Annotated in this window: 757 protein-coding genes, 9 tRNA genes, 3 pseudogenes and 2 riboswitches (2 of these 771 running past the window's edge); of the genes and pseudogenes, 325 read left to right on the plus strand and 444 right to left on the minus strand. The window is 40.9% G+C overall.

All coding sequences use genetic code 11. From position 1 onward, the window contains the following. From murC to mraZ, 10 genes are all read right to left on the minus strand, one after another. Nucleotides 1–809: the 5' portion of a UDP-N-acetylmuramate--L-alanine ligase gene (gene murC / locus GWK08_RS03425; protein ID WP_163605498.1), read on the minus strand. The gene continues 544 nt to the left of window position 1, outside the view; only the first 809 of its 1,353 coding nucleotides appear in the window; it begins with the start codon at nucleotides 807–809; its stop codon lies off the left edge, out of view. Next, nucleotides 806–1,894, minus strand: coding sequence for an undecaprenyldiphospho-muramoylpentapeptide beta-N-acetylglucosaminyltransferase (gene murG, locus GWK08_RS03430; RefSeq protein WP_163605499.1), 1,089 nt, complete (start codon nucleotides 1,892–1,894; stop codon nucleotides 806–808). Before murG ends, murC begins: the two co-directional genes overlap by 4 nt. Beyond that, the gene (locus tag GWK08_RS03435; RefSeq protein WP_163605500.1) at nucleotides 1,881–3,131 is read right to left on the minus strand and encodes an FtsW/RodA/SpoVE family cell cycle protein; all 1,251 of its coding nucleotides are present in this window, start codon (nucleotides 3,129–3,131) and stop codon (nucleotides 1,881–1,883) included. The genes murG and GWK08_RS03435 overlap by 14 nt, the downstream gene beginning before the upstream one ends. A gap of 19 nt (nucleotides 3,132–3,150) precedes the next feature. After that, nucleotides 3,151–4,506: a UDP-N-acetylmuramoyl-L-alanine--D-glutamate ligase gene (murD, locus tag GWK08_RS03440; protein WP_317168136.1), complete on the minus strand. Its 1,356-nt coding sequence runs from the start codon at nucleotides 4,504–4,506 to the stop codon at nucleotides 3,151–3,153. A gap of 147 nt (nucleotides 4,507–4,653) precedes the next feature. Further along, nucleotides 4,654–5,889: a phospho-N-acetylmuramoyl-pentapeptide-transferase gene (gene mraY / locus GWK08_RS03445; RefSeq protein WP_163605501.1), complete on the minus strand. Its 1,236-nt coding sequence runs from the start codon at nucleotides 5,887–5,889 to the stop codon at nucleotides 4,654–4,656. Nucleotides 5,890–5,933: 44 nt separating this feature from the next. Further along, nucleotides 5,934–7,397, minus strand: a complete 1,464-nt coding sequence (locus tag GWK08_RS03450) for a UDP-N-acetylmuramoyl-L-alanyl-D-glutamate--2,6-diaminopimelate ligase (RefSeq protein ID WP_163605502.1) — start codon at nucleotides 7,395–7,397, stop codon at nucleotides 5,934–5,936. Continuing rightward, nucleotides 7,394–9,400: a penicillin-binding protein gene (locus GWK08_RS03455; protein WP_163605503.1), complete on the minus strand. Its 2,007-nt coding sequence runs from the start codon at nucleotides 9,398–9,400 to the stop codon at nucleotides 7,394–7,396. The genes GWK08_RS03450 and GWK08_RS03455 overlap by 4 nt, the downstream gene beginning before the upstream one ends. A 4-nt stretch (nucleotides 9,401–9,404) precedes the next feature. Then, nucleotides 9,405–9,719, minus strand: coding sequence for an FtsL-like putative cell division protein (locus GWK08_RS03460; protein ID WP_163605504.1), 315 nt, complete (start codon nucleotides 9,717–9,719; stop codon nucleotides 9,405–9,407). Beyond that, a complete protein-coding gene (gene rsmH / locus GWK08_RS03465) occupies nucleotides 9,716–10,615 on the minus strand; it encodes a 16S rRNA (cytosine(1402)-N(4))-methyltransferase RsmH (protein WP_163606292.1) in 900 nt (299 codons plus the stop codon). Before rsmH ends, GWK08_RS03460 begins: the two co-directional genes overlap by 4 nt. Then, complete coding sequence (gene mraZ / locus GWK08_RS03470) at nucleotides 10,596–11,063, minus strand: division/cell wall cluster transcriptional repressor MraZ (protein WP_163605505.1); 468 nt, start codon at nucleotides 11,061–11,063, stop codon at nucleotides 10,596–10,598. Before mraZ ends, rsmH begins: the two co-directional genes overlap by 20 nt. Before the next feature lie 274 nt (nucleotides 11,064–11,337). Between mraZ and GWK08_RS03475 the strand changes: the two genes are divergently transcribed. Together GWK08_RS03475 and yihA are read left to right on the plus strand one after the other, a co-directional pair. Then, nucleotides 11,338–12,102, plus strand: a complete 765-nt coding sequence (locus tag GWK08_RS03475) for an alpha/beta fold hydrolase (protein ID WP_163605506.1) — start codon at nucleotides 11,338–11,340, stop codon at nucleotides 12,100–12,102. A 10-nt stretch (nucleotides 12,103–12,112) separates the two neighbouring features. Next, nucleotides 12,113–12,718, plus strand: coding sequence for a ribosome biogenesis GTP-binding protein YihA/YsxC (gene yihA / locus GWK08_RS03480; RefSeq protein ID WP_163605507.1), 606 nt, complete (start codon nucleotides 12,113–12,115; stop codon nucleotides 12,716–12,718). Here yihA and GWK08_RS03485 read toward each other — a convergent pair. The 3 genes from GWK08_RS03485 to gldB form a co-directional block, all read right to left on the minus strand. After that, nucleotides 12,712–13,083: a GTPase gene (locus GWK08_RS03485; protein WP_163605508.1), complete on the minus strand. Its 372-nt coding sequence runs from the start codon at nucleotides 13,081–13,083 to the stop codon at nucleotides 12,712–12,714. The two genes, yihA and GWK08_RS03485, sit on opposite strands and share 7 nt — an antisense overlap. Nucleotides 13,084–13,145: 62 nt before the next feature. Beyond that, the gene (gldC, locus tag GWK08_RS03490) at nucleotides 13,146–13,484 is read right to left on the minus strand and encodes a gliding motility protein GldC (RefSeq protein WP_163605509.1); all 339 of its coding nucleotides are present in this window, start codon (nucleotides 13,482–13,484) and stop codon (nucleotides 13,146–13,148) included. Next, nucleotides 13,484–14,443, minus strand: a complete 960-nt coding sequence (gldB, locus tag GWK08_RS03495) for a gliding motility lipoprotein GldB (protein WP_163605510.1) — start codon at nucleotides 14,441–14,443, stop codon at nucleotides 13,484–13,486. Before gldB ends, gldC begins: the two co-directional genes overlap by 1 nt. A 97-nt stretch (nucleotides 14,444–14,540) precedes the next feature. Here gldB and nadE point away from each other — a divergent pair, with 97 nt between their 5' ends. Together nadE and GWK08_RS03505 are read left to right on the plus strand one after the other, a co-directional pair. Beyond that, nucleotides 14,541–15,332: an NAD(+) synthase gene (gene nadE / locus GWK08_RS03500; RefSeq protein ID WP_163605511.1), complete on the plus strand. Its 792-nt coding sequence runs from the start codon at nucleotides 14,541–14,543 to the stop codon at nucleotides 15,330–15,332. Between the two features lie 167 nt (nucleotides 15,333–15,499). Next, nucleotides 15,500–16,132 (plus strand): LuxR C-terminal-related transcriptional regulator, encoded by a 633-nt coding sequence (locus GWK08_RS03505; protein ID WP_163605512.1) that lies wholly within the window; start codon nucleotides 15,500–15,502, stop codon nucleotides 16,130–16,132. A gap of 2 nt (nucleotides 16,133–16,134) precedes the next feature. Here GWK08_RS03505 and dnaG read toward each other — a convergent pair whose 3' ends face one another. The 14 genes from dnaG to rsgA all read right to left on the minus strand — a co-directional run bounded on the left by dnaG (nucleotide 16,135) and on the right by rsgA (nucleotide 33,366). Next, on the minus strand, nucleotides 16,135–18,093 hold the full coding sequence (gene dnaG / locus GWK08_RS03510; RefSeq protein WP_163605513.1) for a DNA primase: 1,959 nt from the start codon (nucleotides 18,091–18,093) through the stop codon (nucleotides 16,135–16,137). Nucleotides 18,094–18,238: 145 nt separating this feature from the next. After that, nucleotides 18,239–19,297: a hypothetical protein gene (locus GWK08_RS03515; protein ID WP_163605514.1), complete on the minus strand. Its 1,059-nt coding sequence runs from the start codon at nucleotides 19,295–19,297 to the stop codon at nucleotides 18,239–18,241. Between the two features lie 59 nt (nucleotides 19,298–19,356). After that, on the minus strand, nucleotides 19,357–20,142 hold the full coding sequence (locus GWK08_RS03520) for a hypothetical protein (protein ID WP_163605515.1): 786 nt from the start codon (nucleotides 20,140–20,142) through the stop codon (nucleotides 19,357–19,359). Further along, nucleotides 20,129–20,692 (minus strand): RNA polymerase sigma factor, encoded by a 564-nt coding sequence (locus GWK08_RS03525; RefSeq protein ID WP_163605516.1) that lies wholly within the window; start codon nucleotides 20,690–20,692, stop codon nucleotides 20,129–20,131. The genes GWK08_RS03520 and GWK08_RS03525 overlap by 14 nt, the downstream gene beginning before the upstream one ends. Before the next feature lie 140 nt (nucleotides 20,693–20,832). Further along, a complete protein-coding gene (locus GWK08_RS03530; protein WP_163605517.1) occupies nucleotides 20,833–21,810 on the minus strand; it encodes a polyprenyl synthetase family protein in 978 nt (325 codons plus the stop codon). A gap of 69 nt (nucleotides 21,811–21,879) precedes the next feature. Further along, on the minus strand, nucleotides 21,880–22,920 hold the full coding sequence (gene rlmN / locus GWK08_RS03535) for a 23S rRNA (adenine(2503)-C(2))-methyltransferase RlmN (RefSeq protein WP_163605518.1): 1,041 nt from the start codon (nucleotides 22,918–22,920) through the stop codon (nucleotides 21,880–21,882). An 86-nt stretch (nucleotides 22,921–23,006) separates the two neighbouring features. Next, a complete protein-coding gene (queA, locus tag GWK08_RS03540; protein WP_163605519.1) occupies nucleotides 23,007–24,056 on the minus strand; it encodes a tRNA preQ1(34) S-adenosylmethionine ribosyltransferase-isomerase QueA in 1,050 nt (349 codons plus the stop codon). Between the two features lie 99 nt (nucleotides 24,057–24,155). Beyond that, on the minus strand, nucleotides 24,156–25,385 hold the full coding sequence (aroA, locus tag GWK08_RS03545) for a 3-phosphoshikimate 1-carboxyvinyltransferase (protein ID WP_163605520.1): 1,230 nt from the start codon (nucleotides 25,383–25,385) through the stop codon (nucleotides 24,156–24,158). A gap of 90 nt (nucleotides 25,386–25,475) precedes the next feature. Then, the gene (locus tag GWK08_RS03550) at nucleotides 25,476–25,802 is read right to left on the minus strand and encodes a nucleotide pyrophosphohydrolase (RefSeq protein WP_163605521.1); all 327 of its coding nucleotides are present in this window, start codon (nucleotides 25,800–25,802) and stop codon (nucleotides 25,476–25,478) included. Nucleotides 25,803–25,806: 4 nt separating this feature from the next. After that, nucleotides 25,807–27,810: a DUF3857 domain-containing protein gene (locus GWK08_RS03555; protein WP_163605522.1), complete on the minus strand. Its 2,004-nt coding sequence runs from the start codon at nucleotides 27,808–27,810 to the stop codon at nucleotides 25,807–25,809. Nucleotides 27,811–27,894: 84 nt separating this feature from the next. Beyond that, on the minus strand, nucleotides 27,895–29,904 hold the full coding sequence (locus GWK08_RS03560; protein ID WP_163605523.1) for a transglutaminase domain-containing protein: 2,010 nt from the start codon (nucleotides 29,902–29,904) through the stop codon (nucleotides 27,895–27,897). A gap of 28 nt (nucleotides 29,905–29,932) precedes the next feature. Beyond that, nucleotides 29,933–31,852, minus strand: coding sequence for a DUF3857 domain-containing protein (locus GWK08_RS03565; RefSeq protein ID WP_163605524.1), 1,920 nt, complete (start codon nucleotides 31,850–31,852; stop codon nucleotides 29,933–29,935). A gap of 89 nt (nucleotides 31,853–31,941) precedes the next feature. Next, entirely contained in the window at nucleotides 31,942–32,394 is a 453-nt protein-coding gene (gene dtd, locus GWK08_RS03570) for a D-aminoacyl-tRNA deacylase (RefSeq protein WP_163605525.1), read from the minus strand. A 21-nt stretch (nucleotides 32,395–32,415) separates the two neighbouring features. Then, nucleotides 32,416–33,366, minus strand: coding sequence for a ribosome small subunit-dependent GTPase A (rsgA, locus tag GWK08_RS03575; protein ID WP_163605526.1), 951 nt, complete (start codon nucleotides 33,364–33,366; stop codon nucleotides 32,416–32,418). A gap of 85 nt (nucleotides 33,367–33,451) precedes the next feature. Here rsgA and GWK08_RS03580 point away from each other — a divergent pair, with 85 nt between their 5' ends. Continuing rightward, complete coding sequence (locus GWK08_RS03580) at nucleotides 33,452–33,904, plus strand: hypothetical protein (RefSeq protein WP_163605527.1); 453 nt, start codon at nucleotides 33,452–33,454, stop codon at nucleotides 33,902–33,904. A 49-nt stretch (nucleotides 33,905–33,953) separates the two neighbouring features. Here the strand turns inward: GWK08_RS03580 and GWK08_RS03585 are convergent, their stop codons facing one another. The 5 genes from GWK08_RS03585 to GWK08_RS03605 are packed head-to-tail and all read right to left on the minus strand — an operon-like array spanning nucleotide 33,954 to nucleotide 38,276. Beyond that, nucleotides 33,954–35,036 (minus strand): bifunctional 3-deoxy-7-phosphoheptulonate synthase/chorismate mutase type II, encoded by a 1,083-nt coding sequence (locus tag GWK08_RS03585; protein WP_163605528.1) that lies wholly within the window; start codon nucleotides 35,034–35,036, stop codon nucleotides 33,954–33,956. 13 nt (nucleotides 35,037–35,049) lie between these two features. Further along, nucleotides 35,050–35,913 carry a prephenate dehydrogenase gene (locus tag GWK08_RS03590; protein WP_163605529.1) on the minus strand — a complete coding sequence of 288 codons (864 nt, stop codon included), beginning with the start codon at nucleotides 35,911–35,913 and terminating at the stop codon, nucleotides 35,050–35,052. A gap of 5 nt (nucleotides 35,914–35,918) precedes the next feature. Further along, complete coding sequence (locus GWK08_RS03595; RefSeq protein WP_163605530.1) at nucleotides 35,919–36,305, minus strand: nuclear transport factor 2 family protein; 387 nt, start codon at nucleotides 36,303–36,305, stop codon at nucleotides 35,919–35,921. Continuing rightward, nucleotides 36,298–37,452, minus strand: a complete 1,155-nt coding sequence (locus GWK08_RS03600; protein ID WP_163605531.1) for a pyridoxal phosphate-dependent aminotransferase — start codon at nucleotides 37,450–37,452, stop codon at nucleotides 36,298–36,300. The genes GWK08_RS03595 and GWK08_RS03600 overlap by 8 nt, the downstream gene beginning before the upstream one ends. Further along, nucleotides 37,449–38,276 carry a prephenate dehydratase gene (locus GWK08_RS03605; protein WP_163605532.1) on the minus strand — a complete coding sequence of 276 codons (828 nt, stop codon included), beginning with the start codon at nucleotides 38,274–38,276 and terminating at the stop codon, nucleotides 37,449–37,451. Before GWK08_RS03605 ends, GWK08_RS03600 begins: the two co-directional genes overlap by 4 nt. A gap of 443 nt (nucleotides 38,277–38,719) precedes the next feature. Here GWK08_RS03605 and GWK08_RS03610 point away from each other — a divergent pair, with 443 nt between their 5' ends. Together GWK08_RS03610 and gldA are read left to right on the plus strand one after the other, a co-directional pair. After that, nucleotides 38,720–39,586 carry a helix-turn-helix domain-containing protein gene (locus GWK08_RS03610; protein WP_163605533.1) on the plus strand — a complete coding sequence of 289 codons (867 nt, stop codon included), beginning with the start codon at nucleotides 38,720–38,722 and terminating at the stop codon, nucleotides 39,584–39,586. A gap of 185 nt (nucleotides 39,587–39,771) precedes the next feature. Then, on the plus strand, nucleotides 39,772–40,674 hold the full coding sequence (gene gldA / locus GWK08_RS03615; RefSeq protein ID WP_163605534.1) for a gliding motility-associated ABC transporter ATP-binding subunit GldA: 903 nt from the start codon (nucleotides 39,772–39,774) through the stop codon (nucleotides 40,672–40,674). On the opposite strand, the gene GWK08_RS03620 is transcribed toward gldA, so the two are convergent. The 15 genes and pseudogenes from GWK08_RS03620 to metK all read right to left on the minus strand — a co-directional run bounded on the left by GWK08_RS03620 (nucleotide 40,646) and on the right by metK (nucleotide 60,588). Next, a complete protein-coding gene (locus GWK08_RS03620) occupies nucleotides 40,646–41,761 on the minus strand; it encodes a serine hydrolase domain-containing protein (RefSeq protein WP_204335991.1) in 1,116 nt (371 codons plus the stop codon). The two genes, gldA and GWK08_RS03620, sit on opposite strands and share 29 nt — an antisense overlap. Continuing rightward, nucleotides 41,761–42,507, minus strand: coding sequence for a head GIN domain-containing protein (locus GWK08_RS03625; RefSeq protein ID WP_317168137.1), 747 nt, complete (start codon nucleotides 42,505–42,507; stop codon nucleotides 41,761–41,763). Before GWK08_RS03625 ends, GWK08_RS03620 begins: the two co-directional genes overlap by 1 nt. 10 nt (nucleotides 42,508–42,517) lie before the next feature. Continuing rightward, complete coding sequence (locus GWK08_RS03630; RefSeq protein ID WP_163606293.1) at nucleotides 42,518–43,615, minus strand: acyloxyacyl hydrolase; 1,098 nt, start codon at nucleotides 43,613–43,615, stop codon at nucleotides 42,518–42,520. A gap of 24 nt (nucleotides 43,616–43,639) precedes the next feature. After that, nucleotides 43,640–44,596: a methylenetetrahydrofolate reductase [NAD(P)H] gene (gene metF / locus GWK08_RS03635; protein WP_163605537.1), complete on the minus strand. Its 957-nt coding sequence runs from the start codon at nucleotides 44,594–44,596 to the stop codon at nucleotides 43,640–43,642. 96 nt (nucleotides 44,597–44,692) lie between these two features. Beyond that, nucleotides 44,693–45,046 (minus strand): four helix bundle protein, encoded by a 354-nt coding sequence (locus GWK08_RS03640; protein ID WP_163605538.1) that lies wholly within the window; start codon nucleotides 45,044–45,046, stop codon nucleotides 44,693–44,695. Between the two features lie 88 nt (nucleotides 45,047–45,134). Continuing rightward, nucleotides 45,135–47,822, minus strand: coding sequence for a methionine synthase (gene metH, locus GWK08_RS03645; protein WP_163605539.1), 2,688 nt, complete (start codon nucleotides 47,820–47,822; stop codon nucleotides 45,135–45,137). Between the two features lie 204 nt (nucleotides 47,823–48,026). After that, entirely contained in the window at nucleotides 48,027–49,037 is a 1,011-nt protein-coding gene (locus tag GWK08_RS03650; protein ID WP_163605540.1) for a homocysteine S-methyltransferase family protein, read from the minus strand. 160 nt (nucleotides 49,038–49,197) lie between these two features. Further along, a riboswitch (SAM riboswitch) is annotated at nucleotides 49,198–49,302 on the minus strand. Nucleotides 49,303–49,352: 50 nt separating this feature from the next. Beyond that, nucleotides 49,353–50,408, minus strand: coding sequence for an NAD(P)/FAD-dependent oxidoreductase (locus GWK08_RS03655; protein ID WP_163605541.1), 1,056 nt, complete (start codon nucleotides 50,406–50,408; stop codon nucleotides 49,353–49,355). A 44-nt stretch (nucleotides 50,409–50,452) separates the two neighbouring features. Continuing rightward, nucleotides 50,453–51,028, minus strand: coding sequence for a precorrin-2 dehydrogenase/sirohydrochlorin ferrochelatase family protein (locus GWK08_RS03660; protein WP_163605542.1), 576 nt, complete (start codon nucleotides 51,026–51,028; stop codon nucleotides 50,453–50,455). Between the two features lie 18 nt (nucleotides 51,029–51,046). Further along, nucleotides 51,047–51,817 (minus strand): uroporphyrinogen-III C-methyltransferase, encoded by a 771-nt coding sequence (gene cobA, locus GWK08_RS03665; protein WP_163605543.1) that lies wholly within the window; start codon nucleotides 51,815–51,817, stop codon nucleotides 51,047–51,049. Next, nucleotides 51,804–53,903, minus strand: coding sequence for a HEPN domain-containing protein (locus tag GWK08_RS03670; RefSeq protein ID WP_163605544.1), 2,100 nt, complete (start codon nucleotides 53,901–53,903; stop codon nucleotides 51,804–51,806). Before GWK08_RS03670 ends, cobA begins: the two co-directional genes overlap by 14 nt. Before the next feature lie 86 nt (nucleotides 53,904–53,989). After that, entirely contained in the window at nucleotides 53,990–55,159 is a 1,170-nt protein-coding gene (locus tag GWK08_RS03675) for a trans-sulfuration enzyme family protein (protein WP_163605545.1), read from the minus strand. Beyond that, complete coding sequence (locus GWK08_RS03680) at nucleotides 55,156–55,581, minus strand: OsmC family protein (RefSeq protein ID WP_163605546.1); 426 nt, start codon at nucleotides 55,579–55,581, stop codon at nucleotides 55,156–55,158. Before GWK08_RS03680 ends, GWK08_RS03675 begins: the two co-directional genes overlap by 4 nt. 102 nt (nucleotides 55,582–55,683) lie before the next feature. Continuing rightward, nucleotides 55,684–59,093: pseudogene (thrA, locus tag GWK08_RS03685) on the minus strand (bifunctional aspartate kinase/homoserine dehydrogenase I). Between the two features lie 61 nt (nucleotides 59,094–59,154). Beyond that, a riboswitch (SAM riboswitch) is annotated at nucleotides 59,155–59,257 on the minus strand. Nucleotides 59,258–59,331: 74 nt separating this feature from the next. Continuing rightward, nucleotides 59,332–60,588 (minus strand): methionine adenosyltransferase, encoded by a 1,257-nt coding sequence (gene metK / locus GWK08_RS03695; RefSeq protein WP_163605549.1) that lies wholly within the window; start codon nucleotides 60,586–60,588, stop codon nucleotides 59,332–59,334. Between the two features lie 308 nt (nucleotides 60,589–60,896). On the opposite strand from metK, the gene GWK08_RS03700 reads away from it, so the two are divergent. The 4 genes from GWK08_RS03700 to GWK08_RS03715 all read left to right on the plus strand — a co-directional run bounded on the left by GWK08_RS03700 (nucleotide 60,897) and on the right by GWK08_RS03715 (nucleotide 68,384). Continuing rightward, nucleotides 60,897–64,184: an amidohydrolase family protein gene (locus tag GWK08_RS03700; RefSeq protein ID WP_163605550.1), complete on the plus strand. Its 3,288-nt coding sequence runs from the start codon at nucleotides 60,897–60,899 to the stop codon at nucleotides 64,182–64,184. Nucleotides 64,185–64,196: 12 nt separating this feature from the next. After that, complete coding sequence (locus tag GWK08_RS03705; RefSeq protein WP_204335992.1) at nucleotides 64,197–65,612, plus strand: amidohydrolase family protein; 1,416 nt, start codon at nucleotides 64,197–64,199, stop codon at nucleotides 65,610–65,612. Between the two features lie 85 nt (nucleotides 65,613–65,697). Beyond that, nucleotides 65,698–67,311: an NAD-dependent malic enzyme gene (locus GWK08_RS03710; RefSeq protein ID WP_163605551.1), complete on the plus strand. Its 1,614-nt coding sequence runs from the start codon at nucleotides 65,698–65,700 to the stop codon at nucleotides 67,309–67,311. Between the two features lie 29 nt (nucleotides 67,312–67,340). Next, a complete protein-coding gene (locus GWK08_RS03715; RefSeq protein WP_163605552.1) occupies nucleotides 67,341–68,384 on the plus strand; it encodes a zinc-dependent alcohol dehydrogenase family protein in 1,044 nt (347 codons plus the stop codon). Between the two features lie 25 nt (nucleotides 68,385–68,409). Here the strand turns inward: GWK08_RS03715 and GWK08_RS03720 are convergent, their stop codons facing one another. From GWK08_RS03720 to GWK08_RS03745, 6 genes are all read right to left on the minus strand, one after another. Continuing rightward, nucleotides 68,410–71,106: a TonB-dependent receptor gene (locus tag GWK08_RS03720; RefSeq protein WP_163605553.1), complete on the minus strand. Its 2,697-nt coding sequence runs from the start codon at nucleotides 71,104–71,106 to the stop codon at nucleotides 68,410–68,412. A 27-nt stretch (nucleotides 71,107–71,133) separates the two neighbouring features. After that, a complete protein-coding gene (locus tag GWK08_RS03725) occupies nucleotides 71,134–72,042 on the minus strand; it encodes a GLPGLI family protein (protein ID WP_163605554.1) in 909 nt (302 codons plus the stop codon). 136 nt (nucleotides 72,043–72,178) lie between these two features. Then, entirely contained in the window at nucleotides 72,179–74,875 is a 2,697-nt protein-coding gene (locus tag GWK08_RS03730; protein WP_163605555.1) for a carboxypeptidase regulatory-like domain-containing protein, read from the minus strand. A gap of 30 nt (nucleotides 74,876–74,905) precedes the next feature. Beyond that, complete coding sequence (locus tag GWK08_RS03735) at nucleotides 74,906–76,075, minus strand: aspartyl protease family protein (protein WP_163605556.1); 1,170 nt, start codon at nucleotides 76,073–76,075, stop codon at nucleotides 74,906–74,908. Nucleotides 76,076–76,078: 3 nt separating this feature from the next. Next, nucleotides 76,079–76,903, minus strand: coding sequence for a GLPGLI family protein (locus GWK08_RS03740; RefSeq protein ID WP_239524850.1), 825 nt, complete (start codon nucleotides 76,901–76,903; stop codon nucleotides 76,079–76,081). Between the two features lie 22 nt (nucleotides 76,904–76,925). After that, nucleotides 76,926–77,312: a hypothetical protein gene (locus GWK08_RS03745; protein ID WP_163605558.1), complete on the minus strand. Its 387-nt coding sequence runs from the start codon at nucleotides 77,310–77,312 to the stop codon at nucleotides 76,926–76,928. Between the two features lie 127 nt (nucleotides 77,313–77,439). On the opposite strand from GWK08_RS03745, the gene GWK08_RS19360 reads away from it, so the two are divergent. The 3 genes from GWK08_RS19360 (at nucleotide 77,440) to GWK08_RS03760 (ending at nucleotide 80,424) form a co-directional block, all read left to right on the plus strand. Then, a complete protein-coding gene (locus GWK08_RS19360) occupies nucleotides 77,440–78,978 on the plus strand; it encodes a sensor histidine kinase (RefSeq protein WP_163605559.1) in 1,539 nt (512 codons plus the stop codon). Then, nucleotides 78,962–79,642: a response regulator transcription factor gene (locus tag GWK08_RS03755; protein WP_163605560.1), complete on the plus strand. Its 681-nt coding sequence runs from the start codon at nucleotides 78,962–78,964 to the stop codon at nucleotides 79,640–79,642. The genes GWK08_RS19360 and GWK08_RS03755 overlap by 17 nt, the downstream gene beginning before the upstream one ends. A gap of 167 nt (nucleotides 79,643–79,809) precedes the next feature. Continuing rightward, nucleotides 79,810–80,424 carry a deoxynucleoside kinase gene (locus GWK08_RS03760; RefSeq protein ID WP_163605561.1) on the plus strand — a complete coding sequence of 205 codons (615 nt, stop codon included), beginning with the start codon at nucleotides 79,810–79,812 and terminating at the stop codon, nucleotides 80,422–80,424. 128 nt (nucleotides 80,425–80,552) lie between these two features. On the opposite strand, the gene GWK08_RS03765 is transcribed toward GWK08_RS03760, so the two are convergent. After that, the gene (locus GWK08_RS03765; RefSeq protein ID WP_163605562.1) at nucleotides 80,553–81,062 is read right to left on the minus strand and encodes a nuclear transport factor 2 family protein; all 510 of its coding nucleotides are present in this window, start codon (nucleotides 81,060–81,062) and stop codon (nucleotides 80,553–80,555) included. Between the two features lie 40 nt (nucleotides 81,063–81,102). Further along, nucleotides 81,103–81,597, minus strand: a complete 495-nt coding sequence (locus tag GWK08_RS03770; RefSeq protein WP_163605563.1) for a hypothetical protein — start codon at nucleotides 81,595–81,597, stop codon at nucleotides 81,103–81,105. 427 nt (nucleotides 81,598–82,024) lie between these two features. On the opposite strand from GWK08_RS03770, the gene GWK08_RS03775 reads away from it, so the two are divergent. After that, nucleotides 82,025–83,236 carry a porin gene (locus GWK08_RS03775; RefSeq protein ID WP_163605564.1) on the plus strand — a complete coding sequence of 404 codons (1,212 nt, stop codon included), beginning with the start codon at nucleotides 82,025–82,027 and terminating at the stop codon, nucleotides 83,234–83,236. 81 nt (nucleotides 83,237–83,317) lie between these two features. Further along, nucleotides 83,318–85,723 carry an inorganic phosphate transporter gene (locus tag GWK08_RS03780; RefSeq protein ID WP_163605565.1) on the plus strand — a complete coding sequence of 802 codons (2,406 nt, stop codon included), beginning with the start codon at nucleotides 83,318–83,320 and terminating at the stop codon, nucleotides 85,721–85,723. A gap of 404 nt (nucleotides 85,724–86,127) precedes the next feature. Here the strand turns inward: GWK08_RS03780 and GWK08_RS03785 are convergent, their stop codons facing one another. From GWK08_RS03785 to GWK08_RS03800, 4 genes are all read right to left on the minus strand, one after another. After that, complete coding sequence (locus GWK08_RS03785; RefSeq protein ID WP_163605566.1) at nucleotides 86,128–88,530, minus strand: sodium-translocating pyrophosphatase; 2,403 nt, start codon at nucleotides 88,528–88,530, stop codon at nucleotides 86,128–86,130. 108 nt (nucleotides 88,531–88,638) lie between these two features. Further along, the gene (locus tag GWK08_RS03790) at nucleotides 88,639–89,169 is read right to left on the minus strand and encodes an inorganic diphosphatase (RefSeq protein ID WP_163605567.1); all 531 of its coding nucleotides are present in this window, start codon (nucleotides 89,167–89,169) and stop codon (nucleotides 88,639–88,641) included. An 83-nt stretch (nucleotides 89,170–89,252) separates the two neighbouring features. Next, nucleotides 89,253–91,748 carry a DUF5686 family protein gene (locus GWK08_RS03795; protein ID WP_163605568.1) on the minus strand — a complete coding sequence of 832 codons (2,496 nt, stop codon included), beginning with the start codon at nucleotides 91,746–91,748 and terminating at the stop codon, nucleotides 89,253–89,255. A 64-nt stretch (nucleotides 91,749–91,812) separates the two neighbouring features. Further along, entirely contained in the window at nucleotides 91,813–92,790 is a 978-nt protein-coding gene (locus GWK08_RS03800; protein WP_163605569.1) for a pyruvate dehydrogenase complex E1 component subunit beta, read from the minus strand. A 184-nt stretch (nucleotides 92,791–92,974) separates the two neighbouring features. Here GWK08_RS03800 and GWK08_RS03805 point away from each other — a divergent pair, with 184 nt between their 5' ends. From GWK08_RS03805 to GWK08_RS03845, 9 genes are all read left to right on the plus strand, one after another. Further along, nucleotides 92,975–93,721, plus strand: a complete 747-nt coding sequence (locus GWK08_RS03805) for an electron transfer flavoprotein subunit beta/FixA family protein (protein WP_163605570.1) — start codon at nucleotides 92,975–92,977, stop codon at nucleotides 93,719–93,721. Nucleotides 93,722–93,760: 39 nt separating this feature from the next. Next, entirely contained in the window at nucleotides 93,761–94,726 is a 966-nt protein-coding gene (locus GWK08_RS03810; protein WP_163605571.1) for an electron transfer flavoprotein subunit alpha/FixB family protein, read from the plus strand. An 86-nt stretch (nucleotides 94,727–94,812) separates the two neighbouring features. Next, nucleotides 94,813–95,454: a bifunctional nuclease family protein gene (locus GWK08_RS03815; RefSeq protein WP_163605572.1), complete on the plus strand. Its 642-nt coding sequence runs from the start codon at nucleotides 94,813–94,815 to the stop codon at nucleotides 95,452–95,454. Nucleotides 95,455–95,461: 7 nt separating this feature from the next. Further along, entirely contained in the window at nucleotides 95,462–97,177 is a 1,716-nt protein-coding gene (locus GWK08_RS03820) for a NupC/NupG family nucleoside CNT transporter (protein WP_163605573.1), read from the plus strand. Nucleotides 97,178–97,268: 91 nt separating this feature from the next. Then, the gene (locus GWK08_RS03825; protein ID WP_163605574.1) at nucleotides 97,269–98,093 is read left to right on the plus strand and encodes a thymidylate synthase; all 825 of its coding nucleotides are present in this window, start codon (nucleotides 97,269–97,271) and stop codon (nucleotides 98,091–98,093) included. A 98-nt stretch (nucleotides 98,094–98,191) separates the two neighbouring features. Continuing rightward, nucleotides 98,192–99,355: an ergothioneine biosynthesis protein EgtB gene (gene egtB, locus GWK08_RS03830; protein ID WP_163605575.1), complete on the plus strand. Its 1,164-nt coding sequence runs from the start codon at nucleotides 98,192–98,194 to the stop codon at nucleotides 99,353–99,355. Between the two features lie 13 nt (nucleotides 99,356–99,368). Continuing rightward, the gene (egtD, locus tag GWK08_RS03835; RefSeq protein WP_163605576.1) at nucleotides 99,369–100,337 is read left to right on the plus strand and encodes an L-histidine N(alpha)-methyltransferase; all 969 of its coding nucleotides are present in this window, start codon (nucleotides 99,369–99,371) and stop codon (nucleotides 100,335–100,337) included. Nucleotides 100,338–100,353: 16 nt separating this feature from the next. Continuing rightward, on the plus strand, nucleotides 100,354–100,635 hold the full coding sequence (locus GWK08_RS03840; protein ID WP_163605577.1) for a DUF427 domain-containing protein: 282 nt from the start codon (nucleotides 100,354–100,356) through the stop codon (nucleotides 100,633–100,635). A gap of 2 nt (nucleotides 100,636–100,637) precedes the next feature. Continuing rightward, nucleotides 100,638–101,420 carry a hypothetical protein gene (locus GWK08_RS03845; RefSeq protein WP_163605578.1) on the plus strand — a complete coding sequence of 261 codons (783 nt, stop codon included), beginning with the start codon at nucleotides 100,638–100,640 and terminating at the stop codon, nucleotides 101,418–101,420. Here the strand turns inward: GWK08_RS03845 and GWK08_RS03850 are convergent, their stop codons facing one another. Beyond that, nucleotides 101,421–101,717 carry an isoamylase early set domain-containing protein gene (locus GWK08_RS03850; protein ID WP_163605579.1) on the minus strand — a complete coding sequence of 99 codons (297 nt, stop codon included), beginning with the start codon at nucleotides 101,715–101,717 and terminating at the stop codon, nucleotides 101,421–101,423. A gap of 165 nt (nucleotides 101,718–101,882) precedes the next feature. Further along, on the minus strand, nucleotides 101,883–102,962 hold the full coding sequence (locus tag GWK08_RS03855; RefSeq protein ID WP_163605580.1) for an aminotransferase class V-fold PLP-dependent enzyme: 1,080 nt from the start codon (nucleotides 102,960–102,962) through the stop codon (nucleotides 101,883–101,885). Between the two features lie 138 nt (nucleotides 102,963–103,100). Here GWK08_RS03855 and GWK08_RS03860 point away from each other — a divergent pair, with 138 nt between their 5' ends. The 3 genes from GWK08_RS03860 to GWK08_RS03870 are packed head-to-tail and all read left to right on the plus strand — an operon-like array spanning nucleotide 103,101 to nucleotide 104,842. Beyond that, nucleotides 103,101–103,493: a 2TM domain-containing protein gene (locus GWK08_RS03860; protein WP_163605581.1), complete on the plus strand. Its 393-nt coding sequence runs from the start codon at nucleotides 103,101–103,103 to the stop codon at nucleotides 103,491–103,493. Beyond that, nucleotides 103,490–103,978, plus strand: a complete 489-nt coding sequence (locus GWK08_RS03865; protein WP_163605582.1) for a dihydrofolate reductase — start codon at nucleotides 103,490–103,492, stop codon at nucleotides 103,976–103,978. The genes GWK08_RS03860 and GWK08_RS03865 overlap by 4 nt, the downstream gene beginning before the upstream one ends. A gap of 9 nt (nucleotides 103,979–103,987) precedes the next feature. Next, nucleotides 103,988–104,842, plus strand: coding sequence for a fructosamine kinase family protein (locus GWK08_RS03870; RefSeq protein WP_239524851.1), 855 nt, complete (start codon nucleotides 103,988–103,990; stop codon nucleotides 104,840–104,842). Here GWK08_RS03870 and murI read toward each other — a convergent pair. Beyond that, on the minus strand, nucleotides 104,839–105,627 hold the full coding sequence (murI, locus tag GWK08_RS03875; RefSeq protein ID WP_163606296.1) for a glutamate racemase: 789 nt from the start codon (nucleotides 105,625–105,627) through the stop codon (nucleotides 104,839–104,841). The genes GWK08_RS03870 and murI overlap by 4 nt on opposite strands. A 272-nt stretch (nucleotides 105,628–105,899) precedes the next feature. On the opposite strand from murI, the gene GWK08_RS03880 reads away from it, so the two are divergent. From GWK08_RS03880 to GWK08_RS03900, 5 genes are all read left to right on the plus strand, one after another. Continuing rightward, nucleotides 105,900–107,111: a lanthionine synthetase C family protein gene (locus GWK08_RS03880; protein WP_163605583.1), complete on the plus strand. Its 1,212-nt coding sequence runs from the start codon at nucleotides 105,900–105,902 to the stop codon at nucleotides 107,109–107,111. Nucleotides 107,112–107,145: 34 nt separating this feature from the next. Next, nucleotides 107,146–109,401: a lantibiotic dehydratase family protein gene (locus GWK08_RS03885; protein WP_163605584.1), complete on the plus strand. Its 2,256-nt coding sequence runs from the start codon at nucleotides 107,146–107,148 to the stop codon at nucleotides 109,399–109,401. Further along, nucleotides 109,391–110,308, plus strand: coding sequence for a thiopeptide-type bacteriocin biosynthesis protein (locus tag GWK08_RS03890; RefSeq protein WP_163605585.1), 918 nt, complete (start codon nucleotides 109,391–109,393; stop codon nucleotides 110,306–110,308). The genes GWK08_RS03885 and GWK08_RS03890 overlap by 11 nt, the downstream gene beginning before the upstream one ends. After that, a complete protein-coding gene (locus tag GWK08_RS03895; protein ID WP_163605586.1) occupies nucleotides 110,301–110,633 on the plus strand; it encodes a LytR/AlgR family response regulator transcription factor in 333 nt (110 codons plus the stop codon). The genes GWK08_RS03890 and GWK08_RS03895 overlap by 8 nt, the downstream gene beginning before the upstream one ends. Before the next feature lie 294 nt (nucleotides 110,634–110,927). Further along, nucleotides 110,928–111,176 (plus strand): hypothetical protein, encoded by a 249-nt coding sequence (locus GWK08_RS03900; protein ID WP_163605587.1) that lies wholly within the window; start codon nucleotides 110,928–110,930, stop codon nucleotides 111,174–111,176. An 82-nt stretch (nucleotides 111,177–111,258) separates the two neighbouring features. On the opposite strand, the gene GWK08_RS03905 is transcribed toward GWK08_RS03900, so the two are convergent. The 9 genes from GWK08_RS03905 to GWK08_RS03945 all read right to left on the minus strand — a co-directional run bounded on the left by GWK08_RS03905 (nucleotide 111,259) and on the right by GWK08_RS03945 (nucleotide 122,100). Then, complete coding sequence (locus tag GWK08_RS03905; protein ID WP_163605588.1) at nucleotides 111,259–112,596, minus strand: HlyD family secretion protein; 1,338 nt, start codon at nucleotides 112,594–112,596, stop codon at nucleotides 111,259–111,261. Nucleotide 112,597: 1 nt separating this feature from the next. Next, nucleotides 112,598–114,802 carry a peptidase domain-containing ABC transporter gene (locus GWK08_RS03910; protein WP_163605589.1) on the minus strand — a complete coding sequence of 735 codons (2,205 nt, stop codon included), beginning with the start codon at nucleotides 114,800–114,802 and terminating at the stop codon, nucleotides 112,598–112,600. 159 nt (nucleotides 114,803–114,961) lie between these two features. Continuing rightward, a complete protein-coding gene (locus tag GWK08_RS03915; protein WP_163605590.1) occupies nucleotides 114,962–115,471 on the minus strand; it encodes an OmpH family outer membrane protein in 510 nt (169 codons plus the stop codon). Between the two features lie 45 nt (nucleotides 115,472–115,516). Further along, complete coding sequence (locus tag GWK08_RS03920; protein WP_163605591.1) at nucleotides 115,517–116,356, minus strand: OmpH family outer membrane protein; 840 nt, start codon at nucleotides 116,354–116,356, stop codon at nucleotides 115,517–115,519. A 39-nt stretch (nucleotides 116,357–116,395) separates the two neighbouring features. Continuing rightward, nucleotides 116,396–119,005 (minus strand): outer membrane protein assembly factor BamA, encoded by a 2,610-nt coding sequence (gene bamA, locus GWK08_RS03925; RefSeq protein WP_163605592.1) that lies wholly within the window; start codon nucleotides 119,003–119,005, stop codon nucleotides 116,396–116,398. A gap of 7 nt (nucleotides 119,006–119,012) precedes the next feature. After that, entirely contained in the window at nucleotides 119,013–119,753 is a 741-nt protein-coding gene (locus GWK08_RS03930; protein ID WP_163605593.1) for an isoprenyl transferase, read from the minus strand. A gap of 15 nt (nucleotides 119,754–119,768) precedes the next feature. Then, entirely contained in the window at nucleotides 119,769–120,455 is a 687-nt protein-coding gene (gene porG / locus GWK08_RS03935; RefSeq protein WP_163605594.1) for a type IX secretion system protein PorG, read from the minus strand. A 99-nt stretch (nucleotides 120,456–120,554) separates the two neighbouring features. Further along, nucleotides 120,555–121,439 carry an NAD kinase gene (locus GWK08_RS03940; protein ID WP_163605595.1) on the minus strand — a complete coding sequence of 295 codons (885 nt, stop codon included), beginning with the start codon at nucleotides 121,437–121,439 and terminating at the stop codon, nucleotides 120,555–120,557. A gap of 34 nt (nucleotides 121,440–121,473) precedes the next feature. Continuing rightward, entirely contained in the window at nucleotides 121,474–122,100 is a 627-nt protein-coding gene (locus tag GWK08_RS03945; RefSeq protein ID WP_239524852.1) for a CBS domain-containing protein, read from the minus strand. 126 nt (nucleotides 122,101–122,226) lie between these two features. On the opposite strand from GWK08_RS03945, the gene GWK08_RS03950 reads away from it, so the two are divergent. From GWK08_RS03950 to clpX, 7 genes are all read left to right on the plus strand, one after another. Next, nucleotides 122,227–122,940: a pyridoxine 5'-phosphate synthase gene (locus tag GWK08_RS03950; protein ID WP_163605596.1), complete on the plus strand. Its 714-nt coding sequence runs from the start codon at nucleotides 122,227–122,229 to the stop codon at nucleotides 122,938–122,940. Continuing rightward, a complete protein-coding gene (locus GWK08_RS03955; RefSeq protein WP_163605597.1) occupies nucleotides 122,940–123,710 on the plus strand; it encodes an alpha/beta fold hydrolase in 771 nt (256 codons plus the stop codon). The genes GWK08_RS03950 and GWK08_RS03955 overlap by 1 nt, the downstream gene beginning before the upstream one ends. A gap of 98 nt (nucleotides 123,711–123,808) precedes the next feature. Next, nucleotides 123,809–125,056 carry an OmpP1/FadL family transporter gene (locus GWK08_RS03960; protein ID WP_163605598.1) on the plus strand — a complete coding sequence of 416 codons (1,248 nt, stop codon included), beginning with the start codon at nucleotides 123,809–123,811 and terminating at the stop codon, nucleotides 125,054–125,056. A 347-nt stretch (nucleotides 125,057–125,403) separates the two neighbouring features. After that, nucleotides 125,404–125,754: a phage holin family protein gene (locus GWK08_RS03965; protein ID WP_163605599.1), complete on the plus strand. Its 351-nt coding sequence runs from the start codon at nucleotides 125,404–125,406 to the stop codon at nucleotides 125,752–125,754. 104 nt (nucleotides 125,755–125,858) lie between these two features. Continuing rightward, nucleotides 125,859–127,181: a trigger factor gene (gene tig, locus GWK08_RS03970; RefSeq protein WP_163605600.1), complete on the plus strand. Its 1,323-nt coding sequence runs from the start codon at nucleotides 125,859–125,861 to the stop codon at nucleotides 127,179–127,181. A gap of 82 nt (nucleotides 127,182–127,263) precedes the next feature. Next, the gene (gene clpP, locus GWK08_RS03975; protein WP_163605601.1) at nucleotides 127,264–127,923 is read left to right on the plus strand and encodes an ATP-dependent Clp endopeptidase proteolytic subunit ClpP; all 660 of its coding nucleotides are present in this window, start codon (nucleotides 127,264–127,266) and stop codon (nucleotides 127,921–127,923) included. Nucleotides 127,924–127,964: 41 nt separating this feature from the next. Beyond that, complete coding sequence (clpX, locus tag GWK08_RS03980) at nucleotides 127,965–129,194, plus strand: ATP-dependent Clp protease ATP-binding subunit ClpX (protein ID WP_163605602.1); 1,230 nt, start codon at nucleotides 127,965–127,967, stop codon at nucleotides 129,192–129,194. A 32-nt stretch (nucleotides 129,195–129,226) separates the two neighbouring features. On the opposite strand, the gene GWK08_RS03985 is transcribed toward clpX, so the two are convergent. After that, the gene (locus GWK08_RS03985; RefSeq protein WP_163605603.1) at nucleotides 129,227–130,753 is read right to left on the minus strand and encodes a GH3 auxin-responsive promoter family protein; all 1,527 of its coding nucleotides are present in this window, start codon (nucleotides 130,751–130,753) and stop codon (nucleotides 129,227–129,229) included. 42 nt (nucleotides 130,754–130,795) lie between these two features. Between GWK08_RS03985 and GWK08_RS03990 the strand changes: the two genes are divergently transcribed. Next, nucleotides 130,796–131,590 carry a DUF2797 domain-containing protein gene (locus GWK08_RS03990; RefSeq protein ID WP_163605604.1) on the plus strand — a complete coding sequence of 265 codons (795 nt, stop codon included), beginning with the start codon at nucleotides 130,796–130,798 and terminating at the stop codon, nucleotides 131,588–131,590. A 737-nt stretch (nucleotides 131,591–132,327) separates the two neighbouring features. Here the strand turns inward: GWK08_RS03990 and GWK08_RS03995 are convergent. From GWK08_RS03995 to sppA, 4 genes are all read right to left on the minus strand, one after another. Further along, nucleotides 132,328–132,954 carry a LysE family transporter gene (locus GWK08_RS03995; protein WP_163605605.1) on the minus strand — a complete coding sequence of 209 codons (627 nt, stop codon included), beginning with the start codon at nucleotides 132,952–132,954 and terminating at the stop codon, nucleotides 132,328–132,330. Between the two features lie 41 nt (nucleotides 132,955–132,995). Beyond that, a complete protein-coding gene (locus GWK08_RS04000; protein ID WP_163605606.1) occupies nucleotides 132,996–135,605 on the minus strand; it encodes an AsmA-like C-terminal region-containing protein in 2,610 nt (869 codons plus the stop codon). A gap of 95 nt (nucleotides 135,606–135,700) precedes the next feature. Continuing rightward, complete coding sequence (locus GWK08_RS04005; RefSeq protein WP_163605607.1) at nucleotides 135,701–136,408, minus strand: queuosine precursor transporter; 708 nt, start codon at nucleotides 136,406–136,408, stop codon at nucleotides 135,701–135,703. Nucleotides 136,409–136,413: 5 nt separating this feature from the next. Then, a complete protein-coding gene (gene sppA, locus GWK08_RS04010; protein WP_163605608.1) occupies nucleotides 136,414–138,177 on the minus strand; it encodes a signal peptide peptidase SppA in 1,764 nt (587 codons plus the stop codon). Between the two features lie 146 nt (nucleotides 138,178–138,323). On the opposite strand from sppA, the gene folK reads away from it, so the two are divergent. Then, entirely contained in the window at nucleotides 138,324–139,457 is a 1,134-nt protein-coding gene (gene folK, locus GWK08_RS04015; protein ID WP_163605609.1) for a 2-amino-4-hydroxy-6-hydroxymethyldihydropteridine diphosphokinase, read from the plus strand. A 141-nt stretch (nucleotides 139,458–139,598) separates the two neighbouring features. Here folK and GWK08_RS04020 read toward each other — a convergent pair whose 3' ends face one another. After that, entirely contained in the window at nucleotides 139,599–140,129 is a 531-nt protein-coding gene (locus tag GWK08_RS04020; protein ID WP_163605610.1) for an RNA methyltransferase, read from the minus strand. A gap of 183 nt (nucleotides 140,130–140,312) precedes the next feature. On the opposite strand from GWK08_RS04020, the gene mutS reads away from it, so the two are divergent. The 3 genes from mutS (at nucleotide 140,313) to GWK08_RS04035 (ending at nucleotide 143,216) form a co-directional block, all read left to right on the plus strand. Beyond that, entirely contained in the window at nucleotides 140,313–142,886 is a 2,574-nt protein-coding gene (mutS, locus tag GWK08_RS04025; protein WP_239524853.1) for a DNA mismatch repair protein MutS, read from the plus strand. A 124-nt stretch (nucleotides 142,887–143,010) separates the two neighbouring features. Next, nucleotides 143,011–143,083: transfer RNA gene (locus GWK08_RS04030), tRNA-Gly, on the plus strand. Between the two features lie 48 nt (nucleotides 143,084–143,131). Continuing rightward, nucleotides 143,132–143,216, plus strand: a tRNA-Leu gene (locus GWK08_RS04035). Between the two features lie 696 nt (nucleotides 143,217–143,912). Here the strand turns inward: GWK08_RS04035 and GWK08_RS04040 are convergent. From GWK08_RS04040 to GWK08_RS04065, 6 genes are all read right to left on the minus strand, one after another. Next, nucleotides 143,913–144,431, minus strand: coding sequence for a GNAT family N-acetyltransferase (locus GWK08_RS04040; RefSeq protein WP_163605612.1), 519 nt, complete (start codon nucleotides 144,429–144,431; stop codon nucleotides 143,913–143,915). Between the two features lie 6 nt (nucleotides 144,432–144,437). After that, nucleotides 144,438–145,376: an NAD(P)/FAD-dependent oxidoreductase gene (locus tag GWK08_RS04045; protein WP_163605613.1), complete on the minus strand. Its 939-nt coding sequence runs from the start codon at nucleotides 145,374–145,376 to the stop codon at nucleotides 144,438–144,440. Between the two features lie 99 nt (nucleotides 145,377–145,475). Next, a complete protein-coding gene (locus tag GWK08_RS04050; protein WP_163605614.1) occupies nucleotides 145,476–146,057 on the minus strand; it encodes a TetR/AcrR family transcriptional regulator in 582 nt (193 codons plus the stop codon). Nucleotides 146,058–146,364: 307 nt separating this feature from the next. After that, nucleotides 146,365–146,964, minus strand: a complete 600-nt coding sequence (locus tag GWK08_RS04055) for a hypothetical protein (RefSeq protein ID WP_163605615.1) — start codon at nucleotides 146,962–146,964, stop codon at nucleotides 146,365–146,367. Between the two features lie 118 nt (nucleotides 146,965–147,082). Next, entirely contained in the window at nucleotides 147,083–147,562 is a 480-nt protein-coding gene (locus GWK08_RS04060; RefSeq protein WP_163605616.1) for a heme-binding domain-containing protein, read from the minus strand. Then, complete coding sequence (locus GWK08_RS04065) at nucleotides 147,514–147,984, minus strand: heme-binding domain-containing protein (protein WP_163605617.1); 471 nt, start codon at nucleotides 147,982–147,984, stop codon at nucleotides 147,514–147,516. The genes GWK08_RS04060 and GWK08_RS04065 overlap by 49 nt, the downstream gene beginning before the upstream one ends. A gap of 413 nt (nucleotides 147,985–148,397) precedes the next feature. On the opposite strand from GWK08_RS04065, the gene GWK08_RS04070 reads away from it, so the two are divergent. The 9 genes from GWK08_RS04070 (at nucleotide 148,398) to GWK08_RS04110 (ending at nucleotide 154,465) form a co-directional block, all read left to right on the plus strand. Continuing rightward, complete coding sequence (locus tag GWK08_RS04070; protein ID WP_163605618.1) at nucleotides 148,398–148,754, plus strand: hypothetical protein; 357 nt, start codon at nucleotides 148,398–148,400, stop codon at nucleotides 148,752–148,754. A 265-nt stretch (nucleotides 148,755–149,019) separates the two neighbouring features. Next, nucleotides 149,020–149,868, plus strand: coding sequence for a helix-turn-helix domain-containing protein (locus GWK08_RS04075; RefSeq protein WP_163605619.1), 849 nt, complete (start codon nucleotides 149,020–149,022; stop codon nucleotides 149,866–149,868). Nucleotides 149,869–149,959: 91 nt separating this feature from the next. Next, the gene (locus GWK08_RS04080; RefSeq protein WP_163605620.1) at nucleotides 149,960–150,724 is read left to right on the plus strand and encodes a helix-turn-helix domain-containing protein; all 765 of its coding nucleotides are present in this window, start codon (nucleotides 149,960–149,962) and stop codon (nucleotides 150,722–150,724) included. Between the two features lie 52 nt (nucleotides 150,725–150,776). Beyond that, nucleotides 150,777–151,124 (plus strand): hypothetical protein, encoded by a 348-nt coding sequence (locus GWK08_RS04085; RefSeq protein WP_163605621.1) that lies wholly within the window; start codon nucleotides 150,777–150,779, stop codon nucleotides 151,122–151,124. Nucleotides 151,125–151,135: 11 nt separating this feature from the next. After that, complete coding sequence (locus GWK08_RS04090; RefSeq protein ID WP_163605622.1) at nucleotides 151,136–152,236, plus strand: cytochrome P460 family protein; 1,101 nt, start codon at nucleotides 151,136–151,138, stop codon at nucleotides 152,234–152,236. Between the two features lie 51 nt (nucleotides 152,237–152,287). After that, entirely contained in the window at nucleotides 152,288–152,914 is a 627-nt protein-coding gene (locus tag GWK08_RS04095; protein WP_163605623.1) for a cytochrome P460 family protein, read from the plus strand. A 142-nt stretch (nucleotides 152,915–153,056) separates the two neighbouring features. Next, entirely contained in the window at nucleotides 153,057–153,365 is a 309-nt protein-coding gene (locus tag GWK08_RS04100) for a DUF6787 family protein (RefSeq protein WP_163605624.1), read from the plus strand. 95 nt (nucleotides 153,366–153,460) lie between these two features. Next, a complete protein-coding gene (locus GWK08_RS04105; RefSeq protein WP_163605625.1) occupies nucleotides 153,461–153,775 on the plus strand; it encodes a hypothetical protein in 315 nt (104 codons plus the stop codon). A gap of 270 nt (nucleotides 153,776–154,045) precedes the next feature. Next, nucleotides 154,046–154,465, plus strand: coding sequence for a CBS domain-containing protein (locus GWK08_RS04110; protein ID WP_163605626.1), 420 nt, complete (start codon nucleotides 154,046–154,048; stop codon nucleotides 154,463–154,465). 47 nt (nucleotides 154,466–154,512) lie between these two features. On the opposite strand, the gene GWK08_RS04115 is transcribed toward GWK08_RS04110, so the two are convergent. The 4 genes from GWK08_RS04115 to GWK08_RS04130 are packed head-to-tail and all read right to left on the minus strand — an operon-like array spanning nucleotide 154,513 to nucleotide 159,609. Then, entirely contained in the window at nucleotides 154,513–156,711 is a 2,199-nt protein-coding gene (locus tag GWK08_RS04115) for a PepSY domain-containing protein (protein ID WP_163605627.1), read from the minus strand. 7 nt (nucleotides 156,712–156,718) lie between these two features. Then, complete coding sequence (locus GWK08_RS04120; RefSeq protein WP_163605628.1) at nucleotides 156,719–157,207, minus strand: DUF2271 domain-containing protein; 489 nt, start codon at nucleotides 157,205–157,207, stop codon at nucleotides 156,719–156,721. Nucleotide 157,208: 1 nt separating this feature from the next. Continuing rightward, entirely contained in the window at nucleotides 157,209–158,702 is a 1,494-nt protein-coding gene (locus GWK08_RS04125) for an ankyrin repeat domain-containing protein (RefSeq protein ID WP_163605629.1), read from the minus strand. A gap of 1 nt (nucleotide 158,703) precedes the next feature. Next, nucleotides 158,704–159,609 (minus strand): DUF6607 family protein, encoded by a 906-nt coding sequence (locus GWK08_RS04130; RefSeq protein WP_163605630.1) that lies wholly within the window; start codon nucleotides 159,607–159,609, stop codon nucleotides 158,704–158,706. 108 nt (nucleotides 159,610–159,717) lie between these two features. On the opposite strand from GWK08_RS04130, the gene GWK08_RS04135 reads away from it, so the two are divergent. From GWK08_RS04135 to GWK08_RS04145, 3 genes are all read left to right on the plus strand, one after another. Then, entirely contained in the window at nucleotides 159,718–161,829 is a 2,112-nt protein-coding gene (locus GWK08_RS04135) for a TonB-dependent receptor plug domain-containing protein (protein WP_163605631.1), read from the plus strand. A gap of 10 nt (nucleotides 161,830–161,839) precedes the next feature. After that, the gene (locus tag GWK08_RS04140; RefSeq protein WP_163605632.1) at nucleotides 161,840–162,466 is read left to right on the plus strand and encodes an HmuY family protein; all 627 of its coding nucleotides are present in this window, start codon (nucleotides 161,840–161,842) and stop codon (nucleotides 162,464–162,466) included. Nucleotides 162,467–162,644: 178 nt separating this feature from the next. Continuing rightward, a complete protein-coding gene (locus tag GWK08_RS04145; protein ID WP_163605633.1) occupies nucleotides 162,645–163,838 on the plus strand; it encodes an alpha/beta hydrolase-fold protein in 1,194 nt (397 codons plus the stop codon). 7 nt (nucleotides 163,839–163,845) lie between these two features. On the opposite strand, the gene GWK08_RS04150 is transcribed toward GWK08_RS04145, so the two are convergent. Continuing rightward, nucleotides 163,846–164,814, minus strand: coding sequence for a hypothetical protein (locus tag GWK08_RS04150; protein ID WP_163605634.1), 969 nt, complete (start codon nucleotides 164,812–164,814; stop codon nucleotides 163,846–163,848). Between the two features lie 119 nt (nucleotides 164,815–164,933). Between GWK08_RS04150 and GWK08_RS04155 the strand changes: the two genes are divergently transcribed. Beyond that, a complete protein-coding gene (locus GWK08_RS04155) occupies nucleotides 164,934–165,629 on the plus strand; it encodes an LA_2272 family surface repeat-containing protein (RefSeq protein ID WP_163605635.1) in 696 nt (231 codons plus the stop codon). A gap of 8 nt (nucleotides 165,630–165,637) precedes the next feature. Here GWK08_RS04155 and GWK08_RS04160 read toward each other — a convergent pair whose 3' ends face one another. The 5 genes from GWK08_RS04160 to GWK08_RS04180 are packed head-to-tail and all read right to left on the minus strand — an operon-like array spanning nucleotide 165,638 to nucleotide 169,559. Continuing rightward, a complete protein-coding gene (locus GWK08_RS04160; protein WP_163605636.1) occupies nucleotides 165,638–166,627 on the minus strand; it encodes a carboxypeptidase-like regulatory domain-containing protein in 990 nt (329 codons plus the stop codon). A gap of 13 nt (nucleotides 166,628–166,640) precedes the next feature. Then, nucleotides 166,641–168,008: an ankyrin repeat domain-containing protein gene (locus tag GWK08_RS04165; RefSeq protein ID WP_163605637.1), complete on the minus strand. Its 1,368-nt coding sequence runs from the start codon at nucleotides 168,006–168,008 to the stop codon at nucleotides 166,641–166,643. Nucleotides 168,009–168,066: 58 nt separating this feature from the next. Beyond that, nucleotides 168,067–168,732, minus strand: coding sequence for a Spy/CpxP family protein refolding chaperone (locus GWK08_RS04170; protein ID WP_163605638.1), 666 nt, complete (start codon nucleotides 168,730–168,732; stop codon nucleotides 168,067–168,069). 19 nt (nucleotides 168,733–168,751) lie between these two features. Then, nucleotides 168,752–169,087 (minus strand): hypothetical protein, encoded by a 336-nt coding sequence (locus tag GWK08_RS04175; RefSeq protein ID WP_163605639.1) that lies wholly within the window; start codon nucleotides 169,085–169,087, stop codon nucleotides 168,752–168,754. Beyond that, entirely contained in the window at nucleotides 169,074–169,559 is a 486-nt protein-coding gene (locus tag GWK08_RS04180; RefSeq protein WP_163605640.1) for an RNA polymerase sigma factor, read from the minus strand. Before GWK08_RS04180 ends, GWK08_RS04175 begins: the two co-directional genes overlap by 14 nt. A 486-nt stretch (nucleotides 169,560–170,045) precedes the next feature. On the opposite strand from GWK08_RS04180, the gene GWK08_RS04185 reads away from it, so the two are divergent. After that, nucleotides 170,046–172,550 (plus strand): hypothetical protein, encoded by a 2,505-nt coding sequence (locus GWK08_RS04185; RefSeq protein ID WP_163605641.1) that lies wholly within the window; start codon nucleotides 170,046–170,048, stop codon nucleotides 172,548–172,550. A 69-nt stretch (nucleotides 172,551–172,619) separates the two neighbouring features. On the opposite strand, the gene GWK08_RS04190 is transcribed toward GWK08_RS04185, so the two are convergent. From GWK08_RS04190 to GWK08_RS04215, 6 genes are read right to left on the minus strand one after another with little or no spacing between them, the layout of a single operon-like run. Further along, a complete protein-coding gene (locus GWK08_RS04190) occupies nucleotides 172,620–173,387 on the minus strand; it encodes an anti-sigma factor (RefSeq protein WP_204335994.1) in 768 nt (255 codons plus the stop codon). A gap of 45 nt (nucleotides 173,388–173,432) precedes the next feature. Continuing rightward, entirely contained in the window at nucleotides 173,433–173,963 is a 531-nt protein-coding gene (locus GWK08_RS04195; protein ID WP_163605643.1) for an RNA polymerase sigma factor, read from the minus strand. A 56-nt stretch (nucleotides 173,964–174,019) separates the two neighbouring features. Further along, a complete protein-coding gene (gene fabD / locus GWK08_RS04200; RefSeq protein ID WP_163605644.1) occupies nucleotides 174,020–174,904 on the minus strand; it encodes an ACP S-malonyltransferase in 885 nt (294 codons plus the stop codon). A 44-nt stretch (nucleotides 174,905–174,948) separates the two neighbouring features. Continuing rightward, the gene (locus tag GWK08_RS04205) at nucleotides 174,949–175,461 is read right to left on the minus strand and encodes a gamma carbonic anhydrase family protein (RefSeq protein WP_163605645.1); all 513 of its coding nucleotides are present in this window, start codon (nucleotides 175,459–175,461) and stop codon (nucleotides 174,949–174,951) included. A 13-nt stretch (nucleotides 175,462–175,474) separates the two neighbouring features. Then, entirely contained in the window at nucleotides 175,475–176,209 is a 735-nt protein-coding gene (locus GWK08_RS04210; RefSeq protein WP_163605646.1) for a LytR/AlgR family response regulator transcription factor, read from the minus strand. Next, nucleotides 176,210–178,489, minus strand: a complete 2,280-nt coding sequence (locus GWK08_RS04215) for a tetratricopeptide repeat-containing sensor histidine kinase (RefSeq protein WP_163605647.1) — start codon at nucleotides 178,487–178,489, stop codon at nucleotides 176,210–176,212. A gap of 214 nt (nucleotides 178,490–178,703) precedes the next feature. Here GWK08_RS04215 and GWK08_RS04220 point away from each other — a divergent pair, with 214 nt between their 5' ends. Beyond that, nucleotides 178,704–179,420, plus strand: a complete 717-nt coding sequence (locus tag GWK08_RS04220; protein ID WP_163605648.1) for an SIMPL domain-containing protein — start codon at nucleotides 178,704–178,706, stop codon at nucleotides 179,418–179,420. Between the two features lie 6 nt (nucleotides 179,421–179,426). Further along, nucleotides 179,427–180,590 (plus strand): VWA domain-containing protein, encoded by a 1,164-nt coding sequence (locus GWK08_RS04225; RefSeq protein WP_163605649.1) that lies wholly within the window; start codon nucleotides 179,427–179,429, stop codon nucleotides 180,588–180,590. Between the two features lie 28 nt (nucleotides 180,591–180,618). Here GWK08_RS04225 and GWK08_RS04230 read toward each other — a convergent pair whose 3' ends face one another. From GWK08_RS04230 to GWK08_RS04240, 3 genes are all read right to left on the minus strand, one after another. Beyond that, on the minus strand, nucleotides 180,619–181,614 hold the full coding sequence (locus GWK08_RS04230; RefSeq protein ID WP_163605650.1) for a PorP/SprF family type IX secretion system membrane protein: 996 nt from the start codon (nucleotides 181,612–181,614) through the stop codon (nucleotides 180,619–180,621). 2 nt (nucleotides 181,615–181,616) lie between these two features. After that, the gene (locus GWK08_RS04235; RefSeq protein WP_163605651.1) at nucleotides 181,617–185,798 is read right to left on the minus strand and encodes a T9SS type B sorting domain-containing protein; all 4,182 of its coding nucleotides are present in this window, start codon (nucleotides 185,796–185,798) and stop codon (nucleotides 181,617–181,619) included. Between the two features lie 189 nt (nucleotides 185,799–185,987). Beyond that, nucleotides 185,988–188,294, minus strand: coding sequence for a T9SS type B sorting domain-containing protein (locus GWK08_RS04240; protein WP_163605652.1), 2,307 nt, complete (start codon nucleotides 188,292–188,294; stop codon nucleotides 185,988–185,990). 141 nt (nucleotides 188,295–188,435) lie between these two features. On the opposite strand from GWK08_RS04240, the gene GWK08_RS04245 reads away from it, so the two are divergent. Next, on the plus strand, nucleotides 188,436–189,350 hold the full coding sequence (locus GWK08_RS04245) for a NifU family protein (RefSeq protein ID WP_163605653.1): 915 nt from the start codon (nucleotides 188,436–188,438) through the stop codon (nucleotides 189,348–189,350). Between the two features lie 21 nt (nucleotides 189,351–189,371). Here GWK08_RS04245 and GWK08_RS04250 read toward each other — a convergent pair whose 3' ends face one another. Further along, on the minus strand, nucleotides 189,372–190,172 hold the full coding sequence (locus tag GWK08_RS04250; RefSeq protein ID WP_163605654.1) for a hypothetical protein: 801 nt from the start codon (nucleotides 190,170–190,172) through the stop codon (nucleotides 189,372–189,374). Between the two features lie 177 nt (nucleotides 190,173–190,349). Between GWK08_RS04250 and GWK08_RS04255 the strand changes: the two genes are divergently transcribed. From GWK08_RS04255 to GWK08_RS04270, 4 genes are all read left to right on the plus strand, one after another. Next, nucleotides 190,350–190,550: a dodecin family protein gene (locus tag GWK08_RS04255; RefSeq protein ID WP_163605655.1), complete on the plus strand. Its 201-nt coding sequence runs from the start codon at nucleotides 190,350–190,352 to the stop codon at nucleotides 190,548–190,550. A 154-nt stretch (nucleotides 190,551–190,704) separates the two neighbouring features. Beyond that, nucleotides 190,705–192,759: a thioredoxin domain-containing protein gene (locus GWK08_RS04260; RefSeq protein WP_163605656.1), complete on the plus strand. Its 2,055-nt coding sequence runs from the start codon at nucleotides 190,705–190,707 to the stop codon at nucleotides 192,757–192,759. Nucleotides 192,760–192,770: 11 nt separating this feature from the next. Then, nucleotides 192,771–193,136 carry a DUF1304 domain-containing protein gene (locus GWK08_RS04265; protein WP_163605657.1) on the plus strand — a complete coding sequence of 122 codons (366 nt, stop codon included), beginning with the start codon at nucleotides 192,771–192,773 and terminating at the stop codon, nucleotides 193,134–193,136. 133 nt (nucleotides 193,137–193,269) lie between these two features. Continuing rightward, complete coding sequence (locus tag GWK08_RS04270) at nucleotides 193,270–194,082, plus strand: mechanosensitive ion channel family protein (RefSeq protein ID WP_163605658.1); 813 nt, start codon at nucleotides 193,270–193,272, stop codon at nucleotides 194,080–194,082. Here the strand turns inward: GWK08_RS04270 and tsaB are convergent. From tsaB to cyoE, 17 genes are all read right to left on the minus strand, one after another. Continuing rightward, entirely contained in the window at nucleotides 194,079–194,753 is a 675-nt protein-coding gene (gene tsaB / locus GWK08_RS04275; RefSeq protein ID WP_163605659.1) for a tRNA (adenosine(37)-N6)-threonylcarbamoyltransferase complex dimerization subunit type 1 TsaB, read from the minus strand. The genes GWK08_RS04270 and tsaB overlap by 4 nt on opposite strands. Before the next feature lie 18 nt (nucleotides 194,754–194,771). Beyond that, nucleotides 194,772–196,094 carry a TolC family protein gene (locus GWK08_RS04280; protein ID WP_163605660.1) on the minus strand — a complete coding sequence of 441 codons (1,323 nt, stop codon included), beginning with the start codon at nucleotides 196,092–196,094 and terminating at the stop codon, nucleotides 194,772–194,774. A gap of 37 nt (nucleotides 196,095–196,131) precedes the next feature. Beyond that, on the minus strand, nucleotides 196,132–197,253 hold the full coding sequence (locus GWK08_RS04285) for an efflux RND transporter periplasmic adaptor subunit (RefSeq protein ID WP_163605661.1): 1,122 nt from the start codon (nucleotides 197,251–197,253) through the stop codon (nucleotides 196,132–196,134). Nucleotides 197,254–197,297: 44 nt separating this feature from the next. Further along, entirely contained in the window at nucleotides 197,298–198,566 is a 1,269-nt protein-coding gene (locus GWK08_RS04290) for an ABC transporter permease (RefSeq protein ID WP_163605662.1), read from the minus strand. Between the two features lie 11 nt (nucleotides 198,567–198,577). Further along, complete coding sequence (locus tag GWK08_RS04295; protein ID WP_163605663.1) at nucleotides 198,578–199,810, minus strand: ABC transporter permease; 1,233 nt, start codon at nucleotides 199,808–199,810, stop codon at nucleotides 198,578–198,580. Beyond that, a complete protein-coding gene (locus GWK08_RS04300; protein ID WP_163605664.1) occupies nucleotides 199,803–200,504 on the minus strand; it encodes an ABC transporter ATP-binding protein in 702 nt (233 codons plus the stop codon). The genes GWK08_RS04295 and GWK08_RS04300 overlap by 8 nt, the downstream gene beginning before the upstream one ends. A 229-nt stretch (nucleotides 200,505–200,733) precedes the next feature. Then, nucleotides 200,734–201,819 (minus strand): efflux RND transporter periplasmic adaptor subunit, encoded by a 1,086-nt coding sequence (locus tag GWK08_RS04305; RefSeq protein WP_163605665.1) that lies wholly within the window; start codon nucleotides 201,817–201,819, stop codon nucleotides 200,734–200,736. A 32-nt stretch (nucleotides 201,820–201,851) separates the two neighbouring features. Next, nucleotides 201,852–203,111, minus strand: coding sequence for an ABC transporter permease (locus tag GWK08_RS04310; RefSeq protein ID WP_163605666.1), 1,260 nt, complete (start codon nucleotides 203,109–203,111; stop codon nucleotides 201,852–201,854). 17 nt (nucleotides 203,112–203,128) lie between these two features. Further along, nucleotides 203,129–204,373 carry an ABC transporter permease gene (locus GWK08_RS04315; protein ID WP_163605667.1) on the minus strand — a complete coding sequence of 415 codons (1,245 nt, stop codon included), beginning with the start codon at nucleotides 204,371–204,373 and terminating at the stop codon, nucleotides 203,129–203,131. A gap of 133 nt (nucleotides 204,374–204,506) precedes the next feature. Continuing rightward, nucleotides 204,507–204,731, minus strand: coding sequence for a hypothetical protein (locus GWK08_RS04320; protein ID WP_163605668.1), 225 nt, complete (start codon nucleotides 204,729–204,731; stop codon nucleotides 204,507–204,509). A 29-nt stretch (nucleotides 204,732–204,760) separates the two neighbouring features. Then, nucleotides 204,761–205,291, minus strand: a complete 531-nt coding sequence (locus tag GWK08_RS04325; RefSeq protein ID WP_163605669.1) for a DUF420 domain-containing protein — start codon at nucleotides 205,289–205,291, stop codon at nucleotides 204,761–204,763. Between the two features lie 4 nt (nucleotides 205,292–205,295). After that, complete coding sequence (locus tag GWK08_RS04330) at nucleotides 205,296–205,979, minus strand: SCO family protein (protein ID WP_163605670.1); 684 nt, start codon at nucleotides 205,977–205,979, stop codon at nucleotides 205,296–205,298. Then, nucleotides 205,979–206,614, minus strand: a complete 636-nt coding sequence (locus tag GWK08_RS04335; RefSeq protein ID WP_163605671.1) for a hypothetical protein — start codon at nucleotides 206,612–206,614, stop codon at nucleotides 205,979–205,981. Before GWK08_RS04335 ends, GWK08_RS04330 begins: the two co-directional genes overlap by 1 nt. Nucleotides 206,615–206,704: 90 nt before the next feature. Beyond that, a complete protein-coding gene (locus tag GWK08_RS04340; RefSeq protein WP_163605672.1) occupies nucleotides 206,705–207,088 on the minus strand; it encodes a cytochrome C oxidase subunit IV family protein in 384 nt (127 codons plus the stop codon). A 21-nt stretch (nucleotides 207,089–207,109) separates the two neighbouring features. Continuing rightward, nucleotides 207,110–208,090 carry a cytochrome c oxidase subunit 3 gene (locus GWK08_RS04345; RefSeq protein WP_163605673.1) on the minus strand — a complete coding sequence of 327 codons (981 nt, stop codon included), beginning with the start codon at nucleotides 208,088–208,090 and terminating at the stop codon, nucleotides 207,110–207,112. A gap of 46 nt (nucleotides 208,091–208,136) precedes the next feature. Next, a complete protein-coding gene (locus GWK08_RS04350; RefSeq protein ID WP_163605674.1) occupies nucleotides 208,137–208,718 on the minus strand; it encodes a cytochrome c oxidase subunit 3 in 582 nt (193 codons plus the stop codon). A gap of 6 nt (nucleotides 208,719–208,724) precedes the next feature. Continuing rightward, entirely contained in the window at nucleotides 208,725–209,627 is a 903-nt protein-coding gene (gene cyoE, locus GWK08_RS04355; RefSeq protein ID WP_163605675.1) for a heme o synthase, read from the minus strand. A gap of 166 nt (nucleotides 209,628–209,793) precedes the next feature. On the opposite strand from cyoE, the gene GWK08_RS04360 reads away from it, so the two are divergent. Then, nucleotides 209,794–210,696: an MBL fold metallo-hydrolase gene (locus GWK08_RS04360; protein WP_163605676.1), complete on the plus strand. Its 903-nt coding sequence runs from the start codon at nucleotides 209,794–209,796 to the stop codon at nucleotides 210,694–210,696. A 48-nt stretch (nucleotides 210,697–210,744) separates the two neighbouring features. Here GWK08_RS04360 and GWK08_RS04365 read toward each other — a convergent pair whose 3' ends face one another. The 11 genes from GWK08_RS04365 to GWK08_RS04415 form a co-directional block, all read right to left on the minus strand. Continuing rightward, on the minus strand, nucleotides 210,745–212,838 hold the full coding sequence (locus GWK08_RS04365; RefSeq protein WP_163605677.1) for a gliding motility protein RemB: 2,094 nt from the start codon (nucleotides 212,836–212,838) through the stop codon (nucleotides 210,745–210,747). A gap of 113 nt (nucleotides 212,839–212,951) precedes the next feature. After that, nucleotides 212,952–213,629, minus strand: coding sequence for an energy transducer TonB (locus GWK08_RS19365; RefSeq protein WP_163605678.1), 678 nt, complete (start codon nucleotides 213,627–213,629; stop codon nucleotides 212,952–212,954). Nucleotides 213,630–213,858: 229 nt separating this feature from the next. Then, on the minus strand, nucleotides 213,859–214,563 hold the full coding sequence (locus tag GWK08_RS04375; RefSeq protein WP_163605679.1) for an energy transducer TonB: 705 nt from the start codon (nucleotides 214,561–214,563) through the stop codon (nucleotides 213,859–213,861). 52 nt (nucleotides 214,564–214,615) lie between these two features. Beyond that, the gene (locus GWK08_RS04380; RefSeq protein WP_163605680.1) at nucleotides 214,616–214,954 is read right to left on the minus strand and encodes a VanZ family protein; all 339 of its coding nucleotides are present in this window, start codon (nucleotides 214,952–214,954) and stop codon (nucleotides 214,616–214,618) included. A gap of 49 nt (nucleotides 214,955–215,003) precedes the next feature. After that, on the minus strand, nucleotides 215,004–215,384 hold the full coding sequence (gene gcvH, locus GWK08_RS04385) for a glycine cleavage system protein GcvH (protein WP_163605681.1): 381 nt from the start codon (nucleotides 215,382–215,384) through the stop codon (nucleotides 215,004–215,006). 71 nt (nucleotides 215,385–215,455) lie between these two features. Beyond that, entirely contained in the window at nucleotides 215,456–222,577 is a 7,122-nt protein-coding gene (gene sov, locus GWK08_RS04390) for a T9SS outer membrane translocon Sov/SprA (protein ID WP_163605682.1), read from the minus strand. Nucleotides 222,578–222,582: 5 nt separating this feature from the next. Beyond that, nucleotides 222,583–223,164, minus strand: a complete 582-nt coding sequence (gene ruvA, locus GWK08_RS04395; protein ID WP_163605683.1) for a Holliday junction branch migration protein RuvA — start codon at nucleotides 223,162–223,164, stop codon at nucleotides 222,583–222,585. A gap of 82 nt (nucleotides 223,165–223,246) precedes the next feature. Continuing rightward, nucleotides 223,247–225,535: an NADP-dependent malic enzyme gene (locus GWK08_RS04400; RefSeq protein ID WP_163605684.1), complete on the minus strand. Its 2,289-nt coding sequence runs from the start codon at nucleotides 225,533–225,535 to the stop codon at nucleotides 223,247–223,249. Between the two features lie 58 nt (nucleotides 225,536–225,593). Next, entirely contained in the window at nucleotides 225,594–227,453 is a 1,860-nt protein-coding gene (locus GWK08_RS04405) for a trehalase family glycosidase (protein ID WP_163605685.1), read from the minus strand. Beyond that, entirely contained in the window at nucleotides 227,437–228,663 is a 1,227-nt protein-coding gene (locus GWK08_RS04410; RefSeq protein WP_163605686.1) for an MFS transporter, read from the minus strand. Before GWK08_RS04410 ends, GWK08_RS04405 begins: the two co-directional genes overlap by 17 nt. A gap of 19 nt (nucleotides 228,664–228,682) precedes the next feature. Next, complete coding sequence (locus tag GWK08_RS04415) at nucleotides 228,683–230,401, minus strand: sodium:solute symporter (RefSeq protein WP_163605687.1); 1,719 nt, start codon at nucleotides 230,399–230,401, stop codon at nucleotides 228,683–228,685. Between the two features lie 228 nt (nucleotides 230,402–230,629). Here GWK08_RS04415 and GWK08_RS04420 point away from each other — a divergent pair, with 228 nt between their 5' ends. Further along, complete coding sequence (locus GWK08_RS04420) at nucleotides 230,630–231,673, plus strand: LacI family DNA-binding transcriptional regulator (protein WP_163605688.1); 1,044 nt, start codon at nucleotides 230,630–230,632, stop codon at nucleotides 231,671–231,673. On the opposite strand, the gene queG is transcribed toward GWK08_RS04420, so the two are convergent. From queG to GWK08_RS04475, 11 genes and pseudogenes are all read right to left on the minus strand, one after another. Next, nucleotides 231,660–232,562 (minus strand): tRNA epoxyqueuosine(34) reductase QueG, encoded by a 903-nt coding sequence (queG, locus tag GWK08_RS04425; protein ID WP_204335995.1) that lies wholly within the window; start codon nucleotides 232,560–232,562, stop codon nucleotides 231,660–231,662. The two genes, GWK08_RS04420 and queG, sit on opposite strands and share 14 nt — an antisense overlap. Before the next feature lie 29 nt (nucleotides 232,563–232,591). Then, nucleotides 232,592–233,929 (minus strand): cytochrome P450, encoded by a 1,338-nt coding sequence (locus tag GWK08_RS04430; RefSeq protein WP_239524856.1) that lies wholly within the window; start codon nucleotides 233,927–233,929, stop codon nucleotides 232,592–232,594. Between the two features lie 45 nt (nucleotides 233,930–233,974). Further along, nucleotides 233,975–234,997: a Holliday junction branch migration DNA helicase RuvB gene (ruvB, locus tag GWK08_RS04435; protein WP_163605690.1), complete on the minus strand. Its 1,023-nt coding sequence runs from the start codon at nucleotides 234,995–234,997 to the stop codon at nucleotides 233,975–233,977. Nucleotides 234,998–235,113: 116 nt separating this feature from the next. Continuing rightward, nucleotides 235,114–236,943, minus strand: coding sequence for a cytochrome c oxidase subunit I (locus GWK08_RS04440; protein WP_163605691.1), 1,830 nt, complete (start codon nucleotides 236,941–236,943; stop codon nucleotides 235,114–235,116). A 49-nt stretch (nucleotides 236,944–236,992) separates the two neighbouring features. Next, nucleotides 236,993–238,066 (minus strand): cytochrome c oxidase subunit II, encoded by a 1,074-nt coding sequence (locus GWK08_RS04445; protein WP_163605692.1) that lies wholly within the window; start codon nucleotides 238,064–238,066, stop codon nucleotides 236,993–236,995. Nucleotides 238,067–238,099: 33 nt separating this feature from the next. Then, nucleotides 238,100–239,476: a quinol:cytochrome C oxidoreductase gene (locus GWK08_RS04450; protein WP_163605693.1), complete on the minus strand. Its 1,377-nt coding sequence runs from the start codon at nucleotides 239,474–239,476 to the stop codon at nucleotides 238,100–238,102. A 20-nt stretch (nucleotides 239,477–239,496) separates the two neighbouring features. Continuing rightward, complete coding sequence (locus tag GWK08_RS04455; protein WP_163605694.1) at nucleotides 239,497–240,054, minus strand: c-type cytochrome; 558 nt, start codon at nucleotides 240,052–240,054, stop codon at nucleotides 239,497–239,499. A gap of 8 nt (nucleotides 240,055–240,062) precedes the next feature. After that, a complete protein-coding gene (locus tag GWK08_RS04460) occupies nucleotides 240,063–240,587 on the minus strand; it encodes a DUF3341 domain-containing protein (protein WP_163605695.1) in 525 nt (174 codons plus the stop codon). Nucleotides 240,588–240,632: 45 nt separating this feature from the next. After that, nucleotides 240,633–242,030 (minus strand): annotated as a pseudogene (nrfD, locus tag GWK08_RS04465) (NrfD/PsrC family molybdoenzyme membrane anchor subunit); the annotation flags it as partial. A 37-nt stretch (nucleotides 242,031–242,067) separates the two neighbouring features. Continuing rightward, nucleotides 242,068–245,178, minus strand: a complete 3,111-nt coding sequence (locus GWK08_RS04470) for a TAT-variant-translocated molybdopterin oxidoreductase (RefSeq protein WP_163605697.1) — start codon at nucleotides 245,176–245,178, stop codon at nucleotides 242,068–242,070. A 32-nt stretch (nucleotides 245,179–245,210) separates the two neighbouring features. Further along, nucleotides 245,211–246,536 carry a c-type cytochrome gene (locus tag GWK08_RS04475; protein ID WP_163605698.1) on the minus strand — a complete coding sequence of 442 codons (1,326 nt, stop codon included), beginning with the start codon at nucleotides 246,534–246,536 and terminating at the stop codon, nucleotides 245,211–245,213. A 220-nt stretch (nucleotides 246,537–246,756) separates the two neighbouring features. Here GWK08_RS04475 and GWK08_RS04480 point away from each other — a divergent pair, with 220 nt between their 5' ends. Then, the gene (locus GWK08_RS04480) at nucleotides 246,757–247,173 is read left to right on the plus strand and encodes an SPOR domain-containing protein (protein ID WP_163605699.1); all 417 of its coding nucleotides are present in this window, start codon (nucleotides 246,757–246,759) and stop codon (nucleotides 247,171–247,173) included. A gap of 79 nt (nucleotides 247,174–247,252) precedes the next feature. Here the strand turns inward: GWK08_RS04480 and infB are convergent, their stop codons facing one another. From infB to GWK08_RS04500, 4 genes are all read right to left on the minus strand, one after another. Continuing rightward, on the minus strand, nucleotides 247,253–250,072 hold the full coding sequence (gene infB / locus GWK08_RS04485; protein ID WP_163605700.1) for a translation initiation factor IF-2: 2,820 nt from the start codon (nucleotides 250,070–250,072) through the stop codon (nucleotides 247,253–247,255). A 33-nt stretch (nucleotides 250,073–250,105) separates the two neighbouring features. Beyond that, entirely contained in the window at nucleotides 250,106–251,338 is a 1,233-nt protein-coding gene (gene nusA, locus GWK08_RS04490) for a transcription termination factor NusA (protein WP_163605701.1), read from the minus strand. A gap of 13 nt (nucleotides 251,339–251,351) precedes the next feature. Beyond that, the gene (gene rimP / locus GWK08_RS04495) at nucleotides 251,352–251,819 is read right to left on the minus strand and encodes a ribosome assembly cofactor RimP (protein WP_163606299.1); all 468 of its coding nucleotides are present in this window, start codon (nucleotides 251,817–251,819) and stop codon (nucleotides 251,352–251,354) included. Between the two features lie 883 nt (nucleotides 251,820–252,702). Further along, nucleotides 252,703–252,774 (minus strand) — tRNA-Gln (locus tag GWK08_RS04500). 300 nt (nucleotides 252,775–253,074) lie between these two features. Between GWK08_RS04500 and GWK08_RS04505 the strand changes: the two genes are divergently transcribed. The 3 genes from GWK08_RS04505 to GWK08_RS04515 all read left to right on the plus strand — a co-directional run bounded on the left by GWK08_RS04505 (nucleotide 253,075) and on the right by GWK08_RS04515 (nucleotide 260,297). Further along, nucleotides 253,075–256,314, plus strand: coding sequence for a glycosyltransferase family 117 protein (locus GWK08_RS04505; RefSeq protein ID WP_163605702.1), 3,240 nt, complete (start codon nucleotides 253,075–253,077; stop codon nucleotides 256,312–256,314). A gap of 101 nt (nucleotides 256,315–256,415) precedes the next feature. After that, nucleotides 256,416–259,664, plus strand: coding sequence for a DUF2723 domain-containing protein (locus tag GWK08_RS04510; RefSeq protein ID WP_163605703.1), 3,249 nt, complete (start codon nucleotides 256,416–256,418; stop codon nucleotides 259,662–259,664). A gap of 12 nt (nucleotides 259,665–259,676) precedes the next feature. Further along, nucleotides 259,677–260,297, plus strand: a complete 621-nt coding sequence (locus GWK08_RS04515; protein ID WP_163605704.1) for a polysaccharide deacetylase family protein — start codon at nucleotides 259,677–259,679, stop codon at nucleotides 260,295–260,297. Nucleotides 260,298–260,610: 313 nt separating this feature from the next. Here the strand turns inward: GWK08_RS04515 and GWK08_RS04520 are convergent, their stop codons facing one another. The 6 genes from GWK08_RS04520 to GWK08_RS04545 all read right to left on the minus strand — a co-directional run bounded on the left by GWK08_RS04520 (nucleotide 260,611) and on the right by GWK08_RS04545 (nucleotide 265,483). Then, on the minus strand, nucleotides 260,611–260,907 hold the full coding sequence (locus tag GWK08_RS04520) for a thioredoxin family protein (protein WP_163605705.1): 297 nt from the start codon (nucleotides 260,905–260,907) through the stop codon (nucleotides 260,611–260,613). Between the two features lie 85 nt (nucleotides 260,908–260,992). Beyond that, nucleotides 260,993–261,763, minus strand: a complete 771-nt coding sequence (locus tag GWK08_RS04525) for a hypothetical protein (protein ID WP_163605706.1) — start codon at nucleotides 261,761–261,763, stop codon at nucleotides 260,993–260,995. 253 nt (nucleotides 261,764–262,016) lie between these two features. Then, complete coding sequence (locus GWK08_RS04530) at nucleotides 262,017–262,760, minus strand: hypothetical protein (protein WP_163605707.1); 744 nt, start codon at nucleotides 262,758–262,760, stop codon at nucleotides 262,017–262,019. Nucleotides 262,761–262,973: 213 nt separating this feature from the next. Beyond that, nucleotides 262,974–263,705 carry a PA14 domain-containing protein gene (locus tag GWK08_RS19370; protein ID WP_163605708.1) on the minus strand — a complete coding sequence of 244 codons (732 nt, stop codon included), beginning with the start codon at nucleotides 263,703–263,705 and terminating at the stop codon, nucleotides 262,974–262,976. A gap of 114 nt (nucleotides 263,706–263,819) precedes the next feature. Next, nucleotides 263,820–264,608 carry a PA14 domain-containing protein gene (locus GWK08_RS04540; RefSeq protein WP_163605709.1) on the minus strand — a complete coding sequence of 263 codons (789 nt, stop codon included), beginning with the start codon at nucleotides 264,606–264,608 and terminating at the stop codon, nucleotides 263,820–263,822. A gap of 128 nt (nucleotides 264,609–264,736) precedes the next feature. Continuing rightward, the gene (locus GWK08_RS04545; protein ID WP_163605710.1) at nucleotides 264,737–265,483 is read right to left on the minus strand and encodes a hypothetical protein; all 747 of its coding nucleotides are present in this window, start codon (nucleotides 265,481–265,483) and stop codon (nucleotides 264,737–264,739) included. A 626-nt stretch (nucleotides 265,484–266,109) separates the two neighbouring features. On the opposite strand from GWK08_RS04545, the gene GWK08_RS04550 reads away from it, so the two are divergent. Continuing rightward, nucleotides 266,110–267,183: a 3-oxoacyl-[acyl-carrier-protein] synthase III C-terminal domain-containing protein gene (locus GWK08_RS04550; RefSeq protein WP_163605711.1), complete on the plus strand. Its 1,074-nt coding sequence runs from the start codon at nucleotides 266,110–266,112 to the stop codon at nucleotides 267,181–267,183. Between the two features lie 100 nt (nucleotides 267,184–267,283). On the opposite strand, the gene GWK08_RS04555 is transcribed toward GWK08_RS04550, so the two are convergent. The 5 genes from GWK08_RS04555 to GWK08_RS04575 form a co-directional block, all read right to left on the minus strand. Continuing rightward, nucleotides 267,284–268,756 carry a hypothetical protein gene (locus GWK08_RS04555; RefSeq protein ID WP_163605712.1) on the minus strand — a complete coding sequence of 491 codons (1,473 nt, stop codon included), beginning with the start codon at nucleotides 268,754–268,756 and terminating at the stop codon, nucleotides 267,284–267,286. A gap of 114 nt (nucleotides 268,757–268,870) precedes the next feature. Further along, nucleotides 268,871–270,097, minus strand: a complete 1,227-nt coding sequence (locus tag GWK08_RS04560; protein ID WP_163605713.1) for a metallophosphoesterase — start codon at nucleotides 270,095–270,097, stop codon at nucleotides 268,871–268,873. A gap of 132 nt (nucleotides 270,098–270,229) precedes the next feature. After that, nucleotides 270,230–270,988 carry a hypothetical protein gene (locus tag GWK08_RS04565; protein ID WP_163605714.1) on the minus strand — a complete coding sequence of 253 codons (759 nt, stop codon included), beginning with the start codon at nucleotides 270,986–270,988 and terminating at the stop codon, nucleotides 270,230–270,232. 103 nt (nucleotides 270,989–271,091) lie between these two features. Further along, nucleotides 271,092–271,814, minus strand: a complete 723-nt coding sequence (locus GWK08_RS04570) for a copper homeostasis protein CutC (RefSeq protein ID WP_163605715.1) — start codon at nucleotides 271,812–271,814, stop codon at nucleotides 271,092–271,094. 5 nt (nucleotides 271,815–271,819) lie between these two features. Continuing rightward, nucleotides 271,820–274,120 (minus strand): beta-N-acetylhexosaminidase, encoded by a 2,301-nt coding sequence (locus GWK08_RS04575; RefSeq protein WP_163605716.1) that lies wholly within the window; start codon nucleotides 274,118–274,120, stop codon nucleotides 271,820–271,822. Between the two features lie 198 nt (nucleotides 274,121–274,318). On the opposite strand from GWK08_RS04575, the gene GWK08_RS04580 reads away from it, so the two are divergent. From GWK08_RS04580 to GWK08_RS04610, 7 genes are all read left to right on the plus strand, one after another. Continuing rightward, complete coding sequence (locus tag GWK08_RS04580) at nucleotides 274,319–277,237, plus strand: GH92 family glycosyl hydrolase (RefSeq protein WP_163605717.1); 2,919 nt, start codon at nucleotides 274,319–274,321, stop codon at nucleotides 277,235–277,237. Nucleotides 277,238–277,327: 90 nt separating this feature from the next. After that, complete coding sequence (locus GWK08_RS04585; RefSeq protein WP_163605718.1) at nucleotides 277,328–278,359, plus strand: isoaspartyl peptidase/L-asparaginase family protein; 1,032 nt, start codon at nucleotides 277,328–277,330, stop codon at nucleotides 278,357–278,359. Nucleotides 278,360–278,404: 45 nt separating this feature from the next. After that, on the plus strand, nucleotides 278,405–279,178 hold the full coding sequence (locus tag GWK08_RS04590) for an NAD(P)-binding domain-containing protein (protein WP_163605719.1): 774 nt from the start codon (nucleotides 278,405–278,407) through the stop codon (nucleotides 279,176–279,178). A gap of 317 nt (nucleotides 279,179–279,495) precedes the next feature. Further along, nucleotides 279,496–281,787: a S9 family peptidase gene (locus tag GWK08_RS04595; protein WP_163605720.1), complete on the plus strand. Its 2,292-nt coding sequence runs from the start codon at nucleotides 279,496–279,498 to the stop codon at nucleotides 281,785–281,787. 239 nt (nucleotides 281,788–282,026) lie between these two features. After that, nucleotides 282,027–284,855 carry a DNA polymerase I gene (gene polA / locus GWK08_RS04600; RefSeq protein ID WP_163605721.1) on the plus strand — a complete coding sequence of 943 codons (2,829 nt, stop codon included), beginning with the start codon at nucleotides 282,027–282,029 and terminating at the stop codon, nucleotides 284,853–284,855. A 170-nt stretch (nucleotides 284,856–285,025) separates the two neighbouring features. After that, the gene (locus GWK08_RS04605) at nucleotides 285,026–285,379 is read left to right on the plus strand and encodes an endonuclease domain-containing protein (protein ID WP_317168142.1); all 354 of its coding nucleotides are present in this window, start codon (nucleotides 285,026–285,028) and stop codon (nucleotides 285,377–285,379) included. 62 nt (nucleotides 285,380–285,441) lie between these two features. Beyond that, nucleotides 285,442–287,145 carry a helix-turn-helix domain-containing protein gene (locus GWK08_RS04610; protein ID WP_163605722.1) on the plus strand — a complete coding sequence of 568 codons (1,704 nt, stop codon included), beginning with the start codon at nucleotides 285,442–285,444 and terminating at the stop codon, nucleotides 287,143–287,145. A gap of 37 nt (nucleotides 287,146–287,182) precedes the next feature. On the opposite strand, the gene GWK08_RS04615 is transcribed toward GWK08_RS04610, so the two are convergent. From GWK08_RS04615 to GWK08_RS04625, 3 genes are all read right to left on the minus strand, one after another. After that, nucleotides 287,183–289,846 carry a DUF5916 domain-containing protein gene (locus GWK08_RS04615; RefSeq protein WP_163605723.1) on the minus strand — a complete coding sequence of 888 codons (2,664 nt, stop codon included), beginning with the start codon at nucleotides 289,844–289,846 and terminating at the stop codon, nucleotides 287,183–287,185. Between the two features lie 142 nt (nucleotides 289,847–289,988). Next, nucleotides 289,989–290,501 carry a lipocalin family protein gene (locus GWK08_RS04620; RefSeq protein ID WP_163605724.1) on the minus strand — a complete coding sequence of 171 codons (513 nt, stop codon included), beginning with the start codon at nucleotides 290,499–290,501 and terminating at the stop codon, nucleotides 289,989–289,991. A 113-nt stretch (nucleotides 290,502–290,614) separates the two neighbouring features. Then, entirely contained in the window at nucleotides 290,615–293,275 is a 2,661-nt protein-coding gene (locus GWK08_RS04625) for a DUF5916 domain-containing protein (RefSeq protein ID WP_163605725.1), read from the minus strand. A 263-nt stretch (nucleotides 293,276–293,538) separates the two neighbouring features. On the opposite strand from GWK08_RS04625, the gene rplM reads away from it, so the two are divergent. From rplM to asnS, 9 genes are all read left to right on the plus strand, one after another. Continuing rightward, complete coding sequence (gene rplM / locus GWK08_RS04630; RefSeq protein WP_163606301.1) at nucleotides 293,539–293,994, plus strand: 50S ribosomal protein L13; 456 nt, start codon at nucleotides 293,539–293,541, stop codon at nucleotides 293,992–293,994. Next, nucleotides 293,995–294,381 (plus strand): 30S ribosomal protein S9, encoded by a 387-nt coding sequence (gene rpsI / locus GWK08_RS04635; RefSeq protein ID WP_163605726.1) that lies wholly within the window; start codon nucleotides 293,995–293,997, stop codon nucleotides 294,379–294,381. A gap of 163 nt (nucleotides 294,382–294,544) precedes the next feature. After that, nucleotides 294,545–295,393, plus strand: coding sequence for a 30S ribosomal protein S2 (rpsB, locus tag GWK08_RS04640; RefSeq protein WP_163605727.1), 849 nt, complete (start codon nucleotides 294,545–294,547; stop codon nucleotides 295,391–295,393). Between the two features lie 100 nt (nucleotides 295,394–295,493). Then, a complete protein-coding gene (gene tsf / locus GWK08_RS04645) occupies nucleotides 295,494–296,318 on the plus strand; it encodes a translation elongation factor Ts (RefSeq protein WP_163605728.1) in 825 nt (274 codons plus the stop codon). 224 nt (nucleotides 296,319–296,542) lie between these two features. Then, the gene (pyrH, locus tag GWK08_RS04650) at nucleotides 296,543–297,250 is read left to right on the plus strand and encodes a UMP kinase (RefSeq protein ID WP_163605729.1); all 708 of its coding nucleotides are present in this window, start codon (nucleotides 296,543–296,545) and stop codon (nucleotides 297,248–297,250) included. Between the two features lie 61 nt (nucleotides 297,251–297,311). Continuing rightward, the gene (gene frr, locus GWK08_RS04655) at nucleotides 297,312–297,866 is read left to right on the plus strand and encodes a ribosome recycling factor (RefSeq protein ID WP_163605730.1); all 555 of its coding nucleotides are present in this window, start codon (nucleotides 297,312–297,314) and stop codon (nucleotides 297,864–297,866) included. Between the two features lie 94 nt (nucleotides 297,867–297,960). Continuing rightward, on the plus strand, nucleotides 297,961–300,480 hold the full coding sequence (locus GWK08_RS04660) for a DUF5686 family protein (protein WP_163605731.1): 2,520 nt from the start codon (nucleotides 297,961–297,963) through the stop codon (nucleotides 300,478–300,480). 45 nt (nucleotides 300,481–300,525) lie between these two features. Beyond that, the gene (locus tag GWK08_RS04665) at nucleotides 300,526–302,940 is read left to right on the plus strand and encodes an efflux RND transporter permease subunit (RefSeq protein WP_163605732.1); all 2,415 of its coding nucleotides are present in this window, start codon (nucleotides 300,526–300,528) and stop codon (nucleotides 302,938–302,940) included. Nucleotides 302,941–303,326: 386 nt separating this feature from the next. Beyond that, entirely contained in the window at nucleotides 303,327–304,760 is a 1,434-nt protein-coding gene (gene asnS / locus GWK08_RS04670) for an asparagine--tRNA ligase (protein ID WP_163605733.1), read from the plus strand. Nucleotides 304,761–304,806: 46 nt separating this feature from the next. On the opposite strand, the gene GWK08_RS04675 is transcribed toward asnS, so the two are convergent. The 7 genes from GWK08_RS04675 to GWK08_RS04705 form a co-directional block, all read right to left on the minus strand. Continuing rightward, nucleotides 304,807–306,522, minus strand: coding sequence for a helix-turn-helix domain-containing protein (locus tag GWK08_RS04675; protein ID WP_163605734.1), 1,716 nt, complete (start codon nucleotides 306,520–306,522; stop codon nucleotides 304,807–304,809). Nucleotides 306,523–306,578: 56 nt separating this feature from the next. After that, complete coding sequence (locus GWK08_RS04680; RefSeq protein WP_163605735.1) at nucleotides 306,579–308,207, minus strand: helix-turn-helix domain-containing protein; 1,629 nt, start codon at nucleotides 308,205–308,207, stop codon at nucleotides 306,579–306,581. A gap of 56 nt (nucleotides 308,208–308,263) precedes the next feature. After that, on the minus strand, nucleotides 308,264–309,982 hold the full coding sequence (locus tag GWK08_RS04685; RefSeq protein ID WP_163605736.1) for a helix-turn-helix domain-containing protein: 1,719 nt from the start codon (nucleotides 309,980–309,982) through the stop codon (nucleotides 308,264–308,266). 42 nt (nucleotides 309,983–310,024) lie between these two features. Further along, the gene (locus GWK08_RS04690; protein ID WP_163605737.1) at nucleotides 310,025–311,737 is read right to left on the minus strand and encodes a helix-turn-helix domain-containing protein; all 1,713 of its coding nucleotides are present in this window, start codon (nucleotides 311,735–311,737) and stop codon (nucleotides 310,025–310,027) included. Between the two features lie 2 nt (nucleotides 311,738–311,739). Beyond that, nucleotides 311,740–313,443, minus strand: a complete 1,704-nt coding sequence (locus GWK08_RS04695) for a helix-turn-helix transcriptional regulator (protein WP_163605738.1) — start codon at nucleotides 313,441–313,443, stop codon at nucleotides 311,740–311,742. A 65-nt stretch (nucleotides 313,444–313,508) separates the two neighbouring features. Continuing rightward, complete coding sequence (locus tag GWK08_RS04700) at nucleotides 313,509–315,239, minus strand: helix-turn-helix domain-containing protein (protein WP_163605739.1); 1,731 nt, start codon at nucleotides 315,237–315,239, stop codon at nucleotides 313,509–313,511. After that, on the minus strand, nucleotides 315,240–316,949 hold the full coding sequence (locus GWK08_RS04705; RefSeq protein WP_163605740.1) for a helix-turn-helix domain-containing protein: 1,710 nt from the start codon (nucleotides 316,947–316,949) through the stop codon (nucleotides 315,240–315,242). Between the two features lie 315 nt (nucleotides 316,950–317,264). On the opposite strand from GWK08_RS04705, the gene GWK08_RS04710 reads away from it, so the two are divergent. The 3 genes from GWK08_RS04710 to GWK08_RS04720 all read left to right on the plus strand — a co-directional run bounded on the left by GWK08_RS04710 (nucleotide 317,265) and on the right by GWK08_RS04720 (nucleotide 319,902). Beyond that, on the plus strand, nucleotides 317,265–317,594 hold the full coding sequence (locus GWK08_RS04710) for a hypothetical protein (protein WP_163605741.1): 330 nt from the start codon (nucleotides 317,265–317,267) through the stop codon (nucleotides 317,592–317,594). A gap of 245 nt (nucleotides 317,595–317,839) precedes the next feature. Beyond that, entirely contained in the window at nucleotides 317,840–319,297 is a 1,458-nt protein-coding gene (gene rpoN / locus GWK08_RS04715) for an RNA polymerase factor sigma-54 (RefSeq protein ID WP_163605742.1), read from the plus strand. Then, nucleotides 319,297–319,902 carry a hypothetical protein gene (locus GWK08_RS04720; protein WP_163605743.1) on the plus strand — a complete coding sequence of 202 codons (606 nt, stop codon included), beginning with the start codon at nucleotides 319,297–319,299 and terminating at the stop codon, nucleotides 319,900–319,902. The genes rpoN and GWK08_RS04720 overlap by 1 nt, the downstream gene beginning before the upstream one ends. Here GWK08_RS04720 and GWK08_RS04725 read toward each other — a convergent pair. The 9 genes from GWK08_RS04725 to GWK08_RS04765 form a co-directional block, all read right to left on the minus strand. Beyond that, nucleotides 319,897–320,589: a porin family protein gene (locus GWK08_RS04725; RefSeq protein ID WP_163605744.1), complete on the minus strand. Its 693-nt coding sequence runs from the start codon at nucleotides 320,587–320,589 to the stop codon at nucleotides 319,897–319,899. The two genes, GWK08_RS04720 and GWK08_RS04725, sit on opposite strands and share 6 nt — an antisense overlap. Before the next feature lie 109 nt (nucleotides 320,590–320,698). After that, nucleotides 320,699–321,181 carry an ExbD/TolR family protein gene (locus GWK08_RS04730; protein WP_163605745.1) on the minus strand — a complete coding sequence of 161 codons (483 nt, stop codon included), beginning with the start codon at nucleotides 321,179–321,181 and terminating at the stop codon, nucleotides 320,699–320,701. A gap of 18 nt (nucleotides 321,182–321,199) precedes the next feature. Beyond that, complete coding sequence (locus tag GWK08_RS04735; protein WP_163605746.1) at nucleotides 321,200–321,811, minus strand: ExbD/TolR family protein; 612 nt, start codon at nucleotides 321,809–321,811, stop codon at nucleotides 321,200–321,202. A gap of 6 nt (nucleotides 321,812–321,817) precedes the next feature. Then, a complete protein-coding gene (locus GWK08_RS04740) occupies nucleotides 321,818–322,207 on the minus strand; it encodes a hypothetical protein (protein WP_163605747.1) in 390 nt (129 codons plus the stop codon). Nucleotides 322,208–322,226: 19 nt separating this feature from the next. Further along, nucleotides 322,227–323,024, minus strand: a complete 798-nt coding sequence (locus tag GWK08_RS04745; protein ID WP_163605748.1) for a MotA/TolQ/ExbB proton channel family protein — start codon at nucleotides 323,022–323,024, stop codon at nucleotides 322,227–322,229. Between the two features lie 90 nt (nucleotides 323,025–323,114). Then, nucleotides 323,115–323,202 (minus strand) — tRNA-Ser (locus tag GWK08_RS04750). A 72-nt stretch (nucleotides 323,203–323,274) separates the two neighbouring features. Beyond that, the gene (locus tag GWK08_RS04755; protein ID WP_163605749.1) at nucleotides 323,275–324,303 is read right to left on the minus strand and encodes an asparaginase; all 1,029 of its coding nucleotides are present in this window, start codon (nucleotides 324,301–324,303) and stop codon (nucleotides 323,275–323,277) included. After that, on the minus strand, nucleotides 324,293–325,426 hold the full coding sequence (locus GWK08_RS04760) for a 1-acyl-sn-glycerol-3-phosphate acyltransferase (RefSeq protein ID WP_163605750.1): 1,134 nt from the start codon (nucleotides 325,424–325,426) through the stop codon (nucleotides 324,293–324,295). Before GWK08_RS04760 ends, GWK08_RS04755 begins: the two co-directional genes overlap by 11 nt. A gap of 62 nt (nucleotides 325,427–325,488) precedes the next feature. Then, nucleotides 325,489–326,256 (minus strand): TatD family hydrolase, encoded by a 768-nt coding sequence (locus GWK08_RS04765; RefSeq protein ID WP_163605751.1) that lies wholly within the window; start codon nucleotides 326,254–326,256, stop codon nucleotides 325,489–325,491. Nucleotides 326,257–326,304: 48 nt separating this feature from the next. Here GWK08_RS04765 and GWK08_RS04770 point away from each other — a divergent pair, with 48 nt between their 5' ends. From GWK08_RS04770 to GWK08_RS04780, 3 genes are all read left to right on the plus strand, one after another. Further along, on the plus strand, nucleotides 326,305–326,742 hold the full coding sequence (locus tag GWK08_RS04770) for a retropepsin-like aspartic protease family protein (protein ID WP_163605752.1): 438 nt from the start codon (nucleotides 326,305–326,307) through the stop codon (nucleotides 326,740–326,742). Nucleotides 326,743–327,083: 341 nt separating this feature from the next. Next, nucleotides 327,084–329,093 (plus strand): tetratricopeptide repeat-containing sensor histidine kinase, encoded by a 2,010-nt coding sequence (locus GWK08_RS04775; protein ID WP_163605753.1) that lies wholly within the window; start codon nucleotides 327,084–327,086, stop codon nucleotides 329,091–329,093. Further along, entirely contained in the window at nucleotides 329,090–329,722 is a 633-nt protein-coding gene (locus GWK08_RS04780) for a response regulator (RefSeq protein WP_163605754.1), read from the plus strand. Before GWK08_RS04775 ends, GWK08_RS04780 begins: the two co-directional genes overlap by 4 nt. A 344-nt stretch (nucleotides 329,723–330,066) precedes the next feature. Here the strand turns inward: GWK08_RS04780 and odhB are convergent, their stop codons facing one another. The 6 genes from odhB to GWK08_RS04810 form a co-directional block, all read right to left on the minus strand. Beyond that, nucleotides 330,067–331,284 carry a 2-oxoglutarate dehydrogenase complex dihydrolipoyllysine-residue succinyltransferase gene (odhB, locus tag GWK08_RS04785; RefSeq protein ID WP_163605755.1) on the minus strand — a complete coding sequence of 406 codons (1,218 nt, stop codon included), beginning with the start codon at nucleotides 331,282–331,284 and terminating at the stop codon, nucleotides 330,067–330,069. A 16-nt stretch (nucleotides 331,285–331,300) separates the two neighbouring features. Continuing rightward, the gene (locus GWK08_RS04790; protein ID WP_163605756.1) at nucleotides 331,301–334,093 is read right to left on the minus strand and encodes a 2-oxoglutarate dehydrogenase E1 component; all 2,793 of its coding nucleotides are present in this window, start codon (nucleotides 334,091–334,093) and stop codon (nucleotides 331,301–331,303) included. A 157-nt stretch (nucleotides 334,094–334,250) separates the two neighbouring features. Further along, the gene (locus GWK08_RS04795) at nucleotides 334,251–334,604 is read right to left on the minus strand and encodes a hypothetical protein (protein WP_163605757.1); all 354 of its coding nucleotides are present in this window, start codon (nucleotides 334,602–334,604) and stop codon (nucleotides 334,251–334,253) included. Nucleotides 334,605–334,642: 38 nt separating this feature from the next. Beyond that, on the minus strand, nucleotides 334,643–335,923 hold the full coding sequence (locus tag GWK08_RS04800; RefSeq protein WP_163605758.1) for a metal-dependent hydrolase family protein: 1,281 nt from the start codon (nucleotides 335,921–335,923) through the stop codon (nucleotides 334,643–334,645). A 49-nt stretch (nucleotides 335,924–335,972) separates the two neighbouring features. Further along, the gene (gene galE / locus GWK08_RS04805) at nucleotides 335,973–336,989 is read right to left on the minus strand and encodes a UDP-glucose 4-epimerase GalE (RefSeq protein ID WP_163605759.1); all 1,017 of its coding nucleotides are present in this window, start codon (nucleotides 336,987–336,989) and stop codon (nucleotides 335,973–335,975) included. Nucleotides 336,990–337,118: 129 nt separating this feature from the next. Next, entirely contained in the window at nucleotides 337,119–338,252 is a 1,134-nt protein-coding gene (locus tag GWK08_RS04810; RefSeq protein ID WP_163605760.1) for a DegT/DnrJ/EryC1/StrS family aminotransferase, read from the minus strand. A 99-nt stretch (nucleotides 338,253–338,351) separates the two neighbouring features. Between GWK08_RS04810 and GWK08_RS04815 the strand changes: the two genes are divergently transcribed. The 8 genes from GWK08_RS04815 to GWK08_RS04850 all read left to right on the plus strand — a co-directional run bounded on the left by GWK08_RS04815 (nucleotide 338,352) and on the right by GWK08_RS04850 (nucleotide 353,300). Then, nucleotides 338,352–339,614, plus strand: coding sequence for a 3-deoxy-D-manno-octulosonic acid transferase (locus tag GWK08_RS04815; protein WP_163605761.1), 1,263 nt, complete (start codon nucleotides 338,352–338,354; stop codon nucleotides 339,612–339,614). Nucleotides 339,615–339,624: 10 nt separating this feature from the next. Further along, nucleotides 339,625–339,930: a hypothetical protein gene (locus GWK08_RS04820; RefSeq protein WP_163605762.1), complete on the plus strand. Its 306-nt coding sequence runs from the start codon at nucleotides 339,625–339,627 to the stop codon at nucleotides 339,928–339,930. 214 nt (nucleotides 339,931–340,144) lie between these two features. Beyond that, on the plus strand, nucleotides 340,145–341,008 hold the full coding sequence (locus tag GWK08_RS04825) for a helix-turn-helix domain-containing protein (protein WP_163605763.1): 864 nt from the start codon (nucleotides 340,145–340,147) through the stop codon (nucleotides 341,006–341,008). 367 nt (nucleotides 341,009–341,375) lie between these two features. Beyond that, nucleotides 341,376–344,711, plus strand: a complete 3,336-nt coding sequence (locus tag GWK08_RS04830) for an RHS repeat domain-containing protein (RefSeq protein WP_163605764.1) — start codon at nucleotides 341,376–341,378, stop codon at nucleotides 344,709–344,711. Between the two features lie 6 nt (nucleotides 344,712–344,717). After that, nucleotides 344,718–350,081: a DUF6443 domain-containing protein gene (locus tag GWK08_RS04835; RefSeq protein ID WP_163605765.1), complete on the plus strand. Its 5,364-nt coding sequence runs from the start codon at nucleotides 344,718–344,720 to the stop codon at nucleotides 350,079–350,081. A gap of 710 nt (nucleotides 350,082–350,791) precedes the next feature. Beyond that, entirely contained in the window at nucleotides 350,792–352,216 is a 1,425-nt protein-coding gene (locus tag GWK08_RS04840; RefSeq protein WP_163605766.1) for an amidohydrolase family protein, read from the plus strand. Between the two features lie 45 nt (nucleotides 352,217–352,261). Beyond that, nucleotides 352,262–352,762 (plus strand): RNA polymerase sigma factor, encoded by a 501-nt coding sequence (locus GWK08_RS04845; RefSeq protein WP_163605767.1) that lies wholly within the window; start codon nucleotides 352,262–352,264, stop codon nucleotides 352,760–352,762. Further along, nucleotides 352,749–353,300 carry a hypothetical protein gene (locus GWK08_RS04850; RefSeq protein ID WP_163605768.1) on the plus strand — a complete coding sequence of 184 codons (552 nt, stop codon included), beginning with the start codon at nucleotides 352,749–352,751 and terminating at the stop codon, nucleotides 353,298–353,300. The genes GWK08_RS04845 and GWK08_RS04850 overlap by 14 nt, the downstream gene beginning before the upstream one ends. 418 nt (nucleotides 353,301–353,718) lie before the next feature. On the opposite strand, the gene GWK08_RS04855 is transcribed toward GWK08_RS04850, so the two are convergent. Beyond that, nucleotides 353,719–353,800, minus strand: a tRNA-Leu gene (locus GWK08_RS04855). A 106-nt stretch (nucleotides 353,801–353,906) separates the two neighbouring features. On the opposite strand from GWK08_RS04855, the gene GWK08_RS04860 reads away from it, so the two are divergent. The 4 genes from GWK08_RS04860 (at nucleotide 353,907) to GWK08_RS04875 (ending at nucleotide 359,191) form a co-directional block, all read left to right on the plus strand. Further along, complete coding sequence (locus GWK08_RS04860; protein WP_163605769.1) at nucleotides 353,907–355,295, plus strand: dipeptidase; 1,389 nt, start codon at nucleotides 353,907–353,909, stop codon at nucleotides 355,293–355,295. A 135-nt stretch (nucleotides 355,296–355,430) separates the two neighbouring features. After that, nucleotides 355,431–355,802: a BlaI/MecI/CopY family transcriptional regulator gene (locus tag GWK08_RS04865; RefSeq protein ID WP_163605770.1), complete on the plus strand. Its 372-nt coding sequence runs from the start codon at nucleotides 355,431–355,433 to the stop codon at nucleotides 355,800–355,802. Between the two features lie 29 nt (nucleotides 355,803–355,831). After that, the gene (locus GWK08_RS19195; RefSeq protein ID WP_204335997.1) at nucleotides 355,832–357,916 is read left to right on the plus strand and encodes a M56 family metallopeptidase; all 2,085 of its coding nucleotides are present in this window, start codon (nucleotides 355,832–355,834) and stop codon (nucleotides 357,914–357,916) included. Between the two features lie 174 nt (nucleotides 357,917–358,090). After that, nucleotides 358,091–359,191, plus strand: coding sequence for a DUF4407 domain-containing protein (locus tag GWK08_RS04875; protein ID WP_163605771.1), 1,101 nt, complete (start codon nucleotides 358,091–358,093; stop codon nucleotides 359,189–359,191). An 89-nt stretch (nucleotides 359,192–359,280) separates the two neighbouring features. Here GWK08_RS04875 and GWK08_RS04880 read toward each other — a convergent pair whose 3' ends face one another. The 4 genes from GWK08_RS04880 to GWK08_RS04895 form a co-directional block, all read right to left on the minus strand. Further along, on the minus strand, nucleotides 359,281–359,502 hold the full coding sequence (locus GWK08_RS04880; protein ID WP_163605772.1) for a hypothetical protein: 222 nt from the start codon (nucleotides 359,500–359,502) through the stop codon (nucleotides 359,281–359,283). 97 nt (nucleotides 359,503–359,599) lie between these two features. Beyond that, nucleotides 359,600–360,400: a glycosyltransferase gene (locus tag GWK08_RS04885; protein ID WP_163605773.1), complete on the minus strand. Its 801-nt coding sequence runs from the start codon at nucleotides 360,398–360,400 to the stop codon at nucleotides 359,600–359,602. Nucleotides 360,401–360,606: 206 nt separating this feature from the next. Further along, nucleotides 360,607–361,761 (minus strand): response regulator, encoded by a 1,155-nt coding sequence (locus tag GWK08_RS04890; RefSeq protein WP_163605774.1) that lies wholly within the window; start codon nucleotides 361,759–361,761, stop codon nucleotides 360,607–360,609. Nucleotides 361,762–361,842: 81 nt separating this feature from the next. Next, the gene (locus GWK08_RS04895; RefSeq protein ID WP_163605775.1) at nucleotides 361,843–362,574 is read right to left on the minus strand and encodes a glycosyltransferase; all 732 of its coding nucleotides are present in this window, start codon (nucleotides 362,572–362,574) and stop codon (nucleotides 361,843–361,845) included. Nucleotides 362,575–363,466: 892 nt separating this feature from the next. Here GWK08_RS04895 and GWK08_RS04900 point away from each other — a divergent pair. Together GWK08_RS04900 and GWK08_RS04905 are read left to right on the plus strand one after the other, a co-directional pair. Continuing rightward, nucleotides 363,467–363,985 carry a WG repeat-containing protein gene (locus GWK08_RS04900; RefSeq protein WP_163605776.1) on the plus strand — a complete coding sequence of 173 codons (519 nt, stop codon included), beginning with the start codon at nucleotides 363,467–363,469 and terminating at the stop codon, nucleotides 363,983–363,985. A gap of 105 nt (nucleotides 363,986–364,090) precedes the next feature. Next, nucleotides 364,091–365,644, plus strand: coding sequence for a M20/M25/M40 family metallo-hydrolase (locus GWK08_RS04905; protein WP_163605777.1), 1,554 nt, complete (start codon nucleotides 364,091–364,093; stop codon nucleotides 365,642–365,644). 20 nt (nucleotides 365,645–365,664) lie between these two features. Here GWK08_RS04905 and GWK08_RS04910 read toward each other — a convergent pair whose 3' ends face one another. Genes GWK08_RS04910 through GWK08_RS04940 form a run of 7 tightly spaced genes read right to left on the minus strand, consistent with a single transcriptional unit; the run spans nucleotide 365,665 to nucleotide 371,454 of the window. Continuing rightward, nucleotides 365,665–366,378, minus strand: a complete 714-nt coding sequence (locus GWK08_RS04910; protein ID WP_163605778.1) for a LytR/AlgR family response regulator transcription factor — start codon at nucleotides 366,376–366,378, stop codon at nucleotides 365,665–365,667. Between the two features lie 12 nt (nucleotides 366,379–366,390). Next, a complete protein-coding gene (locus GWK08_RS04915; protein ID WP_163605779.1) occupies nucleotides 366,391–366,714 on the minus strand; it encodes an Hpt domain-containing protein in 324 nt (107 codons plus the stop codon). An 11-nt stretch (nucleotides 366,715–366,725) separates the two neighbouring features. Continuing rightward, nucleotides 366,726–367,784 (minus strand): sensor histidine kinase, encoded by a 1,059-nt coding sequence (locus tag GWK08_RS04920; protein ID WP_163605780.1) that lies wholly within the window; start codon nucleotides 367,782–367,784, stop codon nucleotides 366,726–366,728. Then, a complete protein-coding gene (locus GWK08_RS04925; protein ID WP_163605781.1) occupies nucleotides 367,784–368,917 on the minus strand; it encodes an FIST signal transduction protein in 1,134 nt (377 codons plus the stop codon). The genes GWK08_RS04920 and GWK08_RS04925 overlap by 1 nt, the downstream gene beginning before the upstream one ends. Then, nucleotides 368,914–370,515 carry a PAS domain S-box protein gene (locus tag GWK08_RS04930; RefSeq protein WP_163605782.1) on the minus strand — a complete coding sequence of 534 codons (1,602 nt, stop codon included), beginning with the start codon at nucleotides 370,513–370,515 and terminating at the stop codon, nucleotides 368,914–368,916. Before GWK08_RS04930 ends, GWK08_RS04925 begins: the two co-directional genes overlap by 4 nt. Then, the gene (locus tag GWK08_RS04935; RefSeq protein ID WP_163605783.1) at nucleotides 370,508–371,050 is read right to left on the minus strand and encodes a heme NO-binding domain-containing protein; all 543 of its coding nucleotides are present in this window, start codon (nucleotides 371,048–371,050) and stop codon (nucleotides 370,508–370,510) included. The genes GWK08_RS04930 and GWK08_RS04935 overlap by 8 nt, the downstream gene beginning before the upstream one ends. Next, complete coding sequence (locus GWK08_RS04940) at nucleotides 371,047–371,454, minus strand: response regulator (protein ID WP_163605784.1); 408 nt, start codon at nucleotides 371,452–371,454, stop codon at nucleotides 371,047–371,049. Before GWK08_RS04940 ends, GWK08_RS04935 begins: the two co-directional genes overlap by 4 nt. 270 nt (nucleotides 371,455–371,724) lie before the next feature. Between GWK08_RS04940 and GWK08_RS04945 the strand changes: the two genes are divergently transcribed. Beyond that, on the plus strand, nucleotides 371,725–372,354 hold the full coding sequence (locus GWK08_RS04945) for a hypothetical protein (RefSeq protein WP_163605785.1): 630 nt from the start codon (nucleotides 371,725–371,727) through the stop codon (nucleotides 372,352–372,354). A gap of 5 nt (nucleotides 372,355–372,359) precedes the next feature. On the opposite strand, the gene GWK08_RS04950 is transcribed toward GWK08_RS04945, so the two are convergent. The 6 genes from GWK08_RS04950 to ruvC all read right to left on the minus strand — a co-directional run bounded on the left by GWK08_RS04950 (nucleotide 372,360) and on the right by ruvC (nucleotide 377,920). Further along, nucleotides 372,360–374,126 carry a MutS-related protein gene (locus GWK08_RS04950; RefSeq protein WP_163605786.1) on the minus strand — a complete coding sequence of 589 codons (1,767 nt, stop codon included), beginning with the start codon at nucleotides 374,124–374,126 and terminating at the stop codon, nucleotides 372,360–372,362. Nucleotides 374,127–374,164: 38 nt separating this feature from the next. After that, nucleotides 374,165–374,533, minus strand: a complete 369-nt coding sequence (locus GWK08_RS04955) for an MmcQ/YjbR family DNA-binding protein (RefSeq protein ID WP_163605787.1) — start codon at nucleotides 374,531–374,533, stop codon at nucleotides 374,165–374,167. Beyond that, complete coding sequence (locus GWK08_RS04960) at nucleotides 374,530–375,153, minus strand: DUF4230 domain-containing protein (protein WP_163605788.1); 624 nt, start codon at nucleotides 375,151–375,153, stop codon at nucleotides 374,530–374,532. The genes GWK08_RS04955 and GWK08_RS04960 overlap by 4 nt, the downstream gene beginning before the upstream one ends. A gap of 9 nt (nucleotides 375,154–375,162) precedes the next feature. Next, on the minus strand, nucleotides 375,163–375,924 hold the full coding sequence (locus tag GWK08_RS04965; RefSeq protein WP_163605789.1) for a cyclase family protein: 762 nt from the start codon (nucleotides 375,922–375,924) through the stop codon (nucleotides 375,163–375,165). 12 nt (nucleotides 375,925–375,936) lie between these two features. After that, a complete protein-coding gene (hemW, locus tag GWK08_RS04970) occupies nucleotides 375,937–377,085 on the minus strand; it encodes a radical SAM family heme chaperone HemW (protein ID WP_163605790.1) in 1,149 nt (382 codons plus the stop codon). A 277-nt stretch (nucleotides 377,086–377,362) separates the two neighbouring features. After that, nucleotides 377,363–377,920, minus strand: a complete 558-nt coding sequence (ruvC, locus tag GWK08_RS04975) for a crossover junction endodeoxyribonuclease RuvC (RefSeq protein ID WP_163605791.1) — start codon at nucleotides 377,918–377,920, stop codon at nucleotides 377,363–377,365. 79 nt (nucleotides 377,921–377,999) lie between these two features. Between ruvC and GWK08_RS04980 the strand changes: the two genes are divergently transcribed. Together GWK08_RS04980 and GWK08_RS04985 are read left to right on the plus strand one after the other, a co-directional pair. After that, nucleotides 378,000–378,992, plus strand: coding sequence for a lysylphosphatidylglycerol synthase transmembrane domain-containing protein (locus tag GWK08_RS04980; protein WP_163605792.1), 993 nt, complete (start codon nucleotides 378,000–378,002; stop codon nucleotides 378,990–378,992). A gap of 79 nt (nucleotides 378,993–379,071) precedes the next feature. After that, entirely contained in the window at nucleotides 379,072–380,118 is a 1,047-nt protein-coding gene (locus GWK08_RS04985) for a glycosyltransferase family 2 protein (RefSeq protein ID WP_239524857.1), read from the plus strand. 2 nt (nucleotides 380,119–380,120) lie between these two features. On the opposite strand, the gene GWK08_RS04990 is transcribed toward GWK08_RS04985, so the two are convergent. From GWK08_RS04990 to GWK08_RS05015, 6 genes are all read right to left on the minus strand, one after another. Further along, nucleotides 380,121–380,579, minus strand: coding sequence for an RES family NAD+ phosphorylase (locus GWK08_RS04990; protein WP_163605794.1), 459 nt, complete (start codon nucleotides 380,577–380,579; stop codon nucleotides 380,121–380,123). After that, on the minus strand, nucleotides 380,579–380,992 hold the full coding sequence (gene parS, locus GWK08_RS04995; RefSeq protein ID WP_163605795.1) for a type II RES/Xre toxin-antitoxin system antitoxin: 414 nt from the start codon (nucleotides 380,990–380,992) through the stop codon (nucleotides 380,579–380,581). Before parS ends, GWK08_RS04990 begins: the two co-directional genes overlap by 1 nt. Nucleotides 380,993–381,094: 102 nt before the next feature. Further along, the gene (locus GWK08_RS05000) at nucleotides 381,095–381,604 is read right to left on the minus strand and encodes a hypothetical protein (protein ID WP_163605796.1); all 510 of its coding nucleotides are present in this window, start codon (nucleotides 381,602–381,604) and stop codon (nucleotides 381,095–381,097) included. Between the two features lie 43 nt (nucleotides 381,605–381,647). Then, entirely contained in the window at nucleotides 381,648–382,790 is a 1,143-nt protein-coding gene (locus tag GWK08_RS05005) for a tetratricopeptide repeat protein (protein WP_163605797.1), read from the minus strand. 37 nt (nucleotides 382,791–382,827) lie between these two features. Continuing rightward, nucleotides 382,828–384,240 (minus strand): M56 family metallopeptidase, encoded by a 1,413-nt coding sequence (locus GWK08_RS05010; protein WP_163605798.1) that lies wholly within the window; start codon nucleotides 384,238–384,240, stop codon nucleotides 382,828–382,830. Beyond that, entirely contained in the window at nucleotides 384,237–384,611 is a 375-nt protein-coding gene (locus tag GWK08_RS05015) for a BlaI/MecI/CopY family transcriptional regulator (protein WP_163605799.1), read from the minus strand. Before GWK08_RS05015 ends, GWK08_RS05010 begins: the two co-directional genes overlap by 4 nt. 120 nt (nucleotides 384,612–384,731) lie before the next feature. On the opposite strand from GWK08_RS05015, the gene GWK08_RS05020 reads away from it, so the two are divergent. After that, nucleotides 384,732–385,241 carry a DUF456 domain-containing protein gene (locus GWK08_RS05020; protein WP_163605800.1) on the plus strand — a complete coding sequence of 170 codons (510 nt, stop codon included), beginning with the start codon at nucleotides 384,732–384,734 and terminating at the stop codon, nucleotides 385,239–385,241. Here the strand turns inward: GWK08_RS05020 and GWK08_RS05025 are convergent, their stop codons facing one another. Beyond that, the gene (locus GWK08_RS05025) at nucleotides 385,242–386,576 is read right to left on the minus strand and encodes a S28 family serine protease (RefSeq protein WP_163605801.1); all 1,335 of its coding nucleotides are present in this window, start codon (nucleotides 386,574–386,576) and stop codon (nucleotides 385,242–385,244) included. A gap of 195 nt (nucleotides 386,577–386,771) precedes the next feature. Between GWK08_RS05025 and GWK08_RS05030 the strand changes: the two genes are divergently transcribed. From GWK08_RS05030 to GWK08_RS05090, 13 genes are all read left to right on the plus strand, one after another. Continuing rightward, nucleotides 386,772–387,752, plus strand: coding sequence for an ornithine cyclodeaminase family protein (locus GWK08_RS05030; protein ID WP_163605802.1), 981 nt, complete (start codon nucleotides 386,772–386,774; stop codon nucleotides 387,750–387,752). A 4-nt stretch (nucleotides 387,753–387,756) separates the two neighbouring features. Further along, nucleotides 387,757–388,821, plus strand: a complete 1,065-nt coding sequence (locus GWK08_RS05035) for a proline racemase family protein (protein ID WP_163605803.1) — start codon at nucleotides 387,757–387,759, stop codon at nucleotides 388,819–388,821. A 38-nt stretch (nucleotides 388,822–388,859) separates the two neighbouring features. Continuing rightward, a complete protein-coding gene (locus tag GWK08_RS05040; RefSeq protein WP_163605804.1) occupies nucleotides 388,860–390,887 on the plus strand; it encodes an MGH1-like glycoside hydrolase domain-containing protein in 2,028 nt (675 codons plus the stop codon). Nucleotides 390,888–390,947: 60 nt separating this feature from the next. After that, nucleotides 390,948–393,977, plus strand: a complete 3,030-nt coding sequence (locus tag GWK08_RS05045) for an aminotransferase class III-fold pyridoxal phosphate-dependent enzyme (RefSeq protein WP_163605805.1) — start codon at nucleotides 390,948–390,950, stop codon at nucleotides 393,975–393,977. 89 nt (nucleotides 393,978–394,066) lie between these two features. Beyond that, nucleotides 394,067–397,279: a glycoside hydrolase family 2 TIM barrel-domain containing protein gene (locus tag GWK08_RS05050; protein WP_163605806.1), complete on the plus strand. Its 3,213-nt coding sequence runs from the start codon at nucleotides 394,067–394,069 to the stop codon at nucleotides 397,277–397,279. 18 nt (nucleotides 397,280–397,297) lie between these two features. Beyond that, nucleotides 397,298–397,765 (plus strand): GNAT family N-acetyltransferase, encoded by a 468-nt coding sequence (locus GWK08_RS05055; RefSeq protein WP_163605807.1) that lies wholly within the window; start codon nucleotides 397,298–397,300, stop codon nucleotides 397,763–397,765. Further along, nucleotides 397,758–398,915 carry a galactokinase gene (galK, locus tag GWK08_RS05060; protein WP_163605808.1) on the plus strand — a complete coding sequence of 386 codons (1,158 nt, stop codon included), beginning with the start codon at nucleotides 397,758–397,760 and terminating at the stop codon, nucleotides 398,913–398,915. Before GWK08_RS05055 ends, galK begins: the two co-directional genes overlap by 8 nt. A gap of 12 nt (nucleotides 398,916–398,927) precedes the next feature. Next, complete coding sequence (locus GWK08_RS05065; RefSeq protein ID WP_163605809.1) at nucleotides 398,928–399,359, plus strand: YybH family protein; 432 nt, start codon at nucleotides 398,928–398,930, stop codon at nucleotides 399,357–399,359. Nucleotides 399,360–399,368: 9 nt separating this feature from the next. After that, a complete protein-coding gene (locus GWK08_RS05070; protein WP_163605810.1) occupies nucleotides 399,369–400,391 on the plus strand; it encodes a UDP-glucose--hexose-1-phosphate uridylyltransferase in 1,023 nt (340 codons plus the stop codon). Nucleotides 400,392–400,486: 95 nt separating this feature from the next. Continuing rightward, nucleotides 400,487–401,731, plus strand: coding sequence for an alpha/beta hydrolase-fold protein (locus tag GWK08_RS05075; protein ID WP_163605811.1), 1,245 nt, complete (start codon nucleotides 400,487–400,489; stop codon nucleotides 401,729–401,731). Between the two features lie 12 nt (nucleotides 401,732–401,743). Continuing rightward, the gene (locus GWK08_RS05080; RefSeq protein ID WP_163605812.1) at nucleotides 401,744–402,637 is read left to right on the plus strand and encodes a TolB-like translocation protein; all 894 of its coding nucleotides are present in this window, start codon (nucleotides 401,744–401,746) and stop codon (nucleotides 402,635–402,637) included. 68 nt (nucleotides 402,638–402,705) lie between these two features. Further along, on the plus strand, nucleotides 402,706–403,206 hold the full coding sequence (locus GWK08_RS05085; RefSeq protein ID WP_239524858.1) for a GTP cyclohydrolase II: 501 nt from the start codon (nucleotides 402,706–402,708) through the stop codon (nucleotides 403,204–403,206). Nucleotides 403,207–403,282: 76 nt separating this feature from the next. Next, nucleotides 403,283–403,654, plus strand: coding sequence for a hypothetical protein (locus GWK08_RS05090; protein WP_163605814.1), 372 nt, complete (start codon nucleotides 403,283–403,285; stop codon nucleotides 403,652–403,654). A 514-nt stretch (nucleotides 403,655–404,168) separates the two neighbouring features. Here GWK08_RS05090 and GWK08_RS05095 read toward each other — a convergent pair. Together GWK08_RS05095 and GWK08_RS05100 are read right to left on the minus strand one after the other, a co-directional pair. Beyond that, complete coding sequence (locus tag GWK08_RS05095; RefSeq protein ID WP_163605815.1) at nucleotides 404,169–405,392, minus strand: M24 family metallopeptidase; 1,224 nt, start codon at nucleotides 405,390–405,392, stop codon at nucleotides 404,169–404,171. Nucleotides 405,393–405,407: 15 nt separating this feature from the next. Continuing rightward, a complete protein-coding gene (locus GWK08_RS05100; protein WP_163605816.1) occupies nucleotides 405,408–406,703 on the minus strand; it encodes an aminopeptidase P family protein in 1,296 nt (431 codons plus the stop codon). Between the two features lie 158 nt (nucleotides 406,704–406,861). Here GWK08_RS05100 and GWK08_RS05105 point away from each other — a divergent pair, with 158 nt between their 5' ends. Then, a complete protein-coding gene (locus GWK08_RS05105) occupies nucleotides 406,862–409,150 on the plus strand; it encodes a zinc-dependent metalloprotease (RefSeq protein ID WP_163605817.1) in 2,289 nt (762 codons plus the stop codon). A 1-nt stretch (nucleotide 409,151) separates the two neighbouring features. On the opposite strand, the gene GWK08_RS05110 is transcribed toward GWK08_RS05105, so the two are convergent. The 5 genes from GWK08_RS05110 to GWK08_RS05130 are packed head-to-tail and all read right to left on the minus strand — an operon-like array spanning nucleotide 409,152 to nucleotide 415,652. Further along, complete coding sequence (locus GWK08_RS05110) at nucleotides 409,152–410,396, minus strand: NAD(P)/FAD-dependent oxidoreductase (RefSeq protein WP_163605818.1); 1,245 nt, start codon at nucleotides 410,394–410,396, stop codon at nucleotides 409,152–409,154. 26 nt (nucleotides 410,397–410,422) lie between these two features. After that, nucleotides 410,423–411,424: a 4-hydroxyproline epimerase gene (locus tag GWK08_RS05115; protein ID WP_163605819.1), complete on the minus strand. Its 1,002-nt coding sequence runs from the start codon at nucleotides 411,422–411,424 to the stop codon at nucleotides 410,423–410,425. Next, entirely contained in the window at nucleotides 411,417–413,165 is a 1,749-nt protein-coding gene (locus GWK08_RS05120) for a DUF885 domain-containing protein (RefSeq protein WP_163605820.1), read from the minus strand. The genes GWK08_RS05115 and GWK08_RS05120 overlap by 8 nt, the downstream gene beginning before the upstream one ends. Before the next feature lie 12 nt (nucleotides 413,166–413,177). Continuing rightward, nucleotides 413,178–414,701 (minus strand): aldehyde dehydrogenase (NADP(+)), encoded by a 1,524-nt coding sequence (locus tag GWK08_RS05125; RefSeq protein WP_163605821.1) that lies wholly within the window; start codon nucleotides 414,699–414,701, stop codon nucleotides 413,178–413,180. A gap of 18 nt (nucleotides 414,702–414,719) precedes the next feature. After that, on the minus strand, nucleotides 414,720–415,652 hold the full coding sequence (locus GWK08_RS05130) for a dihydrodipicolinate synthase family protein (RefSeq protein ID WP_163605822.1): 933 nt from the start codon (nucleotides 415,650–415,652) through the stop codon (nucleotides 414,720–414,722). Nucleotides 415,653–415,798: 146 nt separating this feature from the next. Here GWK08_RS05130 and GWK08_RS05135 point away from each other — a divergent pair, with 146 nt between their 5' ends. Next, nucleotides 415,799–416,668, plus strand: a complete 870-nt coding sequence (locus GWK08_RS05135; protein WP_163605823.1) for a helix-turn-helix domain-containing protein — start codon at nucleotides 415,799–415,801, stop codon at nucleotides 416,666–416,668. A 65-nt stretch (nucleotides 416,669–416,733) separates the two neighbouring features. Here GWK08_RS05135 and GWK08_RS05140 read toward each other — a convergent pair. The 4 genes and pseudogenes from GWK08_RS05140 to GWK08_RS05155 all read right to left on the minus strand — a co-directional run. Continuing rightward, nucleotides 416,734–417,042 (minus strand): annotated as a pseudogene (locus GWK08_RS05140) (TlpA family protein disulfide reductase); the annotation flags it as partial. 12 nt (nucleotides 417,043–417,054) lie between these two features. After that, entirely contained in the window at nucleotides 417,055–417,546 is a 492-nt protein-coding gene (locus tag GWK08_RS05145; protein ID WP_163605825.1) for a hypothetical protein, read from the minus strand. Nucleotides 417,547–417,570: 24 nt separating this feature from the next. After that, entirely contained in the window at nucleotides 417,571–417,978 is a 408-nt protein-coding gene (locus GWK08_RS05150) for a hypothetical protein (protein WP_163605826.1), read from the minus strand. Between the two features lie 117 nt (nucleotides 417,979–418,095). After that, nucleotides 418,096–420,432, minus strand: coding sequence for a TonB-dependent receptor domain-containing protein (locus GWK08_RS05155; protein ID WP_163605827.1), 2,337 nt, complete (start codon nucleotides 420,430–420,432; stop codon nucleotides 418,096–418,098). 155 nt (nucleotides 420,433–420,587) lie between these two features. Here GWK08_RS05155 and GWK08_RS05160 point away from each other — a divergent pair, with 155 nt between their 5' ends. The 12 genes from GWK08_RS05160 (at nucleotide 420,588) to GWK08_RS05215 (ending at nucleotide 432,629) form a co-directional block, all read left to right on the plus strand. Continuing rightward, nucleotides 420,588–421,883 (plus strand): sensor histidine kinase, encoded by a 1,296-nt coding sequence (locus GWK08_RS05160; protein WP_163605828.1) that lies wholly within the window; start codon nucleotides 420,588–420,590, stop codon nucleotides 421,881–421,883. Further along, nucleotides 421,880–422,581, plus strand: coding sequence for a response regulator transcription factor (locus tag GWK08_RS05165; protein WP_163605829.1), 702 nt, complete (start codon nucleotides 421,880–421,882; stop codon nucleotides 422,579–422,581). Before GWK08_RS05160 ends, GWK08_RS05165 begins: the two co-directional genes overlap by 4 nt. A gap of 117 nt (nucleotides 422,582–422,698) precedes the next feature. Continuing rightward, nucleotides 422,699–424,441: a sodium:solute symporter gene (locus tag GWK08_RS05170; RefSeq protein ID WP_163605830.1), complete on the plus strand. Its 1,743-nt coding sequence runs from the start codon at nucleotides 422,699–422,701 to the stop codon at nucleotides 424,439–424,441. Nucleotides 424,442–424,575: 134 nt separating this feature from the next. Beyond that, nucleotides 424,576–425,220, plus strand: a complete 645-nt coding sequence (locus tag GWK08_RS05175; RefSeq protein WP_163605831.1) for a dioxygenase family protein — start codon at nucleotides 424,576–424,578, stop codon at nucleotides 425,218–425,220. Between the two features lie 8 nt (nucleotides 425,221–425,228). Next, nucleotides 425,229–427,532: a glycoside hydrolase family 113 gene (locus tag GWK08_RS05180; protein ID WP_163605832.1), complete on the plus strand. Its 2,304-nt coding sequence runs from the start codon at nucleotides 425,229–425,231 to the stop codon at nucleotides 427,530–427,532. A gap of 213 nt (nucleotides 427,533–427,745) precedes the next feature. Beyond that, nucleotides 427,746–427,889 (plus strand): hypothetical protein, encoded by a 144-nt coding sequence (locus tag GWK08_RS05185; RefSeq protein ID WP_163605833.1) that lies wholly within the window; start codon nucleotides 427,746–427,748, stop codon nucleotides 427,887–427,889. Nucleotides 427,890–427,992: 103 nt separating this feature from the next. Beyond that, entirely contained in the window at nucleotides 427,993–429,114 is a 1,122-nt protein-coding gene (locus tag GWK08_RS05190; protein ID WP_163605834.1) for an AraC family transcriptional regulator, read from the plus strand. A gap of 181 nt (nucleotides 429,115–429,295) precedes the next feature. Beyond that, nucleotides 429,296–429,724, plus strand: a complete 429-nt coding sequence (locus GWK08_RS05195) for a hypothetical protein (RefSeq protein ID WP_394352001.1) — start codon at nucleotides 429,296–429,298, stop codon at nucleotides 429,722–429,724. 75 nt (nucleotides 429,725–429,799) lie between these two features. After that, on the plus strand, nucleotides 429,800–429,982 hold the full coding sequence (locus GWK08_RS05200) for a hypothetical protein (RefSeq protein WP_163605836.1): 183 nt from the start codon (nucleotides 429,800–429,802) through the stop codon (nucleotides 429,980–429,982). Nucleotides 429,983–429,995: 13 nt separating this feature from the next. Then, nucleotides 429,996–431,063, plus strand: a complete 1,068-nt coding sequence (locus GWK08_RS05205; RefSeq protein WP_163605837.1) for a hypothetical protein — start codon at nucleotides 429,996–429,998, stop codon at nucleotides 431,061–431,063. A 16-nt stretch (nucleotides 431,064–431,079) separates the two neighbouring features. Beyond that, the gene (locus tag GWK08_RS05210; protein WP_163605838.1) at nucleotides 431,080–431,697 is read left to right on the plus strand and encodes a hypothetical protein; all 618 of its coding nucleotides are present in this window, start codon (nucleotides 431,080–431,082) and stop codon (nucleotides 431,695–431,697) included. Nucleotides 431,698–431,858: 161 nt separating this feature from the next. After that, nucleotides 431,859–432,629 carry an aldolase/citrate lyase family protein gene (locus GWK08_RS05215; protein ID WP_163605839.1) on the plus strand — a complete coding sequence of 257 codons (771 nt, stop codon included), beginning with the start codon at nucleotides 431,859–431,861 and terminating at the stop codon, nucleotides 432,627–432,629. A gap of 57 nt (nucleotides 432,630–432,686) precedes the next feature. On the opposite strand, the gene GWK08_RS05220 is transcribed toward GWK08_RS05215, so the two are convergent. The 3 genes from GWK08_RS05220 to GWK08_RS05230 are packed head-to-tail and all read right to left on the minus strand — an operon-like array spanning nucleotide 432,687 to nucleotide 436,207. Then, complete coding sequence (locus GWK08_RS05220) at nucleotides 432,687–434,519, minus strand: sodium:solute symporter family protein (protein ID WP_163605840.1); 1,833 nt, start codon at nucleotides 434,517–434,519, stop codon at nucleotides 432,687–432,689. 6 nt (nucleotides 434,520–434,525) lie between these two features. Beyond that, nucleotides 434,526–435,254, minus strand: a complete 729-nt coding sequence (locus GWK08_RS05225) for a LytR/AlgR family response regulator transcription factor (protein ID WP_163605841.1) — start codon at nucleotides 435,252–435,254, stop codon at nucleotides 434,526–434,528. Further along, nucleotides 435,251–436,207, minus strand: a complete 957-nt coding sequence (locus GWK08_RS05230; protein WP_317168138.1) for a sensor histidine kinase — start codon at nucleotides 436,205–436,207, stop codon at nucleotides 435,251–435,253. Before GWK08_RS05230 ends, GWK08_RS05225 begins: the two co-directional genes overlap by 4 nt. 318 nt (nucleotides 436,208–436,525) lie before the next feature. On the opposite strand from GWK08_RS05230, the gene GWK08_RS05235 reads away from it, so the two are divergent. The 12 genes from GWK08_RS05235 to GWK08_RS05290 all read left to right on the plus strand — a co-directional run bounded on the left by GWK08_RS05235 (nucleotide 436,526) and on the right by GWK08_RS05290 (nucleotide 455,624). Continuing rightward, nucleotides 436,526–439,648 (plus strand): SusC/RagA family TonB-linked outer membrane protein, encoded by a 3,123-nt coding sequence (locus GWK08_RS05235; RefSeq protein ID WP_163605842.1) that lies wholly within the window; start codon nucleotides 436,526–436,528, stop codon nucleotides 439,646–439,648. A 53-nt stretch (nucleotides 439,649–439,701) separates the two neighbouring features. After that, nucleotides 439,702–441,237 (plus strand): SusD/RagB family nutrient-binding outer membrane lipoprotein, encoded by a 1,536-nt coding sequence (locus tag GWK08_RS05240; protein ID WP_163605843.1) that lies wholly within the window; start codon nucleotides 439,702–439,704, stop codon nucleotides 441,235–441,237. Between the two features lie 126 nt (nucleotides 441,238–441,363). Further along, nucleotides 441,364–443,274, plus strand: coding sequence for a glucosamine-6-phosphate deaminase (gene nagB, locus GWK08_RS05245; protein ID WP_163605844.1), 1,911 nt, complete (start codon nucleotides 441,364–441,366; stop codon nucleotides 443,272–443,274). Nucleotides 443,275–443,341: 67 nt separating this feature from the next. After that, nucleotides 443,342–445,378, plus strand: a complete 2,037-nt coding sequence (locus GWK08_RS05250; protein ID WP_163605845.1) for a beta-N-acetylhexosaminidase — start codon at nucleotides 443,342–443,344, stop codon at nucleotides 445,376–445,378. Next, complete coding sequence (locus GWK08_RS05255; protein WP_163605846.1) at nucleotides 445,375–446,232, plus strand: SMP-30/gluconolactonase/LRE family protein; 858 nt, start codon at nucleotides 445,375–445,377, stop codon at nucleotides 446,230–446,232. The genes GWK08_RS05250 and GWK08_RS05255 overlap by 4 nt, the downstream gene beginning before the upstream one ends. Nucleotides 446,233–446,255: 23 nt before the next feature. Further along, nucleotides 446,256–447,293, plus strand: coding sequence for a LacI family DNA-binding transcriptional regulator (locus tag GWK08_RS05260; protein WP_163605847.1), 1,038 nt, complete (start codon nucleotides 446,256–446,258; stop codon nucleotides 447,291–447,293). 74 nt (nucleotides 447,294–447,367) lie between these two features. Then, nucleotides 447,368–449,659: a family 20 glycosylhydrolase gene (locus tag GWK08_RS05265; protein WP_163605848.1), complete on the plus strand. Its 2,292-nt coding sequence runs from the start codon at nucleotides 447,368–447,370 to the stop codon at nucleotides 449,657–449,659. Between the two features lie 21 nt (nucleotides 449,660–449,680). Next, complete coding sequence (gene acs / locus GWK08_RS05270) at nucleotides 449,681–451,609, plus strand: acetate--CoA ligase (RefSeq protein ID WP_163605849.1); 1,929 nt, start codon at nucleotides 449,681–449,683, stop codon at nucleotides 451,607–451,609. 36 nt (nucleotides 451,610–451,645) lie between these two features. Next, the gene (locus GWK08_RS05275; protein ID WP_163605850.1) at nucleotides 451,646–452,617 is read left to right on the plus strand and encodes an aldo/keto reductase; all 972 of its coding nucleotides are present in this window, start codon (nucleotides 451,646–451,648) and stop codon (nucleotides 452,615–452,617) included. 11 nt (nucleotides 452,618–452,628) lie between these two features. Continuing rightward, a complete protein-coding gene (locus tag GWK08_RS05280) occupies nucleotides 452,629–453,390 on the plus strand; it encodes an SDR family NAD(P)-dependent oxidoreductase (protein WP_163605851.1) in 762 nt (253 codons plus the stop codon). Nucleotides 453,391–453,395: 5 nt separating this feature from the next. Next, nucleotides 453,396–454,457 carry a Gfo/Idh/MocA family protein gene (locus GWK08_RS05285; RefSeq protein ID WP_163605852.1) on the plus strand — a complete coding sequence of 354 codons (1,062 nt, stop codon included), beginning with the start codon at nucleotides 453,396–453,398 and terminating at the stop codon, nucleotides 454,455–454,457. Nucleotides 454,458–454,469: 12 nt separating this feature from the next. Continuing rightward, a complete protein-coding gene (locus GWK08_RS05290) occupies nucleotides 454,470–455,624 on the plus strand; it encodes a glycoside hydrolase family 18 protein (protein ID WP_163605853.1) in 1,155 nt (384 codons plus the stop codon). A 67-nt stretch (nucleotides 455,625–455,691) separates the two neighbouring features. On the opposite strand, the gene GWK08_RS05295 is transcribed toward GWK08_RS05290, so the two are convergent. The 9 genes from GWK08_RS05295 to GWK08_RS05335 all read right to left on the minus strand — a co-directional run bounded on the left by GWK08_RS05295 (nucleotide 455,692) and on the right by GWK08_RS05335 (nucleotide 470,647). Continuing rightward, entirely contained in the window at nucleotides 455,692–456,279 is a 588-nt protein-coding gene (locus GWK08_RS05295; protein ID WP_163605854.1) for a hypothetical protein, read from the minus strand. A 56-nt stretch (nucleotides 456,280–456,335) separates the two neighbouring features. After that, nucleotides 456,336–457,700, minus strand: coding sequence for a DUF2268 domain-containing putative Zn-dependent protease (locus GWK08_RS05300; protein WP_163605855.1), 1,365 nt, complete (start codon nucleotides 457,698–457,700; stop codon nucleotides 456,336–456,338). A gap of 563 nt (nucleotides 457,701–458,263) precedes the next feature. Continuing rightward, nucleotides 458,264–458,716, minus strand: coding sequence for a hypothetical protein (locus tag GWK08_RS05305; protein ID WP_163605856.1), 453 nt, complete (start codon nucleotides 458,714–458,716; stop codon nucleotides 458,264–458,266). Nucleotides 458,717–458,718: 2 nt separating this feature from the next. Then, nucleotides 458,719–464,433 (minus strand): DUF6443 domain-containing protein, encoded by a 5,715-nt coding sequence (locus GWK08_RS05310; protein ID WP_163605857.1) that lies wholly within the window; start codon nucleotides 464,431–464,433, stop codon nucleotides 458,719–458,721. 13 nt (nucleotides 464,434–464,446) lie between these two features. Next, nucleotides 464,447–464,875, minus strand: coding sequence for a lipocalin family protein (locus tag GWK08_RS05315; RefSeq protein WP_163605858.1), 429 nt, complete (start codon nucleotides 464,873–464,875; stop codon nucleotides 464,447–464,449). 32 nt (nucleotides 464,876–464,907) lie between these two features. Beyond that, nucleotides 464,908–468,111 carry an RHS repeat domain-containing protein gene (locus GWK08_RS05320; RefSeq protein ID WP_163605859.1) on the minus strand — a complete coding sequence of 1,068 codons (3,204 nt, stop codon included), beginning with the start codon at nucleotides 468,109–468,111 and terminating at the stop codon, nucleotides 464,908–464,910. A gap of 714 nt (nucleotides 468,112–468,825) precedes the next feature. After that, the gene (locus tag GWK08_RS05325; protein WP_163605860.1) at nucleotides 468,826–469,083 is read right to left on the minus strand and encodes a CBU_0592 family membrane protein; all 258 of its coding nucleotides are present in this window, start codon (nucleotides 469,081–469,083) and stop codon (nucleotides 468,826–468,828) included. Beyond that, a complete protein-coding gene (locus tag GWK08_RS05330; RefSeq protein WP_204335998.1) occupies nucleotides 469,083–470,009 on the minus strand; it encodes an alpha/beta fold hydrolase in 927 nt (308 codons plus the stop codon). The genes GWK08_RS05325 and GWK08_RS05330 overlap by 1 nt, the downstream gene beginning before the upstream one ends. 71 nt (nucleotides 470,010–470,080) lie before the next feature. Further along, on the minus strand, nucleotides 470,081–470,647 hold the full coding sequence (locus GWK08_RS05335; RefSeq protein ID WP_163605861.1) for a Crp/Fnr family transcriptional regulator: 567 nt from the start codon (nucleotides 470,645–470,647) through the stop codon (nucleotides 470,081–470,083). A gap of 495 nt (nucleotides 470,648–471,142) precedes the next feature. On the opposite strand from GWK08_RS05335, the gene GWK08_RS05340 reads away from it, so the two are divergent. Next, nucleotides 471,143–471,400 carry a hypothetical protein gene (locus tag GWK08_RS05340; protein WP_163605862.1) on the plus strand — a complete coding sequence of 86 codons (258 nt, stop codon included), beginning with the start codon at nucleotides 471,143–471,145 and terminating at the stop codon, nucleotides 471,398–471,400. A gap of 94 nt (nucleotides 471,401–471,494) precedes the next feature. Here the strand turns inward: GWK08_RS05340 and GWK08_RS05345 are convergent. Beyond that, nucleotides 471,495–471,568 (minus strand) — tRNA-Asp (locus GWK08_RS05345). 182 nt (nucleotides 471,569–471,750) lie between these two features. Here GWK08_RS05345 and GWK08_RS05350 point away from each other — a divergent pair. Continuing rightward, nucleotides 471,751–472,854, plus strand: coding sequence for a S1C family serine protease (locus GWK08_RS05350; RefSeq protein WP_163605863.1), 1,104 nt, complete (start codon nucleotides 471,751–471,753; stop codon nucleotides 472,852–472,854). Here GWK08_RS05350 and GWK08_RS05355 read toward each other — a convergent pair. The 22 genes from GWK08_RS05355 to dnaE all read right to left on the minus strand — a co-directional run bounded on the left by GWK08_RS05355 (nucleotide 472,851) and on the right by dnaE (nucleotide 495,703). After that, a complete protein-coding gene (locus tag GWK08_RS05355; RefSeq protein ID WP_163605864.1) occupies nucleotides 472,851–473,777 on the minus strand; it encodes a DUF58 domain-containing protein in 927 nt (308 codons plus the stop codon). The genes GWK08_RS05350 and GWK08_RS05355 overlap by 4 nt on opposite strands. A gap of 25 nt (nucleotides 473,778–473,802) precedes the next feature. Continuing rightward, the gene (locus GWK08_RS05360) at nucleotides 473,803–476,367 is read right to left on the minus strand and encodes a M1 family metallopeptidase (protein WP_163605865.1); all 2,565 of its coding nucleotides are present in this window, start codon (nucleotides 476,365–476,367) and stop codon (nucleotides 473,803–473,805) included. 80 nt (nucleotides 476,368–476,447) lie between these two features. Beyond that, nucleotides 476,448–476,768 (minus strand): thioredoxin, encoded by a 321-nt coding sequence (gene trxA / locus GWK08_RS05365; protein WP_163605866.1) that lies wholly within the window; start codon nucleotides 476,766–476,768, stop codon nucleotides 476,448–476,450. 178 nt (nucleotides 476,769–476,946) lie between these two features. Then, a complete protein-coding gene (locus tag GWK08_RS05370) occupies nucleotides 476,947–477,900 on the minus strand; it encodes a hypothetical protein (protein ID WP_163605867.1) in 954 nt (317 codons plus the stop codon). Nucleotides 477,901–478,056: 156 nt separating this feature from the next. After that, the gene (locus tag GWK08_RS05375) at nucleotides 478,057–478,929 is read right to left on the minus strand and encodes an ABC transporter ATP-binding protein (RefSeq protein WP_163605868.1); all 873 of its coding nucleotides are present in this window, start codon (nucleotides 478,927–478,929) and stop codon (nucleotides 478,057–478,059) included. Further along, nucleotides 478,926–479,597, minus strand: coding sequence for a molybdate ABC transporter permease subunit (gene modB / locus GWK08_RS05380; RefSeq protein ID WP_163605869.1), 672 nt, complete (start codon nucleotides 479,595–479,597; stop codon nucleotides 478,926–478,928). Before modB ends, GWK08_RS05375 begins: the two co-directional genes overlap by 4 nt. Then, a complete protein-coding gene (locus GWK08_RS05385; RefSeq protein WP_163605870.1) occupies nucleotides 479,597–479,995 on the minus strand; it encodes a TOBE domain-containing protein in 399 nt (132 codons plus the stop codon). The genes modB and GWK08_RS05385 overlap by 1 nt, the downstream gene beginning before the upstream one ends. Next, on the minus strand, nucleotides 479,992–480,750 hold the full coding sequence (modA, locus tag GWK08_RS05390; RefSeq protein WP_163605871.1) for a molybdate ABC transporter substrate-binding protein: 759 nt from the start codon (nucleotides 480,748–480,750) through the stop codon (nucleotides 479,992–479,994). The genes GWK08_RS05385 and modA overlap by 4 nt, the downstream gene beginning before the upstream one ends. Before the next feature lie 58 nt (nucleotides 480,751–480,808). Further along, nucleotides 480,809–481,261: a GNAT family N-acetyltransferase gene (locus GWK08_RS05395; protein WP_163605872.1), complete on the minus strand. Its 453-nt coding sequence runs from the start codon at nucleotides 481,259–481,261 to the stop codon at nucleotides 480,809–480,811. Further along, nucleotides 481,243–481,653, minus strand: coding sequence for an HXXEE domain-containing protein (locus tag GWK08_RS05400; protein WP_163605873.1), 411 nt, complete (start codon nucleotides 481,651–481,653; stop codon nucleotides 481,243–481,245). Before GWK08_RS05400 ends, GWK08_RS05395 begins: the two co-directional genes overlap by 19 nt. 10 nt (nucleotides 481,654–481,663) lie before the next feature. Beyond that, on the minus strand, nucleotides 481,664–482,275 hold the full coding sequence (locus GWK08_RS05405; RefSeq protein WP_163605874.1) for a hypothetical protein: 612 nt from the start codon (nucleotides 482,273–482,275) through the stop codon (nucleotides 481,664–481,666). Between the two features lie 132 nt (nucleotides 482,276–482,407). Continuing rightward, nucleotides 482,408–482,929, minus strand: coding sequence for a hypothetical protein (locus tag GWK08_RS05410; RefSeq protein WP_163605875.1), 522 nt, complete (start codon nucleotides 482,927–482,929; stop codon nucleotides 482,408–482,410). A gap of 72 nt (nucleotides 482,930–483,001) precedes the next feature. Next, the gene (locus GWK08_RS05415) at nucleotides 483,002–483,811 is read right to left on the minus strand and encodes an AraC family transcriptional regulator (RefSeq protein ID WP_163605876.1); all 810 of its coding nucleotides are present in this window, start codon (nucleotides 483,809–483,811) and stop codon (nucleotides 483,002–483,004) included. Between the two features lie 3 nt (nucleotides 483,812–483,814). After that, nucleotides 483,815–486,112, minus strand: a complete 2,298-nt coding sequence (locus GWK08_RS05420) for an FdhF/YdeP family oxidoreductase (RefSeq protein WP_163605877.1) — start codon at nucleotides 486,110–486,112, stop codon at nucleotides 483,815–483,817. Between the two features lie 16 nt (nucleotides 486,113–486,128). Beyond that, entirely contained in the window at nucleotides 486,129–486,953 is an 825-nt protein-coding gene (gene fdhD / locus GWK08_RS05425) for a formate dehydrogenase accessory sulfurtransferase FdhD (protein ID WP_163605878.1), read from the minus strand. Beyond that, nucleotides 486,950–487,261 (minus strand): hypothetical protein, encoded by a 312-nt coding sequence (locus tag GWK08_RS05430; RefSeq protein WP_163605879.1) that lies wholly within the window; start codon nucleotides 487,259–487,261, stop codon nucleotides 486,950–486,952. Before GWK08_RS05430 ends, fdhD begins: the two co-directional genes overlap by 4 nt. A gap of 120 nt (nucleotides 487,262–487,381) precedes the next feature. Further along, nucleotides 487,382–488,281, minus strand: a complete 900-nt coding sequence (locus GWK08_RS05435) for a PD40 domain-containing protein (protein WP_163605880.1) — start codon at nucleotides 488,279–488,281, stop codon at nucleotides 487,382–487,384. 69 nt (nucleotides 488,282–488,350) lie between these two features. After that, on the minus strand, nucleotides 488,351–489,367 hold the full coding sequence (locus tag GWK08_RS05440) for an alpha/beta hydrolase family protein (RefSeq protein ID WP_163605881.1): 1,017 nt from the start codon (nucleotides 489,365–489,367) through the stop codon (nucleotides 488,351–488,353). 65 nt (nucleotides 489,368–489,432) lie between these two features. Next, nucleotides 489,433–489,948 (minus strand): zinc ribbon domain-containing protein, encoded by a 516-nt coding sequence (locus GWK08_RS05445; RefSeq protein ID WP_163605882.1) that lies wholly within the window; start codon nucleotides 489,946–489,948, stop codon nucleotides 489,433–489,435. Between the two features lie 22 nt (nucleotides 489,949–489,970). After that, the gene (locus GWK08_RS05450; RefSeq protein WP_163605883.1) at nucleotides 489,971–490,681 is read right to left on the minus strand and encodes a YqjF family protein; all 711 of its coding nucleotides are present in this window, start codon (nucleotides 490,679–490,681) and stop codon (nucleotides 489,971–489,973) included. An 86-nt stretch (nucleotides 490,682–490,767) separates the two neighbouring features. Then, nucleotides 490,768–491,295: a DUF2199 domain-containing protein gene (locus GWK08_RS05455; RefSeq protein WP_163605884.1), complete on the minus strand. Its 528-nt coding sequence runs from the start codon at nucleotides 491,293–491,295 to the stop codon at nucleotides 490,768–490,770. Nucleotides 491,296–491,317: 22 nt separating this feature from the next. After that, nucleotides 491,318–495,703, minus strand: a complete 4,386-nt coding sequence (gene dnaE, locus GWK08_RS05460; RefSeq protein WP_163605885.1) for a DNA polymerase III subunit alpha — start codon at nucleotides 495,701–495,703, stop codon at nucleotides 491,318–491,320. Between the two features lie 530 nt (nucleotides 495,704–496,233). Between dnaE and GWK08_RS05465 the strand changes: the two genes are divergently transcribed. From GWK08_RS05465 to GWK08_RS05480, 4 genes are all read left to right on the plus strand, one after another. Continuing rightward, entirely contained in the window at nucleotides 496,234–496,839 is a 606-nt protein-coding gene (locus GWK08_RS05465; protein WP_163605886.1) for a 30S ribosomal protein S16, read from the plus strand. An 11-nt stretch (nucleotides 496,840–496,850) separates the two neighbouring features. After that, the gene (rimM, locus tag GWK08_RS05470) at nucleotides 496,851–497,378 is read left to right on the plus strand and encodes a ribosome maturation factor RimM (protein WP_163605887.1); all 528 of its coding nucleotides are present in this window, start codon (nucleotides 496,851–496,853) and stop codon (nucleotides 497,376–497,378) included. 189 nt (nucleotides 497,379–497,567) lie between these two features. Then, on the plus strand, nucleotides 497,568–498,281 hold the full coding sequence (locus GWK08_RS05475; RefSeq protein ID WP_163605888.1) for a tRNA1(Val) (adenine(37)-N6)-methyltransferase: 714 nt from the start codon (nucleotides 497,568–497,570) through the stop codon (nucleotides 498,279–498,281). A 107-nt stretch (nucleotides 498,282–498,388) separates the two neighbouring features. Continuing rightward, nucleotides 498,389–499,567 carry an acyl-CoA dehydrogenase family protein gene (locus GWK08_RS05480; protein ID WP_163605889.1) on the plus strand — a complete coding sequence of 393 codons (1,179 nt, stop codon included), beginning with the start codon at nucleotides 498,389–498,391 and terminating at the stop codon, nucleotides 499,565–499,567. A 527-nt stretch (nucleotides 499,568–500,094) separates the two neighbouring features. Here the strand turns inward: GWK08_RS05480 and GWK08_RS05485 are convergent. From GWK08_RS05485 to GWK08_RS05495, 3 genes are all read right to left on the minus strand, one after another. Further along, nucleotides 500,095–500,289, minus strand: a complete 195-nt coding sequence (locus GWK08_RS05485) for a hypothetical protein (RefSeq protein ID WP_163604846.1) — start codon at nucleotides 500,287–500,289, stop codon at nucleotides 500,095–500,097. 64 nt (nucleotides 500,290–500,353) lie between these two features. Then, complete coding sequence (locus GWK08_RS05490) at nucleotides 500,354–503,356, minus strand: DNA polymerase III subunit alpha (protein ID WP_163605890.1); 3,003 nt, start codon at nucleotides 503,354–503,356, stop codon at nucleotides 500,354–500,356. Between the two features lie 401 nt (nucleotides 503,357–503,757). Further along, the gene (locus GWK08_RS05495; protein ID WP_163605891.1) at nucleotides 503,758–504,972 is read right to left on the minus strand and encodes a DNA polymerase Y family protein; all 1,215 of its coding nucleotides are present in this window, start codon (nucleotides 504,970–504,972) and stop codon (nucleotides 503,758–503,760) included. A gap of 101 nt (nucleotides 504,973–505,073) precedes the next feature. Between GWK08_RS05495 and GWK08_RS05500 the strand changes: the two genes are divergently transcribed. The 6 genes from GWK08_RS05500 (at nucleotide 505,074) to GWK08_RS05525 (ending at nucleotide 513,741) form a co-directional block, all read left to right on the plus strand. Next, complete coding sequence (locus GWK08_RS05500) at nucleotides 505,074–505,847, plus strand: XRE family transcriptional regulator (protein WP_163605892.1); 774 nt, start codon at nucleotides 505,074–505,076, stop codon at nucleotides 505,845–505,847. 119 nt (nucleotides 505,848–505,966) lie between these two features. Continuing rightward, nucleotides 505,967–506,419, plus strand: a complete 453-nt coding sequence (locus GWK08_RS05505) for a hypothetical protein (RefSeq protein ID WP_163605893.1) — start codon at nucleotides 505,967–505,969, stop codon at nucleotides 506,417–506,419. Nucleotides 506,420–506,423: 4 nt separating this feature from the next. After that, entirely contained in the window at nucleotides 506,424–508,757 is a 2,334-nt protein-coding gene (locus tag GWK08_RS05510) for a TolC family protein (RefSeq protein ID WP_163605894.1), read from the plus strand. A 47-nt stretch (nucleotides 508,758–508,804) separates the two neighbouring features. Continuing rightward, entirely contained in the window at nucleotides 508,805–509,896 is a 1,092-nt protein-coding gene (locus GWK08_RS05515; RefSeq protein WP_163605895.1) for an efflux RND transporter periplasmic adaptor subunit, read from the plus strand. Between the two features lie 50 nt (nucleotides 509,897–509,946). Further along, nucleotides 509,947–513,060, plus strand: coding sequence for an efflux RND transporter permease subunit (locus GWK08_RS05520; protein ID WP_163605896.1), 3,114 nt, complete (start codon nucleotides 509,947–509,949; stop codon nucleotides 513,058–513,060). A gap of 15 nt (nucleotides 513,061–513,075) precedes the next feature. Further along, on the plus strand, nucleotides 513,076–513,741 hold the full coding sequence (locus GWK08_RS05525) for an ion channel (protein WP_163605897.1): 666 nt from the start codon (nucleotides 513,076–513,078) through the stop codon (nucleotides 513,739–513,741). Between the two features lie 9 nt (nucleotides 513,742–513,750). Here the strand turns inward: GWK08_RS05525 and GWK08_RS19200 are convergent, their stop codons facing one another. Further along, complete coding sequence (locus GWK08_RS19200) at nucleotides 513,751–513,951, minus strand: hypothetical protein (RefSeq protein ID WP_204335999.1); 201 nt, start codon at nucleotides 513,949–513,951, stop codon at nucleotides 513,751–513,753. Between the two features lie 353 nt (nucleotides 513,952–514,304). Between GWK08_RS19200 and GWK08_RS05535 the strand changes: the two genes are divergently transcribed. Further along, nucleotides 514,305–514,715 (plus strand): hypothetical protein, encoded by a 411-nt coding sequence (locus GWK08_RS05535; RefSeq protein ID WP_163605898.1) that lies wholly within the window; start codon nucleotides 514,305–514,307, stop codon nucleotides 514,713–514,715. After that, nucleotides 514,708–517,983, plus strand: a complete 3,276-nt coding sequence (locus GWK08_RS05540) for a CHAT domain-containing protein (protein WP_163605899.1) — start codon at nucleotides 514,708–514,710, stop codon at nucleotides 517,981–517,983. Before GWK08_RS05535 ends, GWK08_RS05540 begins: the two co-directional genes overlap by 8 nt. A 3-nt stretch (nucleotides 517,984–517,986) precedes the next feature. Here the strand turns inward: GWK08_RS05540 and GWK08_RS05545 are convergent, their stop codons facing one another. The 3 genes from GWK08_RS05545 to GWK08_RS05555 form a co-directional block, all read right to left on the minus strand. Further along, nucleotides 517,987–518,841 (minus strand): hypothetical protein, encoded by an 855-nt coding sequence (locus GWK08_RS05545; RefSeq protein ID WP_163605900.1) that lies wholly within the window; start codon nucleotides 518,839–518,841, stop codon nucleotides 517,987–517,989. A 414-nt stretch (nucleotides 518,842–519,255) separates the two neighbouring features. After that, nucleotides 519,256–519,924 carry a response regulator transcription factor gene (locus GWK08_RS05550; RefSeq protein WP_163605901.1) on the minus strand — a complete coding sequence of 223 codons (669 nt, stop codon included), beginning with the start codon at nucleotides 519,922–519,924 and terminating at the stop codon, nucleotides 519,256–519,258. Further along, nucleotides 519,921–521,966 (minus strand): tetratricopeptide repeat-containing sensor histidine kinase, encoded by a 2,046-nt coding sequence (locus tag GWK08_RS05555; protein WP_163605902.1) that lies wholly within the window; start codon nucleotides 521,964–521,966, stop codon nucleotides 519,921–519,923. The genes GWK08_RS05550 and GWK08_RS05555 overlap by 4 nt, the downstream gene beginning before the upstream one ends. 263 nt (nucleotides 521,967–522,229) lie before the next feature. On the opposite strand from GWK08_RS05555, the gene GWK08_RS05560 reads away from it, so the two are divergent. The 5 genes from GWK08_RS05560 to GWK08_RS05580 all read left to right on the plus strand — a co-directional run bounded on the left by GWK08_RS05560 (nucleotide 522,230) and on the right by GWK08_RS05580 (nucleotide 527,968). Beyond that, complete coding sequence (locus GWK08_RS05560; protein ID WP_163605903.1) at nucleotides 522,230–523,807, plus strand: M48 family metalloprotease; 1,578 nt, start codon at nucleotides 522,230–522,232, stop codon at nucleotides 523,805–523,807. Next, nucleotides 523,804–525,945 carry a VWA domain-containing protein gene (locus GWK08_RS05565; RefSeq protein ID WP_163605904.1) on the plus strand — a complete coding sequence of 714 codons (2,142 nt, stop codon included), beginning with the start codon at nucleotides 523,804–523,806 and terminating at the stop codon, nucleotides 525,943–525,945. The genes GWK08_RS05560 and GWK08_RS05565 overlap by 4 nt, the downstream gene beginning before the upstream one ends. Before the next feature lie 108 nt (nucleotides 525,946–526,053). Further along, nucleotides 526,054–526,320: a hypothetical protein gene (locus GWK08_RS05570; protein WP_163605905.1), complete on the plus strand. Its 267-nt coding sequence runs from the start codon at nucleotides 526,054–526,056 to the stop codon at nucleotides 526,318–526,320. Nucleotides 526,321–526,325: 5 nt separating this feature from the next. Further along, nucleotides 526,326–527,420, plus strand: coding sequence for a hypothetical protein (locus GWK08_RS05575; RefSeq protein ID WP_163605906.1), 1,095 nt, complete (start codon nucleotides 526,326–526,328; stop codon nucleotides 527,418–527,420). 5 nt (nucleotides 527,421–527,425) lie between these two features. After that, nucleotides 527,426–527,968 (plus strand): hypothetical protein, encoded by a 543-nt coding sequence (locus tag GWK08_RS05580; RefSeq protein WP_163605907.1) that lies wholly within the window; start codon nucleotides 527,426–527,428, stop codon nucleotides 527,966–527,968. Between the two features lie 2 nt (nucleotides 527,969–527,970). Here the strand turns inward: GWK08_RS05580 and GWK08_RS05585 are convergent, their stop codons facing one another. Beyond that, nucleotides 527,971–530,469, minus strand: coding sequence for an ABC transporter permease (locus tag GWK08_RS05585; protein ID WP_163606304.1), 2,499 nt, complete (start codon nucleotides 530,467–530,469; stop codon nucleotides 527,971–527,973). 44 nt (nucleotides 530,470–530,513) lie between these two features. Continuing rightward, a complete protein-coding gene (locus tag GWK08_RS05590; RefSeq protein WP_163605908.1) occupies nucleotides 530,514–531,203 on the minus strand; it encodes an ABC transporter ATP-binding protein in 690 nt (229 codons plus the stop codon). A 75-nt stretch (nucleotides 531,204–531,278) separates the two neighbouring features. Here GWK08_RS05590 and GWK08_RS05595 point away from each other — a divergent pair, with 75 nt between their 5' ends. Further along, nucleotides 531,279–531,968 carry an arylesterase gene (locus tag GWK08_RS05595; protein WP_163605909.1) on the plus strand — a complete coding sequence of 230 codons (690 nt, stop codon included), beginning with the start codon at nucleotides 531,279–531,281 and terminating at the stop codon, nucleotides 531,966–531,968. Between the two features lie 52 nt (nucleotides 531,969–532,020). On the opposite strand, the gene GWK08_RS05600 is transcribed toward GWK08_RS05595, so the two are convergent. Further along, nucleotides 532,021–532,102 (minus strand) — tRNA-Leu (locus GWK08_RS05600). Nucleotides 532,103–532,250: 148 nt separating this feature from the next. Between GWK08_RS05600 and GWK08_RS05605 the strand changes: the two genes are divergently transcribed. The 3 genes from GWK08_RS05605 (at nucleotide 532,251) to pth (ending at nucleotide 534,531) form a co-directional block, all read left to right on the plus strand. Beyond that, nucleotides 532,251–533,192, plus strand: coding sequence for a ribose-phosphate pyrophosphokinase (locus tag GWK08_RS05605; RefSeq protein ID WP_163605910.1), 942 nt, complete (start codon nucleotides 532,251–532,253; stop codon nucleotides 533,190–533,192). 22 nt (nucleotides 533,193–533,214) lie between these two features. After that, nucleotides 533,215–533,829 (plus strand): 50S ribosomal protein L25/general stress protein Ctc, encoded by a 615-nt coding sequence (locus tag GWK08_RS05610; RefSeq protein ID WP_163605911.1) that lies wholly within the window; start codon nucleotides 533,215–533,217, stop codon nucleotides 533,827–533,829. 72 nt (nucleotides 533,830–533,901) lie between these two features. Further along, nucleotides 533,902–534,531, plus strand: coding sequence for an aminoacyl-tRNA hydrolase (gene pth, locus GWK08_RS05615; RefSeq protein WP_163605912.1), 630 nt, complete (start codon nucleotides 533,902–533,904; stop codon nucleotides 534,529–534,531). 15 nt (nucleotides 534,532–534,546) lie between these two features. Here pth and GWK08_RS05620 read toward each other — a convergent pair whose 3' ends face one another. Next, the gene (locus tag GWK08_RS05620) at nucleotides 534,547–535,449 is read right to left on the minus strand and encodes a PorP/SprF family type IX secretion system membrane protein (protein WP_163605913.1); all 903 of its coding nucleotides are present in this window, start codon (nucleotides 535,447–535,449) and stop codon (nucleotides 534,547–534,549) included. Nucleotides 535,450–535,477: 28 nt separating this feature from the next. Then, complete coding sequence (locus GWK08_RS05625; protein WP_163605914.1) at nucleotides 535,478–539,149, minus strand: reprolysin-like metallopeptidase; 3,672 nt, start codon at nucleotides 539,147–539,149, stop codon at nucleotides 535,478–535,480. Nucleotides 539,150–539,228: 79 nt separating this feature from the next. Here GWK08_RS05625 and GWK08_RS05630 point away from each other — a divergent pair, with 79 nt between their 5' ends. From GWK08_RS05630 to GWK08_RS05715, 18 genes are all read left to right on the plus strand, one after another. Continuing rightward, nucleotides 539,229–540,164, plus strand: coding sequence for a bifunctional riboflavin kinase/FAD synthetase (locus GWK08_RS05630; protein WP_163605915.1), 936 nt, complete (start codon nucleotides 539,229–539,231; stop codon nucleotides 540,162–540,164). Next, nucleotides 540,130–541,473, plus strand: coding sequence for an HTTM domain-containing protein (locus GWK08_RS05635; RefSeq protein ID WP_163605916.1), 1,344 nt, complete (start codon nucleotides 540,130–540,132; stop codon nucleotides 541,471–541,473). The genes GWK08_RS05630 and GWK08_RS05635 overlap by 35 nt, the downstream gene beginning before the upstream one ends. 69 nt (nucleotides 541,474–541,542) lie before the next feature. Continuing rightward, the gene (gene serS, locus GWK08_RS05640) at nucleotides 541,543–542,814 is read left to right on the plus strand and encodes a serine--tRNA ligase (RefSeq protein WP_163605917.1); all 1,272 of its coding nucleotides are present in this window, start codon (nucleotides 541,543–541,545) and stop codon (nucleotides 542,812–542,814) included. 327 nt (nucleotides 542,815–543,141) lie between these two features. Next, nucleotides 543,142–544,932 (plus strand): tetratricopeptide repeat protein, encoded by a 1,791-nt coding sequence (locus GWK08_RS05645; protein ID WP_163605918.1) that lies wholly within the window; start codon nucleotides 543,142–543,144, stop codon nucleotides 544,930–544,932. Nucleotides 544,933–545,180: 248 nt separating this feature from the next. Continuing rightward, nucleotides 545,181–545,492 (plus strand): DUF4286 family protein, encoded by a 312-nt coding sequence (locus GWK08_RS05650; RefSeq protein WP_163605919.1) that lies wholly within the window; start codon nucleotides 545,181–545,183, stop codon nucleotides 545,490–545,492. A 1-nt stretch (nucleotide 545,493) separates the two neighbouring features. Continuing rightward, nucleotides 545,494–545,907 carry a hypothetical protein gene (locus tag GWK08_RS05655; RefSeq protein ID WP_163605920.1) on the plus strand — a complete coding sequence of 138 codons (414 nt, stop codon included), beginning with the start codon at nucleotides 545,494–545,496 and terminating at the stop codon, nucleotides 545,905–545,907. Then, nucleotides 545,900–546,679, plus strand: coding sequence for a 16S rRNA (adenine(1518)-N(6)/adenine(1519)-N(6))-dimethyltransferase RsmA (gene rsmA / locus GWK08_RS05660; RefSeq protein ID WP_163605921.1), 780 nt, complete (start codon nucleotides 545,900–545,902; stop codon nucleotides 546,677–546,679). The genes GWK08_RS05655 and rsmA overlap by 8 nt, the downstream gene beginning before the upstream one ends. Continuing rightward, complete coding sequence (gene mgtE, locus GWK08_RS05665) at nucleotides 546,666–548,021, plus strand: magnesium transporter (RefSeq protein ID WP_163605922.1); 1,356 nt, start codon at nucleotides 546,666–546,668, stop codon at nucleotides 548,019–548,021. The genes rsmA and mgtE overlap by 14 nt, the downstream gene beginning before the upstream one ends. A gap of 9 nt (nucleotides 548,022–548,030) precedes the next feature. Further along, nucleotides 548,031–548,549 carry a GNAT family N-acetyltransferase gene (locus GWK08_RS05670; RefSeq protein WP_163605923.1) on the plus strand — a complete coding sequence of 173 codons (519 nt, stop codon included), beginning with the start codon at nucleotides 548,031–548,033 and terminating at the stop codon, nucleotides 548,547–548,549. Nucleotides 548,550–548,616: 67 nt separating this feature from the next. Beyond that, nucleotides 548,617–550,722: a M48 family metallopeptidase gene (locus GWK08_RS05675; RefSeq protein ID WP_163605924.1), complete on the plus strand. Its 2,106-nt coding sequence runs from the start codon at nucleotides 548,617–548,619 to the stop codon at nucleotides 550,720–550,722. Nucleotides 550,723–550,728: 6 nt separating this feature from the next. Beyond that, complete coding sequence (locus GWK08_RS05680) at nucleotides 550,729–551,094, plus strand: cupin domain-containing protein (RefSeq protein WP_163605925.1); 366 nt, start codon at nucleotides 550,729–550,731, stop codon at nucleotides 551,092–551,094. A 16-nt stretch (nucleotides 551,095–551,110) separates the two neighbouring features. After that, nucleotides 551,111–552,049 carry a 2-hydroxyacid dehydrogenase gene (locus GWK08_RS05685; RefSeq protein WP_163605926.1) on the plus strand — a complete coding sequence of 313 codons (939 nt, stop codon included), beginning with the start codon at nucleotides 551,111–551,113 and terminating at the stop codon, nucleotides 552,047–552,049. A 460-nt stretch (nucleotides 552,050–552,509) separates the two neighbouring features. Next, the gene (locus GWK08_RS19375) at nucleotides 552,510–552,926 is read left to right on the plus strand and encodes a response regulator transcription factor (RefSeq protein WP_317168139.1); all 417 of its coding nucleotides are present in this window, start codon (nucleotides 552,510–552,512) and stop codon (nucleotides 552,924–552,926) included. Nucleotides 552,927–553,025: 99 nt separating this feature from the next. Beyond that, a complete protein-coding gene (locus tag GWK08_RS05695; RefSeq protein ID WP_163605927.1) occupies nucleotides 553,026–553,535 on the plus strand; it encodes a DUF4199 domain-containing protein in 510 nt (169 codons plus the stop codon). A gap of 5 nt (nucleotides 553,536–553,540) precedes the next feature. After that, on the plus strand, nucleotides 553,541–553,921 hold the full coding sequence (locus GWK08_RS05700) for a hypothetical protein (RefSeq protein WP_163605928.1): 381 nt from the start codon (nucleotides 553,541–553,543) through the stop codon (nucleotides 553,919–553,921). A 21-nt stretch (nucleotides 553,922–553,942) separates the two neighbouring features. Beyond that, nucleotides 553,943–554,329, plus strand: coding sequence for a VOC family protein (locus tag GWK08_RS05705; protein WP_163605929.1), 387 nt, complete (start codon nucleotides 553,943–553,945; stop codon nucleotides 554,327–554,329). Between the two features lie 63 nt (nucleotides 554,330–554,392). After that, nucleotides 554,393–554,755: a TM2 domain-containing protein gene (locus GWK08_RS05710; protein WP_163605930.1), complete on the plus strand. Its 363-nt coding sequence runs from the start codon at nucleotides 554,393–554,395 to the stop codon at nucleotides 554,753–554,755. An 82-nt stretch (nucleotides 554,756–554,837) separates the two neighbouring features. After that, a complete protein-coding gene (locus GWK08_RS05715; protein ID WP_163605931.1) occupies nucleotides 554,838–555,158 on the plus strand; it encodes an ArsR/SmtB family transcription factor in 321 nt (106 codons plus the stop codon). 3 nt (nucleotides 555,159–555,161) lie between these two features. On the opposite strand, the gene GWK08_RS05720 is transcribed toward GWK08_RS05715, so the two are convergent. From GWK08_RS05720 to GWK08_RS05735, 4 genes are all read right to left on the minus strand, one after another. Then, on the minus strand, nucleotides 555,162–556,187 hold the full coding sequence (locus GWK08_RS05720) for a carboxypeptidase-like regulatory domain-containing protein (protein ID WP_163605932.1): 1,026 nt from the start codon (nucleotides 556,185–556,187) through the stop codon (nucleotides 555,162–555,164). A gap of 32 nt (nucleotides 556,188–556,219) precedes the next feature. Further along, on the minus strand, nucleotides 556,220–558,022 hold the full coding sequence (locus GWK08_RS05725) for a GNAT family N-acyltransferase (protein ID WP_163605933.1): 1,803 nt from the start codon (nucleotides 558,020–558,022) through the stop codon (nucleotides 556,220–556,222). Between the two features lie 125 nt (nucleotides 558,023–558,147). Further along, nucleotides 558,148–559,398 carry an aspartate kinase gene (locus tag GWK08_RS05730; protein WP_163605934.1) on the minus strand — a complete coding sequence of 417 codons (1,251 nt, stop codon included), beginning with the start codon at nucleotides 559,396–559,398 and terminating at the stop codon, nucleotides 558,148–558,150. Nucleotides 559,399–559,484: 86 nt separating this feature from the next. After that, complete coding sequence (locus tag GWK08_RS05735) at nucleotides 559,485–559,964, minus strand: GNAT family N-acetyltransferase (protein ID WP_163605935.1); 480 nt, start codon at nucleotides 559,962–559,964, stop codon at nucleotides 559,485–559,487. Nucleotides 559,965–560,076: 112 nt separating this feature from the next. Between GWK08_RS05735 and fbp the strand changes: the two genes are divergently transcribed. From fbp to GWK08_RS05760, 5 genes are read left to right on the plus strand one after another with little or no spacing between them, the layout of a single operon-like run. Further along, nucleotides 560,077–561,084, plus strand: coding sequence for a class 1 fructose-bisphosphatase (fbp, locus tag GWK08_RS05740; RefSeq protein WP_163605936.1), 1,008 nt, complete (start codon nucleotides 560,077–560,079; stop codon nucleotides 561,082–561,084). A 57-nt stretch (nucleotides 561,085–561,141) separates the two neighbouring features. Beyond that, complete coding sequence (locus GWK08_RS05745) at nucleotides 561,142–561,495, plus strand: fructose 1,6-bisphosphatase (protein WP_163605937.1); 354 nt, start codon at nucleotides 561,142–561,144, stop codon at nucleotides 561,493–561,495. Nucleotides 561,496–561,515: 20 nt separating this feature from the next. Then, a complete protein-coding gene (locus GWK08_RS05750; protein ID WP_163605938.1) occupies nucleotides 561,516–562,340 on the plus strand; it encodes a cell envelope biogenesis protein OmpA in 825 nt (274 codons plus the stop codon). Continuing rightward, entirely contained in the window at nucleotides 562,327–562,815 is a 489-nt protein-coding gene (locus tag GWK08_RS05755; RefSeq protein ID WP_163605939.1) for a Rab family GTPase, read from the plus strand. Before GWK08_RS05750 ends, GWK08_RS05755 begins: the two co-directional genes overlap by 14 nt. Before the next feature lies 1 nt (nucleotide 562,816). Further along, nucleotides 562,817–564,352: an ATP-binding protein gene (locus GWK08_RS05760; RefSeq protein WP_163605940.1), complete on the plus strand. Its 1,536-nt coding sequence runs from the start codon at nucleotides 562,817–562,819 to the stop codon at nucleotides 564,350–564,352. A gap of 31 nt (nucleotides 564,353–564,383) precedes the next feature. On the opposite strand, the gene GWK08_RS05765 is transcribed toward GWK08_RS05760, so the two are convergent. Beyond that, nucleotides 564,384–564,815 carry a tellurite resistance TerB family protein gene (locus GWK08_RS05765; RefSeq protein ID WP_163605941.1) on the minus strand — a complete coding sequence of 144 codons (432 nt, stop codon included), beginning with the start codon at nucleotides 564,813–564,815 and terminating at the stop codon, nucleotides 564,384–564,386. A gap of 155 nt (nucleotides 564,816–564,970) precedes the next feature. Between GWK08_RS05765 and GWK08_RS05770 the strand changes: the two genes are divergently transcribed. From GWK08_RS05770 to GWK08_RS05780, 3 genes are all read left to right on the plus strand, one after another. Then, on the plus strand, nucleotides 564,971–566,128 hold the full coding sequence (locus tag GWK08_RS05770) for an aminotransferase class V-fold PLP-dependent enzyme (protein ID WP_163605942.1): 1,158 nt from the start codon (nucleotides 564,971–564,973) through the stop codon (nucleotides 566,126–566,128). A gap of 53 nt (nucleotides 566,129–566,181) precedes the next feature. Then, nucleotides 566,182–569,547, plus strand: coding sequence for a transcription-repair coupling factor (gene mfd / locus GWK08_RS05775; protein ID WP_163605943.1), 3,366 nt, complete (start codon nucleotides 566,182–566,184; stop codon nucleotides 569,545–569,547). Between the two features lie 72 nt (nucleotides 569,548–569,619). Continuing rightward, nucleotides 569,620–570,333: a class I SAM-dependent methyltransferase gene (locus GWK08_RS05780; protein ID WP_163605944.1), complete on the plus strand. Its 714-nt coding sequence runs from the start codon at nucleotides 569,620–569,622 to the stop codon at nucleotides 570,331–570,333. On the opposite strand, the gene GWK08_RS05785 is transcribed toward GWK08_RS05780, so the two are convergent. The 3 genes from GWK08_RS05785 to GWK08_RS05795 all read right to left on the minus strand — a co-directional run bounded on the left by GWK08_RS05785 (nucleotide 570,330) and on the right by GWK08_RS05795 (nucleotide 572,325). Continuing rightward, entirely contained in the window at nucleotides 570,330–570,989 is a 660-nt protein-coding gene (locus tag GWK08_RS05785) for an aspartate kinase (RefSeq protein WP_163605945.1), read from the minus strand. The genes GWK08_RS05780 and GWK08_RS05785 overlap by 4 nt on opposite strands. Nucleotides 570,990–571,062: 73 nt before the next feature. Further along, nucleotides 571,063–571,422, minus strand: a complete 360-nt coding sequence (locus GWK08_RS05790) for a YraN family protein (protein WP_163605946.1) — start codon at nucleotides 571,420–571,422, stop codon at nucleotides 571,063–571,065. Nucleotides 571,423–571,425: 3 nt separating this feature from the next. Next, a complete protein-coding gene (locus GWK08_RS05795; RefSeq protein ID WP_163605947.1) occupies nucleotides 571,426–572,325 on the minus strand; it encodes a S66 peptidase family protein in 900 nt (299 codons plus the stop codon). Nucleotides 572,326–572,447: 122 nt separating this feature from the next. On the opposite strand from GWK08_RS05795, the gene GWK08_RS05800 reads away from it, so the two are divergent. From GWK08_RS05800 to GWK08_RS05840, 9 genes are all read left to right on the plus strand, one after another. Continuing rightward, on the plus strand, nucleotides 572,448–573,908 hold the full coding sequence (locus tag GWK08_RS05800) for a DUF1800 domain-containing protein (protein WP_163605948.1): 1,461 nt from the start codon (nucleotides 572,448–572,450) through the stop codon (nucleotides 573,906–573,908). 8 nt (nucleotides 573,909–573,916) lie between these two features. Then, nucleotides 573,917–575,530, plus strand: coding sequence for a DUF1501 domain-containing protein (locus GWK08_RS05805; protein WP_163605949.1), 1,614 nt, complete (start codon nucleotides 573,917–573,919; stop codon nucleotides 575,528–575,530). A gap of 108 nt (nucleotides 575,531–575,638) precedes the next feature. Next, nucleotides 575,639–577,699: a methionine--tRNA ligase gene (gene metG, locus GWK08_RS05810; RefSeq protein WP_163605950.1), complete on the plus strand. Its 2,061-nt coding sequence runs from the start codon at nucleotides 575,639–575,641 to the stop codon at nucleotides 577,697–577,699. Nucleotides 577,700–577,933: 234 nt separating this feature from the next. Next, nucleotides 577,934–578,245, plus strand: a complete 312-nt coding sequence (locus tag GWK08_RS05815) for a GIY-YIG nuclease family protein (protein WP_163605951.1) — start codon at nucleotides 577,934–577,936, stop codon at nucleotides 578,243–578,245. Nucleotides 578,246–578,414: 169 nt separating this feature from the next. Beyond that, complete coding sequence (locus GWK08_RS05820) at nucleotides 578,415–579,317, plus strand: histone deacetylase family protein (protein ID WP_163605952.1); 903 nt, start codon at nucleotides 578,415–578,417, stop codon at nucleotides 579,315–579,317. A 64-nt stretch (nucleotides 579,318–579,381) separates the two neighbouring features. Next, nucleotides 579,382–580,233 (plus strand): phosphatase PAP2 family protein, encoded by an 852-nt coding sequence (locus tag GWK08_RS05825; protein ID WP_163605953.1) that lies wholly within the window; start codon nucleotides 579,382–579,384, stop codon nucleotides 580,231–580,233. A 158-nt stretch (nucleotides 580,234–580,391) separates the two neighbouring features. After that, the gene (locus GWK08_RS05830; protein WP_163605954.1) at nucleotides 580,392–582,059 is read left to right on the plus strand and encodes a helix-turn-helix domain-containing protein; all 1,668 of its coding nucleotides are present in this window, start codon (nucleotides 580,392–580,394) and stop codon (nucleotides 582,057–582,059) included. A gap of 130 nt (nucleotides 582,060–582,189) precedes the next feature. Then, the gene (locus GWK08_RS05835) at nucleotides 582,190–582,393 is read left to right on the plus strand and encodes a hypothetical protein (RefSeq protein ID WP_163605955.1); all 204 of its coding nucleotides are present in this window, start codon (nucleotides 582,190–582,192) and stop codon (nucleotides 582,391–582,393) included. A gap of 107 nt (nucleotides 582,394–582,500) precedes the next feature. Then, nucleotides 582,501–584,189: a S8 family serine peptidase gene (locus GWK08_RS05840; RefSeq protein ID WP_163605956.1), complete on the plus strand. Its 1,689-nt coding sequence runs from the start codon at nucleotides 582,501–582,503 to the stop codon at nucleotides 584,187–584,189. A 45-nt stretch (nucleotides 584,190–584,234) separates the two neighbouring features. Here GWK08_RS05840 and GWK08_RS05845 read toward each other — a convergent pair whose 3' ends face one another. The 9 genes from GWK08_RS05845 to GWK08_RS05885 all read right to left on the minus strand — a co-directional run bounded on the left by GWK08_RS05845 (nucleotide 584,235) and on the right by GWK08_RS05885 (nucleotide 593,454). Next, entirely contained in the window at nucleotides 584,235–584,561 is a 327-nt protein-coding gene (locus tag GWK08_RS05845) for a hypothetical protein (protein WP_163605957.1), read from the minus strand. Between the two features lie 131 nt (nucleotides 584,562–584,692). Then, complete coding sequence (locus GWK08_RS05850) at nucleotides 584,693–585,019, minus strand: hypothetical protein (protein ID WP_163605958.1); 327 nt, start codon at nucleotides 585,017–585,019, stop codon at nucleotides 584,693–584,695. A 235-nt stretch (nucleotides 585,020–585,254) separates the two neighbouring features. Then, a complete protein-coding gene (locus GWK08_RS05855; RefSeq protein WP_163605959.1) occupies nucleotides 585,255–587,870 on the minus strand; it encodes a carboxypeptidase-like regulatory domain-containing protein in 2,616 nt (871 codons plus the stop codon). 76 nt (nucleotides 587,871–587,946) lie between these two features. After that, a complete protein-coding gene (locus GWK08_RS05860) occupies nucleotides 587,947–588,714 on the minus strand; it encodes a GLPGLI family protein (protein WP_163605960.1) in 768 nt (255 codons plus the stop codon). Nucleotides 588,715–588,881: 167 nt separating this feature from the next. Next, nucleotides 588,882–589,172 (minus strand): hypothetical protein, encoded by a 291-nt coding sequence (locus GWK08_RS05865; protein ID WP_163605961.1) that lies wholly within the window; start codon nucleotides 589,170–589,172, stop codon nucleotides 588,882–588,884. A gap of 82 nt (nucleotides 589,173–589,254) precedes the next feature. Then, nucleotides 589,255–589,542 (minus strand): hypothetical protein, encoded by a 288-nt coding sequence (locus GWK08_RS05870; RefSeq protein ID WP_163605962.1) that lies wholly within the window; start codon nucleotides 589,540–589,542, stop codon nucleotides 589,255–589,257. 346 nt (nucleotides 589,543–589,888) lie between these two features. Then, nucleotides 589,889–591,298: an FAD-dependent oxidoreductase gene (locus tag GWK08_RS05875; RefSeq protein WP_163605963.1), complete on the minus strand. Its 1,410-nt coding sequence runs from the start codon at nucleotides 591,296–591,298 to the stop codon at nucleotides 589,889–589,891. Between the two features lie 294 nt (nucleotides 591,299–591,592). Then, nucleotides 591,593–592,408 (minus strand): helix-turn-helix domain-containing protein, encoded by an 816-nt coding sequence (locus GWK08_RS05880; protein WP_163605964.1) that lies wholly within the window; start codon nucleotides 592,406–592,408, stop codon nucleotides 591,593–591,595. A gap of 716 nt (nucleotides 592,409–593,124) precedes the next feature. Continuing rightward, nucleotides 593,125–593,454 (minus strand): single-stranded DNA-binding protein, encoded by a 330-nt coding sequence (locus GWK08_RS05885; RefSeq protein WP_163605965.1) that lies wholly within the window; start codon nucleotides 593,452–593,454, stop codon nucleotides 593,125–593,127. A gap of 176 nt (nucleotides 593,455–593,630) precedes the next feature. Between GWK08_RS05885 and GWK08_RS05890 the strand changes: the two genes are divergently transcribed. From GWK08_RS05890 to GWK08_RS05900, 3 genes are read left to right on the plus strand one after another with little or no spacing between them, the layout of a single operon-like run. Next, the gene (locus tag GWK08_RS05890; protein WP_163605966.1) at nucleotides 593,631–596,786 is read left to right on the plus strand and encodes a VPS10 domain-containing protein; all 3,156 of its coding nucleotides are present in this window, start codon (nucleotides 593,631–593,633) and stop codon (nucleotides 596,784–596,786) included. Between the two features lie 18 nt (nucleotides 596,787–596,804). Next, the gene (locus tag GWK08_RS05895; RefSeq protein ID WP_163605967.1) at nucleotides 596,805–597,590 is read left to right on the plus strand and encodes a PhzF family phenazine biosynthesis protein; all 786 of its coding nucleotides are present in this window, start codon (nucleotides 596,805–596,807) and stop codon (nucleotides 597,588–597,590) included. Between the two features lies 1 nt (nucleotide 597,591). Continuing rightward, on the plus strand, nucleotides 597,592–597,945 hold the full coding sequence (locus tag GWK08_RS05900) for a hypothetical protein (RefSeq protein WP_163605968.1): 354 nt from the start codon (nucleotides 597,592–597,594) through the stop codon (nucleotides 597,943–597,945). A gap of 73 nt (nucleotides 597,946–598,018) precedes the next feature. Here the strand turns inward: GWK08_RS05900 and GWK08_RS05905 are convergent, their stop codons facing one another. After that, the gene (locus GWK08_RS05905; RefSeq protein WP_163605969.1) at nucleotides 598,019–598,480 is read right to left on the minus strand and encodes a CBS domain-containing protein; all 462 of its coding nucleotides are present in this window, start codon (nucleotides 598,478–598,480) and stop codon (nucleotides 598,019–598,021) included. A 122-nt stretch (nucleotides 598,481–598,602) separates the two neighbouring features. Between GWK08_RS05905 and GWK08_RS05910 the strand changes: the two genes are divergently transcribed. The 3 genes from GWK08_RS05910 to GWK08_RS05920 all read left to right on the plus strand — a co-directional run bounded on the left by GWK08_RS05910 (nucleotide 598,603) and on the right by GWK08_RS05920 (nucleotide 602,553). Next, complete coding sequence (locus GWK08_RS05910; protein ID WP_163605970.1) at nucleotides 598,603–600,894, plus strand: M20/M25/M40 family metallo-hydrolase; 2,292 nt, start codon at nucleotides 598,603–598,605, stop codon at nucleotides 600,892–600,894. Further along, nucleotides 600,887–601,690, plus strand: a complete 804-nt coding sequence (locus GWK08_RS05915) for an SDR family oxidoreductase (protein ID WP_239524860.1) — start codon at nucleotides 600,887–600,889, stop codon at nucleotides 601,688–601,690. The genes GWK08_RS05910 and GWK08_RS05915 overlap by 8 nt, the downstream gene beginning before the upstream one ends. A gap of 170 nt (nucleotides 601,691–601,860) precedes the next feature. After that, nucleotides 601,861–602,553, plus strand: coding sequence for a tetratricopeptide repeat protein (locus tag GWK08_RS05920; RefSeq protein ID WP_163605971.1), 693 nt, complete (start codon nucleotides 601,861–601,863; stop codon nucleotides 602,551–602,553). A gap of 145 nt (nucleotides 602,554–602,698) precedes the next feature. Here the strand turns inward: GWK08_RS05920 and GWK08_RS05925 are convergent, their stop codons facing one another. Beyond that, the gene (locus GWK08_RS05925) at nucleotides 602,699–604,759 is read right to left on the minus strand and encodes a M13 family metallopeptidase (RefSeq protein WP_163605972.1); all 2,061 of its coding nucleotides are present in this window, start codon (nucleotides 604,757–604,759) and stop codon (nucleotides 602,699–602,701) included. Nucleotides 604,760–604,904: 145 nt separating this feature from the next. Beyond that, nucleotides 604,905–605,441 (minus strand): hypothetical protein, encoded by a 537-nt coding sequence (locus tag GWK08_RS05930; protein ID WP_163605973.1) that lies wholly within the window; start codon nucleotides 605,439–605,441, stop codon nucleotides 604,905–604,907. Between the two features lie 250 nt (nucleotides 605,442–605,691). Between GWK08_RS05930 and GWK08_RS05935 the strand changes: the two genes are divergently transcribed. After that, nucleotides 605,692–606,648 (plus strand): NAD-dependent epimerase/dehydratase family protein, encoded by a 957-nt coding sequence (locus GWK08_RS05935; protein ID WP_163605974.1) that lies wholly within the window; start codon nucleotides 605,692–605,694, stop codon nucleotides 606,646–606,648. Between the two features lie 25 nt (nucleotides 606,649–606,673). Here the strand turns inward: GWK08_RS05935 and GWK08_RS05940 are convergent, their stop codons facing one another. The 19 genes from GWK08_RS05940 to GWK08_RS06030 form a co-directional block, all read right to left on the minus strand. Continuing rightward, nucleotides 606,674–607,813, minus strand: coding sequence for a type II secretion system F family protein (locus tag GWK08_RS05940; RefSeq protein ID WP_163605975.1), 1,140 nt, complete (start codon nucleotides 607,811–607,813; stop codon nucleotides 606,674–606,676). Then, nucleotides 607,803–608,276, minus strand: a complete 474-nt coding sequence (locus GWK08_RS05945; protein ID WP_163605976.1) for a PulJ/GspJ family protein — start codon at nucleotides 608,274–608,276, stop codon at nucleotides 607,803–607,805. Before GWK08_RS05945 ends, GWK08_RS05940 begins: the two co-directional genes overlap by 11 nt. Further along, on the minus strand, nucleotides 608,260–608,601 hold the full coding sequence (locus GWK08_RS05950) for a hypothetical protein (protein ID WP_163605977.1): 342 nt from the start codon (nucleotides 608,599–608,601) through the stop codon (nucleotides 608,260–608,262). The genes GWK08_RS05945 and GWK08_RS05950 overlap by 17 nt, the downstream gene beginning before the upstream one ends. Further along, a complete protein-coding gene (locus GWK08_RS05955; RefSeq protein ID WP_163605978.1) occupies nucleotides 608,589–609,836 on the minus strand; it encodes a hypothetical protein in 1,248 nt (415 codons plus the stop codon). Before GWK08_RS05955 ends, GWK08_RS05950 begins: the two co-directional genes overlap by 13 nt. Continuing rightward, nucleotides 609,833–610,294 (minus strand): hypothetical protein, encoded by a 462-nt coding sequence (locus GWK08_RS05960; protein ID WP_163605979.1) that lies wholly within the window; start codon nucleotides 610,292–610,294, stop codon nucleotides 609,833–609,835. The genes GWK08_RS05955 and GWK08_RS05960 overlap by 4 nt, the downstream gene beginning before the upstream one ends. Further along, nucleotides 610,284–611,246, minus strand: a complete 963-nt coding sequence (locus GWK08_RS05965) for a hypothetical protein (RefSeq protein WP_163605980.1) — start codon at nucleotides 611,244–611,246, stop codon at nucleotides 610,284–610,286. The genes GWK08_RS05960 and GWK08_RS05965 overlap by 11 nt, the downstream gene beginning before the upstream one ends. A gap of 37 nt (nucleotides 611,247–611,283) precedes the next feature. Further along, complete coding sequence (locus tag GWK08_RS05970; protein WP_163605981.1) at nucleotides 611,284–612,201, minus strand: hypothetical protein; 918 nt, start codon at nucleotides 612,199–612,201, stop codon at nucleotides 611,284–611,286. A gap of 227 nt (nucleotides 612,202–612,428) precedes the next feature. After that, nucleotides 612,429–613,160, minus strand: coding sequence for a hypothetical protein (locus GWK08_RS05975; protein ID WP_163605982.1), 732 nt, complete (start codon nucleotides 613,158–613,160; stop codon nucleotides 612,429–612,431). Between the two features lie 457 nt (nucleotides 613,161–613,617). Further along, a complete protein-coding gene (locus tag GWK08_RS05980; protein ID WP_163605983.1) occupies nucleotides 613,618–613,818 on the minus strand; it encodes a hypothetical protein in 201 nt (66 codons plus the stop codon). Between the two features lie 69 nt (nucleotides 613,819–613,887). Beyond that, nucleotides 613,888–614,088 carry a hypothetical protein gene (locus tag GWK08_RS05985; protein ID WP_163605984.1) on the minus strand — a complete coding sequence of 67 codons (201 nt, stop codon included), beginning with the start codon at nucleotides 614,086–614,088 and terminating at the stop codon, nucleotides 613,888–613,890. 409 nt (nucleotides 614,089–614,497) lie between these two features. Continuing rightward, entirely contained in the window at nucleotides 614,498–615,808 is a 1,311-nt protein-coding gene (locus GWK08_RS05990; RefSeq protein WP_163605985.1) for a tail fiber protein, read from the minus strand. A gap of 891 nt (nucleotides 615,809–616,699) precedes the next feature. Next, complete coding sequence (locus GWK08_RS05995; RefSeq protein WP_163605986.1) at nucleotides 616,700–620,653, minus strand: RHS repeat domain-containing protein; 3,954 nt, start codon at nucleotides 620,651–620,653, stop codon at nucleotides 616,700–616,702. Nucleotides 620,654–620,702: 49 nt separating this feature from the next. Then, entirely contained in the window at nucleotides 620,703–625,643 is a 4,941-nt protein-coding gene (locus GWK08_RS06000) for a hypothetical protein (protein ID WP_163605987.1), read from the minus strand. A gap of 35 nt (nucleotides 625,644–625,678) precedes the next feature. Then, nucleotides 625,679–626,305: a hypothetical protein gene (locus tag GWK08_RS06005; protein ID WP_163605988.1), complete on the minus strand. Its 627-nt coding sequence runs from the start codon at nucleotides 626,303–626,305 to the stop codon at nucleotides 625,679–625,681. A 14-nt stretch (nucleotides 626,306–626,319) separates the two neighbouring features. Then, nucleotides 626,320–626,853 (minus strand): OmpH family outer membrane protein, encoded by a 534-nt coding sequence (locus GWK08_RS06010; RefSeq protein WP_204336000.1) that lies wholly within the window; start codon nucleotides 626,851–626,853, stop codon nucleotides 626,320–626,322. A gap of 30 nt (nucleotides 626,854–626,883) precedes the next feature. After that, nucleotides 626,884–628,185, minus strand: a complete 1,302-nt coding sequence (locus GWK08_RS06015) for a tail fiber protein (protein WP_163605989.1) — start codon at nucleotides 628,183–628,185, stop codon at nucleotides 626,884–626,886. 1 nt (nucleotide 628,186) lies between these two features. Beyond that, entirely contained in the window at nucleotides 628,187–629,479 is a 1,293-nt protein-coding gene (locus tag GWK08_RS06020) for a tail fiber protein (RefSeq protein WP_163605990.1), read from the minus strand. 1 nt (nucleotide 629,480) lies between these two features. Further along, complete coding sequence (locus tag GWK08_RS06025) at nucleotides 629,481–630,638, minus strand: tail fiber protein (RefSeq protein WP_163605991.1); 1,158 nt, start codon at nucleotides 630,636–630,638, stop codon at nucleotides 629,481–629,483. Between the two features lie 8 nt (nucleotides 630,639–630,646). Then, nucleotides 630,647–631,909 (minus strand): tail fiber protein, encoded by a 1,263-nt coding sequence (locus GWK08_RS06030; RefSeq protein WP_163605992.1) that lies wholly within the window; start codon nucleotides 631,907–631,909, stop codon nucleotides 630,647–630,649. 232 nt (nucleotides 631,910–632,141) lie between these two features. Between GWK08_RS06030 and GWK08_RS06035 the strand changes: the two genes are divergently transcribed. The 5 genes from GWK08_RS06035 (at nucleotide 632,142) to GWK08_RS06055 (ending at nucleotide 638,358) form a co-directional block, all read left to right on the plus strand. Beyond that, nucleotides 632,142–632,552, plus strand: coding sequence for a prepilin-type N-terminal cleavage/methylation domain-containing protein (locus GWK08_RS06035; RefSeq protein ID WP_163605993.1), 411 nt, complete (start codon nucleotides 632,142–632,144; stop codon nucleotides 632,550–632,552). 484 nt (nucleotides 632,553–633,036) lie between these two features. Next, nucleotides 633,037–634,446, plus strand: a complete 1,410-nt coding sequence (locus GWK08_RS06040) for a GspE/PulE family protein (protein WP_163605994.1) — start codon at nucleotides 633,037–633,039, stop codon at nucleotides 634,444–634,446. Nucleotides 634,447–634,448: 2 nt separating this feature from the next. Then, entirely contained in the window at nucleotides 634,449–636,653 is a 2,205-nt protein-coding gene (locus tag GWK08_RS06045) for a type II secretion system protein GspD (RefSeq protein WP_163605995.1), read from the plus strand. Then, nucleotides 636,654–637,853 carry a hypothetical protein gene (locus GWK08_RS06050; RefSeq protein ID WP_163605996.1) on the plus strand — a complete coding sequence of 400 codons (1,200 nt, stop codon included), beginning with the start codon at nucleotides 636,654–636,656 and terminating at the stop codon, nucleotides 637,851–637,853. Next, the gene (locus tag GWK08_RS06055; RefSeq protein ID WP_163605997.1) at nucleotides 637,846–638,358 is read left to right on the plus strand and encodes a hypothetical protein; all 513 of its coding nucleotides are present in this window, start codon (nucleotides 637,846–637,848) and stop codon (nucleotides 638,356–638,358) included. Before GWK08_RS06050 ends, GWK08_RS06055 begins: the two co-directional genes overlap by 8 nt. Before the next feature lie 43 nt (nucleotides 638,359–638,401). On the opposite strand, the gene GWK08_RS06060 is transcribed toward GWK08_RS06055, so the two are convergent. Further along, nucleotides 638,402–638,644, minus strand: a complete 243-nt coding sequence (locus tag GWK08_RS06060) for a hypothetical protein (RefSeq protein WP_163605998.1) — start codon at nucleotides 638,642–638,644, stop codon at nucleotides 638,402–638,404. 221 nt (nucleotides 638,645–638,865) lie between these two features. Between GWK08_RS06060 and GWK08_RS06065 the strand changes: the two genes are divergently transcribed. Then, nucleotides 638,866–640,572: an AraC family transcriptional regulator gene (locus GWK08_RS06065; RefSeq protein WP_163605999.1), complete on the plus strand. Its 1,707-nt coding sequence runs from the start codon at nucleotides 638,866–638,868 to the stop codon at nucleotides 640,570–640,572. A 95-nt stretch (nucleotides 640,573–640,667) separates the two neighbouring features. Beyond that, complete coding sequence (locus GWK08_RS06070; protein WP_163606000.1) at nucleotides 640,668–640,907, plus strand: hypothetical protein; 240 nt, start codon at nucleotides 640,668–640,670, stop codon at nucleotides 640,905–640,907. 338 nt (nucleotides 640,908–641,245) lie between these two features. On the opposite strand, the gene GWK08_RS06075 is transcribed toward GWK08_RS06070, so the two are convergent. Next, nucleotides 641,246–641,491, minus strand: coding sequence for a hypothetical protein (locus GWK08_RS06075; protein ID WP_163606001.1), 246 nt, complete (start codon nucleotides 641,489–641,491; stop codon nucleotides 641,246–641,248). Nucleotides 641,492–641,786: 295 nt separating this feature from the next. Between GWK08_RS06075 and GWK08_RS06080 the strand changes: the two genes are divergently transcribed. From GWK08_RS06080 to GWK08_RS06125, 10 genes are all read left to right on the plus strand, one after another. Then, nucleotides 641,787–643,475, plus strand: coding sequence for a helix-turn-helix domain-containing protein (locus tag GWK08_RS06080; protein WP_163606002.1), 1,689 nt, complete (start codon nucleotides 641,787–641,789; stop codon nucleotides 643,473–643,475). A 114-nt stretch (nucleotides 643,476–643,589) separates the two neighbouring features. Next, a complete protein-coding gene (locus tag GWK08_RS06085; protein WP_163606003.1) occupies nucleotides 643,590–643,850 on the plus strand; it encodes a hypothetical protein in 261 nt (86 codons plus the stop codon). Nucleotides 643,851–643,966: 116 nt separating this feature from the next. Beyond that, nucleotides 643,967–645,061 (plus strand): amidohydrolase family protein, encoded by a 1,095-nt coding sequence (locus tag GWK08_RS06090; protein WP_163606004.1) that lies wholly within the window; start codon nucleotides 643,967–643,969, stop codon nucleotides 645,059–645,061. A 40-nt stretch (nucleotides 645,062–645,101) separates the two neighbouring features. After that, complete coding sequence (locus tag GWK08_RS06095) at nucleotides 645,102–647,267, plus strand: M3 family metallopeptidase (protein ID WP_163606005.1); 2,166 nt, start codon at nucleotides 645,102–645,104, stop codon at nucleotides 647,265–647,267. Between the two features lie 137 nt (nucleotides 647,268–647,404). Beyond that, nucleotides 647,405–648,709, plus strand: a complete 1,305-nt coding sequence (locus GWK08_RS06100) for a DUF1566 domain-containing protein (RefSeq protein WP_163606006.1) — start codon at nucleotides 647,405–647,407, stop codon at nucleotides 648,707–648,709. 36 nt (nucleotides 648,710–648,745) lie between these two features. Continuing rightward, nucleotides 648,746–649,300 carry an RNA polymerase sigma factor gene (locus GWK08_RS06105; protein ID WP_163606007.1) on the plus strand — a complete coding sequence of 185 codons (555 nt, stop codon included), beginning with the start codon at nucleotides 648,746–648,748 and terminating at the stop codon, nucleotides 649,298–649,300. Further along, the gene (locus GWK08_RS06110; RefSeq protein WP_163606008.1) at nucleotides 649,297–650,619 is read left to right on the plus strand and encodes a porin family protein; all 1,323 of its coding nucleotides are present in this window, start codon (nucleotides 649,297–649,299) and stop codon (nucleotides 650,617–650,619) included. Before GWK08_RS06105 ends, GWK08_RS06110 begins: the two co-directional genes overlap by 4 nt. A gap of 226 nt (nucleotides 650,620–650,845) precedes the next feature. Continuing rightward, a complete protein-coding gene (locus GWK08_RS06115) occupies nucleotides 650,846–651,811 on the plus strand; it encodes a pyridoxal-phosphate dependent enzyme (protein WP_163606009.1) in 966 nt (321 codons plus the stop codon). After that, nucleotides 651,795–652,745: a Rossmann-fold NAD(P)-binding domain-containing protein gene (locus GWK08_RS06120; RefSeq protein ID WP_163606010.1), complete on the plus strand. Its 951-nt coding sequence runs from the start codon at nucleotides 651,795–651,797 to the stop codon at nucleotides 652,743–652,745. Before GWK08_RS06115 ends, GWK08_RS06120 begins: the two co-directional genes overlap by 17 nt. Nucleotides 652,746–652,757: 12 nt before the next feature. Further along, complete coding sequence (locus GWK08_RS06125) at nucleotides 652,758–653,876, plus strand: aminotransferase class I/II-fold pyridoxal phosphate-dependent enzyme (protein WP_163606011.1); 1,119 nt, start codon at nucleotides 652,758–652,760, stop codon at nucleotides 653,874–653,876. 444 nt (nucleotides 653,877–654,320) lie between these two features. Here GWK08_RS06125 and GWK08_RS06130 read toward each other — a convergent pair. Then, nucleotides 654,321–654,392, minus strand: a tRNA-Arg gene (locus GWK08_RS06130). Nucleotides 654,393–654,441: 49 nt separating this feature from the next. Continuing rightward, entirely contained in the window at nucleotides 654,442–655,839 is a 1,398-nt protein-coding gene (locus GWK08_RS06135) for a hypothetical protein (RefSeq protein WP_163606012.1), read from the minus strand. A gap of 92 nt (nucleotides 655,840–655,931) precedes the next feature. Between GWK08_RS06135 and GWK08_RS06140 the strand changes: the two genes are divergently transcribed. From GWK08_RS06140 to GWK08_RS06170, 7 genes are all read left to right on the plus strand, one after another. Beyond that, on the plus strand, nucleotides 655,932–656,294 hold the full coding sequence (locus tag GWK08_RS06140; RefSeq protein WP_163606013.1) for a VOC family protein: 363 nt from the start codon (nucleotides 655,932–655,934) through the stop codon (nucleotides 656,292–656,294). A gap of 61 nt (nucleotides 656,295–656,355) precedes the next feature. Next, the gene (locus tag GWK08_RS06145; protein ID WP_163606014.1) at nucleotides 656,356–657,024 is read left to right on the plus strand and encodes a DUF2461 domain-containing protein; all 669 of its coding nucleotides are present in this window, start codon (nucleotides 656,356–656,358) and stop codon (nucleotides 657,022–657,024) included. Then, the gene (locus tag GWK08_RS06150; RefSeq protein WP_163606015.1) at nucleotides 657,024–657,386 is read left to right on the plus strand and encodes a TfoX/Sxy family protein; all 363 of its coding nucleotides are present in this window, start codon (nucleotides 657,024–657,026) and stop codon (nucleotides 657,384–657,386) included. The genes GWK08_RS06145 and GWK08_RS06150 overlap by 1 nt, the downstream gene beginning before the upstream one ends. A gap of 48 nt (nucleotides 657,387–657,434) precedes the next feature. Next, nucleotides 657,435–658,253 carry a LytR/AlgR family response regulator transcription factor gene (locus GWK08_RS06155; RefSeq protein WP_163606016.1) on the plus strand — a complete coding sequence of 273 codons (819 nt, stop codon included), beginning with the start codon at nucleotides 657,435–657,437 and terminating at the stop codon, nucleotides 658,251–658,253. A gap of 111 nt (nucleotides 658,254–658,364) precedes the next feature. Continuing rightward, the gene (locus GWK08_RS06160) at nucleotides 658,365–658,745 is read left to right on the plus strand and encodes a DoxX family protein (RefSeq protein ID WP_163606017.1); all 381 of its coding nucleotides are present in this window, start codon (nucleotides 658,365–658,367) and stop codon (nucleotides 658,743–658,745) included. A 36-nt stretch (nucleotides 658,746–658,781) separates the two neighbouring features. Next, nucleotides 658,782–659,792 carry a hypothetical protein gene (locus tag GWK08_RS06165; protein WP_163606018.1) on the plus strand — a complete coding sequence of 337 codons (1,011 nt, stop codon included), beginning with the start codon at nucleotides 658,782–658,784 and terminating at the stop codon, nucleotides 659,790–659,792. Nucleotides 659,793–659,823: 31 nt separating this feature from the next. Beyond that, on the plus strand, nucleotides 659,824–660,195 hold the full coding sequence (locus tag GWK08_RS06170; RefSeq protein ID WP_163606019.1) for a VOC family protein: 372 nt from the start codon (nucleotides 659,824–659,826) through the stop codon (nucleotides 660,193–660,195). Between the two features lie 63 nt (nucleotides 660,196–660,258). Here GWK08_RS06170 and GWK08_RS06175 read toward each other — a convergent pair whose 3' ends face one another. Further along, nucleotides 660,259–662,130: an Ig-like domain-containing protein gene (locus GWK08_RS06175; protein ID WP_163606020.1), complete on the minus strand. Its 1,872-nt coding sequence runs from the start codon at nucleotides 662,128–662,130 to the stop codon at nucleotides 660,259–660,261. A gap of 363 nt (nucleotides 662,131–662,493) precedes the next feature. Here GWK08_RS06175 and GWK08_RS06180 point away from each other — a divergent pair, with 363 nt between their 5' ends. The 4 genes from GWK08_RS06180 to GWK08_RS06195 all read left to right on the plus strand — a co-directional run bounded on the left by GWK08_RS06180 (nucleotide 662,494) and on the right by GWK08_RS06195 (nucleotide 666,869). After that, the gene (locus tag GWK08_RS06180; RefSeq protein ID WP_163606021.1) at nucleotides 662,494–662,895 is read left to right on the plus strand and encodes a hypothetical protein; all 402 of its coding nucleotides are present in this window, start codon (nucleotides 662,494–662,496) and stop codon (nucleotides 662,893–662,895) included. Between the two features lie 51 nt (nucleotides 662,896–662,946). Further along, on the plus strand, nucleotides 662,947–664,569 hold the full coding sequence (locus GWK08_RS06185) for an alpha/beta hydrolase (RefSeq protein WP_163606022.1): 1,623 nt from the start codon (nucleotides 662,947–662,949) through the stop codon (nucleotides 664,567–664,569). A gap of 6 nt (nucleotides 664,570–664,575) precedes the next feature. Continuing rightward, entirely contained in the window at nucleotides 664,576–665,085 is a 510-nt protein-coding gene (locus tag GWK08_RS06190) for a nuclear transport factor 2 family protein (RefSeq protein ID WP_163606023.1), read from the plus strand. Between the two features lie 395 nt (nucleotides 665,086–665,480). Further along, nucleotides 665,481–666,869, plus strand: coding sequence for a lactonase family protein (locus GWK08_RS06195; RefSeq protein WP_163606024.1), 1,389 nt, complete (start codon nucleotides 665,481–665,483; stop codon nucleotides 666,867–666,869). A gap of 165 nt (nucleotides 666,870–667,034) precedes the next feature. Here the strand turns inward: GWK08_RS06195 and GWK08_RS06200 are convergent, their stop codons facing one another. From GWK08_RS06200 to GWK08_RS06270, 15 genes are all read right to left on the minus strand, one after another. After that, nucleotides 667,035–669,398 (minus strand): ABC transporter permease, encoded by a 2,364-nt coding sequence (locus GWK08_RS06200; RefSeq protein WP_163606025.1) that lies wholly within the window; start codon nucleotides 669,396–669,398, stop codon nucleotides 667,035–667,037. Between the two features lie 18 nt (nucleotides 669,399–669,416). After that, nucleotides 669,417–670,085: an ABC transporter ATP-binding protein gene (locus tag GWK08_RS06205; protein ID WP_163606026.1), complete on the minus strand. Its 669-nt coding sequence runs from the start codon at nucleotides 670,083–670,085 to the stop codon at nucleotides 669,417–669,419. A gap of 33 nt (nucleotides 670,086–670,118) precedes the next feature. Beyond that, on the minus strand, nucleotides 670,119–672,524 hold the full coding sequence (locus tag GWK08_RS06210) for an ABC transporter permease (protein WP_163606027.1): 2,406 nt from the start codon (nucleotides 672,522–672,524) through the stop codon (nucleotides 670,119–670,121). Between the two features lie 19 nt (nucleotides 672,525–672,543). Continuing rightward, complete coding sequence (locus tag GWK08_RS06215) at nucleotides 672,544–674,991, minus strand: FtsX-like permease family protein (protein ID WP_163606028.1); 2,448 nt, start codon at nucleotides 674,989–674,991, stop codon at nucleotides 672,544–672,546. A gap of 10 nt (nucleotides 674,992–675,001) precedes the next feature. Then, complete coding sequence (locus GWK08_RS06220; RefSeq protein WP_163606029.1) at nucleotides 675,002–677,464, minus strand: ABC transporter permease; 2,463 nt, start codon at nucleotides 677,462–677,464, stop codon at nucleotides 675,002–675,004. Between the two features lie 10 nt (nucleotides 677,465–677,474). Beyond that, the gene (locus GWK08_RS06225; RefSeq protein ID WP_163606030.1) at nucleotides 677,475–679,871 is read right to left on the minus strand and encodes an ABC transporter permease; all 2,397 of its coding nucleotides are present in this window, start codon (nucleotides 679,869–679,871) and stop codon (nucleotides 677,475–677,477) included. A gap of 20 nt (nucleotides 679,872–679,891) precedes the next feature. Next, a complete protein-coding gene (locus GWK08_RS06230) occupies nucleotides 679,892–682,297 on the minus strand; it encodes an ABC transporter permease (RefSeq protein WP_163606031.1) in 2,406 nt (801 codons plus the stop codon). A 20-nt stretch (nucleotides 682,298–682,317) separates the two neighbouring features. Continuing rightward, nucleotides 682,318–684,702: an ABC transporter permease gene (locus tag GWK08_RS06235; protein WP_163606032.1), complete on the minus strand. Its 2,385-nt coding sequence runs from the start codon at nucleotides 684,700–684,702 to the stop codon at nucleotides 682,318–682,320. Nucleotides 684,703–684,714: 12 nt separating this feature from the next. After that, nucleotides 684,715–687,096: an ABC transporter permease gene (locus tag GWK08_RS06240; RefSeq protein ID WP_163606033.1), complete on the minus strand. Its 2,382-nt coding sequence runs from the start codon at nucleotides 687,094–687,096 to the stop codon at nucleotides 684,715–684,717. 19 nt (nucleotides 687,097–687,115) lie between these two features. Continuing rightward, on the minus strand, nucleotides 687,116–689,482 hold the full coding sequence (locus tag GWK08_RS06245) for an ABC transporter permease (RefSeq protein WP_163606034.1): 2,367 nt from the start codon (nucleotides 689,480–689,482) through the stop codon (nucleotides 687,116–687,118). Nucleotides 689,483–689,508: 26 nt separating this feature from the next. After that, nucleotides 689,509–691,818: an ABC transporter permease gene (locus tag GWK08_RS06250; protein ID WP_163606035.1), complete on the minus strand. Its 2,310-nt coding sequence runs from the start codon at nucleotides 691,816–691,818 to the stop codon at nucleotides 689,509–689,511. 68 nt (nucleotides 691,819–691,886) lie between these two features. Continuing rightward, nucleotides 691,887–692,570, minus strand: coding sequence for an ABC transporter ATP-binding protein (locus GWK08_RS06255; protein ID WP_163606036.1), 684 nt, complete (start codon nucleotides 692,568–692,570; stop codon nucleotides 691,887–691,889). Between the two features lie 56 nt (nucleotides 692,571–692,626). Then, nucleotides 692,627–695,041 carry an ABC transporter permease gene (locus GWK08_RS06260; RefSeq protein ID WP_163606037.1) on the minus strand — a complete coding sequence of 805 codons (2,415 nt, stop codon included), beginning with the start codon at nucleotides 695,039–695,041 and terminating at the stop codon, nucleotides 692,627–692,629. A 24-nt stretch (nucleotides 695,042–695,065) separates the two neighbouring features. Then, on the minus strand, nucleotides 695,066–696,319 hold the full coding sequence (locus GWK08_RS06265; protein ID WP_163606038.1) for an efflux RND transporter periplasmic adaptor subunit: 1,254 nt from the start codon (nucleotides 696,317–696,319) through the stop codon (nucleotides 695,066–695,068). A 4-nt stretch (nucleotides 696,320–696,323) separates the two neighbouring features. Next, nucleotides 696,324–697,667 (minus strand): TolC family protein, encoded by a 1,344-nt coding sequence (locus GWK08_RS06270; RefSeq protein WP_163606039.1) that lies wholly within the window; start codon nucleotides 697,665–697,667, stop codon nucleotides 696,324–696,326. 207 nt (nucleotides 697,668–697,874) lie between these two features. On the opposite strand from GWK08_RS06270, the gene GWK08_RS06275 reads away from it, so the two are divergent. Both GWK08_RS06275 and GWK08_RS06280 read left to right on the plus strand, forming a co-directional pair. Beyond that, nucleotides 697,875–699,248: a sigma-54-dependent transcriptional regulator gene (locus tag GWK08_RS06275; RefSeq protein WP_163606040.1), complete on the plus strand. Its 1,374-nt coding sequence runs from the start codon at nucleotides 697,875–697,877 to the stop codon at nucleotides 699,246–699,248. Beyond that, the gene (locus GWK08_RS06280; RefSeq protein ID WP_163606041.1) at nucleotides 699,238–700,587 is read left to right on the plus strand and encodes a sensor histidine kinase; all 1,350 of its coding nucleotides are present in this window, start codon (nucleotides 699,238–699,240) and stop codon (nucleotides 700,585–700,587) included. Before GWK08_RS06275 ends, GWK08_RS06280 begins: the two co-directional genes overlap by 11 nt. A gap of 78 nt (nucleotides 700,588–700,665) precedes the next feature. On the opposite strand, the gene GWK08_RS06285 is transcribed toward GWK08_RS06280, so the two are convergent. Further along, nucleotides 700,666–700,908, minus strand: a complete 243-nt coding sequence (locus GWK08_RS06285) for a hypothetical protein (protein ID WP_163606042.1) — start codon at nucleotides 700,906–700,908, stop codon at nucleotides 700,666–700,668. A gap of 571 nt (nucleotides 700,909–701,479) precedes the next feature. On the opposite strand from GWK08_RS06285, the gene GWK08_RS06290 reads away from it, so the two are divergent. After that, on the plus strand, nucleotides 701,480–702,358 hold the full coding sequence (locus GWK08_RS06290; protein ID WP_163606043.1) for a LytTR family DNA-binding domain-containing protein: 879 nt from the start codon (nucleotides 701,480–701,482) through the stop codon (nucleotides 702,356–702,358). Between the two features lie 22 nt (nucleotides 702,359–702,380). Here GWK08_RS06290 and GWK08_RS06295 read toward each other — a convergent pair whose 3' ends face one another. The 4 genes from GWK08_RS06295 to GWK08_RS06310 form a co-directional block, all read right to left on the minus strand. After that, entirely contained in the window at nucleotides 702,381–702,557 is a 177-nt protein-coding gene (locus GWK08_RS06295; protein WP_163606044.1) for a hypothetical protein, read from the minus strand. 796 nt (nucleotides 702,558–703,353) lie between these two features. After that, nucleotides 703,354–704,241 (minus strand): LytR/AlgR family response regulator transcription factor, encoded by an 888-nt coding sequence (locus GWK08_RS06300; protein WP_163606045.1) that lies wholly within the window; start codon nucleotides 704,239–704,241, stop codon nucleotides 703,354–703,356. A 553-nt stretch (nucleotides 704,242–704,794) separates the two neighbouring features. Continuing rightward, nucleotides 704,795–705,349 carry a hypothetical protein gene (locus GWK08_RS06305; protein WP_163606046.1) on the minus strand — a complete coding sequence of 185 codons (555 nt, stop codon included), beginning with the start codon at nucleotides 705,347–705,349 and terminating at the stop codon, nucleotides 704,795–704,797. 210 nt (nucleotides 705,350–705,559) lie between these two features. Beyond that, nucleotides 705,560–705,979, minus strand: coding sequence for a helix-turn-helix domain-containing protein (locus GWK08_RS06310; protein WP_163606047.1), 420 nt, complete (start codon nucleotides 705,977–705,979; stop codon nucleotides 705,560–705,562). Between the two features lie 548 nt (nucleotides 705,980–706,527). Between GWK08_RS06310 and GWK08_RS06315 the strand changes: the two genes are divergently transcribed. The 3 genes from GWK08_RS06315 to GWK08_RS06325 all read left to right on the plus strand — a co-directional run bounded on the left by GWK08_RS06315 (nucleotide 706,528) and on the right by GWK08_RS06325 (nucleotide 708,890). Further along, entirely contained in the window at nucleotides 706,528–707,040 is a 513-nt protein-coding gene (locus tag GWK08_RS06315) for a YybH family protein (protein WP_163606048.1), read from the plus strand. A 199-nt stretch (nucleotides 707,041–707,239) separates the two neighbouring features. Continuing rightward, nucleotides 707,240–707,506, plus strand: coding sequence for a hypothetical protein (locus GWK08_RS06320; protein WP_163606049.1), 267 nt, complete (start codon nucleotides 707,240–707,242; stop codon nucleotides 707,504–707,506). A gap of 154 nt (nucleotides 707,507–707,660) precedes the next feature. After that, nucleotides 707,661–708,890, plus strand: a complete 1,230-nt coding sequence (locus GWK08_RS06325) for an amidohydrolase family protein (RefSeq protein ID WP_163606050.1) — start codon at nucleotides 707,661–707,663, stop codon at nucleotides 708,888–708,890. 144 nt (nucleotides 708,891–709,034) lie between these two features. Here the strand turns inward: GWK08_RS06325 and GWK08_RS06330 are convergent. The 3 genes from GWK08_RS06330 to rseP all read right to left on the minus strand — a co-directional run bounded on the left by GWK08_RS06330 (nucleotide 709,035) and on the right by rseP (nucleotide 710,868). Continuing rightward, nucleotides 709,035–709,108 (minus strand) — tRNA-Asn (locus GWK08_RS06330). Nucleotides 709,109–709,110: 2 nt separating this feature from the next. Then, entirely contained in the window at nucleotides 709,111–709,401 is a 291-nt protein-coding gene (locus GWK08_RS06335) for a GIY-YIG nuclease family protein (protein WP_163606051.1), read from the minus strand. Between the two features lie 132 nt (nucleotides 709,402–709,533). Further along, on the minus strand, nucleotides 709,534–710,868 hold the full coding sequence (gene rseP, locus GWK08_RS06340; RefSeq protein WP_163606052.1) for an RIP metalloprotease RseP: 1,335 nt from the start codon (nucleotides 710,866–710,868) through the stop codon (nucleotides 709,534–709,536). 179 nt (nucleotides 710,869–711,047) lie between these two features. Between rseP and GWK08_RS06345 the strand changes: the two genes are divergently transcribed. The 5 genes from GWK08_RS06345 (at nucleotide 711,048) to GWK08_RS06365 (ending at nucleotide 718,551) form a co-directional block, all read left to right on the plus strand. After that, the gene (locus GWK08_RS06345) at nucleotides 711,048–711,719 is read left to right on the plus strand and encodes an SCO family protein (RefSeq protein WP_163606053.1); all 672 of its coding nucleotides are present in this window, start codon (nucleotides 711,048–711,050) and stop codon (nucleotides 711,717–711,719) included. Nucleotides 711,720–711,831: 112 nt separating this feature from the next. Next, entirely contained in the window at nucleotides 711,832–712,077 is a 246-nt protein-coding gene (locus GWK08_RS06350; protein WP_163606054.1) for a FeoA family protein, read from the plus strand. Then, nucleotides 712,074–714,170 (plus strand): ferrous iron transport protein B, encoded by a 2,097-nt coding sequence (gene feoB, locus GWK08_RS06355; RefSeq protein ID WP_163606055.1) that lies wholly within the window; start codon nucleotides 712,074–712,076, stop codon nucleotides 714,168–714,170. Before GWK08_RS06350 ends, feoB begins: the two co-directional genes overlap by 4 nt. A gap of 369 nt (nucleotides 714,171–714,539) precedes the next feature. Further along, entirely contained in the window at nucleotides 714,540–717,788 is a 3,249-nt protein-coding gene (locus GWK08_RS06360) for a S41 family peptidase (protein ID WP_163606056.1), read from the plus strand. Between the two features lie 79 nt (nucleotides 717,789–717,867). Next, nucleotides 717,868–718,551 carry a uracil-DNA glycosylase family protein gene (locus GWK08_RS06365; RefSeq protein ID WP_163606057.1) on the plus strand — a complete coding sequence of 228 codons (684 nt, stop codon included), beginning with the start codon at nucleotides 717,868–717,870 and terminating at the stop codon, nucleotides 718,549–718,551. Between the two features lie 9 nt (nucleotides 718,552–718,560). Here the strand turns inward: GWK08_RS06365 and GWK08_RS06370 are convergent, their stop codons facing one another. The 5 genes from GWK08_RS06370 to GWK08_RS06390 form a co-directional block, all read right to left on the minus strand. Next, nucleotides 718,561–718,932, minus strand: coding sequence for a nuclear transport factor 2 family protein (locus tag GWK08_RS06370; protein ID WP_204336001.1), 372 nt, complete (start codon nucleotides 718,930–718,932; stop codon nucleotides 718,561–718,563). A 60-nt stretch (nucleotides 718,933–718,992) separates the two neighbouring features. Next, nucleotides 718,993–719,742 carry an SDR family NAD(P)-dependent oxidoreductase gene (locus GWK08_RS06375; protein WP_163606059.1) on the minus strand — a complete coding sequence of 250 codons (750 nt, stop codon included), beginning with the start codon at nucleotides 719,740–719,742 and terminating at the stop codon, nucleotides 718,993–718,995. 3 nt (nucleotides 719,743–719,745) lie between these two features. Beyond that, nucleotides 719,746–719,949, minus strand: a complete 204-nt coding sequence (locus tag GWK08_RS06380; RefSeq protein WP_163606060.1) for a tautomerase family protein — start codon at nucleotides 719,947–719,949, stop codon at nucleotides 719,746–719,748. A gap of 114 nt (nucleotides 719,950–720,063) precedes the next feature. Further along, nucleotides 720,064–720,969 (minus strand): helix-turn-helix domain-containing protein, encoded by a 906-nt coding sequence (locus tag GWK08_RS06385; protein WP_163606061.1) that lies wholly within the window; start codon nucleotides 720,967–720,969, stop codon nucleotides 720,064–720,066. Between the two features lie 68 nt (nucleotides 720,970–721,037). Continuing rightward, nucleotides 721,038–722,564: a DEAD/DEAH box helicase gene (locus GWK08_RS06390; protein WP_163606062.1), complete on the minus strand. Its 1,527-nt coding sequence runs from the start codon at nucleotides 722,562–722,564 to the stop codon at nucleotides 721,038–721,040. A 210-nt stretch (nucleotides 722,565–722,774) separates the two neighbouring features. Here GWK08_RS06390 and GWK08_RS06395 point away from each other — a divergent pair, with 210 nt between their 5' ends. Continuing rightward, on the plus strand, nucleotides 722,775–723,449 hold the full coding sequence (locus GWK08_RS06395; RefSeq protein ID WP_239524862.1) for a chitosanase: 675 nt from the start codon (nucleotides 722,775–722,777) through the stop codon (nucleotides 723,447–723,449). 151 nt (nucleotides 723,450–723,600) lie between these two features. Here GWK08_RS06395 and GWK08_RS06400 read toward each other — a convergent pair whose 3' ends face one another. The 7 genes from GWK08_RS06400 to GWK08_RS06430 all read right to left on the minus strand — a co-directional run bounded on the left by GWK08_RS06400 (nucleotide 723,601) and on the right by GWK08_RS06430 (nucleotide 730,816). Continuing rightward, nucleotides 723,601–723,795 (minus strand): hypothetical protein, encoded by a 195-nt coding sequence (locus GWK08_RS06400; RefSeq protein ID WP_163606064.1) that lies wholly within the window; start codon nucleotides 723,793–723,795, stop codon nucleotides 723,601–723,603. A 320-nt stretch (nucleotides 723,796–724,115) separates the two neighbouring features. After that, nucleotides 724,116–726,149, minus strand: coding sequence for a S9 family peptidase (locus GWK08_RS06405; protein ID WP_163606065.1), 2,034 nt, complete (start codon nucleotides 726,147–726,149; stop codon nucleotides 724,116–724,118). Between the two features lie 79 nt (nucleotides 726,150–726,228). Continuing rightward, nucleotides 726,229–726,699 carry a hypothetical protein gene (locus tag GWK08_RS06410; RefSeq protein ID WP_163606066.1) on the minus strand — a complete coding sequence of 157 codons (471 nt, stop codon included), beginning with the start codon at nucleotides 726,697–726,699 and terminating at the stop codon, nucleotides 726,229–726,231. A gap of 10 nt (nucleotides 726,700–726,709) precedes the next feature. Further along, entirely contained in the window at nucleotides 726,710–727,870 is a 1,161-nt protein-coding gene (locus GWK08_RS06415; RefSeq protein ID WP_163606067.1) for a metal ABC transporter permease, read from the minus strand. Further along, on the minus strand, nucleotides 727,863–728,990 hold the full coding sequence (locus GWK08_RS06420; protein ID WP_163606068.1) for a metal ABC transporter permease: 1,128 nt from the start codon (nucleotides 728,988–728,990) through the stop codon (nucleotides 727,863–727,865). The genes GWK08_RS06415 and GWK08_RS06420 overlap by 8 nt, the downstream gene beginning before the upstream one ends. Nucleotides 728,991–729,137: 147 nt before the next feature. Beyond that, nucleotides 729,138–729,875, minus strand: coding sequence for a metal ABC transporter ATP-binding protein (locus GWK08_RS06425; RefSeq protein WP_163606069.1), 738 nt, complete (start codon nucleotides 729,873–729,875; stop codon nucleotides 729,138–729,140). Nucleotides 729,876–729,889: 14 nt separating this feature from the next. Beyond that, on the minus strand, nucleotides 729,890–730,816 hold the full coding sequence (locus GWK08_RS06430) for a metal ABC transporter solute-binding protein, Zn/Mn family (RefSeq protein WP_163606070.1): 927 nt from the start codon (nucleotides 730,814–730,816) through the stop codon (nucleotides 729,890–729,892). Nucleotides 730,817–730,862: 46 nt separating this feature from the next. Here GWK08_RS06430 and GWK08_RS06435 point away from each other — a divergent pair, with 46 nt between their 5' ends. From GWK08_RS06435 to GWK08_RS06445, 3 genes are all read left to right on the plus strand, one after another. Continuing rightward, entirely contained in the window at nucleotides 730,863–731,546 is a 684-nt protein-coding gene (locus GWK08_RS06435; RefSeq protein ID WP_163606071.1) for a metal-dependent transcriptional regulator, read from the plus strand. Between the two features lie 305 nt (nucleotides 731,547–731,851). Further along, on the plus strand, nucleotides 731,852–732,502 hold the full coding sequence (locus GWK08_RS06440) for a carotenoid biosynthesis protein (protein ID WP_163606072.1): 651 nt from the start codon (nucleotides 731,852–731,854) through the stop codon (nucleotides 732,500–732,502). 68 nt (nucleotides 732,503–732,570) lie between these two features. Next, nucleotides 732,571–733,719, plus strand: coding sequence for a lycopene cyclase family protein (locus GWK08_RS06445; protein WP_163606073.1), 1,149 nt, complete (start codon nucleotides 732,571–732,573; stop codon nucleotides 733,717–733,719). On the opposite strand, the gene GWK08_RS06450 is transcribed toward GWK08_RS06445, so the two are convergent. After that, complete coding sequence (locus GWK08_RS06450) at nucleotides 733,716–734,690, minus strand: polyprenyl synthetase family protein (protein WP_163606074.1); 975 nt, start codon at nucleotides 734,688–734,690, stop codon at nucleotides 733,716–733,718. The two genes, GWK08_RS06445 and GWK08_RS06450, sit on opposite strands and share 4 nt — an antisense overlap. Before the next feature lie 159 nt (nucleotides 734,691–734,849). On the opposite strand from GWK08_RS06450, the gene GWK08_RS06455 reads away from it, so the two are divergent. From GWK08_RS06455 to GWK08_RS06470, 4 genes are read left to right on the plus strand one after another with little or no spacing between them, the layout of a single operon-like run. Then, nucleotides 734,850–735,443: a TetR/AcrR family transcriptional regulator gene (locus GWK08_RS06455; protein ID WP_163606075.1), complete on the plus strand. Its 594-nt coding sequence runs from the start codon at nucleotides 734,850–734,852 to the stop codon at nucleotides 735,441–735,443. 4 nt (nucleotides 735,444–735,447) lie between these two features. Then, a complete protein-coding gene (locus tag GWK08_RS06460; protein WP_163606076.1) occupies nucleotides 735,448–736,791 on the plus strand; it encodes a TolC family protein in 1,344 nt (447 codons plus the stop codon). A 24-nt stretch (nucleotides 736,792–736,815) separates the two neighbouring features. After that, a complete protein-coding gene (locus GWK08_RS06465) occupies nucleotides 736,816–738,015 on the plus strand; it encodes an efflux RND transporter periplasmic adaptor subunit (RefSeq protein ID WP_163606077.1) in 1,200 nt (399 codons plus the stop codon). Then, nucleotides 738,008–741,529: an efflux RND transporter permease subunit gene (locus tag GWK08_RS06470; RefSeq protein WP_163606078.1), complete on the plus strand. Its 3,522-nt coding sequence runs from the start codon at nucleotides 738,008–738,010 to the stop codon at nucleotides 741,527–741,529. The genes GWK08_RS06465 and GWK08_RS06470 overlap by 8 nt, the downstream gene beginning before the upstream one ends. Before the next feature lie 71 nt (nucleotides 741,530–741,600). Here the strand turns inward: GWK08_RS06470 and GWK08_RS06475 are convergent, their stop codons facing one another. The 3 genes from GWK08_RS06475 to GWK08_RS06485 all read right to left on the minus strand — a co-directional run bounded on the left by GWK08_RS06475 (nucleotide 741,601) and on the right by GWK08_RS06485 (nucleotide 746,394). Continuing rightward, nucleotides 741,601–741,954: a toxin-antitoxin system YwqK family antitoxin gene (locus GWK08_RS06475; RefSeq protein WP_163606079.1), complete on the minus strand. Its 354-nt coding sequence runs from the start codon at nucleotides 741,952–741,954 to the stop codon at nucleotides 741,601–741,603. A 185-nt stretch (nucleotides 741,955–742,139) separates the two neighbouring features. Next, entirely contained in the window at nucleotides 742,140–743,459 is a 1,320-nt protein-coding gene (locus GWK08_RS06480) for a RagB/SusD family nutrient uptake outer membrane protein (RefSeq protein ID WP_163606080.1), read from the minus strand. A gap of 13 nt (nucleotides 743,460–743,472) precedes the next feature. Further along, nucleotides 743,473–746,394 carry a SusC/RagA family TonB-linked outer membrane protein gene (locus GWK08_RS06485; RefSeq protein ID WP_163606081.1) on the minus strand — a complete coding sequence of 974 codons (2,922 nt, stop codon included), beginning with the start codon at nucleotides 746,392–746,394 and terminating at the stop codon, nucleotides 743,473–743,475. A 225-nt stretch (nucleotides 746,395–746,619) separates the two neighbouring features. Here GWK08_RS06485 and aspS point away from each other — a divergent pair, with 225 nt between their 5' ends. The 5 genes from aspS (at nucleotide 746,620) to GWK08_RS06510 (ending at nucleotide 751,382) form a co-directional block, all read left to right on the plus strand. Beyond that, a complete protein-coding gene (gene aspS, locus GWK08_RS06490) occupies nucleotides 746,620–748,368 on the plus strand; it encodes an aspartate--tRNA ligase (protein ID WP_163606082.1) in 1,749 nt (582 codons plus the stop codon). Between the two features lie 89 nt (nucleotides 748,369–748,457). Then, nucleotides 748,458–748,961, plus strand: a complete 504-nt coding sequence (locus tag GWK08_RS06495) for a ferritin (protein ID WP_163606083.1) — start codon at nucleotides 748,458–748,460, stop codon at nucleotides 748,959–748,961. A gap of 81 nt (nucleotides 748,962–749,042) precedes the next feature. Then, nucleotides 749,043–750,827, plus strand: a complete 1,785-nt coding sequence (locus GWK08_RS06500) for a chloride channel protein (RefSeq protein WP_163606084.1) — start codon at nucleotides 749,043–749,045, stop codon at nucleotides 750,825–750,827. A gap of 16 nt (nucleotides 750,828–750,843) precedes the next feature. Continuing rightward, nucleotides 750,844–751,098: a hypothetical protein gene (locus GWK08_RS06505; RefSeq protein WP_163606085.1), complete on the plus strand. Its 255-nt coding sequence runs from the start codon at nucleotides 750,844–750,846 to the stop codon at nucleotides 751,096–751,098. 89 nt (nucleotides 751,099–751,187) lie between these two features. Beyond that, a complete protein-coding gene (locus tag GWK08_RS06510) occupies nucleotides 751,188–751,382 on the plus strand; it encodes a cold-shock protein (RefSeq protein ID WP_163606086.1) in 195 nt (64 codons plus the stop codon). A 62-nt stretch (nucleotides 751,383–751,444) separates the two neighbouring features. Here GWK08_RS06510 and GWK08_RS06515 read toward each other — a convergent pair whose 3' ends face one another. The 4 genes from GWK08_RS06515 to GWK08_RS06530 form a co-directional block, all read right to left on the minus strand. Next, entirely contained in the window at nucleotides 751,445–751,894 is a 450-nt protein-coding gene (locus GWK08_RS06515) for a nucleoside deaminase (RefSeq protein ID WP_163606087.1), read from the minus strand. A gap of 30 nt (nucleotides 751,895–751,924) precedes the next feature. After that, nucleotides 751,925–753,547, minus strand: a complete 1,623-nt coding sequence (locus GWK08_RS06520) for a LytTR family transcriptional regulator DNA-binding domain-containing protein (RefSeq protein WP_163606088.1) — start codon at nucleotides 753,545–753,547, stop codon at nucleotides 751,925–751,927. 157 nt (nucleotides 753,548–753,704) lie between these two features. Then, nucleotides 753,705–754,415, minus strand: a complete 711-nt coding sequence (locus GWK08_RS06525) for a PDZ domain-containing protein (protein WP_163606089.1) — start codon at nucleotides 754,413–754,415, stop codon at nucleotides 753,705–753,707. A 96-nt stretch (nucleotides 754,416–754,511) separates the two neighbouring features. Continuing rightward, a complete protein-coding gene (locus tag GWK08_RS06530) occupies nucleotides 754,512–754,982 on the minus strand; it encodes a hypothetical protein (protein WP_163606090.1) in 471 nt (156 codons plus the stop codon). Between the two features lie 208 nt (nucleotides 754,983–755,190). On the opposite strand from GWK08_RS06530, the gene GWK08_RS06535 reads away from it, so the two are divergent. Next, on the plus strand, nucleotides 755,191–756,963 hold the full coding sequence (locus tag GWK08_RS06535) for a 1-deoxy-D-xylulose-5-phosphate synthase (protein ID WP_163606091.1): 1,773 nt from the start codon (nucleotides 755,191–755,193) through the stop codon (nucleotides 756,961–756,963). A 52-nt stretch (nucleotides 756,964–757,015) separates the two neighbouring features. Here the strand turns inward: GWK08_RS06535 and GWK08_RS06540 are convergent, their stop codons facing one another. The 6 genes from GWK08_RS06540 to GWK08_RS06565 all read right to left on the minus strand — a co-directional run bounded on the left by GWK08_RS06540 (nucleotide 757,016) and on the right by GWK08_RS06565 (nucleotide 767,346). Continuing rightward, a complete protein-coding gene (locus tag GWK08_RS06540; protein WP_163606092.1) occupies nucleotides 757,016–757,708 on the minus strand; it encodes a hypothetical protein in 693 nt (230 codons plus the stop codon). Further along, entirely contained in the window at nucleotides 757,708–761,361 is a 3,654-nt protein-coding gene (locus GWK08_RS06545) for a thrombospondin type 3 repeat-containing protein (RefSeq protein ID WP_163606093.1), read from the minus strand. Before GWK08_RS06545 ends, GWK08_RS06540 begins: the two co-directional genes overlap by 1 nt. Before the next feature lie 173 nt (nucleotides 761,362–761,534). Next, nucleotides 761,535–762,869 (minus strand): deoxyguanosinetriphosphate triphosphohydrolase, encoded by a 1,335-nt coding sequence (locus tag GWK08_RS06550; protein ID WP_163606308.1) that lies wholly within the window; start codon nucleotides 762,867–762,869, stop codon nucleotides 761,535–761,537. Nucleotides 762,870–762,956: 87 nt separating this feature from the next. After that, nucleotides 762,957–765,386, minus strand: coding sequence for a ribonucleoside-diphosphate reductase subunit alpha (locus GWK08_RS06555; protein WP_163606094.1), 2,430 nt, complete (start codon nucleotides 765,384–765,386; stop codon nucleotides 762,957–762,959). A gap of 169 nt (nucleotides 765,387–765,555) precedes the next feature. After that, the gene (locus tag GWK08_RS06560; protein WP_163606095.1) at nucleotides 765,556–766,536 is read right to left on the minus strand and encodes a ribonucleotide-diphosphate reductase subunit beta; all 981 of its coding nucleotides are present in this window, start codon (nucleotides 766,534–766,536) and stop codon (nucleotides 765,556–765,558) included. Between the two features lie 240 nt (nucleotides 766,537–766,776). Next, nucleotides 766,777–767,346 (minus strand): DUF3109 family protein, encoded by a 570-nt coding sequence (locus GWK08_RS06565; protein ID WP_163606096.1) that lies wholly within the window; start codon nucleotides 767,344–767,346, stop codon nucleotides 766,777–766,779. 124 nt (nucleotides 767,347–767,470) lie between these two features. Here GWK08_RS06565 and GWK08_RS06570 point away from each other — a divergent pair, with 124 nt between their 5' ends. Genes GWK08_RS06570 through GWK08_RS06580 form a run of 3 tightly spaced genes read left to right on the plus strand, consistent with a single transcriptional unit; the run spans nucleotide 767,471 to nucleotide 768,806 of the window. Further along, nucleotides 767,471–768,043 carry a MarC family protein gene (locus GWK08_RS06570; protein ID WP_163606097.1) on the plus strand — a complete coding sequence of 191 codons (573 nt, stop codon included), beginning with the start codon at nucleotides 767,471–767,473 and terminating at the stop codon, nucleotides 768,041–768,043. A gap of 11 nt (nucleotides 768,044–768,054) precedes the next feature. Further along, nucleotides 768,055–768,264, plus strand: a complete 210-nt coding sequence (locus tag GWK08_RS06575; protein WP_163606098.1) for a hypothetical protein — start codon at nucleotides 768,055–768,057, stop codon at nucleotides 768,262–768,264. Between the two features lie 8 nt (nucleotides 768,265–768,272). Next, nucleotides 768,273–768,806, plus strand: coding sequence for a DUF1697 domain-containing protein (locus GWK08_RS06580; RefSeq protein ID WP_163606099.1), 534 nt, complete (start codon nucleotides 768,273–768,275; stop codon nucleotides 768,804–768,806). A 9-nt stretch (nucleotides 768,807–768,815) separates the two neighbouring features. Here the strand turns inward: GWK08_RS06580 and GWK08_RS06585 are convergent, their stop codons facing one another. The 4 genes from GWK08_RS06585 to GWK08_RS06600 form a co-directional block, all read right to left on the minus strand. Then, nucleotides 768,816–770,435, minus strand: coding sequence for a S41 family peptidase (locus GWK08_RS06585; protein ID WP_163606100.1), 1,620 nt, complete (start codon nucleotides 770,433–770,435; stop codon nucleotides 768,816–768,818). A gap of 3 nt (nucleotides 770,436–770,438) precedes the next feature. Further along, entirely contained in the window at nucleotides 770,439–770,870 is a 432-nt protein-coding gene (locus GWK08_RS06590) for a deoxycytidylate deaminase (protein ID WP_163606101.1), read from the minus strand. A gap of 85 nt (nucleotides 770,871–770,955) precedes the next feature. Beyond that, a complete protein-coding gene (locus GWK08_RS06595) occupies nucleotides 770,956–771,540 on the minus strand; it encodes a HupE/UreJ family protein (protein WP_163606102.1) in 585 nt (194 codons plus the stop codon). Between the two features lie 99 nt (nucleotides 771,541–771,639). Then, a complete protein-coding gene (locus tag GWK08_RS06600) occupies nucleotides 771,640–771,849 on the minus strand; it encodes a hypothetical protein (protein WP_163606103.1) in 210 nt (69 codons plus the stop codon). A 253-nt stretch (nucleotides 771,850–772,102) separates the two neighbouring features. Here GWK08_RS06600 and GWK08_RS06605 point away from each other — a divergent pair, with 253 nt between their 5' ends. Further along, on the plus strand, nucleotides 772,103–772,921 hold the full coding sequence (locus tag GWK08_RS06605) for an OmpA family protein (RefSeq protein WP_163606104.1): 819 nt from the start codon (nucleotides 772,103–772,105) through the stop codon (nucleotides 772,919–772,921). 357 nt (nucleotides 772,922–773,278) lie between these two features. Here GWK08_RS06605 and GWK08_RS06610 read toward each other — a convergent pair whose 3' ends face one another. Continuing rightward, a complete protein-coding gene (locus GWK08_RS06610) occupies nucleotides 773,279–774,133 on the minus strand; it encodes a helix-turn-helix domain-containing protein (protein WP_163606105.1) in 855 nt (284 codons plus the stop codon). A 141-nt stretch (nucleotides 774,134–774,274) separates the two neighbouring features. Here GWK08_RS06610 and GWK08_RS06615 point away from each other — a divergent pair, with 141 nt between their 5' ends. The 3 genes from GWK08_RS06615 (at nucleotide 774,275) to GWK08_RS06625 (ending at nucleotide 776,762) form a co-directional block, all read left to right on the plus strand. Then, the gene (locus tag GWK08_RS06615; protein ID WP_163606106.1) at nucleotides 774,275–774,517 is read left to right on the plus strand and encodes a helix-turn-helix domain-containing protein; all 243 of its coding nucleotides are present in this window, start codon (nucleotides 774,275–774,277) and stop codon (nucleotides 774,515–774,517) included. Nucleotides 774,518–775,081: 564 nt separating this feature from the next. Then, a complete protein-coding gene (locus GWK08_RS06620; RefSeq protein WP_163606107.1) occupies nucleotides 775,082–775,765 on the plus strand; it encodes a hypothetical protein in 684 nt (227 codons plus the stop codon). Between the two features lie 643 nt (nucleotides 775,766–776,408). Further along, nucleotides 776,409–776,762, plus strand: coding sequence for a hypothetical protein (locus GWK08_RS06625; RefSeq protein WP_163606108.1), 354 nt, complete (start codon nucleotides 776,409–776,411; stop codon nucleotides 776,760–776,762). Between the two features lie 970 nt (nucleotides 776,763–777,732). Here GWK08_RS06625 and GWK08_RS06630 read toward each other — a convergent pair. The 6 genes from GWK08_RS06630 to GWK08_RS06655 all read right to left on the minus strand — a co-directional run bounded on the left by GWK08_RS06630 (nucleotide 777,733) and on the right by GWK08_RS06655 (nucleotide 788,249). Continuing rightward, nucleotides 777,733–778,293: a hypothetical protein gene (locus GWK08_RS06630; RefSeq protein WP_163606109.1), complete on the minus strand. Its 561-nt coding sequence runs from the start codon at nucleotides 778,291–778,293 to the stop codon at nucleotides 777,733–777,735. A gap of 218 nt (nucleotides 778,294–778,511) precedes the next feature. Beyond that, complete coding sequence (locus GWK08_RS06635; RefSeq protein ID WP_163606110.1) at nucleotides 778,512–778,877, minus strand: hypothetical protein; 366 nt, start codon at nucleotides 778,875–778,877, stop codon at nucleotides 778,512–778,514. Between the two features lie 73 nt (nucleotides 778,878–778,950). Continuing rightward, nucleotides 778,951–779,322 (minus strand): hypothetical protein, encoded by a 372-nt coding sequence (locus GWK08_RS06640; protein ID WP_163606111.1) that lies wholly within the window; start codon nucleotides 779,320–779,322, stop codon nucleotides 778,951–778,953. Nucleotides 779,323–779,514: 192 nt separating this feature from the next. Continuing rightward, a complete protein-coding gene (locus GWK08_RS06645) occupies nucleotides 779,515–780,000 on the minus strand; it encodes a hypothetical protein (RefSeq protein ID WP_163606112.1) in 486 nt (161 codons plus the stop codon). Nucleotides 780,001–780,012: 12 nt separating this feature from the next. After that, on the minus strand, nucleotides 780,013–784,902 hold the full coding sequence (locus GWK08_RS06650) for a DUF6443 domain-containing protein (RefSeq protein ID WP_163606113.1): 4,890 nt from the start codon (nucleotides 784,900–784,902) through the stop codon (nucleotides 780,013–780,015). 5 nt (nucleotides 784,903–784,907) lie between these two features. Beyond that, nucleotides 784,908–788,249 carry an RHS repeat domain-containing protein gene (locus GWK08_RS06655; RefSeq protein ID WP_163606114.1) on the minus strand — a complete coding sequence of 1,114 codons (3,342 nt, stop codon included), beginning with the start codon at nucleotides 788,247–788,249 and terminating at the stop codon, nucleotides 784,908–784,910. 328 nt (nucleotides 788,250–788,577) lie between these two features. Here GWK08_RS06655 and GWK08_RS06660 point away from each other — a divergent pair, with 328 nt between their 5' ends. The 3 genes from GWK08_RS06660 to GWK08_RS06670 all read left to right on the plus strand — a co-directional run bounded on the left by GWK08_RS06660 (nucleotide 788,578) and on the right by GWK08_RS06670 (nucleotide 790,460). Next, nucleotides 788,578–788,988, plus strand: a complete 411-nt coding sequence (locus GWK08_RS06660) for a BrxA/BrxB family bacilliredoxin (protein ID WP_163606115.1) — start codon at nucleotides 788,578–788,580, stop codon at nucleotides 788,986–788,988. An 84-nt stretch (nucleotides 788,989–789,072) separates the two neighbouring features. Beyond that, nucleotides 789,073–789,804, plus strand: a complete 732-nt coding sequence (locus GWK08_RS06665; protein WP_163606116.1) for a lysophospholipid acyltransferase family protein — start codon at nucleotides 789,073–789,075, stop codon at nucleotides 789,802–789,804. A gap of 2 nt (nucleotides 789,805–789,806) precedes the next feature. Continuing rightward, the gene (locus GWK08_RS06670) at nucleotides 789,807–790,460 is read left to right on the plus strand and encodes an HD domain-containing protein (RefSeq protein WP_163606117.1); all 654 of its coding nucleotides are present in this window, start codon (nucleotides 789,807–789,809) and stop codon (nucleotides 790,458–790,460) included. 1 nt (nucleotide 790,461) lies between these two features. Here the strand turns inward: GWK08_RS06670 and GWK08_RS06675 are convergent, their stop codons facing one another. The 7 genes from GWK08_RS06675 to GWK08_RS06705 form a co-directional block, all read right to left on the minus strand. Continuing rightward, the gene (locus tag GWK08_RS06675) at nucleotides 790,462–791,637 is read right to left on the minus strand and encodes a hypothetical protein (RefSeq protein ID WP_163606118.1); all 1,176 of its coding nucleotides are present in this window, start codon (nucleotides 791,635–791,637) and stop codon (nucleotides 790,462–790,464) included. A 231-nt stretch (nucleotides 791,638–791,868) separates the two neighbouring features. Next, nucleotides 791,869–793,122, minus strand: coding sequence for an RNA polymerase sigma factor (locus tag GWK08_RS06680; protein WP_163606119.1), 1,254 nt, complete (start codon nucleotides 793,120–793,122; stop codon nucleotides 791,869–791,871). Between the two features lie 123 nt (nucleotides 793,123–793,245). Next, the gene (locus tag GWK08_RS06685) at nucleotides 793,246–793,593 is read right to left on the minus strand and encodes a YciI family protein (protein ID WP_163606120.1); all 348 of its coding nucleotides are present in this window, start codon (nucleotides 793,591–793,593) and stop codon (nucleotides 793,246–793,248) included. An 87-nt stretch (nucleotides 793,594–793,680) separates the two neighbouring features. Further along, nucleotides 793,681–794,754, minus strand: a complete 1,074-nt coding sequence (locus GWK08_RS06690) for a PA0069 family radical SAM protein (RefSeq protein WP_163606121.1) — start codon at nucleotides 794,752–794,754, stop codon at nucleotides 793,681–793,683. Between the two features lie 394 nt (nucleotides 794,755–795,148). After that, on the minus strand, nucleotides 795,149–796,696 hold the full coding sequence (locus tag GWK08_RS06695; RefSeq protein ID WP_163606122.1) for a hypothetical protein: 1,548 nt from the start codon (nucleotides 796,694–796,696) through the stop codon (nucleotides 795,149–795,151). Between the two features lie 97 nt (nucleotides 796,697–796,793). Further along, nucleotides 796,794–797,576 carry an enoyl-CoA hydratase/isomerase family protein gene (locus GWK08_RS06700; protein WP_163606123.1) on the minus strand — a complete coding sequence of 261 codons (783 nt, stop codon included), beginning with the start codon at nucleotides 797,574–797,576 and terminating at the stop codon, nucleotides 796,794–796,796. Between the two features lie 2 nt (nucleotides 797,577–797,578). Further along, nucleotides 797,579–798,997, minus strand: a complete 1,419-nt coding sequence (locus GWK08_RS06705; protein ID WP_163606309.1) for a sensor histidine kinase — start codon at nucleotides 798,995–798,997, stop codon at nucleotides 797,579–797,581. A gap of 529 nt (nucleotides 798,998–799,526) precedes the next feature. Between GWK08_RS06705 and GWK08_RS19205 the strand changes: the two genes are divergently transcribed. Continuing rightward, on the plus strand, nucleotides 799,527–799,709 hold the full coding sequence (locus GWK08_RS19205; protein ID WP_204336002.1) for a hypothetical protein: 183 nt from the start codon (nucleotides 799,527–799,529) through the stop codon (nucleotides 799,707–799,709). Nucleotides 799,710–799,835: 126 nt separating this feature from the next. On the opposite strand, the gene GWK08_RS06710 is transcribed toward GWK08_RS19205, so the two are convergent. The 5 genes from GWK08_RS06710 to GWK08_RS06730 all read right to left on the minus strand — a co-directional run bounded on the left by GWK08_RS06710 (nucleotide 799,836) and on the right by GWK08_RS06730 (nucleotide 807,082). Beyond that, the gene (locus GWK08_RS06710) at nucleotides 799,836–800,387 is read right to left on the minus strand and encodes a CopD family protein (protein ID WP_163606124.1); all 552 of its coding nucleotides are present in this window, start codon (nucleotides 800,385–800,387) and stop codon (nucleotides 799,836–799,838) included. Between the two features lie 81 nt (nucleotides 800,388–800,468). Next, a complete protein-coding gene (locus GWK08_RS06715; RefSeq protein ID WP_163606125.1) occupies nucleotides 800,469–803,600 on the minus strand; it encodes a sialidase family protein in 3,132 nt (1,043 codons plus the stop codon). A gap of 76 nt (nucleotides 803,601–803,676) precedes the next feature. Further along, complete coding sequence (locus GWK08_RS06720; RefSeq protein WP_163606126.1) at nucleotides 803,677–805,041, minus strand: MATE family efflux transporter; 1,365 nt, start codon at nucleotides 805,039–805,041, stop codon at nucleotides 803,677–803,679. Further along, complete coding sequence (gene hemH / locus GWK08_RS06725; protein WP_163606127.1) at nucleotides 805,041–806,072, minus strand: ferrochelatase; 1,032 nt, start codon at nucleotides 806,070–806,072, stop codon at nucleotides 805,041–805,043. The genes GWK08_RS06720 and hemH overlap by 1 nt, the downstream gene beginning before the upstream one ends. Nucleotides 806,073–806,188: 116 nt before the next feature. Continuing rightward, nucleotides 806,189–807,082, minus strand: a complete 894-nt coding sequence (locus GWK08_RS06730; RefSeq protein WP_163606128.1) for a helix-turn-helix domain-containing protein — start codon at nucleotides 807,080–807,082, stop codon at nucleotides 806,189–806,191. 201 nt (nucleotides 807,083–807,283) lie between these two features. Between GWK08_RS06730 and hemA the strand changes: the two genes are divergently transcribed. The 14 genes from hemA (at nucleotide 807,284) to GWK08_RS06805 (ending at nucleotide 819,302) form a co-directional block, all read left to right on the plus strand. Then, a complete protein-coding gene (gene hemA, locus GWK08_RS06735; RefSeq protein WP_163606129.1) occupies nucleotides 807,284–808,537 on the plus strand; it encodes a glutamyl-tRNA reductase in 1,254 nt (417 codons plus the stop codon). Beyond that, the gene (gene hemC, locus GWK08_RS06740; RefSeq protein WP_163606130.1) at nucleotides 808,538–809,446 is read left to right on the plus strand and encodes a hydroxymethylbilane synthase; all 909 of its coding nucleotides are present in this window, start codon (nucleotides 808,538–808,540) and stop codon (nucleotides 809,444–809,446) included. It begins immediately after the preceding gene. Nucleotides 809,447–809,487: 41 nt separating this feature from the next. Beyond that, nucleotides 809,488–810,540: a DUF559 domain-containing protein gene (locus GWK08_RS19260; protein WP_239524863.1), complete on the plus strand. Its 1,053-nt coding sequence runs from the start codon at nucleotides 809,488–809,490 to the stop codon at nucleotides 810,538–810,540. Further along, nucleotides 810,537–811,571, plus strand: a complete 1,035-nt coding sequence (hemE, locus tag GWK08_RS06755) for a uroporphyrinogen decarboxylase (RefSeq protein ID WP_163606131.1) — start codon at nucleotides 810,537–810,539, stop codon at nucleotides 811,569–811,571. Before GWK08_RS19260 ends, hemE begins: the two co-directional genes overlap by 4 nt. A 9-nt stretch (nucleotides 811,572–811,580) precedes the next feature. After that, nucleotides 811,581–812,084, plus strand: coding sequence for a DUF6973 domain-containing protein (locus GWK08_RS06760; protein ID WP_163606132.1), 504 nt, complete (start codon nucleotides 811,581–811,583; stop codon nucleotides 812,082–812,084). A 10-nt stretch (nucleotides 812,085–812,094) separates the two neighbouring features. Continuing rightward, nucleotides 812,095–812,997 (plus strand): oxygen-dependent coproporphyrinogen oxidase, encoded by a 903-nt coding sequence (gene hemF, locus GWK08_RS06765; RefSeq protein WP_163606133.1) that lies wholly within the window; start codon nucleotides 812,095–812,097, stop codon nucleotides 812,995–812,997. Nucleotides 812,998–813,008: 11 nt separating this feature from the next. After that, entirely contained in the window at nucleotides 813,009–813,443 is a 435-nt protein-coding gene (locus GWK08_RS06770) for a PaaI family thioesterase (protein ID WP_163606134.1), read from the plus strand. A gap of 14 nt (nucleotides 813,444–813,457) precedes the next feature. After that, a complete protein-coding gene (hemB, locus tag GWK08_RS06775; protein ID WP_163606135.1) occupies nucleotides 813,458–814,432 on the plus strand; it encodes a porphobilinogen synthase in 975 nt (324 codons plus the stop codon). A 161-nt stretch (nucleotides 814,433–814,593) separates the two neighbouring features. Further along, complete coding sequence (locus tag GWK08_RS06780) at nucleotides 814,594–815,106, plus strand: DinB family protein (protein WP_163606136.1); 513 nt, start codon at nucleotides 814,594–814,596, stop codon at nucleotides 815,104–815,106. Nucleotides 815,107–815,155: 49 nt separating this feature from the next. Beyond that, entirely contained in the window at nucleotides 815,156–816,232 is a 1,077-nt protein-coding gene (locus tag GWK08_RS06785) for a CNNM domain-containing protein (RefSeq protein ID WP_163606137.1), read from the plus strand. A gap of 1 nt (nucleotide 816,233) precedes the next feature. Next, nucleotides 816,234–816,707 carry a methylated-DNA--[protein]-cysteine S-methyltransferase gene (locus GWK08_RS06790; RefSeq protein WP_163606311.1) on the plus strand — a complete coding sequence of 158 codons (474 nt, stop codon included), beginning with the start codon at nucleotides 816,234–816,236 and terminating at the stop codon, nucleotides 816,705–816,707. Nucleotides 816,708–816,747: 40 nt separating this feature from the next. Continuing rightward, complete coding sequence (locus GWK08_RS06795) at nucleotides 816,748–817,614, plus strand: helix-turn-helix domain-containing protein (protein ID WP_163606138.1); 867 nt, start codon at nucleotides 816,748–816,750, stop codon at nucleotides 817,612–817,614. A 118-nt stretch (nucleotides 817,615–817,732) separates the two neighbouring features. Continuing rightward, nucleotides 817,733–818,458 (plus strand): cysteine hydrolase, encoded by a 726-nt coding sequence (locus GWK08_RS06800; RefSeq protein ID WP_163606139.1) that lies wholly within the window; start codon nucleotides 817,733–817,735, stop codon nucleotides 818,456–818,458. A gap of 130 nt (nucleotides 818,459–818,588) precedes the next feature. Further along, complete coding sequence (locus GWK08_RS06805) at nucleotides 818,589–819,302, plus strand: 3'-5' exonuclease (RefSeq protein WP_163606140.1); 714 nt, start codon at nucleotides 818,589–818,591, stop codon at nucleotides 819,300–819,302. A 79-nt stretch (nucleotides 819,303–819,381) separates the two neighbouring features. On the opposite strand, the gene GWK08_RS06810 is transcribed toward GWK08_RS06805, so the two are convergent. The 3 genes from GWK08_RS06810 to GWK08_RS06820 form a co-directional block, all read right to left on the minus strand. Next, nucleotides 819,382–824,376 carry a fibronectin type III domain-containing protein gene (locus GWK08_RS06810; RefSeq protein ID WP_163606141.1) on the minus strand — a complete coding sequence of 1,665 codons (4,995 nt, stop codon included), beginning with the start codon at nucleotides 824,374–824,376 and terminating at the stop codon, nucleotides 819,382–819,384. A gap of 343 nt (nucleotides 824,377–824,719) precedes the next feature. After that, entirely contained in the window at nucleotides 824,720–828,160 is a 3,441-nt protein-coding gene (locus GWK08_RS06815) for a S8 family serine peptidase (RefSeq protein WP_239524864.1), read from the minus strand. A gap of 248 nt (nucleotides 828,161–828,408) precedes the next feature. Continuing rightward, complete coding sequence (locus tag GWK08_RS06820) at nucleotides 828,409–829,380, minus strand: endonuclease/exonuclease/phosphatase family protein (RefSeq protein ID WP_163606142.1); 972 nt, start codon at nucleotides 829,378–829,380, stop codon at nucleotides 828,409–828,411. An 83-nt stretch (nucleotides 829,381–829,463) separates the two neighbouring features. On the opposite strand from GWK08_RS06820, the gene hflX reads away from it, so the two are divergent. Next, nucleotides 829,464–830,666, plus strand: a complete 1,203-nt coding sequence (gene hflX / locus GWK08_RS06825) for a GTPase HflX (RefSeq protein ID WP_163606143.1) — start codon at nucleotides 829,464–829,466, stop codon at nucleotides 830,664–830,666. A 2-nt stretch (nucleotides 830,667–830,668) separates the two neighbouring features. Here the strand turns inward: hflX and GWK08_RS06830 are convergent, their stop codons facing one another. The 9 genes from GWK08_RS06830 to GWK08_RS06870 all read right to left on the minus strand — a co-directional run bounded on the left by GWK08_RS06830 (nucleotide 830,669) and on the right by GWK08_RS06870 (nucleotide 837,874). Next, complete coding sequence (locus GWK08_RS06830; RefSeq protein WP_163606144.1) at nucleotides 830,669–831,361, minus strand: nitroreductase family protein; 693 nt, start codon at nucleotides 831,359–831,361, stop codon at nucleotides 830,669–830,671. 77 nt (nucleotides 831,362–831,438) lie between these two features. Next, nucleotides 831,439–832,317 (minus strand): DUF3078 domain-containing protein, encoded by an 879-nt coding sequence (locus GWK08_RS06835; RefSeq protein WP_163606145.1) that lies wholly within the window; start codon nucleotides 832,315–832,317, stop codon nucleotides 831,439–831,441. Nucleotides 832,318–832,514: 197 nt separating this feature from the next. Beyond that, nucleotides 832,515–833,399 (minus strand): DUF3078 domain-containing protein, encoded by an 885-nt coding sequence (locus tag GWK08_RS06840; RefSeq protein WP_163606146.1) that lies wholly within the window; start codon nucleotides 833,397–833,399, stop codon nucleotides 832,515–832,517. A gap of 85 nt (nucleotides 833,400–833,484) precedes the next feature. Continuing rightward, complete coding sequence (locus GWK08_RS06845) at nucleotides 833,485–833,991, minus strand: DUF2480 family protein (protein WP_163606147.1); 507 nt, start codon at nucleotides 833,989–833,991, stop codon at nucleotides 833,485–833,487. Between the two features lie 21 nt (nucleotides 833,992–834,012). Continuing rightward, nucleotides 834,013–834,339, minus strand: coding sequence for a DUF59 domain-containing protein (locus tag GWK08_RS06850; protein ID WP_163606148.1), 327 nt, complete (start codon nucleotides 834,337–834,339; stop codon nucleotides 834,013–834,015). A gap of 6 nt (nucleotides 834,340–834,345) precedes the next feature. Further along, nucleotides 834,346–834,768: a SufE family protein gene (locus GWK08_RS06855; protein ID WP_163606149.1), complete on the minus strand. Its 423-nt coding sequence runs from the start codon at nucleotides 834,766–834,768 to the stop codon at nucleotides 834,346–834,348. Nucleotides 834,769–834,806: 38 nt separating this feature from the next. Then, the gene (locus GWK08_RS06860; protein ID WP_163606150.1) at nucleotides 834,807–835,235 is read right to left on the minus strand and encodes a hypothetical protein; all 429 of its coding nucleotides are present in this window, start codon (nucleotides 835,233–835,235) and stop codon (nucleotides 834,807–834,809) included. 77 nt (nucleotides 835,236–835,312) lie between these two features. Next, nucleotides 835,313–836,434 carry a zinc metalloprotease gene (locus tag GWK08_RS06865; RefSeq protein ID WP_163606151.1) on the minus strand — a complete coding sequence of 374 codons (1,122 nt, stop codon included), beginning with the start codon at nucleotides 836,432–836,434 and terminating at the stop codon, nucleotides 835,313–835,315. 225 nt (nucleotides 836,435–836,659) lie between these two features. Further along, nucleotides 836,660–837,874, minus strand: coding sequence for an aminotransferase class V-fold PLP-dependent enzyme (locus GWK08_RS06870; protein WP_163606152.1), 1,215 nt, complete (start codon nucleotides 837,872–837,874; stop codon nucleotides 836,660–836,662). Nucleotides 837,875–837,974: 100 nt separating this feature from the next. On the opposite strand from GWK08_RS06870, the gene GWK08_RS06875 reads away from it, so the two are divergent. Further along, nucleotides 837,975–839,315, plus strand: coding sequence for a serine hydrolase domain-containing protein (locus GWK08_RS06875; RefSeq protein ID WP_163606153.1), 1,341 nt, complete (start codon nucleotides 837,975–837,977; stop codon nucleotides 839,313–839,315). 61 nt (nucleotides 839,316–839,376) lie between these two features. Here the strand turns inward: GWK08_RS06875 and sufD are convergent, their stop codons facing one another. From sufD to GWK08_RS06905, 6 genes are all read right to left on the minus strand, one after another. Beyond that, nucleotides 839,377–840,693: a Fe-S cluster assembly protein SufD gene (gene sufD, locus GWK08_RS06880; RefSeq protein WP_163606154.1), complete on the minus strand. Its 1,317-nt coding sequence runs from the start codon at nucleotides 840,691–840,693 to the stop codon at nucleotides 839,377–839,379. 26 nt (nucleotides 840,694–840,719) lie between these two features. Further along, nucleotides 840,720–841,472 carry a Fe-S cluster assembly ATPase SufC gene (gene sufC / locus GWK08_RS06885; RefSeq protein WP_163606155.1) on the minus strand — a complete coding sequence of 251 codons (753 nt, stop codon included), beginning with the start codon at nucleotides 841,470–841,472 and terminating at the stop codon, nucleotides 840,720–840,722. 10 nt (nucleotides 841,473–841,482) lie between these two features. Then, nucleotides 841,483–842,355, minus strand: coding sequence for an N-acyl homoserine lactonase family protein (locus GWK08_RS06890; RefSeq protein ID WP_163606156.1), 873 nt, complete (start codon nucleotides 842,353–842,355; stop codon nucleotides 841,483–841,485). A 13-nt stretch (nucleotides 842,356–842,368) separates the two neighbouring features. Then, nucleotides 842,369–843,814, minus strand: a complete 1,446-nt coding sequence (gene sufB / locus GWK08_RS06895) for a Fe-S cluster assembly protein SufB (RefSeq protein ID WP_163606157.1) — start codon at nucleotides 843,812–843,814, stop codon at nucleotides 842,369–842,371. A 39-nt stretch (nucleotides 843,815–843,853) separates the two neighbouring features. After that, a complete protein-coding gene (locus GWK08_RS06900; protein WP_163606158.1) occupies nucleotides 843,854–844,183 on the minus strand; it encodes a HesB/IscA family protein in 330 nt (109 codons plus the stop codon). A 151-nt stretch (nucleotides 844,184–844,334) separates the two neighbouring features. Further along, the gene (locus tag GWK08_RS06905) at nucleotides 844,335–844,724 is read right to left on the minus strand and encodes an acyl-CoA thioesterase (protein ID WP_163606159.1); all 390 of its coding nucleotides are present in this window, start codon (nucleotides 844,722–844,724) and stop codon (nucleotides 844,335–844,337) included. A gap of 203 nt (nucleotides 844,725–844,927) precedes the next feature. Here GWK08_RS06905 and GWK08_RS06910 point away from each other — a divergent pair, with 203 nt between their 5' ends. Then, nucleotides 844,928–845,428: a hypothetical protein gene (locus GWK08_RS06910; RefSeq protein WP_163606160.1), complete on the plus strand. Its 501-nt coding sequence runs from the start codon at nucleotides 844,928–844,930 to the stop codon at nucleotides 845,426–845,428. 7 nt (nucleotides 845,429–845,435) lie between these two features. Here GWK08_RS06910 and GWK08_RS06915 read toward each other — a convergent pair whose 3' ends face one another. Together GWK08_RS06915 and GWK08_RS06920 are read right to left on the minus strand one after the other, a co-directional pair. Beyond that, on the minus strand, nucleotides 845,436–846,788 hold the full coding sequence (locus tag GWK08_RS06915) for a hypothetical protein (protein ID WP_163606161.1): 1,353 nt from the start codon (nucleotides 846,786–846,788) through the stop codon (nucleotides 845,436–845,438). A gap of 4 nt (nucleotides 846,789–846,792) precedes the next feature. Continuing rightward, nucleotides 846,793–848,037, minus strand: a complete 1,245-nt coding sequence (locus GWK08_RS06920) for a choice-of-anchor B family protein (RefSeq protein WP_163606162.1) — start codon at nucleotides 848,035–848,037, stop codon at nucleotides 846,793–846,795. A gap of 220 nt (nucleotides 848,038–848,257) precedes the next feature. Here GWK08_RS06920 and thiL point away from each other — a divergent pair, with 220 nt between their 5' ends. From thiL to brnQ, 5 genes are all read left to right on the plus strand, one after another. Further along, entirely contained in the window at nucleotides 848,258–849,313 is a 1,056-nt protein-coding gene (gene thiL, locus GWK08_RS06925; protein ID WP_163606163.1) for a thiamine-phosphate kinase, read from the plus strand. Nucleotides 849,314–849,394: 81 nt separating this feature from the next. Next, entirely contained in the window at nucleotides 849,395–850,510 is a 1,116-nt protein-coding gene (locus GWK08_RS06930) for a helix-turn-helix domain-containing protein (RefSeq protein WP_163606164.1), read from the plus strand. Nucleotides 850,511–850,897: 387 nt separating this feature from the next. Further along, nucleotides 850,898–851,500 carry a hypothetical protein gene (locus tag GWK08_RS06935; RefSeq protein WP_163606165.1) on the plus strand — a complete coding sequence of 201 codons (603 nt, stop codon included), beginning with the start codon at nucleotides 850,898–850,900 and terminating at the stop codon, nucleotides 851,498–851,500. 22 nt (nucleotides 851,501–851,522) lie between these two features. Beyond that, the gene (locus GWK08_RS06940) at nucleotides 851,523–852,017 is read left to right on the plus strand and encodes a hypothetical protein (RefSeq protein ID WP_163606166.1); all 495 of its coding nucleotides are present in this window, start codon (nucleotides 851,523–851,525) and stop codon (nucleotides 852,015–852,017) included. Between the two features lie 600 nt (nucleotides 852,018–852,617). Next, nucleotides 852,618–853,889, plus strand: a complete 1,272-nt coding sequence (brnQ, locus tag GWK08_RS06945) for a branched-chain amino acid transport system II carrier protein (protein ID WP_163606313.1) — start codon at nucleotides 852,618–852,620, stop codon at nucleotides 853,887–853,889. 10 nt (nucleotides 853,890–853,899) lie between these two features. Here brnQ and GWK08_RS06950 read toward each other — a convergent pair whose 3' ends face one another. Beyond that, nucleotides 853,900–855,195 carry an aminopeptidase P family protein gene (locus tag GWK08_RS06950; RefSeq protein WP_163606167.1) on the minus strand — a complete coding sequence of 432 codons (1,296 nt, stop codon included), beginning with the start codon at nucleotides 855,193–855,195 and terminating at the stop codon, nucleotides 853,900–853,902. A gap of 232 nt (nucleotides 855,196–855,427) precedes the next feature. Between GWK08_RS06950 and GWK08_RS06955 the strand changes: the two genes are divergently transcribed. The 4 genes from GWK08_RS06955 (at nucleotide 855,428) to GWK08_RS06970 (ending at nucleotide 861,946) form a co-directional block, all read left to right on the plus strand. Beyond that, nucleotides 855,428–858,280 carry a VPS10 domain-containing protein gene (locus tag GWK08_RS06955; RefSeq protein ID WP_163606168.1) on the plus strand — a complete coding sequence of 951 codons (2,853 nt, stop codon included), beginning with the start codon at nucleotides 855,428–855,430 and terminating at the stop codon, nucleotides 858,278–858,280. A 214-nt stretch (nucleotides 858,281–858,494) separates the two neighbouring features. After that, on the plus strand, nucleotides 858,495–859,157 hold the full coding sequence (locus tag GWK08_RS06960) for a succinate dehydrogenase cytochrome b subunit (RefSeq protein ID WP_163606169.1): 663 nt from the start codon (nucleotides 858,495–858,497) through the stop codon (nucleotides 859,155–859,157). A gap of 15 nt (nucleotides 859,158–859,172) precedes the next feature. Beyond that, a complete protein-coding gene (locus GWK08_RS06965; RefSeq protein WP_163606170.1) occupies nucleotides 859,173–861,188 on the plus strand; it encodes a fumarate reductase/succinate dehydrogenase flavoprotein subunit in 2,016 nt (671 codons plus the stop codon). 11 nt (nucleotides 861,189–861,199) lie between these two features. Continuing rightward, the gene (locus GWK08_RS06970) at nucleotides 861,200–861,946 is read left to right on the plus strand and encodes a succinate dehydrogenase/fumarate reductase iron-sulfur subunit (RefSeq protein ID WP_163606171.1); all 747 of its coding nucleotides are present in this window, start codon (nucleotides 861,200–861,202) and stop codon (nucleotides 861,944–861,946) included. A 584-nt stretch (nucleotides 861,947–862,530) separates the two neighbouring features. Here the strand turns inward: GWK08_RS06970 and GWK08_RS06975 are convergent. After that, a complete protein-coding gene (locus GWK08_RS06975) occupies nucleotides 862,531–863,088 on the minus strand; it encodes a thioredoxin family protein (RefSeq protein WP_163606172.1) in 558 nt (185 codons plus the stop codon). Nucleotides 863,089–863,300: 212 nt separating this feature from the next. On the opposite strand from GWK08_RS06975, the gene GWK08_RS06980 reads away from it, so the two are divergent. Genes GWK08_RS06980 through ggt form a run of 4 tightly spaced genes read left to right on the plus strand, consistent with a single transcriptional unit; the run spans nucleotide 863,301 to nucleotide 867,580 of the window. After that, on the plus strand, nucleotides 863,301–864,275 hold the full coding sequence (locus tag GWK08_RS06980) for a sensor histidine kinase (RefSeq protein WP_163606173.1): 975 nt from the start codon (nucleotides 863,301–863,303) through the stop codon (nucleotides 864,273–864,275). Continuing rightward, entirely contained in the window at nucleotides 864,272–864,967 is a 696-nt protein-coding gene (locus GWK08_RS06985) for a LytR/AlgR family response regulator transcription factor (protein ID WP_163606174.1), read from the plus strand. The genes GWK08_RS06980 and GWK08_RS06985 overlap by 4 nt, the downstream gene beginning before the upstream one ends. A 54-nt stretch (nucleotides 864,968–865,021) precedes the next feature. After that, nucleotides 865,022–865,918, plus strand: a complete 897-nt coding sequence (locus GWK08_RS06990; protein WP_163606175.1) for a M20/M25/M40 family metallo-hydrolase — start codon at nucleotides 865,022–865,024, stop codon at nucleotides 865,916–865,918. Between the two features lie 21 nt (nucleotides 865,919–865,939). Continuing rightward, nucleotides 865,940–867,580 (plus strand): gamma-glutamyltransferase, encoded by a 1,641-nt coding sequence (ggt, locus tag GWK08_RS06995; protein ID WP_163606176.1) that lies wholly within the window; start codon nucleotides 865,940–865,942, stop codon nucleotides 867,578–867,580. Nucleotides 867,581–868,131: 551 nt separating this feature from the next. Here the strand turns inward: ggt and GWK08_RS07000 are convergent. From GWK08_RS07000 to GWK08_RS07010, 3 genes are read right to left on the minus strand one after another with little or no spacing between them, the layout of a single operon-like run. Beyond that, a complete protein-coding gene (locus GWK08_RS07000; protein WP_163606177.1) occupies nucleotides 868,132–869,829 on the minus strand; it encodes a sodium:solute symporter family protein in 1,698 nt (565 codons plus the stop codon). Nucleotides 869,830–869,831: 2 nt separating this feature from the next. Next, the gene (locus GWK08_RS07005; protein WP_163606178.1) at nucleotides 869,832–870,086 is read right to left on the minus strand and encodes a DUF4212 domain-containing protein; all 255 of its coding nucleotides are present in this window, start codon (nucleotides 870,084–870,086) and stop codon (nucleotides 869,832–869,834) included. 12 nt (nucleotides 870,087–870,098) lie between these two features. After that, a complete protein-coding gene (locus tag GWK08_RS07010; protein ID WP_163606179.1) occupies nucleotides 870,099–871,271 on the minus strand; it encodes a serine hydrolase domain-containing protein in 1,173 nt (390 codons plus the stop codon). A gap of 125 nt (nucleotides 871,272–871,396) precedes the next feature. Here GWK08_RS07010 and GWK08_RS07015 point away from each other — a divergent pair, with 125 nt between their 5' ends. The 4 genes from GWK08_RS07015 (at nucleotide 871,397) to GWK08_RS07030 (ending at nucleotide 874,904) form a co-directional block, all read left to right on the plus strand. Beyond that, complete coding sequence (locus GWK08_RS07015; protein WP_204336004.1) at nucleotides 871,397–872,551, plus strand: methionine aminotransferase; 1,155 nt, start codon at nucleotides 871,397–871,399, stop codon at nucleotides 872,549–872,551. 85 nt (nucleotides 872,552–872,636) lie between these two features. Further along, nucleotides 872,637–872,894: a type II toxin-antitoxin system ParD family antitoxin gene (locus GWK08_RS07020; protein ID WP_163606180.1), complete on the plus strand. Its 258-nt coding sequence runs from the start codon at nucleotides 872,637–872,639 to the stop codon at nucleotides 872,892–872,894. Then, complete coding sequence (locus tag GWK08_RS07025; RefSeq protein WP_163606181.1) at nucleotides 872,881–873,174, plus strand: type II toxin-antitoxin system RelE/ParE family toxin; 294 nt, start codon at nucleotides 872,881–872,883, stop codon at nucleotides 873,172–873,174. The genes GWK08_RS07020 and GWK08_RS07025 overlap by 14 nt, the downstream gene beginning before the upstream one ends. A gap of 35 nt (nucleotides 873,175–873,209) precedes the next feature. Next, complete coding sequence (locus GWK08_RS07030; protein ID WP_163606182.1) at nucleotides 873,210–874,904, plus strand: ABC transporter ATP-binding protein; 1,695 nt, start codon at nucleotides 873,210–873,212, stop codon at nucleotides 874,902–874,904. A gap of 169 nt (nucleotides 874,905–875,073) precedes the next feature. Here GWK08_RS07030 and GWK08_RS07035 read toward each other — a convergent pair whose 3' ends face one another. From GWK08_RS07035 to trhO, 8 genes are all read right to left on the minus strand, one after another. Beyond that, nucleotides 875,074–875,226, minus strand: coding sequence for a hypothetical protein (locus GWK08_RS07035; RefSeq protein ID WP_163606183.1), 153 nt, complete (start codon nucleotides 875,224–875,226; stop codon nucleotides 875,074–875,076). Between the two features lie 178 nt (nucleotides 875,227–875,404). Next, nucleotides 875,405–876,058: a CoA transferase subunit B gene (locus GWK08_RS07040; RefSeq protein WP_163606184.1), complete on the minus strand. Its 654-nt coding sequence runs from the start codon at nucleotides 876,056–876,058 to the stop codon at nucleotides 875,405–875,407. A 210-nt stretch (nucleotides 876,059–876,268) separates the two neighbouring features. After that, the gene (locus tag GWK08_RS07045; RefSeq protein ID WP_163606185.1) at nucleotides 876,269–876,970 is read right to left on the minus strand and encodes a CoA transferase subunit A; all 702 of its coding nucleotides are present in this window, start codon (nucleotides 876,968–876,970) and stop codon (nucleotides 876,269–876,271) included. A gap of 122 nt (nucleotides 876,971–877,092) precedes the next feature. Then, nucleotides 877,093–879,426: a penicillin-binding protein 1A gene (locus tag GWK08_RS07050; RefSeq protein WP_163606186.1), complete on the minus strand. Its 2,334-nt coding sequence runs from the start codon at nucleotides 879,424–879,426 to the stop codon at nucleotides 877,093–877,095. A 7-nt stretch (nucleotides 879,427–879,433) separates the two neighbouring features. Continuing rightward, nucleotides 879,434–879,919 carry a gliding motility lipoprotein GldH gene (locus GWK08_RS07055; protein WP_163606187.1) on the minus strand — a complete coding sequence of 162 codons (486 nt, stop codon included), beginning with the start codon at nucleotides 879,917–879,919 and terminating at the stop codon, nucleotides 879,434–879,436. Further along, on the minus strand, nucleotides 879,919–881,082 hold the full coding sequence (locus GWK08_RS07060) for a PSP1 domain-containing protein (protein ID WP_163606188.1): 1,164 nt from the start codon (nucleotides 881,080–881,082) through the stop codon (nucleotides 879,919–879,921). Before GWK08_RS07060 ends, GWK08_RS07055 begins: the two co-directional genes overlap by 1 nt. A gap of 166 nt (nucleotides 881,083–881,248) precedes the next feature. Beyond that, nucleotides 881,249–884,623 carry a VCBS repeat-containing protein gene (locus GWK08_RS07065; protein ID WP_163606189.1) on the minus strand — a complete coding sequence of 1,125 codons (3,375 nt, stop codon included), beginning with the start codon at nucleotides 884,621–884,623 and terminating at the stop codon, nucleotides 881,249–881,251. A gap of 256 nt (nucleotides 884,624–884,879) precedes the next feature. Beyond that, nucleotides 884,880–885,917, minus strand: coding sequence for an oxygen-dependent tRNA uridine(34) hydroxylase TrhO (gene trhO / locus GWK08_RS07070; RefSeq protein WP_163606190.1), 1,038 nt, complete (start codon nucleotides 885,915–885,917; stop codon nucleotides 884,880–884,882). 370 nt (nucleotides 885,918–886,287) lie between these two features. Here trhO and recA point away from each other — a divergent pair, with 370 nt between their 5' ends. The 4 genes from recA (at nucleotide 886,288) to GWK08_RS07090 (ending at nucleotide 889,954) form a co-directional block, all read left to right on the plus strand. Next, nucleotides 886,288–887,295 carry a recombinase RecA gene (recA, locus tag GWK08_RS07075; protein WP_163606191.1) on the plus strand — a complete coding sequence of 336 codons (1,008 nt, stop codon included), beginning with the start codon at nucleotides 886,288–886,290 and terminating at the stop codon, nucleotides 887,293–887,295. 129 nt (nucleotides 887,296–887,424) lie between these two features. Further along, nucleotides 887,425–887,850, plus strand: coding sequence for a hypothetical protein (locus tag GWK08_RS07080; protein WP_163606192.1), 426 nt, complete (start codon nucleotides 887,425–887,427; stop codon nucleotides 887,848–887,850). A gap of 25 nt (nucleotides 887,851–887,875) precedes the next feature. After that, on the plus strand, nucleotides 887,876–888,418 hold the full coding sequence (locus GWK08_RS07085) for an RNA polymerase sigma factor (protein WP_163606193.1): 543 nt from the start codon (nucleotides 887,876–887,878) through the stop codon (nucleotides 888,416–888,418). Nucleotides 888,419–888,421: 3 nt separating this feature from the next. Next, nucleotides 888,422–889,954, plus strand: a complete 1,533-nt coding sequence (locus tag GWK08_RS07090) for an outer membrane beta-barrel protein (RefSeq protein WP_163606194.1) — start codon at nucleotides 888,422–888,424, stop codon at nucleotides 889,952–889,954. Nucleotides 889,955–890,025: 71 nt separating this feature from the next. Here GWK08_RS07090 and GWK08_RS07095 read toward each other — a convergent pair whose 3' ends face one another. Beyond that, nucleotides 890,026–890,790 (minus strand): lysophospholipid acyltransferase family protein, encoded by a 765-nt coding sequence (locus GWK08_RS07095; RefSeq protein ID WP_163606195.1) that lies wholly within the window; start codon nucleotides 890,788–890,790, stop codon nucleotides 890,026–890,028. Nucleotides 890,791–890,852: 62 nt separating this feature from the next. Between GWK08_RS07095 and GWK08_RS07100 the strand changes: the two genes are divergently transcribed. Both GWK08_RS07100 and trpS read left to right on the plus strand, forming a co-directional pair. Beyond that, the gene (locus GWK08_RS07100) at nucleotides 890,853–891,095 is read left to right on the plus strand and encodes a GlsB/YeaQ/YmgE family stress response membrane protein (RefSeq protein ID WP_163606196.1); all 243 of its coding nucleotides are present in this window, start codon (nucleotides 890,853–890,855) and stop codon (nucleotides 891,093–891,095) included. A gap of 88 nt (nucleotides 891,096–891,183) precedes the next feature. After that, nucleotides 891,184–892,152 carry a tryptophan--tRNA ligase gene (gene trpS, locus GWK08_RS07105; RefSeq protein WP_163606197.1) on the plus strand — a complete coding sequence of 323 codons (969 nt, stop codon included), beginning with the start codon at nucleotides 891,184–891,186 and terminating at the stop codon, nucleotides 892,150–892,152. Between the two features lie 33 nt (nucleotides 892,153–892,185). Here the strand turns inward: trpS and dprA are convergent, their stop codons facing one another. Further along, nucleotides 892,186–893,289, minus strand: coding sequence for a DNA-processing protein DprA (gene dprA, locus GWK08_RS07110; protein WP_163606198.1), 1,104 nt, complete (start codon nucleotides 893,287–893,289; stop codon nucleotides 892,186–892,188). Nucleotides 893,290–893,391: 102 nt separating this feature from the next. Here dprA and GWK08_RS07115 point away from each other — a divergent pair, with 102 nt between their 5' ends. Together GWK08_RS07115 and GWK08_RS07120 are read left to right on the plus strand one after the other, a co-directional pair. Beyond that, a complete protein-coding gene (locus GWK08_RS07115) occupies nucleotides 893,392–894,327 on the plus strand; it encodes an HU domain-containing protein (protein ID WP_163606199.1) in 936 nt (311 codons plus the stop codon). 85 nt (nucleotides 894,328–894,412) lie between these two features. Further along, a complete protein-coding gene (locus tag GWK08_RS07120) occupies nucleotides 894,413–894,928 on the plus strand; it encodes an acyl-CoA thioesterase (protein ID WP_163606200.1) in 516 nt (171 codons plus the stop codon). Here the strand turns inward: GWK08_RS07120 and GWK08_RS07125 are convergent. The 26 genes from GWK08_RS07125 to GWK08_RS07250 form a co-directional block, all read right to left on the minus strand. After that, nucleotides 894,925–896,331 (minus strand): hypothetical protein, encoded by a 1,407-nt coding sequence (locus GWK08_RS07125; RefSeq protein ID WP_163606201.1) that lies wholly within the window; start codon nucleotides 896,329–896,331, stop codon nucleotides 894,925–894,927. The two genes, GWK08_RS07120 and GWK08_RS07125, sit on opposite strands and share 4 nt — an antisense overlap. A gap of 106 nt (nucleotides 896,332–896,437) precedes the next feature. Beyond that, on the minus strand, nucleotides 896,438–897,061 hold the full coding sequence (locus GWK08_RS07130) for a response regulator (RefSeq protein ID WP_163606202.1): 624 nt from the start codon (nucleotides 897,059–897,061) through the stop codon (nucleotides 896,438–896,440). Continuing rightward, on the minus strand, nucleotides 897,058–898,914 hold the full coding sequence (locus tag GWK08_RS07135) for a sensor histidine kinase (protein WP_163606203.1): 1,857 nt from the start codon (nucleotides 898,912–898,914) through the stop codon (nucleotides 897,058–897,060). The genes GWK08_RS07130 and GWK08_RS07135 overlap by 4 nt, the downstream gene beginning before the upstream one ends. A 57-nt stretch (nucleotides 898,915–898,971) precedes the next feature. Further along, nucleotides 898,972–899,511 (minus strand): hypothetical protein, encoded by a 540-nt coding sequence (locus tag GWK08_RS07140; RefSeq protein WP_163606204.1) that lies wholly within the window; start codon nucleotides 899,509–899,511, stop codon nucleotides 898,972–898,974. A 193-nt stretch (nucleotides 899,512–899,704) separates the two neighbouring features. After that, nucleotides 899,705–900,940, minus strand: a complete 1,236-nt coding sequence (locus tag GWK08_RS07145) for a murein hydrolase activator EnvC family protein (protein WP_163606205.1) — start codon at nucleotides 900,938–900,940, stop codon at nucleotides 899,705–899,707. Further along, nucleotides 900,941–901,720: a DUF4292 domain-containing protein gene (locus GWK08_RS07150; protein ID WP_163606206.1), complete on the minus strand. Its 780-nt coding sequence runs from the start codon at nucleotides 901,718–901,720 to the stop codon at nucleotides 900,941–900,943. It lies immediately after the preceding gene. Between the two features lies 1 nt (nucleotide 901,721). After that, nucleotides 901,722–902,669: a tetratricopeptide repeat protein gene (locus GWK08_RS07155; protein WP_163606207.1), complete on the minus strand. Its 948-nt coding sequence runs from the start codon at nucleotides 902,667–902,669 to the stop codon at nucleotides 901,722–901,724. A 48-nt stretch (nucleotides 902,670–902,717) separates the two neighbouring features. Further along, complete coding sequence (locus tag GWK08_RS07160) at nucleotides 902,718–903,725, minus strand: sugar nucleotidyltransferase (RefSeq protein ID WP_163606208.1); 1,008 nt, start codon at nucleotides 903,723–903,725, stop codon at nucleotides 902,718–902,720. A gap of 117 nt (nucleotides 903,726–903,842) precedes the next feature. After that, entirely contained in the window at nucleotides 903,843–904,277 is a 435-nt protein-coding gene (gene dut / locus GWK08_RS07165) for a dUTP diphosphatase (protein WP_163606209.1), read from the minus strand. 6 nt (nucleotides 904,278–904,283) lie between these two features. Beyond that, entirely contained in the window at nucleotides 904,284–905,087 is an 804-nt protein-coding gene (locus GWK08_RS07170; RefSeq protein WP_163606210.1) for a carbonic anhydrase family protein, read from the minus strand. 4 nt (nucleotides 905,088–905,091) lie between these two features. Continuing rightward, a complete protein-coding gene (locus GWK08_RS07175; RefSeq protein WP_163606211.1) occupies nucleotides 905,092–906,555 on the minus strand; it encodes an oligosaccharide flippase family protein in 1,464 nt (487 codons plus the stop codon). 51 nt (nucleotides 906,556–906,606) lie between these two features. After that, complete coding sequence (locus GWK08_RS07180; protein WP_163606212.1) at nucleotides 906,607–907,113, minus strand: hypothetical protein; 507 nt, start codon at nucleotides 907,111–907,113, stop codon at nucleotides 906,607–906,609. 131 nt (nucleotides 907,114–907,244) lie between these two features. After that, on the minus strand, nucleotides 907,245–908,105 hold the full coding sequence (gene atpG, locus GWK08_RS07185; protein WP_163606213.1) for an ATP synthase F1 subunit gamma: 861 nt from the start codon (nucleotides 908,103–908,105) through the stop codon (nucleotides 907,245–907,247). Between the two features lie 72 nt (nucleotides 908,106–908,177). Continuing rightward, nucleotides 908,178–909,758 (minus strand): F0F1 ATP synthase subunit alpha, encoded by a 1,581-nt coding sequence (atpA, locus tag GWK08_RS07190; protein ID WP_163606214.1) that lies wholly within the window; start codon nucleotides 909,756–909,758, stop codon nucleotides 908,178–908,180. 64 nt (nucleotides 909,759–909,822) lie between these two features. Continuing rightward, on the minus strand, nucleotides 909,823–910,359 hold the full coding sequence (gene atpH, locus GWK08_RS07195) for an ATP synthase F1 subunit delta (protein WP_163606215.1): 537 nt from the start codon (nucleotides 910,357–910,359) through the stop codon (nucleotides 909,823–909,825). Nucleotides 910,360–910,363: 4 nt separating this feature from the next. Then, nucleotides 910,364–910,864, minus strand: a complete 501-nt coding sequence (locus GWK08_RS07200; protein WP_163606216.1) for a F0F1 ATP synthase subunit B — start codon at nucleotides 910,862–910,864, stop codon at nucleotides 910,364–910,366. Between the two features lie 94 nt (nucleotides 910,865–910,958). Then, nucleotides 910,959–911,150: an ATP synthase F0 subunit C gene (gene atpE, locus GWK08_RS07205; protein ID WP_163606217.1), complete on the minus strand. Its 192-nt coding sequence runs from the start codon at nucleotides 911,148–911,150 to the stop codon at nucleotides 910,959–910,961. 36 nt (nucleotides 911,151–911,186) lie between these two features. Further along, the gene (gene atpB / locus GWK08_RS07210) at nucleotides 911,187–912,284 is read right to left on the minus strand and encodes a F0F1 ATP synthase subunit A (RefSeq protein WP_163606218.1); all 1,098 of its coding nucleotides are present in this window, start codon (nucleotides 912,282–912,284) and stop codon (nucleotides 911,187–911,189) included. Between the two features lie 126 nt (nucleotides 912,285–912,410). Beyond that, on the minus strand, nucleotides 912,411–912,791 hold the full coding sequence (locus GWK08_RS07215) for a hypothetical protein (RefSeq protein ID WP_163606219.1): 381 nt from the start codon (nucleotides 912,789–912,791) through the stop codon (nucleotides 912,411–912,413). Between the two features lie 12 nt (nucleotides 912,792–912,803). After that, on the minus strand, nucleotides 912,804–913,037 hold the full coding sequence (locus GWK08_RS07220; protein WP_317168140.1) for an AtpZ/AtpI family protein: 234 nt from the start codon (nucleotides 913,035–913,037) through the stop codon (nucleotides 912,804–912,806). Nucleotides 913,038–913,191: 154 nt separating this feature from the next. Next, nucleotides 913,192–913,617, minus strand: a complete 426-nt coding sequence (locus tag GWK08_RS07225; RefSeq protein ID WP_163606220.1) for a bactofilin family protein — start codon at nucleotides 913,615–913,617, stop codon at nucleotides 913,192–913,194. A gap of 4 nt (nucleotides 913,618–913,621) precedes the next feature. After that, nucleotides 913,622–916,159 (minus strand): type IX secretion system periplasmic lipoprotein PorW/SprE, encoded by a 2,538-nt coding sequence (gene porW, locus GWK08_RS07230; protein WP_163606221.1) that lies wholly within the window; start codon nucleotides 916,157–916,159, stop codon nucleotides 913,622–913,624. A 131-nt stretch (nucleotides 916,160–916,290) separates the two neighbouring features. After that, nucleotides 916,291–916,986, minus strand: coding sequence for an ABC transporter ATP-binding protein (locus GWK08_RS07235; protein ID WP_163606222.1), 696 nt, complete (start codon nucleotides 916,984–916,986; stop codon nucleotides 916,291–916,293). A 4-nt stretch (nucleotides 916,987–916,990) separates the two neighbouring features. Continuing rightward, complete coding sequence (locus tag GWK08_RS07240; protein WP_163606223.1) at nucleotides 916,991–918,463, minus strand: DUF5687 family protein; 1,473 nt, start codon at nucleotides 918,461–918,463, stop codon at nucleotides 916,991–916,993. Nucleotides 918,464–918,514: 51 nt separating this feature from the next. After that, on the minus strand, nucleotides 918,515–919,225 hold the full coding sequence (locus tag GWK08_RS07245) for a hypothetical protein (RefSeq protein ID WP_163606224.1): 711 nt from the start codon (nucleotides 919,223–919,225) through the stop codon (nucleotides 918,515–918,517). 75 nt (nucleotides 919,226–919,300) lie between these two features. Further along, on the minus strand, nucleotides 919,301–919,639 hold the full coding sequence (locus tag GWK08_RS07250; protein WP_163606225.1) for a PadR family transcriptional regulator: 339 nt from the start codon (nucleotides 919,637–919,639) through the stop codon (nucleotides 919,301–919,303). Between the two features lie 124 nt (nucleotides 919,640–919,763). On the opposite strand from GWK08_RS07250, the gene GWK08_RS07255 reads away from it, so the two are divergent. After that, a complete protein-coding gene (locus GWK08_RS07255; protein WP_163606226.1) occupies nucleotides 919,764–920,816 on the plus strand; it encodes a ferredoxin--NADP reductase in 1,053 nt (350 codons plus the stop codon). Here GWK08_RS07255 and GWK08_RS07260 read toward each other — a convergent pair. Together GWK08_RS07260 and GWK08_RS07265 are read right to left on the minus strand one after the other, a co-directional pair. Beyond that, nucleotides 920,813–921,850, minus strand: a complete 1,038-nt coding sequence (locus GWK08_RS07260; protein WP_239524866.1) for a glycosyltransferase family 9 protein — start codon at nucleotides 921,848–921,850, stop codon at nucleotides 920,813–920,815. The two genes, GWK08_RS07255 and GWK08_RS07260, sit on opposite strands and share 4 nt — an antisense overlap. A gap of 19 nt (nucleotides 921,851–921,869) precedes the next feature. After that, on the minus strand, nucleotides 921,870–922,472 hold the full coding sequence (locus GWK08_RS07265) for a DUF4254 domain-containing protein (protein ID WP_163606227.1): 603 nt from the start codon (nucleotides 922,470–922,472) through the stop codon (nucleotides 921,870–921,872). An 80-nt stretch (nucleotides 922,473–922,552) separates the two neighbouring features. On the opposite strand from GWK08_RS07265, the gene upp reads away from it, so the two are divergent. Further along, nucleotides 922,553–922,746 carry the start of a uracil phosphoribosyltransferase gene (upp, locus tag GWK08_RS07270; protein WP_163606228.1) on the plus strand. It continues 463 nt past the right edge of the window, so only the first 194 of its 657 coding nucleotides appear in the window; its start codon is at nucleotides 922,553–922,555; its stop codon lies beyond the right edge, outside the window.

A 922,746-nucleotide genomic window follows, 5' to 3' on the forward strand; every position in this document is an offset into this window, starting at 1 on the left:
TTGTTAAACTGTACACCCCGAATCGACTCCTTGGGTGTCTCCACATCAAAAACGTAGGTCGCATTTTTGATCTTCAAATTCTTTATACAGTAATCGGAACCGTCTTCAATTCCGTACGTAATTCCATCTATAGGGAGCCCCTTCCTTACAAAAAGGGTTCCGTTGGGTTTCAATCGTTTTGTAAATTCCCTGAAAGATTCATCCAGAGCCGATTTTTCACCATAAATATCCAGGTGATCGGCATCCATGGAGGTTATACAGGCAATATCCGGCGATAACTGCAGGAAGGACCTGTCGTATTCATCCGCTTCTACCACGGTAACCTCTTTTCCGCTGATCAGGAAATTGCTGTTAAAATCCTCTGATATCCCTCCCAGGAAAGCCGTAAGAGGCGTGCCTGTTTCATTCAGGATATGTGCGAGGATAGAAGAGGTAGTTGTTTTTCCATGAGTTCCTGCCACTGCAAGGCAGAAGGAATCCCTGGTGATCATTCCCAGAACCTGGGATCTCTTGTACACATCAAACCCTTGTTCCTTAAAATAATTGTACTCTCTGTGATCTGCAGGAATTGCGGGAGTGTACACTATAAGTGTTCCCTCCTTATCCCTGAATACCTGCGGGATCCTGTCTATCGCATCTTCATAATGAATATCTATCCCGGTATTCTGCAAACCTTTTGTAATATCTGATGCTGTCCGGTCATAACCGGCAACATCTTTATTGATGAATTTAAAATAGCGCGCCAGTGCCGACATACCTATGCCGCCAATACCGATAAAATAAATTCTATTTACACTATTTAAATTCATTGTAATAATTTCTCAATTTCGTTTGCTATCTGTTTTGTAGCTTCCGGCAATGCCAGTTTTTTTATATTCTCTCCCAGTTCTTTCTGCAAGGGTTCCGAATTCACGATATTCATAAAAGTGGCCTCGAATTCCTCATCTATGTTTTTTTCCTTTACCAGGACGGCTGCCTTCTCGTTTACGATCGCTTCTGCATTCTTGGTCTGATGGTCTTCTGCAACATTGGGAGAAGGGATAAACACCACCGGCTTCCCAACAATACACAGTTCCGATACCGACCCTGCTCCTGCCCTGGATACGATAATATCTGCAGCAGCGTAAGCCAGGTCCATCCTGTTGAGGAACTGAAATACACTTACATTGTCCTTATTGTATTTTTTATATTCCTCATAATAGAGTTTTCCGCACTGCCAGATAACTTCTATATTGTTTTCCCTGAAAAAATCCAGCCTGCTTTCCACCGCCTGATTAATTCTTCTGGCTCCCAGGCTTCCTCCCATTACCAGGAGTGTTTTTTTAGTCCTGTCAAGCTTAAAATGCTCTTTGGCTTCCTCTGTTTTAGAGCTGATCTCCAGCAGGTCTTCCCGCACGGGATTTCCTGTTTTTACAATCTTTTCTGCAGGAAAAAACCGCTCCAGGCCATCATAGGCCACACATATTTTTTGTGCTTTAGCCGCCAGCATTTTATTGGTGATGCCCGGAAAGGAATTCTGCTCCTGAATTACACAGGGGATCCTTTTAACAGAAGCCATCTTCATTAACGGGCCGCTTGCATAACCTCCGGTACCGATCACCACATCCGGTTTTTCTCTTTTTATGATCTTATTCGCTTTCCATAAACTGCTGATCAGCTTAAATGGAAAGGAAAGGTTCTTTGTTGTCAGTTTTCTTTGTATCCCCGATATCCACAGTCCTTCTATCCTGTATCCGGCCTGGGGAACTTTCTCCATTTCCATTCTTCCTTTAGCTCCCACAAAGAGAAAGGAAGCTTCCGGGTAACGGGATCTCAACTCATTTGCAATAGCAATTGCAGGATAGATATGACCTCCTGTTCCTCCTCCGGACAATATGAATTTATAGTTGCTCACTTAATACTTCAAGCGGGTTTAATTCTTCTTCTGTTTTTCTTACTCTCTTTTGTGTCGTTCCTTCTTCAGGCGGGGTTCCTCCATCATCTTCATTTTCCACCGCCTCCTGTCGTTTGGCACTTACACTTAAAATGATCCCCAATGCCAGGCAGGTCATCCATATAGAGGTTCCTCCGCTACTTATTAAGGGGAGGGTCTGACCGGTTACCGGGAATAATTCTACTGCTACCGCCATATTGATCAGGGCCTGAAAAACAATGGGCAGGCCTACGCCAATGACCACGAGTTTCCCGAAGACGGTTCCCGCCTTATGGGCCACAATAACAATCCTGAACAGGAGCAGCATATAAATAAATATGAGTACAAAAGCGCCGATCAATCCGTATTCCTCTACAATAATGGCGTAGATAAAATCGGAAGAACTCTGAGGCAGGAAGTTTTTCATCACACTTTTTCCTGCTCCTTTTCCGACTACTCCGCCGGTAGCGATGGCGATCTTTGCTTTTTCTATCTGATAATCTGATTCCGTATCTTCTTTATCGGCAAAATTCTCTATCCTGCTTATCCAGGTATCCACCCTGTTCGGGAAAAGATCCGGAAATGCCTTAGCCGTGAGAACAAACATGGTTAATCCCAATATTCCTACCCCGACAATGCTTCCGAGATATTTTATCGGATATCCTCCCAGGAAACACAGCATGAGCACCATAAAGAAGATGATAGCCGTGGTTGAAAAGTTAGCCGGTAATATCAACATTAACACCAGGAATACCGGTATCCACAGTGGGAGAATGGTTTCTTTAAAGCTTACCGTTTTATCTTTTATTTTAGACAGGTACCTGGCCACATAAATCAGAAGTACTACCGAAGCCAGCGTAGAAGTCTGGAAAGTTACTCCCACAAAAGGCAGGCGTATCCAGCGACTGGCATTGGCCCCTCCTATCGTTGTTCCCTGTGCCAGGGTATACAACAACAAAAAGAGAACTACCGGCATGGCTATAATAGACAGCCCTCTAAAATATCTGTAGGGTATCTTGTGCACCGCGTAAATAATGGTAAAACCGAGAAATAACAGCATTCCGTGCTTAAGGAGGTACCCCATGGTGGTTCCGCTGCCAACGACGTAAACCAGATTGGTACTCGCACTATAAACAGGTAAAAAGGAAAACAATGCCAAAAGGGCCACTACTGCCCAGATAGCCTTATCTCCTTTTATATTTCTGAAAATGCTGCTCATTTATACTTTTTCTCTATTCTTATAACTTTCGTATTTCCTCCTTGAATTGTCTTCCGCGGTCTTCGTAATCCTCAAAGAGGTCGAAACTCGCACAGGCCGGAGACAGAAGCACTGTATCTCCTCTTTCTGCAAATTTGTAAGCCATTTTAACGGCTCCTTCCATGCTGGATGTTTCTGCAATGATATCGACTATATTCCCGAAGGATTCGATGATCTTTGAGTTGTCCAGCCCCAGGCATATTACTGCTTTTACTTTTTCTCTTACCAGAGGTAAAAGCGGGCCATAATCATTCCCTTTATCCTGCCCCCCAACGATCCAAACAGTTGGAGTGGTCATACTTTCCAAAGCATAATATGTGGCATTCACATTGGTTGCTTTGGAGTCGTTAATGTACTGCACATTAAAAATCTTCAGCACTTTTTCAAGTCGATGCTCCACCCCGTGAAAGCTCTCCAGGCTCCTGCGAATGGTTTGCTTTCTGATGTTAATAAGGTGTGCGGCAGTAGATGCTGCCATAGCATTCTTAATGTTGTGCTTGCCTTCTAATGCTAATGTCTTTGTTGGCATAGTTAATTGTTCGTTAGCGATGTTTAATATTATATTTCCCTCTTTTAAGTACGCTCCGTTTTCTATCTTTTTCTCGATGGAAAAAGGCAATAATTTCGATTTTACGGGATGGTCTTCAAGCCATTGGGTTATTACCCGGTCATCTGCATCATAAATGAGGTAATCTTCCTCGGTCTGATTCATAGCGATCCTGAATTTGGATGCGATATAATTCTCAAACTTATTATCATACCTGTCCAGATGATCGGGAGTAATATTGGTAATGATGGCAATGTGCGGTTTGAAATCTACGATTCCATCCAACTGAAAACTACTGATCTCCAGCACATAGTTCTTATGGTTGTTTTCCGCTACCATTTGCGCAAAACTGTCGCCGATATTCCCTGCCATTCCCACGTCTACTCCATCCTGACTTATCAGGTAGTGGGTAAGCATAGTGGTAGTGGTTTTCCCGTTACTTCCGGTAATTCCGATGATCACAGCCTTTGTAAATGCGGATGCAAATTCGATCTCCGATATGACCGGAATTCCTTTCTCCCTTAGCTTTATTACCAAAGGAACAGTATCGGGTATCCCCGGGCTTTTCATAACCAGGTCAGCATTCAGGATCCTACTCTCCGTATGCTGATTTTCTTCCCATTCAATCTCATTATTTTTAAGAACGTCTTTATAATTTTCTTTGATAATTCCTCTGTCTGAAACAAAAACCTCAAATTTTTCTTTCTTCCCCAGGATAGCAGTTCCTACCCCGCTTTCACCCGCTCCGAGAATTACCAGTCGTTTTTTTATTTTTGATTGACGACTCACGATTGACGATTTCTCATTGTTTTAATTGAAGCCACCATTATTGACAATAATTCGTTCGCTTCTACCTTTAACCTTTCTATTTCCTTTCTTTCGATCATACATCTTACATCAACAATCGTAAATCAACAATCATAAATCGTATATCTATTATCTCAATTTCAATGTCACTATAGTTGCAATTGCAAGCATGATCCCTATAATCCAGAACCTGGTCACTATCTTACTTTCGTGATATCCTTTCTTTTGATAGTGATGATGCAATGGCGACATCAGGAATATCCTTCTTCCTTCTCCGAATTTCTTCCTGGTATATTTAAAATAGCTCACTTGCAGCATGACCGACAGTACTTCTGCCATAAAGACTCCGCATAATACCGGGATAAGTAGCTCCTTTCGTACCGCGATAGCAATAACCGCTATGATCCCGCCAATCGTCAAGCTTCCCGTATCTCCCATAAAAACCTGTGCGGGATAGGTGTTATACCAGAGGAAACCTACCAGGCTCCCTACAAATGCAGCTATATAAACTGTTATTTCACCCACTCTGGGGATATACATGATATTCAGGTAATCGGAAAATATTATATTACCCGATACCCAGGCAAATATCCCCAGAGTAAGTACTATAATGGCCGAAGAGCCCGCGGCGAGGCCATCTATCCCATCGGTTAAATTAGCTCCATTGGAAACAGCAGTTACAATAAAAATGACCAGGGGAATAAAAATGAGCCATGCATAATCCTTGGCATCCTTACTGATCCAGGAGATCAGATCGGCATAATCAAATTCGTTATTCTTTACAAAGGGAATCGTAGTCTTAGTTGACTTTTCCTCCGATTTAAATTCTCTTTCCGCCGGGCCATTCACAATGATCTCCTGCTGAGTAACCGGATTCGTCAATTCTTCCCTGACAGTTACCTCGGGATGAAAATACAGGGTAGCACCAACAATTACTCCGAGGCCAACCTGACCCAGTACTTTAAATTTCCCTTGCAGACCGGCTTTATCCTTTTTAAATATTTTGATATAATCGTCTATAAATCCGATAATCCCCATCCAAACCGTGGTAATTATCAACAGAATAGTATAAATATTGTCTAACCTGGCTACGAGTAACACAGGAATTAGTGTTGAGAGGATTATAATAAGTCCTCCCATGGTAGGAGTACCGGCTTTTTCATTTTGCCCCTCCAGCCCAAGATCTCTTACCGTTTCTCCAACCTGTTTTTTTCTCAGAAAAAGGATGATCCTCTTTCCGTAAATAGTAGAAATAAGCAATGACAGAATAATGGCCATAGCCGCCCTGAAGGAGATAAACTGAAACAGTCCCGCCCCCGGTATCTGATAATGCTTTTCTAAATATTCAAACAAATAATATAACATCTAGTTGGTTTTAGTTCCGGAAATTGATTCCCGGATTGGTTTTGTTATTTCTTCAGTTGGTTTAAAAATTCTCTAACTATTTTAAAATCATCAAAATCCTTTCGCTTTCCCTTAACTTCCTGGTAGGTCTCATGACCTTTCCCGGCAATCAGGATAATATCTTTGTTTCCCGCTAACTGACAGGCTGTTTTTATAGCCTGTTTCCTGTCGGTGATCGACATGGTCTTTTTAAAATTCTGAGGTTCTACGCCGCCTTCCATCTCTTCGATAATAACTTCCGGATCCTCACTCCTGGGGTTATCGGAAGTAAAAATTGCTTTTGTACTCAGACTGGAAGCAATGTTTGCCATTAAGGGACGCTTTGTCTTATCGCGATCTCCCCCGCATCCTACCACGGTAATTAGCTCTTCGTTCCCTGTTCTGATATTATTAATGGTATTCAGGACATTTTTCAAGGCATCCGGTGTGTGTGCGTAATCGACAATAGCCGTGATCAGCGTATCCGAAATAAAATACTGGAACCTCCCGTCCACACTCTCCAATTCGCTGATATGCCTTAGTGTTTCCATCTTTTCCAAACCAAGCAGGTCTGCAGTAGCATAAACAGACAACAGGTTATACGCATTGAATACTCCTATCAGTTTAGACCACATTTCGTTATCATCCAGCTTCAGCAGAAGTCCGGTAAATTGGTTTTCCAGGACATTTGCCTTGTAATCGGCATAGGTTTTCAGGGCATAAGTGTGTTTTTTGGCCCTAGTATTCTGTATCATTACCAGCCCGTTCTTATCATCTGCATTAACAAGTGCAAAAGCGTCTTTAGGCAGCTGGTCAAAAAATATTTTCTTTACATCCCTGTATTCGGCAAAACTTTTATGATAATCCAGGTGATCGTGACTGAGATTGGTAAAAATGCCTCCGGCAAAGCGGAGTCCTTCCGTTCTCTTCTGATGTATCCCGTGAGAGCTCACTTCCATAAAACAGAACTCTACCCCCGCATCATTCATCATTTTCAGGTATTTGTTGATGGTAAGCGAGTCCGGAGTGGTATGCGTGGCTTTGTACTCCTTATCATCTACCAGGATCTTTACGGTAGATAAAAGCCCCACCTTATAACCTGCTTTTTTAAACAACTGATACAGCAAAGAGGTAATAGTTGTTTTCCCATTGGTTCCGGTCACCCCGATCAATTTGAGGTTTGCAGAAGGGTTTTCATAATAGTTAGCCGCCATATGTGCCAAAGCACTCTGCGTTTCTTTTACCTCCACATAGGTAACCCCGTTAACGATCTGTTCCGGTAATTTTTCACAGATCACAGCTATAGCGCCTGCATTTATTGCTTTTTCAATAAAATCATGCCCGTCTACCACAGTTCCCCTGATCGCAACAAAAACATCATTCAGGCTCACCGATCTCGAATCGAAATGAATTTCATTCACAGAAACCAGGGTGCTCCCGGTTACCGAGTTGATGTTTACCTTATATAATATGTCCTTTAGCATTGTCATGATAACTTCAATACAATGGTTGCGTTCGATTCTATTTTTTTACCTGGCTGAAGGGATTGTTCCTTCACTTTTCCGTTACCGTTAACTTTTACCCTAAGCCCCATATTTTCCAGGAGAGAAATGGCATCCATCCCGCTCATCCCTTTAACATTAGGGATCACCGTATAATTTTTCTGGGCCTTAGCGTAATAGGCTTTATAATTTTCTTCCAGCTTCTCTTCAACAGTATCCACTTCATCTACCGTATCGATCAGCGGGGAGTTGGTGTATATTTTTTGTGCTACAGCCTTAAAAACAGGCCCGGAAACATCTGCTCCGTAATATCCTTTCTTTTTGTCCGGTTCATGGATCACCACGATACAGGAGTACTTTGGGTTTTCCGCCGGAAAATAGCCGGCAAAAGTAGATATATACTGTAGTTTATTCTCTTTGGAAGCATAGTCCTTCTGACAGGTTCCTGTCTTCCCCGCCATTGAAAAATTAGGGGAATAAAGGTCATGTCCTGTCCCGTGTTTTTTCTCCACTACATTCCTCATCATCTGCTTCACTTTACCTATAGTGCTTTTGGAACAGATAGAAGGGTTAATGACCTCTCTGTCGAACTTCATGATCGTTTTATTCCATTCCTTAACCTCTTTGATAAGCCTGGGCTTTACCATTTCGCCATCGTTGGCTATCGCATTGTAAAAAGTAAGTGTCTGTAGGGGGGTAAGAGACACTTCGTAACCATAAGCCATCCACTGGAGAGAGATACCACTCCACCCTTTTTTATTTGGGTGCGGGATGTAGGGGTTTCCCTCTCCTATAATAGGTAAGTCTAATTTTTTATTCAGCCCCATATTGTAAAGGCGGTTTACAAATTTTTCGGGGTTCTTTTTGTAAAAACTATCGATCATTTTTACTACCCCGGTATTGGAGGAGACCTCAAAGGCCTTTGATGCTGTTATTTTCCCGTAACCCCTTCTGTTGGAATCACGCACTTTATATTTTTTAAAGAAAGTAAGTACACCGTTTCCGGTATCTACAATATCACTGGTATCTATTACTTTATCTTCCAGAGCAGCCACCATGGTCATCAGCTTAAAAGTCGAACCGGGCTCATGAGATTCTCCCACGGCATAATTCAGGCGCTCGTAATAATTACCTTCCTTGTTCACACCCAGATTAGAGATTGCTTTTATCTCTCCGGTCTTAACCTCCATCACCACTACCGTACCGTGGTCTGCCTCATATTTCTGCAACTGCTCCATTAACGCGTGATGCGCTATATCCTGGATATTGATATCTATGGTAGAGATCACATCATAACCGTCTTTAGGCTCTACCTCATTATCTCCACTGATAGGTTTCCACTGTCCTTTGGCGATCTTTTGCTTTAATCGCTTTCCTTCCCTTCCTCTGAGGTATTGTCCGAAAGCGCCTTCCAGGCCAACTCTGGTTACATATCCGTTTTCATCAAATCGCTCATAACCCACACTTCGTTCGGCTATTTTCCCTAAAGGATGCTCTCTTACCGTGCGCTGTTCCACAATAATCCCACCTTTATAAGGCCCCATACTAAAGAGCGGAAAGGATTTGATCTTTGTATATTCTGAGTATCCCAGGTTCCTGCGGATAAGGAGATATCTGTTTCTTGTGTTTCTTGCCTTTCGTAAAGTATTCTGATAGAAAGAAGAAGGCTTATCAAACATCATCGACAGGGAGTCGGATAATGCCTTAAGATTCTTTTCGAAGTTCTTCTTGCTGGGTGCCACGGCATCAAAACGTATATCGTAACGCGTTACCGAAGTGGCCAGTAAACTCCCGTCATCGGAATACAGATTTCCGCGATTGGGTTGTATCGTAAAGTTTTTGATTGTTCTCTCCTTGGCGAGTTCTTTGTATTTATCGCCTTCGGCCATCTGGATATAAACGAGCTTCCCGACTACCGCAAGAGCGAACAAAAACATACATCCCGCAACAAAATACAATCTGTTTAATATGTTTTTCTCCTGTATTGGCATAGCCTTATTTACTCGATATTTTTATTTTTTTAGGCGGGACCACTGACGGAGACAATCCTTTCTCCTTCAGGCTTTCCGTTACGGTGGATTCCAGTTTTAATTTCTGGAGTTCCGACCTGGTATCTACAAACTCACTCCGCAGTTCCTGAACATCTTCATTGAGTTCTGCAATCCCTATCACTTTTTTATCAATGCTATGGGCACTTGCGATCATGAGGACAGCCAATGAAGACACAAAAAGAATAAAACGCCAGTTCTTGATCGAATCATCACTGATCAAAAACCTACCCTTTAATATTCCGATTATACTCTCTCTCATAATTTTTCTGCTATCCTTAATTTTGCGCTTCTGGCCCTGTTATTAATTTCAATTTCTTCTTTAGAAGGAACTATCAGATTTCCGATCTTCTTAAAAGGAACATCTACGTTTCCAAAAAAATCCTTTTCCGGTTGCCCTTCAAACATTCCATCCCTGATAAATCGTTTTACCAATCTATCCTCCAGGGAGTGATAGCTAATCAGACTAAGTCTTCCGCCTTTATTAAGCAGATCTGGGGTCTGTAATAAAAACTCTTTCAGTACGGCTATCTCCTGATTAACTTCAATCCGGATAGCCTGGTAGATCTGGGCAAGAACCTTATGCTCTTTAAACTTTGGGAGAAAACGCGCTATAACTTCCTTGAGCTGCTCAGACGTTTTGATCGGTCGTTCTCTTGCCTCCACAATACGTCTTGCAATCGCTCCGGCGTTTCTCAACTCTCCATACAAACTCAGCACGCGCTTCAGATCTTCTTCTTCATATTCATTCACCACATGATAAGCGGAAAGCTCACTTTTCTGGTTCATTCTCATATCCAGATCGGCTTCAAAACGGGTTGAAAACCCTCTGTCTGCCACATCAAACTGATGAGAGGACACTCCGAAATCACCAAGGATCCCATCTACCTTTTTTATGCCATAGAACTTTAAATATCTTTTTATGAACCTGAAATTTTCAGGTATCAGTGTAAAACGATCATCATCAATTGCATTTGCCTGCGCATCTTCATCCTGATCAAAAGCGATCAACCTTCCTTCGTCTCCCAGCCTGCTTAAAATTTCTCTGGAATGCCCTCCTCCACCAAAAGTCACATCAACATACACCCCATCCTCTTTAACCGCCAGGCCATCTACGGTTTCCTTTAACAATACCGGATTATGGTAACTCGATCTCATCATCACCTCCCATTACTTCTTCAGCCAGATCGGCAAAATCAACAGTTGCATCATCGATTGCCTGCTCGTACTTGGTCTTATCCCAAACCTCAATAATGTTTATGGCAGACGACAAGACTATTTCCTTGGTGATGTCTGCAAAACCGATCAGGTCTTTCGGGATCAGCAATCTTCCGGTTGTATCCACCTCTACAACTTTAACCCCCGCAGTAAAGCGCCTGATAAAGTCGTTGTTCTTCTTCTTAAAGCGATTCAGCTTGTTTACTTTCTGCATCAGGGCGTTCCACTCATCCATCGGATACAATTCGAGGCAGGGCTGAAAAACAGCACGCTTCAACACAAATCCTTTTTGGAGGATCGGTGTCAGCTGATTTTTCAGAGCCACGGGAATCATTACCCTCCCTTTGGCATCTGCTTTACACTCATATGTCCCGATGAAATTGTTCATGGATCCTAATACACAATTCTCTTTAATTTTCAAATATATGGAAATATTTACCACATTTTACCACATTTTACCACTTTGTTGATAAGTTTTAGCATTTCTCGGATAAAATGCATAAAAGACAGTGATTTTCAGCCTGTTAAAAAGTGGATTATTGGAGTTAAGAAAATTCTGTTTTACCCGACTAAATGGGCTTTAAGACGGTATTTTATAAAAATGAATTATATAATAATGAAATGCCTATATTTGTTTTTTTTAGAACTAGAACTAACCGTTAATGGTACACAACATAAAGAAGGAAAGTAAATTCAGTTATCTGGAAATGGGAGAAGGCACACCTATGATCATTCTTCATGGTCTAATGGGTGGTTTAAGTAACTTTGACGGAGTAACAAGCTACTTTTCCGAAAGGAATTACAAGGTGCTCATCCCCGAATTACCTATCTACACAATGTCACTGCTTAAGACCAATGTCAAAAGCTTTGCAAAATACCTCGAACAGTTTATTGAATTCAAAGAACTGGACGAAGTAATTCTACTTGGAAACTCACTCGGAGGTCATATAGGTCTTCTTCATACCAAACTTTTTTCAGAAAAGGTTAAAGCCCTAGTTATTACAGGGAGTTCCGGCCTTTATGAAAGCGCCATGGGAAGCAGTTATCCGAGGCGCGGAGATTATGAAGTGATCAAAAAGAAGGCCCAGGATGTGTTTTACAATCCTGAAATGGCTACCAAGGAAATAGTAGATGAAGTTTATGCTACGGTAAACGACCGTAACAAACTGATAAAAACGCTGGCTATTGCCAAAAGTGCTATCCGGCATAATATGGCAAAAGACCTGCCTTCCATGAATACTCCTACCTGCATTATCTGGGGAAAGAACGATACGGTTACTCCTCCGAATGTTGCAGAGGAATTTCACAGTTTACTACCGGATTCTGATCTTTACTGGATTGATGAATGCGGGCATGCTCCTATGATGGAACATCCGGAGACCTTTAATACTCTTCTGGATGCCTGGTTGAAGAAGCGGGATTTCTAAAAATTCGCCTATGATCATAAAATCGGCAGAATTCATTATCAGTAATTCTGATGTGGGCAAATGCCCCAAGGAACCTATTCCGGAATACGCGTTTATAGGGCGTTCCAATGTGGGAAAATCTTCCCTGATCAATATGCTGACCAACAGAAAGAGCCTTGCAAAGACCTCGGGCAGGCCTGGAAAGACCCAGCTTATCAATCATTTTAAAATAAACAACCAATGGTTTCTGGTGGATTTGCCGGGATACGGATACGCCAGGGTTTCTAAAAAAGAGAAAAAAACCTTCCAGAAATTTATCACCTCCTATTTTGAAAAGAGAAAGCAACTGGTTTCTGCCTTTGTATTGATTGATATACGCCTTGAACCTCAGAAGATAGATATGGAATTTATGGAGTGGCTGGGAGAAAACCAGATCCCCTTTTCCATTGTTTTTACCAAGGCCGACAAACTAAAACCCGGAGCTATTACTAATAATGCAGCGGCTTATGAAGCAGAAATGCTTAAGGTTTGGGAAGAGATGCCGAATTACTTCATCACTTCTTCTTCAAAAGGAACAGGAAAAGAAGAACTATTAAAATATATAGATCAGATCAACAAGGAGCTTAAAAATCAATGATTTTTTGTCCTTTTTTCCAGGAGTTCCATTAGTTCTTCTGCTGTTTTCAGTTGATTGATCTCATCCGCAGAAACAAAAGGCTCAAGTCCGTCAGCATTTTCCTTTAAAATTACAGGATAAGGGAATTGCATCTCAGTTTGCGATTTGTATTGCTTCTCAAACTCGTCTATATGAAGGAATTCCATTTGGAGTCCGGAGTTTTTCCTGAAGTTTTTCCATTCAGAACGCTCCCTGAACACGCCGAAAGTAATATCGCATAAATTACACTGATAGGTTTTCGGACTCAGTACTTTGTGAGCAGCATCCAGGTAGGCGTTCCACCTTCCTGAATTGGCGTTGTATACAAAAATAAGCTTGGACTCCATGAATCAAAGGTCGATATTTCAGTTCCCGGCTTACATTCTTCTCCGTACCAGTAGCGCTGAGATCAGTCTTTCTTCAGCTCCAGTTTCTCTGCAAAATAATCGCAGAAATCCTTCATAGTAGCCGTCATTTTTTCATCCTGAGTGGCTCTGTAAAAGGTATCGCTCATGGTAACCAGTGTCTGATGGAAGAAAAGTTTCATCTCATCTACCGGCATATCTTTGGTCCAAAGATCAATACGAAGGGTTTCCTGTTGCTTGCTATCCCAAATAGACAGGAGAAGTGCCTTGGCCTCTTCATCATTTACTCCGCCGTCCTGGGCAGACCATCTCAGTTTTTCAGGAACGCGATTCTCATCGAGCTCTACTGTAAGTTTTATATCGGAAGTATGTGTTTTTGACATTACTTTTTCGGTTTGAATTTAGAGTTATTGTAGATCTCCTCTTCGGGAGTTCTCAATAATTCCTGCAAAGATACGTCATTATTCTCCATATATGCACGTACAATCTGCCAACCGATGTATTGCCCGAGCTGTCCCGGGGATTCCGTATCCAGTTCCAGGTAAAATTTAGAGAAAGGTGCCGGATTTATAAACCTGTCCTGCAATTTACTATCCGTAGAAAAGATGAGGTTACGCTCCACAAAATAACGCCATATCTCACTTTCATTACCTACCGCCCAATCGTATTCTTCCTGGGTATAACCTATTTTTTGTGCATCTGTCTTAAAAGGGATAAGTACATCCTTCAGGTAGAGTTCTTTCCCGTACAGGATCATCCACGACAAAAAGGTACGGCTTCTCGGAAAGGAGATCACCGATTTGGCAAAAGCGGAAACCGCATCGGATACTATCATTTCTCTCTCGAAATTCTTGCGAAGATAATTCTGTATCCCCTCATAGAATTTATGATCCTTCCCCAGATAAGTATCCAGAGAAACCAGCATCAGGCTATCTGTATAAATTACTTTATTTCTGTAATCCACGTCAGAGGTCAGGGTAATTACTTTAGGAGTATTAAATTCCGGAAAATAATAGCGCAGGTGCTGAAAGAGCGACCTTAACTCTACTTCCTGCTCCCCGAGGTCGGGGAATTCTCTGGCTATTTCGTGATTGATCTCCAGTTGCAGGGTATCTTTCATCTGAGCAAGCCAAACACTATCGGCATACTGCTGAGGAAAAAGGTAAGGATACTTAGCCTTAAGCCCGCCGAGGTCGTTTTCGGAAGAAGATGCAAAAGCAAGATCAAAACGATCTACTTCTACTTCCAGCGGAATTTCGGCGATTTCCTTTTCAACCTTATTCTGTTTTTCACAAGCCGATACAAGAACCGCCAGGAGAATGAATCCGATATATTTTCTCATTGTTTTTTCTAGCTTAAACGTCAATATGTTTCAATAATTTTATGAATAGCTTATTTTTGCGAGACAAAATTAAACTTTAGATCATAAATCCCGCACTATGAAAACCGAAAAAGTCATAGATCATATCGTAGAATGGTTAAAGAATTATGCTGCCAACGCCAGAGTTAAGGGTTTTGTTATTGGCGTTTCCGGCGGAATTGACTCGGCAGTGACCTCTACTTTATGTGCCAGGACGGGATTACCCACACTTTGTCTTGAAATGCCGATCCACCAGGCCGAAAGTCAGGTTACGCGAGCAGTCCACCACATAAACTGGTTGAAGGAAAATTATCGCAATGTCAGTGGGCAAAATGTAAACCTTACTCCGGTTTTTGATTCTATGGTTAACAGTTTTCCCGCAGTTGAGAAGGAAGAAGACCGTTTTATGGCTTTGGCAAACACGCGGGCCCGATTACGTATGACCACTCTTTATTATTTTGCCGCTTTAAACGGGTATCTGGTTGCAGGAACAGGGAACAAAGTAGAGGATTTCGGGGTTGGTTTTTACACAAAATACGGAGACGGAGGAGTGGACCTCAGCCCTATCGCAGACCTCTTAAAGTCTGAAGTATACGCAATTGCAAAAGAAATGGGAGTTATAGAATCTATCCGGACAGCGCCTCCTACCGACGGGCTTTGGGGAGACGATCGCACCGATGAAGATCAGATCGGAGCCACCTATCCGGAGCTGGAATGGGCAATGAAAATGGTGGAAAAAGGAAAGAAAATTGAAGACTTTTCCGGCAGAGAAAAAGAGGTTTTATCCATTTATTTGAAGTTCAATACAGCCAATCAACATAAAATGCTTCCGATTCCGGTTTGCGTTATTCCCGATAGTCTAAAAATGTAAACATCAGAACGAAAATTCGCAAAGTTCTTGTTGAAACCTCATTTTTTATTTATTTTTACATACCCTTAACCCTCAAACCTAATAGAATATATTACTATCTGGCAGTAGTATGGCCTATTATGTGATGGTTTTTATTAATTTAAAAACTAACTCTAAACCATTTTATTATGATTAAAGTTCTAGTAGCTGATAGTCACCCGATAGTACAGGCCGGAATTGCTTCCGTCCTTAGCGGCTTTAAAGATATCCAGATTTCGGGCACTGTAGGCACAACAACAGAGCTATTTGAATATTTGTCTAAAAAGAAGCCAAATATTGTAATGCTCGAGATGGACATTCCGGAAGTAAACGGAATTACTGCACTTCGCAAGCTGAAAAAAGAATATCCGGACGTTAAAGTATTAATGTACAGTGCACAACCTGAAGATGTGTATGCATTGAGTACATTAAGAGCCGGAGCTTCGGGATACCTATCCAAAGGAGGCGATACATCGCTTATTGCTGAGGCCATTACTAAAATTTATAATGGAGGCGTATTTATCACGAATGAGTTGGCCCAACGTTTAGCTGTTGACGAAAGCACCAACAAACCTCGTCGATTCTTTAGAAAGCTATCGACTCGTGAAATTGAGGTTTTAAAGCTTTTAGCTGCAGGAAAACGCAACAAGCACGTTGCTGAAGAGTTGAATCTAAATGAGAAGACCGTAAGTACTTACAAAGCCAGATTGATGAGAAAACTTAATGTTGACAATTTAGTAGATATGCTTCAGCAAGCTAAAGCATTGGAATTGTTGCAATAGTCTTATAAAACTCTGTTGAGTTTTGTAGATAACAACTTTTTTAATTGATGGTAATTCATGATCTCCTCAAGGATTTCATGATTATTACCATCTTTTTTTTCGAGGGTCCTCTGTCTGAGATCACTCACCCTTTTATCGATCAGAAAACACCGCAGATTAAGAATCGTCTCTCCAACCAGCTGAGCCACCGATTCTGCTTTATCCTTTACGTAGATATCCTTTCCTTCCCAATCGCTCAGATCGTACTTCTCCTCTTCCATCAATATTGAGGTAACTTCCTTAGAGAGTTCAGAATCCAGGCCGTTTATATAACTTTCTATAACAAAGCTATCGTCTTCGTTCAGTTTTGAGATCAATCCGTAATAAACCGTCCTGAAATTCTCGTTAGACAGCTCTATTTCGTCCTGTTGCAGGTCCAGGTAGAGTTTTTCAAAAACCCTTGCTTTGTGAAGTTCAGGCTCCAGCACTAATTCTCCTTCTTCGTTTTCCTTAAGCAGCAGATCTTCAAATTCCTCCGTCCTGTTTCCGTACAGCAACAGTATTTCAATGATCTTGCGTTCGAGTTGATATTGAACATCTATTTTTTCGACAGCTTGTTCCTTTTTAACAACCTCAAAAGCTTTCCGCTCTTTTTTGAACTTCTTATTGGCTTCTGCTACATTCTTTTTCCCCAGCTGGGCCAATGTATTAAAAAGTACTTCCTCCGAAATATCCATAATACGGGAACATTCCTGTACGTAGACCTCACGTTGAATTCGATCGGGAATTTTGGAAATACTCTGAACGATATCTCTGATCGTTTCGGCCTTCTTTATAGGGTCGTTCTGAGCTTCTTCTACCAGGAGAGAAGCTTTAAACTGTATAAAATCCTTTGCATTTTCCTGGAGATAAAGCACCAGGTCTTCATATGCATTTTTCTTGGCAAAACTATCGGGGTCCTCCCCTTCCGGGAACGTACATACTTTTACGTTCATTCCCTGCTCCAGAATAAGGTCTATCCCCCTTAGCGAAGCCCTTAATCCGGCTGCATCACCGTCAAAAAGCACGGTTATATTTTTCGTAAGACGGTTGATCAGGCGTATTTGTTCAGGGGTAAGTGCTGTTCCACTGGAAGCCACCACATTCTCAATTCCCCGCTGATGAAACTGTATCACATCGGTATAACCTTCAACCAGGTAGCAATTATCTTCCTTGGCGATACTTTGTTTGGCGTGATATATTCCGTAAAGAACCTTACTCTTATGGTAAATATCACTTTCCGGGGAGTTAAGATATTTGGCTGCTTTTTTATCATTAACCAGGATCCTTCCCCCGAAACCAAGTACCCGTCCGCTCATAGATTGGATGGGGAACATTACCCTTCCCTTAAAACGGTCAAACTGCTTGTTTTCCTTAATGATACTAAGGCCGGTCCTGCCTAAAAAGTCAAGGCTGTATCCTTTATCAAGAGCTTCTTTGGTAAAGGCCTCCCATTCGTCCAGAGAGTATCCCAATCCGAATTTCCGGATCGTATCGTCTGTAAATCCTCTTTCCTTAAAATAACTCAGACCTATGGCTTTTCCTTTTTCCGAGTTCCAGAGGATATCTTCAAAATACTTCTGGGCAAAATCAGAAACGAGATACATACTTTCCCTGTCATTCGCCTGCTGTTTCTGCTCTTCATTCTGCTCGGTCTCCTCTATTTCTATATTGTACTTTTTGGCCAGGTAGCGAATCGCCTCGGGATAGGTAAAATGTTCATGCTCCATAAGAAAAGCAACTACATTCCCTCCTTTTCCGCTACTAAAATCCTTCCAGATCTGTTTTACCGGGGAAACCATAAAACTGGGAGTACGCTCATCGGTAAAAGGGCTTAATCCCTTAAAATTGGAGCCCGATTTTTTTAACTGCACAAAATCGCCTATCACTTCTTCTAAACGAGCGCTTTCAAATACTTTATCTATGGTTGATTTTGAGATCAATCGGTTTCATTTAATGGAAGAAGTAAAAATAGTTATTTTTGGTTTATTACATACAAGGTCAAAAAAAAGATTCCCGCGACCCTAAGGGCCAGGCAGGAATCATAAGAATACAAACATTCAGCAAAAATATGATGGATCTTGTTTACTAGTCGAGGTCAAATCTCAATCCGAGTGAAATATTTCGTTGTTCCGGCTGATCGTCATTAAACAGAGGGTTCAGATCGTATTTAGCGTACAAACCTGTCGATCCCCAACCTAGGTATGCGCTCAGACCATATACGAGATTATTGATGTTGAAATCGCCTTTTATCTTTTCTTTTACGCGCTCTCCGTTATTTCTGTATTTAAGTTTCTGACGGGAACCTATATTAAAGCCTCCGTAACCTCCGATTCCAATTTTAAAATGCCTGCGTGTGGAATAGCGAACATAGTCTTCTCTTTCCCATTTTCTGGAAGGTCCGAATTCGAAATGTACCGGTACCACCAGGTTGGTAATCCTGAGTTTGGACTTATCGAGGTCGAAATCGAAATCTTCAAGGGTCGTTTGTCCGTTTTCATCTACAAAGATCCTGTTTCCGGTAGGTTTCAGGTTATTGGTCTGAAAAGAAAACCCGTATTTCAGGCGAAGGAAATTGGTGTTTTTAAAGACCCTTGTCTTCCAGGCCCAGCCCAGTTCCAGAAATCTGGAACCTCCGAAACGATAATCGGAATCGTTGATCGAAACACCATCCTGGATAGTATTATTAAAACCTACGGCCAGGACAAGATCTGAAGTAGTACGCCGGTCGTATTTGTATTTTCGTTTTTTATACCCGTTGCTGTTTATTTCGAATAAGTTCCCAAACTTTAAAACGCTTCCCGATTTATCGTATTCCTCTATGACCTCATACTTTTTGTTACGTTCCAGGAGGGCAATTTTATTGTCTACGATGGCAATCCGGTTTTCTATATTAAGCGCGTGTTTTTTGGCCGCTTCTGCCTTCAGTCGTTTTGCTTCCTCTTCGGTGATCTCTTTTCTATCCAGCCTTTTTTCGATAGCTATCACGATCTCTTTCAGAGCATTTTTTTCCTGGGTAACAATATATTCTTTTTCTTTCTCCAGTAACCGGATCTCCGCTTCGTAATCGAAAAGGGTTTGAGCCTTTAAGTTTGAAGTATAGCAAGCAATCACTGCAAGCGCAATGTAGTAAATAATTATTCTCATAACTTGTTCGTTTTTTCTACTTATTAAGTGTTTGAATAAATAGTGAAATTTGATTTTGATTAATGATTTCTTTCTGCAACAGCCGTTTTGGTCTTTTTGAAACCGTTCCTGATGGCTTCAAAAACCCGGTCCTTAAAGGATCTGTATAATTCATCTTCTACGTCTAGAAGAAGGGCTGTAGCATCTATTTTTCCGGATTTATATATAGATGTTCTCTGAGAGTCTATTTCTTTTTGAGCCTCTGCCAGGAGGCTTTCAATATATTCATCGCTTACCTCCTTATCTTTCTTTTGCAAATCGGCAATTTTACTTACCACTTCCGCGATCTTATTTTCAATAAGCTGCTCCTCTGTTATCTTTAAAGGGATTGCTTTTTCCCGTGGAGCTACCTCAGCCTTTGTTTCTGCTTCGGCTATTTCCTCCGCCAAAAGCGTTACAGGGGCATCAGGTATCATATTTGTCTGGGCTGCTGTTTCCGGTTCCTGTACTTTTTTCCGGCTTACCGGCTCTTTCTTATCTTCCGTAACAGCTATTCTTGTTTCCTGTTGTTCCTGCTCCTCCGGTACAGGGGTTATTTCCTTCTGAAGAACTTCTTTCTCATCAACTTTATCCTCCACCACTTGTATTTGCAGTTCTTCTGTTTTTCCGCTTCCTGTCTGATAACTAAAAATAACGATCAGCCCTACAAAGCACGCGGCAATTGCCCAGTAAAACGGTCGGAAATTACGTTTGCCATTTTTTTTATCCAGCTCTTCCCTAATGGACATCCAGGCCTTGTCTGAAGGAATTATTTTCCTGTCGGACAGCTTCTCCTTCATCTGATTTTCTAAATTATTTGGTGCCATTTTTTCTGGTGTTTAGTTTTAATAAATTCTCTTTCAGCATTTTTCTGGCCTTGAATAGTTGCGATTTTGAAGTCCCTTCTGAGATTTGCAGCATTTCGGCAATCTCATGATGTTTATATCCCTCTATCGCATACATTACAAAAACAACTCTATAACCTTCGGGCAATGCATCTATCAGGCTTTGGATCTCATCAACCCCTATGGCAATATCTATATCGCTCTCCGTTGTGTATTGATCTTCGTTTATTTCTTCGGCATATCCAAAAACATTTTTCCCTCTCAGGAAAGAGATACATTCCCTGATCATTATTTTACGTATCCAGCCTTCAAAACTCCCTTCGTTCTTAAAACTCCCGATCTTGGTAAAGACCTTTAAAAAAGCTGAGACCATGACGTCTTCCGCATAATGAATATCGTTGATGTACTGTCTGCAAACACTCAACATCTTTGGTGAATACATCGAATACAGGCGGTGTTGCGCCTCACGGTCATTGCGTAACGCTTTTTTTATTAGCTGCGATTCGTTTTTGTATAGTTGAATTACCTTCAAAAGCACTTGATTAGGTTTTCTATTTATAAAGACGCAAATATCTTGCTAAAGGTTGCCCGGAAATAAAAAAAGAATGAAAAAAATATATATTCCATTCTTTTTAAAGAGCAATTCTTATTCTATTTGTTACGCTTTTCAGCCTATTTTTTCCTGTCTATCACGTAGTTAACCATCAGTTCTAAAGATGATTTGTAAGCAGAATCGGGATATGCGGCCAGCAGATTAAGGGCCTCTTTCTGGAATTCTTTCATCTTCTGTTCGGCATATTCCAGGCCGCCGTGGTCTTTTACAAAGGCAATAACCTCCTTCACCCTTTTCTTATTCTTATTGTGGTTTTTGATGGAATTGATGAGCCAGCTTTTTTCTTTTTCGGAAACGGTGTTCAGGGTATGGATAAGGGGAAGTGTCATTTTCTGTTCCTTGATATCAATTCCTGTGGGTTTTCCTATCCTGGCATCTCCGTAATCGAATAAGTCATCTTTTATCTGGAACGCCATTCCGATCAGTTCTCCGAACTTCCTCATTTTTTCGGTATCATCGGTTTCGGGGCTCACCGAACAGGCTCCCAGGGCACAACAGGAAGCAATAAGTGTAGCTGTTTTTTGCCTGATTATTTCATAATATACATCTTCGGTAATATCCAGGCGCCTTGCTTTCTCAATTTGAAGTAATTCTCCTTCGCTCATTTCGCGAACCGCTACAGAAATAATCTTCAGAAGGTCGAAATCGCCATTATCTATGGAGAGTAAAAGTCCCTTAGACAACAGATAATCCCCGACCAGTACTGCAATCTTATTTTTCCAGAGCGCATTTATGGAGAAGAATCCCCGTCTCCGGTTACTGTCATCAACCACATCATCATGTACCAGTGTAGCCGTATGTATCAATTCGATCACCGAAGCTCCTCTGTAGGTCCGGTCATTCACTTTTCCCCCCGAAACCATTTTGGCAACCAGAAATACAAACATAGGGCGCATCTGCTTCCCTTTCCTGTTAACAATGTAATGGGTTATACGATTGAGAAGTGCTACCTTGGAAGACATGGATTCATAGAACTTTTTCTCAAAAAGTTCCATTTCATCATGGATGGGTTCTTTAATCTGTTCTACAATCTTCACAGTCGGAGACTGATTTAAAAATATTCAGCACAAACCTACTAAAAAAAGGTGTTATTTAAGAGACTGATATCAAGTTTTATTTGCCAATTGTCCACAGGCTGCATCAATATCCTTTCCTCTCGATCTTCTTACGGTTACCACAATACCATTCTGTTCCAGCATTCTGACGTAAGTATTGACGGCTTCGTCTTCTGCCTGACGAAATTCTCCATCTTCTATCGGGTTGTATTCTATAAGGTTTACTTTGGAAGGGGCGAATTTGCAAAAGTTGATCAAAGCTTCTATATCTTCCACCTTATCGTTTATTCCTTTCCACACCACATATTCGTAGGTAATCCGGCTTTTGGTCTTTGCATACCAGTACTCCAGTGCTTCTCTCAGATCTGATAAAGGAAAGTGCTCGTTAAAAGGCATAATAGAAGTTCTGGTACTCTCTACAGCTGAGTGCAGAGATACTGCCAGCTTGAACTTCACCTGGTCATCGGCCAGTTTTTTTATCATTTTGGGAACGCCCGAGGTAGAAACCGTAATTCTTCTGGGTGACATTCCAAGACCTTCGCTGGAGGTAATCTTATCTATGGCCTTCAGTACATTATTGTAATTCATAAGAGGTTCTCCCATCCCCATAAAAACAATATTGCTGAGCGGCCGGTTAAAATAAAGTCTGCTTTCTCTGTCTATGGCTACCACCTGATCGTATATCTCATCCGGATTCAGGTTTCTCATCCGCTTAAGGCGGGCAGTGGCGCAAAACCTGCAATCCAGGCTACATCCCACCTGACTGGAAACACAAGCGGTAGTTCTTGTTGATGTAGGGATCAGTACAGATTCTACAATGAGATTATCATGCAAACGCACCGCATTTTTAATGGTCCCGTCATTACTTCGCTGCATCTTATCGACCTTAATATGATTGATCACAAAATGCTCCTCCAGCATGGTTCGGGTCTGTTTGGAGATATTGGTCATAGCATCAAAGGAATGTGCCCCTTTGTTCCAGAGCCATTCATAAACTTGATTTCCACGGAAGGCCTTATCTCCATTTGTTTCGAAAAACTGACGGAGTTCTTCCTTGCTAAGTGCCCTGATATCTTTTTTGACCGTTTGCATGCTGCAAAAATAGACAGAATTTAATTATTATATCTAAAAATAAAGCCCTGCAAAATGCAGAGCTTTTATATATTGTTCCTTTGGTTTTACAGGATCAGCATTGCGTCTCCGTAAGAGTAAAACTGGTATTTTTCCTTGATAGCCTGCTGATAGGCTTCTTTAATCAGATCGTGACCGGTAAATGCAGAAACCATCATCAACAAAGTAGATTTTGGTGTATGGAAGTTAGTTACCATACAATCTGCAATACTGAAATCGTAAGGAGGGAATATAAATTTGTTAGTCCAGCCTTCGTACGGATTCAACGTCTTCTCTGAAGAAACCGAACTTTCCAAAGCCCTCATTACCGTGGTTCCAACGGCACACACTCTGCGTTTCTTTTCTTTCGCCCCGTTTACGGTTTCACAGGCACTCGTGCTGATAGACAATTCCTCGCTATCCATTTTGTGCTTGGAAAGGTCTTCCACCTCTACCGGGCTAAAAGTTCCCAAACCAACATGTAGAGTGATCTCTGCAAAATTAATTCCGTTAATCTCAAGACGCTTCAATAAATGCTTAGAGAAGTGCAAACCTGCCGTCGGAGCAGCTACCGCCCCTTCGTACTTGGCATAAATGGTCTGATAACGATCTTCATCTTCCGGTTCTACATCTCTTTTTATATATTTTGGAAGCGGAGTTTCTCCCAGGTCTTTTAATTTTCTTCTGAATTCTTCATAAGATCCGTCATAAAGAAAACGAAGTGTTCTTCCTCTGGAAGTTGTATTATCAATTACCTCAGCAACCAGACTTTCATCATCTCCGAAATACAATTTGTTTCCGATCCTTATTTTACGGGCAGGATCCACAAGTACATCCCAAAGGCGTTGTTCTGCATTGAGTTCTCTCAGAAGAAATACCTCAATACGCGCCCCGGTTTTTTCCTTGTTCCCGAATAAACGGGCCGGAAATACCTTTGTATTATTCAACACCATCACATCACCTTCATCAAAATAATTGATAAGATCTTTAAAATATTTATGTTCAATGGTCTGCTCTTTTCTGTTGATTACCATTAAACGAGCCTCGTCTCTGTTTTCTGAAGGATACTCTGCTAAAAGATCTTTTGGAAGGTCAAAATTAAAGTGAGATAATTTCATGAATTGTAATTTGTTTTTTTAAATAAGGCGCAAATATACAATCTGACCATAGGGGTTGTCAAGTAAATAAGTGATTATTTGCGAATTATAATTCGGGAATTAAAGTTCTTCGTTCTCAATCCCCAGTTGTTCAAGATCTTTCCAGAAATCCGGGTAGGATTTAGACACCACTCCCGCATCGTTAATAATAAGGGGAATCCTCAATGCAAGGGGGGCAAAAGCCATTGCCATCCGGTGATCGTGATAGGTATCTATAGCAATATTTTCATTGATCTTTCCGGAAGCTTTTAAACTTAAACTATGATCGGTGACCTCTATCTCCGCTCCTAATTTTGAAAGTTCTGTCTTCAGGGCTTCCAGCCTATCGGTTTCTTTGATCTTTAAGGTATGTAATCCTGTTAAATGACAGGCTATTCCAAGTCCGAAACAACTTACTACAATAGTCTGGGCTATATCGGGTGAGCTTACCAGGTCGAGTTCCAGGGTATCGGAAATAACGGCCTCTTTATTTTTGGTGAGTACTACGCTATTCTCTTCAAAACGGGTGGTAACCCCCAATTTTGTATAGATCCCGGCCAGGGCACTGTCTCCCTGGAGGCTATCCTCTCTGTAGCTTGATAATTCTATGCGTGCCGTATCGGAAAGCGCTGCCAGGCTATAGAAATAAGAAGCTGAACTCCAATCAGATTCTACTACCATGGTCTTTGCTTCTGCATTCTCTGCAGGATACACCCTTATCGTATTTCCGTTAAAATCCGATTTAACTCCCAACTGAGAAAGCAGGTTCAGGGTCATTAAAAGATAAGGCCTGGAAGTGATCTCACCCTGCAGGTCAAGGGTCATTCCTTTGGAAAGACGCGGAGCGATCAATAAGAGAGAGGACAAATACTGACTACTTACATTTGCGCTCATGCTCACTTCATTCCTGTCCAGTTTTTTTCCTTTTATCAGTAATGGAGGATAGCCTTCATTTTCCTGATAAGTGATATCGGCACCCAATTGCCTCAGGGCATCCACTAAGATCTTAATGGGACGTTCCTTCATTCTTTGTGAACCGGTCAATACCACTTCTCTTCCCTCCTGAACCGCAAAATAAGACGTAAGAAAACGCATGGCGGTTCCCGCATGGTGAATATCCACCGTTGCATTTCCTTTGGTTTCGAGTGCTTTTCTCATCAGAACCGAATCATCCGAATTGGAAACATTCTCTATGCTTATTTCCGGATATAGGGCCTGAAGTAAAAGCAGGCGGTTACTCTCGCTTTTGGAACCGGTTATTCTGACGGTCTGATCGATATGATCTGAGGTGGATTTGAGCTTGAGGTTCACTGTAATTTTTTTCTAATTAATCAGGTGTTTAAAAAGCACATTCCCGTATTTTACGGGAATGCATAACAAATATATGTACAATATTGATAGCTATTTTAATTTTTCATTATTATGATGCCTGTCGTGGTCTCTTTTTGCCTTTTTGTTCATTTTTTTGTCAAAAGCATCCTGTAGATCTATTCCGGTCTGATTGGCCAGGCAGAGAACAACAAATACCACATCGGCCAGTTCCTCTCCCAGGTCTTTTTCCTTATCACTTTCCTTCTCGCTCTGCTCTCCGTAACGACGGGCAATAATCCGGGCTACTTCTCCCACCTCCTCAGTAAGTTGTGCCATATTGGTCAATTCGTTAAAATAACGTACTCCGTGTTCCTTTATCCAATTATCGACCTCCAGTTGTGCATTTTTGATGTCCATCAAACTAAATTTTCTTCAAAACTACACCTTCTATTTGTTTTTTTACCCATTGGTCATAGAATTCTTTGAGTTCGGAATAGTATGCAGCAGCAATAAGAGGTTTGGTTATAGAAATAGAAGAGACCAGTCTTATCGCCCCTTCTGAACGAACAATATTATAGCTGAAATTCCCCATGTTCTCGGGAAGGGCCATTGCAACTTTTTCAGGTACCGATTCTATTTCATATCCGTCGGGGATCTTTATGTTCATCATATATCTCGACTCCCATGGAAAACCAAAATCCACCGGGTAGGTTCTGTTCTCCGATTTCAGCGGACTTTCCTTATCTGCAAAGTAAAACATCGGTTTAAAATACAGCTTATCACCAACAGACTCTACCTCATCTTCCTTGTAAAACTCATAGGTTTCCAGCAAGGGTTTAATCAGGTCCTTTTCATTTTTTACAGAATAGCCTGATATCTCAATTCCGTTGTATTTCTTTTCGAGCTCTTCCAAATAACTTTCCGTATCGGCCCCGGTATATTTTTCCCTGAAGAACATTGCATAATGATTGGTATGCTGTACCCTGAGTTTTCCCTGAATAGAACCACTCGGGTCTATTTCGGCACTCATTTGAGTTACTGTTACCGACTTTTTTTTCGGGATCATATTCAGCGACACAGCTTTTCCCTCATTGGAGATCATTCTTCCGTGCCAGTTCAGAGCCCTGAACGGTAAAACATCGGGTGCGCTATACTTTCCCGTGGCATCCAGCAAAACTCTCTTTCCATTAAGCTGAACAGCAGCTACTACATAGTTAAACCCTTCCAAGGTAGGGTAAACCGGAATAACATAATTTCTTGTACTTACCAGAACGGGATATACTTCCACTCCGGCATATTTAAGCATTGCGATCAGTGTCAGATTGATCTCTGCCGAGCTCCCTACTCCGTTTTTATAAGACGTCCTGAGATTTTCTCTGGCGTATTTCCCATAACGGCCATTCCATTTCATTTTGTTTTTCACAAACTGATAGATCCTGTCTGTTCTGTCTTTATCACTTGGAAAGTCCTTTATCAGTTCATCTATATCTTCCTTAAAGTAATTCGTTCTAAGCAGTTGCTTTCCGAAAAAATCTGAATCATAAATGGTTTTCACCACCTCCGTCCAGGTATTTGAGTAATTTTTTATACCACTGTTGGGAAATTGAGAACTGGACAACTCATAAGTGATCGAATGGCGGTAATTTTCAATATTATTGGTATACGGTTCTTCTTTTAAAGCAGGAACATCATTTGCTTCATAAACACTTACCTTTTCTTCAAGGGTCACAGTACCGGTCCGGGTAACATCAGAGCTCGTTCCGTAACTGTTAGACTGGCTGAAACTTATACTGAAGGTCCTCTTTTTCAGAAAATCTTCCGGCCGTATCGAATGTCCTCCTTTGGCTATTCTTTTAAACACAAAATAAGGCGGTACCTTAACGGTTGCCGTTACCCGCTTAACAGGGATATCTTCCTGAAAAACTATATCTTCAATTTCCCAGAAAGGAGATGTTTTTATGTATTTCCATTCGATAACCGAGCCTACCGTTGCTGCCGGAGCTGCAATTATTTTTTCTTTGAAGTTTTCATTTATTTCTTTCTCCAATATATTTTCCCTGGCTATTTTGGTTCTATCGACTTTCCCATCAACCAGGTTAAATACATTTCCTTCTATCTTCTTAACAACCTCTTGATTTACTCCTTTTTCGTAGAAACTGATCTTTTTGGTTGCATAATCCAAGCCCGATTTATTTAGTATTTTAATACGCTCATGAATTTCATCTACTATTATCCAGCCTTCTTCAGCATTATAATCAAAATAGGTAAGCCTGTCTTTAAGCAAATAAACAGCACTCGCCGTAGTATCCTTTTCATAAGTCTGGACAGCCAGGTCTTCTTTGGTTATTTTTCCAAATTTTACCGTTTGAGCATTCAGATTAAGAGTGGTAACAAATAAAAAGGCCAGTAAAATACGGTAACGCATAGCATTTTTTTTGAGAGTTAAATGTAATTTTTGTGCTTTAATAAGTAATAAGGGCCTTTTTCAAGACCCTTATTTATACAGTTATTAAATTTTCTTTAAAACAACTTTTTCGGTTTGCTTTTTTACCAGCTGGTTATAGAACTCCTTCAAAGCTTCATAATGTGTCGGAGGGATCACCGGAGCATTTATATTTACAGATACTATAGCTCTGATCTTATCTCCTGCACCTACAACATTATATTTAAAGACTCCCATATTCTCCGGTAAGGCAATGGCCATTTTTTCCGGGATGGATTCGATCTCATAACCTTCCGGCACCTGGATATTGATCATATACTTATCTTCCCACGGAAATCCGAAATCTACAGGATATTCGCGCTTATCAAGTTTAAACGGACTTTCATTCTGAGAAAGGTAAAACAAAGGTGAGAAGTATAACTTATCGCCGGTAATCTGCACCTGGTCTTCCTTAAGTATATCATATGTCTCAATAATGGGTTTTTGCATTTCTGCCATGTTCTTTACGGAATAATTGGAAAGTTCAAAATCGTATTCCTTCTCCATCTCATCCAGAAGATCTTCCTCATTATTCTTGGTATAATTATCCCTGAAGAGCATAGCATTATGGTTGGTATATTGTTCCCTGCATTTTCCTTCTATCGTTCCATCTGCCTTAAGGTTTATATTCATCTGCACCACATCCATTGCCTTCTTATCAGGTGTGAGTTTCATAAAACCTGAGTTTCCGTTCTTCTGGATCATCCTTCCCGACCAGTTTAGTACACGATATGGTAACACATTCGGTACACTGTGCTTTTCGGTTGCATCCATCAACATATATTTTCCGTCAATATTCACAGATGCAATTACATAATTAAAGCCCTCACGGGTTGGAAAAATAGAAACTCCATGATTCCTGGTACTCACCAGTACAGGGTTAGCATCCAGGTTGGCATATCTCAGCATAGCTATTAACATAAGGTTGATCTCGGCTACATTTCCTTTGCCATCCTTATAAGCTTTCCTCACTCCTTTGTCTACATATTTCCCCATATAACCGTCCCAGGTCATTTTATTCTTCACAAAATCGAAGATCATCATCGCTTTTGCATTCGGATCTGAAGTTCCTGAAACCAGCTGATCTACATCTTTATCAAAATAGCCGTCCTTTTGTAATTCAGCTCCAAAAGCCGGGCTCTTGTAAATAGTTTCTGTTACCTTTTCCCAATTACTGGTATAATTCTCTACCGGAGAATTAGGGAAATTGGTAAAGGCAAGTTCATATTTCACTGCCGACTGATAATTCCGGATATTATTTACATAAGGTTCTCTTTTCAGAGCAGGAACATTATTCATTTCAAAATTAGTGATACTGGTAACGTACTCCACTTCTCTTGGAACACTCTGCGTTCTTTGTGGTGCCTTATTTGAAGCAGTTTTATATGTATCCGTCCATCTTATTTTTCCGGTTCCCCTGGACGTAACCGGTCTGAGGGTAAGGAAACCTTTTACCTTTGGGTTAAAGCTATAATACTCAGGGATCTCTAACCTGACCTTTTCCTTTTTGATAGGAATAAGGAACTGAAAAGGGATCTCGTCAATATTACTGCTATAAGGAGAGGTAATAGTATATTTATAATCGATTACCGAACCTTCCTTAACATTCGGGAAAGTAAATTTGGTTTCATTTCTGTACTTGGACAATTCTGATTCGAAGATCCCGTCTTTTTTAAGTTTGGTATCCTCTGCCTCCCCATCTACCAGGTTATAGGTATAACCTTTTATACCGGATATTGTTTCTTTTACATTTCCGTTTTTGTAGACCCTTACCCTTTGGGTACCGTAATCCAATCCATCCTTGCTGTAGATCTTTATACGTTCGTGTACCTCGGTAATTAATTCAAATCCCTGACTGGGTGTATACCTGTAAAAGATCTTCAGATTCCTGAAAAGATATGCTGCTTCAGCAGTTGAGTCCTGAGGATATACCTTTTCTTCCAATTCTTCTACGGATACTTTTCCAAATTTAATATCCTGAGCTTTGGCAATTCCCAGGCTGAGGAAAAACAGGAGTAATAGACTTTTTTTAAACATTTTGTTGGTTATTTTAGTTTGTACTTGGTTATTCTTTTTTCGGTGTCAGGACCAGTTTCAGATTATCTCCTTTTGCCACTTCTCTTCTGAAATTCCTGTAGGCATTGTAATCTTCACTGGGATAACGGCCTTTTTTAACTGCCAGCTTTCTCTTGTACAACAGTTTGTTGTCTTCCAGGCGCTGGATCTCTACTTCATAGGTTCCGAATTTATTCTGAATACGTATCGGGTTTGGGAGTAACTCTACCATATAGGAAGCCGGAAGAGTTACCTTGTATTCGTCCTCATCCAGATATCCTCTGGAAACCTCAAATAACTGTTTTCTGTTCCTGTAACGGGAAGGAACCCCATTATTTACATTAAAAGGGTTTACCTGGAGTAATATATCTCCATCCTGCGTACTGATGGCATAGGAAGAGGCTTTTACTTTAACTGATTCATAAAACTGTACAGCTTCCTTATTATTGAGTAACTGCAGATCGCTGATCTTGACATTATTGATATTACCCCAGTAGCGCTTATAAAATTCTTCCCTTTCATCTTCAGAATATCTGGAAAGGCCAGTATATCTGTCATCATACTGTATTCCTTCGGTAATGATCTTAACCTCCCCTTCGATGGCCCCGTCTTCTTTAAGCGTATAGGATGCTTTAGTTACCATTTTATTCTCATCATCCAGATAGGCTCTTGTATGTTTAATTTTCCCTCCTTCCGGAGTGATTACCAATACATCCCTGTCGTCTGTAAAATCTCCCAAAAACCCGAATGGCAGTACCTGGCTCGTACATTCCAGCCAGATGTCGTCCTCGCCGTTGGGAATATTCAGGATCACGTGATTTCCCTGCATAGAAGCAAAATCGGATTCCATACTCCTTTTATTACTTCCTGCCCATACCACACTGTAATAGGCATCGATACCCTGCGATTTCAGTAAGGCTTTGGTATAGTTGGTCAAACCTTTACAATCTCCGTATTTTACCTTATCCACTTCCTGAGCATCAATTGGCATCCATCCTCCAATTCCCAGTTGTACACTAATGTATCTCGTATTGTCTTGAACGTATTCGTAGATCTTCTTTGCTTTTTTTATGGGATCATCAATTCCCTCTACCAGTTGGCTTACCTTAGACACGGTTTCCTGCGGCAAAACATCCCTATCTGTAAGGAGTTTATCGTACTGCCATTTTCCGAAAGATTCCCAGTCGGATGCGGTGCCATCCACGCCTTCCAAATGAAAATTGTTCAGGCCTACAAACAGCATTGGTTCTGTTTCATAATAAGCAGGGCTTAGTTCTTCTCTCTTCCTGGCATTTACATTATTTATTTCATAATAAAGACTGTTATCCGTTTTTTTGGAGATAATGTCATAGCCTTCAAAATTCTTTTCCTTGATCCGGTGTTTGAGTTCTTCCGGGTGTTCGAGGTTATAGGTACTCTTTTCCGTACTCGTCATATATCTGTCAAGCGGTCTCCATGAAGGCAGGAAGGCGGTATTTATCATATCTGCAACGCAAATAAAGTCTATGGTATAAGGATACTCACTCGGGGTGTATTCGAGGTGTTTTATACGGGAATCGCTGTACAAAGTTCCTCCGCTAATGGCACTTTCATCGAGAAAATCATTTTTTCTCAGTTTTTTTATTTCCTTTCCGGAAGCATTAAGGACAACAGCTTCCAGCTTTTTGATCCTAACATTAGGATCGTAATGGATATAAGCTTTTAAAGCGTTACTTCCTTTTTCATTTAAAACAGTTACCACTCTTCTTTCGGTGACAGTCATTCTGGAGGTCGATCCTATTTGGATATCCACCTCACTTAGCCTGATAACGGCATTTGCTCTTTTGGTCAATCCTTCCGGGATGGAGGAAACGGAATAATCGGATTGTGCTTGAGTGTAGAATGAAGTAAATACAAATAAAAGGGTGATAGATAAGGCCTTTAACTTCATTTTTAACGATTCTTTAATAAGACAAATATATTAAAACCTTGCCAAAAAGAAAGAATTTTCGTCTATTTAACAAAAAGCCCGATGAAGGGTTATTCTCTGTTTTGAGAGTCGATAATGATGGTTACCGGGCCGTCGTTTAGCAGCTCTACTTTCATATCAGCTCCGAACTCGCCTGCGCCTACATCTCTCCCCAAATCCTGCTTAAATCTTTGAAGGAAAGATTGGTACAAAGGGATCGCAACTTCCGGTTTAGCGGCTTTTATATAGGAAGGGCGGTTTCCTTTTTTTGTAGAAGCGTGAAGTGTAAACTGACTCACGACAATGGCATCGCCTTCGGTTTCGACCAGGGATCTGTTCATTACTCCGTTTTCGTCGGCAAAGATCCTTAATCGGCTTATTTTACCGCTAAGCCATTGGATATCCTCATCCGTATCCCTGTCTTCTATTCCCAACAGGACCAGTACGCCTGTTTTTATGGAAGCTACCTTGCTCCCCTCTATGGTTACACTTGCCTTTGAAACTCTCTGAATAACTGCACGCATAAATTGTATTGATCTGAACGGTTAATCCTCTCCGTAAATATCTGTTCTGTAATTCTCTTCCTCCCCTTCCAATATCTGAAGATAGCTCTTGTACCTGCTCCAGGCGATCTCATCATTTTCGAGAGCTTCCTTAACCGCACATTTAGGCTCATCGGTATGGAGGCAATTATTGAATTTACACTGATCTTTTATAGCAAAAAACTCGGGAAAATAATCGCCGAGCTCATCTTTATCTATATCAACGATCCCAAACCCTTTAATTCCAGGAGTGTCAATGATCCTTGCCCCAAAATCCAGTTCGAACATTTCTGCAAAAGTAGTGGTATGTTGCCCTTGTCTATGCTGTTCGGAGATCTCTGCTGTCCGGAGATCGAGTTGGGGTTCAATAGCGTTGATAAGTGTTGATTTCCCCACTCCCGAATGTCCGGCAAACATGTTTACCTTACCCTTCATACTCTCCTTTACCTTATCTACATTTTTTCCTGTATGGGCAGAAATACCGATACATTCATAGCCTATTTCCCTGTAAATGGCTGCCAGGTATTTTATTTCCAACAGCTCGTCCTCGTTATAAGTATCTACCTTATTAAAAAGAAGAACGGTTTTTATCCCATAAGCCTCGGCTGTAACAAGAAAACGGTCAATAAAGGTGGTAAATGTCGGTGGGTTATTAAGTGTCACCATCAGGAACACCTGATCTATATTAGCCGCAATGATATGGGTTCTCTTAGACAGGTTAACCGATTTCCGGATAATGTAGTTTCTCCGGTCGTGAATATTATTAATAATGCCTATGGTTTCATCGCCTCTGGTCTCCAGTTCAAAATCAACCACATCGCCAACAGCAACCGGATTGGTACTCTTTATTCCCTGGATCCTGAACTTCCCCTTGATCCTGCTTTCAAATACCTTTCCGTCCTCTGTTTTGATGGTATACCAGCTTCCGGTAGATTTATAAACAATTCCCTGCATTATCCTCGCTTTGGCATTATAATTGCTAATTTAGCCTTCAAATAAACAATTTAATTAATTATAAACACATTAAAACTTCAGATTTATGAAAAAACTTTTTTTAGCCGGTATTCTAACCCTTATCTGTACTTCCGGTTTATTCGCTCAACAATACGAATACAAGATCATTACAAGTGTGGAATCTATCGTTCCAAACGGACTTGGAAGGTCGCGTATTGTTTCTGTAGATGAAGAAAGGGATTATAAAGAATTCACTTCACAAAGAACCGAGGAAGACGATACAAGAAATAAATCTAAGAGAGGGGATATTCGTGTTAAAAATTTCGAAGAAACCAAATTACTGAACTTCTACAACCTTGGAGGTATCCGCTTCCAGAATATCGCTGCTAACGATGCGGTAATCACTTCTAAGATCAACACTATGATAGAAGAGGGCTGGGATCTGGCTTTTGTTACCAGTGCTGTGGAAAGTGAAGGCGGTAAAGGTGACGGAAAAGGAATTTTTATCACCCGCTATATTTTTAAAAGAGCAAAGTAATCAATAGCTGAAATATAAAAAAAGCCCTGACAATCGTCAGGGCTTTTTATTATGCGTTAATTATTTTCTCCTGATGATTAATGGATTCCTGGTGGATCGCCTTGAATATTCTTAAGACAAATTCTTCACTCAATCCTCTCTCATCTCCTTCCAGGATCATTTTTCCAAGGATCTCGTTCCATCTTTTACTCTGAAGGACCGCTACATTTTTCTTCTTTTTCAAACCTCCGATTTCATCGGCAATTCTCATGCGCTTCCCAAGAGTATCTATGATCTGATTGTCTATTACATCGATCTGCGCTCTTAAATTCCCCAGTTTCAGGTTATACTCTTCTGCCTCATCATTTTCCTTACGTATTCTCAGGTCCTGCATGATCTGTATAAGTGTTGCCGGGGTAACCTGCTGAGCTGCATCACTCCAGGCATTATCAGGGTCGAAATGAGTTTCCACCATCAGCCCGTCATAATTAAGATCCAGTGCTGTCTGACATACGTCGAATACCATATCTCTTTTCCCGGTAATATGGGAAGGATCACAGATCAACGGAAGGTCCGGGAATCTGTTTTGCAGTTCGATCGGCAGTTGCCATTCCGGAATATTCCTGTACTTGGTTTTTTCGTAAGTAGAAAAACCTCTGTGAATAACTCCCAGTTTTTTGATATCGGCTTTATGAAGACGTTCTACTGCACCCAACCATAGCGGAAGGTCGGGGTTTACCGGATTCTTTACCAGAACAACCTTATCGGTTCCCTGCAGTGAATCGGCTATTTCCTGAACGATAAACGGACTAACGGTACTTCTGGCTCCTATCCACAGAATATCTACATCATGCTCTATTGCAAGTTGTACATGTGTGGGGTTTGCCACTTCCGTTGCTGTAAGCATTCCGGTTTCTTCCTTTGCCTTCTGAAGCCATTTAAGTCCTATAGCTCCTACTCCCTCAAACATTCCCGGCCTGGTACGCGGTTTCCATATTCCGGCTCTGAATACCGTAGCATCACTGTCTTTTAACTGATGTGCGATATTCAATACCTGATCTTCTGTTTCGGCGCTACAAGGCCCTGCAATTACCAAAGGGTGTGGCAATCCGAAATCATCCAGCCAGTTCCTCAATTCTTTCTTATTATCCATAACGTTAACTTTTTTAGGTTGTCTTAATTATTATTCCGTTTAATATTTCTTTTATTCGGTTAGTATTTTCCATCCTTTCATAAATGGCATTAAAATTATCTTCTTCCATCAATTTTTTAAACTCTTCAAGGTTAGCAATATACTCATCCAGGGTTTCGATAACATTTACTTTATTCTGCTCAAAAATAGGCGTCCACATATCCGGGGAGCTTTTTGCAAGGCGAACCGTACTTTCAAATCCACTTCCCGCCATGTCAAAAATATCCCGTTCATTTCTTTCTTTTTCAATAACTGTCTTTCCTAACATAAAAGAGCTAATATGTGACAGATGAGATACATAAGCTATATGTTTGTCGTGAGAAACAGGGTCCATATAACGGATACGCATGCCCAATTCACTGAAAATAGCCAATGCTCTTTCCTGTAATCTGAAAGCGGTCTTTTCTACCTCACATATAATATTGGTCTTTCCTTTAAAAAGATCTCTTATTGCAGCCTGCGGTCCTGAAAACTCGGTACCTGCAATGGGGTGAGCAGCCATAAAATTCCTTCGTTTAGGATGATTTGCCACCGCTTCACAGATAAGTTTTTTAGTCGATCCGGTATCGATGACCAGGCAATCGTCTTTTACCCTGTCTAAAATATCTCCCAATTGGTTTACCAGGGCATTCACCGGAATGGAAACGATAACAAGATCGGCAGTTCCAAGGTCGTTCAGGTCTGCTTTCTTATCAATGATACCCAACTCAAGGGCGTGGTCCAGATGATCCTCATTATGGTCTATTCCGTACACCGTAGTGCCTTCTTCCATATACTTCAGGTCCAGCATCATCGATCCTCCAATAAGTCCCAATCCGATTACAAATACGTTATTCATAGCTTTCAGCTTAAATCTACAATCTTTACTATTTTATTTTTCTCAAAGGAAAAAATGCTTCTCCCTTCCAATTTTATTTCACTTCCTGCTTTCAGGTCTTCGGAAACAGTCATAGCGAGTACAGCACTGTATTGAACTTCCACATTAACTTTTTCGCTTTCGTGTTCTATCGATACAATTTCCTGCTTCCTGCTGCTAAATACGTCAACCATTTTTTCAGCCTGCTCCCTGAACTCCTCTTTGTTTTTTAGTTCCAGATTAAGATCTCCATTCAGATAATTCTCAAAGACCACCTCTTTATCCAAATGTTCGAGCATCCCATCTATATCAAAGCTGTTATAGGCATTGATATATGATCTTATCATATGTTCTCTTTCCCCTGCGCTACTCATCTTTAAACCTGCTTATGGCTTCTTTTATCCTATCTTCGTTCACACAGAGCGAAAACCTTATATATCCTTCTCCCATAGAACCGAAAACTGTTCCGGGCGTTATAAAAATGTCTTTCTTATACAGCACCTCATCTATAAATTGTTCTGCGGAAGGGATATCGGACGGAAGTTTTGCCCATACAAACATCCCGGCTGCATCTTTATCATAGGAACATCCTAGCATATCCGCCAGTTGATGAATGAGTTTTCTTCTTCTACCGTATATTTCATCCAGGTTGGTAAACCATTCTTTTCCGCTTTTAAGGGCGACAACAGCCCCTTTCTGTATCCCGTAGAACATACCGCTGTCCATATTGCTTTTCACTTTCAGGACAGAGCTTATATTCTCCGGACTTCCCATAAGCATGCCTACTCTCCATCCGGCCATATTAAAGGTTTTACTAAGAGAGTTTAACTCCAAGCCAACCTTTTTGGCCTTATCGTTTACAAATAAAGTAGCCGGTGTATCATTGAGCACAAAACTATAGGGGTTATCATTAACCAAAAGGATCTCATGCTTTTCTGCAAAATCTATCAGTTTTGAAAAAAAGCGGGCATCGGCCTTTGCCCCGGTAGGCATATGCGGATAATTGATCCACATTAATTTTACCGCAGAGAGATCTTCCTTTTCCAGTGCTTCCAGATCAGGTAACCATCCCTGGTCTTCGGAGAGCATATAGTAACGGGGCTCCGCTCCTACCAATCTGCTTACCGAGCTATAGGTGGGATATCCGGGGTCCGGGATCAGGACCTGGTCGCCTTCATTCAGGAAAGCCATACTTATATGCATTATCCCCTCCTTAGATCCCATAAGCGGAAGGATCTCTGATGAAGGATCGAATCGGGCATTGAAATTCTCCGAATAAAAATCGGCCATTGCTTCCCGCAGCGCAGGTATCCCCTGGTAACTCTGATATTGATGAGCAACGCCTTCATGCAGCGAAGCGGTCAGGGCCTCAATCACTTCTTCAGATGGGGGTAGATCCGGGCTTCCGATCCCCATATTTATAACGGGTCTTCCCTTAGCTACCAATTCTCTTACTTCTCTTAATTTCCTGGAGAAGTAGTATTCTTCCACCGTATGCAAACGCTCTGCAACTGCGATCATATCTTTGCATTTTTATATTCGCCCAACACCTTAAAATCGTGCGCCATAATCTCTAAAATGGATTTGGCTTTGTCGTAATCTTCATAATCATTGAAAGTCACATCAACAAAAAAGGAGTACATCCAGGGAGTTTCAATAATAGGAAGCGACTGTATTTTGGTTAGATTGAGTTTACAATCGCTCATTACATTTAACACCGTGGCCAGGCTCCCTCTTTTGTGATCCAGTTCGAATTTTAAGGAAGCTTTATTGATCTCTTCCTTCTTTAATACCGAATTGCTGGTCTGAACAATGATAAAACGTGTCGAGTTGTTATTAATAGTCTGTATTTCCGGGGCCAGGATATCCAGTTCATATAAACGGGCTGCCGTTTTGCTGGCTATCGCCCCAATATTTTTGAGCTGTTCTCCGTGTATCTTTTTAGCAGTTTCTGCCGTATCTACCGATTCCACCAGTTTAATGTGAGGGTATTTTCTGAAAAACTCCTTACACTGAAGCAGGGCCATCGGATGAGAATGCACTTCCTCTATCTCATTTACATCCTGTCCGCCAAGAGCCATGAAATTATGGTGAATCTGTAAATAATATTCTCCGATAATATGAAGCTCATGATTATCAACCAATGCGTAATTCGGAATAATGGACCCGGCAATGGAATTCTCAATAGCCATTATTCCCATATCGGCCTCCCTGGTCAGTAATCTATCTACCAGGCTGTCAAAAGACAGGCATTCACTAACCGCTATATCATTATTAAAATATTCTTCGGCTACCTGATGATGGAAAGACCCTTTTATTCCCTGTATGGCTACTTTTGTTTGCATTAATTTTGGTCATAAAAAAAGTCCCGATAAATTCGGGACCTTTATATTATTGTTAATCACAACTATTTATAACAGTCCCTACCCTCTTTTAAAAAAATAAAAGAAGAAATAGTAGCTGTTCCAGTTGTAAATAGTTGTACTCATGTATTCTCTGAATTACGATGCTAATGTAGCTATTAATTTCAAATAAAAAACAGCTTTTTTAATTTTTTTTGAATTCCCTTAAAAACACCGTCTTTTTTCCGATTTTAAAAATAAAAATGCCTGTTTATTGGAAAAAATTAATTCGTATCCCTCTATATGCCAATATCTTGCTATTCACTTTCTACGGATAGGACTGGAATACGGAAAGGATAAATCGTAAATTCGCAAGAAATCGTACTTTTTATACAAAAGCATTGATTAGATTTCGGGTCAGGATCCCTGCTTCACTCAAATAGGTTATGGTTAAACTGGAAAATTCGACAAATAAAGAAGCTTTCTCCCAAAAACAAATGGGGAATAAGATCCTCTACACCCGGCATCTTCAGGACGATTCCGTAAAGTATCGATCGACTTACACTCTTAAATATCTGGTTAAGGGACATAAATGCTACGAGATAAACAATAAACAGCTCAGAGTAAAGAAAGGGCAATACCTGCTTATTAATAATGATCAGATCATTTCCTCCTATGCCTATAAAGGAGCAGAAGGCATATCTCTTTTTCTCTCTTCGGAATTGGTAAAGGACATCTATGAATCCTATAGAAAAGAAACCGAAAATCCCGATGATTTTCGTTTTTATGAGCTTGCCTTTCCAAGGGTTAATGATGCAATAGGAAATTCTCTTGCTGCACTCTATCATTCCCGGACGAACGGAACGGCAGATAAAATTGCCGTGGAAAATGAGTTTTTGCATCTGACCGAACAACTCGTGATACAGCAACTTGAGATCCTTCACAAAGGAAAATCTGCTAAAGTTTCAAAGGAGGTTACCAATGAAAATTTGCTGAAATATGTTCTCCTGGCCCGGGAATTCATTCATGATAATCTGACTGAACGCATTTATCTGGACGATATAAGCAGAAATGTAGGTTTAAGCAAATTTCACCTGCATCGGAATTTTAAACATTTTACAGGTTGCTCTCCTCTTGAATACCTGACTTACTACCGTATAGAAAATGCCAAGGCAAAACTGAAATATAGTGACGAGCCTATTAAAGACATTGCCTGGTCCTGCGGTTTTGAGAATATACATTACTTCCCGGTCATCTTTAAAAAACATACGGGTTATACACCTTCACAGTACAGGAAGGAAGATGGTTGTTAGTTGTTGGTTGTTGGTTGTTAGTTGTTAGTTGTTAGTTGTTAGTTGTTAGTTGTTAGTTGTTAGAAATATGGAAATTATTTTCGTTTTTGGTTTATAGCTAAAACAGGCCTTATAGTTTCAAATCTTTATAAAAATTGCATTCCAAATAAAATACGTTTATTTTCGTTTTTGAGAAAAACAAGCGTATGTCAATCAAGGTAGATCAGGTAACAAAAAAGTACGGAGAGCAAAAAGCTTTAAACGGGATCTCTTTTGAGATCGGAAAGGGAGAGATTGTTGGTTTTCTGGGTCCTAATGGTGCCGGAAAATCCACGATGATGAAGATCCTGACTACTTATATCACTGCCGATGAAGGTTCTTCTTCGGTAAATGAACACGACGTGGTTTCTTCTAAAAAAGCAGTGCAGAAAAGCATAGGCTATTTACCGGAACACAATCCTCTTTACCTGGAAATGTATATCAGGGAGTATCTTCGCTTTAATGCAGATATTTACAAGGTTAAAAAGGAAAGGATAGAAGAAGTCATTCAGCTTACCGGCCTGACATCCGAAGCTCATAAAAAGATAGGACAGCTTTCCAAAGGTTACCGGCAGCGTGTAGGCCTGGCCACAGCACTTCTTCACAATCCCAGTGTACTGGTTCTGGATGAGCCTACTACCGGACTTGATCCCAATCAGCTGGTGGAAATACGGGAACTGATCAAAAACGTGGGGAAGGAAAAAACCGTACTCCTGTCTACTCATATCATGCAGGAGGTCGAAGCTATCTGCGACAGGGTAATCGTCATTAACAAAGGAGAGATCGTAGCCGATAAAACGCTTTCCGAACTAAGAGGCGACGGAGGCCAGATCATAGAAGTAGAATTCGATTACAGGGTAGAGACCGTTTTGCTGGAAGGATTGAATTCGGTTAGTTCTGTAGTGAACAGGGAAGGCTTTATATATGAGCTGAGTTTTTCTACGGACAAGGATATGCGTCCGGTAGTTTTTGATTTTGCCCATGATAACGGCCTGAAGATCCTTCAGCTTAACCGCAAAAATAAAAACCTGGAAAGTCTTTTCAGGGAGCTAACTTCTCAGAAGGGCTGATCTTATCTAAAACAGCATCGATTATCTTATCGATCTCTTTTTCTATTCCGGGATTGGTAACATTGGTAAGTAAGGAAAACACCATATTCTGGTCTGGATATACCCTGAAAACAGCATAACCTCCTATTCCGTTACCAGTGTGACCGTAATACGGCCTGTTTTTCTGATCAAAACTTACTTCCCAACCCAGGCCGTAATAAGTAGAGTTGTTATTTACCATTTGAGCCGTTGTAAACTGAGATGCGATCTCCACAGGTAGAAACTCCCCTTTTAAATAAGCATTCCCAAGCCTGGCCACATCTTCCGAGGTCGATAAAAAGCCTCCTCCCGCGAGTTTGAAGTAATTATTAACCTTAGCAGCCCGTCTAAACCTCCGTTTTCCTCTTTTTGAGTAGTAAGTAGTTTTAAAAGGGATACTGTCGTTGTTCTCATCCGGAAAAGTGTGGGTCATTTCCAGCGGAAGCAAGACCTTTTCATTCACAAAGTTTGCATAGGGCACTCCTGTTGCTTCCTGAATAGCCAGGGAGATAAGCACCCAGTCATAGCTGTTATAGGCATAATCTGTTCCGGGTTCGAAAAGCAGAGGGTCTTCCTCAAACAAGGCCACTCCTTCTCTTATGGACAGTTCCTTTTTATTAAAAAACTCCCGCCCTTTATAAGTCCTTATCCCCGCCAGGTGTCCTCCCAACTGCCGAAGCGTAATATCGTATTTCTTCCTGGGAAAGTAGGGAACATAATCGTAAATGGAAGAATCCAGGTCTATCTTTTTTTCCTCAACCGCCTTGGCAAGGGCCGTAGCCGATAAAGGTTTGGATACACTGGCAATCCTGAATATGGTTTGCTGCGGATCTATCGGAATTTCTTTTTCCAGGTCTGCATAACCATAACCCTTTTGCCAGATAGTCTGCTGATCTCTGGTAACCGTTACCGCAATTCCGGGTATTCTCTTTTTTCTAAGTAAGCGGTTAATGATGCGTTCCGCTTTTTTTACTTCTTTTGGAGTCTCATTGATGGAATCCTGCGGAAAAACCGAGCTGACAAATGAAAAAAAACTTAGCACTAGAATGAGTTTATTTTTAATGTTCATTAATTCCTGAAAATTAATCGTCCTTTATAATGTTCTGTTACATCTACCTCATCCGGATCGTTAAATATAATTACATCTCCAGAACTGAAAAGATCTCCACTTATGCTATTGGTCGGAAATAAAAGCATATCATTAGTCCCCCGGTGAAAAACAGTAATATCTGAAGCCTCTAAGTTTTCACCCTCAAACCTGCTGTTCCCGGAAAAGAAGGAAACATTCAGATTTGTAGTACTCCCATCGATAAAAGCGTTAGAAAGATTATTAAACACCACTACAAAAGATTGATTTTCTATTGTAAGATAAAAATTTCCCACGCTCTGTGCATCTTCATTAACATCCTCCGAGATAATCCTAAGGTTTGGAAACCTGAGTACCCCTTCCGATCTGATATCGAATTGTGTGGAACTGCGTATTTCGGTAATATCAGGGGTTGTTACCCTTATGGTGGTCGTTCCGAAATCGCGAACAAAATTACAATCGTTATTATCCGTTAAGATCAGCCTCCCGTCAATGACTTCCACCTCCACATCATTGATAAGGTTTTCACCGGTTTCTACCACTACACTGGTTTCAGCATCTTGCTGTATGATCATGGTTATCCCTGTATTTACCAGGATACGGGAAAACTCAGCAACCTCTCTGTTCTCACTTATAATTCTTCCGGTTGTCTGGAAACAATCGGGTGCGTTCTCACTGTCGCATGTTGCAAAAATTAAAAAAACCGCTATGTAGAAGAATCGTTTCACAATTTTATGTTTACAGGCGTATTCCAATACCAAATTCGACGTTTTCGGCTTTGGCTCCATGTGATTTTAAAGTAAGCGCTCCGTATATTTTTTTACCAAAATAACGTTTTATTCCGGCTCTGAGGTATGTTCTTCCCTCAAAATCAACAGGATAATAGGCATAATAACCAATTTGAGTTAGTACGGAATAACGGTTAATAAAGAGTTCGTGCCCTACGAATACCCCTACCCTTTTAAAATCTTCATCACCTTCAATCCCGTTCTGCGGAAAGGCAATACTCTGAAATTCTATGTGCTCTTTAAGGAAATTAGAAAAGAATATTTCTGTTCCCAGCTGTAAGGAACTTTTCCTATTGATACGTTTATCAGCATAAGCCGAAAAAATATAAAAAGGAAAAACACCGCTATCTATAACATCACTTTCATTCACGCCTGTTCTGAAGGCCAGGTTAAATTTTATGGGCTCCGTAAATTTTTCACGGCTAACCGTATTCAGATATTCAGGTTCTTCCTCTTCCAGGTTATAGGTTACTCCAATATTGAGGGTTATGGAATTAATGCTGGTATTAGGAGCCTTTATATTGGCATTACTATAGTGAATAAATGCCAGCCCGGCCTGCAATCCGAACCGGTCGAATATATTCTCTTTTTTATAATTGAGAAGCGCATACGTACTGCTCAATACCCTGGTCCCGAAAGCGATATTCCTGAAATTATCCACCTTATCATAAGGATTGGTAGTAACTGCCAGTCCCTGCCCTATTCTCAGCATCAGATTCCTGTTCAGGAAATAAAAATTGTAATGAGCATATACTCCGTAGTTCTCTCCGAGGAATTCATTTTTAAGGTTCTGATAAATAAAGGAAGCTCCGTAGTCGGGATAATTGTAATATTGTTCCCAGTCCTTTGCGCCGAAGGTTTTACGGTTCCAACCCAGGATCAATCCTTCCGGATGTCCGGTAATAAGATGCTGGATATCTTCGTTATGCAACGCAATATTGCCGTAGAAATAATTGATATCAAAAGTATTTGCGTATTGCTTTTCCTGGGAAAAACAAAGCGAAACACTTGTTAAACTTAGGGTAAGAATTATAAATAAAGGCCTCATTGCTAGCGGCAAATGTAGCATTTTTTAAAAAACTTCCTTTGCAATCGCTTTAATATTGTCGGCTTTTCCCATAGAATAATAATGAAGAACGGGCACGCCTTTAAGCACCAGTTCCTTACTCTGAGCCACACACCATTCGATACCAACCTGTCTTACTTCCTTGTTGTCCTTGCATTTGATTACCGCATTGATAAGCTCATCCGGGAGATCCACATTAAAACGATGTGGAATAAGATTAAGCTGTTTTTTAGTGGCTATAGGTTTTAGTCCCGGAATTATGGGAACCGTTATTCCTGCCTTTCTGCATTTATCGACAAAACGGAAAAAGCTGTCATTATTAAAGAACATCTGTGTGACTATATAAGAAGCTCCGGCCTCGATTTTCTTTTTTAGAAAATGAATATCACTATCCAGACTGGGGGCTTCTACATGTTTTTCCGGATAACCGGCCACTCCGATACAAAAATCGGTTTTAGCCGTATTTTGCGTGTCTTCATCCAGGTATTCCCCTTTATTCAGGGAAACGATCTGTTTTACCAGATCGCTTGCATAGGGATGTCCGTCCTTTTCCGGTTTGAAATAAGTTTCACTTTTTACGGCATCTCCCCTGAGGGCAACCACATTGTCTATTCCCAGGAAATTCAGATCGATCAGGAAGTTTTCGGTATCCTCTTTTGTAAATCCACCACAAAGAATATGAGGTACAGCATCTACTCCGTATCTATTCTGGATCGCTGCACAAATACCTACGGTTCCCGGACGTTTCCTTACTACTTTTTTCTGAAGAAGTCCGTTTTCCATTTCCTTATACACATATTCTTCTCTGTGATAAGTTACATCAATAAAGGGAGGTTTAAACTCCATCAAAGGATCGATCCCATCAAAAATAGATTGGATATTCTGCCCTTTTAGAGGGGGAAGGATCTCAAAAGAAAACAATGCCTTTCCGTTGGCTTTCCCTATATGTTCTATTACTTTCATTCGTTTATATTTCTTGCTTTTTTAGTTGTTAGTTGCTGGTTGTTGGTTGTTGGTTGTTAGTTGTTAGTTGTTGGTTGTTGGTTGTTGGTTGTTGGTTTAAATTTTTCTATAATAGTTTATAAAACCATTAAGTAATTTTTTACATAGTTCAATGGATTCCATAATCTTCTCAAATTCTTCCTGTTCTACAAATTTTTGGTCCTTCGAAAGATATAATTGTGTTTCCAACTCGTACAATGAGCCTCTTGAAATATGCAAGAAATGGATAGTTTCCTTCGATGTCTGTCTTCCGCATCCCTCAGCTATGTTGGAAGGCACAGAGATAGCGCTTCTTCTTATTTGATTTATCAAACCGGAAAGCTCACTCTTTGGAAAAAACTTGGTTATTTCATAAACCTTATTAGTTAATTTCCTCGATTCTTTCCAAACATCAAGATCAACATACATCATAACACAATTCTCTTAAATTCACTATCAACCATAAACTATCAACTAACAACCATATACCTCAATACTTTGTACTTAATACTCATTACTCTCAGACCTCAGAAGCCAGATTCGGATTTAGCCATTTACGTGCTTCATCAACTGAAATACCTCTTCTACCGGCATAATCCTTTAACTGATCTTCCTTTATTTTTCCCAATCCGAAATACTTACTATCCGGATGTCCGAGATAATAACCCGATACCGATGCTGCCGGCCACATGGCCAGGCTTTCGGTTAATCTGACCCCTATCTTCTCTTCTACCTCCAGCAGTTTCCAGATCGTATTTTTCTCGAGATGGTCCGGGCAAGCGGGATATCCGGGCGCCGGGCGAATACCTGTATAGGATTCTTTTATCAGTTCCTGATTACTCAATTCTTCTGCGCTGGCATATCCCCAATGTTCTTTCCGTACCCTTTCGTGTAAATATTCTGCAAAAGCCTCCGCAAACCTGTCGGCAAGAGCTTTTACCATAATAGAATTATAATCGTCGTGCTCTGCTTCGAATTTTGCAGCGAGTTCATCGGTCCCAAAACCGGTCGTTACACAGAAACAGCCTATATAATCGTCTTTTCCCGATTCCTTTGGTGCAATATAATCTGCCAGGGCAATATTGGGTTTTCCCTGGTGCTTTTTAAGTTGCTGACGAAGGGTCAGGAAAGTATCGCTAACTTCTTTGCGAGAGTCATCTGTATATATTTCAATATCATCACCAACGGCATTGGCCGGAAATAATCCGAATACCGCTTTGGCGGTGAGCAGTTTTTCGTCTACGATCTTTTTTAAAAGCACCCTGGCATCCTCAAACAAACTGGTAGCCTGCTCTCCGATTATTTCATCTTTCAGGATCTGAGGGTATCTCCCATGCAGGTCCCAGCTCCTAAAAAAGGGGCTCCAATCTATATAATCTTCCAAAACTTTCAGATCCAGGTCCTCAATAAGCTGAACTCCCGGCTGGCCGGGTTTAACTGCCTGATAGTTATTCCAGTCTAACTGAAGTTTATTATTCCTCGCCTCTTCAATCGGCAGATACTCTTTTTGTTTCCCTCTGGAGAGGAATTGTTCCCTGAATTTATCGTATTCCTCGCGGATCACTTCCTTAAAAGAGTCATTGTTCTCCTGCATAAGATTCCCCACCACAGTAACGGCCCGGGACGCATCATTCACGTGCATTACGGCATCCGAATAGTTGGGTGCGATCTTTACAGCCGTATGTGCCCTGGAAGTTGTTGCTCCCCCGATCAGGAGCGGGATATCCAGTTCCTTCTTTTCCATTTCCCTGGCCAGGTATACCATCTCATCCAGGGAAGGTGTAATAAGTCCGCTAAGACCTATAACATCGACTTTTTCTTCTACCGCAGTCTGAATGATCTTCTCCGGAGGAACCATTACTCCGAGGTCTACGATCTCGTAATTGTTACATCCGAGTACCACTCCGACAATATTTTTTCCTATATCGTGAACATCTCCCTTTACTGTGGCCAATAAAATCTTTCCGGCCATTTCTCTTTTACCGTCTTTTTCTTCTTCGATAAAAGGCAGGAGATAAGCCACAGCTTTTTTCATTACCCTGGCGGATTTTACCACCTGGGGCAGGAACATCTTTCCGCTGCCGAAAAGGTCTCCCACTACATTCATTCCGGCCATTAAATGGCCTTCAATAACCTGAATAGGCCTTTCTACCGACTGTCTCGCTTCCTCAACATCGGTTTCGATGAATTCGTCTATTCCTTTTACCAGGGCATGAGTGATCCTTTCCTGTAAAGGGTCGTTCCTCCATTCCTGGTTTTGTTTTTCCGCGGTTTTATTATTGCCTTTTACCGTCTCTGCAAAGCTGAGAAGGCGTTCCGTAGCATCTTCCCTTCTGTTGAGCAATACATCTTCTACATGTTCCAGCAGGTCTTTAGGGATATCATCATATACTTCCAGCATCTGCGGGTTAACGATCCCCATGGTCATTCCGTGTTGAATGGCATGGTAAAGAAAAGCGGAATGCATGGCTTCACGCACCGTATTATTACCCCTGAAAGAAAAAGAAACATTACTTACTCCCCCGCTCACATTTGCATGCGGCAGATTTTCACGTATCCATTTGGTTGCCCTGAAGAAATCCAATGCATTATTTACGTGTTCTTCCATTCCCGTAGCCACGGGGAAAATATTGGGGTCGAAAATGATATCCTCGGGCGGGAATTTTACCTGATCGACAAGAATTCTGTAAGAGCGTTCGCAGATCTCGATGCGTCTTTCATAATTATCTGCCTGCCCGACCTCATCAAAGGCCATTACAATAACCGCTGCTCCGTATCGCTTTATCAGGGTAGCTTGTTTGATAAACTCCTCTTCTCCTCCTTTAAGGCTGATAGAGTTCACCACACATTTTCCCTGAGCTACCTGAAGTCCGGCTTCAATGATCTCCCATTTGGAACTATCGATCATGATAGGAACCCTGCAAATATCGGGTTCGGAAGCAACCAGATTCATAAAGGTCGTCATAGCGTGAACCCCATCTATCATTCCCTCATCCATATTGATATCGATGATCTGGGCTCCCCCTTCTACCTGCGCTCTGGCTACATCTAGGGCTTCATCGTATTTCTCTTCCTTTATCAGCCTCAGGAATTTCCTTGAGCCGGTAACATTCGTCCTTTCCCCTACATTAATAAAATTACTCTCTGGTGTTACCACAAGGGGTTCCAGTCCGGAGAGTCGCAGGTATTTTTTATTATTGAGTGACATTTGTGTTTTTTAGCGGTTGTTTGTTAGTGGTTGTTGGTTGTTAGTTGTTTGTTAATGGTTGTTGGTTGTTTGTTTTTTGTTCCATTACTTCTCGACTTGCCCTTCCGATTTCCACATGTCGCCATAGCTTTAGCGGAGGCACAAGCTTCAGTGGCACGCGGGCGCTCGAAGTGACATTTTCTTTTACGTTGTCAATGACAGGTTTTATTCATCTGTAACTTTATCCAAGATCTTTCTGGGTTCGTATTTTGCTGCCGCTTCTGCAATGAGGCGGATATGATCCGGGGTGGTTCCGCAGCAACCACCAATAATATTCATTAATCCGTCTTTTAAATACTCTTCTATTTGTGCCTGCATTTGCTCTGGGGTTTCGTCATATTCACCAAAGGCATTTGGTAAACCTGCATTCGGGTGTGCCGATGTATAAAAATCGGTTTTGCTGGAAAGCCTTTGTAAATAGGGCTTCAGCTGATCGGCTCCCAAAGCGCAGTTAAAACCAACACTTAACAAAGGAAGATGAGATACGGAAATTAAAAAGGCTTCTACCGTCTGACCCGACAGTGTCCTTCCGGAGGCATCGGTAATCGTACCACTTACCATCACCGGAATATCTACCTGACGTTCGTCCTTTACCTCCTGAATAGCAAAAAGTGCTGCCTTGGCATTCAGGGTATCGAATATAGTCTCTACCAGCAGGATATCGGACCCTCCGTCCAGGAGTGCCTCTACCTGTTCTTTATAGGCTACCCTGAGTTCTTCAAAGCTGATAGCCCTGTATCCGGGGTCGTTTACATCAGGGGACATACTGGCCGTTTTATTGGTTGGGCCTATGGAACCTGCTACAAAACGCGGTTTCTCCGGCTCTTTTGCGGTAAACTCATCGGCTACTTCTCTGGCCAGCCTGGCAGATTCGTAATTCAGTTCGTATACCAGATCTTCCATTTCATAGTCGGCCATAGCAATGGTAGTACCGGAAAAGGTATTGGTCTCTACAATATCGGCACCGGCCTCAAAGTATTTGGCATGTACCTCTTTAATTGCTTCCGGTTGTGTTAAGGACAGGAGGTCGTTGTTTCCCTTAAGAGGGATATGAAAATCCCTGAACCGCTCTCCCCGGAAATCTTCTTCGGAAAAATTATACTGCTGAAGCATGGTACCCATTGCTCCGTCGAGTACCAGGATCCTTTTCTCTATTTCCTTCCAGATCTTATTCATTTTACATATTAAATTTTAGCTGCGTTAGGGATGGAAGCGGCATCCTTTTGCAAAAAGATACAGCGAACAGCCCGACGCTGAATTTATTTCAGGGGAACGCCCTAAAAATAAAACTGTCAAGAAATGATAGAGGAATAAACAAAAAGATAAAAATCTATTGTCGTCATCTGTCCACATTGTGGTAGAATGTAGCACCTTCTCTGTACAGAACGGAGGGTTGCTAAGGTTTCAACGGGTCTATTCCCTTCACCTTTCTTGATAACACAGTAAGTACGTTATTTGAACTTGAGTACAAATAACGGTATTATATTTATTTTAAACAATACTTTTAACGACTTCCTTTTTAGCCGCTTTTACGGTTCCGTCGAAACCTTGTACCCCACCAACAGTAGTATATTTCATAACATACTTCTTACCCGGGTTGATACGCTGATAAGCCGACTGGCACATGATGGCCGCTTCGTGGAAACCGGAAAGTATTAATTTTAGTTTTCCGGGATAGGTATTCACATCTCCAATAGCGTAAATACCAGGGATATTAGTGGCATAATCATAGGAATTATCCACTTTAATGGCGTTTTTCTCGATCTCCAGCCCCCAATTTGCAATTGGCCCCAGTTTTGGGGAAAGTCCGAAAAGAGGAATAAAATTATCGGCTTCTCTCTGGATCTCTTCTCCTGAATTGTACTTAATAGTTACACCTTCCAGGTTGTCGTTTCCGTACAGGCCTTTTACTTCTGCCTCGGTAACGAGTTCTATTTTTCCAAGTTTGGAAAGTTCTGATACTTTTTCGACAGAATCCAAAGCTCCCCTGAATTCATTTCTTCTGTGTACCAGGGTTACTTCTGCAGCTACATCGGCCAGATAAATAGACCAGTCGAGGGCAGAATCTCCACCTCCGGCAATGATCACCTTCTTATCTCTGTAAACTTCAGGATCTCTGATAATATAGGCTACACCTTTATCTTCGAAGTCGGCGATATTTGGAATAGGGGGTTTTCTGGGCTCAAAAGAACCTAAACCACCTGCAATAGCTACTACAGGAGCGTGGTGCTGAGTTCCTTTATTCGTTGTTACGATAAAAGTACCATCGTCCAGCTTTTCGATCGTTTCCGCACGTTCGCCCAGGGTAAATCCGGGTTCGAAAGGTTTGATCTGCTCCATAAGGTTATTTACCAGATCGCCTGCCAATATCTCCGGGAATGCCGGGATATCATAGATCGGTTTTTTGGGATAGATCTCCGAACACTGCCCTCCGGGTTGCGGTAAGGCATCGATTAAATGCGTTTTTAACTTTAATAATCCTGCTTCAAAAACCGTGAATAATCCGGTTGGTCCTGCTCCTATTATCAATATATCTGTCTTGATCATTTTTTCCAGTATTGAATGATTATTTCTTCTTTAGTTTTGATTTATTATTTGATCAGGTCTTGTGTTACCCGATTCATTTCTTCTACTTTTTCCTCAAAATCGCCTTTCAGTGTTTTTCTGTACTGATTTAAATTCTGTACTAGCTGATTAATATCATCCGGGATGACTTCTTCAAAAAACTGACGCAGGCGTTTAGCTATCGTTGGCGATTTTCCGTTGGTGGAGATCGCTACTTTTACATTGCCTTTGGAAACGATCCCTCCCAGGTAAAAATCGCAGTACTCGGGAGTATCGGCTACATTTACCAGGATATTGCGTTCTTTGGATTCGCGATATATCTGTTTGTTCACTTCCAGATCGTCCGTAGCCGCAATGACCATTTGTTTCCCATTAAGATCCTCTTTCTCATAGGCCTTTTTAAGCAGGGCTACATTTGTGTGTTTTGCAGCAAGTGCCTTTAATTCATCTAAAAAGCGGGTTGCCACTACCAAAACTTTGGCGTTCGGACTACTTTTCAGCATGAAAGACAGTTTTTCAAGGCCTACATTCCCTCCCCCGACGATCAAAACGTCGAGTTGATGGACCTTTAAAAAAATTGGATATAATTCGTTTCTTTCCATAGCCTGCATTTTCTCTGCTTAGCGGGATACAGCAATAAGTTCGCCGTAAAATTCCTTTAGTTTATGACTTTCCCTTACCACTTCGCCAATAACGATAATGGCAGGAGAAGACAACTGTTTTTCCTCTACTACTGCTTCTATGGAGTTGATGACACCGATCCCGAGTTTTTCATTCTCGGTGGTTCCGTTCTGAATAATGGCGATCGGACATTCTCCTTTTCCTTCCTGCTGAAAGATGGATACTATCTGCGACAACTTGCTCATTCCCATCAGGATAACTACCGTTGCTGTAGATTGTGCTGCCAGAAATACGTCATTGGAAAGTTTTCTTTCGGAAGTTGTTCCGGTAACCACCCAGAAACTCTCGGCCACCTTTCTTTTGGTCAGCGAAATACCCTGATAGGCCGGTACCGCCATAGAAGACGAAATTCCGGGAACTACTTCTGTTGATATTCCAAAACCTTCTACATAATCGATCTCTTCCGTTCCCCTTCCGAAAATAAAAGGATCTCCTCCTTTAAGCCGTACAACGTGTCCGCTTTCGAAGGCATTGGAAACTATAAGCTGATTGATCTCTTCCTGAGAATAGGCGTGATAGCCTTTGCGTTTTCCAACGAATATCTTTTTGGCCTTTTTAGGCACATATTCGAGGAGTTTTCTATTGATGAGCGCATCATAGAGAACCACATCGGCTTCTGCAAGTGCTTTGGCTCCTTTTATAGTAAGCAGATCGGGATCTCCCGGACCTGCCCCTACTAATGTTAATCTGGGGTTATTATGATGTTGCATGCTCTAATTCGTTTTTTCTGTGTGCGTCTATCTTCTGATAAAAACGCTCTGCCTGATTTAAATACTCGTTTGCAAAAGCCTCTGTCGGCTCTTCACTTTTGATCTGGTATACCAGTTCTGCAAATGATCCGGATAACTCAACGATCCCTTCATTCACGAATATTTCATCAAACTGTTTTATGATCCCGGCCTGGGTATTTGTTTTCTTACCTTCGGCCACTAAAAGTGCTTTAGCCGTATTTACCAGGGAAGTATAGGAATGATAGATACTATCTGCCCATTTTTCCTGCTTTAATGCTTCTTTGGCACTGTCTATTTTTTCTTCACTTTCAAATAAAAGGGTAGCAACCAGGTCGATAACCACTCCGGCACATTCTCCTACTCCTACCGCTTTGATATAAGGTTTGCTGTGTCCCCAATCTATAAAATCGTCTTCCGTAAGATTTTCGGTATCTCCCAGAGGTTTTAATAGCTCGTAGAAATACTTCTCTCCCTTCTCATCGTAATAATCAAGGAAGGAGATCTGTCCTGCGTTAGCGATATAATCATTTAAAATCGTTCTCAGTGCTTCAGGTCCTCTTTTACTCGGTACCTTGATCACTTTATCGGCAAATCTACCCTGACCGTTACCTAATACACCTCCTCCTAAAAGGATCTGTAAGGCCGGAGCCACCAGCTTACCGGATTTGATAGACATTCCCTGGAACCCGATATGCGCCATATTATGCTGGCCACAGGCGTTCATACATCCACTGATCTTGATAGTAACATCTTTGTTATCTATAAAGGCGGGATATTCTGCTTTAAGAACATCTTCCAGTTTATCTGCAATTCCCGTACTACTGGCAATTCCCAGGTTACAGGTATCTGTTCCGGGGCATGCTGTGATATCGAGAATGGTATTGTATCCTTTATCTGTAAAACCAAGGGCTGTTAAAGCCTCGTAGAAAAACGGCAATAACTCTTCCTTCACATAAGGGATCAGGATATCCTGACGCAGTGAAAGTCTAAGCTCATTTGCTGCGTATTTTTTGGCTAATGCTGCCAACGCTCTGGCTTTATCCGTATAAAAATCTCCAAGTTTTACCTTGATCCCGATAGCTACAAAACCTTGTTGCTTCTGTGGAATAACATTTGTCTTTTTCCAGGCTTCATAGGTTTCCTGATCTTTAATAGTAACCTGAGGCACATCTATTTTCCCCAACTGCTCCAGATTAGCTTCAAAACCTGTAGTATCTATAGGGTAAGATTGATGTGAAAGGGCTTTTTGCTCTTCCTCTACCAATTGAAGGAAAGCTTCCAGGCCTATATCCTTGATGAGGAATTTCATTCTGGCCTTTAAACGTCTGGCTCTTTCTCCGTTCCTGTCGAAAATACGAAGTACCCCTTCGGTAAAAGGAATGATCTTATCTTCTTCCAGGAATTCATAAGCAACATCGGCATGACGGGGTTGAGACCCCAGACCACCACCTAACATTACTTTAAATCCGCGTTTCCCGTCCTTGATCTTAGCAATAAAACCAAGGTCGTGTATATAACTCAGTGCGGTGTCCTTTTCATCTGATGAAAAAGATATCTTGAATTTTCTTCCCATTTCCTGGTTTACAGGGTTTCTGAGGAAGAATTTAAACATAGCATCAGCATAAGGAGAAACATCAAAAGGCTCTTCCCTGTCTATTCCGGCAGTTTCACTGGCAGTAATATTTCGTACTGTATTCCCGCAGGCCTCACGCAGTGTTACATCATCTCGTTCTAACTGGGCCCAAAGCTCAGGAGTTCTGTCCAGGCTTACATAATGTATCTGGATATCCTGACGGGTGGTAATATGCAAACGCCCCGTTGAGAATTCATCTGAAACATCCGATATTCTAAGAAGCTGATCCCCGGTTAATTTCCCGTAGGGTATCTTGATACGGATCATCTGAACCCCTTCCTGGCGCTGGCCGTATACACCTCTTGCCAGACGAAGGCTTCTGAATCTTTCCTCGTCTATTTTACCCTCATTAAATAAGCGGATCTTCTTTTCTAATTCGATAATATCTTTCTCAACTATCGGATTTTCAATTTCTGTTCTGAAGCTTTGCATAATAATCTAGTTAATCTATAGATTTATAGTATTTTGACGCTAAAGTAAACTTTTAATAACATATACACCCTATGTTTTATCAAATTTTAACTAATTAAGGCCTGATTGAGATCATTTATAACATCGTCCGTATGTTCCAGACCAACAGATACTCTTACCAAACCATCGGTAATGCTGACCTGAAGCCTGTCTTCTTCGGAAAGTTTGCTATGTGTAGTGGAAGCCGGGTGAGTAACAATAGTTTTTGTATCCCCCAGATTTGCTGATAGAGAGCAGAGTTTAATACTGTTTAAAAACTTCCTTCCGGCCTCTATTCCTCCTTTAATTTCAAAGGCCACGATATTCCCACCGAGCTTCATTTGCTTTTTGGCAACCTCGTATTGAGGATGGGATTTCAGGAAGGGGTATTTTACCCAATTTACAGAAGGGTGAGCCTCCAGGAATTCTGCTACTTTTAAGGCATTCTCGCAATGTCTTTCTACTCTTATCGCCAGGGTTTCCAAACTTTTGGAAAGCACCCAGGCATTAAAAGGAGACAGTGCCGGTCCTGTGTTTCGCGAAAAGAGATAGATCTCCCGAACAAGATCGGATCTTCCTACGGTAACACCTCCGAGTACTCTTCCCTGACCATCTATTAATTTGGTAGCCGAATGTACAACCAGGTCGGCACCCAGTTTGATCGGATTCTGTAAATAAGGAGTGGCGAAACAGTTGTCTACAATAAAAATAAGATTATGCTTTTTGGCAATTTTTCCAAGCAGTTCCAGGTCCAGGATATCCACTCCGGGATTGGTCGGAGATTCGGCATAGATAACCTTGGTTTCCGGACGGATCAGTTTTTCTATTTCCGCTTCACTGGCATCTACCTTAAAATATGTGGTCTCTATATTCCACTTGGGCAGATATTTAGTAAAGAGCGTATGGGTAGATCCGAAAACCGCCCTGGCAGAAAGGATGTGATCACCGCTATCCAAAAGTGCTGCAAAGGTCGAGAAAACCGCTGCCATTCCCGTGGCAAAGGCATATCCGCTTTCGGCTCCTTCCATTTTACAGATCTTGTCTACAAATTCGGAAGTATTCGGGTTGGTAAAACGGCTATAGATATTCCTGATCTTCTCTTCCGTAAAAGACGCCCTCATATCTTCGGCATCTTCAAATACAAAACTGGAGGTTAAATAGAGCGGACTGGAATGCTCTAAAAAGTCTGTCCGCTCCAAATGTGTTCTTATTGCTTCTGTTTCAAATTGTTTACTCATAATTGTTTTCCGTTTAGAATCACATCAAATGTGATACTGATATTTTTATCAAGTGATTTGGAAACCGAACAATATTTGTCAAAACTCAATTGTGCGGCTCTTTTTGCTTTTTCTTCTGTGATATTTCCTTCCAGAAAGACTTTGGTGTGAATACCGGTAAAAGGAGTGGCATCTTCTATTTTCTCTCTCTGTCCTTCTGTTTCTACGTGATAAGAGGTGATCTCCTGCCTTTGTTTTTTAAGGATGGATACGATATCTATCCCGCTGCAACCTGCAACTCCCATCAACAGGATCTCCATTGGGCTTGCTCCTTTAACTTCTCCTTCAGCCTTACTTTTATTATCGATCAGTACTTTGTGTCCGTTTTCATTTTTTACTTCGAAAAGAAAGTCGTCGTCGATTCTGTCTAAATATATTTTCATGTCTAAAATTTTAAATGTTTATAATCGGTACAAGGTAGTAAGATGTCTTTAAAAAGAAGCTGATTTAAGTTACCTTCCTGCCTCCGTGCCTCAAATTTTATATTATTTGTTATTTTTTTCCGCCAATCTTAAGATATCACCGAAGACTCCCCGGGCGGTTACCTGTGCTCCTGCACCTGCTCCCTGTATGACCAGGGGTTGTTCTCCATAGGATTCGGTATATATCTCGAAAATTGAGTCGGAGCCCTTTACCTGTCCTAACGCACTGTCTCCCGGAACCGATTCCAGTTTTACTTCCAGCAACCCGCCATCCTCTCTGGAAAGGTCTCCCGAAAGATCCCCAACATATCGTAACACATGATTGCTTTCCTGTTTTTCTTTTATCTCATGATATACATCATCGAGTTCATCTATTCTGGATAAAAATTCTGTTACTTCTCCATTTCGCAAATTTTCCGGGATCAGATTGTGGATACTGATATCGCCAAACTCGCTTATCAGGTCGAGTTCCCTGGCAAGGATCAGCAATTTTCGTCCCACATCATTTCCACAAAGGTCCTCTCTGGGGTCGGGCTCCGTATACCCCCTGGAGATAGCATTTTCCAGCACCTCACTAAAGCTGATATCTTCTACCGAGAAAGTATTGAACAAATAACTTAAAGAGCCTGAAAACACCCCTTTTATACGGGTAATATTCTCTCCCGAAAGATGAAGGAGCTTGATCGTATCTATCAGAGGTAAGCCCGCTCCCACATTGGTCTCATACAGATATTCCTTCTGATTCAATCGCAATTGCTCTCTCAGGTCTTTATAAAATCCGTAATCTATGGTATTTCCTATTTTATTTGCCGAAACCAGATCGAATCCGTTCTCAATCAGATCGGTGTAGTGATAAACAAAATCCTCGCTGGCGGTAACATCTACCGCTATCAGATTTTCCAGGTGATGCTTTTTAGTATAGCTGATAATATCTTCCAGGCCGTAATTAATCGCCTTTTTATCAAAATCGGCGGTCCAGTTCTCGGAAATACCGTCCTTATTCAGCAATACTTTTTTTGAATTGGAGATCGCAAAAATGTTCAGGTCAATATTTTTTCTTCTCAATACTTTTTCCCTGCTTTCATTGATCTGTTCTATCAGCGTCCCTCCGATCAGGCCTTTCCCGAAAACGGCAATATTAACACGCTTGGATATTCCGAAGATCTCTCCGTGAATAACATTTACGGTTTTTCTCAGATCCTTCTTGTGGATCACCAGGCAGACATTCTTTCCCGAAAGGGTATTGTTGATCAATATGGGTTCGATATCGTTCTTTACCAAAGAATAGAAAGCATTGTGAAAGGTCTTCAGGTCCTGCCCTACGGTAGAGATAATTACCACTTCATTGTTAAAAGTTATACCGTGAACATCCTTTTTCTCTATATCGCTTTCAAACTCCTGCTCCAGGGTTTCCTTTGCCCGAGCCGCATCTGCTGTTTTAATAATAAAGCCTATGGCGCGTTCCGAAGATCCCTGGGAAATAATATTAACACTAATGTTCTCTCTTGACAGGGAATTAAAGATACGGGCATCTATCCCCACTTTTCCCAGCAGTCCCTGCCCTTCAAAATTAACCAGGGTCACATCATTAATTACATTGATAGATTTTATCCCCTTCCCGTTATTTTCTGAGGAGATAAGTGTTCCTTCATTCTCCGGATTAAAGGTATTCAGTATCCTTAGCGGAATATTTTTCTCAATTAAGGGAACGATCGTCTTTGCATGCAGGATAGATGCGCCAAAATTAGCCAGCTCATTGGCTTCCTGAAAACTCAGATGGGTGATCTTTTTTGCATTGTGCACCCATTCCGGATTGGCGGTGTAAATCCCGTTTACATGCGTATAATTCTGAAACTCCTCCGCATCCAGGTAGTTGGCAAGCAGAGAAGCCGTATAATTACTTCCGTTCCTTCCAAGAGTAGTTGTTTCCCCTTCCTGATCGGAAGCGATAAAACCGGTGACTACTGCTATCGCTCCAGCTTCCAGTTTTTTAAAGTGATCCCTGATATTCTTGCGAGAGACAGCTTCAAAAGGCTGAGCATCTCCGTGGTTCTTATTGGTGATGATCAGTTTCCTGGTATCGGTCAACTCGGCTTTGAGTCCGTTTTCTTTCAAAAGGATCGTTACCACCTTAACCGATAGCAATTCACCCTGAGAAAGTACTTTGTCTTTTACCTTATTACTGTAATCCCCTAGTAACTGAACCCCTTCAAAAATGCGTTCCAACAGGTCGAATTCCTCTTCCAGACAGATATTGTCACAAGGGTCTAGCTGATACTCCTTGAACGCCCTGAATTCCTCACTAAAGCTTTTTCCGTTTTTAGCCAGTTCCAGGATGTTTTCCAGTCTGTCGGTACTATCGCCCCTGGCAGATAGCACCACTACCACCTGTTCTCCGCTTTGGTGTTTGTTCTTCAGGATACTGATCACCTGTTTTAATCCGTCTCCATTAGCAAGGGATTTTCCCCCGAACTTAATGATCTTCATTTCTAGTTTTTTATTAGTTCTGTATCAAATACATCCGACAACAGCTCGGACAGTTGTTTAAATTCTATTAAAAATGCATCGTGCCCGTGAACAGACTCGATAACGCTGTAATACACATTCTTTTTTAGCTGAGAGAGCGCCAGGAAAGCTGCCTTATTCTCTTCTGCCGTAAAAAACAGATCGGAATCTACCGCAACGATATATATGTTCGATTTTATACGGGAGGCTACTTCCAGAAAACTTCCCCCGTCTTTGGTAATATCTATAGTTGCCAGCAACTGATTCAACAGTTTATAGGAGGCCAGCTCAAATCGCTCCTCTAGTTTTTTTCCGTGATGGAGCAACCAGCTTTCCACATTATACATATTCAGCTCTGAATTCAGGCTTCTTCCGAATTTCTCTTTAAAAGATTCGGGAGTACGATAGCAGAGCATTGCATGTAAACGGGCATCGTGAACCGGATTGGAAGAGTTAAGCAGGATCTGCTCCTGAATCCTGCAATTTGCGATCAGCCAGTCTGTCGATTTCCAGTCGGATGCCACAGGAATGAGGTTTTCTATCAGATCGGGATAAAGAGCTGCCATTTCCCAAGCTATTCCCCCGCCGACCGAACCTCCGATCACCGCAAAGAGCGAATCGATATTTAACTGTTTAAGCCCCAGGGCAAATATTTCTGCAATATCCCGGGCCGTAAAATCTTTATAACTTTCAATCAGGAAATTATCGTATCCGTTACCCGGAACGTTAAAGGCGATGACCGTATAGTTTTCGGTATCTATTAGTTTGTTGGCTCCTACAAGTTCTTTCCACCATCCGAACCGGCCGGTCACCTCGGAGTTTCCGGTCAGGGCGTGATTCACCAAAACCACGGGAGCTGTCCCCAGTTCCCTGCCATAAACATGGTAGGAAAGGGGTATACTGATATAAACCACACCACTGTGTGTTTTAAAATCTGTTATTTCTAAATGTTGAAGTTCGCTTTTCATCACAATCACTATTTAAAATCGATTGTTATCAGAAAAGCATTTACGGGAAGTAAATTACACTGTGTTATCTTTCCAAAAAATGGTAGAATGTAGCACCTTCTTTATAGAATAAAGGGTTGCTAAGGCTTCGACGGGTCTATTCCCTCTGCCTTTCTTAATAACAATCAAAATGTATCAGAACTTTTGAAGCTGCAAATTAATACAATAATTTTTTACCTCACAAGTGTTTTTATATTAATTAAATATTAAATGCTTCTTTCACCTTATCTACATAGTCCAGTTTTTCCCATGTAAATAACTCCACTTCTTTCTCCACTCTTCCACTGTACGGAGAATCAAAAACCTTGGTTACCATCCTTGGTTCTTTCCCCATATGCCCATAAGCTGCAGATTCCTGGTAAATAGGGTTACGCAACTTAAGGCGTTCCTCTATGGCAAAAGGTCTCATATCGAAGATCTTTGCTACTCTATCTGCAATTTCTCCGTCGTTCATATCCACTTTGGCAGTTCCGTAAGTATCTATAAATATAGATGTAGGCTCTACCACCCCGATCGCATAACTCACCTGTACCAATACCTCATCGGCTATACCGGCAGCTACAAGGTTTTTGGCAATATGACGGGAAGCATAAGCAGCACTTCTGTCTACCTTACTCGGATCTTTTCCACTAAAAGCACCACCTCCGTGGGCTCCTTTACCACCATAGGTATCTACGATGATCTTTCTTCCGGTTAATCCGGTATCTCCGTGAGGACCTCCAATTACAAACTTTCCGGTTGGATTGATGTGATAATTGATCTTATCGTTAAACAATTCCTGAACATAGGCAGGAAGTTTAGCAATAACCCTCGGCATAAGGATCTCAATAATATCTTTTTTGATCTTAGCCAGCATTACATCATCATCGGCATCAAAAGGATCATGCTGCGTAGAAACCACAATAGTATCTATCCTCTGCGGAGTATTGTCATCACTGTATTCTATAGTTACCTGCGATTTAGCATCCGGTCTCAGGTATTTGATCTCGTTATCTTCTCTTCTCAGAGCTGCCAGTTCCTGCAGGATCTTATGAGAAATATCTAAAGCAAGAGGCATATAGTTAGCAGTTTCCTTAGTTGCATAACCAAACATCATTCCCTGATCTCCTGCACCCTGTTCTTCTCTGCTTTCACGATCTACACCCTGGTTAATATCCTGAGATTGTTCGTGTATAAGAGAGACTACTCCACAGGAATCCCCGCTAAACTGATACTCTCCCTTGGTATATCCAATGGTATTGATCACTTCACGGGCAATATGCTGCACATCCAAATAGGTCTTACTCTTCACCTCTCCGGCCAGTACCACCTGTCCTGTGGTAACCAGGGTCTCACATGCTACTTTACTCTGTGCATCAAACGCTAAAAAGTTATCTAATAATGCGTCACTTATCTGGTCTGCCACTTTATCCGGATGTCCTTCACTTACAGATTCGGATGTAAACAAATATGCCATTTATCTTAAAAAAATTAAATATTCAACAATTAGGTAGATTTGACGATGGGACTTAAAGAAGTTTACACTGCTTTAGCATTTTATTCAGGTTGAGTCCTCCTCAACCACAGAGGTTGCAATCAGTCAAATCTTTCCTCTCAATTTTAACTCTGCAAATGTAAAAAAATGTTTTGTTTTGGAGTACCCTTTAACAAATGTTTTCCTTTTTAATACTATCGGAATATATTTTGTTGAATTCTTAGCAGCCGGAGCCAACCGAATTAAATTATAATTATCTTGTGCTAATTATTTTTTAATCCGTTAATCAAATGTCAAAGTTTAAGTTATTAGCAGCATTAATTTTTGCAATACCTCTACTTGCAATTGCTCAAGATAAGAAATCAACTAAATGGGATATTTCCAATCCCGAAGGGAACTGGAACTTCAAAGATGTTCCCCTTAACACCAACGAAGGTACCTGGATGAATCTGGATGTAAGTCCGGATGGAAAACAGATCGTTTTCGATCTTTTAGGGGATATCTTTATTATGCCGGTTACCGGCGGAAAGGCGAAAGTCCTTCGTCAGGGACTTCCTTTTGAAGTACAACCCAAATTCAGTCCGGACGGTTCTAAAATTTCCTTTACCAGCGACGCCGGTGGTGGAGATAATATCTGGATCATGAATACAGACGGTTCTAATGCAAAGCAATTGACAAAAGAGAACTTCAGGCTTTTGAATAATGCAGTCTGGGCAGCAGATGGAAATGCCATTATTGCCCGTAAGCACTTTACTTCTCAGCGTTCTCTGGGAGCGGGAGAAATGTGGATGTATCACCTGGGAGGCAGCCAGGGGATCAAACTGACCAAAAGAAGGAACGATCAGCAGGATGTAAACGATCCAAGTGCTTCACTTGACGGAAAGTATTTGTACTATGCAGAAGATGTATATCCGGGAGGATTCTTCCAATATAACAAGGATCCCAACAAGCAGATTTACACTATAAGACGATATGATTTTAAAACCGGACAGAACTCTACCATAACAGGAGGTCCGGGAGGTGCAGCCAGGCCTGTTGTTTCCAGGGATGGAAAAAAACTGGCTTTTATAAAAAGAGTACGTACCAAATCGGTATTGTTTATTCACGACCTGGAAACAGGTGAGGAATGGCCGGTTTATGATACATTGAATAAGGATCAGCAGGAAGCCTGGGCTATTTTCGGAGTATATCCTCATTTTAGCTGGATGCCAAATAATGAAGAACTGGTATTCTGGTCGGGAGGAAAGATCCACAAGGTAAATATCAACACTCAGGCGGTTAGCAATATTCCTTTTGAAGTAAACACTACTATAAAGATTGCCGATGTCGTTAAATTTGACAATCCGGTATGGCAGGACAAGCAAATTGCAAAGATGATCAGACATTCCGTAACCTCTCCGGATGGGAAAACACTGGTCTTTAATGCTCTTGGGCATCTGTGGAAAAAGAGATTACCTAACGGAAAGCCACAGCGTATAACTTCGGCAAGTGATTTTGAATCGGAGCCAAGTTTCTCTCCCGACGGAAAAGATATCTTATTCGTAAGCTGGAATGATGAAGAATTAGGTGCAATTCACAAAGTCTCACTTTCCGGTGGGAACGCAGTAAAACTCACATCTGAAAAAGGTATTTACAGGACACCGGTCTATTCTGCAGACGGAAAGACCATCGTTTATGTAAAAGAATCCGGGAATAACGATCAGGGAAGAATATTCACCAAAAAATCCGGGATCTATACCATGTCTTCTTCCGGAGCAGATATCAAAAAAGTTACCAGTGAAGGGGCTTTTCCAAGTTTCAGTGCTGATGGAAAACGTATTTTTTATCAGACAGGCGGATATTATTTCGGGAACCTCACCAAAAGCCTTAACAGTGTAAACAGGGATGGAAAAGACAAACGCGTACATATAAAATCTAAATATGCCAACCGACTTGTACCGAGTCCGGATAACAAATGGATCGCTTTTTCATTATTACACAAGGTATATCTGGCACCCCTGGTAATTACCGGGCAAACCATAGACCTTGACAACAACAGTAAAATACTTCCTATTGCACAGGTAGCTAAGGATGCAGGGATCAGTCTGCACTGGTCTGCCAACAGCAAAAAGATCCACTGGACCTTGGGAGATGAATACTTTACGAATACCGTTTCGGACCGCTTTAATTTTAATGACGGGCAACCCAAGGAATTGCCGGCTATTACCGAAAAAGGTGTGAAGGTCAATCTGGAATATAAAACAGATAAGCCTGATGGGCGTATTGCTTTTACGGGAGCCAGGATCATTACTATGGAAGGCGATGAAGTTATCGAAAACGGAACCATCGTGATCAATCAGAATAAAATAGAAGCCATCGGAAAGGCTTCCGAAGTTAATGTTCCTTCCAATGCCAAAGTATACGATGTAAGCGGAAAGACCATTATGCCCGGAATTGTTGATGCTCATGCTCATATCGGGGCTTTCCGTTACGGACTGAGCACGCAAAAACACTGGCAGTTTTACGCTAATCTGGCGTTCGGAGTTACTACGGCTCATGACCCTTCGGCCAATACCGAAAGCGTTTTTGCCCTGGCAGAGCTTCAGAAGAGCGGAAATACGGCCGGACCAAGGTTATATTCTACCGGTTTTATCCTCTACGGAGCTGACGGCGATTTTAAAGCCGTGATAAACAATCTGGACGATGCCAGGTCTGCTATCAGACGTACCAAGGCCTTCGGAGCACAATCTGTAAAAAGTTATAACCAGCCCAGAAGAGAGCAACGCCAGCAGGTACTGCAGGCAGCAAGAGAATTGGGAATTAATGTAGTTCCCGAGGGAGGATCTACCTTCTATACCAATATGTCGATGATCATGGACGGGCACACAGGAATAGAGCACAATATCCCTGTGGCGCCGCTTTACAAGGATGTTATCACTCTCTGGGGGAACAGTAAAACCGGTTATACTCCTACCCTTATCGTTAATTATGCAGGAATGAGCGGAGAATATTACTGGTATCAGACAAGCAATGTCTGGGAAAACGAAAAACTCCTGAAGTACACACCAAGAAGTATTATTGATGCCAGATCCAGGCACAGGACTATGGTTCCGCTGGAAGAATATGAGAACGGACATATCCTGACCTCCAAAATGGTTAAGAAATTAAGTGATGCCGGTGTAAAGGCAAATCTTGGGGCTCACGGACAGCTGCAAGGCCTGGGAGCACATTGGGAACTGTGGATGCTTCAGCAGGGAGGTATGTCCAACATGGAAGCCCTTCGCGCAGCTACCATTAACGGAGCAGATTATATAGGTGCGGGGAAAGAGATCGGATCCTTAAAAGCAGGAAAACTGGCCGATCTTATTGTATTGGATAAAAATCCGCTTGAGAATATTCAGAATACGAATAGCGTAAAATACACTATGGTTAACGGACGACTTTACGATACGGAAACCATGGATGAAATAGGTAACGAACCTAAAAAACGAAGCAAGTTTTACTGGGAGAACAACAAATATAATGCATCATTCCCATGGCACGAGCAAACACAGAGCTTTACCGCTCCGCACTGTAGCTGTGATGCTGCCAGACATTAATAAAAGAATAAAATGAAGATCAGGAAATTCTATATTCCCGCATTGCTTTTGCTTCTCGGTTGCGGACAGGAAACTAAAACGGAGGTTGATCTTTTGATCAGCAATATCAATATAGTGGATGCTGAGAATGCAGAGATCAAAGCTTCTCGAAACATAGGAATAATAGGCGATTCCATCGCTTATATTGATGACAGTACACGAGAATTCAATGCCAAAGAACGCATTGACGGCAGTGGCAAATATCTTATCCCCGGGCTCTGGGACAATCACGTTCATTTTAGAGGAGGGGACAGCCTTATACAGGCCAATAAGAATTTCCTGAAATTATTTATAGCAAACGGTATTACCGGGGTAAGAGATGCAGGGGGAGATCTGACCCCTGCTGTTCTCTCCTGGCAAAGCGATATTGCCAAAGGAGATCTCACAGGACCGGTAATTTTTACCTCAGGCCCGAAATTAGATGGCCCCAACCCAACCTGGGCGGGATCTCTGGAAGTTGAAAGCGCAGAAGAGATCAACAAGGCTATTGATTCGCTGGAATCCCTGAATGTGGATTTTATAAAGATCTACGACAGCAGGATCTCGCGAGACGCCTATCTGAATATTCTAAAGGAAGCTAAAAAACGTCATATAACCACTTCAGGGCATATGCCATTTACCGTATTACTGGAGGAAGCAGTGGAAAACGGTATAGGTTCTATCGAGCATCTTTACTATGTTTTAAAGGGTTGCTCTACCCGTGAAAAAGAGATCACCGATGCGGTAATAAAAGGAGAAATGGGTTTCTGGGATTCTTTTGAGGCTTTAATGGCCAGCTACGATCCTGAAACAGCTGCTCAGGCTTTTGCCCGTCTTAAGGAAAACAACACTCATGTGGTTCCTACTTTGCATATCGGAAGGATACTGAGTTATCTGGATGAAGACGATCATCAGAATGACGAATACCTCGGCTATATACATCCGGGTATAATTAAAACCTATGAAGGACGGATTAGAAGGGCTTTAAATGCCAGTCCCGAAGCAGTGGAAAGACGCAAAAGGCTTCAGCAGATGTTTATTGACCTGGTTCCAAGGCTTCATTCTGCCGGGGTAAAAATACTTGCAGGATCAGACTGCGGGGCTTTTAACTCCTATGTCTATCCGGGTGTTTCACTTCACGGAGAGCTGGAAGAAATGGTAAAAGCCGGACTGACCCCTGCACAGGCATTGATGACCTCTACCTATAACGGTGCTGGTTTTCTGGGGAAGGATGCACAATACGGACAAACCAAAACCGGGAAAAAAGCAGATCTTTTGATCCTTGAGGCTAATCCTCTGGAAGATATAAAAAACACAAGGGCCATTGAGTATGTAATTCTGGGTGGGCAGACTTTGGACAAAAATGAGCTTGAGGAAATGACCTCATCCCTGGAAAAAGCAAACAAATAGGCTGCCGCGGGTAAACATTTATGGCTTTTCCCGACCAAAGCTCTAACAACCCGATAGCTCATGCTATTTTCTAACGAACTACATCATGTCTGAAAACAGAAAAGGATTTGATATTCTCCACGACGGATCCGTTAACAAATCTACCGGTTTTACCAACAAGGAAAGAGATGCCCTGGGTTTAAGGGGGCTCTTACCACATGCGGTATCAACTCAGGAATTACAGGAAAAAAGAATGCTTGCAAGTATGCGCCGCAAGGCATACGATATTGAGCGCTATATTTTTCTGTCTACCCTGCAGGACCGGAATGAGAAGTTGTTTTACCAAATGGTCATAAACAACATTGAGGAGATCATGCCCTTGATCTATACCCCTACTGTAGGGCAGGCGTGTAAAGAATTCTCTCATATTTTCAGACATTCCAAAGGATTTTATATCACCCCGGAAGACAAAGGCAATATCAGGAATATTCTGGATAACTGGCCGGAAAAAGATATCCGTGCCATTGTGGTAACAGACGGGCAGCGAATTTTAGGGCTTGGCGACCTGGGAGCCAACGGGATGGGGATCCCGATCGGGAAACTGGCACTGTATTCGGCCTGTGCAGGGATCCTGCCACATCAGTGTTTACCCGTTATGCTGGATGTAGGAACGAACAATGAAGAAATTTTAAATGATATCCTTTATCTGGGATACCCGCATAAGCGAATAGAAGGCGATGATTATTTTGAGCTGGTAGAGGAATTTGTCATGGCGGTTCAGGATAAATATCCGAGGGCACTTATTCAGTTTGAGGATTTCCTCACACCAAATGCTTATGCCCTTCTCAATAAATACAAGGAAAGAGTACTTTGTTTTAACGATGATATCCAGGGAACGGCAGCTGTTACACTTTCGGGTGTCTATGCATCTACCCGCATTACCAAAAAGAAATTTTCGGATCTGAAGATCATGTTCCTCGGGGCCGGATCTGCAGCAACCGGAATTGCAGATCTGATGGTAGCTGCCTTCGAAGCAGAAGGCCTTTCCAATAAGGAAGCTCGTGAAAAGCTTTGGTTTGTAGATCTCAACGGACTGGTAGTAAACGGCAGGACCGATCTTATGCCGCATAACCTTCCATATGCACATGATCATGAATCCCTGAATTTCCTGGATGCTATAGACAGTATCCAGCCGGACGTGCTTATCGGGGCAACCGGAGCACCCGGTACTTTTACCAAAGAAGTTATAGAAAAAATGAGCGCTATTAATGAGCGCCCCGTAATATTTGCTTTGTCCAACCCTACTTCAAGGGCCGAATGTACAGCAGAACAGGCATATGAATGGAGTAAGGGAAAAGCGGTATTTACCAGCGGGAGTCCGTTTGATCCTGTAGATTATCACGGGCAGCTTTTCAGACCCGGACAGGGAAATAATGCATATATTTTTCCGGGAATAGGCCTGGGAGCAATCTGCTGTAATGCAAGTACCATTAATGATCCTATGTTCCTGACTGCCGCAAGAACGCTAGCAGACCTGGTGGAGGAAGAGGATATTGCACACGGTACTTTATACCCGCCCCTTAATGAAATACGAAATGCATCGCTGGAAATTGCGGTAGCTGTTGCCGAAAAAGCCTATGAAATGGGATTGGCAAGAGATGAGAGACCGCAGGACCTGAAGAAGGTCATAGCAGACTATATGTACGATCCCAGCTATTAATAAAAAACACAAAAAGGCATAACCAACCAATGAAAGCAATTATTTACGAAGAATTCGGAGGAGAGATAAAAGTAAAAGATGTTCCCTATCCTGAGCTCAATGACGAAAGCGTGATCATAAAAGTCATGGCTACCGGGATCTGCAGAAGTGACTGGCACGGATGGATGGGTCATGATAAAGATATTGTACTTCCTCATGTTCCGGGGCATGAACTTGCCGGTATTGTGGAAGAAACCGGAAAACTCGTTAGTAATTTCAAAAAAGGCGACAGGGTAACCCTGCCTTTTGTATGTGGTTGCGGGCATTGTCATGAATGTCATACCGGGAATCAGCAGGTTTGCGAAAATCAGTTTCAACCCGGCTTTACCGCCTGGGGATCCTTTGCCGAATATGTAGCTATTGATTATGCCGACCTGAACCTGGTTAAAATTCCGGATGCTATGTCTTTTGAAACCGCGGCGAGCCTGGGTTGCAGATTTGTAACTTCGTTCAGGGCCATTGTAAAACAAGGTGCACTGGCTCCGGGAGAATGGGTGGCCGTTCACGGATGCGGAGGTGTCGGGCTTTCTGCCATTATGATCGCCGAGGCTATGGGTGCAAAAGTGATTGCTGTTGATATCTCGGATGAAAAACTGGATTTTGCCAAAACGGTAGGAGCACATGAGGTGGTAAATGCACAAACAACACCGGATGTGGTCAATGCGATTAAATCCATTACCGATGGAGGAGCACATGTTTCAGTTGATGCCCTCGGGAGCAAGGCAACCTGTCATAACTCTATTTCCTGCCTGAGGATCAGAGGGAGGCACGTGCAGGTGGGCCTAATGGCCGGAACCGAGAGTTCCCCGGAGATCCCCATGGGAAAGGTAATAGCTCATGAGCTGGAAATTAAAGGGAGTCACGGAATGCAGGCATATGAATATCCTTCCATGCTGAATATGATAGAAAGCGGAAAACTCCAACCCCAGAAATTAATCGGGAAAACCATTAACTTAGAGAAAGGGGTTGAAGTATTGAAAAATTTGAATCATTTTAAAGGTACCGGAGTTACTGTCATTAACGATTTCAGCTAATCTTTTCCCTCTAAAATTGCTAGAGTTAAAGATTGTATTTAACAATCAACATTAAAATTCGCGGTTGAACAAAAAACCGGGTCGTAGTACTGAAATTTTCATTAAAACTATCCTGATTTATGTCATCTACATCAAGTAGATTAGTTCCCTGAATTTTAAATTCCCATTTACTTCCTTCTTTCTGATAATAGAGATTTGCCGAAAGAAAGGAATACTCATTCTGAATAGTATCGTCATCATTGGTATAATTGTAGTAATTCCATTCGGCATCCAGAGTAAAGGACTTTAAAAAGTTAAGCTCGAAATTCACAAAAGGACGATCGGTAAAGAACTTACTTATTACCCCGCCATTATCGTAATCATTAATGATACGGTTATAACCCACCTCAAAATTGAATCCTTTTTTGAAATTCGTTTCTATACTACTCCTGTAATTCTGAGTAAAGCTTGTCGATTCCCTGTTTTCTCCGTTAACAATATTATTCAGGTTGCTTTGAGATAAACTGGCATTGGTATTTATTTTAAACTTCCTGAAATTCTTGGAAAAGCGTCCATTCGCGCTATAGACCTCATCTACAAAATTGCTGTTAATAGGAGCAGATACCTGATTAATGGCTACGATCTCGGTATTGTTCTTAATAGCATCTACACGTCTTGTATAATTTAAGGAGCCGACAATATTGACATAACTGAACAGGTTGAAGTTAAAATAACTCAGGTTGTAGTTATGGAAAATAGCATTCTCTATATTCCTGTTCCCTCTGAAAAGGCGGTTGTAGTTGTTAAAGATCAAACCTTCTGCAAAGTTGTTGATATCCGTATAGTCTGCTGTCATCCGATAGTTAAAACGAATGGTTTCACTCTGCCCTAACTGTGCAATTGCAAAGAGGTCGGGTAAAAGCAGGATATCATTCTGATCGGTTTCCAGCCCCAGTTGATCACTCTTCGTTGTATAACTATGGAGGGTTGCTCCCGGGGTGAACGTAAATATGCCCGTTTTGAATTTATAGTGCAATCCGAAGAAAAGATCGGTAAAATAAAAAGTTACATCATTGTTCAGTTCCTCCTCGTCAAAACTCAGTTCCTGTTCGTTATCGAGTAGCTGGAAAATAGAGGAATTAAAATCCTGTTTGCTAAGTGTACTCCCGATGCTGAAGTTCAGATTGCTTTTATTATTGATCACATAGTAGTAATCGACCTTGGCGTCCAGTTTGTTACTCACCACATTTCTCTCCTGATTAATGTCGAAAGCACTCTGATTGAGATCTACCGGAAGGATCCCGACAAAAGGTTGCTGCTGTACAATGGCATTGTAAAAAGGGTCTTCATCCTGATAGAGATACTGTACCTGAGCTGCAAATATATTTTTATCGTTCAGCGTATAGTAAATATTGGCATTCTGATTAACGGATACCGGTTTATTTTCCTTGGATTCGATGATAGGGTTGATCACATCTTCAAAAACCGAAAGGGCTGTAGCAAATTCGCTCTCATCCGATATTTTGATCAGGGCGTCATAATCGAGCTGAAAATTATTATGCGGTTTGAACACCGAGCTCAGTTTGAGCATCCCGAGCTGGCTTCTCTGATCACTATCGCTGGTATTGGTTTCCGTAACATTGGTCTGTATAAAACGGCGAATGGAAGTCTCTACAAAATTGGTCTTGTTATCACTTAAAATGCTAAATCCGCTTATGTCCCATTTTGAGGAAATTTCATGACTGAAATTTGCTGCAAAGAAGCCTGTTTCAATCTCATTGGCCCGGTTATTCTGTGCCACGGCAAAACCCAAACCGCTATCGCTGATATTGAATGAGGTTCCTCCGTTACGGTTAAAATTCCTGAAGCCTCCGGTGAAATTAAAGTAATCCCGCCGGGTAAAGGGTACCTCTCCTATATTATTAAAATCGGTAATAATATTGATGCTCGTCTTCGGGCTGTAGTAAAAGAGCTTTGGATGGGCAAGGTAGCGCGTTTGTTCGCCATCACCTATCCCCGCGGTCACTTCCCCAAACCAAAACTTTTTCTTTCCTTCCTTCAATTTAATATTGATGGCAATATTGTCCTGATCGTTCCCGAGGCCTCTCAGCTGGGATATCTCGTTGTAATTCTTAAGTACTTCTACTTTGTTTACGGCATCTGCCGGGATGTTTCTGGTAGCCAGTTTGGAATCGCCGTCAAAAAAATCCTTCCCTTCCACCATAACCTTACTTACCGTCTTACCTTCTACCTCTATCTCACCATCATCGGTCACCTCCACTCCGGGTAATTTTTTAAGTACATCTCCGAGTTTCTTTTCCCTTCCGTTAGTAAATGCATCCGCAGCATACACGATGGTATCTCCTTTAACGGTAACCGGGATATCGGATACCAGTTCTACCCCCTCAAGCTCATTGGTAAGAGGTTTCAGAACAAAATCCATTGTTATATCCTCACTGTTCGCCCCAATCTTCAATTCTTTGGATTGAGGAGCAAACCCCAGAAAACTTATTTTTAAAATATAGTCTGCATTAACCGGAAGGACAAGCTGATACCTTCCTTCTTTACTGGTAATAGAATAGGTTTCTATTTTTCCTGTGGCCTTTATAGTTGCAAGTACATTGGCCAGTTCCAGCGGATTTCCAATACTGTCCTTTACCGTTCCGTTGACCTTGACATTCTGAGCATTAGTAAAAAACGAAAACAGAAATACAAGCGGAATGAATAATCCTTTTAGTTTCATGAATAAAATACTGTTACAATTAACCCCTTAAAATCTTCTTCCGTTACCTCTTCTGTTCCCACGTCCGAAACGCTCTCTCATCTCTTCAATACGTTCCTTTACGATCTCGGCATATTCTTCCCGGCTCACTTCCTTTCCTTTGGAGGGAGTTTCGATCTCCACTTTGTCTTTAGGGTTAAGAACGATCCTGGTACAGAGGATGGTAGTGCGGCCCGCGCTGACTTCCAGGATCAGGCCGGGAAGCCCCCAGTAATTCCCCGGTCCGTGACCGATCGGGATCTGAGGGGTATACCAGGCGGTGATTGTTTCCTCTTCAGGGATGTTTATTGTTATTTCATCATTATTGCTTGCAGTTGCTGTAGAATCTTTTTCATTCTGTTCTCTTTCCCGGCCATCGCGGCCAAATCTTCGGCCCCTAAAACCAAAATCTTCTATTTTACGAACGGCAGTAGCCTTAAATACAGCATAATCTCCTATCATTTTACTTTCGTTCTCCAGTTTCCATTCCAGTTTTTCAAGACCGTCCTTAATAAGGAACTTTTTTCCTGAGATCTCACTTTCCTGGGCATAGACATCTTCTGAGATATTCTTATATACATCTCCGGAGCCTCCAAGTCCCCCGCTTGCGAAAAAACCAAAGCGACCTCCCCTGCCACGACCTCCGGGGCCGGCAGTCGGAGCATCCAGTTTTTCTTCTTCTTCATACACAGATGCACTTCCGTTAAAAGAAAGGAAATACACTTTTTCCAGCTGGCTTCTCATGCGCTCTGCGATTTGCTTACGCTGTTGTTCACTAAAACGGTTCCCGCCAAAATTCGGGTCTAAAGTTGTCTTGCTCTGATAGGTAACAATTCCCTGAAAGTCTTGTGCATTCAACCAAAGACCACTCAGGAGAAAAAAGACCGGAACGGCCATTTTGTTAAAAAGAAATCTCATTAAATTGATGTTTTAGATCGGTTACATAGCCTTTAGACTACGGGAAACACAAAAGGTTTAACAGGCCCTTCTTTTTAACAAAAAAAAGCACCCCGACAGGTGCTTTTCAAATGATTAAAATATATGAGATCTTCGACTACAAATCGTATTTGATCCCAAATACCACGTATCTGGGCTGGACAAAATACTGATTTGTACTGATGAGAAAATCCGAAAAAGAATCACGGTTAATGGAAACCGTATTTAAAAGATTGGTTCCCGAAACCTTAAACTCCCATTTACTTCCTTCCTTCTGATAGAAAAGAGAAGCATTCAGGAAATCATAGGAATTATTAGTGTCGTTATTCCTGTTTATATAATCGGTGTAGACATAATCTGCAGTAAACAGAAAGTGCTTCAGGAAACCAACTTCCACATTTGCAAAAGGCGCATTGGTAATGAACCTGGAATCTGTCTGGCTCCCTTCATAGTTATTGATGGTTTTGTCAAATCCGATCTCAAAATTAGGGGCATCCCTGAAATTGGTCTCAAATGAAAGCCTGTAATTCTGTGTAAAACTCGTATTTGTATTTGCCAATCCGTTTATAGTGTTGTTAATACTGCTATACGACAGGTTTCCGGTGAGTTTTGTTTTAAACCATACAAAACGTTTTTCAAAAGAAGCATTTGCAGATAGCACATCGTTCACATCGCCGGAATTAATAGGAGAAAGTACCTGATTGATCCCGTTAAAGACCACCGTATTATTGATCCCGTCTATAGTTTTGGTATAGGTCAGGGTCCCGAAAATATTAGTGAAATTAAAGGAGTTAAAATTGGTGTATCTCAATACAAATCTGTGAAATAACTGATTTTCCAGGTTCCTGTTCCCATCGAATAAAGTATTGTAACTGGAAATAACCGTTCCCAAAACAATATTATTAACATCGGTAAACTCTGCATTAACAGAATAGTTAAGGGTCAGGGACTCTGATTTCCTGATCGAGTACCTAGCAAATAAGCTAGGAGTGACCAGGGTTTTGGACAGTTTATTTTCATTCCCCTGCTGTGTATCCGTAGTATTATAGAAATGGACATTTGCTCCGGGGCTCACAACAAATGATCCGAATTTAACTTTATAGCGCAGTCCGAAGTATATATCGGAGAAATTGTAATCCGCATCGTTAAGAAATCCACCTCCAAGTTCATTCTCATCTCCCGTGCCCGATTCTCTTTGACGAATATTGGATACCAGTTTCTGATTGCTTAGGCTGCTCCCCGCAATAAAATTGATGTGATTCTTTTTGTTCAATACATAGTAGTAATTAAAGGACGCATCAAATTTATTGGTAAGGATCTCCTTGTTTTGCAAGAGGTTATAGACGTTATCATCTATTAAAGGTAGTCCTCCGTTAAAAGGCACTTCTGAGGTGATCAGGTTATAAAACGGATCCTGTTCCTTGTACAGATGCTGAGCCTGGAACGAGAATACGTTTTTGGCATCCTTTGCATAAAAAGCATCAAAACTCTGATTGATGGAGAACGGCTGTTGCTCACTATTTGATTGTATACTGTTCTGCACTCCTGCAAAATCGGAGAGCCTGTTATTGGCTTGTGCTATTTCCGACTTTTTCAGGAAAGCATTATAACTGATATCTAGCTTTTTGCTTGGCGTATATTTTCCGGTGAACTTAAACAAACCCGATTTGTTTTCCTGGTTGATGTTGGATTCCAGGACCTCCAGGTTGTTGTCGTCTTCATTACGAAGGTAAGTCCTTAAAGTTGAGGACCGGAGATCGGTATCTATATCAGATCCGATCAGGAAGCCTGAAAACTGCCATTTCTTATTTGGGTTCAGGTTAAAATTCAGGGCTCCGAAATTGGAGATGATCTCTTCTGCCCTGTTGTCCTGAAGCAGGGAAAGGCCTATATCGTCTGAGGATACCCGGAACGAAGAGCCCGATCTTCCCGCCAGGTTGCTAAAACCACCGCTAAACCTAAAGTAATCCTGTAATGTAAAAGCCTGTTCCCCAATATTATTAGCATCTGCAATAAGGTTGAGGCTCTTCTTAGGACTGTAATAGAAAACATTGGCATGACCGAAATAACGCTCGTCATGACCTATACTTGCAGCCAGGTCTCCGAAAACAATATTCTTTTTCCCGTCCTTTAATTTAATATTAAGTGCCAGAGATTCCTCGTTATTAAGTCCGCGTGTCGGTTCAACTTCATTAAAATCCTGCAGGACCTCTACTTTATCGACTGCATCGGCGGGAATGTTTTTGGTAGCCAGTTTAGTATCGCCATCGAAAAACTTCTTTCCTTCTACCAATACTTTGTCTACCTTTTTACCCTGTACTTTTACATCGCCGTTCTTATCCACTTCAAATCCCGGGAGTTTCTCCAGAACATTCTTTAATTTTTTCTCTTTCCCGTTGGTAAAGGCATCTGCCTTATACACGATAGTATCTCCTCTGACCGATATGGGCAATTCCTGTACAACTTCTACCTCATCCAGGGCATTTACATCCTTAAAAAGGACGATTTCCTTAAAAATTTTCTCCCTGCTATCTCCTATGACCAGGTCTTCTTCTTTGGTCTTGTATCCGAGGTAGCTTACTTTGAGCTTATAGGTTTTATTATTGGGCAGGGAAAGGGCAAAACGGCCGCTTTCGTCCGTAATGGCATAGGACTGAATACTCTGGTCTTCCGGATTCAGAGCCAGGACATTGGCCAGTTCCAGGGGAGCGTTCAGGGAATCCTTCACTACACCTTCTACTCTAACATTCTGAGCGTTGATCTTAGAGCAAAGGATACCCAGCCCCAGGAAAAGGGTAATATAAAACTGTTTCATTTTTTGAATTGATTTTTTAAGCGTTTCTCTTTAAATAAGCCTTTTTAATTCCAGGCTTATTTCTTCGATCTTTCCGTTTTTTCTTTTGATTTTTAGCAGCACAGTTGTATTTGCAGCATTGTTTAAAATGTCCCGATAAGTCCGGAGTGTCCCGGAAGTGTTATTTATAGAAATGACCTCATCTCCCGGCAGTATTCCCGCTTCATCCGCTTCCGAGCCCGGATTGATCCCGTCCACAACAACAGCATCATTTTTCCGAACAAGCGAGAATCCGCTTCTGGGAAATGAGAAATCATCCTTATAAAAACGATTAGGTTTCAGGTACATTTTTTTATGCTTGTAATCGATGACCATATTAAATCTTCGGAGCACAACACTTCCCAGGATCCCCATAACTCCTTTTTGGCCCGTAACCCCTGTTTTGGATGAAGCGATATCGATAGGCATTTCCCCGAATTCAAATCCGTTAAACTCCATTTTCCGGATAGCGGCCCTGGAAAAGGAGGTCGAAGAATTTAAAGTTTGTGCCCTGTTACTGATATAATTCCCAACTTCTTCCAAAATATTATTTTCTTCCGCGAAAGGTGTATTCATCAAAAAGCTCAGTCGCGCTCCGGTATCTACATACACCTTTCCGGAAAAACTTTTTCCGTTCTTAAGGCCCAAGGAAATATCCAGCATCGGGATGGGAACTCCGTTAAATTCAAAATCTATCTCCTTATAACTTTCCAGGTCTCTAACCTGTTTAACATCATCATACAGGGTAATGGTCTTTGCTTCATAATCTATCTGTGTATAGTACTTAAGAAGCAGATCATTTCCGATGATGCCGTGAATATCTACCGGGGAACGGCGGGATAGTGCCCGAAGATCCGTAAGGATAAGATTGACATTTTCTAAACTTGTACTTCCAATTTCAAGGGATTGAGACAGGGCAACTTCATAGGATGCTGAACCGGAAGCTCCCGTTGCCTGCGTTGATGTGTTTCCTTTAACATTTAATCTCTTTGCAGTAGTTGCATCGAACACAGTGGAAGAAGCCCCGGTATCAAATACGAAATTCAACTCTTCTTTCTGTTCGTTCACCTTAACCTTTATGTAGATCGTTCCCTGGTTCTCCTCAAAAGGAATGACCTCCGTCTGAGCCCGGATCAGAAAATGAAAAAGGCTTAAAATTATTATAGAAATTACCCTGACCATAAATTATCCCCCTATTTTAATTTGAATGCTTTGTCCGTTTCCTTTCTTTCTTCCTCCTCCGTAGATCTTAGACATTTCCTCTGCCTTTTTTCTCATTACTTCGTTGAACTCTTCCTGAGTTACTTTTTTCCCTTTTTTGGGTTCAATGATCTCGATCTTTTCCTTAGGGTTCATCACAATTTTGTTGCAGATCATGACAGAGTTTCCGTCATTTATCTCCAGGATAAGTCCCGGTAACCCCCAATGCCTCTCCGGGCCGTGAGATACAGGTATCTGCGGCGTGTACCAGGCGGTAGTTACTATCGTTTCCTTTACGGTCTTTTCTTCTTCCTCTGCATCGTTGAAATTAAGCTGCCTGCGCTCTACCTCTCTTTCGAAGGTTGCCTTATAACAAGTGTAATTACCTATCTGCTTGGTCTCATTTTCCAGTTTCCACTCCACTTTCTGAAGGGAATCCTTGATCAGGAATTGCTTGCTGAAAGATTCTCTCTGATTGGTATAGGTTTTTGCCCTGGTATCTTTGTACAGAACATCATTTCCGCTTCCACCTGCTCCGAAAGCTACAATTCTGACTCCACCGCCGGCAGAACTACTGGCATCGCCGAGACTTTCCACTTCCTTGTAAGTAGATGCGGTTTTATTAAAATTAAGTACATATTCCTTCTCAAACTGTCTTTTGAGTATAGCATTGAGCTGCTCCTGTTGTATACTGGTAGCCGATGTGCTGTCCAGTTTAATTTCAACCTTTCTCTTGGTCTTGTAATAAGCCGTACCCTGCAATTCCTGAGCATTCAGATTCAGCCCTGTTATCAGAAATGCAATTGTCAAGATTTTAAAAGTGCTATTCATTTTATTTGGTATTAAGTTTATTGTACATTCTTTTTATTTTCCTCTGCTGGTTTTTAGCTCTCTTTACCAGTTTATCCAGATCTTTTGTTTTTCCCTTGACCGAAAATTGAATATTCCCGTCATATTTGGCTTTATCGTCTTTTTTAAAGTTCAATATGGTTATCAGTTGTATTTCATCTTCTTCTTTATTTCCATCAAAAACACTTATCACATCATCCCAATCGATATTTTCCAGATCTTCCATAGAGGTGGCTTCAATTTTTAATGATCTTACGGTATTGGAACCGGTTGTTTTAGCCGATTGCAGTGTGTTTTCAGTAGTAAAGCTATTCTGCGCCGGAAGGGCAGCAGATAAAAAAAGAGATGTTAGAAGTATAAAGTATTTCATTTTACAATAGAGTTTAAGTGATTTTCTTTTACAAAAGTGGGTTAGTTTTTTACGTCTTTCGGTTAACGAGTGTTAACGTGTGTTAAGCGGTTCTTTATAAACTATTTATTGTTATTACATTTGACATGTGAAAAACAGGAACCGTTATTTGATTATCAATTTTATCATAGTCACCATTGTGGCTACTATTGCTATTCAGGTATACTGGAACATTAAAAATTATGAGATCAATAAACAACAATTGATCAATGAGGTGCAAACTGCTCTGGATAATGGAGTGGAAATATATTATGCAGATCTGGCCAAGACAGATATAATTGCTTTTGTAGATACGGAAAGAGATAATGATTCCACCTATACTGTCGACCGGGCAAAAAGGTTTATTGGCCGGGTAATAAAAAGCCCTGAGTTTTTCAGTTTAGATTCTATCAGTGTCGGAACCAAAGCCGATACTATTTTTGTTGATCCGGGAGACACCCTCCAGTTTACACAGCGGTTTGATCTGAACGATTCAAATCATGTACATGCCAGCGAAATAAGTCCTCAACGTATTACCGGACTTTCCGTATTCAGGGGACAGCAAAGAGTAGACAGTATTAATCGCAGTACCATAAGATCTCTGGCTAACAAGATCATTATTTCCGTTACCCGCGATTCGATTGCCTTTAACGCACTGACCAAAGCGATCAATTCTGAACTAAAGAGGAAGGATATCGATCTGAATTACGCCCTGGGACATTATAAAAGAGATTCTACTATTATCGATTCCTTTAACAATGTGAACGATGCTAAATTTAAACTCTACGCTTTTTCAAAATCCACTTATCTACCCAGGGGAGAACAACTGAAAATAGCCTTTTCCAACTTAAGTCTGATCGCCTTGAAGCGTGGGTTGACCGGCATTCTTCTGTCTTTTCTCCTGTCGGCAAGTATAATTGCATGCATGCTTTATTTACTGAGGGTGATCAACCGGCAGAAACAACTGGCAGAGATCAAGAACGATCTTATCAGCAATATTACCCACGAGTTCAAAACACCTATCACTACGGTCAGTACCGCCCTGGAGGGAATTGAGAATTTTAACAGTGAGAATGATAAGGAGAAAACGAAAAAATACCTCAGCATTTCCAATCAGCAGCTGAAAAAGCTGCACCTTATGGTAGAAAAACTCCTGGAAACAGCTACACTGGACAGTGATAAATTATTGCTTAACAAAGAACCTCTGGATATTGTAGATATGTTGCAGAGCCTGACTGATAAACATCGGATGATCTCTCCGGAGAAATACTTATCTTTTAAATCCAATATAGAAACACATATTATTCAGGCCGATCATTTTCACCTGGAAAATGCAGTTTCCAACCTGATTGATAACGCAGTTAAGTACGGAGGAGAAAGTATAGATATTAACCTGAATTCAGTACTGGATTCTGTTGAGATCACCATTGCAGACAACGGAGAAGGGATCGATAAAAACCATCGAGAAAAGATCTTCGATAAATTTTACAGGATCCCTACGGGCAACAGGCATGATGTAAAAGGTTTTGGTATTGGTCTGTACTACACCAGAAAGATCGTCGAAAAACACGGAGGGGCTATTCAGCTGGTTCCCGACACCAAATACACCATCTTTAAAATACGTTTGTACAATGGGGCAAAACACTAAAATTCTCCTTGCGGAAGATGAAATAGCATTGGGGCAGATCGTAAAGGAAAGCCTGGAGACCAGGGATTTTGAGGTCTTGTTCTGTCGGAACGGAGAAGAGGCTTACGAAACTTTCCTGAAAGAAAAGCCCGAGCTTCTGGTGCTGGATGTAATGATGCCTAAGAAAGATGGGTTTACCCTTGCCCAGGAGGTACGTAAGATAGACCCTAAGACCCCCATTATTTTCCTGACCGCAAAATCACAGACCAAAGACGTGGTAGACGGTTTTAATCACGGGGGGAACGATTATCTTAAAAAGCCTTTCAGCATGGAAGAGCTTATCGTTAGGATAAACGCTCTTCTGGGGCGTATTAAATTGTCTTCGGATGTAGAGAATATTAAGATAGGGAAATACACTTTTAACTATCCCAAACAATCATTACTGGCGGAAGGAGATACGCAATTACTCACACATCGCGAGGCACAGCTACTGTTTCATTTAAGCGAAAAGCGAAATGAGATCCTGGATCGTTCCGTTATACTGAAGGAACTCTGGGGAGATGATGACTTTTTCAGCGCCAGGAGTATGGATGTCTTTATTACCAAACTACGCAAGAAACTAAATAAAGATGAGAATATCCAGATAATAAATGTGAGGGGTTACGGTTATAAACTGATCTGCTGATCCTGATTTGTTTTCTGTTTTAATTTTATCACCGAAAAACTACTGTACAACGATTTTTTTTCAGTGCACTTCATATTTATAAAGAAGATCTTCTTCTAAAAGAGGAGAACTTGTATATTTACAATTGCTAAAAAACCACTTCAACAACAATCAAAGAAAAGTAAAAAATGCACGTAGCAATTGCTGGAAATATCGGCGCCGGAAAAACTACATTGACCAAATTATTATCAAAACACTTTAAATGGGAAGCTCATTATGAGGATGTTGTAGACAATCCTTACCTCGATGACTTTTATACCCAGATGGAAAGATGGAGTTTTAACTTGCAGATTTACTTTTTAAACAGCCGTTTCAGGCAGGTATTACAGATAAGACAAAGTGGAAAAAAAATAATTCAGGACAGGACTATTTATGAAGATGCTCATATTTTTGCGCCTAACCTCCACTCTATGGGTCTTATGACCAATAGGGATTTCAGTAACTATACTTCCCTTTTCGAATTGATGGAAAGCCTGGTTCAGGCTCCGGATCTGCTGATATATCTGAGGAGTTCTATTCCGAATCTGGTAAATCAGATCCACAAAAGAGGGCGGGAATATGAGAATTCTATCTCTATAGATTATCTAAGCAGGCTGAATGAACGCTATGAGGCCTGGATCCAGAATTACGATAAGGGAAAACTTCTTATCGTTGATGTAGATCATCTTAATTTTGTGGACAGTCCCGAAGATCTGGGAAGTGTCATCAACAGGATTGATGCCGAGCTACACGGACTTTTTTAAAAACTCCCGTATTCACAAACTGTAAGGTATTCTCTGAATTCTACCGGAGTTATTCCGTGATCATTATAAAATTAAGCAGATACATCATTATAAATCGATGGAAGCGGAGTATTGCTTCATCATTATGATCATTCAACGGTATTTTCCTTCTCTCCGCTTGCTTCAGGTTCAAGAACAGCGGTCTGGCCGGATAACAATTTCCATCCGTCCTTTCTTTTTATCAGCATTCCGGATTCTATAAGAGAAACAGGGAACACCTCATCATCCGTGCTTATCATTTCTCCGCCAACGATCCCGGTAAAACTAGCCAGCACTGAGGAAAGAGGATATATTTCAAGCTTTTCCCAATGAAAATTCACTGAACTGTAAGAAGGAGCATTAGATCTGAGGATGGTGGCCACAGAATCATATGACAATGCCGAGCGATATGCCGGAGGTACCCAGTAAAAATCTTCCGAATCATCCAGGTAATCAAACTCTGCTGTCAGCCCACCTTTGGAAATTGCTTTGTGATAATCATCAAACATGGAATGTATTTCGGCTTTTATCCTTTCTTTTTCCTCTGTACTCAGTTCTTTCTCCAGACATCCAACACAGATCAGGATCAAAAAGAACATCAAATAACATAATCTTTTCATAGGATGATATTTATTGGTTTATCGTATATCCACTAAGGTTTTATTCCTTTTCCAGCTTTTGGTAGACGGCATGCCCGAAGGGAACGTATTTTTCGTCCCTAAAGACATAGTCCTTTACCTCTACCTTGTTATCCGAAACTATACTGTATTCGGTCTTGCCCTTTTCGGTACTGCCATCATCCCCCCAATAGATAAGCATTTTATCTGCCTGCCTGTTTCCTTTTAAAGGGAGCATGACCCCTCTGGAGTCCAGCCAGTATCCCTTTACTTCTTCTTTCAGCGTATAAAAAGCTTTCGCCTTCATTTCCCGAACAGTTCCTTCTCCGGTTTTAAATTTATTCTTGAAATCGAGGGTCATAAACTTCCCTTCCAGTTCTGTTTTCCAGTTCATATAAAAGCTGGCTTCCGTTCCGAATAAATTCCCTTCTCCCTTCCATTCTCCTTTGATCTTCTCAAAAAAACCGGAGGTCTCCTGCCCTGACATACACAGAGGCAGTAAAAAGAGGATTAACAAAAATCTATATACTTGTTTCATTTTTTAATTGGTCTTTTTATTAACACCTTATAAGTTAATAAAATTAGCTGTATTACGGATAAACAAATTACGCATTTGATAAACATAAAGTATTGTAAGAAACCGAAAAGGAAAATTAGTAGGGGTGCAGAATATATAATCCTTGTTTTTAACAGCTATATCAAGGGATACCTCAGGAATCCTTAATAATTAATTAAACTTTTGATTACACAGAGTTATAACAAATTTTTCAATTTTGCGAGACATTTCATAATCCCTATTAGTTTTTGTCGACTAGATTTTGAAATGCAAGGGCTACCCTTCCGGGGTAGCCTTATTTATTTGGTTGTAAATGTAATAAGATTGGAATGACTTAAAAATAATATTTACGAAACCTTTTCTTAACATTACAATTAGTTCTTTGCAGCGACAAAAACTAATAACGATTATGAGTATCAAAAAAACAATTGCTGTTGTCGCGATTTTTGTTTCCTGTTTTAGCTATGGACAGGAAATTACTAACACAAAATTTGGAAAAGGAATCTTAAATCTGGTAGCAAAAGACAGTTCATGGAGTCTTAAGTTTGCTGCGAGAGCTCAGGTTTTATCTACTACTGAGTGGGATATTAATGACGGGGATTTTGGTTCAGCCGAAAACAATTTTTCAATAAGAAGAGCCCGTTTAAAATTCGGCGGTTTTGCCTTCTCTCCAAAACTAACCTATAAAATAGAATTAGGCCTTTCTAACAGAGATGTTTCCGGAGCTTCGGAATTTAACAGAAATACTCCGAGGATCATACTGGATGCTGTTGTAAAATGGAATTTCTATGAGAATTTCACATTATGGGCCGGGCAAACCAAATTGCCGGGAAACAGAGAAAGGGTAATTTCTTCCGGGAATCTGCAATTTGTAGATCGTTCCCTTCTTAACAGCAGGTTCAACATAGACCGGGACCTCGGAATTCAATTAAGGCATCATTTTAATATTACAGATAATATAATAGTAAGAGAAGCAATTGCTATTTCTCAGGGAGAAGGAAGAAATGTAACCGAAGGAAACCTGGGAGGGCATCAATATACGGCAAGAGTAGAGCTTCTGCCATTTGGTGAGTTTACCAAGGGAGGAGATTATTCTTCCAGCAGTGACCTGGACAGAGAGCCTAAACCTAAACTGGCTCTCGGAGCAGTTTATGATTTTAACGATAATGCCGTAAGAAGCAGAAGTAACCTGGGAGGTATTTTATTGGATTTCGGGAACGGAGAGTTCTTCGAAACAGATATTAAAACCTTCTTTTTAGATGCCATATTCAAATACAGAGGTTTCTCTTTTTCGGGAGAATATGCTCACAGAGATGCTTCGGAGCCTATAGTTGTTGATCTTAACGGAGATCCTACGGGCGATTTTGTAGAAGTAGGAGATGCTTTAAGTCTTCAGTCAGGTTATCTGTTTAAAAACAACTGGGAGATCGCCGGAAGATATACTTTCATAGATTATGACCAGGATATTACAGGAAGAGAATTACAAGAACAATATACGCTTGGTGTATCCAAGTATATAGTTGGACATAAGTTAAAAGTACAGTCAGACATCAGTTACACTACTGTCGCAGGCGACGGAAGCGGACTGATGTATCGTTTACAATTTGATATTCATTTCTAATCATAGAATTAACAAATAACAATACCGTAACATTTGACTGGGATTAGATTATAATATTTGCACACTTAAAATAAATACAAAATGGATAATATTTACCTTTTAATGATCGTTGCCCTGGCGGTTCTTGCAATAGCAGACCTTGTTGTAGGAGTGAGTAATGATGCGGTGAATTTCTTGAATTCTGCAATTGGTTCTAAAGCTATTTCATTTAGAACAATAATGATTGTTGCCAGTATTGGTATTGCTGTGGGAGCTATTTTCTCCAGCGGACTGATGGAGGTAGCAAGGAAGGGGATCTTTAATCCCGGAGAGTTTTATTTTGATGAGATCATGATCATTTTTATGGCGGTGATGATCACGGATATTCTCTTACTGGATTTCTTTAATACCGTTGGGATGCCTACATCTACCACAGTTTCCATTGTTTTCGAATTATTGGGAGCTGCTGTATGTGTTGCCCTGTTGAAGATCGGTACGGATCCGACGGAAGACTTTTCTTCCTTAATTAAATACATCAACACAGAAAAGGCTATCCAGATCATTTCAGGGATATTGTTATCTGTAGGTGTAGCGTTCTCTGTCGGAGCGATTGTACAATACATTTCCCGTTTGCTATTGTCATTTAATTTTGAGAAAAAAGCAAAATGGGTAGGTGCAGTATTTGGTGGCCTTGCACTAACGGCCATCGTATACTTCATTTTCATGAAAGGTATCAAGGGAACCAACTATGCTAAATCTATTGTAGATACACTTTACAGTGGTTCTGCTGAAGGTTTACTGGATTGGGCCAATACATATTTTAATGCAGCTTACGAATCTGTAAAAGAACTCGCTGCTGCTAAAAAAGATTTGTTTAAGATAACAGAAGACGGAGCTACAGCTCAGGTACATTTAACCTTAAGAGGACTTCTTGAGACTTACGTTTTACCTATCGTGGCAGTAAGTTTTGTTTTCTGGTCCTTATTATCTTATGTTCTTATCAAATTCTTTAAGACAAATATCTACAAGATCATCATTATTGTAGGAACCTTTGCTTTGGCACTGGCTTTTGCAGGGAATGACCTTGTAAACTTTATCGGGGTACCGATCGCAGCATGGCAGTCTTTTGAGGCCTGGTCTGCTTCCGGAGTTCCGGCTACAGAATTTGCGATGGATGTCCTTGGAAAGAAAGTAGAAACTCCTACGGCTCTATTATTAGTTGCAGGACTGGTTATGGTACTTACCCTATGGTTCTCCAGTAAAGCTAAAAATGTAGTTAAAACAGAGATCGATCTTTCAAATCAGGATTCGACCAAAGAGCGTTTTAAGCCTAACTTTATCTCCAGAGGTCTTGTTAGAGGGGTTATTCTGATGTCCAAAGGGATCTCATTTATATTACCTAAGTCAGCTCAGGCGAGAATTGAAAAGCAATTCGAGAAGCCTGTGATCAATCTGCCTAAGGATAAAAAATACGAATTACCGGCTTTCGATATGGTAAGGGCTGCGGTTAACCTGATGGTTGCCGGGGTACTGATCTCTATCGCAACTTCATATAAATTACCATTATCCACTACTTATGTAACTTTTATGGTGGCTATGGGTACCTCTTTGGCTGACAGAGCCTGGGGAAGTGAAAGTGCCGTATATCGAGTAGCAGGTGTACTAAATGTGATTGGAGGATGGTTCCTTACAGCTCTTATAGCATTTGTAGGTGCTGCTACGGTTGCCGCTCTGATACACATCAAAACGGATCTGATGACAGGAATCCTGTTGTTACTTGCTGTACTATTATTGGTTAGAAACTACATTAACCACAATAAGAAGCAAAAACAAATAAAAGCGGAAGACAGTCTTAGACAAACCGAAAGCGATAATATTCAGGGAGTAATCGAGGAAAGTGCCGATAATATTTCCAGCGTTGTAAACCGAAGCAACAAGATCTATTCGAACACTATCAACGGTCTGGCAAAGCAAGACCTGGTAAGGCTTAAAAAGAGTAGAAAAGGGATTATCAAACTCAACGAAGAGATCGATGAATTAAGAGATAATATCTTCTACTTCATCAAAAACCTTGATGAGACCAGCGTTGGTGTGAGTAAGTTCTATATCCTTATCCTCGGATATCTTCAGGATATGACCCAATCTCTTGAATATATAGCCAAGGTGAGTCACAAACACGTTAACAATAACCACAAAGCACTTCGATTCAATCAGATCAAAGAACTTAAGGAAATTGAAAATCAGCTGAGTACTTTGTTTAATAAGATAAAAACTTCTTTCGACTCGAGAAATTTCGATGAAATAAGTAATTTACTGGAAGAGAAGCAGGATCTGCTGGCTCAGGTAGAACAGAAAATAGGGAAACAGATCGAACGTACACGTACGGTAGAATCCAGCCCTAAGAATACTACACTGTATTTCAGCCTTCTTCTGGAAAGTAAAGATCTTATAGAAGCTACCATGAAACTACTTGAAGAGTACGATCTGGAAAGCAAAAAAGAGAATTAAAAACCGAACCCGGTTTCCATATAAAGCCGTATGAAAGATTTCATACGGCTTTTTTTATATCCATACTTAATACAGCTGGTATTAATTCCCCATTTCACGAAACAGTTTCCCTTGCTGCTAATATTTAGCTCCAGAATAATCATTCAGAACTATCCCGGGCAAAACATTGCTCATTCTTATACCAGGAAATAGCACATCTTAAACAAGCACGGTAAATACCTCTTTCCATACTCTATACGGAGGCGTTTTATGAAAGATATCCGGATCAGTGGAGGATGGAGTTGTTTAAAAAATTACAGAGCCGTTAAGACCCTGTTTCAGTTGTCTTAAACCTGATCTCCGCTTGTAAAAACAAAAAGCCACGCATAAAGCGTGGCTTTTTTATAAGGATAAGTAAAAGCTTCTTAATTCTCCTGAAACTTTACTTTTTTGATCACTTTTTTCACTTCTTTTCCTTCAGCAGCTTTGTCGGCTTCTTTTTCGATTGCTTCCAATTCTGCTTTTATTTCGGCTTCCGTTCCTTCAAGAACTTTCTCTTCGGTAACTTCTTCACCGTTTATGATAGTTGTTGTAGTAATTACAGCTTTTGCAAGGTCTTTGTCATTGGAAAGCTTTACTTCTACCTTAACATCTTCCTTATGAGCAACACCGCTTTCAACATGACCTCCTAAAAGAGGAGCAATCACTAATCCGACAAGACAGGTAAGTTTAATAAGGATATTCATAGAAGGCCCTGAAGTATCTTTAAACGGATCTCCAACAGTATCTCCGGTAACCGCAGCTTTATGTGCATCAGAACCTTTATAGGTCATTTCTCCGTTGATCTCTACTCCTGCTTCAAAAGATTTTTTAGCATTATCCCATGCTCCACCGGCATTATTCTGGAAAATAGCCCACATAACCCCTGAAACACATACTCCGGCCATATAACCACCAAGAGGTTCAGCACCAAATAACAATCCGATAAGAACCGGAGTGATAATGGTGATAAGACCTGGTAATATCATTTCTTTTAAAGCCGCTTTGGTAGAAATATCAACACACTTTGCATATTCCGGTGTTCCGGTACCTTCCATAATTCCTGGAATATCCCTGAATTGCCTTCTTACTTCCTGTACCATTTCCATTGCCGCCTTACCAACAGATTTCATTGCAAGGGCAGAGAATACTACAGGTATCATCCCACCTACAAACAGCATGGCAAGAACATCGGCTTTAAAGATGTTGATCCCGTCAATTCCGGTAAAGGTTACATATGCAGCAAATAAAGCCAGTGCAGTTAATGCTGCAGAAGCAATTGCAAAACCTTTTCCAACTGCTGCAGTGGTATTACCAACAGAATCAAGAATATCTGTACGCTCACGTACTTCTTCAGGAAGTTCACTCATTTCGGCAACTCCTCCCGCGTTATCCGCGATAGGTCCGAAAGCATCGATAGCCAACTGCATTGCTGTTGTTGCCATCATTGCCGAAGCCGCCAGAGCAACTCCGTAAAAACCTGCAAGGGCATAAGATCCGAAGATCGCCGCTGCAAAGAGGATCACAGACAGGAAAGTAGATTTCATTCCCACTGCAAGTCCTGCAATAATATTGGTTGCAGCTCCAGTTGAGCTGTTCTGTACGATATCAAGTACGGGTTTCTTTCCAAGACTGGTGTAATAAGCAGTTACCACAGAAATTAAAGCTCCTACCGTAAGTCCTATTACCGCAGACCAGAAAACATTCATAGAAGAAACTTCTCTAAGTCCTTCCCCGAAGAAATTCATTTCCATGGTAGCAGGAAGCATCCACTGGATCAGGAAGTAACTCGCTATTAAAGTAAGTCCTATTGAAACCCAGTTTCCAAGATCTAACGCCTTTTGAACCTGTGCTTCTTTAGCTTCATTACTGTTTATCTTAACAAGGAAAGTTCCGATGATAGAAGCAAGTACTCCAACTCCCGCTATCACAACAGGAAGAAGAATAGGCCCCATATTACTGAATGCATCCGTGAACTGTCCGTTAGAAGACATATCCCTGATCACATAATTTCCAAGTACCATTGCAGCCAGTACGGTTGCAACATAACTTCCGAAGAGGTCAGCTCCCATTCCGGCAACATCACCTACGTTATCTCCAACATTATCTGCTATGGTAGCAGGGTTACGGGGATCATCTTCAGGAATTCCCGCTTCCACCTTACCAACAAGGTCAGCTCCAACATCGGCAGCTTTTGTATAAATACCTCCACCCACACGGGCAAATAAGGCAATAGATTCTGCACCTAGAGAGAATCCGGCCAATGCTTCCAGTACTACGGTCATTTCATTGTAGAAAGAAGCCTCACCGGTAACAAACATCTTAACGAAGATCATGAAAAGCAAGCTCAAACCTAAAACAGCCAGACCGGCAACACCCAATCCCATTACCGTTCCTCCTCCAAAAGATACTTTTAACGCCTGCGGTAAGCTGGTTTTTGCAGCTTCAGCAGTACGGGCATTCGCCTCGGTAGCAATACGCATTCCTATATTTCCCGCCAAAGCAGAAAAGATAGCACCAAGAATAAAGGCTCCGATAATTATAATATGCGTTGTGGGTACGATAAAAGAAATAGCCCCTAAAGCTATAGAAGCAATAACAACGAATATGGCCAAAAGCCTGTATTCTGCGGCTAGAAACGCCAGAGCCCCTTCTTTTATACTCTTTGAGATTGATTGCATTTTTTCACTCCCCGGAGCTTGTTTTTTTACCCATCCCATTTTGATGACCATAAAAACAAGTCCTAATATTGCCAGTACCACCGGCACGAAAATCATATTCGATTCCATATGTAGTAGATTTGTAATTTGCGGTCGTAAAAGTAATAAAATCAGGGAGAAATAAAAAAGGGAATATTCATTAGCGAATATTCCCTTTTCCTATATTATTTTCAAGCTTTATCCGATACTGAACAAACCTTCTTTTTTATCCTGCAGATCTGCAAAACGATCTACACACTTCTCGATAATTTCTCTTGCTACTTCAAGGCTTCCCCATCCTTCTACATCTACCTTTTTATGTTCAAGGTCTTTGTACACCTGGAAGAAATGCTCTATTTCCTGTTTCAGGTGAGGGTTAAGATCGGAAAGATCGTTGATCTTATTCCACATCGGGTCGCTTACAGGAACGCAGATGATCTTCTCATCCGGACCTTTCTCATCCGCCATATGGAATACCCCGATCGGTTTAACTTCCATCACACAACCCGGGAATGTCGGTTCCGTAACCAGGACCAAAACATCGAGCGGATCTCCATCCAATGCCAGTGTTTCCGGAATAAAACCGTAATCGGCAGGATAATGCATGGAAGAAAAGATCATACGGTCATATCGTATTTTCTTTAATTCGAAATCGTATTCGTATTTGTTTCTGCTTCCTTTCGGAATCTCTATAAGGACGTCAAATGACTTTAATTTAGCTGCACTCATAATTCATATACATTTAAAAGGGGCGCAAAAGTAAGGAAGAAGTCAGTAAACGACAACAATTACCAGGTTAAGTTTAAGTAAAATTAAAAGAAAAAACCGAAAGCTCCGGTTACACTGAATCTTCTGGCATCCGGAAGGTCCAGATAATTCCCCCTGAAATTAAAATCGATCCTGAAAACTTTAAAGATATTACCGATCCCGAAGGAATACTCCCAGTATATCTGATCTGAAGGTGCTCTTAAAGTTATATTCGTCGGTGAGCTCAGTAAGCGGTTTTGCTCCGACAGATCTCCCCAAACACCTCGTACTCCTACCAGTTCTCTCAGGTTAAGCTTTCTGAGGAAAGGGATCCTCGAAAACAATCGCCCGCCAAAATTCTGCTCCAGATGGACCGAAACATAGGTATCTGTAACGAACTCGTAAAAGTCCAGGTTAGGAAAGGTATTGAATATAGAGAATAAGGTTTGATTTCCGGGTACCGGACTCAACAGGGCCAGCGGTACTTCACCAAATGTCTTTCCTGCTTCTACAGTAGTCAGGAAGCGTCCCAAACCACCAATTTGAGTAGGTTTACGGTAGAACAACTGTACCTTTTTAAAATCGAAGTCACTCTCCAGGAATCCATCTATTCCCAGGCTGTAATTAATAAAAAAGCGGGAATAATCATCATTTACATCATTTCGTTCCACTCCGTAACCCAATGTTTTTCTTTTAGGAGTGATCTCCAGAGAGAAATTAAGGGCAAATTGTTTTACCTGTGATGAGATCCCTGTCGGCGATTCGGGATCAATATAGTCCAGGCTGAACTCTTCAGGAAAAGCAGATCGCAGGGTTCTGTATGAAGCTCCTGTTTTAAAGATCACATTCCTTAGAGGTTCAAATTCCAGAGCGGCCGTGGTCAGGTTAATATTCGTAAGGGTATTGTTTGCCCCGGCCGTAAATAACGCCGAAGAAGCAAAACTCCTTCCGAGTACATCATTTGTAGCGGTAAGGCTCACTCCTATTTGCTCTACATCCCTTCGGTTTCCTGCAGAGAGGATGATCCTGTTCTTACGGTCGAGGAGCCATTTTCCGGAGATCCCGTATTTGAATTTTTTGTCCTTAAAACCATAAGCAGTATATCCTTCCAGTCGCCAGAGGTCATTCTGTCCGCGATACGTTCTTCCTCCCGCACGTATTCGGAGTCCTTCTACTTCGTTGGTACCGAAAGTAGAGAAAACAGGTCCGAAATCGAGGTTCAGTTTATCGATCTCGTAATAGCCGGTAGCCAGAACGGATCCTATACTGTAAAGGCGCTTGAATTTAGGCACCGTAAGGAGGGTATCTACCAGTTTATAGATACCTTCTTCGTCCTTATTGAGTTTTTCCAGGCGGTTTTTAGCCCAGAAATCATCGCCCCTGTTATAAATACGTTCGTCATAAGGGTCTACTTCCTTCTCATAAAAACTCCCGGGTCTTTCTTCATCAAACTGATAATTATCGTATACGGTGGTACGTTTTCCGTAGATTCCCCTGGATTTCTCCTTTTTGTTCAGACTGAAATCACTCAGCATATAATCGCGCTTCAGGAGGAACACGGAATCGTTCAACACATCAAACTCCTGCTCTATATAAATTTCCTTTACCCAGTTGATATTGGCACTTTTGGTAACGGCCATATTGATCTCCTTAATGGCAAAAGTGGTATCGTTTACCCAAAAATCACCCTTAAAAGTAAGTTCGTTCTTTCTTCTGGGGTAATAGATAATATTGTAACACCATTTGTTATCTATAAAAGCCGTATCCGCAAGTACATAGTTGTACACATCTATCCCTCCTCTGGACAGGGGGCTCACAAAGCTTTTATCGAAAAATTTCAGGTAATTATTGTAAATATCGTAATCGGCATAGAGGTCCTGAACAAAGGCAATAATACTCTGATTACTACTAAAACCGGAGTTCTTGTTCCCTATAAGTTCTTCCTTCAGCCTTTTGGATTTATTATCTCCATACACCTTGGAAAAGGCCTCATTGATAAATATGGGCAAGTAAGTCTTCCCCGTTACACTGGAGGTATCCAGTTCTTCAAAAACAAATTCCAGTCCCTTAAATAATTTACTGTTCATTAAGGCACTGTCTATAGTATTGAGATCGAATTCTATTTTCTCGTACTTATCGTATTCGTACTGTTTAAATTTATTGATCCCGTTTTCCCGTTTTTTTGCCCAGATCTTTCTCAGGATATCTATGGCCGGATTGTTCTTTTTGGATTGCCTCCCCGAATAGATCACCACCTCATCAAGCTGTTCCCCTTCCTGGAGAACGATCCTGAGGTCATAATTCACTTTTTCCTTTAATTCTATCTCTCTGGTGGCATAGCCGACAAAAGAAACGATTATTGTGGAATAAGTTTTTTCCGATTCTATATAAAAACGGCCATTATCATTGGTGATGGTTCCTTCTGTTGAGTTCTTAAAGAGAATATTGGCAAATGGTACTGGTTTACCGTCTTCATCTACAACTATACCCCCTACTTTAGTTTGGGACCAGGCTGAAACACAACAAAATACAAAAAAGAGTACCCCTAAAACCTTTTTCATGTCATAAAAATAAAAAACTTCACTAATTAATTAGTGAAGTTTATATAACGCTTTAATTATGATTTTATTTGTATAAAACTTTTTTTACCGCTTTGATCACATCTTCGTGGTTAGGTAACCACTCGGCCAGTAATACCGGTGAATACGGCGCAGGTGTATCTGCGGTATTGATCTTAACTATCGGAGCATCAAGGTAATCGAATGCCTGCGATTGCACCTGATAAGTGATCTCTGTAGCAACATTTCCAAACGGCCAGGCTTCTTCAAGAATTACCAGTCTGTTTGTTTTCTTTACCGAATTGAGGATAGCATCGTGATCCATAGGACGAACGGTCCTTAAATCGATGATCTCACAGCTTATTCCTTCTTTTTCCAGCTCATCTGCAGCTGTATAAGCTTCTTTAATGATCTTACCGAAAGATACGATGGTAACATCTGTACCTTCTCTCTTTATATCGGCTACACCGATCGGGATGGAATATTCTCCTTCCGGCACTTCTCCCTTATCTCCGTACATCTGCTCCGATTCCATAAAAATTACCGGATCATCATCTCTGATGGCAGATTTAAGCAATCCTTTGGCATCATACGGATTGGAAGGTACTACCACTTTCAGACCCGGACAGTTGGCATACCAGTTCTCGAATGCCTGAGAGTGCGTTGCCGCTAACTGACCTGCGGAAGCGGAAGGTCCCCTGAAAACAATAGGGATATTGATCTGTCCTCCACTCATCTGGCGCATCTTAGCCGCGTTGTTTATGATCTGATCAATCCCCACAAGGGCAAAATTAAAAGTCATAAATTCTATGATAGGGCGGTTACCATTCATTGCAGATCCCACTCCTATCCCGGCAAAACCCAGCTCGGAGATCGGGGTATCTATAACTCTCTTGGCACCGAACTCATCCAACATACCTTTAGAAGCTTTATAAGCACCGTTGTATTCTGCTACTTCTTCCCCCATTAAATAAATGGATTCATCACGGCGCATTTCTTCACTCATAGCCTCTGCTACAGCTTCTCTGAATTGTATTGTTCTCATGTACGTATGATTATTATAATATCAAAAACTAGTTCTTTTTAGATCGAAAAGCAAATGTAATAATAAATAGAAAACTTTATTCATCGAAATTTAATAAAATATACTATGCATGCATAGTATATTTTGTAAATTATCAGTATCTTCGTCGACATATTTTTTAAAAACATAATAAAATCTCATAGATATGAAAATATTAGTGTGTATTAGTCATGTTCCTGATACAACATCTAAGATCAATTTTACGGAAGGAGACACAAAATTTGACACAAACGGTGTGCAATTTGTGATTAATCCGAATGACGAATTTGGTCTGACCAGAGCCATGTGGTTCAAGGAAAAGCAGGGGGCGAATGTAACCGTGGTTAACGTAGGAGGACCGGAAACGGAGCCTACTTTAAGAAAGGCCCTTGCCATTGGTGCTGATGAAGCGATTAGAGTAAATGCCGAGGCTACCGATGGAGCTTTTGTTGCAAAGCAATTAGCCAAAGTTGCACAAGACGGAGGATACGACCTGATCATTGCAGGGAGAGAATCTATCGATTATAACGGGGGAATGGTTCCCGGAATGTTAGCTACCCTTACCGATGCAAATTTTGTTAATACCTGTATCGGACTTGAAGTAGAAGGAAATGAAGCTACTGCAGTAAGAGAAATTGACGGAGGTAAAGAAACTATTCAAACCTCACTTCCTCTTGTGATCGGGGGACAGAAAGGACTTGTAGAAGAAAGCGATCTGAGGATCCCGAATATGAGAGGTATTATGATGGCCAGAAAGAAACAATTGACCATTGTGGAGCCTGCGGATGCTTCTAATGAGACCAAAGCCGTTAAATTTGAGAAACCTGCTCCTAAAGGTGCTGTTAAACTGGTTTCTCCCGATAATCTGGATGAGCTTGTAAGCCTGCTTCACAACGAGGCTAAAGTCATTTAATCTAAGCTCAGGAAATAACAATATTAAAAAAGTAAAGACATGTCTGTTCTAGTATATACGGAATCTGAAAACGGAAGATTCAAAAAAACTGCCTTCGAAGTTGCTTCTTATGCCAGAGAGCTGGCAAATCAGCTGGGAACTTCAGTTACAGCAGTAAGTATCAATGCCGAAAACACAGCCGAACTGGCTTCGTACGGTGTAGATAAAGTATTGGCCGTTAAGAATGACCAGTTAAATGAATTTAATGCCAAGGCCTATGCAAACGCTTTAAAACAAGCTGCTCAGCAGGAAAATGCCGGAGCTGTTGTTTTAAGTTCAAGTGCCGACAGCAAATATATAGCACCTATACTCTCTGTATACCTGAATGCAGGTTACGCTTCCAATGTGGTAGCACTTCCGGAGAGCACTGCTCCTTTCCAGGTAAAGAGAACTGCTTTTACCAATAAGGCTTTTAATGTTACGGAGATCACTACCGATATTAAGCTGATCGGACTTTCCAAAAACTCTTTCGGATTAAGAGAAAACAGTGCTTCAGCAACAGAAGAAGCTTTCACACCTCAGCTGGATGCCGGTTCTTCTACCAAGGTAAGTGCCGTAGATAAAGCTTCAGGAAAAGTGACGATTGCAGATGCAGAGATCGTTGTTTCCGGAGGAAGAGGTTTAAAAGGCCCTGAGAACTGGGGAATGATCGAAGATCTGGCAGAAACCCTTGGAGCAGCCACTGCCTGTTCAAAGCCGGTTTCCGACCTGGGATGGAGACCTCATAGCGAACACGTTGGACAAACCGGAAAGCCTGTAGCATCTAACCTTTATATTGCGGTAGGTATTTCAGGAGCTATTCAGCATTTAGCAGGGATCAACGCTTCAAAAGTAAAAGTTGTTATTAACAGCGATCCGGAAGCTCCATTCTTTAAAGCAGCCGATTACGGTGTAGTTGGAGACGCATTTGAAGTCGTGCCGAAGTTGATAGAAAAATTAAAGGAATTTAAAGCACAAAACGCATAATTTTTGTTAAATTGTGCCCGGTAAGGGCTGTCTAAAGTTGGGATATCCCCATTTTTAGACGGCCTTTTTTGGTTTTGAAAGATCATATGAGTTTAGTTCGATTAAATATAAAAGGAATATCCTATAGTCAGACGCAAAACGGAGCCTATGCCCTGATACTAAATGAAGTAGACGGCGAAAGAAAACTCCCGATTGTCATAGGTGCGTTTGAAGCTCAATCTATTGCCATTGCTCTTGAAAAAGAAATAAGGCCTCCCCGGCCACTCACTCATGACCTGTTTAAGAATTTTGCCGACAGGTTTGATATCGTTGTAAAACAGGTGATCATACACAAACTTGTGGATGGTGTTTTTTATTCCAGTATCATTTGTGAGCGCGATAAAATTGAAGAAATACTGGATGCGAGGACCAGTGATGCCATTGCCCTTGCATTGCGTTTTAACGCTCCCATCTTTACCTATAAGACCATACTTGACAAAGCGGGTATCTATCTCAAATTCTCCAATAAGGATGAGGACGAGGATGAAGAAAAGGAAGAAAGCATTGTTGTAGACGAGCTCCTTGCCGAAACCGGTGATGCAGACACTTCTAAATCCAAGCCCAAAGAAAATTACAAGTCCTATACCCTTCAGGAGTTATACAATATGCTCGACGGGGCCGTTGCCAATGAAGATTATGAAAAAGCCGCCGAGATAAGAGATGAGATCTCAAAAAGGGGAACGAAATAACTTCTATATGAAAAAATACTTTTTCAGTTTATTCACATTACTTATTACAATTTGCACTCTTTCCGCTCAGGAAATTGAAAAAGAATGGCAGTTTGAAGACATTCAGAACGAAAAGCAGGAATCCCTGTTTGCTATTTCCGAAAGCGATGTGCTATCGTTAAAAGAAGGTGAATTCCAGTATCAGTTGCAGGCAAAAGACAATTTAAAAGCCTCCGGAAATTATCTGGTTCAGGGCAAACTCCTTGTTTTTTACTATCAGCAACCAAAAGATACGGTTCGTTTTTACAATATCACCGAAAAAACAGATTCTACCCTGGTTTTTAAGGAAAATGGGGTGCTATATTCATTCAGAGACCCCTCCTTTAAGGATCAGGCAGTCATAAACAGTGCTGATACTGATAAAAATGAAGTTATACCCAATCAGGGATTTTCTGCAAAGAGCCTTATGAGAGGGCTTTTAGGGATGCTTTCTTTAATTATCATTGCATTCCTGTTTAGCAGTAATAGAAAAGCCATTAACTGGAAAACCGTATCTATCGGTTTGGGAGCTCAATTATTACTTGCTTTCGGAGTCTTAAAGGTTTCTTTTATTCAGGCAGGATTCGAGTTCGTGGGACAGTTATTCGTTAAAGTTCTCGATTTTACAAGGGCCGGTAGTGAGTTTTTGCTTGGCGGGATGATGGATGTCAATACCTATGGATTTATTTTTCTTTTCCAGGTACTTCCTACCATCATATTCTTTTCTGCGCTTACTTCGGTGCTTTTCTATATGGGCATTATTCAGGTAATCGTGCGCGGGATGGCATGGGCACTGACCAAATTACTGGGTATTTCAGGAGCTGAAAGTCTATCGGTAGCCGGAAATATCTTTCTGGGACAGACTGAAGCCCCACTGATGATCAAGGCTTATCTGGAAAAAATGACCCGCTCCGAGATCCTTCTGGTTATGATCGGGGGGATGGCCACGGTAGCCGGAGGAGTACTGGCTGCTTATATCGGTTTTCTCGGAGGAGATGATCCTGTATTAAAATTACAATTCGCGAAACACCTCTTGGCAGCATCCGTAATGGCTGCCCCGGGAGCTATCGTGATTTCCAAAATACTTTATCCGCAACAACAAAAAATTGATTCGACCATAGAGGTCACTCAGGACAAGATCGGTTCCAATATCCTGGATGCCATTGCCAACGGTACTACTGAAGGGCTTAAACTGGCAGCCAATGTTGGTGCTATGCTTCTGGTATTTATCGCCTTTATTGCCATGATCAACTATGGCTTTTCAACTCTTGGAAGAGTAGGAGGCCTGAATGATACAATTGCAGCAAATACACCCTATGCCGGTTTATCGCTGGAATTTGTTTTGGGTTATGTCTTCTCTCCTTTTATGTGGCTTATCGGTGTAGCCAAGGAAGACATGGCATTAATGGGTCAGTTACTCGGAATAAAACTGGCAGCAAGTGAGTTTGTCGGATATATTCAGCTGGCCGAATTAAAAAATCCGGCCAATGTTGTGCATTTTACTTATCAGAAATCCGTGATCATGGCCACCTATATGCTTTGTGGTTTTGCAAATTTTGCATCTATCGGGATACAGATAGGCGGGATCGGCTCTCTGGCACCCGGTCAGAGGAAAACGCTTTCCGAATTCGGAATGAAAGCCGTTCTGGGAGGTACACTGGCCTCACTCCTATCGGCTACGATTGCAGGAATGATCATCGGTTAAACGTTAATAACATTTTAATAAAATACAATTGCCTCTCCCTATTGGAGAGGCACTTTTTTTTATTTTAGTTCCGACATAAAGCAATTGACTAATGAAGCAGTATCACGATCTATTAAAGCACGTCCTGGAGCACGGAAATGAGAAAGGCGACCGTACCGGTACCGGAACCAAAAGCGTGTTCGGTTACCAGATGCGTTTCGACCTGAGCGAAGGTTTTCCGATGGTAACCACTAAAAAATTGCATTTAAAATCCATTATTTACGAATTACTCTGGTTTTTAAAGGGAGATACCAATGTTAAATACCTTCAGGAAAACGGAGTGCGTATATGGAATGAATGGGCCGATGAGAATGGAGATCTCGGGCCGGTTTACGGACATCAGTGGCGCAACTGGAACGGGGATGAGATAGATCAGATAAAAGAAGTTATCGAATCTCTGAAAAACAACCCCGACAGCAGAAGAATGCTTGTTTCTGCATGGAACCCAAGTGTACTTCCGGATACTTCCGTGTCCTTTTCGGAAAATGTGGCTAACGGAAAAGCCGCTCTTCCTCCCTGTCATGCTTTTTTCCAGTTTTACGTAGCTGACGGGAAACTCTCCTGTCAATTATATCAGAGAAGCGCAGATATATTTCTCGGTGTACCTTTTAATATTGCTTCCTACTCACTGTTTACCATGATGATAGCACAGGTTTGCGGATATCAACCGGGAGATTTTATCCATACCTTCGGGGATGCGCATATTTATTCCAATCATATGGAGCAGGTAGAGCTGCAATTATCACGGGAACCCCGTCCGCTTCCAAAGATGGAGATCAATCCCGAAATAGATGATATTTTCGGCTTTTCTTTCGAAGATTTCAAACTGGTAAATTACGATCCGCACCCGCATATCAAAGGCCTTGTAGCCATCTAAAACCGCAGTTGATTTAACATCCCTTTAACCCTGATCCACTGTAGGAATAGATAAAAATACGTATCTTTAATGTCTATGCATCTTGATTAGATATTGCTATGATAATTACCGATACGATTTCAACTTTTTTTACCGAAACCAGACAGAGAACAGAAGATATCTGCGCTCCCCTGGAAATAGAAGACTATGTCGTCCAACCGGTTGTGGATGTATCCCCGCCCAAATGGCATTTGGGACACACCACCTGGTTTTTCGAAGAATTTATATTAAAAACATACCTGCCCGGCTACCAGATCTTTGACGAAGATTTTGCTTTTGTATTTAACAGCTACTACGAAACTGTCGGAAAACGGGTAGTACGAGCCAATCGCGGAAATCTGTCCCGGCCAAGCGTCAACAAAGTATACGAATACAGAAAACATGTAACCGGAGCAATGGAACAACTGCTCTCAGGAGAAGTTTCCAAGGAATTACACGACCTGGTGGAGATAGGTATTCACCACGAAAAGCAGCATCAGGAACTATTGCTTACCGATATTAAATACATATTGGGAAATAATCCCCTGCTTCCGGTATATTCGGAAAATTTTGAAGAAAATCCGTCACAGGATTATACTCAGGACTGGATCCGTATTCCTGCCGGGATCTATGAAATAGGGCATGAAGGCAGTGAGTTCTGTTACGACAATGAACTGGGAAGACATAAAGTATACCTTCAGGATTACGAAATATCCAATAAACTTGTCACCAATGGCGAATACCTCGAATTCATTAATTCGGGGGGCTATCAGACGTTTCACTTATGGCATGCCGAAGCCTGGGATTGGGTAAATCAGGAACAACGTAAAGCTCCGCTGTATTGGCATGAAATAGACGGAGAGTGGTACCGGTATAGCCTGAGAGGACTTAAAAAGATAGATCTTAAAGCTCCTGTTACCCATATTTCCTATTATGAAGCATTTGCCTATGCTCAATGGAAAGGTTACAGATTACCCACAGAATTCGAATGGGAAATTGCTCAACCCTTTTTTAAATGGGGAGATCGATGGGAATGGACCGAAAGCGCATACCTTCCCTATCCGAACTATACCAAGGCAGATGGTGCCCTGGGCGAATACAACGGAAAATTCATGGTAAACCAGAAGGTTTTAAGAGGAGGCTCTGTAGCCACTCCGAATAAACATACGAGGCATACCTATCGCAATTTTTTTCACCCTAATCTACAATGGCAATTTACCGGGTTAAGGTTAGCCCGGTCATAACGACAAACTTTTTATGAAAACCGAAACAACCGTCTCTTTTGAGACGAAATTTGAAGAAGAAGTATTTGAAGGCTTAACAGCTTTTCCGAAGTTTTTGTCTTCGAAATACTTTTATGATAAAAAAGGAGATAAACTTTTTCAGGATATTATGGCACTTCCTGAATACTATCTCACCAATTGTGAATTCGATATTTTATCGGAACACACAGAAGCCATAGCCAGAACCTTTAACAGCCCTAACGGTTTTGATCTGATCGAATTGGGTGCAGGCGATGGTAAAAAAACCAAGATCCTTCTGCGTCACCTCTCAGAGAACAATTACGATTTTAATTTTTTACCGATAGATATCAGTCAGAACGTCCTGGATGAGTTAAAAACATCTTTGGAGAAGGAACTCCCCAATGTAGAGGTTCGCCCTCAGCAGGGTACTTATTTTGAAGTCCTTGAGAGACTGGCGGAATACAAGGAGCGTAAAAAAGTAATTATGGTGCTGGGCTCCAATATCGGAAACCTTCTTCATCCGCAGGCTATCCTGTTCTTAAAGAATATCAGGGAATCCATGGTGGAAGGGGATCTTCTTTTTATGGGGTTTGACCAGAAGAAAGACCCGCAGACCATCCTGGATGCCTATAACGATAAAACCGGGGTTACAGCAGCTTTTAATAAAAATATCCTGGTGAGGATCAACAGAGAAATGCAAGCGGATTTTGATCCGGATAATTTCCTTCACTGGGAGACTTATGATCCTGAAACAGGGACCGCTAAAAGTTTCCTGGTTGCCAAAAAGGAACAGAGCGTTTTTATCGGCACACTGGGCTTAAAGGTGCATTTCAAGCAATGGGAGACCATTCATACCGAGATCTCACAGAAATACGACGATGATGTGGTAGAATGGCTTGCAAAAGAAGCCGGGCTGCAGATAGACGGTCAGTTTACAGACAACAAAGAATATTACAAGAATTATATATTCACTAAATCTTAAAAAAAAGAAAAATACTATGAAAGCTATATGGAATGATACGGTAATTGCAGAAAGTAATGAAACAGTGGTAGTGGAAAACAACCATTATTTCCCTGCAGATTCGATCAAAAAGGAATTCTTTAAAGAAAGTAACACCCATACCAATTGTCCGTGGAAAGGAGTAGCTTCTTACTATACTCTAGATGTAAACGGCAAGGAAAATCAGGATGCAGCCTGGTATTATCCTGAAGTAAGTGAATTGGCCAAATCCATTAAAGGCTATGTTGCCTTCTGGAAAGGTGTTACCGTAACAGAATAAATATGTCACTGATCAACAAAACACAAAACAAATTTCATCATCTGTCTCAATTCCTGGCAGCTTTCAGCAACAGCTATTTGCCCAAGGCAGATGATGACAGTCAGTCCAATCTGGGATGGTCTGTTTCCAAAAGTGCAGTTATTTCCAGGGAAATAGAAGGGGTTCATCTCGAACTCAGTTATAAAGACCTCCACCTCAGGGTAATTAAAGGAGAGCAGGCAGAAGAAACCGATATCCTCGGTTTAGGCAGAGAGCAGCTGGATTCGTGGATAAGGGAAAAGATTAGTGGTTTTGGCCTGGATGCCAGCCGTTTTAATTACGAACTCGGATTTACCATAGATACAGATTTTGACAGCTTTATCAGTCTTGACAACGAAGAAGAGAAGAGTATTGAAGAGCTCAGCCTGTACAGAAACCTTTCTCAGCTAGCCCTCGAAGATACAGCAGCTAAAAGTACGGCTGCCACCGATATCAGGATCTGGCCGCATCATTTTGATACGGGAATGCTTATCGATCTGAGTGAAGAAAGAGATTTTGGCACCGGCCTGGGTCTTGGTTATGCCATAGCCGATTCGGTTAATGATACTCCCTATTACTATGTATATGGCTGGGGTAAGAATTCAGCCAATATAAATTATGGCGAACTTCCCGGGCTAAGTTCGGGTACGTGGAAAAACGGCGACTGGAAAGGGGCCTTGCTTCCCGCAAGCGAATGCTCAAATCCTGAAAAACTCAAAGATTTTTATGGGGAAGCAAGCGCAATCTTAACCAACAAATTAAAATAATTAAACCTCCACAACCGCATTTTCGGTTCCGGCGTAGTCATTCCACTGAAAACGATCGGCGGTTTCATCGTTTACATAGTTTCCATCAATAATATAGCGGAACTCATAGGCATTCCCCTTAGGCAGGTCGAATGTTCCCTTGAAGTTCCCGTTCTTAAGTTTTTTAAGGATACTGCTTTCCTGGCTCCAGTCGTTAAAATCTCCTACAACCACTACTCTCTCAGCTTCTGCTGCCGGAACGGTAAAAGTAACTTTACACACCGGCTTGGATTTTAGATATTTTTTTTGAATTGCCATGGTATTTATGTTTTGTTTCGTTTCTGATTAGATATCAAAAAAACACATAAATAACCTCATAAACAACTGATTAGAAAAGAATTATCATATCGTCAAAATAAGCTCTTTAAAATTTATTTTTGACAAAAAGCAGGGGGTCAAAATATCAAATTCACAAGCCTCAGATCAGCTTCTAAGTGCCAGGCATATCTTGCTGATATCTTTTTCCGAATTAAAAAAATGAAAACTCAAACGGATCCCATTTCCCCGTTGGGAGCATATAATATCCTGCGATCTCAGATGCTTAAAAAGTCGGTCATCTCCCTTAATATTAAAAATACTCGAATGCTCTTTTCTGCGGATAACCCGGTCTTCCAGCAGTCCCAGTTCGGAAAATGCCTGCCTGGCCTTATCCGACAATTCCCTGATCCTGGCCTGGATCCTTTCTATTCCTATCTCTTCAAGGAATTCCAGCGAGAATTTAAGGCTTCCGAAGTTAAGTGTATCCAGATGGCCGGGTTCAAAAAAGCGCATCAGGTGCTGTTGTTCCTTACTAAAACTTCCGTTTTGCTCTGTTTTTTGAAAGGCATCAGCGTAGATCTTCCCTATACTGTTCTGATTAAAAAGCATAAACCCGTTCCCATAACCGGCCAATAGCCATTTATAGGCACTGGCCCCCAGTACATCGATTCCCGAATTCTCAAAATCAAAAGCCTGAGTTCCGCAAAACTGCGTCCCGTCTGCAATGATCATAAGATCCGGATATTTGGTCTTTAACGCCTTGATGAAGTCCAGGTCTATTTTTATTCCGTTGATATATTGCACCAGGCTCAAAGCGAGCACATGGGGTTGTTCCTTTTTTACGGCCTCCTCAATATTCTGCTCCAGGTTTTCATCAATATCAACATAGCAAATCTCAAAATCCCTGTCCTCAACTGCCAGGTTTACCGACGGGTAATCATTTTTTAGCAGCAGTACTTTTTTCTTTTTCCCTATCCCTTCCAGAACGGTATTGAACCCAAAGGAAAAATTAGGCACCAGGGAAACATTTGCAGGTCGGCAATTAAAAAAACGGCCTACCGTATTCCTGATCTCTTCCAGGAACAGATGGTGTTCATCCCTGAACAGGCTTCCCTTGATGAGGAAATCGAGATCGTGCTCCTGTCGCCAATCCACCAGCTGGTCATACATCAGGCCCGAAGCCGCGATATTAGCATAAACATATTGAGATAAAACCGGGAATTCCTTGGGAAAATTATCTGCCATAAGAGATCTGTTAGCAATTTCAAGTTTAGTAGGCGAAAAATATAAATTTTAAGGCAACTATTACTGTTTTTTAGTCTTAAATACACAAGCCGATCAAAAATAAATTTACGTAGATTTGCTTTAGACAGATATCAGGCTATGTTTTCTAAAAATAAAAATATTCCGGAGATAGACAGAGAGCAACATGAGCTTCTGGAAGACGCCAATAAGCGTATTCTTCAGAAAAAGCGGCTCTATTATCATTTTGTTGTTTTTCTGATCGGAAGTGTCTTTCTTGTTATCATTAACAAGATCCTGAAATACGGAGAGGAATACAACTGGTTTGTATGGGCCATCACCTTATGGGCCTTTCTCTTTGCCTTTCATTTGTTTAATGTTTATGTGACCCATAAATTCCTCGGAAAGGAATGGGAGAGGAAACAAAGAGAGAAACTGGTAGCAAAACAAAAGGAAAAAATAGCAAAACTTCAGAGGGAGATCGAACAGGAATTCCCCGCTGTGGAAATTAAAAAAAAAGATCAGGAACAATGATTACAATGATAGCTGCAGCAGCAGAGAACGATGCACTTGGAAAGGACAACGACCTCGTTTGGCATTTACCGGACGATTTTAAACGATTTAAGGATCTGACCACAGGGCATCATATTATTATGGGTAGGAAAACCTTCGAAACCTTCCCGAAATTACTCCCCAATCGTACTCATATCATCATTACCAGGAAAAAAGATTATACAGCAGAAGGTTGTATTGTAGTTCATTCTATGGAAGAGGCCTTAAACAAGGTAGTTAATGACGATCAACCTTATATTATCGGCGGGGGAGAAATTTATAAACTGGGACTTCCCTATGCAGATAAGATAGAACTCACCCGGGTACACGGCGATTTCGACGCCGATGCTTTTTTCCCTGAAGTAGATCCGGCAGATTGGGAGCTGGTAGAAGAAGAACATCACCCTGCAGACGACAGGCACCAATGCAGTTTTACTTATCTTACTTATCTGAGAAAACGCAAATAATATCTGGTTTTGATCTCCAAAGCACTAAACGAGCATCTGGAATCGGTTCTTGGAGAAAAGATCATCTCCGTCAACCCTCTAAGTGGCGGCGATATTAATGAGGTATACCGGCTGGGAACAGCTTCGGAAGATTATGTTGTAAAACTCAATAAAAGTAACCTCCTACCGGGGCTTTTCCGTTATGAGAAACAAGGCCTTGAAGCTATTGAAGCTACAAAAAGTCTCAGAACTCCCAGGCCCGTTGCTACAGGTGATTTTGACGGATCTTCTTTTTTACTTTTAAGTTATATAGAACCCGGAAATGCCAACCGGTTCAGCTGGGAAAATTTCGGCTCCCTCCTGGCACAAATGCACAGGAATACATTTGATGAATTCGGTTTTTTCAGCGATAATTACATCGGTAGCTTACCTCAGCAAAACACCGGTTGTTCTTCTGCTGTTGAATTCCATATCTCTCAGCGTTTGGAACCTCAGATAAAACTGGCAGGAAAAAAAGGCTATGTGTTTAAGGATACAGATGTTTTTTACCGGGAACTGGAAAATCAGATCCCGGAAGAACCTCCGGCCCTGATCCACGGAGACCTGTGGAGCGGGAATTATTTAATAGATAAGAATGGAGAACCTTGTCTGATAGATCCGGCTGTCTCCTATTCGCACAGGGAAGCCGATATTGCGATGATGCGCTTGTTTGGCGGGTTTCCGCAGCAGGTGTTCGATACTTATCACGAACATTACAATCTGGAAAAAGGGTGGCAGGAACGATCCGATATCTGGCAGTTATACTATTTACTGGTGCATTTAAACCTGTTCGGCGCTTCTTATTTACCGGCGGTTTCAGCCATCATTAAAAAGTACGCTTCTTAAAAATCTTTATATTCCGCATAAAAACGATCACTGTCATCCTGTATAAAGGATTCGAGAAGATCCTTATCTAAATTGCTGTAGAAATAGTGAGATGTTTTCTGTTTTGATACATTGAGGAGTTTAAACTTTTCGAGAATAGCTCTTGTCTGCCGGGCCACTGCCTCTCCCGAATCGATAATTTTTACCGAAGCAGGTACCATCTCCTTAATTGCGGGGATCAGGTAGGGATAATGCGTACATCCCAATACCAGATGGTCTATATTCTCTTCCAGCATGGGATCGAGGTATCTTTTTAACAGAGATCTCATTTCATCGCTGTGTATTTTGCCCTCCTCTATAAGATTTACCAGGCCTTCTCCCACCTGCTCCACAACGTGAATGCCGTCGTTATAAAGATTGGTTGTATGGTGAAATAAAGAACTGCTCAGGGTTCCTCTTGTTGCCAGCACTCCCACGGCTTTTGTTTTGGTCTGAAGTGCTGCCGGTTTAATGGCCGGTTCTATCCCGATAAAAGGAATGTCATATTTTTTTCTGAGAAAATCTATAGATATGGTAGTAGCGGTATTACAGGCAACCACAATGATCTTACAACCTCTGTCAAGAAGAAAATCCGTATTCTTTACACTCAGATCAATAACTTCCTGTTGAGTCTTTTCACCGTAGGGTGCATTTTTGCTGTCTGCAAGATAAATGGTCGATTCATTCGGAAGAAGTTTATTGATCTCCTTCCAGATTGAGGTCCCCCCTACTCCCGAATCAAAAATACCAATAGCCTGTTCGCTCATTTGTGACAAATCTACACAATTTTAACTATATCCCATCCGGTTTTTTAAGAAGGATCTGTGCTGTCATTTTTCCTGCAACTTTTGGAAAAGTAAACAAAAGCCGTACTTATAAGCAGCTAAAACCATATGTTTTTGTATTGTAATATTTTAGATAATGAAATGTAGTTTACAAAAGAAAATTATTATCACTTATTGTACGGATTTACCCACTTATTTTTATATTTTAGACAAAAGAAAAAGAATTTATTAATCCTTAGGTTAGGTTAATTACCATGGAACACAAAAAAGAGCTGGAAGAAAAATTAAATGAGATCAGTGGCATATTACAAAAGGAATTCAAAACCGAAAAAGATGTAGGCGTTCTAGCCGGTATTTCGGGGATTGCCTTGTTTCATTTTTACTATTCAAAATATCTGGATATAGACACACAGGCAGATATCGGGATCAATATTCTGGAAGAAATAATTGAAAGGATCAACAACGGGTATCAGTTTCCAACATTTTGCTCGGGAATTGCCGGTGCCGGATGGGTATTCGAGCATTTACTGGAGGAAGATTTTATGGATTCTGAGAACGATGAACTCCTAGCAGATCTCGATGAATACCTGTTATCTGTGATGTCTTACGATATGCAAAGAGGGCAATACGATTTTCTGCATGCAGGAGTAGGTTATGCCTTTTACTTTCTGAAACGTTACAGGAATACCCGTAGTGACGAGCTTAAACAGAGATATAGAGAATACCTTAACAAAATGGTTGCCGACCTTGAAGCCACTTCTCAGAAGGATGAAAATGGCTTAAAGTGGGAAGCTGTACTCGACAGAGATACGGGGCAACGCGGCTTTAACCTCAGCCTTTCTCATGGGATGTCCAGTATTATTATTTTTCTTTCAAAACTATATGAATTTGACGAATTCAAGAGTTCTACAGAACCCTTGTTGAAAGGAGCCATACAATATATCAGGAGTAAAGAATTAAAAGGCAATGATCTTTACAGTCTTTACCCCAGTTGGGTAACCGAAGAAAATAACGATCGAAGAAGCAGGCTCGCCTGGTGTTACGGTGACCTGGGAATAGGTTTGGCTTTTTGGCGCGCATCTGCTGTTCTTAAAGATGAGGAGTTAAGAGGAAAAGCTTTAAATATTCTCAGGCATGGAGCCAATAGAAGAAAGAACGAAGAAACAGGCATCAGGGATGCAGGTATCTGCCATGGCTCTTACGGAAATGCTCAGATATTTAATCGTATCTATAAGGAAACCGGGGAGGAAACTTTTAGGGAAGCCACCTATTACTGGATAGATCACGGTTTAAAAATGGCTATATATGAAGACGGAAACGCCGGCTATAAGCAGTGGAACGGAATGGATGAAGATTGGGTAAACCGATTGTCATTACTGGAAGGTGTGGCAGGTATCGGACTTACCATTATCGACTATCTGGCCGATTTCGAATCGCATTGGGACGAGTGCCTGATGATCAGTTAATTGACTTTCCAACCAGTTTTACAAAAACATTAGAATGAAAACCCATCAAAACCCTTATAAGAATTTTCCAAATTTTGTATTGCGTACTCCTCTGCTTCCCCTCAGCTTTTTTGAGGAATTAACGGCAGAAGATGTTATCAGCGACAAAAGGATCAAAGAGGTCTTTAAGGACCCATTGGTAAAAGAAGCCATATTCCTGGCATCGCCCTCCCTCTATTCGGAAGCCGTTAAATGGGCGGAAGAAGACCGAAAAGACGATAAACTAAAGTACTCCATACTAAAGTACATTGCGAGAATGTCATCGCGTTGTACTCCTTTCGGGCTTTTTGCAGGTTGTGCACTCGGAAAGATAGATGAAGAAACAAATATAGAGCTGGACGATCCGGCAACCAACCGCAGGCATACCCGCCTCGATATGAATTATCTGGTGGCGCTTTCTCAGGACCTTACCCGGAACAAGAGTATAAAAGAACAATTACTGTTCGTACCTAATTCCAGTATTTACCGAACCGGAAATCAACTTCGCTATATAGAATACAAGTATTTCAACAGCAGAAGACATCATCATATTGTAGCTGTGGATCACTCGGATTACCTCCAGCTTATTCTCGATAAAGCAGCTAACGGAGCTTATTTAAAGGATCTGGCAAATGCCCTGGTAGACGATGAGATCAGTATTGAGGAAGCAACCGAATTCATTGAAGAACTGGTAGACAGCCAGCTTCTGATAAGTGAACTGGAACCTTCGGTTTCCGGCCCTGAATTCCTGGAGCAGATCCTGGGAGTACTGAAGAAATTAAAGGGTACGGAGAAACTCGTTACTTTTTTAACGGAAGCCGATAAGAAAATAGAGGAGATCGACAATAAAATAGGGAATCCTTCAACTTCCTATACTGATCTGGGAGAATATTTAAAGGAGATCGAGACTACTTTCGAACTGAAATTTCTTTTCCAGACGGATATGGAGCTCAATTATAAAAAAAATACGCTCGATCCATCGATAGCCGAATCTGTGAGAAAAGGGATCTCCCTCCTGAATAAGATATCACCTCCTCCAAGGGAGACTATGTTAGGAAAATTCAAGGAGGCTTTTTACGAACGATATGAGGAACGCGAAGTCCTTCTTGCCAATGCCCTGGATATTGAGATCGGGGTGGGTTATAAGCAAAATCAGGGAAGCGGTGATGTAAGTCCGCTGGTAGACGATCTGGTCATACCGAGAAGGGCGGCAAAAAACGCATCTTCCGAAATATCCTGGAACTCTTTTCATTCTATGTTCCAGAAAAAGCTGATAGACGCTTATAAAAATGATGCGTATTCTATTGTATTAAAAGATGAGGATTTCAAGAATTTTGAACAAGGCTGGGACGATCTTCCGGATACGCTTTCGGCAATGATAGAAGTAGTTCAGGTAGATGGTGAGCAGAAAATACGCTTCTCCGGCTCGGGAGGCTCCAGTGCCGCTAATTTACTCGGACGTTTTTGCCACGGAGATGAAGCCCTCAGAAAATATACACAGTCTATTATTGATGTGGAAGCAGAGATAAATTCTGATAAAATACTTGCGGAGATCGTGCATTTACCGGAATCGAGAGTTGGAAACATCTTAATGCGCCCTTCATTCCGTCCGTATGAGATCCCCTATCTGGCAAAATCCATTCTGGATGAGGAACAACAGCTTAACCTGGACGACCTGATGGTATCTGTTAAAGCCAACAGAAGGATCGTACTCCGGTCTAAAAAGAACAATAAGGAAGTGGTTCCTCACCTGACCAATGCTCATAATTACTCTGCCAATTCCCTGCCTATCTATCATTTTCTTGCAGATATGCAAACACAGGGAATACGTAGCGGTATCGGTTTTAATACGGGTCCGTTATCAGGAGATATGGAATTTATCCCGAGGATTGAGTACAACGATCTTATTCTTCAGGAGGCTCTCTGGAATATCAATAAAAAGGATATGGAACCGCTGCACAAAGCTTCGGGAGATAATGAAGAGTTGAAAAAAGCATTAAAAGACTTTAGAGAAAGCCGAAGAATACCACCTATGGTCATGCTTACCGACGGAGACAATGAGCTGCTGATCAATTTTGACAACCTCAGCTCGGCAAGGATGCTCCTGGAAACAGTGAAAAAGAGGCCTTCTTTCAGGATCACAGAGTTCCTTTTCGACAAAAACAGCCTGGTTAAAGGTAATAAGGGTTACTACACCAACCAGATCGTATTGTCCTTTTATAACGAGAATAAATTGTCTGACCGTAAAACAGAAAAGCAGAATGGAAAATAAAACACAAAGAAGTTTTATCATTGGAGATAAATGGCTTTACTACAAACTGTATACGGGGCCAAAAACAGCAGATATGATCCTTACCGAGATCGTAAATCCGGTAGCAACAGAACTGATCAAACAAGGAGCCATCGATCAATGGTTCTTTATACGTTACGCCGATCCCAAGCATCATTTAAGGGTGCGTTTTCACTATAACGACCCCTCCAGGGTTGCCGAGATCATCAACGCACTACATATACCCTTCAGGAGTTTTATTGAAGAAGACCTGTTGTGGAAGATACAGCTGGACACTTATCAGCGTGAGCTGGAGCGTTACGGGGATAATACCATTGAACAAGCGGAGGAATTATTCTTTCACGACAGTAAGATGATTGCCGATTTTATAGACCTTATAGAAGGAGATGAAGGAGAAGAGATACGATGGTTATTCGGCTTACGGGCCATTGATAACTTACTCGACAGTTTTGAATATTCGGAAGAAGGAAAACTGGAACTCCTCGACAACCTCAAAACCGGATTCGGAATGGAATTCGGAATGTCCAGGCCTTTGAAAAAACAACTGGATAACAAATACAGGAATGCAAGAGGCAAAATAAGCGAATTCCTGGTATTCGAAAGAGAAAACAATCCCGATTTTGCTCCTGTTCTGGATGTTCTGGATGAAAAATCTGCCAATACCAAAGCCGTAGCCAAAGCAATTTTGAAACACAGAGATGAAGGCACTCTAAAAATGGAACTCAACAGCCTTATGGGAAGTTATATCCATATGCTGATGAACCGTTTGTTCAAATCCAATAACAGGCTTCACGAAATGGTTTGTTACGATTTCCTGTTCAGGTATTATAAATCCGAATGGGCCAGGAAAAAGTACCAGAAACAAAAAGACAGCCCCGTTCATGGGTGATGTCAGTAAAATATTGATAAGAACTACCAAATCCATTGTCGTCAGGAATATCGATTCGATCATATACCTGAAGGCAGAAGGGAGTTACAGTTCCGTATATTTTGCAAAAGGCGAAAGTTTACTGGTAAGCAAGAATTTATCGCAAATTCATCTTCCTGAAGCCAATTTTTTCAGAATACACTCTTCAGTTATTATTAATATCTCCCATATCAAAAGAGTGGAGGATAATTGGGTTTTCCTCAGTGATGAAAGCAGATTCCCCATTGCAAAACGCAGAAAGAAAAGCTTTTTGTTAGCTCTGAGCGACAGCTTCCTCAATTTATAGTATTCAAATATACCGAATAATCGTACGGTTAATTGTTAAATAATACCACTTATAAAGTAATCCGTAATAATTAATTTTTCAATCCTTTTTTGAGTTAATTTTAGGTGATGTATTATTTTCTGTATCATCATTTATATACAGAAGATCATCGGCAGATCTGTTTTTTAAGAATTAGATCTTTCACTTTTCGTTAGCCCTCCCATCAATATGTCATAGACATGTTCGGTTATTGTATTTAAAAATAACCGGCTGTTTTGTGGTTTTGAATTATTAACCCAATTAATATAGATTATTATGAAAAAAAAGAAGCTTAATGCAAAGTTAGCGCTAAAGAAAAACGTTATTTCAAAATTGGATACCGGAAAGCTCACAGGAGGTAATGGAGAAATTTCCACCACTCCGCAATGTATCCTTACCGGTCCGCTGGAAGGCTGTGAAGTTACCTGTAACTGTAATACCGAAGGATGTAACAACTCTAATGGTTGCGGTGATCCGACGAATCAGACACAGCAGATCATTACATGTCTGGTACCATGTAATTAAGCAATAGAATTACCTATCTGGCCGGGTTGTGATCTTCACATCCCGGTTTTTTTGTCACTAAATCTAAAAGTTGTGATAATAGTTAGCGGTTAAGGACACTTCTTAGCTGATAGAAGATACGCTGAAGTACGGTAAGTTCTTCCAGGACTATTTCTGCAGCTCCCTGCATTTCCTGCCGGAACTCTATTTCCTTTTCATAACTGGTAACTAGGCTGTTTATATCCACATAAATGGTATACTGAGCCTGTTCCTCCCCTTGTTTAGGAACATCGGAAATATTAACCACAGTACCTTCAAGACTTCCCCATTCCTGGTGAGGGTAATTATCCAGTTTTATGATCACCCGCTGATCCAGCTTCAGTTTCCCGGAATTCTGGATCGGAACACTTAACTTTCCAACCAGTTTTTCATAATTATTGGGCACAATGGTAAACAGTATTTCTCCGGTCCTGATATTCTGATTTTTATTCCAAACATCAAAGATGGTGATCTTCCCGTCTATTGGGCTTTTTAAGATATAAGCACGTTCCCAATCCAGGATCCCGTTGCTCAGGTTCTGGTATGCTTTTTCCAGTTCCTGCCGGTTATTATTGGTAGATTCCTCTCCCTGGATCTCCGATCTTGTCAGGGCACTGCGATTTCCCGCAATACTGATCCTTGTATTTGAAATGGTGGTTTTCAGGCTTTCATACTGAGACTCATCTGCCAAAAAAGATCTTTGTGCGTCCTCGTATTCTGCCTTTGAGACAACCCCTTTATTAAAAAGCTTTTCCTGACGATCAAGATCATTTTTAGAAAGGTTCAGTTGTTCTCTGAAATTCTCCAGCTGATTCTGCTGTTTCTCCAACTGATCCTGCTGCTCCCTGATTTGCCTGGTAATAGCCTGAGATTCTCTTTTATTGGGCTGTTGCAGATTGTATTGTATGTAGTTCTGATATTCGGTCAGAAAATTGTTATAAGCCAGCTGAACTGGCCCCAGTCCCAGGAAAGTGGGAAACTCACTTCTCAAAGAATCCAGATCGAAGATATCCGGTACAAAAAAATCTACTTTCTCCTTTAGCGCCAGTTTTTTCTTCAGATAGTAGATATCATCAAAATTGGCAGTATTCTCAATTTCGGCCAGGATCTCATTTTCCTTTACCAACTGATTGGCCTCCACAAAAACATTGGTCATTCTTCCGCTTGACTTGGCATCAAGATAAACCGGAGGGTTCTCTGTTGTGATCACGATCCTGGAAGGCAGAATATCGTTATAACTGATCAGGGCCGCTCCCACGAATACCAGGGCGATAATAATAAACACCACAGTTATCCCCCAACGGATCACCCAATTGGGTGCCTGGCCAAGTATTTCCTTTACCTGGCTGGAGCGTTCGTCCAGTTCGTCGATCTTTCTTTTTTTCTTTACTTCTTCTGCCATTTTAATTCCCTAATTCCAATTGATTCTTAACAAGGGTATAATAGGCGCCCTTTTTAGCCGTGAGCTCGGTATGTGAACCTCGTTCTATGATCTTACCCTTATCCAGTACAATGATCTGATCTGCGTTCTTAACTGTACTCAAACGGTGTGCAACTACCACCACCGTCTTGCCTTTATAGAACTCCTGGAGGTTTTCCATGATCACTTTTTCGTTATTGGCATCCAGGGCACTGGTCGCCTCATCAAAAAAGATATATTTAGGATCCTTATACACAGATCTCGCAATAAAAATACGCTGTTGCTGCCCCCCGCTTATATTCACTCCACTACTTCCGATCTTGGTATTAAAGCCCGAAGGAAGTTCTTCTATAAACTCTTCAATATTGGCTACATTCACTGCATGAAGCAGGCGCTCCTTATCTACAATTCCCTCAGAATCGGATTCGGTAATATTACGTGAGATCGTATCTCCGAAGAGAAAACCGTCCTGCATTACAGAACCACAGGCTTTTCTCCACATTCCTGTACTCAGATTGTTTAATTTCATACTCCCCACATTAATACTTCCCTCCGTAGGATCGTAGAATTTAAGCAATAGCTTGATGAGCGTGGTTTTTCCACTTCCGCTGGCCCCGACAATTGCCGTTACTTTTCCTTCCGGAATATCAAAATCCACATCTTCAAGAACCCAGGGAGAGCTTGCACCACCGTACCTGAAACTCAGGTTCCTTATTTTAATAGTTTTATCTGTGGGTAACTCTCTGATATAATCTTCTTTTTTATCCTCTTCATCCTCTTTTAAATGGATCTCCGCCAGACGCTCAAGACTTATTTTGGCGTCCTGTCCGGTCTGAATAAAGGATATAAAATTATTGATCGGTAAATTCAGCTGCCCGATAATATATTGTACCGACAGCATCATCCCCAGTGTCAGCTCTCCGTCAATTACAGATTTTGCTGCTATAAAAGTGATCAGGATATTTTTAAGTTCGTTTAGGAACTGTCCCCCCGTATTCTGGGTCTGAGAAAGTGCAAGCCCTTTAATGGAGATCTTGAACAAACGCACCTGTATAGCTTCCCACTCCCATCTTCTTCTTCTTTCCGAACCGTTGAGTTTTATCTCCTGCATTCCCGATATAAGCTGATACAGGCTACTCTGGTTATCGGAGGACTGATCGAATCGCTTATAGTCCAGCTCGGCCCTTTTCTTTAAAAACAGAAGGGTCCATCCTATATAGGCGGTAGAACCAATAAAGAACAGCACAAAGATCGTAAGATTGTAATACGCCAGTATGGCTCCGAAGATCACAAAATTAAACGCAGAAAAAAGCGTATTCAGGGTTGTAGACGACAAAAAGCTCTGTATCCTGTTATGATCATAGATACGCTGAATGATATCTCCTGTATTCTTTGAGTCGAAAAAAGCGATCGGTAGCCGCATTAATTTGATAAGGAAATCCGATATCAGGTTAATATTGATCCTACTGGTCATATGCAGGAGGATCCACCCTCGTATCAGTTCTACGGTCGTGCTCGATATAAAAAGTGTTAGCTGTGCAACGAGGATCAGATAAACAAAATTGATGTTCTGGTAATTAATACCATAATCTACCACTGCCTGGGTGAGGAAGGGGAAGATAAGCTGAAGCAAACTCCCTACAACGAGTCCGAGAACAAGTTGAAGGATATATCGTTTATAAGGTTTAAAATACCAGAACAGGAATTTAAACCCGTATTCCTTCTTTTCGGTTTTATCATTCTCATAAAAATCGGGAGTAGGTTCCAGCAACAGTAGGTAACCTTCGGCTTCTTCAGGATCGGCATTCTTTCCTATCCATCCTTTAATAAAATCTTCTTTGCTGTATTTTACAAGTCCGTGAGCCGGGTCTGCCACATAAACCGAATCCTTCTTAATTTCGTGTACTACTACAAAATGCCGCTGCCTCCAGTGCGCTATACACGGTAGGGGCACTTCTTCTTCCAGCGTTTTATAGTTTACGCTTACCGCCAGGGTGTGAAAACCTATATCTTCGGCAGCTTCGGCAATTCCCCCAAGCGACACTCCTTCTCTGGTGATATTCGATTTTTTCCGGAGGACATCCACGGGAACGGATCGCCCGTGAAATTTAGTTACCATCCTAAGACATGTTGGTCCGCAATCCATCTGATCCAACTGTTTATAAAATGGGAACTTTCTTAATTTCATAGGAATAATTTAGCTATAAAAATATCATATTTATTTTAAAATCCGAGTAGATTCTTATATAATAATTTCATCCGTTTTATTCTGAATATCACCTGTTTTCAATCCATAAAAAAAACCCACCATAGTGGTGGGTTTTCCGTAATTTTTATGCTTTTCTTATTAGAATCCAAGTTCCTTTTTAACATCTGCCATAAGGTCTTTCCCATCGGCAAGTATTACTCCCGATCCCTGAGTAGTATCAAGGACATACTGGAAGCCCTGAGCTCTTGCTACTTTCTGAATAGCTTCTCTCGCTTTGTTAAAAATAGGCTCTAAAAGCTCTAATTGCTTTTTCTGTAATTCCTGTGCTGCAGCTTGCTCTGCCTGACGGATATTTAATTCCAATTGCTGAACCTCCTGAGCTCTTTTTTCGTTCTCTTCTTTAGTTTTCGATTGAGCTTCATTCTGATACTGCTTAAACTTATTCTGAAGTTCCTTTCCGGAATTCTCCAAATCAGTTCTATATGTTTGCTCCAACTTGGAAATCTCAGCTCTCGCTGCTTTTGTTTCAGGCATATCATTCACTAATTGTTGCACGTTAATATGTGCAATCTTGCTTTGCGCATTTACATAACTAGTAGCTCCAACAACTAATGCAAAAGCAATTACGAACGTTTTAATCTGTTTCATGGTTTCTAAAATAATTGTTTATGTTTAAGTGTTATTTTTAAAGTATTAATTATCATTTTTCTTTTCGCTCCCGTTCTCCTTCTCTTTGTTCTCTTTTTCTTTTTTCTTTTTCTCTCTGGCTTCCTGCGCAGCTTTCTTTCTCGCTTCGCGCTCCGCTAACAATTTCTTTCTTCTCTCTTCATAGGCCTTTTTAAGCTCTTCTCTTTCCTTTAATTTCTGTTGTCTTCTTGCTTCAAGGTCTTTCGCCTTCTGGTCTCTTCTTTCATCGGCAGCTTTTTGTCTCGCTTCTACTTCCGGATTCGGTACCGCCTCGAATTTATCTTTTTCACTGGCCGCTTTTGAACGTGCTTTTCGCTCGTCCTGCTTCCTCACAACGTTAATACGCCTTAAAACCAGCTCGCTAATATCGTATTTTTTATCGGAATATAGCATAACTACGTCGGCAGATTTATCAAAAATAAAATCATACTTCCTTCCTGAAGCTATTTCCCGCACCGCATTGAATACCTGATCCTGTATCGGTTGTACCAAAAGTCTTCTCTGTATTACCAGATCTCCCTCGGGTCCGAAACGATCCTGTTGATATTTAAGCATTTCCTTTTCGAGGATCTCAATATCCTCTTCTTTTTCCTGAATAAGCTCTTTGGTCAATAAAACCTTTTCTGCATTCAGGTCTTTCTTCATTTGCTCTACTTTACTCTTCTTCTGCTCTATCTCAATTTTCCATTTCTGGACCTTAGCATTAAGCTGTTCGTTTGCTTCCTGATATTCCGGTACATTCTCCAGGATGTACTCCATATCAATATAACCGATCCTTACACCTCTCTGGGCCTGGACAGATAAAGCAAAGAAAGTCAACAATAATAAAAGAACCTTAGTTTTCATAAGCGGTTGATTTAAGTATAGAAAATATCATGCCAAAAATTAAAATTGTTGCCCGATGATAAAATGGGTTTCCCATCCGTTTGCACCGGTTCTACCCGGAAGTGCATCAAATCCATATCCAAAATCAATACCTAATAAACCAAATGCAGGCATAAAGATTCGAATACCAAATCCGGCAGATCTATTTAATCTAAACGGATTAAAATCCCTAAAATTGTCAAAAGCCGCTCCTCCTTCTAAAAAGGCCAGCCCGTAAATGGATGCCGCCGGTTTTAGAGTAAGGGGATATCTCAGTTCTAAAGAAAATTTATTGTAGATGGACTGCCCGTCCTGGCTAAGGGTCCCATCGTCATTTAAAGTGGTAATTGATTGGTTCGGATATCCTCGAAGCGCTATGTTCTCACGCCCGTCCAGGGTAAAGTTCCCCAGACCGTCTCCTCCAAGGAAGAAACGCTCAAAAGGTACTAATCCTCTATCGTTATTATAGGCTCCTAAAAAGCCGAATTCTCCGGAAGTTTGTAATACCAGCTTATCGTAAATAGTGGTATACCATTTTCCACTGAATTTAATCTTATAAAATTCCAGCCAGTTAAATCGTTCCTGGTCTATCTTTCCTTCATCCGGTATCGGATCCAGACCGGTTTCCGAGATCGGTCTTCCGTCAGCACCGATCACTCTTCCCTGTGCATCCTGTAACTGGAATTCCGGTTGGTTCTCCAGATCGGCATAATCTACTCCGTTAAATAAGGAATAAGGGAAAGTTACTTTTGCGCTTAAGGAGAATTCAGATCCCCATGTTGGATAGATCGGGTTTCTACTCAACTCTCTACGGCTAAGTGCAATGGTATATGAAAGGTTATTTGAGAATCCGTTCGGGAAGGTGAACAGATTGGTGTTAAAGTTTCTCAGGTCATAATTCTGAAAAGCAAGAGCGTGCGATAAAGTGAAAAAGTTATCCGGAACTGTTAACCTTTTCGCCAGTCCAAGTGTAATTCCCGAAATAATGAATCTCTGGTCCCTGTCTACATCTCTACTCAGGATATCAAATCTGAACTGTGTTGTTCTCGATAAGGAGATAGAGAACTGTACCGGTTTTTTACCTCCTAACCATGGTTCGGAAAAGGAGAAACTATAGGTCTGGAAAGTTCTACTTGCCTGTAAACGAAGTGCCAGTCTCTGACCGTCTCCCGTTGGAATCGGTTTGTATGCTTCTTTCTTAAAAATATCCTTTATAGCAAAGTTACTGAACGATAATCCTAGGGTTCCGATGAATCCACCTCCACCAAAACCTCCCTGGAGCTCTACCTGACTGGATCCTTTTTCTACCAGACTGTATTCTATATCTACGGTCCCCGCATTCGGATCCGGGTTTTGAATATCGGGAGTGATCGCTTCCGGATCGAAGAATCCTAATTGTCCCAGTTCACGAATGGTTCTGATCACATTATCCTTACTGTACAACTGCCCGGGTCTTACTCTCATTTCACGATAAATAACGCGGTCGTTGGTCTTGTCGTTCCCCTTAACTGTAACATTATTAATATAGGCAGGTTTCCCTTCAATGATCCTTACCTCAAAATCTATGGTGTCGTTTTCGGCAGAAACCTCAACCGTATTGATCCTTGAGAACAGATAACCGTTATTCTGATACAGGTTGGTTACATCCAGTGCATCCGGTTTGGTAGGATCGGCAACACGTTCCTTTAATAATACTCCATTATAAGTATCTCCTTCATCTATCCCTAAAATACTTTTAAGTTGCTCGTCGGTATAAGCCGTGTTTCCGATAAAATCTATATTACCGAAATAATATTTTCTTCCTTCCTCCACATCAATATTAATATCGATGGTATTGCTTTCATTATTAAAAGCAACCGTATCCGAAATGATCCTGGCATCCCTGAATCCTTTTTCTTTATAGGCATCGATAATAGTAGAAAGGTCGGTTTGATAATCTTCGTCTATGAATTTGGATTTTTTCCAGAATCTCAGAGGGAATTTCTTTTTGGTATTCTTCATCGCCTTACGCAACCTCTTACCTTTTAGCTGTTCATTTCCGTTAAATGTAATGGATCTGACTTTTACTTTTTCTCCCCTGTCTATATTAACCAGAAGTTTTAAGGAATTGGTCTCGGCGGTATCTACAGCCGTCACCAGATTTACCTTGGCATTTAAATAGCCTTGTTTTTTGTATTTGTTAACCAGGTAGTTTTTGGTATTGGTCAAAAAACTCTCGGTTAGTTTCTTTCCTTTTTTAAGATCGGTTTCCTTAACGATCTCATCAACCCTTTTATTTTTAATTCCGGCTATCTTAACCTCGGATAAAGTTGGAAGTTCCTGAATATTCAGTTCCAGGAAAATCTTATCTCCTTCTATTTTGGTAATATAAACGTTGATGTCGCTAAAGAGTTCAAGCCCCCATAGATTTTTAATAACCTTACTGATCTCCTCTCCGGGAACGGTAATGGGTTGCCCCACTCTTAAACGGGTATAGGTAATTACCGTATTCTCATTATAACTTTTGATTCCGGTAACTTTTATTCCTCCGAGGATGTATTTTTTGCCCTTGTCAAAGGAAGTTTCCTGGGCGATTATTGAATAGTTACAAAAAATAAATAAAAGTAGTACACTAAAATATCTCCCAAACATGATATTCTTAGTTAAGTTGTTCGCTTGTTTTTCCAAATCTCCTTTCTCTATTTTGATAATTTATTATGGCATCGTGTAAATCTTTCTTTCTAAAATCGGGCCAAAGTATGTCCGTAAAATACAATTCTGCATAAGCAATCTGCCATAATAAAAAATTACTTATTCTATGCTCACCACTGGTTCTGATAAGCAGGTCTACGTCGGGCAAATCATACGTGTAAAGATGTGCATTTATAATTGATTCGTCAATATTTTCTAAAGAAATTATATTATTTTTAACTTTGGTACAGAGCTCGATAAAGGTGTTTTTCAATTCCTCTCTGGCCCCGTAGCTAAGCGCTATGGTGAGGGTCATCTGAGAATTGTCCTTTGTCTTCTCTATCACCTCTTTGAGCTCGGTTCGCGCATTAGCAGGTAGCGCTTCGAGGTTTCCGATACTATTAAGTCGAATATTGTTATCGTGAAGTGTTTTCATCTCCTTTCTAAGGGAGGTGATCAATAATTTCATCAGTGTTTCCACTTCCAGTTTAGGACGTTTCCAGTTCTCTGTAGAAAAGGCGTAAAGTGTTAAATTTTTAACACCGAGTTCCGCGCAACCTTCAACTACCTCTCTCACAGATTTAGCACCGTTCTCGTGGCCAAATACGCGAAGTTTCCCTCTTAATTTAGCCCACCGGCCATTACCATCCATGATGATAGCTATATGTCTCGGAAGTTTTTTTCTATTAATCAGGTCTTTCCTGTCCATTATTATTATTCCTTATCATTCAAAGCAATAATAACAGGGTTTTTTACCAAAAGTGTAGGTGATCGTAATTCCTGAGAACACATACCAGTCATCGGTGTTCAGACCTCCAAATCTAAACTGAGTCGTAGCCGCATCTCTCGGATTACTTCCATCCAGGTTATCGGTAAAGGTGTATCTTGCTCCAACCTCTGCCCCTATTATTATACGTTGTCCAAGTTTCCCCTTAATTCCAAGGGTCATAGGAATTGCAAATGTATTACGATTTCCGTTACCAATCGCAACTCCGTTATCAAAAAACAGTTCACTGGAATTAAAATAAGACAATCCGCCATATAAATAGGGGGTGATCGGCTTACTGAAATTGTGAAGGTTAAATTCTAAAAAATTAAACTCAAGCCCCACAGACAGCTCTCTCACCGTATTCCTGAATTCAAATCCTCTCTGGTTTCTCGCTCTGATATCAGAATCTGCGTCATCGCCAACAATATCTGAAACCGTAAAACTAGCTCTCCAGGAATACCGACTGCTCTTATTCCATTTGTATAATACTCCGAATGCAAGTTGATTAGGATTAATATGATTCGTGGCTCCAATGTCGCCAACATAATTACTTCCTCCTAAAAATACTCCTAATTCGTGTGTCTGAGCCTTGCTCAAACCCATTCCTGTCAAAAGAAAAAGTATTAAAACTATTTTTCTCATAAAACTTAAAGTTTGCAAATATAACAATTCTGATTGCTCACGGGCAATTTGAAACAAAAACGATGTGATTGATAAACTTTATTTGAAGCTTTTTATTGCCTAGTTGCGTTTGTCTTCCCCCCAAAGAAGTTTTTTTCTGAGGGTTTTAAAGAAACTTTCAGATTTTAATTCCACCATTCTGATGGTAAAAGGAGCTTTTTTAATAGTCAGTTCGGTTTCGTTGGTTACAGTGGCAATTCTGGAGTCCAAAGATACCAGGTATCTATCCTCTCTTCCCGAAACCCTGAGCTTTATGATCGTATCATCCGGAATAACCAACGGCCTCGCATTCAGGTTATGCGGCGCAATAGGTGTTAAGACAACACTGGAAGTATCCGGAGTTATAACCGGCCCTCCGCAGCTTAGTGAATAACCGGTAGAACCTGTTGGAGTAGCTGCTATAAGTCCGTCAGCCCAATAAGAGGTCAGATATTCCCCGTTCAGATAGGTACTTACCGTGATCATGGAAGTAGTATTCTTTCTGCTTACCGCAATTTCATTCAGGGCAAAATTTAATTCGTTCAGTTCGGAAACCCTGGGATAGGTCTGTACCTGCAACAAGCTGCGCTCTATAACTTCGTATTCTTTATTGACAATACTTTTTACCGCTTCCGTTATTTCCTCCTTCTGAATGGTTGCAAGAAACCCCAATCTTCCGGTATTGATCCCCAATACGGGAATTCCCAGACTCCTTATATATAAAATGGTCCTCAGCATGGTTCCGTCTCCCCCGATACTGAAGAAAAGATCGAAAGAGCTATCGAGGTCTTCGTAAGATGTAAAAGTCTGATAGGTTTTATTGAGTGGCATCTCCTCCTTTATCATAGCAAGATAATGCTCCTCAAAGTAAACATCGATCCGATATTTATTTAATTCGTCAAGCAGCGTTTTAACGTACTCATCCGATCCTGCCTGATAAAACTGTCCATAAATACCGATTTTCATCTGCTTAAATTTTAATTAGGTTGAATTTTAAGGATCAGATATCCAGAAATCTTTTCAGATAATCAGAACGTTCCTTCAGGTCTTCTATATAAAGGTCGTCCTCATTTCCGGAAACAACATTATAATTATAACGCCTGAAAGACTGGATAACGGCATTAAGCCCTACATTACCTATTTTAAGGGTCAGCTGAACAATATCATCTCTGCTGTCTGATATAAAAGCCCCCAGTAATTTCCCGTTATTGCTTTCCACTATCTGCGAAAGCTCACTAAAAGAATAGTCCTTATGTCCTTTTTCAACGATCAGTATTCCCCCGGGTTCATTCAAAAAAGGAGTTTCGTTAAAAAAGGTAATGATATCCATTAACTCGTAATAACCCACATAATTATTATTCTTGTCGATCACCGGCATTATATTGGCATTGTTCCTCGCAAAAGCCTCCAATACTTCCAGCCAGTTAGTTCCTTTCCTGACAAAAAAAGTATCCAATGCATATTTGTAATCCACAATACTTTTTTCCTCATCAAAAGAATAAGTATCATCCTCCGAGATATTTCCAAGCAGATAATCATTTTCCAGTACCGGAATATGGGTATAGGTCCATTCACTGAACTGCTCTCTCACCTTAACAACTGTATCTAAAGGTGTTAAGGGTGTCATCTCGAATCTTATGTAGGAGTTAATTTTTATCATAGTCAAATCTTCGGCAAATTAATTAATTTATATGATAAATTCAGATGCCTACTTTGTATTTTTGTTTACGAATTATCATTTTATGATTTTGTTATGACAAAACTCAGTGTTAATATAAATAAAATCGCAACATTGCGAAATTCCAGGGGTGGTAATGTTCCCGATCTGCTCAAATCTGCCATAGATATTCAGGATTTCGGAGCAGAAGGTATTACCATTCACCCCAGGCCTGACGAAAGGCATATACGCTACCAGGATGCACGGGACCTTAAAGCCGTTGTTCATACCGAATTTAATATTGAAGGGAATCCTATCAAAAAGTTTATCGATCTCGTACTGGAAGTTAAACCCACACAGGTAACCCTGGTACCCGATGCAGTAGATGCCATAACCTCTAATGCGGGCTGGGATACCGTAAAAAACAGGGACTTTCTTAAGGAAGTGATCTCAGAATTCAAAAGAAATGGGATCCGCACCTCCATTTTTGTCGATCCGGTAATCGGAATGATAGAAGGAGCTGCTTTAACGGGAACAGATCGGATTGAGCTTTATACCGAAGAATTTGCAAAGGAATACGCCAACGGGAATCCGGGAGGCATAACTCCCTATGCGGATGCGGCCAGGAAGGCTACAGAATTCGGACTTGGTATTAATGCCGGTCACGACCTTAGCCTGGATAATATCAAATTCTTTAAAGAAAATATTCCGGAACTTCTGGAAGTATCTATAGGGCACGCCCTAATTGCAGAATCCCTCTACCTGGGGCTGGAAAATGTCATCAATATGTATCTAAACAAACTTAGCTAATGGATCTTTTACATTCCAGGATTGTAGGCGAAGGCACTCCCCTGTTAATTCTGCATGGTTTTTTGGGAATGTCCGATAACTGGAAAACACTGGCTAATTATTACGCCAAAGAAAATATTCAGGTACACCTGATAGATCAACGAAATCACGGGCGCAGTTTCCATTCGGATGAGTTCTCTTATGAACTTACGGCAGAAGACCTTCTTCATTATTGCAATCATCATCAACTGAATAATGTTAACATTATAGGACATTCGATGGGTGGAAAAACCGCGATGCTCTTTGCAGTTCGCAACCCGGAGAAAGTTGCCCGCTTACTGGTAGCAGATATTGCGCCCAGGTATTATCCGGTGCATCACCAGACGATATTACAAGGGTTAAACGCCATCAATTTTAACGAGGTTAAAAGCCGGGGAGCCGCAGATGAAGTCCTTTCAAAATATATTCCCGAGATCGGAGTAAGGCAGTTTCTACTGAAAAATCTTTACTGGAAAAGCAAGGAAGAACTGGCTTATAGATTTAATCTGCCCGCACTGACAAAAAATATCGAAAACATAGGAGTTGCCCTTCCCGAAGGTAGCAATTTTGAAGGGCCTACCCTCTTTTTAAGGGGAAGTAAATCCGATTATATTTCAGATGAGGACCTTCACCTTATAAAAGAGCATTTCCCGCAGGCAGATCTGGACGATATAGAAAATGCGGGACATTGGTTACACGCAGAAAACCCAAAGCAGTTTTTTGAAAGATCCCTTCGTTTTTTGCAGGCATAGAACCGCTTGTGGGGAGGCAGCTTTAGAATAACTGCCGGGGATGTACTTTTTTAAACTATTTTTAGTTCTAAATAAAACAAACAGATAATTAGCTGATCATGACACAAAGGCTTCTTTTTTTGATAATCACTATTGTTTTTGGTCATTTTTCCTATGCCGGAGGATACAGGATAGCATTGCAGGGACAGAAACAACTGGCCATGGGGCATACGGGAGTTGCAGTAATTAACAGTTCGGAACTTATCTTTTACAATCCGGGCGGACTTGCATTTATCGACACTCAGTTTACAGCAAGTATAGGGGCCAATGCTATTTTTTCGGATATTAATTATCAGGATGAAGCTCTTGGTATCTTTACCGGAGCCGAAAATAAGACCAGCTTCCCTTTTTCAGGCTATGCCGCTTATAAATTAAATGATTGGGCCAGTGTTGGTCTCGGTATTTATACTCCTTACGGAAGTCAGGTTGCCTATCCCAGAGACTGGGCCGGTTCTCACCTGGTAAATTCCATAGAGCTCGTTTCCGTTTTTATTCAGCCAACCTTGTCTATCAAACTCAACAGTAAGATGAGTATCGGAGGAGGGCCTATTTTTTCACTTTCTGGAGTAAATTTCAACAGGAATCTGGACCGGAGTACCACCGATGAGAACGGTAACCGCAGTAATGTTACCATAGACCAGGGCGGGATCACGGCCTGGGGATATAATATAGGAATGTTCTTCAAACCGAACGAAAAGATCGGAGTTGGGGTTAATTACAGATCGGAGATCAGGGTAAAGGCCGAGGACGGAACAGCAGATTTCAGAAACCTCCCCGCAACTTTACCGGGAAATTTCGACAATGTTACTTTTAATGCTACCCTTCCGTTACCTGCGGAGCTTACCGTGGGAATGTCATATCAATTCAATGAAAAATGGCTGGTGGCTTTTGATATCAACAGGACTTTCTGGAGTGCCTACGAGTCTCTGGATATATTTTTCAGCAACGGAATAACATCTATAAATCCGAGAAATTATCAGAATACCACCAACTATCGTTTAGGGCTTCAATATGTAGCCAATGACAAGTTTACACTCAGGGGAGGGTACTATTTTGATGAATCCCCTATCCTGAACGGTTTCTTTTCTCCGGAAACACCGCGGTCGGATTCCAATAACTTTACAGCCGGGATCACCCTGAACATCAGTTCCAGACTTGCCATAGACGCCTCTGTTCTCTACAGTTATTTTGAGGAAGTTAATGCTTCTTACGATTTTTATCAGGAAAACGGACAGACTATTCCTTTCGAAGGTTTTTACACCAACAGTTCCTTTGTTCCTGGCTTAGGCCTTACCTATAATTTTTAAAAAACGGGATCTTTTAGAGATGACATAAAAAGCGAGTCCTGAAAAAGTAGGATTTCAGGACTCGCTTGTTGAAAATTCTAAATATTATGAAGATAGTTTCGTGATTTGGGGTTCTTAACTATCAGAATAATATTCTTAATGTTTTGTTGCTATTTGTCATTTTATTTAACACTTCAAACATACCAGCTTTTAGCCTTCTGACGAAATTTTTGTTGTGTAATGGTCAAAAGTTGTTGTGAAAAGCTATTTATTGTAGATTTATCGAAATTTGAATGCATTTTATCGGGAAAATCCCGGTTCAGGGGCCTTTTTGGCTTCCTTTCTCCTAACAACTAAACCAATAAAACATGAATTACATTCTTAAAATATTGCTTTCGGCCATCGTAGTGGTGGTTTTATCACAGGTCCTCCCCGGTGTTTATGTAGATACTTACTGGACTGCTGTTATTGTAGCGGTGGTGCTCAGTATTTTAAATGTGCTTGTAAAACCTGTTTTAATCCTCTTCACCCTCCCGGTTACCATAATGACCCTCGGTTTATTTCTGCTTATCATTAATGCACTGATCATTATTCTTGCCGATAAACTCATTCGGGGTTTTGATGTGGACGGGCTTCTCTGGGCCCTAATTTTTAGCTTATTATTATCGCTTTTTCAATCCGTTCTCTACTCCCTCCTTAAAGAGGATAAGAAACATTAACATAAGCTTTGAATTTCAATAGATTAAAAACTTGGTAGGCTTGTAAAAATATACTAATTTTGCGAGCCTAAATTTTTAGGCTACTAAATAATTTTTTTTAAAGGATGGATATAACCAGAGAGCACATTGATGATTTAAATGCGATCGTGAAGGTTGCAATTACCAAGGATGATTACAAAGAAAAAGTTGCAGAGATTTTAAACGATTACCGTAAGAAAGCAAATATCCCGGGCTTTAGAAAAGGACACGTTCCTATGGGCTTGGTAAAAAAGCAATACGGAAGAGCTGTACTTGTAGATGAAGTGAACAAATTACTTCAGGATGCACTCAACAAATATTTAACCGAAGAAAAGCTGGATGTTCTTGGAAATCCACTGCCAAAACCTCAGGATGATTTTAACTGGGAAGCAGAAGATTTCTCTTTTGAATTCGAGCTTGGGCTGTCGCCTGTTTTTGAGGTGAAGTTAAAAGGAAAAAAAGCCATCACCCACTACCAGATCACTGCAGATGATAAAATGATCAACGATCAGGTTGAGAATATCAGAAAGCAATACGGAAAAATTATCTCTAAAGATACCGTTGAGGAAGGTGATGAACTGACAGGTACATTCACCAATGAAGAAAAAGAGATAGAGAACAAGACTACTTTTTCTTTAGATAAGATCAAGGGAAAAAGAAACCTGGATAAATTCAAGGCACTTAAGGCCGGAGACAGTGTGGTTTTAAAGACAAAATCACTGGTTAATGACAACCACGACCTTATAGGACTTCTTAAAGTAAGCCATGACGATGCTCATGATCTTGATATAGAGGTGAACTTTACTTTGGAAGAAGTAAACACAAGAGAACTGGCTGAGCTTAATCAGGATCTTTTCGATAAATTGTTCCCTGGCGGAGCGGTTGCAAGCGAAGAAGATCTTAAAGCAAAGATCAAGGAAGATGCTGAAAAGCAATTTGTTCAGCAATCGGATCAGAAATTATTGAACGACGTTACCGAGTATCTTGTAGAAAACACCAAATTCGACCTTCCTTCTGCCTTTTTGAAGAAATGGATACAGAATACGGGTGAAAAGCCACTTAGTGACGAAGAAGCAAATGAAGAATACGAAAAGTCTGAAAAAGGTCTTAGATATCAGTTAATTGAGGGAAAGATCATTAAAGATAACGATCTTCAGGTAAGTTTTGATGAACTAAAGGAGTTTGCAAAAGGATTTATCAAATTACAGATGGCTCAGTTCGGACAAACTAATCCTTCAGATGAAGATGTAGAGAATATTGTAGGCAGAGTTTTGTCTAATCAGGAAGAGGTAAAAAGACTATCCGAGCAATTAATGAGTCAAAAATTAGTTTCTTTATATAAGGAAGAAGCAAATTTAAAGACTAAGGAAGTATCCTATGAAGACTTTGTAAAAGAGGTCTACGGATAAGCTCGTAAAAAATAAATACCTATATTTAAGGCGTTAATTTTTTACTTTTAACGCCTTTTTTTTAAAAATTTTGTAAAAACCTATGGACTACGGAAAAGAGTTTAAAAAATACGCTACTGCGCATCATGGTATTAACAGTATGTATTACGATAAGATCGTAAGTAGTATGACCCCATATATTATCGAAGAACGTCAGCTTAACGTTGCTCAGATGGACGTTTTTTCCCGTTTAATGATGGATAGGATCATTTTTATGGGAACAGGCATCGACGATCAGATTGCCAACATTATCCAGGCACAGTTACTTTTCCTTGAAAGTGTAGATGCCTCAAAAGATATCCAGATATATATTAATTCGCCGGGAGGTAGCGTATATGCAGGTTTAGGCATTTACGACACCATGCAGTTTATCAAGCCGGATGTGGCTACGATCTGTACCGGGATTGCCGCATCTATGGCAGCCGTACTCCTATGTGCCGGTGAAAAAGGAAAACGAAGCGGACTGACCCACTCCAGAGTGATGATTCACCAGCCACTGGGTGGAGCTCAGGGACAAGCCAGTGATATTGAAATTACTGCAAGAGAAATATTAAAACTAAAAGACGAATTATACGAGATCATTGCATCGCATTCAGGTCAGACCTTTAAGAAAGTACATGAAGACAGTGACAGAGACTACTGGATGAAGGCAAATGAGGCCAAAGAATACGGTATGATCGATGAAATTCTGGTAAGAAGTTAAGCGTATTTTCGTCTAAGTTAGAAGTATATAAAACTAAGATTATGGCAAAGGAAGATTTAGAATGTTCGTTTTGCGGAAGAAAAAAACCCGAAACCAACTTACTGATCGCCGGTTTGGACGCGCATATTTGCGATCGTTGTATTGAGCAGGCGCACGGAATTGTCCTTGAAGAATCAAGACAATCCAAAACGGGAGAACTTTCTTCTGAACTCGTTTTAAAGAAACCTTTAGAGATCAAGTCTTTTCTGGACCAGTTTATTATCGGACAGGATGTGACCAAGAAAGTAATGTCTGTAGCGGTATACAATCACTACAAGAGATTACTGCAGGTTAGTAACGACGAGACAGAGATCCAGAAGAGTAATATAGTTATGGTAGGTCAGACCGGTACCGGAAAGACCTTAATGGCAAAGACCATTGCTAAAATGCTCAATGTTCCCCTGGCTATTGTAGATGCAACCGTACTTACGGAAGCCGGTTATGTAGGAGAAGATGTAGAAAGTATCCTTACCCGTCTTCTGCAGGCTGCAGATTACAATCTTGAAAAAGCCGAAAGAGGGATCGTATTTATAGATGAGATCGATAAGATTGCGCGTAAAAGCGATAATCCTTCCATTACCCGTGACGTTTCCGGGGAAGGTGTTCAGCAGGCCCTTCTTAAATTACTGGAAGGAACCGTGGTAAATGTTCCGCCTAAAGGAGGGAGAAAACACCCGGATCAGAAATTTATAGAGGTAAATACCGAAAACATACTCTTCATTGCCGGAGGTGCTTTTGACGGGATCGAAAAGATCATTACCCGCCGCCTGAACATGCAGGCCGTTGGTTACAGCGCTTCTAAAAATGAAGACGGAATAGACAATTCCAACCTTCTACAATATATCATTCCTAAGGACCTGAAAGAATTCGGACTTATTCCTGAGATCATCGGGCGACTTCCGGTTCTTACACATATGGATCCACTGGATGCAAAAACACTCAGAGCCATTCTTACGGAGCCAAGAAATGCTATCATTAAGCAATACATCAAGCTCTTCGCTATGGATGATATTAAATTCACCATTACCGATGATGCACTGGAGTATATTGTAGAAAAAGCTATAGAATACAAACTGGGAGCCAGAGGTTTGCGCTCGCTTTGCGAAGCCATCCTTACCGACGCCATGTTCGAACTGCCAAGTACGGGAGACGAAGAACTGGTAGTTTCGAGAGGTTATGCCGAAGAGAAGCTCTCCAAAACAACAATAAAGAAACTCAAAGCAGTTTCATGAAGAAAAAAGGCCTGATAAACATCAGGCCTTTTTTATATCGTTTGCTTGCAATTGATCTGCAACATCTCGTCCAGATAATCCCTGGTATTTGAAAGCCGCGGCACCTTGTGCTGTCCTCCCAGTTTTCCTTTTGCTTTTAGCCAGTCGTGAAACAATCCTTTTCTGGCCATCTGAATTTTGGGCTCGTTCAAGGTCATATTATTATAGCGCTTGGCTTCATAATCCGAATTCAAAGATTTAAGCGCATCATCCAGGGCCTGGGTAAAGCCCGAAAGGTCTTTCGGAGGTTTGCGGAATTCTATCAGCCATTCGTGTGCCCCTTTCTCTTTTCCCCGCATAAAAACGGGAGCGGCCGTATAATCGGTTATTTCGCTCTGCGTAAGCGTACACGCCTTTTTAAGGGCTTCTTCTGCGTTTTCAATGATCAGTTCTTCACCAAAGGCATTGATATGATGCTTGGTCCTTCCGGTAACTTTAATCCGATACGGATTCGTAGAGGTAAAGCGCACTGTATCTCCAATACAGTAACGCCACAAACCGGCATTGGTCGTAATAACTACCGCATAGTTCTTATCCTTTTCCACTTCCCAGAGGGGAATCGCCTTCTGATTCTCTTCTCCATAGCTATCCATAGGGATGAATTCGTAGAAAATACCGTAATCCAGCATCAGCAATAACTCATCGGAATCATTTCTGTCCTGGATGGCAAAAAAGCCTTCCGATGCATTGTATATCTCGTAATATTTAAAAGACGAAGATGGCAGAAGCTTTTTGTATTGTTCCTTATAGGGGTTGAAATTAACACCTCCGTGAAAATATACTTCCAGGTTTTCCCAAACCTCAAAGAGGCTTTCTTTTCCGGTCTCTTCCAGTACTTTATTGAGCAATACCAGCATCCATGAAGGTACTCCGGCCATACTGGTCACATTTTCCTGGATCGTTTCATCAACAATAGCCTGTAATTTGGTTTCCCATTCACTCATCAGCGACACCCTGTTACTCGGGGTACTGCTCATTTCTGCCCAGAAAGGCAGATTATCTATGATGATTGCAGACAGGTCTCCGAAAAAGGTATCATTGTCTTCATATAATTCCTTGCTTCCTCCAAGGCGAAGGCTCTTTCCTCTGAACAGCTTGGAATCTTCATTATTGTTAAAGTAAAAAGACAACATATCCTTTCCTGCCTTAAAATGGCAATCTTCCAGTGCTTCACTGCTCACAGGTATAAACTTACTCTTGGCATTGGTCGTCCCGCTGCTTTTAGCAAACCATTTAATAGGCGTTGGCCAGAATACATTCTGCTCTCCCCTCCTGGCCCTCTCTATCAGGGGTTCCATTTCTTCATATCTGTGTACGGGGATGCGTTCTCTGAAGATCTCGTAGTTGCGGATAGTGCTGAATTCATGGTCTTTACCGAAAACCGTATACTGAGAAGTACTCAGCAGCTGATTTAGAAGTTCCATTTGCACTTCCTCCGGATATTTCAAAAAAAGCTCGATCTGATGGATCCTCTTTTTAAGAAGCCAGGAAGCAATAGAATTAAATAACGGTATTGGCATATTTACACTATCTTTAAGCACTAAAATAGAAAAACTTTTACTATGTACGAAGGGGTGTTAACAAAAATGAAAACAGAGTTTTCAAGTCCCATCCAATATTACCTCGATATGGGAAGCGATTTTATTAATATGAACCAGCTTTTAGACCGCCGGATACATATTAAATTCCTGAGGTTCGAATGCCTTAACTGCCACCTGGAGCGCCCTATATACCGTCAGGGCTTTTGTAAAAGTTGTTTTTTCGATATTCCCCAGGCAGCAGACTGGATCATGAGACCGGAGCTCAGTACGGCACATTTGGGTAAGGAAGACCGCGACCTGGAGTACGAAAAAAAAATGCAGTTGCAGCCACATATCGTGTATCTGGCCAATTCCAGCAATGTAAAAGTAGGGGTAACCCGTAAAAACCAGGTGCCTACCCGTTGGATCGATCAGGGAGCCCATGAAGCTATAGAAATTGCCGAAGTCCCTAACCGATACCTGGCTGGGATTACCGAAGTTGCTTTAAAAGATCATATCTCTGATAAGACCAACTGGCGAAAAATGCTTACCAATTCGGTAGAAGATGCAGATCTCAATGCGGAAAAGGAACGACTGGCTCCTTATATTCCTGAGGAAGCAAAACCTTATTATCTGGAGAATAAGACCACAGAAACCCATCTGGAGTTTCCCGTAAACCAATATCCCGAAAAAGTTAAAAGCCTTAACCTGGACAAAACCCCGGAATACAGCGGGGTCTTAAAAGGAGTAAAAGGGCAATACCTCATCTTCGAAGACAATACCGTATTCAATATACGTGCTAATGAAGGTTATGTGGTAGGGATTGATGTGGATTGATCTAAAGGAATGTTGAGTGTGAAATGTTGAATGTTGATTGGAATATTCCTTTGGTTAATGCCTAACTGCCAATAACAAAATTATCTCCTTTAGAAAAAAACAAGAAGAAGTATAAAAAACCACCTCACCCGTTGGGCACCCCTCCTTTTCCTTCGACTGCGCTCAGGATGACAGAAGGGGATTTTTTATATGTATCAGACTTAAAATTCCTTCCCTTTTAAAGGATTTTGGATTGACGATTGGAGGTTGAAGAGAGTTTCTGTAAAAAGGAATTGTCCCCTTGAGGATTTCGTTCTCCCCTGGAGGGGAGAAAACAAGAGGGATATACGAACCACCCTACCAGACTATAAGCAGGTATAGTCTCTCCTTTTCCTTCGACTGCGCTCAGGATGACAGGAGAGGAATTTTTTATATATACCAGACTTAAAATTCCTTCCCTTTTGAAGGGAAGGTGGCTTTAACGCAGTTAAAGACGGAAGGGTTATTTCTTTTGACTTGACGCAAGAGTCAAGGTTACTATATTACCCCATTCTCCCGGTGGGAGAAGGTCAGCCTACCGACAGGTAGGTTAGGATGAGGGACAACCCTCACCTTAGTCCTCTCCCAGCGGGAGAGGAGATAAATATACCCAAACAAGAACTTTCTTTAAAAAAAAGGAAAATAAGATTTCCGATAATACAAATTGTCCCCTTGAGGGGACTTTAGGGGTGTAAAAAATGACAGCTGTGTGTTTGGTTTTATCCTAAAAACAACCGGATAAACTGTATCGCGGCAATGGCAATAAGCAATATTCCGATAAACTTATTTACAGTTTTGGAGATATTGGCAAATTTGTTCTTAATAAGCATACTGCTTTTACCGTACAGATAAAGGGTAAGTACTTTTCCCAGGTATACTCCCGCAAAGAAGAGAAAAACCAGGGTAAGCGAATCACTCATCGTAAGGCTGTAATTGTTCCGGTTAAGGAATTCTATCACAAAGATCCAGTATAAAAGCACCGGCGGATTGATCAATCCAAGGATAAACCCGCTCAGATATTTGGAATTAAAAGCACTTTTTTTCTGCTCGGAAACTTCCTTTTGTTTTTTCAGGAGCATAAAAACCCCAAAACACAATACCAGTACCGTAAGCGTGATCTGTAACCAGTCGTTGGTACTGATAAACCCGGTAACGGCCATACTGCAATGCAGTGCATAGAACGAAAGAATGATCTCTGCAAAGCCGGCTGCAAAGGCAATTTTCATTGCCGTATTCATATTTTCTTTAATCGTGGTATTGATCACCGAAATATTTACCGTTCCTAACGGTAAGGCTCCGAAGAAAGTAGCTATGATCCCAATGAAAAAATAAATTAGCAGACTCATGCCAGATAAGTCGACGCTTTTTATAAGACATTACAGTTTTCCTATTGAGTACTGTCCTTTTTTTTCTTCTTTTTCTTAAAGAGGCTGTTTATTAGTTTTCCTGCGGTATCTTTAACCGGATCTGCATTTTTAGTTGAATCTTTTGCAGTAGAATCTTTTTTCGCTCCCAGCAGATTGCTTAATGCACCTTTTCCTTTATCCAACAGTTTATCTTTTTGTCTGTCAGCCAGTTGTTTTGTGAGATTGCCTACAGCCTGCTTAAGATCGGTATTGACCTTGGGGCTGGTAATATTCCCGGAAATATTTGCGGTAACCGGGACAGTGATGTTTTTCGCATCATCGCCACTCAGGTCCGCCAGTAAACCCGATGCTTCTTTCCCCAGGTATTTGGCAGGCACCTGAAAAGTAGCGTTATATCCCAGGGTCTTGTCAAAACCATGACTCCCGGAAACTTCTATACCGATATCGTTATATTTCAGGTTGAAAGGCTTTACACTTACTTTTCCGTTCTCAAAAGAGATGGAGGTCTTAAGTTTTTCAAGGTTTAATTTCTTCAGGTCTATAAAATTCAGATTGCTGTTCAGTAATGAAAGCGCCTGTGAATTCTCCGGGTTAACAGAGGAAGCCAGGATCTCGGCCAAAGCATCCCCACTCACCGTTGCCAGGTTAGGAGTAAAATCATTGTTCAGGTTCCCGGAAAGCGAAAGTTCTGTATTAAGTTTTCCCTGCAGGGCTTTTGCAATAGGCGAAAGTGCCTGAAACAGCTCCAGATTGGTAAAAGACTGAGCTATATCAAAAGCTTTGATGGCCAGGTCCATTTTAAAGGTCGGGGTTTCCGTTTTAGTGGAAACATTTCCGTTTAAAGCCACATTCCCGTCAAAAAGATCGGAAGTAACATTCTGAAGAGATGCTTTTTCATCTTTAATGACTAGTTTCCCCTTTACATTTTTTAAGGTGAGGTTATCGTAGATCACATTTTCAGCATCCGCCTCTACCGTACAATCCAGAAAGGAAGGGATCTTTATCTGTTCTTCCTGTTTTTCCTCGCTTCCGTTCTCGCCTTCTACGGTTTCAGCTACCATAAAATCATTGATCGAAAAAGTATTTGACTTTACGGAAAAATTCCCTTCAACGTTTTCCTTATTAAAGAGAAATCCGAGTAAATTATGGATAACTCCGTTTGCTTTCAGATCGGTTTGCCCTGTTTTTGCGTCAAATTCATTCAAGCGTACCGTATCAGGATCGAAATTTACAGATGCGGTCTTTATAGCTATAGGGTTGGCCATTTCTTCCGAACTGTATTCAAAATCCGAAAGTGCCAGATTTCCACTGTTCCTGGTGTTCTCATATTGCCCTTTCTCTATGGAATTCATATCAAAATCGGTAGTGATATCTGTATTGAGTATTCCTTTTAGGGGAGCATCCAGTTTCATAGGGTATGCTTCCGACAAATGTCCCAGGTTCAGGGTTCCGTCCAGATGTGCGTTTACTATTGGATTTTCAACCAGGTTACTCAGTTTTGCTTTGGCATTAAAACTGTCTTCATCAATTTTAAAGGACAGTTTTTTAATATCTACATAGGTATCATTGCTGATTCCGGTGGTATTTGCCACCCTGGTATCTATATGGATATTCCTCACCGACTTGGGAAGGTCGGGATATTTGAACATAGCATTGGTAGAAGACACAGATACATCGAAGGTCGGAATATGGGTATCGTCTATAATTCCTTTCAACATACCCTCCACTTTAAAATCGCCTTCGGTCGTTACATTATCCAGATTTCCCGAATAGGTTTCAGGGATGACCGCCAGAAAGTTTTTAAATTCCGAAGAAGGGGTTTTAAAACTGATATCGATCTCCTGATTCTCTTCATTTACTTTTACAAAGCCGTCAAACACCAATGGCAGTTGATTGATAAGAGCTTCATTCTTTAAAAAAGTATAGGTGTTGTTTTCCAGATCTATCCCCAGCACGGCGTCCAGTTTAATACGGTGCTTATTCAGGTAATTTACACTGTCCAGCATAAGGGAAAAATTCGCTTCCGTTTCCGTATCCAGTTCGGACTTAGCCAGTGAAAGATCTCCGTTCCCTTTATGATTGAACTCGTCGATATGCAGAGCCATCTTACTACTGTTATCTACATAATGGATCCGGCTGTTGCTTATAATATATTGCTGAAGCGAAAAGCTGAAGTTATCACCTTGCCCGCTTTCTGTTTTCTTTTCTCCTCCTTCGGATTCTTTTCCGATATCGTAATTGGCATTTCCATCAGCATCCACCAGAATATTTACGAGGGCTCCGTCTACTGTAAAACTTTTTACTTTTATGGCCTGTCCTTTTCCTTTAAAAAGTTCTTTCACCGACATTTTTAACCCAATATCATTGGCAGCAAACAGGGTGTCTCCCTCAAAAGGCGCATAATTTACAAGCGACAATTTTTGAAGGCGGACGGTAGCATTCGGGAAGCCACTCAGCAGGCTGATATCTGCATCTTCAAAATCAAATTTTGCATTCAGGCTTTCATTAACCGAATCTTTGATCATTGCAATGATCTTATCCTTAAATATAAGCGGAGCGGCAAAGAGTGTTCCTATTCCCAAAACCAGAATAATAAGAAGGATCTTTACAGGTTTTTTTATTTTTTTCATCGTTTGCTTTTCTAATATGGTAACCTAAAATTTCACCGGAAATAATTTTAAATACTTCCGTTTAAAAGAGAACGCCAAAAACAACTGATATTGCTTTAATCGAGTTGAATTTCTTCACCTGCTTTCAGCTTGAAGCGTCTCCTCAGTATATATACGAACAAATACAGCAGGGGCGTATCTATAATGGCTATAAAAACTTTAAAAAGAAAGCCGCTGACCAACAAGCCGTAGAATAAACTCCAGGGTAATACCTCAAAAACACAGAGTAAGAGCACCACGGTAAAGGTGTCTATAAACTGCGAGCTAAAAGTGGAAAAATTATTTCGCAGCCATAAATGTTTCCCGGAAGTATAATTCTTCCAGAAGTGATAGATCCTGATATCGATAAACTGCGCAAACAAATAGGCCATCATGGATGCCAGGACGGCTATGGGTGATAAGGCAAAAACCTTGGAAAAAAGATCATCTTTAATAGGCGAGCTTGAAAGTGCCGGAACCGCATCGGCCAGAAGAATGATCCCCATAGAAAAAAAGGAAGCGAATATTCCCGCCACCACAATCTGATTTGCCTTTTTCTTCCCGAAGATCTCCGAGATCAGGTCTGTGATCAGGAAGGTAATAGGATAAGGTAGAATACCCACCGATACCTCAAATAAGGAAGCTCCGAATACCTTGATATCTCCGAAGGGATACCAATAGAAGAATTTCTGAAAAATAAGGTTGGATACAACCAAGGAAGTTATGAACAGTGCGCCGAGGTATAAGTACACCTTGTACGCCAGTTTCTTATCTTTCTGTGTCATACAATTTATTTAATAGTAATCTCAAAAGGAAGTCTTGCCTGTACTCCCTTTTGTGCAGATAGTTTTTTAATCGTTTTTATGATCTCATATGCCTCTGCTCCTATTTCTTCTTCTATGATCTCTTGTTTACTTTTCGCAAAGGGGAAGCCCGAAAGGTTATTGAGAATATCATCCAGGCTCTTTTCTATTTTCGGGTAATTCTCCACCTTATAATTATCTATTTCAGCAATTTCGGCTGCTCTTTCCAAAGCAAGGTCTATACCTCCCAATTCATCTACAAGTCCGAGTTTAAGCGCATCAACACCACTCCATACTCTTCCCTGCGCAATGTTATCCACTTCTGCTATGCTCATATTTCTTCCGTCGGCCACTCTCTTTAAAAAGGTCTGATAAGTTTCTTCTATTCCCTGCTGCATAAACTCTTCAAAATCTTCCGACAGGGGTTCAAAAAGACTATAACCCTGAGATTGTTCGTTTGTTCCTACCTGTTCAGCATTGATCCCCAGTTTATCGGTAAGCCCCTTCAGGTTGGGAATCGTGGCAAATACTCCTATAGATCCGGTAATAGTGGTGGGTTCTGCAATGATCCTGTCGGCATTACAAGCTATGTAATAACCTCCTGAAGCCGCATAATTACTCATAGAAACTATGACCGGCTTGTCTTTTCTGGTGCGTTCTATTTCTCTCCAGATCAATTCGGAAGTAAGGGCACTTCCTCCCGGCGAATTTACACGAAGCACGATAGCTTTTACCTTATCGTCTTCCCTGGCTTCCTTAATTGCCTTGATCATCACTCCCTGCCCTATGGTAAATTCATCGCCTTTTCCGTAAATAATTGTTCCCTGAGCATAGATCACCGCTATTCTGTTAGTGCCGCTCCCGGCTCTGGAAGCAATAGATTTATAATCGGTAAGTTTTACAGTTTCCAACTCATCTCCGTCATCTTCCCCCAAAGCCCTGGCAAGTGCATCGTCATATTCATCTTTATAGGCTATAGCATCTATCAACCCTGACTTTAATGCATATTGAGGGTTTCTTCCTCCCAACGTATCGGCTATCCTGTTCAGGTCCTCCACCGAAAGGGATCGGCTTTCTGAAACATCAGACAGCATTTCTCCCCAAAGCGAATGCAATAGTTCGCTTATCTGCTCGCGATTGGCTTCACTCATTTCATTCTCAAGATAAGGTTCTACGGCACTCTTGTATTTTCCATGACGTATCACCTCCATCTTAACTCCGGATTTTTCCTGAAAGTCCTTATAGAACATCACTTCGGAGGAAAGCCCCCTGAAATCCATTTCTCCCACGGGGTTGAGGAAGATAGAATCTGCCACGGAATTGAGGTAATAATCTTTCTGTAGATAAAAATCGCTGTAGGCATATACAAATTTGCCCGACTTTTTAAATTCAAGCAAGGCATTACGAATAGCTTCGGTCTGTCCGAAACCTGCAAAAGTAAAGCTATTCCTGATGCTAATTCCCTTTATTCTGTCATCTCCGGCTGCCTTACTTATTGAGTTCAGGATATCTTCCAACCCCAATACATTTTCTCTTAGTCCTAAAGCTACTTCAAGAGGGTCCGGTTCAGGGGCAAAATCTACAATAGGAATATTTAAGTTTAATTCCAGAACGGAATTATTTTTTACCATTACCCGTTCTTCTCCCGAACTTCCAACCAGGGAAATAAAGAGGATGAAAATAAAGAACAGAAGGCCAAAGGCAATAAGTACTCCAAGAATGGTAGATAGTATATTTTTTAAAAAATTCATTTAGGTAATTGTTAATTTACTAGTTTCCTTTTCAAGCATGTCGCTGTTGAAGATAGTTTTATTTTTTTAGCCGTGCAAAACTTATCAACAATAGCAAACAAAGATAATTGTTTGTCCATTTCTTTTATTTACTTTGCTTGTCTATTATGAAAAATTTAAGACGGACGTATATATCGCTGGGCAGTAATCTGGGAGACAAACTGGCTCATTTAAAAAATGCAGTACAACTACTCTCCGAAAAAGCAGGAAACATCGTTTCCTGTTCTACTGTTTATCAGACACCTGCGTGGGGTTTTGAGGGTGATGATTTCTATAATGCATGCTTATCTCTTAACACCGAACTCACACCGGAAGCATTGCTTTCGGTTATCCTGGAGATCGAAACCTCCCTCGGGAGACTGCGTTCGGACAGTAAGGAATATACTCCGAGGACCATAGATATAGATATTCTGTTCTATGAGGATGAGATCATAGATAAAAAAGACCTGAAAGTCCCCCACCCTCATTTACATAAGCGAAAATTTGTGCTGGCTCCGCTTTCGGAGATCGCTCCTGGAAAAATACATCCGCAAATGCAAAAAACCATCGGTCAGTTGCTGGATGAATGTGAGGACGATGCCGAAATAACAAAAGCCGAACTGAGTATCTGGAAAACGGGAAAAGGCGATTTTTCCAGGTTTAATTTTATTGCGATTGAAGGAAATATCGGAGCGGGAAAAACCACTCTTGCCACCAAAATCGCCAACGATTTTAACGGGAAACTCATCCTGGAACGTTTTGCGGACAATCCTTTTCTTCCGAAGTTCTATGAAGACCGCCAGCGATACGCTTTTCCCCTGGAAATGTCATTTCTCGCCGACCGCTATCAGCAGTTCTCCGATGACACTTCACAATTCGATCTGTTCAGGGATTTTATGGTAAGCGACTATGATATTTTTAAATCGCTCATCTTTGCCAAGGTAACCCTTCAGGAAGAAGAATTTAAGCTGTACAGGAAGGTTTTTAATTTTATGTATAAGGAAGTGAGAAAACCGGATCTCTACGTCTATCTCTATCAGAACACGGCCCGCTTACTGGAAAATATTAAAAGGAGAGGAAGGGATTACGAGCAGAATATTCCCGGGGAATACCTGGAAGAGATACAACATGGGTATTTTGATTTTATAAAAACCCAAACCGACCTGAACGTATTAGTACTGGATATCTCTGACATGGACTTTGTAAAGAGCAGTACAGACTATCAGGAGATCATCGACAAAATCACGGATTTTTCCGACTAAATGCCAAAATTGACACTTTTTTAAGAAAATCTTTGCAATTCTTAAAAAGGTTTGTTTAATTAGCTCTGCTCAAAACGAGAAACTAGCTAACTTTACTTAATATATCAACACCGGGGTTCAATGCTTATTGAACCTCTTTTTTTATGCCGAAATTTTATTAAAAAGGTCCCAGAGAACCACCCCCGCGCTTACCGAAATATTAAGAGAATGCTTGGTTCCGTATTGGGGGATCTCAATTACGTTATGGCAGGCATCGACCACTTCCTGGGCTACACCTTTTACCTCGTTTCCGAAGACTACCGCATATTTGCTGCCCTTTTCTGTCTTAAAATCATTTAGCATCTGCGATCTTTCGGCCTGTTCTACGGCCAGGGTCTGTACTCCTTCTTTCTTTAATTCCTCTATGAGTGCCAGGGTATCTTCGCGGTATTCCCAGTTAACCGTATCCGTAGCTCCCAGTGCTGTTTTATGAATATCTTTATGCGGAGGGGTAGCGGTAATTCCGCAGAGATAGATCTTCTCAATCAGAAAAGCATCCGAAGTCCTGAATACGGATCCAATATTGTTAAGACTCCTGATATTGTCCAGAACGACAATGATGGGAGTCTTAGCTGCATTTTTAAATTCGTCTGTACTCAGGCGATTTAACTCGCTATTCTTAAGTTTTCGCATATTTTCCTGTTCTTATGATCGCTCTGCCGCAGTTTTAAACATATCGTTTATTTTATGAACAAATATGTTTAAGTTGTAAGAAGAAACTTTTAAAAATATTAAATTCGCAATTCACCTTTTTTTGCAAAAATAATCTAATAAAAGAAACTCTTGGGATCAAAAAGTAAAAAGGAAACTCCTTTAATGAAGCAGTATAATCAGATCAAGGCAAAATACCCTGATGCCCTGCTACTTTTCAGAGTTGGAGATTTCTATGAAACTTTCGGTGAAGATGCGGTAAAAACCGCTAAAATACTGGGAATCATCCTAACTAAAAGAGGAGCTGGAAGCGAGAGCGAAACAGAACTTGCAGGCTTCCCTCATCATTCGCTGAACACATATCTACCAAAACTGGTAAAAGCCGGAGAACGGGTAGCTATTTGCGATCAGCTGGAAGATCCCAAACTCACCAAAAAAATCGTAAAAAGAGGAGTAACCGAGCTGGTAACCCCGGGAGTTGCACTAAACGATGATATTCTTCATTCCAAAAGCAATAATTTTCTTTCTGCCCTTCATTTTGGCAAGAAACAATTAGGGATCTCCTTCCTGGATATTTCCACAGGTGAGTTTTTGCTTGCCCAGGGCGATGAAGAACATATTGACAAATTGCTTCAGAATTTCGGCCCGAGTGAGATCCTTATCCCCAAGAACAGGAAAAGCGATTTTCAGCAGAAATTCGGAAAAGAACATCATATTTTCCCCCTGGAAGACTGGGTTTTTAAAGATGATTATTGTTTTGAACTCCTTACCGGGCACTTTAAGACCAGTTCCTTAAAAGGTTTTGGAGTGGAAAACCTGAATGAAGGTATTATTGCTGCGGGAGCAGCCCTTCATTATATTTCGGAAACACAACATCACAGATTACAACACATAACTTCATTACAGCGCATTGCGCAGGAAGAATACGTCTGGATGGACCGTTTTACCATCAGGAACCTGGAGCTGTATCATTCGAATGCACTAAATGCGGTAACTCTTCTCGATATTATAGACAGGACCATTTCTCCTATGGGAGGTCGTTTACTAAAGCGATGGCTGGCCCTCCCGCTTAAAAATGCAGATCGCATACGGGAACGGCACGAAGTGGTAGCTCATTTGCTCAAAGAAGGAGAACTGCAACAAAAGATAAGGAATCATATTAAGCAGATAGGAGATATCGAACGCCTGATCTCCAAAGTGGCTACCGCTAAGATCAATCCGCGGGAAGTCGTACAGTTAAAAAATTCCCTGGAGGCCATTGTTCCCATAAAGGCGATGATCGCCTCTTCCAAAAGTGCATCCCTTGCTGCATTGGGTAACCGATTGGACAATTGCGACAGTTTACGGGAACGCATTAAGGAAATGCTCAATGAAGAGGCCCCGGTAAATATCCTGAAAGGAAATACTATTGCCGATGGTTTTTCAACAGAACTGGACGAACTGAGAAAACTTGCTTTTTCAGGCAAGGACTATCTCGATAAAATGCTGGAGCGGGAAACTGAGCGTACCGGGATCCCTTCTTTAAAAATTGCTAATAACAATGTTTTCGGCTACTATATAGAAGTACGGAATACGCATAAAGACAAAGTACCCGAAGAGTGGATACGCAAGCAAACCCTGGTAAATGCAGAACGCTATATTACCGAGGAGCTTAAAGAGTACGAAGCCAAAATACTGGGGGCCGAAGAAAAGATACTTCAGCTCGAACAGCAGTTGTTCTCCCAATTGGTGGAATGGTTAAGCGGATTTATTTCCACCGTACAGACCAATGCCCATTTAATTGCGCAACTCGATTGTTTAAGCGGATTTGCACAGCTGGCAAAAGACAATAATTATACACAGCCTGAAATTGACGATTCCTTTGAACTCGATATTAAGAACGGGCGTCATCCGGTCATCGAAAAACAGTTACCGATCGGGGAAGCTTATATTGCCAATGATGTTTTCCTGGATAAGGAGAAACAGCAGATCATCATGATCACCGGACCCAATATGAGTGGTAAATCGGCTATTCTGAGGCAGACCGCCCTCATCGTACTTCTCTCCCAGATGGGAAGCTTTGTACCTGCAAATGAAGCCAGGATAGGCTTGGTAGATAAGATATTTACCCGTGTGGGGGCCAGTGATAATATTTCTATGGGTGAATCTACTTTTATGGTAGAGATGAACGAGACGGCCTCCATTCTGAACAATATTTCGGAGCGTAGCCTGATCCTGCTGGATGAGATCGGAAGAGGAACCAGTACCTATGACGGGATCTCCATTGCCTGGGCAATTTCGGAATATTTACACGAGCATCCTTCCAGAGCTAAAACCCTTTTTGCCACTCACTATCACGAGCTGAATGAGATGACGGAAAGCTTTAAGCGGATCAGGAATTACAATGTTTCGATCAAGGAACTTAAGGACAATGTTCTTTTTTTAAGAAAGCTTGTTCCGGGTGGAAGTGAGCACAGTTTCGGGATCCATGTGGCTAAAATGGCCGGGATGCCGCAGCAGGTGATCCACAAAGCGAATAAGATCCTTAAAAAACTGGAGAAATCGCATTCGGGAGAGGAATTATCCGATAGTTTAAAATCGGTGCAGGACGAAATGCAACTTAGCTTTTTTAACCTGGACGATCCGTTGCTGGAAGAGATCAAAGAAGAGATATTACATACCGATATCGACACTCTGACTCCGGTCGAAGCCTTAATGAAACTGAACGAGATAAAGCGTATGCTTGTCAAAAAGAAATAGAGGCTGATTGGAAATCAAAGGCTTATTTATTTTTTCCTTCTTTTTACTAAAAATCCTTTGGTATTAACAGAAATGTATTAAATTTGCATCCGCAATAAAGCTATTGCAACGCTCATAAAAATACGCGAAAATAGCTCAGCTGGTAGAGCGCAACCTTGCCAAGGTTGAGGTCGCGGGTTCGAGCCCCGTTTTTCGCTCAAGATAAATACTGATGATCATTTCATCAGTTTTTTTATAAGTCCGATGCTCGAGTGGTGGAATTGGTAGACACGTTGGACTTAAAATCCAATGGCCTGAAAGGCCGTGCGGGTTCAAGTCCCGCCTCGAGTACAGATAAGAAAAAGCACATACAATTGTATGTGCTTTTTTTGTTTCCGCAGGTGCATGCAAGCTTGCTTGTAAAGCGCCGAAGGAAACAAAAAAAGTCAGACACCGTAAGGTGGATGAGCTTTTTCTTTCAAAATGACAAGGCGGGACTCGCGGAACGAATGTGAAGCAATTCCCGGTTTTCAAAAGACCGGAGGAAACAAAAAAACCAGACACCCTAAGGTGGATGGGCTTTTTCTTTCAAAATGACAAGGCGGGACTCGCTGAACCTGACAAAGGAAGGCGAAAGCAATTCCTGATTTATTTTTACTTTTGAATTCCCTGTTCATTTTTGTCTTGACACAAAAACGAACCAAAAAAGTCAAGGCTGATTTTAAATTCCTTGAAATACTACAAAGCTTTTACTGCCGCGCAGCCCAGGCCGTTTTTGCTTCGCAAAATACTTTTTGGACAGCTTCCATCTCCCTTCTGTAAAATCTTTTTGATTTCTGACGGAATTAAAAATAGGCCGGCTTCCGGAATAGTAGAAAAGCTACCCTAAGCTGATGCTATCCCGATAGCTATCGGGATGTGACTAGTATCAAGCATCTACCTACTTCTTTATTATTCCAATAACTACTAGAATCGCAACGTTATAATGCATTGTAAGTTCTAAATTTGGCCCCAGAAACATTCTGGAGCCAGGCATTGTAATTCCGGCTAAAGTCTTTTAAAACCTTTTCGATAAAAAAGCGTGTTGCCCTTTTCAGACTCTTTAACAAATCCCGTTTTTTCTAAAACTCTTATAGAACCAGAATTTTGTCGCTCGACACCTCCTGAAATGGAATTGATAATCTCAAGTTTGTTACAATAATTTACCAGGCCCCTTATAAATTCGGTTCCCAGGCCTTTGTCCCAAACGCCTTCAGATAACAAGTACCCAAATCGCACGTCCAGTTTTTCCGTCTCTGTTTCAGATATAGAGAGAAAACAAAATCCAACAATGGTGTTTGACATTCGAAGATTAAGGAAACAACTCTCGCTATCTCTATCTTTAATCCAATTGTTGATGTCCTCGTTATAAGAGAGGTTCTGCCATCCGTCGGGTAAATATTTTGTAACCTTTGGAGTCAATATATTTTTTACAACATCAACAAAATGATCATCTTTTATATTATCAACCGTGAGGCGATCTGTCCTGAAATTGTGAATGCCTGACTGGAATGTTTCTTTTTTCATAGTGTTTTAATGTCTCCAGTTCTCTTCAATTATTTGATGGGTTATTGCGGCAGCAACTTCACTACCTTCAGCAACCGAACTCGCTACACCACTCCATCCCGTTCTGGCGTCACCGATAATGTAGAACCCCTTGACATCTGTTTCCTTATTCTCATCAACTTTATAGGTTTCTATCCCAAAATACCCTTCTTCGGTTGGAATATTTAGTTTTCTGGCAAAATCAACACTCTCGGTCGATTTTGTATCAGCTATAAAGCCACCCTCCCGCTCTATAGCGGTATGATCGGTAAAAACAACTTGCTTTAAATGCCCGTCTGTAGATACGAGCTCTTTGATCTTTTTGTCAACTATTTCAATTCCGTTTAGCTTCAGATTCTTAATTAATCCGGTGTCTGTAACTTTATCACCATTGGTAAACACTATAATGTCTTTAGACCAATGAGCGATGGTCTTTGAAAACATAGGGCCAAATTGTGCATCACCAAATACGCCAAGCTTTTTATCAGCCATTTCAAATCCGTCGCAAAACGGGCAAGGGTATACCGATGTTCCATAAACCTCAGACAGCCCATTAATTTCCAATAAACGTATGTTGTCTTTATATCCGGTTGCAAGAATCACCCTTCTCGATCTATAACTACCGGAATTTGTTTTGATAAGGAACCCATCGGTGGTTTTTTCTACACTTAGGGCCTTTTCTTTTTTGTATGTTACCGAAGGATATTTCTCCAACTGCTTTTTAGCAATTGAGAATATTTCAGAAGGGTGTTTGCCATCTTGTGTAAGAAACCCATGAGAGTGGGTTGTAACAAGGTTGCGGGCTTTCTCGGTATTCAGAATAATAGTGTTGATCCTGCTTCTTCCTAAAACCAGAGCAGCGCTCATACCGGCCGGACCACCTCCTATAATTACTACATCCCTGGTGCTACTACTTAGTTCATTCATATTTTTAAGATTGCATTTGATGTGATTGATACTTTCAAACCTAATAAGGTTCCTGTTGATATAAGAACACCGTTTTTAATGAATGTTCTTCGGTTCATGTCAATTAATGTTTACTATTTCATCCTGAACAATCCCATTAATAAAAGAGCTCCAGGCCATATCCATAATTGTAATACGCTCAATGTCATCATCTATGGTTATTGATGTAATTGCTGCTTGTATTGTTGAGAAGTAAAAGTTCTCCACCCATTTAAGGGTTGTTTCAGATGAAAAAAATCCTTGAGAAAAAAGTGTTTTTAAAACATTTCTAAAGAGTTTCATCATCTCTGTGTAATCTTTAGACGTTTCAGTCATACTATCGGACGATGTGTAAAATGAATATAAAAACTGGAATTTGAGACCGCTGTTTACATCGCTGTAAAACATAGCTTTGAGTTGTTTTTCTGGTTGCTTATGCGATGCGATACAGTTTCTGGTACTTTGGTAACATATTGTACAAGCGTATTGAGCAATTTCATCGAGTAAACCGGATTTCCCATTAAAATAACGGTGAAGTGTTCTTCTGTTTAAACCTATGGAAGTAGCAATTTCTTCCATTGAAGCATTAGGGTTTTTAGTCAAAATTTGAATGCCGGCCTCTATGATCTTTAATTTGGTGTTTTTTGATTTTGTCTCACTCATGTGACAAAGATATAAAAATGTCTCTATAATGAGACATTTTTAATTTTTATTTATAAATCTGATTGGATGATGTAGTTATTAAGAGGCAGCAAAAATATTCTGGCACCAGGCATTGTAATTCCTGATTCTATTTTTTACTTTTTTGTTTTCCTTGTTCCTAAGCCGACGCTAGTCTGCGACTAGTGTCAAGCATCTGATTACTTCTTTAATTCCAATGACAACCAGAATCACGACGTTATAATGCATTGTAAGCTCTAAATTTGGCACCAGAAACATTCTGGAACCAGGTTGTAATTCCCGATATTATTCAGAATTCATATCCGATATGGATCCCTCCGAACCATCTGAATTCTTTTCCGATCAGGCTACCTAAAACAGGACCTGTATGCAAACCCTTTTTACCTATTTTAATATTGAGCTCTCCTTCAAAATAGGCAGATACCTCCAGTTCGTGTTCGGAATCGGGAAGGGCGAAACTAGGGCCGACATTCAGGGTAAGTAACGGCCATGGTTTATGACTCAGTAAAAATGCTAATTCATCTCCTACCCTTCCCTCTTCTTCAAAAACAAAAGAATATCCCAATCCGAGAGCCCAATAATGATCTAACCAATATGTCAGGTGAATTTCCGTAGAGGGATCTACATTTCCGGAATCAGGTTCATGGATCAACGTTTCCGATATTACCAGTTCTAATCCGGCGCCACCAGTGTGTTTTTCCTCTTTTTCCGTTATATGCTTATTGTCAAAACCTTCATTAACGACCTCCTCTTCTAAATGAGGATCTGATCTGTGGTCGTTATTTTTATAGGCACTCCGACAGGAGGTACTGAGTATTATGGTCAATAAAAGAATGCCCGGAATAATACTTCTTTTCTGTTTTTTTATTTGTAGGCTTACAGGATCCATAAACATCTTGATTTCGTTTTTATCAACTCCAAACCTAATTAAAAACAGCGCCTTCCCCTTGGACATTTTTCCCGTTCATCATTACAACCTAAAACAGAAAACGGAGGTATCCCTGTAATTAACGAACTTCAATTGTATATAACCAATCAATTATTTTTTTCTTTTCATTCTCGGTCAGTTTAGCTTCAGGGTGCATAATAGTATAGGAAGCCAAAGGCATTTTATCTTCATTCAATTCGGTAACTATCCGTGATAAATTTGCTCTTTTATCTCTGTAATCCATTCTCCTCCATTTGGAGAAATTGAGATGTGATTTAGCCTCTTTAATATGATTATCCACATACCAGGAAGCCGGTGCGATATGATCATACCAATAATAATCGGTATAATCGGAATGACAGCTATAGCAGGAATTTTTAATGAGTTCGGCAATATTTTCCGGTGCTTTTTCATTTCTTAAAAAATCATTATACAGCGATTTTTTCTGAACGTTTTTGCCGGGTCTGTAGAATTGGATTCCGATCAATACAATTATAGAAAGAACAGTAATTATTCTCCTTCTTTCCTTAAAAAATGAAGTTTTACCTCTGTTAACCATTTTATCATTTTTGTTTTATCATTATTTGACAATTCTGCTTTCGGATGAAGCATCCTGTATTTCTGCGGGGGCATTTTATCCGTCATTATATCAAAAGGGATCGCAGAGAACATGATCTCCTTATCAATCGGAGTCAGGTTTTTCCATTCTGAAAAGTTAAGGCTGAAAACTCCCTTCTTTATATTATTATCGACATACCAGGAAAGCGGAGCAATATTATCGAACCAGCTGTAATTTGTATTGTTTGAGTGACAATCATAACATGCTTTTTTATACAATAAAGCAATTTCCGAAGGCGCTTTTTCAGCCAACAGGAAATCGTTTTTATTTACAGCAGATTGTAAATTCTTAGCCGGCCGGTACAACTGCATCAAACCAAACAATATTATGCAGACAACAATAGGTTTATACCTTAATCTCATAGAAACAAAAGCTTTACAAACCAGATTGAAAATACCCGGTTTTGTATTTAATGTCGACGCCCTTGCAGGAACCTATCTCAAGCTTCTTCGTTGCAATTTGATTTAAAATCCGTTGCTTTTTTCGGTTATATTGAAGGGAAAAAGAGAGGTTTGGGTTAATAAAATAAAGATTCAACGCTCTACAAGACAGCAGTTTACGTTTTGACATTCTTTTTAGGAAATATCTGTTCTCAGATAGAATACTAACAATATTTTTTTAGCCGATATAGTAAAATCTACAATTTATAAGGAATAAAATACATTTATTTTGAACCTGGTTTGACTGAATTTTGTAATCGTAAACTTTTAACGATCAATAAGGTTGGTTTGGGCAGGTTTACAAACAGTAATATCATAAACAAAACAATAAAAGAATGTACGATACAATAGAACAAAAATTACTACACATTCACAGTCTACTCGCAAAAGGTGAATTTATCGAAGCTATGGATACTTATCTCCACGACGATGTAGAGTTAAGAGAAGCGAACGAAGCGCCTAAAAAAGGAAAAGCATTTTGCATTGATTTTGAAGAAGATTTTATCAATAATAGTTTAGCAGAGTTTATTGGATATGAAGTAGGTAATTATGCCGTAAACGGCAATCATTCCTACTATGATGCTATTATGACCCTAAAACTTAAAGACGGTTCATTAATGGTATCTGAGCAAATAGTTGCGACAGAGTGGAAGGATGGGAAAATATATCGTGAAAGGTATTATCACGCTTAATATTTTGCTGTTGAATTGTGATTAAAAAGTGTGCTGCTTTATGGCACACTTTTTTTTGCAATTGAACGATTTCTTTTCCACAAACAATAGATTTCGATAGTGCTTCCTTTACAGAATTGAAAAGCATTTAATCAAAAACAATCGTTTGAATGCCAGTATTTTAAAATCCTGCTCTTTATATAATTACATCATTCTCTATCTTGATAAATAACACAATAGGGCGGCCATATGTTAAAAAAGTATTAGTTTTGTTAAAATTTTCACAATGAATTTTTACTTCGCCAATCAGCTAAAGGAAAGTATTCTTAACCTGACGGATTTTAATTGTGCTTCATCTCAGGAACTGTTAAAGAAGAACAATCGATACAAGATCATCTGGGCTAAAGACAAAGGTGCTATCTTAACGGTGGATGGGTATACGATCGAATTAAAAAAGGATCAGGTTATTTTCTGTACTCCGCTTAATGTAATAGAGATTGCTCTGGGACAGAAAGGGATCATGTCTATCGTTTTTAACCGGGAATTCTACTGTATCAGAGATCATGATGAAGAAGTTTCATGTAATGGGTTTTTATTTTTCGGATCTTCGGAACCTCCCGTCATAACACTTAGCGGCAGGGAGCAGAAAAGTTACAGAGCCTTATATCACTTATTTGAAGAAGAATTTGAAGTGCAGGATCATATTCAGGGTGAGATGCTGATGGTTTTATTAAAAAGATTATTAATATTATCTACAAGGCTCATCAGGCAGCGTAATAAAACCCTGGAGCTTGCCAATGATAAGGCAGATATTATCAGGCACTATAATATTCTGGTAGAAAAACATTTCAGGGAAAAACATCTGGTTTCCGATTATGCATTCATGTTAAATAAAACTCCAAAAAACTTATCCAATCTGTTTGCAAAATACAGTGAAAAAACGGCTCTTGCCATTATTAATGAACGTATCCTCCTGGAAGCAAAACGCCTGTTACTGTTTTCTTCAAAGACCTCATCGGAGATCGCTTACGAATTAGGGTATAAGGAACCGGGTCATTTTACCAAGTTCTTTAAAAAGCAATCAGGCTTCACCCCCATTGAATTCAAAAAAAACAAGCACAACTACCACGCATAGAGGAAAATGTATAATTAAAGCAGAACAATCTACATTTCACAGCGCTTGTTCATAGAATAGTTTTGTAGTGTATCAAAACACTATGAAGGATATGGACAAGTTTCAAAAAATAAATTTTCAAAATTTCCCGGGCACCCCGGTTAATCTTTCATTTGACACCTTCTACAGTATAATCCTGGTAGAGCATTACGGAGATCTGTTCATTAATTTTGAACGCCATGTATTGAATGGTCATCATCTTATATTTCTATGTCCGGAAGAAGTACTGGGAATCAGTAATTATGTCTCTCTTCGCCTGATAAGTTTTGCAGTCGGGCCCGATATAGTTAAAGACAAAAGTTTCGTATATAATTTTGGAAATACTAAAAAACAATTTCAGGTAAAACCCTCTCATGAAGAAGAGGTCATGTTACTTTTCAATGAATTGGAGGAGGCCTGTCTGCGTATAGATCTTAAGCGTGTAACAGAATCGCTGAACACTCTTCTGGATTTTAATCTCTGTTCTTCCAAAGGAATGGATATGCAGGATCTCATGTTGGCATTTCAGTTTAACGGCCTGGTGCATTTGTATTACAAAACACATCACAGGATGCAATTTTATGCAGAAAAACTGATCACTCCACCCAAATATTTAACGGAAAAGTTTCATGCTCTGGGGTTGATCTCACCTCACGGGCTTATCAAGAAAAGGATACTTACTGAAGTTAAACGTCAATTATTATATACGGATAAGGCGATTAAAATAATCTGCTTTGATATTGGCTTTAATGACCCTGCCTATTTCACAAGGTTCTTCAGGAAAAACACCGGAATGAGCCCGGTAGGCTTTAGGGAACACCACAAAGTCACGTGTTAAAAAAAAGAAAAAAGTCCAATTGAAGTAGTATAGCAAACAATAAATTTGAGTGATGTCGAAAAATGTATTAGGTCATTTCCTGTCATTACTAAAGTCCGGAAAATTAGTGGATTTAGTATCTAAATACTACGATGACAACGTAGAAGTGGTGCTTAACAAACACATATGGATAGGGAGGAAAGATATGGGAATAAGCCTACTGGGCCAAACATTAAATTATATGCAGATCCTGCAATTCAGGATAGAAGATGTACGATGCGTAAAAGACAGCCTCAGCTACAAGGTTTACTCGGTATTCAGAAATGATGAGAACAGAATATATTTCATTGAACATCACATAGAAAACAAGTGGAAAAACGATCTTATTTACGAACATAATCACCTAATAATTAATTATTAAACATTGCGGTAATGAAAAACAATTTTTATAAAATATTAATACTAACGGGACTGTTGTCTTTTACTTCCTGTAAGAATGCTAACAAGAGTAACAAAGAGTACAAAAACCCCACTTTTTTTAGCATAAACGAAGGGCAGCTTACCAGGCCAACGGATTACAGGAGTTGGGTATATGTAGGAAGTCCGCTTACGCCTAATGACCTGAATAACGGAAAAGCCGCTTTCCCGGAATTCCACAACGTCTATATAGATCCGGTAAGTTATGAGCACTGGAAGGAAAAAGGAGAGTGGAGAGAAGGTACCATCCTGGTCAAGGAACTGGTTAGCGTAGGAACAAAATCTGCTGCCAGTGGTAATGGCTATTTTATGGGTGAGTTCATAGGCCTGGAAGCAACTGTTAAAAGCAAAGAGCATTTCCCTCATGAGCCTGGAAACTGGGCATATTTTAGCTTTACCAATCCTGAAGGCGATTTAAAATCCGATGCACGGGCATTTGAGACCAATCAATGTAATTCCTGTCACGAAGCCAATGCTGGAGATGATTTTGTGTTTACACAGCATTATCCCGTTCTGGCGGTTGCCAATTCTGTTGGTAAGGATGTTATTCCGGAGAACGATCCGGAGAGAACCGCAAGCTCACCGCCGAGCATCTGGGACCCTACGGCACCAACCCCGGAAAATCTGGATATCGGGATCCCGTTGGACAAATCTGAGCTTTTTGCCTATTTATCATCTAAAAAATACCGGAGCTTCAAAACTCAGGAAAAAGAAAAGCATCCTTCCGCAGGACCGCATACAAAGATCGGTCTTCCCGTAAAAGTATTTATGAATGATATAATTGCCGGTTCTCTGGATGCTAATAATGCAGAACACCCAATGGGATCCACCATTGTAAAAGAAATGTTCAATGCAGATGGAGATCTTGCGGGTTGGGCCGTGATGGCCAAAACCCAGGAAAAAACGGCAGAAGGTAATGGATGGTTCTGGTATGAGGTTACCAGCGTTGAAGATGAGAATTCCATAGCTGCCATGGGTAACGGTGTAATAGGCTGTATAAGCTGTCACAATATAGCGAGCAAGGATATGGTCAGAACAGCTTATCCTCTTAAATAAGCAAGGAAAAAAGAAAATAAAAACAAGTGTTTAAATTAAAAATAGAAAATTATGAAAAATAAATTTTTAGGATTATTGGTGCCTTTGGTATTGGTATTCTCATTAGTGTCTTTTAACGCATTCGACAGGGATGAGGAAGAATATCAACAAGCATCGTTTTTCAAGATCGATTCAAAAGGAGAATTGGTACGTCCGACCAATTACAGAAGTTGGGTATACGTGGGAAGCCCGTTAACTCCTAACGATCTGAACAATGGAAAAGCTGCCTTTCCCGAATTCCACAATGTTTATATAGACCCCGTAAGTTATAAGCATTACAAGAAAACCGGGAAATGGAGAGATGGTACCATTTTAATTAAGGAATTGGTTAGCGTTGGAGGTAAAGCTGCTGCCAGTGGAAATGGTTATTTTATGGGAGATTTTATTGGACTCGAGGCAACTATCAAGAGTAAAAAGCATTTTTCCAAAGAACCTGGTAATTGGGCTTATTTCAGCTTTACAAATCCGAAAGGTGGAACCCTGGCCAACACCAGTAAGCCGTTTGAGACCACGCAATGTAATTCCTGTCACAATGCAAATGCTGCGGATGATTTTGTTTTCACACAACATTATCCGGTTCTAAGAGCTGCGAAAAATGTAGGAGAAAATACCGTTCCGGAAAATTCAGGTAAACGCTAATTCCAGAAATATACGTTTCATCGTAACAAGTCTTATTTAATTACAATTGAGTTTTTTACTTTTTCGGCATGGGGATTTATTTAATTTATGCTCTAAATAGTCTCCATGCCTTTTTTTCAAGAAATCCAGAACTTATCAGGCTATGAAAAAATTAAAACAGAGATGGGATATCGAGTCTAATTTTCAATTAATCGTGATCCTACTGGTATTTGCAATAAACGGTTCTTTATCTGTCATGTTAGTTAAGCCTATCATTAATTTTATCGGCATATCCGAAAGCACCACCAGTGCATTTATTTTCTGGCCCGTAAGGATCCTTTTAATGTTTATCGTTTATCAGGTTCTATTAATAATTGTCGGAACACTTTTCGGGCAACACAAATTCTTCTGGAAGATGGAGAAAAAAATGCTAATGAGGATCGGATTCAGAAAGGTCCTGGAAAAAGCTTAGCATTTGTATCCGGATATTCCCGTCAGTAAGCAAATAAACAGCCCTCCGATTACAAACAAACATATACAAGTAAATTATTAATTAAAATCCATGTTATGAAAAAAGTAGTTTTAATCTTGACTGTTATCCTGATCTTCGGTTTTACTACCCGGGAGGAAACAAACAACAATCCTAATACCGCAATTGTCAATTCCACTATTGCAGAAGAGATTGATGCTTTTAATAGCATTATCAATAAAAAACTGGAGACGGCAGAAGAATTAGAAAATCGTGCATCCCTGTTGTTTAAAAAAGACAGTAATTCGAAAGAGGGACAGTCTTTACTTCGCGAAGCACAACTTCAAAGGACCATGACCTTAAAATACAAGGCGGCAATTGCCTGCAGGTTGAATTTTAACGGTGGAAACTAAGGTTCTAAACTGATGCTATCCCGATAGCTATCGGGATGTGACTAGCATCTGAAGCTGGCGCTATCCCGATAGTTATCGGGATGTGACTAGCGTTAAACACTTATCTGCTTCAAATCTGGTACCAGAAACATTCTGGCACCAGGCATTGGGAAACATTCCGGAGCCAGGCATTATAAGTCAGGTAAAATCATTCTTCAAAACCTGATCTTCATCATATTTTTTGAGTTGTGATTGATCTATCTTTAATAGACAATCATAAAACATTTAGAGATGAAAAAAAGAACCCCTGTTTCCGCAATTATGAGTACCGACCTGGTAACACTCAATCATACAGACGACCTGGTAACCGCTGAAAAGTTATTTAAAGAAAAGAAGATCCGCCATATTCCCGTAGTAAGCGGCGATCAAATAAGCGGGATCCTCAGTTATACCGATCTGTTGAGGATCAGTTTTGCCGATGCGGTAGATGAAGATGAAAGTGAGGTAGACACCATTGTTTACAATATGTTTACCATTGAGCAGGTGATGGCCAAAAAGCTAATGAGCGTATCCTCGAATACCACCATTAAAGAAGTGGCCGAGATCCTGGCAACCCACGAGTTTCACGCTCTGCCTGTGGTTGATGAAGGTAAACTGGTAGGAATCGTTACTACTACCGACCTTATCAACTATCTCTTACAGCAGTTCTAAAAATAGCATAGTAAACAAAAAGCCGGAGAAAATCTCCGGCTTTTAAACTAATAACAATCCATGGCAAGCTGCCCTTTATCCTCAAAATAACTCAGGGGCTTTTGCAGTTCTTCTTCCGCAACATTTTCCAGGAGATCTAAAACACTACGTTGCATGGTCAGTGAACCGCAGATCATTATAACTCCTCCCCTTTCCAGGCTTTGGACAACTTGTTTTTTATTCTGACTCAATATATCCTGTACATATTCCTTTTTTCCTTCCCGGGATAAAGCCAAATGATAAGCAGAAATACGACTCTGATCATATGCTTTTTCCAGATAGGGCCTGTAGATATCAAAGGAGTTTTCAGTACGCCCGCCCCAGTAAAGTTGTACCGGCACCTTGTTTTTATTTTCATTTAACATCCCAAGAAAAGGGGCAATCCCCGTACCATTAGAAATAAGGAGCACTTCAGGAGCATTTTTCGGGAAATGAAAATCAGGATTCCTGCTTATTCCCGCCCTGATCTTTTGATTGATGGCAAGTTCACTCAAATAGGAAGAACATTTACCCAAAGCGTGCTTTTTGACACTCAGAAATATAGTATCTCCGATCCGGGCAATCGAATACTGCCTTTCCTTTTCCTCTCCCGGAGGGGTAATATTTATAAGGTCTCCCGATTGGAAAACGGTTCTCTTTCGAACCCGTAACTGAAGTAGGAATGTGTCATCAGCATTTAATTCGCTGTTCTCAACAACCTTAAAGGGTTGCTTCCCGTTTTTCTTTTTTGAAATTGAAGGAAGTTCCGGTTCAATTTCCGTTCGGCTATATGTACTCCAGTCCTTTACCCAGTTTTTAAAGGCAGATTCGGACTGATCGTTAATCTTCATCAATGGCATTACAGACCGGAATTCCGGGTGTCCCTGCAGGAGCCCATCCACTTTTATTGCGAAGCGGCAATAATTGGGGTATGAAGTAGAACCAAAACCTACCACCGAAAATTGCAGTGTATTTACAGGCTTGATCTCGGCAAACCTTTTCTCAAAAAGTCGGGCGTTAGCCGGGGCATCTCCATCTCCGTAGGTAGCAGTAAAAACGATCAGGTGTTTTGCCTTTGCATAGGTGCTATAATCGTTAAGTGAGGAAAGAAAAACCTTTTTACCCGCCCGGACCAGTGCCTTGTAAAATACCTTTGCAAAGGCATAGGTGTTTCCGGTTTCCGAGCCGATCAAAAGAATATATTCACATTCATCTTTATCCCATTCGGGAAGAACAGCTTTGGTTTTTCGTCTTCGTTTTAGTGTCATTGCAAAGCCCGTGTATATAAAAAACAATATACTGGCACTGGCAATAAGCAGGATCAGAGACCACAGGATACTCCCCTCTCCCGTATGCAGCAATAAGCTCCATCGCGAAGCCAGCTGTACAAAAGGATAGGGTATTTCACTCAATATCTCTCCCGTATATTGATGCACCAATAGCTCCCGGTCTTTGAGTGCCAGCTCGTAGTAATCTTCAGGGGCTTCGGAGAAAGGAAATACCAGCTTACGGACCTCTTTCAGAGAAAGCGAGCTAAAGATCTCAGGTCCTGACCCGGATGAAGTTTCAGCTATTTTTTTGTTTACAGCATCCCAATCGTGCTCTATTCGTGCCTCGGGTAAGAGAGAGAATTTCTCAGCAGAAAGATACACTCCGGTTACGGTAATAATAAGAAGCGGGATCAGCATCCATCTCCCCAGGATCACATGATAGCGTTCTCCGAAACTGCTTTCCTGGACTCTCGTAAACCACTTTTTAATTCCTCCCTGTCTTTTGGCAATAAGTATAATTCCTGTAACGGCAATCAGGCATAATAACAGGGAAACAAGTCCAACAAAAAAACGCCCTGTACTTTTTAGGAATAAGGACCGGTGCAGGCTGGTCATAAAACTAAAAAAGGGCGTTTTCTTTTGAACACTGCCGAGTTTTTCGGCAGTGTTCGGATGTATATAAATGGTTTCACTATTCCCCTCATCCGTAATGACCGAAGCTTTTACAAAATCATCGGTTGTTACTTCCAGTTCCAGTACTTCCTCATAGGTTTTATTTAAGGCATCCATGGTCTCCGAAAGCGTAATGTTCCGGATATCTGCCACATCATAGGGTTGCACGGCTTGTGAAATAGGCTCAAAAGCCAGTATTACTCCGCTAACAGATGCAATTATTAAAAACAATGAAGATATCAGTGCCAGTAAAAAATGGCTGTACCTCCAGATGGAGAGGGTCATAAGCTATTTATTGGGGTATCATTCTTATATATCGGATAAAACCTTTTCCGTCTATTTTTGCTTTCACATTCTCCGAAGTAAGTTCGAACTGAACATCATCTGCATAATATTCCTGATCTTCCACAGCCGTTTCGAACCGGATACTGTAACCCGCATCTATCTTATCATTCGGTATTTTAATAACACTTACCGTACGTTCTCCTCCGGCAATGGTCTCTCCGGAAATAGCATCAATATCGGGGCGGCGTTTCCCGTAAAACTTCCACCATTCGGTGATATCACTATACCACTCTTTATCTTTGCCCTGAACATAGAGGGTCTCTTCATATTCTCCTTCGGGGTTCATCAGGGAAATAACTACATAAGCTCCTTCCCCGGAATAGTTAACCATCTGGATCAGGCATTTTACATTGGTAGTTTCTGTGGGTTTGGCAAAAGCCATCAACATTATTACAGCAAGAATGGCTATTGGAAATAATTTAAAAATAGATCGCATGTTATCGCAAAAAGTTTAGTTCGACATTTTGTTTTTGGAGCAGCTCATTTTCTCTGGCCAGGTCTAATACCGTTTCATCAAAATCGGTTTTCAATTTTTTATTCGCTCCTTTTTCAAGCAGGAATTTCAGGATCTCCGTATCTGTAGCCTTCATAGCTGCAAGATGTAAGGGAGTAATACCTTCCTTATTTTTCAGGTTGATGGGAATATTAAACTGAGCCACTTCTTTTAACAGGGCCATATTATTCTCCTTTACCGCCAGGTGCCAGAGGGTATTTCCTTTAGACTGCGCTTCGGTAAAATCGAGACCGGCATCCTGAAGCATTTTCAACTTCTGTTCAAATGGCTTTGTATTCCTCTCATTAAAGGAGTTCAGCAGATAATAAGCCAGGCTATTACCCTCAGTATCCTTCGCCTTTATATCTGCACCTTTCTTAAGCATGAATTGTGCAACTTCTGCTGTATTTCGCCTTAACGCCAGCATAAGAGCGGTTTGCCCTTCTTTATTCTTTGTATTGATATCTGTAATATATTCGGACAAAAAGGATATGCTCTTAAGATCGTTACGGCTGGCGGCATTGAGGAAAGCCGTATTTCCATTCATATCCGGCTGGTTTACATCTACTCCCTTATCTATGAAGTAAGCAAATATTTTCAGGTCTTTGTTTCTATAGGCCAACGCATGAAGAGGCGTAAAGCCTTTATCTGTGGTTATATTCGGTTCTAATCCCAAAGCTTCAAGGTATTTATAGGTTTCTAAAGTATTGGCGCTGTTTCGGGTTCCCTGGCTGGCAAAAATAAAAGCATTAGCTCCCTCTTTGGTAAGCGATCTGTAATCCACTCCTTTTTTAACAAGCAGGTCCAGCAATTCTGTATTTCCTTTTTTGGCGGCATAGTTAAAAATACCGTTACCGTTATTATCCTTGCTGTGAAGATCAATTCCCTTTGTTACGAAGTAGTCGATCAGCGAATCGTCCTTCAGGAAAGGAGCTAGGAGTAAAAGTGCATTTGCTCCGTCGTGATTGGTTTCTGTTTTCGGATCGGATCCGTGAGAAATACAAAAATTGTAAAGCGCAGTATTCAACTGTCCGGTAACCGCTGTAAAGTTGAGCAGGGAATAGCCATGGCTATCGATCAGACCTGTCTTTGCGCCCTTACTCACCAGGTATTTCATCATTTCCAGATTGTTACGGTATGCAGCCCAAAAAATATAGGTACGTCCGTCGTGGGTACGTTTATTCACCCCATTACCTTTTTGCTCCAACAGGTATTTAACAGTGACATTATCTGTTTTTTCGATCAATGCCCAGGAAACTGCATCGAAAGCATTCGAATTTAATTCGGAAGGGTCGTTCCCGGCGGCAATATCTTTTTCTACCTGGGAGACAGAAGGGTTTGCTTTCCAGTAATCACGGGACAAAAACACATTTTGAGCCCCGGCTTTAACAGATACAAAACATATTGCTAAAGCGATTAGATAATATAATCTTTTCATCTTATGGTTTTTTTACGAAGGATTCGATAATAGAATTGATATCGGCTTCCGCCTGATAATCCTCCGAAAAAAGATGTTTGTAAAGCACTTTGTTATCCACCTTATTTTCCAGAGACAGATTTCTTTTACGTCCGAATACCTCATCCCATTTAGCGCGTACCATAGCCCATTTTGCCTGATGTTCCTTCCACCAGTCGGCAGCTGCCTTGCATCGGCTGTCATCTACTCTTCTATAGATATTGTATCCTTTTTCCCTGGCGATTACGATGTCTTCTTTCCCATCTTCTCTAAGGACCTTACCATTATCCTGATCATGAACCCAACCAGCTCCGGTTATCTCATGACGATTTCCTCTTAAGGTTACATTATAATCACTGCGGGTAGTGTATTCACGACGAGGAAGCGGAGCATCCGTAGTATTCTCCCAATAGCTTTTTCCATCTACATGTACCCAGGTAGCTGAACCTTCGTAACGCGGACTGTCATCTACCTGATATACTTTTTGGGTCCACTGCCCCTTAACTTCTTTCTCCGGTTTCTGAATATACTGCCACTTATTATCTCCATTATACATATAAAAGTCCTGGTTTTCGTATAACCAGTCCTGTCTCCAGTGTTTTACAATATAAGGTTTGGATGGCTTTCCAACCTGCAACAGGTGCTGAATGGATATCTTGTTTCTCTCATCTACTACCAATTGTGCCCATTCAAGACCTTTATCGGTTTTGGTCTTTGAAGGTTTATAAAGAGAATCCTTAGAGTAATTAAAGGTCTCTGCAAAATTGAAAGTAACTTCAAAACAGCCGCACATTTCCTTGATAGCGTTGGCATCTTGTTTCTTCTTACTCTGGGCGTTTACTGAACACGTCACTAAAAACATAAATAGGGTATAGATTGTTGTTCTCATTAATGATGATTTTGATTTTAAAAGTTCGGGTCAAAAATAGTTATTTTTATTTATTCTAAATAAGAATAATTTATATATTTGCCGCTATTAAGAATCATTCTAAACAATATGAATCACAACAACCTGATCTTAAGCATTTTATGTTTTTCAATTTTTACAACATCAATTCAAGCCCAAAACGGAAGCAAACCTATTAATGAATCAAAAACAGATACAACAGGCCTTACACAGCTAAGTGAAGTTATCCTTACCGCCACCAGAACAAAGCGACAACTTTCTTCTCTCCCATTACCTGCGCAAATCGTTACTAAAAAGGAGATCAGGAGTATAAATTCGGTACGTCTGACCGATATTTTAAATGAGCAAACCGGACTTATAACGGTTCCGGATTTCGGAGGAGGTGAGGGAGTTCAATTACAAGGACTGGACAGTCAATATACCTTAATACTTATAGACGGGGTACCTCTTGTGGGTAGATCTGCAGGAACTCTGGACCTGAGCCCTCTGACAGCCGGGAATATCAAACAAATAGAAATAGTAAAAGGTGCTTCTTCCAGCTTATACGGGAGTGAAGCCCTCGGTGGAGTGATCAATATTATTACGGAAGATCCCGAAGAAGGTTTCAGAGGGAATATCGGTCATCGAACCAGTAGTTTTAACGCTCAGGACCTGAGTACCGAGCTTAATTTTAAAAAGAAGAAGTTCGGTATCAATGCTTTTTTTAACCGGTTCAGTAGTGACGGATACGACCTTCTGGACAATGATGTACTCAATACTGTAGAACCTTTTAGCAATTACACCTTAAATGCGAAAGTATCCTACGACTTTACCGAAAACACCAAACTATTGCTTTCCGGGCGTTATTACGCCCAGGAACAGGACAATATAGCCTCGGAAGATCTGCAGGGTGAGAGCAGTATTAACGAATGGAATGCACATCTGAAATTCGATCACAGATTTAATGATAAATGGAGTACCTATTTCGAATTCTATTCCACCCAATACAAAGCAGAAGAGTTCCTTAACGACAATACCGGCAGCAGGTTTTCGGAAAGCGATTTCGATCAGCGGTTTTTACGCCCTGAAATCCGCGCTTCCTTTAGCCCCAACAAAAAGAACACACTGGTAGCAGGAGCAGGTCTGACCCATGAAACTCTGGACAGGACCGATTTCTTTGAGCAGCCCGAATTCAATTCGCCATATATCTACGCTCAGTACGATGCGTACCCTCTGGAAAAATTAAATGTTATTCTCGGGTTCCGCTATGACGACCACAGTGAATACAAATCGCAATTCAGTCCCAAAGCCGCTTTCCGATATGAACTTACCGATGAGCTGGCCGTAAAGGGGTCTGTGGGTTACGGATTTAAAGCCCCTGATTTCAGGCAGCTTTATTTCGATTTTACCAATGCCACTGTGGGATATACGGTCCTGGGATACAACGCCGTGTCAAGTCAGTTAACGGAGCTGGCCAATCAGGGACAGCTAACCCCCGAAACCGTTAACAATCTGCCTTCGATCATTGCACAATTTGACGATGCCCTGAGGCCGGAAAGCTCTATCAGTTACAATTTCGGTTTTGACTACAAACCTACCTCCGCATTAAGTTTAAATGTCAACCTTTTCAGAAACGATATCGACAATCTGATCGATACCCGGGTAATTGCCCGAAAAACCAATGGCCAGAATGTCTTTAGTTATACCAATGTAGACCAGGTATACACTCAGGGAGTTGAATTCAACACCAAATGGAAAGCTACAGCCCAGCTTACTGTTTCGGGAGGTTATCAGTTACTTTTTGCAAAGGACAAGGAAGCCGAAGATGCCTTTGAGAACGGCGAGGTCTTTGCCCGTGAGAATCCGGCTTCTCCTTCCTTCCAGCTGGAAAAAGGAGATTATTTCGGGCTGTTCAACAGGTCGAGGCATATGGCCAATTTCAAGATATTCTACACGCTTCCCAAATGGAAAATGAATACCAATCTGCGCGCCACCTACCGAAGTAAATACGGTCTGTTCGATTCTAACGGGAATACCTACCTGGACGATTTCGATTCTTTTGTAGACGGCTATAGTATCTGGGATTTTGCTATCAACAAAACCTTTTATGACAACTATCAACTGGGTTTTGGGGTAGATAATCTTTTCAACTTCACCGACCCGCAGAACATCAGCAATATAGCGGGACGCATTTTATACGGAAAACTAAATATTAAATTCTAATTATATCATTATGAGAACATCTAAATTTTTAATTCTAATGGCAATTACTGCCGGATTCATTTCATGTAGCAGCGATGATGACGGGCCAGATTTACAACCGGTACAATCTCAAACCGTGAGTAACCTTCACGCACCGCAGCAAGGCGGACAGGGGCAACCTGTCTCGGGAGAGTTCAGCAAGTTTGATTTCGACACAGGTCAGGCTACTACCAGTGATACGGACTGGGATATTGCTTTCAGGGGAACCACAATTATCGTTAACGGAGGTGTTTCTCAGGGAACCACCGATGAGCCCGGTAGAACATCAGAAGCAGCAGCCTATATTGCCACAGGAACCATGGAAAGTATAACTTCTGTAGACACCGGCCTTTTTACTCAGGATTCCGCTTCGGAATTAGCCATTCCTTCGGGAAGTGATAACGGATGGTACAACTATTCAGGGCCACCAAATTTTCTGATCACTCCATTGGCCGGTAAAATATTGGTATTCCGAACAAGTGAAGGTCGCTACGCCAAAGTCGAGATCTTAAGCTACTACAAAGATGCTCCTGCCAATCCGGATGCAACGACAAACGAATCCCGCTATTACACTTTTAACTTTGTGTATCAGCCCAATAATAATGTAACCGATTTTTAGCCCCGATCATTTTAAAGCCTGTTTAGTGTGTTAAGAGCCGGAGATGATCTCCGGCTTTTTTATTTTTCTTTAAATATTCCATCCCGAAATTGCAGGTCAATTTATTATCTTCACGATCGAATAAAAGACAATGGTCTTATATTCTCTCAACCGAACCTAAAACAAGTAAATCAAACCAATGAAACAGAGAACATTCCTGTTATTTATCTTAAGCCTTATTATCTTTTCCTCGACCTCCATTGCTCAGAACAGTACCGATATCGTCATAGGAAAAAAACTGACTATCAAATCGGAGGTGCTAAATTCAGACAGAGAGATCCGCATCTACCTTCCGGAATCTTACAACTACAATAATTACACAAAATATCCGGTGCTTTACCTTCTGGACGGAAGGAAGTTTTTTCATCCTTTTACCGGAGCGGTGGCACAGTTGAGCAGCGACGCCAGTCCGCAGATCCCCGAAATGATCGTTGTGGGAATAACGAGCCAGGACCGGGTACGGGATTCTTCTCCTACCAATTCCCTGATCGGGTATACCGGTAAAGAAGAAAGAGGCCTGGAAGTAAGTGGCGGAGCCGACAATTTCCTGCGTTTTATCCGGGAAGAACTCATCCCTTATATAGACAGTAATTACAAGACAAATTCCTATCGTATGCTGGCGGGATATTCTTTTACGGGCCTTCCGGTCCTGCATTCGCTCTTTACGCATCCTGAAAACTTTAATTCCTATCTGGTAATCGATTTCAGTGCCTGGTGGGACAATGAAGTAAGCCTGAAAAATGCATCAGCCTTTCTAAAGGACTACAAAGGGCCGAAAAAAGATGTATTTATGGCAACCGTAGACCGTGTACTAAACACTGTATACACAGAAAAACAAAATCCGGGATGGACATTTATACAGGAATTCGAGCGCAATCGTCCGGAACAAATAGGTTTTGGATATAAAAAATTCGGATACAAGCAGGAAAATCACCATTCCATGCCCCTGGTTTCCTTTATTGAAGGATTAAAATATATTTTCAGGGGGTATATGATCAACTATGATGAAATGTATACAGACCCTTCACGTATTAAGCCTAAGTTCGAAAAACTATCAGAGCGGTTAGGTTACGATACTTTCTTAAGTGAAGGCCTGGTTAGTTTTTTCGGATATCAGTTCCTTTATGCACATCCCGATATAGAGAAGGCTATTTTTTATTTTAATTACAATACCGAAAACTATCCGATGTCATCCAGTGCCTGGAGTAATCTGGCAAGAGCTTATAATGTAAAAGGCGATAAAAAGAAGGCTCTTGAATACTATCAAAAAGCTGTAGCGTTGAATCCGAAAAATACGGAAGCACAGAAGCAATTAGACATATTGAAGAAATAAAAGGGGTTTACTCGAAATCCAGTAATAAAGAAGCCTCCAGTAATTGATGAAGTGCATCGATCTTGGTGTAGATCTTATTAAAGAAATAATTCCTTTCCTTCTCTCCGGAAGTATTGAGGAGTTTAGACTGTTGCAATTGCTTTTTTAAGCTGCCTTCCGCCTGCCGGCAGGTATGGGAATCGCTTGTAGAATAGTATGAAAGGATCGAAAAAGGAATAAAAAGCAACTGTCCGTAAGGATGATTCACCAGTACATTATTATTCATCAGGAGTAATTCGTTATAGTACAATTGATAATCTTCCCGGTTTGCGTTTACCTTATTCTCCATTTCCCGAATGAGTTTCTTCAGGCTTTTGCAAAGTGCCAGTGCATTTTCTGTAGAAATCTGCCCTGCAGCATGATAAAAATGTATCTGCTTAAGCGTAGAATTTACGGTGGTAATGTCCCATATTTCGGTAATAGCAACCTTTTTATACAACTCACCAAGCTTCATAGCCGCTTCTGTTAACGCCTTTCCCGGTTTAAACTCCTCAAAGCCCTTTCTGGAAAAGCCGGGGCTCAGTAATTTTAGCCAGACATAAAGTTTAAACTTTCCTAAAAGGTCATTATTAACAGTATAAAACAAAGGAATATCCTTTGCAGAATACAAAACGCTGCACCCTTCCTTTTTAAGGATGGGCTCAAGAGACTGGCAGGAGTTAATAAAATACTCTTCCAGTTCCTGCTCATTATTGATCGGCTTTGTTTTTTCTACTGCCACATAGCGGGTATCGGTAACCTCAAAAAGACGATCCAGGGAAATATCAAAATGCCGTGCCAGTAGTACACTCTCTTCCAGAGAAAACTTGCTTTTCAGGCTACTTCTCCTGTGTGCTGCATCGTAACTTATATCAAGTGCCCCAGCAATAGCTTCGATCAGAGAGGCATCATCTGCTATTTTTTTACGGATCAGGGAAAGTAATTGAGTTTGATACATAGTTTAAAAATACAGTTATTTGTGATTTTCACAAAAATTAATCAATGAAATTGTATTTAAGTTTTATTGAAATGTGATTATAACAATAAGTTTGAGCTTTAATGATTAAAAAATCCATTATGAAACAGTTCATTCTTATCTTTTTGGCAACTCTGATGAGTTTTCAGACCCAGGCCCAGGTACAGCAGGAGGAAAAGCGGAAGTTCATCACCCCCATCTGGCTTAGTCATAGCAGTAATACTGATATTTTAGGGCTTTCATTGGGTTTCTATCCCAAAGCATGGGTGAAGGATTTTAAAAATACCAGAACTTTTGGTCTGCGTACAGAGATCTTTGTCTTTTCTCCTCTTTACTTCTTAGCACCCAGAAGCCCTCTCTCAAGAACAGATGAGCAATACGATCTTCTGATCAACAATAAGGAGGTTTCAGAACAGATATACGGGATTAATATTTCTACCGGAACCTTCGATATTATCGATTCCTATGGCATTTCCATTACGGGAATTATTCATTACAGCCGCAAAAACAACGGGATCTCCATTGCAGGATTAGGTAATGTTATAGAAAGAGCCAACGGACTTATCATCGGTACAGCAGGGAATGAGGTTTATAAAGGTAACGGGCTCATGATTGCCGGGATGGGGAATGAGGTCAAACATTTTAACGGGATACAGATCGGTGGGACAAACGATATCATAGCTTACGGCAGGGGAATTCAGATAGGCATCTACAATAAAGCCAAAAACTTTAAAGGCCTGCAAATCGGCTTGTGGAATGAAAACGATAAACGCTCCTTCCCTATTATCAACTGGTAATTCACTTGTTACTTTAATCCGTAATCCAAAGGAAGGAGGTCTCCCGTGCGTTTGGCTCCCATATCTCCTGAAAAGGAAACGGCATCGGGCGGATAAAAATTTCCGTAATCATCAATAAAATAATACTTGTATTTCGGAAAAATAGCAGATTGCCTGCTCTTCTTATACAGAACATTCAGTTTAAGGGGCAGGCTTACTTTTTTCATCCCCAGGCTATCGCTTACGCGGAAATAGTTTTCCGGCCGAATGGAGAAACTGCCCTTAAACAGTACAAACTTCTCAGTTTCCCATTCCTGCCTGGCTGCTGTTCTCATGAGGTGAAGGGAAGAACCCAGATACACTTTCTCTCTTCTTTTTTCATACTTCGCGACCCCTTCCTGTTTATCAATAAAAAAACTGGTTCCCAGGTAAAAGGTTTGATGCACTTCCTGAGGATCCAGGCTTCTGGAAAAGTAGGTGACCGCACAATCGCTCAGCCGGAACCTGAGTTCATATCCCAGGTATGAGTTTTTAATTATAATCGCTTCATCCGCACTGGCGATGAGTTGTTTTTTGGAGACATCGTAGGCCAGGTGGATGGCATCTTCATTTAATATTTCGCAACCTCTTCCGGCTCTGGTATTTCCGAGGAACTGCTCTTTGAATGCCTTTAATTTCTGAGCCCTGGAAAAGGGGTCAGCCCTAAGCACTACTTCTTTCAGGGATACTGCTTTCGGCTTCATCCCTACTTTAATATCTTTTTGATCCCAGACAGATTCCAGGAAAACATCATTATAGCCCACATAACTGACTATCAAGGGCGAGGTGATCTTTTTCTCCAGTTCCAGTGTAAACCTCCCTTCCTCATTTGTGATCGTTCCTATAGTAGTGCCATCAAAATACACGGAAGCTCCCAGTAAAGGTTCTTTGGTTACATTGTCAAACACATATCCGCTTACGGTTTGAGCAAAAGAAGTAAAAACACTAAACAGTAAAAGAAAAAAAGCAGTTCTATTCATTTTTGGTTTCCTCTTATATTTTTATCCTAAGGTTTTGAATTATTTTAGCATCCACCCAGTAGATATCTCCTCTTCTGGTAAAGAAAAAGTATTTTCCGTCATGAGATAATCCCGGAGCGAATTCTCCCCCGGTAGTGTTTATCTCGCTTCCCATATTTTTAGCTTTTGTCCAGCTGCCGTCTTCATTTTTAAAGCTGATATACAGATCAGAACCGCCCATGCCTCCGGGTCTCCTTGAAGAAAAAATCACATAACTTTCATCCGGTGCGATCAGAGGATCGTAATCTCTGTGCTCCGAATTAACCGAATCGCCCAGAGGTATTGCTTTTTGATATTTTCCATTCTTAAATTCAGAATAATAAATATTACTGGAGCGATCTGGGCCTGTAGAAAAGAACAATGTCCCTTTTTTAGAAACCGTCGGGAACCATTCGGCATGAGCGGTATTGACCTCTGCTCCCAGATGGATGGGAGTACCCCATTTTTTACCTTTTCTCTTCACCATCCACAGATCGATATTTCGCAGGATCGAATCTCCTTCTTTTGCAGGCCGGTTGGAACTGTAAAGCAAGGTGGAACCATCGGCTGTTACAAAAGGATCGATCTCCCGGTATTCGCCTTCAATATCTGCCGGCTCCGGTATTGACCACTGGTCTCCTTCTCTTCGGGAAACCATTATGGTTCCTCTGTTATATTTGCGGGATTCCACCGTATAATAGAACTCCTTTCCGTCGGGAGTGAAAGTGGCGCTGTGTGTAAAATCTTCTGTCGAAACTACATTGGGAGCAAATATTTCCGGCTTCAATCCCGGTCTGGTCTGACCTAAAAAATCTCCTTTTAGTTCATAAGTGGGTATTTTACTCTTATCCGCTCCCCTGGAGATCAGAAAAGCTGCAATTTCATCGGATCCCTGACGCATAGCGATCGTTAAAGGCGTATTTCCCCTGTCATTCAGGACATCGACATCGGTCTTTTCATTAACCAGCCGTTTAAGCAGTTTCAGGTTATCTCGAAGAACAGCTCTGTGCAATGAAGAAACTCCTTTGTTTATATCGACATTTGCCCCGATTAATTTATCGATCATTTTATCATTCCCGAATTGCACAGCCACAAACAAAGGAGTATAGCCTTTATCATCGGTCATATTTACATCCATTCCGCGTTCGATCAGAAAATCCATTACCTTTTCCTGCCTGCATGCTATTGCATAATGAGCCAGGCTTCTTCCTATCTTATCTTTTATATGGATATCTGTTGAAGTTAAAAGGGAATCCAGTTGGGTCAGGTTTCCTTCACATACCGCTCTTTGTACGGTTTGTGCATTTATAGAGAGGGAAATTAAAAGGAATAGTAATCCCATTAAAGATCTGAATCTTATCATTTTGTTTGCTTAAATTTTTAGAGGTATTGTTAGTATTGTTCCTGTAACGGTTACTATATCAGTCTTTCACCTGAATAACGATCACTCCGTTCTTACCATCAGATCCGTATTTTATCCAGGCCGCATTTCCTTTTAATACCGAAACACTTACAATTCTATCGGGCTTAAGGTTAAGTATCCTGAAATCTTCTGCAGAGATCTTTCGCTCACCTTTCTTATCTATAAGGACATACAAAGGATTGCTGTTAAGTTTACCGGCATTACCTCTGATCATTATTCTCGGGTTCTCATTAACAGGCACAACAACATCCTTGCTTTTCAGGTCTTCGTCAGTTCTGAGTTCCTTAAGTTTTTCCTGCTGTGAAACCGTGAGTTCATTCTTTATTTTTATCAGCATCTTCAGCTTAAGCTGTTTCAGTTGGTTTTCGAGGTTCACCACTTTTTCCATCTGAGCCAGGGAAGCTTTCTCATCTACTCTGGAAGATTCCAGTTGTTTATTTAAACTGAGTTGCTCTGCATCCAGGTCCCATTTTAAAGAATTGAATTTTACCGTATGCTCATCGTATATCTTCTTTATCGTATTTACCTTTTGCTCGGACAAATTTATCTCCACACGATATTTCAGGACTACATTAGCCGAAAACAGATCTTTCCTGAAAGCATCCTGAGCCATTGCCTGTAGACCAGTGGTCAGAAGTATAATAATTATTAAAAGTTTTTTCATTTTGTTGTTTTTTAATTGATTACCATTCGCCAAGATCATCGATAAGAGCGTCTGACGAAGATTCCCATGAATCTAATGATACTTCTTCCGTAATTAAGGATTCGGTACTCCCCTTTTCTTTCATATAGAGCACGATCTCGATCTTTGAATCTTCCTGATCATCCTGCCCTCCTCTGTTAAGGTAGAGGCTGAACAGGATAAGGAAGGAAGCTGCAATCCCGTAAGGAATAATATACCTGCTTAGCGAACGGCTCTTTCTCCCCTCAGTTCCCTCAAACCCCGGGATCTGCAGCTGCTCGTCTGCTTTTCGCATTTCTGCAAAAAAATCCTTTATTTCCTTATCAGATCTGTTCATTTCTTTTCTTTAAAATGAGCGTTCTCAAGCTGTCTTTACCTCTCTCATAATGCGTCCTTACCGTACCAATATGCAATTTGGTTATCTCTGCTATTTCCGCAAGGGTCATCCCGTGATAAAATGACAATAACAGCACCTGTTGCTGGCGTTCCGGAAGATGAGACAGTAACTTCCTGTAATTAACCTGATCTGCTTCTATCTGTTCTTCAACCACAATATTAAGCCTGTCCAGGCTTTCAAAAGTGCTCTTTTTTTTAATATGGTCGATGGCCGTGAACCGGATCACGGAAAACAACCAGGTCTTAAATGCAGCGCGTTCCTTATAAACGGCTTTTTTTTCAAAGATCTTCAGATAGGTTTGCTGTAATACTTCCTTGGCCTCTTCATAATCGTAATTACAGCACTGACCTGCCCAGATAAAAGCATCCCGGTGGTGTTCTTTTAATAAATGCTCAAGCCTGCTTTTATTCATCTTTGATCATTAGTCTATAAAAATGCCTTTTTATATGACATGAAATTTACTTTTTTTTATTCTTTTTCATATTTATGGTTCAATACCCTATAAATCAAAAACTTTCCTTTTACTGTAACCGGTTTTATTTCTTTTAAATTTTAACAAAAAAGATAAAACCGCCTTCTTTAAAACTTCGTAGATGGGAATGTAGCAAAGTTAACATGCCGTCAGCTATAAAGGAGATCACTAAATGGCAACCGGACGAAACCACCAATGAAACCGGTAGATCAGTTAATTATGATTTCAAAATCGATGAGATGAACTAATGATAGTCAGTTTGTTTTTTTGATTTTTTTGTGGTTGATTAGAAAAAAATGCCTGCAGATTGCAGGCATTTTTATTATACGCTAATAATCTGTCCTCCATTATCTTATCCACACCTACTAAAGACATAGTAGTTGAAAAAAATTTCTTATATTCGAAGAAATCAAACTACTATACTTTATGAATACCATCATCTGTCAGAAAAAAAATATTCTCCTGGGACTGGTTATTCTCCTGTATTTTTCAGTTCAATCACAACCGATAGTCACTCCCGAACTGGAAAACCGCTTGTACCGGAATTTACATGAATATTCAGAAAAGGTCGCTTCCGAAAACATCTATATTCAAACCAGTAAGGATATTTACGAGACCGATGAGGATCTTTGGTTTAAAGCTTATGTATTAGATTCACGAAGCCATGCACCTTCGGGTGAAAATAATACTCTTTTTCTTCAGCTGTTAAATGAGAAGGACAGGAGAATCGTATTCGAGGCAAAATATGAATTGATCGCCGGTTTTTCCAGCGGGCATTTATTTGTCCCCGATACCCTAACGGAGGGCGATTATCTCCTGGCGGCTTATACCGCTTCCTCGGTATTGAGCAAGACCGAAAACATAAGTGCCTTAAAACGCATAAAACTCAAAAAACATATTATTCCTAAAATTGCAATGGAATCTGAGTTCGATCGTCAGTACTACAGGAAAGAAGATCCCATAAAAGTTACTTTACAGCTTTCCGACAGAAACGGAAAGATCCTGCCCGATGCACTTGCCCGCGTATTATTGCTCAGGGATGAAAAGATCATAGACCGTATGCGGACACGCTCGAATGAAGAGGGAGAAATAAGTATAGGATTTTCCTCAAAATATACAGGCCCGAGGCTAAAATTAAAGATTGATGTTTCGGGTGAAAACGGAGAAGAAGAGTTTGAATTAAAAATTCCCTACAAAGACGACAGACAGATCCAGTTCGGGCTCTTTCCCGAAGGTGGGAATACGGTTGCAGGCCTTTCCAACAAAATTGCCTTCAAAGCACTGGGGACGGACGGACAGCCGGTTAAAGTAAAAGGAATACTCTATGAAGAAGGTATTGCAAAGGACAGTCTGAACAGCGTACATAACGGGATGGGAGCCTTTAATTATGTTCCGGAAGCAGATAAGGAATACTATGTGAAAATTTACGACCCTCCGATAGACAGTCTTTTTATATTACCTAAAGCTACAAAGAAGGGGATTGTCATGACCGTAAACCGGCGTACGGAAAAGCGAATACAATTTCGTATATCCAAAACCGAAAACACCAAAGCCAGCAAAGTACATGTAAGAGCTCAGCTCAGAGGTATCAGTTACTGGATGGGATCGGGTACTTTTTCCGAAAACCAGAGTTTTTTCTCTATCCCCCTGGACAAGCTTCCCCAGGGAATTACAGAGGTAACATTATTCAACGATGCCTTCCTTCCTATTGCAGAACGACTCATATACGTAAATCAGGAACAGAAATTATATGTTGAAAATATTGGCTTTTCCCAGGACACCATCCGGGAGAAGAAAAAGATACGGCTAAAGTTCAGGGTCACCGATCAGGACAACAGGCCCGTAAAAGCTCATTTAGGGCTGAGTGTGTACGATCATTTGTTCAAGGATCCCTCCGAACAAAAAAATATCTTTACCCATTATTATCTGTCTTCAGAACTAAAAGGAAAGATACACGACCCTGCGTATTATTTTATTGAAAAAAACCAAAACCGGTGGGAACACCTGGATCTCCTGCTTCTCACTCAGGGATGGAGGAGTTATTACTGGCGGGAGGACTCCCTGCGCGAAGCGGTACAGGATAATCAGAAAGTGGTTTATGAAAATCAGAAAGGGCAGGTTTTTGCCGAGGGCAAGAAAGAGCTTCGGAAACTGGCTCAGAAAGGAGAAATACACCTGCTTTTTACAGGTCATATTATCAGTATTCCAACAGATGCAAACGGAGTGTTCACGCTCCCTGAATATGCACTCAACGTATCTAAGGGGCATCATTTTTTCCTCAAACCGGATCAGAATGAAAATGCACTTATAAAGATCCCGGATCGCTTTGAGCTTATCAATAAATGGGCTTCCGACAAGAAATTTGCATATCCGGAACGCTTTTTGGAAAGTGATCAGGAAAAAGAATCCAGATTTCTTCAGAAGCTCAGCCTGACCAATACCAATTTACTTGACGAGATCGTGGTCAAGGCACATAATCATTCGAGAAATAAGTACAAGGGGCAAGTTTATGAAGGGAATGTTTCCGATTATTTGTGTGCTGAATACAATATCCTGAACTGTGTTAATCACGGGCCGGGTTTTGTGAAACCTGTAGACGGGCAATTCTATAAACTCAATGGCGGGCGGTTAGTTCAATACAAGGCAAAATTTAGCACTGATAATCCGGAGATCCATAATTTTAAATTTATAAAAGGTTATCACCTCAGCAAGAAATTCTACCAGCCCGACTACGACACCGGAGGGGATGGTTTTCCCGATTACAGGAATACCCTTATCTGGGAACCTGATCTTATTACGAATGATGAGGGCATTGCTGAAATAAGCTTTTTTACCTCCAGCAATAAATCGGTTTATCTGGGCCGTGTGGAAGGTGTGGATGGTAATGGCCAGCTGGGAGCAGCAGATTTCAGATTTGTAGTTCATTACTAAAGCTACCTGATCATATAAAAAATGCCTGCTCAGAGCAGGCATTTTTAATTGTTTATGTAATTATCGCGCTTACGGTGTCTGGATTGCTCCTAAAGTATAGAGTTGCTCCAGGTTCGGCGTAGGACTTCCTCCTGCCGGCTCCAGGGTAATTCCGAAAGCTTCGGAACCATCTACATTAGTCAGCGCAAATATCTTATTCTCATCGGTTGCAAAATCCTCAAGTAGTCCGATACTCGTTGGTGTTAACGGGCTTAGTTTTAAGGACCATACCTGATATACCTTTCCTTCCGGAGGATCCGGTAATCCAAGTGCATCTATATAAACCGTATTCTCTCCGTCTTTTATATAAACACTTGCATAAGCCTCAGGATCTACCGTTTGTCCGGCAAGCGGAACTTCCGTACGGTTCTTATCCCTGAGAACAGAAAGCAATTCGCTTGCTTTGTTAAGCGAATAGTTCGTTTCTTCTATCTGCTTTTCCAGTACAGCATTTTTAATCTCTGCAGACTGTACTTCAGATTTCAATTCATTATTTTGGTTAAACATCCAGAATAACCCAACAGCCAAAATAACAGAAGCCGCCCATCCTGTGTATGCAGCCCAATTTGTCCTGCCTTTAGACAGAGGAACAACTTTTCCTCCCTCGTCCTTACTAATAATCCTTCTGATCGATTCGAAAGAAGAACTTATAGTTGTAGGCAGCATAGATTTGGTCAGTACCCTTATGGCTTTTTCGATCTCCTCTACTTCTGCCTTTACTTCCGGATACTGCTGCATCACATCGTATACCTCCTGATTTTCCTTTTCAGAAAGGGCTCCTGCAACATATAGCTCCAAAATACCTGATTCTATGTACTCTTTAATATCCACTATTACCCAATGTCAATTTAGTACGATCTCCCTTAAATTAGAGATGCATTTTCTTAAATGTGTTTTTATAGTCCCCAACGGTGTTTGAATCTCTTCACTCACCTCTTTTTGTGTATAGCCTTTGAAATAAATCAATTCGATAAGGTTTTTACACCTTTCTGTAAGGCTATTTACAAACTTTTTGATACCTATAGCATCTACAGTGCTATCCAGGTTATCATGAGATTCAAATATATCTACGAAAAAAGTTGCGTCTGAGTTTTGCCCGCTCTTCTTAAAATCTTTTGAGCGTGTCTTATCTATAGCAGCATTCCTGGAGATATTGATCAACCAGGTATAGAAACGACCCTTCTTTGGGGAATAACTATCGGAGTTATTCCACACCTTCACAAAAACGTCCTGAAGAATTTCTTCTACGTCTTCCTCATTGCGGACGATATTGTATATGACCGCCTTCATATTGTCGGCGTACATATCATAAAGCTTTTCAAAAGCTTTTATGTCCTTTTGTTGAAACCTTTGTACTAATTCTTCCAATTCCATGTAACTGTAATACAGTTTTTTTTAGCAATTTTTTTAAATGTCACAGAAAAAATAACTTATTCTATAACTGCGGAAGTGACTTCCGAACCACGGTTAATTTTCTTAACAAGCCCTTGTAATACTTTACCTGGGCCTACCTCTGTAAACAGAGAAGCTCCGTCGTTTATCATGTTCTGAACGCTTTGCGTCCACTTGACGGGAGCTGTTAATTGAGAGATGAGATTCTTCTTAATTTCATCTCCGTTCGTAACCGCTTGAGTTGTTACGTTTTGGTATATTGGACAGGTTGGTGGGTTAAAGATAGTATTTTCTATCGCAACTGCCAACTCTTCTCTTGCAGGTTCCATTAAAGGAGAGTGAAATGCTCCCCCAACAGGAAGGACCAACGCCCTTCTGGCCCCTGCTTCTTTTAAGGTTTCGCAGGCAGTATTTATAGCTTCTACCTCTCCCGATATTACCAACTGACCCGGGCAGTTATAATTGGCTGCCACTACTATTCCCGGAGTTTCATTACAGATATTCTCAACAACTTCATCTTCCAGACCAAGAACAGCTGCCATGGTACTGGGCTGTAATTCACAAGCCTTTTGCATGGCCATAGCTCTTTGAGCCACTAATTTTAATCCGTCTTCAAATCCCAGTGTTCCGTTAGCTACCAGCGCAGAGAATTCTCCGAGGGAATGTCCTGCCACCATATCCGGCTTAAAGCTGTCTCCCATTACCTTACTCATGATAACAGAGTGTAAAAAGATAGCGGGTTGTGTTACTTTGGTTTGTTTCAGATCTTCCGGAGTCCCTTCAAACATGGTATCCGTAATATGAAATCCTAAAATATCGTTTGCAGTTTCAAAAAGTTCTTGTGCCAGGGGGAATTTTTCGTAAAGATCGAGTCCCATTCCCACAAATTGCGCGCCCTGACCAGGAAAGATATATGCGTTCATATAGCTAGTTTATTTTGAGCAAAATAACAATTTAATATTAAGTTTTACAACTTAAACCAACCGGAATATTCTACATAATTATCAGCAATTCGGTTAATTTCGTTAGAAATTAATTCCTCGCTAATATCTTTTATTTTTTTAGCCGGAACTCCCGCATAAATACTCCCGGCTTCCACTCTTGTGTTCTTGGTGACCACAGATCCGGCCGCTATAATACTATTGCTTTCAATCACACAATCGTCCATAACGATACTCCCCATTCCGATAAGTACATTGTCCTGAACCGTGCATCCGTGTACAATGGCATTATGCCCAATGGAAACATTGTTCCCGATATTGGTAGGCGACTTTTCATACGTACAGTGAATGACGGCCCCATCCTGCACGTTCACTTTATCTCCCATTTTAATATAATGCACATCCCCTCTTAAAACAGCATTGAACCAGACACTGCACTGGTCTCCCATAACTACATCTCCCACTATGGTTGCATTTTCCGCAATAAAACAATCCGCGCCGAACTGCGGTTCTTTTCCGTTAACTTCTCTTATGATCATTTTCTGTTTCTTATTATTCAAAGTATGACAATAGTTCTTTCTTTTTAGAAGAAGATACCATAAGTTCTTTCCCGTTATTCAGCACCACACTGCCTCCTTTTCCTTTTTTGTATTTGGCAATGGCATTGATATTGACCAGGTAGGATTTATGGATCCTTGCAAATGTAAAATCTGCAAGGGCCTCTTCAAAGTATTTTAACGTCTTACTTACTACCATTTTCCGGTTTTCCAGATAGATCTCGGTATAATTGTCATCGGCTTTGCAATAAATAATATCGTTCACATCCAGTACCTCAAAACCATCGAGCTGAGGAATTGTGATCTTTCCCTGCACGGCATTAACCCTCGGAGACAGGATCTTCTCCTGCAATTCATCTTCCTTCTGCTTGATCTCTGCAACATAGTCTACCGCCTTGATGAGTTCGTCTATAGAAATAGGTTTCATCAAATAATAGGAAGCGTGATTGTTGAGAGCATCAATGGCATAATGATCATAAGCCGTAACAAAAACGGTTTCAAAAGAACGGTCCCCTACCTTATCCAGCAGGTCAAAGGCATTTCCGTAGGGCATCTCCACATCCAGAAAAACAAGATCCAGTTCGTGGTTCCGAATCAGGACCAGGGCATCATCTATATTGGCAGCCTCATCTATCAGGTTGACCGAAGGGCAGTATTTCTGAACATAGTTCCGCAATATCTCCCTGCTGGTAGCTTCATCTTCGACGATTATAGCATTAAGTTTTGTCATTTAGTCTTTCTTTAGGGTTAACATAACTCTGGTTCCCGTACCGTCTCCGTTCAGATCTTCTACATGAACATCTATCCGGTCTTTGTACATATCGTTAAGGATAGCAATCCTCTTTTGAATATTGCTCATTCCCTTGGACTTCTGTTTTTTCTGATTTTCTGTCTTCAGAGCCACCGACTGCTTCCGGCCCACGCCATTATCTTCTACCTCAACTCTCAGATGATCGGCATCAGGTTGAGAAAAGTGTATTTTTAACCATCCTTTATCTTCCTTATACCTCAATCCGTGCCAGATAGCATTTTCTATATAAGGTTGCAGAAGCATGGGAGGGATCTCGAACTGTCCTATTTCTACATTCTCATCGATCTTTATCTCATACTCGAACTTTTCCGCAAAACGGGAATGCTCCAGTTTGGTGTATAATTCTATAAGTTCCAGTTCCCTGCTCAGGGGGATAAAATCTTCTTCGGAATTCTCCAGAACAGACCTCATCAACGTAGAGAACTCACTCAGGTACCTGTTTGCACTGCGTTCATCGCTTTTCGCAATAAAATTGTTTACGGAATTAAGCGCATTAAAAATAAAGTGCGGGTTCATCTGGGAACGCAGCGATTTTAATGCCAGCAGATTATTGGCCAGTTTTTGCTGCTTTGTGGTCCGGTAAAAGAGGAATGCCACCAGGGCAATCATCAGGATCCCAAAGATCAGGGAGTAAATGATAAGTCGTTGTCTTTTGTTATTCTCCTTAATAAGTTCCTGATCTTTTAAGGCCAGGTTGTATTTACTTTCCGATAGTTGCCTGTCTTTTTCCAGGCTGGTGATCCGGTTCTGCTTATTTGCAATATCCCGGCTAAAACGGGTTAGCTGAGAGATCTCTTGCTCCTTTTTAATATACAACTGCTCTACCTGCTCCACATAATCCTCATAGCTTTCCTGGGCTTTTGAGTAATCACCCACTGTTCTGTACGCTTCCGAAAGCTTTCGTGTAGCATCTTTTTTAACGATCAGATCTTCAACCTCATCGGCTTCGGCAATGCTCTCCTGCAGGTAAGGTATGGCTTCCTCATATTTATCCTGAGCTATAAAAGCATTGGCGATCTTGTAGTTGAGTTTTTGGGTGGTAATGGTATCTCCTCGTATTAAGCCTACGGGAGCATTTATCTTTTCTTCCGTATCCGGATTACCATTGTCATCATTTTTTTGATCTTCATCTAAACGAATACTGAATTTAGAAACATTCCCGATATTATCATTTCGCTTTAGTTTCTTCACCTCTTCCAGGGCAGACTTCCTCAGTTCTATCTCTTTATCATATTCACTTTTATCATTATAGAAATCGGCTACCTTATCTTTTTCCTGTATAGACCTAACCGTATTTTCTTTTTGTGCCAGGTTGAGGGAATTACTAAAATAATTCTGAGCGCGCCCTGTTTCATTGGTCCTTGCATATACATCGGCAATTTTCGAATTCAGATCCGTTATTTTGGGAGTTACCAGGTTCTTCTGTGCCAGGTCCAGGGCCTCCTGATAGTTCTTCAGGGCATCTTCAGGCTTATCCAGTTCCTTTAAAGCATCTCCAAGCCCTTCGTGAACCGTTATTTTCTGATAGGAAGATAGTTTTCGCTCATTTTTAAGCGCTTCAAAGATCGTGTTACTCTCTGTGTATTGCTTATTCAGATAATACGCTTTTCCCAATTGTATACGAGCCTCAAGGGATGATCTTGCATCTATGGAACTGAGATAACTGTTAATGGCCAGATCGTATTGTTTCCAGTAAAAATAGATCTCTCCGAGAGTGAAAAAGGAAAGTGACCTTTTCTGAGCTTCTTTGGCATTCCCAAGTACCGACAAGGATCTTTCCACAAAATCCAGACTCTTGCCAATATCCTGTTTTTTAACCGTATTGGCGGAATCCAGGTATTGCCCGTGCTCCTTTTTTATCTGAGCAGCTTTTTCAAGACGCTGGGAGGAAGGAGAGCGATAGCCTTCTACCAGGACATCTATTTCCTCACTGCTTATAATTCTGTAGTATACCGTTTCGAACTCAGGGCTTCTGAAAACGATCTCATCACCTATACTCGCTGTCAGGTTAAATTTCCCCAGGAAATCCGTACGCGTCCTCTGGCCTCCTACCACATACACCTCAACATCGGGAATAGGGGTCCTGTTCTCCTTTCCCTTTACGCTTCCATAAATCCTAAAAACATTGTCCTTATTCTCCTGTGCCGACAAGGAGCCGATAAGGAAAACAAAGAATATATATGTTATTATTTTTTTCAATTCCGATTGTATTAATTGGTTAAACTTACGCACTTTAGGCGGTATTTTAAAACCCTGTTTTTGTTTATCTCTTCAAATAGGGCTAAAAATGAAAGCCGCTCTTCCGTTTAACTCATTGAAAAGTACTTTTCACTCATTCCGGCTTCCGTTAAACTCATTCTGCATTTTTTTTAAAAAAGTTTGCTTCTACTTTAGGCGATATAAACAAAAAAGCATGAACAACATAAAAACAAACTCCTTAGTCTTTCTAATCTGCCTCCTATCATTTGCCGTGAAGGCTCAAAAAAACTTTATCGATCATAACTATATTAATGTTATCGGTAAAGCTGAAATGAAAATAAGTCCGGATGAGATCTATATAGGTATCCTTATTAATGAAAAAGATAAAAAAGGGAAAGTATCTATTGAAGAGCAGGAATCTAAAATGATCGATGGATTTAACTCACTTGGAATCAATACTGCTGAAAAATTAAAGATCAAGGATTTCAACAGTAATTATTACAATCGCTTTTGGAAAAAAAATGACGTATTAAAGAAAAAACAATATGAATTATTACTTCACGATACTAACATATTACAAAAGGTTTTCAGCTTACTTGAAAGATTACAGATATCAAATGCTTCAATTATCAGGATAGATCATTCTCAGATGATCGATTTAAAAGAGAAGATAAAGATCGAGGCTATCAGAGCCGCAAAGAAGAAGGCGGTTTATTTAAGTAGTGCTATCGATCAAACTGTCGGAAAGGCGCTTTTCATAAAAGAGGTTCCTTCCTATAATAGCTCAATAACCAATAATTCAAATGCAGTTTACCGTGAAAGTGCCTTATACGGAAACTCTCAAAATATAATTACAGGAAACTATAATCAGCCAGAATTTAAAAACATTACCATCAATGCAATTGTAGAAGTGAATTTTGAACTTAAATAAAAGAAAATGAAAGCAATGAAAACAATCTTAACCGCATCCCTGGCGATGCTATTAACGGTAAATGTACTGGCTTGTGAAAGCAGTGTGAGAAATGAAAAGGCTTATTTATCTACCAAAGCCATTTACAAACCCGGAAAAAGGTTCATTAAAGTGGCCCTTCTCCTGGATACCAGCAACAGTATGGACGGACTCATCAATCAGGCCAAATCCCAGTTGTGGGACATCGTAAACGAATTGTCTTATGCCCGTTGTGAGCACGAAGCTCCCCGACTGGAGATCGCTCTTTATGAATACGGGAATGACAATCTTCCTTCCGATGAAGGTTATATTAGACAGGTAATAGGTTTTACGGGAGATCTGGATGATATCTCAGAAAAGTTATTCTCCCTTACTACCAACGGAGGGAACGAATTTTGCGGGCAGGTCATAAAAACCTCTCTTAAACAATTGAACTGGGGGAATAATCCCGACGATCTGAAAATGATCTTTATAGCCGGAAACGAGCCTTTTACTCAGGGAAAGATCAATTATAAGGACGCTGCAACAGACGCCCGGGAGAAAGATATTATCGTAAATACCATCTTTTGCGGGAATTACGAGCAGGGAATCAGCGGAATGTGGAAAGACGGAGCTCTTCTGACCCATGGTGATTATATGTCTATAGATCACAACCGAAGATTTGTTCAGATCGTTACTCCTTATGATGATGCTATTTTAAAACTCAATATCCAGCTTAACGGAACTTATGTTCCCTACGGGCAAATGGGGAGGACCAAACTGAGCCAGCAGGCAATACAGGATTCCAATGCCGCATCCATAAACGAAGAAGTGGAGCTTAAGCGTGCCGTGAGTAAAAGTTCGGGGCTTTACAGAAACTCTTCCTGGGATCTGGTAGATGCTGCAAAGGACAAGGACTTTAAATACGATAAATTAAAGGAAAAGGAGCTTCCCTCAGAACTGCAGGGGAAATCCACTGCTCAGATCAAAGCATATGTTCAGCAAAAAGCAGGTAAAAGGGCCAGTATTCAGCAACAAATACAGGAGCTGAACAAAAAGCGTAATCAGTATATAGCTAAAGAAAAGAAAAACAAAGATTCCAACAGCCTGGAAAGCGCCATGATAAAGGCGATCAAAAAGCAAGCGGAAAAGAAAAATTACAGATGGGAATAAAAAAAGAGGTCTTCGGACCTCTTTTCTTTTAATAATTTACTGCCGGACAATTACAATCATACGGTTTACTACCGGCCCCGAGGAAATTAAGCCCCAAGGTGATCTGATGGAATCCTCCGTTATCTATTCTGATATCTCCTGTCTGATAGGAGTATGTATAGGCAAATACAAAGTTTTTATAATTCACTCCGAGAATAGGAGTGATAAGCTGTAGTTTCTGATCGTCCAGTGTACCATTCACATTGAACTGCGCTCCGTCAAAACTTCTTCTGTATGAGAGTCCGCCCCATACTTTTCCGAATTCAACATCTTTATACACTTTGGCATTGATATCAACGGTCTTTTCATTGGTAAACTCGGTAGCCTGAAAGAGGAAAGAAGGTTCGAACTGCCACTCTCCCTTTCCGAAAACATAACCGGCAGAGACCAGATATCTCCTGAGATTGTCAAATTCCTGAGCCGTATACAAATCTCTTCCTGTTCCCAGAGCGTTTTGTACCGTTAAATGAGCATAGAATTCCAGGAAATTATAGGATATTCCGAAATCGACATTAAAATAACTCACACTATTTTTTGTTCCGGTGATGATAGGATCCGGAAAAAAAGAAGTAAAACCCGTTTCATCCAGATTACTCTGAAGAACACCAACACTCAGTCCGAAAGACAATTGATTGATATCGACAACATTTCTGGAGAACAACAAATGGTGGGCATAGGTTAATTTTAATCCTGTTTGCGAATGAAAACCGTTCTCATCATTAAAGATAATAGCTCCGACCCCACTTCTGTCTCCCACGCGGAGGTGCCCATTTAAGGTTTGAAGGTTGGGAGCCCCGTTAACGTCGAACCATTGCTGTCTGGCTGTTAACCTTACTTTACCTCCCTGGCCTACTCCGGCCATGGCAGGGTGGATCAGGTAATAATTATCGGAGAGATAATCAAAATACACCGGAAGTCCTTCCTGAGCAGATATTCTGAATAGCCAAAAGAATGACAAAAGAATAAATAGGATATTTTTCTTCATGCTTATCGTTTTAGGGCAAAGTGTCCTCGCAGCTGTTTCGACACATCATCTTCCGTATAATTTATTAAGAACCAGTAATCACTTGACGGTAAGGGCTGTCCGTTAAACATTCCGTTCCATCCGTTTCCAGCCGGTTCTATCTGCTTGAGTAACTTTCCATATCTGTCAAATATAAAAATATTTGGGTTACCCAACCTTGTGGCTCCTACAATATTCCAGGTATCGTTAAAACCATCGCCGTTAGGTGTAAAAAACCTGGGGTAATCAATTATAAAAACATCCACCTCAACACTTCCACATCCATTAATATCCCGGATAGTAATCGTATGCGGTCCAGGAGAAACTCTCTCAAAGAAAGGGTCATCCTGAAAAGAACCGCCATCCAGGCTAAACTGATAATCCCCTTCACCAGTAACGTTCACTTCTATACGATTATTTTGTACAAAGGCATTTGTTACCACTTCGGCACTAAAAGTTATAGGGGGTGAAGACCGCCGTACCACCACTTCATCGGTATTACGACAACCGGTACTGTTATTCACCACACTTACCGTATAAGTTCCTGCTGTATTGGCCACCAGGTCAGGATTGTTTTCACCGGCAAGAAGTGTTCCGTCCAGTCGCCATTCAAAACTAAAACCGGAAGCGGGAATACCGGAATTAAGGGTAGGTCTGCTGGTGATCGTTCCGTTGGCATCTACGCAAAGAGCCACGGTATCTCCCAGTTCGGGTTCCGGTAACAAATTCACTACCAGTTCTGCAGTGGTAGTATTAAAACAACCGATCGGAATATTAGTAACCCTTGCATAGATGGTCTGCGGATTGGAAATATTGGTATAAGCACCGTTTATCTCGTTGCTACCGGCTTCCGCATCGCTTTCCGTCAGGTGATAACTCACCCGGTATTGAGAAGGATCCTGATTTCCCCTGATCTCATTGTCGAGTGCAGTAAGATCAAATTGGGCGATGCCGTCATTTTCTCCCAGCTCATCACAAGTCTGTAAAGGTTGCGGCCTGTTAGCTACTGCTCCCTGCTGAACAATAAGTTCAAGTGTTGTGTTATCTGTCCGGAAACAAGAAGTGGTTGTATTCTGAACACGTACAAAAACAATTTGCGGATTACTGATATTGGTATAGGTGTCCGGAAGCGGATTGATCCCCATATCGGCATCATTTTGTGTTAAATAATAGCTCACCTCTACCCCATTCTGATTTCCTGTAATTTCGGCATTTTTAGTAGTGAGATCAAAGGCTGCGAAGCCATCAACTATATCGTCATCACAGATCTCAAGGGGTAGCGGCTGATTTACTGTAGGATTTATATTGACACTTAGCCTGAAGGCCGTAGTGACAAAACAACCGGTGATGTTATTCTCCAGGCGAGCTACTACAGTTTGGGGATTAGATATATTGGTATAATTAGTGGTCAGGGGGTTGGTATCGGCAATAGCATCCGCATCATTACTATGATACGAAACAGTAAAATCAGCCGGGTTGGCACTCCCAAATACTTCGGCGTCCTTTGTACTAAGATCGAAAGTAAAGGTGTCATCGTCATCACAAACTACAAAATCGCTCAGCGGGTTCTGAGGTGGTAGTTCATTAACGTTTAAGGTGAGAGAGCTTATTCCGAAACAGGCGTTTGCATTTTCGACACGCGCAAATACCGTCTGCGGATTCGAGCTATTCGAATAAAGATCGGGTAATCTGTTCTGTTCCAGCTGCGCATCCTGCAAAGTAGCATAATAGGCCACATCGAGACCCGGAGGAGCCGATGTCAGTACCTGGGCATCTGCCAGGGTAAGGTCGAAGGCCACAGAACCATCTCTGTCGTCATCACAAAGTGTCAGGGAAGCATTGGAAACATTGGTAGCCGTCACATCCAAGATAACCTCTACTATCCGCGAACAGGAAGTGGTATTATTAACAACAGAGACAAAAAGTGTCTGTGGGTTTGCCGTATTGGTAAAAGGAGCGGGAGCTTGCGGATTATTTCCGCTTTGAGCATCGGCCAGACTAAGAAAATAAGTAAAGGTAAAATCGGCCGTGTTGCCCCCGCTTATGATATCTATATTGGCTTCATCAAGGTTATAGATCGTAAAACCATCGGGGTTGCCATCTACATCACATTGCAACAAATTTACATTGGTTACATCCGGAAGCGGGTTAACTACCAGGTCAAAATCTGCCACACTCACACAGTCGGAGGCAGTATTTCTCAAACGGACAAAAATGGTTTCGCGATTAGCAGTTGTATTTGTATATATGGCAGGAAGAGGAGAATTTCCGCTTTCCGCATCCGCTCTGCTGCTGTGATAGCTATCGATAACCACATTTGCCTGTCCGTTTATCAGATCGGTATCCCTTAGGCTTAGATCGAATTCAACAAAACCGTTCGTATCATCCCCATCCAGATCATTATCGCATTCTTCAATATCATCAACCTGATTTATTACCGGTGGAATATTCACTATTATATTAAAAGAGGCCGTGGCAAAGCAATTGGGATTTGCATTGTCCTGAAGGCGGACAAATATCTGCTGTACCGGAGCGGTATTATCATAGCCATTATCCGGGAGAGGAGCATTGGCGGTATCTGCATCGGCCTGGGTCAGGTGATAAGTTACCGTTACCCGGGAAGGGTCATTGGTCCCGATAACATCTGAAGTCCTGTCTGACAGATCAAAGCTTGCCACCCCGTCCGGATCGCATTGCTCCAGGTCATCCAGAGCCTGAATGCTAAGCGGTACAGCCGTTACCGTAAAATTGGCAGTAACAAAACAGCTTTGCGTATTATCTGCTACACGGATAAATATCTGTTGGGGGTTCTGAGTATTGGAAAAAGCTGCCGGATCTATTCCTCCCGAATTGGAATCGGCATCGGCCTGGGTCAGGTGATAACTCACCACAAATTGATTGAGATCCTGACTGCCCAGGACCACAGGGGTATTTACACTCAGGTCGAAGATAGCATTGTCATTATTCCCCTCATCGCAGGCTTCCAGATCCTGAGGAGAGTTTTCTATTTGCGGAGGCGTTATGAATTCGATCACTACCTCATCCTCAAAGGAACAGGTCCCTATCAGTTCTCCCTCCACTTTATAGGTTCCGGAAGTTGTTACATTAATAACGGGGTCTGTCTCGTTTACGGCAGGGTTGGTATCGTCGGGAAGAGGTTCAAAAACATTGGTTGTTTCATTTAAAATAAACCAGCTATAGGTGGCTCCGGTTATGGTGGCATCTAAAGTAATTGCCTCTCCGTCACATCCCGGATTTCCAGAAGCTACGGTACGGTCGTCTCCAAGGCTTCCTCCAAGGTTAAAACTTCCTGCTTCCAGGAAAACTGCCGAATCCAGGGCCCCGTCGGACTGGTCTGCAACTACCAATTTAATGGTATATGTCTCTCCCGGAACCACTGTTCCGCTGGCGGTAAGAGCTACGGTCTGACCGTTAAAAGCTATAGCAGAGCTGGCAGCTGTGGGCCCGAAGTTATATCTTTCAAAAAACTGCGGATTCTGAGCAGGGCATCCGGTACTCCCCGGAGCTGTGGGAACCACTCTTCTCCTGATGGTCATGGTAGTAATGGGAATAGTGGTATTGGGAACCACTGCCAGATTCTGGGAATTCCCGCTGGAATCGGTCAGAATAAAGGCAAAAGCATCCGAAAACTGACACTCAAAGTTCTGGTTGTACTCTTCGGAAGCAAAAATAAAATTAAAGCTGATCTGATTTGCCTGAGAGACGAAATCGAAGGACAGGCTGGAAGCATTAAATGTATTTCCCAGTGGCAGGCCTACAATATTTTCCAGGTCGTTGTCTCCTCTCCACAAAGGTGCTCCTCCCGTATCTGTGGGAGCGCTTCCCTCCGATTGAGGGTTTAAATTCGGATCGACCGGATTTCGTGCTCCGGCAAGGCTTGCTCTTCCGGAACTCAGGACTACTCCCCTTTCAAAGGGGAAATTAGAGGTTCCACGCTCAAAAAAGCCTATTCCGTTAATATCGACACCTTGTGCCGGAATTATCCCCGTAGATGCCGTCCAGTTGGATGTGGTGGCACAAGGGCTGTTTATCAGTACTTCTTCTACGAGTTGCTGGGCGGAAAATGAAGTATCATCTACTGTAATTTGTGCATACGTATACGCGCCAAATAACAGATAACAAATCAGAAAATATAATTTCTTCATTATTACAGTTAAGGAGTTAGTTTAGTTTAGTCTCTAATACAATCCTTAAGGAGTGGATTTACCCTACCCTCAAAATATTGGATTTTTCCAACAACAAGGCAAATAAACCGTAATTTCCAGTTATTTTATGATAAATAATTAGAGATAACCAAGTTTTTTAAGAAGAGTATTAAAAAGTAAGCAGTGACATTAACGCTTTAAGGCAAAGTGGCCTTTTAGCTGCTGGATGGCGTTATCCTCCATAAAACTGGCCCTGAACCAGTAATCACCGGCAGGAACCTGATTTCCGTTAAATGTCCCGTCCCATCCTGCAGTATTCTGATCCATCACTTTCAACAGTTTTCCGAATCTGTCGAATATCCTGATCTCCAGTTGAGCTAACGATGCAAAAGCTGAAGTATCCCACAAATCATTGATCCCATCTCCGTTTGGCGTAAAGAATCTCGGGTAATCCATTATAATAACCTCTTCGGAGAGACTTCCGCAGAAAAACTCATCAAAAACGGTAATGGTGTGCCTTCCGGGGGGTATATTCGTAAATACACCGGAAGATTGAGGCTCACTCCCGTCGATTGAAAACAAGTAATTTCCGTTACCGATTACGGTAGCCTTTACTTCATTATTCCCGGAAAAAGGTCTGGAAATCACTTCGGTGCTTAGAGAAACCGGCGGAGAAGATGCTCTTACCCTGGTTGTCCTTACCATTTCACAACCCGAAGTATTGCTGATAACCTTTACCGTATAAAAACCTTCCTTATCGTAGGTATAGAAAGAATTATTAGCTCCGGCTATAATCCTGCTATCCAGGGCTTCCGTTCCTTCATACCATACAAAGGAAAAGTCGGTTTCATTCAGGCCTGTATCTATATCGTTTAACGGAAGGATTGCTGCTCCGTTCCCATCGAGACAGAGATTGTACTCTTCTGCCATGGTCAGGGCAGGGAATTGTAACACTTCTAATTCGAGCGGGAAAATGACCGAACAGCTATTGGCAAAAGCTTCCGCTCTTATATAAATGGTCTGCCTGAAGGTCTGTGTACTGGAAAAAGCATCCGGATTGCTGATACGCCTGGCCGGATCTCCCTGTGCAGCTTCTCCCCTGTCCAGATAATAGTACAGGTTAACACCGCTCAATCCGTTCAGGATATCGGTTTCCCTCTCCCTGAGGTCAAAGACCGCCAGGCCGTCTCCATCCTCATCGCAGAGGCTTAAGGGAGCAGGATTGATATTAATGGTCGGGAATTGATTAACCGACAGGTCTAACTGAGTATATGATTTACATCCGTATTGGGAAACAGCTTCCACAATGATCTGTTGCGGACTGGCTGTATTCCTGTAGCTTTCGGAATTGACAATCGGGTTTCCGGCATTGACATCTGCCTGAGTTTCGTAATAATTAAAGCTCAGACCGGTATTGGTTCCGCTTATCTGTGCGTTCCTGACAGTCAGATCGAACAGGGTTGAAGCACCGCCGTCCGTACTACAGATCTCAATGGCATCGGGAGCGTTAAGAGTTACAGCATCTACAAATTCCACTAAAATATCATCAGATCCGACGCATCCTCCGTTAATATCAAAATCAACCGTGTAAACTCCGGTATCGGTAACTCTTAAACTGGAACCGGTTTCACCGGCTATCACTACTCCGTCCTTCTTCCAGCTGTAGGTAGCCGTACCAAAAACACTGGCCTGAAGATCTACATAATCTCCGTTACAAACAGGATTTCCGTTTGCTATGGAATAATCATCTCCAAGGCTTGCACCTACTATAAAACTACCTCCCTCTATAAAAACCGCAGAATCTAGGTTCCCATCCTGAAAATCGGCAATTACCAGCTTTATGGTATAATTTTCTCCGGGGATCACATCTGCAGAAGCCGTCATCGGAACGGTCTGACCGTTCATACTGATAGAAGAGGTTATGGGGTCGTTATATTTATCAAAGAATTGTTCGTTTTTAGCTTCACAGCCGCCATTACCATTTATTCTGGGGTGTATTTCTGTTACTTTAACGGGAATATCAGTTCCCGGTATAACAGCAAGATTTCGTGAAACTCCCCTGGAATCGGTTAAGATAAAGGCAAATACATCGGAAAACTGACAAGGGTAATTCAGATAATATTCTTCGGAAGCAAAGAGGAAGTTAAAACTCATGCTCGTTGAAAAGGGAACAAAATCGAATTCCAGATAGGTAGCATTCTGCGTAGAAGCCGTTTGTGTTATATTTTCGAGGTCGGAATCGCCATACCAGGCTTCTCCCACTCCATCTCCTGAAAAATTGTCTTCATTCGGCCCTTTAACCTTAACAGCCTTTCCCGTACTAAGCACAATACCGTTTTCGAAAGGGAAATCGCTCGCATTCCTTTCAAAATATCCAATTCCATTAATTCCAACAGAGGTACCCGTTGCGCTCTTGAAGTTAGAAACTGTTGCGCACTGGCTATTAATCAACACGTCCTCAACCAGCTGTTGCGTTGAGTGAGAACCGTCGTTCACAGTAATTTGACAATACAGGTTAACCGTGAAAAAAACGAGTATATAGCACAGTTTTTTCATGTTAAAATTTGGGGTCTGAACATCAAATATATTAAAATGTATCTATATCTTTTCGTAATTTTGTAAAAATTTTTATGACGAATGAGTAAAATTGAGATAAAAATACAGCCAACAAATCACCCGACTATCCTTAAATTCGAGGCAAATTCTTTCCTTACGGAGCATAAAAGTTACGAGTTTAAAAATATAGATGAGGCTAAGAATTCGCCTCTGGCACAGCAGTTATTCTACCTTCCATTTGTAAAAACTGTCTTTATTTCGGGCAATTTCATCGGAATAGAGCGATATAATATCGTAGAATGGGAAGATGTGCAAAATGAGGTGGCAGAACAGATAGAGAGTTATCTGAACAACGGGCAAAAGGCTGTAATTGAAGAAAATGCAGAAGAAAACAAAAAAATACCGGTAACCGTTTATGCCGAAAGTACTCCCAATCCGGGGGTTATGAAGTTTGTAGCCAATAAAAAACTGGTTCCGGCGCCCTATGAATTTAAAAATATAGATGAAGCCCGCCATGCACCTATTGCCCAGGCTTTATTCGGTTTTCCCTTTGTAAAGGAGGTCTTTTTAGATGAGAACTATATTTCGGTAAGCAAATATGATGTGGCCGACTGGACTGAGATCACTATGGAACTGAGGCAGTTTATCAGAGATCATATTGCAGACGGAAAGGAGATCATTTCCGAAGGAGCGGAAGCCAGGAAAGATATTATCGATCAGAAAAGTGAGGCTACGGCTTATGCCGAAAACCTTGACGATACTTCCAAACAGATCATAGATATCCTTGATGAATACGTAAAACCGGCTGTTGCCAGTGACGGAGGGAATATCATGTTCGATTCGTATGACGAAAACAGCAAAACGGTTAAAGTGATCCTTCAGGGAGCGTGTAGCGGCTGTCCTTCTTCTACTTTTACCCTGAAAAACGGGATAGAGAGCATGTTGAAAAACATGTTGAACGAAAAAGTAAATGAAGTAATTGCCATAAACGGCTAAAACGCATCAAAAACATCTTATTTACCCGGTTTTTACGGTTTTATAACTGTGATGAAATTCATCCAGCAGGCAAAGCAGGTTCATCGTAGCGGTGATCAGGTCTTTGGTCTGTAGCAGGAGTTTAAAGTACAGCCTGTTGTTTTTGGGGTTGCTTTGCGCAGAGCGGGACTGATCTATCTGCTTTCCGATAAGACCGGAAATTTGTTCCAAAAGCGTGGTTTTCTCCTCAATAATACTGTGAATACCTTCTAAAGATCCCCCGCCCAAGGACTTTTCTATTTCGGAAAACAATATCTGAAGCTGATCATCTATCTTCCGGAGGTCCCTGATCTGGTTGAATCTGAGGTTTCGCTGTTTGCTTTTCACATGCACATAGCTGTTCTTTACGATATAACCGATTGACTGAACCATATGGTGAATGTAATCGAGAACGGAAATATAGAATTTAATGGTTTCGGCAGAAGTTCCGTCCAGAGAGCGGACAAAATAATAGATCTCCGTTTTCAGTTCATGGACTTCCTCCTCCAGTTTTTTCAGGTCCTTTCTGTTTTTCTTAAGCTGACTTGCATCCTGAAGCCCAATATTTTCCGCAACGCTGCTGTACAGGGCATTGATCTTCTTTATAAGCCCTGAGATCGTATCGGAATTTTCATGAATCAGCTCACGTATGGTCACCAGGTCTATCCTGTTGTATTTTGTAATAGCTTCATTTCTCTTCCTGATTTCCTTCCTGTGCTTTCTGCAGATAAGTACATCAACAAAAATAAGGGTAAGAAAAACTATCATTAAAGAGATCGGGTCAGCGCTAATTTTAATGATCATAAAAGTTTTTATAACGTAATAAGCAAAAATCTATCAATCTCATTAAAAAAAGATTAACTCAATGTAGTCAAATCATTATTTGAGCAGGGTGGTTTTACTTCAATCGGCTGTAAATCCTTTTAAAAGCCGAATAATTAACGTAATTTTATAAGGACTAGTAATTTAAAACGAATCAAAATGGGAGTTCTTAAAGTTATAGAAGTATTATCGAATTCGAACGAAAGCTGGGAAGACGCAACTCAAAAAGCGGTAACACAAGCTTCAAAATCGGTTAAAAATATACGCTCGGTATATGTACAGGACCAAAGTGCTCTGGTAGACGGAGATAAAATAACGGAATATCGCGTAAATGTAAAACTCACCTTCGAGGTTCAGTAAACAACCCCGGGTGATATTTGTAACAAACGTTCCGTTTATACGGGGCGTTTTTTATATTTTTAATGTTCAATTTAGGAGCATGCTAAAAAAATTTCTCTTTATAATCCCCCTTTTAATTCTGTTACTTGGCTGTCAAAGCCCAAAAACAAAGGACATGACACATCAATATACCAACGACCTCATCAATGAAACCAGTCCTTATCTCCTTCAGCATGCTCATAATCCGGTAGACTGGAAACCCTGGAATGATAAGGTCCTTCAACAAGCCAAAGATGAGAACAAACTTATCCTTATCAGTGTAGGTTATGCTGCCTGTCACTGGTGTCATGTAATGGAAAAAGAGAGTTTTGAAGATTCGCTGGTGGCCGATATTATGAACCGGAATTTCATAAATATCAAAGTAGACCGGGAAGAACGCCCGGATGTGGATCAGGTGTATATGAATGCCGTACAATTAATGACAGGGAGTGGCGGATGGCCCATGAATGTGGTAGCCCTGCCGGACGGAAGGCCTTTCTGGGGAGGTACTTATTTCAGAAAAGATGATTGGTTGCGATCTTTAGAACAGATATCTGCTATATACCGGGATTCTCCGGAGAAAGTAATAGAATTTGCTGAAAATCTTGAAAAAGGATTAAAAGGCCTGAACCTGGTGGTACCCAACAGGGAAAAAGCCTCTTTTTCGGCGGAAGAGATCAAACTCAGCGTTGGTGAATGGTCTAAATATTTTGATCATCAAAGAGGCGGATTGAACCGGGCACCAAAATTCATGATGCCCAATAATTACCATTTTCTGATGCGCTACGCCTATCAGGCAGAGAATAGCGACATCATGGAATATGTAAACCGGACGCTTACCCAAATGGCTTACGGAGGGGTATATGATCAGATTGGCGGAGGTTTTTCGCGCTATTCGGTAGATGCCAAATGGCATGTTCCACATTTTGAGAAAATGCTCTATGACAACGGCCAGCTGGTAAGTTTGTATTCCGAAGCTTATCTTATTTCCAAGAATGAGCTCTATAAGGATATCGTTTATGAAACCCTCGATTTCGTTAAAAGAGAATTGACCAATAAGGAAGGAGCCTTCTATTCTTCTCTGGATGCCGACAGCAACAATGAAGAAGGAGAACTGGAAGAAGGGGCTTATTATGTATGGAAAAAGGAAGAGCTGAGCAAATTGCTCAAAGGCGACTTCGAGCTTTTTAAAGACTACTACAACATTAATGATTACGGCTTCTGGGAGCATAATAATTTTGTTCTTATCAGAAGGGATCCTGATAGTGAAATTGCCGGTAAACACGGTATTTCCGAAGAAGATCTGAAAAATAAGGTAAGCAGATGGAAAAAATTATTACTGAAGGAACGGGATAAACGTGATCGCCCGAGATTAGATGATAAAACACTGACTTCCTGGAACGCCTTAATGCTTAAAGGCTATATCAATGCCTATCAGGCTTTCGGGAAAGAGGATTTTCTAAAGACTGCTGTAAAGAATGCCGAATTTTTAGTAAAAAAACAATTGAGAGGAGACGGAGGTCTCAATCATAGCTATAAGGAAGGGAAAAGTACGATAAACGGTTATCTGGAAGATTATGCCAGCGTTATAGATGCTTTTATAAGCCTGTATGAGGTGACTTTAGACGAAAAATGGCTGAATACCTCCAGAGATCTGGCTAATTATTGTTTTGACCACTTTTTTGATGAGGAGAGTGAGATGTTCTTTTTTACTTCGGATGAAGACAGCTCGCTCGTAAGCAGAAGTATTGAAAAGACAGATAATGTGATCCCGGCTTCCAATTCTATTCTCGCCAAAGATCTTTTTAAACTTTCCCATTACTTCGGGAATGAAAAATACAAGCAGGTGTCGGTACAAATGCTGAACAATATGAAGAGTGATATTGCCGAATACGGATCGGGGCATTCCAACTGGCTGGATCTTATGCTGAATATGGCCGGCGATTATTACGAGATTGCCATCACCGGAAAAGAGGCAAAATCCAGGGTCAGGGAGATCAATAAAAACTATGTCCCCAACAAACTTATCGTGGGTAGTGAAAAGGAATCAAAACTCGATTTACTGGAGAATCGTTATGTGGAGGGTGAAACCTTTATTTATGTATGTGTGAACAGTGCCTGTAAGCTCCCTGTAAAAGAAGTTCCCGAAGCGCTGAAACAGCTTCGAAAAAGCCTGAAAACAACCGAATAGCAAATATACTCATGGAAATACTTCAAAAAATACTGATAGGATTCGTGGCCCTCGAACACCTGTACTTTTTGGTGCTGGAAATGTTTCTCTGGACAAAACCTTATGGCCGGAGGGCCTTTGGCCTGCAAAAGGATTTTGCCGAAAGCACAAAGGTGCTGGCTGCAAATCAGGGATTGTACAACGGTTTTCTGGCAGCCGGCCTTATCTGGTCTCTTCTGGAGACCAATATTGCGTTTGCGCAGGCATTACAGTACTTTTTCCTGGCATGTGTGATCATTGCAGGTATTTACGGAGCTTATTCCACTAAAAAGGCAAGGTTATTTTATGTACAATCGGTCCCCGCAATTATAGCCCTGGCGGTCATTCTGATGAATTAAAGGTATATCATCGATTATTTTATCCCTTTAGTGGATAAATTAAAAATTGCCGGGAGGATTTGGCGCTTTAAGCAGCTTTCTGCTGTTATTTGCATTTTGATAAAATAATAAACACTGTTAAAAACAAGAAATTATGGACTTAGAAAAATGGGTGGACAAAGGGATTGAATTCATAGCGGATTTCGGACCTAAGATCATCGGTGCCCTGCTTATATGGATCATCGGATCCTGGGTTATCAAAAAAATGATGAAAGGAATGAGTCACGTCATGAACAAAAACGATTATGACGAAAGCCTAAAGAAATTCCTGATCAGTCTGACAAGCTGGATACTCAAAGTATTGCTTATCCTGGCTGTTCTTGGAACAATGGGAGTTGAGACCACTTCTTTTGCCGCTATTATTGCTGCTGCCGGTCTGGCCATTGGTCTCGCTCTTCAGGGATCGCTGGCAAATTTTGCCGGAGGTGTACTTATCCTGATCTTTAAACCGTTTAAGGTAGGCGATCTTATCGAGGCTCAGGGAGAACTGGGAGTAGTTAAGGAAATCGATATTTTCACTACCAAGCTGAACTCTCCTACCAACAAACTGGTCATTATTCCGAACGGAACCCTTTCCAACGGAAACATCATCAATTATTCTGCCGAGGGTAAACTGAGGGTGGATCTGACCTTCGGAGTAGATTACGGTTCGGATATTAAACTTACCAAAGATGTTTTAATGGAAGTCCTTACAAGTAATCCCAAGGTGCTGAAAGATCCGGCCCCTATGGTTGCAGTATCGGAGCTTGCCGACAGTTCGGTAAACTTTGCGGTACGTCCGTGGGCCAATGTAGCCGATTACTGGGATGTATATTTCGAAACCATTGAAAACGGAAAAGAAGCCCTTGATAAGGCCGGAATCGAAATACCTTACCCACATCAGGTGGAGATCAGAAAGGAAGCTTAAGCTTTCTTCTTTCCTACAATAAAATCTTTAAGATAATAAGGTTCAAAATAAGCGACATCCTCAAAGTCGCTTATTTTGTATTTATGATAAGCCAGTTTATTCATTTCTTTAGCGGAAGGCACCTGTTCTGTCTTGGTAAAACGGGCATTCGGATGCTGAATAACTTCTTTGCATTTTTCGGTACCTGTACCTATAAAATGCACTTCAGATCGTGCTAAAAGATCCGAAAAGGAATCTTCATCAATTATCCTGGCTTCCGTTTCGGTAAGGCGATTGTGATCCTTATCGAAAGAAGCTGTATAGACTTCCATTCTGCGTGCATCCAGCATAGATACAATAGATCCTTTCTCTACCTGCTGCTGATGTGCCAGCGATTCTAAAGTAGGGATAGAAATAAGCGGAATGTCCAGAGAAAAACACAGTCCTTTTGCTGTTGAAACCCCTATACGGAGTCCGGTATAGGAACCGGGGCCTTTACTCACTGCAATTGCATTGAGGTCATTTAAAGAAAAAGAAGCATCTTTCAATGCTTCTTTTATGAACTTATGTAAATTTTCCGAATGTGAGTAATTCGGATTGTTTTCTTCTTTCAGTGCACAAAGTTCTCCGTCTTTTGCAATGCTCACGGAGCAATTTGTGGTAGATGTCTCTATACTTAGAATAATAGCCATAACGGCTACAAATATAAGTTAGTTTAGATCATCAATAGGTATTCCGAAATAGAATTCTAATACTTTTAGTTTAAAAATATAATCAAACTTTGTTCTGATCTCTTCTGCCTGGGCATTTTCCAATCTGGATTGTGCCTGGCTAAAGTCGAAGGAGTTCATCAGCCCTACATTAAAACGCTCTTTGGCATAGTTGTAAGCTTCCGTTCTCGCGATCAGTGTTTTTTGTGCGGCTTCATATGCTTTTAAAGCTGCCTGTGTATCGTTCCATGCCTGGTTAACCGTATTTTCAAGATCGAGTTTATCCTGCTCCAACTGAAGCTGAGCCTTATCTAAAGCAATTTTGCTTCTTTTGATCCTGTTACTTGTATTAAAACCGTTAAAAATCGGAACGTTCAGCTGTACTCCGTAGGATATACCATCAAAAGTGTAAAACTGTTGAATAAGGTCTGCCGGGATCTGATCGGTATAACGAGTATTATAATTAAAGAAACCGTTAAGTGTTGGATAAGAAGCCCCTTTGGATATCTCCAGGTCTTTTTTAGCCAATTCTACATTAGTTTCTGAGAATTTGATGTCATTCCTGAAAGTAACCGCCTTATCAAAGATAGTTCTTGGAGTATTGTTCAGGATAGTACTTGTGGGTACCAAAAAGTTCTCGTTGGCAATATCGAAATTCTCATAATCCTGGATCAATAACAACTGAGCCAATGCTATTTTAGACAGTCTAAGTGCATTTTCAGAATTGATGATCTGTTGTTCCTGAGTAGCCGCAGTTGCTTCGATCTCAAGCAGATCTCCCTTTGGCACTACTCCGGAGCTAACCAATTCTTTGGTCCTGTTAAGGTCCTGCTCCGTTACAGCATACTGAGCCTGAGCTACCACCAGGTTTTCTCTGTTAAAAAGGATCTGCAGATATCCGTTAGCCACTGCCAGTGAAATATCGTCCTTAATATCATCTAAACGGTATTGAGAGGCCACTTTATTAAGTTTTGCCCTTGTTAATTGCTTTAAATTCCTCAAACCGTCAAAAAGGGTCACTCCTGAGCTAATCCCGGCAGATATGGTTGTCTGAACCGTATTTTCAAGAATTCCCGTAGTTGGGTTTGTGGATAGACCGGTACTTGACGACAGCGTAGAATTACCGTTCAGGGATGGGATAAAATTCCCGATGGCATCTAACCTGTCTATATCGATATTTTCCAGGTCTAATTCCGATTGCTTAATGGTGATATTGTGTTCCAGTGCGTATTCAACACATTCCTTTAAAGTCCACTTTTTTTGTTGCGCATTGACAAAGAAAGTTGCCAATAACACAGTAACTAATGTTATTCTAAACCTCATAAGTTGTGATTGTTTCTTATTAATACTTATCGATTAATTATTGGTTATCGGCTGTTTCGTTCTTTACCGGTTCTGTTTTATTCCAAACTTTTACTTTATCTTCTTTTGTAAGACCGGAAACTATTTCTACATTAATCCCATCTGAGATCCCGATCTCTATATCTTTTCTTTCGAACTTCTGATCACCTACCTCTACTTCTACATAAGGCTTATCTGTTTCCTTATCGAACTGAAGTAAAGCTTCCTTAATAACCATGATATCTTCTTTTTTCTCCAATACCAAAGATGCATTAGCACTGTATCCTGCACGGATAAAAAAGTCTTCATCAAGATATACATCACCTTCAATCTTAAACTGAACAGCTCCCTGCTCTTCGTTTCCTTTAGGCGCTACAAACTTTAGCTCGGCATCGAACTCTTTGTTCTGAATAGCACCAAGACTGATCTTAAGAGGCATTCCTATTTTAAGTTTCCCTACTTCTGCTTCGTCTACTTTCCCTTCGAAGATCATTTTTCCAAGATCTGCAATGGTTGCAATGGTAGTACCATCATTAAAGTTATTACTCTGGATTACCTGATCTCCTTCCTTAACAGGGATCTCAAGTACCGTACCTGATACGGTAGCCCTGATATTGGTATTGGCAATGGAAGAACCTCCTGCAGAACCTTCTCTGATAATTCTCAGGTCGCTCTGTGCATTTTCAAGTTCTTGTTTTGCCTGATCGTAAGCAAGCTTGATATTGTTAAAATCCTGACTGGATACTACTCCCCTGTCAAAAAGGGTTTTGTTTCTGTCGTATTCGATCTTGGAGTTGTTCAATGAGATCTGTGCATTTCTCACTCTACCTCTCGCACTGTTCAAAGTTTGTTCGTTAGGAACCACTTTTACTTTGGCGATAAGAGCTCCTGCTTTTACTTTATCTCCTTCTTCCAGGTAGATCTTTTCAATGATACCGGATATCTGTGGTTTAATATTTACCTCATCTTCAGGGATCACCTTTCCTGTAGCTACCGTTTTTTGCTCAATACTTGCTGTAAAAGGCGTTTCGGTCTCATAAACTACAGGGGACTTGGCATTCGATTTGACAAAGTATGCAGCTGCAAATAATCCTCCAATGACAAGGAATGCAATAAAACCGTATTTCAATATTTTTTTCATTCTAATGTATTTTTTTATGGTTGTTTAGTGTATCTATATATTAATTATTCTTCTCTTAATGCGTCTATAGGTTTAATACTTACCGCTCTCTGTGCCGGTATAAGGCCGATGAGTGTTCCCAGGATAACCATGAGGGCAACAGCACCTCCGATATAAACAAGGGGAACCGTCGGGTTTGTATAAGGTATCCCATCACCATTTTGCGTAAAACTGTTTATAATTGCCAGTACAAACGACCCGAAAATAATTCCGATAAACCCGGCTATAAAGGTAAGAAATACAGATTCCAGAATGATCTGGCCTCTAACCTCTCTCGGAGTTGCTCCAAGTGCACGGCGAACTCCAAGTTCTTTGGTACGTTCCTTTACCGATATCAGTAATATATTCCCGATTCCGACCACTCCGGCAATGATGGTAGCAATACCCACGATCAGGGATAAAAAGGTCATCCCTTTGGAAAAGCCCATGATCCTGTTAAAGATCTCTCCCAGGTTAAAAGAACCGAAGGCTCTTTCATCATCGGGGTGAACCCTGTGGTTACTCTTTAGTACCGCCTTTACATCTTCTTCAACCTGTATCACATCGGCATCTGCAAAAGCAGCTATGGAGAACCAATCTACATTCTCTCCGGTATTGTAAAGTTTTTTATAGGTAGTAAACGGGATAAAGATATCACTGTCACTTTCAAAACCTCCGCCAGGTACAAACTTATGTACTCCGACTACCTGAAAGTAAATATCGTCTACCCGAATATATCCTCCTATGGGGTTCTCGTCTTTCTCAAAAAGTTCTTTTTGTGTACGTTCACCAATCACGCATACTTTACGGCCATACTTAATATCCTCATCATTAATAAACCTTCCGCCATCGTATATTTTCTTTGTGGCAATTTTGGTAAACACAGGGAAATCTCCGTAAATACTGTAACTTCCTGTTTTCTGTCCCCTTACTACATTGGCTCCTCCGGAACCTCCGAAAACACCTTTTGCATTTCTCGGGGCTATATACTGAATTTCAGGGATCCTGTTTTGCAGAATTCGCGCATCATCCAGTTTCAACTGAAGTGATCTTCCGGTCTTAAACCCTTCGTAAGGAATACTGGTACTCTGGGCCCAGGCAAACATACTGTTCATGGCCACGGTCTCGAATTCTCTTTCAAATCCGTTATCCAGACCTTTTGCCGAACCTGAGAGGGCAATATAAATGAATATTCCCCAAACTACTCCTACAACTGTAATAACAGTTCTCAGTTTGTTTTTCCGGATCGATCCGAAAATTTCCTGCCAGGTATCTCTGTCAAAAATAAATCTCATAGTATAATACTTTATTCGTCCCTTAATGCCACAATAGGTTTGATCCTTGCGGCCCTTTTAGCCGGAAGATACCCTGCCAATGCACCCGAAACTATAAGGAGTACGGTTGCAAAAATACCGGTTCCTATCTTGATATAGGGATTGGTAATAAAGTAATCTTCCAGTGTTAAATCCAAGGAGCCTAAAACAGCAACTCCTATCATTAATCCTACAAATCCAGCGATCGTAGTTATAAAAACAGATTCTATAATAATCATTCCGATAACAGCTCTTGGAGTAGCTCCCAGGGCTTTACGGATACCCAATTCCTTTGTTCGTTCCTTAACGGTAAACACCATTATGTTACTGATACCTATGATCCCGGCTATAATGGTTCCGAAAGCCACCACCGATACAATGGTCTGAAGCACCCGTGCAAACTGCTGGTTCTGCTTCAACTGATCGGCAACGTTCCTGATAAAAAGAGCGTTCTGATCATCGGGGTGTATATTGTGTTTATCCTTTAAATATTTTGTCAGTTTACTTTCAAATACCAGGGAACCTGCATGACCTATCTTCGGGTCGAAGGCCAGGATGATCTGGTCTATTTTATCTGTATTTTTTTCTATAAGCTGCCTTGTTGTATAGGGGATATAGATAAATCTTTCCTCATTATCTCCACCATCATCCTGAAAAACACCAATAACCTTAAAGGAGCTCCCTCCTATATCTATATATTTCCCGATAGCATTTCCTCCGCCGGGAAAGAGGTCTTTTTCTACCAAACGTCCTATTACAGCATATTTCGTTCTGTTCTTAATATCTTCTCCGTTAAGATACCTTCCCTTCATGATGATGGTCTTTTCGGCAAACTGATGCGCCGGACCAACCGCTCTGGTTGTATAATTGTTAGACTCATTGTCGTACTTTACCAAAGCACCTCTGGAAATTCTCGGAGTTATATAATCGAGATAAAAGGCGAAATTATCGCTAATTTCTTCCATATCTTCATTTTTAAACTCTATACGTCTGTTGGATTTAAATCCTTTATATGGCATGGATGTACGTCCGGCAAAAAGGAAAAAAGTATTGGTGGCGTCATCCTGGAAAAATTTATCAAAGGTATTGATCAGACCATTTCCGAAACCGTAAAGGGTTACATAGATAAATATCCCCAAGGCTACGGTAAAGCCGGACAAAAAGGTCCTGAGCTTATTTTTCCGAATCGTCTGAAAAATCTCCTGCCAACGATCTCTGCTAAACATATGCTGATGCTCTTACTTGTTCTACTTTCTCATCTTTTTCGATAACACCATCCCTCAGGTGTACAATACGCTTGCACATATGTGCAATATCGGGTTCGTGAGTAACTACCAGAATAGTATTTCCCTGATCGTTGATCTGCTGTATCAGGTCCATTACTTCATAGGAAGTTTTACTGTCCAGTGCTCCCGTAGGCTCATCGGCAAGAAGTACTTTAGGTTCTGCAGCCATAGCTCTTGCTATTGCCACCCTTTGTTTCTGTCCTCCCGAAAGCTCACTCGGCAAATGCCCGGCCCACTCTTTAAGACCTACCTGCTCCAGGTACTTTAAGGCTTTGCGCTGACGCTCCTTTCTTCCTACTTTCTGATAGTACAAAGGAAGGGCTACATTTTCCATAGCCGTTTTATAATTGATCAGATTAAAGGACTGGAAAACAAAACCAAGGAATTTATTCCTGTAATTGGCAGCTTTTGTCTCATTTAAATTCCTGATCTCAACCTTATCCAGGTGATAATCTCCGGAATCTGCCTCATCCAGCATCCCAAGGATATTGAGTAAAGTAGATTTTCCTGAACCCGAAGATCCCATAATGGCTACCAACTCTCCTTCTTTAACCGAAAAATCTATTCCTTTTAGAACATGAAGGGAATTACTTCCCATCTTATAAGATTTGTGAAGATTTTTAATTTCAATCATGGTTAGTTAATTAGATGCAACCTTAAATCATTCCCGATTCTCATTGCATTTATGTTGTGTTAAAAGCTGTTTTTTTATTGTCTTTTGTACATAAGACTACAAGTGCTAAAAAATGTTACAACTTAATTTGTGAAGAAAATGTTAAATAAATAAAAAAAAGAAGTCAATAGCTGCCAAAAACAGGCTGATTATTAACTTCTTCCTTTATGAATAGTTCTGAAAAGATTGTCTAATTCCAGACTTTGATCTTATCGCTTTCGTTTATGCCCGACTTAACTTCAACGAATATTCCGTCGCTCAAACCGAGTTCAACATCTTTTCTTTCGAATTGCTGGTCGCCTGTTTCGATCTCAACATAAGGCTTTTTGGTCTCCGCATCGTATTGTACCAATGCTTCCTTTATTACAAGTACATCATTGGCCCTGGCAAGGATGATAGAAGCATTTGCACTTAGTCCGGCCCGGATAAAAGTAGTATCCTGTTTCTTTAGAGTTCCTTTGATCTCAAACTGAATAGCGCCGTTCTCTGCTTTACCTTTAGGTGCAATATAATCCAGCACTGCATTAAAGGTCTGGTCTTCAATAGCTCCTACTGTTATTTCAAGCGGAAGGCCCTCTTTTATCTTTCCAACTTCCGATTCGTCTACCTTCCCTTCAAAGATCATCTTGTTCACATCTGCCAGGGTGGCTATAGTGGTCCCGTCGTTAAAGGTATTACTCTCAATAACCTGGTTCCCTACTTCTACCGGTACTTCCAATACCATTCCTCCTACTGTAGAACGAATAAGGGTATTTGCAGATTTCCCCAGGCCTCTTGTAGTTCCCGTTCTGATGATATCGTAATTCTGATTGGCAGAATTATAGCTCTGTAAGGCCTGCTGATAACTCACTTCAGCACGCTCCAGATCTACCTTAGAGATCACTCCTCTGTCGAAAAGCCCCTTCTGACGATCATAATTCCGTTTCTGATCGTCCAGGCTGATCTTGGCTGTCTGGATATTATTCTTGGCTGTGTTTAAGGAAGATAAATTGGGTACTACCCTGATCTTTGCAATAAGATCTCCTTCCTTAACCTGATCTCCGCCCTCTATATATATTTCTTCTATAACCCCTGAAATATTCGGTTTTATCAGCACTTCTTCCAAAGGCAGGATACTGCCAACGGCTACCGTCTTTTTAACCACGGTCTGTTTTGCCGGCAGCTCGGTGGTATAGGTTACCGGGTCTTCCGAGTTCTTCTGATATAAATAGTACATGGCAAAGCCAAAAGTTACCACGATCCCTATTAAAATTAAGACGGTTATTAATTTTTTCATTGTATTTAGGTTTTCTTATCTGTCAACTTAATTTATTCTGTTCTTATAGCGTCTACCGGACGAACTTTAATAGCGTTCTGTGCCGGGATCAGTCCTGCAAGCAGACCTGAAACGATCAATATGGTCAAAGCTATGGAAACCACCCCGATATTTACACTCGGATTGGTAAACATATCTACCGGGCCATTGGAATCCAGTGCGTAATTGATCAGGTAAATGACCAGGGAAGCAAAAGCTATTCCGGCCATTCCCGATATGATGGTTAAAAAGATAGACTCCATCAATATCTGTCCTCTAATAGACCAGGGGCTCTCACCAAGCGCCCTTCTTATTCCAATCTCCTTGGTACGTTCCTTAACCACAATAAGCATAATGTTACTTACTCCGATGATCCCCGACAACAAGACGAGGGTACCCACAAAGTAAGCTACCAGGCGTAAGGCTGCAAAAAGCCGCACTATCCTGCTGTAATCTTCAAAGAGATCGAAATGCCCCACTGCTCGGGTATCGTCCGGGTGGATCTTATGATTCTCTTTAACCACTTTAAAAACACTTTCCTTTAAGTCCGAAATAGAGTATTTATCTTCTGCAGTAATAGCCATCCAGCCTACTCTATCTCCCATGTTAAATGCCTGGGAAAAAGCAGTAAAGGGTGTAAATATTTCTTTCTGTGCTTCTTCACTATCACCGTCGGTATTTTTCTTTTTATACACCCCGATCACCAGGAAGCTCACTCCCCGTATTTTGATGTAGGTACCTATCACCTCTTCTTCCTTATCGTAAAGACTTGCCTTTACTCCCTCTCCGATGACAGCCACTTTTCTTTTGTCAATTATATCAGCATAATTAATAAAGCGTCCCTGAACTATATCCATAGGCTCCTGTTGTATGATTTCGGGATAATCGCCATACACATTAAAAGCTCCTGCATTTATTCCCCTTATCACATTATTGGCACCACCAAAACCACCCAGTTGGTTTCTTGGAGAGACAAATCTTAAATGATCTACATTTTGCCTGATCGCTTCAACATCGTCTACCTTAAAATTGTACCGCCTTCCTTTGGGTAAACCTTTATAGGGTTTGGAAACGGTCTGTGTCCACATAAAGATGGTATTGGTAGCTGTATCTCCGAAATCCAGTTTCACCCCGTTCTCAAGACCCTTTCCTGCCGCCAGTAAAATAATAAGGATAAATATTCCCCAGAAAACACCAAAGGCCGTAAGCAGGGTCCTGAACCAGTTTGTGGTCAGTACCTCTAAAATTTCTTTCCAACGGTCTCTGCTAAACATTTTCTGTTTTTTAAGGGTTATTCATCTCTTAAAGCAACTATGGGTTTGATCCTTGCGGCTCTCCATGCCGGGAAAAAGCCTGCAACGGCTCCGGCAAAGATCAGAACGAATACCGTGGTCATAGCCACCTGGAAATTTACAGAAGGGTTTACGATATAATCCACTTCTATATTCGGTCCGAGGAGCTCCAGGAGTCCCATACTGAAAATAAGGCCTCCAAAACCGGAGAAAGCAGTAACAAAAACAGATTCCTGCAGAATCATTCCGATAATCGGCCATGGCTTGGCGCCCAGGGCTTTCCTGATCCCGATCTCCCGGGTTCTTTCTTTTACAATAATTAGCATGATATTACTAACTCCCACTACTCCTGCAATAATGGTACAGATACCCACGAACCAGAAGAAAAGTTTAATATTATCTACCAGGGTGTAATAGCGTTTTGCTTCATCAAGGGCGTTAAAAACGTGAACGGCACCGTTATCATCGGGTGCAACGGTATGGAATTGCTTCAGATAGGTTTCCAGTTCTGCAGAGAACTTATTCGATGCCTGCACTGCCTTTTCAAAGTTTTCTTCGGGTTGCATGGTAAAAGACAAGTTCGCAACCCTGTTCCCTCCGTTAAAAACACGCTGAGCAGTAGTAATGGGAACAAAGACCCTGTTCTCTTCTCTTTCCCCTCCTTCATCGGAATAAACCCCCACTATTTTAAAGTTGATACCTGATAACTGAAGGATCTTATCTATAGGATCTTCTTCCTTAAACAGTTCGTTTTTTACCTTGGTACTAATGACCACCACTTTATTCACCTCCTCCAAATCGCGGTAATTCAGGAACCTTCCCTCTTCCATTTTCTGGTTCTCAATAAACTGATAGTCCGGACTAACTCCCTGTATGCCGTAATTCCCTGATTCTTTTTTGTAATTGATAAGGCCACCTCTGATCCTGAAGATCGATGATTTATATTCCAGCTCCTTATTGTACTTTGTAGTGAGGTAGTCGTAGTTCTCATTATTCATCACTACAAACCTACCCGGGTTAAGACCTTTGTGTTCTTTGGTAGTTACCTGAGTCCAGACCCATATGCGATTGGTTGCATCTGCTTCAAACTCTGCCTGGATCCCATTACGCATCCCCTGGCCAAATCCGAGAAGGATCACCAAAATAAAAATTCCGGAAGCTACAGACAGCCCCGTTAAAAAGGTTCTTAGTTTATTTTTGCGAATAGTGTCGAAAATCTCCTGCCAGCGCTCTATATCAAACATATTTTCAGGCTCAAATTTTAGTTTGTTTATGCTATGCAGCGATAATATTACATCTAATGTTCAATCACTTACATACAATAGACTAAGACATATCTGATTTGTTACAGTTTGGGCCTTAAAATTTTACGCTTTTTTAAGCAGGTGAATTTTTTCTGAGTGCCTTGTAGATAAAATACCCTAATGCCCCTACGAGAATATAGGGAATCGCCATAAGGTAAATGATCCCGTTATTGATACCCTTGGCTGCAGATTGCTCTTCTCCGCTCTCCAATACAGCACGGCACATGGCGCATTGTGCATCCGATGCTTCGGGCAACAGAAAAACAAATAATATTATTACGAAAACAAGCTTTTTCAAAGTCTTAGTTTTTATTTACAAATATACGCTTAATGAACATAATAAGGAGAGATCATCAGATATACCACAACTCCCGTAACCGCTACATATAGCCAGATAGGGAAGGTAATCTTAGCTATCTTCCTGTGTTTATCAAAACGTTTGGACAAAGCCCTTACGTAGGTAATAAGTACCAGCGGAATAATGACTATGGAGAGCAAAATATGAGATATAAGAATAAAGAAATACAGGTACCTCATTACTCCTTCCCCTCCGTATGAAGTAGAATCTGAAGTCATATGATAAGCAACATACATTACCAGAAAGGAGATAGATAAAAGAATACAGGCCTTCATCAGGCGTTCGTGTAAAACTCTTTTTCCATTCTTAATTGCTATAACCGCAAGGACAAGCAACACTGCCGTGATCCCGTTAATGGTAGCGTAAATAGGTGGCAAAAACGATAAAGGTTCTACGTTAGGGATCTTAATTCCGAAAAGCGCTGCTACCACCAGGGGAATAGCTACCGATAAAATCTTAATCCACTTATTGTATTTAGTCTCATCAACGGTTTCTGCCATTTTCTTATTCCTTTAAAAGTTTTGCAATATCTTCTTTCAGCATATCTATACCTTCCTGCTCTATCGCACTGTAATACACGATCGGGTTTCCGAAATCGTCTCTTCTGGATCTGATAAATCCGTTCTTATCTATCAGTGCCACATTCCCGGAATGTTCAAAACCTCCGGGGGCCTGACCATCCTCAGCAGCATAGATATTAAATCCGTAATTAGCCAGATCGTAAATATCTCTTTTTGCTCCGGTAAGCAGGTTCCAGTCTATATTGGTAATCTTATACAGTTCGGCATATTCCTTTAACACGAAAGGTGTATCGTGCTCCGGGTTGATGGAGAAAGAAGCTATTCCGAAATTGTCAAAAGATTTAAACTCTTCCTGTAATTGCACCAGGTTCTTACTCATGATGGGACAAATGGAAGGGCAGGTAGTAAAAAAGAACTCTACCAGATATACCTTTCCTCTGTAATCCTTATCGGTAATAAGGAGACTGTCCTGATTTAAAAATGAGAATTCGGGAACTTTACGTTTTTCATTATTCAGGACTACATATACCAATTCATCTTTATCTATCCGGGCTTCTTCTACCGTAGTTCCGCTTTTGATCCTGTCTATGATACGAGGGATAAAGATTATTCCAAAAATGAGGATCACAAAAGAGACCCAAACATATGTATAATTATTTTTCTTCATTACTTCTCTCTGTACGCATTGTTCTTTTTTAATGCCAGTCTGTATTCCGCTAGAATAATCTTGACATCATCTTCCATTTTATTGTTTATCTCCGACACAGAGGTGGCATCAAAGCCATAAAGGGTCTCATCTCCTTTTCTCCCTCTGAGGTTACGATCCTTATCGATAATAAAAACCCTCGGTGTGCTCAGGTGCTCATCCAGGGCATAATCAGATCCCAGGCTGTTAAACAACGTTTCAATGTCTTCCTTATCCCCGAAAATAAACTTCCAGTTTACCGTATCGGTAAGGTTACTCAATTCTGCTTTCAGCTCCTTTACCTTCTCCTCCTGTCCTTTGGGAAGTACAATAACGAACTGAAAATCCTTGAATTCATAGAAGCGCTTGTATATCTTCTGGTTCAGATTAAAGGCATTTCCTTTTTTAAACTCAACGTTATCGCCAAAAAAACCCAGGATAGTGATCTTATTCTGAAGGGTTACATTTTCACCATCGAGCGAATTAAAATGCGTAACATCCTTAACTCCGATGGTCATGGTGGGAAGTTTAGCAAAATTATTCACTCCCGAAGCAAAGAACAGATATGCTACGATCGGGAGTATAAAAAGAACACCAAGTACAAAAAACTTTTTCACAGTTTCGTTTTATTATCTAATACATCCCCCTCCTGAGGAAACGGGATAAAAAAAGACGGCCTAAACCGTCTTTCTGAATATTGTTATCTATTAAAAGTTCCAGCTCACAAAGCCATCTCTCATGACCTCGTAAATGTAATTTCCTTCTACCAACAAAATAAAGGCAAGGTAAGGGATCAGTATTACGAGAGGTAAAACGATAGACCATGTAAGGCTTCCTTTTTCATCTCTTAAGTGCATAAAGTCCCAGGCAATATAATAAGCCTTTACAATAGTTAAAAATATAAAGATCCAGTTAAGGGCCTTCATCCCGATGATCTTTACATCTAACATTTCAGGTTTATAGATACCAAGAATTACCTCGATAGCTGTTACTAAAGAAAGAAAAACAAGAACTCCCCATATCTTCTGTTCGTTCGATTTGAACTTTAATAAACCTCTGAATATTGCTAATTTATGTGTATCGTGTGCCATTTCTTTTAAAATCTATTATAATTAAACCAGGTAGAAGAAGGTAAATACAAATACCCAAACTAAATCTACAAAGTGCCAGTAAAGTCCAACTTTTTCAACCATTTCATAGTGCCCTCTTTTTTCATAGGTACCTAAAATAACGTTGAAAAAGATAATGGCATTAATTACTACTCCGGAAAATACGTGGAAACCGTGGAATCCTGTAATAAAGAAGAAGAAATCTGCAAACAATCTGCTTCCGTATTCGTTTCTTATCAGGTTAGCTCCTTCAACCACTAAAACGGCATCTTTTATTTTCTTCGCTGATTCCGATCTTGTCAATACGGTCTTTTCACCTTCCTCATTAAGGAATTCGGTTCTGATAAGGATATTATCGTGAGCATTAAATCCTGCTACTACCTCATTTACCGAATAAGATGGCAAGCTACCTTCTTTGGTAAACCACAGCCCGTCTTTTCTTGTATGATGCGCTCTTTCACCGGGAAGTTCCTGTGCGAAATCTGCAATAGCCACACGCTTTCCGGTATCCTGATCTACAAACTGAAGTATTCTACCTCCTTTGGTTTCCAGAGCTCCGTAGTCTCCTTTAATAAAGGTAGCCCACTCCCAGGCCTGAGAACCAACGAACATTGCACCACCAAGAATGGTAAGCAACATATACCAGGCAACTTTTGTTTTTTTCATTTTATGACCTGCATCCACTGCAAGTACCATGGTTACGGAAGACATGATCAATATAAAGGTCATTAAGGCCACATAGATCATCGGCAGCTCTTGTCCGTGTGCAAAAGGGAAGTGAGTAAACACTTCATCTGCAATTGGCCAGGATTCTATGAATTTAAATCTTGAAAACCCATAGGCCACCAAGAATCCTGAGAATGTTAATGCATCGGAAACGATGAAAAACCACATCATCATTTTCCCGTAACTGGCAGCTAGAGGTTTATTTCCTCCGCTCCAAACTTTACCTTCGTTTTCTGTACTTGTAACAGTAGCTTCCATAAAAAGTTGTCTGTTTTTAAAAATTGCCCAAATTTACGCTTTTTTCTTATCTAAAGAAATAGAAAAATAAAATGAGGTAAACCCATAGAAAATCCAGAAAATGCCAAAAAGTTGCACCTAGCTCTAAACCAAGAGTTTTACCTTCGTTATACTTCTCTTTAAAATGATTATAAATTATTACAACTAACACGATTATACCTGCAACAACGTGTGCTATATGCGCTATTGTTATTGCGTATAAAAAGGAAGTTGTAACTGTACTTTGACTTCCTGTAAAATAATATCCGTTCTCGATAATCTGTCCGTATCCCTTAAACTGGAACACAATAAACAGTATTCCCAGCACCAAAGTACTCAACAACAGCAACATTCCATCACGATTTTTCCCTTTCTTAATGGCTTTTTTAGCCAGGTGAATAGTTACACTACTCAGCAAGATGGTAATCGTACTCCATAAGAAAGCACCAGGCAATTCGAAATCCTGAAGCCAGTCGGGCCTGTTCTTACTTACCACATAGGCACTGGTAAGCCCGGCAAACATCATAAGCAGGCTAATTATACCAAACCAAAGCATCATTTTCTTTGCTCTGGCATCTTTTTCATTAAAACTTCCTTGCGTTAAATCCATTCCAGCTTATAAAAATTTATCTATTACGTACACGATCTGCATAAGGGTTATATAGGAAACACTTGCCAGCATTAAATTCCGTGCCGATTTATTATCTCTTTTATTGTATAGTTTAAATGCAAACAGCAACATCCCCAGTCCTAAAAGGAACACGATTATTGCCGCTACTACAGACAACTGCAATCTTCCCGTTAATCCGCTTACCGGAAAAACAGAGATCAGGATCATCCAAATGGTATACATAATGATCTGCAAGGCAGTTGCTTTATCTTTCTTTCCTGTCGGAAGCATATGGAAACCTCCTTTTTTATAATCGTCGTCCAGTACCCATCCGATAGCCCAGAAGTGCGGGAACTGCCAGAAGAACTGTATCATAAAAAGGGTTCCGGGTTCTATACCGAAATCATTGGTAGCTGCTACCCATCCCAGCATAAAGGGAATGGCTCCCGGAAAAGCTCCGGCAAATACCGATAAAGGTGTCTTTGTTTTTAAAGGAGTGTACACACTGGTGTACAGGAAAATTGAAATAGCCCCGAACATAGCTGTTTTAGGATTCACCGTATAAAGTGTAATAATTCCTAAAATGGTAAAAAGAGTAGCAATGATAAAAGCAGTATTCACAGACATCCTTCCTGCCGGAATAGGCCTGTTCTTGGTACGAGTCATCAAAGCATCGAGATCTCTTTCTATGATCTGGTTATAAGCATTGGAAGCTCCTACCATAAAATATCCTCCCAAAGCGAGGAGGCCTAAAATCTTAAAATCTATAGTTTCAGCACCCAGAAGATATCCGGCTAAAGAAGAGAATACAACACTTACCGCCAAACCTGCTTTAGTAATCTGCTTAAAATCTTCAACAACTGAAGCTACGGAATGTGTTTTTGTAGTAGTGCTCAATGCAGTTTTCATCAATCTTTTCTAAATCGAGTGCAAAGATAGGTCACAATAGATTTTTATGCAATGATTTTCAAACAGTTTTGCACAAAGAACTCCTGTTTTGTTAAAATACTTATGCTCAAAATGCGTAATTTTCCATTCGGACGCACGTCCAAGCTAAATATCAAAATTAACGACTATGAAATTTATACACAGAACACTCTCTTTTTTGCTCTTTGTTTGTATTTCTGCCAATGCACAAAACAGAAATGAGATAAAAGTAGAGACCCTCAAACTAACCGATCAGGTTTATATGCTGATTGGCCAGGGAGGAAATGTAGGTATTTATGCCAGTGAGAACGGGCTGATCATGGTAGATGATCAATACCCGCACATGACCCCTAAACTGATGGAAGCTATTAAATCTATCTCAGATAAACCCATTAAATTTCTACTGAACACCCATTGGCACGGAGACCATTCGGGAGGAAATGAAAATTTTAACAAGGGAGATGTAGTGCTTGTTGCTCACGAAAACGTTCGCAAACGTATGAGTACAGAACAGTTTAATAAGGAGTTTAACAGAAAAACACCGGCTTCTCCTGAAGCTGCACTTCCGGAAGTTACTTTTACGGATGATATCACTTTCCATATGGACGGAGAGAATATCATGGTTTTCCACGTACATGACGCGCATACCGACGGAGATGCTATCGTATATTTTGCAGATAACAATGTTCTGCACATGGGGGATACTTATTTCGGAAAGAAATATCCTTTTATCGACATCAGCAGTGGTGGAAGTGTAAACGGAGTTATAGGAGCTATCAAAAAAGCATTGATCGTTGCAAACGACGACACCATCATCATTCCGGGACACGGAGGTCGCTCCAACAAGGCTGAGCTCAGAGCATATCTTACCATGCTGGAAGAGATCAAAGCCAATGTAGAAGCCAGGATTGCAGAAGGTAAATCGGAAGAAGAGATTGGAAAAGATGCTTCTATTACCAAAAAGTACGACGATAAGAATTACGGAGACTGGTTTATCAAATCGGATTTTATGAGGCTGACTTTCTACAGAAGTCTTTCAAAATCCAAATAAAAGATACCATCCATAAAATATAAAGGTCCGGGAGTTCCCGGACTTTTTTTATTGATAATCGTTATACCAGTTAAACAGATCTGTTCTCAGGCCAATATTAAACCAGGTAGTACTGTTCTTAAAGGTTGCTGTCGTTTCTGCGGAAGGATCAAAGTTCCGATAGATAAAGTTCCCGAAAACCTTCAGGTTGGTTGCAGGATTGATCAGGTAACCGATCTGCATATCCGCAAAAAAGGTAGAAGCCTTGTTCCCCTGTAAAAGTTCTATCCCGTTATCGGAAGGCCTGTTATCTTCACTTGTAAATATATTTCCACCAAAGCTGGTAGTATCGCCCTCTATATCGAGCCCCTGCTCTCCATAGATCAGACGGGCCGTCCCGAACCATCGCTTGTAGTTGTAGTTTGCGGTTCCGATAACCTCCCTGAAATTAGCTCCTCTAGGGTGCGCTAAAGGTTGATTATTATGACCGAAATTCAGTCTGATGGTATTATGCGAATAAGTATAAGGCCTTACCTGGTTAAACTCTGCCTGTAGCAGAAGTCCGTCTACCTTAAAGGCGTTGTAATATTTTATTCCCAACTGGATCCCGTATTTATTCCTGAAATTCTGTTCTCTTCCAAAGAAATCATCAATAGAAAGTTCATCCAGGATAAATTGTCCGTAAAGATTTATACGGTCGTTCCACTTAAATTTAGAGCTCAAACCGAGAATGGCATTTCCGGCCCTTGATCCCGTAGCGAATTCTATAAAGCGATAAAAGATCAGCGGGTTGAGATAATTTACATCCAGTCCCCTGTCGTTCGATGTATCCCATACCACAGCTTCATAAAAGCCCAGGTTAAGTTTTTTGGAAACATTCCAGCTCAGATAATGGGTGGCCACATACTTGGTGAGGAAAGCACCGTCTTCTGTGGCTTCCGGCCTTACATCCCTGAGAGACATCCAGGTGTTGGTATATTTTATCTTCCAGAAACTGGTATTGAGTTTCAGAAAGGGGTATGGCGATGCAATATCACTCAGGAAAAGGGAGCGATAACCGTCTCCGATAAAATTCCTGCCATGACCAAACTGCACATTAAAATTTTTACTGGGGCTATAAGAGATATATCCTTCAGCTACCGGGTAATCGAAGGCATCTTCATTAAATTCCTTGGCGATCCCTCTTCCGGGAATGATAGCCGGGTTTCCTCCCGAAGGACGTATACTTCTGGCAAAGTCATTAAAGTAGTTTGCAAACCGGCCCTGGCTTTCGAAAAGAGAGGCCGAAAAGTTAAATTTCTTTCCAAGACCACCCCGCACATACACACCCCGGGTATTATTATAGGTATAATCTACCTCATCACTGTTATCCTTTCCTAACTGCAAATCTGCCACCGGGTCCAGGGTAAACCAGTAGTCCTTCCCCTTTACGGTAACCATATGCTCATCCCACCATTTGCGTCCGAACCAGCTTTTTTTGTTTTTGGAAAGGGATTTATTGTAGGCTTCCAGATCAAAATAATCTGCCACTGCACTGTACACATAAGGCTTGACCGCTGTATGATTATTACTTCCCACCTGGTTAAGTGCTGCATCAAACAGGGCGTAACGCTGGTGAGAAAAAGGAATATTTAATTCACTGGAATATTCATCATTTGCATATTTCTGTCGTTCTTCAACGATCTTTTTAAATTCATCGGAAGCATCCTTTGTAAATTCATCAACTTTCTTTGTCGTCTGAACCAGGGGTTCCGTATTGGCTTCCAACGGTATCTTTAATCGCATGGAAAACTGCATATAGGTAGGTTCTCCGCTATAGGTTGGCGGGCTAATTACCGGAAGTTGTGAAAATACTCTACCGAGTTCATCTTTTAATTCGTTGTATACCGCATCCACATACATTAAACGGAAGGCTCCTTCCTCATTCACTTCAAACAGAAAAGACATTTCTCCGGTATAGGCTTCTTCGGTAACAACAGATGGAATTTTAAAGTTATCGACAAGAAACGCTCTTAAGGTGGTATCAAAACAATCTTTCAGCTCGGAAATGGCTTTGTCTTTACATTCATCAAAAACAGGGTATTTTTCGTAGGTGGCTGAAGATTCCTGAGCCTGAGCACTCAAAACAGCAGAAAAGAAAACAAGAGTGAATAACTTTCGCATGAAATTTCCTATCAATTTATATTATTCCTGAAAGCAAGAGCAATATACAGTTTTTATCAATTATAGATTAACGTATTTTTAAAATAAAAATTCCTGCCGAAGCAGGATTTTTTTTAGTTTCTTATCTGGAAAATTATGGGTTTGGAAAAAATAACCTCCACTTTCCGGTTGTTGTTCCTTCCCGGCTGCATCTGAGGGATGCGTTCCATAACCCGTTTTGCTTCCTTCTCCAGGGCCGGATGTGGCGCCCGTACTTTAATATCGGTAACTTCTCCTTCCTTGTCTATTTTAAACTGTACATCTATACGTTGTCTTCCCGAAAGACCGTAAAGAGATCCTAAAGAAGTATCGAAATGTTTTAAAACAATGCGATTGATCCTTTCGGACATACACGCTATCCTTTCGGAATTCGTAACCACATCTTCACAACCGTCGAAGATGGGAGCAAATTGAACTGCCAGGATATTTACAGGTTCCTCCTCAGGGCCTGCCACTTCAAGTTTGTCCAGGTCCAGGTCTGTTGGAGGTAGATCTTCCGCATTCGTCAATACCGTTTCCATAACCCTTTTATCTTCGTTATCTATAACGTCAAATTTATCGATGGCTTCTACGGGAGGGATCTTTTTCTCCACCTTAGATTCCTCCAGTACCTTCTCCGGTTCCTGGTAAACAGTAAAATCAGGAACGGGGTCTTCATCGATAACATATACTTTTTCATCAGCGAGAGCAACCTCCGGATTCAGATAGGGGAAAGCAGCTTCAAGGGCCAGATATACTGTTAATAAACTCACAATAAGCCCTATTTGAAAATGTAACAAGCCGTTTTTTCGTAAATTAGCGTCATGCTTCTTGCATTTACTTTTCTGCACCTCATTGCCGTGAGGTGCAGCATAATTTTTAGTGTAACCTTTCATAATATATGGTTTTAATGTTAATGTTACGTTAAGCACAAGAAGCATACCAAAAAGAAAAATCCCGCTTAAAAGCGGGATTTTTTATATTATGATTGTAGTATTACTTTTACTGCAATTTAAATGTAATCGGAATACTGAAAGGTACACGTACTGCTCTACCTCTTTGTCTTCCCGGAGTCATTTTAGGAAGTTTTTTAATGATCCTTAAAGCCTCAGCCTCCAGGTTTTTGTCCGGTCCACGCATTCTGATATTCGTGATACTACCGTCCTTATCAATGGTAAACAATACACTTACACGTCCCTGGATCCCAAGTTCCTGAGCAATTTCAGGATATCTGAAGTTCTTACGGATATGCTTCTGCATTTGTTTGTTAAAGCAATCACGCTTATTCTTTGCATTTTCACAACCCGGAAAAACTGGTACATCTTCAATTACTGCAAATGGAACATCAACGTCTTCCTCTTCTTCCACTACTTCAACATCTTCCACCTCAACTATTACTTCATCCTGGTTGGTTTCTGTAGATTCGATAACAGTTTCTTCTACTTCTTCTTCATCTTCAACTACCTCAATTACTTCAGGTGCTGCCGGTGGCGGTGGTGGCGGTGGCGGAGCTTTTAGCTCTGTAATTGGGATTTCCTCATCCAGGTCATCATCAACATTAAGCGCCTGAATATCGTACTCCGTCTTGTCGTATTGCTTCCATTCAATACCACGCCAGGTTACAAATAAGACTAAAGCCAACCCGATAACAAAATAGAGGCCACTATTTTTGGTCAAATCGGCTTTTGGATTTTTCTTAAGTTCCATAATTCAAAATTTTACGATTGCTAATTTAAATATTTATTTATAATAAAAGCAATTAATTTTCCCTTTTTAACGACTTGCTTCTACTCAAAATCCGCTTAATAGCAAATACTGCAAGGAGTATTCCGATTACATTTGCTACTATATCTCTCCAGTCTGCCGTTCTGCCGAAAGGCAGTATACCTTGTAAAGCCTCAATAATCATACCGTAAACAGCAATTATTACAGCAATGACGATCAGGGCTTTATTTTCTCTTTTTTTATCCGTTCCGGAAGGGGAAAAAGAAAAAAACCAGGTCCAGGTCAGGATCAAATAAAAAGCGGCGTGTAAAAGCTTATCGGAGAGTTTGAACTCCAATTTCGGAAGGTCGGAAACAGAAAATAAGCTGAGCACTGTTAATAACAATGTCCAGCTTATTGCAAATATTAAATATAAACGTTGTTTATGCTCCGATAAGTGCTTTATAATCTTCACCGCTTAATAATCCGTCAATTTCAGAAGTATCAGAAATCTTAATCTTGATCATCCATCCGTCACCATAAGGGTCTGAATTTACTTTTTCAGGCTCATCTTCCAGCGATTCATTAAACTCAATGATCTCACCACTAAGAGGAAGGAAAAGGTCGGAAACGGTTTTAACTGCTTCCACTGTTCCGAAAACTTCATCTTTATCAAGAGTCTCGTCTACAGTCTCTACTTCCACATAAACAATATCACCTAATTCGCTCTGTGCAAAATCTGTGATCCCTACAGTGGCTACATCGCCATCAATTTTAATCCACTCGTGGTCTTTAGTATACTTTAATTCAGATGGTATATTCATTATTTACAGAATTAATTAATTGAGAAACAAATGTACTTTTTTAGACTTAGCAAACAAAAAAATTATTTGTCTTAATTCCCAAAATTATAGCGTAATGTAAATCCTGATCTGATGGTCGTTTGAGGGAAGGCCGTAGATATGGCAAACTTGGAAAAAGTATGATCATAAAAGAACAAAGTTGTTAAATTTTTGCTCAGTGCATAATCTGCCGTAAATTTCAATGTCCATATCTTCTGTCCTGCAGTTACCTGGTTGTTTTCGATATCCAGATTCCTGATTACGGTTATATTATCGAGTAATGAAAGATCGGCCTTAAGGTTAAGATCTCCCTTCAGGGTAGTTTTCTTTCCTCCGATATTGGTTCTGAAACGCAGATCCTTGATCCTGTACCCCAGCCCAAAGATATATTCCTTATTGGCTACTTCGGTAAGCAGGTTATTATCGAAACTCAGCGAAAGGGCCCTACCTCTTTTTACTTCGGCCTGAACACTTACTGAATTCTTCATTTCAAAATCTACACGAACCAGCGGATTAAACTGCTCTACCAGGGTTACATTGGTAAAGAGGGTTTCATTGAGGAAATTCCCGGCCTGATCCAGCTGTGTATTTGCAGGAAGGTCTCTGTCGAACTCGAGGTTGGTCCTGAATGCATTTACACTGTAGCTCGCCTTATATCCATGACTTAAAGAGAAACGTCTGAATTTCTTCTTAAACCATTTCAATCTCATTAAGCCTGTATATTTTACCGCCCAGTTCGGGATCGGAATATCCCTGAAAGCTCCTAACTGTACCTTGTCCGGACTCTGCCCGCTATAGGCTGCAAGAAATGCCGGAAGCAATACTGCCTGGTTATTTCTACCATACCCCAGAGGAAATCCGTCATTATCCAGGTTTGCAGGATTGTTGATATCTATTCCGTCCTGAATGGCCAGCCTGTTGGCTATCTCCAGTCGGTTGGCTCTGAACTCGTCGAATGTTACCGATGAGATCTCATCACTCTGTGCAAAAGATGTTCCTATTAATAATGTAGAAATCGAAAAGTCTCCAAAACGATTCCTGAGTAATTCTTCATATTCAAAGGTTCCGTTCCCAAGGTCATTCACTCTGAAATTCTCTGCAATCGAGTTTGAAAACTGCCTGTTGGCATTCAGGTCAATCGTCAGATCCGGGATCGGACTTACATTAGCCGTAATATTCAGGATATCGTTAGATCTCTCCAGATACTGCTCGTTAAATTCCGGGAAGGTGGTCAGGTACCCTCTTCGGGCCGCTTCAAAACGAACATCGGCCTGGCTACCGAAAACAAAACCTGCAGACGGGCGCAGGGTTCCGATAAATCCGATAGATTCCGTATAACCCGGAAGCACCTTTCCGTTATTTTCGGAATAGCTGATATTGATACGTTTTACACTGGTAAGTACGTCTACTACCGTATTAAAGAGTTTAGATGTTTTCTTAAATGCTTTTTGCTGCCCCGGATCGGCACCCGTAGCGGTATTATTATTTCTGCCCAGAACAGAATTTGCTCTTCGTGCGTCTGCCGCAGTTCGCTTGGTTAAACCTATATATTTATAGAATTTATCCATGGTCAGGGACGCATTCAAGGTATGCGTATTTGCATTCTGTATCGTATTCAGGTTCTCTCCTGCAATTTCATTAAGTGCATCTCCTCCTCGTTGCCAGTCGAAATCTCCCGTATACCTGTAACTCGCATTTAAAAAGCTGAGGAAAGGTATTTTATTAAATGGCAATTCGTAATTCACTTCCAGCTGTTGCGTATGCCTGTTAGCTTCTCCGGTGTTGAAGAAGTCATCGTATATCCCGACATCCTGCCTGATAAAGGTCTCCCCGTTCTCATCCTCTCCGAAATAATTCCGTACGATATTGTAGTTGGAAGCGGTAAACCTGAAGTTCAGGGATTTGGTCAGGTTATAGTTGATAGCATACTGCCAGTCGAATAAGAAATTACGCTGCTGAAGGGTTGGAAGCCCCAGCTGATTCCCGGCATCTATTCCCGGCGTGAATACTTCACGGAAACGCTGTTCATTAAAACTACGGGTATAATTGGAATTCACAGAAATACTCGTAGGCAGTAAATTCAAGTTAAGATCCTTGATCCATTGCCAGTAACGCCCTCTAAAAAGGGAATCGCTTTTCTTGAACGGTGCGACCTCTGCCGGTTTAAAATTATAGTTATAGGTAAAACCTGTTCTTACATTCTGATCTTTCAGTTCCTCGATCTCAAAATCGCGGTGATTTACCTCATTATGCGAATAATTAAAGGTAAAATTCTCAATATCGTATACGCGTTCCTTCTGTTCGGGAGCTCTGTTCTTTCTCAGGCCTATTAAGTTAATACTGGTACGCTTGGTATAATCTTCTGCCTGCCTTTTGGTAGCTTCTTTTTCCTGTTCATCGGTTACGGCATCTATCCTGTCGTCCAGCGTAATATCCTGGAAAACCGGATCGAATTCCGGAGTGATCAGTTCTTCGGAAATACTGTAATTAAGAGGGATCTGTACTCCCCATTTCGACGGAAGCAGTTGTCCAAGATTTATATTAGTATTCAGACCGTACTGGATAGCATCTTCCCTGCTTCTTTCGTTAGGTGTCTGCTCCAGGGTCCCGAATCCTATGGTGCTTATCTGTCCGGTAGCCGAAACATTGGCAAAATCGGCAATATTGGCATCCAGGGAAGCAGTAGCTGCCCAACCTCCTTTATTATCTAATTCTGACAAACGCAATTCGTTAAACCAAACTTCTCCGCAAACTTCATTAGTCGTAGCATTTTTAACCCCAACCATAAGAGCCCTTATGTTTCCGAGAGCAGGATTACCCTTTATAGCAAGTCGTAATCTTCCGGTCTCTCTGGGCGCAAATTCATTTACCACATTCAGGTCCTGATCGTAGAATGTCAGATCTGCAAGGGTTCCGTTGGCAATACCTATGGATTTCATTCTCGAAAGCAGTTCAAGAGAAAGGTCCAGGTTATTGATCTCCGGCCATATCTCAGTAGCTGTAGAAGATCCGGGTGGTGTAACCGTCAGCGGAATTTCCACCTGATAGAAGTTATCGTTAAAGTCGGTACCCAGTCGTATGAAACCTACCAGTTCATTATCGGCTACAAAGTTTTCCTGGAAGGATTCGGCGTGCATAAACATCTGCAGTCGCTTGTACTGTCTGATATCGATATTTACATTTTTGAACACCCCTCTGGAATCTTCCGGTTCCAGTTCACAAACCGCAAAGGAAAGCGATTGTTCATTCTGCCTGATAATCGTATTGTTGTTGTTCAGCTGCTCCCTGCGAACTCCCGGAGGCAGTACATATGGAATAGGCTGACGCTGCTCATTCTCCTGAATATTTACCGTGTTGATATCTACAAAAGTATCGTCGTCATTCGGATCATCTTCATCTGTCTGAAGTGTTCTTGTATAAAAACGATAGTCTCCTCTTACCAGGTCCAGCGTAGCAAAACGAAGTACTACATCTTCCTGGAAACCAGTAAGGTACATACGCATAAAGCTGATAGATCTGATATCGGTAATTCCTCCGATCGCATTATCAAATTCACGGATCGGGATCTTAAACTGGATCCATCTTGCATTAACACTCCCGTTATTAGGTGTCGGTACCGTTATCTCCCTGATATCATTTACAAAGCGATCGGTGCGCTGAATATTAGGTCTGATCGGGAGTCTGTATTCAAAATAACTGTTTACCGTATTGGTAGTAAGGTCACGGTCAATATCTTCAACATCGGGTAAGGTAGTAGACCCACGGTCTGTATTGGAAACCGCAACCGGTGAGTTACCATCGGTGTTATTAAAATTAAAATACCTCTGAAGGATATCTCCCTGAGCATCCAGGTAGAACTGATAGTTATCCAATGCGGGATCTTCAGGACTTCCGTTATAGATCGCTGCTTCGGCTGCATCATCCAGACCGTCCAGTCCGATATCCTGTCTCGCCCTGTTCCCTTCATCTGCATCAAAGGCGTATACCAGAGATTGAGTAGATGGTACTCTACCCCATGGCACATCTATGGTTAAAGCTGTTCCCGTTGGGTTATCAGTGATCGGTAATCCGTTCTCGTATTGCTTACGTCCGTCTGTCAGGATATCTTCAGAAATATTTCCGAGGTTAAATACCAACTCTCCTCCTGGTCCGGTTACACCGTCCACATAAGGATCCAGTACCCAGAACTGTATAAATTCTACATTGGACTGCTCGAAATTCGTACTGGTTATAGATCTCATGATCCCTGCCCAGCGCTCGTCAGGCGCAAGTGCCTGGAAATTGTTATTTGTGTTATACGGACCTCTTTGCTCCGGGTAGTACGCAAGGTCTAAAGTATTCTGTACGGTGGTTTGTCCCTGAGGAATATCTACCTGCGGAAAGATCTCATCAATAAATACCCGACGTGTCTGATTGGAAGACACATCATCATCCGAGATCCCCGAAGGACGCTGCGTAGTAAAGAATATCGGGTCTATGGTATACCAGGCAAGTTTAGCCCTTTCGATACCTGTACTCAAACCTATTTCATTATTATCGATAAATTCCAAAGGCGGACTCGCCAGGAACCAGGCCAGGGGCCCTCTTACATCGATAAGGGATTGTGCTCCTTCAAAATCATCCAAATAAGCCGTGGTTTCCCCGTCAAAATCGGCATTCTTGGGAGAACCTGGTAAGAGATATGCAAATTCACCCCTAACCGACAGGTTGGAAGGCACATCCGTATCAATATTCGGAAGTTTGTTGGCAAGTCTCGTCAGGAAAGGAACTTCCGTTGAGAAATTTCCGTTAAATCCAAAGATCGTATTGTTTACCGGCTCTACGCCAAAATTAGCTTTTTGGGTCAGCGGTCTTTCATTAAGATTCAAAATAGTAGCACCCAATGCAAATTTATCGCTGATCTTGTGCTCTACGTTAATTCCCGTAAATCTTCTGGTCTGTTGCCCGAAAATTGCGTTATTCTCTACAGATACTTCGATAGGCGTATTGGAATCCCGAAGCCCCGGATCGAGGATCTGCACGGTTCCCGCCTGATAGTTTACGGTATAGTCTATTCCTTCCTGAAGGACTCTTCCTCCTGCAGTTACTTTAACCGAACCTCTGGGTACATTAAAAGCTCCGATAGGAATTCCTCCGGCGCCTTCCGACTTATATCTTCCTTTTAACTGAAATTTGTTCTGATCACTGTCTTCCAGAGCCGCTGCCTTGGTAAGGGTATACATATTCCTGAATACGTAGCGTTCCTGGTTAGGGTTAAAGGTAGTCGGGTTATCATAATCCCCACCCCCGAGCACATCGAAGAGGAATTCCCCGAAAGGCTCTACCTTGGTAAAGATAATATTCCCGAGTTGTGTATCGACAGTGATCCCCGGGATAAAATCGAAGAATCCGTCTCCCCCGTTCTGCGGATCGTTATATACGTTCAGTCTGTCAAAATTCAGGACATCTATCAGTATTCTTTCATCCAGACCGGCCGGGAAAGTTGCCGGATCCACCGGTGTTAAATAGTTTAAAGGCGAAGGGTCTGTATAAAGGATATTCAATCTGAAATCTTCAGAACTCAACTGAAATGCCCCTGTAGAATAAATATTTTTCATCATCAGATCCCAGATCGGGTCTGAAACATTGGTTATATTACTTTTCAGAAGTTTGGTTACCAGCGTATTATTGATAATAAAGCCAGGGTTATTCGGATCTACCTCGGTAGCTCCCACCCCATCATTGGCAAATTCACCAACCTGGAAAACCTCTCCAGCAAAAGTATACTGGAAAGAAACCGCCAGAACCTCATCGTTGCTCAGTCGCTGACGAAGGGAAATATATCCCAGCTGGGTATTAAGATCGAAATCTCTTCCCTGCTCCAGCTTTCTTGCATTTTCGAGGATGGCATAATCAAAACCCTGATTTACTACCGGGCTTAAACTTCCAAAACCGGCCTGTACACTTGCAATTTCCCTAATGGCAGGCGTCAGCACGGAAGTACCTCCTATTGCAAAGGGATCGTAATCGTTAGCATCGTTTCTCGGCAGTTGGCTTCCGCCGTTAAAAAAACCTGCAGGAGCATTTCCTGTTTGCTGTATCCTGGTCTTATCGGGATCTGCTTCTCCTAAATCCTGGATAGCAACTATATTACGCACGTTTTCGGTCTGCTGCCCTCTGTTGGTCACCCAAACCTCAATACGGGTTATCTGCACCTGGCTTCTTATATATGGATAGCTTTCCAGTGCCTGATCGTACTGATCTCTAAAGAATTGAGAAAGGAAAAAGTGACGGTCTTCGTCATAATCCAATGCCAGTAATTCAAAATCTGTTAATGTTCCTCCACCCTGGGCTACAATGGTCCTGCTCTGAGAACGTTGTTCCGAGAAAACCCCGGTAACAGTGGTCCTACCGAACTGCAATTGTGTTTTTACCCCAAAAAGACTCTGAGCTCCTGTAATAAGGGAGCTGTTAAGAGGTAAACTCACATTACCGATCTCTATTTTCTGAAGGATATCATCTTCGGTAGGTGTATATTCTAATTTAATAAGGTTCTGAAAATCAAAAGTGGCTTCCGTATCATAATTCGCCGTGATAGAAAGCCTTGTTCCGATCTTACCCAGGAGACTCAGACTGATCCGCTGATCGAAATCGAAAGTAAGATTGGTCCTGTTCCTCGGCGACAGTGCCGGATTGTCATTTTTCTGAAGCCGAACTCCCAGATCCATCGCTACCGATCCCTGCGGGATCACTTCAATGGTATTCCCACCGAAAATGGTCTCAAAAAAGCTGGAGTTTACATAAAAATTCGGCAATAAGTTTTTCTGCGCTTCTTCACTACCCTCTTTTTTACCGGAGATCGCATCCAGTTTTTCCTTAAAATACAATCTCATATGCTCCTTATGGACCAATTCTCTGTATTGTTTAGGAGTAAGGATAAGCGGGTGTTTAATATTAAACTCACCAACGGTTTCCGTATAGAAATACAGATCCAAAACAGGGTCATAAGTATATTTTGAAATGATGCTATTCGGGTTCTTAAGCAGGATCTTACCTAAAGAAATACCCGTTTGTACACTATCCTGTGATTGAGAGTTGTTTCCCTCCTGCGCCTGAGTCAGGGAAAAGGATAGAAATGCTGCAACAAAGAAAAATACTCTAACTAAGTATGTTAAATTTGGTGTGTTTTTTTTCAAACTATTTATAAATTTTTAAGCGCGTGTTTAATAATTTCCTCAACACTTAAATCGGGGCCATTTTTAAGGATCCTGTCAATCACCTTTTCGGACTGCTTTTTAGTGAAGCCAAGAACCTCTAATGCTGATAACGCTTCTTCCTTATTTGTATTGCCCTCAGCGGAAGAAACTTCATCAATGTCATAAATTTTAAGAATTTTATCTTTCAGATCGATAATTACCCGTTGCGCGGTCTTTGCCCCTATACCTTTTATAGATTGAATAGCGGCCACATCATTTGCAGCAATAGCATCTCTTACCTGGAGCGGACTCATAGATGACAACATGGTTCTGGCAGTACTAGCACCTATCCCGGAAACGGATATCAACAGGCGAAAGATCTCACGCTCCGATTTCTCGAAGAAACCGAATAGAGTATGCGCATCTTCCCGCACCTGTAAATGTGTGTACAGCCTTATATTTTCATCATTTGATAGTTTCGAAAAAGTATGAAGTGAAATATTGATAAAATAACCAACTCCGTTAGATTCTATGACTACATCCGTTGGATTTTTTTCTACAAGTCTTCCCCGTATGTGTGTAATCATTTCTTAATATAATGTTAATGCTTCAAATGTAACAAAATTATTTACAAATGAAGCATTAATATACGGCGTTAACGTTTAGCTTTTAAAGCTGTGATTTCTGGCGCTTTTCACGCTCCTGTGCATCGAGGACAGCTACGGCCGCCATATTGACGATCTCCTCTACATTAGCACCCAACTGAAGGATGTGAACTGCCTTGTTCATTCCCAGCATAATGGGCCCGATAGAATCTGTCTTGCTCAGCTCTTTCATCAGTTTATAAGTGATATTGGAAGAATCCAGGTTGGGGAAGATCAGGGTATTAACCTGCTTTCCTGCCAGTTTGGAAAAAGGAAATTTACTCTGAAGCATTTCCTTATTCAGTGCAAAATCCGATTGCAATTCACCATCTACATTAATATCCGGGTAATATCTGTGTAAATATTCCACCGCCTCTTTTACTTTGGAAGCTTCCTGTCTTTCGGAAGAACCGAAATTCGCATAAGACAACATTGCAATCACCGGGTTAAATCCGAAAGTCCTGGTAACTGCTGCCGTCATCTGTGCAATTTTAGCCAGTTCCTTGGCCGAAGGGTTAATGTTGATGGAAGTATCTGCCAGGAACATAGGTCCTCTCTCCGTCATCATCAGGTTCATGGTGGCTATCTTGCTCACTCCCGGGGCTTTCCCGACAAGTTCGAGCATAGGTTTTACCACGGTCGGGTAACTCCTGGAATATCCTGAGATCAGGGCATCCGCATCACCTTCATTAACCATCATGGCAGCAAAATAATTCCGCTCTCTTATTTTTTTCTGGGCATCATAGAGGGTAACTCCTTTTCGTTTTCTGGATTCCCAGTATTTTCTTGCGTAGTGATTCTTCTTATCCTCATGCTCGTCTGTTTTCGGATCGATAATAGGGACATCGGCATCAAATTCTATCTCCTCCTTTAGTTCCCGGATCACATCTTCCCGTCCGAGAAGTATTGGAAACCCTATTCCTTCATCGTACACGATCTGTGCAGCCTTCAGGACATCCAGATGATCTGCTTCTGCAAAAACAATGCGTTTAGGGTTGGATTTGGCCCTGTTGTGAAGCAGTCTTACAATTTTATTGTCATTTCCGAGTCTCTGAAGCAATTCTTCTTCATACTGTTCCCAGTCATTGATCGGCTCTGTAGCCACTCCCGATTCTATAGCCGCTTTGGCTACAGCCGGCGGGACTTTAGCAATAAGTCTCGGATCGAAAGGTTTCGGAATAATATAATCTTTACTGAAGGCCAGCCTTGTTTCTCCATAGGCTATATTTACCTGCTCCGGAACGGCTTCCTTAGCTAGTTCTGCCAGTGCCTTTACCGCGGCCATCTTCATTTCTTCATTGATCTTGGTAGCTCTTACATCCAGCGCTCCCCTGAAAATAAAAGGGAAACCAAGTACATTGTTCACCTGGTTAGGATGATCTGATCTTCCTGTTGCCATGATGATATCATCTCTGGTAGCAACCGCAAGGTCATAGGCAATTTCCGGATCGGGATTGGCCATGGCAAAAACGATCGGGTCCTTAGCCATAGATTTCAGCATATCGGGGGTAACGATATCTGCAATGGAAAGACCGATAAAAACATCGGCACCTTTCATCGCTTCCTCCAGGGTATCGATCTTCCTGTCGGTAGCGAATTCCATTTTTTCAGCAGTAAGGTTCTCCCTGTCTTTCCGGATCACTCCCTTACTGTCCAGCATCATAATATTGGCGCCCTTGGCACCGAAAGCTTTGTATAATCTGGTACATGAAACAGCGGCAGCACCTGCCCCGCTGATCACAATTTTTACTTTTTCTATTTTCTTACCTGCAAGTTCCAGCGCATTTAGAAGTGCCGCAGCAGAGATAATAGCAGTTCCGTGCTGATCGTCATGCATTACAGGAATATCGAGTTCTTCCTTTAACCTGCGTTCTATCTCAAAGGCTTCGGGAGCCTTAATATCTTCCAGGTTGATCCCCCCAAAAGTAGGGGCTATAGTCTTTACCGTTTCTATGAACTTGTCCACATCTTTAGTATCCAGTTCAATATCCATTCCGTCTATATCGGCAAAGATCTTAAACAGCAGACTCTTTCCTTCCATAACCGGTTTGGAGGCCTCCGGGCCTATATCTCCCAGGCCAAGGACTGCGGTTCCATTGGTAATAACAGCAACCAGGTTTCCCTTGGTTGTATATTTATAGACATTGCTTTTATCTTTTTCGATCTCTAAACAGGGTTCGGCTACTCCAGGAGAGTAAGCCAATGCAAGGTCGCGTTGAGTAGAATAACGCTTGGTAGGGACTATTTTTATTTTACCGGGGGTGGGTTTTGCATGGTATACCAGCGCTTCGCGTCTTCTGCTCTGTTTACTCATATCTTTTTCATTTTAAAATGAACTTACAAAGGTAAAAGTATTCTTTAATTATCGTGATTTATTTAAAAAGAATATCAGGATCAGCGAGTTCATTTAACTTTTCCCTTAGTTCGGGAGAGAGGATGCTCAATCCGTATTGATAAGAAGCGTTCATCCAGCCAAAGCCGGAAGTGGTAATATAGTCGAATTCTGTGCCCACATTCCCATATTCGGCATATACTTTATGGGTACAGGCGACCACGTCGTATTTTTCGGGGATGGTGCCGTTGTAATCGACAGCATTTACGGTAATCATCCACAACCACCGGTACACCAGTTCTTCGGCTTCCTTTTCGTATCCGTAATTCAGGAGGCCTTTCCAGATGACCATCTGATGCGGGGCCCATCCGTTAGGATAATCCCACTGCCTTTTGGGCAGGTGATCCGGAACATGTGATACCGAAGCTTTGGTCGTAGCCAGTACCCCTCCTCTGGCCTTATAGGAATTCATGAGATGTTCTTTTAGCTTCTCTGCCTGATCCTGGTTGCAGATGCCCGCCCAAAGCGGATAAAAATTGGTGGCCGATTCAAAAAAGGTCTGACGATTGAGTTTAAAGTTATAGTCGTAAAAACACTCTTTGGTCTTATCCCATAAATACACATTGATGAGCCTTTTTCTCGCCGCAGCCATCTCTTTCCAATGTGCAGCGGAATAGGATTTCCCTTCGGTTGTTTGAAAAGTGCCGTCAAAATAAGTGTTTATCAGGTATTCAAAATCGGTTTCATATTTGTAGAGCAGGGCATTCAGGTCTACCGTATTCAGATCTGCACAAACATTATCCAGGCGCCAGGAGGTATCATGTCCGCTTTCCCTCAAGCTTCTGTCGTGTACGAAATACATATCCAGTTCTTCATCTACGATCTCCCTGTTCATATATTTTTGCTGAAACTCTTCCCGGTTCAGTTCGTATTTTCTGGCATATTCTTCCAGAACCTCATCAAAATGCCCTTCTTCTGTTTCCGGCGGGATCCCGATCCCTTCTGCCAGGTATCGGTTAAGGCCGTTTTCGGTAAGGCGTTTTCCGCTAACCATCCACACCGATTCGTATTCCCTGATCGCAATAGTAAGAACTTCGGTAAGCCACTTCAGATCCGTATTCTTTCCGGCTTCACAGACCTCCCGGATAAAGGAAGAAAGAAAAGGCGGCTGGGTACGGGTAAGGTAATAGGAACGATTGGCGTTCAGGATCTTTCCGTAATATTTTATCTGATAACAGAAGTTATCGATCATAGCCTTTGCCAGGTCCTCCCGGTCATCGAGCAGCAAGCCGACAGCTTCAAAATAACTGTCCCATCCGTACATTTCGTTGAAACGCCCTCCGGGTACTACAAAGGGAACTCCTTTTTTCCCTTCGAGTTTTAAAGCGAGTATCCCCGGCTTATTATTGATGGAAAGCACATATTCGGGAGTGATCTTATCGGGAAGGACAGAGATATTGATCTCAGGATATTTCCGTTTGAGTTTATTGTAATATTCAATGGCATGCTCATCTTTTAGAGGTACGTAAATACGCTGTTCCTTCCCTTCTGCCTTTTCATCACCAACAATTTTCATTATCCCGGCTTCGTCAATAGTACGGGTAAGGTCGTCCCAGAAGTAACGCCGTATCATCCTGGAGATACGGTTTGCAGGTTTTTCCTCTATCCGCCTCAGGGGAATGGTAGCGTATTCCTTTCCTTTATTCCTGGCTATTGCCAGTTCCTGTAGCAGGTTAGACAGATAATAAGTTCCTTTTACCGTGTAAAAAGCTCCGTCTTCGGTCTGTAGTTTAAAACGTTTAGGCCCGCGATCTTCTTTGGTGATCTTTTTATCGCCATCGGTATCTTCCTGCCTTAACAGTTTTTGTAAAGTCTCTTCTATATTAAGCCTGAACAGCATTTCTAACAGTAAGTTTCTTCAAAATAAAAAATGAAATTAGCAATAATACCATCGGCACTAATAAATAATAAAAAGCATTTTCAGGGCCCTGAGTCTTAAACAACCAACCCACTATCCTCGATCCGAAAGTACCTCCTAAAGCAGAAAAAACCACAATCAATCCTGTCATCGGGCTATGAAGTCTTTTCGGAAGGGCACTCAGTACTACCGAATTAAGTAAGGGGTAAATAGGAGCAATAAATAAACCTACCAAAGGAAAGGCAAACCCGATCAGCGGAATATCAGAAAAACTCTCTATAGCCCCTACAGTTGCATTAATGGTATTTGGTAATACGAAAATCACATTGAGCATTGCAATAACAGTACATATGCTCACGATCCATATCCAGTTTATTTTCTTTGTGAGCTCTCCGGCCAGCAATCTGCCGATTGCAAGTGATATTGCCAGTACACTTGCCATCATTATGCTTATATTTTCGGGAAGTTCTAATACCCTGTCATTAAAGGAAGGCAGCCAGGACATAATTCCCTGTTCTATCATTACAAACAGAAAAGCACTCATCACAAAAACAATTATAAGTAATCTGGCCATTAATAAAGCCATTTGCCTAAAATCATCTTTCAGGTCGGCTCCCGGTATCTCAGGTTCTTTTTCAAATTTTGTGAATAGCAAAAACAAAAAAGACGCTAAGCTTAAGGCCGCAAGCAACCAATAAACATTTAACCAGGAATCCGGAAGGTTCTCATTATTAAAGGCCGGAAAAAGAAAATAAGCCAAAGCAATTCCGATCATAAAAACACCTTCTATGCTACTCATGAGGCTATTATGTTGTTTCTGGTTTTCGGTTACCATTCCAATCATGGAATAAACAGAAACCTTTATCAATGCAAAGGAAACCCCAACTGTTGCAAACAAGAGTTTAGCAGTATCGAAAGAATTCCCAAAATACATCACAACACAAGCTGCGGTTACCAAAGCCAGGCCAATAAGCATTCCTTTTTTATAACCGATCCTGGGAAGAAAAGAAGCAACAACAAAAGATACTATAGCTATCGGAAGGTCTTTAAACGCTTCCAGAACACTGGCTTCTACTTCATCTACTCCGTAATTCTTCTGAGCTTTCAGAATAACGATCCCTACACTATTTAGCAAAATTGCAAAAACAAAATAATTGAGGTAGAGCGATATTTTTACACTTAGATTTTTCATAAGACATCAAGATTTACGGTTACCAAAAAGCTGTAACAATAATTATCGTCAGAACAAGAAGGATCATAGCCAGGATCCTGTAATTCTTATACCAGGGCATGGCCTTAAGTTCTTCTGTTTCCGATGCAAACATTTCCTTCTTATAAGTATACTCCCTGATCTTTTCTTCCGGAGATGGCTTAGTGAGTAAGCTTACTACCATATGAACCACAATACAAATAGCAAACAATAAAGAAGCCTTAGCAAGGAAGTGCAGATCGTTAATAGCCGGGAACCATCCGAACCATTGCGAGAGGATCATAAAGACAGCCAAAGAAAAACCAAGCAATAAACTGCTAATAGAGCCTGTACCGTTAGCTCTTTTCCAGAAAAGTCCCAAAATAAAGGTCGATACTGCCGGCGGGGAAGTATAGGCAATAACCAGCTGCAGATAGGTCCACAGGGAATCACTTACTTTCTCTATCTGAGGTACCCAAAGAATGGCCAGTAATACCAGGATAGCGGTTGTTAACTGTCCTATTTTAACCAGTTGCTTACTGCTAAGCCCCGGTTTTAACTGCCGAACAAAATCCATGGTCACCAAAGTAGATGCCGAGTTAAAAGTAGCCGATACCGAAGACATCATGGCCGCCATTAATCCTGCAACCACCAGCCCCAGTATTCCCGTAGGCAGAAGCTCAAAGAGCAATACCGGGTAGGTAAGGTTCGGGCAGTCGTTAAGGTTATTACATATTTCTCCATTGGTGAGGCCGTAATTCAGGCCGGAGATATCGAGGTTGTTATACAACAAAAGAGCCAGCACTCCGGGAACCACCATAATAAAGATCACGGGTAACTTAAGAAGACCTGCAAATAAGGCTCCCCATCTTCCGTGATTCAGGTTTTTTGCTCCTAAAACTCTCTGTACCATAAACTGATTATTGGCCCAGAAGTAAAAACCCAGTAAGGGCACTCCCGTTAGCAGTCCCCACCACGGCATAAATTCGTCGTTATTCGGTCGCACCAGACTAAAGACCTCTTCCGAATTCTGAGGGATAAATTTTCCTTCTTCTGCCTTGTTACCAAAATCCACTTCGCCGTTGGCCAGCATTTCGTTAAGATTGTCCATCATGGCCGACCATCCTCCGCCTAGCTGATCAAAGGCAAAATATGTCAGCAGGCAGGAGCCTATGATAAGAAGTACTGCCTGTATTACTTCTGTCTGGATCACGGAATTGAGTCCCCCTGGAATCGTATATGCAGCTGCTGCAACCGCAAGAATGATCAGGATGAGCGTAGAATCGAGTTGAGGGAACAAGAGCGTAAGGACGATCTTACCTACGTAGAGACCAGCGGCTGTATCTACAAGGATATTCCCGATTACCGTAATAAAAGAAAAGTAATATCTCGATCTGCTGTCGTATCTCCTCTCCAGAAATTCAGGCATGGTATACACCCTGGATTTCAGATAAAAGGGGAGGAAAAAAATTGAAAAGAATATTAAAACAACTACTGCAAACCATTCGTAATTGTATACATTAACATTGGTCTGATAAGCATCTGATGCCAGCCCGACCAGGGTAGAACTGGAGATATTTGCTGAAAAAAGCGCTATCCCCACGATGGGCCAGGTCATCGTCCTCCCGCCCAAAAAATAGTCTTCCGAACTACTTCGTTTTGATTTCGATATTCCGTAGATCACGATCCCAATAAGGTATACGGCGATCACGATAATATCGAGATACGATAAATTATCCATTGTTATATTTCGTTTAAGTTAGTTCGGCTTAGAGTGAAAGCGATTGTGTTTTCATCAAAAAAATCAAACCATTAATGAAAAAACCACAAAATTCATATTCAAAAGGCAAGGAAAACTCAAAATTTAATTCGCTTTGTTGACGAATATACATTTTTAATAGATTTAAAAAAAATATTATAGAAAATAGCCTTAATTTTACTGGGAATCCTCCGAAACTAATTTAAACTTATGAAAGTCACCAAACTGAAAGATATTGCCCAGTTACTGGGAATTTCCGTTACTACTGTTTCCAAAGCGCTTAAAGATTACCCCGATATTAGCGAAGAGACCAAGCAGAACGTAAGGGTACTGGCAGAAAAGCTGAACTACAAGCCCAGTTCACTGGCCGTAAATTTCAGGAATAAGGAGACCAAGATCCTCGGTTTGATCATCCCGGAGATCGTGCATTATTTTTTCTCTAACGTTATTGACGGGATCATTAACGAGGCGGAAAAAATGGGATATCTGGTCATTACCCTTCAGTCTAATGAGTCTTTTGAGCTGGAACAAAAACAGATAGAACTTTTACTGGACCAACGGGTAGACGGGATCATTATTTCACTTTCCAATCAGACCAAAACCTTCGATCACCTTAAGAAAGTCATTCGGCAGGAAACTCCTATGGTGATCATAGACAGGATCACGGATGAGATCAACTGTTCCAAGGTGATCATCGATGATGAGAAAGCAGCCTATCAGGCCGTGGAACACCTGATAAAGATCGGGTGTAAAAGGATCGTTCATATTAACGGGCCGCTAATACCTAAAAATTCTATGGACAGGCTTATCGGTTATAAGAAAGCACTGGCCGATTACAATATTCCTTATGATGATTCCCTGGTTTACAGCTGTGAGCAGTTCCACTATCAAGACGGGATAGATGCGGCAAACCAGGCTTTAAAGGATCATAACGATATTGACGGAATCTTTGCCATTACCGATCTTCTGGCCACAGGAGCGATGACAGCTCTGAAAAACCACGGAAAAAGAATCCCGGAAGATGTCTCCGTAATCGGGTTCAGCAACTGGCGTTTATCGGAGCTGATAACCCCTTCCCTCTCCACAGTCGAGCAACCAAACTTTGAAATGGGAAAACAGGCGGTTTCTCTTTTACTCAACGAGATCAAGGCAAGGAAAGAAGAAAAAATGATAGAGAATTTCCTGGTAAAACTCCCCACCAAGCTTATAGAAAGAGCCAGTACAAAACCAACTGTAAAAGCTAATCCTTCTTAAGGAATTGAATATTTCTCTGCAGACCTGAGAATTTGGTTCGTTTTACTGCCGATTTCCGGAATAATTCCCTGAAGACCTCTTCTGTGATCTCCTCCCAGTCTTTCTTAGTCATCGAAAGCAATTCGGGATGAGGATTAAAAAGAGGCTCCTGATGTGCTTTTGAAAAACGATTCCACGGGCACACATCCTGGCAAACATCACAACCGAACATCCAGTTATCGAATTGTCCTTTGTGTTCTGACGGGATCTGTTCTTTTAATTCGATCGTAAAATAGGAGATACATTTACTTCCGTCTACCACATAAGGTTCTGTTATAGCCTGAGTAGGACATGCATCTATACAGGCGGTACAACTACCACAATGATCGGTTACGGGATTGTCATATTCCAGATCGAGATCGACGATCAGTTCTGCGATAAAGAAAAACGACCCCACCTTCTTGGAAAGCACATTGGAATGTTTTCCCATCCAGCCCAGGCCACTTTTTACGGCCCATGCCTTATCGAGGACCGGTGCAGAGTCTACAAAAGCCCTCCCATTCACTTCGCCTATCTCTTCCTGTATAAAGTTAAGCAGTTGTTTCAACTTGTCTTTAATGACAAAATGATAATCCGTACCATAAGCGTATTTTGATATTTTAGGAGCATCAGGGTCTGTTTGCCCGTCTTCTGTATAATAGTTGAGAAGCAGGGAGATCACAGATCTGGAACCTTCTACCAGAAGTGTTGGGTCCAGGCGTTTATCGAAGTGGTTCTCCATATACTTCATCTCGCCCTGCATATTGTTCTTCAGCCAGTTTTCCAGTCGGGGAGCTTCTTCTTCGAGAAAGGCTGCCCTGGAAATACCACAGGACATAAACCCGAGACGCTTGGCCTCAGTCTTTATCATTGTTGTATGCTTGGCTGCCAGGTTCACTTTCAGGCCCTTTTTGTGAATTTCAGTTTTAAATTTAGCGGCTTTAGAGTAACCAGCGGATTTATTTCTATATCTGTCTTCGTTGCTTCCAGCTCGTATTTTTCGACCACCGCCTTAATTGCCAGGACCATTTCGTAGATGGCAAAATTATTCCCGATACACAGTCGGGGTCCGGCACCGAAAGGAAAATAACTTTCCTTGCTCTTTTCCGGGAGTTCGGAGAGGAAACGTTCGGGTTTAAATAGAAGCGGGTCGTCCCAGTACCTGGAACATTGGTGCATTTCAATAAAGGAGATCCCGATAATAGTTCCTTTTTCTATAGTGTAGCCTCCAAAGCTATCGTCCTCAATAGCTACCCTGTCTGTAATCCAGGCCGGTGGATAAAGCCGCATTGCCTCATTGATCACTGCCCTTGCATAGGTGAGTTTATTTACCTGTTCTATGGACGGAAGCTCACTGTTCTGAGCAATCTCATCCTTTAGGTTTTCCAGTTTGTCCTGATGCTTAGCCAGGAGGGCAAAAATAAAGCTCAGTGCATTTGCTGTGGTTTCATGACCCGCCACAAACAAGATAAGGATCTCATCGATAAGCTGATCATTGGTCATAGTGGTTCCATCTTCGTAAGTGGCATAGAGAAGCATATCGAGCAGATCGTCTTCCCTTTTTCCGGAACTCCTTCTTTCTTCTATCAGGCTCAGGATAATCTGCCTGCTTTCGACTGCCAGCTCCAGGTGTTCCTTTTCTTCTCCCTTTAAGCGGAACAACCACCTTTTGTGAGGTTGCCGGATCTCTTTGACAAGGAAATTCTGCAGCTTTTCTATAATGAACTGTAAGCGTTTTAATATTTCTGTCCCGGCGGTAAAATTAAACAGGGATTTAGCAACCACGTGGAAAGCCAGCTCATTCATGATAGGATATACATCCACATAGGTTCCCGTTCGTATTTCCTTTACCTGCTCTTCCACACATTTCTCAATTATGGAAACGAGGTTGATAAGCTTGTTCCTGTGAAAAGCCGGTTGAATAAGGCGACGCTGCTGCAACCAGTAATCGCCATTGGAGGTAAGCAGGCCATAACCAATATATTTGGACAGGAAGCGGGACTGCAATTCGGATTTGTGGTATTTCTTATGGTTCTTCTGCAGAATATGCCGGGCGATCTCTGATTCCCGGGTAAGGATTATTTTCCGTTTCTGAGGTGAAGCCAGAGAAAAGGTCTCTCCGTATGTTTTAAAGAATTCACGGTGAAAAGGAAGCGGATTCCTGGTAATAGCCGAGGTCCTGAAAATAAATTTATGGTAAGGTACTCTGGAGGGGTAAATATATTTCTGCTTCATCATGCGGTCAGCTTTCTTTAACGGAACAGGAAACGGAGTGTTTTGCTATTAAAACAGGCCTCCCTGTGTTCCTCCTTTTATTCTTCCGAGGTGTTTATACGCCAATTCGGTAACTTCCCTTCCTCTGGGAGTCCTTATAATAAAACCCTGTTGTATCAGAAAGGGTTCATACACTTCTTCAATGGTTTCTGCACTTTCGGAAACGGCAGTGGCCAGGGTGGTAATCCCTACCGGGCCTCCTTTAAACTTATCGATAATGGTCATCAGGATCTTATTATCCATTTCATCCAATCCGTGTGCATCCACATTCAGGGCCTTCAAACCGTATTTAGCTATTTCTATATCGATATTTCCATCGCCTTTTATCTGTGCAAAATCGCGAACCCTTCTCAACAATGCATTAGCGATCCTGGGAGTTCCCCTGCTTCTTCCGGCAATCTCAATTGCTGCTTCCATAGAGATGGGTACCCTTAGTATATGCGCACTCCTCTGTACGATGGTCGACAGTAATTCGGTATTGTAATACTGGAGCCTGCTGCTAATACCAAAACGGGCACGCATAGGCGCTGTTAACAGTCCGGAACGCGTAGTTGCTCCCACCAGTGTAAAAGGATTCAGATTTATCTGTACCGTCCTCGCATTCGGGCCGCTCTCTATCATAATATCTATCTTGTAGTCCTCCATGGCAGAGTACAGGTACTCCTCGACAATCGGACTCAGTCTGTGGATCTCATCGATAAAAAGTACATCCCTATCCTCCAGGTTTGTCAGAAGTCCGGCCAGGTCTCCGGGTTTATCCAGTACTGGTCCAGAAGTCACCTTGATCCCTACTCCGAGCTCATTGGCCAGGATATGCGCCAGGGTGGTCTTTCCAAGTCCGGGAGGTCCGTGAAACAAAGTATGATCCAGGGCATCTCCTCTAAGATTGGCGGCTTTAACAAATATCTGAAGGTTCTCCAACACCGATTCCTGTCCGGTGAAATCCTCAAAACTCAGGGGTCTTAAGGCCTTTTCTATATCCAGTTCTTCAGAAGAGTAGTGATCTTTATCCGGGTTCAGGTTCTCGTTCATAAATTAAAAATTCTGCATTGATATCGGTATTGCATCAAGCTACACAAATATACTTAGAAAAAGAAAAGCCCCGACATCTCTGTCAGGGCTTTATATAAAGTTTATTTCAATCTTCTTTAGTGATGTGCTTCCTCTTCACCTTCCTGCAGAGGAATATGCTGAGGCGCAAAATCCTGACCCGGGATCACATACTCACCATCTTCTCTTGTCTTACTGTAATCGTAAGCCCAACGGTGTACGTGAGGTATTGGTCCGTCCCAGTTTCCGTGGATGTGCTCCATTTCTGCAGTCCACTCAAGAGTGTTGGATTTCCATGGGTTCTTAGGACCTCTTTTTCCGTAGAATATACTAGAGATAAAGTTGTAAACGAAGATCAGCTGAGCTGCACCTGCAATAAGTGCAAATATAGTGATCACAACATTCACATCGTTCAACTCATCGAACATTGGGAATGCAGTGTTCTCATAGTAACGTCTCGGAAGACCGGCCATACCGATAAAGTGCATCGGGAAGAAAACTCCGTAGGCACAGATAGCCGTGATCCAGAAGTGAACATAACCGAGGTTCTTGTTCATCATTCTACCCTGGAACATCTTAGGGAACCAGTGATATACTCCGGCGAATAATCCGTAAAGTGCAGAGATACCCATTACCAGGTGGAAGTGAGCCACTACAAAATACGTATCGTGAACGTTAATATCCAGTGTACTGTCTCCAAGGATAATCCCTGTAAGACCACCGGTGATAAATGTTGATACCAGACCTATGGAGAAAAGCATTGCAGGGTTGAGCTGCAGGTTACCTTTCCACAGGGTGGTGATATAGTTAAACGCTTTTACCGCAGACGGGATAGCGATCAATAGTGTTGTAAATGTAAATACAGATCCAAGGAACGGGTTCATTCCGGAAACGAACATGTGGTGACCCCATACGATCGTAGAAAGGAATGCAATTGCAAGGATAGATGCAACCATCGCTCTGTATCCGAAAATAGGCTTACGTGCATTGGTAGCGATTACCTCGGAGGTAATACCTAATGCAGGTAATAATACGATATATACTTCGGGGTGTCCGAGGAACCAGAACAAGTGCTCAAAAAGTACCGGAGAACCTCCCTGGTAGTGAAGCACCTCTCCCTGGATAAATATATCCGAAAGGAAGAAAGATGTTCCGAAACTTCTGTCCATGATCAACAATAATGCAGCCGATAAAAGAACAGGGAAGGAAACAATACCGATAATAGCAGTAATAAAGAACGCCCAGATCGTAAGAGGTAATCTCGTCATAGACATTCCTTTTGTTCTAAGATTAAGAACGGTAACCACATAGTTTAATGATCCTAAAAGCGAAGAAGCAATAAAGATAGCCATAGATACCAGCCACAGCGTCATTCCAGCTCCTGATCCCGCCTGCGCCTGAGGTAAGGCACTTAAAGGAGGATAGATGGTCCATCCGGCAGATGCAGGTCCTGCTTCAACAAATAGTGAGATCACCATAATAAGACTTGACAGGAAGAACAGCCAGTAAGAAACCATGTTAAGGAATCCTGATGCCATATCTCTTGCTCCGATCTGAAGTGGAATAAGAAGGTTACTGAATGTACCACTTAATCCAGCAGTCAACACGAAGAATACCATAATGGTACCGTGAATGGTTACCAGTGCAAGATAAATATCTGCATCCATAACACCGTCAGGTGCCCATTTACCCAATACAGCTTCAAAGATCGGGAAAGATTTCCCCGGCCATGCCAATTGCATTCTGAATAACAAGGACATTGCAATACCAATGAATCCCATGATCAAACCAGTAATCAGATACTGCTTTGAGATCATTTTATGATCCTGGCTGAAGATATATTTAGTGATAAATGTTTCTTTGTGGTGATGATGTCCGTGATCATCGTGTGCGTGATCATCCATATGTGCTGTTGCTGTTGCTGACATAATCTTTATATAAAATTAAATTCTATTATTCGTTTTCCTGGTCTTATTACTATTCTGCTGCAATTGTTTGCTTAAACGTTTGCTGCTCGCTCATCCATTTGTTGAATTCCTCTTCGGTCTCAACAATGATCTTTATCTGCATATTGTAGTGAGATTTTCCACAGATCTTATTACACAATAAGATATAGTCGAATTCCCAAGGCTCCAGACTTTCTTCACCTTTAGCAATAAGCTCTTTGCTCTTCTCTGCCCTGATCTGGTTTGTCCTTAATACCTTATCGGCAATCTTAGGATCCAGTCTCATTTCCTTAGTGGTAATGGTAGGGGTAAAAGAGAACTGAGTAATCATACCCGGAACACAGTTCATCTGCGCACGGAAATGCGGCATATACGCCGAGTGTAATACGTCCTGAGAACGCATTTTAAAGTTTATTTTTCTTCCTACCGGTAAGTGGATCTCGGTAGTGGTTACCACATCGTCCATTCCGTTAGGGTCGGATGCATCGATACCTACAAGGTTCTTTCCGTCGAAGTCCTGAAGAAAACGCACATTGGCATCTCCCAGTACATTATCGGCTCCTCCGTATCTTGCTTTCCAGTTAAACTGCTGTGCGTATAGTTCCACTACCAGCGGATCGTCCTCATCGTTGATATCCATGATATTCGTCCAGGTGTATAATCCGTAAAGGATAAGTCCTGCAAGAACGACCACAGGAATAATGGTCCAGATAAATTCCAGTTTATCGTTATCAGCATAAAATAATGCCTTCTTTCCTTTTTGTCCTCTGTATTTAAATGCGAAATAGTGCAACAATGCCTGAGTAATCGTTTGAACGATAAAGATCAACACCATGGAAATAAACATCAGCTGATCTACGTCCTTTCCGTGTTCCGAAGCAGGTGTTCCCAATACCACATGTCCCCACTTCCAGAATGAATAGATCGTAAGGAGGTAAATGAAAACCAGGAATCCGAACATCAGATATCCGTTTAGGTTGTTGTCTTTGTCGTTTGCTACCTGAGAGTTATCACTTTTTACCTGAGACAATTCAAAGATCTTCGTCATCTGCCAGATGGCTATGCCTACAAGTATGAGAACTATAAGAGTTAATAAAGCAGTCATTATTTATCCTGTTTACTTTTTATAAATTTTTAATTAATAGTGGAAGTGTTTACTTTCTTCAATAAACGGGTTTCTCTTGGCCAGTAATGGCGCTTTTGTCAGAGCCGTAAATACGATGAATATAAACAGTCCAAGGAAGAATAAAATACCTCCGATCTCTGCGATCCCGATAAACCACTGATCTCCCACCGTAGCAGGCATGATCATATTGAATACATCAACATAGTGTCCTAATAATATCACGATCCCTGCCATTACCACAAACCAGTTTACTCGTTTGTAATCGCTGTTCATAAGGATCAGTAATGGGAACACAAAGTTCATCACTAACATTCCGAAGAAAGGTAATTTATAATCTTCAAATCTTGTTACGAAATAGGTTACTTCCTCAGGTATATCTGCATACCAGATAAGCATGAACTGAGAGAACCACAGATAGGTCCAGAAGATGCTTATTGCAAACATAAACTTAGCCAGGTCATGAATATGACTGTCGTTTACATGTTCCAGGTATCCTTTAGCTTTCAGGTAGATGGTAATCATGGCTATTGCAGTAATTCCGGATACGAACATACTTGCAAACACATACCATCCGAAGAGTGTACTAAACCAGTGTGGGTCTACACTCATGATCCAGTCCCATGACATCATAGATTCTGAAACCAGGAAGAAAACAAGGAATCCTGCAGAGATCCTGAAGTTCTTTTTAAAGTAGCTGTCGTCTGCAGCCGTATCCTGAGCGATAGAGAATTTTCTTGAGAACTGTCTGTATGCAACCCATCCTGCAATATAGATAACCGCTCTGATCAAAAAGAAAGGTACATTCAGGTAAGAGGATTTCCCCTGTATTAATTTATCATGAGCCACTACTTCAGGGTCCATCCACACAAAAAGGTGGTTTAAGTGGAAACCTGATAAAAGAAGGATCACAAAAACAATAGCCGCACCGGGTAAAAGGTAAGCAGTAATACCTTCCATCACCCTGAACAGAACAGGAGACCATCCTGCCTGAGATGCACGTTGTATTGCATAGAATGCCAATACACCGAGAGATATCATCATAAAGAAAAATGCAGCTACATAGAGCGCAGCCCAAGGTTTGTTTTTAAGCTGGCTCAGCAAGTGCTCACCATGCTTATCGGCATCTGTCTCACCGTGTGCACCGGCTTCTTCTCCATGGCTGTCTTTTTGTGCATGTGTTTCCTCTGCGTGCTCATCTCCGTGTGCCGGGGTAGCGTGATCTGCTTCCTCTCCGTGTCCACTTCCATGACCACCATGTGAATCGGCAACCATTGCCTTAGCTTCTTCTACTGTAGAAGGCGCTGTAAAAAAACCGTATCCTAATCCAAGAGCACCAACGATCATTAAAATGAAAGCTGCTGTTCTTAATCTATTTGAAAACGTATACATATCCCTGATTCTATCTCTAATTATTTTAATAAATCTGCTCTAAGTTTTTCAACGTACTCGGTCACCTGCCAGCGCTCTTTTTCATTCAGCTGCGCTGCATAAGATCCCATGGAGTTGATCCCGTAGTAGATCACGTGGTAAATACTACCTTCGGTAAGATCCCTGTCCTTATAAGAAGGAACCCCTAATATCTTTTCACGTTCTGTCAAAATTCCTTTTCCATCACCTTTCGTACCATGACAAACTGCACAATAGATATCGTAAAGCTCTTTTCCTACTGCAAGGTTATCATCCGAAGACAATGAATCCAGCGGGCTGATCAGCTCTGCATAAGCAGCAGCTTTACCCTCGATGCTGTTTTCGTATGCATAAGGTATCCATCCCCTTTTAATGGTATTGGCAGGTGGTACCTGTGCTTCCATCCCATTTGCAAATGCATCTGTCTCCGCATAGGTCTCATAACCTACTGCTTCATACATATTGGGGAAATACTGATAATTAGGCTTTGAACTATTAAAGCAAGAGGTCATTAATAAAGCGGCCCCTAAAATAATTCCTATGTTTATATAGCTCTTCATATCTATCATTAATGCTTTTCTGAAATTTTAACTTCTACTGCGCCTGTTCCTTCAAGAAGTGCAGTTACTTCATCTTCGTTACCGTGTACGGCCACCTCCATAAGGAAATGATCATCTGTAGTACGTACATCAGGGTTTTCTGCTTTTTTGAACGGCCATAGTTTACTTCTCATATAAAAGGTAATTACCATTAAGTGAGCTGCAAAAAATACGGTCATCTCAAACATTACCGGTACAAAGGCCGGCATGTTCTGCAGGTAACTAAAGCTGGGTTTACCACCTATATCCTGAGGCCAATCCTGGATCATGATGAAGTTCATCATAACGATCGCCACGGTAAGCCCTAAACATCCGTACATAAAAGATGTGATAGCTATTCTGGTAGGTGCCAGTCCCATTGCCTTATCCAGTCCGTGAACCGGGAACGGGCAATAAATCTCTTCAATGTGATGATGCTCAGCTTTTACCTTTTTCACTGCATCCATCAGGATGTCATCATCGTTATATAATGCTTGTACAACTTTAGTGCTCATACATTAATCATTTTTAGTTTGGTTGTCACTGTTCCCTCCAGCTTTCTGGTATAGAGGCTTTCCAGCTTCTCTAAGTTTCTTAAATCTGTCTCCTGAAGATTTCAGGATCGTTTTTACTTCCGCCTGTGCAATTACAGGGAATGTTCTCGCATATAACAGGAACAATACGAAGAAGAATCCGATAGTTCCAACAAAGATCCCTATATCAACGAAGGTTGGTGAGAACATCGTCCATGAAGACGGAAGGTAATCTCTGTGAAGTGAGGTAACGATAATTACGAAACGCTCAAACCACATTCCTATGTTCACTACGATAGAGATTATGAAAGAGAACATGATACTTGTTCTAAGTTTTTTGAACCACATGAACTGAGGTGAGAACACGTTACAGGTCATCATCGCCCAGTATGCCCACCAGTAAGGTCCTGTAGCCCTGTTAAGGAAGGCGTATTGTTCGTATTCAACTCCTGAATACCATGCGATCACCAACTCGGTAATATATGCACATCCAACAATAGAACCTGTAATCATGATTACAATATTCATAAGTTCTATATGCTGTACCGTGATATAATCTTCAAGGTGACATACTTTACGCATGATAATAAGCAGGGTGTTTACCATTGCAAATCCTGAGAAGATCGCCCCTGCAACGAAGTATGGAGGGAAGATCGTGGTGTGCCATCCCGGGATAACCGAGGTAGCAAAGTCGAAGGATACGATGGTGTGTACAGAAAGTACAAGAGGTGTTGCCAAACCGGCAAGTACAAGAGAAACCTCTTCAAAACGCTGCCAGTCTTTTGCTCTACCTGTCCATCCGAAACTAAGGATGCTATATATTTTCTTTTGAAATGGCTTAACGGCTCTGTCACGTATCATTGCGAAATCAGGCAGAAGACCTGTCCACCAGAATACAAGGGAAACCGACAGATAGGTAGAGATCGCAAATACGTCCCATAAAAGCGGGGAGTTAAAGTTCACCCATAGCGATCCGAACTGGTTTGGAATCGGAAGTACCCAATATCCTAACCATGGACGACCCATGTGAATGATCGGGAATAAACCTGCCTGTACCACCGAGAAGATGGTCATTGCCTCTGCAGAACGGTTAATCGCCATTCTCCATTTTTGACGGAATAAAAGAAGTACCGCAGAGATCAGTGTTCCTGCGTGACCAATACCAACCCACCAAACGAAGTTAGTAATATCCCAGGCCCAACCTACGGTCTTATTTAATCCCCAGGTACCAATTCCCGTAGAAATTGTATAAATGATACAACCCATCCCCCAGAGAAATGCTACTAAAGCGATAGAAAAAACAATCCACCATTGTTTGTTTGCACGCCCTTCTACAGGTGCTGCAATATCTACCGTTACATCGTGATAAGTCTTATCTCCGGTAACTAAGGGTTTACGTATAGGTGCTTCGTAATGCGACGCCATAATCCTTTATATAATTGTTCTTTATTAGATTTATTTATTAAGCTTCATCTGTATTTCTCACTTTAACATGGTAGAATACATTCGGTCTTGTACCGATGTGCTCCAATAAGTGATACATACGCTTATCTTCTTTTAATTCTGCAATTTTACTGTGTGAATCGTTCACATCTCCAAATACCATTGCTCCACTTGAACAAGCTGCAGAACAAGCTGTCTGGAATTCTCCGTCCTTAACCGTTCTTCCTTCTCGTTTTGCATCAAGAATGGTTTTCTGAGTCATCTGGATACACATAGAACATTTCTCCATAACCCCTCTTGAACGAACGTTTACATCAGGGTTCAGTACCATCTTACCAAGATCGTTGTTCATGTGGTAATCGAACTCATCATTGTTGTTGTACAAGAACCAGTTGAAACGACGAACTTTATAAGGACAGTTGTTAGCACAGTAACGGGTACCTACACAACGGTTATACGCCATGTGGTTCTGTCCCTGACGGCTATGTGATGTAGCAGCTACCGGACATACAGTCTCACAAGGAGCGTGATTACAGTGCTGACACATTACCGGCTGGAAGGCAACCTGAGGGTTCTCTGCAGCAACTTCCATTTCTGCAAATCCACCTAAAGTACCTGAATCTCCAAACAGACCGTGAAGACCTTCTTTCTTCTCATTATCTTCTTCGAATGAATCTTCAGAAGAGTAGTATCTGTCGATACGCAACCAGTGCATATCTCTCGATTTTCTCACTTCTGCCTTACCTACTACAGGAACGTTGTTTTCTGCATGACAAGCAATCACACAGGCACCACATCCCGTACAGGCGTTAAGGTCTATAGAAAGGTTAAAATGATGTCCTATACTTCTGTCAAAAGAATCCCAAAGGTCTACAGAAGTAGCAGGCACTTCATTATGATTTAAAGATACCTCCGGAATGACATTCCACTCGTGAGAATCTTTAGTATTAAATATTTCTAATGTAGTTTCTTTAATGATATCACCTCTACCCATTAAGGTATTGTGAAGCTGAACACATGCAAACTCGTGTTCTCCTGAAGCTTTTGCAAGCGTTACTTCCTGAACGTTATTGAAGCCCTGATACAGAGGGTAAGCATTCTTACCGGTCATCATTTCAGACTTCATTCCGGTTGTTTTTCCATAACCGAAAGCAACACCAACAGATCCTACGGCCTGACCAGGCTGAATGATAACTGGAAGGGTAACAGTAACCCCGTTTACAGTTACATCGGCATAGCTTCCGTTAAGACCTCCGTTAGCAACATTTCTGTTGGTAAGCTCAAGTCTGTCAGCATCTGCTCTGGAAACGGTTACGTAGTTATCCCAGGAAACCCTTGTAATAGGATCCGGGAATTCCTGCAGCCAAGGGTTATTCCCCTGCTGACCGTCTCCCATACCTGTTTTAGAGTACAGGCTTAATTCCATTCCACTGGCAGTTGCGTTTGCAAGGCTTCTTAAAGCACTTGCTACTGCAAAGGCAGGCTGTACTTCTTCATCTGCTGTTACAGCAGCTACCGGTGCAACCTCATCTACTTCAGGAGCCGTAGCAACAAATACACCATCGTGCAATGCTTTGTTCCATTCGTTAGTTCCTAAAATAGAAGCTGTCCAGTTTTCTTTTATATAATCGTAATACGTTTTATCGTTTTCTGTCCATTTCAATAAAGCATCCTGAAACTGACGCGTATCGAATAACGGACGGATAGTTGGCTGCATAAGGCTCATATGTCCTTTCTTTAATTCTGCATCACCCCATGATTCCAGGTAGTGAGGCGCAGCAGCCACGTAGTTAGTCAATGTTGATGTCTCATCTTCCTTCATAGAGAAAGCTACAGACAGTTCAACACCCTTAAGACCTTCTACAAATTCAGAAGCATTAGGAAGGGTATATGCAGGGTTAACTCCGGCTGTAATCAGAGCTCCTACTCTTCCGCTGTTCATTTCATTTACAAGGGCAGCTACTTTCTTAGCATTACCCTGACGAAGCATTTTAGGTGCATCCGTATCGAAAGCAGCACTTCCAAGGTTCTTGTTCATTGTCAGCACAAGACCTTGCGCTCCGGCATCCTGAATTCCTGTAACAATAACTCCTTTACTTCCCGCTTTCTTTAATTGTCTTGCTGCAGACTGAACTGCTTCATCAATATGAGAAGGAAGCGTTCCTCCAACAGAAACCCCGTTCACATAACCGTAAAGTTTAGCAAGCGCTACTTTTTGCTGTGAAGGAGTTACAGGTACACGCTTATCAGCATTAGCACCTGACAAACTCATATTGGATTCGAACTGGATGTGTCTTGACATTTTTCCGTGAGAAGGAATACGTCCTTTAGCATATCCGCTGTCATATCCACCTCCCTGCCAGTCGCCAAGGATATCAGCGCCTACAGATACGATCACTTCAGCTTTAGAGAAGTCGTAATCTGCAAATGCACGGGTTCCGTACTGTACTTCAAAAGCATCAAGAGCTGCATCTTCAGAAATAGCATCATATTGAATATGCTCTACATTTCCGAATTTCTCAGCAAACTCTGCTACCAATTTTGAAGTAGACGGGCTGGCAAATGTCTGTGTTAACAGAACGATCTTCTTGGTAGAACCTCTTAGCTCGTTAAGTTTTGCAACCACGGCGCTATCAAGCTCATCCCAGGAAATATATTCTCCGTCTTTTTTAGGCCCCTGAACTCTCAGGCTGTCATATAAAGACAAAACAGATGCCTGAACACGGGCATTTGAACTCCCGAGCACTGATGCATCTGTATTATTTTCAATTTTAATTGGTCGACCTTCTCTGGTTTTTACAAGAATACTTGCAAAATCGTATCCATCGGCGATGGTTGTTGCGTAATAATCTGCAACTCCGGGACGGATCTGTTCCGGCTGAACCACATAAGGGATCGATTTAATTACCGGCCCTTCACAGGCAGCCAAAGAAGCTGCAGCCGTACTAAAACCAACATATTTTAGAAAGTCTCTTCGTGAAGTTGATGAAGATTCCAAATTCTCCTTATCTCCCAAAAACTCATCTACCGGGATCTCTTCAACAAATTCATTCTGCTTTAGCGTCTCAACAATGGAATTGTTCGGATCTAACTCCTCTACACTTTTCCAGTATTTTTTGTTTGATGCCATGTTATATATATAAAATTAGCGCTTTAATTTTTTTAATAGTGACACTTACCACATTCTAATCCACCCATCTGAGCAGCAGTAAGCTTATCTACACCATATTTCTTAGATAATTCTTCGTGAATTTTCTCATAGTACTCGTTTCCTTCCACCTTTACATTGGTTTCTCTATGACAATTCACACACCATCCCATTGTTAAAGGAGAGAACTGATACATAACCTCCATCTCCTCTACAGGACCGTGACATTTCTGACACTCAATACCTGCAACGGTTACGTGCTGTGAGTGGTTGAAGTATGCAAAATCAGGAAGATTGTGAATACGAACCCATTTTACCGGAGAAGATTCTCCTGTATATTGCTGATTAGCATCATCCCAACCTACAGCCTCATATAATTTCTGAATTTCTTTTGTATAGAAGTCTTTTGTGTATCCGTTTGCCAGATCTTCTTCTCCTGTGTATTCCGGAATGCTCTTGTGACAGTTCATACATACATTAAGAGAAGGTATTCCTGAAGTCTTGGAAACTCTTGCAGAAGAGTGACAGTACTTACAGTCGATCTCATTATCTCCGGCATGGATCTTATGCGAGAAGTGAATAGGCTGTACAGGCTTGTATCCCTGATCTACACCTACCTGCATCAGGTAACCGTAAGCAAAATACGCACCCGAAAGCATCAGGAAGATAACAGACACCAAAACAAGGAACTGATTCTGAACGAAAGCCTTCCAGATCGGTAAACGCTTTTCGCCTTCTTCAGTAACCAATTCAACTCCGTTAGCTTCTGCGATCCTTCTAAGTGTTTTGTTCACTAAAAGCAGCATCACTACCAGGATTCCAAAAACCAGCACAAGAGCTGTTAGGATGATCTCGTTAGAGATACCAGAACCCTGAGTTCCTCCTCCAGTTGCCCCAGTAACTTCTTCCCCTGGTGGTGGTGACGGTGGCGGTGCATCCGTATAAGCTAAAATATTATCGATATCCTCATCACTTAACTGAGGAAATGAATTCATCACAGAGGGCTGCCATTCTTCCCATAGGGCAACGGCATCTGCATCTCCGGACTTAATTAAGCCCTGACTGTTTCTGATCCACTTGTACAACCACTCTCTCTCGTATTTTCCTCCAACACCTGCCAATGCCGGTCCCGTTCTCTTTTGATTGAGTTTGTGACAGGCAGCACAGTTAGCGTTAAACAGAGATTTCCCTTTAGCCGGATCAGCAGCTGCTTCCGTTGTTGCAGCCTCAGCCGGAGCTTCAGTTTCTTGAGCAAAAAGAGAGGTTGAAAATGTTAGCAGGACTGCTAAACTTATACCTAGAATTCTTGAAGTTGAATTGCGGTGTTTCACCTTTTTCATATTAAAATATGTATTATCTACCTAATTTGGCACGGTATTTTCAGCGCAATTGATAGCACATATATACCCGTTCCCGTAAATTCGACAGCAAAAATACGACATAGACTCGATTTGCGAAATGTTACAGAAGCGTTAATTTGCAATTTATAACAATTCTAAATAACTTTTTTCGTTTACTAATCAAACTATTAAATTACTTTTGCAATAAATAGTATTCATTATGAGATTTTTAGCAGCAGGAAAGCTTTTAGCACTTTGTATTTTAACAGGTTTTTTCAGTATGAATCTGAAGGCTCAGGACAGCCTGAATATTCAATTAAATCAGGAGAAAAAGGAAGGAGTCATCACCATCGATCAGGATCAGAGGATCGAACGCTTACTCGCCGCCAAAAAAAGAATAAAAAAGGCCTATTTCACCATCCAGATCTACAGCGGAACAGGGCGTACAGGTTTAGAAGGAGCCAAAGAGGCAGAATCCAGCTTTAAGACCCAGTTTTACGGATGGCCCTGTGATATTTCATTTGAAACCCCGAACTACAAGGTTAGAGTTGGGAAATTCAGGACCAGGCTGGAAGCGGATAAATACCTGATGGAAATCAAGAAAAAGTATCCAAGTGCATTTATCCTGATCCCATAGACCGGAAACAAAAAATTCACCTTATAAAACAAAAAGAGCAGCTCGAAGGCTGCTCTTTTTTATTGTAATATAATCTTTCTTATTTCAGTTTCTTCTTAACTGCAACTTCCTGGAAGGCCTCGATAATATCCCCTTCCTTGATATCGTTGTAGTTCTTCACCTGCATACCGCAGTCGTAACCTTTGGAAACTTCCTTAACATCATCTTTAAAACGCTTAAGGGAGGCCAGTTCTCCGGTAAAGATCACCACCCCGTCACGGATAAGTCTGATGCTTGAGTTTCTGAAGATCTTACCATCGGTAACCATACATCCTGCAATCGTACCGATCTTGGAGATCTTAAAGGTTTCTCTGATCTCAGCAGTACCGGTGATCTCTTCCTTCAATTCCGGTGACAACATACCTTCCATCGCATCCTTCAGATCGTTGATCGCATCATAGATGATCGAGTAGTTCCTGATATCTATTTCCTCACGCTCCGCTACCTGACGGGCATTCCCCATCGGGCGAACATTAAATCCGATAATGATCGCATCGGAAGCAGAAGCCAATAACACATCGGATTCTGTAATAGGTCCGACTGCTTTATGGATAATATTGATCTGGATCTCGTCGGTAGAAAGTTTCTGGAAGGAATCTGTCAATGCTTCCACAGATCCATCCACATCACCTTTAAGGATAATATTCAATTCTTTGAAATCTCCAAGTGCTATACGTCTTCCGATCTCATCCAGAGTAATATGTCTTTGTGTACGTACGGATTGCTCACGTTGCAGCTGCGTTCTCTTGGAAGCAATTTGTTTTGCCTCTTTTTCATCTTCGAACACATGGAATTTATCTCCTGCTTGCGGAGCTCCGTCCAGACCTAAGATCGAGATAGGTGTAGAAGGTCCTGCATGTTCAATAGCATTTCCTCTTTCGTCATGCATTGCTTTTACCTTTCCGGAGTTCTTACCGGCAAGTACATAATCTCCAATCTTAAGGGTTCCTGCCTGCACAAGGATCGTAGATACATATCCGCGTCCCTTATCAAGGAATGCTTCTACCACTGTACCCTGAGCATGCTTATCAGGATTTGCCTGAAGCTCCAGTATCTCTGCCTCCAGTAATACTTTTTCGAGAAGTTCTTTTACACCGACTCCGGTCTTAGCGGAAATGTCATGCGACTGGATCTTTCCTCCCCAGTCTTCCACAAGAAGGTTCATTCCGGCAAGAGCTTCTTTAATCTTATCAGGATTAGCCGTTGGCTTATCCACTTTATTTATCGCAAAAACAATAGGAACACCAGCAGCTTGTGCGTGACTTATAGCTTCCTTTGTTTGCGGCATCACATCATCATCGGCAGCAATTACAATAATTGCCATATCGGTAACCTGAGCACCTCTTGCACGCATGGCCGTAAAGGCTTCGTGACCCGGAGTATCCAGGAATGTTATTTTCTGACCATTTTCAAGAGTAACTCCATATGCTCCGATATGCTGTGTAATTCCACCGCTTTCTCCGGCAATTACATTTTCTTTACGGATATAATCGAGCAGGGAAGTTTTTCCGTGGTCTACGTGCCCCATTACTGTAACGATAGGTGCTCTTGGTTGCAGATCTTCCGGCTTATCTTCCTCCTCCTGAATAGCTTCTTCAATATCGGCGGTTACAAACTCTACCTCATAACCAAATTCATCAGCAACAATAGAAAGGGTTTCGGCATCAAGACGCTGGTTCATGGTAACCATGATACCAAGCGACATACAGGCCGATATAATACCCGTTGTCGGCATATTCATCATCGTGGCCACTTCGGCAACGGTAACGAATTCGGTTACCTTCAACACCTTGCTTTCCAGCTCCTGTTGAGCCAGTTCTTCTTCTGTCTTCTGCCTGTGCTGATCTCTTTTATCTCTTCTGTATTTTGCCCCTTTACCTTTTGAGGATTTCCCCTGAAGTTTTTCAAGGGTTTCCCTTACCTGCTTTTGAACTTCTTCTTCTGTAGGCTCTACTTTTGCTACGGCAGGTCTTCTGGTGTTACCACCTCTTTTATTTCGGTCAAATCTTCCCTGACCTTGTCCACCTCCCGGTTTACCTTGTCCGCCTTCATTACTTATCCTTCTTCTTCTCTTTCTCTTATCAGCAGCACCTGTAGATGAAGCATCGGCTTTTTTGGTATCTTTTTTATCCTTGGGCTCTTCTTTTTTCTTTTTAGGCTTCTGGAACTTGGCGAGATCTATTTTCTCTCCGGTCATCTTCGGTCCGCTGAGCTTCTTATACTGAGTGGTCAGTTTTTCCGACTCAACGCTCTCATCATCGACGATAACAGATTCTTTTTTGATCTCTTTTTTGGCAACAGGCTCTTTTTTAACTTCCTTTTTGACCTCTTTTTTCGGCTCGGCAACCTTTGCCTTTACCTCTTTTTTAGGAGCGGGCTTCTCTTCCTTCACCTCTTCAGCCTTCTTTTCAGGAACCACTTCTGTCGTCTCTTCAACCTTAGCAACTTCAGGTTGTTTTTCCTCTTCAACGACTTCCGGCTTCTCTTCTTCTTCGGCTTTCTCTTCTTTATTCAGGTCAATTTTACCAACCGTTTTAGGGCCGGACAGTGTAGCCTTTGCTTTGATGACTTCCTTGCGTTCCTGAGCAATCCTCTTTTGTTCAAGTTCTTTTTCAAGTTCTTGCCTGATAGCCTCTTTTTCCTTTCTTTTCTCCTCCCCTACTTCTTTTGAAGCTACTTTTTTACTCTTGTCCGTCTGGAACTCATCCAAGAGAACATTATACACCTCATTAGTGATCTTGGTCGTGGGTCTTGCATCTATCTCAAATCCTTTAGATGCAAGGTGCTCCACAGCCCTATCTAATGAAATGTTTAATTCCCTTAGCACTTTGTTAAGCCTCATTGTTGCGTTTTCAGCCATAATTACCTATTAAACCTCAAAAATTTTATCTAATTAGTCTTCAAATTCTTCTTTTAGAATCTTGATGACTTCTACAATTGTTTCTTCTTCTAAATCCGTTCTCTTCACCAAATACTTAACATCCTGATCCAGCACACTTCTGGCAGTATCCAGACCGATCTTCTTGAATTCCTCAATGATCCATCCTTCAATTTCATCAGAGAATTCGGTAAGCTCAACATCTTCTTCCACTCCTTCTCTGAATACATCAATTTCGTAACCGGTTAGTTGCCCGGCCAGCCTGATGTTAAATCCGCCTTTTCCGATAGCCTTGGAAACCTCTTCAGGTTTCAGGATCACTTCAGCTCTTTTCTTCTCATCATCTAAAGAGATAGATGTTACTTTTGCCGGACTCAAAGCCCTGCTGATAAAGAGTTGAAGGTTATTTGTATAGTTGATCACATCTATATTCTCATTTCCAAGCTCACGTACGATCCCGTGTATCCTGGATCCTTTCATTCCCACACAAGCTCCTACAGGGTCGATTCTGTCGTCATAAGAATCTACAGCTACCTTAGCCTTTTCTCCAGGGATCCTCACTACTTTCTTAACCGATATCAGACCGTCAAAAACTTCCGGGATCTCCTGTTCGAATAATTTCTCCAGGAAGTCGGGAGCTGTTCTCGACATAATAATGATCGGCTTGTTTCCTTTAAGCTCTACGCTCTCAAGAATACCCCTTACATTTTCTCCTTTTCTGAAGAAATCTGAAGGGATCTGTTTTTCTTTCGGCAATATGATCTCATTTCCTTCATCATCGAGCAAGATAACCGCTTTATGGCGAATATGATGAACCTCTGCCGTATAAATCTCTCCTATAAGGTCTTTAAACTTCTTATATATGGTTGTATTGTCATGCTCGTGAATCTTAGAGATCAGGTTCTGACGTAATGCCAGAATAGCTCTTCTTCCCAGATCGATCAGTTTCACTTCTTCAGACACATCCTCTCCAACTTCAAAATCGGGCTCGATCTTGCGCGCTTCGGTAAGAGATATCTCCTGATTAGGATCCTCTACCTCATCATCTTCAACTACGATCCTGTTTCTCCATATCTCAAGGTCACCCTTGTCCGGATTGATAATGATATCAAAATTATCATCAGAACCATACTTCTTCTTTAGTGCATTTCTAAATACATCTTCCAAAATCGCCATCAGCGTAACACGATCAATGAGTTTATCATCTTTAAACTCTGAGAAAGAATCGATCAATGCAAGATTTTCCATGTCAAATTTTAAATTAAAATATTACCTTCACTCTAGCTTCTACTATATCAGAAAAAGGAATCTCCTTTTCCTTTACTACTGTTATTTTTCCTTTACCAACAGGCTTGGGCTCACGGGCTTTCCACTCCAGTTTCACTCCTTCTTCAGCAACATTTACCAAGGTCCCTTCAAATTTTTCATTTTCCAGGGTCTTTACTTCAAGCTTTCTGCCAACATTCTTGGCATACTGCCTGTTGTGCTTTATGGGCTCTGTTGCTCCGGGCGACATCACTTCGAGGGAAAAATCCTCTTCTTCTCTATCTAAATTGTGTTCTATATGTCGGCTCACCTTAATACAATCGTCTAAAGTAACACCATTATCCCCATCCATTATTACCCTGATCTTATTATCAGAAGAAATCGTAAAATCAATTAAAAAAAGTGATTTATACTCATCAAAAGCCTCATCTAAAAGGGTCTGAACTTTATCTTTAAACGCCATTTTAAGTATGAAAAGAGGGGACTCCCTGTCCCCTCCGAATAAATTAAACATCTTTCAACGCTGCAAATATACAATTATTTAATCAAACAGGAAAGTATATTCTATTGATCAAATTCTTATTAAACAAAAAACCATTTCTTTGAGAAACAGCATTTAAGTTTTCTTTGCGCTTAATAGTTATTTTTTAATCTCTGCTTTTGCCAGCAGGCAGGTTGGGATGAGGGCTCCCCTCACCTTAATCCTCTCCCCAGAGGAGAGGAAATAAATATATCTGAACAAGCTTCCTTAATCTAAAGGAGGTTATTTACAAGAAACTACTGGCTTCTGCCCCAAATACTATTGGCTTTTCTTATCCGGACAGGCTTCTCGCCCTTACCTGATTCCAGAAAACAAAAATTCCCGACAAAAAAGTCAGGAATCTTAATTTACTCTTTGTTGACCTACAAGGACTCCCTTCGGCTCCGCTCAGGACAGGCTTCTCGTCCTACCTGATTGCAGAAAACAAAAATTCCCGACAAAAAAGTCAGGAATCTTAATTTACTCTTTGTTGGCCTACAAGGACTCCCTTCGGCTTCGCTCAGGACAGGCTTCTCGTCCTTACCTGATCCCCGAAAACAAAAATTCCCGACAAAACTGTCAGGAATCTTATTTACTTTCTGTTGGCCTACAAGGACTCCCTTCGGCTTCGCTCAGGACAGGCTTCTCGTCCTTACCTGATCCCCGAAAACAAAAATTCCCGACAAAACTGTCAGGAATCTTATTTACTTTCTGTTGGCCTACAAGGACTCCCTTCGGCTTCGCTCAGGACAGGCTTCTCGTCCTTACCTGATCCCCGAAAACAAAAATTCCCGACAAAACTGTCAGGAATCTTATTTACTTTCTGTTGGCCTACAAGGACTCGAACCTTGAACGACTGAACCAAAATCAGCTGTGTTACCAATTACACCATAGGCCAGGACCATTTTGCGCTATGCCTTTTCGGCAAATGCGAGTGCAAATTTAAGACAAACTTTTATTTGCGCAAATATTTTTTGTTTTTATTTCACCCCAAAACAGTGCGCTTTTAAATTTCAATTTCAATTATTTTGATTCACAGCTATTTAATTTCCGATGACAATCTCCGGAGTGTGAAAATTAATCAGGTGAAGCTCATTCAGATAGCTTTAAACCCCTGTACTTTGTTAAGCTTTCTTGAAAAAAATAATTTCCTTGTATTTTTATTACTAAATTCGCCCAAACATCAGAAAACAATTCAATGTTAGCAGATCAATTTAAGAAATGGAATACCATCACCGGATGGGTAGCTTTTTTTATAGCACTATTGACGTATAGCCTGACGGTTGAACCCACTGCGAGTTTCTGGGATGCAGGAGAGTATATTTCCACCTCAGCAAAACTTCAGGTAGGTCACCCTCCGGGAGCTCCTTTCTTTCAAATGCTTGGTGCCTTTTTTGCGATGTTCGCGCCCGAAGCCGAACTGGTTGCCCGAATGGTAAACTATATGTCGGTATTTTCCAGTGCCTTTACTGTGCTTTTTGTTTTCTGGACCATTACCAATCTCGTTAGGAAATTGATCGGCGGGAGTGAAGAATTCACAAATAACAATGCTATAGCTGTTCTTGGAAGCGGAATGGTAGGTGCGCTGGCACTTACTTTTTCAGACAGTTTCTGGTTTAATGCGGTAGAGACAGAGGTATATGCTATGTCTAGCCTTATCATGTCCCTGCAATTATGGCTCGGGCTACGCTGGATAGATGAAATAGATACGCCCAGAGGGAATCGCTGGCTGGTTCTGATAGCCTTTGTAATTGGACTTACCTTCGGAATCCAGTTTATGGGCTTCCTGGCAATCCCTTCTATCGGACTACTCTATTACTTTAAAAAATACAAGACCGTAACGGTCAAGAATTTTCTCCTGGCAAATATTGCCGTAGTGGCTCTTTTGATGTTTGTTTACAAGTTTTCACTTACCTATGTATTGAAAATATTCAGCTGGGGAGAACTGTTCTTTGTAAACTCGGTCGGACTTCCGTTTAATTCAGGAACCATTATAATCCTTCTTCTTTTTATTGGTCTTTTCTATTACGGATTGAGATATACGCGAAAGAAGAATTTGAATATGGCCAATACGGTTGTATTATGCCTTCTCTTTATGTTTATAGGATTTTCTTCCTGGTTGATGCTACCGATACGTGCAAATGCCAATGTGGTGATCAATGAGAACGATCCGGCAGATGCAAGAGCACTGCTCGCTTATTACAACAGGGAACAATATCCCGGGGTAGACAGTCCTGTTTACGGGAGTATGTATTCTGAAATGTTTGCAGGTCAGGATGAGGACGATCCTTATAAAGATGATAAACCCAAATATGAGCGGGATGAAAAAACCGGCAAATACTTTATCGTTAACAAATACAAAGACGCTTTACCGCAATTCGATAAAAAACACACCGGCCTTATGCCGAGAATGTGGAGTTCGGAACATGCCGAGAACTATATGGCTTTTGTAAAGCCTCTCGATTTCAGGATAAAATCGGACTATCTGCAAAACAATGATCTTCGTGCAGCAGTGAATGAGTTTAAAGCTGATTTTGATTCCGGAAAGAGAGATACCGAAGATTACGTATCCTTCCTGAGACAGTTCGGAGAATATATCGAGGTACAACCGCCATCACTAATGGATAATCTTAAATTCCTGTTTGAATACCAATTCGGTTATATGTACTGGCGATATTTTATGTGGAATTTTGTCGGGAAACAGGATGATATTCAGGGAAAATATGACAACCACGGAAACTGGTTGAGCGGGATAGGTTTTATAGACAGTATGAGGCTGGGACCTCAAAAGAACCTTCCGTCGGATGTAAAGAATAATAAAGGAAGGAACACCTATTACTTCCTGCCTCTTATTCTGGGGCTTATAGGCCTTATTTTCCAATTTAAGAAAGACAGGAAACAATTCTGGGTATTGTTGGTGTTTTTTCTGTTTACAGGACTTGCCATTCAGTTCTACACCAATGTACGACCTTTCGAACCGAGAGAACGGGATTACTCTCTGGTTGGTTCCTTCTACGTCTTCACTCTGTGGATAGGTATAGGGGTTTATGCGCTCTTTGATGAATTTAAAAAGCTATTAAAACCAAAGATCCTGGCACCTGCGGTAAGTGCTATCTGTCTGCTGGCCGTTCCAACAGTAATGGCATATCAGAACTGGGATGATCATGACCGTTCCAATAAATACACGGCTCAATCATTAGCCAAATCCTATCTGGATTCGGTTCAGGAAGATGCAGATGCCATTATTTTCTCTATCGGAGACAACGATACTTTTGCATTGTGGTATGCACAGGAAATAGAGGGCTACCGGACCGATGTAAGAACAATAAACACCAGTCTTTTTGCTACGGACTGGTATATAGATCAGATGAAAAGGCAGGCTTACAGCAGTTCGCCGATCCCTTCGCAGTTAACTCATGACAAATACGCCTGGGGAATCCGGGATGCCATTAAGTTTGAACCTCTGGTTGAAAGCACGTGGAACATTAAAGATTTTATGAACTGGGTGGGTAGTGATGATCCGAAAACCAAATACGCTCATATCGTTAGGCAATTCGGAGGTGATCCTAACAGTCTGCCGGAAGGAGATCAGGAAATGGTATACTTCCCAACCAATAAAGTACGTATTCCGGTTAACAAGGAAAATGTATTAAAAAGCGGACTGGTAAAAGAAAAAGACAGCGCACTCATTGTAGATTATATTGATGTGGAGCTTCCAAGAAGTTATATTACCAAGAACAGATTACTGATGCTCGACATTATTGCCAACAACGACTGGAAACGTCCAATTTATTTTACGGGAGGAAGTTTTGACAAGGCTGAGTATATCTGGATGAAGGATTACCTTCAATTGGATGGCCTGGTATATAAACTGGTACCGATAAAAACACCGATAGAGCGTGGCAATCCTTTTGAAATGGGAAGAATAGACGCCGATCTGATGTATGATGTCGTTATGAAATGGAAATGGGGTAATTCGGGAGATCCGAATATATATCACGATCCGGAGACCCGTAAAAACAGTATTTCCTACAGGAGCAATATGGCCCGACTGGTGGAAGAACTGATCAAGGAAGGAAAGAACAAGAAAGCCGAAGATATCCTGGACCTGGCCATGGAGAAAATGCCGGTAGATAATTTTGGATATTACGTATTCCTGGAGCCTTACGTTGAAGGGTATTACAAGGTAGGCCAAAAGGAAAAAGCCAGAGAGATCTATAAGGATGTTGCTGAGAAGTATCAGGAAAGCCTGAACTACTACAGTCAGTTAGATCTTGACAAACAATACGATCACGTTTCCGATATTATAACCGATGTTGAAAGATACAGAGGTCTACTGGATATTGTGATTGCCAATGATGACGAGACCTTTGGAAGGGATCAGGTAGAGAAATTCAATACCTATCTTAAACAATTCAGTCATTTTTACGACGAATAAGACTCTTTAAAGCAACATATTAGAGGCGTTAAGTTTTTCTTAAAGTGAAACTTAACGCCTTTTTATTGTTATTTTAGTGGAACAACCTAATTCTCTTAAAAATGCCGGAACATCAACTAAAAAAATGGAACACCATTATCGGATGGGTCGTATTCCTGATCGCTTTTGTTACCTATTCCCTTACCGTAGAACCCACTGCCAGTTTCTGGGATTGCAGTGAGTATATAACCACCTCTTCCAAATTACAGGTAGGACACCCTCCGGGGGCTCCCCTCTTTCAGATGATGGGTGCTTTTTTCTCTGTTTTTGCCACAGAAGCAGATCAGATCGCGAAAATGGTAAACTATGTATCGGTAAGTTCGAGTGCTCTTACCATTATGCTGCTGTTCTGGATCATTACCAACCTCCTGAAAAAACTAGCGGTAAAAGACGGGCCGATAACAATATCCAAAGCAGTGGCAATTATAAGCGGTGGACTCACAGGAGCTCTTGCACTGACCTTTTCAGATACTTTCTGGTTCAGTGCGGTGGAAGCCGAAGTATACGCCATGGCCGTTCTTTTTATGGCACTTATGTTCTGGCTGGCTCTTAAATGGATCGATGAAACAGACAGCCCCAGAGCCAACAGATGGTTAATCCTTATTGCCCTGGTAACCGGCCTTTCATTCGGAGTTCATTTTATGGCCTTACTTACCATTCCGGCTATTTTTATGCTTTACTTTTTTAAGACCAGAGGAAAGATCACCATAAAATCCTTCATCCTTGCCAATGCGCTATCGGCAGGGGTTCTTTTATTTATTTTCAAATTAATGATGCCATCGGCATTAAAGTTCTTCGGATATATGGAGGTCTATTTTGTAAACTCTATAGGACTTCCCTTTAATTCCGGGACCATTATAGCCGCTCTGTTACTGATCGGTGCGTTTTATCTGGGATTGCGATATACCCGAAAGAAAGCCTATGTTAATGCCAACACCCTTATCCTGTGTACGGCATTTATTTTTATCGGTTTTTCTTCCTGGTTAATGATCCCCATCAGGGCAAATTCGGGAGTGACCATTAACCTGTTCAATCCTTCTGATGCCCGTCAGTTGCTGGCTTATTACAACCTGGAGCAATATCCTGAAAACCCCTTATTACATGGTCCTTTATATACTGATATGTTTGCAGGTAACGATCCAGATAACCCAAGCAAGGACGATAAGCCCAAATACGAGAGGGATGAAGAAAACGGTAAATACATTATAGTTAACAAATACAAAGATGCTTTACGCGCACCTCATAAGGATCATATGATCTTTTTACCAAGAATGTGGAGTCGGGAACACGCAGAAAATTATATGGCTTTCGGTGGTGCTCCGGCCATTAAGATCAAGCCGGAATACGCTAATCAGGCAGAACTGAGATCGGCAATCAATAAAATGTATTTCGATGTCAGGAACGGCAATATAAGTGAAGAACGTTATATCGGTTTTATTAAGGAATTCAGGGAGTATATCGAGGTAGAACGCCCCAGTCTGATGCAAAACCTGAACTATTTATTCGAATATCAGATCGGTTATATGTACTGGCGTTATTTTATGTGGAATTTTAGCGGAAGACAGGATGATATACAGGGCGAATACAATAATCACGGAAACTGGTTAAGCGGAATTGATCTTATTGACAGTCGGCGCCTGGGTTCTCAGAAGAACCTTCCGTCGGATATTAGGAACAATAAGGCCAGGAACACCTATTATCTGCTACCACTTATACTCGGGCTTTTCGGTTTTGTTTTTCAGCTGAGAAAAGACCCGAAGCGGTTATGGGTCCTGACCAGCCTCTTCCTCTTTACGGGGATCGCCTTAAAACTCTATTTGAATGAACGTCCTTTTGAACCCAGAGAAAGGGATTATGCCCTCGTAGGTTCCTTTTACGTGTTTACTATTTGGATAGGAATAGGAGCTTATATGCTGATCAATGAATTACAAAAGCTATTGTCGTATAGGGTAATGACACCGGTGCTTACCGGAATTGGCCTGTTAACCGTGCCTACCTTAATGGCTTATCAGAACTGGGACGATCACGATCGATCCAATAGGTATACGGCCCAGGCCATGGCCAGATCTTTTTTGGATTCCATACAGGAAAATAAAGGATCCATCCTGTTTACTGCCGGCGATAATGACACCTATGCCCTGTGGTATGCACAGGAAGTCGAAGGTTACAGAAGAGATGTAAAAACCGTTAATTCGAGCAGCCTCCTTTCTGCCGACTGGCATATAGATCAGGTAAAACGAAGGTCATATGAAAGTGAGGGTATCCCCTCTCAACTCACCCACAAACAATACGCATGGGGAGTACGGGATATTATACGCTATGAAGAGCTTACCGATTCTATATGGAGCATTAAGGATTTTATGAACTGGGTTTCGAGTGATGATCCCAAGACGAAATACGGGCATCTGGTTAAACAATTTGGAGGAGACCCTAATGAGCTTGCCGAAAGTGATCAGGATATGGTGTACTATCCCACCAATAAGATCAGGATCCCGGTCAATAAGGAAAATGTGATGAAAAGCGGTATTGTGAAAGAAAAAGACAAACACCTTATTGTCGATTATATAGATATTGAACTTCCTAAAAGCTACCTCACCAAGAACAGATTATTGATGCTGGACATCCTTGCCAATAACGACTGGAAACGACCACTCTATTTTGTAGGCGGCACTTCCGATCCTGCAGAGTATATCTGGTTAAAGGATTACCTGCAGCTGGACGGCCTGGTTTATAAGCTGGTTCCTATAAAAACCCCGGTAGCAGAGAACAGTCCTTTCGATCTCGGGCGTATCGATACGGAACTCATGTACGATACCATTATGAAATGGTCATGGGGTAATTCGGGACATCCCGATGTTTATCACGATCCTCGTACCAGGGTAAATGGCATTACATACCGTAACAGTATGGCGAGGCTGGTTGAAAAGCTTATCGAAGAAGGGAAGAATGAAAAAGCAGTGCATATCATGGATCTGGCCATGGAAAAAATGCCGATTGACCAGTATGGATATTATGTTTTTCTGGAACCGTATATAGAAGGTTATTATCAGGTGGGAGAAAAAGAAAAAGCCAGGAATATCTACCATAAATTAACTCATAAATACAGGGAATACCTCGATTATTACGCAGACCTGGACCTTGAAATGCAATACAGCATGGGCTCTGATATCGTTTCTAAAATAGAGTATTACAGAAACCTCCTGAGTATCATGGCCAAATATGAAGAAGAAAATTTTGCAAGGAAGGAGATCGATCTGTTTAATAATTATCTGGAAAAATTTCTGCATTTTTACAGAAGGGAAAATCAATAAAATAAAAGATCTATGCTATCTGTCCCTGCCAGGACTCCGTGGTTGGTAAAGAAGTTATTTCCTTCCTATATATGGAATAAAGGAAAAGAGGAAAAGTGCATCTATCTCAGCTTTGATGACGGTCCGACACCCGAAATTACCGAATGGGTGTTAAATACTCTCCGGGAGTACAATGCTCAGGCTACTTTTTTCTGCATAGGTAAGAATGTAGAACTATATCCGGAGATCTATAAAAAGATCCTTGATGAAGGGCACAAGACAGGAAACCATACTCAAAACCATCTGAAAGGATGGAAAACCTCAACTTCCGATTATCTGGAAAATATTGCGGAAGCGTCATCTTATATCAGTTCCAATCTCTTCCGCCCTCCTTACGGGCGGATCACTTCTTCTCAGGCGAAGGCCCTTCAAAAACAAGGATACAGTATTATAATGTGGGATGTGCTTGCCAAAGATTGGGATCGTTCGATCTCTCAAGAAAAATGTGCAGAGAATGTCCTGAAAAACGCCAGGGAAGGCAGCATTATAGTTTTTCACGACAGTATAAAAGCCGAAAAGAATATGAAATATGCCTTACGGGCTACACTAGACCATTTCAGCAAAAAAGGTTATTGTTTTAAGGCGTTGGGTTAGTTAGTTGGTGGTTGGTGGTTGCTAGTTGATGGTTGGTGGTTGCTGGTTGATGGTTGTTGGTTCCAAGCTATTAGCTTTTCTCTAAAGCTTCGGACTATAGAGATTATTTGTCATCTCGAGCATCTCGACTTCGCTCGATACAGGCTCGTCGAGAGATGGATTTTGAGATTCGATTGTTCGATTTGGAAATTAGTTGATGAGAATTGAACATTTAGAACTCAACATTCAACATTTCTAATGGCTAATGGCTAATGGCTAATGGCTAATGGCTAATGGCTAATGGCTAATGGCTAATGGCTAATGGCTAAAAATACTAAACGTATTCCTGGAGGAGGCCGATAAGAGTGTTGGCATCCTGCTCTCCGCTTTGGCGCCAGACCATCTCTCCGTTTTTGTAGATCATCAAAGTAGGCAGGCCTTTTACGCGCAATGCTTCGGCCAGTTCCGTATTCTTATCAACATCGATCTTGATCACCTTTGCTTTATCTCCCATCGCCGCCGCCACGTCTCTTAAAACCGCATGCATATTCTTGGCAGCTTCATTCCAATCCGTATAGAAATCCAACAACACGGGAATGCTGATATCTATTAATTCGCCAAACTTTGACATATGTATATAATTTTTAACAAATTAATAGTTCAAATGTAATAAAAAAAGCCTAATAATAGATAAACTCTATCTTTTTAAGAAAAGCTTAATTTATTTTTTCGATATAAAAAGTGGAAGTTCCTGCTGATTCCAAAGTAATCACATTTACATTGTTGTTAGCATCAAAAATATGAATACTGATCTCATCATTAGCGGAGAACTCAAATACATCCGCCAGATGTAAGGACGCCTGATCATGATCCTGGTTGCTCAGCATAATTCCGGTAGAAGAAAAACTCACCGGATTGACAGCTGTTCCATTTATTCTTAGTATTGCTCGTAAACCGGAATCATTATTGCTCCCGCTTTGATTCTCAATACTGATATTATACTGTAATCTGTAACGACCTGTCTCAGTAATTCTTAAAGTTTCATCATTTACTAAAACAAAAAGACCAGTATCATCATTCCAAACCTCATTACCAAAAATCGGCACTTGCAAATTAGATGTAGTTGGAAAATTCAGATCTGTCGTAGTATCCGTATTAGAGAACTTAGCTGAAGAAGGACTACTACTTCCTCCTGTACCCAGACTCACCCAATTCGGACTGGCAGGAGTACCCATATTATAATCGAAAGTATTGGTAGAAGTGTTATATACCAATAATCCCGTAGCAGGGCTGGAAATATTATCCCGCTGGGTTGTATTCATCCTTGGTGCTAATACACCTGAACTGGTTGATGAAATATCTAAGGCTGAAGATGCATCCGGAGTATTGGTTCCAATACCCACCTGAGCGGTTATCGGTTGCAGATTTGAAAAAAGTAAAAACGCGCATACGGCTACGCCTTTACCAAATAGGCTATTTAAATTCATGACTTGGAGGGCTTAACAATTTATTTGGGACAAATATAATGTAGTGCTAAACCTACCGACATAAATAAATCGATAAAACAAAGATTTTCACGGCAAAAAACCACTTTTAACAAAAATTAAAGTGCATTTGACCATGTAAAATGGAAGTATTGAGTATTTAAATAAGCTGATCAATCAGTTATAAAAATACCCGGAAAAAACCTAAAACATTAAATATTATATTCCTATATAAATACTTTTTTAAACAGAATTCTTAATTTATTTTTTCTATCTGAACCGTCGAATTCCTAGTATTCAATGTTGTTAAATTAGCAGTTCCATTCGAAAGATTCGAACCAAAAGCTATAGTAATAACGTCATTGGCACTCAACGTTAGAATTTCACTCATATGTGCACTGGAATTTGCTGTAACTCCAAAAAACAGGTCCAGGTTATTACCGGTTGAAGTAGTTGGGGTTCCCTGCATAACTCCATTTACAAAAATTCCGCCTCTCAGCTGAACGTTTCCATTAAAATATAAATGGAAGGATATTCTATATCTACCCGCCTCCGCAATTTGAATAGAGGTAGTAGATTGAACATTGAAAAGTGTGGTGTCGTCATTCAAAATTAAATTTGAAAAGAGTGGGACATTAGTAACGGTACCAACAGTACCACTAAAATCAATAGTAGTATCAGTACTGTTATATTTTACAGAAAGACTACTCTTAAGCGATACCCATAATGGTGTAGGTGCATCCGCATAATAATATTCGAACGCATCGGTATCTGTGTTAAAAATAATCAGGCCATTTACCGGACCAGGAATAGCATCCCTTTGGGCGGTTGTCAATCTCGGAAATAAAACACCAGCTGTGGTAGAGGTAACATCCAAAGCAGAAGAAGCATCGGGTGTATTGGTTCCTATACCAACCTGAGCCGATACTAACTGTAGGTTAAAAACTAATAAAAACGCGCATACGGCTACGCCTTTACTAAATAGGTTATTTGTAGTCATTGTTGGAGGGCTAAAATGTTATACTTTTCAAATATAGTATGCTCCCTAAGGCTTCCGCCGCATTAATCCGATGAATTACAGATATTTACGTTAAAAAACCATTTAAAATACGGAAATATACGCTAAACATAACGGGAAAACCGTAAAAATAGTATGAAGATTGTTAATTTTAAACGGTCTATAGTCTCAAAATAGTAATTTTATAACAAATGATCACTCCACAATAAATTGAGAAGCTGAAATATTTCCGGTATTCCCATCCGGATTGGTACCCCAGCTAAAGGTAAAATCCTCAAAAGTATCATTAGTATAATACCAGAATTCAAACTTGTGCTTCCCTGCAGACAGGGTAATACTTCCTGTTCTCGGGTTACTTCCATTCTGATCAAACCAGTTATCGATAACCAGCATTCCATCTATGTACAAACTGCTTCCTTCATCGGAGGAAATAGTAAAGTTAAAAGTCCCGGCATTCTGCACTTCATAGGTTCCCATAAAACGCGCTGTAAAACCATCGGTTCCGTTGGTTCTTATAGCACCACCAGCTGCGGCAATGGTCATAGTACCTGTATAAATACCCGAATTGGTTAATTGCGTCATTGTTCTGGGATTATCTATGGCCGGAGAAGTTGATCCAAGATCATTGTCAAAGGAATAGAACTGAAGGCCTGTTATGGCACTACTGCTTTCTGCACCAACCTTCACCCAACTTGCTCCGTTCCAGTAATAAAAGCCGGCATCACTTAACCCCCCGCTACCATCATTGTAAACCAGGGTACTTACAGCCAGGCTTCCGCCATTAGGATTTTGTACGGTAGTTGTATCGGTAAGAGAGCCAAGGGATACTCTTGGAATTAAAAGACCGTTTGACAAACTGTTTATATCTAAAGCAGCTTCCGGTGATGTAGTGCCAATTCCCACCTGTGCATGGAGGTCTTGGAACACGGCCAAACAGCTGAATAGGCAAATAGCTATAATTTTTGATAGAAGTTTATTGATGTACATTGTTGGAGGGCTATTTAGTATTAAGAAACTCTGTTGAATTATATAAGGATTGATCTACTGTTCTATAGTAAACTGAGAAGCTGCAATAACTCCTGTATTCCCATCGGGATTTGTTCCCCACTGAAAAGAAAAAGAGTTAGCTCCGCTGTTCTCGTAATACCAGAATTCAAAACGATGCTTCCCCGCGGCCAGGTTTATCGTATTATTTCTGGTAGTACTGCTCTGGTCGAACCAGCTTTCTACTATAAGCATATCATCAATGTATAGGCGGCTTCCGTCATCTGAAGTCAGCGAAAAAGTAAAATCCCCGCTGTTCTGAACCTGATAAACGCCTCTGAAATATACTATGAATCCTTCGCCATTCCCGCTCGGGTCGGTAGTACCAAAAGATGTAGTAGCAAGATCCCCCGAATAGAATCCGGAAAGATCAGGAGTTGCTAATTCTCTCGGATTATCTATATCGGGCTGAGCCGTATTTGCAATATCAAAAGAGAAGAATTGCATTCCGGAGATACTTCCGTCACCGTTACTCCTAAGCAGGCTCCACTGAGCGCCATCCCAGTAATAGAATCCCGATTGACCCAAGCCACCGGTTCCGTCGTTATATACCAATGTACTTACTGCCAGGCTTCCTCCATTAGGGTTCTGTACCGTGGTTGTATCGGTTAATGAACTTAATGAAACTCTGGGAATAAGTAATCCGTTAGAAGTGTTGGTAATATCCAGTACGCCTTCGGGAGTATTGGTCCCTATACCTACCTGGGCGTGAATTTTTGGAAGGTTAAAAAATAAAAAGCATACAGCTAGCGCTATACAACTTTTTAAAAGTTTGGTTGTTTTCATTTATTGGAGGGCGTTTAGGTTGTTGCAAATATAGCATATAGATAAGGTTAAATTTCAATTTTTATTATACTTTTTAAACAAAATTTAACATTTATTTACCTATTAATGCCATAATCCTAATCTCCCAATTATCGATATGCCTGATAGATTATTACCACACTGTCTGCGAAAGAATTCACGTTTAAGGTAAAGCCGTCATCATTAAAAGATGTCAGGGATGCTGATGTAATTCCCAGGGAGTTTCCATTTTGATTACTGTATCGAATCCCGATACAATTAGTACTGGAAGCGTATCTGGAAATATCATTAATCGAGTTTCCGGAACCACCACCGTAAATAACCTGCTGATCAATACTTCCGCTATCGTCTCTTGCATATCCTTTCATATATCCATAAGCGTTGGCAATCCCGCTATCATTATTACTGGTTCCGTTATCCGAATTCAGGTCGTAATTCTCTACATTGGCATAAGCTGTAAAGCTGATACTTTTAGGTTTAAAAGGAAGTCCAGCAATTGTCAGGTTACCACTGGCTGTAATCCTGGCCTTACCAATATAGGTTTGCTGCGTTTCCTGACCGAGTTTTTCCCAGGAAGTTCCATTCCAGTAATAGAATCCTTTATCTGTTAAAGAACCATTCCCGTCATTGTACACCAAAGTACTTTCTTCAGGAGTTTCTCCTTCCGGACTTTGAACGGTTACTGTATCGGTTAAAGAATTCAGGGAAACTCTCGGAAGTAATATTCCCTGATTGGGACTGTTAATATCCAGTGCTGCTTTGGGGGCTGATGTACCGATCCCTACCTGGGCATTTAAGTTCTCAGAGATGCTGATTATCAGAAGGATCAGTAGTACTTTATAGATTGATATTTTCATTGTTAGGGGACTTTAAATTATACTCCAAAATTAGCTCCCGGGCTAAGATTTCTACTTTTAGATTCGCTAGAAAAGCAGTAAGTTTCGATGAATCGACAGGTTAATACGATAAACGTTTTTAATTGCTACGGGAATCCCGTAAAAAATCGGGCTTAAATAATAAAGATTTTAGCTGATCAGGAATTATTAAAAAAAATATTTCCCTGTTTCATTCAGATAAAAAAAGTTGAATTTCTGTTAAAAAGAGATTCAATTGTAAGGTTTTCTGAAAGTCATGAAAGCATACGTTTAAAAAAGCTTAATTTTTTATAAATCAGCCAATTAATCAGCAATGAAAGTAGGTGAAAAGCTTTCACATGGAGAAAGTATCCTCATTTTAAGATACGTTTAACCATAATTTGGGGAAGGTTTAAACCTACATTTATTATAAAAAGATTATTTACTCTCATTTTCAAATATTCTATATACTAAGGAGAATTTATATAATATTAACACAGCTGTTTTTAATTCTTAATAAACTATTTCTTAACTTGAAGTATGCAAAACGCCCCTGCTAAACTCAAATTCGAAACATATTAAACTTAGATTGCGCCCCCCATAATTGGATAATTAAATTTTATTAAATTATGGAACAGAAGAATGTGTACATCGCCAAAATCAAGTCAATTTTTCCTCAGACCTATGATGCCGTTTATTTCGCCGATAAGGTATATCCTTCGAAAAGATATGGGGAAAGGACCAACACATTAGCGACCCGATTAGCCAGTACATTTGGAGTGGATAACCGCCCCAGTGTTCTGGATTTTGATGTGTATCCGGAAATTAAACTTAAGAACGAGAACGATCACCCGAAAATGTGGGGGACTACGATCGTAAATGAACTGACTCAGGAAATCGATAAAGACGAGATCGGAATGTTTTGCCTGAGCTATAATGCATCTTATCACACAGATATTTTACCAAACCTGGCTTGCCAGATAGCAATTAATTCAGGGCTCGAAGACCTGGATGCAACGGAAGAGCTACCGTATTACGGTTGTGCAGCCGGGGTATACTCTTTAAATCAGGCTGTAAGGTATTGCCAGGCTTTCGACAGGCCTGCCATTGTATTTGTCTTCGATCAGTGTACAATTAAGATGAAACAACTCGATCCGGATGACAAGGATTTCAATAAGATCCTTGTATCTAATCTTTTGTTTAATGACGGAGGTATCGGGTTATTAGTAGTTCCCGAACGTCTGAAGGATAAATTCGATCATCCTGTAATGAAAGTTAATGATATATATAAATATCATACTCCGGGGCATCTTATTAAGATGACCGATGGGAAATTTATTATGGACAGTCAGTTAAAGAATGTAGTTCCCAAACTGGTTTCTGAAAAACTTATCAAACCAATCCTGGAAAGGAACGATCTGGAAATTGAAGATATAGACGAATGGTCCATTCACCAAGGAGGAACTAAAGTCATCAAGCAGTTTTCAAGAGATGATCATTTAGGCCTTGATGAAGAAAAACTAACGCCTTCCATAGAGCAATTTCACAAATACGGTAACACCAGTGCTTCCAGTTGTTTATACGTTCTGGAGCGTTTCTTTAATTCCAAGCAGGCCGATACAACCGCTACCGGTTCAAAAGGCCTCCTGGTAGGTTTTGGCGCCGGTTACTACCTGGCTGCTTTATTTTACGAATGGAGTTGATCCATTCCTTAAAGTGTTAAATAAATAAAGGCCTTTGCAAATAACAAGGGCCTTTATTTTTATCAATTATACTATAATAAAACGGACAATTGTCCTTGTATTATCTTATACTCAGGTTAAGTGAGAATACCGTTAATTGTGAACTTCCTCCGGAGCCTGTAAGGCGTTGTGCCCATATTTCAATATAATCATTCGGGTCAAGGTCTACCGTACCTACAATGGCCAAACTGTTAATATCTGCTGTATTGTTTACACGCATTAAAGTATTGGTTTCGACCAGTTCATCAGTTCCGTTCTTTACAATTAAAAAAGCATAAAAATTACCGAAATCATTTCCCCTTACCGATAAAGATGCGTTTACTTGAAAGGTCCTTCTTTCCCGGCCTTCATACCGCAATCTGTTATCTTGCGGAGAACTCACCCTAAACAGGTTTACCGCAGTAGTATTATTTGCTCCTGAATTCCCTTCCAGGTTAAATGCTCCTGCTGCTGCAGGTACGTTTTGTACAAATCCTGTTACGATATCACCGTTATAATAAATATTCCCGGACGAAGCAAAATCATTTTCTATCGGAAGACCATTACAGTTAACATCCCATTGTGTACTGAAATTATATCCGGTTGCTGCAGTAGTATAACCGTTTACAAAATCTCCCGCTCCGGAAAAAGTACTACTCTGAAGTGTACCCGTATCATTTACCGTAGGGTCACTGCTTACATCTATTCCGATCTCTCCGGAATCAACAACAAAGAATCCTCCAATCTGTGTGATAAGGTCAAAGGTACCTGTAAAGGTTTCCATGGTTCCCCCATTATTATTCAGCCACCCCAGGTTATTCAACAGAAGTGTTCCTATATTATTAAAGGTAATTCCATCAGTAAAAAAAGCATATTGGACAATAGACATAAAGGTTAATGATCCCCCATCGATGGTTCCCACCGTACCTGATCCACCTCCGGAAAATACAGATCCCTGTACAATAACACGTTCCGCAGCCGTCAATGTCAGGTTAAAAATACTACCTCCCGGTGCTGCTACAGTAAGGCTTCGTATAGAGATACCTGTTGTTCCCTCAAAAACCGTCCCTCCTATTCTCAATAAAACGTCTTCCCCTACATCATTCCCTCTTAAGTAAGCGTTATTAGCGTCTATAGGTGCTGCCAAAGTAATGGTTCCGTTTATTTCGTACAAGGTGTTTTCATCCAGAAGATATTTAATTCCACCTCCGGCGGTTAATTCATCGGCCAAGTCAGCTGCCGACTTTACGATCTTGTAATTAGATCTTTTATCAGAATCCTTGATAATCTCCACCCATGAACTTCCACTGTAAAAGTAAAATGAGCTGGTATCGGTATCGTAAACCATCAGACCGGAAGCAGGAGAACTTATGGCAGCTCGTTCTGCCGTGGTCATCCTGGGAGCTAAAAATCCCTGCGAATCCGAAGTAATGTCCAGTGCAGCTGAAGCATCCGGTGTATTTGTACCAATACCGACCTGTGCCTGGGTTTTAGAATTAAAAAATAAGAATGCTGAAAAAAACAGAAACGTCAGCCAAAACTTTCTTTTTTCCATAATAAGTAGGTTTTAAAGATTTAGCGGGGGGCTGACAATATGTAGATTCCACAATATAACTATGGAATATTATGGTGGCAAAATAAAAGCTTTTCTTAAAAAAAACAAAAAAAATTACGCTAATTCCTTCTTTTTTAGTTCTATAACGGTGATTTCCGGCCATATACCTACTCTCCCGGGATATGCCAGGTACCCAAAACCTCGGTTTACATTGATATACTGACCCAGTTCTTCATAGATCCCCGCCCAGTATTTATAGCGCCATTTTACGGGGCTCCACTTAATAAGTCCCGGGATCTCGATCCCGAATTGCATCCCGTGTGTATGTCCGCTTAGGGTTAAGTGATAGTGATAATCATCCTGAATTACCTGATTCTCCCAATGAGACGGATCATGGCTCATCAGGATCTTAAAATCGTCCTTTTGAATTCCACTGGCTGCTTTTCCAAGGTCTCCTGCTTTTTTAAAACCTCCTGCACCCCAGTTCTCCACTCCTATCAGGGCGATTCTCTCACCGTCTTTTTCCAGGTACCTGTTTTCATTCAAAAGAAGGTCGAAGCCCATCTCTTTTTGAAGATCCTTAAGCTGATCCAGGTTTTTAGTTTTTTCTTCCGGGCTCGACCATGAAATATAATCTCCGTAATCATGGTTCCCGAGAACTGAGAATTTACCGTCCCTGGCCGTGAGTTTTGAAAAAGTATCTTTCCAGGGTAACATTTCCCTGGCTTCATTGTTAACCATATCTCCCGTAAAAAGGATCACATCGCTTTCCTGCTCGTTGACCAGGTCTACGGCGTATTCTATTTTGCTTTTATTGTCGAAACTTCCGGAGTGGATATCGCTTATCTGTGTAATCCTGTATCCATCAAATGCATCCGGCAGATCATCAAAATGAAGGGTATACCTCAACACTCTGAAATTGTATTTCCCCTTATACATTCCATAAAGAAGAGATGTAAACGGAATAGCAGCAATTCCAAGGGCAATTGTGCTGATAAATTTTCTTCTGGAAAGTACTGTAAACGATTGTCCCTGCCCAAAGAATTTATTATAAACACCTGCTCCCAAACGGTAGAGGTCTTCTCCGAATAAAAAAGGAATAACACAGAGGCTGGATACTATAAAAGTAAGTAAGAACCCAAAGGCATAGCTTCTGGCCGGTGTCATCAGTCTTGACTGTTCGCTCAAAAAGGCGAACTGATAAATAAAGCTCCCCAGGATCACCAAAGACAATACTATATAAGAGTAATGAATCCAGTTAATTCTGGTTAGTGTCCTGACTGATTGAAAAGCATACCAACTCAATACAAGATAAAAAAGAATAAAAATAAACCAACGCATCTTCAGGTATTTAAAGCCGCAAAGTTACTTTTATTCGAAGGTATAAGCCCGGGCTTTAAAAATTATTTAACTAATTCACTGAGGCCAGTATCAAAGAAATACGGAATGCGTCGGTTTCTGCCTTTCTTCCCCTTAATCCAGTTTTTCGATAATAAAGACGGAGTCTCCGGAAAAGGCATGAGTTACCGTACCCGTATTCCCTTCACCAATGGTAGCTACTCCAACCACATCATTAGCAGCCAGGTTTATGATATCGGTAATATTTATGGTAGCTTCGGTATTTCCGTTCTGGAAACTGATATATCCCATAGAGGTGGCCGACACTCTGGTGGAATTCGCAATAATCCCTGCCAGGACATTGGTATCCTGTTCCGTACTTCCCGACGAGTTGACCCCCAGTAATCTGATGTTTAATATTACCTTATACCTTCCTGCCTCCGTTACCGTGATACCAAATGTATCATTGATCTGGTATAAAGCACTATCATCATTAAATTCTGTGGTATCGAATAACGGGATCAACGTAAAAGTGGAAGAGTTCAGATCGGTAGTAGTATCGGTATTTGAAAACCTTGCCCGTCTGGAAGAAGTTCCTGTAGTTAAACTTATCCAATTGGGAGAAGCTCCTGTTCCCGAGTTGTAATCAAAAGTATTGGTAGTGGTATTGTAAATAAGTAATCCTTTTGCAGGATTGCTGATGGCATCACGTTGAACGGTGGTCATTCTGGGAAATAAAACCCCCGTATTATTATTTGCAGATACTACCTCCAAAGCCGAAGAAGCATCTGGAGTATTGGTTCCTATTCCTACCTGGGCAAAAAGCCCTGAACTAAAACATAAAACGATCGCCGGAAAAATAGCGTAGGTCACCGATGACTTCATTGTTTTCATTGCATAAGAAGTTTAAGTGGGTGGCCGACAATACACAAAACCCGTAACATTACGAAGGTTTTATTGTATAAACTTAAGAATTTTTATATGAAGATGCTAATTATCAGGTAGTTATATTTCTGATCTCTTGTATTTTCTGTATATCCGAAAATGTTTGTCTGCCTTCATCAAAGGCATCCAGGTTAACCATGGAAGGCTGTGGTATATCGGTAGTTTTCCTGGAACTGCCTGCAGAAAAGTGGACTTCTGTAAAGCCTTCATTCCGGAAATGCAATACGTTTTCCTTGTTTATTCCTCCGCCCGGCAGGATGGTAATCCGGTTATCGGCTTGTTTTAAAAGTGTTTTCAAAAGCGGAAGTCCTTTAAAAGCGTTAGAAGACTGACCGGAACTAAGTATCCTTTCGGCTCCAAGGTTTATGAGTTCTTCAAGTGTTTGCCCGTGGTCGGGAACCCAATCAAATGCCCTGTGAAAAGTAAAAGACATCGGACCTGCCAATTCTATCAGCTTACCCGTTCGGGCAACATCCAGCTCCTGATCCTTATTAAGAACGCCGGAAACGACACCATTGCATTTTAATTCCCTGCAAAGAGCAATATCTTCTTTCATGACCTCAAACTCCTCCTCGGTATAAGTGAAATCTCCACTTCTGGGGCGTATGAGTACATTTACCGGAATAGACAGGGTATTCATTACTTTTTTTATCAACCCGTAGGAAGGTGTTATTCCTCCCAGGGCCAGTTCGGAGCACAATTCAATCCTGTCGGCTCCTCCCTTTTCCGCATTTAAAGCCGATTCATATGAATTTGCACAGATCTCCAGTATCATTCTTACTATTCTACTATTATTTCATCAATAAAGGTCCACGCTCTGTTCCCGGCACCTTGCTTTCCATCTGGAATAAGTCCGTAATTCTCCACCTCTATTTTAATATACCTCACCTTTTCTTCAGCAAAGGAAGCACTCATAGGAATGATCAAATCGCCGGAATTTTTATCTCTTTCCACAGTTACACTGTTCATATTCTCTTTATCTGCGGAAAGGGAGAAGGTTACCGAACCGGGAGCATAAACCCACTGACCGTTGGCATTGAAAAATCTTGTACTGATCTTCTTTACCGGAACTTCCTCTTCAAGATCGATGAGTATTTCCAGGTCATCTCCCCAAAAGCCAAGCCATTCACTATCTCCAAAACGTTTACTATTTCCGTTAATACTGTTTATCAGAGCTTCTCGGCCCCCGGCATTGTACGCCTCATGAGGTTGAACATTGAGCTCTATTTTCTTATTGACCGCTTTGTGATAGTTGAGTTTCTGAACAAACTGGCTTCCCAGTAGTTCTCCGTCTTCATAGACCCCTGCCTTAATGGTGATATTACGATCTATTTTTATTGGGGACGTATAAAGCGGGGAAGAGCTATTCAGGTCAGTTCCGTCAACGGTATATCGTATTTCCTTATCCGGTAACAGTGTCTTAAGTTCATAAAACAAGTTACCGTCCTCATTGATCAGCTCTCCTTCTATTTCGTACAAGTGATTTGCATACTTAATATTTAAATGATCCATGCGTTCCTGAAAACGCTCCAGCCTGGAAATGAATTCCAGGTAATCCTTATCCGTATCTTCAGACCATACCACTTCACTAAGAGCAATTGCTCTTGGAAAAGCCATATAGGTAACCTTATCGAAATCGGGCATATATTCCGTCCATATATTTCCTTGCGCCCCCAGGACAAGCTTAGCCTCTTCAGCATTCAACTCCTCAGGAATAGGATTAAATTCATATACTTTTTTTAATGGAAGAAAACCACCGATAGCCAGGGGTTCATTTTCATTTTCACTCTGGTAATAATCAAAATAACTATGAGAGGTCGGGGTCATCACCACATGATTTCCATGCTTGGCAGCTTCGATGCCTCCCTGCATTCCTCTCCATGACATTACCGTAGCGTTAGGTGCAAGTCCTCCTTCGAGGATCTCATCCCACCCGATGATCTGTCGTCCTTTGCTGTTGAGATATTTTTCCATTCTGGTAATAAAATAACTCTGTAATTCATGCTCATCTTTAAGGCCTTCCTTTTTGATCAGCTGCTGACAATGAGCACAACTTTTCCATCGTGTCTTTGGAGCTTCATCTCCTCCTATATGAATATATTCCGATGGGAACAAGGCTATTACCTCATCCAGAACTCCCTCTAAAAAAGCAAAGGTTTTTTCATTCGGGCAGTATATTTCTTCAAAGATCCCCCATTTGGTAGCTACTTCTACAGGCTCTTTAGCACACCCCAGTTCAGGGTAAGCTGCAATGGCCGCCTGGGAGTGACCCGGCATTTCAATTTCAGGTACTACGGTTATTTGCCGTTCTGCGGCATATGCAACAATTTCCTTTACCTGTTCCTGGGTATAAAACCCGCCATATCTTTTCCCGTCAAATTTATGGGGTTGATCATTATAATGACCTATCAGTGTCTCCTTTCTATACGCTCCTACTTCTGTAAGCCTGGGGTATTTTTTAATCTCAATACGCCAACCCTGATCTTCGGTAAGGTGCCAGTGAAAAGTATTCATTTTTAACATGGCCAGCATATCTATATAAGTCTTTATATCATCTATATCAAAGAAATGCCTTCCCACATCCAGGTGCATTCCCCTGTATACAAAACGGGGTTCATCCTTAATATTCAAGGCCTGGATGGCGAATTTTTCATCTTCACAGGAGCCGTCCTCAAAACAGGGCGGAAAGAGTTGCCTCAGGCTCTGTATCCCGTAGAAAATACCTCTGTTACCGGCAGCCTTGATCTTTATGGAATTCTTATCTATTTCAAGTTCGTAAGCCTCTTCGTTCTCCGTATCAGTACCGGCAACTTCCAATACGATCTGATTGGCGGCAATCGTTTCGGTTTCTTCTAATTCTATTCCCGTTCCTTCTCTGATAAGGTTCTTCAGATAGCTGGCATTCACTCCTAGTGTTTCATCCGCTTTTAAGGTGGTCTGCGGGTTTAAGGTAAAAGCTCCTTTATTGAGCTCTATCTCTAAAGGTTGAGGAATGATACGCGGAATTTCGGGTTTGATGTCGGTCGATGTGCATCCTATACCTAAAAGGAATAATACACTTATCAATAATCTGTTACTCATCGTTTTTTTATCTTAGAATCCCTAAAACTACTAATCTTTTCTTTAATAAAATCGCCTCAGGGAATAATCCCGTCGGGCCAGGTCAAAACATCTCCCAAATCTGCCGTCGATTTCTCTTTTTTATCTTTTTGAAAGATGCGATCCATTAACCAGCATTTTATTATCTTAGAAACCTTAAAATCAAATAATCTGTTTTTAATGAGACCGTTACTTTCTTTTCTGCTTCTTTTAGCTTTTTTAACCTCCTGTACCAACAAGACAGATATTACTCCTGCCGTCAAGGATCAGGCTCTGATTTCTTATGTTAATCCCTTTATCGGGACCGGAGGTCACGGACATACTTATCCCGGTGCCACCATGCCTTTCGGGATGATGCAACTTAGCCCCGACACCCGGCTTGAAGGATGGGACGGTTGTTCCGGTTATCATTACAGCGACAGTTATATTTATGGTTTTTCACATACTCATCTTAGCGGAACCGGTGTATCCGACTATGGTGATGTTCTCTTAATGCCAACGACAGAAGTTGTCTTTAATAATGGGGCCGATGGGAATAAAGGCTACCGCGCTCATTTCTCTCATGAAAATGAAAGTGCCAGCCCGGGATATTACAGGGTACATCTGGATACTACAGATATAGATGTAGAGCTTACGGTTACTCCCAGAAGCGGGATGCATAAATATTCTTTTGCATCTGCCGAAAATCAGGTTATCATTCTCGATCTGGAACACAGAGATCAGTTAATGGGGCATCAAATAAATGTTCTTTCCGATCAGGAGATCTCCGGATACCGGAATTCCAAAGCCTGGGCCACAGATCAAAGGCTTTTTTATCATATAAAGTTCTCCAGGCCCTTTAAGAAAAATACAGGTTCTTCGGAAAAGGACCCTACCAAAATGGCTTTCGAATTTGACAACCCGGACAACGAACCGATCTATGTTTCCGTAGGTATTTCTGCTGTGGATACTGAGGGAGCCGGGAAAAATCTGCAGGCAGAAATAGGCGATAAGAGCTTTGCTCAGATAAAGGAGGAAGCAGAGAAAAAATGGGAATCCCAACTGGAAAAAATAGTTATTGAAAGTCAGGATACCGATTATAAGGTAAACTTCTATACTTCTTTGTACCACACCATGCTGGCTCCTAATTTATATCAGGATGTTGACGGAAGATACAGGGGGATGGACCTTAACGTACATCAAACTTCCGATTTCGATTATTATACCGTATTCTCTTTATGGGATACCTTTAGAGCTACCCATCCGCTTTATACGATCATAGAGCAGGAGCGTACCAATGATTTCATCAACACTTTTATCAGCAAATACGAGGAAGGCGGAATCATGCCGATATGGGATCTCGCTGCCAATTATACGCATTGTATGATAGGCTATCACGCAGTTCCCGTTATTGCTGATGCTTACCTTAAAGGCATCACCGATTACGATACGGAAAAGGCTTTCCAGGCTATGAAACACAGTGCCACCAGGGATAAACTCGGATTAAAAGCTTATAAAGATCTCGGTTATATTCCGGTGGAGGAAGAAAGTGAATCTGTTTCCAAAACCCTGGAGTATGCATACGACGACTGGACCATTGCCCAGATGGCTAAGGCCATGGGTAAAACCGGAGATTATGAAAATTTTATGCAAAGGGCACAGTTCTACAAAAATGTATTCGATCCGCAGACAAAATTCATGAGGGGGCGTATCAGAAACACCTGGTTCAAGCCTTTTGATCCTTATGAGGTTAATTTTAATTATACAGAAGCTAACTCCTGGCAGTACAGCTTTTATGTACCTCAGGACATTAATGGTTTTATGGAACTTCTGGGAGGAAAAGCGGGGTTGGAAGCCCAACTGGATGCACTTTTTAATGCCGATAATGAAACTTCAGGAGCCAACCAGGCGGATATTACAGGTCTGATCGGGCAGTATGCACACGGAAACGAACCGAGTCATCATATGGCATATTTGTACAATTTCGTCAACAAACCGCACAAGACCCAGGAAAGGGTACGTCAGATACTCACAGAACTCTACACCAATGCTCCCGATGGTATTTCGGGGAATGAAGACTGCGGACAAATGAGTGCGTGGTATGTATTGAGCTCTTTAGGTTTCTATTCGGTTACTCCTGCTTCCAATCAGTATATCATCGGAGCTCCGCTCTTCAATAAAGCTACCATCAATCTTGAGAATGGGAAAACCTTTACCATTGAAGCGGTTAATGTATCCGATCAGAATAAATATATAGCTTCCGTTTCCCTGAACGGGAAGAAGTTAAAACGGACTTATCTGTATCACAATGAAGTTGTAGACGGAGGGGCTCTGGTTTTCGAAATGACCGATACTCCTTCGGAATGGGGAACAAAAGAAGGACAGGAACCGGTAACGGAAATAAAGGAGCATCAAATTGTTGCAGCGCCTTATATCGAAAAAGGAGATATTGCCTTTAAGGGTGATACAGAAGTGGTTATCGGCAATATAGATCCTGAGGCAGAAATGTTTTTCAGGCTCAATGATGATGAATATAAAAAATACGAAGGCCCTATTACGCTTTCTGATGCATCCGTATTGCATACCTATGCTCAAAAAGACGGAGTTAAAAGCGCGGAGATCGAAACAGAATTCTTTAAAATAGATCCGAATATCAGTATCACCCTCGAGTCTGAATATGCCAATCGCTATAACGGAGGAGGAGACAATGCTTTGATTGACGGGATAAAGGGGACTCTTGGTTTTAAAACAGGTACCTGGCAGGGCTATCACAACAGGGATGTAATTGCTACGGTAGATCTCGGAAGTGAAAAAGACGTTAATCAGATCAGTACCGGTTTCCTTAAAGATCAAAGAAGCTGGATCTTTTACCCAACAGGCGTGGAATACTATATTTCTTCGGATGGCAAATCTTTCCGCCCGGTAGGGAAAGTTAAAATGAATGAGCCTACTCCGTCAGATGAAGTTGAAATAGAAAAAGTAAGCGTTTCCCTGGATGCGGAAAAAGCCCGTTATGTGAAGGTAATCGCCAAAAAGCTGGGAGTGCTTCCCGAGTGGCATCTCGGATATTCTTATGACGGACGTAGCTGGATCTTTATTGATGAAATTGTTATTAACTAAGTAACAATCTCTTACTTACTTCAAAATTGATGATCCAAAAGCATCATTTTTAAACAAATAACACACCAAAACGTTATAAAACCAATCTTAATGAAACGTAGAAAATTTATTGAAAAAGCAGCATTATCGGGAGTAGGTATTACCGTTGGAGCTTCCGTTGTGGGTTGTAAAGATACTAATCAGAATACGACACAGGAGCAGGATACGGAAACCGGTTCTTCAGAAAAAAAAGCTATGAATATCGACAAGACAAAATTCCCCATTGCAGTATGCACATGGGCATTCACTTCGGCAAACGCAAAAGCCGGAGAGGAATTGGCACAGGGTAAAGACGCATTAGATGCTGTTATTGCAGGAGTTGCCGTTGAAGAAGAAAATATTAAAAATACCACCGTCGGTAAAGGTGGTGCACCGGACCGGGAAGGGAATGTAACCCTGGACGCCTGTGTTATGAATCCGGAAGGCGATTGCGGAGCCGTGGTATGTGTGGAGAATATTACCAATGTGGCAGCCCTGGCAAAGAAAGTAATGGAAGAAACTCCACACGTGATGCTCGCCGGAGAAGGTGCCGAAGAGTTCGGATACCGGCAGGGGTTTGAAAAAGAAAACCTGCTAACGGAAGATTCTAAAAAAGCCTGGGAAGAATGGAAAAAATCTCCCGAATACAAGCCTATCATCAATATTGAAAATCACGATACCATCGGTATGCTTGCCATCGATAAGGACGGAGATATTGCAGGTGCCTGTACCACTTCCGGTTTATCATATAAAATGAAAGGGCGTGTCGGGGATTCCCCGATCATAGGTTCCGGGCTGTTTATCGATAATGAGATAGGAGGGGCTGTTGCTACCGGAATGGGAGAAGAAGTCATGAAAACCGTAGGTAGTTTTCTGATCGTGGAGTTAATGAGAAACGGGATGTCCCCTCAGGAAGCATGTGAAGAAGCCATCAGAAGGATCGTCTCTAAAAACGAGCGTTATAAGGATTTTCAGATTGCTTATCTGGCGATGAACAAAGCCGGAGAAGTGGGTTCTTATTGCATTCATGAAGGTTTTACCTATATGAAATACCAGGATGGGGAAAATACCAATGTTAAACCCGGATTCTTTTACCATCCGTAGATCACTAAATTCATTTAATCTATATCCTTTTCTAAAGCTATCGTCATGAAATTAGGTTTTATTGGTGTAGGCAAAATTGCCGGTGCCGTTATCGAAGCCCTGTGTACTTCAAAAATGGGAGAATTATCTGTTTCCCTTTCTCCAAGAAACAGTGAGAAAGCAGATAAACTGGCCTCCCGTTTTTCCAATGTAAAAAAGCAGGCTTCCAATCAGGAAGTCATAGACAATTCCGATATAATTTTTATTGCCTTAAGGCCTGCGGATGCGCAAAGTATACTTTCCGATCTTCGGTTTGACGACCAGAAAACCGTTGTTTCTTTTATCCCCTATCTCACGCATTCAGAGCTGGCCGAAGCCGTAAAGCACTTTAAACATATTTCCAGGGCTATCCCCTTACCCACCGTGGTACATCACAATTGTCCGATCCCCGTTTTTAATCCGGACAAAACGGTAAAAACCATCCTGGATCATATCGGACAACCTCTTGAAGTAAAAAGTGAAACAGAATTGCATAGTATCTGGACCTTAACCGGGCTGATCACTCCCTTTTACGAACTGATGGGCGCTTTGAGTCAATGGACCCATGAGCATGGAGTAGACAGGGATACCACCAATCAATACGTTTCGGATCTATTCGAATCTCTGGCCTACGCAGCTCAGAAGGCAGAAGTGATAGATTTTGAAGAACTGGCAGATCACGCAGCTACTCCGAACGGAATGAACGAGCAAGCCGGAAAAGAGATTAGGGAAAAAGGTGCCCACGAGATTTACCGGCAAGCTTCTGATAATCTGCTGGCCAAATTCATGAAAAATCTATAGTAAACCGTTAACTGAAGCTATAAAAACGTTAAACTTTGTTAAAAATAATGAGATTCGAGCCTGCTATTTTAATCAAAAACCGGATTTAATAATACTATTTTAACTCATAATCCAATTATTCCATTCAATATAGAATATATTACATAAGTTGACTTTTATTAATGATTCTTATTCTTTCCCAATTTTACCGCTATTTACGTAGCGGGTATTTTCTGTATAAAACTTGACTTTTATTACCCATTTTCTCTCTCAACACCTGTATTTTCAGGCTTTAATGCGATTGGCTATCTTTATATTGAAGTATAAAATAACCGGTAATGAAACTGAAAAAAAACCAACTAGTTTCCTGCCTTTTGGCATCGTTTTTTTGTCTTATCTTCAGCTCTTCTTCCTATGCTCAGGAGAGTATTACCAAAGAAGATTATCAACGGGCAAAATCGTTTTTATGGGAAAATATCAATAACAAAAAAGCTTTTAACCTCAGGATCTTTCCGAATTGGTTCTCGAACAATACAGGTTTTTGGTATTTAAAATACAGCAAGGAAGGTAAAGCCTTTAAAAAGGTACTATTTGCCAATGCTGAGGAAGAAGCACTTTTCGACCACTCCAGGCTGGCAGAAAAAATAGCTACACTCACTAAAAAGGAAGTTAAGGCTACTGAGCTGCCTTTTAATTTTGTGGAATATGTTGACAAAGATCATCTGGAATTCAGATTGAATAACAAAACCTATGTACTGGATCTCGGCTCTTACGATTTAAAGGCCAAGAAAAAAGAAGAAAGTCGCAACGCTTTCGAAACTACATCCCCTGATGGGAAATGGGTTGCTTATTCCGAAAACTACAACCTCTATCTAAAATCGACAGAGACCGGAGAAGTAAAACAACTCAGCCGTGACGGTTATAAAAATTACGAATATGCCAGTTTTTATGGCTGGTATGATCTGATGGAAGGTGAGAACGGGAACAGACCCAAACGATTCTTTGTATCCTGGTCTCCCGATTCCAAATATATCCAGACTTCTATTTGCGATCTTCGGTATGCCGATAAAATGTATATGCTGGATTTCAGTATAGATTCGCTCTACAGGCCTAAATTACTATCATATTACAGAGGTTCTCCGGGAGATACGACCATGGTTCATATGAAGCCTGTTTTCTTCGATATAGAGAACAGCAAAGAGATCACTCCCGAGCTTCCGCGAAACACACATATCAACGCTCCTTCCTATAGCTGGGGTAAAAACAGCGGGGAAGTATTCGTAAGCTATGATGAAAGAGGATATCAAAAAAGTCACCTTTTAAAATTAGATCTGAAAAGCAACAGTAAGAACCTTCTTCATACGGAAACCAGTAACACCAATATCGATAATTTCGATTACTGGATCCTGGAGAAAAAGAACACCGTTATTTTTAGTTCGGAGAAAAGCGGATGGAAGCAACTCTATTCTGTTGATCTCGGAACAAAGGAAGTTACTCCACTTACCAAAGGAGATTACTTTGTAAATAGTGTCAGTTATATAGATGAAGACAAGGGCATTGTTTATTTCCTGGCTTCCGGAAAGGAAGAAGGAAGCAATCCTTATCATCAGTATTTGTATAAAGTTGGCCTAAAAGACAAGAAAGTCAGATTGCTTACCCCGGAAAAGACCCATCATCAGATCAGTTTTTCTCGAAACGGTAAGTATTTCCTGGATAACTTCTCTACCGTAGATAAACCGACCAAAACGGTACTCAGAAGTTCAAAGAACGGTAAAGTTGTTCTTAAAGTTTCTGAAGCCGATATAGCAGGTCTTACCGAAGCGAACTGGACGCCTCCACAGACGTTCACCACTACGGCCAGAGATGGAAAAACTACTATTTACGGAGCTTTATGGAAGCCGACAAATTTCGACCCTTCAAAAAAATATCCCATTGTAGATGCCAGTTATACCGGGCCACATACACAGATGTATCCGGCAGGTTTCAGACAGGGGCTCAGTCATTGGGTACTGAGAAACAATCAGGCATTGGCCGAGCTGGGCTTTATTGTGGTAAGTGTTGACGGTCTGGGGTCTTCGGGAAGATCGAAAGAATTTCACAATCACTCCTACAAGAATCTGGGAGGTAACCTGGAAGATCATGTTCTGGCTATTAAATCGCTGGGTAAAAAATACAACTGGATAGATACCGACAAGGTGGGGATATTCGGGCATTCGGCAGGTGGATATGACGCAGCTCACGCCCTGCTTCAGTTCCCTGACTTTTACAAGGTAGCTGTATCCAGTTCTGCAGATCACGATCACAGAATGGAAAAAGCCTGGTGGCCTGAAATGTATATGGGATGGCCGGTAGACAAGGCTTATCATGAACAATCAAATATAACCATGGCTTCTAAGCTTAAAGGTAAATTGCTATTGGTACACGGCGGAGTTGACAATAATGTCAACCCTTCGGCAACATTTAAGCTGGCCGAAGCGCTTATTAAAGCAGATAAAGATTTTGACTTGCTCATCATCCCGAGCCAGAATCACGGTTATTCGGGGAAATTCAATACCTATTTCACCAAGAGGAAATGGAATTATTTTATTGAGCACCTCAGAGGGATCCAACCTCTGTGGAATTTTGATTAAGGATGTATTCTCATCATTAAATTTTAATTATTCATTTTGAGTTAAGTCGGCCTTCGGGCCGGCTTTTTTTATCTTCATCACCTCACCTGAAAAATAATTTAATGGCCACCCGGGAAAAGATTTTAATTCTACGCAATTAGTTTGTAGTTTTGAAAGTCTGGGTGACTTCATAAAGTGAGTTAAACACCGGCTTTCTTTTATACCCGTTTTGCAAATACTTTAATTCTTAAAAAACAATAATGTCTGATCAGAAACGACTCTTTTTACTCGATGCTTACGCTTTAATTTTCAGGGGATATTACGCATTTATCAAGAATCCGCGTATCAATTCGAAAGGAATGGATACTTCGGCCATAATGGGTTTTACCAATTCTCTTCTGGATGTGATCAAAAGGGAGAAACCCGACCACCTGGCCGTATGTTTCGACAGAGGCGGAAGCGTTTCCAGAACAGAAATGTTTGAAGAGTACAAAGCCAACAGGCAGGAAACTCCGGAGGCCATTAAAATAGCAGTACCCTATATCGAAAAGATACTGAAGGCTATGAATATCCCGGTGATGGTAAAGGAGGGTTACGAGGCTGATGATATTATTGGGACCCTGGCCAAAAAGGCAGAAAAGCAAGGCTATAAAACCTTTATGGTAACCCCCGATAAGGACTTTGCCCAACTGGTGTCTGATAATATTTTTATGTATCGCCCGCCCAGAATGGGAAATACTTATGAAGTATGGGGAATTCCGGAGGTAAAAGAAAAATTCGGAGTGGAAAATCCCGAGCAGGTGATCGACTTTCTGGGAATGATGGGGGATTCTGTAGATAATATTCCGGGGTTACCCGGAGTCGGGGAGAAAACCGCAAAAAAATTCCTGGCACAATACGGAAGCATGGAAAACCTGCTGGCCAATACCCATGAGCTTAAAGGTAAAATGAAAGAGAAAGTAGAAGCCAATGCAGAACTGGGGATCCTGTCTAAAAAGCTGGCCAGAATTATGCTGGATGTTCCGGTAGAGTTTGATGAGACCGAATTTGAATTCTCCGATCCCAATATTGAAGAGGTAAAGCAGATATTTATGGAGCTTGAATTCAGGAGGCTTACAGAAAATTTCCTGAAGACCTTTGCACCTCAGCAGCAAGCTGCATCGGAAGTGCCTGCTTCTGCAAAAAAAGCAGCTACTCCCGAGAACACACAATTCGATCTTTTTAATATGCCGGGAAGCGGCACCGCAGATGTCAGCACTGCATCCGTATCCGGATTTAATACAGTAGCAAACACCAAACACCTGTATCAATATGTAGATACTTCCCTGGCCAGGAAAATACTAATGGAAAAGCTGATGCAACAATCCAGTGTATGCTTCGATACCGAAACAACGAGTATAAAGGCTCTGGAAGCCGACCTCGTAGGTATTGCTTTTTCCTGGGAAGAGAAAAAAGGATATTATGTTTCGATTCCGGAAGACCGGGAAGAAGCTCAAAAGATCCTGGAAGAGTTGCGTCCGTTTTTCGAAGCCGAAGGGATCGAGAAAATAGGGCAAAACCTGAAATACGACATCAAAGTACTTTCCAATTACGGTATCCCTGTAAAAGGAAAGATCTTCGATACTATGATAGCCCATTATCTAATTAACCCTGATATGAGGCATAATATGGATGTCCTGGCGGAAACCTATCTTAACTATCAGCCTGTTTCCATTACGGAACTCATAGGTAAAAAAGGAAAGAATCAGGGGTCTATGAGGGATGTGGAGCTATCCAGGCAAACGGAATACGCTGTTGAAGATTCCGATATTACCCTGCAGTTAAAGAACCATTTTCAGAAAGAACTGGAAAGCGGGAACGTGACCAAGCTCTTTAACGAAGTTGAAGTCCCGCTTGTAAGTGTACTTACTTCTATGGAGATTGAGGGTATCAGAGTGAACACCGATTTTCTCAGTGAATTATCAGAAGAGCTAACCAAAGACATTAATCGTCTGGAAAAAGGGATCTATGAACAGGCCGGAGAAGAGTTTAACCTGGCATCACCAAAACAGCTGGGGCCCATTCTTTTCGATAAGCTAAAGCTTGTAGATAAACCCAAGAAAACCAAGACAGGGCAATATTCTACGGCAGAAGATGTCCTTTCCTATCTGGCTAAGGACCATCAGATCGTTGCCGATATCCTGGAGTGGCGTTCCTATAAAAAATTACAAAGCACTTATGTGGATGCACTACCAAATGAGATCAACCCAAAAACCAAAAGGATTCACACGGTTTATGCCCAGGCGGTAGCTGCCACGGGACGTTTGAGCTCCAACAATCCGAATCTTCAGAATATCCCTATCAGGACGGAGAGAGGTCGGCAGGTAAGAAAGGCTTTTATCCCCAGAAGTGAAGACTATGTGCTTCTGGCCGCGGATTATTCCCAGATAGAACTCCGTATTATTGCAGCTTTAAGCGAAGAAGAAAATATGATCAAAGCCTTCCAGAATGGTGAGGATATTCATGCTGCCACAGCAGCTAAGGTTTTCGGGGTTCCTCTGGAAGAAGTTAGCAGGGAACAGCGTGGTAATGCAAAGACCGTGAATTTCGGTATCATATATGGGGTATCGGCTTTCGGGTTGAGTAATCAGACCACCCTAAGCAGAAGTGAAGCCAAAGAATTGATAGATACTTATTATAAAACCTATCCTAAACTTCGCAGCTATATCAGCAATCAGATAGATTTTGCTCGGGAGAACGGTTATGTAGAGACTATTCTTGAAAGAAGGCGTTATCTGAAAGATATCAATTCCAGGAATGCAGTGGTACGCGGAGCGGCAGAACGAAATGCCGTTAATGCGCCTATTCAGGGAAGTGCGGCAGATATTATAAAGATCGCTATGATCAACATCCATAAAAAACTGGAGGAAGAGAATTTTAAAACCAAAATGTTGCTTCAGGTACATGATGAATTGGTATTTGACGCCTATAAACCGGAACTGGAGGCCGTTCAGACCCTCATCAAAACAGAGATGGAGAATGCCTATAAACTAAGCGTCCCGCTAGATGTTGAGATCGGGATTGGCGAGAACTGGCTGGAAGCACATTAATTGGATTTGCCTCCGGAAGGGGGAAAACAAGAGTTGCATTAATTAGATTGTCCCCTTGAGGATTTTGTTCTTCCCTGGAGGGGAGAAAACAAGAGGGTTATTAATTGGATTGTCCCCTTGAGGGGACCATAGGGGTGTAAAGAAGTTTCATTTAACATGAAAACAAAATCATTCCATATGACCCTAAACTAAAGGAACTCGCCAAAAGTTTAAGAAAGAACAGTACTTTATCTGAAGTACTTCTTTGGCAGAAAATCAAACAACGTGCATATGGGTTTCAGTTTCACAGACAGGTTCCAATGTTAGATTATATTGTTGATTTCTATTGTCACGAATTAAAATTAGTAATAGAAATTGATGGGAATAGTCATGATCATAAATATTTTTATGATATGAAAAGGCAAGGTCGGTTAGAAGCTTATGGTGTAAGGTTTCTAAGGTTTTCAAATGCGGAAGTAAAAAATAATATGTTCGGTGTCCTACTCGCATTAGAGGAAACTATAGAACAATTGAAAAATGATTAAAACACCCCTGTAAGCCCCCTCAAGGGGACAATTTAAATTTCTTTATACAATAATTTGCAACAATGTCAACCCGAATATCCAGATTATTACTTACAACAAACTTTTTAATAACTACAATTGTTTTTTCTCAAAAGCTATCGATTGAAGATAGAAGAATTATAGATTCATTAAAAAAACTGGATTATAAAGAAATATATACCTCTTTTAAAAAAGTTGAGAATGACTCTATTAAAGCATTTGTTTTTGCTCAGGCTTATTTAGAGAAAGGAAAGGAAGAAAAAGACAGTATCAAAATTGCAAACGCATATAGTCAACTAAACTTCATCACAAATAATCCATATGTATCAATACGTCTTGGCGACAGCATAATCCATTACACTAAAAATCTAAAACATAAAGATTATCCTTCACTGGGCTATTTGATAAAAGCTGGTGAATACTATTTTCTAGGCAAATACAAGTTAGCGTTAGATAATTACATTATTACCTATAAATACCTGGAAGAAAATGAAAACGTACAATATCGTTTGGCAGTAAAAACAGAGATAGCAGGACTTAAAAATATTCTGGGATTATATGAAGAAGCCTTTTTTGAATTCAAAGACATCCTGAAATTGGTCATAAACGATAGTCTTAACGAATATTATAATGATAATTATTTAACAACTTTATTAAACTTAACAAGTTTATATAATTCATTAGACAAATTGGATTCGGCAGGTATCCTTATAAAAGAGGGTATACATAAAAGTCTCGCATTAAAGGACACTTCGAAATATTATGAATTCATCACTGCTGGAGGTTTTAATGAATATTTTAAAGGGAATTATCAGGCTGCCATTGATAGTTTAGATAAAGCTTTTCCTTATGATAATGATCAAAACGCAAGAATTAATTATTATCTATACAAAGGAAAAATAGCAAAAAACCTCGGTAAGCCAGAAGAAGCCATCACTCATTTTAAAAAACTCGATTCTATTTATGAAATCCATCAAGATCCAGTAAGAGAATTACCGGAAGTATATAAAACCTTTGTAGATTATTACAAAGAAAAAAACGACATTAAAAATCAATTAAAATATTTAGACAAGTTAATTTCTGCGGATAGTATCCTAGATGCTAACTTTAGATTTCTCAATAAAAACATTCAAAAACATTATGATATTCCTCAATTGTTATCGGAAAAGGAACATTTAATTCTAAAACTAAAAACTGAGAAAAAACAATCGGATATTGGTTTGATTATTCTGGGAAGCTCTATCATATTGTTGGGAAGTTTTCTTTTTTACTATGTCAAAAGGCAGAAATCCTATAAAAAACGTTTTAAAGAGGTTTTCAATGATGAACCTGATCGGAAATATGAAAAAACAAAAGCTTCTCCGGAAATCAAAGGAGTTTCCTTGGAATTAATAACTGAAATCAGAAATGGTTTATTAGAATTTGAGGATAAAAAAGGCTTTTTAAACAGCAAAACAACCTTAAACAGCTTATCTAAAAAACTGGACACCAATACTAACTACCTTTCTAAGATCATTAATTTCTACGAGCAGAAAAACTTCAGCAATTACCTCAACGATCTTAGAATTGAGTATGCAATAAAACAACTCAAAACAGATCCCCAATTCCAGTTATATTCCATTAAGGGGATTGCTCAGGAAGTAGGGTTTAACAGTGGAGAGTCCTTTTCAAAAGCCTTCTATAAACGAACAGGGATCTACCCCTCATACTTTTTAAAACAATTGAAAAAAATCAAAACACCCCTGTAAGTCCCCTCAAGGAGACAATTACGATAATATTAATTCCCTACAAATTAAACCTGTACGTAGCTTTTACCAAAAAGGTGTTTTGAGGGCGCTGTCTTAACAACTGATTATCTATTATACTGCTAAAGCTATTGCTCGGATCTCCCGAGCCGGTAATTCCCTGCGACCATACGAGGAAGATCTCAGAGCCCGGAATATACTCCCATCGTACTACCAGGTTGGAGCGGAATTGTACAAAGGCAAAATCCGGGTCCCCAAAGCTGTAATCTGTAGTTCCGTCTGTATTTTCATCAACAGAATACAAACCGTTTGCAAAGGAGATCTGATCATCGCTGTACAGGCTTACGCGTTCACTCAGGTCTTTGGCAATAGCGTTATTCACAAAATTAAAGTTCGTGTATTTGGCCCTGAAGATAAAAGGTTGCCCGTAATACTGAACTGTCAGGTTAGGGTTAATATTGTAATTCACTCTCAGGGTCGTACTCAGGGTTTCCTGATCGATCTCTCCCGTAATATATCGTGTAGTTCCGTTAAAATCGGTTTGGGTTACATACTGGGTTTTGCTGGGATTCTGGGAATACTCGGTAGCCAGCGACATACTCAGTGCATTAAAAGGCTGATATCTAAAACGAAGCTCATAAAGTCTAAAGGAAAAGTTATTCTGTTTGGCCTGGGAATTCACATGACCGGCTACCAGGCTGAATTTTTTCCGCCTGTCCGTTCCGACAAAGAGAAAGGCAAAATTCTCCTGACTGAATCGCCAGCGTGGCCCGCCTCTTAAAATGGTATTGGTAAATATCCTTGGCTTATGGGCCGCACCGAAATCGACAAACCAGTTGTTCTTGAAGTTTACATCCGCATTGATCTCATAATGTATCCTGTTGTAATTCCCTTCAAAATCATAGGTAGTGAACTGTTCAAATCCAATACGTGCCCTGCGGTACCAACTGGTGGGCTTGTTAAATAACCTTCTGATATTAAAATACTGCCGTATATCATCCGCCTGTCTCAGAAAACCTATATCATTTAATTCGAGTTCGGGAGAACGCCAGTTCCCTCCTATATTATATCGCCAGTTTCCGCCTCCGCTTTTTCCGATCTCAAATCTTCCACCGGTTCCGGTTAGTGACGTACGGGTAGGATCTACCTCAACATGACCGGCATCGGAGCGTTGAAATAAATGAGTAAGTGAACGCTGCGTAATTTCTATCGCTTCTTCACTTCCGTGCACATTACTCAATACCACATTTCCTTCCATATAGTATTTACGCTGTTTCCAGTTATGCCTGAAATCGAGTCCGGCACTATAGGCACTTTTCCTCAGAAAATTGAGATTATCCTCCAGTTTGCGATTGGTAGCAGTAAAAATACCACCCACATAGGAGTTCCTGTCATTAAAATCCTTCTGAACCCTTGTTACCAGGTAATTGGTAAGAGGTTCTACCAGTTCCTCCCTTCTTTCCCCTATTTCACTCAGGCCGTTAAGGACTTCCGGATCTGTATTCAGTCCTATTTCGGCAAATTCCTTATCTGTAATACTTTCCAGGATCCCTATGGACCATCCGTTTTTGGTTTTTCCGCTAAACTTCGCAGCTCCGAGAATTGTACTGTTGGTCGGAACATCTGCAAATTCTCCTTTTTCACTATCTGCGGTAGTCCCTCCCTGAGGAGTTCTTCCGATACGCCGGGAAAAGAAAAGATTATCCCTTCCCCCTCCAAAACGGAAGTCGAAAATGTTCTTATTCTCCACAAAAAATGGCCTGCGTTCCTGGAAAAAAATCTCAAAACCATCCAGAGCAATGGCTCCCGGATCGGCATCTACCTGACCGAAATCGGGGTTTACCGTAAGATCGAGAGTAAGGTCGTTGGTAATTCCTATTTTGGCATCCAGTCCGACAGTCAGCTTGGTATCGCTTCCGTCCCTGAACGGATTTCCTTCTTCTTTTTCAAAAGTATCCAGTTGGCCCACAGTGTATGGCTGGATCTCCAGCTGTTTCTGTGGCTTAAGGCCTTTAATTCCTCTCAATTCCCCAAACTCACTCACCCATCCCGGAGGATTGGCAGGCAAAGGTTGCCAGAGAGAGCGTTCTTCATTATTAAAATATCGTCGGGTAGATTGTAATCCCCACACTTGTTCGTCTTCATTTCCGAAACGCAGCTGGGTTAAAGGAATACGTACCTCGGCAGTCCATCCTTCTTCATCTATATTGGTTTTCATATACCAGATAGGGTTCCAGCTGGAATCGAAATTCCCGTTATCGGAAATAAATTCATCCCCTTTAACTCCCGAGGCGGAAATAGTAAATGAAAAACCACTACGGTCATCGTTATAACTGTCAATATTGATCTCCACCCAATCTCCGGGGAAGTCATCCCGTCTTCCCAGGCGTTTTTCTATGGTAGAGGGATCTGCCTGATAACATCTGAATGCCACATAGAGATTTTTATCGTCGTAGATGATCTTCATCTTGGTTTGCTCTGTAGGCGGTGTTCCCGTATCGGGTTCAAACTCCACATAGTCCGTGGCCCATTCAACTATGTTCCAGGCTTCATCATCCAAGAGTCCGTCTATTTTAGGAGCTTCTAAGTCCCCAATAGCTTTGGTATAATATACTTTTTTAGGTATGGAATCTGATTGTTGTGCTTTTACGGAGAAGCACCCACAAAATAGAATTACGATCAGGCATCGATAATTAAAATTCATAAAGTTTATTGGTTAGAGTGTCGGTATAATGACTATAAGTTAATTCGAAATGTTACAGTCTGCAGTTCTTTTTGCAAAAAATTAACTTTAAATTATACTTTTTTAACTAAAACCGTATTCTCTTTAACTTTATGAATTTTAATTATATGTTGATCCTTACAAAAACAAGTCCTGCGGTCACATCTTCATCTATTTCAAGGTCTTCCAGGCCGTTTACATCGCCTTCAAAGGAAAGTACATTCTCCTGCAGGCTTATCTCTACAACAACGGTTTGTCCTTCGGAAGTAAGGCTTAAGGTGGTTCCGTCAAGGGTCCAGGTTCCACCGGATTCTGTCATTTCTTCAAGGCAATCAACAGATCCCTCTCCTGAAACGGGGTCGACATCAAATTCCACATCCGTTGTCCTGGAGACGTAACTTCCGTTTTCCATAAATTCAAGGACAACATTAAAGCAGGGAACCTCATCCAGGAAGTCGTCTGAACTCGTCCCGTCAAAATTGGCATCTACAGGCTCCGAATATATCAGGGAAGTCAGGTCCCAAAATCCCACCAGGGAATTATTCGTATTCGTATCCTGTGCTATGTCTTCGGAATCGTCAAAGGTGCAGGAATACACCAATGCGCATAACAGTATAAAAAACAGTTTAGGTTTCATAATTTGGGGCTTTTATGAATTTATACCTTCAAATTTAACCAAAAAAACGCTATAAAGCTAAAAAAGAGCAACTTAAACAAAAGCTGCTCTTTTTGTTAAACCTAAAACCACTGTTATAAAACGAAGCGGTATGTTGCTTTGATCAGGAAGATATTTTTGGGTTGTGATCCCAGAATGCTGTTATCCAGATTCCTGAATAAACCGTCCTGAGGATTTCCCGCTTGGGAAATATCCTGAGACCAGACCAAAAATATCTCCGATCCGGGAATATACTCCCATCGGAGTACCAGATTGGAACGGAATTGCACAAAGGCAAAATCCGGATCTCCAAAGCTGAAATCTATATTCCCGTCTGTATTCTCATCTACTTCATAAAGCCCCGCACCGCTGTTAAAACCTATCTGCGAATCATTATACTGAAGGAATCTGTCATTAAAACTAGCTGCCTGAGGATCGGTAACTATCTTAAAATTGCTATATCTCCCCCTGGAAATAAAGGGCTGCCCCCAGTACTGAATGGTCAGATTCGGATTGATCGTATAATTGACCCTTACCGACATACTCAGGGTTCTCTGATCGATCTCTCCGTTCAGGTATCTGATATCATTATTTCCCAGATCTATATTGCTTATAAACTGAAGCTTGTCCTTATTAATGTTATAGGAAGGGAATGCCGATATTCTCAGGGCGTTAAGAGGTTGGTAGCTCAAACCGAAATTCAGATTAAACGCCAGCGTGGAGTTGTCCAGGGCCTTAGATCCAGAAGTACTCAGATTAAAGCGTACCTTTTTCCTGTTATCGGTACCGATATTGTTCCAGTAGTTAACCCTCGGGGATCTGCGTAATCTGGGGCCGCCCCTTAAAGCGGTATTGGACTGATCTATTGCTATATAATTAAAGCCGAGATTCCCGAACCAGTTATTCTGAAAGTTGGCCCAGCTGTTTACATTCCACTGAAGGCGGTTAAGATTCCCTTCAAAATCCCAGGCACTCCAGTGATTGTAATTAAGTCCCAGGTTTCTGAAAATAGAAAAAGGCTTCAAGGTCCTGTACCCTATCCAGGTGTAATGTCTGAGGTCATCTGCCTGTCGCAAAAAACCAATATCGTTTAATTCCAGTTCCGGGGACCTCCATGTAAATCCACTTTCAAAACGCCAGTGTCCGTTAGCTGTCTTTCCCAATTGTATATTCCCTCCGGTACCGGTCAGGGAGGTCCTGGTAGGATCTACTTCCACATGGCTCGCATCTACACGTTGAAATAAATGGGTAATAGATTCCTGTGTATTAAGAATAGCCTCTTCACTTCCTTTTACATGGCTGAAAATAACATTTCCCGCCAGGTACCAGGCCCTGTTCTTCCATTGATGTTTAAAATCAAAACCTCCACTAAAAGCCGATTTACGCAGGAAATCCAGGTTGTCGGTAAGGTTGCGGTTGGTTGCCGTGAAAATACCTCCGATAAATGTATTCCGATCATTAAAATCCTTCTGCAATCTTCCTACGAAATAATTCGTCAGAGGCTCAACAACTTCTTCACGGCGTTCACCTTCATTATCTATTTCTGCATATTCTTTTGCGGTTACGCTTTCCAGGATCCCTATAGACCATCCATTCTTGGTTTTTCCGCTAAACTTAGCAGCTCCCAGAATGGTTGTATTTTCAGGCCTGTCCACAAATTCATTGCTTTCGGTATCCGGAAATCCCTGCGGATTCCTTCCTATTCTCCTGGAGTAGAAAATATTGTCAAAACCAAAGGTATTTCCCGCCTGAGAGTTGGAAAAGCGGTAATCAAAGATATTCTTGTTCTCAACAAAAAAGGGCCTTCGCTCCTGGAAGAAGATCTGGAAACCATCTAAAGCAATGGCCGAAGGGTCGGCTTCTACCTGACCGAAGTCAGGATTTATAGTAAAATCGAGGGTAAGGTCGTTGGTAATCCCGATCTTTCCATCCACACCGCCACTTAACTGGCTTTCTCTTCCATCTCTGAACGGGTTTCCCTCTTCTGCTTCGAATGTTTCCAGACTTCCAACAGTATATGGTTGTATTTCTATTTGTTTTTGAGGAACCAGGTCCATCAGGCCGTGTAATTCTCCCATTTCACTAACCCATCCCGGGGCGTCCTGGGGAACACGTTGCCAGACATAACGCTCTTCGCCTCTAAAGAATCTCCTGGTAAACTGCAGTCCCCATATTTGTTCCTTACTTTTTCCGAATCGTAACTGGCTAAGAGGGATCCTCATCTCTGCTGTCCATCCCTCTTCATCCACATTTGTTTTTGCATACCAGATGGGGTTCCAGCTACTGTCCCAGTTGTTCCCGTTATCGGTAACGAATTCATCACCCTTCACCCCCGCTACGGTAAGATTAAAAGAGAAGGCTGTTCTCAGATCGTGATAACTGTCAATGTTTATTTCGATCCAGTCTCCGGCAAACCCGTCTCTTCTGGAAAGGCGTTTCACGATCTTATCCGGTTCTGTATCATAACAACGAACTCCTATATAAAGGTTCTTGTTATCGTAAAGGATCTTAAACCGTGTCTTCTGCGTCGGTGCCGTATTTTCGTCCGGGCGGTTTTCTATAAAATCGCCATCCCATTCAACGATATTCCAGCTTTCGTCATTCAGCAAACCATCTATGGTCGGAGCCTGGGCATCCCCAATGGCCTTGGTGGTATATACCCTTTTGGGTACAGTAGGAGTTGATTGTTCTTGAGAGTGGGCAGCAATGCCAAAGAGCACGCATATGCCCAAAAGGTAGATGGTTTTGAATTTCATAATAAAGTAGTCAGGTTGTTTGTAGTTAAAGACAAATCGAATTCTTTAGTTGTTACACTCGTTGTCCTTTTTTAATAAACAATTAACAGTTATAGCGGTGGGCAGCTATAAATACTGTAATTTTGCAGAAAACTACCGCTGTCAGAATCAAAGATTTAACAGCTCAAAAATATTCATATTGCCTATTTGTTATTCCCATTAATAGTTGTACATTTGCAGCCCGTTAATTGGGAATGGAATGTTTAATTTTAAAAAAGATTAGTGTGGACACATTGAGCTACAAAACAATCTCAGCTAACAAGTCTACTGTAGATAAACAGTGGGTTCTTGTTGATGCAGATGGTCAGACATTAGGACGTCTAGCTTCAAAAGTGGCAAAGCTACTAAGAGGAAAGTACAAGCCTAATTTTACACCGCATGTTGATTGTGGAGATAATGTAGTTATTATCAACGCTGAAAAAATCAACTTAACAGGAAACAAATGGGAGGCGAAAAAATACATTCGTCACACGGGTTATCCTGGTGGTCAGAGAGTACGAAATGCCAGAGAACTTTATGAAAAAGATCCGGCTAGAATCGTAGAGAAATCAGTAAAAGGAATGTTGCCTAAAAACAAACTAGGTGCAGATCTATTCCGTAATTTAAAAGTGTATGTAGGTCCTGAGCACAATCAGGAAGCACAAAAGCCTACTGCAATTAACTTAAACGATCTTAAGTAAATGGAAGTTATTCACAAAATCGGTAGACGAAAAACTGCTGTTGCGAGAGTGTATGTTTCAGAAGGAAAAGGAAACATCACTATCAACAAAAAAGATTTAAATACCTACTTCCCTACAGCTACTTTACAGTACAAAGTAAAACAACCTTTATCTCTTACAGAGAACGTTGAGAGCTTTGACATTAAAGTAAATGTATACGGAGGTGGTATTACAGGACAGGCCGAAGCAATTCGTTTGGCAATCTCAAGAGCACTTTGCGAAGTAGATGCTGAAAACAGAGGAGCTTTAAAGCCTGAAGGTTTATTAACAAGAGACCCGAGAATGGTAGAGCGTAAGAAATTCGGTCAGAAGAAAGCTCGTAAGAAATTCCAGTTCTCTAAACGTTAATCTGTACCGGGATTTTTCGGTATTATGTTCATTAATTATTGAAAATTAGTTGTCGTTGTTCTGTTAAAAACAGAAGACTAGTTTAGCATCCAAATGATGAAGGCCGATATCAGTTCGCCACTTCAACATTGCTAACTTCAACGGAACGTAAACTATTAAAAAAATGGCAAACAACATAGAAGTAAAAGACTTACTTGAAGCAGGTGTACATTTTGGTCACCTAACAAGAAAGTGGAATCCGAACATGGCTCCTTATATCTACATGGAGAGAAACGGTATCCACGTAATTAATTTATACAAAACTGCTGCTAAAATTCAAGAGGCTAACGCAGCTCTTAAGAAGATCGCAGCATCCGGTAGAAAGATCTTATTCGTCGCTACCAAGAAACAAGCAAAAGACATAGTAGCAGAAAAAGCTGGTGGTGTAAACATGCCATATATCACAGAAAGATGGCCTGGAGGTATGCTTACCAACTTTGTTACGATCAGAAAAGCAGTTAAGAAAATGACTGCGATAGACAAAATGAAAAAAGACGGTACTTTTGATACACTTTCAAAAAAGGAACGTCTCCAAGTTGATCGTTTAAGAGCAAAACTAGAGAAAAACTTAGGCTCTATTGCTGATATGACCCGCTTACCAGGTGCAATATTTATTGTTGACACTATGCGTGAGCACATCGCGGTTAAAGAAGCTCAGAAATTAAACATTCCAATCTTTGCGATGGTTGATACAAATTCAGATCCTAGAGATGTAGATTTTGTTATTCCATCTAATGACGATGCTTCTAAATCAATAGAAAAAATACTATCTCATGTTACTTCAGCTGTAGCGGAAGGGCTAAGCGAAAGAAAAGCAGATAAAGAATCTGCGAAAGCAGAAGCTCAGGCTCCAGCGGCTGAGAAAGCTGCACCTGCCAAAGAAGAAGCTGCACCTGCAAAGGAGAAAGCTGCTCCGGCAAAAGAAGCAAAAGCAGAAGCAACTGAGGAAGTTAGCACAAACGAAGAAAATTAATATTAATTTAATGTTGAGGAGCAGATCTGTTTAACCACTGTAGTAATTTTGCAGAGAACGGATCTTCAAATTAACGACTTCAAAGTAAACAAGGAATAAAATGGCAAATATTACGGCCGCAGAGGTAAACAAATTAAGAAAATCTACCGGTGCCGGTATGATGGACTGTAAAAAGGCTTTGGTAGAGGCTGAAGGAGACTTCGATAAAGCTATCGAGATACTTCGTAAAAAAGGACAGAAAGTTGCTGCTAAAAGAGCAGACAGAGAATCTTCTGAAGGTGCAGTTATTGCACAGGTTAACGAAGACAGAAACAGCGGGGTGATCGTTTCTCTTAACTGTGAAACTGACTTTGTTGCTAAAAACGAATCTTTCGTTAATCTAGCTAAAGACCTTGCTGAATTAGCACTTAGCTTTAACAGCAAAGAGGAATTCTTAGGTGCTACTTACAACGGGATGACTGTTGCTGATAAATTAACAGAGCAAACCGGTGTTATTGGTGAGAAAATTGAGATCGGAGATTTCAAAACTCTAAACGCTCCTTTCGTAGGATCTTATATCCACGCAGGAAACAAGATCGCTACTTTGGTTGGTTTATCTGCCAATGTAGAAGGTGCTGATGTTGCTGCTAAAGATGTAGCTATGCAGGCAGCTGCTATGAATCCTGTTGCCCTTAATGAAGAAGGTGTTGATCAGGCTATCATCGAAAAAGAGATCGAGATCGCTAAAGATCAGCTTCGCGCAGAAGGAAAGCCGGAAGCAATGTTAGACAATATTGCCAAAGGAAAACTAAAGCGTTTCTTTAAAGACAACACACTGGTTAACCAGGATTTCATTAAAGACAGCAAGCAGAGCGTAGCTCAGTACGTTAAATCTGTAAATGCAGATCTTACCGTTACTGATTTTGAAAGAGCAGCTCTTGCTTAATTAAAGTTAAAACACATTTCGGCCGAAGGCCGGAAATGTCAGGCATAAAAAACCGTTTCACTTGAAACGGTTTTTTTTATCTCTCCTTTTCTCAGGGCTTTAACGCTCCTGCTAATCTTAAATAATCATAATTTTTTCCGCAAATACAACTCGTAATTTATTTTCGCTATTTTTGCAGCAGTCTAATCAAAATTTATTCAAAATTCAATTACCATTTCATAAGTATGCAGTATAAAAGAATCCTTTTAAAGTTAAGTGGAGAAGCTCTTATGGGGGATCGTCAATACGGGATCGACCCTAAACGCCTTGCCGAATATGCAGAGGAAATAAAGAAAGTAGTGAGCATGGGTGTAGAAGTAGCTATTGTGATCGGAGGAGGAAACATTTTCAGAGGAGTTGCGGGAGCGAGTAATGGAATGGACAGGGTTCAGGGAGACCATATGGGAATGCTGGCCACCGTAATTAACGGCCTGGCGCTTCAAAGTGCTCTCGAAGATGAAGGAGTCCAGACACGTTTACAATCGGCAATCAAAATAAATGAGGTAGCGGAACCGTTTATCAGACGAAGGGCTATTCGCCACCTGGAGAAAAAGAGAGTGGTTATTTTCGGAGGTGGAACCGGGAATCCTTATTTCACAACCGATTCTGCCGCTGTTCTAAGAGCCATAGAAATAGATGCCGATGTTATTCTGAAGGGAACACGTGTAGACGGTATATACACTTCAGACCCTGAAAAAGACAAGGATGCCACCAAATTTGAACATATCTCTTTTGAAGATGTACTGAAAAAAGGTTTAAAGGTGATGGATACCACTGCCTTTACACTGAGTCAGGAAAATGAACTGCCTATTATTGTGTTTGACATGAATAAGGAAGGAAACCTTTTAAAAGTGGTTTCCGGAGAAAAAATAGGAACCAAAGTAAATCTTTAATCCCGCCTTCTTTCATTAAAATGGCGTGATTTTTGAAAAGTTATTTAAAAAAGTTTAGATCATGAATGAAGAAATCGATTTTATTCTGGACAGTGCCAAAGAATCCATGCAAGGCGCCATCAGTCACCTGGAAAAAGAATTGGTAAATATCAGGGCCGGAAAAGCAAGTCCGGTAATGGTAAGTACCGTTTTCGTAGATTATTACGGTTCTCAGACTCCCCTGAGTCAGGTAGCCAATATAAATACTCCCGATGCCAGAACTATTTCTATTCAGCCATGGGAAAAATCGATGTTACAGGAAATTGAAAGAGCGATCATGGTAGCCAACCTCGGTTTTAATCCTATGAACAACGGAGAAATGGTCATTATAAACGTACCGCCATTAACCGAAGAACGAAGAAGAGATCTGGTAAAGCAGGCCAAAGGCGAAGCCGAAGATGCTAAAGTAAGTATCAGGAATGCGCGTCAGGATGCCAATAAAGAAATTAAAAAACTGGACATTTCGGAAGATCTGACTAAAAACACCGAATTGGATATCCAGGAACTGACAGACACTTATATCAAGAAAGTAGATGATATTCTGGCTGTTAAGGAAACAGAAATCATGACCGTTTAGTTAAACTTAGTATAAATTTAAAAGCGACTTCCTCCAAGTCGCTTTATTTTTTGTAACATTATCCGACCTATTTCGTTTCAAGAATAAAACACTGATGAGAATATATCTGTTCCTCCTCCTTTTTACTCCCCTCCTATCATTTTCCCAAAAACCTGTTTCAGGAGTTGTTATCGACAGCAAAACAGAGAAACCGCTACCTTTTGCCAATGTTATAACAGGTAAATACGAAGGAACAATTACCGATATAGACGGGAAATTCGAGATCCCGAATACAAAAGGTGTAAGCAGCATTACCGTAAGCTATATTGGTTATATCAGTAAAACGATCAATATCAATCCCAATCAGAAATTCTACACCATCAAAATGGAAGAGAATGTAGAGCAGCTTAATGAAGTTGTTCTGGTGGGAGGCGAAAATCCAGCATTGGCTATTATCCGGAATGCCATTAAGAGCAGAAAACTCAATAATCCCGAAAAAGCGCTTAACAGCTTTAAGTTCAACGCCTATAACAAATTAGTGGTTACCGCCAATCCCGATTCTATTAACGGGGCTTTGGACAGTATCTATGTTAAAAAAGACGGAAAACTGAAGTTTACGCAAATAGATTCTTCCAACTATAAACTGAAGAAAGATCTGGAGCGCTCTCATTTTTACATCAGTGAAAAGGTATCGGAATACGCATTTACAAAATCCAAAGGTAAAAGGGAAACCATTCTTGCTACCCGAATGGCCGGTTTTCAGGAACCGATTTACGAGATCTTATCTCTCCAGATACAGTCTTTTTCCTTTTACAACAATATCTATACGGTTTTCGGGACAGATTATGTAAACCCTATTGCCAGTAATGCACTGCGGACCTATGATTATAAGATCCTGGACACCATCAATAAAAATACACGCCCTGCCTATATGATCTATTATTTCCCGAAGAAAAAAGGAAAAGTAGCAGGTCTGGAAGGGGTGCTTTATATAGACACGGAATCCTACGCCCTTCAAAAAGCTATCGCCCAGCTCAAAGCGGTAATCGAAGTAAAGGCAACACAGACCTTTAACTACAGGCAAAATGAAAAAGTATGGTTTCCGGTAGAAAAAGAGATCAAGATCTCCAAAGGTGAGACCGACGATAATATTTCCCTCTTTGGGATCACCATTAATGTGGACCAGTCGGAAGAAGAAACCCGGGATTCTACACGGGTACATACCAACGGACGGGATGGTTCAGAGCTTCTACACCTTATTTCACGGGAAAAGAATTTCGACATCGAACTGAACCAACCTGTAACCATTAAAGGGCGCGGGCTGGCAGTAGACCTGGTAGATAATGCAAACCGAAGGGATGAGGATTTCTGGAACAAGTACAGGACAGAGGATATTAGCGAAAGGGGAAGAGAAACTTATCATATCCTCGACAGTATTGTGGAAGAGGAAAAGATCGAAAAGAAAATAGGGATCGCCAAGAAGGTAATTGACGGATATTTCCCGACCAAGTATGTTGATTTTGATCTTCGCTATTTGATCAAATACAATAATTTTGAAGGTTTTAAACCCGGGATAGGCGCTATTACGAATGACAGGTTCTCCACTAAATACAGGTTAACCGGTTATGGGATCTACGGTTTTGGTGACCGGGATTTTAAATACGGACTGGGAGCAGCTGCGCGACTCAACCGATTCACCAGCACATGGGTAGGAGCTGCCTATTCGGATGATCTGGTAGAAACAGGAAGTTCTGCCTTTAATACAGACGGAAGGGCCTTTTATGTTTTTGAACCGCGTTTATTTAATCTGACGTTGTTCCATAAAACCAAAAAGATCAGTGCCTACCTTGAGCACGATGTCACTTCAAAATTACAAACAAGGCTTCAGTTCAATAAAAGTGATATTGATCCAACCTTTGATTATACTTTTCTGAGTAACGGAAATGCATTTACCGATTTTGAGCTCTCCACTGCACAAATCTCATTTCAATGGAGTCCGTTTAATGAATATATCCTGACTCCCAAGGGGAAGAAGCTATCCAAAAGAGGTTTCCCGCAGTTTACCTTTCAGGCTACACAAAGTTTTGATAATGTACTGGGCGGTGATTTTAATTTCACTAAACTCGATTTCCGGTTTATACACGAGATCGCCCCGGTAAACAAGGCTACTACCAGTTTCCTGATCAGAGCCGGGATAGGTTTTGGTGATATTCCTTTAACCCATTTGTATCACGCTTCTCCGAACAACCCGGATAACGATGCTATATTAAAACGTTTTTCTGTGGCCGATACCAATAGTTTTGAAACCATGTTCTTTAATGAGTTCTTTTCAGACCGTTATGCCTCTTTTCAGGTAAGACATAGTCTGAGGCGATTTAAAATTTCACAGCGTTTCCGACCGGAGCTGGTATTGGTATCCCGTTTTGCTATCGGAGATATTTCAGATCAGGACAGGCACCAAACTTTTGAGTTCGAATCCCTGGATCAGGGTTTTTATGAAAGTGGCTTCGAACTCAACAAACTTTTTAAGGGATTCGGTCTCAGTTTCTTCTACAGATACGGACCATATAGTCTGCCCAGGTTCGACAACAACATTTCTTTTAAATTTACCTTTAATTTTGATTTAGGTTTTTAGGTAGCCTCAACAGCATTTTCTACCTTTGCGATGAAATTTTAATGCATGGCTACTTGGTTTAATACGGGCTTCTGGGCAAGTGTAGCTCGAATCATCTTAAGAAACAGAATTTTTATCCTCCTAATCCTTGCAGGTATTACCGTTTTCCTGGGAATGCAGTGGAAAAATATGCGCTTCACTTATACGGAAGCCAACCTGCTACCCGACGAACATCCTGTGAACCTGGAATACAATAAATTCCTGGAGATCTTCGGAGAAGAAGGAAACCTGATCGTTCTTGCGGTAAAGGACAGCAATCTCTTTCAGCCTGAAAAATTTAAATTGTGGAACAAGCTGAGTAAACAGCTAAATGCATTTCCCGAAGTAGACCTTGTAATTTCTACAGAAAACCTTCAAACACTTGTAAAGGACACCGAAAAAGAAGAGTTTAAACTGGAGCCTTTTTTAAAAGAGGAACCTACTTCCACCGAGCAGATCGATCTGTTGAAGAGCAAGCTCTTTAATAAACTTCCTTTTTATGAAGGCCTGCTTTTTAACAAAGAAACACAAACCATACGGATAGCTGTTTATCTGGATAAGGATATTGTAAACACTTCCGTAAGGAAAGATTTTATATTTAACGATTTCAACCCTCTGATCAAGGACTTTGAGGAGGAAAGCGGATTGGATGCCCGGGTTTCGGGTATGCCCTATATCAGGACGTTGAACTCACAGAATATCGTAGACGAGATAAGTATTTTTATCGGGGCGGCAATGGCCATCACATCCCTGATATTCTTTTTCTTTTTCAGGTCTTTCAGAGCTACTCTTATTTCCATGATCGTGGTAACCATCGGGGTAATGTGGGCCTTCGGTATTCTGGGCCTTCTGCATTATGAGATTACCGTTCTAACCGCACTTATCCCGCCTTTGATCATCGTGATCGGAATACCCAACTGTATTTTCCTGATCAATAAGTATCAGCAGGAAGTAAAGAAACACGGAAACCAGGCCAAATCGCTGCAAAGGGTTATTTCCAAGATCGGAAATGCCACCCTTATGACCAATGCCACAACGGCAGCAGGTTTTGCCACTTTTATTGTAACCGAAAGTAAACTCCTGAAAGAATTCGGGATCGTAGCATCTATTAATATTCTGGTGATCTTTATCCTTTCTCTTCTGATCATCCCTATCGTTTACAGTTTTATGTCCCTTCCGAAACACAAACACCTAAAGCACCTCAACAAAAGGTGGATCGAAGGTTTTGTAAACTGGATGGAAAAGACGGTAAGGAATTACAGGATCTCGGTTTATGTAGTTTCTCTGTGTTTGCTTATTGCGAGTATTATCGGGATCTACCAGATACGGATTTCAGGAAGTCTGATTGAAGATATGCCTAAAAAAGCAGCCTTCTTTAAAGATATCCGGTTCTTTGAAGAGGAATTCGACGGAATTATGCCCCTGGAAATCATGGTAGACACCAAAAGGAGGAACGGGGTAATGAAACTCTCCACTTTAAGGAGGATGCAGGATGTGGAAAATGTGATCAGTGAAACCCCGGAACTTTCAGATCCGATCTCTGTGGTTAATCTGGTAAAATATTCCAAGCAGGCTTACTATAACGGAAATCCCGATTTTTATCAATTACCGAATACTCAGGAAAACAGCTTTCTTCTGGCTTACGCCAAGAAATCCTCATCCAGCGCAGGCTTGCTAAAATCTTTTGTCGATTCTACCGGACAGACCGCCAGGATCACCACTTTTATGAAAGATATAGGTACCGATAAAATGGAGCGTATAGAAGAAACGCTCTGGAATAAGATCAATAAGGTACTTCCACCGGACCGTTATGATGTTTCCATGACCGGAAAGGCCTTTTTATTTACGAAAGGAACCAAATATCTGGTGAGAAACCTTGTTATTTCACTGGCACTGGCAGTCTTTCTTATATCTTTATTTATGGCCTATATGTTCAGGTCCTTTAAAATGATCATCATCTCCCTTATTCCGAACCTTTTACCGCTTCTGGTAACCGCTGGAATGATGGGATTCATCGGTATTCCAATAAAACCTTCTACTATCCTTGTGTTTAGTATTGCATTCGGGATCTCGGTAGATGACACCATTCACTTCCTGGCCAAATACCGGCAGGAACTGACCGAAAACAAATGGAAGATCCGAAAATCTGTGTATGCTGCCCTGAGAGAGACCGGGGTAAGTATGTTCTACACCTCTATTGTTCTCTTTTTCGGTTTCTCGGTATTTATGATCTCTAGCTTCGGAGGAACGGTTGCCCTTGGTGGACTCGTTTCAGCCACGCTGCTCTTCGCTATGCTGGCCAATCTTATTTTATTGCCATCCTTATTACTATCCCTGGAAAGGAATATTGCCAATAAGGCAGTATTAAAAGAACCGAACTTCAACATCCTCGAAGGAGAGGTGGAAGAAGAAAAGAAGGAGAAAGAGAAGGTTAGCGATTAGCAATTAGTTGTTGGTTGCTGGTTGATAGTTGTTAGCGGTTAACAGGAATCTTATAATCAATACTGCTACTGTTTCCATAATTTATGTAAAGCTTAATTCTCGGGGTCCAAAAAAAAGAAAAGCCTGCCGGAAATAACAATCTCCTGGGCAGGCCTTTAAGGTTCCCCCAAACCTACGACTTTAATTTTTTTAAAAAGTCAAGTAATTTATTGATTAATAGCACTTCAAAGCTATAAAAACAGTAAATCCAAAAGAAGGGGGATTTTCCCCTATTTTTTGTAAGCAGGATTTTGTAATAGCTTTTTTGCATAAGAAGCTTTCATTTTATTAGCACTATTTTATCTCAAAGGACTATCTTTGCAGCTTATTTATAAATACGTAACAAAATGTCAGAATTCAACGTTAAGGAACTGCTTTCCGATGGGAAGGTTTTACAGGAAGTGATTGTAAAAGGTTGGGTAAGAACATTCAGAAGCAATCGCTTTATTGCTTTGAATGACGGATCCACTCTTCACAATATTCAGTGTGTGGTTGATTTTGAGAATTTTGACGAGCAAACTTTAAAAAGGATCACTACCGGTGCCTCCCTGGAAATAAAGGGAACCCTTGTAGAAAGCCAAGGAAAAGGGCAAAAAGTAGAGATACAGGTGAGTCAGCTGGAGATACTGGGGGATTCCGATCCGGAAGAATACCCGATCCAGCCTAAAAAACACTCCCTGGAGTTTTTGAGAGAGAAAGCGCATTTAAGACTGCGTACCAATACTTTCGGAGCGGTAATGCGTGTGCGTTCTGTTTTGTCTTATGCCGTTCATAAATATTTTCAGGAAAATGGCTTTGTGTATGCCAACACTCCTATCATTACCGGTTCTGATGCCGAGGGTGCAGGAGAAATGTTTCGCGTTAGTACATTAGATCCGAAAAACACTCCGCTAACAGAAGAAGGAGAGGTAGATTACGGTGCAGACTTCTTTGGTAAGGAAACCAATCTAACGGTTTCCGGACAGTTGGAAGCTGAGACTTTTGCTATGTCGCTGGGAAAAACCTATACTTTCGGACCTACTTTCAGGGCTGAGAATTCAAATACTTCCAGACACCTGGCTGAGTTCTGGATGATCGAACCCGAGGTGGCCTTCCTGGACCTTAACGGGAATATGGATCTTGCCGAGGATTTTATCAAGTCGGTTTTAAAGCATGTACTGGAGCACTGTCAGGACGATCTGGCCTTCCTGGAAAAGCGATTGCTGGATGAAGAAAAGACCAAGCCTCAGAACGAACGCAGTGAAATGTCGCTTATCGAGAAACTGCGATTTGTAGTAGACAATCAGTTTAAGAGAGTAAGTTATACGGAAGCGATTGATATATTAAAACAGTCCAAACCAAACAAGAAAAAGAAGTTCCAGTATGTTATAGAAGACTGGGGTGCTGACCTTCAGAGTGAGCACGAGCGTTATCTTGTGGAAAAACACTTTAAATGCCCGGTAATCCTCTTTGATTATCCGGCAGATATCAAGGCGTTCTATATGCGATTAAATGAGGATGAAAAAACGGTTCGGGCTATGGATATCCTTTTCCCTGGTATCGGAGAGATCGTAGGAGGTTCTCAGCGTGAAGAGCGTTATGATGTACTTCTGAAAAAGATCCAGGAACTGGATATAGATGAAGAAGAACTGTGGTGGTATCTGGACCTGAGAAAATTCGGAACAGCGGTACACAGTGGTTTCGGACTTGGTTTTGAGCGCCTGGTGCAGTTTACTACAGGAATGACGAACATACGTGATGTAATTCCATTTCCGAGAACACCTCAGAGTGCGGAGTTTTAAGAAAACATATTTTATAAAGAAGGGCCATCTGAAAAGGATGGTTTTTTTATTTTATAGACAAACCTTTCTCCAACTGCTTGATAAAATACGAAGGATAAATACCTGTGCGCTTAAAGAAAGCTTTTGAAAAAGATTCCGTACTGTTAAAGCCCACTTCTTCGGCTATCCCTTTTACAGAATACAAACGGAATTGCTTATTGGTTTTTAACTGCTCTACCGTATAATCTATACGTAAGTCATTAATATAATTACTGAAATTCTTTTGTTCGTAGTGGTTGATGACTTTGGACAAATAATTGGAATTGGTATGTAGTTTTTTAGATAAACTGTTTAAGGAAATGGATGGATCCAGGAATTCGTTTTGTTGCTCAAAAGCATTTAACCCACCAATAATCTTTTTAATAAGTTCTTCCGATATGTCCTTTATCCCCTGCTCCTCGGTTTTGGTTTTTACATCAATTATTTTATCCCCCTGCTCAGTTCCCTGCATCAGGTAACCGAATTTCTTTTTATAGATATGTTGTTTTCGGTAATAGTAAAGAAACAAACTACCCGAAAGCAGGAATAGCAAACTCAAAATTACTATCCCATTATTACTTTGTGTTTTTTTTGTTTGCAGACTTCTTATCAATTTATCCTTCTCGGCAGTCAATTGAGGGATATCGTATTCTTTAGTAATATTGGAACTCAGGTAAATAAAATTGGCATCCAGAATGCTATCTGCTGCCAGGAGTTTATCTATATATTTTAACTGGTTTTCTGTATCTCCTTTTTCTTTATAATAATCAATAAATGCCTGATAGACTTCCGGTAATTCACGAACAGGATCTTTATGGATTTCATATATAGAATCCAGTTTCTTGAAATGGGATATAGCTTCTTCTTTATTGTTCAAATCTCTGGCAATTCTTCCTTTATACAAATAGTAATTTATTCTGGAATTCTGACCGTCATCATTAAAAAATGCTTTGTCTAAACTATCTACGGCGGCTTTATGATTACCCTTGTAGTACTCATTATAACCACTTAAACTTACAAATTTGTAATATTCAAATGTATCCTTCAACTTTAAACTCTCACTTATTCCTTTTACAATATATGCAGTGGCTGAATCGATATTTCTAAGGTTAATATAATTAGAAGATATATTTCCTAATGTGATCAAATAATACGTATGATCTTTATTATCATATGGGATATTTTTAGGGTCCTCTAAAGATTTTAAGAGTTTTTTATATCGAAGAATAGTATCTTTATGGTCGCCCAAAAAGGATTTTAAAGCTGCTATTGAATTTTCAATTAATAGTAGTCTGGCAGAATCATCATTTTCAACAGCATAGTCAATAGCAATTAGCAAATTCTTAAGTGATTCTCTGTAATATCCTAGCTGATATTGGCGAACCCCTTTAATATAGAAAGCATCTCCTGGATATGAATTGTGTTTAATCTCTCTTGTTAGAGAAATTATACTATCAGCATACTGAATTCCAATCTTCGGGTTTGAAATAGCACCAAGCTGAGTATATGCATTTGCTATTCGTATAGTGTCATTGTTTTCTTTTCCTTTCTCCAAATAAGCTTGTGCAAAAACAACCGCTTTAGAAGAATCGCTTTCAAATTTTAAATAGGCTGCATAAATCTCTGTATAGTTTAACTTCTTAAGAGAATCTATAATTCCTTGTTGGCTTCTTTCCTGAGAAAACAAAGGAGAGTTATCAAAAAGAAAAAGAATTAAAAAAACGGGGGTAATACGAAAACGCATAATATGTGTTTTGGAATTAGTCGGGAATAAGATATTTTACTTTAAGAAATTTTATTTCAGGCCTGTTGTTTTCTCAATTGCCTGATAAAATATGAAGGGTAAATCCCGGTACGTTTAAAGAAGGCTTTTGAAAAAGATTCGGTACTGTTAAAACCCACCTCTTCGGCTATTCCTTTTACCGAATATAAACGGAATTGCTTGTTGGTCTTTAGTTGCTCTACTGTATAATCTATACGTAAGTCATTAATATAATTACTGAAGTTCTTTTGTTCGTAGTGGTTGATGACTTTGGACAAATAATTGGAATTCGTATGTAGCTTTTTGGATAAGCTGTTTAATGTAATGGATGGATCAAGGAATTCATTCTTTTGTTCAAAGGCTTTTAACCCATCGACGATCCTTCTAATGAGTTCTTCCGATATACCATTTATCCTCTGATTCGCCGATTTGGCTTTTGCATCCGCTATTTTACCTTCCTGCATCAGGTAACCGAATTTCCTTTTATAGATACGTTGTTTTCGATAATAGTAAAAGAATAATCCTCCGAACAGCAGGAACAGTAAACTCAAAATTACTATCCCATTATTACTTTGTGCTTTTTTCGTTTGCAAACTTCTTATCAATTCATCTTTCTCCGCAGTCAATTGAGGGATATCGTATTCTTTAGCAATATTGGTATTCAGGTAATTAAAATTAGCGTCTATTACACTATCTGCTGTAAGGAGCTTATCTATATATTTTAACTGGCTTTGGGTATCTCCCTTTTCTCTGTAGTAATTAACAAAAGTCCAGTAAACTTCCGGTAACTCCCGTACCGGGTCTTGATGTAACTCATAAATGGAATCTAATCTCTCAAAATTAACAATTGCATTTTCAATATCACCGGTATTCCTGGCTATTCTTCCTTTGTACAAATAGTAGTTTATTCTGGAGTTTTGATCTTCATCGAACGGAAAAGCTTTATCCAAACTATCGTTTGCCTTATCATATTCTTTTTTTAAATACATCCCAACCCCACTATTAGCTACGAAATCATAATAACTAAGAGTGTCCTTAAATTCTAAACTTTTTAAAATTCCTTTGTTGATAATCGTTAATGCAGAATCAGGCTCATTTAATGACAAATAATTTAAAGATAAATTATTTAATGTTCTAAGGTAATCTTCTTTATAATCATCAGTATCATTCCTTTTTTGAATTATGTCTAATATCTCTTTTGAAATTGCCAGGCTTTCCAAAAAATTACCTGAAATACTCTTTAATTGGCCTATAGCTTCCTTAACAGTTAACAATTGCTTTTCATTGTTGTTTATATCAGCATACTTTTGTGCAATTAAAAGGTTTTCTAATGATGCACTATAGTTTCCCAGGTAATATAGCAGAGTTCCCTTGAGAAGATAACCATCTCCCGGATACAGCTTATGTTTAATTTTACCAGTTAAATTAATTATACTGTCAGCATATCGAACTCCAATATCAAAATCTAATAACAAGATAAATTGGGTATATGCATTTGCTATTCTTATAGTATCATTCTCTTCTTTTCCTTTTTCCAGGTAGGCTTGAGAGTAGATAATAGCTATCGAAGGCTTATTTTCAAATTTTAATTGAGAGCTATAAATTTCCTTATAACTCAGTTTTTTGAGAGAATCAAGAATTTTATCTTTTCTTTTATTCTGTGCCAAGCATATTTGACTGAAAACAAGAAAAACGCAAATGAATTTGCAAAACTTTACAATACTCATTTTGTAATGATTTGTTTCTCTAATTCCTTTACAAAATATGAAGGGTAAATACCGGTTCGTTTATAAAAAGCTTTAGAAAAGGATTCTGCATTATTAAAGCCTATTTCTTCTGCTATTCCCTTTATAGAGTACAAACGAAATTGCCTGTTGGTCTTTAATTGTTCTACTGTATAATCTATTCTCAGGTCGTTAATGTAATTACTGAAGTTTTTCTGTTCGTAGTGATTTATAATTTTGGATAAATAATTGGAATTGGTATGTAGCTTTTTGGACATACTGTTTAAGGTAAGTGAAGGGTCCAGGAATTTATTTTGCTGCTCAAAATCCCTAAGTCTATCTATTATCTTTTTAATGATCTCTTCAGATATACCTGTTATACCTAGCGGCTTGGTTTTAACCTCATCCGAAACAAAGGTTTTCACGCCACTCTTTTGGTCATTCATCAGATAACCAAATTTTCTCTTAAAAGCTCGCTGTTTCCGGTAATAATAATAAAACAAGCTACCGGAAACAAGGAGTAAAACACCCAAAACACCTATTTTAATATAATTTTGCTCTTTCTCTTTTTCTAATCTGCCGATCAAAGTTTCTTTTTGAGAAACAATTTGTGGAATATCGTATTTCTTCGTAATATTAGTGCTTAAATAAGTAAAGTTAGCATCCAGAATACTATCTACGGTTAAGAGTTTGTCTACGTATTTTAATTGATTTTCAACATCCCCTTTTTCTTTATAATAATTAATAAAGGTTTGGTACACTTCAGTTAGCTCACGAACAGGATCTTTATAAACTTCATATATAGAATCCAATTTCTGAAAATGAGATATCGCTTCTTCTATATTGTTCAGATCTTTGGCTATTCTTCCTTTATACAGGTAGTGATTGATCCTGGAATTTTGATCAGCCATAACCAAAAAAGCCTTATTTAGACTATCCAAAGCAGCTTTATAATTTCCTTTATAATATTCATTATAGCCACTGGTACTCACAAAATCATAATATCTCAGGGAATCCTCTAACGCTATGCTTTCCAATATTCCTTTTTTGATATAAATATCCGCAGAATCCAGTTTTTTTAATTGAATAAAAGAAGAAGATAAATTAGATATCGCCGCAAGATAATTTACTCTGTCCTTTATCTTATAATCCGTCTGAGATTCAATAAACTCAAGATCTTCCAAGTGTAATTGATGAGCTTCTTCATAAAAACCGCATACTGTTCTAAGTGAAGCCAAATTATGCTTTATTTCCCGTTGGATTTTTAAATTCTCATTTTTAACGGCGAATTCATATGCTTTTAAATAAAAATCCAATGCTTTGTTATAAGCTCCGAAATAATAGGCCCAATATCCCTTATTAGCATATCCTACTGCCGGGTATCTTTCATTTTGTTTATTTCTCGTAACCAATATAATACTATCGGCATACTGTTGTTCTTTTTCAGGATCTGAAATACGCCCCAACCAATGAAATCCTGCAGCTATTTTTAAAGAATCATTGTTTTTTTTGGCTTTATATAAATATGCGGTGATATAATCATGAGCCTTAGTGGCATCCTCATATCTAAAATAATGGTATTTTTCCAAAAGTTCTTCATAACCCTTGGCCAACAAAGAGTCTGATGCTTTATTCTGGATTTTAATCTGGCTAAAGCCAATATTTACTATTAAAAAACACAGGCAAACCAGTATGTTTCCAACGCGTTTCATCTTCATTTAAATTCAATCGTTAAATATAGTCTTTTTCACAAATTACCATCATCCTTTCATTAATTGCTTTATAAAATAAGAAGGATAGATCCCGGTACGTTTAAAGAAGGCTTTTGAAAAAGACTCCGTACTCTTAAAGCCCACTTCTTCGGCTATTCCCTTTACAGAGTATAAACGGAATTGTTTGTTAGCTTTAAACTGCTCTACGGTATAATCTATTCGTAAACCATTAATATAATTGCTAAAGTTTTTCTGTTCGTAGTAGTTTATTACTTTGGATAAATAATTGGAATTCGTATGTAGCTTTTTGGATAAGCTGTTTAAAGTAATGGATGGGTCCAGGAATTCATTCTTTTGTTCAAAGGCATTTAACCCACCTATAATCTTTTTAATGAGTTCTTCAGATATTCCTTTTATTCCTTCGTCCTCAACTTTTATTTTTGTTTCGGTCAACTGAAAACTTTTAGCCTCTTTCCTTGATTCCTGCATCAGGTAACCAAATTTCTTTTTATACATACGCTGTTTTCGATAATAGTAAAAGAATAATCCTCCGAATAGCAGGAACAAAAAACTCAGGATTATTATCCCATTCTTACTTCGTGTTTTTTTCCTTTGCAAACTTCTTATCAACTTATCCTTCTCAGCGGTCAGTTGCGGAATATCATATTCTTTGGTGATATTGGTATTCAAGTAGTAAAAATTGGCATCCAGAACACTGTCTGCTGCAATCAATTTGTCCAAATATTTTAACTGGTTTTCCGTATCTCCTTTTTCTTTATAATAATTAATAAAGGTCTTGTACACTTCCGGTAACTCGCGAACAGGATCTTTATAAACTTCATATATAGAATCCAGTTTTTCGAAATGGGATATTGCCTCTTCTACATTGTTCAGATCTCTGGCTATTTTTCCTTTATATAAGTAATAATTAATTCTCGCATTTTGATCATCATCAAATGGAAAAGCTTTATCCAGGCTATCCGAAGCTGCCCTATAATTTCCTTTAAAATATTCATTATACCCACTTGAAGAGACAAAACTGTAATAACTTAAAGTATCATTCAATTTCAAACTTTCTTTAATTCCTCTTTTGAGAAAAATGTCTGCTGAATCCAATTTACTCAACTTGATATAACTCAACGAAATGTTTAATAACGTACCAATATAATCTGTGTTTTCATCGATCTCACTCGCTTTTTCTATATCACTAACTTTCCATCTCCCTACATCTTTTAATTCTTGTTTATGTATATCTAACGCTTCCTGGTCTTTCCCCATTTTACTTTTTAATGCAGCAATTGCACCGCGAATACTAAAAAACAGATATAAGTTATTATTATTTTCTGCATACTCCCTTGCTATTAAAAAGTCATTTAATGCAGCTTCATAACTTCCGGTATTATAAAGAAAAACTCCTCTTGAATGAAAAGCAATGGCAGGATAAACCGGGTGATCTTTAATATTTTTTGTTATCAGGATTATACTGTCCGCATATTTCTTTTCTACATAATCATTTGTCAACATATTAAACCATTGGTACCCCCTTGCAATTTTAATAGTATCCCTGGCCTTTTTTGCTTTGTATAAATATGTATTAGCATATTTTGCACATTTTATAGAATCCGGAAAGGCTTCCCAATATCCCTCTCTTAGTTCCTTATAATTTTTATTTAACAATGAATCCTGGATCTCCTGACCATAAAAAGAATGGTTTGAAAAAACAAAAACAATAATGAATATTAATTTTTTTAAAAATATCATCCTTAGATTGATTCTTTTTCTAATCGTTTAATAAAATACGAAGGATGGATCCCGGTACGTTTAAAGAAGGCTTTTGAAAAAGACTCCGTACTGTTAAAGCCTACTTCTTCTGCTATTCCTTTTACAGAATATAAACGAAACTGTTTGTTTGTTTTAAGCTGCTCCACGGCATAATCTATTCGTAAGTCATTAATATAATTGCTAAAGTTTTTCTGCTCATAGTGGTTGATGACTTTAGATAAACAATTGGAATTGGTATATAGTTTTTTGGATAAGCTGTTTAAAGTAATAGACGGATCAAGGAATTCATTTTGTTGCTCAAAAGCATTTAATCCACCGATGATCTTTTTAATAAGCTCTTCCGATATACCGGTTATTCCCTGATTCTCGGTTTTGGTTTTTGCATCGGTTATTTTACCTCTCTGCCGAGCTCCTTGCATCAGGTAACCAAATCTCCTTTTATAGGTACGTTGTTTTCGGTAGTAGTAAAAGAACAATCCTCCGGAAAGAAGGAGTAATAAACCTAAAACCACGAGGCCTATATTACTTTGCACTTTTTTGTTCTGCAAATGTTCAATTAGTTTATCCTTTTCAGCAACCAATTGGGGTATATCGTACTCCTTGGTAATATTGGTGTTCAGGAAGTTAAAATTAGCATCCAGAACACTATCTGCTGCAATCAATTTGTCCAAATATATTAACTGATTTCCCATGTCTCCTTTTTCTTTATAATAATCAATAAAGGTTCTGTAAACTTCGGGTAACGCACGAATGGGATCTTTATGGATCTCATAAATAGAATCCAGTTTCTTAAAATGAGATATGGCTTCTTCAGTATTATTAAGATCTCTGGCAATCCTTCCTTTATATAAGTAATAATTAATTCTCGCATTTTGATCATCATTATACGGAAAAGCTTTATCCAAACTGTCTATAGCAGCTTTATAATTTCCCTTAAAATATTCATTATAAGCACTTGTACTTATTAACCTATAGTAATTTAAAGTGTCTTTATATCTTATACATTCTACAATCCCTTTATTTATAAAATATTCTGCTGAATCAGTTTTTTTTAAATTGATATAAGTACTTGAAACATTATGCAATGCATCCATATACTCAAAAAAGGTCGAAGAGTTTTTGTTTTTATTTGCCTCTAATAAATAATATATCTTTTTATGGCTTTCTAATGAACTTGCATGCTGGCCAATAACATTTTTAATAGCTGCCATGGATTGTTTCACATAATTGATTTGCCAAGAATTGTTATTTTCCAATGCATAGTTATTTACTATTATTAGATTTTTAAATGAATTAATATAATCTCCAGCGTTATATTGAAGATATGATTTCAAAATATATCCTCTTGCTGGATATGATTTGGTATTTATATTTGACGTAATTAGAAGAACACTATCAGCATATTTCATACCTATCTCAAATTTAGAGATGTCTCCTAATTGCATATACGCATTTGCCGTATGAATTGTATCCTTATCATTTTTTGCTTTCTCTAGATATGCGCTTGAATATAAAAAAGCATTTAAGGTATCATAAATATTATTGTTATATAACAATTTTAGTTCATCATAGGATTTTTGCTTTAGAGAATCTATAATTTCCTGTTGACTTCTTTCCTGAGAAAACGAAAATTTAATAGTAAAAAGAAAAACAATTATAAAAACAGGGGTAATAAAAAAACGCATTATGAAAGTTTTGTAATTATTCAAACATATTCCAATATTATAGATCTTAAAATTTCATCTTAACTCTACTGTTTCTCCAACTGCTTGATAAAATATGAAGGATAAATCCCGGTACGTTTAAAGAAGGCTTTTGAAAAAGATTCCGTACTGTTAAAGCCCACTTCTTCGGCTATTCCCTTTACAGAATACAAACGGAATTGTTTATTGGTCTTTAGCTGCTCCACCGTATAATCTATACGTAAGTCATTAATATAATTGCTGAAGTTCTTTTGTTCATAGTAGTTAATGACTTTGGAAAGGTAGTTGGAGTTTGTCTTCAAATTCTTAGATAGTTTATTTAATGTAATAGTATTATCCAGATACTTTTCTTTTTCCACAAAATCATTTAAACCTTCTAATATAGCAGCAACAACAGTGTCGGAAACACCTATTTTTGTAGACAGTGGTTCTTGTTTTTTCTTCTTATCGATGACCTGTGCATCCCCTTTAAAACTCAATTGAGAATTACTATTCATCAATTTTTCAAAACGCTTTCGGAATTTCCGTTGTCGTATAAAAAGATATACGCTCATCCCGGTAAGCACAACCAAGAAAAATGATAAAATAAGATTTTTATAAATGTTCTTTTCATTCTTCTTCTCCAAATTCCAGATAAGTTTTTCTTTATCCGCTATAAGTTCCGGTGTATCATATTCCTTATATATGTTCTTGCTTAAGTATTTGAAATTGTGATTTAGAATACTGTCTTTTAATATTAATTTATTTACAAATTCCAATTGCTTTTCAGTATTCTTTATTGACTTATAATACCCTATTAGCTTCACATAAACCTCTCTAAATTCCGGTTCCAAATCCGGGATCTTGGTATAAATTGAATCTACATGCAGAAAATAATCGATAGATTTTCTTTTATCCCTTAACTTATCATATGCTTTTCCTAAATAAAAATGTGCAAAGGCCAGGTTACTAATGTCAATCTCATTTTTTGAATTATTCAAAGCTACATTAATACTATCTATCGCAGCTCTATAATTTTGTTTATGGAACTGGTTGACACCTTCTCCCAATACAAAATAATCTCTCATAAGGTTATTTTTAGCCAGAACAGATTCTCTATACCCCATAGCGTTATAATAACTAGCAGAATCCAATTTATTATTTCTCACATAGGTTTCTGCTAAAGAAAATAGAACTCCTAGAAAAATCTCACTTGCCTCTTCTTTATAATTTTTCTCTACATAAAAATCAAAACATTCTTTAAATGCCATTAATGCTTCCTCGTAGTTTCCAATTCTGCTTTGTAATAAGGCAATAGAACGCTTCACGTTATATTTTAATCTAATATTTGTGTATTCAGAAATAGAGTTATATGCTTTTAAATAATTCTGCAATGATTGATCAAAATCACCTTTATTAAAGAAATAATCTCCTTTTAAATGGTATCCAGCTGTAGGGTAAAATTTGTCTTTTACTCTTTCCGTTAGATTTGTAATACTGTCCAAATAACTCAGGCCAAATTCATTATTATCATTTAACCAGTACATAAAATAAAATCCATTGGCAATTTTTATTGTATCATTATCTCTTTTTGCTCTATACTTATAAGCATCAACATAAATCATCGCCTTCTCTGGCATTGAAGAATTTGCATAAAATAAATCTGTCAATTCCTGAGAGCCCATTCCTTTCAAACTATCAGGCTCTATATAACTCTCATGGTTATTTTGAGAAGCTACAGAGTTTGAGAAAACAACAAAAAAGAGAAAGGAAATAACTTTGTTGAGCCTCATCATCATTCAAATTCCGTTTAAATTTTCAAGTTTTTTAATAAAATAAGAAGGATAAATCCCAGTGCGTTTAAAGAAGGCTTTAGAAAAAGACTCCGTACTGTTAAAACCTACTTCTTCCGCTATTCCTTTTACCGAGTACAAACGGAATTGCTTATTGGTCTTTAGCTGTTCTACTGTATAATCTATACGTAAGTCATTAATATAATTGCTAAAGTTCTTTTGTTCGTAGTGGTTGATGACTTTGGATAAATAATTGGAATTCGTATGTAGTTTTTTGGATAAGCTATTTAAGGTAATGGATGGGTCAAGGAATTCATTTTGTTGCTCAAAAGCATTTAACCCACCGATGATCTTTTTAATAAGTTCTTCCGATATACCGGTTATTCCCTGACCCTCGGTTTTGGTTTTTGCACCGGTTATTTCATCCCTCTGCCCAGCTCCCTGCATCAGATAACCGAATTTCCTTTTATAGATACGTTGTTTTCGGTAATAGTAAAAGAATAACCCTCCGGAAAGAAGGAGTAATAAACCTAAAACCACAAGTCCTATATTACTTTGTACTTTTTTGTCCTGCCAATGTTTAATTAGTTTATCCTTTTCAGCAACCAATTGAGGGATATCGTATTCTTTGGTAATATTGGTATTCAGGAAGTTAAAATTAGCATCCAGAACACTATCTGCTGCCAGGAGTTTATCTATATATTTTAATTGGTTTTCCGTATCTCCTTTTTCCTTATAATAATTAATAAAGGTCCTGTAAACTTCGGGTAATGCACGAATGGGATCTTTATGGATTTCATAAATAGAATCCAGTTTCCCAAACTGGGATAAGGCTTCTTCAACATTATTAAGATCTCTGGCAATCCTTCCTTTATACAGGTAGTAGTTTATCCTGGAGTTTTGATCTCTTCTAAATGGAAATGCTTTGTCCAGGCTATCCGAGGCTCCGTCCAAATTACCCTTATAATATTCATTATAACCACTTGTGGCTACAAAATCATAATAACTAAGAGTATCTTTTAATTGAAACCTTTCATCAATAATTCTTTTAATAAAGATATCGGCCGAATCCAGTTTTTTATTTAAAACATATGACAATGATAAATTATACGTATAATTTAAATAATCGTCTTCATACAATTTCTTATAATCCGGCTTCTCTGTTAGTTCTTCTAAAAGTTCTTTGTGGATCAACAATGCTTCACTTTCCCTACCGCCAAAATCTTTAAGTGCTGCAATAGCCAGTTTAATTCTGGTTAACTGTTCAATATTATTATTACCATTTGACAACCTTCTTGCCTCTAAAAAGTTCTCTAAGGCATCCACATAGTTTCCAATGTTGTACAATTGAATAGCCTTACTTATATAACCTTCAGCCGGATAAATTTTATGTTTTATATCTTTTGTAAACATTATAATACTATCCGCATATTTTAAGTTAACATTCAAATCTTCAGAAATGTAGATTAATTGGGTATACGAATCAGCAATTCTTCCAAGATCATTTGTTTCCTTTCCTTTAATTTGATAAGCCAAAGCATATGGTTTTGCCTTGATGGAATCACCAAGGTATTCTTGAAAAGAATTATAAAGTTCTTCATAACTTAACTTCTTCAGAGAATCTATAATTTGCTGCTGGCTTCTTTCCTGAGAAAACGAAAAATTAGTAGTAAAAAGAAAAGCAATTAAAAAAACAGGGGTAATAAAAAAACGCATAGTGAATTCTTGTGTAACTAAAGTATGTGTTTTCACACTAATATACCACAGAAAGTTTGTTAAAAACCCGGATCGAAAAGCAATTTTTTCGCTCCGAAAGGTCTTTTTTTAAAAAAATAAGTCTACACAGGCGTTTTTTTAGAGAATTACTATAAACCCCTATAAATCAATGATAAAAACGAGAGACAATTACTATAAATTCATAAATTCCGAGTAATAAGACTTGTTTTTTACCTCTACTCCCTCATACATTTACAGTAACAAACTCTCGACTCAACACATTAACATTTTAGTAACCAGTAAAACTTTTTTAGCATGGCCATTATACCCCTCAATTTTTCCCAATCCTCCAGGTTAAAAGCAATTTGTTTAATTACCCCTACGGAAGAAATTGGCAACTCCGAACCTGTAATGGTTCTGATGGATATGTTCTCCAACGCTCTCTGGTATAAAAAGAGCACAGAGATATTTCCTTTCGATTGCCTTTCCGCAAACTATATTGAACAACTTTATGCGCAACTTAGGATGGATAAGGAAGCTTTCTCCATTCTGAATGGAATGACCATACAGGAGGCCGTGGAAATGTATACCAAGGTCGCCTATGGAGATATATGCTCAAAAACTTTTATAGAGCTTATGAATTAAGTTTAGTTAGTTTCATTTAAAGGGGCCGCTCAAAAAATATCATATAGTCAGATACCGTTTTATACGGTTTGAAGATTAGATTGTTGTGGATGATGTTTTTTCAGGCGGCCCCTGTTTTTTTCATCTCCCCCTTCCTTCTTTACAGCTCCTTTTCTGATTGGTATAACAAATCGTAGGATTACGATAACGGCCTTAGCCGAATTTGTTTATTTTTGCTATATAACAAAAAAATTTGCCGGGCATTTATGCTTAAACAACAGTTACAATTTAAATTATCTCAAAAGTTATCTCCGCAGCAGATCCAGTTGATGAAACTGATACAGCTGCCTACTCAAGCCTTTGAACAACGTTTAAAACAAGAGCTTGAGGAAAATCCTGCTTTGGAAAGCGGGAAGGAAGAGGTGTTGAGTTCTGATGATGATTTTGATAATTCTTTTGAAGACGATTTCGGTAACGAGACCATAGAAGCCGATGATATAAACGTAGATGAATATCTGAGTGATGACGAGGTACCCGACTACCGTCTGCAATCTAATAATTACAGCAGTGATGATGAGGAAAAAACAGTGCCCTATGCTTCCGGTACTTCCTTCCATCAGCATCTTGTCAATCAGCTTAACACTTTCCGCCTGAATGAAGAAGAAAGAGGGATTGCCGAATTCCTCGTAGGAAGTATAGATGAGAGCGGATATATACGCCGTTCCCTGACCGATATTATGGACGATCTGGCTTTTACCCAAAATATTTATGCCGATGAGGAACGTATTGAAAAGGTATTGGAGCTTGTTCATGAACTCGATCCTGCCGGTGTGGGTGCCAGGGATCTTCAGGAATGTCTGCTGATCCAACTCGAAAGAAAAAGTGCCAGTCCGTCAACAGAACTGGCCCTCGATATCCTGAGTAAATCCTTTGATCACTTTACCAAAAAGCACTATCAGAAACTCGCGCAAAAGCACGGGGTTGGCGAGGAAGAGCTCAAGGAAGCAATTCACGAGATAGAGAAATTAAACCCAAAACCGGGAGGCTCCTATTCCGGAAATAATAAGATCGTAGAGCATATTGTTCCCGATTTTACCATTCGCATTAACGAAGGAAAACTGGAACTCACCCTGAACGGAAGAAATGCTCCGGAGCTACACGTAAGCAGGGAGTACAACAATATGCTGGAAGGTTACAAAGTAGCCAAAGACAAATCGAAATCACAAAAGGACGCCATCCTTTTTATCAAGCAAAAACTGGATGCAGCCAAGTGGTTTATCGACGCCATAAAGCAACGGCAGCAGACGCTTTATATTACCATGAATGCCATAATGCATTATCAGGCAGAGTATTTTTTAACCGGAGACGAACGTAAGCTCAAACCCATGATCCTGAAGGACATTGCCGATCAGATAGATATGGATGTATCTACGGTTTCCCGTGTGGCAAACAGTAAGTACGTCGATACTCCTTACGGTACCAAACTGATCAAGGATTTCTTTTCTGAGGCGATGAAGAATGAACAGGGAGAAGATGTATCCACCCGGGAGATCAAAAAAATACTGGAGACCGTTATAGAAGAAGAAGATAAAAGAAAACCCTTAACCGATGATAAATTGGCTTCCATTTTAAAGGAAAAAGGCTATCCGATTGCCAGGAGAACCGTAGCCAAATACAGGGAACAACTGGAAATTCCGGTAGCCCGATTAAGAAAACAAATTTAATGAAGGTCTTTTTTAAGTTTATCAGCTATCTTTTTCACCCGCTGTTCTTACCCCTGGCCGGAGCTGTGATCTATTACACTATTTCACCTAAATTCCATCCGCCGGAGGAATGGCAATCGGTGATACTCAGGGTATCTATTTTAACTTTACTTATTCCTATTGTTTTCTTTTACCTCCTCAGAAATATAGGATGGGTATCCAGTATCTATCTCAAAGAAGTATCGGAGCGGAAGATCCCTCTTTATATTTACATATTTCTCATTTTTATGGTGATTTACGGCGTAGTTTCACCGATCTTTGCCCTTGAGCTATATTTTTATTTTGTGGGCATCCTGGGCTCTCTAATTGCCTGTCTGGTGCTAGTATTCTTTCGCTTTAAGGCCAGTATGCACATGATGGGGATCTCGGGCCTGACCCTTTTTGTGATCGGACTGAGTTTTCACTATGAGGTTAACATCACTTTCGCCCTGGCGCTGCTGGTATTTTCCATCGGATTGGTAGCCAGTTCACGGCTTTATTTAAAGGCTCATGACAATAAGGAATTGCTGCTCGGTTTTTTTATAGGAGCTGTTCCTCAGTTTATAGTCTTTAATAACTGGTTATAGAATATAGAAGATAAGACCTATCTTCAGGGAACGCATTTCAATTCGTTCTCCATCTACCGTTACCACATCATTCTTAAATACATTATTGAGTGCGTAAGAAGCATAAAAGTTCCATGTATTATATCCAAAACTAAAGTAGAGGTCGTATTGAAATCTCTCGAGATCGTCATTGGAAAAACGAAGACGCTCCGCATCGGAAATAAACTTGGAGCTGTTGGCAAAAACATAGCCCAGGCGAACTCCTCCATACACTCTCCAGAATTTGTAATTCTCGGGAGAAGAGGTACGCCATCTGAATTCTATGGGTACTTCCACCATATGGGTTATAAGCTTGTTCCTGTTAAACTGAACATCATCTGCTATAAGCTGATAACTGATCTCTCCGTTTTCCTCTATAGCCTGTAGATTACTGGAATACGAATTAAAATTATATCCCAGTCCGATACCGAATCCTATGTTGCGCTCTGCGTTAATTGGGATATCTTTAATATATCCTAACTGAAGGCCATATGGCAGATTGCTTTGCGAAACTCCGCTGGGTCTGTTCAACAATAAATTATACGTAATCCCAACATAAAACTGATCTTCCAGATATCTGTTATTCACCTCAGCTGTTCCCGAAGATGTATCTTGTGCAAGGCTTAAAAACGGAATAAAGACAAAGAGAAAAGGAAGGTAAAATCTCATAACGAACCAAGTTTCAACAAATATAACAGAAGAAAGCACAACTTAGTATGCTAAAATAAAAAAGGCTCCGTATTTCGGAGCCTTTTTTATATATAGTTTAAAGAATATTCTACTGCAAATTTCTAAACGAATCACCCTGTCTTGTGGTGTAGTTTATTTTTAATGCATTTACCTTTCTCAACTCTTGTTTAATATCGGAAATAAGTCCCATATTAGTATCGGCATCAACCTTAAGAGCAGTAGTTAACAGATCCTGTAATTCCTGTCTCTTTTTAGAACGCTCCTGTAAGATATAAGGAGCTACCGCCGAAACATCAACCAGTTTGTCATTCAGCTGAATTTTAGCTGAAGTTCCATAAGTTGACTGATATCTTTCACTGGGTTTTCCTGCATATATGTAAATTACCCTGTCTTTCTTATCCAGTTTCTGGATCTGATCTGCAAATGGTAATTCATTCTGTACCAAAAGTGAACTATCTTTCATTACTGTAACAGTCATAAAGAAGAACAGTAACATAAATACGATATCCGGTAAAGATGCTGTAGACACCGGTGGCAATTCACCACTTTTTTTCTTTGTAAATTTTGACATAATAATCGTATTAAATTATTAGTTACTTTTTGGCTCCGCCTCAGATAGTTTCTGAGGAAACATCTTCTGAATTCTTTCGATCTTTGGTCTCAAATCATCTTTCAGTGCAGAATCGGTTTTAGGGTCTTTATATAGCCTGTCCATTTCTGTAAAGTCCATATTAAAGATCTTATTGGATTCTCTGTTCCTAAGCTCATTATAAGCTGCTACCAATTCGTTCTGAACAGCTATATATGTACTATAGGAAGTTTCTCTGTCATTCTGCAATGAAATGATCGCTTTATCAGGATTATCGGATGATTCGGGATCTCTGGCACCTTGACACCAGTTACATGCCTCATCACCTACTCCACCACCGTTGTCCAAAAAGGCAACTGCAGCCGCACGAAGGTCCTTTAATTCTGTAAGCTGATCCTCTACCAATAACTGATTGTTCTTATTAACAACAACGGTAAAGATATTCTTCTCCTTAATTACCACATTATCTTCTGGCGGTTCGTTAGGAGGTAGTTTACGGTCTAATCCGGCATCTGTCTCGATCGTTGTCGTTACCAGGAAGAAAATAAGCAGAAGGAAGGCAATATCTGCCATAGACCCTGCATTTACTTCCGGTATTGTTCTCTTAGCCATAAATTATTACTTAAAGATTTTCTTAATTCCAGACAGGATCATCGCTCCTGCTGCTATAAAAGTAAGAATGTAAAAAGTATACAATCCTGTTCCCACCCACTTAGAAGCCGAAGCTGAAGTGGTATCTGTTGCTTCCCCGTTAGACAATGCATATCCTATCGCTACAACAATTAAGAATCCAACGATAGCTATCAAAGCCTTCTTAAGTTTATCGGGATGCGAGATTAGATTTTTAAATGTAAAAATCAATACTATGGCAGCAGCAATGATCACAAGGAACTTGGCAATGTTGATCATAAGATCTGTATAAGGATCTACAGAACCTAGCAACAGGAACCAAAGGATAATCCCAAGGACACCCAGTGCTATTACTGCTATTTTAACTATTTTTTGCATAATACTATATCGTCTTTAATTATTTTTTGTGGTCTACCAATAAATCTACTAATGTAATGGAAGCGTCTTCCATATCATTTACTATACTATCCATTTTTGCGATAATATAGTTGTAGAAGATCTGAAGTATAATTGCCACAACAAGACCGAATACAGTTGTTAATAATGCTACTTTAATATCACCTGCAATAAGAGATGCATCTAATCCACCGGCAGCACTAATCTTATCAAATGCCTGAATCATCCCGATTACCGTACCCATGAATCCAAGCATCGGTGCAATAGCGATGAATAAAGAAAGCCAAGAAATGTTTTTCTCCAGTTGACCCATTTGAACTCCACCGTAAGCAACTACAGCTTTTTCTGCAGACTCAATTCCTTCGTCAACTCTATCTAAACCTTGATAGAAAATAGAAGCAACAGGTCCTTTAGTATTTCTACAAACTTCTTTAGCTGCTTCAACACCTCCAGATGCTAAAGCATCCTCAACATTTTTGGAAAGTTTTTGAGTATTTGTAGTAGCTAAGTTTAAGAAAATGATTCTTTCGATAGCAACTGCTAAACCTAAAATCAAACATAACAAAACGATACCCATAAATCCGGCACCACCTTCAATAAAACGCTCTTTCAATACTTGGTGGAAAGATTTACTTTCCTGAGCAGTATCATCCTGTAAGATTACCGCAGAAGCATCATCTGTAGAAGCAACAAACTCCGAAGTATTTTCAGTAACTGCCTCAATCGTAGCCGCATCAGCAGTTGTTGCATTTAAAACCATTAATCCAGCCAAAGCCAGAATAGAGAATAATCTTTTCATTTCTTTTAAACTTAAATTTTGTTAGTTAATAGGGTTAAAGATATAAAAATTTTATAATTAAAACTGTTTTTAAAAATTAATCAAAAAAAGCAGAGAGGAAGGGATTCGAACCCTCGATACGGTTTTGCCGTATACACACTTTCCAGGCGTGCGCCTTCGACCACTCGGCCACCTCTCTATAGTAACAGCTTAAAATCAGGGCGGCAATTAACAAAAAAAATATTAGTTGATAAAATTTAAAAGGTTAATTTTAACTCATTTCCCCCCTAAGAGCAGTTTCAAATATTGTTTTAAAGGTTTTTTGTCCGATTTTACTCCCTAAAAGGTACATTAATTTAGCTATAGCGGCCTCAGTAGTAATGTCTTTCCCGTTGATTATTCCCAGTTCTTTAAGGCGGGTACTGGTCTCATATTGACCCATGATAACACTACCCCCGGAACACTGTGTAACATTCACAATAAATACACCGCGCTTACTTGCACTTTCTATCAGGTCGTAGAACCATTCATGAGTGAATGCATTACCCGATCCGTATGTTTCCAGAACGATCGCCCTGATGCTTTCATTATTAAAAACACAGGCCAGTGCAGATTCACTGGTACCCGGAAACAACTTCACCACGGCTATATTGTTATTAAGCTCTTTATGAACGATGAGCTTCCTGCCTTTTGCAGGTTTAAGAAGATATTCGTGATTAATATTTAAATGTACACCACTCTCCCCAAGAGCCGGGTAATTAAGTGATGCAAAAGCATTAAAATGCTCGGCATTGATCTTTGTAGTACGGTTACCCCTGTAGAGCTTGTATTCAAAATAAACTCCTACCTCTTTCACCACCGGTTTGTTATTTTCTCTGAGTGATGCAATTTGTATAGAGGTGATCAGATTTTCCTTGGCATCGGTACGCAAGTCTCCTATGGGTAATTGAGAACCGGTAAAGATTACCGGTTTGGCAAGGTTTTCCAACATAAAGCTTAAAGCTGAAGCTGAGTAACTCATAGTGTCACTTCCGTGGAGGACCACAAAACCGTCAAAATCCTTATAATGATCTTCTATCATTCCGGCTATCTGTACCCAGTACTCCGGACTCATATTAGACGAATCTATAGGGGTTGAAAAGGACACAGACTGGATATCGCAATCCAAATGCGAAAGCTCAGGTATTCTTTCCTGCAATTTATCAAAATCGAAAGCCTTAAGTGCTCCCGTTTCATAATCTTTAACCATACCGATCGTACCCCCGGTATAGATAAGTAGTATTTTTGATCTATTCCCCAAAATATTTCAGCTTATTAATTACCGGATTGGCATACATTGCCAGGAAGTTTTTCAAAGCCACTTCATTATCTCTTTCCACCCTGCGTTCTATCCTTCGTTCAAACTGGCGTTTTTCCCTTGCGGTATATTTGGCTTTATAAGTATCCTCACCATTCAACAAATCATAGGCTATATAATTGGAAGGCCACAATTTGTAACTCCCATAGATATTCTTATCTATTACTTCTGCCAGCATCTGAAGCTGTTTATTGGCCTTCTCCTCTTTTTCCGCGATCATATCCAGTTCCTCATCCAGCACATCTCCAACAGCAATATGCATTCTCTTTTTCTGCCCCAGTGCTCCTTTTAATATGGAATTAAAATCCTCATTATTGGTCTTTACATATTCCACATCGTAATGCTTGGCCATTAATTCGGGCATCTTAAGAACATCGGTTGGGTCGAACTCATAGGAAATAGATACGGGCACCACCTTTAACTTTTTAAAGTAGGCCGGAAGATCGTTTTCCGTATCTGCCAGGGCCAGCATTTTTAAAACACCCTGCTGTGTCTGATCGTTCCCGTCTTTTGTCCTTCCCTCTCTTTGCGCGATCCACACCGATCTTTTTTCGCTACCGAGCAACTGCCTGATATATTCGGAAACATTTTTAGAAGCCATCAGCATTTCCCTGGGCGATAATCCTCTGCGGATAAGAAAGTTCCTGTTCAGTTTGGACAAAGCCAGTAAAAAAGGCTTCTGCACCAGATTATCCCCAATAGCGGATGCGGTCATTACCAATCCGTGATCATGAAGGGTATAATTGAGCAGGGAAGTATCCAGGATAATATCTCTGTGGTTGGAGATAAACAGATAAGAAGTATCCGGTTCCAGCTTTTCAAATCCGCTGGTAGAAAAACCTTCAGAGCTTTTCTCTATCACATTCCTCACCGCAAAATAAATAACCCTGGACTGAAAGTCCTTTATGGAATGACACTCATCTACTATCTCTTCAATCTCTCCCAATTTCTTTTCCGGAAATGCGAAACTCATCAAGGCCTTTATCATAGGATGCCGCTTCAATTTCTGAAGGGCTCCGTTCACCTCCGTATCCAGATAAGGTCGAATTTTATCAAAATCTGTCAAAATGGCTAGTTTTAGTGATCACAAATGAACAAAAATTAATCGGATTAGATCTCAATAAATTATTAAACTCCAAAAACATCCATTGAATTTTTAGTAGTTATCGCAGCGATCTCCTCCGCGGAAAGTCCGTAAATCTCCGTCAATTTATTCAGAACATTAACGATATACGCACTTTCATTACGTTTCCCCCTGTAGGGTACCGGCGATAAGTAAGGAGCATCGGTCTCAAGCACTATATGTTCCAGCGGAACCTCATTAAGGAACTTATCTATTTTCCCGTTCTTAAATGTAGCTACTCCTCCTATCCCAAGTTTCATATTAAAGGACATGGCTCTTTCTGCCTGCTCCCGGTTCCCTGTAAAACAGTGAAAGATCCCGAACAGTTCCTCATCCTTTTCGCCTTCCAGCACCTCAAAGATCTCATCAAAAGCTTCCCTGCAGTGAATTACAATGGGCAGTTTGTATTTTTTTGCCCACTGTATCTGTGTTTTGAAAGCCTGTTGCTGCTGTGGAAGAAAGCTCTTATCCCAATACAGGTCTATCCCTATTTCTCCAACCGCATAAAACTTTCTCTCCGCAAGCATCTGCTCCACATGCTGAAGCTCTTCTTCGTAATTCTCTTTTACGTGAGTTGGATGAAGCCCCATCATGAGGAAGATATTATCCGGATATGCTTTTTCCAGTTTAAACATGGCGTCGGTATAGGTGGAATCTATAGCCGGGATAAAAAATCTCTTTACATTGGCGTCCAGGGCTCTCTGGATCATATCCTTTCTATCATCATCAAAAGCCTCACTATATAAATGTGTATGGGTGTCCGTTAAAATCATGGCACAAAATTAATTTTTTTGCTTAATTATCTTTGTAAAAAAAAGTTTATGATTTCGCTTAAAAAATTTTTGCAGGAAAAAGGATATACAAGGGTACCCTTAAAGAGAACTCCAACAGATCATTTTGAGATCAAGGCGGAGATCAATGGCGTGCAGGGGAGGTTTATTCTCGATACCGGAGCGTCCAGTACCTGTGTGGGTTTTGACAGCATTGAACATTTTAAGCTAAATCCCGAATCTTCGGAAGTAAAGGCGGCCGGAGCCGGAGGAAGAGGAATGGAAACGCAGATTGCCAGGAAAAATGAGATCAGTATAGGGAAATGGAAGAAAAAAAATATTGCCATTATCCTTTTTAATATGACTCATGTTAATTCTGCCCTGCTCGAGTACGAGAGTATTCCGGTTAACGGTATTATCGGAGCCGATGTCCTTAAGAAATCCAAAGCGATTATTGATTATGATAAACACTGCATCTATTTAAGGTAATCTCCTACTTAAAAAGGGTGTTTTCCCCCGTGCATTGAACTTTATAATTGTGGAATTTTGCGAGAACAACTAAGACTAATACAATGAAAGCTTTCAGAACCGCTTTATCCAATGCCACCTTCCTTACCATATCCATTCTGACTCTTATATCTATTACACTCGCAATAAACATTTTTTTGGTTATTTCTATGTAACACTATAGTAAACCGATAACCAAGCACACCCTGTTACGCTTGTTTTCAGGGTGTGTATTTTGCCTCCCTCTCTTAAGCTTTCCCATAAGATCTTCTTTCAATTTTTAATTAGGTATTTTTGCATAATCATTTTAAAATTATGAAGCCGTGAAAACCATCTACCCCCTATTAATTTTCATTTTTTCATTTCAGGCAGCTTACACCCAGCAGAATATTGAAGATTTTAAAAAAATTGTAGATACTACAGGTAACCAGGAACTAAAACTCCGGTACCTGGACTCGCTGATAGCATCTTCCCGCGACAATATAGACGATTTCGTCACTTATTCTGAGGAATATATCGGCCTCGCAGAGGAGATGAAGCGATATGACGATGCGGTAAGAAAAGGGGTAAGGGTATTCTATCATATAAACACTCTTCAAAACCGAAACAAGGATGCCCTTACATTGATAGAGCGTCTTCAACAACATGAAAGCAAACTAAAAGACTCTTTTTTGATAGGAAGTATCTACCTGAAAAAAGGAGGTGCTTATTACAGCAATGATTTTGATAAGGCGGTAGAAAACTACACCAAAGCCATTGAAAAGTTCGGGAGGAAGGATTCGATCTTCGTGGCCGATTCCTATTTGTTCAGGGGGCAGTCATACAGCGCCCTGGGTAATTATGTTCAGGCAGTGAAGGACTATGAAAAAGCTTCAACCTATTACGAAGACAGGAATGATAAAGAATACGCTATCAGTACGAGACAGGCTATCGCCGTCATTTACAGTATTAATGGTTTCTATGATTATGCAAAAAGACTAAGGGGCGAAAACCTGGAATATTCTTCCAGGAACAAACTATATCGCTCGATGATGGTCTCTCTTGTAAACCAGGCATTCGACTATAAAAAGCAGGAGCGGTATAAAGAACAGGAAGAATACCTTTTAAGGGCTTTGGAATTGGGGTCGAAACATGAAAAGAACAATCTTTTTGCCCTTGTAAATATTAACAGTTCCCTGGCCAATCTTTATGCGAGACTGGGAGATAAGGAAAAAGTAAAAACTCATTTGGATTCCATTTCGGCAAAAATGGAAGGCTTTAATGAAAACCCGGAGCTATGGACCCATTATTTGCTGTCCTCCTCCCACTACAAACGTCTGATCGGTAAGAACAGGGAGGCTCTTCAGGACATGATCAAAGCGCATAATAAGGCTAAGGAATGGGGTGATAAAGATGCCACTCTCGATATAAAAAGGGAGCTTCCGGAATTATACAGTCTGAATAATCAGCCCACAAGATCTTATGAGGCATTCCGTGAATATTCACATTTAAAAGATTCACTCTTTAATGTGCAGAGAACCAATTCTCTTCTTTATTTCCAGACGCTTTATGAAACAGAAAGAAAGGAAAGGGAGATCATGGAGCAGGAAAGTTCCATCAGGATGCTTAAAATGGAGAATGAATCCAAAAACAGGATCCTGATCCTGACCATTTCCAGCCTCAGCCTTTTATTCCTTATTATATATCTATACAGGAATAAAGTATACCTGACAAGGTCAAAGCGCCTGCAGGAAAGCTTCAGCCAGCAGTTACTCGTATCCCAGGAACAGGAACGAAGGCGGATCTCCAAAGATCTTCATGACGGTTTAGGGCAAAGTTTACTACTGATCAAAAACAAGATCGTTCGCTCGGAGGATGAGAATACCAAAACCATGGTGAATAATGCCATAGAGGAAGTGCGATCTATCTCCAAAGCGCTGCATCCCTTCCAGCTGGAAGAATTAGGCATCACAAAAGCAATAGAAAATGTGATATATCAACTGGACGAGAGTACAGATATCTTTATTTCTTCGGAAATAGATGATATTCAACACACTTTCAGCCCTGAAAAAGAAGTAAATATATTCAGGATCATCCAGGAGAGTGTCAACAATATAATTAAACACTCCCAGGCTCACGCAGCTAAATTGATCATTAAAAAATCCAAAGACCTTATAAAGATCGTAATAAAAGATAATGGTAAAGGTTTTGACTTTTCAGAGAAGTACAATGATTTAACCAGTTTGGGTTTAAAAACACTGAAGGAGCGCACTAAATTCCTGGATGGAAATATGAGGATCAATTCTGAAAAAGGCAAAGGAACAACAATCGATTTTATAATTCCAATTACATGAAGGAATCCAGCATTATTATTGCCGATGATCATCCTCTTCTTTTAAAAGGGCTTCACGATTTTTTAGTAGAAAAAAAATTCAACGTAATAGACAGTGCTTCCGATGGAAATGCAGCCTACAACCTCATCCTGAAGCACAAACCCACTATCGCTATCCTCGATATACAAATGCCAAGGCTTTCGGGCCTTGAAGTTGCCAGTAAGTGTAAACAGAGCGGTCTGGACACTAAAGTTATCCTGATAACCCTTCACAGAGAAAAGGATCTCTTTTATCAGGCCAAGGATCTTAATGTATTCGGATATGTCCTTAAGGAATTCGCCATTGAAGAGATAGAAAATTGCCTGGCTTCGGTATTGAATAACACCCCTTACTTCAGTCCCAAGATCACAGAATTCCTCAATATCAAGGAAAACAGTGATGATGCTCTGGCCTCACTTACTCCCTCCGAAAAGAAGATCCTCAAATTAATCGCGCAAGACAAGACCAACAAGGAAATTGCAGAATTCCTTTTTATTTCTGTCCGTACCGTTGAAAAACACCGAAGCAATATTATCGCCAAGCTCGATCTCAATCCCAAGACTAACAGCCTGTTAATCTGGGCAAAAGACCATCAGAATTCCCTGTTATAAGATAAGATTACATTAATCTACGTGTAAGTACGTATTGTACACTTAGTCAATATTTTGAAAATTTGTCCTATATTAATCAATCCGGAGTAAAGGTGATTAACTATAGTTGAAGTAAGATGCTCCGGGTATAAAACAGAGGATTATGAAATCGAGAAAAGCCCCGAAAAGCGATGTTGTCATTCCGTTTTTGATTATTTTTTTATCATCGGCAGTGATCGCCTATAATATTTATTTTCTGATCAGCTGCCCCTAGGAAAAGGCTATTAATCATGTCTATCTATATAGGAAAAGAAAAGCCTGAGATTGTAATGATCTCAGGCTTTCTTCATATTATTTATTTCTTTTTATAACTCCAGTGCTTTTTTCACATCACCGTTCATTAACAGTTCTATCGGATTTTCCAGGGCTTCTTTTACAGCCACCAGGAAACCTACAGATTCTCTTCCGTCAATGATCCTGTGGTCATAGGAAAGCGCCACATACATTACCGGTCTGATCTCTACTTTTCCGTTTACCGCTACCGGACGCTCCACGATATTGTGCATTCCTAAAATTCCCGATTGAGGAGGATTGATGATAGGCGTCGATAACATAGATCCGAATACACCACCATTGGTAATGGTAAATGTTCCTCCGGTCATTTCATCTACAGTGATCTGCCCTTCTCTTGCGCGAATTGCCAGTCTTTTAACCTCGGCTTCTACTCCTCTGAAGCTTAGGTTCTCTGCGTTTCGTATTACAGGTACCATTAATCCTTTAGGACCTGAAACCGCAATACTGATATCTTTAAAGTCGTAAGTGATCTTATAATCTCCATCCAGCATTGAATTCACATCCGGATACAGATCCAGTGCTCTCACTACAGCCAGGGTAAAGAAAGACATAAAACCTAAACTCACTCCGTGCCTGGCTTTGAAAGTTTCCTTGTACTCACTTCTCAATGCAAAGATCGGGCTCATATCTACCTCGTTAAAAGTAGTAAGCATAGCCGTTTCATTCTTAGCAGATACCAAACGCTCTGCTACTTTCCTTCTAAGCATGGAAAGTTTCTTGCGCTCGCTGCTTCTGCTCCCTGTTCCGGGAGTTCCCATAGAAGGCGTTGCCTTAACAGCATCGTCTTTAGTAATACGACCATCTTTTCCGGTACCCTGTACCTCGCTGGCGGATATTCCTTTTTCTGCCAATATCTTTTTGGCTGCAGGACTGGCGGTTCCCGTAGCATATGTTTTATTTTCTGCCGGTTTCGGCGCTTCCTTCTTTGCAGGAGCTTCCTCTGCCTTTTCTTCTTTTGCCGGTGCTGCAGCTTCACCTCCTTCAGGTTTAGCAGCCGATGTATCTATTAAACACACCACCTCGCCCACGGCAACAGCGTCTCCTTCTTCTGCCTTTAAGGTAATAGTACCACTGGCCTCAGCCGGAAGTTCCAGGGTTGCTTTATCAGAATCAACTTCTGCAATGGCCTGATCTTTTTCAACATAATCGCCATCTGCAACTAACCACTGTGCTATTTCCACTTCGGTAATCGATTCTCCCGGAGAAGGGACTTTCATTTCTAAAATCATTGTATTATAATTTTAATTATGCTTTTTTTATTTTCTTACGGTATTTATTGTCTTTTGTTTTATCGAACACGTATTCAAGGATCTGTTCGTGGCGTCTCTTCGATCTCACCGAACTACCTGCAGCAGGTGATGCGTAGAAACGTCTTGATGCTACTCTTAATTTATGAGCATCTTCAAAATGCATCAACAGGTGACTCCATGCTCCCATATTCCTCGGTTCTTCCTGGGCCCACACTATATCATCTGCATTTTTATATTTTTTCATGATGGCTTTCATCTCTTCCGAAGGCAGAGGAAACAATTGTTCCACTCTAACGATCGCCACATCTTTTTCTCTCTTTTTTTCTTCTCTAGCTTCCAGGATATCGTAATAGAATTTCCCGGTACAGAACACCAGCGTTTTTACATCTGCTGTTTTAACTCCTGCATCATCAATTACCGGCTGGAAAGATCCGCTGGCCAGTTCTTCAACAGTAGATACTGCTTTCGGATGTCTTAAGAGGCTTTTGGGCGTAAAAACGATCAGAGGTTTTCTGAAGTTGCTTTTCATTTGCCTTCTTAACAAGTGATAGAAGTTTGCCGGAGTGGTACAGTCTGCCACATACATATTGTCTTTAGCACACAGTTGAAGATATCTTTCCATTCTTGCTGATGAGTGCTCAGCTCCCTGACCTTCATATCCGTGTGGTAACAACATTACCAAACCGTTCTGTAATTTCCATTTATCCTCGGCGGCAGAGATATACTGATCTATCATGATCTGGGCCCCGTTACTGAAATCCCCGAACTGAGCTTCCCAGATGGTAAGGGTCTTTGGACTTGCCATGGCATATCCGTAATCAAAACCTACAACTCCGTATTCCGATAAAAGGGAGTTGTAAATCTGGAACGTACCCTGATCTCCACCCAATTCATTTAACAACAGTACTTCTTCCTCACTGTCTTCTACTTTAAGCACCGCATGCCTGTGGGAGAAGGTTCCTCTCTCCACATCCTGACCACTGAGCCTTACATCATATCCTTCGCTAAGAAGGGTACCGTAGGCAAGAAGCTCACCCATGGCCCAGTCTAACTGGTCTCTTTCAAAGTACATTTTATTCCGCTCCCCAACTAAACGCTCTATTTTGCGCAGGAATTTCTTCCCTTCGGGTAAACGGGTAATCACTTCGGCAATCTTCGTCAGTTTATCTTTATCAAAAGAAGTATCTTCAGTTAACAGCATTCTGTCTTCCTCCACCGGCTCAAAACCCTTCCACTCATCTTCCATAAAGGGAGTGATGACCGTTTTGGTTTCTTTTCTGGAATCTTCCAGTTTCTCTTCCAGGGAGGCTTTATAGTCTGCTTCCAGTTTTTTTACATATCCTGCATCTATGATCCCTTCGGCCTTTAATCTTTCCGCATAGATATCTCTCGGATTCTTATGCTTTGCGATGGCCTTATACAGTTTAGGCTGTGTAAAACGAGGCTCATCACCTTCATTATGTCCATATTTTCTATAACCCAGCAGGTCAATAAACACATCGCGCTTAAAGGTCATTCTGAAATCGAGTGCAAAAAGGGAAGCGTGAACCACGGCTTCGGCATCATCTGCATTTACGTGCAGTACCGGAGACAGGGTTACTTTACCTATATCTGTACAATAAGTAGAAGAACGCGCATCCAGGTAGTTAGTGGTAAAACCTATCTGATTGTTTACCACTATATGTATGGTTCCGTTTGTTTTATATCCGTCAAGTTGTGCCATCTGCACCACTTCATATACAAGACCCTGTCCTGCAATGGCAGCATCCCCGTGAACCACAATAGGAAGAACCTTAGAAAAATCATCCGGATAATTCCTGTCCTGCTTTGCTCTGGTGATCCCTTCAACTACCGCTCCTACCGTTTCGAGGTGAGACGGGTTGGGTGCAATATTCATATGAATTCTCTGGCCTCCGTCGGTAACACGATCACTGGTCCATCCCAGGTGATATTTTACATCGCCGTCAAAAATATCCTGCTCGTAATCCTTTCCGTCAAACTCACTAAAAATATCTTTAGCCGACTTTCCGAAAATATTGGTCAGTACATTGAGTCGCCCCCTGTGGGCCATCCCCATTACAAACTCTTTTACGCCCAGTCCGGCCGCTTTTTCGATCATGGCATCAAGCGCAGGAATAAGCGATTCTCCTCCTTCCAGGGAAAAACGCTTCTGTCCAACGTATTTTGTATGAAGGAAACTCTCAAAAGAAACAGCTTCGTTGAGTTTCTTTAAAATATGCTTTTTCTGATCTCCGCTAAATGCAGGATGATTGTCATTGATATTCAGTTTGTCCTGGATCCACTGAATTTCCTCCGGCTTACGGATATACATATATTCTACCCCGATAGCATCACAATAAATGCTCTCCAGGTGCCTTACGATCTCTGCAAGGGTGGCTGCGCCAAGCCCAAGGATATCACCGGCATTGAAATTAGTATTCAGGTCCGATTCAGACAGACCGAAATTCTCAAGTTCCAGGGTGGGGGTATATTTTCTCCTGTCTCTTACAGGATTGGTTTTTGTAAATAAGTGCCCTCTGCTTCGGTAAGCATCGATAAGCTTTACTACCTGAAATTCCTTTTGAAGATTCTCAGGTATCTCTACAGAAGCGTCTGCAGATCCAACAGTTCCGTTCTGCTGATAAGATCCGTTTTCCATTCCAAAATCGAAGCCCTGGAAAAAAGCTCTCCAACTGGGCTCTACCGAATCCGGATTCTGTAAATATTGATCATATAAATCGGCAAAAAAAGCTGTATGTGCAGCATTTAAAAAGGAATAATTATCCATGTTTCTTTTTCCTAAATTCTCTTTATGAATAAACTAGTCAAAAATACAATTTTTAACAGATAAACTTTAACATAAGTCGCAATTAATTCTATTTATTAACAGCTTTTTATCAATAACGAAAGGAAATCACAAATTATGTTTTCTTCAATATATCCCTTTATTTGTACCGGTTTTTAAACCAGACCTTTAGCCATTCTCTTTTTAATACAAGAAAAGCTACCTGTTCTGAGATCACAACCGCATCTTCTCCGTCCAACTTCTTCACTTGCTCTTCAGAAACGTCTATGATATAAAGAAGATTGAGGTAGTCTGCAAACTTTTCCAGGATCAGTCTGCACAGCACTTCATGCAGTTCTCTTTTTAACTGCTCCGGTTTTAGATCCTCTTTAAAATCGACCGGGATATTGGCATAGTTAAAATCCTTGTTCAGCTGCAGGATCAGCTTTTCATACAACTCTTCCTTAAGAGCTGTTTGAAGTAGTGAAGGTATATCTGGGAATTGAGAGTTCATAATAAAAAAACCCTGACGAGAAGTGTCAGGGTTGAGATTTAATTTTCGTTTTTGTAAACCTTTCCGTTTTTCATTACAAAGACCACTTTTTCCAGGGTCCTGACATTTTTTGTTGGATCGTCATCAACCGCCACGATATCGGCAAAAAAGCCTTCTTTAAGCTGGCCGAGTTCATTTTCAGACGACAACAATTTAGCGTTGGTAACCGTAGCCGACTGAATAGCTTTTATTGCAGGCATACCTGCTTCCACCATATAACCGAATTCTTTTCCGTTCTCACCATGAGGGAACACCCCGGCATCAGTACCGAAAGCAATCGGCACTCCTCTTCTGTATGCTTTTTCAAAGGTGCCCTGAAGCTGAGGACCAACTTCCAAAGCCTTCGGCACTATAATATCAGGGTAAAAACCTTTGATCTTTGCTTTTTCGGCTACATATTTCCCTGCACTGATGGTCGGTACCATATAGGTATCGTGCTGCTTCATAAGATCCATGGTCTTTTCACTCATAAAAGTTCCGTGTTCTATGGTTTTGATCCCGGCCACTACCGCTCTCTGCATTCCGTCATCTCCATGAGCATGTGCAGCGGTAAGCATCCCGTAATCATTGGCAGTATCTACAATAGATTTGATCTCTTCTATGGTAAACTGAGAGTTACTTCCGTTTTTGGCAACACTTAAAACACCTCCGGTAGCAGTAATCTTGATCACATCAGAACCTTCTTTATATCGCTGACGAACTGCTTTTCTCCCATCTTCAGGAGAGTTCACCACTCCTTCTTTCGGACCCGGATCTCCCAGCAATGCTGCTTTTCCTCCGTTGGTCGGATCGCCATGCCCTCCTGTAGAAGCTATGATCTTTCCGGCGGTAAAAATACGCGGCCCATCTACTTTTCCGGCATCTATAGCTTTTCTCAAAGCAATATTCACTCCCGTTCCTCCAAGGTCCCTAACCGTGGTAAAACCAGCCATCAGGGTTCGTTTTGCATATACGGTAGACTGAAAGGCCACATCGGCTTCATTATCGGTATACTTTCCAACAAAGCTTCTCGGATTGGTTTCACTTTCAATATGAACGTGTAGATCTATCAGGCCGGGAAGGACTGTTTTGTCTTTCAGGTCGATGGTTATATCGTTCCTTTTGGCTTTGGCATATCCATCAACTACACTTTTGATCTTATTTCCGGAGATAATGATGGTCTTTTCGGAAAGTACGGTCCCGGATTCCGTATCAATGATCTTTCCGCAATGTAAATAAGTGTCCTGGGCATTCAAACTCAAAAAGGAGGTCAATGCCAGTAAAAAAAGTAATTTCTTCATCTGTTTAAAGTTATATTTAGAAATACAATCCCTTAGGATCATCAAAAATTTATTTCCTTATTTTCTGTTCCCATTTCCAGGCCGACAACATAGCGTCGTCTAATTCAGATTTAGCTTTCCAGCCCAGATCTTCATTAGCCTTTGTCGTATCTGCATAGGCAGTAATAACATCGCCTACCCTTCTTTCCGCAATCCTGTAATTTAAGGAGGTCCCGGAAACCCTTTCAAAGCTTTTGATCACTTCCAGTACGGAGCTTCCTTTTCCTGTTCCGAGATTAAAGATCTCGTAATTTGCCTTATTCTTTTTGTTCAGCAATCGTTGCAAGGCCACCACATGAGCTTTTGCCAGGTCTACTACATGAATATAGTCGCGAATACAGGTACCGTCTTCTGTCGGATAATCATCACCAAAAACCTGTAACTGCTCCCTTAAACCTATACCTGTTTGTGTAATAAAAGGAACCAGGTTCTGAGGTACTCCAATGGGCAACTCCCCTATTTCGGCACTTTCGTGTGCTCCTATCGGATTAAAATATCTCAGGGAAATAGCATTGAGGTTCTTCTGCACCCTGCAGGTATCACTTATGATTTCCTCTCCGATCTGTTTGGTATTCCCATACGGGGATTCTGCATGTTTTATGGGCGCATCTTCTGTAATAGGCATTTTATCTGCCTGTCCGTAGACCGTACAGGAAGAACTAAAAATAAAATTCGCCTTATCTTTTTTGGTCAGTTCCTGAAGAAGATAAACCAGGGTGCTCAGGTTGTTCTCATAGTATAAAAGCGGATTTTCAACACTTTCTCCAACTGCTTTGGAGGCTGCAAAATGGATCATTCCCTCTATATCCGGATGTCTTTGAAAGAAATCGGCAACTTTGTCCTTTTCTCTCAGGTCCAGTTTTTCAAACAGCGGTTTCTTATTAGTGATCCGGCTAATACCTTCGAGAACAGCTTCGGAAGAATTGGACAGGTTATCGATAATGACCACTTCAAAACCGGAATTCTGAAGTTCGACTGCGGTATGTGATCCAATAAATCCTAAACCTCCGGTTACTACTATTTTCATCTATTTAAAATTTTTTATTTAGATCAACCGTTCCGCCTTCTCATAAAAAATCTTAATTACACTCGGTTGGTGCGCACAAAATTAAATCTGACGCTATTTCGTCTCAAATAAAAAGAAACGTTTGATCATTTATTTGGATGTAAATTCAATTACTTTGGATGTAATAAAATCGATCTGCTCATCATCCAATTCGGTATGCATGGGCAGGGAAATAACTTCCTTTACCAACTGGTTGGTCACTACAAAATCCTCTTCCTTATATCGCTTATCAACATAGGCTTTCTGAAGGTGTAAAGGGATGGGGTAGTACACACCACATGGAATACCGTTCTCATTCAGATGCTTCGCCAAAGCATCTCTGTCTGTCCCTTTTACTTTTAAGGTATACTGATGAAAAACATGGTTATCATCAGCTCCGTCCCTGAAAGGTGTCTCAATATTTTCTACGGTCTCAAATGCTTTATCATATTTATCGGCGGCGGCTCTTCTGGCCTTATTATACGCATCCAGATTCGGCAGTTTAGCTCTCAGAACTGCTGCCTGTATGGAATCCAGGCGGGAATTAACCCCCACTACATCGTGGTGGTAACGCTTATACATTCCGTGGTTAACCACACCTCTTATTGTATGTGCCAGGTCGTCATTATTGGTAAAGATAGCACCTCCGTCTCCGTAGCACCCTAAATTCTTGGAAGGGAAAAAAGAAGTCGAAGCAACATCTCCGATAGCTCCGGTCTTGGCTTTTGAGCCATCCTTAAAAGTATAGGTTGCACCAATTCCCTGAGCATTATCTTCTATAACATAGAGGTTATGTTCCCTGGCAATCTCCATAATTGCATCCATATTGGCGCATTGCCCGAAAAGGTGTACGGGTACTATGGCCTTGGTTTTTGGTGTAATAGCTTTTCTTATTGCTTCCGGATCGATATTAAAAGTATCGGGTTCCACATCAACCAGTACAGGAGTAAGTTGTAACAGGGCAATAACTTCTACAGTAGCTGCAAAAGTAAAATCGGCAGTGATCACCTCATCACCGGGCTTCAGCCCGAGCCCCATCATACATATCTGCAGCGCATCCGTACCATTGGCACATGGAATTACGTGCTTTACCCCGAGATAATCTTCAAGTTCTTTTTGAAAAGTGTGAACTTCAGGGCCGTTAATAAATGCTGTGGAATTGATTACTTCATTAATTGAGGTATTTACCCTCTCCTTTATGGATTCATATTGACCTTTGAGGTCAACCATATGTATTTTCTTCATTTATGCCTTACTTAAGATGAAACAATATTACAAAATTAAGCAACGGCAGCCAATGAATTTTTAGAAAGAAACGTATTTTAGCAGCAAAGAATAAACAAGGTGTCTTTTATATACAATTTATTGATCTATATCGTTGGTTTCTTCCTTAAAATCGCCTCTTTTTTTAATAAAAAACTCCGGCTTTTTGTTGATGGGCGAAAAACAGTTTTTCAAAGCCTTTCCGAACATATAGATCCGGCCGATAAACTGATCTGGTTTCACACCGCTTCTTTGGGAGAATTTGAACAAGGCTTACCCATCATAGAACGGATAAAACAGGAATATCCTGATCTTAAAATACTGCTTACTTTTTTCTCTCCTTCCGGATACGAAGTAAAGAAAAATCACAAGGCTGCTGATATCATCACTTATTTACCTCTGGATACCAAAAAGAATGCGAGAAAGTTCCTGGATCTGACCAGGCCACAACTCGCTGTCTTTATCAAATACGAATTCTGGCCCAACTACCTTTCCGAACTAAGACAAAGGGAAGTACCCACACTACTGGTTTCGGGTATCTTCAGAAAAAAACAATCCTTCTTTAAACCCTATGGAGCTTTTATGCGAAAGGCATTAAGGAGTTTTGATCACTTTTTTGTTCAGGATCAAAATTCAAAAGAACTTCTCAATTCCATCGGTTTTAGCAATATCACCATTTCGGGGGACACCCGTTTTGATAGGGTGAATGAGATCTTAAGCAGGGATAATTCCCTCCCTTTTATCGAAGAATTCAAGCAAGATCGCCTTTGTATAGTTGCGGGAAGCAGCTGGCCTGAAGATGAAGCTCTCCTGGTAGATTTTATCAATCGCTCTGATTCTGAAAAAATAAAATTTGTCATTGCTCCTCATAACATAAAACCTGCTCAGATAAGTCAGCTGAGCAGTGCTATAGAAAAAAAGACCGTACTCTTTTCGGAGATGGAAGGGAAAGACTTGTCCTCCTTTGATGTTTTTATTGCAGACACCATTGGTATCCTTACCAAGATATACAGCTATGCAGATATCGCCTATGTAGGCGGAGGTATGGGCAATAGCGGACTCCATAATACCCTGGAGCCGGCCGTATTCGGTATTCCGGTAGTGATCGGTAAAAACTATTCGAATTTTAAAGAGGCAACCGACCTGGTAAAACTGGGAGGTATTGTAAGTATTTCTAACGGAAATTCCTTTAATGATCAGCTTTCACAACTGACAGAAAACAGGGAATACAGGGAAAAATGCGGGAAGATCTGCGGCGATTATGTCTCAGAAAATACCGGTGCCAGCATCCAAATCCTCTCTTATATCCGTACATTATTCAAGAACAAACTTTCTAATCAATAAACATCACATTATGAGAAAAGTATTTTTAAGTCTTACTGTTATGGTAATGGCCGTATCGCTCCTGAGCTCCTGCAGGGACACCAAGGAAAAGGCAAAAGAAGCCATTGAAGAAACCAATGACGCCCTGGAAGAAGCGTCGGAAGATATAAAAGAAGCAGTAGATGATACCAAGGAAGCTTTAAAAGAGGCAAAAGAAGATGTTAAGGAGGCCGTTGAAGAAGTAAAAGAAGCTACCGAAGATATTAAGGAAGATGCCAAAAGGCTCCAGGAAGACGCAAAAGAACTGGTCGAGGAACTAAAAAAAGATGACCATTAATTAATTTAGATTTATTGTGCCAGGACCTCCGTTACAGCGGAGGTTTTTTATTTAAAAAGACTTAAAGAATACAAAAAGGAACTCAACAGCCGGAAATCAGGCTAAGTTTTGCAAGATTTCCCTCAATCATCGCTTTTTTTCCTTTTTTGGCTTAATTTTTATGCAGATTATGCTATTTTTAGTAATCTAGTAGACTAAAGACCTAACCTTCCGAATGAAAAATTTACTATTTGACGACAAGCTACAGATATTTAACCTGCATTATTTATCGGCGGGGGATTCTATCAGTTTGGATCATCTCGATTTTGATCATGATAAGAGTTCCCTATACTGTATAGTCTGGAACCGGGATGAGCAGAATATCTTTCTGATAGACGGTCTGCCAGTTACCCTGGATAAAAATGAAATGACCTTTATAACTCCCAATCAGAGTTTTGACATCACCAAGTGTAAGGGAGAAGTCCTGATCCTGCGATTTAACCGGGATTTCTATTGTATTTATCAGAATGATCATGAAGTTTCCTGTAATGGCCTCCTCTTTTTCGGGTCGATGGGAAATCCTATCCTTATTCTCGATTACCTGAATAGTTCCCGCATGGAAATGCTCTTAACGGTCATCAAGGAGGAATTTGATATGCTGGATCATATCTCGGGAGAGATGTTCCGTTCCTTGCTAAAACGATGGATCATCATTAGTACCCGGGTAGCCAGGAAGCAGCTGTTTGAAACCGATTATCCCAACATTAATATTGAGGTTTTCCGCAGTTTTAATATGCTGGTGGAGGAGAATTTTAAAAAGCTTCACCTGGTAAAACAATATGCCGATCTTTTAAACAAGTCTCCTAAAACACTGGCTAATATCTTTAAGCAGTATAACCAGCCTTCTCCTAACAAGATCATTCAGCACCGGATCATTTCGGAAGCAAAAAAATACCTGATCTATTCGGAGAAATCCGTCAAAGAGATCGCAGCCGGACTTGGTTTTGAAAGCAGCGGCACCTTTAGCCGTGCCTTTAAAAATGAGACCAGCACCTCCCCTCTCCAATTCCGGATGGAAAACAAGCCGCCTGCGGTTTAATCTTATTAAAATTAGAAGGCCTCACATACCACTAATCATTTCCTGAAGAAATTTACTGAGGAATCATTTTCTTCTATTCTTCAAATACTAAATTCTAAATATCTTCTCATCAGCAGAAAACCCATCTGTATCGAAAAATATGAGATACTAATTTAACTCTTACAAATGTAATTTTTGGGTAATAAAAATGCTCTTAGACAGCATTTTCTAGAGTCTTCCTACTTCTTTATATTACACTAATTACTACAATTTTATAAATATTTTCTTTCATATTATAAAAAATACTTACATTTGATACATTAATTGTAGGAATTTATTTCAATACCCATATAAAAATACACTAATTAATACCAAAAATTTCGATGTTATGAAAAGACCTTATTGGCTTCTGGCCTTTTTTTGTAGTCTTATGGGAATGGGCGTTTATGCCCAGGGCAGTGATGTTGCCCTCCCCGAGATCATTCCGCCGTCTCCGACGGTCGCATCTCTGATGCAATTTGAAGAAGTTCCTGTCGATTATTACAGCGGACAGGCAAACATTAGTATCCCTTTATATTCACGTCCTTTATCGGGCGGACTGGGATTATCATTCGGTTTAAGTTATCACACCACCGGTGTACGTATTAATGAGCGTTCAGGCTGGACAGGCACGGGCTGGTCGCTTACAGGTCTGGGAGTGATCTCCAGAACAGTACGTGGTGTTGTAGACGAAGAAGCGAACGGCCCTGGTATTAGGACCGGCGTACTTCACAATGACGATTTCTGGAACTACGCCAATTTAACCACGGCTGAAAAAGACGAATTTAACTGGAAGGCCAATGGAAGTAGTTCTGATAAGTACGACACCCAGCTGGATCTGTATCAGTTTAGTCTACTTAATATATCAGGTCGTTTTGTAATTATCAAGGAAAATGGAGCTCTGGTGCCTAAACTACTATCTAGAGCTCAGCAGGTAAAGATCGAGCTGGACTATGATCCCGTAACCCTAGCAGTAAATTCCTTTACCATTACAGATACCGCTGGCTATAAGTATATTTTTGATGAGATAGAAAATGTGGAATCTATTCCGGTAACCGGAAGCGTTCCTCAGGGCGGTACTGGAAGTATTCCCGCTTCTCCGGGAGCACTGATCAATAATCGTTCGGCATGGCATTTATCTATGATCACTACCAGTAATGGTGAAGAACTGGTAAGCTTTGACTATACTCCCATCCAGGAGTTATACACCGCTTCGATCACCAGAACTTACAACGATATTATCTCGCCTGTTACAGCGGAGTTTATGGCCAATGCCTATAACACTAGCATATTAAAGCCGGAACAAACCGTTTCTTATTATACTACAAATACCGATACCCGAAAACTATCCAAAATCACCTTTAGGGATGGAGTAACTATCGATTTTGTAACCGACAATACCCACCCGGAAACAGGAGGAGCTATCTTAAAGGATATTATTATTAAAGATGAACAAGGGCAGGAAGACAAGCGATATACTTTAAGCTATTCTACTATAGCTACCCGTCTTTGGCTGGACGAGGTATCGGAAAAGGCGGGAAGCCTTTCCTATGACCATACGCTTTCCTATACAAACAGGAGCCAGTTACCGGCTTTTGACTCCGAGAGTGATGTCTGGGGTTATACCGACGGTTATACCAGTAACAGTAATTCCTGTCTTGACAACCTGACTTTCGATAAAGACGCTATTAAAACAGGACTTTTAAACAAGATCACTTACCCGACAGGAGGTAGCAAGGAATTTGTTTTTGAGCATAATACTTTCTCTTTTCAGGGAAGTCAAGCACTGTCATCGGATGTGTATATGGCCAACCCGGATAATTATACTCCTACCACCCTATCACTTACTTTATCGGGATCTAATAACAACCCGCCACCTACGCCCACGGCGGTAACTATAGGTTACAATCAGGATGTATATGTAAACACTTCCCTTCAGAGTGGGACCCAGGCCGATGCTGACAGATTCAGAGTGGTACTTACCGCTTCTAACGGAGATGAGTACTGGGCGACCTTAAGCGAAAGCTGTATCAAGTTCTCCGTACCTGCGGGAAGCTATACCTTCGGACTTAAGCTTATAGACGGACTTACTTTAGATCCGTATTCGGCTACCACTTTAGCCAAACTGCATTATGGGGTTGCTAACTCTTCTCCCAAGGAATATCTTTTGGGTGGAGGAGTTCGTATTAAGGAAGTGATCTTCAGGGATGATGAAAACCCAACGGCTATTCAAAAGAAGGTAAGCTATAGTTATACGGAAGCGAACGATACCAACAAATCATCCGGATCTATTGACGGGCGTATCGGAAACCTGACGAAAAGCTATCAGATTACTGAAACCAGATATCTTTTTAGTACATCAGATAATAGAGAAACAACATTTTCTCCTACCAATGTAACCTATCAAGTTATCTCTAAAGAGCCGAATACGCAGCTTACCCGGGGGAGCTATGTGGGTTATAAAACGGTTAGCATGTTTGAGGACAATCTTGGAAAGTCGGTATTTACCTTTACCTCTGCCAGGGATTTTGCCAGTCCGCCGGAAACCTTCACTTATCCGTACAGGCCGGCACCTAACCTGGAGTTTAAAAGAGGGCTTTTGTTAAATCAGAAAGTATATGACAATAGTGACAGGGTCTTATCCGAAGTCGTCAACGAATATAATCTCCCATCAGAAGTAACTATAGCTTCTTCCTTTAATGTAGAGCCTATTAATTGTGCCTGGACGCAGTTTTATGATCAGTATTTTCACTATATCAATACCCTTCCTCAAAATGCACCGAATTGCGGCGGAGGTTCTGTTAATACCGATTGTATAGCAGCAGGAAATTACCAGAACTGCGGCCCTGCTTTTTTCACCTTTACCGATAATGTGACCTCGGGCTGGTCGCCACTAACACAAGCGATCAACAAAAGTTATTTCTATGATGTACAAGGCACTCAGAGCGTAGTGGAACAACGTCAGACCTTTGAGTATAACCAGATAAACTATCAGCAAAAGGTGGTTAATACTTACCTGGATGAGAATGGTACCAGCACCCATAGGAAGACAGAACTTTTCTACCCGGTAGAGAGCTATCCCACTTCAGAATATACGCAGGATGAGCAGACAGTGATCACTAAAATGGTTACACTTAACCAGATCAGCAGCCCGATCTATACTAAAAACTATGAGGACGGGGTCCTGCTTTCCAGCCTTCAGAATGTGTATAAGGAATATCATACCGATATGATAAAAATGAAGGAGGTAAAAACCAAAAAAGCTAACGAAGCGGTAGAGCGAAGGATCAACTATGTGCATTACGATACTAATTGCAATCCGGTAGAATTAAGCCAGGAAGACGGGGCGCCGATCACCTACCTGTGGGGTTATAATCAGACCTATCCGGTAGCTAAAATAGATAATGCTACCCTGGCAGAAGTAGCTACGGCATTAAGCACAACCACCAGTTCCCTGTTAGAGAACGGGATTACCAACCTATCGAGTTTAAATAATCTTAGAACAGCGCTTCCGAATGCTTTTGTAAGCACCTACGAGTATGATCTTTTGGCAGGGGTAACAACCATGACCGATCCGCGCGGGTATACTACCACTTACCAGTATGATGAGTACAACCGCCTGCAGGCGATCCGAGATGCAGATAACAGATTGCTTAGCGATTACCAGTATCACTATAAAAACTAAACGAAGATGAATACGAAATTCCATAAACATATATTCTCGGCCCTGCTGTTTCTGTTGATGAGCTATGCGGGCCACGCCCAGCTTACCGGTCCGGGCGGAGGCGGGGGTTCCAATTGTCCGGAACTGCCCACCACACCAACCGTTACCTATAATTGCGGAAATACGGTTTTAACAAGAGCTAATCCTCCAAGTGGGGAAACCTGGTACTGGCAAAGTTCTGCCAGTGGAACCAGCACCTCCAATTCTTCGGTAAGTATTACCCGTACTAGCGGTACGATCTATTATTTGAGAGCACGTAATAACAGTAGTGGATGCTGGGGGCCGTCCGTAGGGGTAGGATATCAAATCAATCCTGTACCTACTGCACCGAGCAGCCCGACAATTACTAATAATTGTGGCAGCACAGTACTTACCAGGGCCAACCCTCCCAGCGGAGAGACCTGGTACTGGCAAAGCTCTGCTACAGGTACCAGTACTGCCAATTCTTCGGTAAGTATTACCCGTACAAGTGGAAGTGTTTACTACTTAAGAGCAAGAGGAGTTGCAGGGTGCTGGGGACCGGCAAGGACTGTAAACTATAGCATTAATAGCGTACCCTCCACTCCGAGCAGCCCATCGGTGACTAATAATTGTGGTAGTACCGTACTTACAAGAGGCGCTCCTCCAAGTGGGGTTACCTGGTATTGGCAAAGTTCTGCCAGTGGGACCAGTACTTCTAACTCTTCTTCAAGTGTTACAAGGACCAGTGGGAGCGTTTATTACCTGCGCCCAAGAAATAATAGCAGCGGATGCTGGGGAACTGCCAGAAGCGTAAGCTATAGTGTTAATAGCATTCCGACTACCCCCAGTACTCCGACAGTGACCAATAGTTGTGGCAGCACAGTACTTACCAGGGCCAATCCTCCAAGCGGAGTTACCTGGTACTGGCAAAGTTCTGCCAGTGGAACCAGTACCTCTAATTCAAGTACAAGTGTTACAAGAACCAGTGGGAGCATTTATTATCTGCGTCCAAGAAATAATAGCAGCGGATGCTGGGGAACTGCCAGAAGTGTAAGCTATAGTGTTAATACTGTACCCTCCACCCCGAGCACTCCATCGGTGACCAATAATTGCGGCAGTACCGTACTTACCAGAGGCACTCCTCCAAGTGGGGTTACCTGGTATTGGCAAAGTTCTGCCAGTGGAACAAGTACTTCCAATTCTTCTTCAAGTGTTACAAGAACCAGTGGGAGCATTTATTACCTGCGCCCAAGAAACAACAGCAGCGGATGCTGGGGAACTGCCAGAAGTGTAAGCTATAGTATTAATAGCATCCCGGCTACCCCGAGTACTCCGACGGTGATCAATAATTGCGACAATACTGTACTTACCAGGGGAACACCTCCAAGCGGGATTACCTGGTACTGGCAAAGTTCTGCCAGTGGGACCAGTACCTCTAATTCTTCTGCAAGTATTACAAGAACCAGTGGTACGATCTATTATTTAAGGGCTCGTAATAACAGTAGCGGGTGCTGGGGAACTGCCAGAAGCGTAAGTTACAGCATTACCGCATCTACAACCTGGTATGCCGACAGTGATGGCGATGGTTATGGGAACAGCGCTTCTACAACTACTGCCTGTGTGCAACCATCAGGTTATGTAAGTAACAGCAGCGATTGTAATGACAGCAACAGTGCCATTCACCCTAACACTATCTGGTATGCAGACAGTGATGGAGATGGTTATGGAAATGCATCGGTATCTTCTACCGGATGTGCGCAACCATCAGGTTATGTGATCAATGACGATGACCATGACGATACTACTGTAAATATTACCAATATTGCCCCTCAGAACTTCTATCAGGATAGTGACGGGGATGGATTTGGAGATCCGGCGGTAAGTGTATTCTACAGTGTGGCGCCTAGTGGATATGTAACCAACAGCAATGACCAGTGTCCAACGGTTTACGGAACTAATAACGGTTGTGATTATACCGCCAGTACCTTAAGTAGCACTAAGAACTATGTGTATACCCGTAACTATCAGCGGGGAATGACTGATGCCAACCAGGTTCAAAATAACAGCGATATTATTGAACAGGTAGCCTATACCGATGGTCTTGGAAGGCCTACCCAGACGGTGGCTATTAAACAGGCACCGGGCAAGGAAGATATCATTACCCATATTACTTATGATGGCTACGGACGTCAGGAGAAGGAGTATCTTCCTTTTATGTCTGCGGGAACCGTAGGAACCTACAGGACGGGTGACCAGGATCTGGCTACCAAGCAGTATCATACCACACACTATGCTGCGGACTTCCAGAATGTAACGACTTCGGATGCCAATGCTTATTCACAAACACAATTTGAAGCTTCTCCTTTAAACAGGCCTTTAAAGCAGGCTGCTCCCGGAAAAGCATGGAAACTGGGAAGCGGAAGAGAGATCAAATTTGCCTATGAGGCGAATGTAGCTAATGAAGTACGTTATTATACCGTAAGCTTTACAGGGAACGATCCCGAGACTCCGGTTTTAACGGCTAATAATCACTATGCAGCAGGAGAACTGTATAAAACGGTAACCAAAGATGAGAACTGGCAAAGCGGACAGGCCCATGATAAGGATCATACCACGGAGGAGTTTAAGGATAACAGAGGACAGGTGGTTTTAAAACGTACCTACGACCAGAATGTGGCTCATGATACTTATTATGTATATGACGATTTTGGAAATCTAAGCTTTGTATTATCTCCCAAGGTGGATACTTCGGATGGAGTAAGCACTACAGAACTTAATGAGTTGTGCTATCAATATAAATACGACAGAAGGAATAGGCTTATCGAGAAAAAGATCCCCGGAAAAGGATGGGAGTATATTGTATACAACATATTGGATCAACCCATAATGACCCAGGATCCGAATCTGCAGGCACAAAACCAGTGGTTATTTACCAAATACGATGCTTTTGGAAGAGCAGTCTATACCGGACGTATAGGTAGCAGTAGTACAAGAGCCACCTTACAGACTGCGGCAGATACAGCAAGTGTTCAGTATGAAACAAAGAGCAATAATGCCAATGCTCTTGGAGGAACAAACACTTATTACAGTAACTCGGCCTATCCGAATACAGGAATTGATCAGGTATTTAGCGTGAACTACTATGACGATTATCGCTTTGACGGCAATGTCTCAGATTTTGATCTGACCGTCCCAACAGGAAGTATATACGGCCAGGCTATCACAACACTCACCCAGGGGCTTGCTACCGGAACCAAGGTACGGGTATTGGGAACCAATAACTGGATCGTAACCCTTACCGCGTATGACAGCAAGGCACGTCCTATTTATATAGCTACCAAAAATGGGGAGTTAAATACTACCGATGTCCTGGAGAGCAAACTGGATTTTGCCGGAAAGGTAGAGGAGACTAAAAATACTCATACCAAGGGAAGTAATGCGGCTATTGTGGTTACTGAACGTTTTGAATATGATCATGCAGCCAGGCTTAAAAGGCAAACCCACCAGGTGGGAAGCGGCTCGGAAGAACTGATCGTGGAAAACACCTATGATGAAATAGGACAACTGGTACAAAAAGGAGTAGGGAATGCTAAAAGCAGTGCTACAAGATTACAGACCGTAGATTATTCCTATAATGTACGTGGATGGCTAAAGACCATTAATGATATAAATAATATAGGGAACGACCTGTTTAGTTTTAAGATTGCATATAACGATCCGACTTCGGGAACGGCGCTCTATAACGGGAATATTAGCCAAACCCAATGGAAGACAGCTAACACTGATAGCAGTTTAAAAACTTATACTTATAGCTATGATGCTCTTAATCGTATCAAATCAGGGATAGATGATACGGGTAACTATAATCTGCAAAGCATTGCTTATGATAAAAACGGGAATATTACTTCTCTGCTTAGAAAAGGACATATCAATGCGGGAGCTACCTCTTTTGGTACGATGGATGACCTGACTTATAGCTATGATAGCGGTAATAAATTAATGAAAGTGGCCGATGGAGCTACTATAGATGAATTTGGGTTTAAAGATGATGCGGTAAACACAACTACCGATACTACAGATGATTACAACTATGATGTAAACGGGAATATGATAACCGATACTAACAAAAATATTACAGCTATAAGTTATAATTATCTTAATTTACCTACAGAAGTGGTATTTGACAACGATCAGAATAAGAAAATTAACTATATTTACGATGCCGCTGGAATGAAACTTAAAAAGGTCGTTACAGACGGAAGCTCTTTAACAACCACTGAGTATGCAGCTAATTTTGTATATGAAAACAGCAATTTACAATTCTTTAGTACGGCCGAAGGTTATGTAGAACCGGATGGAAGCAATGGTTATGATTATATCTATCAGTGTAAAGATCATTTAGGGAACATACGCTTAAGCTATTCTGATGATAATGGAGATGGTAGTGTAACTTCATCTGAAATACGAGAGGAAAATAATTATTATCCTTTTGGATTAAAACATAAGGGGTATAACTCAGCTGTTATAGGTAGAAATCATAAATATGAGTACCAAGGAAAAGAAAATCAAGAAGAATTAGGATTAGAATGGCAAGACTTTGGTTGGAGAAATCATGATCCAGCTTTAGGTAGATGGATGAATCTTGATCCATTAGCAGAAAAGTTTATTGAGTATTCTCCTTATAATTCAATGATGAATAATCCAATGAAGTTCATTGATCCTGATGGAAGATTTACAGTTAATATAAATGGAGACCGTGCGGAAGAAGCTACTCAACAATTAAATGAATCTAGTAATTTAAAAATAACAAGAAATGCGGAAACGGGAAGATTATCAGCTGAAGGTGAAGCAATATCTAAGGCTGATAAGAGATTATTAGAAGCTATAAATAGCGATAAAATTACTGTTGAGTTGAATGCTAGTAGTAGTAACGTTAGTGATCAAACTGGAGGTATAATAATAGGAGGAGCTTTTGGAGGTAGCACAGTTAATGAAGATGGTACCATAACAGCAAGTCAACAAGTTAATCCGGATCATCAAAAAGGTTTAGATGGATTAATTGAAGGAGAATCAGGAAAAGGAGGGCTTGTGATGCATGAAATAATTGAAGCTTTTATTGGAGCAGAATTTTTTCCAGGAGCAAAACCAAATAGTGACGAATTTAAGACTTCTCATATTATTACAAATGGTGAGTTCCCAGGAGGGGATATTGAAAAAGTTTTCAAACAACAAGGTATAACAGTTGATATAAATAGAAAAAACAGTGTGCTACAACCTGATGGTTCTACTATTTCAGATGTTACCGTACGGACAATTAAAGGTTTGTTCGAATCGGTTATTTTTTCACAAAAACAATTAAAACACAAATAATTAAATATGTACAATAAAAGGAAATTAGTATTATTAATCTTTTGTGCTCTAATATTCAAAGTAGTTAGTTCACAAAATTGCTTGAAATACAAAATAATTGATATTGATAGTACAAAATCAACTTATTTAATCAAAGTGAAGCATAAAAAATATATAGGTTTAATAGAATCTTCCAAAAAGAACTTATCTTCAATAAAAGGTGATAAGAAAATAATTGTAGGTAAATCTTATAAACTTAACTTGAGTAAATCAAGTTTAATTACTAATCATACTATATATACTTCTAGAAGTGTTCATATAGATGACAGAAAAGTGTGGACTACTGAATCAAACTTTGACCTTCTCAGTACTAAAGATTTAAATGGGTTACACATAGCCATTCCACACAGTTGTGAACGCAAAAAGTAACTAAAAACCGATAGCACGGATATCTCCACGCTAGCGCAATCCCGATAGCTATCGGGATGTAACTTGCAAGGGGTATAACAAAAACAAAACCACTTCTCATTTTTTGAGAGGTGGTTTTTTATGAAATATTATTTACTATCTAACCTACTTAATTATTCTATTCTTTTAACAGCTACTGTTTTCATTTCCAGATATTTTGAATCACAAGTTTTGTTTGCTTTTACATTTTTTAAAAAAAATGTGTAAGAATTTTTAAAAACAATAATCATACTGTGTAAAAGTAAAATATCAAAATTTAAAATATGAAGACACTAAAAAAAATAGCAATTGTATTTTTATTTCTAAATGCAATAGTGGTAAAGTCACAAGATATGATCATTACCAATGCAAGAATAGTTAATATAGAAAAAGGAATAGTTGAATCTCCTCAAAATATATACATTAAAAATGGTGAAATTCAGAAATTAACTAAAACTGATGACTCCAATAAAATTAAATCAAATGGAAAGGTCATAGATGCCAAGGGGTCCTATGTCCTGCCTGGTTTTGTTGAATCTCATGCCCATGTAGCTATGGGACCGGTTAATCTGGAATTTGACGAGAATAAAAAACCAGCCTTAGTTATGGAACCCTCAGTTGAACTGACTGAAAAGACACTCAAGCTGTTATTGGCGAATGGTGTTACAACTACCCGAGACCCTGGCGGACTTACTGAAAAAACGGTCAAAGCAAAAAGAGATATAAAGTCAGGAAAGCTTCTCGGCCCGGAACTTTTAGTAGCAGGAAGTATTATAGATACGTTGAATTTTAAGAATCTTACAGTAAAAGTAAAAACAACCGACGACATCATTACTGAGATTAATTCTCAAAAAGAAAATGGTGTCGATTTTATAAAACTATATTCAAGTTTGTCTCCCGAATTATTGAAAGCAGGGATTGAACATAGCAGGAAACTAGGTCTAAAAAGTATTGCCCATTTACATTCCACATCATGGACTGAAGCAGCCGATCTGAAAGTAGATAATATAGTTCACATTATGCCGGGAAATGAAAACTTATTGCCAAAAGATAAACGCAAAGAGTATCTCAAATATGCAAATTTAGGAGTTATGGCTCATATCAAATGGTTTGAATATGTTGATTTGGATGGAAAAGAAATTAGAGAGGCAATTAAGGCTTTAAAAGAGAATAATGTTTCTGTAGATCCTACACTTGTTGTATTTCATGCTGCTTTTTTTGGAGATTCCGGAGAATACCAAAGCCAGGAAGAACTAAAATACCTTCCGGGTTCCATTGTGAAAAACTGGAAAACTACTTTTAATTTTAACCTCGGTTGGAGAGAAGACGATTTTCAAATAGCTCACAAAGTATGGGGGAAAGTAGAAAAATTTATAAGAATGTTACATGAAAATGGTATTATGTTAACCGCTGGAACAGATGCAAATAATCCGTTTATAGTTCCGGGTTATAGTTTTCATCAAGAATTAGAATTATTAAAATCATGTGGTTTATCTAACCGGGAAATACTGGAAATCGCTATTACCAATGGCGCCAAATTATTAGGCCTGGAAAAACGTGTAGGCAAAATAAAAGAAGGGTACGAAGCCGATTTGATACTGCTTAAAAAGAATCCTTTGATCGATATTAAAAACACAAGTTCTGTTCTTCAGATAATTGTAAATGGGGAGCAATACTCAAAAGAAGATATACTTAATACTATCAAATAAATTAAAAAGTTTACAAGATTGACCCTTTAGTTTTCCAACTATTTAATGAGAGATAATAAAGATTTTAATAAAGAAATAAGTGAATACCTGCCATTCATTAGAAAGATTTGTTTTGGATTTGCAGATAATGAAGATGAACTTAATGATTTTACTCAGGAAGTGCTCATCCAGATTTGGCGGAAAATAGACACTTTCAAAGGAGAAGCAAAGTTCTCGACCTGGATATATAGAGTAACTGTTAATGTTTGCTTGTATGAGGTCAGTAAAAAGAAGAAAAATGAAAAGATAAAAACAGACCTGATGAGGACGGCTAAAGGCAGCCACAGTTCTCCCAAAGAAGAATCCAGTGAAAATCAGATTAACCTCCTGTATAAAGCAATTAAGCAACTCTCTCAACTGGACAGAGCAATAATTATGCTCTATTTAGAAAAGAAAACGCATAATGAAATAGCCGAAATAATTGGTTTATCACAATCAAACGTAGGAGTAAGAATAAATAGAATTAAGAAAAAATTAAAACAACTAATGTCAAATGAAAGAAATTGAAGAAATATGGGATGACAGCCATAAAAATCCGCTTTTTAATGGAGATTCTATTGAATTACCCAGCCATATTACAAGTTCAGAATTAGATAAGTTAGGTAATGTATTAAAAATAGAAATTGTTATTGGGTTTATATTAACTGTAGGTTTCTTTATTTTTAGAAATCGTATGAGTGAGTTGGCCTTTACCCTGTCAATTGCTATTGCTGTATGCGGCCTAATTTTTAGTTGCTATGGGTTATATCTAAGCAGAAAAGTTAAAGTAGAAGATAATAGCCTTTTATTTTTAAAGAATACATTAAACGTATTAAAGCACTTTATCGTAAAATATTTGGTTCTAATACAAATCATTCTAATTTGCTTTTATTTTATTTCAGGATTTAGCTATCCTGATAGAACTTTTATAGATTGGGCTACATCCGAATTAGGAATTAAGACAAGCATACTGATTTTTACAGTTGATGTTATTTGCTTGTCATATGGTTATCTTTTTTATGTGAAAAAATATTTAAGATTAAAGAAAGCCCTAAAAGGTTTTTAAAGCTGATATCAATTTTGAAAATGTTTTTATTTAGAATGGGGATATTTTTATAGCACTAGTTATAAACTAGCGCTATTATGTAAAAAGAAGTATGTGTATCTTTAAGATGTATAGCTCTAGTCACATCCCGATAGCTATCGGGATAGAGCCAGCTTAAGCCAGGTGGTGCCTAGGCGCAGGGTTGAGCCCGCAGACCAACTAAGCTCAACGTACCTATCTCACGGTTATAAAATAAAAAAACCCTTCATTTCTGAAGAGCTTTTTTGTGCGGGCAGGACGGAACGTTAAGAAAATACCCGATTGGTATTTTTAGTGAACGAGCCAGGTGGCGCCTAGCGAGCCCGCAGGCTATCTGATAGCTTGGTTCTTAAAATCTCTTTTAAAACAAGAAAAGCTCCCCGTTTCCGGAGAGCTTTTGTGCGGGCGAAAGGACTCGAACCTTCACACCTTGCGGCACTAGATCCTAAGTCTAGCGTGTCTACCAATTTCACCACGCCCGCATGAATCTTGTTTTGTGGGTGCAAATATAAACAATACTTTCAAATTTCAAATTACTCTTTTAAAAAAAGTTCTTTTTTGTAATTTTATATATTCAAAATAAAATTCATGGAAAATATATCCTCCTACGTTCGGGAACACAAAGAACGTTTTATCAATGAGCTCATCGACCTTTTAAAAATCCCTTCAGTAAGTGCCGATCCCGCCTTTTCACAGGATGTTATCAATACCGCAGAAGCTGTAAAATCAGCTCTCGAAAAAGCAGGTTGCGACCTGGTTGAAGTTTGCGAGACTCCGGGCTATCCGATTGTTTACGCCGAAAAAATTATCGATAAAAATTTACCCACCGTCCTGGTTTACGGTCATTATGACGTACAGCCACCCGATCCGCTGGATCTTTGGGAAAGCGGTCCTTTCGAGCCTATCATCAAAAAAACAGATCTTCATCCCGACGGTGCCATATTTGCCCGCGGGGCCTGCGACGATAAAGGACAGTTCTATATGCACGTAAAGGCAATGGAATTTATGACCTCAACAGATCAGTTACCCTGTAACATAAAATTTATGATAGAAGGTGAAGAAGAAGTCGGTTCTGAAAGCCTCGGCTGGTTTGTAGAACGCAACCAGGAAAAACTGGCTAACGATGTGATCCTTATCTCAGATACGGGAATGATCAGCAATGAACAACCTTCTATCACTACCGGCCTCAGAGGGTTGAGTTATGTGGAAGTGGAAGTTACAGGACCCAACCGCGATCTGCATTCCGGCCTGTACGGAGGAGCAGTAGCCAATCCTATCAATATCCTTTCTAAAATGATCGCCTCTCTTCACGACGAGAACAATCATATTACCATTCCCGGTTTTTATGATAATGTGGAAGAGCTATCACAGGAGGAAAGAGCAGAAATGGCCAAAGCACCTTTCTCTCTCGAGGCCTATAAAAATGCACTGGATATTGAGGATGTATACGGAGAAAAAGGATATTCTACCAATGAGCGGAATTCCATCCGCCCTACCCTGGACGTCAACGGTATCTGGGGAGGTTATATAGGCGAAGGTGCTAAAACGGTTATTGCCAGTAAGGCTTACGCCAAGATCTCTATGCGCCTGGTTCCCGATCAGAACTGGAAACGCATTACGGAACTGTTTACAGAGCATTTTAAAAATATAGCTCCTGCCGGTGTCACAGTAAAAGTTACACCTCATCACGGTGGGCAAGCTTATGTAACCCCGATAGATAGTATCGGTTATAAAGCAGCCGCCAAAGCCTATGCGGATACCTTTGGAAAAACTCCTATCCCGCAACGAAGTGGAGGAAGTATTCCTATTGTAGCTCTTTTTGAAAAAGAGCTTAAAAGCAAGACCATCCTTATGGGATTCGGACTCGACAGTGATGCCATCCACTCGCCAAATGAGCATTTCGGGATCTGGAACTACCTTAAAGGAATTGAGACTATCCCGCTCTTTTTCAAGTATTTCACGGAGCTGAAATCCTAAAAATATCATAATATATAGCTGAAAACACCCATTTTTACTGGGTGTTTTTCTTTTTTATAAAAATAATGCTCTACAAATGTCGAGCATATTAAATTTTATTCTACATTTGTAGAGTAAATTATAATTTCACAAAAAATGCAACTATCCAAAACCGAGGAACAATTAATGAGATACATATGGAAGCTGGAAAAAGCTTTTATGAAAGACCTGTTAGAGGAATATCCCGATCCCAAACCCGCTACCACTACCGTGGCTACCCTTCTGAAAAGAATGAGCGCCAAAGGTTTTGTAGCTTATAAGGAGTTTGGAAAATCCAGGCAGTATTTTGCCCTGATCAAAAAATCGGATTATTTCTCCAATCACTTAAACGGGCTTATCAAGAACTTTTTCAATAATTCCGCTTCTCAGTTTGCTTCTTTCTTTACTTCGGAAACCGATTTAAGTGCTTCGGAACTGGAAGAACTCAGAAAGATCGTTGATCAGGAAATCAAAAAGAAGAAAAAATGATAAGCTATCTTATAAAATCGATTTTATGCATGACAGTATTGCTTGCTGTCTACCATCTCTTCCTGGAGCGGGAGAAGATGCATGTATTTAACCGATTCTATCTTTTATTGAGCCTGGTTTTCTCATTTACCGTTCCTCAATTGATCATTGAGGTTGCTCCTAAACCAACTGCTGCCGAAGATGTTGTTCCTTTGCAGGATACCACAATTTCGGGTGGAGTTGAGGTTACCGAAAACGTCGCTTTGACCGCTTCAGATATCATTGCCGATAATGCAATGGCTATCCTTATAAGCATATACGCTATAGGCTTTTTACTCTTCCTTTATCGTCTTGTAAAAAACCTGTATGAGATCTATAAAAAGGCGGTTGAAAATGAAAAAGTGAGATCTCAAAACGCATTTTTTGTTTTACTCAGGGAGAAAATACTCCCTCATAGCTTTCTTCATTACATCTTTATTAACCGGGCGGATTTTGCCCATAAGAAGATCGAGGAGGAACTGTACACACACGAGCTTACCCACGTTAAACAGAAGCATTCCCTGGATATTCTTTTTATAGAATTCCTGAAGGTGATCTTCTGGTTTAACCCGATAATATACCTTTTCAAGAAAGCTATTCAACTCAATCATGAGTTTTTGGCCGATGAATCGGTTGTCAGTGCGCACAAGAATGTTTCTGCCTATCAGCATTTACTGCTGGATAAAGCAGAGTGGAAAAATAAGGTTTACCTGGCCAGTAACCTTAATTATTTAGTAACAAAAAAACGATTAAAAATGATGACAAAGCGTACCCCTGCACTGGTGGGAGCGATCAAGAAAATTTCGCTGATCCCCCTCCTGGCAATACTGGTCTATTCGTTTAGTACCAAGGTAGAGGCCCAGGTAGAAGTCACGGACAAGCAGGATCCGAAAGCGGAACAAACTGCAAAAACCGATGAAGCTTTTACGATTGCCGAAGATCTGGACATAGAAATAAAAGCAGATCTGAGGATAACTCTGAATCAAAAACCGGTAGAGAAAGATCTCTTCCGTCAGGAACTCAAAAAGATCAATAGTCACCTGAGTCAGGAAGAGAAAAAGAAACTCATCCATGCGAAGATCAAACTGGAAGGTGATGTAAAAATGGGAGTTATAACCGATGTTACGGATGCCATAACACAAGATGGAGCCAAAAAGATCAGTTATTATATCAAAACAGATAAAGGTCTAAGCCTTGCAAAGCAACTGCTTGGCAGCGATATTAACCCTCCGCAGGAAGTAGCTACGGAAAAAATGATCAAAGAGTATAACGATTACGTGCGAAAGCTCAATGCACAACCTGAAAACAAGAGGATTATTAAATTAAAAGATCTGACACGTATCAAATATATCTATAATCTGATGACACCGGCACAACGTGAGAAGGCAGAGAAATTCCCAAAGCTCCCTCCTCCTCCACCGCCGCCGCCGGCACCAAAAGCCAAGAAAGTTCCGGAGCCTCCAAAAGTAATCAAGATAAAAGAGGTAAAGCCACCTTCAAAACCTGAAGAGCCCAAACTTATCATAAAGGAAAAACCAAGGGTCATTGAGGTTCAGAAAGACGGTAAAAAACCTGTAGTCGTATATGAAATAATTGATAAAAAAAATGCTGAGGAAGCGATTAAAGTAGAGTTGGTAAAAATAGGTGAAAAACAGAGAAAGGAATATATGGAAAGGTCCCGGGCCTACACCCGGAAGATCAAGGAATACCTGGCTAAAGGCGATAAGAAAACACATGATGAGTTGGTTAAAGATTATCACGAAGTGAAAGAGATCTATAACGCTTTTGATGAAAGAGTCAGGAAAAGCTTTGGATTGCGTCCGCCTCCACCACCTCCACCGGTCAAACCTAAACAAATGGCCGAACTGGATCAGGAGCTAAAAAGAGCTGTTGAGGTTTACTTGGATAATATGAACGTTTACTTTAAAAAACTGAAAAAGCTCAAGAGTTCAACAAAACTATCAGAATCCGATAGTAAGGAATTATTGAGAGAGTATTCAAAACTGAGCAAAATATATCATGCATTGGATGCTAAGAAAATAAAACAAATAAACCTTCAGCTTCCTCCACCACCACTGGAGCAAGAGCTTAATTAGAAGTTTGAGGGACCAATAAGGGTAAATTTAAATCAGGATACCGGGCTTTTCAAGGCAATCTGACTAATCATCAGCACTTTGGGAAGCCCGGTTTATATATTAATCCCTCTGGCAGATACAACATTTTATAAAGAATTGCCGTTATCATTATTCGTCAATCAAAACAAGGTAGATATGCTTAAACAATTTTTTATAACCTGCTCCGGTGCCGACACAGATATTCTGGAGAGCTGCTCTAAGGGAGAGCAGAACAAATATGCAGGTATTGGGGCCACGGTGTTCTTTACCGCAGTAATGGCATTTATTGCCTCCTCCTATGCACTTTATACGGTTTTTGATAATATATTCACTTCAATATTTTTCGGATTTATTTGGGGGCTGCTCATCTTTAACCTGGACAGGTTTATAGTGTCTACCATAAAAAAGAGGGATTCTTTTAGCCATGAATTATTACAGGCTACCCCACGGATCATCCTTGCAATTATCATAGCAATTGTGATCTCCAAGCCGTTGGAGCTTAAAATATTTCAGAAAGAGATAGACCAGGTGCTTCTCGAGGAAAAAAATCAGATGACCTTGGATAATAAGGAACAGATAGCCCTGCAATACACTCCGGTGATAGAAAAGCTGAACAATGAAATTACCGGGTTAAAAAGAGAGGTAAGCGATAAGGAAGCAGAGGTAAACGATTTATACGACACCTATATTTCGGAGGCAGAAGGTACCGCGGGAACGTTCAAACTCGGGAAAGGGCCTGTATATAAAGAAAAACGTGAAAAACATGACGCCTCCCTTCAGGAATTGCAACAACTGCGGGAAGCCAATGCTCAAAAGATACAGGACAGGGAAACACAAATAGCTACGCTCTCTTCCGAATATTCGGAAAAAGTAAATAATACACAGCCGGTCATTGACGGCTTCGATGGTTTAATGGCACGGATCAATGCTTTAGGAAAATTACCCTGGTTACCGTCCTTTTTTATTTTCCTCTTGTTCCTCGCCATTGAAACATCGCCTATTATAGCCAAATTATTATCTCCCAGAGGAGAGTACGACCATAAGCTGGAGGATCAGGAGAGTGCTGTAAAAACGTGGGTTGCACAAAAAGAAGATCAGCGCAAGCAGGTACTGGCGACCGATGTTGTTATTAACGACAAGGTATATCAGGACATCTCAGAAGAAGAAGAGCTTTATACTTACAAGCGTGAAAAAGCAAGGTCTATGATGCAATTACAGGCCGATGCCTTTTACGAACATCAAAAACGAAATCTTTAAAACAAGCACCCGAAGGGGGGCTTTCGGGTGTTTTTATTTGCTATACATCAATTTACAAAGGTTGGGGGTTATGCATGTCTTTCGCGAATTCAGGCTTCTTTATTCATATGCCTGATCATTCGCTGCTGGGCGGCCTTTTGCGCTGCAGACAGGTTTCCTTTCAGGTCCCTGTCTTTCTTCGCTTCATAAATAACTTCTTTATTCTTATAAACGCCCCACCAATATTTTGATTCCTCGGTTAGCTTTACTTTCAGGCAATAGCCTTCTTCAGTAACAATTTCTCTCTTGTATTTATTTCCGGTCCATTTCATATGGGTGAGCTGTTAATAATAAAGATATTTCAATCGCCTAATTCTTTCTTCTTATTTTCGATAGATTGAGGGAATCTATAGACTAGCGGAGCGATTTTTATGTTATGATGTAGCTAACCGCAATATTTTCCAGTTCATAAGCCTGTTTAGGTCCCTGAAACTTATTGATCAGATGGTAATTAAATCCGATATTCAATAATCTGTACGGGAGCTGAAGGGCGTCTTTCATTCCGAGTTTGGGATCATCTGCATGCACCCATCTTTCCAAAGGCTGTTCTTTTATTTTTTCCATTACATAATGCCTTCCGAAGTATTCTTTCAGGCGGATAAAGATCTCTACATCAAAAAGCCATCTGCACAAAAAGGGATTACTAAAAACAACCGGCACAATATTCCTTCTGAATACTTTAGCTCCGCACTGGGCATCCTCTATGGGCAACCTGAGGGTAAAATATACCAGGAACTTAATGATGATCGAAAAGAACTTTCTTATAAAGTTGCTCTCTCTATTCCCTTCTCCATATCCTCTGGAGCCGAAAACCATGGAAAGTTTGCCGGTTTTATCAAGCATACTGACCAATTGATCAAAATCATTAAAATCGGTGGAGAGATCGGCATTCAGATAACCTATATAATCAACATCTGTCTGCTCGTATAGATATTTGGCTCCTACAGAAACGGCTGTGGCCTTTCCTCTGTTCTCTTTCAGATCGATAACGCTTACTCTTTGAGGAGCAGCTTTTTTTATTTGTTTCAGAACTTCTGAGGTCTTATCGGAGCTTCCGTCATTGACCAGGCACAAGTGATAGTTATCATTCGTTCTTATAAATCTTATATAGGTTTCTATCTGTAGTTTGTTTTCTTCATTGTAACAAGGGGTAATTATTCCGGCTTTCATAGGCTATAGTGTGTTTTGGGTTACCCTAAAATTAACCTGCCAGCTCAGTGAAACCAGATGGTTTTCGGCGATGAGTTTTTTTATGTAGACGAATGGTAGTAAATACGGGTTAAACGATAATCGGGGAGATCTAACAAAAAACCGCCCTGCAATTAAACAGGACGGCCTTGACCTAAACTAACTCGAATATAAATGAAGAATATTCTCTAATTGTTATACCTGAATGCTATCTGGGTCAGTTGCCCAAGGATATTTACAGAGTCTCTCATGGAGAGTTTGGATCTGTCGGCATTGCTCCACCGCTTAAGGGGTTGTTCACATATCATGGCTTTCGCCTTAGCTCTTCCGTAGTGGTTTTTCATCCTCATAAAGATCTCCACATCCAGGAGCCATTTGGTGATAAACTTGTCACGGAACATTTTATCTACAATTTCCTTATCCATGATCTTTGCTCCGCACTGAGTGTCTTTAAAAGGTATTCTCAGGGTCTTCTGAACGATCAGGTTAATGGCCTTGCCAATGATCTGCCTGGCCGACTTCCTGGTAATACTAGTTCCCATCCTGCTTATACGTGAGCCGCTGACAATCTTGAAATCGGTAGATTCAATGGTTTTTACCAGGTCTTCAAAGTCAGCAAAATCGGTAAAAAGACCGGCATCCAGGAAACCTATATAATCCAGTTGGGGATTATTGTTTAGAAGATGAAGTACTCCCTGCCGGACTGCTTCGGCTTTTCCCCCGTTCTTTTCGTAATTATATACGCTGATATTATTTCCCCTGCTCTTTTTAAGTGTTTCCAGCACTTCAAGGGTGTTATCGGTACTTCCGTCATTCACAAAACAGAGGTGATATTCCAGGTTACTATGTACAAGATCAATAAAATCCTGGCTTAAAAGCCTTTTTTCCTCATTATAACAGGGAATAACGACCCCTACGCAGGCCTTTTGTAGGATTCCGGCCTTATCGTTCTTCTTTATAACCGGCTTAGAATCTTCGTTACCATCTCCTATTAAACGCTTTACGCGTGTGTAGATCTCATCCAGGCTAACCGGTTTTTCCATATAATCTTCAATACCGATATCAAAACTGTTTGCAATGATATCTTTATCGGTATTTCCGGAAAGTATCATAACAGGGGTGCTTGAATTTTTAATAGTACGTATGTATTTCACTACCTCGGTCCCGGGCATATCCGGCATATTAATATCTACAATAACCAGGTCGGGTTCATAGGAATTAAAGAGTTCTATGCCCTCTTTGGCATTATTGGCGGATTTAACATCATATCCTAATTCCGTAAGCCTGAATTCAAGGGACATTAAGATAAGTTCCTGATCATCGATGGCTAAGATTTTTTTCATGGCTGTTTCTTACAAAAGTTAAAGGTTGTTTTAGTTAAGCAGGGGGGCACTAACGATCGTAAGGTCAAAATGGCAATGAATTCAAAACTTTGAATGGTATCCGAAATATATTTTAAATACATCCCGGGGTACCAGTATAAAATCTATAAGGTTTAATCGAGGCTCCTTAAATCCTTTTCTGTGCTTTAATTCGTATTCCAGTATTCTTCTTACCGGCCTGTAGCCCAGTTGATAATTGTTAATAAAGCGAACAAATATTTCAACATTGAACAACCATTTACTCACAAATTCCTTGTGAAACACAACGGGAATGGCATCTCTTCTGAAAATTTTGGCTTTACATCTGGCCTCCTGGAAGGGTAGCCTGAAAGTAAATCTGATTATTCTTTTTCCTATTTGTGAGACAAAGTCCCTGAAAAAACCTCTTTCAGAGTTCCTTTCCCTCGATCCGAATATAATACTGTAGGAAGTATTACATTCCAGTAATTGATTCATTTCTTTATACTCATCAAAACTTACAGATAGATCCGCATCCAGAAACCCTATTTGCTCAAAGGAAGGTACTGAATAAAGAAATTGTATTCCTTCTAAAATTGCACTTGATTTTCCTCTCTTTTCTGGAAAATTCAAAATACTGATCTCATTGGAACACTCCTCTTTTAATTGTTTTAATAAATCTAATGTATTATCCTTACTACCATCATTAACAAAACAGAAATGATAGTCCTTGTGAGAATTAATAAATTCTTTGAAAGAAGCTTTGGAAAGCCTGGAGCTCTCGTTATAGCATGGTACTACAATACCGTAATTCATACCAGATAAGTTTTGGGTTAACTTAGTAATTGTCAGGGGCTTTCTACTAAAATAATTGGAGGGGGGATTGAAGACAAACTTACTAAAAAAAATTGATCTGGCGATATTTATTCCGACGATGCGTAAAAAAAATAAGATAAATCGATTAATTCTTACCTTGCTAATTGGAAGGATTTTTCATAGTACTGCTGTTTTTTCACGCTCTATTATACTAAGAAACCGGTTTTCTGCAAACATTAAAAAAGTACGGCAACAAATAATCTGACCTGGCTAATTCACTAATTAACACTATGGTTTTCTCTTAACAGTACATCCTTGTATAAGGTGGTTTTAAAATAAATGCGAAATCACAAGAAAGTAGCTGTATAAAGTTATTTGGTCAGACACATGCTGCCGTACATCCATCAATTAAACCCAATTAAGCATGAAAGTTCCTGTATGTTTGTTATTACGGTCGTCTGTTAGTATGTATTTATAGATCTTCGGGATCAAATTCCCGACATTAAAAGCTATGATTCTTCCATTATTCCCGGGTTGTAATGTGCCGGTATTCCTTTTGAAGTATACGACCCAAGAGATTGATATTCCTGAGTCGTCGGGGGTATACTCCAAAAAATTGTAGTTAGGGGGGTATAGTAGTTTTTTAATCATAAGTACATCAATTTCATACTCCAAAATTAGACTAGATATCCCCACTTTTTATCGAATATCGTTGAATCGGGCTTAAGTGTAGTTTAGTTGTAAAACAACAGGGTTTAACGGTATTTATCTTTCTTAAGCCCGGAAAGGCACGTTAAAAGGGTTTTAACAAAGCGTTGAATTCAATATATTTACCGGAATTTCATAGGGTTTTCCAAGAAAAAGCCCGTTTTAAACTTCTATTAAAAAAACCATGAAAAAAATTCTGTGGATCAGTATCATCCTCTTTATTTCCTGTGCGAAAGACAAAAAAGAAGATCAGTTTCTTATTAAATTTTATGAAGGAGGCTTTAATGTTAAGGGCGCTCAAAGCGGCTATGTTAATATTAAAGGGGATACTATTATCCCTGCCGGTAAATACGAATGTTATACGGATACTTTAAGAACACACGCCATCGTGAAGGAAAAAAGCGGGAGGATTATCGGGATCGATAAGAAGGAAAACACACTTTTTGAAGTATATGGTCAGAACGGCCAGCCCGATAGCCCGAGAGATGGTCTCTTCCGGATTATAAAGGATGGGAAAATAGGTTATGCAAACGATGAGGGAAACATTGTAATAGCTCCTCTGTACAAATGTGCTTTTCCCTTTTTTAATGGCCAGGCGAGGGTAGCAATATATTGTCAGATCAAAGATAATGAGGGGAGGCAGATGATGTCTACCGATCAGTGGATCTTTATTGACACCAAAGGAAAGCTGGTCGAAAAATGAATTACGAAAAGTTAAACTTTTGTAATACCCGAACATTTAGGATACTTTTATTGAATAACATATTCAATTATAGAATTATAACTAGCTAAAATTAAATCCCACAAAATGAAATTTCTAAATCGATTCTTTTTAATTGCCCTTTTGGTATCCTCTGCTACGATGGTAGCTCAGGATAAAGACCAGGTAATAGAGGGTATTATCAATGAGGCTAACAAAAATTCGCAGCTGGAGAAACTGGCTCACGAATTACTGGATGTTATCGGTCCCAGACTGGTAGGGACCCCTCAAATGAAACAAGCTCATGACTGGGCTGTAAAATCTTATGAAAACTGGGGTATCAGTGCCCGAAACGAACAATGGGGAGAGTGGAAAGGATGGCAGCGAGGAATTACTCACGTAGACCTTGTACATCCGCGTGTAGTAACTCTGGAAGCTATGCAGCTTGCCTGGAATCCGGGTACGGGAAAGAAAGGAGTGGAAGCAGGTATCATAGCCATTCCCGATGTTGCCAATGAAGCCGAATTCAAGCAATGGCTTCCCAATGTTAAAGGCAAATTTGTACTGGTATCCATGAAGCAACCCACCGGGCGCCCGGATTACAACTGGGAGGAATTCGCTACCGAAGAGTCATTTGAAAAAATGAAAAAAGAGAGAACGGAGCAAACCAGAGCCTGGAGAGAAAAGATCAGGAAGACCGGTTATAACGGGCGTACGATCATTGCAGCTCTTGAAGAAGCCGGAGCGGCAGGTATCCTTCAGTCCAACTGGTCCAGAGGTTTCGGTGTAAATAAGATCTTCAGTGCACGTACCAAAAAGATTCCGACTGTAGACGTTTCACTGGAAGATTACGGAATGCTTTACAGAATGGTAGAGTACGGAGATGAACCAAGGATCAAAGTAGTTGCTGAGTCCAAGGACCTGGGTAAAGTTCCAACTTTTAATACGATAGCAGAGATCAAGGGTACCGAAAAGCCGGATGAATACGTGATCCTGTCTGCACACTTCGACTCCTGGGACGGAGGTACAGGAGCTACCGATAACGGTACCGGAACTATCATGATGATGGAAGTAATGAGGATCCTTAAAAAAATATATCCCAATCCTAAAAGGACGATCCTTGTGGGACATTGGGGAAGTGAAGAGCAGGGATTAAACGGATCCAGGGCCTTTGTGGAGGATCATCCGGAGATCGTAAAAAATGTCCAGGCACTCTTTAACCAGGATAACGGAACCGGAAGAGTAGTAAATCTTTCGGGACAAGGTTTCCTTCATGCTTATGACTATCTCGGCAGATGGCTGGAAAAAGTTCCATCGGAGATCACTCAGCATATAGAGACTAATTTCCCTGGGGTTCCCGGAGGCGGAGGTTCTGATTATGCTTCCTTTGTAGCTGCCGGTGCACCTGCTTTCTCTTTAAGTTCTCTCAATTGGTCTTACTGGAACTATACCTGGCATACAAACAGGGATACTTATGACAAGATCGTTTTTGACGATGTGAGAAATAATGTGATCCTTGCAGCTATCCTTACTTATATGGCCAGTGAAGATCCTGAAAGGACTTCTCGTGAAAAAAGTGTACTACCTAACAATCCGAGAACCGGAAAACAAAGACAATGGCCTACACAGAGAAAGCCAAACCGTAAAGGAGGATTGGATTAATTAAGGCAATCAAGATCCTATTATAAAAGATTAAGCCGTTTCATCAGCTCAGGCCTGTTGGAGCGGCTTACTGGTACTACATCCTTGGCAATTAAGACACTGTTGTCTTCAATATCGATTATTCTTCTCATATTAATGATGTAAGACCTGTGTATTTTCAGGAAAAGGTCTTTGGGAAGTTTTTCCTCGATCTTCTTCATGGTCGAATGAACAATATGGTTCTTTCCTTCGGTTTTGATCCTGATATAATCTCCCTTGGCCTGGATCAGGTAGATATCCGGGATATTTATTTTAATAAGCCTTCTGTCTATATTGACATAAAGATGGTTTTCGGGTTCGTCTACAGTGGCAGCAGTTGCATTCGGTTCTTTATTTTCTCCTGCCAGCGTAACCTTTGCTTTCTGAATTGCTTTGGCAAAGCGCTCTTCCGAAAAGGGTTTTACCAGATAATCCACTATGCATTCGTATTCAAATGCCTCAATCGCAAAATTCTTATCGGAAGTGGTAAGGACCATTTTTGGCGGGTCCTTAAGTGTCTGAATAAAATCGAAACCGGTAAAATCGGGCATGTGAATATCCAGAAAAATAAGATCGACATTGTTCTGGTTAAGGAACTTGATGGCCTCAATCGCATTCGGGAATTCTTCAACAATATTCAGTCCTTCCGTGTTGGCACACAGTTGTCTGATTATTGTTCTTGCCATTGATTCATCGTCAATAATAATACAATCCATAAGCATAGTTTTTTACTGTCTCGCTATGAAATCATCCATGACTTCCAGCAAGGTCTTAAATTCTTCGTGTAAATTGTTAGGGGGGATGTTGTTTTTAAGGTTATGTTCAAACTCATTAGCCATCGCATAACCTTTTGTAAGCCCTAAAATACTAATTTTATGTTTAAGTTTATGCACATTTTGAGCAGCTTTAACAAATTCCCCTTTATCGTAGTTTTCCAGGTAGATTTTTATCTCTTCGGGAAGCTCTTCCTTGATCACCTGAATGAGTTTTTGTTTAAACATACTATCGTTTCCGGCCAGGTCGTCTATATATAAAAGATTGGGTTGCTCCATAATTTTCGGGTTTATTTTTTGATGGTAAAGTAAAAAGTGGCCCCGTTCCCGATTTCCGAATTGAGCCAGATATCTCCTTTGTAAAAATTCACTATTTTCTTAACGATTGCCAGCCCCATTCCTATGGTTTTACTGTCTTCTTCCAGCTTCTGGAATATTTTGAATATCTTCTCATGGTATTTCTTTTCGATTCCCTTTCCATTGTCTTTAACACTAAATTGCCAGTAGGTATCTTCTTCTTTCGATGCTATTTCTACCAGGCCTTTCTTCTTATCTATATGGTGAATGGCATTCTGCAACAGATTCTGGAACAATTGCCTTAACCTGTATTTATCTCCTTCAATTACCGGGAGTTTATTTTTTATGATCACATGGGTATTATCGGGGATATAGGAGGTACCGATAATCTCATTTACCAGGTGGTTACAATCTACCTTGTAGCTTTGCTGTTCGGATTTATCGATCGTAGAATAGCTGAGGATCCCGTTGATCAACGCATCCATTTTCTCGACGCTGTCCAGGATCATATCCAGGGTTTTTATACCGTTCTTATTGAGGCTCCTCTTATGATCTTCCTTTAACCAGTTTGTCAGGGTGTTGATATTTCTCAAAGGCGATTTTAAGTCATGAGAAACCACATAAGCATACTCGTTCAGCTCTTCATTTCTCTTCTCCAGATTGAGCAGTAATTGTTCCCTCTGCGAACTTATATTCATGATCTCCCGCGTCTGCTCTTCAATAAGATTGGCCAGGCGCAAGCCTTCCAATTCCAGGCTATCAGGGCCATCCATATCTGTTTCACCGGCGGGAACATACTTCTTTAAGGACGAGATCACATTGTCCAGGTTTTCGATGATCGTTCTTTGCTGCTTTGCTTCTTCTCTCAGTTTTGTGTTTGCATCATAAAGTTCTTCTGAACTAAGGGCCACAGCCCTTTTGATCATTTTTAACTGCTCTTCGTAATTTACATAGGACTTGTCTACCGCCTCCAGGAAACTCTTAAGTTCCGGATCTTCAATGGCATCCTGTTCGAGAAATTTTCTGATCTGTCTTTTGAGTAACGAATGCATTATTCACTGATTAAGGTTAGCGTCATTGTCTGGTTGTGGAGTTTACAGTCTTTTTTACCTGTAAATGGAGCCATTTCTCCATAGGAATAAAATCCGCTGATCACCGATTGATCACCTATAACTTCTATTACTTCCTCTATTTCTTCCTCCACTCTCTGATCCATGATCAGTTTCCTTCCGATACAGCTTACAACAAGGGCAAGCTGCGGTTTATTCTTTCTGCCTTTCATAGCCTCCTCTGCCGCTTTCGAAGCTCCGTCTGCAATATTATCTACTGTTGCCATCATAAGTTGTACCCTGGAATTCTCCGGAATATCGCCGGCAAGTACCATGGCATTCTTTTCCTCATTAATATTTAAGATGGTCCTGACCAGGGGCTTTTCCCTTTCTTCCGATTTAACACTTAAAGGATATAGCAAAGCTGCCTGTGGCAAATCGCATGCTTTATCACCCAGGTATTTTTTATACAGATCCAGGGCCGGGGTCTCATCCAGTTCGTACAGGATATTACTTCTGGATTTGGTAACGATCCGCTCGGGACCAAAAGGGGTCCATCCTCCGTAATTCGAAAAAGAGATCTCCAGGCTTTCCCCGTAAAAGCCAATAGCTATAATTTCTCCTTCCTTCGGGTTTTCATTATAGGAGGCCAGGGTCTTTTCAAAACGGGCGTCATCTCCGCACAAACCACCTGTAACTGCCATTTTATATGCCGGATCGGATTCTAATCCTTCAATCAGCCCGCTGCCGTTTACAAAACTGCCTTCAGAGATAATAAACACATGGCGGAGCTTTTCGAGAGGGAATTGCTCCATTAAGGAGCGGCCCACTTCCCTGGAATCCTTTTCATGATCCAGGACATTAGATCTTTTTATTTCAAAGTGGCTTCTTTCAAACTCTATCGCCGTCAGTGTGAGCGTGTCTTTATAAACACTGGAAGAAAGGATCTCTCCCGATGTAGATCCGAATATAACATGCCCGTCCGGGAACATAGATCTGATCTCATCGTATATCCCTTTATCCTCAAGGGCATATCTGTTACCGAAAACAAGTACCAGAGGTTCCTTTAAAGTTTCCTCCGAGCCGGTAAACTCCCAGTTCTTATCGTTCTTTTTAATTGCCTGAATCGTTTTCATACCATCTCCTTTTTAAGTTTGATAAAGAAGGTCGTTCCTTTATTTTCTTCACTTTCCAACCAGATACGTCCCTGATAAACATCGATTATTTTTTTTACGATCGACAGTCCGATACCGCTCGATTTGTTATAGGATCCAAAAGATTGAAAGATCTTAAACACCTTGTTGTGATATTCCTTCGGAATACCTACTCCATTGTCCCTGATCGAAAAAAGCCAATGATTCTTTTCGTTTTCACAGGCTACTTCAACCAGTCCTTTTTTACTTTCTATATAGTTTACCCCGTTGGAAATAATATTCTGGAAAAGCTGATACATTCTGGTCCTGTCTGCCCTTAGCTGGGGCATTTCTCCAACGATCTTCACTTCCACATGCTCCGGGATATATATGGTATCAATAATGTCTTCGAGGATCTCGTGTACATCTACGTTCTCCTTATGCATATCTTCAGCATTAATACTGGAGTATTTAAGGATCCCGTCTATCAGGTGGTCCATATTCTCAATTTTATCTTCCAGCATCTGAACGTACTCCAGGCCTTTATTGTCAAAAGCTTCTCCGTAATCTTCCTTTAACCAGCTTATCAGGGCTTCGATACTTCTTAAAGGCGATTTCAGGTCATGAGAAACTATATGGGCATAGTTCTTCAACTCTTCATTACTTCTTTCCAGGTTGAGCAGTAATTGTTCTTTCTGCTTTTCGTTAGCGATCTGTTGAGTAATATCTTCAATCATTGCCACCTGGTACTCTACAGTTCCTCTGCTGTTCTTTAAAACACTTACCGTTGTCTTGGCATCAAAAACAGAGTTGTCTTTCCGGAGGTATCGCTTCTTAATGGCAAAACCTTCAACTTTGCCTGCATCTACACTGTTCATATTGTTTCGGGTTTCTTCCGAATCCAGATGAAAGGTGAGCTCTTTTACTTTTTTCCCTTTTAGCTCATTTCCGGAGTATCCTAAAAACCGCTGAAATGTCTTATTGGATTTGATAATCGTGCCGTTGGAGGTAAGTACGATCCCCAGCGGGGAATTCTCCACTATAATATCCAGTTGTCTTTTTTGCCGTTCAAAAATTTCCCGATCCTGGGTTTCACGGGTAATATCACGTACAATTCCCTGGGCAGCTATAGCTTTCCCATACTTGTTATAGATAATACTCGAATTAACATGAACGAGCTTTACCTCTTTTTCTTTAGTAATGACTCTCGCCTGGTAATCGGTAAAACTCCCTTTTTTATATAATTGCTGAAAAGCTTTGGCTGTATATTCCAGGTCTTTTTTATGTACCAGATTCAGCAGATTAAATTCCTCTTTATCTATATCATAGCCTAAAAGGTCTTTGGCTGCTTCATTCATCTTCAGGACATTTCCCCAAAGATCCATCATCACATAAGCATCTACTATATTCTCAAAAACTCCCTTAAGTTCGGAAGTTTTTTCGCTTAATATCTCTTCAAGTTGCGAGTTGGTCGCTTTAAGCTGGTTCGCAAGTTCGTATAATTCTACAGACTTATTTTCCAGGATCTTTTCTGCCTGTTTTCGCGCAGCTTTTTCCCTTTCCAGGGCTCTTTCGAGTATTTTAATTTTGTCTTCACTCATTAATAACCGCCGTAAACCTTACCAGGGTTCCGTTTTCCTTTATTTTTTCAATTTCTATTTGTGGATTGCGATGGTAATGCTCAAAAGTTTTTTCCATTAACGCCTGGGCAAAACGATACATTCCCCTCTCCGATGAATACAGCATAACGATCTTTTCATCAGTTTTTTCCAGTACTTCAAACGAGGGGAGTTCTGCTCCGGGATAGATCTTCCGCACATGTACATGTATATGATCTTCCACAGAGGCCAGTAAAGAGATCGGATCTTTGTAATAATTAAAAATATCAGGATGATGTTTTGTCAGTACATAAAAAAAATAGTTCCCGTATTCATAAATAAGATCGTTGACAGGAATTTCTACTTCTTTGCTTAAGTTACCCAGCAGGCTTAGCATTTCGGAAAAATCATATATCCCGACAGCCGTATAGACGCCTCCGGATTCAAGCTCAGAATTTTCAATAATATGATCTGCTATTTCCAACCCGAACCTGGATTCAACCATTTCCAGAAACTCTGTAAAAACTATCCCTTTCATATTCCTGATAATTCGTTATTGTTCCAATATTCCAGTACTGAAGTGATCTTACTTACATAATCCTCATATTTAAGCGGCTTGATCACATAGCCTGCAATGCCTATCTTAAAGCATTCCAGAATATCCGCTCTGTTATTGGAAGTAGTAAGTATTATTGTTGGGATGAATTTTAAAACCTCATCGTTTTTAAGGATCCGCAGAAACTCGATCCCGTTCATCTTTGGCATGTTCAGGTCCAGGAGAATGATATCCGGAAGCTTATCCTTTTTCTCCAGGAGCTCCAGGGCTTCTTCCCCGTTTCTGGCTTCCACGATCTTGTGCCTGAAATCCAAGCCGGAAATTACCCGGTTAAATTTCATCACTTCAATCATGTCATCTTCTATAAGTAGAATTTGCAGACTCATGGCGAGGTTGTTAAAACTATATATTGTTGCGTAAATTGGATACAATAAATTTCCGCCTTTAGGGCTGGTTCTCCCTTCTCATTTCGATTAAATTAACACTTAGTGTAGACGAATGGTAGTTTACTGTAGACGAGTGGTTATAAGAATGTGTATTTGCCGTAATTCCCTTATGGCGGTCAGGGTTTCCAAAATGGTAAAAACTCAAAAAAAGAGACAGATATTCATTATTTTTGATAGTGCGGAATTGCCGCACTCAAATAAATTGCTAAAATGAAACAAAGAATTCTTTTTTATCTGATATTTATCTTCTGTTTTTCTGCTTCCTGCCAGAACCAGGTAGCGGTAGATGATATAGACAACTCACCTGTCTTTAACAAAAAAGACAAAGCCTTCGAAAACGTCTTTAAGATCCTTGACGGAACCTGGAAAGGGAAGTTCCTGATCTACCAGGACCTTAAACAATTACCGAAAGATCAGGTATCTATGAAAGATATCTCCCTTAAAAGTCTGGAAAAAGACGGTTTAAAACTGGTTAACAGCATAGATGTTACCCAGGTATACACTTCCGACAGTCCTTTTTTTCAACGGGTCACGATCACAGATTTTTATCCCGATACTCAAAAAGAAGTAGTGAGTAAGGGGGTAAACAAAATACAGGACGGGAAGGTTTGGTGCGTGGTCAGGAAACCCGATGAGACTGTTATTCACGACGGGAAGATCGAAGGCGGGGATACTATTATCTGGAGCAGGGATGAACAATCTCCACAACGGGTAGAGTACTTTAAGGAAACCGTCTCCGAGAATTTTTACGAGATCATCGGATGGGGATATTATGAAGGCGATGACACCTCCCTCTCTCCTAAACTATGGTTTTACGCAAAGTACGAACGCCAGAAATAGATCGCTTATACAATTCCCATTTTCTCCAGAAGGAAGGAAGCATTCATATTCTGACAGATCCCTTCTTTAAACTTATAATCGAATGACAATTCATCATTCTGAATATAGGCGTCAAAATAATAATTCTCCACCCCTGTATAAGCTTCCGCAACCTTGCAGAGGCTCAGGTCATGGGTAGCAATAATACCTGTAGAATTGGATTCGGTGAGTTTTTCCAGGAATCTTCGGGAACCGGTAGCTTTATCCTTACTGTTGGTCCCTTTAAGGATCTCATCCAGGACTATAAAATAAGTTTCCTTTTGGATCTTTTCCACAATAAACTTCAACCGTTTAAGCTCGGAGAAAAAATACGATTCGTCATCAGAAAGGGAATCAGAAGTCCGCATACTGGTAATAAGTTTGGTAGGTGCATATTCACTCACCTCTGCACAGACAGGTAAACCCGTGTTGGCCATAATATGATGTAGGGACACGGTTCTTAGAAAAGTACTTTTCCCGGCCATATTTGCTCCGGTGATCACAAAGAATTGCCCGGTTTCCATTTCAAAATTATTCCTTACCAGTTTTTCTTCATCTACCAGCGGATGCCCCAGTCTTTTTATTTGCGTGTTCCCATTCGTATTAAGCTTTGGGTACGTATAGTCCGGATGATTAAAAGCAAAATTTGCCAGAGAGATCTGTGCATCAAAAAATGCAATGACCTCAAACCATTTCTCCACGCGATCCTTGTAATTTACAATCCATTTTTCCATACGCCTTACCTGGAAAATATCCCATAAAAAGAAGCCGTTGGCCGGAATGATAAAAAAGATATTGTTACGCTGATCGAAAGCATCCAGGGCTTTGGAAAAGTCCCTGACTATCTCAGAAGCCTTTTTACTGTCTGAGTGGATCTCGTTATATTTTTCTTTTAACAGATCGGATGTAAAGGAGGTTTTTTCTATTTGCATCAAAAGACGGTGATACTGCTGAAAAGTATCCTGAACTTTAGAGGTCTGCTGAGAGAGATGGCTTATCTTTTTGAGATACCTTCCTACTACAAAAACACCGGCAACCAGCCAGAATATCACTACTCCTTCCGGCACCAGACTCAGAGCAGCAAGGCTAATAATCCCTGCCGAAATTATTGAGAAGATCACAGCAAAAGTCTTCATATACCCGGGAATAATAGGGGTATATTCTTTAAGCCACTTCAGGATAACAGGAACGGGAGTTTCCGTTCTAGCCAGCGCTGCGGTAGCTCTGAACTCCTGCCCCCATTCGGGCATTTGCTCTAACTCCTTTATGGCTTCCTGTTTTTTATCAATATCTTTTATTTCATTGGACGCCAGCAGGCGGGCCAATTCCTCTTTCCCAGAATTAGTAACCGTCCTGTTCAGGTACTGAAAGAATGATCCCGGGCCAAAAAGATCAACGTCGTTACTGTAAGCGTGAACAGGATCTGAAAACTCTTCTCCGTCCTCTATAAAACCGAAATTATCTTTTTTAATTTTCAATTCCCTCTTATTCAGGGAAACCAATTCCTTTAATTTATTTTTTTCGTACTGAATATCGGTATATTTCGAAACCAGGAACAGAAAAAGTCCAATCCCCGCAACACCAATGATAAGTGGGAGTTTTGCCTGGTCAAAACTGAAATAAACCCCTGCGATCGTAGCGACAAAAACGAGTATCCTGAGTACGCTCAGACCCGCAAGGCGTTTTTTGGTTTTTGTAAGTTTCTCTTTATATAATTCTTTCTGTGCAGTGTAAAATTCAAATGGCCTCTTCATCTATTCTTCTTATTCTTTTGGCAAATTAATGGTATAATTCACATTCTCTCAAACTCTTCTCTTATTTTTTTGGGAAGTCCCTTTACTACCAGCTCATAAGAATGGTCTATAAGTTCCCTGATGAATGCCGGTCGTAATTCTCCGCTACCGACATCTACGGTATTCCAGTGCTTTCCATGCATATGATAACCCGAATAAATACCTTCGTATTGTTCTCTGAGTTCCAGTGAACGTTCCGGATTACATTTCAGGTTGATAGAATGATCTCCCTGTTCCCATTTTTTAAGGGATGTAAGTGCAAACATCTTACCCATTACCTTAAACACCAATACTTCTTCATTAAACGGAAACTCTTCGGTAACCGCTTTCTTGGCAATACAGTAATCCCGAAATTCCTCAATATTCATTCTTCGATCCTTTTAATTTTTTTATCCTCAATTTTCAAAGCGGAATAATCCAGTTTCCATCCTATGGTCTCTACAATATTTTCTATAAGCAGAACCGCATCCAAAGCCTCTTTTCTGGCTGCTTCCATCAGGCCGCTTTCGGGGATCTTCTCTAGAATATGTTCCTTGGCTTCCCTGTTTAATTCGGAAAGATCCCGGGAGTCAAATTTATTAAAAAGTCCGTTCTTAATATCGTAGTATTTCAGATCGGGTTCTATGGATAGAACTTCCGGTTGAGGAAAAGAACTAAGGAAGATCCTTTTCTGTTCCTTATCGGCTTTCATTTTCACCTTAGACAGGTCGAAACCTATATGCGCTTTTGCATTGATGATGATCAGAGCTTTCTTTTTACTGCTGATGAGTTTTAAAAAACGTTCCTTACTATTCTCATAGTGATAGATCTCGGCAAAATCGCCTTCTATACTTATCAGCTTACAAACACTCCTTATCTTGTCCAACAGTATTACCGATTGTTTTTCGGTAAGTTCCCTGTTTCTCTTTTTCTTAAAATATATAAACAGCCCGTACATGGCCAGTGCCCCTACCAATAATCCCAAAAGAAGTCCGAAGAAGTTCTCCATTGCGATAACTTAAAGTGAAATTTTGTCGTTAATCCTGTAAAGGACAGGCTTACTTGGAGTGGCATCATTATCGAATGGTGCTACCTGAAGGTTCAAAAAATAACTACCGTCCGATATCTTGTTAGGTACAAAAATAAACTCGGTGATCGTTGCTCCCAGGCGAAGCTTATCCGGGCAATTCCAAAATGCCTTATGCGCCAGTAACAGGCCGTCATCTTTCTCTTTATCTACCGAAGGAAGATCGATAAGCAGATGTTCCACACCTATCTCCCTGATAAAAACAGCAGCTTCTTCCAGCAGATAAGGCGGATTGGTATGAGAATAATCCTTATTACACTTGTCCTTATCATTGGGGATTGTTCTGATAACAAGGGCCTGAGGGCGTTTTGTTCCCAATAACTGTTCTATCTGTTTTTTACTGATCACAAAGTCATCTCCTACTCTTCCGGGAGCTACGGTAATCAGTTCTGTTTTAAAGAAATACTGCTGTAGCTGACGGTTGATCGAGTAGAATTCCCTGGTAATATGCCCTACACATTCGGTATGGGTTCCGTGAGCGTGCGGGTTAAAAAAAACAGAGTTTGAGTTTACGGCTGCTCCATCGGCAATACTCACCACAAAGCCATCAACCTCTGCCGGTTTTATTTCGGGCCTGGGTAAATACCAGGAAGTAATGTTTTTATCTCCTCCCCTTAAAGGCATAGATATATCCAGAGGTTTCGACAGGTCTATTTTATATTCTTCACCTTCGTAAAGTAGTGTAGCTAGCATATAGTTTGTGTTTTAAACTCCCGTTTCCCGTAAATTTAACAGAAAAAGATCAGAAGCAATACCATCGCTTAAAAATTTTCCTTTTTGAGTGGTTCTCAAAACCTGATCGTTCAGGGAAAGTAATCCCTCTTTCAGGTATTTTTCAGAATTTTTGAGTAAATGCTCCTTGCAGGTCCTTCCGAATTCTTCCTCTACTCTCCGCAGAGAAACACCCCAGATAGTTCTCAAACCCGTCATTATGTATTCATTATATCTGTCGGCTGCAGACAGGGTTTCAAAAGTTGCAGGGATCTCATCTTTTTCCAAAGCACGGATATACTTCGGGTTATTCGCTATATTCCAGCTTCTCTGGCGGCCGTCATAGCTATGAGCTGACGGACCTATACCAATATATTTCTTCCCCAGCCAGTAAGCCGAATTATTTCTTGAGAAAAAACCTTCCTTTCCGAAATTGGAAAGTTCGTAATGAATAAATCCGTGTTCTTCCAGCTTTTCTACCAGCACGTTAAAATGTTCCTGGGCCAACTCATCATTTACGGGAGCTACTTTTCCCTTCTCAATCAATTTCTCAAGAGCGGTGCGAGGTTCTACCGTAAGGGCGTAGCTCGAAATATGTGGTACTCCGTACTCCAGGGCTTTGTTTATATTTTTTAACCACCGCTCCGTACTCATTTCCGGGACCCCGTATATCAGATCGATGGAAATATTATCAAAACCCATTTTACGGGCATATTCTATACAAAAAGAAGCTTCTTCTGCATTATGAGCACGGTTCATCATCTTCAGGTCCTCATCATCAAAAGATTGTATCCCTATACTCAGCCTGTTTACCCTGCTTTGTGCAAGTTCCTCTATTTTTTGACGAGAAAGATCATCCGGATTGGCCTCCAGGGTGATCTCCGGGGCATCTGCCACATCATAATGCCGGTAAACCTCATCGATCAGAAGATCCAGCTCATCCGTATTGAGAACAGAAGGTGTTCCTCCCCCGAAATATATGGTCTCTACTTTTTCTTTCTCAAACTCCGTTTTCCGAAGGAAGAGCTCCTTCCTAAGACAGGCAAGCATCTCTTCTTTTTTCTTCAGGGAAGTAGAAAAATGAAAATCGCAATAATAACAAGCTTGCTTACAAAAAGGGATATGTATATAAATTCCGGACATTACTGTGGACAATGATCAATGAACAATTATCAATTAAATTGGTTGTGTTTATTCTTTATTCATTCTGGTGGATTTTAAAATGGAGAACAATATCCTGGACAATTCATCCGCTTTGGAAATCAATAAGCAATGGTTAATACAAAATCATATGATTTAGTAGACAAAGGGTCATTTCTCAGTTTCTTCTCCATCTCTTCCTTACTTTATGTTACACTCATACCCCCGTGCTCACTATTCACTATTCACTGTTCATTGTTTATTGTTCATTGCTAATTGCTCATTTTTTTTTAACTCTTTTTTCATTTTGCTTTACAAAAGCAGCCCAGCCCGAATAGCTTTTGCCCGTATCGATCTTTCCTTCATTGTAAAAATGGCAAACTGCAGCTGCAAGACCGTCGGTAGAATCGAGGTTTTTGGGTAGTTCTTTCATCTTCAGCATTCCCTGTAACATTTTTGCTACCTGTTCCTTACTGGCATTTCCGTTACCCGTAATGGCCATTTTTATCTTTTTAGGAGAGTATTCGGTAATCGGTATCTGCCGTGACAGACCGGCAGCCATGGCCACTCCCTGTGCACGCCCCAGTTTTAGCATGGATTGCACATTCTTTCCAAAAAAGGGAGCTTCAATTGCAATTTCATCCGGATGGTAAGTATCTATCAACTGGATGGTTCTTTCAAAGATCACTTTTAGTTTTACATAGTGATCGTCGTATTTCTTTAATTGCAGTTCATTGAGCTGCAAAAGCTCCATCTTCTTATTTATCACCTTAATAAGCCCGAATCCCATAATGGTAGTTCCCGGGTCTATTCCTAATATGATCTTTTCCGTTTTCAATCCTGGATATTGTTTCTGCGTTGTTTTTATCTGAGGGCAGATACGGGTGAGACAATTAATAATTGTTTACTTTGTATCCATGCAAAAAGCCGCCACATACAAATCTAAGCAATTCTTATTCCTGCTCATAAAACTTTCTATTGTATTTGGTGCCACTTACTTTATCTATTATCGCCTGACCAATAATGATCTGCTCGACTTTCAGGTCTTCATCAACCTCTTAAACAGTAAGAAGATCATAACATTTACCAATATCGTTCTGCTCATAACTTTTAGTATAGCCAATTGGTTTTTTGAGGTCCTTAAATGGAAAACGGTGGTCTCTCCGGTTAAAAGCATCAGTTTTAGCGATTCTGTCCGGCAAAGCCTGGGGGCCCTTACCGCATCTTTGTTTACACCCAACAAAATAGGAGAATACGGGGCCAAAGCCCTTTATTTTGAAAAAAAACTCCGTAAAAAGATCGTATTACTTACTCTGATCAATAATCTGGGGCAATTGTTTGCCACCCTTCTCTTCGGATCTGTGGGTTTTAGTTTTTTTCTGAGACATTATCCCCTTAATATTTCACTAAACCGTATATATCTCATTCTCGCTTTTCTGTTATTTTTGTCCGGGTTTGTGTTCTGGTTTATAAAGCAGAAGAAGTACAGGATAAACGGAGTGCCTGTCGAAAAATTAAAAGCTTTCCTGAAAAAGATCACCCTAAAGGTACAGCTAGCCAATATTGCTTTTTCCCTGGTGCGCTACCTGATCTTCTCACATCAGTTTTACTTCCTGCTTTTCATTTTCGGGGTTCAGGCCGGTTACTGGGAAATGATGGCGGCCATCAGCACAGTATATCTGCTAACTTCGGCCATTCCCATGTTGTTTATTTTTGATGTACTTGTCAAAGGAAGTGTAGCCGTATGGGTATTTGGTTTCTGGGGTGTAAACGAATTGAGTGTGCTTTCGGTCATTACGCTGATGTGGTTGCTGAATTTTGTTTTCCCTGCTGTTGCGGGAAGTTATTATGTATTGAACTTTTCTTTTAATCCCGTATCTTTTAACGAGAAAGAAATCGCAGATAAATAAAATGATAATCCTGTTCGTCATATTAAGTTTGTATTGCCTCTTGATCCTTTGGTTTGCTTACGGTTTCTACAAACTAAAAATGAGCAGGAATGAAATTTTCCCGGTTCCTCAAACACGTTTCTCCATAGTTATCCCTTTCAGGAACGAGAGCTCAAACCTGCCATCTCTTCTGGATTCTCTGAAAACGTTGGATTATCCCGCTCCCATGTTCGAGATAATAATGATAGACGATGATTCGACAGATAACTCTACACAGATCATTCGGGATTTCAGTGCAACTACCACACTCAATATCTCTGTGATCAGAAATATCAGGTCTTCAACATCTCCAAAAAAAGATGCTATAGAGACAGCAATATCCAGGGCAAAAAATGAATGGATCGTAACTACGGATGCCGATTGTATCCTTCCTGCAAACTGGCTATGGATCTTCGATTCGGCGATCGGGACAAACGGGCCTAAATTTATTGCCGGACCGGTTACCTATATGGTAGAAGACCGTTTTTCCGATCATTTTCAGTTACTGGACTTCCAGAGTCTTCAGGCTATTACGATGGGTGCCTTCGGATGGAAGAAAGCCTTTTTGTGCAACGGAGCCAATCTGGCTTATGAAAAGAAAGCTTTTGTGGAGGTCATGGGATTTATAGGAAATGATATCATTGCCAGCGGAGATGATATCTTTCTGCTGGAAAAAATGCAGAAACATTATCCCGATAAGGTTGTCTACCTCAAAAACCGCGACCTGATTGTAAAGACCCGGCCGCAAAACGGATGGAATGCCCTTGTGCAACAACGTATCAGATGGGCTGCCAAGACATCGGCTTATAAAAACCCTATGGGGAAATGGATCGGTAGTCTGGTCTTACTGATGAATATAAGTCTTATTGTGCTGTTGATCATTTCTCTGATCAGTGCATCATACTGGGGATATTTTTTGATATCCTTTGCAGTTAAATTTTTTATTGATCTCCTGCTTCTGGCATATGCCGCTTTCTTCTTCCAGCAGAAAGAACAATTAAAAAACTACCCCTTAAGCAGTGTGGTCTATCCTTTTTTCTGCGTATATGTTGCCTTGTCCAGTTTTAAAAAAGGCTATGTCTGGAAAGGGCGTAATTTTGAACGCTAAGCCTACTTTTTCAATCTTTTATCAAAAGAGAATTTTTCTATTTTAACTATTTTGATCTTAGCCGCATCGGGATGCAAAGGGTTGATCACAAAATTGTATTCGGAGCCTACAATGGCCGAAGGAACTTTTAAAACAGCTCCCTTTCTTTCATTGCAGAATTTTGTAAAGATCTCTTGTGTCCCACTATTGTATGGAAAGCTGTTCCAGTTTTTGGGTAATTTTTTCTCCTCTGATATTTCTATCTCATCCGGGATCTCTATATGAACCAGGATCCGGTCGTCCGGCAGGTCTTCGGAAATATCCAGATGCATTACGATTTCCAGGTAACAAAGAGAGACATTCTCTGAGGTATATACGGCCCTTGTTCCTATCTTATTCCAGCGACCTCCTACTTTTTCGGCTCCGATTCCGGATAATAGGTCATTTTTACGCTTGTTCCGGTCTATTCTGTATACGATCATTATACAAAGATTCCGTAATTGATACGCTCTATTTCATTAAGAACCAACTGAACCCCGTAACTTGTATCCAGTAAGGAGAACGGAACTTCTCCTCCCAAAGCAATATTCGATTTGTTTAACCAGCGTGTAAACTTTTTTTCATCGCCAAAAACTTCAAAGCCTTTTGCATATACTTCGGCTATTTCAAAAAGGCGTTCACTCACCTCCTTATCATAATTCATTTTTTTTGCCAGGGTGGAATAAGAAGCAGGAACTATTTCAGATATTTTTGTAATGGGTAAAGCTACCCTCAGGCTAAATTTTTTAAGGTCTGAACGAGACACACCATTCCTGCTCGCGTGAATGATCTTCAGCTTTGTGGTAGGTGAATTATTGCTTTTATCTACAAAATCGGTTAATGTAATTGCTTCCATGTTTGGTAAATTTACTTATTACACTATGTAAAATTACAATTTTATGTCATTTTACACAAGCATATATGTATTTTTAACGAAACTTTTAAAGAAAAGTGTTTTTTACTTTACGTCCAACTCTATAGGAAGCGTAAAACGGGTAGAGACCGGTACCATTTGTATCTCAAATTCCGATTTGGCTTTTTTCTGTGCAGCGTATATTTTGGGGAGTTTCCGGATAGCTTTCTCCAGGGCAGCTTCCAGTTGAGGGAGTTGTCTCTTCAGGTTCTCACTTGCTCTGATATTGAGAATAGAAACCGCTCCCTGATGATCAATCTTGAGGTCGAGCAAAACCGTTTCCCTGATCGAATAATTAACTACAAACTCATGTTCTCCCAGGGCACTCATCAAATGCCTGCTGAAAGTACTTTCGAAACAGACTTTTTGTTCTTCCTTGGGAGCCAGCTCATTGCAACTCTCAAAGAGCGGAAAGCTGTCTACTTCATTCCAGTTAATCGTATCTATTCGCTGAGATGCCAACTCATCGGCTTTTTTATCCTGATCTTTCAGGTAAGAACAACCTCCGCTATTTAGCAGTATAATAAAGCATATGATAAAAAAGGTCGTTCTCATACAAATCGTAACTATAACCGAAAATTACGATTTTTTAAGCAATCTATTCCTGTGCCAGATGTATTTCTGCTTTAAGTTCCGATATCCTTTTTTCCACATAGTTATGGAAGGGGCTTTCCGTCTCCTTGTATTTCTCCAGAAAGCTTTCATAATATCTCAGTTTGGTAGCACTGTCTTTATAATAATGATCTGCCAGAAAGCATACCTGATAATAGGTCAGGAAATTTTCGGGTTCCTCCTTATGAGCCAGTTTGTAGTATTCCAGTGCCTTTCCCTTATTTCTCATTTCAAGGTAGATCCGTGCCAGAGCCGTATATTCTTTCGGAAAGCTGAATTGTTGTAATTCGATCGATTCCTTAATGTGTGAAATGGCTTTCTCATATTCCTTCTTATACCAGTAAATATGCCCCATTTCCAGCCAGGGCTTTGGATTGGTATCATCAAACTCCTTTAATTTTTCGTACGCCAATAGTGCCTTGTCATATTTTAACTCCTCACGGTAACTACGCCCCAGTTTTTCGTATATATATTCCTTTTCATTTCCCAGTTCCAGCAATCTTTCCAGCCAGGGGATGGCTTCCTCAAAATTGTTGTCATTGTAATATGCAAGGGCTTTAAGGTTGATAAGTTCCAGGGATTTCGGGTAAAAATCAAGTCCTTTATCCACATATTTCAGGACAGAATCTTTTTCTCTCTTTATCAGATAGTGAATACCAATCTTACCGATACTCCTTAAATGAGTAGAATCTATTTTGTAAGCATTTGTATAGGCCCTGAGTCCCGCTTCCAGGTTTCCCAGGCCTGAATAGGAAAGTCCCAGCTGATAATGGTACTGCGGATTGGAATTATCTTCCAGAATAAGTCCGTTAAAAGTTTCTTTGGCCTTGTCAAACAGTTTTGTTTTCAGGTAGAGTTTTCCGAGTTCATAGCTGGCAGTCTGAAGGTTTTCTTCCTTTTCGGTCAACACTTCATATTCCAGCATCGATTTATGGTAATTCCCTATAGCATTATATGCCCTGGCAATCTGCATCCGGGCGTAAGAAGAAGGATCTTTGGTATATTCATTAATTGCTTTTGTGTAATTCCCTAACCTGTAGAGACTGTCTGCAACAGTCACGGCCGGAGACTGAGCTCCGGCCTGGCTAATAAACAACAATCCTAAAACCAATTTTAGTTTTTTTATCATGTTTTATTTATTTCGGGACTTAATCTTTACTGAACTGTTAATTCAATTTAAAAGTAACCGGAATAGAAAAGGGTACGGTCACTGCTTTTCCGTCAAGCCTGCCCGGGGTCATTCTTGGCAACTTACTAAAGATATTGTATACTTCAGCCTCCAGTACTTCATGAGGACCTCTTAGCCTTATATCTCTGACATACCCGTCATCGCCTATGAAAAACAAAGCAGAAACTCTTCCATCGATACCCTGTTCCTGAGCTTCTTCCGGATATCTGAAATTCTCACGGATATGCTCCTGTATCCTTTGAAGAAAACACGCTCTCTTGTCCTCAGCATCTTCACAGCCCGGGAATACAGGCACCTGATCAACGGCATGAAAGGAGACGTGTTCCTTCTCTTCCACAAGTCCATCCGGTTTCTTATAGCCAAAAACGGTAACCTCATCTTTAATTTCTTTTTCCTCTTCCAGCATCTCTTTAAGGATATTCTGAAGCCTGATCCGTTCTGAATCGCTCATATTTTCCTTGTTCTTAATTGCTGCTTCCAGTTGGAGGAGTCGTTGTTCGAGGCTCAACGCTTCCTGCTGAGTTTCGCTTAGCTGTTCTTCCTTTTCGCAGGAGGTATAGATCAGCATTCCCATTACCAGTGGAACCAATAGTAAATACTTTAATTTCCAAATTTTCTTTGATCTCGATTTCTGTAACATGACTATTCTTTTTTTGATTAATGATGAATTAAAAAATTGATTAATAAATGATATTTTTTCTGTTTTAAAGACTTCCGAAAGCAATGCCTGGTACTGTTCCTTTTTATGGATTTTGACCACCCTGGAATCTGCAATAAATTCATGAAGTTCCGATATCCTGTTCTGGTAAACATAAATAAGCGGGTTAAACCAAAATACGATCCGTACAACCTCAAAGAACAACAGGTCCAGGGAGTGTTTTTCCCTGATGTGTACCAGTTCGTGTTCAATGATATGCCTGTGCTCTTTCTTTAAATGCTGATCTCCCAGGAAAATAGTCCTGAAAAAGGAAAAAGCGGCATTACTCTTTTGAATGATCACCTGGGAATACCCCACATAACTGGTAACATTATTTCTCTTTTTCAGTTTGTATAAAGCCAGGAGCTTATACGCAAACAAAACGGTACTAACAATACAACCTATTATGAGCATAATAAGCCACCACGGGAGTTCGGATATGGCGGGAGCGATCTGTTCTTCCAGATTCCCGGAAGCATTCAGGATAATTTCGGGTAATACGTTTACGTACTCACTGGAAACCACCCCTTTAAGGCTATCTATTTTTATAAAAGGAATTACAAACGATAACAATGGAGTTACCAGCAGGTAAAACCTGTTCCAGTTAAAAAAGGTCTCTTTCTTCAGGAAAAGATCGTAGATCAGAAGAAAAAACAGCTGAAAGCCTGTGAATTGAATAATAAAATGGATCATTGCTTATCTTCTTTTTGGTCCTTGTTAATTTCATTCAAAACATCCTCCAATTCGGAGAGATTAATGTCATTTTTCTTCATAAAAAAGGAAACCATACTCTTAAATGAACCCTGAAAATATCCGTCTACCAGTTTGTTGATCGACTGGTTACTGTATTCCGTTTTCTTTACCAGCGGATAGTACAAATAGCCCTTCCCTTCTTTTTCATGTGCCACAAATCCTTTGCTTTCGAGGATCCTTACAATGGTGGAGATCGTATTATAGGCCGGTTTAGGTTCCGGCAGTTCGTTTATTAACGCTGCAACATTGGCTTTTTCAAGCTTCCATAATAATTGCATTACCTCTTCTTCTGCTTTTGTTAATTGCTTCATTTTTAGAACTAAATTATTAGTTGAACAACACAAATATAACTAAATATTTAGTTTAAACTAATTTTTTAGTTAAAAAATTTGTAACAAAGTTTATTTAACTTCGTCACATAAGAAAAAAATATGGATATACTTCTTCTGTTTTTTGGGTTGTTATTTATTTGCTTAGGTATTCTCGGAAGCTTTCTTCCGGTACTCCCGGGCCCTCCGATGAGCTGGCTGGGTCTTCTGATGATACACCTTACCAAATCCATCCCGATGAACTGGTGGTTTTTGGGAATTACCCTGGCCATTGCCATTATTATATCCGTATTGGATTATATAATCCCTGCCATAGGGACCAAAAAATTCGGTGGAAGCAGAGCGGGAGTAGTAGGCACAATGGTCGGATTAATAGTCGGTATCATCTTTTTCCCGCCTCTAGGTATCATAATCGGTCCTTTTGTCGGGGCCCTTATCGGAGAGATGAGCAATCAGGCCGATTCCAAAAAGGCCTTAAAAGCCGCTTTCGGTTCTTTTCTGGGTTTTGTTACCGGAACCCTTTTAAAGTTTATCGTTGCTATAATCTATGCCGGGCTCTTTGTTATGAAAATATGGGAGTACAAAGGAGAACTGTTCGATTTCGGCTTCTGATCATTCTTCCTCCGCATAAAGAGGATTAAGTGTAATATCCTCTCCCATCCATTCCTTTAATTTTGCATAGATCTTTTCCTGATCTTCCTTAGAAAAATGTCGTATACGCGTGCCGTGATGTCCTTTTTTCAATACCATTTTCAATGCATCTACTTCCGGTTTGGGTGATGGTGCACACGCACCCCAGGTATCGTATTCTCCGTAGATATAGAGTATTTTATCTCCTTTGGTCTCGGCATAATCCCTTACTCTTTTTATATATTCGGGATCATAACTAAGATCGGTATTCTTAGGTGCAAACCTGCTGTTGGTGGGGTCTTTAACGATCTGCAAGAGGTCTTCAACAGGGCTCATATCAAATCCGTAATAACCCAATTCTACCATATGCTGATAAAAAGAAGGTAAGAGATCGTGATATACCTTATCACTGTAAAAACTTATCCCCACTATTTTATTGACATAATCGAAAATTTCTTTAGAGTTGGCGTTCTCATCCGGGATTTCTTCACAGTTCCCACCCCACTGCCAGAAAGAAAAGGAGAATTCCAATGCTGCGTATTCCAGAGCCTCAGCAACCGGTACCTGTGTGAATTTCATTTCCTTTTCGGTTGCATGAGTTTCTATTTCACCTATTAGTTCTTCTCTGTTTTCCAGGAGTCTGCGTTGAAAATTTTTTATTTTTTCCCTGCAGGCTTCCTCTCCAACACTGTTAATATGTTCTGTTGTTCTGGGATCCTCCTGAGTATTGATAAGTGGTGCCACATAAGGAACGGCTACATCTATATCTTCCGGGTATTTGGATTTATAGATGAGTACTGTTTCCCCTCCTTTGCTGATACCGGTAGATACCCAGGGCCCTTTATATATCTTCTTTAATTTTTCTACAAGCTGATGATAATCTTCAATTGCCTGGTCATTCTTCAGGTATTCCCACGGAACCGGTTCCGGTCTTGATTTTCCGTAAAAACGGTATTCTACCATCACCTGATTGGCATCCAGAAGCCTGCTCAACTCATAAGTGCGTGGCCTTGCTCCATAGCCTTCGGTTACCAGGATAACCGGTTTTTCAATATCGAAATGCGACAGATACACATAGTGTTCAAAAGTACCTGCGGAAGGGTTATTATGATCTAAGGGTTCTTTAAGTACAAGTTGAAAAGATTCTTTAAAGTGATCTTTATTCTCAATACTGCTGATCTCGGCATCCGGAAACAGGGTCTCCAATGCCTGCTGAATATTTTCGGTTGCAATCTCCTGAACAGAAGTTTGCTGCTTGCAACTATTGAAAATCAGTAGAAAAACAAGGTAGAAGCCAAAGCTTTTTAATAATCTCATCTTGTATTTTTATGCCGGTACCTATCGCTCTTTTGAAAACCTACCGGACGGGTTTTTAATTTTTTAAAGTTATGGAATGGCCCAGGAGCAAATTAATATTATCTTATCATTTATACATCAAATGTTACCCCTTTAAATTTTGTTTTTAACAAAAACTAGATAAAAAAGTATCTTTACAGGAAAGCTTTTAGTAAAATGAATATTCCTTATATCGATACCAATTTCATCGAAAATAACACGGATTTCGGCAAATTGGTGAACGATCTGAAGCGGGCTTTTGTAAATCCCGATCTGATCGTTCCCATGAGGCATCATCACGATTTTCCCAATCCGGAAGAAAACAAGGATTCTACTTTGCTTCTTATGCCGGCCTGGAATCCGGGCAGGGAAGCCGGAGTAAAGATCGTGACCGTGAGTCCTAATAACGGGAAATTCGACCTCCCTTCCATTCAGGGTACCTATATTTACCTGGATGCTCATAAAGGAGGTATTAAAGCAATTCTGGAAGCAAAGGCGCTCACTGCCAAAAGAACGGCAGCCGCTTCGGCACTTGCATCTTCCTTTCTTTCCAGGAAAAATGCATCCTCTCTTTTGATGATAGGAACCGGAGCCTTATCAGCAAATCTTATAAAAGCCCATGCCAGCGTAAGACCCATTAAAAATGTCTTTGTCTGGGGAAGGAATCCTGAAAAATCGCTTGCAATTTGCGATGCGTTTTCAGGAGATGACCTTACCGTTCAAAGTGTAAGGGATATCGAAGAAGTTATTTCTGAAGTCGATATAATTTCCTGCGCTACCCTTAGCCAGGATCCTCTGGTTTTTGGAAAGTTCCTGAAACAGGGGCAACATATCGATCTGGTGGGGGCATATAAGAAGAATATGCGGGAAGCTGATGACGAGACCATACGCAAAAGCAGTATCTTTTTAGATACTTACCAGGGAGGACTCAAAGAAAGCGGGGACATCGTAATCCCGTTGGAGAAAGGAATTATAGATAGATCCCATATCAAGGCAGATCTGTTCGAATTGTGTTCAGAAGTAAAGTCGGGACGTACCTACGATTCGGAAATTACCCTTTTTAAATCGGTGGGGCACGCACTGGAAGACCTTGCGGCAGCTACCTACTATTACGAACAGTTCAAATCCGAACAAAAGCAATTAACTCAAATATCTTAATAAATTGAAAAGCACTTATCAAAATATCCTTAATAAGACCGAATTTAATCCACCCTCAGACTGGTTGCAGATCAAAACCATCGATATGCATACCGGAGGAGAGCCTTTAAGGGTTATAATAAGCGGATTTCCCGAACTAAAAGGAAACTCCGTCCTGGAATACAGGAGATATTGTAAAGATAATTACGATCATTTACGCACAGCTCTTATGTTTGAGCCCCGGGGTCATGCCGATATGTACGGTTGTATCCTGCTTCCTCCCAATGACGAGGAAGGAGATTTCGGGATTATCTTTCTTCACAACGAAGGTTACAGCACTATGTGCGGGCACGCAATCATTGCCATCTCTACCCTCGCAGCCGAAATGAAATGGATCGATATAAAAGAAGGGGATAACGAACTTAAGATCGATGCTCCCTGCGGAAGGATCATATCCTATGTAAATATATCCGGTGGAAAGGTAAATGGAGTGCGTTTTCACTGTGTTCCTTCCTTTGTAGTAGGACTGGACCGTACGGTTGATGTGGAAGGCCTCGGAAAAGTAGAATACGACCTGGCATACGGAGGTGCATTTTATGCTTATGTGGATATGAATAAACACAATTTCGACTTCGACCTCAGTCCGGAAAGTAACCGTGCCCTGATACAAAAAGGAATGGATATTAAGAGAGCGGTTATGGAAAAAGACAAAGAGATCCTCCACCCTTTTGAAGAAGATCTGAGCTTTCTATACGGTACAATTTTTACCGGTGACAGCCTTCACGAGGGGATCGACAGCAGGAATGTCTGCATTTTTGCCGAAGGCGAAGTGGACCGTTCACCAACAGGTTCCGGAGTATCGGGGAGAGTAGCTATCCACAGAGCAAGGAAAGAACTCGATTACGGGCAGCATATGAAGATTGAAAGTATAACAGATAGTGTTTTTAAATGCTCTATGATTGCTGAAGAAGATTACGGACCGTTTAAAGCGGTTATCCCGGAGGTGGAAGGTACAGCCCATATTACGGGGATGCAAACCTTTGTGATCGATCCGGAAGACCCAATGAAAAACGGTTTTATCCTGAGATAATAAAATTACGCTGACTATTAATAACAAACCTTAAGCAGATGTACAAACAGTATTTTTTATCCATCCTGAGCTTTTTTGTGGTTTTGACGGCCTGCAAAACAGAAAAGGAAGAACAGTTTCCGGAGCCCGAACCGGATGTCCTGAGCCTAAGCCGGAATATCCTGGATTACAAGGGTACTCCCGCACATACTAAAGATAAAAATATGCTGATGTACTCCGATCAGGGCGCCTGGTTTGCTTATAGTCTTCCGGACAGCATTGCTTCTTACGGAGGTTTTTCCGGTCCTTTTTTATTGACCCAGCAAAACGGGGTTTGGATCAATCCGTCATTGTCAAAGCTAAAATTAAGCGGATATGACAACAAGGAGCTTATGGACTGGGAAAAGGACCTTGTCGAACAAAACAGCTATAACAGTCACTTAGAACAATTATATCAGAATGAGAATTTAAAGGTTAAACAGCAACTTGTCTTTTTATCAGGGAATACCAGCCTGCAAAGGATCAGTGTCAACAACCTTTCTCAGGAGAATATTGAAGTACATTCCGGTTTTCAGGGGCAGTTATTCGATATAGGAATAAAAATTTCTAAAGAAGGGAATTTCCTGAAACTCACCTCTTCGGAAAGTCAGGCCATCGGTTATGTTCAGTTTGTAAAGGAAAACTCCTTAATTCATCTGATGGACGACACCCATTATACGGTTCAGAATACTACATTTTCCTTAGAACCCGGTCAGACCAGGGAGTTTCTTATCTCACAGTCATTTATTTTTCCGGAGTATTCCTGGGAAGAGGAGCAACAAAAAATTGCCAAAGCAGATTTCGATTCTATCCTGCAAAGCAGAAAAAAAGAAAAACAGGATCAGTTACTGAATCTGGTTAAACAGAAGAATCCGGTTTATAATGATACTACCTATACTGAGGTACTGATAAAGTCGAATCTAACGCTGCAAAACAACTGGAGGGTCCCAGCAGGAGAAATTAAATACGAAGGACTCTTCCCCAGTTATCATTACCGCTGGTTTAACGGTTTCTGGTCATGGGACAGCTGGAAACACGCTGTTGGCCTGGCTCTGTACAATACAGACCTGGCAAAAAACCAGGTAAAGCTGATGTTCGAATTCCAGAATGAAGATGGTTTTGTAGCCGATGTGGTATATCGGGATACAACCATAGAATCTCATAACTACAGAGACACCAAACCTCCGCTTTCGGCATGGGCCGTACAAAAGATCTACGAAAAAGATAACGATATTGAATTTGTAAAGTATATGTATCCTCGTCTGAAGAAATACCATCAATGGTGGTATAACAAAAGAGATCACGATCAGGACGGAATGTGCGAATACGGTTCAACAGACGGTTCCCTGATCGCTGCAAAGTGGGAAAGCGGGATGGATAATGCCGTTCGCTTTGACGATTCGAAGATCCTTAAAAACGAAGAAGGTGCTTATTCCCTGGATCAGGAAAGCGTAGACCTGAATTCCTATTTGTATGCAGAAAAGAACTTCCTCGCATCCCTGGCCGATGCGCTTGGAAAAAACGAAGAGGCCGAAAACTACAGAACAGAGGCCGAAAAGCTGAAACTCAGAATACAGGAGCAGTTTTACGACCCGGAAACGGGCTGGTTCTACGATACCAACCTGGAAGGAGATCAGCAGATAAAGATCATGGGATCTGAAGGATGGACAGCGCTCTGGGCGAAAGCTGCAACGCAGGCTCAGGCCGAAGCCGTAAAAAACAATATGATGAACCCTTCCACTTTCTATACCCGGGTTCCTTTTCAGACCATGACGGCAGATCACCCAAAATTCAACCCTCTTAAGGGTTACTGGAGAGGGCCGAATTGGCTGGACCAGGCATATTTCGGGGTCAGAGGCCTTAAGAATTACGGTTTTGATAATGAGGCGGAAAAAGCAGCTAAACAGATCATTAAAGGTGCAGAAGGCATTTTAGGAAAAGGATCCCCTATCCGGGAAAATTACCATCCCATAAACGGGCAAGGTCTTAATGCAAAGAATTTTAGCTGGAGTGCCGCCCATTTAATGATGTTGTTGACAGATAAATAAACTTTACACTGTCAATTCACTTATTTGATTTAGCTTTATGGTGATTGAAAGAATACGCAAATGAATACCTACTCTGATCTGAAAATAACTTCCGAAGATGCCAGGGAAATTGCCTTCGGGCTTTTTAATATTCAGGGAGATGCAAGTCCCCTGCCGGGAGAAGTGGATTTTAACTTCAGGATAAGACCCGAAAAAGGAAACGGGTATATTCTAAAAATAAGCCGACCGGGAGAAGATGAGAACTATCTGGATTTTCAACAAAAGCTGCTTCAGTATGCCGGGAAGCACGGAAAAGATCTTATTGTTCCCGAAGTTATTCCCGACAAAAACGGAAGAGTAGTTAGTGAGATCACAGACGAACAGGGAAATTCCAGAAAAGTAAGAATGCTGAGCTGGATAAACGGAAGGATATGGAATTCTGTAAATCCGCAATTAGATCCGCTACGCTTCAGCCTTGGAGAACAATGCGGCCGTTTGAGTTTATCCCTGAAGGGTTTTGAACACGAACAGGCATACAGGAAATTTGAATGGGATGTAGCACAATCGCTATGGACCCGGGATTATCTCCATCTCTTTGAAGGGGAACAAAAAGAAATTATTTCCTTTTTTCAGCAAAGATTTGAGACGCTTCAACCTTCTTATGATAAGTTGCGAAGATCTGTAGTTCATAACGATGCCAATGATTATAATGTGATCGTTTCGGAAGACCTTATAGATCCGAAAGTAATAGCTGCCATCGATTACGGCGATGCTATCCACACTCAGCTTATAAATGACCTGGCCATTGCCTGTGCCTATGCTATCATGGATCATCAGGATCCGTTACAGGCAGCACTTCCACTGGTGGAAGGCTATCATTCGTCTTTCCCGCTTACAGAAGAAGATCTCGCCCATTTGTACAGCGCCATCTCAATGAGACTGACCATTACGGTTACAAAAGCCGCGATCAACAAACAGAAAGAGCCCGATAACGAATACCATGTGATCAGTGAAAGACCGGCATGGGAAGTATTAAAAAAATGGAGGAAGATCAATGAGGATTTTGCTACTTACTCCTTTAGAAAAAGCTGTGGCTATGATCCGCATCCTTTAGGCACAGCATTTGAAAACTGGGCTTCGGCCAATACCTTCCTGCTGAGTGACCTCTTCCCTACGCTGAATAAAAAAGAGGCCCTGAACGCAGACATGGGGATGGAAAGTACTTTACTTTCCCACAAAGCCCTGTTTGAAGATATAGATTCCAAAAGCTTCAGACTGGATCAATTCCAGAGACGTAACGAGCATGCAATTATAGCCGGAGGTTACCTGGAAGCAAGGCCCTTTTATACCACCGATGCTTACAAAATAGAAACTAACAGCGGTTACGAATACAGAACAATTCACCTGGGAACAGATTTCTGGGTTCCAGCCCAGACACCTGTGCATGCCATCATGGACGGAGAGGTGTTTTCTATTCATAATAACAATCAACATAAAGATTACGGTCCTACCCTTATTTTAAAGCACGATTTTAAGGGCATTACTTTTTACAGCCTGTACGGGCACCTCTCGCTGGAGAGTTTAACTACCGTAAAGCAGGGCCAGAAGGTCAGAAAAGGAGATCTTATTGCGTTTATCGGACCGCCCGAGGAAAATGTAGGCTGGGTACCTCATCTTCATTTTCAGCTGATGCTGGACCTTTTGGGGAATACAGTTGATTTCCCCGGGGTATGCACTCCACGGGAAAAAGAAGTCTGGGCCGCTGTATGTCCGGATGCCAACTTACTTTTTAAACTGGAAGGTTTAAGTCCTGAAAAAGAAGTTCCCAATGAAGAACTTATCGACTACCGGAAAAAGCATTTGGGAAAAAGCCTGAGCCTTCAATACAAGGTACCTATAAAAATGGTGAGAGGTGACGGCCAGTATCTGATCGATCAGTTTGGGAGAAAATATCTGGATACGGTAAATAATGTTGCTCACGTAGGGCATGAGCATCCCGATGTGGTAAAGGCCGGGCAGGAACAAATGGCGCTTATCAATACCAATTCCCGCTATTTACATAATAACATCAATGAACTGGCCCGTGAATTACTGGAAACTTTACCCCCCGAACTCAGTGTTCTTCATTTTGTCAATTCGGGAAGTGAGGCCAACGAACTGGCTATTCGGATGGTAAAAGCAAATACGGGAGCAAGAGATATTATTGCTTCGGAAGTGGGTTATCACGGCAATACCAATATGTGTATAGATATCAGTTCCTATAAATTTGACGGAAAGGGTGGTAATGGAGCTCCCGAGCATACACATATTTTTCCTTTACCGGATGCTTTCCGTGGCAAATACAGAGGAAAAGATTCAGGAGTAAAATATGCCGAAGAAGTACGGCAACAGATAAAAAAAGTAGAAGAAAAAGGCAGGAAAGTTGCAGCTCTGATCCTTGAACCTATTATCAGTTGCGGAGGACAAATAGAATTACCTTCCGGCTTTTTAAAACAGGCATATACCTATATCAGGGAGGCCGGTGGCCTGTGTATCTCAGATGAAGTACAGGTAGGTTGTGGTCGTGTAGGGAAAGCCTGGTGGGGATTCCAGCTTCACGATGTGGTACCGGATATCGTTACTATCGGAAAGCCTCTCGGAAACGGGCATCCACTGGCTGCAGTGGCCTGTACCCGTGAAGTGGCCGACCGTTTTGCCAACGGGATGGAGTATTTTAACACCTTTGGCGGCAACCCGGTATCATGCGCCATAGGGAAAGAAGTCATACAAATTGTTAAAAGAGAAAAACTAAAAGAAAATGCCTTTGAAATAGGTTGTTATCTTAAGGAGGAATTGATTAAGTTAGCTAAAAAGTTCCCCATTATCGGAAATATAAGAGGTGAAGGTTTATTTCTGGGGATAGAATTGGTTGATGAAAAATTGCATCCCCTGGCGGCTCAGACAGATTATCTGGCCAACAGGATGAAAGATCACGGGATCCTGATGAGTACGGACGGACCGGATAACAATGTTTTGAAGATCAAACCTCCCCTTGTTTTCAACAGGGAAAATGCGCAGGAATTAATTATACGCCTTTCAAAGATACTGGAAGAGGATTTTATGAAAAGCTGAAGATAATTTGCCGATATCCATTCCCGGAAAAAATGCTCCGAAACGGATAAAACAGGGAGTGGATATCCGGAATTTTATAATGAACACCGATGAACTACAAACTTACCATATGCATTGTTGCGATACTGCTTTCCGGAGCTTGTAAAAATAAACCTTTACAGGCAGTTCCCGAGCAAAGCTATCACTATAACCACCAGAAATTCGAAGAGAACAAACTGGCACCCAGGGCTAGCTTTTTCGGATTTGAATCGGAGAGTGCCACCGCTAACGGAAAAGAAAACTCCAGGCGTTTTCTCTCCCTGAACGGAGAGTGGAAATTTCACTGGACAAAAGACCCGGCTAAGCGTCCCACTACCTTTCAGCATCTGCGTTACGACGATTCGGATTGGGGAAGTATCAGTGTTCCCGCCAACTGGGAGGTAGAAGGATACGGCAAGCCTATTTATCTGGATGAACGCTATCCTTTTACTACCACATGGCCCGATGCTCCTGAAGATTACAATCCGGTAGGAACCTATAGAAAGGAATTTGAACTTCCGTCGTCCTTCTCAAAGAATGAAGATATTATCCTGAAGTTCGCCGGAGCAAAATCGGCTATGTACGTTTATGTGAACGGAGAGTATGTAGGTTATTCCCAGGGTTCTAAAACACCGGCAGAATTTAATATCAGCAGTTATATCAAAAAAGGAAAGAACCTCATCGCACTTCAGATGTTCAGATGGAGTGATGCCAGCTACCTGGAAAGTCAGGATATGTTGAGAATGAGTGGTATTGAACGCGATGTTTTTCTCTACACCCGTCCTAAAGTATCCATCAAAGATTATTACACTATTGCAGGTCTGGATGTTTCTTATGAGAATGGCCTTTTTGAAGGGATCGTCATGATAGAGAATCACACCTCTTCCCCGACACAGAGGAAGGTTCAGCTGGAATTACTGGATAATAATACTTCCATTTATAAATCTTCGGAAACCCTGACAGTCCTGGCTAAGCAATCGGTACAGTTTAAGGCGGAAACTGCAATAGCCAAAGTAAAATCCTGGTCGGCAGAGATCCCTAACCTTTACACCCTTAAGATAAGTATGGAAGACCCGGCCAATCCGGAGAATAATCAATATCTCCTACGCCATGTTGGGTTCAGGCAGGTAGAAATAAAGGACGGACAGGTGCTCATAAACGGGAAACCGATATATATCCGGGGCGTAAATCGCCATGAGACGGACCCGTATAAGGGGCATGTGGTCTCCAGAGAACTTATGGAAAAGGATATCCGTCTAATGAAACAGAACAATATCAATGCAGTGCGAAGTTCTCATTATCCCAACGATCCTTACTGGCTGGATCTTTGCGATAAATACGGCCTCTACGTGGTGGATGAAGCCAATATTGAAAGCCACCCTCTGGCAATCTCCGAAGAAACCCAGATAGGTAACGAATTATCCTGGTTACCTGCCCATATGAGCAGGACCGAGCGCATGTTTTTCAGAGACAGGAACCATCCTTCCATCTATAGCTGGTCTCTGGGGAATGAAGCCGGGGAAGGAGATATCTTCCGGGCAACTTATCAGTGGTTAAAGGAACACGATCCAACCCGGATCGTTCAGTACGAACCCGCCGCCAAGGAAGATTATACAGATCTCTATTGCCCGATGTATCCTAAACCGGAATATCTGGTGGAGCATGCAAATTCCAATTCGGACAAACCTTCTATCATGATCGAATACGCCCATGCCATGGGAAATTCGGTTGGAAATCTGCAGGATTACTGGGATATTATCGAAACCTACCCCAATTTACAGGGAGGGTATATCTGGGATTGGGTAGATCAGTCCCTGGAATACAAGGACGAAAACGGGAAACCCTACCTGGCCTACGGGCATGACTATCACCCTGACCTTCCTACGGACGGGAATTTTCTGAATAACGGCCTGGTTGATCCATACCGGAATCCGCATCCGCATTTAAGCGAAGTAAAAAAGGTATATCAACCCGCTTCCTTCGGATATTTGAGAAACGGGATCATTGAATTGAGCAACAAGAACTTTTTTGCCGATTTCTCGGATAAGTTCATTCATTGGAAACTCCTGGCTGACGGAAAAGAGATCACTCAGGGAATTGTAACCGACCTGAGTACCGCTCCTCAGCAAACCGATCAGTTTCAGCTTTCCAATTTTCCGGAAAAACTGGACAGGGAAACAGAATATATCCTGGAACTCCGCCTGGTTCAGGCAGTCAAATCTCCTTTGGTCCCTACAGATCACGAAGTGGCCTGGGATCAGTTCCAGATCAATCAACCGAGGAAGAGAAGAACTATAGAAACAGATCCTAATAACCTGGAGATCGTACCGACCTTAAGAGTAACAACCATAAGAAATGACAAAATAGATTTCAGGATCAACAGCAATACCGGAGAAATAAGCTCCTGGGCCTTTGATGGCAAAACCATTACCTCTTCTGCTATTCGTCCGAATTTCTGGAGACCCCCTACCGACAATGACCTGGGGAACGGGATGGATAAATGGGCCAAAGTCTGGCAGGATGCAACTTATCTGGCAGAAGGAAAGCTTGTTCGCGAGCCTAAAAAAACCTATTACGGGGTTAGTTTTACCGTTACCTACGACCTGGTAAAAAAAGTGAAGGATTCCAAAGATGAAGTAAGCATCGGAGAAAACAACCTTGATAAGGATCAGATAGCAGATGTAACCATCACCTATACCCTTTACCCGGATGGGAGGCTGCAGCTGGATTACAGTTTCAGGCCTCTTCGCAGGGATCTTCCTAATATTCCCCGTCTGGGAATGTATATGACCCTACCCGACGATTTTAAAGAAGTTTCCTGGTATGGAAAAGGGCCAGAGGAAAGTTACTGGGACAGAAAGACCGGAATGAAAACAGGTATCTGGTCAGGAAAAATAGAAGATCAGTTTCACCGTTACTCACGGCCGCAGGAAACCGGTAATAAAACAGATGTTCGCTGGATGGAAGTCAGTTCGGACGATGTTTCCTTAAAAGTAGTTTCAGACAATGAATATCTGAATGCCAGTGTATGGCCTTTTAGCATGGAGGAGCTCGATTTTAATCCGGAAAAAGACGGGAGCGAGTCGGCATCCGGCCTGGTACCGGTTACCAAAAAACACGGCGCCGATATCAAAAAAGGCGAAACCGTACAATGGAATATCGACCTGCAGCAAATGGGTGTAGGGGGAGATACCTCCTGGGGACGCTTGACACATCCGGAATATACCATAAAACCAAATAAGAGACACCGGTATTCTTTTACCATAAAACCATCAAAAAAATAACCGTTAAATTCTGTAAAAGTGTATAAGGTAAGAAAAGCCAGATTAGAAGATATTGAAATCCTGAAGGCCTTTGAACAGGGGATCATAGAAGCAGAACGTCCTTTTGATGAAACCCTGAAGGATGGCAGGATAAGTTATTACGACCTCACCGTCTTTATTAAAAATGACGATTCCGAAATTTATGTGGTTGAAACAGAAGATAAGGAGCTCGTAGCTTCCGGCTATGCCAAGATCCTTAGGGGTAAACCCTATTTAAAACACGAAGAATACGCCTATCTCGGGTTTATGTTTGTTGATGAAAATCATCGCGGGAGAGGTGTGAACAAACTTATCAATGATGCTCTTTTCGATTGGTGTAAAGAAAGGGAGATCTATGAAGTACGTCTGGATGTATACAACGACAATGATCCTGCCCTAAGGGCTTATGAAAAATCGGGTTTTAAAAGACACCTTATCAATATGAGATTGAGCCTTAAAGATGAATAGCTCGCTTCTGAAAAATATCAAAACCCTTTTTAAGGATACCTTTTCTGCAGAGCCGGTTATTATTGCTTCTCCTGGAAGGATCAATATTATCGGAGAGCATACAGATTACAACGAAGGCTTTGTTTTACCCGCAGCCATCGACAAAGGGATCATAGCTGCCATAGGGAAAAGTGAGGGACCCGATTGTACTGCCATTGCCATAGACCTGAAAGAATCTTATCGGTTTTCCCTGAAAGAGGTGGTTCCCGTAAAAAACGGAGGCTGGCGCAACTATGTCCTGGGAGTGGTTGCCGAGATCCGGAATTGCGGTAAAGAACCCGGTAATTTTTCTCTGGTATTCGGAGGGGATATTCCATCCGGTTCAGGCTTGTCCTCCTCCGCAGCGCTTGAAAACAGTTTGGTCTTCGGATTGAACGAATTGTTCGATCTGGGCTTATCCAGACAGGAAATGATCCTTATTTCTCAAAAAGCAGAACATCATTTTGTTGGAGTAAAATGCGGGATCATGGATCAGTTTGCCAGTATGTTCGGGCAAAAAGACAAAGCGCTCTTGCTCGATTGCAGGGATCTGAGTTCCGAAGCCTTTCCTATAGATTTCGGGGATTATGAGATCCTGCTGATCAATTCGAATGTCAAACATCAGCTAAACGACAGTGCCTATAACGAACGGCGGGCAGTCTGTGAAAAAGTGGCGGCCATCCTTAACAAAGAAGCTTTAAGGGATGTTACACATGAGGATCTGTTGGCGATTGAAGACCGTATCTCTCAAGCGAATCTCCAAAAATGCAGCTATGTGATCGAAGAAAATGAAAGAGTCCTGAAAGCGGTTGAGGCCATCCGGAATAATGATATAAAGACTCTGGGAGAATTGCTTTTTGCTTCTCATCACGGGATGCAGCATTTATATAAAATAACTTGTGAAGAACTGGATTTCCTGGTAGAAAAAGCTAGGGAAAACCCATATGTAGCAGGAGCCAGAATGATGGGTGGTGGTTTCGGAGGATGCACTATCAACCTGGTAAAAAAAGACAAACTGGAAAGCTATAAAAAGCTTATCTCCGAAAGCTATAAACAACAGTTCCGCAAAGAATGTAGTTTTTATCATGTACATTTATCAGACGGGACACATATGATACAGACAACCGAATAAAATTTTAAACAGATGAAAAAACTACTCTATCTATTCTTTGCCTTACTTTCTTTTTCTTCCTTGGCTCAAAGCTCCGAAGAACAGGATAAAAAAGAGATCATTTCTATCATGAAAGCTCAGGAAAAAGCCTGGTCCAATCACGACCTCGAGGGCTTTATGAAAGGTTACTGGAAATCGGATTCCCTTAAATTTTACGGAAGCAGCGGGCTTACCTATGGATGGGAAAAAACCCTGGCAAATTACAAAAGAGGATATCCCACCAAAGACCATACTGGTACTCTGAATTTTAAGATAAATGATATCTCAAAGATCAATGACGGAGCTTATTTTGTAATGGGAGAATATCATTTGACCAGAAAGGTTGGGAATGCCGATGGTGTCTTTATGATTATTTTTAAGAAGATTAACGGAGAATGGAAGATCATTGCCGATACTTCCTGTTAAAAGAAAGAAATGGGATCGAACCTCCAGGACTATTCACACAGAAGGTTTAATATTCTTAGCGGAGAGTGGGTACTCGTATCTCCCCACAGGGCAAAAAGACCCTGGCAGGGTCAGGAAGAAGAGATCCTCTGGGAAAGCCGCCCCGCCTACGATAAGGACTGTTATCTGTGTCCGGGAAATACCCGGGCCGGCGGACATACAAATCCCGATTACCAGGACACCTTTGTCTTTACCAATGACTTCTCTGCTCTCCTGAAAGATACCGGACCTTTTTCGGTAGATAACGGATTGCTGAAAGCTCAAAGCGAGACAGGGATCTGTAAAGTTATCTGCTTTAGTCCCGATCATTCAAAAAGCCTAGCCGAAATGGAGGTGGAAGCTATTGAAAAAGTAGTAAAGCTGTGGCAATCGGAATTCAGATCGCTGGGAGCACTGGAAACCATTAATTATGTTCAGATCTTTGAAAATAAGGGTGCTGTAATGGGATGCAGTAACCCTCATCCGCATGGGCAAATATGGAGTCAGAGTACTGTTCCTAACGAAGTGGCCAAAAAAGACAGGCAACAACTGAATTACTTTAAAGAAAATAAAAGTTCCCTCCTGGGAGATTATCTGGAGCAGGAAATTCAATTGAACGAACGGATCATTTATGAAAATGAACATTTTCTGATCCTGGTTCCTTTCTGGGCTGTCTGGCCTTTTGAGACTATGATCGTTCCCCGGGTACAACAAACCGATATTTCAGCTCTGGATGCTTCACAGCGATTGAGTTTTGCAGAGGCCATATCTGCACTTACCAAAGCCTATGATCGCATTTTTAACTGTTCTTTCCCTTATTCCAGCGGTATTCATCAGGCACCGGTAAACGGGCAGAATAACCAGCACTGGCACTGGCATATGAGTTTTTACCCACCGCTGCTGAGAAGTGCATCCGTAAAAAAGTTTATGGTGGGTTATGAGATGTTCGGCTCGCCTCAAAGAGATATTACTGCAGAGATTGCTGCGCAAAGGTTAAAAGAGCTCATCTCTTAAAGCTTATTGTTAAAAACTTCACAAGGGCAGTGAAAAACTGGAAACTTCTTTTTTAATTGGTTGAAAATTACAACCAACATACTTAAATAAAACCAATGAATAACAGAGCATTACTATTCCTCTTTTTGGCATGTTTTTGCCTGAACTTCTCTTTTGCCCAGAATTCGGGGGCGGACAATGTTATAGGAAAGCGTTTTCAGATCAATTCGGAAATACTGGGACAAGAACGGGAGATCCAGGTTCTTTTACCGGAAAGTTATACCGGGTCGGAGAAAAAATATCCGGTTGTATTTCTTCTGGATGGACAAAGATTATTCCTCTACGGAGCGAGTCTCTTAAAATCCTTTACCCAGTTCGAACAAACTCCCGAATTTATTGTGGTGGGGATCAACAATTCGTATCCTCAGCGTTTCGGTCACTTCAGTTCCGGTGCCGAAAAGTTCCAGGAATTCATAGAGAAAGATATTCTGAATTTTATAGACACTAACTTCCGCACTTCAGGGGAACGAATTCTATTTGCATGGGAATACGCCGGGAGTTTTGCTATCGGGGCCATGATAAGCAGGCCGGAACTTTTTGGCGCTTATCTCATAGCCAGTCCTTTTCCCTTAAATGAAAAAGTACCTGCCATGGCTGATATGCTTTCTCAAAAACAGGATCTGGATAAATTCCTCTATTTTTCGGTAAGTGTGCATGAGGATGTAGTTGGACGTGGTACGGAGAGCCTCGATAGTTTATTGAGGAAGAGTGCTCCGAAAGCGTTGAACTGGAAGTACAAAAAATTCCAGGATGAAGAGCACAGATCTACTCCCTACCCTACCCTTTACCACGGTTTGAAGCACTATTACAAATACTATCCCGAATTACAGTTCACCTCCCTGAATGAATTGGAAAAAGCGGGTGGTATACCCTATGTTTATGATTACTACAAAAAAAGGGCTAAGCAATTCGGATTTTCCCCTGAGCTGACCTCATGGACCAAATTCACCATCATACGCAATGCCATACGGGCTGATAACTACAAAAGCTTTGATGATTTCGTCAATCGCTTTAAAACAAAAGAATTTATCTCAGGGCTGAGAAATAACAGGCCGTATTCTATCGGGGAATTTTATGAGAAGTATAAAGAATACGATAAGGCCCTGGAAATTTATAATATCTTAAGGGAGAAACAAGCTGATAACGCCCGTCCTTACTATGCCATCGGAAATGTGTATTTTGCACAGGGAAACACAAAAGAGGCCGAAAAAAACTATAAAAGGGCAGTGGAACTCGCAGAAAAGAACGGAGACCGAAGACTGGAGCGTTACCGGGAAGCCCTGAACGGCCTTAAAAAGTAAATATACCTAACCATGAAAAAACTACTGGCGCTAAGCCTGGTCATTATAAGTATAGGATGCGCAGATAAGAATAAAATGAAAAAAGACATATCCGCTTACCAGGCAGAAGAGGTTCCTGCAGATACTCCCCTGGTATTTAAAGAAGATCTTATTCCCGACGATAAGATCATTCATAAGGGAATACTTTCACCGGATCTTCAGCAATATTACTACACACTGTCGGAGAAGGATTATTCCCGATTTGATGTGATGATGATCCAAAAAACCGAAACAGGTTGGTCAGAGCCCAAACCTGCATTCTTTAACAGCAATTATAGCGAGCATGGAATGAGTTTTTCTCCCGATGGAAACTCCTTCTATTTCAGTTCTACACGTCCGCTAAACAAAGAAGGAGATCCTGGTATATGGCATATTTGGAGATCAGAAAAAGTTAGCGGGAAATGGAGTACCCCCGAATTGATCGATATTCCCAATCTCAAAGGCAGGCATATGTCGCACCCGACACTTAGCTCATCCGGAAATATGTATTTCCATTCTAGTGATCCCGATTATAGCAATATGCATATTTATCTCGCAGAACCTGCAGGAGGCAAGTTTGGCGATGCCAAAAAAGTACTTTTTAATGAAAAGGTTCAGATGGATCGTTGCACCCCGCATATTTCGGCAGATGAAAACTATCTGGTCTTTGCCGGTATCGGAGAACAACTGGATCTGTATATCTGCAAAAAAGAAAAGGACGGGCAATGGTCTGAACCTCAAAAGCTACCGGAAGCAATAAACACTCAGGGGCAGGGAAATCCGTTTATTACCCCCGATCATCAATTCCTTTTCTATACAAGGGAAGATAACAGCAAGAACAGATGGGAAGTTTGCTGGATCGATATATCTGCTTTCACACAAAAATAAAAGGTGTTAATATTGTAGTCAGACAAGACTAATATTAATAGAAAAACCAAACTGTTTTGATAGTAAAAATGGCAGAGGGCAACCTCAAAACCAAATACGGAGAATATCATGAGATCCTGTATTACGACGGGCAAAAAGAATCCTTTGCCCTGATCATGGGCGATGTAAAAGAAGGAGAGGAAGTGTTATGCAGGGTGCATTCTTCCTGTATTTTCGGGCATCATTTTAACAGTATTGAATGTGATTGCAGAGAGCAAATGGAAATTTCTCAGCAGCTGATCGAAAAGGAAGGAAAAGGGATCGTTATCTGGCTGGAACAGGAAGGTAAAGGTAACGGACATTATGCCTTGCTTAAAAGTGTGGAATACAAAAGAAAAGGGTTTTCTCAGGCAGATGCTTACGAAGCAGTAGGCTTTAAAAAAGATGCAAGGGATTATACCGCGGCGGCAGAGATCCTGAACGATCTGGGGGTACGATCTATCCGGATGCTGACCAATAACCCCAATAAGGTAAAAACACTCACCCAGCACGGTATCGAGGTTAGCGGAACGCAACCTACGGTATTATGATTAATGGATCCCTGATGGTTATCGGGGTAGTATTGAGTCCCGATAGCTATCGGGATGAGTACAAAGTATTGAGATTATGGGAAATCAGGCAAATATACTTAGGCAAATTAAAGATATTCAGGTTCAGGCGGATCGGCTGATCAGGAACAACGCAGATCTGACCGAAATAGAGCATTTTTCCGATTATTCAACGGAAATCAGGAATTGCCTGCTGAAGAATATAACAGATAAGACCATTTTGGATCATATAGAAAGTATTCCCGATTTGAAAATTGATGAATACGTTGAATCAGATGGCGGAAATGGGATTTTGGGGTCGATCATCAACTTCTTTGGAGGAGCATATGCAAGTGAAAAATGGAAATCCGAATCAAGCCTGAGTATTGTTAGGGATATAAAAGCTAAATACGCTTCTCTTGAATTCCTATTAAGGAATTATTTTGACTGAACGTACAATGAAATCCGAAAAAGAAAACTGGGCTTCCATTTACAATATATTTAATCAGAATAGACGCCTCTTAGAAGAGTTCGATATCACCAAAAAAATCAAGCTCTTGGTTTATATTGATTCCTTGCTGAATTTGTTAGAGTTTATAAAGGGGATTGCTTCTCCCGATAGTTATCGGGATCGCAATGACTAATAATTGAATGTCTTCGCGAGCCTGCTTATCGTTGGATAAGTACGGCGCAGCGATCTCAAACAGCATTCAAGAACTCTATATGAATTTAAAATGAATTAGGAACATTCAGTTTCACACGAATCTATAGTGCCAATAAATTAAAATTAATTCATCAGTTTCAACACTTCACCTATTTTTCCCTTCCGTTAATCGATATCCTTAAAATACAGAAGGTAGTTTTCCTTCTACCATCCCTTAAGCCCTAGTTTTAACCCGGGTTTGCTAAACATGTATAGTGTTTAGTTATTGGGATGGAAAGTCGGCAGTATTGCCGGCTTTCCTTTATTTTAACAATAGTCCGAAAGGATCTTCAATACTGTGTGCAGGTTGAGTGAACCATTCCGGGCCATTTTCGGTCATATAGATATGATCTTCCAGGCGGATACCGAACTCATCGGGTACACAGATCATCGGTTCATTACTAAAGCACATCCCCGGGCTCAACAGCGTCTGATCATTCCTTACCATATAAGGCCATTCGTGAATATCCAGGCCTATTCCATGCCCCGTACGGTGCGGGAGTCCCGGCAATTTATAATCAGGCCCGAGGCCATTGGCTTCCAGCACTTTCCTGGAGGCTATATCAACTGCAGCACAGGGATCTCCTAAGCGGGCTGCTTCAAATGCAGCCATCTGGGTAGTTTTTTCCAAGTTCCAGATCTTTCGCTGCAGATCACTGATCTCTCCGTATACATAAGTTCTTGTGATATCCGATATATAATCGTGTAGCATACACCCCGTATCTACCAGAACAATCTCATTTTCCTCCAGATTTTTTGGTTTTTTTACGCCATGCGGAAAGGAAGAATCCACCCCGAACAGCACAATACAAAAATAGGACCCGGCAGTAGCACCATATCTGATATGTGCCTCATTGATAAAATCCACTACCTCTGCAGAGCTGATTCCCGGCCTCATGATCCTCGCTGCTGCTTTCTGCACTTCCATGGTAATATCCATGGCCGTTTGCATAATGGCTATTTCCGCCTTTGATTTCTGCATTCTGCAGCCGGCAGTTACCCGTTTGGCATCTGTTAGCTTATAAGCTCCTGCCAATTGTGCGATCCCGTTCGAAACAAAAAAGGGAGTAGCTTCATCCAGGGCAACTTCTCCTCCTTCAACTCCGTATTTCTTCAACAGTTCTATAAACAATTCATAAGGACTCTCGTGCTCTTCCCAGCAATGCACTTCCCCTTCTATAAGCATAAAATCCAGTACGGTTCCCTTTTCAAAAGCCGGAGCTATAAAACACAACTCTCCGTCCGGGAATAATAAAGCACCTACCATCCGTTCACTTGGGTTCCACTTCATCCCTGTAAAATAGTAGAGATTGGTCCCTGCATGGAGATAAACAGCCTTTATCCCCTTCTCCTTCATCAGTTTTCCCGCTTTTTTAAGCCTGTTTCCGAATTCCTCTTTTTCTATGGGTTTTGCCAAATGCGCCATAGGCTTTATAGCTGCCAGTTCTGCTTCCGCAGTAGATCCTCCGATTCCTAATGTATTCATGTATTTTTCAGTAGTTTATTTAGTATTCATCAATGCTTCAATTTCTTCTATCTCTATCGGCATACCTTCCGTCAGGTTGATGTTTCCATCCTCGGTAATCAGGTAGTCATTCTCCAGTCTACAACCAATACCTTCTTCCGGAATATATATTCCCGGTTCGCAGGTAAATACCATTCCCGCTTCTATAGGTCTCGAATACAAACCTACATCATGAACATCCAGCCCGAGATGATGTGCAGTTCCATGCATAAAGTACTTTTTGTACAAAGGCTTGTCCGGATCCTGTTTTTTTACCGCTTCTTCCGAGAGCAGTCCGAGTTTTATCAATTGTTCCTCCACCAGGCCGGCCATGGCCTTCTCGTATTCGGCATGATCTGCGCCCGGTTTTAATAGTTTAGCACCTTCCTTAAGGCAATGCAGAACGGCCTGGTATACATCTTTCTGCCGCTCGGAGAATTTCCCGTTTACCGGTAAACATCTCGTCGTATCACTATTGTAATTGGCATAGCAAACACCAAAATCCAGCAAAAGCATATCGCCTTCCTTACATACATTATCATTGGTATTGTAATGCAAAGCACAGGCATTCGGCCCGGACGCTACAATGGGTTTAAAAGCATGGCGAACGCCTCCCTGTCTTATGATCTCATAGGTGAGTTCGGCCTCCAGTTCATATTCGTTTATATCCGGTCTGAGTGTGGTGGCAAATTTCTTAAATCCGTCAATACTGATAGCCACCGCTTTTTTGATCTGATCGATCTCCTCTTCAGATTTTACGGGACGTAGTTTCCTGGTAATTTTCGCTGCTCTCTTATAATCGTGCAGAGGATATTTCTTTTTACACCAGGCGATCATCCTGTCCTGAGCTGTTTCCATCTGGGCGGTAACTCTTTTTATGTGTTCGTTATGCCCCAGGTAAAAAGTATCGGCTTCGAAGGCCATTAACTGCAGGATCTTCTCAAAGTCATGAAGCCACTCAACCCTTTTTACCCCCGATATCTCTCTTGCCTGCTCTTTAGTGAGTTTATCGCCTTCCCAGGTCTTAATATGCTCATTGGTCTCTTTAATAAAAAGTACTTCCCTGTTTTCGGGCTTATAGGCATCCGGATATAACACCAGAACAGTCTCTTCCTGATCTATCCCGCACAGATAGAAAAGATCGTTGTTCTGGGCAAACCCCATTACGTCATCTGCATTGGTCGGCATTATATCGTTAGAGGTGAGTATGGCAATGGCATTTGCCGACATTTCCCTGTTGAAGTTCTCCCTGTTTTTAACAAACAAAGACGAATTAATTTCTGCGTATCTCATAGCTTTAAGTCTATTTCTTTTTTTAGAATTCCAAGTTCAAAAAAACCAATCAATATATTAAGATCGTATTAATATAATGTAAGCATCTGATAAAATATTAGCATTTTTTAAAAAATTGATAGCTAAATTTGATAGGCCAACACAAATCTTACTGAATTATGAAACCTACGAAGCAATTTTTAATGTTGCTGCTCACCGTTTTGACAGTTAACATTACCCCGGCGCAGGAAATTAAATGTAAATCGGAAGAAGCCACCCGTGCGTCCTGGCTTCAGCATCCTGAGATCGAGAAGGAGTTCCTGGATTTTAACAACTTCAGCAAACAATTCATTAACACCATAAGACAGGGAATAGACGTCTCCGGAAGAGGAAATGTTACCTATACCATTCCTGTTGTTTTTCACGTATACGGCACCACACAAAACGGAGAAACGGTAAATTACAACACTATTCTTAACTCTATAGAACAGGTAAACGAGGAGTTTCAGGGCCTGAACGCCGATTTTAACACCGTCGATCCCAGGTTTTCAGGGATACGCGGAACCATGAGTATTGAGTTTAAGCTGGCTACCATCGACCCCGATGGAAATCCGACCAACGGAGTTGTTTTTCATGCGGCCAGAGGAGGATACGGGAATAACGACGGAGGTACGAGAGCAGCTGTTGCTGCCGATGCCTGGGATAACTACAAATACATGAACGTGTATATCCAGGCCGATCTGTACAATGACGGCGTTAACAACAATTCAGGGATAGCCTGGCTTCCCAGTACGTATGATTCCGACCGTAACAATGCAAGAGTGGTCTATAACGGTCGTTATCTTACCGGAAATACTTCAAGAGAATTTGCTTCGGTCCTGACCCATGAGTTCGGGCACTGGCTTAATTTAAGACATACGCATCTCGGTGGATGCGGAGGAGACGATTTTGTTGCCGATACACCCCAGGAAGACACCCCGGGGGGAAAAGGTTGCAGTCCGTCTCAGAACTGTAACGGACAGTTTATCAATTATGAGAATTATATGGGGTATAACGGAGGAAGCGGATGCTATAAGATGTTTACCCAGGGGCAGGTAGAAAGGATGCTGGCTGCGCTTCAGCACCAGGCCAGGATTACCTTATGGCAGGAACAGAACCTGATCGATACAGGGGTACGTACCGATAGCAGCACCTCTTCTGTCGATATAAGCCCCGGCAGTATTACCGAAGCTGCGGCTAATGACGGAAGTTTTGATACCAACCCGACGATCACGGCTTCCAATACCACCTTTAAGGTAACGGGAACCCTTGTTGAAGGCACACACTACAGCTATTCAGCACCACAGGGCCTTAGCGCGCAGCTTGTGGTAAATGACGATGCAACTGTCGCCACTGTTAGCTTTTCAGGTACAGCAGACGATCATCAGACCGCTGATAATTTTACAGGTAACTTCAGTTTTACTTCCGCTGCCGTTGAAGCAGACGAATCTAATCTCCAGCTGAATTTTGTATTCAGGGATAATGATACTCCTCCACAGGGAACCATTTCCATTATCCCGTCCACACATACGGAAGCAACTGCCAACGACGGGAGTTTTAGCAGTAGCTCCACCATTTCCACAAATAATGCCGCCTTTAAGCTTACGGGTCTCCTCACGGAAGGAACTCACTTTACCGCTTCGGTACCGGAAGGCCTGAGCGTAAGAGTTAACGTTAACAATAATACTTCTGCCACCCTGTCTTTTACCGGTAATGCTGTAAATCATGAAGAGGCAGATCGCTTTTCAGGTAATATATCCTTTACTACAGCGGCAATTGAAGTAGCAGATCCGCTTCTCGATCTTAATTTCGAATTCAGGGAAAGTGAACCTGATAATACTAACGGAGTGATCGCCATTGATCTTTCAACACTCATAGAATCTGAAGATAATGACGGAAGTTTTAGTATTAACCCGGTAATTACTGCTTCCAATACCACCTTTAAAACCACAGGAGTACTTTCGGGAGATACGCACTATACCTACTCCATACCGGAAGGTCTGAATATGGAGGTTAAGGTAAATAACGATGCCACACAGGCAGTGATCACTTTTTCAGGAAATGCCATTAACCATGAAGCTGCTGATAATTTTTCGGGGAGTATATCCTTTACCACTGAGGCAATAGATCTTTCACAGCCATCGGTAGGCCTGAATTTCGAATTCCTCGATGCAGAAACTACCAGGGAAGAATTTATTCTGTTTCCCAACCCTTTTAAAGAGCAATTAACATTGCAAAGTCCTCTTTTCAATAATGACAATGTAACGATTGAAGTCTACAATCTTCGCGGACAAAAGATCTACGATAAATTGTATGAAAACATTTCCGGTGAGCTTCAAATGGACACCAATATGAACTCAGGTTTGTATTTTGCGAGGATCCTTATAAACGGAAGGCTGATGGAAACCAAACGTATTTTAAAGCAATAATTCAGAATTTCCTGTCGGGATGAAAGGCATCTACAGGCATAGATGTCTTTTTTCCGGCTATGATCTCCTCTACCAGTTTTCCGGTAGCAGGCCCCAGGCTCCATCCCATCATTGCATGTCCGGTAGCAATGGTCAGGTTATCGCATTTTGCAGACCTCCCTATATAAGGCATTCCATCGGGCGAGACCGGTCTTAATCCGCATGCAGCTTTATCTTTTTCTTCCTGTTCTATACGGATCTCAGGATAGTAACGGTTTGCCGCCTGAGCAATCGCATCGACCCTTACCTTATTGATCGTGTGGTTTATTCCGGCAACTTCCATGGTGCCCGCAAAACGGGTAAATCCGTGCATTGGAGTTACTGCTACCTTAGCTTCTGCAAGGATTGCAGGAACAGTGATCCCTGTATTTTTCTCTGTATTTATTCTGTATCCCTTTCCTGCCTGTAACGGAATGGAGATCCCCAACTTCTTACCAAGAAGCGTACTCCAGGATCCTGCTGCCAGGACATATTCATCGGCATAAAGGGTTTGTTTATTTGTTTTGATGGCAGTGATCTCATTCTTTTTTACTTCGATATCCTCTACCTTCTCATTGGTATTAAAAATAACTCCCTTCTGTTTGAGGTAACTCTTTATCTCGCTCATAAATTCACCGGGAGTAGTATGCACATCACATTCGTAATGAACAGCTCCTTTTACATTCATTTTTACCCCGGGTTCCATTTTATAAAGCTCTTCCAGCGATAATTCTTTTACGGGAAGGCCCGCCTCTATTGCCTTGTGAGCTACTTCATTCTCTTCTTCCAGCATTTTATCGGTCTGACAAAGCATTAAAAGTCCCTTTTTCTCGTACTGAAAATTAAAACCTTCGTCTTGTTTTATATCCTGGTAAAGATCCCTGCTTAAAAGATTAATGTCGCGAATTACAGGAATGCATCTCTCCACATGTTTTTTGTTAGCCGATTTGTTAAAGGCCCATACCCATTTCAGAAAATCCATTTCCAGTCTGGGCTTCAGGTATAGCGGACTTTTGGGATTGAACATCCATTTAATTCCCTGTTTAATAACTCCGGGAGCTGCAAGAGGAATTATATGACTGGGGGTTAAATAACCTGCATTTACATAGGACGCGCCTTCATCCATATTAGACTGATCTATCACAGTAACCTGATGGCCTTCCTTTTGAAGATAATATGCGGCACTTAGCCCTATTATCCCTCCTCCTATAATTATGATGCTTTTCAAAGAAATGTTTTTACGGGTTCTAAAACTTAAATCACCTGGAATCCGTGTGCATAAGGATCATCATCATCGATCATGATCGTATTGAATCCGGTAATTCTGGCCCATCCTTCAATACTGGGAACAATAGCCTTTTTACCGTCCAGCTCAGTTTCTTCTTCGATCCTTCCTATAAACTGACTCCCGATTATACTTTCATGAACGAATTCATCACCCTTTTTTAATTTTCCTTTGGCGTACCATTGTGCCATTCTTGCTGAAGTCCCGGTTCCGCAAGGCGATCTGTCTATCGCTTTGTCTCCGTAAAAAACGGCATTTCTCGCGGTTGCTTTATCGGAAAGAGTATCTCCGCTCCACAGAACATGACTAAGTCCGTTTATAGTTTCATCTTCAGGATGTACAAAGCTATGAGCAGCGTTGATACGATCCCTGATCACCCGGCTCCAGCTTACCAACTGGTCTGCGGTATAATCCTGGATCCCTTTAAAGTTTTCCTGAGGATCTATTATTGCGTAGAAATTCCCTCCGTAAGCCACATCCAGTGTGAGCTCTCCCAGTTCCGGGCATTCTACTGTTATATTTTCTGCTGCCAGATACGATTTGATATTAGTGAGTTTTACCGAAGTAACTTTATCTCCTTCCTGTTTATAGGAAATTGTTACCAGTCCGGCCGGAGTTTCCAGTCTTAATTTTCCCGGAGTTTTGGGTTTTACCAACCCTTCTTCGATGGCTATAGTAACGGTTCCGATAGTTCCGTGTCCGCACATCGGCAGGCAGCCACTTGTTTCTATATACAAGACACCTACATCGTTATTCGGGTTTGATGGCGGATACAGGATACTTCCCGACATCATATCATGACCCCTGGGTTCGAACATTAATCCTTTACGTATCCAATCGTATTCCTTCAGGAAATGCTGACGTTTTTCACTCATATTTGCACCGGACAGATCGGGGCCTCCCTCAGAAACTACTCTTACCGGGTTCCCGCAGGTATGCGCGTCGATGCAATTAAAGATACTCCTACTCATTTTTCTTTTTCTCTATATAATTATTTATTCTTTCTTCTAAAATAGCAAGGGTAACCGTGCCCTGTTCCAGGATCACTTCATGAAACTCCCTGATATCGAATTTACTTCCCAATTCTTCAGTGGCTTTTTCTCTTAGTTCCCTGATCTTGATCTCTCCCAGTTTATAGGAAAGTGCCTGGGCAGGCCATGAAATATAGCGGTCTACCTCTGTATTGATATTGTGAAGCGACAGGGCCGAATTCGTACTCATAAACTCCACAGCCTGTTCCCTGCTCCAGTTTTTTGCATGAATTCCGGTATCTACTACCAATCTACAGGCTCTCCACATCTCATAGGTAAGCTTCCCGAAACGCTCGTAAGGGGTTCTGTAGATTCCCATTTCCTCACCGAGGTATTCGGAATAAAGTCCCCATCCTTCTCCAAAGGCAGAAATATAGAGGTTCTTTCTGAACTGAGGAATACTGTCTCCCAGTTCTTTGTTAAGGCTTCCCTGTAAGTGATGCCCGGGAACTGCTTCGTGGGCAGTCAGTGACGGAAGTGCATATAAAGGCCTGCTGCTTAAATTATAGGTATTTACCCAGTAATAACCGGGTTCTGTACTGTTCTTTTCGGTACCGATATATCTTCCGGTAGTATATTTTGGTGCTATAGCTGTTGGAACGGGTGCCACTCCGTAAGGTTTACGCGGAAGCGTAATAAAATACCTTGGCAATTGAGCATCTATACGTTTGGAAATATCTCTGGCTTCTTTTAAAAGAGCTTCTGCAGAAGTGGGATAAAACTGCTTATCCGTTCTGAGAAACAGAAGGAAATCTGCAAAGCTCCCCTTAAAATTCACCTCTTTTATAATAGCTTCCATCTCCGATCTGATCCTGGCTACTTCTTCAAGCCCGATCTGATGTATTTCATCCGGACTGAGGTCCAGAGTGGTATATCTTTTTATCTGATTCTGGTAATAGGCTTCTCCGTTAGGGACTGTCGATACTCCCAGTTTATCTCTTGTATTTGGCAGGTATTCCGTTTCAAAGAATTCCTTTATCCTTTTAAACTGAGGGACCACACTGGAGTTTATCGCCTCCCTGGCAGCGGTCAGTACCGAATCTTTTTGTTCTTCACTGAGGCTGACCGGAAGTTCCTTAAAAGGTGAATAATAGAAACTCTCTTCAGCACTCTCTACAATATGATCGTTATAGGTAGATTCATATCCTTTAAAGATCACCTTGGGTTGGGATACTCCTTTTTCAAGCCCCCTTCTCAGGTTTACCAGATGCTGATCTACAAAAACCGGTAAAGCATTGAGTTTATTCAGATATTCCCTTACCTGCTTATAATTGGTAAGCTTTCTTGCCATATAAGGCAGGCTGTTGTGAAAACCTGCATCGGAGAGCAAGGGGTTTAGATACGCTTCGAATTCGTAAAAGTCTATTCGCTGCTGAAGAACATACTTTAAAAGTTCTACCGATATCCTGTCGGTCTCTTTCAGGTCGTCCGTTGCTATAGCCTGCAATTCTTCCAGTTTCCCCCTGGCAAAATCTGCTTCCGATTTATAGTGTTCTTCCGTAAACAAACCAAGAGGGTATGACTCTTCATCATACCCTTCGTGATCCTGAACACTTGTAATAATGGAATTTAATTCTTCTGAAGCCCCCCCATTATTTTGAGATTGTTTTTCTGCACATCCGTAGGCAAGCAGAATTGATAATACCCCAAAGGGGAGATACTTTTTAAGTTTTAAATCCATAATGTCTAATTTTTATTTTAACGCTTCCGGCAGGAGTTCCTTAGGGAAATCCTGGAAAGAGAAGGGACGCACCCATCTCTTTATGGCATTTATTCCAACTGCCGTATACCTGGAATCTGTCGATGCGGGATAAGGCCCTCCGTGTGTCATGGAAGCACAAACTTCCACTCCGGTTGGAACCCCGTTAAAAATAATTCTCCCTACACGCTGCTGAAGCGTATCGACAATAGTTCCCAAATCCTGATATTCTTCTTCATCTGCAATAAGGGTACCTGTAAGCTGCCCTTCCAGCTGGTCTATAATATTTACCAGCTCTTCCTCATCTTTACATTGTACGACCATAGAAAAAGGTCCGAATACTTCGTGATGAAGGTTTTTATTCGCCAGAAAAGAAGCTCCGCTAACTTTTGCTATCTGAGAAGCAGCAAAATTCTCCTGGGTGGCTGTTTCGTATTCTGCCACCACTTCAAGTCCTTCCTGCGCACTTATGCTCGATCTCATCTTGTCGTAATTGGCTTTGATATTCGGGTGCAGCATACATTGTGCATCTACAGCTACGGTTTTTTGAGCCAGGTCTTCGATAAAAGCATCCGAAGCATCATTTTTCATACACAGCAATAAGCCCGGATTGGTACAAAACTGTCCGGTTCCCAGCGTTATTGAACTTGCATAAGTCGTTGCCAGCTGCTCTCTCCTGTTCTCCATAGCTCCCGGCATCATTATAACAGGGTTTATACTTCCCATTTCGGCAAATACCGGAATAGGTTCTTCTCTGGATGCTGCAATGTCATAAAGGGCTCTTCCTCCTCTGATACTACCTGTAAAGCCAACTGCCTTTACACCAGGATGTTTAACCAACTGAACCCCTACTTCTATTCCACTACTGTTTAAATTAGAGAAAACCCCTTCCGGCATTCCTGTTTTTTCAGCGGCCTTTACAACGGCCGAAGCTACCATTTCTCCTGTTCCTGCATGCATGGGGTGCGATTTTACGATGATAGGACATCCTGCAGCCAGAGCACTGGCGGCATCACCTCCTGCAGTTGAGAACGCAAGCGGAAAATTACTGGCTCCGAAAACAACTACAGGCCCTAAAGGGATAAGAAGTTTACGAAGATCCGGTTTTGGAAGTGGTTCCCTGCCCGGGATCGCTTCATCTATAGATATTTCTCTCCAGTTTTCATCAGAGATCAGGTCGGCAAAGGCTCTTAACTGACCAATGGTCCTTCCTCTTTCTCCCATAGCCCTTCCCTGGGGTAATCCCGATTCGGAGCTGTACACTTCCAGAAGTTCATCTCCCAAAGCAAGGATCTCATCAGCTATGGCATTAAGGAAAGCCGCCCTTTTTGTTCCGGGAACATTCCTGTACACGCGAAAAGCAGAAGAAGCCAATGCTACGGCTTCATCTATTTCTTCGGGAGTTGCCTCTGTCAACTCATACTGATTGGGAATGTTCAATTTCGGATTAAAAGTGGTAAAGGTCTTATTTCCTTTGGCCGATAATTTATTCCCAATATAATTTTTTCCTGTGATCATTTTATTTTTTTACTGTTCTTAAACCGTTCTTAACTGAAGGGATTTATAATCAGGTAAAACGGGTCTGCTGTTTAATCCTTTCTCAATAACCGAAAGGACGTGTTCCCTCTCTGCTCCTGTTAAAGGAAGTCTGGGTGCTCTTACATTTTCAGTACCTATTCCGGTAGCTACTTCTGCAAGTTTAATATTCTGCACTAATTTAGAATTAATATCTAACTCCAGCAACGGTAAAAACCATCTGTAAATTTCTATTGCCTCACTTGTTCTTCCCGCTTTTTGCAATTCGTAGATCGCTACAGTTTCTGCCGGAAAAGCATCAACAAGACCGGCAACCCAACCGTCAGCCCCCATTAAAAGGCTTTCCAGTGCCAGGGTATCCACTCCGCATAAGATCTTTAAGCGGTTCCCAAAACGGTTTTTGATCCTGGTTACATTAGAAATATCTCTGGTTGATTCTTTTACAGCCTGGATATTCGGACATTCATCCAGTAATTCTTCAAACATATCAAGGGTAACCTCAATACCATAATCTACAGGATTGTTGTATACCATAATAGGAAGGTCTGTACTGTTGGCTACTTCCTTAAAATAAGTAATGGTTTCTCTTTTCCCGGCTTTATAGCGCATAGGAGGTAACATCATCAATCCTTCAGCTCCATCTTCCTTGGCCTTACGGGCTGCTTCTATAGCACCTTTTGTGGTCTGCTCTGCAATATTAATGATTACAGGAACCTTCCCTTCAACAATTTGCACGGCAGTTCTGACAAGGGTCCTTTTCTCGGAATCGCTAAGTGTACTGGCTTCTCCCAAGGTTCCTCCTAAAATTATACCATGAACTCCGGCATCTAATTGTGCCTTAACATTTACTTCAAACATCTGAAGGTCTAAAGTGTCTTCGTTAGTGAATTTTGTAGTCACTGCGGGCATTACCCCTACCCATTGTATACTCATAACAAGTCTATTTTAAAGTACATCAAAAATAGTTATAATCGGTGTATGCCATTATTTAGCATTTTAACAGAAAGTAATATAATATTAGCCTATATGAACTATGATTGTTGTTTTTCTATTAATATTTGCATAATTTTAAGATCATTATGAAAGTCCTACCTTTTAAAATACCGAAATCCACCGATACTTCCCTGATAGTACAGGAAGATCACGTACCTGCCTTATACGATAAGCTGCATCAACATGAAGAGATTCAGATTTCAGCTATTTTTAAGGGAGAAGGACAACTTATAGTAGGAGATTCTGTAAACGATTTTAAACCGGGAGATATCCTGGTAATTGGCGGAAGTCTTCCTCATTTGTTTAAAAGCGACCCTTCCGACGAGGAGAAATCGCATATGATGTCGTTGTTCTTTACCAAAGAATCTTTCGGGGATCACTTTTTCGACCTTCCCGAATTCAGTGATCTGAACAATCTTTTTACGGAAGCGGAATACGGATTTAAGATCGTTCCGGCTCCGGAAGATAATTTTGATTTTGAAGGCCTGAAGAAATTTCTTGAGTACGACAAGCTCGATGCATTCATTAATTTTCTGGCATTGCTGAAAAGGTTGTGCTATATGGAAAGAAAATCGCTGAGTTCATTTATCCACAAGAAAAAGTACACAGACAATGAAGGGAAAAGAATGAGTGCCGTATTTGAACTTGCAATGAATGAATTTCACAGAGATATCACCCTGGAGGAAATAGCGGAGGTAGCGTCAATGTCTCCTAATGCCTTTTGCAGGTATTTCAAGCAACGGACGAATAAAACTTTTTTTGAGTTCCTTATCGAAGTCAGGATCGAGAATGCCTGTAAACTTCTGTCCAGGAGAAACGATCTTTCTGTTGCTGAGATCGCTTATCAATGTGGATTTAAGAATATTTCGAATTTCAACAGGAAATTCAAACTCCTCAAAAAAGTAGTTCCTTCAAAATACAGAAAACAAGGGCTTCCGGAATTAAAATACAGCTAATTCTCCTGCATTAATAAAGGCACTAAGAGACAATAATGACTACCTATAGTTGGTTGTGGATGTTTCTATTTTAAAATTCTGTTTACCGTAGCCTCCAGCAATTCTGCATCCAGTTCACTGCCAAAAGCCACTATTTCACCTTTCCCGTCTACCAGATATCCGTAGGGCAAACCTCCGGGCACCAAAGCTTTTATAAAAGGATCTCTCATTTTCTGCTCCTTCAGCACATGCTTCCAGGGCATAGGGGATCTCTCCTTTCTGAATTTTTCCACGATGGCAGCATTCCGGTCTAAAGAAACACTGAGTATCTCTATTTTATCACCGAATTTTTCCTTTATCGCCTCCAGCTTGGGGCGTTTGGCCACACACGGGGCACACCAGGTAGCTCAAAAATCCAGTAACAGATAAGAGCCTTTATAAGTACTATTACTAACCTTTCCGGTATCGTTAAAGGTGGTCAGTTCGAAATCGGGAAGTTGCTCTCCTTTAATGTATTTTGCATTACTTTTCATCAACTGAAATATTCCGGGCTTATCCTTCATATATTCATTGTTGTAATGAAAAGTCCCCACAATCGTGTTCCCGTTAATTTTTCCTTTGTATTCTATCAGGACGCCTTCTTTGTTTTCCCTGCTCAGGTAAAATTCATTCCCTTTTATTTTAAGGGTGTAGCTTACATTAAAGTTATTTTGAGAAGGGAAATCCACAGTAGCTGCATAACCCTGATCCGTCTGCCTGATATGCAGGTTAAAATTAACCACATAGGCATTGACAATACGCGATCCTTTCCACTCTCCCCTTAGTTCGGAGGTTTCTACCGGGTTTGAATAAGCCGGTAAAAGGCAGCAAAGGATCAGAAATAGAGTGATTGCTCTCATAGTTGTTCGTTTTTTGATTGATAATTAACGACTTCTTTTAAGGGAAAATACTTCCTGCGAGGTATCGTTCTTTACATTTCTGTAGAGAACACTTCCAGCCATTTTACCGTCTTTGGGCTTTCCTCTGAAATCGAATTTTTCATTATTTACCACGATTTCCACATGAATTTCCTCTCCGGAGCAGATCTTGGTAAAAGCGGTAATTCTATCCCTTGTGATCCCGGGGATGGAAATTTCAGATCTCAGATCGCCGTCTTCCTCAGAGATATAAACGGTAAACTTCTTTAGTTCTCCGTCATGGGTAAAGCTTCCCTTCCACTCTCCCACGGCTTCTTTAAGATCCAGGGGTTCAGGTATCGGGCATGATTGTGCATTGATCGAGGTCGTTCCTGCGATGACCAAAAAGATCAGAAGATTTAAATACGTTTTCATAAGATTAAGATTTATAGTTTATTCAAAGTAAAGGCTTACACCGGCGCCTATGGGCTATCAAAATGTCAACAAGTCCCATTTAAAGGTTAAAAGAGTTAAGCAGAAGTTAATTCCCGGCTAGTCTACGTTTCCGCTATTGTACCTTCTTTGTTTCCTCAACCTGTTTTGCTGATTATTCTGTCCGAAGGAGAAATTATATCTCATGGTCAGGTAAGCGTAGCGGGAAAAAGGTTTTCTGAAAGTACGTTCGGACAGATCGTTCAGGTTCCTTTCAACATCGAATTCGGAGGTATTGAAAATATCATTGATCCTCAGGATAAGTTGTCCTTTATTCTTGAGTATCCGCTTACTGACTGCCAGATCCAATCTGTAATTCGTCTGTATTTCCTGTTGAAGGTTTTGCCTTCTGGGATTAAGGTTACCGTTGAGTTGAACACTCCAGCTTTTGGCAAATCTAAAATCGTTCTGAAGCCTGTATTGCTGGGAAAAAGTATGGGTATTGGCAAACTGTTGTGTTTCAAAATCGGAAAAGTAATAGTTCATACTCAGGTTGGAACTCCACCATTTAGACCAGTTGATCCGGGAAAATAATTCTATCCCGTATTGTCGGGACGTACCTATATTGTCGAAAGTATTGATGATAAAATCGCCTTCCCGGATAAAGATAAATTGTATAACATCGTCTATTTGAGAATAAAAAGCCGAAGCATTGAGGTTGATTTTTTTAAACTTCCGGTTGTAATTCAATTCTACCTTATTAGCAAAGGAAGGCCTTAAGAACGGGTTTCCCCTTCTTCTGTTCAGGTTCCCCTGTTCTACGGTAAAAGGATTAAGGGAAAATATTCCGGGCCTGGAGATCCTGCGGGTATAATTGGCGCTGAATTCATTTTCCTTTACCTTATAGGACAGGCTAAAGGAAGGGAACAGATTGGTATAACTATCGTCGAAGGTCTCCACATCGTTACTATTCAGGTCTATGCGGTAATCTTCCAGTCGCAGGCCTCCTTTCAGGCTCAGCTTTTTAAACGTATGTTCGTATACGACATATGCTGCCAGGACACGGTCTTCGTACAGGAAGTTATCTTCTATAACGGTGATGGTTTCCGACTGTTCGGTGCGGTCCTGAAAATTATCCAGGTTTTTGAACTCGGCTTTCAGCCCGGTTTCCAGGGTGTTTCCTTTTTTGTTTTTTCTGTGATAATCGGCACTTAAAGTCGTTATGGTATTCTCTCTCCGCTGACTGTCATCGATTATAAAATCTGCCTGTCCCGCTTCCACTTCCCGCTGATCGATCTGAAAAGTATTGGGAAAATTAGCCAGGTTGATATCGGCCTCCAGATAGTGGTTCCTCCCGTTAAATTCCTTCCGGTAATTGGCATTCAGTTCTTTGGAAACATGTATATGCATATTTTCAGAATTAAACATGATCATACGTTCGGTACCGGTAGCCAATTCTTCGATCCGCGTGGCGGTTTCATCGGTCAGGCTATGCACATTCCTGGCATATATCCCGGAAAACGACAAGGTATTTGTACTGTCTATAAAAATATCCACCCCGCTTTTCAGGTAGTTTACCCTTGCATTTTCGAACTCAGTGCCTGTTTGTTGTTCAATGATCTCATCGGTTGTTTGCCTGAGCGTATTTACACTCGACCCGAAATACGGGAATCGCAGGTTGTAATTCACATAAAAATTAAACTTCCCGGAACGGTAATTTCCGCTGGGGGTAAAATGATATCGATCCTGTTCACCGATCCCGGCATTTACGCTAAAATTCCCTCCGTTCATCCTTGGCCTTCGGGTAATGATATTGATAAGGCCGGAAACACCTTCCGCATCGTATTTAGCAGAAGGATTGGTGATCACTTCTATCTGTTTAATAAGGTTGGAGGGCACCTGTGCAATAATATCGGCAGAAGACAAAGTAGAACGTTTCCCATCGATCATTATAATAACATTGTTGTCATTCCTGAGGCTGACATTCCCTGAAATATCCACATCTACAGAAGGTATCTGACGCAGGATATTCTCGGTAGAGGCCCCGGCAGCCAGCAGGTCACGGCCAATATTGACCACTCTTTTATCGCTCTTAAACTCTATGGTGGTCCGTTCTGCAGTCAGCACAACCTCGCCCAGCAATTCACGATTACTCTTCAGTTTTATATCCAGCTCTCTTTTAGAATTTCCGCTCAGGGAAACCGGAACCGTAAAATCCTGATAGCCGAGATAATTAACTTTCAGCGTATAGGTACCATTATCTATTCCGGTTAATTCGTAATGCCCGTCATCCTTGCTGATGGTATTCAGAACCACTTTATCATCTTTCAGGAGAATGATATCGGCCCAGCCGATAATTTCATTGGTATTAAAGTCGCTTATCTTTCCTGAAATACTGTTCTGAGCGAGACCGAGGCTGCAAACAAGTAAGAAGAATACGTTAAGTTGAGTTCTCATATTTTTTGTTTTTAACAAATTACCGGGGAATTAAAAGGGCTATGGGTTATTGATAAATCAATGAGAAACACTTAAAAGTTAAAAGAGTTAATGAGAAGTTAAGCGATTTAATTTGTTAATAATGAGTAGTATATTGCATAGTATAAATCGGTTTTATGCAATTGAGCAAGACATCCATTACCATTGTTATCGCCGTCACTTTGATGTCGCTGATCGGCCTGGTGGCTATCCAGGTACACTGGCTGAATAAATCTGTTGAGACCAACCGACAGATATTCCGGCAAAAAATGGATCTTGCCACCAATATGGCAGGTGAAATGTTCAGAAAAAACGGGAATGCGCCATATGAACTTCATCAGGCCATTATCTCCGGAGCAACAGATAAAAAAACAATAGACAGGATCGTATCCGAGGCAATAGATTCCTCTTTTATACAATGTAATATCCCCCTAACCTATACCTACGGGGTTTATGAGCATACCGATCATGACGGCAACCGTCTTTTGGCGGGTAATACCGATGAAGTATTGTTAAACAACTCTGTCTGTAATGCCAATGATGGGAGGGAATTTGGCTGGACCAGGCTTACCTGCAGTATGGGGTATGGGAACGACAACAACTATCATCTGGCAATTTTTCCTTCTTTCAGTGCTTTTATTTTTAATGAAGTAAAAGGAACCCTGATCACCTCTGTTATTTTTATTTTACTGATCCTGGCCGGTTTCTTTTACACTATAATTACTATCAAAAGGCAAAAAAGGCTTTCCGAGATCAAAAACGATTTTATCAATAACCTCACCCATGAATTCAAGACCCCTATTTTTAGTATCGGGCTGGCTTCAAGTGCCCTCAGGAAAACAGTCAATACCGATGAAAAAGAAAAAGTAGAAAGTTATCTTGATGTTATAGATCATGAAGGGGAGCGGCTTAAGAACCAGGTAGATAAGATATTGCAGTTGTCCCTTCTCAACTCCAGAAAGTTTACCCTGGAAAAGAAGAAAATAAACCTGAGGCCCATTATCGAGAATGTAATTGAGAGTTTTGAGATGTTGATACGGCAGAAGAACGGGGTTATCAAATTCAAATCGAATATCGATAATATTTATGTCCAGGGAGATGAAGTTCATCTGACCAATGCTATTTACAACCTTATTGACAATGCTATAAAATACACCGACAAAAGCCCCGAAATAGATGTTACTGCTCATCTCACCCCGGATAATATTGCCATAGCCGTTAAGGATAACGGCCTGGGGATTAAAAAAGAAAAACAGAAATCGATCTTCGATAAATTTTACAGGATCTCTACCGGAAACATACATAATGTAAAAGGTTTCGGTATTGGTTTAAGCTATGTTAAGGAGATCATTGAGGCCCATCAGGGAATCATTTCCCTGGAGAGTAAATGGGGAGAAGGAAGTACATTCACCGTAAACCTGCCTGCCTTATGAAATCGACTGCCAAAATACTCCTCGCCGAAGACGACAAAAACCTGGGATATATCCTGAAGGAATACCTGTCTATGCATAATTTTGAGGTGATCCTTGCTACCAACGGGAAAGAAGCCCTGGAGCTTTTTCACAAAAGTAAATTCGATCTCTGTGTGCTCGATATCATGATGCCGGTACTGGACGGATTTTCGGTAGCCCAGGAGATCAAAAAACAGCAACAGGAAATGCCTCTGGTGTTCCTTACTGCCAAAGCCCTGAAGATCGATAAACTAAAAGGTTTTAAGATCGGAGCAGATGATTATATCCTGAAACCCGTAGACGAAGAAGAACTCATTGCCCGTATTAATGCCATTCTCAGAAGGACTGGAAACTCAAACGGAGAAGAGCTCCTTCCCGTTAGTTTTCAACTGGGAGATTATTTATTCGACTATCAGAACCAGCTCCTCACTTATAAAGATCAGAAACAACTGCTCACTACCAAGGAAGCCGATATTCTCAGGGAACTCTGCCTGTGCAAAGGCCGGATCCTCGATCGCAAGAAAACATTAAACACCTATTGGGGAGAGAACGACTATTTTAACAGGCGCAGCATGGACGTCTTTATCTATAAATTGAGAAAGTATCTCAAAAACGACCCTTCCATCAGCATCCGGAACGTTCATGGCAAGGGATTCATCCTGGAAACGGACGGTTCCTGAATTCACTTCTTTTGATAAAGTTGTGTTAAAGATTAAGGTAGTTAACAACTATTTATGATAAATGCTGATTACTTTAATCTCCGAAATCAATAAACAACAAACTAAAAGGTATTTATAATGCATATCCTGGATTGGATTGTACTTATTGCTATTATCGTATTGATAATAGGTTATGGAATATGGAAAACAAAGAGTATTTCCAGTTCCGAATCTTATTTAAGAGGAACGCGCTCTCTACCCTGGTGGACGGTCGGACTTTCGGTCATGGCAACCCAGGCCAGCGCCATTACATTCCTCTCCACTCCCGGACAGGCTTATGATGACGGTTTGCGTTTTGCGCAGTTCTATTTCGGACTTCCACTGGCCATGATCGTATTATGTGTTTTTGTGCTGCCCGTGTATTACAGGTTAAAGGTATATACGGCCTATGAATACCTGGAGAGGAGATTCGATCTCAAAACCCGCTCCCTCACCGCATTTCTGTTTCTGATACAAAGAGGACTGGCCGCCGGTCTTACTATATTTGCTCCTTCTATTATACTTTCTTCCATTCTCGGATGGAACCTTAATATCACGACCCTGATCATAGGGGTACTCGTTATTATCTATACGGTAACCGGAGGGACCATAGCGGTTAGCCAGACTCAAAAACAACAAATGATCATTATCCTTACAGGATTAGCCATTACTTTTTTGATCATTTTGTCCAAACTGCCTTCAAATATCTCATTCAATGACGCATTAGGTGTAGCTGGAGATATGGGAAAATTGAAGGCAGTTGATTTTAAATTCGATCTTTCCAACAAATACAATATCTGGAGTGCCCTTTTTGGAGGTACCTTCCTCTTTCTTTCCTATTTCGGAACCGATCAGAGCCAGGTGCAGCGCTATCTCTCGGGAAGGTCATTAAGGGAGAGTCAACTGGGCTTGCTTTTTAACGGGATCTTTAAAGTTCCCATGCAGTTTATGATCCTCTTTGTAGGGATCATGGTATTTGTGTTCTATCAATTCAACCAGGCTCCGCTTCACTTTAACAAATCGAATGTAAAGATCATAGAGCAATCGGTCTATGCGGATGAATATCATCAGTTGGAAGAGCAGTTACAAAAAGTATCCGAAGAGAAAAAACAGGCCATATATACCAGTATCGAACAAAAAAGAAACGATCTCGATAATACGGCTGCCGTAGCTTCTATCCACAGTGCCTTAAGCCGGGAAAAAGACCTGAGAAACCAGGCAAAAACGCTTTTGGGCAATTACAGTAAAAAACTCGGGAAAAAACTGGAAAAGGAAGATACGGACTATGTCTTTATCAATTTTGTTACCGGGCACCTGCCCACCGGGCTCATCGGGCTCTTACTGGCGGTTATCATGTGCGCAGCCATGTCGTCTACAGCTTCCGAGCTGAACGCCCTGGCAACTACCTCTATGGTGGATTTTTACAAAAGATCCTTTGTACAAAGAGCACCAGACAAACACTATCTTAATATGTCCAGGCTTTTTACCCTGGGCTGGGGTATCATCGCTATTCTCTGCTCCATGCTTATTACGCTTTTTGACAATCTGATAGAAGCAGTTAATATTATAGGCTCCCTCTTTTACGGAACTATCCTCGGTGTTTTTACCATTGCTTTCTTCTTTAAGAAAATAAAGGCCAATGCCACTTTTATCGGTGCCATAGTGGGAGAAGTGATCGTTATTACCCTCTTTCTGATGGGGAAGAACGGTTTTTTCCAGATCGCTTACCTCTGGTTTAACCTTATCGGATGTATTGCTGTTCTTTGCACCGCTTTTATCTCACAACGTATTATCGCCATAAAAACAGAGAAGCAGTTACAGTTAAATACTGTTAATAAATAAGTTATACACAAAAAAAATAATTAATTTTTAAGATGTAATGAAGACTGAACGGCATTTCGGGAGTAATTGAACGCCTGAACAACTATCGGAATGACGGGGTATTTAATCGAACCAAATATTAAACATGCTGAACAATGAAAAATATTTCCAGAAAGAGCTTTTTAAGCAGGTTGGGCTTGGGGCTTTTATCTGTTCCTCTGGCGGTGAAAGGAGTTTCGGCAGCCGTTAAAGAACCAAAAAATGATGACACCGATTGCGGATATACGGATTCTGCATCGGAGGGGCCTTTTTTTGTAAGGAACACCATTGAAACTGTAAACCTTAATTTCACTAATCTTCCCGGTACTCCTATGAGAATATCAGGAACCGTTTTTGGTGATGAAGAAGGGAAAAGAAAAGTAGCAGATGCCAAAATAGAGATCTGGCATTGTGATGATGAAGGAACCTACCATCCTACCGGAAATGGCGATATTTCCAGGTATAAAGATTCGGAAGTGGCCCTGAGAGGTTTTGTAATAAGTGATAAACAGGGTGCTTTTTCTTTTAAAAGCATTACCCCCGGACTCTATTACGGCAGGAGAAGGCATATTCATTATAAGATAAGTGCCAAAGGGTATCGAAGCCTTACCACTCAAAGTTACTGGCTGAACGAAAAAGGAGGTCAGCGTGAAAGACTGGACAGAACAGATCGGGGTACCGAAGATTGCAGATATATAGATTTTAAAAATAACAACGGGATCTCCGAAGGAGTGTTCAATATTTATCTAAAAAAAGCTTAATATTGAAAATGAAATATTTTCTATTCTTCCTCATTATTCCTTTTCTATTAATAAGTACAGGATGCCAGGTAAATAATGCGCAAACCACTGCAAATGCTTTGGGCTTACATATAGATTCTATTCCCAGTAAAAGACAGCTGAGAAGAAGTTTTTGGGAAAAACGGGAGCTTCTTGTAGTATACGGAGCGGAAGACGAGCGTTTGAAGGAGCGTTATAAAAAACTTCTGGATCGCATTTCCAAAACGGCCCGAAACAATAGAAGAGGAAATCTGAAGGTGGAATATATGGAGGCCTCTCAGGTGGAAGAAACAGACCTTGAAGAGAAGGTCCTTTTTCTTGTGGGTAGCCCGGAAGAAAATAAATTCATCGGACAATTTAGCCGGGACCTTCCGGTTACTTTTACCAAAGGCGAAATACATTTTAACAATAAGGTTTTCAGGGATGAACTCTTCTCTCTCCTTTTCTTTCCGAACCCGAATAACCACAAACTCCCTTTCAGTCTGTTGAGTGGGAATGATGCTGAAGAAGTATTTACCTTCTTTCAGGAAAAAGCAGATGAGGGACGTATTTTCTCCTGGCAGAATATGGATTATGAGTTATACAGGAAAGGGAAGCGACTGCTCATGGGGAATTTTAATTCGGAGTGGTTTATAGACGAAGAAACTTATTTTGATTACACAAGCGGGAACGACACCATTTTCAGCTCAAAACACTTCGATTTTATATCCCATCAGGATGCTATCAGTTCTGAAGAAGCAAAACAACTGGCTTCCGAAGTAGAAAATACCACTTCCCGTATCCTGAGCTTTACCGCTTCTGAAAAAGAGCTTCCCCGTTTTACCTATCATATCTATAAAACAGCAGAAGATAAGGGGCTTATGGTAGACAATACTTATCAGGCTCATATAGAAAATACAGATAATAGCATACATACGATTATCAATAAAAAATACGAGGGAAATTATATAGAACGGGAAAATGCCCTGCTTTTACAGCATCTGCTCGATAGTACCAGAACACGTTCCCTTCAAAGAGGGCTGGCCGTATATTTTACCGACAACTGGCAAAGGGAAGGTTATCTTTACTGGGCAGCCCGGCTGGCCGAATCAGGTAACACCCTTTCATTAAAAGAATTAACAGATAATGAGCTAATGCGATGGGAATCGCCTTTGATCTCCGATTGTATGACTGCCGTTATGGTTGCTTTTTTAATTGATAAGTGGGGGAAAGAACAATTCCTTGAAAAATATAACAATTGGGCTCCTTCTGCTAAAGAAGTCAGAGATCTTGAACCGGAATGGAGAAATTACCTCTCCACTTTGAGTTTAAAGTATAAAAAGAAAGAAAGGACCAAACCTGAGCTTCCCTATCTTAAAGGATTTAATTTTGCTCATGAAGGCTATAGTATTTACAATGGATATCTTTCCAGAAAGGCAACCCGGGCTATTGAAAAACAAAAAAGCATGGGAAGCAATTCCATAGCTATCGTTCCTTATAGTTTTATGAGGTCCGACAGTATCCCCGACTATATTCCTATTAACAACTGGGCAGGTTCCGAAAATGATGCCGGGGTCGTTCATTCTGCATTCGAAGCCAGGGAACTGGGAATGACATCCATGCTTAAACCCCAGATATTCTTTGGCAGCAGCTGGCCGGGAGCACTGGAGATGAAGAGCGAGGAAGACTGGAACCTTTTCTTTGATAATTACTACAGGTGGATCAGGCATTATGCGTTTCTGGCCGAAATACATCAGATAGATATGTTTTGTGCCGGTGTGGAATTCTCTATTGCCACACTGAACCGGGAGGATGACTGGCGAAAGATCTTCAGAAAGATAAGGGGGCTTTATCAGGGGCAGCTTACCTATGCTTCAAACTGGGGAGAGGAATTTGAAAAAGTAGGCTTCTGGGATGAACTGGATTTTATCGGGCTCAACTCCTATTATCCGCTCAGTAAAAATGACAATCCGACGGATGAAGAATTAAAGCAGAATTTTGAAAAAGTAAAAAACAAGATAAAAAAGGTGCATTCAAAATTCGGAAAACCCGTAGTCTTTACCGAAATCGGGTTCCGGAGTATGGATATGCCCTGGAAAAATCCTCATGAAGACGGTGATGACAGTTTTAATGAGGAACACCAGCGTCGTTGTTATGAAATTATTTTTGAGGGAATCCAGAACGAAGACTGGTGCAAAGGGATCCTATGGTGGAAATTCCCATCCTATCTGGAATACAGAGGCAGGAAGAACGATGCTTTTACGCCGAACAACAAGCTTACGGAAGAGACAGTAAAGAAATGGTTTCTTCAATAAGTCGGAAATAACCATCGGCTGTTCACGATTATAACCACCAATTACTTAACTCTCAGATTACAAGCCATATAAGCTTTTTAATTTTGTTATAAATTAGGTGAAATATGTATATTTTTAACAATACGTAGGAATTTTTACTCCTTTTATCGATTTATTTTTTCGGCTTTTGGTATTATCTCTAAGTTTATGTTCAACCAAATCAAACCAATAGCCATGAAAAAAGTAGTAACCGATCTTTTTCCTAACTATAAATATTTCTACATCAACGAAATAGAGACATTTAAGGTAATGATCTTTAACGATTTTGCTGCTCTTATTTATTTTACCGTTTTTTATATCCACTTTTACTTTCTATAGGAAAAACGAATACCTCAGCTTATTTAAAAAGGTGATATTTCCTCTAGTTATCAGGGTACGGGAGTAGAAATAAAATTATATTTTTACGTCTCAATCTGTATACTTGGAAAATATCAATTACAATATTACCAGTTTAATAGATTTTCTCGGTCTGGTTCAGGGGTTGTTCCTCGGATTCCTCCTGATCATTGAGAACAAAAAAAACCGCCCTTCCCTGCTTTTGGGTTTGTTCCTGGTAACTTATAGCTTTGAATTGCTGGAGGTCATTCTGGAAGACCTTGGTCTTATCGATCAACATCCGTCCTTACTGTTCCTGCCCATTAACTTTTTCTATCTTGTTTTTCCGCTCTTTTATCTCTACGTCCGTCATATTACCAATGACAAGCTCAAGACACGGAGTTATCTGGTCCTGCTTCCCGGAATAATCGAGTTTATAGTTTATACGGTACTATTCCTATTGCCATCAGCTATCAAACTGGAGTTGTACAATACGGATTCTTTTATGCTTCCCCTGGAATTCTTCCTGCTGTTGTCCTTTCCTTATTCCATTTACTTTATTGTAAAGATCCTGAGGCGCCTCAACAGGCATAAGAAAAATGTAGAGAACTACTATTCCAACGTAAGCGGGCGACTGGTAAGCTGGGCAAGATGGGTAGTCCTGCTGATCATCTTTCAGATCTCCTTTCTCTTCGTGGAGATCTTCCAGGAAGAAGCCTTTTTTGAAAAGTACACCTACCCTATTCTGGCGGCATTAAATGTAATCTTTATTTTCTGGCTCGGGATTTCCGGTTTGCGGCAGTCCAGGATACTCACTTCTATGGAAAAAACCGGTATACCGGCAGAAAAAAACCTGCAGGATGAAAAGAAAGCAGGAGAAAATCTGCCGAAATCTGGCGACTATGAACAGGTCACTTCCCTGATGCAGGAAAAGCAGTTGTTCAAGGAACCCGATCTTTCCCTGGCCGATCTTTCCCGGGAGTTGAATATGTCTCAAAGAAGCCTTTCTCAACTGATCAATCAGTTTGCAGACAAGAATTTTAATCAGTTTGTAAACCATTACCGGGTAGAAGAGGCAAAACGCATCCTTAAAGACGACACTTTTAATAAACTCAATATGCTCGGGGTTGCCTATGAAGCAGGCTTCAACTCCAAAGCTACCTTCTACGCTGTTTTTAAGCAACTTACAAATACCACTCCCAACGCTTTTAAGAAGCAATTAAGCTAACCCTTCTTCTTTCTGCAGAGTCTGAGATCCTGCAAAACAGTCCGAAATTATGACTTCCGGACTCCTGAAGAGCTATTTCAGACCCTTTTCATCTTATCGTCTTCCATCTTTGTATCAACAAAAACAAAGTAGATCTAAAAATTAAAAGAAGATGAAAAAAACGATTTTATTATTCAGTTTAATGGTACTGGCCTTTATCCCAGAGATCAAGGCGCAAACATTCGAATATCAGGTTATAACTAGTGTAGAGTCTATCGTTCCGAGTGGCTTGGGAAGATCCCGCCTTATTTCGGCCAATGAAGAAAGAGATTATAAAGAATTTACATCTCAGAGGTCGGAAGAAAACAACGGGAGGAACAAATCCAAAAGAAAAGAGATCAGAGTAAAGAATTTTGAAGAGACCAAACTCCTCAACTTTTACAACCTCGGGGGGATACGCTTCCAGAACATCGTTGCCAACGACGCTGTTGTTAGCTCAAAAATAAACCAGATGGCTACAGAAGGATGGGAACTTGCCTTTGTAGTGAGCGGAGTGGAAAGTGATGCAGGAGAAGAAGACGGAGACGGGATCTATATTACCCGCTATATTTTTAAGAGGCTAAGAAATTAGTCCTTCCTTCCGATACATCAGGATTGGCCTTCCTGATGTATCCTTTTCTCATAGCTAACCCTCAAAACCATCGACATGAAAAAAATCAAAAAAAACGTAGGAATAGGTATCCTTATCACATGGGTTGCATTTTTTATGTGGGAGCTACAGGTCCAAAAATGGATAGATAAAATGGAAGAGCCTGTAATGCGCCTGGATCTGGTAATTATCCTTCCGGGCATCCTGCTAATGACCCTCTATTTCCTGCTGAAAAATTAAAACAATATTCAAAATGAAAAACAAGATTATAGTATTGAGTTGTTTTCTGTTGATGGCAATGATCACTTCCTGCCATTCACAGAACAAGACTCTGAAAGTTACAAATTCAAAAGAGTGTAACAGCAAGGACGGTTATTGGTACCAGGGCAAATGCTGGGCAGAATTTGAAGATGAAGGTATTGCCGTTAAAGATATAGACAGTGTGGTTCAGGCCCAGATTCAGTTAATAAAGCAGGCCTCCGTTAAAATGAACAACAAATCCTATCCATTGGAATTCTTTTTCCCGGAACAGGACGAGGGGCAGATTATCCTTATTGCTTCCTTTAACAAACTACAGGACAATATCCTTTTCTTTACCAGTCCTAAAAATGTAGAAAAAGGCGGTAAGTTCAAAGCTGAAGCCATGTACCTGAAAGGGAATATTATCGAAAAGGACGAAGAACCTATACCTGTGGGCGGAGGTCAGATGACGGTAATTATGAATGATGATTTCGATATCAGTATCGAAGGAACCCTTAAAGGAGACACTGCATCCTATGATATGTCTTTAAAGGCAAATGAAGCAGTGATAGGAGCAGGTAACAGTGAACTGCAAGTAAGAGACGGAGAAGCATACCTTTCCGGAACCCTCGGCACCGTTACTTATCATCAGGTCAAAGACCTTATTCGCAATCACCCGGAGATAAAGACCATAACATTTACGCAGGTTCAGGGATCGGTGAATGATGCCGTTAATTTGCACACAGGCAGGATCCTTCGTGAAGCAGGGCTAAATACAAAGCTTCTGGCAAACAGTAATATTGCTTCGGGAGGAGTAGATCTTTTTGCCGCCGGCGTAAAGCGCCATATTACCAAAGGAGCCAAACTGGGTGTTCATTCCTGGGCAGGAGAAAATATTACTGCCGATCAACTTCCGGAAGATCATCCCGCACATCAGTATCAGATAGCGTATTTCACCCAGATGCTTGGAAAAGACCTGGGGCCACGATTCTACTTCTATACCCTCTCTGCCGCTCCGGCCGAAGACATTCACTATATGAGTGAAAAGGAAATAGAAAAATGGCAATTGGCCAGGGATTAATCATTAAAAAACTGAGATGAAAAAAAGAAACCTTTACTTCCTAAGATATGCATTGCTTTTTCTGCTGATAATAGGCAGTATATCGTGTAACAATGACGACGATGCGGTACAAAGCAGGGTATTTGATGTTTTTACGGTTCAGTCAGACGGGACAACCGTTGAGATGAACGGAGAGATCAGAACACGCACTTTAAACGATTTCAGGAATATGTTAAGAGCATTTCCCGATATCAACCTGATAAATTTCCGGGAAGTTCCCGGTTCCAACGACGATGAGACCAATGTAGAATTGGGAAGATTACTGAATACCAACAGGATCAATACTCATTTACTGAACAACGGCCTCATTGCTTCGGGAGGAGTAGATCTCTTCCTGGCAGGAGTAGAAAGGACAAGGGGTAGTAATATAACGGTAGGAGTACATGCCTGGGCGGACGGAAACGGAACCCAGGCAGGGCAACTCCCTATGAACGATCCTCGTCACCGTCTGTACCTGGATTATTATGAAGCCATAGGTTTTACAGTCCAGCAGGCAAGCGATTTTTACTTCTTTACTATCAATGCTGCTCCCGCCAGCAGTATCCATAATATGACGGAAGAAGAACTGGAACAGTTCGGGATATTTACCGAATAGAGGAATTGATGTTTATTTGCTTAGAGTCGGGGTTATACATTGAGTATGGCCCGGTTCTTTTTGTCATAGTAAAATATAACATTTCCTTCCCTTATTATTGAGAATCCTCAATTCTGTTTTTCCGGGGGATATTTCTTGTAAATTTGATAAAAAACAAGTTTATGGCAGCTCCTGAAAACACCTTTAAACACTCGGCAAAAAATAGTGATGTAACCTATGGGGTCTGGAATGGTTTTGTTAATCCGACCGCTGGAGAGATCCTCGCGGATTCCGGTTTTGACTGGATGGTTATCGACGGGGAGCACGCTCCTTTCGATCTGAGGAGCATCCTTACCCAATTACAGGCCATAGCTGCTTATAACACCCACCCTATCGTTCGGCTTCCGGAAGGAGACCCTGTTCTTATCAAGCAATTGCTCGATATAGGAGTACAAACGGTATTGATCCCAATGGTAGAGACTGCCGAACAGGCCTCTTTAATGGCAAAGGCCATGCGCTATCCTCCGGAAGGCATCAGAGGTGTAGGTGCCGCTCTTGCCAGAGCATCCAGATACAACAGGCTGGAAAATTATGTGCATACCGCCAATAAGGAAATGTGCCTGATCGTACAGGTCGAATCGCTGAGCGGAATTGAAAACCTCGAAGAGATACTTAAAGTAGAGGAATTAGACGGGGTATTCATTGGTCCGGCAGACCTGGCAGCTTCTATGGGATATCTTGGGCAATCTTCCCATCCCGAGGTAAGGAAAATGATCTCATCAACCCTGCAAACTATCAGGAAACACGGTAAAATTGCCGGCGTACTTGCACTCGACAAGGAAACAGCCGATTATTATCAGGGGCAGGGCGCCAATATGATAGGTATCGGTATCGATATTCTGCTATTGGCAAATGCAGCTTCGCAGCTGGCAAAAACCTTTAAGGCAGAATAATAAAAAAAGCCGAAGAGAATAACTCTCTTCAGCTTCTTTCTACTTTATATATTATTTTTAAAGGATAGACTTTTTCATTCCTTTCCATACACGGATCAGGAGAAAAGCTCCCACTATTGTAACTCCGGTAAGGATCAGCGCTAAAGGAATATTCCCGTAAATATAGTTTCCTGTTGCAAAAAGACAGGAATAGATAATGGCACAACTGATAAGCATTGCCACGATACCAGAAGGTACAGACCATTTTTCATCTTTCGCCTGTATTTCGGTACCTGATTCCCTCGCCTCACTAATGATCTTCTTCCAGCCCGGACCTCCCGGTTGTATCTTTTTATAAAAATTAAACAAGGTGGTACTGTCGTCAGGTTTGGTCAGGAAAGTAACAGTTAGCCAGACAATGGTAGTGATCAGGACAATAAGCGGAAATTTACCCCAGCCTGGGAACAAGCCTTCTACGGCAGCTCCCTCTGCATTTACATATCCGAAAAGTGCATTACTTACAGCAGTGATATTTAAAACGATAGATATGATCCCGGAAGAGAACATGGCTGAGATCTCACTCCAGGCGTTGATCCTCCACCAAAACCAGCGCAGTATAAAAATAAGCCCTGTACCTGCTCCGAACATAAGGATATATTCAAATATCTGTACCGCATTGGTCAATGCCAGCGCAAAAACAGCACTCAGAGCCATCAGTATCACCGTGGAAAATCTTCCTGCATTTACCAGTTGTTTCTGGGATGCATTTTTATTGATATAGGATTTATAAACGTCGTTTACAATATAAGAAGCTCCCCAGTTAAGGTGAGTGGAGATCGTAGACATATAAGCTGCTACCAGGGATGCTATAACCAATCCCAGTAAACCGTTCGGCAATTTGGTAAGCATGGCCGAATAGGCAAGGTCATGCCCGAGTTTATCATCTGTTACCGCCGGAAACGCCTCTTTAATACTTGCCAGATCCGGGAACACCACCAGAGAAGCCAGGGCCACAATGATCCACGGCCATGGTCGTAACGCATAATGCATGATATTAAAGAAAAAAGTAGCACCTACGGCATGATTCTCGTTCTTTGCCGCAAGCATACGCTGGGCGATATATCCACCCCCACCCGGCTCCGCTCCCGGATACCAGGAACTCCACCATTGTATGGCCAGAGGAATAATAAGAAGGGTGATCAGGGTTTCCGAATCGTCGAAATTCGGTAATAAGGCAATCTTATCACTTACATTCGGATGGGAAATAAGATTGGAAAGTCCGTTCACTTCCGGTAAATTAACACAATAGTAAGCAGCTCCGATAGAACCGATCATTGCGACAAAAAACAGAAGGAAATCAGAATAAACCACTCCCTTAAACCCTCCGAGGGCACTAAAAATAACCGTAACCAGTGCTGCGTACCCCACGGTCTCGATCGGAGACAATCCCAACATGATCTGTCCTATTTTAATGGCGGCCAGGGTAACCCCCGACATGGCCAGGACATTAAAGATCACTCCCAGATAGACCGATCTGAATCCTCTAAGAAAACGTGCGGGTTTCCCGCTATACCTCAGCTCATAAAATTCCATATCGGTATTTACATTAGACCTTCTCCAGAGTTTGGCATATACAAATACCGTAAGGAGACCCGTAATAAGGAAGGCCCACCATACCCAGTTACCGGACACCCCGTTATTCCTGACAATATCGGTTACCAGGTTGGGAGTATCTGTGGAAAAGGTAGTGGCCACCATGGAAAACCCCAGCAACCACCAGGGCATACTCCGGCCCGATAAGAAATATTCTGATGCGTTTTTTCCGGACTGTCTTGAAGTGATGATCCCTATAGAAAGGACAATAAGAAAAAAGCCTATGATCAGGCTGTAATCGAGAGTAGTTAGTTCCATTTTATCTTATGAATTGGATGAATTTTTATTGTTGTTAAATATTCTTTCTTTGGCGTGGTAAATATAATTTCTCCCCATAGGGATACTTTTGGCATCGATCTCAATAAGGTTGCCTTCTACAGATTTCACCTTATCAATAGCAATAGCATACGATTTGTGAACCCTGATAAAATTCTCCGAGGGCAGCTCCTCAATAATACTGGACAACGATTTATGCGCTATATGATTCCCCGTAAGTGTATAGAGTTTAATATAATCCTTAAGGCTTTCGATATACAGGATATCTTTCAGGAAGATTTTTACCAGTTTCTTATCGATCTTCAGGAAAATATGGGGCTCCTGATTAAAGTTCGACACTTTGGAATCTCCTTTTTCCACAATAAGGCGGTTGGTGATCTTGTTAACCGATTTCAGGAACCTGCTAAAGGGAATAGGTTTTACGAGATAATCCAGGACATCCAGTTCATAACTCTCTATGGCATGCTCTTTATAGGCAGTAGTTATAACAATAAGAGGATAGGTCTTCAGGTTTCGAAGAAATTCCAATCCACTCATCCGCGGCATATTGATATCGAGAAAAATAACATCTATATCCTTATTCTCGATATCGGGCAGAGCTTCAATAGGATTATTGTATACGTTAACGATCTCCATATTACTGAACTCCTTAATATAGGATTCTATAATATTTATCGCCAGGGGCTCATCATCAATAATCAAACAATTGATCTTCATTTTACCGGTATTTTTAATATAACTCTGTATTGATCCTCTACAGGATATGTTTCCAATTCAAATCTGTTATCATACAACAGTTCCAGTCGTCTTTTAGTATTAATAATTCCTATCCCGTTTTTAGTTTTGGCGGTATAGTCCGGATTAAAATTATTCTTCAGTTTAAAATCGAGCTGATCTCCGTGTTTTTTAAAATTGATCTTTACGAATATCTTCTCACCGTTCTTGAGTCCGTGCTTAAAGCAGTTCTCAATAAACGGCAAAAACAATAAGGGCGGTACTTTAACATCATCTATATCTCCTGCAATATTCATATCGGATTCTACCATATTCCCTCTTCTGAGTTTTTCCAGCTCTATATAGTTATGTATATAATTGATCTCTTTAAGCAGGGATATCTTTTTCTTATTTACATCGTAGATCACATATTGCATGATCTCCGATAGTTTCAGGACAACTTCGGGAGCTTTCTCAGACCGCTGCATCGTAAGAGCGTAGAGATTGTTAAGCGTATTAAAGAAAAAGTGAGGTTGTATCTGTGCTTTCAGATACTTAAGCTCGGTCTCGTACTGCAGTTTAAGAAGCTGATTGTTCTTGTTTCTCTCTATTACAAAGTCTATTGTGAACTTAATAGCAGATACCAGTCCAACCACATACAACTCTCCCAGGGTAACCGCAATAATATGATTAAACCCGAAAGCTTCGTGCAGTCCTTCGGCCTCCGGCCAGATGTCTTCCGTAACCAGCCAGTAGTTCAGACCTGATCTTATTAAGTAGTGAACCGCAAGGCTAAGCAAAAGAAAAAAGATATAGGTCTTGTATTTCCTCCGGATGATGAATTTGGGAACCAGATAATATATATTAATGTATACAATAATTATATGGAGTGGAAATTCTACCAGATTGGATTTAAGCGAATACCAGTAATCATTAAAATAGCTTCCCCATCTCACTATATTAAATGTAAAGTAAGAAGCCCAGAATATGAAGTGATATCTAATGGGAATCGTATTCTTTATGCCCTCTGTTCGATTTAAAAACACCTTATATATTGTGTTAAATTCCTTTAATTTCCGTAAAAAAGTATGTGTATTTATTTAAAAAACAAAATTTTTAAACTTAAAGTTTGCGGACTTTAAAAGGGCTAATTACGAATATCTTCAGATCGATGTTGTTGGTTCATAAAATCGTGTCGTTCAGATAAAAAAAAATTTTTCATAGGTTAAAATATTTACTTTAACTCCTCTTTAACTAAACAAGCTTTAATTAATATGAAACAAAATTTATTCACTTTTGTTCTTTTTGTAGTCATGTTTGTTTCTAACTCATTCGCACAGAATATCAATGTTACCGGGACGGTAACTTCAAGCTCGGACGGCTCACCGCTTCCGGGGGTGAATATTCTGGTTGTTGGAACCACAAACGGTACCCAAACAGACTTTGATGGTAAATACACCATCTCTGCTTCTGTAGGCGATGTTCTTAGATTTTCTTATTTAGGATTAAAAACAACAGAAGTAACAGTAGGATCATCTGCAGTAATAGATGTGCAGATGGAAGAAGATGCCGAGCAACTCGAAGGTGTTGTGGTAACAGCATTCGGTATCCAACAAGAAGCTAGAAAACTCGGTTATTCCGTACAGGACGTTAAGTCGGATCAACTGGTACAGGCAGCCGATCCCAATATCGGTTCTGCCCTGCGCGGAAAACTGGCAGGTGTAAACATCAATTCTAATGCCGGAGGAATTGGGTCTTCGGTAGGTATTACAGTTAGAGGGGTAAGTTCCCTCGGAGTTAACAACCAACCATTAATTGTATTAGACGGGGTTATTATCAGTAGTAATCAGGGAGGACAAGGTGATTTTGCTTCCGGTATTGATTACGGTAACACCCTTTCCAACCTCAACCCTAACGATATTGAAAATATCTCCTTACTCAAAGGTGGTAATGCCACTGCCTTATACGGATTCAGGGGAATTAACGGGGTATTGGTGATCACCACCAAAAAAGGGCGTTCGGAAAAACCGGTTATCGAGATCAACTCTTCGGTAACAGCTAATTCCGTACTTGTGGAACCCGAGTTCCAGAACGAATACGGACAAGGATTTTTCGATACCTCTACAAATCAGTTGGTTTATGATATTACGAGATCCAGTAGTTTCGGTCCGAGACTGGACGGTACGGATCGCGAGCGATTTGACGGAGTAGGAACAGCTCCTTACTCTGCAGGAGATAACGGTTTTAAGGATTTCTTTCAGACCGGGGTTTCCTTCCTGAACTCTATTTCCATCTCTCAGGGGAAGGAAAATTTCGACTACCGCTTCAGTTATTCAAGATCGGATGACGAATCCGTTATTCCGGGAAGTACGCTAAAGAGGCAGAACTTCAGTATTAAAGCGGGAGCCCAGATCACAGATTGGTTAAAGATCACCGGAAAGATAGATTATATCAACCAGGACGGAAGAAACAGGCCTGAGTTAACCGGAGGACAAACCAATATTGTTCGTGCTTTATCTTTAAGGCCGAGAAATATTTCCAACAGCCTGTTGAGAAACAATTTCCTGGAGCCCGACGGGACTCCGAACAACTGGGCAGGAGCATTTATTACCAATCCTTATTACACGGTAAACACCTTGTTGAACCAGGATGAAACAGATCGTTATATAAGTCTACTGGATGTTAATGTTGATATTTATAAAGGATTATCAGCCTTGTTAAGGATCTCTCAGGATCATATTGTAACCAGCCAGCAGATATTCAATCCGCTGGGAGCTTTTGATATAGCAGGTAACGGTAGATTTGTAGATACCAATTCAACTGCCAGGAACAATAACTACGATCTTATTTTCACTTATAACAATAGCCTTAACGACGATTTAAGCCTTGGAGCTACTTTCGGACTCAGTCACTTTGACGCTTCCTTCAATTCACTTCAGGCCGTTGGAGAAACCTTTTTGATCCCTAACTTTTTCTCACTGAATAATTTCGACAGTATAAATGTTACTCCGAATTCTGCAAGGAATTCTTCCAATTCGGTTTTCGGATCCGTAACACTGGGATATAAGAATTACCTCTTTGCAGAATTTACAGCCAGGAACGACTGGAGTTCGACGCTTCCTATTGATGAAGCTTCCTTCTTCTACCCTTCCGTAGGTCTGAGTTTTGTTGCAACAGATGCCATTCCTTCTCTTCAGGACAGCAGCTGGCTCTCCTCTCTTAAGTTAAGAGGAAGTTTTGCGCAAACCGGTAATGCTACCACTGCATTTTCACTGATAAATACATTTAATATTTCATCTAACCTGTTTAACGGTCAGAGGTTCTTCTTCCTTGGAACCACAGAAGAAGGTGCCGGAGCAGGACCCGCGCTTAACAACCCGGGCCTAGTACCCGAAATATCGAATACATTTGAATTCGGAGTTGATGCACGCTTCCTGAATAATCGTATCGGTCTGGCGGCCACATACTACAATATCAGGACCAAGGACCAGATATTAAACCTTTCTCTTCCGCCTTCCAGTGGAGCGGCAAGTCAGATCATTAATGCAGGATTGGTTACCAATAAGGGTATTGAGATCTCTGTGGATGCAGATATTATTCAGAATGAGGACTTTAAGTGGTCAACAAATGTTAACTTTACAACAAATAACAACGTAGTTGAAGAGCTTGCTCAGGGTGTTGAAAGAAACATCCTGGTAAGACAGTTCAACGACGTGATCCAGGTTGCAGCAGAAGAAGGGTCAAGTCCTCAGGGATTATTCGGAACTACTTTTGAAAGAGATGATAACGGAAATGTCATCTTCGATTCTGACGGTTTGCCACAAGTAGGTGAAATAGACCAGATAGGTGATGCGGCACCAGATGCCTTCCTGAACTGGAGTAACACCTTCACTTATAAGCAATTTACACTTAGCTTCCTTCTGGATGCCAGATTCGGAGGAGACATATTCTCACTTTCGGAAATACAAAGACATACACAAGGTACCGCTATAGAAACACTACAAGGGCGTGATTTCTTTACGGGAGGACAAGGAATTCCGGTTCCTGCAGATGCTGTAATTAACGGAACCCTGGATCCGGATGTACAGGCAAGAGGAGTAAACCCGCAAAATTACTGGGGAAGACTCGGACAGATAGCAGAAAACTGGGTGTTTGACGGAAGCTTTGTTAAATTCAGGGAACTGACTTTCGGTTACAGATTCCCGAAAAGCTTTACAGATCGTTTGCATCTGTCTAATCTATCTATCACTTACGTAGGAAGAAATTTAGCTATCCTGCATAGCAACACAGATAATTTTGATCCTGAAACAGGCTTTAATACAAGCTTCGGCGGAGTTGAGTTCTTCGGACTTCCATCGGCCAGCAGTCACGGATTAAAACTGAATATCACTTTCTAAGCGAATTTAGGATAATATGGAATTAAAATTTATCGGAAATAAAATATAAACTTATGAAAGCAAAAAAATCGATATTAGGGGCTTTGGGGTTTCTCTTCCTGATGATATCACCTGTATCATGTACCAAAGATTTTGAAGATATAAACACGGACCCGGTAAACCCTCAGTCGGCAACGACAGAAGGAATTATGGCCGGAGTACAGTACTTTGAGTTTGCCGAGCCGCGATTTCTGACGTGGAGGGGTAATCTGATCTACTCAAATCAGTTCTCGCATCAGTTCAGCTATAATGCCGAAGGTGCCTGGTTTGCAGGAGATGCCTATCAGAATAACCAGGGATGGACCAATGCCATGTTCGATGCTTCTTATCAGAAAGTATCGTTAAATGCCAGAAATCTGCTGGGTACTTATATACAGGAAGGCGATACCAACGGAGTTGCCGTAGCACGTATTATGATGTCCTGGTTCTATCAGAAAATGACCGATATTTTCGGAGCTATTCCTTATAGCGATGTTATCGGAGAAGAGCTTATTCTTCAGAACCCGCAACCGAGCTACGATTCTCAAAGAGATATTTATATGGGGATCATTAATGACCTGACGGCTCAGATGGATGCCATTGGAAGTTCTACAACAATCATCGGAGGTGCCTCCGGAGATTATCTCTATCAGGGAGATCCTCAAAAGTGGAGAACCTTTGCCAATACCCTGAGATTGCGTATGGCCCTGAGAGCCAGAGCAGCCTTTATTCAGGACGGTGATCAGGCGTTTATTGATGGAATTATAAATGACTGCCTGAGTAACTCACTTATAGATGAGACCAATCAGGCCTTGTTAAACAAGTCTACTTCTGCCCTGATCCTTTCATTCCTCGACGGAGGGTTTGAAGATATTTACTGGGGATTCGGTGGAGTTGGTTCTAAATGGGTATTCTCAGACCGCTACATGAATATGCTTAATGACAATAACGATCCGAGAAGAGGAGAAATGGCAGACCCATCTCCAAACGATACATATAACGGAGCACCGGTATCTGCAAGAGCACTTTCTGCTCGCGATGACCTGGCTATTCCTTCCGCCAAGATAATAGGAACTTCAACCACAGATGTTGCCAGTATAGTTCCTACTCAGATCCTGACTGCTGCAGAGTCCTACTTTTTACAGGCCGAAGCTGCCCTTCTGGGTTACGGAGGTGGAAATGCACAGGGCTTTTATGAGCAGGGAATTAGAGCAAGTATGAACTTTTGGGGCGTAGACGGGGCCGATACCGATCAATTCATAAACAACGAAACAATTGCTACCCTGGCAGGGTCTGTAGATGAGCAGTTGAATATGGTCTGGAATCAACGCTGGCTTGCGCTTTTGATGAATGGCTACGAAGCCTGGGCACTGGTAAGGAGAACAAATCTGATTGATGACCTGACAGATAACACACTGTTCTTCGTATCTCAGCCTAATGCGGGAGTCGTACCGAGAAGATTAATGTATTCATCTACCGAACTGGTTTCTAATGAAGCAAATGTAAATGCTGCCATTAACAGCCAGGGACCGGATGAAATGACAACTAACCTTTGGTGGGATGTTGACTAAGCAGCTATCTGCTTGGTTAACTTTCCTCCGGGAAGGAGATTAGATATAAATGGACAGGGAGATCCCCGCCATAAAGAAAACAGTAATTAGTAAATCAATAGCTGATCTTAAAACACAAGACGAGAAATGAATAAAATAACTTTCAAAGAGGTCGGGAAGTTTGAGGAAACCAGATTCGAGAAAATCCACAATGAGGTTTTCGAAGATGCTGCGCATGCTTCAAAGCTGGTAGCACATGAAATTGCCGATTTGATCAAGCAGAAGCAAGGGATGGGAGAGCAATGTGTACTTGGTCTGGCAACGGGTTCTTCTCCGATTAAAGTGTATGAAGAGTTAGTGAATATGCACAAGGAAGGACTACTGAGTTTTAGGAACGTGGTTACGTTCAACCTTGATGAGTATTACCCAATGCAGCCCGAAAACAGGCAGAGTTATTATCATTTTATGCATCAGCATTTGTTTGATCATGTAGATATAAACCCCGAGAACATCAATATTCCTGACGGAGAAGTTCCGGTTGAAGAGTTACATCAGTACTGTATTGATTACGAAATGAAGATCAAGCATTGCGGAGGTCTGGACCTTCAGTTACTCGGAATCGGTAGAACGGGGCATATCGGATTTAACGAACCCGGATCCCATTATAATTCGGGAACCAGGATCATTACACTGGATCATATAACAAGAGTTGATGCAGCTTCCGATTTTAACGGGATAGAAAATGTTCCGAAGAAAGCCATCACCATGGGGATCAGCACGATCATGAAAGCCAAACGGATCATCATGCTGGCATGGGGGCATAAGAAATCGGATATCATCAAGGAAACTATAGAAGGTGAGATCACTTCCGAAGTACCGGCAACTTATCTGCAAAGGCATAAGAATACGGTAGTTATTCTGGACAATGAAGCAGCTTCGGAGTTAACCCGTATCAAAACCCCGTGGTTGGTAGGTCAGTGCGTGTGGACAGAAGAACTGAAACGCAAAGCCATTACCTGGCTGAGCCAGGAGGTCAATAAGCCACTGCTTAAGCTTACCGATAAGGATTATAACGATCACGGAATGTCAGGTTTACTGGCTCTTGAGGGGTCTGCTTATGATCTGAACATAAAAATGTTCAATGTGCTTCAGCATACCATTACGGGATGGCCGGGTGGAAAACCCAATGCAGATGACAGCAAAAGGCCCGAGCGTGCCAATCCGGCTCAAAAAAGAGTCATCATTTTCAGTCCGCATCCGGATGATGATGTGATCTCTATGGGCGGGACTTTTTCACGCCTGGTAGATCAGGGACATGAGGTTCATGTAGCCTATCAGACGTCCGGAAATATTGCTGTGACTGATGAGGAAGCTCTCAAATTTGCAGAAGTCGCAAAAGAAATGATCAGCGGAAATGAGGAAGCTTTTCACCAGGTGGTTACCAGCATACGGAACAAACGCCTAAAGGATACTGACAGTCCGCAGGTACGAAAAATAAAAGGCCTGATAAGAAGAATGGAATCTTACGGGGCAACCCGTTATATAGGCCTGAAAGACTGTAATGTTCGTTTTCTGGACCTTCCGTTCTACGAAACCGGAAAGATCAAAAAGAAACCTGTCGGAAAGAAGGATGTTCAGGTTGTTATTGATCTGATCAGAGAGATACAACCCCATCAGATCTATGCCGCAGGAGATCTCGCAGATCCTCACGGAACCCATAAATTATGTCTGGACGTGGTCATGGAAGCTATAGTACAATTAAAAAAAGAAAGCTTTATGGACGATTGCTGGGTGTGGCTTTACCGCGGAGCCTGGCATGAATGGGATATTTCTGAGATCGATATGGCCGTACCTCTGAGTCCGGATGAAGTAAACAGAAAGACAAACGCCATTTTATTTCATCAGTCCCAAAAAGACAAAGTGATGTTCCAGGGAGAAGACTCCAGAGAATTCTGGGTCCGTGCCCAGGAAAGGAACCGGGCTACCGCAAGATTATACGATGCCATGGGATTGGCAGATTATGAAGCGATCGAAGCCTTTAAAAGATATTACTTTTAATTAATTTGTTTGTATCAATTTTTATGCATTCCCCCTCTCAGTCTCTCCGGAGAGGGGATTATTTTCTATGAAAAAGAAGACGCTTTTCTTTCTTATCATATCAGTGCTGATATTTACTTCCGGACTGATAGCTCAGGAGCATCATGCCTCAAATCTGAGCTTATTGCCATGGCCCAAAAAGGTCATTCCGGGAAACGGGCAACATATCCTTACTGAAAATTTCAGCCTCCGCATATCGGGAAATTTTGATAAAAGGATATACAGGGCGGCGACTTCTTTTTTAAACAGACTCGATCAGAGAACCGGTCTGCTTTTAACCAATAAGGACATATCTTCACAAACAAATAAAACATCCGAAGGGCAAAAGATGGAGATCCGGATAGAACGTCCCGGAAAAACAGTGCTTTTTGAAGATGAATCCTATTCCCTTCAGGTCAAAAATGAAAAGATCATCCTGAGCAGTGTCACCGACCTGGGGGCTATGCATGGCCTGGAGAGCCTTCTGCAACTGCTTCAAAGTGATGAACAACATTATTTCTTTCCCCAACTAACTATAGAAGACAGTCCCAGATTTGCCTGGAGGGGACTTATGATAGACGTGGCACGGCACTATCTGCCTTTATCCGTACTAAAGCGGAACATAGATGCCATGGCTACCGTAAAACTCAATGTATTTCACTGGCACCTCAGTGATGACCAGGGCTTTCGGGTAGAGATCAAAAGTTATCCCGAGCTTCACAAAAAGGCTTCAGACGGACTTTTTTATACCCAGGATGAGATCAGGGAAATCGTTAGATATGCATCAGACAGGGGCATAAGAGTAGTTCCAGAAATTGATGTTCCCGGACATGCTACAGCTATTTTAACGGCTTATCCAGAATTGGCAAGCAAAGACACCACCTATACGCTGGAAAGGAATAAAGGTATTTTTCACGCTACTCTTGATCCGACCAAAGAAGCTACCTATACTTTTATGGAAAGTGTGATCTCAGAACTGGCAGTACTATTCCCCGATGCCTATTTTCATATCGGAGGAGATGAGAACGAAGGAAAACACTGGGACGAAAGTTCCCGGATCCGGAAGTTTAAAAAAGAGCATCAAATAAAGGACAACCACCAATTGCAGACCTATTTTAATATCAGGTTGCAGAAAATACTCAAAGCAAACCAAAAACGTATGATGGGTTGGGATGAGATCCTGGAACCAGGACTCCCCAAAGATATTGTCATTCACTCCTGGAGAGGAAAAGAAGCTATGATCAAAGCTGCGAAGCAAGGGTATAAATCGGTACTCTCCAAAGGCTACTATATTGATCTGCTCTTCGATACCAAAACCCATTATGAGAACGATCCGATCTCGGATAGCGATGGTCTAAACCCCGAAGAAGTTAAAAATATTCTTGGAGGAGAGGCTACCATGTGGGGCGAACTGGTAGATGCCAACAATGTAGATTCCAGGATATGGCCAAGAACAGCTGCCATAGCCGAACGTTTCTGGTCTGCATCTTCCGTAAACGATTTTGATTTCCTCGTAAAAAGGTTAAATGCAATAAGTGTTCAACTGGAAGCCTCCGGCCTCGATCATATAAAAAGTAGGGATCGTATTCTAAGAGGCCTTTTCCACACTAATGATATTGAAGCTTTCCGGACACTTTCAGAAATATGCAGGCCCATAACAGCCAGGGAACGTGTAGGGAAACCCTATAAAACCTATTACCCGCTGACCCTCTTTGTAGACGCCTGTACTCCCGATAATCCGCTCACCATGCATTTCAACAAACTGGTGAGGGTCTACCTGACTAAACAGGATCAAGACATTGAAAGTGAGATAAAAAGTTACCTGTTGAATTGGAAAAAGAACCATGACCGCTTACTCCAAAAGCACAGATCCCCTACCCTTACCGCCTTACTCCCCCTTTCGGAAGCCATTGCCGAACTGTCCGGTTTATTACTGCAAAAAATAGAAACAAAAAAGAAGTTTGATAAGGTTGAACAGGAACGAATAAATGTTCTTCTGGATCGTCTGGACACACCTGTTCTGAACGTACGATCGGCCATTACTGCCGATCTGAAGCTTCTTTCAGAAAATATAAACACCCCATGAAATATACAACAACCATCATAGCAATTAGCATTCTTTGCCTTTCTTCCTGTAAACCGGGAAGGGAAAGCAGTGACTTTACCGAAGAATCTGTTTTTACCGATGGGATCGAAGGCCCTGCAACCGATTATCTGGGGAATATCTATGCGGTAAACTTCCGGGAACAGGGCACTATAGGAAAAGTTACAGCCAAGGGAGAAAGTTCACTCTTTATCAATCTGCCCGAAGGAAGTATAGGAAACGGTATTCGCTTTGGTAAAAGGGATCAGATGTTCATTGCAGATTATACGAATCACAATATCCTGGAAGTCGATTTAAAGACCAAAAAGATCGGGGTTTTTGCACATCAGCCTGCGGCCAATCAGCCGAATGACCTGGCCATAGCCCCCGATAAGACCATTTATGCCAGCGATCCCAACTGGGAGGATCATACGGGAAACCTCTGGAAGGTTACCAGGGAAAAAGGCTTTGAACTCCTGGAAGAAAAAATGGGTACTACAAACGGGATAGAGGTAAGTCCGGATGGTAAGAAATTATATGTGAACGAATCCATTCAGCAAAAGATATGGGTATACGATATCACGGAAGACGGGTCGGTAAAAAATAAGAGCCTCTTCCATTCCTTTCAGGATTTCGGTCTTGACGGGATGCGATGCGACCGGGAAGGAAACCTGTTTGTTTGCCGCTATGACAAGGGAACGATAGTGGTACTATCGCCCGAAGGAGAGCTTTTAAAAGAGTTTATGCTCAAAGGAAAAAGACCAACCAATATCACCTTTAGTAATGACTATAAAAGTTGTTATATAACGGTGGCAGACAGGGGGTGTATTGAGGTAATCAGGATAGGTTCTATTTAAACCTGTCAAAAGAACTAAGATCTATGAGAACGAATATCACATTAAAAGAAATAGCATATATCCTTGGTGTATCGGTTTCTACGGTATCCAAGGCACTAAAGGATAGTGAGGAGATCAGTAAAGCAACCCGGGAAAAAGTCAAGAAAACAGCTCAACGATATAATTACAGGCCCAACAGTGTTGCCCTCAACTTAAAATGCAACAGGTCCTGTACCATTGGGGTGATCGTTCCCGAGCTTTCGGATCTCTTTTTTTCTGATGCCCTGGATGGAATTATGGAGCAGTCGGCCAGGAAAAATTATAAGGTAATGATCTACCCTTCCAAAGGTTCTCCTCTGAGAGAAATGGCCCTGATAAAAATGCTTACTGATGGGAGCATAGACGGTCTTATCCTCTATATGTCTTCCGAAACCATTAATACCAAGGCTTATGATTATGTAGTTGATCTGATGAACAGAGGGTTTCCGGTAGTTCTCCTGGAGAATCGTACCAGAGATATAAGATGTGACAGGGTTTTTGTAGATCAGGCAGATTGTTGTTATCAGGCCGGTAAAAACCTGTCTGAAAAGAATTGTCAGAACATTTTACTTATTGCTCACAGGAATGAATCCCTTCCAGAATGGAAAAGAGGATTTGAAAATGCGGTTGGAAAAAGTAAAATGCGAAAGGGTTTTCATCGGGTCCTAGAGATCGGAGAGAAAATGAACGTGCAGGAAGAAATAGAAGATTTCCTTTCTTCTCAGATGCATATTGACGGGGTGATAACTACCAAGCCGGAATTTGCTCTGATAACCCGGAAGATCCTGAAAACACAGGTTTCCGTGGTTTCTTTTGTTAAAAAATCGGCAGTTGCCCAATCATTATACCCCAATGTTTCCTACCTGGTATACGATCCTTTTAAAATGGGAGAACAAGCTACCAGGGTTTTGCTGAAAAAGATTGAGGGGGATAGTAAAAAACGGGTAACCAAAACGATCAACAGTTTTTGTATCGATGGAGATTCCGCTCATTTTGAATCGCATCATTTTTCCGAAAATATGAAGTATGCAGTTAGCTTCTGATAATAATTTAAAAGGCCCCCTGACAAAATGTTTTAAAAATTAAGGAATTCAATATGAGAAACAAACATTGCTTTTTGATACTGATTTTAATGATTATCTCCTGTAAAAACAAAGCTGAAGGCCCTTCGGCCTTGAACACTGCTGAAATTGCTGTTATACCTCAACCTTTATCGGTTACGGAAAAGCAGGGGCAGTTCAGTCTGGATAAGAACACCCGTTTTATCACACAAAATGAAGATCAGGATAAAATAGCTTCTTTCTTTGCAGAAAAGATAAAGGCTTCAACGGGCTTTGATCTTGAAGTGAGCAGAGAAGGATCGGAAAGTAATATAATTGTATTTCAGACCGACGAGTCCCTGGATGTAAACGGTGAAGGCTATTCTCTGGATGTCAGCAGGGAGCAGATCCTTATAAAAGCCAGGGAAAACAGAGGTTTTTTCTATGGGATGCAGACCCTTTTGCAACTCCTTCCTCCTCAAATAGAGAGTCAGGATCCGGTTTCGGGAGTATCATGGAATATCCGGGCAGTAGAGATCAAAGATCAGCCTGCTTTCGGATGGAGAGGCTTAAACCTCGATGTCAGCAGGCATTATATTCCAGTAGATTTTATCAAAAAGCAACTGGATATGCTTTCTCTCTTTAAAATGAACAAATTTCACTGGCACCTTACCGATGATCAGGGATGGCGAATTCAGATAAAAAAATATCCAAAGCTCACAGAAGTAGGAGCTAAAAGAAAGAACGACGACGGTAGCCTCTACGACGGATACTATACTCAGGAAGATATTAAAGAAGTAGTTGCCTATGCGGCAGAGCGTTTTATAGATGTGATCCCGGAAATAGACGTTCCCGGTCATGTAGTATCTGTCCTGGCAGGATATCCCGAATTATCCTGTACAGAAAACCACCTGGAAACACGGGTGTTATGGGGTATCGATTCCAATATCCTTTGTGCAGGTAAAGAACAGACCTTTGTTTTTCTCGAAGATGTTTTTGAGGAGATCGCTCCTCTTTTTCCTTTCGAATATTTCCATATTGGAGGTGATGAAGTCCCGAAAGACAAATGGGAAAAATGCCCGCACTGCCAGAAAAGGATCGCTACAGAACAGTTGAAAGATGAAAATGAGCTGCAAAGCTATTTTATGGCCCGGGTAGAAAATATCCTGAAAAAATACGATAAGATGATCTTTGGCTGGGACGAGATCCTGGAAGGTGGGATCTCCCCTACTGCCAATATCATGTCGTGGACAGGTGAAGAAGGGGGTATTGTAGCGGCAAACGCCGGACATGATGTGGTAATGAACCCTTCGGAATACACATATCTCAACTTTTATCAGGGAGATCACAAGGTAGAACCCATGGCTTTTGGAGGATATATTTCGCTGGAAGATATTTACAATTACGACCCGGTACCTTCGGAAATCAGCAAAGATAAACGAAAGCACATCCTGGGATCCCAGGCCAGTGTATGGACGGAATATGCTCCGGAGGCTTCGATCATCGAATATCAGTTGTATCCGCGGCTTATGGCTATGGCCGAACTCACCTGGACCCAAAAAGGAAAAAAAGATTATCCAGATTTTCTAAAGCGTTTAAGCAGTCAATATTTAAGGCTTGAGGAACATCAGATAAATTATCACATTCCTATTCCGGAGGGCCCGTCTTCCAATCGTATTGTTTTTACCGACAGCGTTTCGCTTCGCTTTGAAACCACCCACCCGGTAAAAATGGTATACACGGTAGACGGTAGTACCCCGGATGCAAATTCTCCGGTTTACAAAGAACCCATGAATTTTAAAGAGAATACCGTTCTAAAAATAGCTTCGGTTCTTCCGCATGGAAAAACAAGTCCGGTAAGAGAGATCCGGATAGAGCAGCAACAGATGATCCCGGCAGTTGATCCCGGAAAAACAAAACCCGGACTATCGGTCGAAACCGTAAAAGGGCATTTCAGGAACCTGAAGGAAGTAGATTTTTCTTCCGGTACAAAAGGATCTGTGATCGATTCTCTCGAAGCAGCCAATGAGGCATATGACTGGGGGCATTTTGTAAATGAAGATAATTTCAGGGCTCTGGCTATTGAAGGTTACATAGACATCGCCGAGGACGGAGTCTATTATTTCTCCAGCCAACAGGATCAGGTCTGGATTGCAGATCAATTACTGATCGATTATAAATACCCTATCAAAAAACACCCGAAGGACGCCTCGATTGCGCTCACCAAGGGGAAACACAAGCTAAAGATCTTTTACCTCAACAATATTGTAAAAGGCTGGGCTTCCGACTGGAATAAAGTGGAGCTCTATTACAAAAGAGCTGATGAAGAAGAGTTTAAACAGGTAGGCGGGGAAATGCTTTCACATTAAATAACCTAAAGAAATTTTGACATGAAAAGAGAGCGGAAATTAGACAAAATGGTTATCACTTCAGAGGCACAATACAAAGAGGCCTATAAAAAGAGTGTTGAAGATCCTCAGGCTTTTTGGGCAGGGATAGCAGAGAATTTCCAATGGCATAAAAAGTGGGATCGTGTTTTAAGTTACGACTGGTCTGTTCCGGAAACCAAATGGTTTGAAGGGGGAAAACTCAATATTACCGAGAACTGTCTCGACAGGCATCTGAAAGAAAGGGGGCAACAAACTGCTATTATCTGGGAACCCAACGATCCGGGAGACGACGTCAGGAAGATCACCTATGCAGAATTGCACGAATATGTATGCCGTTTTGCCAACGTTCTTAAAGACAACGGAATTGGGAAAGGAGACCGGGTCTGTATTTATATGCCTATGCTCATTGAATTAACGGTAGCTGTTCTGGCTTGTGCCCGTGTAGGAGCCATACATTCTGTGGTCTTTGCAGGCTTTTCTGCAAGATCGCTCGCTACCAGGATCAACGATTCGCAATGTAAAATGCTTATCACTGCCGACGGAGGTTTCAGAGGCACAAAAAACATCCCGTTAAAGGAAATAGCCGATGAAGCCCTGGATCACTGTCCTTCTGTAGAAAATGTGATCATATACAAGAATACCGGCCAAAGTATAGAATGGGTTTCCGAGAGAGACCATTGGTGGCATCTGGAAACCAGGAATGCTTCTCCCGAATTCACGGCCGAAGTAATGGATGCGGAAGATCCTTTGTTTATTCTCTACACTTCGGGATCTACGGGAAATCCTAAGGGGATGGTACACAGTTGTGCGGGTTATATGGTGTATACGACCTATACTTTTAAAAATGTATTCCAATACAAAGACGGTGATATTTACTGGTGTACCGCCGATATCGGCTGGATTACCGGGCATAGTTATATTATTTACGGGCCATTGGCCGCCGGCGCCACTACCCTTATGTTTGAAGGGATCCCCAGTTATCCGGACAACGGTCGTTTCTGGGAGGTATGTGCCAAACATAAGGTCACTCATTTTTATACCGCACCGACCGCAATACGGGCACTGGAAAAACATCCCGTTTCACTGGTTGAGAAGCATGACCTGTCCGGCCTTAAAGTGTTGGGATCTGTGGGAGAACCCATTAACCGCGAAGCCTGGATGTGGTACAGCAAGCACATAGGAAAAGACAAATGCCCTGTGGTAGACACCTGGTGGCAGACCGAAACGGGAGGGATCCTTATTTCTTCCCTGGCAGGCGTAACCAGGCAGAAAGCAACTTTTGCCACCCTTCCCATGCCGGGAATTCAGGCTATATTACTGGATAACGAAGGTAAGGAACTCAAATCGGATACTGCGGAAGGGACTTTGGCTATAAAATATCCGTGGCCCTCTATTGCCCGTACTATTTACGGCGATCACGACCGTTATAAAAAAGTTTATTTTTCAGCTTTTAAAGATCATTATTTCCCGGGAGACGGTGCCCTGAAAGATGAGGAAGGAAATTACAGGATCACCGGAAGAGTGGACGATGTGGTCATTGTATCCGGTCATAATCTCGGAACTGCTCCTATCGAAAATGCCATAAACGAACATGAAATGGTGGTTGAAAGTGCCGTGGTAGGCTATCCCCATCCCATTAAGGGGAATGCACTTTATGCCTATGTGATCACCTATTCCAATACGGAAGAAGCCAATCAAAAATTGGAGGACGAGATCAAAGGCCTGGTGGCAAGGACCATCGGGGCTATTGCCAAACCCGAAGAGATACAATTCGTTCCCGGCCTGCCAAAAACCAGAAGCGGAAAGATCATGAGACGGATCCTAAGAAAAGTTGCCTCGGGAGAATGTGAAAATCTGGGAGATACCTCTACCCTTCTTAACCCCGATATTGTAAATGAGATCATCTCGGGTAAGGTAAATACAAACTAGTTTGGTAAATTAAGTGCTTGAAAAAGAATTTGAAAAATGCAATACAGAAAATTTGGGAAGTTAGACTGGAAAGTCAGTGAGGTTGGTTATGGAATGTGGGGAATAGCTGACTGGTCGGGGGCAGACGACAAACAATCGGCCGTTGCCCTGGACAGAGCAGTGGAAATGGGATGTAATTTTTTCGATACTGCCTGGGCCTACGGATCGGGCAAAAGCGAACAGATCCTGGCCGAACTGCTAAAAAGACATCCTTCCAAACGCCTATACCTCGCCACTAAGATCCCTCCAAAAGATCAGCAATGGCCACCGGTGAAGGGAACTCAAATAAATGAGGTCTTTCCGGCGGAACACATCATAGAATACACAGAAAAAAGCCTTAAAAACCTGGGAGTTGAAAAAATAGACCTGATGCAGTTCCACGTTTGGGAAGATGATTGGGCACAGGTTGAAGAGTGGCAAAAAGCCATACAAAAATTAAAGACCGAAGGAAAAATCGAAGCCTGTGGTATCAGCGTAAACAGGTGGGAGCCCGAAAATTGTATTCAAACATTAGAAACGGGACTTATCGATGCCATACAGGTTATATACAATGTCTTTGACCAGTCACCCGAGGATGTTCTTTTTCCGTATTGCAGGGAAAATGACATTGCCCTTATAGCACGGGTACCTTTTGATGAAGGTTCCCTGACCGGGAAACTCTCGGAAGATTCCAAATGGCCGGAAGGGGATTTCAGGAATATTTATTTCGGCAAGGAAAACCTTGCTCCGACCGTAAAGCGGGTGGAAGAATTAAGAAATGAAGTTCCGCAAGCTATGTCGCTGGCCGAAATGAGCCTTCGCTTTATCGCTTCTAATCCGGATATTAGCACTATGATCCCCGGAATGCGGCAATTGAGAAATGTAGAGGCCAATATGAATATCAGCGATGGGAAAGGATTAAATCCGGAACTCACTAAAAAACTAAAGGAACACCGATGGGACAGGGTCCCGACACATTGGTCTTGTTAAAAAAGAGAGAAATGGGAAAGCTAGAAAACAGGGTCATTATCATTACCGGAGCTACCAGTGGAATGGGAAAAGCAATGGCCGTTCTTTTTGCCAAAGAAGGAGCCCACCTTGTACTTAACGGGAGAGATCAGGAAAAAGGTGAATCCTTACTTAACGAAATTCAGAAATTCCACTCCGAAGTTTGTATGGTTTACGGAGATATCGGAGAAGCGGAAACCAATCGTCAACTCGTGGAAACAGCAATAAAAAAATACGGCAAGCTGGACACCGTAGTTGCCAATGCAGGAGTATTGGGCCTGGGAGATGTTGCTTCTATTTCGATAGAAAAGTGGCAACGGACACTGGACATTAATCTGAATTCTCTTTTTTATCTGACCAAATACGCTGTTCCGCATCTGCTTAAAAACTCATTTGGTGTTATCCTTGCCAATGCTTCCATTGCTGCTTTTAAAGCCTTTCCACAGCATGCGGCATATTGCACCTCAAAAGCCGGTCAGGTGGCTTTGATACGACAATTGGCTGCAGAATACGGTCCCACGATAAGGGCAAATGCCATTTGTCCGGGCCCGGTAGACACCCCTCTTATCTGGGATTCTGCCAAAGCCTTTGAAGTTCCTGAAAAAGCGGTTCAGAATGCGGCAGATGCCACCCTGATGAAGCGCCTGGGAGAACCCGAAGATATAGCAGAACTCGCCCTCTTTCTGATCTCTGAAAACTCCTCATTTATTACAGGAACTACGGTTAATATTGACGGAGGGATAACAGTAAATTAAATAAAATGGGTAGATATAAAGTATTGGTTGTTGGTTGTGGTAATATGGGAACTTCTCATGCCCGTGCCTATCATAAACTGGACGAATTTCAGATCGTTGGCCTGGTGAGCCGTAACCCTCAAAGCAGGAACAGGCTTTCGGAAGAATTAGGCGGATTACCTGTCTTTCCCGATTTTGAGAAAGCCCTGGGAATTACTCAGCCGGACGTGGTTTCTATTAATACCTATCCGGAAACCCATGCCGATTACGTTCGGAAAAGCTTGAATGCCGGAGCTCATGTTTTTGTGGAAAAGCCTATCGCAACTACCGTGGAGGAAGCAAGGGCATTAGTAACATTGGCCAGTAAAAAAGACCGCAAACTTGTAGTGGGATATATTTTAAGGGTACATCCCGCCTGGCAGAAATTTGTAGAAATGGCCAGGACCCTGGGTAAACCCCTGGTTATGCGTATGAACCTCAACCAGCAGAGTTGTGGTGTACAATGGGAAACTCATAAAAACCTGATGAACTCTATGTCTCCCATTGTAGATTGCGGAGTTCATTATGTAGACGTGATGTGCCAGATGACAGGCTCAAAACCGGTCAGGGTAAGTGCTATTGGAGCCAATTTAACTGATGAAATTGCTCCGGACATGTACAATTATGGGCAATTGCAGGTTACTTTCGAAGATGGCTCCATAGGTTGGTATGAAGCCGGATGGGGCCCTATGATGAGTGAAACTGCCTTCTTTGTAAAAGATGTGATCGGACCCAAAGGGAGTGTTAGTATCGCCGAGAAAAATGAAAGTCGCTCAGATAATATTGAAGAGCATACCCAAACCGGATCCCTTCATCTTCATTACAGCGATATAGATGAAAAGGGAAATTTTAAACATAAGGATGAGTATATTCCTGTTGAAAACGAACCCGATCACGATGAGTTATGCGAGCTGGAACAGCAATTCCTGCTGGATGCAATTAAAACAGATAAAGATCTTAGTGAGCATCTCGAAGATGCCGTGAACAGTTTACATATCGTACTGGCAGCCGACAAGGCTTTTAAAACAGCTAAAACTATCGAACTATAACAAAATCAAGCTATGAAAATCTTAAAAAACACGATCGGTCTTTTGGTACTTATTTCCTTTTGCTCCGGTTGTTCCGATGCTAAAAAAACGCAAAAAGAGGAAGCGGATCTCCCCTATAAGATCATCGGTTATGTGGCCGGCGGGCGATTGGATGCCAATCCGCAGTCTGTAGATGCCAAAAAACTCACTCATATCAACTACGCCTTTGCCGATATACGGGATGGAAAAGTAAGTGAGATTGCCGAAAGTGACGCGAAGAATCTCAAATATCTCAATTCATTAAAAGCCGACAATTCCAAACTTAAAATATTGATCTCCGTGGGAGGGTGGACACTTTCCGGAGGTTTTTCCGATGCTGCATTAACTCCCGAATCCCGGGAGATATTTGCAAATAGCTGCCTGGATTATCTGAAAAGGCATCAACTGGACGGTATTGATCTGGATTGGGAGTATCCCGGACAAGTTGGAGCCGGCAATACCTTCCGGGAAGAGGATAAGGAAAACTTTACCACCGTCCTGGGATTACTGAGAGAAAAACTGGACTCCCTGGGTAAAAAAGACAAGCAGCATTATTTGCTGACTATAGCTACAGGAGCCAATCAGGCCTATATTGATCATGTGGAAATGGATAAGATCCATGCGTACCTGGATTTCATCAATATCATGACCTATGATTATCACGGAGCCTGGGACAAACAGACTTCTCATCATACCAATCTCTTTGTATCCGAAACCGATACTACTTCCTATAAAAGAAGTTCGGCATCGGCTGTAGAAGAACATCTTCAGGCCGGGGTTCCGGCAGAAAAACTCGTTTTAGGAGTTGCTTTTTACGGGCGCGGATGGAAGGGAGTCGTAAATGAAGCTAATGGCTTGCATCAACAAGCTTTGGATGGCGGATTTGACATTACTTTTGATAGGATTTCCGATAGCCTTAATAATCCTGCCTATACCAGATACTGGGACCATGCTGCCAGGGCTCCTTATTTATGGAATGCCGAAAGCGGCATTTTTATCACTTATGACGATGAGGAATCTTTAAAAGCAAAGTCCGATTTTATTATTGAAAAAGGGATGGGAGGTGCCATGTTCTGGGAATATACGGCCGATAACAAAGAGCAATTACTCAATGCTCTTTACGAAAGCCTGATGGAACAGGATAAATAACATCCGCAGAAGAAAAATAAAGTTACTTTTTTATTTAACTAAAAGATCCTGAATGGCTAAACCCAAATTATTCCAGCTGTTTCAGGGTTTTTTCATATTCCTGTATGAGTATATGTTCCACGCCTCCTAATTCTTCCCGTATCCTCCACATCAGCCGTACGGCATCGTTATAAATCGTATGAGAATCCAGATCGAATACTTTTTGGATCAGGGTAGCACGTAAATCGTTATAGCCTTCCTGTAATCCGTATACATGTGATAGCTGCGCAGTTGTTTCGACATCCATAGCCGCCAGGAGATTACTGAATTTGGCCGTTTCGAACATAGCGTCTTTTAAGTTTCCTCCTCCTACCCCTCTCCAATTAGGAAAACGTTCATCAAAATCCTTGTCGAAGAGAAACTCCTTGCGCTGTTCCTCCGTTAAAAGCGGACTCAAACTGTCCAAAGATTTTCTAAAGGCGGCACGCTGCTCTCTTGCAGCTTTTAAAGTCAAAAGATTGGTTTGCATCTCCAGTTTAATATTTTCCAGGACTTCCTTCCTGTCTTTTTCCAGTTTCTTACCGGAATTCCATTCGGAAGCCAGGATCCCGAGGAACACACCTATAACTACCAGAACAAGTTGCAGGAAATACTCTAAAACCTTTGAACGTCTCATAATTATTAAATTGATTTACAAATTACAATATTTCCCCTTAACTCAGTATCTCGGTTTTATTGCTTCTTTCTGAACTTAAGATCATACTTACTTTTCTGTAAAAACTCTATGGGATCATTAAATTCGATTATGTCTATAATTGCTTTTTGCTTATCCTCGGCATTTTTATAATAAGCTTCCGCAATTTTGTATCCTATATAGTATCCAAGATCGGCGGGTTTGTCTTTTACAGATGCATAATTATACATCCAGTTTCTAAAGTTATTTGTGCATAGTTCTTTCTTAAAGTCATTCCATAATTCTTCCTCATGAGCGTTCCCGTATTTGTGCACTTTTTTATTAATGTTCTCCCCTACTAATAATTCTCCTATAAAATCTCCCGAACCTTCCAGTAAACTACCACTGAGCAGGCTACATTGTATGGCATCTTTTGCCGGTTTTCCCTGCTGCTGACTGTGGACACATTCATGAGCTACAATATTTTTGATCTTCTGGACTATATCTCCTTCATAAGCTAAAAAGGGGATCAGATTATTAAAAGGAGGTTCTTTAAATTCGGAAAGATCGTTTTTAGCGGTAGAGGTGGTCATCTCACTACCGATCAGCACAAAATTTTTACTCACCGTACCCCCGGTACGTATTCTTCCTATGGCAAAGCACACTTTAAAGGGCTTAAAATTCGGGTAGATCTCTTTAAACTTCCTGAACACATCTTCGACAAGCGGAGCAGCTTCCTTAACCTTATAGGTCTGTGGTCTGATGGAATTGTAAAACTTTGGAAAATCCCGTACCGCATGTATATAATTCTCTGCAGTGAGTGAGGGACGTACGCGTATGAATTCCTTGAATCCATCCGTAGCCCTGTCGATATAGATCTTTTGAAAAGTTGCTACGCTATCGGTATAGGAACGGCAGTCTTTTAAAGCATCAAAAGCCTCCCAGAAGTGATCGATATCCAGGGTTTGAACATTTTTAGCATTTTCAGGTGCTAATTCCTTTTTAATTTCCTCCCTCCTCCTTAAAGTTGCATTGCTCAGTTTATGGATCCGGATCGTTATCCGGGGTTCCGCGTTTGCCTGTGATTTTCGAAAAGGTCCTATACTCAAACTGTATTTCCCGCTCTTCCCCGGAGAAAATTCAAATTGTTTATTTCCTCTGTCACGTGGATGGCCTTCTATTTTCATCAATTCTTCTCCCTTGCCATTCCCTATGGAGATCGCTTTGTTTATCTTATCCTGCTTTATATTAAAATGATAAACTCCCCCTTTCTTTAGCTGGAATTGAAGACGTATTCCATTCTCGTCCACAGGAATGTCCTTATACGTCCGGCCTATATCCAACAAGGTGTATTCCTGTCCGTATACCCATAGAGTAAAGAACAAGCCAAACACGAGCAGGGTTAGTTTTTTAAGTAGTTTCATGATATTGTATTAGATGTTCAGCATCTAAATTAACAGCTGAAGGATAATTCTGTGAGTGCATATTGTCTCACTTGAATATATTGAGACACTATTCCTTTAAGTTTGGGAAAGGAATATGGCTTTTCCGTAAAAATGAAGAGTTAGTACAAAATAAAAAAGCCTCCCTTTTATCGGATACATCCGAAAACTGGAAAGCCTTTCATTGGTTTAACTACTAAACCTGAGTAAATCAGAGACTTACTCATAACAACACAACTAATCTTTATTGACAAAAAAAGCTTCTTGGAAAGAAAGCTTTTTGCAATAGGTGGGTTTGTTTGAATACCACCTTAATATCTTAAAAACTTGTTTAAACAAGTCAGAACTTCTTTTACAGGAGGGCAAATGTAAGGAAAAAAATTTATTTTGTTTTATTTTTTGGAAATCTTCTCTGCTATAATCAAGACTATCATATCAGGAAAAGGAAAATAAAAAAACCACCTCGTTAAAGGTGGTTCTATCTTTATTCTTTGCACGGATTACATCCCGATAGTTATCGGGACTGCGCTATCTAGTTCGCTAAACTATTTTAATTCTATATCAAAATTATCTAATTCAGCTTCTAATAACATTTTGTTCTTATATGACTCAAAAACCTTAACGGTTTGTTTATCTTCTTCTAAAAGATTTTCATAAAATAAATCTTTTAGATTTTTCCATTCAATAAAGCTACATACGTCCTGATCCTTAATATCCAATTCAGATATAGAATTCACAAATTCTAAATTGCAGTCCCAATACTTTGATATTTTATTATTAACTATCTCAAAAAGTACTTTAGGGAATGCTAAAGGATAGTCACTACTCTCATCTCCTAACAGATAATAAAAGTAATTGTTAGAATATTTTGATATAGCCATAACAACATAAGTTTTACCTTTCGTTATTTCTAATTGTTTATTTGAATTAGCCCATTTAAAAAGCCATTCGTCATGAACTTTTGGATCTATTCTATCAATTAAACATCTAACTTGCATAATTATTTAAATTTAAAATCTGTAATGTAACCCGTCTCTGGGTTTCTAATATAATGAACAACTGATTTACTTCCCTTAGGACCAACACTATAATGCCATTTTTCCCAGCCTCTGTATCTTGGGTCCGATAAATTCCTAATTATTAATCTTCCTTTCCCAGCTTGAGCTCCTTCTAAAGCTAATACATCTTGAGCACTTTTTGGAAGTCGCCTGAAAATATTATTTGTTGCACCATATGGTTGATTTCTAGCTAATCTAGCCATGTCATCTATGCTACCACTTATATTTTTTAGTGGAGCTCTTGTAGCGGTACTTACTCTAGCTGTTGTTATAGCAGTAGATCCAAATCTACCTATCGGAGCAATAGCAAACGAATTTGAATATGCTTGAGCCTGTGTCATAGAGTTACCAAGTCGATCTTTTCCTGTAAAACCATAACTAAGGTTATCCCAAAGAAGAGCTATTGGATTATATTGATTTATTCTATCTAATCCATATAATAAATTATCATAAGCACTTCCACTACCATCCCCTCCATAATTCCTATCATACCATTTAGTAGCGTAAATTTGATCTCTAATTGCTAAAGCTGCTCCTACTTCAGCGACACCTTTCCATGGACTGTTAGGGTTTCTTGTTACAGTTACACCTGGTAGTGCTGTTCTAGATCCTGGCGAGGAATTAAATGAAGTGTCATCACTAGTATAACCAACATATCCTCCATTATTCGTATAAAAACCTGAATGATTATCATTATACCAGATAGTTCCTGAACTACTCCTATTATAAATATCTAGTAAAACACTTTGTTCGATTAATCCAGTTGGATCATTCCAATATATTGGATTATTATACCCAAATCTATATGGAGTATAATCTGGTCTTAATTCGCTAAGAGGATCAATTCCAACAAACCTTCCAATAGTTGGATCATATTGCCTAAAAGTCATTTCAGAAACATTGAGATTTAATGACTCATCAAATTGTTGACCGTTAAATGTAAATTTCTGAGCAATATTAGTAGATCTTACTAGATTATTATATCCTTTGTGTTTAAGTCCAAAAGGATAGTAGTTATTCTCTTCCCTGATCTCTGCCTGTGCAGAGATGACACCATCATTATTATCATCTGAATAAGCAAGGCGTATATTTCCTAAATGATCTTTATATTGATAAACATATTCATAATTACTCCCATTTACATCAATATAGCCTTCTGCTGTGTTAAAGAACTTCAGATCATCATTTTCATAGATATAATTCCCAGCATACTCTGTTGTTGTCACAGAACTAACCGCATTATTGGTAACAATTTTTTTGATTTTCACCCCTGCAGCATCGTAAATATATTGAATATTTCCATCAGTAATTACAACATCTGTCGGTAAATTAAGGTGATTATAACTGATAGATGTAATACCCTTATTGGTGTCAGTTATCATATTTCCGTTTAGATCATAGGTATAATCATCCTCAGTATCCGGGTCTGCATTTTCCGCATCATCTTTAAACCCATATTTATCCCATGTAGTAGCATCACTGACTTTTAATAACCTATTTCCAGAATCATAGTTATAAGTCAGATTATCCATAACACCGAAGATCGTAGCAATACCATTTCTATGACCATTTCGTAAAAGCGAAGTGATATTCCCATTTTTATCATAGCTAATACTACTTAAGTTATAATTCCCGGTGTTATCGATACCACTTTTAATTCGATTGAGTGCATCATAAGTATAATTATAGGAAGTACTTACAGGGTTATCCGTATTATTTTGACTAGCTGTTTTCCAATGGGTCTGACTAATATTTCCGTTGTAATGGGCCGTACCACTTGTTGGATCATTATAATTAAGTTTGAAACTAAACAAATCATTTCCAATGTTATTTATATCGTTAATAGTCTTTAACCACCCTCTAACATTATAAGTGTAATCTACCGTTTGTAGCCTGCTTGCACTACTGGCTGAGTTTCCAACACCCTTTTCTATAAGTTGCCCCAACTCATCATAAGTGTTGGATACAATTAGCTCTTCAATACCACTGCCTATCTGATGGGTTTGGGTCAGTAATCTGGCCGCATGATCATAGGTGAATTTTTCCGTAACTATAACAGGAGCATTACTGCCTTTTATATGGGTAGTTTTGGTCTCCAGTACCTTGCCTACAAAATCAAGTTTAGTTTCTACAATATCAGTAGTTCCGAGTTCATTATTTTTACTGATACTATATACAGGCCTTCTTTTATAGTCATAACCTGTTAAGGTAGTGATCCATTTATCAGTACCTAACACCCGTACTTTACTTCCGGTAGCCAGGCTTTTAGCTGTACTTATAATAGTCGCTCCAAAACTGGTAGTCGTTGGAACAGAGAGTCCGTCTTTATCAAAAGAATCATTGTCATAATAATTGATACTGTGAATTTCTGATATCCCTACTGTTGGATAGGCTTCATTAGTATAGTATAAGGTAGTATTTGCAATAGTGTTTGATCCGCTTTTAGCAACAAACTGCTCACTTATTGCATCGGCCTCTGCTTGTACCGTTGGTCTTGAACCATTATTGTTTACCATTCCGGTATAAGCTACCCTTCCAAAGGCATCATATTTGGTAAAAAGCCACTTATCTTGTGCTTCTAAATTTGGATCCTGGGTCATAATAGGTTGATCCAGTTTGTTATAAACAATATATTCCCATCCTTTACCGGGGATCTTCTTCTCAACAAGGCGATTCCTATAATCATATTTATACTGATAACACAACTCATTGAGTTCTGCAGTACTAACTTCATCATTTACTGTTATTTTAGGAGGCAGTACAAAGGTCAGGTTTCCAAAATCATCATAGACATAATAGGTATCATGTGGAGTAGATGTTCCATTTATATCTGCGTAGGTTCTTTTTAATACCACTCTTCCCTGTTTGTCCGTAAACTCTTCGCTGGTATGATTAGTTCCGGAGGTCCAGTTCTCATCTTTAGTAATCACTTTAGAGAGCTCCCCTGCGGTATAAAACCCATCCTTGTTAAGCTGTGGTGCTTCACTGTTATTCTGATCAAAGTTCACCTCAAAAAAGACAACTTCTCCTGTAGTATTAGCATCATATTCAAATTTAATCTCATGCCCGCTTCCCATTTTCCAATCGGCTCCCGGTGCCGCTTGTTTGAGCGGTCTGTTAAGGGGAGAGTTTTCAAACAGGGTCTCTGAATAGGCATTAACATCAGCTACTGAAACTCCTGTGAAATCATCAGGATAATGATTTTTATGGTAGGTTTTAGTCGCTAAGTCCTGGTCCGTTGTTCTATAAGTTCCATAGCTCGCATCTATAGTGGTATACGGGAGATATCCTTTAACCTGCCTTCCAAAGGCATCATACTGCATATGAGTAATAATGTCTTTTCCATCCGGAGATTGTTTAATCCCTATTTGTTGCGTTCCTCTTCCAAGGCCATCAAAGTAAGTTACCTGGTCGATAATAGCTGCTTCATCAGAGATTTGGGTATTATTAATACTGGTCATTGCTACCTGTGGTGTCCTGGTGTACACATAATTCTCATCAGAAAGGGCAGGCGCATTATATGATACATTACATCCGTTAGTGCTTCCTGCTTCTGCAGGACATAAGTCACCATCGTTAGTGACATAACCATTGGGTTGTACACTATAATATACACTTACTGCCGGATCACCAAAACCATCTCCATCGGCATCCTCATAAAAGTACTGTGGTGCGATATTGGTAATATTGACAGTACTGTCATCATAATCATCATCATTGGATACATAGCCATTTGGTTGGGTACAGGATGTTGTCGTTGCCGAAGCATTTCCATAACTGTCTCCATCACTATCTGCATACCAGATCGTATCTGGATTTACATTAGCATTACTATCATTACAATCTGTATTATTTGTAACATATCCACTGGGTTGTACACTATAATACACACTTACCGCCGGGTCACCAAAACCATCTCCATCTTCATCTCTATAAAAGTTCTGTGGTGCGATATTGGTGATATTAACGGTACTGTCATCATAATCATCATCATTGGACACATAACCATTTGGTTGTGTACAGGATGTTGTTGTTGCCGAAGCATTTCCATAACCGTCTCCATCACTATCTGCATACCAGATGGTGCCTGGATTCACATTAGCATTATTATCGTTACAATCTGTATTATTTGTGACATATCCACTGGGTTGTACACTTCGATACGTACTTACACCCGGGTTACCAAAACCATCTCCATCCAGGTCCCTGTAGAATGTTTGAGGTGGGATATTGGTAATCAATATATTACTATCATCAAAATCGTCATCATTGGATACGTAATCCAGAAAGGGTTGATTACAATTTGATACCCCTGCTCCACTTCCATAGCCATCACCATCTGCATCCTGATACCATAGTATCGTATTAATGTTAGCATCGTTATCATTACAATCTGTATTATTAGTTACATAACCGTTAGGTTGTACACTACGGTAAGTGTTCACATTAGGATCACCAAAACCATCCCCATCCAGGTCTCTGTAAAATGTTTGAGGTGGGATATTGGTAATTAATGCATTATTATCATCAATGTCTCCATTGACGCTAGCATATCCTGTTGGTTGGTTACACTGTGTCACGGATTCAAGCAAATTATTATCTCCAAAACCATCTCCATCACTATCTCGATACCAAACCGTAGTAGGGTTAATATTTCCATCTCCATCATTACAATCTGCGCTATTTGAAACATATCCTGAGGGCTGACCACTACAACTTGTTGTTGTTACGGAGCCGTTTCCATAGCCATCTCCATCACTATCCCTATAATAAGTAGTTGTCGGATTGATAATTGCCCGAATAAGTTTTCTTGTAGGAGCTATACAACCTGTACTGGTATTATAAGTAGCAGCATAATAATTTGTGGTACTACTTAGACCAGGAGTGGTATAACTTGTTCCCTGGTATACATGTGAGCCTCCACTGGAACTGGTATACCATCTTATAGTATTTCCGCCACTCCCAATACTGGCTGTTAATGTTACTGACCCACTACCACATCTGCTCTTATCACTCCCTGACGCTGTTGAAGGAACAGCATTAATATTTACATTGACGCTGGCTGATCCCGTGCTCCATACTCCGCTGTTATTCCTGGCTCTAATATAATAATTGCCTGAACCTTGATTAGCGGTATAAGTGGTACCTGATCCCAGGTTTGTTGCTGTACCATTGGAATTTTTCCCCTGCCAATACCACGTCACTCCACCGGGCGGGGATCCATTTCTATTTAAAGTAGACTGACCACATCCATTGCTCTGAACCGTTGGTGTATTAGGCGTGGGTGGAGGACCACTTACCGTTACAAAAATACTGGCTTGATAGATCCCGAAAAAAGCATCTACAGAAAAAGCATCTATAGTAACAGTACCTGAGGAATTAAACTTTATTCCAGCAGAAAAGGTATTCTGGCTAGTAATCTGTGCATGAGACGATGTACTCCAGGTAGTACTGGTTAAATTCGAATTCCCATTAACAGTGTAAAATTTTGTTTCTCCTATACTAGCCGTGGTAGGCCCTGAGATACTTGTATCTCCACTACCACCTCCGCCTCCGGGGCCACCAAATTGAGCCTGGAGGGAAGTGCTGGTTAAAAATATCGCGATAAATCCTATAGAAAATAGTAATTTCTTTCCAAATAGAGTATTGTTTTTCATCTTTTCAAGGATTTTAGAGTTTAACAAAATGCCACTGCTTAATAATGCTTTTAAAACCATCTGAGGTTACTGGAATAAGCACCAGGTGGTTATTCTGAAGTGTTCCTATCCTCTGATAAGACACATTACCTTCCGGATCAGTAAGTTGAACCTCACCTGAAGTGGTGAGTTGCCAGCTACCGGTACTACTCCTACCATCAGCCAGAGTTACTTTATAACTCCCATCACTCCCAAAGAAGGTACTGCGCCCTCTGTAAGCATTCAATAATTGAGTTTTAAAACCTGGAATCGAATCCATTTTTGCTCGAGTGGCTGGTTCTATTGTGGAAAAAGAAGTGATCTCATCAAATTGCCAGGTGCCTGCTAATTGTTCTGCAATTGTGGTTTGTGCCTGTATAGTGCTTGTTGTAAGTGCTAAAAAGAAAAGAATAGTGACAAGCAAACGCTTTTGTTTTATATTGTATTTCATGACTCTTATTGATTTTTATAGTGATAGGTGTTTTCAGAGAGGATATTACCATCGGCATCACGGACATGCTTAAGTCGGTTAAACTCATCATACTCATAAGTCATCGTATAACCCGTAGGGCCTGTCATACTGGTGATTCCCACCAGGGGTTTATAGAGATAGGTAGTTATCAGTGAATTGGCTAATCCGTTACGTATCTTATTGAGTTCTGTAGTGCGTTGAGAATCTGTAGAATTCAGGTTATTTAACACAGATAAGTTGACTCCGGTAGCTATAACCTGACTATAAGTAGCATTCTCGATCTTAGCCACTGGATATTGCTGATCATAACCCCAGAGATACACCATATGAGCACCATCTGCCTGGGATACTTCTAAGGGATTACCCAAATTATCATAGCTATGATAAACAACACGATCCTCTATAGGATCAGTTCCTTTACTGACTTTTATAAATTCCGGCAGTATTAAACCATTACCATAATCTTTATAAAGTCTGCTTTCTACCAATAGTAATTCCTCATTTAATGAGGTTTTTATTTTAACCGGGTTTCCAATGATACTCTTTGTAGTCATTAAACTATTTATACTACTTGGATCATCAGTATCCGGGTAAGTGTAATATTTACTTAAGAGTTCATTATTAGAAGTATTTCTAGTACTACTGATCATTCTATTTAAAGTACTATCGTATGTATATAGATCTTCTAAAGTTGTTGTAGAGCTATCAAAAAAAGTTTCTGTTTTTTTATTAGTTATCTGATTATAGCCAATGTAACTATTGTAATAGGCTGTTGCGTATGAACTTGTACTTGAACTTACAGAAGGTTCTCCATTAATATTAAAACCGACTTTTAACGCGGGAATCTGCAATTCCTTATATGCGTATTCAAAGGTGTTTTTTTGAACTGGGGTAAATGATCCTCCGGAATGCCTATATAATGTTTCACTTTCTAAAAGCCCTTTTTTGTAAGCTTTTGAAATAGCAGGTGGATATGGTTTTTCAGTAGAGATAATATCATTATCTCCGTGAGTATACTTGTAGATCTTCCTTATTTTATCCGCCCCACTTATCAGGTCTTCAGTAACTTCATTGTATCTGACATGACCAAAATTGGATCCTAATTGAGAAAGGCTCCCCGAATATCTAATAGTTTCTACTTTAATTTCGGATACTACTCCGATATTTTTCCAATAAATATAATCGTCTTCATATTTTGGTAAAACATCTATTGAGCCGCTTGATAAGTTCGGATAATCATTTAATCTATACTGAAAAGTTCTTCTTTTTAAAAGAGTATTGTCGCTATCGTATTCTGCGACTTCTTTGATTCTTACCCCTCCAACATCTTTTATTTCTATATGATTTTCCAAATCGTTCTTCCAGTTTAGTGCAGCATAAACAAAGCTATTGCTGCTACTAACGCTACCATGTCCGTAATTTCTCGTTTCCGTAACTACTCTGTAAGATCCTTCAGGAAGCCAGATATCAACTAGATTGCTATAATTTAAATTAAAAGGGAAGTCTTCTTTTTGATAAATTATTTGATTGTTATTATCATAAATTCTAAGCTTTGGTGATGTATGAGCCTGTGCAAAATCAGAAAGATTTAAAGCGTTAATAAGTACGGAGACCTTTCTTTTGCAAATTCCACCATCACAATTAGTATTAGAAGTATTTACCGTAGTATTTATGATTACATCAAAATATTTGGTATCCTGTACAAGTTCATCTATATTATCTGGGTTTCCATAAGCAGAAACAAACTTATCAGCAGGTATTTGTATTGCTTCATTATTATTTATAACTCTGTCTTGTATAAAGCTATAGTCATGCCCTTCGTAGGTAAACTCTGAATATCCTTTTGTTGGGTAAACTATTTTTTTTAATACCAGTGCTTCGGAGTGGCTGCTACTTGGCTCCTTATCAGCTCCCGGATATGTTACGGTCGAACCTGAAGGTATTATAGTGGTATATGCAGGATAGGGAACGGAATTACTTTTGCCGTTATAATAGCCCCAATGGTCAATTGAATAGGAATTGTAATCATTGGGGAAAGCAGTTGAATTATATTCAAATTCATACCAATCCAGGGAGTTAGCATCTTTAATTCGTTTTATATTGTTTAAAAGTAACCTACCACCATTTGAATAATTAAAGTTGAATGCATCTACTATATTAGCATTCCTATCCTTTATTATGATGCTTCCCAAAGGGAATAAATTTGTTCCGGTAACATCATTCCTGGCAGTATTACCTTTAACAAACTCTATGGTGTTTTGTGAATTATTCCCTCTTATGCTCTTTAAATAAGATCCTACGATCTTCAATCCGGAACTGGATGCCGAAATAGGTCCACTAGCACCTGCCTCATTAATAGTATGTTGTTTGGTGTATTCTACCGGATACTCCATAACATATTCTTCATAAGTAAAATCGATCTTATGCAATGAAGAATGGTCTTCTATAGATGTAAGCTTCCACGCGGTAGTATATGGAACGTCATTACATACAATGCTCCAGCCTGTTAAACCAATTATCTGATTGGTTTCCCTGGCACTAAAAACATATTTATTTCCAAGGTCATCCGTGATCCTCCATTCTGAAATTTCATAACTGTTCGGTTGTTGAGTATAATCTATTTCTATCTTTCTATTACAAGCTACTTTTAAGCTTCCATCCCAGTCAAACATAAAAGTTCCCTGTAAATCTCCAACACGAAAATTAAACACATCGGGTTCTGCTTCAAGGCATTCACTGGTAAGGCCAAAGTATAATGCTGCCTTATCGGACTCACTAAGAGCGGTAATATCATCAATCGAATCAAAATTTCGGGTGTCGAGAAACTTAAAAAATCCAAGTGTATTGTCCGAATCATCAGGTTTTCCTCTTACCTCCCTTGTAATGATCCCGGCAGCATTAAGATTCCATCCCAGGCCAACCCAGGTAGCTCTCTCAGCTACCTTATTACCGGATGTTGCATATGATAAGCTTACATTTGTAGTTAATGGCCCTTCAGACAAATTACCTAACGGAATGTTAGTGTTAATTGAGCCTGTGTAATATCCAACAGAAACGTCGGAAAAGTCAAAAAGAGATGAAACATCAGGAGATTTAGGCGAATAATCGATCTTTAAAGGTATTTCCTGAGCTCTACCTAACAATGTATTAGTTAAAATAAAAATAAACAGGTATAATTTTGCTTTCATAATTTTTTTTGTTTTTAAAGTGACTTCATTTCTATTTAATATCTCGATCTTTGTAATTGAGCTACTTTCATTAATATTTTGGTGTATTGTATAGTGATAAAGAATGCCTTTAATCGATGTATAAGGCATTGACATTAATAGAAAGCCTGATAAGTATCCCCTTAAAAAATGGACATAGGAATGCACCCCAAATCAATACTGGTTTTCAGAGAAAACAATTGTTTGTCTAATTAGCAATCAAATTTTTAAAGCAAAACCGTAAAAGATTCTTACATCTTGAAGGGGAAATATGTCATTTTCATCAGTTTACGCACTACCAATGTAAGTATTTTTTTTGATTTATCAATATTTTCTTACTATTTTATGCTATAAAAATATATTTAAAAGGGATTTTTCCCTCAAAGTATTACAGAAATAAGAAATAAGCGGAGCCGCAGAAATAATTACGGAAGATCTGCGATCAATAGAACGCTTCTTTTATCAATTCAGAGAGCTGATTTCGCGATAACTTCAAATTACAAACATAAGGTGGGAGCAAAAAAGGCTTTGAAGAAATTTCTCTTTGAGGTCTTTTTTATAGAAAGTAATCAAGACTATCATATCAGGAGAAGGAAAATAAAAAAACCACCTCGTTAAAGGTGGATCTATCTTTATTCTTTGTACGGATTACATCCCGATAGTTATCGGGACTGCGCTATCAGGTGAAGAAATAAACTATTCTTGATTTTGAGGTTTTGCTAACTGAAGCGTTTTCCAAATCATATGTAACGATACCAATGCCCAGGTACCTTCTAATACTACAAAAGGTATAAAGTCAATAAGAAAGGAAGACCACATTGCCATTACCGCCCCTAAAAAGTTTAAGACGGCATAAGGCAAATGATCTGTTTTCAATTTTTTTAATTGCAGCAATACATAAGCAATTAACAGCAGAGCAACACCAAAAGAACCTAATACAGTGTGAAATTCCATTATTCGTATAAAAATTGGAGTATGTTACTTATATATAATTCAGGTGAATCCTGTTGTAACCAATGCGATGTTTTCTCTAACCTAATTAATGTTGAATTAGGGATTTCAGTATGAAGTCGCTCTCCATCAGCAATGGTTTGCCAGGGGTCATCAACACCCCATAACAACAAAGTTTGTACGCCTATCTCTTTATGTCTGCTAACCAAACTCGTGGTATGGTTTGTATTTAAAGAGGATGCATTTCGAATCAGACTTATTTTTCCCTTTTCTGTTAGGTACGGTGCTCGAATACCTTCTTTAAAGGTTTCAGTTAATTGTTCAGGATTACTTAATCCCATTTCATAACCTTCCAAAAGAAAATCAGCTATTTCGCTAACAGGCTTCTTAATCCATTCCGGATTGCCCAATGCCAACATATCGTCGATTGGCCAGGAATCGTATGTCACAATGTTAGATAGCACTAATTTGTCAACTACCTCAGGATGCTTAATGGCCAATATCAATGACACACCACCTCCCGTATCGTGACCTATAATATGTGCTTTTTCAAGATTTAAGGCCTTCATAAGGCGAAGCACCATTTTGGCCTGTACCTCTATGGAGCGGTCAAATAGATCCCGTTGATCAGAATTTCCGTGACCCAGGAAATCCGGTGCGATTACACGATATTCTTTCGCGAAAGCATCAATGACGTTGTTATATAAATACGACCAGGTTGGGATACCGTGGAGTAAGATTATTGGTTGCCCCTGTCCAATATCAGTATAGGCAACATCTACGGGAATATCCACAATTCCATCCAGTTCGATATGTTTTTGGCGGCCTGCAAAATCCGCCACACTCATTTCGTTTTGTACCATATTTTCTTTGTTTTGACTATTTCCTATTGTTGAAAATAAGAAGAGTAGTATCAGTAAATTTTTCATAGTGTATTAACTATGAAGCAAAGCTATGACACCTCATAGGACCAAACTTTTACATATGTTAAAAAAAGAAGTTACTGTATTCCTGCGCGAATACGACTTAAAGATACCTGAGACATTCTCAGATAGGATGCAAGGTGTTGAAGCTTAATACGATTAAATAGTTCAGGACGCTCCTGAAGCAATTTTTCATAACGACCTGCTCCGCTTTGGAATTGGTAATCTATGAATCGTTCTTCGAGAAAAACCATTTGTTTTTCGGCAAATTTCCTCCCCCAGGTTGCCCATTCAATATTTTCTAAAAATAATTCTTTTAAGACCTTGTGTGGTAGTCTATAGATGAGGCAATCTTCCAGACACTCTACAGTTTCATAACTTATTTCATCCTGCAGATATGTGCGATAGGGAAAAACTACATCGCCTTCCAGGCCAAACCAGAACGTTATTTCTTTCTCCTCGTGATATGAATATGCTCTTACCAAACCTTCTTCCAGGAAATTGATGTAATGATGTTTTCTGTGAGGCGAGAACAGATCCTGACCTTTTGAAAACTCAACTTGCTCAAAATGTATTTTCAACATTTTAAGCGCTTCATCACTTATCGGATGAATCTGTTGTATGCCTGAATCGACGTTTTTCAAAATTAAATGTCAGTTTTAGTTTTTGTCGAAACCAAAGAGGTTTACTTTCGACTCCAACTTTACGGTATAACAAATTGCATTTAAATCCAGTGATTTTTAATACCTACATTTTATAAAAACAGAGTCGACATTTATAAATGTAAGCTTTTTTTTATTGCATGATCGATATTTCTCATTTAGCTTAGCCGAAATTCTTTCAAGGTCCTCTGGATCTAAGTTATTTAATATCGATGGTTTGCTAATTCGGGTATTCTTGTTGTAGTAACTCCGACATCTATGTTGAGGACAATAAATTCCACAAGTCAAGTACCTGTAGTTTTGATCCGTATAACAATGTTTGGAATTAGTTTTTATTCAATTCTTTGGATTCGCCTTTCTTATCGATTTTATAATACAGGGTTAAAACCCCAAAGCATTTAACTTAATCCTTGAAAACCTAAAACCAACAAAATAGAAGATTCACACATTAATATTAACCCTTTAATCCAAAGCAAAATGAAAAAAAAGAAGTCAAAACTACTATTAAAAAAAGATGTAATTTCTAATTTACAATTACGTTCAATTGTGGGTGGAACAGGCAATCTAGATGAAATTGCCGGGGAAACAGGAGGAGAGCACGCGTGTATAAGCTATACATGTCCAACTCAATATAAATGTAATACTATTGATGTTGGTGATTGCCAGTCTGATTTTGGTTGCTATACCACTCCGGATGTAACAATGACATGTGCACATTGGTCATGCGCTTGTTAGATGGTTAATATACTTTAATACCGATAAATTTACCACCATCGTAGTATTAAAAAATATTAATAAAAAAAGCCTTCGAAAATTCGAAGGCTTTTTGCGGTCTGGACGGGACTCGAACCCGCGACCCCCTGCGTGACAGGCAGGTATTCTAACCAGCTGAACTACCAGACCTCTGCTGTAATGCGGATGCAAATATACATTCCATTTTTAATTCTACAAACATTTTATACAGTTTTTTAAAAGAAAAAAACTAAGTCCTTAATTATCAGCATTTATATTAATTTTAACGCTTGCGCTGTAGTTGTTAAAAAAATTCTCCGACTAATTTTAACATAAACCACAACCCAGACATTATGAAAACATTTATACGCATCACCATATTATCTTTATGTGCTTTTCTGCTTGCCCTATCTGCTTACGGACAGGAACAACACGCAGTAAAAAAGATACGTCCTAAACCCATTAACCTAACCCCACAGGAAAAAGTAACGGTTTCTCTTTACGAGAAAGTCATTCCAACAGTAGTCACCATCTTCACCTCATCGGAAGTTATTACCAATAAGGGTCCGGCTGCAAGGGAAGGCCTTGGTTCCGGAGTACTGATCTCAGGTGAGTGTCATATCCTCACTGCTGCTCATGTAGTGGATGGATCTTCTAAAGTAATGGTCAAAACCTATGACGGAAAACTCAGGGAAGCACAATTGTTATTTAGTGAAAAGAATGCCGATATAGCCCTTTTAAAGCTTATAGAACCAGATCACACCCTCGCTCATGCTACTTTGGGGGATTCCGATTATCTGGCTATCGGGCAAAACGTTTATGCCGTAGGGAGTCCATATGGACTTGAAAATTCCTTTTCTTCCGGAATTGTATCTTCCTTCAGGAGTTTCGATCGTCTTTACGACGGGACCGTTAATGTTGAGTTTATCCAAACCGATGCTGCAATTAATTCGGGTAACAGCGGTGGTCCTCTTTTTAATTCGAAGGGAGAAGTAGTAGGAATAGCATCACGGATCCTGAGTGTTTCTGGCGGATTCCAGGGAATAGGTCTCGCAGTTTCCATCAATACAGCCAAACAGCTGCTTGCATTCGAGGAAAGACCGTGGATCGGAGTAGACAGTGTTTTTCTCGGAAGGGATGTGCTACAGAAAATATTTCAGATCAATGCTCCCGGAGCTTTGGTAGTACAATCGATAGCTAAAGGAAGTCCGGCCGATAAAGCAGGTTTGAAAGCAGGATATATTCCGGCTAAGTTAGGAGATCGGGAAATATTACTGGGTGGAGATATTATTCTGGATTTTGCCGAGCAGGAAACCTGCCATGTACAATGTTTACTGGAATCTCATAAAAACGTACAACATTCGGATACCATTAAGATAAAATTTCTCAGGAATGGGAAATTACAGGAGGTCGCTATTGATGTCTCTGAAACAAGGCGTAATTTCCTGAAGAACTAAAGGAATTTCTGCCGTTCGATCAGGTAGGTAAGCAGGATCTTATTCAGGTCTTTGGCAATATCCGCCTCCACATATTTGATCCTGTATTGCGCACATTTTAATTTCAAGTCGTCGAAATAAGCTTTCACCGCCTTTTCGTAATTCTCCTTTATGTTATGCGCATAGAGATTGATATGGTCTCCTGTTTCCACATCTACAAATCGCTTCGGGCGGTTATCGAAATCGAAATGGAATTCCTTTTCCTTGTCCATTACGTGGAAGAGGATCACCTCGTGTTTGTTATATTTTAAATGCCTGAGGGCATCAAACAGTTTTTCGGCCTGTGTTTCCGTCTGGAACATATCGGTAAACAAAAAGATCATGCTCCTGCGGTGGATCTTTTCGGCAATCTGATGCAGATAGGTATAGGTCTTTGTTTGCTTATCTTTACTGGTACTGCTGAGAACATTTCCGAGTACTTCCATCAGCATTCTGTAGTGCCTTTCACTCCCTTTTTCCGGAGCGTAAAAATCATAGGTGTCGGAATACACACTTAATCCTACCGCATCTCTCTGGCGTTTCAGCAGGTTCATTAATGAAGCAGCTGCCAGTGCAGAAAACCCAATTTTATTGAGTTTATCTATTGTTTGCTCCTTTAGGATCGGGAAATGCATGGAAGAAGAATTGTCGACGATCAGGTGACACCTGAGGTTGGTCTCCTCCTCGTAGCGTTTGGTGTACAGTCGATCGGTCTTTGCAAAAAGCTTCCAGTCTATATGACGGGTGCTTTCTCCCTGATTATAGATCTTATGTTCTGCAAATTCTGAAGAAAAACCGTGAAACGGACTCTTATGCATCCCGCTGATAAACCCCTCAACTACCTGGTTGGCCAATAGCTCCAGATTCTTAAACTTGGCAATATTCTCTTCTCTCAGTAAACTCATTCCTCTTCTCTTTCCTTCTCTAAATTTAGCTTTTTATTTTTTGTGCCCTGAAAAGCGGGTCGGCCGCCTGCAGTAATTTTGCCTTAAGTACAGGATTGTAATCAGGGTGCCTGTCCAGAAAAGCCCTTACCTCCCGGTATGCGTTCTCAGAACTGAAGGCTCCCACTGTATTGACCAGCCATCGCTTCGGAAAAAAGATATCCCCGGTTAATTGTATCTCCTCCAGCAATTCCAGGCTGGTATTGATGTATTTTTCAGAAGAAGCTGCCCTCAGAGGGTGATTCAGATAACCAAGTGATGTTAACACCCAGGCTTCTTTCTCCCTGTTCTTCGCATCTCTGAGCGATTCAAAGAAAGCGTCTCTCACAGCAGTATCATTAGACAGGGAAGGTCGCAAAAATTCAAAACGCTTTCTCCTGTCGGCATTTTTTATATCATCGGTGGCCTTGTCGAGGATACTCTCCGCTTCCGGATGCCTGTAAATGGCCAAAGAAGCAGCAATCTGACTAAGGTCGTTATTGGAAAGGTTCAATCCTTTTATTTTTTCGTTTTCATTCCAAAGCTTATAGAGTAGTTCCTGCCCTTTTTCATTATACGCCAGGGAACGATACAATCCAAAAACAGTTCTTTTAATGTTTCCTTCTGTATTCTTGTACAATTCATTCCTCAGTTGTGCTTCCAGGTCATCAACCAGTTTATCTCTTTGTTCCGATGAAATATAGGTCCAGAATATGGTTCTCAACTGCCCGACTATTAGCGAGAGTATCAGCTCTTCCTTTTCTGATGACAGACTGTTTCTAAGCACGTTCATCACCTTTATAGGAGCTACTTCCCCATCCAGCATATTCTCATAAAGGTTCAGGTAGCTTTGTGCTCTTGCCACCGGGTCCTGAATAGCCGGAATTGCTTCTATATTATCTTTTTGAAGCGGGAAGATCCCGTATCCTATTCCGTTGTAGTTGAAGATAATATCATCGGGAGTTTTCCATCCTTTTACCTCAGGGATCTCCGTTGATTTTCCTTCTATGTTGGCTTTGGCCGTTCTAATTTCATCCCCGTAAACAAAAGCAATATCAAAAAGCTGTGTCCACAGTTTATCCGATCCGTCCTCTGCCTGCTGGTCTACCCTGAAACTTTCTATAGTTCCGTCACTTGTCTTGAGTTCATAAGTAAACTTTGGCCTTCCCGGTTGATTTACCCATACCTCACTCCATTTTTTCAGATCTGCCGGGGTCCTGGTATCCAGAATGGAGATCAGCTCCGGCCAATCAGCATTATTATTGGCGTAAGTTGAAATATATTCCCGGATCCCGTCCCTGAAATTATCCTCTCCGATAAGGGTTTCCAACTGGCGCATCATAATAGGAGCCTTATTGTAAATGATCCTTCCGTAAAGGGTCCCTGCATTTTTCAGGTTATCCAGGTACTGACGAATGGGAGTTGCTCCTTCGGTCCTGTCTTCACTATAAGCACTCGGATAATGAGCGGTCAGGAATTGTAATTTGTGATTAATATCGGGAAAGGTGGGATTTACGATCTTATCTGCCATAAAGTTGGCGAAAACCTCCTTCATCCACACATCGTTAAACCATTTCATGGTAACCAGGTCGCCGAACCACATATGGGCTGTTTCATGTGCTATTAAACGTGCACGTCCCAGTTTCCGGCTTTCGGTAGCATTTTCATCCAGAAATAAGGAAGACTGACGGTATTGAATGGCGCCCACGTGCTCCATCCCGCCATACTGAAAACCGGGAATAGTTGCAAAGTCCAGTTTCTGAAAAGGGAATTTATAGGCAGTATAATCTTCCAGAAAGGAAAGTGAGCGTTCGTGAATCTTAAATATTTCATCGGTACTGGCTTCCAGCCGCTCTTCATTGTCCTCCCTGTGAAGCAAAGTCATCTCAAAATGTCCCGGATTCTGCGTTACTTCGGTAAAAACCCCTGCGACAAATGAAAAGAGATAGGTACTCATTTTATCGGAAGTATTGAAGTGATATACGGTTTTACCGGCTTCCTGTGTTTTTTCTTTCAGGTTTCCGTTAGCCAGGGTATTCCAGGATTCCGGAACTTTCAGGCTGAGCTCGTATGTGCTTTTCAGGTCGGGTTGATCAAAACAGGGAAAAACGGTACTGGCTCTGTCGGGAACTAATAGAGTGTATAAGAAATCCTCATTGCGGTTAAGCGATAATTCTCCTGCAACAAAATCGATTTCCACCTCATTCGCCCCTTTTTTGAGATTGTCTTCTGCAATGATAATATGCTCATTCCTGTGATCGATCTCTATCTCATTTCCATTTACTCTGATGGCTTTCAGGTGAGAAGCATCCTCATTAAAATCGATGATCAGAGGACGGGAAACTTCATTGATCTCCAGGTTGATAGTTTCCTTTGCGTTGATCTTCTCATTTTTATCTGCCGGGATATCGAACATCAGCCTATAGCGGATATCCGAATAATGTTGTTTTCTGTATTGTGCGATCTCCAGGGGAATACCTTTATCGATCTCCAGTTTTGTTTCTTTCCGGTCTTGTTGGCAGGAGCTTAAAAAAAGAAGCAGGGCAATTATTGAGAAGGAAATTCTTTTCATTGAATTTTTACTTTTGAACTAAAAATAAAAAAGGTCTGACCATCGGCCAAACCTTTAACTATTTATTTAAAAATATCTTCTTAGTTCAATAAAGAATCTAGAGCTTCCGTATAAGTGTTTTTAGGAGCAACACCTACTTGTCTTCCTACTACTTCACCATTTTGGAATACTAATACGGTAGGGATGTTTCTCACTCCGTATTTAGCTGCGAACTCCTGGTTAGCATCTACATCTACTTTCCCAACTACAGCTTTCCCTTCGTATTCTTTACTAATTTCCTCGATAACCGGACCTACCATTCTACAAGGTCCACACCAGGCAGCCCAAAAGTCTACCAATACTGGTTTCTCGCTATTTAAAACTACATTTTCGAACGTAGCATCTGTTATTTCTAATGCCATTGTATTAAATTTAAATTAATTGTTACTCAATTATGCGTGCAAATTTAGTCAAATATTTTTCCAAACCTTACACTAGCGATATTTGTTTTAACTATTTGGCAATTAGAATTGTTTATAAATATCCTTTCCCAAAAACAAGTGACCTTCCCGGGATAGAACATCGGTTTTTCATCAAAAATCAATAATATTTGATTGTTCTCTCTATACGATACCGTGCTTTCCCCTTTATATAAGTGGTCTTGGCTTTCCAATTTCCTTTATCGTCATTAACATATCCGGTCATAGATCTTATGGTCATCCTCCTATCTTCCACCTTTTCATAGAGACTGGTTCTGAGCAGTCTTTTTTTACCAACAATGGTAATGTAGTCATAGATCGTATTTGTTTCTCTTTTAAGCGGGAAATCGGAATATGAATATATGGATAATATCCTCCCGTCGGGATCATAGTTTGTTTCCGATTTTTTCTTTCCCTTACTATCGTACACCGTTTCTTTTCTTTTTACCCCCTTAGAATGATAGCTATATTCGTATCTGCGGCTTTCCTCTTTATTAGCGTGATCTATAAATTCTGTTTTATCTCCCTGTTTGTTGTACTGATATGTTTTTTCTACTGAAGCTTTTCTCCCTTCTTTATAGGTACGGCTCACTTCCAGCAGATTATCTTTTTTGTCGTATTTGTAGAATTCGGTAAAGAAAACAGGGCCACCATCCTTTGTGTAATATACCTTATACTCTGTTCTGTTTCCTCTCCGGTCATATTTAAAATGATGCTCCTGCTCTACGTTTCCATCCTTATTTATCCATTTGATCCTGGTATTATTTTGCGCATCATCATAGGTGTACTCATATTTTCCTATAAAACTCTGATCCGGATTATAAAATTTTATCTCCGTGTAATTTCCCGCCTCGTTAAAACTAATAAAGGAATCAGTCCGGTTTGCGTATTCGCTTTTCCGTTCAATTTTAATCACTTCATCTCCTTCTTTCCTGACCTTATAGGAAATCTCTTCAACAGATTTCACTTTGCCTTTGAGGCCATCTTTTTCCAGGTGATTTTTGTATTCTTTTGTGTCTGCAGAACTACTCAGGACGAGTATGGCGAATAATCCAAGTATTATTTTGAAATTCATATTTTCAGCATTTATTTATTGTCTGGTTTGGAAACGGATACTTTAAATCTCCGATGCAATTATTTAAAGTATTCAACTAAAAATAGAAAAAAAATACAACTTACTGTTATACTGTGCAGTACACCGGTATCATACTCGTATTATCTATAAAAACACTTAAGGGAGTTTTCTGATGATAGGATTAAATGCCTTTGAAGCCACAAGGACTTTATCCCCTATCTGAAGTTTTTTCACTTCATCTTCATCGGCTACTACTTTTACGAGGTCTTTTCCTATCAGAATAGAAATAATAAAGATAAAATCCTGCTTTTGTATCCCGATCACTTCTCCGCTAAACTGGAATTTCCCGCTTACATCTTTAGACAGCAGTATTTTATCGGGTTTTCCATCTTTAACTATATTTCCTTCTTCCAGAATGAGCATTCTGTCGGACATTTTCAGGATCTCGGAAACATCGTGGCTAACCAGAATAGTGGTCAGTTCGTATTCCCTGTGCAGTCTGAGGATATAATCCTGTAAACTTATACGCATTTCCGTGTCGAGAGCTGATAAAGGTTCATCCAGCATTAATAGTTGCGGCCTTTGTACCAGGGCTCTTGCCAATGCCACTCTTTGTTGTTGCCCTCCCGAAAGGGTCTGAGGTTTCCGGTTCTCCAGGTTCCCCAATTCCACTAACTCTATAAGCTCATCAACTACAGACTTATCCTTCTTCCCTAAAGCAAACAGCAGGTTTTCTTTGACGGTCATATTGGGGAATAAAGCGTAATCCTGAAAAACAAAGCCTATATTTCTCTTTTGAGGAGGGAGATTAATTCCGTTGTTTGTATCCAGCCACAAGGTTCCGTTCATTGCAATACGGCCTTCATCCGGTAAGAGCAGTCCGGCCAGCATTCTGAGAACAGAAGTTTTTCCTGCACCCGATTTTCCGTAGAGGGTTACAAACTCTCCTTTTTCCAGCTTAAACCCGGTATTGAGCTTCATTTCTCCGTTAGCGGACATGAGTTTTTTATGTAGGGAAACCTCTATCATTTCCAGAAACGTTTTAAATATCCGCCATTAACCAGATATACCACTAAAAGAATAGTAAATGTAAGTGCAAAAAGGATCATGGAATAACTGTTCGCAGCTCCGTAATTCAGAGCTTCCACCTCATCATAAATTGCTATGGATGCTACTTTGGTCTCTCCCGGAATATTTCCTCCGATCATAAGCACTACCCCGAATTCTCCTATCGTATGGGCAAATGCCAATACTATTCCGGTAAGCAATGAAGGTCTGATATTAGGAAGTAATACTTTAAAGAGTGTTGTTATCCTTGACTTTCCCAAAACATAGGATGCTTCCCTTAGATTCGGTGAAAGATTTGCAAGACCCGACTGGATGGGATGTACCATAAAAGGCAGACTGTAGATCATAGATGCCAGTACCAGGCCTTCGAAAGAGAAAACCATTTGCAGGCCAAACCATTCGTTCAGCCATCTACCAAAGTCATTGGAAGGGCTAAAAGCAACCAGCAGGTAAAAACCCAATACGGTGGGAGGAAGTACCAGGGGCATACTTACCAGGGTCTCAAACACCGGTTTTAAACGCCATTTGGAATAAGCAAGCCAATATGCCAGGGGAATGGAAACGATAAATAATAACACCGTGGTTATCAATGCCAGTTTTAGAGTTAATATGATAGGCCCCCAATCCATTATTCCGACAGCATTATTTCATTGGTTTTGATCATGGCCGTAACTTCAGAGCCGGTTTCCAGGCCCAGCTGGTTTACTGCATTGGTCGTAATGATCGAAGTAATTTTCCCCGCTTCGGTATCCACCACTAATCTGGAAAGCAGGTCGCCTTTTTCTATAAACCCTATCGTTCCCGGGAGCTTATTCTGTAAACTGATATGATTTTCTTTTCCCTTTCCGATAATAACTTCTGTTTCTTTAAAAATAAGCTGGATCTTGCTTCCGGGAGTAAGATACGCAGCTGTCTGAGGGGTATCTATCACAATTGCCGAGAGGGTTATCCCCTCCACATCTACATATACCAGCGACAGGCTGTCTTTAACACTGAGGTTTTTTATTTCTCCTTTTAAGATATTCATTTTGCGATTGCCGTATAGCCGAATTGCCTTAAAATTTCCCGGCCTTTATCCGAAAAGAGGAAATTATAAAATTTTTGTGCCTCCTCAAACATATTCCTGTTGTTTTTGAGGATCACCACTCCCTGCGTAATGGGGGTATGGATATTAGGATCTATTGCCACCCATCTCCCCCTGGCTTTCATTCCGGGGGACAGAACTACGGATTTTGAGGTAAAGCCTGCTTCGGCAGCACTCGAAACTACAAACTGGTTAGTTTGGGAAATACTTTCTCCGAAAACCAGTTTCTCTTCCACTGCCTCATAGATCCCGTTATAGCGGAGCACTTCTATCGCTGCATTTCCATAAGGTGCTGTTTTAGGATTGGCAAGGGCAATATGCTTTATTTCATTTCCGGTAAGTTTTTCTATGGAAACATCTGTGCTGTCAATTATACTCCACAATACCAGTCTTCCGTAAGCATAGGCCTCAGGGGCTGCTTCGGTTAATCCTTCATCAAAAAGCTCGGTCGGGTACTTCATATCTGCGGAAACAAAAACATCAAAAGGGGCTCCTTCCCGGATCTGGGCACTTAATTTACCTGATGAACTTACGACTGCATCACAGGCAACTCCCGATTGTTCTTCAAAAGAAGTTATCAGTTCTTTCATTACAAACTGCATATTTGCAGCAGTTGCAATGGTAAGTTTCTCGGGTTCTGTTTTTTTACATCCGAAGATCGTTATAAGGAGAATGATCTGAAGTATTGTCTTTTTCATCTGTTGAGGATCGGGTTGCTAAAAGTAAGGAATTTTAACCTAAAAGACCGGGTCTGCCCTATTCTATCAGCACTCCTATATCATCCCATACCAGCCAGTGTTCGCTGAGTTTTCTTGCGCGGTTTTGTTTGTAGAAATTTTGTGCTTTTTCATCATCGGGGTCTGCATCAACACATATTTTACGGGCTTGCTGCCCGACAAACCATTTGGTAAGTACTTTAAGGAGTTCCGAAGCTATGCCCTTTCTCTGATAAGTCGGATGCACATTGATCCACTGTAATTCTCCATCACAATTAAAACGACTGCTCAGATGTCCTGCAATAAAACCGATTATCTTTTCATTGTCGGAGGCCACATACAGTACTCTTGGCGGGAGGGCGTACTGAGGGTTACGTTCCCCACCGATATAACCGGAAATACGATTGGTCCAGTATTCTCTGGTACCCCAGTCCATCGATCGTAACTTAGCCAGGTCGGGGATATCACTTGTATTTACTTCTCTGTATTCCATAGTTTTACGGTTTTTTTGTATGTATACCTTAAATAAACGGCTGCAATTAAAAGGAAAGGAGCCGTCCATAGTCCGGGAATATAATTTTTCTCATAGAAAGACCACAGAAGGTGCCCAAGGCCGTTTACGATTTCCAGAACTATCCAGAACCAAATAAAAAAGGGAGCAAAACGATGATTCGTACGAACAATGAACAACCAGCAGAAAATACCAAAGACAAAGAGCCCGACATTAATTACCAAAAAGCCGGTTTCGATATCGGAGGAGATAAGTCCGCTTAAATATTCGGCTGGAGCAGAGACTTCCCATAATTTACCTATATATTCTTCAGTCGAATGTAATGCCTGGACCAGAACAAGTATTAAAAAACGGATTTTCACTCTCGGTTCCATATCTTATGCGTTAAGATTGATTAAAATCGACCGGAGAATTACAGTTCCTTATTTTTAAAAAACCTCTTCTGCTAAAATACTTCCTGAGTTTTTCAAATTCATTTGTACTGTAAGAATCAATATGTAAAGATCCGTGTTTACAAAGGGAGATAACGGTATCCGACTGGGTGTAACCCATTAAAAAACCAGGTAAGCTGGCATTGCACCGGATCAGCCAGAATAAATGGGGAATAAATTCTATAAGTTCTTTCCCCTTCAGTTCAAATCCACCGTTAAAAGTAGCGTCAATACGTTTTTTAAGATAGTTCAAAGCCTTTTGCACAGCCTTGTGATCATTCTCCTGATATAACCAGGGTGTGGGCCAGTCTCCCAGGACCAGTAAACTTTCCTGTCTGAAGAATTTTCTAAGCCCTTCCAGGCCCAGTGCCAGGTCCAGGAGATATTTCTTTGGTGTTTTCTTAGACGGAATAAGAGTGATCTTCCCGTGATATTCGATATTCAGGTGAGGTGAAAACGGATTTACATCTTTCATCTCCTCAAAATGCTTCAGCTCCTCTTCTTCCGAAGGACGGTATTTGCTTTGCTGAGCACCTATAAGATGTTCTGTAAAAACCTGATTCATTTTTAATATTTCAGCACGGGACCTTATCATATCAAAAGACATTACCACTTAACATTCTGCTATTAAAAATAACAAATTATTTGCAGTAAATCAGGCATTTACACTTCTAAAGCTTCAATATTCTCCCGAAAATTATCTCACTCTGTGCCAATGGTTTTTTAAGAACGGTTTATAATTCTCTCCATCGAAGGCTATCTCAAAAGTTTCTATAAATTCATCTCCGGAGATCTTATTTATGGTAGATCTGGCCTTCCAGTTTCCGGGATTATTCTCTATCTCACGGGTAATAAAAACCAGTTTTTCAGAGGAGGAGAGCTTTCTGTCAAGTTCATACACATTGGTAAATCCTTCTACATGAAATTCTCTCAATACGATGGCAGAAGTATTGGAATTATAGCTGAAAATCCCAACATTCCTGTGTACTTCTCCAATGGGTTTCTGTTCTGATATCGGGAAGGAAGACTGATTTTTAAGAAAGATATAATGGTCGTTCAGATCGTATTCATAGGTTCTGAATCCGATACCGTCTCCTGCAACTCCGCTTTCCACTCCCTGCCATTTTCCGATAAGGAAATTGAGTTCTTTAAAATGTTCCTGACTAAAAACAGATACGGAGGAAAGGGCAAGGAGACTAATAAATACTAGCTTTTTCATTTGTTTAAATTTTAGGTTCAAAGCAAATTAAAGCTTTTGTATTTCCGATAGCTTGTAAAAAATAGACAGTTTTCAGAAATCGGCAAAGCTGATATTCTTCTGCCTGAAATATTCTTTCGGTGTTAATCCGGAGAACTCTTTAAACTCCTTATTAAAATGAGCCTGATCGTAATAGCCCATATCATATGCAAGCTGTGTCATTGTTTTATTCTCATACTCCCCTATATGGTGACAGAGGTGTAAAAAGCGGGTGGTCCTTGAAAAAACTTTGGGGCTCACACCTATGGAAGAAACAAAATATCGCTCCAGTTGTTTATAGGAAAGTCCGGTTTGTTTACAGATGTCATCTATCGGCAGTGATCCTCTGGTATCCCGGATAAGCTTTATGGTATCGGTAATCAGGTCTGAGTTTTTTTTGGTTTTTTGCCCGTTAAGTTTCCCCATCAGGAATTCTTCCACTCTGTTTACTTTTTCCCGGTCATCCAGATTGGTAAGAACCCCCAGATCTTTCTGATAACCTCCTTCCCATAGCTCTCCGGCATCGGTAAGGTCGTCAATAAAACTTTTGATCGGTTTTTTAAAAAAATGGTGAGCTCCCCACGGATAAAAACGAACAGAGATAAAACCAATCTCTCCATCGGATTCTATTTCTATAAACTTGCTCATTTGTGAAATAGCAAATCCATCCGGTTGTTTGAGCTTTCGTCCGTCTGCAAAATAATTGATAAAAGGGTCTTTGTAATGAAACACCAGTTCTACAATTCCATCGGGAAGTATCTTTTCTTTCGGATACACCTCTTTCGGGGATTCCGATTCCATGATCCAGATAAGCTGAATATAATCTGAAAGCGGTGCCGAAGGTGTAAATTCCTGGTATTTCATTATTTATCCGTGTTTTTTTATTCTGATCACTACCGACTTGGATGTGGGGGTGTGGCTCTTATCGGCTATACTTTTTATAGGCACCAGGATATTGGCTTCCGGGAAATAGGTAGCCGTGCATTGCTGCGGAATATTATAGGCCACTATAATAAACTTCCGGGCTATACGCTCCGTTCCTCCAAAGTCATTAATGAGATCTACAAGCTCTCCTTCTTCAAATCCGTGTTGCCTGATGTCTTCAGGATTTATCAGGATCACCCTGCGTTCGTTATAGATACCCCGGTATCTGTCATCCAATCCGTAGATAGTTGTATTAAACTGATCGTGACTGCGGATGGTCATCATCATAAACTCATTATCCTTTAAGGGGTGTTTATTCGCATGGGAAACGCTAAAACCGGCTTTCCCGCTTGCGGTACGATAATCATTATCTCTAGCGCCGTTGGGAAGGTAAAAGCCTGCCGGCTGTCTGGCTCTTTTGTTATAATCTTCAAATCCCGGAATGCAGGCTTCAATATCATCCCTGATCCGGTCGTAATGCTGCATGTATTTATCCCAGTCAGTTTTGGTATCTTTTAAAACCGCTTTGGCCATCCGGCAAACAATAAGAGGTTCGCTAATCAGTTTTTCCGATATGGGGTCCAGGCTTCCCCTGGACTGATGTACCACTCCCATAGAATTCTCTACGGTAACAAACTGGAGTTCTTCACCGACCATATCCTTGTCCGTACGTGCCAGACAGGGAAGGATCAGTGCCTGTTTTCCGTGTACAAGATGAGAACGGTTGAGTTTGGTGGAAACATGTACGGTGAGGTTACAATTCTGTAAAGCCTGTGCCGTATAATAAGTGTCAGGAGAGGCCGAAAGGAAATTCCCTCCCATGGCAATAAACACCCTTGCCCTTCCTTCATACATAGCTTCTATACTCTCTACCGTATTATATCCTTTTTTGCGTGGCGGACTGAACTGAAACCTGTTCTCCAGGGCATCCAGGAGTGTTTCGGGAGGTTTTTCATAGATCCCCATGGTACGATCGCCCTGAACATTACTGTGTCCGCGAACCGGACAGGTTCCTGCTCCGGGTTTTCCGATACTTCCCTTAAGAAGCAACAGGTTAACGATCTCTTTAATGGTATTTACCGCATTTTTATGTTGGGTAAGTCCCATTGCCCAGCAGGCGATGATCTTTTTCCTGGTGCATAATATTTCGGCAACTTCCTTTAATTGTTCCAGGGGGATGCCACAAATATCGATCAGTTCATTCAGGTCCAGCTTACGGATATGGTTCAGGTAATCTTCAACTCCCTGTGTTTTTTCATTTATAAACTCATTATCCAGTACTGATCCCGGTTTTCTGTCCTCTTCTTCCAGCATCAGTTTAACCAGTGCCTGCAGCAGGGCCATATCGCCATCGAGTTTAAGCTGCAGGTATATGTCGGTGAGTTTCGTTTTTATTCCGAGGGCGCCTTTTACTTCCTGCGGATTGCTGAAATTAAGCAGGCCGGCTTCCATAATAGGGTTGACAGAAATAATAACAGCTCCGTTCTTTTTAGCTTTTTTAAGGGCACTCAGCATTCGGGGGTGATTGGTTCCCGGGTTCTGCCCCATGATGAGGATGACTTCCGTCTGATAAAAATCCTCCAGTTTTACAGAGCCCTTCCCTATCCCCAGTGTTTCACTCAGGGCCACTCCGCTGCTCTCATGGCACATATTACTGCAATCCGGAAGATTGTTGGTCCCGAATTCGCGTACAAAGAGCTGATAGAGAAAAGCCGCTTCGTTACTCGTCCTTCCCGAAGTATAAAATACTGCTTCGTCCGGGCTCTCCAGGCTATTGAGTTCTGTTGAGATAAGCTGAAAAGCATCCGGCCAGGATATTTCTCTGTAAAAATCGCTTCCCTCCTCCAGGTACATGGGTTGGGCAATGCGTCCTTTCTTCCCGATCTCATAATCGGAAAGCTCCGAAAGGGAGGAAACGGAATTCTGCGTAAAAAACTCAGGGTCCAGTCTTTTGTTAGTAGCTTCTTCAGCAATGGCTTTGACCCCGTTTTCACAGTACTCTGCAATTTTACTGCGTTCGTCATCCGGGTCCGGCCAGGCACAACCGGGACAGTCGATCCCTCCCTTCTGATTGAGGTTTGCAAGGATCTTCAGGCCCTTTCGCAATCCGGTCTCACTCATTATATGTTTAAGCGATGAAGTTACTGCCGGCATTCCGGCAGCTACGTCCTTGGGTTTTGAAGTTTTTAAACCTGTGAATTTTTCCGGGGTTCCGGCTTGTATATCTTTCTTTTCTGCCATAAAACAGCTAAAGTCTTTATAGTTCTATCCTATTTGCTCCCTGGTAGATATTAAAGCGTTCTCCGCTTAAAAAGCCTATCAGGGTCATATTAAATTCCCCGGCCAGTTCTACAGCCAGGCTGGAGGGGGCACCTACGGCCATTACAAAGGAAATTCCTGCCATCGCTGCCTTTTGTATCAGTTCAAAACTGGCACGACCGCTTAAAAGGAGCAGGTGTTTGTTTAAAGGTAAACGATCTTCCTGAAATGCGGCTCCAATAAGCTTATCCAATGCATTGTGACGCCCGACATCTTCTCTGAGTTCCAACAATTTTCCTTCGAGGTTGAAAAGCGCTGCTGCGTGCAGGCCACCGGTCGATTCGAACACGGCCTGCTCTTCCCGCAGGCGGGCGGGAAGGGTTTGCAAAAGCTTTGCGGGCACCTTAAAGTCTGTTTGCTGAGGATCCAGACGGCGTACGGTCCTGACTGAATCTATACTGGCCTTGCCGCAAACCCCGCAGCTGCTACTGGTATAAAAATGCCGTTCCAATTTGGTCAGATCTGCGGATGTATTATTCTTAAGTATCACATCGGCAGTATTTCCGTGATGATCTACCATAAAAACCTCATCGGGAGCAGTAATTATTCCCTCGGTAAACAAAAATCCCAGAGCCAGTTCTGCATCATTTCCGGGCGTCCGCATGGTAATGGAGATATTTTTTCCGATCAGCGGTGGTTTTGCCGAAGGAATACTCATACTTATTTCCAGCGGCTCTTCAACGGCAAGTGTATCATTTGTTTCGGTCGACTCCGTCCCGCTAACCTTAATTATATTTTCGGTAGTTACCGATATTGATTTCATACTTTCTTTTTGAGTTCATCATAGCAACGAAAACAGATAATTCTTCTATCAATTTTATCGTATCTCTTTGAAATTTCGTCTTCAATTACATCTATGTCATCAGGAAGATCATTTAGCAAATTATCTATTTTAAGATCTCTAATTCCTTCCAAATCCAGGTTCTCAAAACAGTTCTTACATATTTTAACCGATAGCACAGGAAAGTCATACATTTCGGAAATAATACCTTTTTCATATTCTGCATAAATGTGCTTACAAACTTCCAAAAAACTTTGTTCTCCATGCACATCACATTGAACAACTCCCATTATTTATCTTTTAAAATACATTCTACTGCAATCTATCAATTTTATCGTATCTCTTCTTGACCCTTTAATACTTAAAAGTAGGGAAATTTTGCTTACGCTAATCCTAATAAATCACAAAGCTTATTTTATTTTATCGAGCAGGGTTTTAAGGTTTACTTTGTATATGTCTCCCGGGGGGCGAACCCCTTCTTTTTGGGGTGGAACAACTCCCGGGCGTTCGGAAGTAAAGTAGAGGGTTTTATCGTCCTTACTGAGTCCGGGGGCAAAATCAGCAAAAGGAGAATTCACGTTGGGCCCCAGGTTTTTCAGTTCCGACCATTTGCCGTTCCTGTTAAAGCTGATAAAGAGGTCTGGGCTTCCATTTCCTTCTGGATCCCGTACTGCCACGATCATAAAACTCTCATCGGAAGCAATCCCCGGATTACTGGCATAAATGGGCTTGCCTCTTAATCGTAAAGTGATCTTTTCGGCTTGCTGATAATCACCGTCTTTAAACCTGCTGACCATAATGGTCCTCTCTCCACTCCTTTCGGAAACAAAATAAGCATTCCTGTTTTTTGCCATGCTTACAAAGATCTCGGTAGAATCTGAATTCATCGGTACTCCCGGATTAATGGGCTCGGACCATTTGCCATTTACCTTCTCTACATACCAGGTATCGAAGTCCTTTTTTTCTTCTCCTTCTTTTAAGGGCCTGGTAGAACTGAAATACAACCGCTTTCCGTCATGGGTAAGAAAGGGATCGACATCTCTGTGCTCTTCGGTGGAAAAAGGAAGAGCTTCGGCCTCCGTCCATTTCCCGTCTTTAAATTCGGTATACATGAGCTGCATTTGCGACCGGTCCGGACTGGTTCGGTTAAAATACATTTGCTTTTGATCTGAAGAAACGGAAGTTGCAAACTCAGGAGCATCCAGGGAGATACTGCCTTCTCCCACAATTTGAGCCTCCATAGGCTCATCGGCCGTGCTTTTACAGGAAATTATGCAAAACACGGTCATTAAGAATATAAAATTCTTCATAACTTGGTTTATTGGTGGTGTTCAGGTAAAAATTAAGAAATAGTGCTTATATAAAGTATTAATGAAATGTTATTTCTCCGTCCATTCCATAAATTCCTTAAAGATCCTTTTCCAGTGCTTTATCTTTTCCCCATTCTTCTGTTCGGTATAAGAGTGGTCGCATTCCATACATACTTCAAAGGTCAGGTTCTTTTTTCTTTTCTGAAGGAATTGTACGGGAAGTAAATAGGCTGTCTCTATAGGTGTGCTTTCATCTTTTGTAGCAAATAAAGCATAAATAGGGATCTCCAGTTTTAGCAGGTCCTCTATCGGTGGTTGTTCATAGGAAGACCATCGTTTATTAGTGAAACCGAAATGATCCAATTCCGTAGAATTAGGATCCTCAATAACCGATTTATACCACTCTATAATTCCCATGATATTCGCATGAGCCGAAGCATCTGTCTGTTTCCCCTTCAGGGCTTCAATGCGGTTAAAAAGGGAGAACTCGTAAAAATTGTTCAACACATTACCCGACCAGAACCCTAAATGAGTGATACTTTTATTCTTATTGGCGAGTGCCGCTGCTATCGGGCCTCCTTCGGAATGTCCATAAACGATAATTTTTTCCGGCCCCTGAAGGTGATGTTTTTTGATATGTTCGATGGAATAATGCAGTTGATTTACTCTGTATTCTCTATAGTTTCTCCTGTGATATTCCTGCGGAACTTCAAATCCGTCTTCATTGAAGATCCCTTCAATCCCGGGCTTAGGAATAATAGCGTAAGCGTATCCGTCATCCAAAGCCTTATAATCATCATTAAACCATCTGTAGATAACCGGTTTTCCCTCTTTAATTTTATATGAAAAAATTGGATTAGGGTCGGTACCCTGAATAAAAACCACCAATTTGGATGGTTTTTTCTCATAGGACCTCAGGTAATATACAATCGTATCCTTGCCGTGAATAAGCTGTTCCTGAAGAAAACCGTATTTACTCAGGGCATCTTCAATGGTAGGAGCAAATCCGGATCTGTTATTGTTATTTTGCTGTGAAAAGCCTGATAAAGAAATAAATAAAGCGAAGAGGAGTAGGAATTGTTTCATGAAGTTAAAACGATTAACGGGGGTTTTTGTTACAGCGTGTTTGAGGTGTATTCTTAAATTCTGTCTTATAAAAACTTCAGTCCGCAATCAGGGCATTCTTTATTCTCTGCAGTAACTTTAGCTTTACATGCCGGGCATTCGCTTAAAACTTCAATGATATTAGGATCGGCTTCAATATTTCTGCTTATTTCTACTCCACTTTCCAGAATAAACCGCTCCGGTTTGGCCTCTCTGAATCTTGTCTCGTTTTTCCCAAAAAAAGAAGAGCGATTCCGCAGCCAGAATTGCTTCAGATTATTATCAGAATCCTTCACGATAAATGTGTAATGAACTAATAAAGAAAACGGGAGAGCCATTTCAGGGAAAAAACTATTTCTGGTTCCAAAAGGATTATCCTTCCAGTCTTCCGGCACAGGATTACGTACCTCTATCAATACAAGCTTCTCATTATGAATAAACTCATTTATCTCACTTAGATAGCTTTTATAAAAATAGTAATTGCGCCTGAAAACTTTGTAATTGAAGAATATCGTCGAAAAAAGGATTCCAAAAACAAACATTCCTATTAAAAATTGATCCATTGATATTATCGTTTATTTATATTCAAACAATACTACTCTTATTCTCAACCGTTATTTCAGAGCCTTCAGCCAGCATTACCGAAACAGGTTGCAGTTTATTGAGAAAACCGAATTGACTTCCATAGGTCTTTTCAAAATCCACCGAAATTTTACAGTCCTTCACTTCATATTGCTGCCATCTGGGATGAGTAACTTCGTATTCGTAGCTCTTTTTATTGTTTATTCTGGTATATCCCCAATAGTGTTCTGTAATAAATTCGGCTTCACTGCCCTGAAGGATCTCCGTGGGCTCTCTGGACGCTTCCACCTTAAAGGAATTCCATATTCCGGCGGTTTTCCATTGGTATTCCACAGTTCTCAGTTCTTCTTTTTCCTCCCATACATGATCCATTTCCAAAGTCTGATAGTGTTCTTTATACACCGAATTAGCAATAAAGGTCAGGGCCGGTTTGGGTACGATCTCTTTTATAAAAACCACTCCCCTCCTGTCTTCACCTCCTAAAGGACGCTTTACATAAAACCTGAGGTTGACCTCCTCAAAATTCACATGACCAGGGAATTTGAGTCCAAGCAACTTAGTATTTACAAACATAAAGCCCACCAGACTCAGGTAACATCTGCCGTTCCATAGGTCGAGTTCCGTTCCGAAAGGGATATAATCGGAAAGAAGAGATGCATCGATCTCATAATTGGCAATGGCCAGTTTTCTCCATTCTGCTTTTAGGAAGCTCATATTGGTTTAGTCAGAAACACGTTCGATTGCATTCACAATCCGTTTGTTGAACTAAAGATAAGTATTTGAAGGTGGTTCAGAAAGACCTACTTTAAAGTATTTAGCATTCCCTGAATACGTCTTTCAGTTTCCTCTTTGGTGATTCCGTCATAATAATCCTTAACCAAAGGATGATCAGAACTCTCATGTGGAAAGATCTCAGGTCTGCTGTTTCCTTTTTTTGTCATAACATCCGTAGGGATCATTGCAGCTTCCTCATATTGGGGGATACTATTACACAACCAACCGAAATAGCCTGTTTCGTGATTCTCGTTATTGAAATTTGACTTATAATCGTTGTAACTTTTCTCACTTAAGGATACCCATACTCCATATTCAAGGTCTTCGCAGTGATCATTAACTTTTTGAAAGAGTACTACCCTGATAAAACGGTCTGTCTGATCTTCATATCTGATCTCACAAAAATCAGGGTTCAGTTCTGCAATAGTTGATTTTTGATGTTCGGTAAGGTATTCATAAGGATCAGGAGATCTAAAACCTAAAGCTGGCCAGTCATCATGAATCTGACCACATTCTGAGCACTTATATTTTAATTGTTCTTCTTTTCCTTCCAAAATACACTAATACAAAACCCCGTTAATTTAACTTATAATACACCTCCTGCTTGTCGAGTTCTTCCAGTAGTTCGTTAGAGATCTTTACCTTTTGTTTGCGGCTCGGCATATGCAGTTTGATCTCTTCCTGCATCTCATATACCACAAAATTTAGCGTATGGTCTCCTCTGTGCATGCTGATAAGCGATTTCAGGTCGGTAATATGATCTTCCTTCAGTTGATTGATATCCAGTTGAATGGTAAGTTTCTTAGCCTGGGATTCCATAATATCCTGCAGCATCTGAATGCCGTTAAACTGTATCCTGGGGTCGCCTTTTTTACCGGTATCCTTATTTACCCAGCCTTCCTTGATAAAGGCCCTGATATAGGTAAAGGAATTCACCATTAAAAAGTGACGGTATTTTAAATACTCTTCTCCAAAGATCCTGAATTCATAGGATTCGGTATAGTCCTCTACCGTAAAAGCTGCCCAGCCTTTCCCATTCTTGGAAACCCGGTGTTGCACGTCGGTAATAACCCCGGCAAAGGTAATTTCGCGGTTTACATAATTCTCCATTTCGCTGAAGATAGAGAGATTGCCGTTACAGAAATACTGCATCTCTATCTTAAAATCATCCAGCGGGTGGCCCGACAAATAGATCCCCACTACTTCTTTTTCCCTCCTGAGTTTTTCCATGGTTCCCCATTCTTCGCAGGGAGGTACGACAGGTTCCGGGATCTGTACTTCACTCGCATCGCCAAAGAGGCTTACCTGTGCGGAGTTCTCATTTTCCTGATATTTTGCCCCGTAGCGGATGGTCTTTTCCAGGAAGGACATTCCCTCTCCGTCATTATGGAAATACTGCGCCCTGTGCGTATCGGCAAAGGAGTCGAAGCCTCCGGCAAGGGCCAGGTTTTCAAAAGCTTTTTTATTGGCAGCACGAAGGTCTATCCGTTTGGCCAGGTCAAAAACCGATTTGTATTTCCCGTCTTCCTTACGGGTCTCTACAATGGTATCTACCGCAGCCCTTCCAACACCTTTTATCGCCCCCATTCCAAAGCGAACCGCATTGTCCTGGTTTACGGAGAATTTATAATAGGATTCGTTTACATCAGGTCCGAGTACATTTAGTTTCATTCTTTTGCACTCCTCCATAAAGAAGGTCACCTGCTTGATATCGTTCATATTGTTGGAAAGCACCGCCGCCATATATTCTGCCGGATAGTGTGCCTTGAGATAAGCCGTCTGATAGGCGATCCAGGCATAACAGGTAGAGTGCGATTTATTAAAGGCGTAGGCCGCAAAGGCCTCCCAGTCTTTCCATACTTTTTCCAGTACATCCCGGGGGTGGCCGTTGGCCTCTCCTCCGTCCAGGAATTTAGGTTTTAGCTGTGCCAGCAGGGCAAAGATCTTTTTTCCCATCGCTTTCCGCAAAACATCGGCTTCACCTTTGGTAAATCCTGCCAGTTTCTGTGAAAGCAGCATCACCTGCTCCTGGTATACCGTGATCCCGTAGGTTTCCTTAAGATATTCTTCCATGGCAGGAAGATCGTAGGTGATCTCTTCCTCGCCGTGCTTTCTTTTAATAAATTTCGGAATGTATTCCAATGGCCCCGGTCTGTACAGGGCATTCATAGCAATAAGGTCAGCAAAAACAGTGGGTTTCAGCTCCTTCATGTATTTCTGCATCCCGGCAGATTCGTACTGGAAGATCCCAACAGTTTCTCCTCTCTGGAAAAGTTCATAGGTCTTTTCATCATCCAGCGGGAAGTTCTCGGGATCGAGCAGGATCCCATGCTTTGCCTTTACAATTTTTACCGTGTCTTTTATAAGGGTAAGCGTTTTAAGTCCGAGGAAATCCATTTTCAGGAGTCCGGCACTTTCCACTACCGAGTTATCGAACTGGGTAACATAAAGATCGGAATCCTTTGCGGTGGCTACGGGAACGAAATTGGTAATATCGTCGGGGGTAATGATCACCCCGCAGGCGTGAATTCCCGTATTCCGTACCGAACCTTCCAGGATCCTTGCCTGGTTAATGGTCTGTGCTTCCAGATCTTCTCCTTCCGAAAGGTTTTTAAGCTCATTTACCTTATCCATCTCATCGGAACGGAGTTTGGATTTCAGTTCCTTATCGTCCAGTTTAAAGATCTTCCCCAGTTTCATATTGGGGATCAGCTTGGCGATCCTGTCGGCATCTCCCAGCGGCAGATCCAGCACCCTTGCCGTATCGCGGATAGAGGATTTGGCTGCCATGGTACCGTAAGTAACGATCTGAGCCACCTGATTGGCTCCGTATTTCCCGATCACATAATCCATTACCTTTCCTCTTCCTTCATCATCGAAGTCGATATCGATATCGGGCATACTCACACGATCCGGGTTCAGGAAACGCTCAAAAAGCAGGTCGTACTTAATGGGGTCTATATTGGTAATCCCCAGACAATAGGCCACTACCGATCCTGCTGCAGAACCCCTTCCGGGCCCAACGGACACTCCCATATTCCGGGCTTCCCGTATAAAGTCTTCCACAATAAGGAAGTAACCGGGATATCCCGTATTCTCAATAACTCCCAGCTCAAAGTCAAGACGGGCTGTTATATCTTCGGTGATCTCACCGTATCTTTTTTTGGCACCTTCGTAGGTAATATGTTTCAGGTATTTATTCTCTCCTCTTTTTCCTCCGTCATGCTTATCCTCTTCCGACTGGAATTCCTCCGGGATATCGAAGGCAGGTAAGAGTACATCACGCGCCAGTACGAAAGGTTCTATCTTGTCTACGATCTCCTGAATATTCAGGATAGCTTCAGGAAGGTCCTTAAAAAGTTCCTTTACCGTATCTGCATCTTTAAAGTAATATTCCTGGTTTGGGAGCCCGTATCGGTATCCACGGCCACGGCCTATCGGCGTAGCTTGTTTTTCACCGTCCTTAACACATAGAAGGATATCGTGCGCATTGGCATCTTCCTTATCTACATAATAGGTGTTATTGGTAGCTACCATTTTTACCTGGTGCTTGCGCGCAAATTGTACCAGGATATCATTTACCCTGTCTTCGTCTTCCTGCCCGTGGCGCATCAATTCGATATATAGGTCCTCTCCGAACTGCTCCTTCCACCAGATCAGTGCTTCTTCGGCCTGGTTTTCACCTACATTCAGGATCTTACTCGGAACTTCCCCGTAGAGGTTTCCGGTAAGGACGATAACATCTTCTTTATATTTTTTTATGACCTCCTTATCGATACGGGGTACGTAATAGAACCCATCCGTATAACCGATAGAGGACATTTTAGCCAGGTTGTGATAGCCGTTTTTGTTCTTGGCCAGCATCACGATCATATACCCGTTGTCTTTACGGGTCTTATCGACATGGTCTTCACAGACAAAGAACTCACAACCCACAATGGGTTTCATGATCACCTCGGTGGGTGCTTCTCCTTTTTCTTCTGCTTCCTTGTTCTTCTCTTCTGCCGCTTTATTGTGATTGCTTACTTCCTTTACAAAATGGAAAGCCCCCATCATATTGGCTACATCGGTAAGGGCTACTGCGGGCATTTTGTTTTTGGCCGCTGCACTTACCAGGTCCGGGATACTGGAAGTTGCCTGTAGTACGGAGAATTGGGAATGGTTATGAAGATGCACAAAACCTGCATCCTTCAGATCCTCTATATTCTGTTCTATCTCCTCTTTGGATATCCCCGTAGTTTGCTTGTCCTTCTGAAGTTTCTCCCGCACTTTTCGGGAAGCTTCCTTAAGGTTGATATGTGTAAGACCAATAAGCTGGATGGTCTGCGGGTTGGCTTCGGAAAAGTTGTGGAAATAGTCAGGAGAGACATCCAGTTCTTCCTGGGTATAGATCCCTTTTCTGATCAGTTCGAAAAAGCAACGGGTCGTTGCCTCCACATCGGCGGTAGCATTATGCGCTTCTTCAAAACCGTCTCCGAATAAAAAGTGATGCAGCTCGGTAAGTGTCGGGAGTTTGAATTTACCTCCCCTACCTCCGGGGATCTGACAAAGGGAAGCTGTTGTTTCGGTACAGGTATCGAGTACCGGAAGTTCCTGAAGGTCGTTATCTACTCCGAGCCGGTAAAACTCAGCTCCCATGATATTCACATCGAAGCCTACATTCTGCCCTACTACAAATTTGGTTTGCGAAAGGGCCTCATTAAATTTCTCCAGTACTTCTTCGAGAGGTACTCCCTGCTCCATGGCCAATTCCGTGGAAATTCCATGTATTTTCTCTGCATCATAGGGAATATTGAATCCGTCAGGTTTTACGAGATAATCCTGCTGGTCGATAAGCTGCCCCATTTCGTCATGTAACTGCCAGGCAATCTGAATACATCGCGGCCAGTTATCTGAATCTGAGACGGGTGCATCCCATCGCTTGGGTAAACCTGTGGTTTCCGTATCGAAGATTAAATACATAAGTATTCGTTAAGAATTAGAACTATAGAGTGAGGGATAAAAATACATATATTTTTAAGCGAATTGCAGTGAACTTATCAGGAGTTATTAACGGTTGTTTAGTAGTGAGTGTTGCTCCTACGCCAAGGCTTCGGTGCACGTGGGTGGTGGGTGGTTGATAGTTGTTGGTTGTTAGTGATTGGTTGTTACACCTTCACTAAAGTTTCGGTGTATGTCGATGGTTATTCGATTTGTCATCTCGAGCATCTCGACTACGCTCGATACAGGCTCGTCGAGAGATGGAATTTGAGGCTTGGTATTTGGAATTTAACCCGCGTTAGGGATTGAAGCGGTATCCTTTTTGAATCAAAAAGATATAGCGGAAAGCCCGGCCTTTTGACAATCAAAAGGAAACGCCCTAAAATTCAATAAAATAAAGCTTTAACTTATGCGTGGTTTTTTAAAATAAACGTATATTTGCACCCGCTTAGTTCTTAGCTAAGTAAAAAAATTAATAACAGAGGTCGTGAACCTCACTAATTAATGCATTTATGCCAGTTAAAATCAGATTACAGAGACACGGTAAAAAAGGAAAGCCTTTTTACTGGATCGTAGCAGCGGATTCCCGCTCAAAAAGAGATGGTAAATTCCTTGAAAAATTAGGGATCTACAATCCGAACACTAACCCTGCACAGATTGAACTTAATGTAGAGAATTCTGTACAATGGTTACAAAATGGTGCTCAGCCAACAAATACGGCAAAAAGACTTTTGTCTTATAAAGGAGCATTATTAAAGCATCACTTACTTGGTGGTGTGGCTAAAGGAGCTTTAACTGAAGAGCAGGCTGAAGAAAAATTCCAGGCCTGGTTGGAAGAGAAAACCGGAAAAGTAGAGGCTAAGAAAGATGATCTTGCCAAAGCTAAGGAAGAAGCCAGAGCCAAGCAGTTAGAAGCTGAAAAAGAAATTAACGAGAAGCGTAAAGCAGCGGCAGCAGAGGCTGAAGCTGAAGCTGTAGCAGAGGAAGCTGCAGAAGAAGCAACTGAAGAGGTTGTTGCTGAAGCTGAAGCAGCTACTGAGGAAGCACCTGCTACCGAAGAAGCTCCGGCTGAAGAAGCGCCAGCAGCAGAGGAAAACAAAGACGAAGCTGCTGAGTAATTTTTGCGGAGATGAAGAAGGAAGATTGCTTCTATCTCGGTAAAATCGTTAAAAAATATAGCTTTAAGGGTGAAGTACTGGCAAAGCTGGATACGGATGAACCCGAACTTTACAAAAACTTGGAATCAGTATTTATTGCTCTCGGCAATAATCTGGTTCCATTTTTTATTGAGGCCTCCTCACTTCACAAATCGGACCTCCTGCGGTTAAAACTGGAAGACGTGACTACAGAACAGGATGCGGATGCATTGATGAGATCTGATCTTTACCTTCCGCTGGATCTGCTTCCCAAACTAAGTGGAAATAAGTTCTACTTCCACGAAGTGATAGATTTTACCATGGAGGATGTGAATTTCGGAGCAGTAGGAATTGTTAAAGGTATTAACGACAGCACCGCCCAGGCTCTTTTTGAGGTTGAAAGGGATGGAACCGAGATCCTGATCCCTATGAACGACGAATTCATTAAGGAGGTAGACCGCAAAAACAAAAAGGTTATTGTAGAAACTCCGGAGGGGTTGATCGATCTTTATTTGGGGTAAATTCCAATACTCCAAAACGAAGTGAAGAAGCAACACCCCTAAAGTCCCCTCAAGGAGACAATGCTAACAACCAGTAACGAACAACCAAGTATCAAATTCCACCTCTCGACTGCGCTCGAGATGACAAATCAAACAACCAGCAACCAAGAACCATCAACCATCAACCAACAACCAACAACTAAATATCAAATGTCAAAACCATTTCGTTTTAAACAATTCAGTATTCAGCAGGATCGTTGTGCTATGAAAATAGGAACCGATGGGGTTCTGTTGGGGGCGTGGATCGATATTTCCCATCGGCCGTTTTCCGTACTGGATATCGGTGCCGGTACCGGGCTTATAGCATTGATGCTGGCTCAGAGAAGTACTGCAGAAGTTATAGACGGGATTGAGATTGACGAAGATGCGTACGAACAATGTGTAGATAATTTTGAAAACGCTCCCTGGAACGATCGCCTTTTCTGTTATCATGCCGGTCTGGACGAATTTGTGGAAGAGATTGAGGATAAATACGACCTGATCGTTTCCAACCCTCCTTTCTTTAGCGAGGACTATAGCAGCGGAGATGCTTCCAGAGACAAGGCCCGCCTGAACAGCTCCCTTCCCTTTGAAGAGCTGGTAGAAAGTGTTTCGCACCTGCTTTCTCCCGAAGGATATTTTAATACCATCATTCCGTTTAAGGAAGAACAAAATTTTATTGCTCTGGCCGAAAAGCACAAGTTATTTCCACAGCGTATTTGCAGGGTAAAAGGACATGCCGATGCCGAAATCAAACGCAGTCTTCTTTGCTTTGGTTTTGATAAGACCGATCCGGATACGGAGGAGCTGATCATAGAAAAAAGCAGGCATGAATACACAGAGGCCTATATTTCTCTTTGCAAGGATTTTTATTTAAAAATGTAGTTATCAATATTCTTTGTTTGGTTTATTTACATTAGCTACTTTTGCTTCAATAATTTTTAAAGAATCCCGCCTGTTTACCATACGGGCTAAAAAATAAAAACCATCAGATGAAACCAGACTTATTTGAAGCTCCTGATTATTACAATGTTGATGAGCTGTTAAGCGACGAACATAAATTAGTAAGAGATGCAGCCCGTCAATGGGTAAAACGAGAAGTTTCTCCAATCATTGAAGATTTTGCACAACGCGCGGAATTCCCCGATCAGATTATCGGGGGCCTTGCAGAGATAGGGGCTTTTGGCCCTTATATTCCTGTTGAGTACGGAGGAGCCGGTCTTGATCAGATAAGTTACGGTCTTATCATGCAGGAGATTGAAAGAGGTGATAGCGGGGTACGTTCTACCGCTTCTGTACAATCGTCTTTGGTGATGTATCCTATCTGGAAATACGGAACCGAAGAGCAAAGAAAAAAATATTTACCCAAGCTGGCTTCCGGAGAATTTATGGGATGCTTCGGTCTGACAGAGCCGGATCACGGTTCCAATCCCGGAGGAATGGTTACCAATTTTAAAGATAAAGGAGACCACTACCTGCTTAACGGTGCTAAATTATGGATCTCCAATGCTCCTTTTGCCGATGTGGCCGTAGTATGGGCTAAAGATGAAAGCGGAAGGATACACGGACTTATCGTAGAGCGCGGAATGGAAGGATTCAGCACTCCTGAAACTCATAATAAATGGTCTTTAAGGGCATCGGCTACCGGAGAATTGATCTTCGATAATGTAAAAGTTCCCAAGGAAAATCTGCTTCCCGGAAAAAGCGGATTGGGAGCACCTCTTGGTTGTCTTGATTCTGCACGTTACGGAATTGCCTGGGGAGCTATCGGAGCTGCCATGGACTGTTATGATACGGCTTTGAGATATGCCAAAGAGCGTATTCAGTTCGATAAACCTATTGCCGCTACCCAGTTACAGCAGAAAAAACTGGCGGAAATGATCACGGAGATCACCAAGGCACAGCTTCTGGCATGGAGACTGGGAGTACTTCGTGAAGAAGGAAGAGCTACTTCGGCGCAGATCTCTATGGCTAAAAGGAACAATGTGGAAATGGCTATTAAAATTGCCAGGGAAGCAAGACAGGTATTAGGAGGAATGGGAATTACCGGAGAGTACAGCATCATGAGGCATATGGTGAATCTCGAAAGTGTAATTACCTATGAGGGTACACACGATATTCACCTGTTAATTACCGGAATGGATATTACCGGGCACGCAGCTTTTAAATAAAAAAGAATACTTTCTAAATAATTTTTCAAAAGGCAATCGTTTAAAGCGATTGCTTTTTTGTTTTATTATCTAAGGTGAGGGCTGCCCTCATCCCAACCTACCTGTCGGTAGGCCGACCTTCTCCCACAGGGAGAAGGAGGCATTATATGATGATCTTTTTCTCAACCATTAAAAGAATCGACCTATTTTTAATTCCGTTAGAAATCAAAAAGGTTTTACATTGGGGAGTCGGAAGCTGTCCAAAAAGTGTTTTGCGAAGCAAAAACGGCCTGGGCTGCGCGGCTGTAAAAGCTTTGTAGTATTTCAAGGAATTTAAAATCAGTCTTGACCTTTTTGGTTCGTTTTTGGGTCAAGCCAAAAATGAACAGAACTTTTACTGTTCCCCGGGTTTAAACTTTAGCTAAAATGAATGATTAATAACGGATAGTTGAGTTTTTAATTATATCATTAGGTGGAGTAAAGCAATGAAGTCTGTCTGCCGACAAGGCAAGCTTACGATGATTCCGGTTATATCAATAAAATACGGATTAAGCTGCTTTTTTGAGTAGATCTAACATAGGACAACGCTTACAACGGTTACCCTTTTTGTATTTTTTACAGCACTTGCTTTTGCATTTTTTAGGGATCTCAATAATAGTAGTTGCCAGGATCTCCTTCTTCGCTTTTTTTGCCTTTTTTTCCTTCTTCTCTTTCTTCTTTATTTTCTCCTTTTTCTTGCCCACGTATCAAAACAAATTAAAAACGAGGCGAAAATACACTTTATTTTTATTCGATCTAAATAAATCTTCATATTTTTTTCAACAATTCTTTATTTCCATTAGGTTGTTCCTCAGCATATCTGGGGTCGGGAATATAATCCTGCTTCTCCATTTTTACCACCTCTATACTCAGGAAGCCGAATTCATCTACCACCTTCCCATAGAGGCGGTAAATTCCTTTCCCCCAGAAATAGTAGGTTTTGGCCACCTGCGGAAATAAAACCACATCAAAAACTTCTCCGTCCTGATCGGTAAAAGTGGCAAAATTCATTCGCTTTCCGTTATGCGTAGTTGTATTTTTTATGGATACCAGGTAGCCATAAATATCTATATATCTGTTGGTATAGCGCTGCAGGTCTTTAGCCCCATTCCTGTTCTTGGGTTCTTTAGACAGAAGTTCAAAAGGGCTCCGCAAACAGAAACCCAGTAATTCCAGCTGATCAAAAGACGCTTCCAGTGCCGTGGTTCTTAAAGCGGGAATATCGCAATGCCTGTATTCCGGTTTGAAAAGCTTTGGTGGTTCTTCTTCTTTTTTTGTACTTCCCAGCTTAAAATGAGCTTCCCAGAGTAATTCGTATTTATCGATTCCACTAAACCGGAAAGCATCAATTCGTATCAGGATACTCAACTGCTCTATAGAAATGGCCGTCCGTTCTATAAAATCCTCAAGGGAAATAAAGCTTCCTCTTCTTTCCCGTTCTTCAATAATACGCTTAACAGTTTTGTCTTCCAGATCCTTCAGGTACCCGAACCCCAGGTATATATCTTTCCCTTTTATGATATTCTGCACAAAACTTTTATTGATACAGGGCGGGTGTATCACAGCCCCCAGCATCCTGGCTTCGTGTACATAAAACTCAGAACGGTAAAATCCGCCTCCGTTATTAAGCACTGCCACCATGAATTCCAGCGGAAAATAGGTTTTCAGGAAAAGGGTCTGATAACTCTCTACCGCATAAGACGCCGAGTGCCCTTTGGCAAATGCATAACCGGCAAAACTGGCAATCTGGTTCCACACCTCAAAAATAATGGCATCTGCATAGCCTTTTTCCCGGCAATTGGAGATGAATTTTGCTTTTACCTTCTGAAATTCTTCCCGGGAACGGAATTTCCCGCTCATCCCCCTCCTTAGCACATCGGCTTCTCCCAGGTTGAGTCCGGCAAAATAGTGAGCCACCTTGATCACATCTTCCTGATACACCATTACCCCGTAAGTATCGGGCATGATCTTCAGCATTACCGGATGTGCTTTCTCTTTTGTCCGTTTCGGATTCTGGTGCCTCAGGATATATTCGCGCATCATTCCGCTTTTGGCCACTCCCGGACGGATAATAGAACTGGCCGCTACCAGCCCCAGGTAATTATCTACCGCCAGTTTTTTGAGCAACATCCGCATGGCGGGAGATTCTACATAAAAACATCCCATACACTGCGCGTGTTTTATAAGATTGTTGATCCGCGGATCTGTTTTAAACGCCTTTACGTTGTGGATATCAAAACCGGATCTGTCCGGCTGATTCTGTCTTACCACGGCAATAGCATCCTTAATTTTAGCCAGTCCGCGTTGCCCGAGAATATCAAATTTATACAGGCCGACATCCTCCGCAATTACCATATCAAACTGGGTGGTAGGAAAACCTTTGGGAGGGAAATTGGTAGCAGCAAAGTAATGCAACGGGCGTTCGCTTATAATGATTCCTCCTGCATGAATGCTCACATAATTGGGCATTCCCTGTATAAGTTTGCTGTATTTTTTAACCAGTACGGAAACCTCATCCAGGTTTACAGCCCGGTGTTTACCATCACATAAAACATCTATTTCCTCTTTGGGAAGCCCGAAGACTTTTCCCAGCTCCCTCATCACCCCTCTGTATTGAAAGGTGACATAAGTTCCCAAAAGGGCCACATGCTTAAAGCGGCTAAAAATATATTGCGTAACATCCTGCCTGTCCTTCCAGGAAAAATCGATATCGAAATCGGGGGGATTGGTCCTGTAAAGGTTAATAAAACGCTCAAAATAGAGGTCCAGTTCCATAGGATCCACATCGGTGATCCGCAGCAGGTAAGCTACAATACTGTTAGCTCCGCTTCCTCTTCCCACATAGTAGTAACCCTGCTCCCTTGCATAGGAAACGATATCCCAGTTAATAAGGAAGTAGGAAACAAAGTCCATTTTCTTTATCAGGGAAAGTTCTTTCTCCAGGCGGTCCCAGATGGGTTTCTCCGCTTCCGGATAGCGGTAAGGCAGGCCTTCCCTGCAGAGTTTTTCCAGCAGTTCCTCATCTTTTTTTTTACTCCCTGTATAGGTTTGCTGATTCTGTGGTTTCCTGCCTGATGAAAAATCAAAATGAATATGACAGCTGTTCATCAATCGCTCCGTATTCTCCAGAATAAAACTGTATTCGGCAAATACTGTTGCCAGGTTCTGCAGAGGAAACATTTTCTCATCCTCCCCGGCCTCCTCACTTTTCGGAAGCATGCTCAACAAAGTATTATTGTCTATGGCCCTCAGCAACCTGTGCGCATTAAAATCTCTTTTATTCCGGAAGGTCACCGGTTGAAGCACCACCAGTTTCTCCCTCAGGGAAAGAAGGTCCGAAAACGCCAGCCTCCTGAGGTCTGCAATGGCAATTCCAATAAATTCATTTTCCGAAAGCTCGCAGTCTTCCCACTCTGCTGCTTTTTTAAAGGGGTAAATGATATATGCATTCTCCATCCGGGGAGCCCTCTGCGGAAATTCCCTCTCCTCATACAGGTGGCGCGATAAAAAATCGTTCAGTTCTTTATAGCCCTCATTGTTCTTTGCAATTCCGACATACAGTTGCTCCACCCCATTCCTGAAATCGATCCCCACAATGGGTTTTATCCCGTATTGCTCGGATTTCCTGATAAAATTCAGGCAGGCCGAAGTATTGTTAATATCGGTAAGTGCCAGCTGGGTTACATGATTCTCCCCGGCCAGTTCCAGGAGCTCTATCTCCGAGAAAGTCCCGAAACGCAAACTGTAGTAGGTATGACAATTGAGGTACATGTTTTTGTTTTTTTAGTTTTTAGTTGATGGTTGTTAGTTGTCAGTATTTAGTTGTTGGTTGTTAGTATTCATTCAACATTCATCCCGATAGCTATCGGGATTCAACATTTATCATTTCTTATTGTGCAATCCCTCTTTCACTCTGCTTCAGAGCGCCGGGCTTTCCGCTCTATCTTTTTAGTTTAAAAAGGATGCCGCTTCAATCCCTATTGCGGGTTAAATTCCAAATTCCAAACACCAAATTCTAACTTCTCGACGAGCCTGTATCGAGCGCCCGCGTGCCGCAAAAGCTAAAGCGGAGGCGCAAGTCGAGATGCTCGAAGTGACAACTAACCAACGAACAACCATCAACCATCAACATACACCAAAACTTTAGTGAAGGTGTAACAACCAAGCCTTCCTCACTGCTTCCGGTGCGCCAGTACCACCGGGGGTTGTCCGTTAAAAGGATTATGCATCCTGCCAATGGTTTTTGCTCCCATAGCAGATGCCCTGATCACACTCCGGTCTCCGTAGCGGTTGCGAATGGTATCTAAAGCATTGTACAGATTAAGTGCCTCCTCCGTATCTTCAAATAAATTGATCTGATAGTTCCCTCCCACCAGGTGGCTGAAACGGATCCCGATCAGCCGTACCAGTAATCTTTTATTGTACAAGGTCCTGAACAGATCCAGGATCTTAGGGATCAGGATATGATCGGCACTGGTATAGGGTATTTTTAACTGCCTGGTATAAGTATTAAAATCGGAGTACCTGATCTTAACCGCTATACAGGCCGTTAACTTATTACCGCGCCTTAACTGATAAGCCAGGTTTTCGGTCATGGCCACCAGGATACTCTTCAGCCTTACCACATCTATGGTGTCTTTATCGAAAGTCCGCTCTGTCGAAATAGATTTGCGTTCGGAAAAAGGGATCACCGGAGTATTGTCTATTCCATTGGCCCGTTTCCAGATCGTCACCCCGTTCACCCCCAGTACTCCCCTCATCATATCTACAGGCATATCCTGAATGGTCTTTACTTTTTTTAATCCCAGGTTTCGCAATGTCTGATAGGTCTTATCACCTATCATCGGGATCTTCTTTATAGACAGGGGAGCCAGAAAAGGTTTTTCATGACCGTAATCTATTTTCATCTGGTTATTCGGTTTGGCCTCGTTGGTCGCTACCTTAGAAACTACTTTGTTGATCGACAATCCGAATGAAATAGGTAATCCCGTTTCTTCAATGACGGTCTTTCTCAATTCGGAAGCATAGGAATAGCAGCCAAAAAACTTATCCATTCCCGACAGGTCGGCATAAAACTCATCGATACTCGATTTCTCAAAAACGGGAACCTTCTCTTTAATGATCTCCGTCACCATATCGGAATACTTGCTGTACGTTCCCGCATTTCCTTTAATGACCGTTGCTTCGGGGCAAAGCTCCTTTGCCATTTTCATAGGCATGCCCGAATGTATTCCATAGCTGCGGGTCTCGTAACTGCAGGCAGCCACCACCCCTCTGTCGCTGATACCACCCACAAGCAGGGGCCGGTCCTGTAGTTTCGAATCGATCAGCCGCTCTACAGAAACATAAAAAGTATCCAGATCCAGATGTAATACCGTTTTATTCATTAAGCTTGGAATTTTTACAAAAATATGGAAATATTCCAATATTTTGGAAATAATCCATTAATAATTCGGAAATTCTCCCGAATTACTGCTATATTTGCTATATGGATAAGGTCTTGTCTACAGAAGCAAAACGATTTAAACAGGTCCGTGAAGAGCAGGGTTATACACAACAGGCTTTTGCCGATCTGCTCGGGATCAACGCATCAACAGCAGATATCGAAAGAGGGCGCACAAAACTATCCGGAAGGGTCGTTGCCGATCTGCTAAGGCACTTTAATGTAAATCCTCTCTGGCTCTATGGCGAAAGCTCTCATCAGTATATAAAGACCGTCAGAGCCGATATAAGTCCTAAAGTTATTTCTGTAAACTCTGCCGAAAATGAAAACATCCTCCTGGTAAATGCCAAGGCTTCTGCCGGATATGCACATAATATACAGGATACGGAATGGTATGAAGACCTGCCTGCCTTCGACCTCCCCTTACCCGAATACAGGAACGCCACCTATAGAGGGTTTCAGGTGGAAGGCGACAGTATGCTGCCCAATCTTCAGCCTAAAGAATGGGTTATTGCCAGGGCTGTAGAAGATATGAGTCATATAAAGAACAACGATATTTATGTGGTGGTCCTGGAAGACAGTATCCTGGTAAAAAGAGTAGTTCGTGACAAGGCAGGAGAAAATCTGCAACTCATTTCCATTAATCCTGAGTACCCGCCTATAGAGGTCGCCTCCGAACAGGTATGGGAGCTGTGGAAAGTACACAGCAAAATAGGCACCGACCTGGAAATAGCATCTCCCGATCTTCAAAAACTACAGCAACAGATCAGGGATGGCTTTAGCGATCTTAAAGATCAGATCGGAAAGATCCGGAATTAGCCCTCCTTCAATCCCCTATAAATCAAATCATAAGCTCTTTTGGGCTTATTTTTTACAGCATTTAATTTTTGGTTTCCATATTTGGAAACTAATTTATACCTTTGTACAAACTTTTCAAAATGAAGCCGATAGAGCTGTATGCTGAAATCCTGAAAAATGAAAACTACCCACCCATAGCCGGGAAGATCCTGGGTTTATTCTATACTTCCGATCAGAAGTATTTCACTTTTGAAGAGATCATGGAGCAAATAAATGCCAGCAAAAGTGCTACCAGCAAGGCCCTTAAGATTTTACTGGATACGGGAGAAGTAAACTTTATGATCAAAGAAAAAAGTAAAAGACGGAGGTTGTTCTACATGGATATTGAAGGCTGTAAACAAAGGATCTATTCATCTGTTTCAGCCTATGGTACTTATTATGCTCTACTGAAAGATACTCTCAACAAGAGGTCCGGCAATAACGAAGAATTAAACAGTTATATGAAAAGCGAAATAAAATTCTGGGAGGAAACCCTGGAGTTTATTAAAGATCGCATCACTTCTAATTTTGATATACCATTTGACAAAAATTAAGCGTATGAAACAACATTTATTATTCATTGCACTCCTCTTTACCTTTTTGGGGTTCTCACAAGGTAAAAAGGATTATGAGATAGGTATCTTACTGGATAATCAGACTCCCGAGCTGGCTCCGCTGCTCCGGGAGCTTCAAAACGAGATAAAATCTGTGGTAGGTGCAGATGCCAATATCAATTTCTCCGATAAAAACATACTCACCAATTATTACGATCTGCAGAAGGCGGAAGCTAATTACAATACGCTTATCAATAATGAAACCGATATCATTCTTGCTTTCGGGCCGATCAATAATACGGTAATCACCCGTCAGCAGGAACACAAAAAACCAACTATTCTTTTCGGAACAGTAAACAGCGACCTCATCCGGTTAAAGGAAGGACAGCAATCTTCGGGCATTCATAATTTTGCCTACCTGATCGCCTCTCAATCCTTTAATGAAGATCTTAAAACGCTACAGCAACTTTCCAATTTTAAAAAGGTAGGTATCGCTATAGAAAAAGATATTGCGGACGTGTTGCCTTTCAGGGAAATTTTCGATCAGGAACTGGCTGCTTTAGATGCTTCCTATACTCTTATTCCCTATGAGAACATAAGCGATCTGACCGGGCAACTGGAAGGAATTGATGCATTTTACCTGGCCGGAGGTTTCTTTCTGAACGAAGATGAGATCAAACAACTGGCACAGGCACTTATTGTCAAAAAGATCCCCTCCTTTACATCTACCGATATAGATGACGTGGAAGCAGGACTCCTGGCTACCAATCAGGCGGAGGAAAATATCAGTCAGTTCTTCAGGCGCATTGCATTGAGTGTGGAGGCCTACGTTAACGGAACAGATCTGGCCGAACTTCCCATCTATCTGGACTACGAAGATAAGTTAACCGTGAACTACAATACCGCAGAGAGGGTAGGCATCCCTATAAAATACAGCCTGATCGCTACCACGAATTTTGTAGGCGATTTTGAAAATGTTCTCTCCGAGAAAAAATACAACCTTCTGGAAGTAATGAATGATGCCGTCGGAAGGAACCTCAACCTACAGGCCAGCAAAAAAGATGTGGAACTGAGAACACAGGATGTAAAGACTGCCAAAAGTAATTACCTGCCCAATATAACGGCTGCAGCTACGGGAACCTATGTAGATCCGGATCTGGCAGAAATTTCGGGAGGGCAAAATCCGGAGTATTCAACAGCCGGAAATATTACGCTTCAGCAAACCATTTTCTCAGAATCTGCCAATGCCAATATCAACATTCAGAAAAACCTGGAAAAGGCACAGCAGGAAAGTTTCAATGCCGATCAGCTCAATACGCTGCTCGATGCTTCCAATGCCTATTTTAATGCCTTGATATTAAAAGCAAACCTGCAGATACAGAGTCAGAACCTGGATGTTACCAAGAAGAACCTGGAGATCGCCACGCAAAACTATGAGGCCGGACAATCAGGAAAATCAGATGTCCTCAGGTTCCGAAGTGAACTGGCAAGCAATACACAATCCCTGGTAGAAGCTGCCAATCAGCTGGAACAGGCATATTATGCCCTAAACCAGGTGCTCAACAACCCTATAGATTTTGAGATCGATGTGGATGAAGCCGAATTGGAAAAAGGCATCTTTGAAGGTTATGATTACGAGCGGTTCCGGGATTTCCTGGACGACCCCACCCTCCGGAGGCCTTTTGTTTCCTTTTTAGTGGAAGAAGCTCTCCGCAATGCTCCCGAACTAAAATCTCTTGATTACAATATAAAAGCAACCGAACGCAATATTAAACTCAACGGATCCGGTAGGTTCCTCCCTACCCTGGCATTGCAAGGCCAGTATAACAGGAGTTTTAATCAATGGGGAGCGGGAAGTACCCCGGAACCCGTATTGAACAGCAATTACAATATCGGTTTAAATCTCTCTATTCCTATTTTCCGGCAAAATCAGCAAAACATCAACAGGCAGACCGCCATCATACAGAAAGATCAGCTGGAGATCAATACAGACAATACCAAACTGAATATAGAGCGAAATGTTAATGATGCCGTTTTGAGCATTATCAATCAGATCGCCAATATTGAACTCTCTCAGGTTTCCGAGCAAACAGCAAAAGAAGCTTTGGAATTAACCCAGGCTTCCTATGCCAACGGAGCCGTAAACCTGGTGCAGCTCATAGATGCTCAGACCAATTACTTACAGGCTCAGCTGGCAAAAGCAAATGCCGTATACAACTACTTCCTGAGTTCCATTCAGCTGGAAAGGATCATCGGTTACTATTTTCTGTTGCATACGGAAGCAGAGAACCAGCAGTTTATCCAGCGTTTTAACCAGTATATGATCGGGAGACAATAAAAAAGACACTAAAAATGAAAATAACAAAATATAAAACCAGAAAAAAAATGAATAATTCGAATCTATTCAAGGCACTGTTTCTTATTGCCGTGTTCTCTTTGTCTTCCTGTGGCGGAGAAAAGAAAACGGAAGAAAAAATAGTACGTCCGGTACAGTATCAGGAAGTTGGTTTTTTGGGAGGTGAGAAAATAAGGACCTTTAACGGAACCGCAAAAACAGATAAAATTATCAATCTGAGTTTCCGGAACAATGGTATCATCACAGAATTCAATATCAGACTGGGGCAGGAAGTAAAGAAAGGGCAGTTACTTGCCAAACTGGATAATGTACAGTCGAGACTGGCCTATCAGCAGGCAGTTTCTTCACTAAACAGTGCAGCTTCTCAGATGAATACCGCCAAATTAAGTCTGGACAGGACGCGATCGCTCTACGAAAAGGGAAGTGCTTCCTTAAGTGATTTTGAGAGTGCCAAAAACTCATACAGAACTGCATTGGCCAGTCATGAATCTCAGAAAAGAAGCGTTGATATTCAGCAGGAACAAATACGATACGGTTATCTATACGCCCCCGAAGACGGGGTTATTGCCAGTGTAAGTGCCGAGATAGACGAGAATGTAACCCCCGGGCAGAATATTGCGGTTCTGAATGCGGGAACGGATATGGAGATCTCTCTGGGACTACCCGAAAGTGTGATCAACAGGGTAAAACAGGGAATGAATGTAACGATAGATTTTTCTTCTCTGGCAGGAAAACAGTTTAACGGCCGGGTAACAGAGGTAGCACCTGCTGTAGATGCTTCCACTTCTACCTATCTGGTCAGGATAATTGTCACCGATCCGTCCGAGGAAATAAAAACGGGAATGGCAGCTAATGTGACCTTCGATTTCGGAGATGGCGAAAGCACAGCCAATACTTTAGTAGTTCCGGCCAAATCTGTAGGTGAAGACGGAAGCGGACAATTTGTATTTTTAATTGAAGGAGATGAAGCCGGAAATGGCGTTGTTAAAAAGCAGTATGTTGATATCGGAGAACTGACATCCGAAGGTTTTGAAATAAAAAGCGGTCTTTCTGCAGGGCAAAAAATTGCCACTGCCGGTTTACAGACCCTTTTGGACGGACAGGAAGTTCGTTTACAATAAGTACCGGACCCGGTAAAAAACAGGAATCCGAAAAATAAAATCGACGACAAATGAATTTAGCACAATTCTCCATAGATAAAAACAGGATCACATTTACGGTTCTCGGAACCATCATATTAATGGGACTCGTTCTCTACCAGTCTCTGTCGCGGGATAGCATGCCGCCCTATACGGTAAGGGTAGCCACCGTGGTTTCTACTTTTCCGGGAGCCAGCCCCGAACGGGTGGAGTTACTGGTTACCGACAAAGTGGAAAAAATAGCACAGGAGCTTCCCGAATTAAAAGAAGTAAACAGTACGTCCAGATCCGGGCTTTCGGTAGTATCGGTAACACTTAAAGATGAAGTTGGGCCCGAAAAACTACAGGCTGTCTGGGATCGCCTGCGAAGAAAACTGGATGCCATGCAAGGCCTGCCTCAGGGAGTGCAACTCCAGTTAAATGACGACGGGATCGGGGATGTTTACGGGATCATTGTAGGTCTGAGCAGTGATGGTTTCTCCTATGCTCAGATGAAGGAATATGCAGACGACATTAAAGACGATCTCATCAAACTGGAAGATGCGGCGAAAGTAGAGCTGGGGGGAGAACAGGAAGAACGGGTCTTTGTAGAATTCGATAACACCCGCCTTAAAGAATACAATCTCTCTGCCAGCAAATTGCAGAACATCATAGCATCTACCAATATTCTCAGTTCCGGAGGGCAGATCAATCTGGAAGATGAACGGATCATTTTAGAGCCTACGGGAAATTTCAATTCGGTAGAAGATATAAAAAGAACCCTCGTTCCGGTAGGTGATGGGAGTCAGCTGGTATATCTGGGAGATATTACCAATATAAAACAAGGGTATATAGACCCTCCTACGCAGAGGGTCAGGGTAAACGGGAAGGATGCCATTTCCCTTCATGTCAACCTTAAAAAAGGTGCTAATATCATCAAGCTGGGAGAAGAGGTAAACCAGGTGATGACCGAATGGAAGTCAAAACTTCCGGTAGGACTGGAAATAACACGACTGGCCTCAATGGATAGTTATATCGACTTTAAGATCAGCGATTTTATCAGCAACCTCCTTCAATCTATCAGTATTGTATTGCTGGTGATGCTTATTTTCCTCGGTTTCAGAACCGGAACCATCATAGCCAGTCTGATCCCCATAGTAACCATTATGACCCTGATGCTGATGGGGCTTATCAATATGGGACTCAACCAGGTAACCCTGGCTGCCCTGATCATGGCCCTTGGAATGATGGTAGACAATGCCATTGTGGTAGCCGAAACTATTATGGTGAAAATGGAAAAGGGAATGGATGCCAAAAAAGCGGCTATTCAGGCTTGTTCGGAGCTTTTTACTCCCCTACTGATCTCAACGCTGACCACTTCGGCGGCCTTCCTGGCTTTTTATCTGGCCGAATCTACAATGGGCGATATCGTAGGGCCTATTTTTGTGGTTATTTCTCTGGCTTTATTATCATCATGGATCATCGCTCTTACTGTGATCACGCTTTTCTGTTATCTGTTCCTGAAGATCAAACCCAAGGGAGAAAAAAAGCCCAGTTTGATAGATCGCGCCATCGATACCATGAAAAGATATTACAAGAATATTATTCTAAGAGCACTTGCATCTAAAAGACTGGTCCTCTTCGGAATTATCGGCTTGTTCCTTCTGTCCCTATTTGGATTTACAAAGCTTCCTTTCCTCTTTTTCCCCGATAGCGACAGGAATATGATCACCATAGATATTAACCTTCCACAGGGAACGAGAATAGAACGTACTTCCGGGATCGTTGAGCAGATAGAACAGTATATGAAGGATTCCCTTCAGGTATCTTCTTCCAGAACGGAAGGGATTATCGACTGGTCTTCCTATATCGGTGAAGGTCCCGAATCCTATGACCAGGGATATTCTCCGGACGAAGCTAATTCGAGCTATGCACATTTACTGGTCAATACCTCATCAGCCGAGCTTAATCAGCAAATGATAGACAGGCTGGATGCTTATAGCTTTAAAAGTTTCCCCAATGCAGACATTAAGGTAGGACCACTGGGAGCCGGTGGAGGCGGAACCCCCATAGAGATCAAGGTTTCGGGAGATAGCCCGGATGAATTGGCTAAAATATCAGAAGCTGTTAAACTAAAACTCTCGGTCATTGCCGGAACTAAAAATATAAAAGACGACTGGGGGCCTAAAAGTAAAAAGTTTGTAATAGATATAGATCAGAGCAGAGCCCAGACCGCCGGGATCACGAGTCAGGATATTGCTACTTCCCTGCAAACGGTACTCGACGGTTTCCAGACCGGAGAATACAGAGAGGATGATAAGTCTATCCCGATCGTGATGCGTAGTGAGGCCAACCAGCAGCAAAGCCTGGAATCTCTGGAAACCCTGAACATCTATGCTCAGAATTCGGGGAAAAGTGTACCCCTGCTTCAGGTGGCAACCATCGTACCTGAATGGCAGTATTCCAAGATCAGGCGATTGGACCTGAACAGAACGATAAATATATCGAGTGAATTACGTGCAGACGGGAATGCTTCTGCCATTACAGCAGAGATCACTCCCTGGCTGGATGAGCAAAAACAGAACTGGCCTGCGGGTTATGATTATCAGTTTGGGGGGGATGCAAAAAGTACGGCAGACAATATGGGAGCCGTAATAAAGTATCTGCCGCTTTCAGGTTTTATCATTTTATTACTTCTCATCATACAGTTTAATTCGTTCAGGAAGACTCTGATGGTTACCTCAACTATTCCACTGGGAGTTATAGGAGTGGTTATCGGGCTGATGATCTTTCAGGAGCCTTTCGGATTTATGCCCTTCCTCGGAGTAATTTCCCTGGCAGGGATCGTGATCAATAATGCTATCGTGCTTATCGACAGGATCGAGATTGAACAAAATGAAATAAAACGCAATATCAAAGATGCTATTATCGCTGCTTGTCTGCAGCGTTTCCGTCCTATCCTCCTGGCTACCTTCACCACTGTTCTCGGGTTGATCCCCTTGTATATCAGCGGAGGTGAAATGTGGGAAGGAATGGCAGTAAGTATCATGGTCGGACTCCTGTTCGGTACGGTAATTACACTGATCTTTATCCCCTCTTTTTACAGTATCCTGTTTAAGGTGAACTACAAGGGTTATGAATTCGATGAAAAACTACTGGAAGAATAATTTTATCTGTATAAAATGATCAAAAAATTTTATAAAAACCGCTTTGAGATCTTCTTTTTCAGCATGCTGACTATCCTGTTCGGATCATTGGTAGTCCCTATAGATTTTTTTGAAAAAGTTCTGGTTCCCATCCTATTTCTGATAAACATCATTGCAGGGATTCTGCTGATCTCCAAAAAGAAGAAACTGGTCTGGTTTTTTATCATCCTTCTTATCAGTGCTTCTTCTGTTTTCGGAGCCGATATGATGAGTAAGCACTTCGAGAGCTCCACCCAGTTTATACGAATGGGGATCTATTTCCTTTTTTACTCTACGGTAACCATAGAGATTATAAAGCAGGTATGGAATGCCAAATTCGTAAATAAGAATGTTATCATAGGCCTGATGAGTGGTTATGTATCGCTGGGCCTGATCGCCTTCTTTATTTTTACCAGTATCGATATCAGCACTCCGGGATCTTTTGAAGGGATCCTTCTGGATGATCAGAGCCCATCGGCCAGGATGGATTCTCTTATTTATTACAGTTATATCACCCTGCTTACTATCGGATACGGAGAGATTATTCCTGTAACTCCCGTAGCACAGAAAGCAGCTATCCTGGTAGGACTGATGGGGCAGTTCTATATTGTGATCATTACCGCCGTAGTGGTGGAAAAATACATCCGGCACTCCAATAAATAGTGCCGGAACCTAAAGATCAGGATACTGGTCTTTAGCTCTCATAACGATATATAATAGAGATATCAAAGCTCTGATGATCTCCCTGCATTCCTTTTTTACTTCCGGATACTCCTGTATGGCCTTGTATACCTCTCTGTTTTCTTCTTCAGACAGGGCTCCCGCCACGTAGAGTTCCAGAACACCCGATTCTATGTATTCGTTTACATCCATAATTACCCTCTATTTTTTCAATACGATCTCCCTCAAAACCGCAATACATTCTCTTAATCGTGTTTTTATTGTCCCCAACAATAAGTGAATCACCTCATCAAATGTGAATCTGAGATTTGATCCATATACATTTACGAAAAAAGAAGGGTATAAGTTTTATTTAAGCAGCAGGAAAGAAAGAATTACAAATTTCATATGATAATGACATTCAAATAATTTTTTGCAAAAAAGAAGAAAAGGGTAATTTCTTACAGGGTTTTCCCCTATTTTTAAGTTGCGGTTAAAATATTTATAAAAATACTGCTAACTTATCAGTGTCATAAACATCTGCTTCAAAAATTAAATCCAAAAGCATGGCAAATTCCAATAAAAAAAGAGATGAAAAGGTATTGATTTCCAGCAATTATCTTTCGGGCTCTGAGATTACATCCGCATTACAGGAAATAGATATTAATACGGAATTAATTTCAGACGAAGAGGAAACCCGTAGTGATCTTCATCCGCTTTTAATGGCAGCTTTGATTACTGTTACTGCCGCCAGCAGTATTAATATCACCCAGAAATTCATCATCCCAATGATCAGGATCTTAAGGGATAAGTATAAAGGCACAAAACCGGAAGGCCTTATTATTATAGAATTTCCATCTGTACGGGTAAAATTCAGGTTCGACCTGTCTCCCGAAGATTTTGAACGACAAACAGAAAAAATAAAAGACCTCCTAGGGAATCCAAAAATCTTTATCACAAAGCACGAAGATGAATAAAGGTACTTTTCCTCTACTCGAAAAATTGTTTTTGACGGGAGATTACAAACAATTTACTTCTATTTACAACGATCTGAAAAAACCCATTTCAGACGGGATCCTTTTTTTAGCTCTTCAGGTATTTCACAATACGGAAAATGGGGAGGCTGTCAAAAAAACACATGATGCTCTTAAAAGATCGGAATCTCATACGACCAGAGTCCGTGCAGAGTTATCTTCCGGTTTTCATTCGTTTATAGAAGAGAAACTCACGAAATCTGAAGGCAACAGCATTTGCGCAAAATGTAAACTTCTGGCAGAACAACATCAGGGTACGGGTCTTGCATTTTTTGCTACAAGTACAAAAATAAAGGTAAAGTTCGCCCTTCTTAACCAGGGATTGATCGATGCAGATTGCAAGGATGAAATTATAGAAGAAGGTCTTGAGCTATACAAAGCCTATAAAAACATCTTGGGAAAAGAAACCTCTTCCTTTCTTCTGACCCTTATCAATCATACAACAGCAATGCCTAAAGCTGATCTGAAAAAGGGCATAAAGCTTATAGATGATTATCTTTTGGAAAGTGAAAAGTCTTCAAAAGATCGTCTGTATGATACTTCTTTTTATCTAAAAAAAACGCAGCTTGAACTAAAAACAATTTATTACGACCGGTTTTACGATCCGACAAAACTTCCGGATTTTGTAGAAAACAGCCTGAAAAAAATAGAAAATCGTGGGTATTTGGCTGCAAAAGCCCGAATTTTTGGAATTTACGGATCTCATTTATTGCAACTAGAGCTTATAGAAGGAATAGAGTGGCTGGCGCAAGCTATTCTTCTTTTCTGGGAACTGGATCACCGGAAAGATGCCTATATCTATGAGAACAACTGTTTAAAATGGTTGCAGGAAAGGCATCAGGCGATTCTTCTGAATGACTTCAAAAAAACCATTAGCCTTCCTGAAAACTCCAATAACAGGTCAATTTCGCAGGAAATAAACATCCTCAACAAAGCACATCAGTATTTTGCAGAAAGTGATTATTATGCCAGTGAAAAAATATTAAAAGACACCCTGGAGGAGTTAACAACAGAAGGAAACAAGATACATTTCATTAACTTATTGGCTAACAGTGCTTCCAAAATAAAACTGGACAACAAGGATCTCCTCACCGTCATTGATGAAGCCCTGGAGTCTTTGTCTCCTGTTAAAAATTCTATTCTGACCGCTCAATTGTATTCCTTTAAAGCTATATTAGATAAAAACAGAGCCGGTGATCATTTTGCAAAGACGATCGGAATTTTTAAAACCCTGGATTCAACTGATGAAGTTGTAACCCAGTTAACAAACCGTTTTATCCATAGTGCACAGGAGCAAAAAGGAAAGAAAGAGGCAATTTTCACCAAAGATACCATTGCCGATCTGGAGGAAGCAGATGCCTATCTTTTAGACAAGAAATGGATCAAGAACAGATATTCGTTAAGAGGAAAGTTATTCCAAACATACGCTTTCGGGCTGCTTCTGGAAAGGCAATTTGACAAGGCTCTTAAATTTTTAAAAGAAGCTTTACAGCTATTCGAAAAGGCCGGTCATTTAGGTAGTGTTGCTACAAATGCGCATCATCTGGGAAGTATTCTCATTGAGTTGGGAAGGGCTCAAAAGGATATTCATTTTTATGAAGAAGCAAATAAGCATGCATTAAATGCACTAAAAATACTGGAAACCGGAAGTCTGATCGATTTTATCTGGCGATTGGAGTTTCAGGCAGCTTTAAGTTATTCGGAAGCTCTGCAAAGAAATCTGGTAAAAGAAGATCAAATCTCCTTTTACCGAACAGAAGCCGAAAAGTACTTTAAGGCTTCTCTGTTTACTGCTCAAAGCCGAATTAAAAAAACAGGTACTTTGGAAACTTCAAGAAATCTGGAAGCGGCTATTAATCTTCAAAGAGATATAAAACAACTTATCTCTTCCGGCTTTTACTTTTTCTTCAATCACAAAAGATTTAAAGACTGTATAGAGTGGTTAGAAAATGTCAGGGCAAAATCCCTGCTTTATTCCATCGCAAACAATATCAAACCGGATCCTGAAATAAGCGATCATCTTTTATTGGCTGAGGAACATAAAATATTAGAAGCTATTTCTTCCTCCTCCTCTATTCAGGAACAAAGAAAACGGGAAAAAACCCTTGGAGATCTGTACGATAAGATGATTGAAGATCGGGCACTTCAACAATATGCAAAAAAGAAAACAGAAACTATTCCTTCTTTTAATGAAGTTATATCAGCCATTAAACAGGATGAGAAAAAGTTAAAGGGAGAAAAGCTCTTCTTTTTATACTATTATATCCATCAGGACCGGCTATATGCTTTCGGGATCAATTCCGACAACTCCGAACCTTTACTCTTTGAGATCTCTATATCTGTTCCTGATCTGAGAGAGGAGATACTCACTTTTTCTCAAAAGATGTCGATGGCCAGATTTAAGGATTTCAGGCCCGAAGAAAGTTTCTGGACACAGTTCAGCGCTTTGATCGAACCGCTGGAAACATGGACAAAACCCGGCGATATTATTTGCATTATTCCGTATGGGATACTTCAAAACCTCCCTTTTCATGCTCTTTTATTAGATAAAAAGCCTCTTATTATGAGGAATCCTGTTTTTTACAATTCCAGTTTAACCAGTTGGGAATACCTTCAGTCTAAAACAAAAGAAGAAGATATCTTTAAGAAAGCATTTGTATTTGGCGACCCTGAACTGGATCTTAAGGAATCTGTAGAAGAAGTAGAAACTATCTCCCGCATTTTTAATACAAAACCAATTGTCGGGAAAGAAGCGCACAAAAAAAAGTTTACCGATGCATTGGATCAGGCATCTTTTATACATTTTGCCGGGCACGGTGTTTTTGATGAGAATAGAGGTTTCTTATCCGGGCTCAGTCTTTATAATAATGAACTCGTTACTGCGGAGGAGATCATGAACAGGAATAATATTGCTTCTTTTATTGTTCTTTCGTCCTGTGATACGGGGCGTCAGAAGAACCATCCGGGAGAAGAGTCTATCGGATTGATCCCTTCCTTTCTGGCTGCGGGTGCCAGTACGGTAATGGCAGGTTTATGGCATGTAAAGGATAAAGATGCCAAAGATTTTTTCCAGTTGTTCTATAAAAAAATCAGTCAAGGTATCCCCAAGGTTATAGCCTATCAGCAAAGTATGATCGAATTGATGAAAAGACCCGAAAGAGCCCATTTTTATCATTGGGCCATGTTCTCCCTGAACGGAGAATGGCAATAGCGATCAGTATTCCTCTTTATACAGTTTTACCAGTTTGCCTCTGAATTCTTTTTGGATGGATCCTATAAGTCCTTCTTTATTGGGAACCGAACTAAAAAGAAGCCCAGCGGTCCCAATTGACTCATGAAGTTTTTTTGCTTTATCCAGTTTAAGGTTCATTGTCCTTAGCTTATTACTCATAATATTCCTGAGAACAGGCTTAAGTCTGTTGTTACCAAACAGATTGATATAATTCCTGATCTCCATATAAAACTCTTCATCCAGAACTGCCTGGAGGTTTTGGGCTTCCAGATCACTTAATTGTTTTTCCAGGTAGGTAATATTTCGTTTTAAGGTGTCTATTTTCGAATTTTCTCCCCTTATATCCTTCTCCCTATATGTTCCATTATTTATTTCTTTGACTATTGAATTAGCAAAATGATATACTCCTTTTTCTTCATCCTTACAAGGAGAATACTTTCTAAAAAAAGCATCCAGCATACTTTTATTTTCCAGGTAATATTCTTCAATTTCATTTTTATTATCATCAATATATTCCCAGAAAGTTGTTTTAGGTCTATCAGAATCATCAACAAGCCATTGTACTAATCTATCTATATTAATTATTTTTCTGTTTCCAGGTTGGTCTTTAAAACTAAAAATCCTTCTTAGCGTGGATCCAGAAAATGATTCATCAACCTGAAGCAAAGCTTTAATATCATTTGCCACAATTGTAAAATCTTTCGTATTCAGAGGTCTACCGTGAAACTCTTCTTTCTCCACTCTATGGATTAAATAAAACAACCCTTTTATTTCCTTTTCAGTTTTTATGGTTTCCTCATTCATATCAATACTCTTTTTTGATCCGTGAAATTCCATGAAACTACCATCTCACAGATTACCAGGCAATTACAAATACTTTTACACTAGATCACTTTAGATCTCGTCTTGCGCAAGACACGATAAACAAAATGAATTAATAATCGGATCGGAGGTATCAGATTCCCGAGATCCACAAATCGTGTCAATTATGTTTAATAGTAAATTTAATTTAATCTTGTTAGCTAGTTTAATCATTTTTCTTAGTTCCTGTAGTCTGGACGATGATTATTCAAATTATGAAAATCCTACTCCGATTCTGGCTACGGATACGGATCCGCCAAATCAGGGAAATGATCCTGATCTTTGCGAAGATCCTGATGATGAAAATTGCCCTGACTGAATAGGTCTAATCGCTCTTAACATATTCGAATAAGTTTGTTTACAGGATACCCGCCCCGGGGCGGGTATCCTTTATATTTTTTTGAAGGGCGGGGTCGTTCCTTCATAATCTTCCCTGTACGCACTTTTATACCGTATATACATGCTCACCAGTTCTACGGAATTATTTGCATTAAACCGCTGACAAAGGTTCCTGATATGCGACTCAATGGTCTTTGGCTCTACAAACAGTTCGGCTGCAGCTTCTTTTTGCGTATGCCCTTTACTCAGCACGGTTAACACTTCCTTCTCGCGTTTTGAGAGTTTAAGCCACCTGCCGTCATCCAGCATCTTCCTGATATTCGGATCTATATAATTTTCACCGGCCATTACTTTCTCTATCGCCTTAAACATTTGCTTTACCGATAGCTGCTTGTCCAGATACCCTTCCACTCCGTATTCATCAACCAGCTTTTCATAATGATCTACTTTGGCATGCTGTGTAAGCACAATGATCTTTGTATGTTGAAAATCCCTTTTAACCTCTTCTGCAATCTTAAAACCATCATAGTCCGAAGAATCAAAATTAAGGTCCAGTATCATGACGTCCACTGTTTTGGACTGAAGGAATTCAAAAGCTTTTTCATAATTATGAGCCAGGGTAATTTTACTCACCAAAGGATGATGAGACAACAATTGCTCCAGCCCTTCCGAAAAAATAACGGAATCATCTACGATCAATACGCTTAATTTTTTCTTCATTTTAAATGTGCATTTAATGGAAATTCCAGGCTGAGCTCCGTCCCTTTAGAGGTTGGAAAAACCGAACAGATCCCCTTAAGAAGTTTAGCCCTCTGCTGCATATTGAGTATTCCTATCCCATTGCTGTCGGTCTCCTTAAAGCCAACACCATTATCCTTTATATTAAAATGAAGGCGATCGGATTGATCAATACTATGAGAGATGATCACTTCGGTGGCTTTAGAGTATTTTTCAATATTGTTCAGTGCCTCCAGTAAGATCGCATAAAAATTGGTTTGGGCTTCCAGCTTAAGTTTGTCGAGCACTTCAGGGATCTCATCCTTGATATTAACCAGTATTTTTCTGTAGGTCTGGAATTCGGAAAGCTGGGATATTATGATCTCCGACAGTTTATACTTCTTTATTTTATCGTCCAGCGGTGACAATCTATGCGATATCAGGCGCATCTGGTGATTGATATCCTGGATATTATCCGTAATATCTTCCGCCAGTTTCTTCTTATCCTCATCTACGGATAAAGACAGGGCCTGTACCTTTAAACGGATCCCATCCAAACTGGTAGCTACAATATCGTGAAGGTCTTTGCTCATAACCTTTTTTATCACCTCCTGTCCTTCATAAATTGCCTTAAGTTGTTCTACGGCCTGCTTATGCTTTAAAGTCTTCTGTCGCTGATTCAGCAAGAGGTAGGCAATGATCATCAGTAGTAACAACAATAAAGACACGAGCAGGAAAAGCCTGTTAACCTTAATGCTGCTTTTTTGTTTATCTATCAATATCTGGTTTTCCTGATTCAGGAGGGATAATTGCAGGTTCTCGTTCTGTTTTTTTTCGGTTTCAAACCGTTCCTGCAGTTCCTGTACTATTTCGGCCTGACGGGTATTAAAGACCGATTGATACAGATCTGAATACTTTTTCTGAAAATCATAGGCCAGCCGGTAGTTTCCCCTTTTGTTATTGTACAGAGCTTTTATCTCGTAGTTCCTGTATACGGCTTCCTGATTTTCTATCTTATCTATCAACCCATCGGTCATGTTCAGGTATTTAGCGGCTGCGGGAAGGTCATTAGCCTTAACACATAGCAATGCCAGTTCATTGGCATTGTAAAAAACAGATTCCGTATAGTTTTGCTCCTTATTGATCTTTAAAGCCTTGTCGTAAAAAGACCTTGCATTTTTCAGATCGTCTTTCAGGTAATAAGCAACCCCCACGTTGTAGAGGGTTGAAGCGTATCTCCTGGAGTTTTTATCTTCAAGCTCAAGTGATCTTTTATAATAGAACAAAGCCGAATCGTATTCCTTCTTTGTCTTATACGCATTGCCAATATTGTTAAAACTCATGGCAATTCCCGAGGTGTCTTTTGCCTGCTTCCTGTATGACAAAGCCCTAAAGTGATAGTTAAATGCTTTTTTATTATTTCCAAGGCTATTCTGTATCTCAGCGATGGAGTTATTTACAGATCCCAGTTTTTTAAAATTTGCCGTTTTATTAAAGCCTTCATCTGCCAGTAGCAGATAACTCAGTGCTTCCTCATATAGCTGGCGGTTCTTATAGATAATTCCCGCATTGGAAAAAGCGTTATATGCTACCTCATCTTCTCCTTTCTCCTTATAAATGGAAAGGGCAGCCTCCAGATATGGCAGCACACTGTCTTTTTCCCTTAATCTTCTTTTGATGAGGGCAATACCCTGATACGAATAAGCTGCATTCAGAGATAAAGGACTTTCTTCAATACTTTTTGTATACTGACCGATAGCCTGCTCATATTTCTTTTCCCTTCTGAAGAGTCTCCCCCGTTCTTTGTGTAAAGCAGATCTTAATTCGGCATCTCCTGCTTCAGTTGCCATCAAAATTGCCTCCGAATAGATTTGATGGGCCCGGGCATATTCTTTCTTTTTAGCAAGACTATCCGATTTAGCGATAATGGAGTCGAGTGGAATAGTAGTTTGTGCTCTCAATAAAGATATAGAGCCGAGAAAAAGCACCATCAGCAACAATACAAAGGAGGAGGATTGCCCGTTGAAAAGGTATCTCTGTTTCATAATTCTAAAATAATTAATATTCGAGGGGGAATCCTAGCTGCCGTATAAATTTAAGGAAATTCCCTCATTGAACTACAGCCGATTATTCAATAATATTGATAAGAGTAAAATCCGGTTTTAAAAAACCGGATTATTTCGCTAAACAATCCCCTAAACATACGAGTATTAAGCTCTGTTAAAAACGGAGTCCTGCCCTTCATCAGATACCATAAAGTTTAGCCTCTTACGAGAGACCACAACTTAATTAATTTAAACACCATCGGATGAAAGCAAAAACTACTCTAAAAACCCCCATTAAAAAGTACTTTTCATTAAAAATACTGCTCGTCTTTATTTTTTTCAGCTCTCTGGCTTTTGCTCAGGAGGAGGAAACCTGGAAGGAAGCAACCATTTTCGAATTTACTGCCCCCTATGAAAAGATAGTTATCAGTTTTGACGATGAGGAATTTACTTTCCTGGTCAACGAAAAGACCGAGTTTTTACGCTCGAAGAGAAAATCGATCGACAAGGACAAGATCTTTCCCGGCAGCACTGCAGATATTTCCTTTGTCATTGAAAACAGAAAGCGTGTACTCACCAAAATAATGGTAAGTGCCGAAGAAGAGGAAGGCAATAAGTTTGAAGGGGTATTTGAAGTCCTGGAAGGCGATATTGCCTATGTAGATGGCCGGAAAGTCATGCTTACCGATAAGACCAGTATAAAATGTAAAGGTGGAGACGGCTGCAATTGCAGTAAGGGAAGGAGTTTTCTGGATCTTACCGAATTACCGGTCGGTAGTTTTTTAACCGTAACCGGAAACCAAGGTGCTAATGGCATTTATATGGCTTCCAAAATAGAGGTCTGTAAAAACGTTTATACCAATAATGACAAGCTGCTGATGAAGGAAGTTGCCAAAAGTTTTGACGCTTCCAATATGAGCCGAATAAAACTGGTGCCTGAAAATTCCTTTAATCCCTCTTACGGACTCCATGAAGGGAATATCAAGATCGGGAGTGTAGACTACAAACTTCTCGATAATATAAGGATACAGGGCTATATAAATTTTGTCGGTAACCGCGTACTTCCCGAATACACCAAGGAAGAAAGCTTTTCTCAGGAACACGATGTGTATTTCAGGTTTTATGTAATAGATAACGATGTTCCCAATGCCATGGCCTTCCCCAACGGGATGATCTTTATAAACACCGGTCTGCTGAAGCTTATGGAAAACGAAGCTCAACTGGCTACCGTACTCGGGCATGAAATAGCTCATGTTACTTACGAGCACGGAGCCAAAAGGTTTAAGGCCACCAAGTTTACCGAAAGTAAGATCGGGAAGAAGGGATTCGGATGGATGAAAAAAATGCTTAAAAAGAAAGTCAATGTAGCGGACGACGGGATCCTGGGAGCTGCTTTCGACAAGGCTCTGGAATACACTACTCCGGAGAATATCATGAACATTTTCGATAAAAAGAAAGAGACTCAGTCGGACCGGGTGGGGCTTTTTTATATGCATAACAGTGGATACGATATCAGGGAGGCTGCCAAATTCTGGCAGATCATGGTGAGTAACACCAAGAATGAAAAATTCATGAATAAAATTACCAGTAGCACCTGGGATATGATCAACTCGATTGAAGGAGAACTGGATGGCGATCTGCTAAACCAACTGGGGAAAGAAGGTTCTGACCTACTGGTAACCCAGATCCTGGAAACCGTTTATACTTCTCACCCCTTATCGGTAAAGCGTTTTGGCGATATTAACCGCCTACTAGCTGTCACTTACGAAGGTGTAGACTTTAGTCAATACCAGATAGGAAAAGAAGAGTTCGATAAATATATAGCAGAGATCAGGGAATGAGCATACTAAAGCTACAATGCACAATACTCCTTCTTCTGTTTTCGGTTTTGGTAAGCGCACAGAAAAAGGGGCCTCCGCATAAAGATCTGATCAGGCCTATTACCAATGGAATGATCATTCATCTGGATAGAGGATCCCCGTATGAAATTAAACTCGAATTATTGGAAATAGACGGGGTAAATTACTCAGCTGTTTATGGAAATTCTCCGTTGGGTATTAAAGCTATTTCAAATACACAAAACTCAAATTTGTTTCTATTAAGGAGCAATGGCAAAATATATCCGATAGAAGATCTCAGTGGTATCTTTTTGAGTCCTTTTGCTCCTTATAGTGCTGATTATGAATTAACATTAAATGTCGACACAAGTAAGCACAATGTCAAAATAAAAGGAACTATATTCTATTTAACGGAAGAAACACACTTAAAAAGAAATACTTATAACAGAGTTGCGACCGGTGATTTGGTACTGGATACCAAAACCGGATTATATTATGATGACTGTGGTACTCCCTGGATAAAACTTGCAAAAATTCAAAGTAAATTCCATGATCCTGACCACAATGTTAAATTTATAAGCCCTAATCCTGAGGGAGGTGAATACGAGACCGTTAAGAGATTGGGAAAAGGGGAAAATCATAACTCAAAAAGATTTACAGGTGAAGTTAATTTTGATATTCCTATTCTAGGAACTTATAATTATAGTCATACCAATAATAAATTAAATCACGCTAAATGGGACATAGTACCTCACGGATTATGGGGTGATAAATACAATTTGGGAAAGAATTTTTTATGTAATCCTACAAAGAATACAAACTCAACAACCCTTTTCCTTTTTGATCGTTCCGGGAGTATGGCGTCTAAAGGTGCCAGCGGAAAATCTAAAATAGAGGAAGCCAAGGAAGCTGCTTTCCACAGCTTGAATTCCATGCAAAACAATGGAGGTTCCGGGCAGGAAGCAGGTTTTCTGACCTTTTCCGGTAGTTGTATTGACAATCCCACTGCTTCTCAGGCTCTTAATTTTAGTTCGGATACGCAGCAATTGCAAAATGCCATCAATGCAATACCCCATCCAAGCGGGGGTACTCCCTTAAAAGAAGCGGTAGATGCCGCCACCAAAAGGTTACAGGAATACGTAAGGTCTAACGGAAACGGCAATACACCTAAACTCATTGTCATGAGCGATGGGGTTTCCTCCTGTGGGAAGATTCGCCCGCCCGGTGTATACAGCAAAGGAACGCCGCTTCAAAAAAGGACTTCTTCCCGTTTTGCAAGTGGCTTTACCAGCAGCAACAACTTTAACAGCAATACCTCTAATCCGGAAGTTTCCGGATTATCCCAACAACCGGCGGTAGATATTAAGTACTACACTATAGGTTTTGATATTAAACCCGGTTCCGAAGCAGAGCGCGACCTTCAGTACCTGGCCCGTTCTTCGGGAGGAAAATATTTAAACGCCCAGAATGAGTATGAGTTGACAAGGGCTTTTCAGCGTTTTTTCAGGCTTTACCGCCCTAAAGAGACTTCTGCTCTTAACGATTTAGATCCGGAAGGGCTTCGGAAATTTCAGGAAGGGGTTTCCAGCATCAGAAGAGAAAACTACTCAGATGCCAAAGATATTTTTAAAGAACTGATAGCCAGTTTTCCCCAGGATTACAATGCTGTGTTTAATCTGGCCCTTATGTACGAGGCTAATAATCATTATACCGCAGCGATAGAAATGTTCGGGCAATACCTTAATCTCAATCCCGAAGCAGAAGACAGAGAATGGGTGCTTAAACAAATAGAGCTTTTAATAATAGACAGGACGGCCTTTTTTGAATACACCAGGAATATCCTTAACAGCGACCTGGAATATTTAAACCTTCATTTCAAAAAGGTCCAAAACGGTGAGAGTATAAGCCTTGCCGAAGAATTCAAGGCTTTTATCAGGGAAAAACAGGAATACTATAAAACACTGCCCGAGCTTTTAAGCACGGGAAACCGGCAATTAAAGATCGGTGCCGGAGAAATTTCAAGAGGGCTAAAGAACTGCACAAATCTGATAAAAAAAGATCCGGAGAACTGGGATAAAAATGCAAGCCCGCTGCTATCCGTAATATATCTCAACCTGGAAAGATTGATAAAGAGTTTTTAGGTTATAAATCATTAGAATTCAGGGAATATCCTGATTGTTTTCCCCTACATAATTTACAATATTCGTTCAGTAGAATTAAGAAATAATCAACATTAATAATTTTAAAATATGGGAGATAGTGAAGAAAACAGTTTTTCCAACGGTTTAGGAATAATCGTTGGGATTGTCGGTGCAATTTTAGGCGTTGGAGCGGCAAATAACGATCCTGAGATAAGCGCATTTGGCGGTTTTATTGTCGGAGGTATAATTGGCTATTTGGGCGGTTGGATCGTAGGTAAAGTGCTAACCTTTGCCTTAAAGGTATTAATCGCCATAATATCAATAATATTTATCATTTACCGTGTATACAGATTGTTGACCTTTTTAGCTGAATAAGTGATTTGAACAGAATAATAAACAACGTAATTTCAGGTTTTTTCAAGGGTTTTGTTCCTGTAACATATTTAACCTTTATTATCGCGGGTTTAATTTCGGCCTTAGTTTCCGGGCTGATAGAGTATCAGGTTTTTCTGGAACTATTTCCCAAAAACAATGGTGGATCCAAATGGCTGATTCTGTCCATTCCTTTATTAATTGTTTCTTCTTTTGAGATCACTAAAATTTTTCTGATTTTTTTAGACAAACAGTCTCAAATTAGTAATAATATAAATTACAAAGTAGATCAATCTAAGTTCAGGTACTTAAGATACATTTTGATCTTTATTTCCTTTTTTGCCACTCTTATTTTTTCATATTACAATTTACAAAACCCGGAATTCGATAAGGTAATTGAAAAGAGAAAAGCGGAATTAGATGAACAGTATGAGGCCGAGTTAAAAGAGATCAATAATTCCTTTGATAAACAAATCAACCTGTTAACTCAGGAAATTGACAGGCAAATTTCAGTTTATGACACTAGAATGATTACCGAGGAAAGATTCAAATTTAAAAATAGTCAGGAATACAGAGGGCCCCGTTTTAATGAAGCGAAAAAAAATAAAGAAAATCAGGAGAAAAGGCGCCTGGCGATAGTGGAAAACACAAATATCAAAAGAAGAAATGAAATTAAAAGTCTATTTGATAAAATTCAGCTAGAGAAACAAAAAGCAAGTGAAGAGTTGAATCAATCCAATACTTCGGGGAATAAAATGCTATCTGCAACTCTAAGAGTTTTGAACCTCAACGCTAAATTTCCCGAATGGCAATACATTATGATAATTACCATTTTAAGTTTAATAATGAGTGCAGGACTCGAGTTCATCATTTGGTCATCCTTTACAGTATTAGCCATTAATCATGGAGATATTTTTGATTTTGGTATTCAAACTGAGAAATACAAAAACGCAACTGAAGCAGAAATTATAATCGATAATGTCCAATCTAAAAGCGATATAAAAAAAGCAAGAAACTATGCCAGCAATATAATTAACACGGTTAAGTCCACAGCAAAAGATCTAACCCGAAAAATGAGAAAAGATATAAACAAGAAAAACTAGAAATTATGAGTAAATTATCTAATAATAATAAAAACGAGTTGGTTAACCAAGACCATTTTTCAAATGAGATAAATCAGAAAAAAAGCGAAGCGCAAAGATTGTTGAATCGAAAAATGACATTATTACAACGTATTTTTCCCTCAGTTGAACAAAAAGAGGCGATCAAACATACAAAAATAACGTTGGCACAGGAATCGGAGTCTGACCTTGAGGTAAGGAGGATGCATAATGAGTTTTTCAAACAAGCTTTGCAAGCTACATTCGATAAGGTTTTGACAGAAGGAACAGAATCAATACAAGAAGGGTTAACGAGGAAGTTTACGGCAAACAAAGCAACCCTGGATAAAGAAATTGTCAAGTTGACAAAAGAGTATTTTGAGGAAATGGAAGCGTTTGAAAATGAAATATTTCAAATTAAGAGCGACAGAATGCGAAGCAGACAACTTAATATGCTGGACAAAAGAATTGACGAATTCGAAAGAACCGTAAACAATCTAATGAAAAAATATGAAGATACCCATAACAAAAGTGTAGGAGATAAAAATTAAACCTACACCTCCTTCCTCAACACCTCCAGGGGAGGGCTTTTCAGTACGCTTCTGCTGTTACTAAGCCCGATAAGTAATACCAGGGCGGTAACTCCGGGTAAAAATACCAGGAAGGGTGTTAGAGAAGGCACGAAAGTAGCTTCGAACACAAAAGTGGCCAGCAGTTGACTGCTTACCAGAGATAAAAGGATCCCGATCCCGCTGCCGATCACTCCCAGGTATAGAAATTCCAGGGTGGTAATTCGCAGGATCTGCTTACCTTTTGCCCCAAGGGTCCGCAGAAGGACATTTTCCTTAATACGCTGATATTTACTATTACGTACCGAACCTATAAGAACGATAACCCCCGTAAGAATACTGAAGAAAGCCATAAAATTAATGGCCCAGGCAATCTTTTCCAGGATGTTTTCAACGATCGTGAGTATCTGTCTAAGATCCAGAACGGAAACATTGGGGAATTTCTTCACCAGTTCGCGCTGTAAAGATGCCGAACTAACTTCATCCGGGGTATGGGTCGTCAGAATATGGAACTGAGGTGCATTTTCAAGAACCCCCTTTGGAAAAACAAGGGAGAAATTCATTTGTACCCTTCCCCAGTCTACTGCACGTATACTTCCAACAGTGGTTTTCATTAATACTCCCTGTACATTAAAGACAATCTCATCACCTATATCAACCTGGGCATCTTCTGCTATATTGTCGGAGATCGAAATTACGATCGGGTCTCCTGGTGCTATTTCCGGGGTCCACTCTCCTTTGGCAAGGGTTTCGGTGGCGATCAACGAATCTCTGTAGGTAGCTCTGAACTCGTTATTCAATACCCACTCCCGTACCCCGGAGGCACTGTCTTTACGAATATCATTGGCCGGTACTCCCTTAATACTATGCATCCGCATGGTTACAATAGACATATTATCGATAAGTGGGAGTCCCTTTGGGGTAATGGTCCTGGCAACTGCTTCTCTCTGTTCTGTCTGAACATCCATCAGAATAATATTGGGACTATCAGAACTGTTCTCCAAAGCTGTTTTGGCCAGTAACATATCTTTTGTAAAGTAAAGGGTACTGATCAGAAAAGTTCCCAGTCCGATTGCCAGTACCAAAACCATCGTCTGATTATTCGGACGGTAGAGATTCAATAAACTTTGCCTGGAAGTAAATCCCCATGAGGTAGGGAAAAATCTTTTGATTGCCTTCATAAATAAACTTGCTATTCCGGCCAGGATCGAAAACGTGATCAGGACTACTATCACAAAAGCCAATGCAAAAACACCGTCTTCCAGAAGCCAGAATGAGAATAAAAAGATAAAAAGCAATATCCCGGTAAACGTAAGAAACCTGGCTCTCCTCGATTTTACCACTTCCCCTTCTCTTACGCGCAACACCTCCAATGGAGCAACATACCAGGTATTCAATAATGGCAGTAATGCAAATAAAACCGACATAAAAATACCCAGCAACAGTCCCAAAATAACCGGTTGTGCGGTTAATGAGATCTCTACTTCAAAAGGCAGGAATTCCTGTAAAATAAGTGGAAACGATTGCTGAAGTCCTATCCCGATAAGTGTTCCGATAATTCCTCCGGCAAGCCCCATCCATGCAATCTGTATCAGATAGATCAGGAAGGTTTGTTTTCGGGTAGCGCCCATACATTTAAGGACGGCTACGGCTCCTAATTTTTCTCTTATATAAATATGTACCGAGCTTGCAATTCCCACACAACCCAGAAGCAGGGCTACAAAGGCTACGAGGTTCAGGAATCTTCCCATATTCCCGTAACTGCGCCCCAATTGCTGGCTCATTACTTTATGTGTATCCAGATCTGCATTTTCGGCATCCAGAACAGGGTCCAGATCTCTATCAAGTGCATCGAGATCCATTCCCGGAGGAGCTACAAAAAAGTATTGATATTCCTTTCGGCTCCCCTGTTGTAAAAGTTCGGTCTTATCGATAAAACGATATGGGATCAGTACCGGGGGAGCTACCGATGCGGAAATAGCTGAACTTCCGGGCACCGATTTTAACGCCCCTATAATAGGTAATGTAAGTTCTCCCAGTTTAATGGAATCGCCGGGCTCTAATTCAAACTGCAACATCATGGTAGCATCTACCAGGGCGCCTCCCGATGCCTGATATTCTGTAGCTGCCGAAGCCGGTTCCGTTTCCAGGGTTCCGTAGAAAGGAAAGCTGCCTTCAACACCTCTCACCCGTACCAGCTTAGCTTCGCCATTCTTGGGAAAGGCCGCCATAGATGCAAAATTAACTTCAGAAGCATCGGCTCCTCCCAGGGAATCGATAATATTCTGCACTTTTTCATTCGGAAGCTGCCTGCTGTCGATTATAAAATCGGCTCCCATTAATGCTTTCGACTGGATCGCAATATTCTCTTCCAGGTTCTCACTAAAGGATTGAATGGAAACTACTGCTGCGATCCCCAGAATGATAGATGCCATAAAGAGCAGAAGCCTTGAACTACTGGCTTTACCATCTCTCCACGCCATTTTAAACAGCCATTTCAGACCGGCTTTTGATGTGTATTGATTATTCAAGATACCGCAGTTGTTTCGTTCATTATAATCTTTCCTCCCTTAAGTCTGAGGATCTGTTGTGTTCTGTTTGCCAGTTCGAGATCGTGAGTAACGATCACCAAAGTGGTTCCCGCCTCCTGATTCAGTTCAAACAGGAGTTTTACCACCTTTTCACCTGTTTCTTCATCCAGGTTCCCGGTTGGTTCATCCGCAAATAATATGGAGGGTCGGTTTGAAAAAGCTCTTGCCAAAGCCACCCGCTGTTGCTCTCCCCCCGAAAGTTGCGAAGGATAGTGATGAGCCCTGTCTGCCAGTCCTACCTTATCCAGTAATTCCATCGCTACCTTGGTTGCATTTTTTGCTCCCTGTAACTCAAGAGGAACACTTACATTCTCCAGGGCATTCAGGGTTGGAAGCAATTGAAAATTTTGAAAAATAAAGCCTACTTCCTTATTGCGCAACTGTGCCAGCTGATCTTCATTAAGATCCTGTAAAGGAGTTCCGCATAATTCGATCGCTCCCGAATCAGGCCTGTCTAACCCGGCACAAAGTCCCAGGAGGGTTGTTTTTCCGCTTCCCGAAGGACCTACAATAGAAAAGGTGTTTCCTTTTTCTACTTCAAAGGAGATATCATTCAATACCGTCAGCTTTTTCGAGCCGCTCGTATATGTTTTCTCCAGCTTATGAATCTTTAATATCTTTGACATCAGAACTGTTTTGGATTTGCTTTTGTCAAGCAAAGCAAAATAAGGAAATGATTTGGACATTTAGACCCTGGAACTATGCAAACTATCTTAAAATTTCGTTATTTTTTAGTCTTTTTATTACTGATTTCCTGCGGAGGGGATTCCGGCGCGAAAAAAGAAAGTCAGTCTACAAAAGACACCGATACGGAAAATACGGTTACTTCAAGTACCAATAAAACCATTTTGTTTTTTGGCGACAGCCTTACTGCCGGCTTTGGACTTGAAGTTGATGAAGCTTTCCCGGCTCTTATTCAATCCAAATTAGATTCCTTGCAACTCAGTTATACGGTCATTAATTCTGGTTTAAGCGGAGAGACTACAGCAGGTGGAAGAAACCGACTTAACTGGGTACTCAATCAGAAAGTAGATGTTTTTGTACTGGAACTGGGAGCCAACGATGGCTTAAGGGGGATCCCCTTACAGGAAACCCGAAATAACCTGCAGGCCATTATCGATCAGGTATGGCAGAAAAGCCCGGAAACGGTTATTGTTTTGGCAGGAATGCAACTCCCACCTAATATGGGACAGGATTACACCTCGGAATTCAGGACTATTTTCCCAGAATTGGCCGAAAAGAACGAAATTCCTCTTATTCCCTTTTTGCTAAAAGATGTGGGCGGTATTCCGGAACTCAATCAGGAAGATGGGATCCATCCTACAGTTGAAGGGCAAAAGATCGTAGCCAATAATGTGTGGGAGGTATTGGGACCTATTGTCAGCAAATAATTTAGAAGCATTTATAAAAACAAAAAAGCCGGAACTTTCATTCCGGCTTTTGTACTCGAGGTGGGAATCGAACCCACACTCCCGAAAGAACTGGATTTTGAATCCAGCGCGTCTACCAATTCCGCCACTCGAGCATTTTTGAGGCGACAAATCTAACAAATAAAATTCGATTCTTTTATAAAATTAACCAATAATTACTTTCGGTCTTGGAATAAATTTCTAAATTTGCAGCTCGTTTAACGCAAGCTAATAAAAATCAGCGGCTAACAATACTTTTTAGGCATGCCTAATGTAAATTTAGAACCAAAAATTTTTGCCTGCTCACAGAGCAAAGAACTCGCAGAACAAATAGCGAAATCTTTTGGCACCGACCTAGGAAATGTTATAACATCGACGTACAGCGATGGAGAATTTCAGCCCTCCTTTGAGGAGTCTGTAAGAGGTACCAGGGTATTTATTATAGGATCTACATATCCGAATGCAGATCACCTGATGGAAATGCTGCTTATGCTGGATGCTGCCAAAAGAGCTTCGGCAAGACATATTACCGCAGTAATGCCGTATTTCGGATGGGCAAGACAGGACAGAAAGGATAAACCCAGAGTTCCGATTGCCGCTAAGTTAGTTGCAAAAATGCTGGAGGCTGCAGGAGCCACAAGGATCATTACCATGGACCTGCACGCAGATCAGATACAAGGGTTCTTTGAAAAGCCGGTAGATCACTTATTTGCTTCTACCATATTTTTACCTTATTTGCAGAGCCTGAATCTGGACAATCTGACGATTGCTTCTCCGGATATGGGTGGTTCCAAAAGGGCTTATGCGTATTCGAAAGCTCTGGAGTGCGATGTGGTAATCTGTTATAAGCAGCGTGCCAAAGCCAACGTGATCTCCCATATGGAGCTTATCGGAGATGTTAAAGGAAAGAATGTGGTGCTCGTAGATGATATGGTAGATACCGCAGGAACACTTACTAAGGCAGCAGACCTGATGATAGAAAGAGGTGCATTGAGCGTAAGAGCAATTACAACGCACGCTATCCTGTCCGGTAACGCCTTTGAAAAGATAGAAAAATCAAAGCTAAAGGAATTGATCGTAACAGATTCTATACCTTTGCAACAGGAAAATGAGAAGGTAAGGGTACTGAGTTGTGCCGAGCTCTTTGCAGATGTAATGCACAGAGTACACCACAACACCTCTATCAGCTCTAAATTTTTAATGTAAATACATTTAATTTTATATAATAATGAAGTCAATTACAATCAACGGATCTCAAAGAGAAAGCGTGGGAAAAGCGGCAAGCAAATCCTTACGTAATGCTGGAAAGGTTCCTTGCGTGTTATACGGAGGAGATCAACCATTGCACTTTTCAGCCGATGAATTAGCATTTTCTAAATTGGTTTACACTCCAGATGTACATACTGTAGTGATTGACCTTGGAGACAAGAAATTCGATGCTATCTTACAGGACATTCAATTTCACCCTGTAACGGATAAAATTCTACACATAGACTTTTTCCAGTTACACGAAGACAAAGAAATTGCTTTGGATATTCCTGTAAAAATCACTGGTAATGCTCCTGGAATTCTAGCGGGTGGTGTTTTACGTCTTAACAAACGTAAACTAAAAGTAAAAGCGCTTCCTAAGAATTTACCGGATTTTATCCTTGCAGATATTTCTGAGCTTGAGATCGGAAACAAACTTTATGTTCCGACCCTTGCAAAAGATGAGTACAAATTTTTACACCCGGACAACACTGTTGTTTGCCAGGTAAGAATTTCACGTGCTGCGATGAAAGCTGCGCAAGATGCTGCAAAAGAAGAAAAAGCTGCTGCAAAAGAAGCTGCTGCTACAGAATAACAAAAGAATATCTTTATCAAAAAGCATCCTTAGTAGGATGCTTTTTTTATTTTTACTGAAAAGCGGATAGAAATGTTCGGATTCATTAAAAAGATTTTTCAGAGAAATACATCGCTTACCGAAGAAACAGATCAGATGAAGAAATTTTTAATCGTAGGGCTCGGAAATATAGGTGCCGACTATGTAAATACCCGCCACAATATAGGTTTTAAAGTAGTCGATTTCTTTGCCAAACAGGAATCCCTCAGTTTTGAAACTCAGAAACTGGGCGACCTCTGCACTCATAAGATCAAAGGACGCACTCTTATTTTCCTTAAACCCAGCACTTATATGAATCTGAGCGGGAAAGCGGTAAAATACTGGATGGAAAAGGAGAAGATCTCCATCGAAAACCTTCTGATCATTACTGATGATATTAATCTCCCTTACGGAAGTATCCGCTTAAAAACAAAAGGAAGCGACGGAGGTCATAACGGCTTAAAAGATCTTCAGGCCAAATTGGGAACTACCAAATACAACCGGTTCAGATTTGGTGTAGGTGCTGATTTTGGTAAGGGCAGACAGGTTGATTATGTTTTAGGTGAGTGGAACGAGGAAGAAAACACCAAACTCCCGGAAAGACTGGAACGTTCCTGCGAACTTATCAAGTCCTTTGTGCTGGCAGGTATAGAACGTACGATGAATACCTTTAATAATACCTGAAAAAGCTTCTCTTTTTTATTTGGTCAGGGATCTGATCCTGAACTTCAGTAAAACCTCATGAGTACCTGTCCCCGCTTCGTTAAGCTCGCTTCGAAGAGAACTGTCGTAGGCATAACCTACTCCCAGCCAATCGGTCAGGTTAAATAATGCAAGGCCGCCAATGGCACTATCGGTCCTGTATGCCAGGCCAAACTCAAGTAATTCCCTGTATCCCATTGCCGCGGTAATATCGGCAGATAGCGGAGCTCCGTTTACATATCGCATCAGGACAGACGGTTTAAAGATCCAGTCGTCGGTAAGCCTGAAATCATATCCTCCCGAAAGAAAGAGATGCAGCTCGTCGGTTGCTTCTACCACCACTCCGTTCCTCTCGTCAAAACGTCTGGTGTTTAATATCCTCGGAGAGGAAAGCGAGACAAAATATTTTTCATTCTTTAGATAGAATCCTAGCCCAAGATTAGGGTTAAACCGACTTTCATCCCTCAAAAGAGGATCGACTACCCGGTTAAAGGTTTGTAATCCGGCAGCATTGACATCAAAAAAGTTCCCTCCGGCCTTCAATCCCATAAATAAAGAAGTTTCCCTGTCGAGTTGAAGTTTATAGGAGAAGTCGATAAAAACCGCTGTTTGCCTCTCGATAAAGGTTTTATCATTAACTAAGGAAAGGCCCAGACCTACTCTATCACTAAAAGGTGTAGCTGCAGAAAGTGTCTGTGTTCTCGGGGCTCCTTCTATTCCCTGCCACTGACTCCTGAGATTGGAAGTAATATCGGCAATACCATCCGACCCGGCATAAGCAGGGTTAATCACATTCATATTATATCTGTAGAATACGTAGTTCGGATCTTGTTGTGCATGCAGATAGCCCGTAATTAAAAGAAAAAGAACTAAAAAACTCCTTGTTAAACTGCAGTTCATTCTATTATGTTAAGTATGCTTGTTTTTATTAATATGTTATATACACCCATCCCTTTAGATCGACATTTCCATCACCCGTAAGATCGATCTGATAATAATAGGATCCGGCAGGCAGCTTTTCACTTCTGCTTTTATACACTCCATTCCAGTCATTGTTATAACCTACCGTTCTGTAAACCCGGGTTCCCTGTCTGTTAAACACAGAGATTACCGCATTGGGGTACAAATGTATATTAACGATTTGCCAGGTGTCGTTTATAGAATCTCCGTTAGGAGTAAATGCTTCCGATACCAATACATCTTCATCACAAACATCACCCTCCCCGTCATTATCTATATCAAGCTGGTCCGGATTAAAATTTAAAGCACAATTGTCGTTCTCATCTGCAATCCCGTCATTATCATCATCCGGATCACAAACATCCCCTATTCCATCGTTATCATTGTCGGCCTGATCTGCATTTGCCGTAAGCGGACAGTTATCAACCACATCAAGTATCCCGTCGTTGTCATCATCCGTGTCGCAAACATCTCCAATTCCGTCATTGTCGTTATCTGCCTGATCTGCATTTGCAGCAAAAGGGCAATTATCATCTATATCCAATATCCCATCATTATCATCGTCCGGATCACAAACATCTCCCATCCCGTCATTGTCGTTATCCGCCTGATCTGGATTAGGTGTATTCACACAGTTATCTACATTATCCAGAACTCCATCTGCATCTATATCGGGAGTAAATTCACCCGCCACACAAACTTCCAGGCTAAAGGTATTTATCGCTCCTCCATCCAGGTTAAACGCATCTTCCACTTCCAACCTCCAGTTACCGGCTGCCGATTCGCCAAAAAGCTGAGACAGGGGTTGTAAAGGCATTACTATTCCCGAGACTGCAGGCATAGGTGAGCAGCTAACAGCGCTTCCTCCGTCATCGAAGGTAGCCTGAATATCCTGATTATTATCGCATGCCTGAGCCAGCAAAACTATGGTGGTGCCCTGAGGTGAGATCAGCCTTAAAGTAAGGTCCGATACAAAAGTGTGGGTAATATCTACCGTTACCTTTATATCGGTAATCGGAAGGTCATCCGGAACGGTAATAAAGGAATTTACCGTTGAAGGCTGGTTTGCAGGAATGGTTACCGGCACGTCCGATGCCGTAAATACTTTACAGTTAACCACCGCCGTACTAAAGTTAAAAGCGGCGCTATAATTACCGGTTCCGCAGGAATTTCTGGATCTGACCCTCCAGTAATAAGTGGTATTTCCGTTCAGATCGGATAATACATAAGAGTTGGTTATCAGTGTTTCCGAAGCTACAATATTGGAAAAACCTGCATCCGTAGCTACCTGCACATCATATTCATCCGCAAAAGGATCGGCCTGCCATTGTAAAGTCTGGTTCAGAAAAGCGTCGGTTGTTCCGTTTGCAGGGCTTGTCAGTGTTACATCGGCCAGGGAGCTACTGAAAATTTCCAGGGTAAAATCCACACTTTTGGACACGCTTGCCGAAGTAGCATTAACAGGGATCGTATAAACTCCGGGAGTTACTCCGGCTGTATTTGTAAAGGTCATTTGAACATTGGTCCCATCCGCCGTAGCCGAAGTGGGAACAAAATTCACCCCCAGTCCTGCCGGCAAATCGCTCGCACTGAATGTCGTTTCTTCATTAAAACCCAGGAAAGTGTTATAAGTAAAATTAACTACCAGGTCATCCGGCTGGCATACGGTCATTTCCAGACTTGGAAAATTGAGAACAAATTCCGATTCCTGAATAGACAGATCGCTGCTGTTTACCGCAAAGAAAATATTGTTGCTGGCCCTTACCATAATACGGGCACTGGAAGTACTTATCCCCCCGGGAACAATGATATTGTGTTGGCCGTCATTTGTCACATTTTGTGCAAGGGTCACAGGATATGTAAGACCTCCGTCTGTAGAGAGAAGAATATCTACCTCGGTAGTATTTACAGGAGGGCTACTCGTATTGGCCACATCCCATAAAATAGTTTCCACCTCTCCGGCAGTAAGAGTAAGAGCACTGCTATGCGAGCTCACTAAGAACGGACCGGAATTATCATCGACTGTTACTCTCATCTGGTCGGTACGTGTTTGTCCCCCACCAACGACATTATCCCTTACCGTAAAGGCAAAATTCATTCCCCGGCCTACATCAGAAACTGTTTCCCAGGCATCATTAAGGGTTGGATTTGTTTGTGTAAGATCTCCCGAAAGTACCCTGCTTAAAGCCGGCATGTATCGCACCGGAGATGCTGTTGGAGGCAATGACCTGAAATTAGCACCCAGGGTATTGGTGGGTCCGAAAGTGGTATTGGTAATCACTCCGTCATCTACCTGTTCCCAGGTATATGAGAGGACATCCCCCGCATCGGGATCGGTCCCTGTTCCTGTTAACACAAAAGCGGTAGATCTTGGAATAATATAATCGTTCCCCGCATTTGCATTAGGAGGGTTATTGCTTAAAGGGATCTCCACATCGCAATTGGTTCCTGCCACAAAATTGGATATCTGAAAAATACTCAGGTAATGAAAATACGGATCACTGTGAAGCTGTACATTGTTCTGCCCGGTAATCCCGGCATAAGCCATGATAGTGGTTCCGCTTGCCGGCTCCACATTTACTCCCGTTCCTTCCGATTCGAAGGACCAGGTATGATTGGCACCGAATTGATGCCCTATTTCGTGAGCTACATAATCAATATCAAAAAAATCGCCAGTAGGCATGGTAGTCGCCGAAAATCCGCTTCCTTTTCGGTTATCAACACAAACACATCCTATACAACCGGCGTTCCCGTTATCGGAGGCCTGGTGAAAAAGGTGACCTATATCGTAATTTGCCGCCCCGATCTCACTGTTGAGGGTAGCCTGAAGTTCTGTGGTAAGTGATGTTCCGTAAGGATCTGTTGCCGCATCGGTATAAATGACTGTATCTGTATTGGCAATAACTTCAAAGCTGATCCCAAGATCGGTTTCAAAAACTTCATTTACCCGGGTCACGGTTGCATTTATAGCTGCCAGGGCTCCGGCTACGGTTCCTCCATGAAAACTGGTATATTCACCCGTGGTAGAGACCGCCAGCCGATATCTCCTCAGGGTCTGGTCGTCACTATTCCTTCCGGCTATTCCTGTTTTTTCCTCTTTGGCTTCCTGGGTAGAACAGATGGTTCCCTTAACATCGGTACGGGATGCTCTGTCATAAACTATATAGTCGGTACTGTTTTTGGTATTCTTTTCCATAAAAACGGTACGGCCGTCATCAAACTTAATCATACTCTGCACTTCCTGAGGAGACACACTAAAACGAGCTCTCACAGCAGGGTTTTCAACACTGTAACCTATATAGGATTTAATGCCCGGGTATTTTCTTGAAAGGGCATCCGATAAAACCGGCGCTTCAAAAACCCTGAAATTCATCAACCTCCCTTTTTCATCAGGCAGGGAAACCTGTATTGCTGAAGTTCCGGAGATCCCTGTTCTTAAAGGTGCACCGTTCAGGGCATTTCTAAACTGTTGCTCATTCAGGGAAACAATAGTATAACCATCCTGTTCCAGGTTTTGAAGTGAAATGTTTTGGGGTTTATCCGCACTGCTTATCCTATTCCAATAATTTGATTGTCCTGCAACCGAAAAGGAGAGAAAAATCATTGTAATTGAAAAAACATAACGTAAGTTTGCGATCATATAAAGAAAAAGGTTAAAATCTGGTTTTATTGCATTGAGATAACAAACATAAGTTTTTTATTTTTATCATCTTGTTTAAGTGATCACCTTCGAAAACATAGAACAGTTTAATAGTCAGGAACCTACGGTTGTTACCATAGGCACTTTTGACGGGGTTCACGTAGGTCACAGAAAGATTATCAACAGGCTCACTGCCAGTGCCAAAGCCAACAATCTGAAATCTACGATCCTTACTTTTTTTCCGCATCCGCGGATGGTACTTCAGCAAAATACAGACCTTAAACTTATAACCACTCTTAGCGAGAAGAAAAGTATTCTCGAAAAAACAGGCCTTGATCAATTGTTTGTACATCCCTTTACCCGGGAATTCTCCAGGCTGTCTGCTTTGGAATTCGTCAGGGATATTCTTGTAGAAAAACTCAACGCCAAAAAAGTCATCATCGGTTATGATCACCGTTTCGGACGGAACAGGACCGCTACCATAAAAGATCTTATAGAATTCGGTTCCCTTTTTAATTTTGAAGTGGAGCAGATCTCAGCAGAAGAAATAGACGAAGTTTCCATCAGTTCAACCAAGATCCGCAATGCTCTTAATGAAGGAGATATCCACACGGCAAATACCTATCTCGGTTATGAGTTCATGCTTAACGGAACTATCGTAAAAGGAAAAGGCCTGGGCAGGCAAATAGAATTTCCCACTGCCAATCTCCAAATTGAAGAAAACTACAAGCTCATTCCGAAAAATGGGGTATATGTAGTAAGGAGTTCCATAGAAAACCGAACAATTTATGGGATGATGAACATTGGGGTCAACCCTACGGTTAATGGGACTCAAAGAACCATAGAGGTTCACTTTTTTAACCTGGAAAAAGATCTGTACGGACAACAATTTCAGATAGATCTTTTAACGAGATTGAGAGATGAGACCCGTTTTGATTCTTTGGATGCTCTCAGGGAACAATTAAAAAAGGACAAGAAAAATGCACTGGCTCATATCGAAAAAAGAGAAATTTGATCAATTCCTTTTCAGGCCTATTGACAATGCTCCTTTAATTGTCTTCAGGATCATTTTCGGTTTACTTATTTTTCTGGAATCTGTAGGTGCTATTTTTACAGGGTGGATCCGTCGCACACTTATTGAACCTGATTTCACCTTTAATTTTATCGGATTAGACTGGTTGCAGCCCCTCCCCGGCCACTGGATGTATGTATACTATGCCGTTATGGGCGTCTTCGGGCTTCTGGTCATGATCGGTTACAGATACCGCTTAAGCCTTGGCTTTTTTACCATTATGTGGACAGCCACTTATCTTATGCAGAAGGCATCCTATAACAATCACTACTACCTGCTCATCATAATCTGTTTAATTATGATATTGTTACCTGCCGAACGCTATGCTTCCGCAGATGTCAGAAGGAAACCGCAGATAAAAGCACTGAGCATGCCTAACTGGTGTTCCTGGATAATTATCATTCAGTTATGGATAGTTTACACCTATGCTTCGGTGGCTAAACTATATCCCGACTGGCTGGACACCACGGTAGTTGAGAATCTGATGCTCGGAAGAAAAGACTATCCGATCATAGGCGATTTTCTTCAGCTTAAAACGGTACATTATGTCATAACTTATACCGGCATTATTTTCGATCTGCTCATTATTCCGACGCTTCTGTGGAAACCTACCCGAAAGCTCGCATTTGCAGCATCGATCGTTTTTCACATATTTAATTCTATCGTACTTCAGATCGGGATCTTTCCGTATCTCTCACTGGCCTTTACGCTCTTCTTTTTTGAGCCCGAAAAGATCAGGAGTATCTTTCTTAAGAAAAAACCCGTAGCAGAACTTTCTGCAGTTCAGCTTCCTCTTAAAAGGAATCTTTTTATCGCTTTGGGGGCAATTTACTTTGTGATCCAGATCGGTCTTCCGTTACGCCACTGGGTAATTAAGGATGATGTTCTCTGGACAGAAGAAGGTCACAGAATGAGCTGGCGTATGATGCTGAGGAGTAAGAGCGGTTATGTGAATTTTAAGGTAGTTGATAAGAATACAGGAGAAACCGTTATTATAAGTCCAAAGAATCATCTCAGCAGGAAACAATACAGGATGATCGGTACAAAACCGGATGTAATCTGGCAATTTGTCCAATATCTCAAAAAGGATTTTGCCGAGAAAGGAAAGGATGTTTCCATCTATGCCATGGGTAAAATAAGCGTTAACCGAAGCCCTTATAAAACCCTTATCGATCCTGAAGTGGACCTAGCTGCGGAAAAGTGGTCGCATTTCAGGCATCACTCCTGGATATTACCTTCGGAAAAAGAATAGATTTAAGAGCTGTTTTTTTCTTATTTACACTAAATTTGTCCTCCTTTTTAAATTAAACCGATATAGTTTATGTTACAGGTAGCATTTATCAGAGAAAACAAAGATGCTGTAATCGCAGCACTGGCAAAGAGAAATTTTGATGCCACTCAGGTTATTGAAGATGTATTGGCATTCGATGAATCGCGAAGAAGTATCCAGGCCGAACTGGATAGTACCCTGTCGCAATCCAATAAACTATCCAAAGAGATCGGTCAGCTTTTTAAAAGCGGAGAGCGTGAAAAGGCCAATCAACTGAAAGAAGAGACGGGCCAGTTAAAAGAACGTTCAAAACAACTTACCGAACAATTGAATGAAAAGGCAGAAGGGTTGACACAACTATTGTATCAGATCCCGAATGTCCCTCATGAATCCGTGCCTCAGGGAAATACCGACGAAGACAATGAAGAGGTTTTCAGGGAGGGCGATGTTCCTCAATTGGGAGATAAGGCACTACCGCACTGGGAGCTGGCTAAAAAATACGACATCATAGATTTTGAACTGGGAACCAAGGTTACCGGAGCGGGATTTCCTGTTTATAAAGGGAAAGGCGCCAGGTTACAACGTGCTCTTATTTCTTATTTCCTCGATAAAAATACCGAGGCCGGGTACACCGAATATCAGCCTCCGCTTATGATCAACGAAGCCTCAGGTTACGGAACAGGACAATTACCCGATAAAGAAGGGCAAATGTATTATGTGGGAGCAGACGATCTGTATCTGATCCCTACTTCTGAAGTTCCGATCACCAATCTTTTCAGAAACGAGATCCTTTCGGAAGATCGCTTCCCGATCTGCTGTACAGCTTATACTCCCTGCTTCAGACGCGAGGCCGGAAGTTACGGGGCTCATGTAAGAGGATTGAACCGTTTGCATCAATTTGACAAAGTGGAGATTGTGCGTGTGGAGCATCCCGATGAATCTTATAAAGCTTTGGATGCCATGGTAGATCACGTAAAGAACATCCTCAGAGAACTTAAGCTTCCGTACAGGATCCTTAGGTTATGCGGAGGAGATCTCGGATTTACATCGGCACTTACTTTTGATTTTGAAGTTTTTTCTACGGCTCAGGACAGATGGCTGGAGATAAGTTCTGTTTCCAACTTCGAAGCTTATCAGGCTAACAGGCTGAAATTGCGCTACAAAGACAAGAACGGAAAAAGTAAACTGGCACACACACTGAACGGAAGTTCACTGGCATTGCCAAGAGTACTTGCAGGGATACTTGAAAACTATCAGACAGACGAAGGAATAAAGGTTCCGGAAGTACTTATCCCCTATGCCGGTTTCGATACAATTTCCTGAAAATTTGGTTTTTAGAACTTTTTTATATAGCTTTGGGTAGCCAAATCTTACAAAATGCCTTTTTTATGAAAGCTGGGCTATGGTAAAATCCCACTTTTTCCATTTTTTCAGATTGTAGTAAGATTTAGGTATTTTTTGACTTAGTAAGTGAAAAAGATATATAAATATTTGCCAATGTAAATAATATAATCATACGTTAAGTACATCGATTAATAGCACTATTATTTTGATTGGTTACGCCCAGACATCTCCATGTTTGGGCTTTTGTTTTTTTAATATTCTTAACTTTTTTTTCAGAACGGTTATGTTATCTTTGAATAAATGGCGATGCAATTGAAAAAATTCATAATACTAACATTCTTATTTCTAGGCTTCCAGCTATCTGCTCAGAGTGATGCTCTGGCCAGGCAATATTTTGAGGACGGGGCTTTTGAAAAAGCCGCTCTGTACTACAAGAAGCTCTACGATAAGAAACCTCAGCGAATAGACTACCTTCAATACCTGGTTGAATGTTACCAGCAACTTGAAAAATACGACCAGGTTGAAGCCCTGCTTCTCCCAAAAGTAAAATTACCTAACTTCTCTCCCAGCTTCCTGGTAGAACTGGGTTATAATTACACTTTGCAACGAAAAGAGGAAGAAGCTCATAAGTATTACGAAATGGCAATAGCAAGGATAGATCTTAATCCCGGTTATGCCTTTGTGGTAGGTAACAGTTTTAAGAGGAAATCTCTATTGGATTATGCCTTGAAAACGTATCAGAGATCGATGGAGCTAAAACCAAACAACAATCTCAATCTGGAAATTGCCAGGATATACGGAGAAAAAGGAGAGATCGAAAAGATGTTTGGCAGCTACCTCGAACTGATCAGTAAGAATAAAGTTTATCAACCTAATATCCTCAGAAATATAAGTCAGTTTATCGGGGAAGATCCGCGGGAAGAAAACAATATCCTGTTTAAAAGGGTCTTACTTAAAAAATTACAGACAGATCCCGATGTTCTGTGGAATGAACTATTGAGTTGGCTTTTTATCCAGCAAAAACAATATAAAAGTGCCTTTGTACAGGAGAGAGCTATTTTAAGACGTGCAGAGATCTACGACATACAAAGGATCATTAACCTCGGGCTGACCTGCCTGGACAATGACGATCTTAAAACAGCAAAAGAGATCTTTGAATACGTTATTGAAAACAGCAATGACAGGTCCATTCAGTTAAGGGCACATCTGTATATTCTGGAATTCGAACTGAAACAAGCGCCTCCGAAGGATTATGCAAAGATTGAAGAGCAATATAAAGTGCTTATTCAGGAGTTCGGGGTCTATCCCGAAACCCTCGGACTGCAAACTGCCTATGCCAAATTCCTGGCATTCTATAAAGACGAAACCGATACGGCGCAGCGCCTTCTCAAAGAAAGTCTTGAGCTTCCTTTAAATCGTTTTCAGCAGGCAAGCGTCAAAACAACCCTGGCAGATATCCTGGTTTACGATGAAAAGTTCAATCAGGCTTTGATCTACTATTCCCAGGTCCAGAAATCACTTAAGAATCATGTTATCGCGCAGACCGCCCGTTTTAAAGTGGCAAAAACCAGTTTTTATAAAGGCGATTTTGACTGGTCGCTTACGCAATTAAAAGTGTTGCGTTCCTCCACTACCCAGCTTATTGCCAACGACGCCATGCAGCTGAGTTTACTGATCTCCGATAATTCTCTGGAAGATTCTACCCAGACAGCTTTAAAGATATTTGCAAAAGCCGATCTGCTTGCCTATCAGAACAAGAACAGGAAAGCTATAGATCTGCTGGAAAAAATACTGGTCGACCATAAAGGAGAAAGTATTGAAGACGAAGCCCTTCTAAGGCAGGGAAAATTACTGGAAGCCGAAAAACAATACGACAAGGCAAGACTCAACTATATAAAGATCCTCGAATTCTTCGGTACCGATATCCTTGCAGACGATGCTCTCTACGCTTTGGGTGAGCTCTATAGCAACTACCTGGATGATCCCGAAAAGGCCAAAGAATTTTACGAACGTATTATCCTGAATCACGGCGATAGCATTTTTGCGGTTGAAGCCAGGAAAAAATACAGGAAACTGCGGGGAGACGCTATAAATTGATAGTTGGTGGTTGATCGTTGATGGTTGTTCGTTGATGGTTGATGGTTGTTTGTTGATCGTTGGTGGTTAATTTTCCGAAACATTCCGCATTTAATCTTAACCGAAAGCCAACAACTAGATCCCAACAACAAACAACTAAACTCTAACAACCAACAACTAAATCCTAACAACCAAAAGCTAAAACATCAATTCTTTTTTTCATTTATTAAGGTGTACCTTTGTAGCCTTATAAATCCAAAACGATCTTCATGTACATTTACAATGTTACCATTAATATAGATGAATCGGTACACGACGAATGGTTCAGCTGGATGAAGGATATTCATATTCCGGATATGCTGGCAACGGGTAAGTTTTCCAATGCAAGGATCCTTAAAGTTCTTGTGGAAGAAGAAATGGGAGGCATTACCTATTCTGTTCAGTACATAACCGACAGTAAAAAGACCCTCGAAAGATATTATGCAGAAGATGCGCCCAGGATGCGTCAGGATGGGGTAAACCGTTTTCGTGATAAGTTTGTGGCATTCAGGACAGAACTGGAAATAATAAGTGAACACTAAAATGGCAAAGCAATACAAGGCAACCAATTTCTATTATTTTAAAATGGTGTTGATCATTTTGCTCATCGCCCTGGTATACTTCCTGTATACAGCTGTTTTTGCAGCTTTATTGAATTTCGGAAGGATCTCAAATATCATTATCGCTTCTGTTTTCGGGATTGTAGGCTTATTTGCCATTTTTATAGTGATCCTGTCCAACAAACCCGTTATTATCTTCGAAGACGAAGCAATAATATATCGTTATAAGAAGATCTTCTTTTCAGATATCGCTTCTTTTCACCCTGCTAGAGGCGGAAGTGAACCCTATATAATTACCAAAGGTCAAAAAAGAGTGGATCTCGAACTGTCCTGGCTTACCAAGAAAGACAGGGATGAGATCGAGGCAACCCTTCAATCGATTTTAAAGAATGAGTAAAGTACGTGCCAAAAAACACCTGGGACAGCATTTTCTCAACGACGAGAATATCGCCGAAAAAATAGCGGACTCGCTGAGCCTGGAAGGTTATAAAACGGTGCTGGAAATCGGCCCGGGAATGGGAGTACTTACCAAATACCTTCTTAAAAAACCGTTTACCACCTATGTGGTTGAGATCGATACCGAATCTGTAGATTATTTAAGGGCTAATTATCTTCAATTGTCCGATCGGATCATTTCCGAAGATTTCCTGAAATACGACCTGAAAAAAGTATTTAAAGACGAACCTTTTGCAATTATCGGGAACTTCCCATACAATATTTCCTCTCAGATAGTTTTTAAAATGCTCGAGATGAGAGAGCAGGTTCCGGAATTTTCCGGGATGTTCCAGAAAGAAGTTGCCGAAAGGATCTGCGAGCAGAAAGGAAGTAAAACTTACGGGATCCTTTCCGTGCTTGTGCAGGCTTTTTACGATGCAGAGTATTTGTTTACAGTATCGGAGCATGTTTTTTCCCCTCCCCCTAAAGTAAAATCGGGAGTACTTCGTCTAAAAAGAAAAGAAGACTATCATCTGAATTGCGATGAATCCTTGTTCTTCAGGGTTGTAAAATCTGCTTTTAACCAAAGGCGGAAAACACTTCGTAACAGTTTAAAAACTTTTAATCTTTCCGATAATTTAAAAGAAGATACTATCTTTGGGCAGCGTCCGGAACAGTTGAATGTTCAGGATTTTATAGAGCTAACACAGAAGATAGAAAATGACACCGTTTAAACTCAGCAAAGAACTCATTGAGCATATAGAACAGCTCATTGAAAACAAAAGCAATACTGCGCTCCTGGATTTACTTGGAGAAGTGCACTATGCTGATATTGCTGAAATTGTAGACGAACTCGATCTTCCGGAAGCCACCTATCTCATCAAATTACTCGATAGTGATAAGACCTCGGATGTCCTTACCGAACTGGACGAAGATGTCAGGGAACGTATCCTTAAAAACCTTTCCAATGAGGAGATAGCGGGCGAATTACTGGAGCTGGATACCGATGATGCTGCCGATATTATTGCAGAGCTCCCCGAAGAAAGGGTACAGGAAGTTATCTCGAATATCGAGGATAAGGAGCACGCCAAGGATATTGTAGAACTCCTGAGGTACGATGAGAATTCTGCAGGGGGACTTATGGCAAAGGAGCTTGTAAAGGTGAATGAAAACTGGAACGTGCTTACCTGTGTCAAGGAAATGAGGGCTCAGGCCGAAAATGTAACCCGTGTGCATTCCATTTATGTGGTTGACGACGACGATAAGTTAAAAGGGCGCCTGTCCCTTAAAGATCTGCTTACCACCTCAACCAAAACCCAGGTAAGCGAGGTATATATTCCAAAAGTAGATTATGTAAATGTTCATGACAAGGCTGAAGATGTTGCCAAAGTCATGTCGAAATATGACCTGGAAGCTATTCCCGTAATAGATGAAATGGGGCGTTTGGTAGGAAGGATTACCATCGATGATATTGTAGATGTTATTAAGGAAGAAGCAGAGAAAGATTATCAGCTTGCTGCGGGTATTACACAGGAAGTAGAAGCCGATGATAATATCTGGCAACTCACACGTGCACGCCTGCCATGGCTGGTACTGGGACTTCTCGGAGGACTGGGAAGTGTTTTTATCATGGAAGGCTTTGAGGAAGCTCTTAACGAATACAAAGAACTCTTCTTTTTTACACCACTCATTGCGGCGATGGCCGGAAACGTAGGGGTACAGTCGAGTGCGATTATCGTTCAGGGTCTTGCTAATGATGTTGTAAAGGGAAGCCTTTTAAACCGTTTACTCAAAGAAGTGGGTTTAAGCCTGATCAACGGAAGTGCTCTGGCCATTCTCGTGATTATTTTCGGGTTTTTTATAGATGATATAGGACTGAGGTTCAGCCTTACCATAGCGGTCTCTATGATGTCTGTGATCATTGTTGCCGCCCTGATCGGGACTTTTGTACCGATCATACTGGATAAAAGAGGGATAGACCCGGCCATTGCCACCGGCCCCTTTATTACCACCAGTAACGATATTTTCGGGATTTTCCTTTTCTTCTACCTCGCAAAATTAATCCTCGGTTTTTAATTTAGAGTGATGAATATTGAGATCAGAAAAGCCAACCCGAACGATGCTACGCTTATTGCACTCCTTGGGCAGGTAACTTTTGATGATACCTTCGGAGATCTGTTCAGAGACCGGCAGGATGTACTGGATTATATGGATCGCACCTTCTCTGTTCCCAAGATCAGGTCTTCTTTACAAAAGGACAATAATGTTTTCTGGATAGCATTTGCCAATGAATTACCGGTAGGCTATGCCAAGTTAAAAAAGATAAGCCCTCTGGAAGGTGATGCCGATATTAAAAGCGCTCAGCTTCAGAAAATATACGTACTCAAAGATTATCTTGCCCTTAAGATAGGAAGCAAATTGCAACAGGAGGCCATTCGGGAAGCCGCAAATTCCGGGGCGGATATTTTATGGCTTTCGGTTTTACATACCAATAACAGGGCCATACATTTTTATAATAAGCATAAATTTGTAGAAAAGGGAAAACACCATTTTACGATCGGAAAGGAAGATTTTGAGTTTAATATAATGATGCTTCATTTGTAATATTTAGATTACATTTTTAAAAGTAATCAAAACTTAATATATTAGTCTTGTAAAAATTAACTGACCAATGACTGATAAAAATTTCTACCCTGAAAGCCCTTCGATCAACAGAAAAAATTATACCAGAATTAGCTCCAGTTACCAAAACAATGTAATGGTAGTTCTGCTAGGTATCATTTTATTTTTCCTCTTATACTTTTCTGCTCTGGTGGCTTCCTTCTATCTAATTTACCTGGCTATTAGTTACGATATGGGTCCATCAATCAACAAATTTACCATTCTCCTAAAAATAGGAACTATAGGAATGAGTGTAATGTTTTCCCTTTTTATGCTAAAGTTTTTGTTCAAAAAGCAAAATTTTAATACTCCACTTAATATTGAAATAACTAAAGATGAACACCCCAAACTTTTTAATTTTATTAAAATACTTAGTCAGGAAACTAATGCTCCATTTCCTAAAAAAGTTTACCTAAATCATGAGATTAACGCTTCAGTATTTTATAACAGTACCATCCTAAGTCTTTTTCTACCTGTCAAAAAGAATTTATTGATAGGTTTAGGTCTGGTGAATAGTTTAAATCTATCCGAATTTAAAGCAGTATTGGCTCATGAATTTGGTCATTTTTCACAAAGTAGTATGCGATTGGGAAGTTATGTATATATGACCAACCATATTATTTACAGTATGGTATATGATACAGATAAATGGGATGAAACATTCGAATCCTGGAAGCACTCCAATATACAACTAGCTATTTTTGCCTGGCTCTTAGCTCCTATAATATGGATTACAAGGCAGTTAATGGTAATAATCTATCAGGGAATTAACATTTTACAATCCTCATTATCCCGTCAAATGGAATATCATGCCGATTTGGTAGCCGTCAGTGTTACAGGAAGTGATGCTATAGTTAACAGTTTGTATAAATTAAATACTCATTCTCAAACAATGAGTTTTGCCTGGGAGCATGTCAATTCTGCTACACATAACAAAATTTACACCTCTAATCTATTTTATCATCAAACTGAAGCCTACAACTATTTGAAAAAATCAAATAAAGAGTTTAGAGAATCTCTTTTAGAAAACCAAAAATCAGATCGCATTTTTGTAAAGGATGATTTAGCTGGTATTCCTGCTATGTATAGTTCACACCCCTCCGGGTATAAAAGAGAAAATAATGCTAAAAAAGACTATATAAAAGGTATAGAGGATAACAGATCTCCTTGGATCCTATTTAATGAGCCTGAAAAAATATGTGAAAAAATCACTCAAAATCTTTTAAAAATTAGCTTAGAGCTACCCGACGCGGTCGAATTTACTCCTGCAAAAAAAGTTGAAGAATTTATTCAATCCGAAATTTCGGAAACCCAATTTAGCGAAACATATTTGGGCACATATAATAGTCGTTTTCTGTCTGAATTTGACATTAATGAAACCGACAAATATGCTAAGGCTTATAAAATAAATCCGGAGAACGCATCAGCAATTATTTCAGAAATGCTCGATGTTACGCTCAAAGAAAGGGCCCTTCATGAAACAAAAACCTCAGAAGATCTCACTCTTTTAAATGATATCATTACAAATACAAATAAGAACAAGAACTTTATTTACAACGGGATAAGTTATCATAAAAAAGATGCACAGCAATTATTTGAGGAGTTGCTAAAAGCAATAGATCAGGATCAGTGGTACGATGGGTTTGACAAGAAAATGTATACTGCACATGTTTTGCTTGCTGACCCTATTAAAAAACAGGAATTGAAAGAGCGTTACAACTTTCAGATATCTTTTCAAAAATTTCATAAATCTGTAATAGAAATTCAAACAACACTACATGAAAAAGTAATAGAATTGCAAGGGGCTGGAACTTTATATGAGGACGACGTGAATCGATTTGCCTTGGATTTCCACCTTCTAAGAAACCGATTTGCTTCTCTAATTGAAGATGTTAATCTTACTATGCCTCCTATGTCTAATATGAATAAGGTTAAATCGTTGAAAGAGTTTTTAAGTCCCGAAAAAGTTCCGGTGATCTCTTCAAATAATCTGGATGGTGAAAAATTAAATAAATTATTGTTACAAATAGAACAAACTGTATCCAAAACCCAAAGATTATATTTCAAGGGCTTAGGCAATATTCTTAACTTGCAAGAGGAAATCAGATCAAATTAAAACGCTATGAAAACTATTAACATTAAAGAAAAGTATTCACTCTTCGACAAGCAATGGCATCCGCATCAGATAGCTACTGTAGATGATATGCAGGTAATCATTGCCAAGATCCAGGGAGAGTTCGTATGGCACAAACACGACCATGAAGACGAATTGTTCCAGGTAATGAAAGGAACCCTGATCATGAAATTCAGGGATAAGACCGTTGAAGTAAATGAAGGAGAAATGATCGTAGTTCCCAAGGGAGTAGAACATTGTCCTGCTACCCGTGAAGGCGAAGAGGTTCATATCCTTCTGTTTGAAAAACTATCGGTAGCGCATACCGGAGATGTTGAGAGCGATATAACAGTTTCGGAATATCCTAAGATCTAATTTTTTTCCACTATCGATGAAAGTACTTCACCTGGATACTAACCACCCTCTGTTAATCAACGGACTTCAGGCCCTGGGTTTTCAAAATGATGAAGACTACAGCTCCTCTAAGGAAGTGATCGAAGCCAAAATCCATGATTACGACGGGATCGTGATTCGCAGTCGTTTCCGGATCGATCGTCAATTCCTGGATAAAGCCAAAAAACTGAAATTTATAGGGCGTGTAGGTGCCGGGCTGGAAAACATCGATTGTGATTATGCCGAAAGCAGGGGAATAAAGCTTATAGCTGCTCCCGAAGGCAATAGAAATGCAGTGGGAGAGCACGCCCTGGGAATGCTGCTCTCTCTCTTTAACAAACTTAACAAAGCAGATAAGGAAGTACGTCAGGGGATCTGGCTCCGAGAAGAGAATCGCGGACTGGAACTGGACGGAAAGACTGTGGGTATTATCGGTTATGGTAATATGGGAAAAGCCTTTGCCAGAAAGCTACGCGGTTTTGAAGTAGAAGTGCTCTGTTATGATATTCTCGAGGGTGTAGGTGATGAAAATGCAGTTCAGGTTTCCCTGGATACGCTTCAGGAAAAAACAGATATCCTGAGCTTACACACTCCTCAAACCCCGCTTACCGTAAACATGGTAAACGAAACCTTTATCAATGGTTTTAAAAAGGATTTCTGGCTGATCAATACCGCCAGAGGAAAAAGTGTGGTTACCCGTGATCTTAACCAGGCCCTCAGGTCCGGGAAAATTAAAGGTGCCGGCCTCGATGTCCTTGAATATGAAAAATCTTCCTTTGAAAATCTGTTTGCCAAAAATGAACTTCCCGAAGATTTCCGCCAGCTGATAGAAAATGAAAATGTAATTCTCTCTCCGCATGTAGCGGGCTGGACAGTGGAAAGTAAGGAGAAGCTCGCTCAAACCATTTTAGATAAGGTACGGGATTCTTTTGGGTGAATTAAAGATTCCTGCCTACGCAGGAAATCGAAGATTCGGCGTAGCCAATGACAGCAAAATTTGTCAATTCGAGTGATCCCAAAAGGATTGTATCGAGAATCGAATTTTGTGTTTATCCTTTGTAATTGTTCTCGATACTTTTTCCTGCGGATTTAACCCTTCCGTCTTTAACGTAGGTGATATACAAATTCCCCTCCTGTCATCCTGAGCGCAGTCGAAGGAAAAGGAGGGGTGGTTCGTACACCTCTCTTGTTTTCTCCCTCCAGAGGAGAACGAAATCCCAAATTCCAAGCACCTAACTTCACCTCTCGACGAGCCTGTATCGAGCGTAGTCGAGATGCTCGAGGTGACAAATCGAACAACCATCAACGAACAACGAACAACCAATTACCAAATCTCACATCTCAATACTCTATACTCAGTACTAAATACTAATAAATGATTTTCTTAAATTTAATTCGTGAAAAGAACCATATTCATTTTTACGATCCTTATTGTAGCTATACTTACACTTTTCCAGTTAAGTAAATACACTATTATTTCCGGCGATACTAAAATTGAAATGATCATTGGGGTCATTGCCATTGTATTTTTTGTGATCGGGGTGTATATGAACAAAAGATCCCTTCACCGGAAACGACTGCCCGAAGGAAGTATCGATCATAAAAAAATAAAGGAACTCGGATTGAGCAAAAGAGAATGTGAGGTGCTTAATCAGATTGCAACGGGCCGTTCTAATCAGGAGATAGCTGAAAAGTTATTTGTCTCCGAAAGCACGGTAAAAACCCATGTGTCCAATATTCTTATGAAATTAGATGTAAAACGGAGGACGCAGGCCGTTCAGAAAGCCAAAGAACTGCAAATCATAGCATTTTAAAGGCATTCCAACTAAAGTAGGAGTGTATTTGGTACTTTAGTATGAGTTCTTTTCAGGCCGGCCGGCCTAATTTTGACCTGAACATTAAAACGTATAATCATGCAAACCACTATTAAAAAATTCGGAATCTACGCAGCCGTTACTTCAGCAGTATTATTTCTGGCCGCACTTTATTTTGGACAGGGTCTTGACTTCAGTACCCAGGAAGTTTTGGGTTACCTCACGATCTTCGCATCCCTTACTTTTGTATTCTTCGGAATAAAACACTTCAGGGATAAGGAAAACGACGGCCTGGTTTCCTTTAAAAAAGCTTTTATAATAGGAATTATTATTTCTCTTTTTGCCTCTCTGGGTTTTGGTATTATCGATGGTCTTTATGTAGGTTTTATCAATCCCGATTTTGGCAGTCAGTACTTGGAGTATACCCTGGAGGGCATGAAAACTACCCTTTCTCCGGAAGAATTTGAAATTAAAAAAGCAGAACTCACACAACAAATGGAAGCATACAGCAATCCCTTCTTTACGGGTATGTTTATGTTTTTTATAGTTTTTGTGATCGGAATTATCGTTTCTCTCCTCTCTGCATTGATATTACAACGCAAAAGCTAATAGCAATGGACAATGAGCTCAAAAAGATAGAAAGCTTCCTGAAAGAATCATTTCAGGCCTATACTCCGGCCTTAAAGATCTCGAGTAATAAACCGGGAAGTATGGAAGCACATGGTACCATTCCTACCATGCAGGGAAGGCAAAAGGTAGATGGCTTTTACTTTGGAAGCATTGTCCCCAAACCCAAAGATATCAGGCTGTATTTCTTCCCCATTTATACACATCCGCAGGCATTTGAAGATATTTCCGAAGGCCTGAGAAAATGCCTGAAAGGGAAAAGCTGTTTCCACATTAAAAAAATGGACGAAACGCTCAAAGAGGACATCTCCCGAATGATAAAGACGGGAATAGAGACCTATAAAAAAGAAGGTATTTTAACCAAGTAAGAATAATTTAAATCGACGTTTATGAAAAAAAGAGTAACAGGTCTGGGCGGTTTTTTCTTTAAATCCAAAGATCCCAATCATCTGAAAGAATGGTATAAAGAACGCCTGGGTATTCCCACCGATGCCTACGGATGGACCTTCTGGTGGAAAGACAAGGACGGGAACGATTGTTCTACCCAATGGTCTCCGTTTACAGAAGACACGACCTATTTCCAGCCCAGTGAAAAGCAGTTTATGATGAACTTCCGGGTGGACAACCTTGTAGAGCTTTTAAAGGTCCTTAAAGAAGAGGGAGTAACTGTGGTTGGAGAGATCGAAGAATACGAGTATGGAAAATTTGGCTGGATCCTCGATCCGGAGGGAAATAAACTGGAACTTTGGGAGCCTGTAGACAAAGCATTTCTCTGATATTAAAATATTTACTATTTTAGACATCCTGTTTTTTAACCTAACACTAAACTAACCAAAACAATGTCTGAAGAAAACAACAGCTTTGAAGATAAGGCAAAAGAATTTGCCGAAGGAGCCAAGGAAACGGCTAAAGAATTTGCAGATAGTGCTAAAGAAGCTTTTGCAGGTCAGGACAACAAAAAGATACTTGCAGGTATCCTAGCTATCTTTCTCGGAGGATTTGGTATTCACAAGTTCATTCTCGGGTATAATAAGGAAGGTATTATTCTGCTTGTTGTTACCATTATTATAGGTGCGATAACTTGTGGATTTGCTGCTACAGTTACCTGGATAATTACAGTAATTGAAGGAATAATCTACCTGACTAAATCTGATGAGGAATTTTACAATACTTATCAGGTAGGCAGAAAGCCCTGGTTTTAAACATAAATTTTAAAAAGCATAGAGGTCGGCTAGTGATAGCTGACCTTGTTTCAGAGTTTTATAACAGCAATATATTTTTAATATGGGTACAACTAAACTATTTGCACACTCCCTTCGCCAAAACCGAATCGCCAGGCTATACAAAGCCTTAGGACATCCTGCCCGTATTGCTATCTTGGAATATATAAGTAAACATCCCGAATGCATCTGTAACGATATTGTTTCCGATATTGAGCTGGCTCAGGCCACGATCTCTCAGCATCTGAACGAGCTAAAAAGAGCCGGACTGATCAGAGGAGAATCCAGAGGGAAAAAGATCTACTATTCGATCAATATCGATAAATGGTACGAAACCCATCAGATCTCAAATAATTTTTTCCGTGACGCCCAGAAGGTAATGTAGGTTTTATCTTTTAGCGCCTATATCAATATTAATTGTCGGAGAATAATCATCGGGTAAAGCGTCTGCCAGCCCAAGATCTCCCATATAACCTTTAAAGATAACTGCCATTGGTGGTGAGATAGTTCCGTTCCTGTCTACTACGAATGAAGGATCTCTCAATTCCAAAAGGGAAGAACGCCGGTTATGACGTACGGTGAGGAATTTATCAAAGCTCACCAGCTTCTCATTTACCCCGCCTGAGACGTAAAAGTCAACGTTGTTTTTGATCTTTCTTCCGCTGCGGCCTCTAAGCACATATCCTTGTTGCTCCCAGCTTTTGTAGTAGAGAGCGATCATAAAATGTTTTATGGAACCGTCGTATATATTGCTTCGTCTTTTCTCGAAGTAATCGTTCCTTCCTTTTTTATCTACAAAAAAGGTAGTCCCCGACCTAAAGGCATAGACCACCTCTTTCGGGTCCAGGGTTTTGCGGCTAAAGAGTATAAAAAAGTCCTGCAGATTATACCTCAGCTCATATCCCAGGAAGTCATTGGTAATATAAATTGGCACATCGGCATCTGCTTTCAGTATGTTCTCATCTACATCAAAATAGAGATAGACATCCTCTACATTCTTAATTTTACAATACCTGGCCAATCCGGTCTTTCCCAGAAAATAATCCTTGAAGATCTTTAGTTTTTCCTCCCTGGAAAAAGGATCTGCCTTGAGGGTTACTCCTTTAAGAGAAATGGATTTAGGATTAAGGAAAATTTCCAGTTTTGAGGAAGTTTCCACATTCTTTATCTGTTTGTCGAAATAGCCCAGATGACTAATGACCAGTTTGTAGTTGGATTTGGAGGTCTCTCCCTCCCTGCCGCTCAGGCTAAAAAAACCATTTTCATCGGTTATGGTTCCTATGGTCGTGCCATCAAAATAAACAGATACTCCGAAAAGGGGTTCTTTGTTTGCTTTATCGTAAACATAACCCGAAAGTCGTTGAGAAAAGGATACGGAGCTTATCAGGAAAAAAACTAAAAGTATTCTTTTCATTATAGAAATTTTTAACAATATAGTAAAAATCTCTAACTGTTTTCAGTAAACTTTCGTTCCAACTCTGCCTGAAATTCCTCCATTACCGGTTTTACGGTACTCTCGGGAAGATCGGCAATCCTGATATACATTAATCCGTCTACCGCATTGTTAAACAGGGGGTCTACGTTAAAAGCAATTACTTTGGCGTTTTGTTTGATGTACTTTTTAATAAGTACCGGTAATCGCAGGTTACCCGGTTCTACCTCATCAATAAGCTTGTCGAACTTATTCAGATCGGCTTCGGTTTCATCAAAAATAAAATCCTTATCGGCATCGTTCAGTTTAACTTTAAATTCCTTCTTGGGCTTGATGTACTGAGCTATGTACGGATCGTAATAATTAGATTTCATAAACTCGATCATCAGCGATTTCGAAAAATTAGAAAACTGGTTACTGATACTCACGCCCCCGATCAGGTATTTGTGTTCCGGGAATCTCAGGGTGGTGTGAACGATTCCTTTCCACAGTAAGAACAATGGCATGGGTTTTTGCTGATACTCCTTAACGATAAAGGCCCTTCCCATTTCTATGGATTTACTCATCATCTGATAGAGTTCGGGCTCAAACCTAAAGAGGTCCTGCAGATAAAAACCGTCTATCCCGTATTCTGAAAATATCTTGGATCCCAGCCCCATTCTGTAGGCTCCTGCTATTCTTTTGGTATTATCATCCCATAAAAACATATGGTAATAATAATTATCAAACTTGTCGAGGTCTATAGGCTGGTTGGTTCCCTCTCCTACTTCCCTGAAGGTAATCTCCCTGAGTCTTCCTATCTCCTGTAAAATATTGATTATATGGTCTGCCGGAGCGAGGAATACTTCGTAATTCTTACTTTGAAGCAAGCGAAAATCCTTTTCCCTCAGGATATTGATCTCCGATTCCATCAATTCCGTCTTTACAGGCGTAATGATCTGTTTAGGTGATTTCGGGATCTTTAATGTGGATGGTACCTTTTTAAGGATGCTTTCTTTTTCATAGGGATTGGAAAGCATATAGGTTTTCTTCCTCAGGAACTCGGTAAACTCGTCCAGGCTTTCATATTCATTCTGAGAAGCTACAGATATCGGCTTTCCGATCCTAACCTTGATGATCCTGTTTTTCTGTGTAAGCAATTCCGAAGGTAGCTTGGCCGTTCTCAGCGTATCGCTCATTTTCGACAGCCTGTAGAACAATCTGCTGTTCTTGGCGTGAAAATAAATCGGAACCACAGGTACCCCAGCCTTCTTGACCAGTTTCATGGCAGCTTCCTCCCAGGGCTTATCAACAATAAGTTTTCCGTCTTTATAGGTAGACACTTCCCCGGCAGGGAAAATACCCAGCGGATGCCCCTCTCTAAGGTGGCGGATAGACTGCATAAAACCGGAAATACTGTTTTTCGCCTCTTTGTGATCCTCAAAAGGATTAACCGGCATGATGTAAGGAACCAGGGGTTCTATACGGTGAAGCAGGAAATTTGCAATGATCTTATAATCAGGTCGCCTGTCCAACAGCAATTTAAGCAGCAGGATCCCGTCTATCCCTCCCAAAGGGTGATTGGAGATCGTTATATATGCTCCGTCTTTCGGTAAACGTCTCAGGTCTTCTTCGGGGATCTCAAATTTGATCTGGAATTCATCCAGAATTGCATTCAGGAATTCTGTATTACTTAGATGTTTATTTCTGTTGTAAATTCTGTTAAGTGCCGATATCTTAAGTACTTTCATGAGTATCCAACCCAGAAAAGTCCCTAAAAATCCGTACCTGTCTACTTTTATAGCTGTGGCAACTTCTTTCGCTGTTACTAGTCCCATTCATTGGTTTGTTAGGAGAAATACAAATGTACATAAATTCGATACAGTTTTTCTACCTGAATCAACGGCAAAAAAGCAACTCGTATTCACTTAAGTAAATATAGTACAAAAAAGAATTATTTTTCCTATTTAACTACCAATTGAACGGTATCCTGTAAATATTGTTTTAATAAAATTTCCTTATCTCCTTCTATGGTCTGAATGGCATCGGTGGTAGCATGCCTGATCGTAAATAAGGACACATCCTCATAATACTCTACCTTGAACTTGGCTTTGAGTACCGAAAGAAGCTTATCCAGGTTGTTGAATTTGTTATCGGCACATACCGAAAAACTAATAGCGGAGTTCTGGATAACATCTACCTTCATCCTGTGTTGATGCAGAAGCCTGAAGATCTCGCTGATATTGTCTTCTACAATAAAAGAAAAGTCTAAAGAGGAAAGAGAGATCAGCACCTGGTTCTTCTTTACGATAAAACAGGGCACCAGGGGTTCCAGTTTCTTCCCCTTGCTTACACTGGTTCCATTTTCCTTGGGATTGGCAAAAGATTTAACAAATAAAGGGATCTCTTTTCTCTGAAGTGGCTGAAGAGTTTTAGGGTGAATTACGGAAGCTCCGTAAAATGCCAGCTCTATGGCTTCGGCATAGGAGATCTGATGCAATAATTGAGTATCGCTAAAATAACGGGGGTCTGCGTTTAGAACACCGGGCACATCCTTCCAGATGGTCACACTCTCGGCATTGAGGCAATAGGCAAAAATAGCTGCCGTATAATCCGATCCTTCCCGCCCAAGAGTTGTGGTAAAGTTATTCGGGTCACTGGAAATAAAGCCTTGAGTAATATTTAAAAGCGATTTATTGATACACTCGTTAATGTTCTGCTGGGTCATTTCCCAGTTTACATTTCCATCCCTGTAATTCGCATCGGTCTTTATCAGGTTTCGCACGTCAACCCAGGTATTCTTTATTCCGATATCCTGCAGGTACTGACTGATAATGGTGGTGGAGACCAGCTCTCCGAAACTCACTACCTGATCGTAAACGAAATTGTAATTAGGCGATTTGTTCCTTCCCAGAAAGGAGGTGAGTTCTGCAAACAGTCCGTCCACCTTCCAGAAAACAGGGTGGTTCTCATTCTCAAAAAGATCGAGAAGGATAGTATTGTGAAATTTCTTGAGTTCCTGTATGCTGCTTTGCAGTTCCTTCTGATTGTCAAAATAATTTCGCACTATGGTTTCCAGGGCATTGGTAGACTTTCCCATTGCAGAAACCACTAATAGTGTATTGTCATAGCCTGCGGCCGTGAGTACTTTTACTACATTTTTTACACCTTCCGCATCCTTGACCGATGCTCCTCCAAACTTAAAAATTCTCAATTTTAATACTTTATATTGTTCCTAAATTCTTCTTTACTAAACGCTTTCTTTATAAATAAATGATAATCCTTCTCTTTTTTTAAGGATCAGAGCTTGGAAATATAGTTTGCTATCCCCTCTTCGGTAAGCTGTACCACATCCCAATCTCTCAATACATTGGCCCCGTTCTTTTCGTAAAATTTGATAGCAGGTTCGTTCCAGTCCAGGACCGCCCATTCTATACGTTTTACCCCCTGCTCATGTCCGTATTTGATAACTTCTTCAAATAAGGCACTTCCAAGGCCGGTTCCTCTCATCGATTCGGTTACGATCAGATCTTCCAGATGGATGGTCTTTCCCTTCCAGGTAGAGTAACGAGGATATATCAGAGCCATCCCTTTTATCTCCGTGCCTACCTCGGCCACAAAGCAGTGAAAGGCAGGAGAATCTCCAAAGCCATCCTTTTGCAGATCTTCTACTGTTACCTCTACGGCATTATCTTCTTTTTCAAACGAAGCCAGTTCTCTGATCAGCTCCAGAACCTGGCTCATATCTTCTTTCCGGGCTGTTCTGATTGTATATTCCATTTTGTTTCAAATAAAACACAAAGTTATAAATGTAAAAATTAATAATTGAACGAAATCGTTTTAGTTTCACATTTTTGACGATATTTGTGTGCAAAATCACAACAAAAGTCGCATGTCAAGAAAGAACCAAACGCTCGGTGAATTTATCATAGAAAATCAGACCGAATTCAAATATTCTTCAGGTGAACTCTCAAAACTTATCAACGCCATCAGGCTGGCTGCTAAGGTAGTAAATCATGAAGTAAATAAGGCAGGTCTCGTAGATATCATCGGAGCAGCAGGAGAGACTAATGTTCAGGGAGAGGATCAGCAGAAGCTGGATGTAATGGCTAATGAAAAGTTCATTCAGACCCTTACGAAGAGAGAAATTGTTTGTGGAATTGCCTCGGAAGAAGAAGACGATTTTATCAGCATTAACAGCCAGGATGAAAATCACCAGAATAAATATGTGGTACTTATAGATCCGCTGGACGGTTCGTCCAACATTGATGTAAACGTATCTGTGGGGACCATTTTTTCCATTTACAGAAGGGTAACTCCGGTAGGGACCCCGGTAACGCTTCAGGATTTTCTTCAACCCGGAAGAAATCAGGTAGCAGCCGGTTATGTGATCTACGGAACTTCTACCATGCTGGTGTATACCACCGGGCATGGCGTTAACGGTTTTACACTCAACCCTGCCATCGGGACTTTCTATTTATCCCATCCCAATATGGAATTCCCCGAAACAGGGAAGATCTATTCCATAAACGAAGGGAACTATATACACTTTCCGCAAGGGGTGAAAGATTATATCAAGTACTGTCAGATGGAAGAGCAAGACAGGCCCTATACTTCCAGATATATCGGTTCTCTGGTATCTGATTTTCACAGGAATATGATAAAAGGCGGTATTTATATCTATCCTAAGAGTAGTGTGGCTTCCGACGGGAAACTGCGCCTTCTTTACGAATGCAACCCTATGGCATTCCTGGCAGAACAGGCCAACGGAAAGGCCAGTGACGGCTTCGGAAGGATCATGGATATTGAGCCTACAGAGCTTCATCAACGGGTACCTTTTTTCTGCGGAAGCCGCCTGATGGTTGAGAAAGCCGAGGAGTTTATGCAGAAAACCCTGTAGAAAACCGCCGAAATTTTAGTATTTTTATCCACAAAATATTAGAATTGAGCTGTTTTCATGAAAAAAGAAGCAAAAACTGACAATAATACACCTCAAAATGATGCCTCCTCTAAAATAGAGGTCATCAAAAACCTCATCTTTGGGGAAAATATTGAGGCCTATAATTCGGAATTCGACAATCTCAAGAACGATATCCTTAAGAAGAAGAAAGAGTTGGAGTCTCTGGTGGAAGAAGTGAAAAGCGACTTAAATCAGACACTGGATAATCTCAGTACCGACATCAATATCCGGATCACCGAACTGGAAAACTCTCTTGAAGAAAAAGCCGACAACCTCGACGCTGCAAAAGTAGATAAGGAAACCCTGGGTAAACTTTTGGTAGACCTCGGCGAGAAGATCCGAAATAAATAATCATTTCCAAACTTCAGGGGATGAATGAAGATGATAAATTAAATATTCTAAAGGATATACTGCTTACAGACGACCGTGAGTATGCGGAGTCTATCAGCAGGAAGATCAGGATATTGGAGGAGATCATCGAACAAAGGGAGAAACTCTCCACAAAGGTAGATCCCATTATTGACGAAAGACTGTCAGAATACACCAAGAGCATCCCCGATACCCTGGGACCGACCATCACCAAAACCCTGAAAAAAGAGATCAAGAATTCCAAAGATCAGGTGGTCGAGGCGCTCTACCCTATTATGGGTAAGATGATCAAAAAATACATCGCCCAGGAAATAAAACTCCTTACCGAACGCATCAACAAACAGCTGGAAAACAGTTTCTCTCCCAGAAGCTGGAAAAGACGTTTTAAAGCCTGGTTCGGAGGGGTAAAAGAAGAAGAGCTTATCCTTAGCGAATTATCTTCGGCCCGCATCGAACAGGTTTTGCTTATAGAAAAGGATTCCGGAATTCTTCTCGGAAGTTATTCCAACACCGAAACCATCGATAAGGATATGATCTCCGGGATGCTGACCGCCATTAAAAACTTTGTGGAAGATGCTTTCAATCAGGGCGGTCAGAATCTTGAACTTATAGAATACGAACTGTATAATATCCATATTCAGAGTTTTGTTTCCTACTATATTGCGGTAGTAGTCTCGGGAAATTACAGTACACATTTTAAAAATCAACTTCAAGACACTATATTTAACTTCTCTGATAATTTCCTTTCGTTGCCTTCCAGAGAGAGTTTCGATACGGAAACTATTGAAAAAGAATTAACCTATTATTTTAAAAATGACATTGTCTAAAAAAGTGGTTATCCTGGGGCACTTCGGTGTAGGCAAAACTTCCCTTATCCGAAGGTTTGTAGAGAATAGTTTTTCCGAAAACTACCAGGTATCTATCGGGGTGCATATTATGAAAAAGGAGGTGGAGGTTCCCGAATCCGAAAATGTTACCCTTATTCTCTGGGATCTGGAAGGAACAGACGATATAGAAAAAGTAAGACAATCATATTTACTGGGGACCCATGGTCTGATCTATGTATTTGATGTGACCCGGCCTACTACTTTTCAGAATATCAACAGTGATATTGAGGCACTTTCGGCCAAACTTCCCGGTGTTCCCCTTCAACTCATCGGAAATAAAATCGACTTGGTCGATTTAAATGAATTAAAGAAACTCCTGAAAGAGAACAAAATAAAGTATGATTACCTTTCCAGTGCCAAGACGGGAGCCCAGGTAAATGAGCTTTTTACCGACCTGGCCAAAGCCCTGAGTTAATATGCTTGAAAATTATAAAAAACAGTATCTCAACAGCAAAGTTCAGTTTATCCTGACCGATCCGGGCGGGCGTATTTTGGAAAGCGATCAAATGCTCTTCAAAGTATCGCCGGGAGAAGCTGTATTCGATCTGCACCCGTTTTTCCTGTGCCTGATAGATTACCTGGAGAATCCTTCTTCAGGCCTCACATATACCTGTGTGCACCTGGAATTCGGGAAGAAGAAACTTATCTGCGATATAGATATTCACCTTTCCGAGGATCAAAAGCAGCTAGTGATCGTTATTCACGACCTCTCCGATCATTATCTGTCCTATCAGACCCTGGCACAGGCACGGAATGAGTCTATCATTAAATCGGAACTGGTAACCCTGAAGAATATTGAACTGGAGGAAAGGGAGAAATTCAAGAACAATTTTATCGTGAATTTTTCTCATGAGTTACGCACTCCCTTAACCAATATTATTTCCTTTGCCAATCTTCTGGGCAAAACCAGCCTTACCAATGAACAGATCCAGTATATTAAGCTCATACAGGATTCCAACTCCAATCTAAAACTCATGCTGGAAGATATCCTGAATATAAACAGGATCGCTTCTGGCAAGCTGAACCTTCAGAAAAAATTATTCAACCTCTACGATCTGCTGGAAGTCCTTCGTCTGACCTATGGCCATAAAGCAGCCAATAAAGGCCTGGATTTTGTACTGGAACTCGATGAAAATATTCCGGAATTTGTAGAAGGCGACAGGCTCAGGATCAACCAGGTATTGATCAACCTCCTGGAAAATGCCATAAAATACACCCAAAAGGGAAGCATCCATTTTAAGGTAAAGCTGAATCAGAAAAGGGCATTTAAAGCTAATATCCATTTTGAGGTTTCCGACAGCGGGATAGGGATCCCGGAAGATCAGCTGGACACCATCTTTGAAAGCTTTACGCAGCTCAACCCCAAAGGAAGTGCTGCCGGAACCGGCCTGGGGCTTACCATCGTAAAAGGTTTGCTGACTTTGATGGGAAGTGAGATAAAAGTAAAGAACAACAAAGAGAAGGGAACCACTTTCTATTTCGATATCAACCTGAAGTACCCGATAAAATCGCTTGAAAAATCATTAAAAACCAATAAAAAGATCACCGAAAAAGGGCCTACGATCATTCCCGGCGATAAAAAATTCAGGTTACTGCTGGTAGAAGATGATGAGAACAACCAGATGATCCTCTTTAAGACCCTGGTAGAAACACATCACTTTTACATAGATCTAATAAATGATGGTGAAAAAGTACTGGAAGAGGTGGTCGAAAATGAATTCGATATTATTTTAATGGATATCAATCTCCCCAATATCCAGGGGCATATGATCGCTAAAATGATACGGGAATTACCGTTTAAGGAGCTGAGGAAAATACCTATTATAGGAATTACAGCCAATGCCTTCCCGGAAGACATCAAAGCGTATAAAAAGGCGGGAATGAATGATGTTATTTTAAAGCCCTTCGATGAAAAGGCATTGCTCAATACGATCTACAAAAGATTAAAATAAAAAACCCTGACGATAGATGTCAGGGCTTATTTTATCTGTTCATAAATCTTATCTCTTCTTTAAAGTCGTTGCTGTCGATACCGTTATGAACCAGCTCCAACGCTTTAGCTACCACATATTTCACATTTCCGGGAGTAAAGCCAAGACCTACTGCAAGTCTTTCCAGCAAAGCCTGCTGGCGCTTACCCAAATGATGATCTGCATACACCATTCTTGCCAGGTCGTACAAACGCTCCAATCTCGCGTTGTAAAAAGTAGGAGGGTTAATAGGGTATTTTAAAGGATCTTTTAAAATATCCTTGTACTCCTCATCAGAAATATCAAGATTGGAAGCCAATCTGTCTAAAAAAGCTTTTTCTTCTTCGGTAATAATATTATCCGATAAAGCTACACGAACAATCGCTGCAAAATGACTGCGATTTTTTTCTCTAAAACCACTGGAATATAAATCTGAAATTGACATCTATTAAATTTTGATGGGCAAAGATAAATATTCTCACAAGCTTATAAAATCAATTTTATTTCTTTTTTACTACCAAATGTTACATTCGCTCTTTTTCCGCTCTCTTTTCATTCCTGTTTCTTAACTTCGTCACACAATAACACTCATTTTTTGCAATGGATCATCAGAAAGATTTTTTCAGCATCCCCGATCATATTACTTATCTGAACGGCGCTTATATGTCGCCTTCCTTAAAAACAGTAGAAGAAGCGGGTATCAGGGGTCTCAAACGCAAGAGCCTTCCTTTTGAAATTACCGATATCGATTTTTTTAAGGAGCGTACCCTCTTAAAGCAGGCCTTTGCAAAGCTGATACATGCCGATGATCACGAGTTTACTGCCATTATCCCTTCGGTTTCCTATGGTATAGCCAATGCAGCCAATAATATCGATTTTAAAGAAGGTGATGAGATCCTGGTGGTACAGGAACAATTTCCCAGTAATATTTACAACTGGCAGCATATTGCAGAAGAAAAGAAACTAACGATCAAAACGGTTAATCCGCCTGAAACTTTTCAGGACAGGGGCCGGTTGTGGAATCGTTATCTGCTCGAAGCTATCGGGCCGAAAACAAAGGTAGTTACTCTCCCCCAGGTGCACTGGGCAGACGGGACTGTCTTCGACCTGAAAGCAATACGGAAAAAAAGCAGGGAATTCGATGCCTTGCTTATCATAGACGGGACCCAAAGTGTAGGAGCCTTTCCGTTCTCCATTAAGGAGATCGATCCGGACGCTCTTGTTTGCGGAGGTTACAAATGGTTGCTGGGCCCATATTCTCTTGGGATGGCGTATTACGGATCTTATTTCCACAACGGAAATCCGATAGAGCACAACTGGATGAACCGCAAAGACAGTGAGGATTTTTCCAGGCTGGTCAACTACAATGATGAGTACCAGCCTAAAGCCGGGCGTTTTTCGGTGGGAGAATCCAGTAATTTTGCGCTTACTCCTATGCTTATAAAAGCTATCGAACAACTTATCGAGTGGAAGCCTGAGAACATTCAGGAATACGGTCGCTCCATTTCCGGAGAGGCTGTTGCTGCCTTAAGGGAGCTCGGGTGTTTTATTGAAGAAGACAATAGTCGGGCGCACCATCTTTTTGGGGTATTCCCTCCGGAAGGACTGGATATTAATAAGCTGAAAGCTGCATTTAAAGAAGAAAATATTTTTGTTTCCTACAGGGGAGATGCTATCAGGATCTCTTTGCATTTATACAATACCGCAGAAGATCTCAACAAACTGGTACGTATTCTTAAAAACACCTTAGGAAGCTAATTTATATTGATTTATAAAAAGCAAGGGATTACCTTTGCACCAAAATTTTTCTAGTGAGTACATCCGTCATCTCGCAACTTTTCGCACAGTCTTTGCAAATGCAAAAACTAGGGGAAGCTATTTGCCGTTCCCAAAGTAAAACTCATGTAAAGGGCCTTCACGGGTCTTCACTTTCCTTCACTATTGCAGAGATCTTTAAGAAGGCAGAACTCCCTTTTCTCTGTATTCTGAACGATAAGGAAGAAGCCGCTTATTATCTTAATGACCTGGAACAGTTAGTGGGAGAAAAGAACGTCTTGTTCTATCCCGGAAGTTACAGAAGGCCGTATCAGATAGAAGAGACCGATAATGCCAATGTATTACTAAGGGCAGAAGTCCTGAACCGGATCAACTCCAGAAAAAAACCGGGCATTATCGTCAGTTATCCCGATGCTCTTTTCGAAAAAGTGGTAACGCGGAGAGAACTGGAAAAGAATACCCTGAAAATTTCCCTTAACGATACTCTATCCCTCGATTTTGTCAATGAAGTGCTCTTTGAGTACAAATTCAAAAGAGTGGATTTTGTTAGTGAACCGGGGGAGTTTTCGGTACGCGGAGGTATTGTGGATGTATTTTCTTTTTCCAATGACGAACCCTACAGGATAGAGTTTTTCGGAGACGAGGTAGACAGCATCAGGACCTTTGATGTGGAGACGCAGCTTTCTACGGATAAGATCAAAAAAATATCGATCATTCCGAATGTGGAAAATAAATTCCTGGAGGAAAGACGGGAGAGTTTCCTGAAATATATCGCTTCAAAAACGGTGGTGATCGCCAAAAATCCGGAATTCCTCTTCGGAAGGATAGATCTGCTGTTCGGAAAAGCGGAAGAAGCTTTTAAAGAGCTTTCAAAAGATGTAAAGCACGGTACGCCCGAGGAACTCTTTTGCAGTTCGGCGGGTATTAAAGAACAACTGGAGAAGCTTACTGTCATGGAAATGGGAGCTCAACCCGTTTTCGCCCAGAGCGCAGATACTTTTTCCTTTGCTACCAAACCTCAGCCTTCATTTAACAAGCAGTTCGATCTTCTTATCGAAAATCTGAACAAGAACCATGCAGAAGGAATAACCAATTATTTGTGTTGCGCCAGTGAACAGCAGGCAAAGCGGTTCAATGATATTTTTGAGGAAATGGAACAGGAAGTTCATTATAAAACCCTGGTGTTTCCAATGTTTCAGGGCTTTGTCGATCCTGACCTGAAAATAGCCTGTTATACGGATCATCAGGTATTTGAGCGTTATCACAAGTTCCATTTAAAGAACGGCTATGCCAAGAAGCAGGCCATTACCCTAAAAGAACTCACCAACCTGAGTGTAGGCGATTATGTAACCCATATAGATCACGGGATCGGGAAATTCGGAGGCTTGCAAAAGATAGAAGTCGAAGGAAAAATGCAGGAAGCCATTAAACTGGTGTACGGAGATCGCGATATTCTTTATGTAAGCATACATTCCCTCCACAAGATCTCAAAATATAACGGTAAGGACGGAAAGGCACCCAAAATATACAAACTGGGAAGCAATGCCTGGAAAGCCCTTAAACAAAAGACCAAAAAGAGGGTTAAAGAGATTGCCTTCAGCCTGATAGAACTCTACGCCAAAAGAAAAACCAAAAAAGGTTTTCAATATGCTCCGGACAGTTATTTGCAGCATGAACTCGAAGCCTCTTTCCTTTATGAAGACACTCCCGATCAGAGTAAATCGACTGCCGATGTAAAAGCCGATATGGAAAGTGAACGTCCTATGGACCGCCTGGTTTGCGGGGACGTAGGTTTCGGAAAGACAGAAGTGGCCATCCGCGCAGCATTTAAAGCTGTTGACAACGGGAAACAGGTAGCCATCCTGGTACCTACCACCATCCTGGCTTTTCAGCACTACAAGACCTTTAGTGAGCGGCTTAAGAATTTCCCCTTAAAAGTAGAATATCTTAATCGCTTCAGAACGGCTAAAGAACGAAGGTTAACTATCGAAGGACTTGCCAGCGGAGAAGTAGATATCGTCATCGGTACGCACCAGCTTACCAATGCCAGCATAAAGTTTAAAGACCTGGGGCTTCTGATCGTTGATGAAGAACAGAAATTCGGAGTAGCCGTAAAAGAAAAATTAAAGACCCTGAAGGAGAATGTGAATGTTCTGACCCTCACCGCCACTCCTATTCCGCGTACTTTACAATTCAGCCTTATGGCAGCCAGGGATCTCTCGGTAATCACCACTCCTCCGCCAAACAGGTACCCTATAGATAGCCAGGTGATACAATTTAATGAGGAAACCATCAGAGATGCGGTTTCTTATGAGATACAAAGAGGTGGACAGGTATTCTTTATCCATAACAGGATAGAGAATATCAAGGAAGTTGCCGGAATGATCCAGCGCCTGGTTCCCGATGCCAAGATCGGGATCGGTCACGGGCAAATGGAAGGCAAGAAACTGGAGAAGCTTATGCTTTCCTTTATGGGAGGGGAATTTGATGTGCTGGTATCGACCACTATTGTCGAAAGCGGCCTGGATGTTCCTAATGCCAATACTATTTTTATCAATAACGCCAATAATTTTGGCCTTTCAGACCTTCATCAGATGAGGGGGCGCGTGGGTCGAAGTAATAAGAAGGCCTTCTGTTATTTTATCACTCCGCCCTATTCGGCCATGACCGAAGATGCGCGAAAACGTATCCAGGCCCTGGAACAGTTTACCGAGCTGGGTAGTGGTTTTAATATTGCCATGAAGGATCTGGAGATCCGCGGAGCTGGAGACCTCCTCGGGGGTGAACAAAGCGGTTTTATCAATGAAATTGGTTTTGACACTTATCAGAAAATATTGACGGAGGCCATAGAAGAACTGAAAGAGAACGAATTCAAGGAACTCTATCAACAGGATGAAGAGAAGAAAGAATATCTGAAAGACACCCAGATAGATACCGACTTCGAGTTGTTGTTCCCGGATGATTACGTAAACAATATTACCGAACGTCTCAATCTTTACAATCAACTCAGTAGCGTAAAAACCGAAGAGGAACTTCTGGAGTTCGAAAAGAACCTGATAGATCGTTTCGGGCCACTGCCACCTCAGGTAAAAGATCTTCTGAACAGCGTACGTATAAAATGGATCGCTATCCAGATAGGGCTGGAAAAAGTAGTGATGAAAAAGAACAAACTCATCGGTTATTTTATATCCGATCAGCAAAGCAGTTTTTATCAGAGCAGCAGCTTTAGCCGTATCCTGAAATTTGTTCAGACATATCCCAGACTATGCAAGATGAAAGAAAAGGAAACCCGTAACGGACTCCGTTTGTTGCTGGTGTTTGAAAATATGTCTTCTGTACAGCAGGCACTCAAAGCATTGCAGCCTTTATCCTTAAAGGAAGAATCGGTAGCTCATTTTTAACAAACATTTAATTATCAGATAGTTAGCAATTTGAGGAATTTGAATTAACTTAAAGGATTCAATTGCTATCAGATGGAGGAAAAAATTTATACGGAGGCTTTCGTATCGAACCTGTTCGATAATATGAGCATGTCCTATGTCGGTATGAATACCTTCACTTCTTTTGGTTTTTATCCACTCTGGCGAAGGCTGGCCATCAAAAAAATACAGTTAAAGGAAGGCGATATGGTTACCGATCTGCTAACCGGTGTCGGAGAATGCTGGCCTTCTATCTTAAAACACATCGGGAATTCCGGAAGGCTTACGGCTCTCGATTTTTCAAAAGGGATGATCGCCAAAGCAAAAAAGAGAAAGCAAGACTACCCCTATTACGATATTCATATCCTGGAAGAAAGTGTTTTTGAGAATTCCATCCCCGATGCATCCCAGGACGCAGTGATATGTGCCTATGGCCTGAAGACATTTCAGTTAAGCCAGATAGATGATTTTTCAGGAGAAATTGCCAGGATCCTGAAGCCCGGAGGGCAGTTCAGCCTGGTTGATGTTTCCCTCCCCAGGATCGGATGGCTCCGAAAGGCATATCTCTTCTATATCTCAAAAGTGATCCCTTTTCTCGGGCGTATCCTTGCCAATGAGAAAGAAAGTTATAAGATGCTGGGGGTATATTCCCGCAACTTCTCAGATACCGATACCCTTCTTCCCCTGTTTACCGCAAAAGGCCTGGAAGTTAACAGCTGCAATTATTTCTTTGGATGTGCAATGGGCCTCTACGGCCACAAGCCTTAAAGAGATTTCAGGTCCTTTATTACTTTAAAGGCCTTGTCTATCTGATCTTCTCCAACAAGAATTGTAAACTCATAGGTAGTGGAGATCACCTCAAAAATATTTACACCCTCCCACGACAAACGCTGGAAAATAAAATAATAGATCCCCGGGATGGTTACATTCTCTTTGGGAAGTTTTACCGTAATGGAAGACACATTTTCAATCTTTTCTATCATTCGTTCCTTGCGGAATACTTCCTCTACGTCCTTGGCAATGTTGTTACTTACCACTATGGTTGTTTCATTAACTCCTCTTGAAGAAGTATAGAACGCATTCTTATTATCTTCTATCTTGGTAATAAGCAATGCCATATTCTGAAGAATAGTGTCTGATACTTTAAAAGTATAATCGTTCAGGGAAGAACGCACTGTAATTTCTCCAATATTTTTCAGGGTCTTAACGATCTTGTGCGTAGCTCTGAATTCCAATTCGTCGGAAAGACGTTTTAAGGCCATAACTACAGCCCCGTTCCTGACTTCTTTTCCTAATTGGTCTTCAATTTCCGGTTTGATGATCCGAGACAGGGATGTAAGGTTAATAATTCCCTGAGCTAAAGCGCTTTGAAGGAAAGGCTTGGATTTAATGTACCCTTCAACAACAGAAGAAATAGTTTTCATATGTAACAGAAAGTTGAATTGAGGGTGCAAAAATAAACAAATTGTGATGTTTGACACACGTTTTAAGATTTTTTTAATAGAAATAGAAAGCATTTTCTATTAAATCGATAGAATATGTGTTACTTTTCTTAACAACCGATATAATATCGAACCTAACCTCCACATCCAGTTTGTTTTCCACCACATATTGGTTTGCAGCTTTGACCAGCAAGGCGATCTTTTTCTTGCTTACGGAGTCCTCAGGTCTTCCGAAATCTATCCCGCTTCTCGCCTTTACCTCAACAACTGATAATATCCCGCCTTTTTTAGCAATAATATCGATCTCCGCCTTTTCAAAACGGTAATTCCTGCATACGATCTCATAACCTTTCCGGCTTAAATAGTCGCAAGCCAGCTCTTCTCCCTTTCTTCCTAATTCGTTATGAGATGCCATTTTTTAAATTCTAAGATTCAATAGCGTCCCGGACGTATTCACGTCCAGTTCCGCTTCCCTGCCAAGAATAAGGGCCCTGTTGCCCTTTACATGTCCGGAAGGAAAATTAAAAGCAACCGGAAAATCATAAGAGGAAACTATATCCAGGATAATTTCCTTTGCGTTTTTCCCGAAGGGGATGGTATTATCATGCATATCGGTCATCCCGCCTATGACCAATCCTTTCAGTTCTTCAAAATATCCGTTGCGTTTTAAATTCATCAGCATCCGGTCTATGTGATAGAGATATTCGTCAAGGTCCTCCAGAAAGAGGATCTTTCCTTTGGTATCTATAGAAGTAGGAGATCCCAAAAGGCTGTATAGTACGGACAGGTTACCACCCACCAGTTCTCCCCTGGCCTTTCCTATTCTGTTGTACTTGCTGTTTTTTACTTCGTATTTAAGCTTCTTCCCGAAAAGAGCTCTTTTTAATGAACGCAGGGCTTTGGGTTTTAGGTTCGGAACGTCGATAGGCATGGTAGCATGCAGGCTTTGAACTCTCAGGCGATTAATATGGGAATGAAGGACGGTAATATCCGAATACCCGACGATCCATTTCGGATGTTCTATAAACCCGCTAAAATCCAATCCATCCAGGATACGAACCGTTCCATACCCTCCTTTTGCACACCAGATAGCCTTTACTTCCGGATCATCCAGAGCTTCCTGAAAGTCTTTGATACGTTCTTCATCCGTACCTCCGTATTGGTCATTCTCCAGGTCTATGGTATTCCCTATCTTTACCCGGAGGCCCCATTTTTTTAAAAGTTCAACCGCGGGTTGAATGCTTTCTATCGAAATTTTCCTTGCTGTTGCCGTAATCCAAATCAGATCTCCCTCTCGTAAATATATAGGTTCTTTCATTTATTAGATTATATCATTGTAAGATACTATTTTAAAGGAAAAAGCATCTCAATTAAATTGAGAATTGTTTTAATTAATTAATTTTTAGTACATTAGAAACTTAATTAACGTGCCCAAATCTTATGGAAATCTTTTCAGACTGCAATACTGCAAGCCTTAACCCCTATGTGCCTACAGCCGAAAATCCGTGGGACGCATCCAAGATCAATCACCTATATCGTCGTATGGGTTTTAGCGCTTCTGCTCAAACCGTAAATACCGCTCAACATCAAAATCCGTCAAATTTAGTCGATTCTTTAATCGATCAGGCGCTTAATATACCGTTGCTTACCGCTCCGGCCTGGGCTCAGTGGAACGATTCCAATTACAGTGGGGATGATGACCAGGTGAGGGATACAAAAAATACACAGGTAGAGGAATGGGCGTTGACAGTTACCAGGGGGATGATCACCAATAATCTGAGAGACCGCCTGAGTTTTTTCTGGAGTAATCATTTTGTAACAGAATACAGGGAATACCAATGTCCCGCTTATCTATATCAGTACTATGAAGTCCTTCAGCAGTATGCTCTGGGGAATTTTCGGGAATTTACCCGGGAAGTCGGCCTTACTCCCGCCATGTTGATGTACCTGGACGGAGGAAGGAACCGAAGAGGGGCTCCAAATGAAAATTACGCCAGAGAGCTGTATGAGCTGTTTACCATGGGTGAAGGGAACGGATATACGGAACAGGATATCCTGGAAACTGCCAGGGCTTTAACAGGTTATACCGACAGACCGGTAGATTGCGGAACCATTTCTTTCGACACCTCCACTTTCGATCCCGGTTCCAAGACTATTTTCGGAAGGGCCGGTAACTGGGGATATGATGATGTTATTGATATTTTATTTGACGCTCATCCACGTCTGATCGGAACCTTTATCTGTACCCGCCTGTACAACTTCTTTGTAAGTCCCGTAACTAACGAACAGATCGTAGATCAGTTGGTAGATACTTTTGTGAACAACGATTTTGAAATAGCCCCCGTGCTTCGACAACTGTTTAAAAGCGAGCATTTCTTTAACGAAGAGACCATCGGGGTTGTCATAAAAAGTCATTTCGACTTTTTTATCAACTTTATCAATGAAACCGGTTTAAGTTATACGGACGACACCCTCTCCTGGATGCTTAATTCCTGCAGACTGGCAGGTCAGCAATTATTTTCTCCGGTAGATGTTGCCGGGTGGCAACGGAACCGAAGCTGGATAAATTCGAATTCCCTTATCCTCCGGTGGAATATGCTGGACACTCTGGTTACAAGGGCCTGGGAAGCTAATCAGGAGCAATTCAGGGATTTCGCCCTTGCTGTTGCCGGAGACACCAACGATTTTGAATTTGTCGTAAGGAGTATTTGCGGAAAGCTAATGGCCAAAGAGCTGTTTTCGGAAGCTGAAATGCAAGTGGCTTGTGATGCCTTTAAAGGAGCAATGACCGATGACCATATGACAAACGGTGCCTGGAACCTGTACAACGAACACGTACCTCTACAGGTATTTCAATTATTGATCCATCTAATACGCCAACCTGAACTTCAACTTAAATAACCTACACCATGTGCCAACATCATTCACCACAAAATAACAAAGACCTTTCACACGACGAAGAACACAAAATATGGAGTAGACGCTCCTTCCTGCAGGCACTCGGAATTGCAGGAACAGGAACCATGATGCTCGGAACCAATTCTATTTCTGCTTCTTCCGTTTCTCCTCTCACCATGGCCCTCAGCCAGGCAGAAACCGATAATATTCTGGTATTGGTGAGATTAGTGGGTGGTAATGACGGACTTAATACCATCATTCCCTTCTATGACTATGACAACTACGTAAACGCAAGACCTACCATTCACATTCCTCAGGACAGCCTGATCTGTCTTACCCAGGATTTTGCGATACCAAATTATATGGAGCCCCTTCAAGCAATGTTTGGAGAGGGTAAAATGAGAGCCATCCACGGTGTTGGCTATGACGATCCTAACCTTTCCCATTTTACCTCTTCAGACATTTGGGCAACGGCCGAAGACGAAGACCGTATCCGTAACGGCTGGCTTGGACGTTATTATGAACATTTATATCCGGATTATTTTATCAATCCTCCGGAAAATCCTGCCGCGGTACAGATCGGTAATTTTGCCAATCTTGTATTTGAAGGCTACGACAAGAATTACGCTTTTGTGCTCTCCGGAACCAATCAGTTACAGGATGTAGCCGAAAACGGTACCATGCACGATATGCTTAACCTCCCGGATTGTACTTACGGAGATCAGCTGGAGTATATGAGAGGTTCTATAAATACGACCTATACCTATGCCGAAAAGATCCATGCTGCCTATGGCCGCGCCAGTAATGCCGTTGCCTATCAGGATACCGGTATTGCCAGGCAGCTGGCTACCGTAGCAAGACTTATAAAAGGGAACCTGGGAACCAAAGTATACATGGTAAGCCTGGGTGGTTTTGACACCCATTCCGGGCAACCCGAAAGGCATTCAAAATTAATGTCAGAACTATCAGATGCCATGGCCAGGTTCTATGAGGATCTGGACGCCGGAGATATGTCGAAATACGTATTGGGAATGACTTTTTCCGAGTTTGGACGAAGAGTCTTTGAGAATGGATCCGAAGGTACCGATCACGGTGCCGCCGCTCCGATACTGATGTTCGGACCGGGTCTTAACGGAAATGAATTTATCGGGGAACATCCCAGTTTAAGTGCTACAGACAGAGGAAATCTTGTATCTTCCATAGATTTCCGGGATGTCTACGCCACCGTTATGGCAAAATGGCTTTGCATTGATGAAACTGTCGTTAGCGAAGCCCTTCTCGACAAACCATACGAGGCTCTGGAGCTCGGGTTTGATTGTAACGGAAGCTCCACTCCGAATCCCACCGAACAGTCTATCGGTGCTTATATGAGGCATCGCCCCTATTATCCGGCAGAGAATACACCTTATATTTATTTTGAGCTACCTGTTACCGCTCATGTAGATATTCAATTGTACAATATGATCGGACAGCGCGTTGCATCCATTGCCAATGAGATGATGTTTTCGGGATCTCATAAGATCAACATAAAAGAAAAAATAAATACCAGACTGCATACCGGACAATACATTTACAGTATCAGTATTCAGGATAAGAAATTTAGTAAATCCGTAGTAATTAGATAAGGTTTTTCCGGTTTACTAAAGGGGCCTCCTTTTTAAGGAGGCTTTTCTTTTCATATCACCTTCTTTCTTCTTTCAAATTCTTTATTTTTGTGGCTTTAATCTCAGAAGATGTCACAAAACTCAGAAAGATATACGATTACCGCAGCTTTACCTTATACAAACGGCCCTATTCACATAGGCCACCTGGCAGGGGTTTATGTTCCTGCGGATATTTATTCACGTTATTTGCGTTTAACAGGAAATGATGTTGCTTTTATTTGCGGAAGCGATGAGCACGGGGTAGCCATTCCGATGAAAGCTAAAAAGGAAGGCGTTTCCCCCAAAGAGCTTATCGATAAATACCATGCAATTATCAAGCAGTCCTTTCAGGATTTTGGGATCTCTTTTGACAATTATTCGAGGACCTCAGCACCTGTTCATCATAAAACAGCTTCCGATTTTTTTAAGAAGCTCTACGAAGACGGGAAATTTGTTGAGGAAGTTACCGAGCAATTATATGACAGCGAAGCAGGGCAGTTCCTGGCCGACAGATTCGTTACCGGAACCTGTCCGAAATGTGGAAATGAAGAAGCCTATGGCGATCAGTGTGAGAACTGCGGAAGTTCACTAAACGCTACCGATCTTATTAATCCTAAATCGGTTTTAAGCGGTTCCAAACCCGATCTGAAGCAAACCAAACACTGGTTCCTGCCATTGGATCAATACAACGATTTTCTGGAAGAGTGGATATTAAAAGGGCATAAATACGATTGGAAACCCAATGTGTACGGACAGGTAAGCAGCTGGGTAAAGGAAGGTCTGAAGCCTCGCGCAGTAACCCGCGATCTTGATTGGGGTATTCCGGTACCCGTGGAAGGTGCCGAAGGAAAAGTACTTTATGTATGGTTTGATGCTCCTATCGGATATATTTCTTCTACCAAAGAATGGGCAGAGCGCGAAGGAAAAGACTGGGAGCCTTACTGGAAAGATAAAAACACCAAGTTGCTTCATTTTATCGGAAAAGACAATATCGTTTTTCACTGTATTATCTTCCCGAGTATGTTAAAAGCTCACGGCGATTATGTTCTTCCTGAAAATGTTCCCGCCAACGAGTTCTTAAACCTGGAAGGCAACAAGCTTTCCACTTCTAAAAACTGGGCAGTATGGCTTCATGAGTACCTGGAAGACTTTCCGGGCAAACAGGATGTATTGCGCTATGCATTAACAGCCAATGCCCCTGAAACCAAAGACAACGACTTTACCTGGAAGGATTTCCAGGCACGAAATAACAACGAATTGGTAGCCATTTTCGGAAATTTTATCAATCGCGTAGTGGTACTGACCAATAAATATTATCAGGGGATCGTTCCGGAGCCCGGAGCTTATTCGGATGCGGATAAAGAAACCCTGGAAGAACTGAAAAACTATCCTGAAAAGATCGCGTCTTCCTTAGACAGATACCGTTTCAGGGAAGGTTCTCAGGAATTGATGAACCTTGCAAGGCTTGGGAACAAATACCTGGCCGACGAAGAGCCCTGGAAACTGATCAAGGAAGATGAAGAGAGAGTAAAGACCATTATGTATGTGGCCCTCCAAATTGCAGCCGGTCTTGCAGTGCTTAGTGAGCCTTTCCTTCCTTTTACATCCGAAAAACTAAAAGGAATACTCGATCTTCAGAATACAAAATGGACAGATATCGCATCTAAGTATGATGGTTTAATCTCAGCTGCTCATCAGATCGGGAAAAGCGAACTGCTATTTTCTAAAATAGAAGATGCAGATATCCAGAAACAACTGGATAAACTGGAAGCGACCAAAAAGAGTAATGAAGCCGAAAATAAAGAGGTAGAACCTCAGAAAGACACCATCACTTATGAGGATTTTACCAGAATGGATATGAGGGTAGGAACCATTATTGAGGCCGAAAAAATGCCAAAGGCAAAAAAATTACTTGTTCTTAAAGTAGATACGGGTATTGACACCAGAACCATTGTTTCGGGAATTTCGGAGAGTTTTAAGCCGGAAGAAATCATAGGTAAACGCGTTACTGTTCTTGTAAATCTCGCTCCCAGAAAACTCAGGGGTGTGGAAAGTGAAGGAATGATCCTGATGACGGAGAACAAGGAAGGTAAGATCGTATTTTTAAACCCCGATGAAGAAGGGGTAAACGACGGGGAAACGATTAATTAAATCCTGAACCCAGGCACTTAATCTTCGCTAACCTTAATTGAGATTTACGGGTAAATGAATCCTTCCGCTTTTTCTTGAAAAGAAAAACTATAAAATTCCCCTCCTTTTCCTTCGACTGCGCTCAGGATGACAGGAGGGGTGTATACAATCCGGCATCCGATAATTCTCATAATGTTGCATTTTTAGATAGTGTTGCATAAATGTCACACCGAGCGCAGTCGAGGTGTATGTATTATGAAATTCTACTATGTATACATATTGAGGTGTTCTGATAATTCGCTATATACAGGTATTACCAGTAATATTGAAAAGAGGTTCAGTGAACATCAGGAAGGAAAATTAAAAAATGCTTATACTTTTTCCAGACGCCCTCTTAAGCTGGAGTTTTATCAGGAGTTCATGGAACCCGAACAAGCTATTTATTTCGAAAAGAAAATAAAGAAATGGAGCAAGGAAAAAAAGGAAGCACTCATTAGAAAAGATTTTGATATGCTTCAAATTTTATCGGAATGCAGAAATGCAACACATTTTAAATATAAATCTTGATCGTATCTCGACTGCGCTCGATATGACAGAAGCTCGACTGCGCTCGATATGACAGAAGCTCGACTGCGCTCGATATGACAAAGGCTCTATAATACTTCATCAAAACTTATTATTTCCTGTAGTTATTGGTCTTTAATATGATAAAATTTTAAGCTATTTTCGCTATACTATGCTCAAAATCGCCTATCATCCGATCTATAAGCATCATTTACCGGACGGACATCGTTTTCCGATGCTGAAATACGATCTCATTCCGAGGCAGCTTATTCATGAAGGAACCTGTACCGAACAGAACTTCTTTGAACCGAACTTTCCGGATCAGGAGCATATTCTCCGTGTGCATACCAAAGAATATTACAAGGATCTCCTGGAGCAAACCTTAGATCCAAGGGCAGCGCGGAAAATAGGTTTTCCATTATCCAGAGAATTGGTAGACCGCGAACTGCTGATTACCGACGGAACCATCAAAGCTTGCGAATTTGCACTGGAAAACGGTATTGCCATGAACATTGCAGGAGGTACACATCATGCCTATACAGGCCATGGTGAAGCTTTTTGCCTGCTGAATGATCAGGCTGTTAGTGCACGTTATCTTCAGCATAAAAAACTGGCTAAAAAGATCCTGATCGTAGATCTGGATGTACATCAGGGAAATGGTACGGCCGAGATATTTCAGGGAGATGAAAGTGTCTTTACTTTTTCCATGCACGGAAAGAATAATTACCCCTTTAAAAAAGAAAAAAGCGATCTGGATATCGAATTAAAAGATCATACGGGTGATAAGGAGTATCTTGATATTTTAAACAAGACTTTACCCGGGCTTATCGAGTCGCAAAAACCCGATTTTATCTTCTACCTGTCCGGGGTTGATATTATTGCAAGTGACAAACTCGGAAAATTAGGTTTGAGTGTTGAGGGTTGTAAAAAAAGAGATGAGATCGTACTGGAAAATTGCCATCGCTATCAGATCCCGGTAGAATGTAGCATGGGAGGCGGATACTCTCCCGATATCAAAACTATTGTTGAAGCACACGCAAATACCTATCGCTTGGCCCAGTCCATCTATTTCTGAGAATTTTAATGTATTTTTAACCTCAATTCCCGTTGGGATTAACTCTCAAAAAAATCAAGTTGTAATGAAGACAAAACTTAGCCTGTTCTTTCTGTTATTTTCACTTATAGCTGCTCACGGGCAGACGCAAACTTCTTTAAACATCTCAAAAGAGCGAAATACATGGCAGACGTTTACCTACGACATGGGAAATGTCTTTAAAAGTGTAGGGCATTCCTATAGCAGGCCTGTTCACTGGAAAGGAGAGCAATGGCTTAATTTTGCAGGGGTTGCAGCAGGTACTGCCACCCTCTTTTTCGTAGATGATGAGTTTAACGACTGGGTTGACGGATTCAGGGAAGATGTTCCCAGCGGACTCGTAGAATTCGGGAACAGATACGGAAGCCCTGAAAACAACTATGCGTTAACAGGGGCCGTATATCTGACAGGTTTATTTACTAAAAACGAAAAATTAAGAAGGACCGGGGTCCTCCTTATAGCTTCTGCAACTGCAGGTGGTTTTTTACAACAGGTAAGTAAGCGTATTATCGGAAGAGCACGTCCCAAAAGCGGGGAGTCCTCCGATGTCTTTGATCCTTTTCACCTGCAACGGGTACGCAATTTCGATTCCTTCCCATCCGGACATGCTATCCTGGCATTTACAAATGCCTATGCTATCGCCAAGCAATTTAAGAGTCCGTGGGTCAAGGCAGGGATCTATACCGTGGGTCTTATCCCCGGTTTTGCAAGGATCGTAGACGAATTCCACTGGATCTCCGATGTAGCTTTTGGTACCGTACTGAGTATCTTTATCGTAGAATCTATCGATCGCTATCTGGATTCCAAATACGATCAGAAGTACAACGATGGTGAAAAGAAAGTGAGCTGGGACCTTAATTTCGCACCTGGTCAGATTGGAGTACGGGTAACGTTTTAAGGGTCAGATCGGACAGATTTTTTTCAATTGACAAGGAAGTTATTTCCATTTATTTACGATAATTAACTACTTATTCACTAGATTATTAATATATTGTATTCATATAAATTTCCTGTATCGTTAAGATGAAACTCCTTCGCATATTATTGATCTCATGTATGTTTTCTTTTTCATCGACATCCTCTGCTCAACAAAGGATACAGGATTCCATATCAGATTTAAGCTATCAGGAGTTAGCCAATCATTTTTACGGAAATGAAGATAATAAAGAAGTTGCTATCGTTTATGCCAAGGAATATTTGAATAGAGCAAAAAGAGATAATGATGTTATTAGGATTGCTGACGGCTATTTTTTTATATCCTATATCTCAGACGAAAGCATTGCCATTAAATATGCTGATAGTATTATACTTAAAACTCAAGGAAAAGTACCCAACAATAAATTCTATCCCTTGCAAGGGCATTTTATAAAGGCTGATATACTATATGAGCAAAGGCGATTCAAAGAATCACTTGATCATTATGTAGAAGCTTTCAAACTAGCAGAACAAAATGAAGATATAGAAACAAAATTCCTCGTAGAACATCGAATAGGATTAATTAAAAGCAGACTAGGGTATAATGAAGAAGCTCTTCAAATTTTCAAAAACTATGTAAAGTTCAATGTCGAGAATGATTATCCTGAAATTTACAATTCCAATTACCTGATAGCCCTTTTCGCCTTATCAGATTCTTATAGAAGAAATAAGAAAATAGATTCCTCTACCTATATTAATAAAATAGGTTATAAAGAGTCGATTTTATCCAATGATGTTCTTATGAATCATTATTTCAAGTTTAATGAAGGAGTAAATGAATTCCATAGAGCAAATTATTTGGCATCTATTGACAGTATTAATAAAGCTATTCCAATTATAAGAGAAAACAAGGATAAACCAAATCTTGCTGAATCCTTCTTTTATCTTGGCAAGTCCCATATGAAGCTTCAAAACAAGGAATTGGCTATGTCCTATTTTAGAAAAGTAGATTCCATTTTTATCGATATCGGCGATATTCATCCGGATTTAAGAGAATCCTATGAAATACTAATCAACCAATACAGAAATGAAGGAGATCTGGAGAAGCAATTGATATATATTGAGCGTTTAATTAAAGTAGACAGTATTCTTAATGATAATTACAAATATTTATATGATAAATTAAATAAAGGTTACGATACCCCCAGTTTGTTATCGGAAAAAGAACAGTTGATCCATTCTTTAACAAACAGGAATGAATCTGCCCAAAGAATAATCATGATCCTATTTTCAATATCCTTTCTATTTGCACTTTTAGTATTCCTTTATTTTAAGAGAAACAGACAATACAAAAAGAAGTTTGAGCTTTTAATTAAAGAATTAAATGTGGAAACCAAGTCAAGATCAATTGAAAATATGGAAAAGACTGATAAAGACATGGGGCTTCCAACAGAAATACTACAGACCATTCTAAAGGGACTAAACCATTTTGAAAACAACCATGACTATATTGACAATACTGTTACATTAAACGGTTTGGCCAAGACTATTGGTTCTAACAGTGCTTACGTTTCTAAAGTGATCAATACGGTTAAGCAAAAAAATTTCTCTTCATATCTGAATGATTTGAGAGTTACTTTTGCAACCAAAAAGTTACAAACAGATAAAACTTATCGAAAATTTACTATAAAAGCTATAGCACTCGAAGCAGGGTTTAAAAGTCCGGAATCTTTCTCCAAGGCTTTTTTCAAAAAAAATGGTATTTATCCTTCTTTTTATATCAAACATCTTGAAAAAAACGACATATAAGCCTCTTTTGCAGCTAGTGATCATAAAAAAGGTCTTCGTTTATAAATAAAGACATACATCTAACATATAATTTGTAGAATATCAAATAATTAAATTATTTAGAGTTCTAATCATCAAAAAATTATGTATTATGAAAAATGCAAGATCGCAATCGAAATTATTTCTGAAAAAATTTAGAGTTGCTAAATTAAATCGCCCTGATCTGATATTAGGTGGTGAAGGGGATGGAGACGGACAAGGTGAAACAATATTCACTAAAACCAAGACAAAACCTACTGTAAAACCCACTACTGAAAAACCAGTTGCGCAAGATGGCATTAGTGAAGAAGGTTAATTTTTTTTTATCTGAAAATTAGTTATCTTCTCCACTTTATGGACATATTAAAATAAAGGGCGATCTGCTATATTAGATCGCCTATTATTTAACTTTTAACATCTCTTATGCCTGAAATCTGCAAAAAAATAATTGGTTTAATCCTTCTGATATTAATTTTCTCCTGTAATCGAACAAAACACTTTCCTATTCCTTCTTCTATTTCCGATACTATTTCCAAAAAGATTCCGCTATCGGAGGGTGAAATGGAGAACTGGCTGCATAAAGATATTATTAATGATACCATACCGGGAACCAGTTTAGAAAGAGCTTATAATGAGTTGTTGAAGGGGCGAAAAGGTCAAAAAGTCATTGTTGCCATTATTGATACTGAAATTGACATTAATCACAAAGATCTGGATGGGCAGATTTGGATAAACGAAGATGAAATAGCAAACAATGGTATAGATGACGATGAAAATGGTTATATAGATGACCTTAACGGATGGAACTTTTTAGGCGGTCTCGATAATAATATTATTTACCTTCATTACGAATCGGTAAGGATCCTCAAAAAATATCAAAGAGTCTTTGAGGGAAAGAGTATTCAGGATATCTCTAAAGATTCTGTTGATCTATTCAAGCTTTATTTAAAGGCAAAAGATAAATATGATTCACAATTGAATAATGCCAGAGAAGAACAAGATTATGGAAATTTTCTGGCCGAAGGGTTTAAAAAATCCAAGGAAACGCTGAAACGCTTTTTCCCTAAAGAAGATTATACGTTAACTCAACTCGATAGTTTGTATGAAATTTACAAAAATGAGGAAGAACTGAGTAAATGGATCTATTTTATGCAGGATTATTTTCGATACGATCTATCCGAAAAATGGATTTATGATTTCAAAAGAAATGCCGATATGGTAATTGAGAAATCTCTTAATTTAGATTATAATGAGCATATTTCTTCCCAAGCAAACGAAAACTCAGTTGAAGACACTGATTATGGAAATAATAATATTTCCGGAAACATGGAAGTGTTTTACCACGGAACACAGGTTGCCGGGATAATTACTGCTAAAGGAGAAAATAGTTTAACAACAAATGGTGTTTTTAACAATATCGAACTGATGGACCTGGCTGTAGTTGCCAACCATGGGAATGAACGTGATAAAGATATAGCACTCGCCATAAAATATGCTGTAGACAACGGAGCCAAAATAATCAACATGAGTTTTGGAAAGGATCTCTCTTCCGATAAAGAATGGGTTCATGAGGCCTTTAAATATGCTGAAAAAAATGATGTCTTAATTATTTCTTCTGCAGGTAACAAAAGTTACAATTTAAATTTAATGAATGATTACTATCCCAACGACAATGTGGAAAACAAAGAAGAAATCTCAAACAATTTTATTCTGGTAGGAGCAAGCTCATCCAATTTAAATGAAAACCTGGTTGCCAGCTTTTCGAACTACGGAAAATATGATGTAGATATCTTTGCACCTGGACAAGAGATCAAAACCTTACTTCCTAATAACGGTTATAGGAAGGATAGCGGAACTTCTCTCTCTTCAGGTATTGTGAGCGGTATAGCTGCATTAATAAGGTCTCATTATCCGAATTTATCTGCCTCTGAAGTAAAACAGATTCTTATGCGGTCGGGAATAGAATACGATATGATTATAAATGTCCCCGGTTCCGGAGAAAAAAAACAGAAATTACATTTTAAAGAACTTTCAAAATCAGGAAAAATCATCAATGCATACAATGCCTTTTTAATGGCAAAAGAGCTTAGTAAAAGCTCTTTTGCACAATAAATAACAGGTAAAAGCAAAAATTTGCCGGTATTTAAAGTTTATAAATCAATTTTCAGCTATCTCTGCTGTAAAACCTTTGACTGCTTGAGCTAATTTCTTTCCAGCTTCTATACAATCTTTTCCCGTAACGCTTAACTTAACCGTAGTTCCGTTATAATCAACCTCCGCACTAACAGTACAGTCTTCCATATTATCATAAAGAACAGATTCGATCTTTAGGTCCAGGCTTGCAGGAATTGTCAAATCTGAAATAATAGATTTAGTTACAATAGTTGTGGATTGATCATCCTTTTTTTTGATTTCCGAATTATTCGCATATGAATTAGCGAAAAAAAACACACTTAGTGTCAGAACAAAAATTATTTTTTTCATTACAATATTATTTTTATGTCATTATATATTTAGTTTACTTTTTCTCCGTCGATCTGAATTTTGTTTATTTATTAAACATATCCCGACCGTATTGGAATCTGGATGAAAGCAGTCTGATTTAACAGGAGTCATTAATTTTCGCCATTAATTTCCTCCAAAAACCCTTTCACTGCCTGTGCAACACCGGCTCCAGCCTTCTCACAGGTATCCTCAGTAATACTCAGTGTTGTTTTTACCCCATTATAGCTCAATTCAACACTCAAAGTACATTCATATTCATTTATTTTTTTAAGCTCCAAGGATTTAATAATCACTGAAGCAGCATCAATACTTCCTTGCTGTGCTATCTCAGTTTTTTTTATAGTTTGATAATCATTTTCTTTTATTTCAGAACTATTTGCATAAGACTGAGTAAGAAAACTAAAGCTTATTGCTAAAACAAAAATTATTTTTTTCATAATATTTATATTTTAATGGTTAATATTTTTGGCAAATTCTGCTTTTGTTATTTTCGCCTACTCTTTAAAGGATTTTCGGCTTCCTCCTTCGTTACGTAACTTTTACTTAGATCGCTATCAAATGTAGGCTGGGAAGGGTTTTGAAGCAAACAAAGAACCTGATCATTTATAAATGCAAAGAGGTTATTTATAAACAAAGACAAGTCTGATAATAAGCTTAAAGTATGCCGGGATTTCAGAACCTAAAATCCAGTTTGAATAAAAAATATCTGGGTTGTAATCTGTATTCCGTACTATACCTATTCGTATCTCCAATAAAAAAATTGGCAAACGTATTCGTATTCCAAAGATTTTGTGCTGTAAACTTAAATTTTAACCTGTTTTTCTTAAGTACATATTGCAAATCCAGATCCGTAAAATAGAATGTATTATTCTGATCCAAGTTTCCGAAATAGTACCTCTCATTAATAAGTTTAAAAGTGAGTTTTCGTGAAAGATCAAAAGTCATATCCAGGAATGATTTATTATCCGTGTTGGTGCTTTCAATATTTGTTTCGACCCTGGAAGAGTTCCAGTTCGTTCCTACGTGAAAATTAAAAAAACCTGAAAACGCAGAACGTATCTCCATCCCATAAGAATAAGTCGTTGTTTTAATATCGCGCAAGTCAGAATTGTTTACAATGTTCTGAAAACTACTCTCCGAAACACTTCCGTTAATTTTAATATTGGAAGAAAGTTTGTCTATAAACTTATCGATATTCAGATTCCAGGAATAAGAGGTTTTATCATCCAGAATAATTCTTTCGGACAGGCTAAAGTTGGGGCTTATCTCGGTAGATGAACTTCTGTATTCATTTTCTTTTTGTAATAAAAAAGAGGTGTTTACCAAAAACTCATCTGCCCAATCACCAAATACATAACTAGTTAAAAACACATTACCCCTTAACTGATCAAATTCTCCAACTCCCCTATCAAAATTCCTAAATCCTGTAAGTATAAAGTTGTTTTGAATATCTGTTAAAGAAAAATTTCGGGTGTTAAACCGGTAAAGAATTGAAAATTTATTCTTCTTATTAATTAACCAGTTCAAACTTAACCCGGGAATTACATAAAAGGATGATTCTCTGGAGATAGTTCCTTCGTTTCCAACCAAAGCCCACAATTGATGTGGTTCTAAAGACGCTCTCAGCTCAACCTTATTTATCCTGTATTTATATCTTAATTTTCCGAATATATCGTTTAATTGATAATCCAGGGCGTTAAAAAACTCATTCCCTGCATTAACAACCCCATCGTTTTGATCGATAAAAGAAAGCTGACTATTCAGATTATTTTTTGTATTGGAATACCCCAGTTTTATTTCAAGATTAGCATTTTTGGAATTAACAATGTAATCACCTTCTATACCAAAAAAATTAAGTTTACTGTCTATATTTTGATGAACCGCCACAATATCATTCAACTCTGGAAATAATTGGTCAAAAATAAAATCATCTATTCTGTAAGTTTGAGGCCTTTCATCATATAAATATCTCCCGGTAATAAGAATAGCGCTTTTATCCTCAATCCGCTTGGTATATGTTATTCTCTGATCTGTAAAATGATTATCGGTATCTAAAAACTGATTAATCTCTTCATTATTAAATATCAGTCTGGAGACATCTTCTTTATTTGAAATGTTATATTTCCCCGAATATTCAATTCTTGAATCTTTGCTAAGCGAATAAATAGCATCCCATTTACCAAATCCTGTGCGTATTTTTTTTCGCACTCTAAGATCTTCAGTATTGGTAAAACTATCGTCTCCTATGAAAAACTGCGTGATACTATTTCTGAAAAAATCATTTTCATCAGTGTTAAAAAAAAGCAATCCTTTAATTTTTAATTTATCCGATGGATTAAATATTCCGCTCAACGACGCTAACTCAGCGTTATTGATATTTACCCTTCTACTATTTAAGTTCGGGGTAAAGGTTCCGATATTAACAAATTCATTGGCTGAAAGACCATCTCCTATATAGTTGGTTCCGGATAATGCATTAGGATTGATTAATTGATAGATATCTCCTGTAGGGTCTGTTCCGATATTATTGAGCCCTCCAAAAAAATAGTATTTACTTTTCTTATTAAAAGATATAAGGTTAAGCCTATTTTCATAAAACTGTTCAGAACCATAACCCACTGTTGCATTACCGAATAAAGAAGTTTTTCTATCTTCTTTTAATGTAAGGTTTAGCGCAACTTTATCACTATCTTCTATTCCTTTCAGAAGAGCATTGTTCGAAAACTTTTCTAATACCTCAACCTTGTCAAGCACTTCTGAATTAAGGTTTTTGGTCAGCAGCTTATACCCTTTTTCAAAAAGATCATCTCCTTCAACCATAACTTTTTCAATGGACTTTCCTTGCACGGTTATATTTCCATCCTCACTTACATCAATTCCGGGGAGTTTTTTTAAAACATCCTCTATTACTTCTTCTGTCCCATCCGTGAAATGATTAACTTTAAAACTAATCGTATCTTTCTTTCTAATTATGGGAATATTTGAATTTACCACTACTTCATCCAGAATAAGTGTTTCTCTGCTTAAAACTACATCCCGATGTATTACAGATTGAGGGCGAATACTATCTATTTCGAATAGAACTCGCTTCTTTTTAAAGGAAAGGCTACTAACATTCAACACGAACGAACCTCTTTTTTTTAAACTAATGGTATATTCTCCTTCCTCATTCGTATATGCGAAGGTCAATATTGCTGTTTTTCCCTCTTCCTGAATGAATACATTAGCATAGGGAATAACAACCCCAACCGAATCCTTAACTACACCTTCCACCAATGTTTGCGCCATGACTGGCAGAGAGTTAAGTACGGTAAAAAGGAAAATATAAAAAACCCTTTTAGAAAACATTTCTAATTCTTAATTCTTATTGTTTTCCAAAATCTCTTTCCAAAAAATTTTCCGAAGTACTTTCTACACTTACGGTAACACCGCGCGGAAATTTAGATTTAAGTTTTTTTACGAGGTCATTAGCTAAATTCTTTTGTGATTCTGCATATTCCTGAACACTAATTCTTTTACCTTCTTCAAAAATTTTTGAGTAGTCAAACGCTTTTTGAGGCCCAGAAGTTTTAATGGATTTAAAATAGAATTGCACAAACTTTTCTTTGTCATATGCTTCTAAAATAAGTCCTGGTAACCCTTGCAATTTCCATGGCCCTGCATTCACAGGGACATCCAAAGTGTACCAGGCTGTATAAATTCTTCCTCTAAACTCTCCTATAGCTTTATGACATGTAAAACTCCCTATTTTTTTGGTTTCCTCTTTAAGATCCCATTTAATTCTGGGGTTGTTTTCCTCAAGAATAATTACTTCCTTAAATCTCAGGCTTCTGGTTAACAAACTACCTTTACCAAAATCTGTATAATTAATAGTTCCTGTTTCATCGGTTATATCCAGATGAAATTTATAATTACCGAACTCATCTGTGGAAGTTGCAGATTTATTTGTAGTATCGTTCCAGTGAAAAAAAGATCTGTTATTCTGGATATACAAGGTTGAATTGTATTGTTTTAACTTACCTAGGTTAATATGCATTTCATAATTTAATGTCATATTGTTTTTATAAGTTCCGTTTTGAGCAACAATTATATTACTCAGAGAAAAAACGATTAAATAGAATATTTTTTTCATAATTTGAATTGTATAGCTGCTTATAAAAACCACCTCTAAAACCCATATGTGATTTTGGTGTATCTCTTATGGGCTTTAAAGTTGATTTTATGAGTTAAAAATTGAACTTTTAATACTTTTCTAAAGAAAACAAGTAATTGTAAAGACTTGATTATAAATAAAATGGATTAATTTTCGCCGCTAACTTCTGCCCAGAAGCCTTTAACGGCTTGTGCTATACCCGCACCAGCTTTTTCACAGTCATCTTCGGTAATACTTAATTTTATTGCCACACCATTGTAGCTGAATTCTGCACTCAAAGTACAATCGAATTCATCGGTGTTTAGTAATTCAACATCGGTAGTTTTGATATCTAAAGAAGATATTTGATCTTTAGCTTTTTCCACACTTGAATTACTGGCATATGTATTTGTAAATAATGTTAAACATATTGTCAAAATAAAAATTGTTCTTTTCATAATTGTATATTTTTATAGTTATTAAATTTTGTTTGACAAATCCTCACAATTACTTGTTTAATTTTTAAATGTATTTTCTACATTAAAATATTTCAGATATGAAACCATTGATAGCGTCTCCGATTCCTTCTCTTGCTTCTTCACAAGTATCTGCGGTAATACTTAAACCAACACCTATTATTCCAGATTGGGTTGGCACGTAAATTTTAATTGAAAGTGTACAATCTTCGTCCGGAGTGATTTGATCTCCAATATTGTTTGAAATAAGGGATTTAATCTCTGTCGAACTCATATCGTTCGTATTCGGTCCTGCATCTGTAAAACTTGTTAATAGACCGAATAAGATCATAAGAAAGAAAAATCGTTTCATGATTTAAATCTTTTAATTAATATAACCTACTCGTTAAAGGATTTTCGGTTTCCTCCTTAGTTACGTAACTGTTTGCGATTTAAACCAAATGTAGATTCATAAAGATCTTAAAACAAGTAAAGGCAACGACCATTTATAAATGAAAAGAGGTTTATTTATAAACGAAGACCGTCAGAGTATAAAAGATGATTAAAATGGATTGATCCTTCAAATTAGAAAAGGATTGCAATCATTCTATAAATATCAATGGGTTAGTATGTGCTAAAATATTAAGGTCCCAAAAAAGTAGCAAGATGGGACCTTAATTTCGCACCGGGTCAGATTGGAGTACGGGTAACTTTCTAAATTATTCCTTTAAATAACTTCTAAGGCCGTAACTGGCAAGGACACCTTCACCGGTAGCAGCTGCCACCTGTGCAATAGCTCCTTCCCTGCAATCTCCGGCAGCAAAAACCCCATCTACTGAAGTTTGAGCAAGGCCGGTAGTTTTGATAAAGCCTTTCTCATTCAGATCGATAAATTCCTGAAAAGAAGTTGTATTCGGAATAAGGCCGATAAAGATAAATACCCCATCGGCAGAAATAAGTTCTTCCTCTCCGCTATTATTATCTTTTACTTTCAAAGCTTTAAAAAGTCCCTTCTCATCTGCTACAAACTCCACGGAGGTCTTATCCATAAAAGTTTCTATATTATCAATAGCAGGAAGTTTTTCAACATAGGTTTTAGAAGCTGAAAACTCCTGACTTCGGTTTACGATCTTCACTTTTTTGCAGAAACCGGAAAGGAAAATACCCTCTTCCAAAGCGCTGTTTCCTCCACCTATAACTATCACTTCTCTGTCACGATAGAAAGCTCCGTCGCAAGTAGCACAAAAATGTACTCCGGAACCGATCAGATCTTCTTCTCCCGGAATATTTAATCTGCGATAAGTAGATCCTGTTGCCAGAACCAATGACCTGGCACTATAAGTATCGAGTTTGGTTTTTACCTGAAATATCCGGTCCCGGTTTACAATATCCGTCACCTCTTCCCCGGTTTTGATCTCTGCTCCATAAACTTTTGCCTGTTCCTCCATTTTTTCCATCAGAGCAGGTCCGGAGATATTCTGAAAACCTGGATAATTCTCTATTTTCTCTGTTAAAAAGGCATTCCCTCCAATAGTAGATTTCTCCAGGATCAATGTATCAAACCGGTCGCGTTGTGCATAAATAGAAGTGGTTAACCCTGCGGCTCCTCCACCTATTATGATGGTATCGTAGGTTTTTGTCTGCTTTTCGGCATCCAGCTTTAAAATATCCCGCAAATAGGCATTATCAGGATTCGTATATGCAACATTATTTATGAGGATGGTTGGAATAATACGTTTACCGTTGTTTATTTTTTCAACTTTAGTGGTAGCCCAATCGTGTTCGTCTACATCAATAAACTGAAAATTGATCTCATTGTCCTTTAAATAGCTTTTCGCCCTTCGGCAATCCGGGCACCAATCGGCACCGTATAATTGTATCACCCCCTGCTTATTGATCCCCAGAACAGAAGCCAAGACACTATTATCCGGGTTTGTATAAGATCTTTCATTTATGATGATGGTCGGGATAATGCGCTTCCCGTTGTTGATGGATTCTACTCTTTTTGTAGCTTCTTCATCCAGGTCGACATCAACAAATTCGAAATCGATCCCGTTTTCCTTTAAATAACTCTTTGCTCTTCTGCAATCCGGGCACCAGTCTGCACCGTAAAATTTTATATCATTCATTGTAAATGGATGTCTGTAGTTTATAATTATTTGATACAAAGATAAATGTAGCCATCCGTTCTGAAGAGGGCAAATCCTCCCTATTCCTTGTCAAATTTTCCTTGACAACCCTACTCCGCCATATATACCCTTGGTTTGAGATATCCAACAACGAAAAAACAACCGCCTAAAAAAGGCGGTTATTTCTCAACTTAACAACTACTAACTCAGCTACAAAACGAGGTTGCGCTGAATATTCAATATTGATATGTCATCTGATCAACAATATTTCTCAAGTTCCTTATATATTCAGGTTCAGGTAGAGTTATTCCTGTAAATAATATATTTCAGTATCTTTTTTTGCCATTGTTTTCGGAATTCTCCGGGGCTCATTCCTGTATTTTTTCTAAAAAATCTGGCAAAATAAGCCGGATCGTTAAACCCTATCTCATAACAGATAGAACTTATATGATTATCGGTAAATGCTAATTCTTTCTTAGCTTCCGCGAGAATTCTGGTTTTAATAAAATGATGAGGATTAGGAATATTAATTGCCATAAATAATTCGGTGGCTTTTTTTGAGGTAACTCCGAGTAACTTTGCATAAAAACCGATCCGGTGCTGCATTTTATAATGAAAATGAACTTGGGTTACGAACAGATAAGCCCTGAGTTCATCTTCGGTAGCTTCTTCCAGGCATAACAGCTCAAAAAGGTAAAAAACCTTTTCTTCATTAGATGATTTTTTGTCTGTAAGTCTTTCAGGAAAGACAAAATTATCCGTAAATCTTCTCTGTTCTTTATTCTTCGTCTTAATTTCAAAAAACTTTTCAGGCTTTCCGAATACTTTCAGGAAGGTATTAGATTTTATAAGGGCTCCGGTTCCCCGAAAAGCAAAACCCATAAGCATTTCATAGTTCTCGATCATCAATACCTCATCCGGGCAAAGAGCAATAACTCTGTAACCCGAAATATTCATCCGTTGAAAATTAAGATAAAGCTGCCCGTGGTGCTTTACAAAAAGAAGTGTAAAGCAATTTGGGTCTGTAACTACTATCGGTTTGCCGTCCCCATTAATCCTTTTAATATTCCCTGCAGTATATAAACCCTGATTATTTTGGTTGGTATCCATCTGCAAAACATTAAAGTGTTAATGATTAAAAAATAGGCCTGTCAGACCTGTCATCTTTTATGGTTAAAAGATCAAAACCACTTCGAAGTTTTGACGGTGTTTAATTTTTTACACATCGTTATATTTTTGGTTTAGGGTTAAAAGTTGTTTTTAGTATTATTTCCGAAGGCTTATAATTCCATTATCCCTGTAAATAATTTTCTAAACACATAAAAGGCAGTTTATCCCTTTTTGTATTCGGCCTGATCAAGGCAGTAAAAAAGGTAGTTCCGAGAAGTCGTAAAAGGCCTTAAAAACAACTATCTGTTTCCCGGAATCGTAAATTATTTTAAAGGAATTTGTCTTAAGCCAGGAGCCAATTTAGAAGATCGAATGAAAAAAAAATTGGACTTTTTTCTTTTATTTAACACTTCTGTACGATTGTCTGCTTTGATCTCAGGGGGTTTTGTAAATCGGTTTTTCTTCCAGGAGTGGTGTGTTCCGGTATTTTTTTCATCCCCTTTCCCTTTTCTGATGAGTATCTGTTACGGATACCACCAATCGGGAAGAATATTGAATAAAAAGTAGAAAGACAGGGTTTAAGGCAACTTTCAAAAGAGTTGTAGAAATAGAATCAATTGAATTGAGTTGATCTAAAGATATTGTTTCGATATCGCTTTTCAGAATAAAATTAAGAATAACCGCCTTTGTTAAGGCGGTTATTCTTTTTTCAGAAATCAGCCGAGCATCAGAATTTCGTTACAGTTAATTTCGGTAACATATCGCTTTATGCCCTCTTTGTTCTCGTAACTCTTATTCTGCAGTTTCCCCAGTATAGCTACTTCACTACCTTTGTTCAGGTACTTCTCAACGATCTCTGCCGTTTTTCCCCAGGCAACGATCTGATGCCATTGTGTATCTTTAATAACATCTCCGTTTGCATTTTTGTAGGAATCGTTTGTAGCCAATGAAAACTTTGCCAGCTTCTTTCCGCTCTCCAGACTGATCACTTCCGGGTCGTTCCCCAGATTCCCGATCAATTGTACTTTGTTTCTTAATGTACTCATACTAATAATTTTATTGTTAAACCATCTCTTTCCATGTCCTCCACACCGATCTAACAAGGCAAATATATTTTATTCTGAATTTTTTTTGATAATTGTAAGTAATTACTTTCGTATGTAAACATTTGTAGTCGTTTGTACATGAATATTTTTAGTATCTTCACAAAAAATCATCAACAATGAAACCAACCAGAATCATTCTTGTCCTTTTATTAATATTTCCGTTATCAATTTATCCGCAGAGACGTGCAAAAAAATCCAAAGTCAACACCGAAAACATAGATGAAACTCAGTTCAAAGCCTTAAAATGGAGGAATATCGGTCCCTTCAGAGGCGGAAGAAGTGTTGCTTCCAGCGGAGTAGTATCCGATCCTATGACCTATTATATGGGAAGTACCGGAGGCGGGGTATGGAAAACCTCCGATGGCGGTATCAGCTGGAAAAATATTTCAGACGGTTTCTTTAAGACCGGGAGCGTTGGAGCTATTGCCGTTGCCGAATCCGATCCGAATGTAATCTTTGTCGGAATGGGAGAACACGCTATTCGCGGGGTGATGACCTCCAGCGGTGACGGAGTATACAAATCTACAGATGCCGGAAAGACCTGGAAGCACGTGGGACTTGATCAGACGATGCATATTTCCGATGTGATCATCCATCCGCAGGATCCGGATGTTGTTTTTGTGGCAGCTCAGGGGGCTCAATACGGCGCATCGGAAGAGAGAGGAATATATAAATCGACAGATGGTGGTGAAAGCTGGAAACGAGTACTCTTTGTTTCGGAAAATACCGGAGCTTCATCCCTGTCGATGGATATGAAAAACCCGAGGATCCTTTATGCCTCTATATGGCAGCATAGGCGTTATCCGTGGACCATAGAATCGGGAGGAGAAGAATCCGGATTGTATAAATCGACAGATGGTGGTGAAAGCTGGGATAAAATGGAAGATGGTCTTCCCGAGGCCTTTGGAAAATCGGGGATAAGTGTTTCAAGAGCAAATCCCGACAGACTTTGGGCGGTCATTGAGGCCGAAGGAACAAAAGGCGGAGTATACAGGTCTGATGATGGCGGAAAAAAATGGTCCCAGATCAATAAAGACCGGGTTAATATAGCCAGATCCTGGTATTATATGGAGATATTTGCCGATCCTCAGGATGAAAATATAGTGTATGTACTCAATGCACCGGTGATGAAATCTATTGACGGAGGAAAGAGTTTTTCTCCCCTCCCTACTCCACACGGAGATAATCATCATCTCTGGATCAATCCTACGAATAATAAGATCATGATCAACTCCAATGACGGAGGTGCTAACGTTTCATTTAACGCAGGAGAAAGCTGGTCATCTCAACAGTTCCAGCCTACAGCTCAGTTTTACAGGGTAATCACAGATAATCGTGTTCCCTACTATGTTTACGGAGGGCAACAGGATAATTCGGCCATAGCCATTGCCAGTCGTACCAATGATCAGGGGATAGACTGGAAAGACTGGTATTCGGTGGCAGGATGTGAAAGCGCCTACCTGGCCTTTGATCCTGATAATCCGGAAGTTGTTTATGGCGGATGTTATCAGGGGATCATTGAACAGTGGATCAAATCGTCGGGAGAAGGAAAATCTATCAAGGAATATCCCGAACTGGCTTTGGGAAATGCTCCTTCCGATTTTAAATATCGTTATAACTGGAATGCACCTATTATCAGTTCTCCTCACGACAGGAATACTATTTATCACGCCGGGAATGTAGTGTTTAAAACTACCGACGGGGGTTTAAACTGGGAAAAAGTAAGTCCGGACCTCACAAGGAACAACAAAGACCAGCAAATTCCGGGAGGCGGACCCTACACTAATGAGGCTGCAGGGGGTGAAAACTACAATACGCTTATGTACCTTGTAGAATCTCCTCATGAAAAAGGGGTGCTCTGGGCAGGATCGGATGACGGCCTGCTTCATTTAACAAGGGATGGCGGTGCCAATTGGAAAAATGTAACCCCGCCGAGAATGCAGGAAGGTATTATCAATTCTATTGAAGTATCTCCCCATGATCCGGGAACTGCTTATATAGCAGTGATGCGTTATAAATTCAACGATCTGAAACCCTATATTTACAAAACTTCGGATTATGGGAACACCTGGACGAAGATCACAGACGGCATTGATGACCCTCATACTTTTGTGCGGGTGGTGAGAGAAGATCCGAAAACTAAAGGTTTGCTTTATGCAGGAACCGAAACGGGTCTTTATATCTCGGCAAATGATGGTGCCAGCTGGCAAAAATTCCAGCTTAACCTGCCCGTCGTTCCTATAAATGATCTTGTTATTCAGGATAATGATCTTGTGGCCGCAACAGCGGGAAGATCTTTCTGGATCCTGGATGATCTCGGAGCCATACAACAATCTTCAGGAAAATTCGGAGAGGGCAAGCTTAAAATATTCAGCCCGAAAAACACCTATCGCCTCTTTGGCGGCTCATCCGCTAATACTAACGGAGGGCAGGGACAAAACCCGAAGGAAGGCGTTACTTTCGATTATTACCTCAACAAGGACATAGACTCGGTTTCCTTTAAATTAAAGATATTCGATCAGCAGAATAACCTGATCCGGACTTATAGTAATCAACCGCAAAAAAACTTTAAATCCTGGCCCGGAGGGCCTCAAAAACCAGCTGTGTTGTCTTCCAAAAAAGGAGTTAACCGCTTTACATGGGATTTCAGACGGGAAACTCTTCCGGCTGTAGACAAGGTATTTGTCTTTGGAGACTACAGAGGTTCCAGAGTAGCCCCGGGAACCTATAAATTGCGACTGGTTATGGAGAAGGATTCCGTGGAAACTCAGGTTGTCATTCTTCCTAATCCGAAAGTCAAATCAACCGGTTCGCAATTCAGCCAGCAACAGGATTTTCTCAGGGAGATAGAAAACACGGTAAAGGATATTCATGAATCTGTTAACAGCATGCGCTCCGCAAAAAATCAGTTGAAATCATATGCATCCTTACTAAAAGGCAAAAAAGAGGCTGAGGAATTACTTGAAAAGGGTAAGGCCATCAGTGAGCGAATCGGGAAATGGGAAGAAGAGCTTATCCAGCCTAAGCAAAAGACCTTTCAGGATGTTATCAACTTTAACAACAAGCTGAATGCAGAGCTTTTAAACCTGAAAAGCTATGTCGATGCAGCAGACCCGGCCCTTACGAAAGGGGCAAGGGAACGTCTGGCAGACCTTAAAGGACAGTGGAAAAGATTCTCCGATGAGAAAAACGCCATTATTTCAACAGAAATGAATGCATATAACGACCTGTACAGGCAGCTCGGGCTTCCTGCTCTTATTTTAAAAGACTAAATCATTAAATAAAAAGCTATGATCATTCCCATTTATCAGGTAGACGCCTTTACCACCAAGGTATTTCAGGGCAATTACGCGGCAGTTTGCCCCTTAAGAAGGTGGCTGGAAGATGAAGAACTATTGAATATTGCCCGGGAAAACAACCTTTCGGAAACGGCATTTATCATTCAGGAGGGAAAGGATTTCACTATCCGCTGGTTTACTCCTGATATTGAAATGGATCTGTGCGGGCATGCCACGCTGGCCAGCGCCCACGTCATCTTTAACCACCTGTACTATTCGCAGGAGGAGATTGTTTTTAATTCTGCAAGCGGCACTTTAAAGGCCATTAAAAATGACGAGTTCATCTATCTGGATTTCCCAAGTCGCATGCCGGTCCCTGCAGAACTGCCTGAGGTCATTGGATCAGCTATGGGGAAAGCACCTAAGGAAGTACACAAATCCAGGGATTACGTCTTGCTTTATGAGAATGAAGAAGAGATCCTGAACCTGAAGCCAAAAAAGGAGATCCTGGATCAGATCAACCTGGATCCCGGAGGTATTATTGTGACGGCCCCCGGAGAGGAAGTCGATTTTGTTTCGAGATTTTTCACTTCCCAGGCCAGTATATTTGAAGACCCGGTAACCGGATCGGCACATTGTTCCCTGATCCCTTTCTGGTCGGAGCGTCTTAATAAAACAGATCTGAATGCAAAACAATTATCAGAACGCGGAGGCGAACTTCACTGCATCCTGAATAAGGACAGGGTATTGATAGGAGGCAAATGCGTTACATACTTAAAAGGAGAGATTTATATTTAATATGGAAGAAAGAAGATGTTTGGAATGCGGAGGGAAAATAGTAGGGCGAATCGATAAGAAGTTTTGCTCGGACTATTGCAGAAATACCTATAACAACAAGATCAATAAAGACAGTAAGAATCTTATACGGAATATTAACAATCGTCTCCGGAAGAATTATCGTATCCTGGAGGCTCTTAATCCGGATGGAAAAACAAAGACTTCGAGAGCTAAGCTACTGGAGAAAGGTTTCGATTTTAATTATTTCACCAATCTGTACACCACCAAAGCCGGGGCAACCTATTATTTTCTTTATGATCTGGGATATCTGGCACTGGAAAACGATCTCTATATCATTGTAAAAAGAGATCTTTAGTTATGGCACAAAAAATACCTCCCGCAGACAATGGTCTGCAGTATCAGAATAAATTACCGAGGGAAAACAGAATTTACCAATTCTGACTGCTTAACTTCAGGGCGGCAACTACTACATCTTTTCTACTGATCTGTCCGACCAGTTTACCTTTTTGAAGAACAGGTAACCTTCTCCTGTTACTCTTATAAAAGACAGACGCAGCATCAAAGATACTTGTGTCATGAGGAATGGTCTCTACCTCCTTTGTCATGAAGCGCTCTACACTTTTATCGAGAATAGGCATATTAAAATACCGGCTTTCCGATATCTGCTTCATACAATCGGCTTCGGAGATAATACCAACAAGTTCCTCCTTGTCATTTACAACAGGACCTCCTGAAATGCGATGTTTTATAAAGAGTTCCATTACTTCCAGTATGGACTGTTCGGGACTAAAAGTCACCAAACTTTTCATCATATGATCTTCTACCAATAAAGGAGCATTGTACTCTTTTTTTACTTTCTCCCTCGCACCTTGAAAACTCTTTATAGCCATGATATTAAAGTTTTGGTTAGTATATAAAGTTAGTCATTTTAAATTAATTAGAATAAAAAAAGTCTATTCCATCTCTGTTAAAATAGCTGAATTTCCTATTTTTATGAGGTAAATACTCTCAAATGAAAAAACTCTCTACCCCCCTCTCCCTCCTTCTTGTTTCAGCTATTATTTATTGGAGTTACTATGCTTTAATGCCACGGGATTACAGCAGATCCGATGCAGAAAAAAGCCAGTTTTCTACCGAACGGGCCCTGGAGCATGTAAAAGTAATGTCGGAAAAAGAACATTTTGTAGGCGCTCCTGCCCATGAAGAGGTCAGGAACTACATAATCGGGCAGTTACAGGCCCTGGGACTGGAAACCAGTACGCAGGAAGGTTATACTTCCGGAGATTGGGGTAATTTGAGCAAACCCATAAATATCCTCTCTAAAATTGAAGGAAGCGGAAATGGTAAAGCCCTGATGCTATTGTCTCATTATGACAGTAATCCCCATTCATCTTTAGGTGCCAGCGATGCAGGAAGTGGGGTAGCCACCATCCTGGAGGCAGTGAGAGCATTTTTATCTAAAGGAGAACAACCTAAGAACGATATTATAATCCTGATCTCGGATGCTGAAGAATTAGGGCTTAACGGAGCTCAGCTGTTTGTTAATGAGCATCCATGGGCCAAAAATGTTGGCCTTGTACTTAATTTTGAAGCCCGCGGAAGCGGTGGCCCCAGTTATATGCTGATTGAGACCAATGGGGGTAATAAAGAACTTATCAAGGCATTTAGTGATGCCGGACCTCAGTATCCCGTAGCCAATTCCCTGGCTTACAGTATCTATAAAATGCTTCCGAATGATACGGATCTTACCGTTTTCAGGGAAGATGGAGATATTGAAGGCTTTAATTTTGCATTTATAGATGATCATTTCGATTATCATACCGTTAAGGACAATTACGAGCGACTGGACAGGAACACCCTGGAACATCAGGGAAGTTATATGATGCCATTGCTCTCTTATTTCAGTAATGCTGATCTTTCCAGCCTTAAGAGCGATGAAGACTATGTTTATTTTAATGTTCCGGTCTTTAAGCTTGTTTTTTATCCGTTTTCATGGATCCTCCCGATGTTAATTATTGCAGTGGTGCTCTTCCTTTTCCTGATCGGTTACGGGCTGAGAAATCAGCGTTTAATGCTTTCGGAGGTTTTTAGAGGTTTTGTTCCTTTTCTCACCTCTCTAATTATTTGCGGACTGATAGGCTATTTCAGCTGGTCGTTACTAACCAGTCTTTATCCGCAGTACAGGGATATGCTTCACGGTTTTACCTATAACGGACACCTCTATATCGCCACCTTTGCAACTCTGAGTATAGCCATCACTTTCTGGATATACAGCAGGTTTAAAAAAATGAAAACGGCAGATCTAATGGTAGCCCCTTTAACTATTTGGTTGATCATTTGTGCCCTGGTAGCTTTTTATCTGCAGGGAGCCAGCTTTTTTATTATTCCCGGACTGGCTACACTCATTGCTTTTTATGTTCTCTTAAAGCAGGAGAAACCATCCATACTGCTGTTAGTGCTGATGATATTACCCGGTTTATGGATATTGAGTCCGTTTATACAAATGTTTCCCGTAGGCCTGGGATTAAAAATGATGGTGGCAGCAACTGTTTTTACCGTTTTGATTTTTGGCCTTAGTCTTCCTGTCTTCGGTTTTTACAAAAGAAAGAAGAGAATTGCCTGGATAGCACTTCTGTTTGCCATAGCATTTTTTATCGGCGCCCATCTTAAATCAGGGTTTAACAGCGAAAATGCCAAACCAAACAGTTTGCTTTATGTATTGAATGCCGATGAGAATAAGGCCATGTGGGCAACTTACGACACCTATCTGGATAATTGGGTAGAGCAGTATATCGGAGAAGAGAAGAAGGATCCGAAAGAATTGGTTACAGAGACCTTCAGCAGTAAATACGGTACCGGTTTTTCATATGTTTCGGAGACATCGGTCAAAAATATTCCAGGTCCGGAAATACAATTAAGCAAAGATACCCTGATAGGCGATAAGCGTTTTCTACAGGTTTGTATCAGGCATCAACGCCCGGTAAACAGGCTTGAAGTCTTTACAAATCAGGAAGCACAGCTGGAGAGTTGTTCAGTGAATGGAGTTTCCCTTCCGGAAGCCTTTTTACAAAATCCGAGGCGCAGAGGAAAACTGGTTGCACACTATATCAGCAATAACAGTTATACGGAAATAGATATGGTCATTAAGAAAGGGAGTCCGTTAGAACTGGATATATACGAATCTTCAAACGATTTGCTTAAAAACCCTCTCTTTTCGATCCCAAAACGTCCGGAAAACACTATTCCGATGCCTTTTGTTCTGAACGATGCCATTATAGTAAAAAAATCCTTTAAAGTTGAGTAAAAACATTGCGATCATGGGATGCGGCTGGCTGGGGTTTCCCCTGGCTGTTTCCCTTATTGAAAAAGGATATATTGTAAAAGGTTCTACCACATCAGCAGAAAAAAAAGAAGTGCTATCCGAGGCAAGGATCCAGCCCTATCTTATTGAACTTTCCTCTAAAGCGATTAAAGGGGATATTGACGGATTTTTATCGGGAACTGATGTATTTATAGTTAATATTCCTCCTAAATTGAGAGGAATAAATTCTGAAAATTTCGTTCTTAAAATTCTTTTATTGATAGAGAATATAAAAAATCACAACGTCAAAAAAGTCTTATTTATTAGTAGTACATCGGTATATACCGATGATAATTCCATCGTTTCCGAAGCTACTCAACCGAGGCCTCAGACCGAAAGTGGGAAGCAACTTCTGGAAGCAGAGCAAAAACTTCAGGCCTGCCCGGAATTTGAGACCACAATCATCCGTTTTGGTGGGTTGATCGGAGGAGAACGACACCCAATATATTTTCTCTCCGGCAAAAAAAATATTAAGAATCCTAATGCTCCTCTTAACCTGATTCACAGAGACGATTGCATGGCCATTATAGAAAAGATCCTGGCCACAGAAAAGTGGGGAACTGTTTTTAATGCTGTTTATCCCGACCATCCTTCCAAAAAAGAATATTACAGCCGGAAAGCAGCGGAATTTAAATTAACGCCTCCCAATTTTGACGAAGCAACTCCATCTACAGGAAAAACTATCAGTTCGGACAAACTTATACGAGAATTGAATTATCGTTTTACTACAGCATTATAAAGCTTTAGCATCCCATTAAGAGTTTTATTCAATAATTTTAATAGTTTTGGAACAATTAAAAACAAACCAAGCGTAACGAATCGTGAGAGTAATCATGTGACAGTGAGGACTTCAGGCGATGAATTTTACCGGCAGAAAACGCCGGGGCAGACATTAAAATAATTCAACAGATGAAAAAATTAGTTTTTTTCCTATTTCTAGGAAGTGTGATGACAGCACAGGCACAGAGCAAAAATGATCTAATTGCTCATTACCAGGCTTACTATAAGCAAATGAAGACACAGGGAGATGTACAGGGAGTAATCAATGCCATGACACATCTTAATATTTTAACACCTTCTCAGGCCAGGAAAGATACCCTGGCTTATTTATATGTTAACAGTGGGAAGCATATTCAGGCTCTGAATACCCTTGGTATAGAAAAAAACCCATCGGATTCCGACCTTGCCGTAGAGGTAAAGGCTGTTTCATTAAAAGCTGTAAATCAACCTCAGCGTGCATTAGAGCAATACGAGGTTTTATTTTCACGTAAACCCAATCCGTATCTGGCTTATGAGATTGCCGACCTGAAAATACAGACAGGAGATATGCCGGGAGCTGCGATAAAGATCACTTACGGACTTACCAATGCCAAGGATGAAATGAAATACGCTTATTACGAAACCGGAACTCCTTATGAGGTTCCACTAAAAGCGGCGTTTACCTATCTGAAGGCTATTCATGAATTCAATAAGGATCAGAAAAATATCGACGCTGCGGTAGCTGTTATTGATGAAGCACTGGCACTGGCACCAAATTTTAATCTGGCAAACATCAGCAAGCAGGCTTTACTGAAGAGAAAAGAAGATGCTAATAAGCAGTAGTTGTTAGTTGTTGGTTGTTAGTTATTAGCGGTTAGCAACTGTTACTCCTTCACTTTGTTTCGGAGTATGTGGAAAAATTATAAAGATAAAAGCCCTGACGATAAACACCAGGGCTTTCCAATTGTTACTCACCTGCTAATTTTTATTACCAGATTCTGACTCTTTTCTCTGGTGCCAGATACATAGCGTCTCCTTCTTTAATATCGAACGCTTCGTAGAAGGCATCAATATTCAATAAAGGTTGCGTTGCTCTGTATCTTCCCGGAGAATGCGGGTCTGTTTTGATCTGTGTGCGCAATGCATCTTCTCTGGAAAGCGTACGCCATACGGTAGCCCAGGAAATAAAGAAACGTTGCTCAGGAGTGAAGCCATCTATATCATCAGGTCTTCCGTTCTCTTCAAAGAAACGCTGAAGTCCGTCATAAGCTCCTAAAACTCCTCCAAGATCACCAATATTTTCTCCTAGTGTAAATTTACCATTTATATATACACTATCTAAAACTTCTACCTGGCTGTATTGTTCTGCCAAAGAGTTTCCTCTTTCGGTAAAGGCTTTAAGATCTTCGTCTGTCCACCAGTTGCTAAGGTTTCCGTCAGCGTCGAAACGCGCTCCGCTATCATCAAAAGCGTGAGAGATCTCATGTCCGATCACCGCTCCAATTCCTCCGTAATTCACAGCTTCATCCGCCTGATAGTTATAGAATGGAGGCTGAAGGATAGCTGCAGGGAAAACGATCTCATTAAACAACGGGTTAAAATAAGCGTTTACTGTTTGCGGAGACATTCCCCATCTTGTTTTATCTACAGGCTCTCCGAAATCTGCAAGGTTTTTATCCAGATTCCACTTGTTAACTGCGGTCATATTCTCAAAATAGGAATTTCCTTCTTTTACTTCCAGTGCGGAATAGTCTTCCCACTTATCAGGATATCCTATTTTAACGGTAAACTTATCCAGTTTTTGAATAGCCTTTTCTTTGGTTTCATCGCTCATCCAATCCAATGACTTGATACGATCTTTATAGGCAGCGATCACGTTAGCGATCATTTTTTCTGCTTTTTCCTTAGCTTCAGGAGGGAACATTTCATCAACATACAGTTTTCCAAGTGCTTCTCCAACAGAACCGTTTACGGTAGCCAGTGCTCTTTCCTTAGCTGGACGTTGCTCTTTCTGACCTCTTAGCGTCTGACTGTAGAATTCCCAGTTTGCTCTTTCGATATCTGTAGAAAGTGCTCCTGCAGCAGCGTTAAGTGTTGACCAACGCATTACAGTTTTTAGAGTTTCGATATCGGTATCTGTAAATACTCTTTGTAACTCATCCATGTACTTAGGTTGCATTACAATAACCGTATCAACTTCTTTTTTAAGTCCGATATCACTGATCATCTTTTTCCAGTTCACAGAAGGAACCATGTCTGACAGCTGATCGATAGAACGCGGGTTGTTAAAATTCCTCACATCACGACTCTGAACTTTATCAAGGCGTGGTTCTGCTACTCTGGTTTCGAATGCAAGAATAGCTTCTGCCTGCTTACGTGCACTTGCCTCATCGTCTCCTAAGAACTGAAGCATACGTGTAATATGATCTACATATTGTCCGCGTATTTCCTTGGATTTCTCATCCTGATCCAGGTAGTAATCACGATCCGGCAATCCTAAACCACCGGGAGTTACATAACCTGAATTTATTGTACTATTCGTTAGGTTAGGGAATACCGTAAATCCAACGAAAGGTGTTGCAACAGCCGATTCCGTTGCTAAAACAGTTTGCAGGTCATTGATATTCTTAATTCCTGCAATTGCGTTTAAGGCCGGTTGCAGAGGTTTGATCCCTGCTTCATTTCTGGCCGTGGTATCCATTTCAGAATCGAATATCATAAGGGCTTTGGCCTGATCGGTATCTGAAGCATATCTTCCACTCTCTTTGGCCAGGGCCAGGATATTCAGAACATCCTGATCTGTTTTCTTACGCAAAACTCCGAAACCACCCCAGGTAGTTCTATCTGCCGGGATCTCGGTAGTTTGCATCCAATTTCCATTAACAAAATTGTAAAAATCATCTTTTGGGCTTACCTCAGTGTCCATATTCTCCAACACGATCCCCGGTGTTTTTTCTGCGGTCTCTTCTTTCGCATCCTGTTTACAGGAAGTAAATGAAATAGCCGTTATCAGCCCTAAAGCCAGGGCCGATCTATTAAGTGTTTTCATTCCAGTAGGGTTATTTAAAAATTTAATGTTTTGTAAATTAGTATAAACAAGACTTCTAATGTTACAACATTTAACAAATTAACATTAAAATAACAATCGATTTTTTCCGGAAACCTTACAGTGACAGCAAAAATTTAACCTTCTGCTACTGACCTTCTTCCAGAAATTCCTCCACGATATTCTCTTCCATCGCTTCAGACAATTGTTTTACCAGGGAGTTATAAGCCGTTATCATTTTGGCGTATTGCATATTGATATCGCCTTTTTCTTCAACAACAGCTTTCGTTTGCAATACAAATGTCTTTACTACCATCAATCGGCTTTTTACCGCAGGAAGGTCAAACTTAGGAGGGAAATCCGAATCTGCCAGTTCCTTTTCCTTGTTTATGAGTTCATCCAGTAAAAAGGTAAGTTGATCTGCTTCCGTTTGAGGTAAGCGACTTATTTCAGTTTCAAAGGCTTTAAAGGCCGCCCATTTATCCAGTTCGGTCTTTAATTTTGAAGGTACTTTTGCAAGCGTCGGTAGCTGTCCGTTAAATTCCTGTACCTCTTCCGTCACTTCTTCGGGGGTGTCATTTTTCACCTCTTTGGTACAGGCTACCATCAGCAACAAAACCATCAAACAGGAATACATCTTATTCATCTTCCACAGCTTTCCCCTTAACTTTGATATCTTCTTCATTTGTTAAACTTTACTTTTCCTCACATACAGGTTTTACCCTTGTTTACACACTGCTAAGATAGTACTTCTTTCGGCAAGATCGGCAATCAACAAAATATATGTTTTATTGTTTTTTAGGCTTTGTTTATTGCACAATCCTCAAAAATAAATTCATAACCGCCTGTTATTTTGTGAATTATTTAATCAATTAAAAAAACTGTTTAAAAATGCAGGGCGAAATACCTATATTTGGTGCTGATAATTTCTTTAGATGGACACGAAAATTTTGATCATTGGCGCCTGCGGACAAATAGGCTCCGAACTCACTATAGCACTTAGAAAACTTCACGGAACTTCAAATGTAATCGCCTCCGATATCAGGGAAGGCAGTGAAGAGCTGATGAATTCGGGTCCGTTTGAGATCGTAGATGCCACCGATAAGGCTGCAGTTGAAGGGTTGATCTCCAAATACGGGATCACCGATGTGTACCTTATGGCGGCAATGCTATCAGCCACTGCTGAAAAGTATCCGGACAGGGCATGGCAATTGAATATGAGTTCTTTATTTCACGTTCTCGACCTGGCAAAGGACGGGCAGCTGAAAAAAGTATTCTGGCCAAGCTCTATAGCTGTTTTCGGTCCGACCACTCCCAGACAGAACACTCCTCAACATACGATCACAGAGCCTTCTACAGTGTATGGTATCAGTAAGCTGGCCGGAGAACGCTGGTGTGAATACTACTTTAAGAATTACGGGGTAGACGTCAGAAGTATCCGTTATCCGGGACTTATCAGTTGGAAGACCAATCCGGGAGGCGGAACTACAGATTACGCCATCGATATTTATCACAAAGCGGTAGAAGAGGTGAATTACGAGTGTTTTTTAAATGAGGAAAGTACCCTCCCGATGATGTTTATGGATGATGCCATTAAAGCTACCATGAATATTATGCTGGCCGATAAGGAAAAGATCAAGGTTCGTTCTTCCTATAACCTGGCGGCCATCAGTTTTAACCCGGTGGAGATCTCAGACTCTATCAAAAAGCACTACCCTGATTTCAGTATCAGCTACAAGCCTGATTTTCGTCAGAAGATCGCAGACAGCTGGCCACAGAGTATAGATGATTCGGCGGCTCAAAGTGACTGGGGCTGGAAATCGGAATTTGACCTGGAGGATATCACCAGAGAAATGCTCAGCAATCTGAAAAAGGTAAAACAACACAGTTAGATCCTGTATTTTCTAAAGTTTAAATTTATCCCAGAACACTGCTCAGTTTAAACATCGGCAGGTACATGGCTATCAGGATCACTCCTACCAAGAGGCCGACAAATACAATGATAAGCGGTTCCATGACCGTGGACAGTAGTTTGGAACGCTGCTGCAGTTCAGTATTGTATTGATTGTTCAGGCGCTCGAAGATAAAATCGAGTTGATTTGTTTCTTCTGCTACTTTTATCAGGGCAATTATCTTGTTATCGAACACTTTATTTCCTTTCAGGCTCTCACTCAGGGAGGTTCCAGTCAGTATTCTTTCCTCTGCGGTTTGCAGTGCCTTTTGCAAGGGGTAAAAGCCTATCATCTTTTTTACCAGCTGGATACTGCTGACGATAGGTACCCTGGATGCACTTAAAAGTGATACAGCCTGGGTAAATTGCGCCAGGTAAACGGTTTTAACAAAAGCTCCCAGGAAAGGGATCCTTACCAGCAGCTCGTCCTTTTTCCTCATATACCATTGCTTTTTCTTCAGCATTCCCCTGAAAACAAAGAAGAGCACAATAGCAGCCAAAAAAAGCCATCCATAGGATTTCAGGGATTCGGACAAGGCGATGATCATTTTGGTAATGGCGGGTAGTTCTACATTGTTCAGTTTAAAGATATCCTGGAACATCGGCACTACAAACCTCAACATAAAAACAAGTACCAATACGGCGGTAACCAGAATAATGACCGGATAAGTCAGGGCGCTTACCAGGTTCCTTCTCTGTTCGTTCTTTTTATAGAAAAAACTCCCCATTTCCTTGCAGATGCGTTCCAGGGTACCAGTCTCCTCTCCTATTTTTACAGAGTGATATTCGTATTCGGTAAATTCCTTGCGTTTAAGCATGGTCTCTGAAAAACTATTCCCGGCAACGATCTCGGTAATAATTCCTTGTAGAAACTCTTTTATTTCCTTCTTTTTCTGGGCTTCTTCAATTAGGCTCAAGGCTTCTTTCAGATTGACCCCGGCTCGTAAGAGGACACTGAGTTCGGTATAAAAGTTCTCTTTTTGCTTATTTGAAAAAAGGGAGCCGAAAAGACGGATCTCCTTTTTTAAAATGCTTGTTTCTCCTCCGCTTTTTTTGGAAGGAGCAGTTGCATTAGCGGTTGATATATTGTCCAGGTTAAAGGCCATTGTTCATATAGTGGGTTGCATCGTTCTGTTTGTAAACGAAGATGGTTTTGTTTAAAAATTCCTTTGATGTAATTATTTCAATTGCATCTACAGCTCCCTGCACTGTTTCTTTTCCATGCAGGTAAAAGATCATTTCTTCTCTTTTGATGTGCAGGGTATCCTGTTCCCTGATGATGGATCCTTCCTCAAAATCGTAGGCAACAGATCCCAGTTCATTTTGGAGTTGTAATTTTTCCTCCTGCGGATCGTAGTGCACACGGGAGTATCGATTAAAATCGATCCACAGGCTTTGCTCCAGTTTCCTGACCTCATCGCTGGCTATAAAATTCTGCTGTATGCCATTCATCTGTTTCTGGGTAAGGCGAAGGACAGAAAAAGCCAGCCCTACCACAATTGCCGTAAGGATAAGTACCACTACCATTTCGTTGAGGGTAAATGCTTTTATTTTACCGTTCTTCTTCAAGCCTGAGTTTTCTTTTTAATTCTTTTTTTGTTTCCTTGTTCACAGCTTCTATCAATGCGATCTCCCGGCCTGCCTCTTTTTCAATTTCTATAAGGATATCCCATTTCCCGAATTCTTCTTCAAAAGGTAGTTTTATCAGGTGGTTTTTATACTGATATTCCAGTTTATGAAGATAGTTCTCTATCTGATGGGTGTTATTACTGATGCTATTGTTAAAGGTATTGTTGAGCGTCAGACTGGCAATAATAAATACAATTACTATCAGTACTGTAGCCACCATGGTTTCCATCAGGGTTGATGCTTTTATTTTCCTTAATACAGCCATTTAACGATATTCTTTTTTGTCCCGGAAAAAGCTAAGCCTGCATACTGATCTGTCAGGGCAGCAGCAATGATCTTTCCGTTAAAAATATGGTTCAGATATACCGATCCTGCCTGATTGGAAACAAAACCAGAAGTAAAGACGCTTCCGTAAACACTGCCCTTTAGTTCCATCCTGGCCTCACAATAAACTTCTCCTTCTATCAATGCATTTTCTTCGATCACTACCTGAGGTTTAAAATTGCGTTCGCCTGCTGTCCCGAACTGGGCGATTATTCCTTTTACTGATGCACTCTGATCAAGAAATATCTGGCGCTTTTCCTTATTCGGATCCTGATCCGCCTGGATTTTAATATTTAAGACCAAAGCGGTCGGATAGCTTAGTTCGCAATTCTTTCCTACCGATATATTTTTAGTGGCAAAAGCCTGAAAGTTTCCTTTTACTCCTGCTTCTATCTCAATTTCGGGAGCTATAAGGATGATATCTTTTAATACGGCAGAAGTGCCCACCCTTATCTTTTGTTCGGAGCGAACGATAATATTTCCGACCAGCTCAATTCCGTCGAGATCTATTCTCTCACCCAGGTACATCAAACGGGTTGGCTTCTTAAAGGAGTTACGGATAGATGTATTTGCTTCTCCGGAGATCAATTCTGTATTATTCGATCCGCCGGTTTCCATAAAGCTGTCCAGTTTGTGTTTAAATGTATCTTCCAGCAGAGGGAGCTTATCGGTACTTTCATTCACACTTCCGTAAATCAGGGAAGAGCCGTAATATGATTTCCCGGAGATATTGCCTGCCCTTGCCCCCTGTTTGGGGAGGAAGGCGCGGCCTTCTATCCTGGTGTTCCCCACCAGGATCAAGGGCTGGTGACTCTCTTTAAGATACAGTGCCGTTCGTTCTTTTACCTGACCTCCGTTAAGGGCAGTTTTGGTAAAACTGTATTTTTTGGCGGTACTTACGACGGTTAATTTTTCAAATACTCCCCAGTTACTGTTGGTGATATTATCCTCATTTTCCAAAGACAAGATTCCCTGTTTATTTTCCAGAGAAGCGAATAGGCGATTATCGCCTTCCTTAACGGTTTGTACCACCAGATTGCTTTGTTTTTTAAAGAGCGTATGTACGTGACTGAGACTGATAAAGGCTGCCAGGAGAATAGCAATAAGCACCGCAATAAAAAGTACAAATTGCAGGGCTCCTCCCTTGATCTTTATATTTAAAAAAGCCTTTATCATTGCATGTTAACTACTTTTTTCCTTCCCTTAAAACTCAGGGTAACGGTTTCTTTATCGCCTTTTATAAGGCGGATATCCTCCATACTGTCATTTTGTTTCAGGAGATATTGTTTCCCGTTGATAAAAACAAAGAATATGCTTTCATCGGAATTCCCGTCGCCCATTAGTCCGGCATACCGGATCTGTGGCCATGGGGTTTCTTCTTTTACTACTGCTATCCTTTTCTTTTTTGGTTTGGGCTTTGTTTTAAAAGTTCCCAAAAAAGGGTCTCTTGAATAGGAACTGATATTAAAGGTATCCTGCTCTTTAACAGCTTTAGGGGTAAAAGACACGGCTGCAATTTCAGGTGCGACTACCTCATCTTCCGGACCCAGTGCCGAAAATACTCTATAAGCAATAAGCCCCCAGACCACAAGGACCAGGGTAAGAAGGATATATGTATTGTTTTTATTTTTCATTCACCAGTTTTTCCAGTACCTGAAGTAATTTTTTATTTGTTTTTTCGAGTTCTTTTATTCTTTTTTCCTGATTGATCGTATATAAGGTGAGTTCTTCTATTTTCTGAAGTAATTTGGAGTCCATCTCCCCCAGAAGAATCCCATTTTCCGCAACTTCTTTTGCAGATGGAATATCTTTAAGGTGACCCTTTTCCTTAATGTGTTCTTCTACCTCGGTAAGAGTTGGTAGGTCATAATCTTTTTCAAAAACAAAATCACTCCAACCTGTGTCCACTTTAATTTCCTTGGCCCTTATTTTACCATTTACCGCTAGCTTCCAGCCATTCGGAGTTACAGTCCCGATTCCAATATCTCCATCTCTGTTTATATAAAATCTGTAGTTCTGAATATATTGCTGAAGATCACTTGAAGTCTGGTTGGGGGATTGATAGATCCCAAAATCTCCCCAATCATAAAAATCATTTGCCATAATCCAGCTCCTGCTATTGGTATTTCCGGTACTATAGCTGTATTTAAAATATGCAGCTCCATAGGCTCCACTGAGCATTTTAATACTGCCATTAACATCTAATTTTTCATCCGGATTCGTAGTTCCTATCCCAACCTTACCTTCATGATTTATAATCATGTCATATCCTGTGTTTACCCCGTTATTATGTGGGACTTTAAACCCCAGATATCCCTGGTTAGTTCCACTTGCAAACAGAGAAATATCAGAATGCAAAGTGCCACCCGAACTACTCTTGGAACGAAGCCTTAAAGAAGCTTCATTCCCATAGCCATCGTTTTCAAGCCGTAACAGGTTTATACTCGAATCTCCATTCACCGTTAAAATACCATTACTTGTATTTGTAGTTCCGATACCAACGTTGCCACTAGCAGGAAACGTATTTTGAGCATTTAACCCAATAGATGCACCGGCAAGTAAAATTGTAAAAATTATTTTTTTCATTTTTTGATTTTTTAAAATGTTTGATTGTATCTTTTTTTTAATTCACCGTAAATGTTCGGGTTGCAGAAAGGTCACTTTCATTTCCAGCCTCGTCATAGGCTCTTACCACCCAGAAATAAGTGTCGGCTTGCAGGGTGGCTGAAAAAGCTTTGGTAATACTTTGGTCTTTGATTGCCAGATTTTGCAGGTTGCTATCGGTATAAATAAAAATACTGTCGAGTTCCCGGCTTCCGGCAATATCCTCCCGGGTCCAGTCGAAATCGATCTCCATCCCGTCAAAGGTGTCATTATTGACCGGGCTGCTCAGTTGCGGTACATTAGGATCAGTCAGATCGATAACAATGGAACGGCTACTGAAAAGTGAACTTTCCGTAGCGTTTTGTGCTCGTACCCTCCAATCGAATTCTCCTTCGGTAAAGGTCAGATCAATTGAGGTTTCTTCAATAGTTTCATCAAAGATCACCGTATCTTCTTCTACCTGTATCCTGTATTCTGTGGCATCATTAAGAGCTTCCCAGTTTAAAGTAACTTCCGTATTATTCGTAGCAAAATTATCGGCCGGGGAGCTGAGGATCACCGTATTTCCGGAAAGGCCGTCACTTTCCTCAACCGTAAAATTCCTGAAAGCATAAGCCGTTTCAAATCCGCTATTGATAGCCTTCAATCGCCATTCATAGCTATTAGGTAATAGTTCTCCTGTAAAGCTTGTTCCCGTAAGTGTACTGTCGATCACGATTTGAGAGGCATTATTAAAATCAGGTGTTGCCACCTGTAAAACATATTCTTCGGCATCGGTTAATGCCTGCCAGCTAAAGGTTGTCGTGTTTCCCTGAACACTTGTCCCCTCTGCAGGGGCTAATAAGATTACTTGTTGATCGGATATGTCCGGAACCTCCAGGATGTCATCACAGCTGATGAATAAAAGGAGGAGGCTGTATAAAATTGGTTTTTTCATATTTGTTAGTATTAAGTCCCGATAGCTATCGGGATGAGTACAAAGTATTGAGAAGTGAGATATGAGATATTTGCTAATGGCAATGATTAAGCCCCAAACCTTAATCCCGATAGCTATCGGGACCAAATTCCACCCATTCACTCAGAAAATACCGGGTCATATAGATGATTAAGGAGTATTATTTTCATAGCCATTTCAACACTCATATCTCATATCCTATGTCTCAATTATCTAAACCTAAAAACATCTTTTTTCTTCTCGATTTTATGTGCTTTTTTATATGTGTTTTTCGGGCAGGGGTTACCATCTACAATAGCTTTGATGACCGTCTGATGTTTATAGTTCTCTCCCCAACAAAAGGAGGAAAGCTGATAGGCAAAAGGGCTCAGTGCTGAAAAGTTCACTTCCTTAAATACCTTCCCGTCTTTTAGCAGTTCCAGTCCCAGTTTTGAGATCCCTTTTTGAACCAGGTATACTTCCTCTGCTTCTGAAAAAGATTGTAAAAGCTCGGGTTTTACTACCGTGGTTATCTCACTTACGATCTTATAGGCCTTATCATTTTCCAGGTAGGAAAGCAGGGCCTTGTTTTTGGGTTGGTTTAAGGCTTCTTTTACACCAATCCTGTCCATTACCGACAGATGAAGGTAGGTTGGTTTTTGCGGTAGGGAATCCGAAAATTTAAGCGGACTTTCCTTTCCGGTTTCCTCCAGGTATTTGACATATGCTTTATAGCTGTTTTTATCGAAAGGGATCTTTTTTGCCTGAATTCTGATCTTCTGTGGCAACTCCGGCATTCCCACCTGCTGAAAGTTATTATGAAGAAGATTGCCTTCTTCCATTCCTACAGATCCCAGTTCCGGCACCGATACTGCCAGTTGTTGCTTTTGATGCTGTACACTGATGGTCTTACAGCCCGAAATAAAAACTAAAGACGATATAATAATTACTTTTTTCCACATTTTAAAATAAGATATTTACAAATGTAAATGTAGGAAAAAACCATTATTTATACTAGTGTTTTCTTTTAAAATCTTCTTAATTTATAAGAAAAAAGCCGCAAATTACATTTGCGGCTTTGGGTTTAATTATTTTAATTTATTCCAGCACCAGAAGTATTCTGGCGCTAACGGGGAGCTGCCTGCGCTATCGGATTATCAAAATAATTTACTTAACTCTTCTATAATTATCCACAATCCAAATATTATAAGCGCTAGTAAGCCTACAAAAATTGTAACGAAATTCGGGAGTCTCATCCCCAGATTTTCAATCTTTCTGAACCTTTTAAATTCATATAGAAAAATACTAGCCCCTAATATTACCATAAATAACCAAAAAATTAAGCGTGCATAATTCATTGCTGTTTATTTTCGTTTTCCGAATTCCTAAACTGGCACTATCCCGATAGCTATCGGATTATCAAAGTATTTTACTTAATTCTTCTATTATTATCCATAGTCCAAGTATTGCAAGTGCCACAAGACTTATAAACATTTTAAGAAAATTTGGAAGTAGCATTCCTGGTTTTTCAATTTTCTTGAATTTTTTTAGTTCATATGAAAAAATACTAGCTCCAAATATTACTAAAAGTACTCCAAAAATTAAGCTTGCATAATTCATTATTGTTTATTTTCGTTTTCCGAATTCTTAAACGGTTCATATTTTGGCAATTCAGGGTTATCAGAGTTATCAAAATAATTTACTTAATTCCAGTATTACTACCCATGCTCCTATTAGAGCAAGGCCAATCATGGCTCCAAACATCCCTGTAAACATCGGGAAACGCATATCATTACTTTTAATTCCTTTAAATTTTTTCAGGTCATAATAAAAAACAATTCCGCCAATAATAATAAACAAAAACCCAGTAATTAGCTTCGTATAATTCATAACAAAGTATATTATAATTTCATCTTATTGGAGTTTATTTTTATTCCCCAAACTGGCACTATCCCGGCATTAGAAATGCATGTTGTTAGAAGCCAGAAAAATATTATCCCCATTCTCATCATAAAAATATTTTAAGTTCTCGATACACCATTATTATACCAATCGCAAAAAAGGTTAAAATTCCTATATATATTTTAATGTCGTAAGAAAAAATCATATAGTCGAACTCTTTACCTTTATTGAATCTGTTAATTTCATAAACAGTATAAGAAATACAGGCTATTATTAATAATAAACCTATGAGGCGTTTTAAAATATCCATATCAAATTAAGTTAATTTTTCTTCTCGTACTTTATTGGTTCTGTTTGCTTTTCAATTATTTTATTTGTTATTTTTTCATAACCTCCCCTATTTATCATTTAATAATTGATTTAATTTCTCTTCCAGCTGCAGAATTTTTGTATTCTGCTTTTTAAGTAATTGCAATTCTGCTGCTTGTTTTTTGATTGTTTTCTCCTGCTCTAAAGTGTAAAGGGTTAATTCTTCAATTTTCTCAAGGAGTTTCATATTCATAACCCCCAATTCAACTCCACTAGTTTCCATTTCTTTTGCGGATGGAATATTGGGCAAGTGCTTGTTTTGTTGAATGTATTTCTGAAGTTCTTCTAAAGTGCGGAGGTTATAATCATTAGCAAAAACATAGTCTGGTCCGGGAACGGAAAGATCAACTTTTACCTCTTCGGCATGTATTTTTCCTTTTACAGTGAGCTTGGAATCGGGAGAAGTAGTACCTATTCCAATGTTTCCATTTTCCTTGATAAACATTCTGGCTTCCGGATTGATAATCTGTCCGGCCACCGTATTTCCGGAACCCGTATAGAAGTATAATTTACCCCAGGCACTTCGCATTCCTGAGTATCCATAATTATTATTATGGCCTGAAGGAGTTATAAGTTTATTATGATTGATTCCTCCCTGTATATAAGCCAGATTAGATCCAAATAAAGAATTTCCAGCAGACGTTCCTGAAATATTAGCCCCGAAATTATTTCCAACAACGAGTTGTGTTTTAGGGCTTGTTACTCCTATCCCCAACAAACCATTATTTGTCAGACGCATATATTCCGTAAGCTGATGCTGACCATTGGAATCACTATTACTTACATTTCTGTATAGCCATCTGAATCCGTGGTTCGATCCTTCAAAAACTCCTTTACTTGTATATTGATTAAGACCAAAATAATAGTCTTTCGTATCATCATTATTTCTATATGCATTAAACCCCAGGTAACCTGCCCATTTATTCGAACTTCCGTTCCAATTAGCTTCATATGCCCAATCCATTTGCAAAAGGTGACTTCTTCCAACAGCTACCCTTCCCTCAACCTGAAGTTTACTTAGAGGATTCATAGTTCCTATCCCTACATTCCCTCCGTTAAACCAGGAGTAACCATTAGAGTTTATAAGGAATTTATCCTCAACAGCATCATTTCTTCCATAAATATATCCATGAGATTGTCCGTTCAGGGCAAGTCTATAACTTCCGTTCTTATCAATTGTAAGGAAATCTTTCCCTTTAATAATACCGTTAACATCTAATTTAACGGATGGACTGGTAGTACCTATCCCAACATTTCCATTAGCATCTTCATGTATCTGCGCAGAAGTAATTGAAGCAATGAAAATGGTAATAACTGAAATTAAAATCTTTTTATCCATAAACCTAATTTTTTACTTATCGAGAAAAATTCGATTATTTTATGAAATAAAATTCTTTCAGCTACAGTAATCAAATATAAGAATAAGTTTTCTTTTGAAAGAAAAATATTACTAAATACTAATTCTTACGTATTCAATAAAATTATTTTTCTTATAAATATGACATTACTAATGATAATAATATAAAAACTATGAGAAGCTATTTAAACAAAAGGTTCCGGCACTAAATCTTCAGGAAATACTGATCGTTCTGGCTATCATAGGAATTCTCCTTCCCAAGCTGGTGCTATCCCGATAGCTATCGGGATGTGACTGCAGTCATATATCCTAAAGATATGCATTCCTTCTTTCCTTCTATCAATCAAAAAACCACCTCCCTAAAATGAGAAGTGGTTTCGCTTTTATTCACTGTATTTCCTTTGCACGAGCAACAAACCTGACTGCCGCCAAGCAAGTTCCGCGCTATCAGGCACCTACAGTAGATGGTTATTTATCTTGAGAAATAGCTTCATTGTGAAACTCTCTCAATCGAGGTAAATTTTTCTCTAAAACCGTATAAAAAAAATAAACTGATTTAGTTTCTCCGTTTAAAGAATATTTTATTATTCCTTTATGAATAGATATAATGTCTTTTAACGGTACAGTTATATTATTATCAATATATAGATTTGTTTTATCAAATGATAAACTTCTGAATCGACGTTTTTTCCTGAAAATATAAATCCAGTAAAGCAAAATTATTAATGATAATATAATTGTATAACCCCAGTTCTTGTTTAGGATATTTACCAACCATATTATAGACAAGACTATTAAACCAAAATATGATCCGAACGAACTTAATGGTTGAAAGTTATTATCAAGATTAAATCTCTTCATTTTTAAGATAAATTAAAATTTAGGCAGATTAAAAGAGAGTTCACCCGTAGCAAAAAATTCAATTCCTACTCCTGCTTTTCCTCCCAAAGATACACCATGTTTATTATACAATCTTACTGCTTGATCTGTATAAAGCTCTTTATCGAAACCTATTTGCAAAAGTGATGTGGCTTGCGCTTGGGCATGAAAATTTATACTCGTAATACGTCCTCTTTTAGTTGTTATATCAAAACCATGCTCTACTTCAATTGGTATGGGAATAGGTACCTCACCCGCAGGTATCACAACCACTCCTATTGGATATGTAAAACTTAAGGCTTGATATCTTCTATCAGAATCCAAATAATTTTTTCCTCCTTCAATATTATCAAAAATATTATAAAATTCATTATTATTCCATTCCAACAAGGTCGTGGAAAAAAAATTTGCTTCAAGACCAACACCAAAAAAATCAAGCCCTCCCTGTAGACCGCCAGTAATTCTAAATCCTGTAACTAGCGAAGCATCAAAGTTAAAATCTTGAACCGCGTCAAAGGTTGTACCAACAACTTCTCCATTTACAACCGAAGTAGCATTTCTATAACCAGAGAAACGATTTCCAGTCCATTCTCCTAAACTTCCTCCATTTGCCTCAAACTCTAGAGCAGCGTCACTATTCCAACCTCTACCTAATATAAAATTACCTAATTCTTGCCAAAATCCCCCATCTAAATCAACTCCATTAATAGGGTTGTTCCCCATTCCTAAATACGGAGAATTATATTGCTCATAAGGATCAGTTGTTAACCATCTACCTATTCTACCATCCCACAAACGAAGTTCAAAAGCTTCCTTACCTGTTTCAGTATCCTTTTCCTGCCCCTGATATGCATAACGATAATTACCATCATTTAACTGTTTATTAGGCATTATCATTCCAAAAGGATAATAGTCGGAAGCATTTGTAATGGTAGCCGTATTTCCGGTTTTACCTACTACTGCCCTAACATTCCTCAAATGATCTGTTAACTGATAAACACTGGTGTTACTTTGCCTGAAAAACATTCCTAAGCGATTACTTCCGTAAATCGTATGTTCTGTAACCGCACTACCATTGTAAACTGCTAGTGTTGTACCTTGTGCATCCCGAACGTAAAAAATACTGTTTTGTAGTACTCCATTCGTATCATAACTCTCCTTTTTAACTCTGTGATTTTTATCATTATAAAAGAACTTTATCAAAGGAAGGTTGTTTTTCTTCACTTCAGTAACCAAACCGCTAGCATTGTAAATATAAGAAATCCCCTCTTCATTATTGGTAATTAACTGTCCTAGTTCATTATATATATAATTATTTCCATCCTGGTCCTTTATATCATCCACATTTGTAGTAGCGGTTACCGCATCATCTACCCTTAACAACTGGTTAGGTTTGTCCGTTTTATAGGTATAACTCAGGGCATCCATGGCATTAGAACCGTTCTCAGTATTTTTATTCCGGTTTAAAGTCTGGATATTCCCATTGGCATCATAGGTAATCCCGCTTACATTATAATCGCCATTACCATTTTCCTGAAAACCGTCTGTATCCAGAACTACAATACTAATATCCGAGCCCGAGGTGGCGTGAAAACCAGGCGTTAAGGTAATACTGTTACTGGCTTGATACGTTTCCGTTCCAGATACCACCGTATTTTTAGTAATATTTGCCGGAATATTGGTATTGGAAGTTGTTCCTGTATACTGCCCGTACTCCGCACCGGTCAACCAGTTATTGCGGTTATACTGATAAGAATAAGCATTTTGAGCATTACTTAAAGGCTGATAGCCATTATTCCACCTGGTTCCTTTTATATTCCCATCAAAACGATCTGTCCCATAGGTAGTAGAAGTGATATTACTTAAAGCACGCATATAATCGGCATTATGATAATCTATAGCCATTCCGAAAAGATCATTATTATCTCCTCCAGGATCATTGGAAGCACTTAAACTTGGATGGTTAATACTCTTTAACTGGCCTGCCAGATTATACACATAATCAACTCCCTGGAGACCTCCTCCTAATTCCATCCGTTTTAGAGCTCCGGTCTCATAATAGGTATAATCTGCATGTACAGTATAGTTTGTGTCGTCTGTAGAGGTTTCTACCTTAATCAAGTTGTTATCCTGGGCATCATAAGTATATTTATGTACAAAACGCTCTGAGCTTGTATAACGCTGGAAGTCCACTTTAGTAACACTTCCCGTAACAGGGTCATATTCATAATCAATGGTCTTTGTTCCCAAACCATCTATCTTTTGCACCATCCATTCCACACGCCCGTATACATCATAGCTATACCAGGTGGTTGTGGTTGAAGGGTTTAAAGTGTAGGTCTTTACCACATTACCCGGTACAAAGTTCTGGGTTGGGTAACTAGAAGACAAACTTCCCAAAGCGGTGCTTAAACCTGATTGATCAGGAACATCATATACCGTAAAATGCTGCTCTTTCCTGGTTCCGGAAGAAAGTACTCCATCCGGGTCTGCAGTTGTAAAGCCAGAATTACTTAATACCCCACTTTCCACAGGTCTTCCAAAACTATCATAGTTTGTATAGGAAAATTCATTGGCAGCCAACTGCTTACTGTTCTGAGAATAACGTATCTGCCCATCCTTTCGGTATTTAAACCAGGCCTCTCCTTCATCCGGACTGATCGTATGTATTAATTGCCCCAACGCATTATACTCATAGGTACTCTTAAGATTATTGTTATGAGCTGGCACAGCCTGATTTAGAGTATAACTATTATCAAAGCCCAGAGGTTGTAAACTGGAAGTCAATCTACCTGCTTCGTCATAATAATTTAAACTAAAATCATAATAATTGATTTTATAACGTATCCCTTTTAAATCTGAAAAAGCAGGCTGAATACTCCCATTGCTTTTATCAATATAAGCAAAAGGAGGGCTACTACTTTTATTAATAGCTTCTATTCTATAAACTCCAGCCGTTAGTGTAGTAGAAGTTGTAACCAACTGCCCTGTTCTTAGGTTATACACTTTATAATTGGAAGTTCCTCCCAGGTAGGTAATTCCACTCTCACAGCCTTTGGCGATATGAATATCTACATAACCCTGATCTCCAATAATGGACAATACTTCCTTTTGAGCTCCTTCACCGGAACGAGCAGCGGCCAGGGTTCTCCCTTCACTATCTGTAAACACCACATTTTCCACCCCATGAGGATCTATCGATATAGTCTTAAAAGCTTTTAGAGTAACAACATTTTTATTTATATCATTAAACAAGCCTGTTAAAGTAGCATTTGTATATTGGGCAAGCACCTCATCTTCTCCTTCTGTAAAAAAGTCTCTTCCAAAAGCATAGTATAGTTCCTGGGATGCAGGAACCGTATAGCTATAACCCGATATCCAGTCATCTATCTGCCCATCTGCATCCGTATCAGCTTTATTCCCTCCAATAATCATTCTGGTATTACCCGGGTTTAATTCATCATAGATCGTTCTGCTAAAGGGATAGGAGGTAATATCCTGATAAGGCTCTCCTGTATTGGAAGTACTGTAATACCAACCTAAAGTATTAGCCTGATTACCTACACCAGCCGGATCCTCTATGTTGGCTTCAAAATCTGAAGTGCCATAAGTAACCCCGTTAGATTTAAGTACAAAGTTATTTTTATATAAAAAGTTTGAAGGTGACCCGATAGGTGCGCTTAAAGTCTGTAAAGCGGGTCTTCCCTGAGTATCATACAGTATTTGAGATACCCATATTTTTCCTGTATTAATATCCAAATTCTGTGCCTGGGTTGGTTTACTTAAGCCATTAAAATAAGATATACTTGCTGCCCTTACAGTTCCGTTAATATCATATAAAGTGGTAGATATTAAATTCTTATCGGTATCCGATATTCCAACTTGCTGTGCAAAACCATGGAATGCCAGCAAAGAGAATACCAGAATGAAATATTTATTTTTTATCATGATTTTCATTTCTTTTTAAATTATTCCTGATTAATAAATTAAGCCCATTCTAATTTCCACCGATCTCACTTCCTCGTTGATAGCGATAAGTATTTTCGGATATTTTTTTGAAGCCTCCCACAATAGATCCTATATCGACTACCTCAACATAAGTTCTTATAAGGCGTCCTTCATCATCATATTCATATTTGGTTCCAAGATTGTTTGTACCAAGAATATGAGTGAGTTCATTCCATTCGTTATACACATAGGTGGTCATCGATGATCTTACAGGGTGCATTCTGAAATCGTCATAATAGGCAGTACCAGAGATAGTGGTTATATAAACTTCCTGATTAGCTGTTACAGGTACATCAAAGTTTAACTGCACCCAATTTCCCGCAATTACTTTTTCACCTTCATTGTAGGAAATAGTCTGAGAGCCGGTTTTTACTCTTGTGGTAGAATAATTCGTTTTTTCTACCCAGACCGAAACTCTGTAATTACCTGTAGTCTTAGGTATAGCAGCAAATGCTTTTACATTGGCAGAAATTCTCACCGAGCTCTTCCCACTATGCATTTTTGTATCATCAACAATTGCAGCGCCAGCTTTATATACTTCTCCGCTAAAATTATTCCCAATTGGATCTTCTGCTCCGGAATAGAATATTTCATCATAACCTGCATTTCCTACAGCAAATATCTTGGTATCATTGTCTCCCATTTTTGTTGCAAGTGCATTACCATTAATATCAATCGTCTCAAGGATCATCGAGTAATTATCATATTTAGATATTTCAGATATCTTTTGCCAGTCAGAAGTTTGCGAAGTAGCAGATGTAGCCCAATTAAAATTGTCCGAATAATTCTGGAATGTTCCATCAGCATTCAAGGAACCTTTCCATGTATAGGTTCTATGTTTTCTCCACACATCATTATTCCAGGATTTCCATGTTGTAATTCCAACTCCTATTTCTTTCCAGGGATCTGGAACATCATTCGGGTCAAATAGGTAATTATAACTTGCAGTCGCCTGAGTAAGCATATTTTTATTCGAAATATTATCTACCTTGCTTCCCATATCAGAATATTTGGTATAGGCAGGTACTATTTCCGTTTTAAACGCTCGTCCATCGCTTCCATAAACTCTTGTTTCGAGAAGTTGGCCAGTTATATCATCATGTTTGTCAAAATAAGTTGTTGTTGTATATCCTCCCTGCGTAATAGTTGTGCTTTTAAGTACCGAAGGGTATATTATTTTAGTAGAAGCATTTAAAAGCCATTCATCTTTCAAATTACCGCTGGCATAATCCACCTCTTTATACGTCTGGAAAGATTCCTGTGAAATTCCTTTGGTAATTTCATCTGTAGAAGCATAATCGTTAACCGTTTTCGAAATTAACTGTCCAAAACTATTATAGCTACTAATTTCCAGGATTTGACCGATACAGGAAAAATTGTCTTTTACATTAATGGATTTTGCCTCCACATCTTTATTCTGAGCAGAATTATGAACATCAAAATTTGTTTGAGAGGTAATTTCAAATAAATCACCAAATTTTATATCCTGTACATCCTTTAAATCCAATACTTTAAACTTATGAACAGTTTTAGTAAGGATATTTGAACTTGAATTATAAGTTCCCAATACATTCTCTACACTGACATACTCATACATTGGGATAGGAGGCGGAAGTTCCGATCCATAAGGGACGGTTTCGTCAGCCCCTTTAGCAAATGGGATATAGCTTACAACTCCAGATGTTTGTCCTGTATTAGGATCGTTGTAGTTATACCCTATTGTATAAGTTCTGTTTTCTTCATCAACAGTGGAAATCGAATTTACGCGAATCCCACCTCCGGTTTGTACACTTGAACCTATCTCCATTTTAATGATAAGATCATCGTGATATCCACTACCAGAACAATCAGTAAAAGGATCAATCTGGTAATTTATAGGGTTTGTAGTTTTAATTGTAAAGATTCCATTATTTCCACTAAGTACTGTTCCAGGACCATCGTACTCTACGATAGTTTCGGTTCCGTTATTATTATCTCCCTGGCATGTTTGTTGATCATGAGAAATGTTCTTCACCGTACTATTAAGCAAATTGATCTGTCCGTTTGTCTCAACCAAATATCTCCCATATACTTGTCCATTTTCTATGATAGTTCCATTAAATCTGGCTGAGTATTCACCTGTTGTTTCATTATTAAAAGAAACTTCCTGGGTCGGGATAGATGATTTTACTTCATCATTCTCATAATTTATGATTATTTGCCCTCCGGTAGGTGTAATAACTTTATTTAATGACCAAACTTCCGGCTTGTCTATATGATACCCCCACTCATTTTTTTTATCAATATTAAAATCATATGAGTCATCATATTCAAATGTGTATGATGGCAATAACTGAACGCCGCTTTTGCCCTTAAAAGAAACTCCATTTAAAGTTAAACGTCCTGAGGAAGCATTTGGAGAATTCGTCGCAAGATCATAAGAATAATGAGCTCCAAAATCAATTACTTTAATCGCCTTATTTAATGCATTCTGTATATTATCATTTACATCCAAAACCTTATCTTCCATGTTATAAGAAGCAGTTTCTGTTTTTTCTCCATTGTAAGTTATGTTAACACTACCTGTATTTGCTAAATTACTTCCAGAAGCTTTTGAAGTATTGTCATCTTCATTTTTTACCAAAACAACTTTTTCCAAGCGTAATGAGTTTTGTGAAGGAATTGAAAACTGTGGAGTATCAAATTCGGATGCGCTAGGGAACTTGGCTAGTCCAACAGCTTGATATGTCCAGTCTTCACTTTTGTTGTCCTGTCGGATATTCTTCACAAATAAAGCAGTATGAGTTCGAGTTTTAACTTTATCTAAGTAATAGATCTGTTTTCGCCCATGAACTTTGGTTTTAATGTCCTCATCTTCATCAGATACAGTATAATCTTCTCCATATGGTGTTTTCCAAACATAAGCGTCCGACCATTTTCCATAATCAAATCGAACCCAATAACCCAGATCACTTTCATCCGGATAATCTCTTGTAGCATCCGATTTAATATAATCAGGGCCCGTAACAGCCGTTAACAACCAGTGCGTAGCGTAAGGTTTAAGTTGACGCTTTTCAAAATATGATTCTCTTTCAGGCTTATCTACAACTCCTATGGTTCTAGTTAATGTTTCATGATTATATACCGGTAACGAATAATGATAAGTTTTACCATCGGGCGAAGTAATTTTATATCCCCCAATCCCATCTTCCGTATCAAATGGTTTAGGTTCATTATTTACAGGAAGTAATAAACCCTTTTGCTGAGCTATATCGTTATTAATCTCTTCATTGGTAAAAACCTGGACAAATCTTCCATCTTTTTTCCTTGAAGCCTGTGTATCAGCACTTGAAAGGTTTAAATAGTCAAAAATATCATTACTATTCGTATTATTTTGAAAAGTAACTGGATTTATATTTAAAGAAGATGAATATTCATTATCAAAAGTAAAATAGATATCATTCTCAAAATCAGTATAACTTGACTGAGTACTACCCGAAAGAGGTAGCTTGTAATTCAATGTATAGTCAAAAATACTTTTGTAATCCCGGGATAATCCCATAAGTGCTCCATTTTCATAAATTTTAGGCCTCATATTTCCTGATAATCCTTGAGCATCCACACGATACCCGTCATATGCAGGAAAAACCGCATTGTTGTATTTGAGTTCAGCACTTGCATTAGTAATACCAACTTCGTTTATATCCATAAAAGAATCTCCTTGTTGAACAAATTCAACGTTAGTTCCATCGCAAGTATCTCCAATAGGTAATGTTCCAACCAAACTACAGTCACATTCTGCTTCAGAATTAACAAAAAAAGTAGTTGTATGAACCTCTGTTTCCGGAGGGCTGATCGTATAAACTTCACATTTATATTTCCCTACCTGATTTCTTGCCTGGTTTAAGTTCAAAACTCCACTAACAAAGCTATTTTTAGAAGAATTTAAGGCCCATCTGATCTTTTGTTTACTAAATCCAATAGTATAAAGACCTTGTACATCACCATTAACAATGGCAGGTATTGGTATAAAGAAACCCCATCCTGTTCTTTTGTAATTATAATCATTGGCACTTACTGCTTGCTGAAATCCTATGTTTACACCTGCTTCCGATGCACCTATCCCTCCGGAGATACCTACTCCTGAAGATGATAGATTTAAATCAATACTATAATTTTTCCCCTGCGAGGTTCCTGCATAAGAAAGATTAGCTGTAGGCTCTGCTTTGGTAAAAAAACTAAAACCCAATCCAACACTTCCGTGTTTTCCTCCTTCTCCTAAACCAATATTTCCTCCGACCGTCACTCCCAAACCTCTTTTATCATAGGATAAAGTTCCTAGATCTATTCCAAAGCCATCATTGGATGAAAATTTAAAAGCTCCTGATCGGATCGAGAAACCATCAGTTCCAAGTGAACCACCAACTCCTAATGCAGAATTACTATAACTAACAGAGCCTCCAAAACCTTTATTGGAATTATGAGATACTGATAGACCGAAGGATTGTCCGGAAGCTAGAGAAGTATAATTCGCTCGAAAAGAATGTGTCGTTTCAGTGCCCCCAGCATCATAGAATCTTTCCGTAAATTTACCTGCATTCCAATCATCGGGATATCCATTTACAGAACGGTTTATCGCTCCCGGATTAACATTCCACCCCAGGCCTACCCAGGAAGCTTCCTGATCAACGGCTACACCTCCATGATATGAAAGCGCTAAGGGATAACCTCCCTCCGGAGATGGCACGTTTAAAAGCGGTAATACATAACTTAGGTCTCCTGAAAGTAAACTAACCATATCGGTTGCATCTACAGGTTCAAACCCGGCTGCTTCAGGTGCTATTGGTCCGCTGTTAGATGCCAACAGCATATTATACGGAACAAAAGTCTGGAGAAAATTGAGTGTTAAAAACACTGCAATGACTTTGTGTGAAAATCTGGTTTTGTTCATAATGTTATCTTTTTTATTCAAAACTCCCTTATTAATCAGGGCAGCATCTTGTTAAAATTTAATTTTGGTTCATCTTTTAAAGGGTCCAGAGGTATTTTAAAAGTCACCTCTCCCGTAAATAATCCAATATCTTCTATACTAAGATTGATATGGTCCTGTTTCATTAATTGCTCTTCTTTCGGATAGACCAAAAGCATACTTGTCCTATTACTCATTCCGTACATCCTGGGGTATATATAATCCAGCAATGCTATAGTATCACGTTTAGGAGTGTACAGATGTACTTTATTTGTCATTCCAAATGCCAGCTGATTGACCAGGAGTCCAAACCTGTTACGGTCATGAGCAGTACTGCTCAGCAGCTCCTGATTATTTCTGGACATAGATAGATTGAAATAGAGATACTCTCCATATTTTTCACGCAGGCTATCCACTCTTTTCTCATTTATGTCCTTTCCCAATTCCTGCTTTACCAGCAGATCTGTCGGGCGGTATGTCAGGGTAAAGTCAATACCGTTTATGGTTTTATGCTGTACATATCCATTAGGTTCTTCCTTTAAATGTGCCCATAAAGCTTCTTCAGTATCGAAGCTTTTTTGAGTACAGGAAATAAAGCTTATCAGGCCCAATATTAGAATGATATGTTGTTTGTATTTTCTCATTTTTTCTGATCTTCTTAAATTCCCTGATATGATTTATTAAGGCCTTCCAACACCTCCCTGGTAAGATCGGATGCCTCATGCGCATACATGATATTTCCGTTGCCGCCGGCACCAAAAATGATCTTAAAACCATTGTTCTTTCCATACTCTTTTACATAATCATTGATATCATTAATGACTGTCTGTGTCATTTTCTGATCTTCTTCCTGTATCTGCCGCTGCACAGCCTGCTGATAATTGTTGATCTGCTGCTGTTTACCATTCAGCAGCTCCTGTTGAAGCTCCTTTTCCTTCTTACTCATAGAAGCTCTCTCTTTCTCATATTTCTTAAGTTGATTTTGCCAATCCACAATCAGGCTGTCCACATTGGCTTTTAGAGTGGTTGCTTTTTTATTAAAAGCTTCCTGTTCTACTTTGGTTCTATCATAACCTTCAAGGAGTTTATTGACATCTACATAAACCAATTCGGATTGTGACTGGAAATAAAAGAATGAGAATACGCTTCCAATTAAGGCTATTAATGCGAGGGGTAATGCTAGTTTATTCATGATCGTATTTATAATTTTAAGTGTTGAGTTTTATTTTGATTTTCCCGGAAGCAACTCTTCCAATCTTGACAGACGTGTTTCCAATTTTTGATTAGCTTCTTTTTGTTCTTTAAGCTTTTTTTCCTGCTCTAAAGTGTAGAGTGTCAGCTCTTCAATCTTTTCCAGAAGTTTCATATTCATAATCCCCAATTCAACCCCATTAGCCTCCATTTCCACAGCAGAAGGGATATTGGGTAAGTGCTTGTTTTGCTGAATATATTTCTGAAGTTCTTCTAAAGTGCGGAGATCATAATCGTTGGCAAAAACATAGTCCGGGCCAGGAACGGAAAGGTCTACTTTTACCTCCTCGGCATGAACTTTTCCTTTTACGGTAAGTTTGGAATCCGGAGAAGTAGTTCCAATACCTACATTACCTAATGAAGTTCCATCTGTTTTAGTAGCTAAAATGGTGTTTCTGTCTAAAGATTTAATAAGGTCCAGATCCCCTCCAGCCGAATTCGTATTAACTCCATTTCCATACTGATAAGTCCCTCTAAGTGCCCAGTTCATTGCTCCGGTTACACCACTGTATCCCAAAGGTACTATCCGGGCAACATTTTTATCTGTATTGTTAGTAGCTAACCTTACCCTGATCTCATCTGCAACCTCCAGTTTAGCATTTGGATCAGTTGTTCCGACTCCCATATTACCGTTATAATCTATAATAGCGTCGACATTCTCACCACCACCTACACTAAATTTTATATTCCCCCTCATATCAAGGCCTTCAAAATACCCGGCTATCAGTTTAATATCTCCTTTATCAGAATCAGAATCTCTTTGCCCCACCGAAATCCAGGAACCGTTATTAGTATTTTTATTTCGAACCATCATATAGAGGTTCCCATCTCCAATTTTTCCATCTCGATATCCCATTAATCCATAGGCCATGGAATCATAACCATTCTGACCAATTCTAGGGCCGGTAGCTCCGTGAGATATAATATCTCCGTCGCCTCTGAGCTCTCCTCTGAAATAAAACTTGCTGGCATCGAAAATCATGAACTCATTAGTGCCGTTCAAAACTTTAAATTGAAAAGCGTTTAGGTTGTTAGAAGCAAACCCTGTAGTGGCTCTTATTATACCATCCTTATCAATCCAGTTCGTATAAAGTGCTCCATTATCGGAAGTTTGAAGCGTTAATATATTATCCGAATCTGCTTTAACATGTAAAGGACCGGATGGGTTAGTAGTACCAATCCCGGTATTTCCTGTAGAAGGAAAGGTGTTTTGCGCAGTTACCCCCCAGGTAAACGCTAATGCACAAAACGAAATTAATTGTTGCTTGTTCATTTTATTTATTTTTTAAAAGGTTTTCCAGTTTTTGAAGGCGCTCTTCCTGATTTTTGATTTTCTTCTCTTGCTCTAAAGTGTAGAGGGTCAGCTCTTCAATCTTTTCCAGAAGTTTCATGTTCATAATTCCCAACTCAACTCCATTGGCTTCCATTTCCACAGCAGACGGGATATTGGGTAAATGCTTGTTTTGTTGAATGTATTTCCGAAGTTCTTCTAAAGTGCGGAGATCATAATCGTTAGCAAAAACATAGTCAGGTCCGGGAACAGAAAGATCTACTTTTACCTCTTCGGCATGGATTTTCCCTTTTACGGTGAGTTTGGAATCGGGAGAAGTAGTTCCAATACCTACATTTCCGTTAAACATGTTAGCAAACAGATATGCTTTATCCAGAAGTTCGGTATTTGTATATTCGAGTTGAGATCCTGCCTGATGTCTGATAAAGTAAGTTCCTTCATCCTGATAAATAATTCCCCCTATGTCATTATAAGTACCTGATGGGCGCACCCATTTCTGTATACTCTCATCCCATTTTGGAGGGCCTGAATTACCTGTAAGCCACTCATCTCTAATCCAGCTATTAGCAGCACTTCCAACAGTCGCCCCTATCGTTGTTTTTCTAAGTTTCACTCCATTATTCACATGTAGTAAATATTCCGGAGAAGTGGTTCCAATACCTACATTTCCATTGCTTTTAATAACCATATCAGAATTATGATTATTTACTCTAAAGGTCATCTCATCGTTGGAATGATCATATTGCATTCCTCCTACATAAGAATCATCCTGGTCAGCAAATCCGAAATATGCATCCCTGTTATTCGGAGTGAGAATAGATATCATTCCATTATCATTGTCTTCAACTGTAATATCAGAAAAGCTATGAGGGCTTCCTCCTGAAGCTCCTTTATATACGAAAAGCCTGGATAGAGGGTTAGTAGTCCCTATTCCTACATTACCACTATTATTTATGTACATTGAAGGGTTAGTAATGCTGTTATTGTTTACGGCAAAACGCAAGACAGAACTGGATTCAAGCCCTCCTCCATAACCTGAATAATTTGTTACCAGTCTGATATTATCTCCACCATTTCTTTCAATCTGAATCCCCTGAATTCCAGTATAAGTTCCTTTAAACAGAGCATGAGTAGAGCTACTTGTGTTTAATTCCAATAAATGAGCTGGTGTTATAGTTCCAATTCCAACATTCCCTGAAGAAGGAAAAGTATTTTGAGCATTTACCCCCCAGGTAAATGCCAATGCAAATAGTGAGATTAATTGCAGTTTTTTCATCTTATTTGCTTTTTATAAGTTCTTCCAGTTTTTGAAGGCGTTCTTCCTGATTTTTCAATTTTTTCTCGAGAATTTGAACCCTGGAGTTCTTAGAATTAAGCTCCGTTTGTTGTTTCAAGGTATAAAGCGTCAATTCTTCAATCTTTTCCAGAAGCTTCATATTCATAATTCCCAATTCAACTCCATTGGTTTCCATTTCTTTTGCAGATGGAATATTGGGTAAGTGTTTGTTTTGTTGAATGTATTTCTGAAGTTCTTCTAAAGTGCGGAGATCATAATCGTTTGCAAAAACGTAGTCAGGCCCCGGAACGGAAAGATCTACTTTTACTTCCTCGGCATGGACTTTTCCCTTTACAGTGAGCCTGGAATCGGGGGAAGTAGTGCCTATTCCAACGTTTCCATTCTGATGAAGGCCAAAAGTTCCTCCGGAAGTTCTAAGCAGTAGACCATAATACCCTGCAATCTGAACGGAAGTTTTATTATTAGCTGTAGATAGCCCGGTAAAATTACTTCTTCCTAATCCATACCAGGGACTATCATTCACTCTATCATTAATATTGTTTGTAGAATATCTTAATGCTCTTACACCATCACCATTAACATGAAGATTAGCAGAGGGGTTAGTAGTTCCAATACCTATATTTCCGTTCTGTGGGTTAATGATAAATCTATTCCATACTTCCTGATTCGAATACTTGGTACCAATCCCAAAATTATTCCCCCCGAAATTTTCCTCGGAAAAGCCCATATTAATCCCGGTAGCTCCACCATCCTGTCTAAGTTGAATTATAGGATTATCAGATTCATTATTATTATCCGTATCGGCATCCAAAATAAAAATCGCATCCCCTAAAACACCACTGGAAACATGTAATTTACCGGAAGGATCTGTAGTTCCGATTCCCACCTTTCCGTTTGAAGTCAACGTTAAAATATCTGACCAGGTAGCTGTATTATGCCTTCCCTGAATACTTAATAAAGTCTTTCCCCCCGGATCTGAATTAATAATTCGATGCCCAAAACCTGACCCCCAACTAGACGAAAACCAGGTGATTGATTTACCTGTGTAGTTGTTGGCAACTAAATTGTCAAAATTTGTAGTCTGTGCGTTTATGGAAATCGCTGACAAAAAGGCCCCCGCCAATATTATTTTTCTCATAATCTCCCCTATTTATTATTTAATAATTGATTTAATTTCTCTTCCAGCTGTTGAATTTTTGTGTTCTGCTTTTTAAGTAATTCCAGTTCTTCCGTTTGTTTTTTGATTTTTCTCTCCTGTGCCAGAGTGTAAAGCGTCAACTCTTCAATCTTTTCCAGAAGTTTCATATTCATAATTCCTAATTCAACTCCATTGGCTTCCATTTCCACAGCAGATGGGATATTTGGTAAATGCTTGTTTTGTTGAATATATTTCTGAAGTTCTTCCAGAGTACGGAGATCATAATCATTGGCAAAAACATAGTCCGGCCCAGGAACGGAAAGGTCTACTTTTACCTCCTCAGCATGGACTTTTCCTTTTACAGTGAGTTTGGAATCTGGCGAAGTAGTGCCTATTCCGATGTTTCCGTTCTGATGAAGTCCAAAAGTTCCTCCAGAAGTCCTAAACAGCAATCCATAATATCCGGCAACCTGGACGGAAGTTTTATCATTAGCAACGGATAGTCCAGTAAAATCACTTCTTCCTAATCCATACCAGGGACTATCATTGATTCGATCATTAATATTATTTGTAGAATACCTTAATGATCTTATACCATCACCATTAACATGAAGTTTAGCGGAAGGATTGGTAGTTCCTATCCCCAATCTCCCATTATTAGTCAACCTCATATATTCTGAAAGCTGGTGCTGACCGTTGGAATCACTATTATTTACATTTCTGTACAGCCATCTGAACCCATAATTAGATCCTTCAAAAACTCCTTTGCTTGTATATTGGTTGGTCCCGAAATAGTAGTCTTTTCCATCATTATTACTTCTATAAGCATTAAAGCCCAAATAACCTGCCCAGTTATTGGCATTTCCTCCCCAATTGGATTCGTATGACCAATCAAGGTGTAATACTCCTGAAGTACCAACCGTAGTTCGCCCTTCAACCTGAAGTTTACTCAGAGGGTTCGTAGTTCCTATTCCTACATTCCCCCCGTTAAACCAGGAGTAACCATTAGAATTTATAAGGAATTTATCTTCGCCAGCATCATTCCTTCCATAAATATATCCGTTAGATTGTCCGTTCAGAGCAAGCCTATAACTTCCATTCTTATCAATTGTAAGGTAATCTGTCCCTCTAATAATTCCATTAACATCTAATTTAACGGATGGATTGGTAGTCCCTATTCCAACATTCCCATTAGCATCTTCATGTACCTGCGCAGAAGTAATTGAAGCAATGAAAGTGGCAACAACTGAAATTAAAATCTTTTTATCCATAAACTTATTTTTTACTTGTTAAGAAAACTTTGATTATTTTTTTGAAATAAATTCCTACATTTAGAGTCACAAATGTAAGAATAAATTTTTATTTTGCAAGAAAAATATTATAGTATATTAATTATTATATATTTAATAAAATTATTTTTTCTTATAAATAATTAAATATATATTTACACTATATTTGTAGGAATAATATTATATAAATGATCATAATTATAAGATAAAAACTATGAAAAGCTATTTAAACAAAAAGGTTCCGGCGCTAAATCTTCAGGAAATGCTGATCGTTTTGGTCATTATAGGCATCCTCCTTTTAATTGCATTGCCTAACCTGATGCCGCTTATTGCCAAAACCCAAGCTATCGAGGCACAAACCCAGCTTAAGGCCATATATAATGCACAAACCACCTATAGGTATATGTATGCCAAATACAGCCCGGAAATGACTGCTTTAGACTACGAAGCACCCAGAACGGTTAATGAAAACGGAAATGCCAATTACAGTTATGAACTCCTGGAAGCTACGAATGCATCTTTTAAAGCAAGGGCTACCGCAATAACCGATTTTGATGGTGACGGAGTTTTTAACGTGTGGGAAATTGACGAAAATGGAAACCCTAAACAAATTGTAAAAGACTGATGTTTTTCCTACAAATCATATTAGTCCTGCTTTTTGGGATCGTTTTGTACGAAGACCTGCGTTTTCGTATGGTGCATTGGTTTCTTTTTCCTACAATCGGATCTCTGCTAGGACTCCTACATTTTTTTCAAAGCGACAAGCTTGTTTTCCTAAATAATGTTGGGATCAATTTTATGCTGATCTCCATCGTACTTCTGATCCTATATCTGTACAGCAAGCTCATAATGAGGTCTGCTTTTTTAAACGGAAGTTTCGGTTTGGGGGACCTGCTTTTATTTTATGCGATAGGCCTTGCCTTTCCCACAATCAGTTTTAGCATCCTATTTGTTTTTTCGCTCGTCTTTAGCCTGGTCCTTCACCTTTTGGTAAAGGGAAAAAGGAAAAATTTAAGCGTACCCCTGGCGGGTTATATGTCGCTGTTCTTTGGCTCAGTCTTCACCTGGAACCTCATTAGCAATCAAGCTTTCTTATATCAGTTTTGAATATGGATAATACTTTTCAAATACCGGTTGAATTACAACAGCTCATTTCGGCTGAACAGGCTTTTCATTATCGTATAGTACCGGTAGAAGCCCTGAACGGACATATTGCCTTTAAGACCGATAGGAAAGACAAAAGTGCCCTGGAAAGTGAATTGGGAATTATCCTTGGAAAGAAGGTCAGCCTCATAGATGAATCCACGGAGCAGCTACAAAAATTCTTAAGCACAAATTTCAGAAGATCACAAAAATCAGCCGCGGAAGATATTCACTATACCTCAGATTTTCTGGAAAAGATCCTTCAGAGTGCCAAGGAAATAGGGAGTAGTGATATTCATTTTGAACCTTATGAGCACAAGTGCAGGATCCGCTTTCGTCTGGACGGGAAACTCACAGAGCAGTTTACCATCCCCATTGAGGAATATCCCGTTATTATCAATAAGATCAAGATCAGAGCCGGGTTGGATATTTCGGAAAAGCGCCTGCCGCAGGACGGGAGAATAAGCGTGAACCGCGGAGCTGAAGAATTCGATATCAGGGTTTCTTCCCTCCCGACCCTTCACGGTGAAAAGATCGTTTTGCGGATCCTCAGTAAGGACAATAACAATATAGACTTAAAAGATCTGGGTTTTAGCAAGGAAGAACTATCTGTTTATACCGAAAGCACCAAAAAGCCTAACGGAATTGTACTGATCTCAGGGCCTACGGGTTCAGGAAAAACCACTACACTGTACGCTACGCTCAAACTACTTAACGACAGTAAAACCAATATCCTGACCATTGAAGATCCTATAGAATACACCCTGGAAGGCGTAAATCAAGTGCAACTTAAGGAAAATATAGGCCTGGATTTTGCATCGGCCCTGCGCACTTTTTTAAGGCAGGATCCCGACATTATCATGGTAGGTGAGATAAGGGATGTAAAGACCGCCAATATGGCTATCCGCGCCGCCCTGACCGGACACCTGGTACTATCTACCATACATACCAACTCTGCCTGGGCCACCGTATCCCGGCTTATAGATATGGGAGTTCCAACATTTCTCATAGCCAGTACTTTAAACGTAAGTGTCGCACAAAGACTGGTAAGGAAGCTATGCAACAACTGCAAACAACAAACAACTGTAAATCCGGAGGTTTTTCCACAAGATTTTAAGATCCCCACTTGGCTTACAGATCACTATGAAGCCGTTGGATGCAACGAATGCTATTACACAGGTTACAGGGGGCGTAAGGCTATTTACGAGATTATCCCGATTAAGCGGGAACTCGTAAAACACATTAAAAGCAATGAGCTGGAAATCGACAGTTATCTGGCCGAAAATAAAATAAACACTTTAAAAACCAATGCATTGCAAATGATAAAAGAGGGAGTTACCTCTGTGGAAGAAGTATATGCATTATTAAGCAATTGATCATGATTAGAAAATGGAGTATTCTTTGTCTTTTATTCTTATGTTTTTGGGTGAGCGCCCAGGATAACAGGATAGAAAACATCAAAAATAGATTAGAAGTACTTTCAGTTGAAAATAAAGGATTAACCGAGGAATTGAAGCTCAATATCAATGTAACCGATATAACCCTCCCCAATTTTTTAACTGCTGTGTCTAAAGTACATCAGTTAAACATCAATATCTCATCCGAACTAAACTCCATCACCCTGGTCAATAATTTCCCGGATGTTAACGTAGCAGATCTGTTGGTGTTTTTGTGCAAGGAGTACGATCTGGATATCGATTTTACGGGGAATATCCTGTCGGTTAAAAAATACAGCGCGCCTCCTCTTGAGGTTGAGGAGCGAATAATTCCCGTAAAATACAACGCCGTTCAGGATATCATTTCTCTCGATCTTAAAAACGATAAGTTATACGATGCTTTTATCGCTATAATGAATGAAAGTGGAAAGAAACTGAGCTGGTCTCCCGATATTGCAGATAAGCCCATAACTTCTTTTATTAACGGGGCTTCCTTTCACAGTGCCATGAGTAATCTTGCTTTTGCAAATGATCTTTTGGTTACCAAGAACAAGGACGGTTTTTATCTGTTTGAAGATAATTCGCTCGTTCAGGGAACAACAGCAAGCAATACGACAAATACGACTCGTCCGAGACCGCGAAGAAATAAAAGTTCCAGTTTCTATTACAAAGTTCTGGATACCTTAAATCAGGTGATAGAAGTGGATTTTGAAAATATTCCCATCAAGGATGTGATCAGTGATATCGGGAATGATCTGAAAGTCAATATTTTTACTGCAAAGCCGTTGGATGAAGCCGGGACTGCAACTTTTAAGACGAAATATATCGCTTTTGACGACCTGCTGGATAAACTTTTCGAAGCTCAGCAATCTGTTTCCGTATCAACGTCAAACAATGTTCAGACTTCAAGTAGCACAAGCAGACAGCAAAGCGGCCTAAGCGGTTCTTCCGGCCTGTTTACCTATAAAAAAGAAGGGAATACATATTTCTTTGGTACTTCAGACCAGTTAAGTGTTCGCAAGATCGAAGTGATCCAGTTACAACACCGCTCGGTAGAATTGCTGGGAGATCCTTCGGGTTCTTTCGGGAGTCAGCGAAGCGCAGGCAGAACACAAGGGGGAAATCTGAATTTTATAGGCGGCTCTGCCAACGGTTTTCAGAATAATAACAATTTCGGGAACAACAATAATTTTAATAACCGGAACAACAATAACAATAGGGTCAACAGAAATCAGCAGGGCTTTAATTCAGGCGACTCCAAAGCGGAAACCCTGATCAGTATATTGCCTGAAGATGTAAAAATGGGATTGGATATAACCATGGATGTGGAACTGAACAGTTTTATGGTAAGTGGTCCTGCGCCAAATGTAAATCGCTTTAAAGCTTTTCTCAATCAGATCGACAAGCCGGTACCTTTTATTCTGATTGAAGTGATCCTTCTGGAGATCAATAAATCGGCAACTATAGAAAGCGGGATCAGTTGGGGTATAGGTGATGAGCCTGTAAATACCAGGGGCGGACTTTTTCCGAATACCGATATTACCCTTGGAGCTAAGACGGTTAACCGGATCATAGGCGGATTTGATGGCTTTACCAATATCGGGAAAGTGGTTCCTAATTTCTTTGCCAATATCAAGGCGATGGAAGCCAACGGACTGGTAAAAATACGGTCCACACCCAAGCTCTCTACTCTAAACGGACATCGGGCATCCCTCTCCATCGGAGAGACCACTTATTATGTGGTAACGAGTCAGAATTTTTTCGGATCGCAGATCCCTCAATCTACCGAGATCAGGAATTTTGTTCCTATCGATGCCGAGCTGGCCATAAATGTCAAACCCTCGGTTTCGGGTGATGGGCAAATCACTTTGGATGTCAACGTAGTACAATCCGATTTTAACGGAGCTCGAATAGATGAAGATGCTCCTCCGGGATTGAACTCGAGGGAATTCAGCTCTATAATCCGCGTAAGAGACCAGGATATTGCAGTGCTTGGCGGACTGGAAGAAAAAATAAAGAACGATTCGGGTAACGGAGTGCCTTTCCTGGCAAGAGTACCGGTTATAAAATGGTTCTTCAGCCAGAGAAGACGGGAAGATACCAAAAGAAAGCTCACTGTTTTAATTAAACCCACGATCATATATTAAATGCTAAAGGATCTTTTTAAAAATATCAAAGATGGAAGGGTTTTCTGCGGACTGGAATATTCGGAATATGCAGGGGATGAAAAGTTCTATGGGGTACAGCTTATCAGAAGAAAGAACAGCCTCGAAGAACTGAAGAGCTTTGAAGTTCCGGAAATGGAAGATCTGGGGGAACAGTTAAAAAAGCAGCAAGCTTTATTTCTAGTCATTAATACTTCCCAGGTAATTACCAAAAGTGTAGGTCGCACAAAGGTCGCCGACCTGGCTGTGGTAAACAAGGCTTTTCCGAACCTTAATATGGAGGATTTCTATTATGAGGTATCGGAAGTTTGCGGAAGCACACTGGTCTCCATCTGTAGAAAGCCCTATGTTGATGAAATTCTCGAAAAATTAGAAGCTAAAGGGTTTGCCATCATAGGATGTTCCCTTGCTTTACATCAATTAAGGCAGGTGGAAGAGTTCCTTCCAAAGGATAAAATACATCTGTCCAACACAGAAATTGTCAGAGAGGAAGATGGTCTTACCATTCATAAAACCGATACGGTTGAAGTTCCTTATAATGTGAACGGGATCAAAACTGCAAGTCTTTATCTGCTGAGTTTAAGTGCTGCTCTAATGCATTTTTTCAGGAACACTGCGGGATTCTCCAACCTGGAAGAACAAAACGCTTCCTTTCAGGAGAATTTTTATCAAAAGCGTTTTTTTCGCTTGTTTTCAAGAGCATTGATGGTCCTACTTCTCATAGTATTGCTGATTAATTTTTTTGCCTTTAATCACTATTACCAGAAGGTAGAGCAATTAAAACAAACCTCTGAGATCAATACCAGCAATAAGGAAAAACTGATGGAATTAAACGCACTTATTGCCCGAAAAGAAAAGCTGGTAGAAGATGTACTGAGTTCTTCGGCTTCCAGAAGTTCGATGTACCTGGATGAAATCTCCGCCGAAATTCCGGAAACGCTCCTATTTACGGAAATAGACTATCAACCGTTAAAAAAGAAAATAAAAAAGGATAAGGAAATACTTTTAAATCCGGGGGTGATCGATATCTATGGGCAGTCTACCAATAGCGACAATTTTTCATTGTGGATAGAGCATCTGGAGAGCCTGGATTGGGTTTTAAGAGTAGATGTGGAAGACTACGGTTTTCAGGCCGCCAACACTTCATTTTTTAAAATAAAAGTTCGTATTGCCGATGAATAACAAAAGAAAAAATAGTATGCTGATCCTGGCCAGCCTTCTGGCAGTATTTATCTGTTATAAGTTTGCCATTCAGAGAACGCTTGAGCAGAAAGCTCAATATCGCGAACTTAAAAGTCAGGAAGAGTTATTTAGTAATATTCCAAGACAATTCGGGCTTCTCAATGAGAAGAATAAGCATTACGATTCCTTGCTTAAGAAATTTCAGATTACCGAAACTTCAATGCAAAATAATTTACTGAAGACAATTAACAAGGCATCGGAAAAACTACAGCTTAAGCTTATCGATTTTGATGAACCTCATATATTTTCGGAAAACGGAAGATCCAAAAATTCTTTCCTTTTTAAGGTGGAAGGAAGTTTTGAGAATATCCTAAAACTCGTTCATCAGTTAGAGCAGAAGACCCGTTACGGAGAGGTTACAAACCTGCATTTCCGCAAACTGAAAAATCCTAAAAACAGAAAAACCTTCCTTCAGGCAGAGGTATTGATCATGAATTATAAATAGCCCTCCAACAAGGGAAGGCTATTTATTTTTTAGACGATCCTTCCTAACAGAATTGTATCGTAAGAGGACCACATTCAACACTTACACATCCGAATATGGTTCCACCTCCACATCCTTCGGTAGGATTTTCAACACATGGTAAACAGGCAGAAACTCCTGTTGGTTCCAAACAGGCCGGATCATGGCTGTTTTCAGGAAGTTCGCTTCCTCCTTTTACTCTTTCCTGACTAAAACTTGAAATGGTCTTTTTGTTAAGGGATAAGCCCTTTAATTTGTTTTTTTTCATAACTCAAAAGTTTAATAGTTAATTGAAATTTTCTGAAATTCACCGGTAAATGTAGCGTGTAGGAAAAGTACTGGTCAAGTACAAAAGATCGATATTCCGGAATATCGACTCCGCAATTCAGGGAATTACGACACTTATCTTATTAACTAATGGGAAAGAAAACTTCATCAGGTTTCAGCTTAATTTTTTATATATATTAGTAATCTTAACCGTTGACTAAAATGAGAGTTTTTACATTTTCCTTTTATATCTTTCTGTTTATCTCTTTTTGCACCAATACAGATATTAACGCTCAAACTTCCTTTAAAATCCCTGATTCTTTAAGAGGAAAAACTTATGAAGAATTAGAAAAAGTGATTGTGAATTCAGGTTATAATTTTTCTCTTTCAGGAGTTCATGCAAAGTCTTATTTACAAAAAGCAAAAATTGATAGAGATTCAGCACATCTTGCCACAGCCTATCGTAATTTAGCTTATCTGTTAAAGGAAGATGAGGTACGACTTCTCTATTTGGACAGTCTAATCCTGATAACAAAAAAAAGAAATGATTCCATTTATACTGCGCAAGGATATGTGTTTAAAGGTGGTGTCTATTACGGGAATCAGAATTTTAAAAATGCCCTGGACAATTATCTTGAAGCAAATTCATACGTCGGTAATAAAAATGCATTTTTACAGAATCAGATCAGATTTAATATTGGATTGCTTAAAAATGATCTGGGAGAATACGAGGAAGCTCTCGAACATTTCAGGGAATATTTTTCCTATGCTCTAAAGAATGAAGAAAACAAATTCAATTATTACAATTCTCTCTTCGCTTTATCCACAGTTTTCCGGAATCTTAAAGAGGTGGATTCTGCATTCTATTACAACGATATAGCTCTTAAAAAGGTCCTTCCCGGTGAAAAAGGATACTGGTATTATCAGTTTACTTTTAACGGGGCCAAAAATGAATATCTCAAAGGGAATTACGAAAACACCATCGAATATCTCAATGAGGTTCTTCCCTTTTTTGAGAAGGGAGGAGATGATACAGAATTGTTACTTCTTTATTCCTATCTCGGAAAAGCATTCTATCAATTAAAAAATAATGAAGAGGGAATATATTACCTTAAGAAAGCAGCTAGCATATTTGAAAAAAATCGGAAAATAGCACCAGAGATAAGAGATGGTTATGAGATGCTAATCAATTATTACAAGGAAAAGAACGATTACCAAAACCAGTTGGTTTATATTGATCAGCTTATGAGTTTTGACAGTATTCTGCAAAATAATTACCGGTATTTGTCAAAAAACATTATTACGAAATACGATACCGCCAAACTGATTTCGGAAAAAGACGATATCATCAGTACTTTACAATCTCAAAAGCGTATATCTTTTATTAAGAACAATGTTCTGAGTATTTTACTCTTCCTTGCAATTCTCCTGATCATTTATCTGTACTACAGAAGGCTCATTTATCAAAAGCGTTTTGAAAAATTTATGCGGGAGCAAAAAAATCCCCCGAAACCTCAAAAAACGATCTCCAGGCAGCGTATTGAAGTGCCAAAGGATATCGTTGATGACATTCTTAAGGGGTTGCAGATGTTTGAGGACAAACACGCTTTTACAGATCAGCAAATTACTTTGAGCAAACTGGCCAAAAAACTAAATACAAACACCAAGTATTTATCACAGGTGATCAATTTCAGTGAACGCAAAAGCTTTATTTCTTATATCAACGATTTGAGAATAGCACATGCCATAAGCCGTTTGCAAACCGATCGAACATTTAAGAACTATACCATAAAATCTATCGCACATGAAGTAGGTTTTAATCATCCCGAGACTTTTGCCAAAGCTTTTTATAAATATTCCGGGGTATATCCTTCTTTTTTTATCAAACAACTCAACAAAAAAGCAAGTTCAATGAGTAAAACGGGTTAAAAACACCCATTATTCGCTGAATTCCGATATATACCTATCTATTTTTCAAGGGTTTTACTTCTACAGATCATACATTTATAACAAAACTAAGTTATATGAAAAAAGCAAAAAACCTAAGAGTATTAAAGTTGAGAAAAGTAAGTATTGCCAAAATGAATTATGTTTTTGGCGGAACCGGAGAGCCTTCGGGAATAACTATTGACGATCCCGGTTGTAATACAGAGACACAAACAGGAGAAACAGGTACAGGTGGTCCTACATCATTAACTAAAGCTGCCACTGCACTGAACACTTGTATAGGAGATTGTAACAGTACGCTTTGTAACGAAAATTAAACTTTCATTAGATATCTATTCACAAGAGAACAGGCAGAAACTCTCCGCCTGTTCTTTGTTTGAAGATATACTATCTTCTCGTTCTCATTACCCACTTTTTTAGCACTGAGTTACACCTGGCTCTGTATGTCCTGTACAGGCAGCATAAAATGTAAATTCGCATAAATGCTCGTCCTGACTTAAACAAGTGTCATTTGTTTCACAGTTTAAAGTAAAGCCACTTCCACCTTTGATATTCGATGATTTCAAGTTGGAAATAGTTCTTTTACTAAGATTCAATTTCGAAGCTAATTTTCTTCTTTTCATAATGTAAAATTTATAATTTAAAGTTATTAATATTAACATCCGGTTACTCCCACATCTGTGATCCCTGTACAAGCGGCGTAAAATGTGAATTCGCACAGATGTTCATCATGACTTAAACAATCCTGCTCTGTAACACAACCTGCAAAGGTATTATTACATTGACCCGTACAATTCTGATCGTTGGTGTTCCCTGTTCCCCCTTTGATTGTGGAAGACTCAAAATTGGAAATGGTTCGCTTTCCCAAACTCAGTTTCAAGTTTACCTTTCTTTTTTTCATTTTAATTTAAAGTTATTGGGTTAATACTATTTAACAACCTGATAGATTCAAGTTTGAAATAAAAGTAGCGCCGTAAAAACTTACAAGTCAACCCTGATTAATCGGATTTCTGGAAAACAGATCGGGAAATTCGCGGAAAACAGACTTCTATTTTGTTAAATTAGACCTTTCGCTCTCTAATACACATCTTTCTGTATATCAAATAATTAACATCTGATTTTATTTTGTTTTATCTGTACTTCTGTTTTGTGTAGTTATTTTAAAACACTAGCTTGCTGTATCTATCTATAAAAAAATGCGTGAGTTTTTTACACTTCTTGGAATTGCCTTTTATTCCTGTTTCTCATTTTCTGTACAAGCCCAGACCGAAGGCTCTTTTAAAATACCTGATTCTTTAAGAGCTAAGAATTCTAGAGAATTAAAAAGCATTATTTATAAGCTTCACCGAAATGATGCTAACAGAGAAAACTATATCAGATATTATATAGAGAAAGCCAAAGAAGAAAAAGACACTTTCGAATTAACTATAGCCTATCATTTCATGGCAAGTTCAAAAGAAGAAGATCGTGAAAAGCATATTTATTTAGACAGCCTTATTGCAGTTTCAAAATCTAGAAAAGATTCTATCTATCCTCAAATAGCCCATTTGTATAAGGGGAGTATGTATCATCAAAAAACAGATTATAAGAAAGCTATCGATCAATATATTTTGGCTTATACATATGCTTCAGAAAAGAATCAAACAAATATTCTGGATCAGATTACTTTCAATATCGGTTTATTAAAAAGCGGAATAGAAGAATACAGAGATGCTCTGAACGACTTCATGAAATACCACGAATCCATTACTAAAAATGATACAACAAATAATTCTTATGCGCATTTTGCCTCTCTGTATCAAATTTCGAAAGCATATAGAGATCTAAATCTCAATGATTCTGCAACTTTTTACAATAAGCTTGGAGTTTTGGCATCTTCCAAAACCAAAGGAGAATGGTATCATCAGTTTATTTTAAATGAAGGAATTAATGAATTTCATAAAAAAGAGTATCAAGCGGCAATAGACAGTATCTCCAAAGCAATTCCGTTTTTTTCCGATCCAAAACGCGATTTCGAATTAATGATCATATACTCATACCTGGGGAAATCGAATTATGAATTAGGCTTTAAGGAAAAGGCAGTAGGTTATCTAAAAGAATCTATAGATATCTTTAATAAGATTCGATATGTTATTCCTGAAATCCGAGATGATTATAACACGATCATAGATTATTACAGAGGCAAAAAAGATTATGAAAATCATATTAAATATGTAGATTATTTATCCGTATTTGACAGTATTTTGAAAAGTGATTATAAGTATTTGACAAAAAAAATAATTGCCAAATATGAAACAGCCAAACTACAACAACAAAAAAAACTGTTATTGCAAAAAGTAGAAAGTCAAGAAAGGACTAACTTACTCAGAAATATTGTTTTTTCAGTTCTTTTATTGATCGCTCTTTTAATCATTTTTTATTTTTTCAACAGACAACAAGTTTATAAAAAACGTTTCGAAAGGTTTATGAAGGAGCAAAAAAGTACGATCCATAAATCTTCAATAACGGAATCCCGGCAACATATAGAAGTCCCCAGGGAAATTGCCGATAATATCCTTACCGGCCTGAATTCTTTTGAGGAAAACCTAAAATATTGTGATCAGCATATTACACTGGGTAGCCTGGCAAAAAAGCTGAATACCAATACCAAATATCTGTCCATGGTCATTAATCATATTGAAGGTAAAAGCTTCAGGGCCTATATAAACGATCTAAGGATACAACATACCATAGACAGGCTTCAGACCGATCGTTTCTTCCGCAAATATGCCGTAAAATCTATAGCAAATGAGGTAGGCTTTAACAATCCGGAAACTTTTTCCAAAGCCTTTTACCGCTTTACCGGCCTCTACCCTTCTTTTTTTATAAAACAGCTGGAAAAGTAGGTCTGATTTCTGTTAAAAAACAACTGGTATTTCCGTGAAAACAGACTTCTATTAAAAGAAGCAATGCTGTATCAATTACAATAAATTCTACTTTTAATACCCAAACAAAAAAGTATGAGAAAGCCGAAAAAATTTAAAAGACTACAATTAAACAAGGTTAATATAGCACACTTTGATAAGATAAAAGGAGGGAATCTAACTATTCAAACATGCTTTCCTGCCTGTCCTACCGAAGAAACAGAAACTTGTGATTGCGAAGCAGAGACTCAACCTGTAACCATGTGTAACTCAATTGATGTATGTAATACTACCATTCAACCGGCAAGTAAAAACAATACATGTGACGCTACCTGTCCTGGTCCGGGCCCTATTTAATGGTTTATGTCCTTTCTTTTTAGCAAGTGCCAAATAGCGAATTAAGATTTTTTTAAACATTTTAATGAAGTGATTAGCATATCTTTAGTGCTTGAACAAATAATCACTTTTACAAAATGAAATCATCTCTATCCTTATTCCTGGCGGTTATCGGGTTTTCTGCATCGGTAACTGCTCAGAGTGTAAGCTTTGAAGAATACGATCCGCCATCCACTCTTGTGGTGCCGGGTAAAGAAATCAAAAAAGCCAAATTCCCTTTTATTGATGTTCACAACCACCAGTTCAGGATGCCTTCACAAAATCTTGGCGAACTGATCTCCGAAATGGATAAACTCAATATGGCGGTAATGGTTAACCTGTCCGGAAGAGGGCGCGGTTCTACCGAGCACCTGAGCGGAGCTTTAAATAATGTAAAGACCAATTATCCGAACAGATTTATCGTATTCACCAATATAGACCTCAACGGAATTGATGACCCCAACTGGACGGAGAGAACCGTAAAGCAACTGGAGGATGATGTAAAAATGGGGGCTAACGGACTTAAGATCTATAAAAGCCAGGGGATGGATTCGAGAGATAGTAATGGAAAACGGATCAAAATTGACGATCCGAGGATAGGTCCTGTGTGGGAGAAATGTGGAGAATTGGGGATCCCGGTTCTTATCCACGCTGCAGATCCCAAATCCTTCTGGGATCCTCACGACAATAAAAATGAGCGCTGGCTGGAGCTTAAATTAAGGCCAAGAAGAAAACGCGAAGACGCTACTACAGCTCCCTGGGCAACGATCATTAATGAACAGCACAATATCTTCAGAAGGCATAGGAACACCAAGTTTATCAATGCCCATTTAGGTTGGTTTGCTAACGATCTGGGAACCCTGGCAAAACTGATGGATGAGATCCCGAATATGTATGCCGAGATAGGAGCGGTTATTGCCGAACTGGGAAGACAGCCGCGCTTTGCCAAAGCCTTTCTCACTAAATATCAGGACAGGATCATGTTTGGTAAGGATTCCTGGAATCCCAAGGAATACTACACCTATTTCAGAGTACTGGAATCCGATGACGAGTATTTTCCATACTACAAAAGGTATCATGCTTTCTGGAGGATGTACGGACTCGACCTGAGCGATGAGGTCCTTAAAAAGATCTATTACAAGAATGCCCTCAAAGTCATTCCAAATATAGATTCAAGTCTTTTTCCGAGATAGATAAGTACTTTTACAAACAGAATACTAAATTCATATTATAATGAACTCAATAACTCACCAATCTGTTGCAAACAGCCTGAAGTCTGTCGGTCTTTGTGCCCTATTTCTTCTGAGCAGTTGTAACAAAGAAAAAAATACGGATGTGAAAGAAATCACAGATAATGTTCTACTCCAGGAATGGACCGGGCCCTACGGAGGGATTCCGGCATTCGATAAAATGGATGTAAACGAAGTGACCGAAGCTGTAGAGATCGGGATGCAGGTAAATCTCGATGAAATAGATGCCATTGCCAATAATACGGAGGCGCCTACTTTTGAGAATACTATCGAAGCCATGGAAAGAGCCGGGCAGGATCTGGGCCGTGTGTTTACCTATTACGGCATCCTTAGCAGTAATATGTCTTCTCCCGAATTCAGGGAGATCCAGCGTGAACTGGCACCGAAGCTTTCGGAGTTCAATTCGAAGATCTCACAGAATAAGAAACTCTTCGAAAGAGTTAAAGCCGTTTATGACAATTCTCTTAAAAACCCGTTAGATGAAGACCAGCAACGCGTGGTTCAGCTAACCTATGAAGGTTTTGCAATGAACGGAGCCGAATTAAATGAAGAAGACAAAGCCCGTTATGCAGAGATCAATAAAGAACTCTCCAGTCTTTACACCAGTTTTTCCAATAACGTCCTTGCCGATGAGGAAGGTTATGTGACCTATCTGACGGAAGATCAGCTGGGAGGTCTGCCTGAATCATTTGTTAAAGCGGCTGCCAAGGCGGCTTCAGATCGCGGAGAGGAAGGTAAGTACGCTGTTACCAATACGCGTTCCTCCATGGATCCTTTTCTCACCTACTCTACCGAAAGAGGGTTAAGAGAAAAAGTGTGGAAAAACTACTATTCCCGTGGAGATAATGCCGATGAGCACGATAACAACGAGATCATTTCCAAGATCCTTAAACTAAGGAATGAGCGTGTAGCCCTTCTCGGATATGACGATTATGCTACCTGGAGATTGCAGAACAGGATGGCCAAAAATCCTGGGCGCGCCATGGAGCTTATGAATGCCGTATGGCCGGCAGCAATTGCAAGGGTAAAAGAAGAAGTAGCCGATATGCAGGCCGTAGCAGACAAAAATGGCGATAATATTACCATAGAACCATGGGATTACCGTTACTATGCAGAAAAAGTGCGACAAAGTAAGTATGATCTCGATTCTGATGAGGTAAAGCAATATCTTCAACTGGACAAGCTTACGCAAGCCCTGTTCTTTACAGCGGGAGAGCTGTTTAATTTCGATTTCAAACCTGTTCCCGAAGGAAGTGTTCCGGTATTCCAGGAAGACGTAAAGGTTTGGGAGGTTACCGATAAGACAACAGGAGAACATATAGGTCTATGGTACCTGGATCCTTTCGCCAGAAAAGGAAAACGCTCGGGAGCCTGGGCAACTACTTATAGAAGTCACACTACTTTCGACGGAAAGAAAACCGTACTTTCATCCAACAACTCGAATTTTATCAAGCCTGCACCGGGAGAGCCCGTATTGGTTTCCTGGGATGATGCCGAGACATTTTTCCATGAGTTCGGGCATGCACTGCACTTCCTTTCTTCCAATGTAAAATATCCTACATTGAACGGAGGGGTTCGCGATTATACCGAATTCCAGTCGCAGTTACTGGAGCGCTGGTTATCTACGGATGAAGTGATCAATCAGTTCCTGGTTCATCATGAAACCGGAGAAGTAATCCCTAAGGAACTGGTAGCCAAGATCAAGAAAGCTTCTACCTTTAACCAGGGGTTTGCAACTACAGAATACCTGGCTTCCGCTCTGGTAGATATGATGTATCACACCAGTGATCCGGGAAATATGGATCCTGATCTTTTTGAAAAAGAATCGCTGGCCAAACTGAATATGCCTAAAGAAATCGTGATGAGACACCGTTCCCCACATTTCGGACATGTATTTTCGGGAGAAGGATATGCCGCAGCCTATTACGGTTATATGTGGGCAGATGTACTTACTTCAGATGCTGCAGAGGCTTTTAAGGAAGCTCCGGGAGGTTTCTACGATAAGGAGGTAGCTGCCAAACTGGTAAAATACCTCTTCGCACCACGAAACTCTTTGGATCCTGCAGAAGCCTATAGAAAATTCAGAGGACGCGACGCTAAGATCGATGCTCTGATGAGAGACAGAGGTTTCCCTGTTCCTTCAGAATAATCAAAACTCAAATAAATATAAGAACCTCCTGATAAGCGATATCGGGAGGTTTTTCTTTATAGATATAATTTTTTCTTCAAAGACGCAACCATTTTAAAATTACAAGACTTTCTAGTAAACGTCCTAAAACTTTTAAAATGAAAACTTTGATCAATTCCGGGATACTTTTCCTGTTTATGCTATGCTTTTTTAGTTGCAACGAAGAACTTATAGACATTGCAGATCCACCTCCGCAAGAGTTGATAGAGGTAAACTCTCCTCTCTTTACCGAGTTGTCTGAAATGGTAAATACAGTAAGAACAGATCAGGAAAGGGAATTTCCGTGCCTTAACTTTATCTATTCCTTTGCCATTTATATCTATGATTCCGAACAGGATTTCCAGCGCCTGGAAATAATCAGGAATAGGGAGAATTTCAGTACTGTTCTGCAAAGTCTTGGTGAAAATGAACATCTCGGGATCAATTATCCCATTAGCGGTACTTTAAAAGACGGTACATCTTTCAGTATTGAAAACAACACCGATCTTCAACTGGCGCTTAATAACTGTACCTCCGAGAATATTAAGGAATTACTAGGAAATTCACCTTCATCGAGTCCGTGTATATGGATAGTTCAGGCCTCAGAAGATGGCGACAACACTTATGAAGGTGCAATTTTCGAACTGGATCTGGATAGAGGTTTAGCTCATTTTTACCATAACGGAATTCAATATGAAGCTACCTGGACCATATTCTTTGTAAGTGGAGAAAGCGAGAATCCCCTGGAAACAAAATTTAGGGTAAACCTCCATATTAATGATGACGGGCAAATAGCCGAGGACTGGAATTTCGACTGGATCATATCTGATACGAGCGAAGGTGTTTTTGAATTGACCAATGAAGAAAATATAATTGTCCTGAATAAACAGTGCGAGTATGAGATCGGGGATATAGGCCCGGCCGGCGGGATAGTTTTTTACGATAAAGGTGAGTTTACCGATGGATGGAGATATCTTCAGGCTGCTCCCGAAGATTTTAGCAATGCCCAGTGGGGATGCTACGGATCTGCGATTACCGACGCAAGACTGACCGATATTGGTTCCGGCTTTGATAATACGTCCGCCATTGCTTTGTTTCATAACAATTTACAGGGATTTGATGAGAATCCGGAACTATGCAGTCAGCAAAACGACGGAAGCGTTGCCGCATGGATCTGTCTCAACTTCGAGAATAACGGAATAAGAAGAGGATGGTTTTTACCCAGTAGTGAAGAAGCTATGCTGATGTATGAGAATTTACACCTGAACGGAATTGGAAATTTTGAAAAGGCTCTATACTGGACATCTACGGAAGAAGATGAATGGAGCGCTATAAGTATCAATTTCAGCAACGGAAACCCGGATGTTTCGGATAAGACAATATCAACGGAACTAACAGGAGTGAGAGGAGTTCGCTATTTTTAGCGATATTAAAAACAACCTAATAAGATTTTATTTTAATTGAACTTAGAGGATTTAATTAAAAAATGTAGAAATAATGACCGCAAAGCACAGGAGAGGCTCTATCTCCTCTATAAGGATGCGCTCTTTATCCTGTGCTTAAAATATTGTCGGAATATTGAGGAAGCAGAGGATAATTTGCAGGATGCATTTTTGATAATTCTGAAGAACATAAAAAAGTACAAAGGAAAAGGTTCTTTTGAAGGGTGGTTAAAACGGATCACCATAAACAGAGCCATAGACAGGTATAAAAAACAGCCCCATAATCAGGTTCTGGATGAAAGATTTCCCGAAACAGAGGATACAATGATCGAAGAAGGAGAAATGAACCTCTCTATGAATAAGCTACTCGAACTTATTCAGGGCTTACCTGACCGGTACCGGCTTGTCTTCAGTTTATACGAACTAGACAACTATCAGCACAGCGAGATCGCCCGGATGTTGTCTATCTCGGAAGGAACATCAAAATCAAATTTGCATCGGGCCAAGATCCTTTTAAAAAAGCAGATAAAAGAACAAGAGAGTGATCTCAAAAAGAAATCTATGCAATCATGAAAGGAGGAAAGAAAGATATAGGAAGAGCGGTAAAGGAAAGGTTGTCTGACGTACATCTTTCTCCTAAGGAGAGCGTATGGGATAATATTGAAAAAGAACTGGATAAAAAGCGTAAGCGGCGTTTTCTTATATGGCTGTTCCCTGCAGCCGGTTTACTGATATTCCTGGCTGTTTTTGCATTATGGCCGGAAGAACAGATCCCTTCTCAGGAGGGAGAACCCATTAATACAGAGCATATCTCTTCCGAAGAAATGCAGAGCATCAGGGAAAAAACAACGCCTGCCGATAGCGACATCGTAACGGATAAAGATAGCCCGGAAGAAAGCATAATGGCCGATAAGGATCCGGCAGCTAAAAACCCGCAACTTATCAGCAGCTCCGAAAACAGGAGAACTACCGGAAGATCACTATCCTCAAAAGACAGGAATGCCCATAAAGACGACAACAGTTTTAAAAGGGATGAAAACCCGGATACCAATGCGACTACTGATACACAGGAAACGGCCAAAAAACAAAAACTGACTGTGGTAGAAACCGAGGAAAAAGATTCCCTGGTTGAGAAAACACCGGTAAAACCCGGAAAAAAGAAAAGAAAACCTGTTGCCAAGGCAAAAGAAGACGTAAAGAAAGAAGAAGAAAAAGAAGAGAAATTCCACATCACTTTTTATGCTGCACCCACCGTTCTCAATCCTCTGACCAAAAGATCGATCCTTCATGAGAATCTGGACAATAATTCGCAGCAGAATGAGATAGCCCTGAGTTATGGGGGTTATCTGAAGTTTAATCTGAGCAATAAATTCGGATTGCGATTTGGTGCCGGTCTTTTAAATCTTAAGACCACAACCAATAATGTAGCTGTGCTCAATGAAGGAGGTACTCCGGCAGATATTCTTGGCCTTTCCATTTCGGCTGTTCCGGGAAGAAACAATGCGGAAATAGCGAATTTCTTTAATGGAAACCCTGTTGATCTGCGTCAGGAGATAGCCTATCTGGAGATCCCGGTAGAATTCTACTACCTCCTGATAAATAAAAAAATAAAACTGGATGCCATCGGAGGTTTTGGCCTTTTATTCCTTACAGAGAACAGCATTTATGCAGAAGGAGCTAACGGAAGCCTGTTGCTGGGAGAGGCAGATAATCTTTCCAAAGCCAGCGTCAGTATTAATCTTGGTGTAGGCTTGCATTACGATATTTCGGAAAGGATCAGGTTTAACCTCGAGCCTATTTTTAAGTATCAGATAAAAGCCAGGGATAATAGTCCGAACACGGCCAATTTATATAGTTTCGGGATCTATACAGGTTTCTCGTTTAAGTTCTGACGGCACTAATATTTGATAATGAAGCTTTTAAAACTTTGCTCATTTTTATATATTTGTTACAGAAGAAGTAATGCAACCTCGGGTTGCTCGCTTATTTTTTAACTTAAGGAAGAAATTGGAAAAATAAGCGAACCTCTTACGGAAGACCTCCGTATACCTTAAAAACGTTTTATGTTTTCGGGTGTACGGAGGTTTTTTTGTTCCCCGATCCAAAAGAAATTCAATTATGATAACCATTGAAGAAGTAAACAAGGCATATGAAAATATCCGGGCAGATATCCGGAGAACATCGCTGGAATTCTCTCCCGAACTAAGCAGGATCTCCGGAGCAGAAGTATACCTTAAAATGGAGCAGCTGCAATTAACAGGTTCCTTTAAAATTCGCGGAGTACTCAATAAGATACGCAGTATCGAAACCGCAGATTTCAATAAGACCTTTGTAGCCGCCTCTACCGGAAATCATGCAGCAGCCTTTGCCTATGCTTCAGATCGCTTTAACTTTAAAGGAGATCTTTTCCTTCCTGAAAAAACTAGTGAAGCCAAGATCAGGGCCATAGAAAAATATGCAGTAAAAAAGATCTTTTACGGCCGGAACAGTATGGAAACCGAAGCAAAAGCAACTTCGCATGCACAGGAGATAAACGGGATCCTGATACACCCTTACAACGATATCCATATTATTTGCGGACAGGGTACCATAGGAGTGGAAATTAAGGAACAATTACCCGAACTCGATACCGTTTTAGCCCCGATTGGCGGAGGTGGGCTGATCTCCGGCCTGTGTGCTTATTTCCAGGATGATAAAACAGTTAATGTTATTGGGTGTCAACCCGCAAATGCCGATGAGATGTATGCATCGGTAAAAGAAGGTCATATCGTTTCTCCGAGTACCCTGGATACTATTTCGGATGCCACTGCCGGAGGGATCGAAGAGAATGCCCTTACCTATGATATCTGCAAAAAAATGCTTTCGGGTTTTGAGATCATTGAAGAAGAAGCCATTAAAAAAGCAGTAGCTTTTATAGTAAAATATCATCAGACGCTTGTAGAACCGGCTTCTGCCCTGCCTGTAGCTGCACTTTTAAACAGCAAAAACTACAAAGGGAAAAAAGTGGTACTCGTACTGACAGGAAAAAAGATAAACACCTCATTGCTCACTCAAATACTAGTTGAATATGGTAATTATTATTAAAAAAGAAGATATCCTCAAGGCAGTTGAAAAAGTGGATGTGGTAGCAGCCATGGAAGAGGGATTTATACAATACAGTAAAGGAAACACTGTGGTACCTCCGGTCGGGGAATTGCTTTTTGAAGAGCCCCGGGGTGAAGCCCATATTAAGTACGGCTATATTAAAAAAGACGATTTCTACTGTATTAAAATAGCTTCGGGCTTTTACGACAATCCCAAACTGGGGATCTCCTCCAGCCAGGGCCTGATGCTTTTGTTTGATCAGAAAACCGGGCAGCCGGCGGCAGTCCTTCTGGATGAGGGTGTGCTTACCGATATTCGAACAGCTGCTGCAGGAGCTTTGGCAGCCAGGTACTTTGCTCCCCGGGATCCCGAAAGTATCGGGATTATCGGAACGGGGATCCAGGCCAGGCTACAACTGGAATTCCTTTTAAAACAGACAGATTGCAGATCGGTTTGGATATGGGGAAGGAATGAAGAGAACAGCAAACACTTTAAAGAAGAAATGGGAAAGGGCGTAGAAATACACATTGCCCGAAGCCCTTCTGAGGTTGCTCAAAACACCCGATTGATCGTCACCACTACTCCCTCGGAAACACCTCTTCTTTTTGCCGACGATATCCGGCCGGGAACTCATATTACTGCAATAGGTTCGGATACTTCCCATAAACAGGAACTGGAAAGTGCTCTGCTCCAGAAAGCAGATATCCTTATTGCCGACAGCAAGTCGCAAAGCAAAAGCCGGGGTGAGATCTTCAGGGCTGTAAAAGACGGCCTGATAGATGAAGAAAAAGCTGTGGAACTGGGGAATGCTATTCTAAATCCGGACCTGAGAAGAAAAAAGGAAGATCAGATCAGTATAGCAGATCTTACCGGAGTGGCTGTCCAGGATATTATGATCGCCACTGCCGTATATAAAAACTTTATAAACAACTGAAAATTAAAACATATGAATATCCCGATTTTTGAACTGGAAAGAGTACAGTCCTTATTTGAAAATACAGTCGATTATAACCTGACAGAAAGCGGTTTTCATCCTTATACCCTTTCCGAACTACTGGATAAGGATCAGATAGAAACCTTAACCAATACCGTTTTAGGGTACGGGCAGACCAATGGTTCCATTCCGCTGCGAAAAAGGATCAGTGCCATCTATGAGGGTATTAATGAAGAGAATGTATTGGTAACCAACGGCTCCTCCGAAGCCAATTTCGTAGCCTGCCATACCCTGCTGGAAAAAGGAGATGAGGTAGTGATGATGATCCCCAATTATATGCAGATCTGGGGATTGGTACAGGAGATGGGATGTACTCCCAAGGCATTCCACCTGAAAGAAGAAAACAACTGGGCTCCCGATCTGGACGAGCTGAGATCTATGGTAGGCCCTAAAACAAAGATGATCGCTATTTGCAACCCTAACAATCCTACGGGCTATACTCTGACCGATGAGGAAATGCAGGAAATCATTGCTATTGCCAAAAGTGTTGATGCCTGGATATACAGCGATGAAGTATACAGGGGAGCAGAACTGAACGGTAAGGTCATTCCCAGTTTTGTAGGGATGTACGATAAAGTTATGGCCTGTGGTGGCCTTTCCAAGGCTTATGCCCTACCCGGTTTGCGTCTGGGCTGGCTGATCGGGCCTGAAAAACTCACTGCCGATACCTGGGCCTATCACGATTATACCTCCATTACTGCCGGAGTACTGAGTCACTATGTGGGAGAAATAGCTTTACAGCCTCAGAAGAGAATGGAGATCCTGAACAGGAACAGGGCCATGCTTAATGAGAACCTGATAGCGGTCAGGGAATGGCTGGATCAGTACGGAGATCTGTTCGAATACATCATTCCCAAAGCCGGGGGAATGTTATTTGTAAAATACAATCTGGACATCAATTCTACCGAACTGGCCGATTGGCTCCGAAAGGAAAAGAGTGTATTTATTGTGGCCGGCGACTGCTACGGAATGGATAATTATTTCAGAATAGGTATAGGCGAACGCAAAGAGTATATCCTTTCCGGCCTTGAACGTATAAAAGAAGCATTAAAAGAACGTTTCGGACTATAAAAAGAAAAGATTATCAATAAAAAAGACCTGTTTAGAGCAGGTCTTTTTTTTATTTTTTTTGTAGCCCCGGCAAGAATCACTTCGACAATGCTCAGCACAGGCTTCGATTCCAGGCCCTGCCTTTCTACGCTCACGCGCAGTTGCCACGTCTACTTTGTAGCCCCGGCAAGAATCACTTCGACAACGCTCAGCACAGGCTTCGATTCAGGCTCTGCCTTTCTGTGCTCACGCGCAGTTGCCACGTCTACTTTGTAGCCCCGGCAAGAATTACTTCGACAATGCTCAGCACAGGCTTCGATTCAAGACCATGTCTTTCTGCGCTCACGCGCAGTTGCCACGTCTACTTTGTAGCCCCGGCAAGAATCACTTCGACAATGCTCAGCACAGGCTTCGATTCCAGGCCATGCCTTTCTGCGCTCACGCACAGTTGCCACGTCTACTTTGTAGCCCCGGCAAGAATCGAACTTGCATCTAAAGTTTAGGAAACTTCTATTCTATCCATTGAACTACGGGGCCATTGATATGACGCCTGCAAAATTAAAAAAACTTAGAGAAAAGAAAATATTTATCCCTCCAATTTCCCCTTTATCCAGAGATTAAAATCAATATAACCCAGGATCTCTTTCGGAATAGGATCTTCCACCAGGTCTTTTTCCAGCTTTTTAAAAGCCTCTTGTTTTTCCTTCGATGGATACCCTACTGTTTTCGATAAAAAATACAATAGTTTTTTCTCGTAGGAAGCTATGTTTTTTTGATTTTTAAGATATCTTTTCATCGCATCTATCAGGTGTCGTATCACAAAAACATTCTCGCGTTCGTAATGCAGCAATAAATTAAGCCAGTACGTATAACGTATCAGATCCTTCCGGTCGTTCCTGCTGTGATGATTCAGAATATGATTTACCCATTTTAAGCAAAATCTATGGTCCCCTTTAAGGAAATAGAGATAGGCAAACTGAAACCGGAAAGACAACCAGTAATTATGCGGGATCAGATCTTTATGGTCTTCGGTAAAAGTCCGGATCTCGGCAATGATCTCTTCAAAAATATCAACCCTTTTCAGATCCCTGCATATCTCCAGCTCAATATTGTAGAGGCGTAATTTTTCCTTTATCAAGGCAGCGGAGACCGGGCGAATGCCTGAGCTTTGCCTTTTTAATTTCCGGATCCGCTCCGTGGCAATTTCATAGGAACCTTCAAACAGAAGAAAAGCAATATACGTATTACACACAGAGAAATAGGTAATAAAATATTCCCGGAACAATATGGGTTCGGACTCCCATTCTTCCAGGATATCCCCGATGATCCTTTTTGCTTCCTTACTATTACCCAAACTCAGCTGTTTCCTGAATAAATAGAGCATCTCAAGGGTTTTATTGTGCAGGGAAGTGCTGCTCTTATGAGTGAGAGAGAACTTTCCCGGATCTATGTTGGCCAGCAACAATTCAATATAATCTGTAGTAGATTCCAGGGCCTTTTTCTGCTCGCTTACGATATCTTTCATCCGCTCAAAGTCCTGGGGATGCAAAGCCTGATGTACTTTTCGTTTCCAGTCCTGAATATGGAACAACCAGAGATGATGCTGAAAAAGCTCCGCCTTTTTTTCCGCACGCTTTAACTCGCTTTCACATAGAGTGTACAAACCTTTGTGAAACAGGATCTCAATATTTCTGATAATATCCAGCAATTCGGCATTGACAGAAATACGCGAATGATAATTACGAAGGGAAAGCAGGATCCTGTTCTTTAAATAATTCTTTATAGTTGTTAGCTGAAGTACAAACTTCCTGTTCCTGAACATTTCCTTTATCTCCTCTTCGTCATAGGTCGATTGAGCTTCAATAGCCTGGAAAAGTGCCAGGTATTCCGCTTCACTCACTCCCGCAACATCCAGCTTGAAATATCGCTTTTCACTCTTACTAAGCGATTTGATCAGATAGAAAAGTTCTTCTTTTTTCTTCATTTCAGAAACCTATGTTTTTTCAAAAATAAAATTTTTTGAGCTTTCCTCATCCTATATCTTTGAGTTATCAATAATCAAAAAATCAATATGTTATGTCAAACGCAATTAACTGGTTCGAAATACCGAGCACTAACTTTGAAAGAGCAGTAAAATTCTATAGTCAATTACTGGATGCCGAATTACAACTTATGGAAGCCGATTTTCAGATGGCATTTTTGCCGTACAAAGACGGTGGAGTAGGCGGATGTGTAACTCACGGAAATGGGAACAAGCCTTGTCAGGAAGGGACTTTTGCCTATCTGAACGGAGGTGATGACCTCTCTGTACCCTTATCCAGAGTAGAAAAAGCAGGCGGAAAGGTGCTTATGCCCAAAACCTCTATAGGGGAGAACGGATATATGGCCATCTTTCTGGATACCGAAGGAAACCGGGTAGCCTTCCACTCTATGGGTTAAGTCAAAATAAATCAGGCCTGCTTAGCCGGGCCTGGTCGTTTTCATTAAAATCCGGATCCATATGAGTTATTTCACCGAAGACTATACAGCTTTTTTTAAAGAACTGGCAGGGAACAACCACAAAGACTGGTTCCATCAGCATAAGAAAAGATATGAGGCAAGTGTCAAAAACCCTTTCCAGGCTTTTGTTGGTAGGCTTATTGAAGAAATTGCCCGTTATGATAAGGCATTGCATATAGAAGCCAAAGACTGTATCCTACGTATCAACAGAGATATCCGTTTTTCTAAAGACAAATCCCCCTATAACCTGCATTGTACGGCTTTTGTTTCCTATGGAGGAAGGAAAGACAAGAGTATTCCCGGTATCTTTCTCAGATTCTCTCCGGAGATGGTAGGGATTATGGGAGGGTGCTTTGCCCCGTCCAAAGAACAATTGCATAAAATACGAACCGCTATCGGTTCAGACGTCAAGGGCTTCAGGGCACTTATCGAGAACAAGGATTTTGTAAAGGATTTTGGGGAGATCAGAGGAGAAAAGATAAAACGTATTCCCAAAGAGTTCCAGGCTGCCTTTGAGAAGGAGCCGCTCATAGCCAATAAGCAGTTTTACTTTATGAGTGAAAGGGAACCGGAGCTTATAACCAGGGAAGATCTGCTGGAGGAAATGATGGGATATTGGCAGAAAATGCGACCTTTAAATAATTTTTTAATCAACGCAATACAATCGTAATGGCTTATAACGAATATGTAGCAGACCGGATCCGGCAGTTCCTGAATGAAAAAAAGGCTCCCTTTTATGAAAAGAAAATGATGGGTGGTGTGTGTTTTATGGTGGATGATAAAATGTGTTGCGGGACTCATTTCGACAAAAAAAGGGAAACAGACCTCATCATGGCACGTATCGGGGAAGTAGCTTCTATGGAAGCCTCAAACAGGAAGGGGTGCCTACCTATGGATTTTACCGGAAGACCCATGAAAGGTTTTGTTTTTATCGGCCCGGAAGGTTTTGATCTGGACGAAGACCTGGAGTACTGGCTACAATTATGCCTGGACTTTAACCCTTTTGCCAAAAAAAGTAAGAAGAGAAAATAACGACTTATTTTCCTTAAATTTAAGGATACCAAAACAAGGAAAATTCCAATGGTATCAAATCTTAAAATGCATTTTAGCTGGTCGCAGATCAATCTGACCAGAAAACAGGAGCAATTTCTTATGGGGATAGCGGTTGGGATACTTCTTATCCTGAGTATTTTTACGCTAAAACCTTTTGGGATCCGCTTTAAAGGCGGGGATACAGGTTTTCGCTTGTTGCTTCTGGCTTATGCACTAGCAACATCTGCAGTACTTCTTTGTAATGAAATGCTGGTAAAGAACATCCTGCTTCCGAAGTTCCGCTTCCGGAAATGGAGCGGATCCTCTGTTTTTCTCTGGTATTTCTATCAGATGGCTTCCGTCCTTATCGTCTGTTTTCTCATTTTTTCCCTGAATTCCTATTCGTCAAGACTTCCCGCTGACCTGACCGTTTTTATGATCGGGCTTCGCATGGTGGCTTTCCTGCTGGCACCTTTAATGATCCTGGTGTCTTTTACCATCAGGAAACTGTTTCCGTTAGATGATCTCATCACCTTAAAGTCATCCGATAAAAGCAGTGACTTTCAGATCCTGCCTGCAGAACTCTTCTTTATTGAATGCCAGGATAATTACGCAGCCATCTATTATACCGAAGGCGATGACAATCATCTGAGAAAAAAACTGATCCGGTCTACCATGAGTGCCCTGGAGGAGCAATTATCTAATGCTGATATCCGGAAATGTCACCGGTCATTCATTGTGAATCCGCTTCATATTCAAGCGGTAAAAGGAAACAAAAAACAAATGCGACTGGTTTTGAAAAATACAGATCGTATTATTCCCGTTTCCAGAAAACACAGTGATTTTTTCGAAAAACTCAGGAAATAAGAGGGCCATTTATCCCAAAACAGCCCTGTTCTCCCCAAACAACTTTTATCCTTTTCTCCTTTAATACCTGCCCTCTACATTTGAATAGACAGAATTCAAAATTACAATCTGATGAACAAATTCCTCACTATTCTCAAATGGACCCTGATCGTTTTAATGGCCTTGTTGTTTTTAAGTTCGGCATATCCTAAGATCCTTCCGAATACTGCTATGATCAATCGTTTTGAAGCATGGGGTTATCAGAAATGGTTCCTTCAATTTATCGGCATCGCAGAATTACTGGGAACCGTACTTCTGTGCATTCCCAGGTTCTCTTTTTACGGTGCTCTTACGTTAATTGCTGTCATGATCGGAGCCGTATACACTCATCTCAGTACCGGTATCGGGAGCCCCGGTTTCGCCATTATTACTATGATATTACTGGCACTTATAGCCTTTTTATGGAAGAAGGAAACACTGCTAAGGCCCAACAGTAACAAAAAACTTTCCTGATCATCTTTATAGTAAATCAACCAACTGTAAAGCACTATGAAAACGATAACAGAAATTCGTGCCCTTCTTATTTTTTGTCTTATTACCTTTTGTTTTCCGGTGGAAGTAAATGCCCAGGAAAAGAAATACACTTTTCACTACGAAGACATTGAGAATTTCCGAATTGCCTATGAAGCCATTCAGTCGGGTTCGGATGCTGTTGAAGAGATCCGGAAATACTTCGGTAAGGCCAGTCCCGGGATGAAGGGATGGCTGGACATCTACGGCCTGAAACCGGAAAGGCTTGCAAAAGAAGTAGTGAACAGGCCTAAATTTTATAAAAACCTCCTCCATACAGATAAGGAAATACGAAAGTATGAAAAGACCATCTCCGAAGCTTATACCCGTTTACTGGAATTCCCTCCGTTAAAGGGTCAGACCATTTTACCTACCTATTATTTCATTCTCTGGAGTGGCGGCGGATCTGTCAGGCCGGCCGGGTCCATGATATCGGTCGATTATTTCGGGTTAAGTGATACCATTGATCCTTCGGAATTCCCGGAAGGTATTTTCCCAAAAGGCAGAATACCGCTTGTATCGCTAAAAAATATCCCCCATGTCTCACTTCATGAGATGGTTCATTGGTTTCAACGTCATTTCCAGGGGCTCGACAACTATGTATCCATATATCGCAATAAGGAACAAAGTACACTTCTGGCCTATGCCATCCGCGAAGGCGGGGCAGAAATGATAACCCGTGTACTAACCGAATTGGAAGATACCAAAAGAAATGATTTCGGAAGAAAACACGAACAGGAAATATGGGAAGCTTTTAAACCCGATATGTTTAAAAATGTTGACGAAGCCAGAGGGTGGTTTTCCGGAGCTTTTCCCGACAAAAGAGAATGGCCTTTCCAGATCGGATACTATATGGGGCTGGAGATAACACAGTACTATTATGAGCAGGCTAGAGATAAAGAAGCGGCCCTGGAGGAAATATTCAATGCATACAAACCGGAGCAATTCAGGAAATTTATTGATGTATATTCCAAAAAGTTTGAAGATTGAGTTTTAAATTTGATATCTCAACACTCAAAATATGGATAAGAGCAATTTCAGGATCGAAGGCTTGACGGTAGCTGTAGATCATATGGATAAAATGGTCGGTTTTTACTCCGGGGTTTTTAATGTTGAATTTCAAAAGAAAGAGCTATACGGTTCTACTCTCTTTTCCGGAGAATGGTGCGGATTTCAATTGTTATTCTGCCCCGCTCAACTGGCAGGTATCGACGTAAATCGCAATCGCCAGCAATTCGATATTGTGGTAAACAAACTTGAAGAACTGGTCCAGGCCGCTTTAGATTCGGGCGGAAAAATTCTCCAGGAAATAACTGTTCAGGAAGGCTTTCGCACAGCTGCGGTTTTTGACCCGGACGGCAACAGTATTGTCCTCAAAGAATATACAAAATAGAAAAACCTGCCTTCCCCTTTTAGAGGTTAGCAGGTTCCTAAACAAGCTTATAAAAAGGCAAGTTTAATTACATGTTCCTATGGTCTTCCACCAGTGTTCTCCGCTTCCCGGAGTTACCCAAAGTGGTCCTGTCTGTGCTTCGTAAATGGTTCCCTGGTACACCACTCTGTCTCCCTGATTGTATATGGTCGGATAGGGTTCCCAGGCTGCTATTCCGTCGCAGGAACCTCCTCCTCCGCCACCTCCCGAAGAGGTAACACTGACCGATACGGAAGATGAAGTTGTCGAATCTCCGGCATCGTCGGTTGCCACAGCAGTTAAGGAATGATTCCCTACAGCCGCATTCGTCCAGTTATAGGCATAAGGTGCTGTTGTATCTTCTCCAAGTTTTACACCATTGGCAAAGAACTCTACCCTGGTTACATTTCCATCACTATCGGATGCAGATGCAGTAATGTTGATGGCATCCCCTTCCGTAAATGAAGCATTAGCTACCGGAGCACTTATAGAAACCGAAGGAGCAGCATTGCTTCCGCCTCCGCCTCCGCTTCCATCGCAATCCTGTACAAATTCCCATGGATTTCCGTTCCCCAGGCTTTGGGGAGGAATATTGTTCTGTGTCCACCATTTGGCGCGGTATAATCTGTTCTCATAAATAGCTTCCTGTCCGCCTGTATAAGCCGTAGCTGAATCCCATTGCGGTGCACCATCACATCCTGTGCCGTTTCCTCCGCCACCGGAGCCACCTCCACCACCGCCTCCGTTATATGGAGACTCGGGATAATTTTCCGCATTGGCAATCGCGGTTTGTTTTGAAACACCGCCTAAAACCTGGCTTCCCACATACATATAACCGTAAGCAGAAGAACCACCTCCCTGAAGAAGCAATTGCCAGATCATAAGTCCGTCCGTACTGCTTTGTGCTGCAATATGAGAGGAAAGATCGGCTATATTATCATAGGTATAGGTATAATAAGGTCCCCAGGGCTCATTGGGAAAATGAGTTCCTGCAGCCAGCGTAAACCCGTATTGATCTGCATAATACTTATAGGAATCATACATAATGCTTCTCCTGCTGGCAGCACCGGAATTATATCCCTGATAGGCAATAAGGTCTATCTTATCTCCCACCGCTTCCATTACCGGGATCATATGTCCTGTTGATGTAAATCCGAAAAGGCTGATAGCTTCATTGGGAGATGTGGCATTAAACAAATTAGCATCGGATTCGCCGGTTACCTGATTTCTTTTGCTGTAGGCAAAAGGTGAAGCCGGGTCGTCATTGTTCACACCTCCCAGAGCTCCCACTCCTGCAGGTGCACAGGCAATGATATATTCTCCCTTGGGCATGATAGCCCTGGAGTTATTAAAGAAATCAATAAAACGCTGAACGTTTATCGGATCTCCGATGGTCTGGAAACCTCCGTTCGGCTCAAAATCCCAGTCAATCCCGTCAAAGCCCATATCGTCTACAAGATCCTTGATCTGCTGATATTCTATATTATAAGCACTGGGAGATCCCCAGTAAGTTTCTCCTCCGATAGACAGGATCACTTTGATCCCCTTCGATTTCAGGGCAGCCACAGAGCCTTTTAAGGTAGCTCCGCCATAGGGGGTTTGTATCCCGGTACCGCTAATGTCTAAAGATCCTTTCTGATATCTCAGGTCGGGTCTTGCAAAAGCCAGGAATACATGATTTACGTGAGTCGGAATATCCCTTAGCCTGGAGCCGTTATCTCCGGAGGTCCAGGTTTCCGACCAGGAAGGGAAATAACCCAGAATAATAGGATCGGTACTCTGAATAGTGGTCGTTGACTCAATCTGTTGGAGTTCCTCCTGACCAATAGTTTCCAGTTCCGAAATACTTTCCTTATTACAGCCAACCAGCAACACGGGCAGCAACACATAAGCAAGCAGCTTTTCTAAATTTTTCATGTTCATCTAAATTTTGGTTAATACACTGAAATTTAGTCAGGTATTGGGTTGATGACCGGAAAATTTATCTCAACAACACCGGATCGCATACTAACGACAAAATGTGCTCGATTTAAGGAGTAAGGGCAAATTTAAATTACGGGTTTTCAATCACTTAACAATGTAATTCCCTCAATGGTTTTTTTTAAAATATACGGGAAGCAGCTGTTTTTAGTTCTCATTATACCGCTTTGAGACAAATCTAACCCTCCTGTTTATACACATCCCCGGGCATATCCTCTAAATTTATTCACAGGCAGAAATTTTACTGTTCCTGCTTTAAAGCAAAAGCATTCATTTTCAACCCTTAACCAATAAACAATTATGAAATATCTATTTACTTTATTATTTTTAGCGATGTCCGCCTCAGGTTTCGCTCAGGAAAAAACCCTGGAAGGCGAATGGACAGGACACTATCAGACTTTGAGAGCATTCGAAGGCAAACTCAAAATACAGGTGTCTAAAGAAGGATCTAAATGGAACCTAAGCGTAATCTCCTCCAATGAACACTACCCTCAGGAAGAACAGGAAACACTGGAAAGTTTTCTGGTTGATGGGAATACTATTATCTGGTCTATAAACTGGGGGCCGAATAATGTAACCTTCAGAGGGCATTTAAAAGATGACCACTTTATGGTTGGTACTATTGAAGGAAAACAAAACGATATAGGAGTGAGTTTCGGAGGGCAGTGGATAGCAGTGCGAAAATCGGCCAGAAGAAGGTAAAACTTCCCTGCTTCCCTCAACCGTCCGAAATTGAAAATAAATTAAAAAAATATGCTGAAAAAAGTTCTTTTCTTTTATCTGCCCCTAATTCTTGTCCCCTTTTATACCTTGTCACAAAGTAACCCGGATAATGTACTGGTTCCCGCTCCCTACGATGCGGGCTTCAGGCAGTACTGGGTATCGGACCCTTCCAGGGAAATGAAGATCAAGGGAACGGATATTCAACAGGAACGGGCCATGCTGGTCAATATCTGGTATCCTGTAGAACCCTCTGCCGCCCCCTCACCTTTTACCCGCCGTACATATTTTGATTTTGTCAAAGAGGGAAAGTACAAAGCTATATCCGAAGCCTACAGAAACTATAATCTTGAGGTGCTGGAAAGTGAGATCTTCCCGTATTTCCCAGACTCGCTGGCCACTCCTTCCGTAAAAAAGGAATACCTGGAAGCCTTTCTCGATTTACCGCTTCCGGTGCGTAAGGACGCACTGCCGATCCAGGGTAAATTCCCGGTGGTCATCTATCACCAGGGAGCAGGCGCCTCCTTTGAGGATAATAATTTTTTATGCGAATACCTGGCGGGGCACGGGTATATTGTTATAGGAAGTTCTTTCTTCTCCGGGAAGGGAAGTTTAGGTCCTGACGGAAGGCTAACAAGCCTGGAAGATATAGGGTTTTTACTCGATTATTTAAAAAAATACTCCTTTGCCGATACTTCAAAGGTAGCTGTAATGGGACATAGCCTGGGAGGGCAGGGAGCTCTTATAAGTTTTGCTCTTAATTCCAGAGGTATAAATACCGTAATAAGTATGGAAACCACACAGGAGTATCATGAGATCGATCACCCCCTCTGGAAAGATTTTACCGATCCTGTTCTGGAAAGCGATATAGACAGTCGGGGTGGGTCCCTTTTGTCGTTTGCTTCTCATTCTTCCTTATTTGCCCTTAACGATCTGATGAAAAAAACAGATCGTTACTATGTGTCATTACCCTCCTATTTTGATCATAACGACTATCTGTCCCAGGCTTCGTATGCCCGTACTCTTTATTTGTATTTCTTATACAAAAAAGGATCTGAAGAGGATGAACAAGATATTGCCGACCTGAAATTACGCCAGCAGTTTATTGATGAAAAATACGCCGAAGTCCTGTCTGTAACTCTCGATTTTCTGAATCATAAACTAAAGGGCAACAGAGCCGGTCTTATTAAAGGGCTTCAATCTTCCTCCAGAGAGAATATCAATTACAACCAATTGATCCGTCACGAGCAGAAACCCGACGGGCCTGTTCCCACATCCAGGGAGCTATATCAGATGCTGCAATCCAAAGGTGTATCCCGGGTAATAAAAACCCTGAGGCGTTTTAGCGAGGAAGGAACCAAATACAGAAATGACCTCGGAGAAGAAGTGGATAAACCCATCTTCGGAAGTACTTTTTCCTATGTAATGGTTTTAAGTCTGCTGAAAAAAGGAAAAATTGAAGAAGCCAGGAAACTTTCGGGCTTTTACAGCGAAATAGATATTCATGTTGCCAGTCGTTTTATCTCGCTTAGCTCTTTTTACAAACTGTTCGGGAAAAATGAGATCTCCAAACAAAATCTCCGTTACCTCCTGTTGCTGGAGCCCGAAAATCAGGAAGCAAAGGAATTATTGGAAACATTGTCAAAAAAAGAATAAACCGATATGAAAAAAGCACTCTCCCTTTCCGTCTTAATCATTAGTCTGTTAGTAATTTCCTGTCAAAAGCAGGAAGCAGCAACCGTTGATCTTGAAAAAGAAAAGGCCGAGATCCTTAAGTTACACCACGCACAAAGAGATCATCATTTTGGCAAAGATTCCATTGCCTTTGCCAGCCAGCTTTCGGAGGATTTTATTTCCGTAAACCGGGGAGAGATCACAAAACCCACTTATGAAGAAAACCTCGGGCGCTACCATGCCTACTTTTCTTCGGTGGAATTTGAAAAATGGGACGATACGGCAGAACCGACCATCCGTTTTTCGGAAGATGGAAAAATGGCCTATACGATCGTAGAGAAAGAGATCGTCATCCGCTTTGAGGAAAATGGGAAACCTATGGAAGAGAGTACGGAATACGCATGGGTATCCATCTACAGGAAATACGATGACGGTTGGAAAATAGACTGTGTTTCCTCTACCAATAAACCGAGTACTGTTCGGGAATTAACCGAATAAAAACAATTTATATGTTTTCGACCGATTCTGGCCATTTGTTTAACCCTTTTTTAATTCTCCGTTTCCTTTTTTGGAATATGAGTCTTAGCCATAGCATTGTTATGGTTTGTCCTTAGAGTTTTTCGTTTTCTACCGTTTAATATCAATACCAATTCTTCATCACCGTCCTGTAAGAGTAATTGTTCAGCTATCATATCATGTCATGTGCGGGATTATTTATTTCATGAGGGATAGGTGAAATGTTCTTTAAATGAATAAGGGTTTTTAAATAATCAGATATTGGTTCAAATCCTATAAAACTTAACATTATTTCAGTTAATTATGAGATTTATCGTCAATATGTAAATTTCATAAAGCTCTACCGACCTATCGATCAATCAAAATTTTAAAATACTATGAAACAAACAGAATTAAAAAAATTAGCACTGTTGCTAATTTCTATGGTAGCCTTTACGGCTTGTAAAAATGATGATGATAGCACCCCTCAATCTCCGGAATCCGAAAGAACATTAGTTGGGTTTTTATATACTACAACAAATGGAGAGCAAACAAATCAAGTACTCAGGCTAGATCGTTACAGCGATGGGAGCGTCGGGAATGAAATTGCTTATCCTACAGGTAGTGATGGAGGTGCAGATACTTCTGCGGGAGGTGATGCGAATGGCGATTTTGACTCTCAGGGAGCCGTACAAATAATTGGCGATTATTTGTTAAATGTTAATGCAGGAGGCAACACTATTTCTGTTTTTTCCTTAGACAGACCTACGGGCGATCTAACATTTCAAAACAATGTAACTTCCGGAGGAACAAGACCCGTAAGTATTGCATTTACTCCCAAAGATGGAGCTACAGACGAATATTGGGTGGTTGTCGGAAATCAATGGAATAATCCAAACGTACAAAATGATGGACCAAATCTTCAACGTTTTCCTAATGATGCTTTTCATAATGAAGATTTAACCCAATCGGATGCAACAGATGCAGAAAGAAATATTACATTATTCAGTTTTAACACTTCTACCGGAGCGCTTACTTTGGAGCGTCAATTAGACTCTTATGTTAGAGAAAATGGAGGGCCCACTACAGTTGCGTTTAGTGATGATGGCAGTAAATTGGCAGTATCTACCTGGGGAATTGCCCATTTTGCTACGGAGAACCCTTCTTTAGATGAACAACGGGCAAGCAGAGTTTACGTATACGATTTTGCCAATGGCATCATTTCCGGAGAGCGATTTTTTGAAGAAGAAGGTATTGCAGGTACTATTGGATTTAACTGGGCCAGGGGTAGTTCCTCCATATTACAAGTTTCAAATTTTAATTTAATATCGAGTAAACTGGATAATAGTCTTACCATTTTATTTGATGACGGAACTACTGTAACAAAAAATCAAAACTTTAATACAGTAGAGGAGGGCGATATTAACGAAGCTTGCTGGAGTGCATTAAACCCCGATGGAACTGTTTTATACATTTCCAGTTTTGGCGCTAACGCTATTACTGCATTTAATGTAGATGCAGCCGGAAATGTTTCGTCTGAGATTGGTTTTGAAGTTAGAGGAGGATTTGCTCCTCCCGGAGATACAAAAGATATCTATATTAGTTCTGACGACGCTTATCTTTATAATATAGGTGCTTTTCAGTCATTTTCTATTAACACATTCAGTATTTCCGATTCCGGTGCCCTTTCTTATGAAGAGCAATTTACCTACGAAACAACTTCTGCTTCCGTAGGCAGTGCCGGAACGTTTAATTTTCTTGGACTTAGTGGATATGACCTGGAATAGCTTATTATATAAATAGATTAGTGAACTCTAATAGCCAATAGAGTTATCATTTCAAAAAAAGCTTAAAACAAAAGCGTGCACCTTAAAAAGTGTACGCTTTTTTTTAATACTAGTCCGTCGAAAAAGGGAAAGTGAGAGAAACAGGGATCGCATCTTCCTTTTTAGTTATTCCTCTCTTAATGCCTCCACCGGGTTTTTAAAGGCTGCTCTTATTGCCTGAGAGCTTACCGTTAGTAATGCTACCACTAAAGCGCCTATTCCTGCCAGGATAAAATACCACAATCGCAGGTCGATCTTATATGCAAAACTTGTAAGCCAGTTAATGCTCAGAAGATAGGCTACGGGAATACCAACAAGAATGGAGATTCCAACCAGTTTTGCAAATTCTCCCGACAGCAACATAGTGATCTGGCTGCTGCTCTGACCAAGCGCTTTGCGAATACCTATTTCTTTTTGCCTTCTTTCGGCTGTAAAAGCCACGAGCCCGAATAGGCCCAGGCAGGAAATAATAATTGCCATCCCCGCAAAGTATTTGGACAGGACGGAAACTCTTTGCTCCGACTGATAGAGGTGCTGATAGTCCTTATCCAAAAACTCAAAATCAAAAGGGAAACCGGGATTGTATTCACTGTAAAACGCTTTGAGGCTGTTGAGGGTACTTTCTTCCCTACCCGCCTCTATTTTGATCATAATATGATTCCCGCTATCAGACAATTTGTAAAAACAGGGTTTTACTTCCTCATAAAGGGATTCAAAATGAAAATCGCCTACCACACCTACTATTTCCCTGTTCCTTCCCCAGAGTTCAACTATCTGGCCTACGGGATTTTTCAGTCCCATTTGAGCAACAGCGGTTTCGTTCAGGATGATCTTGTCTTCGTCTGTGCTAAAATCCCTGGAAAAAGACCTTCCTTCTTTTAATTCCATCCCCAGAACTTCAATAAAATCGTAATAGGCATTGATATAGCTGAATGCAATATTATCTTCCGGATCTTTCCCTTCCCAGGCATCCAGGCCGATGGTAGTACCATGATCTCCGGTCAGGTTGTGTGCATAGCTCGTAGCTCCTGTCACCCCGGGAATATTTTTAATTTCATTAAGCGAGGTCTCCAGTTTTTCGGCCATCTTACCTTCTCTTCTTAAGTAGATGATATTGTCCTTCTCATAGCCCAGGTTTTTTGTCTGAATGTATTCTATCTGCTGATAAATAACTATAACAGAAACGATCAGGACCACCGATACTCCAAACTGAAATATTACCAATCCCTGGCGTATCCACAGTTCACTTGCCCTTGTAGTGAATTTTCCTTTTAACAGGCTAACCGGTTTGAAACCGGAAAGATAGAGCGCCGGATAACTTCCCGATACAAGGCCGACAAGCAGGCTGACTGCCAGAAGGAACACAATATGAGGCCACTGAAGATCGAGCTGAAGTTCCTTCCCGACGATCTGATTGAACTGAGGGAGGAAGATCACCACAAATAAGAGTGCGGTCAGCAGGGCCAGAAAAGATGTCATGATCGATTCTCCGAGGAATTGAAATCCGAGAGATCTCCTCTTTATACCCATGGCTTTTTTGACTCCCACTTCCTTGATCCTTTTGGAAGCCTGAGCTGTGGACAGGTTGATAAAATTAATACAGGCAATAAGCAGGATCAGGATGGCAATAACAGAAAAAAGCCGTACATAAGTTATTCTACCTTCAGCCTGTACCCCGTTTTCATATTTTCCGTATAAATGCTTACTTGAAAAAAGGGTCAGGAAGAGAGAAGAAGTCTCATCGTTAGATCGTTCCCTGATCAAACGGGTCATCTTGCTGTTAAGAGCCTCGATATTCGCTCCCTCTTTAAGCACCACATAGGTATGAGGATCGTTATAGGTCCAGTTGTAATTATCGGGTACACGATCCTTGTATTCTTCATAGGAATAAATAACATCGAACTGAAGGCTTGAACTGGCAGGAGGAGCTTTAAAAACTCCGGAGATCGTATAATTCCCGCTGAGTTCTTCCTGTTTCCATTCCAGGTCCCTCCCGATGATATTCTCTGAAGTTCCGAAGAGTTTTAGGGCCAGCTTATCCGAGATAACAACTGCCTGATTTCCCGAAAGGACCTCATCTTTATTCCCATCGATCAGTTCGAAAGAGAAAATATTGAAAAAGTCCTTCCCTGCATACAACTCCCTTGCTCTGATCTCTTTTCCGTTTCCGGGAGAAATAATCCCGTTCTCCTCAGAAAGCACATTAGTGGCATAGACTATTTCCGGCATTTCTTCCGGAAGGGTCTTTGCCAATGGGCCGGGAGTCCATTCGGAAGTAAAATTCCGGTTAGAGGATTTATTGGTTTTCATTACCTGATAAAGCCTGCTGTCATTCTGATGAAATTTATCTACACTTATCTCATCCTCAATCCACAGCGCAATAAATAAAAAGCAGATCAGGCCGGTTGACAAACCGACAATATTGATGAAAAAAGAGTTTTTATTTTGTCTGATATTCCTGAGGAACAATATAAAATTATGCTTTATCATGGCAGGTGTTCTTTTAATTTAATCCTTGATCATTCTTCCGTCCAGCAAGTTGATAGTCCTGGAACCGTAAGCTGCATTTTTCTCGGAATGTGTTACCTGAATTATAGTTACTCCTTCTTCATTCAGTTGCTTGAAAAGCTCCATGATCTCCTCTCCCTGTTTGGAATTCAGGTTTCCTGTAGGTTCATCGGCAAGAATGAGTTTAGGGCTTGAAATAAGTGCCCTGGCTATTCCTACCAATTGTTGCTGCCCTCCGCTGAGCTGGGTGGGAAAAAGGTCTTTTTTACCAACTATATTAAAACGATCCAGCATATCCCCTACCAAAGCTTTTCGCTCGGAAGAGCTATATTTCTTGAACAAAAGTGGCATTTCTATATTTTCATATACCGTGAGTTCGTCCATCAGGTGATAGGCCTGAAATACAAAACCTATATATTTTTTGTAGAGGTTGATGCGATGCTTCTCCTTAAGGCTCTGAATAGGTTCTTCCAGGAAATTGTATTCTCCTTCATCAAAATTATCCAGCATCCCGATAACATTAAGCAGCGTGGTCTTTCCCGAACCCGAAGGCCCCATAATGGAAATAAATTCGCCTTCTTCCACCTGAATATTAATATCCTTTAAAAGAAATATCCTTCTGTTTCCGGAGTTCACCCATTTAAATATATTGTTTAATTCTAAAAGCATTTTGTATGTTTTATATATTGATAATTTCTTGTTTTATTCTGTTCTGAGGCTTTTTACCGGATCAGCCAAGGAAGCTTTAACGGATTGAAAGCTGCAGCTTAGTAAAGCGATCATTAAAGTGATAACTCCTCCGCTGAGGAACATCCACAAAGATAATTCTACCTTATAACTAAAGCCCTGAAGCCACATGTTCATGGCATAATATACCAGAGGTACGGCAATGATAAAGGCAATGGCAACTAAAAAAATAAATTCTTTGGAGAAAAAGGTAACGTTGTCCAGAAGTCCTGCTCCCAGAACCTTGCGTATCCCTATTTCCTTTGTTTTTCTTAAGGTGATAAAAGACATCAGGCCCAGCAGTCCAAGGCATCCTATACTTATTGCCAGGATAGAGAGGATGGTAAAGCCGTTAAAAATAAGTCGTTCCACAAGATATTCCTTCTCCATAGAATCGTCCAGGAATTCGTAGTTATAAACGGAATTCTTAAATATCCCGTTCCAGGTCTTCTCAACAGAAGCCAGGGTACGGGAACTTCCGTCTGCTATTTTAATAAAGGCGTTATTCTGATAAGCATTCCAGTTTAAAATAATACAGGGAGTGATCTCGTACTGAAGGGAGTGATTATTAAAATCTTTTACAACTCCAACAATAGTGGCCTCGCCTTCATTGATAGCCAGCCTCTTGCCAATGGCCTCCTGTGGGGTCCAGTTATAGGCTTTCAGCAATTTTTCATTTACAATAAATTCGTCAAAGCGGTTTTTATTGGAAATAAAATTCCTTCCGGCAATCAGTTCCAGGTCATAAAAGTCCAGATAATTAATATCGCCTATTTTCATTTCGGCACTCTTTCCTTCTTCTACGGTTTGTTCCGGAGTTCTGAATGAGGTTCCCAGCGAATATCCGTTTACACCCATTGGAGGGCCGGACCCGAAGGAAACCTTCAGGATATCTTTATCCTGCAAAAGAGCATTCCTGTACACTTCCAGTTTATTGAATTCGGGAGCGGAGGTCGTTACCACGGCGTCCGAAGAAAACCCGATCTCCTGATTCCTGAAATAATTCATCTGTGTTGCTACCACAATAGAGGCGATCACAAAAAGCTGAACGATCACAAACTGAAACACGATCAGGGATTTGCGAAGGGTAAGGCCATTGGTCTTTTTAAAAACCACCATGTTCTTTAATGCGGGGATCGGTTTAAAGGACGAGAGTACCAATGCTGGATAAATAGCTGCCAGAAGCACCGTAAGTCCTCCGATAAGCAGTACCAGGCCTATCTGTTCCCATCCGAAGTGCAGTTTCAGGTTTATGATAGACAAAAAACCATTGAGCTCATTAATCAGGAAATAAGACATCAGCACCGAAAGGCCAAGAGTAAGGCTTATCAGGATAATATTTTCCAGGACAAACTGAAAGATCAGGTTAAAACGGGAACCTCCCAGCACTTTTCGTATTCCTACTTCTTTGGACCTCGATGTAGATTGTGCGGTTATTAAGTTTACAAAATTAACGATGGCAATGATCAGGATAAAAAGAGCTACCAGGGATGCCGTACGGAGTACACCGGCGGGCATGGTATAGCCACCCGGAATACTGCCGTAAAGGGTTTCGGTATGTATTTCTTTTAGAGGTTGCAGGAAATAGGAAATACGCCGGTCATCCTCGGGTTTCAGATATTTTTTCTTCCAGCCCGCAATCGCCGACTCCAGCTTTTCCTTTAATTTTTCGTTTTTCAGGACCACAAAAGTAGTTCCCTGATAATTCCCTGACCAGTTGGAGGTAAAAAAGGGATTATTCTCCTTAAAAAATTCATAGGGAACCAGCATATTATACCGCTGATTGGCATTTCCGGGAGGGTTCTTTACCACTCCGCTTACTACCAGCGGATCTTTACTGTTCAGCATAATGGTCTTTCCCAGAACGGATCCATAGTTGCTTATATCATTTCCGAAATACTTTTTGGCAAGGTATTCGGTCAGGACAACCGAACCGTAATTATCAAGGGCTGTATTACGGTCTCCCGCCAGCCATTCTGCATCAAAGGTTTCCAGATAGTACCCATCCGCAAATAATACATAAGGTTCCTCATAGAGTGTAACTTCTCCCTGTTCGTTCTTTACACTGAATTCCCTGCTGGCAGGACCTGCGGTCTGAGTAACTATATCTATTTCCGGAAAGTCGTTCCTCAGGGCTTCGGCCAGAGGATAAGCGGTCGTATTCCAATACAGGGTCTCTTCCGGATATTCGGTGTGCTGCACTACGCGGTAAATATCGTCTGAACGCTGATGATAACTGTCAAAATCAGATTCGTATTTCGTAAAAACAAGGATCACCATACAGGCACTGATCCCGATAGATAGTCCCAGAACATTTATAAGCGTACTCAGCTTGTTCTTGACAAGGTTACGCCAGGCTATTTTCAGATAATTTCTAAACATCCTTATATTTTTTAATTCTTTATTCTTCTTTTAAGGTCTTCGCAGGGTCGAGCCTGGAAGCCAGTACAGTCTGGGAACTAACCGTCAGAAATGCTACCATCAGGGTTATAGCTCCCGCAATTACAAAATAAGACACATCAACAGGCACCCTATAGGTGAAACCTGAAAGCCAGTCTTTAAAAAACAAATAAGCCACAGGGATCCCGATTGCCACCGAAATAACAACCAGCTGCATAAACTCTCTGGATAACAGCAAAGTAATCTGAGCGCTACGCTGTCCCAGTACTTTTCGTATCCCTATTTCCTTAACACGCGCCTGTATAGTATGAATGACCAGTCCGAACAGCCCCAGGCAGCTTATTAAAATGGAGAGACCCATCGCCCATCGCAAAAGGGTAGACATTTTTTGTTCCTGCTCATAGAATTGTGCTACGGTCTGGTCCATAAAGCTGATATCGAAAATGGCATCGGGATATATTTTTTTATATACCCTTTCCACTTTTGCCAGGGTAGCTGCCCAGTTCTCCTTACTCCCTTCGGCCATGGAAAAATGTATGGTATTTAACTGCCGGAATCTCGGGCCGTAAATATCTCCGGTAAGCACCAGTGGCTGGATAGGGGATTTAAGTGATCGTTGATTAAAATCTTTCATAACTCCGACTATGGGAGTTTTTTCACCATCTACCTCTAAAATTTTTCCAATGGCATTTACCGGATCCTGAAACCCGAGTACTTTCAGGTAAGATTCATTAATGACATATTCTTTTATGGTATCGTTTAAACGTTCTCTTCCCGCCAGCAGGTCGATATTGTACAAATTAAGATAGTTCAGGTCTCCGTACAGAAACTCTACTTCTTTCTGTATTTCCTTTTCTCCTTCTCTGTAAATCAGGTTTGAAGAGCTCACATTAAATGAAGCCGGAGGGTTATTTCCCAAACTGATGTCCTGAATAAGCGGAATAGCCTTTAGTTCTTCCATAAACTGCAGTCTTTTTGCTTCGGAAGAATCGTACCACGGACTCTGAACATAGGCAATGGCATTTGTTTTAAAACCCATATCCTTGTTCATCATAAAACTGATCTGTTTCCCTACCAACAGGGTTGCCAGAATAAAAACCTGAGCGATCACAAACTGAAAAATCGTTAAATACCTCCGCAGGGATGCCGATTGCCTGCCCGAAGACACTTTGTTTCTCAGGATAGCGGAAGGCCTGAATTTAGACAGTACCATGGCCGGATAAAAACCGGATAAAAGGGTAACACAGATCAACAGTACAATTATAAAGCCGATGATCTGCGGGCTGGTGAATAATTCGGCGGTAACACCTTCAGGCGTGAAGTCGCCGAAAATCCTCAACAGGTAAACAGCAAAAACAACAGACACCAAGGTGGCTATGACAGTAAGCAGGAACATCTCTCCAAGCATCTGGAACATCACCTGCCTTTTTGCAGCTCCCAGAGCTTTAATAATTCCAATTTCCTTTGCTCTTTTAGTGGCTTGTGCCGTATTCAGGTTGATAAAATTAATACACGCCAGCAAGAGGATAAATAAGGCAATTCCCGAGAGTCCCCAAAGCGAAGATCTGCTGGCCGGGCTGCCACTGAAATTAAAGATGCCGTAATCTGCATTAAAGTGAAGATCACTCAGAGGTTGCAGGTGAAAACGCTGTTTCTGTTTGTAAACGGACAATTCTTCATCTAACTTCGCTGCCGCCAGTTCGTCCAGTTGTTCTTTTACGACCTGTTTATTTATATTCTTATCCAGTTTTACGAATAATTGAACCCCCGAATTCGTCCCTAGCCAGTTTTCACTGAGGATCTGCCTTCTCTGACTGGATTTAACGGCTGTTTTTAGAGAAATAAATTCCTTTCCTTTAAAATCGCTGCGCTGTTTCAGATCATCAACGATCCCCGTAACCCTGGTACTCATGGAGTCGTTATATATTAAAGTTTTTCCCAGGATCTGATCTGCAGAAAGGCCGGGGAAATATTTCTGAGCCCTGTTTTTGGTAAGCACTACCTCATCCGGGTTTTCCAAAATCCCGTGTGGAGAGCCTGCCAGCCAATCATACCTGAAGAGTTTAAAATAGCTTTCATCTGTGTAGATCACATCGTTTACTTCCCGGTAAACATGCTCTTTTTGAGGTGTATTTACAGTAGCTATATATCCGGTATAGAAATAAGTAGCCTGTTCCACACCCTTAAAATCTTCCTTCACGCTGGTGGTAAGTGGTCGCGGCACTCCTCTGTTGTGTGCCTTAAACTCGGGAGAGGTAAAGTTGCTGGTTATCCTATAAATGCGATCGCTGTCTTTATGAAAGGTATCAAAGCTTAAATCGTAGTATACCAGGATCCCGATAACGAAAGACGTGCTCAGGCCGATGGCCAGACTTACAATATTTATGGAGGTAAAGAGCTTATTCTTCCACAAATTCCTCCAGGCTATTTTCAGATAGTTTTTTAGCATCTTGTTTTCTTTAATTTTTTAAAATATCGATCGGGTTTGCTTTAACCGCCCTTATGGTCTGGAAACTCATCGCTGCTGTAGACACTATAAAGATGGCCGCTGTCGAAAGAATGAATGCCCAGGCATCAATATTGATCCGATAGGCGAATCCATTAAGCCAGCCATTTAAAATATGAATGGTAAAAGGCACGGCAATGATCACTGCTATGGCAATTAAACCGAAGAATTGCCTGAACAGCAAAAGTAAAATATGCGGGGTTCCCGCTCCCAGTACTTTTCGCATACACACTTCCCTGATCCTCTGGTTTACGGTATACGCAGATAGGTTGAACAAACCTAAACAGCCTACAAATATGGAAAGCCATGCAAACAGGTTGAATAATTTTTTAAACCGCACATCATTGAGGTATTGCTGATTAAAATAGTCTTCAAGAAAGAAGTAATCGAATGGGTTCCCGGGAAAGGCTTCTGTCCATTTCTGTTCTATTCCGGCAACGGTCGTATCCAGTCCGGCGTTAGCTTTTACCTTCACAAAAAAGTATTCCCCGTCATACCGGTTCAACCAGTACATGGTGGGAATAGTGTTCTTTTTAAGGGATTCGTGGTGGTAATCCTCGATAACTCCTACCACCGGTTTGGCAAAATCGTCTCCGTTAATATTTATGATCTTGTCCAGAGCATCCTGAGGTTCCTTATACCCCATTTTCTCTGCCATAGACCGGGTAATTATAACTCCTTCATTTGAGGGGGAAATGTCTCTTGAAAGTCCTCTTCCGGCAATCAGGTTCATCTCCAGGGTCTGAATAAAATCGTAATCCGCTCCGGATATCTGAGCGGTAATTTCCCGGCCGGGTACACTCCCCTGTTCGCTTAGCGAAAACAATCGTTTCATTTTTTTACCGGGAATAGATTGAGCTGTACTCACCAGGCTTATCCCGGGTAAACTCTCCAGGTTTCTCTTAAACCTATCTATACTGTTTTTCAGCTCTTCTTCTTCACCGGGAAGGCCTGCGGCCCGTTCAACGATCAAAAGTTGCTCCGGGTTAAAACCAAGGTTTTCGGAAAGCATAAAATTTATCTGATCTGATATTATGATCGTACCGGTTATCAATACCGAAGAAGCGGCAAATTGAAAAACAACAAGGCTTTTCCTTAATGATGCTGTCCTGTCTGAGGTACTTAGTTTTCCCTTAAGGACATCTACTGCTTTATAGGACGAAAGTATTAAAGCAGGATACCAGCCGGATAGCACCGAACCTACAATCCATAGAACGGCTATTAAAAGCCAGAAGATTGTTTGTTTTACAGGAAAAGCCCCGATTTCAAGTCCCATAAATCCGCTGAGGAAAGGAGAGAGGTAAAACAGGATCCCGACAGATAAGGCGATGGCAAATCCGTTAAACACAAAAGATTCCATCATAAATTGCCCGACAAGCTGTCTTCTCTGACCTCCCATTACCTTTTGCACTCCTACCTCCTTTGCTCTTGTAAGTGATCTGGCGGTTGCCAGGTTGATATAGTTGATCCACGCCATCAGTAAAATAGCGATCCCGATAACAATAAAAATATAGACTGAGCGGGCATTTCCGTTTGCTTCATTCTCATCAGCCAGATCGGAATGTAAATGAATGTCCTTTATAGATTGTACAACAAACGATCTTTTATGGTCCTGAGGTAAATCATGATCATGTGTCTTCATCAGAGAAGCGAGATTTGATTTAAACACATCTTCATCTACACCCTGGTTCAGCTGAACATAGGTATGCACATGCTTTCTTTGCCAGGAATTCTGAAAAAAGTCGGATGCGTAGCTTCCCCTTGAATAAAGGGTGGAATAGGATATTAAAATATCGTATTTAAGATGGGATGAAGATTTCGGTTTTTTGAAAACTCCCGTTACCTTCAGCAGAAAGTCATCTCCATATTCATCATTTTGCATCCGCAGCACCTTTCCTATTGGGTTTCCATTTCCAAAATATCGCGAAGCCTGATCTTCCGAGATCAGTATACTATGAGGCTCATTCAAAGCTGTTTCCGGATCTCCGAGAGCCATCTTAACAGAAAAGACCGAAAGAAAAGAAGGGTCTGCAAAAAAGCTTTCCTTTTGCTTGTATTCTTCCAAATTTCCTTTTTCATCCTGATAGCTAACTACCACATTGCTCTTCCTTCCCACATCAAAGAGTCGGACGTATTCTTTAATTTCAGGCAGGTTTCTTTTGATAAAGCTTGCCGCTCCCGGATAATTTTCGGCAGAACGGAATACCTCTTCTCCTGAAGCCGAGTAATCCAATCCTATACGATAGATCCGATCCTGATCTTCAATATGATCTTCATAACTTGTCTCATGAATTACATATTGAGCAATTAACAGAAAGCTCACCATTCCAATCACCAATCCGGTAATGTTTATAAAAGAATAGGATCTTTCCTTTAAGATACTCCTGTACAGCAACAAAAACTTATATTTTAACATAACTGTTTCTTTATTCTTCCCTTAATGCATCAACAGGTTTTCTATAGGCAGCCCTGATGGTCTGAGTCCCCACGGTAAACAGGGCAACGACGAGGGCAACAACACTTGCCAACACAAAATACCAGAGTTCTATATTTATTTTATAGGCAAAACCGGACAACCAGTTTTGCGTTAAAAGATATCCCAACGGTACCGCAATCAGAATGGATATCAGCACCGGTTTGGTAAACTCTCCCGACAGGAGTACTCCTATCTGAGTACTTCCCTGGCCTAATGCTTTGCGGATCCCGATCTCTTTTTTTCTTCTTTCTACTGCAAATACAGCCAGGCCAAAAAGCCCGAGGCACGAAATAAGAATGGCTAAAAAGGCAAAATATCCGGAAAGATCTGCCACTCTTTGTTCTGAGGTATATAGTGCCTGATATTCATCATCCAGGAATTCAAATTCAAACGGAAGGCCCGGATTGAACTTATGGTAAAGCTTTTCAAGGCCGGCCAGGGTCTCTTTCTCCCTGCCTGCCTGTATCTTAACCGCAATTCTATTGGCATCTTCCGGAAGGTATAGCAGAAACATCGGCTCTATCTTTTCATAGAGGGACTGATAATGGAAATCCTTTACAATACCTATGATCTCACGTTGCCCCCGGATATTCACTATTTTGCCTATGGGATCTTCCAGTTCCATGGTTTTAATGGCTGTTTCGTTGAGTATAATTTTCGATCCTTCATCTCCGAAATCCCGGGAAAATGAACGCCCTTCCTTTAACTCTATTCCCAGGGTCTCTACATAGTCATAATCTACCCTGGCAAAGGTAAATTGAATAGAAGGCCTGTCCTTTCGTTTGTACCCGCCACCCGAGTTGTCAAAACTGGAAATATTTCCTTCCAATTGAGTTGCATTGAGCACTCCCGGACTGCGTTTTAATTCTTTGAGGAAAGTCTCCGAATTTTCCACCAGCTTTCCTTCCTTCAAGAAAGTAACCACATGATCTTTGTTATATCCCAGGTTTTTGGATTGAAGAAAATTGATCTGTTTCGAGATTACAATGACCGAAATAATAAATATTATGGACACGCTAAACTGAAAGACCACTAATCCTCTTCGGGTAAAAAATTCTCCGAATGAGGTTTTTAATTTAGACTTTAATGTTTCTACCGGTTTTAAGCCCGAAAGAAAAAAGGCAGGGTAACTCCCGGAGATAAGACCCGTAAGGAGTGTAATGATCAGTGCTGCGCTAATGAGTTCAGGATCCGGCCGGAGGTTGATCTCCTTGGCTGTGATCAGGTTGAATTGTGGCAGGAGCAACAAAACAATAACAAAGGCGACTACCAGGGAAATAATGGTGAGAAATACAGATTCTCCGATGTACTGAAGAATAAGGTTTCTTCTGGAAGCTCCGATCACCTTTTTGATCCCCACTTCTTTTAATCTCCTTGATGCCTGAGCTGTAGAAAGGTTTATAAAATTAATGCAGGCAATAAGTAAAATAATAAGAGCTACTACGGAAAAGAGGATCACATAATCGATCCTGCCTCCGGCCTGTACCCCGTTTTCGAATTTGTTGTAGAGATATCTTTCCGAAAAAGGCTGAAGGAACATATTACCTATATAATGGTGGTACTTTTTACTGAAAACAACTTCCAGTTGAGCTCTGTAAAACTTATTGAGCCTGCTTTGAAACTCCGTTGCATCTGTTCCTTCTTTAAGTTTCAGATAAACATTTACACCATTACTGTTCCATTTAGCATCATAAGGATCGCGTTTGGCGAGGAATAATTCATTTGTAAGTAAAAAGTCGAACTCCAGGGAAGAACTTATTCCCTCTGTGTCTACAACACCCGATATGCTGTAATCTCCTGCATATAATGCTTCCCCATCCGTATTGTCGTAAATATTCACTGTCTCACCTATCAGGTTTTCGGAGCGATCAAACAGGGCAAGGGCTATTTTTTTAGAAATAACGATGGAGTTCTCGCCTCTAAGGACCTGATCTCCGTTCGCTTCTATTAACGGGAATGAAAAGATGTTGAAAAAATCTTTTCCCGCCAGTTTTCCGGAACCTTTTATCGTCTTATCACCTGTTGAGATAATGGCATTGGAAGAATCGTCCATCAAAGGTGCAGCATATTCCACTTCGGGAAATTCCGCCATCATAGCGGGTATCAGAAGATCGGAATTACTTTCATTTGTATTGATGTCACCTGAGCTATCCGGTACATTCCTCAGTACCTGATACAGTCTATGATCGTTAGCATGGAATTTATCCACACTTAATTCATCATTTACCCAAAGATAAATTAGCAATACACAGGCCAGGCCGGTGGACAGCCCTACAAGGTTCACCAGGAAAGTACTTTTATGCTTCCTGATATTCCTTAAAAAGAGTAGTAAATTGTGTTTTAACATAGCTGTTTGTTTTTTGATGATCATTCTTCCCTTAATGCATCTACCGGGTTTTTATGTGCCGCCCGGATTGCCTGGGTACTTATCGTAATAAGAGCTATAGACAGGGTGATGATTCCTGCCAGTACAAAATACCAGGGGTGCAATTCTATGCGATATGCAAAACCGGAAAGCCAGTTCTTACCGATCAAATAAGCCAGCGGTAAACCAATAACAAGCGAGAGGACTACCAGTTTTACAAAACTTGCCGAAAGCAGGACGGTAAGCTGTGAACTTGCCTGCCCGAGGGTTTTGCGTATTCCGATCTCTTTTCGTTTTCTTTCTGCCGTATAAGCTGCCAGGCCAAAAAGCCCGAGGCAGGAAATTAAAATGGCGAGAGAGGCGAAGTATTTCGACAGAACGGATACCCGCTGCTCGGCAATATACAGACGGTTATAATCCTTATCTAAATAGGTATATTCGAACGGAAGTCCGCCTGTAAACGCCCCGTAAGCTTCACTGATGCGGTTTATGGTTTCTTCTTCGGAACCTGTTTCCAGTTTCACCAGGATATTCTGGCCCTCCGGGGAAAAGCGTACCATACAGGGGCCTAATTTTTCATAAAGGGAACGGAAATGAAAGTTTTTCACCACTCCGATAATCTGTCTTTCCTTGCCCCAAAGTGTAATTGTTTTGCCCACCGGGTCCTCAAGCCCCATTACCTTGATCGCTTCTTCATTAAGAATGATATTCTTATCGTCTTTATCAGTCCCGAATTCTTCGGAATAAGTGCGCCCGGCTATCATTTGCATATCCAGGAGTTCCATCAGGTTATAATCGACCTCAATATTTCCGAATTCTACCCTTTCACCGGCTTTCTTCCCATCCCATTTAACACCACTGGTACTTCCGCTATCTCCTACCAGGTCATGTTGAAAACTGGAGGCTATTGCCACTCCGGGTAAGTCCCTGATCTCGTTAACAAAAGACACCAGGTTTTCATTGAGTTTTCCTTCCTTTTTAAAGGAAATAATATTTTCTTTTGAATAGCCCAGGTTTTTATTCTGGGTATATTCTATCTGTTTGTATACGATCAGTACGGATACGATAAGGACTACCGATACAGTAAACTGAAAGACGACCAGGCCTTTTCTGGTCCAGGCTTCTCCCCTGGGGGAACTCAATGTTCCCTTAAGCACTTTTACAGGTCGGAACCTCGATAAATACAAAGCGGGATAACTTCCGGACAGTAAGCCTGTAAACAGGGTGATGAGTATAATAGACAGAATAAATTCTGCGGAAAAGCTGAGGCTTAGATGTTTTCCGGTAATCTCATTAAACTCCGGAAGTAAGATGGCTACCATCAGTAAGGCAACGCATAAAGACAGAAAGGCAATAAATACAGATTCGTTAATGAATTGCCAGACGATATTCCTCTGCCTGGCTCCAACCGCTTTTTTGATCCCTATTTCCTTCATTCTTTTAGAGGCGATCGCGGTGGAGAGGTTCATAAAGTTGATAGCAGCAATAAGCAGCATAAAAATGGCAATCACGGAAAATAACTTCACATAGGTTATTCTGCCTCCTGCCTGTACTCCGTTTTCGAATTTGCTGTAGAGGTATCTTTCGGAAACAGGTTGAATAAACAGGGTCCCGATATACTCCAGATATTTTTCTCCTACCGTCTTCCTGTATTTTTCTTTAGCGAGATCTTCGATCTTCTGATCAAAAGCCTTGCTATCTACTCCTTCCTTTAAAAGTACAAAGGTGCTCGGGTTACTGTTCCCCCAATTTGTAAGGTTATCTTCATAGGCTTCATAAAACAGAAGGTAATTGAACAAGATCTCAAATTGATGAGTGGAGTTTTCAGGAGGGTCTTTAAAAACACCTGAAACCGTGTAGATGCCACTAAACCTTCCACGTTCCCAGCTAATTGTTTTACCTATTGCATTTTCAGGCTTTGAAAAAAGCTTATTTGCCAGCTTTTCGGATATAAAAATACTTTGCTTGTCCTCCAGGACACCGCTGGTATTTCCGCTTATCATTTTCCAGGAGAACAGTTTAAAATAATCCTCGTCGATAAACTGTCCGACAGCTTTGAAATGGCGGTCTTCCGCAGATGCTATTCCCTGTCCGCCATCGAACCACTGAGGAGGAATAACAGCTGTCGCTGCTTCTACCTCCGGCATTTCTTCATTTAGTGTTTTTGCCAGGAGTCCGGGAGTATACTCTTCCGTTTCCACACCCGTTGCCAACGGGGTATTCATCATAACCTGAAAGAGCCTGTTCTTATTCTGATGGAAACTGTCTACTTTCAATTCGTCATTTACCCATAAGTAAATGAGAAGTACACAGGCTAATGCCGTAGACAGGCCAGCAATATTGATAAAAAGAATATTCTTGTTCTTTTTAATGTTCCTGAAAAAAAGTAAGAGGTTATGTCTTAACATAGCTGTTTGTTTTTTGATGATTATTCTTCCCTGAGCGATTCGACCGGGTTTTTATAAGCTGCCCGTACAGCCTGTACACTCACCGTACACAAAGCCACCGCCAATGCGGTTACTCCGGCAAGGAGGAAATATCCGTAATGCAGGTTTATCCGGTATGCAAAACCCGATAACCAGTTGTTGATCAATATATATCCCAGGGGTAATCCGAAAAGAATGGAAACCGATATCAGCTTTGCAAACTCTCCCGAAAAAAGAACGGTGATTTGCTTGCTGCTCTGCCCAAGGGCCTTTCGGATCCCAATTTCCTTACGTCTTCTTTCGGCAGTAAACGCCGCCAGTCCAAAAAGACCCAGGCAGGAAATAAGTATGGCCATAGCGGCAAAGTAACCGGAAAGGGAAGAAACCCTGTTTTCTGCATTATACAGGGCCTGAAAATCTTCATCCAGGAACTTATAGTCAAAAACATAGCCCGGATTGAATTTGGAATAGGTGTTTTCAAGTTTTTGCAATACCTCTTTTTCTCTCCCGGCTTCTATTCTTGCCATAAAAACAAAAGATTGCTGTTCGGGGACTATTCTGAAGAACATGGGTTTTACCGTTTCCCTGAAAGACTGGAAGTGAAAATCCTTCATTACTCCGACAATTTTCCTTTTTTCGCCCCATAGATCGATGATCTTACCTACCGGATCTTTTAATCCCATACGCTTGATTGCGGTCTCGTTCAAAATAATAGCGGTCTGATCTGAAGCAAAATCCCTTGAAAAAGTCCTTCCTTCCTTTATTCCAACATTCAGGGTTTCCGTAAAGCCGTAATTTATCCCCATCTCATAAAAGCTGATATCCTGTCCGCTTGTTTTTCCCGGCCAGTTTAGCCCGTTGGTTTTATTGATTTCCGTACCTATAATGTTTTGTATACTACTACTCGCTTTTACAATCCCGGGAATAGCTTCCATTTCACGAATAAATGCCTCCACATTCCCTTCCAGTCCACCTTCTTTATTAAAATAAACAACATTGTCCTTATCCATTCCCTGGTTTTCCGATTGTATGAAGTCTATCTGTTTATGAACCACCAATACCGCCACTATCAGGACAATAGACAATGTAAACTGAAATACCACCAGGCCTTTTCTGACCCAGAGTTCGCTGAGGGAGCCTTTTAGTTTTCCTTTTAAGACCGCTACCGGATTAAAACGCGACAAATGCAGGGCAGGATAGCTTCCTGCAATCACACCTGTAAGTAAAACTACAGCAAGTATAAACCCGATCTGTTTCGGGTCAAAGCTTAAAGACAGGTTTTTTCCGGTGATGGAATTAAACTCAGGAACGAAAAGATACACCAGTATTAATGCTATAAAAAGAGCGAGGAATGACGTCAGGATCGACTCTCCGAAATGTTGTTTGATCAGTGTTCCCCTTCCAGAGCCTAATGCTTTTTTAATTCCGATCTCTTTCAGACGTCTGCTTGCATTGGCTGTGGAAAGATTCATAAAATTAATACAGGCGATAAGCAAAATAAACAATGCTATTGTTGAAAAGAGGTAGATATATTCGATCCTTCCTCCGGCTGTCTCTCCGTTCTCGAACTTTCCGTACAGATAATTGGAAGAATATTTTTTTACAAGCAGGTCTGCCTCCACCTTATCGCTTTGTTGTTTGGAGAACCCTTTTACCTTTGATGCAAATTGCTCAACATTTGTTCCTTCTCGAAGGACGATATAGGTTAAAGGAGCATTAAGGTCCCAGCCTATGGGTCTTCCGATATTGGCAGATACTTTCTTGAATGCCTCGAAGGGAAGTACAAAATCGAATTGCTGACTCGAATTGGAGGGGGTATCTTTAAACACCCCGCTTACCTGATGTTTTGCCTGGGTATTAAGTGCATTCCACTCCAGGGGTTTTCCGATCGCGTTTTCAGCCGAACCGTAGAGCTTTTGTGCAAGGGATTCGGAGATGACGATCGCATTGGCATCTTTTAGTACATCATTCTTATTTCCGTACAGCAATTCATAGGAAAACATTTTAAAGTAATCGGAGCCGGCAAAACTCCCCGGGGCCTTAAGGTTTTTTTCTCCCGTGAACAATGCCACTTCTCCCATCATCTCTGCAGAGATGACAGCAGCAGCCATTTTTACCTCAGCCAGTTTTTCGGCCATGGTCTCTGCAAGTAAGTCGGGAGTCCAGTGTGATACCGTAACTCCGTCAGGCCTCTCAAACCTGTTCCATACCTGGTACAACTCTTGATCGTTCTTGTGAAACTTATCGAAGCCCAATTCATCCATTACCCAGAGTGAGATCAATATCACACAGGCAAGACCGGTAGATAAACCGATAATATTGATAAGGAAAGTACTTTTATACTTTTTTATATTTCTCAGGAAAAGTAAAATATTATGTGTCAGCATGGTTTCTTTTTTTTATTCTTCTTTTAGCGATTCAACAGGGTTTTTGTACGCGGCATTGATTGCCTGGGTACTTACCGTAAACAGCGTGATCGCCAGGGTTATAATTCCTGCCATCAGAAAATATCCTAATTGCAGATCTATTCTGTATGCAAAGCCAGAGAGCCAGTTTTGAGCGAGCAAATACGCAATGGGTAGACCTATGGTAATGGAGATCACGACCAGTTTGGCGAACTCCTCCGATAAAAGCAGGGAGACCTGTGTACTGCTCTGCCCCAGCGCCTTCCTTATACCTATTTCCTTGCGGCGTCTTTCGGCGGTAAACGCTGCCAGACCAAATAATCCCAGACAGGAGATCACAATAGCCAAAGCGGCAAAGTATCTTGAAAGCGAAGAGACCCTGCTCTCTGCTTCGTAAAGCCTCTGGTACTCCTGATCCATAAAACGGAAATCGAAAGGGTATTTTTGATGGAATTTCTCGTATACTTCTCTGAGCCTGTCGATGGTTGCCTTTTCCATTCCGGCCTTGATCCTCACAATGGTGGTCCGTCCTCCGGGGTCAAACCTGAAAAAAACCGGTTTTATGTTTTGATGAAGGGAATTGTAATGAAAATCCTTAACTATTCCGACAATCTGCATCTGCTCCCCACCCCTCTTAATGTATTTACCAACGGGATCTTCATAAGCTATCATTCGGGCCGCAGCTTCATTGATAACCAGTTTTGACGCCTCGTCTCCGTACGTTCTCGAAAAAGTACGGCCCTGCTTCAACTCCATTCCCAGGGTTTCAATAAAGTCGTAATTGACCTGCGGACTTGGAAAAACTATTTCCTCATCCTGAAGCGTACTTCCTTCCCAGGAGTATCCCAGGTTCAGATTAACATCCTTTATAATATTCCCCCGGATACCGGATGCACCGGCAACGCCGGGTATCTTTCTCAGTTCGGAGAGAAAAACATCTATATCGTTCTCATCCAACTCACCTTGCCTCTCGAAAGAAATAAGGTTTTCCTGGTCGTAACCCAGGTTTTTGGTCTGTATAAGGTTGATTTGTTTCTGAATGATCAGGAATCCTGCAATAAAAATAGCGGACAGGCTAAGCTGAAAAACTACCAGTCCCTTTCTCACGAAAAGTTCATTTACAGAGGTCCTGAGTTTTCCTTTTAGCACTCTTGCCGGTTTAAAACCGGAGAGGTAAAAGGCCGGATAAATTCCGGAAACAAAGCCGGTGAGCAATACAATGGCAGCTATTGATAAAGCGCCTTCCGGGCCGATATTAAAAGACAACTGCTTCCCGGTAATTACATTGAACTGAGGAAGAACGAGCATCACCAGTAAAACGGCAAGTGCGCAGGAAAGAACAGCCATCAGAACAGATTCTCCCAGAAACTGAAAGATCAGTCCCCTTCTGTTCATCCCTATAGCTTTCTTGATCCCTATTTCCTTCGTTTTCCGCGATGCCTGAGCAGTCGATAAGGTCATAAAGTTGACAGATGCGATCAGCAATATGAACAGGGCCGTAACGGAAAAAAGCCGGATATAGTTTATCCTTCCTCCTGTCTGGACTCCGTTTTCATAATTTCCGCGAAGGTATTTTTGTGAATACTGCCTGACAAACAAGCTGCTTTTGGCCCTGGAGGTGTGTTTCGGCTTTAAAAAACCGTTAATCTTAGTATTGAAGTTTCCTATATCTGTACCTTCTTTCAGGACCAGATAAGTATAGGCATAATCACTGTTCCACTCTCTGGATCCGCGATTGTCATCCAGTAAGACATCGTAGTTCATTACAAAGTCAAAACGCACCGTCGAGTTAGGTGGAATATTCCCGAAAACACCGGAAACCTTAAACGTCTTTTTCAGTTTTTCACTCTCCCATTCCAGGTCTTTTCCGATTATATTTTCGGCAGTACCAAACAATTTGCGAGCCAGTTCTTCGGAGAGGACAATCCCGTTTACATCGTTCAGAACACTTTCCTTATCTCCATGAATCAACGGATAACTAAATACCCGGAAGTAATCGCCGGTAGCAAACATTCCCTGGGTATCTATAAAATTATCGGGGCCTGAAAGAATTCCTTTGGCCTGATTCTCCTGAAAAATGATATTCGTAGAAGTAACGTATTCTATCTCGGGGAACTCATTCAACAGGGTTTGCCCTAAAAGTGCCGGGCTATAATCGGTGGTAATAATTTCATCCGGACGCTCAAAATTCTGCATCACCTGGAAGAGGTGGTCATCCTTTTGGTGAAAGCCATCTACTTTTAATTCATCATTCACCCATAAATAAATGAGCAGCACACAGGCCAGTCCGGTAGACAAACCAATGATATTTATAAAAAAGCTGCTTTTGTTCTTTTTTATATTCCTGATGAAAAGTATTAGACTGTGCTTTAACATGGGTTGTGTTTTTAATTCTTTATTCTTCTCTCAGCGATTCTACAGGGTTCCTTGTAGCAGCTCTTACGGTCTGAGTACCTACCGTTAGTAATGCCACCAGAAGTGCAGTGACTCCTGCCACAATAAAATACCACAGTTTGATCTCAATTTTATAGGCAAAACCTGAGAGCCAGTCGCTGGTCAGGAAGTATGCCAGAGGCAGGCCGATAAATACGGCTACAATAACCAGTTTGGCAAATTCTCCCGAAAGCAGGATGCTCAATTGTGTACTTCCCTGCCCCAGGGCTTTGCGTATACCTATTTCCTTTTTTCTTCTCTCTGCGGTAAAGGCCGCCAGGGCAAAGAGTCCCAGGCACGAGATAATGATGGCCAGTCCGGCAAAATACCTCGATAAAACTGCAATTCTCTTCTCCGCCTTATACAGGCTCTGATAGTTTTCATCCAGAAAAGTATAGCTAAACAAGAATCCCGGATTGTAGGTCTGATAAAAATCGGTAATCGCTTTCAGGGTCTCTTCTTCTTTTCCCGCTTCCAGCTTTACCATTAGTTTGGTTAGTCTTTCCGGCCACATATTAATGATCATCGGGCTTATATTTTCATGAAAGGAAGAGAAATGAAAATCTTTGACCACCCCGATAATTTCCCTGGGTATCCCCCGAAAATTAACAACTTTACCCACCGGGTCTTCCAGCCCCATATAAGCAATGGCGGCCTCGTTAAAGATGGTCTTTGTGTTCTCGGAAGTAAATTCCTTTGAGAAGGTCCTTCCCTCCAGGAGTTCAATATCCAGCATTTCCAGCAGGTCGTAATAAACGATCATATGCTGAAACTCGGTTGCATCTCTGAGTTCTTTTCCCGGCCATTCTATCCCTCCGACTCCCCAGGGCTCATCTGCCAGTTTGGTTCTGCTGCTCGATGCGCTTACCACTCCCGGTATTTTTTCCAGTTCGGTTAAAAAGGTTTCCATGGAAGCAAAGTCCAAAGTCTTTCCTTCACGGTCAAAGTGAATGATCTGATCCTTGGTATAGCCCAGACTCTTACTTTGTATGAATTCTATCTGTTTATAAACGACCAGGACAGATACGATCAGAACAATAGAGATCGTGTATTGCGTAATTACCAGGCTTCTTCTTATCCATACCTCACTCCCGAATGTCTGGAGTTTTCCTTTTAAGATATCTACCGGGCTAAAGCCGGACAGGTATAAGGCCGGATAACTTCCGGATAATAAACCGGTAATCACGGTAATTCCCAAAAGCCAGAGAAGGGTACTGCTATTGTAGCTTAACATCAGTTCTTTTCCGGTGATCCGGTTAAACTCAGGAAGCAGCAAATGCACCAGTAAAAGGGAGACAAAAAGAGCGATAAAAGATACGGCCAGCGATTCTGTAAGATGCTGAACGATCAGCGATCTCCTGTGAGCTCCTGCTGCTTTTTTCACCCCGATCTCTTTAAGTCTTCGGGATGCCCTGGCAGTTGACAGGTTCATAAAATTGATGCAGGCAATGATCAGAATAAAAACAGATATGATGGAAAACAATTTTACATAGGTGATCCTTCCTCCGGTCTGTATTCCGTTCTCATATTTTCCATAGAGGTATTCTTCGGAATACTTTTTCAGGAATGGTTTGCGATGTCCCTGCCGGTAATCGGTTTGTTCTATTATAAAGTTCTCTATCTTTTTATTGAAGGCAGAAATATCGGTACCGGGTCTCATTTTAAAGTACACTACCGTAGAAACACTTCCCCATTCTCTTAAATAGCTATTGGCCGCTGCCAATTCTTCAAAGGAAAGTACAAAATCGAATTGCTGGGAGGACCGGTTCGGAATATCTTCAAAAACCCCCGAAACTGTCAGGGTCCTTCTATGCTGGAAATCCACGGCTTTACCCATAGCATTGCTTGCGGAACCAAAGAGGATCCTGGCAAGCTTTTCCGATATCATTATTCCGTTCTTTTCTTCCCAGACCTTATTTTTATTTCCTTCCAGCAAAGGGAAGGAGAAAATTTTAAAATAATCCTTGCTCACATAGCGCCCATCGGCTCTTATGACCTGATCCTCTGTAGAAAGTGTTGCATCATTCGGATATCTTCCTACCTGAACGGCCAGTTCTATTTCGGGCATGTGTTCTTTTAGCAATTCTCCTGCATGTCCGGATGTGGTTTCACCTACCTCAATGTAGCCCGGATATTCGGAAGTCTCCATCATGTGGTACAGATCGGCATCATTTTCGTGAAATTTATCTACGTTCAATTCATCATTTACCCATAGTGCGATCAGCAATACACAGGTCAATCCGCTCGCCAATCCGATGGTATTGATCAGAAAGGAGTTTTTGTGCTTCTTTATGTTCCTGAAGAAAAGTAAAAGGTTGTGATTTAACATGACTTTCGTTTTTTGATTGATGATTGTTATTCGGCTTTCAGCACATTTATCGGGTTTTCCGTTGCTGATTTCCAGCTTTGCCAGCTCACCGTTGTTAAGGCGATAAACAGCGTAATCATTCCTCCGAGTGCAAATACCCACCAGCTTAGAGAAGTTTTATAGGCAAAATTCTCAAGCCAGCTCGACATGGAGAAAAAGGAAATAGGAATGGACAGAAGGAAAGCCACGCCCACCCATTTTATAAAATCCCTGCTCAGGTGCAGCATATCTCCCGCCACCGAGGAACCGTGTACTCTCCGTACTCCGATCTCTTTTCTGCGCTGCTGCATATAAAAGGTAGCCATTCCCAGGATCCCTAAAGCGGAGATAAAAAGTGAGAGCACCGTAAAATATCCGATGATCCTCGCTGTTTTTTCTTCTTTTGAATACCATTCGTTAATGGTATCGTCAATAAAACCGTATTCAAAGGGAGTGTTATCTACCAGTCCTGCATACACAGCTTTTATTTTTTCCATGGCCGCACCCGGATCTGTTTTAGCGGTTTTTATCATGATCTCCCAGGGCTGTTCGTTTTCGCGGATCTCCCTGATAAAGGCCGGGCCAATATGTTCACTGAGTTGTCTGAAATTAAAATCGTTTACGGTTCCCAGCAAAGGGAGGTCTGCATCATACATTCTGAAGGTAGCGGCATCGGGAGCTACTTCCAGTTGTTTTACGGCTATCTCATTCAGGTAGATCCCGTTCCTGTCATAAGCCGTTCCTCTCGATCTGACCTTCAGGCCAAAAAGATCTATAAAGGAAGAGTCTACCGCAAACTCCTGAAAGCTTACCGGTTTTCCCTTATAATCAAAAGACTGATTATTACCTCCGTTGAGCGGGCTTCCGAGAACCAGGGAAACCTGTTCTATTTCCGGAAGCTGTAACAATGCACTCTTGATCGTTTGTTTCTTATCGGTCGAGCCTACATAATCCATCCAGATGATGTGATCTTTTTCAAATCCCAGCTCGGTATTCCTTAAAAAATGGGTTTGCTTGGCCACAAAGGCCGTACAGATGATCAGGGAAATGGTCACGGTATATTGGAAAGTAACCAGGAACTTGCCGTATCTGGCTTTGGTTTGTTTCTGAAAAGTTCCTTTCACCATCTCTATCGGTTTAAAATTGCTCATAAAGAGGGCAGGTACCAGTCCTGAGATCAATCCCACCAGGGTAAAAATGCCCAGAAGCCAGAGCACATTTTTCAGGCTTATCTTTTGGTTCAGTAAAAGCTCGGTATCGAGCAGGCGATTAAATACGGGTTCGGCCAGTTTTGCCAGGACCAATGAAAAAACAAGGGCTACCAGGCACAGAAAAACAGATTCGAGTGTAAAATGAGTAAGCAGTTTTCTTTTGGAGCTTCCCAGCAATTTCTTCACCGCCACTTCCTTGCCCCTGAAGCTTGCCTGGGCAATGGTCAGGTTTATATAGTTAATAATGGCCAGTAACAGAATAAGGAGTGCGATGACCGATAGTACAACAATTAATTTTTTGCTGTTGGTTTTGACTCCTTTCGCTTCTTTCTCACTAAAATAAACATCTTCTAAGGGAGTAAATTCCAGGGTCTTTGCATAACCGTCCGTATAGAGCCAGAAATCCTTTTTGAATTTTTCCAGGATCTGAGGCGCCTTGGATGGAAGATCGGTATTGGGTTTTGCCAGAAAATAAATATTCATGGAGCAGAAACCGTATTCGGTCATCAATCCCTTAAAACCCCAAAGGTCTTCGAAAGCTTTCATATTGATCAGGGCATCGGTCCTCTCAAAATGAGTTGCTTCGGGAAAATCCTTCATCACTCCCGTTACCAGGAATTTATTTTTATTGTCGATCAGTATTTCTTTTCCGACAGGGGAAGCAGATCCGAAAATCTTTAAGGCCAGGCTTTCGGAAAGTACTATGGAATTCCGGGCCTGGAGAACTTCTGCCGGCCTACCTTCAGACAGGGGATAGGAAAAGATCTCAAAAAAAGAGGCATCGACTCCAAAGAAATCAAACTTGAATTTCTGTCCGTCTACACGCGAAATATTTCCGGAATCATTCAGTAGCCTGGTAAAATCCTCGATCTCGGGAACCGTATTTTTAAGGTCGTCGGCTATCGGGGCCGAAAAGAAGGTATCTTCATTTTCGATCCGGTAAATTCTGTCTTTATTTAGCTGAAAATCGTTTACGGCCAGCTCGCTGTCAATGTAAACGCTTAGCAATACAACAAACATCAGTGCAATGGAAAACCCGAAAACCGTAATTCCGGTAAACAGCCTGTTCTTATTGAGAAATCGTAAAAACGTTTTAAAGTAATACATAGTTATTGTTTGTTGTTATTTGGTGTTTTTTATTCTGTTTTCAAGGCATCTATAGAACTTTAGATGGTTTACATAGTTCTGTTTATACTTTCGGTCACTACCTGACCATCAAAAAGGTTGACGATCCGGTGTGCAAAATTGGCATCGTGGTCTGAGTGTGTTACCATAATGATCGTTGCTCCCTCCTGGCTTAATTCGGTAAGGAGTTTCATTACTTCCGCCCCGTTTTTAGAATCCAGGTTTCCCGTCGGCTCATCTGCCAGAATAAGCTTGGGATTGGTAACAACAGCTCTGGCTATGGCTACCCGCTGTTGTTGTCCTCCGGATAATTGCTGAGGAAAATGTTTAGCCCTGTGCGCTATTTTCATACGCTCCAGAACGGCCATTACTTTTTCTTTTCGTTCGTTTTTGGGAACTTTTAAAAACAATAGCGGCAGTTCTACATTCTCAAAAACCGTCAGGGTGTCTATGAGGTTAAAATTCTGGAAGACAAAGCCCAGGTTCCCCTTGCGTATTTGTGTTCGCTGCCCTTCACTCAGATTGGCTACTTCATGACCGGCAAATACATAAGAGCCCGAATTGGGTTTGTCCAGAAGGCCCAGGATATTGAGTAAAGTTGATTTTCCGCATCCCGAAGGCCCCATGATAGCAACGAATTCATTCTCTTTTACCTCCAGATTAACACTATTCAATGCCAGGGTCTCTACTTCTTCTGTGCGAAAACTTTTTTTTAGGTCCTTGATCTGTATCATTTTAAGTCTTTTTTTAATTGATGATCTGTATTGGTTCTTGTTACAGTTATTCTTGATTATTCGGTTCTTAAACTTTTTACTGGATTAGCTATCGAAGCCTTGATTACCTGAAAACTTATGGTTGCCAGGGCTATTATTAATGCTACCAGGGCCGTTCCTGCAAACAACCACCAGCTTATATCAACCCGATATGCGAAATCCTGAAGCCATCTGTTTCCGAGATACCAGGAAACCGGGCCTGCCACCGCTACAGCGATGAGCACCAGCTTAATAAAATCTTTAGACAACAGGCTGGTGATCTCCAATACGGAAGATCCCAACACTCTTCGGATACCGACTTCTTTACGTCTTTGTTCGGTAGTGAACGAGGCCAGTCCCAACAGTCCTAAACAGGCAATAAAAATGGCGATAAGGGTAAAACTGATGATGATATCGGAAGTACGTTGTTCCTTTTCGTAATTCATCTGGAAATCCTGATCCAGAAAAGAGTATTGCAAAGGTGTTTCGGGGTTCACATTTTTCCAGACCGTATTAATATCGGCAACCGCATTCTCAAAATCGTCTTCTTTTATATTCAGGATAAAATAGCTGGGTTGTCCTCCCGAAAATTTGGTTAGGGCATATGGTGAAATGGTCTGGTGCAGGCTTTTAAAATTAAAATCCCTGATCACACCAACGATCTCAGAATAAAGGCGCTCCTCTCCGTTTTCGTAATAGATCTTTTTTCCTACCGCATTTTCCGGTTCATAACCAAACTGTTTTACTGCGGTTTCGTTTAAAACAATCGCGTCCTGATCGGCATCCGGATTAGGGGACAGCGGCCGGCCATATAATAATTCATAACCTAAAGTCTCAATATAATCTTCATATACCTGTGCAAAATACACCAGTACTTTATCTTCCATGCTTTTGCCTTCGGAATAGAAAAACATGTCCTGTACCAGGTCGAATCCCGGGTAGGTAGAACCTGCCGATACCGAAGTTATCGAAGGATTCTTAAGAACTTCATTCTTAAAGGCACTGTAATTATCTACAACCTCCGGATTTCTAAGCTGGAGGATCATTTGTTGTTCTTTTTTAAATCCGAGATCACGGTTCTCAATAAAATCGAGTTGACGCACCATGATCACTGTCATCAGGATAAGGCAAACCGAAGTAGCAAACTGAAAGACCACCAGGCCTTTACGGATAAATTTTGCAGAAAAGTTATTGGTAAGTGCTCCTTTTATAACCGTTGTGATCTTAAAAGATGAAAGGTAAAAAGCCGGATACAGACCTGAGATCAGGCCGGTAAGCATCGTCAGTCCGATCATCCAGAAAATCAGCACCGGGTACTGCAGGAAATCCAGTTCTTTTTGCGCAAAAGCATTAAATACCGGCAGAAGAAGATAAATAAGCAGTATTGCCAGGAGTAAAGCAAGAAAAGCAATGATCATAGATTCTCCCAGGTACTGAAAGATGAGTGAGCGTTTGCGGGCTCCCATTACCTTCTGAACTCCCACTTCCCTGGCCCGTTTTTCGGAACTGGCCGTAGAAAGGTTCATAAAATTAATGCATGCTATCAGAAGTAAAAATGCTGCAATAGACCCGAAAATATACAGGTAAGTCGTCCCTCCTGAGGAGGAGATCTCATTTCCGATATTAGATTTCAGGTAAATATCTTTAAGCGGTTGTATAAAAAGTTCTTTGGAAATATTGACCGCCTGAAAATCTGCGGAAGCATTCTTTTCCAGGAAAGCCGGAAGCTTTTGTTCAAAAGCAAGCGGGTCACTCCCCTCTTTAAGTTTTACATAGGTGTAAAAAATATTGTTGTTATTCCAATTGGTCTGACCGTCTACCCATTGCCCCAGGTCATCATTCCTCATAGAGAGGAAGAAATTAGCATCGATATGCGATTTATTACCGGCCTGCTTAAAAACCCCTTTTACGGTATAATCAAAACTCCCGTATGGTATTTCAATGGTGATAAGCTTATCTACCGGATCTTCTTCGCCGAACATCTTTTGTGCTACAGCATCTGAAATTACCATGGTATTCGGCTGGCTCAGGGCCGTATTCTTATCGCCATATTTAAAATCGTAACTAAAGATCCTGAAAAAGGTAGAATCTACATAGTAACCGTTGGTCTCGTAAAACTTTCTGTCGGTCTTTGTGTTTTTGAGCAGAAATTTATCGGTGGTCGGGAAATTCAGAAGTCTGGTCGTTTCTTCCACTTCGGCCATATCCGACATAAGCCCCTGTGACAAGGGAGCCGGTCCAGCAGCCCATTTTTCACCATTTACCTCAAGGGCAATCCTGTAAATACGGTTAACATCCGTATGGTGTTTGTCATAGGTTGTTTCATTAAAAACATACAACATCAGCAGAAAACAGGTGGCAAGCCCGACTGCCAATCCGAAGATATTGATAAAGGAAAAGAATTTGTTCTTTATCAGGTTTCTCCAGGCGATTTTAAAATAATTCTTGATCATTTTGTTGTGTTTTAAATCCTCTTTCTATTCTTTAAGCACAATTTTCTCAGCATTTCCAAAGGAATCATAGCTGGAAGTAATGACCCGTTCTCCTTGTTGCAAACCTTCCAGTACCTCGTAGTATTGAGAATTCTGTTTTCCGATCTGCACATTGCGTTTATAGGCAGCTGTTCCCTCTCCGTCCAGCACGAAAATATACTGCCCTCCGGTACTTGTATAAAAACCTCCTCTCGGAACCAGCAGGGCATCGTTGGATTCTCCCAACTGCAATTTAATATTATAGCTCTGTCCGGCCCGGATGGTTTCGGGTTTTTTATCGGTAAATACCAGATCTACCTTAAACTTTCCATTGCGAACCTCCGGATATACTTTCCTCAGACGCAGGATATATTCTGTATTATTCCGTTCCAGGATGGCACTCAGGTCGCGCCTTACCCTGTCTATATAATGTTCATCGATCTCAGCTTCGATCTTAAAATCGGTAAGTACGTTTACCTGCCCGATTCGCTGTCCCTGAGCTATACTTTGTCCGATCTCCGCATCCAGGAAACCCAATTGTCCGTCGGCCGGAGCGCGAACATTTAAATGATCGATACGCTCATAAACCATAGAAAGGGTCTTTCTCATTCTTGCCAGATCCGAATCCAGTTCGTTGAGTGTCGTATTTCTCAGTTTTTCATCCTGTTGTGTCTGCAATTTAATGATCTCGTGTTGTTTTTGAGACAATTCGTAATTCTCTTTGGAGGTCAGGTATTCTTCCCTGGCGATCAGTTCTTCCTCATAAAGCGACTTGTTCTGCTCATAGGTACGTTTTAATTTCAGAAGTTCGTAATCGGCTTTTACCAGATCTTTCCTTCCTTCTATCTGCCTGGCATCGAAATTTATTTTGGTGGTCCTCAGGTCGTTTTGCTTCAGTGCGAGGTTATTTTCGCTGGCAAGGATCTGTTCGTATAAACTGCGATTCTCCAGTTTCAGGATGATATCACCTTTTTTAACCATCGCTCCTTCTTCTATCTGCTTCTCTACGACTCTTCCGCCTTCATAGGCATCCATATAAATAGTTGCAATGGGGGCCACGGATCCGTTTATGGTGATATAATCATCAAATTTTCCGTGGGTAACCTCAGCTATGGTAAGCTTGTTCTTTTCCGTTCGGAAAACCGATCCTGCTTCAGACGAGATCAGCTTCCAACCGATAAACAATGCAAACAGGCCTCCTATAATGTATCCTATATGCTTTTTGTTTAACCCTTTTTTCTTTTCGATCTGTATGTCCATTGTACTATTCTGTTTTATCTATATTAAATACCGGTAATCCCATATAAAAATCCAAAGTCATTCGCTGTACCTTCACTTTTAATTTTAACTGAAGATTCTCATTCTGTGCTTTGGCATAAAGGTTTTTTGACTGAAATAATTCTACTGCGCTGATCAATCCCTTATCGTATTTCTTCTGGGCGATCCTGAAAGCGAGAAGATTGGATGCTTCACTCTGTTTTGTCTGTTCATACTCATTTAAGGAAGCCTCGTAGTTTTGCACCAGCTCCCGGAGAAGCTGATTGAGCTCCTGCTTTCTGATCTCCAGGGTATTGGATGCCCTCAGTAAGGCGATCTTCTGCTGTTTTACCCTGGATCTTGAGCTCCAGCGCTGACTGATAGGGATCCTCAGCGTAAAACCTATTGACTGAGAAGCGTTATCCTTTAACTGTGTACGAAAGGGAATAATTTCTCCGGATTCATCTACATTGGTTTCAAAAAAATCAGTTCCATAACCGGCAGACATACTAAGAGAAGGATATAAGTTACCCCTTGCTACAGCTATATCTTTTTTGGCTGCCTTAACCCTCAATTCCTGTCCCTTTATGATCGGAATAAAAGAAAGTGCTTTTTGATAGATCGAATCTTTGTCGACCCGAGCATTCTTTTCTTCCTCAAATATATCTGCCGATGTATTGATACTGATGCTACTTGTATTTTCCAGATTCATTTCCTGGATCAGTTTAAGGCGAGCTGCCTGTAAACTATTCCTGCTCTGGGTGAGGTTTAATTTGTCCGCTATAAGAACAGATTCTGCTTCATACAGATCGGTTCCCGCCTTGGTGCCTATTTCTATTTGTTTTTTTACCAGCTCATAATTCTTCTGAGAGATCTCTGCCTGCTCTTTGGATATCTCCTCCAGTCCTTCAAAGAACTGTACATCATAAAAGGCAGTCATGACACGAAAAGCCAGTAAGTATTTTTCATGAAGTGTTTCCTCCTGGGCCGCCTTGTACAGGAACTTCGCCGACGCGATACTGTTCAGTTTCTGAAAACCCTGGAACAAATCGATGCTCGCATTAAGAGAGTAACTGTTTGAGAAGAAATCGGTGCTGACAATCTCATTGGTATTGGGATCTACAGATCGTCCGTACCGAATTGTATAATTGGAACTTCCGGATAGCGACGGCAGCAATTCTCTGAATGACTGCCGGTAATTTTCCCTGTTGGATTCCTTATTGTAGTTCAGATCATTTAGCTGAAGATTGTGCTCCAGCGCATAACTTATACACTCGTCTAAAGACCAGCTTTGCTGCGCTAAAGCACCGATACAAACGAAAAGACACTGAAAGATTAATAACTTTTTCAACCTTGTTTATTTAATGTTGTGCCAGATCTATGTCTAATTGCATGCCATGAATGTAATGAATTGATTATCAGGAAAATAAAATCATTTTAAAATCAAATGACAAAAAATTGTGTAAAATAAATGGACAAGAAGTGTCAAATATTTTGACAGTTTTTAGAAACTGATGGATACAATTGCTAGCTTTAGAAAAAATTCACGATCACAAAGATGGTTGACGGAAGTATTCTTATAATAGACGATAACAAAAGTATCCTCAGTGCCCTGGAGATCCTTCTTCAGTTTGAGTACAAAACGGTTAAGACGATCAATAATCCAAATCAGATCTCTTCATATCCCGATCTGGGAGATATTGATATCGTATTGCTGGACATGAACTTTTCTGCCGGGGTAAATACGGGAAATGAAGGTTTGTTCTGGCTGAAAGAGATCAAAAAGAAAGCCCCGGAAACTTCTGTGATCATGATGACGGCATACGGAGCGGTTGAACTGGCAGTAAAAGCACTAAAGGAAGGGGCGGCAGATTTTGTCCTTAAGCCCTGGAAGAATGAGAAACTCCTTACCACCATCCGTTCTGCATATCTCCTCAGGAAATCAAAAAAGGAGATCAAAAACCTCAAGCAAAAGGAGCAGCATTTAAAACAGGTACTCAATCAGGATAAAAATTATATTGTAGGGACTTCCAAAGCCATAAACTCTGTACTCAAACTAACTCATAAGGTGGCAAAAACCGATGTAAGTGTTTTGATTACCGGAGAAAACGGTACCGGAAAGGAACTTATAGCCCGGGAACTACACCGGAGTTCGGCCCGGAAAAATGAGGTCTTTATCGGGGTTGATATGGGTTCTATTTCGGAGAGTCTTTTTGAGAGTGAGCTTTTCGGGCATGTTAAGGGTGCCTTTACAGATGCAAAGGAAGATCGTATCGGGAAATTCGAAGCGGCAAACAGCGGAACCCTTTTCCTGGATGAGATAGGTAACCTCTCCATGCCTATGCAGGCCAAACTCTTATCGGCAATACAGAACAAAGTGATCGTCAGGGTAGGTTCTAATAAAGAAGTTCCGGTAGATATCCGTCTGGTATGTGCTACCAATAACGATCTTTTTCAGATGGTAAAAGACGGGCTGTTCAGGGAAGACCTGCTCTATCGTCTGAACACTATACATATTAAGATCCCTCCCCTTCGGGAGCGGGATCAGGATATTCTGGTCCTTGCTGATTTCTTTCTGAAAAAATTCGCTTCCAAGTACGGCAAGCCTCAGATGGATATGATGCAAACAGCAAAGGAAAAACTGATGTCCTATCCCTGGCCGGGAAATATCAGGGAATTACAGCATGCCCTGGAAAGGGCTGTGATCCTGGCAGAAGGAAATAGCCTTAAACCGGATGATCTGCTACTACAGGCAAGCCCCTCCATGAAAGGCGAGCAATTATCGGTTACCCTGGAAGAAATGGAACACCTTATGATCACCAATGCTTTAAATGAACATAACGGGAATTTCAGCGCGGCAGCCGAGCAATTGGGAATATCAAGGCAGACTTTGTACAACAAACTGAAAAAAATGAATCCCGATGGCCAGTAGACATTTTTATTTTCAGCTGATCTTCAGAGTAATTGGTATAAGTCTTACTACTTTCTTTATTGCTTATACCCTTCTGGATTCTTTGTTTTACCATGCCGGTGTTCTTATCTTTTTTTTAGTACTGCAAGTCGTTTGGCTTATAAAATTCCTCAACCATACCAACCGGAAGATCGCCCATTTCTTCGAATTTATACGCAATGAAGATTATAGTTTACGTTTTTCGGAGGATGTGGACCTTCCTTCGCTGCAGCATCTTCACAAAAACCTCAACAAGGCAAATACTCTTATCAGGGACATGCAGATACAGAGCAAAACACAGGAAAAATATTATCAGGAGATCCTGAAACGTGCCGATATCGGTATCCTGACCATCAATAAAAAGGGACATGTCCTTTACGCCAATCCCACTTCCAGAACATTGCTTAACAGCAGGCAACTAAACCATATCCGTCAACTTGAAAAGGTAGATACACGGCTTTTTCAGTTGTTTTCAGACCTGAAACCTTTTGAACGCAAGGTATTCCAGCTAACCAATGAAAGGGAAACCATTTCTTTAGCATTAAAATCGACTGAAATTGTCTCTGGAACCGAGGCTCTAACCCTGATCACCGTGCAGGATATCAATAGCGAGCTTGATGAAAAAGAAACGGATTCGTGGATAAAGCTCATCCGGGTACTTACTCATGAGATCATGAATACGGTAGCTCCGATCACTTCTATTTCCGAGTCCATTCTCAACTATTATAAAAGTGATGACAGCTTGCTGAAGCCGGAGCAGATAGATGAAAATCATATCCGAAATACGGTAAAAGGACTGGAAGTCATAAAAGAACAGGGAGGCGATCTGATGAGCTTTGTACAATCCTACCGGAGTTTCCTCAATGTTCCCGTTCCGGACAAAAAAATAATAAAGCTGCAAGAGCTGACCGAAAAAGTAAAGGTATTACTTAGCCGGGAGATCGAGGTTCACAGTGTTTCCTTCGACCTGGTAGCCAATGAAGACGATCTCGAGGTCTTTGCAGATGAAAAACAGATTACTCAGGTACTGATCAACCTGGCGAAAAATGCTGTTCAGTCATTCGACGGGCAGGAAGACAGAAAAGTACAGCTGATCTACGGGATCGATCAGGACAAGAAAAAATATATTGAGGTCAGAGACAATGGGCCGGGTATTCCGGAAGATATAATCGATCAGATATTTGTTCCCTTTTTTACTACCAAAGATACGGGTACCGGTATCGGCCTGAGCCTCTCCAAACAAATTATGCAGCTTCACGGTGGTACTTTAAAAGTCCGTTCCGCTCTGAATGAAGGCACTTCTTTTTTAATGGTATTCTGAATTTTTCAGGCTAGTTATCCGTTTTGATTTGCTTTCGGGGAGTATTGTTCGGATATGGAACTTATAAAAAGAGTCGCTCTAGGCGACTCTTTTTTCGTTGTCATTATCGTTATGATCCGGATTTGTTAAACAGTCCGATCGGCTGCCATCCTTGTCTTTTCGTTTATACTTCTTAAGTTTCGCCTGCATGTTTTTAAACCAGGTATGATCCTTAATCAAACGAAAGATCAAAAGAACCAGAAAAACAGCTATAAATCCCATTAGAAAATAGAGAACCTTAAGGCTGGGCAATTGATCTATTTGTTCAAAAATCTCCATCATAACTCCTATCGACTTTTACATCCGTAGCAAAGTTCGACCAAAAAAAGCTTGCTTTTTAATATGTTTCACGTAATTAAATTTATTTACATGAAATGAATAATAACATATTGATTATTAAATTATTAGAAATCAAAGAGTGTTTTCCTGTTTCATGAATTAAGAAGAAAAAATTGCTGGTATTATCTTAAAAGCCCCATGGAAGTATTAATTAAAGCCCGGAAGTTGTCTTTTGTTCTTAATTTCCGGATGGAAAGGGTGTTTTTAGTGGTTTTTATAGGCTTTATAAAAAGTAATTTAAAACGAATGCCTGTAAAACAGTTTTGTAAACAATGAATTAGCTGCGAAAAGACATGTCATAAAAGCTTTTCCCCTTATAAAAACTAATAGCTCCCTCTTTCACTTGTCATGCGCTTTTTTTCACATAGGCAAATACAACCAACTGATTGCAAGTGTTTTAAAAACAAAATGTTCGATTAAATTTTCACGAAAATTTTGAGTTTTTCATGAAAAATTCTACTGATTTTGTGATTTGATTCTTTGGTACTGAAAATATTTATATTGCATCAAAAACATGTTAAAATTTGCCCGGAAAATAGCTTCATACCTCAAAAAAGAGTGTATTCCCAACCAGTTGAATGTCAACACATGGAAGGCAAATAAATTCATTTTCGTTTTTACCTATATCGTACTGTTTTTATTAAAACCCTATGAGCTGGTTTCCTTACCTATGGAACAATTGCATATTTATATAGCTATTTACAGCATTATCTATTGTATCGCCTACAGCTTGTCCATCATTATTTTTATGCCCTTCAACACTTCATTAAAATGGACCAAATTCAAAGAGTTTGGTACCGCTATCATCTTTATCCTTATTTCCTGGTTGTTAATTCTCGGGGTTTCCTTATACTTCCACGAAGTATTTTATCCGGAGAATGAAAATGTCCTCAATCTGCTGATAACCAAAAAGAACACCCTTAGTTCTTTTCTTTTTACCATTGGCCTGGGAAGTTTAATTCTGGTCATGCTCTACTTTCTGAATCTGAATACCAAGCTTCACATATACAACAAACAGTATAAAAGCAAAAGCAATGAAAAAATAACCATCATCGGGAAAAACAAGAACGAGTACCTGGAGCTATTCAGCGGGACCTTTATATATGCCAAGAGTGAAGGTCATTATGTGAAAATATATTATTTCAACGCTTTCCGACAGGTGCGGCATTATCTGATGAGAAACACGATGAAAGAGCTGGAGAAATTTACCGAACACTGCAATAGTATTTATAAATGCCATAAGTCCTATTTAGTCAATCTCAGCTATATAAAATCCCTGTTGGAAACATCCAATAAAGCTTATATCTATATGCTTGACTTTAAACATAAAATACCCGTATCTAAGGATAAGATCGCTGAATTAAAAGGAATACAAAAACTTGCCGGAAAATAAAATATACTTCAGGGATCTTTGATCAGGTCTCAATCGTGATGTTAATTTTTATTTCCTCACCCATCTGAACCGGGGCTTCCACCTTATTTATCATATACTCTTTCACTCTTTCAAAATCCTCATAAACTATGATTCCCTGCTGAGTGTTGATAATAAAGCCGTTTTCAACTTTTCTCAAATAGAATTGATATTTTGACATAATAGCACATTCACATTAAGACAGACTATCGGGAGTATTTTATAGTTTTTAATAAAAGTTTATTCCCCGCCAGTCTTAAATGTACTCAGTAAAACACCTGGAAAAAATTTATTTCACGAATACTTATTTATTTTCACGTAATCATTTTTAACCTTCTCGAAAACAGTTCTTTAAATATTTCGTGAGATTATTTTTTTTCACTTCTCAAAACAAACACTATAAAGATCTTGTCTTTTTCAACAGCTTTTCTCCGGTACAATTCCGGAAATATTAGTTTTTAATTACGTAATTAATACATTTTTTCATGAAGTTTTATACTCATCATTTATTGCTAAGCAACTGATAAGCAATAATCTATATTATTTTCGTGAAAAAAAATTTCTGCTCGTGACAAACTCCCCAAGTGTGTTGTTATAGTTCCTAGTTTTAAGCAGAAAATCAGTTACTAATTAAAGATCGTATTCAATATGAAAAAGGAAGACAACAGGAGTTTGACGCTCTTTTTAAAAGCTCTTATTTTTCTTCTACTTGCTTTCCTGGGCTTTGTGTTTATAATGGCCCTGATAGCATTAATAAATTTGATCTATTAAAGTTTATGTTTTCAATAAGCTCTCTGAGTACCAAAAGAATGGAGCGGACGATAATAGAAGTTATTAAATTAGGGTTAGAGTTATACTTTAAGAAAACAATTTGTTTGTTTTTTACTAATCGCCCGTTTCAGCCTTCCAAATCTGTGCCTGTTCATCAGGCGCAGGTTACGGAAGGTAGTAGTACTTATTTACAGAGATATCATTAATTAGAAAACAGATATATGATTCTTTCTGTATTCTTTAATTTCCTGAACCTTTTCTTTTGAAACCGGGATCTTACCCTTAAAATCCCTTAAGTAGATATACGGCCTGTTAGGGTTTTCAATAACCGATTTCACACAGTCCATATTTATAAGATATGATTTATGGCACTTGCAGATATTTGAACTTTGCCTGGTTAACTTTTCCAGTTCCTTTAAACTGTTCCGCATCAAATAGTGACGAGTTTGCCTAAAAGCATTGTAGTAGTATATTTTTACATAATGCCCCTCGCTTTTGGCCAGGATAAAAGTATCATTGCAAAGTTCGAGTTGCTCGTTTTTATTCTTTCCCCTGATACTGATTTTTTCGGTATTGACCTCCATGTTCTCCCCCGGGATTTTGCGTTTGCCCAGATTGTACTCGCCCACAAAGAACAGCATAACTAAAATCAAACTTCCCAATCCCATGGTTGAAAAGAGGACACATACCAGGCATTTTTGGGCAATGACCTCAATCACCTGAGCCCGGTCCACTGTAAAAAAGATGGTATCATCATAGAGCATAAATCCCAGAATGAGTAACCAGGCAATCATAATAAATACTATTGCCGCACATAATTCTTTGAATTTTGTCCACTTAACAGAAATATTAAAAGGCATAAAGATAATTGCCGAAAGACTATAGGCTATGCAATAAATCAAGCTATAAATAGTGATGTGTATCATTTGCTGCCCGATACTCAGTGTGTCCAGGCTATACGGTTTGAGGAGGAACAGAATCAGGTAGGCAAACAGAAAAATAAGCCTGTTAGCCTTCCAGGTATTGAAGTCCAGCTCATTGCGTTCATTTTCCTTTCCGAGAAAGGAGATCGTATTTTTCAAAGGTGTTTTCATTATAATTTTAAAAGGAAGAATTAAAAACAACTTTATATGTCTAAACAGAATAAAATTTTTAAGAATCATAGCCACATAAATATCAATTATTTGATTGCTTTCTACGTAATTAAAGAACTCCGTTCTATAAGTAATTCACGTAAACAAAAACTATTTGAGGCTTGTAAAATACCGGTAGATTAATGTTTTAGTTTTTCCGAAACAGGAATAAAAAGATCTCCTGCCTGCGATACTGTTAAAGAATAAATTTCATATGTAATGTTACGGCAACCGCCAGTAAAAAAAGAACTGAAGCGGTTAAGAGAAGAATAAAGTTATTCTCTTTCGGGGGTCTACATGATTTCATGATCATACATTTTAGATCTGCATTTTACACAAGAAGCATAGAGCATATTTTCTCCATAAACAGATCGATTAATTTATATGCTAATTTTCTAAATTATTCTCTCAAATACAATACGTATTTACGCGTAGATTGATCATGATAATGAGGATATTAGGGTGTTTTTAGGGGTAAAATTGAGATATTTCCGAAAATGCTATTCATTCCTAGCTAAAATCTTTCTTTTTTAAAGTTTTTCCCTGTCTTGAACCGTATCATCAGGTTCAGGTACACAGAAAAAATAAACTTTTTATCATTGTACAAAACACCGAGGTCTGTTCGTCTTTCCAGGTTTAGTAATAATGAAAGTCCGCTGAAGCTGTTAAAATAATATCTTATATCCGTATTGAATCCGTAGGAGAGAAAGCCAAAATTATGATCTTTGATGATCAGCCCCCCTTCTATTCCCGGAGCTATTTCCATATCTGTTTTTTTAAACGGTTTTATCGTACGCCCGAAACCGAGGCCCCAATTCTGATAACCGATTGCCTCAAAACTCTCAAATAAGGCGGTTGCTTCAAATTTTCTGTCCTGAAAAAAAACCCGGATGAGCAAATTCAGATCCGGGTCGTTTACATCACTTCCAAATAGAGCGTTTTTAGGATCCAATCCCAAACTGACCACCTGACTGGATAATGTTACTGTGCTGAAAGAATATAGCAGGATAATCAGCAGGGGTGGTATCCTGAAACAGCTTTTTCGAAAAAGTGATTTTTTTATAAGCATCCCTGTTTTTGAGGAGTTGAGATTTTAATCGTTTTTTAAAAAGGTCAGTGGGATAAAAAAAGAGGGAAGAATATGATATCGCGTTAACTGACCTGTATTCGTGTGATATCGTAACTATATCTAAGTTTAAAAAGAACTAATTTCGATATTTGCTTCCCTCTGTATATTCAACAAACTCAAAATGTAAAAATAGTTTCTATCAATTGTGATTTATATCTTGGCTCCCTTCATTTTCAGCAATAATTCGTCATACTCCAGCTCATTGTAAAATGACATCAGAGCTTCAAAAATGGTTTCATATAATTCTTTTCCTGACGAAATCTGGATCTTTCCTTCACTCATTATCCGCATTGCACTTTTAAGTGCGATCTCCTGAACATTGGCATCGAGAAAATCCTCTTTTTTTAATATGTTATGTCTAAAAGCGTTCCTGACGATCTCAAAATCGTTGGCTGCATTAAGTTTGGACTTCAAAAGGGTTTTATAGTAAGAAATAGATTTGGTGCTGCATTTCATTCTTCGCATAATATCTGCCATGTGATAGCCGGATGCGAACAGTCTTAAGAATTCTATCTGTTTATTGGTAAAACTAACGCCTCCGATTTTTCTCTTTTTTTCAGAATATATCATACTTCAATTTTTTTCTTTTTGTATTTCTATTATTGTAAAATCTGACTCTGATAAAAAAATTGAGAGTGGGGAAGAGATTGCTATTAATCAGCATGGGGGTAATTATTAACCGTAATATATCTTTTCTCATGCAAAATATCTCTTCCCACTCTCCTATGAAACAACTTAGCTCTCAAGCCAAACAAATTATAATTAACACTAAAAAAAGCTTGAGAAATAGCTGCAATTACAAGTGTTGCTGAAACAAATTTAGGCCTAAATAAAGTGCACTGAGAGCATATTTCATCAAGCAGAAAGTGTTTTACATGTAAATATCACAATCAACTGATTAACAGTTATATAAAAACAAAAAAGGTAATTATCGTTTCATGAAAAGCCCGTAGAAAAATCATATAAAGTTGTTATATTTTCCCTCACCAAATATCCCCGTACTTATAGACAATCATCTTTTCCTCTTTAATTTCTCAACCATAGTTTAAGAAGCTCGTATATGATTTACTATCTTTAAAATTCCTTACCCCGGATATTTAAAAACCAATACCTGTAAAATGAAAACATCCCAAATACATACAGCTTACATAAAGCACATTATTGCTGTTCTGTTTGTCAGCCTGATTCTCGGATGCGGGGATACTCAAAAGGAAAAGTTTGACAGCACGGATGAAACTGCCATCAGGCAAATTCACGAAGACTATGTTAGCGGTTGGCTGGAAACAGATGAGGAAAAGATCATGGGGCTTCTGGAAGAGAATTCCCGGATCCAACCCAATAGATTAGCTCCCATTGAAGGAAAAGATAAAATACGGGAATTCTGGTTTCCAAAAGACGGATCGAAAACCACTATTAACGAATATAAAACCGAAATAATCAGCCTGGATATCCTGGATTCCCTGGCTATTACAACCCACAGCTCATTGCTGGATTGGTCCTACCAAAAGGATTCAACAAATTTCGGAATGCGGCAAAAAGGATTTAATACTACTTTATACAGAAAGCAAAAAAACGGTTCCTGGAAGATCTGGAGATCGATGTGGACCGATATTTACGCCAAGCCTCAATAACCAAATCTAACTAATATTGATTTGCCGTTGACCATTCTCTTCTCCCAGGGTTTTTAACCCGCTATACCAGGTATTTTAATAAGCTTGATCCATTTTCAAAAAAATGTATTGTTAGTGTAAGGTAAAAAGGGGGGATTCCCCCTTTTTTCATTTTGAAATTTTGTGAACTTTTATACAGCTAATTTTAAACAACCAAAAGATGAAAAAAAAGAAGTTAAAAAACCTGGTACTTCACAAAAGTAAAATTGCCGATTTAAATACTATGCGGTCCGTTGTTGGTGGAAGTAACGCCTGCAATGCCGAATCGGTAATAATATGTGAATCCGGCGATACCGGAGATGGCGGCGGTGGCGGTGGAGGAACCGGAGCTCAGTCCATTATCGACTGCCAACAAACTCAGCTCTGCGGGCCTACACAGCAAACCTGTGGCTGTGCCAGTACTACAGCTACTGTTGTTGATTGTTAATTGAGCATATATCACTAACTATATTAACTACGGATAAAAGGATTTGACTTTATGTTTTAGGTCAGGTCCTTTTTTTATTGGTGTAAAATGGCGGCCCGCTTTCTTTACTCTTTGCAACGCCCCTTTGATGATACAGTCTTTTACAAGAAAAACAATGAGTAATACCAAACTACTGACCGTTATATCATTTCTATTTCTTATTTCCTGTAATAGCCACGATAAAAATACCCTTGTTCTAAAAGATGCCAATATCATTAATGTGTACAATGGAGAAGTATCTGCAAATTCCGTTGTTATTGAGGATGGAATAATTAAGGAAATCGGGGCTTTTAAAAATTTAAACTCTGCCAAAAGCTCTCAGGTAATAGACTGTAGCGGAAAATATCTTTTACCCGGTTTTTTTGATATGCATACACATATCCTGGAGCATAAAAATTCCACAAAATTCCTGGATTCCTTATTATCCGTCGGAATCACTTCTATTCGGGATATGGGTGGTCATGCTGATTCCCTGGCTCGGGTTAAATCTGAAATTAATAAAGGGATAATTAACGGGCCGGATATATTTTTTGCCGGATATACCCTCGATGGGGATAAGCAAAGAGACACTCCCGATCCAACTACATTAATCATCAATGATTCTACCGATCTTTCGGAAGTGGTTTCCAAACTGAAGCAATATAAGGTGGATTTCATCAAAGTTCACAGTTATTTCCCGTATAACCGACTGGAAGAATTGATCGGGATCGCATCACAACAAGACCTATACGTGGTTGGTCATATTCCACGTAATACAGACCCGAATGAAGCAATTCAAAAAGGAATGAGATCCATCGAACACCTCAATTCCATCATTGAAGGTTTGGTTACAAAAGAATCCAATGGGGTGGAAAATATCACTCAGGCCTTTAATACTATCGATTCTACTTACCTGGATTCCCTATCCCGTTCATTTGTCGGCTACGGATCTGCTTTTACTCCGACTCTGCATATAATCGACAAAATATATAGCTCTAATCCGGATGAAAACCTAAGAAGGCTGGGCGGATTGATGATGGATAGGTTTATGCCAATGGTATTGGCTTTACATAAAAACAATGTTCTTATCCTGGCGGGTAGTGACGATGTGCCTGTTGATAATTCAAATTACGCTGCTTTGCATAAGGAGCTCGAATGGCTGGTAAAAGCCGGATTAACAAATCTGGAATCCATACAGACAGCCACGATCAATCCTTCAAAATTCCTGGATATTGAATCCGAATACGGATCAGTGGATATACATAAAAAGGCAAACCTGATCATTTTAAACAGTAATCCACTCGATAAAATCGAGAACACAACAGATATTTCAAATATTGTAGTAAAGGGACAGTTGTTAAAATAAGAGGTCAGGTCAGCCTGCATCCTGGCGCGGACGCTAAAAAGGTCCACCGGACCTTTTCTTAACGCTTGGCCCTCCCTCTTGGGCTTCGCCCAAAAGTGTAAAAAGCAAAAGAGCCACACTTTCGTGCAGCTCTTTTGCTTTTTGCTCCCCCTCTTGGGCTCGAACCAAGGACCCTCTGATTAACAGTCAGATGCTCTAACCAACTGAGCTAAGGAGGAATTTATTTTAAATATTTTCCTTTCAATTTTTCAACAATTTCCGGATATTTTTTAAGATTATGAATATAAGTTCTACTTTTCATTTCCTTAATATGTTTTTCAATTTTAATAGCTTGATTCTTCGAATCACATTCTATTTCAAAAAACAATACCCAGTCTCGTGTCTTAGACGTATAAGAAGAAATATAAAAACCAGTTTTATGCTCTTCCAGTCTTTTAGGGAGATCTGAAGTCTCTCCTACATAAAATTTATCCATTTTTTCAGAATAAATTATGTAAACACTATGCTGCATTATTATTAAGAACTTCTTCTTTGCTCTAACCTCCCGATAGCTATCGGGATGAGCTAAGGAGGACTATTATCGCTTTTGCGGATGCAAATATATGTGTTTTTTTAATTACGCCAAATAAAAATTCAGCTTTTTTTACTTATCAAAAAGCCACCTATAAAGATCGTTTCCGTTAGCGTATAATAATAAGGCAATTAGGATAAAAAACCCGGTCATTTGCGCATATTCCATAAACTTATCACTTGGCTTCCTTCCCGCGATGATCTCATATAAAAGGAACATTACATGACCTCCGTCCAGTGCCGGGATCGGCAGGATATTCATAAAGGCCAGAATAATAGAGATAAGGGCTGTGGTATACCAGAAACCTTCCCAGTCCCAGGTACTCGGATATAAGCTGGTAATCGTTCCGAAACCTCCTAACTGGCTGGCTCCTTTTTTAGTAAAAATATATTTGAATTGAGCCACATAGTCATGTAGCGTCCAGTAACCGAAACTAAAGCCTTTGGAAATAGCCTGTCCGAAGGAATATTCGATCTCCTTTTCCTCTCCGAAAGCATCTCTGTCTATTTTTACATAAACCCCCACTACTCCGTCATCTCCGGTAGCCAGGGAAACCGTGTCTCTTACGGCTCCACGCTCATAAACCACTTGCATTTCCTTTCCTTTATTCTGCTTAACGATCGTGTTGAATTCATCCCAGTAGGTAATAGGCTGATCATTTACAGAAAGGATCTTATCATTCTCTCTGATTCCCAGCTTAGCCGCCGGTTTACCGGCAACAACACTGTCAAGTATCGTAGATTTGAATCTGGGTGTAAAAGGTAATCTTACCCCTTCCTTAAAGATATAATCCCCGATACTATCCGGTATCTGAAGTACTTCTGCAGTGCCATCCGCATGAACCACATCTACATTCTTAACATCTCTTACCAGTAAAAAGCGGTTAATATCATTTGCATCTTCCAGAGGCTTCCCGTTAGCCTTAAGGATCTTATCCCCATTCCTGAAACCGTACTGCTCCATTTGTTCTGCAACTGCATATCCGTTGCTCAGGGTCTCAGGCTCAACGATCGTTCTTCCGTAGAAGAAGAGGATCATCATATAAATAAGGAATCCGAGCACCAGGTTTACCGTAACTCCTCCCACCATAATAATAAGGCGCTGCCATGCCGGCTTGGAACGAAACTCCCAGGGTTTGGGTTCTTCGGCCATCTGAGCCTTATCCATACTCTCATCAATCATTCCGGAGATCTTTACATAACCTCCCAGTGGCAACCAGCCTATTCCGTATACCGTATCTCCGATCTTCTTTTTGAACAAAGCAAATTTCACATCAAAAAAGAGGAAGAACTTCTCTACTCTTGTCTTAAATAATTTGGCGGGGATAAAGTGCCCCAATTCGTGTAGAACGATCAATAAAGACAAGCTTAAAAACAGCTGAATTACCTTAACTAAAACTGGACTCATAAATAATTTTCTATATTCTGAAACGCACAAAAGTACGCTTTTCAATCAACTTTATAAAACCCGGCATATTAAGCCTTCGGTTTTTAAGAATGTTTTATGAGTTCCGAACTGCTTTTTCCATCTAAAAAAAGCCCGTAAGGCCAGAAAAATGATTAATTTTGCCTTCCAAAATCGATGCTATGCGCCGTTTTTTATCCAAGTTTAAATTCTTATTCATTACACTACTCGTCCTTTCGGCCATTATCCTGACCTTATTCTACAATGCGCTGAAACCAAAAGAAGTACTTCCTATTTACCAACCGGCTATGGTAAATACCGAACTGGTGCACGATTCGGTACAGCACGTTAAGAAATACCACACCATTGCCGATTTTAAACTACTCAATCAGAACGGGCAGACCATAACCCAGAAAGATTATGAGGATAAAATTTATGTAGCCGACTTCTTCTTTACTACCTGCCTGAGCATATGTCCTATCATGACCGGAAATATGACCACCATCCAAAAGGAGATCATGAACGATAAAGATATTCTGCTTTTATCGCACTCGGTCACCCCGAAAATAGATTCTGTTGCACGACTTAAGGAATACGCCCTGGAAAAAGGAGTGATCGACAGCAAGTGGAACCTGGTAACCGGCGATAAAAAACAGATCTACGAACTGGCCCGTAAATCTTATCTGGTAGCCAAGGATGACGGGATAGGCGATGAATACGATCTCATCCACACAGAGAATTTTGTACTGGTCGATAAGAAAAAAAGGATCCGCGGGTTCTATGACGGGACCAAAACAGAAGATATCCAAAAGTTGCTTGCAGACATCAGGATCCTCAAATCGGAATACGAGTAAGGAAACTAACAGATTCCTAAAATTCTGTAAAAAAGACGAAAACAGGATAAACTTCCTTTCCCATGCTATTTTTTTATGCTACATTTGCCCTTACTTAAAATGAGTCTAAATAGTGAGGTTTACTGTTGCACACCTTAAGAGAGGAGAGAAGGGTATCATTAAAGATATTTCTGCAGATCAGATCCCAATCAAACTTTTTGAAATGGGTTGTTTACCGGGAAGTGAGGTTGAGCTTATCCAGTTTGCCCCATTCCAGGATCCGATGTATATCAACATTAACGGTTCATTTTTAGCTATCAGAAGAGAGACAGCCCTTCATATTGAAGTGGAAAAAGTTGAAGAAAAGCCCACTCTATGAGTAAACAGATTAACGTAGCCCTCATAGGAAATCCCAATACCGGTAAAACATCGGTTTTTAATGCGCTTACCGGTCTTAACCAGAAAGTGGGAAACTATCCGGGGATTACCGTAGAGAAAAAAGAAGGTGTTTGTAAATTACCGAGAGGAGTGAAAGCTCATATCCTCGATCTACCCGGTACTTATAGCCTTAATGCCACTTCCCTGGATGAGAATGTGGTTATAGAACTCCTCCTTAACAAGAAAGACAAAAATTTTCCGGATCTGGCCATCGTGGTAACCGATGTGGAAAACCTGAAACGAAACCTTCTGCTCTTTACTCAGATCAAAGACCTGGAGATCCCTACCGTGCTTGTCATCAATATGGCCGACAGGATGAGCAAAAAAGGGATATCTCTCGATATTCCTCTACTGGAAGAAAAACTAAATACCAAAATTGCCCTCGTCAGTAGCAGGAAAAATACGGGAATAGACAAGATAAAGGAATTGATCCTGGATCACAGAAACATTCCTACCTCAACCTGTGTAGATACTACGGTAATTGATAAAACATATTTCGAAGGGCTTCAAAATGCCTTTCCATCCCAGTCTGTATATAAATTATGGCTGGTGATCACTCAGGATATAAATTTTGCAAACCTTGACAGGAACCTGGTTAAAGACACCTCCGACTTTTCAACCAAATCCAAATCAGATCTAAAACGCCTGCAGCAAAAAGAGACCATCATACGATATAAGTTTATCAATGATGTCTTAAAGGAAGGTTACAAAGTAGACCTCAACGCGGCAAAAGGCCTGAGAAGCAGATTGGACAGGATCCTGACACATAAAATATACGGTTACGTTATTTTCTTTCTGATACTACTTTTGATTTTCCAGGCTATTTATGACTGGAGTCAGTATCCGATGGATTTTATCGACGGTCTTTTTGCGACGATCAGCGATTGGACAAAAAACACCTTACCCCCCGGAGCCTTTACCAATTTAATTGCCGAAGGTATAATTCCCGGATTGGGAGGTATCGTTATTTTTATTCCGCAGATCGCTTTCCTCTTCCTCTTTATTTCCGTCTTGGAGGAATCCGGTTATATGAGTCGCGTGGTCTTTTTAATGGACAGGGTCATGAGGCGTTTCGGCCTTAGCGGAAAGAGTGTGGTTCCACTTATTTCAGGGACCGCCTGTGCAATTCCCGCAGTCATGGCCACCAGGAATATTGAGAGCTGGAAGGAAAGGCTAATTACCATTCTGGTAACTCCCTTTACCACCTGTTCTGCCCGTCTCCCGGTATACCTTATCATCATTGCCCTGGTTATTCCCGATACTACCTATCTGGGACTAAATGTTCAGGGGCTTACGCTGATGCTTTTGTATCTGCTTGGCTTCGGGACCGCTGTTTTCTCAGCCTGGGCCCTTAATAAAGTATTGAAAATAAAAAGCAGGAGTTTCTTTGTGGTAGAAATGCCCAATTACAAGCTTCCGCTGATCAAAAATGTTGGTATTACGGTACTGGAAAAGACCAAGAGTTTTGTTATCGGGGCAGGAAAGATCATCCTGGCTATCTCTATTATCCTCTGGTTCCTGGCTTCTAACGGGCCTTCCGATAATTTCAGGAATGCAGAAGAAATTGTTACGAATCAGACCGAGAGCAACAACTTATCTTCAGATGAACTGGCAACCAAGATTGCCTCCTATAAATTGCAGAATTCCTATATAGGGATCGCCGGAAAAGCTATTGAACCTGCTATCGAACCCCTGGGTTATGACTGGAAAATAGGTATTGCCATTATAAGTTCTTTTGCCGCCAGGGAAGTATTTGTAGGGACTTTGGCCACTATTTACAGTGTGGGAAGTGAAGAAGAAGATACGATCAAAAACCAAATGGCAGCAGAAGTGCATGCAGACGGAAGAAAGATCTTTAATCTGGCTTCCGGGATATCCCTACTCCTGTTCTATGCCTTTGCCATGCAGTGTATGAGTACCCTCGCCATTGTAAAAAGAGAGACCAACAGCTGGAAGTGGCCTATGGCTCAATTATTTATTATGAGCGGATTTGCGTATCTTGTAGCTTTAATTGCTTATCAATTCTTAAAATAAATTGTAAGCATCAGATAATTAAACAGACTTTAATAAAGTGGAAATCATTCAGAACATATTGGTCTATATAACGGTTGCAATTGCTGTTGGCTTTATTATTAAAAAATTCTTCCTGCCAAGAAGCCTGTTCACAACCGGAAAAAATAAATCTTCCAAAGCCTGCGGAAAAGATGGCTGCGGATGCCATTAATCCCTCAATTTATCTTTCTTGTTTTTCTTTTTTAACCAACTGAAGCGGTTTCGGTTTCAGGAAATAAGCTTTGTTTTAAAGTCCTGTGTTAAATTTCACATAATATTTTGAAAATGTAGGTGCTGTACACGGCATTTTTCAATAACTTAACTCCACTAAAAACCAACCAGCATTTTGTTATGTTAAAATATTTATACTCACTGGTTGCAGTGCTTTGTTTTTCCAATGCTGCAGCCCAGGGAACACAGTTGTTGCGACAACCCACCCTATCATCAGATCATATTGTTTTTGTATATGCAAACGATCTCTGGAAAGTTTCCAGAAACGGAGGAAATGCCATCCGTCTCACCAGTAATGAAGGCCTGGAATCCTCTCCTCACTTTTCTTCCGACGGGAAATGGATAGCTTTTTCCGCGCAGTACGACGGGAATACGGATGTCTATATAATTCCTTCCGAAGGAGGATCTCCTAAAAGGCTCACCTGGCATCCCGGAGGCGACATCGTTCAGGGATGGACCCCGCAGGGAGATATTATGTTCAGATCAGGGCGTAAAAGCCGTCCTACCCAAACCGCCAAGTTCTATACCGTATCGCCTAAGGGTGGTTTACCGGTAGAGATCGATATTCCAAGAGCTGCTTTCGGTGAGATATCTCCCGATGGAAAGCATATTGCCTATGTTCCCATAACTTTCTGGGATCCTGAATGGAGGAATTATCGCGGTGGGCAGGCAATGCCTATCTGGATCGTCAATATGAGGACCAAAGACCTTATCAGAACTCCGCAGCCCACCAAGGAGCGACACCTGGATCCGGTTTGGCACGACAATAAGGTTTTCTACCTGTCGGAAAGAGATTATGCCAGTAATATCTGGTCATTCGACCCGGCTACCAAAGAAGAAAAACAACATACTTTTCACAAGCAGTTCGATGTTAAAAGCCTGGATGCCGGACCTAACGGTATTGTATACGAGCAGGGAGGATACCTCCATCTGCTGGATCCTCAGAGCGGTAACAGCAAACAGCTTGTTATTCACGTAAACGGCGATATGAACTTTGCCCGTACCAGATGGGAAAATGTTCCGGCAGGTGGTTTGCAAAACCCTAATGTATCCCCTACCGGGAAACGTGCCATTTTTGAGTACAGGGGGGAAATTTTTACCATTCCGAAAGAGAACGGAACCTGGAGAAACCTTACGAATTCTCCCGGAGTGGCCGACCGCGCCCCCGTATGGTCTCCTAAAGGCGATAAGATTGCCTGGTTCTCCGATGCAGGAGGGGAATATAAAATGGTCATCGCAGATCAGCAGGGAAATGTGCAGAAAAATATCGATCTGCCGAACCCGACCTTCTACTTCAGACCCGACTGGTCTCCGGACGGGACTCAAATTGCGTATACCGACACTCATTATAATATCTGGACGGTAAATATTGCAACCGGAAAGGCTACCAAAGTGGCTACCGACAGCTATGCACATCCGAACCGTTCCATGAACCCTGTCTGGTCTCCAGACAGCAAATGGATTGCCTATACCAAGCAATTAAAAAGTCATTTTAAAGCTGTTTTTGCCTATAATGTAGATACTAAAAATACCCTGCAACTCACCGATGGGATTGCAGATGCCATAAGTCCGATTTGGGATGAAAAAGGAAAGTATCTCTACTTTCTCGCCAGTACCGACTACGGACTTAATTCGGGTTGGCTGGATATGAGTTCCTATGATCCGGATATCTCACGCAGCCTGTATTGCCTTGTCCTGTCTAAAAGCGACAAAGCTCCTACTCTTCCTAAAAGCGATGAAGAGAAAGAGGCCGAGAAGACAGCCGATGCTTCTTCCAAGAATGGTAAAAAGCCTGCAAATAAAAATGTTACGGTTACTATTGATGCGGATGGGATTGCCGGAAGGATCATCCCTTTGCGTCTGAGTGCAAGAAATTATGTTGCCCTGGTAAAAGGGCCTGCAAATAAAGTATTTGTCCTGGAAGCGGTTCCTAATCAGCCGGGGTTAAAAATGCATGCATATGATGTAAAAAAACAGAAAGCCAGCGATTTTGCGAGCGGGGTCCAGACAGCGGTAGCATCTAACGACCGGAAGAACCTTCTGTTAAGATCCAGAAACAGTTGGAGCCTAGTAGGAACATCAAGCCCTCCGAAGAAAGGGAGCGGCTCTCTGACCATCAATGCAAAGATCAAAATAGATCCCCAGGCAGAATATCATCAGATCTTCAGGGAAGGATGGAGATATATGAGAGATTTCCTTTATGTTGACAATGTACACGGAGCTCCGTGGGACGATGTATACAAATGGTACGCCCCGTGGATAGATCACGTAAGGCATCGTACCGATCTGAATTATGTGGTGGATATTATGAGTGGGGAGGTATCTATCGGACACTCCTATGTTTCCGGAGGAGATCTTCCTGACATCGACAGGGTTCCTGTGGGACTCCTGGGATGTGATCTCGAAGAGGATAGAGGGCACTATAAGATCAGTAAAATATATACGGGAGAAAGCTGGAACCCCAACACCAATGCACCATTAGCCATTCCCGGTCTCGGTGTAAAAGAAGGAGATTATATCCTGGCTATTAACGGGCAGGAGCTAAAAGCCCCGGTAAATCCATACAGTCTTTTAGAGCAGACTGCCGGAAGAACGATCTCTCTTAAAGTAAACAGTTCAACAAGTTCCAACGGAGCAAGAGAAATACTGGTTACACCTGTACGAAGTGAAAATGCCCTGAGAGCCATCGATTGGATTGAGGGGAACAGAAGAAAAGTCGATAAAATGTCGGGAGGAAAGCTGGCTTATGTTTATGTACCCAATACGGGCCAGCCAGGTTTTACTTCCTTTAACCGCTATTACTTTTCTCAGCAGGACAAGAAAGGAGCTGTTATAGATGAAAGAAATAACGGTGGAGGTTCTGCCGCAGATTATATGATAGATATTATGTCGAGGAAACTCTTCGGTTACTTTAACAGTAAAGCCAATGACAGGCGTCCGTGGACCACACCTATGGCCGGTATATGGGGTCCTAAGGTGATGATCATTAACGAAAGGGCCGGTTCCGGTGGAGACCTGCTTCCGTATATGTTCAGAGCTAATAATTTAGGCCCTCTGATCGGTACCCGAACCTGGGGAGGTCTGGTAGGAACCTGGGATACCCCTCGTTTTATAGACGGCGGAAGAATGGTAGCTCCAAGAGGTGGTTTCTTTGATGCAGACGGGAACTGGGCCGTGGAAGCTGAAGGAGTTGAACCGGATATAGAAGTTATTCAGGACCCTAAACTGGTATTGGAAGGAAAAGATCCTCAGCTGGAGCGTGCAGTACAGGAGGCACTGAAGCTGCTCAGAACAGAAGAATTTCATTTAAAACCCGAGCCCAAAGCGCCTGTTCGCTGGAAGCGTCCCGACGGTTTTAAAAACAAATAAACCTCCCAGGAGGTATCAAATGCCCTCAGGTCTGCAGGCCTGAGGGCAATTTTATGATCACATTTATATAAACGACTCTATGACCTTTGCCGAACAGGTAATCAGATTTAATAAAAACCTGGAATTAGACATCTCCCTTCCAAAAAACATCAAAGTTTTGCATCCCTTTAAGGAGAACCCTCAGGTTTTACCTATTGCAGAAGCCTTTTACGGGAAATTTTACAACGACAACAGGGAAAGGAAAATGGTTCTGGGGATCAATCCCGGAAGGTTAGGCGCCGGATCTACCGGTATTCCCTTTACCGATCCTAAACGCCTCTCCGAAAAATGCGGACTCGAAATAGATCTTCATTTACACGAGCCTTCCTCTGTTTTTGTTTATGAAGTTATAGACGCCTACGGAAGTGTAACCGATTTTTACAGCAATGTCTATATAGGTTCTGTTTGTCCCCTGGGATTTGTTATTGAAGATCAGAAAGGCAAGGTTAAGAATTACAATTATTACGACAGTGCCTCTCTGGCCAAAAAGACCACGCCTTTTATCGTAGATTCGATAAAAAAACAACTGGAATTCGGAATAGACCGTCAAACGGGCTATTGTATGGGAACCGGTAAGAATTTCGCTTTTCTTAAAAAGCTGAACGAAGAGCACAGGTTCTTCGAGGAGCTTATCCCTCTGGAACATCCCAGATATGTAATGCAGTACAAGGCAAAGACCAAGAGCCTTTATATCGATAAATATATAAAAGCCCTTAAGTCTTAAATTCTTGGATCAATTCTCAAAATGGATAAAGGATTTGCTGACTACGGTCCATTTTCCATTTATCTTGTGTAATAATAAATAATCAAAATAATTGAACTCAAACATGGGCACATGCAGTTTTGTAACCGCAATATTTCCCAGGATCTCCAATGACAGGATCTTCATCCTGAAATCTTCCCCCAGGCTCTCGGGGCTTTCTCTTTTAGCTACTCCATCGAGAAAATCCCCGACCTCACGATAGTACGGCTCTCCGTTGATATCACCGAAAAGCTGCATTTTTTGATGAAAAGCTTCTTCTAACAATTCTTTTTTTCCCTTGTAAAGACCTGTAAAATAAAGCTCTATAACTTCCTGTATTTTCTCCGATTCTGTTTTATACATATTCATAACAATTTTTAAAACCGGAATTCTTCCGGCTTTTGTTGATTTACATTTTAATTATTAACCAAATTGATGCCCGGCAGTATGCCCTCCAGCAATATTCAGGGTCTCGCCTGTAATAAAATTTGAATTAGCCAGATAGAATGCTGCTTCAGCAACATCCTCGGTTTCCCCTACTCTATTCAGGAGATGTAATCCCGCCAGGTCATCAGCACTATTAACGCCTATTTTGGCTTGTAAAGGGCTCCTGATAATTCCGGGAGATATCGTGTTTACCTTAATATTATCTTTTCCGTATTCTGCTGCCAATTGTTTGGTCAGGGAATGAATGGCGCCTTTGCTGCTTACTGGTGCGGTAGCCGGAAAGCCGGCAATGGCATGGTCTACCAGAACGGTTCCCATATTAATGATTGAACCTCCATTTCCCTGATCAAGCATCTGTCTGATAACGGCCTGCGAAGTAAAATAGGTTCCTTTCAGGTTTACACCCATAAAACGATCCAATTCCTCTTCTCCGATATCCAAAAAAGGTTTAGGTGAAAAAATCCCTGCATTGTTGATCAGTACATCAACACTTCCGTAGTTTTGCACCGCTGCCATTACAAGTTTTTCTCCGGTTTCTTTCATGCTGACATCGCCCACAATACATATCGCATTTTCCGGCTCTCCGAATTCCCTATACGTATTCTTAAGATTTTCCTCATTGGATGAATTCATCACTACATTGCTTCCTCTTTCAATAAAGAGTTTAGCAATATTTTTCCCTATCCCGGTGGAGGCACCGGTAATAATTACTGTTTTCTTTCTCATTTTTTAAACTTCTCTTTTTCGTATATCCGTAACTGTTTCTCCTGCAACACCCCAATTGTCCGTGTCTATTTCATCTATGACCACAAATGTGCTCTTAGGGTCTTTATTCAAGACATCTGTCAACAATTGTGTTGCTCCTTTAATCAATGCTGTTTTTTGTTCTCTGGTCACTCCTTCTCTGGTAACCTCGATCTTTATATAAGGCATAACATAACTCTTTTAATTATAGAGCAAATTTCAATCAAAACAGAAGGCAGGTAAATAGACAAAAGAACAAATGACTTGTACTTTTGAACATGAAGAATAAGAGATATTTAAATTTTACCGGCTGGTTATTGCTATGTTCTCAAGTTGCTTATCCCTGAACTGTTGCGGAGAGAGTCCCTGGTGTTTTTTAAAAAAACGGGAGAAATAGGCCGGATCTTCGAATCCGAGGAGATAACTAATTTCTTTAATATTCAGGGTTTCATGATAAAGGTTTCTTTTTGCTTCGAGAACAATTCTATCCTGGATCAGGTTTCCGGCAGATTTAGCTGCGAATTTCCGGGCTACTGAATTCAGATGCCTTCCGGAAGTGTTTAAATTCTCCGCATAGTGCTGAACCGCATGTTTTGTTTTGTAGTTTTTTTCAATGTCCAGGATAAACTTTCGGTACAAAGCATATTGCGGGTCATTTTCAACCAGAACATTTCCTTGTTTTTGTCGTTTTAACCTATTAATATGGGTTACCAGGATTTTGAGATAGGAAGTAAAAATGTTTTCAGCATCAAGATCGGCCTGTCTGAACTCCTGAAGCATCTTCTGAAATATATCTTCAAAAATTGGAGAAAGATGTTCCGGGATCGGGATAACCGGACAGGATGTTGAAGTATCAAAAAGACAGGTATCCAGAATATAGTTGTAAAAATTTTTTTCTTCCTTGAACAGGGCGGGAAGAAACTTTACTACATAGCCTTCTGCTGTCCGGTCCTGTTTGATCTTATGGATCTGGCCAGGACTCAGTATAAAAAGTACGGAGCCTTCATAAGGGTGATCAAAAAGATCTATCTCGTGTACACCTTCACCGTTCTGCAACCAGATAATCTCAAAAAAATCGTGCCTGTGATTCTCTGTAAACTCGGTTTTTGTACAGGAGGTCTCATCAAAAGTTGCGATCTTAAAATTCTTTACATCCAGATCTTCGCAGAAATCGTCTATATAATATGTGGGAGTTTTTTCTTTTTTCATAAGCTTCAAGCTTTTACAAAATTATAAAAAAAGAAAGTAGCTTGTCCTCCGCGATCCAGGAGAGATACCTAGTCGACAATTCCCGAAAACTTCTGCCCGATACGCACCCTGAGTTTTCTCATATAATCTTCCTCAAGCCAGTTGCGGTAGTTTTTGGTATTGTTCATTATGCAGTAAGAATACAGACGTACCCTGTATATGACATCATCTTTAAGCTCTTTGGCAAGTATACGTGCATCAAAAACATCTTCACTGTTCTCCACACACAATTGTGCATGTTGTTCTATAGAGCGTTCCAATGCTTTTTTGGAAGACATTCCTTTGGAAGTTACTTCCTTATAAACGGCTTTGATATCAAAATCGACAGATTCTGATTTTCTGAATTTTGCCCTTAGCTCGGCCGGCATTTCATACACAAAATTCCTTTCGATCTCTTCATCGGTACGGATGTTCTCCAGGAAATAATCCGGATGATAAAAGATCTCCTGCCAGTCTATAGGTGAATCCCATAGTCCGAACCTGGCAATGTTATTTCCGAGATCGATGATCTTAAAGCTATCCTTACTTCCTATGATACGCGATCCTCTCCCGATCATCTGGAAATACAAGGTAAGAGAGCGCGTTGCTCTGTTCAGGATAATGGTTTCTACCGAAGGTTCGTCAAAACCTGTGGTCAGGATACTTACCGAACTCAGTACGGCATCCGGGGTTTCACGGAACCACTGCAGGATCTCCCTGCGTTCCTTGGCATTATGGGTGTTATCTAAATGCCGGATCTCATGCCCTGCTTCTTTAAATGTCTCATATACATAACGGGACGTATTGATCCCGTTGTTAAAAATAAGGGTCTTTGTTCCTTTGGCCTGATCTTCATAAGCTGCCAACAGCTTTTCCTGCATCAGGTCGTTGTTGTATAATTCTTCGGAAGACTTTACCGTATAATCTCCATTAATCCCCAGTTGAAGACTCTGCAGGCCTACATCATAACTGAACATCTTGGGTCTGGCCAGGAATCCTTTTTGGATAAGGGAAGAGATCTGCTCTCCCACAATAAGTTCCTGGTAATTGTCCTTCATCGGAAGTTTGATGTTCGAACTGAGCGGTGTTGCAGTCACCCCGAGGATAAAAGCCTTACTGAAATAGCTGAAGAGCTTTCGGAACGAATTGTAGTGGGCCTCATCAATGATCACCATTCCCACATCCTTCATTTCAAACTTGTTGTCCTGCAGACGATTATTCAGAGTTTCTACCATGGCTACAAAACACATGAATTCTGCCTGATCGGGAAGTTCCTTTACCTGGCTGTTGATGATCTTGTTGCGTACGCCAAAACCTGTAAGCATGCGCGAAGTCTGGCCGCACAGTTCTATGCGATGGGTAAGTACCACCACCTTTTTTCTGGTTTCCTGAATATATCTTCGTACAATTTCAGAGAAGATTACCGTCTTCCCTCCACCGGTGGGAAGCTGGTAGAGCAAATTATAGTCGCTGGGAGTTCTGCCAATGCATTTGAAAATGGCATCCAGGTCTTTCTCCTGATAGTCATACAGCTGTTTTTCTTCTATAATTTCTGCTCCTTCGGTAGGCCTATTCATTGCGTTGAGTTCCAAACCGGTAAATCTACATACTTTTAATGCATTATCGTAATTTTTAATATGAATTTAGCTTTAAGGTTTAAAAATCGGATTAAATGAAGTCCGTTTTCCAAAAAAATTCAGGCTTCCCATACGATTTAACATCTGTAAGCCGTGCTGATAAAGTACATATATAAAAACACAAACCGGAAAAACAGCACAGTCATGAAAATGAAGTCAAAAATTATCAGGATCATCAATGTATTTGAGACCGGAACTCCGGACGGGGAATACGATTCTATTGCCGTTTACAAAGACGGTCCGGTCATTAAGGGTGAAAAGATATATCAGATCACCTATGGCCGCAGTCAGACGACCGAATTCGGGAATTTAAGACGGCTTATCGAACTGTACATAGAGCGAAACGGTATCTATGCAGACGAATTTAAAACTTATGTAAAGCGCATCGGAAAAACACCCTCTTTGCGCCATGACCCCGATTTTAAAGAACTCTTAAAACGGGCAGCCAGGCACGACGATATTATGAGGACCACCCAGGACGAATTCTTCGACATCTATTATTTTCAACCGGCTTATATCTGGTTTAACGGGCACGAATTTGAAACATCACTTAGCTTACTGGTCATTTATGACAGTTTTATTCATTCGGGAGGTATTCTCGATTTTCTGAGGAAACGTTTTCCCGAACGTCCCCCGGTAAACGGTGGTGACGAGAAGAAATGGATAAGTCAGTATGTGCAGACCCGGCACGACTGGTTACGCACCCACCGGATCAAGGCCCTGCAAAAGACCATTTACAGGACACGTACCTTTCTGGAACAGATAGAAAATAACAACTGGGATCTCTCCCAAACCGTAAACACCAATGGGGTAGCTGTTCCGTAAGCACAAAAAAACTGCCTGAAAAATTTATCATTTAAATGCATTCCTATCCTGGCTTAGAGTATTATGAAGAACAGAAACACAAGGGCTGTATATAGAGAATGATACTTTTCAGACAGTTCTACAAGCTAATAATCAATGCTTAACTGTGTTCCTAACAATCGCAGGAATTGATTTGTGTATCATAGATCTGGCAGTAGGGCTCTCCGTGACAAGCTGTGTAAATACAGGTTTCACAGGTGTGTCCGCCAATGGTAGGGTAGTTAGTCCCTCCTTTTACTCTTTCCATATTTGCGATGGTGTCTTTAGAAAGCGATAATTTCTTGAAATTCGACTTCTTTTTTTTCATGATGTAAAGTTTGTTAATGGTTAATTTTTATACACCACAAGTTACTTAAAGTCGCAGTCCGATTAAAATTCCAGGTCTTGATTTTAATCTCTAAAAAACTGATTATTAAAGAATTAGAAACATTAGAAGAATGTGCATCAGCCAATAAGAAGCTGAAAATAAATCACTTACAAAAAACAACAACTGTAAAGCACTGAACATCAACGCTTAGTGTTAATTTTTTGTAAATATGGCTTTTAATTCCATTCCGGCCATTTTAATCCTTTTTTAGCCGGAAAATCGAAAATAAACCCATCGTTGTTTTATGGTTTTAGATCATCCTATTTCCTGTATTTCTCAAACCAGGCCAGGGTATGAGCAATTTTTGAGATAAGGTTGCTGGGTCTGGCTGCAATTCCGTGAGAAGCTTCCGGGATCTCGACCAATACGGTTTCTTTCTTGCGAAGCTTCAAAGCATGATATAATTGTTTCGCTTCGCTGGGCGGAGTACGCAGATCGTTCATCCCTACCATGACCATAGTGGGAGTTTCTATATTTCCTACCAGGGAAAGGGGCGAAAACTTCCAGTAGGTCTCAAAATTCTCCCAGGGTTGTCCGGGATAACGGGAATTGGCATAACCAAAATAATTATCGGCTACCAGGGTCTTACTGATCCAGTTCATTACCGGTTTGGCAACAACAGCAGCTTCAAAGCGGTTGTTCTTCCCTATCATCCAGGCAGTCATAATACCTCCGGCGCTTCCACCTGTAACATACAACTGATCTTCGTGTGCGATCCCTTTTTTGATGAGGGCATCCACTCCATCCATCACATCGTTATAATCCTGGCCCGGATAGTTGTTGAACAGGAGATTTCCGAATTCCTCTCCATAACTGGTACTTCCCCTCGGGTTCGGGTAAAAAACAATATAACCTGCAGCGGCATACAGCTGCATCTCGGCAGAAAAACGGTCGCCGTAATTTAAGATCGGACCTCCGTGGTTCTCTACCATCATCGGATATTTTTTATTAGCGTCATAGTTAGGCGGATATACGATCCATCCCTGAATATCGCGTCCGTCGTAGGTAGATTTATACCATATCTCCTCTGTTTTTCCAAGAGTTCGGTACTCCAAAAGAGCTTTGTTCAGATCGGTAATAAGTTGAGGGTTTTTACTTTTAGGTCTCAGCACGGCCAGTTCTGCCGGGTATTCAGGCCTTGAGTAACAGTAGGCAATACTTCCGTCTCCGGAGGTAGTGAACGACCCTCCTGCATAAGGACGGCCTATTGAGGTTCCTCCCATATTATCGGCCAGTTTGTTTATTTTTCCTCTCAGGTCTATACGGGCAATTTTACTGTTCCCTTTATCGTCATAACTAAAATAAAGGCCGCTGCTTTTGGCATCCCACCGGATCCCGGAAACACTTCGGTCCAGTTCTCCCGACAGTAGTCTTTTGTTACTTCCGTCGATATTCATGATCTGTAACTGGCGTAACTGATAGGTCTGTACTTTATCTTCATAACCGATATAGGCAATGTATTTTCCATCCGGTGATACTACGGGATTGGTATCGGGACCATTGCGGTCTGTCAGGGCATTTATCACTCCGGTCTGTGTATCTACCGAATAGATCTCACTATTCCTGAAGTCGTATTCATAATCTTCATTCCTGTTGGCCGAGAAATAGATCTTTTGTCCGTTCGGATGCCAGGACAGGCTTCCTCCGTGGTTAAAATCGCCGCTGGTAAGCTGACGTGGTGCTCCCCCATCCGCGGGGATCACAAAAATATGGTTAAAGCCGGGAGCAATATATCCTCTGCCATCGGCCTCATGATAGAGGCGGTCTGTTATACGCGGACTTCCCGCCCATTTGGCTCCTTTTGGTTTTTTAGGCAGTTTTACCAGGACAGGGGCAGCTTTTGCAATATTCATACTAAATGCAATTTGCTTCCCGTCCGGGGACCAGCTTATAGATGACGGCGATTTTTCCAACTGGGATATACGGGCCAGTTTTCCGCTACCCACCCAATAAATATAGATCTCCGAACCTTCATCCGTACTGCTTACAAAGGCAATACGATCTCCGCTAGGCGACCATCGGGCCGAGGATTCGTTCACTTCCCTGGAGGTGAGTTTCTGATGCCTGCTTCCGTCAGAATTGACGATCCACAGGTTTCCGACTGCTCTGTCTTTAAGGATATCGAAACCCATCCTTCTGTAAACGATCTGATTTCCGTTGGGAGATATCTGAGGATCCGAAACATATTCCAGTTCAAAAACATCCAGATAAGAAAAGGCGGGTTTATCGGTTTGTGCCAGGGCGATGGAAATAATCGACATAAAGGCAAGAAGAAAACTATATTTTTTATACATGACAATGGCTTTTAAAAAGGGTTCTAAACTTACTGATTATGAAGGAGGAAAGCAAGGAAGTATTTCTTAAAACTCTCTCTTAAAATCCGAATACAACAGCTGTCAGAAAGCTGGAGGCAATACCCAGGGGGATGCCTTTAAAAAAACCGATAAGATGCGGTCTTAGTTTACGATAATAGTCGGTATCCGGTAGTTTCAGAAAGGCAGGGTGCCATACTACAATGATCAGGTAATCCAGAACAATAAGATCGAATAAATGCACGGTAAAAAAGATCCCGAAGGAGTTGAGCCACAGGGTCCAGAGCCCCGGATCCTGCCCCAAGTGGTTTATCAATCGAACATTTCCGAAATGCATGATCCCGAACAGAAAGGCGATAAAAATGCTAAAGGCCAGAACAGATTTCCAGTTAAGTTTGCCGGTAAAATTCCCTTCCCGGTCCCTCACGGCTTTTGCCATCCCCGAATAGGAGAAAAACAGGATCCACAACATAAATATCAGGCAGCCTATCCCTCCGACAGTAAGGATGTTATATGTGAGTTGAGTTGCCATTGCATGTTTATTATCCTCTAAACAGGAAGAAACGGTCTTTCATTTCCTCTATAGCCGCATTCTTGTTGGTAATGATATAATCTATCGCCTCCGAAGTAAAGCTCTTTCCTTTTTTGGTTAGGGAGATGATATCATCCTCAATGGTGATCATATTATTTTTAAGCGCCAGGTCCAATACCGATTTGGAACGCACTTTCTGCCAGTTGATGTGTTCATTCAGGTGATTTACATGCCGTTCCGATTCTTCCTCGTGATTCTGAAGGTGAAGCAGGAAGGTAAGCAAATGCACTTCCACCCTTTGCCGCTTTTGCCTGTAAAGAACCGAAATAAGTCCTTTTCCGGGTGCAAAGAGGTATACCAGTAAAAACAGAACACCCAATACGGAAGTCATAGACCCTGCAATGGAGGCATCCAGCCAGTGTGCTACCCAATAGCCTGCTATGGCCCCGATCACTCCGAAAATTACCGAGAGGATCAGCATTTTTTTAAGGTCTGTTGTGAGCAGATAAGCCATGGCCGGAGGTGCGATCATCAGGGCTACTACCAGAATAGCTCCTACAGCATCAAAAGCACCCACCGTAGTTACCGAAGCGGTAGCCATCAGGCCGTAATGCATGATAACGGGTGAAAAGCCCAATGTGGCTGCCAGGCCTTTATCGAATGTGCTTAGTTTTAATTCTTTAAAAAAGGTGATCAGTAGAGCAACGGTGATGAGAAGGATACAACCTATCACCCAAAGTGATTTGGGTCCGAGGTCCGTTCCATTTACTTCCAGTCGGTCAAAAGGAGCAAAGGCCAGTTCCCCCAACAGTACGGCATCTACATCCAGGTGTACATCATTGGCATTCTTCGCGATCATGATCACCCCTATACTAAAAAGGGCCGGGAACACCAGGCCAATAGCCGTATCTTCCTTGACCAGGCCGGTTTTCTGAATAAACTCTACCAGAAAAACGGTAATGATCCCAGTAACTGCCGCCAATAATATCAGCCAGGGCGAATTGAGATCATGGGTCAGAAAGAAGCCTGCTACAATTCCGGGAAGGATAGAATGACTGATGGCATCGCTGATCATAGCCATTTTTCTCAGCACCAGAAAAGTCCCGGGAATAGCACATGCTATAGCCACCAGGCTTGCTATTAACTGTATTTCTATCTGAGCACTAGTCATCTGTTTCTTCCTGTTGGTTATATAAATTAGTGGCTTTCTTATAGCCTTTCTTAGTGAGGGACCACATAGATCCGCTAACGGTTATATATTCTCTGTTCTCCAGTTTTTTCAACGATCTCTTTGTATACCCCTGAAAGTTATTCAGGATCTTTACCGCATGCGGATGGGAAATATCTTCGTGGTTCTTGGCTATGTTGAACATAAAAGCCAGGGTCTTGTGAAGCTGCAGGTCATTACGGTTCTTCCAGTAACGGATCTCCCTGAATAACAAACCTCTCCCGGGTGAAAATATAAAGGATAACACCACAAAAGCTGCCGCTATCAGGACAATTACCGGTCCGGTCGACAAGTTATTGGAGCTGGCACTTACTGCAGTTCCGAGTACTCCGGAAAACGCTCCGAAAATAGCGGCCAGAAAGATCATCGTCCCAAGGCTGTTGGTCCATTGCCTCGCCGCAGCTGCAGGCGCCAGCAGCATGGCACTCATTAATACCACACCTACGGTTTGCAGCCCGATAACGATGGCCACAACAATAAAAGAGGTGATAAGTATATCCAGAAAACGCGTATTAAAGCCTAAAGACTTTGTATAATCGATATCGAAAAGGAGTATCTTGAATTCTTTCCAGAAGGTGAGTAGTACGATCAGGCTAATCCCGGTAATAATACACATCAGCCATACATCACTCTCCACCAGGGTGGCTGCCTGCCCGAAAAGGTATTTGTCCAGCCCGGCCTGATTGGCATTGGGCATCTTCTGAATAAAGGTTAGCAGTAACATCCCGAAACCAAAAAACAGGGAAAGGATAAGTCCCAGGGCCGTATCTGATTTCAGATGTGTTTTTTTAACGATCCCCCGTATCCAGAAGGTACCGATCAATCCGCTGATAAGGGCTCCGATAAGAAGGGTATTACTGTTCTTGGCTCCGCTTATCAGGAAGGCTATGGCAATTCCGGGTAATGCTGCATGAGAAATGGCATCTCCCAGAAGACTTTGCTTTCTCAGAACGGCAAAACTCCCCAGCATTCCGCAAATAGCACCCAGTACCGCTGTTCCCAGGGTAATGGTTCTAAGGGTGTAGTCGCTAAAGACCAGAGAAAAATATTCTTCTAAAGACATTTTATATGCTTATATAAATTCCAGTTTTCAAATTTAGACTTCTCGATGAGCCTGTATCGAGCGTAGTCGAGATACTCGAACCTACCTGCCGGCAGGCAGGGTGACATATCTCTCTATACTCCGAAGCTTCAGCGAAGGAGTACTAAATCACTGTTGTATACTCACTTTATAATTAATACCATAGGTCTTGGTAAGGTTATCGTCGTTAAAAATATCCTTTACCGGACCGGTGGCAATCTTCTTTACATTTAAAAAGGTTACCCAGTCAAAATACTCGGGAACGGTTTGCAGATCGTGATGTACCACGATTACTGTTTTTCCCGCTTTTCGCAGTTCCTTCAGGATATTGATAATTGCCTTTTCCGTAGTGGCATCCACTCCCTGAAAAGGTTCATCCATCAGGTAGATACTGGAGTTCTGTACCAGTGCCCTTGCCAGGAAGATACGTTGTTGCTGCCCCCCGCTCAACTGACTGATCTGCCTCGATTTGAATTCGAGCATCCCTACCTTTTCCAAAGCTTCAAGGGCTGCTTTTTTCTGTTTCTGTCCGGGGCGTTTTATCCATCCCAGGCTCCCGTAGGTTCCCATCATTACCACATCGAGAGCTGTGGTCGGGAAATCCCAGTCCACACTCCCCTTTTGAGGTACATAAGCTACATGCTCATGTTGTTTTTTATAGGGTTTCCCGAAGATCTTCACGCTTCCGGCTATGGGTTTGATAATATCTAAAATAGATTTTATCAGCGTTGATTTTCCTGCTCCGTTGGGGCCTACTATGGCCATAAGTACTCCTTCGGGAATACTGAGGTCAATATCCCACAATACCGGCTTGTAATTATAAGCAACGGTAAGGTCGTCTACGGAGATGGCTATTTTTTCACTCATTTTAAATGTCTTTTCTATTTCAGGGCACCCACAATGGTATTCACATTGTAGCGAAACATCCCGGTATAAGTGCCTTCTACAGTTCCTTTATTACCCAGGGCATCGGAATACAATATTCCTCCGATAGTTACTTCATGTCCCTTAGAACGTATCGATGCCTGCAGGGCTTCGATGGTCCTTTTCGGAACCGAACTCTCCACAAAAATAGCTTTTACCTTTTTTTCGATGATAAACTTTGCCAGTTCCTGAACATCCTGTACTCCGGCTTCGGTAGCCGTTGAAAGCCCCTGAAGGCCCACCACTTCAAAACCGAAATCCTGCCCGAAGTAATTAAAGGCATCGTGAGCAGTAACCAGAATACGCTTTTCGGCAGGAAGGCCTTGTATGATCTGCCTGATATCGGTATCCAGAACATTAAGGGATTCCAGGTATTTTTTACCGTTCTCCTCAAATAGCGTTGCGTTCTTAGGATCGGCTTCCTTTAGTTTTTCGACAGCAAAAGCGGTCATCTTTTTCCAGAAACTGATATTAAACCAGATATGCGGATCGTAATTCGATGCAAAATATTCAGACCCTATCAGCTTCGCCTCATCAACAGCATCTGCCAGGGCCACGGTCTTAACGTTTCTTCCTTCCATCTTTTCGAAAACCTCCACCAGTTTTCCTTCCAGGTGAAGGCCGTTGTAAAACACCACATCGGCATTGAACAATTTGCTTACATCTCCTTCACTGGCTTTATAAAGGTGGGGATCTACCCCGCTACCCATCAGCCCCTGTACTTCAATAGCATCTCCCCCGATATTTCCTATCAGATCGGTAAGCATAGTGGTGGTGGTCACCACATTAAGTTTAGCATTCTCGTCCTTTTTAGCATCGTTCTTACATGCAAAAACAAAGATTGCCGTAAGGATCAAGATATATTTGTTCACTGTCTTTTTCATTTAATTTTTTAGTGTAACTTTGAGAGCAAATGTAAAAAAGTTAGGCATGACTAACAAGTTTTATTCGTATGATTTAACAAAGAGCGAGGAAGACTACTTAAAAGCACTCTTTCAGATAATTATAGAAAGTGAAGTAACGAAAGTGGGCAATAACCAGCTGGCCGAATATCTGAAGGTATCTCCGGCTTCTGCAAACAATATGATCAAAAAACTGAAAGGCAAAAAACTTGTGATCAGTGAAAAGTACGGGAAGCTGGAACTGACTTCCGAAGGGAAGGAAATTGCCGTTTGGCTGGTTCGCAAGCACCGGTTATGGGAAACTTTCCTGTATAAATACATGAATTTTAGCTGGGATGAAGTACACGAAGTAGCCGAACAACTGGAGCACATAAGATCTGCCAAGCTTATTGACGAACTCGATCGTTTTATGGACTACCCGCAAAAGGATCCGCATGGCGATATCATTCCGGATGAAAAAGGAAATTACGAATTGACACCCAAAATTACCCTCTCCCATTTAAAAGGCGGAGAACGGTGCAGGCTGGTTGCTGTGAACGACAGTTCGGTAGCCTTTTTAAAATACGTATCCGAGATCGGGCTTGCCTTGAGCAGTGAGATCAAAGTAGAGGAGGTTGTGGAATTCGACAGGTCTGTTCGCATCAGCTTTAGCGACAGAACGGAAACCGTATCCCGTAAATTTGCGGATAATATTTTTGTGGAATTACTATAATTAAATTACGGCATTCACGTAATTTCAAAAGATATTTAAACAGGAATACCTTTGAAATTTCCTTGCAAAAGGATCAATATCCCTTTAATTAAGGTCAGTTCCGCCCAATTTTGATTATAAATAGATCACATTGAGTATCTTTAATCCTGAGAATTGTTAAAGATTAAATAAACCCCCTAACCTTTGAAATCAAAACTCATCATTATCAGGTGTATAGAGAATTCTTTTCCTGAAAGCCGGAAGCAAACTCTCCGGATGTTCCAAGTGTCAAACCCTTTTCTTATCCGTTAATAAAGATTCAGATTATGGGTAAACCGGAAATCCTGAAATTACTTCTGAAGGAAAAATTAAAAGTCTCTATTGCTCTTATCTGGCTGCTGAATGCCCTGGCCATTATAGGGATCTATGCGGGTTTTGAAAGCGTTCTTGTAGCTCTGACCCCTCTTAATCTTATTTGTATCCTTTTCCTTATCCTTTGGCATACCGATTTTAAAAAGCAAACGCTTATTGCATTGAGCATTCCCTTCCTGATCGGATTGACAGTTTCCTACCTGGGAGTTAATTACGGCCTGATCTTCGGTCCCTTTTCTTATGGAGAAAATTTAGGCTTCAAAGTACTTAATGTTCCTCTTATCATGGGAGTGTACTGGGCTATTCTCACCTATTCTACGGCTTCTATCAGTAAACTGATCAGTAATCATCATATACTGGCAGCCATTTCGGGAGCTGTACTTACCACTTCTCTGGACCTTCTGATCGAGGTTTCGGCTTCCCGTTTCGACTACTGGCGATTTGAGCAGGGGTTTGCACCTATTCAGAACTATATCGGGTGGTTTGCAGTATCTTTTGTAGTACACCTCATCTTCCAGAAAGTTCTGAAAAATGACCACTTTATGTTGTCCTTTCATATTTTCACCGCCATGACAATGTTCTTCTCTGTCTTTACCTTTTTTTAAAGAAGACATAAACACAAATAGGGTAATATTGTGTCTTTCTAAGAGTTTTATAGTAAATTGACCTCGGTTTGAAAGGCGTAAAACATTACGATTATATTATCCTCGGAACCGGGCTGGCAGGTTTGCAGCTGGCTTATTTTATGGTTCAGGACGACTTCTTTAAAGATAAGTCCATCCTATTATTGGATAAATCCAAAAAACAAAAAAACGATCGCACCTGGTCTTACTGGGAGGTCGGCCACGGCGATTTCGACAATATAGTTTATCAGATCTGGAACAGTATTTATGTCGGAAACGAGCATTTTAATATCACTGCACAGGTACATCCTTATCAGTACAAAATGATAAAGGGTATAGATTTCTACAACTATATGCTGGGAGTTCTTCGAACTTATAAGAACCTGACTTTTGTAAAGGAGGAAGTATTGAGTTATCAGGACAACGGCACTCTGATAACCGTAAACACCGCTTCGAAGACCTATGAAGCAGACAAAGCTTTTAACAGTCTTCTGCAAAAGGAGAAAATGCTGGAGCAGGAACGTTTCCCGCTTATACAACAACATTTTATCGGGTGGTTTGTAAAGACGGAAAAGCCGGTCTTTAAAGTTGACCGGGCCGGTTTTATGGATTTTACGGTGCCACAGAAAGGCAATACGCGCTTTATGTATGTCCTTCCTTTTTCGGAGACCGAGGCCCTGGTAGAATATACACTGTTTTCTTCCGAGCTGCTTCCGAAGGAGGAATATGAAGAAGCCATTGAGGCCTATCTGAACAAGATGGGAACCGGGACATATGAAATACTGGAAAAAGAAGAAGGAAGTATTCCGATGACCAGTTATAAATTTCATCAGCACGACTCAGAAAACCTCATCAATATAGGTACCGCAGGAGGGTGGACAAAGGCCAGTACAGGCTTTACCTTCCGGAATACCGGTAAAAAAGTAAAGAGGTTACTAGAGTATATGAAGAAGAATGAAGACCTCTCCGGTTTTAACAAAAAGAACAGGTTCTGGTATTACGATCTTATTCTGCTGGATGTGCTCAACAGAAGAAATGACCTGGGAGCTTTTATTTTTCCCACGCTATTTAAAAAGAACAAACCTCAGCTGATCTTTAAATTCCTGGATGAGGAAACCAACTTTAAGGAGGAAATAAAAATAATGCTATCTATTACCCACTGGCAGTTTATCAAAGCATTTTTCAGAAGACTTTTTTAAACCGATCTGTTCATCAGTTTTTTACCGAATTCCATCAGCATTTGTTTTTTGTCTTCGGACACACACATATTCTCAAGAACCCCAAAGGCCTTTTCCGTATAGTGTTGTATTTCCTGCCGGGTAAGCGCAGCTGCTCCGCTACTCTCGAAGATCTGCTTGGCGGTCTCTATCTTATCTGCAGGTTCCTTGGGCTGAATACTAAAGAGGTGTTTTAATTGCTCTGCTTCTTCTCTGTCGGCTTTTTCCAGAGCTTTCAGGTAAAGGAAGGTCTTCTTATTTTCAATGATATCCCCTCCTACTTGTTTCCCAAAGGTTTTGGGATCCCCAAAGGCATCCAGATAATCGTCCTGTAACTGGAAGGCCAGTCCGAGGTTCAAACCAAAATCGTAGATCGCCTGTGCATCATTGGTTTCCGCGTCTGCCACCAGGGCACCCATTTTCATAGCGGCTCCGACCAGGACGGCTGTTTTATATTCTATCATTTTAAGGTACTCCTTAATGGTAACATCGTCCCGGGTCTCAAAATCCACATCGTATTGCTGGCCTTCGCAAACTTCGATAGCCGTTTTACTGAACAATTTTGCCAGCTCTCTGAATGTTTCCGGTTCATAACCTTCAAAAAAACGATAGGCAATTATCAGCATAACATCACCCGAAAGGATCCCGGTATTTATATCCCATTTCTCATGCACGGTTTCCTTTCCTCTTCTCAGGGGAGCGTCATCCATAATATCGTCATGTACCAGAGAAAAATTGTGAAATACCTCAACCGCCAGAGCAGCATCCAGGGCTTTCCTGAAATCGGCCCCGAATATTTCGGCAGACATCAGGGTGAGTACCGGCCTTAGCCTTTTTCCTCCCAATTGAAGGATATAAGATACAGGTTCATACAGGTTTCGGGGCTCTCTGGTTTTTACCTTCATGCTCATATATTCGGTAAAAGCCTCCTGATATTCTTTTATGGAATGCATGCAGTAGAATTATTTTTCGGCTAAAATACCATAATTCGATCTCAATTTAACCTAAATCTAAAATAAGTGTTAAAAAATTGTAAAACGATGGAAACTTTTATTGTTTTTAAAGTTTCCTTGTGTATTTTTGTCCCCCAAAAACATTATTTACACACTTAAATGAAGGAGGAAATTTTAGAAAAGGCAGGAGAAATGTTTTTAAAGCTCGGCTTTAAAAGTGTGACCATGGATGACATTGCCAATGAGATGGCTATGTCTAAAAAAACACTTTATAAGTACTTTAAAAACAAAGAGGTTCTCGTAGAAGAAAGCACTTCTATGATGCATGAGGCCTGCCATATGGGGATCCAGATGATCACCGACCAGGGCTACAACCCTATCCGTGAGAATTTTGAGATCAAAAAAATGTTTAAGGAGATGTTTAAGAATGCCGATTCGTCTCCCATATTTCAATTAAAAAAATACTATCCGAAAATACACGAGCGTGTTATGTGCAAAGAAATGGGTGCTTTTTCGGAATGTGTCAAACAAAATATAAACCGGGGTATTGAGCAAGGGTATTACAGAGAACAGATCGATATTGACCTGTGTATACAATTCTATTTTGCCATTGTTTTCAGTATTCATGAAAATGCCGAGACCGAAAACCGTCCGGAGTTTGAAGTCCTTGCATTGGAATATCATACCCGGGCCATTGCTACCGAAAAAGGTATAACAGAGTTAGAAAACCAATTATTAAACTATACGTCATAAATAAATGAACCCAAAGTTCCTTTTAATAGCCTTATGCTTTGTAGGGGTACTACAAGCTCAGGAAAAAAAGCTGTCTTTTACGCTTGATGAAGCCATCACGTATGCGCTTGAAAACAACCGGGCCGCAATTAATGCAGATCGGGATATCGATGCCGCTAAAAAACAAAAATGGGAAACCACTGCAACCGGTCTCCCGCAGATTAGCGCTAAAATAGATTACCAGAATTTCCTTAAACAACAGGTAACCCTGTTCGATACCAACGGAGATGGTATTGATGAAGAGTTTACCTTCGGGACCAGGCAAAGTGTAAATGCTGTCGCTACGCTGGAGCAGTTGCTTTTTGACGGTTCCTACCTTGTGGGCTTACAATCTGCCAAGGTGTTCCTGGAGATCTCCAAGAATGCCAAAGTAAAAACAGATCTGGAAGTCAGAAAATCGGTAATCGACGCCTACGGAAACGTACTTTTGGCCGAGGAAAGTGTTGCTATTCTCACCAATAACCAGGCAGTGCTTCAGAAGAACGTAAACGAGACCCAAAAGATCTTTGAGAACGGACTTGCCGAAGAAGAAGATCTCGAACAATTACAAATAACACTGGCAAATGTGACCAGTAACCTGAATAACACAAAGCGACTCAGAGATGTGGCTTATAAATTATTCAATATTACGCTGGGGATAGAACTGGATGCCGAGGTTACCCTTACCGAAAAACTGGAGGCACTTGCCATTCAGAATATCAATGAGAACCTTAACAGTGCTCCCTTATCGTTAGAAAGTAATATAGATTATAAAATTGCCGATAACAACAAGCGTTCGCAGGAATTGTTACTAAAGCTGGAAAAAAGCCGCGCTTTACCAACACTAAATGCATTTGTTAACGGAGGTTATCAGGGTTTTAGCGATGAATTTACTTTTCTGGACAGCGGGCAGCGTTACTTCGGAAGCTCTCTTATAGGGGTAAGTTTAAATATTCCCGTTTTCAGTTCGCTTCAGCGATCTGCAAAAACACAACGCGCAAAAATAGAACTGGAAAAGGCCAAGACCGACCTGGAGGATACGGAACAAAGGTTGAGATTACAGCTGGTTAATGCCAAAAGCAATTATCAGTTCGCTATTGAGCAATATCTGACCTCTAAAAAGAATCTGGAACTGGCAGAGCGTATCGAGCGCAAAAACCAGGTAAAGTATTCGGAGGGTATTGCTACCAGTTTTGAACTGAGGCAGGCTCAGACACAGTTGTATACCACTCAGCAGGAATACCTTCAGGCTATGTTGGATGTCATTAACAACAAAGCGGAACTGGAAACTATATTAAATTCAGACACTTTAGTAAAATCAGGAAAATAAGCATACACCAAACAAATCAACGCAATGAGAAAATTATATATTAGCATATTCGCAACCGCTCTTTTAGCCTCCTGTGGAGGTGGAGGTTCCCAGACATCTGTAGAAGATGTTATAGCCGAGGGAAACCTTAAAACTCTTAAATCCAAAAAGAAAGAGATCGAAGCAGAGCAAAAAGCCCTGGAAGCAAAAATAGAGGCTTTGAATGAAGCCATTGCCCAAAAGGATACGGTACAGAAACTTCCATTGGTTACTACTTTTAAAGCCAAGGACACTGTGTTTCATCATTACCTGGAGCTACAGGGAAGTGTTGAGACCAAACAGAACATCGTTATCTTTCCTGAAATGGCAGGAATACTCACCAGGGTATTCGTTAAAGAAGGTCAAAGGGTAAGAAAAGGACAGATCCTTGCAAAAATCGATGACGGAGGGCTAAGCCAACAGGTAGCACAACTGGAGGTACAGGCGCAACTGGCCAAGACCACCTATGAGCGTCAGAAGCGTTTATGGGATCAGAAAATAGGTTCTGAGATCCAGTATCTTCAGGCAAAGACCAGTTATGAATCTCAGAAGAACGCAGTAGATCAGTTAAAACGCCAGTTGGCAAAAACTTCGGTTACTGCTCCTTTCTCAGGAGTTGTAGATGATATTATTACCGAGCAGGGTTCGGTAGTGGCACCCGGACAGTCTCAGCTGATCAGGATCGTAAATCTGGACGATATGTACATCCAGGCAGAGATCCCGGAAAGTTACCTGCCAAGTGTGGTTAAAGGAAAAGAAGTTCAGGTCTTTTTCCCTGTACTGGGAGAAACTGTTAAGACCAGTATCCGTCAGGCGGGGAATTATATCAACCCTAACAACCGATCTTTTAAGATTGAGATCTCCGTTCCCAACAAAAGCGGAAATATCAAACCCAATCTTACGGCACGCCTTAAGATAAACGATTACACAAATGAAAAAGCCATCCTGATCCCTCAGAGTGTGATCTCGGAAAATGCCGAAGGAAGGCAGTATGTGTACATTACCGGAGAACAGAACGGGAATCATGTAGCGGAAGCCAAACGTTCGCTGATCACTACTGGAAAGACCCAGGGAGATTATGTGGAAGTACTTTCAGGTATATTGAATAATGATGATGTTATAGAAGAAGGAGCCCGAAGTGTAAAGGATGGACAGAAAGTTGAAATCAAGAATCAGGAATCAGAAAAACAGCCAGAAAATGAGTAAAAAGCAGAAAAATGTCGACAAGGAGTTCAGGCTCTCATCCTGGGCGATAGACAACAAGACCACTATCTATGTGATGATAGGTATTTTTTTGGTGCTTGGTCTTTCTGCCTATTTCGGGATGCCGAGAGAGAACTTCCCTGAGATCAAGGAAACCAAGATCTATATCAGTACTCCCTATCCCGGGAATACCTCAGAGGATATTGAGCGTCTTATTACCGATCCGCTTGAAGACCGGCTGAAGAACGTGAGTAATGTGGTAGAGGTACTTTCAACCTCTCAGGAAGATTATTCCATTATTACCGTGGAGTTCGATGAAGATATTACCGTAGAAGCGGCCAAGCAGAAGGTTAAGGATGAAGTAGACAGTGAAAAGGCCAATGAAGACTGGCCCACTTTTAACGGAGCCAAGGTAGAGCCTAATGTCTTTGACCTTAATATCTCGGAAGAGACGCCTATCCTGAATATCAATATCTACGGAGATTATCCGGTAGACAAGCTAAAAGAGTACGGAGAGTACCTGGAAGATGAAATTGAAGACCTTCCGGAAATAAAGCAGGTAGATATTCGCGGAGCTCAGGAAAAAGAGGTGGAAGTAGCGGTTGATATTTACAAGATGATGGCTGCCAAGGTGAGTTTTGATGATGTTTTGAATACCATCAGAAACGGAAATGCTACCATCTCTGCCGGAAACCTCATCACAAGCGGGCAAAGAAGGACCATCCGTATTTTAGGAGAGATCGAAAAGCCCAGTCAGTTAGATGATTTTGTAGTTAAATCTGATGACGGTGCCGTATACCTGAGAGATATTGCAAAGATCTCCTTTAAAGAAGAAGATAAAACTACCTATGCCCGGGAATTTCACGGGAGTAGTGTGGTAATGCTGGATGTAAAAAAGCGGGTAGGTAAAAATATGATCCAGGCCGCAGAGCAGATCAACAAGATCGTGGAGGATGCACAGGAAAATGTGTTCCCGACAGATCTTTCTGTGAGCGTTGCCAATGATCAATCTGCAAAAACATTAAACCAGGTAAGTGACCTGGTAAACAATATTATTTTCGGGATCGTCCTGGTAGTAGGAGTTCTGATGTTCTTCTTAGGCTTCAGAAATGCTCTTTTTGTTGGATTTGCCATCCCGATGTCTATGTTTATGTCTTTTATGATCCTTTCTGCTTTAGGTTATACCATGAACACCATGATCCTTTTTGCACTGATCATGGGACTTGGAATGCTGGTAGATAACGGGATCGTGGTTGTTGAGAACGTATATCGTTTAATGGAGGAAGAAGGAATGAGCAGGATAGAAGCAGCCAAGAAAGGGATCGGAGAGATCGCATTTCCGATCATCATTTCTACGGCAACTACGGTTGCAGCTTTCGTTCCGCTGGGTCTATGGCCGGGAGTAATGGGGCAGTTTATGATCTATTTCCCGATCACCCTGTCAGTAGTATTGGGATCCTCTCTTTTTGTGGCCATCTTTATCAACTCCATGCTGGTATCGCAGTTTATGGAAACGGGAGAAAAGGTACTTAGCAGGAAGCAATTAATACGTTTGAGTATTATTCTGGGAGGTATCGGAACTTTTATTCTTATTGTCGGAGGACCGGTGAGAGGTCTCGGATCGCTGATGATCTTTACGGCTTTTATGTTCTGGGTGTACCGCTACGTACTTAAGCGTGCAGCTACCTTTTTCCAGACCCGTATCCTTTCGTGGCTGGAAAACAAATACAAACAATTTCTCGGTTATGCATTAAGAGGATGGCGTTCTTTTGCCGTTGTCGGAGGAACCTTTTTACTTCTCTTTGTAGTTTTCGGTCTTTTCGGGGCCTCAATGGCCAGTCAAAGAACCAAGGTAGAGTTCTTCCCGGACAATAAGCCAAATCAGATCATTGTGTATATCGAATATCCTCAGGGAACCGATATAGATAAGACCAATGCCATTACCAAAGACATTGAAAAAAGGGTATTTGCTGTTCTTAACGATCAGGAGTACCTGGAAGCACAGGAAGGAGAAGATTATAACTTCCTGGTAGAGTCTGCAGTTTCCCAGGTTGGTGAAGGAGCAGGAAACCCTCAGACCGATGGTGGGTCTAATGCCGAAATGCCGCATAGAGGTAAGATCACTGCCACTATGAGAGAATATAAGTTCAGACAGGGGAAAGACAGTGAGGTTCTTAGAGAGAAGGTACAGGAGGCTCTGAAAGGTATTTATCCGGGGGTTGCCATTTCGGTTGAAAAAGATGCCGTAGGTCCGCCGGCCGGATATCCTATCAATATAGAGATTGAAGGAAATGATTATGCAGAACTTATTGCTACTGCCGAAGAAATGAGAAACTTTATCAACTCCAAAAGTATTGCCGGAATTGAAGAGTTAAAGATAGATGTAAACCGTGGAAAGCCGGCGATGCAGGTAGCGGTAGACAGGGAGAAAGCAGGAGAGCTGGGAGTATCTGCCGGACAGGTAGGAACTCAGCTAAGACGTTCTCTCTTTGGTGAAAAAGCAGGAATTTATAAGAAAGACGGGGAAGATTATGATATCTATGTGCGTTTTAACCAGGATCTGAGATATAATACCAGTGCCCTGTTTAACCAGAATATTATTTTCAGGAACAATCAGGGACAACTTAAGGAGATCCCGGTTTCTGCGGTAGCCTCTCAAAAGAATACCTCTTCTTTCAGTGCCATTAAGCACAGAGATACTAAAAGAGTGGTAACCCTTTATTCGGGACTGGAACCCGGTTTTACAGATGCAGGTGCCATCGTAACCCAGATCCAGGCGGAGATGCAAAATTACCACAACCTTCCGAGGGGTGTTGAAATAGATTTTACCGGGCAGATAGAAGAGCAAAATAAGCAGATGCAATTCCTGATGGGAGCTTTCTTCTCAGGTCTGGGTCTGATCATGCTTATCCTGGTCTTCCAGTTCAGCTCTATTTCCAAGCCTACTATTATTATGATAGCCATCTTCCTGAGTTTTATAGGTGTTTTCGGGGGAATCCTTCTAACCGGAGCTCCCTTTGTGATCATGATGACCATGATGGGGATCATTTCCCTGGCGGGAATTGTAGTAAACAACGGAGTGGTGTTACTGGATTATACCCAGTTGCTGATAGACAGGAAAATGGTGGAATTAGGTGTGCCTGACGATCAGTTGCTGGATGCAGAAGAAGTACGTAAGATCATTATTAGAGGAGGTAAAGCCCGTTTACGTCCGGTATTATTGACCGCGATCACAACAGTTCTCGGGCTAATACCGCTTGCCGTAGGTTTCAATATAGATTTCTTCTCGCTCTTTACTAATTTCAATGCGAATATCTATTTTGGAGGGGATAATGTGATCTTCTGGGGGCCATTGGCATGGACCGTAATATACGGGCTTATCATAGCCACCTTCCTTACCCTGGTAGTAGTGCCGGTACTCTTCTTCCTGGTTCACAAGCTAAAGCTAAGGATCAGAGGAAGCAGAAATACCGCCGCTCCTGTAATCGTTCAAAAAGAAGTGGAAGTAGTTGCTTAAAAGCAACACAAGCATAAAAACAAAAATCCCGGGAAGTTCCCGGGATTTTTTATATCATGTAATCTGGAGTCTTATTTATTTATTACAACCGGATTTGAATTTTTCCATTTTGTAACGTTTACTATCCTGCTGTCATTATAATCTACTTCGTTTAACGTCCCGTCTTCTGTCCAGAAAAACCATTTTCCGATTTTCTTTCCATTCTCGTATTGCCCCATGGCAATCTTCTTTCCGCTCAGATTATAAGCTTTCCACTTTCCGTGAACTTTCCCATCTTTATAAAATCCGATTTGGGCAATTTCTCCATTATCATGGTAATAGGTAGCTTTTACCATATCACCTTCTTTTTCCAGGAGAGGTTTATCATTCTGGGCCATCAACGTAGCCGTAAACAGCATAGCAAAAATTAAAATCAGGTTCTTCATAGTATATATTTTAAATATTATTATTCTCGCATGTATAACAAATATAGAGATTTATTAACTATTTGTCAATGTTTAGGTAACATTAAATTAACATTGAAGAAGTAAAAAACTGTTTATCAAAACATTAACCCAATAAAAAACTCCTGCAAATGCAGGAGTTTTTGACTTTTTAAATCTCTACTTACTTATTCATTTTCGGTAAGTGGAGTTGGAAGTACATTGAATATCTGATCTCCGGGCCTGTCTATAGGTAAGGTATTAGATAAATTGTACCTTCTAAGATCGAACATCCTGTGATTTTCCGCCCATAAGGAATAGCGTCTTTGATTTAACATTTCATCGATTAACGCCTGCTGGGTAACAGCTCCTGCATAGTCTGCCAAACCTGCGGCATTACGGATCACATTTAGAGCATCCACTCCTTCTGTCAGCTGATTCGATCTGATATTAGCCTCCGCATAGATAAGAATCAATTCTTCATTCCTGATAATATCTATCGGACTAATATTCGATGCGTAAAGGGCCGTTTCATTGGTCCCGTTCAAATCATCCTGACTGGTAGGATTGGTTCTAACACTTGTTTTAGTGGTCACTCTTGTGTCTCCCGCTTCGGCATCCGTAACCCAGCTATCGTGTACAATGATCTGATCTCCGTTATTATCCGGGATCTTAAATACCGGATTGGTTACATCTCCACTGTTAAGACTGAAAGAATGCTTTGGTCCTACTGTCAGATCACCTCCCATATCGAAAAATGAATCTCCGAGGGCCGCCAGGGTTGCAGGAAAGTCTTCTGCATATAAGGCTGCTGTTGCCAGTACCGCCCTGTTAAACTCTAAAAAGGTTTGAGGTGTATTAAAGCCATCAAAACCACTGCTCAGGTTAAAAGCAAATTCTGTCCCTGCGGCGTTTAAGTCGCTTTGCGCATCATTCAGAAGTGTAATGATCGCAGCTAAAGCCGGTCCAAGGTCCAGGAACGGTCCTAAATTATCCGGATCGGTCACATCTATTCTGGCCCTTCCATAGGATTTAAGGACATCGATCAATTCATGTGCGATGATGGTTCTGGCATATCCTACATATCCGGCTCTTTGCTGAGCATCTATAGCCTCAGTATTATTTGCGGATTCTATTAAAATATTTGCATTCTTAATAGAGCGGTATCTACCTGCAAAAGGCGCTGTGGAATAAAAGGAATTGTTATCCAGATTAATTCCGTTCTTTCCGAGCAGATCTCCCGTATTTCTGGGATCCGCATCAAAAAGATAGAGTTCTCTGCCCAGCGTTCCGCTTCCGGTAGTCTGGATTCCGAGCCCGTTTCTCATAGCGGCCTCTACTCCTACAACCAGATTATTCAGTTGATCAACGGATGCATTGTTCAGGACCCCTTCCAAACTAGGTCGGTTCGGGTCTATTTGATCATCAAAGGTGCAGGATGCGGTGGTTATCAGGGCCATTACCGCTATTACGTACACCATTTTTATATTTCTGTATATTAATTTCATGATTTTCCAGATATTAAAAATTAACATTTAAGTGAAAATAAAATTGCTTAGAACTAGGAAATGGTGTAACCTCAATTCCACTAGATAATCCTGCTCCTCCATTCACCGATGTTTCAGGGTCATAACTGCTGTAATCGGTGATAGTAAATAAATTCCTTGCAGAAATTCCAATTCTAGCTCCTTCTATATGTTTTCCGAACCACCCTAATCCCGATTTAGGGATCCTGTAATACACGGCTGCTTCTCTTAATCTAAGGTATCCTGCAGGTTCAATAAAACGACTTGCCGTTGCCGGTGATGTTCTTCTGGCTTCTCCTTCGGGAGTTTCCAAATCCGGTGATGTTCTCCCCAAATCTGTTAAGAACCTAGATAGGTTCAGGTTATTTCCTCCTTCTTTCCAATGTAGCAAAAAGGACACGTCCCAGTTCTTAAAAAGTGTGATTTGGTTGTTGAATGATACTTGAAAATCGGGTTCAACATCTCCTAATTGGGTCGGAACTCCATTCACATTTCCTGCTAATTGAGTTACCGGCTGACCTTCCTGTATAAAGAATGTTCCCAAACCTAATCCGAATCCGGCTCCAGGCTGAGGGAAAGCGGGCACATCCAGTCTGGTTACTTCAGATCTGTTCAACCAGAAATTAACTCCGGTATTCCAGTAAAAGTTCTCCCGGTTAAATACATCCAGACGTACAGCAACCTCCACACCATTATTCCTTAAGTCTGCAAGATTGGTCGTTTCTGTGCTAAATCCTGATGAAGTGGGTAGCGTACGACTCAAGATCAGATCCTTAACCCTTCTGTTATAGAAGGTAAATTCCAGGCTTACCCTGTTTGCGATCCTCGTATCAAAACCAACCTCGAACTCTGCAGAAGTTTCAGGCTCAATATCGGAATCACCACGTAATGCAGCGATAGTTGATCCTCCGTTACCACCTATGGAAACAGCATCCAAACTGGTGAATGTTGATCCGAATGCACCAGACGATCCGGTTTCCCCATATGCGGCTCTTAGCTTAAACAGATCCAGGTAAGAAACATTCCAAAAATCAAAACTAGCTAAATTCAGTGCTAATGAAGCTTTTGGAAAACCATACAACCTGTTGGGGTCTCCATTCAGTGTAGATTTATCTAACCTGTACCCTAAAGTTGCAATAATACGGTCCTTATAATTTGCTTCTACCTGACCGAAATATCCAAATTCCCTTACCGTAGACCTGGTCTGGGTGATGGCTTGTGCCGATGATTGCCCCAAATTGGTCTGGCCCGGGATAAGTTGTGTAGCCTGATTGAACACTATATCTGCCTGTTGTTCCAGATATGTAATACCTCCCTGGGTAGTGAATGCAAGATCTCCATCCAAAGCATCACGGTTCCAGATGGCAATTGCCTGGTAATTGTAATTGGTAAAATTGTTCTTTCCAACTCCTATAAAACCATTCTGATTTCCTCTTTGTGCCTGATGGGTTTCCGGAACATATACAAAAGTCTCATTAGCCAGGAAGTCCAGTCCTCCATTAAAAACCAATCTCAATCTATCTCTATCTGTATTCAATAAATTGGTGGTAACCTTAAGGCCTTGAATGATCCTGTTGTTCTTGTCCTCATTCCTTGCAAGGTCCCGAACAAAAATCGGGTTTCCGGGATAATTGGGGTTATCCGGATAATTTCCGCTGGCGTCCGGAAAAAGATTGATCCAGGGACGTGTAAATGCCAATGTATATCCGTAACTCAGTCCTCCCTCATTCTCGTTTCCGGTAAAGCTCCTGCTGGAACTACTTCTGGTATAATTAGTAGAGGTAGAGAAACTGAATACATCGGAGATCTTGTGATCGATATTTGCTCTTAAAGAAAATCTTTCGAAGCCGGTATTCTCAATAATACCTTCTTCGTCTCTGTAAGAACCTCCCACATAGAATTTGGTTTTATCACTTCCTCCGCTGGCACTTAACCTGGTTTCCGTAATAAATCCTTCCTCTCCGTAGATCTCATCTTCATAATCTATAAGACCTCCGTTTGCAATTGCATTTTCAAAAAGTAGCCGCTCAGCAGCTCCAAAAGCTGTTTCAACACTTTCCGCCGTCCAGGGTCTTAATCCCAATTTTTGAATGATGGTGTTGAAACCTGTATCCTGGCTAAACCGGATATCGGTCTTTCCTGCCCTACCTCTTTTGGTGGTGATGATCACTACCCCGGCATTCGCCCTTGTTCCGTAGATAGCAGCAGCAGAGGCTCCCTTAAGGACCTCAATATTTTCAATGTCGTTAGGGTCAAGGTCGGCTATCCTGTTTGAAGAGTTTTCTTCATTTCCTCTGTTAGCTCCTGATGCAAATCTCAAACCAGAGGGGATCTCTGCGTTATTGATATAAACACCATCTACAATAAACAGAGGCTGGTTATTTCCGTTAATAGATGAAATACCTCTCAGTCTTAATGCAAATCCACCACCCGGAGCACCGGATGAAGAAGTAATGTTTACCCCGGTAAGCTTACCATAGAGAGCACCATCTAACGTTGGTTGTGTGGTGGTCCCTACCAATTCTTCCGCGGAAACAGTGGATACCGCATTTGCCAAATTCCTTCTCTTAATGGAAGTTCCAAGACCTGTAACTACCACCTCATCAAGTCCGGTAGCGGCAGAGGCCATCGATACCGAAATAGGTGTTGAGGAAGTAACCGTTACTTCCTGAGTTTCATAACCTAGACTGGAAAAAACCAGTGTTGCCGGAAGGGACGATACATTAAGCTGAAATTTACCGTCGAAATCGGTCACTGTTCCATTCGTTGTTCCTTTCTCAAGTACATTTACTCCGAGCAGGGGTGTGGATGTATCTGCCTCTACGACAGTACCACTCACCTGTTGCTGAGCAAAAACACCTACAGACAGGAACAAAAAAAAGACATAGATTGCCTTTTTGAAATAACTTTGTTTCATAATCTGGTTGTTTTTTAATTAATAAATCGATTAGCTTTTCCTTAAGTTTTTATGATATTTTAACGAAAATCGTCACTAATTTAAGTTTTTTAGTGAGAAGTTGATAATTATAACAGTTAATTTTTGATCTTAGGCTTAAATAAAAGACTACAAAAATTACTTCACTTCATTATATTACTTCCTGATTTAACTTATTAACTTTGCAGCTTCAAACACAGATCAAGAATGTACAGAAGTCATAACTGCGGTGAGTTAAGAGTATCCGATGTAAATAAGGAAGTTACACTTTCCGGATGGGTACAGCGAATTAAGGACAGAGGAATACTAAACTGGGTGGTCATCAGGGACCGATATGGTATAACCCAATTGCTTTTCGATGAGGAAAGGACCCCAAAGGAATTACTGGAAGCTTCCAAAAAACTCGGAAGGGAATTTGTTATACAGGTAAAGGGTACCGTTATAGAACGGGAATCCAAAACCAAGAATATGGCAACAGGAGATATTGAGGTTCTGGTTTCAGAGCTTCAGATACTGAACGAAGCCCAGACACCTCCCTTTACTATTGAAGATGAAACAGATGGTGGGGAAGACCTCCGTATGAAATACCGTTATCTCGACATCCGCAGGAATCCTGTAAAAGACAATCTGATCTTCAGGCACAAGGTTACCATGGAGGTCAGGAAATACCTTTCCGATCAGTCATTTATAGAAGTGGAAACTCCCTATCTTATTAAATCGACTCCGGAAGGAGCCAGGGATTTTATTGTGCCCAGCAGAATGAACGAAGGGCAGTTCTATGCGCTTCCGCAGTCGCCTCAGACATTCAAGCAACTTTTGATGGTTGGCGGTATGGATAAATACTTTCAGATCGTAAAATGTTTCAGGGATGAGGATCTGCGCGCCGACAGGCAGCCGGAATTCACCCAAATAGATTGTGAAATGGCTTTTGTTGAGCAGGAAGATGTTCTAAATGTCTTTGAAGGTCTGACACGTCATTTACTAAAAGAGATCAACGGTGTTGAGGTTGGCGAATTTCCAAGGATCACTTATGATGAAGCTATGAAGAAATACGGGAATGACAAACCCGATATCCGCTTCGGAATGGAATTCGGAGAACTTAACGATGTAGCCAGGAATAAGGATTTTAAAATTTTCAACGAAGCCGAACTGGTTGTCGGTATAGCAGTTCCGGGAGCTGCTTCCTACACCCGTAAGGAGATCGACAAGCTTATAGATTGGGTAAAACGCCCACAGGTTGGTGCTATGGGAATGGTTTATGTAAAATGCAATGAAGACGGTACCTATAAATCTTCAGTAGATAAATTCTACGACCAGGAAGATCTTGCCAGCTGGGCCAAAGTTACCGGTGCGAATGCAGGAGATCTTATATGTGTGCTTTCGGGCCCTACGAATAAGGTAAGAGCTCAGCTAAGTGCGCTTCGAATGGAGCTTGCAGAGCGTCAGGGACTGAGAAAAGCCGATGAGTTTGCTCCTTTATGGGTAGTAGATTTTCCTTTGCTGGAATGGGATGAAGAAACCGAAAGATATCATGCCATGCACCACCCTTTCACATCGCCCAAACCGGGACAGATAGAATTGCTTGCTACGCAGCCCGGAGATGTCAAGGCCAATGCATATGACCTGGTCCTAAACGGAAATGAAATAGGCGGAGGCTCTATCAGGATACACGATAAGCAAACACAGGCACTTATGTTTGATTATCTCGGTTTTAGCCCGGAAGAGGCCAAAGCACAATTTGGCTTTCTGATGGATGCTTTCCAGTATGGAGCACCACCTCACGGAGGGATCGCTTTCGGACTCGACAGACTGGTGGCTATTCTGGGAGGTCAGGAAACCATCAGAGACTTTATAGCGTTCCCTAAAAACAATTCGGGAAGGGATGTAATGATAGATGCGCCTGCAGATATTGATAACGAGCAGCTTAACGAGCTCAACATCGCGCTGAAAAACTAAAACAGATTTATTTATTCTCTTTATAAATTAAAAGGATGCCTTTAGTCAAAGGCATCCTTTTTGTAATTTTGGATAAAAAGGAACAGACAATGCAAAAAGAAATCGAAACTTTACTAAATAACCAGATAAAACTGGAAGGTACCGCCTCTATGCAATACCTGTCTATGGCGTCATGGGCAGAGGAAAACGGCTTTAACGGAATAGCTGCTTTCTTCTACAAACAGGCAGAAGAAGAAAGGATGCATATGGTAAAACTCATCAAGTTCGTTAACGAACGCGGAGGAAAAGCCATTATTCCGGTACTGGATAATATTCCGGATAAATTTGATTCTGTGGATCATCTATTCTCCACTTTCCTGGAAAGTGAACAGAAAGTAACCAATCATGTTAATGAGATCGTTTTTCAATGTCTTGAATTAAAGAATTACACGGTTCATAACTTTATGCAGTGGTATGTTGCGGAGCAACTTGAAGAAGAAACGCTTGCAAGAACCATTCTCGACAAACTCAATATCATCGGAAACGATAAGGGCGGACTTTATCTGTTTGATAAGGACCTGGAGACTTTTGAAATTGAACAGGAAGAAAACTAGTCCTGATTTTCATACGATAAAAACACTTTTTATCTTAATTTTGAATCCTGCTTCGTGCAGGATTTTTTAATCGCTTTAAGTATGCCCAATACAAAAAGATCCAGGCTCACAAGATTTCTTATCTGGAGATACAAACACATCTCTACCAAGAACTTTATCTATATTCTGAGTATTGTAGTGGGTCTGCTAGCGGGTCTGGTTTCGGTAACCCTTAAGAATATTACATTTGCCATTCAGTCCTTCCTGGACATGGGACTTATCTTTTCGGAGAATCAACTCTATTTTATTCTCCCGCTTATCGGACTACTATGCGTTTATTTTATAGCACGCTTTATCACCAAAAAAAATGTAGAACACGCTATTCCAAGTATATTGTATTCCCTGTCCAAAAAGGCGGGAATACTTTCAACCAAAAAAATATATTCTCCTTTAATTACGGCGCCTATTACCGTAGGTTTCGGAGGATCCGTAGGTTTGCTGGGGCCGGCAGTTGCATCGGGTTCGGCAATCAGTTCCAATCTGAGCCGTTTATTTCATCTCGACAGTAAAACCAGGATACTGCTTATAGGCTGTGCCTCGGCCGCAGCCATATCCTCTATTTTTAAATCGCCCATAGCCGCTATTATTTTTGCGGTAGAGGTATTCAGTCTGGATCTGACCTTTGCTTCTCTGATCCCGCTTTTACTCGCATCGGTATCGGCTGTTATTACTTCTTACTTCTTTTTGGGGGATGAAGTTCTTTTTAATTTCAGCGTAAGTGAGAAGTTCGAGATAAGGGATACTCTATTCTATCTCCTGCTCGGAGTGGGTACGGCTTTTGCCTCCATTTACTTTACAAAGATGTATTTTTATATCACCCGTCTTTTCGATCGCCTGAAACGCCCTTTGTATAAATTGCTGATCGGAGGTCTTTCTATAGGCGGGATGCTTTATTTTATTCCGCCCCTGTACGGAGAAGGTTTTGGTTTTATCAATAATTTACTGGAAGGGAATCATATGGGCGCTCTCGGAACCACTCCTTTTGATGATATGATAAGTAATATCTGGGTGGTGATTGCGCTGCTTGCGGGGATTACTATTTTTAAGGCCATTGCCATGACCGCTACCTTTGCCGCAGGAGGTTCGGGAGGGATCTTTATCCCCACCCTGGTTATGGGGAGTGCATTGGGAAATGTAGTGGCCAAGATCATTAACAATATAGGTTTCGGTTTCCAGGTTTCGGAAACCAATTTTACACTGATAGGTATGGCAGGGCTCATTGCCGGGGTATTGCATGCCCCTCTGACCGCCATCTTCCTGATTGCCGAGATTACCGGTGGCTATGAGTTGTTTATCCCGCTTATGCTGACCAGTGCCATTTCTTTCCTGATCACCAAGAACACTTTAGATTATACTATTTATACCCGTAAACTGGCAGAGGCAGGAGAACTGATCACGCACGACAAGGATGAGACCGTACTTACCCTTATGAAACTGGACGGGGTTATTGAAAACAATTTTGTTCAGGTAAGCCCGGAGATGACCCTGGGTGAAATGCTTCACCAGGGAGTCGCCAAATCTTCCAGAAACCTTTTCCCCGTGGTAAACAGGAATAATGAGCTGGAAGGGATCATTTTGCTGGATGATATCAGGGGGATCATGTTTAAGGTAGAACTGTATGAGACCACCCGGGTTGAAGACCTTATGCATGGCGCTCCCGAGTATATTATCTATGAAGAAGACAATATGAAACGCGTCATGAAAAAGTTTCAGGACAGCGGCGCGTGGAATTTACCCGTAATCAAAAGAGGGAAATATGCCGGTTTTGTCTCAAAATCCAAATTATTGACGGCTTATAGAAGAAAGCTTATTAATTTTACCAGATAATTGAAATTGACAAAATTTGAAACGAATCATCCAAATCCTCTTTATTCTGATCCTGATCGCTCTCGGGGCAGGATTCTATATTAAAAGCACCGGAGATCACCTCACCGGTGACCGGATAGTTGGTCTTGCCATTATTGCAACTGCTTTTATACTAATGCCGATCTTTATTTATCATCAGTCAAAGGGAAAAAAAATGAAAGATTACATGTTGACTAAAGAGAATATTGACAAAATGAAGGAAAAAAAGGGGAAAAAACCTGAAAATCAATAATTTTTGCAACAAAAAACAATTAATTAACCTTTGGCATTTATTTAAAACTTACCTTTACCGCATTATATTAATTATTTATTTTTTTATTAATGACAGGTACAGTTAAATTTTTTAATGAATCAAAAGGTTACGGATTCATTACTAATGACGAAACAGGCAAAGACATTTTTGTTCACGTAACAGGACTAAACGGTGTTGAGCTTAAAGATGGTGACAAAGTAGAATACGTTGAAGAAGAAGGAAGAAAAGGTATGGTTGCTGCTTCAGTGCAGGTAATCAACTAAGTGATATTATTTTATTTTGATTGATTAAAAGCGTAACGGATGTTGCGCTTTTTTTTATGCCTTTAGTTCAGGTTCCTTTTTTCAATAAAAAAACGTTTTAAGAGCGTAGCGGCCTCTTTTTCCATTATTCCGTTAATCACTTCGGTCTTCGGATGCAACTTGGTACCCATTACCTCATATCCTCTCTGATGATCTTTAGCTGCATAGACAATTTTTGATATCTGACTCCAGTAAAGGGCTCCGGCACACATCTGGCAGGGCTCCAGGGTAACATACAGGGTGCAGTCTTTAAGATATTTTCCTCCCAGAAAATTGGCCGCAGAAGTTATGGCCTGCATTTCTGCATGGGCGGTCACATCATTCAGCATCTCGGTTAAATTATGCGATCGGGCAATGATCCGGTTATCTATAACGATCACTGCTCCCACCGGGATCTCCCCTTTCTCATAAGCAACCTCCGCTTCCTGGATGGCCTTCTTCATAAAATAGCTGTCATCAAAAATATTCTCCATAAAAACGCATTAGCAAATCCTGCTTCAAATTTAGCGGAATTTGTCCTTATAGGAGCGAGAAAGTGGAATAATTATCTTGTTGATCAGTACAAGGGATTCTGCATTTATCTGCTTGATAAAATTTCTGTTTACGATATAAGAGCGGTGGCACCTGATAAAATTAGGAGGTAACTCCTCACTGATCTGGCTCAGTTTTCCGCGGACAAAGTGATTTTTACCGTCGCTGGTAAAGATATTCAGGTAATGATCATCCGATTTAATATGGATCAGATCCTCAATATAGATCTTGGTCTTGTCTTTAAGAAGGATATGGTCTTTAGTAACTATATTCTTCAGCTCTTCTATTTGCTGAACAGTCTCTTTTTGAAGGTTTTCAAGTCGATGCGTTTTCTTTCTGTTTTTCCGGAAGAGGTAAAACAACACAAAAGAAAGAAGCAGGAGGCCGATCAGAACAGGCAAGCCTTTTTGAAGGTATCCCTGAAGGGTGGTCTTTTCGGATTCGAGGTCATCTATTTTCTTCTCCTTCTCGGAAACTTCAAACTTCGTTTCAATTTCCTTAAACTCCTTTTGTTTTTTTATCGCATTAAGAGTGTCTTTTATCAAGCCAAGTCTTTTATGCCATACGAGGGCTGAGTCCGAACTTTCTATTTTCTCATAGTAAGCTGCAATTCTCTGTGCCGGCTGAATGGCATAATCGTATTCTTTTTTCCTTTCTGCTTCAAAAAAAGAAGATTCCAATAATGCCAGGCCTTCCTTTTCTCTTTTGTTTTTGAGATAGGCATTCCCCAATATCATTTCAGCTCCCTGCCTTAAGCGCACATCTCCAAGACTTCCGGCAATTTCATAACCTTTTTCAAAATATGAAATTGCCTGAAGGGTATCTCTTTTCACATTCCAATATATCTGACCCAGGTCGAGATAGGAATACCCCCTTATCTTCTTCATATCGGATTTCTGGCTTAAGGAAATGGTCTTTTTCAGGTATTCTTCAGCTCCCTTATAATCTCTCTGGAACATAGTACACCTTCCCAATATGGAAAGTATATTCGTCTGTTTTCCCAGGTCTTTCAGCTCCAGAGCAATTTCGTAGGCCTGTGCTGCATATTCACAGGATTTATCAAATGTCCTTCTGGACATATACAGATTGGTGATCCCGTTAAGTGCTTTAAATTTTTCGTTTGGGGTCGCAGCAATTTCCAGGGATTTTAAAAAGTAGTCGATGGAGGTCTCATCCTGGTTCTTAAAGGAATTAAAAATGGCATACTCCAGATATGCAGTGAAAAGGAGTTTTTTTGTATCCTTGCTTTCCGCATAGGCAATTACCTCTAAATACTTTGCTTTTGCATCTTCTACATTTCCGAAGCTCTCCTCATACCCTGCAAGTTCTATAAGTGCATAGTGTTTTTGTTCGGGAAGATCATTTTTAACCGAAAGCTCATATGCTGCCTGTGCATAATCATAAGCCTCTTTGTTGTGATAGGAGTTTAAAAGCTCGGCAATCTTTAATTGTAATTGTATCTTTTCAAGGTCGGTATTGCTGTTGCTTAATTCCCGTTTTAGTGAATCCACCTCTCCGGTCTGGCTTAAACAATTTAACGGTAAAAAGAAGAAAAGTACCCATTTGATGTAGTTGGTTCTGAAAAGTTTTCGCATTGGTTATTAATTAGCTATCAATAAAAATACTATTTTTTATCAGATCGGTTCAGATGCAGGTCAGCCCGGTAAACCTCAAAACCATTGGAAATTTCCCTTAGACCCGTTTTCAGATATTATTTACCGGGAACTGCCCTGAACGATCCGGATATCCGGTTTAAAAAGTAACCGTAATCTCTCTAAGCTCCCCTTTGCGGATCAGCGTAAGCTTGATGTCTTCTCCTTTCCCTACAGATTTAATAAACTGAACGGCCTCCGCAGTATTCTTCGGTTGTAATCCGTTAATTTTTATCAGAATATCTCCGGGGATAATATTAGCATCAAAAGCAAGGGACCCATCCAGCACATCCAGAATAAACGCTCCTTTGTTCCGCTCTATTTCGGTACGTTCCTCTATGGTCAGGTCGCGCAATAAGACACCCAGTCTTGGCGGAGAGTCTCCCGGGGGGAGGGAGCTCATCGTATTCTCAACCGGATTAGAATTCTGCTTGTTTACAGATAGCGGGGATTTTTGCAGAACGTAAAAATCGGGGAGGGTAAAATCATAGGCCAGTATTAGGGTAGCCCCTGCCTTTTTTGCAGCATTCACCGCCCTTTTTTTGTTTTTTGATTTTTTAAAAGACGGATGCCCCAGGTAACTCCCTATCACCACGTAGCCTTTATCCTTTAAGTCCTGCTGCTTCTGACTGAGTTCTGCAACATTGTTATAAAGTACGATCTGCGGGTCCTCTCCTTCTTTCAGAGCAATAAGGTTATCGTCTGTTTTCGGGTCCAGAACCGGAGAATAGGTCCAGAAATTCTGTGCTGTTATTTGAGTTACGCACCCTATCGCCAGGGTACAAAGAAAAACTCTTACTTTAAGATACATAAGATTGTTTTTAAGTTTAACTTTCCTAAAATGAGGTTCCGCTACCTTTAGCGGGTTGAGCGGAACCTCAGGCTGAAGAATTTAAAATCCTCTGGTTTAATTGATCTTCTGAATTTCGAAATGCCCCTCGGTCCTTACGGTAGGATTGTTGGATAAGGTCCCGAAATACTGGAAGGTCTGACGCTCCTGCAGGAGAGACTCCTCCCCGTCGAACTGTATCTCATATCGTTCATTTCCCAAACTCCCGTAATTGAGGATAAGGGTAGCGGCATCAAAAGTCCCACCGGTACTTTCATTGATAAACTGCCAGTCCTGGGTAGGAAGTTGTACCTCCCCGCTTCCGAGTACTGTTGTACTATTAACAAACTCATAAGTGGTTACCGAAGCTACATTCACACCCGAAGGCTGAAATATGACATTGGTATGGTGAAAGACAATCCTATAGCCAATAAGGTCTTCGGGTAAAACCGATTCCAGGGCTTCGTTGTCAAGGCTGTCGTCGGACAGGCAGGAAACAAAACAAACGGAGATCATTAAAAGGGCAAAAAATCTTAAATAAGTTTTCATAGTATATAGTTTTATTTGGTCCGGCTAAACTATCTGTTTATTAAGCCTTTATCCTAAAAAATGTCGTGAATGACAGAAAAAGTGTCGCGAATTACATTTGACTCTCCTGATCATTCTATCAAAATCAGCTTTTAACATATCTGTCAAGCTTTGTGATCTGTATATTTGAAAGCTTTTAAAAATCGTAGTTTTGTAATTTCATTTTCAGATGTCAGCACCTTTATTACCACATATCAATATTCCCGCAGATCTCCGTAAACTAAAGGCAGATCAGTTACCTCAACTTGCCAGGGAACTAAGGGAGTTTATTATCGATATTGTCTCGGTTAAGGAGGGGCATCTCGGCGCCAGTCTGGGCGTTGTGGAACTGACCATTGCTTTGCATTATGTTTTTAATACTCCCGAGGACCTTCTGGTGTGGGATGTAGGGCATCAGGCATACGGACACAAGATACTTACCGAACGAAAAGATATCTTTCACACTAACAGGCAACTCAACGGGATTAGCGGTTTCCCGAAACGTTCCGAAAGCGTATACGATACTTTTGGGGTAGGGCATTCCTCCACCTCTATTTCGGCTGCTTTGGGAATGGCCATCGCCTCCAACATAAAAGGAAATACTGAAAAGCATCATATAGCAGTTATAGGAGATGCCTCCATAGCCAGTGGAATGGCTTTTGAAGGGTTGAATCACGCCGGAGTAACCGACGCCAATCTGCTGATCATCCTTAATGATAATGCCATAGGGATAGATCCGAGTGTCGGAGCTTTAAAAGAATACCTGACCAACGTTAAAACGGATAAGCGTCTGGCCAAAAATAACATCATCAGAGCGCTTAATTTCGATTATTCAGGCCCTATTGACGGTCATGACCTTTCTGCCGTTATAAACGAATTAGAACGGCTTAAAAGCATTAAAGGGCCTAAGTTCCTGCATCTGGTTACCACCAAGGGAAAAGGTTTGAAGAAAGCTGAGGAGAATCAGGTAAAATATCACGCTCCCGGAAAATTTGACAAGCATACCGGAGAGCTTCTTCCCAAAAACAGTGAGAACCTCCCTCCCAAATACCAGGATGTGTTTGGGCATACCATTGTGGAGCTGGCAGAGCAGAATGAAAAGATCGTGGGTATTACCCCGGCTATGCCTACCGGAAGCTCCTTAAAGTTTATGATGGAAAAGATCCCGGACAGGGCTTTCGATGTGGGGATTGCGGAACAACATGCCGTAACGTTGGCTGCCGGAATGGCCAGTCAGGGACTGGTACCTTTCTGCAATGTGTATTCTACCTTTTTACAGAGAGCCTATGACCAGGTAATCCATGATGTGGCCCTTCAGAAACTGCCTGTTATTTTTTGCCTGGACCGTGCCGGCCTTGTAGGTGAGGACGGAGCTACCCATCACGGGGTTTTCGACCTGGCATACCTGAATTGTATTCCCAACCTTATTATCTGTGCTCCGAGAAATGAACCCGAGCTAAGGAATATTATGTTTACCGCACAACAAGGATTATCGCATCCTATTGCCATCAGATATCCCAGGGGAAGAGGGATCACCCTAGACTGGAAAAAACCCATGGAAAAAGTTGAGATCGGAAAAGGGTATCAGCTTAAAGAAGGGACGGAGATTGCAGTTATCAGTATAGGGAGCGTCGCAAAAAACGTTTCGGAAGCTCTGGAAAGCTTCGCTGCTGCTGATAAAGTTGCGCATTTCGATATGCGTTTTCTAAAACCTATAGACACGGAGTTACTTCATGATATTTTTAGCCGATTCGGTAAAATAATAACCGTAGAAGACGGCAGTGTAAAAGGCGGACTCGGAAGTGCAGTGCTGGAATTTGCCGCTACTCATAAATACAGTGCACAAATTGAGATCATGGGGGTTCCCGATATGTTTATTGAGCAGGGAAGTGTATCCCAGTTGCATACGATTGCCGGAATAGATGCGGAAAGTATTCAAAAAAAATTGCAGCTACTGACCTGACGATCGAGTAACTGCAATTTTCATCGAAATATATATGATTAAAAATCTGGTATTAATTTACTGTGAACTCCCATATCTGGCCTATACTTTTGGCCCCTGAATCATCTGTGGTATCGATTCTCCAGTAATAGGTCATTCCTGATGTTACCGTAACATCAAAAGTCTCGGCAGTAATACCTGTCTGGAATGATGGCGGATCTACTTCTGTTCCGAAAAACAACTCATAAGTTAAAGTGTCTTCAGTATCCGTATCTCCTCCCATCCACGTCAGGGAAACTGTACCGGCATCCACACTACCTTCATCGGCCGGACTTACCAATGCCGCTGTAAAAGGAGCGTAATTTGCCACACCATCACCTTCTGTATAGAAAGCCTGAGTAGGAGTTGGTGTACTTGAAGCACCTTCGCTATCCAAAGTAGTAACACTCCAGTAAAAAGCCACTGCTCTTTCCAGGGTAATGGTCACCTGACTTTGATTAACCGATCTTCTTTCCTCTATCTGAGTCAGGTTTCTGTCGCGCGCGATCACGATTTCATAGCGTACCGTCTGCCCTTCAGGATCTGTCGCATCAGACCAATCGAAAGTGATATTATTATCAATACACAAAAGGTCGGGAGACGGGAATATTAATTGTGCGGTTGTAGGCGGTTCGTTTGGTGGCGGTCCGTCACTTCCACCGCCACATGCAAAACTCACCAATCCTAAGACCATTAATACTATATGTTTCTTTATATTCTTTTTCATTACTTAACAATTTTTAATACTATCGGATTTTCAATATCTAGTCTCACAAAATAAATTCCTCCCGGAAGATTGCCGAACGGTACATTTAATCTGTTACCGCTAACATTCAATCGTTGCTGATATACCTGCTGACCGGAAATGTTAAATACCCTTACCGGAACTGTTTGCTGGCCACCAACAACAGATGGCATTGTAATGGTTAAATTATTTATTACAGGATTCGGGCTTGCCACCACAGAATCTACTCCTGCTCCATCTATAGAAAGTGAAACTACTCCCTCACACAGACGAGATGAACTTACTTCCAGTACTCCGGAACCTTGAAGGTCTACTTCAAAGGCACGCTCATTGGTTGTGAGGATCAATTCTCCGTTAAATCTTATATCAAATGGTCCTGTACCGGTATTTACACTTAATGAATAGGTTCCGAATGCTACGGATTGCTGACCGAAATCTATATCCAGCGGAGCCGCTTCATCTATATTCACTTCAAAACACTGCTCAAAAGTCTGTCCTTCCACACTAATACATACCACATAAGCTCCTACAGGTACATCCTGGAAACTTGTATTGGAAGTAAAGCTCTGATTTAAATTCAATCCGTTACCGGTTAATACAGCAGTATAATTAAATGAAGCTTCCTGTGCAGTTACATTGATCACTCCATTTTCCTCACCCGGGCAGGTTTCAGAGATAGTTTCTACTCTAAGGTTATCCGGTGCGGCAAAACTTGTATCACACACATCACCTATTCCGTTACCATTAGAATCTGCCTGATCGGCATTCGGGGTGTCGGGGCAGTTATCATCAACATCCGGCACTCCGTCACCATCACCATCCTGACAAGCGTCTCCAACACCGTCATTATCGGCATCGGCCTGATCAGGGTTGAAATTCATCGGACAGTTATCATCGATATCCAATACTCCGTCATTGTCTGTATCCTGACATGCATCTCCAATTCCGTTGTTATCAGCATCGGCCTGGTCTGCATTCGGCGTATTCGGACAGTTATCCACTCCGTTCAATACTCCATCTGAGTCGTTATCCCCATTCGGGTCCTGCGTAAATGATCCTGTAAATAATCCTCTACCATGAGTAGCTGCTAAAACCGCATTATCTGACGTTCTCAGATCAAGGTCTACAACCGCAACATTACGCATTCCGTTAAAGGACTGCTCCCAGGTTGGGCTTGCATTTGAAAAATTAGTAGTTCTCCAAACCCCGAATTGAGTCCCAACAATGGCTTCATTAGGGTTTAAAGGGTTCTGAAGGATACTGAATACAGGAATATTCGGCAGGTTTCCTTCTTTAGGTAACCAGGTTTCTCCGTTATCTTCCGAATACCATACGCTTTGCACTCCATAGTTGGAAGCAGTAGCAAAAATTGTAATATTATTAGCTCCGAATTCTATATCCGAGATAGAACCAACAAAATCTGGTCCGGAAATATCGGTCCACTCAGGAGATTCTCCATCAGCATTTTCTATACTGAATAAAGTTCCGTCTTCTGTTCCTACCAATAACCTGGTGGCATCGGTAACAAAAGGTGATACTTTAAAAGAAGAGATGGTTTTCCCTGCTATATCCACATCTGTTAAGAATTCCTCTTCAATACTTCCTGCTCCATTTTTAATATTGGAATATCGTCCGATACGTGTCGACGCATTATTAGAAGCATTGATATACAGGATATCCAGATTACCATCTAGTTCGGCCTCATTTATAAAGTTTCCTTCCTGAGGTGTTCTGACAATGGTATAATTTGTAGATTCTATCTGCCCGAAAACACCGATCGGCGCTCCACGAGGAGTAGAAAAGGCATTGGTAACAATAGGTAATTCAAAATATCTGTAATTGATAAACTGAGTAGAGCCTATATAATATTCTCCTTCAGGATCGAACTGGGCAAAGGCCCCGTCTCCGGTAGTAATATCGAAAAACGGATCCGCACCACCTGTAGGTGTGAAGTTAAACGGTGTTCCGTTATCCTGTGTTCCCCCCGCAAGGTTATTAGCGCTTTCTTCATTAATACTTCCGAAGTAGAACTGAGTAACATTATAATTGTTATTTCTTACTCCGAAATTAGTGTTCGGTGCCTGACCACTGGTAGCAAGATCACCGTTATAATAGATACCTCCATCAGTTCCGAAAACCGCCTGATTGGAATTTCCGGGTCTGAAAACAATAGCATGCTGATCTGCGTGAACCAGGGAAACATCCAGGCTACCCTGGAAAAAGAGGTTCCATACAGAGATCTGTTGCCATGCCACTGAAGGTGTAACTTTATCTACCGTACCTCTGAACAGGTCAATACCTCCGATATAAAGAATACTATCATCATTCGGGTCTACCTCAATAGGAAGGTCATAAAAAGCCTGTCCTCTGGCGTAATCCGTACTTGGAATACCGTCATCAACATCAGCCGGTTCATTAAGCTGGGTGAAGCTGGCAAAGGCATCCGTAGTAAGGAATACATCTGCTTCACCATTTACATTTACTGCTGCATATAATACGTTGGCATCCTGTTGGGATACTTCAATCTCCGTTCTTCTTGCATTAGGAATGGTATTGATAAGCGTAAAGGTTGTTCCGTCTGAAGATCTGAAGATATCTCCTCCCGGATCACCTGTAACATCTCTGGTTGTAGCAAGCCAGATATTATTGTTTATATCGAGTTCCAGGTCATTCGGGTTAATAGAACCACCACTGCTTGAAGTTATTGTAATCAGACTCCATGTATCTCCGCCATCTGTAGATCTGTATAGTCCTCTTTCAAAAACACTTAAAAACGCCAATGGCGTTGAAGTTCCTCCGATAAGTCTGTCTGCAGAATTACTGGCTGCCGTCATGTAGAGTTCTGTTGAACCACCTACGTTTCTGGCGATAATATCATTAATATAGAAGATCCCTCCTACGAATATATTACTTCCCGAAGGAGTAAGCGTTCCGTTAGGTCCTCCGAAAACCATTTCCCAGTTAGCACCTCCGTCCGTAGAACGATATACTCCGTTTCCGATAACCGCTCCGTTAACATAGGATTCTCCGGAAGAAGCATAAAAAGTGTTAGTATCATTAGGATCGAAGATAATCTGACTCACCGCAATATTTTCCGGTACGCCATCTATCAAAGTCCAGCTGGAATCTTCATCTGTAATATCTTCGTTTACCCAGAGACCTCCACTTACACCCCCTGCAAACACTCTTTGGTTGTTTGCATCATTAGGGTCGAACATAATAGCTCTGGTTCTTCCTCCAAAGTTATTAGGACCTCTTTCTACCCAGGCATTTCCCGGACTGTCACCAGGCACTCCCTGTCTGACAAGTTTGGCTTCTTCAATAAGCTGGTGCTGGATTGCAAGTGCCCCTCTGTGGTCGGGGTATCCTAAGTTAGGATCTATGGTACGATCCCATAATTGTTCGAAGTAAGCGTTAGGTGGTAAGCCTTTGGCCTTACGATCTTTTTTACTTAAGTACCTGGAATCCTTATACGGACTGTTTTTCAGGAATTCTCTGTGTTTTTCACGAAGTTCGGCCGAACTCAATTCGACTTCAGTCTCCGAAAATGTTTCAACATTCTTCTCCGTAATAAAATATGCGAGGGCCAATCCACATATTATTACGGGAATAAGTAGAAGTAATTTTTTCTTCATCAATTCTCAATTAAAAGTTATGTTAGTTAAAGTCTATTTCTATATAATCCTTATATCGGCAAAAACCCTACCCCCAAAATTGTTAAAATTTTGTGAAAAAGGTTGTCTAAAGTATGTTTTATTAAGGAATAGTCAAAATTAATCAGGTTATTTAACTTTTAACTGATTTACCGTTAACAATTTATCTTCTTAATGAGCTGGGTAACCCTTCCATCAGTAAGGCTGGCAATAAAACAACAGATATTGAGAATTGTATGATAAGGCGATGTATCGGTCTGAAGGAATTTCTGAGGTATCAGGTGCAGTACCAGTTTGTCGTAATTGGTTTCCTGGCCGTTTAATCTTCGGAGCGCCCCCTGAACAAAAACATCCAGCAGCTTGGCAATAATAGCGTAACCGGAGATCTCTTTTTCCACCACTTCCTGCGATCTGTAGATCTTTTCCACACTCAGTTTTATAATATCGTTTATCTGAGCCGTATATTCCGATCGCTCCAATAGTGAAGTATTGAATTCCCCTTTAAGGATACTCTCTTCATTTTCCATAAAAACCCTGGTGGCTTCGCCTATTAAGGTACTTACGGAAAGAGCCCTCAGGTAACTCAGGCGATCTTCGGTAGTGGTAAGGGAATGGTATTTTTTAGTGTTGATCTTATCTTTTACCAGTTTGATAAGATATTCCAGGGCATAGGATTCATCGATCAGGCCGAGGTTGATGCCGTCTTCAAAATCGATGATCGTATAACAAATATCATCTGCGGCTTCTACGAGATAGGTAAGCGGATGCCTGCAATAAGAGATATCTTTTCCTTTTCTGGTCTGTATCAATCCGAGATCGGAAGCTATGTCGTTTACAAAGGCCTTTTCCGACTGGAAGAAGCCGAATTTCTTATCTGCAATATGTGAAGTTGGTTTTTTAGGAAGGGATTCTTTAGGGTATTTCATAAATGCTCCGAGCGTAGCATAACTCAATCTCAAACCTCCTTCTATTCCCTTCCTGCTTTCGGTAAGGATCTTCAGACCGTTAGCATTCCCTTCAAAATCCACAAGGTCCTGATATTCCTTCTCGCTCAGAATATCTTTAAAACGGCTTCCATTCCCGTTCTTAAAATACTCTCCGATAGCTTTTTCCCCGCTATGGCCAAAAGGCGGGTTACCTATGTCATGTGCCAGGGCTGCTGCGGCAACCACCGCGCCGAAATCATTAAAATGATAACCGTGTATTTCCTTTAAATAAGGATGCTTTTCCAGAACCTGTTTTCCTGCCAGTCTTCCGAGGCTACGGCCGACAACAGATACCTCCAGGCTATGCGTAAGCCGGGTATGGACAAAGTCTGTTTTGGAAAGGGGAATAACCTGGGTCTTATCCTGTAAACTTCGGAAAGCAGAAGAGAAAATAACACGATCATAATCTACTTCAAAACCCAATCGTGTTTCATCCTGTTCTTTTCTGAGACGTTTATGAGTATCTCCAAATCTTTTTAAGGACAAAAGCTGTTCCCAATGCATCATATCTTTCCAAAGTTATTTATGTTAAAAATGAAAAGGGAAGCTATTACACCTCCCTTTTCCGGTTAAGTTCAAACAGATTAATAATTAAGAACCACACATAAGACAATCGTCATCCTCGCTTTCGCGGGATTTTGCCAGCATTTCTTTCAACTCCTGGGGCGTCAGAGGTTCTACCGGAACCTGAGAGGGCTTATTCATGGCAGGTTGTGCCACGCTTGCCGTACTTGCTACCGGTTCTGATTTTTTCGTATTATCCAGGGTAAATTTAATCGCATCTACCGCAGATTTGGTCCTAAGGTAATACATTCCTGTCTTTAATCCACTTTTCCAGGCATAAAAATGCATAGAAGTCAGTTTAGCGAAGGTTGCACCCTCCATAAACAGGTTGAGCGACTGCGACTGATCTATAAAATACCCTCTGTGACGTGACATATCTATAATATCCTTCATACTCAATTCCCATACGGTCTTGTACAGATCTTTTATATCCTGAGGGATACCGTCTATATGCTGTATAGAACCGTTTGCCCGCATCAGCTCTTGCTTCAGATCTTCATTCCACAGTCCTAAGTTAACCAAATCTTCCAATAAATGTTTATTTACTACGATAAACTCACCGGATAGTACCCTTCTGGTGTAAATATTAGAAGTATAAGGCTCAAAACATTCGTTATTTCCAAGGATCTGAGAGGTAGAAGCGGTTGGCATTGGTGCCACTAAAAGAGAGTTTCTCACTCCGTGCTTCTTAACATCCTTTCTCAATTTACCCCAGTCCCAGCGACCGCTCAATTCATCATCTTTAATTCCCCACATATTGTGCTGGAACTCACCTTCAGAGATCGGCGATCCTTTATAAGTTTCATAAGGCCCGTCTTTCTTGGCTTCTTCCATAGAAGCTGTTACTGCCGCAAAGTAAAGGGTCTCGAATATTTCCTGGTTTAGTTTTTTAGCTTCATCACTTGTAAAAGGCATTCTTAGCATGATAAAGGTATCAGCAAGTCCCTGAACTCCCAAACCTACCGGTCTGTGACGGAAGTTCGAGTTTTGAGCCTCTATCACCGGATAGTAATTCCTGTCGATTACCCTGTTAAGGTTTTTGGTTACCCTTTTAGTTACCTTGAAAAGTTCTTTATGATCAAACTCCCCGTTCTTAACAAACATCGGAAGTGCTATGGATGCCAGGTTACAAACAGCTACCTCATCCGGAGACGTATATTCAAGTATTTCTGTACAAAGGTTGGATGAACGGATAGTTCCCAGGTTCTTCTGGTTGGATTTCCTGTTGGCCGCATCCTTGTAAAGCATATAAGGAGTTCCTGTTTCAATTTGCGATTCCAGGATCTTCTCCCAAAGCTCTCTCGCCTTGATAGTCTTTCTTCCTTTTCCGGCCTTTTCGTATCCTTCGTACATTTTTTCAAACTCATCGCCATAGCTATCAAAAAGTCCCGGGCATTCGTTAGGACACATCAGCGTCCATGTTCCGTCTTCCTGTACCCTCTTCATAAACAGATCGGGCATCCACATTGCGTAAAAGAGGTCACGCGCACGCATCTCTTCCTTACCGTGGTTTTTCTTCAGGTCGAGGAAATCAAAAATATCTGCATGCCACGGTTCTACATAGATGGCAAAACTCCCTTTTCTTTTTCCACCTCCCTGATCTACATAACGTGCCGTATCGTTAAACACCCGTAGCATTGGCACGATCCCGTTAGAAGTTCCGTTCGTACCACCTATGTAAGATCCTGTAGCACGTATATTGTGAATAGACAATCCTATCCCTCCCGCAGACTGAGAGATCTTGGCTGTCTGTTTTAGCGTATCGTATATTCCGTCTATACTGTCATCCTTCATGGTTAGAAGAAAGCAAGACGACATTTGCGGTTTTGGCGTTCCGGAGTTAAAAAGCGTAGGCGTCGCGTGAGTGAAGTACTTCTTGGACATCAACTCGTAGGTCTCTATCACACTGTCTATATCATCCAGGTGAATTCCCACGGAAACCCTCATCAGCATGTGTTGCGGACGCTCTGCTATCATTCCGTTGATCTTGAGAAGGTACGATCGCTCCAGCGTTTTAAATCCGAAGTAATCATAACCGAAATCGCGATTGTAAATGATCGTGGAGTCCAGGGTCTCGGCATTATCCATGATCACTTTATAAACTTCATCCGAAAGCAATGGTGCTTTTTTATTGGTTCTCGGATTTACGTAGTTATACAGATCGGTCATGGTCTCTGAGAACGACTTCTTGGTATTCTTATGCAGGTTGGATACCGATATCCTTGCTGCGAGACGTGCGTAATCCGGATGGGTGGTCGTCATTGTGGCGGCTATCTCGGCAGCCAGATTATCCAGCTCCGAAGTGGTGACCCCATCGTACAATCCTTCAATAACCCTCATGGCTACCTTTACAGGATCTACCAGGTCGTTTAACCCATAACACAATTTTCTAACCCGCGATGTGATCTTATCGAACATCATCGGCTCTTTTTTTCCATCTCTTTTAACTACGAACATGCCTAATTATATTTTAATTTAAACCCTAATTTTATCTCTTAAGTCGAAAAACCTGTTATAAGACATTCCACAGTCCGATCAGAATAAACCATTCTCAACCGGAATCAATAAATATCAATCCTAAGAATTTAACAGGTAGTTTGGTTAGTTGCTTCCTGCAGAGAAGACCCTAAAAGTCTTCATCAAAGCTTATCTTATCAGCTCCGGTATCGTTGTTTAATACACCCGCCTTCTGATATTCGGACACCCGCTTCTCAAAGAAGTTGGTTTTCCCCTGAAGGGAGATCATATCCATAAAATCAAAAGGATTGGTTGCGTTATACTCTTTTTCGCAACCCAGCTCAACAAGGAGTCGGTCTGTTACAAACTCCAGATATTGCGTCATTAGTTTAGCATTCATTCCGATAAGACTTACCGGCAGAGATTCGGTAACGAATTCTCTTTCTATATTCAATGCATCAACTATGATCTCTTTAATTCTTTCTTTTGGCACCTTATTTACCAGGTGTTTGTTGTGAAGGTGAACGGCAAAGTCGCAGTGCATACCTTCATCACGGGAGATCAACTCATTGGAGAAGGTCAATCCCGGCATCAATCCTCTTTTCTTCAACCAGAAAATAGAGCAAAAAGCTCCTGAGAAGAAGATCCCTTCAACCGCTGCAAAAGCAATCAGTCTTTCCGCGAAACTCGGAGATTCAATCCATTTTAATGCCCATTGCGCTTTCTTCATAATGGCCGGAAAAACCTCGATAGCTTTAAAAAGCTTATCCTTTTCTACCTCATCCTTAACATAGGTATCGATAAGAAGAGAGTAGGTCTCCGAGTGAATATTTTCCATCATGATCTGGAAACCATAAAAGAATTTGGCTTCCGAATACTGAACTTCATTTACAAAATTCTCGGCTAAGTTCTCGTTTACTATCCCGTCTGATGCAGCAAAAAACGCCAGGATATGTTTGATGAAATAACGCTCATCATCATTCAGTTTATTATTCCAATCGCTCAGGTCCTGATGTAGGTCAATTTCCTCAGCCGTCCAAAAACAAGCCTCCATTTTTTTATACCACTCCCATAAATCGTGGTGCTGGATAGGGAAAATGACAAATCGATCTTTATTTTCTTGTAAAATCGGTTCTACTGCTGCGGACATCTTTTTAGTTTTTAAGGAATTAACGAATTTCTATTTGGGGTGACTTGGGACTAACAAAGATTGAAAATTGTTGGTGAAATTGAAAGGGTGAAGTAGTGTTAAAATAATAAAGTTTTTAACATGGGTTGTTGAAATCTGTACTCCATAGCCATGGTTACTGGGCTGTTAAGAAATTGTTAAGCAAGCAACAAAACGGCAGTCTATTTTTGAAGTTGTAAGAGAGGCTAAAACAACTGAAGGTTATTTCTTAATTTTTTCTGCTACTTCTTCCAGTTCGGCATACCAGTCGGCGCCGAATTTCCGGATCAGGGCCTGTTTTACAAATTTGTAAACCGGCACTCCCAGTTCTTTTCCCAGGCTACAGGCATCATCGCAGATATTCCATTTATGGTAGTTAACCGCAGCAAATTCGGAATATTGCTTTACCCTTACCGGGTACAAATGACAGGAAACAGGTTTTTTCCATTCCACTTCTCCCTGATTATAGGCTTCTTCAATTCCGCAAAGGGCTGTTTTCTTTTCGTCGAAGATCACATAAGCACATTCGCTCCCGTTTACCAGAGGGGTTTCCCATTCGCCGTCCCAACCTTTTACATGAGTCCCCTGTTCTTCTATAGCAGCGACCCCTTCTTTTCTTAAAAAGGGCTTTACTTTAGGGTAGATCTCCTCCAGTATCTTTACTTCTTCCTCATCAAGCGGAGCTCCGGCTTCACCATCCACACAGCAGGCCCCTTTGCAGGCTGTTAAATTGCATACAAAGTCGTTTTCGAGGATCTCTTCTGATATTATGGTCTTTCCCAGTTGAAACATGGGGCAAAGATACTTTTATTTGGTAAAAATCAAGGGTCGGCAGCAAATGAAATTTTCAGCGGTTTTTCTGTTAAAATTGATTGGGGAATTCATAATTTTGCGCGGAAATAAAAAACTGATAACTATGCAATTAGACATCAAAGAAATAAGCGCTTCGGCAATGGTTCTCTTTGCCGTGATCGATATAATCGGAAGCATTCCTATTATTATTGGCCTGCGATCTAAGGTAGGGCATATTCAATCTGAAAAGGCTTCGATCGTTGCTGCCGTTATTATGGTTGCTTTTTTATTTGTGGGAGAAGAGATCCTGAATCTAATAGGCATTAATGTAAATTCATTTGCCGTAGCCGGGGCCATCATCATTTTTTTCCTCGCCATAGAAATGATCCTCGGAATACGATTGTATAAAGACGATGCGCCGGAAACAGCATCTATCGTTCCGCTGGCATTTCCCCTGATAGCAGGAGCAGGAACACTTACCTCTCTCCTTTCGCTGAGAGCGGAATATCACGTTGAAAATATTATTGTCGGGATCGTCATCAACATCCTGTTTGTGTATATAGTCCTTAAGATGTCTAAACGGATTGAAAAATTCCTCGGAAAATCGGGAATCGGAGTGATCCGTAAAATTTTTGGCGTAATTTTGCTGGCAATAGCAGTAAAGCTGTTTACTGAAAATGTTTCTCAATTATTTTAATGATTTTACAAATGAGAATTTTAACTGTCATATTGATCGTTCTGGCTGTTTGCCTGATAGGATATAATGTTACCCGTCTGGATTTTAATGCACTTTTTGAAGGAGACAGCATGGTTGCCGTGATCGGGATCGTGGCTTCATTATGTGCCATTTTACTCCTTCTTATCTTTACAGTCTCCAAGAAGATAGAGAAGAAGGTAAAAGAAGGGAACCGGGCTTAATCAGTATCATGACTAAATGGATCGTACTCTTAAGAGGCATTAATGTAAGCGGGCATAAGCTCATTAAAATGGCACTTTTAAGGGAGATCCTGGAGCAACACGGATTTAAATCTGTAAAGACCTATATCCAGAGCGGGAATATTGTTTTCGAATCTGAAGAAAGCAATGAAAACCGTACTGCCGGGCATATAGAATCTATTCTTTTAAAAGAGTTTGGCTATGAGGTTCCTACCATGGCCATAGAGCACAGCTCTTATGCAGAAGTTATAGAAAGAAACCCTTTTAAGGAGCATACTTTCGGAGAACACGAAAGGCTTTATGTATCTTTTTTAAAGGAGGCACCATCCGGGGAAGCAAAAGCCGAACTGCAGGCTTTCAGCAATGAGGATGAACGCTTTGTGGTAGGGAAACAGGAAGTGTATGTGTTATGCAACAAGCTGGCTAAAAAGCTTAACTATTCGAATACTTTTATAGAAAAGAAATTAAAAACAAGGGCTACCACCAGGAACTGGAATACGGTAAACAAGATCTATCAATTGTAAAGGGAAAAGCTATTCCGAAGCTTCGACGGTCTCTTCTTCATTCTCAGTACTGATCTCAATGACTTTTCTGATCATCTCATCGTCGTCATCAAGGATCTGTTCGTAGGCATTCGAACCGTAAAGCTGCTCTGCAATGGTGGCTTTCATGTATTTCTTAAGGATCTCTCCGTATTTCCCGAAATTCATGACCACTCTTCTGGCAGTGGCATATTCGATAAAATCTTCCACAAGCCTGTCATCCAGCTCTACTTCATCAATAAATTGCTCCTGGTTATAGGCAAAGAAACGGTTTCGGTTCTTATCGAGGTATTCAAAAATAAAATAGGACATAAATCCGGACTCCAGAACAATATTCAGTTGTTCTTCTTCCCTGCTCTTGGTGAGGGGAACAAACACATCGGGAATGATCCCTCCGCCACCGTAAACGATCTTTCCTCCCGGGGTTCTGAATTTAAGGGAATCTGCCACTTCAATACTGTCTGCAGACCTCAACTCTCCGTTTTTATATCTTTTGTAGTAATCTTTGTAATAGTCTTCCACCCCGTTTTCATAGGAACGCTGAATGGATCTCCCCGTCGGGGTATAATATCTTGAGATGGTAAGACGCACCGCCGAACCATCCGGCAACGGCATTTCTCTTTGCACCAGGCCTTTTCCAAAAGACCTGCGTCCCACGATCGTACCTTTATCATTATCCTGAAGGGCACCGGCAACGATCTCACTGGCAGAAGCCGAGCGTTCATTGATCAATACATAGACATGGCCCTTTTCAAAATCGCCTTTTTTAGTAGCAAAGCTCCTTTCGATGGTTCCTTTCTTGTTCTTCGTAAAGAGGATCAGTTTATCGTCTTCCAGGAACTCGTCGGCCATCTGCTCTGCAATCCCCAGGTAACCTCCCGGGTTATCCCTCAGGTCCAGAGCCAATTTTTTCGCCCCCTGTGCTTTAAGTTTCATAAGGGCCGATTTGAACTCCCTGTATGTAGATTCAGCAAAGCGGTTTACTTTTATATATCCCAGGTCATCGGTCAGCATATAATGAGCATCAACACTTTTGATAGGAACATTGGCTCTTTTAACCTTAACCTCAAGGTTTTCTGCGGTTTCCTTCCTGTAGATCCCTAAGGTAACCGGTGTTCCGGCCTTCCCCTTAAGTTTCCCAACGATCTCCTCGCTCTTTAATTCCTTTCCGAAAAGAGCTTCCCCGTTAGCGGTAAGGATACGGTCTCCCGCCTTTATTCCTTCCACTATACTCGGACCTCCTTCTATGGCCCTGATAACAGAGATAGTATCTTTATACATATAAAAGCTGATCCCGATCCCTACAAAATCTCCTTTCATATTATCACTTTCCCTTTCCATATCCTTTTTGGGAATATAAACGGAATGCGGATCGAGTTTATCGAGGATATTATTTACCGTAACATCTACAATACTATCGGTATTTACATCGTCTACATATTCGTAATCGATATAATCTATAAGCCTGTTAAGCTTGTCTTTTTTAGAATTTGTTGTAAAGAGTTTTTCCGGGCTGTCGTCGAAATGAAGTTTCCCGCCAATAAAGATCCCGGCCGCTAATGCTGCAGCTATAATAAGCGGGAGCCAAAAATAGTTCTTCCTGTTCACCATAGTTCAATCATCAAGATGGGGAATATGTTTTAATTCAACGCCAGCTTTCGCCAGAAATTGTAAACCCGAATCATCTTTATATGCCTGCTGATACACTACCCTTCTTATTCCCGCCTGATGTACAAGCTTACTGCACTCCTTACAGGGAGACAGGGTAATATAGAGGGTGGCGTCCTCACAGGATTGCGTAGAGGCTGCTACTTTTAGAATGGCATTGGCCTCGGCATGTAATACATACCATTTTGTATAGCCTTCTTCATCCTCGCAAACATTTTCAAATCCGGTAGGAGTACCGTTATATCCGTCAGAAATGATCATTCTGTCTTTTACAATAATCGCGCCAACCTGTTTTCTTTTGCAATGGGAGAGTTTTCCCCATTCTCTCGCCATTTTTAAGTAAGCTTTATCGTATCGTTCCTGTTTTTTTCCTGACATAAATGGTACTGCCTAAGCTGTTAAACGAATATATAAGGTTCTGAGGGCATTATCAAGCTGCCGACTTGTAAATTTATGCTAAAATTTAAAACGGCCAGGTCTCTCTAAGCATCGGAATAACAAATCCCAGGACAATTCCGGAAACCACCAGGATCCATTCCTTTTTGCTAAACCTGAAAATACTGTGCGCTACAAAACTCAGCACCAGTACAATTAAAACCACAATTACCTGTGCGGCCTCTATCCCCAGTGCAAACTCCAGGGTAGGTAACAGTTTACTGTCTGCCGCTGCCACGATCTGCCGGAAATAGTTAGAAAACCCGAAGCCGTGTATCAGCCCGAAAAAGAGGGTCGTAAAAAAGGTAACTCCCCATTTTTCTTTGGCATTCACCTTCCCGGCTGTAAAAATATTGAACACAGCAGTGATAAAAATTGTCAAAGGTATCAAGAATTCTATCAACCTCACACTAAAGCTCACTATGTTATATACGGAGAGAAGCAGGGAAAAGGTATGACCGATCGTAAAAATTGTTACCAGCCAGATTACACGCTTCCAGTCCTTAAAGGCATACGGAATGGTAAGGGCAACAAAAAAGAGTACATGATCATAGGCATCGATATCCAGGACATGAGTCAGTCCTAACTTGAAATAAAACCAGAATTGCGACATTTTTTATTTGTTTGAGGAATCCCAAACATACGACAAAAAAATAAGATGCGGGAGGTGAAAAAGGCGGGAATAAAATTCCCCGCCCTCTATGTAAATTGTTTAAAATCCTAGTCCCGGAACGGGTGCAGATCCATCGGGGCAAATGGCGTCACAATCAACTATCTCAATTTCCTCATTTCCTGACCTTCCTACTACTATACAACCACAACCTTCGGCCGGTGGCGGAAAAGGAAAGCCTCCCCCTACTTTTTTAAGTTCTTCTTTGTTTAGCGTTCTTGCGCCCTTCAGTTTTAAAATGTTCTTTAACATTTCTAATAAAATTTAAAGTTTTAGTAATACCTGAACAATTATAGACACTCAGGCCCTGTGTCTGTATTGTTCTGTTGAGAGGGCTAACAATATGAATGGAAAAATAAGGCAGCAGGCAGCTGCTTCTTAACAAAAATACAGAATTTTCCTTATTTGTGTATTATGTCTTTTTTAACACCGGAAGATATGTGTTTGGGGATGGCATTCGGGAAAAAGTTTTAATTTAGCAGTGGTAATAAAAACGATTTGGCTTATGAAAAAAATTACGCTATTTACTTTAATGTTACTATGTACCGGCTTCCTGGCCCATGCCCAGAAGAAGAAGGAACTATTGGAAGAGATCGAACAACTGAGATCAAAACTTCAGAACACGGAAACGGCCCTCGCAGAGTCTCAGAAGAATGAAAAGATAAGCTCGGCCAAATTATCATCTGCAGAAGAGCAACTCACCAGTCTTAAGGAAACCAATGCCTCTCTACTGAGCAACCTGAACAACTTTACGGAAGTATCCAAAAAGAAATCGGATAATGTTAGTAAAACCCTGGAGAGTCTAAGGGAAAAAGAAAGGCAGTTAAAAGTGATCAACGATGCGCTATCCTCTAATGACTCCATTAAACTGGCAGTGTTTTCGGCCTTTAAGAATGCGGTGGGAGCGGATGCTCAGATCGGGATCAAGGGAGGTGTGATCATGATCAATATTTCCAATACGCTGCTTTTTGGTGATAACGACAAAAATTATATGGTTGAGGATAAGGCCAAAGGTCTTCTTGAACGTATAGGAACTGCACTTAATAACAGTCCGGATATAAAGATCACCATAGAGGGTAACAGTAATGCTCTGGAGTTTAAAGACAAGTCTTTGCTGGACAACTGGGATCTGAGCGCCAGACAGGCCGCCTCGGTGGTAAGGGTTCTGGAAACCGATTATAAGGTAGATCCCAAACGTATGGATGCCATGGGAAAAAGTCAGTACGGATCGGATGCGCTGAGTATCGAAACCTCAACCCGTATAGTTATTCATCCTAAGTTTGATGAATTCTACAGCCTGATCCGGGAGAATATGAAGAATTAGCCCCGATAGCTATCGGGGTGGGGAATGTTGGGTTTTAAATTTTAAATTCCAGGCATCAAATTCCAAATTCCAGTTCTTATACCATTAGGATTTTATTTCGAGTTTCTGGTTTTAGGTTTCATGTTATATAACCTAACAATCACCTTTGTGCTCCGCCCGCGTGCCGCAAAAGCTTGTGTCTCCACTAAAGTTTGTGCCTTGGCTAAAGCTACGGCGACATGCAGACGATGACATGTGGATAGCGGAGGAGTATCAAATTCAGAAGTGAGAAATGTTGAATTTTAAGTGTTGAATGTTAAATATTTGACATTCGAGCTAAATGCTAATTGCTAACAACCAACAACCACTTACTAACAACTAAACCGATCCTTCGGCATTCTTTCTGCTTCTGACCATTTCGCGGTATTTTGCGGGAGTGGTTCCCGTATGTTTTTTAAAAGTGCTGTAGAAAGTGCCTTCGGTATTAAAGCCTACTTCCTTACCTACAACCGAGATCTTATAACGGCCAAAGCCCGGGCTACTTAGTATTTTTTTGGCCTCTTCCACTCTGTAGCTATTGACAAAGTCGATGAATTTTTTGCCTGTAACCTGATTGATCAGCTTGGAAAGAGTAGAGGTATTGGTCTCCAGTTTTTTGGCAAGCAGGTACATGCTGAGATCACCGTCTTTATAGATCTTTCTTTCCTCCATGTCTTTCCTTAACTTTTTAAACAGCGGATGCTTATCGGTATAAAAAACACCTCTTACCCTTCGTTTCGGCTCCACCATCCTGGCAAAATCGGATTTTACTGACCAGTTCTCCAGTTTTTTAAAGTTTTGCAGCAGTTCCCTTACCTCTATAAGGTGATCATTGATAAGGATGCCATTCTGCTCCCAGCCACGGTCTTCCAACAGCTTTGTATCTTCTGAGGAAGGGGTGATAAGGATACGGTGGTCTATGATATAATACCTGCGATGGAAATAACCGTAACTGAGCTTCCCGCCCTTTTCGGCAAAAACCTTAAGGGATTGGTATACGGATGCATTCATTCCCCCTTTCGGAAGGATAATACGTATGTCAAGGCCCTGGTCCAGTTTGTTTATCAGAATGTCCATAAGTTCACTATCGGTGATACGCAGTTCTACCACATAAATGGCAAACTGGGCCTTTTTAAGCTGATCCCAGATCGTCTGTCTTATATTCTTTCTGATAATATGTCCGGATCCTAGCATACGCTTACTTCTGATTCTCACAACAACTGATATTCCCTTTGCTCACTTCAACCGGCCTTTCTTGGATTTTTCTGTTTTTTTAGTTAAAAAATAGGCAAATTTGCCTATTTTATTGTATCCTGAGTCCACGAATTTTACTTTGTGGAGTATTTAAAGGATAAGGCCCTCTTGGAGGCATTCGGCAACAACCTAAGGAGATTACGGAAAGAAAAGGGGTTTACACAGGAAAAACTCGCTTTTGAGATCGGTATAGAGATCTCTCAGATCAGCAGGATAGAAAGAGGGATCCTCAATACTTCCGTCAGTACCGCCAATGCCATATCCAAAGCGCTTAAAGTTCCGATCAGGGAACTTTTCGATTTCGACAGGGATCGGCTTTCCTAAAAACCACAGATCCACCCTTCAATCCCACTTCAACTTTAAAATTCTTCTGTACAACAATAAGTTACAAGTTTCTTTTTGTGTAAATATAGTAAATTTCCTCTTAATAAACGTAAAAAATTACTTTTCTTGTAAGTTTTTACCTATTTTCTAATAATAATCTTATAGAATACTACCATTTCCTATGTTAGTGCTCGTCTATGGCTAGTATAAGCTCTTAAAGATCCCGTTGGTGCAGTCCCGATAACTATCGGGATGTAATCCGTGTCACAATAGGTTTAATCATTGAGTAAAATATCATTATATGGTTTCCCTTCTCCCAGGTGGGAGAAGGTCAGCCTGCTCGCAGGTCGGGATGAGGGGCAGGCAGGTAATCTTTCTATCCTATGACAAATTCATCAAAAGCCACCTTCAAAAGAGGATAAGAAAAAATATTTAATACATGTAGATTTATTCTTTCAAAAATCCGTAATAATTTTGTGGTTTATCATCAGCCAATACTTATAATTAGTAGGTATCTTGTGCATATTGAAAACACAATTGTATTAACCCAAAAACTTTAGTAAAATGAAATTAAAATTGTTTCAATTGTTATTAGTATTATTGGTGCTAAGCTATTCATGTACCAACGAAAGCAATGTTGAAGAAGATCTATTAACTTCTCCTCCAGGCAATATTGAAGGTGTAGTTACCCCAAATCTTCCCGGGCCCAGTAGCGGCGGGATAGGGGTAATAGGCGTCATTTTTGAGGATGTTGCCTGTTTTAACAGTCAGGGGATCCTGGGCTATCGGTATAAACTTCATGCCGCAGCCATAGAAGGGACAAAACCCTACGACAGAATCGTGCATATCTCCGTTATTAAAACCACGAATGGTATATCCAGTGAAATAGAAGGGAAATCCCTTCTTATACCGGCAAATGCACATTCATCGGAAGCTGTATATGTGTTTACAAATATTCACACCTATGCTATCGGAGCTGTTCAGGTGTGGGTAGACTCTATAGTAAGAGCAGATGGTGCTCCGGATGCTACCGTTTATACTACATATAACGGTAACTATACCATAAATAATTGCTTTGAAACCAATACCGGAGGCGGAGGTAGTCCATGCGGAAGTGGTGTCGGTGAAAGTGGTGGTCCTGGCGAGACCGGTAGTAACGATGCGGATGGAGATGGTATTTGTTCCGGAATAGATCCCAACGATAATGATCCTTGTATTCCAGGACCCAGCCCTGCCTGTAACAGTTAAAAGAAACACAGATTTTATCTGAAGAGCAGCTAATCTTTAGCCTGGTCATAAAATTCAAAAAACCATCCTTAACAGGGATGGTTTTGTTTTTATTTGATTCCGCACAAGTTACAAACTTGCGCTAACAGGGGGTTAGACATTTTAAAAAAATCGTTCCTGTTTTTTCTGCTCGTTTTGATATAACGAGGCGTTATAGTATCTTGTTTTATTTCTCTAAAGTATGTTTTGTTTCCCTAAAGTATGTTTTGTTTCCCTAAAGTATGTTTTGTTTCCCTAAAGTATGTTTTGTTTCCCTAAAGTATGTTTTGTTTCCCTAAAGTATGTTTTGTTTCCCTAAAGTATGTTTTGTTTCCCTAAAGTATGTTTTGTTTCCCTAAAGTATGTTTTGTTTCCCTAAAGTATGTTTTGTTTCCCTAAAGTATGTTGCTTAACAATAACTGCTTGGTACTCTACTGGGTAGCTATAACCTCATTATGTAAAGTAGTGAAGCTGCCTGTCTCAGGCAGGGCAACACATTCGCTTACCCTCTCCTCATATTTCATAGGATTAGTTTGACGAGAATTTAGCGTCATTATTCGCTATGATTTGATGTTTTTGATCACATAGGATATTACTAATATCTTTATAGAAAAACTTAACAGTTATGCAAACACAACAGGAAGAAAATTACACCGTAGAAAAAGTCTTAAAAAACTTAAAGAATCATATAAAAACTAAGTACAATAAAAATTTCCCAGAAGGAGATTTAATCAAAGATCACACTACTAATTTCATAAAAGATAGGATTGGTTACTCAAACGCTCCAGTATTTTTTAACCCATCTAATTATCCACTATCTCTTTTCTTAGAATGGAAAGAGTTTATTATAGATCAGCTTGAACTATTAGATGATAAAAAGTACAATAAATATAATAATACCGACAATGAGAGCTTGCATAAAGTAATAAACTACATAAAAAACATGCAAAAAACTATTAAAAAAGGTGATTATATCTGATAAATACCCTAACCTTCTAAAGATAAACATTCCTCCTTTCCTTACAACAACAAAAAACCGCCTCCCAAAATGAGAAGTGGTTTTGTTTTTATTCTACCCCATACAAGTTATAAACTTGCGCTAGGTAATCTCTATTTCAAAAAAATGATAAAATAGGAAAAACAATTCAACAGAACATGTATTATTATAGAATAGATTATTCCGTAGTTGATTCTAATAAAGGTGAAATATAGTGCTCCTAAGCTTTGAATTATAAAAACAATAATAAAGTGACTCCCAGTAGTTTGATTTGTAAATAGAATATGCCATAAGGAGAAAAGAAATACCTGAATATAGACTACAAGCAAAAAATTAGCTTCAAATATTTTTTTTATTCTTTTTTCATGTTTATACAACACAAATCTGAGCAAAATAAAAATAATCAGAGCCAAAAAAATAAATCCGCCGAAATAAGCTAAAATATAAGCTGTTTCTTTATTAAAGATTGAAAAACCTTTACTTCTAAAAACAAGAAAAATGACATCAGCTAAAAAAACAGATAATGAAATCTTAACAAAAACGAAATTGAATTTCGTTAACAGAAGTCTATATTTTAACTCTTCTATTATAGCAGAAAATACAATTATTAATACAATATTCTTAAGGCTTACATATACGACATTTTCAATGTCGTCACCAGGTTTAATAGGAATAAGTAGTTTTAAAGTTGAATTTAAAACTGGTATTAGGAACATATAAATCAGGAAACTCCAAAAAAGCATCCAGTACGATTTTGGAGTTTCAATATTATCAGCGTTAAAAATCGTTTTAGTCTTTACCAAAGCTCATTTACTTCAATTAGTATTTGCTTAAACTTAATTGCATTTTTTAAAGATACACTTTCCCGCCAACAAAAAACCACCTCTCAAAAATGAGAAGTGGTTTTGTTTTAAATTATTCTTATCTCTTGCACGGTTACAAATCCGTGCTATCAGGGTTTATACTCATACTCCTTCAATTTTTCTAATTCATTTGTAATTCTTGATATCCATTCTTGTTGTTTCTTTTCATTAAAGTATACTTCAAAATCATAATTATTATTTTCTTCTATTGCACAATTAATTAAGTTCTTATACAAGTCTTCATAAAATTTAATATCAGCGATCTTTTGATTATTCAATTCCATAAATCCTTTCCTTATTTTCCTAGAAAACAATTCATAGATATCAAAATGCAATTGTTCATGTTCTAAAGCTTCATGATTTGTAGTAACTGTCCATGACCTTGATTTAATAAAATATGTTCCTATAATGATATTAGGTAGGTTATCAACTAATTCGATCTTTATAATTTTGATTTCACATTGAGTTGCAGCTAATGCAGCATCTTTATTATTGGGAGGGTTTCCTTGAAAATCCTCCCAAATCAAATTTCTATTTTTTAACCATAGTATTTTATCATTAACATCAATTTCGCTATTAGCATAAAATTTGTTAGTGGAAATAGATGCTGTAATTAAGCATAAGGTTATTAATGTTACTATATATTTCATATTTAATTACCCGAATTTTTCAGAATAAAAGAAGTAGTCCTTCCCTTATCGTTGGCTCTCGTCTGTGACCAGTGCTATACATCCTAAAGATAAACATTCCTCCTTTCCTTTTCCAACAAAAAACCACTTCCTAAAAATGAGAAGTGGTTTCCTTTAAATTAAATTATTCTTAATCTTACCCCTTGCACGGATTGCAAATCTGCGCTACCGGGTGGCTTTTAATAAATATCCAATCTATCACATCTAAATGAGATATAATCACCGTTCACTATATCACCTGGGATAAAACGACCATCAATTTCAATCATTATATCTCCTATTTTCATAAGTCCTGACTTTTTATCTACCAATTCACCTTCTATCAGATAATCAAAACTCTCATCCAACTTTTTTATATGAGAATTTGGAGTTTCCAATCTAATAATTTCCGTCGGATCCAAAGCATATATAGGACCTGTCAATTGCTCTCCTTTCTTTTTTTTAAATGGATGTCCAAAGCATAACAGATCAAATTGACCATCAGTAATAACGACTTCTGCTTCAAGAATTTCTTCTGAAATCCAAATTATTTCTTTAACTACCATATTTACTTAGTTCTTCCTTACCGTTGGCGCTAGTCTGTGACTAGAGCTATACATCTTAAAGATAAACATTGCTTCACATCGTTCGCAATGATTCATCCTTAATATCATTACCTCTTTTCCATAAATCAAGAGTCTTATTAAAAAAACTAAGCGATCTATTTGATAATTTCTTTTTAAATGATTCATTATACATTCCTGAATCAAAAATAGAAATAGCTATTTCTTCTAATAATGCCGCTATTTCGGAGGTGTCATTTATAGACATTTCATTAATTAAATCAATTGAACTGCCTAATACAGGTTTATTATTTTCTTTCAAGGCTTTAATTAAAAAGATCGAAAAGAATGAAAAGACAGTAATTGGTTCTTCCTCTACTAATTCTTTCATATCAAAACCAGGAACAGCATTTTTAAGGCTATTTACTATATTTTTATATTCTAACATACTTTTCAATATTTCCCTAAGCTAGCACTAGACTGTAACTAGAGCTATACATCCTAAAGATACAGATTCCTTCTTTCTCCAAAGCAACAAAAAAACCACTTCACAAAAATGAGAAGTGGTTTTCTTTTTAAATTAAATTATTCTTAATCTTAACCCTTGTATGGAAAACATTTCCACGCAATCAGAGATCTTTTAAAATTGATAACCGTAAAGTTTATTTTGCTTTCTTTTTTTATTTAAATAAACTATTCTTAAAAGAATTACAATAAAAGTTCCATATAAAACCCAAATATAGTTTCTAAATAAAACAGTCAAAAATAACCCCATAGAAATACCAATAAAAATAAATATGATATAGCCTCTCAAAGCAAAGTCATCTTTTTCAGCTAAATAAACACCTATCGGTTCAACATACTTAGAGTAGTTTTCTTGACTATTCTCTTCTAATATCTTTTCCTTTTCTTTTGTTATCAAATCCAAATAATCAGCTAATAGCACTCTATATTTCATAAGTTCATTAGACTCAAGATTCATTTTCTTTAAACTTAAATAGAAATTAGAAATTGATTCATAATGTATATTTTTCTTGAATTTCGAATCATAATTTAAATTAATTATAGCAAGTGATTGTTTACAATTCTTCTCAAATAAATCAATATCGAAATACGTATTTTCCATAATTATTTTAAATTATTCCAGAATCTTATATATGGTTCGAAGGGTCCTGTACAATCGTTTAGCAGTTTTTGAGTTAACCAACTCTCCCACATCTGCTTTCTGCAATCTTTTCACAACTTTCTTTAACCCTTTTCTTTTCAAAAATTCCCTTAATCCTTTGGAGCCATGTTTTCTAAAAACTTTTAACCCTTCTTTAAGTAGAAAGTTTTTTAATGCATTCAAATTAGTTCGAACCACTGTGCCACCTCTAACAGAGGTAAAAATTTCTATTTCTCTGACTATGGCATTTATATGCGAAACCAGTCTTGAAACTGCGGGTGAAGAGGCTATACCAGCTTCAATGGCAATAGGTAATGCACCAATAACTAATAATAGAGTTCCGAAATCCTGCCCAACTTGGTTTACTCCAGTTTGACTTGTCAGACTGGAAATTCTTCTTTTTGCTTGTTCAGAAAGTAAGCCTGAATTTATTAATCCCCCAAAAAGTTTTGCTCCATCATTTTCTAACAATTCCCCCGGAGTAAAACTTCCAGGTTGAGTATTAACAAAACCGACACCTACCTGTGCACCGCCTGAGTTCACAAAATTAATAACATGTTGTCCTATATCGTCTCCTTCATCTGAAATCTTTATAAATTCTCCTGTATCTACATTAAAATTATAAATCCCTTCAAAAGCTTGAGATTCTTTATTTATAAAATCAAAATTAGTATCATTCTCATTCTCACCTATTCCAATAGGCATCATACCATCTGGATCAATATAGTAAATAGGATTATCAAAAGCATAATTATAAGGACTATGTCTTCTCATTTCTTCAGCAAGTGGATCAATATTCATCCATCTCCCTAATGCCGCGTCATAATTCCTGGCCGTAATATCTATCCAGGCAAGTCCCAACTCGTCTTGTTCCTCTTTACCTGTAAAGCCATATTTATGATTTCCACCTACAATGGCTGAGTTATATCCCTTATGCTTAAGCCCAAAAGGATAATAATTATTCTCTTCTCTGATCTCTGCCTGCGTTACAGTACCATCTCCATTATCATCCGAATATGCAAGGCGTATATTCCCTAAATGATCTTTATACTGATAGATATAATCATACCCATTACTTCCATCGGGTTCTACATAACCTTCTGCAGTATTAAAGAATTGCAAATTGTTATTTTTATAAATAAAGTTACCAGCATACTCTGTGGTTGTTAAAGAACTTCCGTCTGTAACGATCTTTTTAATCTTTATTCCAGCGGCATCGTAAATATAGTTAATTTTCTTATTCTGATCGTTGTCAAATACCACCTCTGTCGGTAAATTAAGATGGTTATAATCTATCGATGTAATTCCTTTATTATTATCCTTGATCATATTCCCATTAGCATCATAGGAATAATCAGTTTCTCCATTAACTTCGAAGTCCTTAAATCCAAAATCTATTGAAGTTCCATCTTCAACATCTACCAATCGATTTCCTAAAGAGCCTAGAGAATACTCATACTCCAGGTCATCCATTTCATTAAAGCTTGTTGCAGCAGCATTAATATGTCCTTGTCTGGACAGAGCAGTAATATTACCGTTCAGGTCATAAGAAACATTATTCAGATTGTAATTTCCTGTATTATCTATAGCCGAGATGATCCTGTTAAGGCCATCATAACTATAAGTATAGGTTTTTAAACTACTATCGGTATTAGCCGTTCTCCAATGAGTCTGACTGATATTTCCATTATAAAGAGCAGTTCCGGATGTGGGATCGTTATAATTTATCTTAAAAGAGAACAGGTCATTTCCTATATTATCCACATCGTTGATAGCCTTTAACCATCCTCTTATATTATAGCTGTAGTTTACCTCCTGAAGCGGATTGGTTATTGTATTTCCCACTTTTTTGACCGTTAACTGACTGATCTCATCATATTCATTCTGTGCGATCAGTTCTTCCGGTTCATTATCCACTTTATGGGTCTGACGTAGTACTCTGGCTGCATGATCATAGGTAAATCGCTCCGTAACTACTATAGGAGTACCTCCATCCCTGGTATGGGTGCTTTTAGTTTCCAGTACCTTTCCCGCAAAATCCAGACTGGTCTCTACAATATCGGTAATTCCTAATTCCACATTTCGATTATATACCCAAATAGGTCTGGCCTTTTCATCATAGCCGATAACGTTTATAATGCTTAATTGTGTTCCTAACACCCTGGTTATAGTACTGGTTGGCAATCCCTTAAGGTTTGTTTTTACTGTTTGACCAAAAACCGAAGACGGCATAGAAACCAGCGTAGGTGGAATAAAATACTCATCAAAATGATGGATGGTATAAGCCTCTGTATTATCAATAGGGAAACTTTGATTACTATACCCTCCAACAGAAGCTCCATTAATATTAATATTACCAGGTCCCGTCATAGATTCATATGGTTTTGTTCCTGAATTATTAGTATAATAATCGTCCAAAGCTGTTTGCATTCCCGCCTGGGTATTGATACTATTCGTATATTTCCCGGTCAGGATCACTCTTCCAAAGGCATCGTATTTGGTGTAAAGCCATTCCCCATTAGCTCTTAGATTGGCATCCTGGGTAAGTACCGGCTGGTCCAGACTGTTATATACGATATACTCCCAACCCTTACCGGGTATCTTTTTTTCAGTAAGACGATTTCTTCTATCGTATTTATATTGGTAACCTACTTCATCAATCAGTTGCTGTACGGTGATTATATCACCCCTGCCTCCAATATCTGCATTAAGATCAGTAACATGAATGGGGAGAGATTCTATCGCTTTGGGAGGTAGCACATAGCTAAGGTTTCCAAAATCATCATATATATAATAAGTATCATATAATAACAAGGAATATAATAGTACTACAGGATCTCCGATTTGACCACCTCTGGGGTCATCTTCAGTAACAACCAACTCATAGGTTCTTTTAAGAACTACACGCCCAAACTGATCCTTAAATTCATCAGTGGTATGTTCATGACCTCCTATCCAGTTCTCATCCCTGGTAGTGGTTTTGTAGAGAGTTCCTTCATCATAAAATCCGATCTCCGTTAATTCCGGTTGACTCGTATTCCCATTTACAAAATTTACCCTAAATAAACGTACATCATCATACTCCAAAAGTGAAGTGGGAGTAGCAATTTCTCTTTCCACAGTCGAAGTTCTTCCGGAGGATAAGGTATCTGTTGTGTTAGATAGATATTCAAACTTGATCTCATGTCCATTACCCATTCCCCATATATTACCGGGAGCTGCCTGTTGTAACGGCCTGTTTAAAGGCGAAGCTTCAAAGGCTGTTTCCGAATAGGCATTTAACAGTACTTGATTCTGTGGCAGGTCATCCGGATAATTAAGTACATAATAATCGGTTGTTCTGTCTTCTGCATCATTTCTATGGCTCCCTAAAGTACCGGTAGCACTATAAGGCAGATATTGCCTGTGTTGTCTTCCGTACTGGTCATAGGTAATATGAGCAACAATATCCTTTAAGGTAGGCGATTGTTTGATCCCGATCTGTTGTTTGGGCCTTCCCAGCCCGTCAAAATAGGTCACTCCTTCTATCACATCATGATCGGAAGAGATATCATTAGCCGAATCTTTGGCATTCTGATAGGCCCTTGTATATACATAGTTCTCATTGCTATCTAAACTAATAGCGGTATAAGGTGCCAGGGTACTAACGGATAAAGCCGTACTCTGTACTCCTTCATTCCCTGCTGCATCAGTAGCCGATACGGTAAAGGAATAGGTGCTGTTGGGTGTAAGCGCTGTGACTGAATAACTAAGCACATCTCCCAGGGTAGCTTCCAGTACCCCATCCTTATATACCTTATAACCGCTCACTGCTGCATTATCGGTAGCCGCGGTCCAGGATATATCGGCCGTGGTTCCGGTACTGCTTATAAGACTAAGCCCTGTTACCTGTGAAGGTGCTTCGGTGTCCTGTGCAAGGATGGACACACTGTCTATAAAGACCGTATCTCCCTGACTCCCTCCACTGGAAGGGCTTGTATATACCCTAATAATCGGAGAGGCCGAAGTGGCCGTCACATTAAAGGTATATTCGTTCCATGCAGTCCCACTGATCGGAGTTGGATTAGTAAAACCGGTAAGTCCGCTCCAGTTGGCAAAGGCAGGGCTAAAACTCTGGGTGCCTTCCCTGGCCCGGATCTTAATGGTATAGCTTTGTCCAACTACAGCAGAGAAGGTATAGCCCATATCCCTTCCATTTGTGGCAGAAGAAGAGGCACGAAGTGCATACTGCCCATGGTAGGGATTCGTAGCATCGGAAGTGATCACTGCAGCTCCGGTCCATCCGGTAGTCCCATTAGCCTCATAATCTATAGAGGCTGCGTTGGAAGAGGTATGCAGATCTTCCAGATAAGGATTAAATACTTCAATGGAAATACTGTCTATAAAAACCGTATCTCCCTGGCTCCCTCCTGTAGAGGGGCTGGTATAGGCCTTGATATTCGGAGTGGCACTGGTGGCTGTTACTACAAAGTAATACTCCTGCCAATTAACACTCCCGATAGGAGTTACATTAAAACCGCTTACTCCTGTCCAGTTGGCAAAGGCAGGGCTAAAGCTTTGAGCACCTCTTTTGGCCCATATCTTAATGGCATAGGTTTCTCCTACGGTAGCATTAAAGCTAAAGTTCAGTTCTCTCCCGTTAGTGGCAGAGGAAACTCCCCGGATGGCATAGGAACCATGGTAAGGGTCACTTCCGTCGGAACTGATCACAGCAGTTCCTCCCCAACCGGTAGTGCTATTGGCCTCATTACTGACCGAGGCCGCATTAGAGTCGGTATATAAATTCTGGGATTGTGCTCTCCAGCCGGAAAGTCCCGTTAACAGCATAACGGCAATCCATATATATTTAAACTTGTTGTTCATCGTGTTTAGTTTTTATAGTGGTACTGATAATCCGATACGATCTTATTGTCCTGATCCCTGACCGCTTTAAGACGATTGTACTCATCATACTCATAAGTCATCGTATAACCGCTGGGGTCTGTCATAGAGCTTATCCCCGCCAGAAGATCATAGGTATAAGTAGTAACCAAAGCACCCGACAAGCTGTTTCTAAGACCGCTAAGGGTACTTAAGTCTGTTACTCCATCATCTAAGAGTGCTGCGGTGGTGGTATTTAGGGCCGTGGCCACTTCTGCCAGGGTAGCATTCTCTATTTTAGCTACCGGATAGGTCTGGTCATAACCCCACAGATAAGTAACCGGTGCCCCGTCTTCCTGATTTACCTCTACCGGATTACAGCTGGTATCGTAATGCACATAATTGATCCTTCGCTCTGTGATATCGGTAGTTTTTTTGGTTTTTACCTCCTTCATTTTTATCATATTGGTATGGTACTCTTCATATACATTCTGAAGGCTGGAAAGCAAGACCCCGTCCTCATAGTTTTTAGTATAGATCGGGCTACTGATCTGGTTAAGCGTGACCATTTTAGCGATCACTGTCTGCTCTGGCCCTGTATATTCCGCAGTGGGATAACTCTCTACCGGATAGAAGAATTCGGTCTTTCGGTGGATAGTATCTCCGTGCTCTTCGATATAAGTATCAACCACCTTTTGCTGGTAGTTTATCTGGTTATACTCAAAGGTCTGACGTTGTTCCACTACGCTTTGTGTGCCTTGCGCATCATAGAAATAGCTTTTGTTGATCGCTTGTGTTAGTGGCGACCAGCCCGAGGTCAGGTTATCGGTAAAAGTGAAAAAAGCAGGGCCGCAGTTCTGGTAATTCCCTGCTCCTATACAATCAGTAATTTGCCCTTCACTTCCACCTCCACAGGAAGGTGCATTTTCAGGAAGGTTATTGATATAGTTAAAATACTGATCATAAAACTGTGTCCAAGTGCAATTAATGGGCTCCACATTAAAGGAAGGTGCAATAGTTACTTCCGATGGGAGATTGTAATCATTGATCGTTTCGGTCAGGATCCTATCGCTATTGTCATATACCTTTTGATTTATTAAAAGCCCTCTTTTAAACTCCAGATTAGGTGCCGGTCTGTAGGGGTAGTTAAAAGTCTCTACAGGGCTTGAAAAGTCCCTTGGAGAAGTAAAGGTAAATACCGATTTTCCAAGATTGTCTTCAAACATGCTTACCGTTTTATAACCTACATAATTCCCCTGGGTAAGCTGCGTATTTGGTTCTTTAGAGGTGATCTGATAGGTTACGTTGGTAGGAGAAAATGTTGTTTCCCTATTATCCGAAGTGCTAAAGAGGTATTTAGTCTCTGTTAGCTCATAACTTTTGGTCAGGTTTCCGATACGTCCGTCAATAGATCCGGACGATTTATCAGCATCATCAGGTTCGGCATAACTATAGCTCACTTTCTTTTGAATCGCTGTCGGATTTGCATCATCCCTGAAGATCACTTCCTTAATACGTACTCCTCCACCTAAAAGATATTCCTTAATCGATGAGCTGGCAGCTCCGTAATATAATTTTGCAAGGGTTGTAACCGAGTATGGATCCAGGGTCAGACCATCAATAAGTTTTAAACCAAATGTATAGCTTCCCGCAGGTACGGAGAACTTGATACAGCTTTCATTTAAAGTGGCCCAGTACTCATCTCCGTTGGAAGCGGTAAGTACCACTCTGAATCTGTCGGCATCGGCCTGGGTCCCACTCTGAAGGGTTGCATTGATATACACATCCTGCGCATAACCTATGGTAACCGGGGTAGGTGCCGGTGGCGGGTTATTATTAGATCCCGATAAGGTAAGCGATAAGGTAGTGGGTGTAAAATTTTCAGGATTCGACATATACACATCCGATGACAATGCCTGACTTCCCTGGAAAGAGAAGGTGTTATGCTCAAAAACAAACTCCTTGCTTCCTCCTGTCGGGTAAGTGATCTTGTTTAAAAGCCCTGTTTTAATTGCATCCATATCAAAAGTCAGGTTGCTGGAACAGGCAGTGGTTGTAGTACTATAACCATCTATATAACCCCAGACATCACTCTCCGAGTCAAAAGCCGGTAACTGGGTCCTGCTTGTATAGGAAAGCGTATGATCATAGGAAAGGCTTCCCGCCTTTTCCGATACTTCATCCAGCCACAGACGCGTAGCTATAGTAGAATAACTTAAAGTATATCGCTTGTCTTCCTGCCCTTGTTCATCTTTAATGATAATATCCTTTAAGATAGCCCCTCCTGTTTCCGGATGGGTATTATCGGTTACAAAGTCGATAGTCACCCCATCCTTAAAAATGATCTTGGAAAGTTTTTGGGTATCAGTATCTGTAGTATAGTAAGAAACCGTGCTTTCAGGTCTTAGGATACTGGTGTTATAGGCATTTGATAAAAATTCAGCTGTTGTGCCGGAGATAATATCGTTGTAGGTTCTGGTGATCGAAGCGGTATATAACTCCTGGATGGTGTTATATTCAAAACGTACCAGTTCCGTATCGTTACTGGTAGTGATCATAGATAAATGCCAGGCCGAACGATTATTTACCACTCCCGCGGCAGATGCCGGGATACTTCCGCTGCCTCCCTGAGGAACACTTCCGGTAACCGGAGTGGATTCCACATCCTCTATCACAGAGAAAAGATACTTATAACCAGCCGTATCTGTAATCGTAAAGGAATTTACCGCAAGGGTCACTGTATCATAATTCAGGTCGATCTTTACCTGTTGGGACCTTGATAAAAGCTTAGGTACCAGAACACCGTTTTCCTTGACGATCACAAAACGACCTGATACATTCAGCAAACTAAACTGATACAGATCCAGCTGGGTGTCGTACTTATCAATACTGCTCCCATTGGCCTTCCAGTTAAATTCGTCTTTCTCGGCCGTGGTTAAATTGGCGTAGTTCCAGAAATCGTCGTTGTGAAGTACGCCCGTTCTAATACCGGGCCCTTTCTTCTCTTCATCCACAACGCCACGTACCGTTCTGGAGATCACCCCCAGACCTGTAAGCGACCAACCCGTGCCTGTCCAGCCCGAACGTTCATTAATACGTACACCCGTGGTGTGATAACTTAAACCAAATGATAATCCCAGTCCGCCCGATAAGGGGCGTGAATACAAAGGGATACTAATGTTTGCCTGTCCGCTGTAATAATCGACAGGAACTTCTTCAAATTGCATCAGAGATGCGACCGTCGGAGACGGCGGAATGATCTCGGGGAGGGCAACATCACTGCCCTGGGCATAAACGCCCATTCCCATAAGACTACAAAAAAAGGCCAGAAGCCAATAAGGTCTTTTCATAATACCAGATTTTAAGATTATTAATATTTGCTTGTAGGAAATTGAAGGAATTATCCCTCAAATACAAATGTAAGTATTTTTTTATAAAATGAAAGAAAAGTTGTAAGATATTTAAGATTTTACATATATTTAAAAAAGAAAAGTAGCTCAGTTATTGAAGAATAAGTGGTTCCTTATTTAGCATTTTTGTTAAAGTCTGTTATAAATTTTATAAATCTGCAGGAGGAGAATGCGGTGGTACAATTCTTGTAAATTCTGAAGTCGATCAAAGACAATAATTTGCGTATCTTTGTGTTATCATTTAGTTGAAAAATAAAATCATTAAAATATGTATCCAGCAGAATTGGTAAAACCTATGAGAGAGGACCTTACAGCGGTCGGATTTCAAGAACTACATACAGTGGAGGCAGTAGACGCTGCCATGAAGAAACAAGGAACAACTTTGGTGATGGTGAATTCCGTATGCGGATGTGCTGCGGCTAACGCCCGTCCGGGTGCCCGCCTGTCATTACAAAATGCAAAAACTCCCGATAATCTTGTAACGGTATTTGCAGGAGTAGACAGAGAAGCTACAGATAAGGCCAGAGGTTATATGGTGCCTTTTCCACCATCCTCACCTAGTATCGCTCTTTTTAAAGACGGAGAATTGGTTCATATGTTAGAGCGCCATCATATTGAGGGCCGCCCTGCAGAATTGATCGCAGAAAACCTGGTAGACGCCTATAACGAGTTTTGTTAAGTCGTTCTTTACAGAATAAATCTAAAAGGAACCACGCTTTTTTGGCGTGGTTTTTTAATTTTGGGGATTGAAAATGTCAAAATCTTGAGAAAATTAATTTCATATCCGCTTTCCGTTCTGTTTTATCTGGCATTCGGACTCACTTTGTTGTTTTTCCATCCAGTGCAATGGATATGTCTGAACCTCTTCGGCTATCAGGCGCATAAAAAGAGTGTGGATATCTTTAATTTTTTCCTGCTGAGGTGTACCAATATCCTCGGTACTCGTTACACCTTTGAGAATACTCATCAGATCCCGGCTACTCAACCTCTTATTATCGTTGCGAATCATCAGAGTTTGTACGATATTCCTCCTATCATCTGGTATATGCGGAAGCATCATCCGAAATTCATCAGTAAAATAGAGTTGGGAAAAGGTATCCCCAGTGTATCTTTTAATCTAAGGCATGGGGGCTCGGTTCTGATCGATCGCAAAGATCCTAAACAGGCTATTCCGGCTCTAAAGGAATTTGCCGGATATATAGAAAATACTCGACGCTCGGCGGTTATCTTTCCGGAGGGTACGCGCAGCCGGACCGGAAAACCCAGGAAGTTCGCTACCAGCGGCCTTAAAGTATTACTGGAAAATATTCCCAGCGCCCTGGTCGTTCCGGTAAGTATTAACAATTCCTGGAAAATGCTTCAGTACGGGAAATTCCCCATGGGTATCGGAACGCATCTGAAATTCAAGGTTCATGAGCCCATTCCGGCAGGGAGTATGGAAGACGACCTTCTTATCGAAAAAGTAGAACAGCAGATCACAGGATCCATAATTTAAATATGACACAAAAAGAGATCATTGCACATACGGTTAACTACGTAAAGGAAACCCTTAAAGATGCAGAGGGAGGCCACGACTGGTTTCATATTGAGCGGGTATATAAAAATTCCCTGCTTATTCTTAAGGAAGAGGAGGCGGATGCTTTTACGGTAGAATTAGGTGCGCTGCTTCACGATATAGCAGATTCCAAATTCCATGGAGGAGATGAGACCGTAGGGCCGAAAAAGGCCAGGGAATTCCTTGAATCTCTGGGGGTTGATAAAAGTGTTATTGATCATGTAGAGAATATCATTAAGTACATCTCCTTTAAAGGAGGGAATACAAAGCAAAACTTTCGTTCGCCAGAACTGAATATCGTTCAGGATGCCGACAGGCTGGACGCCATCGGAGCCATCGGAATTGCTCGGGCTTTTAATTACGGGGGATTTAAAGATCGTGGGCTATACGATCCTGCTATCGAACCTAAACTGAATATGACCAAAGAGGAATATAAGAAGTCCACTGCTCCTACCATCAACCATTTTTACGAAAAGCTTCTGTTACTCAAAGACCGGATGAATACCGAAAGCGGGAAAAAGATCGCTGAGGGCCGGCACAACTTTATGAAGCAGTACCTGGAGCAATTCTATTCGGAATGGAATGGTAAGCTATAAATTACCTGTTATAAGGGGTTTCGTTAATCCAGTTAAAGCCTCTGCTCAATAAACGGAATTGCTTCTCATCAAAACGTTTCATCCGAATTTCCAGAGTATCTATCCCGGAAGAATTAGACATTATGCCATTAAGTACATAATTAATACTATCTGTCTTTCGGTAGTTAAGATCTATTATATCGGTACTGTCACGATAAGAAGTTAGCTTCATTTTGTGTTTTGTCGTATCCAGGGAAAGGCGATAGCCGTAGTATCTTCTTTTGGAATCATCCATTTTCTTTATGGAAATACTTCCTTCATAATTGAGAACTACTTTCCGCCATCTGATCGTATCGGTCATAAGCGGAGGCAGAGTATCCTTATTTATGATAAATTCTTCCACGTCATAGATCCCGTAAAGTGCTGGCTTTGGTGCTTTGGTCCCATATTGATACATACTTTCTATATCGCTCGAGATCAGGCTGAATAAAATATATCCCACAAAGAGTACTTTTACTCCCAGGGCTATTTTGTTGTTCCTGGCTTTTTTAAACAACTTCTCTTCCTTTCTGGCTTCCGTAGCTTTATTGAGTAAAAATACGTTCAATAATCGCTTATAGTCGGTACAAACGATCAGTACTGAAAAGGCAAATAGATGAAAGGAAAGCAGCTTTACCGGGATATCATAAGACATATTCATCATAAAGATATTGAACATGGTTCCCATAGCCACCAATCCGCCCAGGATCTGAGTTCTTCTGAAAAGTAGCAGTAGTCCGGCCAGTACTTCACAGGCTCCGGCAAAAAAGGTATAAGTGTCTGAATAGCCCATATAGGTCCAAGCCAGTCCCATAGGGGAGAAATCTCCCAGAGGTTCCAGTAACCTGAATAAAGTAGGAGACGAGAACTGAAGTTTGATCACTTTAACGAATCCATATACGAACATAAAATAGGCCAGTACATATCGGACGTAGATCACTCCCCACTTCATCAGTTTGTTGTAGGAAGGTCGCTTTCTGTCCAGGATCGTCCATATCAATGCTGCCAGAAGGGAGATAAGTATCATGATCAATACCTGTATATAATCTGCTGTAGTATCTCCACTTCCCCTTCCGTTCATCGAGATCTCACCTTCAATACCCAAAATAGTGTTCCCGAACCAGGGAACCAGCTTGTTCCAGGTGTACTCTTGTATCATCCATGGAAATCTCCCAAGAAAGCCAAATGTGTTTAAGGGAAATGGAAAAAAAGAAAGAAAGGTGTAAATAACGAGATAAAGAAAGCCAAACTTTTTAAAAAAGTTCCACCGGGGAGTCAGATTGCTCATTTTAATCAGTTATGAATATTTATTGCTGACCCAAAATAGAATTTTTATTATTAATATTCCTACTTTTTTAACGATGTTTTCGGAAAAAATTCAATTTTTCACTTAAAGTATTCCTTTACGCTTTTTTAAGAAATACTTTTTCTCAACTGTGTTTTTGGTAAGTGCTACAGCCTTCTCCAAAGCTGTCTTCATTTTATTTTTATCCTCCAGCATCCTGAAAATATCGGCTTTAATCGCATAAAAAAGAGCGGTTTCCCTAAAATGATCGGTTTTTTGGTATTTCTGCAATTCTTTTAGAGCAGTTTCCGGGCCTTTTACCTTAGCCAGCGGGACGATCCGGTTGAGTTCTATAACGGGTGAATACTGATATTGCAGCTGAAGGTTGTATAGATGAAGGATATTCTCCCAATTGGTCTTCTCAAAGTCAGGTGCTATACAGTGTTCATAGGATACTGCCGCCTGCAGGTGATACGGACTGGGTGTTTGTCCCATTTCGGTAGCTGTCTCCAGATGATCGATCCCAAAACGAATAAGGTCCTTATCGTATTTACTACGATCCTGATGTTCCAGGTCTACAGCTTCCATCTCCTTATCCAACCGGGCCTCAAAACGGGAAGTGTGAAAACACATCAGGGCTATCAGCGCCTGTACTTCGGCTTTGTTGCAATATTTATTCCGGCTCAGCAGGAGGGCAAGCCGGATGGCTTCCAGGCAGATGTCCTTTTTAAGCATGACTTCTCCGGTACTGGCCGCATAACCTTCGGAAAACAGCAGGTAAATAACCTTTAAAACCACATTTAAACGGGAGGTAAGCCCGATCTCTATAGGTGTGTCCAGGGTTTTAACCTTAGACTTCAGCATCTTCTTTGCCCGGGTAAAGGATTTAGCCACAGTATCTTCCTTTTTTAAAAGGGCCTTGGCAATTTCCTTATTGGAAAAACCACCAATCAGCTTCAGGCTCAGGATCAACTGATATTCTTCTGAAATAGAAGGATGACAACAGGCAAAGATCATCTTTAGCTGGTCGTCATTGATCCGGTTTTCCATTACCATTTCTTCAGGTTCGGCCATATTTTCAGAGTTTCCCGTATCCCCAGTATCTTCCTGCATATACTTCTCCTTTCTGAACATGTCTATCAAACTGTTATTGGCTACCCGGATGAGCCAGGCAGTTGGCTTTTGCGGAGTATCCTGGTATCCCCAGACCTGCATAGCCTTCAGAAGTGCATTCTGGACCGCATCTTCTATCTTATCCAGATGAGAAGGGCCATATTTATTTACCAGAACAGCGATCATCTTTCCGTATTCGTGACGAAAAATGTTTTCAATGATCTCTTTGTTTCCGGTGGTTTGCATAGTTAGAATAAGAAAAGGTGTCTGAAAACTAGTCCGGATGTCATATTGAGCGCAGTCGAAATATTAGAATTCTTCGATCTTTCTCAAACCGGAGTTTTCAGACACCTCTAAAATAAATTTTGGTTACATATCCATAGACATGATCTCCCTTACCTCTACATTACCTTCGTGTTCGAAAATAGGGCATCCCTTGGAGATCTCTACCGCACCTGCAAGGTCATCGGCGGTAACGATCAAGTATCCTCCAACTACCTCAGCACCTTCCGCAAAAGGTCCGTCGGTAATGACAGCTCCTGCTTTTTCCACTACTTTTCCTTCCTTGGCCAGGGGTAATCCGTCTACCAGTTGTCCTTTTTCTCTAAGGCCTCCCATCCAGGCGCCCCATTTTTGCATATGCTTCTGCATTTCTTCTGGAGATTGCTGTATTCTTCTTGCATCTCCTCCTCTGAATAGAAATAAAAAATTGCTCATAATCTTAATTTTTAATTGTTTGTTTCTTTAAAGACGATGCTATAAAAAGAAATTGGACAATTTCCCTTAAAAATAATCAATTCTCTTCTAAAACAATTTCATCTGCCCGTTCTTAAAGGCTTCATGAAGAGAAATATCCAGTTTGGGCATTCCCTTATCTTTAAAGTACTTCTGTTTTGCCAGATGAAAGAGGCCGTGTATCTGATCGGCGATCTTTCCTTCTCCTCTGGTCCTGATCCCAAAACGGCTGTCGTTCAGCTGCCCTCCGTGGCAATCCTCTATCTGATGTAATACCTTATCCGCTCTGTCGGGCATTGTTTTTTTGATCCAGTCGGTAAAGATCTGTCCAATGGCCCCGTTCAGGCGCACTACCGTAAAGGCAATGGAGGAAGCCCCCATCTCTGCCGCCTTTTTTGCCAGGGGAAGGATCTCATGGCTGTTAATGGAAGGGATCACCGGAGCGATCATCACATTTACGGGTATCCCTCTTTCCGACAGTGCCTTTACGGTTTCAAACCTTCTTTTTATGGTAGCTGTTCTCGGTTCGAGGATACGCCTTGTCCTTTCCGAAAGGGAGGTAATGGATATATTTATTCCTATCAGATTATCGGCTGCCAGGGCAGACAGAATATCCAGGTCGCGGGTAATCAAAGCATTTTTGGTGATCATCCCGACCGGATGCCGGTATTTTAAAAACACCTTCAGGCATTCCCTGGTCAGTTCGAATTTCTTTTCTGCCGGCTGATAGCAATCGGTGTTTCCCGAGAGGACTATAGGATAGGCTTTCCAGTTGCGGTGCTTTATTTTCTTTTCCAGCAGGCGGGCGGCATCTTCTTTGACAAGTATGCGTCGCTCAAAATCGAGTCCGGCTCCATACCCCCAGTATTCATGGGTGTTTCTGGCGTAACAGTAAATACATCCGTGCTCACACCCCTGGTAGGGGTTCATAGAATACATCATCCCGATATCCGGGCTGTCTACCTTGTTTACAATGGTCTTCGGATATACCCTGATGTATTGGGTCTTGTTATCTTCGGCCTCGTCTCCTTCGAGCCTGCAATACTCCAGAAAATCATCCCTGGTCTCGTATTTAAGTGCATCAAATCTGTTATGAACCCTTAACTGGGCTCCTCTTCCCTTTATTACTTTTTCCTTATCCATAGCAGTTCGGTTTAAGGAAATAAAGGTATTTCAATAGCTAGGAAAACACCGGCTTTGCCTTCTTAAAACTGCTGCAACTACGGGAATGATGGTTGGTTGGTAGTTGGTGGTTGGTAGTTGTCACACCTTCACTAAAGTTTCGGTGTACGTTAGTGGTTGTTGGAGGTTTAACGTTTGTCATCTCGAGCATCTCGACTACGCTCGATACAGGCTCGTCGAGAGGTGAAACGTGGTGGTGGTTGGTTGGTGGTTGGTGGTTGTTTAAAGTTTGTCATCTCGAGCGCAGTCGAGAGGTGTTGAATGTTAAGTTTTGAATGTTGAATTATCCTCCGATTTCCAAGTTCCAGGTGCTGTAAACCATCTCTTTACTCAATACTCTGTACTCAATACCAGCTTAAAGCATTACTTTAACCAATTGTTTCCGGTTTCCTCTGCGGGCCAGGAAATAAGCGGCTTCGGCGTTTTTAAGGACAGCTCCTCTGGAGACCATGATCGGTAGTCTGATGTCTTTATTATCGGTTACTTTGTGGTAGTTCATTTCGCCCTGACCGTCAATGCGGATCATATACACTTCCGGGCTGCGGCTAAAGCCTTTTTTAAAGAGGATACGGTTTTTGGATATTTTTGTGGGAATCGCTCCGGAATTAATAAAAAAGCAGCTTTCATCTCCTTTTTGAGCAGAAGTATAGGAAACATAGGCTTCATCTCCCTGGGTGGATTCCGCCTTATTGATATTTCGCGCCCATAACATATTCCCATCAGCATCGAGCTTGGCGCAAACTATATCGTTATAATGATAACGACTGATACGGGCCCGGGAACCATCCACAGAGTTCTTAAAATTGGTGTTCATATAACACTCTTCGGCATTGAAAACTATAGAACCGTCCGAAGTTTTATGGAGTCCCCTGAATTTTAAATTCTTTACCTCCTTATCCACCTCAGCACCGTATTTATCTACCATAAACTGGTCTGAAAACGGATTGAGTTTCTGCTTTCTGATCTCCAGCGTATTTTTATCGATCTCAGTATAGACGAGTCCGCGGTACTTCCTGCTTTTGGTGAGTGAATAGAAGCCTACACACTTCAGGAGGTCGTCTTCTACGATCAGTTTCAGGGAACTTGCATAGCTGTCATCGGTCTTAAATTCTTCAACATTCATATTCCCGTTGTAAAACCTGAATACCTGATAGGCAAATTTTTTGGAGATGGCTTTGGTTCGTTTTCCTTTTTCATAGGCTTTCCCCAATAAGTAGAACACTTTTTCATTCGCATCATACTCCATATACTCAAATACCAGATGGCGGGCTTCCGTTTCCTTCTTCAGCTCGTAGTTCGATCTCTTATTGAGGTTTTTATCAAAAAAATAAAGATGGTGTTTGTCCCTTCCTTTTTCCTTACTGTCTATGGCGATGGCAAATACTTCTTTCGAGCTGTCAAATAGCAGCTGAGAATAGAATTTGTCATTAAACTCTCCGGAATAATCAGTCAGGAAATTGATCTTCTTCTCCTTCTTTCGTTTAAATTCAAGTAATTTGCTTCGCTTAAAATCCAGCTCGGTAAGTGAGGTTGAATTGGCCCAGTACACGTATGCCTGCCTTAATTCATCATAGACCACTTCCAGAACGGTAATGCGGTTATCGGCCACAAAAACCCCCATGATCTCCAATTCATTTACCGGATAGTTATATTCATTAATCAGTTGAAGATCAGCATCGTAATGTTCTATGTAGTAGCCTTTTAGCTTCATGATCATGCCGCCATAATAAGATCTGACGATTACCACACCTCCTTCTCCGTCTTCTTCAATTAACTGAATATTGGAAAACTTGTGTTTATCACTGAGGCTTTCTCCTTTTACATAAAGATGATCGTCTGTTTGCTGTGAAAATAAAAGGCTGCTAAAGCAGAAAAAGCATACTAAAGAAAATAAGCTCTTCATAGGACAATAGGATTGGTTAAGTTTGTTTCTACGGAATGATACGGGCATATCATTCTCTATACAAACGGAAATTTAACACAATTATTCCTAATAATTCCTATTTCCCCGGAAATTCTGCTTTGCGTTTTTCTAAAAATGCGGTAGTTCCTTCTTTAAAATCCTCGGTTCCGAAGCAATATCCAAAGGCTTCAATTTCAGCATTGTATCCGTCTACACCATCTTTAAAACCTGCATTAACCGCTTCAATAGCCTTGGCAATTGCCACCGATGAGTTGTTGGTTATCTTACCGGCTATCTTTTCGCAAAAAGGAAGAAGTTCTTCCTGGCTAACCACATAGTTCACCAGGCCTGAATTCAGGGCTTTCTCGGCATTTATCATCCCGGCGGTCATCATCATTTCCATGGCAAGACCCTTTCCTACCAACTGAGGTAAACGCTGCGTTCCTCCGTAACCCGGAATAACCCCAAGAGATACTTCTGGTAATCCCATTCTTGCATTATCGCTGGCTACTCTAAAATGGCAGGACATCGCCAATTCGAGCCCTCCTCCCAATGCAAAACCATTAACGGCTGCTATAACAGGAGTTCCCAGGTTCTCTACAAAATCAAAAAGCTGTTCCTGGCCGTTTGCCGCCAGATTTTGCCCTTCCTCTACAGAAAAATGTGCAAACTCAGAGATATCGGCGCCTGCAACAAATGCTTTTTCCCCGCTTCCGGTAATAATGATCACCTTTACCTCAGGGTCTTTGTCTAATTGCCCGAATGCCTGGTGTAATTCGGCAATGGTTGCCCGGTTTAAAGCGTTTAATTTGGAAGGTCTGTTTATAGTTAGCGTTGCAATATTTGCAGAAGTGCTGATAAGGATATTTTCGTAGTCCATTTTTATTTTTTTTCTTTTGGAAGTGTTACGGTAAAGACAGTTCTTTCACCAAATTCGGATGTAAAGTTAATACTTCCCTGGTAGGTTTCCACAATATTTTTTACCATTCCCAGTCCGAGTCCCATTCCCCTGCTTTTGGTGGTGAATTTAGGCTCAAAGATCAGGTCTTTGGTCTCATCATCTATTCCTATCCCGTTATCTTCGACCTCTATTTTTACCTCGTTCCCTTCGGAAATTACCGAAACAATGATCTTCGGATCTTCATTTCCTCCGGCATTAATGGCCTGAATGGCATTTTTTACCAGATTGGTGATCACCCTGATAAGTTGCGTGCGGTCCAGGTAGGCTACGATCTCTTTTTCCTTGGCAACAAATTCAATATAATCCTCATTAAAGATATCCAGTGCAAGTTTTACCACTTTTACCACATTAAGGGTCTCATTCTGTTGTGCAGGCATATTGGCAAAATTCGAGAAGGCGGAGGCAATACTGCTCATGGTATCTATCTGCTGGATCAGCGTTTTGGAATACTCCTCTACTTTTTTATTTACATCCCCGTCATCCGGGTTGAATTTCCTCTGGAAGTTCTGAACACTTAACCTCATCGGGGTAAGCGGATTCTTGATCTCATGGGCTACCTGCTTGGCCATCTCCCTCCAGGCGTGTTCCCGCTCACTTCTGGCCAGTTTTACAGCACTTTCCTCCAACTCGTCTATCATACTGTTATAAGCTTCGATAAGGGTTCCTACTTCCTCACTGGCATTCTCAATGATGATCTTTTCATTGCGTTTACTCAATCTGATCTGATCGAGTTTTTCGGAAATGGTCTTCAGCGATCTGGTAATGTATTTCGATATAAAGAAAGCCAGGAAAATAGCGATCAGTAACATAAAAAGATATACCACTCCAAGTCGGATGAGGAATTCCTTCAGCTCCATATCGTTAAAGGAATCGTCTTCAAAATAAGGGAGGTTCAGGATCCCCAGAGGCTTGAATTTACTGTCTGTAATATAGGAATAGGACGATTGATAGCGATCTCCGGCAGTTATCTTCTTTTCCACATATCGCTTGTCGGAACTTATTTCCAGGGCGTTGAGTACTTCCGGGTCCAGACATGTGGAGATTGACTCATTCTCAAACCGTGGATTGGAACTCTTTATCAGGTTTCCGTCCAGGTCGTAAATGTTGAAATTTACATTCTGTACATCGGCAATCTGATAAATATCGGTTTTAAAAATAAGGTCAAGGTATCCTGTTTCTACCGGATAGGTAGTTTCCCTTAAAACATATTCAACACTGGCTTTGATCTGCCGTTCTTTTCTTTCCAGCCTGTTCTGATGGTAATCTTTAGACTGTTCTCTGTACTGATAGATCGTTACCCCTGCAATAAGCACAGAGGCAATAACTACCAACAAGATCATAGTGATGAAGATACGGGATCTAAGCGATAATTTTTTATTCACCTGAAAAATTTTATTTCCGTAAATATAACAATAATCAAGCCAGTTTTACTTTGTAGAGGATCAGGAGGGAATGGCTTTTTTTTCCTTCGACTTGCACCTCCGCTATAGCTTCAGCGGCACGCGGGCACTCAGGATGGCAGGAGGATTTCGTTCTCCCCTGGAGGAGAGAAAATAAGAGGGGTGTATATGATTTACGATTTTAGATTGACGATTTTAGATTGACGATTGAAGATTAAGGTGATTTTCTGTAAATAGGAATTGTCCCCTTGAGGGGACCTTAGGGGTGTGGAGAACCACCTCGTCTTCCGTTCTCTGTTCCTGAAACGGAATCCACTCCTCCTTTTCCTTCGACTGCGCTCAGGATGACAGGGGGTCATAAAATAAAAATAAGATGTTCTTTCAACCGTGCATTACGAGGAGTAAAACGACGAAGTAATCTCTCTATAAAACAAAGGGATCGCTTCTCCCGATCATTACCGGGATCGCGATGACTCAAAACGAAATTGAAAATAGGTCGGATTCTTTTAATAGTGGTGGAAAAGATTATCATAAAGTACCTCCTTCTCCCACGGGGAGAAGGTCGGCCTGCTGCAAAGCAGGTTGGGATGAGGGCAACCCTCACCTTAATCCTCTCCCACCGGGAGAGGAGATAAATGTGTCTAAACAATAATCTTCTTTGGAAAAAATAGGAGAAAACGAACCACCTCGTCTTCCGTTACCAGTTCCTGAAACGGAATCCACTCTTCCTTCAAAAGGAGGAGAATTTTATTAATACCGCAGTTAAAGACAGAAGGGTCTAAGCTTCAGGGTTTCGTTCTCTGACCTTCTTATACCACCGTATTCCCAGCATCAGAAGAACCGCAAGTAATACGAGTCCGAAGACACCGAAGATCCAGTTAAGGGAATCGCGGAGGATGACCAGGAAGATCACTGAAAAGAGAATGATCGTAGAGCCTTCGTTCCACATCCGCATAAAACTGGAGGAATACTTTACAACATCGTCCTGCAATTGCTTAAATATCTGATGGGATTTCAGATGATAGAGGATCAGCAATACCACAAAACCGAGCTTGATATGCATCCATCCCAGCTGAAGGAATCCGGGTTGAATGACCAGGAGGACAATAGCAAAAGTGACAGCCAGAATTGCAGACGGCCAGGTAATAATAAACCAAAGGCGTTTTGCCATAAGCTTCAGCTGCTTTCCGAGGATCTCTTTTTCCGGGGAAGGCTTATGGAATGCTTCAATCTGATAAACAAACAACCTCGGCATATAGAAGAGGCCGGCAAACCAGGTAATTACAAAAATGAGGTGCAGGGCCTTGGCGTATAAATACAATTCTCCCAAAATGTTCTAATTAAGAGTGTTTATAAAAAAACAAGTATCCTACAAAAATAGGATACTTGCAATGAATATTAAATAAAATATCTAGTCTTCTATAAACAGGTAGTTCAATTTAAGCGAGTTGAACTGCTGGTTAAAGTTGGTGATCTCTTCAGAAACCAGCTTATCAAAAGATACGAGCTGTGCGTTGATCTTCTGGGTCAGTTCCCTGGCTACCGCCTGATCCTGCTCCGTAGGAGGGAAATCTCCAATTGTTACCAGAGAGGCGATCGCTCCCAGTTTATTGGTAAGCCTGATCGGGAAGTTCAGCGGATCCTGGTTACTTCTGTTCTTGGTCTGATAGAGTGCTTCCTCAATCTCCGTAAATTGCTTCTTTAACTCTTTTACCTTTTCCAGCAGATCTTTTAGCCTGTCGTCTCCCTTGTATTGCTTTTCAAAGGCCGTAAGTTGCTCCCTGATCTTTCTGATCTTCTTAATGGATTTGTGTGCCTTGTCTACAGTCTCATTAATGTTCTTCACAAAATCGAACTGCTTCTGCATATCGGAAACGCTTACCTCTGCCCTCGGGTCCGGAAGTATCTTAAACGGTTGAGCTACTTCCTCATCATTTACCTTCAGGCTTACTCTGTAGTTTCCGGGTACCGCTTTAGAGCCATTTAAATTGGCAGCCCAAAGGATCATTCCGGGTAATCTTTCAGCTCCGTCGTAACGGGTGTTCCACACAAACTTATTGGCACCTTTCTTTACGCTTAGCCTGTTCTTTTTATCCTTATTGCTGTACTTTTTGATGGTATCTCCACTGGCATCCATAAAAGTGAGTGAGATCTTATCTTTCTCCTCATCAAGATCCTTAAGATAGAAATTGGCGATCACTCCGTTCGGATGATTGGTCCCGGCAGTTCTGGAAGCTCTACCTCCTCCGCCTCTGGTCCTGTAACTGTCTTTAGGCTGAAACAGAATGGCGCTCTTGTTTTTCATATCTTCCGAAAGCTGATGCAGCACGGTAAGATCGTCTATGATCCATAAGCTTCTTCCCTGTGTGGCCACGATCAGGTTGTTGTCCTTAATGGCAAGATCAGTGATAGGTACGATCGGAAGGTTTAACTGGAATTTCTGCCAGCTGCTTCCGTCATTAAAGGAAATATACATTCCGGTTTCCGTTCCGGCGTAAAGAAGTCCCTTTCTTTTCGGATCTGCTCTTACCACTCTCGTAAAGTGCTCTCCGTCTATTCCGCTGGTGATCCTCGTCCAGCTCTTTCCGTAATCGGTAGTTTTATAAAGATAGGGAGTAAAATCTCCGGTTTTATAGAGGGTCCCGGCTATATAGCAAGTCCCTGCATCAAAGGGTGATGGCTCCACACTGTTGATCATCATCCACTCGGGCATATTTTTAGGAGTTACATTTTCCCAGTTCTGTCCTCCGTCTCTGGTAATATGTACCAGGCCGTCATCACTTCCAACCCACATCAGGCCTTCCTGAAGCGGACTCTCGTTAGCGGCAAAGATCGTACAGTAATACTCTACCCCGGTGTTATCCTGAGTGATCGGTCCTCCAGACGATTTTAATTTTTCCGGATCGTTCCTTGTCAGGTCCGGGCTGATGATCTTCCAGCTCTGTCCTTCGTTCTCTGTTACGTGTACCTGATTGGAAAAAGTATATAGTTTATTCGGATCGTGCTTAGAGAAAATGATAGGGAAATTCCACTGGAAACGATACTTCATTCCCTCTGCTCCGTAACCCATAGGGTTGTCCGGCCATACATTAATTGCCCGTACGGTTCCGGTCTTATGGTTTCTTCTGGTAAGGAATCCGCCGTAACTACCTCCGTACACTATGTCGTTGTCTTTAGGGTCTACTGCAATATGCGCCGATTCTCCTCCGGCTGTAGGTTCCCAGTTATCTTCCGTTATACTGAAGCCATCACTTCTGTGAGAGATACGCACCGTTGAGTTGTCCTGCTGAGCCGCATAGATGCGATATGGAAAATGATTATCTGTAGTTACTCTGTAAAACTGTGAGGTAGGCTGATTGTGATAAGTACTCCAGGTTTCTCCACCGTCATAACTTATTTGCGCTCCACCGTCATCTCCGATGATCATACGCTTAGGGTTTTCCGGAGCTATCCACAGATCGTGGTGATCTCCGTGCGGTGCCCTGTAGCTTGAGAAATTACGACCTCCGTCCTTAGATTTATGGTAGCTTACGTTTACTACATATACCACATCCTCATCCTGGGTATCGGCATAGATCCTGGTGTAGTACCATGCACGCTGGCGCAGGCTTCTGCTGCTATTTACCTGGCTCCAGTTCTTACCTCCGTCTTCCGAACGGTAAACTCCTCCTTTATCTTTATTTTCAACAATGGCCCATACTCTTTCCGAATTTACAGGAGAGACAGTCACCCCAATGATCCCCAGCGTTCCTTCCGGGAAGCCCTTATTGGTAGATATCTCTGTCCATGTTTCACCACTGTCGGTACTTTTCCAAAGGGCAGAACCTTCTCCACCACTGCTTAGGCTATAAGGAGTACGTTGTACCCTCCATGTAGATGCATACAGGATACGCGGGTTATTAGGATCCATGATAAGATCAACTGCTCCTGCATGTTCATTGGCAAAAAGGGTTTTCTTCCATGTTTTTCCTCCGTCCGTACTCTTGTAAACACCCCTTTCGGCTGTGGATTTATAAATATTCCCCATTACGGCGGCATACACAATGTTGTGGTCGGTCGGATGAACCGCTATTCTGGGAATATGACGTCCTGTTTTAAGGCCCATGGACTTCCAGGTTTTTCCGGCATCCTCACTTTTCCATACCCCGTAACCCGAAGATACATTTCCTCTTACTGTTTTTTCACCACCACCAACGTAGATAACATTATTATCGCTTTTGGAGACAGTTATAGAACCTATAGATCCTCCGAAGTAACCGTCTGAAATATTTTCCCAGCTACGGCCTCCGTCTTCTGTTTTCCAGATCCCTCCTCCGGTAGCTCCGAAGTAAAAAAGATTAGGTTTTCCGGGAATTCCCGTAACTGCTGCCGATCGTCCTCCTCTGAAGGGCCCGACCAGGCGGTATTCTAAAGACTTATAGATCTCTTCCGGATACACTGCTTCTGCGGTTTGATTTTTACGCTTCCTCTGCGCCTGGGCGTCGAGGTTAAATCCGAGAAATACAATGATCACTAAACCGGTTTTAAGAATGGTTTTAAGCATAGTTATTTAGTTATATTATTTAGCTAGAAACTAAAAATAGGGATTATTATTTACTTAAAAATGAAACCTTTAAATTTTAACCTTTAAGGGATAATTTGATCTTTGAATTTAAAGTTTTTCGTATCTCACGGTTTAAAAATAAAGCCGTAACCAGGGTAGAAAGCACATCTGCTATAGGGAAAGAAACCCAGGCTCCCAGCACGCCCATATACTTGGGTAAAATAATGATAAGCGGGATGAGAAAGAAGCCCTGTTTAGACAGTGTTAGCATCAGGGCTGGAAAGGCCTTTCCGACTGCCTGAAAATAAGCAGCGCCTATCAACTGAATAGCGATCATAGGAGTCGCGGCAAAGACCCATCTCAAAGCTCCGGGAGTTTGCTCTATCACCTCAGCGTCGGTTGTAAATACCTTGGTAACAGGTTCCGGAAAAACAAAGAGGATAATAAAGATGATCGTTGCCAGAAAGCTGGCGTATTTGATGGCGGTAAATATAGTTTCCTTAACCCGGCCGTACTCTTCGGCCCCGTAGTTATAACCTGCAATAGGAAGGAATCCTTGTGTGATCCCTATTACCGGGAAAAGCGCAAACATAAGCATGCGGCTTACAATAGCGTAAGCGGTCACGGTTGATTCTCCTCCCAATTCAACAAGGGTGTTGTTCATCAGCAAATAAACAATACTAACCACCCCCTGTCTTGCCAGGGTAGTAGACCCCAGGGCAGCGATCTCCGAAACGATTTTTGGCTGCAACTGCAGATGACGGAGATTAAATCTTAACTCGCTTTTAGCCAGAAAAAAGTATACGATATAAATAAAGCAGAAGACATAAGAAGTAGTGGTAGCCCATGCTGCACCGGCCATTCCCATATCCAGTACGTTGATGAGGATATAATCCATTAACAAGTTCCCTACCGACGGGATGATCATGGCGATCATGGCAAATTTAGGTTTTCCTTCCGCCCGGATCACATTGTTTCCCATCATACACAACGCCAGGATAGGCACCCCGTACAGGACGATCGTATAATAGATCTTTGCCGGATCGAAGATAGCTCCCTTTCCTCCGAACTTATCGACCATAAAGTCGACATAAATGAGTCCGAAGATCACCAGGGTTATGGAGATCAGCAGGGTCAGGGTTATCTGGTTCCCCAGGGCAAAGAGCGCCCTTTCCTTATCGGATGCACCCAGGGCACGGGATATAACGGAGGATCCTCCGATCCCGATGGCCATTCCGATGGCTGCTATAAAAAATGAAACCGGAAGTACGATATTGATAGCGGCAATAGCCACTGCTCCTATCCAGTTACCGACGAAAATGGTGTCGACCAGGATGTTCAACGACATTACAAGGATCCCGATGGCCGCCGGAACCGCCTGTTTTACAAGTAATTTTCCGATGGGTTCAGTACCCAATGCATCTGCTGAAACTTTTGCCATTATACGGGAAGGGTTTCTGCGGTATCCCACTCATTGATCCACCGGCTCATCACTTCAACCCAATCGTTGCGATCATTAATACAAGGGATTACATGAAACTCTTCTCCTCCCTTTTCAATAAACTCCTCTTTGGCTTCCATTCCTATTTCCTCCAGGGTTTCCAGGCAGTCGGAAACAAATGCGGGAGTAACAATAGCCATTTTTTTCACGCCTTTTTCCGCAAAATCCTCTACAGTCTGATCGGTATAGGGCTGCAACCAGGGATCTTTCCCCAGTCTTGACTGGAAGGAGGTAGAGTAGCTTCCCTCTTTCAGTTCGAGGGAATCTGCAACCTGCCTCGTCGTTTCATAACACTGATGACGATAGCAGAACTCATGTGCAGGAGAAGCAGTTTTGCAACACTGTCCGTCTATTTTACAATGAGATTTGGTTATATCTGATTTCTGAATATGCCTTTCCGGAACTCCGTGATAGGAAAATAGAATATGCTCGTATTCTTTCCCTTCCAGGGCCTCACTGATAGACCTGGAAAGCACTTCTATATAATCTTTTCGGTGATAAAAAGCAGGAACATCGGTGATCTTCATCTGCGGGAAGTGTTTCTTCCTAACTTTTTCTGCCAGTACCAGAATAGTCTCTGTGGTAGCCATGGCAAATTGAGGATATAGCGGGATCATCAAAACATCGGTCACTCCCTGATCGTGCAATTCCTGAAGCCCATGCTTAATAGACGGGTTTCCGTAACGCATAGCGAGAGATACCGGAAGGGAAGTATTTCCCCTGATCTTTTCCTGAAGTCTTTCGGATAACACAATTAGCGGAGAACCTTCTTCCCACCAGATCTTTTTATAGGCGGCAGCCGATTTCTTCGGGCGGGTGTTGAGAATAATTCCCTTTACCAAAAAAGCACGCAGCAAATAAGGAACATCTATAACCCGTTCATCCATTAAAAACTGGTCGAGATATCTTCTAACATCCTTAGGGTTAGGGCTGTCGGGGGATCCGAGGTTTACCAATAAAACTCCCTTCATATTCTGTAATTATCTAAATAGTTTTCGTTTTCGGACATCAAAAATACGATTAAAAAATCATGCATGCGCTAAAACTAAAGTGAAGTTTTTAATAGCTCTATAAGTTATAATGATCTCTAATTATTTAAAGACATCAGATATTTTTTGGGGGTGGTCCCGTACTTCTTTTTAAAGGCTGCAATAAAATGGCTGGACGTGCTGTATCCCACTTTTAAACCCACTTCATTTACATTGTGCTTCCCGCTTTCGAGCATTTGCCTGGCGTATTCCATCTTATAGTCGAAAAGGAAACTGTAAACCGAATCGCCGTAGATCTGCTTAAAGCCCTCCTTAAGTTTTTTCAGGTTGAGTCCTATTTCCTCCGAGAGTTCCTGAAGCCCGGGAGGTTCTGCCATCCTGGATATGATGATATCTTTTGCCTTCCGGATCTTTAGAACGTTTTCCTCATCTATCAGAAAAGGACATTGTTCTATATCGGCATCTTCAGATTTATTAAAGTAAAGGCTCAGCAACTCGTATGCTTTTCCTTTAAAATAAAGGTTCCTGATAGAACTGTGAAGATTCGAATTCATGATCTGATGCAGTACCACTGCCATGGAGGGCGATATTTTACTGTCGCCGTAATACTTTTTATCCTTGTTCTCATCGCTGAGGAAATCCACATAGCCCGCTTCCTGCGAAAAGAGGGAATGGAACTTTCCGATGGAGATCAGGATGGAAAGCAGCCAGGATTTAGGCCGGATCTCCATATCTATCGGGAGGTCGCGTTGAGGATTGTACAGCAGCAAAGCATTTTCTTCTTCCACATTCAGCGTATATCTCCCTTCATTAAAATTAAAGCTGGAAAGCCCTTTCAGATTAAAATGAAACTGAATAAAGGAACTATCAATATCTTTTATAAGGTGCTGAATTTCATCGGTTTCGTTCTGACATTTAAGGATAATGAACCCTTTTTCGATACGGATCTCCTCTCCGGCACCTACAGCGTTATTTTTTTCTACTTCTCTCACCTTTAAAATTGCTTTATTATTTAGAATCGATCTAAACTAAAAAATCGGAAACAATTAATTTTACTGCAAATGTAGCTTATTTTAAGCATTTTAGCGCTTTCCTCCCCTAAAATTACCCTGAGCGTCATAAAAAGTTCCTGTAGCGTTATTTTTTTTGAAGCAAGCCTTATATTTTTGCCCATATTTCGAGAAATATAGTGCATGCAACATTATCATATTTCCAAACATAGTAGTTTTTATGCGGTAGGGCTCAGCTATAAAAAGGCCGATGCCGAGATCAGAGGGCACTTCAGCCTGGATGAAGAAGGAAAGGAAAAACTTCTTAAGCAAGCCAAAGAGGAAGGGATTGACGGGTTACTCGTTATCTCTACATGCAACAGAACAGAGCTATACGGCTTTGCACAACACCCTTTCCAGTTAATAAAACTTCTGTGTACACACTCTAAAGGAACTATTGAAGAATTCGAACAGGTATCTTACGTCTATAAGAATAAGGAGGCCATCTCCCATCTTTTTAAAGTAGGTACCGGTCTCGACAGTCAGATACTCGGGGATTTTGAAATTATCAGCCAGGTAAAACAAAGTTTTATCTCCGCCAGGAAATTCGATATTGCCAATCCGTTTCTGGAACGCCTTTGTAATGCGGTAATTCAATCCAGCAAACGCATCAAGAACGAAACCGAGATCTCATCGGGGGCTACTTCGGTAGCTTTTGCTTCGGTACAATACATACTTTCACGTGTTCCTAATGTTTCGGAAAAGAATATTTTGCTTTTCGGAACGGGAAAAATAGGTAGGAATACCTGTGAAAACCTTATCAAGCACACCAAGAATGATCATATAGTCCTTATTAACAGGACCAAGGACAAGGCTGAGAAAATAGCCGGGAAGTTCAACCTGATCGTTAAGGATTATGCAGAACTTCAGACAGAAATAAGAAAGGCCGATATCCTGATCGTAGCCACAGGAGCGCAGAATCCAACGGTTTCCAAAGAACTTATTTATTCGGATAAAAACCTGTTGGTCCTGGATCTTTCCATTCCCAAGAATGTAGACAGCAATGTGGAAGAGCTCGATAATGTAACGCTTGTTCACCTGGATCAGCTGTCGAGGATAACCGATGAGACCCTGGAGCGAAGAAAGACATTTATTCCTAAAGCCGAAGCTATTAACGAGGAGGTTAAGGCTGAATTTATTCAATGGCTGGAGACCAGAAAGTTTGCTCCCACCATCAAGGCTTTAAAGAAGAAATTGAAATCGATGAAAGATGCTGAGATCGACTTTCAGCGAAAAAAAATAAACGATTTCGACGAGAAACAGGCAGAGATCATCTCAAACAGGATCATCCAGAAGATCACGACTCAGTTTGCCAATCACCTGAAAGACAATGCTACCACTCCGGAAGAAAGCATTGCGCTTATTCAGAAAGTATTTCAGCTAGAAAACAATTCCTAAATGAAGATCATACGTATCGGAACCAGAGACAGTGAATTGGCTTTATGGCAAGCCAATACTGTTAAGAACAAACTTGAAGCTTTAGGTTATAAGTCCGAATTGGTACCGGTTAAATCTACCGGCGACCTGGTTCTGGACAAGCCTCTTTACGAATTGGGGATTACCGGGATCTTTACAAAAACCCTGGATGTTGCCATGCTTAAAGGAGAGGTGGATATAGCTGTGCACAGTATGAAAGATGTGCCCACAGCATTGCCCAAAGGGATTGTTCAGGCAGCCGTACTCGAAAGAGCAGCAACAGAAGACATTCTTGTTTTTAAGGGTAACACTTCCTTTCTGGAAGGAGAAGGAACCATAGCTACGGGAAGCTTGAGAAGAAAGGCCCAGTGGCTAAATCGCTATCCGGATCACAAAGTAGTGGACCTAAGAGGAAATGTGAATACCCGCATGCAGAAATTAGAAGATAATAACTGGAACGGGGCGGTATTTGCAAAAGCCGGCCTGGAACGCATCAACCTGAAACCCGAAAATAATATTGCTCTTGACTGGATGGTACCTGCACCCGCACAGGGAGCTATGCTGGTTGTGGCCATGGAAAACGATGATTTTTGCAGGGAAGCGCTGGCAAAACTGAATGATGAAGCCACAGAAATATGCACCCGGATCGAACGGGAATTCCTTAGGGTTCTCGAAGGCGGATGTACAGCACCCATCGGAGCGCTGGCGGAGATTGAAGGAGATGAGATCTCTTTTAAAGGTGTTCTTTTCAGCCTTGACGGAAAAAGGAAAATAGAAGTTGAAGAGACTTTAGCACTAAAAGATGCGGAAAGCTTTGGAAAAAGATCTGCATTGGAAGTCCTGAACAATGGCGGGAAAGAGTTAATGGAAGAAATTAAATCCAAAATATAAACCTTCCCCTCTCCCGCTGGGAGAGGGCCAGGGTGAGGGGAATGAAGAACAAAACTCAAATAGCACGATACTTACGAAAAGAACAGACTCCGGCTGAAGAAAGATTATGGAGTCTTTTACGTAATCGTCAATTTGAAAATCTGAAATTCCGTAGACAGCATCCTATTAAAGATTATATTGTAGATTTCATTTGTCTGGAAAAAGAAATCATCATTGAACTTGACGGCGAAGTTCATAATACTATTGACCAAAAAGAAAAAGATGAGGTAAGAGATCTTCATCTTCGAGCCCTGGGTTATACTGTATTACGGTTTGAAAATAAAATTGTTTTCGAATCTCCGGAGTTCATTTTTCAAGCGATAAAGGATGCTTCTGGAGTGACTACCTCATCCCAACCTTCTCCTAACAAGGAGAAGGAGCGACATCATCGCATCAACATCTTATCAACCAAAAAACTGGGGCAGCAACAAAAAGAGCTGCTTCAAAATGCCGGGATCGGCCTGGTTGAATACGATGCGTTGAACGTAGTTTTTCTCAACCCGGATCTCAGTAGTATTGAGGATAATATCATCATAACCAGCAAGAACGCTTTTAAGAGTATCAGGCAGTCAGATGCCTGGGAAGCTGTAAAAGGTAAAAACTGGTACTGTGTTGGAGAAAAGACCCGTTCCATTCTATCAGAAAACGGGATCGAACCGGTAGAAAAAGAGAAGAATTCCTTAGACCTGGCACTAAAGATCATTGAAAAAGGAGATAACGAAAAGTATACTTATTTTTCAGGGAATCAAAGAAGGGACGAGTTGCCGGATCTGTTAAAACAAAACGGGGTTAGTTTTAAGGAATACACCGTATATGAAACACATGCGGTTTCAAAAAAAATAGATGGCGGTTTTGACGGCCTCCTGTTTTTCAGTCCCAGCGGAATACGAAGTTATACCCTGGAAAATAAGATTAAGGATGAGACCTGCTTCTGCATTGGAGATACGACCGCAGCAGAGGCAAAAAAACATACAAACAAGATCATAAAGGCAGACAGGCCGTTATTGGAAAATGTCCTGAATGCAGTTGTAAAATATTTTAATAGTTCGAAATGATTAAAAACGATTTGTTCTTACGAGCCCTAAGAGGGGAAACAGTAGAAAGACCACCGGTATGGATGATGAGGCAGGCAGGAAGATATCTTCCCGAGTTTATGGCATTAAAGGAAAAATACGATTTTTTCACCCGATGCAGGACCCCGGAACTGGCAGCCGAGATAACGGTACAGCCTATTCGTATTGTTAAACCCGATGCTGCTATTTTGTTTTCGGACATCCTGGTCATCCCCCAGGCAATGAATATTGAAGTGGAGATGAAAAACGGGGTCGGACCATGGCTTCCGAATCCTATTCGTTCTCAAAAAGACGTGGATCAGGTGGTAATTCCGGATATCCACGAAGAACTGGGTTATGTGATGGATGCCATCAAACTCACTAAAGAACAATTAAACGATGAGGTTCCTCTTATCGGTTTTGCAGGATCTCCGTGGACCATCCTGTGTTATGCAGTTCAGGGACAGGGTTCCAAAAGTTTTGACCTGGCAAAGGGATTTTGTTTCTCTCAGCCGGAAGCTGCTCATCAGTTACTGCAGAAAATTACAGATACCACTATTACATATCTGAAAGAAAAAGTAAAAGCAGGAGTAAATGCCGTTCAGATCTTCGATAGCTGGGGAGGCATGCTTTCTCCTGAGGATTACAGGGAATTCTCCTGGAAATATATCAACCAGATCGTGGAGGCACTGGCACCTCTTACAGAAGTTATTGTTTTCGGAAAAGGTTGCTGGTTCGCTCTTGGCGAAATGGCCAAAAGTAAAGCTTCCGCTCTTGGGGTAGACTGGACCTGCTCTGCAAGGAACGCTCGATACCTTACCGGCGGGAATATTACTTTACAGGGGAACTTCGATCCTTCCAGATTGCTTTCTCCTCCTGCAACCATTAAAAAGATGGTGCATCAGATGATCAATGAATTCGGAAAGGATAAATATGTAGTAAACCTCGGGCACGGGATCTTACCTAATATCCCGGTAGACCATGCCAAAGCGTTTATTGAAGCGGTTAAGGAATACGAAACCATTTCATCATAAAAAGCTGAGATGAACGCCTGGAAACTTATAAAGTCATTGAACAAAACGCAGTTAAAGAGTTTGTTCTTTATGTTTTTAAGGCGTCCGCATTATATATATCCTACTTTTAGGGCAACTTCGGCTTGTTACCGGATCTGCGGGAAGAACTTTCCCGGCAAACACCAGCTTAACGGACCGGAAAATGCATTCAGGCATGCACTGTGGAATATCCTCATCGCAAAAGCTACCATGAAATGGATCTGGATAGGCAACAAAGCAGAAAAAGCGGGAAGATGGGCGGAAAAGATCACCGACTGGCATGAGGAATTTGCTCCGAACAGCGATCTGGCCAAAGCGATGGACCTACATAACAACCGGATAGGAAGAGAACTTTTCCTAAAATGGTTAAACGAAAACAAAGGGCTTTCGAATACTTTTATTGTTGATGAGTTAAAGGAAATGCTTCCTCAATCCCGGAAGATAACTTCTGTGGGCGATATTGAAAAGCAGACTCAACACCTGATACACCTATAAAAACAAACAGATGAAAGAAAAATTCTATCAATATATACAGGAGCTTCAGGACCGTATTTGTTCCGGCCTGGAACAAACAGACGGGAAGGCGGTTTTTAAGCAGGATCTCTGGGAGCGCCCCGAAGGCGGAGGTGGAAGGACTCGCGTTATCGAAAACGGAAATGTATTCGAAAAGGGAGGCGTAAATATCTCTGCCGTTCACGGTCCGCTTCCGAAAGCCATGCAGGCTTATTTTAATGTAGGAGAAGTAGATTTCTTTGCCTGTGGCCTGAGTCTGGTTATACACCCTAAAAACCCTTTCGTTCCTACCGTACATGCCAACTGGAGATATTTTGAAATGTATGATAAAGAAGGAAATATCGTAGATCAGTGGTTTGGTGGAGGACAAGATCTTACCCCCTACTATCTTTTTGATGAAGATGCCACTCATTTTCATCAGGTTTGTAAAACGGCCTGCGATAAACACAAGGCCGATTTTTATCCGCAGTACAAAAAGAGATGCGACGAGTATTTCAGGAACACCCACCGGAATGAAGCCAGGGGTGTTGGTGGGCTCTTCTTTGACTATTGTAAAGCGAATGATGAAATGAATATGGAAGATTGGTATAATTTTGTAACTGAGGTAGGCGACAGCTTCCTGGAGGCATATCTTCCTATTGTAGAAAGAAGAAAAGAGATGCTCTACAAGCAATCGCAGAGAGACTGGCAGGAAATACGAAGAGGGCGTTATGTAGAATTTAACCTGGTACACGACAAGGGCACACTTTTCGGACTGAAGACAAACGGCCGGATAGAGAGTATCTTAATGAGTTTGCCACCTCATGTACAGTGGCGTTACGATTACCACCCGGAAGAAGGAAGTGAGGAGGAGCGTCTGCTAAAAGTACTGGAATCACCCCGAGACTGGGTTTAAAATAAGAACTAATGGAAGAGCACTACAGAAAGTTAGAGCGGATGTACCTCAATGCTAATTTCAACAAGGAGATCTATCAGAGCACCAAAATTGAGATTGACGAGGAAAAAGCAGAGATACAACTGACGATAGAACCCAAGTATTTTCATGCCCTGGGAGCTATACACGGTTCCGTTTACTTTAAACTTCTGGATGATGCAGCTTTTTTTGCGGTCAATTCTATTGTAACAGATGTTTTTGTACTGACCACTTCCTTTAACATCAACCTGGTGCGCCCTGCCAATTCGGGTATTATAACCGCCAGGGGAAAGGTAAAGTTCAAATCCAGGAACCTCTTTATTGCAGAGAGTACATTAATTAACGAAGAAGGAAAGGAAATTGCTTTCGGAACAGGGCATTTTGCAAAAAGTAAAGTAGCTTTGACCGAAGAAATAGGATATAAATAAAATAACAGGATACTATGTTCCCTTTAAGAAGAAACAGAAGATTAAGGACCGGAGAAGCCATTCGCTCTTTGGTTCGTGAAACTATTATAAGTCCGAACGATTTTTTGGTCCCGCTTTTTGTTGTAGAAGGCAAAGGCGTTAAGGAAGAGATCGCTTCCATGCCCAATTATTACAGGTACAGTCTTGATCTTCTTGAAAAAGAAGTGAAAGAACTATGGAAGGCAGGATTAAAATCGGTCCTGCTCTTTGTAAAGGTGCCGGACGAGCTTAAAGACAACAAAGGAACAGAGGCATTAAATCCGGACGGGCTTATGCAAAGGGCGGTAAAAACCGTTAAGAATGCAGTACCCCAGATGCTGGTTATGACCGATGTAGCCCTGGATCCGTACTCATCTTACGGACATGACGGTATTGTGGAAGACGGAAAGATCCTTAACGATGAAACTTCGGAAGTGCTTGGAGAAATGAGTGTTTCCCATGCCGAAGCAGGCGCCGATCTTGTTGCGCCCAGCGACATGATGGACGGGCGTATCCTGGAGATCAGGGAGGCCCTGGACGGCAGTAATTTTACAGATACGGGGATCATGAGTTACAGTGCCAAATACGCTTCTGCTTTTTACGGGCCCTTCAGAGATGCCCTGGACTCTGCTCCCGGCTTCGGAGATAAAAAGACCTATCAAATGGATCCCGCCAACAGAATAGAGGCCATTAAAGAAACCCAAATGGATATAGATGAAGGGGCTGATATTGTTATGGTAAAACCCGGACTGGCCTATCTGGATATTGTGAGGGAGATAAAAAATGATGTGGAGGTGCCTGTGGCGGTTTACCAGGTAAGCGGAGAATATTCTATGCTGAAAGCTGCTGCGGAAAAAGGATGGCTGGATCATGATGCGGTAATGATGGAGCAGATCACCGCCATAAAAAGAGCCGGTGCGGATATTATTGCAAGTTATTTTGCCAAAGATGTGGTAAAACTGATCTCTTAAACACATTTTGACTGCCAATCAGCTTTTAGACTGGTGCTCAATGTGACAAATATTAAAAGGGAGGCTTTTTGGTTCGTTTTTGTGTCAAGACAAAAATGAACAGCAATAAAATAAGGAATTTTTAAACTCCTCTTTTTTGAGAAGAACAACCAAATAAAACTATGAAAAACTACTTATTTCTATTTATTATTCTGTTTTCATTAAAGGCCTCCGCTCAACAAGACCCTCTTTCTGCTTTTCAGGAAAAATGGAGGAACTCCAAAGCATATCTTCTTACGATTGCTGAATCCATGCCGGAAGGGAAATACAATTTCAAGCCCACCAAAAGGGAAATGAGTTTTAAGGAACAATTACTCCATATCCGTCAGAACATGCTGTGGCTGGGCGATAGCTATTTTTCGGAAAAAGGAAGTTACGAGGAAAACGCAGACGAGCAGCTTAACGGTAAGGAAGAGATTATCAAGGCTCTTTCTGCTTCTTTCGACCGGGTTTACGAACAGATCCGGATGGCTGACCCGGAAAAACTAAAGGAGACCGTAAATTTCTTTGCAGGCCCCAAGACCAGGTTGCAGATCCTCAACTTGTTACAGGATCATGTTACCCATCACAGGGGGCAACTTATCGTTTACTTAAACCTCAATGAAATAAGACCTCCCCGATATACGGGCTGGTAAGTGAAAATACCATATAAAATTAGTAATTTAGGGGCCAAAGCAATCAGGAATGACCTTATTAATCATTTACGCCTTAGTTTCTATCTTTTTTTCCTTTTTATGTTCTATTCTGGAAGCAGTTCTCCTAAGTGTTACACCTACTTTCGTAAGCATTAAAAAACAGGAGGGTAAAACCTATGCTACCGCTCTGGAAGCATTAAAAAAAGATGTGGACAAACCACTTATCGCCATTCTAACCCTGAATACCATAGCACATACGGTTGGTGCGATCCTGGTAGGAGCCACCGCCGGAAAGCTTTATGGGAATGACAGCTTTGAAGTAACAGTAATAAGTGGGGTGATGACCTTTCTTATCCTGACCGCTTCGGAGATCATCCCTAAAACCATCGGGGCTACCTATTGGAAACAACTTACGGGTTTTACCACCCGTGCGCTTCAGGCCATCATATTTCCGTTAAAATATACCGGTATTCTCTGGCTGTTACAACTCACTACCAAGCTTATCGGTAAAAGCGGGCACGGCAGTGTGCTTAGTAAGGAAGATTTTACCGCTATGGCCGATATTGCCGAACAGGAAGGGGTATTCCAGAAATCGGAATCCGAGGTTATTAAAAACCTGCTGAAGTTCGATGAGATCCTGGCCAAAGATGTCATGACCCCGAGAACGGTGATGAAGACCTCTTCTGAAAATACTACGATAAAAGAATTCTTTGAACAGAACCGCAATCTGCGATTTTCCAGGATCCCGGTTTATAAGGATTCTCCCGATAATATTACCGGTTTTGTTCTTAAGGACATGGTTCTGGAGGAAATGATCAATAAAAATGGTGAAAATCCTCTGTCCAGTATCAGCAGGGAGATCCTGGTAACCAGCAGGAATATCCCCATCCCCAAGTTATTTGAAAAATTTGTTGAACAAAGAGATCATATAGCCCTGGTAGTAGATGAATTCGGTTCGGTAAGCGGACTGGTAACCATGGAGGATGTTATTGAAACTTTGCTGGGACTTGAGATCATGGATGAAAGCGACAATGTAGAGGATCTGCAGCAACTGGCCAGGAAAAACTGGGAAAACAGGGCAAAGCGCCTGGGTATCATTGAAGACGAAAAGGAAGAAGAGGAATAAGATGGAAACGGCCTATGTAAATACACCATTGGGCATGGCCAGGATAGAAGGCGATGAAAACGGGATTGCCGTGGTTTCCATCCTTAACAATGAAGAAGAGACCGCAGAGCTTGTTCCGGAAATTCTCGAAGATGCCGTATATCAGCTCAGGGAGTATTTTGAGGGTAAAAGAACCGATTTTGACCTTCCGCTGAACCCCGAAGGCACCGATTTTCAGAAAAAAGTATGGAAAGAACTGGCAGAGATCCCTTATGGCAAGACCATGAGTTATCTGGAGCTTTCAAAGAAGCTCGGAGATATTAAAGCTATCAGGGCTGTTGCAGCTGCCAATGGCAGGAATCCGCTTTGGATTGTTGTTCCCTGCCATCGTGTTATAGGTAGCGATGGTTCTCTTACGGGGTATGCCGGCGGACTCTGGCGAAAAAAATGGCTGCTGGAACACGAAAACCCTTCTCCGCAGCAATCGCTTTTCTGATCTGTAATGTTTTTGTGTCTTATCCCCACTAATATACATTATGTCTTTACATCAGATTAAAACATATTGTTTTGACCCGAAGAATGAAAACTCCTTTCAGCTGAGTGTCATTGATTTTGATCATGCCTGTGTGGTCAGTAAATCCAGGTTGATAGACACCTTTAATATTTTCTGGATCCGCAGAGGGAAAGGATCTTATAATATCGATTTTAAATCGTATTCCTTTGATGAGGAAGTGATCCTCTTTCTGACTCCCGGTCAGGTATTCTCGGTAGAATCTGAGTTTATACAGGAAGCCTACTGGTTGTCTTTCGAACCTGATTTCTACTGTATAGAGACCCATGACAAGGAGATATCCTGCAACGGGATCCTTTTTAACAATGTATATGAATCCCCCTATGTTAACCCCTCGGCCGGGGATTCCGAAAAGCTGTGTTTTATCCTGGAGAATATGGTGGAGGAATTTGAGAAAAAGGAAGATACTTCCGGGCACCTCGATATGCTCCAAACCCTGCTTAAGCAGTTTATCATCTTCTCCGTAAGGGTTAAAAACCTGAACCAGCCTTTTGCAGATTCCTCCGAAGAGACCCTGTTATACAAGAACTTCAGCCTGCTCCTGGAAAAGAACTACAACAAGATACATTCGGTCAGCGAATACGCAGGCAGATTGGGAGTTTCTCCCAAATCGCTAACCAAACACCTTCACAGGATCGGGGCAGCTTCTCCCAGCGAATTGATCAGGGATCGTATTCTCCTGGAAGCAAAACGCCTTTTACTGTATTCGGAGTTTACCGTTAAGGAAATAGCTCTTTCCCTGGGTTTTAACGACCCCGCATACTTTACCCGTTTCTTTACCAAAGGCGTGCAGAAATCCCCTGTACAGTTCAAATCCGAACATCAGAAATAACATCAAGGACTTCTGTCCTATTGTTGGGAACCTTTGTCCATTTTAACAGCCCTTTAAGGGACATAGCTTTGTAGTGTTAAAAAATTATAAATCAAAAACATTAAAAGTTATGTTCACAATGAAATCTTTAAAAGCGATAAGTGTCTTTTCACTTATGATGGTATTTACAAGTGCCTTTGCACAGTTACCCGATCCGGGTTTTAAGATCGATGGAAGAACAGCTATCGTGATCACGGACCCTCAGAATGATTTTTTGAGCCCTGATGGTGTAACCTGGGGAGTTGTCGGGAAGAGTGTTACCGAAAACAATACGGTAGAGAATATTGAAACCCTTTTTAAGCTGGGAAAAGAAAACAATGTTCCAGTATTTGTGTCTCCTCATTACTATTATCCTCATGATCACGAATGGAAAATTGAAGGAGCTCTTGAAGCCCTGATGCACAACATTAAAATGTTTGACAGGACTGCGGTGAATTCTGAAAAAGGCTTCAGGAATTCAGGTGCTGACTGGCTGAACCGATATAAAAAATATATCGAAGACGGACATACTGTAATTACGAGTCCGCATAAAGTATACGGACCGGACACCAATGACCTGGTACTGCAACTGAGAAAAAGAGGAATAGAAAATGTGATCCTTGCAGGAATGTCATCCAATTTATGTACCGAGTCTCATATGAGGGAACTGGTAGAACAGGGGTTCAGGGTAGCTGTTGTTAAAGATGCAACTGCCGGAGCTATCCTTCCGGGGCTTAACGCATACGAAGCTTCTGTCGTGAATTTCAGAATGATCGCCAGCCATGTATACACTACCGAAGAATTAAAGGGGGAATTTAAAAAGTAGCGATTTTTTTCATTAATAATTTTCCTTATTCTGCGAAAGCCATTCATTTAAAAGAATGGCTTTTGCTTTTTTATCTCCTCTAAAACTTTCTATCTTTAATTTTAATTTCAGCTTTTGTAAAGATTAAAGAATGATCCAAAAAATTAACCTGGAACACCTTCTGTTCCTTGATATTGAGACCGTTCCGGAAAAGGAAAATTACGAGCAGCTCGATGATACTGCAAAGGAACTGTGGGATCTGAAATCGGCCTATCAACGGAAGGACGAGTATACGGCTTCGGAATTCTACGACCGGGCCGGGATCTGGGCAGAGTTCGGAAAGATCATCTGTATTTCTGCCGGTTTTTTTACGTTTAAAGGCGATATCAGGAGCTTTAGGATAACATCCTTCCACGGAGATGAAAAGAAGATCCTGACGGACTTTAAAAACCTTCTGGATACTCACTTCAATAAGCCCAATCAACTGCTTTGTGCCCATAACGGGAAAGAATTCGATTTCCCCTATATTGCCAGGAGAATGATCATTAACGGGATAAGCGTTCCCTATAAACTCAACCTCTTCGGCAAAAAGCCCTGGGAAGTACCTCATCTCGATACTATGGAGTTGTGGAAATTCGGAGACTACAAGCATTACACCTCCCTGAAATTACTCACTCATATCCTGGGTATTCCTTCCCCGAAAGAAGATATAGACGGGAGTCAGGTGCGAAGTGTTTATTATGAAGAAAAAGATATAGATCGTATCATCGAATACTGTGAGCGGGATACCGTAGCCGTGGCCCAGGTATTGCTTTGCTTCAGGAAAGAAGAACTCCTGACGGAGGATGAGATCTTAAGTGTATAAAATGAAAAACCCGGGCAAAAGCCCGGGTTTTTTCGTCTCAACTTAACCAATTGTACCGTTTCAATAGTTACTGAAACAGTTATTGTTTTATAAATCTCTTTACTGCGCGCTCATTATTTTCGGTTTCCACCTCTATAATATAGGCTCCATCCGATAAATTCTGAACATTAACGCTATTGTTATTTACTTTACCTCGGCTTACTACCTGTCCGGTTATGTTCATAATTCTGTAATTCATTGCCGACCTTGTGGTGGTAACGATATTCAGAACATTTCCGGTTACAGGGTTAGGGTAAAAACTGATATCCAGTATTCCATCTGTATTCTGACCGTTACCTGAAAGGTTTATAAGGTCGTCATTAGCACGGGTAGTATTGGTCGTGCTCAGTGAAATATTATCTACAACCAGATCTCCCTGCCATGAGCTACCCGATGTTCCTACATAACGCAGTTGTACCGAGTTTCCTGTATAAGCTCCCAGATCTACGCTGGCAGCGTTCCAGTTAGCTCCCTGATCTCCGGATCTGCTCCATACTTCTGTCCATGTAGCACCGTCATCGTTACTGGCTTCCAGTCTCAGAACACCTACCGCATTACCGGTCATATGATAATTGAAATCGAAAGTGGCTGATGAAGCTCCGCTAAGATCAAAGCAAGGTGAATTTAAAGTAGCCGTCAGGTTCGGATTGTTTGGTGAAGAAGTTTCCACATAAACATAGAAAGTTCCGTTAAAAGCGCTTGTTGGTCCTGTTCCTGTAGAAGGAGTTCCTCCCGACTGACGGGTCCAGTCAAAATCGTCTCCGCTTGCCTGTGTCCATGCACCGAATCCGCCTTCAAAACTTTCATTGTAAGGGAAAGAAGTTATTCCTCCGCTACATCCTGTATTTCCTCCACCGGTACCGGTAGTCAATGCAATATTATCTACTGCCATATCTCCCTGCCATGAACTTCCTGAAGTTCCAACATAACGCAATTGTACCGAGTTTCCTGCATACGCATTCAGGTTAACAACTGCATTATTCCAGTTCGCTCCCTGGTCGCCGGATCTGCTCCATACTTCTGTCCATGTAGCACCGTTATCGTTACTGGCTTCCAGTCTGAGGTTACCTACCGCATTACCGGTCATATGATACCTAAAGGTAAAACTGGCCGAAGCAGCACTGCTCAGATTAAAGCAAGGTGAATTTAAAGTAGCTGTCAGATTCGGATTGTTTGGCGCAGAAGTTTCCACATACATATAAAAACTTCCTTCAAAAGCGCTTGATGGTCCTGTACTGTTAGACGGGGTTCCTCCCGAATTACGTGTCCAGTCGAAGTCATCTCCGCTATCCTGGGTCCAGCCTCCAAATCCGCTTTCGAATCCTTCGTTATAAGGGAATGTTGAAATTCCTCCCGTACATCCGGTCACGGATCCTCCTGTGGTTGAAGCATTGACAGCATTACTGTCTGCAGATTCATTTCCTGCAGCATCCTTGGCTCTTACCGTAAAGGTATAAGCTGTTCCTGCCGTTAACCCGGTTACCTGATGTGTTGTTCCGGTAACGGTTGCAATAACAGAAGCTCCCTGATATACGTCGTATTCTGTTACTCCCACATTATCTGTGGCAGCATCCCATGAAAGGTCTATTGTAGTATCTGTAATATTAGATGCCGTCAGGTTAGCCGGTGCTGTCGGTGCTTCCGTATCCGGTAAAGCTCCTACAGACAGATTAATATCATCTACGGCCATATCTCCCTGCCATGAGCTACCCGAAGTTCCTCTGTAACGAAGTCTTACGGTACCTCCTGCATAGGCATTCATATTTACACTGGCATCATTCCAGTTAGCTCCCTGATCTCCGGTTTGTGACCAGATCTCCGTCCATGTACCTCCGTTATCGGTACTGGCTTCCAGCCTCAGAACACCTACCGCATTACCGGTCATATGATATCTGAAAGTATAGGTTGCCTGGCTCTCACCGCTAAGGTCAAAACAAGGAGAGTTTAAAGTAGCTGTCAGGTTAGGGTTATTAGGAACCGAAGTTTCCACATATACATAGAAACTACCTTCAACCGCTCCGGAAGGTCCTGTGCTGTTAGACGGAGTTCCTCCCGACTGACGTGTCCAGTCAAAATCATCTCCGCTGTCCTGTGTCCAGCCTCCGAATCCGCTTTCGAATCCTTCAGCATAAGGGAAAGAAGTTACATCTCCCGTACAAACACCAGGTGTACTATTCTGAGTAGTTACATTCACAGCATTACTGTCTGCTGATTCATTTCCGGCAGCATCCTTGGCTCTTACCGTAAAGGTATAAGCCGTATTGGCAGTAAGGCCGGTTACCTGATGCGTAGTTCCGGCAACGGTTGCAATAACCGCTCCTCCCTGATACACATCGTATTCTGTTACTCCAACATTATCTGTAGAAGCCGTCCATGAAAGGTCTACGGTAGTTTGCGTAACATTGGCAGCAGCAAGGTTAGTCGGTGCAGTCGGTGCTTCAAGGTCTACGGTAGAACCGTTTGGTGTAAAGGACCCGGTAAATACACCTCTACCATAAGTAGATGCGATGATCCTGTTATCTGTATTGTCTCCGCTTACATTCCAGTAATCGAAAGAAGTTACACTGGCGTCACTCATCCCGTTATAGGCTTGTGTCCATGTCGGGTTTGTTGCATTAAAGTTTGTTGTTACCCAAACTCCCAACTGAGTTCCCAAAATAGCTTCGTTAAGATCCAGTGGATTCTGTAAAATATCCCTAACCGGAATATCCGGAAGGTTTCCTTCCTTATTCGACCAGTTAGCTCCTGCATCTGAAGAATACCATACACTGGCTACTCCGTAGTTGTGAATGGTAACCATGATATCGTTTGCTGTAGCACCGTATCTGACAGAAGATACAGATCCTACGAACGGAGTGGTAATCGTTGCAAATGTTGCATTGGTATTTGTAACATTCGTTAACCTCAATAATCCTCCGTTTGCCATTCCTACCAGCCATTCATTATTAGCAAAAGGCGAAGCTCTGAAAGCCGTCGGCCTTGCCGTTAAAGCTGCATTCGTAATACTACCGTTTGAATTTGCGGCAACATTGATCGATTTGATAGCATTCTGAGTGTTATTGGAGTTGTTTGTCAACAGGCGATTTGCATCACTGTCGTAATCCATCTGGTTTACGAAATCTCCACGTGTCTGGTCATTCGACAAAGTAGTAGCTCCACCCTGACGTCTTCCCAATCCGTTCCACGGAAGGTCAAATCTGTAAATTACATTTCTAACGAAAGTTGCGATCATATACTGACCGTCCTTATCCACAAAAGTGTAAAATCCGTCTCCATCCGAAAGTTCTTCCGAACCGTTTATTCCGGGAGTGGTATTCCTGAAGGCCTGAGATCCGTTATCCTGGGCTCCTGCTGTAAAGATCCCGCTAGTATCTCCGGGACCGTCAGGTCCGATAGCCGCTTTTACATATTGTGTAACATTGTAGTTGCTGTTCCTTGCTCCGATAGAAGTTGATGAGTTTTGCGAAGCTGATAAACTGGAAGCATAATAGATACCTCCGTCATTTCCGAATACTGCCTGATTGGAGTTTCCGGGTCTGAATGTCATTGCATGCTGATCGGCATGAACTAAAGGCACATTCAATGTGTTTAATCCCGGGTTATTGGACCACTTGGAAATTTGCGTCCATGAAGATCCGCTGTTGGTAGATCTGAAAAGATCGATCCCTCCAACATAAACAATATTATCGTTGTTAGGATCGGCTTCGATCATCAGATCGTAAAAAGCCTGTCCTCTGGTAAAATCGTTTGCTGATATACCGTTGTCCGCATCATTTGGCAATGCCAGGGTTGCAGGCGCGGTTGCAAAACCATTGGTTGTACTGTAAATATGCACAGGGCTACTAACACCTTGTGTAAGTGCGTATATTTTATTGGCGTTGGAAGCCGATACTTCCAGCTCCACTCTGTTAGAATCTGCTAAAGGCGAAGCCGCAGCCTCTGTCCATGTAGATCCGTTGGTCGAGCTGAATACTCGTCCACCTCCACCACCTCCAAGTCCGGGAGTAGTAATGGTACCCATCCACAGTTTATTGTCCGGGCCAATTTCAAGATCGTTAGGAATTATAGGATACGGAGTTCCCTGAAAATCGAATTCCAGGTTGGCTCCCTGAATTCTGTTCCAGGTAGAACCTCCGTCGGTAGATCTGTAAAGTCCGGCAGACTGTAATCCCAGCCAGTTGGTAGGGTTAGAAGAATCTCCGTAAACATGAGCTCCAACCGCAACAAAAAGTTCAGTACTGCTTCCGTTGTCCCATGCAATAACATCATTTACATAATAGATACCCGAAAGGAAAAGGTTACTTGCATTAAAGTTAATGTTCCCTCCTCCTGCTGCAGGAATATTAACAGCCGTCCAGCTGTTTCCTCCATCTGTAGTTCTGTAAACTCCGTTACCAACTACATCTCCGGCAGTGTACTGCTCTCCGGTTCCTACATACCAGGTATTTGAATTTCTGGGGTCTACGGTAATAGATGTTACCGAAAGATTCCCGGGTACATTCTGTACTCTTGACCAGGTAGAAGAAGCCGAAGTAATATCGTTATTTACCCAAAGACCTCCACTTACCCCTCCGGCATAAACACGTCGGTTATTGGCATCGTTAGGATCGAACAGCATTACCCTGGTACGTCCACCTATATCGTTAGGACCTCTTTCAGACCATGGGTTGTCTGCCGCATCTCCGGGAGCGCGATTGCTTATTCTTTTTCTACTTTCAATTAATTTACCCTGAACTTCGAAGAGTTTTTCAGGTTCTGTTCTACCCGTATTCGGGTTCATAGTAAGCTCCCACATTTGCTCGAAGTATTTGTTCGGTGGAAGCCCTTTAGCTTTTCGCTCAGCTTTGGTTAGTTGGAGCGTTTCCTTAAAAGGACTGTTTTTCAAGTGTTCAGCATGTTGCTTTCGCTGGCTGATCACTTCTTCCATATCAATACCTTTATCTGCTTTCCCTTTTTTCAGAGAAATTAGCACAAAAGTCGATAGGATTACTAGACTTAAGCCCAGTAAAATGGGGCGAAGTAATCTTCTTTTCATGTGATTTCAGTTTGATGGTTGTGTTAATATATTATTAAAAAGCGGGCTAAAAATGTTAATTATTTTATAAACAATTCTTAAAAAAATGATTTTTTCGATGAAATGCTCAAAATTTAACAGTTTTATCTCATTTGCACTTTTATCCAAAAAACAGCTTAAAAACAGGTAAAAGCTGATGCGTTAAAACCGTAATTAAAAAACGGTTTTTGCTTTTGGTATTTTCCCTTCCCCTGTAAATACTGATGTTAAGATACTATCACAAATGAACCCAATATCAAAATAAAACCGGGTCAAGACCCGGTTTTATCAATTAATCAAATAGTACTATATACGAAATACAAACTTATTGTCTTATAAATTTCTGTGTCATCAGTTCTTCTCCGTCATTTACCTCAAGGAGATAGATACCTGCCTCCAGGGATCCGACCTGAATAATATTCTGGCTGATCTTTCCGGATTGAACTGTTTGTCCGATAAGGTTAACGATCTTATAGGTCATATCGTTACTGTTTCCTAAACGCAGGTTGATGATATCGCCGACAACCGGGTTCGGGTACATTATAAAGTCGCCTTCAGAAAAATTATTGGTGAGGTCTCCGGTATTGACCTGGTTAAATCCACCCACTGATGAAATATCGAAGCTACTGGCTGTAGCGATTCCGCTGGAAGCCTTGATCGTTATCTGATCTATGTATACCTGATCTGCGTTAGCGCTGGCATCACACTGTATCCTGAATTGTGCATTGGACGGGAAGTTATAATCCGCTGCACTTATGGTAACTGTTGCCGAATAGAAAGAACCGTTGGTAAAGTCGGTTCCGCTGGCAAAGGCAGCCACCGTATTCCATCCGTTCCCATCGTGATAGCGGACCCAGAAATCTTCTCCGCTCTCCATACTGTTAGGATAGAAATAGAATTTAACTTCTATCTCGTCGTATGCAGATACATCAAAAGATCCTAAGGTCATTGACGAGCGTGTTCCGGAATTATCTCTTAGTCGTACCGAATAAGATCCTTCAAAAGAGAAAGAAGAACTCACTCGTGCACAATCACCCCCACCGTCTATCCATCCGTCCAGTCCGGTTTCAAAGAAACCTTCATGTAAGGTAACGGTTGTTGATCCTCCTCCTGCCAGAGTGGTTACGTTAACCGCATTACTGGCTGCTGATTCATTTCCGGCTGCATCTTTTGCTCTTACGCTAAAGCTGTATGCGGTATCTGCAGTCAGGCCAGTAACCTGGTGAGAAGTCCCGGCTACGGAAGCAACAACATTTGCTCCCTGGTACACATCGTATTCTGTTACGCCTACATTATCTGTAGAAGCTGTCCAGGAAAGATCGACTGTTGTTTGGGTAATATTGGAAGCCGTCAGATTGGCCGGTACGCTGGGCGCTTCGGTATCGGGTGTTCCCGCGCCGATATTCAGGGTATAGTCTTCCACCTCCCCGTAAGTAAAGGTCTCACATTCTGTTGGAATGGCATTGTACTTCATGGATACTCTCATCCTGGTAGCTCCCTCTACGGCCGTTGCCGGAATGGTAAAGCTTCCACTTACAGGAGTACTTGTAGTAGCTGCCTGTGTCCAGACCTGTTCTCCGGCATCACTGAAGTCGCCATCTTTATTGTAATCTACCCATACCGAATATCCTTCAGCATAGACTGTTCCCGTCCAAGTAGGGGTTACCGTAATTGTATAGGAAGTTCCCTTAAGGACATTTGCAGATATGCTTGTAAAATCGGTATATCCGTTCCCGGAGCCCGAGCTGTTATCAATAGACCCCAGCTGTACCCTGGAAATATATTCGTCGTTTACATTATTCCCCTGAGAAGCACAGTAATTAAGTTGTACCTCTGTGGTTGTAAAGTTTACAGAAGTGCTGTAAGCAGAATTGGTTCCATCGGAACACTTACTCCTTACCTGAACTTCATATTCTGTCTGAGCAGTTAATCCGCTTAGCGTTGTAGTCGTACCTGTTACCGCATTGGTGGTCCACGTAGAGGTCCCGGTCTGACGGTGCCTCACATCATAAGTTGCTCCGGGAACTGCATCCCAGGAAACGGTAGCCTCCGAAGATCCTATTCCGGAAACCGATACATTAGAAGGTGTAGTTGCATTACAAACTACCGGAGTTCCGGTAAGTCCGGTAATGATCAGACTATAATTCTGACTCCCTCCGCTTAAGGAACCTTTGTGGGTAACCGTAATCGTGTATGTTCCGGCAGCTCCGTTTACATCAATTCTTTCATAAGGGTCTACAATATTGTCTCCCGTATCATTGGTCGTAACCGAAGTTAGTCTGTAGGGATTAAAAGTAGTACCTCCCTGGCTCACTCTCAAATCGAGGTCATTTACCAGCACAGGAGTGGAAAGGTTTATAGTTCCCGTATTTGCAGTTCCCGCAGGATCTGTCCAGGAAATAGATGCAATTAAAGGATTTACTCCGTCGGAGTCTACGGTGATGGAATATGTTTGACCCGGATTTAAAACCAGTTCATCAATTTTAGATTCATTCCCATTCTGGGAAATTGCTTCTGCTGCAGCTTTGGTATTCATTAATCCCCATCCGAAAATTGCATCCGGACCGGAAGACCCGGCATCATCTGCCGTATGAAGTGCCAACCCTTTAAGGGTGGCCGCACGCATAAAGTTCCCGTTCACATTGTTATAATGTTGTTGTAATAACAGTAATGATCCCGTTACATTAGGCGATGCCATTGAAGTTCCGGTGATCGAATTATAAGCGGTATCACTGTTGTCGAAAGTAGAATATACCTGAGTACCGTTACCGGTAATATCGGGTTTAATTCTCAGGTCATCGGTCGGTCCTTCACTACTGCTACTGTTGATAGATACGGAATTAAGGGTACCGTCTCCACTTACATTGGCATCCTGTGCATTGGCAACCACCAGGTTGTTTTTGGATGTTGAATGCCCGGTAAGTTTATCGTAAAGAGAATTTCCTTCCAGCGGACTGCTGTTGGCCGTATTGTCGTTTCCGTCATTTCCGGCTGCAACCACCATCAGGTAATTAGGTGCATTGTACATAAGTTCGTCCCATCCTCTCGATTCGTCAATATAACCTCCGAAGTAATAGATAGGGATCTGAACAGCACCCGTAAACGGGTTTCTCGCTGCAAAACCATAGGAGTGGTTAGAGACCAGCATTCCGTTAGATGCAGCTGTAGTTGCCTCGGCAAGATCGCTGTTCCAGTCGCTGGTTCTAACAGTAGCCTGAGGAGCCATTCCTTTTGCTGCTGCATCCACACCGGCTGCACCGATAGTTCCCGTAACATGGGTAGCGTGGAAACTATTATTGTTTAAAGCCGTTACACCATCATTAATAATAACACGGCCTCCGTATTCCTGGTGCGAAGTCCTTACGGCCCCACCATCCCAGACATGGGCTGTCATTCCCTGTCCGTTGAGGTTTAACCCGAGAGATCCTCCCGAATTCAGGTGATTGGCCCTTGTAGACCTCGCAGCATTTACATTGGAAACTGTGTAATAGATAGGTTTTCCTTCTTCCGACACTCTGATCAGTTCATCATAAGATCCGTCGGAGTTGATCCTCAGCACATCCCAGCCTTTTTGTTCGGCCATCTGGATTGCTTTGCTTTTTTCAAGATTTGCCCTCAAAGAATATTGCTGTTGAAGAGCAGCAAGATAGGGCTGATTGTAATTTCTGGTTATTTCTGCCCTTTGTTTTGATGATTGAGAATACATCAAACCAAATGAACACATAAAAACAACCAACATACTTTTCCTAAAGTAGTTTGTTTTCATAAATGGTTAGTTTAATTAATACCTAGTTAGTTCAGCAAATATGTTAAAATTTTAATAAATCATCTATAAAGTGGTTAATTTTTTATATGAAATGCATTTTATTAAGAATTTTGTTTAATATTCAGACAAAAACCATAGACAAAACAAGAAGAAGATATGTTTTAACCGTAGATCGTTTACGGCCCGAAGAAAACGGCTTGTAAAAAGATTGACTACCAGTCTTTTAACTGTAATTTTAAGAGAAGTCCCTATTGCATTTTCAGTTGGATATAAACGGGAAAGTGATCGCTGTATCCTCCGAGGTATTTCCTCCCTTTAAAGGTTCTGAAAGGGTTGTTCTTGTATTTTCCTTTCCATTCTTTAAGGAAATGGTCATCAAAAATATCGGCATGGGCAAACTTATGGGTACCGGCTTTATGATCGAAGAAATTATGAGAAAAGATGATCTGATCGAAGAGGTTCCAGTGAAATCTATGATTAAGGCTACCTCTTTCTATAGACAGGAGCCTGCTCATCGGGTTGTAGAGATCGGGGCCCATTAAATGATCCTTAATACTCTCACTGCCGGGGTCGTCGTTAAAGTCGCCCATAATTATAAAAACCGGATCTTCCTCTTCTCCCTTTATTCTGTCCAGGGCATGCCTTACCGTTTTGGCAGCTTCCACCCTTTTATAGGAGGTTTCATCAGATCCGCTTCGCCGGGATGGCCAGTGGTTGACCAGAATATGTACCGTTTCATTATTTAAACGCCCGTTTACATAGAGGATATCCCTGGTAAAATCTCTCTGCCCTTCTTCATTATAAACCATTAGCGGGATCACTTCCGAATGAATAATTGTAAAGTATTCTTCCTGGTAAATAAGGGCCACATCTATTCCTCTTTCATCCGGAGAATCGTAATGCACATAGCCGAATCCTTTTTTGCGCAGATGCTTGGTTCCTATCAGGTCTTTGATCACTCCCTTGTTCTCCACTTCGGCCAGGCCGACGATCACAGGAGCATTGCCGTTCTTATCCCTTCCGACATTCGAGATCGCCTTGCTCAGCTTACGCAGTTTTCCGTGATAGCGCTTCTTATTCCATTTCTTAAACCCCTTAGGGGTAAAGTCATCATCCAAAGTTTTCGAATCATTTTTGGTATCGAAAAGATTTTCCAGGTTATAGAATGCAACGGTGTGTAAACTGCCGATCTTATGTGATGCTGAAGAAGAAGAACTCATCGGGCTTTTCTTTTAGTATTCTCGGCTAAAAATACTAAAATCCAAAAGAATCAATTACGTAACTTTGCAGCATAATTTGATTTATGCTAGAGAAAAAGACATTAGATTACGAAAAAGTTGTATTGATAGGTGTTGTGAATCAGCAACAGGATGAAGAAAAGTCTAAAGAATATCTGGATGAGTTAGAGTTTCTTACGTATACGGCGGGCGGAGAGGTTATAAAACGTTTTACGCAGCGGATCGATATTCCCAATCCGAAGACTTTTATCGGGGCGGGAAAAATGGAAGAAGTAGCCGTTTTTGTGAAGAATGAGGAAATCGGAACTGTGGTTTTTGACGACGAACTCAGCCCGGCCCAGCAAAAAAATATCGAAAAGATCCTTCGTTGTAAGATCCTTGACCGGACCAGTCTGATCCTGGATATTTTTGCGCAGCGCGCTCAGACCAGTTATGCCAGGACCCAGGTTGAACTTGCTCAATATCAGTATTTACTTCCCAGGCTGGCAGGTTTATGGACACACCTTGAGCGTCAGCGAGGGGGTATCGGAATGCGTGGTCCGGGGGAGACAGAGATAGAAACGGATAGAAGGATCGTACGTGACCGTATTTCATTGCTGAAAAAAAAGCTGGTTACCATAGACAAACAAATGGCCACCCAGAGAAGCAATAGGGGAGCCCTGGTTCGTGTGGCTTTGGTTGGATACACCAACGTTGGGAAATCCACCCTTATGAATGTCATCAGTAAAAGTGAAGTCTTTGCCGAAAATAAATTATTTGCAACCCTGGATACTACGGTACGGAAAGTAGTGATCAGAAACCTTCCTTTTCTGCTAAGTGATACCGTAGGTTTTATCCGTAAGCTTCCAACACAGCTTGTAGAATCCTTTAAAAGTACCCTCGACGAGGTAAGGGAGGCCGATCTGCTGCTACATGTAGTAGATATTTCCCATCCGAATTTCGAGGAGCATATAGCTTCCGTAAATTCTATCCTTGCTGAGATCGACAGCAAAGACAAACCCACTATTACGGTCTTTAATAAAATAGACAATTACAGTCACGAAACCATAGACGAAGATGACCTGGTTACCGAAAAGACCAAGGTTCATTATACATTGGAGGACTGGAAGAATACCTGGATGTCTACGGTCGGTGATAACGCCCTGTTCATATCGGCATTAAACAAAGAGAACCTGGAAGATTTCAGGAAAAAGGTATACAGCGAGGTCAGGAAGATCCATATCAGCAGGTTTCCCTATAATCACTTTCTATACCAGGAGTACGACTGATCCTATTCGTAAAATACACAAACCTCATCGAGGGACTTGCGGGAGAGATCGGGCACATAGGCCGGGTCTTTGGCGTAACCTACCGGTAGTAAGAGATACGCTCTTTCATTGGACGGTCTCTTGAGGACCCTCGTCAGGAAGTTCATCGGACTCGGCGTATGGGTCAGCGTTACCAGGCCGGCTTTATGGATGGCGGTAATAAGCATTCCGCAGGCTATCCCAATAGATTCATTTACATAGTAATTATTGTGCTTTTCTCCGCTTTCGTCATATTCGTAAACACGTTTAAAAGCGATAATAAGCCAGGGGGCGATTTCCAGAAAGGGTTTATGATGATCGGTAGCCAGCGGAGCCAAGTCTTTTTTCCAGCGTTCGCTCATACGGTTGGAATAGGTTTCAAGTTCTTCTTTCTCCGCTTCCACCCGGATAAGGCTTTTTAGCTCTGCATTGGAAACCGCACAAAAGGTCCAGGGTTGTTTATGAGCTCCGGAAGGCGCGGTGGATGCCGCTTTAATAATATTCTCTATCACTTCTTTAGGTACCGGCCTGTCCGAGAATTCCCGTACCGATCTCCGTGAATCGATCCATCGGTAAAATGCATCGCTCTCCTCTATTATATCACTTTCCAGGTCTTCTGCAGGTGTATACCTGACATGTTTATACCCGTTTATAAAAATATGATCCCCGTCTTCCATAAAACTAATATTGATCCTCTAAAAATAAAAAACCCTGACGATAAATGTCAGGGTTTAGTAGATTTTATGATATGATCTTAGAATCCGTAATTAACTCCCAGGCCGAATACCTGGCGTACCTGCAATCTTCCGATGGCGTTGTCGTCATAAATAGTCTGGAATGCGAGGTTGGTAGAAAGGTATTTGTTGATCTTCATGATGATATTCAACTGATAATCCAGGTCTACATTCTGCGGGTCTTCCAGATAATTGGTGTAGAGGTTCAGGATATTCTCGAAGCTCACATTTTCCATCAGGTTAAACTTGTAATAAGCCGAGAGCGAGGCCCCGAATTCAAAACGGGAGCTGTCTCCTTCATCCACGCCAAAATAAGCAGCATCCGGAAGGGTAAAATCGGGATCTACAAATATAAACCTGGCAGTTGCCGGAGCTATATTCACCTTAAGATTATCACTCTTTTTCCACAACAGACCCGGACCGAATTGCAGGTATGCCGGAGAGAAAAAGCTGGTTTGCTCTGTCCTGGTCTCTTCTCCGGTTACCGGGTCGGTACCGAATTCATAACCTTTGGCAAACTGTGTCCTGAAGTTCAGAAAAGCCGAATAGTACCAGTTACCACCTGCTTTTTTACCTAAAAGGGAATTCAGTTCAAGACGGTCGTCGGTCTTTCTGGTAAACTCATTGTCTTCTATCTTGGTGAGACCATAGGCAGCTATGATCTTATTGTCCCAGCTCCAATCTCCTTTCAGATAGTTAAAGTCGTAGTTCAATCCCAGAGTACCGGAAAAATTGTTCTGCCCCCCGGCTACCCAATTGGAAAAAGAGGCCTGATTAAACAGGAAGGTGATGTTTCCGCTCTTGTTCCATCCCTCTTTGGGTTCTTCTTTTTTGTCATCCTGGGCATTTGCCGAAAAAAGACCTGCTATCAATGCAAGTCCTAATACTACTTTTTTCATCTTTCTAATATTGATTTGTTTTCCGAGCCACAAAAATACTTCTGACAACTCTTTAACATTAATACGGATTGAAAGTAGAAATGGATTTTCGACAAAAGGCATATTTTCGTCTCTTAAGAGCAGAATTTACTCCCAATTTCGAATCTACAGTACGGATTTAACCTATAAAGTTTACAGCTTTAAGTTTGAGTGTTTCCTTAAAAACCAAAATTTACCCCCAGGCCGAATATTTGTCTTACCTGTAAGCGGCCTATGGCGTTATCATCGTAAATGGTCTGGAAAGCGAGATTGGTCGTAAGGTATTTATTGACCTTCATTACAATATTCAGCTGATAATCCAGATCGACGTTCTTCGGCCTGTTCAGATAATCGCTATAGAGATTAAGGATATTTTCGAGAGTTACATTCTTGATCGGATCGAATTTATAATAAGCCGAGACCGATCCCCCGAGCTCAAATCTGAGGCTCTCCCCTTCCTCTACTCCGAAATATGCCGCATCGGGCAGGGTAAGGCTGCTGTCGACAAAGATAAACCTGGCGGTTGCAGGAGCTATATTTATCTTGAGGTTATCACTCTTTTTCCATAACATACCCGGACCGAATTGCAGGTAGGCAGGAGAGAAGAAATGAGTTTCTTCTATTCGGATCTCCTCACCTGTATCCGGATCATTTTCAAATCTGAAACCCGAAGCAAACTGGGTCTTGAAGTTTACAAAACCGGAATAGTACCAGTTCTTCCCCGCCTTTTTACCGAGAAGGGAATTGTATTCTATCCGGTCGTCTGTTTTTCTGGCAAATCTGTTCCCGTTTACCTTGGCAAGACCAAAAGCGGCAATGATCTTATTGTCCCAATTCCAGTTGCCCTTCAGGTAGTTAAAATCGTAATTAACAGCAATGGTTCCCGAGAAGTTGTTGACACCTCCGGCAACCCAGTTGGAGAATGCGGCCTGATTAAAAAGGAAGGTAGCTTTTCCAACACTTGTCCAACCTTCTTTGGGCTCTTCTTTTTCTTTTTTCTTTTCCTGTGCAAATACCCCTGTGCTTCCTAAAATAAGAAGACATACAATACATAATCTCTTCATTAAATAATGTTTGGTTGTTCTAACTATTTGCGGGGCAAAAATATTAATAGTTTGGAATTAACAAAACGTTATAAAAATCAAAATCTTATCTTTTTTTAAACAATGGGACCGAAGAACAGGCTTCTCCGTACATAAGGCTCTTTACGAGAGGTTGAAGTTTTTGCATCAGCATTAAATAGGCATTCTGAGGTACCGGTTTCTCCGAGCATCCTTTTACAATGACCGGTTTATCCTTTAGTTCCGACACATCCAGTTCATCGATAATCTTCTGATATATCACCGTTTCCAGTTGTTCCAAATCTCCTGTAATTACCATTTTGGCATAAGGGGTCAGATGTGAAGTGACAAGCATATAGGCCCAGGCAGGAACAATAGCATCTGTAGAACAACCCAATGCAACATAGTTGTCCTGGTACTGCTCCCAATTGTGGTTCTGAACAAAGTTCCTGAATTCCTTCTCCCTGAGAACAATCCCTTCAAGCAGCCAGTCTTTAATATCAAAAAAGACCCTCTTCCCTTCCGGGTAGTGATCTTCCAGATTGAAAGTGATCAACTTACTATTTGCAACTCTGTTTACAATTTCCTTTTCCATAATGCTGAATATTTTACCTGCTTATAAAAGGCCCAGCTCCAGCTTGGCTTCTTCACTCATCAGGTCCTGGCTCCAGGGAGGATCGAATGTAATTTCTACCTCCGCACTCTTTACCACATTAAGCGATTTGACCTTTTCTTCCACTTCTACGGGTAATGTTTCCGCTACCGGGCAATTGGGCGTAGTTAAGGTCATCAGGATCTTAACATCGTAATCCTCGTTTACAAAAACATCGTAAATAAGTCCCAGTTCATAAATATCAACAGGGATCTCGGGGTCGTAAATCGTTTTAAGGACGCGAACTATTTTTTCACCCAGTTCCTGGGTATCTATCGTTGTTTCTGACATGATCTTCTAATTTAACTGGGTTTGATAGGCAATTGCGTATAATTTTAATTGCTTGATCATACTCACTAAACCGTTTGCCCTGGTCGGGGAAAGGTGCTCCTTCAAACCTATATCATCAATAAAAGAGGTATCTGCATTTATGATATCCTGGGGCTTCTGACCGGAGAACGCCCTGATAAGGATAGCAATGATCCCTTTGGTAATAATGGCATCACTGTCCGCCGTAAAAAGCAGTTTGTCATCTTCCAGTTCGGCATGTACCCATACTTTACTCTGACACCCTTTTATAATATTTTCTTCTGTTTTGTATTGTTCCTCAATCAGCGGAAGTGACTTCCCCAATTCTATCATATATTCATAGCGCTGCATCCAGTCGTCAAACATGGAAAACTCGTCTACTATATCATTCTGTATATCCTGTATGGTCATTCACAAATTTTTATGCAAAAATACAATAAGAATCTCTGCTATTCAACAGTTTCCGCCAATGATAGTATTCTATCTATCAATTGTTTTATTTGCGGAGGAGGATTTCCGTGATCAAAGCTCGCCTCGTTAGACAAACCCTTATAATTTTCAATACTTAGAGCTGCAAATGCAGCTCCGTCTACATTCCGGTTTTCGGATGGAGCTTTTAACTCATGCATCCGGCCAACATCTATGTTTCCGATCAGGGAGCTGATCTCCTTCCACTGTTCTGAAGTAATGGTCGCAATTTTAACATCATTATTACTCCTGTCTTCACTTACTTTGATCTCTTTACTATTGAGTTCGACATTAAAATAAAAACCTCGTGTAGCCGCGTTATAAGTAATTTGCATATCCTGAAATTGATTCTGAGCCGCCTTAAAACAATTAAAATTTAAAAGCAGGGCCAGAGTTAGAAAGTATTTCATATTTACTTTTTGAGTTAATTATACAAAAAAAGACGTCACAAAGGACGCCTTTTTCAAATTCAATATAAAATTCCGTTTTATGGAAGTAAGATACTTTCTCTTGATCCTCCCGAAGTAAACAGAGTACGCATTCTTGCTTTCTGACCTTCAGAGAACATATACATACAAGCATCATCAACATAATCCATATAATTCATGGTCATGTCGTTAGATCTGCAGTTTACTGTCGGATAGGAAGGACATCCGTAGTTCGGTGCATCCGAGCTAGGTGTATCGGCTACGAAATCGTCCTGACGACATCTTCCGTCTCCCCAGATATGGCGAAGATTCAACCAGTGTCCAACTTCGTGAGTCGTAGTTCTCCCACCGTCGAAAGGAGCAGATACTCTTCCGGTGTTTCCGAAGAAATTATGAGCAACTACCACTCCGTCTGTAGCAGCAGCACCTCCGGGGAACTGTGCATATCCAAGGATGGTTCTTCCTCCGCTGGTCAAACCACCTACAACCCAAATATTAAGATGGGTAGAAGGGCTAACCACGTCAGATCCTCCGTTAGAAGAATACTTCATAGAGTCGTTCGTTGGCCAGGAACTGGTTGAAGAAGCAACTCTTATTACCTGATCTAAGGTAAAAGTAATGTCTGAATCGGCTACTCTTCCGGCAAATTCAGTCGGTACAAGTCCAACATCAGAATTGGTAGCATTGAAATCCTCGTTCAACACCTGGATCTGAGAATTGATCTGAGCATCACTGATGTTCTCATTGGAGTTACTGTAAATAACATGAACCACTACAGGAATGTTGATCACTCCAAGTCCGTCATCTACAGGTTCTCCACCTCCACCATCGCCGCCGTCGCCGCCACTTCCGCCGCCGTTACCATTGCCGTTTCCTTTTTTACCGGCAATGAACTTTCTGGTGTGTTTTTCGATGTTGTACATTTTGTTTTCCAGTCCGGGGTTTTCTCTCAGTTTTCTGTTCAGTACACTCATGGAGTGGCAGCTTCTGGAGATAAGGCCTGCATTTTCCGAATTAGCCTGAGAAGTGATGGGAGCTTCTCCTACTTCATCGGTATAGACATAAAAATCACTCATGTCTATTTCTGCTTCAGCCTGGACTTCGGGGGTTTCGTTCTGGTCGTTTTCACAGGACGCAAAAATCAGAGCCAGGGCTGCAAGGCCCATAAAAATTCTTTTCATAAAAATTAAGATTTTAGTTAGTGTTTTCGCAGCCGAATATATAAAAAATTAACAATTCATTAAGTTTTTGTTATATTTTTTAGATGAACAGCAATACCGATTTTATGCACTTTATCGATGGGCAAGTACAAAACCGGTCAGTAACGAAAAAGAAAAAAATTTCAATGAATTTTTTCTCTTCGCAGAAAAATAACGTGAATACGTGTTAAACTGAAAAGATAATTCTTAGGAAAGCATCATTTTCGCCTTTCTTACCGCCTCTACCAAAGCGTCTATTTCTTCTTTGGTATTGTAAAAAGAAAAACTGGCTCTTACCGTTCCGGGTATCTTATAATAATCCATGATGGGTTGCGCACAATGATGTCCGGTTCTTACCGCGATCCCAAGTTTATCCACAATGGTCCCTATATCATAAGGGTGTATTCCCTCAATATTAAAGGAAATAACCGAAGTTTTGTTTTCCGTGGTCCCGTAGATCTTCAGCCCTTCTATCTCCAGCAGTTTTTCGGTTCCGTATTTCAGGAGCTCATCCTCATAGGCGGCAATAGTATCAAAACCAATGGCATTCATATAATCTATAGCAGCTCCAAAAGCTATTCCGCCACAGATATTGGGAGTTCCTGCTTCAAATTTATGCGGGAGATCGGCATAGGTGGTCTTTTCGAAGGTCACTTCGGCAATCATCTCTCCTCCTCCCTGATACGGAGGTAATTTATTAAGCCATTCTTCCTTTCCGTAGAGCATTCCCACTCCGGTAGGGCCACACATCTTATGGGCGGAAGCCACATAAAAATCGACATCCAGTTCCTGAACATCCGGTTTGATATGCGGGCAGGACTGAGCCCCGTCTATAAGCACTGCAGCACCCACAGCATGAGCTTTATCAATGATCTGCTTAATGGGGTTTACCGTTCCCAGAGCATTGGAAACATGATTGGTGAATACCAGTTTGGTCTTTTCCGAAAGCAGGGCATCATATGCATCCATCTCCAGGGCTCCTTCTTCATTCATAGGAATAACTTTCAGAATAGCTCCGGTACGCTCGCAAAGCATTTGCCAGGGAACGATATTCGAATGGTGCTCCAGGGCAGAAACGATGATCTCATCTCCTTTTTTCAGTATAGATGAAAAACCGGTAGCCACCAGGTTAATACTATGTGTAGTTCCCGAGGTGAAAATAATTTCATGTAATCTGGCTGCATTAAAATGCTTCCGGATCTTTTTACGTGCCTCTTCGTAAACATCGGTAGCTTCCTGAGACAGATAATGTACTCCTCTGTGGATATTTGCGTTATAGTTTGAATAGTAATCTACAATGGTATCGATAACCGCTTGTGGTGTCTGCGATGTTGCCGCATTGTCAAAATACACCAGGGGCTTCCCGTTCACCTCTCTGCTGAGGATGGGGAAATCCTTTCTTATTTTATAAACATCGAACATATATCAATCTTTAAAGGCACAAAAATACTAACTATTTGTGCTCTCTTTACTTAAATTTCCATAATAGTCTTATTTTTATACTGAACCTAAATTTTTTACAGTGAAAAAATTAAAATGGATCCTTCTGATCCTACTCGCCGCCCTGGGAGTAGGGGTTATTTTAAACTATCCCAAACTGAATATTATTTCCGGTTATTCGGCCAAAAACATGAGTTCTTCCGTTTTTGTTGCGGAACGTTCCTTCGATGTGATAGACAGCATAGACAATGGTTTTGCTCCGGTTAATATTGCCGCCGATGAAATAGACCTCAATGGCAAAAGTGCATCGGCTTCTGTTTACGGTTTTAAGAAACGGACAGCGGTTTATCGGGAAGGCCTGGGCAGTGTGTTGATCAATGATGATTTCGATCCTGAAAAACCATATCTGAAACCCAGAAGAAGCCATGAAAATGCTTCACTTTCCTATCCGTATGGCGATGCGGAACAGCAGGATACCCTTTTTGGCAACCTGGATTACACAAAACTCAGAACAGCGGTGTCCAATGCCTTTGGCACTTCTAATCCCAATCAGCAAACACGGGCGGTAGTTGTGGTTTATAAAGATCAGATCGTAGCAGAACAATACGCTTCCGGCTTTAGCAAAAACACGCGTATCCTGGGCTGGTCTATGACCAAGAGCATTGTAAGTACCCTTTACGGAATTCTTCAGCATCAGAACAGAATAGATGTGCAGGATCCGGCTCCCGTAGATGCCTGGAAAAATGATGAAAGAGCTGGTATAAGCCTTCATAATTTACTGCAGATGAACAGCGGACTGGAATGGGAAGAGGATTATACCAAAATATCAGACGTGACGCGGATGCTTTTCCTGGAAGAGAATATGGCTTCAGTGCAGGAAAGGAAAAAGGCCAAATATGAACCCAATACACACTGGAATTACTCTTCCGGGACCACCAATCTGCTTTCCGGGATCCTGAGGAAGCAATTTTCCAGCCATCAGGAATACCTGGATTTTGCCTATAGTGCCCTTCTTGATAAGATAGGGATGCACAGCTCGCTTATAGAGACCGATATGGCCGGGAACTATGTCGGATCTTCCTACGGATGGGCAACACCAAGAGACTGGGCAAAATTCGGCCTCCTCTATCTTCATAAAGGTAACTGGAACGGGATGCAGTTGTTCAGTCCGGAATGGGTAGATTATGTGGTACAGCCCACTCCTACTTCCGAAGAACGATACGGAGCCCAGTTCTGGCTGAATGCAGGAGGTTATTTACCGGATGTTCCCAAAAGTATTTATTATGCGGACGGTTACCAGGGCCAAAGGGTCTTTATTATTCCCTCACATGATATGGTGGTGGTGAGAATGGGACTGGATACAGAATCTTATGACTTTAATGGCTTTTTAAAAGAGATCCTGGCAGCAGTCGGGAAAGAATAAGCATAAAAAAATACCCTGAAATGAACTTTCAGGGTATTTTTTGAATTTATATTGTTAAGGCTTACAGATCGAAACCGAGATTAACTCCCAGTTTGGTTGCGATCAGCTTGTTGATCCTTCTTTTTACTTCGGGGATCTTTACACTTTCCAGAACATTATTGGCAAAGGCATACATCAGTAGCGCTCTTCCTTCTTTTTCCGGGATCCCTCTTGTACGAAGATAGAATAATGCTTCTTCATCCAATTGTCCGATAGTACAACCGTGAGAACACTTTACATCATCTGCAAAGATCTCCAGTTGTGGCTTCGTATTGATAGTAGCTTTATCGTTAATCAGGATATTGTTATTCTGCTGGAAGGCGTTGGTCTTCTGTGCAATCTTATCCACAACGATCTTTCCGTTAAATACTCCCGTACTCCTGTCGGCATAGATTCCTTTGTAATCCTGGTGACTTTCGCAATTAGGTTGTGCGTGGTGTACCAGGCTATAGTGATCTACGTGCTGCTTATCTCCAACAATAGTTACTCCCTTAAGGGTAGAATCTATATGCTCTCCCTTGTGATAGAAATTCAGGTTATTACGGGTAATATTTCCTCCGAATGAAAAAGTATGCACACTGGCATTACTGTCTCTTTGCTGAGAGATATACGTATTATCTATTAAGGACGCACTCTGTACATCGTTCTGTATCTTGTAATAATCTACCACTGCTCTTTTATCGGCAAATATTTCCGTAACCGAATTGGTCAGTACTGGATTTTCGGTAAGACTCTGATGGCGTTCAATGATCTGTATATGAGAGTTCTCATCTACAATGATCAGGTTACGTGGCTGCAGCATGATAGCAGCTTCATTTCCCGTGGCAAAATGAATGATCTGAACAGGTTTATCTACCGCTTTGTTCTTAGGGATATGAATATAAGCCCCTTCCTTACTGAAAGCCGTGTTAAGCGAAGTAAGACTGTCGTCTGTCTTTGCCACCTTATTGAAATAATTATCAATAACAGGCCTGTATTTAGGCTTGTGTAAAGCAGCGCTCATCAGGCAGATGTCCATTCCTTCATGAGTGGTCTCAGACAGGTGAGAGCTGTAAACACCATCTATAAAGACGATCTTATAAGAATCTATATCGTGTATAAAATACTTCTTTATATCCTTAAAGTCCAGTGCTACCTCTTCCTTTGGGAAGACGCTAAAGTCATTCTTTAACAAGGTGTTTAATGAAGTGTATTTCCAGGCTTCTTCCTTCTTTGTCGGAAATCCTTTTTCCTCAAAGATCTTTATCGCTTCAGAACGGATATCGTGTACCGAGGTATCAACATCTATCTGATTCTCGAATGCCATAAAAGAAGAAACCAATTTATCTTTTAATTCCATAGTCTTCTATTTATCCATTAAACCGCTTAAGCAGTAACTTCCTGTTTAACCCAGTCGTATCCTTTAGCTTCCAGTTCAAGAGCCAGTTCTTTTGTTCCTGATTTTACGATCTTTCCATCGTGCAGAACGTGAACAAAGTCTGGTACTATATATTCAAGAAGTCTTTGATAGTGTGTAATAACCACTACTGCGTTATCCTTACTTCTCAGTTTATTTACTCCATTTGCCACAATTCTCAAGGCATCGATATCAAGTCCTGAATCGGTTTCATCAAGAATAGCCAGTTTAGGTTCAAGCATTGCCAGCTGGAAGATCTCATTTCTTTTCTTTTCCCCTCCGGAAAATCCTTCGTTCAAAGATCTGGAAAGGAATTTTCTGTCTATATCCAGTAATTCTGCTTTTTCTCTGATCTTCTTCAGCATTTCGTTGGCAGGCATGTCTTCCATACCTTTTGCCTTTCTGGACTCGTTAATAGCAGTTTTAATAAAATTGGTAACCGATACACCGGGGATCTCCACCGGGTACTGGAATGAAAGGAAAAGCCCTTTATGCGCTCTTTCCTCTGCCGCTAATTCACCGATATCTTCTCCTTCAAGGTAGATCTCTCCTTCCGATACTTCGTATTCTTCCTTTCCTGCGATCACCGAAGACAATGTACTTTTTCCGGAACCGTTAGGTCCCATGATAGCATGAACTTCTCCCGGTTTAACCTCCAGGTCAATTCCTTTTAAGATCTCTTTGTCCTCTACACCTGCGTGTAAATTTTTTATTGTTAACATGCGAATTATTTTATTTTTTTAAAATGGCCTTTAATCGTTCTAAATCTTTCGGGCTATGTTGGATGAAAACATCGGCATTTTTTTCTTCGGCGAATGCCTCGAATGCTTCCATACTTTCCTTTGTTTGTGGGATATCGTGATTAAACTGAGGAGCAATCTTTCCGTCTCTGTTCTCCTGAAAGTGATACAGATCTCCACTCAGTAATATCGGTCTTTCCAGTCCGAGGTCCAGATATAATACCTGGTGCCCTATGGTATGACCCGGCATTGATTTGATGATCACGGTCCCGTCTTCAAATACATCAAAATCGCCGTTGAGTTTAATAACATTCGTCAACTCCTTGATAGGCTCATAAATAGTAGCCTGATTCTTTTGTACGCTGTCGCTGGTAATAAAATTATATTCGTTTTCCTGAACCAGCCAGCTTGCATTCTTAAAGTAATTAGCCGTTCCCGTATGATCGAAATGAATATGTGACAAGGCCACATATTTAAAATCTTCCGGGGTCAGGCCGATTGTCTTTAACTGATTTCCGAGAGAATCTTTTCTAGAAACGGTAAATGCTCCGTCAGGAGTGGTAAAAGGTTCCGGCAGCCCTACCAGGCCTTCCGGAAGTCCGGTATCCCATATTAATTTCCCATTAGGGTGATTAATAACATAGATGGGATCTACAAACTCCTTCGATTCTCCCTTATAGAGATCACCTTCAGAGAACAATTCCAGTTTATTCACTACAATGTCTCCTCCGTTAATAACCTCTAAACTAACTTTTGGCTTTTCTATTTTTGCTTCGGTTGCCGCATCGTTTTTGGCATCTTCCTTAGCATTTTTACAGGCAGCCAAAAGGCTTATACTCATTAATGCAATTGCAATTTTTTTCATTTTCTTTAATTGATTATCCTACTGATCCTTCCAGGCTTATTTCCAATAATTTCTGAGCCTCCACAGCAAATTCCATCGGAAGTTTATTCAGTACTTCCTTACTGAAACCGTTTACGATAAGGGCGATCGCTTTTTCGGTATCTATCCCTCTCTGGTTACAGTAAAAGATCTGATCTTCCCCAATCTTACTTGTGGTTGCCTCGTGCTCTATCTGAGCTGATTTATTTTTAGCTTCTATATACGGAAAAGTATGCGCCCCGCACTTATTCCCCATAAGCAGGGAATCACATTGCGAAAAGTTTCTTGCATTTTCCGCTCTGGAATTGATCTGTACCAATCCACGGTAACTGTTCTGAGACTTTCCTGCAGAAATACCTTTGGAAATAATGGTACTCTTGGTATTCTTTCCAAGATGGATCATTTTGGTTCCCGTATCTGCCTGTTGGTAGTTATTTGTAACGGCGATGGAGTAAAACTCTCCCACCGAATTATTTCCTTTAAGGATACAGGAAGGATACTTCCAGGTAACAGCACTTCCGGTCTCTACCTGTGTCCAGGAGATTTTAGCGTTGGTTTCGCAAATCCCTCTTTTGGTTACAAAATTAAAGACCCCTCCTTTACCTTCGGCATTTCCCGGGTACCAGTTCTGAACTGTAGAATATTTTATTTCAGCATCGTCAAGAGCAATTAACTCAACGACTGCTGCGTGTAACTGATTTTCATCTCTCATCGGAGCAGTACAACCTTCCAGGTAACTCACATAACTCCCTTCATCGGCAATAACAAGGGTTCTTTCGAACTGTCCTGTTCCTGCCTGGTTGATCCTGAAATAGGTAGACAATTCCATCGGGCATCTTACGCCTTTGGGAATATAGCAGAAAGATCCGTCTGAGAAAACCGCCGAGTTAAGGGCAGCGTAAAAATTGTCTTTCCGGGGAACTACCGTACCGATATATTTTTTTACCAGTTCCGGATGTTCCTGTATAGCTTCGGAAATAGAGCAAAAAATAATCCCTTTTTCCGCCAGTGTCTTTTTAAAAGTTGTTGCCACCGATACAGAATCCATAACGATATCTACCGCAACTCCGGCAAGCTTCTTTTGCTCTTCTATGGAGATCCCAAGTTTGTTGAAGGTTTCCAGTAATTCCGGATCTACCTCATCCAAACTGTTGTACTTGTCTTTTTTCTTCGGTGCAGAGTAATAGGAAATACCCTGGAAATCCGGTTTTTCATAATTTACGTTCGCCCATTCCGGTTCTTCCATTTCGGACCAGATACGAAAAGCCTCCAGACGCCATTCGGTCATCCATTCGGGTTCGTTCTTCTTTTTAGAGATGGCACGAACTATATCTTCATTGAGGCCATTGGGAAAAGTTTCAGATTCTATATCGGTATAAAATCCGTACTCATACTCTTTGGTCTCCAGTTCTTTTTTTAATTCTTCTTCTGTATATGCCATTTTATTTGTTTGAGAAGTTAAGTAATCGGCTGCTGCCAATTACAGGGAAAAGCTTTCTCCGCAACCGCAGGTGCGTTGCGCATTCGGATTATTAAAAACAAATCCTTTTCCGTTCAGTCCCCCGGAGTACTCCAGAGTGGTACCAACGAGATACAGAAAGCTTCGCTTATCGACCAGGATCCTTACCGCATTATCTTCAAAAAGCTTGTCGCCATCTGCCTGACTCTTATCGAAATTCAATTCATAAGACAGGCCGGAACAACCTCCGCTTTTCACTCCAACACGCACAAAATCTGTTGCGGCATCAAAGCCTTCCTCAGTCATAAGCTGTATTACTTTATTTTTCGCTGTTTCAGAAACTTGTATCATTTATAAATAGATTAGTTCTAAATAGTATGCAAAAATAGTACATTAAAGCCTATTTTCTGCATTTTATAGCATTATTATAACAAATTACTCTATAAGTTTTGTTTATTGCTTATAGTCGTATTTAGACGGGATCTTTTACAGTTGGAGGATATTAATTAATAGAGACCGGAGATTTGTTGTCGTCTATAGCCACAAAAGTAAACTCTCCGCTTACAGCTTTCTCTCTTTCAGGGGAGTACATTTGCTCGATAAAAATATCCACTCTTACCTTAAGACTGGTATTCCCGAGATAGGAAACTTTCCCGATAAGTTCTACTATAGTACCATGCGGAATAGGCTTTTTAAAATCGATGCGATCACTACTTACGGTAACCATTTTTTGCCTGCTGTATCTGGTAGCGGTAATAAAGGCTACCTCATCCATAAGCTGCATGGCCGTACCTCCGAAGAGAGTGTCATAATGGTTGGTGGTATTGGGAAAAACCGCTTTGAATATTCTGGTTTCCGAATCTTTAATTCTTTCCGTTTGAGATCTTAACATGCTATGGATTTAGTTATTAATATTTATGCGATCCACGCTTCCGGAAAACAGAAGGCTAACCGCATTAAAACCGTATAAAATTAAAGAATGTTCCGCTAAGCGGAGGTACGTGTGGTTTAAATAAGATGAAAATTAACATTGCCTTTTACGCAACCTCTCTGACAATCAGACATCATACTAAGAAACCAATAAATATCCTCAGCATGAAATATCTGACCAAATCCTTTTTGACCGCCTTTATTCTTTTATTTATTTTTTCCTGCACCAACGATGATGACGGAGATTTTTTTTCAAACCAGGTAGACGCTATGATCTTTAGCTCTCCTTTTCTTTCCTTTTCTCCATGCAACGATGCTTGTTTTACCTCCTATCGAATCGGTAAAAACAAGTTAGAAGTTTCTCGGTCGGTGGAGTATTTTAATGGAGATATTGCTTTTAATTCCCCAAACGAATTAAGCGCTGAAGATTACCAGCGTATCAAGTCGATTTTAGGTTCTATTCCCCCCGAATTGGTTCTGGGGAACGCTAAAACATTCGGATGTCCGAATTGTGCCGATCAGGGAGGTTTTTTCGTAAAACTGTTCATCAACGGCAAATCCAAGATATATATCATCGACACCAGCGATACCGCTGATCAAAGCCAGGCAGTCATCAGTTTTAAGAATAGGATCCGGGAGGCCCTTCAGTCTTTAGGTTCTTTTTGATCGGATACTATTTTAATTTGATCACTACCAGGTCTTTCAGGCCTTTATTCTCTGTAATATGATTATCGGAACTCTCGGTCTCACCTACGACCATTAATTCGCCTTCGGCAGTCTCTAAAAGGTCGAAACCAAAATCGAGGCCGGCTCCTCCTATGGATTTTTCCCATTGCAGGCTTCCGCTATCATCAATTTTAATTACCCAGATATCATTCTCCCCGAAATTTTCCGTAAGATCTGTATTATTACTCCTGGAATTCCCGGCAATATAGAATCCACCGTCCTGAGACGGAATAATACTTTCGCCGTTTTCGAACTCGCTTCCGCCAAAGGTCTTTTCCCAGATCATTTTTCCGGAATCGCTGAGTTTAAGAAGCCAGAGATCCGCATTTCCTTTATTGTTGGAGATATCTCCGTCTGTGCTATTCGATCTTCCTACTACCATAAAACCATTGTCTGAAGTCCTGGTAATAGATTCGGCATGATCTATCCCGCTTCCGCCGTAAGATCGTTCCCATACCAGGTCTCCGGTAGCACTCACTTTTACGACCCAGAAATCGTAGCTTCCATTTCCTTCGGAAATATCAAAATCCTGACTCTCCGAAGCTCCGGCCAGTACAAAACCACCATCTTCGGCCTGCACTACAGAAAAGGCCCTGTCGTTATTCGTTCCTCCGAAAAACCTTCTCCATACCAGGTCTCCGTTGGCATCCAGTTTATTGGCCCAGAACTCACCAACTCCATGTGCTGTCAAGGAAGAACGGCCTATCTCGCCCGAATTTCCTTCACCATTAGAACCTGTAACATCCAGGAATCCTGAAACAAAATAACCGCCATCTTCGGTTTGAAGTATATCATAAGCATGGTCATGCCCGGCAAAACCAAAACTTCTTTCCCATTGAATATTTCCGGAAGCGTCTGTCTTTACTACCCAGTTGTCGTGAAAACCTTCATTATTACTTCCATCTCCGTCTGCACTCATACTATATCCAGCCAGGGCAAAACCTCCGTCCAGGGTCTGGACTATTGCCTGTCCCTGATCATCTCCGCTCCCGCCGTAAGTAGCGTTCCATTGCTGGTTCCCTTCCGCGTCCAGTTTAATGACCCAGTAGTCATTTACCAGCAGGGTTTTATCTGTAATATCGCCATCGTTACTATTGGTAAGACCGATAATGGCAAAACCCCCGTCGGTAGTTGGGATAATGGAGCGTGCCGATTCTTCATTACTACCTCCAAAAGTTTGTACCCAGTCTATTTCTCCCTGAAAACCTACAGGATCGGGCGGATTCTGATTATCGTCATCGGAAGAGCATCCAAAGACGAATGCCGCTGCAAGAGCGAGCGTAAAACATTTCTTTATCATAGCATTAATTACTTTTTCTGATTATAAAAAATCCCGAATCTACATCGCTGACGATTATATTACCGCTGTCAAAATATGGGTATACACTCCATACTCCGTTAAAATTAGCACTGTTACTGTTAGGGAAAGTGTCAAAAAAGCCGGTTTCGGTCATATTCCTGTTTTCTATATCAGAAATATCTATTACCCTAACCCCTGCGGTATAATTAGACAAGTAAAATTCGTCTCCTTTAACATAGCCATTATGGTCTATGGCAGCTGTAGGCCCTGTATAAGTATGGTGTACGATCGGGTTGTCCAGATCGGTAAAGTCAAAAACGAGGGTTCTGGTCCGGAAACCGAAGCCCTGCTCATCCAGCTCGTCTCCTAAAATAAAATAACGGTGATCATCCGTAAACCACCCCTGATGGGTATATGCAAGATTGCCATAGGTTAGAGAGGATATAGAACTTGGATTGTTCTTATCGGTAACATCCGCAATGACTACCTGATCTTCATTACTACCTACAAATATTTCCCTTCCCGTATAATCGGTATCCGGGCCGTTATAGGTAACTACCTGCCCGTCGTGAGTATAACCGTCATCACCGTAACCTCCTGCGGGTTGCGGGCTTTGAGGATTGCTGATATCTACAAAATGTACACCTCCGTTAAAAGCATCATTCCTGGCTGTACCTACCGCATAGGCAAAAGATGTACTCTCGTTGATCACAATATTATGGGAATTCCCAAAGCCGGTAAAAGTTGCATCGGCATTAAAAGTTTCGGGTGGATTTGCAACATTGCGTAATCTGCTAAGATCAAAAACCTGCATTCCGTGACCCGCTGCCTCACTTACTATAAAGGCATGATCTCCGTAAACCTTGACATCTCGCCAGGTACTGTTTGTCGTAGCTGTGGGAAGACGGCCTACGATCACCGGATTCACGGGGTCTGAAAGGTCGATAAAAACAGTTCCGTTATCAACCCCCATAAGAGCGTATTCTTTTCCATCCGAACTGTCTGTCCATCCCCAAATATCATTTCCTCTCCCTGCTCCAAGTGACTGCAGGTTAATATGAGCTACAAGATCATATCCGTTACAGGGGTATATTCCCGCCATTCCATTTTCACAAGGTACTACTGCATTGGCCGCAGGCGGATTGGGATCAAAGTTCCCATCTCCGGGATCTATATCATCCGAAGAACCGGACGAACAACTATATAAAAAGAAAAAAGTAATACTGAAAATAAACCTAAACCATTTCATAATTAGCATTTTAATACAATTAACGGAATATTTCTTAAAATAATCTAAATTTTACTTATTTATTGTGTGTACGAATCTTCCATTCGCCTTCACAAAACAGATAAACACCCTCTATATTTAATAATCCTTCAACATCAAAATACCCTACTTAAATGGCCTGTTTACAGAATTTATCGAAGATTTATAAGGTCATTAAATCTATGCACTCTATTTTTGCAAAATGATAGAAGATAAAAATCCGCAGCGAACATCACTATCCGAACTGGGAGAATTCGGACTTATTGAGCATCTTACCAAAAACTTTAAGCTCGACCAGGACTCAAGTGTTAAAGGAATTGGCGATGATGCCGCTGTACTTGATTTTAAGGATAAAAAAGCGGTTGTTTCTACAGATCTGCTGGTAGAAGGGGTACATTTCGACCTGAGTTATATGCCTTTAAAGCATCTGGGATACAAGGCTGTTATGGTAAATCTGTCTGATATCTACGCAATGAATGCGAAGCCCACACAGATTACCGTTTCTATTGCTGTTTCCAATCGCTTTCCGCTGGAAGCTCTTGAAGAATTATATGAAGGTATTACCCTGGCATCCAAGATCTATAAGGTAGATGTGGTTGGAGGCGACACGACCTCTTCTACACGAGGCCTTATTATCTCTATTACTGCTATAGGTGAAGCTGAAGAGGAAAACATCACCTACAGAGACGGAGCAAAAACAGGCGACCTTCTTGTGGTAACGGGCGACCTTGGCGGGGCCTATATGGGGCTTCAGATCCTGGAAAGGGAGAAAGAGGTTTTTAAGGTCAATCCAAACAACCAGCCGGACCTCTCCATGTATTCTTATATCATAGAGCGTCAGTTAAAACCGGAAGCAAGGAAAGATATTCCGGAACTGCTCAAGGCCCTGGAGGTTAAACCCACTTCCATGATCGATATAAGCGACGGGCTTTCCTCAGAGATCCTACACCTCTGCACTCAAAGCAAAGTAGGATGTAATCTTTATGAAGATAAGATCCCTCTGGACCCTCAGGTGATCTCTACCTGTGAGGAATTCAATATAGACAGTACCACCATCGCCCTGAGCGGAGGTGAGGATTATGAATTGCTGTTTACTATTGATCAGGCGGATTATCCAAAAATTAAGGCCAATCCTAACCTGAGTGTTATCGGACATATGACCGATAAAAAGGAAGGCATCCATCTGGTTACAAGAGGAGATGAAAAGATCCCGCTCAAAGCTCAGGGCTGGAACGCACTTAGGGAAAAAGAGGAATAATTCGCATTAAATTCCACCTCTGCCTACAAAGATTAACAAGGCAAAAAAATAAGAATCGTAATTTTGATTAAATTCCCTGCTATGAATTTTTTCGAATTAAGTTTTCTGTTCTTTGCGTTTCTCGGCCTCCTGCTGGCCCTCTCTTTTTTTATTAAAAAGAACGGAGACCGTCAGTCCAATACTATTCTCGGGATATACCTGCTGCTTTTTGCCTACAATATTGTATTTAATACCCTTTACTGGTCCGAGCTATTGTACCGAAAAACATATATTCATTTTTTCTACACCAATTTTTTCCCGTGGATCTCGTACGGCCCTTTATTCTATTTATATGTAAAAAGAGTGGTGTTGAAAAAGGATTTCAAAACAGTGGAACTCCTTCATTTCCTGCCTGTCTTGTTATTTGTCATTGCCAGGTGGCCACTTTTCAGCCTGGATGCAGAGCTTAAACTGGCCGCAGCCCTGGACGGAAGCTGGAGAAATTACGGTTTTATGATCCGTCATGTTTCCTGGTTCTTTATCATCCCTCAGATGTTGGTCTATGCGCTATCGGCACTTGTGATCCTCCGGAAGAACACAACACTCCTGGACAGCAACAAAAGACTGTGGTTAAAATTCTTTATAGGTTCCTTCCTCGGATACTGGTTGGCTTTTACCTCTTACTTTGTGCTTTCCTATTCGGGTCTGATCACCAAACAGAACGATTATTTTATCGGCTACCTTATCGTTTTCTTTATAGGGATGGTTGCCTACTTCGGTTTTATGCAGCCCGATGTCTTTAACGGGCTTTCCATGGAGAAGGTAATCCCCTTTATCAAATACAAGAAAACCGGACTTACCCAAAGTCACTCCCTCGAATTAAAGGATCGTCTTCTTATGATCATGGAAAAGGAAAAGCCATTCCTGGAGAATGATCTTCGCCTGGAAGACCTGGCAAAGTCGCTTAGTTTGTCGAGGCATCATATGTCTCAGGTGATCAATGAGCATTTTCAGATGTCCTTTTTCGATTATATCAATCAGCACAGGATTGAGGAAGCCAAGGAATTACTTATCAAGAACAGGGAGGATCTGAATATAAGTCAGATTGCCTATTCGGTTGGTTTTAACAACAGGGTTTCCTTTTACAAGGCCTTTAAAAAGTTTACGGGCACTACTCCATCCGACTATATTTCCGTACATTCTCACCATGCATCCTGATATGCTTTCAGCTCAGTGTTCATGCGGAAAAATGGGTAAAACTTTATCGGCATTTACTCATTTACAGCCTATGTTTAATTTCTTTATAGGTAGAAAAAAACAAAATATAAGATAGGGCATGGTGAAACTACTTCTTTAAGTAATTCACTGAACATTTCTCATCTGAAGGTTATTTGTTTAGCTATAAAAATTCCTTTACTGCGCTTTCTTTATTCTGTTTTAGCAGGCAAGGTACTGCGACTATTTCAAATCAAATCGTCTGGAAGTAGTTTCAGGCGATTTTTTTCCCGCCACTGTTAAAATGAGTTAAAATCCATAGTTCCCTACAAAAGTTAACAGCTTCCAGAAAAATTTAAACGTGATTTGAGGTAGTTCAGATTATTAAAAATGAAAACCTATACCCTCAGATTTTTGCTCTTTTTGGCCGTATTGCCGGTCGGGGCACAGGAAAATGATCAGTTTCCCGATTTATGGTTCTCCAATGAAGTTTCACAGGAACAACCGTATGGGAAATTAGATCTAAAAGCAACTCCTCAACTAGCGGATTATAACAAATTAATTGGGAGTTGCCAATGCAAAAGCGTCCGGTTGCAACCCGACGGAAAGTGGAGCGACTCCATCGCCCTTAAGTGGAGGTGGAAGTATATTATGAACGGTAATGCGGTACAGGATGAAGGCTGGTATGGAGACCGAGATAATCCCTCCTATTTTACGAGTGTTCGAGTCTATGATAAGAAAAATGAACGATGGTATGTGACCTATTTTTCTCCGGAATTGAATTTCAAACCAGATACATGGATAGGAAGGAAGGAAAATGGGAACATAGTACTCGAAGGAACTATTAAAACCACCGGAGGGGAACTTACCAGCCTTCTTACCTTTTCCGATATCAGCGATTCGGGTTTCAATTGGGAAGCCAGGATCATCAATCCCGATCTTCCGGGAGGCGGCTATAGTTTCTGGAAAATATTCTGCAAAAAATTATTCTAATCAATCTTTAAATCAATACAATATGTACAGAGCAGTTATTTTATTTTTCCTGCTGATCTCCTTTACCGGCCTGTCCCAGGAAATGAATGAAAAATCCTTTGATTTCTGGGTGGGTGAATGGGACCTCAGCTGGACCAACGCAAAGGGCACCACTATTAAAGGGAACAACAGTATCGTAAAAATACTGGACGGGAAAGTGATCCAGGAAAACTTTACAGATCCCAGCACAGGTTTTAAAGGCACCAGTATTTCTGTTTTTAATCCGCAAACCAAACAATGGCATCAGGCCTGGGCGGATTCTCAGGGAGGTTATATCGATCTTATCGGAGCCATGGATGGTGAGAAACGCATTTTTAAGACCAAGCCGGTACAACAGGGCGATAAGAAGGTTGTAAGGCGAATGGTCTTTAAGGATATTAGCGAGAACGGCTTTACCTGGGATTGGGAAAGTACCACAGATGGAGGCGAGAACTGGAAACTCCTATGGAGGATCGAATACAGTAAAAAAGCCCATTAAGTTTTACGGCAAGAGGGCTTATAAAAAAAACCGCTCTTACAGCAGTTTTTTTCCATCCGACAATCCCGCAGAGGGACCTCGGTTATACCCAAAAAAAATCATCATCCCGTATTAGGCTGCAGGATGATGATGTGTTTGAGCTAATTTCTTTTGATGTAACATCGCTAGAGTTTCATTAATTTCTTTAAGCTGAGGGGTCAAAGATGCGAGGTTACCTTTCACGTCGATCGTAACTTGTTTTCCACAACATGCACACTCATATTCTTTAATATGCGCAGTTACCTTTTTTGTTACGATGAAGCGGTGGCCGAAAATAGAGCAAAGTACTCTTCCCACCGATAGAGGCGATTTTTTGGGGCTGTCATGCATAATTCTATAGTTAAGATTTGGAAGGTTAAATTTAGTTAAATTTTTGTAACTACCAAATTTTAAGCATATTAATTATGTGAAAACAGAAAAAAACGATGTGAAAACCGTAATTTTAGTGGTTCCCTACTCCGGTTCCTACAACAAAACTAAGCCCCTGTACATGAGTCCTTTAAAAATTTCAAGCTCTTTTTATCATTTTTTCTTTTATCTTTCCAAAAGAATATCTATCAAATAATGAAGACAAAAGAAACGCTGGTAACCGGTTTTGCACTTTTCTCCATGTTCTTCGGAGCAGGGAATTTAATCCTCCCTCCCTTTCTGGGATTTAATGCCGGACCTGAATGGTTTCTCGTAGCCCTGGGCTTTTTTATTTCGGCAGTAGCCTTACCCCTTTTGGGTATTCTGGCACATGCCCGGCTTCAGGGGACGATGTTGGATTTTGCCAATAAGGTTTCTCCCGTTTTCAGTATCATCTATTGTCTTTTTGTTTACGCAATTTCTATTTCGCTTCCGGCACCAAGAACTGCTTCGGTAACTCATGAGATGGCTATTCAACCCTTTTTTGGCAGTAGCTCTCTGCTTACCAGCAGCATCTATTTTATCCTGGTGCTTGTTTTTGTACTCAACAGATCCAAGATCCTGGATATCCTGGGAAAATTCCTGACTCCTTTAATTATCGGGATCCTTCTGGCTATTATCGGGATCGGACTTTTTTCTGTTCATCCGGAGATGCGTCCGTCCGGTTTTGAGACTCCCGTGATAAGCGGGATCCTGGAAGGGTATCAGACTTTCGACGCTATTGGTGCCGTTGTGGTTGGAGGGGTAATTATCATCTCCTTAAACCTTAAAGGGCATGATTCCTTCAAGGCCAAAAAACAACTGATCTCAAGGGCAGGTGTTCTTGCAGGTCTCGGACTCTTCCTTATTTATCTCGGGCTGATCCTAAGCGGAGCAATGAGCAATGCCGAATTCGATGAAGACATCACCCGCACAGCTTTACTGTCGGGACTGAGCCTTAACACTCTTGGAAATATCGGGAATGTCTTTCTGAGTGTCCTGGTATCCCTGGCTTGTTTTACAACAGCTGTAGGGATCATTACAGGTACAGCCGATTTTATGAAAGGCCTTCTGGGTGAATCTCAGCAAGCATATCTGGCAACAGCCATCATCGGATGTATCCTCGGGGTGGTTATGGGTCAGTTTGATGTACACTATATCATAGACGTGGCTTTACCGGCCCTGATGTTTATTTATCCGATTACCATCGTCCTTATCTTTCTCAATGTCCTTCCGGAACGTTTTGCTTCCAAAGCGGTTTTCAGAGCGGTAGTGATAGTTACCTTAATTTTCAGTATCCCTGATTTCCTGTCGACGGTTGGTCTGGCAGATAAAATGCAAGCTGTAAAAGATATGATCCCTTTTGCGAACTACAGCATAGGCTGGCTCCTTCCGGTGATCCTTACTTTTGCAATTGCCAATCTACTTAGCCGGAAAAGCAAATAAAAAAACCGGCCTAGGACCGGTTCATTAAATCTTCTATTTCCTCTGCTTCTATAGGAATATTTTTCATCAGGTTAAGAGGTTCTCCTTTTTCTGTGATCACCACATCATCTTCCAGGCGGATCCCCATATTTTCATCGGGAATATAAATTCCGGGTTCTACCGTAAATACCATATTGGCGGCCATCGGTTCTTTCAGTTTTCCGTAATCGTGTGTATCCAGTCCCATATGGTGTGAAGTCCCATGCATAAAGTATTTCTTATAGGCAGGCCAGCTTGGATCTTCGTTCTGCACATCTGCCTTATCCAGTAAGCCAAGCCCGAGAAGTTCTGAGGTCATGATCTTACCTACTTCTACATGATACTCGTGCCAGATGGTTCCGGGTACCAGCAATTTGGTCGCTTCATTTTTAACGCGAAGCACTGCATCGTAAATTTCCCGCTGACGTTTGGTAAAGCGTCCGTTTACCGGAATGGTACGCGACATATCGCTCGCGTAATTTGCGTATTCGGCACCGACATCCATCAGCAGCATATCACCGTCCTGACACTGTTGATTATTTTCGATATAGTGAAGTACATTGGCATTAAAACCGGAAGCGATGATAGGTGTATAGGCAAAACCTCTGGAGCGGTTCCTGATAAACTCATGTATATATTCGGCCTCGATCTCGTATTCCCATACGCCGGGTTTTACAAATTCCAGCACACGTCTGAAACCTTTTTCGGTAATTCCGCAGGCATGTTGTATCAGGTCTATTTCCTGGGCCTCCTTAACGCCTCTAAGCCCCTGGAGGATCTGATTGCTTTTTTCCCATTTGTGGGCAGGGAACTTCTCCTTACACCATTTTATAAAACGATCTTCCCTGGTTTCGGTCTCTACTGCCTGACGGTAGTGCTCATTCGTATTGAAATATACAGTCTCTGCTTCGGTCATCAGATCGAAAAAGATCTTCTCGAAATCAGTCAGCCAGTACACGGTTTTGATCCCGCTTACTTCAAAGGCTCTTTCCTTGGATAGTTTTTCACCCTCCCATATTGCAATATGCTCGTTGGTCTCCCTGACAAAAAGTATCTCTCTGTGTTTTGGGTCGATGGCATCCGGAAAAAGAAGCAGAATACTCTCCTCCTGATCCGCCCCGCTCAGATAAAAAATATCTCTTGCCTGCTGAAAAGGCATAGTGCTGTCTGCACTTACAGGATAGATGTCATTTGAGTTAAAGATGGCAATACTGGCTGGCTTCATTTGAGCCGTGAATTTATTTCGGTTTTTAATGAATAATTCCCGATCTATTTGATGATATTTCATGCTGTAGCGTCTATTGAATTTTTCTCAAAAATAGCAACTAAAAATTCAATTGCTGTTAAACTCTTTCAAAAATTTTGACAGTTCTTTAACAATCCCTAATTTCAAAAAATCTAAACTAATCAACCTGAGAAATGAGCGGAATAAACAGGCACTTATAACGGGTGTTACCTTATTCTGTGAAACCCCTTCGGACGGTCTTTTCATCGCCCCGGGGAAACAAAAAATTTAAAAAATGAAAAAATATCTTTTGCCGGTTCTGGCAGTATCTTCATTCGCCCTTGTTCATGCTCAACCTAAAGCAAGCTCCACAGAGGATCTTCAGCAGGGACTTCAGGAAAAGAACAGGATGCATGAAACATCGCTTGTAAAGAACATTCCTTTTGAAAACATCGGGCCCACGGTAATGAGCGGGCGTATAGTTGACGTAGATGTCAATCCTGCCAACAGTACCGAATTCTATGTTGCCTATGCTTCGGGAGGGGTATGGTACACGAATAATAACGGGACCAGTTATGTGCCGGTCATGGACAATACCGAAACTCAGAATGTGGGAGATATTGCCGTAGACTGGAAAAACGGGACCATCTGGATCGGGACCGGAGAGAACAATTCTTCCAGGTCCTCCTATGCCGGGATCGGGATCCTTAAGTCTACAGACAGGGGTAAAACCTGGCAAAACGTAGGGCTTCCGGATTCTCATCATATCGGAAGGATCCTTATCAATCCGAACAATCCGGATGAGGTGGTTATTGGTGTAACCGGACACCTCTACTCTCCTAATGAAAGCAGGGGGATCTATAAAACAACCGACGGAGGAAAAACATGGCAGAAAACCCTTTTCATCAACAATGAAACGGGAATTATAGACGTGGTTGCAACCCCCGGGAATTTTAATGTAATGTATGCAGCAGCCTGGGAGAAAGACCGTAAAGCCTGGAACTTCCTGGGTAACGGAGATGATTCGGGTATTTACAAAAGTACCGATGGAGGAGATAACTGGACCCTCATCACTACCAAAGGCAGCGGATTCCCCACCGGAGAAGGTGTCGGGAGGATCGGTCTGATCGTTTTTGATGAGAATACCCTTTATGCTGTTCACGACAATCAATTCCACAGAAAATCCACCACAAAGAAGTCGACTTCGGATGCATTAACCAAGGAAGATTTTAAGAGTATGAGTACCCAAGACTTCCTCAACCTGGATAATAAAAAACTAAACAATTACCTGAAGAATAATGGTTTTCAGGAAAAGTATCGTGCAGATAATGTTAAACAAATGGTTAGGAGCGGTTCTGTAAAACCGGTAGATCTGGCCAGGTACCTGGAGAATGCCAACGCCCTTCTTTTCGATACTCCGGTTATCGGAGCCGAAGTGTACAGAAGTGATGATGCCGGAAAAAGCTGGAAAAAGACACATAAGGATTATATAGACGGCCTTTTCTTTAGCTACGGTTACTATTTTGCTCAGATTGCAGTAGATCCTAACGATAAAAACAAGATCTACCTGGCAGGGGTGCCTCTTATTAAATCGGATGACGGTGGAAAGACCTTTAGCTCCATCAGCAAGGAAAATGTACATGCCGATCATCACTCTATATGGGTGGATCCAAAAATGCCGGGGCATATTATTAACGGGAACGACGGAGGAATCAATATTACCTATGATGACGGGGAGACCTGGATAAAAAGCAACTCTACTTCGGTAGGACAGTTCTACGCAATTGCCGTGGATAATGAAAAGCCTTATAATGTTTACGGAGGTCTGCAGGACAATGGCGTATGGAAAGGCCCGAACAATGCAAGCGAGAACAGAAGATGGCACCAAAGCGGGCACTACCCGTGGGAAAGCATAATGGGCGGTGACGGAATGCAGGTTCAGGTAGATAACAGAAACTCCAATATTGTTTATACCGGTTTTCAGTTCGGGAATTATTTCAGACTGGATCTGGAAAAAGATAGCAGGGCGTATATCCAGCCTAAACACGAGTTGGGAGAAAGCCCGTATCGCTTTAACTGGCAAACCCCTATTCTTTTGTCTCCGCACAACCAGGATATCTTATATCTGGGAGGAAACAAACTGCATCGTTCCATGAATCAGGGGAGGGACTGGGATGCCATTTCCGGCGATCTGACCACCGGAGGTAAGAAAGGAAATGTGGCTTATGGTACCCTCACCACTATCTCGGAATCTCCATTCCAGTTCGGGCTTATTTACGTTGGAAGTGACGACGGCCTGGTAAATGTCAGCAAAAACGGAGGAGGCAGCTGGGAGCAGATATCCGGCAGCTTTCCGAAAGATATGTGGGTAAGCAGGGTAATTGCATCCTCTCATAAGAAAGAGCGGGTTTATGTTACGCTGAACGGATACAGATGGGACGATTTTACACCTTATGTTTACAGCAGTGACGATTACGGAAAAAGCTGGAAAAATATCAGCGCTAACCTTCCGCTCTCTTCGGTAAATGTGATCAGGGAAGATCCCGAAAATGAAAATGTGCTTTATGTAGGGACCGATAACGGGGTTTATGTTTCCTTCGATCGCGGTGGAAAATGGGAGGTGTTTACCAACGGATTGCCCAATGTAGCGGTTCACGACCTGGTAATACAGGAAGAGGCTAAAGACCTTCTGATAGGTACCCACGGAAGAAGTATCTATAAAACGAATATTGCACCTATCCAGCAGTTAACTGCAGACGACAGGAATAAAGCCGTTCATCTTTTTAATACGGATCCGATCAGGCATTCACAAAGATGGGGACGAAGTTTCGGTAGCTGGGGAACTGCTTTTGAGCCGAGTATTACTTTCAGGACCTATGTGAAAAATGCCGGAAACTATACGGCCAATATCCTGGCAAAAGACGGAACGGTGCTGCAATCTATCAGGCTAAATGCCGATAAAGGATTTAACTATATTTCCTATGATCTGACGATCTCCGAAAAGGGGAAGAAAGCTTATACCAAAAAGAACAAGAATGTTTCCATAAGCAAATCCCAAAACGGAAAATATTATCTGCCAAAAGGCAAATACCAACTGGAAATCAGTGGGAACGGCGTATCGGAAAAGGGTTCTTTTGAGTTAAAATAGCTGATTTTGAGATACAAAATTGCTGTTTTTACATACTTAAATTCCCGATTGCGGTAATTATTGGAAAAATAGAACGACTTTTACTATAACATAACTTTATTCACTTATTAAGAATGCTTATAAATACTGCACAAACGCTTCTTAAAATAGGTTCGAAATTTTGTGTTATAATAGCCTGTATATTACTTTTGTTTGACTAAAACTATAATAACTAATGAGCGGATTTTTAAAATCTTCGATCGGAAGAAAAATAGCCATGGCGCTTTCGGCTCTCTTCCTAATGATTTTCTTACTTCAACACTTTGCTATCAATATTACTTCGGTTTTTAGTGAGAGTCTTTTTAATGAGCTTTCCCATTTTATGGGTACTAATCCCGTAGTACAATTTGCATTGCAACCCATACTTATTTTCGGGGTTATCTTTCACTTTGTAATGGGCTTTGTGCTGGAGATAAAGAACAAAGGAGCGAGAAATGTAAAATATGTTAAGAACCATGGAGCGGCAAACTCAAGCTGGATGTCCAGAAATATGATCTGGAGTGGTCTAGTGATCCTTGCTTTTATCGTACTTCACTTTATAGATTTCTGGTTTCCCGAAATAAATCATAAATACATAGAATTTCTACCGGAAGATCCGAACAGATACTATCATGAAGTAGTAGAAAAATTCCACAGCCCGATTCGTGTCGGAGCGTATGTAGTGGCATTTGTTCTTCTTGCCATGCACTTGCTGCACGGTTTCAGTTCGGCATTCCAGTCGGTTGGAGCAAACAATAAGTATACGAGAGGGTTAAAAGGTTTCGGAAAAGCTTATGCTATTCTAATTCCTCTTGGCTTTATTTTTATTGCACTCTTTCACCATATTAACGGACACTAAAAACACTTTCTTAAAATGGCAACATTAGATTCAAAAACACCAGCAGGTCCATTAAAAGATAAGTGGACAAATCATAAAAACAATATAGATCTTGTAAACCCTGCCAACAAACGTCTGATAGATGTTATTGTTGTTGGTACCGGTTTGGCAGGAGGTTCTGCAGCTGCAACGCTTGCAGAGCTCGGATATAACGTAAAAGCTTTCTGCTTTCAGGATTCTCCGCGTAGGGCGCACTCTATTGCAGCTCAGGGAGGGATCAACGCAGCTAAGAACTACCAGGGAGATGGTGACTCCACTTACCGTCTTTTTTACGATACGGTAAAAGGAGGGGATTATCGCTCCAGGGAAGCAAATGTTTACCGCCTGGCGGAAGTATCGGCCAATATCATCGACCAGTGTGTGGCGCAAGGGGTTCCTTTTGCCCGTGATTACGGTGGGTTATTGGACAACAGATCTTTCGGAGGGGTATTGGTATCCCGTACCTTCTACGCCAAAGGTCAGACAGGACAGCAGTTATTGCTCGGAGCATACTCTGCAATGAACCGTCAGATCGGTAGAGGTAAGATCCAGATGTATAACCGTCACGAAATGCTGGACGTGGTTATCGTAGACGGAAAAGCAAGAGGGATCATTGCCCGTAACCTGGTAACCGGAGAGATCGAGCGTCACTCGGCGCACGCAGTGGTACTGGGTACAGGAGGATACGGAAATGTTTTCTTCCTCTCTACCAACGCTATGGGTAGTAACGTAACAGCTGCCTGGAAAGCACATAAAAGAGGAGCTTATTTTGCAAATCCGTGTTATACGCAGATCCACCCAACCTGTATTCCGGTATCGGGAGATCATCAGTCTAAGTTAACACTGATGTCGGAATCCCTGAGGAATGACGGACGTATCTGGGTACCCAAGAATATGGAAGATGTAATGGCTATTCGTGAGGGAAGATTAAAGCCAACCGAAATTGCCGAAGAAAACAGGGATTATTACCTGGAAAGAAGATATCCTGCTTTTGGTAACCTGGTGCCTCGTGATGTGGCTTCAAGGGCTGCCAAAGAGCGTTGTGATGCCGGATACGGAGTAAACGCGACCGGAGAGGCCGTTTATCTCGATTTTGCATCGGCTATCCAGCGTTACGGAAAAGAGCAGGCACATATAAAAGGATTGAATGAGGACGATGCAGCTCTTGTAAAAGAACTGGGGCAGGAAGTAGTACGTGCCAAGTACGGAAACCTTTTCCAGATGTATGAAAAGATCGTAGATCAGAACCCGTATGAAACACCTATGATGATCTATCCTGCGGTACACTATACCATGGGAGGTATCTGGGTAGATTACAATCTGATGACCACGGTTCCCGGACTATATGCTATCGGGGAAGCCAACTTCTCAGATCACGGTGCTAACCGACTTGGGGCATCGGCCTTGATGCAGGGATTAGCAGACGGGTATTTTGTACTTCCGTATACTATCGGAGATTATTTGTCTAACGATATCCGAACCGGAAAGATCTCTACGGATACGCCTGAGTTCGACGAGGCTGAAAAAGCAGTAAAAGAGAAGATCGATTTCTTTATAAATAACAACGGAACGAAATCTGTAGATTATTTCCACAAACGCCTTGGAAAAGTAATGTGGAACAAGGTGGGAATGTCAAGAAATGCTAAAGGTCTGGAAGAAGCCATGGCCGAAATAAAGCAGATCAGAGAGGAATTCTGGAAAGATGTTAGGGTTCCTGGTTCAGCAGATGAGTATAACGAAGAACTGGCAAAGGCCGGAAGGGTAGCAGACTTCCTCGAACTGGGAGAGCTGTTCGCCAAAGATGCACTTCATAGAAATGAGTCCTGTGGAGGGCATTTCAGAGAAGAATCTGTAGAGCAAGACGGAGAACAGAAAGGAGAAGCAAAACGAAACGATGCAGATTTTGCCTACGTTGCTGCCTGGGAATATAAGGGAGAGCCAGGCGATGCTGTTCTTCACAAGGAAGAGTTAGAGTTTAAGGATATCGAATTAAAACAAAGAAGTTATAAATAAAAGGAGAAACTATGAATTTAACGTTAAAAATATGGCGTCAGAAGAACGCAAGCGATAAAGGAAAAATGGTTGACTACAAGATCAACGATGTTTCTCCTGATATGTCTTTCCTTGAAATGTTAGACGTATTAAATACCGAACTTATAGAAAAAGGAGATGATCCGGTTGCCTTCGATCACGATTGTCGCGAAGGTATCTGCGGAATGTGTTCTTTATACATTAACGGAGAAGCTCACGGACCCGACAGAGGTATTACTACCTGTCAGCTCCACATGAGGAAGTTTAAGGATGGAGATACCATTTATATCGAGCCGTTCAGAGCTAAAGCTTTTCCTGTAATCAAGGATCTTGTGGTAGACAGAAGTTCTTTTGACAGGGTACAGCATGCAGGAGGGTTTATTTCGGTAAACACTTCCGGTAACACCCAGGATGCCAACGCTATTCCGATCAATAAGCACGATGCAGATGCTTCCTTTGATGCGGCTACCTGTATCGGTTGCGGAGCATGTGTTGCCAGCTGTAAAAACTCCAGTGCTATGCTTTTTGTTTCTGCCAAGGTATCTCAGTTTGCATTGTTACCACAGGGACAGGTAGAAGCCACAGACCGTGTGCTGAACATGGTAAAGCAAATGGACGAAGAAGGATTCGGAAACTGTACCAACACCGGTGCTTGTGAAGTAGAATGTCCTAAAGGGATCTCTTTAGAGAACATTGCAAGAATGAACAGAGAATTCCTGAATGCAAGCTTAAAAGGATAAAACATTTATCATATAAATAAGAACCCTGGCATTGTTGTCAGGGTTTTTTATTTGGTGCATTCAAAAGTCCCGTTTTCAGGGCATTTTTCAGGCTTGTTTAACAAGTCAAAAAAAGTGGTTTAAGCTTTCTTCCTGAGTTGTTTAACTCTTTATACTAAACTGTTTAACTTTTCATCTTGAAATGTTTAACCTTTTACTTTGAGTTGCTCAACCTTTTATCTTGAACTGTTTAACTTCTTTTCCTGAGAAAATGGTTAATTTAAAATCAACCCTTCCGTCTTTAACTTTCGTCATAAGTAAATCCGAAATCGCGAATCTAAAATCGTAAGTCATATACACCCCTCTTGTTTTCTCCCCTCAAGGGGAGAACAAAATCCTTTAAAAGGGAAGGAATTTTTAAGTGTAGTAATATTAAAATTCTCCTCCTGTCATCCTGAGCGCAGTCGAAGGAAAAGGAGGAGTGGATTCCGTGGGAACGGAAGACGAGGTGGTTCTCCACACCCCTAAAGTCCCCTCAAGGGGACAATACCAACAACCATCAACCATCAACATACTCCGAAGTGAAACGTAGGAGTAACAACTAATCACTCCCTAAAATACCGATGCTTATAATCTCCCGAAACAAGGATCTTTCTTATATCCTCTTCCAGGCTTACCACAGGGCGTTCTACGATACGGTTGACTTCCTTTCCGTCTTTGTAAAAGATAAAAGTAGGTACCTTTATGATGTTCAGGCCTTTTTCCTCCCCTCCCGGGCTCTTTTTATAGGCTCCCGGAACATGATCTACACAAATAAGCTTTAATTGCTCTTCCGGAAAGCCCATCGCATCCAGTATTTTGTAAAATCGGGGTACTTCCCGTCTGCTGTCGCCACACCAGGTGCCCAAAAAAACGGTGATCTCGTAATCCCTGATCAGGTCTTTGCTAGCTTCCACAGCTTCTTCATTTACCGGATAGCCGTTGTAATTAGCCTGGAACCAGGCTTTAAAACTGTTTGAGTTCAGGCCTTCGCGGTTTACTTCTCCCAGAAGCTTTTCCCTGCCGTAATTATCGGTAACCATACTGTTGAGTTCCTGCGCCTGAAGTAAGGACACACAAAGCACGAATTGGAATAGGAGAATAACTGTTCTGATTTTTTTCATGATGATATTTTGGTATCCAAACCTAGATGCTCACAGGCAGGATTACCAAAAAACTGTATCAACAACAGGCAAAACCATACAAGCTCTTCCGAAGGAAGTACATAGCGGTTTTTCATGAGCTTCCTGTTGTTCGTACCTTCTATATGGTATTTTGTACATCTCCTTTGAATACTTGTAACAATCTTAGTACATTTCAGCTATAAAAAACAGGAATGAAGTTTTTGAGTCATACCATATCCAGAATACTTATACATCTGCTCTTCTGGTTATTGTTTGTATTCATTTCTCTCTATGTCTTTTCCGATTATTACTGGGCCGAAAACCCTTTTTTGCAGTTCCTGTTTATCTTAATAGCCATCGTTTATCTCAATAATCGTTTTCTCCTTCCCTTTTTTATGCGGAAGAAATTGTATATCCCCTATGTACTTATCATCGGTCTTATAGCCTTTTATGCCACCCAGCTATACTGTAACTACTTTACCCAATGTGGTTGTACCGTTATGACCTGTATGTCCAACTATTTATGGCAGACCCTGGTACCCCTTATTTTCTTTTCCTTTAACTGGATGTTGTTCCGGTACCTCGAAAAACATGAGGAAGTAGAACTGGCTAAAAAGGAGAACACGGAGATGGAATTAAAACTACTGAAGTCGCAGATAGATCCTCATGTATTGTTTAACAATCTCAATACTATCTACTCCTTTTCACTTGAAAAACCCGATAAAGTTCCCGAGCTGGTACTAATGCTTTCAGACAACCTGAAGCATATGCTGTATGAAAGCAATACACAGACCGTAGCCCTTGAAAAGGAGATCGACTTTATCGATAATTATATAGCGTTTCAAAAGCTGAGGACCGAAGGAGTAAAGGAAGTTGTTTACAATAAACAGATCGGTCCGAATGCATTTAAAATTGCCCCGTTAATACTTATCAGTTGCATTGAAAATGCTTTTAAGCACAGCAGTGCGAACAGTACCATTAAAATAGATCTTTTTTTGGAAGGAAATATTTTGAATTGCACTTGCGAAAACAGCTGTGATCCAAATCCCGAAGAGACCGACAGAAATAAAATAGGGCTGGAGAACCTTAAAAAACGTTTATCTTTATTGTATAAGGACAAGCACCGTTTTGAGATCAGCAAGTCGGAAGACCTGTTCCGTACCAGCCTAAGCATCGACCTCGTATGAATTGTATAATTGTAGAAGACGAAATCCCCGCCCAGCGTATCATCAGGAACTATTGTTCCAGGATAGATGACCTTCATATTGCAGGTGTCTTTAATTCTGCATTAAAGGCCAATTCCTTTTTGAACTCCAATGATGTCGATCTTATTTTTTTAGACATCAACCTCCCCGATATTACGGGAATGGATTTTTTAAAAAGCCTCAGCAAACCACCTTTGGTGATCATGACCACGGCTTATCCGAACTATGCCGCAGAGAGTTTTGAGCTGGACACTATTATCGATTACCTGGTAAAACCCTTTTCGCTTAATCGCTTTTTAAAAGCCATCAATAAAGTAAACGATCTGAAACAGCAGAGCGCAACAGTTCCCGAAGATCCGGAAGCCGCTTCCTTTTTTCTGAGTATCGATAAGACCCATCACCGGATTTACTTTAACGACATTAAATATGTGATGTCTGAACGCAACTACTGCAGTCTGGTTACCACCAAAACCCGTTACACCTATATAGAATCGCTTAAAAAGCTGGAAGCCGAGCTGCCTTCATACCCTTTTATCAGGATTCATAAATCCTATATCGTTAACAGCAGGTATATTGATAAAATATCGGGAAATATGATCTATATCGAGGAGAATAAGATCCCCATAGGACGTACTTACCGGGCCGCTTTATTCAAACTCCTGGAACTTTCCTGAGTATCATATAATCTTTTTATCTTAGTCATTTATAAATCAAGATCTTGAAGCACTATGAAAAATAATGTCTTTGCTCTTTTTGCAACCCTTCTGATTTCATTACCCCTTTATGTTGGAGCCCAGGTTTCTTTTGATGAAGAACGTTTACTGGAGCGCTTGAAAACCCTTTCTTCGGATGCTTTTGAGGGAAGAAGAACAGGCGAAGAAGGAAATGCCAAAGCCAGAGCATACCTTATAAGCGAATTTAAAAAGCTCAATGTAAAATCTTTCGGAAGCAAATACGATCATCGTTTCAGCTTTAAGGTAGGCGATAAGGAATACAATGCCGTAAATGTACTGGCACAGTTTAAGGGAACCGAACATCCCGATAAATATATTGTGGTAAGTGCGCATTACGATCACCTGGGAATTCAGAAAGGGAAGATCTATAACGGGGCCGACGACGATGCCTCCGGAGTAGCCGCTCTTTTCAGCTTTGCGGAATACCTGACTAAAAACCCTCCGAAGCACACGGTGGTTATTGCCGCTTTTGATGCTGAGGAACTGGGTCTAAGAGGTGCAAAGTATTTTGTAGAGAAAATGAAAAACACCACCATTGTAGCTAATATTAATATGGATATGATCAGCAGGAGTCCTAAAAATGAGATCTATGTGGTGGGTACCCGCTATAATGAGAGTTTAAAAAAGATTATCGAAGGTTTTAAAAATCCCACTTCCACTAAAATACTCATAGGACATGACGGGACCGACGGCAAGCAGGACTGGACCTATGCTTCAGATCACGGGCCTTTCCATGCACAGAAGATCCCTTTCCTTTATTTCGGCGATGAAGATCATCCGGGTTATCATCACCCTTCCGATGATTTTGAAAATATAACCCCCGATTTCTATAAAAACACGGTAAAAATTATCCTTTCGGTCTTTACGGAGATCGATAAAAAAGGATTATAATCACCTTTAAAACATACAGATATGCGTATTGGTCTGAAAATTAAATGGCTGTTCCTCTTCTTAATAGCATGTTCCTGCGCCGATTCGCAGCCTCAGGCAGAGATCAAGGGAAGTGTGGCATCTGCCCATCCGCTGGCTACCAAAGCGGGGATGGAAGTCCTTGAAAAAGGCGGGAACGCCTTCGACGCCGCAATTGCAGTGGCTGCCACGCTTAATGTAGTCGAGCCCATGATGTCGGGGATAGGAGGTTATGGTACGATCATGATCTATGATGCATCTTCAGATCAGGTGCGTTTTTTAAATTCCAGCGGACGCTTTCCGGTTAAAACCAATACCGATCTGATGCGGGAACCCACACCCGATTTTATGAAGAACCGCGTGGGGCCCAAATCGATATCTACTCCGGGAAACCTAAATGCCTGGGCAGATATGCATGCAACCTATGGGAAACTGGATTGGAAAGAACTCTTCGGGTCTGCCATTACACACGCAGAGAACGGCTTTAGCATCAGTCCGGCAACCGCACGGTGGATCAATATAGCTTTTGAGGATTTCTCGCCTTATACCCGCTCTTTTTACGGAAAAGACGGAGAACCTTTACAACAGGGTGATAAGCTTGTACAAGCCGATCTGGCAAAGACCTTTAAAACGGTCGCATCAGAAGGAGTGGAACCTTTTTACAAGGGAACACTGGCCGAAGCTATTGATAAAAAAATGGAGGAGGCAGGAAGTTTTCTCTCGCTGGAAGACCTGCAAAACAATAAGGCTGAGTGGTGGAAACCTCTAAAGTTCGATTACAAAGGATATGAGGTCTATACCGCTTCCCTACCGGCAAATTCCTTTCCCGCATTTCTCAATCTCGGGATCATGGCACAGTTCTCTGATGAGAAGCTTGAACACAATTCTCCGGAGTATCTCCACTTGTTTGCCGAGATGACCAAAGAGTCCTATAAGGCACGTCTCGCCTATTCCTTCGATCCGGAGGTAAAGATCGCTCCGATAGACAGTCTTTTATCCGAACCGGCACTAAAAGCGGCCGCTGCGGCTATAAACCGGGAAAAGGCCACAGAATTTGTTCCGCCCTTTTCGGGAGACAGTCGTAATACCACACATTTTGTGGTAGTGGATAAATGGGGAAATACGGTGAGTGCCACCCAAACCCTGGGGAATTTATTCGGGAGCAGGATCATGGTAGAAGGTACAGGAGTATGGCTAAACAACTCTATGGCCTATTCCACCTTTGAACCTAAAGGGAATCCAATGGATGCATTTCCCGGAAGGCATAAACTATCGGGAGACTGTCCCATTATCATTATGAAAGACGGTAAGTTATGGGCTGCATTGGGTACACCCGGCGGACATACGATCACACAAAATGTTCCTCAGATCATCTTTAACCTCATCGATTTCGATATGTCGATGCAACAAGCTATAGACGCCCCTAAAATTGCTTTTGTGGAACCGGACAGGATCGTTGCCGATCCCGATCTGAATGACGACCTGATCAATTCCCTTCGGGAAAAAGGGCATAATGTGGCTAAACGAACCATCGGTAACGCCAACGGTATAAAACTCATCAGAAACGAAAAAGGCGAAATTATCGGTTACGAAGCCGGAATGGATAAACGCGGTGAAGGCCGTGCCTCCGTAGTGGATCATTAGTTAGTCCCGATAGCTATCGGGATGAGTACTTAGTATTGAGTACAGAGAGGTTTACGAATTACGATTTTGGATTGACGATTATTGGAATGTTGAGTTTTAAATGTTGAATGCTAAATTTTTTTCAAGTCACCATTCCTTCGACTTGCGCCTCCGCTATAGCTTCAGCGGCACGCGGGCGCTCAGGATGACAGGAGAATAATCATTAATCAACTACGCTAACAACTAACAACCACCAAAAAGTAGTGAGTACTTAGTATTGAGTACAGAGAGGTTTACGAATTACGATCTTGGATTGACGATTATTAGAATATTGAGTTTTAAATCAACCCTTTCGTCTTTAAGTGTGGCATTAATAAAATTCTCCTCCTTTTGAAGGAGGAGTGGATTCCGTTTCAGGAATCTGTAACGGAAGACGAGGTGGTTCTCTACACCCCTCTTGTTTTCTCCCCTCAAAGGGAGAACAAAATCCTCAAGGGGACATTACTAACCGCTAATTGCTAAAAGCTAACCACCAACAACTAAAAACCAGCAACCAACAACTAACCGCTAAATCAATGCTCTACGGCATCTCCGGCGCCTTTAGGAATACGGATATCCTCTACAATAGCAACTACCTCGGCAGGAGGTTTGGGAGTAAAAGCAGATATAAGAATGGAGATCCCAAAATTCAGTAGCATTCCGATAGTCCCGAAACCTTCGGGAGAGATCCCGAACCACCAGTTATCCGGACCGCTGTTCTCTTCACTTCCTATCCAGTGCAGTTTAAACCGTGCAATATAGTAAAGCGTGATCCCCAGGCCGAATACCATTCCGGCAATAGCGCCTTCTTTGTTCATTCTTTTTGAAAAGATCCCCATTACAATGGCGGGGAAAAAGGAAGCCGCAGCAAGGCCGAATGCCAGGGCCACTACAGAGGCGACGAATCCCGGTGGGTTGATCCCGAAATAACCGGCAATACAAACCGCAATAACAGCAGCTCCTCTTGCTGCCCATAGTTCTCCTTTTTCGGATATGCCAGGTAAGACCATCTTTTTCAGGAAATCGTGAGAGATAGAGGAGGAGATCACCAGTAACAATCCGGCAGCCGTAGAGAGTGCCGCTGCCAGGCCTCCGGCAGCCACCAGGGCAATAACCCAGTTCGGCAATCTTGCAATTTCGGGATTGGCCAATACCATAATATCCCGGTCTATCGTGAGTTCGTTGGCGGAAGCATCCGCAACATATTGTATTTTCCCGTCTCCGTTCTTATCGTCATAAGTAAGCAGGCCTGTTGTTTCCCATTTGGTAAACCATTCGGGCATGTCTTTATATTCCTTATCGCTTACGGTCTCGATTAAATTGGTCCTGGCAAAAACCGCAATAGCCGGAGCCGTGGTATAAAGTACAGCAATAAAGATGAGTGCGTATAATGCCGATTTTCGCGCATCCTTTACCCTGGGAACCGTAAAAAAGCGAACGATCACATGAGGTAAGCCGGCAGTTCCGAGCATCAGGGCCGCTGTTATAAAAAATACGTCTATAGTAGATTTGCTTCCGGAAGTATATTCGTGAAAACCAAGCTCCCGGTGCAAGCCGTCAAGTTTATCCAGCAGATAGGTCCCGTCGGTACCGCTTCCTCCAAAACCTAATTGAGGAACGGGGTTTCCAGCCATCTGAATAGATATAAAAATAGCGGGAACCATAAAAGCAAAAATAAGTACACAGTACTGGGCCACCTGGGTATAGGTAATACCTTTCATTCCTCCGAGTACCGCATAGAACAATACGATAATCATTCCTATGATCACACCGGTATTAACATCGACTTCCAGGAAGCGGGAAAAAACCACTCCTACTCCCCGCATCTGTCCGGCCACATAGGTAAAAGAGACGAATAAGGCACAAATGACCGCCACTCCCCTTGCGATATTGGAATAATAGCGATCTCCAATAAAATCGGGGACCGTAAACTTACCGAACTTCCTCAGATAGGGTGCCAGCAAGAGAGCCAGCAGCACATAACCTCCGGTCCATCCCATAAGATATACCGAGCCGTCATAACCGGCAAAGGAAATGATCCCTGCCATGGAAATAAAGGAAGCTGCAGACATCCAGTCGGCAGCAGTTGCCATTCCGTTTGCCAGGGGAGAAACTCCTCCGCCTGCTACATAAAAATCTTTGGTAGATGCCGCCTTCGACCAGATAGCGATCCCGATATAGAGCAGGAAAGTAATAACAACAATGAGGTAGGTCCAGCTTTGAATATCCATATCTATTCGTCCAGGTTATATTTTTTATCAAGCTTGTTCATTAAGCGGACATATACGAAAATAAGAATGACAAAAACATAGATAGATCCCTGTTGTGCAAACCAGAATCCCAGTTTAAAACCTCCCAGCCGGATGCTGTTCAGCTCATCTACCAACAGGATCCCGAAGCCGTAAGATACCAGAAACCAGATACTCAAAAGTATAGCCAGGTATTTAAGGTTCTCCTTCCAGTATGCCTTTCTGCTGTCTTTATTCATTGTAACAGGATATTATAGAGCATCCATCACCTTCTTTACAAACTCTCCTATTTTAGAAGGTTCTAGCCAGCGGGTTACGATCACCAGGTCGTGTTCTTTATCAACTACAATAAAGTTCCCTCCGAAACCGGCTGCATAGTATATGTCTTCTGAAACGCCTTCCCAATGTCTGGGTCCTTTTTTATTGAGCCACCACATGTATCCGTAGTTTACATTTGCCTGTGATGGAGTGATCGCCTTTTCAATCCAGGATTTACTCAGCAACTGTTTTCCATTCCATTTTCCGTCATTCAGGAATAAGAGTCCGAAACGGGCATGATCTTCAGTGTTGATAAAGAGTCCTCCGCCTGAATGCCCTCCACCGGTAACCGATTGCATTTTTATTCCGTCTACATTTACCCAGGCATTGTCATAACCATACCATCTCCAGGTAGTGGAAGCACCGATAGGGTCCATGATCTTTTCCTTTAAAACCATAGGTAATGGCTTTCTCAAAACTTGTAATAAGGAATAGGCAAGGAGGTTAACACGAACGTCGTTATATTCGAAAACCGTTCCGGGTTCATTATAGGTCCTGTTCTTCCAGTCGTCCAGGTCGCCGTTTCTCGGAGGACGGTCTGCCCAGTCATGTCCGCCCCAAAGGGTTCCGGACCAGTCTGACGACTGCGTAAGCAGGTGATCCCAGTTTATTTTGGAGTTATGGGCACCGTTAAAGCTTCCGTCCCATACATAATTCCTGACCGGATCGTTTACCGAAGCGATCAGCTTCTCATCAACGGCCAGACCGGCTACGGTAGACAGGTAACTTTTGGTTACACTAAAGGTCATGTCCACTTTTTTGAGGTCGCCCCATTTGGCAATGACATAACCGTTTTTCAGGATCATCCCGGCAGGACCTCCCCTTTTTTCGGTGGGGCCTGAAATCTTGTGAAAAGGCTCACGTGCAAAGCTTCTCAGAATGGCTATTCTCAGATCTCTCGACCCGGAATATTCGTTCTGCTCCGCAAAGGAAACGGCCTCATTGATCTTAGCGGTATTTATGGAAAAAGATGCCGGAGTACGTTCCTGCCAGTTAGCATTCCGTTCCGGAAAATAATTGTTGTTCTGAGCATTAATGATTAAAGAAAAAGCAAAAGTCAGAAGCAAAAAAGTCGTATGTTTTTTTGCTTTTTTCGAAAGGTACATGTGTTTATTCATTTTAAAAAGATGAATTAGTGCAATTTTAACAGTCTTAAATGTACGTATCATTTTAGGAAACTAAAAAATAATATACTTTTATCATACAATCGTTTAAAAATGTAATATTAAGCATGTCAGTTCATTCCATCAGCTTTCAATCCAAGCTTCCCAATATCCAGACCAATATATTCACCATCATGAGTAGACTGGCTGCAGAGCACCAGGCCCTGAACTTATCTCAGGGGTTCCCTAATTTCCCGTCCGAACCGGCCTTAAAAGCCCTGGTTTCTGAGGCTATGGCAGCCGGACATAACCAATATGCGCCTATGCCCGGAATACCGGAGTTAAGGGAAGTTATAGTTCAAAAAATGGAGTTGTTATACGGCGCCACTTACGATCCGGAAACAGAGGTTACCGTAACTGTCGGTGCTTCTCAGGCTATATACAATATCATTTCATCTTTCGTATCGCCTGGCGATGAGGTTATTATTTTTAAACCGGCTTACGACTGTTATGAGCCTGTTACCGAATTGCACGGAGGAAAACCGGTGCTCATTCAGTTAAGGCCTGACTTTTCAGTGGACTGGGAAGAAGTAAAACAGAAAATATCTCCTAAAACCAGGATGATCATTATTAACAGTCCGCACAATCCCAGTGGTTCTATTTTGTCCAGGGAAGATATGCTGACATTGGAATCTCTCCTGAAGGATACCGATATTATCCTGCTGAGCGACGAGGTATACGAACATATTATTTTTGACGGGGAGCAGCATCAGAGCGCTGCACTCTTTCCGGGACTGGCAGAACGTGCTTTTATAACTATTTCTCTGGGGAAGACCTTCCACAACACCGGATGGAAAGTCGGCTATTGTTTAGCTCCTGCCCCTTTGATGCACGAATTGAGGAAGACCCACCAGTTTAATGTGTTCTGTGTAGACCATCCCATGCAAAAAGCTTATGCCGCTTATATGAAAGAAGCCGAAAATTATATGGGGCTAAGCAGTTTTTACCAGCAAAAGAGGGATTACTTTCTCGATCTGATAAAGACCTCAAGGTTTAGCTTTACCCCTGCCAAAGGAACTTATTTTCAGCTACTCGATTACTCGCGTATTACCGATGAGGCCGATACCGAGTTTGCGAGCCGCCTGGTGAGGGAAAAGAAACTTGCAGCTATTCCTATTTCTGTATTCAATATGAACAATGCAGATAATAAAGTGTTGCGTTTCTGTTTTGCCAAGACGGATGAGACCCTGGAAAAAGCTGCAGAAATTATTTGTAGTATTTAAACAAAAACAGGGTTTTTCATTTGAATGCCTGTTTGTTTTTGGTGCAAAATAGCACTATATTGCATCAGATGTTAAATTGATTGAAATGAGCACAGTACGAAAATCAATAACCTTTACCGAACAACAGGACAACTGGATCAGGATACAGGTACAAAAGGGTGATTATACCAATGACAGTGAATATATCCGGGATCTGGTAAGAAGAGATCAGGCTCAAAATAAGAAGCTTATGGATCTCAATAATGCCATTGAAGAAGGCTTTAACAGCGGTATTAGCGATAAAAGTATTTCCGATATCCGGAAAGAAGTGAAAAAAACAATGAAAGATAATGGGGAGCTATAAGCTTTCGGGAGCTGCTGCCAGTGATATTGCCGGTATTTTCAGATTTGGAATAAGAAAGTTTGGCCTGGGTATGGCCGACAAATATTTAGATGAACTGGAAGCACTCTTTAAAGAGTTACCTGATCGCCCGGAATTAGCCGGTGACGCTTCTGTTTTTGCGCATAATCTTAAATACTATAGATACAAGGCTCATGTTCTTTTCTATATAATGGAAGAACCGGGGCGTATTTTTATTATTAGAGTACTGGGGAAACGAATGGATTTTATCAGGCATTTATAGAAAGAACGACAAACAAAAAGATATACATTTATCATATGCCCAAAACACTTTTAACCGTAAAAGATCTAAGTATCGGATTTAAGACCGATGGTAACTTCAGGGATGTTGTCGAGGGTATTTCCTTTTCGCTTCAGGAAAATGAGATCCTGGGTATTGTCGGGGAGTCGGGTAGCGGAAAGTCCGTTTCTTCTCTCGCCCTTTTAGGTTTACTTCCCAAAGGTATTTCCAGGATCAGTAAAGGAGAGGTCCTCTTTGAAGACCGGGATCTGACCGGACTTCCGGAAAAGGATTTCAAACTGATAAGAGGCTCCGAGATAAGTATGATCTTTCAGGAACCCATGAGTTCACTCAACCCCTCTCTTAGTTGTGGTTTCCAGGTGATGGAGATCCTACTACAACACACTTCCCTCAGCCGGAAACAGGCAAAGGAAGAAACAATTGCTCTTTTCGATAAGGTAAAATTACCGGAACCTGAACGGATCTTCGAAAGTTATCCGCATCAGATCAGCGGAGGGCAGAAGCAAAGGGTTATGATTGCAATGGCTATTGCGTGTAAACCGAAAATACTTATTGCAGATGAGCCCACCACCGCCCTGGATGTGACGGTTCAGAAAGAGATCATTGCATTGCTAAAATCACTTCAGCAGGAAACCGGGATGAGCATTATTTTTATCTCACACGACCTGAACCTGGTCTCCGAAATTGCCGATCGCGTTCTGGTCATGTACAAAGGCTCTATAGTTGAACAGGGAGAAGCTGAGAAGGTATTTAAGGAACCTCAGCACAATTATACGCAGGCATTATTAAGCTCAAAACCTCCATTGGATAAACGGCTTAAAAAGCTTCCGGTTATCCAGGATTTTATGGACGGGCATTTTTCGGAGGAGATCATTTCTGCCGAAGACCGGAAAAAGCATCATAAAGAATTATACGATCAGCCTCCCTTGCTGGAAGTCATCGATGTAGAAAAAGAATATATCACCAAAGCCGGTTTATTTTCCAAAAAAACGAGCTTTAAGGCCGTAAACGGCATCAGTTTTAAACTATATGAAGGAGAAACTCTCGGACTGGTAGGGGAAAGCGGATGCGGAAAATCTACGCTGGGGAATGCTATCCTGCAACTCGACAAGGCAACAGCAGGGAGCATCCTGTACAGAGGAAGGGATATCAGCGGTTTAAAAAAAGAAGAGATCCGGAAACTGAGAAAAGAAATACAGGTTATTTTTCAGGATCCCTATTCCTCCCTGAACCCGAGGATACCCATCGGAAAAGCTATTTCCGAACCTATGAAGGTGCACGGTCTATACGAAAATGACCGCAGCCGGAAGGAAAAGACCATTGAGATCCTGGAGGCAGTAGGTTTGCAGGCAGATCACTATAACCGTTATCCGCATGAATTCAGTGGAGGTCAGCGACAGCGAATAGGAATAGCGCGGACTATCGGTCTTCAGCCTAAACTCATTATCTGCGACGAATCTGTCTCTGCCCTGGACATATCGGTTCAGGCCCAGGTTTTAAATCTCTTAAATGAACTAAAGGAAAACTTCGGTTTTACCTATATTTTTATTTCCCATGATCTTTCGGTAGTGAAGTTTATGTCCGATCAGTTGCTGGTTATGAATGAGGGGAAAATAGAAGAACTCGGAGATGCAGATCATATCTACGACCAGCCTTCCAGAGCTTATACAAAGAAATTGATTGATGCGATACCTAAGGGGATGAAAAAATAACGTGAGTTCGAAGAGAAATAAAGACTAAACAAACATAATTACATAAACAATTTAAGTCACGGTTGACTACCTAGTTGAAGGTTTAGTTATTTAGGGGCTTCTCAACTAAGCAAGCTTGACGCTTAATTCGGGGCAAAAAAAGGTTCAAACTCACGTTATTCGGTAAATGTCATAACATAAATACTTTTCTGGTAATTACCAGTAAGTTCTTCATGAATAATAGCGTTGAATTGATACCATCGGTAAAAGAATCTATCTGATCTTCTACACGGTTTACTTTGATGTTCAACCTCGTGGGTTTTGGGTATAATTTTGTTCTCATAATAGCAAGTTTTGGGACAAAAACTTGGTCAAACATAAAAAATAAAAATCAAATCATCGATAAAAAGTCTAAAAAAATCGATGAAATGCACGTTTTATTCACAATTTTTCGTTGATAACCCAAAAAAAAGCGATGATCTCTCATCGCTTTTCTATATCTAAAATCTCCCGAAATGCCTTTAAATACTCATCTCCGGGATATCTCCTTCAATAATTAGTGCTCCTTCGGTAGCATTTTCTATTTCTTCCACCGATACACCGGGTGCCCTTTCAAGGAGTTTAAAGCCGTTTTCGGTTACTTCCATCACAGCAAGATTGGTTACCACCTTCTTTACGCAATTCACTCCTGTAAGCGGGAGTGAGCATTGCTTAAGTAATTTTGACTGCCCTGCTTTATTGGTATGCATCATGGCCACAATAATATTCTCTGCAGAAGCCACCAGGTCCATTGCTCCTCCCATTCCCTTAACCATTTTTCCGGGGATCTTCCAATTGGCAATATCTCCGTTCTCCGCCACTTCCATAGCACCGAGAATGGTAAGGTCTACATGTTTCCCTCTGATCATCCCAAAACTAAGTGCAGAATCAAAAAAGGAAGCTCCAGGCAGGGTAGTGATCGTTTGTTTCCCGGCATTGATAATATCGGCATCTTCTTCCCCTTCATACGGAAAAGGTCCCATCCCCAGAACACCGTTCTCGCTCTGAAATTCTACTTCTATTCCTTCGGGGATATAGTTAGCCACTAAAGTAGGGATCCCTATTCCGAGATTTACAAAATATCCGTCCTTCAGCTCCTTTGCAATTCGTTTTGCAATTCCTGTTTTATCAAGCATACTTGTAATAGTTCTTTAATGTGTTAATTTGATGATTTTTCAATGCGTTAATTTGAAAATTATGCTTTTTTTGAAGTAGCAATGATCTTCGAAATAACTTTAATGATCGATTTCAACTCTTCTTTCAGGTCCTGTGAAGGGTTTGGATAGAGAATAGATCAGTTTCGTAATAACATTTTTCCTACCCCCTCTCATCTCCAAATCGGAAAATTAAGTGCGTTGTCTTACCGTTCGTTGTTCTATCCTCTTTTCAAACTTTTTTCCCTGGAAAATCCTCTGGACAAAGATCCCGGGAATATGAACATGATCAGGATTGAGTTCGCCTGCAGGTACCAGTTCTTCCACTTCGGCCACTGTTATTTTTGCGGCTCCGCACATACAGGGATTAAAGTTCCGGGCAGTTCCCTTAAAAATAAGGTTTCCGGCTTCATCTCCTTTCCAGGCTTTCACAAAGGCAAAATCTGCTTTAAAGGCCTCTTCCAGCACATACATCTTTCCGTTAAACTCCCTGGTCTCTTTTCCTTCGGCTACTTCCGTTCCGTATCCTGCCGGCGTATAAAAGGCCGGAAAACCTCCCTGAGCCGCTCTGCAACGCTCTGCCAGGGTTCCCTGAGGAACAAGCTCTACATCGAGTTCTCCGCTCAGCATCTGCCGTTCAAACTCATCGTTCTCGCCTACATAAGAGGATATCATTTTTTTGATCTGATGATTCTGTAGTAATAATCCAAGCCCGAAATCATCTACTCCTGCATTATTGGAAATACAGGTTACATTTTTAACTCCCAGTCGTACTAATTCTGCTATACTGTTTTCCGGTATTCCGCATAACCCGAAGCCTCCAAGCATAAAAGTCATATTGTCTTTTACCCCGGAAAGGGCCTCCTGCACCGAATGCACCTTCTTGTTGATCATCTAAAAATATTTTGAGTGAAAATTACGAAATTCTGCAGGAAAGTCTGTTTTATTTAATAAAATTTAAACAGCTAAAAAAGAGATAAAATAAAAAACGGCGCCCGAAGCGCCGCAGTATTTTTTTAGAAGTCCAGATCGTCCAGATCCTTGTCTATATTGAGTTTATCTTTTTCCGGTTTTTTAGTACAATCTACATTGATCGTCAACTCTTCCGGTTTTTCAAAATCTTCTTTGGAAACTCCTAGTTCAGCATCGGCATAACACTTCTGCATATACAATGCCCAGATAGGGAGTGACATACTCGCCCCCTGACCGTAGGTGATCGATTTAAAGTGAGTGGCTCTGTCTTCTCCGCCAACCCAGACCCCGGTTACCAGGTTAGGTACCATTCCCATAAACCAACCGTCACTCTGGTTCTGGGTAGTTCCCGTTTTTCCGGCTATAGGGTTATCAAATTTATAGGGATATCCGGTGATGATCTCTTTATAAACGGTCTCGTTCTGTGCAAAGTCATGCCTCAGTCTTCTTCCCGATCCTGCATCGGCAACACCCTGCATCAGGTTTACAGTTGTATATGCTACTTCCCTGCTCATCACATCCCTGGTTTCCGGAACGTATTCGAAAAGGACGGTCCCGTTCTTATCCTCAATACGGGTGATCATTACAGGTTTTACATATACTCCCTGATTGGCAAAAGTACCATAGGCCCCCACCATTTCATAAACGGTAATGTCCGGTGTCCCCAAAGCAATGGAAGGAACTTCCAGGATATCGGAAGTGATCCCCAGTTTCCTGGCAAGGTTAACAACCGGCGCCGGCCCTACCTCATCCATTAATCGGGCAGTGATGGTATTGGTAGATTCTGCCAGACCATTTTTAAGGGTTTTCATTTCCCCGCTATACTCGCCGTTGGAGTTCTTAGGACACCAGGCTTCCACATTTCCGTATTTATTAGCTTCAATACAGTGATAAACATCGGGCAGGGAATCACAAGGCGACAAATGCAACTGATCTATGGCCGTTGCATATACAAACGGCTTAAAAGTAGATCCGGCCTGACGGGCTCCCTGAATTACCTGATCGTATTTAAAGTGTTTATAATCGGTACCTCCTACCCACGCCTTAACATGTCCGGTTCTGGGTTCCATAGACATCATTCCTGTTCTCAGGAAGTGCTTGTAGTACTTAATGGAATCGAGAGGTGTCATTATGGTATCTATCGTACCTTTCCAGCTAAATATCGTCATATCGGTCTTCTTGGTAAAAGAAGCCCTGATCTCTTTTTCGGTCTTCCCCTGCTCTTTCATTACCCTCCATCTCTCCGACTGCCTCATGGCGCGGTTATAGATATTCTGGATCTCCTCATTGGTCACCCCCACAAAAGGTGCTGTAGGGTTTCTTTTAGCCGTATTCTGAACAAAAAACTCGGCCTGAAGCTGTTTCATATGCTCTATCACCGCTTCTTCGGCATACTGCTGCATTCTCGAATCGATGGTGGTATAGATCTTTAATCCGTCCAGGGAAAGGTTGTAAAAAGAACCGTCTTCCTTGGGGTTGTTCCTTATCCAGTTCTTCATAAAACTATTCCTCACATATTCCCTGAAATAGGTAGCAAGACCTTCATCATGGGTTTCGGGTGAGAAATTGATCTTTAAAGGAAGTTGCTGAAGGGAATCTTTTTCCTCTTTGGAGATATAGTCATTCTTTTCCATTTGCTTAAAGACCTGATTCCTTCGCATAAGCGATTTCTTTTTGGAGATCTCTCTGTGCGGATTGTACTGTCTCGGGTTTTTAAGCATGGCAACCAATACGGCCGCTTCTTCTATTTTCAGGTCTTTGGGTTCTTTTCCGAAATATATCCTGGAAGCCGATCTGATCCCTACGGCATTAAAGATAAAGTCCTGTTTGTTGAGATACATGGCAATGATCTCGTTCTTGGTATACTGTCTTTCCAGGCGGATGGCAATGACCCATTCCTTTATTTTCTGAGTGTATCTTCTCCAGCCTTTGGTGCTGGTTCCGTGAAACAATAATTTTGCAAGCTGCTGGGTAATGGTACTGGCTCCTCCTCTTCTTCCGAGGAAGGCAAAAGCTCTTATCGTTCCCCTGGCATCAATTCCCGAATGGCTGTAGTATCGCTCATCTTCGGTAGCTACCAAAGCATCTACAAGGTGTTGCGGCAGATCCGAAAAAGCTACCGGTGTTCTGTTCTCACTAAGGTAGTATTTTCCGAGAGTCTTCCCATCAGATGAAATAAGCTCGGAAGCCAGATTGGTCTTGGGGTTTTCAAGTTCTTCAAAAGTAGGCATAGGGCCAAAAACTCCCCATGAGGCCAGTAAAAAAAGAAGAATTAAGATTCCGACTCCGGCGGCAAAAGAACGCCAGAACCAAATGATGTATCTTCTGAAACCCGGTTGTTCTTTTACTTCTTTCTTATTTTTTGCTGATTTGGCCATAACTTAATTATTGTTTAGGTGTAGTCTCTATTTTAATTCCGACATCTTTGACCCCTTCAAGGGAATTCAAGCCTTCCACTGTACCATTTATACGCATTGCGTGAGCTATCTGGACGTTATAAGTTCCTGAATTGGGGAAAATTATGTTTTCTTTATACCATAATTTGCTTTCTTTTAACGAAGTGAAGCCTTTTCCAAGCCATTCGCCGTTTGGTTTGGCCATTTCGTATTCCAGGGTATCGGAAACAATATTCCCGTCCGGGAAATTCATCTTAACGATCAGGAAGAGGTTGCTGAATTTATAGTCCTCGTTATTCCTGAGGTTGATAAAAATATTGTAGTTATTGATCGTATCCGGAGCAGGAAAGGAAAAGTTTAGTTCCTGGTCCTTATCCCAACCGTTTGAAACAGACTGATATTCGGAAAAAACGCTTTTAGAATCGCAGGATGCGAGGAGGATGATACAGGTAATTAAAAGGCATTTTTTTAGCATTATCGTGAATTCTTTTTTGGATTTCTTCGCTTTTTGTTCTTGTTCCTGTTTCGTCCCCTGTTCCTTTTCTTGGGAGTATCAAAACGAGTCAGGCTGTCCTGACCTACAACGTTTTCAAATTCTTTTTTATTATCATCGATGATCTCAAGAGCGTATTCTTCCAGACTCGGGACCTTTTTTCCCTTCTCGTTATAAGAGACGATCTCGTTTACCTGCTCTACCTTCAGCTTATGCCAGTTAATGCTGTTTTCTTCATAGGCATACCAGAGAAGACCTTTAAAAATATCTATTTTTTGGCAGCTTGCTTTTCCTTTTTCGGTTTGCAGGCGAACATCACTTTTCGGAAATTCCTGAAGCGCATCCAGGTAAGCATCCAGTTCGTAATTCAGGCAACATTTCAGTTTCCCGCACTGTCCTGCAAGCTTCTGAGGGTTGAGGGATAATTGCTGATAACGTGCTGCTGCCGTATTTACAGATCTGAAATCGGTTAGCCAGGTAGAACAACACAATTCACGCCCGCAGGAACCAACTCCTCCCAGACGTGCAGCTTCCTGCCTGAAACCTATCTGCCTCATTTCAATTCGAATACTGAAGGCCTTGGCCATTTCCTTGATCAGCTGTCTGAAGTCTACCCGGTCATCGGCCGTATAATAGAAAGTAGCCTTGGATCCGTCTCCCTGAAACTCCACATCGGAGATCTTCATCTGAAGTCCCAATGCAATGGCCAGTTCTCTCGATCTTTTCTTTACATCTTCTTCCCGGTCTCTCGACTTTTGCCATACATCTATATCGCGCTGAGAAGCTTTTCTGTAGATCTTCGGAACGGCATCATCATTCCATTCTACTTTCTTTTTCTTCATCTGGATCTTTACCAGTTCTCCGGTAAGGGTAACGATCCCCACATCATGACCCGGAGAAGCTTCTGTAGCTACAATATCCCCGATCGATAACTGATGTTTATCCGTATTTCTGAAGAAAAGTTTTCTGCTATTTTTAAATCTGACCTCCACACAGTCGAAAGGTTTCTGACCTGAAGGGAGGGACATATTGGAAAGCCAATCAAAAACAGTCAATTTATTGCAACCATCGGTCCCGCAAGTTCCATTGTTCTTACACCCCCGTGGCTGTCCATCTTTCCCAGTTGAACAACTGCTGCACCCCATATTTATATATCTTGAGCAACCAGTTAAGTGAAACTCAGCCGGTTGACTATAGGTTCGTAATTAATTTCTAAAGAGGTAAAGATAATATTATTTCCTCAGATGAAAAACGCATTTAATATTTAACAGGGTTTATCGCTTAAATCCTCGTTTTTTTCGGTTTACAGCCTTAATTATCTTCAATCCTGACTACCGACAAAGGAGCATTGTTTTTTGCGGCCACCAGCATCGGAGGACCATCTTTTCCTTCGAACAGGCTAAGCGATTTTATATCGCCGTCTATGTAAAGTCCGGTTTCCGTACTTTTCAATGCAGTATAATTGCTCTTTGTATCGGAAAGCAATACCAGGCCGGAACCATTATCCAGGCGCGGGGTCTCTACTTCTGTGTCATAAATATTACCTGCAGCGATCATGTCCTGATAACCATCTTTATTGATGTCGTAAAAAACAATATCGAGCAGAGGAAACAGTTGCGCTTCTACCGGTAAATATCCTTTTTCGAAGATCCCGTCGCCTTTATTGATCAGGACCATCGATTTAAAATTGGTCGCTTCAAATGCATGGGATTCTTTGAGTTTATCGCCGTAAATATCGATGAGGGAGGCATTGGCAAAATCGCTGTAAGTCTCATACTTTTCCGAGATGAACGGCATTTGCTCTGAAGAACATTCCCTTCCTCGCACCGGAACATATTCATTGTTGTACTTTTTACTCAATACTACATCCAGGGTCCCGTTTGCATCAAAATCGTTTGCAAATACCTTAAAAGGTTCCGCTTTACTGGCCTTGAACTTAATGTTGATCCCCACATTCCCGAGGATATAATCTTTTAGGCCATCGTTGTTCAGGTCGGTCTCATGAACAGAAAACCACCATCCTTTTTCCTTATCCAGCCCATTTTTGGACGAAATATCCTCGAAGGTTCCCTGGTTGTTCCTCAACATTCCTATACCGGTCCATTCGCCGGCTACGATAAGGTCTTCCCAGCCATCTCCGTTAAAATCGGTGGAAACAATACTGTTGATTATTCCGAATTTCTCCAGTACCGGGGCCACCTCCGATGTTACATTTACAAACTGCCCCTGATCGTTCCGGTAAACTACAGAAGGCGCAGCAACGGGATAGCTTTTAGGTATGATCCTGTTTCCAACTACCAGGTCCATATCTCCGTCCTTATCATAATCGAGAACCGTCACGGATTTTCCGCTGTGGTTCTCAAAATTATCCGGTCCTTTTGAGAAATTCCCCTTTCCGTCGTTCAGATACAGGCGGTCTTTGTACATCATCTTCTCCGGGTCGAGCTCGTTACCTCCGCTTACCACAAAAAGGTCTTTATCTCCATCGGAGTCGGCATCAAAGAAAACGGCTTCCATATCTTCATAGAAAGCATCGGTCGTAAATACGGGATTGTCTTTCTTTTTAAAGCCCTTACCCGTGGAAAGGTAAAGCTCTGCGGCTTGTCCTGCAGCACCTCCGATGAGAAGATCTTCTTTTGAATCTCCATCTACATCGGCCCTGGCAATAAAGGGCCCCAGGGTAGACTGTTTATAAGGGAGCAGCACTTCCCTCTCAAAATCGTTATACTCATTTTCCTTATGGTTGTAGTTCAGGTTTAGACGCCCGGGATCTACAGTAGTGAACATAGAGTTCGCACTCGTTTTTCTGATGGTCTTTCCGGCATCTTTTTCGTAAAAAGTGAGCAGCTGATTTGCTTCTACTTTTGTTCTTTCCTCAAATTTCCCGCTGGGCCATTCCACCCGTACGCGATCTATTTCTTTTTCCGAACCTAAACCGAAATGTGCCGTATTATCAACCGCCGAAAGATATCCTCTTACCCTTTTGGCTTCAACAAATTGTTTTTTGTCTTTATAGCTGATAGTAACCCTGGCAAAAGCTTCAGAAGTATTTCCTACCGTCTTTACACGGAGGTAATTCCCTATTCCCTCTTCTACCGAGAGGTTCTTATATAAAAATGCTTCTTCATCTATATTGTTGGTGATCAGTTCCAGGTCTCCGTCATTATCAAGATCGGCATAGGCAGCTCCGTTGGAAAAGGAAGGGTCTCCAAGGCCCCAATAATTCCCCACTTCTTTAAAGCTTAGATCCTGATGGTTCCTCAGCATAACATTGGGCAGCTTTTCGGAAGGCATATCTCCGTAGATCTGCTCTTTTATATCCAGCGGAACATTTCCGCTAAATTCCTGCTTGGCTTTTACCACCCGGGTCCTGATATCATTATCCAGGGCATACCTGCGGTAACCGTTAGTGATGTAAATATCCTTGTGCTCGTCATTGTCAAGATCTACCATCAAGCCCGCCCAGCTCCAATCGGTTTTAGAGAGTTTAGCAGCCTGGGAAACGTTGTTAAAACGGTTATTCCCCATATTGATCTGCAGGGAATTGAACATATACTGATGCTGGAACTCCATTTTTTGCACCAGCATATTAAAAGTAGGGACATCCATAGAGGCCATTAGGGTTTTTGCCCTGTAATGATCGCTGGATGCCATATCGAGAACAAATATGTCCTGAAAACCATCGTTGTTTATGTCTTCAATATCCACACCCATCCCGTAAAAGGAAACCTGATTGGTATAATTCTTTATCTGATCTGTAAAGCTTCCGTCTCCGTTATTGATATAGAGGGCGTCGGGGATATAATAGTCATTGGCAATATAGATATCGAGCCATCCGTCGTTGTTAAGATCGCTCACAGATAATCCCAATCCGAAAGTGGGTCGCAACAGGCCTGCGCTTTCGGTAACATCGACAAATTTTCCCCCTTCGTTTCTGTATAAATGGCTGCTGCTCTTTTTAAGGATCTCCTTATTCACTTCCATGGTCTTAAAAAAGCGTCTGGGATCCACTCCGTAGAGTTCGTTCTCATTCATTACCACACAATCCAGATCTCCGTCCTTATCGTAATCAAAAAAAGCGGCCTGGGTACCGATTCCCGTATCGGCGAGATTATAAGCTTCGGCCATCTCCTTAAAACTATTGTCCTTCTGATTTATGTAGAGTAAATTTTTTCGGTTTTCCTTCTGATGAGGTCCTCCCTGAGATACGTAAATATCCATCCACCCATCTCCGTTAATATCCACAAAGGTCACTCCGTTAGACCATACCTTGGCATCATTGATATTTGCCGTTTCGCTAATGTCCTCGAATTTAAGATCCCCTTTGTTGATGTAAAGCCTGTTGGGCACCTGATTCCCGCAAAAGAAGATGTCTTTTAAACCGTCATTGTTCAGGTCTTCGATCCCCACGCCTCCGCCATTGTAGAAATAGTCGTAATCGAAGAGGTTCTCCATGGTTTCCATATTGTGCCGGAGACCGTTAAAAAAATCGATCCCGCTTTCGGCAGAAGAATATTTCCTGAATACCCGGATCTTATCGTTGGGCTGGCTATCATCGACCTCCGTTACGACCTGTCCCGGAGCAGGTGCAGTACTTTGAGCAATTTCCTCCGGGTTTTTGTCTTTTTTCTCAGAACAAGAAAACAGAATGACGGCAAGTGCCGTTATCCAAAGTTTAGTTCTCATTTTGATGGATTTATTGAATTATGCTAGTCGCTAATATCGTATTTTTTAACGTAGACTTAACATTTTTTAACATAAAACAAAAAATTAATGTTAAGAAAGAGATTATTCTTTAACTTTTTAAGTTAAATCTCATCAATATTGAAACACAAACTTTCCAGGATCTACCGGCTTTTAAGCTATTAAAAAAGCCGCACTCTGATGTGAGTGCGGCGTTGTATAAAAGTTCTTTTCCTTCTGAATTATTTCCTCCACTAAACTATTCAGGGGAGGTATTTGTTTTTTCCTTCAGGCGACCTTTCTTAAAGACATTGTTCTCAATAACTTTTCCTTTTCTCAATGCCTTTTGTTCTTCATAAGGCAGGGCATTGACTTCCTTACAGGCATCGGAACAGCAGCGGTCCAGTCTCTCGGCACATTCTTCACACTGAATAAATAAGATATGGCAGGCCTCATTGGCACAATTGGTATGCGTATCGCAGGGGTTACCACAAATATGGCAACTGGCAATGACTTCTTCAGATATCTTTTCGGCCCGGCGGTCGTCAAAAACGAAGTTCTTACCTATAAATTTATTTTCAAGATCGTTTGCCTTTACCTGGCGGGTATATTCTATGATCCCTCCTTCCAGCTGGTAAACGTCTTTAAAACCTTTGTGTTTAAAATAAGCACTGGCCTTTTCGCAACGGATCCCTCCCGTACAGTACATTACCAGTTTTTTATCTTCTTTGTGTTCTTTCAGATCGTCCTCGATAATAGGAAGGGATTCCCTGAAGGTGTCCACATCGGGAGTGATGGCATTCTTAAAATGCCCTATTTCACTTTCATAGTGATTTCTCATGTCTACCAGGATGGTATTCTCATCCTCGATAAGTTCGTTAAAGGTTTCCGCATTAACGTGAGTTCCCTTATCGGTAACATCAAAGGTATCGTCATCCAGGCCGTCGGCCACGATCTTGTTTCTGACCTTGACCTTTAATTTCAGGAAGGACATATTGTCCTGCTCAACGGCAATGTTCAGGCGTACGTTTTCCAGGAAATCAACACTGTCTAGATGGGTCTTGAATTTTTCGAAATTTTCGGCCGGTACGGATAACTGACCGTTAATACCTTCACTGGCAATATAGATCCTTCCCAGGACGTCCAGTTCATTCCAGTTGATAAACAGGTGGTTCCTGAAAATACGGGTATTTTTTATGTGATGGTATTTATAGAAAGAGAGCGTCAGGCGTTCTTTTCCTGCTTTTTCTATAAGCGCTGCTCTTTCTTTAGAACTTAAAGTGTTGTACAGTTGCATGCTATACTGATTTTTTAAGATTAAAGAATATTTTCGGCAAAAGTATTAATTTTTAAGTGTTTAAAACAAATAAAAAGAGCTTCGGGAAATTCCAAAGCTCTTTTCATGACTAAATCGTTACTATTTATTTTAATTCAACTAATCTGTATCAAAATAGCAACGAAGCTAGCCACCATCCAGTCTATAACTCATGTATACAGAAACCTGTATATTCAAGAGTCTAGAAAAAAATGTTTTAACAAAAAATCTCATGTATTCATCATCACTTTATAACCTGATGCAAAAAAAGAAAAAAGGTTGCGTGGCAAATTGTATTCTGCAAAAAGAAATAGTATTTTAGCTAACGATAAATATTTAGAAAAACGAGGAAATGAGTTCTGAAAAAGACGCAAAATTAAAAGCCCTTAAACTTACATTAGACAAATTAGACAAGACCTACGGAAAGGGAGCTGTAATGAAGCTCGGAGACAGTGTAGTTGATGAAGTTGAAGTGATCCCGACGGGTTCTATAGGCCTGGACATTGCATTAGGTGTTGGAGGATATCCCAAGGGAAGGGTCATCGAAATATACGGTCCGGAATCATCCGGTAAAACCACGCTGACACTTCACGCTATTGCGGAAGCACAAAAGGCGGGAGGAATTGCAGCATTTATTGATGCGGAACACGCTTTCGACCGTTTTTATGCGCAGAAACTTGGAGTGGATATCGACAACCTGATCATTTCTCAACCCGACCACGGAGAACAGGCTTTGGAAATTACCGAAAATCTGATCCGTTCGGGAGCTATTGATATTGTAGTGGTCGATTCTGTTGCCGCTCTTACACCCAAGAGTGAGATTGAAGGAGAAATGGGAGATTCCAAAATGGGATTACATGCGCGTTTAATGTCGCAGGCCCTCAGGAAGCTTACATCTACGATAAGTAAGACCCATTGTACAGTGATCTTTATCAACCAGCTGCGTGAGAAGATCGGGGTAATGTTCGGGAATCCCGAAACCACTACCGGAGGTAATGCTTTGAAGTTCTACGCTTCGGTAAGACTGGATATTCGTCGTTCCACTCAGATCAAGAACAATGACGGAGAGGTAGCCGGAAACAAGACAAGGGTCAAAGTTGTAAAGAACAAAGTGGCACCGCCGTTCAAAGCCACCGAATTTGATATTATGTACGGAGAAGGGATCTCCAGAATCGGAGAGATCCTCGATATCGGAGTTGAATATGAGATCATAAAAAAGAGCGGTTCGTGGTTTAGTTACGGAGATACTAAACTCGGACAGGGTAGAGATGCTGTCAAATCGCTTTTACAGGATAACCCGGAATTACTCGAAGAACTGGAAGAGAAAATAAAAGAAGCCCTGAAGGCTCTTAAAAACTAAAGGAAACCGGGACTAACATCCCGGTTTTTTTATGCTTCCAAATCATTAAACTCAATAAAGTATTAAAAAAAGTATTTTTTAACGCAACCAATCTGCTTTTTACGTATCTAACTAGGAAAACCCACATTTATGAAATTGAAAAAAGCTTTTGCATTGTTTTTGATTGTTATTCTAAGCTCATGTAGTTTGAATGATGATAATACTAATTTTAGTTTTGTAAGGATCCCGGTAACCGGGGCTACCCCTCCTGATGCAGTATCGCTTAACCTGCCATTTAGAATTCAGTTAGATTATCTCAGGCCAAGTACCTGTCATTTTATTGAAGGAATCGATCTGATCTCGGCTGATAGTGAGAATAATATATTTACGTTTACACTGGTTGCTTCTCTGGTAGACAGAGACGATTGTGCTGATCTGGCAGATGATTCAAGACAAATTCCGTTCGAATTTGTAGCAACCGCGGGAGGTGTTTACACCTTTAGGTTTTTCCAGGGAACTGTAGATGGGGAAGATCAGTTTTTAGAAGTTGAGATCCCGATCGCAGTAGGAGGCTAATAAATTTTAAAACTATAAATAATTAGTGAGTTTACAGCAACTCATAAAACAATGTAAAAAACGAGAAAGAAAGGCGCAGGAGGAGCTATACAAGTTATTTGGAAGTAAGATATTTGGCATTTGCCTGAAATATTCTCGGAATAAAGCGGAAGCAGAAGACAATCTGCAGGATAGTTTTATGACCATTTTTAACAAAATTGAACAATACAATTTTAAAGGGTCATTTGAAGGTTGGATGCGACGAGTTGCTGTTAATACAGTACTTCAGAAGTACAGAAAAGAAGGGGTCTTTGAAATAGTGATCGATGATATTGAAGAGGAGGCAGAGGTAGAAGTTAATGAAGAGAATATCTCGTTGGATTATCTGTTGAGCCTGATACAGGAATTACCCGACAGATACCGGTTAACCTTCAGTATGTATGTTCTGGACGGCTACTCCCATAAGGAGATCAGTAATTTTCTCGAGATATCAGAAGGCACCTCTAAATCTAACCTTGCCAGAGCAAGGATGATTTTAAAGAAAAAAATAGAAGACGATCATTTAAAAAAAAAGATGAAATCACTGTAAAAGATGAGTGATAGGAAAAACATAGACAGGTTATTTCAGGAGAAATTCAAGGATTTCGATCCGGAACCGGGCAATGATGTCTGGGGCAAGATTGAAGGTCGTCTTGATTCTCAGGGAAGAAAAACCAGGAAAGTAATCCCGATATGGTGGAAGCTGGGAGGCATTGCTGCAGCCCTGGCACTTATTTTTACCATAGGGTACAATAGTCTGAACAATAGCGATAAGCTTCCTGTACAGGAAAATCAGGAAGTTACCGATACGGATACAAACATTAATGAGATCAAAGAAATTAATGGGAGTCAGTCAGATCAAATTATCAACTCCTCCGAAGGGGTTGATAATTCTGACGTTTTAACTAACGAAACCAACAGCAGCCAGGATGTTCCGACCGAAAAAGGAGCAGAAAAGGCCGAAAAAATTAAAACAGGATCCGGCATCGCCATTCAAAATCCTTCGGAACGCAACGATCAGCAAAACAACGCTGCGGATAAAGCGATCTATACAAAAGGAGATAAAAATAAAAAGGAAGCCATCGGGGATATTGCAGCCCTGAAGGAAAAGGCGAATGACAAAAAGGAATCTGACGCTCTTATTTCCAAAGGTATTGCCGTTTCAAAGGTTGACAAGAGTGCGGAAAAAACAGAATTGAAAAACAACAGCGATCCGATCGATAAAAAACGGGTTGAAGACGTTCTTAAAGAGACTGAAAAAGATAAAGAAGCGGTAGCTTCCAATAAAGAAAAGGAGAAAAAATCTATTTACGAGGCCATAGAGGAGCAGAAAGAGTTGGAGGAGAAAATTGAAAAAGCCAGGAATAAATGGAGTGTAAGTCCTAATGTAGCGCCTGTATTTTACAGTTCGCTTGGAAGCGGTTCTCCGATCCACTCTCAGTTTAACGATAATTCCAAATCAGGGAATGTCAATCTGAGTTACGGAGTTAATGTTGCCTATGAAGTTAACGACAGGCTCAGTATTCGTTCCGGGATCAACAAAGTAAACTACGGGTACAACACGGACGGAGTGGCACTGACATCTTCTGCCAATGAATTACAGGCTATTGAAAATATAAGCTTTAAATCGGATGCGGCCAATCTGGCCTTAAACGACCGTAACAGCAGGAATCCTCAGCAACAGGCATTTAGCGATGCTTCTGCATTGATCACAACTCCTAGTGTTGATGGAATACTCACCCAGGAACTGGGTTATATCGAGATCCCGCTTGAGGTGAAATACCGGGTGGTTGATAAAAAACTGGGAGTTAATATTATCGGGGGGGTGAGTTCTCTCTTTTTAACCGATAATGCCATTTTCGTGGAATCTCAGGATTTTGTTACCGAAATAGGTGAAGCGAATAATCTGAATAACACCAACTTCAGTACCAATATAGGTGTGGGAGTTGATTACAAAATATCTGACAAGATCAAAGTTAATGTAGAACCTGTCTTTAAATACCAGTTAAACACCTTTTCGGGTGGTAATGGCGGATTTAAGCCATACTCCCTGGGAGTTTATACAGGTCTTAGTCTAAGGTTTTAGTTTTAGGTTTTTTATTAGTTGGTTAGGATCATTGCTTTCCACAGAAGCAATGATAAAAAAAGGTCACTACCTTAATTGCTAGTGACCTTTTTTACATTTTGAAACAACCGTAGGCTGTCTTCTATTATCTTCCTGGAATCGGCTTTTAGTTTTGCCTTATCTTTTAACGTATATCCTTCGGTACTGATAAACGAATAAGTTTGCACCCTCATCCTTCCCGGGCTCCCGCTAAAAAAGCTGAACGGGAATCGTTTTTTATTATCCACAAAACTTATGGGAACGACAGGGATCTGGTATTCTATGGCCAGGCGGAAGGCTCCGTCTTTAAATTCATCTAAAAAAACATCTTCTTCAGGAACTCCTCCTTCCGGAAAAATACAGATGCTCAATCCCTGATCCAACCTCGCCTGTGCTCTTTCATAAACTGCTGTCCTGCTCTTAACACTGCTTCTGTCTACCATGATACAGACCCTTTTATAGAAAAAACCGAAAACGGGCATTTTGGCCAATTCCTTCTTTCCGACAAACACAAAAGGGTTACGCGATACTTTAAGCATTAACATGATATCTGCCATACTGGTATGATTGGCAATAAGCATATAGCTCTTTCCTTTCTCTATAGGTTCCTCCATTTTTATTTTCGGAACAAAGCCCATTCCATAAAGGATGACGTTGGCCCAGACATTTCGCGCAAGCCAGAAAAACTGGGGGTAGAACTTCTCTCTCGAAGACAAGATCAGCAATACGGGGAACAAAAGGACGATCGGTACGGCTACAAGAACGTAAAACCAGATCCTCCAAAGGATGTAAAAAAGCCTTTTTAACAGAAACATCATGGCTCCAAAAATAATCTAAAAAGATTATGTATATTTAATTACTAACTCTTAAATTTTCAATTATGGGATTATTGTATGCATTGCTTATCGGAGCAGCAGCCGGTTGGTTAGCCGGTAAAATCATGAAAGGAGGAGGTTTCGGTACCTTACTCAATATTATACTCGGAATTGTCGGCGGTCTGGTCGGGAATTGGTTATTCGGGATTTTAGGGGTCCACATCGCAGACGGAGTGGTGGGAGATCTGATAACCGGAGTCATCGGAGCTATAGTTATTCTGTTTGTCGCCGGACTCTTTAAAAAATGATCCTTATCATTAATATACCAAAAGCGGCCTGAGCCGCTTTTTTTATTATAGGCATATTTCTATTTTTGCATTCTATTCAAAAAACACTATGGCAAGAGTACTTACTGGTGTACAAAGCACCGGAACACCTCATCTGGGAAATCTTTTAGGAGCGATCATCCCCGCAATTGAAATGGCGAAAGACCCAAAGAACGAATCTTTCCTCTTTATTGCAGATATGCACTCCTTAACACAGATAAAAGACGGAAAACAACTCAGGGACAACACCTATGCAACCGCAGCGGCCTGGCTGGCCTGTGGCCTGGACATAGAAAAGACCGTTTTTTACCGTCAGAGCGATGTTCCTCAGGTTACCGAACTATCCTGGTACCTGAATTGCTTTTTCCCTTACCAGCGACTCACCCTGGCACATTCTTTTAAAGATAAAGCCGATCGCCTCGAGGATGTTAATGCCGGTTTATTTACCTATCCCATGCTGATGGCGGCCGATATCCTGCTATACGATGCAGATATTGTTCCTGTTGGGAAGGATCAGTTACAGCATCTGGAAATGACACGCCGTGTTGCCACTTATTTTCATACTCAAATGGGAGAGACTTTTGTTCTTCCGGAAGCAAAGATCCAGGAGAATACCCAGCATATTCCGGGTACCGATGGAGAAAAAATGAGTAAGAGTAAAGGGAATATCATTAATCTGTTCCTGCCGGACAAAAAGCTTCGCAAGCAGATCATGAGTATCCAGACCGACAGTACTCCGCTGGAAGAACCCAAGGATCCGGATACCGATAATGTATTTGCTTTATACAAGATCCTTGCATCCGAAGAACAGGTAAACACCATGCGTGAAAACTACCTGAACGGGGGTTACGGATACGGGCATGCAAAACAGGCACTGTACGAATTGCTCATCGAGAAGTTTGCCACCGAGAGGGAACGCTTCAATTACTATATGGAGAACCTGAACGAAGTAGATAAAGCCCTGGCTTTAGGAGCTGAAAAGGCAAAGGCCGTTGCTGATGATGTCCTTAAAAGAGTGCGGACAAAAGTGGGTTATTAACCATAATACATCCACATTAGGTTTTTTCGAAGCTTAAATTATTTCATACAACTTACCCGGAAGGGGTCTTATCACTCCTTTAAGTTCCATTTCAAGTAGAGATGCGGCAACCTTATGTACCGGAAGGGCACATTTTAATGCAATTATATCGAGGAGTTCTTTTCCGTTTTGGAGGAGGAAGTCGTAAATGATCTTTTCGGTAGGGTCCAGCTCTGCAAAAAGCTTCTTTTGCACTGCGGGAACTTCTTTTTGCTCCAGTTCCCAGCCAAGGATATATATGAGATCTGCCACAGAACTGAGCAGATGGGCTTTTTGAGACCTGATCAGGTCATTACATCCGCGGCTATACCTGTCGCCGGTCCTTCCGGGTACCGCAAAAACTTCCCGGTTATAGGAATTTGCCAGGTCGGCGGTTATCAGGCTACCTCCTTTTTCGGCAGATTCGATAACAATGGTGGCTTCGGACAAACCTGCAATAATACGGTTCCTTTTTATAAAGTTTTCCTTATCGGGATGGGCGGTGCTCCAGAAATCTGTAATAAAACCTCCCTTCTCCTCTATTTGTTTGCGGTATTTTTTGTGCTCTTTGGGATAGACCTGGTTTAACCCGTGTGCCAGGCATCCGATGGTCTGCAGCCCGTTCTTTACCGCTGCCCTGTGCGCAATAATATCGACTCCATAGGCAAAACCGCTGACAATTACCGGGTCCAGAACCGAAAGTTCTTCTATGAGTTTCTCGCAAACAGAAAGTCCGTAAGCCGTTACCTGGCGTGTCCCCACCACGCTTATTACTTTTTTGTTCCTTATGTCGGTATGGCCTTTTTTAAAGATAAGGATGGGACCGTCCACACAATGTTTCAACCGTTCAGGATATTCCTCTTCCTCAAAATAGGAATGGCCGATACGGTTTTTCAGGATGAACTCCATTTCCTTTTCGGCAGCTCTAAAATGATCCGGGTTCCACAAGTCGGCAATATTTCGACTTCCTACTCCATTAATTTTCAACAATTTACTTCGTTTTTCCTTGAAAACTTCTGCCGGGCTTCCGCAATGACCAATCAGTTTTTTTGCAATGATATCCCCAATATAAGGCACATGCTGCAAAGCAAGGGTGGTAATTAATTCTGATTCTGTCATAAAAAGACTACATTTTATGAATGCAAATAAGCAAAAAAATGTGTTAATAAAAATTTCTGCTTCGCCTTTCGTCAGAAATAAAATTTTTCAATATTTGTGTTGATGAGGGTAGAAAATTACATTAGCGATTTATTATATAGATATCAATGTGTTACGGTTCCGGGCTTCGGAGCTTTTTTAACGAATAAAAAGCCGGCTCAGATCCACAAGAGCACAAATGCTTTCTATCCGCCTACCAAAGAACTCTCATTTAATGCCCAGCTGGTTTCTAATGACGGGCTTCTTGCCAAGCATATTGCAGGGGTTGAAGGGAAATCTTATGAAGAGGTCCTTGAAAAACTGGAAAGCCTTGTCGTAAGCTGGAAAAACCTGCTGGAACGAAAAGAAAAACTCTCTATAAAAAATATTGGTGAGCTTTGGCTGAACGATGAAGCCAAAATACAGTTCAGGCCATCGTATCACCTTAACTATCTCACTTCCTCTTTCGGTCTTTCTTCTTTTGTATCTCCTCAGATAACCAGAGAAGTCCTTAAGGAAGAAGTAGAAGAGATAGAGGAAAAAACACCTATTCTGTTTACTCCTGAAAAACGCACACAACGTCCTTACCTCCGATACGCTGCCATCGGGCTTATAGCCCTCTCTTTAGGTGCTGCCGGATTTAAAGTTTATAAGGATCAGGAGCAAAAGCACATTCAACTGGTAGATCAGAAAGCCCAGGAAAAGGTAGAAAAGACCATTCAGGAAGCAACTTTCTTTGATGCGGATCCTCTGTCCTTACCTTCTATTACTCTCGATGTTAAAAAAGAGGTCTTAAAATATCAGATCGTTGCCGGTGCCTTCAGAATAGAGGCCAATGCCGATAAAAAGGTTGCTCAACTTCGCGACAAAGGTTATGACGCACAGCGAATCGGGAAGAACAGGTTCGGGCTTCACCAGGTGGTCTATGCCAGTTTTACGGATGTTGATGAGGCTCTGAGCTATCTTCGTAAGGTAAAAAGAACGGAGTCCAGAGACGCATGGCTTCTGGTTTCCGAATAATTTTATCCTCTTAGCGAGAATTGAGGCTTCATATTTCTTTGTTCTTTCCGTAGCACCTATCTTTGCCAAAATTTTATAAAGCTCTATGGAAACAAGAACTCCCAGTGAATCCAGGACCGTAATGACTGATCTGGTATTACCCAGTGAAACTAATCCTTTAAACAATCTCTTTGGGGGAGAACTACTTGCCCGAATGGATCGCGCCGCCAGTATTGCAGCCAGACGACATTCCAGGCGAATTGTAGTGACCGCCTCCGTAAATCACGTAGCCTTTAACCGGGCAGTGCCACTGGGGAGTGTAGTTACTATTGAAGCTTCCGTTTCCCGTGCTTTTAAAAGCTCTATGGAGATCTACCTGGACGTTTGGATCGAGGATCGTGAATCAAGAACCCGTTCCAAGGCCAATGAAGCCATTTACACTTTTGTAGCTGTCGATGATACCGGAAGACCGGTAGTGGTTCCCTGCCTGGAGCCTGAGACCCCGCTTGAAAAGCAACGTTTCGACGCTGCCCTTAGAAGAAAGCAGTTAAGCCTGGTCCTGGCAGGAAAAATGAGACCCGAAGAAGCTACCGAGCTAAAGGCGCTGTTTGAGGATCATTAATCTTCTTTCTTTCTATTGATCTTCAGTTCTGCCCTATAGCCGAATTGAAAAGAGAAAAAATTCTCTCTTGAGGAAAGGTCACGCCTTCCCTGCGTATACGCCAATCTCAGAAAGACAGCGTTGTTGCTTTCTGCTCCGGGATAAAAGAAGGCCTCGGATTGCAGGGTTATCGCATCAAAATTAAGGATGTTATCTTCCAGGAGGTTATTGTTCTGATATCGGTCCCAGAAGACAGATGCTGCTATCCCGAAATTAGCGTAGCGCTTGGAACTGGCTCCCACACCAAGACCCCAGCTAAGAGAAGTCGTGTTTACCGTATTCGGCTCATCATCGTCTGCAGTGGGATCTGCCGAGTCCTCAGTTTCGGTAAAATAAAGATTAAACCGGGCCTTTCCGTAAAGGGTGATGGAAGCAAATTTATAAGGATGGTATTCAATAATATCCAGCTCTCCCCCGGCCTTTAAAAAGGATTTCTGAATGATAGGGATCAGTTCGCTAAAGCCGGAACTGTTCCGGTTCAGGCTTGCAATATCATAAGCCCTGTCGTCATTGTCAAAACGGGAATAACTCACCGATGTCCTTATTTTCTTCAACAGGAAAGTATATTTAAAGTTGAAGAGATTAAAGTTCTTCGGAAAGAGATAAAAAAGACTGTTCCCTTCGAAGTTGACAATACCATTGGACTCTTCGTTCAAAAGGCCTAAAAAATCCGAGTAGATCCGGAAATCTATAAGTTGCTTCAGGTTGTTATTGACCTCAACACTTCCCGTAAACTTATTTTCTCTATTCAATGAGATGGTGTCTTCATCTATAACAAAGTTCTGCCCGTTCTTATAATCATACTGCAGAAAGTCTTTTATAAAAATGCCTTTTTCCTTCTTAATATCATACAACAGCCATTTGTCTTTAGAAGCCCTGTTAAAATCTGATATGGCAAAGGGTCGCTTGTTTGTAAACAGTTGTTTAACGCTGTCTTCTCCATCGCCAATGGCTCCCATTACACGGATATCGTAAATATTCCCCTCCCTGATATCGAGATGCACACTATCTATTTTCAGAACCGGCTCCGGCTTCATTTCGTCTATTTTTTTATTGAGCGCAGCAACCTGCTCCTTATCCAGATCTCCTTTGTTCTTTACCAGGGTGTTCAGATCGGACATCCATTTGGCTATTTTATCGAGATTTTTGCCTTTAAGATCAGAAAGGTCATAAACCTTGACTTTCTCGTTAGATACCTTAAAAGTCCCTAGTTTTACTTCCGATTTCTTTTCCAGCCTTTCTTCAATGATCTTAATGATCTCCTTCTTTTTTTCTTCCGAAAACTTTTCTTCGGTTTCCTCACCTTCCTGGCAAAACACCAATAAGGGGAGCAACAACAGAATTGTCAGCACTATTTTTTTCATGATTAATTAGCTTTATGATTATTTCATAAAACTATACTGCCTGTGCAGGCAAAAACATCCCCGTAACAGGGTATTTTTAGATGAAATTCACTGAAAAGAAGAGGATTTAAAAGTCGTATTTTTTTTCGAGGGCATATCTGAGTAATTCGCCCTTTCCTTTTAGTCCGAGTTTACGGATCATATTCTTTCTATGGGTCTCTACGGTGGTTTGCCCGATAAAAAGCATGGAAGAAATATCACTGGAAGTTTTTCCCTGTCCGATAAGAAGGAGGATCTCTCTTTCTCTTTTAGACAGGAGGCTTTTTTTTCTTTTCGGACCGGCTTCTCCGTCAGGATCAATCGTCAGGTTTGCATCGAAATAGGGTTTTCCGCCAATAACACTTTTAATGGCTGTCAGCACATTTTTTAATTCGGAATTCTTTAACAGATAACCATCGGCACCCGCTTCCATCATCTGTTTAACCGCCTCTTCCTGATCGAACATGGTAAAGGCGAGTACTTTGATATGCGGAAACTTCTTTTTAATAAGCCTGCAGGCAGCAATTCCGTCGATCTTAGGCATGCGAATATCGGTCAGCACTACCTTGGGTTGTTTGTGGTTTACAATCTCGATGAGAGCTTCCCCGTCATTGGCAAAACCCACGATCTCAATTTCCTCCTCGTACTCCAGTAAAAGGTAGATACCATCTATCAGGGCCTGATGATCTTCTGCAATAGCGAGTGTTATCATAGCGGTATATCTAAAATTACGGTTGTTCCCTTGTTTTTATGTGATTCTACGGTCATTGTTCCTCCGATGAGTTCTGCTCTTCGCTCAATGCTGTAAAGTCCCATTCCTTCCTGTTTATTCACCTTTTTGATGTCGAAGCCCACGCCATTATCCTCTACCATGATATTCAGGCTCTCTTCATGTTCAGTCAGGTAAATAACTATAAGCTCTGCTTTGGCGTGTTTTATACAATTGGTGATCAATTCCTGCAGCATTCTGAAGATAGTGATCTCCAAAGAGTTCTCCAGGCGCCTGGAAAGGCCTGAATCGTGTACCTCTACTTTAATTTTATTGGCCAGGCTGATCTTCCCCGCCATTTTTTTAACTGCCGGAAGCAGCCCCATCTTGGCAATCACACCACTGTTTTTAGCATGTGCCATTTGCCTTGTTTTCTGATAGGCTTCTTCCAGCAGATCTCCAGTTTTCTCAAAAAGCTTTTCTTCCTCTTTGGTCCGTTTCGACTTTTCCTGAAGGTGATGGAAATGCAGTTTTAAGGTGGCCAGGTCTCCGCCAAGATTGTCGTGCAATTCATTGGCAATTCGCTGGCGTTCCTTCTCCTGCCCGGCAATCAGGGCATCTATTTGCTGTAACTCCTGATCTTTAAGCAGGTTTTCTATCTCCCTGGATTTTAAAAGATGCTGCTGTTCGGCCAGCTGTTTCTTTTTGCGTGTATTCTTTAGCACAAAAACCACCGATATTACCGTCAGGATCAGGACCGCAGTAGCTCCGTAGGCCAGGTTTTTCCGGTTATCTGTAATAAGGAGATCCTGCTTTAAAAGTAAATTCTCCTTTTCTTTTTTCTCTGTCTGGTATTTGGTCTGAAGCTCTGTTATTGAGATGGATTGCTGGGTGCGGTCCAGTTCCTTCTCCAGGTTGTATTTTTTATCCAGGTAGTAGATCGTACTGTCTTTATGGTCATTCTTTTTATGCACCTGATACAGCCAGTCGTAAATATCTACCAGATTTCGCTTCCTGTTCAGTTCTAACGCCAGGTTTTTTGCTTCATTAAAATCTCTTAAGGCCAGCTGATTGTTTTCACTTCTGAATTTTACAATTCCCAGATTATTATAGATCCCCAACATCCGGGATCTCGAATAATAAGAATCCTGTGTTTTAAAGATATTCAATGCCTTTCCATAGTAAAAGCGGGCACTGTCTAGCTCATTAAAGAAGTATTCCTTAATAGCGCCGATGGTCTGAAAGAATTCTCCCTTTAAATTTTTCTCATCGTTTTTTAAGAGTTTTAACCCCTTGTAAATTTTGGAAGCATCCGAAAAATCATTGTTTCTTATTTTAAAACAGGTTTCATAATAATAAAAATACGCTCTCTCATAATCGGATTGTACCTGATGCTCATACTGACTCAAATAATAGGTGTAGAAGTGGTCCAGTTGCTCACTTTTAAACAAATAAGAAAGGACATCATTAAGCACATAGCTTTTTAAATACTTTACTTCGGATGCTTCTGCTTGCTCATAAGCATCTATTTTTAATGAAAATATTAAAGAGTCTTTATCGCTACTCTGAGATTCGATGAATTTACTTTTGGTCAAAAGGATATACGACCTTATAAAAGAAGAGGCTTCCTCCCCTTCCTTATCCAGAAAAGAAGTATAATCCTGAGGGTAGCTGCCGTTTTTAAGGTAGTTTATCTCATTTAAAAACAGGGTTTTCAAAAGGCCTTCTTCTTCATCCTTAATTTTAAATTCATTCAGTATACGGGAAGCATTATTTACTTCTTTTAACTGAATTTGCTTTAAAATGTCTTTAATAAGCTTTTTATTATCTGCCTCCTGGGCATGTAAAAAAGCCATATTGAAAACAACCAAAAATAAAGCGCCAAAAAATCTCATCTCAAATAACCTTGCTTTTTAAGGTACAATGATGAATGTACAAATCCTTCCACAGCATATAGTTTCACGAACACGATTGGACCTCTCATGTTCAGGGGACAAGTCCAATCCTAAAAACCTACAAGTCACATCGTTATCGATCGGTTTATCATCGACTTTAAAATTAACATGTCTGAAATCATCTTCCACCGTTTTTTTAGATCCAAAAAGGGAGAGTTTAAATTTAAATTCGGGGACGGACGGGTCAAAACTCATTTCCTTAAATCCAACTCCTACTACTCCAGACACATTAACAAGTCTGAACTCTGCTTTTTTTAGATAACTATTCGTCGTAATTGAATCAAGCCTTCTTTCTTCCGTATCGAATTTTCCCATAATATAATAGGTCGATCCCAAGATATTTTCAGTATGAATTAATTGCCAGTCATCTACATTCGACTGGACCAATAGTTTTGGATATCCTATGTCATGGTCTCTGCCTCCTTTAATAGATAAGAGAATAAAGATTAAAATAAATGTCAGGGCAACTGAGATCAAAATTTTAATTCCGGTTTTCATAATATAAATTTTAAGTTAGTTAGACAGTTTAAAATTCGTCTTTAACCACTAACCACAACATCCCCTTTACACGGTATTTTCATAGAAATACCTGTAGCTAAAGGCTATCTGAATTGTTTAGGGGGAATCTTAAAATGAAATCTAAAAATAGAAAAAATTAAAATGAAAAGAAGTCAATCTACTGAAAATGAGCCTACATGCGGTATACCCAATCTTCGGGATTAAGGCGATTGGTGTTTTTATAAACGAAGAATTTAAGCTCTGTCTTTCCGCTGGAAGGGCTGGTAAAGATCTCTCCCAATTCCTGCTTGGATTTAATTTTATCGCCTTTCTTTACGTAGATCCTTGAGAGGTTATAGTAGGTAGTAATATAATCTCCATGACGTATCTGCACGGCTTTATTCCCGTTCCTTACGGCTAAAATAGCCAGTACTTCACCGTCGAATACCGCACGGGCCTTAGCGCCCTTATCGGTCAGGATATCTACTCCGTTATTAAAATGTTTAACTGTTTTCGGGAACAGAGGATCGGGATATTCTCCGTAGCCGCGGTTCTTCACTCCTTTTTCTACCGGCCAGATCAGGGTTCCTTTATTAGCTTCGAAATTAGTAGCGATCAATCTGGCTTCGGGGGTCAGGGTAAAAGTAGCAGCGTTTGCAGATTTTCCTGCTTTCCTGTTGGATTCTGCAATCGCTTCCCGGATCAGTCTCTCTATCTGCCGGTCCAAAGCCCTGGCCTCTCTTCTTTTTCGTGAGATCTCGGCCGTGTATTGGCTTTCATTCTTTCTGATGGTAGCCAGTAAGACTTCCTGAGTATCCTTTTCGTCCTCCAGTTTCTTCTGCTCCTCCCGGTTTTCGGAAGCCAGCTTTTCCTTTTCCCGGCGCTGTACTACCAGCTCCCTGTTCAGTTCCTGTAATTCCAGGGTCTTTTCCTGGATCTGCTCTCCCTGTTTTTTGCGGAAAGCCGTATACTGTTTCATGTATTGCAGTCGCTTATAGGCCTGAAAAAAGTTATCGGAAGACAAGAGGAACATTAACCTGCTCTGCTGGGATTTACTCTTGAATGATTTTCGTATCATTCGGGCATAATCTTCTTTAAGGGTAGTGAGCTCTTCCCTGAGGTCGGTTATTCTTTTCAGGTTGCCGTTCAGTTGCCTGTTAAGGATATTGGCCTGCTGATTTGTTACTTTGATAAGCTCTCTTCGGATGCGTATTTTATGATCTATATCTTCTACCTGGACCAGGACGGATTTACGTTCCTGCCTTTCTTTGGAGAGCAGGGAATTGATCTCGGCTATTTCCTCCTGTAAACGCGCTCTCTTAGATTCTAAGGCCTTTTGCTCATCTGTCTGTGCGCTGAGTTGCAAAAACAGGAAAAGTGCCGTAAAAAGAAAGATATGGCGCTTATGTGATAAAAAGTATCTGATCATTTACTTTAATACGATTTCCTTAAATCCTTTAGGGATCTTATACGGGAAGGAAACCCGCTGGTTAAATTCAACATTCCTATAATCGATCTCGATCTTGACCTTGCTGTCTGCTTCTTCTGCCGTGATCACGATACGCTCCGGGAAAACTTTGTTCTCTACTTTCTGATAGGCTTTATAATCGATATTCAAAACCCTGTTTACCTCGGGTTGCGATATCTGCTGTAAGGACATTTTGTAGTTGGACGGTTCTATAAGGAACAAACGCTTGAACAAATCGAACTCTCTCGAAGGTTTTAGCTGATAGTTGTTATTCACTACCGAAGCCCTGTACTTTTCGTCTTTAAGGTCGAAGATCGCTTCTCCCAACAGCATATTCTGTACCTTGTTGAAGTCGAGTTCCGTTCCGAGGAGATTACTCAGATAAGAAAAATCGCCGTCGAAAAATTCATTCTGAAGTTTATTGTAAAAGCTTACCCGTGTGGGGGTGATGTAGGCCTTGGCCAGGCTCAGGGTAGCGCTCAACCAGATGGCTTTATCTTTTTCCATTCTGAAACTCAGATTGTGGGATTGCGACTGGTAACCGTCGTCAAACTCAATTTTTATCCGCCCCCTGATGGTCTTAAAATCGAGTTTATTATCGTCATGATTCCTGATAATTGTCTTTACCGGTAGTCTGTCTGCTGTTCCTTCTTCTACAATACGCTTGTTGGTCTTACAGGATTGTAATCCCAGGGCAAGCGCCATTAAAACTACAACAGGTTTTAAAATATATCCTTTCATTCTATGATCCTTTCTTTCCCTTTTTTAAATACTCTCTGGATTTTTCGATATTACCCAAGGCATTATGGGCAAACGCCAGTTGCTGATATATATTATTTTCCAGTTTGGTGTCTTCCAGTAAAAAATCCAGCGCCATTTCAAGTGAAGAGATCGCTTTTTCAAACTTCCCTGTTTTGTTATAAGCGAGTCCGTTTGCATAATAGAATGCCGATTGTGACGGATAATCCTCCAGGGCATCATTGGTAACTTTTATCAGTTCGGTATATTTCTCTTCGGCGATCAGGCCTTCAATACGTTTTTTAATGATCTCCAGGGGATTGGAATTCACCAATTCTTCGGAGACACTTATTTTAGGCTTATTGCTACTCTCCTCTCTGGATTTATTATAGCGGAGAAGGGTTGTAAAATGAGTTCGCTGTATCCTTCTGTTTGCCGAGGGCCCCAGTTCCTTGTCCAGTTCATCCAGGAGGGCAAGTGCCTTTTCATAATCATGGGTCCTTGCATACAGCATCACCAGGTTCTGTTTGTAATTTACATTACGGGCCGCCAGTTGTTTGGCGATCTCTATAGATTTAATGGTATCGTTCTGATGCCTGTATACTTCGAAAAGCATTTCCAGGTACCAGATATTCTCCGGAGCTGCTTTTACAGCTTTCAGGATATAATCTTCGGCTTTGTAGAACTGATTTAACTTCAGGTAATTTTTGCCTAACTCAAAATCGATAACCTCATTATCCGGTTTTAACCTTTTGCATTCCAGCAAGTAATTGATGGCCTTGTCGTAATTCTCGATCCCGCTTTGCTTCAGGGCTTCAAAAAAGTTTTCCTGGAACTCATCGGAATATTCCTCAAGGGTTAATTCGGCACTCTCTTCTTCTTGTGCAAAAGCATAGAAGGGAATTATGAAAATTCCTAAAATAATGAGCAGTATACGGGTTTTCCGAATCATTCCTTTCCAATTTTTATGCGCATCCGCGGGAATAACCAGTTGCAATTATCATTCCAATACGGAATAGTCTCCTATGCTTATACTGGTAAAGTTTCCGTCAAAAGATGCGTTGTTACCTATCATCGCATTATCTAAGTTAGCATTTTTTATACTTGAATTCGTTTGAATTAAGCTGTTTTTAACACTTGAGTCGGCAATCGTGGAATTGTTCCCCAAAGAAACATTCGGTCCTACCGAGGAATTCCTGATCACTACATTCTCTCCTATATAACAGGGAGGTATGATCTCTGCATTCTCTACCACGGCAGTCTCCGAAACCAGCTTTTCTCCGTCCTTCGAGAGGAAACCGAGCATTCTGTTGTTGGTATCTACGGTAACATTCTTATTTCCGCAGTCCATCCACTCGTCCACTTCTCCGGGAACAAATGTGTATCCTTTAGCCATCATTCCCTTGATCCCGTCGTTGATCTGATACTCTCCGCCGTGAATAATATTATTATCCAAAACAGTCTGCAGTTCATTCTTTAAAACGCCAACATCCTTAAAATAATATATTCCTATAACGGCAAGATCGGAAACAAAATTCTCCGGCTTCTCCACTAATTCGACGATTTCTTTCTTCTCGTTCATTTTTACAACGCCAAAAGCGCTCGGATCGTCTACCTGTTTAACCCAAATAACCGAATCTGCATCCGGATCGAGTTTAAAATCTGCCCGGATAAGTGTATCAGCATATGCAATTACCACCGGCCCGGAAAGGGAATCCTTTGCACACATAATAGCATGGCCCGTACCTAAGGGTTTATCCTGGTGATAAATCGTTCCTTTTGCGCCAAGATTATTAGCTATTTCTACCAGGTCCTTCTCTACTTGTTCGCCAAAATCCCCGATAATAAAGGCAATCTCCTCTATCTCTTCTTTCAACACTTTGGCAATGTCTTCTACCAGTCTTTGAACAATGGGTTTTCCTGCAATGGGGATAAGAGGTTTGGGCACAGTTAACGTATGAGGTCTTAAACGGGAACCTCTCCCTGCCATCGGGACAATAATTCTCATTTGTTTATTTTTTTCTATTGGATAATTCGTAAATAATTTTAGGCAAAACTAAAAGATTAAACGTTGTTTTTGATGTTAAAACGATTTTATAAAGGTTAAATTCGATAAAAACAACTTTTATTTTACACCGGTGCTTCCAAAGCCTCCTGCTCCGCGACTGGTTTCGGACAGTTCCGATACTTCCTCCCAATCTGCTCTTTCATGTCTTGCGATCACCATTTGCGCAATGCGCTCGCCGTTCTCCACCACAAAATCCTCATTGGACAAGTTAACCAGGATCACCCCGATCTCTCCTCTGTAATCGGCATCTATGGTTCCCGGTGCATTCAGAACGCTGATCCCTTTTTTTGCTGCGAGACCACTTCTCGGACGAACCTGGGCCTCGTATCCTATAGGCAATTCTATAAACAGTCCTGTTTTGATAATCGCTCTTTCCAGGGGTTTAAGGGTTACAGGATCCGTAAGGCTGGCTCTGAGGTCCATTCCGGCAGAAGCTTCGGTTTCATAGGCCGGTAAGGCGTGTTCTGATTTATTGATAATTCTTATGTTCATGATCATTTAATTACTTTCTAAAGTCCGGTCGTTCAGGCTCTGTACGTGCCTTGCATTGGCTCCTTCTATTTCGAGGATCCTTTTTATCTGTTGAGGGGAAGCCTCAAAAATATGCTTGGAAACATACCATCTTACGCTTTCGGTATAAGGCGGGGTGGTAAGCGAACCCATATAATGATAATAACTATCTAAAACATCTTCGGGGCGTTCGGAGAACAGGTCGCCAACCAGGATCTGTCCCGGTATCACCTCTGTTTTTTCGTGTTCCTCTTCCGGGATGGAATTGATAAACTCACTGATAAACTTACTCTCTTTTCCCATTTTGAACAAAGCACCGATCACCAGGAACTGAGGTGTTTCTCCCTCCTTCTGATCCTGAAGTGTATTTACCATATGCATTTCCATAGGATAGGTAACTCCGTCTATCAAATGTTCCGAAGGGGTATGAAAATGCAATTGCCTGAAGTTAAAGGTCTCTCCGTCTACCGTAATGGTGCTTCCTTCTTTAAAATCCAATTGTACAGTATGCCCTAAATTCTCCACGGCATTGATCTCATCCTTAAAATTAAAGGTGATATTATGCATTCCCTGAGAATCGGCATTAAAAGACAGAATGTTGATCGGGGACTGTGCGTGGCAGATCGTCCCGTCGGGATGTACATAAGAGCCTTCCTCCAGGATCGCTGCCGGTTCTTTTTCTGTTGACTGATGTTCGGTTTTCTCTTTTTCGGTCTCCTTATGCTCCTCCTTTTTCGGATTGCATCCGAAAAGAAAAACAGTCATAAAAAGAATAGCAATTAGTTTTTTCATAAGCTTAATTTTTGATAAAAATTCTTTTTAACATCTCTTTTTCAGAAAAGTAGATCATTATCAAAAATACTAAAAGGAGTCCGCATCCTATAAATAAATTTCGGTCAAAACCGTAAAAAGCTATCCCTGAAAACAGAATGGAAAGCACTAAAAAGCCTCCGGTCTTTTTTAAATTATACGGAATAGGGTATTTTCTTTGCCCCAGGTAAAAGGAAAGAAGCATCATGCTTCCGTAGGCCGCGAGGGTTGCAATAGCTGCTCCCATATAGCCTATAATCGGGATAAGTATAAAATTCAGGGCCAGGGTAATCAGCGCTCCAAAAACAGAGATATAGGCCCCGTATTTGGTCTGGTCGGTTACCTTATACCATACCGACAGATTGTGATAGATACCCAGGCACAGGTTAGCCAGTAAAATAAGAGGAACAATCGACATGGCTTCCCAATACTCCTCACTCCGGATAATAATAGGCTTTAAAACATCTGCAAAAACCACTACCGATAGCAAAATTGCCGATCCGAAGATCACAAAATACTCGGTAATCCTAGCATAGCCGTCCTGCGGTTTACTGGAATTGGCATGACTAAAGAAGAAAGGTTCTATTCCCAGGCGGAAAGCTGTGGCAAAAAGGGTCATAAACACGGCCAGCTTATAGCAAGCTGCATATTTCCCTACTTCGGTTTCGGCTATATCTTCGGGCAGAAGGATATCAAGAAGGATACGGTCGAAGGTCTCATTAATTGAGAACGCAATCCCGGCAATAAGAACCGGAAAAGCATATCTGAGCATTTTTTTGAGCAGGCCGGTATGAAAGGTGTAATTGATCTTCAGATAAAATCCGGCCACCAATAAAAGGGTCAATGCGCTGGCGACAAGATTGGAGATAAAAATGTAATTGATCTGGTAATGGGGTCTGTAAATCGTTTCAAAAACAGATCCGTTCTGAGCCAGGTCCTTTAACCAGAGCAGGAAGAAGAGGTTCAGCCCTAAGTTAACGATCACGTTAACGATCTTTATGATCGCGTAGCGCATAGGCCTTTCATTAGCCCTTAACCAGGCAAAGGGAATAACCACCAGGACATCTAAAAACAGGATCCATATGACCAGCTGAATGATCTCCCGGTCAATACCGATAAAGGCGGCTATCTGATCTGTAAACAAAAATCCCAGTGCAAGAAGGACCGAAGAGGAAATTATAATGGAAAGTGCCGATGTACCCACCACGCGGTCTTTGTTTTCCTCTTTGTTAAAAAAGCGGAAAAAGGCCGTTTCCATACCGTAAGAGAAAAGTACGTTAAAGAGAACGAAGTAAGAGAAGATAACACTTACTTTCCCGTACTCGGCCGCAGATTCCAGTACTCCTTCCGTAGTGTACAGCGGAACCAGGATAAAGTTCAGCATTCGCGGTAAAACGGTAGCTAAACCATAAATAAATGTATGCTTGAAAAGTTTCTTTATTGCACTCAATAAAACAATCTAATTAACTGATTCCGGCAGTTTCCAGGATATACTGCCTTCTTATGGGTTTTGCCTGATGCTTGGATAGTTTACCGACTCCTTCTTTTTGATATTCTCTATCTTAAAGTATTTGGTAACCCCATTATGAACGTAGCTGACAACAGCTTCGGTATCTTCAAGGTTAAAAGGTATCTTTTCCTTTACATCAATAGGAGGTTTGTTTCCATACTCCTTTTTAGGATCTTCATGTATGATGAGATCTCTTTTCTCGTTAGCCTTTGTTTTATATCTTCCGATATACAAACCGTTCTTTTCTTCCAGTTTTACCTTTTCTCCATGAAAATAAAGGCTGTCCAGTTCTACCTTATTTCCCAGTTCAGCTATCGAAAGGAAGACATTAATTCCGGATCCTCCTCCTTCAACTCCAGCTACCCAATCCTGGGAATACGCATCTTTAATTGTGAAAGGAGTTTCTTTTTGAAGCTTTTGAGAGCTTGAGCAATTTGAAAAACCAAACATTATTATACTTAATAAAATTATATGCGATATTCTTTTAAAGGTTTTCATAGCGAAATGGTTTATGTTGTTTTAAAGTTTAAATATACAAACCAATTTTGATGCCAAAAAATAAAAACCCCTGTAAATCGAGATATACAGGGGTTTACAATATTGTAAGCTGATTTTTACATAAGGACTTCTTAGTTGTTCAGGGCTTCCGCACCACCAACGATTTCCAGAATCTCGTTCGTAATGGCTGCCTGTCTTGCCTTATTGTATGTTAATGTAAGCGAATCTCTCAATTCTCCCGCATTATCTGTTGCTTTATGCATTGCGGTCATACGCGCACCGTGTTCTGATGCGAAAGAGTCTCTTACGGCTTTGTACAATTGTGTTTTTAAGGATTTCGGGATCAGTGTTTCCACGATCTCTGCTTTGGAAGGCTCGAAAATATAATCGAGGTTTACGCTGCTTTCCGAAGCTACAGGAACGATAGGAAGGAATTGCTCCGTCGTAACGATCTGCGTAGCTGCATTCTTAAACTTGTTATACACAAGTTCTATCTTATCATAACTTCCTTCGGTAAACAGATCCATCAATCTTTGGGCTACCTCTGCAACATGTTCGAAGCTAAGGTCATCAAAAATAGCGTTGTTATTTTCGATTACCGTAAAGGATTTTCCCAGGATATCGTTTCCTTTTTTACCGATAGTAACCAGGTCTACCTGCTTTCCGGCATATGCTTCACCGGCCAATCTTCCTGCCTCCTTAATTACATTCGAATTAAATGCCCCACACAGACCTCTGTTAGAAGTAATTGCAACAACAAGTACTTTATTTACTTCGCGCTGTTCTGCAAATTTACTTCCGCTATCCGCATCTAAAGTGGCACTTAAGCTCTGTAAAAGCTCGGTTAACTTATCGGCATAGGGTCGCATTGCGGTAATAGCATCCTGTGCTTTTTTCAACTTTGCAGCCGATACCATTTTCATGGCACTGGTAATCTGCATGGTTGATTTTACCGATGAGATCCTGTTACGTATTTCTTTTAAGTTTGCCATACTTTTTTAGTATTCAGTATTGAGTATTCAGTAGCGAGCAGGCTATGCTCACTACTCAATACCAAAATCTAATTATGCTTTATATTTTGCAGAAAGGTCTTTTGCCACTGCAGTAAGCGTATCTGTTACCTCATCTGTAAGCTTTCCTGCTTTAAGGGTTTCCAGTACGTTATTGTGTTTTGCTTTCAGGAATTCGATATAATCTCTTTCGAATTCTTTTACTTTCTCTACAGGAACATCTCTTAAGAGGTTTTTAGAACCTGCGTAGATAATAGCAACCTGATCTTCTACTGTAAACGGATCGTTCTGAGCCTGCTTAAGGATCTCTACGTTACGCTTACCTTTTTCAATTACATTTAAAGTAGCTGCATCAAGGTCGGAACCGAACTTGGCAAAAGCTTCCAGTTCACGGAACTGAGCCTGATCCAGTTTCAGGGTACCTGCTACCTTTTTCATCGATTTGATCTGCGCAGAACCACCCACACGAGATACAGAGATACCTACGTTAATCGCAGGACGAACCCCTGAGTTGAAAAGATCTGATTCCAGGAAGATCTGACCATCTGTAATAGAGATCACGTTTGTCGGGATATAAGCCGAAACGTCTCCCGCCTGAGTTTCAATGATCGGAAGTGCTGTAAGAGATCCTCCACCTTTTACCAATGGTCTAAGGCTTTCAGGAAGGTCATTCATATTCTGAGCAATATCATCATCGTTGATCACCTTTGCAGCTCTCTCTAATAATCTTGAGTGAAGGTAGAATACGTCACCAGGATATGCTTCACGTCCCGGAGGGCGACGTAGAAGAAGAGATACCTCACGGTAAGCTACCGCCTGCTTTGATAGATCATCATAGATAATTAAGGCTGGTCTTCCCGTATCACGGAAGTACTCTCCGATAGCAGCTCCGGCAAAAGGAGCATATACCTGCATTGGAGCAGGATCTGATGCATTTGCCGCAACGATCACGGTATAAGCCAACGCTCCTTTATCTTCAAGAGTCTTGGCAATAGCCGCTACTGTAGATGCTTTCTGACCTACAGCTACATATATACAGAATACAGGCTCACCTGCATCGTAAAATTCTTTCTGATTTAAGATGGTGTCGATACAAACTGTAGTCTTTCCGGTCTGACGGTCACCAATTACAAGCTCACGCTGTCCTCTACCTACAGGGATCATCGCATCGATAGATTTAATTCCCGTCTGTAAAGGTTCGTTTACAGGCTGACGGTAGATTACCCCGGGAGCTTTACGCTCTAAAGGCATTTCATAAAGATCTCCACCGATAGGTCCTTTTCCGTCGATCGGGTTACCTAAGGTATCCACAACACGTCCTACCATTTCCTCACCAACCTTAATAGAAGCAATACGCTGTGTACGTTTTACAGTAGCTCCTTCTTTAATTTCTTTTGAAGGACCTAATAATACAACACCTACGTTGTCTTCCTCAAGGTTAAGAACGATTCCTTCCAAACCGCTTTCAAATTCTACTAACTCTCCGTACTGTGCGTTAGAAAGTCCGTAAATACGAGCGATACCATCACCTACTTGTAATACTGTTCCAACCTCGTCTAAAGAAGCCTTTGCTTCAAATCCCGATAGTTGTTCTTTTAAGATTGCTGATACTTCAGCTGGTTTTACTTCTGCCATCTTATTCTGGTATTTAGATGTTAGCTATTTGCTATCTAAGTTTTATTTAACTTCTGATGCGATATTAATTATTGATAAATTCTCTTTTCAAGCTGCTAAGTTTATTAGCAATGCTTGCATTATATTGTAAATCACCAACGCGAAGGATAAATCCTCCGATGATGCTCTCGTCTATTTTATTTTCGATACTTACCTCGTTTCCGGTAAGGTCTTTTACTTTAGCCAATACTTTTTTCTCCAGCTCTCCGCTTAGGGGAACCGCAGTAGTTACATAAGCTACTTCCTTTCCGTTTAACTGATCGTAAAGAAAGCTGTATTTTTCTGCTACCGCTCCGAGGATCCCTATTCTCTTGTTGTCTACAAGGATATTAAGTAAACCTTCGGTTATGTTATGGGTGTTGGAAAAAGTCTCCTTAAGAGAAGCTCTTTTGTCTGCAGATTTAATTACAGGGCTTTGAAGTATTGCTCTGAGATCTTCATTTTCTGCAAAGCTTTTTGCGATCGATTTCATATCGTCGTTAACGGCATCAGTCACTTTCTGATCCTGAGCCAGGCTTAAAACCGCCTTTGCATATCTTATTGCTGCTCTTGTTCCTGCCATTTTCTTAGTTTAATGTAGCCTCTCCCAACATATCTTCAACAAGCTTCAACTGCTTATCCTTATTTCCAAGCTCTTCACGAACTACTTTCTCTGCGATATCCACAGAAAGGGTAGCCACCTGCTTTTTCAACTCGGCAACTGCTGCCTGCTTTTCAGTTTCGAAAGCTTCTTTAGCCTGCTGGATAAGTTTGTCTGCCTGTACCTGAGCTTCATCCTTAGCATCGGCAATGATCTTATCTTTTATCTGACGTGCTTCCTTTAAAAGGTTTTCTCTTTCCGCACGTGCTTCTTTTAAAATACGATCGTTGTCTGCTGTGATATTCTGCATTTCCTTCTTAGCTTCCTCAGCAGATGCCAGTGCATTCTTAATTCCTTCTTCTCTATCGTTTACAGCATTCAAAATTGGCTTCCACGCATACTTTCTCAATAATAAAAGGAGAAGGACAAATAATACGGTCTGCCAGATAAACAATCCTAATGAAAATTCTTCTAATAATTTTTCCATCGTATTTAATTATAAGTTTTAACTCAACATTTAATTTTTAACAAGACCAGCGGCTGTAACCAACCGTTACAGCCGTTGGTTCTCTTACAATAATTTATACTGCGAATAGTGCAGCAAAACCAATTCCTTCAATAAGCGCCGCTGCAATAAGCATTGCTGTTTGAATCTTTCCGTAAGCTTCAGGCTGACGTGCGATAGCCTCCATAGCAGAACCACCGATTCTACCGATACCAAGACCAACACCGATTACTACTAAACCTGCACCTACAATAGCTGGAATTTCCATAATGTATATATATTTAAAAATTAAACATTCAATTTATTAATGTGCTTCCTCATGATCGTGCTCTTCTACGGCAAAACCGAAATACAGAGCTGAAAGCATCGTAAAAATATAAGCCTGTAATACTGCTACCAATACTTCAATCAGCGAGATGGCAAACGCAAGTCCGAAAGACAGCGGGCTACCGATCCAGCTCTTGAAAATGAACATTAGTCCGATAAGGCTCATCAGTACGATGTGTCCCGCCTGCATGTTGGCGTATAAACGGATTAACAGTGAAAAAGGCTTGATAAACACTCCTAATAATTCTATAGGAGCAAGGATGATCTTCATTGGCCATGGCACACCAGGCATCCAGAAAATGTGCATCCAGTAATTCTTATTAGCTGTAAGATTAGTGATCAGGAAAGTAAGCAACGCCAAAGCAAAGGTGATGGCAATATTTCCTGTTACGTTCACTCCCAGCGGAGTTAAGCCGAAAATATTCAGGAACCAGATAAAAAAGAAAATGGTCAATAAATACGGCATATATTTTCCGTAATGCTTTGCTCCGATATTCGGAATAGCAATGTCATCTCTGATGTAAAGTACGATAGGTTCGAAAAATCTTCCGATCCCTTTTGCAATACCTCCGTTGGTTGTATATGATCTTGCAAGTCCTCTGAACAAAAGGAACATCAGGATACCTGTAATGATGATCATCAATACACTCTTGGTAATAGAAAGGTCAAGAGGTTTTACATTGGTAGGATGATGCTCTTCGTCGTAACTGATCGTTCCGGCAGCATCTGTTCTGTATATCTTATTGTGATATAATTTATAATAGTTTCCTCCGGCCTGAGCTACAGTTTCACCATGGTGAAACTGAGAAGAAGAAAACACCTTTAAACCTTCGTCCCAAAGAATAACAGGAAGAGGAAAACCTATGTAAACATGCTCTCCCTCTTTATTTGTATAGGATCCGATAGAGAAATCATGCGAATCCTTAAGGTGATGCTGAATATACTCTTTTATCTCTTCCTTCTTGGTTTTTCCCGTTGCCTCTTCGGCGTGGCTCTCATCATGTTGAGCATAAGCAGTATAACTGAATATTAACAATAAAACTGCGAGTACTTTTTCTGATAATCTTCTATGCATATCACACAAATAAAAGTGGTGGTCTAAAAATCGGTGCAAATGTACGGTTTTATATTAAAAACAAAAACAATTTTAAGTGTTTCTTCGTTAAGAGGAAGTAACACTCTTTTTCCACCGTGTTTTGTGCTATTTTTTAAGGAGTTTGATCACGCTAAGTGTCTCAATTATAAGGCAGGTAAGATATGGAACGAAGAAGGAGGCAAACTCCAGATTGGAGGTCTCTCCGTCTGCCTTAAAAATCGGATTAAAAACCAGGAAGAATATCAGGAACTTAAACATGCTCCCCCCGATAAAAATAAAACCCAGCTGTTCTTTCTGTTTTTCCCTTAGCAGGAATAAGACTGCATAGATAGCTACGGCCATCGCAAAATTCACGATATAGGAAAGTACAATGCTATTGTCAAAAAGAGGAGATCCTGCGAGGTAAAGTATTAAAACATGGATCCCGAAAACTAAAAGAAGTACTAATGTCAGTGCAATTAAAAAGCGTCTTACCAGCGTGTGCATCCTGCGAACTTGTTATTCGTTAATTTTTTTTAACTGTTTAAGCACGCCAAAAATAGCCAGAAAAACTCCAATAATTACTAAAAAGGGGGTGTATATTTTTTCGCCATCCGAATATTTGGCATCCAGCCATTTACCCAAATACGCTGAGAGATAGATGGTAATTCCCATTTGAAAAGCAACTCCGGTAAGGATGAGCCACTTTTTATATGAGTTTTTTTTCTTGCCAGGATCTTCTTTTGGTTCCACGTTCAATACCCTTATGATTCCCTCAAAGTTACTAAATTAAATATGCTTTGCTGTCAAAAAACAAGCTTATGATCAGGGCATAGAGATGCGTACCCGGTTCTTTTTCCGGGGATTAATGAAGATAAATACTAAAAAGCAATCCTGATAAAAAAGATCAGGCAAGCGATTTTTGGGTCTTGGCCTGTGCCTGTCCGTTAACCGTTTTCGGAGCAGTAGCATTACCACTACCTTTCATATTACAGGTAGCATTAAAGGTTGCTCCAGGCTCGATAGCCAGTTTGGCAACATTTACCTGACCTTCGATATGGGCTGTAGATTTAAGCGATAAAACATTGCTGACCTGAAGTTCTCCGGAAAATTTTCCTTCCACATCCGCATTCACACATTCTACTTTTCCATCGATAGATCCTTCTCTTCCGATAACTACTTTTCCGGAAGTTTTTACACTACCTTCAAGTGTTCCGTCGATCCTGAAATCTCCTTCAGAGATAATGTCTCCTTTGATCTTTGTTTTTTGACCGATTCTGTTTGGCTGTCCTGACGATTCGATTGTTACTTTGTTCTTGTTTTCAGAAAACATAGCATTAGGGTTTAAGGGAGTTATTACTGTTTAAATATTCTTCAAGGTTTTTGTGGATTTGAACGATCCTATAGTTGGGCGACAAAATTACAAAATTCTCATTATCAATTTTATAGTCTTTATTTATTTTTAACAACTCGGCAAAACCAAGAGCTCTGTCTTTGGTTAACAGCCCGTGAACAACCACGAATAATTGCTCTTTGTTGTAGACATCCTTCGATAGTGAAAGCTCATCATATCTGAGGTCTGTCAATGCTTTATCGACCGTTTTATACAGCTTGTTTATCGAAGCTGTATCTTTCTTCCGGAAAGGGAATACCAATTTCCATTTTTCTCTCGACAGAGAGTCTCTAAAAACTTTAGGCTCCAGTTTTTTAACCGACTGATCCAGGATGCGCTGTGCTTCCTTCCCGGCAACATCATTCGGATAATTAAGCGCTACATAGTTCAAGGCTTCCTTAAAGGCTTTTAATCCTTCCAGCCTTCCCAGTGCATTGGCTTTAAGCAATTCGAACCTGCTGGCTATTTCTTCTCCGTTAAAAGCTTTTATATACTCTTCAGAGCTCTCTATTACCTCTTCGTATCCCTGCTGTTCGAACGTCTGATATAATTTAGTATACAGAGCGTCCGGGCTATCACTGTCTGCTTCCAGAACAGCCTGTGGGTTTCTCAATATTTCGGCATAGCGGGATGCGGAATGATTGGAGATAATATCTTCCTTTACACTAAAGGCTTTCGTTTCATTTCCGGTAAGCTCATAGATCTTATACAGATTGTATTTTGAAGGAATAATAAGTTTCTCTTCCGGTTGTTGCTTTAAAACCGCTTCCAGTTTTTCTGCGGCTAAATCGTAATCTTTAAACTTTTCCTTATAGATAAGTCCCAGTTGATAATTGGCAAAATCCCTTTCTTTTTTAATACTATCCAGTTGTACCGGATCCCTGGGTAACTGATTCAGATAAGTATCTACACTATAGATGTCTTCGGTAACCACTCCCGGGATCTCTCCATACTGATTGGACTGAGGAACAGGTGTACTCAGGGTCTTATCTCCGAGTCTCCAGTTATCTTCCAGCTCGCGATTACCCCATACCTTTCTGAATTCGTTTTTACCGTATCCAACGGCTACCACATTGTAGAAATAGAATTTATCTCCGTCGGAACCACTTAGGTTAGCCTGGTTTCCGAAACCTCCGGCTATTCCAAGTTGTTTTTTCTGTTCCTTTAATTCTTCTTCCGCAGCTTCCTTAGCCTTGATATCATCAATCACTTTCTGGTAATAGGCCGTTTGCTCTGCTTCGGAAAGAGAAGTTACATACAGGACACTGTCATTTCTGTGAACAACATCCTCGTATTTGATCACGTCTTCCAGGTTGTCTCTTTTTCTTTTTATACTTCTGTATCTTCTGCTGTCTTTCGTCAGGTTGGTCAGTGTGCTGTCGTAATAGGCACCGGCCTCTTTGTAATTGGCCGCATTGAAGTTTATCTCTGCAACATCTTCGTAGTTCAATGATCTCAGGGTGCGGTCTTTCGATACTTTTCTGAGAGACTTGTTAAAGTAGTCTACAGCCAGATCTATAGAATCGCCTTCCAGGTGAAAAAGCGCCAGCTGACGGTATATCTTATCCAGGAACGGTCTGTTCTCCCTGTTCTCTTCTAAGTCTAACAGAGTTTCATAGAGCAGTTCCTTGTCGCCGATCTCCGGATCGAAATTCTTTATCTGTTCTATATACGCATTTATCATATAAACACGCGGGGATTTCCTGTTGAGGTCGATAATCTTATTAAAAGCAATATTGGCACTATCCTTATAACCCAGGTCGTTATACAACTGACCTATAATGTAGTAGTAGCGTCCTCTTTCTTCATTGTTTCTGGTATATGCGGATGCGATCTTCAACTGAGTTATAGCACTGTCTTTATGCTGAAGGTTTATATAAGCCTGCCCCATCATAGCGGTAGCATCGGCATAGGTCTGATCGCTTAATTTTTCCTGTCTTAAAAGTCTCTTGAGGTTTTTCAGTGCGAGTTCTTCGTTTTCCAGGCGGATATTCACCTTTTCTCTCCACACTTTGGCTTCGCCTATCTTATCGCTGTCCGGATATTTGTAGAGAACATAATTAAAAGCTTCAAGAGCCGGAACAAAACGCTGATCGAAGTAGCGCGCTTTTCCCAGAAGCAGGAAAGCTTCATCAGTTTGAGGGTTTCTTTCCCTTCCCTGAATATTCATTGCATGTTTCTGAATGGCCTTGGCGGCTTTCTCCTCCGCTCTTTCAAAATTCGGATTCTGAGCTTCTCCGGGAACGATGATCTGCTCCTTGATCTTGAGACGCTCTACCGGGAGGGTTTCCCAATAATTATCTTCATAGGTTGCATCCAGTTCCTTCTTTCCTTCTTCAAAAGCAACACTTCCGTTATATAATACATTGTATTTGGTGTTCAGAGCATGCCAGTTCCTGTTAACGAAGGCATCTTTTTTGGTAGAACAGCCAAGAATAAAAACAGATAAGCAACCAAAAAATATGTAGTTAAACTTTTTCAAAAGATTGGGTTTGTATGTTCTACAACTTAAAACTTTATACTTTAGTATATAAAGTGGTAAAAATACATTTCTTTTTGAGTAAAACTAAAAAAAGCCCGAAAAAACGGGCTTTAAAAACATGGTTTGTTTAATTATCCGGCGAAAAAGGTTTCCAGTTCCTGTAAGGTTTCCTGGGATGTCCGAATATCTCTTACTATTTCCCCTTTATTCAGTACCACAATACGCTCACAAACTTCGGTAACATGACTCAGGTCGTGACTGGATACCAGAACGGTAACGTCCTTATCTCTGGCCAGTTCCTTGATGATCTGTTTTAGCCTGATTTGCGTGGTAGGATCTAAATTGGCAAAGGGTTCATCCAGAATAATAAGCTCGGGGTCTCCGATAAAGGAAGCTACGATCCCTGCTTTTTTCTGGTTTCCTTTAGAAAGGTCTCTTAAGTATTTTTTCTGCCCCAGGATCTCTCCGTGAAAGAAGTCCTCGAACTTAGATAAAAGTGCATCCACATCGGCTTTGTTCCTTCCGCGAAGCTCTCCGATAAAATAGAAGTACTCTTCGGGAGTGAGATATCCGATCAGGAAGCTCTCATCAATAAAGGCAGAAGTATGCGGTTTCCAATCCTCGCTCTCATTTACTACAATCTCGTTGTTCTTTATATTCCCCGTAGTAGGACGAATAAGGTCTAGTAAAAGGCTGAAGAACGTGGTCTTTCCTGCTCCGTTATTCCCGACAAGCCCAAAGCTTTCTCCCTTTGGGATATCTAATTCTGCTATATCTAAAACTTTATTACTTCCGTATTTTTTTGAAAGATTATTTACTGCGATCATTTTCTTAATTTTTTTGTTTGTAGGCGGCTATGGTTTTATATTTTTCCTGTTTGTAGATGCTTTCTATTTTGTTGAATACGATATTCTTGAATGCAAACCCTAGTACTCCTGTCAAGGCTACAAGGATAAATCCTGCAGTACTGTTTATCGTATAATGCCCTATAGCATAAACTACCAATGGTAAGCCCAGTTTTGGCAGGGTAAGGATAAGCGTTTTTACATTAAACGCCTGACTGTCCCCAAAAGCTTTTTTATTGGTCGTCAGATCGATAGGGGTTTTAATATAGGCTCCTCCCCACAACACCAGGTAAGAGTTCACTCCTATATTGTATATGGCTCCCACCAAAATAGCTACATATGCTTCCCATCCGAAGTAAATGTAAAAGCTTGAAATTATCGTACTGGCAATGGTTGCCATGATTATAAGATACCATTTAGAGTCCAGGTATTCCTTGTACCTGATATTCTGACTCATCATAAGCGGGTAATAGGCGCTATCCCAGCTGGGCACAAACTGCCCGAATGTAAAGAGGAATCCTCCGGAGACAAAGATCCCTGCAAAGACCTTCCATACCGGTGCATCATAAGCTTCGATAGAATCGGTAAAAAACAACAGTCCGTAAAAGAGGAACAATACACTCATAATTACCGTGGTTCTGGAACGCTTATTTCTTTTAATGAGTTTAATGTCGTTCTTAAGGAAAACAGCCAGGTTCCCGAATCTGTTCAGCCAGTCAAGATCTTCCGTTTTGGCTTCTGATTGCTTGGTAGACAGGCCTGCATCCAGGTAGAGATGTTTTTTAAAGTAGTTAAAGGATATAAAATACAAGGCTATCAGAAATACCCATGGCAGAACAGCAAATACAGGTTGTTCGTACATCAGGTTGAAAAAGGGTGCCGTATAATCGGTTACATCAAAGTATCCGTAGTACTGTAACCCTCCCAGAATAACCAGTATCCCGACAATACTGTAAAATAGTACATCTCTGTTATTGACAAGGATATTAATAAAGTTATTGGCATAAATAAGTGCAAAAATGGCCAGATGCCAGCTAACAACATTCAAGACCGGAAAGCCTTCTATCACTAATACCACAGAAAAGGGTAAAAAGAAAAAGGCGTGAATAATATTAAAAAAGGAAAGTACGGTTTTACCCAGCGTAAAATTTACAATGTTCCCTTTTTTAAACGGCAAATACAATAAAGGTTTGATATTTACCACCGGCATTTTTTGCATAAAATACCTGATCACCAGATCGAATACAACCCAGTAGATAAGGAATCGGTTAATAAGATCGAAAGGTTTTACCTTTAAACTATCTTCGATAAGATAATAAGATCCTGCTCCCAGGGCCACGAAAACGAGAATAAAATACAATGCCCCGAAAGCCATCAGAATTTTAAGCGCTACATTGGTCTGGAAAGAAGCGGACCTGAAAAAAGATTTCCACTGAAGTGAAATAAAGTGCTTTAACATAGTTAGTAGTAGTTGATTTTCGAAAGATTAGTATGCAGATGTTATTTTTTGTTACATCATCTTACTCAATTTGTATTCAGGATAGGTTTCCATCAGCAGTTCTTCTGCCCTTTTGGGAATATGCAGAAAAATAATATACGCCAGTAATAAGAGAATTACCAGGGTAAAAGATGCAAGTCCCAGGCTCCAGCTGTTTGCAAAAAGCGCCGTATTATCATTTGCTAAAAAGTGAAAGATCTGTACCGGAAGGATTGAATAGGACACAAAGCCCCCCGTATTAAAAATGATCTCTTCCAGCATCCATTTTTTTCTTTTGCCGCCACCTTGTCTCTTAAATTTCCTGTAATTGTAGAAAAAACCGCCCAGGGTCAGGGCTACGATCAGAATAGCGGTTATTTCGAAGAAAAGCTCCCCATAATCGGAACTCAGGAGTTGATAAAACAATACGAACAAGAGTACCGTAAGGAACAATTTGAAAGGAATAAACCACTCCCTGACAAATTTCCAGATAATACCCCAGTATCTTTTGTTCATTGCCTTCTGTCTTTTTCCAATAACATCGGCAAAACCAAAAACCCCGAACTTTTTAAACTCTGCCTGAAGGGCTTTTTCAAAAGGAAGTTCCGGATCGGTTTCCCATTGTGCCTGTATTCCGCTTGCCAAATGGTCTACCAATTCCAATTGCAGGTCGTAATATTCTACAAAGTGTTTTCTGGTAAAAGCAAAAAGATGCTCTATCTGTTCCGGTTTTAATTCTTTCATATTAAATGGTTAAAGCTTTTCAGGCCGTCTTTGGTAAGTTCCATTCAGGCAAGTTTTGTTTAATGGTTTTTTAGATTAATCGATACTCCAGTTCGGGTTTACCAGTTTTTGCATGCTTCGAATAAAGTCTTCGAGCTCTGCCAGGCGGTTCACCGTTTCCTTTTCACCACTCTCCGTAAGCTTATAGTACTTTCTCAGGCGGTTGTCCACCTTTGCCACCTCAACCTCCAGCAAACCTTCGGCTTCCAGTTTATGCAAAGCAGGATACAATGCCCCTTCGGTAATATTGAGGTCTCCTCCGGAAAGCGCCTTTACCTTCTGAGTAATCTCATAACCGTACATTTTTCCATTCTCATCCAGTAATTTGAGGATAATTGTATTCAGGCTGCCTTTATATAATTTCGAATTCCCCATAATTCATTTTTTCAGGATCTAAATATACATAAATTTCTTATGCATAAAAATCTTAGGTATAAATTTTTCCCAATGACCATTAAAAAAGTATTCTCAATGATTATTTTTGGCAAAAATTTGCATTATGCCACAATTTCATTCACTGAAAGTTAAAAATACAACTCAAAATACACCCAGTTCTGTTACAGTTTCCTTTGATATTCCTCAGGAACTTAAAAACGAATTTGTTTTTCAGGCAGGGCAATATATTACCCTAAAAAAGACACTTAACGGATCTGAGTTAAGGAGAGCTTATTCTATTTGCAGTACCTCGGGAAGTGGAGAATTGCAGATCGGGATCAAAAAAGTAACCGACGGGCGCTTTTCAAGCTATGCAAACGACGAATTAAAAGAAGGGGATACCCTGGAAGTGCATTCGCCGGAAGGTGCTTTTACCTTAAAGCCGAACCCTTCAGCCTCAAGGAATATTGCAGCATTTGCCGCCGGGAGCGGAATAACCCCCGTAATGAGCATCATGAAAACCCTTCTGGAGGAGGAGCCTAATAGCAATTTCGTATTGGTTTACGGAAACAAGAGTGTTTCGGAAACCATGTTCCACAACGAAATCGTTGCTTTAACCGAACAGTATCCGGATCGATTGAATGTTTATTTTGTATACAGTCAGGAACAAAAGGAAAATTCTCTTTTCGGGAGAATTGAACGTTCTACGGTAAATTACATCACCAAAAACAAACACAAAGATCAGGCCTTCGATACCTTTTATCTCTGTGGACCCGAAGAGATGATCCAGACAGTTTCCGAAAATCTTAAGGAAAACGGAATTGACGAGGACCGCATTAAATTTGAGCTTTTTACCAGTTCGGCTGACGAACCGGCTCCTGCTGTTTCTACGGAGGGGGCTACCAGTATCAAGGTTATTGTAGATGACGAGGAGATTTCTTTTGAAATGAAGAAGTCAGACCGTATTCTGGATGCTGTACTGGCCGAGAAAATAGATGCTCCTTATTCCTGTCAGGGAGGGATTTGCAGTAGTTGTATCGCCAGGGTAACAGAAGGGAAGGCAGAAATGGTAAAAAATCAGATCCTTACCGACGGAGAAGTTGCCGAAGGGCTTATCCTGACCTGTCAGTCACATGCAGTAACCGATTCTATTACGATAGATTACGACGACGTTTAGGCCAGCTCCTCAACTTTAGCAACCACAGCCTCCGGGTGTATCGTTCTCATAACATCCTCATATCCTTTGGGGAAGCGATTTCCGTATACCGAAGTTGGTATTAGAGGGTATTTTTCACGATCGGACAGGAGGGCATTATTCTCGTTCTGCCCAAAAGGATAAAAACCTGCATGGGGATGGGTAACCCCCCAGAGTGTAACCGTTTTTACGCCGAACATAGCCGCCAGATGCGCATTTCCACTGTCCATGGAAACCATAAGGTCCAGGTTGGATATGAGTTGGAGTTCTTCTTCAAATGAAAGTTTTCCAACTACACTTACCGCATTCCTGTATTCTGCTTCCATTTTATTTAGAAGTCTTTCCTCCCTGTCTCCTCCTCCAAACAGAATGATCTTATATTTTCCATTAAGATCCAGCGTATTTATTACTTCCTCCATAAGATCCAGGGGGTACATTTTTCCTTCAAAAGCCGCAAAGGGAGCTATTCCGATCCATTTCCGGGTATCAGCTCCTATAATTTCATTGATCCTGGAATTGAGTTCTTTTTTGGAGCTTAATTGTGCATCCCTCAAATTCAGGGGAAAGCCCAGTTTCTTAAAAACATCTGCATAGCGCTCATGGGTGCTTTTAAGGGCTTTGAACTTTTTGTCTTTTTCTCTGGTCAGTGCTTTTTTTTCTGCACGCCCTTTGTCTATCTGTATGAACTTTACAGTATTTGACTTAAAGTATTGCTTTAATATATTGCTTCGCAAAACATTGTGCAGATCTGCTACGGCATCGAGCTTGAGTTCACGGAGTTCTTTAAACAATCGATAGAGTCCGAATACCCCGTTATGTCTTTCCTTAACATCTGCCTCAAAAAAATCGACATTGGGAATATCTTCAAAAAGCGGGCGGAAAAATGCCCTGGAGAGTACGGTTATTTTTATCTGAGGATATTGATGCGCAAAAGCTTTGAGTACGGGCACAGTCATTGCTATATCCCCCATAGCGGAAAGCCGGATAACAAGAATATGTTTTATGGTTTTAGGCATGTAACCCTTGGATAATCCTTTATTTCTGGGCGCGAAGTACCGGATTCAGCTCCTCATCATTGTACATCTTCATCTGCTTGTACACTTTCATGTATTTGTTTCCGGTTTCTATATCTGCTAAAAGCTGATCTATGGCGGTAGACAGATCTTTTCGCTGCTCCAGGAGTACATTCAGCTTATTCTGGCATGCTGTTCTATGCGCCTCGGAAGCATCTGTTCTATCTACCTCTTCTTTCATATGATAGATCTTCAGGGCGAGAATTGATAAGCGATCAAGAGCCCATGCCGGACTCTCCGAATTTATGCTCGCAGCTTCCTTCACCTCCACATTACTGTATTTGTCCAGAAAGTAACTGTCTATATACTCTACCGTATCTGTGCGGTCCTGGTTAGAGGCATCTATTTTTCTTTTCAGATCAAGAGCAGCCACCGGATCGATATCCGGGTCCCTGATAATATCCTCATAATGCCACTGAACCGTGTCTATCCAGTTTTTCCTGTAAAGAAGATGTTCTATCTTTTCTTTGGAATACGGGTTTTCAAAAGACTGATAAACATCGTCTTTTATATGGTATTTCTCGATACTTTCTTCAAAAATACTATAGGCAAGTTTGCTAAACATCTGCTTCATTTTTTCTGATTACAAATATACTTTTAATTAATTACTTTTGAACTAAGCAATCAATCATAACTTCCAATGGTATGCATATTCATCATTTAGGAGAAAAAAATTCTGTTTTAAATCATTTTATAGCCGAAATACGCGATATCAATGTTCAGAAAGACAGGATGCGGTTCAGAAAAAACATGGAACGTATAGGTGAAATAATGTCGTATGAACTCAGTAAGACACTGAACTATGAATCGCGTAACGTCTCCACTCCCTTAGGAGAGAA

The organism is Leptobacterium flavescens (assembly GCF_010671605.1).
Taxonomy (GTDB): Bacteria; Bacteroidota; Bacteroidia; order Flavobacteriales; family Flavobacteriaceae; genus Leptobacterium; species Leptobacterium flavescens.

Coding starts and splice junctions, on each gene's coding strand:
- GWK08_RS03435 (WP_163605500.1), bottom strand. CDS start 3,131: ATGAGCAGCATTTTCAGAAATATAAAAGGAGATAAGGCTATCTGGGCA.
- mraY (WP_163605501.1), bottom strand. CDS start 5,889: ATGTTATATTATTTGTTTGAATATTTAGAAAAGCATTATCAGATACCG.
- GWK08_RS03450 (WP_163605502.1), bottom strand. CDS start 7,397: ATGACAATGCTAAAGGACATATTATATAAGGTAAACATCAACTCGGTA.
- GWK08_RS03455 (WP_163605503.1), bottom strand. CDS start 9,400: ATGCCAATACAGGAGAAAAACATATTAAACAGATTGTATTTTGTTGCG.
- GWK08_RS03460 (WP_163605504.1), bottom strand. CDS start 9,719: ATGAGAGAGAGTATAATCGGAATATTAAAGGGTAGGTTTTTGATCAGT.
- rsmH (WP_163606292.1), bottom strand. CDS start 10,615: ATGAGATCGAGTTACCATAATCCGGTATTGTTAAAGGAAACCGTAGAT.
- mraZ (WP_163605505.1), bottom strand. CDS start 11,063: ATGAACAATTTCATCGGGACATATGAGTGTAAAGCAGATGCCAAAGGG.
- GWK08_RS03475 (WP_163605506.1), top strand. CDS start 11,338: ATGGTACACAACATAAAGAAGGAAAGTAAATTCAGTTATCTGGAAATG.
- yihA (WP_163605507.1), top strand. CDS start 12,113: ATGATCATAAAATCGGCAGAATTCATTATCAGTAATTCTGATGTGGGC.
- GWK08_RS03485 (WP_163605508.1), bottom strand. CDS start 13,083: ATGGAGTCCAAGCTTATTTTTGTATACAACGCCAATTCAGGAAGGTGG.
- gldC (WP_163605509.1), bottom strand. CDS start 13,484: ATGTCAAAAACACATACTTCCGATATAAAACTTACAGTAGAGCTCGAT.
- gldB (WP_163605510.1), bottom strand. CDS start 14,443: ATGAGAAAATATATCGGATTCATTCTCCTGGCGGTTCTTGTATCGGCT.
- nadE (WP_163605511.1), top strand. CDS start 14,541: ATGAAAACCGAAAAAGTCATAGATCATATCGTAGAATGGTTAAAGAAT.
- GWK08_RS03505 (WP_163605512.1), top strand. CDS start 15,500: ATGATTAAAGTTCTAGTAGCTGATAGTCACCCGATAGTACAGGCCGGA.
- GWK08_RS03515 (WP_163605514.1), bottom strand. CDS start 19,297: ATGAGAATAATTATTTACTACATTGCGCTTGCAGTGATTGCTTGCTAT.
- GWK08_RS03520 (WP_163605515.1), bottom strand. CDS start 20,142: ATGGCACCAAATAATTTAGAAAATCAGATGAAGGAGAAGCTGTCCGAC.
- rlmN (WP_163605518.1), bottom strand. CDS start 22,920: ATGCAAACGGTCAAAAAAGATATCAGGGCACTTAGCAAGGAAGAACTC.
- queA (WP_163605519.1), bottom strand. CDS start 24,056: ATGAAATTATCTCACTTTAATTTTGACCTTCCAAAAGATCTTTTAGCA.
- GWK08_RS03550 (WP_163605521.1), bottom strand. CDS start 25,802: ATGGACATCAAAAATGCACAACTGGAGGTCGATAATTGGATAAAGGAA.
- GWK08_RS03555 (WP_163605522.1), bottom strand. CDS start 27,810: ATGCGTTACCGTATTTTACTGGCCTTTTTATTTGTTACCACTCTTAAT.
- GWK08_RS03560 (WP_163605523.1), bottom strand. CDS start 29,904: ATGTTTAAAAAAAGTCTATTACTCCTGTTTTTCCTCAGCCTGGGAATT.
- GWK08_RS03565 (WP_163605524.1), bottom strand. CDS start 31,852: ATGAAGTTAAAGGCCTTATCTATCACCCTTTTATTTGTATTTACTTCA.
- dtd (WP_163605525.1), bottom strand. CDS start 32,394: ATGCGTGCAGTTATTCAGAGAGTTTCAAAGGCAAGTGTAACCATAGAG.
- rsgA (WP_163605526.1), bottom strand. CDS start 33,366: ATGCAGGGAATTGTTTATAAATCTACCGGAAGCTGGTATACCATCAAA.
- GWK08_RS03580 (WP_163605527.1), top strand. CDS start 33,452: ATGAAAAAACTTTTTTTAGCCGGTATTCTAACCCTTATCTGTACTTCC.
- GWK08_RS03585 (WP_163605528.1), bottom strand. CDS start 35,036: ATGGATAATAAGAAAGAATTGAGGAACTGGCTGGATGATTTCGGATTG.
- GWK08_RS03590 (WP_163605529.1), bottom strand. CDS start 35,913: ATGAATAACGTATTTGTAATCGGATTGGGACTTATTGGAGGATCGATG.
- GWK08_RS03595 (WP_163605530.1), bottom strand. CDS start 36,305: ATGAGTAGCGCAGGGGAAAGAGAACATATGATAAGATCATATATCAAT.
- GWK08_RS03600 (WP_163605531.1), bottom strand. CDS start 37,452: ATGATCGCAGTTGCAGAGCGTTTGCATACGGTGGAAGAATACTACTTC.
- GWK08_RS03605 (WP_163605532.1), bottom strand. CDS start 38,276: ATGCAAACAAAAGTAGCCATACAGGGAATAAAAGGGTCTTTCCATCAT.
- GWK08_RS03610 (WP_163605533.1), top strand. CDS start 38,720: ATGGTTAAACTGGAAAATTCGACAAATAAAGAAGCTTTCTCCCAAAAA.
- gldA (WP_163605534.1), top strand. CDS start 39,772: ATGTCAATCAAGGTAGATCAGGTAACAAAAAAGTACGGAGAGCAAAAA.
- GWK08_RS03620 (WP_204335991.1), bottom strand. CDS start 41,761: ATGAACATTAAAAATAAACTCATTCTAGTGCTAAGTTTTTTTTCATTT.
- GWK08_RS03630 (WP_163606293.1), bottom strand. CDS start 43,615: ATGAGGCCTTTATTTATAATTCTTACCCTAAGTTTAACAAGTGTTTCG.
- metF (WP_163605537.1), bottom strand. CDS start 44,596: ATGAAAGTAATAGAACATATAGGGAAAGCCAACGGAAAGGCATTGTTT.
- GWK08_RS03640 (WP_163605538.1), bottom strand. CDS start 45,046: ATGATGTATGTTGATCTTGATGTTTGGAAAGAATCGAGGAAATTAACT.
- metH (WP_163605539.1), bottom strand. CDS start 47,822: ATGTCACTCAATAATAAAAAATACCTGCGACTCTCCGGACTGGAACCC.
- GWK08_RS03650 (WP_163605540.1), bottom strand. CDS start 49,037: ATGAATAAGATCTGGAAGGAAATAGAGAAAAGGATCCTGGTACTCGAC.
- GWK08_RS03655 (WP_163605541.1), bottom strand. CDS start 50,408: ATGATCAAGACAGATATATTGATAATAGGAGCAGGACCAACCGGATTA.
- GWK08_RS03660 (WP_163605542.1), bottom strand. CDS start 51,028: ATGGAAAGAAACGAATTATATCCAATTTTTTTAAAGGTCCATCAACTC.
- cobA (WP_163605543.1), bottom strand. CDS start 51,817: ATGCAACATCATAATAACCCCAGATTAACATTAGTAGGGGCAGGTCCG.
- GWK08_RS03670 (WP_163605544.1), bottom strand. CDS start 53,903: ATGCAAAGCTTCAGAACAGAAATTGAAAATCCGATAGTTGAGAAAGAT.
- GWK08_RS03675 (WP_163605545.1), bottom strand. CDS start 55,159: ATGAGTAAACAATTTGAAACAGAAGCAATAAGAACACATTTGGAGCGG.
- GWK08_RS03680 (WP_163605546.1), bottom strand. CDS start 55,581: ATGAAAATATATTTAGACAGAATCGACGACGACTTTCTTTTCGAAGTA.
- metK (WP_163605549.1), bottom strand. CDS start 60,588: ATGGCATATTTGTTTACATCCGAATCTGTAAGTGAAGGACATCCGGAT.
- GWK08_RS03700 (WP_163605550.1), top strand. CDS start 60,897: ATGTCAAAGTTTAAGTTATTAGCAGCATTAATTTTTGCAATACCTCTA.
- GWK08_RS03705 (WP_204335992.1), top strand. CDS start 64,197: ATGAAGATCAGGAAATTCTATATTCCCGCATTGCTTTTGCTTCTCGGT.
- GWK08_RS03710 (WP_163605551.1), top strand. CDS start 65,698: ATGTCTGAAAACAGAAAAGGATTTGATATTCTCCACGACGGATCCGTT.
- GWK08_RS03715 (WP_163605552.1), top strand. CDS start 67,341: ATGAAAGCAATTATTTACGAAGAATTCGGAGGAGAGATAAAAGTAAAA.
- GWK08_RS03720 (WP_163605553.1), bottom strand. CDS start 71,106: ATGAAACTAAAAGGATTATTCATTCCGCTTGTATTTCTGTTTTCGTTT.
- GWK08_RS03725 (WP_163605554.1), bottom strand. CDS start 72,042: ATGAGATTTCTTTTTAACAAAATGGCCGTTCCGGTCTTTTTTCTCCTG.
- GWK08_RS03730 (WP_163605555.1), bottom strand. CDS start 74,875: ATGAAACAGTTTTATATTACCCTTTTCCTGGGGCTGGGTATCCTTTGC.
- GWK08_RS03735 (WP_163605556.1), bottom strand. CDS start 76,075: ATGGTCAGGGTAATTTCTATAATAATTTTAAGCCTTTTTCATTTTCTG.
- GWK08_RS03745 (WP_163605558.1), bottom strand. CDS start 77,312: ATGAAATACTTTATACTTCTAACATCTCTTTTTTTATCTGCTGCCCTT.
- GWK08_RS03755 (WP_163605560.1), top strand. CDS start 78,962: ATGGGGCAAAACACTAAAATTCTCCTTGCGGAAGATGAAATAGCATTG.
- GWK08_RS03760 (WP_163605561.1), top strand. CDS start 79,810: ATGCACGTAGCAATTGCTGGAAATATCGGCGCCGGAAAAACTACATTG.
- GWK08_RS03765 (WP_163605562.1), bottom strand. CDS start 81,062: ATGAAAAGATTATGTTATTTGATGTTCTTTTTGATCCTGATCTGTGTT.
- GWK08_RS03770 (WP_163605563.1), bottom strand. CDS start 81,597: ATGAAACAAGTATATAGATTTTTGTTAATCCTCTTTTTACTGCCTCTG.
- GWK08_RS03775 (WP_163605564.1), top strand. CDS start 82,025: ATGAGTATCAAAAAAACAATTGCTGTTGTCGCGATTTTTGTTTCCTGT.
- GWK08_RS03780 (WP_163605565.1), top strand. CDS start 83,318: ATGGATAATATTTACCTTTTAATGATCGTTGCCCTGGCGGTTCTTGCA.
- GWK08_RS03785 (WP_163605566.1), bottom strand. CDS start 88,530: ATGGAATCGAATATGATTTTCGTGCCGGTGGTACTGGCAATATTAGGA.
- GWK08_RS03790 (WP_163605567.1), bottom strand. CDS start 89,169: ATGAGTGCAGCTAAATTAAAGTCATTTGACGTCCTTATAGAGATTCCG.
- GWK08_RS03795 (WP_163605568.1), bottom strand. CDS start 91,748: ATGAAAAAGGTTTTAGGGGTACTCTTTTTTGTATTTTGTTGTGTTTCA.
- GWK08_RS03800 (WP_163605569.1), bottom strand. CDS start 92,790: ATGAGAACAATACAATTCAGAGAAGCTGTAGCAGAGGCTATGAGTGAA.
- GWK08_RS03805 (WP_163605570.1), top strand. CDS start 92,975: ATGAAAATATTAGTGTGTATTAGTCATGTTCCTGATACAACATCTAAG.
- GWK08_RS03810 (WP_163605571.1), top strand. CDS start 93,761: ATGTCTGTTCTAGTATATACGGAATCTGAAAACGGAAGATTCAAAAAA.
- GWK08_RS03815 (WP_163605572.1), top strand. CDS start 94,813: ATGAGTTTAGTTCGATTAAATATAAAAGGAATATCCTATAGTCAGACG.
- GWK08_RS03820 (WP_163605573.1), top strand. CDS start 95,462: ATGAAAAAATACTTTTTCAGTTTATTCACATTACTTATTACAATTTGC.
- GWK08_RS03825 (WP_163605574.1), top strand. CDS start 97,269: ATGAAGCAGTATCACGATCTATTAAAGCACGTCCTGGAGCACGGAAAT.
- egtB (WP_163605575.1), top strand. CDS start 98,192: ATGATAATTACCGATACGATTTCAACTTTTTTTACCGAAACCAGACAG.
- egtD (WP_163605576.1), top strand. CDS start 99,369: ATGAAAACCGAAACAACCGTCTCTTTTGAGACGAAATTTGAAGAAGAA.
- GWK08_RS03840 (WP_163605577.1), top strand. CDS start 100,354: ATGAAAGCTATATGGAATGATACGGTAATTGCAGAAAGTAATGAAACA.
- GWK08_RS03845 (WP_163605578.1), top strand. CDS start 100,638: ATGTCACTGATCAACAAAACACAAAACAAATTTCATCATCTGTCTCAA.
- GWK08_RS03850 (WP_163605579.1), bottom strand. CDS start 101,717: ATGGCAATTCAAAAAAAATATCTAAAATCCAAGCCGGTGTGTAAAGTT.
- GWK08_RS03855 (WP_163605580.1), bottom strand. CDS start 102,962: ATGGCAGATAATTTTCCCAAGGAATTCCCGGTTTTATCTCAATATGTT.
- GWK08_RS03860 (WP_163605581.1), top strand. CDS start 103,101: ATGTTTTCTAAAAATAAAAATATTCCGGAGATAGACAGAGAGCAACAT.
- GWK08_RS03865 (WP_163605582.1), top strand. CDS start 103,490: ATGATTACAATGATAGCTGCAGCAGCAGAGAACGATGCACTTGGAAAG.
- murI (WP_163606296.1), bottom strand. CDS start 105,627: ATGAGCGAACAGGCTATTGGTATTTTTGATTCGGGAGTAGGGGGGACC.
- GWK08_RS03880 (WP_163605583.1), top strand. CDS start 105,900: ATGGAACACAAAAAAGAGCTGGAAGAAAAATTAAATGAGATCAGTGGC.
- GWK08_RS03885 (WP_163605584.1), top strand. CDS start 107,146: ATGAAAACCCATCAAAACCCTTATAAGAATTTTCCAAATTTTGTATTG.
- GWK08_RS03890 (WP_163605585.1), top strand. CDS start 109,391: ATGGAAAATAAAACACAAAGAAGTTTTATCATTGGAGATAAATGGCTT.
- GWK08_RS03895 (WP_163605586.1), top strand. CDS start 110,301: ATGGGTGATGTCAGTAAAATATTGATAAGAACTACCAAATCCATTGTC.
- GWK08_RS03900 (WP_163605587.1), top strand. CDS start 110,928: ATGAAAAAAAAGAAGCTTAATGCAAAGTTAGCGCTAAAGAAAAACGTT.
- GWK08_RS03905 (WP_163605588.1), bottom strand. CDS start 112,596: ATGGCAGAAGAAGTAAAGAAAAAAAGAAAGATCGACGAACTGGACGAA.
- GWK08_RS03910 (WP_163605589.1), bottom strand. CDS start 114,802: ATGAAATTAAGAAAGTTCCCATTTTATAAACAGTTGGATCAGATGGAT.
- GWK08_RS03915 (WP_163605590.1), bottom strand. CDS start 115,471: ATGAAACAGATTAAAACGTTCGTAATTGCTTTTGCATTAGTTGTTGGA.
- GWK08_RS03920 (WP_163605591.1), bottom strand. CDS start 116,356: ATGAAAACTAAGGTTCTTTTATTATTGTTGACTTTCTTTGCTTTATCT.
- bamA (WP_163605592.1), bottom strand. CDS start 119,005: ATGTTTGGGAGATATTTTAGTGTACTACTTTTATTTATTTTTTGTAAC.
- GWK08_RS03930 (WP_163605593.1), bottom strand. CDS start 119,753: ATGGACAGGAAAGACCTGATTAATAGAAAAAAACTTCCGAGACATATA.
- porG (WP_163605594.1), bottom strand. CDS start 120,455: ATGAGAAAAATAGTTTTAATACTTTTTCTTTTGACAGGAATGGGTTTG.
- GWK08_RS03940 (WP_163605595.1), bottom strand. CDS start 121,439: ATGAAAATCGGTATTTATGGACAGTTTTATCAGGCAGGATCGGATGAG.
- GWK08_RS03945 (WP_239524852.1), bottom strand. CDS start 122,100: ATGACACCCTTAACACCTTTAGATACAGTTGTTAAGGTGAGAGAGCAG.
- GWK08_RS03950 (WP_163605596.1), top strand. CDS start 122,227: ATGACAAAACTCAGTGTTAATATAAATAAAATCGCAACATTGCGAAAT.
- GWK08_RS03955 (WP_163605597.1), top strand. CDS start 122,940: ATGGATCTTTTACATTCCAGGATTGTAGGCGAAGGCACTCCCCTGTTA.
- GWK08_RS03960 (WP_163605598.1), top strand. CDS start 123,809: ATGACACAAAGGCTTCTTTTTTTGATAATCACTATTGTTTTTGGTCAT.
- GWK08_RS03965 (WP_163605599.1), top strand. CDS start 125,404: ATGAATTACATTCTTAAAATATTGCTTTCGGCCATCGTAGTGGTGGTT.
- tig (WP_163605600.1), top strand. CDS start 125,859: ATGGATATAACCAGAGAGCACATTGATGATTTAAATGCGATCGTGAAG.
- clpP (WP_163605601.1), top strand. CDS start 127,264: ATGGACTACGGAAAAGAGTTTAAAAAATACGCTACTGCGCATCATGGT.
- clpX (WP_163605602.1), top strand. CDS start 127,965: ATGGCAAAGGAAGATTTAGAATGTTCGTTTTGCGGAAGAAAAAAACCC.
- GWK08_RS03985 (WP_163605603.1), bottom strand. CDS start 130,753: ATGCCAATACCGTTATTTAATTCTATTGCTTCCTGGCTTCTTAAAAAG.
- GWK08_RS03990 (WP_163605604.1), top strand. CDS start 130,796: ATGTACGAAGGGGTGTTAACAAAAATGAAAACAGAGTTTTCAAGTCCC.
- GWK08_RS03995 (WP_163605605.1), bottom strand. CDS start 132,954: ATGAGTCTGCTAATTTATTTTTTCATTGGGATCATAGCTACTTTCTTC.
- GWK08_RS04000 (WP_163605606.1), bottom strand. CDS start 135,605: ATGAAAAAAATAAAAAAACCTGTAAAGATCCTTCTTATTATTCTGGTT.
- GWK08_RS04005 (WP_163605607.1), bottom strand. CDS start 136,408: ATGACACAGAAAGATAAGAAACTGGCGTACAAGGTGTACTTATACCTC.
- sppA (WP_163605608.1), bottom strand. CDS start 138,177: ATGAATTTTTTAAAAAATATACTATCTACCATTCTTGGAGTACTTATT.
- folK (WP_163605609.1), top strand. CDS start 138,324: ATGAAAAATTTAAGACGGACGTATATATCGCTGGGCAGTAATCTGGGA.
- GWK08_RS04020 (WP_163605610.1), bottom strand. CDS start 140,129: ATGCGAAAACTTAAGAATAGCGAGTTAAATCGCCTGAGTACAGACGAA.
- mutS (WP_239524853.1), top strand. CDS start 140,313: ATGAAGCAGTATAATCAGATCAAGGCAAAATACCCTGATGCCCTGCTA.
- GWK08_RS04040 (WP_163605612.1), bottom strand. CDS start 144,431: ATGAAAAAAGAAACATTCCAGTCAGGCATTCACAATTTCAGGACAGAT.
- GWK08_RS04045 (WP_163605613.1), bottom strand. CDS start 145,376: ATGAATGAACTAAGTAGTAGCACCAGGGATGTAGTAATTATAGGAGGT.
- GWK08_RS04050 (WP_163605614.1), bottom strand. CDS start 146,057: ATGAGTGAGACAAAATCAAAAAACACCAAATTAAAGATCATAGAGGCC.
- GWK08_RS04055 (WP_163605615.1), bottom strand. CDS start 146,964: ATGGATCCTGTAAGCCTACAAATAAAAAAACAGAAAAGAAGTATTATT.
- GWK08_RS04060 (WP_163605616.1), bottom strand. CDS start 147,562: ATGGTTAACAGAGGTAAAACTTCATTTTTTAAGGAAAGAAGGAGAATA.
- GWK08_RS04065 (WP_163605617.1), bottom strand. CDS start 147,984: ATGAGATTAAGGTATAAACCTATTGTTGTCTGCATAATATTGTTTGGT.
- GWK08_RS04070 (WP_163605618.1), top strand. CDS start 148,398: ATGTACGATACAATAGAACAAAAATTACTACACATTCACAGTCTACTC.
- GWK08_RS04075 (WP_163605619.1), top strand. CDS start 149,020: ATGAATTTTTACTTCGCCAATCAGCTAAAGGAAAGTATTCTTAACCTG.
- GWK08_RS04080 (WP_163605620.1), top strand. CDS start 149,960: ATGGACAAGTTTCAAAAAATAAATTTTCAAAATTTCCCGGGCACCCCG.
- GWK08_RS04085 (WP_163605621.1), top strand. CDS start 150,777: ATGTCGAAAAATGTATTAGGTCATTTCCTGTCATTACTAAAGTCCGGA.
- GWK08_RS04090 (WP_163605622.1), top strand. CDS start 151,136: ATGAAAAACAATTTTTATAAAATATTAATACTAACGGGACTGTTGTCT.
- GWK08_RS04095 (WP_163605623.1), top strand. CDS start 152,288: ATGAAAAATAAATTTTTAGGATTATTGGTGCCTTTGGTATTGGTATTC.
- GWK08_RS04100 (WP_163605624.1), top strand. CDS start 153,057: ATGAAAAAATTAAAACAGAGATGGGATATCGAGTCTAATTTTCAATTA.
- GWK08_RS04105 (WP_163605625.1), top strand. CDS start 153,461: ATGAAAAAAGTAGTTTTAATCTTGACTGTTATCCTGATCTTCGGTTTT.
- GWK08_RS04110 (WP_163605626.1), top strand. CDS start 154,046: ATGAAAAAAAGAACCCCTGTTTCCGCAATTATGAGTACCGACCTGGTA.
- GWK08_RS04115 (WP_163605627.1), bottom strand. CDS start 156,711: ATGACCCTCTCCATCTGGAGGTACAGCCATTTTTTACTGGCACTGATA.
- GWK08_RS04120 (WP_163605628.1), bottom strand. CDS start 157,207: ATGCGATCTATTTTTAAATTATTTCCAATAGCCATTCTTGCTGTAATA.
- GWK08_RS04125 (WP_163605629.1), bottom strand. CDS start 158,702: ATGAAAAGATTATATTATCTAATCGCTTTAGCAATATGTTTTGTATCT.
- GWK08_RS04130 (WP_163605630.1), bottom strand. CDS start 159,609: ATGAGAACAACAATCTATACCCTATTTATGTTTTTAGTGACGTGTTCA.
- GWK08_RS04135 (WP_163605631.1), top strand. CDS start 159,718: ATGAATCACAACAACCTGATCTTAAGCATTTTATGTTTTTCAATTTTT.
- GWK08_RS04140 (WP_163605632.1), top strand. CDS start 161,840: ATGAGAACATCTAAATTTTTAATTCTAATGGCAATTACTGCCGGATTC.
- GWK08_RS04145 (WP_163605633.1), top strand. CDS start 162,645: ATGAAACAGAGAACATTCCTGTTATTTATCTTAAGCCTTATTATCTTT.
- GWK08_RS04150 (WP_163605634.1), bottom strand. CDS start 164,814: ATGTATCAAACTCAATTACTTTCCCTGATCCGTAAAAAAATAGCAGAT.
- GWK08_RS04155 (WP_163605635.1), top strand. CDS start 164,934: ATGAAACAGTTCATTCTTATCTTTTTGGCAACTCTGATGAGTTTTCAG.
- GWK08_RS04160 (WP_163605636.1), bottom strand. CDS start 166,627: ATGAATAGAACTGCTTTTTTTCTTTTACTGTTTAGTGTTTTTACTTCT.
- GWK08_RS04165 (WP_163605637.1), bottom strand. CDS start 168,008: ATGATAAGATTCAGATCTTTAATGGGATTACTATTCCTTTTAATTTCC.
- GWK08_RS04170 (WP_163605638.1), bottom strand. CDS start 168,732: ATGAAAAAACTTTTAATAATTATTATACTTCTGACCACTGGTCTACAG.
- GWK08_RS04175 (WP_163605639.1), bottom strand. CDS start 169,087: ATGAACAGATCTGATAAGGAAATAAAGGATTTTTTTGCAGAAATGCGA.
- GWK08_RS04180 (WP_163605640.1), bottom strand. CDS start 169,559: ATGAATAAAAGCAGGCTTGAGCATTTATTAAAAGAACACCACCGGGAT.
- GWK08_RS04185 (WP_163605641.1), top strand. CDS start 170,046: ATGAATACCATCATCTGTCAGAAAAAAAATATTCTCCTGGGACTGGTT.
- GWK08_RS04195 (WP_163605643.1), bottom strand. CDS start 173,963: ATGGAATTGGAAGAATTAGTACAAAGGTTTCAACAAAAGGACATAAAA.
- fabD (WP_163605644.1), bottom strand. CDS start 174,904: ATGAACGCATATATCTTTCCTGGTCAGGGCGCGCAATTTGTGGGAATG.
- GWK08_RS04205 (WP_163605645.1), bottom strand. CDS start 175,461: ATGATCATAAGAGAAGTTAACGGAAAAGAACCGCAGTTCGGCGCGGAT.
- GWK08_RS04210 (WP_163605646.1), bottom strand. CDS start 176,209: ATGACAAAACTTAATGCTATAATCGTCGAAGATGAAGCTACCAGCAGG.
- GWK08_RS04220 (WP_163605648.1), top strand. CDS start 178,704: ATGAACAACATAAAAACAAACTCCTTAGTCTTTCTAATCTGCCTCCTA.
- GWK08_RS04225 (WP_163605649.1), top strand. CDS start 179,427: ATGAAAGCAATGAAAACAATCTTAACCGCATCCCTGGCGATGCTATTA.
- GWK08_RS04230 (WP_163605650.1), bottom strand. CDS start 181,614: ATGAAGAAAAATATCCTATTTATTCTTTTGTCATTCTTTTGGCTATTC.
- GWK08_RS04235 (WP_163605651.1), bottom strand. CDS start 185,798: ATGAAGAAATTATATTTTCTGATTTGTTATCTGTTATTTGGCGCGTAT.
- GWK08_RS04245 (WP_163605653.1), top strand. CDS start 188,436: ATGAGTAAAATTGAGATAAAAATACAGCCAACAAATCACCCGACTATC.
- GWK08_RS04250 (WP_163605654.1), bottom strand. CDS start 190,172: ATGATCATTAAAATTAGCGCTGACCCGATCTCTTTAATGATAGTTTTT.
- GWK08_RS04255 (WP_163605655.1), top strand. CDS start 190,350: ATGGGAGTTCTTAAAGTTATAGAAGTATTATCGAATTCGAACGAAAGC.
- GWK08_RS04260 (WP_163605656.1), top strand. CDS start 190,705: ATGACACATCAATATACCAACGACCTCATCAATGAAACCAGTCCTTAT.
- GWK08_RS04265 (WP_163605657.1), top strand. CDS start 192,771: ATGGAAATACTTCAAAAAATACTGATAGGATTCGTGGCCCTCGAACAC.
- GWK08_RS04270 (WP_163605658.1), top strand. CDS start 193,270: ATGGACTTAGAAAAATGGGTGGACAAAGGGATTGAATTCATAGCGGAT.
- tsaB (WP_163605659.1), bottom strand. CDS start 194,753: ATGGCTATTATTCTAAGTATAGAGACATCTACCACAAATTGCTCCGTG.
- GWK08_RS04280 (WP_163605660.1), bottom strand. CDS start 196,094: ATGAGGTTTAGAATAACATTAGTTACTGTGTTATTGGCAACTTTCTTT.
- GWK08_RS04285 (WP_163605661.1), bottom strand. CDS start 197,253: ATGAAAAAAATATTGAAATACGGTTTTATTGCATTCCTTGTCATTGGA.
- GWK08_RS04290 (WP_163605662.1), bottom strand. CDS start 198,566: ATGAGATTTATTTTTGACAGAGATACCTGGCAGGAAATTTTCGGATCG.
- GWK08_RS04295 (WP_163605663.1), bottom strand. CDS start 199,810: ATGTTTAGCAGAGATCGTTGGCAGGAGATTTTTCAGACGATTCGGAAA.
- GWK08_RS04300 (WP_163605664.1), bottom strand. CDS start 200,504: ATGATTGAAATTAAAAATCTTCACAAATCTTATAAGATGGGAAGTAAT.
- GWK08_RS04305 (WP_163605665.1), bottom strand. CDS start 201,819: ATGAAAAAATTAATAACCGTCTTAATTTTAATAGGGATCGTGGTAACT.
- GWK08_RS04310 (WP_163605666.1), bottom strand. CDS start 203,111: ATGTTTAGCAGAGACCGTTGGAAAGAAATTTTAGAGGTACTGACCACA.
- GWK08_RS04315 (WP_163605667.1), bottom strand. CDS start 204,373: ATGTTTGATATAGAGCGCTGGCAGGAGATTTTCGACACTATTCGCAAA.
- GWK08_RS04325 (WP_163605669.1), bottom strand. CDS start 205,291: ATGGCAGAAACCGTTGATGAGACTAAATACAATAAGTGGATTAAGATT.
- GWK08_RS04330 (WP_163605670.1), bottom strand. CDS start 205,979: ATGAAGAAAAATAATTATACATATGTTTGGGTCTCTTTTGTGATCCTC.
- GWK08_RS04340 (WP_163605672.1), bottom strand. CDS start 207,088: ATGGCACACGATACACATAAATTAGCAATATTCAGAGGTTTATTAAAG.
- GWK08_RS04345 (WP_163605673.1), bottom strand. CDS start 208,090: ATGGAAGCTACTGTTACAAGTACAGAAAACGAAGGTAAAGTTTGGAGC.
- GWK08_RS04350 (WP_163605674.1), bottom strand. CDS start 208,718: ATGGATTTAACGCAAGGAAGTTTTAATGAAAAAGATGCCAGAGCAAAG.
- cyoE (WP_163605675.1), bottom strand. CDS start 209,627: ATGAAAACTGCATTGAGCACTACTACAAAAACACATTCCGTAGCTTCA.
- GWK08_RS04360 (WP_163605676.1), top strand. CDS start 209,794: ATGAAATTTATACACAGAACACTCTCTTTTTTGCTCTTTGTTTGTATT.
- GWK08_RS04365 (WP_163605677.1), bottom strand. CDS start 212,838: ATGCGAAAGTTATTCACTCTTGTTTTCTTTTCTGCTGTTTTGAGTGCT.
- GWK08_RS04375 (WP_163605679.1), bottom strand. CDS start 214,563: ATGGAACTTAAGAAAAATCCAAAAGCCGATTTGACCAAAAATAGTGGC.
- gcvH (WP_163605681.1), bottom strand. CDS start 215,384: ATGAATATACCATCTGAATTAAAGTATACTAAAGACCACGAGTGGATT.
- ruvA (WP_163605683.1), bottom strand. CDS start 223,164: ATGATTACACACATACGGGGAAGACTTGTAGAAAAAAATCCAACGGAT.
- GWK08_RS04400 (WP_163605684.1), bottom strand. CDS start 225,535: ATGAGTAAACAGAGCAGAAGACGCGAAGCGCTGGTATACCATGCAAAA.
- GWK08_RS04405 (WP_163605685.1), bottom strand. CDS start 227,453: ATGCTGTTCAGGCTTAATATAGAAGAGACTTTACAAAAACTGTTAAGG.
- GWK08_RS04410 (WP_163605686.1), bottom strand. CDS start 228,663: ATGAAAAATCTAAGTGTAAAAATATCGCTCTACCTCAATTATTTTGTT.
- GWK08_RS04415 (WP_163605687.1), bottom strand. CDS start 230,401: ATGGATAATTTATCGTATCTCGATATTATCGTGATCGCCGTATACCTT.
- GWK08_RS04420 (WP_163605688.1), top strand. CDS start 230,630: ATGAAAGTCACCAAACTGAAAGATATTGCCCAGTTACTGGGAATTTCC.
- queG (WP_204335995.1), bottom strand. CDS start 232,562: ATGATAAAGACTGAGGCCAAGCGTCTCGGGTTTATGTCCTGTGGTATT.
- GWK08_RS04430 (WP_239524856.1), bottom strand. CDS start 233,929: ATGATGAAGCAGAAATATATTTACCCCTCCAGAGTACCTTACCATAAA.
- ruvB (WP_163605690.1), bottom strand. CDS start 234,997: ATGAACGAGAACCTGAACCCGGATAAAGATCACTACTCTTCTGAAGAA.
- GWK08_RS04440 (WP_163605691.1), bottom strand. CDS start 236,943: ATGTCAGCAACAGCAACAGCACATATGGATGATCACGCACACGATGAT.
- GWK08_RS04445 (WP_163605692.1), bottom strand. CDS start 238,066: ATGACTGCTTTATTAACTCTTATAGTTCTCATACTTGTAGGCATAGCC.
- GWK08_RS04450 (WP_163605693.1), bottom strand. CDS start 239,476: ATGTATACGTTTTCAAATAGATTAAGAACAGCAGCTTTCATTTTAATG.
- GWK08_RS04455 (WP_163605694.1), bottom strand. CDS start 240,054: ATGAAGAGCTATATAAACATAGGAATTATTTTAGGGGCCGCTTTATTA.
- GWK08_RS04460 (WP_163605695.1), bottom strand. CDS start 240,587: ATGAGCACTAAAGTTGTACAAGCATTATATAACGATGATGACATCCTG.
- GWK08_RS04470 (WP_163605697.1), bottom strand. CDS start 245,178: ATGGCATCAAACAAAAAATACTGGAAAAGTGTAGAGGAGTTAGATCCG.
- GWK08_RS04475 (WP_163605698.1), bottom strand. CDS start 246,536: ATGAAAAAGGTGAAACACCGCAATTCAACTTCAAGAATTCTAGGTATA.
- GWK08_RS04480 (WP_163605699.1), top strand. CDS start 246,757: ATGAGATTTTTAGCAGCAGGAAAGCTTTTAGCACTTTGTATTTTAACA.
- infB (WP_163605700.1), bottom strand. CDS start 250,072: ATGGCTGAAAACGCAACAATGAGGCTTAACAAAGTGCTAAGGGAATTA.
- nusA (WP_163605701.1), bottom strand. CDS start 251,338: ATGGAAAATCTTGCATTGATCGATTCTTTCTCAGAGTTTAAAGATGAT.
- rimP (WP_163606299.1), bottom strand. CDS start 251,819: ATGGCGTTTAAAGATAAAGTTCAGACCCTTTTAGATGAGGCTTTTGAT.
- GWK08_RS04505 (WP_163605702.1), top strand. CDS start 253,075: ATGTTAGCAGATCAATTTAAGAAATGGAATACCATCACCGGATGGGTA.
- GWK08_RS04510 (WP_163605703.1), top strand. CDS start 256,416: ATGCCGGAACATCAACTAAAAAAATGGAACACCATTATCGGATGGGTC.
- GWK08_RS04515 (WP_163605704.1), top strand. CDS start 259,677: ATGCTATCTGTCCCTGCCAGGACTCCGTGGTTGGTAAAGAAGTTATTT.
- GWK08_RS04520 (WP_163605705.1), bottom strand. CDS start 260,907: ATGTCAAAGTTTGGCGAATTAATAGATATCAGCATTCCCGTGTTGTTG.
- GWK08_RS04525 (WP_163605706.1), bottom strand. CDS start 261,763: ATGAATTTAAATAGCCTATTTGGTAAAGGCGTAGCCGTATGCGCGTTT.
- GWK08_RS04530 (WP_163605707.1), bottom strand. CDS start 262,760: ATGACTACAAATAACCTATTTAGTAAAGGCGTAGCCGTATGCGCGTTT.
- GWK08_RS04540 (WP_163605709.1), bottom strand. CDS start 264,608: ATGAAAACAACCAAACTTTTAAAAAGTTGTATAGCGCTAGCTGTATGC.
- GWK08_RS04545 (WP_163605710.1), bottom strand. CDS start 265,483: ATGAAAATATCAATCTATAAAGTACTACTGATCCTTCTGATAATCAGC.
- GWK08_RS04550 (WP_163605711.1), top strand. CDS start 266,110: ATGGAACAGAAGAATGTGTACATCGCCAAAATCAAGTCAATTTTTCCT.
- GWK08_RS04555 (WP_163605712.1), bottom strand. CDS start 268,756: ATGGAAAAAAGAAAGTTTTGGCTGACGTTTCTGTTTTTTTCAGCATTC.
- GWK08_RS04560 (WP_163605713.1), bottom strand. CDS start 270,097: ATGCGTTGGTTTATTTTTATTCTTTTTTATCTTGTATTGAGTTGGTAT.
- GWK08_RS04565 (WP_163605714.1), bottom strand. CDS start 270,988: ATGAAAACAATGAAGTCATCGGTGACCTACGCTATTTTTCCGGCGATC.
- GWK08_RS04570 (WP_163605715.1), bottom strand. CDS start 271,814: ATGATACTGGAGATCTGTGCAAATTCATATGAATCGGCTTTAAATGCG.
- GWK08_RS04575 (WP_163605716.1), bottom strand. CDS start 274,120: ATGAGTAACAGATTATTGATAAGTGTATTATTCCTTTTAGGTATAGGA.
- GWK08_RS04580 (WP_163605717.1), top strand. CDS start 274,319: ATGAGACCGTTACTTTCTTTTCTGCTTCTTTTAGCTTTTTTAACCTCC.
- GWK08_RS04585 (WP_163605718.1), top strand. CDS start 277,328: ATGAAACGTAGAAAATTTATTGAAAAAGCAGCATTATCGGGAGTAGGT.
- GWK08_RS04590 (WP_163605719.1), top strand. CDS start 278,405: ATGAAATTAGGTTTTATTGGTGTAGGCAAAATTGCCGGTGCCGTTATC.
- GWK08_RS04595 (WP_163605720.1), top strand. CDS start 279,496: ATGAAACTGAAAAAAAACCAACTAGTTTCCTGCCTTTTGGCATCGTTT.
- polA (WP_163605721.1), top strand. CDS start 282,027: ATGTCTGATCAGAAACGACTCTTTTTACTCGATGCTTACGCTTTAATT.
- GWK08_RS04610 (WP_163605722.1), top strand. CDS start 285,442: ATGTCAACCCGAATATCCAGATTATTACTTACAACAAACTTTTTAATA.
- GWK08_RS04615 (WP_163605723.1), bottom strand. CDS start 289,846: ATGAATTTTAATTATCGATGCCTGATCGTAATTCTATTTTGTGGGTGC.
- GWK08_RS04620 (WP_163605724.1), bottom strand. CDS start 290,501: ATGAAACCTAAACTGTTTTTTATACTGTTATGCGCATTGGTGTATTCC.
- GWK08_RS04625 (WP_163605725.1), bottom strand. CDS start 293,275: ATGAAATTCAAAACCATCTACCTTTTGGGCATATGCGTGCTCTTTGGC.
- rpsI (WP_163605726.1), top strand. CDS start 293,995: ATGGAAGTTATTCACAAAATCGGTAGACGAAAAACTGCTGTTGCGAGA.
- rpsB (WP_163605727.1), top strand. CDS start 294,545: ATGGCAAACAACATAGAAGTAAAAGACTTACTTGAAGCAGGTGTACAT.
- tsf (WP_163605728.1), top strand. CDS start 295,494: ATGGCAAATATTACGGCCGCAGAGGTAAACAAATTAAGAAAATCTACC.
- pyrH (WP_163605729.1), top strand. CDS start 296,543: ATGCAGTATAAAAGAATCCTTTTAAAGTTAAGTGGAGAAGCTCTTATG.
- frr (WP_163605730.1), top strand. CDS start 297,312: ATGAATGAAGAAATCGATTTTATTCTGGACAGTGCCAAAGAATCCATG.
- GWK08_RS04660 (WP_163605731.1), top strand. CDS start 297,961: ATGAGAATATATCTGTTCCTCCTCCTTTTTACTCCCCTCCTATCATTT.
- GWK08_RS04665 (WP_163605732.1), top strand. CDS start 300,526: ATGGCTACTTGGTTTAATACGGGCTTCTGGGCAAGTGTAGCTCGAATC.
- asnS (WP_163605733.1), top strand. CDS start 303,327: ATGTCAGAATTCAACGTTAAGGAACTGCTTTCCGATGGGAAGGTTTTA.
- GWK08_RS04675 (WP_163605734.1), bottom strand. CDS start 306,522: ATGCGTTTTCGTATTACCCCCGTTTTTTTAATTCTTTTTCTTTTTGAT.
- GWK08_RS04685 (WP_163605736.1), bottom strand. CDS start 309,982: ATGAAGATGAAACGCGTTGGAAACATACTGGTTTGCCTGTGTTTTTTA.
- GWK08_RS04690 (WP_163605737.1), bottom strand. CDS start 311,737: ATGATATTTTTAAAAAAATTAATATTCATTATTGTTTTTGTTTTTTCA.
- GWK08_RS04695 (WP_163605738.1), bottom strand. CDS start 313,443: ATGCGTTTTTTTATTACCCCTGTTTTTATAATTGTTTTTCTTTTTACT.
- GWK08_RS04700 (WP_163605739.1), bottom strand. CDS start 315,239: ATGATGATGAGGCTCAACAAAGTTATTTCCTTTCTCTTTTTTGTTGTT.
- GWK08_RS04705 (WP_163605740.1), bottom strand. CDS start 316,949: ATGCGTTTTTTTATTACCCCTGTTTTTTTAATTGCTTTTCTTTTTACT.
- GWK08_RS04710 (WP_163605741.1), top strand. CDS start 317,265: ATGGCCATTATACCCCTCAATTTTTCCCAATCCTCCAGGTTAAAAGCA.
- rpoN (WP_163605742.1), top strand. CDS start 317,840: ATGCTTAAACAACAGTTACAATTTAAATTATCTCAAAAGTTATCTCCG.
- GWK08_RS04720 (WP_163605743.1), top strand. CDS start 319,297: ATGAAGGTCTTTTTTAAGTTTATCAGCTATCTTTTTCACCCGCTGTTC.
- GWK08_RS04725 (WP_163605744.1), bottom strand. CDS start 320,589: ATGAGATTTTACCTTCCTTTTCTCTTTGTCTTTATTCCGTTTTTAAGC.
- GWK08_RS04730 (WP_163605745.1), bottom strand. CDS start 321,181: ATGTCAAAATTTACAAAGAAAAAAAGTGGTGAATTGCCACCGGTGTCT.
- GWK08_RS04735 (WP_163605746.1), bottom strand. CDS start 321,811: ATGGCTAAGAGAACAATACCGGAAGTAAATGCAGGGTCTATGGCAGAT.
- GWK08_RS04740 (WP_163605747.1), bottom strand. CDS start 322,207: ATGCAAAAAATAGTTAAAATAGCAGTAATAGCACTGGGTGTCCTTGGG.
- GWK08_RS04745 (WP_163605748.1), bottom strand. CDS start 323,024: ATGAAAAGATTATTCTCTATTCTGGCTTTGGCTGGATTAATGGTTTTA.
- GWK08_RS04765 (WP_163605751.1), bottom strand. CDS start 326,256: ATGATTTTAACGGACACCCATACACATTTATATAGTGAGGCTTTTGAT.
- GWK08_RS04770 (WP_163605752.1), top strand. CDS start 326,305: ATGATTTCGCTTAAAAAATTTTTGCAGGAAAAAGGATATACAAGGGTA.
- GWK08_RS04780 (WP_163605754.1), top strand. CDS start 329,090: ATGAAGGAATCCAGCATTATTATTGCCGATGATCATCCTCTTCTTTTA.
- odhB (WP_163605755.1), bottom strand. CDS start 331,284: ATGATTTTAGAAATGAAAGTCCCTTCTCCGGGAGAATCGATTACCGAA.
- GWK08_RS04790 (WP_163605756.1), bottom strand. CDS start 334,093: ATGGATAATTATTCCTTTTTAAATGCTGCACATACAGCTTTTTTTGCC.
- GWK08_RS04795 (WP_163605757.1), bottom strand. CDS start 334,604: ATGAACTCTCAATTCCCAGATATACCTTCACTACTTCAAACAGCTCTT.
- GWK08_RS04800 (WP_163605758.1), bottom strand. CDS start 335,923: ATGAAGAAATTACTTTTTTTACTGGCATTGACCTCCTTTTTGAGTTTG.
- galE (WP_163605759.1), bottom strand. CDS start 336,989: ATGAAAATAGTAGTAACCGGAGGTTTAGGATTTATTGGATCACATACC.
- GWK08_RS04810 (WP_163605760.1), bottom strand. CDS start 338,252: ATGAAGAAAATACATATGGTTGACCTCAAAGGTCAATATGAATCCATA.
- GWK08_RS04820 (WP_163605762.1), top strand. CDS start 339,625: ATGAGAAAAGTATTTTTAAGTCTTACTGTTATGGTAATGGCCGTATCG.
- GWK08_RS04825 (WP_163605763.1), top strand. CDS start 340,145: ATGAAAAATTTACTATTTGACGACAAGCTACAGATATTTAACCTGCAT.
- GWK08_RS04830 (WP_163605764.1), top strand. CDS start 341,376: ATGAAAAGACCTTATTGGCTTCTGGCCTTTTTTTGTAGTCTTATGGGA.
- GWK08_RS04835 (WP_163605765.1), top strand. CDS start 344,718: ATGAATACGAAATTCCATAAACATATATTCTCGGCCCTGCTGTTTCTG.
- GWK08_RS04840 (WP_163605766.1), top strand. CDS start 350,792: ATGAAGACACTAAAAAAAATAGCAATTGTATTTTTATTTCTAAATGCA.
- GWK08_RS04845 (WP_163605767.1), top strand. CDS start 352,262: ATGAGAGATAATAAAGATTTTAATAAAGAAATAAGTGAATACCTGCCA.
- GWK08_RS04850 (WP_163605768.1), top strand. CDS start 352,749: ATGAAAGAAATTGAAGAAATATGGGATGACAGCCATAAAAATCCGCTT.
- GWK08_RS04860 (WP_163605769.1), top strand. CDS start 353,907: ATGGAAAATATATCCTCCTACGTTCGGGAACACAAAGAACGTTTTATC.
- GWK08_RS04865 (WP_163605770.1), top strand. CDS start 355,431: ATGCAACTATCCAAAACCGAGGAACAATTAATGAGATACATATGGAAG.
- GWK08_RS19195 (WP_204335997.1), top strand. CDS start 355,832: ATGACAGTATTGCTTGCTGTCTACCATCTCTTCCTGGAGCGGGAGAAG.
- GWK08_RS04875 (WP_163605771.1), top strand. CDS start 358,091: ATGCTTAAACAATTTTTTATAACCTGCTCCGGTGCCGACACAGATATT.
- GWK08_RS04880 (WP_163605772.1), bottom strand. CDS start 359,502: ATGAAATGGACCGGAAATAAATACAAGAGAGAAATTGTTACTGAAGAA.
- GWK08_RS04885 (WP_163605773.1), bottom strand. CDS start 360,400: ATGAAAGCCGGAATAATTACCCCTTGTTACAATGAAGAAAACAAACTA.
- GWK08_RS04890 (WP_163605774.1), bottom strand. CDS start 361,761: ATGAAAAAAATCTTAGCCATCGATGATCAGGAACTTATCTTAATGTCC.
- GWK08_RS04895 (WP_163605775.1), bottom strand. CDS start 362,574: ATGAATTACGGTATTGTAGTACCATGCTATAACGAGAGCTCCAGGCTT.
- GWK08_RS04900 (WP_163605776.1), top strand. CDS start 363,467: ATGAAAAAAATTCTGTGGATCAGTATCATCCTCTTTATTTCCTGTGCG.
- GWK08_RS04905 (WP_163605777.1), top strand. CDS start 364,091: ATGAAATTTCTAAATCGATTCTTTTTAATTGCCCTTTTGGTATCCTCT.
- GWK08_RS04910 (WP_163605778.1), bottom strand. CDS start 366,378: ATGGATTGTATTATTATTGACGATGAATCAATGGCAAGAACAATAATC.
- GWK08_RS04915 (WP_163605779.1), bottom strand. CDS start 366,714: ATGGAGCAACCCAATCTTTTATATATAGACGACCTGGCCGGAAACGAT.
- GWK08_RS04920 (WP_163605780.1), bottom strand. CDS start 367,784: ATGCATTCGTTACTCAAAAGACAGATCAGAAAATTTCTCGAACAGGAT.
- GWK08_RS04925 (WP_163605781.1), bottom strand. CDS start 368,917: ATGAAAACGATTCAGGCAATTAAAAAGAACGATAAGAACTGGGAGTTT.
- GWK08_RS04930 (WP_163605782.1), bottom strand. CDS start 370,515: ATGAGTGAAGACAAAATTAAAATACTCGAAAGAGCCCTGGAAAGGGAA.
- GWK08_RS04935 (WP_163605783.1), bottom strand. CDS start 371,050: ATGAAAGGGATAGTTTTTACAGAGTTTCTGGAAATGGTTGAATCCAGG.
- GWK08_RS04940 (WP_163605784.1), bottom strand. CDS start 371,454: ATGAGTCTGCAAATTCTACTTATAGAAGATGACATGATTGAAGTGATG.
- GWK08_RS04945 (WP_163605785.1), top strand. CDS start 371,725: ATGAAACAAAGAATTCTTTTTTATCTGATATTTATCTTCTGTTTTTCT.
- GWK08_RS04950 (WP_163605786.1), bottom strand. CDS start 374,126: ATGAAGAGGCCATTTGAATTTTACACTGCACAGAAAGAATTATATAAA.
- GWK08_RS04955 (WP_163605787.1), bottom strand. CDS start 374,533: ATGAATATTGAGGAATTTCGGGATTACTGTATTGCCAAGAAAGCGGTT.
- GWK08_RS04960 (WP_163605788.1), bottom strand. CDS start 375,153: ATGGAGAACTTCTTCGGACTTCTTTTGGGATTATTGGTAGGGGCACTG.
- GWK08_RS04965 (WP_163605789.1), bottom strand. CDS start 375,924: ATGCTAGCTACACTACTTTACGAAGGTGAAGAATATAAAATAGACCTG.
- hemW (WP_163605790.1), bottom strand. CDS start 377,085: ATGTCCGGAATTTATATACATATCCCTTTTTGTAAGCAAGCTTGTTAT.
- GWK08_RS04980 (WP_163605792.1), top strand. CDS start 378,000: ATGCAAAAAGCCGCCACATACAAATCTAAGCAATTCTTATTCCTGCTC.
- GWK08_RS04985 (WP_239524857.1), top strand. CDS start 379,072: ATGAGCAGGAATGAAATTTTCCCGGTTCCTCAAACACGTTTCTCCATA.
- GWK08_RS04990 (WP_163605794.1), bottom strand. CDS start 380,579: ATGATCGTATACAGAATAGACCGGAACAAGCGTAAAAATGACCTATTA.
- parS (WP_163605795.1), bottom strand. CDS start 380,992: ATGGAAGCAATTACATTAACCGATTTTGTAGATAAAAGCAATAATTCA.
- GWK08_RS05000 (WP_163605796.1), bottom strand. CDS start 381,604: ATGAGAACGACCTTTTTTATCATATGCTTTATTATACTGCTAAATAGC.
- GWK08_RS05005 (WP_163605797.1), bottom strand. CDS start 382,790: ATGATAAAAAAACTAAAATTGGTTTTAGGATTGTTGTTTATTAGCCAG.
- GWK08_RS05010 (WP_163605798.1), bottom strand. CDS start 384,240: ATGATCCATTTTATTATTCAATTCACAGGCTTTCAGCTGTTTTTTCTT.
- GWK08_RS05015 (WP_163605799.1), bottom strand. CDS start 384,611: ATGAAGCAATTAACAAAAGCAGAAGAAGAGGTAATGCAATTATTATGG.
- GWK08_RS05020 (WP_163605800.1), top strand. CDS start 384,732: ATGGATATACTTCTTCTGTTTTTTGGGTTGTTATTTATTTGCTTAGGT.
- GWK08_RS05025 (WP_163605801.1), bottom strand. CDS start 386,576: ATGAGATTATTAAAAAGCTTTGGCTTCTACCTTGTTTTTCTACTGATT.
- GWK08_RS05030 (WP_163605802.1), top strand. CDS start 386,772: ATGAATATTCCTTATATCGATACCAATTTCATCGAAAATAACACGGAT.
- GWK08_RS05040 (WP_163605804.1), top strand. CDS start 388,860: ATGTACAAACAGTATTTTTTATCCATCCTGAGCTTTTTTGTGGTTTTG.
- GWK08_RS05045 (WP_163605805.1), top strand. CDS start 390,948: ATGAATACCTACTCTGATCTGAAAATAACTTCCGAAGATGCCAGGGAA.
- GWK08_RS05050 (WP_163605806.1), top strand. CDS start 394,067: ATGAACTACAAACTTACCATATGCATTGTTGCGATACTGCTTTCCGGA.
- galK (WP_163605808.1), top strand. CDS start 397,758: ATGAATAGCTCGCTTCTGAAAAATATCAAAACCCTTTTTAAGGATACC.
- GWK08_RS05065 (WP_163605809.1), top strand. CDS start 398,928: ATGAAAAAACTACTCTATCTATTCTTTGCCTTACTTTCTTTTTCTTCC.
- GWK08_RS05070 (WP_163605810.1), top strand. CDS start 399,369: ATGGGATCGAACCTCCAGGACTATTCACACAGAAGGTTTAATATTCTT.
- GWK08_RS05075 (WP_163605811.1), top strand. CDS start 400,487: ATGAATAACAGAGCATTACTATTCCTCTTTTTGGCATGTTTTTGCCTG.
- GWK08_RS05080 (WP_163605812.1), top strand. CDS start 401,744: ATGAAAAAACTACTGGCGCTAAGCCTGGTCATTATAAGTATAGGATGC.
- GWK08_RS05085 (WP_239524858.1), top strand. CDS start 402,706: ATGGCAGAGGGCAACCTCAAAACCAAATACGGAGAATATCATGAGATC.
- GWK08_RS05090 (WP_163605814.1), top strand. CDS start 403,283: ATGGGAAATCAGGCAAATATACTTAGGCAAATTAAAGATATTCAGGTT.
- GWK08_RS05095 (WP_163605815.1), bottom strand. CDS start 405,392: ATGAATACATTAGGAATCGGAGGATCTACTGCGGAAGCAGAACTGGCA.
- GWK08_RS05100 (WP_163605816.1), bottom strand. CDS start 406,703: ATGAGATACGCAGAAATTAATTCGTCTTTGTTTGTTAAAAACAGGGAG.
- GWK08_RS05105 (WP_163605817.1), top strand. CDS start 406,862: ATGAAACCTACGAAGCAATTTTTAATGTTGCTGCTCACCGTTTTGACA.
- GWK08_RS05115 (WP_163605819.1), bottom strand. CDS start 411,424: ATGAGTAGGAGTATCTTTAATTGCATCGACGCGCATACCTGCGGGAAC.
- GWK08_RS05120 (WP_163605820.1), bottom strand. CDS start 413,165: ATGGATTTAAAACTTAAAAAGTATCTCCCCTTTGGGGTATTATCAATT.
- GWK08_RS05125 (WP_163605821.1), bottom strand. CDS start 414,701: ATGATCACAGGAAAAAATTATATTGGGAATAAATTATCGGCCAAAGGA.
- GWK08_RS05130 (WP_163605822.1), bottom strand. CDS start 415,652: ATGAGTATACAATGGGTAGGGGTAATGCCCGCAGTGACTACAAAATTC.
- GWK08_RS05135 (WP_163605823.1), top strand. CDS start 415,799: ATGAAAGTCCTACCTTTTAAAATACCGAAATCCACCGATACTTCCCTG.
- GWK08_RS05145 (WP_163605825.1), bottom strand. CDS start 417,546: ATGAGAGCAATCACTCTATTTCTGATCCTTTGCTGCCTTTTACCGGCT.
- GWK08_RS05150 (WP_163605826.1), bottom strand. CDS start 417,978: ATGAAAACGTATTTAAATCTTCTGATCTTTTTGGTCATCGCAGGAACG.
- GWK08_RS05155 (WP_163605827.1), bottom strand. CDS start 420,432: ATGAGAACTCAACTTAACGTATTCTTCTTACTTGTTTGCAGCCTCGGT.
- GWK08_RS05160 (WP_163605828.1), top strand. CDS start 420,588: ATGCAATTGAGCAAGACATCCATTACCATTGTTATCGCCGTCACTTTG.
- GWK08_RS05165 (WP_163605829.1), top strand. CDS start 421,880: ATGAAATCGACTGCCAAAATACTCCTCGCCGAAGACGACAAAAACCTG.
- GWK08_RS05170 (WP_163605830.1), top strand. CDS start 422,699: ATGCATATCCTGGATTGGATTGTACTTATTGCTATTATCGTATTGATA.
- GWK08_RS05175 (WP_163605831.1), top strand. CDS start 424,576: ATGAAAAATATTTCCAGAAAGAGCTTTTTAAGCAGGTTGGGCTTGGGG.
- GWK08_RS05180 (WP_163605832.1), top strand. CDS start 425,229: ATGAAATATTTTCTATTCTTCCTCATTATTCCTTTTCTATTAATAAGT.
- GWK08_RS05185 (WP_163605833.1), top strand. CDS start 427,746: ATGAAAAAAGTAGTAACCGATCTTTTTCCTAACTATAAATATTTCTAC.
- GWK08_RS05195 (WP_394352001.1), top strand. CDS start 429,296: ATGGTACTGGCCTTTATCCCAGAGATCAAGGCGCAAACATTCGAATAT.
- GWK08_RS05200 (WP_163605836.1), top strand. CDS start 429,800: ATGAAAAAAATCAAAAAAAACGTAGGAATAGGTATCCTTATCACATGG.
- GWK08_RS05205 (WP_163605837.1), top strand. CDS start 429,996: ATGAAAAACAAGATTATAGTATTGAGTTGTTTTCTGTTGATGGCAATG.
- GWK08_RS05210 (WP_163605838.1), top strand. CDS start 431,080: ATGAAAAAAAGAAACCTTTACTTCCTAAGATATGCATTGCTTTTTCTG.
- GWK08_RS05215 (WP_163605839.1), top strand. CDS start 431,859: ATGGCAGCTCCTGAAAACACCTTTAAACACTCGGCAAAAAATAGTGAT.
- GWK08_RS05220 (WP_163605840.1), bottom strand. CDS start 434,519: ATGGAACTAACTACTCTCGATTACAGCCTGATCATAGGCTTTTTTCTT.
- GWK08_RS05225 (WP_163605841.1), bottom strand. CDS start 435,254: ATGAAGATCAATTGTTTGATTATTGATGATGAGCCCCTGGCGATAAAT.
- GWK08_RS05235 (WP_163605842.1), top strand. CDS start 436,526: ATGAAACAAAATTTATTCACTTTTGTTCTTTTTGTAGTCATGTTTGTT.
- GWK08_RS05240 (WP_163605843.1), top strand. CDS start 439,702: ATGAAAGCAAAAAAATCGATATTAGGGGCTTTGGGGTTTCTCTTCCTG.
- nagB (WP_163605844.1), top strand. CDS start 441,364: ATGAATAAAATAACTTTCAAAGAGGTCGGGAAGTTTGAGGAAACCAGA.
- GWK08_RS05250 (WP_163605845.1), top strand. CDS start 443,342: ATGAAAAAGAAGACGCTTTTCTTTCTTATCATATCAGTGCTGATATTT.
- GWK08_RS05255 (WP_163605846.1), top strand. CDS start 445,375: ATGAAATATACAACAACCATCATAGCAATTAGCATTCTTTGCCTTTCT.
- GWK08_RS05260 (WP_163605847.1), top strand. CDS start 446,256: ATGAGAACGAATATCACATTAAAAGAAATAGCATATATCCTTGGTGTA.
- acs (WP_163605849.1), top strand. CDS start 449,681: ATGAAAAGAGAGCGGAAATTAGACAAAATGGTTATCACTTCAGAGGCA.
- GWK08_RS05275 (WP_163605850.1), top strand. CDS start 451,646: ATGCAATACAGAAAATTTGGGAAGTTAGACTGGAAAGTCAGTGAGGTT.
- GWK08_RS05280 (WP_163605851.1), top strand. CDS start 452,629: ATGGGAAAGCTAGAAAACAGGGTCATTATCATTACCGGAGCTACCAGT.
- GWK08_RS05285 (WP_163605852.1), top strand. CDS start 453,396: ATGGGTAGATATAAAGTATTGGTTGTTGGTTGTGGTAATATGGGAACT.
- GWK08_RS05290 (WP_163605853.1), top strand. CDS start 454,470: ATGAAAATCTTAAAAAACACGATCGGTCTTTTGGTACTTATTTCCTTT.
- GWK08_RS05295 (WP_163605854.1), bottom strand. CDS start 456,279: ATGAGACGTTCAAAGGTTTTAGAGTATTTCCTGCAACTTGTTCTGGTA.
- GWK08_RS05300 (WP_163605855.1), bottom strand. CDS start 457,700: ATGAAACTACTTAAAAAACTAACCCTGCTCGTGTTTGGCTTGTTCTTT.
- GWK08_RS05305 (WP_163605856.1), bottom strand. CDS start 458,716: ATGCAAGTTAGATGTTTAATTGATAGAATAGATCCAAAAGTTCATGAC.
- GWK08_RS05310 (WP_163605857.1), bottom strand. CDS start 464,433: ATGAAAAACAATACTCTATTTGGAAAGAAATTACTATTTTCTATAGGA.
- GWK08_RS05320 (WP_163605859.1), bottom strand. CDS start 468,111: ATGAAAGCAAAATTATACCTGTTTATTTTTATTTTAACTAATACATTG.
- GWK08_RS05325 (WP_163605860.1), bottom strand. CDS start 469,083: ATGGAATTTCACACTGTATTAGGTTCTTTTGGTGTTGCTCTGCTGTTA.
- GWK08_RS05330 (WP_204335998.1), bottom strand. CDS start 470,009: ATGAAAAATTTACTGATACTACTCTTCTTATTTTCAACAATAGGAAAT.
- GWK08_RS05340 (WP_163605862.1), top strand. CDS start 471,143: ATGAAAAAAAAGAAGTCAAAACTACTATTAAAAAAAGATGTAATTTCT.
- GWK08_RS05350 (WP_163605863.1), top strand. CDS start 471,751: ATGAAAACATTTATACGCATCACCATATTATCTTTATGTGCTTTTCTG.
- GWK08_RS05355 (WP_163605864.1), bottom strand. CDS start 473,777: ATGAGTTTACTGAGAGAAGAGAATATTGCCAAGTTTAAGAATCTGGAG.
- GWK08_RS05360 (WP_163605865.1), bottom strand. CDS start 476,367: ATGAAAAGAATTTCCTTCTCAATAATTGCCCTGCTTCTTTTTTTAAGC.
- trxA (WP_163605866.1), bottom strand. CDS start 476,768: ATGGCATTAGAAATAACAGATGCTACGTTCGAAAATGTAGTTTTAAAT.
- GWK08_RS05370 (WP_163605867.1), bottom strand. CDS start 477,900: ATGAATTTCAAAATAATACTTGGATTATTCGCCATACTCGTCCTGAGT.
- GWK08_RS05375 (WP_163605868.1), bottom strand. CDS start 478,929: ATGATAGAGGTTTCCCTACATAAAAAACTCATGTCCGCTAACGGAGAA.
- modB (WP_163605869.1), bottom strand. CDS start 479,597: ATGGATTGGGGGCCTATCATATTAACTCTAAAACTGGCATTGATAACC.
- GWK08_RS05385 (WP_163605870.1), bottom strand. CDS start 479,995: ATGAATATCTTAAAAGGAGAAATAAAAAACCTCAGTGTTAAAGACAGC.
- modA (WP_163605871.1), bottom strand. CDS start 480,750: ATGAAAAAGACAATACTTCAGATCATTCTCCTTATAACGATCTTCGGA.
- GWK08_RS05395 (WP_163605872.1), bottom strand. CDS start 481,261: ATGGAATACAGAGAAGTAAATACAAGTGATATCCCCGACCTGGCTAAG.
- GWK08_RS05400 (WP_163605873.1), bottom strand. CDS start 481,653: ATGGAACCGAGAGTGAAAATCCGTTTTTTAATACTTGTTCTGGTCCAG.
- GWK08_RS05405 (WP_163605874.1), bottom strand. CDS start 482,275: ATGAATCAGGTTTTTACAGAACATCTTATAGGTGCTCAGCAAAGCAAA.
- GWK08_RS05410 (WP_163605875.1), bottom strand. CDS start 482,929: ATGAAAAAGCTAGTATTTATTAGTCTCCTTGCCCTTTCCTCCGTATCT.
- GWK08_RS05415 (WP_163605876.1), bottom strand. CDS start 483,811: ATGAAATACCAGGAATTTACACCTTCGGCACCGCTTTCAGATTATATT.
- GWK08_RS05420 (WP_163605877.1), bottom strand. CDS start 486,112: ATGGCAGAAAAGAAAGATATACAAGCCGGAACCCCGGAAAAATTCACA.
- fdhD (WP_163605878.1), bottom strand. CDS start 486,953: ATGAAATCAATATCGGTAACTACCGAAAATATAATTAAGGTTAGCGGG.
- GWK08_RS05430 (WP_163605879.1), bottom strand. CDS start 487,261: ATGGGAGTTGTTCAATGTGATGTGCATGGAGAACAAAGTTTTTTGGAA.
- GWK08_RS05435 (WP_163605880.1), bottom strand. CDS start 488,281: ATGAAGAATTTTATATTCTTAATGACCGTGTTTTGCATAATTTCCTGT.
- GWK08_RS05440 (WP_163605881.1), bottom strand. CDS start 489,367: ATGAAACAATTCCTACTCCTCTTCGCTTTATTTATTTCTTTATCAGGC.
- GWK08_RS05445 (WP_163605882.1), bottom strand. CDS start 489,948: ATGGATCAATTTTTAATAGGAATGTTTGTTTTTGGAATCCTTTTTTCG.
- GWK08_RS05450 (WP_163605883.1), bottom strand. CDS start 490,681: ATGAGCTTCCTAAAAGCAGAATGGAGAAAACTGGCCATTGCCAATTAT.
- dnaE (WP_163605885.1), bottom strand. CDS start 495,703: ATGTATTTAATCTTCGATACGGAAACCACAGGTTTACCCAAGCGATGG.
- GWK08_RS05465 (WP_163605886.1), top strand. CDS start 496,234: ATGCCAGTTAAAATCAGATTACAGAGACACGGTAAAAAAGGAAAGCCT.
- rimM (WP_163605887.1), top strand. CDS start 496,851: ATGAAGAAGGAAGATTGCTTCTATCTCGGTAAAATCGTTAAAAAATAT.
- GWK08_RS05475 (WP_163605888.1), top strand. CDS start 497,568: ATGTCAAAACCATTTCGTTTTAAACAATTCAGTATTCAGCAGGATCGT.
- GWK08_RS05480 (WP_163605889.1), top strand. CDS start 498,389: ATGAAACCAGACTTATTTGAAGCTCCTGATTATTACAATGTTGATGAG.
- GWK08_RS05490 (WP_163605890.1), bottom strand. CDS start 503,356: ATGTACCTCAATTGTCATACCTACTACAGTTTGCGTTTCGGGACTTTC.
- GWK08_RS05495 (WP_163605891.1), bottom strand. CDS start 504,972: ATGAATAAAACGGTATTACATCTGGATCTGGATACTTTTTATGTTTCT.
- GWK08_RS05500 (WP_163605892.1), top strand. CDS start 505,074: ATGGATAAGGTCTTGTCTACAGAAGCAAAACGATTTAAACAGGTCCGT.
- GWK08_RS05505 (WP_163605893.1), top strand. CDS start 505,967: ATGAAGCCGATAGAGCTGTATGCTGAAATCCTGAAAAATGAAAACTAC.
- GWK08_RS05510 (WP_163605894.1), top strand. CDS start 506,424: ATGAAACAACATTTATTATTCATTGCACTCCTCTTTACCTTTTTGGGG.
- GWK08_RS05515 (WP_163605895.1), top strand. CDS start 508,805: ATGAATAATTCGAATCTATTCAAGGCACTGTTTCTTATTGCCGTGTTC.
- GWK08_RS05520 (WP_163605896.1), top strand. CDS start 509,947: ATGAATTTAGCACAATTCTCCATAGATAAAAACAGGATCACATTTACG.
- GWK08_RS05525 (WP_163605897.1), top strand. CDS start 513,076: ATGATCAAAAAATTTTATAAAAACCGCTTTGAGATCTTCTTTTTCAGC.
- GWK08_RS19200 (WP_204335999.1), bottom strand. CDS start 513,951: ATGGATGTAAACGAATACATAGAATCGGGTGTTCTGGAACTCTACGTG.
- GWK08_RS05535 (WP_163605898.1), top strand. CDS start 514,305: ATGGCAAATTCCAATAAAAAAAGAGATGAAAAGGTATTGATTTCCAGC.
- GWK08_RS05540 (WP_163605899.1), top strand. CDS start 514,708: ATGAATAAAGGTACTTTTCCTCTACTCGAAAAATTGTTTTTGACGGGA.
- GWK08_RS05545 (WP_163605900.1), bottom strand. CDS start 518,841: ATGGAATTTCACGGATCAAAAAAGAGTATTGATATGAATGAGGAAACC.
- GWK08_RS05550 (WP_163605901.1), bottom strand. CDS start 519,924: ATGAAGAAAAAATTAAGCGTATTGATCGTAGATGATTCCGTTATTTTT.
- GWK08_RS05555 (WP_163605902.1), bottom strand. CDS start 521,966: ATGAAACAGAGATACCTTTTCAACGGGCAATCCTCCTCCTTTGTATTG.
- GWK08_RS05560 (WP_163605903.1), top strand. CDS start 522,230: ATGAAAGCAAAAACTACTCTAAAAACCCCCATTAAAAAGTACTTTTCA.
- GWK08_RS05565 (WP_163605904.1), top strand. CDS start 523,804: ATGAGCATACTAAAGCTACAATGCACAATACTCCTTCTTCTGTTTTCG.
- GWK08_RS05570 (WP_163605905.1), top strand. CDS start 526,054: ATGGGAGATAGTGAAGAAAACAGTTTTTCCAACGGTTTAGGAATAATC.
- GWK08_RS05580 (WP_163605907.1), top strand. CDS start 527,426: ATGAGTAAATTATCTAATAATAATAAAAACGAGTTGGTTAACCAAGAC.
- GWK08_RS05585 (WP_163606304.1), bottom strand. CDS start 530,469: ATGGCGTGGAGAGATGGTAAAGCCAGTAGTTCAAGGCTTCTGCTCTTT.
- GWK08_RS05590 (WP_163605908.1), bottom strand. CDS start 531,203: ATGTCAAAGATATTAAAGATTCATAAGCTGGAGAAAACATATACGAGC.
- GWK08_RS05595 (WP_163605909.1), top strand. CDS start 531,279: ATGCAAACTATCTTAAAATTTCGTTATTTTTTAGTCTTTTTATTACTG.
- GWK08_RS05605 (WP_163605910.1), top strand. CDS start 532,251: ATGCCTAATGTAAATTTAGAACCAAAAATTTTTGCCTGCTCACAGAGC.
- GWK08_RS05610 (WP_163605911.1), top strand. CDS start 533,215: ATGAAGTCAATTACAATCAACGGATCTCAAAGAGAAAGCGTGGGAAAA.
- pth (WP_163605912.1), top strand. CDS start 533,902: ATGTTCGGATTCATTAAAAAGATTTTTCAGAGAAATACATCGCTTACC.
- GWK08_RS05620 (WP_163605913.1), bottom strand. CDS start 535,449: ATGAACTGCAGTTTAACAAGGAGTTTTTTAGTTCTTTTTCTTTTAATT.
- GWK08_RS05625 (WP_163605914.1), bottom strand. CDS start 539,149: ATGATCGCAAACTTACGTTATGTTTTTTCAATTACAATGATTTTTCTC.
- GWK08_RS05635 (WP_163605916.1), top strand. CDS start 540,130: ATGCACTGGCTCATATCGAAAAAAGAGAAATTTGATCAATTCCTTTTC.
- serS (WP_163605917.1), top strand. CDS start 541,543: ATGTTACAGGTAGCATTTATCAGAGAAAACAAAGATGCTGTAATCGCA.
- GWK08_RS05645 (WP_163605918.1), top strand. CDS start 543,142: ATGCAATTGAAAAAATTCATAATACTAACATTCTTATTTCTAGGCTTC.
- GWK08_RS05650 (WP_163605919.1), top strand. CDS start 545,181: ATGTACATTTACAATGTTACCATTAATATAGATGAATCGGTACACGAC.
- GWK08_RS05655 (WP_163605920.1), top strand. CDS start 545,494: ATGGCAAAGCAATACAAGGCAACCAATTTCTATTATTTTAAAATGGTG.
- rsmA (WP_163605921.1), top strand. CDS start 545,900: ATGAGTAAAGTACGTGCCAAAAAACACCTGGGACAGCATTTTCTCAAC.
- mgtE (WP_163605922.1), top strand. CDS start 546,666: ATGACACCGTTTAAACTCAGCAAAGAACTCATTGAGCATATAGAACAG.
- GWK08_RS05670 (WP_163605923.1), top strand. CDS start 548,031: ATGAATATTGAGATCAGAAAAGCCAACCCGAACGATGCTACGCTTATT.
- GWK08_RS05675 (WP_163605924.1), top strand. CDS start 548,617: ATGACTGATAAAAATTTCTACCCTGAAAGCCCTTCGATCAACAGAAAA.
- GWK08_RS05680 (WP_163605925.1), top strand. CDS start 550,729: ATGAAAACTATTAACATTAAAGAAAAGTATTCACTCTTCGACAAGCAA.
- GWK08_RS05685 (WP_163605926.1), top strand. CDS start 551,111: ATGAAAGTACTTCACCTGGATACTAACCACCCTCTGTTAATCAACGGA.
- GWK08_RS05695 (WP_163605927.1), top strand. CDS start 553,026: ATGCAAACCACTATTAAAAAATTCGGAATCTACGCAGCCGTTACTTCA.
- GWK08_RS05700 (WP_163605928.1), top strand. CDS start 553,541: ATGGACAATGAGCTCAAAAAGATAGAAAGCTTCCTGAAAGAATCATTT.
- GWK08_RS05705 (WP_163605929.1), top strand. CDS start 553,943: ATGAAAAAAAGAGTAACAGGTCTGGGCGGTTTTTTCTTTAAATCCAAA.
- GWK08_RS05710 (WP_163605930.1), top strand. CDS start 554,393: ATGTCTGAAGAAAACAACAGCTTTGAAGATAAGGCAAAAGAATTTGCC.
- GWK08_RS05715 (WP_163605931.1), top strand. CDS start 554,838: ATGGGTACAACTAAACTATTTGCACACTCCCTTCGCCAAAACCGAATC.
- GWK08_RS05720 (WP_163605932.1), bottom strand. CDS start 556,187: ATGAAAAGAATACTTTTAGTTTTTTTCCTGATAAGCTCCGTATCCTTT.
- GWK08_RS05725 (WP_163605933.1), bottom strand. CDS start 558,022: ATGGGACTAGTAACAGCGAAAGAAGTTGCCACAGCTATAAAAGTAGAC.
- GWK08_RS05735 (WP_163605935.1), bottom strand. CDS start 559,964: ATGGAATATACAATCAGAACAGCCCGGAAAGAAGATATGAGCCAGGTT.
- fbp (WP_163605936.1), top strand. CDS start 560,077: ATGTCAAGAAAGAACCAAACGCTCGGTGAATTTATCATAGAAAATCAG.
- GWK08_RS05745 (WP_163605937.1), top strand. CDS start 561,142: ATGAAAAAAGAAGCAAAAACTGACAATAATACACCTCAAAATGATGCC.
- GWK08_RS05750 (WP_163605938.1), top strand. CDS start 561,516: ATGAATGAAGATGATAAATTAAATATTCTAAAGGATATACTGCTTACA.
- GWK08_RS05755 (WP_163605939.1), top strand. CDS start 562,327: ATGACATTGTCTAAAAAAGTGGTTATCCTGGGGCACTTCGGTGTAGGC.
- GWK08_RS05760 (WP_163605940.1), top strand. CDS start 562,817: ATGCTTGAAAATTATAAAAAACAGTATCTCAACAGCAAAGTTCAGTTT.
- GWK08_RS05765 (WP_163605941.1), bottom strand. CDS start 564,815: ATGTCAATTTCAGATTTATATTCCAGTGGTTTTAGAGAAAAAAATCGC.
- GWK08_RS05770 (WP_163605942.1), top strand. CDS start 564,971: ATGGATCATCAGAAAGATTTTTTCAGCATCCCCGATCATATTACTTAT.
- GWK08_RS05780 (WP_163605944.1), top strand. CDS start 569,620: ATGGAGGAAAAAATTTATACGGAGGCTTTCGTATCGAACCTGTTCGAT.
- GWK08_RS05785 (WP_163605945.1), bottom strand. CDS start 570,989: ATGAAAACTATTTCTTCTGTTGTTGAAGGGTACATTAAATCCAAGCCT.
- GWK08_RS05790 (WP_163605946.1), bottom strand. CDS start 571,422: ATGGCATCTCATAACGAATTAGGAAGAAAGGGAGAAGAGCTGGCTTGC.
- GWK08_RS05795 (WP_163605947.1), bottom strand. CDS start 572,325: ATGAAAGAACCTATATATTTACGAGAGGGAGATCTGATTTGGATTACG.
- GWK08_RS05800 (WP_163605948.1), top strand. CDS start 572,448: ATGGAAATCTTTTCAGACTGCAATACTGCAAGCCTTAACCCCTATGTG.
- GWK08_RS05805 (WP_163605949.1), top strand. CDS start 573,917: ATGTGCCAACATCATTCACCACAAAATAACAAAGACCTTTCACACGAC.
- metG (WP_163605950.1), top strand. CDS start 575,639: ATGTCACAAAACTCAGAAAGATATACGATTACCGCAGCTTTACCTTAT.
- GWK08_RS05815 (WP_163605951.1), top strand. CDS start 577,934: ATGAAATTCTACTATGTATACATATTGAGGTGTTCTGATAATTCGCTA.
- GWK08_RS05820 (WP_163605952.1), top strand. CDS start 578,415: ATGCTCAAAATCGCCTATCATCCGATCTATAAGCATCATTTACCGGAC.
- GWK08_RS05825 (WP_163605953.1), top strand. CDS start 579,382: ATGAAGACAAAACTTAGCCTGTTCTTTCTGTTATTTTCACTTATAGCT.
- GWK08_RS05830 (WP_163605954.1), top strand. CDS start 580,392: ATGTTTTCTTTTTCATCGACATCCTCTGCTCAACAAAGGATACAGGAT.
- GWK08_RS05835 (WP_163605955.1), top strand. CDS start 582,190: ATGAAAAATGCAAGATCGCAATCGAAATTATTTCTGAAAAAATTTAGA.
- GWK08_RS05840 (WP_163605956.1), top strand. CDS start 582,501: ATGCCTGAAATCTGCAAAAAAATAATTGGTTTAATCCTTCTGATATTA.
- GWK08_RS05845 (WP_163605957.1), bottom strand. CDS start 584,561: ATGAAAAAAATAATTTTTGTTCTGACACTAAGTGTGTTTTTTTTCGCT.
- GWK08_RS05850 (WP_163605958.1), bottom strand. CDS start 585,019: ATGAAAAAAATAATTTTTGTTTTAGCAATAAGCTTTAGTTTTCTTACT.
- GWK08_RS05855 (WP_163605959.1), bottom strand. CDS start 587,870: ATGGCGCAAACATTGGTGGAAGGTGTAGTTAAGGATTCGGTTGGGGTT.
- GWK08_RS05860 (WP_163605960.1), bottom strand. CDS start 588,714: ATGAAAAAAATATTCTATTTAATCGTTTTTTCTCTGAGTAATATAATT.
- GWK08_RS05865 (WP_163605961.1), bottom strand. CDS start 589,172: ATGAAAAGAACAATTTTTATTTTGACAATATGTTTAACATTATTTACA.
- GWK08_RS05870 (WP_163605962.1), bottom strand. CDS start 589,542: ATGAAACGATTTTTCTTTCTTATGATCTTATTCGGTCTATTAACAAGT.
- GWK08_RS05875 (WP_163605963.1), bottom strand. CDS start 591,298: ATGAATGATATAAAATTTTACGGTGCAGACTGGTGCCCGGATTGCAGA.
- GWK08_RS05880 (WP_163605964.1), bottom strand. CDS start 592,408: ATGGATACCAACCAAAATAATCAGGGTTTATATACTGCAGGGAATATT.
- GWK08_RS05885 (WP_163605965.1), bottom strand. CDS start 593,454: ATGAGTACATTAAGAAACAAAGTACAATTGATCGGGAATCTGGGGAAC.
- GWK08_RS05890 (WP_163605966.1), top strand. CDS start 593,631: ATGAAACCAACCAGAATCATTCTTGTCCTTTTATTAATATTTCCGTTA.
- GWK08_RS05895 (WP_163605967.1), top strand. CDS start 596,805: ATGATCATTCCCATTTATCAGGTAGACGCCTTTACCACCAAGGTATTT.
- GWK08_RS05900 (WP_163605968.1), top strand. CDS start 597,592: ATGGAAGAAAGAAGATGTTTGGAATGCGGAGGGAAAATAGTAGGGCGA.
- GWK08_RS05905 (WP_163605969.1), bottom strand. CDS start 598,480: ATGGCTATAAAGAGTTTTCAAGGTGCGAGGGAGAAAGTAAAAAAAGAG.
- GWK08_RS05910 (WP_163605970.1), top strand. CDS start 598,603: ATGAAAAAACTCTCTACCCCCCTCTCCCTCCTTCTTGTTTCAGCTATT.
- GWK08_RS05920 (WP_163605971.1), top strand. CDS start 601,861: ATGAAAAAATTAGTTTTTTTCCTATTTCTAGGAAGTGTGATGACAGCA.
- GWK08_RS05925 (WP_163605972.1), bottom strand. CDS start 604,759: ATGAAAACACTTAATAGATCGGCCCTGGCTTTAGGGCTGATAACGGCT.
- GWK08_RS05930 (WP_163605973.1), bottom strand. CDS start 605,441: ATGAAGAAGATATCAAAGTTAAGGGGAAAGCTGTGGAAGATGAATAAG.
- GWK08_RS05935 (WP_163605974.1), top strand. CDS start 605,692: ATGGACACGAAAATTTTGATCATTGGCGCCTGCGGACAAATAGGCTCC.
- GWK08_RS05940 (WP_163605975.1), bottom strand. CDS start 607,813: ATGGCCTTTAACCTGGACAATATATCAACCGCTAATGCAACTGCTCCT.
- GWK08_RS05950 (WP_163605977.1), bottom strand. CDS start 608,601: ATGGCTGTATTAAGGAAAATAAAAGCATCAACCCTGATGGAAACCATG.
- GWK08_RS05955 (WP_163605978.1), bottom strand. CDS start 609,836: ATGATAAAGGCTTTTTTAAATATAAAGATCAAGGGAGGAGCCCTGCAA.
- GWK08_RS05960 (WP_163605979.1), bottom strand. CDS start 610,294: ATGAAAAATAAAAACAATACATATATCCTTCTTACCCTGGTCCTTGTG.
- GWK08_RS05965 (WP_163605980.1), bottom strand. CDS start 611,246: ATGAAAAAAATAATTTTTACAATTTTACTTGCCGGTGCATCTATTGGG.
- GWK08_RS05970 (WP_163605981.1), bottom strand. CDS start 612,201: ATGAAAAAACCAATTTTATACAGCCTCCTCCTTTTATTCATCAGCTGT.
- GWK08_RS05975 (WP_163605982.1), bottom strand. CDS start 613,160: ATGTGGAAAAAAGTAATTATTATATCGTCTTTAGTTTTTATTTCGGGC.
- GWK08_RS05980 (WP_163605983.1), bottom strand. CDS start 613,818: ATGAATTATGCAAGCTTAATTTTTGGAGTACTTTTAGTAATATTTGGA.
- GWK08_RS05985 (WP_163605984.1), bottom strand. CDS start 614,088: ATGAATTATACGAAGCTAATTACTGGGTTTTTGTTTATTATTATTGGC.
- GWK08_RS05990 (WP_163605985.1), bottom strand. CDS start 615,808: ATGGATAAAAAGATTTTAATTTCAGTTATTACCATTTTCATTGCTTCA.
- GWK08_RS05995 (WP_163605986.1), bottom strand. CDS start 620,653: ATGATAAAAAATAAATATTTCATTCTGGTATTCTCTTTGCTGGCATTC.
- GWK08_RS06000 (WP_163605987.1), bottom strand. CDS start 625,643: ATGAACAAAACCAGATTTTCACACAAAGTCATTGCAGTGTTTTTAACA.
- GWK08_RS06005 (WP_163605988.1), bottom strand. CDS start 626,305: ATGAGAAAATACAAACAACATATCATTCTAATATTGGGCCTGATAAGC.
- GWK08_RS06010 (WP_204336000.1), bottom strand. CDS start 626,853: ATGAATAAACTAGCATTACCCCTCGCATTAATAGCCTTAATTGGAAGC.
- GWK08_RS06015 (WP_163605989.1), bottom strand. CDS start 628,185: ATGAACAAGCAACAATTAATTTCGTTTTGTGCATTAGCGTTTACCTGG.
- GWK08_RS06020 (WP_163605990.1), bottom strand. CDS start 629,479: ATGAAAAAACTGCAATTAATCTCACTATTTGCATTGGCATTTACCTGG.
- GWK08_RS06025 (WP_163605991.1), bottom strand. CDS start 630,638: ATGAGAAAAATAATATTGGCGGGGGCCTTTTTGTCAGCGATTTCCATA.
- GWK08_RS06030 (WP_163605992.1), bottom strand. CDS start 631,909: ATGGATAAAAAGATTTTAATTTCAGTTGTTGCCACTTTCATTGCTTCA.
- GWK08_RS06035 (WP_163605993.1), top strand. CDS start 632,142: ATGAAAAGCTATTTAAACAAAAAGGTTCCGGCGCTAAATCTTCAGGAA.
- GWK08_RS06040 (WP_163605994.1), top strand. CDS start 633,037: ATGGATAATACTTTTCAAATACCGGTTGAATTACAACAGCTCATTTCG.
- GWK08_RS06045 (WP_163605995.1), top strand. CDS start 634,449: ATGATTAGAAAATGGAGTATTCTTTGTCTTTTATTCTTATGTTTTTGG.
- GWK08_RS06050 (WP_163605996.1), top strand. CDS start 636,654: ATGCTAAAGGATCTTTTTAAAAATATCAAAGATGGAAGGGTTTTCTGC.
- GWK08_RS06055 (WP_163605997.1), top strand. CDS start 637,846: ATGAATAACAAAAGAAAAAATAGTATGCTGATCCTGGCCAGCCTTCTG.
- GWK08_RS06060 (WP_163605998.1), bottom strand. CDS start 638,644: ATGAAAAAAAACAAATTAAAGGGCTTATCCCTTAACAAAAAGACCATT.
- GWK08_RS06065 (WP_163605999.1), top strand. CDS start 638,866: ATGAGAGTTTTTACATTTTCCTTTTATATCTTTCTGTTTATCTCTTTT.
- GWK08_RS06070 (WP_163606000.1), top strand. CDS start 640,668: ATGAAAAAAGCAAAAAACCTAAGAGTATTAAAGTTGAGAAAAGTAAGT.
- GWK08_RS06075 (WP_163606001.1), bottom strand. CDS start 641,491: ATGAAAAAAAGAAAGGTAAACTTGAAACTGAGTTTGGGAAAGCGAACC.
- GWK08_RS06080 (WP_163606002.1), top strand. CDS start 641,787: ATGCGTGAGTTTTTTACACTTCTTGGAATTGCCTTTTATTCCTGTTTC.
- GWK08_RS06085 (WP_163606003.1), top strand. CDS start 643,590: ATGAGAAAGCCGAAAAAATTTAAAAGACTACAATTAAACAAGGTTAAT.
- GWK08_RS06090 (WP_163606004.1), top strand. CDS start 643,967: ATGAAATCATCTCTATCCTTATTCCTGGCGGTTATCGGGTTTTCTGCA.
- GWK08_RS06095 (WP_163606005.1), top strand. CDS start 645,102: ATGAACTCAATAACTCACCAATCTGTTGCAAACAGCCTGAAGTCTGTC.
- GWK08_RS06100 (WP_163606006.1), top strand. CDS start 647,405: ATGAAAACTTTGATCAATTCCGGGATACTTTTCCTGTTTATGCTATGC.
- GWK08_RS06110 (WP_163606008.1), top strand. CDS start 649,297: ATGAAAGGAGGAAAGAAAGATATAGGAAGAGCGGTAAAGGAAAGGTTG.
- GWK08_RS06115 (WP_163606009.1), top strand. CDS start 650,846: ATGATAACCATTGAAGAAGTAAACAAGGCATATGAAAATATCCGGGCA.
- GWK08_RS06120 (WP_163606010.1), top strand. CDS start 651,795: ATGGTAATTATTATTAAAAAAGAAGATATCCTCAAGGCAGTTGAAAAA.
- GWK08_RS06125 (WP_163606011.1), top strand. CDS start 652,758: ATGAATATCCCGATTTTTGAACTGGAAAGAGTACAGTCCTTATTTGAA.
- GWK08_RS06135 (WP_163606012.1), bottom strand. CDS start 655,839: ATGAAGAAAAAAGAAGAACTTTTCTATCTGATCAAATCGCTTAGTAAG.
- GWK08_RS06140 (WP_163606013.1), top strand. CDS start 655,932: ATGTCAAACGCAATTAACTGGTTCGAAATACCGAGCACTAACTTTGAA.
- GWK08_RS06145 (WP_163606014.1), top strand. CDS start 656,356: ATGAGTTATTTCACCGAAGACTATACAGCTTTTTTTAAAGAACTGGCA.
- GWK08_RS06150 (WP_163606015.1), top strand. CDS start 657,024: ATGGCTTATAACGAATATGTAGCAGACCGGATCCGGCAGTTCCTGAAT.
- GWK08_RS06155 (WP_163606016.1), top strand. CDS start 657,435: ATGGTATCAAATCTTAAAATGCATTTTAGCTGGTCGCAGATCAATCTG.
- GWK08_RS06160 (WP_163606017.1), top strand. CDS start 658,365: ATGAACAAATTCCTCACTATTCTCAAATGGACCCTGATCGTTTTAATG.
- GWK08_RS06165 (WP_163606018.1), top strand. CDS start 658,782: ATGAAAACGATAACAGAAATTCGTGCCCTTCTTATTTTTTGTCTTATT.
- GWK08_RS06170 (WP_163606019.1), top strand. CDS start 659,824: ATGGATAAGAGCAATTTCAGGATCGAAGGCTTGACGGTAGCTGTAGAT.
- GWK08_RS06175 (WP_163606020.1), bottom strand. CDS start 662,130: ATGAAAAATTTAGAAAAGCTGCTTGCTTATGTGTTGCTGCCCGTGTTG.
- GWK08_RS06180 (WP_163606021.1), top strand. CDS start 662,494: ATGAAATATCTATTTACTTTATTATTTTTAGCGATGTCCGCCTCAGGT.
- GWK08_RS06185 (WP_163606022.1), top strand. CDS start 662,947: ATGCTGAAAAAAGTTCTTTTCTTTTATCTGCCCCTAATTCTTGTCCCC.
- GWK08_RS06190 (WP_163606023.1), top strand. CDS start 664,576: ATGAAAAAAGCACTCTCCCTTTCCGTCTTAATCATTAGTCTGTTAGTA.
- GWK08_RS06195 (WP_163606024.1), top strand. CDS start 665,481: ATGAAACAAACAGAATTAAAAAAATTAGCACTGTTGCTAATTTCTATG.
- GWK08_RS06200 (WP_163606025.1), bottom strand. CDS start 669,398: ATGATAAAGCATAATTTTATATTGTTCCTCAGGAATATCAGACAAAAT.
- GWK08_RS06205 (WP_163606026.1), bottom strand. CDS start 670,085: ATGCTTTTAGAATTAAACAATATATTTAAATGGGTGAACTCCGGAAAC.
- GWK08_RS06210 (WP_163606027.1), bottom strand. CDS start 672,524: ATGTTTAGAAATTATCTGAAAATAGCCTGGCGTAACCTTGTCAAGAAC.
- GWK08_RS06215 (WP_163606028.1), bottom strand. CDS start 674,991: ATGCTAAAAAACTATCTGAAAATAGCCTGGAGGAATTTGTGGAAGAAT.
- GWK08_RS06220 (WP_163606029.1), bottom strand. CDS start 677,464: ATGTTAAAATATAAGTTTTTGTTGCTGTACAGGAGTATCTTAAAGGAA.
- GWK08_RS06225 (WP_163606030.1), bottom strand. CDS start 679,871: ATGTTAAAACACAATTTACTACTCTTTTTAAGGAATATCAGGAAGCAT.
- GWK08_RS06230 (WP_163606031.1), bottom strand. CDS start 682,297: ATGTTAAGACATAACCTCTTACTTTTTTTCAGGAACATTAAAAAGAAC.
- GWK08_RS06235 (WP_163606032.1), bottom strand. CDS start 684,702: ATGCTGACACATAATATTTTACTTTTCCTGAGAAATATAAAAAAGTAT.
- GWK08_RS06240 (WP_163606033.1), bottom strand. CDS start 687,096: ATGTTAAAGCACAGTCTAATACTTTTCATCAGGAATATAAAAAAGAAC.
- GWK08_RS06245 (WP_163606034.1), bottom strand. CDS start 689,482: ATGTTAAATCACAACCTTTTACTTTTCTTCAGGAACATAAAGAAGCAC.
- GWK08_RS06250 (WP_163606035.1), bottom strand. CDS start 691,818: ATGTATTACTTTAAAACGTTTTTACGATTTCTCAATAAGAACAGGCTG.
- GWK08_RS06255 (WP_163606036.1), bottom strand. CDS start 692,570: ATGATACAGATCAAGGACCTAAAAAAAAGTTTTCGCACAGAAGAAGTA.
- GWK08_RS06260 (WP_163606037.1), bottom strand. CDS start 695,041: ATGATCAAGAATTATTTTAAAATCGCCTGGAGAAACCTGATAAAGAAC.
- GWK08_RS06265 (WP_163606038.1), bottom strand. CDS start 696,319: ATGGACATACAGATCGAAAAGAAAAAAGGGTTAAACAAAAAGCATATA.
- GWK08_RS06275 (WP_163606040.1), top strand. CDS start 697,875: ATGGTTGACGGAAGTATTCTTATAATAGACGATAACAAAAGTATCCTC.
- GWK08_RS06280 (WP_163606041.1), top strand. CDS start 699,238: ATGGCCAGTAGACATTTTTATTTTCAGCTGATCTTCAGAGTAATTGGT.
- GWK08_RS06285 (WP_163606042.1), bottom strand. CDS start 700,908: ATGATGGAGATTTTTGAACAAATAGATCAATTGCCCAGCCTTAAGGTT.
- GWK08_RS06290 (WP_163606043.1), top strand. CDS start 701,480: ATGTTAAAATTTGCCCGGAAAATAGCTTCATACCTCAAAAAAGAGTGT.
- GWK08_RS06295 (WP_163606044.1), bottom strand. CDS start 702,557: ATGTCAAAATATCAATTCTATTTGAGAAAAGTTGAAAACGGCTTTATT.
- GWK08_RS06300 (WP_163606045.1), bottom strand. CDS start 704,241: ATGAAAACACCTTTGAAAAATACGATCTCCTTTCTCGGAAAGGAAAAT.
- GWK08_RS06305 (WP_163606046.1), bottom strand. CDS start 705,349: ATGCTTATAAAAAAATCACTTTTTCGAAAAAGCTGTTTCAGGATACCA.
- GWK08_RS06310 (WP_163606047.1), bottom strand. CDS start 705,979: ATGATATATTCTGAAAAAAAGAGAAAAATCGGAGGCGTTAGTTTTACC.
- GWK08_RS06315 (WP_163606048.1), top strand. CDS start 706,528: ATGAAAACATCCCAAATACATACAGCTTACATAAAGCACATTATTGCT.
- GWK08_RS06320 (WP_163606049.1), top strand. CDS start 707,240: ATGAAAAAAAAGAAGTTAAAAAACCTGGTACTTCACAAAAGTAAAATT.
- GWK08_RS06325 (WP_163606050.1), top strand. CDS start 707,661: ATGAGTAATACCAAACTACTGACCGTTATATCATTTCTATTTCTTATT.
- GWK08_RS06335 (WP_163606051.1), bottom strand. CDS start 709,401: ATGCAGCATAGTGTTTACATAATTTATTCTGAAAAAATGGATAAATTT.
- rseP (WP_163606052.1), bottom strand. CDS start 710,868: ATGAGTCCAGTTTTAGTTAAGGTAATTCAGCTGTTTTTAAGCTTGTCT.
- GWK08_RS06345 (WP_163606053.1), top strand. CDS start 711,048: ATGCGCCGTTTTTTATCCAAGTTTAAATTCTTATTCATTACACTACTC.
- feoB (WP_163606055.1), top strand. CDS start 712,074: ATGAGTAAACAGATTAACGTAGCCCTCATAGGAAATCCCAATACCGGT.
- GWK08_RS06360 (WP_163606056.1), top strand. CDS start 714,540: ATGTTAAAATATTTATACTCACTGGTTGCAGTGCTTTGTTTTTCCAAT.
- GWK08_RS06365 (WP_163606057.1), top strand. CDS start 717,868: ATGACCTTTGCCGAACAGGTAATCAGATTTAATAAAAACCTGGAATTA.
- GWK08_RS06370 (WP_204336001.1), bottom strand. CDS start 718,932: ATGTATAAAACAGAATCGGAGAAAATACAGGAAGTTATAGAGCTTTAT.
- GWK08_RS06375 (WP_163606059.1), bottom strand. CDS start 719,742: ATGAGAAAGAAAACAGTAATTATTACCGGTGCCTCCACCGGGATAGGG.
- GWK08_RS06380 (WP_163606060.1), bottom strand. CDS start 719,949: ATGCCTTATATAAAGATCGAGGTTACCAGAGAAGGAGTGACCAGAGAA.
- GWK08_RS06385 (WP_163606061.1), bottom strand. CDS start 720,969: ATGAAAAAAGAAAAAACTCCCACATATTATATAGACGATTTCTGCGAA.
- GWK08_RS06390 (WP_163606062.1), bottom strand. CDS start 722,564: ATGAATAGGCCTACCGAAGGAGCAGAAATTATAGAAGAAAAACAGCTG.
- GWK08_RS06395 (WP_239524862.1), top strand. CDS start 722,775: ATGAAGTCAAAAATTATCAGGATCATCAATGTATTTGAGACCGGAACT.
- GWK08_RS06400 (WP_163606064.1), bottom strand. CDS start 723,795: ATGAAAAAAAAGAAGTCGAATTTCAAGAAATTATCGCTTTCTAAAGAC.
- GWK08_RS06405 (WP_163606065.1), bottom strand. CDS start 726,149: ATGTATAAAAAATATAGTTTTCTTCTTGCCTTTATGTCGATTATTTCC.
- GWK08_RS06410 (WP_163606066.1), bottom strand. CDS start 726,699: ATGGCAACTCAACTCACATATAACATCCTTACTGTCGGAGGGATAGGC.
- GWK08_RS06415 (WP_163606067.1), bottom strand. CDS start 727,870: ATGACTAGTGCTCAGATAGAAATACAGTTAATAGCAAGCCTGGTGGCT.
- GWK08_RS06420 (WP_163606068.1), bottom strand. CDS start 728,990: ATGTCTTTAGAAGAATATTTTTCTCTGGTCTTTAGCGACTACACCCTT.
- GWK08_RS06425 (WP_163606069.1), bottom strand. CDS start 729,875: ATGAGTGAAAAAATAGCCATCTCCGTAGACGACCTTACCGTTGCTTAT.
- GWK08_RS06430 (WP_163606070.1), bottom strand. CDS start 730,816: ATGAAAAAGACAGTGAACAAATATATCTTGATCCTTACGGCAATCTTT.
- GWK08_RS06435 (WP_163606071.1), top strand. CDS start 730,863: ATGACTAACAAGTTTTATTCGTATGATTTAACAAAGAGCGAGGAAGAC.
- GWK08_RS06440 (WP_163606072.1), top strand. CDS start 731,852: ATGGGTAAACCGGAAATCCTGAAATTACTTCTGAAGGAAAAATTAAAA.
- GWK08_RS06450 (WP_163606074.1), bottom strand. CDS start 734,690: ATGCATTCCATAAAAGAATATCAGGAGGCTTTTACCGAATATATGAGC.
- GWK08_RS06455 (WP_163606075.1), top strand. CDS start 734,850: ATGAAGGAGGAAATTTTAGAAAAGGCAGGAGAAATGTTTTTAAAGCTC.
- GWK08_RS06460 (WP_163606076.1), top strand. CDS start 735,448: ATGAACCCAAAGTTCCTTTTAATAGCCTTATGCTTTGTAGGGGTACTA.
- GWK08_RS06465 (WP_163606077.1), top strand. CDS start 736,816: ATGAGAAAATTATATATTAGCATATTCGCAACCGCTCTTTTAGCCTCC.
- GWK08_RS06470 (WP_163606078.1), top strand. CDS start 738,008: ATGAGTAAAAAGCAGAAAAATGTCGACAAGGAGTTCAGGCTCTCATCC.
- GWK08_RS06475 (WP_163606079.1), bottom strand. CDS start 741,954: ATGAAGAACCTGATTTTAATTTTTGCTATGCTGTTTACGGCTACGTTG.
- GWK08_RS06480 (WP_163606080.1), bottom strand. CDS start 743,459: ATGAAATTAATATACAGAAATATAAAAATGGTGTACGTAATAGCGGTA.
- GWK08_RS06485 (WP_163606081.1), bottom strand. CDS start 746,394: ATGAAACAAAGTTATTTCAAAAAGGCAATCTATGTCTTTTTTTTGTTC.
- aspS (WP_163606082.1), top strand. CDS start 746,620: ATGTACAGAAGTCATAACTGCGGTGAGTTAAGAGTATCCGATGTAAAT.
- GWK08_RS06495 (WP_163606083.1), top strand. CDS start 748,458: ATGCAAAAAGAAATCGAAACTTTACTAAATAACCAGATAAAACTGGAA.
- GWK08_RS06500 (WP_163606084.1), top strand. CDS start 749,043: ATGCCCAATACAAAAAGATCCAGGCTCACAAGATTTCTTATCTGGAGA.
- GWK08_RS06510 (WP_163606086.1), top strand. CDS start 751,188: ATGACAGGTACAGTTAAATTTTTTAATGAATCAAAAGGTTACGGATTC.
- GWK08_RS06515 (WP_163606087.1), bottom strand. CDS start 751,894: ATGGAGAATATTTTTGATGACAGCTATTTTATGAAGAAGGCCATCCAG.
- GWK08_RS06520 (WP_163606088.1), bottom strand. CDS start 753,547: ATGCGAAAACTTTTCAGAACCAACTACATCAAATGGGTACTTTTCTTC.
- GWK08_RS06525 (WP_163606089.1), bottom strand. CDS start 754,415: ATGTATCTTAAAGTAAGAGTTTTTCTTTGTACCCTGGCGATAGGGTGC.
- GWK08_RS06530 (WP_163606090.1), bottom strand. CDS start 754,982: ATGAAAACTTATTTAAGATTTTTTGCCCTTTTAATGATCTCCGTTTGT.
- GWK08_RS06535 (WP_163606091.1), top strand. CDS start 755,191: ATGTCAGCACCTTTATTACCACATATCAATATTCCCGCAGATCTCCGT.
- GWK08_RS06540 (WP_163606092.1), bottom strand. CDS start 757,708: ATGAAAAAGAATATAAAGAAACATATAGTATTAATGGTCTTAGGATTG.
- GWK08_RS06545 (WP_163606093.1), bottom strand. CDS start 761,361: ATGAAGAAAAAATTACTTCTACTTATTCCCGTAATAATATGTGGATTG.
- GWK08_RS06550 (WP_163606308.1), bottom strand. CDS start 762,869: ATGCATTGGGAACAGCTTTTGTCCTTAAAAAGATTTGGAGATACTCAT.
- GWK08_RS06555 (WP_163606094.1), bottom strand. CDS start 765,386: ATGTTCGTAGTTAAAAGAGATGGAAAAAAAGAGCCGATGATGTTCGAT.
- GWK08_RS06560 (WP_163606095.1), bottom strand. CDS start 766,536: ATGTCCGCAGCAGTAGAACCGATTTTACAAGAAAATAAAGATCGATTT.
- GWK08_RS06565 (WP_163606096.1), bottom strand. CDS start 767,346: ATGTTTCAACTGGGAAAGACCATAATATCAGAAGAGATCCTCGAAAAC.
- GWK08_RS06570 (WP_163606097.1), top strand. CDS start 767,471: ATGCAATTAGACATCAAAGAAATAAGCGCTTCGGCAATGGTTCTCTTT.
- GWK08_RS06575 (WP_163606098.1), top strand. CDS start 768,055: ATGAGAATTTTAACTGTCATATTGATCGTTCTGGCTGTTTGCCTGATA.
- GWK08_RS06580 (WP_163606099.1), top strand. CDS start 768,273: ATGACTAAATGGATCGTACTCTTAAGAGGCATTAATGTAAGCGGGCAT.
- GWK08_RS06585 (WP_163606100.1), bottom strand. CDS start 770,435: ATGGTGAACAGGAAGAACTATTTTTGGCTCCCGCTTATTATAGCTGCA.
- GWK08_RS06590 (WP_163606101.1), bottom strand. CDS start 770,870: ATGTCAGGAAAAAAACAGGAACGATACGATAAAGCTTACTTAAAAATG.
- GWK08_RS06595 (WP_163606102.1), bottom strand. CDS start 771,540: ATGTCGCAATTCTGGTTTTATTTCAAGTTAGGACTGACTCATGTCCTG.
- GWK08_RS06600 (WP_163606103.1), bottom strand. CDS start 771,849: ATGTTAAAGAACATTTTAAAACTGAAGGGCGCAAGAACGCTAAACAAA.
- GWK08_RS06605 (WP_163606104.1), top strand. CDS start 772,103: ATGAAAAAAATTACGCTATTTACTTTAATGTTACTATGTACCGGCTTC.
- GWK08_RS06610 (WP_163606105.1), bottom strand. CDS start 774,133: ATGCTAGGATCCGGACATATTATCAGAAAGAATATAAGACAGACGATC.
- GWK08_RS06620 (WP_163606107.1), top strand. CDS start 775,082: ATGAAATTAAAATTGTTTCAATTGTTATTAGTATTATTGGTGCTAAGC.
- GWK08_RS06625 (WP_163606108.1), top strand. CDS start 776,409: ATGCAAACACAACAGGAAGAAAATTACACCGTAGAAAAAGTCTTAAAA.
- GWK08_RS06630 (WP_163606109.1), bottom strand. CDS start 778,293: ATGAAATATATAGTAACATTAATAACCTTATGCTTAATTACAGCATCT.
- GWK08_RS06635 (WP_163606110.1), bottom strand. CDS start 778,877: ATGGTAGTTAAAGAAATAATTTGGATTTCAGAAGAAATTCTTGAAGCA.
- GWK08_RS06640 (WP_163606111.1), bottom strand. CDS start 779,322: ATGTTAGAATATAAAAATATAGTAAATAGCCTTAAAAATGCTGTTCCT.
- GWK08_RS06645 (WP_163606112.1), bottom strand. CDS start 780,000: ATGGAAAATACGTATTTCGATATTGATTTATTTGAGAAGAATTGTAAA.
- GWK08_RS06650 (WP_163606113.1), bottom strand. CDS start 784,902: ATGAACAACAAGTTTAAATATATATGGATTGCCGTTATGCTGTTAACG.
- GWK08_RS06655 (WP_163606114.1), bottom strand. CDS start 788,249: ATGAAAAGACCTTATTGGCTTCTGGCCTTTTTTTGTAGTCTTATGGGA.
- GWK08_RS06660 (WP_163606115.1), top strand. CDS start 788,578: ATGTATCCAGCAGAATTGGTAAAACCTATGAGAGAGGACCTTACAGCG.
- GWK08_RS06670 (WP_163606117.1), top strand. CDS start 789,807: ATGACACAAAAAGAGATCATTGCACATACGGTTAACTACGTAAAGGAA.
- GWK08_RS06675 (WP_163606118.1), bottom strand. CDS start 791,637: ATGATACAAGAGTACACCTGGAACAAGCTGGTTCCCTGGTTCGGGAAC.
- GWK08_RS06680 (WP_163606119.1), bottom strand. CDS start 793,122: ATGCAAACCACCGGAAACAAAGAGATCATTGAAAACATTTTTCGTCAC.
- GWK08_RS06685 (WP_163606120.1), bottom strand. CDS start 793,593: ATGAGCAATTTTTTATTTCTATTCAGAGGAGGAGATGCAAGAAGAATA.
- GWK08_RS06690 (WP_163606121.1), bottom strand. CDS start 794,754: ATGGATAAGGAAAAAGTAATAAAGGGAAGAGGAGCCCAGTTAAGGGTT.
- GWK08_RS06695 (WP_163606122.1), bottom strand. CDS start 796,696: ATGAAGAGCTTATTTTCTTTAGTATGCTTTTTCTGCTTTAGCAGCCTT.
- GWK08_RS06700 (WP_163606123.1), bottom strand. CDS start 797,576: ATGGACTACGAAAATATCCTTATCAGCACTTCTGCAAATATTGCAACG.
- GWK08_RS06705 (WP_163606309.1), bottom strand. CDS start 798,997: ATGATCTTGTTGGTAGTTATTGCCTCTGTGCTTATTGCAGGGGTAACG.
- GWK08_RS19205 (WP_204336002.1), top strand. CDS start 799,527: ATGACTCAAAACGAAATTGAAAATAGGTCGGATTCTTTTAATAGTGGT.
- GWK08_RS06715 (WP_163606125.1), bottom strand. CDS start 803,600: ATGCTTAAAACCATTCTTAAAACCGGTTTAGTGATCATTGTATTTCTC.
- GWK08_RS06720 (WP_163606126.1), bottom strand. CDS start 805,041: ATGGCAAAAGTTTCAGCAGATGCATTGGGTACTGAACCCATCGGAAAA.
- hemH (WP_163606127.1), bottom strand. CDS start 806,072: ATGAAGGGAGTTTTATTGGTAAACCTCGGATCCCCCGACAGCCCTAAC.
- hemA (WP_163606129.1), top strand. CDS start 807,284: ATGCAACATTATCATATTTCCAAACATAGTAGTTTTTATGCGGTAGGG.
- hemC (WP_163606130.1), top strand. CDS start 808,538: ATGAAGATCATACGTATCGGAACCAGAGACAGTGAATTGGCTTTATGG.
- GWK08_RS19260 (WP_239524863.1), top strand. CDS start 809,488: ATGAAGAACAAAACTCAAATAGCACGATACTTACGAAAAGAACAGACT.
- hemE (WP_163606131.1), top strand. CDS start 810,537: ATGATTAAAAACGATTTGTTCTTACGAGCCCTAAGAGGGGAAACAGTA.
- GWK08_RS06760 (WP_163606132.1), top strand. CDS start 811,581: ATGAACGCCTGGAAACTTATAAAGTCATTGAACAAAACGCAGTTAAAG.
- hemF (WP_163606133.1), top strand. CDS start 812,095: ATGAAAGAAAAATTCTATCAATATATACAGGAGCTTCAGGACCGTATT.
- GWK08_RS06770 (WP_163606134.1), top strand. CDS start 813,009: ATGGAAGAGCACTACAGAAAGTTAGAGCGGATGTACCTCAATGCTAAT.
- hemB (WP_163606135.1), top strand. CDS start 813,458: ATGTTCCCTTTAAGAAGAAACAGAAGATTAAGGACCGGAGAAGCCATT.
- GWK08_RS06780 (WP_163606136.1), top strand. CDS start 814,594: ATGAAAAACTACTTATTTCTATTTATTATTCTGTTTTCATTAAAGGCC.
- GWK08_RS06785 (WP_163606137.1), top strand. CDS start 815,156: ATGACCTTATTAATCATTTACGCCTTAGTTTCTATCTTTTTTTCCTTT.
- GWK08_RS06790 (WP_163606311.1), top strand. CDS start 816,234: ATGGAAACGGCCTATGTAAATACACCATTGGGCATGGCCAGGATAGAA.
- GWK08_RS06795 (WP_163606138.1), top strand. CDS start 816,748: ATGTCTTTACATCAGATTAAAACATATTGTTTTGACCCGAAGAATGAA.
- GWK08_RS06800 (WP_163606139.1), top strand. CDS start 817,733: ATGAAATCTTTAAAAGCGATAAGTGTCTTTTCACTTATGATGGTATTT.
- GWK08_RS06805 (WP_163606140.1), top strand. CDS start 818,589: ATGATCCAAAAAATTAACCTGGAACACCTTCTGTTCCTTGATATTGAG.
- GWK08_RS06810 (WP_163606141.1), bottom strand. CDS start 824,376: ATGAAAAGAAGATTACTTCGCCCCATTTTACTGGGCTTAAGTCTAGTA.
- GWK08_RS06815 (WP_239524864.1), bottom strand. CDS start 828,160: ATGAAAACAAACTACTTTAGGAAAAGTATGTTGGTTGTTTTTATGTGT.
- GWK08_RS06820 (WP_163606142.1), bottom strand. CDS start 829,380: ATGAGTTCTTCTTCTTCAGCATCACATAAGATCGGCAGTTTACACACC.
- hflX (WP_163606143.1), top strand. CDS start 829,464: ATGCTAGAGAAAAAGACATTAGATTACGAAAAAGTTGTATTGATAGGT.
- GWK08_RS06830 (WP_163606144.1), bottom strand. CDS start 831,361: ATGGAAGACGGGGATCATATTTTTATAAACGGGTATAAACATGTCAGG.
- GWK08_RS06835 (WP_163606145.1), bottom strand. CDS start 832,317: ATGAAAAAAGTAGTATTAGGACTTGCATTGATAGCAGGTCTTTTTTCG.
- GWK08_RS06840 (WP_163606146.1), bottom strand. CDS start 833,399: ATGAAGAGATTATGTATTGTATGTCTTCTTATTTTAGGAAGCACAGGG.
- GWK08_RS06845 (WP_163606147.1), bottom strand. CDS start 833,991: ATGGAAAAGGAAATTGTAAACAGAGTTGCAAATAGTAAGTTGATCACT.
- GWK08_RS06850 (WP_163606148.1), bottom strand. CDS start 834,339: ATGTCAGAAACAACGATAGATACCCAGGAACTGGGTGAAAAAATAGTT.
- GWK08_RS06855 (WP_163606149.1), bottom strand. CDS start 834,768: ATGACCATACAGGATATACAGAATGATATAGTAGACGAGTTTTCCATG.
- GWK08_RS06860 (WP_163606150.1), bottom strand. CDS start 835,235: ATGAAATACTTTCTAACTCTGGCCCTGCTTTTAAATTTTAATTGTTTT.
- GWK08_RS06865 (WP_163606151.1), bottom strand. CDS start 836,434: ATGAAAAGAATTTTTATGGGCCTTGCAGCCCTGGCTCTGATTTTTGCG.
- GWK08_RS06870 (WP_163606152.1), bottom strand. CDS start 837,874: ATGTTCGATGTTTATAAAATAAGAAAGGATTTCCCCATCCTCAGCAGA.
- sufD (WP_163606154.1), bottom strand. CDS start 840,693: ATGGAATTAAAAGATAAATTGGTTTCTTCTTTTATGGCATTCGAGAAT.
- sufC (WP_163606155.1), bottom strand. CDS start 841,472: ATGTTAACAATAAAAAATTTACACGCAGGTGTAGAGGACAAAGAGATC.
- GWK08_RS06890 (WP_163606156.1), bottom strand. CDS start 842,355: ATGAAAAAAATTGCAATTGCATTAATGAGTATAAGCCTTTTGGCTGCC.
- sufB (WP_163606157.1), bottom strand. CDS start 843,814: ATGGCATATACAGAAGAAGAATTAAAAAAAGAACTGGAGACCAAAGAG.
- GWK08_RS06900 (WP_163606158.1), bottom strand. CDS start 844,183: ATGATACAAGTTTCTGAAACAGCGAAAAATAAAGTAATACAGCTTATG.
- GWK08_RS06905 (WP_163606159.1), bottom strand. CDS start 844,724: ATGTTAAGATCTCAAACGGAAAGAATTAAAGATTCGGAAACCAGAATA.
- GWK08_RS06910 (WP_163606160.1), top strand. CDS start 844,928: ATGAAATATCTGACCAAATCCTTTTTGACCGCCTTTATTCTTTTATTT.
- GWK08_RS06915 (WP_163606161.1), bottom strand. CDS start 846,788: ATGATAAAGAAATGTTTTACGCTCGCTCTTGCAGCGGCATTCGTCTTT.
- GWK08_RS06920 (WP_163606162.1), bottom strand. CDS start 848,037: ATGAAATGGTTTAGGTTTATTTTCAGTATTACTTTTTTCTTTTTATAT.
- thiL (WP_163606163.1), top strand. CDS start 848,258: ATGATAGAAGATAAAAATCCGCAGCGAACATCACTATCCGAACTGGGA.
- GWK08_RS06930 (WP_163606164.1), top strand. CDS start 849,395: ATGAATTTTTTCGAATTAAGTTTTCTGTTCTTTGCGTTTCTCGGCCTC.
- GWK08_RS06935 (WP_163606165.1), top strand. CDS start 850,898: ATGAAAACCTATACCCTCAGATTTTTGCTCTTTTTGGCCGTATTGCCG.
- GWK08_RS06940 (WP_163606166.1), top strand. CDS start 851,523: ATGTACAGAGCAGTTATTTTATTTTTCCTGCTGATCTCCTTTACCGGC.
- GWK08_RS06950 (WP_163606167.1), bottom strand. CDS start 855,195: ATGAAATATCATCAAATAGATCGGGAATTATTCATTAAAAACCGAAAT.
- GWK08_RS06955 (WP_163606168.1), top strand. CDS start 855,428: ATGAAAAAATATCTTTTGCCGGTTCTGGCAGTATCTTCATTCGCCCTT.
- GWK08_RS06960 (WP_163606169.1), top strand. CDS start 858,495: ATGAGCGGATTTTTAAAATCTTCGATCGGAAGAAAAATAGCCATGGCG.
- GWK08_RS06965 (WP_163606170.1), top strand. CDS start 859,173: ATGGCAACATTAGATTCAAAAACACCAGCAGGTCCATTAAAAGATAAG.
- GWK08_RS06970 (WP_163606171.1), top strand. CDS start 861,200: ATGAATTTAACGTTAAAAATATGGCGTCAGAAGAACGCAAGCGATAAA.
- GWK08_RS06975 (WP_163606172.1), bottom strand. CDS start 863,088: ATGAAAAAAATCAGAACAGTTATTCTCCTATTCCAATTCGTGCTTTGT.
- GWK08_RS06980 (WP_163606173.1), top strand. CDS start 863,301: ATGAAGTTTTTGAGTCATACCATATCCAGAATACTTATACATCTGCTC.
- GWK08_RS06985 (WP_163606174.1), top strand. CDS start 864,272: ATGAATTGTATAATTGTAGAAGACGAAATCCCCGCCCAGCGTATCATC.
- GWK08_RS06990 (WP_163606175.1), top strand. CDS start 865,022: ATGAAAAATAATGTCTTTGCTCTTTTTGCAACCCTTCTGATTTCATTA.
- ggt (WP_163606176.1), top strand. CDS start 865,940: ATGCGTATTGGTCTGAAAATTAAATGGCTGTTCCTCTTCTTAATAGCA.
- GWK08_RS07000 (WP_163606177.1), bottom strand. CDS start 869,829: ATGGATATTCAAAGCTGGACCTACCTCATTGTTGTTATTACTTTCCTG.
- GWK08_RS07005 (WP_163606178.1), bottom strand. CDS start 870,086: ATGAATAAAGACAGCAGAAAGGCATACTGGAAGGAGAACCTTAAATAC.
- GWK08_RS07010 (WP_163606179.1), bottom strand. CDS start 871,271: ATGTACCTTTCGAAAAAAGCAAAAAAACATACGACTTTTTTGCTTCTG.
- GWK08_RS07015 (WP_204336004.1), top strand. CDS start 871,397: ATGTCAGTTCATTCCATCAGCTTTCAATCCAAGCTTCCCAATATCCAG.
- GWK08_RS07020 (WP_163606180.1), top strand. CDS start 872,637: ATGAGCACAGTACGAAAATCAATAACCTTTACCGAACAACAGGACAAC.
- GWK08_RS07025 (WP_163606181.1), top strand. CDS start 872,881: ATGGGGAGCTATAAGCTTTCGGGAGCTGCTGCCAGTGATATTGCCGGT.
- GWK08_RS07030 (WP_163606182.1), top strand. CDS start 873,210: ATGCCCAAAACACTTTTAACCGTAAAAGATCTAAGTATCGGATTTAAG.
- GWK08_RS07035 (WP_163606183.1), bottom strand. CDS start 875,226: ATGAGAACAAAATTATACCCAAAACCCACGAGGTTGAACATCAAAGTA.
- GWK08_RS07040 (WP_163606184.1), bottom strand. CDS start 876,058: ATGCTTGATAAAACAGGAATTGCAAAACGAATTGCAAAGGAGCTGAAG.
- GWK08_RS07045 (WP_163606185.1), bottom strand. CDS start 876,970: ATGATCAACAAGAAGGTGCATTCGGTGCAGGAGGCCCTTTCCGGGGTA.
- GWK08_RS07050 (WP_163606186.1), bottom strand. CDS start 879,426: ATGGCCAAATCAGCAAAAAATAAGAAAGAAGTAAAAGAACAACCGGGT.
- GWK08_RS07055 (WP_163606187.1), bottom strand. CDS start 879,919: ATGCTAAAAAAATGCCTTTTAATTACCTGTATCATCCTCCTCGCATCC.
- GWK08_RS07060 (WP_163606188.1), bottom strand. CDS start 881,082: ATGGGGTGCAGCAGTTGTTCAACTGGGAAAGATGGACAGCCACGGGGG.
- GWK08_RS07065 (WP_163606189.1), bottom strand. CDS start 884,623: ATGAGAACTAAACTTTGGATAACGGCACTTGCCGTCATTCTGTTTTCT.
- trhO (WP_163606190.1), bottom strand. CDS start 885,917: ATGCAACTGTACAACACTTTAAGTTCTAAAGAAAGAGCAGCGCTTATA.
- recA (WP_163606191.1), top strand. CDS start 886,288: ATGAGTTCTGAAAAAGACGCAAAATTAAAAGCCCTTAAACTTACATTA.
- GWK08_RS07080 (WP_163606192.1), top strand. CDS start 887,425: ATGAAATTGAAAAAAGCTTTTGCATTGTTTTTGATTGTTATTCTAAGC.
- GWK08_RS07090 (WP_163606194.1), top strand. CDS start 888,422: ATGAGTGATAGGAAAAACATAGACAGGTTATTTCAGGAGAAATTCAAG.
- GWK08_RS07095 (WP_163606195.1), bottom strand. CDS start 890,790: ATGATGTTTCTGTTAAAAAGGCTTTTTTACATCCTTTGGAGGATCTGG.
- GWK08_RS07100 (WP_163606196.1), top strand. CDS start 890,853: ATGGGATTATTGTATGCATTGCTTATCGGAGCAGCAGCCGGTTGGTTA.
- trpS (WP_163606197.1), top strand. CDS start 891,184: ATGGCAAGAGTACTTACTGGTGTACAAAGCACCGGAACACCTCATCTG.
- dprA (WP_163606198.1), bottom strand. CDS start 893,289: ATGACAGAATCAGAATTAATTACCACCCTTGCTTTGCAGCATGTGCCT.
- GWK08_RS07115 (WP_163606199.1), top strand. CDS start 893,392: ATGAGGGTAGAAAATTACATTAGCGATTTATTATATAGATATCAATGT.
- GWK08_RS07120 (WP_163606200.1), top strand. CDS start 894,413: ATGGAAACAAGAACTCCCAGTGAATCCAGGACCGTAATGACTGATCTG.
- GWK08_RS07125 (WP_163606201.1), bottom strand. CDS start 896,331: ATGAAAAAAATAGTGCTGACAATTCTGTTGTTGCTCCCCTTATTGGTG.
- GWK08_RS07130 (WP_163606202.1), bottom strand. CDS start 897,061: ATGATAACACTCGCTATTGCAGAAGATCATCAGGCCCTGATAGATGGT.
- GWK08_RS07135 (WP_163606203.1), bottom strand. CDS start 898,914: ATGGCTTTTTTACATGCCCAGGAGGCAGATAATAAAAAGCTTATTAAA.
- GWK08_RS07140 (WP_163606204.1), bottom strand. CDS start 899,511: ATGAAAACCGGAATTAAAATTTTGATCTCAGTTGCCCTGACATTTATT.
- GWK08_RS07145 (WP_163606205.1), bottom strand. CDS start 900,940: ATGATCAGATACTTTTTATCACATAAGCGCCATATCTTTCTTTTTACG.
- GWK08_RS07150 (WP_163606206.1), bottom strand. CDS start 901,720: ATGAAAGGATATATTTTAAAACCTGTTGTAGTTTTAATGGCGCTTGCC.
- GWK08_RS07155 (WP_163606207.1), bottom strand. CDS start 902,669: ATGATTCGGAAAACCCGTATACTGCTCATTATTTTAGGAATTTTCATA.
- GWK08_RS07160 (WP_163606208.1), bottom strand. CDS start 903,725: ATGAGAATTATTGTCCCGATGGCAGGGAGAGGTTCCCGTTTAAGACCT.
- dut (WP_163606209.1), bottom strand. CDS start 904,277: ATGAACATAAGAATTATCAATAAATCAGAACACGCCTTACCGGCCTAT.
- GWK08_RS07170 (WP_163606210.1), bottom strand. CDS start 905,087: ATGAAAAAACTAATTGCTATTCTTTTTATGACTGTTTTTCTTTTCGGA.
- GWK08_RS07180 (WP_163606212.1), bottom strand. CDS start 907,113: ATGAAAACCTTTAAAAGAATATCGCATATAATTTTATTAAGTATAATA.
- atpG (WP_163606213.1), bottom strand. CDS start 908,105: ATGGCAAACTTAAAAGAAATACGTAACAGGATCTCATCGGTAAAATCA.
- atpA (WP_163606214.1), bottom strand. CDS start 909,758: ATGGCAGAAGTAAAACCAGCTGAAGTATCAGCAATCTTAAAAGAACAA.
- atpH (WP_163606215.1), bottom strand. CDS start 910,359: ATGGCAGGAACAAGAGCAGCAATAAGATATGCAAAGGCGGTTTTAAGC.
- GWK08_RS07200 (WP_163606216.1), bottom strand. CDS start 910,864: ATGGAAAAATTATTAGAAGAATTTTCATTAGGATTGTTTATCTGGCAG.
- atpE (WP_163606217.1), bottom strand. CDS start 911,150: ATGGAAATTCCAGCTATTGTAGGTGCAGGTTTAGTAGTAATCGGTGTT.
- atpB (WP_163606218.1), bottom strand. CDS start 912,284: ATGCATAGAAGATTATCAGAAAAAGTACTCGCAGTTTTATTGTTAATA.
- GWK08_RS07215 (WP_163606219.1), bottom strand. CDS start 912,791: ATGCACACGCTGGTAAGACGCTTTTTAATTGCACTGACATTAGTACTT.
- GWK08_RS07225 (WP_163606220.1), bottom strand. CDS start 913,617: ATGTTTTCTGAAAACAAGAACAAAGTAACAATCGAATCGTCAGGACAG.
- GWK08_RS07235 (WP_163606222.1), bottom strand. CDS start 916,986: ATGATCGCAGTAAATAATCTTTCAAAAAAATACGGAAGTAATAAAGTT.
- GWK08_RS07240 (WP_163606223.1), bottom strand. CDS start 918,463: ATGTTAAAGCACTTTATTTCACTTCAGTGGAAATCTTTTTTCAGGTCC.
- GWK08_RS07245 (WP_163606224.1), bottom strand. CDS start 919,225: ATGAAAGAATTAAAACCGGAACAGATAGAGCATCTTTTTGCTTTTACC.
- GWK08_RS07250 (WP_163606225.1), bottom strand. CDS start 919,639: ATGGGGAATTCGAAATTATATAAAGGCAGCCTGAATACAATTATCCTC.
- GWK08_RS07255 (WP_163606226.1), top strand. CDS start 919,764: ATGCCACAATTTCATTCACTGAAAGTTAAAAATACAACTCAAAATACA.
- GWK08_RS07260 (WP_239524866.1), bottom strand. CDS start 921,850: ATGCCTAAAACCATAAAACATATTCTTGTTATCCGGCTTTCCGCTATG.
- GWK08_RS07265 (WP_163606227.1), bottom strand. CDS start 922,472: ATGTTTAGCAAACTTGCCTATAGTATTTTTGAAGAAAGTATCGAGAAA.